Here is a 922,746-nt window from a genome sequence, read left to right as displayed (position 1 = left end):
TTTAGGCATCTTGCGGACGAGCTTTTTGGGATCGATGACGAGAGGGCCGATATCATGGTGGGAAAGAACCGCAAAATGCCGCTCATTGCCGGCATGGCGCTGCTTCATTGCCTGCTTGAGGGTGAGCGAGCTAAATTTATCGTAGTCGATGACGGACTCAGAGAGGGCGTGGGCGAGGCGTTTTTAAGCGGAGAATTTGAAAGTATCATTGGCTAAATTTGCGTGATTTTAGCTATTATTGGGTATCATTTGTGAAATTTTATAAAGGAAAGATATGAGCATAAGAGAGCAAATTTTAGCCGATATCAAAGAGGCGATGAAGAGCAAAAACGAGTTCGTGCGAGATACGCTTCGCACTATAAATGCCGCGCTTAAGCAAGTCGAAGTCGATGAGCGCATAGAGATGACCGATGAGGTCGTGTTGCCGTTACTTCAAAAAGAGATAAAAAAGAGGCAAGACTCGGTCGAGCTTTATCTAAAAGGCGGCCGCGAGGATCTGGCAAACAAAGAGCGAAGCGAGATAGACATCATCGTAAAATACCTGCCAAAGCAGCTTAGTGATAACGAGCTCGAGGAAAAGATAAAGCAGATAATCGTCTCCGTGGGAGCTAGCAGCATAAAAGAGCTGGGCGCCGTTATGAAAGCTGCAAAGGAGCAAATCGGCGCAAGTGCGGACGCCAAACGTATAAGCGAGGTCGTAAAGAGGCTTTTGTCTTAGCTTTTTCTAGTCTGCGACTTTTGGCGTCAAGGGGGAATTTGCGGGCTATTTTATAAGGCGCTTAGGAGAAGCTTTTGCAGATATGCTAAATTTAGCTCTGTTTTAAAAAGCGTCAATCTTTTTTGCAAAACGCTTTACAGGTCTTACTTACTACAAGGAGCGACACGGACGCGAGTAGCGTTTCAAGGAAATCTTTTCGCTTCGCAGCTTCAAACGAAGCGAAGCAGGGCCGAGCGTAGTTGGATTACGTTCGGCCGTTTTAGTCTCTGTCCTCTTGTATCATTTGGTTATAAAGCTTGAATATCTCGGCGCTTAAATTTTCTATACGCTCAAACCTCGTGACAAAAGTGTCTAAATTTTGCGCGTTGTAGCCCTTGTTGGCTTGCGTTAGATTTTCCTTGATGAGAGCGTTGAATTCTTCGATGAGCGGCCTTATCCTGGCGTAAGAGTGAGTCTTGGCAAATTTCTCGTGGCAGTCTTTTTCATACCAAGCAACGAGGTCATCGGCGGCTTTTTGCATCTCTTCGCCGTGATTTTTCTCGTTTATGACGTCTGAATACACGTTCGTTTTATAAACGATCTGAGAAATTTTAGCGATGATGCCAAATGTCTTGTTCTCGATGTATTTTGATGTAGACGCCGTTACCTGCGCGTCTTGGTTGAATTTATCCAGAGTTTGTTTGAAGGCTTGCACGTTTGTGGCCGCCGCCTTTGCGATCTTGTCGATTTCTTCCGAGTTTGCGTTTATATCTTTTGCCTCTTGCTGAAGGGTCTGTATATTTATGCCGATCTCGTTTGTAGCCTTTTGAGTGTTCTCGGCCAGCTTTCTGACCTCGTCTGCCACGACGGCAAATCCGCGTCCGTGTTCGCCGGCTCTTGCCGCCTCGATAGCGGCGTTGAGTGCTAAAAGATTGGTCTGCTCGGCTATGTCTTTTATGAGGCTTACGACCGAGGAGATGTCGTCTGTTCTATTGTTTAGCGTGTGTATTGCGTGGCTTGAGTTGCTGATGAGTCCTTCAAGTGAGTTCATATTTGAGCTAAGCTCATTCATGCTAGCTAGCGTCTCGCTGGCTGTTTTTGCCGTGTCTTTGGCGATGCTTGCCATTTTGCTTAAATTTTCTATGCTCTCGTTTAGATCTTGCTGCACGTCTTGCATGCCTTGGTTTCCGTTGCCCAGCTTGTCAAATTTCTCTGACAAAATTCCTCTCACCTTGCCTTTTTGCCCGGCTTTTATACCTTCTACGCCCTCGCTCATGGACATCGCATTTATGTGAAATGTCCCGCGAAAGCCCTCGGTAAATATGTTTCTATATCCTATGCCGCTTTGAACGGCATTTACGCAAGTCGAAATTTCACGCTGAAGCGCCTCGACTTGATCAAGCAGGTCGTTTATACCAAGGGCGATCTGATACATCGGATCTTTTTCGCTGATATTTACTATACGAGGCTCTAAGACGCCGTTTCTTGCGGACTGGATGACAGATATGATCTCATCGTAGTTTGCATTTGAATTTTTACCAAACATTTTAAAGCCTTTGTAGGTTATTGACTAGCTCGTCGTAAGTCGTATGTTTTTGCTCTAAAAGCTCGAAAAGTGCTTTAGAAGAAGCCTCCATGCCGCCAGTTTTTTCAAGCTCCAAAAGCTTTTTGTAGATAGGCTCGATTATCTCGATAGCTTTTGGATTGGGCTTGCGTCTTACGGAGTAGTAGCCTACGATATTTTTGTTCACATCAAGAGAAGCCGTGATGTTTGCAAACACCCAGTAATATCCGCCGTCAAAGCTTTTGTTTTTTACGTAGGCGAAAATTTCTCTTTTGCTTTTGACGTATTCCCAAAGCAGCTTGAATACTATGCGCGGCATATCCGGATGCCTGATGATGTTGTGAGGTTTGCCCAAGAGCTCGTTTTGTTTGGCTCCGACTATTTTTAAAAACGGCTCATTGCAGTAGGTGATACGCCCCTTAGTATCTGTTTTTGAAACTAAAAAAGCGTCCACGTCTACGATATGTTCTTTAGATGCGGACATTGAATTCCTTTCGTTGTTTAAAATAGTTTTGATTATATCACAAATTTAGCTCTATTTTTAAAAAATATTGATACCTCAAACGAATGCTTCGCAAATCTTATTTGCTCCACAAAACGCCGAACATGTAGCACGATTTTAGCGCTCACTTCGTTTCACTGAAAATCGGCGGCGATAGTGTCGCTTCATAAGATTTGGCTACGCTAGGATATTTAAAATTTCAAAAAATACTTTTTTAAAACAGAGCTTCTAGTTTTTAACCGCCTTGGCCATATCCCACATCGGCATGAAAATTCCAAGTGCGAGCAAAATGACGATACCGGCTATGAAAACGAGCAGTATAGGCTCGATGTAGCTTGAGATATTATCGATGATGTCGTTAAATTTCATCTTGTAATAATCAGTCACCTTCTCGGTCATACCGTCTAAGCTTCCGCTTTGCTCGCCTGCGCTTATCATTTGTATGAGCATGCCTTCGTAAAGCCCCGTCTCCTTAAAGGCCTCTGTCAGGCTTACACCGCGACCGACTAAAATTTTGACACTGCTTAGTTTGTTTTTTATCTCGATGTTTGATATCGTGACGACTGCCGTATCAAGGGCGTCCGCCATCGGCAGTCCTGCTCGCACGAGCTCGGTAAAGACTAGATTAAAGCGGCTCATATTCGAGAAAAATATGATATTTCCTATGAGATAGACCTTTAGTAAAATTCCGTCCAGCTTCTCTCTAAAATCCTCGCTTTTAACGTAATATCTCCTGATCGCAAAGGCTAACACGACAAGAAAGCCAAGGATATAAAAGCCGTAGTTGTTCATGGCGTATTCTATGCCTAGCAAAATTTTAGTCGGCAGCGGTAGCTCTGCGTTTAGCTGCTCGAAAATTTCTCTAAATTTTGGCACGACCATCGTCATCAAAACGATAAAAGCCAAGATGATCGCACAGATGACGGTTATCGGATAGCGTATGGCTTTTTTAAATTTTTGCTGGTTGTCCCAAACCTCTTGCAATATCGAAGCCAGCTTGCTAAGCGAGTCGGCCATATTTCCAGTGCTTTCGCCAAGCCTTATCATCGCGATGCTGACATCTCCCATCTCCTGCTGAAACGCTAACATCGAGTCGGTCAGGCTCGCACCTTGGTTTAGATCCTCGTTTATGGTCTGAAATATCACTTTCAGCCGCTTGTCCTCGGTAGAATTTGCGACCTCTTTGATACTGTCATGTATCGATATGCCGGCGTTCGTCATTACGCTAAGCTGCCTGATAGTGGCGACTAATGACGGAATTTTGATCTTAGGAGCGAAAAATGTCTTGGTTATTTTCTCTTTTATATCGCCAAACTGCTCTAAAAGTGGCATAGCCTGCGTCTCGCCGATCTTTACTATCATGCCATGGTTTTTGTTTTTGCTCGCGAGACTTCTGGCCTCGACTTTGTTATTGGCCTTTAGCGTCATTTTTTGACGTCTGCCGTTTTGTATGTATTCTACTTCAAAAAATTTCATATCTTAGCGACCCTATAAACTTCCTCTATCGTGGTTATGCCCCTTGCTGCGCGGACGATGCCGTCATGAAACATATCTATGAAGCCCTCGTCGTAGGCTACTTTTTTTATGTCGTCTTTGCTGGCGTTGTTTGCGACCATGCTGGCTATCGTATCGCTGATAGGCAAAATTTCGCTTATCATCTCGCGCCCCAAATAGCCTGTCTGAGAGCAGTTCGGACATCCGACATGAGTGTAGAACTGATACTCCTCGGGTAGATATTTTTTGATCTCCTCAAGGGCATTTTGAGGAGGCGTGATCTTTTGTTTGCAGTGCGGACAGAGCTTACGAACGAGCCTTTGAGCCTCTATACAAACGAGCGCACCACTAACCAGATAAGGCTCTATGCCCATGTCTATCATACGTGGTAGGGCGCTTATGGCGTCGTTGGTGTGAAGCGTAGAAAAGACAAGGTGGCCTGTGAGGGCGGCTTGTATCGCGATACGAAGCGTCTCTTGATCGCGGATCTCGCCTATCATTATGATGTCAGGATCTTGCCTTAAAATAGAACGAAGCGCCGAGACGAAGGTAAGCCCCGATTTTTCATTCACATGCACTTGCTGGATCATATTTAGCTGATACTCGACCGGATCTTCTACGGTGATGATCTTTGTTTTTATGCTTTTTATATCATTTAGTGCGCCGTAAAGCGTAGTCGTCTTACCAGAGCCGGTAGGGCCGGTGACTAGGATGATGCCGTATGGCGCTTTCATGGCTTTTTTAAATTTATTGAAATTTTGCGGATGCATGCCTAAATTTTCTAAATTTATGATGACCTTTGATTTATCAAGGATACGCAAAACTATGCTCTCGCCGTTTAGTATCGGTAGCGTGGAGATACGAAAGTCATACTCTTTATCTAAGATCTGTGCCGAGAAACGACCGTCTTGAGGGCGTCTGCGCTCGGCTATGTCCATGTTTGAAAGTAGTTTCATACGGCTGACCATCGGCGGATATATATCTTTGTCAAAGATAAATGTCTCGCTTAACATGCCGTCTATCCTGCTTCTTACGATGCAGTTGGTCTCTGTGGGCTCTATGTGGATATCGCTGGCGCGGCTTTGGATCGAGGTTTTTAAAATGACTTCGATGAGTTTTAAAATTCCTGAGCTTTCTGTGTTCGAGCTGCCGCTGGCAGAGCTTGAGAGCTCCTTTCTGATCTCGGCGACGATGTCTTTTATGCTTTCGTTCAGTGCTAGCTTGTTTGTGTATTTTTCTATTTGTGAGGGCTCGGCGGCGACTACTTTTAGTAGCTTTCGATTGAAGAAATTTTGCACCTTATCTTGCGCCATTACGTCAAATGGATTTTTAAAGGCCACATAAACGCTGATCTCGTCCTCTTTAACAGGCAGCGCGCCATACATTTTTAGCTGATTGGTGCTGATCTTTTCGCAAATTCTATAATCTATATCTACATCGTCAAGGTTGAAAAACTCGATCTTAAATTTAGCGCAGACATATTTTAAAAAGCCCTTCACATCAAGCTCGAGCTCTTTTGAGATCGCGTCTATATCAATGCGTCCACGCCTATAAAGCTCGGCTGAAATTTGCATGAAGTCATCTTCGCTGATGAAATTTTGCTCGGTTAAAATTTTGATCAAAGGCTGATGCGTACTTGATTTTAAATTTATGATTTGCGCTATCTGCTCTTTGTTCAGCTTTTCGCTTTGTTCAAATATCTTTATAAGGGTCGATTCGGCCGTATTCATCACCAGTACTCTATTTGTGATTTTAGCTCGTCGTTTTTGAAAATTTTGAGCACGAGCTTTGGTATTTCCTTTTCCTGCGAGACGCTAAGCTCGTAGTGAGTATCGGAATTTGGCTCTTTGAAGATATATATGTCGATGTCTTGGATATACTCTTTTTTGACGAATTTATCAAAGATGAAAGATAGTATGTAGTCGCTTCTTGGAAGTCTTGCGTAGCTGATGTCCACGTCGTCTACTAATGCGTAGTAAAGCAGCTTTTTCTTAAGCAAGATATCTGCGAAGTAGGCTGCATTTTCGCGTGCGTTTTTGCTTCTTACCAGTTTTGAGATCGGTAGGGCGAGCCTATTTATCTCGTGTATGCGAAGACAAGCCATGCCATAAAGGCTTATTAGCTCCTCGTTGCTGGAGTCTTTTAAAAAATTTTCAGTTTGTGACGAGCAGACCTTTTTAAATTCGCCGCCATTAAACCAGCCTTGTATATCAGCGCCGCTAATGGCGAAAATTTGCACACTAAAAGCTAAAAGTATTATAAATTTTTTCATAACGCATCGTTCTCTATTTGCCTGATAAGCTCACCTATCGAGCTTTTGTTCGCATTTTTATTGTATTCTCTAAGCGCCCTTAGAGCGTCGTCCTTTTGTTTTAGTTTGTATTTTGACTTTGCAAATATCACCCACGACTCTTCTAGGTTATTGTCTATCTCGTTTGCCGCTAGCGACCATTTCAGCGCCTCTTGATATTTTTGCTCTTTGAAATTTATGCGTGCAAGATCGAGTGCGAAAGCAGGGTTGCTAGTCCTTATAAACTGCTCTTTTAGCGCGCTTTGCTCGTCTTTGGCGCTTGAAACTTCGATATTTATCTTGGCCTTTTTAGCAGGCGGCTCTGAAGGATCTAGCATGATCTTTTCCTCTCTTGGCAGAGGGATACTTTTCATCGTATCGTCTCTCTCGTCAAAAAAGTCTTTGCCGTCTTCGCTGTTTATGAAATTTAGCCTTAACCAACCTTGTTGCGAGCCGTCTTTTTGTCTATTTTGTGCTTTTGGCTTAGATGAGGTCTCCTCGCTGCCGTTTTGCTCGCCGGTTTTTAGCGTCTGTTCTATCTTTTGTGCTATTTTATCGACTAATTCGTCTTGCTTTTTATTGTCCTCAAAGCGCATTTTAGCCTGTGCGCTTTTTTCTTTTACTTCGCTGATGGTGGATTTGGTTTGATTTTGCTCTTTTGGTGCGCTTGTGACAGCTATTTTTTGCTGCGGACTGTCTATGCTCAAAAGAACCAGCACGACGACTAGAGCCACGATAGCAAGCAGCTCGGCGATCAAAATTTTAGAATTTTTATTTAGGCTTGGTAGCTTTTTAAATATGCTTCTATGCTTGCGCGCATAGGCTTCATAGCGCTCTTCTAGCTTTTTTATCTCGGCTGTATCAAGCATCGATGATCCCCGTGTCGATAGCCGCCATAGTTAAAATTTTATTGTTAGCGGTCTCGTTTGTGAGCTCTGATGGCTCAAAATGATCGTAATACTCGCAAATTTCAAAAAATTTATACATCATTTTGTTTAGCGTTCGTAAATTTCCGTCGCAAAGCGAATACGCCAGTTCATAGTCTTTTTTATTGAATTTTAGATATTTTTCAAGCCCTTTTAGAGCCAGCTTCCTTTGCAGATAGATGATTATCTCGCCCATATTTACGGTCTTTAGCTCTATGCTCTCCCAGATCCTGGTCTGAAAATAGTCTTTTGCCAAGATGTCTTCATCGTCTGTTTTATGTATCGTAAATAAAAATTTAAAGCACCTTGTATCTGCCATGAGACGTATCTTCTCGATGAGATCTTGCGGATAAAGCTGCGCCTCGTCAAGGATCACGATCACTTGATTTTGTAAAATTTCCTCTCTGTCTTTAAATTTCTTACCGTATTCTTTTATGAAAATTTCAAAATTTTCTATACCGTCTTTTTTCTCGCCAAAGAGCCTCTCGCAAAGCGCCCCGATAAACGTCGCTTCGTTGAAAAAAGGGTGCGGGAAAAATATTATATTTTGCTGTTCGCTTAAATCGGCTGTGATTTTATTTAGCAAAAAGGTCTTGCCGCTTCCTGGCTTGCCGTAAAACAAGATGAGCTTGAGCGGCTTTTTTAAAACGGATACTATTTTATTGTAGCAGTTTATAGATTTGTCTAAATTTACGAAATTTTTGACGTCGTCTTCGTTCATGAAGACCTCTTTTACCTGCGTGTAAATATTCGTTTCGTTGTTATTACTCATAAATCGACTTTGAAAATCCTAAATCTTTAAGCGATTGCTGAACCGGTTTAGCGCCGTCTAGATCGACGACTCTAGGCGTTATCACAAATATCAGCTCTGTCGTTTTGACCGCATCTTTCGTGCTTTTAAAGGCGTTTCCAAGTAGTGGGATATCCGCCAAGATAGGCACGGCCGTATTTTGTTTATTTTTTGTCTGACCGATGAGTCCGCCAAGCACGATCGTATCGCCACTATTTACCTGAACGACTGTCGATAGCTTCTTTTGTATCGTATCAGGAGCTATCTCTCTGATGTTTGTATTTTGGGCTCTGACGTCGTCTTCTTGGTATTTGAAGCTACTTAGCGACGGATTTATGCGAAGCATGATCTTGTTATTGTCAGACACTTCCGGGAGTAAATTTAGCAAAATTCCTATAAAAACGGAATATTGTTTGTAAGTCGTCTTTATCCTGTCGTTTAGTGCGTTGGCGCTGTCTGTTTGCTCCATGACGCGGTAGTTGATGTTATCGCCCACCGATATCAATGCTTGTTGGTTGTTTAGAGTCGTTACTTTCGGGCTTGAGATGACCTTGGCTTTGCCATTAGTCTCCAAGAAATTCATCATCCCGTCAAGGCTGAAATTTAAATTCGCCGCGATGTTTAACGTCTGACCAAAGCCGGCGCTCAGGCCGTTGCCTCTATTGTTCCAGCCAGCATTTGATGGCTTAGTCGGATCGCCGCCTAAGTATGAGTTGAAACCAAGCTCGAATTTGCTCCAGTCCACGCCTTGTTTATATTCGTTGTTTAGATCGACTGCGATGATAGAAACGTCTATGATGACTTGTTTTTTGAGGCGTCTTTGCACCTCGTTTATATAGCTCTCGACGCGCCTTAGCTGAGACGGAGTGCCTGTGACCGTGATGAGACCGGCATTTGAGTTGATGATAGGATCTGGCGCAGATACATGCTCGCTCGTGTTGTTTAGTATCGCCTTAAGCTCGGTGTCTAGCTTCTCCCAAAAGTCGAATTTCTCTACGCTTCTTATCAGGTTGTTTGAGTTTTGGATATCGCCTCCCTCGGCATCGTCTTTTTCATCGCCCACTTCGACAGGAGAGGCATCTACCGAGGCCTTTGTCACTGCTGTGCCCTCGCGGACGGAGGTTATATAGTCGATTTTAAATATCCTTGTTTGCAGCGATGAGATTTTTAATACGTTATTTGAAAATTCATAGCTTAAATTTTTCTCGTTTAGCAACAAGTCAAAGACTTCGTTTAAAGACATATTCCTGATATTCACGCCAAAAACATGATCCTTCAGCTCTTGTTTGCTAAGGTTATCTTTTGCCACGATGCTAAAGTCGCACATATCGGATAGTTGATTTAGCACGTCGCCAAGCGCGATATCGTCTGAAATTTTCATACTAAAATTTTTACCCAGACAGCTGCTAGCTTTTGCCTGCGCACCTACGAAACTTAAAGACAGTAGCAAAATAGCCGCTATGAATTTGATCTTATTTGATTTTAATGCCAACATTTTTACTTCCATTTGCAAGAGAAAGCTCCTGCTTTTCGTTATTTTTTATCATCGTTACTTTTGAGTGGGTGATCCTCGCGATACTGTATTCGTCCACGATATCTCCGACGTCGTACCATTTTCCGTTTATGTTTGCTCTATTTTGCATGATAGCCTTGAGTGCAAGAGCGTTGCCCGTAGGCTCCAAGCGCGCAGTAGAATTTTGATCTGAAGCGACCTTTTTAAATGGCGTTTTAAGGCTTGCTATCTGCTCTTTGCTGATCCCTTGTCGGTTGTCTTGGATCTTAGCGAACATAGCGTCAAATTTAGCTATCTCGTCCTCAAACTCACCCCCGAAAGAGTAGAGGCAAAGGGCTAAGAACAGACCGCATTTTAAAATTTTCATCAATATTTCATCCCCCATACAGATATGGTTATATTTGCTCCCAGCTCGTTTTGAGTGGAATTTATATCCATTTTGTGCAAATCAACCACCAGTTTTGACTCCTCCAAGCTATTTATGTAGCTTATAACGTTTTTGAACCCGCCCAAGAATTTCACATTCACATTTAAAATTTGCTCGATTTTTTGATAGTTCGGCTCTTTTATATCGCTTTTTAGCTCTAAAATTTTGATATTGTTTTGCTTTGCCAAAAAGACTATGCTGTCTAGGAAATTTGCCCAGTTTTGATCGTTAAAGAGCAAAAACGACAGCTCTTTTAGCTTCATATCGAAGTATCCGTTAAATTTCAAAACGTCGTTATATTTTGCCTTTAGATCTTCAAGCGTCTTTGTCTCTCTTGCGATCGCAAAATTTCGGTCCCCATCCGGCGAGCTGACGGAATTTAGATAATTTTGCGTATTTTGAAGCTGGGCGCTAACATTGTTGTGAGCGTCTAGCTTTTCGTTATAAAAAATTTCAGACGGATCAAAGCAAAGCATATAGGCCAGATAGGCGATGACTAGCGCACAGCCGCCAAATATGATGAAAACTTCGCTTGGCTTTTTGAGCTCAAAATATCTATCGATCTTGTTTAACGTATCTTGTTTCATTGTTTTATCTCTATGCTGATGTTGCTCTCGTAGTTGCGTTTTAGCTCGTCCGAGTAAATTTTCTTAGTATTTACCGAGTATTTTGGTGTCTGAGCGATGGCTTTTATGAGCTCGGTTATCTTCTTTTCGTTATCGCTCGTAGCTGCGATAGTGAGGTTTCTATCGTCGTTCGTGACGCTTGTTATTTGTACGTCGTTATCGTTTATGATGTTTGTTAGCTCGAAAAGATTCACACCTTTCATCGCGTAGCTATTTTTCTTGGATTGTATCTCGTCTAGCAGGCTTTTTCTAAAGTCCAGCTTCTCTTGCTCTTTTGCAGTAAGCCCTTTTACCTCGTCTTGCTCTTTTGAAAGCTGCGCCAGCTTTTGTTTGATCTCGTTTGCTTGTGCATTTAGCTCGGTTAGTTTATTATCTAGTCTTTGGGAGTCCTGCTCTAAAATTTCGCCTGCAATGTAGTTATATATAGGATACGCAAGGCTTATACCAAGCGCAATCAAGCAGGTGAGTATGAACTGTCCGCTCTTTCGCTTAGCAAAAGGCTCCGGGCGCATCATCGTGGAGAAGTTAAATTCCTCCTCGTAGCCCTCGTCTTGATAAAGCTTGGCAAACAGCGCCATCATGTTGTGCTGCTGGGAGATATTGAAATGTTTACTGTTTATCGTGATGTTTGCATTTAAGATGCTGGTTTTTATACCCAGCTTGCTATGCGTGAATTTATCTAAATTTGCAATACCCTCACCGCTGCAGTCGATGTAGATGCTATTTACGTTTATGAAATATATGCGGTTTATGATATTTATGGTGTCGTTTATATAAAACAAGCAGTCTTCAAAAACGGTGTTTAAATCGGGATTGAAATTTTCATTTTCTCTATCAAGTTCCAGGCCTTTGGTAGCCAGCATCTTGAAAAACGCTTCGTCGCTGGTGCGCTCACCGCTTTGCTCGACGTATTTATCTTTTATGTAGTTTAATGTATATCTAAGAGGCCGCGAAGCGAGGTATTCACCGCCTGAATATACAGCCAAAAACGCATCATCGTCTTGCAAACAGACGAAACAATCCACATCCACGCTTGGCAGTAGGCTTCTTTTATAGACCGCACCGTAAAGAAGTGGAGCGACCGCGAGATAGTCTATGTAAGGTATCTTTTTTGATATGTCTTTGAAATTTTTATTTATAAGGTCGTTATTTACGACAAAGACGTTAAAAAGCCTGTTTTCGTTTTGACTTTGCATCTCGGCATACGTGATCTTATAATCAACCGCCGCATCAAGCGAGAGCTCCTCGTATGTTTTGATGGAGATGATGTTGGTGAGCTCATCTTCGCTTGTATTTCTTGGCAGGTTTATGGTCGTTGTTATGATGTCTTTAAATTTCAGATACGAGATGAAGAAATTTTGCTTTTGGGCGGTCTTGCTTATATCAAGGATATCAACTTCGTTATTTTGAAATTTAAAACCCGTTTGCTCGTAAGGATCTATGGTAACAATTGAAATTTCGTTATTTTTTTTATTTTTAAACATTTATTTTAAACCTTCCTAGAAACCTAGGCGGATATTTTAATACGTTTAAAATAAAAAATCAATAGCCGATTAACTTTTTTATAATCTTTTCGTCTTTACTCCAGCCTCTTTTAACGACTACATCGAGCTTCAAGTAGATTTTACAATTTGTTAAATTTTTGATTAACTTTCTGGCAAAGATACCTATGCGTTTTATAGTTTCGCCATTTTTTCCGATTATCATAGATTTGTGCGTGTCTTTTTCGGTGATTATCGTCGCAAAAATTTCAGTGATACCGGCTTTTTCTACGACCTTATCTACGCTGACATCGCTAAGATACGGGATCTCGTCGCTTAAATTTTCATATATCGCCTCAAGTATGAAGTCGCGGAAAATTTCCTTTTCGTTCGTATCGGTCAAAAACTGGGGGTCGTAAAAATATGCGTGCTCGGGCAAAAGCTTGCAAATCTCATCTAATAGCGGCTTTTGATAGCTTTGCTTTTTTATACTAAAGGGCACGAGAGCGGTGAAGCGGCTTTGAAAATTTTGATATTGCATCATTTTTTTCAAAAGCTTTTCGTTGCTTACCTCATCGACTTTGCTCAAGACGAGGATGTGTGGCTTTTTAGGGTTTAAATTTAAAAATTTTTCATAGTCGCTCGTATTGTCATGTACGGAGGCTATAAATATCATGGCGTCGCAGTCGCCCATCGATTTTACGGCTTCGTTTATCATCAGCTTGTTTAAAATTTTATCGCTTTCGTGAAGTCCCGGAGTATCTACGAAGATGATCTGGTCGCCTTCATTCATCACGATACCGTTTATCTTGCGCCTAGTGGCGTTTTGCTTATGTGAAACGATGGCAATCTTTTCGTTTAAAAGGGCGTTTAAAAGCGAGCTTTTGCCCGCGTTCGTCCGCCCTATGATACTGACAAATCCGGACCTCAAAGGATATACCTCGCAAGGTCTTGATCTTCTACCACATCGCTTAAACGCTCTTTTACCAGCTCTTTTGTGACATTTACCTTTTCACCGCTTTTTTCACTGGCCTCAAAGCTGATGTCCTCTATCACGCGCTCGATCACGGTATGTAGGCGGCGAGCGCCGATATCTTCCATCTTTTCGTTTGCCGCTTGCGCGATCTTGGCTATCTCGTGTATCGCTTCGTCATCAAATGCAAGCTCTACATTTTCAGTGGAGAGCAGGGCGATGTATTGCTTTAGGAGTGAGTTTTTTGGCTTAGTCAGGATCTGATAAAGCGCTTTTTCATCGAGACTATCAAGCTCTACGCGAAGCGGGAAGCGCCCCTGCAGTTCCGGTATTAGATCGCTTGGCTTGCTGATATGAAAAGCTCCTGCCGCGATGAAAAGGATATGATCGGTCTTTAAATTTCCAAATTTCGTCGAGACGTTCGAGCCTTCTACTATCGGTAGCAAATCGCGCTGCACGCCCTCTTTGCTGGGATCTTGTCTGCTCGAATTTCCGGAGCTTACCGCGACCTTGTCTATCTCGTCTATAAAGATGATACCTTCGTTTTCAGCGCGTCTTATCGCCTGCGTTTTTATGCTCTCTATATCTAAAATTTTATCATTAGCCTCGTTTTCAAGGGCTTTTTTGGCGTCCTTTACCTTCATCTCTTTTTTGACGTTTTTGCTTCCCATGCCGATTATTTTTATGAAGCTCTCTTGCATCTGAGCCATATCCGGTGGGACGTTTGAGCCGGTTTCTAGCGAATTTTGCTGGATCTCGATCTCGACTGTCAGGTCATCAAGATCGCCGTTTCTAAATTTAGCCAGCATCTTTTCGTAGCTTCGCTCGTAGTCCGCCGTCTTCTCCTCGCTAGCACCTTTTGGCAAAGGGGGGAGCAGCTTTGAGACGATCTTTTCTTCTATGTAGGCGTTTATTTTATCTTGATTTTTTTCGCTTTGTTCGGCTTTTACGAGGTTAAAAGCGGCCATGGCGAGATCTCTGACCATGCTCTCTACGTCGCGACCTACAAAGCCTACTTCTGTGTATTTGCTCGCCTCTACCTTGATAAAAGGCATGCCCATCATCTTTGAAAGTCGCCTTGCGATCTCGGTCTTGCCTACGCCGGTCGAGCCTATCATCAAGATATTTTTTGGCATGATGTCATCTTGCATCGCCTTTTCCAGCTTCATCCTGCGGTAGCGGTTGCGAAGCGCGATCGCGATTATTTTTTTGGCATCTTTTTGACCGATGACATAATCATCGAGAAATTCAACGATCTGCTTTGGTGTCATATTCATTATTTTTCATCCTCGATTACATAAGTTTTGATGTTTGTGTTCGTGTAAATGCAAATTTCGCCGGCGATCGTGAGGCTCTCTTTTACCAGCTTTTCCTCGTCGATATCGGCAAATTTATCCAGCGCACGAGCCGCTGACAGGGCGAAATTCCCCCCGCTTCCTATAGCCGCTATCTTGCCGTCCTCAGGCTCCACCACGTCGCCTGTGCCGCTTAAGAGGAAAATTTTCTCGCGGTTTAGCACCAGCATCATGGCTTCCAGCTTTCTTAGATATTTATCCTTGCGCCACGCCTTGCTAAATTCTATCACCGCTTTTAGCAGATCACCCTTTGCATGCTCTAAATTTTCCTCGAACATATCAAAAAGATTAAACGCATCAGCCGTGCTGCCTGCAAAACCTGCCAGTACCTTGCCGTCTTTGATCTTGCGGATCTTGACTGCGTTGCCCTTAAGCACGGTGTTGCCAAAGCTTACTTGCCCGTCGCCGCCGATCACGGATTTGTTTTTGCCTTTGTAGGCTAAAATGGTCGTTGCATGAAACACTTATTCTCCTTGCACGTCTACTTTTAATGTAGCTGATATAGCGTGTCCGAGCTTTACTTGAACGTCGTAAAGACCGACTGCTTTGAGGTGATTTTTATCTATCTCGATAGCCTTTTTATCGACTATGAGATGGTGCGCTTTTTCAAGCTCTTCGGCGATCTCCTCTTTTGAGACGGAACCAAAGAGCGAGCCGTTAGCGCCGAGCGTTTTTTTGATGACGAGCGTAATCTTTGAGAGCTCGTCTTTTAGCTTTTCTAAATTTGAAATTTCATATTTCAGCTCTTCTTCTTTTCGCTTTTGAGCGGCTTCGTATTGGCGTATGACGTCAGGAGTGGCCGCTTTTGCTAGACCTTTGCCGATCAAGAAGTTGTTGCCGTATCCGTCCTTGACCTCTTTGATCTCTCCTGCTTTTCCCAGTGATTTTACATCTTTTATGAGTAATACTTTCATATCTTTCCTTTGTATTTGGCTTAAAATTTTGGTTTAAAAATGTGGAATTTTAAAATTTGGCAGACCGCGAAAGCGGCCCGCCGTCAAATTTAAAATTTTCGTCCGTTTTTGCTAGCGATAATGAAGCGAAGTGCGTTTAGTTTGATGAAGCCGTCAGCGTCTTTTGGGTTATAAACGCTATCTTCTTCAAATGTGCAGTATGCTTCGCTAAATAGATTATCGTCCTTGCTTGAGCGCCCAAGGATCGTGACGTTTCCTTTGTAAAGCTCGACTCTGACCTCGCCGTTTACGTGCTCCTGGCTCTTATCTATTGCAGCTTGAAGCATCAAACGCTCAGGTGAGAACCAAAATCCATTGTAAATAAGCTCTGCATAGCGCGGCATCAGCTCGTCTTTTAGGTGTGCCGAGCCGCGGTCTAGTGTGATGCTCTCTATCGCGCGGTGAGCTTTTAGCATTATCGTGCCGCCCGGTGTCTCGTAGCAACCGCGGCTCTTCATGCCGACGTAGCGGTTTTCGACAAGGTCAAGGCGTCCGATACCGTGTTTTGCGCCGAGGCGATTAAGCTCGGTCAAAATTTCAGCCGGGCTCATTTTTTTACCGTTTATGCTTACAGGATCGCCTTTTTCGTAGCCTATCGTGATTATTTCGCTCTCGTTTGGAGCGTCTTTTGGACTGACGCACCAGCGCCACATGTCGTTTTCAGGAGCGTGGTTTGGATCTTCTAGCACAAGCCCTTCGTATGAGATGTGAAGTAGGTTTGCGTCCATCGAATACGGGCTTTTGCCAGGCTTTCTAGTGATATCGATGCCGTTTTTCTCTGCGTATGCCAGCAGTTTTTCACGAGAATTCAGATCCCACTCGCGCCATGGCACGATGACTTTTAAATTCGGATTTATCGCGTAGTATGCGAGCTCGAAACGCACTTGATCGTTTCCTTTGCCTGTCGCTCCGTGACTCACACCGTCTGCGCCGGTTAGCTTGGCTATCTCGGCTTGTCTTTTTGCGATGAGCGGACGAGCGATAGATGTGCCTAGCAGATATTCGCCCTCGTAAATGGCGTTTGCGCGAAACATCGGAAATACATAATCTCTTACAAATTCTTCTCTTAGATCTTCGATAAAAATATTTTCAGGTTTTACGCCCAGAGCCAAGGCTTTTTTACGTGCGGGCTCGAGCTCTTCGCCTTGTCCGATGTCGGCGGTGAAGGTCACGACTTCACATTTGTATTCATCTTGAAGCCACTTTAAAATAATGCTTGTGTCAAGTCCGCCAGAGTAGGCCAGAACGACTTTTTTAACATCTTTTTTCATTTTTGCCCCTTTGTTTTTAAGATGGCTAATTTTAACCAAATTTTTTTAAATTTTGATTGAAAGGCGGTGAATGACGCATATTATTTATTATATTTTATATTGATAATTAATTTTGATTTAATTTATCAATTGATAAGATTGCATTTAAAATTTAAGGGAGCAAAAATGTCAAAAAATTTAACACTTTCGCTTGCTGCGGGCGCGCTTTGCTGCCAGGCTTTCGCTGCCGAAAACGTAAAGCTTGAACAAGTCGTCGTTACCGCAAGCGGTTTTAGTCAAAATATCAAAACAGCCCCAGCCAGTATCTCTGTGATAAAGCAAGATGAGCTTACAAACGGGGCTTTCACCTCGCTTCACTCTATCGCGTCAAAAGTGCCCGGAGTGAGCGTGATAGCAGGCGATGATGGCGCTGCAAGCGGACTTTCGATACGCGGTATGGAAAGCTCCCAGACGCTGGTGCTCATAGACGGCAAACGCGTGAGTGTAAGCGCAGCCAACCCAAAAGGTGGCGCAGGAGACATGAACTCAAATTTTATCCCGCCAGCAGAGGCGATCGAGCGTATAGAGATCATCAGAGGCCCGATGAGCTCGTTATATGGTAGCGATGCGGTCGGCGGCGTGATAAACATCATCACGAAGAAAAATTTTGCTAAATTTACGGGCTCAATGAGCATTTCAGCGATGCTTCAAAATCACGATGGCATCGGCGATCAAAGGCAGGCGGACTTTTACGTCGGTGCGCCGCTTTGGCAGGACAAGCTCAGCCTTCAACTTTGGGGATACAAAAAGCTACGCGACGAGGACGAATACAAGGGCGGCTACCAAGGGAGCGATAAGAAAAATTTGACCGCGAAGCTTTGGATAACGCCTGATGAAAACAATAAATTTTACCTGCAAGGCTCAAAAGAACATCACGACTACAAAAGGACGGTGGGCAAGACCGCGACCACAAGGACAAACCGCGTGCTAAACGCCTACGACTACACCAAAAATACCTACGGTGCGGGCTATGTGGGCACATTTGACGCTCTAAACGCCGACGTGAGCTACACATACGATAAAACCAAGCGTACGAGCCTTTTTGACTCGCTCACACCTGCTAGCGTGAAAAATCATAATTTTAACTCCAAATTTAGCACCTTCCTAGGCGCGCATACACTCACTTTTGGCTATGACTTTCACAAAGAGACCGTGCAGACGACATTTATCGTCTCAAATAACAACAAGACAAATTTAAGAAAGCCTTCTCCTTACTCGATGAAGGAGCACGCGGCGTTTTTGGAAGATGAGTGGGAAATTTTAGACGATGCGCTTTATCTCACGCTGGGCGGACGCTGGACGCATAATGAATTTTTCGGCAATCACCTCTCGCCGCGCGCGTATCTAGTCTATAACCTAAACGACAACTGGACGCTAAAAGGCGGCGTGGCGACAGGCTATAAAACGCCAAATGTAAATGAAATCTCATCAGAAGTCGGCACTATCCAAGGCGGCTGGCGTATCATAAATTTTGGCAACAGCGAGCTAAAACCTGAAAAGAGTGCGACTTATGAGATTGGCGCGTATTACGACAACAGCGACGATTTGCGCGCGAGCGTGACGCTGTTTAGGAACGAATTTAAAGATAAAATTCTTGACACCGACGGTAGCAACCTAAACCGCATCCCTGCCTACACTGGCTGCACGGGTGCGCCAAGCGTGGCTTGCCCGGGCTGGGGAACGTATTTTAACATCGACGGTGCGGACGTTTGGGGCGTGGAGCTAGCGACTGATTACGACATCCTCAAAAACCTAAATTTAGCCGCGAACTACACCTACAATCACTCAAAAATAAAAACCGGCAATCCAAGCATAAATACGCCAAATGGCAGCGTAAATTTCGACCAGACTACGCTCTCGCGCCTAGATGGCAAGTCCCTGACCGCCACGCCAAAACACAACGCAAATTTAACGCTCACGTATAAGCCGATCGCCAGCGTCTCGACCTTCGTCGGCGCAAACTACCAAAGCGCACTTACGAGCGTGAAATTTGGCCCCGGCAACAAAGTAAGTGAAAACGACAAAAAGTTATTTACGCTCGACATGGGCGCGGGCTGGGAGGTAAATAAAAATTTATCCCTAAATTTCACCGCTTACAACGTATTTGACAATATCCGCTACGACGAGGGGCTAGCAGATGACGGCAACTACTACTGGTATCCAGAGCAGGGCAGGAGATTTTGGTTTAAAGTCAGCGCAAAATGGTAAAATTTCTAATGGCACTCTTGCTTAGCGTGGCGGCCTCTCTTGCCGCTCCAAACCAAACCGTAGAACCCATCTCGCCGCAAGCGTGCAAAAATTTTGACATCAGTAGCGAAATTTTAAAGAGCGAGCAGGGGCAAATTTATAAAATTTTTTATGCCGTTCCAAAGGGCGCGAAAAAGCAGGGCAAAATTTTATTTATGACCGACGGCAACGCGCAGTTTGTGACGCTACTAAATTTATACAAAGGGGGCGCAGCACCGCTCATTGTAGGCATCGGCTATGATACAAATTTAGCCTACGATGTCGCTTTACGCACCCGCGACTACACGCCAAAAGCCGCTGGCGAGGAGTTTAGCAAAGGTGGCGGGGCGACTCCGAGATATTAAAAAACGCGGTGCAAGGGGGCAAATTTAAAGAGCCGCTCAAAGCAAAATTTGTCTGGCTTGGCGTGGGAGAGCTCGAAAAAAGGGCTGGCAAGACCGACCGTGAGGGCATATTAAACGCGCGCGATCTGGCGAAAATTTTAGACGCAAGCGGCGTGAAAAATGAGTTTAAAATTTACGAAGGGCAAACACACGGCGGTGTCATACCGCTGGTGCTGAGGGATGTTTTGAGGCATTTTGAGGAGTAGATTAAGGCTTGTTTTAAATTTGGCTAGATTTGTCCGCACGGCGTGAGTTCAAATTTTTAGGCTCTGTTATAATAAATCATTGACACTTGCTTCGCAAATCTTATTCGCTTCGAGAGCGACTTAGCATAGACGCGAACAGCGTTTATGCAGGAGCGAATAGCCGAACATATAGCACTAAAATCACGGTCAGCTATCGCTTCCCTCATTTTTTTGCTTCGCCATGCTCGCAACTGCAAGCACAGAGGCGGCGATAAGCTCGCTAATAAGATTTGACTTCGCTTTGGCAATCAAAAATCATATTTGAAAAAGTGTTTATTTCTTGATTTGCAAATTTTACTAAATTTATCAAGGGACGGACAGGGCTCTACTTACGAGAAAACGCGACCAGCGTTCGAGTAGCCCTTCCGCCTGACATTTTTCGCTTACGTAATAAACGCTGTTCGCGTTTATTACCGCACTCGCTCACTGCACGCCTAAGGCTGCTGCCCTCTTGTGACAGGTTTTAGTTTTATCAGTGTCTTTTGAAGCGGAGCCAATAAAACTATAAATTTTAAGCCGTTTTTAGCTAAAATCCCCGCCATGAGAGTAGATAAATTTTTAAATACGGTAAATATCACAAAGCGTCGCGCCGTGAGCGAAGATATGTGTAAAAGCGGCGTGGTGAGCATAAACGGCGTCGTCGCAAAGCCCGCAAAAGAGGTCAAAGTGGGCGACGTGATAACGATAAAATTTCTCGTCCGTGAGGTGCGCTACGAGGTGCTGGCGATCCCCGTGACAAAAAGTATCCCCAAATCCGCCCAGAGCGAATACGTAAAAGAGCTATGAAGCGAATTTTCAACCTAAATTTAAACGATCTTGACGAGCTGGTGGGAATTTTGCCAAAAAGCGGCGTCATCATCTTACAAGGAGACCTAGCCAGCGGCAAAACCACGCTCGTAAAGGCTATAGTAAAGGCTCATGGTATCGACGCAGACGTCACTTCGCCGACCTTTTCGGTCATGCAAAGCTACGGGGATAAAATTTTTCATTACGACATTTATCAGAGCGGATTTGAGGGTATTTTAAAAAACGGGCTTTTTGAAAATTTGCTCGAAGATGGGCTTCATCTGGTCGAGTGGGGCGACGAGAGCCTAGAAAAAATGCTCACAAAATTTGGCGAAAAATATGTAAAAATAATAATTAGCCCGAGCGCAAACGGGCGAAAATACGAGGTTTATGGTGCATAAGTTAGAAATAAAAGAGCTACAAAAAACGATAAAAAAGACAAACATCATAAAAGGCATCTCGCTTGATGTAAAAAGCGGCGAAGTCGTGGGGCTGCTTGGACCAAACGGAGCGGGCAAGACGACGACGTTTTATATGATCTGCGGGCTCATCTCGCCAACGAGCGGAGGTGTATTTTTAGACGGCACGGACGTTACTAACGTCGCCCTTCATAAGCGCGCGCAGATGGGTATTGGCTATTTGCCGCAAGAATCAAGCATTTTTAAAGACCTCTCGGTCGAGGAAAATTTGCTACTGGGAGCTGAAATTTTATACAAAGACGAAGAAGAGTGTGCCAAAAAAGTCGATGAGATGCTGACGCTTTTAAATATAGAGCCGATCCGCCTGAGAAAGGGCGTGAGCCTAAGCGGCGGCGAGCGCAGACGCTGCGAGATCGCACGAAGCCTCATGATAACGCCAAAATTTTTGCTGCTTGACGAGCCGTTTGCAGGTGTCGATCCGATCGCGGTGAGCGACATCCAAAGTATCGTGCGCGACCTCAAAAACCTAGGTATCGGTGTGCTCATCACCGACCACAATGTCCGTGAGACGCTGGCGATCTGCGACCGCGCGTATGTCATCAAAGACGGCGCGCTTTTGGCGAGCGGTAGCGCAAAAGAGGTCGCAAACGATAAAAACGTGCGAACGCACTATCTGGGCGCTGAATTTAAGCTTTTAGAGTAGTAGATGCTGCGTCAAAAAGAGGCTCTAGCGCCAAAAAACAAGCTAAATCATACGCTTCGCAGCTGGCTTCCGATACTTCAAAGCGGGCTTGACGAGCTAAAAGAGACGCTTGAGCCCTTTGCCGCGAGCAATCCTTTCGTCAGGATCGAACATAAAAATTTAGCCGACGGCGCCGATACTATGCCGGCGAAAAAGCGGAATTTTTTCGCCGAATTCAGTAAAAATTCCGTCTCCGAAGCCATAGAGGCCACCAGTATCTACAAACAAAGCCTTCATGAAAAGCTAGAAGAGCAGATCAACCCGCCACTTTTTCCGACGCAAAAATCACAGCTCATCGCCTACAAGATAATAGAGTGTTTGAGCGATGAGGGCTATTTTGAGTATGACGATGAAATTTTAAAGGGATTTAGCCTGGATGAGATCGAGCGAGTTAGGGCGCGTTTTGCTTATTTGGAGCCTGCCGGCGTGGGAGCTAGAGACTATAAAGAGAGCTTTTTGTTTCAGCTTGATGAGAGCGGGGCGAGCGGGGAAATTTACGAGTGTGCTAAAAAGATAATCTGCGAATTTGAAAACATACAAAATCTAACCAAGCTGAAATTTTACGAACCGGCGCTAAAGATCATCAAAAAATTTAAAAACCCGCCTGCCATCGAGTATCTGCAGGACGAGCCGCCGCTGACACCGGACATATTTATCGACACGAACGAAAGCGGCATAAGTGTGCGCGTGAACGATGCGTTTTACCCGCAGGTTGTGCTGGATATCGAGGGACAAAGCCAAAATGATGAATTTATCAGCGCAAAGGTGCGTGAAGCGCGTGAGCTGGTCGATGCTCTGGAGATGCGAAAATCCACGCTTTACAAGATCGGGCTGATGATCGTGGAGTATCAGTATGATTATTTTTTTGGCGGCGATATAAAGCCGATGAAGCTAAAAGACATCGCCGGCGATCTGGGGCGCAACCCCTCGACCATCTCGCGCGCGATAGCAAACAAATACCTAGAGTGTTCGCGCGGCACGATAGCGCTTAAGAGCTTTTTTGCCGCGGCGCTTGACGAGGAGACCTCAAATACGGCGATCAAAGACTTTTTGCTGGAGCTTATCAACAAAGAAAACCCGGCCAAACCGCTGAGCGATCTTAAAATTTTAGATCTTATCCAAGCGAAATTTAACATAACTATCGTTCGTAGAACTATCACGAAGTACCGAAAGACCCTAAATATCGCAAGTTCGAGCGAGAGAAAGAAAATCTATCAGATACAAGGCTAAATTTATCCGACCTTGACAAAGGCCTCTTGAGTCTTAAAGAAAGGCTTTAGGCTCTCGTAAGCGTTTTGAATTTTTTCAAATTTCTTACGGTATTCGTTTTTTATGTTTTCTGGCTTGTTGTTGTGGCGGTCTGGGTGGTAGATCTTTACGAGGGCGAGGTAGCTTTCGCGTATTTGCTCGAAGCCGTCGCCTTTCTCGCAGCCTAAAATTTCAAAATTTTCCTCAAGCAACGTGGCTAGCGCGGAGAAGCGGTTTATAAATTTAGATGAGTTTTGAACCTTGAAATTTCGCTTGAAATTTTGAAATTTCGACTCGTCAAAGTTAAAATCCACTATGAATTTCAGATGTTCTCGCCTGGAAAATAGCATCGAAAGCACGTTAAAATCACTCTCGTTTTTGATTTTTATATGAAGGGTATTCGTTTTTTCATCGAGACTACTTGCATTGTCTTTGAAGCTTTGTAAAATGTAACTTGCAAATACCTTTGGAGCACTGTTTAGCGAGAAATTTACCTCGTCTTTTATAAAGCTCACATCGATGCTTAGCAGATTTGCCAGAGCGTTTTTAGGCGCGTATCCGAGTTTTATCGTTTTGTATTCGGCGAATTTTATATCAAGCTCGTCGCTGTTTTGCTTCTCGTAAAGTCTTTTTATAAATTTTAAAAAGCACCTGCGCTGAGGCATCTCGTTCTCTTCGTAAAAGGATATGATCTTGCCTTTGTTGGCGAGAGTTTTGCTGAAATTTTTGCTTATCAGGTCGCGAAGCTCGCAAAATAGTGCGTCATCGTCGGTTTGGATGCTTAAAGACTCGAGCGTATGGGTTATGTTCATAAAATTCTCCGTTTAAATATGCAAATTTTAAGCAATAAACGTTCCAAGATTAAAAATTTTAGGCTAAAATTACGAAAATTTAAAGGATAAAAATGAGACGAAAAGACAGGCGGCTAAGCGACAAAGACGCACTAGAGATAGTCGATGACTGCGAGTACGCGACCATAAGCTTGATAGATGACGAGGGCGAAATTTTTAGCATCCCTATCTCGATAGTGCGCGAAGGCATGAGCATTTTTATACACGGTGCCAGGAGCGGCATGAAAAGCGAGCTGCTAAAAGACGGGCGTGATGTGACGATGGTTTGTGTGAGTTACAACCATGTCCCGCAGCCAAGCCAAGCGGAATTTGAAGCGATAAAAGACGATGGTAGGGCGCTTGGAAGTAAAATTTTCACAACCGAATACAAAGGTGCGATACTAAAAACGAAAGTATATGAAGTCGTAGACGACGAGCGAAAGATACACGCCCTAAAAATACTTTGCGAGAAATACACGCCGCGGTATATGAGCGGCTTTGATACTGCGATAAAAGCGTCGCTTGGCATCACTAAGATATATGAATTTAAGATACAAAGTATGAGTGCGAAGGCTAAAATTTTACATTAAATTTTTCTGATATCGCTATTTTTTATATATGCTAGAAACTCGTCTTTTAGCCTGTCTTGTTTGTGTTTGATGGCTTCTTCTTTCGTGTGAGTTTGGCTTTGTTTTGCTGTCTTTGGGGTTAAATTTTGCTCCTTTGCAAGCTCCTTTTTTATCTCTTTTAAACTATCGAAAAAATCGTTCATCATTGCTCCTTTATTTGTGTAAAGATACTGATTTTTGCCTAAAAGCGCAATAAAATTTTAATATATGCGTAATTTAAGAAAACTTTGGCTAAAATCACAACTTCTTTATGATGCGCTCGTAGCTCAGCTGGATAGAGCATTTGATTGCGGTTCAAAAGGTCAGGGATTCGAATTCCTTCGGGCGCACCATTTATGCAATTATTTCTTACCCTTTTACAAAATTTATAGTAAAATACGCAAAAAATCAAAGAGAAGAGATGGACTACAAAAATATAAAAGATCAAGTCGATGCGCTCAATGAAAAGCTCGATGTCCTCGAAAATAACGGGCTTGGAGAGGTCGAGCCTTGTATCGATGTGTTTGAGTTTAACTCAAATGCTGAGAGGCTGAAAAAAAAGATCCAAGGCGGCGAAAAAGAGAGCGTTTTTTTCAAAAACGTATTTGATACGGACGATTATTACGAAAATATCAGCTCGTATCTGCAACAAACCAAGACTAGCATATATTATAAAATAGAAAAGGCCGGAGTGAGCCTCGATGCGAACAAAAACCTCCAAGAGAGCCTAAAAAATATACAAAACATAATGGAAATTCTAGTCGTCGAGTATCAAATCCTGGTAAAAAATAGTAAAAAAAGCCTATTTTTCAAAGATGCTGCGCAAAAAGCCAAGATAAAATCTTTGTTAGCCGGGCTTTTAAAGCTAAAAAGCAGGATGAAAAAGATACTGCATCTTGACTCGCAAGTCATCTCAAACGTCGTGCTTGAAAATTTCAAGACCATTTTCACGTTTTTCTCAAACTGCATAATCATCGCCAAAAAAAGAGACGACGAGCTTTTGCTAGTCGAGATAGCGGGCATCACGGACAAGATAATGGCGATGATAAATCCGGTATTTAGCGGCAAAAGCCTAAGGACGAACGAGCTGATATATCACTATCTGATCTATGAGTTGCGCGAGCTAAAAGCCACTGCGATAGGCGAAAATTTAGCCTAAATTCGGCTCGTGATCTTATCTATTATCTGCTTTGCGCCGTTTTTACCGATTATGGTGCTTAGCGCTTGCGAGCTTGCGTGTATGTCAAACCCTTCTATAAGCTTTAAAATTTCGTCGCTATCCACACTGTCGCCATTTTGCAGACAAATTTTGGCGATATCTTTTTGCAGTAAAAATTTAGCATTGTGATACTGATGATCGCCTGCCGCATACGGAAATGGCACGAATATCGCCGGCAGAGCGTTTGCGCAAAGCTCCCAAAGTGAGCTCGCTCCTGCGCGGCTTATGGCAAGGTCGGCCTTTTGCATTTTAAGCTCTATCTCTTTGCTAAAGTCAAACAGCTCGACATCGCTAGAATTTAGCCCAAGAGCCTCGTATCTTTCTTTCAGCTCGGCAAATGCGTTTTTGCCGCATTGATGGATGATCTTTACGCCTCTTTGCTTTAGCCGGACGGCTAAATTTAAAGCCAGTTCGTTTATCGCTTTTGCGCCTTGAGAGCCGCCTAAAAATAGTATAGTCTTAAGCTCGCTCCTGATCCTGGCGTTATCGAAAAATTTCTTCGCGACAGGGTAATCGCAAGGGCTAAGTTCGTCGTAAGAGCTATAAAAGCCCTTGGCGTATGGAGCTAAAATTTTATTTAGTTTGCCGGTCACGGCGTTTTGCTCGTGTATGAAAAGCGGCACGCCAGAAAGTATAGCCGCAAATGCAGCCGGAGCAGCCGAATATCCGCCGACACTAATCACGGCTCGCACCTTGTTTTCTTTGAAAATTTTGCGGCATTTAAAGGCTAAATTTATGATATTTAGCAGCGAAGCGAGCTTTGCAAAGCCTCGTTTGTTTACTACGCCGCTGCTTTTTAGGAAAAATTTCATAGCGAAATTTTCATCGTTTTCAAACCAAATTTTATCCTGACCTTGAGTCGAACCGATAAATATAGGCTTTTCGCCGCGCGAATTTAGCTCCTCGCAAAAGCTTTTCGCGATGGCTAGATGTCCGCCCGTGCCGCCTCCGCTGATGACTATCATAGATTAGCCCTTTTGCTGACCATCAGCACCATGCCGATGCCGATGCAAATGGCTAGGATCGAGCTTCCTCCGTAGCTTAAAAAGGGTACTGCGATACCTTTTATCGGGGTTATGGACGTGATACCGTAGCTGTTCATCAAAAATGAAAACGAGATGATGAGGCCGATACCAAGCGAAAAGAGATGATAGACCTTATTCTCGCTGCGGGCTGAAATTCTAAAGATCCTATAAAGCAAGGTGAGTAAGATCGCTACGATACAAAGTATCCCAAATACGCCTATCTCCTCGGCGATGCCGGCTAGCACGAAGTCCGTGTGCACCTCGCTTAAAAAGCCAAGCTTAAATATCCCGGCTCCCAGCCCCTCACCAAAGAATTCCCCGTGTTTTATGGCATTTAGCGAGTGTGAAATTTGATAAGGCTCCGGAGCGTCAGCCACGCGTAAGACATCGGCCACGCTATCTGGTAGCAAGGAAAGGACCATGCCTTGTATCGTGCCCCACCATGACTTGATACGTAAAATTCTATGTTCGGAGCTTACGATCGCGATCGTCATAATAAAGGCCGCGCCCAAAATCCCGATACTGAAAATTTTAGCGCTAGCTCCGGCAAAAAGTGCCATCGTAACAAAAGTAAGCGCCAGGACGATCACTTGACCAAGGTCGTTTTGAAGCACGGCGATCAGATAAACTACGATGAGAAAGACGCAAATGTAAGGTAAAAGCAGCTTGAGCTCGTCTTTTAGGCTCTTTTTGCTATCGTCTATCTTTCGCGTGAAGCTCCACGCTAGAAAATAAACGAAGCCGATCTTAAAAAACTCGACTGGTGCGAGCGAAAAGCCGGGCAGTCTGATCCAACGTCTGGCACCGCCCGCATCAGTCACCATAGAGGCGGGTAGGGCGTGCATGAGCCCCATCGCGATGATGCAAAGCCCAAAAAGTCCAAATCCTATCCAAACTAGAGCCTTGTCCGGATTTAGCCGCGAGAGCCACCACATCAAAAATACTCCGATGCAGCCGACGGCAAACTGACGGATAAAAAAGTGATACTCCTCGTAGTTGAAAAAAAGTACGGTAAATACGGGCAGTGAGAGTGAAAATATGATACTGATCGTGATCAGCGTGACGCAAAGGTAAAAGATTATCTTATCGACTGCCAAAATTTACTCCGACTTTTTATAGTTAGCGAGTATAGTGAAAAATGACTTACAAACATATTATTCACTAAGATCCTGCGCTACCTGCGCGGCCAGCTTGAGCTTGTCGTTGTCAAAGTGAGTGTAAATTCTAGAAGTGTTTAGGCTGGCGTGACCGAGCGCTTCTTGCACCAGCACGAGGTCTTTTTGCTTTTTATAAAGCAGCGTAGCAAAGGTGTGGCGCAGCATATGAGCGCCGTTTTTTTCTTTGCGGATGCCAGCGCGAAATAAAATCTGCTCAACGATGCGGCTGACATACGCTTGTGTCAGACGTGTGCCCTTTTTGTTTATAAAAAGATAGCCCTCTTTGTTGATGTAGTTTATGGCGATCGTGTCCAGTAGATCCTCTATGAGCGCCCTTTTTATCATCACGATGCGATATTTGTTGCCTTTGCCGCGGATCCTGATGACGTAAAGCTCGCCGTCTTCGCTGATGTCTTTTCGTTTCAAATTTAGCGCCTCGCTAACGCGAATGCCGGTAAAGACGATGATTTTTATGATTAGACGGTTGCGATTCGTATTTACTTTAAAGTCCGCCATATCGATGGCGTTTAGAAATTTCTTGACCTCCTCTTCGCTCATAAATTCAGGCAGTTTTTGCCCCTTTGAGCCGCTTATGCCGCCCCAATGCTTTAAATTTACGTCAAAGACATGCGACTTGCCGTCCTCTTCGTTTTGCTTGTCTAAAAACGAGAAGAAATTTATAACTGAAATTCTATAATTTTTTTTGCTCGCGTCGCTCAGTCCGCCGGTCACGCTCGCCAAAACCTCACTCAAAAGCTCCTCATCTATGCGCTTTAGACTGTCAAGCTCATAAAAGCAAAGCGCCTCGTAAATTTTTTTAAGCGGGTTAAAGTATGTGTTTATGCCAGTTAGTCCGGCGTTTCTAGCTGTTTTTACAAGCCCATCAAGCTCGTTTATCGTCTTTATCTTGCGATTTAGTGCGTAGTTTACCGAGGCTAGAGCGGTTGGCTCTCTTAGCTCCTTATTTGAAAGCGAGCTAAGCTTAAATTTCACGTATCTAATAAGCCAAAAAAGCATAGACTTTTCAAAACTACCTTTACAGTCAAGTGCGTATTTCAAGCGATTTTCCTTTGAAAATTTAGAATTTTGAAAATTATAGCGGATTTTATCTATCTTTGGGTTATAATAACGACTTTCAAAGGAAAATTTATGAAAATAGGGATATTCGACTCCGGTCTTGGCGGTCTTAGCGTACTGAACGAAGCGCTAAAAAAGCTGCCAAACGAGGAGTTTTTATATTATGCGGACAGGAAAAACGTCCCTTACGGACTAAAAAGCAAAGACGAGATTTTAAAATTCAGCTCTCATGCGGTGAAATTTTTGATCGATCAAGGCGCAAACGCCATCGTCATCGCCTGCAACACCGCAACAAGCGCCGCGATAAACGAGCTTAGGGCGAAATTTGACCTGCCGATCATCGGCATGGAGCCTGCGGTGAAAAAGGCCGCCGATCTAAACCGCGAAGGCGAAAATTCAGCCTCCTTGCGCACCTTGGTCATCGCTACGCCCCTCACCGCGCGAGGAGCAAAGCTAAAAGAGCTTATCGAGCGCGTGGATAGCGAGCATTTGGTAGATGTGCTAGCACTTCCTCGTCTCGTGGAATTTGCCGAAAACGAAAATTTTGCTTGCGACGAAGTAAAAGAGTATCTGCGCGAGGAATTTGCGAAATTCAAGCTTCAAAACTACTGCGCGCTCGTGCTTGGCTGCACGCATTTTAACTATTTCAAAGATAGCCTGCGCGAAATTTTACCGACCGGCGTGAGCCTGATAGATGGCAACGAAGGCACGATAAATAAGCTGATAAGTGAGCTTTCAAGGCTAAATTTAGCCCATGGCAAGGGGCAAAGCGTGGAGTATTTTTACTCGGACGTTAAAATTTGCGATAAAGGCGAGCTGGCACGGATAGAGCGCTATCTGGCTAGGCTCGATAAAATGCTTGAGATAAAGTGAAATTTGCTATCAAGCTACGTAAAATTTAAAATTTTTTACCTTATCCATGAGCGGCTCTGCCAAAATTTATCATTTTCGTCTCATGCGCTGCTGGCGAGCAAAAAGGTCGGAGGCGTTAAAGGGTTTTAAGAGACTTTATTTAAAAATCGCATCGCTCTTGCTTTTGCGACGTTTATTTCGGCGGTATTTAGCTCATCAAGTGCGCGCTGAGATATGCCAAGCTTTGTTTTGCCTATCTGCCTTACGGCGTCCAGGATGCAGGCTAGTACGAAAGCGTTGCTTTCCGTCTCAAGGGCTTTTTGAAAGCTTTCAAAGGCGGTCTTTTTTAAAATTTCATCCTCTTTTCTAAACCACATCTGCATAAATGATGATGCGCTCAATGCTCTACATTTGGCGTTTTTGTCGTTTAGTAGATGCGCTCCTAGCAAGCTCAAGTCCTCGCGTCCGCCAAGCCAGCCAAGCACGATTAGAGCTGTTTGCCTTAGCGTATCGTCGTTGCTTTTAGTAAATTCACGCGCAAATTTGAGAGTCTCGTCCTTGTAAAATTTAGACTCCGCACCCAGCATAAATAAAATTTTAGCTCTCGTTTCATCATCTGTGGCGTTTTGAAGCTTTTCAAGCAGCATATCTTCACCCGCTTTAGCGTGGAGTTTAAATTTTATCTCTAGACTAAGTCTGAGATCATCGCTCAAATTTTTATCAAAAAGCAAGCCATAGTGATAGGAGATAAATTCGCTTTTTCCCAAAACGTCGGCAAATTTTAGCTCATCATCTCTTTTACCGTTTTTTATCTCCTCTAGCCACGTTTTAAATTCGTCCAAACTTTGACCCACCTTACAAAGTATCTCATTCATCTTAGCTCATAAAATGTTAGTAGCGTTCCATTTGGCGTTTTATTCGCATAGCCCACGAATATCCGTTTTTCCAGCCACTTGTATTTTGGCGAGTAGGTTTCAAATTTAGGTATCGTCACGAAGTAGCGACTACCATCGGCGTTTGTCCTGATGACGCCGGTGTTTTCGACGTAGATACTCTCGCCGTCATCAAGTTTCAAACCGTATTTGGCGAGGATATTTTTCGAGCCGTCCTTGTTTTGCTTTTGGATATCTACGCCGTGACTCATCGCCACACCTTTTAGCTCGCCGCTCACTTCGAGCGTGAAAGGCACAAAAATGCGCTCTTTCTCGCCAAGATATAGCCTATCTTTACTACTTTTTATGAGGATAGAAAAGACGGGCCTTAAATTTGGCTCTTTTATGCTTTGAGTGCTCATTTGCTGGGACGGCTTGGTCGGTGCACCGGCCGCACAACCAAAAACGCCCAGACAAATGAGACCAAAAATGATGAAATTTAGCGCCTTTTTCATCATTTCACTTCGTAAAATTTAAGCAAGACTTTATCCGGCAAGCGCACGGCATAGCAGACAAATATTGCGCGCTCTAGCCATTTATATTTTGGCTCGTAGGTCTCAAATTTCGTGACAGTCGCGAAATAGACGTATTTTGGATCGACGATCTTGCCTTTTGCAGCCTCTTTTGCGACCTCAGGATCGGTGATGTGCCTGATGCCGCTATTATCTATGTAAATTTGCGCACCGTCATCGAGCTTTATCGCGTATCTTGCGGTGAGCTCGGTCAGTCCGTCAGGACGGACGATCTGACTATCCACGCCGTATGGCAGCACTTCGCCGTTTAGTTTGCCGCTTACTTTGCCGCCTTTTATGGCGATGAGCCGCCTTAATCCGTGCTCGCTGTCTTTACCGACGGTTAGGGGCTTTTCGACTTCGATGTCGATCATGAAAGCAAGCTCAAGGTGCGGTTCTTTGACGTCTTTTGCTGAAATTTCAGCTGCATTTAGATTGAAACCAAACATCGCTAGTAAAATAGCGCCAGCGAAAGCCTTTTTAAACATAGTCGCTCCTTTTAAAGATATAGTAAGCTATCTTATAAGAGCTTTTATAAAATAAAGCTTAAAATTTTAATGTAGATTTATGATTTATTTTGGGCTCTATTATAATAAATCATTGACACTTGCTTCGCTTCTGCCTTGCAGTTGCGAACGAAGTGAAGCAAAAACCTCTCTCGCTCCAGGAGCGACCTAGCACAGACGCGAACAGGGTTTCAAGGAAATCTTTTTTTGCTTCGCAAAAAACTACTCAGCCCCTGCGGGCTTGCCTAATTTTTCGTTTCGTTGCACTCACGACTGCTAGCGAAAGTGCAGAGCAAGTAGCCGTTTCCCTGCTTGCGAGAGCAGTGAATGAAGTGAAGCTAAGCCTTAGCACGATTTTTTCTGCTTCGCGTTGCTACTCAGATACTGCTCGTATCTTCCCTTTTCAAGACGCTTCGTTGCACTCGCAACTTACGGCTTCTCTGCTCGTAGCGCAGTTTTGCTTCAACTTCGTTCGCAACTGCAAAGCAGAGCGTCACGAGTGATAGCGAAGTGAAAAATCGGCGGCGATAAGCTCGCTAACAAGGTTTTTATAGGGATGCTGTTCGCATTCTCCTGTTCTTGAAAGCTGAAAATCAATGAAATATTTAACAGAACCTTATTTTATTGTATCGAGTATTGCCGGATAGGGCCTGATGCGCGTAAATTTCGCAGCGTATATAAAGGAATTTCCCGAGATGGGCTCGGGAAATTTACCTCACAGCGCTTTTAGCATCACCTTTGTGAGCAGTTTGCTAAATTCCGCCGGATTTTCGAGGCTCATGCCTTCATTTAGCTTTGCCATGTCAAGAAGTAGTGGTGCGATCTCGTATGCCATAGCTTCGTTGGCTTCGAGCTTGGCAAAAATTTCATGCCCGCCGTTTATCTCGAGGATCGGCTTTATCTTTGACATATCTCCACCTTGTCCCATTTGCTTAAGCATGGCTTGCATAGCGTAGTCAGGGTCATTTTTGTCGTATATCAGCACGGCAGGGGAGTCTGAAAGCCTTGAGCTTAGCCTGACGTCTTTGACCTCGTCTTTTAAAATTTCGCGCATTTTTACGAGGGTTTTTGCGACTTTGCTCTCGTCGACTTTGGCTTCGTCGCCTTTTATCTCCTCGTTTATGTCATCGTGAGAGATCGATTTTAGAGGCGTTTTGTCAAATTCATATACCATCGGCATCACGATAGTGTCGATCTCCTCGTCCATTATGAGGACTTCGATGTCGTTTTTCTTAAAGCTCTCTAAAAGTGGAGAATTTCGGAGCATATTTTCGTTGTTTCCGCTGATGTAGTAGATACTCTTTTGATCCTTTTTCATCGCCTCTTTATACTCTTTCAAGCTGACTAATCCCTCGCGCTTGCTTGACTTAAAGAGCACTAGGTCTAAAATTTGCTCCTTGTCGTTGCCAAAGCCGTAAAGCCCTTCTTTTAAGACTTTGCCAAATAGTTTGTAAAATTTTATGTATTTTTCTCTATCTTTGTCTTTTAGTTTGGCTAATTCGCTCAAAATTTTCTTTACGCTTTGCTCCTTGACGCTCCTCATTATGGCGTTTTCTTGTAAAATTTCACGGCTGACGTTAAGCGGCAAGTCCTCCACGTCGATGACACCGCGTATAAATCTCAAAAATGGCGGCAAAAGCTCCTTTGCATCGTCAGTGATAAACACGCGTTTTACGTAAAGCTTCACGCCGCTTTGATAATCCACGCGAAACAGATCAAACGGCTCGGTGCTTGGCACGTAAAATAGGGTAGAATATTCGATCTTGCCCTCGGCTTTTGTATGGATGTATAAAAGCGGATCGGCGCTGTCGTGGCTGATTTGTTTATAAAAGTCGTTGTATTCTTCCTCTTTGATGTTTGCTTTATTCATTCGCCAAAGTGCGCTGGCCTTGTTGATCTGCACGTTTTTAGTCTCGTAAGTGCCGTCTTTTTCTCCCTCTTTTGGCGCTACATACTCCTCTTTATCCATAAAGATAGGATACGGGATGTGATTGGAGTATTTTTTGATGATATTTTCAAGCTTCCAGCTGTCTGCAAACTCGTCATCGTTTAAAAATAGCGCGATACTAGTGCCGTGGGCCTCTTTTTTAGCCATGGCTATCTCGTAGCTTTTAGCGTCGGATGTCCATTTGTATGCTTCATCGCTTAGGGCTTTACGGCTGATCACTTCGATCTTTTTTGCGACCATGAATGCGGAGTAAAAGCCCACGCCAAACTGCCCGATCAACGAGCTGTCTTTTTTCGCGTCACCACTTAGGTTGTTTAAAAAGCCCTTTGTGCCACTTCTGGCGATCGTGCCTAGGTTTGAGATCAGCTCGTCTTTGCTCATGCCGATGCCGTTATCGCTGATCGTGATCGTTTTTTTCTTTTTGTCTATGGAGATATCTATGCGAGGTGTATAGTTTAGCGCCTTGTATGCGTCATCTGTGAGACATAGGTAGTTTAGTTTATCAAGTGCGTCGCTTGCATTTGAGATGAGCTCTCTTAGGAAAATTTCCTTATTTGAGTAGAGTGAGTGAATCATTAAATTTAAAAGATCGTTCACTTCGGTTTGAAATTCAAATTTTTCTGCCATTTTGAGTTCCTTTATTTAAATTTGGCTATTTTCTTATTAAAATATTGATAAAATTTAAAAGCTTCGCAAATAGGATAAGCTTGCGACAGAGTGCCTAACGTGTAGCACGAAAATCGCGGTCAGCCTTACGGCTTCCCTGATTTTCGGAGGGCAATGTCGCCGCTCATCCTACTTGACTACGCTTAAATTTCAAGAAATCAACGCTTAATAGAAAAGGGCTTTAAAATTTTTAGCAGATTATATCACAAAGTGCTAAAAAAATCTTTAAAGTTGATAGTATTTGTATCAATGTTTTAATGATTTTATATTTAATGTTGTGTGTATATGATGTGGATTTTGGCTTTGCTTTACTGAAATTTACACGAATATACCAGTGCTAGGCCGTTAAAAATTTGTGACATTATGTTAAAACAGAGCTGTTTTTAGTTAAATTTCTGCTTATATTTTGATAATGATTTTAATAAACTATTAATATTTAAGATGATAAAATCCGCCATTATCACGTAAGGTAAATGCATCAAGGATAGTTTTTAAGCAGATGAATTTCAAAAAGCTCGCATATAAAATCCACACTTATATCTCTCTTATATTTTGCATCCCGTTTATTATTGTGTGTCTTAGCGGCTCTTTGCTCGTTTATAAAGATGAGATAAATGACATTTTATCTCCGGACGCGGTAAATATCTCGCTACTTTCCGGTCAGCAAAATTCTAGATTAGGATTTGACGAGCTTAGACGGATCATAAGCGCTAAATTTCCTGACTACGAGATAGTCGGCTGGAATATCGATAAAAATCCGCAAAAGAGCGATAAAATCTGGCTCATAAAGCATAACGGCAAAGAGTGGGAATACATCTATCTTGACGCTTTTAGCGGCGAGATAAAAAGCGAGCCTATGCCACATGATAGCGGCTTTATGGGCGTGCTGGTCGAGCTACACGAAAATCTACTCTTTGAAGAGCGCGGTCAGATTTTTGTCGGCGTAGTCGGAGTCGTCGCCTTTGTCATTGCTATAAGCGGCTTTATCGTTTACAGAAATTTTTGGAAAAATTTATTTAAACTGCGCTTTGCCAGGCTTGCCGTTTTTATGAGCGATATACATAAATTTATCGGCGTTTTCTCTACTCCGATAATGCTCATCATCGCTCTTAGCGGGGCTTGGTGGGAGCTTAGGTTTTTGTTTTCAAAGCCCTTTGATACGAGCGAATTTACGATAAACAGCCAAATTTACAACAAAGACCTATCGCTTGATGAGATCGCGCAAAAAGCCAAAACCGATCTGCCAAATTTCGAGCTTCATTATATATCTTTGCCTTTTCGTAATGCAGCGGATATATCGCTCTTTGGCTACAAAAAAGGGCAAAATTTCCTATACAACGAGTATTCCAGCATGCTCACATACAGCAGGCAAAATGCAAATTTGCTCCAAATAAAGGACATCGACAAGGCGGATATCACGGAGCGATTTTTGGCGACATTTAGAAAAGCTCACTTTGGCTACTACAACCAGGTCACGAAATTTATCTGGTTTCTAGTCGGCCTCACACCGCTTATTTTGAGCGTTTCAGGGATATATCTATGGATAAAAAGATCAAATTTTAAAAGGAGAAAAAATGAAAGGTAAAATTCTGCTTTCAAGCATGGTGGCTCTAAATCTGCTGCCGATCACGCAAATTTTAGCGAGCGAAACTAAGAATTTAGAAACGGTCGAGATCACGAGCGAGGAGAGGCGAGACGATCTGAACTACAACGCAAAAGAGCTTGTAAAAAGCACCACGAGGCTAAATTTGACCTCGCGCCAGACGCCGCAGTCCTTGACCGTCATAACCGAGGCGAAGCTAAAGGATCTAAACATCAACGACTATCAAGTGCTTTTGCGAAACGTGCCGGGTGTTACGCTAAACAAATGGGACGAGCGCGTTTATCCGACGGCTCGCGGCTTTGCGATAGATTATTACCTGCTTGACTCGATGCCTAGCTTTGGCGGCTTTAGCCTAGGAGCGAACGATATGAGCCTGCTACCATACGAGCGCGTCGAGGTCGTAAAGGGCGCGAACGGCCTGCTAGCAGGTGCCGGCAATCCCGCTGCGAGCCTAAATTTCATCAGAAAAAGGGCGAATTCAAAGGGGCTTAAAGGAAGCTTCAAGCTAAGTGCGGGCTCATACGACAGATATGGCGTCAGCGGCGATGTGCAAACACCGGTAAATAGCGACGGTACCGTGCGCGCCAGACTTAGCTTCATGCACGAAGACGCCAGGTCTTATATGGATTATTACGACCGTAAAAACAGCGCGATCTACGGCGTGGTAGATGCTGACATCGGCGATAACTCGTGGCTCAGCCTTGGCAGCTTTTATCAAAATTTAAAGCGCCATGGCGTGCGCTGGGGCGGCATGCCGGCGTTTTACACGAACGGCTCTAGGACAAATTTTAGTAAAAATGAAATTTTCTCTCAGCCTTGGACCAGGTGGGACATAAAGACTCTCGATTTTTACGCTGATTTTAGACATTACTTTGCAAACGAGGCAAGCCTCAATCTATCCTATTCGTATAGAAAGGCAAAGACGGATTCAAATTTACTCTACTATGGCGGCACAGTCAATGCAAACGGGACCGGTAATATCGCCGATCTAAGCGTGTATGCTAACAAACGAGAGGAAAATATCCATAACGTCGATGCGTATGCAAATTTACCGTATGAGGCGTTTAGCTTGCAGCATGAATTCGTCTTTGGCGCGATGTATAACAACTATAAAAAAAGCGCAGATGACGTCAGTAGCTACTGGAACAGTCGAAACACTCCTGCCGGACAGGCGTTTGCTAACAGGACGACTATAAATTTCAACAACCTTCATATAGAAGATCCAAGGCTTCCTTACGTCAATCAAGATAACGCCGATAAAACGATACAAAAGGCCGTTTATTTTGCGAACAAGCTCTCCTTGAGCGAGTCGCTTAAATTTTTGGTCGGGGCGAGGATGAGTTATTATAAATACAGGATCACGGGTGGCGACGGCAACCGAAATTTCACTCAAGAGCTAACGCCTTATTTTGGCATCACATACGACATAAACGACAACCACACGCTCTATGCGAGCTATACTAGTATATTTAAGCCTCAAAGCGTCAAGGATATAAACAACAAATACCTTGATCCTATCGAGGGTAAGGACTATGAAGCGGGCATAAAGGGCGAGTATTTTGACGGTGCTTTGCAGGCGTCTTTTGGAGTCTTTAAGATCATCCAAGACAAGCTAGGGGCTAACACGGGAGTGAAGATCCCCGGCACGACCACCGACGCTTACGAGGCTAAAAAGGGCGTGACTAGCAAGGGTTTTGAGCTCGATCTAAACGGCGAAGTAAATAAAAATTTGATCCTCAGCTTTGGCCTTACTCACTTTAGCGCCAAAGACGCCGACGGCAAGAAATATAATACCGACGCCTCAAGGACTACGGCCGATATCTTTGCCAAATACAGCATATCAAACTTTAGGACCGGAGTCGGCGTGCAGTATAAAAGCAAAATTTACACCGGTAGCGGGGCTAAAGAGATCGAGCAAAAGGCCTATGCTTTGGCGAATGTGATGTTTGGCTACAAGATCAGTAAGAATTTTGACATCCAGCTAAATATCGACAATGTGTTTAATAAAAAATACTACGAAGGCATCGGAAACAACAAAATGGTCTACGGCGATCCGCGGATATTTAACCTAAGCTTTACGTATAGCTTCTAAAATTAGTTATAAAGGAGAAGAGATGAAAGGTGAAATTTTACTTTCGGCGGCGGCTTTAAATTTGCTGTTTGCGGCGGAAATTTTAGCCAAAGAGGCCAAGCTAGAGACGGTGGATATCGTGGAGCAGGTGCGTCATGACGAGAGGGATTACGGTGCAAAGGAGCTGGTAAAAGGCACGACGAGGCTAAATTTAACGGCTCGCCAGACGCCTCAATCAGTAGACGTAATCACCGAAGCCAAGCTAAAAGATATGAATATCAAAGACTATCAAACGCTACTGGCTAATATCCCGGGCGTGACGCTAAATCGTATGGACGAGACCATACGGCCGATGTCAAGGGGCTTTTTCATAGATTATTATCTGATCGACTCGATGCCTAGCCTGGGCGGCTTTGGGCTGGAGGCTACCGATATGAGCATGATAGCCTATGATCGCGTCGAGGTCGTGCGCGGTGCGAACGGCCTGCTGGCGGGTGCCGGCAATCCTGCGGCAAGTCTAAATTTCATCCGCAAAAGAGCGGACTCAAAAGAGCTGACCGGTAGCCTTGGCGTAGAAGCCGGCTCGTATGATAAATACGGCGTATATGGTGATGTGCAAACCCCGATCACGGCCGATGGCGACGTGAGGGCGAGGCTAGCCTTTATAAAAGAAAAGGCCGGCTCGTATATGGACTTTCACAAGCGTGAAAATTTATCCATTTATGGCGTCGTCGATAGCGATATAGGCGATAGCTCGTGGCTCAGCCTGGGAGCTTCGTATCAAGATCTCAAGCGTCGAGGTATCAGATATGGCGGCATGCCCGCTTTTTATACGGATGATAGCTTGGTAAAATTTTCCAGAAAGAGGATATTCTCTCAGCCTTGGACGAAGTGGGATATAAAAACGCTCGATCTTTACGCTGATTTTAGACATTACATAGGCGAGGATGCGAGCGTGAATCTCTCCTACTCGTATAAAAAGGTAAAAAGCGACATAAAGATGCTTTACTACGGCGGCAAGGTAAATCCAGATATGACAGGAGATAGCAACGACGTGCTGATCTGGGGGTCAAAAAACGACTCTGATATACATAACCTCGATGCTTACGCAAATTTACCTTACGAGCTGTTTGGCTTGGGGCATGAGTTTGTGCTAGGGGCGATGTATAATGACTTTAACGAGGGCTCGTATAGGCTTACAAATTTTGATGATTACAAACAAACTCCTGCTGGACTAGCCTATCTAGCGGATATGAGAGTGGATTTTAACAACCTACATATTGACGATGTGGATATGCCCTATGTCGATCAGAAAAATCCGTCCAAAACAAAGCAAAGGGCGGTGTATTTTGCCAACAAGCTCTCTTTGAGCGATGAGCTGAAATTTTTAGTGGGCACCAGGGTGAGCTACTATAAACGCAACCAAACCGTAGGCAACGTCGATCAAAAATTTACTCATCAGATCACCCCGTATGTAGGACTGACCTACGACGTGGGGCAAAATCACACGCTTTATGCGAGCTATACGAGTATATTTAAGCCACAAGACGTCAAAGACATAAACGGCAAATATCTTGATCCTATCGAGGGTAATGACTATGAGCTTGGCGTCAAGGGCGAGTATTTTGACGGTGCATTGCAGGCCTCTTTTGGCGTTTTTAAAATCATCCAAGATAATGTCGGCAAAGCGACCGGAGAGCAGATAGGCTCAACCGGTGAGGACGCATACAAAGCGGTAAAGGGTGTGACCAGTAAGGGCTTTGAGCTCGATCTAAACGGCAGGGTGACTGACAATCTTACTTTAAGCTTTGGCCTGGCGCACTTTCAGGCTAAAGATGCTAGCGGTAAGAAATTTAACACAAACGCCGCAAGGACTAGCGCCGATCTTTTTGCCAAGTATGAATTTAGAGACTTTAGAGTGGGCGCCGGACTGGGATATAAGAGCAAGACCTACATCTATAACGCCGATAACGATGTGACGATCACGCAAAAGCCGTATGCGCTGGCAAATTTGATGTTTGGCTACAAGATCGGTAAGAATTTCGACATCCAGCTAAATATCGATAATGTCTTTGACAAGCGATACTACGAAGGCATCGGTAGCGACGAGATGATCTATGGCGATGCCAGGACGTTTAATCTAAGCTTTACGTATAATTTTTAAATTTGCGGCGTGGCAAATTTAGAATTTAGCTTGCGCGCTCTTTGTCTAAAATTTCTTGCATTTTAGCTCGCGTGTTTTCTAGCCAGTCCTTGTCGCTAGTATCGACTAGATCGAGGCAAAATACTTTTATCTCGCCGTTTTTGAAGCTGAAATTTTTCACGTCCATTATGTCAGAGCCTACAAGGACGACGGGCTGGACCTTTAAATTTAGCTTATTTGCGACTATCTTTGCGCCGCCTTTAAACGGCAAGAGCGTATGCGTCTGCGAGCGAGTGCCCTCGGGAAATATCGCCAAAACGCGTCCGTTATTTACTCTATCCTCGGCGTCTTTGACGAGTTTTACGAGCGAGTGCTTATTTTCGCGCTCGACTGATATCATCTTTGGTAGTTTTATTATGTTGCCTATAATAGGCAGGTCATCGATCTGCTTTTTTGCTATCCAGCAAAGGTTTTTAGGGTGGATCTCCTCTAAAACGACGATATCTAGCATACTTTGATGATTTATCAGTATCATGTTGGCTTCGTCTTTAAATTCTCCCGTCACTTTTATGGAGTAAAATCCAAAAAGCCTTTGGCTCTTAGCCCATATTTGCCTGATACGGCGATTTTTTTTAGGGAAAAGCCACATGAAGATTATCACCAAGATAACGCTGATGATGAATTCTACTGCAAAATATACGGCTTTAATTTTTGACAAGATCATCTTTTTTAACCCAGCCTATCTTGCCGTCGTTGAATAAAATTTTGCGGTAGTCGTCCTTGTCGGCTAAAATTTCGATATTTTCCTGTGCTCTTGAGGTATAAAATACGGTCGAATTTTTAGTAGGCAGTATGCTCACGCTAACGTCAGGTTTTAGCACCGCTTTGCCAAAAGGATTGTAGGTATAGACTCCAAGCGCTATAAATACGGCCGCAACGAAAAAGTAGCTAAATTTCCTTCTCCAAAGTGCGAGGATAAAAAATATCGCCGCAAACGAATAAACCGCGACATCTTTATAGGTGCTAAATTCGCTTTGCTTTGGATTTAGACCTATTTGCGTGCTGACGTCATCGTCCTCGACGCTCACAGGCAAGGAAAACGTCTCAAATTTAGCCTTTTTGAGGTTGTAGTAGTTAAAGTCAAGCGTCTTTTTGTTTGGCTTGAATACCGCAAAATAATAGGCACTTTGCGAACCAAAATCGCCTGTTATCGTATCCACGCCTTGCTTTAGGATCGTTTTATTTTCGAGATTAAACGAGCTTAGATCGACGTTGTTTCCGTATAGCTCGACGACCATGATGTTGTTGATATCGTCAAATTTCGTTGTTTTAAATTTCTTTACTTCGAGATTGTCCGCTACGATGTGGTTGAAATTCTCGTCGCTCCTTAGCTCCTTAAGCTTTGGCAAAAATATATTGATATTCGCATTTTGATAGTCCTCACCGTTTCGCTTTAAATTTAGACTCACACGTAGGCTCTTTGCCTCGACATTTTTAGCCTCCAGATAAAATGTCGCCATATAAACGCCGCTATCGGCTTTTACCCACTGCAAGGTCTTTTTATTGAGCCATTTTACGTTCGTCTCGTCAAGCTCGGTGTTAAAAACAAATTCAAATTCGCTTTGTGTATCGGCTATGACATCGAGGCTGAAAATTTCACCTACGATGGCGTTTTTTGGGATATTCGTCGCTTTGAGGATAATGTCTTTCGCCTTTACTCTGTCGTAAATCTGAGAGTCGGGCAGGGTGATATCAGGCTCGTTAGTCGGGACGATGTTTCGCATTTGCTCCGGAGTGATGCGCTCTGGCTGCGGTGCAGTGAGCTTTGAGCTGATGTCTAGATTTATCGTACCTTGGGGATTTTGCTGAGTTTGATTTGTCGGTGCATTTTGAGTGCTCGGTGCAGACGGCAGCTTTGGCTGCTCGTTTACGAGCTTGTCCTCTCTAGCCTCATTCATCATGTCAAATACGCTGACCTCGTTAGTGTTTGCACCGTATAAATTTAAAACGAGTAAAGCGAGCGTTAAAAATCTTACCAAACTAGGCCTTTTAGCATTTTCATACCATCGTCAGTGCCTAGAATTTTCTCGCAAGCGCGCTCCGGGTGAGGCATGAGGCCAAAGATCTTTTTATCTTTGTCACAAATAGCCGCAATGGCGTCGATAGAGCCGTTTGGATTTAGCTCGTTGCCGTTTTCATCGCAGTATTTGAGTAGGACTTGCTCGTTGTCATAGAGCCTTTTTAGCGTGTCGCTATCGGTGTAGAAATTTCCCTCACCGTGAGCTAGCGGGACGTTCACTACTTCATTTACGCTTAAATTCGATAAAAATTTATTGCTGTTTGATACGACTTTTAGATGGTGATATTTTGAGACGAAGCTTAAATTTTCGTTTCGTCTCATCGCACCTTCTAGCAGTCCAAGCTCCAAAAGCATCTGAAAGCCGTTGCAGATACCAAGTATGTATCCGCCGTTTTTAGCATGTTTGAGGACTGCGCTCATGGCAGGGCTAAATTTAGCGATAGCCGCGGTCCTTAGATAGTCTCCATAGCTAAAGCCCCCCGGCAAAACGATCAAGTCGGCATCGATCTTGTCCTCTTTATGCCATATTACTTGTGTTTGGCAGCCAAGTAGGTCAAATGCGTATTTGGTGTCTTGTTCGCAGTTCGTGCCGGGGAAAAGGACGACAGCTACCTTCATAGCACTATCTCGTAGTCTTCGATGACGGGGTTAGCCAAAAGCTCTTCGCACATGGTTTTTAGCTGCGCCCTTGCTTCCTCTTTGTCTTTTGCCTCGATGTCAAGGACGATCTGCTTTCCTATCCTCACGTTTGAGGCGTTATTAAAGCCAAGCGAATTTAGCGCATGTTCGACCGCTTTGCCCGCCGGATCGAGGACACCGTTTCTTAGTGCTATATTTACGACAGCTTTCATCTTTGTCCTTATGATAAAATTCTTCTCAAGACCTCTTCGTAAGCGACCTTTACGCTTCCTAGGTCTTGCCTGAATCTATCTTTGTCCAGCTTTTCGTTTGTGTCTGCGTCCCAAAAACGGCAGCTATCAGGGCTTATCTCATCTGCTAGCAAGATATTTCCGTCCTTATCCATGCCAAATTCTATTTTGAAATCAACAAGTTTCAGCTTTCTTTCTTCAAAAAATTTAAATAAGATAGAATTTATCTCCCTTGCCAGATGTCTTAGCGTCTGAAGGTCTTTTTCGCTTTTTACCAGGCCCATTACGAGGCAGTGCTCGTCGGTGACCAAAGGATCGTGGAGCTCGTCGTTTTTAAAGTAAAATTCTACCAACGGGAAAGGCAAAACCGTGCCTTCTTTGATCGCAAGGCGTTTCGTGAGCGAGCCGGTCGCGATGTTTCGCACAACTACTTCAAGAGGTATGATCTCGCACTTTTTGACGAGCTGCTCGGTGTCGCTGATAGTTTCGACGAGGTCGGTCTCTATGCCTTTTTCTTTTAAAATTTTAAAGATCTGAGTGCTGATTTTATTGTTTAACGCACCTTTTCCGGCCTCATTGCCTCTTTTTTGCGCGTCAAAGGCGGTCAGATCGTCTTTAAATTCCGCAATAAGCAAATTTGCGTCGTCAGTCGCATACATCTTTTTACCTTTGCCTTCGTAAATAAGCTCTCTTTTTTGCATAGTCTCTCCTTTATTGTTTGATTTTTAAGACTTTTATCGCATCTATCGCTGTTTTCAACTGGATATCTTCGCCTACTTTTTTCTGTGTTATGATCGTTTTTTCGTCCTTGCTTTCGGTTTTATTCGCCTCGGCCGTTACGTTTATCTTACTAAGTTCGTTTTGTAAATGGGCCTTTAGCTCGCTCTCTTTTATGTTAAACGCACTATCCTCGCTTTGCGGCACTTTGCCCGGATGGACTATCACGTCAGGCGTGACGCCTACTGCTTGGATGGTGCGACCGCTTGGCAGATAGTATCTTGCTATCGTCAGTCTAAGCGCCTCGTTATCATCTATCGGTAGTATGACCTGGACGCTTCCCTTGCCAAAAGTGTTTTCTCCTACGATGACGGCGCGCTTATGATCTTGTAACGAGCCACTTACGATCTCGCTCGCACTAGCACTTCCGCCATTTACCAAAACGACTAGAGGAAGCTTCGTGAGCGTCGCTCCTGCACTTGCTTTATACTCCGCATTTTCAGAGGCTTCACGCCCTTTTTGCGAGACTATTATGCCGCTATCGACGAAAAGATCGACCAGATCGACCGCTTGGTTTAAAAGCCCTCCCGGATTGTTCCTTAGATCAAGGATGATGCCGTTTGCTTTAGGATATTGTTTGATGTATTCTTTTACCTTGCTTACGACATTTTTATCAAAATTTGTGACACGGATATATAGGATATTCTCATTTTCTATCGTTTTAGCGTAGACGGAATCAACTTTTATGATGTCTCTTATAATCTTTACGTCAAACGGCTTTTGCTCGCCTTTGCGTAAGATCGTGATGGTTATCGGAGTCTTTGGTTTGCCGCGCATTTTGTTTACGGCTTCGTCTATCGTAGTGCCGATAGTGGCGTTGCCGTCTATTCGCAAGATGATGTCGCCCGGTTTTATGCCGGCTTTATCGGCCGGAGTATCCTCGATCGGTGAGATGACCGTAAGTGCGCCGTCTTTCATACCTACGGTTATGCCAAGGCCACCAAATTCTCCATTTGTCTGCACTTGCATATCTTTAAAGGCTTTCTCATTCAAAAAGCTCGAGTGAGCGTCTAAATTTTGCATCAAGCCACTTATGGCTTTGTCTATTATCTCTTTAAATTTTATATCGTCTACGTAGTATTTTTCTACCGTTGAGATCGTCTTTGTAAGCTTTGAAAGCGCCTCAAGCCTTATACTGGCGTCATCTTCGTTTTTTGCGCTTAGGCTGCTTACAGCGATGCCCGACACTATCAGTGCGCCCATAAATTTCAAAACTAAAAATTTTCCGCTTTTGTTCAAAATTTCTCCTAATTTTTAAATACGCTCAATTCTATTAGCTTTTGCCTAAAAAAAGTATAAATTTTGAGAATTCCGAGCTTATTTTTTGAGGCCGTAAACATAAGCTATTTTGAACGAAATTTTAACTAAAATAGTTCATCGGTTCAAAGATATTTACGTGATAAATTTTAGCACTGCAATGACTAGTCTGCTAAATTTTATTTAAAACTTGACATTACTTGACTAAAGTTATATAATGCGCTCATTATAAAATAATAAGGAGAAAATATGGCAAATATAGGTGAAAGCTTAACCGCTCAAATGCAAGAAAGTCTCGAAAAGGGCGTGAGTCTGGCGATACACAGCAAAAATCCACAAGTCGTGCCGCTTCACGTATTTTGGAGTTTGGTTGCAGACGACGCGTCGATATTAAATCAAGTATTCAACAAAATGTCCGTCTCAAAGGAGGCCGTGGAGCTTGAAGTAAAGAGCAAGGTTTCAAATTTACCCACCAGCTCGAACGTCAGCAAGGAAAACGTGCAAATTTCACGCGAGCTTTTAAATTCGCTTGAAAGCGCAAAAGCCCTGATGACTAGCATGGGAGATAGCTTCATCGCCGTTGATACGTGGATCATGAGCGCGCTTGAACTGCCCGAGATCAAAGAAATTTTGGCTAAATTTACCGACATCTTAGAGATCAGGAAAAATTTAGAAAGCATCAGAGCGGGGCGAAAGATCGACACTCAAACGGCGGACGAGACGCTAGATAGCCTTGAAAAATTTGGTATCGATCTAACCAAAAAGGCGTTAAATAAAGAGCTTGATCCGGTCATCGGGCGCGACGAGGAGATCACGCGAATGATGCAAATTTTAATAAGAAAGAGCAAAAACAACCCGATCTTGCTGGGAGAGCCGGGCGTGGGTAAAACGGCGATCGTGGAGGGGTTGGCGCAAAAGATCGTAGCAAACGACGTGCCAACGAGCCTTGCAAATAAGCGCGTCATCGCGCTTGATATGAGTGCATTGATCGCTGGGGCGAAATACCGCGGCGAGTTTGAAGACCGCCTAAAAGCCGTCATCAACGAGGTCAAAAGTGCGGGCAACATCATCCTTTTTATCGATGAAATTCACACGATCGTGGGTGCTGGTGCGAGCGAGGGCAGCATGGACGCCGCAAATATCTTAAAACCGGCTCTTGCGCGTGGTGAGCTGCACGCCGTGGGAGCTACGACGCTAAAAGAATACCGAAAATATTTTGAAAAAGACGCCGCGTTGCAACGTCGCTTCCAGCCGATCGACGTCAAAGAGCCAAGCGTCAATGAAGCGCTTCAAATTTTGCGCGGTATAAAGGAGCGTCTGGAAGTCCATCACGGCGTGACCATCACCGATAGCGCGCTAGTCGCGGCTGCAAAGCTAAGCGATCGCTACATCTCGGGCAGATATTTACCTGACAAGGCGATCGATCTCATAGACGAGGCGGCTGCTGAGCTAAAAATGCAGATCGAAAGCGAGCCATACGAGCTAGCCCGTATCAAGCGCGAGATCGTGACGCTACAAGTCGAAAAAGAGGCGCTAAAAATGGAAGATGAAGCTAAAAATGCGCCGCGTCTGGCCGAGATCGAAAAAGAGATCGCAAATTTAAACGAGCAAAAGCACGGGCTTGACACTAAATTTGAAAACGAAAAAGCTGTATTTAACGGCATTTCAAATGCGACAAAAGAGATCGACAGCCTAAAAAGCCAGGCCGAGATCGCTCGCAGGAACGGCGATCTGCAAAAGGCTGCCGAGATAGAATACGGCAAAATTTTAGAGGCCGCCAACCGCAAAAAGGAGCTAGAAGCCAAGTGGGAGGAGATGAAAAAGGTCGGCGTGCTGCTAAAAAATCAAGTCGATGAGGAGATCGTGGCTGAAATTTTGAGCAAATGGACGGGCATCTCGGTTTCAAAAATGCTAACTAGCGAAAAGCAAAAATATCTGATGATAGAAGAGCACCTGCGCGGTAGCGTCGTGGGTCAGGACGCCGCGCTGCACGCATTAGCACGTGCTATCAAGCGAAATAAAGCAGGCCTAAACGAGGGCATGCGACCGATCGGATCGTTTTTATTTCTCGGGCCTACCGGCGTGGGCAAAACCCAGTCTGCAAAGGCGCTGGCTAAATTTTTATTTGACGATGAGCGCGCGCTCATACGCTTTGATATGAGCGAATATATGGAAAAGCACAGCGTCTCTCGCCTGCTCGGTGCGCCTCCCGGATACGTGGGCTACGACGAGGGCGGACAGCTGACAGAGGCGGTCAGAAGGAGACCATATAGCGTGATACTTTTTGACGAGATCGAAAAGGCTCACAAGGACGTATTTAACGTGCTTTTAGGCATCCTCGACGACGGACGCGCGACTGATAATAAAGGCGTGACGGTCGATTTTAAAAACACGATCATCATTTTAACGTCAAACATCGCGTCAAATTTCATAATGGATCTTGAAGGCGAAGCGCGAAACGAAGCGGTCAAAAACGAGCTTAAAAACTACTTTAAGCCAGAATTTCTAAACCGCCTTGACGACACGATAATCTTTAATCCATTGACCGAGGACGGGCTCATCGAGATCGTGGGCATAATGTTTAAAGAGCTTGAAAAAACACTGCTAAATCGCGGTATAAAAGCCGTGATGAGTGAAAGCGCGAAAAAATTTATCGCAGGTGCGGGCTTTGACATCGTTTATGGTGCCAGGCCGCTACGCCGCGCACTTTACGAGCTGGTCGAGGACCGCCTAGCCGACATGATACTAAGCGACGAGCTAGCAAGCGGCGATGAGATCGTGATAGACGCAGATAAAGAAAAGATCCTCATCAACGTAAAACGCTAAATTTTAAAAATGGCGAGCCTAAATTTGGCTTGCCATTATCCAGTAGAATCAAAATTTTAACCTCTTTCGCAAAATTTTCCTGACATATCGCTTTGTCCGTGTTGAGACATAGCATTTGTTTTGACCGTTAAGCACGTTACCTCTAAGTCAAAGCAAAGCCACAAAGAGGCTAATTTTTGCTTCGCTACACTTGCATTCGCGACTTGTAAAGAATATCAACACTATGTTTTAACAGGGCTATCGCTTTATAATATCTTATTTTATTTATATAGAATTTACTTTCAGAAAGATAGCGTAGATTTTTCATTTTATCAGAATAATGAAAGCCATTTGCAAAATATAAAATTTTATATAAAATGCCTATATTTTTATATAAATGCGAGAAATACAATGATTCAAATAAGCATATAACCTTAACATAATTATTTATTAAAATAAAAAATTAATATATTTTATTAATACTACTCTTTTATAAAGTGGAGTAATATTTCATCGAATTATATTCCAAATCAAGGAGCTTGTATGGTTCAAAACATACATGAAAAGGCAAATAGGCGCCTAAATAAGCTTAGTCTTTTACCAAAGATCAAAGAAAATGGCACCATTGCAAAAATTTTAGAGCAAAATGGCTTCACAAGGCGTGATTTTATGAAATGGGCGGGAGCGATGACCGCGTTCATGGCGCTTCCGGCTTCGATGACACCGCTTGTAGCACGCGCAGCTGAGCTTAGCGATAGACTACCTGTCATTTGGCTACATATGGCAGAGTGCACCGGCTGTAGCGAGAGCTTGCTCCGCACTGATGCACCTAGTATCGACAGTCTCATCTTCGACTACATCAGTCTTGAGTATCACGAGACGATCATGGCGGCTGCAGGTTGGCAAGCCGAGGAAAATTTAGAGAGTGCGATCGAAAAATATAAAGGTCACTACATCTTGCTAGTAGAGGGTGGTATCCCGACCGGCGAGACGGAGAATTTTCTGACCGTCGGACCGCACGGAACGACAGGCAAAACTCACGCCGTGCACGCTAGTGAAAATGCAGCCGCGATATTTGCCATCGGCACCTGTTCTAGCTTTGGTGGTATCCAAGCGGCCAAGCCAAATCCTTCAAATTCCGTTGGTCTAGGCAAGGTCACGAGCAAACCTGTCATAAACGTCCCCGGCTGTCCTCCAAGCGAGAAAAATATCGTCGGCAACGTGCTTCATTTCATTTTATTTGGTACGCTTCCCGCACTTGATGTATTTAACAGACCAAAATGGGCTTATGGCCTTAGAATTCACGATCTGTGCGAGCGCCGCGGACACTTTGACGCAGGCGAATTCGTCCAGGCATTTGGCGATGAGGGCGCTAAAAACGGCTACTGCCTTTATAAAGTAGGCTGTAAAGGGCCATATACTTTCAATAACTGCTCGCGCGAAAGATTTAACCAACATACCAGCTGGCCGGTGCAGGCCGGTCACGGCTGTATAGGCTGCTCGGAGCCAGATTTTTGGGATACGATGGGACCTTTTGAGGAGCCGATGGGCGATAGGCTTTTTGACACCGTTTTGGGTCTAGGAGCCGATAATGTCAGCGATAAGATAGGCATAGGGATTTTGGCGCTTGCGGGCATCGGTATAGCCGCGCACGCAGCGATAGCGGCCATGAGTAAAGATAAAGAATAAGGCGGTTGATATGAGTGAAAAAAGAATAGTTGTAGATCCGATAACTCGCATCGAAGGACACCTTCGTATCGAGGTCGTAGTAGATGAGAACAATGTCGTGAAGGAGGCGTATTCAGGTTCGACGCTTTGGCGTGGCTTGGAGCAGATAGTAAAAAACAGAGACCCGCGCGACGCAGGCTTTTTTATGCAAAGGATCTGCGGCGTTTGCACATTCTCGCATTACAGAGCGGGCATCGTAGCGGTCGAAAAAGCCCTTGGCATCACGCCTCCGTTAAACGCCGAGCTTACTCGCACGCTGATGAACGCAGCGCTTTATTTGCATGATCATATCGTGCATTTTTATCAGCTTCACGGGCTTGACTGGGTCGATGTCGTCTCGGCTCTTAGCGCTGACGAGAAAAAAGCCAGCGACGAGGCCTTTAAATATACTGAAATTCCATATGCTACGGGTGCGGATAAGCTAAAAGAGGTAAAAGAGCGCGTAGAAGCCTTTGTGAAAAAGGGAAATTTAGGGCCTTTTGCAAACGCTTACTGGGGACATAGCACCTATAAATTTACACCGGAGCAAAATTTAATCGCACTTTCGCACTATCTCGAGTGTCTAAGCGTTCAAAGGACTATTGCGCAGATGATGGCGATATTTGGCGCGAAAAATCCTCATCCGCAGAGCCTGACCGTGGGTGGAGTGACCTGTATCATGGACTTGCTAGATCCGGCAAGGCTGGGCGAGTATCTATCTAAATTTAAAGAGATAGAGCAGTTCGTAAGCCGTGCATATCATGCCGATATCTTGATGGCGGCAAAGGCTTATGGCAATGAAGCTAGCGTATTAAACGACGTTGGCGTGTCAAATCTGCTTTGCTACGACGAATTTTTAGTCGGCAAGAACGACCATCTGTTTAAAGGCGGTATCATCTTAAACGGTGACATCAGCAAGGTTTATGACATAGATGACGCCAAGATAACCGAGGAAGCGACTCGCTCGTGGTATAAAAACGACGCTCCGCTTCATCCTTACGACGGACAGACCGATGCGAACTACACAGGTTTGATAGACGGCGAGAGTGTAGGGCCTGACGGTCAAATAACGCATGGCAAAATTTTTGACACTAAAGGCAAATACAGCTGGATAAAAGCGCCAAGATATGACGGTATGCCGATGCAAGTAGGTCCGATAGCCAGCATCGTGATAAACTATGCAAGAGGCAACGAAAGAGTCGTGCCTGTCGTAGATAAATTTCTAAAAGATAGCGGACTGCCGCTAAGTGCGGTATTCTCTACTCTTGGTAGGACTGCTACCAGGATGCTTGAAGCCACTGTCGTTTCTCAGCACGCGCTAACGGCGTTTAACTCTTTGATCGAAAATTTAAAGACCGATCAAGAGACATGCGCTAAATATGTCATCGATAACAACAAAGAGTATAAAGGCTATTTTGCCGGCAACGCTCCTCGCGGCGCGCTTAGTCACTGGTGCAGGATCAAAAACGGCGTGATAGAAAACTGGCAAGCCGTCGTACCTAGCACATGGAACGCATCGCCAAAAGACGCTAAAAATCAGATGGGAAGCTACGAGGCATGCCTGATAGGACTAAAAATAGCCGATCTTAGCAAGCCGCTTGAGATAATACGTAAAATTCACTCTTACGATCCTTGTATCGCGTGCGCCGTTCATGTGATGGATACTAAGGGCAATAACTTGAGCGAATACAAAATAAATCCGAATCTATAAAGGAGAATTTATGTCAAAACACGGACCTGATCGTATCAGCGAATACGAATTCTCCATCGGGCTTAGAATAACGCACTGGATAAGGTTCTTTGCCATCACATTTTTAGTCGTGAGCGGATTTTACATATCTTACGTTTTTGTAAGCCCAGAGATAACGAGCGAGCCGGTAAATTTCATGAACGCCAAATGGCGCCTAGCGCACCAAGTAGCGGGCTTTATCCTGATAGCGGTCACGATATTTAAGCTCTATCTTTTTATCTTTGACAAGCATAGCAAAAAAGAGTGGATCAGTATCGTTGACTTTTTCAATCCAAAAGTTTGGATAGCACAGATCAAATACTACATTTTTTTAGGTCCTCACCCGCATTTAAAGGGGGTTTATAACCCGCTTCAGTTCGCGTCGTATCTGTTTTTTTACCTGGTGCTTGCCGTGATATGCCTAACCGGGCTCGTGCTATACGTGCATGTTTATCACAATGGGCTTGGCGGGTTGCTTTATGAGCCGATGAGATATCTTGAGAGGCTCATGGGCGGACTGGCAAACGTAAGGACGATCCACCGTATCGCGATGTGGGTCATCATCATCTTTGTGCCGGTGCATGTCTATATGGCAGTTTTTAATGCCGTCAAAGGCAAAAACGGCGCGATGGACGCGATCGTAAGCGGATATAAATTTGTAAAAGAAGAGCACTGATATATGAGAGTGCTCGTTCTTGGTATCGGTAATGTGATGTTTGCCGACGAGGGCGTGGGCGTGCATTTTGTAAAGATGATCGAGGGCAACTATAAATTTAGCGGAGCAAACGAGCTTAAATTTATAGACGGCGGCACGCTGGCTCTTGCACTCACGCCTATCATCGCCGAGTTCGATCACTTGATCGTGGTCGATTGCATCAGTGCCGATGACGCCAAGGTTGGCGACGTTTTCTTTTTTGATTTTGAAAATGTGCCGAATTTCGTGCGCTGGGACGGCTCGGCGCATGAGATAGAGATGCTTCAGACCCTTCATCTTATGGATATGGCGGGAGATCGTCCGAGCTGTAAAATTTTAGGCATCGTGCCAAAGCGCGTCGAGCCAACCGGCTTTGAGCTCTCAAATGAGATCATAAATGGCGCTAAGATAGCCGAAGATACGCTTTTAAATTATCTTGGCTCGATCGGTTTTTGCCATGAAAAGGTGGCGGAATTTAGCCTGCAAGAGATCGCGGATCGTTACGCTACAAAAGGGCTCAAATGACACTCGCTTTTCATTTTGAGTGCCTAAAAAACGGCGAAATTTTATCCTTTTTACTGCAAAATCTCGCCCGAAATTTACCTCATGCCATAGAGCAAAACGGCGAAAATATCACGCTTTTCGTTTCGGGCGAGGAGGGCGAGCTGGGCTCGTTTGCCGATCATCTGGCTAAAAATTTGCCCTTTAGCGTTTTTGTAAAAGAGAGTAAGGTCCTTGCGGCTAAAGATCTGCCCGCAGGTAGCCAAAATACGCAAAATTTAAGCCTAAATAATATAACACCTTCTCAGATAGAAAAATTCCTGCGAGATTTAGAGCCTTGCGAAAATGAATTTAGCGTTTTGAGCGATATTTGCGTGAGTGATCAAAGCGTAAATTCTAAAAATTTCAGCGCTCTTTTAGAGGAGTGCGTATCTAAGATCAAAGGCGGTCAAAGGCTAAATTTAAAGGATAAAAGCTGCGAATACGAGCTTAAAGCGTTTGAAAATTTTAAAGATATCCACTTTGCCATACCCACAAATTTAAAAGCGCTGCGAAAGATTTTCGTAGCTGACGAGAGGTCGCAGATCACGCTGGCTAGCTTTGAAAAGCCTATCATCAGCCTAAAGACGAATTCTATTTACAGGCAAAATCACCCGCAAACACCAAGCTTTTTTGACGTCAAAGCGGCGAAAGACCTCTTTATTTATGCGCTTGGTATGAAGCTTTCGCAGCTAGGGGTGAATTTCCTGGGGGTTAAAATTTTAAAACAAAAAGAGCCGCTTTTAAAGCTAGTGCAGCTTGAAAATTCCTCCGTCGCGCTTAACGATTTTTCGTATTTTAAAATGGCTGATAGCGAAATTTTAGGCGATGGCGGTCTAAATTTAGAGATATCGCTTTGTAAATTTAGTGACGATAAGATAAACTTAGCGCGTAAAAACGATAAGACAAGCGTGCTTTTCGTGCCTAAATTTTCAAATTTCAGCGAGATTTATAGTGAAATTTCAAAAGATGAGGGCGGAGCTAAGCTGCTTGAGAGCTATCGTTTGGCTTACGGCTTGCCGGAGGGCGACATACCTGGGCGCGAGAGCTTTTTCTCGCTTCTATGCGTTGCCGGCAGGATATTTGGCTTTAGCGATGATTTTTTGAAAAGCGGTGAAATTTTGCTCGCAAATGCGATGGACTTTAACGGCGCAAAGGGCGTGCGCATAGACTGCAAGATGAAAAGCAAGCTTGAATTTGACGCGGTGAAATTTATAAAAAGCGGCATGAGCTTTTATCTAGCGGGTGCGGGAGAGCGCAACATAAGCTTTGGCTACATCGAGTCGATGGCTTATTTTTTGAGCGATTTTTCGTTCGAGCTTAGAGATGAGTTTGGCGTGCAAAACGTGCTGCTTGGCGGCTCGCTCTTTGAGTGCAAAACCGCTAGCAACCTCATAAAAAAACATCTAAATCCAAATATAAAAACAAAATTTGACATTGGATTTGGTATTGAAGTCTTCGTATAGATATGAAATTTCAGGACTCGTTCAGGGCGTAGGCTTTCGTCCGTTCGTTTATAACCTAGCGCTTAGATTCGGGCTTTTTGGAGAGGTTTATAACGACGATGAGGGCGTGAAGCTGTGCCTTTTTGGCGAGACCTCGGATATAGCAAAATTTGAAAAAGCCTTGTTTGGCGAGCTGCCCGAGCTAGCGCGCATAGACGAGCTTAAAAGATTTGAGAGCAAGCTGGAATTTAGCGATTTTAAAATAATCTCCTCTAAAAGCGCAAAAAAACAAGCGCCTATCCTGCCCGACTTTGCCCTATGTGCCGACTGTGAGAGGGAGTTTTACGACCCTGCAAACCCGCGATATCACTACGCTTTCATAAACTGCACCAACTGCGGACCGAGGTTTTCCATCATAAAAAGCTTGCCATACGACAGACCAAATACGACGATGAGTAAATTTAAAATGTGCGGATTTTGCGAGGGCGAATACAAAGACCCCTTAAACCGCCGCTATCACGCTCAGCCCGTATCTTGCCCAAACTGCGGGCCCGCACTCATGCTAAAAGATAAAACGGGCAAAATTTTAAGCAAAGATGATGAGGCGGCAAAGCAGGCGGCAAAGCTCATAAACGAGGATAAAATTCTGGCTGTCAAAGGGCTTGGCGGCTTTCATCTAGTCTGTGACGCACACGACGAAAATGCCGTAAATTTACTACGAAAACGCAAAAATCGCCCGAGCAAGCCGTTTGCCATAATGAGTAAAAATTTACAAAGCGCACGAAATTTGGCGCACATTTCAGACGCACAGGCAAAGCTTCTAAGCTCAAATTTAAAGCCGATCGTTTTGCTGCAAAGTGCTAAAAATTCGCCGCTTGCTCCCAGCGTAGCGCCAAATTTGAACAAAGTAGGCGTCATGCTGGCCTTTAGCGGCATACATCTCTTGCTCTTTGAGTATCTAAACCACGACATCGTAGCCACCAGCGCAAACGTCTCCGGCGAAGTGGTGATATATGATGAAAAGCAGCTACTAGATAAGCTTGGGGGCGTATTTGATTATTACCTCGACCATGACCGCGAGATATACTCGCCAAGCGATGATAGCATCGCCTTTGTAGTAGACGACGAGCCTATCTTTATACGCACTAGCCGCGGGCTAAATCCAAAATTTTTCCGCTCGAAATTCAGTCAAAAAGGGACGTTTTTAGCCCTTGGCGCGGAGCTAAAGGATCAGTTTGCGATCTATAAAGACGGCGAAGTGATGTTGAGTCCTTACATAGGCGATCTAAAAAACATCGCCGTTTTTGAGCGATTCGAGGCCATTTTAAAGCTTTTCGTCTCGACATACGAGCTTAAATTTGACGCCATCATAGCCGATATGCACCCACATTTTTTAAACGTCAAATGGGCCAAAGAGCAGGGCTTCACGCCTATTTGCGTGCAGCATCACTACGCGCATCTGCTTTCTGTCATGTTTGAAAACGACCTGCCAAGAGAGCGCAAATTTTTAGGATTTTGCTTTGATGGCACCGGCTACGCGCCAAGCGGCGAGATCTGGGGCGGCGAGGTCATGATAGTGGACGCGCGAGGTTTTGAGCGGATATATCATTTTGATGAGTTTGCATTGATAGGTGGCGAGAGCAGCATAAAGCACATCTGGCAGATCGCATACTCGATCATTTTAAAATACGGCTTAGAAGCGCAGGCGGAAAATTTCCTGAAAAGCCACGATAAAAAGAGCTTGAATAATCTAAAAATCATCGCGCAAAAGGGTATAAACTCGCCTCAAACGAGCTCGCTGGGACGGATATTCGACGCATTTGCGAGCATCGTTTTATCAATGAGCGAGTCTGGCTACGAGGGCGAGAGCGGCATGAGGCTGGAGGCGCTTTATGATGAAAATTTGGACGTTTCTTATAAATTTAGCCTGCAAGACGGCGCGATAAATTTCAAAGAGGCCATTAAAGGCGCGCTAAAAGATGAGCCAAGGCTCGCTGCAACAGCCTTTATAAATGCACTGGCAAACATCGTCTGCGAGATAGCAAAAGGGCAAAATTTACCCGTTTTACTCTCCGGTGGCGTGTTTCAAAACGCTACGCTTCTAAGAAAGATCGTGCGAAATTTCAGGCGCGACGGGGTGGAATTTTATCTAAATAAAAAATTTTGCAGCAACGACTCGGGCGTTAGCTTGGGTCAATTGTATTATTATTTATGCTCCTTTTAAGAGTGTTTGCCTATAATTTGTTTAACTTTTATTTTATCAATCACAAAGGAAGGGTAAAATGGACAACATCATACGTTTCAGCGTTTCTTTACCGTCGCAGTTGCTTGACGAGCTCGACAAAAAGGTGGGTGAACAAGGTTACGCCTCAAGGAGTGAATTTACGCGTGATCTCATCCGAGAAAAGATCGTGAATGACAGCTGGAAAGACGCTAAAGAGGAGCTGATTGGCGTTCTTACGCTCATTTACGTGCATCATCAAAACGATCTCATCAATAAAATGATGGATATCGAGCATGACGCTGATGTCACTATCATCTGCACGAATCACGTCCATGTCGACCACCATAACTGTCTGGAGACCATCACTTTGCGCGGAGAGGCTGCAAAGATAGAGCATTTCTCAGACAGGATAGCAGGGCTAAAGGGCGTGAAATTCGCAAAGCTCACTAAAGCCGCCGTGCCTAAATTCTAACGGGCAAGGCGGTTTATGTGTAGCGAGAATTTTAAAAAATTTCTTGTCAGTGAGGCTAGCGGCGGTATATTTTTGATCGCTGCAGCCGTCATTGCTATGGTGCTTCAAAACGGCTTTTTTAGCGAATTTTACAACTCTTTTTTACATATCGACATGGGCTTTAAATTTGGCGAGTTTTTGCTCCAAAAGCCGCTCATTTTATGGGTCAATGACGGGCTGATGGCGATATTTTTCTTTGTTTTAGGGCTTGAGCTGAAGCGTGAAATTTTAGAGGGTGAGCTTCGTAACCCCGCTCAAGTCGTGCTTCCGGCTGTCGGTGCGATAGGCGGCATCGTCGTGCCCGCGTTCATATTTTATTTATTCAACCACGCAGACAGCTTTGCCACAAGAGGCTGGGCGATACCTACTGCGACCGATACGGCGTTCGCACTTGGCATCATAATGATACTTGGCGCTAGAGTGCCTGCTAGTCTTAAAATTTTCCTCGTTACGCTAGCTATCATCGACGATGTGTGCGCGATCCTCATAATGGCGATATTTTATAGCGGCGATCTTTCGTTTATGTCATTTGGCGTGGCGGCTATCGTCATGCTGGGACTCTTAGCGCTAAATTTACTAAATGTCAATAAAAAATCCTTTTATCTCATACTTGGCATCATTTTATGGATAAGCGTGCTAAAATCCGGCGTCCATGCTACGCTAGCTGGCGTCATATCCGCATTTTTCATACCGCTAAAGTGCAAAAATAGCGATAAATCGCTCTTAAAAGAGATAGAGCACGATCTGCACGGCTATATTACTTATTTCGTTTTGCCAGTCTTTGCTTTTGTAAATGCGGGCATTTCGCTTAAGGGCATAGGACTGGAACAGCTGGCGCATCCTGTCTCGCTGGGCGTGATCTTGGGACTATTTTTAGGCAAGCAAATAGGCGTCTTTGGCTTTTGCTTTGTCGCGATAAAGCTTGGCTTTGCGAAGCTGCCCAAATACTCCTGCTGGATATCGTTTTACGGGCTTTGCATACTAACCGGCATCGGCTTTACGATGAGCCTTTTTATAAATTCTCTCTCTTACAATGATACCGATAAATTCGCCTACGCCGACAAGCTCTCGGTCCTGATAGCCTCTGTGATATCAGGAGTGCTTGGCTATATCGTGCTTTATATAGCAAGCGTGAAAAAAGAAAAGATCAAAGTGAAGGCGTAAAATGAATCCTTTTAATAAAGATTTCCTCTCTGATGAGATCGTGAAATGGCGTGATAAAGGCATCATAGACACCCAGACTGCGCAAAAGATAGCCTCTCTTTACAATATAAATTTAAACAGCACGCATGACGTCACGAACTTTATACTTAAGCTCGTAGCGTATCTGTTTTTTTCGCTTGCGTTTTTTACGCTTATCGGAGCTAACTGGGAGGAGATACCGCGTTTTGGTAGGCTCTTGATCGTTCTTTTCGTGCTCGCTCTTGTAAATTTAGGCGGCTTTTTCACGCTTAAAAAGGGCAAAGAAAATAGCGCCACGGCGTTATTTTTACTTGGGAATTTTTGCTACGGAGCGGCGATAGCCTTGATAGCTCAGATCTATCATTTGGGCGAACATATGGCTGATGGCGTGCTACTTTGGGCGGTGGGCTCTTTTGCGCTATCCTTTGCCGTAGGCAGATCGATCCTGATCGCTCAAAGCCTTGCCATAGCGCTTTTTTGGTTTATCATGGAGGCAGGATTTGGCCTTGTGATGCACGGCTTTTTGATATTTGTCGCCATCAGCTGCTACGTGCTTTGGCGCGATAGCTCGAGGATACTCACAGGGCTTATTTTTATCAGCGTTTTCGTATATTTGGTGTTTGCCATCTTGCGAGCTACACCCGTAGAGCTGCTAGATAGCATATTTATAAGAAGCATCGTATTTTTTGCGCTCTCATATTGTATGCTGTGCGCGTCGGCTGCGCTTGTGGTGGAAAATTTTGGCAAATTTCATATCGCCGAGTATCTAAAAACGACGTCTATCACTTGCGGAGTCGCGGTGTTGCTCGTGTCGATGACGTTTTATGATCTTGACCTCCTTCTTTTTCAGACGGATATGGAGTCGGTCGCATTTTATAAGACGATATTTGGCTACGTAGCAGCCGCATTTATCGTGATTTGTGCATTGATATTTGCTAAATTTAGGAGGTATTACTCGTTACTTCTTTGCGTGGGGCTGTTTTTCCTACCGATCTTGATCGAAAATTTCAGCGATTATTCAAAGGCGATATTTTCGTTCATAAGCGTGTTGGCAGGCATCGTGCTCATCAAGCAAAATTATCTGAATTTTGGCCTTATAGTGATATTTTGTGTCGCTATCGTCAGATATATCGATCTGATAGGAGACTATATCGGAGCTAGTTTATTGTTTATGGCATTTGCCGTGACCGTGCTCGTGATGTCTCGAAAAAGGAGGGCTAAATGAGAGCCAAGCTCATACTTTCGGCCGTGATCTTTCAAATTTTAGCCTTGCTGGCGATGCTGGCAAATGCGTATGCTCCGCTTTATTTTGGCAAAGATATACGTGTGGATGTCAGTTTATACGACCCGCGCGATCTTTTACGCGGAAACTACGTGAGCTTGCAGTATGATTTTACCAGGAATTTGCCTATATTTCACGGAGCTTATGACGAAGAGGTCGATGAAAACCAAAGCATAGGCAAAGACAAAATTTACGTTAGTCTAAAGCCCGATGAAAACGGGACGTATCAAAGCGACGGATATAGCTTTGAACGACCAAAAGATGGTGTTTTTATAGTAGGCTCGATGGATTATGAAGGAGCAAAATTTGGCATCGAGGCGTTTTTCATGCCGCCTCAAAAAGCCATACAAATGGAAAAGGATATAAGAGATAGCGGAGCGTATGCCGTTTTAGCCGTGATGGATAACGGCAAGGCTCGCGTCAAAGATATAGTGCCTAAGGGCAAATTTTATATTAAATTTTAAACCTAAGCTTTATTTAATATTTAAGAGTTAGAATTTAGACAAATTTAGAAAGAAGGAAGAAAAATGTGTAAAGATTGCGGTTGTTCTATGGGTAACCACGCCCACGAACACACACATAAAGACGGAGTGACACACTCTCATGCTCATACGCATGATGCGGCAGTCCCTCACGAAAGAGACGATCATTCTCACGAGCATCACAGCCATGCCCACACTCACGCTGACGGTACGACGCATACGCATGAGCATTCACATGAAAATTTAGCCTCTCACGAGCAAGACAAGCACGATCATCAGCATGAGCATGCTCATCCGGTGCTAAACGAGAGCAAAACGATAGACGTGATAGAAAAAATTTTATCTGCAAACGACGCCGAAGCGGCTCACAACAGAGCTCATTTAGACGAGCTTAAAATTTTATGCGTAAATTTGATGAGTAGTCCGGGTGCCGGCAAGACCACGCTTTTAGAATCGACCATAAAAGGCTCAGACTTTAAGATCGGAGTCGTCGAGGGCGATCTGGAGACCAACCAAGATGCCGACCGTATCGTAAAGGCCGGAGCTAGCGCCTATCAGATAAGCACCGGTCAGACTTGCCATTTAGACGCTTTCATGGTGCATGAAGGGCTTCATCATCTGCCTTTAAACGAGCTTGATGTCGTCTTTATCGAAAATGTCGGAAATTTAGTCTGTCCAGCCAGCTACGATGTGGGTTCGCATTTTAACGCGGTCTTGCTCTCTGTGCCGGAGGGCGATGACAAGGTTAGCAAATATCCTGTCATGTTTCGTGCGGCGGACGTCGTTTTGATAACTAAAATTTCGCTCGCTCCTCATTTTGACTTTGATGTCGAGCGCGTGAAAAATGACGCCAGGAAGCTAAACCCAAAGGTAGATATTTTCACGATCGACAGCAAGACGGGCGAGGGCGTGCAGCAGTGGATAAACTATCTGAAATTTAAAAAAGAGCTAAGATAATGTGCCTGTCGATCCCATCAAAAGTAATAGAAATAGATGCCGATAATGTCGCTCTAGTCGAGACTCTAGGCGTGCAAAGACGCGTCAGCTTGGATCTCATCAGTGAGCCCGTCAGTGTAGGCGAATACGTGCTCATCCACGTCGGATACGCGATGCAAAAGATCGACACGGCGTTTGCGCTTGATAGCTTAGAGGCCTACCGTCAGATAGCCGAGGATATGAAAAACGGCGTCATAGACGAGAATGAGGGCGATATGGGGCTAAAGGATCTGCGTGGATCTAATTAACGATTTTCGCGATAAAGAGCTCATTTTAAGCCTCTCAAAGCTCATAATCCAGCGTAGCAAAAAGCCGCTAAATATAATGGAAATTTGCGGCGGTCATACGCACTCCATTATGAAATTTGGCCTATCGCAGCTTGTGGGAGAGCATATAAATTTCATCCACGGACCGGGTTGTCCTGTCTGCGTGATGCCAAAAACACGCATAGATGAGGCCTGTAAACTAGCCGCGATGCCGGGCGTGATATTTTGCACGCTAGCTGACATGCTACGCGTACCGGGCTCTGCTACCAGCTTGCAAAAGCTTCGCGGCGAAGGACACGACATCAGAGCGCTTTATAGTCCGCTTGATTGCATAAAGATCGCTCAGCAAAACGAAGACAAAAAGGTCATATTTTTTGCGATCGGCTTTGAGACCACGACGCCCATGAGCGCAAATTTAGTGCAAAAAACGCTAGAACTTGGCATCAAAAATTTATATTTTCATATCAACCACGTGACTGTGCCGGCTCCCGTGCGAGCGATAATGAGCGATGAAAACGTAAAGATAGACGCATTTTTGGGCCCTAGTCACGTCAGCGTGATAACAGGAAGCGCTATTTATGAGGATCTGGCGAATGAATTCAAGCGGCCTATCGCTATAAGCGGCTTTGAACCGCTTGACATAATGGCCAGCGTGCTAAATTTAGTCGATCAGCAAAACGCAGGCACCTTTGAAGTCTATAACGAATACGCGCGTGCCGTGCGAAAAGAGGGGAATTTAAAGGCAAAAGAGCTCATAGCGCGCTATTTTGAGCCATGCGATTTTGAGTGGCGCGGACTGGGTATGATAGCAAAAAGCGGCATGAAGCTAAAGCCAGAATTTGCAAATATCGACGCCAGAGAGCAGTTTGACTGCGATGTGAGAAGCGCTAACGAGAGCAAAGCCTGCATCTGCGGCAAAATTTTGCGCGGCCAAGCCAAACCGCCGGAGTGTAAGGTCTTTGGCAGAGCCTGCACACCGCAAAACCCGATAGGCTCGTGCATGGTCTCTAGCGAGGGCGCATGCGCGGCATATTTTAAATACGCAAGAGTGGGCTAAAGGATAAAATTTGAAAAAAATAATGCTCAGCCACGGCGGTGGCGGCGAAGAGATGAATTCTCTCATAAATGAAACGATATTTAATATCTTCGATAATGAAATTTTACGCGACAGCAACGACTCGGCGATACTGAATTTAAACGGCAAAACAGCCTTTAGCTCGGACAGCTTCGTCGTCACGCCGATATTTTTTTCAGGCGGCGACATAGGCAAGATCGCAGCCTGCGGCACGATAAACGACCTGGCGATGGTAGCGGCCAGCGCAAAGTATCTAAGCTGCTCTTTGATCATCGAAGAGGGGCTTGAGATCTCAGAGCTTGAGACCGTTTTAAGCTCGCTGGCAAAGGTTTGTAAAGAGGCTGACGTAAAGGTCGTTTGTGGTGATACGAAGGTCGTGCCAAAGGGTAAATGCGATAAAATTTTCATAAACACGGCCGGTATAGGTGAGATAGTTTGCGAGGGCGTGGAGCTCAAAAATCTAAAACCAGGCGCTAAAATTTTACTCTCGGGCGACATCGGCAGACATGGCGGTGTAGTGCTTGCAAATAGAGAAGAATTCGAGCTTAGCTCAAATTTGACTAGCGACTGCAAGAGCTTAAAAGGCGTCGTCTTAAAGCTCTTAAAAGAGGGTGTGAAGCCTCAATGTATGCGCGATGCTACACGCGGCGGGCTTAGCGCGGTGCTAAACGAGTGGGCGAAATTTACTAGATCTGACATCTTGGTCTTTGAGGAAAAGATAAGGGTGAGCGACGAGGTCACCGGCATCTGCGAGCTTTTTGGCTTTGAGCCTTACGAGCTTGCAAACGAGGGGACTTTCGTGCTGGCGGTAGATGAAGCGCAGGCTGATAAGGCGCTTGAAATTTTAAGAGAATTTGACGAAAACGCCGCTATCATCGGCGAGGTCTTGAGCGAGCAAAATTCTCGCGTCGTCATTGAAAACGCCTATAAGTCGCGCAGGTTTCTCGAGCCACCAAAGGGCGAGCTCTTGCCTAGGATCTGCTGATGCACGAGCTTAGTATAGTTCAAAATTTAGTCACTTTATGCGAGCAAAACGCCGCCAAACAAAATGCCAAAGAGGTGCTAAGGCTCGAGATAAAGGTAGGGCGGCTAAGCGGAGTCGAGCCTCACTATCTGCAAAGCGCCTTTGACGTCTATAAAAATGGCACTATCTGCGAAAACGCCCAGCTCGTGATAAATCTGCAAGGCATCGTGGTAAAGTGCGAAGAGTGCGGATTTGACGGGGAGCTGAAAGAAAACGACTTCACCTGTCCAAAATGCAAAAGCCAAAATTTAAGAGTGCTTGACGGTGAGGATATGTATCTCATGAAGCTTGAGATGAGATAGATCTTTTAGTCTTCGATGACTCTGTATTCGATCTTGTCATTATCAAAAGATAAGATATCGATCAGATAATCTCCTATTTTCATCTGTTTGCGCCTTTTGTCATGCACGATTTTTAGATTTTGAAACGACGGACTATCCTCATAATACGAGTATCTATCGATGAAAAGTAGCGACTTGTCGTTCATTCCGTCGTAGATGATCGAGCGGACCGAGACGATGCGGTCTGACTCGTCTATGAGCTGAGCTTGCATGATCATATCTTTTGGCTCGTACTCGTAGCTCCAAAGCACCTCGACGAATTCGCCGTCGCTTGAATACCTTATGACCTTATTTTGCAGCTTGCCATCAGTATCCACTAAAAATGCGACGTCTTTTAGGCTTGGATGATGGATAGCCATGTAGCCTTTATAAAAGCCCAATACCTTGAAATTCGCGCTTGATTTGAATTTAAGATTGCCATTAAAGGTAAAATCCTTGCTTGGTTTCATATAGCCGGTGTACTCGGCCTCTTGCTTCTCTTTGGCGACTTCTATCATCGCTTCGCCTACCTTTGCCGTTTGGATACGATCTATCTCGTAGTTGCGCCAGATCGTTGTTTTTTGAGGTTTAAAATTTGCCTCCGTGAGCTTCGTGGAGCAGCCGACGAACAAAAGTGCGACTGCTATGATGAGACTTGAAATTTTCATGAGATATCCTTTAAATTTACTCGAATATCAAAAACGGCGCTTGTAAGACGTTTCTTATCAGCTTTAGCGGCGAGAGCAGGGTGTCTTGGAGCACTTGCGTCGAATATTCTGGTTTATCGGTCGTTCCGCGGATGGCGATGACGGTCGAGAGGCTACGATCCTTGCCTAGGATTATTTGATTTACGAGCGGGATCTTATCGATTATGCTGCTTGCGTCTTTTAAGATTTTAAGCTCCAGATCGATATTTATCTTTTTGGTGTCCAGATCGATCGTGCCGCGCCCGCCGATATCAGCGCTACTTCCGACAAGCTCAATGGCTAGGAAATTTATAACGGAGCCGTTTTTTTTAAACAAAATTTTGCCGTTTTCTATCGTAAAGCCCTTATCGTTAAAATCGGGCGTCTTTAGGCTCAGTAGCGACGGGATCGAGTTTAAGAAGCTCAAAAGCCTTTGATAAAATATATAATCCCTAAGGTGCGTACCGTAAAATCTCGCCTCGCCCTTAAATTCCTTGCTGCTAGAGCCCACGATCTTTAGCCTGAATTTCCCGCCTTCAAAGCTTTGTATGCCAAAAAGTTGATTTACGAATTCGCCTGAAATGTCCGTAGCATCGAGGTTTAGGCTCTTTTTGCCTTTAAAGAGCCCGACTCTGCCTTGCTTTGGCAGTCCGTTTAGCGATATGCTAGAGTCTTTTTTCGTCGCACTGAAATTTACGAAAGGCAAGGTCTTGTTGATGTCGGCGATGACGATGTCCGCGTTTTTGGCGTATAAATTTAGAGTGAAATTTTGCTCTTTCGTCTCGTCGGTCGAGTTCGTATCCACTCTTAAATTTAGATCGTTCGTCGTGATATTGACGTCTTTGTTTTGAGCGATAAAGCGAGCACTGCCGCTGGCTGTGAGTCCGCTGACAGCGTTTTTGCCGACTTTTATCGTAAAGTCGTCACTATCATATCTACTGCCGTCTTTTTTGTAAAACGGCAGATCAAATTTCACTCCTTTAGCCTCGATGTCTAAATTTTCAAAATCCTTGGTTTTTACGTTTAAATTCGCGAGATTTTTTACGCCCACACTTTGTAAAAGAGGCGAATATTTCAAAAGCTCGTCGCCGTTTTGAGCGCTTATGGCGTTTTCATCGCCAAAGCTCATATCAATGCCGAAATTTACGAGCTTTAGCTTCGTTTCTTTACCGCTAAAGTCAAGCTGCGCGTCAAGCTCTTTGTCTTTTAGCGCCAAGATATCCTCACCGCCGCCATTTAGAGCAAGCTCCTTGATCACTCCTTTTATGTAGCCCGTGCTGGTGTTTAAATCTAACATCGTGCGCGCGTCAGCCTTGAAAAAGTCCATGCCAAAGTCCTTTGCTACGATGCTTAGACGGTCGCTGTTTATGAGCTTCACGTCTGCGCTTTTACTCTTAAATTTCGCTCCGGCTATGTCGATAGTCGCGTCGGTGGGCTTAAATTCGCCGTTTGCGATGACCTGCGAGGTGTCAAATTTTATATCTAAATTCAGATCCGCGTCCATTTTACCGGCGGTTTGATTTATCGGGATCCTGATGCCATAGGCTTTTAGGATATCGTTTATCACGCCGTCATACAAGGATCTGGTTTTGATATTTAGGCTAAGGCCGGCTGTTTTTTCGTCAAAGATATTGTAGATCACTAGATCAGAGCCGTTTAGCTGGCGCTTTTGATACACGGGATTTATGAGGTCAAAATAAAGCTTGCCGTCTTTTAGCGTGATGTTTGCCTGCTCGACATCGACTGCATCGAGTGTTTTTTCAAATTTTACTTTGAGGTTTTTAGCGACCGCGGTCGCGTTTAGGTCGTTTAGATAAAAATTTTCGTTTTTAAGGTCAAATTTGCCGTTCATCTCGTTTACCGTGTATTCTTGCGCGATTATATAGCCATATATCCAGTTTTTGACATCGTCGCTTAGATCGAATTTCTCATCGAGTGCGGCGATGAAATTTTTGAGTGAATCGGCCTTGATGTTAAGGGCGCGGTATCTTACGATCTGATTTGCTAGAGCTATCTCTATCTTGCCGCTTAGCTCGTGCGAGACGAAGTCGCCGACGAAGGCGTATCTTTTATGCTTGATGTCCGCGCTGCCGCTACCGTTTATCGTGACGTTGAAGTCTTTGAGCGCTAAATTTTGCACACTGAAGGTATCCACGCCGTTTTGACTCTCTTTGCTAAATCTAACGTCGATGCCAAAATACGGGCTATCTACGAAAAAGATATCGTCTTTATATAAAATTTTGATTTTAGTATCGCCGATTTGAACGTTATTTAGTGAAATTTCCTCAAAGAGCCTATCCAGCCAAACGGCGCTGTCGGTAATGCTAAGCAGATAGTCGCTCGAGTCTTTTTGCTCCTCTTTTTTGATACTTGGTATCTTTATGTTTTGCGCCCGCACAATCAATTTTTTATCTAGTTTTATGTATAATTGATCCAAATTTACGCCGCCAAGCTCGAAGTTGCCGACCTTGATGCCGTATTTTAAGAGTATGATGAAAGAAATAAAAAGTATGATAAAAAATTTTATAAAAAAGCCGTATCTAGCCATCTTTTTCGATATCGTTTTCATATTTTTCCTAAGCGTTTTTGCGTATTTGGCTCGCCCGATAAGCACGAGCGAAGTCGTCTTTATCCCTAAAGGAGGCGTCGGCGAGATTATATCTTATTTAGCTAATCGCAACTTTAATCTAAGCAAGATCGACAAATACGCACTTTCTTTCATCGGCTCTCCGCAGTCGGGCTGGATAAACATGCAAAGCACGCATCTTAGCAGGATCGATTTTTTATACAAGCTCACAAAGGCAAAGGCCGCACTGCAAGAGATTACGCTCATACCGGGCGAGACGACGATCATTTTTTTAAACCAGATCGCAAACGAGCTAAAGCTGGACGCTAAAAAACTAAATGCCGAGTATAACGCGTTAGCACCGCTGCCGGATGGATTTTTAGTGCCAAATACCTATAAAATCCCGATCGGCATAAGCGAGCGGCATTTGGCGTATTATCTGGTAAATTCCTCAAAAAAGGCGCAGTCCGAGCTAAGCAATAAAATTTTTGGCGAATACAACGAAAAAAAATGGTATAAAATTTTGACCATCGCCTCGGTCATACAAAAAGAAGCCGCAAACAACGACGAGATGCCCCTTGTCGCCTCGGTCGTCTATAACCGCCTGGATAAAGGCATGAGACTGCAAATGGACGGGACGCTAAACTACGGCGTTTATTCGCACGATGCGGTGACTCCTGAGCGCATAAAGACCGATATGAGCGAGTTTAACACCTACTTAAACGATGGCTTGCCGCCTACGCCGATCTGCACGGTCTCCATAAACGCCATAAAAGCCGCGATAAACCCCGCTAAGACGGAGTTTTTATACTTTGTGCGCGACAAAAAGACGAAAAAGCATAAATTTTCAAAAACGCTGATAGAACACAACGAAAACGTGTCGCAGCAAAGATAAAATTTCACTGAAAATATGCCCTAAAGCCTATCTTACAAGTGTTTTTAATCTAAAAAGTGATAAATTCTACAAATTTTATTTTGACAAGGTGAAAAATGAGCGATATCATCTGGACCAAGACCGACGAAGCCCCACTGTTTGCGAGCTATTCGTTATTTCCTATCGTGCAAAGCTTTTTGAAAAAGGGCGGCATAGAGATAGAGCAGGTGGATATATCGCTTGCGGGCAGGATACTGGCGGCGTTTGACGATATCTTGGACGACTCACACGAGGACGGACTGAAAATTTTAGGCGAGCTTACAGCCAGAAAAGAGGCGAACATTATAAAGCTGCCAAACATTTCAGCCACTATCCCGCAGCTAAACGCCGCTATCAGCGAGCTGCGCTCTCTTGGCTTCAATATACCGACCTATCCAAACGAGATAAAAAACGAAAACGATAAAAACGTAGCAAGCAGATACGCAAAAGTGCTTGGAAGTGCGGTAAATCCGGTGCTACGACAAGGAAATTCCGATAGGCGCTGCGTTGGTGCCGTAAAGGAATTTGCAAGATCAAATCCTCACGACATCGGCAAATGGAGCAAAGAGGTAAAAACACGGGTCGCTTATATGCAAAAGGGCGATTTCTACGCTAACGAACGCTCGATCATCAGTGAGCGAGACGATACGTTTTTTGTGAAATTTAAAGGCGAAGACGGCACGGAAAAAACGCTAAAAGAGCTTGAAATTTTACGAGGCGAGGTAGTGGACGCCACTTTTATGAGCGTAAAAGAGCTTGATAAATTTTACGAAAAAGCCTTTAAAGAGGCCAAGCGGCAAGGCTTGCTCGTGAGTCTTCATTTAAAAGCTACAATGATGAAAGTAAGCGATCCTGTCATATTTGCCCATGCTATTGAGGTGTTTTTTAAAGAGGCGTTCTTAGAATTTGGCGAAATTTTTGCAGATCTTGGTGTAAAAGCGCAAAACGGGCTAAAGGATATCTTCGCCAAAATTTCCAGCCTGAATGAGCCGCTTAGAGCAAAGATACTTGCGAAATTTGGTGAAATTTTAGATGATTCTGCCAGTCTTGCGATGGTAGATACTAGCCAGGGTATCACGAATTTTCACGTTCCAAACGACGTCATCATAGACGCCTCGATGCCCGCGATGATACGAAATTCAGGCAAGATGCGCGGCAAAGACGGCAAAGAGGAGCAAACGCTCGCTATCATCCCCGATCGCACCTACGCGACGCTTTATGAGGCGTGCATAGAAGAGCTAAAGGAAAACGGCGCGCTTGACGTGCGAACGATCGGCAGCGTCTCAAACGTCGGACTGATGGCTAAAAAGGCCGAGGAATACGGCAGTCACGACAAGACTTTCATCGCGCAAAGTGACGGAGAATTCATCGTTTCAAACAAAAATGGCGATGAAATTTTTAAATTTGGCGTGCAAAAGGGCGATATTTTTAGGATGACGCAGGCTAAGGACGATGCGATAGAGGCGTGGATAGATCTGGCTCTAAAGCGCGCCAAAGAGGCCAAAGAGCCGCTTATCTTTTGGCTAGACGGCGTTAGAGCGCATGATGCGAATCTGATAAAAAAACTTAAAAGACGCCTCGGTGAATTCGAAGCGGCAAAGATAAAATTTGAAATTTTAGACTATGCTGCGGCCTGCAAAAAGACGCTTGAAACGATCAGAAGCGACAAAAACGTCATAAGTGTGAGCGGAAATGTCCTACGCGACTATCTGACCGATCTTTTCCCGATCTTAGAGCTTGGCACAAGCTCAAAAATGCTCTCGGTAGTACCTCTTTTAAGCGGTGGAGCGATGTTTGAGACCGGTGCCGGCGGGACTGCGCCGATGCTGGCTAGAGATATGATCGCTAGCAACCACCTAGACTGGGACAGCCTGGGCGAATACCTAGCTCTCATCGCGTCGCTTGAGCATTTGAGCGCTAGCAGGGGCGACAAAAAGGCTGAAATTTTATCAAGGACGCTAAACGCCGCCGTCGCAGCCTATCTAAAAAACAACAGATCCCCAAAAAGCGGCGTCAAAAGCCCGGATACTCGAGCGAGCCATTTTTATTTGGCGCTTTACTGGGCTGATGAGCTGGCGCGAAACGGCGCCAAGCTGGCTATAAAATTTAGCCAAACAGCTAGAGATTTAAGCCAAAATGAGGCTAAAATTTTAAAAGAGCTTTGCGATGTGCAGGGCGTTAGCGTCGATTTTGGCGGGTATTTTATGCCGGATGAAACAAAGGCTGCGCAGATAATGCGCCCGAGTAAAATTTTAAATCAAATCATAGGATAAAACATGAAAATAAGTGTCATCGGAGCTGGAAACGTCGGTGCGAGCATCGCTTATGCGCTTGGTATGCGTGGAGTTTGCGACGAGATCGCGCTAGTGGATATTTTTGGCGATGTCGCGCGTGCAAAGGCGATCGATATCGCGCAAGCCGGCTGCGTATTTTGCGGCTGCTTGAGCGCGGCAGGTGGAGACGATTTTGCGCTGATAGAGGCTAGCGACATCGTCGTGGTGACCGCCGGAAGCCCCAGAAAAGAGGGGCAAACCAGAGAGGATCTGCTGCTTAAAAATGCGCAAGTCGTAAAGCAAACGGCTCAAAATATCGCGAAATTCGCACCAAATGCTATCGTCATCATCGTGACAAACCCGCTTGATGTCATGGTCTGGACAGCGCTAAGATACAGCGGCTTTGATAGATCGCGCGTCATAGGCATGGCAGGCGAGCTTGATAGCGCGAGATGTCGCTACGAGATCGCCTGCCTAAAGGACATCAGCGCCAAAGATGTGAGCGCCAAGGTGCTAGGAGCACACAACGACAAAATGATAGTCTCGGCTAAAAATTTAAATCAAAATTTAAGCCCGCTGGAGCTTGAAAAGATAAAGCAAGAGACCAAAACCGGCGGTGCAAAGATAGTGAGGCTGCTTGGCACGTCGGCGTATTACGCACCGGCTGCTGCGGTAGTCAAGATGTGCGAGGCGATAAAAAATAACAGCGATGAAATTTTAGCTGCGAGTGTGATTTTGTCAGACGAGCTTGCATGCGGAAGGCTGGTAAAGCTCTCAAAAAGCGGCCTAAAGGAAATTTTGCCTCTAAATTTAGAGGACGAGGAGCTAGACGAGCTTGAAGCGAGCGAGGCTGAGATCAGCGCGAATATCAGGTTTTTAAAAGAAAATTTAGCATGAATATCCACGAATTTCAGGCCAAGGAAATTTTAAAACGATACGGCGTAAATGTCGCAAAAGGCGCAGTGGCTGAAAATTTAGAGCAGGCGAGTGAAATTTTAAACGATCTTGAAGGCGAGATTTTTGCCCTCAAAGCGCAGATACATGCCGGTGGGCGCGGTTTGGCCGGCGGCGTGAAGATAGCGAGCTCTCGCGAGCAGGCGATACAGTTTGCATCAAAGCTGCTAGGCATGACGCTCATCACGCCTCAAACGCCTAAAAACGGGATATTGGTGCGTAAAATTTATATCGAGGAGGGGCTAAATTTCAAACAAGAAATTTACCTCAGCCTCGCCTTTGACAGAAATAGCGAAAAAATCAGCCTCATCGTCTCTAAAGACGGCGGTGTCAGCATCGAAGAGACCGCCAAACAAAACCCGCATCTCATAAAAACCATAAGCATCGACCCACAGATCGGACTTTGCGGCTTTCACACCAAAGAGCTCATAAATTTCTTACAGATCGATAAAATTTTATGGAGCAAGCTAGATACGCTGCTGCAAAATCTTTATAAAATTTACATCTTTAAAGACGCGAATTTAATAGAGATAAACCCTCTCGTGCTGACGCAAGATGATGAATTCTACGCACTTGATGCAAAGATGAGCTTTGATGATAGCGCGCTCTTTCGTCATGAGGACATCAGGGCCTTAAACGACGAGACTCAAACCGACGCTAGCGAAAACGAAGCCAAGGAGCAGCGTCTAAACTACATCAAGCTTGAGGGTAGCGTGGGCTGCGTGGTAAATGGAGCGGGGCTTGCCATGGCTACGATGGATATCATCAAAGAGCTTGGCGGTGAGGCGGCAAATTTCCTAGACGTAGGCGGTGCGGCGACAGGCGAGGGCGTAGCGAAGGCTTTTAGGCTGATTTTAAACGATCGGCGCGTGAAGGTGATATTTGTAAATATATTTGGCGGTATCGTTCGCTGCGACCGTATAGCTGCGGGCATCATCGAGGCTTGCCAAAGCACGCCGCTTGGTGTGCCTGTGGTCGTGAGGCTTGATGGCACGAACGCTAAAGAAGCGCTTGATATGCTAAAAAATTCCTCCCTGAAGGGGCTGCATACGAGCGGCGATCTATTTGAGGGAGCAAGGCTGGCTGTCATGCTCGCAAAGGGCGAAAAATGAGTATATTGATAGATAAAAGCACGCGTGTCATCGTGCAGGGCATCACGGGCAAGGAGGGTAGCTTCCATACTCAAAGCTGCATGGACTACGGCACGCAGATAGCTGCCGGCGTGACGCCGTTTAAAGGCGGACAGACGCATCTTGGCGTTAAAATTTATAACACCGTGAAAGAGGCCAAAGACGCTAGCGGGGCGGATGCTAGTATGATATTCGTGCCGGCCGGCTTTTGCAAAGACGCTATCATCGAGGCTGCGGACGCGGATATAAAGCTATGCGTCGTCATAACCGAGCATGTGCCGGTGCTTGACATGCTCGCTGCAAAGGCCTATGCGAACAAGCGCGGCATGAAGATCATAGGGCCAAACTGTCCGGGCGTCATAAGCGCCAACGAGTGCAAGCTAGGCATCATGCCAAGCGCAGTGTTTAAAAGAGCGAGCCTAAATATCGGTATCATCTCAAAGTCAGGCACTCTCACATACGAAGCGGCAAATCAAATTTGCGAGCAAGGATATGGTATCTCGACAGCCATCGGTATCGGCGGAGACGCGGTGATTGGCATGGCTTACGATGAAATTTTGCCCCTTTTTGACGAGGACGAGGACACTAGGGCTGTCGTGATGATAGGCGAGATAGGCGGTGAGCTCGAGAGTAGAGCCAGTCAGATCATTGAAAATTTCAAAAAGCCCATCGTCGCTTTCATAGCCGGTGCCAGTGCGCCCGAGGGACGTAAAATGGGACATGCCGGAGCGATAATAAACTCCAAAAACGCGAGTGCAAAGGCTAAATTTGAAGTCTTGAAAGTAGCCGGCGCTCATATCGTCACGAATCCCGCAAAAATAGGCGAAAAACTAAAAGAGATATTAGGATGAGGAAAATTTATGATCGTTAGAGATGATGTGGCCGTTTGGGTCGACGAGAGCAGGTGTAAGGCCTGTGACGTGTGCGTGAGCTACTGTCCTGCGGGCGTGCTGGCTATGAGGTTAGAGCCTCACGCCGTGCTTGGCAAGATGATAGAGGTAGTCTATCCGGGCGCCTGTATAGGCTGTCGCGACTGTGAGCTTCACTGCCCCGATTTTGCGATCTATGTCGCCGAGAAAGGTTTTAAATTTGCCAAACTCACAAGCGAGAGCAAAGAGCGAGCCGAGGCGGTCAAGGCAAATAAATTTGCAAAGCTGGGGGAGTGAGATGAGAGAGATCATATCGACGGGAAACGCCCTGGTAGCAAGGGCTGCGGTCGAATGTGGCTGTAATTTCTTCGGCGGATATCCTATCACGCCAAGCAGCGAGGTAGCGCACGAGCTAAGCGTGCTTTTGCCAAAATTTGGCGGCACGTTCATACAGATGGAGGACGAAATCGCCGGTATCTCGGTCGCTCTTGGCGCTGCGATGAGCGGAGCAAAGACGATGACGGCCAGCTCAGGTCCTGGTATCTCTTTAAAAGCCGAGCAGATCGGACTTGGCTTCATCGCTGAAGTGCCCTTGGTCATCGTAAACGTCATGCGCGGCGGACCATCGACCGGGCTGCCTACGCGTGTATCTCAAGGCGACGTGCTTCAGGCAAAGACGCCAAGCCACGGCGACATAAATATGATCGTGCTGGCTCCTTCTAGCCTAGAAGAGTGCTATAAATTCACTGTTCAGGCCTTCAACCTAGCCACTCGCTTTATGACGCCAGTGATGCTACTACTAGATGAGACGATCGGCCATATGCAAGGCAAGGTTGTCTTACCTGAAATTTCAGAGCTTGAGATCTGGCATAAGGCTGAATTTACAGGCGACGTAAAAGAGTATAAGCCCTATGCGATCAGCGAGGATAAGCCCGCGGTCTTAAACCCGTTTTTCAAGGGATATCGCTATCACATCACGGGGCTTCATCACGGCGAGACGGGCTTTCCGACCGAGGATGGCGTCATCGTGGATAAAAATATCAAACGCCTTTTCAATAAAATCAATCTACACACGCACGAGATAGAAGCGAGTGAAAATTTCATGCTAGATGACGCGCAAATTTGCATCATCGCCTACGGCAGCGTCGCTTTAAGTGCAAAGCAAGCGGTGCTGAATTTACGCGCACGCGGCGTCAAGGCCGGACTGTTTAAGCCTATATCGCTCTTTCCCGCTCCAAGTGCGAAGCTAAAAGGGCTAGCGGCAAAATTTAGTAAAATTTTGGTTTGCGAGCTAAATTTAGGCCAATATAGCGGCGAAATTTCAAAGATCATCTTGCGAGATGATTTTGCCAGGCTCTTAAAAGCAAACGGCAGACCGCTCAGCCCAAGCGAAATAGAGGCGAAAATAATGGAAATTTTAGGAGATAGCGATGGCTTTTGATTACGATAAATATCTGCGAACGGACAAGATGCCTACGCTTTGGTGCTGGGGATGTGGCGACGGCGTGATACTAAAAAGCATGATCCGCGCGATCGACGCCGTAGGCTGGGATATGAACGATGTCTGCGTGGTCTCTGGCATAGGCTGCTCGGGGCGCTTTAGCTCGTATGTGGATTGTAACACGATCCACACCACACACGGCAGAGCCATCGCCTATGCCACAGGTGTGAAGCTGGCAAACCCCGATAAACACGTGATCGTGATAACAGGAGACGGCGATGGGCTGGCTATCGGGGGCAACCATACGATCCACGGCTGTAGGCGTAATATCGGGCTAAATCATATCCTGATAAACAACTTCATCTATGCGCTCACAAACTCTCAAACCAGCCCGACCACGCCTCGCGGGATGTGGACGGTCACGGCGCAATACGGCAACATCGATCCAAGCTTTGATGCGTGCAAGCTGGCGACTGCCGCCGGAGCGACCTTTGTAGCGCGCGGTAACGTCATAGAGCCAGAAAAGCTCACAAAGCTTTTCGTGCAAGGCTTTAAACACGACGGATACAGCTTTTTTGACGTATTTTCAAACTGCCATATAAATTTAGGCCGCAAAAATAAAATGGGCGAGGCGGTGCAAAATTTGGAGTGGATCAAGAAGTGCACGATGAATAAAGCTAAATTTGACGCTCTGACGGATGATGAGAGGGCACAGCTTGGCGAGATTTACCCGCTTGGCGTGCTTCATGAAGATACCGGCAAAACCGAATACACAAAAGCCTACGCAAAGGTCATAGCAGCTGCACGTGACGGCGTGAAGATCGATTTTAAGGAGCTGGCGTGAAAAAGCAACTTAGGTTCGTCGGTGTGGGCGGTCAGGGCGTCATCCTGGCGGGTGAAATTTTAGCCGCGGCAAAGATAAAAGAGGGCGGGTACGGTGTAAAGGCATCGACTTATACCTCGCAGGTGCGTGGAGGCCCGACGAAGGTCGATATCATCTTAGATGAAAAGGAAATTTTATATCCTTACGCGAACGAGGGCGAGATAGACTTTATGCTAGCGACCGCGCAGACTAGCTATAACCTCTTTAAAGATGGCGTAAAAGATGGCGGTGTGATCGTCGTCGAGCCAAATTTAGTCACTCCTAGCGACGAGGACAAAAGGCGCTGGAAAATCTATGAGATCCCGATCATCTCGATCGCAAAAGACGAGGTCGGCAACGTCATCACCCAAAGCGTAGTCGCTCTTGGCGTAGCCGTCACGATGAGCGAGTGCATGGACGCAGACGCGGTCAAAAACGAGATGCTCTCATCGGTGCCACCAAAGGTGCGCGAGGCGAACGAAAAGGCCTATGAGCTAGGCATAAAATACGCAAAACAGTGTCAAATTTAAGCTAAACGGAGTAAAATACTCTTTTATTTTCAAAGGAGAAACGATGAGTAAAATAGGAATTTTCTACGCCACAGGCAAGGGCGATACGCAAAAAACTTGCGAGTATCTGGCGTCTAAACTGGGAGCTGAAATTTTGCCGGTAAAAGACGTCGGTAGCGAGGATTTTTTAAAATTCGATCTTTTGATACTAGCAAGCCCTAGTTATGGGTTTGGTGAGCTTCAAAAGGACTGGGAAGCAAAGCTAGAGACGCTCAAAAATACCGATCTAAGCGGCAAAAAGGTAGCCATACTAGCCGTGGGCAATCAAGAGCGTCATCCTGATAGCTTTTGCGGCGGTGCGGTCGAGTTTCTGCCATGCATCAAAAAAGCCAAACTGATCGGAGCTACACCAAATGATGGCTATAAATTCGATCATTCGCAGTCTTTCATAAACGGGAAATTCATCGGTCTGGCTATTGATACCAAAGGCGATGCAGCTTACGAAGCAAGGCTGGAAAAATGGGCGAAGCAACTAAAAGCCGAGCTTTGATTTATTTATAGCCGGTTGATTTACCGGCTATAAATTTTATAATGTTTTAATAAGCACTAAGCAAAATCTTACTATTTATTTGCCCACTCGCTCCCGCACAAAATCTCATGAAAAAATCATCTTTCACATAGTCTGTCATTTATGATAGTTTCTGAAATTTTATAAAAAAGATAAAATTTTTATATTTATAGACACATTAAGAGAAGTCTAATAATTTGATTAGAATTTATTATAAAATCATGCTATATACGGTATTTATCGATTATCTTATATTATTTGATACTGAATACCAAAAACGTAAAATTTTAAAATTTAAAAATATATAATTTTATATAAAAGCCTAAATACAAGCAATCCATATTAAAATTTTTGAAATTTACTCTCATATCAATTAACTTATCTTTTTGATAAAACCTTAAGTAAATTTACTGTAATATCCAAACCTTAGTTGTAAAGATTAATTTTTAAAAAAAATATAATTTTTATGATGTGAAATTTCAAAGGAGCTGGTGGGTCGATTTAAAATTCTAAAAAAGGTGAAGATGGCATTTGTCAAGCGGTGCATAAAGCGATTTTATGCTTGTATTTTTATTTTGATTTAATAGGAAATATCAATGAGTTAACAATTTACCAGAAGAGAATTTCTACAAACAGCCTGTATTAGCGTTAGCGCATTAGCCGCTAGCTCTAGTGCGACGAGTGTCCTAGCGGCTGATATGCCAAAAGGTAACGAGGGCGGCCTTCCATCTTGCGACGTGCTAGTCATAGGCTCTGGCGGCGCCGGACTTCGTGCAGCCGTGGCCGTAAGGAAAAATAACCCGAATTTAACCGTTGTCGTGGCGACTAAGATGATGCCTTCAAGAAATGCGACCTGTATGGCGGAGGGCGGCATCAACGGCGTTACTGATTTTAGCAACGGCGACTCATACAAGCTTCATGCCTATGACACCGTAAAGGGCGGTGCATATCTAGTCGATCAAGACGCCGCTTTGAAATTTTGCGAGCTAGCCGGTAAGGCGATATTTGACATGGACTACATCGGTACTTTATTTTCAAGGACCGATAAAGGCGGCGTGGCTCAACGCTTCATGGGTGGCGCATCTAAAAAGCGCTGCAACTACTCAGCCGATAAAACCGGACATATCCTCATGCACGCCTGTCTTGACGAGGCTATCAGTAACGGCGTGAAATTTTTAATGGATCACGAGCTCCTTGAGATCGGTGTAGATGAGGGCAAATGTGAGGGCGTCGTGCTTCGCAATATCCAAACCGGTGAAATTTACCCTGTGCTTTGCAAGGCTCTAGTCGTTGCGACCGGCGGATACACGAGGATCTTTTATAACCGCACATCTACCCCGTATATCGCGACCGGAGACGGCGTAGCAGCCGCTCTTAGAGCAGGACTTGGCTTTGAAGATCCAGAGATGCTTCAGTTTCACCCTACAGGTGTAGCAAACGGCGGAACACTCATAACAGAGGCGGCTCGCGGCGAGGGCGGATACCTTTTAAACAACAAAGGCGAACGCTTTATGAAAAACTACCACGAAAAAATGGAGCTAGCTCCTCGTGACGTAGTGGCTCGTGCGATAGAGACCGAGATCCGCGAGGGTAGGGGATACGGCGAAGGGCTTGGCTCGTATGTTTTGATCGATGTTCGTCACCTTGGTAAAGAAAAGATCATGAAGTCCCTTCCAAAGATCAGGCACATAGCGCTTCTTTTCCAAAATATCGACCTTGTGGAGCAGCCGGTTCCTATCCGTCCGACAGCTCACTACTCGATGGGCGGCATAGAAGTAGTCAAGATAGACGATATGAGCACCAAGATACCAGGGATCTTCGTCGGCGGCGAGGCCTCTTGTATATCTATCCACGGCGCTAACCGTTTAGGAGGAAATTCTCTGACTGATGCGGTGGTCACCGGTAGGCTTGCCGGCATGGGAGCTACGAACTATGCAAAAGACGCTACGTTTGGCAAAGGCGAGAGGACTAAACAGCTAGCTAAAATGTGGCAGGATAAATTTAAAGAGATAGCAAACGGTAGCGGAGAAGTGCATGAGATGTATACCCTTCGCGAGGAGCTTGGTAAACAAAACTGGGACAATATGGGTATCTTTAGGACCCAAGCTCAGCTTGACGCTTTATCAGCCGCTCTTGAAGATATAGAGGCTAGATATAAAAATATCCGCATCCCTGATAATAACTCGGTTATGAATACTGCATTCACAGACTATGTCGAGCTTGGAAATTTGATCCTTTTGTCTCGCTGCGCATGTTTGGCCGCACAAAATCGCCATGAAAGCCGCGGCGCTCACACCAGAGAGGACTATCCAAAGCGCGATGATGTAAATTTCTTGAAACACAGCATCGTAAATTTAAAAGATGGCAAACTAGAGCTTAGCTATAAGCCTGTCGTTGTTACCGAGTTCCCACTTGACGGAAGGAAACCACAATGAAAATAATCATAGACCGCTTCAACGGAAAAGAAAAATATCAAAAAGAATACACTCTAACTAGCGAGGAGATCGCGGGCAAGACCTTGCTTTCAGTCTTGCTTTTGATAAAGCAAACCAAAGACATCACGCTAAATTTCACCGCCTCTTGTCGATCTGCGATATGCGGAGCTTGTGCTGTTAGAGTAAATGGACATTCATATCTAGCCTGTGATACCAAGATGGAGGAGCTCTTAAAAGAGTATGACAACCCTGATACCATCAGGATCTCGCCTCTTGGCAACTTTAGAGTGATATCAGATCTCATAGTAGACTGGGAGCCTTCGATTGAAAATTTACGTAAAATTCGTCCGACGATAGTTCCAAAGAGCGAATTTTCACCGGAAAAAGGCTGTAAGCAAACTCAAGCGGAATTCGATCGTATCAGCAAGCAATGGGACTGCATCCTATGCGGCAGCTGCGCTTCCGAGTGTAATAAGCTAGAAGCTGACAGCAGCGACTATATGCAGCCTTTTGTATTTACTCACGCATGGCGTGCCGCCGACGACTCACGCAGCAAAGATCCTATGATACACGTAAAACCAAGCGTCACTAACGGGCTTTGGATGTGCGTGCATTGCCAAGAGTGCGCCGATCGCTGTCCAAAAGGCATAAGCGCGGCTGACGATATCGCTAGCCTTAGAGTGATGGCACAAAGAAACGGTCTAAAAGACGGCACAGGCCCTGCTCACGCAGAGGCGTTTTATACCGACCTCGTCGACGGATCGGGCCGCTTGAACGAAATTTACCTTGCGCTTCGCTCGGAGGGCGTGATAGGCTCGGTCGGCAAAACCGATATCGCGTTTAACCTCATGCTAGCAGGCAAGATGAATCCGCTTCATATATTTGGCGAGGAGGAGATCGAGGGACACGAAGATCTAGTTAAAATGATAAAAGCAGCACAAGCAGCTGCTAGCAAGGAGTAGTTTATGCAAAATGAATTCGCTTTTTTCCCGGGCTGCGTACTGTCTCAAGCTGCAAAAGAGGCTAAGATGTCTCTTGAGGCGATCGCCCCTATACTTGGTATGAAACTTCACGAGATAAAGGGCTGGAGCTGCTGCGGGGCTTCTCAAGCACAAGACGTCGATCCTATCGCGACACTTGTAGCAAACGCTAGAAACATAGCGCTTGCCGAGCAGATGAAAATGCCGATGCTGACTACTTGTAGTACATGTATGCTGACCCTAACTCGCGCTAAAACTACACTCGATAAGGGTGCAAAAGATCGCATAAACACCTTCCTGGCAGAGGGAAATATGAAATACGAGGGCTCAAACGAGATAACTAGCCTTCTTTGGGTGCTTTATCAAAATGTTGAAAATTTAAAAAGCAAAGTCGTCAAACCGCTTTCAAATTTAAAGGTCGCTTTGTTTTACGGCTGTCATAGCCTAAGACCTGAAAAGGCGTTTGATAACAGGGAAAGCTCTGTAAATCCAAAGAGCTTTGAGACTGTCGTGAGTGCACTTGGCGCTACTATCGTGCCATTTGAAAAGCGCCTTGACTGCTGTGGCTTTCACGCATCTTATCCGGCTGTAAATTCCGTCAAGAAAATGTCTAGCCAAATAGTAAACAACGCCAGCGAAAACAAAGCCGACTGCGTCGTCACGCCTTGTCCGCTTTGCCAAATGCAGCTTGACATCTATCAAGAAAGATACCAAGACTTCACGGGCTCAAGCGCAAGACTACCGATCATCCACCTATCTCAGCTAGTAGGCCTGGCACTTGGCCTTTCTAAAGAAGATCTGGGGCTTGATTACAATATCGTAGACGCTACAAAGATAGCCTAAATTTCGCACCACACGGAGCTTTCCGTGTGGTTTTACGTAAAATAATACATAAAATTTAGCATTTTATCTTTCAATATATGTTTTAGGCTTTATAAGGAGTGAAGCACCGCACTCGCCCTTTGCCTACGCTTAAATTTCGCAGATATGCGTCATACCAAAGTATCCGCCAAGAAGCCATTTATAAATTCTCTCTCGTTTTCGCATCTCATCGCTTCGCTCATGAGGCAGATCCCGTCTGCTCCCACGTCAAGCACGGAGCGAAAATTCAGCTTATTTATCCCGCCTAGTGCGTAGATCTGCCTATCGACGCGAGCTTTTATCTTTCGTATCAGAGCCAGTCCTTTTGGTTTTAGACCAGCCTTACAAGAGGTCGCAAAGATATGAGAGGCGATCAGGATATCTGCAAATTTAGCTGAAATTTCGGCCTGAGCCAGGTCGTGAGCGGGGCCGTAGATTTTAGGAGCAGGGCTTGCGGCTGTAAATTTAGTCGCCATATCTTTAAAATCTTTAAATTTGATAAAATTTAGCCCGAATTTATCGCTCGTATCACTAAAATTTTGCAAAAGATCTATCTGTGCGGATGTCAGCCAAAAGGAGCTTTTTAGCTCGCAAGCGACGTTAAAGAATTGATTGATGATAAATTCTCGCCCGAATTTATCGCAGATTTGCTTCACGCTGATGGCAAGCGTGCGAAATTCCTCCTCATTTAAAAATTTCGCACGGAGCAAAACGGCGTCCGCTCCAGCCTCGCAAAACCCGGCTACACGCCCTAAAAGATCGCCTTTAGCAAGCTTGGGATCAGCGATTATCAAAATTTTAAACATAGATGTATTCGCTCATCAGCGGCTCGAGTCCTTGGGCTTTTATCATTTTATAGACCTCATTAACAGAGCGAGCATCCTCGATCTCAAACTGCTCGTCGCCCTTTTTCTCTTTCGAATGCGCGCCGATGCCGACATTTACGCCGGCGCTGATTTTATTTGCGGCGATCTTTATGGCGTTATCGCGAAAGAGCGCTCGCTCACGCGTGGAGATCGTGATGCTGGCTGTTGGCATGAAGATCCTATAAGCGCAAATGACTTGCAAGAGCTCTCTTTCATGCACATCGCGCGGATTTATGCGGGAGTTGTTGATGATAGGGCGAAGTCTCGGGCAAGAAAAGGCGATCTCTGCGTGCGGATATTTTTTTTGCACGAGTGAGGCGTGAAGCCCGGTCGCAAAGGCATCTAGCCTAAAGTCGTCAAGCCCCAAAAGCGCGGCAAAGCCCACGCCTCTCATGCCGCCCATCAGTGCGCGCTCTTGTGCGTTTAGACGGTAAGGAAATATCCGCTTGTTGCCTGCAAGGTGCAAGCGCTCGTATTTTGCGGGGTTATAGGTCTCTTGAAAAACCGTAACGTAGTCTACGCCGCTTTCATGAAGTAGGGTGTAGTCACTGGAATTTAGCGGATAGACTTCGACGCCGACTACTTTAAAATAGCGCTTTGCCAAGGCGCAAGCCCTCGCGATATAAGCGACGCTCGAATTTTCCTCGCTCTCGCCTGTCAATATCAAAATTTCCTCAAGCCCGCTTTTTGAAATTTCTGCAAGTTCGCTTAAAATTTCATCCTCATCAAGCTTGGCTCGCTTTATCTTATTTTGCGAGTTAAAGCCGCAGTAGACGCATAGGTTGTCGCAGTGGTTGGCTATGTAAAGGGGTGTGAAGAGGTTGATATTGGCTCCGAAATTCGCTCGCGTCTTTTGCATGCTAAGGTGCGCGATCTCTTCTATAAAATCGCCAGCCGCCTGGCTAAGTAGGGCTTTAAAATTTTCTAACGTGCAAATTTTAGCGTTTAAAGCAGCCCTCACGTCCTCGGCGGTGAAAATTTCTGGTTTAAATTTCGCTCTTTCTTGCAAAATTTCGTTCATTATCTCATCGCCGATGTCTTGCATGTGCGGGAGCAAGGCCATATGGTCGGTTTTGCTAAATTTCATCGCCCTAAAAATCCAGTCAGCGGCGAGCTGGCTTCGGCAGCCGTTTTCACTCGGCCCAGACCCGCCAGAAATGCGCTCCTGCCGGCCTTTATCGCCGCGCCGAATGCTCGCGCCATGAGCGGGATATCTTTTGCCGTTGCGATGGCCGTGTTTGCCATTATCGCGGCTGCACCCATTTCCATGGCTTCACACGCTTGCGATGGACGACCGATGCCGGCGTCTACGATGACTGGCGTATCCAGCTCGTTTATCAAAATTTCGATGATGTTTTTAAAGACTAGACCTTGGTTTGAACCAATCGGTGCGCCAAGAGGCATCACGCAAGCGGCTCCAGCGGTGAGCAAAGCCCTAGCGGCGTTTAGCTCGGGGTAAAAATACGGCATCACGACAAAACCCTCGTCAGCTAAAATTTCAGCCGCTTTTATCGTTTCGTTATTGTCCGGAAATAAAAATTTCGAGTCGGTTATGATCTCTATTTTTATGAATTCCCCGCATCCTAGCTCACGCGCGAGCCTAGCGATACGCACCGCTTCGTCCGCATTTCTCGCACCGCTCGTGTTTGGCAAGAGAGTGACGCCTTTTGGTATGAAATCAAGTATGTTCCTGTCTTTGCTCTCGTTCACGCGGCGAAGCGCCAGAGTGATCATCTGCGCACCGGCCTCGTTCACAGCGGCGTTTATGAGCTCGTGGCTGTATTTGCCCGAGCCCAAAATGAAACGGCTATCAAATTCCTTGTGCGCTAGCTTGAAGCTGTCGTTCATTATCTGCCTTTAAAATTTTGTCTTAGGATAGCAAAACGGGGTTTAATGTTTTGTAAAATTTAAGATCAAGCGGGCAGGGCTAGGCTTCTAGCTCACGCCTCAAGCCCCATCAGTAGCCGAATAGCCAAATTCGCCTCATGGTTTGCGCAGATCGCTACGCGCGGTGCCATCAGCCCTTGACCGACCTTAGCCTCGTTCGTTAGGTCGCCGCAGAGATAGACGTTTTTGGCAAATTTCGTCGTTTTTATAAGGTTTGAGCTAAAGTGCCCCGCCATACCTGAAGCACAGATGATCTGCTTGTCTTTTAGGCTGGCACCAGCTTCATTTACCATCATCGTCTTGCCGATGACATTGTCAAAGGCCTCGCAGATGATAGTGCAGGGCGCAAATACGCTAGCAACGTTTTTAGCATCCAAGAAAACATCGTGCGTGACGACCTCGACGAAAGGATTGACATCGGCTATCAGGCTTTTTAGCGCCTCGGTCTTTTTCATGCCGATGTGACGCACGAAGTATTGCTGGCGGTTTAAATTACTAGGCTCGACTACGTCAAAGTCTGCGAGCACGAGCTTTGCCACGCCTACACGAGCTAGGCTGAGCGCGATGTTTGAGCCAAGCCCGCCAAGCCCGGCTACGCCTATGCAGGCCTTTTGCAAGGCGGAATTCAGCTCAGGCGAGTTTCTGGCTGCGATCATGCTTTTTAAAATTTCAGCGCTTGGCATAACGCCGCGCTTTATAAACACGATATTTGCGCCGTCATTTATGGGCGCGTTGTCTTTTATTGCAAAGCCGTCCACTATAAAAATGTCAGGCTCGCTTGCGTTAAATTTACTCAAAAATTTTAAAATTTCGCTACTAGCGTCATCAAAAATTTCATGCTTTAAGGCGTTTAGATCGTCCGCTAAAACGCTGAAATTTCGTCCGTTTATCGTTACATTTTTCATCATCCACCACCTACGAATTCGACCACTTCGTATCGCTCGCCACCACTCATCATCGTATCTTGCCAGCTGGTTTTGGCTAAAATTTCGCCGTCTCTTTCAAGGGCGATAAATTTCATATCAAAGCCAAGCGAGGCTAAAAATTCCTGCACGCTCATATCGTGCTCAAGCTTTAAAATTTTGCCGTTTAGGCTAACTTCAATCATCAATCTTGTAGCTTTTTACGAATTCATTTATACGCTCGATCGCCCTCTTGATGCTCGCAGTATCAGTCGCAAAGGATATCCTAAAATATCCCTCCATGCCAAAGCCCACGCCGGGGACAGTGGCGACCTTGCCTTCTTCAAGCAGTCTTTTACAAAATCTCATCGAGTCGGCGTCCACGTTTTTGCAGTTTACGAACAGATAAAACGCTCCGTCCGGAGTTTTGACGCTAAGGCCATTTATCTCGTTTATCATCTTTACAGCGATGTCGCGGCGTCCTTGATACTCTTTCCTCATCGCTTCGATATCTGCGTCGGTCTCTCCTAAAAGCGACGGGATGGCGCCTGCTTGGACTATCGAGGCGATGTTGCTCGTGCTTTGACTTTGAAGCTTTTTCATCGCGGCGTTTAGCTCGTTCATAGGGCTTGCCACGTAGCCAAAGCGCCAGCCCGGCATCGCTCCGCATTTACTTAGGCCGTTGATAGTGACCGTGCGCTTGAACAGATCCTCGCTCACGGCACCCACAGAGACGAATTCTTTATCATAGACCACTTTTTCATAAATTTCATCGCTGGTGATGATGGTGTCAGTGCCTTTTAGCACTTCGCCAAGAGCGGCTATCTCCTCGCGGGAATAAAGCGCTCCTGTCGGGTTTGTCGGGTGGTTTAAAGATAAAATTTTAGTTCGCGGGCTTATGGCTTTTTTAAGCTGCTGAGGAGTGATCTTAAAGTCCGTGCTCTCGTTCGTCTCTATGAAAACCGGCTTACCGCCGCAAAATTTCACGATCTCGGGGTAGCTCACCCAGTAAGGTGATGGCACGATCACCTCGTCGCCTTCGTCTACAAGAGCTTGAAAGACGTTAAATAGCGAGTGCTTTGCGCCGACGTTCGTTACGATCTGGCTTGGCTCGTAGTTTAGTCCGTTATCTCGTTTTAGCTTTATAGCGATCGCTTTTAAGACCTCCGTGGTGCCAGGGACGGGCGTATATTTGCCACAACCCCTATCAAGTGCCGCTTTGACCGCATTTTTGATAGCTGTTGGCGTATCAAAGTCCGGCTCGCCTGCCGATAAGCTGATCACATCGATGCCTGCGGCTTTCATATCTTTGGCTCTGGAGCTGATCGCGATCGTTATAGACTCGCTTAATGTCTGCATTCTTTTGGCTAAAACCATCTATTTTCCTTGTAAAAATTTCAGTAATTTTATAACAACCAAGCTTCTTGACGGCGCAAAAATTTAAAATTTAGCATCGCCTTTTTACGCTCGTGTTTCGATAAGTAATCAGTTTATTGTTTTTAAATAGCTATTGTCGTTTAAAAACAGATAAAGCTCGCCTAAAACCTGCTTCTTTTGGGTATCGTTTATGAGTTCTGATTTCTCTAGGCGCTCGTTTAGAGTGTCTTGGATCTCGTAAACATCGTAGTCCATGTCCTCCATGATGTCAAGTATCGACTGACTTTCGAGCAGGTCTTTTATCTCGTATCCTTGCGGAGTGAGCTCGATCGTAGCTTCGGTCGGGTGAGTGAAGAGGTTGTGCTTCATACCAAGTACCTCTTGATACGCTCCAACCAGGAAAAATCCCAAGAAATAATCCTCTTTTTCGACATCCACATCGTGAAGCAAGAGAGGGTTCGTCTCGTCGTTGTAGCTTATCTCACCGTCGCTATCGCACGTGATGTCCCAGATGGAGGCCGGTAAAGTAGGGCGCTCATCGAGCCTGTCAAGCGGCATGATAGGGAAATTTTGTTTTAGTCCCCAAAAATCAGGCAAGCTTTGAAATATCGAGAAATTTACGAGATAGCGCTCCTGCACCTCTTTTTGTATCTTTTCAAGGTCACTGGAGTTGCTTTTGTTTCCTAGCATCACGACAGCCTTTTTGCCTATCAGACGCAGTAGGACTTCGGCGTTTGAGCGATCTTGCAGATCGACATATCCAAGGTCAAAGAGCGTCAGTACGCTTTCTGTGTGGTGGATCGCGTCGTGCAGGTATTCTAGGGCGTTTGAGGGCTTTATGGAGTTGTAAAGATCGATCAGCTCGGTTATCAAATTCGGGTTATTTTTCTTTAAATTCAGCTTTTCCTCGGTATATTCTTGTGAAAAGAGCTCTAAAACAGGGGCTACCAAAAGCGCATGAGAGGCCGAGATGAAGCGGCCGGACTCGATGAATATATCGGGCTGGATCTCCTTTTTTTGCTCGGTTATCGTTTTTAGCATATAAACGACGTCGTTTGCGTATTCGTTTAGCGTGTAGTTGCGACTACTGGCCTCTTTAAACTGCGAATACTCTATCGCCAGACCGCCGCCTAAATTTATGGCTTTTAGATTCGTAGCGCCCATTTTCCTTAGCTCGGCATAGATGTTTCCCGCTTCTATGAGTGCCTTTTTGAGCGGGTGGATCTCGCTGATCTGAGAGCCGAGGTGAAAGTGTATCATTGTGAAATGATCGAGTAAATTCGCCTTTTTTAGCATATTCACAGCTTCGATGAGCTCGGTCGATGTTAGGCCAAATTTCGAGTGTATGCCGCCGCTTTTCGCCCAGATGCCGGCACCCGTGGAGTGTAGTCTGATGCGTAGGCCTATTTTTGGCTTTGGCTTGAAGCGCTCCTTTGCTGTGGCGATGATCGCCTCAAGCTCGTTTAGCCCCTCGATCGTGAGCGTTATGTTATGCCCCATCTCGGCTGCGATGAAGCCTATGTTTATGAGCTCTTTGTCTTTAAAGCCGTTTACGGTTATGGGCGCACCGTCGTTGTTGTAGGCCATCGTGAGTAGCAGCTCGGCCTTGCTGCCCGCCTCGAGCCCGTAGTTGTAGGGCTTGCCAAGGCTTGTGAGGTTTTTTACGAAGCCAGGGTATTGATTGACCTTAAGCGGAAAAACAGCGTTAAATTTGCCCTCGTAGGCAAACTCTTTTTTCGCCTTTGCAAAGCTCGCGTGTATCTGCTCGATCTGCTTTTGTATGAGGTGCGGGAAGCGCAGCAGTAGCGGTCCTCGATATCCGTCGTCTCTTATCTCTTTTACGATGTCGATGATCGCCGGTTTACTGGCTGAATTTATGCAGACCTTGCCGTTTTCTATTATGAAATTTGAATTTCCCCAGATACTAAGTCCAAAATCATTCACCGCTAAGCTCCTTTTCAAGATCGTCTAAATTTATCGTTTTCTCGGTCTTTGTGAGTAAATTTTTATACCAAATTTGATCGCTCTTCATCTCGTTTTCACCAAGGCAAAGGAAAATTTTAGCGCCTTTGCTATCGGCATTTTGCAGATGCTTTTGCAGTTTTTTCGCCTCGTAGCTTATTTCTACTTTAAATTTTCGCCTCAAAGCGATGCCAAGCTCATAGACGAAGTCTAAATTTCGCTCGTCCATAGCGCAAAGATATATGCCCTCACGCTCTTTGTCACGCTCGCCGATGATCTCCATTATGCGCTCTATACCCATCGCAAAGCCCACTCCGTAGCTAGCCTTTCCGCCTAGATACTCGACTAGTCTGTCATATCTGCCGCCTCCTGCGACCGCACTTTGCGAGCCGATCTCGTTGCTGATGAATTCAAACGCCGTTTTACAGTAATAATCAAGCCCGCGCACAAGCTTAGGATCTATCTCGTAGCTGACGCCGTTTGCCTTTAAAATTTGCTTTAATCTCTCAAAATCAGCCGCCGCTTCAGGACTGAGGCTATCTATCATCAAAGGGGCGTTTTTGTAAATTTCTTGACATTTCTCGACCTTGCAGTCAAGCACGCGGATAGGGTTCGTAGCCTTTCTGCGCCTGCAATCCTCGCAAATTTCACCCTCATGAGCGTCTAGGAATTTAAGCAGTTTAGCTCTATAAGCGCTCATAGAATTCGCATCTCCGAGGGAATTTATCTTAAGCGTGGTCTTGATGCCAAGATGAGTGAAAATTTCGTTTATCATCAAAATGATGCTCGCATCCTCATAGACGCTGGCCTCGCCAAAGCACTCTACGCCAAACTGATGAAATTCGCGCAAGCGACCCTTTTGCGGACGCTCGTAACGAAACATCGAGCCGTGGTAAAAGCATCTATGCACACCGCCGGCACGATCTAGCTTTGCCTCGATAAATGCGCGCACGACGCCGGCCGTGCCCTCCGGACGCAAGCAAACGTCGTTTTCGCCTTTGTCGATGAACTGATACATCTCCTTGCCCACGATATCGCTGCTTTCCCCGACGCTTCTTTTAAAAAGTATCGTCTCCTCAAGGTGCGGTGTGAAGATCTGCTTGTATCCGTAGTTTTTCGCCACGCTTTCGCATACTTTGACGATGTATTCGTAAAGTTCGCTTCGTGGCGGCAGCATGTCTTTCATACCGCGAAGTGCCGTTATCATTGCGTTTTCCTTTAAATTTAGTTTTTATTTTGAAAGCTTCGTAAGATTCGACTGCGCTAAATAAAATAACACCCTTACTAAAACTTTTTATTTTACTCAAAATTTTATAAAATTTTCTATCTTTGCATTTATCGTCGCTATATCCTCGCTAGCATCGATGTGAAGCACGTTAAATTTATGAGCTTTAAGCACCTCTTTCATACACTCTTGCACCTTTAAAAGATACTTCAGTCCGCGAGCTTCTATCGCGTCTGTCAGACCGCGCGAGCTCAGGCGTTTTTTGATGAGGGCCTCGCTAGCTTCGAAAAATACGATCTTGTCGGCAAATTTGCCCTCAAGCGCAAAGGAATTTAGCCAAAGCAGATCGTCTATTTTAAGCGAAGCGTCGTTTGCCAAGGCGTAGGCGACGCCGGAGACGAAGCCTCTATCACTAAGGATGAGCCTACTAGAATTTGGCTTTATCATCTTTTGATAGTGCTCGGCGCGATCGGCTAAAAATAGCAAAATTTCAGCTCTCGCACTTAGTTTAAAATCCCCTCCGAGCAAAATTTCTCTTAGCTTTTGGCCGATCTTCGTGCCGCCCGGCTCTTTTGTGACGAAAGAATTCTCATGCGCACGCGCTATCATCTCTATCTGCGTACTTTTGCCCACTCCGTCTACGCCTTCAAACAAAACATACATTTTAGTCCTTTAAGAGTGAGAAAATTTGACTGGGGACGAGGGCGCTCACGTCGCCTTCATGGCGTAAAACGGAGCGCACTATCGAGCTTGAGATGAAAGCGTTTTTGAGGCTTGGCATCAGATAAACCGTCTCAAATTCGCTCCAAAGGGCGGCGTTGGCGTAGCCGATCTGAAGCTCGTATTCAAAGTCGCTGACCGCTCGAAGCCCTCTGATGACGGTATTTATCTCGTGCGACTTTGCAAAATCAACGAGCAGATTGTCAAAGCCCTCGACACTTACGTTTTTTAGCCCCTCTACCGAGCGCTCTACCATCGTCACGCGCTCATCAAAGCCAAACATCGGGTTTTTGCTGTCGCTTTTTGCCACGGCCACGATGACGCGGTCAAAGATTTTCACGGCGCGCTTGATGACGTCTAGATGGCCGTTTGTTATAGGATCAAACGTGCCAGGATAGATGCATGATCTTTTCAAATTTTCCACCTTTTATAAATTTCGTTTTCGATGCCAAGCGCGTCAAGCCACTTGCCGATAATAAAATTTTGCATATCGCTAAGAGTATCTGCATGCGCATAATACCCTAAAATAGGGGGTGCTATGATGACACCAAGCTCGCTTAGCTCGCTCATTTGACGAAGCGAAATGGTAGAAAAGGGCATCTCGCGCACGCCAAGCACCAGCCTTTTGCGCTCCTTTAACATCACTGCCGCGGCTCTAGTGATGAGCGTATCGGCCAGCCCGCATGAGATCTTGGCTAGGGTGTTGATGGAGCAGGGGGCGATCATCATCGCATCAGCCCCAAAAGAGCCCGAAGCAAGAGCCGCACCGATGTCCTCGTCATCATAAAATTTAGCATTCGGGCTTCTAAAAACAGTGTCTAAATTCAAAGCATTGTTTAAACTGGCGCTACTTGCCAAGACTATGCCCTTTTTGCTGTGAGTGTCCAGGATTATGCCCATTTCATCGTTTAAAACACGCATCGCATTTTTACTGATGACACAGTGGATCTCGCAAAATTTAACGGCTGTTTTTAGAAAGTCAAAGCCCAAACATACGCCGCTGGCGCCAGTTATCGCCACGATCACTTTTTTCATCTTAAGGTCACCTGATTTTTCCCCGACACGCTAGCCGGTAAAATTTTATTATCTTTCGTGCGAATTTTGATTATATCGCCTAAATTTCCGTCCTCAAGCGCTCTGACCTCGACTATCACGCTAAGCCCGCCATCGTTTAGCACGGCGTTTAGGATGTCGCCTCTTTTTACGAGCGACATGGCTGAAAATTGCCTTTGTGAGAGCACTTCGCCGGCTTTTATGGCAGTCCTCGCGACCAGCCTTGAGGAGGGCATGCTTGAAAACATATCTTTTTGATATTTTTCAAATTCTATGTAGCTTGACTGATAGTCCGTTAGGCTTAGGATATGGTTATGTTCTATCTTATTTATCGCGATGAATACGGGCATTTTGGCTCTAAAAGAGTATTTGAAAAAAAGGCTTTTGGAGGTGAGATCGGGCTGCTCGAACGACGCACGAAATACGCCTTTTGAGCTGTCTTGACCGCTTATGAATACATTTTGCAGCTTCAGCTCGTTAAAATTTTCAGGCAGCCTGACCTGCGGCTCGATGATTAGCTCTTTTATGCTGATACCTTCAAATTCGTCGCTGATAGCTTTTAAAAACTGCATTTGCACCGTATCCATGAGCGAGCAGTCGCTTACAAATACGACATTGCCGCCGCTTTTATCTTTATATGTTTTAAAATTTGCAGTCAAAATTTCATGTAGCTTTTTGGTTTCTATCTTTGCGGCTTTTTTGCCTTCAAGATTTAAAATTTCGTTGTTTTCGCCCTCAAAGCCGAATGTATAAAGTGAAATTTTATCACTATCGACGCAATACATCGGATAAATGCTGATTTCAGAGGAAAAGGCTTTTAGAGAAAATAAAAAAATGAGGGTAAAAAAGATGGAGCGGGAAACGAGATTCGAACTCGCGACCCCAACCTTGGCAAGGTTGTGCTCTACCCCTGAGCTATTCCCGCGACCAAATAAGAGCTCGCATTTTAGCAAATTGTTTTTCATTTGTCAAGGCAGCCTTATCGCAAAAATTTCAGAATTTTCTAAAATTTCGCTCTCGTTTGGATCGGACAAATATATCGCATTGCTTTTTAAGAGAGGTTTTATCATGCCCGAGCCGTATTTGTTGTGATCAGTCACATAAAATTTATCGCCCTCGATCGTGCCAAAGACGACATTTGAGCGGCCTGATTTCAGCTTTAAATTTTCACTTATCCTGACTAGTTGCTTCTCGTGTTGCTTGCCTAAAAGTGCCGGCAAGATGAGCAGATACGCGCACAAATAAGCCGCCATAGGATTGCCCGGCAGGATGAAAACGATCTTGGTATCTTTGACGTAAGCCTTGCAAGGTCCGCCCGGACGTAAATTTATCTTTTCAAAAAGCTCTTCAAAGCCAAGTGCAATGAGTGCGCTTTTCATAAAGTCCGCTTCACCTTTGCTAGCCCCTCCCGAGCAAACGATCACGTCAAATTTTGAAATTTGATCGAAAGCTTCCTTTGTCGCCTCTAGATCGTCTTTTATGATGCCAAGATACGAGCTCTCAAGGCCTGCCGAGCGTAAGATCGCCGCCACGCCAAGTGCGTTTGCGTTGTAAATTTCATCATTGTCGGCATTTTGCCAAGGCTCTTTTAGCTCATCTCCGCTTGAATAGATCCCGATGCGAGGCTTTATGCAAACGCTGACAAAGCTTATGCCCTGGGCTGCTAGCATCATCACGGCGCGTGTGTTTAGCAAAGTTCCTTTTTTTATCAAAATTTCGCCCGCTTTTACCTCTTCTCCTGCAAAGCGGTGAGCGTCGCCTTTCCTTAAATTTTCAGGCGCATAGACTAGATCGCCATCGACTAGACAGTCCTCAAAGCGCATCACAGTGTCTGCACCAAGGGGCATTTTAGCCCCCGTCATTATCTTGATACACTCATTGTCTTTTATGCTAGTCGTGCGTTTGTCGCCCGCAAATACGCAGTCGATCATCTTATAGGGTTTATCCTTTTTATTAAAGCAAACCGCGTATCCGTCGAGTGCGGAGTTGTCAAAGCAGGGCAGGTTTTTAACAGCTACGATATCTTCGCTCAAAATTCTGCCGTATGCCTCGTGTAGAGGGATTTTCTCGCCTAAATTTAAAGCGTTTAAATTTGATAGTATCTTTTCAAGTGCTTCATTTACCAGCATTTCACTCCTCCAGTCTCGTGATATTCGCACCAAGTCGCTTAAATTTCGCCTCTAAATTTTCATATCCGCGGTCAAGGTGGTAGATCCTGTGCACACGGCTGGTTCCCTTTGCGACGAGAGCGGCTAAGATAAGTGCCGAGCTCGCTCTAAGATCGGTCGCCATGACATCTGCAGCGTTCAGCTCTTTACCGCCATAAACGCTTGCTATATGGCCGTTTAGACGGATATCAGCACCCATCCTGGCAAGCTCGCTTACGTGCATGAAGCGGTTTTCAAACAGCCTCTCATCTATCACGCTAACGCCGTTTGCGATGAGCGATAGCGCCATGAACTGAGCCTGCATATCTGTGGGAAAGCCCGGATATTCGGTCGTTATTATCTCGCAAGGCTTTATCTCCTTAGCCGGCAGTATCGTGATCTCGTCATCATATATCTTTATGCCAAAGCCCATCTCTTCAAGCTTTGCTAACATCGCGAGCATGTGATTGGCATTTGCTTTGCTTATGCTTATACGCGAATTCGTTATCGCACCGGCGCAAAGGTACGTGCCGGCCTCTATCCTATCCGGGATCACCTCCACATCGCCGATATCTAAGAGCTTGCCGTCGGTTCCTGTTATGCTAAGCTCGCTCGTGCCGATACCCTCTATCTTTACGCCGCTAGCGGCCAAGACCTCACAAATTTGCACGACTTCTGGCTCTTTTGCGACGTTTAAAAGCTGCGTCGTGCCGTGAGCTAAAGCTGCCGCCATGATGATATTTTCGCTGCCGGTCACCGTTATCTTGTCAAACACTATGCTAGCAGCCTTTAGCCCGTCAGGAGCGCTAGCTACGATATAGCCTTGCTTTATCTCTATGCTCGCTCCCATTTTTTCAAGAGCGCTAAGATGCAGATCGATCGGACGCTGACCGATAGCGCAGCCTCCTGGCAGACTCACTTCGCAATGTCCAAAACGCGCTAAAAGTGGGCCTAGCGTCAGTATGGAGGCTCTCATCTTTCGCACGATGTCATAGTTTGCCATAGTGGAATTTACGCCGCCGGTGTCGATCTTTAGCAAATTTTCATTTTCAAATTCACAGCTAGCGCCTAAATTTCTAAGCAATTGAGCCAGGGTTTTGATATCGGCCACATTTGGGATATTGCTTAGCTTAACCTCGTTTTTAGCTAGCAATGTGAGCGCTATTAGCGGCAGTGCGGCGTTTTTTGCTCCGCTTATCTCGACCTTGCCGCTAAGCTTTGCGTTTCCTTCTATTTGCAAATAATGCATCATGATCTTGCCTTGAAATTTAAAATTTAGGCTGATTATAGTGACTTTTAGCTTAGAAAACAAAGCCACGGCTTAATCTTTTTATTTGCCAAATATCGTTAAAATACGGATTATTTTAAAATTTGAAAGATCAAAATGATAAAACAAATAGCTTTGACGGCCGCATCGATGGCGTTTTTTGCGGGTTGTAGCTTCATAGCACCGACGCAAAACAACAACACAAAAGAGGACGCAAACATATTAAACAAAGAAAATATCTACGCGCAAGATGGAGTTTTGCAAGATTACCTCAATAACAAAAATGCAAACGAAGACAGAAAAGATAAAAATTTCGGCTCGTTTTTCAAAAAATATATGAACACAAGAGCCGGCAGAGACTGCTCGGGCTTTGTCTCGATAGTCAATCAAAAGCACGCAAATATGTATTTTGACGAGAAAACCATCAACAAATACTACGATAAAGGCGGTAGGAAGTCAAAAGCGATATACAACTTTTACCAAAGTCAAAATTTGATAATCCAAGAAAACCCTAAAATAGGCGATCTGATATTTTTCTCAAACACACTAGGTAAGGGCGTCCAAAAAAATATCGATAAGCAAAACGTCACTCACGTCGGCATCGTAAATGAGATCTCGCCAGACGGTACGATCCGCTTCATACATAACTCCGGTGGCAAGATCATACACAGCTACATGAATCTAAACAACAAAAATACGCATCTAAACGGTAAAAAAGAGATCAACAGCTACATAGTAAGATGCTCTAAAATAAGCTGCCTGGCATCAAATAGATTTGCTGGCTACGGCAAGGTCAAGTAAAATGCGCGTTACATACGCGCTCATCGCACTAAATTTAGCCCTTTACGGCTTTGTAAATTTCTCCGCGAACTCCAGCTCACTTGAGTCCATGCTAGGCCTTAACATCGGCTTTTTCACGCTTGAGTGGCCACTTTTACTTCAGCCGCTAACCTCGATGTTCATGCACGGCTCACCATCGCATATAGCCATGAATATGGTTGTGCTATTTCAGTTTGGCTCGGTTTTGGAGCGCCATCTTGGCTCTTTGCGCTTTTTTCTAGTTTATATGATAGGCGGGGTCTTGACCTCTTTGCTTAGTCTTTCTTATATTTATTATGCTTATGTAAGCGACGGCTCGTTTGTAAATTTAGTCGGCGCTAGCGGCGCGATCTGTGTGCTTCTTGGAGTGCTTGCGTTTTTAGATAAGAGCTCGAGGCTAGGGCTGGTGATCGCGATATTACTGATGAGCTTCGTGCCGCTCGCACTTGGTGTGAATATAGCCTGGTACGCGCATATCATCGGCTTTGTCCTGGGCTTTTTATATGCAAAGATAGCCTTTAAAAGAGCGGTCGTATGAGCTTTTTTGATGAGATTTGGGATATCTTAAATGAGGGCGATGCAAAGGCTAAATTTTTAAAATTTGAGAAATTTTATAAGGATTTTAAGGCCTTTGGCGAGCAAAATTTCACGCGTCAAACGCCAGTGCTACCTCTAACTACGCCAAGCTATGCTAAATTTTGCGATGTCGTCTCGATGAAAGAGCTAAACAAAAAGCCAAAATCAAAAGATAAAACTCTAAATTTTATCCACTCTATCGCTCATATAGAATTTAGCGCCATAGATATCGCGCTTGATGCGTGTTATAGATTTGACGGGCTACCTCGCGAATTTTACGCCGACTGGCTGGAGGTGGCCGAGGATGAGATCAGGCACTTTTTAATGATAGAGGGATTTTTGAAAAAGCAGGGCGGCAGATATGGAGATTTTAGCGTGCATGACGGACTTTTCGTCGCCTTACAAAAGAGTGAGAGTTCGCTCGTAAAACGCATGGCCTTGTTACCAAGATATATGGAAGCAAACGGACTTGACGCCAACGCTCACATCATCCAAAAGCTGGCAGTGCAGGGCGGTAGCGACGAACTCATAGGAATTTTAAACGTAATCTTAAACGAGGAAATTTCACATGTAAAAAAGGGTGACAAGTGGTTTAAATTTGCTTGCAAACGTGAAAACATAGACCCAAACGAATACATCCGCATCATACAAGAGCTCTATCAGAATTCTTTCAAAAGCAGCCGCACGTTAAATGAAAAAGATAGGTTGCAAGCGGGATTTAGTAAGGATGAGTTCGAACTCATCAAAAGTTTTCAAAAAGAGGGCGAAAAATGAGCAAAATTTACTTCATAAGGCACGCAAAGGCGGTCGATGAAAACAAAGATACGCCAAAGGATTTCGCACGCGAGCTAAGCGGAAGAGGCAAAGATGATGCTAAATTTATGGCCGCAAGGCTTAAATTTTATGGCGTGATGCCGGATGTTATATTTTCAAGCGACGCAAAAAGATGCGAACAGACCGCAAAACGCTTCGCAGATACGCTTAAATTTAAAGAAGATATCACACTTGTGCATAAGCTTTATGATATAAATTTTGAGGATTTTTTGAAATTTGTGAAAAATATAAAGAGCAAATTTCATGAAATTTTCATCATATCCCATAACCCTGCGACGACGCAAATATGCGAATTCTTAAGCGATTCGTCTATCGATAACATCCCTACAAGCGGTATCTTTTGCATAGAATTTGACTGCGATCTCAAAGACATAAGCGAAGGCTGCGGCAGGGTAGTGTTTTTTGACCATCCCAAAAAACATCAAAATTAAGCCAAATTTTCATACATATAAAAAAGCATAAAATAAAACGGATTTACTTACGCATTTTTTTGCATCAAATTTCACGGATAAATTTTTACGACACAAAAGGTCAATATTTATAAAAGCTCTTAAAATAGGCCTTTTAGAGCTGGCTCTTGCATGAAAATGAAAAAATAAATATTAATTTGAAAATTATAGTTTTCAATACAAAATATAAAAATAGTTGCCATTTTACCTTTTGTATGATTTTTGCTTGGCTCTATTATTGTTTTAACTTTCAAAAGCGAAGCCAAACCTTAAACGCTGTTCGCGTCTGTGCTAGGTCGCTTATAAATTCTTTGCTATAAAAGTAAAAGTATAAATTATTTAGAAAATTTACCTGCCATGGCTTTATAAATTTGTATCTCATCTTGCAAGAGTTTATATTTTCCGCCGAGCAAATTCACATAAGCGTCTATCTCGTTGTTGCTGGCTTCAAGATAGTCTTTTAGCTCAGATTTTCCGTATTGATATTTTAGCTTGTAAATTTCGCTTATATTTTCGTAGTTTTGCACCTGTTTGGAGTAATTATCCAGGAGCACCTCGTCTTTTTGCATCGCTTTATAATACGTATCTATCTCGTTTAGCGCTTCATTTAGCGTAGCCATATAGTTTAGTTTCGCTTGCTCGAAGCTTGCTTCTGATACTTTGAGATTTGATTTTAGCTTCGAATAGTTTAAAAATGGTAAATTTATAGCGATATTTCCGTCTAAAAATTTTAACGACGTAGCGCCGCCTATATTGTCCGCACTACCCTTTAGGCTCGCTCCTATCGTGATGCTAGGGTAAAATTCTTTTTGGCTGGCTTTTACGTTTAAAAGCCCCTCCTCTATCCTGGCTATGGCCGCTTGCAAGTCAGGACGATTTGCCACGACGTAGATAGGTACGTCAAGATCCACGCCCAAATTTTTGACATCGCTTAACGATAGCCCGCTAAATTTTAGATCAAAATCAGGCTTTACGTTTAGTAAAATTCTAAGCGTTTTTTGCGCCTCAATCAGGCTTTTCTCCGCATTTTCTATCTTGTTTTTAAGGCTTAAAACTGAGCTTTGTATCTGTGAAAGCGATAGTTGTTCCTCTTTGCCAAGCTCGAATTTATAGTGCGTTATCGCCTCAAGCTCGTTGTAGTTTTTTAAAGAAATTTCATAAAATTTTATACTTTCGTTTAGATATAAGATATTAAAATAAGCGTCCGTTATGCTGTTTATCACGCTTAGGCGCGTTGCCGCGAGGTCAAATTTCGTAGCGTTTGCCTCCCACACAGCCGCATCTGCGCTATCAGCTAGCTTGTGCCACAGATCGAGCTCGTAGCTTAGCGAGACTCCGGCGCCGTAGGTGCGCGCCCAGCTGTCGTTTCTTTTTATGTTCCTGCTCGTTTGTGCGCTGGCGCTAGCACTGAAGGTAGGCAGTAAATTTGCGTCTAAAATGCCGGCTTGTGCTAAGGCTTTATTTATCGCGACGGCTGATTTTGCTAGGTCGATGTTGTTTTTCAGTCCAAGCTCGATCAGCTCGTTTAGATAGGTTTGGTTGTAATCTTTCCACCACTCTTCTTTTAAATTCAGCTCGCTTTTTACGTTGCTTTGCAGCAAAATTTCATAGTAATCGCTATTCACGTTTTTTACGGCGCAACCGCTTAAAAGTAAAACTAGCGCTAAGCTTAATGATCTCATTTTATTCCCTTGAAAGTGCGTCGATCGGATTTAGTTTCGAGGCGTTTTTAGCCGGCATATAGCCAAAGATGATGCCTATCGCCATCGATGTTACGAGAGCGACGATGATGGAGGCATTTGAGAAGATCATGCTAAAGCCCTCTAAAAAGTTATTGAAAACATAGCCGATCACATAAGAAAACGCTATGCCGATCGCTCCGCCGATCAAACAAAGCAGGACCGCCTCTATCAAAAACTGCTGCAATATATTGCTCTGCGTAGCGCCTATTGCCATTTTGATGCCGATCTCTTTGGTGCGCTCAGTTACTGAAACTAGCATGATATTCATCACGCCTATACCACCCACAATGAGCGAGATGAGCGCGATACTGGATATCAGCAGTCTCATCGTAGAGATCGTCTCCTCTATCGTTTGTTTGATACTGTCTGAATTTCTAGTAAAAAAGTCTTGCTTTCCGTGCTTTATCGTTAAAAGCTCGGTGAGATTTTTTTCGGCTACTTGCGCATTTACGCTCTCTTTTACGCGCACCGTTATCGAGCTTATGTATTTATCGCCGGTGATTTTGTTTATCACGGTCGTGTAAGGGGCGTAAATTTTAAGCGTACTGGCATCACCGAAGGTAAAGTCGTCCTTTTGCAAAACGCCGATCACTCTAAGCGGCTTTTTGTTAAAAAGGATTATCTTGCCGATAGGATCGATATTTGGAAAGACTGAAATTTTAGTCGTATGATCGATGACTGCTACGGATGCCGAGGATGCGACCTCGTCATCGTCATAGAGCCTGCCGCTTGCGAGCTTGAGGCCGTTTACATCAAAGCTACCAGAGCCCCCGCCCCTTAGGCTCGCACTTAGCGATATATTTTCATAAGTCAGTATCCCGCTGGTGCTGGTATTTGGCGTGACGGACTCCAAAAAGGGCTGTTTCTCTAGCATTTGAGCGTCACTGATGACTAGCGTTTTTACGCGTCCTGAGCGCATATCGCCAAAGCCTTTGCCCGGCATTATGTCTATCGTATTCGTACCGATTTTGCGGATGCCGGCTAAAATTTGCTCCTGCGAGCCTTTGCCAAGCGCCACGACACTGATGACGGCTGCGATACCGATGATGATACCTAACATCGTAAGCAGTGAGCGCAACTTATGAGAGAGCATCGCACTGATGGACATTTTAAAGCTTTCTATGAGCTGATCTTTGTAGTAGACAAAAGCGCTTTTTTGCGGTGTGTCGTGTTTTTTTGCGGTAAAAATTTCATCTTTTTTAGTCGTATCGCTGATGATGTTGCCATCTTTTATCTCGATGACGCGATTTGCGTATTCGGCGATCTTCGGATCGTGTGTGACGATGATTATGGTGTGTCCGAGCTTATGTAAATTCACTAAAATTTCCATCACTTTTAGACCGCTCTTGCTATCAAGCGCTCCGGTCGGCTCATCGGCTAGGATTATCTCGCCGCCATTTATCAGTGCCCTTGCGATAGATACGCGCTGTTGCTGACCGCCTGAGAGTTTATTTGGCAGGCTTTGCGCCTTGTCGTCAAGCTCGAGCGAGGCTAAAATTTCATGCGCTCTTTGCTCTCTATTTTTTTTATCCACGCCTGCATAAATGCTTGGAAGCGCGACATTTTGTAGAGCGTTCATCGTGGCGAGTAGGTTATATCTTTGAAAGATGAAGCCAAATTTATTGCGTCTAAGCTTAGCCAGCGCATCGGAGTCGAAATTTGATATATCAGCACCATCTAGCAGGTACTGCCCACTACTTGGACTATCAAGGCAGCCTAAAATATTCATCAGTGTCGATTTACCAGAGCCCGACTGGCCGATGATAGCGATAAATTCTCCCTTTTTGATGCTTAAATTTATGCCGTGCAAAATTTCGATATCGCTATCGCCTACTTTAAATTTTTTGACGATATTTTTTAGCTCGATCACCTTGGGCCTCTATTTTCTTTCTCGACCATTTTAGCGATCTCGCTTGCCGTGCTTTGCGAGGTCACGATCTCATCGCCCTCGTTTATGCCGCTGATGATCTGAGTGTCGAGATTGTCTCTTATGCCTGTTTGTACTTGCGTTTTTACCGCGTTTTGCTTATCTTTTAGCACATAAACGAAGCTCTTGTCGCCCTCTTTTTTGATAGCTATGGTAGGTATGATAATCGCGTCTTCTATCTTTGCGACCAGGAGCGTGTTTTGCGTGGTCATACCGATACGTAAAATCCCGTCTTTGTTATCCACGATGCTTTGAGCGTAATAATACACCGCCGAGCTGGAGCTCGTGGAGCTACTTGAATGAGAACTGGAGCTACTGGAGGTGCTTGAATACGAGCCGTCGCTAAGAGTCGTGAGCCCCGGATCTATCGAGCTCACCTCGGTTTGAAATTTCGTATTTGGCTCGGAGAGTATGGAGTATTCGACCGGAGTGCCGACTTTTATCTTTGTTATGTCGCCCTCGGCGATTTGCATTTTCATTTTTACCTTGCTTAGATCGGCGATATTTACGATAGTAGGCGTCGTTTGGTTTGAATTTACGGTCTGCCCCTCCTCTACTTGCACGGAGACGATCGTGCCGTCTCTAGGCGCTACGATACGAGTGTAGCCAAGGTCGATCTTAGCGGTGCTTAGCTCGATATTTGTCTGGTTGATCTGCGCTTTTATCTCTTTTAGTTTCGCCTCGTTTGAAGCGTATGTATTTTTTGCTGTCTCAAATTCTTGCTTTGAGGTGGCGTTTTTCGCAAAAAGTCCCTTTTCGCGCTCATACTGCGTTTTAGAGATATCCAGTGCGACCTTTGCGCTTTCTAGCTGCGCCTCATATATCCTAAGCTGCGCTTCTTTATTGTCGACGTTGTTTTGCTGCGTGGAGCTGTCTATCTCGGCTATGAGATCGCCTTTTTTGACATTATCGCCTAGCTTTACATATAGTTTTTTTATCTGACCGCCCACCTGAGCGCCCACATCTACGAGCTCGGTAGCAAAAATTTCGCCTGTGGCGTCTACCTTTTTAGAAAACGAGCCCTTGACGGCCTTTTGGGTTATAAACTCCACCCTTTCGCCGCTAGTCTTGAAATACTTATCGTAGACGAAAGCTAGCGCCAGCGCTACGATCAGCAAAAGGATAGAAATTTTAATGATTTTTTTCATTGTGATTCACTTTGGATAAATTTTGTCAATTTTATTTAAAAAAGTTGAAATAAATGTTAAATTCCAAGCTTCTAAATTCCTGCACTAGCCATCCCCGCCTCGATCAAAAAACAGCTTGGCTGATAGGTGATCTTTTTGATCTTGTCAAATTTAGCATAGCTTAGATAAAGCTCGTCACGCGCCCTAGTCACCGCGACGTAAAAGAGCCGCCGCTCCTCCTCCAGACTGCCGCCCATACTCATGAGCTTTAAATTCGGAAAGCGATTTTGCGCCAGATCGACGATGAATACTTGATCGAACTCTAACCCCTTGCTCGCATGTACGCTAAGCAGGCTCACCCCCTCGCCCTCTCTCATCTCGTTACTTCCGAGCGTGATGAAGTTGTAAAATTTCTCGACATCGTTATAGTTTTTGCTAAGCTCGCTAAGGACGATAGATTTTCGCATTATGCGTTCGCGAGCCTCCTTCTTTATAGCAGGATCGACGTTCCCGTTTTTTAGCGTCGCGCGCTTGATGCTTAAATTTTCTACTATCAGCTCGTAAATTTTACTGTCTCTTATCTCGTTTATGAGTGAATTTGGCCTTACTAGGCGTCTAGCACTCTTTAAAAAGTTGTAAATTTCATATAAAAATAGCGCCCCGCCCTCGCTTAATTTTTGCATTTTTAGTATCGGATGCGCTAAAAACCTGTCGCTAAATTTCAGCTCTTTAAACCTCGAAACATCGGCAAATTCATCAAGATCGTCAAACAACCCAAGCTGATAATTATGCCTTTTTATCGAGGCGATACTGACGTTTTCGTCCGGATTTAAAAGCCCTTCGATCAAATTTCCGTGTCCTAGCTTGACCAAAGCGTCGAAAATTTCCTTGCTAAGCGCGCTACCTACGCCCTTTGCGTACTCGCAGATATGGATGAACGCCATGATGTCTTTTGGGTTTATAAAGATACCCATGATATCCACGAGCGCCTTTATCTCGCGACTCTCAAAAAAGCTCACGCCGCCTTTTCGCTTTGAGCTGATACCACGCTCTTTTAGCGCGACCTCGATACCGTCTGCCGAGGAGTTGTTGCGAAAGATGACGGCGATATTTTCGCGCGGAAACGGTGAGAGCGAGATGATGTCGGCAATCGCGGAGTATTGCTCGAAAAGCTCGTTATAAACAAGCAGAGTCGGGGCTTTAAATTTCCCCTCTCTGCTGACGCTTAGGTGCTTCTCGTAAAGGCGCGGGTTGTTTGCTATGACCTTGTTTGCGAGCGCTAAAATACTCGAGCTGCTGCGGTAATTGACATTTAGCGCGTAGATGTTAGCGTCTTTAAAGCGATCTTTAAACGAGCCGATGATCTCGATATTTGCGCCATTAAATGCGTAAATGCTTTGATCAAAATCCCCGACGCAAAATAGACTTTTTGTCTTAAACGCACTGATGAGGCTGCCTTGAAGCGTATTCGTATCTTGATATTCGTCGATCAAAATTTCATCGTAATCAAGCGGCGCGCCGTTTTTTAGCTCGTCTCGCATCTTGATAAGAAGGTCGTTAAAGTCCGCGTAGCCAAATTTCGCCTTCTCACTCTCGAATTCGTTTAAAATGTCCTCGTAAATTTCAGCATAAACGCCCTGCTCTTCGCTCTTTAGCTTTAGCCAATCGGCAAAACTGACGTCGCTCACGCTATTTTGATAGAGCGAGTAAAGATCGTAAAGATATGCCCCGCCGTAAGGCTTGACGTCGCTTAGATGATGAAATTTACGCCTTTCAACGAGGCTTTTAAGTAAAATTTTAAGCTCGCTTGGCTGCTTTAAAACCACGCCCTTGCCTAGCTCTTTAAGTAGGCTATAAGAGACCGAGTGAAATGTGCCGGCAGTGATCTTGGCGGTGATCTTTTTATCAAAATAGCGATTTAGCCGCTCGATCATCTCGGCTGCGGCCTTGTTAGTAAATGTAAGAAGTAAAATTCGCTTGGCATCGACTCCTAAATTTAACAAATGTGCGATGCGAGCGACGATGGTGCTCGTTTTGCCCGTGCCTGCGGAGGCGATGATTAGATTGTGCCCTGCTGGAGCGGTCGCGGCGGTGTATTGTTCTTTATTTAGACGTGAAAGTGGCATGATCTCCTCTATAAAAAGTGGAAATTATACCCAAAAGGGCTTAAAGCAAATAATGTCAAATTTTGTTTGGATTTAGGCAAATTTTAATATAATCGGCTCAACCGCCGCCTATTTAAAACATTTTGCTGTCACTTGCAAAATAGGCATATCGCGGAGCAAGAGGCAGTATGGGGTTTGATTCCCCGCTGTGTAGGCCACTTATTTTTTCAAATCCGGGCCTCGGTTCGGTCGTTTAACGCGTTTGCGGCATGCGAATAAAATTCCCCCGCAAACGCCTCTTAGACGCATTTTTAAGGAGATGAGATGTTTACTAAAATAGAAATTCCGCCACTACAATTTGGCATATTATATAAAGACAACAAATTTTATAAGCGCCTGCAAAGCGGTATTTATCGGTTTTTTGACTTTAGCCGATACCGCGTCACGCTACTGCCAGACGTCCCGTGCGAAGTGCAAGTCTACTCGCAAGAAATTTTAAGCAAAGATAACATCGCGTTTCGCGCGTAATTTGTTTTCACATACGAGATCGTAGCTACGGGCGAGATGGCAGTGCTCAGCAGGGACGATCTTGAAAACAGACTTCGCACGATCGTGCAACTCTACGCCAGAAGCGTGATCTCGGCCTTGCCGGCGCAGGAGATCGCCGCACGCACTTTCACACTCGATCCAAACGTGATAGGCGAAAAAGCAAGTGAGCTGGGGATTAAAATTTTAAACGTAGACTTTTTGGACATCACCTTTCCAAAGGCGATCCAAGCGCTATTTGCACGTGAGCTGGAGGCAAACCTGCGCGCAAAGATCGAGCTGGAAAACGCTCGCACCATAATCGCCACTACGCGCGCACTCAAAAACGCCACCGCAATGATAAAAGACGATAAAGAGATGAAATTTTTACAGGTCATGGAGCTACTGCAAAATGCCGTCAAAACGGGCAAAAATACACTAAATGTGAGCGAGATGTTAGCGGAGTGAGTTGTCGCTTTCTCGCTTATGCTTTGAATTAAAAATTTATCGCGACACTAAATAAACACTGCAACAAAAATCTAAAACGTAGAGCACTTTGGCTATAATCACGCAATGAAAATGAAAAAGCTTAAAATTTTAAAATTCGCCCTCGTTTTTTTAGCGCTTTTATTCGTCATATTTTTGATATTGGACGCCATTTTTCCTCTAAATTTAAGCGCACTAAATAAAAGTCAAGCCAAAATTTTATACGACACAGACGGCAAGATCATCAAGATGCAGCTAGCAAACGACGGTATATGGCGTTTTCACACCGACGATGTGCCCGAAATTTTAAAGCAAAGCGCCCTACTCTTTGAGGATAAATATTTTTACTACCACTTTGGTGTGAATCCTCTCGCGATGATGAGGGCTGCCGCTTACAATCTCACGCACAAAAACCGTATCGGAGCCAGCACTATAAGCATGCAAGTAGCGCGCATGATGGAGCCAAGCGAGCGAAGCTACACGAACAAGATAAAAGAAATTTTCCGTGCGTTGCAGCTAGAGTGGCACTTTAGCAAGGATGAAATTTTAAATTTTTACTTCAACCTGGCCCCATACGGCGGCAACATAGAGGGTGTGCGAGCGGCCGCTAGATTTTACTTCGGGCGGGAGCTAAACGAGCTTAGCTACGCGCAAATGGCGCTTCTTAGCACTATCCCAAAAAATCCGAACAAAAACCGACTCGATAAAAAATCTGACATCAATCGCCTAAAAAACCGCGTCGTAAAGCTGCTTTACAAGGCTGGCATCATCGATCTTAGCGCATTTAAACGCGCTCAAAACGAGCCTTTTAAAAACACTCGTGTAAAAGCACCCTACAACGCTCCTAGCTATGCTGATGTTGCATTTAAAAATGGCCTTACTAAGACTAATTTAGACCTTGAAATCCAAAACGATCTTTTGAATATATTAAACAACGCGATGATAAAGCTGCGCGAAAAGAACGCAAACAACGCCGCTGCAGTCGTGATAGACAACGAAAAAATGAGTGTCGTCGCCTTCGTCGGTTCTCACGATGAGCGCGCCAAAGACGGGCAAAACTCGGCCCTAAACATGAAACGAAACGTCGGCAGCACGCTAAAGCCGTTTATATTTTCACTAGCGCTTGATAGCGGGCTAATAACGCCTAAAACGCAGCTCATAGACACTGAAATTTTCATAAACGAATACGTCCCTAGAAATTTCAGCGGCGGCTTTTTAGGCATAGTGAGTGCCAAAGATGCGCTAAATTTCAGCCTGAATATCCCGGCTGTGAATTTAAACCTAAAGCTCGAGGACAACTCGCTTTATGAGCTTTTAGATAGGGCGAATTTAGTAAATGAGAGCAAGGAATTTTACGGAGCGAGCATAGCGCTTGGAAGTAGTGAGATGAGCCTTTTAAATTTAGCCCATCTTTACAGCATTTACGCAAATGGCGGCGTATTAAGGCCGCTTGAGTTTGCAGGGGAATTTATAAACGCTCAGGACACGAACATCACTCTAATAAGCCCGCAAAGTGCCTATCTGACGGCAAAAATGATGAGCGAGGCATCGCGCTCGTATCTAAAAAACGTATGGCGATATGCCCAAGATACGCCTACCATCGCATTTAAAACTGGCACGAGCTACGGCTCACGCGATATATACGCTATCGGACTTGACAAAGACTACACCATAGCCGTTTGGATAGGGAATTTCAACGCTCAAAAGACCGACAAGCTCACCGGACTAAACGACGCGTCAAAAATCATCTTCGACGCCTTTAAGCTGATGGCTCAAAAGCGAAATTTACACTTTCTAACAAGTGTTGATGGCATCATCAAGATACCTACCTGCGTCGATGCGTTTGAGTTTGAGCAGTGTAAAAATTTACAGATCGACGAGCAAATTTCAGGCGTTTGGCTAAAGGATAAATGCACGAACATAAGGGGCGAGGAGCTTGATTTCATGTATAAAAACGGCTTTTTGAGCAAAGAGGAGCTAAGCTCTAGCCCGTGCCTTGAGACGCTTAAGAGCAAAAAGCCTTTATTTGCCAGCCCTTACGCGAACGAGACTATATTAAGCGATAGTAATATAACCAAAGTTATGCTAAAATGCTACGCATATTTGGGGGATGAGATCTACCTAAAAGTCGATGACGGCGAGTTTAAAAACGCACCTAGCGGTAGTGAGAATATCGTATCTTTAGGGATCGGCGAGCATACTTTAAGCTGTCTTGACGAGAACTCGAATTTAAATGAAATTCAGATAAAAATAAGGAGATAGGATGCGCAGTAGATGGTTGTTTCTAGCCTTTTTGTCGGCCATAAATTTAAACGCTTTGAACTTTAACGGCGAGGTCGATGTCAAAACGCCTTTGACGATAGAATTCGGGCTTAATGAAAATGTGGGCGACAAGCTCGTAGGCACGATCGACAAAAAGAAAATTTTCGAGTGCCAGCCAAAGCTGGAGGGCATAATAGAATACAAAAAAGATAGCCTCGTCTACTACACGAACCAGCTTCACCAGGGCGTGGGCTACACTTGCAAAATGAATGGCGACAGCGTGGAGTTTGAATACGGCGAATTCAAGCTAAAAGAGGTATTTAAGGCTTCAGACAGCAAATACATACTGAAATTTAACGACGAAGTCAATGCTACCGAGCTAAAAAAGATAAAGATAAGCGATGTGAATTTTAGCGTAGATAGCATGTCAAAGGTCGATTTCGCGCTGAATTTAGATAAAAATTTAAGCGCTCCTACTTTTGAAATTCCTGCCGGATTTGAGAGCAAATTCGGAGCGAAATTTGAGGAAAATTACAGCTACACATACTCACAAAAAGCCAAAAACGACGATAATGAGCAAAATTTTAAAAAAGAAAATGAAAAAGCAAAGACGCTTTTTATAGAAAATTTAGAGCCAGTCAGCCTTGATGGCGGGAAGCTAGCCGCCAGGATCTATCTCAAAGACTGGATGGATGACGATCGAAACCTCAAGAAATTCATTCACGTCAAGGGCATTCAAAATTTCAAAATGAGTGACTTGAACTACATCGAATACGAGCAAAGAGAAAAAATGCAGGCTGAAGGCAAGGATCTTTACTACTACATCGACATCATCAGCGATGATTTCAAGCCTCAAACCGAGTACGAGATAACGATCAAAAAAGGCTTTGGTGATAGCGATAATATCGTGAGAAATGATAGCGTTTATACGGTAAAAATGGGCAATTTAGCTCCGTTCGTGGAATTTACAAACGACAAGCCATATATCTCAAGCGTCGGCCAGATCGGCATAAAAAGCGCAAACGTGAGTGAGCTTAAGGTCACGGTCGAAAAGCTGGCTGATCAAAATTATAGATATTTTCTAAATTTCAACTCCAGTAGCGACGATCTAAGCACTTTCAGTAAAGAGGTCGCGAGCAAAAAATACGATCTTGGCGGTGCGCTAAATGAAGTCTCCTTGCATAAAATAAGGCTTGATTTCGCCGGCGGCGGAGACGGAGTGTATAAGATAAACCTCTCTTACGGCAAAGATCAAAGCATCTCAAAGGTCGTTTATCTAAGCGATATCGCCATCAGCGCCAAGGTCAGTAAAAACGAAATTTTCGTATTTGCCAACAGACTTGGCGAAAACATGATGCTGGCAAACGCCAATGTCAAAATTTACAGCAATGGAAACGACGAGCTGGCAGTGGGCGCGACAAACGACGAGGGCGTTTTTAAATTTAAACGCAAAGACATCTATAAAGACGTTTCCTCCGTCGTCGTATCCTTGGGCAAGGAGCAAAATTTCCTCCTCATAAACGCGGATGAGAACCTAAACGAAAACGCCAGATATATGCTAAAAGATGCGAACGAAACGATCGATGCTTGGACGCATTTTGCTACCGATATCATCCGTCCAAACGAGGACATCGAGGGTGCGATATATCTAAGAGACAGAGATTTTAAGCCACTTGCAAATATGCCTGTAAAGCTAAAGATCACCGATCCTCAGAGCAAAGACATCGCGGAATTTGCCGCAAAGACGAACGAATTTGGCGTCATAAGCTTTAGCAAAAATATTTCAAGCGAGCTTAGCGGACGCTTTACGCTAAGCATAATCTACGCAAACAAAATTCTCGCGAAAGAGCCGTTTTTCGTCGAGAGCTTCGTGCCTGCCAGACTGAAAAACGAGATCATCATGTCAAGTGAAATTTTACAGGCTAATGAATTTATCCCGCTGGAATTTTCAAGCAGCTATCTCTTTGGCGGTGCGGCCAGCGGACTTGAGGGATCGTTTGAAGTCTCGTTTTTTGACTCGGAGTATAAAAACGAAAACTACAAAGACTATAAATTTAAAAACAGCACGATAAAAGGCAAAGGATACGCCAGCCTGGAGAGGCGAATAAAGCTCAACGAAAAAGGCAAAGCAAGCGATATCCTCGGGCTTAGCCTAGAGGGTGAGGGTGACGGTGATGTGCCTTCTATACTAAAAGGCGTCATAAATTTCAGCGTAAATGACGATGGTAAAAATGTCAGTACCAGCAAGACTTTCAAGGTCTATCCTTACGAAAATATGGTCGGAATTTTTGCTGATAAGACCTTCGTAGAACCAAACGAAAAGATAAACATCAAAACAGTCGCTCTAAACGCCATCAGCGGCGAGCCTAAAAATTTGAGCCTGAAATTTAGCGTCAAGCGCTCGGTCTGGGAATACACGAGCGACGATAGAGGCGTAGTCAGATGGCATGAAAGGCTAGATGACGTGGATAACTTTTTCAAAGATAGCGGTTCGTTTGACTACAGCTTCGCTCAAAGCGGCTCATACACGATCGTGGTCTCCGACATAGTAAGCGGCTCTAGCACCAGCATCGATATCGACGTCAGCGGCTGGAACTACTCGACTTTGATGCCGACAAAAGAGCTTAGCAAAGCTCAAGTCAAACTAAACGCTCAAAGCTATAAAAAAGGCGACGAGCTAAGCGCGGATATAAGCTCGGCGATCAAGGACGGACTAGCGCTCGTGACGCTCGAAGATGGCGATGTCAAAGCCTATAAGGTCGTACGTATCAAAAATAACTCGGCAAATGCTAAATTTAAGCTTGATTTTGACTTCAACGGACTGTATGTGGGCGCAAACATCTACCGCCTAGCCGATGACGGCGTGACTCCTTTTAGAACTCACGGCAAAATTTACGCAAAAGCCGACAGACCTGAAAGAAAGATGGCTTTGCAGATCGACGCGCCAAAGACGGCAAAAACGAATCAAAACGTAAAAATTTCGCTAAAAACGCTACCAAACGCCGATATCAGCCTCTTTGTAGTCGATCTTGGCGTGTTAAACATCACTTCGCAAGTACCGGCAAATCCTCTGGCGTTTTTTAATAAAATTTTGCCAGACTCGGTCTTTGACTACGATATCTACGACAAGCTCACAAACTACAAAGTAGACGGCAAAGTCCTAAGCTTTGGCGGTGATACAAAAGAGCTGGCTATGGAGGCTAAACTCGCAAAACACGATAGTCCGGTCGATAGTAAAAATATAAAAACGTTTGCTAAAGCCGCACGTCTAAAAGCCGACGCAAACGGCACGGCAAGCTATGAATTTAAAACGCCAAACGGCTTTAACTCGGCTATCCACGTGGACGCTATCGTCTCGAATGAAACGCAGATGGACGCTAAAAATAGCGAAATTCTGGTAAAAGACGATGTAATCATCAAGCCAAGCGTGCTCGCATATATGCTAAAAGGCGATGAGCTAAATGCAAGCTTAAGGCTCATAAACACGACAAATCAAGATAAAAATTTAAGCGTTTCGATCAAATCAAGCCCAAATTTAGAGCTAAACAGCGACACGAAAGTAAATTTAAAACCGCTTGAAAATAAACTCTTACCGCTAAAGATCGCCGCAAAAGAGGCCGGAAAGGCAAATTTTGAAATCACGCTCGATAACAACGGCGACACACTCACAAACTATACGAACCTTGACGTAGTCGATCCTTATCCGATAAGCACCTACGCAAAGAGCCTGGTCATAAGCAAGACAAAAGATATCAAGCTGCCTAAGGGCTTTACAAACGTCAGCATAGACGCTTCAAATTCCGTCACAAGCCTACTAAACGCCGCTTCACAAAATTTGATCGAGTATCCGTATGGATGCGCCGAGCAGCGAAGTAGCCGCCTTTTGGCGCTTTTAAATGCGAAAGTCAAAGAGAAATTCAGAGACGAGGATAGAAAGAGATTTATCACGCTAGGGCTTGAGGATCTAGTCAAGATGCAAAAGAGTAACGGCAGCTTTGGCTACTGGAACGAGCTAAGCTACGTAAATATCTTTGCCTCCGTCTATGCGACCGACGTTCTTTTGGAGCTGGACGAAGCGGGCTACAAAGTGCCAAAAAGCATCAAAGATAAAGCGGTCAAAAGCCTGGCAAATTTAAGCTACGATACGCCGTTTGAGGTGCTTTACGGCCTTTACGTCGCAGCTAGAGGCAACGCACTGGATAGAGCGGCTTTAAATAGAATTTACGACGAGAAGCTCTATGCCTCAAGCGTTTTAAACAAATACCTGATGGCCTCTACTCTAAAGATCGCCGGACTTGATGACGAAGCTTCCAATGTGCTTAAAAATTTAAATGCAAAAGAGTCTAAAGAAAAGAGAATTTACAGCGATTTTCACTCGGATCTAAGAGACCGCGCCTTCGTGCTTTATCTGCATGCAAAGCATTTTGCGCAAAATTCATACTCTGACGAGCTTGCGAATTTCTTGATAACAAATATGGACGAGCTAAGCTCCACTCAAGAGCGAGCCTTCGTTTTGCGCGCGCTGAATGCTTATTTCAAGCCAAAAGCTAACGAGACGAATAATAAATTTAAGCTTAGCTATGACGGAGTGCAGAAAGAATTCGACGGTCTTTTAAGCGTAAATATCACGACCGAAAAGGGCGAATTTAAGATCGATCCGCAAGGAGAAAACAAGCTCTTTACCGGTATCTCGAGTTCGGCTTACGTTCCGCTTGAAGTAAAACACGCGCTAGAGCCAAAAGAGCTTGACATATATAGGATTTTCGTGAACAAAGACGGCAAGGAGCTAAATTTAAGCAATCTCAAGGTAAATGACATCATCTACTCTAAAATCACGCTAAATTCAAAAAGTCCTATAAGAAATGGTGTGATAAACGAGATGATAAGTCCTTGTTTCGAGGTCGTAAATGAAAATTTAAGTGGCTTTACAAGAAGCGAGCAGACTAAAAACGATATAGATTTAGAATATCAAAGCATCAAAGACGACCGCGTCATAAGCTTTTATAACCTTGAAAGTAAGAAAGCGACGCTATTTACGCCATATCGCGTAGTGATGAGCGGCAAATGCACGCTACCTGCGGTCATCACGGAAAATATGTATAACGACACGCAAAACGACTACGACCTAGCTCAAAAATCTTTCAGCGTCAAATAAAATTTAGGGCGAGCGATCGCCCTAATCTACGCATATATATCGTAAATAAAAAGAAAATTTTAAACAATCTTTAGGTAAAATCGCTTCATTTTACGCGATTGTGACGCCACAAGATATCGGCGCGCAAAGCAAATAAAAGGATAGAAAGTGGCTGATTTTTACGACGCAAAGCAAACGGAAGAGAAATTTTATAAAATTTGGGAAGAGCGCGGATATTTCGAGATAGACGCGAATAAAGAGATCCAAAAGCCAAATAAAAAATTTTGTATCATGATGCCGCCTCCAAACGTGACCGGCTCGCTTCACATCGGACATTCGCTTACTTTCACGCTTCAAGACATAATGACTCGCTACAAAAGGATGGACGGCTACAAGACCCTCTGGCAGCCGGGGCTCGATCACGCGGGTATCGCCACTCAAAACGTCGTAGAGAAGCAGCTTCTATCCCAGGGTATCACAAAAGAGAGTATCGGGCGCGAGGAATTTGTAAAAAAAGTCTGGCAATGGAAAGAAAAAAGCGGTGGCATGATAGTGCATCAAATGCGCCGTCTAGGCATCTCTCCTGCATGGAGCAGGCAGAGATTTACCATGGATGAAGGGCTAAAAAAGGCGGTCAAAAAAGCCTTCGTGAGCCTTTATGAAAAGGGTCTCATCGTGCGCGAAAACTATATGATAAACTGGTGCACGCATGACGGCGCGCTCAGCGACATCGAGGTCGAGCACAAGGAAAACAAGGGCAAGCTTTATTATTTGCGATATTATTTAGCTGAAAATTCGAGCTCTTGCCAAAACGATAAGGCGCAGAGTGCGTCGCAGTGCAGTTCGAGTGCGGATATTTCGCAGATGGCGTGCGAGACGAGCCGATATGTGGTAGTCGCCACGACGCGTCCGGAGACCTACTTCGGCGATACGGCGGTAATGGTAAATCCAAACGACGAGCGATATAAAAATTTGATCGGTCGCAAGGTCGTGTTACCTATCATCGGACGCGAGATCCCGATCATCGCCGACGAGCACGTAGATATGGAGTTTGGAACGGGGCTTGTCAAAGTAACGCCTGCACACGATACGAACGACTACGAGGTCGGCAAAAGACATGGACTTGAATTTATCACCGTTTTTGATGAAAAAGGCATTTTAAACGAGCAGTGCGACAAATTTAAAGGGCTTGAAAGGCTGGCGGCACGAGAGCCTATCGTGCGCGAGCTAGAAAAGATCGGCAATGTCGAAAAGATCGGAGACTACGATAATCAAGTAGGCTACTGCTACCGCTGTAAAAATGTCGTCGAGCCATACATCTCAAAGCAGTGGTTCGTAAAAAAACAAATTGCCGATAAAGCCATCGAGGACGTTGCAGCGGGTCTTGCTAAATTTTACCCGCCGCACTGGATAAACAGCTTTAACGCTTGGATGCGCGAACTTCGTGACTGGTGCATCTCACGTCAGCTTTGGTGGGGACATCAGATTCCGGTGTTTTACTGCGACGAGTGCGCTCATGAGTGGGCGGATGAAGGCGAGCCGAATGAATGCCCGAAGTGTAAAAGCAAGAAATTTCATCAAGACCCAGACGTACTTGATACGTGGTTTAGCTCGGGGCTTTGGCCTTTTAGCACGCTTGGCTGGGGCAATGGCGAGGAGCTGAAAAATGAAAAATGGTTCGAGGGCGATCTAGCTGAATTTTACCCAAATACCCTGCTGATAACGGGCTTTGACATCCTCTTTTTCTGGGTCGCTAGGATGATGTTTCAGGGGCAAAATGCGCTAGAAAAGCTGCCGTTTGACGACATCTACTTGCATGCTCTGGTTAAAGACGAGCAAGGCAGAAAGATGAGTAAAAGCCTTGGCAACGTCATCGATCCGCTTGATAGCATTGAGGAATACAGTGCGGACATCTTGCGCTTCACGCTCGCCCTACTCGCCGTGCAAGGCCGCGACATCAAGCTAAGCGACGAGAAAATGAAGCTGGTTAGAAATTTTACGAATAAGCTTTACAACGCCGGCAAATATCTGCTTTTAAATGAGAGCAAATTTGACGATCTAGACAAAATCGAGGTCAAAACGCCGCTTGGAGCGTATATGCAAAGTCGCTTTTACGAGTGCGTGCGCGAGGTGCGCGAGAACATTGACGCGTATCGCTTCAACGACGCGGCGAATGCGCTTTATAAATTTTTATGGGATGAGTTTTGCGACTGGGGTATCGAGCTAAGCAAGGCGAGCAAAGCAAGTGTCGCCGAACTGGGCGCGATATTTAAAGAGACGATGAAACTTTTAAGCCCGTTTATGCCGTTTATTAGCGAATACCTTTATCACGAGCTTAGCGGGACAAATTTGCAGAGCTCGGCGTCCATAATGATCTCGCGCTATCCGCAGGCAAAAGAGCGAAATTTAGAGGTTGAGAAAATTTTCTCGCTCGTCATCGAAGCGATAGTTAGCATACGCCGCGCAAAGGCTACGATCGAGCTTGGTAACTCAAAAATAGCAAAAGCTTATGTCAAGCTTAACGGCGACGTAAATTTAAGCGAGGCCGCAAACTACATCGCCCTACTCGCAAAGTGCGAAAATATCGAATTTACGAGTACTAAGATAGATGGTGCGATCAGCGATGTGAGCGAAAATTTACAAAGTTTCATACCGCTTGAAGGCGTGGATATGTCGGCGATGATAATGCGACTGCGGTCGCAAAAAACTAAACTGGAAAAAGAGATAGCAAAGCTAGAAGGCATGCTAAAAAACGAGAAATTTGTCGCCAACGCTCCGGCGGAGGTGATAGAGGCAAATAAATCAGGGCTTGCAAATGCGCAAGAACAGCTTAAAAAGATAGATTCAGAGCTTATGAAATTTGATAAATAAACCTTTGAAAGGAGCGACGATGAGAAACGGCAGTATCGGAGGATTTACACTTGGGACGGTAGTGGCGGTCGCGTTATCATGGGGAGCGAACCATAGCATATTGTGGGCTATAATTCATGGTTTTTTAAGCTGGATATATGTGATTTATTATATTTTGATCAGAATATGAGGTAGTTGAATTTAATGATAGAGATCTCAAATTTACAGAAATTTTATGGTAGCACGCAGATATTGTACGATATAAATTTAAGCGTTGCTAAGGGCGAAATTTACGCTATCGTGGGGCATAGCGGTGCGGGTAAATCGACTCTGCTTCGCTGCATAAACGGACTAGAAAGCTATCAAGGCGGTAGCTTAAAGGTGTTTGGGCGCGAGATAAGCAAACTCAAACAAAACGAGCTAAGAGAGCTTAGGCGCGATGTGGGGATGATATTTCAGCATTTTGCGCTGATGGCTAGAAAAACGGTGTTTGAAAACGTCGCCACTCCGCTTAAATTTTGGAGCTATCCAAAGGAGAAAATCCAAACCAGAGTGAGCGAGCTTTTAAATTTAGTCGGGCTTGAAAACAAGGCAAAAAGCTATCCTAGCGAGCTAAGCGGCGGACAAAAGCAGCGCGTAGCGATCGCTCGCGCTCTTGCACTTAGTCCAAAAATTTTACTCAGCGACGAGGCAACGAGCGCACTTGATCCAAATACGACGAATTCTATTTTGGAGCTTTTAAAAAAGATAAACGCCGAGCTTGACATCAGCATCGTCATTGTCACGCACGAGATGGAGGTCGTAAAATCAGTCGCCAGCAGAGCCCTTTTGCTCGAAGGTGGTAAGATAATCGGTAGCGGCAGCATCGAGGAGCTATTTTTAAAACCCGATGAAAAAATGAAGGAATTTTTAGGTGAGATCGAAATTTTACCCGCAAGCGGCGTGAATATCCGCCTCTTTTTTCCAAAAGAGGTCGCGCAAAACAGCGTCATCACACACATGGCACGCACGCTAAATATCGACTTTAACATCGTCTGGGGCAAGCTTGAAAAGCTCGATAAAAACGTGCTTGGCTCTCTCGTGATAAATGTCGAACTACAAGATGAAGCGCGCGTGATCGAATACATCAAACAAAGCGGCGTGCTTTGGGAGGTGGCGTAATGTTTGGCATAGATTTTTCTAAATTTCCCGACGTGTTCGCACGTATTTTACTTCCTGCGATCAACGAGACGCTTTATATGAGCCTGGTTTCGACGTTTTTGGCCTTTGCTATCGGGCTTATACCTGCCGTGTTGCTCGTGCTTTCGGACAAAGACGGGCTGAAACCAAACGCGAAGCTTTACTTCACGCTTGACGTGCTCATAAATACACTCAGAAGCTTTCCGTTTATCATCCTAATAATCGTACTTTTTCCGGTCACGAAAATGATCGTAGGCACAAGCATAGGCACGACAGCGGCGATCGTCCCGCTTACTATCGGGGCTGCACCTTTTGTCGCTAGACTCATCGAAAATGCGCTAAAAGAGGTCGATAAAGGCATCATCGAAGCGGCAAAAAGCTTTGGCAGCTCAAATTTACAGATCATCTTTCGCGTGATGTTTGTAGAGGCGCTACCGGGCATCATCTCGGCCTTTACGCTAACTCTCATCGTAAATATCGGCTTTTCAGCGATGGCTGGCGCAGTCGGAGGCGGCGGACTTGGCGCGGTCGCTATCAACTACGGCTATCAGCGTTTTAGACCTGACATTATGCTTTACACGGTCGTGATTTTGATCATAATGGTGCAAATTTTTCAAATTCTTGGAAACTTTTTTTACAAAATTACAAAAAAATAGCACATTTTTATCTGATTTTAAAGTTTTTTCATTTAAAATCGCCAAATTATTTTACTTGAAAGGATAAACATGAAATCAGATATGTGCGAAATGTGTCGCTTGATAGAACATAAGTCGTCGAAAGACTAACCGCTAAGCACAAATTTCTTTTTAAGTGCTTAGCTTGCTAAATACTTAAAAAGAAATTTAGACACTACTTTAAATTTATCCTTTTAAGTCGTTTAGCGCAAATTTAAAAAAGGATAAAAAATGAATAAAATACTTCTCTCTTCCCTAGTCGCCCTTGGTCTGTCACTATCTGCAAATGCCGCCGATAAAGCAAAAACGATCATCGTAGGTGCCACTCCCGTGCCGCATGCCGAGATCCTCGAAGTCGTAAAACCGATCCTCGCAAAAGATGGCTACACGCTTGAAATAAAAGAATTCAACGACTACACCGTGCCAAATTTAGCCACAGAAGATGGCGATCTGGACGCAAACTACTTCCAACACCTGCCGTATCTTGAGGAATTTAATAAAAACAAAGGCACTCATCTTGTTAAAACCGTCGGCGTGCATTTAGAACCTATGGGGGTTTATTCAAAAAAGATAAAAGACATCAAAGAGCTTAAAGAGGGCAGCAGCGTCTCGATACCAAACGACCCGACAAACGAGAGCCGCGCGCTTGATGTTTTAGCCAGCGCAGGTCTCATCAAACTAAACAACAACCCGCTAAAAACCCCGCTTGACATTGTCGAAAATCCTAAAAAGCTAAAATTTGAAGAGATCGAGACAGCCCAAGTGCCGCGCACCCTAGATGATGTGACGATCGCGGTCATCAACACAAACTACGCTATGAACGCAAATCTCAACCCTACAAAAGACGCGCTCGTGTTAGAAAGCAAAGATAGCCCATACACAAACTACGTCGTAGTCAAAGCCGGCAACGAAAACAGCCCGAAGACCAAAGCTCTCGACAAAGCTATCACAAGCCCGGAAGTGAAGAAATTTATCGAGGAAAAATATAAAGGCGCGATACTTCCGACGTTTTGATCTTGCAAGCTACTTAAATTTTCCCTACCGTAGGCAAATTTAAGCGCGCAGTGAGCCTAAAATTTAGTTTAGAGGACACTCTTAAATTTAAGGCGGCGTAAAAGCTTTTACCTTTTTAGCGCCGTCCTTTTCATAAAAAAGGAAAAATAATGAAAATTTTAAACCTGCTAGCAGCCGCATTTTTGGCTTTAAATTTATACGCCAAAAGCGACGATAAAACCATAATAGTCGGCGTTTCGCCAATTCCGCACGCTGAAATTTTAGAATTTGTCAAACCAAAGCTAAAAGAGCTTGGATACGACCTGGTGATCTCGGAGATCACGGACTACTCGATCCCAAATATCGCGACACAAGATGGCGATCTGGACGCGAATTTCTTCCAGCATTTGCCATATCTTGAAGAGCAAAACAAAAACCGCGGGCTAAATTTAGTCAAGGTCGCGAGCGTGCATGTCGAGCCGCTTGGGCTTTATTCAAAAAAGATAAAAAACATAAACGAGCTAAAAGACGGCGCGACGGTCGCGATCGCGTATGACCCGTCAAATGGCAACCGCGCTTTGAGGATTTTGGAAAAAGCAGGACTCATCGAGCTTGACAAAAAGGCTGTGCAAGCGACCCCTCACGACATCACGAAAAACCCGCTACATCTTAAATTCGTCGAACTTGAAGGTGCGCAGATACCACGCACGCTTGATGAAGTCGATCTCGCCGCTATCAGCACAAATTTCGTGCTCGATCTAGGCATGAGCGTGGCAAAGGATGCGTTGCTACTTGAAGACGCAAATAGTCCCTACGCAAACATCATCGTCACAAGAGCAGGCAATGAAAATAGCCCAAAGATCAAGGCTCTTGTTAAAGCGGTGTTGAGCGATGACACGAGGAAATTTATCCTCGAACGCTACAAAGGTGAGGTCATACCGGCGTTTTAAAATGGCCGAGCAGCCCTAAATTTAAAGAAAAAAATGAATCCGCTTATGATTTTGACCCTGGCGGTCACGCACTTTTTCGTGCTGATCGTCCCGGGTCCAGATATACTTCTCATACTTCGCACATCGCTAGCTAGCGGCTACAAAGAGGCGATCGCCGCTAGCCTTGGTGTGGGGTGTGGCATCGTGATATGGATATTTCTCACCATTCTTGGACTAAACGCCCTATTTTTGGCATTTCCAGCAATACAAATTTTACTGATGATCGCTAGCAGCCTTTATCTACTTTATCTGGGTGTGGGCATTTTGAGGTCGCTAAAAAGCGGCGGTAGCCTAAATTTAAACGGCAAAGCGACCAAGGGCGGACTACGGAAATTTTTCATCACCGGATTTTTTACAAATCTCTCAAATCCAAAAGCAGTGCTTTATTTTGCCAGCGTGTTTTCGGTTTTTGTTAGCTCTCTTGACTCGCTTTGGCAGCTACTTGGCGTGGCGTTTTTCATCAGCTTTGAAAGCCTTTGCGTATTTTTACTCGTGGGTAAAATCTTCTCAGCCAAAAAGCCACGTGAGATTTTTTTAAACAATCAAAAAATTTTAGACGCCGTTTGCGGTGCGATATTCATCGTTTTCGCACTTCTCATCGCTTTTGAGTGTTACCAAAAGATACAAGGATAAATTTTGCAACAAATCATTGATTTTATCGTCGGTATCGTGAGTCAGTGGGGCTACACGGGTATTTTTGTTATGATGTTTTTAGAAAGCTCCTTTTTCCCGTTTCCAAGCGAAGTGGCGATGATCCCGGCGGGATACCTCGTGCATAAGGGTGAGATGAATTTGGTATTTGCGTTTTTAGCTGGTGTGGGCGGCAGCCTAGCAGGAGCGGTATTCAACTACTATCTGTGTTACTTTTTCGGACGTGAGCTTATCTTAAAATACGGTAAATTTGTCGGTATCACGGATGAAAAAATGGCAAAATTCGAGGCATTTTTCAACAAACACGGCGAGATCTCGACCTTTAACTGCCGCCTGATCCCCGGCATCCGCCAGTATATCAGCCTGCCGGCAGGGCTAGCAAAGATGAATTTGGCTAAATTTTGCCTATTTACCGCACTCGGAGCTGGCATCTGGGTCGCGATACTGCTTGGCGTTGGATATTTTTTAGGAACGAACTATGATCACGGCACGCTTAGCCATATAGTCATCGCTCTACTCGTTGCAGTTGCGTTTATAACGGCGTTTTACGTTCTTTACATCAGGCGAAAAAATAGGAAAATTTAGCTTAGTTCGCTTTCAAAATTCTCTTACTTACTCCAGGAACAACAGCTTTATGCAGAACACTGCATTAGAATTCGGCTTTTCAAGAAAGTTGCAAAGCAAGAAGAAATAATAATTTTATTTCTTCTTCGGTCTAAACACCTTCATCTTGCTCTCATCAGTCTCGATAAACGCTCCGCCGATAAGGTCGATGCAGTATGGCATAGCCGGAAATATCGGCTCTAGGCACTCTCTTATCGCCTTTGGCTGACCGGGTAAATTTACGATAAGAGCGTGAGCGCGGATACCGGCTGTCTGACGCGAGAGGATCGCTGTGGGGACAAATTTTAGGCTCGCTGCGCGCATTAGCTCGCCAAAGCCCGGCATCATCTTTTTACACACAGCCTCGGTCGCCTCGGGTGTCACATCGCGCTCTGCAGGTCCAGTGCCACCTGTAGTTAGGATAAGATCGCAGCCAAGCTTATCGCTCATATAAATGAGTCGCTCTTTAATAATTTTAAAATCATCAGCTATGACTTCGTAAAAATACTCTCGCTCACTCACGATCCACTCATCTAAAATTTGCCTGATAGCAGCACCAGAAAGATCCTCATAAATACCCTTGCTTGCTCGATCAGATAGAGTTAAAATTCCTATTTTAGCTTTCATTTATCCTCCAGTTCATAAGTCTCGTTTAATATATTTGCCACCATCTCTTTATCCACGCTCTCATAGACTAGCAAAAATTCGCTGATACGCGCTATTTGCATGCTTACGCCCTTTAAAAAGCTTATGGTTTCTTCTCTTGCCTGGCTCAAAATTTCCTCGACGTCTGCAGGATTTGGCACGAAAGACTTTCCCATGCCGTATTCGTAGACCATCTTTGAGGCCAAGTCTTTTGCGTAGTTCAAGTCCGTGCTGGAATTTGAAAATATATCGTTCTCGTCAAGCTCCAGCTTGCACATACCGGCTAAAAAAACCTTTATGCGAGAGATCATTTGCGAGCGCGACTCTATCTCTCTTTCGATACCGACGAACCTATCCTCGATGAGTGAAATTTTGTCGAATTTCACATCAAACCAAAAGGCGGCCAGCGCCTTTGCCGCCTGATAGGTCGCTTGTATCTTTTTCTCGGACTCGGAGTAGCTTAGCACCTTTTTTTTACCGAGCAAAACCTTATTTAAGACCGCTTCAAAGTCACCCATCCTTAAAATTTCGCTGCCGTTTCTTAGCGCGTTTATCGCCGCTTCATTTACGAGCGTGCTTAGTGCCGCCCCTGAAAAGCCTACGCTCATCTTAGCTATATCGCTCACGTCGGCTTCACATTTTTTGCCTTTTAGATAGGTCTTTAATATCGCCATCCTATCCTTAAAATCAGGCATAGATAGGAAAATACGCCTGTCAAATCGCCCCGAGCGAAGCAGCGCCTCGTCGATCATCTCGATGCGATTCGTCGCTGCGATCACGATGACGCCTGAGTTGTCTTCAAAGCCGTCCATCTCGGTCAGCAGCTGATTTAGCGTGGCTTCGCGCTCGTCGTTGCGGCTACCTCCCCTGCTCTTTCCCACTGCGTCTATCTCGTCGATAAAGATAATAGACGGGGCGTAGGATTTTGCCTTGCTAAAAAGCTCACGGACACGTTTTGCGCCCATGCCGACGTAAATTTGCACGAAGCTAGCGCCGTTTTGATAAAAAAACGGCACGTTCGCCTCTCCGGCGACCGCCTTTGCCACGAGCGTTTTGCCTACGCCAGGAGGTCCTATCATCAGCACACCTTTTGGCATTTTGATACCGAAATTTCGGTATTTTATAGGGTTTTTTAGAAAGTCCACGATCTCGCTAAGCTCCATTTTGACATCATCGATACCGGCTACATCGTCAAATCTCACGTTTGAGATCACCGGTGTAGCGAAGGAATTTACTATGCTTTCAAGATCGTAAGCCGGCGTTTTATCACCGGCTGGCTGGCTCTTTTTTCTAAATCTAAGCAGTAAAAGCACTGCTACAAAAAATATCAAAAGTATAAAGCAAATGGTGAAAATTTCGCTCATCACGATATAGTTTTGCGTTCGCTCGACGGGCACTTTTTTGACGAGCTCCTTTATATCCACGCCATCTTTTATGATCTTGTAGCGGTTATTTTGGGCGTAGAGTATGACGTCGTCTTCATCGATTACGGCCTTGTCGATGAAGTTGCCGCTAAGAAGCTGCATATATCCTTCGTAGCTTATGCTCTTTGGTTCTTTGCTCACGGCAAGAGCCAGGACGACGACCAGAAGCACCGCCGCAATGATCAAGATATTTTTTTTGTTGAATTTAAAACTGAATTTTTGCATAATTCGCCTCATTTTGGACCTCATATTCGCCTACCTCCAACCACTCTTTGCTTATATCTCTAGCCGAGTCGATCCTTAGCTTATTATAAAACTGATCGAAGCCCTCGTAGAGATTGGCATTTTTTTTCTCCACCAAGACCTTTAAATTTTCCTTATGCCGTTTTCTGAAATTTAGATTATTTTGCGCGGTGATCTGCTTTAGTAAATTTAGCCTCTCTTTCGCCACGTCGCCGCTGACACCTGCTTTCATCGTCGCAGAGTGCGTATTTGCACGAGGAGAATACGCAAACACATGCAAATGAGTAAGCGGGAATTTTTTAAAATTTTCAAGCGCCTCAGCCCAGATCTCCTCGCTCTCTCCAGGGTGCCCCACGATAAAATCAGTCCCCAGCGCAAAGCCAAGCGAGCTTAGCTCGTTAAAAAGTTCCAGGTCGCTAAAGGCTTGATTCCTACGGCGCATGATACGCAGCATCTTTTCGCTGGTGTGCTGAAGCGCGATATGCAAATGCCGCTCCAGCCAGCTCTCTTTTAAAATTTCGCGAAAGCTCTCGTCTATCTGGCTTGGCTCGATACTGCCAAGTCTAATGCGCCTGATGCCTGGAATTTTGCCTAAATTTGCCAAAAGCCTGCCAAGCGAGCTACCCGTATCTTTGCCGTAGCTACCGATATTGGTGCCTGTTAAAACAAGCTCATTATAGCCGTTGGCGGCTAAAATTTTAGCCTCGTTTATGATAGAGCTTTCATCCATGCTTCGCGCTTTGCCGCGCACGGACGGGATGATGCAGTAGCTGCATGCGAAGTTGCAGCCCTCTTGGATCTTAATGAAAGCCTTGGTGTGGTTCTCGTAGCTCGTCACGATGTTTTTATCGATGGAATTTAGATCGCCAAGCTCGAAAAAGCGCTGTTTGGAGCTTAAAAGAGAGTTGATATTTGCTTTTTGGCTAGCGCCCATGACTCCAAATATAGCGTCCTTTTCAAAGAGCTCTTTGCCTTTACTGACCGCTCCGCAACCTGTTAAAATTACCTTTGCACCGCGCCTTTTCACGCCATTTATGTAGTTTCTCACGCCGCTGTCGGCGGAGTTTGTGACCGTGCATGAGTTTATCACGACTACATCAGCTATCTCTTCGTCATTTGTGATCTCGTAGTCCTTTACGTAGCTTTTCATGAGCTCCGTATCGTAGATGTTCGTGCGACACCCGAAAGTTTTAAAAAATATCTTTTGCATCAAGCCAGACTCTCGCCTTCAAATTCGCTATGAGCACTTGGAGTCTGCTTCTTGCCAAGATAGAGCGTTTGGCTAGGATATGCGATCTTTATGTCGTCTTCTTTATTAAACGCGTCTATGAGCTCCGCACTTATCGTGCTTCTAAGCGCTAGCGTGGCGTATGAGTTGGACATATACCAGCTAGAGATATTTATACCGTATGGCTCGAAAAATGTGAAAATTCTAGGCTCGACGTTTGGATTTTTCACGCTGTATTGACTGCGAAGCTTCGTCATTTGGCGTTTTGCGATATCAGTGTAGCCCTTTGAATACTTTCGTACGATCGTTTTAGCGATATGCACGGCTTTTTTATGGTTGCTATCAAAGCTTATCACGATATCGATGCCGTCCCAAACGGTCTTCATACCGTAGTGCGAATAGTTTGCGATGAGATCGGTAAATATATAGTTGTTCGGTACGAAAACGATACGCCCTGCGCGGCGGTTAAATTTATACGTCGAGTAAGTCACGTCCTCAAACACTGTCATCCTAAGTAACGATATATCGATGATATCGCCTACAAATTCCGATCCGTCGTGAAAGACTCTGACGCGGTCTCCCACGTGTATCGAGCCGCCAAACATTATCACCATCCAGCCAAGCATGCTCATAAACATATCTTTCATCGCGATAGCGATACCGGCCGATGCAAAACCAAGCACCGTCACGACGTAGGTGACGTTTTCGATATAGGCAAAAAGCAGTATCAAAACGATGATCGTAACATTTAGGAAATTTAAAAATTTATTGACCGTGTAAAATCGCTCGTTGTCGCTGATAGTGCGCTTTGCGATAAATTTCGCAAAAAACGTAAGAGCGATAGTGATGATGATCACGATAGCGATGTTTAGCATGCTCAAAAACTGCGATTTTATATCCGTCGTCGTTATGTTTATGGCTTCATCCGCTCTTTTTTCATAGACGTTGAAAGTGGTGTTGGCTATCTGCTTTACTGCGTTAAATTCGCTTATCTCTTGCCTAAGAGCGTAAAGATCGTCTCTGTTTGCATCGCTGTTGTCAAATTCTAGTAGCTGCGTCATCAGCTTTTCTTTATCCTCCAGCTTTGACAAAAGAGCCTCGAGCTCGACGATATGACGCGAATAATCAGCCTTTTCGCCCTTGATCTTTTTGATGTATGAAAAGCCCGATATCAGCGCGATAGGATTTATTATGCGTGGCGGAGTCTCGACCTCGGGAGCGGCCAGCATATTTGAAAAAGGCACTTTCTCATACTCTTTTAGTAAATTTATCTGCTCTTTCAATGTCCCGCTACGTCTGATAAGCTCGTCACTTTTGCGCGAATTTTTATCCAGTTTTTTAAGGGCGGCCTCGTTTTTTTCAAGCTCGCTTAAAAGATTTTGATAGGTGTTGTAGTTTGCGTATCTGGTTATCCACACGTTGCCTCTTAGCGAAGTGTCGATAGCAGATATTTGCTGCCTTATGTCGGCCGCTTTGCTGCTGTTTTCGATATCATCAAGTGGCACGCTCGCATTTTGTTCGCCATAAACAAAGGCCAAAAGTCCCAGTAGAAAAAGTAAGATCCTCATTTGAATTCTCTTAAAATTTTTATCACATCGTCACGTTTTATATCGTTTTTCATAACCGCGCTTCCGATACCGTTTGAGAGTATGAATTTCACGCTGCCTTCTTGCGTCTTTTTATCCAGCATAAAGGCTTCGTAAAACGCACTCTCATCTCTTAGCGCGTAGTGCGTAGGCAGGCTAAATTTAGCCAAAAGCTCTTTGATCTTAAGAGCATCTTTTTGGCTCATCAAGCCAAGCTTCACCGAGAGAGAATTTGCCATATTCATACCGATCGCCACCGCCTCTCCGTGCAGGTATTTTTTATAGCCGGTCTCATTTTCTATCACGTGAGCGAAAGTATGTCCGTAGTTTAGCAAAGCACGTAGCCCTCGCTCTTTCTCATCGGCTTCGACCACACGAGTCTTTATGAGCACCGATCTTTCGACGAGTTTGGCTAAATTTTGCTCCTCGTCAAGCGTTGCACTTTCAAGCCACTCAAACATTTTTTTATCAAACGTGACCGCCATTTTCACAGCCTCGGCCAAGCCCGCGTTAAATTCTCTAAATGCCAAAGTACGTAAAAATTTACTCTCGCAATAAACCGCTTTTGGCTGATAAAACGAACCGATCAGATTTTTGCCGAATTTATTATTCACGCCCGTTTTACCGCCAACGCTCGCATCGACTTGCGCTAGAAGCGTCGTTGGGATATTTATGAAATTTATCCCGCGCTCATAAATGCTCGCCGCAAAGCCCGTCATATCGCTTATCACACCGCCGCCAAAGGCTATGAGCGTGCTTGAGCGATCAAGCTTGCTCGTAAAAAGCTGCTCCAAAATAAGCTCGATCGTCGCTAAATTTTTATACTCCTCGCCGTCAGGAACGCTGATAATAAAGTATTCGTCACATTTTAGAGAATTTAAAAGCGTATTTAGATGAAGCCCAGCGATTTTTGGATTTGTCACGATCGCCGTTTTGCCCTTTATCTCTATGCGCTCAAGCTCGTTTATATAGACATTGTAGCCGTATTTCTTTTGCTCTAAATTTAATCTTATCTGCATCATTTACCTTTTAGTTATTTTATCCAAAAAGCTTCAAAAATGTCTAAAGTCATTCGCTAGTCGGCACAAAAAGCTGCGAGTTGCCACTTAATTTTTTATAAAGACGGTTCATATCAGCCGACAAAAACGCAAACATATCAGTATGCGTGAATTTCTCGTCAAACATGACAAAATGCAGCAGATCGTCGCTGCCCTTTAGCTTTATGAGCGGATTTTTCTCCTCGTCGTTTTCGATGATTATACGTTTTGAAAAGAGGTTGCTGATACTTTCAAAATGCTCGCTAAGCTCGGCAGTGTCGCTGTTTTTGCTATCAAAATAGTAAAATTTCATCTCGATATCAAGCTGAGTGCAACAGTCCATTATGACGGCTGATTGATTTTCTATCTCTTCGCCCTGCTCGCCTAAAATGACGCCCTGCCTTATCTTTTGTAGCGAAATTTTGCCCGTTTTTAGCACCGGGATCTTGGTCTCGTAAAAGAGCCTTTGAAATTTAAAAAAATACTTGTCGTCGCTGACTAAAAGCCCCACATCAGCCCTTGCTATCTCGGCCTTTACGTTAGAATTGTCCCGTGCAAAATAATCCATCAAAACGATGATGTTTTTATCCTTGATCGCCTTTAGTCTATCTAAATTCTCGCCAAGCGTCGGGTTTAAAATTTTAAAGATCAATCGCTTGTTGTTTAGCTTGGAATTTAAAAATAAGCTATCGTCTATGAGCTTAGCGATACACTTATCGCTCATCACGCGCATATCAATGATCGTGTAGATGTTGCTGCCAAAAGGGTTTGGAAACTGCCCTCTTTCGCGCTTTATCGAGCGATAGACGTTTTGAAGTACGTTTGGATCGCCTACGATGAGTAAGGTATCGTTTGGATGTATCATCACGCTTGGCTTTGGTAAGATTATCTCGCTACCACGATAAACGAGGGCTATACGCCACTTTTTTTGTTGTATGGAGTTGATGTGACGATACATATAGGCACTTCCTATCGGCACTTTCACCTCCATTATCTCGCCCTCGCTAAGCCCGATATTATCGGCAAGTACTGGCACGTCAGGCAGATAGTCCATCAGTCTTGAAGCCGCGATGTCTCTTACATCGACGATGCTTAGGTGCTTATCGGCGCTAAAAATTTTATCTTGGGCGTCATCTTGCTCCCAGATATTCATAAAAACTATCTCTGTTTTCGTACTGATCCTGCGTAAATTTTCGTAGCTTGCCAGTGCGTCGGCTTTGTTTTGAGTGATGATACAAAACTGGCTAAAATACCCGTCCGCGACGCTCTTTAGCTTTGAAAAGCTGGTAGGATCGAAGTGATAGAAGCTAAAGTTTTCAAAATTCATCTGAGTATCGATGATCTCTTTGTTTTGCGCGATGATGATGTAATGATGGGAATTTGACTTCGCTTCAAAAAGTCTGCTGAGAAAATTTTTAGCCAAGATCCCGTCGGCTATTATCAAAATTTTTTTCATATGCTCTCCAAATTTAAACGGACATTATAGCAAAACGGGATTAATCAAGGCTAATGAGCTAAGATCAAACGATATCGGCCAAAAGCGTATCGATAGCTAAATTTACGGCTTTGTTTATGGTGTCAAATATCGTTTTCGAGCTAGGATCTGGGCAGAAAAGCTCTTTGTTTATCATGCCTGATTTTATCGATTTGTTCGCGTTAAAAAGCTCGTAGGCAAAGGCGATCTCGGCCTTGTCGCCTCTGATTTGAAGCGATATGACGCTGATCTTTAGGCGCAGATCTTCAAAATTTGGCGAAAATATCGGCTTTGCAGCGCAGTTTGAGTAAAGCCCCTTGACAAGGGCTTTATAGATCATCTCGCTTGGAAGCGCTACGAATTTCGCATCTTGCAAGAAGCGTATCTGATTGTTTTCGGCGACTATGAGGATCTGGCGAGTATCGACCATGTCGAGAGCGCTCACCTTTTCGATATAGACGTTTTTGCGAAACTCTTGACGTTTTTCTGCGGCACACTCTTTGTTCGCGTAGTAAATCTCATACATCGTCGCTTGAGGTACATCGGTCTTTAAAGAGCAGCCAGCAAAGACTGTTACCAAAATAAAATACATAAAATTTCGCGTAATATTTTTCATATTTTTCATTTTCCATCTCCATTTTGCTGTGAATTTGGTACCGGATTTTTAAAGAAAAATTCGTAAGGATTGTCCTCTAAGCGGTAAAGCGCGCCTCTAAACTCTCGCAATGTCTTTTCAAAGCCACTGAAAAATTCAGTCGCTTCAAGAAGCATCGGCGTGAGCGTATTTTTCAGATCGTATTCGCCGTTTTCAAGCTTGATCTTTACTAAATTTTGAACGTTTTGATATCCGCCTATGGCTGTATTCAGGGACTTTGCAACTAAATTTGCATTTGTAAGCAAGGCATTTACGTTTTGCATCGTGCGGTTTATATCGGCTTGGTCCAGATTGTCAGTGAAATTTCTAAGATCAGTCACTATCTGATCGACTTTGCTAAGCCCGTCCTCATCCGTCAAAACGCCCGTAAATTTATCGATATTTGCCAAGATCGTGTTTAGATGTTCGATATTTTCAGGCGAGAAGAAGCCATCTATCTTTGTCAGCGTCTGATTTAGCTTCTCGGTTATATTTTGCGCGTTCGTGCCTAGCTTTGAGAGCAAGCTCTGCTCCAGACGCAAGATCGGTCGCTCACCCTTGGCAAATTCCTCTTTGCCGCGGCTTATATTTATGCTGGCCACGCCGCTTATAGCCTGCGTCTCGATGCTAGCGACGCTATCTTTTCGTATCGGCACGTCATCGCGGATCTTCATCGTTATCTCGATAAGTGCGTTTTTATCGTCTTTTACGAAGTCTATCTTGCTTACAGTACCTGCCGGCACGCCGATAAATTTCACCTGCGAATCGACCTTTAACCCGCTTGGTAGCTCGCTAGTATGGATGTAGTAATTTTTGTATTGTAGTTTGCTGCCGTCGTGGTTCGTCATCCACCAGATGAATACCGCAAAAGCGCTCATACAAAAGATAAAAAACATACCCACTATCGTGTAAGAATTTCTATTTTCCATCTATTTTTTCCTCATTTTAAACAGCTCTTCGAGCGGATTGTGTCCCGCATTTTCAAGCTCCTTTAAAGTTCCTTCAAAGGCGATCTTTTTGTTTTCTATTATCAAGAAGCGATCAAGTATATCAAAAATACTATCCGCATCGTGCGTGACCATCACGACAGTAAGACCCAGGCTGTCCCTTAGATCCCTCACCAGTGCGTCCATCTGGCGCGAGCTGACAGGATCCAGTCCACTATTTGGCTCATCTAAAAATAGCACTTTTGGACTAAGCACCAGTGCGCGGGCCAGTGCAGCGCGCTTTTTCATACCGCCGCTTAGCTCACTTGGATAGAGGCTAGCGCTCTCCTTTTTAAGGCCTACTTTTTGTATCCAAAACATCGCGATCTCGTCGATCTGACGCTTGCTAAATTTCGAGTATTCGCTCAGCAAAACGCCCACATTATCAAGGATATTCATCGAGCTGTAAAGCGCGCCGAACTGAAACATCGTCCCGCTTGAAAGCTTTATCTCTCTTTGCTCTGTCAGATCGCTCTTCCACATATTTTTATCGTCAAAATATACATCCCCTTCATCAGGCTTTTTTAGATATATCATCGTTTTCATCAGCGTCGTCTTGCCGCTACCGCTACCGCCTAAAAAGCCGTAAATTTCAGCCTCGTTCACACTCCAGCTCACATTATCGTGCATTACGCGCTCGCCGTAGCTTGTAGTGATATTTTCGCCTCTGATGATTTTTTTCATATTTTTAGCCACATGAAGATTATCGCAAAAAACGCATCAAGCGCGATGACCCAAAATATCGCATTTACGACGCTTATAGTCGTCATCTCGCCAAGGCTTTGAGCGTTTGAATTCACATCAAAGCCGCGCATGCAGCCGATTATCGCTATGATCGCTCCAAAAAACGGCGCTTTTATCATACCCACTGCAAAATGTCTAAGCTCGACCATATCCTTAAAACGGCTAAGATAGTCGGCAAAGCTGATATCAAGCACACCTTGACATATCAGCATCTGCCCTAAAATGCTTATCGCATCGGCTATAAAAATGATGATAGGAAGCGACAAGACCATGGCGATGATACGTGGCAAGACCAAAAAATTAAACGGCTCAAAGCCCATCGTTTTCATCGCGTCTATCTCCTCGGTGAGCTTCATCGCGCCGATCTGCGCCGTAAAGCTGGACGCCGAACGTCCCGCAACCACGATAGCTGCGATGAGCGGGGCGACCTCGCGTAAGGTAAGCATACCCATGATCTCGACGATAAATATACTAGCTCCAAAATTTGCCAGCATCGCACTGCCAAGGTATGCGAGCACCACGCCTATCAAAAAGGCGGTCAAAGATACGATAAATACGGCATTTACACCGCCATCTTTTATGTAATTGCTAAATTCTCGAAGCCGCAGGCTCATAGGATTAACGAAAATTTTTATGGTTTTTATGAGAAATTCGCCCAAAAACGAGCCAAATTCCAGTAAGTTTTTAAAGCCGTCGCAGATCTTCTCGCCCAAACGAGCGAAAAAATTGAGCTTATTTTGTGGCGGGATATAGCTAAAATCGATACTTTCATCATCAAGTAGGCTGATCATCGCTTTTATTTTCGTATCGGAGGTTACAAATTCAGCCTTTTTACCTTTTATGGCATTTTTAACAAGTATCAAAACCGCGTAATCAACGTGCAAAAGCTGTGAAAAATCAAATCGCAAAGAGCCTCTTGCTTTAGCGATCCTAGAAAATATGTTTTGCAAAATTTTGGCGTCTTTGTAGGTAAATTTACCGATAAATTTAAAGCTCGTCACGCCGTTAGCAGCGGTAGAAATTATCTCATTTTCCTTTTGCAAAGGCTTCCTTGTTTGTCTTTTAGAGTGTGATTATAATATAAAATTTGCTAAAATATCAAAATTTTAAAGGACAAAAATGAAATTTGAAGTCTTAAAAACAGATGGCAATGCACGCGCCGGAGTGCTCGTAACCGCGCATTCGGTCATACAAACGCCAGTTTTCATGCCAGTTGGCACAGTGGGCGCGGTAAAGAGCCTTGACGCCACCGATATGCAGGAGATTTTGGACGCCAAGATCATCCTAGCCAACACCTATCACATGTATCTGCGCCCGGGTAGCCGCGTCGTGGCGGAGTTTGGCGGGCTGCACGGCTTTTCTAAATTTGACCGCTCGTTTCTCACCGATAGCGGCGGCTTTCAGGCGTTTAGCCTGCGCGCGAATACTAAAAATGACGAGGGCGGCATAAAATTTAAAAGCCACATCGACGGCAGCATGCACTATTTCACGCCCCGCTCGGTGCTCGATACGCAATATGAGCTAGGCTCTGACATCATGATGATTTTGGATGACCTCGTCGAGCTTCCCCGCGACCCGCACGCCCTCAATGCAGACGAAAAGGCGCGGCTAAAAAAACGTATCGATCTAAGTGTGGCTCGCACGATAAAATGGGCGCGCGAGGCGATAGATTATCATAAATTTAAGCAAAGCGAGGGCGCGGGGCTAGATCAAAACATCTTTGGCATCATCCAAGGCGGCACCGACTACGACGCACGTAAAATTTGCGCGCAGAGCCTGTGCGATATGCCTTTTGACGGGCTTGCGATCGGCGGGCTAAGTGTGGGCGAAGCAAACGAGCATATGTATGAGACCGTGGAGGCTATGATGCCCTTTATCGACGCTGCGCGCCCGCGCTATCTCATGGGGGTCGGTACGCCAGAGGACATCGTCGAAAACGTGGAGCGCGGCGTGGATATGTTCGACTGCGTAATGCCTACGCGAAACGCCCGCAACGGTACGCTCTTTACGAGCTTTGGCAAGATCGCTATCAAAAACGCCCGCTTCGTAAATGATCATGAGCCGATCGACCCGGAGTGCGAGTGCTACACCTGCCGCCGCTACTCGCGCGGATATCTAAATCACCTATTTCGCGCGCGCGAGCTCACGTTTTTCCGCCTAGCCAGCATTCATAATCTGCATTATTATCTAAATTTAATGAAGCAAATTCGCGCGGCGATAAAGGACGGGAAATTCGCCGAATTTAGAAGAGAATTTTACGCAAAAAGGCAAGCCAAATGAGCGAAAATTCGCAAAATTTAAAGCCCGGCGCCAGAGCAGTTACGGGATATTTTTACGCCGAGAGTTACGAATACTTAAATTTCGCCACTTCCGCGCAGCTGGCGCATTACAAATTTTTCTTTAAAGACGGCGAAATTTTTACCGACGAAGCGCTAAGCGAGCGCACGAGTATAGACGAGCTAACGGCTGCGATCAAAAAAATTTTAAACTCTCATAAGGAGAAAATTTCACGCTATTTAGGGCATTTGGAGAGTTTCGAGACGATTTACAAAAAGCCAAAAGAATATCCTGAATTTATGAAGCGACACGCCGAACTAAAATACGAAATTAGCAAATTCTATAATAAAATTTCGCGCCTGCAAGACGCGCTGATAACCTGCGCCAACGAGCAAACCGCGCTTAAAAAACCGCTAAAACGCTTCATCGCCGAAACCGGCGCCGCAAAAAGCGTAGTTGCCGAGTGCGGGGCGGAGCTGGACGATATTTACGCCTTTATCCAAAGCGTAAAAAACGACAAAATCAACCGCAATATCTATATATTGACGATGATTTCGACGCTTTTGCTGCCGCTAAATTTTATAACGAGCTTTTTTGGAATGAATACGAACGGGCTATTTTTAAGCGAGTATAAAAACGCCACGACGATAGTGAGCGCCTTTATGCTGGTGACTCTGATTATTTTAGCTATTTGCTTTTGGCTATATGACAAAAAGCAGGAGTAACGGGGCTAGAATTTCGCCCCATAAAATCGCGGATCTAACCGCGTCAATTTTTCTTGAAAAATCTTAAAATTTTAGCCTGAATTTTAAAAAACTCATCAAGCGGCATTATAGGATACGCTCCGGCGTATTTTTTACCTGCGTCCAGGTCTTTACTCACGCCGCCTCGAGCGGCTATTTGTGCAAAGTCGCCGACTCTGACATGTCCGGCCGAGCCGCTTTGTCCGCCCATGACGACGTTTCGTCCTAGCGTAGTGGAGCCTGCCAGTCCCGTTTGCGAGACGATGAGGCAGCCGTTTCCAAGCTCGCAGTTGTGGCCTATTTGAACGAGATTGTCTATCTTTGTGTAGCTTGCTATCACCGTGCTTTCAAAGACGCCGCGATCTATCGTAGTGCATGCGCCAACCTCGACGAAATCGCCCAAAACAACGTTGCCGTTATGATAAATTTTAACATGCTCGCCGGTCTTTGTGTGCGCGTAGCCAAAGCCGTCCGAGCCGATGACACAGTTTGCCAGTAAATGACACTCGTCACCGATGACGCAGTCGTTATAGATGACGACGTTTGGGTGGATGATGCAGTTTTGGCCGATCTTCACGTTATCGCCCAAAAACACACCCGCCATCACGATGCTACCCTCGCCTACGCTGACATTTGAGCCGATATGCACGTTTGGCATTATCGTGGCGCTTTGGGCTATGTTTGACGGCTTTGGCTCGCAAAACAGCGGTTTTGCAAAGTCCTTACTAAGTATCGCAAACGCTAGATGCGGGTTCTCGCAAACTAACGCACTCATGCCTTCAGGCACAAAAGGGAGTAAATTTTGAGAGATCAGTATCGCTCCGGCGTTTGAGCCTGCGATGAATTTCGCGTTTTTCTCGCCATCGCAGTAGCTAAGCTCGGCTTTGTTTGCATTTTTTAAAGAATTTAGAGCAAAGATCTCTATATCCTCACCGCTAAAGCTCGCACCCGTTTTTTGCGCTATTTCACTTAGTTTCATCTTAAATATCCATCAAAACCGAGCCGCCACGCACGATGTCGACCGGGTTAAATTTTTTTATCGCTTTTAAAAAGTTATCTATCCTGCTCGCGTCATCGGCGACCATGACGATGATGTAGTTTTCGTTCGTATTTGCCACACTACCGTTGTATGCCTTTAGTATCGCGTCAAGCCCGGCAAAATTTTCATTTAACGGGATCTTTATGAGCGCCATCTCTTTTTCTACGAATTCCCCGCTTTCGATGACCTTATATGTAGGTATGAGCTTGTGAAGCTGCTTTACTATCTGCTCCAGCACGCGCTCATCGCCGCCAGTGACTATGCTAAGGCGCGAAAATTTACTATCTGGTATAGGTGCGACTGTGAGGCTGTCGATGTTGTATCCGCGTCCTGCAAAAAGCCCGGAGATACGAGCCAAAACGCCATGTTCGTTCAAAACTATAACCGAGATCACTCTTCTTATACTACTCATTTTTGACCCTTGCCATCAAGTATCATGTTATATATCGCAGCGCCTGCCGGTACCATAGGAAGCACGTTCTCAAAGCGGTCTATGACGACATCTATGAGCGAAATTTTATCGCTTTTGAGAGCGGTTTTGAGCGCTTTTTGAAATTCCGCCTTTGTGCTTACTTTAAAGCCTATACCGCCAAAGCTTTGCGCTAATTTAACAAAATCCGGCTGGATCTCAAGATCCGTCGCCGAGTAACGCTCTCCGTAAAAAAATGTCTGCCACTGACGCACCATGCCCAAAAAGCTATTGTTCAAAATGATGTTTATGACGGGCTTTTTATTCACGCTTGCAGTCATCAGCTCTTGGATATTCATCAGTATCGAGCCGTCTCCGGTGAAATTTACGACCGGCTTATCTCCTACGGCCCATTTAGCACCTAGCGCAGCAGGCAGGCCGTATCCCATAGTGCCTTGTCCGCCGCTGGTTATCAGCTGACGAGGCCTGTTAAACGGATAAAACTGCGCTACCCACATTTGATGCTGCCCTACGTCGGTGGCTATCACTGCGTCCTTGCCGACTATTTTTGCGGTTTGCTGGACGATCCATTGAGGCTTTAAAATTTTATTGCTGTCCTCAAATTTAAGAGGATAAAGCGATGAATAACGAGCCAAAATTTCCCTCCAAGGTGCGAAAGTCTCGCTGTTTGCATTTATGCGAGGGATGAGCTCCTCAAGCACACTCTTTAGATCGCCTACTATCGGGAAATGAGCGTTTATTATCTTTGAGATAGAGCTTGGATCGATGTCGATGTGGATGATCTTGGCGTGCTTTGCAAATTCGCTCAGCTTTCCGGTTATACGATCATCAAACCTCGCTCCCAGCGCGATCAGCAGATCGCTCTCCGATAGCGCCATATTTGCCGCGTAGCTACCGTGCATGCCGGCCATACCTAAATTCAGCTCGTCATCATGGACTAAAACACCAAGCCCCATCAGCGTGCAAACACTTGGTATGCCGGCTTTTTTGACAAATTCCCTCACTAGCTGGCTAGCCTGCGAGCTGATCGCGCCACCACCCACGTAAACGAGTGGCCTTTTGCTCGCCTCTATGACCTCGGCAGCCTTTTTTATCTGTTTTGCGTTGCCCTTATATGTCGGCTTGTAAGTAGGTATGTTTATCTCTTTTGGGTATTCAAATTTTCCTACCGCAGCTGTTATATCCTTTGGTACGTCGATATGCACGGGTCCCGGTCGTCCGGTGCGAGCGATGTAAAACGCCTCTTTTAAAATTCTAGGCAGCTCTTCGATATTTTTTACAAGGTAGTTGTGCTTCACACAGGAGCGCGAGATCCCTACGGCGTCGATCTCTTGAAATGCGTCCGTTCCTATCAGCGATGTCGCGACCTGTCCGCTTATAAGCACGAGAGGGATGCTGTCTGAATACGCAGTCGCGAGCCCGGTCACGGCATTTGTAAATCCAGGACCGCTCGTAACAAACGCTACTCCTACCTTGCCGCTAGCACGTGCGTATCCATCGGCTGCGTGCACTGCGGCTTGCTCGTGGCGCGTGAGGACATGCTCGAAATAATTTTGTTTATATGTTTCGTCGTAGATATTTAGCGCCGCACCGCCAGGATAGCCAAAAACGACATCCACTCCTTCAAGCTTCAGTGCTTCGCTTATCATTTGCGAACCGTTTAACTCTTTCATCTTTCCGCCTTGCTTGAAATTTAGGCCTTATTATATCCTTAAAATTTTAAAAATAGATGATATACGGGCAAATTTGAATATAGCTGTTACATTTTTTAGCACTTGAATTTACAAGCTTAAAAAGGCCAGATAGCCTCCATGAGTCTCGTGCCCCAAGGCTTTTTGGTAGATTTGTCCACGTCGCCCTCGGTCTTATATAAAATTTTGGCGTCGGCGATGTATTTGGAGTCGATCTGGTTGTTTTGCGAGATGTCGTAAGGGCGGATGACTCCGCTTACTTGAATGATCTGTTTTTCGCCGTTTACTAAAATTTCGCGGCTGCCCTCTATGAAATAGTTTCCGTTGTTTAAAATTTTGATGATCCTAGCCGAGATGGTCGCGGTAAATCGCTCGTTCCTGCTCGTCGTGCCGCTACCTTCGAATTTATTTTCGCCGCCGGCCTTAAAGCCGATATCAGAATATTTATTTAGCTGATTTGCGACCGTGGAAAGCGGCGCCGCACCCGCAGTGAAAACACCTCCGCCAAGCGAAGTGGTGCTGTCTCTGCTTGATTTTTTACTACCCGTAGAGGACTGCGTGGCGGTCTCTGAGATGACGACTGTCACGATGTCATTGACGTTCATAGCTTTTCTATCTGAAAAAAGAGGATTTTCTCCACGCCCAAAGAGGCTTCCTGCGTTGCTTTGGCCGCTTCCGCTCTCTTTGGCCGGTAGCTGCTCAACATAAACCGGCGGTTTCATATTGATGTGCGGATCGGCACTTGGCGTACAACCCGTGTAAAGTATGGTAGCAGCGACGAAGGACAAGCAGTATCTAAATTTCATAAAAAAGCCTTAAAATCTATATGTTTATGCTAAAATTAAGCAAATAAAGTTCCAAAAAGGCACCGCAATGAACAGCTGTTACATATTTAGCGATGAAAATTTAGCATATTTAAAGGGGATTATATCAGCAAAATTTAAAAAAGTCGCTGTTTTACAGATAAAAATCAACAACGAGGAACAAGAAAAATTCATAAACGGCAAAGAGAAAGATTTTTTTATCGCGCTCATCGATAAATTTGAAAAACAAAAAGAGCAAAACGACTTCGTCATAGTCGTAGGCTGTGAAAATTTCAGCGTTTTTGGCGCTTGCGAGCTAAATTTAAAGATAGCCAAAAATTTAAACTGCCCTGTCTTCGAGCCTCAAAATTTCAAAGCCTTAAAAGCGCTAAATCCAAACTCAAAGCTCATAATCAGCGGCGATATAGATGAAATTTTAAGCTGCACCCAAGAGATAATCACACCGTATAAATTTGAAAATATCTTACTAAACCGCGCAAGAAGCGCCCGCTCGTCGGTCGTTTTGCCGGAGAGTGACGACGAACGCGTCTTACATGCGGCTGAAATTTTACTCGCTCAAGGTGCGGTCGATATAGTCCTCTTAGGAAACGAAGCCGCCATCAAGCAAAAGCAAAGCGAACTGGGGCTAAATTTAAGCAAAGCTCGCATCATCGATCCTCAAAACAATGACTACACACAGGCCTTTGCGGCTAAAATTTACGAGCTGCGCAAGGCAAAAGGCGTGAGCGAAAAAGACGCCGAGCGGATGGCGCGAGATAAGGTGTATTTCGCAACGATGTTGGTAAATGAGGGCATGGTAGGCGCGATGGTGAGCGGAGCTAGCATGAGCACGGCCGATACCATACGCCCCGCCCTTCAGATCATCAAAACAAAGCCGCAGACAAAGATCGTCTCGGGGCTATTTTTCATGGCGCTAGAGGAGGAAATTTTACTCTACGCAGACTGCGCTATCACGCCAAATCCAAGTGCCGAGGAGCTAGCGGGCATAGCCGTCATCACGGCTCAAACGGCGGCTTCGTTTGGGCTGCAACCTCGTGTAGCGATGCTTAGCTACTCGACTGCGGACAGTGGCAGTGGGCCTGACGTGGAGTTTGTAAAGCTCGCGGCTAAAAAGGCGCTGGAAATCGAGCCTAATTTAAGCCTGGCCGCCCCTATCCAATACGACGCAGCGGTCGATGTCAAAGTAGGCGCTAAAAAAATGCCAAATTCCAGCGTAGCGGGACGGGCAAATGTATTTATATTTCCAAATTTAAACTGCGCAAATATCTGCTACAAGGCCGTTCAACGCAGTGCAAACGCCCTAGCCGTAGGACCGGTACTACAAGGCCTCAAAAAGCCGGTAAATGATCTAAGCAGAGGCTGCCTCGTCGAAGACATCGTAAATACAGTGCTGATAAGCGCGATACAAGCGGGAGAATGATATGAAAATTTTGGTTTTAAACTCTGGTAGTAGCTCTATAAAATTTCAGCTATTTTTGATGGAAGAAAATCGCAGCATAGCAAGCGGTATCGTGGAGCAGATCGGTAGTGAGAATTCTCGCGCCGTGCTTAAAGCAAACTCAAAAGAATACGAGAAAAAAAGAGCGATAAAAGACCACCATGAAGGGCTTGACGTGATGAACGAGCTCTTTCGCGAGTCAAACACGTTGCATGATCTTAGCGAGCTTGACGGCATCGGACACCGTATTGTGCACGGTGGCGAGAGCTTTTTTAGCTCGATGATAGTAGATGACTCCGTGATAGCCAAGATCGAGCAGATAAGCCCGCTGGCACCGCTTCATAATCCCGGTCACATAGCCGGCATAAAAAACGCCATGCAAAGTAGCGGCGACGTCCCTCACGTGGTGGTTTTTGACACCGTATTTCATCAGACCATGCCAGAATACGCCTACCGATACGCCCTACCCTACGACATCTGTAAAGAGCATCATATCAGGAAATACGGCTTTCACGGCACATCTCACAGATATGTGTGCAAGCGTGCGGCAAGCTTGATGGGGATAGAATTTCAAAATTTCAACGCCATTTCGCTTCACCTTGGCAACGGAGCTAGCGCTTGTGCGGTGCAAAACGGCAAAAGTATCGATACCTCGATGGGACTTAGCCCGCTTGAGGGGCTCATAATGGGAACTAGAAGCGGCGACATGGACCCTGCGGTAGTCGTGTATCTGCTAAATATCGGCGTCTTGAAATGGGACGAGATAGATACGTTTTTAAATAAAAAAAGCGGTCTCTTTGGTATCTGCGGCTCTAGCGACATGCGCGACGTGGTCGCAAAAATGGCAAACGACGAGCGAGCCAAGCTTGCTTTTGAGATGTTTTGCTACCGTGTCAAAAAATATATCGGAGCCTACTACGCGGTGCTTGGCCGTGTCGATGCGCTGATATTTACAGGCGGCATAGGAGAAAACGCACCAAACACCAGGCAAAAAATTTGCGATGATCTAAAGCATCTGGGCATCCACGTAAATCACGATCTAAATTTCAGCCAAGAGCGCGGCGAGCGATGTTTGGACGATAAAAACGCAAAGATAAAAACTTTCGTCATACCAACGAACGAAGAGCTAGAGATCGCTATCGAAACCATGAGAGTGATAAAAGAAAGAGCGAAAATTTAGAGTTAAATTTCGGACTTCGCTTTAAATAAAATTTAGGCTCTGTTACAATATTTCATTGATTTTCAGCTTCAAAACAGGAGGATGCGAACAGCATCCCTGCAAAAACCTTGCTAGCGAGCTTATTACCGCCGATTTTTCACTTCGCTGTCGCTCGTGACGCTCTGCTTTGTAGTTGCAAACGAAGTGAAGCAAAAAATCAGCGAAACGACCCTAAGGGATCTCCTTGAAACGCTGCTCATGCAAGCGGCATTCAAGCAAGTAAATCTAGGCTTATAGCACGTTTTACAGCTAAATTTACTCGTTTTTTGCAGGCATTTGCGTCGCGTTTTGATCGCCGCTATCTTTATACTCTGCGGCGAGCTCGTCGTAGCGCGTCAAAGCGTTCTCGTAAACACCGGGAGCTAGCTTGTCGCCTATATCTTTTTTCAGATCCACGATATCGCTGCATGCGTTTAGATACCCAAGATCGCAGCTTTTCATTACAAATTCCACGCCTATATCGATGTTTGAGCGTTTTTGCAAGCTAGCATCCATCTGTTCGCTCACCTCACCGTTTATATACATGAGCCCCAGCTCCTCGCAAGAAAGCTCGTCTTTAGCCTCGCAGCCGGCCGAAAATATATCGTAAGCCTTTTGCAAATTCCCGTTGTTTAGCTCGTTTATGCCCTTGTCAAAGTCATCTATGTCAAAGCCAAACATGCCAGTCGCGATCAGCGCAAAAAATATAAATTTCCTCATCACATAAAGCTCGGTGCGTCGTTTGAAAACAGTATCACATCGCCTGCGCGAGTGTGTTTGGCAAGCATCTCTTGCATCTTGGTCTTATCCTTTATGATGATTATTTCGGGCTTGACTATGGTTTTTAGCAACGCCTGCGCATTTAGCGGGCTTGATATCATCACCACGTCAAATATCTCGTTGATTATCTTTCCTAAATTTTCGTTTTCGGCTTGCGTGCTCTCGACGATGCCGGGCGTTATGAGCACTTTTCGGCCTTTATAGGTGCCGATGAGCTCGTAGCTAGCACTCATACCGACGAAATTTCCGTTAAAGCTGTCGTCTATTATCAGCTTGCCGCCGGCTTGCATCTTTTGCAAGCGATGCTCGACGTTTTGCAGTTTTTGTAGCGATTTTTTTATATTTTCTTCGCTAAGACCTAAAAATTTCGCTACTCTTATGCACGCAGCGAGGTTTGCGGCGTTAAATTTCCCGAGCAGAGGCGAGGTGTAAATTTCGCCGTCAAGGCTAAATTTTATCCCGTCAAAATCAGCGCTCACATCCTTTAGTCCGGCGTCATAAATTTGCGTCTTATCGTCTGCGCTTTTTAGCGTGGAGCTATGCACGAAAGCTTGCTCTAAGCGTTTGCTATGAAGCGCTTCAAGCTTGGTGGCGCGTATGTTTTCTATACTTTTAAAATACTCTATATGTTGCGCACCTATCTCGCCGACTATGACGATGTGCGGGTTTAAAAAGTCGGTGATCTCTTTGATGTCGCCTTTTAGCCGCGCTCCGGCCTCGGCGATGTAAATTTGCGTCTGCTGGGTTAAATTTTCATTGACATCTTTCATTAACCCGGCTAAGGTATTGACGCTGCGAGGCGTTTTGTGGCAGTTAAATTCGTCTTTTAGCAGCTCATAGAGGAAATTTTTGATGCTAGTTTTGCCGTAGCTTGCAGTGATCAAGATGACTCCCAAATTTGGCAGCTCAGCCAGCTTTTTATCGGCCGCTCTTTTGAAATTTTTAAAATTTAGCCTCTCCAGCATATCGCTAAGCGCCAAAGATATGACGACGACCAGAGTCACATCGCAATCTGCAAAATTTTTAAATAGCGCGTAAGAGAGTGCGTATTGGGTGAGGAGCGCCAGGCTTATGATGATAAAAAATCTCTTTATCCTGCCGGTGAAAACGAGCTTTTTATCAAGCTTTTTATGCCACAAAAAAAGCGCAGGCGCGTAAGCAAAATAAAAATATATCCAAAACCAATACCCTGTCGTGTAGTATAAAACTAGCGGCAAGATGATGAAAAACACGTGCCATGCGGGCTTTGTAAAATGAAACACGACTCGCTCGAGGCGGTAAGAGAACCACTGAAAGCAAGTGATGAGATAAAAGGCGAGCGCATAGGTAAAAACTGCGTTGCTAAGCCCGAAAAACAGCTCTTTCATCTCACCTCCTCTATGCCGCTTATGTCCTCTGGCTCTTCACTTTGATCTGTGTCCAGGTCGTTTTGGATCGTTTCGCAGATAAATTTAGCGTGCAGTAAAAAAAAGAAATGATCTCCTTTTAGCGGGAAAAAGGCACTATTTTTTATCATCTTATGGATACTCTCGCCGCTTTTTAGCGGTGTGGCGCGGTCATTTTCGCCCCAAAATATAAGCGCCCTACCCAAAAACGAGCTAAATTTAGGGCTAAAATCCTCGTTCACGACGTTTTTTAGAGTCTCATACATCGTTACGCTCATTCCGCTGACGTCTTTCGTCGCAAAAAATTTATAAAATTTACCAAACCCAAGAAGCTTGAAAATCTTAAAAACGGCGATCTTAAAACGCACGAAAAACGGCTTTTTCTCGACTATACCGGCCGAGCTTAGAAGCACTAAATTTTGAGGCTTCAGCAGGGTCGCGACCTTGCCACCAAAGCTGTGTCCGACGATGATGAGCGGTGGATTTGAAAAAGTGCCTATGAAATTTTGTAAAATTCTGGCGTAATCGCTCGTTTTTAAAGCGCGCTCTATGCTACTGGTACCAAAACCCGGCATATCGACATAAATATGGCAAAACTGCGGCAAAAACGCGCCGAAAGCCTTTTTCATTATCTCTTTGTTCGCGCCCCAGCCGTGTAAAAAAAGTATGCTTTGCTTGCATTTGGGGTTTAAAATTTCGTAGCTTATGTCGTATGAAATGCCACCAACTTTAAGAGTCTTACTCGCCACCGTTTTCTCGCTTTTTAGCCGTATATATCGCTTCCAGGACGCTCACGGCCTCTTGCAAGCGCTCGTATTCGCCCATATTTAAAAGCACGGCTTCAAATTTATTGTTTTTGACGATGACTGCGCGTTTTAGCTCGGCTTTACTGATCTTTGTCAAAACCGAGCTAAAATTTCGCACGACCTCGGTAGCTGTGTAAATTTCATCTTTACTGAATGCTGTCATTTTTACTCTTTACATAAAATTTTATGTAAAATTAGCATAAATTAGTTTAGATTATCCTAAAATAGGCGCTCAAAACGCTAAATTTTACCGCTTCCCTTTGCAGAAGTGATGGAATTTATAAATTTATAGTCGATATTTATCTTTCGCTCTTTTGGCAGTCTGCTTGCCGCAAGCGCATTTAACATCACCTCAAAGTCCTCGAATAGATAGTTTGCGAGGCTGCCCGGGTTTGGATTTATCTCATTTAGATAGACTTCGCCCTCTATCACGAAAAAGTCACAGCGGATTATTGCGCCCTCAAAGCCAAAGCCGTAAATTTTGGCAAAATTTTCCTTTAGCCTATCCCGTAGCTCCTCGTCGATCCTAGCCTCTTGCGCCTTGCTCTCGTTAGAAAAGCTCATATACTTTTGCTCGTAGTCGAGGAATTCCTTCTTTTTTGGCTCTTCGACGATAGAAAATCTCATCTTGCCGTCTATCACGCAACCGGCTAGATTATACTCCTTGACGCCCTCTATAAAGGGCTCTACCAGCACCTCTTTGTCAAACTCGAAGGCAACGTCTCTGGCGTATTCGAATTCGCTCTCGTCTTTTACGACGCTAACGCCTATGGAGCTACCAAGACGAGCCGGCTTTAGTATGATAGGCAGTGCAAATTTAGGCAGTTCTTCATATGTTATCATCTCGTAATCAAGCGTTTTCACCCCTACTTTTTGCGCTAAAAATTTAGTCAGCTCCTTGTTGTAGCTCATCACGCTAGCCTCAAGGCGCGGCCCGATATAGCTGATCCCGTAAAAATCGAACAACGAAGCGAATTTACCGTCCTCACCGTCCATGCCGTGTATCAAATTTATATAAACATCTACCTCCAGGCGCTTCACGCCAAAAAGCGAATGTGTATAAAATCCGCCCGCCATCAAAAACAGCTTTTTGCATTTTTTATATTTGCCCGAGCTGAAAAAATTCGCCCTCATATCGGTAGGCTCGATCAGGTAAAATTTACGCTCCTTGTCACAAAAAACAAAGCTTAGCTCCTGCTTTAGGACGTTTTTAAGCACGATCGCGCTTACTATACTTATCTCGTGTTCAAAGCTCTTAGCTCCAAAAACTACACCTAACCTCATAAATTTTCCTCTTATGCTAATTTTTTAAGCGCTTCTTTTACAAGCTCGCTCGTGCTTGTGCTCTTTAAATCAGGCAAAATTTTAACGATTTTCTCACGTTTAAAGCCAAGTGCCTCAAGCGCCAAGAGCGCCTCGTTTTGATACCCCGGCACGCTCTCGTCGCTGATTAGCTTGGCGTCGCTTAGCTCAGCTATTATCCTGCGCGCGGTCTTTACTCCGATGCCGGGCACGCTTTTAAAGGTATCTGCATCGCCGTTTATGACGGCATTTGAAAAGGCGTTTGGGCTCAGACTCGAGCATATCGCCATCGCCGTAGATGCGCCTATGCCGTTTAGCTTTATGAGCATCTCAAACATCTTTTGTTCATTCGTGTCTAAAAAGCCGTAGAGTAAATTTGCGTCCTCGCGTATGATCTGCGTGGTATTTAGCTCCGTTTTTTCGCCTTTGTTTAGTTTAGCCGAGCAAAAAAGCGATATGAAAAGCCCGTAGCTTACGCCTCCTGCCGTCTTTAAGACCACAAATGCCGGCTCTTTTTTCGTTATTATGCCCTCGATAGCCCTTATCATCGATATCCTTTGTGAAATTTAAAAGCTTGTATTTTCAAAGTCTTCAAGCTGATTTGACTTTTTGACCTTATACTCGACCTTGCCGTCGAAATTTTCTACCTTTTCCAGGCTGATGACGCGCGCCGTTTCGTTTTGTTTGGTCGAATACGTGATATTTTGCGGCGGATCGACCAGGACGAATCGTATCTCGTTTAGCTCTATCCAGTTGCCGCGATTTATGACCTTTGCAGAAAATATCCCGTTTTGCATCATCTCAAGCTCCGCCCTAAGATCGGCCACCTGCTCTTTTTTACTTCTAAATTCTTTTAAAAGCGCATTGTAGTCGTTTACCAGCTCTTGATATTCTTTTAGCTTTTTCATGAAGGTCACCGGCGGGATCACTTTAGCACGCGAAAGCTCCTCGACCTTGGCTTTTATGGTGTATATCGAGCCTTTGTTTTCGTCTATGACCGTTTTTTTGGCTTCCAGTCTTTTTGGCATCTGGCTTAGCTCTCGTTTGATCTCTTCTATCTTATCAAGCTGTTCGTCCGTCTCGTCGCTTCGCTCTTTCATCTTGCTGGCGTCGATTATGAAGCGATTGCCGGTGCCGCGTAGGTATTTTATATCGATGAGGTGAGCCGCCGTGATGGTGCAGTTTGAACCAAGCGTTTCTATTTGTATGCTTTGAGCCGTTATCGAGCCGCCTACGACGCTTTTAACTTTGACCTTTTTAGCAAGGACGCTACCGCCTTCTAGTCTGTCTATCTCGACGTTTTCGGCTTCTACATAGCCTATATGCGTGACGATGTTCGCGTTTTTGGCGTAAATTTTGGCCTTTTGATGCGTCTGTCCGCCGATAGTGACCTCGTTTGCTTTTATGATAGCGTTTGCGCCGATGTTACCCTTTACCTGCACATCGTCGGCCTCTACTATGACGCCCGTGCCTATCGCGTCTTTTATGAGATCGGTCTCTTTTACGACCAAGGTCACGTTCGTATCGACTCCAGCCTGGATAGAGCCTGTGGTTTTGAAATTTACCTCGTTTATCTCGAGGCGCTCCTCTATGTCAAACGTCCCCTTGTCTTCTACGACATAGCCCGCTTTTTTAGCGATAAATTTAACACCCTCGACGTCCTCTTTACGTTCAATGTTCTCAGTCACACTGATATCCGTAGCGCCGTCTTCTTTAGGCTCCGGAGTCTTTATAAATTTACCTCTTAGATCACGTCCATCACGTCCTGCGTGCGACCTTTTTTGCTCCATTATCACTTCGCCTGCAGCCACGCCAAATAAAAATCCGCGATTTGAGTAGTCTATCTTGTCGTCTTTTTTCAGGCTGTCAAGCTTGTTTTTGTAGTAGTAGATGGTCTTTGCATCGATGGCTTTTATAGGATTTACCCCGCTTGCAAAATTTATCGTGTAGTCTTGATCTATCTGATCCATCACGCGCAAAACGGAGGCGATCTTGGTCAGCTCCTCTTTGCTCCTGCCTACTCTTATGCCGATCAAAATTTGCGCCTTTATGAGTTGCTTGGCGATGTATTCAAAGAGCTTTTGCTCGTAGTTCGTCTCATAAACGCACTCGTCTGACTTGTGGATCGTCGCCACGATCTTTGTTATCAGAGGATTTACGCCTATGCTGATCTTTGGCAGCTTTGGCGCGTTATTTACCCTCGTGTCGAAAAATTCTACTTCGTATTTTTGCTCGATCGCCAGCGTAGGATCAAGGAAGAAATCGTTATCGTCAAATATCCTCAGATCGCCCTGCCCAACCAAGACGGGGTCTGAATTTTGCTCGTTCGTGTAGGTTGTGAGTATATTTTTTATATGAAAGTCGATGAATTCTATAGGGATCTGACTTTGTTTACTAAGCTCCTTTAGCTTGGCATAAGGGGTCGGTGTCTCTACCTGAACGGGCGATAAAAAATTTTCTTGTTCCTGCGTTATCTCACTCAAATTCTAGTCCAAATCATTAAAGTAGTCGGTATTATCTCTAAAATTTTATTAAATTTCGGTTATGCTTGGTATAGAAAGGTATGATGGATTTAAAAATTTCGGGGCAAATGACCCCGAAATTTTACTTTTTAAACGCCTTTTGCAGATCGATTGGTAGCGAGCGGTAGCCGATCGTGTTCTAGTTTATAAATTTCATCTCGAATTCGACCTCTTTCGTGCCGTATTTTATCTCCTCTAAAAACGGCGTGAGCTTCGCCTCGCCACTTCTAAACGCCTTTACATCGCCCATTCCCGCAGTCGCGGAATACACGAACATCGTGTCGCGTGATGGCTGATACTCCACTACCGAAGTTATCGGGCTGTACCACTCAAAGCCGCGCTCCTTGCCGTATTCCCAGACTTGCTGCACGGTCATATTTTTCTCATCTATGAGGTATTCGACGGCGCGGGAGTATTTCATATTCGGCAGTGCGGGCTGCTCCATACCGCGCGTGTCGCCGTTGTCAAAGACGCTCACATGGATTTTATCGCCCTTGCTTTTTTCATTTACTTTAAATGCCGTGTGCTGCGTCCAAGTGTAGTCAAACCCGCCCTTCTCGCTCGTGTATCCCGGGCATTTCGAGCCGCTCTCGCCGCAGTCTATTTTTTTACCGTTTGCATCTATCGGTTTTAATAGCTTGGCGGATAGCTCTTTGTTCCAGCCCTCAGGCGAAGATAATATCCATTTGACCTTTTTGTCGCGTCCGATTTTGACGACTGCGCTTTGGTGGCGGATCGAGATGATGATACTATCGTCGGCTGGATCGTAGTTGGCGGAATTTATATGCGCCCAGTTGCGTCCTGCGCCCACTCCGGTGACATCGCCCCAAGGAGCTTTGTCATCTTCCAGCTCTTCTTTGCTGGCTGTTTGCCCCGCTTTGCTCGCATCGACGTTTAAGCAGACTGCGCCTTGATCGAGCACGAGCAGGTTCGTCGCTCGATAGGGATCTAGAATTTCCATTATCTTCCACTCGTCAAGCACGTTTCCGTCTTTGTCAAGCTCGATGATCACGTCACGCACGGTGCGGACGTTTTTGCCATCTTTGCGTTTATAATCATTAGAGGCTACGCGCATCAAAAACGTGCCCTTGGCGGTCTCTTCCATATGATGAGAGAAGTCGATGTAGCTTTTTGGCAGCTCGCGTTGGAAAATTTTGCGACCCATGAGATCAAAGCGATTATAGGTCTGACTCTGACCCCAGACGATGTCGCCGTCCTTGGTCTGATCAAAGCCCATCATATTGCCCTTTTTCATGATATTGTTGGTATCTCTAAATTCGTCTGTTTTTAGATACCATCTGACGTCGCCCTTGCCATCGACTATCCAAACATAGCTTTCATAGTCCCACTCGAGCGCGCCGCCAACGGGATTGTTCCACGTCACCTAAGCTGCGTTTGGCAGAGTCGAGCTTAGGTGGTTCATCAGGTATAAATTTTTATGAAATTTCGGATTATCCTTAGTCACCACAGCTGTAGGAAGTGCCTGTGTTTGATTTGTCCCTGAGCCATACACCACAACGGCTGGGGCGTAAATTTTATACGTTTCGCTCACAGCTTCGCCGTTACGTTTGTAGCTTACCGCGACCTCGTTCACGTAGTCCGGATACAGCCCCCAGATCGGGATTCCTCCGTGCTGCAAGGCGCTTTTATCCGATACGTCGTAGCTGATATCCACGCCGCCCTTTTTGGCTTTGACGCTCACTTTGATGTCCGTGAGCGCGTAGCCTGCGCTTTTGATGACGGCGGTCAGCGGAGCTATCTTGTAAGGATTCATCACCACCGCGCCGATTTTACCCACACCCGGATAGGTAGCGGGGCCGCTTGAGCCGTCTGCTGCCAAAGCCGGAGTCAAAGCCGCGCACAATGTCGAAGCAACTGCAAAAGAAATCAACTCTTTTTTTCATTTGATCCTCCTTAAAAATTTAATTAATGCAATTTTAACCAAACCAGCTAACATAAAAATCACGGAAATATTAAAAAATATTGGAATTTGAAAAATAATTAGAAATTTTAGAATTTTAGGCTCGCAAAGGATGAAAACGAGCCTAAATTTATAAATTTCAGGGCAAATTCGCCCTGAAATTTTGCGTAAATTTACTTCTCAAACGCCTTTTCTAGGCTAAACGGAAATGCCTGATAGCCCATCGCGTTGGTCATTTTTATCTCGATCGCCGGCTCTTTTGCGCCCCATTCAAACTCGTTGATGTGAGGGCTAGGCACGCCGACCGGACGACCTTTGGCGATGTCAAACTGCATGCCGGCAACCGCTGAGTAAACCATCACGCTATCAAGATCGTCTTGATACTGCGCGAGCGATGTAACCGAGCTGTACCACTCGCTGCCGCGCTGTTTGCCGTATTCCCAGACTTGCTCGACGGTTTTAGCTTTTTCGTCGATTTTATAGACGACCGCGCGGGAGTATTTCATGCCCGCCATCGCAGGCTGCTCCATGCCGCGGGTGTCGCCGTTATCAAAGACCGTTAGATAGACGACGCCTTTTTTAGACTTGCTGTCGATTCTAAATGCCGTATGCTGCGTCCACTGCCAGTCAAATCCGCCCTTTTCGCTCTCATATCCCGGGCACTTTGAGTACTCGTCCTCGCAGACGATCTTTTTGCCGTCTTTATCTACAGGCTGGAGCAGAAAGCCTTTAAATTCGTCCTTCCAGCCCTTGTGCGCGCCCATTATCCATTTGACCTGTTTGTCGCGGCCGATCTTGATGACGGCGTCTTGGTGGCGGCTGGAGATGATGATGCTATCGTCGCTTGGATCATAGTCCACGCTATTTACGTGCGCCCAGTTGCGTCCGGGACCAGAGCCAACGATGTCGCCCCATTTTTCGCTCAAATCCATCGCGGCTAGCTCGTCCGAGCTAGCGGTGTGGCCTGCTTTGCTAGCGTCGATATTTAGGCACACCGCACCCTGATCGAGAGTTTTTAGCACGATGTCGCGGTACGGATCTAAGATTTCATACAGCCTAAAATCATCCACGACGTTGCCGTCGCGATCGACCTCGACGATGACGTCGCGGACCGTGCGGACGTTTTTGCCGTCGGCGCGTTTATAGTTGGCGTTTGCCGCGCGGAGGAAATAGTGTCCGTTTTGCGCTACGTCCATCGAGTGCGAGAAGTCGTTGTAGCCAGCAGGAAGCTCGCGGTTAAAGATTTCGCGGCCCATTATGTCGTATTTGGCGTATCTTTGGCCATATCCCCACGTCATCGCTCCGTCGTCGTTTTGTTTAAAGCCCATCATGACGCCCGCGGAAAAAGGCTGCTTGAGGTCGTAAATTTTACTCGCCTCCATATACCAGCGCACCTCGCCTTTGGTGTCTAGGATGAAGTTGTTCGGGCTATAGTTCCACTCGATCGCGCCGCCTGCTGGGTTGTTCCACACGACCTTGGTGCCTTTGCCCGTTTTATTTACGAAGTTATTTACGTAGTAGAGTCGGTTGGCAAATTTCGCGCTCGGAGCCTTCACGACTTCGATTTTATCAAACAGCGCATGTTTTTGATTTGGCATGCCGGTGCTTTCCAGATATATCGCCGGGGCGTAAATTTTATAGCTCTCTTTTACGTGCTTGGTTTCGCCCTTGTAGGTCTTGTCGTATTCGACCTCGATAGTGTTTTGATAGTCCGGATACATGCCAAATATCGGTATCCCGCCGTGCGTACGAAGGTGCTTGTCGGCGAGCTTGTAGCTGATCGTTTGACCGCCAGGCTTTGGTACGACGGTGACTTTGGCGTTGCTTAGCGTGTAGCCGCCGTTTTTGATGACAGCCGTAAGAGGCGCGATGTCGTAGGGATTTACGACCACTTCGCCGATCTGCCCTTGCACGGCGTAGTCGATACGCGCCCCACTAGGCCCGCCGATCGCAAGTGCGGCAGTAGCAAAACCGCCTAGCAAAGCCACTGATAGGGCAACTGATGAAAGCATATTTTTCATGGTTTCTCCTTTTGGATAAATTTTAGATTGTTTTATTTTTAAATTCGTCTTAAAAAATTTTATTAGTGCTATTTTAAGTAATATTTCTAACGCAAAAATCACAGAAACATTAAAAAATATTGAAATTTGGAAAATAATTTGAAATTTTAGAAAATTTCCTTAAATTTCATGCAAATTTATCTAAATTTCAGTCTAGCGTTATTTTTGCAAAAGCTGCGCAGTGTAAAATTACACCAAATCAAATTTAAAACAAGGAGTTTTCCATGAATTCATTTTTCAACAAAGCGGCCAAGGGGCTACTTGCAGTCGCGATGTTTGCGGGGGTTAGCGCGAGTGCATTTACCGAAGGCGAGGACTACGTAAAGCTAGAAAAGCCGCTTGACGTGCCGCAAAACACGCTCGTTAAAGTATTTAGCTACGCTTGCCCGTTTTGTTACAAATACGACAAAACCGTCACGCCAAAGGTTGTGCAGAAGGTGCAGGGGCTAAAATACGTGCCGTTTCATTTGAAAACAAAGGGCGATTACGGCGAGGCTGCGAGCAAGGTATTTGCCGTGCTCATCACGATGGACGAAGCGAAGGGCGTGAGCTTGTTTGACGAAAATTCTCTCTTTAAAAAAGCAAAATTTGCCTACTACAAAGCCTATCACGATAAAAAAGAGCGCTGGAACGACGGTAAAGACGAGGCTGCGTTTCTTAAAACAGGGCTCGAAGCAGCGGGCGTGAGCGAGGCGGATTATCAAAAAGAGCTAGAAAATCCAAAAGTAAAAGAGCTTCTTAGTAAATGGGACGCAGCCTACGAGGTGGCGAAAATTCAAGGCGTGCCGGCATTTGTGGTAAATGGCAAATATCTCATCTATACAAAATCCATCAGCTCGATAGACGGCATGGCGGCGCTGATTGAAGAACTGCTCAAAAAATAAGGCGCGGCGATGAATTTGGTCCAAAAAATCGCTAAATTCCAAGACAATCGCTACACGTGGGCGCTTTTGATATTTGTGAGCGTGGGGCTCGTGGTGCTGGCGCACTCGCTCTTTCAAAACTACGCCTATATGCCACCTTGTGAGCAGTGCGTCTATATACGTTTTGCCTTTTTGTGTATGGCACTTGGCGGCGTGATCGCTATCATTGATCCCAAAAATTTAGCCCTCGCCGCGGTGGGTTATATTTTTGCGTTTTGGGGCGCGGTGCAGGGCATAATGTATAGCGTAAAGCTCGCTAAGATCCACGCCGCAGTGCATGGAGACGATCCATTTGGTGTGCAGGGCTGCTCGACCGAGCCGCATTATCCCTTTGGTATCCCGCTTGAAAAGTGGGCGCCGGATTGGTTTTTACCCACGGGAGACTGCGGCTACGACAGCCCGATCGTGCCCGATGGCGTCACGCTAAGCGGCGCGCAAAAATACCTCGTCGATCTCTATCAAGACGGCTGGTATCTGATCCCGTCATCAAAATTTATGTCTATGGCGGACTGTACGCTGATTGGCTTTGGTGTGTGTTTTGTAATACTTGCAGCGATACTCGTATGCAAAATTTTAACTCTAAAAGCGCAAAAATCGGTCTAAATTTAGACCGATTTTGATATACTCTTAGTTACGTTAATTAATATTTTGAAGCAATGTCTTATGAAGCGACGCTATCGCCGCCGATTTTTTACTTCGCGCTACGAACAAGGAAGCCGTAAGGCTAACTGCGGTCTGCTCGCAGTTGCGAGTGTAACGAAGCAAAAAATCGTGCTATATGTTCGGCGTCTTGCGAAGCAAATAAGACATTGCGAAATTGAAATTTATGAAAGCCCTAAAAGAGCATAACTTTAAAATTTACCTTATCATCATCATTTCAAGCCTTTTTCTAGTCGCGCTTGGAGCAAACATCTACGTGGGCGCAAAGGTGAGGATCACCGAGCTAGCGAACAAAAATAAGGTCGCAACGAGCGAAAATATCGTGGATAATTTTCAAATTTGGCTAGACGAGCGGATAAACTCTCTCGTGCGCGCGGCAAAATTTATGGAAAATGCGGGCGTCGTCAGCGACGATGAGAAGATCAAAAATTTCATCGTGCTCTTTAAGCAAAATGCCAGAGAATTCGACATCGTCCAGCTGCTAAGAGAAAACAGCGAGATATTTGTAAATGGCAAACACATCTTAAAACCAAGCGATGAAAAAGAGGATCGAACAAGCCTCGTATGGTATGCAGAGACCAAAAATACGGATGCGCCGACGGTAAATTTCATGCAAAGGCACAGGGTGCTAAACGAAGGGACGTTAAATTTCTGCGTGCCCGTGCATAAAGATGGCAAATTTGCCGCGGCATTTTGCGGTGTGGTCAAGACTGCTGGCATCTTTAAAAATATCAGCAACTTCAAGCTACCGCCAAATTCGTATTCGTTTCTGGTCACGCACGGCGGCGAGGTGCTCTCACCGATGAAGGACACGGCACTAAAAGAAAAGATCGAGCGTAAATTTAGGGAGCTGTTTTTGACCGACGAGGACATCACGAGCCTAAATATCGGCTCAAATTTCATCTCAGTCGCCGAGATTCCCACGCTAAACTGGTTCATCGGGGCTGGCACGGACAACGAAAAAGAGCTAGCCGAGCTAAACCGCGCGGTGCTAAAAAACGCGCTCGTGCTGCTGTTTGCCTTTCTCATACTCGCACTGACGGCAAATTTCCTGCATAACTTCATGTATGCGAGGATCAAAAAGCTGCAAGATGAGTATGAGATTTTGCTCACGCACAAGGTGAAAATGAGCGAGGCGGGCGAGCTAATCAGCGGGATAAATCATCAATTCATTCAGCCTGTAAATTCGCTAAATTTGATGATCTCCACGCTACTGATGCTACAAAAAGACGGCAAGCTTGATAATGAAAATTTGCGCTTGATGCTACAAAGCGGGCAAAAGTCGGTGCAGCTACTCTCAAACACGATCGAAATTTTTAGAAATTTTTACAAAACGAGCGAAAATATCGAGGAATTTGACGTCGCCCAAAGCGTGAAAAACCTGCTAACGCTCATGCACACCGAGCTTAGCCGCGCAAACGTGCGGGTAAATTTAGAGGCTAAGGGGTTTGTCAAAGCCCGCCAGATCGAAAACATCATCCAGCAAATTTTGCTGATTTTGATCCATAACGCAAAGGACGCGGTGGTGGAAAAATTTAAAGATGACCTAAGCAGGCGCGAGATCAGGCTTAGCGTGAGCGCGGACGCGCAAAAGTGCCACATCACGGTGAGCGACTTTGGCGGTGGCGTGAGTGAGGCGCTGAAGGATAAAATTTTGACCGAGCCAAAGACAACCAAAAAGCAAGGCAGCGGCATCGGGCTTTACTTTGGCAAGAAGCTCGCAAACGAGAAGATAAACGGCGACATCAAGCTGCTAAGCGCGGCGAACCCGACGACGTTCGAGCTTAGTTTTGATGTGGATTTGAGGGCGGACTAACGGATAATAAAATAAGCAGACAGCAAGCGAAGTCAAATTTAACTGCTTCAAAACGTGTTGATTTTTTAAATTTGCCCGTTCAAGCGAAGTCAAATCTTATTTAGCGTGGCACTATCATAATTTTATATGCGCTACGCAAAAGTAGCTCGCTTGCAAAAGAATGCATCACGATTTTCGCGGTCAGCTTTGCAGCTTCCCTGAAAATCGGATGGCAATTTTGCCGCTTCGCTACTTTGACTTCGCGGATAGAACAGTCAAGCGCCGCACCAAAAATAAAAATTTAAAGGACAAAAATGGACGCTTATGAAACGCTTAAAAAGATTTCGGTTTTAGTCGCCGAGGACGACGAGATGGCGCGCGGGCTCATTGTAGGCGGCTTGAAGCCCTACTGCGGCGAGGTGGTCGGTGTGGCGGACGGACTGGCAGGGGTGGAGCGGTTTAAGAGGACTGGTGCGGACGTGGTGCTAACGGACATCCACATGCCCGTGATGAACGGCTTTGAGATGATGAAAGAGATCGCGCGGCTAAAACCGCAGCAAAAATTTATCGTCTTTACATCCTACGACACGGACACAAATCTAATAAAAAGCCTCGAACAAGGCGCGACGCTGTTTCTAAAAAGCCCATCGACATCAAAGACCTGCGCGCGATGCTAGTCACGCTCACGTATGAAAAGGACGAGCGGCTGGTGCGGCTAAGCGAGGCGGTGAGCGTAAATTTGACGAAAGAAAAAATCTATAAAAACGGCGAGGAGGTCTATCTGTCGTTTTTGCAAAATAAAATTTTCTGGCTATTTGCCTACAACCTAAACAAGCTCGTCACCTACGAGATGATCGAGGAATTCGTCTATGAGGGCGAGCGTGCGAGCAAGGGTGCGATACAAAACGTGATCCTGCGCCTAAAACGCGAGCTTGGCGTGAAATTTAAAAACATCAGCGAGAGCGGGTATATTTTGGTGGGTGATGAATGAGGATTTAAAGCTTTTTTTGTTAAGATGTCGTGTTTTAAATTTAGGTAGGTTTAATGTTTATAAAAGGCTTTTTCTCAAACTCGGTCGGTATCATGACCTCGCGTGTTTTAGGGCTTTTACGCGATCTTTTGACCGCCTCGATACTAGGAGCGGGGATATTTAGCGACATATTTTTCATCGCTTTTAAGATCCCAAATCTCTTTCGCAGGATATTTGGCGAAGGCGCTTTCACGCAGGCCTTTTTGCCAAATTTTGCCAAGACGAATAAAAAAGCCGTATTCAGCGCCGAAATTTTCTTAAAATTCCTGCTTTTCATCGGCGTTTTGACCCTCGCGGTCAATCTTTTCACAAGCGAATTCGTAAAAATCATCGCAAGCGGTCTAAGTGACGAAAATATCGCGCAGGCAGCGCCTTTAGTGAGGATAAATTTTTACTATTTGGCGCTGGTTTATTGCGTCACGTTCATGGGCTCGCTTTTGCAGTATCGCGGGCATTTCGCGACTACGGCGTTTTCGACTGCGCTTTTAAATTTAGCCATGATCGCCGCTTTGCTCCTAGCTCGCGGCAAGGACGAAAGAACGGTCGCCTTTTATCTTAGCTTTGGCGTCGTGGCAGGGGGGCTCTTGCAGGTGCTTGCTCACATCATCGCGATGAAATTTAACGGGATAGATAAAATTTTCTGGGGCGGCATCAAAGGTTTCATAAAAGGCAAACGCACGAGTGCGAAAGGCTTTTTTGGCAACTTCTATCACGGACTTTTGGGCTCGTCGGCGATGCAGATCAGCGCTTTCATGGATACGTGGCTGGCGAGCTTTCTAGCTAGCGGGAGCATCAGCTATTTGTTTTACGCAAACCGCATTTTCCAGCTACCGCTTGCCATTTTTGCTATCGCGCTCTCTCAGGCGCTATTTCCAAAGATCACAAAGCTTTTAAAGCTGGGCGATGAGCAAAATGCGCTTTTTTGGACAAAAAAGAGCTTTTATCTGCTGCTTACGGCACTGATGTTTGCGAGCATTTGCGGCATCGTGCTGTCTCATTTCATCATCTGGCTTTTGTTTGAAAGAGGAAATTTTAGCAGGAGCGACACTATCCAATGCGCAAATGTGCTAAGCGCCTATCTCATCGGCCTCACGCCATTTGGTCTGGCTAAAATTTTTTCACTTTGGCTGTATGCTAGGATGCAGCAAAAGCTGGCAGCCAAAATTTCAGTGATCTGTTTAATCGTAAATTTGATATTAGCGGTCATTTTGATGCGGCCATTTGGTGCGGCAGGTCTTGCTCTAGCTAGCTCGCTGGGCGGCTTTCTGCAGCTTGTTTTATATATCCGAGCGTTTGGCTGGAGGAAATTTTTAGGTATAATTGAGCCTAAAATTTTAGCGATGATATTTTTTGCATTGGCGCTTTTTGGCGCTTTGCTAGTATATTTAAAGGAAATTTTTAATGCAAATCTTTGATAGCGTCAAAAAACAAAAGATGGCTTTCGAGCCTATAAAAAGCGGCAAGGCGAGTATCTATCTGTGCGGCCCGACCGTATATGACGACGCGCATTTAGGACATGCCAAATCAGCCGTGAGCTTTGATCTGCTAAGACGCGTCTTGATAGAGCTTGGCTACGAAGTGAAATTCGTGCGAAACTACACCGACATCGACGATAAAATTTTAAAAAAGATGAGTGAGACGGGCAAAAGCCTAGAGGAGATCACGCAGCGCTACATCGCAAGCTACGAGGCTGACATGAGCGCGCTAAACGTCATGCAACCAGACATCAAGCCAAAGGCTACGCAGTGCCTTGAGGCGATAATAAACTACATCCAAAAGCTCATTGATAAAGGCGTGGCATACGAGCTAAAAGACGGGATCTACTTTGATACCGGCAAGGACGCGCAGTATTTTAGCCTAAGCGGCAAGGATAATAACACCGATCTCATCGCGCGCGTGCAAAGTAATGATGAAAAGCGCGACGAAAAGGACTTCGTACTTTGGAAATTTGACGACAAATGGTACGAAAGCCCGTTTGGCAGAGGCAGACCCGGCTGGCACAGCGAGTGCGTAGCGATGATAAAACAATACCTCTCAAACGACGGCGAATACGAGATAGACATACACGCAGGCGGCATCGACCTACTCTTTCCTCACCACGAAAACGAAGCGGCTCAATGCAGATGTGCCGAGCATAAAAAGCTCGCCAAATACTGGATGCACAACGGCTTCATAAAGGTAAATAACGAAAAAATGAGTAAAAGCCTTGGCAACAGCTTTTTTGTCAAAGACGCGCTTAAAAGCGTCCCGGGCGAGGCTTTGAGATTTTATCTGATCGCATCTCATTATAGAGCGCATTTTAACTACTCGCAAGAAGATCTCTTTGCCGCAAAGAAGCGTCTGGATAAAATTTATCGCCTCAAAAAGCGTGTACTTGGCATTAGTGCCGGCACCTGTGAGCCAAATTTCAAAGCAAGCGTGCTTGAAGCCTTGAGCGATGATCTAAATACATCAAAGGCGCTTGCCAGCGTAGATGAGTTTGTAAAAAGCGCAAACGACGGACTGGATCTGGACCCCAAAAATAAGGCTCTAAAGGCGCAGATAGCGGCAAATTTAGAATTTATCACGCGCGTTTTTGGTGTGGGTGCGATGGATGGCTTCGAGTATTTTCAGTTTGGCGTCAGCGACGATGAAAAGGCTAAGATCAAGGCTCTTTTAGATGAGCGAGCGCAGGCTAAAAAAGAGAGAAATTTCAGCAAGGCCGATGAGATAAGGGAAAAACTCAATGCGATGGATATCGCCATAATGGACACCGCCCAAGGCACGATGTGGGAGAAAATTTAAAATTTGGGATACGAATGAGTAAAAAAGAGCTGAAACTAAGAGATATTTTGAGGCGTTTCGCCCCGTATTTTCGGGACTACATCCCCTATTTCGTGATCGCATTCGTGGGGATGTTGCTAGCTAGCGGAGGCACGGCGGCGACTGCATATATGGTAAAGCCCGTGCTAAATGAAATTTTCATCGAAAAAGAAAAAACATGGCTTTATCTGCTGCCCCTTGGCATCGTGATAGTCTATGTCGCTAAGAATTTAGGCACATTTTTACAAGCCTACTATACCGCCTACATCGGTCAGGATGTAATCCGCCGCTTTCGCGAAAAGATGCTCCAAAATTTACTCGGCCTTGATATGAAATTTTTCAACACCTACCGCACCGGCGAGCTGATAAGCCGCACGACAAACGATATCGATCGTATCCGCGCGATAGTATCCACCATGGTACCGGAATTTATCCGCGAGTCGCTTACCATCGTGGGACTTCTTGGTGTTGTCATCTATCAAAGCCCCAAACTTGCATTTTTCGCTATCATCGTCCTACCTGCCGCGCTTTATCCGATCTCGCGACTAGCCAAAAAGATGAAAAAGATCTCCACCGCATCGCAAGAAAAGACCTCGGACATCACCTCGGCGCTAAGTGAAATTTTCACAAATATCGAGATCATCAAGGCAAATAACGCCCAAAATTACGAGCATGAGCGCTTTACCGACGAAAACAATAAATTTTTCAAGCTGAATTTAAAAAGCACCAAGGTCGAACAGCTGGTCAGTCCGCTTATGGAGACGATAGGCTCTATCGGCGTCGCAGCAGTCATCATCATCGGCGGTAGCGACGTGATCGACGGATACATGGACGTAGGCGAGTTTTTCTCGTTTATCGCGGCACTTTTCATGATCTATACGCCGCTAAAACGCATAGTCAATATCTACAACAAAATGCAAGATGTGGCGGCTGCGAGCGAGAGGACGTTTGAGCTCATAGACGCCGTACCTGAAATAAAAGACGGCCAAAAGGAAATTTCAAACGACATAAGCTTGATAAAATTTGAAGACGTGAGGCTAAGCTACGACGAAAAAGAGGTGCTAAAAGGCGTAAATTTCGAGGCTAAAAAGTCCGAGCTCATCGCTCTTGTAGGCTCAAGCGGCGGAGGCAAGACCTCGCTTATGAATTTATTGATGAGATTTTACGATACAAGCGGCGGCAAAATTTTGATAAACGATACCGATTTAAAAGATATAAAAATTCACTCTCTGCGCCAAAATATCGGGCTGGTGACGCAGCGCGTATACATCTTTAACGACACGGTCGCTAAAAATGTCGCTTACGGCAGAGAATTTAGCGAAGAAGCGGTCATCAAAGCCCTAAAGCTAGCCAATGCTTATGACTTCGTAAGTGCGCTTGAAAACGGGATAAACGCGGTGCTGAATGAATTTGGCACGAACCTCTCCGGCGGTCAGCGTCAGCGCATAGCCATCGCGCGCGCACTTTACTCGAACCCGCAAATTTTGATATTTGACGAAGCTACCAGCGCACTTGATAACGAGAGCGAAAAAGAGATAACAAACGCGATAAACAATCTTCATCACGAAAAGATAATCTTCGTCATAGCTCACCGCCTAAGCACCGTCCAAAATGCCGACAAGATCGCGGTTTTAGACGGCGGCAGGATAGTAGGCTTTGGTAAAGACAGCGAGCTTGAAAACGAATGTGAAATTTATGCAAAGCTTAAAGGCAAAGCCTTGGTTTAAGGCGATTTTTGATAAAATTGGCAAAAATTCAGACATTTAAAAGAAGGCAAAATGAGCGTTGATTACGATACTTTAAAGTCTATTTTCTTCAAATTCGATCCCGAAACAGCACACAAAATAGCCGAACTCGCAATGATCTGGTCTAATAAAATTTTCCCCGGCAGCCTAAGCCTCGTCGCCAGCAAATGCGTGATAAACGATGCGAGGCTTCAGCAAAATTTACTAGGCTCTATCTACAACAACCCCGTTGGCATCGGCGGTGGATTTGATAAAAACGCCACCATGCTGCCCGCTCTTTGCGCGCTTGGATTTGGATATTTGGAATTTGGCACATTCACGCCAAAGCCGCAAGCCGGCAACGACAAACCGCGCCTTTTTAGACTCATCGACGAGCAAAGTATCCAAAATGCAATGGGCTTTAACAACGAAGGCTGCGAGGCTATCAAGCAAAGAGTGAAAAAAAGCTATCCTTTCGTCTTACCACTTTGGGCAAATATCGGCAAAAACAAGATCACACCAAATGAAAACGCGATCGATGATTATGAAATTTTGGTGCGAGAATTTAGCGAGATCTGCGATAGCTTCGTCATAAACGTCTCCTCGCCAAACACCCCAAACCTGCGCGATCTACAAGAAGAAAGCTTCATAAAAGAGCTATTCTCTCGCATAAAACCGCTCACGAAAAAGCCTATCATCTTTAAAATTTCACCCGATCTAGCTCACGAAAAAGCGGTAGATATCTGCAAATGCGCCGTAGAAAGTGGCTCTAGCGGTATCATCATCTCAAACACGAGCGTTGATTATTCGCTTTCAAATTCTACGAATTTAAAGGATTTTGGCGGGTTAAGCGGCAAGGTCATCGCTCAAAGATCAAAAGAGATATTTAAAGCAGTCGCGCATGAGCTTTTTGGCAAGACGATCTTGATAGCTTGTGGCGGCATAGATAGTGGCCAGGAGGCATATGAGCGTATTAAAATGGGCGCGAATCTAGTGCAAATTTTCACCTCGTTCATCTACAAAGGACCAAAAATTTGCCACGATATAAATGCTGAAATTTTAAATCTCATGGAGCGCGACGGCTTTAGCAACATAAGCCAAGCCATCGGTGCTGATATCAAAAAGTAAAGGCGAAAAATTGATAAAATTTAATAAACTAAAGCTAAAAAACGGGCTGGAGATCTACCACATACCGGTCAATCTAGGCTCAAAGGTTATAAGCACCGATATCTTTTACAAGGTCGGCTCACGTAACGAAACGATGGGTAAAAGCGGCATAGCGCACATGCTGGAGCATCTAAATTTCAAATCCACTAAAAATTTAAAAGCGGGTGAATTTGACCGCATCGTAAAGGGCTTTGGCGGTATGGATAACGCGAGTACGGGCTTTGACTACACTCACTACTTCATCAAGTCATCTAGCCAAAATTTAGAAAAATCGCTCAAGCTTTACGCGGAGATAATGCAGAATTTAAGCCTCAAAGATAAAGAATTTCAGCCTGAGCGCGAGGTCGTACACGAGGAGCGCAGATGGAGGACAGACAATAACCCGATGGGATATTTGTATTTTCGCCTCTTCAACCACGCTTTCATCTATCATCCTTACCACTGGACGCCGATAGGTTTCATAAAAGATATCGAAAACTGGAGCATCGAGGATATCAGAGAATTTCACGCGACATACTATCAGCCAAAAAACGCGATCTTGATGATCAGCGGTGATATAGGCAAAAAAGAGGCCTTGCAGCTTGCAAAGGCGAAATTCGAGCATATAAAAAACACTCGCGATCTGCCAAAACTTCACTGCGCAGAGCCCACACAAGACGGCGCCAAACGCGTGATAGTGCATAAAGAGAGCCAAACGCAAATGATCGCGATAGCCTACAAGATCCCGCCGTTTGATCACAGCGATCAAATAGGACTAAACGCTCTTAGCGAGTATTTAAGCAGCGGCAAGAGCTCGGTATTGCAGCGGGTTTTGATAGACGAGATGCAGCTTGTAAATCAAATTTACGCCTACAACATGCCAAGCATCGATGAAAATTTATTCATTTTCCTAGCCGTTTGCAACCCAGGCGTCGAAGCGGAAAAAGTCGAAACTGAAATTTTAAAGATAATCGACGATCTAAAACGAAAAAGCATCCATAAAGACGACGTCTTAAAGGTCAAAAATCTGATCAAAAGCGACTTCATCTACTCTTTTAGTAGCGCTACCAGAGTTGCGAATTTATATGGTAGCTACCTTGCCAGAGGAAGCATCGAGCCGCTTTATGAATTTGAAAAAAATATCGATAACATCAGCGCAAAGCTCATACAAAATACGGCTAAAAAATACTTCGAAGCTAAAAATTCCACCACGGTGATCTTAAGAAAGGAGTAGAGATGAAAAATATACTTCAAGGCGCGATGACAGCGCTCATTACGCCTTTTAAAAACGGCAAGCTGGACGAAGAAACGTTTGAAAAACTGATAAAAAGACAGATAAAAAACGGCATAGATGTGGTCGTGCCCGTAGGCACAACCGGCGAAAGTGCGACATTGACACATAATGAACATAAAATTTGCATAGAAATAGCAGTAAATGCCTGCAAAGACACAAACGTAAAGGTGCTCGCAGGCGCCGGAAGTAACGCTACGCATGAAGCCATAGACTTTGCAAAATTCGCCCAAAGTCACGGAGCGGACGGAATTTTATCGGTTGCACCATACTACAATAAGCCTACCCAAGAAGGACTTTATCAGCACTACAAAGCGATCGCCGAAAGTATCGATATACCTGTGCTTTTATACAACGTCCCGGGTCGCGTGGGCGTGGATATCTTGCCAAGCACCGTTTTTAGGCTATTTAAAGAGTGTAAAAATATCTTTGGTATAAAAGAAGCCACCGGAAGCATCGACAGATGTGTCGATCTGCTCGCACACGAGCCGAATTTAGTAGTCATCAGCGGTGAAGACGCGATAAACTACCCCATCCTCTCAAACGGCGGCAAGGGCGTCATCTCGGTCACCGCAAATTTACTGCCTGATTACATCTGCGAGCTCACTCATCTAGCGCTTGATGAGGAATACACAAAAGCAAAAGCGATAAACGATAAGCTTTATAATATCAATAAAATTTTATTTTGCGAGAGCAATCCGATCCCGATAAAAGCGGCGATGTATATAGCCGGTCTGATCGGAAATTTAGAATATCGCTTACCGCTTTGCGAGCCTAGTAGCGAAAATTTCAAAAAGATAGAGCAAACTATGAAAAACTACGAAATAAAGGGATTTTGATGGATAAAAACGAATTTTTGGGAAAAACGCTAGTCATAAGTGGCGGCACACGTGGCATCGGACGAGCCATCGTGGAGGAATTTGCAAATGCCGGCGCAAACATCGCTTTCACCTACAACTCGAACGAAGAACTGGCAAAAAACGAAGCTAAGGAGCTCGAGGCTAAATTTAAGATAAAAGCCCGCGCCTACGCACTAAATATCCTTGAGCCGGAGACTTACAAGGAGCTTTTTTTAAAGATCGACGAGGACTTTGACCGCGTCGATTTTTTCATCTCAAACGCTATCATTTCAGGACGTGCGGTCGCCGGTGGATACACCAAATTTATGAAGCTAAAACCTAGAGGCATCAACAATATCTTTACCGCGACCGTGAATGCCTTTGTCGTGGGCGCTCAGGAGGCCACCAAACGTATGGAAAAAACGGGCGGCGGAAGCATCATCAGCCTTAGCTCTACGGGGAATTTAGTCTATATAGAAAACTACGCCGGACACGGCACTGCCAAGGCTGCGGTCGAAGCGATGGCAAGATACGCCGCGACCGAGCTTGGCGAGAAAAATATCCGCGTGAATGTCGTTAGTGGCGGGCCGATCGAAACTGATGCGCTACGAGCCTTTACAAACTACGAGGAGGTGCGCGACAAAACAGCCGAGCTAAGCCCGCTAAATCGCATGGGACAGCCTACCGACCTTGCAGGCGCATGTCTTTTCCTTTGCTCGTCAAAAGCGAGCTGGGTGACCGGACATACATTTATAATAGACGGTGGAACGACATTTAAATGAGCCTAAATTTACCTAACGCCCTAGCCTTTTTTAGAATTTTACTAGCGCCTTTGATGTTTTATCTGCTGATAAACGCTCCGAGTCAATTTCCGAGTGTGCATATCAGCTGGATAAACTATTTTGCGGGACTAGTCTTTGTCGTCGCAAGCGTTACGGACTTTTTTGACGGTTATATCGCTAGGACTTGGGATCAAAAAACGAAGCTCGGAGCGATCCTGGATCCGCTCGCTGATAAGATGCTTATCTTGGCGGCATTTTTGGGGCTTATGATGATGGGACGCGCCAACGCTTGGGCGGTTTATCTCATTTTGATCAGGGAGTTTTTCATCACTGGCTTTCGCGTAGTGATCGCCAGCGAAGGGCTAAATGTCGCCGCTTCGATGGTCGGCAAGGTAAAAACGGTCTTTCAAATGATAGCTATCGGCTGGCTAGTAATGCAGTGGTGGGGAGCTGAAATTTTGCTTTGGATAGCGACGTTTTTGACGCTATATTCAGGCCTTGAATACATCCGCGCCTACATCAAAAAGCAGGCAAAAGGCTAAATTTTGAAAGCTCTCATTTTTACGCTGGCTTTACTTGGGCTTGGGCTTTGGGCTTATTCGTTTTATTTTTTGATAACCGTCTTTGCGATCAGCTTTTTGGTATTTTTCCATGAGCTGGGGCATTTTCTGGCCGCTCGTTCGCTAGGCGTGGCTGTAAATACCTTTAGTATCGGCTTTGGAGATAAAATTTACACAAAAAAAGTCGGAGCGACCGAGTATGCCATCAGCGCCATACCACTTGGCGGATACGTGCAGCTAAAAGGTCAGGACGATACCGATCCAAAAGCCAAAAACTACGACGCAGATAGCTACAACACGCTAAAGCCGCTCGGCAGGATATACATACTGCTGGCAGGTCCATTTTTTAACTTTATTTTGGCATTTTTGCTTTACATGGTGCTTGGCTTTATCGGAGTAGAGAAGCTAGCTCCCATAATCGGGCATATAGCTGAAAATTCCGCCGCAAAAGAGGCGGGGCTTGTCATAAACGATAAAATTTTAAAAATAAATGACGTCGTGATACACGAATGGGACGACATCAGCAAGCAAGTAAAACTGCAAAAAACGAACATCAAAGTCGAGCGAAACGGTAAGATCATCGACATAAACCTCACTCCAAAGATCGGCGAAACCAGAAATCTTTTCAAAGAAAGCGTCTCCAAACCGCTGATTGGTATCTCTCCAAACGGCGAAACGGTGCGCGTTTATCACACCGGTCTTAGCTCGCTTAGCTACGCGCTAAACGAAACGATCGACGCCTCAAAGCTTATCTTCATCAGCTTTGAAAAGCTCATAAACGGCTCGGTGCCGTTAAAAGAGGTCGGCGGTATCGTTCAGATCGCCGATGTGACGTCAAAAGCCGCACAGATCAGTCTCTCGGTGCTTCTTGTCATCGTAGCGCTCATATCGGTAAATTTAGGCGTTTTAAATCTCTTTCCGATACCGGCACTTGACGGCGGACATATACTTTTTAACCTCTACGAACTCATCTTTCGCCGTGAGGTAAATGAGAAAATTTACATCGCTTTGACGTATTGCGGCTGGGCTTTGCTATTTACTCTGATGCTACTAGCCACATACAACGACATAATAAGACTAAGCGGAGGCGCACAGTGATAAATTTACAAAATTTAATGGACGAGATAAACTCCTTAAACGAAAACGTGACGCTAGTAGCCGTAAGCAAAAATGTCTCAAGCACCGAGGTCAAAGCGCTTTATGCGCAGGGTCAGAGGGTATTTGGCGAAAACAGAGTCCAAGAGCTGGCTAAAAAATGCAGCGAACTTGGCGAATTTACGGATATAAAATGGCATATGATAGGCAGGCTTCAAAACAACAAAATCAACCAGCTTCTCTCGCTACGCCCTGCCCTGTGGCAAAGCTGCGATAGCTTCGAGCGAGCGAGCGAAGTAAATAAACGCCTAAATTTCACGCTCGATACGCTTTTACAGATAAACTCTGCAAACGAAGATAGCAAACAAGGCGTAAGCTACGAAAATGCAAGCGAAATTTATATGCGTATCAAAGAGCAATGCAAAAATATAAATTTAAAAGGCGTGATGAGTATCGGCGCACATAGCGACGACGAGCGCGAAGTGCAAAAAAGCTTCGAGCTAAGCTATAAAATCTTTGAAAATTTAAGAGCGCACGGAGCGCAGATCTGCTCTATGGGCATGAGCTCGGACTTTAGACTGGCCATAAAATGCGGCTCAAATATGATAAGGCTAGGCAGCTTGCTTTATATTTGAGCTTCTTACGCATCTCATAGCCTTATCATTTATTTTGCGCCTATTTTAAACGCCAAATTTACTCTGGAAGCGACTCGGCACAGATACAAGCAAAATTTTAAGGGAATTTTGCTTCGTTACACTACTCAAACGCTGTTCGCATTTTTCCTGCAATTTGCTTGCGAGAATATGGAGGATGCGATCAGCATTTGAGTAAGGAGCAATCCTTAAAATTTCTTCTTCCTCACATCAGTGACTATGAGCTTAGCCATATCATCTACCTCAGATGTCACTTCGTTTGTCTTGCCTATGATTTGTATGTTCTTGTGAGTTAGGTTATCTATTTGAGAAACAGATTGATTTATCATATTTATGCCTTCTGCTTGCTCTCTTATAGATTCACTCATCTCGTTTATGCTTTGAGCCAAGACATTTGCATTAGCTTCTATCTCTCCTAAGCTCTTTTGAGTCCTCTCTGCTAGTTTTCTTACTTCATCGGCAACTACTGCAAAGCCTCTACCATGCTCTCCCGCCCTGGCTGCTTCTATTGCGGCATTTAGTGCTAGAAGATTTGTTTGATCTGCTATGTCTCTAATTATCACTATGATGTTTTTAATCTCTTCGGATTGTCTTGTGACATCTTGAGCTTTTTGGCTTATGGCGTTCATTGAGCTAGACATCTGCTCTACTGCAGCTGCACTTTCTTGAAGTGAATTTGCTTGTATGTTCGCTCCATCTGTCAGCTCTTTCATAGACTGAGCTAATACATTTGCCTTTTCTTCAAGAGACTGAGCTTCAGCTAAATTTCCTTTTAGCATCTCGCATACTACTTCACCCATAGACTTGACGCCCATTATCATATCTTTGATATCGCTTTCTATACCGTCTTTGAGCTCTACTTTAGCAGTGAAGTCGTTTTTGGTATATGAGCTTAATACGCTTACTATGCTCTTTAGGTTTTCAGATATGGAAGCAAAGAAAGTATTTAGTAGGTTTTTTAGCTCCATCAATGCAGGGTTATTTGGATCAGATGAAATTTTAGCTCCTAAATTTCCTCTTATCATCATGTTTGCTACATTGTTTAGCTCATCTATCATGGTGCTGTCTTTTTTGATGCCAGCTATCACTTTATCTATATTTTGATTGATGCTGCCACTCATTTGAGCAAATTCATCATTAGTGTTTATCTCTAGTTTCTCGGGAGCTTTTGCTTCATGAGTGATGAAGGCGAACACTTCGTTTAGCTTTTCTTGTATGGTCTTTATAGGACTTAGTGATTTTTTGAGTAAGAAATAGACAAATACCGAAAGAGCGATGATGAAGATAACGGCAAGGGCTATTTGGGTTTTTAGGAGGGGGAGAGTATTGCTAGAAAAGGTATCCGTTCCCATTGCCGCTACGACCAACCAGCCCTCATCATTTATCGGTAAAGTTCTAGCCATTACGTTCTTACCTTGAGGATTTACGTAAGAAATCAAGCCATTTTCATCAAAATCACCATCTTTAAACTTTGTTGAAACCGTTTTACTAAAGTCAACAACTTTGCCTATTATTTCAGGGTTACTATGTATCAAAACCACACCATTTTTATGCATGATATAAACATAGCTATATTTAGTTTTACCCATATCAAGAATTTTCTTGCTAAGATCTTCTATCTTTAGATCGATAGCCGATACTCCTGCAAATTTACCGTCTTTATAAACCGGTGCGGCAAAGCTCATGACTAGCTTTTTATTGACCGCCTCTATGTAAGGCTCACTGTATATGGCGCCGCCCTTTTCTTTAGCAGCGATATACCAAGAGCGCTTTCTAGGATCGAAGTTATCGACATCAGGCTTTAAACTTGTGCCGTCTGATTGGAAAAAATAGCCGTCACTATCTCTACCAAAATAAAGATCTCCTACCAAATAACTGGTTTGTCCCTTTTGAAATTTGATCTCGGCCAAAAGGCTTTGCTCGTCGTTAGGAGTATTCTCTATCTTTTTTGCAAACCTCTTTGACGCATCGGTATACTCCTCAAAAAAGGTATCCGTGACCGCCTTAACATCTTTTAAAATTTGATCTTGATTTTGGACAACAAGATCAACGACTTTACTCTCAGCCGTGTAGTAACTAGCAGCCGATATGGCTGCAAACGCGATAAACAACGCAATCAATAGCATGAGTGCTATTTTGTTGGTTATGGATCTCATAAAAGCTCCTTTACTATAAATTTACGTATTATTTGGGCGTTATTGTAACTCGATAATATTAAAGTAATCTTTAATTTATTTAAAAATTATAATGAAATATTACTCTTTAGCTTGCGATTTTTAGGGCATATCGATAAAAGCTGTAATAAAAATAAAGTTGATTTTATCAATTGATATATATAACTTGGCTAAATTTTATGAGTGAAAGATCATATATTTTAGAAGTTAAAGAGCGTGGAGATCTGGCTTGAAGACAAAGCCCTCAAGCCAGATTTACAAAATAAGAGCGAGTCGCTCACCCCTATAAATTTAAAATTTCTTCTTCCTTACATCCTGAGCTATGGATTTAGCCATATCATCTACTTCAGATGTCACTTCGTTAGTCCTGTTTGCAACAGTCACGTTTTGACGAGTTAGGTTATCTATTTGAGCAACTGATTGATTTATCATATTTATGCCTTCTGCTTGCTCTCTTATAGATTCACTCATCTCGTTTATACTTTGAGCTAAGACATTTGTATTAGCCTCTATCTCACCAAGTGATTTTTGTGTTCTTTCAGCTAGTTTTCTCACCTCGTCTGCTACAACGGCAAAGCCTCTACCGTGCTCTCCTGCGCGTGCTGCTTCTATTGCAGCATTTAGTGCTAGAAGGTTTGTTTGATCTGCTATGTCTCTAATGATCACTATGATGTTTTTTATCTCTTCAGATTGTCTTATGACATCTTGTGTTTTTTGGCTTATTGCACTCATCGAGCTTGACATCTGCTCTACTGCTGCTGCACTTTCTTGAAGTGAGCTTGCTTGAGAATTTGCTCCGTTTGTGAGCTCTTTCATAGAGTCGGCTAGGATTTGGGCTTTTTCTTCGAGACTATGAGCTTGATCCAGGCTGGATTTGAGCATATTTGAAATTTGCTCGCCGAGAGAATTTATACCCACAGCTAGAGTGCCATTGTCGTCGATCCTTTTTGTAAAGTCTTGATTTTTAAAGCTTTCAAGCAGTTTTAGCAGTTCGACATTATTTTTGGCGATATTTTCTTTAAGGGCAACTTGAAGCTCTTTAAACGTATCTTTTAATTGATTTAGCGCCGGGTTTGGCGTGTTTGCATCAAGACTTGCCATAAAGTCACCTGATTTTATCTTATCTACAAAGCGATTTGCCTCTTTTATGAAGTTATTTTCAGCGGTCTTTGCAGATTCGATCTTAGCGATATTTTCGTTGATGAGCTCGGCCATAACGCCAAATTCATCTTTTGTCGTGACATCGGCTTTTACAGGCTCTTTTATCTCAAAATTTAGATATTTAAAGAAAAAGTTAAGCGCATTTGAGATAAAGCCAAGCGGCTTAAGGAATCGGCTGACTACAAATATCAAGATTGCAACGATCAAAACGATGAAAATGACTGATAGGACCGACTGGCTCAAAAGGACTTTATTTAGCACGGGCGTGTAGTCATTTAGTGAATTTCCGGAGCATACGAGCCAGTTTGCAGTAGGGTAAATTTCGCATGCACCAAGCTTTTGGTCATCTCCTAGCTCATAAAAATACGCCTTACCGCCGTTTTGCTTATACTCTTTTATAAACGTATCGATCGCAGCTTGCAGTTTTGGCTCTTTTGCCATTATGTAGTCTTGATTTGGATGATACACCAAGAGTTTTGAGTCTATGTCGGTTATGTTTATCGCACTGGTCGCAGACTCTTTTATCTGCGCGATATTTGAACTGATGTCGTCAAGATACATATCGCCAGAGACTACGCCCACTATCTGTCCGTTTATTTTTATCGGCGTAGTTATCGTGAGACTCCATTTGCCGCTTGACTGAGCTACGTATGGCGGAGTGAAGATGAGCCCGCCCTTTTCTACGGCTTGTTTATACCAGCCCTTGGTCCTAGCGTCGAAGTTATCTTTTTGTGGTGTTAAATTTACCACATTTGGCAACTGTCCTTTTTTGATGATGGCATCATAAATTTCGCCTGTATCCGCAAAGCCAACGTAAAATTCAGCCATATCTACAGCTGTTGCAGCGGCTAAAAGATCGCCTTTTAGCTTTTCTTTATCGTGCATAAGCTCTGGCTTGCTCTCGATATATCTAGCGAAATTTTCAACAGCCGAAACCTTGGTATCCAAAAACTCTTTGATGAAAATCGTCGCCGAGCGAGTCGATGACTCTTTGGCTGTTTTTGAAAATTCCAGTATGGTGCTTTGCGTATTTTCATAGCTTATCGTAGCGAATATAGCAAACGAAATCGTCAGCAAAACAAGGATTATAAGGGCTATTTTGTTAGCAACTTTTTTAAGCATCGTGTTCCTTAAGAGTAAAATTTTCGGCATTTTAGTTAAATTCATATTAAAAATAATTTAAATTTTATTTATAGTTTGTCTTACATCTATGTTTCAGTTTCAGAAAGCCAAATTTACGATGGTTTTACACTTGTTATGAAATTTCAAAAAGGACGGACCGAGCGATCCGCCCCATAATTTAAGCAAATTTCGGATCTTTAAAAGCCGTTAGCTCAGGGGCAATGCCTTTAAATTTCTCGATATTTACTAATGCCGTGTGTGCGATATTTCCATTTGCTAGTTTTGAAGATGGGATATCAATAGTCAAGACATTCGGACAACCGTTCTTACAGCAACCTTTTTCATCTGGATCATACCATGCGCCTTCGTTTATCTTTACTATATCTTCCCCAAAGTCATCGGTTAATATAGCTCCAGCTATTATCTCTCCTCGTTTATTAAAGACTCTTACTAAATCACCGTCTTTTATACCTTTGCGCTTTGCGACGTTTTTGTTTATCCAGATAGGCTCTCTATTATTTATAGCATAACGGTCACGCAAGCTCGTATAATTAAGCTGTGAATGTAGTCTATCCTCGGGATGAGAGGAGATCATATGAAATTCTGCCGGCTTATCTTTCATACCTAGCCATTCAACAGGCTCAAACCATGCAGGATGTCCCCAGCAGTCATCATAGCCAAATCCAGCTACGACATCAGAGTAAATTTCGATTAATCCAGACGGTGTTCCAAGTACATTTAGTATAGGATCTTCTCTAAATTTACCGTATCTTACATAAGTGTCACTCTCCGGTGTGGAAGCAAAAATAACAGGCTTATTTTCCGCCCAAAATTCATCAAAAGGCTTCATGTCGGTGGATAGATCCGGTACGGCCTTGACTTGAGCATAAGCGGCATCATAAAATTCTTTTATCCAATCCATCTCGGTTTTACCATTTTGAGTATATACCTCATAAAGTCCGTCAGCATAAGCTTTACAAAGATCACTAAAGACCTGATAGTCATCTTTTGCCTCTGCAAATTTTTCTACGACTTGCTTCATGGGTACTATGTGCATATTTGAGTACTCGCCACTCATGACTATGTCATTTCTCTCAAAAGAAGTCGTGATAGGAAACACAATGTCAGCCATTTTTGCCGTCGGCGTCCAGTAAATTTCATTTACGACTACGGTTCTGGGCTTTTGCATAGCCTTTGTAAGAGTATTTAGGTCTTGGTGGTGAGTCATAGGATTTCCGCCAGCCCAGTAGAAAAACTGGATATCAGGGTATGTTATTTTCTTGCCGTTATGATCTATGACTTTGCCAGGATGCAGCATAACATCGGCTATCCTTGGAGCCGGAAAGTTATACTTTTTAGTTTTTTCTATCCATGCTTGGACAGCTGGAGATTTATGAGTACCCGTAAATTTACCATTTTCATCAAAATTTCCTATATTACCTCTACTTATACCTGTTATCACACCACCTTTACACGTAGGAACTCCTCCGTTTGCATAATGATAACTAAGACCAAAGCCTCCTCCAGGTAGTCCGATCTGACCTATCATAGAAGCAAGAGTTATTAGCATCCAGTGAGGCTGCTCGCCGTGATGCGCTCTTTGCATGCTCCAACCAGAAATAAACATCGTGCGATTATCCATAAATTTATCCGCAAGCTCTCTTATCACTTCGGGTTTGACCTGGCAAATTTTACTCGCCCATTCTGGAGTTTTAGCTACGCCGTCACTTTTACCCAGCAGATACGGTAAAAATTTCTCAAAACCATAAGTATAGGTTTCTATGAAATCCTTATCATATTTTCCTGAGATATATAGATGATGGGCCATACCGAGCATCATCGCTACATCTGTATTCGGACGAGGGGCGATATGCTTACATTTATCATAATATTTGACTGTTTCGCTCCTTATAGGATCTATCACGACCACTTCTATATCTTTGCTTTTAAGCTCCTCAAAATACTTAAACCCAAGTTCATCCGTAGTAGTCCAAGCTATCTTTAATGTTAAGATAGGATTTGCTCCCCAAATGACCACGACTTTTGAATTTTCAAGTACGACAGGCCAAGAGGTCTGTTGTTCATAAACCTCGATGCTACCGACTACATGAGGCATCGTAAAGCTTACCGCTCCGGTAGAATAGTTTCCCATTGTAACGATAGCTCCACCTGTTAAATTCATAAACCTATGCAACAAAATAGTAGAACTATGAAAATTCCCACTTGATTTCCAGCCTTGAGATCCTGCATATATACTCTCGTCTCCATGTTCCTTTCTAGTTTTTTTAAGCTCTCTAGCTACTAGCTTTATCGCATCCTCGTATTCAACACGTACCCACTCATCGCGCCCGCGAAGCTCCGGTTTTGGACTATTTGGATTTTGTAAATAGCTTTTTCGTACCATCGGATACTTGATACGTGTTTTATAAACAGAATCTGCAGTATAATACTGAAGCGAATTATAAATTCCGCTTACCTTTTGGTATGGCTCGGACTTTACTATAATGCCATCTTTGACTGTAACGTTTAACATTCCCCAATGTGTAGCGGTCAAGACGGTCCCATTTCTAACTAAGCCCGAGCCTATATCCGACATCTGAGCACCTATCAAATTTGAAAATGCACTAAATTTACTAGCGATGGGCATAGCTCCCAAGATCGCACCATACTTTAGTATATTTCGTCTTTGCCTATTCATTTGATCTCCTTTAGTTTGACATCTTCTGAATGTTTTTGCAGATACTGAATAACAAGCCATTCGTCATTTTTCTCGATCGCCGTCCTGCTTAGCATGGATTGTAAAAGACCTGGCCATTGGTTAGCTTTAGAGTGCGACGGCTCGGGAAGCACATGGCAAATTCCACAATTTTCATTATAAATTTGCTCCGCTTTTACAAGCATAGGCTTTAGCTCATTAGTAAAATTATCTTTACTTGCATAAGCTACAACTTGCGCTTTATCCCATTTGCCACTCTTTCCTTTTTGCAAAATTTTAAATTCGATATTTGCTGTTTTTGAAAAAGCTGCGGCAATTACGCGCTGTGAATCGCTAAAGTAAATCACATTTGCTACACTTGGATTCACATATCCTGTGATAGTGAGCTTTACTCGGTCATTTTTTACAGATTCGATACTTACTGCATTAGTGGGAAGTAATCTACCTATGACCTTACTCGAGGATTCATCTATGTAAAGTGACTTTACGACATCGGTATAAGCCTCATTTTTGCCAAATAAAAAACAGGCAAAGATCATTAGTGCCAAAGCGCCTTTAAAAGCCATTGATTTCATTTTTCCTCCTTACGATTGTGTAATTGCAGATATTGAAATCTTAAAATATTATAGTGCTTGAAAAGTGCTCGTATAAAAATAAATTTAAATTTTATTAAATATAAAGATTTGCTATGGTTTTAAGATTTAAAAAAGGACGGACCGAGCGATCCGCCCCATAATTTAAGCAAATTTCGGATCTTTAAAAGCTGTCAGCTCAGGAGCTTTACCCTTAAATTTCTCGATATTTACTAATGCCGTGTGAGAGATATTGCCGTTTGCCAGCTTTGAGGTCGGGATGTCGATCGTTAGGACATTTGGGCAGCCGTTTTTGCAAAGCCCGCTCGCGTCAGGATCATACCACGCGCCCTCGTCGAGCTTGACGACACCCTCTTTTATATCATCGCTCACCACAGCGCCCGCCAGCACCTCTCCGCGCGCGTTATATACACGCACGAGATCGCCATTTTTGATACCCTTTTTCTTGGCATCTTTCGTGTTTATCCACACGGGCTCGCGATCTGCCACGGCGTAGCGATCCCTTAAAGCGGTGTTGCTTAGCTGCGAGTGCAGGCGGTCAGTCGGATGAGGGCTTAGCATGTGAAACTCTGCCGGTTTATTTTTCATGCCCAGCCACTCGATCGGCTCAAACCACATCGGATGTGCCTTGCAGTCGTCATATTTCATCGCCGCTATCGTCTCGGAGTAAATTTCAATCAGCCCTGATGGCGTACCGATAGCGTTTAGGATCGGATCTTCTCTAAATTCGCCAAATCTCACCCATGCGTCGCTTTCTGGCGTGCTGGCAAAATTTACCGGCTTGTTTTCCGCCCAAAATTCCTCAAACGGCTTCATGTCAGTCACCAGATCAGGCGTAGAGCTCACCTGCGCATACGCCGCGTCGTAATACTCCTTTATCCAGTCAAACTCCGTTTTGCCGTTCTCGGTGTAGGCGAGCACCAGCTTGTCTGCATACGCCTTGCAAAGGTCGGAGAAAATTTGATAATCATCCCTCGCTTCGGCAAATTTAGCCACGACTTGCTTCATCGGCACGATATTCATATTCGAGTAATCGCCCGTCATCGTGATGTCGTTTCGTTCATACTGCGTCGTTGTCGGGAAAACGATGTCCGCCATCTTTGCTGTCGGCGTCCAATACGGGTCATTTACGACGATGGTTCGCGGTTTGCGCCACGCTTTTACGAGAGTATTGATGTCTTGATGATGCACGAGCGGGTTGCCGCCGACCCAGTAGATAAAGTCGATGTCAGGATAGGTGATCTTTTTGCCATTATGGTCTATCACTTTGCCAGGATTTAGCAGTGCATCCGCGATGCGAGCGACAGGAAAGGCATACTTTGTTGCCTTTTGTAGCCAGCTTTGTCCCGTGCCTGCCGCACCTTTGGCGGCTTTACCGATAAACTGCCCGTGGCTGTCAAATTCGCCAAATGCCGTGCCGATGAAATTTCCTTGCTCGTCGAAATTCCCTACGCTGGAGCTGTTTATGCCGCCGATGACACCGCCTTTGCACGTCGGAGCGCCGCCGTTTGAGTAGTGATAACTAAGCCCAAAGCCCCCGCCAGGAAGCCCGATCTGCCCTAACATGGCTGCTAGCGTCACCATCGTCCAGTGCGCTTGCTCGCCGTGGTGCGCGCGCTGCATGCCCCAGCCACTCATCAGCATCGTGCGATTATCCATAAATTTATCCGCAAGCTCCTTTATGAGCTTTGCTGGCAGGTCGCAAATTTTACTCGCCCACTCCAAATTTTTAGGCGTGCCGTCCGTTTCGCCCAGCAGATATGGCACGAATTTATCAAAGCCGCTCGTGTAGGTCTCGATGAAATTTTTATCGTATTTGCCCGATGTATAAAGATAGTGGCACATGCCTAGCATCATCGCCGTGTCGGTATTTGGGCGCGGGGCGATCCAGCTAGCCTTGTCAAAATACTGCGCCGTTTGCGTCCTGACCGGGTCTATGACGATGACTTCGATGTTTGATTTTTTAAGCTCTTCAAAATACTTAAATCCTTGCTCGTCGGTGCTCGTCCATGCGATACGAAGCGTGGAGATCGGGTTTGCACCCCAGATGACGACGACTTTTGAGTTTTCCAGCACCACAGGCCAGCTGGTCTGCTGCTCATAGACCTCGATACTACCGACTACGTGGGGCATTATGACCTGGCTAGCGCCCGTGGAGTAGTCGCCAAGAGAGCCCACGAAGCCGCCGCTTAGATTCATAAAGCGGTGAAGTAAAATTCGCGAGTTATGCACGTTGCCGCTGGACTTCCAGCCGTAGCTACCGGCAAATACGCTTTGATTGCCCTTTTGTTTGCGTGTCTTTTTTAGCTCTCTTGCGACCAGCTTTATCGCATCCTCGTAGCTCACTCTGACCCACTCGTCACGTCCTCGTAGCTCTGGTTTTGGGCTGTCGGGGTTAGCTAGGTAGCTCTTTCGCACCATCGGGTATTTGATACGGCTTTTATAGACCATATCGGCGGTGAAATTTTGCAGCGGATTTGAAATTTCGCTCGTTTTTTGTAAAGGCTCTGATTTTACGATGACGCCGTCCTTGACCGTGACTTTTAGCATGCCCCAGTGAGCTGCGGTGACGACCTCGCCATTTTTCACGAGCCCCGTGCCAAGCTCACTTGCGCTTAGTCCGACTAGGTCTGAAAACGGGCTAAATTTCATAGCCACAGGCATAGCGCCAAGCAGCGCCGCACCTTTTAATAAATTTCGTCTTTTCTCGTTCATTTTATCTCCCTATTTTGAAAATTTACGTGCTTCGCGGTTAAAAAGCACTCCTGACTTCTCTTTAAGAAGCAACTTTTAGCGGCAAATTTGGTTAGGATTTGCGTTGAATTTACTATTTTTTATCCACATTGATATCGCTTGAATGCTTTTGCAGATACTCTATGACGACCCATTGATCCTCTTTTGGGATCGCCGTGCGATTTACCATCGATTTTAGCAGGCTTGGCCATTGATTTGCGTTGTAATGCGTCGTAGCGTGCAGTCCGTGGCACACACCACAGCTTTCTTTATAAAGCGTTTCGCCTTTGTTAAAAAGCCCTTTTAGATCGCTCGTAAAGCCATCTTTGCTCGCATAAACGATGGTCTCGACCTTGTCCCATTTGCCGTCCTTGCCCTTTTGAAGCACCTTTATCTCGGGGGTTGCCGTCTTTGAAAATGCCACTGCGATGACGCGCGCAAAGTCGCTAAAATACACGACATTTGGCACGGCCGGGTTTTGATAGCCATGCACAGCAAGCTTCACTCTATCGCCACTGGTTTGTAAAATTTTAACGGCATTTGTCGGCAGTAGCCTGCCGATAGACTTCGTGCTAGTCGCGTCAGCATAGACGTCCTTCACGCCCTCGCTATACATCATATCTGCCCCAAAGAGCGAACACGCCAAGAGCGCGGATAAAACTAACTTTTTCATTTTTCTCCCTTAAAGATGATTTGGTTTTTTAAAATTTTATCTAAAAAGGTATGATGAAAGTATAATTTTTTATCTTAGGAAGTAAAATTATTTTTTTAAATTTATATTTTAGGCGAGCGGTCGCCCTTTACGAGAGTGAAATTTTAAAATTATATAATGCTTTTGGCTGGAAATTTAAGCTGACCAGGGTTAAATTTAGCTATTATGGCTACCTTAAATCCACATTAAGGTATTCGTTTAAAGAATTTTATCAAGAGCGGAGCGCTATTTTTTAAATTTGGCTGAATGTAAATTTACCCGTCCGCCCGCGCTCCTTTACCAAAAAGTGTAGGGGCTAAATTTAACCCCAAATTTAAGCTTCAAGCCGTCTTAATCGGCGCTGTAAGCCTCCAACATATCAAACGTCGGAGCAAAAAACAGTGTGCCAGTCTTTGGCGTGCTGTAATCAAGCAACCTATCGTAGTTGCCCTTTGGCTCGCCGATGAACATACTTTCAAGCATCATTTCAAGCGTAGAAAATGTGCGTGCATACGCGATGAAATACGTTCCCACTTCGCCGCCCGCCATAAATGGCATATTGTCTCGCACGACCTTTTTATCATCGCCCACATTTGCCGCAGCCGAGTGCGAATTTGAGGGCTTTTCACTCTCGCTCATCTCGATGTCACTATGCTTGTAGCGTCCGATTATCTTTTCTTGCTCGCTTACTGGTAGCTTGTTCCACTCACTCATCGGGTGGATGTATTTTTGCACGAAAAGATAGCTACCGCCCTTAAATTTCGCGTCCTCATCGCCTACTTTGGCGTAGATGTCTCTGTCCTCGCCTTGCGGATTTTCCGTGCCATCGACAAAGCCGATGATCGCCCTGCCGTCCCAGTATCTAAAGCCCTGCACCTCCTCTACGCACGTCGCGACGCCGCTTAGGACGTCTTTTACGTGCGTCGCCATGTCAAAGCAAGCACTCGTGCAAGTGGCTCTGATGTGGATATGGATGTCGCCTTTTGTCGAGACCGCCGTGTGCTTTTCACCGATGACAGGCTTAAAATTTATAAGCTCCTTTGGTAGCGGAGTCGGCATATCAAGCAGCTTCCACGCGTCGTGTCCTACGCCTAAAACGCAGCTCACGTTCGCATCGCCAAATCTCACTTTGGCAGTCTTGTTTAAATTTATCACGAGAGCACAAAGCCGCTCAAAGCTACTTTTACAGGTGTCTTTATCCGCCGTGAAATTCCACACCATAAAGATCGTATTATCGCCCGGTGCGTCGGTGACGTTTTGAGATCTAAAATCCATTTTTACTCCTTAAATTTAAGATTGATTTTAAAATCATTTAGCCCAAAGACCGCTTCAAAGCTCGCTGTCCGTTTGACTTGCCTGAAATTTTATCACTAAAATTTTAAACATAAGTTATTTTATTCACCGTTCTTAGATTTTCTTGCGATAAATTTAAGCGATACCACATACCTTGGGCGTTTTTGGTGGGTTCAGGATAGATCTTTTTTCGCAGTTTATAAACAAAGCTTCGTATCGTCTCGGGGGTACAGCTTTCCTGCCAGACGTAGCTTTATATCATCTCAAAACTCACGGTTTTGCCGTTGTTTTTTAGCAGTAGATGGAGTAAATTTTGCTCTTTTTTTTGTTAGCGCGATACTTACGCCATCCTTAAAAAGCTCTCTTGAAAAGGCGTTGAAGCTAAAACCGTTTTTTAGATCGACGCTGGCAAAATCGCTTTTGAATTTATGCGCCCAAAAGCTCATCATCATCACGAGTTCGCGCTTTTCAAACGACTTTTTGAACACTCCAAAGCCGCCAAGCTCGATCGCCTCAAACATGTTCTCGTCGCTATCGTAAGCTGTCAGAAAGATGATCGGCACATTTTTATCGTCCTGCCTGATGAGTGATGGCATTGAGGCTCGCTCATACGCGGCATATTGATGTCAGAGAGGATCAAATTTATATCGTTTTGTTTAAAACACGCCAGCGCGTCTTTGGCATTTGAGTACTCAAAAATTTGCTTTACGTATTTTTCTACCGAGTCCTTTAAAGTCGCCCTTAGCTCGTCATCATCCTCGACTATAAGCAGCCTCACATCTTTTAAAATTTCTTTTATTTTGTTATACATCGTCCGCTCCCGACTTCAGGCTTTAAAAAGATCGCAAATTTAGTAGGATCCGCCCTACTTTCAAGCATAAATCTCCCTCCAAGCTTTTCTACCGCTAAAATTTTAGCGATATAAAGCCCCATACCTGTGCCCGTATCCTTATTTGTTAAAATTTATTCCGTTGGAATTCGAAACTCAAAGTAGCGTCAGAGTTCAAGGCTATGTGCGTGCATAGTTTCAAATTCCAACGGAATAAATTTTAACCAACAGCGTAGATGAATTCATAATCTACCTTGAGGAGTTTCAAATTCCAACGGAATAAATTTTAACCTGCCAGTTTTAAGTTTTCGGCAGTTGTCAGGGTAGTTTCAAATTCCAACGGAATAAATTTTAACTTTATGATCCTGCATATTATCCCGCCAAAGAATTGTTTCAAATTCCAACGGAATAAATTTTAACTTTGCTTCTTTTAGTATAGATCTAACTTCATCTTTAGGTTTCAAATTCCAACGGAATAAATTTTAACAGCACCAAAATATCAAATTCCAGGGCCATTAAAATTAAAAGTCTATATTTTTATATCTTAAAAATAGTTAAAATTTAAAATTTTTAGCAAGCAAAAACCTAGAAAATAGGGCATTATCAAAATCTTAGAACAAGCTTTATTATCGTTTTATCAAACTCTTTGTTATAAAACGCCCTAATAATTAAAGCATTAAACTAGCATTCAAGCCTGTGCATAAGATAATCAAGCAGGTTTTTTGTAAAAAATATGCTCTGCTATAATCAAATCTTAATACTCGCTTCAAAGTGCGGCGCGTATGCAAATGGCATTTAAAAGAAATCTTTTTACTTTACTTGCGTGTACGGTTGCGAGCGTAGTGTGAAGCATCTTAAAAAGAGAAAAATGCGAACAGCGTTTGAGTAAGATAAAGTAAAAACAGAAAAATCGACAACGATAGGCTCGTGCAATGCTTTTGCTAGAATGATGTTCGCATTCCTATGCTTTGAAATTTAAAAATCAATACTTTGTTGCAATAAAGCCAAAAATATCAATATCTAAAACCAGCTTCCACACTCCGCCAAAGCTCACATGAGGAAAAACATCAATATCTTATCTTCAAAAAGCTGTCAATCTTTAAATTTAATCCCAAAAGACTAAACCTCATCGCCACACAAACCCCACATAAGGCATATCCTCACAGATACATTTTTTGAGCTGATTCGCCTCGCGTCTGATGACCTGCCGCCACGTGAGGTTTTGCCCGTTTAGCGCGATCGTTTCGCTTAGGCGCGAGATCATCTTCATCTCGATCTTTTGGATGGCGTCATTGCTAAATTTTATCCGTCCGGCGTCCGTTTGAAAGTCCTTTGCCGTGATCTCCTTTTTATTTAGCATCGCAAATATCAGCGTATCGCCCAAAATCGGCTTAAAGATCTCGGCTAGATCGAGGTGCAGGCTAAGCGCGCGGTAGTTTGGCTCGTGCAAAAAGCCGATGCGCGGATCGAGTTCGGTCTTGTAGATTTCGCTCAGGCAGACATTGTAGATGCGCATATTTATGTAGCTGATGAAGCTATTTATCTTATCGGCGGGCGGGCGCTTGGAGCGGACGGTAAATTTAAAGCTTCGCTGATCGGTGATGATTTCGTTCCATTTTTCATAATAAAGCTTTTGAAAAGCCCCTTCCGCCGCCATTATCTGTCCTACGTCTGCGGCAGCGTCAAGTGCTGCGATGTGTGGCGCAGGGTCAAATTTCACGCCGTGCTTTTTGCAGTTTGCCGCGTCGTTTAGCATGTGCGCGCGGGTAATCTCGCGAGCGATATAGACGCGCTTTACGGGGTCGTCAAACGCCCGCAGTTGAGATAGCAGCACGAAGCCGCTTTTATTGACCGAGTTTGAAGTGCTCGGGTAAAAATTCCCCCGAAAGCTCTGAAACGGGCTAAAAACGTGCAAAAGTATGTTGTTATCCGCCAAAAACGCGAGCGTGTAGGTATCAAGCTCGACGTGGGCGAGGATGTAAATTTCATCTATGGCGTTGATCGGTAAAATTTTACTCGCCCTCACGCCGCCCGTCTCGTCAAATTTATCAAAATAGATGTTGTTATCCTGCCGCCTAAGCCGCCCGCCGTTTAATATAAAATGCGTCCTGTCGCTTTTTTGCATGCTCTCTCCTAACTAAACAGCGCGCCGTTTTTGTCCTGTCCGATGACGATGCGCTCGGAATATTTTAGCGAGTTAAACGTGTAAATGACGATGGAGTCAAGCTCCTGGACGCACTCTTTTTGCAGTAAATTTGTAAGCTTTTTAAAGTCGCTCGCCCTGATCTCGCCCTCAAAAACGGAAAACTGCACGCGCGGCAGAAATTTTTCCACGGCTTTTCTGATACGATTTGCGTTGTTTTTCTCTTTTTGCTCTGCGCCGGCGATGTCGTAAAATAAAATCGCATACATTACGCGCAGTATCCGTTGTAAGCGCAGTTTTTGCAGATCTTTTGAGGCGTAAATTTAGGCGGTTTGGCTAAATTTACCAAAGCCGTGATCTCGCGCAAAATCGCTTCAAGCACGTTAAAATTCTCCTCGCTATCATCCACGGCGATCACCTTTTTGCCGCTAATAAGCCTACCTTTGACCTCTTTTAAATTTAACCCGGTTTTTAAAATATAGATGTAAAAAAGTAGCTGCATCCTACCCGCAAACTCGTTTTTTAGACTCTTTTTATATTCAGTTATGCAGTAATGCCCGCGCTGTTTTGATAGCTTGTCAAATTTTAAATTTGAGAATGCGAAGTCTTGCAAGTCTTTTTCTTTTATATCGGCGAGCGCCTTGCCCATGAGCACGTTTTCATCGTCCTGATCGGCGTGGATATGATGAGCGTATAGCCATGCTTCGCGCTTACAGGTCATGAAATAATTTACGAGCGTGCCGGTGATTTGGTCTTCTTTGAACATATCTTATCCTTAATCAAAACAGGTGCCAGCTTCAAGCAGGCCGAGCTCGTTGTCATATTTTAAGCACACCATTTTAACATATCCCTTTTTTAACTTTGATGATATATAACCATACTTCTTATATTGGTGAAATTTTGTTTTAGAAATCGGCACTAAAAGCTTTTCGGCTTCTAAAAATCGTCCTTTGGAAATATATTCGTCAAATTTACTTTCTAGTTCGCAAGGAAGCACTTCTACACCATCGAACTGGCTATCAAACTGCTCTTCATTGTCTTCATAGACATTATATGGATACAGCCCATCAAGCATTTTGAAAAAAATTATCTTCTCATTTTCATCGATTTTTATCGGTTCATAAACATTATCCAACATCGTTTGCACTTTTTCCTCGTCGATTTGTTCTTCGTTGTGTTTTCTTAGCTCGTTTAGCGTATTTTCCAAAACATTTGGTCTTGTATAAATTTTCTTAAAAATAGGGTCAATATCGGTAAAAATGAAACAATTTGGCTCTTGATCAGGCTTTATCCTTCTGCCTCTATACACCCGCCCAAATCTTTGTAGAAGCGAATCAAGCGGTGCAATTTCACTAAATATAACGTCATAATCAATATTCAGACTAACTTCAATAGCTTGTGTTCCTATTAAAATTTTAGGCTGTTTGGTAAGTATTTCATCTTCTATCCTTACTCTATCGGCTGCGTTAAACCTACTGTGAAGCATGATTTTCGAATCGTAACATCCCAATAGATTATAAATTTCTTGCGCTTTTGAAACGGTGTTGCAAACGATCAGAATTTTCAAATTTTTACCATTGATATATTCTAAAATTTTATCTTCCATTTTGCTTTCGATAAGAGAAATTCTATGTCTTTTTAAATTTTGTAAAAGCTCTATTTGGGGCTTTATGATTTTAACTTTTAGCTCGCTTTCAAGCTGTTTTTGTATAAACGTAGGCAAAGTTGCGCTCATAATGAAAATCTTTACACATAATTTTTTAATTAGCCACTCTAAGAAAAATAACATATTTTGATAAAGCTCGTCGTTATAAACGTGAATTTCATCGATTATCAAATAGCTTCCGGCAAGCTCGGTCAGCCCTTTTTCAAAGCCTTTCACACCAAACGCCCATTTTAAAATTTGATATGGAGTGGCTACTTTGAGCGGCTTATAGACTTTTTTATTTAGATCGGCTATATCCGCAAATGTTTGTCCGTCTTTTTTCTCGTAAAATTCGTCTATAAAAAACTTTGCCTTTGCGTGTAAAAGCCCCACTAATCCATCATCTTTAAAATTCTTCGATACTCGCCTTACCATCGCATTTATTGAAGCTGTAAAAGGCAGCAGATAAAACGCTCTGCCTTGCCTATTTTTTAGCTGATTTCTTAGCCAGCCAAGAGCAGACTCGGTTTTACCTTGTCCTGTCGGTGCTATGAGCAAAATATTATCTTGTGAAGACCAAGAGTCTTGCTGGTGTTTAAACGGCTTTAAAATAGTATTTAAAAACTCGAAATTTGACTCTTTTAATATCAAAATTCTATCCAAATTTGCCGAGGCGTTATGATCGCATATGGACAAAGACGCCGACAAAAATATATTTTGCCATTTTTCTTTTTCACCGATACTATCCTTTGACGTCGTAGTCCATTTTTGTAAAATTTTAGGCAGCGGTTTTGCGAATGCTAGCGGATCGGTTTTGGTAAAATTTTTAATATAAATTTTGAAATTTTCCAAATACAATTTTATCCAAGCAAAATCAAGCGTATCTATCTCTTTCTCAAAAATTCTGTTTTCTTTTAAATCGATCTCATCACCGTCTTCGATCATCTCTTTTGTGCTTTGGCACTTTTTGTATCGATCTTTTAACTCTTTAAAATTTTTATGATGAGACAAAATAGCGTTTAGCACTAGCTCTTTTTCATCTTTTGGCATATCAAGATCAAGCAAAATACTTCCGCTTAACCACTCGTGCCTAAAATTATATGATTTTATTAAATTTTTCATCAAATTCTGAAAGTCTTTTGCACTCTTTCCTAAATCATGAAAAATAATAGCAATTTTTAAAAGCTCCCAAAAGTTATTTAATCCGCACAATGTTGGAAGCATAACAAGCGCGTCTTTATAGCTTTCAAAATATCTAAGCAGTGCACCGTTATGTTCTTGTAAGCTTTGACCATCCGTTTTAGCTAGCAAAATTTCCTCATTAAAATAGGCGTTTGTAACTCTTCATCGATAAGGGCAGGTTGTTTTACTACGACATTTGGTTTTTTAAAGTCCCAATTTTGTAAAGAATACATATCAAATTTATTTTTTGGATGTATTTTAAATTTACCAAGTCCGTCAAGTATGGTAAAAATATCCATATCAATAGGCTTTCGTGGAAGCGATAAATAATCAAAACTTTTAGCCATCGCATAAAGCTCGCCCGAAATTTTAAAATCCAAAGGAATTACCGTGCCGCAGTAATTCATCTCGTCTATTTTTACTGCCGTTATCTCATCAACAGATACGACCCGAGCCAAATCGCTGCTTCTACCAAAAACCAGCTGATACACGGGTGATAAAAAGCTTTTTGCCACTTCTTCATCGTCTAGATAAAGCGTCAAATAGCAATTAAAAAGCTGTTCTCTTTTAAAAGCATCACTACTAGGATAGATATCGCCTTGATAATAAAATTCTCTGGTTTTTGATAAATTTGTAGGCTTGTTTGCGGTTATTTTTCCATTTTCATTTTTAAATTTATAGATAGTTTCGATATCTTTAAATATAGCCTCATACCTAAAAATATAAGAAAATGATAAATCCTTAAAATCATAAGAGCCATACGCCGCCGCTATAAGACCTTGCAGGGTGCTATAAGGCATTGATTTTATGCTTAATTGGTTATTTATCATCATATTAGGATATCTAAAACTAGCACTGATAGATGATAACAAAACCCTAAAAAGTCTCATTGTTATTCCATTTGATTTATGATTTTTTCTATATTTTCAGATACAAATTTATCTATTGTTTCTCCTACATTTCCGATATGAAATTTAATTTTTCCGGATAAATTTGAAAGCTCCTTTAAGTCCAAATCTACATTTTTCATAAATGAAGCATCCTTGCCTATGTATATATCACTTAAAATATAATCTTGATAGTCTTTTGCGATGTCTTGTAAAATTTCTCCCAAAGACTCTATTTTACCCTTATCGTCAAATAAAATACCGCCAAAAGGATTGCTACCGCCTTTTAATACACAAAGTATTATAAAATCAGGTCTTACGCTTGCATAGTTTGTCGTTCTACCGGCACCTCCATCTAAAATTTTAAGCGCAGATATGAGCTCGCTTATCCTCTTGGCTCTTGTTTTATTGTCAAGCCTGATTTTTTCAACACCTTCGTATTTTTTATCCTTTATAACTCTAGCATTGTTACTTAATTGCTCTTTAAAACTCTCTTTTGATATATTTTGATAGCCGGAGCGATTCATAGATACAAAAGTTCCCGCCTGATCTAAGTCTAACGAAAACATGCCTTTTAATGTAGTAGAATAAATTTCTCTACTATAAAGTGCAGGTGTATCGTCCTGCCTGGTCATAGAGCAAAATTCATCAAGCGGTTTGGTTGTATTCACGGCAACCAGGATAGAATTTTTAAGCGGACTTGTCCTGGTAAGCGTTATATCTTTCGTCTTTGGTTTTTTACTCTTTTTTGAGGACTCTTCGCCATCTTCTTCTGCGATTTCTTCTTTTTGAGCACTCATATAGCCGAATAAATCATCATCTGCATACATGAAAGGATCGGCTTTTGTTATATACTGCTGTCCTTTTACATTTGTGATAGGACTTAACTGCCAGCCTTGTATAAAGCAAGCCTCTCTCCACCAATATCTCCAAGCCTGACCGGAAACAAAAGGATAAATTTCCCTACCTTTTCTTATAGTCTTTGTCAAAGTTTTATTCTCGTTGGTGGCGCTATTATCTATGCCAAGATTATTTAGTCTAACGCCATCGACATCTATCAAAACCAGCCCATGTATAAAATAGTTTTGAATATCACTCATTATCCTCTCCTTGTATGATTTTCATTTCATCTATCTCATCTTCTGTTAGGCTATTTGCCATCTGTTCAAAAATAGCGACAAATAATATATCTCTTGTCTCGGCAAAGTAGCTATCCGCAGGTAGAATTTTTGATACGAAATCATCTACGCTAAACAGCAACTTATCGTTACTTTCTTTGGCGTAATCCTTAAAAATACGTATCAAAAGCGTTCTGAATTCGCTCAAAGTCCTTTGTCTTCCGAGCTCATTCAGGCGCTTCTTTGCATTTTGCAAAGTTGCTATTTTAGCAGCGACCTTTTTTAAAAAGTCTAGTCTTTCTTTGTTCATATGTTTTACCTTTATTAAGTATTTAAATATCAAAATTCTATAAGCTTGTGCCAAATCTTTTAAATTTTCCTTATTTACTTCATCCTTTATATCACTTATAAATTTTCTTATTAATATCCGTCTTATATCCTTGCCATTTATAAATTTAGATATTAAGACGTTTTTGCAAAGTTTTTTCGCTTCATTAAAGCTTATATTTTTAAATTCTTTTTTATCATTCAAATATAGCTGATCGTTTTCTAGTTTTAAAAATTTAAAACTACTTCTTACGATATCGTTCCATAAATTTAAAACCTTCTTATTACCGCTTATTTGATCTTTTAAATATTTTGGTGAAATTTCTTGTATAAAAGATGTAAGATCAGTATAAATATGGTAAATTTGAATATCAGGAGATGCTCCAAAATTAGTAAAATGATAAAAAGATATATCGTTTTGAACGGCATTTGGTATATTTTCCACCAACTCCTCCAAAAATATATAAATAAAATTCTCGATATATCTTATCTCTGATATTATCAATGATTCGTTTGGTGACAGAAGAAACATCTTATTTATCTCACGTATATTTTTCTGTGTCCAATATTCATTTATCTCGTTAGATGATCTTATAAAAAGTAATTTACCATCCACTTGAACCGTATTTAAAGGTAAAGCTAAAAGCGAAATAAAGCAGTTTTTGCATATCATAGCCTCTTGAAAAGATGAAGAAAAATTTGAATTCGGCGCAGAAAATCCAAGCGGTAAAATAGTTCTGTCTCCTGAGGAAATTTCTGTAGAAATCACCTCTTTTTTACCACAACATACACAGGGTGAACCTATTATGGGCTTATTTTTTAAGACCTCATCAATCTTTTTTAAAGTTTCTTTGGCAGGTCTTTTATTTGCCCCATGAAGCCAAAAGCTAGAAAGCTTACTTTGCGTCCAAATTTGAGTATATAATCTCAAAATTCTTTCCAAATTAGCTTTTAGTTCATCCTCATATTTAAATTTATTTTTCTTGGCGAATTCTGTAAGTCCAAGCCTACCGTTTTCCACAAAAGGATCACCGCATGGCAAGGAAAAATCTAAATTCATTACATATTCCTTAAAAATTTAAAAGTAATTTTAGCACCTAAAGACTTAACCTTAACTTATAGTATTATATTATTAAATATGAAACTTTCCAGATAATATTCTCTTAATATAAAACATACTACTATTCAAAAGAGAATATGTTTGATAGCACAATATTTTTTCCTTTTTAGGATTTGAAATTAGTACTATATCATTAAATGCTATCAAACCATCACTCCACCACCTCCAAAAACCCAACCCCGTAGTTCATACATCCGCTTCCCACGCCTGCGTCCAGGATTAGATTTATTAGCTCGGGCCGAGCCTGCATGTGCCATTTTGCCTGCCAAGCAATTACGGGCGTTTGGTTATTGCCGTAGTAAAAATAAAAAGGCTTTTGTAAATTTTGCCACTTTAAATTTAGCTCGAATTCGCCGCCGTATTCGCGCCCGGTCAGCGTCTCGAAGCGCTGCAAGGCGTTAGACTTCATCATTTCAAGATGCCTGCTATCCTGCGCCTGCAAATAAATTTTATGCCCTAAAAGCCCCTGCACCGCGCACGCCACGCAGCCTTGCAGCACCACATCATCGCTATTCGTCCTATGCTCGCTCACCGCCACCGTAGTATCCAAGAAGCACAGTTCGCCCAAATTTAACCCGTCTTTTAGCGCTCCAAGTGCGACCGCTTTTTCAAATTCAGGCTCGTAAGACGTAAATCTAACGCGCAGATCCGCCCCGCTCAAATAAAAATCAAAATTCATCCGCTTAAAAATTTTGCCCGTTTTTTCGTGTCTGTATCCTGCGTGCTCCTCGGCTGGCAAATAGCGATATATGAAGCCTTGTATGAGCTGGGGTAGCGCCTTTGAGACGCGTAAATTTCGCGTTGGCAGCTTTGCGTTTATCGTTAGCATTTTTGTCCTTTTTAAAAATATATTGTGGTTATTATAGCTATAAATTTAGGAGAATTTAATATCTATTTATAGCAATGCAAAACTAAAATAATTTTACTTTTCTCCGATATTGTAAAAAGCGGAATCATTTTTGCTTAGTCAAAAATAATCAAAATTTAGGAATTTAAAATGAGAATAACAAATCAGCTTCGATTCAGTCAGACTTTACACGACTATCAAAACAGCATGGCAGGCGTAAATAAAAGCTACCGTCAGATGTCAAGCGGACTAAAGATACAAAACCCTTACGAAAATGCAAGTGTTTATAATGATGCGATGAGGCTTGATTACGAGGCGGAGACGCTTTCTCAAGTGGTCGAGGCTACGAGCAAATCCGTAAATTTCTCAAAAAATACCGATAAATCTTTGCAAGAATTTGAAAAGCAGCTCGAAAATTTTAAGACCAAAGTAGTGCAGGCCGCTAGCGATGTGCATAGCAAGACCTCACTCGAAGCCTTGGCAAATGAGCTACAAGGTATAAAAAATCACCTCGTAAATATCGCCAACACCTCTATAAACGGGCAGTTTTTATTTTCCGGTAGTGCGGTAGACACAAAGCCGATAGATGGTAATGGCAAATATCAAGGCAACCGCGACTATATGAAAACATCCGCAGGCGCTCAAATAGAGCTACCTTATAATATCCCGGGACACGATCTATTTTTGGGCAAAGATAATGACTACAACAAAATTTTGACCACAAATGTAAGCCTCACGGACAATACAAAAACTGACGTCAGTGAAAATCCAAAATATCTGACCGCTCAAAGCAAGATCAAAAATATGATAGGGCTAAACTACGCCAACGACTCGAAAAATGTCGATAATCAAGGCAAATACGCCGGTAGTATAAATCCGGACTATGATTTTCTTGATAGCTCAAATATCAACTTTCCTGATACTTACTTTTATATGCAGGGTAAAAAGCCAGATGGCACTAGCTTTACTAGTAAATTTAAGATGACGGCAGGTGCTAGCGTAGAAAGTCTGATGGAAAAGATCGGGCAAGAATTTGGCAATACCGCGACCACAAAGGTCGTCGATGTCAGCATAAATAACGACGGGCAATTTAACATAAAAGATCTCACAAAGGGTAATCAAGTCATCGACTTTCACATGGTCGCAGCCACTTCTACCGCTGCTAATAAAAACGCTATCGCTCCAAATAACGCTTTAGACGGCGTAAATACACTAGCAGACCTCGAGACGATGGCCTCTGCTAATCCAAAAACCGTACATATAACGGAATTTACAAAGAGCAAATTTAAGGATAAGGACGGTAATACCGTAAATTCTTTTGATTTTGACAGAGTAAGGTTTGATAAAAAAGATAATAAAATAACAGGCACTATCTCCCAGGTTGTAAGAAAAAGCGGCGAATACGCGACTAACTCGACTAGACTAAGTGAAGTGGCTGGCACAGATAAGCTGTATCCAAAAGAGCAAGGCAAATACAATATCGACGATCGCAAGCTAACTATGGAGATCGTTTCAAGAAACGGGACGAAGTATAAAGTAGATATCGATCTGGGTCACGAGGAAGCTCCAGCGCAGACGGCTAAATTTACCATTAGTGGCACTACCAGTGCGGGGACTCCGATAGCTGCGCAGACATTTGATATCTGGCATGCGACCGAATACGGTCAGTTTAAAACGCCGACTAAAGACGTAACTTTTAGGCAGATAAACGACATCATCAGTATGGCCGCAAGCGACAACATCCCGACGGCAAACACATATGACAACTATAACTCGGCTATCAGTCTCAGCAAAGGCGCTGTCGAGGTAAATATGAACGAAAAAGGCAAAATAGAGCTCACAGATAAGACAAATGCCGTCTCTACGATACAAGTAGCCGCTTACGACAGCACGACAAATTCCGATAAATTTTACGGAGATAGCACGGGAACTACCCCGGCTACGTCTCAAGGAAAGGGCTCTGTGTTTTCATTTTCGGAAAACAACGCGATAACTATCGACGAGCCAAGCGTGAATATATTTGACGATCTTGACAAGATGATAGAGGCGGTCAGACAGGGATATTACAGGTCAAATTCAGAAAATGGCGATCCTAGAAACACCGGCATGCAAGGAGCACTCGAGAGACTGGATCACTTGATAGATCATGCAAACAAAGAGCTCACCAAAGTCGGCTCTCAAACCAAGCTCATCACCTCCACTAATGAGCGAGCTTCATTGATGAAGGTAAATGTTTTGACTGTCAAAAACGAAGTGATAGACGCCGACTATGCGGAAGCCTATCTAAATTTCACTCAAAAAACGCTATCTTATCAGGCGATGCTTCAAGCAAGCGCGAAAATCAATCAACTAAGCTTATTAAACTATTTATGATCATCTTTAGCGGGCGATTTTGCTCGCTAATTTTTTAAATTTTAAACCGCTGTGTGCTATAATGAGCCTTTTTCGAACAAAGGATTTAAAATTTTACGTCAATCATTATTAACTATCGCTATTTGTTTTTTGGTCTATTTTGGTATCGCTACTGCTGCTCCGACTGCTGATTTCGTAGGCACTTTTGGACGCACTATCGGCCTTGCAAATCTGAAATTTTTTGGTTACGCAGCCTATGTTTATCCTTTTGCGCTCATCATTTTTGCTTATTATGTTTATAGGGATTTTAAGGATTTTGACCTGGAATTTTCTCAGGTTTTGCTGGGAATTTTGCTATTTTTTCTAGCGTTTTTGATGTTTCAAGCCATGACTATGTCGCCCGCAAATAGCGGAATAGTCGGTAAATTCATAAACGACGCCCTAAAGGACGTCATCGGTATGATAGGCACTTGCGTCGTGATACTCATGATATTTACGATCTCTTTGGGACTTATTTTTAGAGAAAATTTGATAGTCGTGCTTAAAAGGGCGTTCGTGATACCCACATCGGCTCAAAATTCCCCAAAAATTCAGCCAATCCAGCCAAGACAAAGGCAAATAGCTAAGATCGAACGTCAAAAAGATAAAAATAGTGCGGCCGATGAGGAGACGATCGACGCTCAGATCCTTACATCTGATGATGAAAATTTAGAGCAAAATGGCGGGCAAGAGGCTAAAATTTCGATGGTAAACGGTGTAGAAATTTTAAACGAAGTAGCCGAAAACAAAAAGCTGCTTGATGAGATCGAAAAGGGCAAGGTCGAAAAGCCAAAGGACTTCGTGCTGCCACCGCTTAAATTTCTAAACGACCCGCCAAAACGCTCGCATAGCGTCAATGAATCTGAGATCGATCAAAAAATTTCCGACCTGCTTGACAAACTGCGTAAATTTAAGATAGACGGCGACGTGGTTCGTACCTACACGGGACCGATCGTAACGACGTTTGAGTTTCGTCCGGCGCCGCACATCAAGGTGAGTAAAATTTTGACCCTGCAAGATGACCTGTCCATGGCACTGCGCGCGCAAACGATACGTATACAAGCCCCGATCCCAGGCAAAGATGTCGTCGGTATCGAAGTGCCAAATCAAAATTTAGAGACGATTTATCTAAAAGAAATTTTAGAGAGCGAAATTTATAAAAACGCTTCAAGTCCGCTTACAATGGCACTTGGCAAGGACATCGTGGGCGCGCCGTTTATCACGGATCTTAAAAAGCTACCGCACCTGCTGATCGCGGGAACGACTGGTAGCGGCAAGAGCGTGGGTATCAACGCGATGCTTTTAAGCCTGCTTTATCGCAACAGCCCGCAGACTCTACGTCTCATGATGATCGATCCAAAGATGCTTGAATTTAGCATTTATAACGACATCCCACACCTGCTCACGCCAGTCATCACGCAGGCAAAGCAGGCGATCACTGCGCTATCAAATATGGTCGCTGAGATGGAGCGACGCTACACGATAATGAGCCACACGCGTACAAAAAATATCGAAAGCTATAACGAAAAGATGAAGGCCGAAGGCGGCGAGCAGCTCCCTTACATCGTCGTTATCATCGACGAGCTAGCTGATCTGATGATGACTAGCGGCAAGGACGTGGAGCTATACATAGGGCGACTGGCACAGATGGCGCGCGCCTCTGGCATACATCTCATCGTCGCTACCCAGCGCCCAAGCGTCGATGTCGTGACGGGACTTATCAAGGCAAACCTGCCAAGCCGTATCAGCTACCGCGTCGGTCAGCGTATCGATAGTAAGGTCATCCTCGATCAAATGGGTGCAGAAAGCCTGCTAGGACGGGGCGATATGCTATTTACGCCTCCGGGAAGCCCCGGTATCATCCGCCTGCATGCGCCGTTTGCGAGCGAAAAAGAGATCGAAAACATCGTAAATTTCCTAAAAGAGCAACAAGAGGTCGTCTATGACGAGAGATTTTTAGCCGAGGATGGTAGTAATGCCGGCACTACAGGCGCTACTATAAATGCCGGTGAGCTTGACGAGCTATATGAAGAGGCTAAAGAGATAGTATTAAGTGAGCAAAAGACATCTATCAGCTATCTGCAAAGGCGACTAAAAATCGGCTACAATAAGGCTGCAAACATCATCGAACAAATGGAAAAAATGGGTGTTTTAAGCCCGGTAAATGCAAAAGGACAAAGGGAAATTTTGTAAAAATAAAATGTAAAATTTCTCAAAAAACCTTGACAAAGCACATGAAAATCTATATAATTACAACTCTTTTGCATTGGGGTATCGCCAAGCGGTAAGGCAACTGGTTTTGGTCCAGTCATTCAGAGGTTCGAATCCTCTTACCCCATCCACGAAAATCCCTAAACTCTTATCGCGGAGTAGAGCAGTGGTAGCTCGTCGGGCTCATAACCCGAAGGTCGGCGGTTCAAATCCGTCCTCCGCAACCAGTTTACCCCCCTGAAATACATACTTTAAGACATACAGTAGAAATACAAGAGAAACTCTTTAAAAGGCTCTAAAAGGAACTTTAGAAAGGAACACCTAGCTAAGGTTCCTGCTAGTAGTCCTTAAGCAGTTCCTTTTAAAACATCATAAACACTACTTCGGGTTTGCATAAAATCACGTAGAAAACTTTTGATTGTTTAAGTGTCTTAATTAATTCTAAAAACTAATATTTCTTTAACTATATTATTAAGGTTATCCTGAACCTTAATAATAGGACATAAAACTACTTTTAACTACTCACTCTAGGAAAAGTAGTCGAACCACCATAATTATCTGTAGATGGGTAATACCCCAAAAACTTTTTAGAAGGAGGCAGTAAATGTATATAGACCCAAAACTTTTTAAAAGACAGTTAGAGTTGGAGCAAGAAGGCATCCAGAGAGGCATTGAGAAGTTTAGGAAAGAAGTAATGGAGGCTAAGGCTAAAGGTAGTTATGATACTACAAATTTAAAATGTAGTATAATTCAAAATTAAGTAAATTTAGAAGTTTTTAAGGCGATCAGGCAAATTACTATATATTAAAGATATTAAAGGCCTAGCAAAACTGCTTGTAGTGATTTAAATATAATTAGAAATTTATAGTATCAATTATAATATAGTAAATTAACCTATGCCTAATACACCAAAACACGCGAGTTTTATAAAATGGCACCAAAAATACTCTTTTCTCCGAGTGAAAGCAAGAGCGCATTTGCAGGCGGTAGCTATATACGAAAAGAAAATTTCACCTTTGCTAAGCTCTTTCATCTAAGGCTTGAAATTTTAAAAAGATACGCTTCATTCGTAAAAACGGCAAGCGATAAGGAGCTTTGCAGGCTTTTTGGTTTTAAAAATTTAGATACCGACGATACTTTAAGAGACGATATCTTCGCAAAAGGCTGTATAAAGGCCATCTTGCGCTATGATGGCGTCGCGTATAAACATTTAAATTACCGGTCGCTAGACACCAAGGCTCAAGGCTATATAGATGAAAACGTTCTTATATTTTCAAATTTATTCGGGCCTATAATGGCCGGTGATCTTATTCCCGAGTACAAACTAAAGCAAGGCGAAAAGATAAATGGCCTTGATATCGAGAAATTTTATAATGAAAATTTTAGCGCAGCTATCGATGAGTTTTTACAAGACGATCATGTTTTGGATCTAAGGGCAGGATTTTACGAGAAATTTTATAGTATCAAAAAAGAATATATAAGCTTTAAATTTCTAAAAAATGGCAAGGTCATCAGTCATCATGCCAAAGCCTACCGAGGTAAAATTTTAAAAGAGATATCAAAAAACAGTGTGAATGATAAAACACAGCTCATGACTTTAAATTTTAAAGGTTTACGCCTGATAGATATGAAAAAAATCGGTCTTAAAACAGAGTTTGCGCTCGAGATAGAAGAGTAAAATGGCCGTTTTTGCCTTTCTTTGTTAAAAATTTTAAAAAATATGGCTAAATTTCGTTAAAAACTATTGTTTTTTTTTGAAAAAGATTGTAGAATTGCCGCATCACACTTCTTAAAAGGATGATTCATGAAAAAAGCTGAATTTATTCAAGCTGTTGCCGACAAGGCTGGTCTTTCAAAAAAAGATTCTCTTAAAGTTGTTGACGCTACTTTAGAGACAATCCAAGCTGTTCTTGAGAAAAGCGATTCTATAAGCTTCATCGGCTTCGGTACTTTCAGTACTGCTGACAGAGCTGCCAGAAAAGCAAGAGTTCCAGGAACTAAAAAAGTTATTGACGTTCCTGCAAGCAAAGCAGTTAAGTTCAAAGTTGGCAAAAAACTTAAAGAAGCAGTAGCTGCCGGCGCTCACAAAAAAGGCAAAAAGAAATAATTTCTTTTATAGAGACCTCTAGCAGGTCTCTATTTTTACTCAAATTTTTACCCATATAAATTTTTATTATTTTTTAGCCCGAGTGGTGAAACTGGTAGACGCGCTAGACTCAAAATCTGGTAAGGGCAACCTTGTGTCGGTTCGAGTCCGACCTCGGGCACCATCGATTATATCATTATTCTAGAGCTTTTATAAAAATCCAAAAGACACAAAATTCTAATCAAGGGTACACATTAGGGTACACATTTTTAAAAAAGATTATTTTAGTAGTATAAAAATAAAGAAATAATGCTACAATTGTTTTAAAAAATATGGAATAAAGATGTTTGCTGAGCTATATTGTATAAAGGACTATAGGCGTATTTTTGTAGGTGAAACAATAATTTGTTCTTCAACACAAATACCTTTTAGATATTTCAATTACGACATACTTTATCCAGACAATTTTCTCGATGTTTATTATCTTAATACTAGATTTTTTTTCTTAATTTAGCCAATAAGGGCCATTTGTTTTGGATTGATCAGAGAGGAAATATTGTTCATTGCTATCAAAATACAAAAAAATATATTCCATTGCAAAATATAGACCTTCTCTTGGGCAGTCTATCTAAACAAAGCGTAAAAACATTTAAAAATCAATTGGAGTTAATGCACTGGGAAATAAAGCAGCAAAAACCGGATAAGAAAAAGCAGTCCGTTACACCACTTCAGGCAAATACCACACTAATCCCCCTAAATGCTCTGCCTATAATTTTGGGTGAAAAATTTTCTGTTAACAAAGAGCAATTTATAAAAGAAAGTAATGGAATATATATAAATAAATTTTATCCCAATAGTTGCCTTGCAGACACTGCAAATCTTATATTCAATATAGGCAAAATATATCCTCTATGTAGCGGTAAATATAATACCGGAAACAAGATGGATCAAGATAAATATTACCATGTAATGCAATATTTATACCATATATCTGGATATAGAACAGACGGGTTTAATTATATAATGTGCTGGCTATCTAATATGATTAGATATATTACAAATAATACAATGAATAGTGATCTATTTCGTAGCGTATTAATTCTAAGGGGTGGAGAAAAGTCTGGCAAAGAAATATTTTTTAATCAGATTATTCAACCTATTTTTGGAAACGAATATTGTTTAAAAATAGACGACAAAACGTTATCCAAAAAAAACATAGAAAAAGAAAAATCTAATAAAATATTCTATAATTTTGATAATATATCAAGCAGCTCGCTGAAAGACATAGAAAATAAAGAGCTTATTCGAGATATTCTTATAAAACGAGATAAAAACATAGTTGGTATCGTTATAACTACGGATAAAAAATATATACCTTATGACTTGTCCGGTGTCGAGTACGTAGTTTTAGATTTACCTGATGACATAAAAACAATGTATATACCAGATGAATTTCATAGCCAGCTTAGCTTAAAATACGATTTGTCTGTCGATTTGGATACTTTTTCTAGTATTTTAAAATGCTATAATTATAGTAAAGAAATATTATATATAAAAGATATGGATATAACAAAAAAAGCTACATTGGAAGACTGCATTATAGAATTTGCTAGCGAGCTTGCCAGTAGTCAAAATATGCTAAACCAAATAGATAAAGTAAAATGGAATAACACGGATGAAACTTTTGAGAATATAAAAAAACTATATGATAAACATAAAAAAGTAGAACGAAAATACATATACGAAGTCTTTAAACAAAAATACGACTATGATATTAGCGCTACTACTTTATATAAAAAACTAAAAGAGCTTGATGGAAATTTATTCAAAACAGTACTAGCTCCAGGCGGAGCAAAATGCTTCTATTTCCCAGACAAAAATTAGATAAATATTTTTAAAGTATTAATATTATACTTAATTAATATTATGTTTCTTTTAGTGTTTCTATTATATTTCTAGATATAGATAAAAATAAATTTAATGTTTCTATTCTAAAGTTAGAAACATTAAAAAGATAATATAGAAATACTTATAAAATACCTAAAAAAGCGTATTTTATAGCACTTTTGTTTCTATACTATTAAAATATTATATTTTAAAATTAATACATAAATTCCTAAAAATACAATACTTTTTACTTATATACATATATAATTATATAGAAACTATTTATACATTATACAATGATAAAAGTAAATATATACTATCTAAAAAAATAGTTGCATAAATTTTAGATTTCGTATGCGCTTTTAGTACTTTCTTTTTTCAGCAGCTCAATCCATTGACAAAATACAACCCAAGGATTTTGAAAATGGAAATTTATGCAAATTATGATTCGCTCCTTCCAAAAGGATTGCTGTTTAGCATAAAGGATATAGAGGAGATGAACTTGATAAAATCTGATATGCTAAAGAAGTTGATTTACAATAGAGAAATAGAGGTGGTGAAGATCGGCACCAAGAATTTTATTAGTAGGCAAGTCTTGATTTTATTCTTAGAAAGCAACACTCTGCCCGCCCTAAACTAACAAAACCGCTACAAATTAAACAATATCACCCTTTTTATTTTACGAACTTACAAAACGCCCCCCCCTACTTCAACAAGGCACAAAGATCTCCACCTATGGCTAATCTGCCATGGGTGGAGATAGGATCAAAATGAAAAAATTTCAATTATATATTATTTATATAAGCATATAGAAATATATCGCTACTTTACTTTTTAAGGAGCTAATATGGTAAATCATTGCTTTTTACCGAACAAGAGGCCGTCTTGGATCAAAAGACTAATCCATAAGCTATTACATCTAAAACGCAAAAGGAATAGATATGAGTTCTAGCGTAGTCAGTATAGGCGATAGTTCACCGACGGCAGAAACAGGTTTTGGATATTTTCCAATCAACTGCGTAATTTTTAAATTATACTTTTAGGAGGCGTAAAATGGGAGTTTTTTTAGAGATAGTGATGGCTGTCGCTAAAATAATTAAGGATAGTATAGACGAATAACCTTGCTATTCATAACCGAAATAATAGTCGAAAGGAGAAACAAAAAATGACTATATCAAACGAACCGCTCACTAATGAGCAATTAGAGCAACTAGCTCTGTCTTTGTTTGCGGACGAACCGTATTTTGAAGCAAGCGACAAGTATCACTTTATATCTACGATCGACGTAATAAACGAGATCAGGGATTATGCTTGGTATCCAGTAGGCGTAAGCGAAGCAAACGTGAGAGACGAAAAGAAAGAGGGATTTCAAAAGCATTACGTAAGGTTTCGTCATCTAGACGATTTTTTAAACCCGGGAGAGAATATAGTAGAGATTTTGCTGTTTAATTCGCACGATAGAAGCAAATGCTTTAGTATAAGCGCAGGCGTATTTAGATTTGTTTGCACTAACGGCCTAGTGGTATCAGACGAAGTATTCGAGTCTTACCAAATAAAACACTTGGGCGACAAAGAAAACGACGTATCGATCGCTATAAACAAAATAGCCAAAGCCAAATACGATATTTTGAACAAAATAAAGCTATTTAGCAAAATACCGCTAACCCAAGACGATAAAGCAAGCTTTGCCAAGGCTGCGATCCCGTTAAGATTTGAAAAGCATTTGGAGGTGGATTATAGAGATTTATTGGTTCCGCACAGAATAGAAGACGAGAAGGACGACCTATATACTACCTTTAACACCATCCAGGAACATTTGATTAGGGGTAACATTAGCGGAGTTAACGCCGAAACGAATAGGCGATTTACTAGTAGGATTATAAAATCGATTTCTACCGATACCGATATAAACAAGAAGCTTTGGAATATGGCAGAAAACATCGCCAAAATCAAAGCTACTCAAAACAAGTTGATAGCATAAGGCAGAAAAATGAAACTTATAAACTACAAGCTACAATCTGAGATAGAACGCTTAAACGAAAATAAGCCTACACAAAATTTTAAAGAGTATCTTAAAGGCATCCTAGAAAACAATAGTACGAGCTACTTTCAAAAATGCGACTACTTAGGGTTATCTCTAGACGAGATTAAAAATAAGATAGACATTTTATCTCAAGACATACAAGAGCTTCAAACTCTGAAACGAAACTTAACACAAGCGCTAGAGATCGCAAAAGAGATAGTGGCGGAAGTTTTCTTGGAAAACGGTATCGACAGAATAGACGGTAACGTAATCTCATCTTTAACTCTAATTAAAGAAAACATAAAGACAAAAGACGAAATCAAGATTAAAGACGAGGCTGCGTTAATGAGCTTAGGCTACGTAAAATTTAGCCTTGATATGGAAGCTATAGAAGAAGGACTAAAAGACGGTAGACGAGATGAAATAAAGGGTTTTGCGGAAATTTCGATCGTTAGCACCGTTTGCCCAGCCAAAATCAAGGTTAATAAAAAGAGAGACGTCAAACCTAACAATATCAATATGCTCCCAGCAAACGACGAGCTTCCAAAAGCCGTTTAAAAGGATATTAGATGTTTAACGAAAAGCAAATTAAAATCCTGCAAGAAGAACTAGATAGCAGTAGGATAAAAACAAGAGAAAAGGCCAATATTAAATTATCCTACTTGGAAGGTTTTGACGTTATAGAAACCGCCAATAATATTTTTGGATTCGGGAGCTGGAGCTATAGCATCGTTTCATTAGGGCAAGTGTCGCAAGAGACGAACAATAATCAAAATGCCGTTATTTGTTATAAAGCCGTAGTCAAGGTCTATGTCTTTAGCTTGGATCACTCCAAATGCATTACTCGTCAAGACGTAGGATTTGGCACAGGGGTAGCCAAAAGTCTAGCAGACGCTCACGAAAACGGCGCAAAAGAGGCCGTAACCGATGCACTAAAAAGGAGTTTGCGGACATTTGGAAATCAATTCGGCAATTCTCTATACGACAAAAGCCGTAACTACGTTCCGCAAAAAGCACAGCAAAACAATTTGTCAAAAGCTACCGTCATCCTGCACAAGCAAGAACACAAACCTAACTTCTATACCGGACAGAACAACCTCAGCCAAACCGACAAGCAAATGACCTTACAAAATTTAGGTTTAGACATTGTCCAACGAAATGGATTTTTGCTAGTTACTGGGAAAGACGTATTTTCAAAGAAGGATACGATTAAATCTCTTGGCTTTAGATGGGACAACGGCAGCAAGCAATGGTATAAAGCCATTAACCCTAACGTTGCATAATAAATATACGCTCAAAGTCCAATATGGGCTTTGAGCGTATATTAATATTTTACTTTTTTTGTTTTGCCATAAGTACGTATATTAACTGATAATTTAAGACGTATAGAATATCAAGCCCTTAGCTAATCGGCTATATTGATTTCTATAGGCTTTGATTTTAGCATAATAAGTATTATTAATTAAATTAAAATTATTAATAGATACAAAAATAGCTAAATATACGATCTGTAGTTATCTAAAATATCAAAGGAGTTAAATATGACAAAGAAACACTGTGGCAGAACAGAACAGAGAAGGCAAGAAAGCCTAAATGAATATGTAGATGGAATTATGCAAACTAATTCCAGGATAGACGTGATAAGAGTTGATTTGTATTATAGACAAGAAAATAGAGACGACGTTACATTGGAAAGCTTTGACAATGATATCAACCGCTTGTACAACAATAAACGAGGCAATACACTATTTAAAAATTCAAAAGGGTATATTATCAAAATGGAGCAAGGAGATAGTGGATATAACCACTTACACGCTCACGTTGTTATCTTTATGGATGGGCAAAATACTAGAGAGCAAACAACACCAAAGACAGCCAAACGTCTTTGCGACTATTGGAATAATAATATTACAAAAGGCAAAGGGTGTTCTTATAATTGCAATTTAGGAAAGTATAAGAATAATGGGCTGGGTAGAATTTGCTACGACAACAAAGAAAAAATACAAATTCTGAAAGAGAAAGTGCTACCCTATCTATGTAAGGGAGAGCAAAATATAGTCAATGCAGACGGAAAAAGCTTTAGAGCTTTAAGGCGAGGCGTGATGCCGAAGAAAAACAATAAAGGCAGGCCTAGAAAGAATTAGCCGTATTGATGTATTTTATGTCAATTTTCACGCTCTAAATGCTATAATCTAGCCAAAATTTCAATAACCTAGGTATAAATATGGCACTCAAAAAGACAGAACTTTATTCATCGCTTTGGGCTAGTTGCGATGAACTGCGCGGCGGCATGGACGCAAGCCTTTACAAAAACTATGTTCTAACGCTCTTATTTTTAAAATACATCTCAGACCGCAAAGACAGCACGGTTTTGGAGCTACCTACGGGTACAGATTACGCAAGCATTGTCGCGCTTAAACACAAACCGAGCATAGGCGATGAACTAAACAAAAAGATAGCCTCTATCGCAGAAGCAAACGACCTTCAAGGCGTTATAAATCAAGCTGATTTTAACGACGAGGATAAATTAGGCAAAGGCAAAGAGCTGGTTGATAGGCTTAGTACGCTAGTATCGATTTTTGAGAACCTTGACTTTTCGTCAAACAGCTCTGAGGGCGATGACTTGCTGGGCGATGCATACGAGTACCTCATGCGCCATTTTGCGACGGAATCCGGTAAATCAAAAGGACAGTTCTATACCCCAGCCGAAGTATCGCGCATTATGGCGCAAATCATAGGCATTCCGCCTACCGCCAACCGCTCTACAACTGTTTACGACCCAACTTGCGGATCCGGCTCACTCTTGCTTAAAGCTGCCAATCAGTCAGAATTAGGACTTAGCATTTACGGTCAAGAGATGGATGTAGCCACATATGCACTTGCTCGTATGAATATGATACTCCATGGCAACGACACCGCCGACATCCGCCAAGGAAACACTATGGCTCAGCCTGCATTTGCCGATAAAAATACACTAAAACGTTTTGATTTTGCCGTGGCAAATCCGCCGTTTTCTAACAAAAACTGGACAAACGGCATAGTTCCAACAGCAGACATCTACAACCGTTTTGAAATAGGCATCCCACCAGAAAAAAACGGCGATTACGCATTTTTACTACATCTTATAGCGAGTCTTAAAACTACTGGCAAGGGCGCTATCATCTTGCCTCACGGCGTGCTATTTCGGGGCGATGCTGAGGCTCGTATTCGTAAGGAGCTACTTCGCCGAGGCGTTATCAAGGGCGTCATCGGGCTACCGACAAACCTATTTTACGGCACAGGTATACCGGCATGCATTATAGTTATAGATAAGCAAAATTCATTTGACGCTACATTTAACGAAAAAGGCGAAGTTTTAAGCGGTCGGGGCGTCTTTATGATAGATGCATCAAAAGGCTTTATAAAAGATGGCAACAAAAATCGCCTTCGAGAGCAAGACATACATAAGATAGTAGATACCTTTACGACACAAAAAGAGCTAATACGCTACAGCCGTTTAGTCTCATTGGATGAAATTTCTCGCAACGACTACAATCTAAACATACCGCGCTATATCGATAGTGCCGACAAAGCAGATACGCAAGACTTACATGCGCATTTATATGGTGGTGGTATCCCAAAAGGTGACATTGATGACTTGGGCGAATTTTGGAGTATTTTTACACAAACAAAAACTAAAATTTTTACGCCTAATGGCTCACTTTATTCGCCAAATTTTGCCCCAAGCGAACTAAAGGCAACGATACAAGCATCAAGCGAATATGCAAAATTTGAGAACGAAATTTTATCGCATTTTGAGAATTGGCACGATGAAAATGATCTAAAATCCATAAAACAAAAAGATCATCCAAAAGAGCTTATTAAAACATACGGCGAAAGTCTTTTAAAACACTTTAAAGAAACTAAGCTAGTGAGCGATTATGACGTTTACCAGGTCTTTATGGACTATGTCGCAGATACATTAAGCGACGACGTTTATGCTATCGCACAAAACGGATGGCTAACGGCGCGCGATCTAATGCCAGTAGAAAAAGGCGATAAACAAACGCCGAATTTAATCCTAGGCTCTGGAAATAAAGCAAAGAAATTTGTAAGCGAGATCATCCCGCCGGAGCTTATATCAAAGCGTTATTTTGCGCAAGATATAGATCAAATTTCGCTCCTTGAAACCAAGGTTAGTAAAAAGCAAGATGAATTTATAAATTTTGTAGATGAGTTCGGAGAGGACGAGCTATCAAACGCCTATGACGATAAAGACAAGATAACCCTAAAAAGCCTAAAAGAAGCTATAAAGCAAACTAGCGATAAAAATGAGCAAGAAATTTATAACAAAGCACTTCAAATTTTAACCAACCAAAAAGAACTCGAAAGCACTCTAAAGGCCGCCACTGGGAAGTTAAATCAAAAAGTATTTGACAAATTTAAAACCCTTGACGAGAATGAGATAAAAACCTTAGTCGTAGATGATAAATGGCTAAATGAACTAAAAGAGCAAATTTTATCCACCGTAGAACGAGCTGTGCAAGAGTGTATAAATCGTATAAGCACGCTTGCATCTCGATACGATAAGACGCTAGATGAGCTCACTGAGCGTGCCAGCACTCTATCTCTTCGTGTCAAAGCCCACCTTGACGCAATGGATAAAGCAAGATGAGTAGTCAAATTTACGAAGGTCAAATCCCGGATGGGTGGTATGTTGCAACTCTTGGAGAAATTTGTGAAATTTCAGCTGGTGGGGATTTGGGCAGATTAACTTTTTCGCATATCAAAACAGACAAATTTTTAAATCCTATTTACTCAAATGCCGTAAGCAATAATGGACTTTATGGATATTCGTCGGATTTTGATTTCGAAGGAAATTTTGTAACAGTTACCGCAAGAGGCTACATTGGCTACGCAGTTGCTAGAAGTGGTAAATTTTGTAGCATAGGTCGGCTTTTAAATTTAAAACCAAAATTTGATATTTCTTGTTATTATGTTGCTGAATATATAAATCAATTTATATATTTTGTCATTGAGAGCACGGGCGTCCCACAACTAACAGTACCGCAAATTTCAAAATATAAAATTTTAATGCCAAAAGATAAGGCAGAGCAAGAAAGGATCGCACAAGTGTTAGGCGATATGGACGATCTTATAAGCGCCAAGTGCAAACTTTTAGACAAAAAGCGTGATATAAAACAAGGCGTCGCCCAGCAACTTCTCACCCCCAAACCCCACTGGCACACTGCAATGCTTGGTGAAATACTACAATACGAACAGCCGACGAATTATATTATTCAAGATATTGAAATTTTAGAAAAAGGCAGTGTACCCGTTTTAACGGCTGGTAAAAGTTTTATTCTTGGCTATACAGAGGAGGAATTTGATTGTTATGAAAATTTTCCTGTAATTATCTTTGACGATTTTACCACCGATAGTAAATTTGTAAATTTTCGATTTAAAGTCAAATCATCTGCAATGAAAATGTTAAAACCAAAAAATGAAAAAATTTCAATCAAATTGGCCTTTATGCTTTTACAGAATATCAATTTTTTTGTTGGAGATCATAAAAGGCATTGGATAAGCGAGTTTTCTAAATTTGAAATTTCCTTTCCGGATATCACCGAACAAACCAAAATCGCCCAAATTTTAAGCGATATGGACGATGAAATTTCGGCTTTGCAAGACGAAATAGAGAAGTTAAAAATGATAAAACAAGGCGTCATGGGAGAGCTATTAAGCGGTAAAATAAGGCTAAAAGGGTAAGTTATGCAGGAAAATATGGTAGAAAAAGAGATAAAAACGCAAGAGCGAGTCATAGATCTTTTTAAAAACGAGCTTGGCTACGAATATATAGGCGATTTGCAAGGTCTTGATAATAAAAACATAAGAGAGGACGAGCTTAGGGGGTGGCTGCAAGATCGTGGCTACAGCGATAAGCTTATAGATAAAGCCTTAAAAAAACTACAATATGAAAATTACACAAGAGGTGATCGAAAACTATATGATGCAAATGAAGCCATATATTCGCTTTTAAGATACGGCGTAAAAGCAATAGAAGAAGTAGGCGAAAATAATCAGAGTGTCTGGCTCATCGACTGGGATAATCCGCTGGCAAATAAATTTAGCATAGCCGAGGAAGTAAGCGTAAAAACTACAAACGGCGAGTTTGACAAACGTCCCGATATAGTGCTTTATATAAACGGTATAGCCGTTTGCGTGCTAGAGCTAAAGCGTTCAAGCGTGTCGGTGAGCGAAGGCATAAGGCAAAATTTATCAAGCCAAGATAAGAGATTTATAGAGAGCTTTTTTACCACCGTGCAGCTTGTAATGGCTGGAAACGAAAGCGAAGGACTAAGATACGGCGTGATAGAGACGCCTGAAAAATACTTCTTAGAATTTAAAGAAAACGGCGAAAAACTAAGTTTGTATGGCGGGCTTAAAGCGATTTGCGGGCGAGAGAGACTGGTTGAAATTTTACACGACTTTATCATATACGACTGTGGGATAAAAAAGACTTGTAGGCATAATCAATATTTCGGCGTAAAACGTGCGCAGGAGTTTTTACGCTATAAAAAAGGCGGTATCATCTGGCATACGCAAGGTAGCGGCAAAAGCCTAAGTATGGTCTGGCTTGCAAAATGGATAAAAGAAAATTTAAACTCTAGGGTACTTATAATCACGGACAGAACCGAGCTTGACGAGCAGATAGAAAATGTCTTTAACGGCGTAAAAGAAAGCATTTACAGAACAAAAAGCGGAGCTGATTTGCTAGAAAAATTAAGCAACGCCGAGCATTCACTCATATGCTCGTTGGTGCATAAATTTGGCAGAAACGGCGCGGAAGACGAAAGCGATGACGGAGCCATGAGCGCGTATCTGGACGATATAAAGCGTAGAGCGGGAAATTTTAAGGTAAATGGCGATGTAGTTGTATTTGTGGATGAGTGTCACAGAACGCAATCCGGAAAGCTACACGAAGCTATGAAAATGTTAATGCCTGATGCGATTTTTATCGGCTTTACAGGAACACCGCTTTTAAAAAACGACAAAAAAAGCTCGGTGCAAGTATTTGGCGAGTTTATACATACATATAAATTTGACGAAGCGGTTCGTGACGGCGTGGTGCTAGACCTTGTATATGAAGCTAGAGACATCGAGCAGTGGCTAGGCTCAAAAGATAAACTAGACAAAGAATTTGAAAACAAAACAAGAGGACTAAGTGACCTGGCTAAGGGTGAAGTAAAGGCTAGATGGGCGACTTTACAAAAGCTGATGAGTTCAAAACAAAGGCTTGAGAAAATCGCAGGCGACATACTTTTTGATATGGAGAATAAAACTAGACTAAGAGAGCGCGGAAATGCGATATTCGTCTGTTCTAGCGTATATGAAGCATGCGAGGCGTATAAGATTTTTAGCGATAACGGATTTGAAAAAAGATGTGCGGTGGTATCTAGCTATAGACCGACCGCATCAGCGATAAGAAACGAAATAACTCCAGATGGTATGAGCGACGGCGAATATAAGTATAAAATTTACAAGCAGATGATAGCTAACTACTACGACATAAACACTAAAGATGTAGATGATGCTAAAGCTGATAAGTTTGAGCTAGACGTAAAAAAAGAGTTTAAAGAAAAACCTGAACAAATGAAGCTTTTAATCGTCGTCGATAAACTCTTAACTGGTTTTGACGCACCAAGCGCGACATATCTATATATCGATAAACCTATGCGCGATCACGGGCTTTTTCAAGCTATATGCCGAGTAAACCGACTAGACGGAGAGAGCAAAGAGTATGGATATATCGTGGATTATCGCGATCTTTTTAAGAGCTTAGAAAAAGCGTATAGCGACTATACAAAAGAGGCATTTGATGGGTACGACGAGAGCGATATAGTTGGGCTTTTAAAAGACAGACTCGAAAAAGGCAAAGAAGACCTAGAAAATACATGGGAAATCTTGGGCGCAATATGCGAGGGTGTAAAGTCGCCAAAAAGCGATAAAGAATTTATAGAGTATTTTTGCGGCGATAGTAGGGAAAATTTAAAAGATGAGATGCAAACCAGAAGGCTTAGCTTCTACCGTGCGATTGCGAGTTTTATCAGAGCGTATGACGGAGTAGCAAATGAACTTTTAAAGCTAGGTTATAGTACAGAGCAAGAGCAGCAATGGGCTAATCGCGTAAAGAACTTCTCTATGCTAAGAGATACCGTCAAACTAGCAAGCGGAGATTATGTAGATATGCGAAAATGGGATAATGATATGCGTATACTCATCAATAGATATGTAAATGCCGGCGACAGTAAGGTCTTAGCAGAATTTGAAGACAAGGGCCTGCTTGAAATTTTAATACAAAATGAGGGCATCAGCGAAGAAGAAAATGGTGCACTAGGTGGCAATGAGGCGGTTGCCGAGGCGATAGAAAATAACATAAGGCGTATAATAGTCGATAATAATCCCCTAAATCCAAAATTTTACGAAAATTTATCCCAAATACTAGACGAACTGATAGAACAACGTAAAAAGGGTGCGTTGGACTATGAAAAGTATCTAAAAGAGGTTATAAGCCTAGCAAAACAGCTACAAATAAAAAATACAAACAACATATATCCACCAGAGATAAATAGCGACGGCAAACGAGCTATATATGATAACTTTAGTCAAGATATAAACTGGATCGCCAGACTAGATGAGACAATCAAAACATATAAATCAGACGGATATATCGGTAACAAAATGAAAGAACGCGAACTAATGCGTACCATAAAACCACTATCGGATGAAAAAGGCGTGGATATAGATAAGCTTTTTGAGCTTATAAAGCTACAAGAAGAATACCAATGAAAATAGGCTCGATTGATGTTGCGGTAGCGCGAAAAGACATAAAAAACCTACACATCTCCGTAATGCCGCCAAATGGCGAAGTAAGAGTAAGTGCGCCGTTTGATGCGAGTGATGATAGAATTCGCATGGCTGTGGCTGGCAGGCTCGCATGGATACGTAAACATCAAAATATTTATAACTCGCAAGAGCGCATAGGTGCAAGAGAGATAGTAAGCGGCGAAAGTCACTATCTGTGGGGTGAGCGATATCTAATGCAGGTAATAAACGGGGTCGGCGGCGTGACGGTAAAGCATAATAAGATGGTATTAAGCGTGCAAGATGGCGGAAATTTTGAAAGTAGAAAACGAATTTTAGAAAAATTCTACCGAAATGAACTAAGGACAAAAATCGCAAAAATACTAGAAATTTGGGAAACAAAAATCGGAGTAAAATCAAGCTCCATAAGAATCCTAAAAATGAAAACCAAATGGGGAAGTTGTAATATAAAAGATGGCAATATTGTTATCAACTACGAACTCGCAAAAAAACCGCTAGAATGCCTAGAATACATAGTCGTTCATGAGCTTGTACATATGCTAGAAAGACACCATAATAAAAATTTCATAGCATACATGGATAGGTTTTTGCCAAACTGGCGAACGATAAAAAATATGCTAAACGCATTGCCACTAGAAAATTTAAAATAATACAACGCCTTTGAAATTTGATGCTAAAAATTATTAAAGCAAGCATTCGCAGCGTAGATTTGATAGCCAAAATACTAAAAATGAAAATTATACAAATAATCTTATATTCACTCGTTCGGCTTGACCGAACGAGTGAATATTTTTAAAAAATAAAACATATTGACTTATACCTGAATTTCGTGTATAATCCTTAACTATGATAAAGAGTTTTGCAGACAAAGAGACCGAGCTTATATACAATGAGACTTTTTCAAAAAAGTTTCCGCCCGATGTGCAGCAAAAGGCTTTGCGCAAACTCTTGATGATAAACAATGCGGATAATTTAAACGATTTGCGCTCTCCGCCGTCCAATCGCCTAGAAAAACTAATAGGCGATAGAAAAGACGAGTATAGTATAAGAATAAACGACAAATGGCGCATTTGTTTTAAGCTAGAAAACAAAAACGATTTTTGCGACGTGCAAATAGTGGATTATCATTAAGGAGTAGTTATGAATAGAATACCTCTTCCTACGATAGGAGAAATTTTAGCTAGCGAATTTATGGAACCTTACGGCCTATCGGCATATAGACTAGCCAAAGATATAGATTTGCCGGTTTCTCGCATACAAGATATTTTACATGGAAGACGCAGAGTATCTATAGATACGGCCTTGAGGCTCTCAAGATACTTCTCGATGTCCGACGGATTTTTTATTAATTTACAAAGCGATATAGAGCTAAGAGAAAGCAAAAATAGGCAAAAAGCCGAGCTGGAAGCCATAAAGCCGATAAGCGTTATTAGCGCGTAAATATTTTATCAGTGGCAATAGATTTTATTTTTTTACTCTTTTAAAAAAATCATCTAGGCTTTCGGCAGCCACTTCTCTTCTGACCTTTGAATATCTTTTTGTAACATTTGTAGAAGTATGGCCTAGTATAGAAGCTATCTGCTCTAACGTTTTACCCTCCGAAACCAAAACTCCGCCTATCAAGTGCCTTAAATCGTGAATTCTAATTTTTATCCCAAGCTTTGCTAATATCTTTTCCCAATGAGGTCTGATCGTATTTTTATCTATTTTTTTACTCTTATCTGTTATGGCGTGAAATATATAGCCACTTTCTTGCCTATCTATATTTTTAAGGGTTTCTAAAAGCTCATTGCTTAATTTATAAGTCATAGGCTTTCTAACTTTATTATTTTCGTATCTAATATTATATATGCCATTTGGTATATTTATGTCTCTCCATTCTAAACTCAAAACCTCATTTAGTCTTCTGCCATGCGAAAGCCACACAAATATACTTCTAAACGGTTCTACCGGATAACCATATAGCGCATCGTATAGTTCCCTTATTTTTTCGTCATCTAGCTCAATATTTACCTGGTTGTCAAATTTAGGTATTTGAATCAAGCTAGCTGGGTTGGTTTTAACCATACCCTCCAAAACATACAGGTTAAACATAGGCCTAAGAGCTTCTTTAACAGATTTTGAGGTTCTAGGGCTCATACCTAAATCTAGCATTTTATTCACTATGCTTTGCAGCATTTCGGTGGTAATGTGGGTTATAGGCGTTTTGGCTAGCTTAGAATCAGACAGTATCCATTTATTTGTAAATAGATTATAGGAAGCAAGCGTATTTGAGGATAGTTGATTTTTCTTCATATCCATATATCTGCCCCACGCCTGACTTAATGTCGGTATTTTTATTTTTATCTCTTTATGCTTACCCTCTTTGAGCTTGCTCAAAAGCCCTTCTCTTTTTGACGCCACCTCCTTAATTGCTTGCAAGAAAGTGATTTTTTTATTAAAGGAATATGTTTTCTTGGTTTGAGTTCTCATGCCGCTAATATTTACAATAGTAATTCTTAATATCAGTTTATAGTCTCTACTAATGTAAGTTGGAGCTTTTACGATCTCTTTTCCAGCGAACAAATCGTCATTATTTACAAAATATATGTTTTTACAATCCGCATTATCAAGATTGACTTTAATCAGCTTATCCGCCACAGCAAAATCCTATATCTATATGATCAAATTTTTGTTAGGGTACACATTAGGGTACACATTTTTATAGCAAATTGTATAAAATTGTCGCTTATAATGAAATTATAAATATACTAAAATAGCGTAAAATATGGTATTTATAGAAAGTTATAATAATCTATAGTTTAGTAAAGACCCAGACTCAAAATCTGGTAAGAGCAACCTTGTGTCGGTTCGAGTCCGACCTCGGGCACCATTAAATTTCTCTTTCAACTACATCAAATTTTTAAGATCAAAAAACACAAACAAATTTAAAAATAGATGCAAATATAAATTTTTAGTGATAACTTACTTCAAATTAAAAGATGAAAAAGATAAATTTGTGTAAAAAGCTCTTTTTAACACAAAGCTGACAATAAATTTTTGAAAAAGTTTATTGTAATTTAATCTTTTGGGGCATATAATCAATTTTTTGTAAATTTCAAACTTAAAAGAGACTGCTATGAATTTCACACCACTTTTTGCAATATTTTTCATAATCGCAACTGGTTTTTTTGCTAAAAAAGTCGGCATTGTTGAGCAAAAGCACTCGATCTCATTTGTGGATTTTGTCCTTTGTTTTGCAATGCCTGCGCTAATCTTTGATAAAATTTACCACGTAAATGTCGATGCCTCACTTATAAACACGATCCTAATCGGCTTTGTATCAACCGCCATTAGTGCTGCTTTGGCATTTGTTATAGGCAAGGTTTTTAAATTTACCAAAATAACAACCATTAGTATGGCCATGCTAAGCCTTTTTGGCAACACCCTATTTGTCGGTATGCCTGTCATTCAGGGCTTCTTTGGCGATGCGATGATAAATGAGGTCATCTTTTACGATCAAATAGCCACTGGTATCCCGCTTTCGATCCTTGGACCACTCATCCTATCTTTTGCCGCATCAGAGAAGGTCTCATTGTTTCAAAATACAATGAAAATTTTAAAATTTCCACCATTTATAGCGCTCATTATGGGTCTTATCTTAAAAGAAGTCCCGCTTCCAGATTTTATCTTTGCGCCACTTAGGATGTTTGAAGGTAGCGTCACCCCAGTCGCACTTTTTGCGATCGGCGTTGGTCTTAACTTTAGCAGTATCACAAGCTCATATAAAGGCGTTAGTGTCGTACTTTTGTGTAAGATGATATTGCCAGCTATCGTATTTTTCATCATATTAAAAGTCTCAGGCATCCAGATGAGCAAAACTTGGGTCGTTGGTCTCTTCCAATGTGCGATGCCAACATCAGCCCTTGCAAGTGCGATGGTCATAAAATCTGGACTTGATAGCTCACTAGCCATCTCCTCGGTCGCACTCGGCGTTGCATTTAGTTTCGTCACGCTTCCGGCACTATTTTATATATTTGGTATCTAAATTTCACACTGATTTTACACTTGGCGGCTATACTTCTTTCATAATTTCTTTCAAAGGAGCAAAGATGAAAAAGTTAGTTTTAGTCGCACTTGGTGCTTTATTTATGGTCGGCGGTGCTCTAGCAGCAGACAATATGAGCTCTAATATGGACAAAAAAGACGACATGAAAAAAGAGCAAATGATGAAAGATGACATGAGCAAAAAAGACGGCATGATGAAGGACGAGATGAAAAAAGATATGAAAGATGACATGAAAGGCGATATGAAAAAAGGTATGTAATGGTAAGAATTTTGCTCGTAGAGGACGATGAAACGCTGCTTGAGATGATAAGCGAGTATCTAAACGAAAACGGATACGAGGTCATCTCATGCACGAACGCCCAAGATGCGGCGGATCTAGCCTACGAGCAAACATTCGATCTGCTCATACTTGATGTCAAGATCCCCAAAGGGGACGGTTTCTCCCTCCTTTCCTCATTAAGAAAGCTCGGTGTCACTACGCCGAGCATCTTTACCACCTCGCTAAATACGCTAAACGACCTCGAGACGGGCTATGCTAGCGGCTGCGATGACTATCTCAAAAAGCCATACGAGCTAAAAGAGCTTTTGATACGTATCCAAAGCCTGCTCAAGCGAAATTTCTCTCATACAAATAGCGAATTTATCGAGCTTGGTAACGGCTATAAATTTTACCCGCAAAGTAAAAATTTGACTAAAGACGACGCAAATGTGAGCATCTCGGGCAAAGAGAGCGAGCTGCTAACGCTATTTTTGCAAAACAAAAATAAGCTTTTAAGCAAGCAAACCATCTTTGAAAGGGTTTGGGGCTTTGATGAAGAGCCTAGCGAGCAAAGCCTTCGCGTTTATATCAAAAATTTACGCCAAATTTTAGGCAAAGACAGCATCATAAACAAAAGAGGTGACGGCTACATCTATGTCTGAAAAAGCCAAAATTTTATTTAAGATCCTATCCTTATACCTAGTCACGAGCGCCCTATTTTTGGGATATTTTTTTATAAACGACTACGAGATGAAAAAAGAAGCGCTCATATCAAATGAGGTCAAAAATTTAAAAGAGATAAAGATGGGTATCTATATGAAAGCGCGCATGAACGGCGTGAGCTCTATCGGCGCTCTCACACGTGAAAAGGGCGTGAGAGCTTGCATATTTACCCAAAACGGAGAGAAAATTTACGCCGATGAAAACTGCAGCGAAACTAGGCCAAAAAATGTATCTATCGAAGGCGGCAAAGTAGCGATATTCGAGGCTATCCAAAACATGGAAAGCAACGCCACGGACGAGCTTTCAAAGGCTAAAATTTTACTCTTTGGCAAAGATATACAAGGTGAAATTTTAGCCCTTCAGGTAAAAACGTCGTTAAATTTGATCCTTGCATTAGCAGCGCTACTTTTTGTGGCGTTTTATCTGGCAAAGCTCGCTCTAAAGCCTCTTTACATCAAGATAAACACACTAAATCGCTTCATCAAAGACTCCACGCACGAGATAAACACTCCGCTTAGCATCATCATGATGAGCATCGAAACGGCTGATAAGAGCTCGCTAAGCCCTAGAAATCTAAAGCGCATGAACAACATTGAGCTGGCCGCAAAGAGTCTTAGCAACATCTATGACGACCTCGTTCATCTCACGTTTAGCTCGGGCAAAAGCACAAAAAAAGAGCTCATCGACCTACACGAGCTGCTTTTAGAGAGGCTTGATTATTTCGCGCCGTTTTTTGCAAAGCGAAATTTAAAAATAACCACGTATCTAAGTGCTTCTAGCATAAACGCAAATCGCTACGAGATGACTAAAATTTTAGACAACCTTCTTAGCAACGCCGCAAAATACACAAACCTCGGCGGCAACGTAGCCATAAATTTAGCCCCGAACGCCTTTAGCATCACAAACAGCGGCGAGGGCATCAGCAAAGAGCAGCAAAGTAAAATTTACGAGCGCTACACTCGCTTTAATAGCGACCAGGGCGGCTTTGGCATAGGCTTAAGCCTAGTCAAACAATCCTGTCAAAACAACGATATATCCATAAAATGTCAAAGCGAGCCCGGCAAAGATACGACGTTTTTGCTTGAGTGGCAAATTTAAAATCCAAAAAAACGAAGCCCGTCCTCTTTAATTTTACTTAAATTTTAATGGTATTATAATTTGAATATCATTTCAAAACAAGGAGACAAAAATGGCAGAACTTTTAAGCAAATACGGTCTTTTCATAAATGGCGAGTGGCGCGACGCTAAAAACGGTGCGACTCTAAAAACATACGATCCCGCAAACGGGAAATTCCTAGCAGAGATAGCCGATGCGACCGAAGAGGACGTAAATGACGCCGTCAAAGCGGCACGTGCGGCATTTAATAAATTTAGGCACTCGACCGTTGCCGAGCGTAGCCGTCTTTTAAACAAGATAGCCGATGTCATCGAGGCTAATAAAGAGCATCTGGCGCGTGTCGAGACGATGGATAACGGCAAACCCATCCGCGAGACGCTAAACGTCGATATCCCGTTTGCAGCCGAGCATTTTAGGTATTTTGCCGGTGTGATCGCAGGCGAGGAAGGTAGCGCGAACGTGCTTGATGAGAAGCAGCTTTCTATCGTGCTTCGCGAGCCTATCGGCGTCGTCGGTCAGATCGTGCCTTGGAATTTTCCGTTTTTGATGGCGGCTTGGAAGCTAGCTCCGGTCATCGCGGCCAGCGATGCGAGCGTATTCAAGCCTTCAAGCGAGACTAGCCTTAGCGTGCTGGAGCTGTTTCGCCTGATAGCAGACATCTTGCCAAAAGGACTCGTAAATATCGTGACCGGCAAGGGTAGCAAGGCCGGCGAATGGCTGAAAAATCACCCCGGCATAGATAAGCTCGCATTCACAGGCTCAACGGAGATCGGCCGCGACATAGCCATAGCCGCCGCACAGCGCATCATCCCTGCCACGCTCGAGCTTGGCGGAAAGAGCGCGAATATCTTCTTTGGCGATGCGGACATAGAAAAGGCGCTTGATGGCATACAGCTTGGAATTTTATTCAACCAAGGGCAAGTTTGCTGCGCGGGCTCCAGGATCTTCGTAGAAGAGGCATTTTACGATAAATTTATGGCGGCTGCGATCAAGAAATTTGAGAATATAAAAGTCGGCGATCCGCTCGATCCTAACACTCAAATGGGCTCTCAGATCAATAAAAAGCAAGCCGAGCAAATTTTAAATTATGTCGAGATCGGTAAAAAAGAAGGCGCTAAAGTCGCGGTCGGCGGCGAGGCATATACCGCAAACGGGTGCGACAAAGGTGCTTTCGTAAAGCCTACCTTGCTAACTGACGTGACTAATGACATGCGCGTGGCGCAAGAGGAGATATTTGGCCCTGTCGGCGTCGTCATCAAATTTAAAAACGAAGAAGAGCTTTTAAAGATGGTAAACGACAGCGAATACGGCCTAGGTGGCGGGATCTTCACTCAAGATATCACGAAAGCCCTACGCGTAGCTCGCTCGATGGAGACCGGGCGCGTTTGGATAAATACATACAACCAAATCCCTGCAGGCAGCCCGTTTGGCGGGTATAAAAACTCAGGTATCGGCCGCGAGACGCATAAGATCATCCTAGAGCACTACACTCAGATGAAAAATATCATGATAGATCTGACCGGCAAACCAAGCGGCTTTTATAAACAATGATTTAGGGGGATACGCCCCCTAAATTTCAGACGATCGAAGTGTTTTTTAAGCTTTTGATAATACGTATTGGCTCTTTTCTAATCGTCAAATATTTTAAACATTAGCTGATTTAAGGAGTAAAAACATAGGCCTTGACTTTTAATAGGCCTATATTTTTATCTTTATACGCTATTAAAGGTCATTTCTTTGGAATTTGAAACGGTATAATTTTGAATAAAAATTTTTGGCTTCAATCTTTCGTTAAAGGTCATTTCTTTGGAATTTGAAACTAGGCAATAAGGCAGAGGATGACAAGGATGCTCATAGTTAAAGGTCATTTCTTTGGAATTTGAAACCGTATGTGAAACATTGTATTCTCCTATGTCAAATGTATGTTAAAGGTCATTTCTTTGGAATTTGAAACCGCATTGCAAAAAAGCTCCAAGAGCTATGGCGGGTTAAAGGTCATTTCTTTGGAATTTGAAACTACTAGGCTAAGCCCCAAAAGTGGCGTATTGCTAGGTTAAAGGTCATTTCTTTGGAATTTGAAACCCTGTAAAAGTATTGAAATTTTCACCGGGTTGGCGTTAAAGGTCATTTCTTTGGAATTTGAAACAAGAAGCGGTCAGAAATGGTAAAAATATAGTTGTAGTTAAAGGTCATTTCTTTGGAATTTGAAACGCAGTCGATGAAGCTTTTAAGAAAGCTTGCAAGCTTGTTAAAGGTCATTTCTTTGGAATTTGAAACAAATGAGAGTCTCTTGCATTTAAAATGAGAGTGGAGTTAAAGGTCATTTCTTTGGAATTTGAAACGCGCTGCAAGATGAAATAATCGATAAAAATCCTTTGGTTAAAGGTCATTTCTTTGGAATTTGAAACGAGGGTGGGGATAATATTTCAGCTACGTTCCATGAGGTTAAAGGTCATTTCTTTGGAATTTGAAACGATGTTTTCATGATGCGCGATATATTTTCGTTTATGTTAAAGGTCATTTCTTTGGAATTTGAAACCAGATACCAACAAAACCCACAATATACGCTCCTTAACACCAAAGACTATACTCACTACTCTGCCTCGGCAAATTTCAACAAAAATCATAAATTCCGGCCTACGCTACCGCCCTATTCTCATAAATTTTCACGATTTTTTTATGCACCATCAGCGAAACATACATTATCGCTCCGCCAATAAGCAACCTCAAAAGATCCGCGTCTTTGTGCCAGATCACTAAATTTACGATAATAGCGGCCGGGATGAGCGCGTTGTTCATGATGGCAAGCACACCGCTATCGACTTCGCAAGCGCCTTTGTTCCATAGATAATACCCAAGTCCGCTAGCCACGATACCAAGCCAAAGCAAGACCAAAATCTGCGTGGCACTCGGGTTCATCCGCTCAAAATTCCCAAACGCCAAAAGCGCTGCTAGGGTCACGAAAAACGCACCGAAATGAAAATATCCAAACACGCTTTTTTGGCTCACGTTATATTTTTCAAGCAAAATTTTATATGCACTTTGCCCCGCTCCAAAGCATAGATTCGCACCTTGAACGAGCAAAAAGCCCTTTAAAACGCCCTCGTTTATCGAGCCGTATTTTATCACGAGCGCGCCAAAGACCGCGATGCCAACGCTGAGCAGATAAAGCGCTCTAAACCTAAGTGCGAACGCGTCATAGACTATCGTCACGTAAAATGGCGTAAATATCGTAAATAGCGCGACCTCAGCGACGCTAAGATACAAAAACGAGTTGTAATAAAAAAGATACATCACGCCGATTTGCACCGCACCGATCGCCATCACGCCAAGTGCTAGGCGTAGCGGCACGCGCCTAAATTTCGTAAATGGCAAAAATACCGCGCAAGCAAGCGCCACACGCGCAAAAACGGCAAAATAGCTATCCAGCCGCCCGGCTAAAAATTCGCCTATCAAACTAAAGCTAAACGCCCAAAGTATCGTCACAAAAACGAGCTTTTTCATCCTTTTATCCTCGTAGTGACATCCTCTGCGCGCTCGTAAAAATATTCAAGCTTCGTGATCTCGAGCTCGTCGCTGTCTAGTATGAAATTTAGCCTGTCGCTGAAATTTTTATCAAGCAAAAATAAAAATTCTCCGTATTTGATCGCTCCACTTTGGTAACGGCGGGTAAAATTTTGCAAATTTTGCTTCAAGGCGTCTTGCTTTAGCTGGGCTATCTGCACCTGCGATGTCAGGCGCTTTATCTTGCTCTCAAGCCCGCCAAGTCTCGCAGCCAGCATACTCTCTTCGTCGCTTAGCTCAAGTGCGGCCTTTTGCTCTTCTATGCGCTTTATCTGGCTCTGACGACTGGCCGCCAGACTGTCCGGCAGGCTCCATTGAAACTCAAGCATCGGTCTGTTCGCATCGGCGTAGCTACCTAGCATCTGCGAGCCGCTTTTATCGCCCTTTTTAAAGCTATCGTTGCTAAAGCCTTGCGAGTCTTTCAGATAGACCTTTGGTGTGAGCTTGCTCTTTTCTTGCTGGCTTTGTTGCTCTTTTATGATCTGATCTTGGCGTGCGGCGGCGAGCTTTGCGCTTAAAATTTCTTTGCTAAAATCAGGCATTTGCACCTTTGAGCCGGCAATGAAGTCAAGATCGCCGTTTGAGAGCAGATTTATACGCGATTTTAGCTCGGTGCGCTTTAAATTTAGCTCTTCAAGCTCGCTTTTATGCTTTGCCAGGACGAAATTCAGCGCATCGAATTCATCCTTGCCGATCTCGTTATACTCGTAAAAAAACTGCGCCTCCTCAAGCAAGGAAGCTAGCGTGCCGATATATCCGTCCTCAAGCGCTATGAGCGAGTCCAGCGCTACGGCGTTAAAGTAAATTTTACCTATCTGAAAAGCAGTCAAATTTGCGAGCTCCTCGTTTTTGTAGATGTCGATAGTGTTCGAGTGGGCTAAAATTTTATTTGCAGCCTCGCTCGCACCGCCGTCAAAGAGCAGATACTCGATCTTTGCCGTAATGCTGCCCGCCTTTGTCATGTAGCCGCCCTCGATGCCGGGCACAAAGGTATATCGCCCGTCAAAAGAGATATTTAGCCGTTTGTTTTGCTGCTCGTCAAACGACGTGTTTTTGTTAAATTTGCTCAAGCTCTCTTGCTTTGCACTTTGAGCCAAGGCTATGATCTCGGCTAAATTCCCGCCATAAACGGCGCAAGCAAGACATAATAGTATCAAAATTTTAATCTTCAAATTTCGCCCTTTCGTAAAATTTTCTAAGTTTTTTATCAAGTTTATAAACGACTTCAAAGAGTGCCGGCACGATAAGCAGCGTCAATACAGTCGAGCTTACAAGCCCGGAGATGATAGAGATCGCCATCGGCGAGTTGCCCTCGTATCCAGCACCCCTTGAAAGTGCCAGCGGCAGCATCGCAAATATCATCGCAAAGGTCGTCATCAAGATCGCTCTTAGGCGCCTTTTGCCCGCCTTTATCACGGCCTCGTCGATACTCATGCCCTCATTTGCAAATTTATTGGCAAAATCGACCACCAAAATCGCGTTCTTGCCGACCATTCCAAAAAGCAGTATGGCTCCTACCATCACAAAAAGACTGAACGAATTCCCGCTCAAAAACAGCCCCAAAACGACGCCGCCAAAGGCAAGAGGCATGGAAATCATGATGATGAAAGGCAGCATAAAGCTCTCGTAAAGCGCGGCCAGGATCATATAAATAAGCACCGCGCTAAGGCTTATCGTAAAGATAAATGCGGCGTTTGTGTCGTTCATCAGCTCGATAAATCCAAGAAACCTATACTTGTATCCTTGCGGCAAAAATTCGCCTATATGCGCCGAAACGTCGTTTGAGACCTTATTTAGCGCTATGTTGTAGATATTTGCTAGAAATTTCAGCTGATTTTCACGGTTGAACCTATCTAGGCTAGGCTGCGACTTCACTTCGTTAAATTTAGCGATATCGCTTAGCGCTATCTGCTCGCCCAGGGCGTTTTTTATCTTGAGGCGCTTAAGAGAGTTTATGTCACCTCTAAATTTATCGTCAAAGCGCATATAGATGTCATACTGCTGGCGCGAGTCGTCAAATGTCGAGACTAAATTCGAGCTAAAAGAGCGGTAGATCGTAGAGGCGATGTCTTGTTCGGTGATTTGTAGGCGTTTTGCTTTGTCCTTATCGATCGAGATCTCGATCTGCTCGCGCTTGTCCTCGTTTGGAGAGCTGACATCCACCACGCCGCCGATGTTTTCCAGCATCGCGCGCACCTTTGGCGTGAGCTCGTCTAAAATTTTATTATCACTGCCGGTGATGATGAGCTGCACGGGCTGCGTATCTCCGCCCTCCACGACAGGAAGGTCCGCCACCGTGAGGCTAAGCCCCTCGCGCTTAAATTCGTTTCTATACTGCTCCATTATCGCGCTTTGACGATCTTTCCTTTCGCCAAGCTCCTTTAGCCTCACGTATCCTCGCGCCAAATATGCCTGCCTGGCGTCGGTGTAGCCTATGAGTAAATAAGCATACTCCACGCGCTCGTCGGCGTTTATTTTTGACATTATGTCCTCAAGCTTTGCTCTCATGGCCTCTGGTGTGATAGATGGATCGGCTTTGAAAAATATGTCGAATTCGCTGTTATCCTCAGTCGGCATGAAGTCGCCTCCGATAAATCTGGCAAGCGACATAGAGGCGAACAAGGCCAGCAAAGAGAGCACGATAAAGGTGATCTTAAATTTTAATATGACACCCAAAAGGCGCTCATAAGAATTTTCTATAAATTCAAAAAACGGCTCCGTTTTGTGCCAAAAGGCGCTCTCATTCGCGCTTATGAAACGTGCGGCGATAGAGGGGATCAGCATTACGCTGACTAAAAACGATACCACGATGCCGGCCGAGACGCTCATCGCAAAGGAGTTGAAGTATTTTCCGATGATACCGCTCATAAATGCGATCGGGATAAACACGCAAAGTAGCACGCTAGAGATGCCAAGCACGCTGAATGCGATCTCTTTTATGCCTTCAAAGCTGGCCTTCAAAGGATCGGCTATATCTTGCATCTTTTTGGTTATATTTTCGATGACTACTATCGCGTCATCGACGAAGATACCGATGCCAAGCGTGAGAGCTATCAAAGTCAGGCGATTTATGTCGTATCCTAGCACATCCATTATAAAAAACGTGCCGATGATGCTGGTTGGTATCGCGATGACGGAGATGAGAGTGGACGAGAAATTCCTCAAAAATACAAAAACGATGACCATCGTAAGCATCACGCCAAGCACCATGTCAAAGCCCACCTGGCGTATGTTTTTCATCATCGTAAGGCTCTTGTCAAAAGCTACCGTGACGCTATACCCGTCGCCTAAAAGCCGCCTGAATTCATCAAGCCTGGCTTTTGCGTTTTGTATCGTTTTTAGAGCGTTTGCGCCGCTTACTTTCTCAAGCTGCAGCATCACGCCTTTTATATCTTTCATCAGCGCGATAGAGTCCTCGTCCTCGTGAGAAAATTCCACCCTTGCCACGTCCTTTAGGAAAATTCCGTTTGCAAGGCGCAAATTTTCAAGCTCGCTTATCTTTCTGGCATCGAAATTCGATTTTATGGAGATCTGCGTCGCGTTATTTTCTATCTTGCCAAGAGGCATACGCAAATTTTGCACGTTTATGATATTTGCAATGTCACGCGCCGTGAGTGAAAATTTATCGAGCAAAAACGGGTCTAGGAAAATTCTTATTTGAGGCTGCAAAAAGCCGACCTCTTTTACCCTGCCAACGCCTGGTATGCGCTGCAAAAAGGGCTTTGCCTCATCGTCTATCTTTTTCATCAGCTTTGTGGCATTGCCGTCTTTTGCACTGATAAAAAGGCTAAATATCGCGCTACCGCCGCCACTTAGCTTTTCTATCTTGTAGCTGCCGTTTATACGCGCCTTTGCCATGCGGTCGCGCACATCGTTCGCAGCGGCTTCGATGTTCTTTTTTAGATCGAATTCTATCGTCACCAGACTTAGGCCGTCAAAGCTGTTTGAGTAAATTTTCTTTATGCCTTCGACGCTGGCGATCTCGTCCTCGATCTTTTGAGTGACTTTGCTTTTTATAAAGCTCATATCGCCGTCTGCATAGGTCGTGACCATGATTATCGGGATATCGACCTCCGGATAGAGATTCACGCTCATCGTTCGCAGTGAAAATACCCCGAAAAACAGGAGCGAGACAAAAAACATCAGTGTCGTTATCGGGCGGTTGATCGCGAATTTATACATTATTTTGCTACCACGTATCCTTCGCCAAAGAGGCCCGGCTTGATACCTTTTACGTAAGCCTCGGCATAAAATTTACGATTTTTAGGCTCGATGATCGGATAAACTAGCGAAATTTCAGCGCTTTGCTCGTTTGCCTCGCCGTCAAGCTTAAAGATAAATCTATCGCCTACTTTTACGGCGTTTGCAAATTTCTCATCGATCGCGATAAGTAGCTTTGAATCGCTGGAATTTATGGTAAAAGCGCTTTGCATCACAGCGCCCACGCCCTCGCCTACCTCAATGTTTTTTTGCACCACTACCGCATCAAACGGCGCTTTAAGCTGCTTTTTATCGAGGATATTTTCTATGTTTTTTATGGCGATCTTTGCGCTTTGCTCGTCTAGTGCCGCCTTGTCGTAGCTAAATTTCGCCTCGTCAAAATTTTGTTTTGAGGTCACATCTTTTACTTTCTCGAATTTTTTCAGGGTATTTAGGGCGAAATTTTTAGCCGTGACGGCCAAAGCTAGGTCATTTTTAGCCTTTTGAAGCGCTATTAGCTCGCTGCTGTTTTCAAGCCTCGCAAGGACATCGCCCTTTTCTAGAGTATCGCTCACATCGACATTTACGCTTGAGACTATGCCTGAGCTCTCAAACGCAAGCTTGGAGCTATTTTTAGCCAAAACCTCAAACGTCGCATAAATTTTCTCCTCGCCAAAGCAAAAGCAAAGCGAGGCTAAAAGCATCAAAATTTTTCTCATTGCACCACCTTTTGCGCGATGTCTACGCCGCTCTCGTAAAAATACTCGGCCTTTTTTATCTCAAGCTCGTCCACGCTCATCTCAAGCGCACTCGCCGCGTCAAATTTCGCAGCCAAAGCCGCCAAAAATTCCGTATAGCCAAGTAGACCCGATTCATATTTTTTGACGCTTGCCTCAAGGCTCGCATCGGCTGCTTTCACGTATTGCTCGAGGGCTGAAATTTTACTCGTCAAAACCTCGATATCGTTTTTTAAATTTTTAAGCTTGAGCTCGTTTTCTCGGCGTTTGTAGTCTAAATTTAGCCTCGCTTGCAAGGAGGCTATACGCGCACTTTGTTTTTCTTTGCTGGTCGCTTTGAAATCGAAAATTTTCCATTTAAAGCCCACGCCAAGCTGATTGCTCTGCGAATTTTTCTCAAAAAATTCATTCACGTAAGGCCTATATCTCTCAAACTCGCCCAGCGCAAAATCATAATCGTTCCTGTAAAAGCCGTAGGTGTCGTAGATGAATATCTGAGGCAGCTGCTTTGAGCCGACCTCCTGGACTCTGCGCTCACTGGCTAGAAGCTGCTCGTTCAGCGCTTTTAGATTTAGATTTTCAGAGGTCTTGCTAAAATTTGGCATTTGCAGAGAGTCTCCGCTTTGCGGGATGATGGCTTGGGCGCTGATTAGTTCGATGGAGCTTAGAATTTCATTTTGCTTTTGCTTAAATTCCAGCGCCTCGCTCAAAGATAGATGATATTTAGCTCTTATGCTCTCCAGCTCGTCAGTGGCCGCCAGCCCCGCACTTTGCATCTTACCAAGGCGCTTTAGAGCTGAATTTAGATACTGGCTTTGAGCGTGCTTAGCGGCGATGATCTTTTCTAGCGCGACGGCGTTGAAGTAAAGATTCGCGCTTTGATACGCCAGATAATTTCTAAATTCCTCGTCCTCCAAGACGGCTTTGTTTTGCAAATGGCTTAGGATCTCATCTCTAGCCTCGCGCGCTCCGCCGTCGTATAGTAAAAATTCGACCTTTGCCAGGATGCTAGAGGAGCTTTTTGGCGTCAGCATCGAGCGATCGCCGTAAGTGCGGTGCATGCCGCCCTCCAAGCTAAGGCTTGGCAGATAGGAGTTCGCTACGCTTTCGCGCTCAAGTTTCGCCCTACTCGCCTCATAGGCTTTTATCCTCGCAGGCTCGGAATTTTGGGAATTCTCGATAATAAATTTTAAATTTGCTGCCGATAAAACGATCGGAAGCAAAAAAAGTAAAATTTTAAACATTAGTGAAAGCTTTTTACTAGATTTCCTACGAGTAAATTCCATCCGTCTACGAGGACGAATATAAGCAGCTTAAACGGCAGCGAGATCATCACGGGCGGCAGCATCATCATACCCATCGCCATAAGGACCGAACTTACTACCATATCTATAACCAAAAAAGGTAAATATAACAAAAATGCTATCTCAAAGGCCGTCTTGAGCTCGCTTATCATAAATGCGGACATCGCTATGCTAAGCGGGATATCGTCCATGTTTGAGGGGTTTTGCAGATCTCTTATCCTAAAAAATAGCGCCAGATCCTTTTCTCGCGTATTTTTGACCATAAAATTTTTAAACGGCTTCACGCTACGCTCGAACATCTCCTCGTATCCTATCTGCTCGGCCAAATAGGGCTTCACGCCCTCGTCGTAGCTTTGTCTGCCGATAGGCTCCATTATGAAAAACGTTAGCACCATCGCAAGTGAGATGAGCACGGTAGATGGCGGCACTTGCTGTGTTCCCATGGCCTGACGCAAAAACGAAAATACGATGATGAGGCGCAAAAAGCTCGTCATCATAAAAACGAGCGACGGAGCGAGGGTAAGGATCGTTAAAAAGATAAGGACATTGAGAGAATTTACGAGCTGTTGCGGGCTGCTTGGGGCACTCAGGCTTAAATTTATGGTAGGCACGACAGGATCTGCCGGCGCTCCAAAGCTTATACAAAACAAAGCGGCTAGGATAAACAGCGCTCTCATCGTCATTTTCCTACGTCAAGGATACTTTTTTTAGTAGCCTCTTTGTTTTTTCTATCAAGCGATACGAAGTGTATCTCCACGCGGTTGTTTTTCGCCCTGCCCTCAGGGGTTTGATTGCTAGCAAAAGGATCGTAAGACGCCCTGCCCGAGGCTATGAGCTTTCTAGCGTCCACGCCGTCTATCATCATCTCCTCGACTACGCTTATCGCTCGCGCGGTCGAAAGCTGCCAGTTATCTTTAAAGATGGAATTCATATCAGGCTTTTGATCGTCTGTATGGCCGATGATATTGATATTTACATCAGGGCTTAACTTAGCGATGACCATCGCGATCCTTTTTAAAAATAGCCTTGCATCGTCATTTTCTATCTGCGCTTTTCCGGGCTCAAAGAACAAGTCCGATGGCAATCGTATGATAAAGCCGTCTTCGCTCTCCTCCATGCTGACTTCAGGAGCTCCGCCAGCACTTAAAAGCTCGTTTATTTTCTTTATCGTGGCGGAGAGCTCGCTAAATTCGCCTTGAGAGCTGGTGGACTGCCCTTTTGTTTTTTTTATCTGTTTTTCGAGCTCACTCTCTTGATCGTCTTGATTGTCCGGTCTAGCGCCACCCTCAAGCACGCTAAGAGCGCCTGCTAGTGAGCCTACCGCAGCTTCGACCTTTTTGGCATCCATCGTAGCCATAGAGAGCAGCAAAACGAAAAAGCAAAGCAAAAGCGACATCAAGTCCCCAAATGTCGCGAGCCACTCGGGCATGCACTTTGGACAATCATTTGGGTTTATAAGCTTTGGCATCTTAAATTTTACTCGAACTGACTTTTTCTATCTTTTGGCGGCAAGAAAGCAAGCAGTTTAGCCTCGAGAGTTCGCGGATTATCGCCTGCTTGTATAGACATTATGCCCTCTAAAACGACTTGTTTTTCAAGCGCCTCGTCCGCATCGCGTATGGATAGGATATTTCCGACCGGAGCACCTATGATGTTGCCTATCATCGCACCATAAAGCGTCGTTAGCAAGGCGACCGCCATCGACGGACCTATTGCGCTTGGATCAGACATGTTTAAAAGCATCGCGACAAGGCCTATCAGTGTGCCTATCATACCCATCGCACCGGCGAAGCCGCCGACTTGCTCGAAAATTTTGATATTGTTCGTATGTCTGGCGCTTGATTGATCCATGTCTATCTCTAAAAGCGCACGTATGGCGTCTGGCTCGTTGCCGTCTACTGCCATAGACAGACCTTTTTTTAAAAATTGATTGACTTCGTTATTCACATCGTTTTCAAGTGCCAATATTCCGTCTTTACGGGCTTTGGTAGAATAATCCACGATCTTTTTTATAGTTGCGGCTAAATTTATCTGAGTAGGCTTGACCGCGATGCCGTAAAATTTGAACACGCTCTTTAGCGTCTCCATCTTAAAGCCGACCATCATGACACCGATCGTACCACCAAAAACGATCATTACCGAAGGAACATCGATATAAGGCCCGATGCCAACGCCGATCGCCATCGATCCAAATAACAAAACCAACGTCAAAACCCAGCCGACAACGGTTCCTAGATCCATCGCACCTCACTTTTTCCTTTATTATAAGTGCCTATTCTATTAAGTTTTTGTTGAAACCATCGTTAAATTTAAAAAATTATTTGCGTTTTTTTGATACAATCTTAGAAATTTTTACCAGAAAAAGGCTTGAAAATGAACGATACAAGCATAATAATCCTAGCCGCAGGTCTAGGTACCAGAATGAAGTCAAAACGCCCGAAAGTGCTCTTTGAGCTTTGTGGCGAGCCTATGATCATACATATCCTAAAACAAGCTTATGCTATCACAAACGACGTAGGCGTCGTGCTCCACTATGAAAAAGAGCTGATCAGCCAAAAGATAAAAGAAATTTTCCCTCAGACTAAAATTTACACTCAAGATCTAGAAAATTTCCCGGGAACGGCGGGCGCACTAAAAAGCGCTACGCTAAGCGGCAAAAAGGTCATCGTCACATGCGGAGACATGCCCCTTGTAAGATCTACTGATCTAATGAGGCTGGCAAACGCGGACGCTGATATAGCGATGAGCTGCTTTGAGGCTACAAACCCCTTTGGATACGGACGCGTCATCATAAAAGGCGGCAAGGTGGAGGCGATCGTCGAGCAAAAAGACGCCAGCGAAGCCGAGCTAGCCATAAAGAGTGTAAATGCGGGCTGCTACTGCTTCAAACGTGAAATTTTAGAAGAGATTTTACCTCTCATAAAAAACGAAAACGCCCAGAAAGAATTTTACCTCACCGATACGATAAAAATCGCCAACGAACGCGGCTTTAAATGCGTAGCCGTAAATGTCAGTGAGCAAAATTTTATGGGTATAAATGATAAATTCCAGCTTAGCGTAGCCGAAAAGATCATGCAAGACGAGATAAAGCAGGACTTGATGAAAGCGGGCGTTTTGATGCGCCTTCCAGAAAGCATTTTCATCGACAGTAGAGCTAAATTTGAAGGCGAATGCGTGCTTGAAGAAAATGTCAGCATCCTGGGCGCTTGCCATATCAAAGAAAGCATAATAAAAAGCTGCAGCGTCGTAGAAGACAGCGTGATAGAAGGCTCTGATATCGGGCCACTCGCACACATCCGCCCAAAAAGCGAGATAAAAAACACGCATATAGGAAATTTCGTCGAAGTCAAAAAAGGAGTGCTTGACGGCGTAAAGGCCGGACATCTAAGCTATCTTGGCGACTGCGAGATAGCTAGCGGCACGAACGTAGGATGTGGTACGATAACATGCAACTACGACGGCAAGGCAAAATATAAAACAACAATCGGCAAAAATGTCTTCATCGGCTCGGACACGCAGCTAGTAGCACCCGTGAATATCGCCGATGACGTCATCATCGCCGCAGGAAGCACGATAACAAACGACGTTCCAAGCGGAGCGCTCGCCATAAGCAGAGGCAAACAAGAAAACAAAGCCGGATTTTTCTATAAATTTTTTGGCAAAAACGATGCTGAAAAATAAAAAAATTTTACTCGCAGTCTGCGGCAGCATCGCATTTTACAAGGCTTATGAAATTTTGTCGCTATTAAAAAAACAAGGCGCTGACGTGTATGTCGCATTAAGCGACGGAGCGCTCAAATTTTGCTCTATCGCAGGCTTTGAAGCCCTTAGTGCGCACCGCGTCTTAAGCAGTGTCAGCGAGGACTGGCAAGCTGGTGTAAATCACATCGCCTATGCAAAAATGGATCTCGTGCTGATAGCACCGGCCTCCGTAAATACCATAAACAAGCTAGCAAGCGGTATTTGCGATAATGTATTCATGCAAACGCTCATAGCCGCTTCGGCCGTGCCTCTCGTCATCGCACCGGCGGCAAACGACAAAATGATAAGCCACTTCGCCACCCAAAACAGCCTCGAAATTTTAAAACGAAACGGAGCTAGCATAGTAGGGCCCGTAAATAAAATTTTAGCCTGCGGCGATGAGGGCAAAGGCGGACTTAGCGAACCTGAAACTATCATCTACGAAGCTATCCGCAAGCTTAGCGAGCAAAATTTCAAAGACAAAAACGTCCTAGTCACGGGCGGTGCGACGACAGAAAAGATAGACGATGTGCGCGCGATAACGAACCTTTCAAGCGGCAAAATGGCAAGAGCGCTTGCAGACGCGTTTTATTTCGCAGGTGCGAATGTGACGCTAGCAGCGAGCTTTGAGACGCGAGATTTGCCGTATAAGGTCGTGAAATTTCGCTCAAGCGGCGAGCTTTTGAAAATTTGCCAAGACGAGTGTAAAAATGCCAACTTGCTCGTGATGTGCGCTGCGGTGAGCGATTACGTAAGCGAGGAGAAATTTAGCGGCAAGCTCAAAAAAGAGGAGCTTGGCAAGCAGTGGAGCCTAAAGCTGGTGCAAAATTTAGATATCCTAAACGAGCTCGCAAAATTTAGCTGCAAAAAGATCGGCTTTAAGATGGAATTTGACCCTGCAAACGCCAAGCAAAGCGCGCAGAAAATGCTTTCAAACAAAGGCCTTGACGCCGTTTGCTTAAACGTGCTCACCGATCAAAATGCCTTTGGCAGCGAAGTAAACGAGGTGACATTTATCACCAAAAACGGCGAAACACAGCTAAAAATGGCGCAAAAAAGCGAGATCGCCAAACAAATCCTAGATCTTGCAAGCAGATTATGATAGAAAAAATTTCACGCGTTCAAAGGATAGCCGCAGCTCAAAACAGCTCGCCCATACCCTTAAATACGTCGCTGCCAATAAGCCTAAAGGTCAACGAAAAGATAGGCTTTAATAGATATATTTTGAAATTTGCAGACAAAAGCCTGAATACAAAAAGCCTAAAGCCGCTAAATGTCGGCAGCCAATACTGGGGCGAGATAGAGAGCGCCAGCGAAAATATCCTCATAAGAAATATGTTTGAAAAGCCTAAAATTTTGGAATTTCACGCGTTTGAAAACGGGCTTTGGCTCATTGAAAATCTGATCTCGCAGCCAAATTTAAGCTGGCTTTACGAGCATATTTTTGAGGTCTTAAGCACCACGCAAAACAAAGAGGAATTTAAAATTTACACCAAAATGATAACGGCCCTGCAAGAAAGCATCATCCACATCCCCTTTGTCTATAACGGCGTCCTTGGCCTCCTTCAGCTAAAAAAAGATAGGAGCAAAAGCTGGATTTATCTCGTATTTTCAAATTTCGCGCCGATCGTTTTTGGGCTCGAAAAAGGTGAAATTTCACACGTTATGACGCCATTTAAAAACGTTGCGGCGCTTTTAAAAAAGGAATTTGCATGTGATATCGGCGTGCAAAATGTCTTGCCATTTTGGAGCAAAGACGATAAGATAGTCGATTTTAAGGGATAATTTGAACGAGTTAAAACATCTTGGTATCATCATGGACGGCAACGGGCGCTGGGCGAAAAGGCGCGGCTTTTTACGCACGAAAGGGCACGAGGTCGGGGCTAGCGTCGTTGAAGCGATGTGTGAATTTTGTATCGATGAGGGCGTTACAATTCTCAGCCTTTACGCATTTAGCACCGAAAACTGGAAACGACCGCAAAAAGAGGTCGAATTTTTAATGGATCTGCTTAAAAAATTCCTCGTTTCAAAGCGAGAAAATTTTTTAAACAACGGCATAAAATTTACGACCATTGGCGATATAGAGCCGTTTGGTCGGGAGCTAAAGGCTGAAATTTCGCTGCTTAAAGAGCTGACAAAGGACAATAAAAAGCTAAAGCTGAATTTAGCCATAAATTATGGCGCGCGCGACGAGCTGGTGCGAGCGTTTAGGGCACTGGCAAAAAACGGCGAGCTAATAAACGAGGCCAGCATAAGCGCCAAACTGGACGAGAGCGAGGATATCGATCTACTCATCAGGACTGGCGGCGAGCAGAGGCTGTCAAATTTCATGCTTTGGCAGGCTAGCTATGCCGAGCTTGCATTTACAAAGACGCTCTGGCCGGAATTTAGCAAAAAAGAGCTTGGAGCGATAGTCAAAGACTACAGGCAAAAAAATAGAAGGTTTGGTGGGGTTTGATGGATATTTACGATGGTTTATACGTGATTTGGGGGCTGTTTTTCCTGATTTTTGGCGTTTGCATAGGCTCGTTTTCAAACGTTTTGATATATCGCCTGCCACGCGCGCAGAGCGTGAATTTCCCACCATCTCACTGCACTAAATGCGGCAAGACATTGAAATTTTATCACAACATCCCGCTTCTGTCGTGGCTATTTTTACGCGGTAGATGCGCCTTTTGTAAAGCCAAGATCAGTCCGAGCTACCCGCTAGTCGAGGCGGCTTCCGGCGCTTTGATGCTGCTTTGCTTTTACAAAGAGTGCGGCGATATGCTAAATGTCCAAACGCTTGCAAGTGCCGTTTTGCTGGGACTTTGCTTTATCATGCTGCTAGCTCTTAGCCTCATAGATATAAAATTTAAAGCCGTGCCGGACGTTTTGCTCTTTGCCGCACTTGGCTTCGCGCTTATTTACGCAGCGCGTGAAATTTTATGGTTTGGCGATTTTTCGGCGTTTATAAACGCCTTTGGCTTTGCGTTTGGATTTTGGCTGCTTAGGCTTATCGTAAGTGCGGCTATGAAAAAGGAGGCGATGGGTAGCGCAGACATCTTTATAGCCGCTATCATAGGTGCGGTGCTGCCGCTAAAGCTCGCCCTTTTTGCGGTCTATCTTGCTGCGATCTTGACACTGCCGGTGTATGCGCTGGTGCGAAAGAGCGGCTACGAGCTGGCGTTCGTGCCGTTTTTGAGCGCAGGACTAGTCGTAACCTATGTCTTTGATACAGAAATTTTAAATTTTATAGAGATGCTTTATGAGTAGGGTCAACAAATATCTTTTATACAACTTTCTAGGCACGTTCGCGTCGCTCTTTAGCACGCTTTTTTTGATAATGTCGATAGTCTTTTTCATCCAGATCGCCCGCGTGACGTCATATATCGAGATAACGTTTGGCGAGCTTTTGAAGCTTTATATGTTCATGCTGCCGCGTGTCTTGCTCTTTGTCGTTCCTATCGCATTTTTCGTAGCGCTTGCGATGACGCTCTTTCGCCTATCCAAAGAAAACGAAAGCATCGTCATTTTCACCTTAGGAAGCTCGCCAAATTCCATCGCTAAATTTTTCCTGGCGTTTTCTGCCGCCTTAAGCGCACTTTTGCTGATAGTTGCGATCGTCATGATACCGATAGCCTCGGAGCTCAACTCAAATTTCATCGACTACAAAAAGACCGTCGCGAAGCTAAATTTAAAGCCGACACAATTTGGGCAAAAATTTTCAGACTGGATGGTCTATGTAGGCAGTGAAGGAAGCGACGAGAACGGCACGATCTATAAAAATATCGTGATGTTCAACCCCTTTATCAAAGACTCGCAACGCCTCATAGTCGCACAAAACGCCAAGATGATAAATACGAAATCAAACATAGAGCTATCCCTAAACAACGGCAAAATTTACGATATGAGAGACAAGGTCTATCATCAAAGCAACTTTAAATCCATGACTATCCGCACCGCACAAAACGAGAAAATAAACGATGTAGACAGCATAAAAGAGTACTGGCTCGAGGCAAAGACCAGCACCAAGCGCAAAAAAGATCTTAGCACTTACGTTTTGGTCGCACTTTTCCCGCTAGCGACGACGCTCTTTGCCATAAGCTTTGGTATCGTGACATACCGATACGAAAAGGGTGCGGTATATCTTGGCACGTTTGGGATATTGTTTGGATATTTTACGCTCATAATGCTGCTAAGCCCGCGTCCGATCATAGCTATACCGGGAGTATTCGCGGCGTTTTTTGCCGCCGGAGTTTGGTTTTATAAATTTAAGATCATGCGAAGGTATTGATGAAAATTCAGCTCATCTTTAGCTACGACGGCTCAAAATTTCAGGGCTCTCAGACCCAGCCGCATGAAAACGGCGTCCAAGACGCCCTAGCCCGTACGCTGGCTCATGTGGGCATCTTTGGCAAACTGGTTTTAAGCTCGCGCACCGATAAGGGCGTGCATGCGACGGCTCAGAGTGCTGCGGTGGAGTGCGGGGAGCATTTTAAAGACCTTGATCGTCTTAAAAACCTCATAAACCGCCACGCGCATCCTTTCATACATATAAAAAGCATAAAGCGCGTAAATGAAAATTTTCAGGCCAGATACGATGCAAAGGCGAGACTATATCGCTACATCATAGATCACGGTAGATACGATGTTTTTCGCGCGGATTACTGCCTTTTAGCGCCTAAATTTGATACCGCTCGTGCAAATCATATACTTAAAATTTTTATCGGGAAGCATGATTTTAGCGCGTTTATGAAAACAGGAAGCGGCACGAAAAGCCCTATTCGCGAAATTTACAAAGCATACTGCTACGAATACAAAAACAAAACCGTCATCGTCTTTAAGGCAAACGGCTTTTTAAGAGCGCAGGTAAGACTAATGGTCGCAAGCCTGCTAAAAGCTCTAAAATTAAAAGACGGCGACGAGCTGCTAAATTTAGCCCTAAATCACAAAAAGCCACTCACCAGGATACCCGCCGCAGCGCAAGGCCTATATCTAAGCCGAGTGTTTTATAGATAGTTTTTCATTTGGTTCGTAGCTAAGGCTTTTAAAGGCTGTCTAAGCGATGTTTTCAAGCTTTAGCTGCGAGCCTATCTGCTCTTCGTTGTCATTAAATTCAAAAATGACGCAATTCGCCCCGAAGCTTTTGGCGATGGCCTCTAGCGTATCGCGAGCGGACTTGTGGATCTTGCTTTGTAGCTGCGAGATGAGCCTGATACTCATCTTTTCGACCTCGCTTCGCGCCTCCTCTATCAGGCGGTTCTTATCCTCTTCTCTAAAGCTACTTCCAAAAAAGCCGTTTAGCGAGTCGGGCAACAAAAACGGGATAAATTTACCATTTTTCTCGTCATAAAATTTCATATTAGCGATCGAAAATTTATACTTGCAAGGCGGCATTTTGACCTTGTATTTGGAGTTTGCGATCTGCGTTATCTCAAGCTTCGGACTCGTTAGATCGTAGATGAAATTTATCTCGAACTCAAATATCATCGAGAGCTTTTTCTCGCTCACGAGCCATCTAAGATACTCTTTGCCAAAATTTCCAAACGCGTGATCGGTCTTTGTGACGATCTCTTTGCTATATACTTGAAATACGGAGAGCTCGCCGATGGATTTTATCTGTTCTATATCGGTCGTTATGCTCGTAGTGACGGGCTTTTGCGCCTCTTTTAGGGCTTTATTAAATTTAAATATCGCCACCACGCATACGAGCAGCAAAATAGCTAAAATAAGGCTAGTGTATTCGGTCATTTTCGCTCCTTTATGCGGCAGATTGTAGCAAATCTTGATAAAAGATTTGTTAAATCACAGGTCAAATTCAGTCTTTTTTGTATGCCTTTAAATTTATCCAAACAAGCCTATATCCGCCGATATACCCTCGCACGAGCCGATTCATATCTCTGGCTCTTTTTCAAAAAGCCTCAAATTTTCCTCATACCCGGCGTCCGCATCCAAGCCAAAAAATTTGAATATCTCTCTTTTTATCTCGATATTTTCAGGGTTTCGCAGATCGTTTTTATCATAAATTTCGATGCCTTGTTTTACTGGACCTTCTTTTAAGTCCCCTATAAACAAAGACCAGCCGATAGCTTCGTTTCGGTAAGGATCGGGCCAAATTCGCCTTTGCGGACAAATTTTTTAAATTTAGCCGCTGAAGCTTCTTTATAAATTAGCCCATATTGCAAATAAACATAGTCTGGATCAGCATGGCTGATACTCCTGCTAAACGAGATCGGTGCGCCGTCTAGATCGCGTAGTTCAAGGGGTCTGTGTCCGATGATCTTATATTCGCCGTAGTAAAAGCAGTTATCCATTATAGCCTGTGCTGGCAGGGCTGGCATAGCAGTGAGTGCGTCCAGATCGGTATTTGGAGTATCACTTACAGTGAGATAGACCTTTACGATGAGCGCCTTACCCATTAGGTTATTTAGTCCAGCGTGTCTTAGACGAGCAAATTCGGGCGTTTTACGGCGTTTTGCCACATCGATTAAAATACGCCCAAAGCCCCACTTACGCCTATCAAATTTAAATGTGAAAAAGTCGCCTTCTTTAAATTTGCAGTGTTGGCGTGAGGTGTTTTTAAAGGCTTCAAGCTCCGCTAGATCAGCTTTTGATGTATCTACTATCCATTTTTCCAGCCAGTTTTTAAATTTGATGGCGATGTCTTTGTCTTCTTTACCTTCTCCAATATCCTCGTAGTAAAACGTCGTTTGCGTAGTGAAATTTGCGATGATGACGGAGCTAGCGGTAAAACTAAAATACACGCCAAGCCCCTTAAATGACTGCGTAGTGGTGAAATTTAGCTTCTTTGGTTTGCCCCGCGCGGTCTTTGGTAGCACGATGGTGCGGTTTTCAGCCGTGCGCTCACAAAGCTGCGTCTCGTAGTATCGCTCACTCGTAGATGTTATAATCTTTCGTATGACGTCACCGTCAAAAAATAGTCCGTCTCCCCTATCCTCACAGCCTCCCAGTACGCTGGCAAGGGCTCTAAGCCTAGGAACTTACGCTCTTCGTTGGTTAATATAAAAGATGAAATTTCTCGTTTCATTTTTTGATCCTTATAAATTTAGCCCGCTAAAGCCTAAATTTACACTATCTATCTGTCAGATCAAAACACCTGCGTAAATTCAAATCCATGCTCTTTAAGCACCTTTTTTATGCGTTCTTGATGTTCTGCGCCCTTGGTCTCAAGTGTGATAGTGATGCTCGCATCGCCGTATTCAAGCTCGGTCGAAAAGCGATCGTAGTCGATCTTTACGATATTTGCGTTCGCATCTTTTAGCGCGTCGGTAAGCGCCAGCAACGCGCCCGGCTTGTCTATCAAGGTAACTTGTATCGTCATCTTGCGTGCAGACTTTATGAGACCCTTTTCGATGATGATAGAAAGCATCTGTACGTCGATATTGCCGCCACTTAACACGATGCCGATCTTTGCGCCCTTTTTGTGCTTTATCTTGCCGTGCATAAGCGCAGCTACTCCTGCGGCGCCGGCACCCTCTACGACGATCTTTTGACTCTCTAGCAAAAACAGTATCGCAGTCGCGATCTCTTCGTCATCTACCTGCACGAATTCATCGACACATTCAATGATATTTGCCAGAGTTATCTCACTGGCATCACGGACAGCGATACCATCGGCGATCGTACGGACTGATTTTGAATTTATGCTCTTTTTAGCGTTAAAGCTCTGCCACATCGCAGGTGCGCCCTTAGCTCCCACGCAGACTACTTTGATGTGAGGATTTACCTGTTTTACGCAGCTGGCCACGCCACTAGCCAGACCGCCGCCGCCAACAGGCACTACGACTATATCAAGATCGCTCATATCATCAAGCATCTCAAGGCCTATCGTGCCCTGCCCTGCCATGACGAATTCATCATTAAAAGGATGTATGAAATTCATCCCCTGCTCTTTGGCGTAAGTGACTGCAAATTCATACGCTTCGTCGAAGTTGTCACCCTTTAGTATGACTTCCGCGCCAAGATCTTTCGTACCAGAAACCTTTAGCAGCGGAGTGGACTCAGGCATGACGATGACCGCGCGCACGCCAAATTCACGCGCTGAGATGGCGACACCTTGAGCGTGATTTCCTGCGCTTGCGGCGACTACGCCCATCTTTCGCTGATCGCTCGTCAAATTTGCGATCTTGTTATAAGCGCCGCGGATCTTATACGCACCCGTTCGCTGTAAATTTTCCTCTTTTAGATAGATATCAGCGCCCGTTACGCTACTAAGCCTAGCCGAAAACGCAAAAGGGGTTTTATTTACGAAATGCCCTATCGTGATCTTGGCTTGGATGATTTTATTTAGTGATACCATTTTTCAACCTTTCAAATTCTATTTTTATACATTTATCTTGCACGAAATTTACGCCGTTTTGGCTGGCTTTGAGCTTTGCGGCTTCATTTACTATGCCAAGCTGCAGCCAAAGCGTCAAGACACTTTTTCGTATGACCTCGTCGATCAAAATCTGTGCGAATTCTCCCTTTCTAAACATCACTACGATATCGATGGGTTCGCTTATTTGGCTTAAATTCCTATATACTTTAAGCCCTAAAATTTCATCCTCTTTAGGATAAACGGGGTAGATTTTAAACCCGTTTTGCAAAAGATAGCGCGCCACCATGTTGCTAGCCTTGCTCTCATCAGGACTTAGCCCTACGATAGCCACACTCTTTGCGTTTTTTAAAATTTCATCTATACTCATCTTTTTTCAAAACCACTCCGCACTCGATGTGATTTGTATTTGCGAACTGATCGAACATCGCAAATTTCACCGCTTTGTGCGTGAGGCCAAGCTCTTTTAAATTTTCATAAAGCGTCTGCGGGTTACAGGATATATAGATGATGTTTTCGTAGTTTTTGATGAAATTTATCACGCTCGTTTCAAGTCCCGCACGCGGCGGATCGACAAGCACATGCGAGAAGGCAAAATCAGCCAAATTTACGCCCTCCAAACGCCTAAATTCTCGCTCACCGCTAAACGCGCTCATCAGCTCCTCGGCACTCATACGTAAAAATTTGATATTGCCGATGCCGTTTCGCTCGCAGTTTTTCAGGGCGTTTGCGATCGAGCTTTTTGAAATTTCAGTCGCTAGCACGCGCCTAAATTTGCCCGCCAGCGGGATAGTGAAATTGCCGTGCCCGCAATACATCTCAAGCATATCTTTAGCATTTTGCACGGCGTTCATAGCCCAGGATATCATCTTTTCATTTACGCCCTTGTTTGGCTGGATAAATGCACTGTCGCTAAAATTTAGAGCGTATCTTAGCCCGTTTATCTCAAAGCTATCGCACAGCTCGCGCTCGTCGCTACTTATCTTTTGACCGCGCGAACGGGCGACGATCTTTACGCCAAGCCTTTTTGCAAGCTCGCTAAAAGCGGCTTCAAGACCGTCAAGCCTCTTGTGATAGAGCAAGATGACAGCGCAAAGCTCGCTTGTAGATATGAACTCCACGCCAAAAATTTTACTTTTCAGCTCGTTTGAGGCGCCAAGCTCTTCAAGTAGCCTTGGCATGAGGGCGGCTATACTTTCATCTACCTTCAAGCACTCTGAAATTTTGATAAATTTTGACCTTGAGCCGTGCATCGTGTAGTAGATCTCGTCATTTTCGTGCCAAATGCCAAATTCCGCCCTGCTGCGGTATCTTTGCGGCTTAGAGCTAAAAATTTCAAGCTCGCCGTCAAAAAATTCTCTAAATTTATCCGCTATAAAATTTGCCTTGAAATTTAGCTGATCCTCATAAGGCAAGGCGAGCGTGCAGCTGCCGCACTCGCCAAAATGCACGCATCGCAACTACGCTTCCACCTTCTGCCCGACAAATCTAACAAACAGCGCAGTCACCAAAAGCCCAAGCGGCAGTGCGATCCAGATACTTAGCCCAAGCGCAACAGGCAGGTAGCCCACGACGATACTGATCGCGCACACGCTAAGCGCGTAAGGCATTTGCGTCTGGACGTGGTCGATGTGGTTGCAGCCTGCACCCATTGATGAGAGTATCGTAGTATCCGAGATTGGCGAGCAGTGATCGCCAAATATCGCGCCTGTTAGCACCGCCGAGATATTTACGATCATATAAGCATGTAGCGCGTCACCTGCGAGTCCGCTGTTTGCGCCAACGGCGCTTGCTAGTGGTATGGCAAGAGGCATCAAGATACCCATCGTGCCATAGCTCGTACCGGTTGAAAAGCTGATAAACGAGCCCAAAATGAAAATCGACGCCGGGAGTATGATTTTTGGGGTCGATTGTGAGAGCAGATCGACTAGATAGCGTGACGTGCCAAGCTCTTTGATAACGGAGCTTAGCGACCACGCAAGAAGCAGGATGATGATCGTGGTTATCATCGTTTTCCAGCCTTTGCCCCATGTCTCGATCGCCTCGCGCACGGTCAAAATTTTCCTATAAACGGCCATGATAATGGCGACGACAGTGGCTAAAAGCGCAGACTGAAACAGCGCGACAGACGCATCGGCCTTACCAAACGTAGCCTGGAAAGTTTCAAAAGAGAGAGGATGAGCCTGTGCAGCAGCCAGTGCCTCGCCCTCAAGCGAACTAAGCCCGCTGAAGTAAAAGCTCACAAATGCTCCGATAATCAGCACCAAAAGCGGGATCACGGCATTTGAGGCTTGCAGCTTTATACCCTCTTTTGGCTCAAGCGTCTTGTCCTCTACATCGCTCATCATCGATCTGCCGGAGTGTAGCTCGCCGGCCTTTGCCCTGCGCTCGGCTTTTAGCATACTACCAAAATCACGCCCCATAAAGGCGATACAAACGATAAAAAACAGCATGAAAAGGTTGTAAAAACGATAAGGGATCGTCTCGACGAAGATGCCAAATGCGTTTATATCGGTCACGCCGATGAGCTCGTAGCCTTGCTTGATGAGCGAGATTTCAAGCCCGACCCACGTCGAGATCACGGCAAGCCCTGCGACAGGTGCGGCGGTAGCGTCGATGATGAAAGCTAGCTTCTCGCGACTAACCTTAAATTTATCCGTTATCGGGCGCATGATAGGACCTACGATGAGGGCGTTTGCGTAGTCGTCAAAAAATACAAAAAGCCCCATGAGCCAGGTTGAAATTTGAGCCGAGACGCCCGTTTTTGCACGCTTGCTTAGCCACAGCGCGACCGCCTTCGTACCACCCATTTTGGTGATGAGCGCGACCACACCGCCGATACAAAGCACCTGCAACACGATGCCCGCGTTCCAGCTGTCAGCCAGCGAGCCGACCACCCTTTGCACGATACTCGTAAAACCCTTAACAAATGTCATAAAAATGTTCGAGCTCACGACATTTATTAAAAAAGTTCCGCTAAAAACGCCCAAAAACAGCGACAAAACGACGTCTTTGGTGATAAACGCCAAAACGATCGCGACTACCGGCGGCACGAGCGTCCAAATACCAAAAATTTCGGCATTTTTCTTCGCGACCTCCGCATCGACAGCAAATGCCAACATCGGCAAAAACAGCATCGAAATGAAAAATAAAGATTTTCTCATCCGCATCTTCCCCTTTATAAATTTAAATCAATCTCTTTCAAAATAAAATCCCGCCCAAGTCTGCGTCGTCGCCATGACTTCGAGCAAATTTACGTTCACGCTCTTTGGCAGATTTAAGCAGTTTAGTACCATAGTCGCGATATCATCGGCCGTGATGAACTGCGTATTTGCGTAGATGGAGTCGGCCTTGGCCTTGTCTCCCTTAAAGCGAACCTCGCTAAATTCGGTCTTGCAAAGGCCCGGAGCTATCTCGGTCACGCGTATGCCTGTGCCTAGCAGATCGTTTCGTAGGTTGTAGCTAAACTGCTTTACGAAGGCTTTCGTGCCGCCATAGACGTTGCCGCCAGGATACGGCCAGTGGCCTGCAACCGAGCCTAGGTTAAAGATATACCCGCTTTTTCGTTGCGTCATTATCGGCAAGATGGCCTTTGTCGAGTATAAAAGTCCTTTGATGTTCGTATCTACCATCGTCTCAAAGTCCTCGATGCTCGCATCTATCGTTCTTTCCTGACCGAGGGCGAGTCCCGCGTTATTTACCAAGACCTCGATATCCTTGAAATTTTCAGGCAAATTTTTGACTGCGTCGAAAACGGCCTTTTTATCTCTGATGTCAGCAGCTATTATATGCGTATTTCCAAGCTCACCGGCTAGTTTTTCCAGTCTTTCTTTGCGCCTACCAAGCGCGATGATCTTGTAGCCATCCAGTGAAAGTCTCCTAGCGATCGCATCTCCAAATCCCGATGTCGCACCGGTGATAAAAGCCGTTCCTTTCATCTTTGCTCCTTTATTCGATATTTGGCTTTAAATTTAGCGTTTTTAGATATCCTACCGCAGCGTCATTGCCGTTTTTTACAGCGTAGTCCATCGCGTTAAAGCCGGCCTCATCGACTGCTTGTATGTCAGCACCGCTTTGTCTTAAAAGCTCTAAAATTTCAGCGCTAGAATGCGCCGCTGCGTGCATGAAAACCGACCTTGACGTGTGCTCGAGCGCGCAAGTGTTGCCCAAAAACGACTCCTCGCCTAAATTTAGCATAGCGATCTTGGTATTCTCATCGATGTATCTTTCATTGACGTTCGCGCCGTTTGCGATCAAAAGCTGCGTCAGCCTCGCATCGTCAAACTGCACGGCATAAAACAAAGCGCTCTTTCCGAAAAAATTTTTATGATTTACGTCTGCACCCTTTTTTATCAGAAATTCGACGTTTTTTAAATTTTTAAGAGCGAAAAATATTGGCGTCTCATCGCCTGCATTTATCTGCGCGCCGCGTTTTAAAATTTCGTTTATGACATCGGTGTCTTGCTCGTATAAAAGCGCGGTATCTAGCATATTCGTGAGCTCAAACGGGGTAAAATTTTTAGAGTAAAGCAGCGAAGCGATGTAGTCAAATCCGGCCGTCTTATCGCTCAAAATTTTCTGCTCATCAGAGAGCGCGGGCTTATTCGTGGCGTTTATATCTTGCTTGCCGACGGCGAAAGTGAGGAATTCTCCGACCAAGCTCGTAGCGTAATACGCCGCACTGCCAGCATCTATTCCCTTATCTTCATAAAATTTCACGAGTGGAGTTTGTGCGTCGTTATAAAATTTTAAAAATTCTTTGTATTTGATGAAATTATATAGCGATTTGTTTGCCCAGTACCTAAAATAGTCCATCTGAGCGTCTTTTTGAGCCTCGGAGATCTCGGGCTTTTCAAGCGTTTTTGCATAGATCGACGGAGCGAAGCTGGCCTCTAAAACGAGCCATCTAAATTTATTTAAATTTTCAGTATAAACGATGTTTCCCACGCAGCTTTGATTTTCGCCGCGCACGACCTTTGCGGCGTCAAAGAGATCTTTCACGACAGCTAAATTTAGCGCCGATCCGTCGCAGGAGAAAATTTTCTCATCCATATACACAAAATCTTTAGGAGCGCTGGCAAATGCCTCTTTAGAGCCCAAATTCTCGCAGCTAAGCCCCTGCGCATGCGCAATCAAGTTCGATAAAAAAAGCAAAAAAATACTCAACCTTTTCATGCCGCCTCCTAAAATTTACGCTATTTTAACAAAATTAAACGCTAAACTCGCTTATTTGGCTGGATTTATGTCCAAAAATCATAAAATTTTTATCGTTTTTCCAGAATTTGCCCCGAGCCGCGTTAAAATTTCTCTTGACATATTGTTTTATAAAGCATCTGGGGCGATACGAGTAGCCCTCTATCTCGCACGTTCGCTTCAAATTTCACTTTGCCGCCTTAAACATCCGCTCTATTGCCTCGTTTCGCAGCTTAAAATAAAGCTTCGTCTGCGGCGAGTTTTCATTTACGCTATCAAAGCTGTGAAAGACGTTTGGGATCACCAAAAGCTCGGTACTGACGCCGTTTGCGAGCAGTCTATTTGCATAGTCGATATCCTCGTGTACGAAAAGATCAAGCTCGCCCGTGACCATAAAAACCTGCGGCAAGCCGCGTAAATTTTTAGCGAGCGCAGGCGAGAAATACGGCATTTGTTCTTCACTGATCGCTTGTCCGCCGCGCAGAGCCGTCCAGCCCGCGACATTTGCCGCCGCCGTCCAGACGAACTCGCCCGTATTTTTATCGTCATATATCGAGTCCGCTCCGCCCGTGCGGTGATCTAGCATCGGATAGACGAGCACCTGCCCGGCTAGGCTAAGCTCGCCCTTGTCGCGCGCATAGAGCGCTAGCCTCGCCGCCAGTCCGCCGCCTGCGCTCTCGCCCATCACGACGACCTTGCGCCTATCTAGTCCTAGGCTTTTTGCGTTTTCAAAAAGATATTTCAGCCCGTTATAAGCGTCGTTTAGATCGGCAGGAAAGGGTGCGACGCTCGACAAACGATACTCCACGCTCGCGACCGTGGCGTTTAGCTCGTTTGCAAGCTGCATGAGGCGCGCACCCTTAGACTTTGCGTTGCCCATCAGATAGCCGCCGCCGTGGATGAAATAAATGAGAGGCGAGAGCTGCGGCGCGTTTTTGCCACGGTAAAGATACAGCGGCACGGCGGGCTGCTCGCCATTTGCGGGAGCGATGAGGCTGGCTGTGGGCTGCATCGTGCTCGCGGCTAGCTCGTCTTGCCTCTTTTTCGCGGTGGCTCTTAAATTTGCGTCTGAAAAATCGACCGCCCAGCTTTGCATGTAGGGCTTGTATTCCTCGGCGACCTTGTCCTCTGCGCGAAACTGTGCCGCATTTAGCGCACCGCCAAGCAAAACGGCAAGCAAAGCGAGCGTAAATTTTGCTCTCATTTTTTCTCCTTTCGGGTTAGAATTTGAGCTTATTTTACTGTGAATTTCATAAATTTTACGCTTGATTTATGCACGAAATGCTTGTATTTTGGAGTGCCTAAATTTAGCTGATTTGATGGCGGTAGCGACGATCAGCGAGTCGTGGAATTACGTAGCGAGCACAGATGATTTTTAGACGCGAGGGAGCTGACTGCCGCAAATTTTCAATCGGCTATATCGCGATGCCAATAGGTCTAAAATTTAATGCCAACTATGAGATAAATTTAGCCGGTAAATTTTACACAGACCACAAATTTAACGGCCATCAGCCTAAATTTTACTATCCCAGCCCGACTAAATTTCCCCCGTAGCTCTCACCCGATCTCAAAATTTTCTATCTCGTTAAAATTTAAATACCGATAAATTTGCTCTTGCTTGCCAGCGAGCTTTTGCGGGACGATTCGCATGTATTCATCCACGCTTGGCAGCCTGCCAAGTATCGCGCAGACCGCCGCCAGCTCGGCACTGCCAAGATACACCTGCGCGCCCATGCCCATGCGATTGTCGAAATTTCGCGTCGAGGTCGAGAACACCACCGCGCCGTCTCGCACGCGGGCTTGATTACCCATGCAAAGCGAGCAGCCAGGCACCTCTATACGCGCGCCAGCCCCGCCAAACACGCTGTAATACCCCTCCTGCGTGAGAGTGTCTTTATCCATTTTCGTCGGCGGCACGACCCAAAGGCGCGTAGGGATCTGCCCCTCGCCCTTTAAGATCTCGCCCAAAGCGCGGTAGTGCCCGATGTTCGTCATGCAGCTTCCCACAAAAACCTCGTCGATATTTTTCGCCCGCCTTTCATCGCGCAAAATCTCGCCCAGCGTCGCGACATCGTCGGGATCGTTCGGGCACGCCAGTATCGGCTCGGTGATCTCATTTAAATTTATCTCGATCACTTCGGCGTATCTCGCGTCCTTATCAGCCCTTAGAAGGCTCGGATTTTCCAGCCACGCGAGCATCTTTTCGCGGCGACGCTGTAATGTAGCGCGGCTCTCGTAGCCCGCGTTTATCATCGCTTCGATGAGCGCGACATTTGAGCGGATATACTCCACCACGGGCTTGATGTCTAAATTTACCACGCACGCAGCGGCGGAGCGCTCGGCGGAGGCGTCGCTAAGTTCGAAAGCCTGCTCGACCTTTAAATTTTCCAGTCCCTCGATCTCTAAAATTTTACCCGCAAAGACGTTTTTCTTGCCCTTCTTTTCGACGCTTAGCAGCCCGCGCTTTATCGCGTAGTAGGGGATCGCATTGACGAGGTCTCGCAGCGTGATGCCCTCTTGCAGTTGCCCCGTGAAGCGCACCAGCACGGACTCTGGCATATTTAGCGGCATAGCGCCCAGCACCGCGGCAAACGCCACCAGCCCGCTACCCGCCGGGAAGCTGATACCGATAGGAAAGCGCGTATGGCTATCCCCGCCCGTACCGACCGTGTCGGGCAGTACCATGCGATTTAGCCACGAGTGGATGACGCCATCGCCTGGTTTCAAGCTCACGCCGCCGCGAGAGTTGATAAATTTTGGCAAATTTTTATGCAGTATCGCGTCGCTCGCCTTGGGATACGCCGCCGTATGGCAAAAGCTTTGCAGCACGAAGTCGCACGAAAAGCCAAGGCTTGCCAGCTCCTTTATCTCGTCGCGCGTCATCGGCCCGGTCGTATCCTGCGAGCCGACCGTGAGCGTGAGCGGCTCTACGTAGCTGCCGGCTCGCACGCCCTGCACACCGCACGCCCTGCCGACTATCTTTTGCGCGAGCGTATAGCCGCCGACGTCCTCTTTTGGCTGCTCCGGCTTAGCGAAAATCTGCTCCGCGCCTAAATTTAGAGCCGCCCTAGCCTTCGTGCAAAGTCCGCGCCCAATGATGAGCGGTATGCGCCCGCCGGCTCTAATCTCATCTAGCAGGGTGTTTGGCGAGAGGGTAAATTTAGCGACCAGCTCGGGAGCTTGTGCATGCGAACCATTTGCGGTATCGTCATAAATTTGACCTTGCGCGCCGTTTTGACACGCGCTAGCTCCTGCACCCAGACACGCCTTATCGCTGTAAATTTGCCCCTCATTTTCGTCACTCTCATCACTTAAATTTACGCCCTCTTCGCCACTTCGCCCTACTCTCACGATCTCGCCGCGATACGGGTAGATGTCGATGAGATCGCCCGTTTCGAGTGCGCTCACGTCGGCGACGATCGGCAGTGCGCCGCTATCCTCGGCGGTGTTGAAAAATATCGGAGCGATCACGCCACCGATGACGATGCCGCCCGTTTTTTTATTCGGCACGCCCTCTATCTCGCGCCCTAGATGCCACTGGATCGAGTTTATGCCACTCTTTCGGCTACTGCCCGTGCCGACCACGTCGCCCACATAGACGACCTCGCGACCGCTTTTTTTAAGCTCTTTTATCGTCTCTAAGCTGCCCGGCTGGCGTTTAGAGAGCATCGCGTTTGCGTGTAGCGGGATGTCAGAGCGCGTGAAGGCCTCGCTAGCCGGGCTTAGATCGTCGGTGTTGGTCTCGCCTGCGACCTTGAAAACGACCGCACGGATGAGCTGGGGCAGCTTCTCGCGCGACAAAAACCACTCCGCCCTAGCCCACGAGTGCAGGACTTCGAGGGCAAATTTATTGTGCTTGCTTAAATTTAGCACGTCGTTAAAATAATCATGCACGAAAATGATGTTTTTTAGCTCATTACAGGCTGCGCGAGCGACCGCCTCGTCGGGGCTATCAAGCGCGGCGATTAGCACGATGACATTGTATCCGCCAAGCATCGTTCCCAGCATTTTAAGTGCGGCAAATTTATCAAGCCCTTTTATATCAAGGTCATGATTTATAATCTCGTTTAAAAATTCCGCCTTCACTTTCGCTGCGTCATCGACGCCGGGCTGGACGCGGTTTGCGAGCAGATCTACGAGCCAAATTTGCCCTTTTTCATTTTCCTCAAACTCCTCCCAGACCTTGCCTAAATTTTCATCGTTTAGCTCAAAGCTCGGCGCGCGCCCACTTGCCAGGCCAAGACACTCGCTTTCTCTTAGTCCGCCAAGCCTCAAAAGCTCGCAAACTTGACGCGTCTGCTCCGCATTTAACGGCAACGGTGGCACTCCAAGCGCCTCTCGCTCACGCACGTGTTTTTCGTATTCTGATGAAAAGCCCATCGTTCTCCCCTTATTTTTTGCGCCTATTTTATCAAAAACACATAAAAATATAAAGCAAATTTTGCTAAATTTAGCGTATCAAATTTTAAAGGAGCGATTTTGCAAAAGGCTTATTTTGACTCGCCGATCGGGGTTTTAGAGATATGCGGCGATGAGAGCGGAGTTTGCGAGCTAAATTTTGTGCGAGAATTTATCAAAACGGACGTGACGGATGCAAATTTAAAGCTTTGTTTAAGCGAACTCGCGCAGTATTTTAAAGGCGAGCTTAAAATTTTCACCACAAAGCTAAACATCAGCGGCACAGCATTTCAAAAAAGCGTCTATGAAAATTTGCTCAAAATCCCATACGGCGAGACGATCACTTACGCGCAGCTCGCGCAGATGACGGGCAAAGAGCGGGCATACCGCGCGGCAGGCTCGGCAAACGCCAAAAATAAAATCCCCATCATCATCCCCTGCCACCGAGTGGTCGCCGCAAACGGGCTTGGCGGATACTCTGGCGGCGATGGGCTCGCGACCAAAATTTGGCTTTTGGAGCATGAGAGGGCGAATTTAGCAAAATGAACCCTACGGATGAAGATGGCTTGTTCGCAAAATTTTTTGATAAACTTAGCGCAAATTTACCCCAACTGCTCCGCCATAAATTTCATCAGGTCGCGGCGCATGGTCGCAGCATAAAACGACTCATCGCCCGCGTGTCCCCAAACTAGGCGGTTTAGCCGCTCTATGCGCTCCATAGAGTCAAGCGCCAAGAGGGCTAAATTTTTATCGCTCATCTTGCCAGAAATTTTGATCTCGCCAAATGCAATGGCGATGATGACTTGATCGTTGCTATACATGATCTGATCGCCCAAAAGCCCATTAAAATCACGCTTTGCGAGGCCTTTTAGCTCCTCGTCGCTTTGATTTTTATCCGGTGGCAGATAGGTGAAGTCCCACTCGCGCTCTAACAAATCTCGCACGAATTTAAGCGCCTGCACATCGCCCTTGCGAAACGCCTCTTGCAGCGATTTAAACGCGTCATTGCCGTCATCGCTGCCAAAAGGAGCTTCCTCGTCGCACTCGTCATAGTAGATCGCATCTGAAAAATACCGCCTAAAATTTGGATGGCTCGTGAGCGGATGAAGCCCGAATTCATCGGTGTCAAAGTAAAGATGTCCGCTGGGAAGCTCGCTGCGCGCGTAGCCCTTTTTTAGCTTGGAGGCAAGCAGCTTTTGCGCCTGCTTTTCGCACTCTGGCTCGCTGTCAAACTCCTTTATCTCATATCTGCCGCTCGTGCCAAATTTGCCCCAGTTTAAAGCAAATTCGCACCCGAGCGCCTCGATTTTCCAAAACTTATCCGACTTTTCGTCAGTGAAACGTAAAATTTCTAGCATATTTTTCCTCTGAAATTTGATTTTATTCGGCGTTATTTTAATAAAACAAAATTTTATTACACTCTATTGCCACCAAAATTTAGACGCAAAAATTTACTTAAAAACCAGCACGAAAACGCCACTCGTAATGAGTGCGATACCCAGCCACTCTTTGATATTAGGACGCTCCCCCAGAAATATCACGGCAAAAACGACGACCAAAACGAGGCTAAATTTATCTATCGGCGCGACCTGGGACGCCTTGCCTATTTGAAGTGCTTTAAAATACGCCAGCCACGATGCCCCGGTAGCAAGACCCGAAAGTATCAAAAATAGCCAGTTTTTTGCGCTCAAGGTTTCAAGGGATTGCCATTTTTTAGCGTATGTGAGAAAAAGGATCAAGGCTACTACTATGACTAGCGTCCTTATAAAAGTGGCAAAATTCGAGTCTATGCCCTCGATGCCGATCTTTGCAAATATAGCAGTCAGTGCGGCAAATACCGCAGAAGCTAATGCCCATAAAGCCCACTCTTGCATGATCAGCTCCTATCCTAAAACCTGACAGCCTTGTCGCACCGCAAAGCTGTCAGATCATTTAGTTTTTTATTACTACTCTAAAATTTCTTCTTCCTTACATCAGTGACTATGAGCTTAGCCATATCATCTACCTCGGATGTCACTTCATTCGTCTTGCCTATGATTTGTATGTTCTTGTGAGTTAGGTTATCTATTTGAGAAACAGATTGATTTATCATATTTATGCCTTCTGCTTGCTCTCTTATAGATTCACTCATCTCGTTTATGCTTTGAGCCAAGACATTTGCATTAGCTTCTATCTCTCCTAAGCTCTTTTGAGTCCTCTCTGCTAGTTTTCTTACTTCATCGGCAACTACTGCAAAGCCTCTACCATGCTCTCCCGCCCTGGCTGCTTCTATTGCGGCATTTAGTGCTAGAAGATTTGTTTGATCTGCTATGTCTCTAATTATCACTATGATGTTTTTAATCTCTTCGGATTGTCTTGTGACATCTTGAGCTTTTTGGCTTATGGCGTTCATTGAGCTAGACATCTGCTCTACTGCAGCTGCACTTTCTTGAAGTGAATTTGCTTGTATGTTCGCTCCATCTGTCAGCTCTTTCATAGACTGAGCTAATACATTTGCCTTTTCTTCAAGAGACTGAGCTTCAGCTAAATTTCCTTTTAGCATCTCGCATACTACTTCACCCATAGACTTGACGCCCATTATCATATCTTTGATATCGCTTTCTATACCGTCTTTGAGCTCTACTTTAGCAGTGAAGTCGTTTTTGGTATATGAGCTTAATACGCTTACTATGCTCTTTAGGTTTTCAGATATGGAAGCAAAGAAAGTATTTAGTAGGTTTTTTAGCTCCATCAATGCAGGGTTATTTGGATCAGATGAAATTTTAGCTCCTAAATTTCCTCTTATCATCATGTTTGCTACATTGTTTAGCTCATCTATCATGGTGCTGTCTTTTTTGATGCCAGCTATCACTTTATCTATATTTTGATTGATGCTGCCACTCATTTGAGCAAATTCATCATTAGTGTTTATCTCTAGTTTCTCGGGAGCTTTTGCTTCATGAGTGATGAAGGCGAACACTTCGTTTAGCTTTTCTTGTATGGTCTTTATAGGACTTAGTGATTTTTTGAGTAAGAAATAGACAAATACCGAAAGAGCGATGATGAAGATAACGGCAAGGGCTATTTGGGTTTTTAGGAGGGGGAGAGTATTGCTAGAAAAGGTATCCGTTCCCATTGCCGCTACGACCAACCAGCCCTCATCATTTATCGGTAAAGTTCTAGCCATTACGTTCTTACCTTGAGGATTTACGTAAGAAATCAAGCCATTTTCATCAAAATCACCATCTTTAAACTTTGTTGAAACCGTTTTACTAAAGTCAACAACTTTGCCTATTATTTCAGGGTTACTATGTATCAAAACCACACCATTTTTATGCATGATATAAACATAGCTATATTTAGTTTTACCCATATCAAGAATTTTCTTGCTAAGATCTTCTATCTTTAGATCGATAGCCGATACTCCTGCAAATTTACCGTCTTTATAAACCGGTGCGGCAAAGCTCATGACTAGCTTTTTATTGACCGCCTCTATGTAAGGCTCACTGTATATGGCGCCGCCCTTTTCTTTAGCAGCGATATACCAAGAGCGCTTTCTAGGATCGAAGTTATCGACATCAGGCTTTAAACTTGTGCCGTCTGATTGGAAAAAATAGCCGTCACTATCTCTACCAAAATAAAGATCTCCTACCAAATAACTGGTTTGTCCCTTTTGAAATTTGATCTCGGCCAAAAGGCTTTGCTCGTCGTTAGGAGTATTCTCTATCTTTTTTGCAAACCTCTTTGACGCATCGGTATACTCCTCAAAAAAGGTATCCGTGACCGCCTTAACATCTTTTAAAATTTGATCTTGATTTTGGACAACAAGATCAACGACTTTACTCTCGGCCGTGTAGTAACTAGCAGCTGATATAGCTGCAAACGCGATAAATAACGCAATCAATAGCATGAGTGCTATTTTGTTGGTTATGGATCTCATCGACATATCCTTTTTTATGAAATTATTTTGATATCTTACAACTTTGTAGCTAAAAATAAACGTAAAATAAACATAAATTTAAATATTTTTCAAAATTTTTTAAATATCCTTGTAACCTTTTATATCAAGCCCAAATCCACTGATACCTATAAATTCTTTATTTTTATTTGAAGTTATCAGCTCGATCTCTTTTACGCCAAAATGTTTTAAAATCTGCGCGCCAATGCCATAGTCTTTCGTAGAATTTGAAGTCATCTTTTCGCTATCTAAAAATATGAGTACGCCGTTATTTTTGTTTAAAAATTCTATATTTTTGAGTAGATCGGAAAATTTAGGAGAGCTTAAAAGCTCGTAGTCTTTTACTGATTTTTGAAATTTTACATTAGCCGTTTGTGAAATTTCACCAAATACAAAAGCTGCATGCTCTTTGCCTTTATGATCGGTGATACCGTATCTGAATGCGTCGTATCCGGCGATCTTTACAGGCGTCTTCTCGCCGACTTTTATCAGGCTTTCATGACTCAAACGATACTCGACGAGGTCTGAAACGGCTATCATATTGAGGTCATATCTTTTACAAAATTCCTCCAAATAATCGCGTCTAGCCATCGTCCCGTCATCTTTTACGATCTCACAAATCGCCGCCATAGGAGTGATGCCTGCAAGCCTACAAAGATCGACCGAGCCTTCGGTGTGTCCGGTCCTAACTAGCACGCCGCCTTTTTTGGCGATAAGGGGGAATATGTGCCCGGGCCTTACGAAATCATTGGGACGAGAATCAACATCTGCCGCAAGCCTCATCGTCATATCCCGCTCGTATGCGCTGACTCCCGTAACAGCCTCTTTGGCATCGATAGTAACGGTAAATGCGGTCTCATGGCTGGATGTATTTTTTGCCACCATGAGCGGAAGATCAAGCCTCTTCGCGTTGGCTTCATCCATCGCTAGGCACAGCACCCCTTTTGCGTGCGTGATAGCGAAATTTACCTTTTGAGTGTCGCTCATGCTCGCTGCAAATATCAAATCGCCCTCGTTCTCGCGGTCTTCATCATCAACCATGACGATCATTTTGCCGTTTTTTATATCTTCGATCGCTTGTATAACTTTACCAAAAGACATAGATTTCCTTTAAATTTTTATGTATTCGGGTAATTATATTGATATTTTAATAATTTATAAATTAAATTTTGTAATTTTAACTATAATTTTAATAGTGTTTTGTGGGATTTAAACTAGTCAAATTTATAGATTTTTATTTTAACAAAGTGTAATATTTTAAGATAGCTCTGTTTTAAAAAATGTTGATTTCTAAAATTTTAAATGCTATAGTGTAGTCAAATCTTATTAGCGAGCTTATCACCGCCGATTTTTACATTGCTTCGCTTCGTCTTGCAACTGCAAGTAGAGCGTGCTAAGCACTCGTAATGCTCTGCTTGAGTTATGAGACGAAGTCGAAACTTCTCGAAGAGTTGCAAAGCAAAAAACTTCGTTGCGAGGCAGGGAAGTTGTAAGGCTGACCGCCGTCTGCTCGCAACTGCGAGCGAAGTATTGCGTCTTGAAAAGCCACAAGACGAAGTCGAAGTAGAAAAAATCATGCTATATGTTGAGCTACTCACTCCCGCACTCTGCTAGCAAGGAATTCGCGAATAGCATTTGAGTAGTGAAACGAAACGAGAGATTGGGGAAGCCCGAAGGACCGAGTAGTTTTTACTCAGCCGCTTAGCTTCTCCTAGAAATACCTTTTAGTACGCGTTGCTCATTTTTTCGCTTCTACTTTACAGTTGAGCGAAAAGATTCCTTTAAAACGCCGTCAGGATCTGTGCTAAGCCACTCCTAAAGGAAATAAGATTCGCGAAATGTTCATTTATTTTGTTACTTCGCAAATTTTACTTACTCCAGGAACAACTGGTCTGCTACACTTTGTTTGTTTATGGCTTTTTAAGAAGTAGCTAAAAGCTAGGTGTATCAAATAGCGATCAGCTTATGTCTTTTAGCTTTTGCTTTGTGCTTGTGCGCTCGCAAACCACAAATACAACGGTGGTAATAGCTAATAAAATTTAACTATGCTAGAGTATCTATAATTTTAAAAATCAACACTTTTTAAAATTACCCACTTCTTTATAATCCCACAACACTTACACTAATTTTTTCACTAACAAATACCTAAAATATACTTAACCCCCCCCACCTATTTCACTACTGCTTTATATCTATTCTATATCACCCTACCATCTTCTCTTTCATCTTTTTAGTCTTGCTCTTCGTATCTTCTTTTATGTCTTTACTTTTATCTTCTGCCTTACTCTTTATCTTTTCTTTGGTCTCTTTTACTTTATCTTTTTGCTTTTTAGCTTTTTCTTTTATGCTAGTATCTCCTGAGGTAGAAATATCTGATTTTAAATTTTCATATGTCTTGTCACCTATGCCATTTACTTTCTTTAGATCCTCTATGGAGTTGAATTTGTTTGCCTTCCTATACTCTATTATGGCATCTGCCTTAGAGCTTCCTATACCATCCAAGCTCATGAGCTCCTCTTTAGTAGCAGTGTTTAAATTTACAGCTGCCAACGCTAATGAAGCAGTAGCTATCAATGACAATAATACCTTGTTCATGTTTGTTCCTTTGATTTGAATTGAGGAGTGATTTTAGCATAGCAATCATAAATTTACATATAGAAGATAGGTGGATTTTATATTTTATGGATATTTTTATATTGTATGGATCAAATTTTTATAGTTTTATCATTTGAGTCAAGTTATTAAAGATCATGATTTATGAAAGAAAGTTTAGTATAAATAACAAAGCCCGCAGCGACCTACTTTTCCAACATCCCAGTAAGGGAGAGTATCATCAGCCATGACGAGCTTAGCTTCTTGGTTCGAGATGGAGCAAGGCGTTTCCTCGTCTGTATAGCCACGGGCAGTGTTAAATAAAAAATTGCTGCAGAATTTTAGTTTATACTTCGTTGTGCTTTACTACGAACTTCAGTCACATACTATATGTATGCTCCTTCGTTCTTGCTTCGTTCGCCTCGTCTAAACTAAAATTTCTTTGTAATTTAATCAATCTAGTTTTATTATACCAGGTTAGTTAAATTTAGAAATTTCTTGTTTAACACTGCTTTTATTGTTAAAAGTCAAAGCGATGTTTCAATGATAAAAACAAGGTCTTGTTCGGATATGAATTTAGATTAGAAATCTTATCAATTTTAATGCTAAACAATTTTAAGAACTATTTTTTCGCTAGGCGAGGCAGACGAGTAAAGACGAGGGAGCGTATGTTTTATACGTGACCGAAGTCTGAAACGAAGTCTAACGAAGCATAGTAGAAAAAATAGGAATTAAAATTTATCCTTAACAAGGAAGTGATGCTTATAAAGATAAGCAGACGAGCTATTAGTACTGGTCAGCTAAAGGACTTTCATCCATTACACACCCAGCCTATCGAACAATTAGTCTAATTGAGCTCTTAAAAGAAGATTCATCTTGGAGTTGGCTTCGAGCTTAGATGCTTTCAGCTCTTATCACATCCCAACTTAGCTACCGAGCGGTGCCCTTGGCAGGACAACTCGTACACCAGTGGTTGGTTCGACCCGGTCCTCTCGTACTAGGGTCAACTCTCCTCAATCTTCTTGCGCCCACGGCAGATAGGGACCGAACTGTCTCACGACGTTCTGAACCCAGCTCGCGTACCGCTTTAAATGGCGAACAGCCATACCCTTGGGACCTGCTCCAGCCCCAGGATGCGATGAGCCGACATCGAGGTGCCAAACCTCCCCGTCGATGTGAGCTCTTGGGGGAGATCAGCCTGTTATCCCCGGGGTACCTTTTATCCTTTGAGCGATGGCCCTTCCACACAGAACCACCGGATCACTAAGACCGACTTTCGTCTCTGCTTGACGTGTATGTCTTGCAGTTAAGCTGGCTTTTGCCTTTATACTCTACGAACGATTTCCAACCGTTCTGAGCCAACCTTTGTAAGCCTCCGTTACATTTTGGGAGGCGACCGCCCCAGTCAAACTACCCACCAGACATTGTCCTACATGAGGATAACTCATGCTAGTTAGCTATCAGAATAAAAAAGAGTGGTATCTCAACAATGGCTCATAATAAACTGGCGTCTATTACTCGAAGCCTCCCACCTATCCTGCACATCTTTATCCCAATAGCAGTGTCAAGCTGTAGTAAAGGTCCACGGGGTCTTTCCGTCTTGCCGCGGGTAGGAGGAATTTTCACCTCCACTACAATTTCACTGGATCCCTCTTCGAGACAGCTCCCATCTCGTTACGCCATTCATGCAGGTCGGTATTTAACCGACAAGGAATTTCGCTACCTTAGGACCGTTATAGTTACGGCCGCCGTTTACTCGGGCTTCGATCAAACGCTTCGCAGAGCTAACGTCATCAATTAACCTTCGAGCACCGGGCAGGCGTCACACCCTATACATCCACTTACGTGTTAGCAGAGTGCTGTGTTTTTGGTAAACAGTCGGGAGGGACTCTTTGTTGTAACCTTCAATGCTTACGGAGTAAATCCTTCACAAAGTTAGGCACACCTTATACCGAAGATACGGTGCTATTTTGCAGAGTTCCTTGAAGAGAGTTCTTCCACGCGCCTTAGAATACTCATCCCACCCACCTGTGTCGGTTTACGGTACGGGCAACTATAACTAAACTTAGAAACTTTTCTTGGCTCGATGGTATCAAGGATTCACTATCCATTCCGAAGAACTTCAAATGCCTGTGGGGTCTTGGATAAAGAAATTCGGATTTGCCTGAATTTCAACCTACACCTTTCGACCAGCACTTCCATCCGCTGGCTCCTCTAACCTTAAGCGTCCTTCCATCGCACATCATAGTTGGCATTGGAATATTAACCAATTTTCCATCGCATACCCCTTTCGGACTTTGCTTAGGACCCGGCTAACCCTACGATGACGAGCATCGCGTAGGAAACCTTGGGTTTACGGCGTTAATGATTCTCACATTAATTATCGCTACTCATGCCTGCATGCTCACTTGCATCCGCTCCAGCGCTCCTTACCGGTACACCTTCAATGCTGAATGCAACGCTCTCCTACCACTTGCACTTAATTCTAACTACTTTTAGTAAACTATTTTCTCATAATTTAACTCACAAAGTTCATTAAATTATGAGAAACATAACTTAAAACCTTGTGTAAAATTTTTATAGTTAAAATTAAGTGCAAGTCTAAAGCTTCGGTACTCATTTTAGCCCCGTTATATTTTCCGCGCAAAATCACTAGACCAGTGAGCTATTACGCTTTCTTTAAAGGATGGCTGCTTCTAAGCCAACCTCCTGGTTGTTTCAGTAACTTCACATCGTTTTCCACTTAAATGAGATTTAGGGACCTTAGCTGTTAGTCTGGGTTGTTCCCCTCTCGACGACGGATTTTATCACTCGCCGCCTGACTGCCATGATTACACTATAAGTATTCGGAGTTTGATAGGGTTTGGTACATTGGTGTATGCCCTAGCCCATTCAGTGCTCTACCCCTTATAGCTACTACATGACGCTATACCTAAATATATTTCGGAGAGAACCAGCTATCACGATGTTTGATTGGCCTTTCACCCCTATCCACAAGTCATCCCATAGCTTTTCAACGCTAGCGGGTTCGGTCCTCCACTGGTTCTTACACCAGTTTCAACCTGCTCATGGATAGATCACATCGTTTCGGGTCTGCAGCATCTGACTAAACGCCCTATTAAGACTCGCTTTCGCTACGGCTCCGGGTTTCCTTAACCTCGCCAGACACCACAACTCGCAGGCTCATTATGCAAAAGGCAGTCCATCACCCTGATAAATCATAGGGCTCTGAATGATTGTAAGCAAATGGTTTCAGGTTCTATTTCACTCTGATCACCTCAGTTCTTTTCACCTTTCCCTCACGGTACTTGTGCACTATCGGTCTAGTAGTAGTATTTAGGGTTGGATAGTGGTCTACCCAGCTTCAGACAGAATATCACGTGTTCCGCCCTACTCAGGATACTGCTAAGTAAAATAAAGCTTTCATATACGGGAGTATCACCCTCTATGCTTGACCTTTCCAGATCATTCTATTAGCTAAATTTAGTCTATGTTACAGTCCTACAACCCCACTAGTAAACTAGTGGTTTGCCCTCTTACGCGTTCGCTCGCCGCTACTAGCGTAATCTCGTTTGATTTCTTTTCCTGAGGGTACTAAGATGTTTCAATTCCCCTCGTTCGCTCCATTACGGTAACTAATATCTCTATTAGTTGGGTCGCCCCATTCAGAAATTCCCGGATCAAAGCCCCTTGACGGCTCCCCGAGACTTATCGCAGCCTGGCACGTCTTTCATCGCCTCTACTAGCCAAGGCATCCACCACTTGCTCTTAGTAGCTTACCTTTTTTAACTTCTCGCAAGAGCAAAGCTCTTGCTCCGACAAGGAGTGCAAGCACTCCCTTGACCCACCTAAAGCACACCGCTTCTTTCGGAAGCGCCGTATATTTTAAAATTAGATCACTCTAAAATTTAAGTTTAGATGGTATCGGTTAAAAGAAGTCATTAGTATATTTATATATTCTAATTCGCATCACTTCCTTGTTAAAGATAACTTTTAGTTACTGCATTTAAACTCTATCCTCCAAGACGGAAAGCATTAACTATATATGGATAAGTTTTAATTTAGCTCCATATAATTGTGATGTTAAACTTTTGCATTATTAAATGCAAAGAGATTAGAGATTTAAATCTTTAACAAGTCCTGTAAAATTGTTTTTATTAAAACTTGCTTGTGACTCTTAACAATGATAAATAAAAGAACTTAGACCATGACAAAGTCTAAACAAAGAATTTAGGATCAACCAAACTCTTTGTTTGGGCTTTTATCTTTTATACTCAGTTAAACTATAAGCGAGCTAATGCTTAAAAGCTAAATTTCAATAATGGTGGGCCTAACAAGACTTGAACTTGTGACCTCACCCTTATCAGGGGTGCACTCTAACCAGCTGAGCTATAGGCCCTCTTGCTTTCTCTTTTAGCTTTATAGTGCGTCAAATCTCCGCTTTAGCTTCGTCACATACTTTTATGTATGCTCCTTGCCTCATTGAGATTTTCCTTCTCTAAAGCTAAAATAGTTCGCATATCTTATGTTTCTTTTTAACTTATACTTCGTCAGCTTTTTGCGAAACCTTCGTCACGTATATCCGATACGCTCCTTAATTTCTTAAAAGCTTTCTCGTCTAAGCTAAAAATAAATCATAAATACTATTTATTTACAACCACAATGATAAATCATCGTCCATTTATAAATGGTGGAGAATAGCGGGATCGAACCGCTGACCTCCTGCGTGCAAAGCAGGCGCTCTCCCAGCTGAGCTAATTCCCCATGCTATCCTTTACTTCGCAGACAAATAAAAATTTATCTTTGCGACAAGGAGTGCAAACACTCCCTTGACCCACCTAAAATTACAAAGATTTATTTCAAAATTTATTTGTCATAAATCATAAATTTAGGTTTTTGCCTAGGTAGTTAAGGAACTAGATAATTATTATTTATTAGCCGTCAATCTTTCAAAACTAAACAAGGTCGATTGAGTAGATTATCTATAACAATAATCTAAATTTTCCTTTGACGAATATCTTGTGAGAGAATATTCATTGTACTCTAGAAAGGAGGTGATCCAACCGCAGGTTCTCCTACGGTTACCTTGTTACGACTTCACCCCAGTCGCTGATTCCACTGTGGACCATAACCGGTTTGGTATTTGGGCTTCGAGTGAAATCAACTCCCATGGTGTGACGGGCGGTGAGTACAAGACCCGGGAACGTATTCACCGTAGCATGGCTGATCTACGATTACTAGCGATTCCGGCTTCATGGAGTCGAGTTGCAGACTCCAATCCGAACTGGGACGTATTTTATAGATTTGCTCCATCTCGCGATATTGCGTCTCATTGTATACGCCATTGTAGCACGTGTGTCGCCCCGGACATAAGGGCCATGATGACTTGACGTCGTCCACACCTTCCTCCTCCTTGCGAAGGCAGTCTCATTAGAGTGCTCGGCCGAACCGTTAGCAACTAATGACGTGGGTTGCGCTCGTTGCGGGACTTAACCCAACATCTCACGACACGAGCTGACGACAGCCGTGCAGCACCTGTCTTAACATTTCTGCAAGCAGACACTCTTCTATCTCTAGATGATTTGTTAGATATCAAGTCCGGGTAAGGTTCTTCGCGTATCTTCGAATTAAACCACATGCTCCACCGCTTGTGCGGGTCCCCGTCTATTCCTTTGAGTTTTAATCTTGCGACCGTACTCCCCAGGCGGTATACTTAATCCGTTAGGTGCATTACTGCCAAGACTAGCTCAGCAACAACTAGTATACATCGTTTAGGGCGTGGACTACCAGGGTATCTAATCCTGTTTGCTCCCCACGCTTTCACGCATTAGCGTCAGTTGAGTTCCAGCAGATCGCCTTCGCAATGGGTATTCCTGGTGATCTCTACGGATTTTACCCCTACACCACCAATTCCATCTACCTCTCCCTCACTCTAGATTATCAGTTTCTCAAGCAGTTCAATGGTTAAGCCATTGGATTTCACAAGAGACTTGATAATCCGCCTACGCGTCCTTTACGCCCAGTGATTCCGAGTAACGCTTGCACCCTCCGTATTACCGCGGCTGCTGGCACGGAGTTAGCCGGTGCTTATTCCTTGGGTACCGTCAAATTTCTTCCCCAAGAAAAGGAGTTTACGCTCCGAAAAGTGTCATCCTCCACGCGGCGTTGCTGCTTCAGGGTTTCCCCCATTGAGCAATATTCCCTACTGCTGCCTCCCGTAGGAGTCTGGACCGTGTCTCAGTTCCAGTGTGACTGATCATCCTCTCAGACCAGTTACGCGTCATAGCCTTGGTAAGCCATTACCTTACCAACTAGCTGATACGATATAGCCTCATCCCATAGCGAGAAACCCTATATATTATTTACTTCGCAGACGAACAAAGTCCGTCTTTGCGACAAGGAGCTACGCTCCCTTGACCCACCTAAAGCACACCGCAACTTTCGGTTGCGCCGTAGGTATTTGATAAATAAACAATATATAGGGTTCGACTTTCCCATTTATACTTATATATAAATGGAGTATGGAGTATTAGCAGTCGTTTCCAACTGTTGTCCTCCACTATGGGGCAGATTAGCTATACATTACTCACCCGTGCGCCACTAACTCATAAGAGCAAGCTCTTACTTGTCCGTTCGACTTGCATGTATTAGGCACGCCGCCAGCGTTCACTCTGAGCCAGGATCAAACTCTCCATATTTACTTCGCAGAAAGGCAAAGCCTTTCCTTGCGACAAGGAGCTACGCTCCCTTGACCCACCTAAAGACTGCAACACTCCTTGCTTCGCAAGTCGTTATTGCATAAGTAAGGTTTGACACTTACTTAGATAATGTCTAAGTGGTTTTTGATATATGAAGTTTTTAATCTAAAAACTTTTGTTTTTTATTTTTTAATACATCTTTATCTATTACAAAGAAAAGATGATTTAGTTTTTGATCCGCTGATTACTTTCCAAAGAAAGCCTAAAAGCAGATCGGCTCAATCGATCACTTGTTTAGATTTCAAAGATTGACTAATAGTTTAACAATGGTAGGTTAAAGAACATTTCGTTTCAACCATTTTGGTGAAACGGAAATTGAATTGTATATAAAACTCGCTTAAATTTAAATAAAACAAACCATAAATTTAAAAGCCCCTGATCAAATCAAACAAACCGACTTTTTCGTTAAAAATAATATCCATTTTATCTTTGTCAAATTTAAATTCTGTTTTTACGCCTTTGCCATCACTCTTTAAAATTTCACCCTCTTTAAGCATAGGCTCAAACATGCCAACTTCCGGGATCTGACCAAAAAATTCAGCCAAAGTAGTATCGATATTTATCTTTCCGTTCACAATGAGAGATTTGATATTTTGTGCATCGGTGAGTTTTTTATCATACCCTTTGAATCCTAGCGTAAGATTTAAATTTAAGGCGTTATTGTCTATATTTTTTAGCGTCAATGAATTTACCTTTACGATAGGATCGCTTGATAAAAATTCATCTCTATCTTTTTTAAATTTATCCGATAAAAATTCCTCATATCCGCCAAAATCACTACTAGCCAGCTCTTTATCTAAATTTTTTATATAATCCTCCAACACACTGACATTAAAATTTAAAAGCTCCGCATCAAGGGCCAGCTCTTTATATTTGCTATCATTTACAGATATGCCCGCCGCTTTTACATTTTCTTTAAAATTTGCTAAACCGTTGTTTATCTTCAACACCGAATCATAAATCACGTCTGCGATATTGATCTTAATGCTTTCTTGATAATTATCAGCACTTATCTCAAAAATTTTAAAGCCGCTCTTAGAAGCGTAAGGAACGATACTCCAGTCAAAAGCAGAGTCGATCACCAAAGGCTGCTCGTAGTCTATGTCCGCAAAAGCGTTTTCCATATTTAGGCTAAAATTTTCATCTTTATTTTCTATATATGCCTTTGAAACATTAAATTTTACGCTCTTGGCTTTGTTGCTAGGGTCAAGGTCGACCGCGATAGACACACCCTTTGTCGTTAGCGTGACGCTTTTATTGTCCTTAAAATCAATATCGCTTAAATTTAGCAAGACATATTTGCCCCCGCCAAAACCTACGTTCGCATCGGCTGTCATTATTAAATTCGAGCCTAAAAATACCGAAACCATATTTTTAATAAAATCATTTTGAATAAAAATTTTAGACTTTACATGCGCTCCGGAAAATAAAGCCGTAAGACCGTGTTTTAGCTCCGTATCGACTTTAAAAACAAGATCTTGAGCACCTGCACTCTCGTCTATTTTATCAAGCAGGTCTTTGCTGACGATCAAATCAAACGTGGCATTTGAGTCAAACAAGCCTTTTTCATACATGCTGTTTGAAATTTTTATCCCGTCGATCTTATCGAGCTCGCCGATCGTCTTTTCATAGTTTTTGGCGACATTGTCCGATACATAATACACAGCCGCGACTGCAACGACGACCACAACAAGCAATGTAGATAAAATTTTTTTCATTTTACTTCCTTTCTCTTTGTAACTTTTTTCAAAAAATACCAAATTCCACCGAATAAACAAAGCATAGCGACGGGCATTATATATCCGTGGTCACTTATATAGTCGCTTGCTTTTATGAAAAAATCTCCCGCCCAGTAGCTCAAAATACCAAGTATGCACGCCCAAGCGATCGAAGAGATAACGTTTATAACGCTAAATTTATAAAATGGGTACTTCGTAAGCCCTATGGCAACGGGTACGAGAGTCTTTAGTCCGTAAATAAATTTCTTGAAAAATATGATTTTATCACCGTGCTTTTTCGTGAGCACTCCGGCGTAAGCCAGTTTGCGTTTATGTCCTTTAAGATACGGCATTATCGCGCCTTTGTTGTATCTACTAAGATAAAAAAGCAATGTATCTCCGATAGCGTTTGAAATCGCTGCGACCGTTATACTGATGCTAAGATCCATTTTACCGGCGTAGCTTAGCACTCCGGCAGCGATTATGGCGACCATACCGCCGCCAAGCGTATATAAAAAAAGTATGATATAGCCGTAAGTAGAAAGCGAATTTATGATATCTTGCATACAGCGCCTTAAAATTTTGAGGCTGCGCCTATAAGCTGCTCGTAAGCATAGCCGCTTTGCTTTAAATTTTCATCCTTTGAGCTGATGACCGCACCGCCAAAGCTAGCTCCTGCAAAAAATCCGTCATTTGCCGCGTAGGCATAGATGTCTTTTGAAAATTTAAAATCGCTTATTTTATTGAATTTACGCCCTATATCGCCAAATGAAAACGACACGTCGGCGTCTATCGTGACTTTCGCGTCCTTGATGTCATAAACTATACTGTCTTTCATCACAAAAAGCACCAGCGAGCTATCCTCATAACCAAACTGAAGCCCTATGCTCCCGCCGCTTATGCCCACTGAGACGATCTCGCTTGGAGAGCTCATGGGACCCACTATCATCACACCGTCTCCGCCCATCCCGCCGACGACGAAGCCTACTTTTTTCACGCTCGGAAATATTATCGTAGCCTTTGCCTGTGCTATAAGCTCTTTTATCGGAGCGTCTTTGCTGGATCTCATCGTTGTTACGAACGAATTTGCCGCACTTAGCACGATCTCTTCGCTAGCAAACGAGAATACCGCGCAAAACAGCAAAATAACTAAATTCCTCATAAATTTATCCGTAATTATTTTGCATAATCTACCGCGCGGGTCTCGCGGATGACACTGACCTTTATCTCGCCCGGATACTGCACTTTTTCTTCGATCTCTTTTGCGATCTCTTTTGCTACAAGCACCGCCTCATCGTCGTTTATGAGCTTTGCATTTGCTATAACGCGAATTTCACGCCCTGCATTTATGGCGTAGGCTTGCTTGATACCGTCTTTGCTCTTTGCGATATTTTCAACTTCTTCTACACGCTTCAAAAAGCTTTCTAGCACCTCTCTACGCGCTCCTGGACGAGCCGCACTCAGACAGTCGGCGGCACAAACGGCAGCACTTTCTATACTGGTAGCCTCCTCGTGTCCGTGGTGAGCGTAGATGGCATTTATGACTACCGGATGCTCTTTGTAGCGTTTACAAATTTCAGCCCCTAGATCGACATGGCTACCTTCAAACTCATGTGTCAACGCCTTGCCGATGTCATGGAGCAACCCGGCTCTTTTAGCCAGCTTTTCATCACCGCCAGTCTCTGCTGCGATGATGCCGGCAAGATGCGCCACCTCAAGGCTGTGAGCCAGTGCATTTTGGCCGTAGCTGGCTCTAAATTTAAGCTTTCCTATCAGCTTGGTTATCTCAGGATGTATCTTGCTCAATCCTAGATCGATGACGATATTTTCGCCCTCTTCTTGGATACTTTGCTCAAATTCTTCCGTAACTTTTTTATGCAGGTCTTCGATGCGAGCAGGCTGGATCCTGCCGTCCTCTACCAAAAGCTCGATGACACGCGTCGCGATAGCACGGCGATAGAGATTGAAGCTGCTTAAAATGATAGCATGCGGCGTATCATCGATGATGATATCTACGCCTAGCACCATCTCAAGAGTTTTTATATTTCGTCCCTCTTTGCCGATGATGCGCCCTTTTAGCTCATCGTTTTTGATATTCACGACGTTTATCAGGCGCTCGGCGGCAAATTCTCCCGCAAAGCGCGATGTGGCTTGCGCCAAGATATAATTGACTCTCTTTTTAGCTTCGCGTTTAGCCTCTTCTTCGTGTTTTCTAACGATGTGAGCGATATCGGCGCGAGATTTCTCCTCTACTTTTTTCAGTACCACTTCGCGAGCCTCATCCTCCGTAAGACCGGCGGCATGCTCAAGCACTTTAAGGGCTTCTTGCACTTTGCTTTGGTAAGTAGTTTTTAAATTTAGCCCTTCTTCGTAGGTGAGCTTGGCTTCGTTGCGATCTTTTTCAAAAAGCTCTTTATTTTCGTTTAAAAGCTCTTGCTCGTTTAGTAAAATTTGCTCTTTTTTGTTTAGTTCGTCGAATTTTTGACTATACTCTTTTTGAAGCTTGGTAGTTTTATCGTCATATCTTTTTTTGGCTTCAAATTCAGCCTCTTGCACTGAAATTTTAGAATTCTTAAGCGTCAGTTCCGCTTCGTATTCGATGGCTTTTGCTTTTGCTTTTGCTTGTTCTAAAAAGATGTTATAGTTTGCATCGTTTATTTTTTTAGCATACAGATATCCTGCGCCAACTCCCGCCACACCGGCTCCTAAGCCTATTAAAACTTCTATCATAAGTCCCTCGTTTAATATAATTTTTTCTCGGGGTTATGTAAAAGTCGCCTCGAACATCATGTTTCTCGGTCAGTATCTGACTCGTAAAAAAATCTTTTATCTGCACAAAAACTATCATTTTCGGACGATAGGGCAAAGTGTTAAAAAATCTATCATAAAAGCCTTTCCCATGCCCTATTCTAGCCATAGCCCCATCAACCCCGATCACGGGGACTACCGCCATATCGAGCCGTATTTTGTCCGTTTTCCTGCCAAGCGGTTGCCTGACATTAAATTTATGAACAATAAACGGCATTCGCAATTTTACCATTTTTAAACTAAGCCCTACCATAAAAGGAGCAAAAATTTCACACTCCCTTGATAATTTTCGCCTTAATCTACACACATCGACCTCATAATCAAGCGGCAAATAGAGCAAAACTTTTCTTGCGCCGCTAAATTTTATCAGCTTTCCTAGTCTATCGACAGCCCTATAATGCGCCGCTTTTGCTTTTATTAAAGCCAAATTTCGTATATCGTTTTTAGCTTTTTGCCTATACTCTTTCTTTTCGGGCTTAACGCTCATTTTATTGTCTTTTTTGTATAATTCCCGAGCTTTATTAAAAAAACAAAGGAAATTTATGAATTTTAAAAATACCATTATAGCATTATCGTGTGCGTTTTTGCTCTTTGGATGCGGCGGGGACGATAAAAAAAACGGACAAACATCAAGCAACGCGCAAATAGAAGCAAACAAAACGGACGTAAATTCAAGCCAAAATAGCGCCAAATCCGAGCCCGTGGTTGATTTGCATCTAAATTTACTAAATGGCAAAACAATAAATTTGCAAAAACGTAAGGACGGCTTTGATATAAAGGACAACGACAAAGCCACTCTTTTCGTGTTTTTCGCTACATGGTGTCCACCGTGCAGAGCGGAGATCCCACATCTAAACAACCTCAGCGAGAAATTTAAAGAGGAGCTAAATATAATCGGCGTGTTGCTAGAGGAGAAAAACGAACAAGAGGTGAAGGATTTTGCGAAAAAATATAATATAAAATACGATGTCGCTGTCGGAGAGGGCAACTTCTTACTAGAAAAGGCGGTAGGCGGCATCATAGGGTTGCCTTCGTCGGCTCTTTATAAGCCAAACGGTGATTATGCGATACATTACACCGGTTTAGTGCCGGAAGAGATGCTGGAAAACGATATTTTAAAAGCGATAAAATAATGATGAATTTTTTAAAAAAAGGCTTTGAAAAGACCTTTGGCGCGATACTATCAGCCAAAACCTCAAAAAAGATAACAAAAGAAAATTTAGAGGAAATTTTACTCGAAGCCGACGTCACTTACGAGATAGTAGAGGAGATAATCTACTATCTGCCGCCTCAAAACGATGTCAGACGCGAGGATCTGCGCCGTGTGATGAGTAGCTATTTTATTTACGAAAAAGAGCGCAAAATAGAGCCCGATAAGCCCTTTGTCGATCTCATACTTGGCGTGAACGGAGCGGGCAAGACCACGACTATCGCAAAGCTGGCAAATTTATATAAAAATGCCGGCAAAAGCGTGATCCTAGGCGCTTGCGATACTTTTCGCGCGGGGGCTATCGAGCAGCTTCGTCAATGGTCGCTACGTCTAAACGTGCCTATCGTCGCCACCCAGCAAGGACATGATCCTTCGGCGGTCGCTTTTGATACGATAAGCTCGGCAGTCGCAAAAAACATCGACCGTGTCATACTAGATACTGCCGGACGCCTGCAAAATCAAACTAATTTAGCAAACGAACTGAGCAAGATCGTCCGTATCAGTCAAAAGGCCTACGAGCGTGCGCCTCACCGTAAAATTTTGATCCTTGACGGCACTCAGGGCAACGCCGGCGTCGCTCAGGCAAAAGCGTTTAACGAGATCGTCGAGCTTGACGGAGTCATCATCACCAAGCTAGACGGCACGGCAAAGGGCGGAGCGCTATTTGGCGTGGCTCGCGAGCTGGAGCTGCCGATACTCTATATCGGTGTCGGCGAAAAGATGGAGGATCTGGTCAAATTTGATCCTGATGAATTCCTAGATAGCCTTATGGATACGATATTTGATTGATATAAAGCTAGCCTCAAAATTTTAAAAAGAGTAAGTAGTGGCAAAATCTAAAATAATTTTCGAATGTCAAGCATGCGGCAACCAACAAAGCAAATGGCTAGGTAAATGTCCTCAATGCGGGGCTTGGGATAGCTTTGTAGAGCTAAACGGCGAGCAAATAAAAGCTGTAAAAGAGATGGCTAAAATTTCAACATCGCCAAGCAAAGCCGTGAGTATAAACGAGGTGCAGATAGAAAATATCAATCGCTTCAGCACCAAGGACAGCGAGCTTGACCTGGTACTTGGCGGCGGAGTGGTCGAGGGCTCGCTCGTACTCATCGGCGGCAGCCCGGGTATCGGCAAATCGACCCTGCTTTTAAAAATCGCCTCAAATTTAGCCAAAGACGGTAAAAAAACTCTCTACGTCAGTGGCGAAGAGAGTGCCAGCCAGATAAAAATGCGCGCACAAAGACTAGAAGCGATAGATGAAAGACTCTATCTTTTGACCGAAATTTGCCTCGAAAACATCACCGCTGAAATTCAAAAAAACGACTACAAAATTTTAGTCATCGACTCGATCCAGACCCTTTACAGCGAGGAAGTGAGCTCGGCTCCGGGCTCTATTTCGCAGGTTCGCGAGATAACTTTCGAGCTCATGCGCCTTGCAAAAGACAAAAATATCTGCATATTCATCATCGGGCACATCACTAAAGAGGGCTCGATAGCCGGCCCTAGAGTGCTCGAGCATATGGTCGATGTGGTGCTTTATTTCGAGGGTGACGCCAGTCGTGAGCTTAGGATGCTAAGAGGGTTTAAAAATCGCTTCGGCTCTACGAGCGAGGTCGGTATCTTTGAAATGAGTGCCAAAGGACTGGTCAGCGCAAGCGAAATTTCAAGCAAATTTTTTACCAGAGGTAGCGCGATGAGCGGTAGCGCGATAACGGTCATAATGGAAGGCTCGCGCGCGCTTAGCGTCGAGGTGCAAGCCCTAGTCTGCGAGAGTGCATATCCTAAACGAAGCTGCACGGGCTACGAGCGAAATCGCCTCGATATGCTTCTAGCCCTGCTCGAGCGTAAAGTAGAGCTACCACTTGGACATTACGATGTATTTGTAAATATCTCGGGCGGCGTGAAAGTAGGCGAAACGGCGGCCGATCTAGCCGTAGTCGCCGCGATAATCAGCAGCTTCAAAAACCGCCCTATAAGCAAAGATAGTGTATTTATCGGCGAGCTTAGTCTAAACGGTGAGATAAGAGAGGTCTTTAATCTCGATCAGCGCCTAAAAGAGGCAAAAACACAAAAATTTAAAAACGCCATAATCCCAAACAAACCGCTCGATACGCAAGGGTTAAAATGCTTTTATGCAAAAGACATAGTCCAAGTACTCGAGTGGATGTAAATATTAAGATACAATCGCCACGGCGATAGCAAAGCCTGCATCGTGACTTATGCTAAGTGCGGCCTCTTTTATATTGAAATTTTCGTAAATTTTAGGAGAGAATTTTAAAATCGGAGCGTTTTTTGGTGATTTTTCGATGATGATGTCAAAAAAGCTGCACTCAGCGCCGATACCAACACCAAGCGCTTTACTGGCGGCCTCTTTCGCCGCCCAGAGCCCGGCGATACTGGCGTCGCTTTTAGCAAGCGCCAACTCGTCTTCGCTTAAAAAGCGTCTCAAAAAAAGCTCTCCGTGACGCTCTTTAAGCCTTGAAATTCTACCTATGCTGACGATGTCGATACCGATCATTGCACCACGAAGTCGGTAAAATAGATATTTTTGATGTATCCGTCACTCAAAACCTCGTTTAATTTACCTACTATCTCGTCTTTTAGGCGGTCTTTACCTTTTGCCGTGCTGACTTCTTCATAGGTTTTAGACGATAACGTGCGGATTATGATGTCGCGTAGTAGCGCCTTTTTCTTATCAAGCTCCGGTGTCAAAAGCTCATCACTTTGCTCCAGGTCGATTTTGGTTTTCAAAAAGCGTGAGCCATTTTCACTAAGAAGATTTACTATAAACTGATCTAGCGGATATATAGGACCCATGTTTGCGTAGTCGTTATTGCGTTTGGAGGCCGGTTTGGCGCTCTTGGTTGATGTGCTTTGCTGCGTTTGAGCTTGAGGTTGCGCCATGCTTGCATCATGCGATTCGTCATTGCCAAGTAGCAAGAACGCTACGAGGCCGCCCACAACGAGCAATAAAACGAGCATCGCTACTATGATGATTATCAATACGCTACTGCCGCCTTTTTTAGTCTGCTTCTCTTCTATTTCGTCTGCCATTGATTCTCCTTTGAGTTTGGCTATAATTATACAAAAATTTTAAGGAATTTAGAAAGCATGATACATAAAACAAACGCGGCGAGGCTGCTAGACAAGCTAAATACGCCATACGAGCTGGTAGAATACGAAGCCGACGAGAACGATCTATCCGCCATCCATGTGGCTATGAGCACGCACCAAGACATCAAAAACATCTACAAAACCATCGTTTGTGTATGCGAGCCTAAAAATTTTATCGTCGCATGCTTGCAAGGAGACTTAGAGCTTGATCTAAAGGCCCTGGCTCACGCTGCCGGCGTCAAACGCTGCGAACTCATAAATCTACGCGATCTTGAAAAGATCACCGGCTACATTCGCGGCGGCTGCTCTCCGCTCGCGATGAAAAAGGCGTATCCTACTTTCATAGACGAGCGAGCGCGTGAGCTTGGTTTTGTCTATGTGAGCGCAGGAGTCCGTGGCAAGCAGTTAAGACTGGCACCTCTTGATCTGGCAACTGCATGCGAAGCGAAATTTGCAAGCATCGCGAGGGGTTAAAATTTAGTAAATTCTATAAATTTAAAGCGCTCGCCTAAAAACTCAGCCGCACTAAGAAATTTCATCTGTTTTGCGGCATTTTGATAGGCTTTTTCACCGCCTATTTCAAGTGTCAAGGCTAAAATTTCATCAATCCTAAAATCCTGCACGAGAGCTAAATTTTGCCTCTTAAATTTAGCAGTTTTAAACCCCGCGCTCTCAAAAGCGCTCGATAGATGCGAGAAATCCACATCATAAGTCATATCGCTAACGCCAAAATATTCGCTTAAATCCGAAATTTCAAAAAAGTTAAAGACCTGATGATTTTTGTAAAGCCTGAGGCTAAAATCGTCTTTTACGCCCCACTCTCCGTAGTCGAAGCTTAAAAATTTCACTCGCTTAAAGGCTCTTGAAATTTGCCTGGCAAAGTCTGTAAATTTCAGGCAAATCTCACCTTTTTCAAGCCCTAATCCAGTGCAAATTTTTAAAATTTCATCATCCGCCCCGCTCCAAAACGGCTTATGATTTTCATTGATGAAAAGCATATTTTCACCCTCTATCACCTCGCAAGCAAAGCTATCAAACAGCTCGTTTGAGATGATAAAAGCCTCATCAAGCGCGCATTCGTCCAAATTTTTAAAATGTGTAAGCTTCACTTCATCGCCAAAGCGAGCTTTAAAGGTTTGAAGCTGAATTTCACGTAAAATTTCATGCGGTTCGACGATCGCGAAATTTAGCTCGCCCAATATCTCGGGCCGCAGAGTGAAGACGCCTTGGACGAAATCAGCGAGCATATCGCCACTGTTTGCGCCGATCTCGACGATGCTGCATTTGGCGCTAAGTTCGTTTGCATCGAGGCATTTTAAAAAATAGTTTGCATGAGCTGCGCCAAAGAGCCAGCCCACGCTGACGCTCGTGTAGAAGTCGCCCTTTTTACCGATATTTGCGCCGTTTTTATAGTATCTCTCGTGAAGCCAAATTTCAAAAAATTCGCTAAATTTCATACTCGCCAAGCGCCTTGGCTAGCCTGCTAAAGCCCTCTTTCATCTCTTTTTTACTGATGTTTAGAGGTGGCAAAAACCTAAGCGTTTTAGTACCGGAGCGAAGCACGAGCACGCGATTTTTCAGGGCTAGACGGATAATCTTTGCCAGATCGACGCCGTCTTGTAAAACAAGCCCCAGCATCATGCCTATGCCTTGCTTTTTGACGAAAATTTTAGGGAATTTTTTGACGAGCTCGTCTAAATGCTCATTAAATTTTGCCGAAATTTCATCTAGTTTGCCCTCTTTTTTGAGCCTTTTTAGCTCTTTTAAAGTGGCAAGTCCGCTTGCGGTAGCTAGGAAGTTGCCTCCAAAGGTCGAGCCGTGATCACCGGGCTCAAACACATTTTTCCTGCTCGCGCAAGCGCCGATGCCCACGCCTCCGCCAAGAGCCTTTGCAAAGGTGATGACATCAGGCTTTATACCGTAAATTTTACTCGTGACGAACTCGCCCGTGCGATAAACTCCGCACTGCACCTCGTCCGTGATGAGAAGCAACTTGCGTTCTTTGAGCGTTTTAGCCAGCTTTTTCACCGCCTCTTTTTCAAACGCCTTTATACCGCCTTCGCCTTGCACGAGCTCTATCATCACGCCGACTGTTTTATCGCTTATGTTTTTGGTAGCCTCCTCGATCGTGTCAAAAAATTTAAACCCATCCATATAAGGAGCGAAGATCTCAGGGTGAAATTTATCCTGCCCGGTCGCTTGCAATGTCGCTAGAGTGCGGCCGTGAAAGGAGCTGCCAAGGGATATGATCTCGTATTTTTTCTCTTTGAAATTTCGCGCGCCGTATTTCCTGGCGAGCTTTATCGCGCATTCGTTAGCTTCGGCTCCCGAGTTACAAAAAAAGGCATAAGTTTTGTAGCCAAGCTGCTTTGAAATTTCTTTGGCCAGCTTCTCTTGCGGCTTTATATGGTAGATGTTTGAGGTATGCAGCAGATTTTGCGCCTGCTTTGTGACGGCGGAGATTATCTTTTTATTTGCGTATCCAAGGGCATTTACGCCGATACCCGCTGCAAAATCGATATAATCTCGCCCTCTCTCGTCAAATAGCGTCGCACCGCGGCCAAATTTAAAGCCCACATCGGCTCTAGCATAGGTATTCATCAGATACATTTTCACTCCTTACAGATCAGGCAGCTTCCAGCCCTTATAAAATGCCAGCATCCTTGTCAATATCCCAAGCGCCAGCAAAACCAAGATAAAAAATAGATTATCTATCCCAAAATAATGCAAAATAAAATACACCAAACCCACGCCCATACTTATCGTGCCGTAAAGTCCGGTGCGTAAAAACCAAGGAATTTCATTTAGCAGCATATCTCTTAAAATGCCGCCTCCCACGCCGTTACAAAAAGCGACCATGACGACGCCAAAGACGTTGTATTTATACTCGGTCGCCACCATAGCTCCGACTATCGAGAAGCATATCACATCTATCGCATCGGCGAATATAAAAACGAATTTTTTCTCAAGACCTTCTTTATTTATGTGTAAATTCGTAAGCTTCGTGGCAAAAAGCATGAAAATAACGACGCTGACCGGCATATAATGCGTAAAAGAGTAAACGTCCCTGCCGACGAGCACGTCTCTTGTTATACCTCCGCCAAGTGCGGTCAAAAAGGACGATACGAAGATCCCTAGCCAGTCGCAGTCTTTTTTAACGGCAAATAAAAACCCGCTCAAGGCCGCCGAGGCGATGCCGATGTATTCGATGATCAGAATGATATTGTGCATGTTGAGCCTTATTGAAATTTCGCTATTTTATAATCTAATAGCATAAAAAATCATAAATAAAATCTTAATATATATTAAAAAAAATCAAAATTTAAGGTATAATAGCGAGAAATTTTCCAAAGGACATTTTATGAAAAAAATTTTTGCATTTTTATGCACGATCTCTTTGTTTTGCGGTATATCAAACGCCGACATCATACAAAACCAAAAGGTCAAAAATACGATAAACATACTAAATTCTTTCGGTTTGCGAAATTTACACGGCAACGAAAAATTTAAAGATATCAAAGCTATCGCGATAATCCCTGACGTAGCGAAGAGCGCATTTGTCGTCTCCGGTGCTAAAGGAGAAGGGATATTCGTAGCTAAAAACGACGATGGCGAGTGGTCGAGCCCCGTTTTCATAAACTATACGGCAGCAGGCATCGGAGCACAAGCGGGCATAAGCTCTGCGGATACGATCATTTTGTTTAAAAACTCACAGGCCTACGCAAGGCTCTTTAACGGCAAAGACACTATCAGCATAAACGCAGAAGCTACCGCCGGCATAGGAGAAGGCTCTGGTGTAACGACCGATCTGCCTGAAATTTCAGCATTTATAGTAGATAGGACTAAAACAAGCGGCGCTTTTATCGGGGTAGGTATAGATCTTGGCAGGATCACCACCAACAGGCAACAAACAAACGACTACTACGAAAGGATGTATGACTACGAGGATCTTTACAACAACAGCCCGAAAATGAACAAATACACGCTAAAACTTCACGAGATAATAAACAAGTATTTTCTATAAATTTTATATGGTTTAGCCAAGCGCTAAACCATAAACAATGACACGAATCGCTTCTTTGGGATCGGCGAAAACTGTGTCATATACTCAAAAGCCTCTTCGTAATCCCCGTCGGTATATTGAGCGATTTGTTCGATGAGTTCGTAGAGCTCCTCATCATCCATCGAGTCAAAACTCCCGCGATTTTCCAAGACCTCAAGCAAAACGGCGTCTAATTCAAGCTCGTCGTATGTCATGATCTTCCCTTTTGATATTAAAAATTGCGAAACTATACCAAAACAACCTTATAATATGCTTTACCTTTATTTTACCGAGCATTAAGCCGCAAAGATGTAAAATCTTTACATTCATTATCAATTTATCAACGGGCGGCAATGGAAAATTTCGAGCGTTTTTATCAGCATTTATCAAGCTTCATGAGCGAATTCAACCACAAAAATTCTCACATAAAAGAAAATATCTTGTCCATTTTATATCGCTCGCAGACGCACCTTAGCGCCCAAGACATCCAGACGGAATTTAGCAAAATTTACGCTCAAAGCATATCGCTTCCTACTATATATGCGCTCTTAAATTTCCTAGACGAATGCCGTTTATGCAACAGCTACGATGATGGCGGCATAAAAAAATACGAACTGAATTTAAAAGCCCATCACGATCACCTCATCTGCGAGAAATGCGGCAAGGTCGTGGAATTTCACGACGAGGACATAGAGCAAAGACAAGAGTTGATCTGTAAAGAGAAAAATTTCGAGGCGGTAGCGCACACGATGGTGCTTTACGGCGTCTGCGCAGACTGTCAAAAAACAAACGGGTAAAATTTATCATAATTTTTAGCATTTTGATAATGAGAGACAGAAAATTTTAAGTTACATCTAAGTTACATAATCGGATAATACCGCATAAAAAATAAGGAACTCAAATGAATATACAAATCGATACTCTGGCTCAAGTGGCCTCATATTTTACCGTGATAGCTCACACGAACGGCAGACTAAGAGTGCGCGTGAGCCCGCAGATAAAAGAGATCTCGCAAAATGTGAATTTAGGCACGCTTGATGATACGATAGCCAAAATAAACGGCATAAAAAACGTGAAATTCAACAAAATAATAGGCTCGGTCACGATCGAATACGATCATCAAATTTTCCCTAAAAATTTATGGGAGGACTTGCTGAACGGACAAAATTTAGAGCAAATTTCACAAAAGATCAACGCCGTAGCAAGGGAGGTCAGTTGTGCATGACGAGCTTTTGAGTGCAGCTTACATAAGCGAAAAAAACGCACAAATTTTATATGAGAGCGTAAGCGCATTTGGCGAAATTTTTAGCGAGATATCATCTATAAGAAGCGGTGCGATCGAGCTTATCAAAAAATACGCCCAAGCAAAAGGCCTAAAGCTCGATGACGCTGATGCACCAAATGCGTTTTTGACGCCAAATAGCTTTGAAGATGCGCTTATTTGCGCGCTAAACTATGAGATACAGCTAAATAAAATGTATGAAAATTTCACCTCGGATCTAGACGACGAGGAGCTAAAAGATCTGTTTTTCAGGCTCTGGGCTACATCAAATAACGAATACATCCCAGCTTTAAAGCAAAATTTAGCCCGTTGTCTAAACAAAAAAACGCAGGCGAAAGAGGAGGCGAATCTAGAAAATTTAGGTCAAAATTTACTTCAAGGCGGATATGAAAATATCTTGAACGAATATCAAAAAAGCTTTAACGAGATGAGCGAGGGTTTGCAAAGTATCGCGAGCGGCAACGCTGACAAAGCGCAGCTTGCTAAAATTTTGAATAATCCGAATTTCTCGTTTTTCAGCGGTCTGGCGCTTGGAGCGCTTGGCATTTCTATGATGGATAAAATTTCACAAAAGGATAAATCTGATGAATAACTCACAAACCAAGAAAGGATTTAAGATGGCATTACCATTTTTAGCGGGAATAGCCGCAGGAGCACTAGCAGTCGTCGCTTGGAACAGACGCGACAAGATCAAAGATTACGCAAGTTGCGGGCTTGAAAAAGGCAAAGAAACAGCTGAGAAAATTTACAAAAAAGGCAAAGAAGCTACGAAAGAGGTCAAGGAATTCGTAGCCAGCAAACCAGCCGCAAAAAAAGGACGCGCCACTAAAAAGACGCAACAAGAGGCTCAAAAGCCGGCAAAAAAGACCAGAAAACCGCGCGCTAAAAAAGCGGCTGCACCTAGTACGCCGGCTCCTGAGCTAGCGTAAGGATAAAATATGCAGCAAACTAAGGCATTTGCGCTTTCTGATACGAGGCTTCCTTTCGATCATTTTTTAAGCGGAGCCTTGATCGCAGGCATGAGCGCAGCGGCGATAAGCTTTAACGAGCACGCGAACGATCCTAGCAAAGACAAGCTACAAACCGCTAAGAAAATTTTAAAATTTAGCGTTTGCGGCGGCTTTGTGACTGCGATCGCGATAAGCGCGTCAAATTCTATCGCAAGAGGCAGGTATCTTGGTGCCGCCACTAAAATTTCACTAGGAGTCGGCGGCCTGCTGATAGCCGAAAAAATCATAAATTTGGAGAATAAATAATGCAAAACCCATACATAAACGAAACCGCTAGTCAAAGCGCACCAAGTGCGATCGACAATGCGATAAACAATGCGGCTGAAAATCTGCCGTTCGTGCCTGAAAATTTCAACGCGGCAGGCTTTGTAAAAGGCCTGCTAATCGGCGGCATCGCCGCCTACGTGCTCACAAACCCTAAGGCGCAAGAGTGCGTATTCAAGGCTATCGTAAAAGGCGGCGCGCTTATAAACGCAGGCATAGAAGAGCTAAAAGAGCGATTTGAAGATGTCAAAGCAGAGCTTGAAGCACAAAAATAACGTGCGTATCGCTCATCAAAGCAAAAATCGCGTTCGCATCATTTGCGAAAACATAACCGATACTAGCGATGTGAGCGCCATAGAGGCCACGATAACCGAGCGCACGAGTGCTAAAAGTGTGCGCGTAAACAAATACGCAAAAAGCGTGATCGTAGAATTTGACTCCGGGCTCGATAAAATTTTGGAATTTATCTCAAATTTTGACATGCCCAAAAAGACAAAGGATACATCACAGCCAAGCAAAGTAAATATCTATAAAGCTGGTGCAGCGCTTGCTGTAACGCCATTTATCACAAACACCAAGGCCAAAACGGCGATCGGGCTTTACAGCGCAGCTCCAAATCTGATAGAGGGAGCAAAAGAGCTTAAAAACGAAGGCGTCACTTCCAAAGTTTTGGAGGCTATGGCGATAGGAACGAGCCTGGCGCTAGGCGATCATCTCGCGGCAAATAGCACGAATTTGATGATAAATATCGGCGAATACATGGAGGAGAGCGCCTCTCACAGAAGCGACGATCTCATCAAAGAGCTGGCTAAGCCAAATATCGAAGAGGTCTGGATCGAAAAGCGCGAGAAAGACGGCTCTAAAACGCTACATAAAGTAAAAACGCAAAACGTCAAAAAAGGCGATATAGTCGTAGTCGGAGCCGGTGAAACTATCGGTATAGACGGCTACATCGTCGAGGGAAACGCAAGCGTCAATCAAGTCTCGATGACAGGCGAAGCCGAGCCCGTGCCAAAAGCAAGAGGCGACCGCGTCATAAGCGGCACGGTCGTCGATGAAGGTCGTATCAAAATTTGGGCTGAAAACGTAGGCAGCGAGACTGCGACCGCGCGCATAAAAGAGTATATCCAAAGCTCTTTAAATGAAAAATCAAACGTCGGGCTAAAAGCGACCAAACTAGCCGACAAGCTAGTGCCGGTGACGCTCTCGCTAGCGGGCGCTTCGTATCTTATAAACAAAGATATGAACAGCGTCGCGAGCGTGCTTCAGGCCGATTACTCCTGCGCGCTGAAGCTCGCCACGCCGGTAGCGTTTAAGTCAAGCATCTCAAAAGCCGGCAGGAACGGCATCCTGATAAAAGGCGCAAAGGCGATCGAGGCGCTAAGCATGGCGGACACCTTTGTCTTTGACAAAACCGGCACGCTGACACACGGACGCCTGAGCGTAGTGCAAATTTACTCTTTTAAAAAGGGATTTAGCGAGGCTGACATACTAAATTTGACAGCAAGCGCCGAGGAGCATTATTTCCACCCGGTCGCAGAGGCTATCGTGGAGGCGGCAAACAAGCGCGGTTTTAGCCATATCCATCACGACGAGGTCGAATTCATCGTCGCTCACGGCGTAAAGACCCTTATGCACGGCAAAGAGGTCGTCATCGGCAGCAGACACTTTTTAGAGGATGACGAGATGATCGACTTCAGCGCGCATGATGAGATGATCGCCAGCTCGCTAAAAAGCGGGCTTACGCTGCTTTACGTGGGCTACAACAAAGAGCTAGTAGGCGTGATCGCTATGAAAGACGATATGCGCGAAAACGCAAAAGATATGGTAGCACGCCTAAGAGGCCTCGGAGTAAAAGAGATCGTGATGCTAAGCGGCGATATAAAAAGCAAGGCCGAAGAGGTCGCAAAAGAGCTGGGCCTTGACAAGGTCTTTGCCGAGTGCTTGCCCACAGACAAGGCTCACATCATCGAAACGCTAAAAAATGAGGGCAAAAATGTCGCTTTCATAGGCGATGGCATAAACGATGCGCCAAGCCTTACAAAGGCAAATGTCGGCATCAGCATGCACAAGGGCGCTGACATCGCAAAGGCGACAGCTGATATCAGTCTTTTAAAGGACGACATAATGAGCGTCGCGCTGGCAAAGGAGCTCGCCAACAACACGATGAAGCTCATCGGGGCAAATTTCCGCTCGACAGTAGGCATAAACACGGCGATCCTCGGGGCAGCGACATTTGGTATGCTAAATCCTATCGCGACAGCCGTGCTTCATAACGGTACGACGATATGGCTGCTGCTAAATTCAATGAAAGGTGTAAAATTTGGCAAATAAACTAAAAGGCTCGCTTTTAAATTTACAAACACAAAGAAATATCGCAAAGATCGGCATGGGCGTATCGCTAGGAGTCGTTACGCTCACGGCCTTTAGCATGAAAAGTCGCCTCGGCAAAAATCTTCACATCGCTGCGGGTGCGGCGCTGGTGGGCTTTAGCCTCTATCATTACGGACTTTACAACGACGGGATATTTCAAAATCTCATATCCAAAAGCGGTAAAAAACGCAGAATGAATTTAAAAAACGAGCAAAAATGATAAGTGACGCGCAAATTTGGGAATACATAAAATCGGACCTGCCCTTTGATGACCTCACGACATCGCTTCAGAGCGAATTTCTAAATCACCAAGCGATGCTTAGCATATCAACTCGCGATGACATAGTGCTAAGCAACGTCGATATAGCCGCGAGGATAGCCGCCATGCTAGGGTGCGAAACGATCAGCAAAAGTGAAAATTCTCAAAATTTTAGCGCGAAAGAGACGATATTTCAGGCCAGAGGCAGTTATGGCGACTTGCACAAGGCCTGGAAGCTCATTCAAATTTTACTCGAATACTCATGCAAAATTTCAACATACACAAATGCCATGGTGCGCGCCGCAAAGGCCGTAAATCCCACCTGCCAGATACAAACGACGAGAAAGACCTTTCCTTTTGCGAAAGAATTTTGCATAGCAGCCGTATTAGCCGGCGGCGGAGCGATACATAGGCTAAATTTAAGCGATAGCGTATTGTTTTTCAAAAATCATATCGATGTTTATGAAAATTTCGAGGCGTTTTGTAAGCGGATAGATGAATTTAAGGCTAAGCTCCCAGAAAAAAAGATAATCGTAGAGTGCGAAACGCTTGCGGACTTTAAAACGCTTCTAAATTTCGCTCCTGACGTGATACAATGCGATAAAATGGCCGTGAACGAGCTGCGAGAAGTCGTGGATTTAAAAAATGCCGCTAAATTTCAGCCAGTCATCACCGCTGCAGGCGGTATAAATCTCGCTAACTGCTCTAAATTTGCCACCACGGGTGTCGACGCGCTAATAACCTCCGCACCATATACGCAAGGCATGGCGGATCTGACAGCATCTTTAAGGCTTATATAAGCTTGGCAAACGAGCCTTGTTTCAAAGAAACCAACCACGGTTTTTATCTAGGCTATAACTACAAATTCTAGCCAAAAGGTCAGGCGAGCCCTGACCTCTCTCACAAACTTATCTCTTTGATATCGGCTATCTCTAAGAAGCTTTTGTAAATTTGACCGATCACTGCGATACGATTTTTACGGATCTTTTCATCGTCTACGTTTATCATGACATTATCGAAAAACGCGTCTATTTCGCCCTTTAGACCAAAGAGCTCGTTAAGGCGCGCCTGAAGATCGGGACTGTTTTTTAGCGCTTTAAAGCCCTCGTTTAGTGCGCGCTCCTCGCTTGTCTGAAGCAAATTTTCATCGACTGTGCCCACATCGACATCTTTTATGATATTTGCCAGGCGCTTAAATGTGGAAAATAGCTCTTTGAAATTTGGCTTACTTGAAATTTCACTCATCGCCTCTACCGCCTTTGTAAGCTGCAAGATATCGCGTTTGCCGCTATTTATGCAAGCCTTTACTATCGAAGGATTGGTATCAAAAAATGTATAAAGCCTATCAAGGATGAAATTTTCCAGCAAGCTGATATCAAAGCTCTTATACTGCGTTGAAAGCGCCTTTAGCACGCTTGATATGTCAAATTTTAGGCCATGAGCCAAAACGATCTTGATGACGCCGTTTGCCGCACGACGAAGTGCGAACGGATCTTTCGTGCCGCTTGGGATTTTACCCACGCTAAAAAGCCCTATCAGCGTGTCTAGTTTATTTGCGAGCGCCACGACCGAGCTAAAAACGCTCGACGGGCACGGTGCATCCTCGCCGTCAGGCAGATATTGCTCGCGTATAGCCGTGACTATCACGTCCTCCTCACCCTTAGCACGGGCATAATACGCACCCATGACGCCCTGAAGCTCGGTAAATTCATATACCATCTGTGTCGTGAGATCAGCCTTTGCGAGCATCACCGTGCGGTTTAGCTTGGCTCTAAATTCCCCTCCCACCTCGTTTTTAAGCTCATTTTCGTATAAATTTGCAAGCTCGTCAGCTATCTTTGCCTCTCTAAGCTCTTTGTCATAAAGGCTGCCAAGCTCCTTTAGATAGGTTATATTTTTTAGCTTATCAGGGCTAAATTCCGCCTTTAGATCGCTCCTCCAAAAGAACATCGCATCGCTAAGGCGCGCGCGAAGCACCTTTTCGTTGCCTTTTACGATGAGTACGCCGTCTTTTGCGAGGGCGTTACTGACGACTACGAAATGGTTGCTCAGCTTGCCGTTTTTAAACACCGGGAAATAGCGCTGATTTTCTTTCATCGAGGTGATTATGACCTCGCTTGGCACCTCTAAAAATTCAGTCTCGAACTCGCCTAAAAGCGCCGTCGGATACTCTGTGATCGCCACGACCTCATCTAGCAAGTCCTCGTCGATCTGGATATCGATGCCGCCTTTTTCGAGCTCTTTAAACTGCGCTAAAATGATGCTCCTGCGCTCGCTCGCGTCAAGTACGATGCCGCGCGCCCTCATACCGCTAAAATATTCATCGGCGCTATTTACCAAGCTCTTATCGTAGCTGATGCTTCTGTGCGGATAGGTGCCGTTGCCGCTCTCAATGCCAAATTTGTTAAATTGCACGACCTCGCCGCCAAACAGACACAAAAACGATCGTATCGGGCGGATAAACTCGAACTCACCGCTGCCCCAGCGCATGGATTTGCCAAAATTCAGGCTAAGCAGAAATTTCTCTATCATGTCGCCAAGCAGCTTAACACTGGCCTCGCCTTTTAGCTGCCTCTCGTAGTAAAGCACCTCTTTACCGCCGATCTCTTTAAATTTCAGCTCGCTCTCATCGATACCGCATTTTTTAGCAAAGCTAAGCGCGGCTTGAGTGAAAGCACTGTCTTTTAGCGCGACTTGCTTTGGCGCACCGACAAATTCAGCCACGCTGTCTGGTTGATTGAGGGCAAAATTTTCATGAAAAAACACCAAACGACGCGGCGTGTAGTAAAATTTAAACTCGCTTTCTAGCTTATACTCGGTCAGGATGGCTCGCCACTTTGCCTCGATGTTTGGCAGCTCCCTTAAAAACGGGATCGCGGGAAGCTCCTCGACTCCTATCTCGATCAATAGATCCTTTTTCATAGCTCACTCTTTTTATTGAAATTTTCTTTTTTCATAGCTCTTTTCCTATCCCTTTCTTGTGTTTGTAAAACCACGCCGCGCACTATAAATACGACAAAAGCCACAAATAAAACAAGCATGATGATATCGATTGTTTTCAACTCTCACTCCACATAAAGCTGATTTTGCCCTTCGTAGCTCTTGACCCGCACGCGCTCAAAGTCGATGTTTTTACTATCAAAGATGCGTCCTTTAGGGCTATACACGCGGATGCGCCCGTATGGCGTCTGCAAGTATCCGCCCTTTAGCTCGCCTGAAATTTTATCTATCACGTCGCCGTCTCTAGCCTCTTTTAGCATGCTAGCACTCATCATAAAGGCGTCTGGCTGCACCACGTCATACATCTTTTTGATCTCGTATGCGCCGACTTCAAGGGCGTCTTTGTAAATTTTAGTTTTTGTCACGAGCACGTCCATCATCTGGCCCAGCTCAAGGTCGTTTTGCGGGTCAAAAACGTAAATACCTCGGTGATCTTCGCCAAGTATGAAGCCGTTTTTATCTTTATAAATGACGACCGCGCGGCTTAGGAAAAACGGCGAGTTTTCAGGCTTTGAAAATATATCGTCAATGTTTGAAATTTTATATTCGCTACCAAGTGCAGGGCTATTTTTGCCATCCTGACTGGCTGCGTTCACTTCGTCTTTAAAGCCAAAAATTTTAGTGAAAAATCCACTTCTTTGACCGCTTGGCTGCGTCGAAATTTTAAATCGTAGCGGGAAATGATCGGAGTATAAATTTACGCCGTCTTGCGACCTGACGTAGCCGTTTTCGTCCTTCATGAACGCCGGCTTAAACACTTCAAAGCTTTCAAAAACGTAGCTTAGCTCGCCGTTTTCAAAAAACGACGGCGAGAGCAAAACGTGATCTATCGCGCTTTTCCTGCCATGAACGGCGTGCGAGTAGCGCTCTTTGGTCTCTAAAAATCCCCATAGATCCACATAGCTTCTTGTCCTGATGATGTCGTTTAAGAGTGAGCGCGAGCCGTATGGGGTGTTAAAATCGCCCAAAAGCACGGCGTTTTTTTCATTTTCCAAAGCCGCACGCAACGTCCGCTCGGCCTTTTGCTGCTCGGCTTCCCCGTTTTTATAGGCCGGGAAGTGATTTACGAAAATGCTGAAATTTTTGCCCTCCAGCTCAAAATTTACCTTCAAGATATTGCGCGTTTTGGCATTTGGCACTTTGAAGATTTCACTCTTTACCGGGCGTATCTTTGAGATGAGCCCAAGTCCGATCGGAGCGCCTTTTTGAGCGGTAAACAGGACATATTTATACTGCGTGCCCTTAGCCAGCTCTTTTAAAATTTCCTCATTTTCTATCTCTTCAAGTGCGATGATATCGGAGTCTAGGCTCAAAATGATCTCTTTTATGCGCGATATCTTTTCATTTGCCGCGGCGCAGTCCCAGCTCGAGCTGCCTACTCTAAAGTCTGCGTATTCGCTACCGTCGTTTTTACAGTCGAATAAATTTTCCACATTATACGTAGCGATGCTTATCTCGCCGGCAAAGCTGAAAACGAGCGATAAAACGATGAGCCAAAATACTCTCAAACCGCGCTCCTAAAGTCGAATTTATCGATATTTTGCCTTATGGCTTCGTATGCGACGATACCCGCACTCATGGCTAAATTTAGACTCCTGCCCTGCGTGCCCATTGGTATCGTGACGGCGTGGGCGAAATTTATATCCATGAACTCTTTTGGCAACCCGGTACTCTCGCCGCCAAAAAATATAAAATCGCCGACCTCGAATTTAACGTCATAATAAAGCTGATTAGTCTTAGTCGTAGCAAAGAAAAAGCGCTCTTTAAATTTTAAATTTTGCTCTAAAAACGTGTCCAAATTTTCCCAGATCATAGGATCTAACGCCCTCCAATAATCAAGTCCGGCGCGCCTTACAGCTTTCTCACTGAGGTCAAACATCGTGGGCTTTACGATATGCAGCTTTAAATTTGCATTTACACACATCCGCCCGATCGCGCCGGTGTTTTGCGGGATCTGAGGATGGACTAAAACGATATTAAACATCAAAAAACGATCACTTTGTTGCCGTTTATGAAAAGCCTATCCTCGAGGGCTAGATCAAGCGCTTGAGATAGAACATTTTTCTCACACGCCCTGCCCGCTCGCTGCATGTCTTGCCAGCTCATCTCGTGATTGACGCGGATCACGTCTTGCGCGATGATCGGACCTTCGTCGAGGTCGTCATTTACGAAGTGTGCGGTCGCACCGATGATCTTTACGCCGCGCTCGTAGGCTTGTTTGTATGGATTTGCCCCGATGAATGCGGGCAAAAACGAGTGATGGATGTTGATTATCTTTTGCGGATAGGCATTTACGAATTTAGGCGATAGGATACGCATGTATTTTGCCAAGATCGCATAGTCGAATTTATACTGCGCCATCACGGTAAGCACGGCGTCCTCGTGCTCCTCGCGGCTTAGCCCCTCGGCAGACACGACGTGAAAAGGCAACCCGAAGCGCTCGACGAGGCTTCTTAAAATTTCATGATTTGCTATGACGGCTAGGATATTCGCGTTTAGCTCGCCGCTGTCAAATTTTATGAGCATATCGCCCAGACAATGCGTCTCCTTGGTCGCTAAAACGATGATGTCCTTTTTTGCTTTTTTACGGCACGTTATCTGCGCGTCCTTTGGTAAGACAGCCTCTAGTATACCGCAGAATTCACCCTCTTTTATATCTCCGCTAAGCTCGGCGCGCATGAAAAATCGGTTATTGTCCTTATCGACGAATTCGTTGTTCGTTTCGATGTTTAAGCGGTGCTTAAAAATGATATCGGAGACCCTGTAAATCAGCCCTTTTTCGTCTGTGCATTTTATTTTTAAGATGTATTTTTCCACGTTTCGCCCCTCGCTCGTAAGTAAGGTCTTATTGTAGCCAAATTGCGCTTTTATGAGGATTAAATAAAGCATTTTAAATTTGCCCTATTTTATTGGCGCTTCGCAAAGCGTAGTTGTCCTGCTTGCGAAACCAAGGAAATAAAATAAGCGAAGCCAAGCATATGGTGCGAACGTTTTTAAGCCGTTTTTTATGGGGGGGGGGGGGGTAAAATTGTCTAACATTTTTATAAAAGGAGTTGAAATGAAAATTTCAAATATTTGTTTCAAGGTAGCCTTGTTGGGCTCATTAGTTTGCTCATCTGCATTAGCAAAAGGCGCTTTTGTGGGAGTTATCGGCGGCTACAACTACAAGAGCGGCAACGAGCTAAAAGTCGACGACGGCAAGATAAAAGACGCAGTCCCGACCTTTGGCGTAAAAGGCGGCTACGACTTTGATGTGGCTAGAGTTTATGGCGAGTATATCTACGGCAGCGAAGGCAAAGCTAGTCAAAGAGACGGAGCAGACGCGATCGAAGCCAAGTGAAAAACTCACAAATTCCTAGTCGGAGCTGACTACACGCCAGAGATCACGCGAAATTTCAAATTCTTAGCTGGAATTTATACCGGCCTCACCGTCCTGGACCTTGACGTAAAAGCCACGACTACAAATGCCAGCCTCACTATCTCGGACACCGGCAGAGACTGGACTATCGGTGGCAAACTGGGCGGGATTTACAGCTTTGACGAGAGAAACGAGCTCGAGTTTGGCGTGCGATACGACAAAACTAAATTCGACCTTGAAATAGGCGATGAAAAAGACAAGATAAAGCACACGAATTCAGGCGTTTATCTAGGCTACAACTACAAATTTTAATCTAGATCGGGCTAGTCCCGATCCGTCTTTGCCAAATATTCCCTTATCGCCGCTTCCTGCCGTCTTTTTATCTCCGCGCCGATCTGCTCGCCCTTTAGTCCAAGTGTCAAAATTTCATTCATTTTAATGTCGGGGTTAAATTTCTCATCATAAATTTTAAGCCCCTTTGCCCTATCTATGCGGCTTTCATCGTAGCAACCAAGCCAAAATTTGAGGGGCTTTTTAAGTGCGATTTTCATCAGCTCAAAGTCACTTGGCTCGTCCTTAAAAAACGGCTCTTTTTCAACGATAAAAAAGCTTTTTGGCAACTTTAAGCGCTCCAAATTTGCTCTCACATCAAGCCCGAAATATCCGCAAAGCAGATAAATAAACAATCTCTCATCACTCACAAATTTACGAGCATTTTTCAGCATGGTATTAAATTTATCAAACTCTTGTTGTAAGATGCAAAGCCCCTTAAATTCGCCACTCAAAAACTTGCCAAATAGCCGGCCAAGCAAATCTAGCTCAAATAAATAACGCGCGCCGATGTGTAAATTTGGCGCTTTAAAAAATTTGATGAGTTCGGCGTTTATGCGCTCACGACTTAGATTTTTAAGTGAGAGTTTTTTCATCAGATTTAGCGTCTCAGGCGCGATAGCAAAGCTAAGCCTCGCGCTAAAGCGCACGCCGCGAAGCACCCGTAGCGCGTCCTCGCAAAATTTAGCCTCATCGATGTGGCGTAAAATTTGCCCGCGCAAGTCGCCCTGCCCACCGTAAAAGTCTAAAAGCTCGCCGTCAAAGATATTTATCATCATCGCATTAATGGTAAAATCGCGTCGCAAACACGCTGTGCGCGGGTCGTTTATGTAGCTAACGGCAAAGTCTTTGTGCCGCTCGCCCGTTTTGCTCTCACTGCGAGGAAGTCCAAGGTCGAAGTTTTTAAATTTGTAGATGAAGTAGCTTTTGCCAACACCATTTGCACCGATACTTTGCATAAGCGCGTCAAATTTATGCGGGTCGATGTCATAGATCTCGATGTCGTAGTCGTAGATCTCGCGCCCTAGCAAAGCGTCGCGCACACAGCCACCAACTAGGTAGGCGCGGGAGGTGTGAGGTGCTAGTAGGCGGCACACCTCGTCAAGGTCGCTATTTTGGCAGATTTTCGAGCCTATTTTCGACATTTGCGAGCGTAAATTCTAAAAATTTAAGTGTGAGCTCCAAGCGGCTTTGTAAATTTTCCTTTGGCATTTCATTCAGCCCCTCAAAAAGCACCTCGATGCGCTCGCGCAAATTTTTCAAAAATATCTCTTCATTGCTTATGATATCGCGGCTCTCATCTTGCATCAGTATCGCGCCTTGACTAGGCTCATGCGCTTTTTGCGCGCTTACATCTATGCTGACATCTTTAGCTGGCGGCTCTTTTTCGCGCTGAGCTTCATCCTTGCGTTTAGCGATAGTCTCTATCTTTTCTAGCTCCGCGCTGACCTCATCTATCGCCATTTTGGCTATATCATCAAGCTTCATAATCTTATCAACCACCTTTTAAATTCGGTTATCTCCTCTGGAGTCTTCATATCGATGAAAAAGTCTTTCATCTGCTCGTTTTGTATCTTTCGCGCCTTACGAAGCCCGCTTAGACGGCGGATGGCTGCGAGCGCGTCCTTATTTGAGGGATTTTGCTTCAGGATATTTTTATAAGCCTCGAGCGCATCGTCCATTAGGCCTTGAGACTCGTATATAAGGGCTTCTGTTATCGTATTTTTCATGATTTTTCTACGTATTTTGCTATTATGCCGCCCATTTCCGAGGTCGTGCATATCTCTTTAGCGCCGAATAAGGCGATGTCTTTTGTCCTATACCCTTCTGCGAGCACTCTTTTCACGGCATTTTCTATCGTCATGGCGGCCTCTTCTTGATTTAACGCGTATCTTAGTATCATCGCCGCACTTAGTATCGTCGCGATGGGATTTGCGATGCCCTGCCCTGCGATGTCCGGTGCACTGCCGTGTATCGGCTCGTAGATGCCTACTTTGCCGCCTATGCTAGCACTTGGCAAAAGCCCGATCGACCCGCAAACCATGCTAGCCTCATCGCTTAGGATATCGCCAAATAAATTTTCTGTTAGGATCACGTCAAACTGCCTAGGAGCGCGCACCAGCTGCATTGCGGCATTATCGACATACATAAATTCCAAATTTACGTCAGGATAGCCCTTCGCCACTTCGCTTACGACCTCGCGCCAAAGCTGGCTGGTCTCTAGCACATTTGCCTTATCTACCATGCAAACGCGCCTTTTACGCTTCATCGCGGCCTCAAATGCGACCTTTGCGATGCGCTCGACCTCGGCTTTCGTATAGATCATCGTGTTAAAGGCGCTATCATCTTTTTTTTCGCGCGGCTGACCAAAATAAAGCCCGCCAGTCAGCTCGCGAACCACCAAAATATCGACATCTCTAAGCACTTCGGGTTTTAAAGTACTAGCGTCTATGAGCTCGTCATATATCACGGCAGGGCGTAAATTTGCAAACGCCTCAAGGCTCTTTCGTAGCTTCAAAAGCCCACTTTCCGGGCGTTTGTCGCGCGGTAGGTCGTCCCATTTAGCACCGCCTATCGCGCCAAAAAGCACAGCGTCCGAGCTCAGCGCGCTTTGACAAGTCTCATCAGGTAGCGGCTCGCCAAACACATCTATCGCCGCCCCGCCCATCAGCTTGTAGTCAAGCTCGAGCGTAAAGCCAAATCTCGCACTCGCTGCGTCAAGCACCTTTACCGCCTCATCGACGATCTCGGGACCGATGCCATCGCCCTTTATCACACAAATTTTATATCTTTTCATGACCGTCCTCATTTTACTTTCGCTTTTGCATATTCGATCAGTCCGCCACTTTTTAAAAGCTCTTGCATAAACGGCGGAATCGGGTTAAATTTATACTCTTTTTGAGTGCTTAAATTTACGATCGTGCCGTTATCCACGTCGATCTTTAGCTCATCGCCCTCGTTTAGCTCGTCAGTTTGTGGGACTTCGAGGATTAAAAGCCCGGTATTAAAGCTATTTCGGTAAAAGATCCTCGCATAGCTCTTTGCCACGACAGCCCCGATACCGGCGGCTTTGAGGGCCAGCGGTGCGTGCTCGCGCGAGCTGCCGCAGCCAAAATTTTCGCCCGCTACGATGATGTCGCCTTTTGCGATCTTGGAGCTAAATTTGGGATCGGCGTCCTCCATGATGTGCTTTGCGAGCTCGTTTTCGTCGGATGTGTTTAGATAGCGCGCGGCGATGATGATGTCGGTGTCGATGTTATCGCCGAATTTCCAGACTTTGCCTGTCATTTTTGACCTTAAATTTAAATTTGAGCGATTGTAACAAAACAAAGCTAAATTTTTAATTCACGATCATCCAAACGCCGATAAAACACATCAAAAATGCGGATACGACTTCCAAAATCCGCAAGTGGTTTGCGAGCAGTTTTTTAAACGCCATACCGCCCAGTGCATAGACGTTTAGCGCGAAAATCTCCACGACAAAAAGCAAAAATAAAAGCAGATACATATCGCTACCAAATGGGTCGGCTTTATTTAAAAACGCCGGCAAGATCGCGGCTAGAAATATCCACGCGTTTGGATTTGACAGCGATATGAGCGCGCCTTTTACAAAAAGCCCTACGCCGCTTTTATCGCCTTTGACGCTTTTGACACTGACGCCGCCGCGCCTTAAAAAGCCCTTTACGCCAAGGCAGATGAGATAAATTCCGCTGCAAATTTTAAAAGCGCTAAAAGCAAGAGTGTATTTGATGAGTAGCGCGCCGATGCCAAATATACATAAAACCGCGATAAATAGGAGCGAAAACACCTGCCCAGCTAGCATCGGCAGAGTGCGGCGGTAGCCAAGAGCCATGCCAAAGCTAAGTGCGAGCGTCATGTTGATGCCCGGCATCAGGCTGATAGGCAAAAACGTGATGACAAAAAGCAATGAATTCATAACAGCCCCAAAAATTCAACTGCGAAATTTTAAGTCTAAAATCATAAATTTAGGCTCTATTTTAACAAAATTTTGGTTTTTAAGATCTTTGCTGAAACAAAGTTGTATAAATCAAATAAAGGCGGCAAATTTACCGCCTTTAAATTTTAATGAGTTAGGAAAAGTTCTTGGATCTTAGCCTTGTCGTTCGTGGTCGCGAGAGCTAACATCAGCAGGACTCTGGCTTTTTGCACGTTTAGGTTGTCGCTGGTTAAAAAGCCGTATTTCGTGTCATCGACTTCGCCATTCATCGTGGTCTCGCCGCTGCCTACGCGAGAGTCACGCACGACTACGACGCCCTTTTTGACCGCTTCGCCTAGGGCTTCAAGCGCGCTTGGGAAAGGATTGCCGTTACCCATGCCGGCATTTACGATGCCCTTAGCTCCGTTTGCGACGGCTAAATTTATGAAGTCCGGGTTGTCGTTTGAGTGGCTAAAAATAATATCCACGCGCGGAAGCTCCTTGATCTTTTCGATGTCAAACGCGCTTTTTGTCGTATGTTTGCGCGTCGGCGTCATGTAGTATTTGACGTTGCCGTAAAAGACGGTGCCGATCTTACCGGCGTTTGGAGATTTAAATGTATCCACGCCCGTCGTGTTAGTCTTTGTCACCTCGCGTGCGGCGTGGATTTCGTCGTTCATCGTTACCACGACGCCCTTGCCTACGCTATCCTTGCTCATCGCGACATTTACGGCATTAAATAAATTTAACGGGCCGTCCGCACTTAGCGAGCCGCTGTTTCTCATCGCTCCGACCATGACGACTGGTTTGTCGCTTTTGACGACGAGATCAAGAAAATACGCCGTCTCCTCCATCGTGTCGGTGCCGTGTGTGATGACGATACCGTCGGCCTTGCCGCTATTTAGCAGCTCATTTACGCGCTTAGCTAGTTTTAGCCAAACTTCGTTATTCATCTCCTGTGAGCCGATGTTTGAAATTTGCTCGCCTTTGATCGTGGCGATCTTGTTTATTTCAGGTACTGCGGCGATAAGCTTATCGACCGTGACAGTGCCTGAGGTATAGCTGCTATCAAGCGCACCAGATCCGCTGCCAGCGATCGTGCCGCCTGTTGCTAAAATGTAGATCGTAGGCTTTGCAAAAGCCACCATAGAACCTAAAAGCATGAAAAATACCACCTTACAAATGAAACGCATGTCTTCTCCTTTAGCAGAAATTTTCTAAAAGATTATAGCGTTTGACACTTAAATTCCATATTAATTTTTAAATTTTATATTTTTTTAAAAAATTCTTATCATAATCATATAAATCGCTGTCGAAATCACAATGCTAAGCAAGGTATTTTTAAATTTTAGATGAATCAGCACCGCACTCAGCACGCCGACGGCTTCGTTCAGTCCGTATGGAAAGACGCTAAATTTAGTATCTTTTAGCGCGTAAAAGACCAAAATCACCATTATCATCAGCCCCATGTGCCGCTCAACAGCGCTTAGCCACGGGCTTGGCTTGTAGTTTTTGACCGCGTAAAAGGGCATCGCCCGCGTGAGAAAGGTCGCGAGCGCACTCACTAAAACCGCGACAAAAACGAGCCACTCGCTAGAATTTACGCTTATCATAGTCGCTCCTTAAACACCAAAATAAACACGAAGCAAAGCGCCATCGAGCCCACGAGCAGAGCCTTTGCGGGCATGAGCGCCACGCCCACTACGCCAAAAAAGCACGCGGCAAAAAGGACTTTAAAATTTTTATCGTTTTTAAACATCTCTATAACGATCACGATAAAAAGCGCCGTGAGGGAGAATTCAAGCCCGCTCATATCGACTTTGATGAGGCCGCCAGCCACGCAGCCAACGAGCGTGCCAAGTGCCCAGTAAAGCCACGAGAGGAAATTTAGCCAAGTAAAAATGAAACTGCGCTCGGCGGCGCCTGAAATTTTAAGCGTTTTAAAGATAGCAAAGGTCTCGTCCGTGAGCGTGGCGATATTAAAGAGGCGAAATTTCAGCCTGTTATATTCTTTTAATAGCGCAAGTGCGTAAAACGTGTGGCGTAAATTTACGAGATAAGAGACGATGAAAACCTCAACAAGCCCCGTGCCCGCGCTAAAAAGCGAGAGCATCATAAACTGCGCCGCGCCGCCGTATGCGAGCATGCTAAGAGCCATCGCGATAAGCGTGCTCACCCCCATGCTGTTTGCCAGTATCCCAAACGCCACACCCAGCGGAAAATAGCCCATAAATATCGGTATGCTAAGCTTAAAAACGTAGTTAAACGACATATTTTTCCTTAAATTTAAGCGCAAATAGTATCTAAAATTTGAGAAATTTTGGCTAAAACGTAGCGGATCAAAGGGCGAAATTTTAAGGCTCCGTTATGATAATCATTGACGTTTGCTTCGCAAACCCTGTTCGCTCCGCAAGGCGCCGAACATATAGCACGATTTACGCGGTCAGCTATCGCTTCCCTGTAAATCGGCGGCGATAGCGTCGCTTCACAAGGTTTGACTTCACTTTGAAATCCAAAAATCAATGAAATATTGTAACAGAATCAATTTTAAATTTCATCCTTTGATCAAAATAGAAGTGAAATTTTAGTTTAAGGCCTTTTTGCGGTCTTTACTCTCACTGGCCGAGGAGTCGTCTTGTGAAAAATAAAGCACATCAACGACCCAAATAAGCAAGATGAAGCCGACTATACTAAGCATCACGATCATTTTCTACCTTTTAAGTCCGTTTACGATCTCAAGCATCGAGTCGCTCGTCGTGATCGCCTTAGAGTTGGCCTCGTAGGCACGCTGACCCGTGATGAGGTCGGTCATCTCCTCGACTAGTTGCACGTTACTCATCTCGACAAAGCCTTGCCTGATCGTGCCAAGCCCGTCAAGCCCTGCTACGCCCACTACCGCGTCCCCGCTCGCTGCGGTTTCTAGATAGTTGTTATCACCCATCGAATGAAGGCCGGCCGGGTTGATGAAATTTGCTATTTGTATCTGGCCTATTTGCGCCATATTAGTCTCTCCTGCCTGCAAAACCGAGACCGTTCCATCCGTACCGATCGAAATTTGCGTAGCATTTGCAGGCACGACGATCTGAGGAATGAGCTGATAACCGTCGGAATTTACGATCGTTCCGTTGGAGTCAAGCTTGAACGCACCGTTTCTAGTGTATGCCGTAGTGCCGTCAGGTAGCTGAAGCTGGAAAAAGCCGTTTCCGGCGATGACCATGTCAAGGTTGTTGCTAGTTTCCTTAAAGTAGCCCTGAGAGAAAATTTTATTTATCGCCGTAGGCCTGACGCCCAGTCCCACCTCGATACCAGTCGGGCTAGTAGTCGTTTGGCTAGTCGCCGTGCCAGCGTATTCCATGACTTGATACATCAAATCGGCAAATTCAGCGCGATTTTTCTTATATCCGTAGGTATTTACGTTTGCTATGTTGTTTGAAGTAACGTCTATTTGTGTCTGCTGAGCGATCATGCCCGTAGCAGCCGTATAAAGTGATCTCATCATGTCTTTATCCTTTAAGCTTTAAGCGCTAATTTTTGAACTGCGTCTTGGTTAAGGTCGGTCATATGGCTTGTCATGACCTTTTGATACATATCCACAAGGCGCTGCGTCTCGATTAGTCCGACCATCTCGGTAACGGGATTTACGTTTGACATTTGCACGTAGCCTTGCATCAGAGTGTCGGCATCGTCGATATCTATCACATCGTCTAAATTTTTAGGCTCAAAAAGGTTGTCTCCTATCTTTTTGAGCTCTCTTATCTCACGTGGTTGAGCGATGAAAAATTTTGAAATTTGCTCACTTTCACCCTCGTCCATCGTATAGATATTTCCGTTTTTATCGACGCTTAGACTGCGATCTAGTGGCACTTGGATGCCTCTTTGCTCTGGAGCTAAGGTCTGATAGTTGTTTGGCAACACGCGGTATCCCTCTTTTGTCACGATAAAGCCGTCCTCATCGAGGTTAAACGAGCCGTTTTTTGTCAGTCTCACGCCATTTGGGGTATCTACTAGAAAAAACATATCCTCGCGCTTGATAGCAAAATCTAGCGTATTGGAGCTGTATTTAAAGCCTCCGGCACTAAAATCGGTGTATTCTTCGCTCACTTGCGGGACACGATCAAGAGTCCTGTTTAGAAATTTTGCCGCGTCTTTGGTGTGATTTTTTAGTGGCAGCTCGTCTTGAGTATCTTTGAAAATTCTCTCAAAATCCCCGATAACAACGTCATTTCGCTTAAATCCTATCGTATTTACGTTGGCTAAGTTGTTTGATATGACGTTTAATCTGTTAAACTGCGTCACCATTCCGGCAGTGGCCTGATAGTAGCCGTTTTGCATGGAAATTTCCTATAAATTTTGATTTTTACGAGTATGAAGCAAAATGCGTTCCAACTTTTCTTTTATAAACATTTAATAAAATTTGGGTATAATCCATTTTCTTCTTTAACAAAAGATTTACGATACACAAAATGCAAAATCAGAAAGGAAATTTTATGAGTGCCGCAAAAGAAGCTTTGAGCCAAATAGAGGAGCTTTTCACTGAAAATGCAAAAGGTTTTCTCACCTATGAAAAACTCGTAAAATTATTAGACAAAGCGCCTACGGCGACGATGATAAAAAAGATAGAGCAGCTTGCTAAAACACATAAAGTCCAGCTGATGACAGCTGCCGAGATCGCAAAGATGAGAAATATCGCCGATGCGAAAAAGCGCCTTGAAAATACACAAAAAACGGATGTGAACATCGAAGAAGACCTCGATCTGACAAGTGACAACGACTTTTTAGAGTGGTCGCGCTCGGATAGTCCGGTGAGGATGTATCTAAGAGAAATGGGGCAAATTTCACTGCTTACAAAAGACGAAGAGGTCGAGATCAGTAAAAAGATCGAGCTTGGCGAGGATATCATCATAGACGCCTTTTGCTCGGTTCCTTTTTTGATAGATTTCATACTTGACTACAAAGAGCCGCTCATCAACAGGGAGCGCCGCGTCAAAGAGCTTTTTAAAAGCTTTGAAGACGAGAGCGAGAGCGAAGACGAGGACATAGAAAGCGATGAGGACGAAGAGAGCGAAGACGAGGAAACGCCGAAAAAATCGCTTAAAAACGATAAACGTGCAGAAAAGGTCATCGAAAGCTTTAAGGCTCTTGAAAAAGCAAAAAAAGAGTGGCTAAAAACCGTAAATAAGCAAGAAAAGGTCGAAGTAGAGGACACTATGTCAAAGCTCACTCTCGCTTTTAAAAAGAAAATTTTAAAAGACAAGCTGATGGATCTAGGGCCGACCAGTAAGCTCATAAGCGAGATCGTAAAGTCCATGGAGACCGCTCTAAAAAGCGATGATGAGTTTGACCGCGAGCTAAAGCGCCTGGAGTATCGCTTGCCGATGTTTAGCGATGAGCTCAAGAAAAATCACAAAAGCATACTAAAAGACATCATCAAACTAAACAAGGAGGAGATCGCAGCTCGCGTGCCTGAGGCGACGATGGTTTCTACTTATGTCGAGATCAAAAAGCTCTTTACAACAAAAGAAGCCAGCAAACAAGGCTTTGACCTGGAGCCCGCACGCTTAAAGGAAATTTTAGAGCAGATCAAGCGCGGTAAGAAAATTTCAGACGAAGCCAAGGCCCGTATGGCAAAGTCGAATTTACGCCTTGTGGTATCTATCGCCAAGCGCTATACGAACCGCGGCTTGCCGTTTTTGGACCTCATACAAGAGGGCAATATCGGCCTCATGAAAGCCGTCGATAAATTCGAATACCGCAAAGGATATAAATTTTCCACCTATGCCACATGGTGGATACGCCAAGCTATCAGCCGTGCCATAGCCGATCAAGCTCGCACTATCCGCATACCGATACACATGATAGAGACGATAAACCGTATCAATAAAATCAACCGCAAATATCTGCAAGAAGAGGGTAAAGAACCTGATGTGAGCGTCATCGCAAAAGAGGTCGGGCTAAGCGTCGACAAAGTAAAGCAGGTCATAAAAATAACAAAAGAGCCTATCAGCCTCGAAGCCCCTATTGCAAACGAAGAGGACGGTAAATTTGGCGATTTTGTAGAGGATAAAAGCTCACTTTCGCCGATAGAGCAGATTTTAAAAGGCGATCTAAGAGAGCAAATAGATGATGTCTTGTCGCAGCTAAACGACCGCGAGAAGGCTGTTATTTGTATGAGATTTGGGCTGCTTGAAGACGAGAGCGACCGCACTCTTGAAGAGATAGGCAAAGCTCTAAACGTGACTCGCGAGCGCGTCCGTCAGATCGAAAGCTCAGCTATCAAAAAGCTAAAACATCCCAAAGTAGGCAGAAAGCTCAAAAACTATATCGAGGGGTAAATTTAGCCCCTCCTCTCCTAAAATTTCACTTGAATTTAATATGATACTTTGCACTCGTAATTTAACAGACCACGCTTGGTCTAGCGGCTTGTCGTGAAAATCGGCGGTTATTTTCTGTGCTTCGACTCCGTCTCGCAACTGCTAGTAGAGTGCGCTAAAATTAGGCATCCTGCTCTTTGCTCTCATCTTATTTTACTGCACGGCTATTTCTTAAAAAGCTACAAACGAAATAAAATAGAACAAAAATGAAGCTTTTAAAAATTTATCAATGCTTTTTAAAAAAGAAGGCTCTGTTACAATATTTCATTGATTTTCAGCTCTTAAAGCAGGAGAATGCGAACAGCATCCCTGTAAAAACCTTGTGAAGCGACGCTATAGCTGCCGATTTTTACTTCGTACTACGCACTCGTAACGAGACTTCGCTACGAGGACAGGGAAGCGGTAGCTGACCGCAGTCTGCTTGCAGGGAAAACGCGAACAGCGTTTGAGTAGTGCAACGAAGCGTCTTGAAAAGATGCGAGCAACGCGAAACAGAAAAAATCGTGCTAAGGCTTCGCTCGCTACTCTCGTAAGCTCTAGAACGCCTACTCGCTCCGCACAGATGCTGTTCGTGTCCGCGCTAGATCGCTCCTGGAGCGAACAGGGTTTTGCTTCACTTTGTTCGCAACTGCAAAATAGAAGCGAAACAAGCGTCAATGATTTATTATAACAGAGCAAAAAAGAAATTTAAAAAATACCCAAGCCAAAGGCGGCTTGGATAAAATTTAGGCCAAAAGTCTGTCCATTTGGCTTTGTAGATTTGAGATATTGTGCACTTGAGCGAGGATACTAGCATCTATGTTTAAATTTGCTTGCTGTAAGTCATTTACGTTTTTAGCGATATCGTTGTTTTGTAGTCCGCTTTCACTTTGACGAAGCGCTATGCTTTGAGCGATCGAGGCGTTGATGCCTGCGGCTATGCCGTTTTGAGCAGAGCCGATATTCGTGCGTAAAGAATTTATATTTTGCCTTATATCATTTGCATTTGAGCCGTCCACCGCTACATTTGTGATAGACTCGGTGCTTAAATTTATGCTTTGCACGCCCTCGCCCGTCACGAAATTTAGCTCAGAGCCAAATACGCTTTTGCCGTTAAACGTAGCATTTTGTACGCTTTGTGACATAGAGTGCGAAAGCGAGCTTATCTCTTTTTGTATCATCGACCTTTGATCGCTGTTTAGCGCCGCACTGCCTAAAGATACAGAGAGCTCGTTTATACGGTTTGCACTTTGGCTTAAATTTGAAAGCGTAGAGTCAGCGATATTTAGCATCCCTATCGCGTCATTTGCATTTGCGATGCCTTGCTCTAGAGTGTTGCTTTGACTTAGCAAAGAGTCCGCGATCGCTAAATTCGCCCCGTCGATCCCGCTTAATGCACGCACGGCGGAGATATTTTGCAAAGCCTTTTCCTGCTGTGTCTTTTGCTCTTCTGCTCTTTGTGAGGCATTGTATCCAGAGCCCACCGACGTTCCGTTTATTTGCATTTCTTGTCCTTTAAATTTTGCTTGATGATAGCTTAAAATTTATAAATTTCAGCTTTATCAGTCGTCTAGACGCACTCTGATCGATCTCTCGTGAGCGCCCAGCCCCTCGGCCTGAGCTAGCTGCATGCAGGCCTTGCCGAGCTCTTTTATGCCTTTTCTATTGACGGAGATTATCGAGCTTCTTTTCATGAAATTTTCAACCCCCAAAGGCGAGTAGAAACGCGCGCTACCACCGGTTGGCAAAGTGTGATTTGGTCCGGCCAGATAGTCTCCCATCGCCTCAGGCGTAAAATGTCCGAAAAATATCGCTCCGGCATGTTTTATCTCGTCAAGATAGCTAAGCGCGTCGTTCGTAGCGATTTCGAGGTGCTCTACTGCCAGTTCGTTCATCAGCCCCACGCACTCTTTCATGTCCTTTGCGATGATGATAGCGGCCTTGTTTCGCATACTCACAGATGCGATAGGCTCGCGTTTTAGCGTCTTTAGCTCGTCCTCGACATATCTTTGCACCTGTCTGCCAAAGGCCTCCACCGGCGTTATCAAAAAGCTGCTGGCAAGCTCGTCATGCTCGGCTTGAGAGAGTAGATCGATAGCTACATGGCGGGCGTCCGCGCTCTCATCGGCGATGATGCCTATCTCGCTAGGACCTGCTATCATATCGATATTTACTTCACCATAAACTAGCTTTTTAGCCGTAGCGACGTAGATGTTTCCGGGGCCTGTTATCACGTCCACTTTAGGCACGCTTTGTGTGCCGTATGCCATCGCGGCGATAGCGCTGGCTCCGCCTATCTTAAAGGCAGTTTTTATACCGCAAAGATGCATCGCAGCAAGCAAGAGAGGATTTACCTTGCCACCGATGGCCGGTGTGCAGACTACGATCTCTTTTACGCCGGCTACTATCGCGGGCACGGCGTTCATCAAAAGCGAGCTGGGATAGGCCGCCTTGCCGCCCGGAATATAAAGCCCCGCGCGATCTACCGGTGTGTATTTTGCGCCCAGCAAGATACCATGATCATCTTTAAACGTCCAAGTAGCGGGCTTTGAGCGCTCGTGATATGATTTTATGCGCTCATAGGCTAAATTTAGCGCTAGCCTCAGCGAATTATCGAGGCCGTCGTAGGCGCGAGACATCTCGTCTACGCCGATCATCAGGTCGTTTTTGCTAGTCGGGCTAAATTTGTCAAATTTAGCGATCTGCGCAAAAAGCGCCTCATCTCCGCCGTTTTTCACCTCATCGATTATCTGCGTGACAACAGGCAAAACACCGCTCATATCCATATCCGATCGCTTCACAAGCTGCATAAATTTCGCCCTAAAATCACTGTCCGTAGAATGTAAAAATTTCATCCTTGATCCTTTTTGAAATGGTTTTTAAATTTTCTTTCATATCTCATTTTTTGGCTTATGTTGCCGAGCAACCCACCTTGATGGATATATAAAATTTCGTTTTTGAATTCTTTTAAATTTGCAAACATCGTGATAAATCCGACCGGGTCATAAATAAGCTCGAATTCCACGCCACTAGCCTTGAGCTCTTGCCAAATTTCATAAAGCTCGAGCTTTAGATCGCCAAAATGATATTTTTTGGGCGGAGTTAAAATTTTGACCCGCGAGTGCTCATCAAGCGCCGCGATCTCCTCTCGCAGATACTTCGCGTCTCCTACGCACGGGCAGGTAAAGACGTTTAGATCTATATGTTTGGCTAGATATGTAGCGCTCGTGCCGGTGCCTGAAGGCAGAAAAATATCCGGCCTCACGCCACTTTTTTCACTCCAAGCCAAAATTTCATCAGCCTGCGTTTTAAAGCCGTACTCCGCTTCGCTTTGGGCTACGCCCTCGTTTATAAAAAGCGCATCCGCCGTATCGGCAAGCTCTTTTGCAAATTTCACCCTATCCTCGGCTACGAAAATTTTCATGCCGTTTTCAAGGGCGAATTTGAAATTCCCGACCGGATTTTGCTTTAAATTCGAATTTAGATGCGAAACGACATAGCAAAATTCTAAATTTTTCATCTTTGAAAAAAGGCTTAGCGAGTACATCGCATTCGACTGACTGGATCCATGCGAAACGATACGTTTAAAGCCGCTAAGATCGGCGTTTAGAAAGTATTCGAGCTTTCTGGCTTTGTTGCCGTTGAAATCTCCCAGCAAATCATCTCTTAAAAGATAAAATTCATGCCCGTGAAAGCTAAAAGGCTCTATCACTCTTTAGCTCCAAAAATTTCTCTATCTCGTTTATGGCGTCTTTGTTGGAGATCGAAAATTTTATCTCGATACGGCGCGATGCGTCCTTGTCCTCGGCTCCGTCCCTCATAATAAGCTCGTTGTAGCTACGTCCGCTAGCGACTAAGAGCTTTTGCAGTCTGGCGTCTTTGTTGTATGAGTTTATAAAGTCCATCACCGCATAGGCTCTGCGCTGCGAGAGCTCGAGGTTATAAAGATAGCTGCCGTCGCTATCGGTAAAGCCCTCTATCATGATTTGATCGATGTTTTTACTGATCTGGGGGTCGTTTAAAAGCACGTCAAAATACTTTTCAAGCGTGGCCTTTAGCTCATCTTTGACCTCCTCTTTGAGCTCCGCCCTGCCCTTGTCAAAGAGCACCGAGGAGCTAAGCTTCAGCGCACCCGAGTTTGGATCGATCGCTATACTGCCGCCTAGCTTGTCCTTAAGCTCGGAGATGACTTTCACGCGGATACCGGTCAGATTTTTTATGCGATTTTTAGTAACGTTTAGATCACGCAAAAGCTCGTCATATCTAGCCTCTTTGGCGCTTACTTGCTCCAGTAAAAAGGCTATCTTGGCTAAATTTTTCTCATTGCTGGCGTTCGCCTCCTCAAGTGCACTATCTCTGGCGGCCAGATCGTCGTTTAAAACGATCATTTTTTGATTAAGACTAAAAATGCTGGCGTTGAGATCTGCTATACTGGCGTTAGCATCGGCATTTTCCTCGATGAGCTGCTTTAGCTTTTGTTTTAGTGCGTCTATCTGGATCACAAAGATATCGTTTGATTTTTTAAGGTTCAAATTTTCGTCGCTTATCTTTGCGAGCTCGTTTTTTAGGGCTGAATTTAGCTGATCGAGAGTAAAATTTTTACCCTGCTCGTCCTTTAAATTTGCAAGGGCTAGGATGATAGCCTGCTCTTTATCGGCAAGTGTGTTTTGTGAGAGGACGTATTTTACGACTATGGCGCCTATCAGTAGCATAAAGACAAAAAGCAATCCCGCCATCAAGTCAGCATACGAGACCCAAAACGTGGAGGAATTTTGATCGCTTTTATCTATCTTCATCTATCAAATTTGCATTTTCTATTTTTTTGATCACGAGGCTAGCCTCTTTGTCTATCTCGTCTATGCTTTTTTTGAGCTCGGCGATAAGGGCTTCGCGCTCTTTATCGCGCTCACCGTTTTTGATCTCTTGCTCATAAGCGTTTTTAAAAGCGCCCACACCTTGAAGCATGCTCTCTTTAAAGGCTCGCATAGCGCTTTCTTGCTCGTTTATGAGCTTTAGAGAGAATTCTTTAAGGCTTGTTTCAAGCATCTTTAGACCCTGCTCGAATTTAGCCGCGTTTTTATCTAGCGTATGCGAACGCTCCTGCGAGATGTCGCTTAGCTTATTGTATCCGGTCAGTAAATTTAGCTCCATTTCCTTTATGCCAGCACTAAATCCCGAGATCACCTTTAAGATATCGGAGTGAATTTTGATAAATTCATCTTGCTTGCTGGCGGTTTTATTCAGTAAATTCACGCCTTGTTCCAGCCCAACTCTAGCTTCGCTGATGATTTGCTTTTCTAGATCTTGAAGCTGCATATACGAGCTGAATTTAGACTCGATCATGTCATCTAATCTACCAAAAAATTCCTCGTTGCTGACTCGTTTGAACATATTTTTTATATCGTCAAAGTGACTCGTAGCCGCGCTCATATATCGCTGCTCCAGCTCATCTTTTTGCCAGAAAAACTGACGGCTGAGCTCCCTTTGCTCATTTGCAAATTTTTCAAATTTGCTCATCCCGATCTTTTCAAAAAACATCCACCAAAGCGCCAGGAAAATACCGTAAATCGAAACGTAAAATGCCGTTCCTACGCCGTTTAAAAGTACTCCGATCTCTTTTTCCAGCTCTCCTGATGTGCTTGAGCTAAAGCTTGGCATCGAGATGGCGATGCTTATGAAAGTGCCTAAAATTCCAAGCATCGGAAAAACGGCAGCACCGATGCTGGCTAGATTGTCATTTCTAAAATCTCTGGTGTAAAGCTCTAAAAAATCGTCAAATTTCGCGTTTGATTTTTTTATGCCTGAAATTTCAAGCAGACGCGAGATGATAAACTCTTTGAGACTGGCTCTAAAATCGTCTATCTTAGACGCAAAAAGGCTATATGCCAGCTCTGCGCTATGACGCGTAAAAAGAAGCGCTACAAATAAAATAACGCCCATCATCACGATCGTATGAAGCTTCATTTGAAAATTTATAAAACCAAAATAGGCCAGTAAAGCTAAAACATAGATCGCGAGCGGGAAAAAGATGATTTTAAAAAAGACAAAGGTAGAGCGACCAGCCTGCGCTTTAGGCATAGTAAGGTCGCTAAAATCGTTTTGATTTTGCATAAATTAGTTCCTATCGATGCAGTTTAGGTCACTAAATGCGGTCTGCAAGCGCCTAACCATACTCTCCTCACCACATCTTAGCCACTTGCGCGGGTCGTAATATTTTTTGTTAGGCTTATCTTCGCCTTCCGGATTGCCGATTTGCCCTTGCAAATAGCCGTGATTTTTGGCCTCATACTCACGCACTCCGTCCCAAAACGCCCACTGCGTGTCGGTGTCGATATTCATCTTTATGACGCCGTAGCTCACCGCATCTTTGATATCCTTCAGCTCGCTACCGCTACCGCCGTGAAATACGAAATTTACGGGCTTGTCGTTTTTGGTATTAAATTTCTTAGCCACGTAAGCTTGAGAATTTTTTAAAATTTCAGGCCTTAGCACGACATTTCCTGGCTTATAGACGCCATGAACGTTACCAAAGCTGGCTGCGATACTGAATTTATCGCTGATCTTACCAAGTCTCTCGTAAGCAAGCGCGACGTCCTCAGGTTGCGTATAAAGAAGCGCGTTATCAACGCTAGTGTTATCCACGCCGTCCTCTTCGCCACCCGTCACACCAAGCTCGATCTCCAGGCTGATGCCAAGCTCGCTGAGCTCTTTTAGGTATTTTTCGCAAGTGCTTAAATTTTCATCAAGGCTCTCCTCGCTAAGATCAAGCATATGCGAGCTAAAAAGAGGCACGCCAAATGCGCGCTTATGCTCACGGCTAGCCTTGATGAGAGCGTCTATCCAAGGCAGTAGCTTTCTTGCGGCATGGTCGGTATGAAGCACCACAGGCACGCCGTATTCACGGGCCAGCAAATGCACGTGCTTTGCGCCGGCTATCGCACCTAAAACATCGGCCTTAGGGCATGATTTGCCAGCGTAAAAGCTGGCTCCACCGTTGCTAAACTGGATGATAACGGGCGAATTTGCCGTCTTGGCAGCCTCCAGGACGGCATTTACAGAGTTGTTTCCCACAACATTTACAGCCGGTATCGCAAAGCCTTGTTCCTTTGCAAAAGCGTATAGTTTATTTACGTCCTCACCACTCAAAACGCCTGCTTTTACAACATCTAAAACGCCCATTTTATCCTCCGAAATTTTATTTATACTCTATTTTGGCTTTCGCGCGAAGTGCATCGCCTTTTTGTCTTATAGTGTTTTGAAATTTCTCCATTTTGACGGCTTGCTCGATTTGAGGTTTAGCCTGCTCGAAGCTTACGACGCCGGCCGGTTTTGAGTCCTCTTTCAAGATGATGTGGTATCCGAATTGAGATTTGACAGGTTTAGTAGATACACTGCCTTTGCTCATCGAAAATACCGCGTCCGCGAAAGGTTTTACCATTTGGCTTTGTCCAAACCATCCAAGCTCGCCGCCGTGAGCCGCAGAGCCCTTGTCGATAGAATCCGCTTGTGCAAGCTCGGCAAATTTCTTAGCCAAAGCATCGCCCTTTAAATTTTTAAGCTGAGCTATGATCGCATTTGCAGTCTTCTCATCCTCGACTAGGATATGGCTGGCACGCGCTTGAGCCGGTTGATTTAGGCTATCTTTGTTTTTATTGTAGAAATTTCTAAGCTCATCGTCACTCGTTTTGATACCGTCAAAAATTTTTCTCATATAAAGCTCTACCGCGATGCCTTCTTGCGCGGCTTGAACAGCTTTTATATACTCCGGATCTTTTTCGATACCTGATGCCTTAGCGTCTTTTAAAAGAAGCTTTCTGTTTATGAGATCGTCTATGATGCGTTTTTTCTCGTTAGGTTGAAGCTTGCTGGCGTCAAATCCGGGCATAGCGGCAGCCAAAAGTGCAGAAATATCCGTATCATTTATGTTTTCTCCGTCAACAGTTGCCACGACAGCGGCATTTAGGCTGATAGCAGCAGCCAAACTCAAAATAGCTGGAAATAAAAATTTTTTCATACAAATCCTTTAGAAAAATTGATTTTAGGCGGTCATTATACCAAATAAAGCCATAACTTTTCATTTAACTTATAAAATTTGATAAAATACCAAAATGAGAAGTAAAAAAGATATTTCACAGATAAAAAGCAGGCTGCTTTTAGCCTACAAGGACGCAAAAAGCGAGCTAAGGTTCAAAAGCCCTTACGAGCTGATAGTTTGCGTCATACTCTCGGCTCAATGCACCGACAAGCGCGTAAATCTCATCACTCCGGCACTTTTTGAGGCCTATCCGAACGTCAAAGCGATGGCGAACGCGAATTTAGCCAGCGTGAAGCTGCTTATAAATTCATGCAGCTTTTTTAACAACAAAGCTCAAAACCTCATAAAAATGGCAAAAAGCGTCATGGCCGAGCATGACGGCAAGATCCCGCTTGATGGAAGCAAGCTGATAAAGCTAGCCGGCGTCGGACAAAAGACCGCTCACGTCGTCCTCTTAGAGGCGACAGGCGCAAACGTGATGGCTGTGGATACGCATGTATTTCGCGTATCGCACAGACTAGGTCTAAGCAGAGCAAAGACCCCCGAAGCCACGGAGGCGGATCTGAGCGAAATTTTTAAAACCGAGCTTGGCAAGCTACACCAGGCGATGGTGCTCTTTGGACGCTACACCTGTAAGGCGCAAAAGCCGCTGTGTGCGCAGTGCATCCTAAACGACCTTTGCAAAAGCAAGGATAAAATCTCAGAGTGAAATTCCCTCACTGATTTTTTGTCATTATATTTCGCACGACCTGTGTTATCACACCTACGGATGCGATCTCGCAGCGCTCATTTACGGAGTGAGGCGAGTAGATGTTCGGCCCGATCGATGCAGCCTCTAAATTTTTGTGTTTTTCTAAAAGCACCCCGCATTCAAGCCCGGCGTGTATAGCTGTTATGACGGCATTTGGGCAGAATTTTTGAAGCTCTTTTAAAACATCGTCTGCAAATTCTCCTCCGACCGGCTTCCACGGCGCAGAGCGATCCTGCACCCGCACGTCAAAGCCAAGCGCCTTGGCAAGCTCGCTAAGCTCGAATTCCATCCTTTTTAGCCCTTCAAAGCTGACCGAGCGAGCGAAAAATTCCGCCTCGACCTTGTCCTCGTCAAATTTCACGATAGATAAATTTACGCTATCGTTTGGCATATTAAGCTCCTTGCTAAAGCTTCGCACGCCTTGAGAAAACGAATTCACAAGGGCTAAAATTTTATCCCCGTCGGCTAAAATTTCAGCTTTGCCGCCTAGTTTTTTTATGGCTATCTTTTCATTTTCGCTTTGCAGATCCTTTTGGCTCATCAAAAGCGCACTGGCTGATGTCGGTATGGAGTTGCTCCTCTCGCCACCCTCGAATTTCACGATCTTGCAGCCGTTTTCGCGTAAAAATCTAGCTAAAATTTTGATCGCGTTTGGTATGTCCTTATGTATCTCGTTTCCAGAATGTCCGCCAGGATAGCCACTCACTCGCACTTCGTAAAGCTCGCCCTGCGCCTCGTGCTTATCTCGCACATCCATCGCGGCAAAGACGTTTATACCGCCGGCACAGCCTATGATGACCTCGTTATCATCCTCACTGTCTAAATTTAGGAGTTTTTTAGAGATCAGTTGGCCCTTAAAGCCGTTCGCACCGATCAAACCGACCTCTTCGTCGTTGGTAAAGAGACACTCGATATTTTTAAATTCGCCAAGCATTTGCATCATTATGGCTACGCCTATACCGTTGTCAGCGCCAAGAGAGGAGTTATGAGCCCGCATAAAGCCGTCATCGTCGTATCTGATCTTGATATTTGGCGCGTCGCCCATGCAGACCATATCGTAGTGGCTTTGTAGGCAAATTTTAGGCTCGCCCTTTACGGCGTGGATGTTGCCTACCTCGTCGATATCGACCTTACACCCGTGTGAACGTGCAAAATCCGCTAAAAATTCTCGCATCTGCTTGGTCTCAAAACTACAATGCGGAATTTTGCTAAGAGTTTCAAATTTAGCCAGAATTTCATCTTTTGACATATTTTCTCCTTATTTTATGATGCCAGGATATCCGGTCGCTTTTATCGCCTCAAGCATCGCGTCTTTATCGACATTTTCATCCGCCTCAACCACCGCCGTGCGCGTTTTTAGCGAGACGTTAGCCCTTTGCACGCCGGCAACACCCAGTAGCGCTTTCCTCACGATAGCGGTGCAAAGCGGACAGTGCATCGACTCGATGTAGATACTTATCGTTTGGGCGAACGCCCCCACGCAAAGTAGTGTGATGAGTAAAATTTTACGCATAAAATTTCCCTAAAATTTCAGGATAGAATAGCAAGCACAGCACGATCGCTCCTGATATGATGTAGATAAACAGCCATTTTTTGCGGCCGACTCCTAGCGCGCAGCTTTTTGGCTTATAAAATATAAAAATACCGCAAAGCACGAAAGAGACGAGTGCAAGCACCGAAAACAGCGTTCTATACTCATAAAGTCCTTGCGTCCAAGACAAAAAAGAAAACGATGTGCCAAATAGCAAAAACAAAAGCGCGGGTAAACAGCACAAGGTAGCGGCAAATGCGCTACCTAGCGATGTCAATATGAGCCAAATAGGCTTCAACCCTTGATCTCCAAAGATGTGTAGTCGTAGCTGAATTCTTTTGGAGAGTAGTAGTTTTGAGTGTTGCCGTCCACTTCGGCATACGGATAGCCAAAGTTGTTTAGCGGAGACTGCGCAGGCTCCGGCGTCAAGACAAAGTCGCGTCCGTAGTTGAAGGCTATCCAGCACATCTCCCAGTTGCCAAAGAGATATTCGCGTATGTGCGCTAGCTTGCTGTCGTCGTTAGAGAGCTTCTCTCCTAGGCGCACCTTCGTAACGTCGGCAGGATCGACTGGTATCCAGCCGTAGCCTTTTAGATAAAATTCAGCCCTGCAGTGTTGTCCGCCTGAAATTTTAGCCAGTCCGTCCTTTGCGCTGCCCATCTGATCGGAAAATCTCGACTGCCCTACCCTGATGCCAAAAACTTCGCGCGCAGGTATGCCGACCGATCTGCAAAGCCCGACGAAAACGGAGTTTATATCGGTGCATTTGCCGGTCAGCTTGCCGCTTTCAAGTATGGCTTTGACATCGCCAAGCCCGCATCCTAATACGCTGTTGTCGCGCTGCATATTGTTTGCGACCCACGTATATATCGCTCTTGCACGCTCTAGATCGCCTTTTACGTCGCCTATTATCTCAAGCGCCTTATCTTTTACCACGCCCGTAGTCGGGATGTGCGAGGTCGGCTTTAAAAATTCCAGTATCGACGGCTCTAGTTTTTCGTTAGGATCGTAGTTTACTTTGCTAAAATCGGTATTTCGCTCGATCGTCTCTATCCTAAAATCAACATTTAGCACTGGTCTTTGCTCATTTGGCGCAAATTCTCCAAAAAGAGTCGGTATCTGCGTATCCGAGATGAAAGCGTTATTTGCGGTCGTGTTGATCGCGTAGTCTTTTACTAGATGCTGATACTCGCTGTGAAGCGTGAGGGGTACCCAAATTTTTGAAATTTCGCCCTTTTCTACGAGCTGATGCTTGAAGCTAACGTCAAACATCCTCTTTCTTGGCTCTAAAGCGCCGTTTTCGCTCGCCAGGATAGCGTTTGGAAGCAGACTGGCCGCACCTAAAATACCACTAAATTTAAAAAAATCTCTTCTTTGCATGGATTGCCTTTATTTTTTCTAGCTGACCTCAGCCCTTGGTGGCTTATTGTAGCATAAATTTTGGCATTTTGGCTGTTTTATGATAAAATCCGCGCTATGAAAAAGATTATTTTTTTAGCCATTATCGCGGCTAGTTTCAACGGTTGTATCTACCTAAACGACCGCGGGGTTTCGACGCAATACTACAACGACTGCAAAGAGTATTATGACGCGACAGGGACGTATCAAAAAGAGTGTCCGCACAATATGATCGACTGGAAATAAATGGATATAAATAAGGCCAGAAAAGCTAAATTCGACGAGCTAAACAGCGGTAAAAATTTAGAAATTTCACGCGCGATAGAGGCGCTTGGAGATCTTTGCTGCGAGTGTGAATTTAACGATACGATAAATATAAAATTTCAAAATTTGAGCGCCAAGAAAAAAGATGAAATTTACGCCGTTGCAAAGTCGCTAAAACCTTGGCGTAAAGGGCCTTTTAAGATAGATGATATATTTATCGACACCGAGTGGCAAAGCTTTATTAAATTTAATCTCTTGGCGCCGCATCTGAATTTAGACGGCAAAAGCGTCGCTGACGTGGGCTGCAACAACGGCTATTATATGTTTAGGATGCTAAATTTCGCTCCTAAAAAGATGATCGGCTTTGATCCGAGCGTCCACACGGCGCTTCAGTTTAAATTTATAAACCATTTTGCCAAAACAAATATCGCTTACGAAATGCTTGGCGTAGAGCATTTGCCGTTTTTTGAGAGTAAATTCGACACTATTTTTTGCCTTGGCGTGATCTATCATAGAAGCGATCCGATAAAAATGCTAAAAGAGCTAAAAAGCGCGCTAAATCCGGGCGGAGAGGTATTTTTAGACACGATGTATATCGATATGCGGGGAGAATTTGCCCTAAGCCCCAAAAATACCTATTCCAAGATACCAAATATCTATTTCGTGCCTACGATAGAGGCCCTGCAAGGCTGGTGCGAGAGGGCGAAATTTAAAGATTTTGAAATTTTAGCCACGAAGCAAACGGATATGAGCGAACAGCGAAAGACGCCATGGATAGACGGGCAAAGCTTGCAAAATTTCCTCGATCCAAACGACAGCGCCAAAACGATAGAGGGCTATCCCGCACCAAAACGAGTATATGTAAAAATCAAAATTTAAGGATAAAAATGGCTGATGATAATATTTACGAAGCTAGCGAAGAGAGTCAAATAGTCTTGCCCGAGGATGAAAATCCGTTTAGAAACGACATCAAGACATCTCCTGCTATAAAGCTGAATTTAAGCGGAACGACCACCTTTTTGGAAAAAAATCACGCAAAGACAAAATTTTACACCAATGCCGACATGGTCGCGGACGACAGAGGGCTCATACACAGCGGGTTTATCTTTTCGGCGGCAAACTACGCCGCACTTGTGGCTATAAATGAGGAATTTTGCGTAACTATCGGCGCTCGTATAAATTTTTTCGGCCCATTGAAGCTTGGTGATATCGTAGAATTTGAAGCTAAAGCGCACTTTGACGAAAACAGAAAACGCGAAGTGCGAGTGACCGGCCATACAAAAGAGATCAAAATTTTTGAGGGGACGTTTCAGCTGGTTACCTTGGACGAGCATATCTTTGACGCCCAGCAAAAAAATATACAAAAAGAAGCCGCGATAAGACGCGCTAAAGAAAAACAAGAAAAAGATGGGGCTAAATAGGAGGCTTTTTATCCGCTTAGCACCTTTTAGTAAATAAACGGTAATTTTTTAAAATATTTAATTTTATATTAAGCTACAAAACTAATTTTATATGGTAATATTCTCATTAAACTTTTATTAAAGGAGTCTTAATGAAACTGACCAAAATTAGTCTAGCGGCTTTGGTTGCTTTAGGTGCATTTTCAAGCGTTGCAAGTGCGACACCACTTGAAGAGGCTATAAAAAACGTTGATCTTTCTGGCTTTGCAAGGTATCGTTATACTAGCGATAAAGGCGAGAATTATAAATCAAAACCAGCAAAAGAAAATACATCAGCAAATCATCAATTTAAAATGATTACAAACTTTAAAGCGGCTATTGATGATAACTTCTTTGGAGTTTTAGGCTTAAGATATCAAGCCAATGACACCTCAGGCCATAAAGACGCCAAAACAGACACAACAAATACAACTGGAAGCTTTGGTGTTAGAGAATTCTATCTAGGCTACAAATACGAAAATACTACCATAACAGCAGGTAAACAACTAATCAGCACATATTTTGACGAAGATGTCTTTGGTACAGGTGTCAAAATAATGAATAAAGATATTCCCGGCGTTACTTTGATGGCTGCTGCATTTGATGCCTTGGCTATTGACGATCCTGATGTAGATGGTGTATTGCTAAAAAGCGGTAGCGGCGGCTTAGATAGTTTAAACAAATCATCAAATTTATATGCGATAGGCGCTATGGGTTCTTTCGATCCGGTTGCATTTAAAATTTGGTATGCAAACCTTCATGAAGTAGCAAACTTATTTGCCGGCGATGCCGCTTTAAATTTTAATATAAATGATGTGAAGCTCAATTTACAAGCTCAATATGCTCATAACGAGGCAGATTCGGACCAAGACAAATATACAGACGCTAACTTCTATGGAGTAAAAGCCGGCGTAGGCGCATTTGGTGCTAGCCTTGATGCAGGATATGTAAACTATAAAGCCGATGATGCAGAAGGTGGAGCGGTAGGAACATCATTTGTTGCTCTAGAAAATAGCGGAAAACTCATAAAGCCAAGTAAAATTTTGAACGGTGTCATATCAGATTTCTATACCAATATCAAAGACAAAAACGACTATTGGTTCGTAAATGCTAAATACGTATATGATAAATTTGGTATCGGTGCCGGATACACTGCAGGTAAAGGGTATGGCTATATGCTAAGCACTAGTGGTAATGATGTAACAAGAGCCAAAAGAAACGAGTGGTACGGCCAACTTGACTACAAATATAGCAAAAAGCTAAATTTCATGACTTGGTATGCAGCTGCTAAAGAGAAAAAAGATGGCGAGACAGCCAAAATGGACAGGATCAGGTTCGAAGCAAAATATAGCTTCTAATCCACTTGATATCCGAGTATAAAACCTGCTCGGATATCAACTCTTTCTTACATATCTTATCCACATATCTAAATTTTCTTGTTCTCTCTTAAGTGTGCTAGGCTCGCCGTGTCCGGGGTGTAAGATAAAATCGCCTCTTAAATTCTTACATTTTTCAAGACTTTTTATCATGTCTTCCTTGTTAGAATACGGGAAATCCCACCTACCGATGCTATCTTTAAATAAAAAATCACCGCTAAACATAGCCTCGCCGATTTGTATCATCGAGCATCCCGGCGTATGTCCGCTAAACAGATAAAATCTCACACTCATATCACCGATCATGATCTCCTTATCACCGCTGATCAAGACATCGGCGGTAAAACACTCGTATCCGTAGCCAAAGACATCGCTTTGCACCATAAATGCGTCATTTTCATTGATATAAACAGGCAAACCAAGCTCGTCTTTTAGGGCTTTTACGTCAAATATATGATCAAAGTGCCCATGCGTACAAAGTATGGCTTTTGCATCTTTTGCATTTTGCTTGACCCACTCTTTCGCACCCTCTCCGGGGTCTATGATGATATCGCCGCCAGGAGTTTTTACGATGTAGCAATTTGTCATATACGGCCCGAAATTTTTAGATAAAACTTGCATTTTTATACTTTAATTTAAATTTTTAAGAATTTTACAATAAATTCCTTAAACTTAAAGGAAAATTTTAAAATAAAACTAGTATAATTGAACTCATAAAAATAAATCGGTACAAAGATGAGAAATTACGAAAGCATAAAGAAAATTTTAGTTGAATTCTTAAAAGATTACATTACAAAAAAAAGCAAATCTAAAAATCTGCTTATAGGTGTGAGTGGAGGTATAGACTCTGCGGTAGTAGCCACTTTGTGCGCGACTGCTATGCCAAAAAACACCCACGCTCTCATAATGCCAACAAGTGCTTCAAGTGCCAAAAATATAGACGATGCGTTAAATTTATGTAAAAAACTTGGCTTAAATTTTAAAATTTTAAATATCCAAGCCATCCTTGACGCATTTGGCGACTCTATAGGCGAAAACATAGACAAACTTCGTAAAGGAAATTTAAGCGCAAGGGTGCGCATGAGTCTGCTGTATGACTACTCGGCCAGCATAAACGCTCTAGTCGTAGGCACCAGCAACAAAAGCGAGCTGATGCTAGGATACGGCACTATCTTTGGTGACCTGGCATGTGCGATAAATCCTATCGGCGAGCTTTATAAAACTGAAATTTTTGAATTCGCAAAGTATCTTGGAGTCGATGAAAACATCATAAACAAAGCGCCAAGCGCCGATCTTTGGGATGGTCAAAGCGACGAGGACGACATCGGATACACTTATGAAACGATAGATGAGATATTAAAAGGTATAGCAGGAGGGAATTTAGGCGCAAGCGTCGATAAATTTGGACAAGATACGGTCGACGAGATCGTAAAAAGGGTAGAATCGAATAAATTTAAGCGACAAATGCCGTTGATAGCAAAAATTTAAAAGGATTTATGATGAAAGAAATTTCATTTTACAAACCAACAGTCACAGAGCGCGAAAGTGAGCTTATCAAAGAGGTCCTATACGGACAAGATCCAAACAGCATAATAGACAAATTTGAAGAGGCTCTGAAGAAGTATTTTGACGCAAAACATGTTATCACGACAAACAACAGCGCGGCGGCGCACCATCTGGCGCTTAGCGCCATGCACATCAAGCGTGGCGATAAGATAATCTGCTCGGTAAATGCCTTTCCTAGCGTGGCTCAGGCGATCCGCCATTTTGATGCGGAGCCGATATTCGTGGATATAAATGAGGATGATTTTAATATCAACCCCGATGCACTCGAGAAAATTTTAAAAGAGCAAAACCACAAAAAGCTAAAATGCGCCTTCGTCACTCATATAGCCGGTCAAAGTGCGCAAATGGACGAGATAAAGGAGATAGGCGAACGCTATGATGTTCAAATTTTAGACGATGCAAACAGGGCTATAGGATTTACTTACAATGGCAAGAAAGTAGGCAGTAAAGACTCGTTTTTATCGTGCTTTCAGACAAATTCTCAAGTGCAAAATCCAATCTCCACAGCCGGATTTTTCACGACAAATGACGACGAGATCGCCAAAAATGCTAGGCTGCTTCGCAACTACGCGCTGGTAAATGGCATCGATAAATACGGCAACCTAAGCTACATCTACGACGTCGTGGATATCGGACTAAAATACGATATAAACGCGCTGAATGCAGCATTTTCACTAGCCCAGCTAGAAAAAAACGACGGCTTCATAAAACGCCAGCGAGAGATAGCTGCGATCTACGATAAGGAGCTAGCAGGCTATCCGCAGATCGCCACGCCTGTAAAAAAACGCGATCACATCTACTCTCAATACATCATAAAAGTAAATAAAAATCGTGACGGCTTTGCAAGAGAGCTACTAGAACGCGGCATACACACGTCTTTACATTATATCCCGATACACCTGCTAAGCTATTATAAAAATAAATATGCGCTTAAAGTAAATGACTTCCCAACTGCGCTAAAGGTCTATCAGCAGGTGCTTTCGCTGCCTATCTACGACGGGCTGAAAGACGAGGACGTTTACTATATCTGCGACACGATAAAAGAGATACTGAAAAATCGTGCCTAAAAGCAGCTTCGAGCAAATTTTACACGCTTGGGCGAACGGATATTTTTATCGCCCAAGCCTCCCTCAAAAGCTGCTGGCCTACGCACTTTTACCGCTTAGTCTCGTTTATACCGCCATCATTTGGATCAAAAAAATTTTAAGCCGCAAAAAAGACTTTGGCATCAAAATTTTAAGCGTGGGGAATTTAAGCCTTGGTGGAAGCGGCAAAACTCCGCTTTGCATCGCCATTGCAAATGAATTTAAAGGTGCATTCATCGTGCTAAGAGGCTACAAAAGAGCCTCTAAGGGCATGCTGGTAGTCTGCAAAAACGGTGAAATTTTAGCAGACACACGCACGAGCGGCGATGAGGCCATGGAATACGCCATAAGCGTCAAAGATGCAAACGTCATCGTCAGCGAAAACCGCGATGAGGCGATAGAATTTGCCAAAAACGCCGGCGCCAGATATGTCCTGATGGACGATGGCTTTGGTAAATTTCATATCAAAAAATTTGACATCTTGTTGCGCCCTACTCCAAAGCCCACGCTAAATTTCACTATCCCTAGCGGCGCTTACCGCTATCCGGTAAGCTTTTATAAATTTGCAGACTTTATCGCCGAACCGGACCAGACGCACTTTAGAAAGAGCAGGATCGAAAATCCCACACCAAAAATGGTGCTAGTGACCGGCATAGCCAACCCGGCGCGCTTAGAGCCGTTTTTTAAAGATACGCTAGCGCAGGTATTTTACCCCGATCATTACAGCTTTTGCAAGGACGAGCTCACTCAAATTTTAAAAGAGCATGAGGCAAGCTCGCTTTTGATGACGCGAAAGGACTACGTAAAGGTGCGAGACTTTGGCCTGCCGATCTCGCTCATTACGTTAGAAACGACGCTTAGTCAAGAGTTTAAAACGCTGATACAATCTAAAATTTAAGCGCATTTTGTTATAATCTGACATTTTTAGCGAAGGATCGAAGTGCAAAATTCACTACAAGTCGCGCAGGTCATCATCTCGGCCCTGCCTTATATTCAAAAATTTCGCAATAAAATTTTCATCGTCAAATACGGCGGCTCCGCACAGATAGATGATACGCTCAAAAACGACTTCGTTCGCGATATAGCGCTGCTTCAGCTTGTAGGTTGCAAAGTCGTGGTCGTGCATGGCGGCGGTAAAAAGATAAATTCCTACCTTGATCGTTTGCATATAAAAAGTGAGTTCGTAGACGGGCTTCGCGTGACCGACAAAGAGGCTATGGAGATCGTCGAAATGGTACTTAGCGGCAATATCAACAAAGAGATCACCGCGCTTTTGAACAAAAACGGCGCAAGAGCGATCGGCGTGAGCGGCAAAGATGCGAATTTACTCAAGGCAAGAATTTTAAATAACGGCAAATACGGCTTTGTGGGCGAGATAGAGCGCGTAAATACCTACGTCTTAAACGGCCTGCTCGAAAACGGCCTGATCCCGGTCGTCGCTCCTGTCGCCACTGACGACGAGGCCAACAGCTACAACATAAACGCCGATTTGTGCGCGAGCAAGATAGCAAGCGCGCTAAAGGCCGAACGCGTGATATTTCTCACCGACACACGCGGGATACTGGATAAAGACGGAAATTTGATCAGCAAACTAAACGAGGCACATATAACCGCACTAAAAGAGGACGGCACGATAAACGGCGGCATGATACCAAAGGTCGATGCGGCACTTGAATGCGTCAAAAACGGCGTCGCAAATGCACACATACTTGACGGCAGGCTGCCTCATTCGCTGCTACTAGAGCTCTTTACCGATGACGGCATAGGGACGATGATAAAAGGATGAAAATTTTAATGACCTCGGTCGCTGATAAAAAGGCGGCCAAAATGCTAGGCAAAAAGCTCATCAAAAATGGCTTGGCCGCTTGCGTCAGTAGCACAAAAGCAGATAGTCTTTACGTCTGGGACGATAAAATTTGCGACGAGAAAGAGAGAATTCTACTCATCAAGACGGACGCTAAATTTAAAAAAATAGCTAAATTCATAAAAGCAAATCACGACTACGAGCTACCTGAAATTCTATCTTTCAAGCCAAAAGATATCTATAAAAAATACAAAATTTGGGTAAAAAATCAAACAAAAGGCAAAAAATGAGACTCACACCCACAAGAGCGGACAAAAACGAAAAGGTAAAAAATGTAAATTTAAGTACCGCACTGCTAAATCCAAGCAGCGTCCACGGCGGACTTTACGCACCGACGAAGCTTCCAAAGATAAGCGCTAAAGCATGGCGAGATCTAAGCGCGTTAAGCTACGAAAAGCTGGCACTGGCTATCATCTCGCTCTTTAAATTCGACATCGACGAGGCAAGCTTTAAAAAGGCCTTGAGACGCTATAAAAATTTCGACCGACCAAATACGCCGGCCGAGTTTAAAAGACTTGATAAAAATCTATACATAAACGAGCTTTATCATGGGCCCACACGCGCTTTTAAGGATATGGCGCTTCAGCCTTTCGGTGAAATTTTAAGCAAGCTCGCGCAAAAACGAGGCGAAAACTACCTCATAATGTGCGCCACGAGCGGCGACACCGGTCCGGCGACTCTACAAACCTTCGCAGACGCTAAAAATATAAAAGCCATCTGCTTGTATCCTACGGGCGGCACGAGCGAGGTCCAGCGACTCCAAATGGTCTGCATGCCCGGCGAAAATTTAAAGGTCTTTGGCATAAAAGGTAACTTCGACGACGCTCAGCGCGCATTAAAAACGCTTCTGGCAAGTGAAAATTTTAAAAGCGAACTGGCTAAAAATCGTCTTTTGCTAAGCGCGGCAAACTCCGTAAATTTTGGCAGGATTTTGTTTCAGATCATCTACCACGCATACGCCTACGCACGCCTTTTAAAGCTTGGCAAACTAGGCAAAAACGAGAGCTTTGACATCATCGTGCCAAGCGGGAATTTCGGCAACGCCTTGGGGGCTTATTACGCTAAAAAAATGGGCGCGAAAATAGGCAAGATAAAGATCTCTTCAAACGCCAACAATATCTTGACCGAGCTTTTTACGACGGGCATTTACGATCTAAGGAACAAAACCTTAGTCAAGACCATAAGCCCGGCCATGGATATCTTGTTAAGCTCTAACATCGAGCGCCTACTCTTTGATAAATTTGGCTCCGTGCGCACGAAAGAGCTCATGGACGAGCTTAATAAAAATAAATTTTACAAGCTCAAGGCACACGAACTAGCAGCGCTAAAAGAGGACTTTGAGGCGGACTTTTGCACCGACAAGGAGTGTGAAAGCTACATAAGCTCCTGGGCTAAAAAAGGCGTAGCGATCGACCCGCATACCGCAACATGCCTAAAAATGGTAGACAGCTCCCGTATAAACGTCATAACCTCGACCGCGCACTGGGTGAAATTTACGCCAAGTATGCTAAAAGCCTGCGACGTGAAGGTAAAAGGCGGCGAAAAAGAGGGGCTAAAAAAGATGGCTGAAATTTTAAACGACACAGTGCCTGAGGCGATAGATGCGCTATTTGACGCGCCGATCCTACACCCTGAAGTGATAGCCCAAAACCAGATCGAAAATAAAATTTTAGAATGGATCAAAAAATGATAATCATACCGGCCCGACTGGCCTCGACTAGGTTTAAGGATAAAATTTTATGCGATATCGGTGGGGTGCCGATGTTTGTGGCTACGGCTAGACGCGTTAGTAGCTGCGATGATGTGGTAGTAGCGGTCGATGATGAAAGTGTCTTTGACATCGCACAAAAACACGAACTAAAGGCCGTGATGACGAGCAAAGATCATCAAAGCGGGACAGACCGCATAAACGAAGCGGCGCAAATTTTAGGGCTAGACGAGCGCGAGATCATCATCAACGTCCAAGCCGACGAGCCCTTCATAGAGCCTGAAAATATCGCTAAATTCAAAGCCTTTTGTGAGGCTAAACGCGAAAAAGCCTTTATGTTTTCATGCTACAAACTAGTTAGCGGCGAATTTGCCGATGACAAAAACCTAGTCAAAGTCGTTACTGATTTTGACGGCTTTGCGCTATATTTTTCACGCTCGCGTATACCTTTTGACCGTGCTAAATGCGACGAATACAAAGCTCACCTTGGCATCTACGGATACAGCGCGCTAAATTTACGCGAATTTTGCTCACTTCGCACCTCACATCTTGAAAGTACCGAAAAGCTAGAACAGCTGCGCGCTCTTGAAAACGGCAAGCGCATAGCGATGCTGGAGGTCTCAAGCCAGAGTATTGGCATAGACAGCGAGGATGACTATAAAAGAGCATTGGCGAAATTTCGGAACGATCTGTGACATTTGGGACTAAAAATATCTTGATTTATCTCAAATCAAATTTCACGCTTTTTGGCTACTATTTCCAAAAAGGAGAATAGTATGACAAGAGAGAAATTTTGCTACGAGGTCGCGACAGTCACGAAATTCATACAAATTTACTGCACCGACAAACACAAAGACGAGCCAAAGCACAAATGCACGCAAAGCCTGAGCTACAACGGCGAAGCAAATATAACGAGCGTGGAATTTGAGCTTTGCAAAGAGTGTGAGCATATGGTCAGATACGCTTACGCCAGACTTCAAGCCTGCCCTCATATAGAAAAACCGCGCTGTCACCGCTGTCCGCATCCTTGCTACGAGCTTGACATGTGGAAAAAGATGGCTAAAATGATGAAATATAGCGGCATGAAGCTAGGGCTTAACAAGATCAAAAAACTATTTTTAAGAGGCGGCGACTAACCCCGCGGCTTAACCTTTCTTTCACAAATTCTTTCTACAATTCTCCTACATTTTAAATAAAGGAGAAAAAATGAGCGATCAAACTGCAGCGATATGCCAGAACAAAATAAGTCTACCGACGCTTCTGATAGCTTCAAAGGCTTATCTTTTGGCGATATTTGCAAAAGCAAAAGAAGTTGGCTTTGGAAAAATGATCACGAGATCTGACGCTAAAACACTTGCCGATATGGCGTTTGAGATAGATAAAAGATTTGGCAAGCTAAAAGCGCAAGCAAATACTGCAAAAGCGGCATTTGAAGCCAAAATGCAAAACAAGCTCGAGACTCTTGCTAAAGAACAAAGAGATGACTTCGTGAGAGATTTTAGCGCAAGATACAACGAAAGAGTCTGTGCTCTAAGCATAAAAGAGGCTGAAATTTGGGATATCACTAAAAAAGACGAACCCGAAGAAAAAGCCAAAAACGACTAAACATCACCACACTCCACTCCTAAAATTCAGGCCGAATTCTATTCGGCCGATTTTAATCCATCGCTACAAAATATAAGGCTATATTATAATAAATCATTGACACTTGCTTCGCAAACCCTGTTCGCTCCGCAAAGCGCCGAACATATAGCACGATTTACGCGGTCAGCTACCGCTTCCCTGTAAATCGGCGGCGATAGCGTCGCTTCACAAGGTTTGACTTCGCTCTTGAAAGTTAAAAATCAATGAAGTATCTTAACAAAGCCAAATATAAAATAGTCAAATCTTATAAAACGACGTTACAATATTCTAGAATTTTAAAATCAGCACTGTATTAAGATGCAACCTTTAAAAATTTACCCCATATGATTTAACCTTTTCTTCACAAGTTTTATTTAAAATACACTCATATTTTTTAAAGGAGAAAAGATGAAAAAAATAGTTTTAGTAGCCGTCTTGATGGCTGGAAGTATGTTTGCCGCTTCACTTGAGAAGAGCACGAACGAGGAGCTTTACGCGATGATGGCAAACGCCGATGCAAAAACGCTAAGCGACATAGCCTTTGAGATAGACAAGCGCGTGGGTGAGCTAAAAGCCCAGATAAAGGACACCAAAAGAGGCTTCAAGTCTGAAATGAGAAAGAAGCTTGAGGCCATGAGCGCGGCTGACAGGTATAAATTTATGCAGGATTTTAGAACCGGCTACAACGAAAAAGTCTCGGCTCTAAGTGTAAAAGATGCCGACAGGCTAGACATAGAGCTCAAGAAAATGGATGATGACTTTGACAAACATCGTCATGAGGGTGGCTTTATGGACGGTAAAAAATTTGACAAAAAGCACGACTGATGCGAATTTAGGCTTTGCGATGAGCAAGGCCTACCCTAACGCTACAAAACAGGCAAAATTTTAAGTATAATTTGATGTTTTGGAGAAGCCATGAATAAAATTTTGATCGTAGAAGACGAAAATATGCTGCTTGATATGATGAGCACGTATCTAAAAAGCGAAAATTTTGACGTCACAAGCGTAAAAAACTACGAAGACGCACTAAATTTAGCCTATGAAAAATGCTTTGATCTGTGGATATTTGACGTCAAGATCATCGGTGGCAACGGCTTTAGGCTGCTTAAAGAACTAAGAGAGACCGGCCGCAACACGCCTTGTATATTCACGACCTCGCTAAATACCCTAAAAGACGTGCAAGATGGCTTCGTAAGCGGTTGCGACGACTACATCAAAAAGCCATTTGAGCTTAAAGAGCTGCTTTTGCGCGTCAATAACATCCTGCGGCGCACCTTCGTGCATAATCCAAAAACCAGAGAACGCATAGATGAAAATTTCAGCTTTGACATGGCCCAGGGAGTTTTATTTAAAGGCGATGATATCGTGTCGATGCCTAAAAAACAAGCCAAACTGCTAAGCTTGCTGCTTAAAAACAAAGACAAATTCCTAAGCCGAGATGAAATTTATAGTGAAATTTGGAGCTACGATGAGAGCCCTAGCGAGCTAAGCCTTCGAGTCTACATCACGGGACTTAGGAAAATTTTAGGCAAGGAGCGCATCATCAGCCAGTCTAAGCTCGGATACAAATATGCTTAACAAACGCCATGTCCTGCCTATTTTCTTATTATATTTTTTAACGAGCATCACATTTACCGTCCTTTTTGCGGGCATATTTTATCAAAACGAAAAGATGTTCATCATCGATAAAGACACATTCGAGCTAAGAGACCTAAGACGCGAACTTCAGATCAAGCTCGACAAACACGGCGAGCTTGACGATGATGATTTCGATGACTTTGAGGCGTATGTCGTGGATCTAAAAACAGGCGATGTCATCGAAGACGACTTTGATGTAAGGCCAAATATGCCAAGTAGCTACGAGGATGGCAACAGCCTGGTCGTGCAGTTTAACATCGCCGATAAAAACGCTCAAAATGAATACTACATAGCCATCAAAACGACCGGCGTGAAAACGAAGCTTTTCAGGCTCAAGCTTAAAATTTTATTCGCCTCGCTGGGCGTTTTGGCGGCGGTCTTACTGATAGCTTATTTTATCATCAGGCTCTCTTTGCGCCCGCTTTATGAAAGGATAGAATTCCTAGATGGTTTCATACGCGACACCACGCACGAGATAAACACGCCTTTAAGCGTCATTTTGATGAGTATAGAGCTTTTTAAGAGCGATCCCGCCAAATACCTAAGCAACATCAAAACCGCGGCCACTACGATAGCAAATCTTTACGAGGACCTAGTCGCTTTGAGACTGAAAAACGGTGCAAATGATGAAAAAGAGCGGCTGGATTTAACTCGGATGCTAAGCGAGAGGATAGAGTATTTTAGCACCAGCATCGAGCAAAAAAATATAAATTTAAAGCTTGATCTAGCAAACGACGTATCGCTTTTCACCTCGAAATTCAAGCTAAGAAAGATCATCGACAACCTACTCTCAAACGCCGTAAAATACTGCAACGAAGGCGGAAATATCAGCGTAAATTTAACCCCCGGCGAGCTAAATATAAAAAATAGCGGCAAAGGTATCGCAAAGCAAAATTTACCGCATATTTTCGAGCTTTATACGAGATTTGACGAGCAAAACGGCGGCTTTGGCATAGGGCTGAATATCGTAAAGAAATTTTGCGACGAGCTGAATTTTAAAATAACCTGCCAAAGCGATGAAAAGCTCACATCCTTTGAAGTGAAATTTAGCAAGGCTTAGCCCGCTACGATAATGGCATTTTAATGTTTTTAGACTCTGTCATAATAAACCATTGGTACTCGCTTTGCAAACCCTGCTCACTCCGCAAGGCGCCGAACGTATAGCACGATTTACGCAGTCAGCTACCGCTTCCCTGTAAATCGGCGGCGATAGCGTCGCTTCACAGGATTTGACTTCGCTTTTGAAAGTTAAAAATCAATTAAATATTGCAACAGAGCCTATTTTTAGTAGTCGCTTGCGCGAGAGCAAGCAGCCAAACATATAAAATAAAGGGCCGATTTGCCAAAAGCGCGGCAAATCGATCCTTTGTGCTTTTTTACATCGTCTCTCCGACGATCATACCAAACACCATACAATCAAGTATCGCGTATGTTCCCAGACGGCTGGCTCCATGCACACCGCCTGTTATCTCGCCTGCAGCATATAGACCATCTATTGGCTTATGCGTTTTATAAGAGATCACTTGAGCCTTTGTGTTTATCTCGAGGCCTCCGCAAGTGTGGTGGACTTTTGGCATAGTGCGACTCGCATAAAATGGTGGTTTTGAGATGTTTATGCCACCTAGTTTATCCACCGGCTTGCCAAATTCGTCTTTTCCTGCGGCTACTCCTTCGTTATATTTTTTGACGCTTTCTTTGAGCGCATCAGCAGGGATCTTAAAATGCGCGGCGAGCGCGTCAAGGGTATCAAATTTCCAGATGACGCCGGCCTCTAACGGGCGAGATGTGTAGATAGGATTTCTCGCGTCTACTGCTTGTTGGTCGCAAAGGTTGACCGGGTAGTTCTCGTCTTTGCCGATGACTGCAAAGCACGCGTCTGACTTGATCTTACGACCGGCATGCTCGTTCATGAAGCGCTTGCCTGTTTTTGGATTTACCGTTATGCCGTAAGTGTTGCAGCAGTGGTTGGTGAAATTCACAGCTGCGCCAAAGCCCTTTTCATCAGGCGAGCAGTATGGCAAGAACTGTATCCACGAAGTCTGAAGCGTGATAGCGCCTAGATCGGTCGCTTTTAGCATCGCTCCCGCGCTTGAGCCTTGTTGGTTGGTGCTGTCTATCGTAGGCACTATGCGAGGATCTTGGATCTGGCGATACCAGAGGTCGCGTCCAAAGCCGCCTGCAGCCAGCAATACGCCGTCTTTAGCCTTATAGGCCTTTTTATCGCCGCTTGTATTTTCCATGTCGTCGCTAAAGAGCTTGGCGTCAAATTTATAGTTCTCGCGAGCTAAAATTCCTACCACTTTCCCGGCGTCGTTTAGCACGAAGTCGTCAAATTTCGTCCTCGTTTTGATAGTGACGTTTTTATCCTCGCCAAGCACTTTTAACATAGGCTGGATATAGCCAGAGCCTGAAGCGTTTGTGGCTTGCAAGCTTCTAGCCACGCTGTGACCGCTCTCAAATATCAGCTTATCTGAAAACTGAGCGCCGCATTTTTCAAGGAGTGCGACGGCATCGTTGCTTTTATCAAACATCGTGCTCAAAAGCTCGGTGTGATTTAGTCCAAGCCCGTCTTTTACGGCATCAGCGATAAATAGCTCTTTGCTATCTTTTATGCCTTGAGCGACTTGGTATTTGTTCATAGGAGCAGCCATATTTCCGCCGTTTATGACGGAATTTCCGCCCGCACGGCCCATTTTCTCGACTATCAAAACCTTCTTGCCGCGCTCGCTGGCTTTTAAGGCGGCTGAGAGCCCTGCAAAGCCCGTTCCTACGATGACTATGTCATACTCCTCGTCAAATTTGACGTCTTTTTCGCTTGATGCCGCTACTGCATTTACGCCGCTTAGTGCGAGCGCACCGGCACCGACCATGCTCATTTTGAGCATATCGCGTCTTGAGATCTTGTTTGCCATGTTGTCTCCTTTAGAAGTTTGTAAGTTTATTATAATGAAATTTTAATTTTATATTTTAAAACGGATAGAAATTTTGCGCGCTTTATCATCTTTTGATAGAATCAATATTAAAAACCGCGACAAAAGTCGATATCTTGAATTTAACCTTACAAAAAATAGTAAATCAAAACCTTGTCCGAGCGAATTTTAGTCATCAAATTCCGCCTTTAAAATGTGATAGCCTCGTGAGAAATTTTATGATGCTACTTTTTGAAACATCGCAGATAAGGATAAATTTTTAATGACTTTGTTATAATAAATCATTGACACTTGCTTCGCAAACCCTGCTCGCTCCGCAAAGCACCGAACATATAGCACGATTTTCGCGTTCAACCTTTGGCTTCTCTGAAAATCGGCGGTGATAGCGTCGCTTCACAAGGTTTGACTTCGCTTTTGAAAGTTAAAATCAATGAAATATTGTAACAGAGCCATTTTAATAAAGCCGTGGAGATGGATCTCACCTCCGCGACATCAAGCTAAGCCTCGTAAGCAGGCTTCCATCTAAAATTTAAAACAGCTGTTTTGGCGTCTTTTACCTTGTCTTTATTTAAGCCCTGAGCGATTGCGGTAGTAGCCACCGCCTCGGCTACGACCTGAGAAAACTGCGTCAATCTCGATACAGGCGGCAAGAGTGCAGCCCCCAGCTTATCGGTATCTATCATGCCTTTTAGGGAGTGTGCCGCCGCACTTATCATTTTATCAGTGAGCAACGAAGCGTCGACAGACATCACTCCAAGCCCGAGGCCAGGATACATCAGCGCGTTATTCGCCTGTCCTATCTCGTATGTAACGCCCTTATAAACGACCGGCTCTACCGGGATGCCGGTGGCTACTAGCGCCTTGCCGTCGCTCCACGCTATAAGGTCGTTCGCCGTAGCTTCGGCTAGCTCGGTCGGGTTGCTTAGAGGAAATATCATAGGGCGCGCCGTGTGCTTTGACATCTCTTGGACTATCTCTTTGGTAAATGTATGAGGCGTGGTCGATGTGCCTACAAGGATCGTCGGATGCACTCTTTTGACGACTGCAGCGAGGCTTATGAGAGTATCCGGATCCATAAATTCCTCTCGTTTCCTTGCAAAAGACTTTTGCTCCGGCGTAAGATCGTCCATATCGTCAAAGAGCAGCCCTTGCTTATCTACTAGATAAAATTTAGACTTCGCCTCGGTCTCGCTCACGCCTTGTTGTAGCATCTCGAGATAGACGCGATTTACTATGCCCGCTCCTGCAGTCCCCGCGCCAAAGCAGACGTAAATTTGATCTTTTAGCTTTTCTTTTGAAATTTCAAGCCCGCACAAGATAGCGGCTAAGGTGATGATGCCTGTGCCTTGCATGTCGTCATTGAAAGTCGGTATGCTTTTAGTGTATTTTTAAGTATATTGGCGGCATTTGAGCGACCAAAATCCTCCCAGTGAAGATACAATCTAGGAAAGACCTTTCTGTCCGCATGCACGAATTTATCGATAAATTCGTAGTATTTATCGCCTCTTACACGCTTAAAGCGATTGCCTAGATAAAGCGGATCGTCCAGAAGGCTTTGTCTGTTCGTTCCCACATCAAGCACGACAGGTAGTACCATCTTGGGATCTATCCCAGCGGCCGCGCTATAAACCATTAGCTTGCCCACCGATATATCAACGCCGTTCGTGCCCCAGTCTCCTATGCCTAAAATGCCCTCCGCATCGGTCGCTACGATGAGGCGGATCTCCCTGCCGCTAGCCGCATTTTTCAAAATTTCCTCTATATCGTCACTGTTTTCTATCGAGATGAAAGCCGCATTTTGAGGATTGACGAAAAATTCGCTGTAATTTTCTATACTCTTGGCGATCACCGGATCATAAACTATCGGCATAAATTCGACCACATGCTCGTTGAAAAGGTAGTAAAATAGCGTGCGGTTGGTGTCAAAAATTTGCATCAAAAATTTACGCTTTTCTATTCTCTTCGCCCTTTGTTTTAAAGTGCAAATACGCCTGACTGGCCTGCTCCTAGATGCTTTGGATGTGCGGCGGTAAAAGCCCATCTAGCCCGAGCTGCTCACGCTCGACCTTGCTAAATGCCGTCCCTTTGTTCAAGAACGGATCGTTTAAAATTTCATACCCTCTTTTCATGTTTTGCTCCTTATGAAAGATTGTCAAATTTTTGAAATTTTCTCCAAAAATTTCTCAGGCGAGATAAAGCCGATCGTTCGTAAAGGCTTAAGCTCCTCGCCGCCTTTAAAAAATAAAAGCGCAGGCGGGTCGATAAGGCCAAATTCTCTTAGCATCGCATCGTTTTGCTCGCCGCTTTGTGTGACATCCACGCGCACGAGAGTAAAATCGCCAAGTTTGCCGGCTACGGCGCTATCTTTAAAAGTGATCTTTTCTATCTCTTTGCAGCTTGCGCACCAATCAGCATAAAAATCGACCATCACGGGCTTGTCGGCATTTTTGATGAGATCTTTTAGCTCGTTTAAATTTTTGACCGAGCGAAAATTTAGCTGCGCTTGATCAAAGCTTGTAAAATTTAGCCCGCTAATAGGCGAGAGAGCGTCTCTCGAGCCCAAAAATCCGCCTACGATAAGCATGATAGAATAGACAAAGACCAAAATAGCAAGTGCCTTTTTAAATTTCATAGCCCCGCTCGCGGCCGCCTCGAAAGCTCCAAAATATACCGCCATGAACACGCCTATGACGCCGTATCCTACCAGCTCGAAAAATGAGCCAAAAATTCTAGCCATGAGCCAAACGGCCATTATCAGCATCAAAAAGCCAAAAAGGCTCTTTATACCGTCCATCCAAGCGCCCGGCTTTGGTAAAATTTTACCCGAGCTAGCCCCTATGACAAGCAGCGGGACTCCCATGCCAAGCCCCATGCCAAAAAGCATGGTGCCGCCATAAAACGTATCTCCGCTTTGAGCTATGTAAAGTAGCGCCCCTGCAAGCGGTGCGGCGACGCACGGAGATACTATGAGCGCCGAGGCGAAGCCCATGATGAAAACGCCGATCAGACCGCTACTATTTTGGGATTTCTTGCTTATGAGATTTTCAAATTTCGATGGTAGCTTTATGTCGTAAAAGCCAAACATACTAAACGCAAGCAGGACAAAAAACAGCGCAAATACGCTAAGCACCCAGACATTTTGTAATGCGCCCAGGACACCAAAGCCAAGCAAGCTCGCCGCAACGCCCGCAAGCGCGTAAGCAAGGCTCGACGCCACGACATAAACCAGCGACAGTACAAAGCCGGTTTTGGCGTTTAAATTTCGTCCACTTTTTGAGACGATGATGCTTGAGAGGATCGGTATCATCGGGAAAACGCAAGGCGTGAAAGCCAGCAAAAGCCCGTAACCAAAAAACGTAGCCAAAGAGAGCAAAAAGCCGCTACTATCAAGCTCGCTGGCGATGTTCTCCTCGTCTGAAAGCTGATTTGTGTCCTGCTTGTCGGCAGCCACAACGCTAAATTTATCATCTACTTTGGTGATAGTGTAAATTTTACTTTGCGGACGGTAGCAAATGCCGTTTTTAGCGCAGCCTTGATATAAAATTTCAAGCCGGGCTTTATCGTCTTTTAAATTTTCACCAACTAGCTTAAACGGCACAAGGATCGAGAAATCCTGCAATATGATCTCGTGATCGCCTACTGATTCTGGCTTTGGCATATTTAAAAGAGAGTTGATCGTCTCGCCATTTAGCTTTATCTCAAAGGTCTCTTGATAGATGTAGATATTTTCGCCGAATTTAAATTTTATCTCTAAATTTTGGCTATCTTGGGCGGTGCTGATGTCAAATGCCTTACTGACATCAAGAACCTCACCGAAGCAAGCCAGACAAAATGCGAAAAATGAGACGAGAATTTTAAAAACCATAGCGTTCCTTTTTGATTTACGTGATTTTAATAAATTTTATTAAATTTATTGTAAAACCGTTAAGTGGGCGTGAAATCAGCTTTATTGTTGTAAAATTACGAAACGAACGTGAATTTATGAAATTTAAAGGATAAACCATGCCAAAAGAGAAAAAACACGTAAAAGGTGCTAAACTGGGCTACGAGCAAGAGCTAAGGCTGCTTCAGATCGAGCTTTTAAAATTTCAAAACTACGTCAAAGAAAAGGGCTTAAGAGTGCTGATGCTGATGGAGGGGCGCGACGCGGCGGGCAAAGGCGGCACGATAAAACGCCTAACCGAGCATCTAAACCCACGCGGATGTCGGATAGTCGCGCTGACAAAACCTAGCGACGTCGAAAAGACGCAGTGGTATTTCCAGCGATACGTCACGCACCTACCAAGCGCTGGCGAGATCGTGATCTTTGATAGAAGCTGGTATAACCGCGCCGGAGTCGAGCCTGTGATGGGTTTTTGCACTCAAGAGGAGCATAAGGAATTTTTGCGAGAAGTGCCGAAATTTGAAGAAATGGTCATAAACTCGGGCATAATTTTCTTTAAATTTTACCTCTCTATCAGCAAAGAAGAGCAAAAAAGGCGCTTTAAAGAGCGCATGACCGACCCGCTCAAGCAGTTTAAGATCTCTCCGGTAGATCAAAAGGCTCAAGAGCTGTGGGATCAATACTCCATCGCCAAATACTCGATGCTGCTAGCCTCTCATAACGCCATCTCACCGTGGGTCATCGTGGCTTCTGACAACAAAAAAGAGGCGAGGCTCAATGTGTTTAAATTTATACTAAGCAACGTGGAGTATCCAAAAAAGATAGTCGAACGTCTGCACTATGACAAGAACGTCGTCAGAGGCGGCAACGAAGAGATAAAACGTATCGAAGAGGGGCTGAATAAAGACAGGATAAAAAGTATCGAATAGATTTGCTTAGAGCCACGCTCGTGGCTCTAAATTTAGATATTACTCGACTTCAGCGTCGATGACGTCGTCGTCTTTTTTCTTGCCACCTGATTGCTCGCCGCTGGCGTTGTCATCTTTTTTATACATCGCCTCGGCTAGTTTGTGGCTGGCAGCACTTAGAGCTTGGACTTTTGCGTCGATTTGCTCCTTGCTTGCGTTCTCGTCTTTTAGCGTCTCTTTTAGATCGTTTAGCGCAGCCTCGATGTTGCTTCTATCCTCGGCAGGCACCTTCTCTCCTAGCTCGTTCATGCTTTTTTCGGTTTGATGTACCAAAGCGTCGGCTGAATTTCTGGCCTCGACCGCCTCTTTGCGCTTTTTGTCGTCCTCTTTGTGAAGTTCGGCGTCTTTTACCATGTTGTTTATCTCGTCCTCGCTTAGTCCGCTTGAACCGGATATCGTGATGTTTTGAGCTTTGCCGGTCGCCTTATCTTTTGCCGAGACGGTCAAAATTCCGTTTGCGTCGATGTCAAATTCTACTTCTATTTGAGGCACGCCGCGTGGGGCTGACGGGATGCCCTCTAGGTTGAATTGTCCTAAAGACTTGTTATCCCTTGCAAATTCACGCTCACCTTGAAGCACGTGGATAGTCACAGCACTTTGGTTGTCCTCTGCAGTCGAGAATGTTTGATTTTTCTTGACAGGGATCGTAGTGCCTTTTTCGATGATCTTTGTCATCACGCCACCAAGTGTCTCGATACCAAGACTAAGCGGAGTAACGTCTAGGAGTAGCACGTCTTTTACGTCGCCTTTTATGACCGCGCCTTGGATGGCAGCACCGATAGCCACGACCTCATCAGGGTTCACGCTCTTGTTCAGCTCTTTGCCAAAGGCCTTTTTGACCTCTTCTTGAACTAGTGGCACACGAGTAGAGCCACCGACCATCACGACCTCTTTTACATCGCTCTTGCTAAGGCCAGCCTCTTTTACGACCTCGTTGATCTTTGTGATAGTCTCGGCTACGAGTGACTCTATCATGCCCTCAAATTTTGCACGAGTGAGCTTTTTGACGAGGTGTTTTGGACCAGTAGCGTCAGCCGTGATGAACGGTAAATTTATCTCGGTTTCTTGAGCCGAGCTAAGCTCTTTTTTAGCGTTTTCTGCAGCTTCTTTTAGGCGTTGGCTAGCCATGACATCCTTTTTAAGGTCGATACCGGTCTCATTTTTAAACTCATTTACGAGCCAATCAATGATAAGGTTATCAAAGTCATCACCGCCGAGGAAAGCGTTACCGCCCGTGGCTAAAACTTCGACTACGCTGTCGCCGGTCTCAAGCACGGTAACGTCGAACGTTCCGCCGCCTAGGTCATAAACTAAAATTTTCTCGGCCTCTTTTTTATCAAGACCATAAGCAAGCGCCGCAGCTGTCGGCTCATTTATGATACGAAGCACGTTTAGTCCGGCTATAGTTCCCGCCTCTTTTGTCGCCTTTCTTTGGCTGTCGTTGAAATAAGCAGGCACCGTGATGACCGCATCTACGACCTTTTCGCCAAGATATGCTTCGGCGTCTTCTTTTAATTTCATCAAAATTTTGGCCGAAATTTCTTGTGGGGTATAGACCTTACCGGCGATCTCGACGGCGCACGCACCGTTTCTATCGACGACGTGATAAGGCAAGCGAGCTTTCGCCTCTTGGGCGTTTTTCTCATTGCTCATAAGTCCCATGATACGCTTGATCGAATATATCGTCTTTTCAGGGTTGGTGACCGCTTGACGTTTTGCCACGTCACCTACTAAAACCTCTCCCTTGTCAGTAAACGCTACGACCGATGGAGTCGTGTTTTTGCCCTCTTTGTTCGGTATGACCTTGCTCTCACCGCGCTCATAGACGCTCACGCAAGAGTTTGTCGTTCCTAGGTCGATTCCTATTACTTTTGCCATTTGTTTTCCTTTATTTTGGTTTTTAAATTTCGTTTATATCGATTGCGACCGGCCTTAAATTTAGCCGACTCATCAAAATCACCTGTCCGCCGAATCTCACTAAATACCTGCGGACGACTAAATTTCGTATCAATTTGCAACGCTCACCATCGCAGGGCGCAAGACTCTACCGTTTATGATGTATCCTTTTTGCATGACTTGCACGATCTGACCGCTAGTATGATCCTCGCTATCGACGCGAAGTACCGCATTATGGACATTCGGGTCAAACTCACCGCTAGTGTCGATCTCGCTCATGCCATGTTTTTCAAAGCATTTTTTGAACTGATTTATCGTGATGAGCACGCCCTCTTTGACATTTTTGGCAAACTCATCGTCGTCAGGGTCGAAATTTGCTGCGATCTCCAAAGCGTCGATCACCGGGAGCAAATCGCGTGCAAATTTCTCGTTTGCATAGCTTGCGATATCGGCCTTTTCTTTCTCGAAACGCTTTTTGATGTTTTCAAATTCCGCATTTGCTCTATAATATTTATCCGTCAGCTCGCTAAGCTTGTTTTCAAGCTCCGCAACTTTCGCTGCATCGCTCAAGCCGTCAAAATTTACGCTATCAGGCGCTAAATTTTCATTTTGAGCATCCTGCACGTTTTGCTCTTTTATCTCTTCGCTCACGCTGCCTCCTTTATTTTATTTAAAAATTTCACATAATCACTATAAATACTGCCCGCGCATATCATCTCGCACGGATAGCCAAGATAAGTCATTTTAAGCTTTAGCCCCATAAATCCCTCGTCAAATAACGGAGAAAACGTAAGTCCCTCGTTCATCTGCGCGGCAAATCCGGGCTCAAGCATCATCTTAAAACGCTCATCGCCAAACATTTTAAAGGCCAAAATTTCGTTCTCTTGGAAGTAAATTTTGGTTCTTTTAAGCTCCCTTATCTTGCTTCTAAGTTCGCTTAAACCAACCTGAGCGCAAATCGTCTCAAGCTTGTTTAAACCAACGCCAAGCAAATTTTGTAGAAACTTCTCGATGCGCGCATCATATCTGATGACGATCTCGTCGCTATCCAAATTTAAGATCAAAAATCTATCGTTTAAATTTAAAATTTCAAGCAGGCGCGTATCCAAACTGCCAAAAACCATACAATAAAGCTCGAACCTATCGCAAAGCATCTTTAGATTATAACCATCACTTACGCTGATATTAACGTCATCTAGGTCTAAAGTCTCGCTCCAATACCTCCTCATCGCAGTTATGGTCGGTATGCGACCGCCGCTTATATGAAGCTTCGTTATCTCGCCCTCGTCGGAGAGCTTTTTGAAATAAACACGTATTGTAGATGCCGGCATCGAGATATTCATACGCGATCCAAGCTCGCTCGAGCCTATCGGGATATTGTCGCTCAGATACGCTTCGATGATGGAATTTAAGATCATATCGCGTTTGTTCGTCTTATTCACTTAGCACTCTTTCTTTTTAATTGCTAACAGAATTATACAATATTGAGTATGGTATTGTCAAGTAGTAAAGTTAAAAAAATAAATTTATTTATTCTTAGCATTATAAACTCAAGTTTGACTATAAAATTTTTGGATATTATACATTTTTTCGTATAATTTATATATTTTATTTGATTTTTTATAATATAATCAACATTATATATACTAAATTAATATGTTTATATTAAATTTTATGTATATTTAATGAAATAATTTGTATAATTTCCCGATGATAGAAACGAACGACATTTTCAATCTGCTTCATAATGCGATTGAATCCAAAAATATCGGTAAGAAAATTTCACAAGCGCAAATGGCAAAACATCTTGGCATTTCGATGAGGACGTATCAGGACTGGCGTCTTGGCAACTCAAAGCCTCAAGCTGCATTGGCCGTTTGTCAGCTCTTGTGCGAGCTTGACGATGATGAGATATTGTTTGTTGTAAAAAAAATGAAAAAATTACTAGGAGAGTAGATGGATAATCTGACACAAAAAGAGCGTATAGAGCTAGAGAACGTTTTTGCAGCGATTTATACAAAAAAAGAGTCTAAATTTTTTCAGTTTTATAAGGAATTTTACTCCGTCGCACTCTCAAAATTTCATACTTTTAAATTTAGACTAAAAAAGAGCAAAATTTTAAAATAAAAGATATAAACAAGGCCTACTTCACTCGGTCGGTAGCCTTTCAAAAGTAGCTGCTAGTATGCCATGCGAAGCGTCTAGAAGGACTACGGGATAGGGCCAAAGCAAAAATCGCATCACACACTTGCACTCGCTTACTTACCCAGCATAAACGCTTATTCACATTCTCTCCACTTTTGCAAGCACAGCAACGGCTACTCGCTCCCACTCTGCTAACAAGGAATTTACAAGCAGCGTTTGATGAACCAAACAAATATCCACCGGCTAAAAAGGCCGATGGATACGAGATCATTCACCAAATTTATGCACGATCCTGCCGCTTTTTATCGTAACTACGGCAGCTCCCTTCAGCTTTTTGCCAAATAGCGGAGAATTCGTAGATTTCGAGCGATTGATCTTTTCATCGTAGATGTATTCTATCTCCGGATCGATGATAGCGATATCAGCCAGCATCCCCTCGGCCACTTCGCCTTTATCCTTTAAATTTAGCATTTTTGCGGCGTTTGTCGAGGTGAGCTCGACCATTCGCTCAAGGCTTATGACGCCCTCATTCACGAGCTTTAATGTAAGCGGTACGAGCGTTTGAAGTCCGATGATACCAAAAGGTGCTTTGTCAAATTCCACCTCTTTTTCATCGCTGTGATGCGGAGCGTGATCGGTCGCGATGACGTCGATCAGACCGCTTTTTAGCGCCTCTCTGACGGCCATGACGTCGCTTATTTCACGAAGCGGAGGCGACATTTTGAAATTTGCGTCATAGTTGTTTTTCAAAATTTCATCATCGCTAAAGCTAAAGTGATGCGGCGTAGCCTCGCAGGTGATGTGTATGCCCTCTTTTCGGCCCATTTCGATGATCTTTAGCGAATACTGCGAGCTTACGTGCGCGATATGGATATGCGCTTTAGTCAGCTTTGCTAAAAGCATGTCGCGGCTCACGGCGATCTCCTCTTTTTCGCGTGCCATGCCTTTAAGGCCCAGTATCGCCGAGACTTTGCCCTCGTGCATGACGCCTTGTCTGCAAAGCGAGCAGTCCTCCGAGTGACTGATACAAAAGCTACCAAACATGCTCGAATACTCCAGTGCCGCCCTCATCACGCTAGAGCTAGTCACGGGCAGGCCGTCATCGCTAAAAGCGACGGCACCGGCCTCTATGAGATCGCCCATCTCGACTATCTCGTTGCCACCAAGCCCCTTGCTGATCGCAGCTATAGGCAGCAAGTCTATGAGCCCGCAGGCTTTGGCTTTTGCTATCATCGCGCGCGTTATGGAGGCGTTATCGTTTACCGGGTTTGTGTTTGCCATGCAAAGGCAGGTCGTCACGCCGCCAGCGACTGCAGCCTCGGAGCCTGAGATGATATCGTCTTTATATTCGTACCCGGGATCTCTAAAATGTACGTGCATGTCTATGAGTCCTGGCACCACTAGCTTGCCAGTAGCGTCTATGACGGTATCGGCATCGATATCCTCGCTCGTTATGCGCGCTATCTTTTCGCCGTCTATCAGCACGTTTGCTTTAAATTTCTTATCATGATTTACGACGGTTGCGTTTTTTATAGCTATTTTCATGATCAGCCTCGATTGTTTATTAGTGTGTTTAGGATCGCCATTCGCACGGCAACGCCGTTTTCTACTTGATTTAAAATGACCGAGTGAGTGCCGTCGGCCACGTCGGAATTTAGCTCCACGCCGCGGTTTATCGGTCCCGGGTGCAAGACTATGGCGTCAGGTTTGGCTAATTTTATCCTATTTTTATTCAGCCCGAAAAATTTCGAATACTCCCTAGAGCTTGGAAATGCCACGTCTCCGTCCGCGCGCTCGAGCTGGATCCTTAGCATTATGATGACGTCGCTTCCCTCGCATGCCTCTTCCATATTTTTGCAAATTTCAGACTCGAACACCTCGGCATCTTTTGGTATCATCATCTTTGGAGCAAAGAGCTTCACGTTTATGCCAAATTTCTTCATCGCCCAGATATCAGAGCGCGCCACGCGGCTCCTTGCTATATCGCCGATGATAGAGACGGTCGTGTTTTTATCGAGGCTTTTGCCGTATTCAAGCAGAGTAAAAAGATCGAGCAGAGCCTGAGAGGGATGCTCGTTCGTGCCGTCTCCTGCATTTACGACGCTAGCATCGGTCCTGGCAGCTGCAAATTTAGCTGCACCAGAGCTTGGATGACGAAGCACGATGATATCTGTTTTCATCGCAGCCATGTTGTTCATCGTATCGTTTAGCGTCTCGCCCTTTTTGACGCTCGAGTTTGAAGCGGTGAAATTTATCGTATCCGCGCCAAGCCTCTTTGCAGCTATCTCAAAGCTAGTGCGTGTGCGAGTGGAATTTTCATAAAATGCGTTTATCGTGGTCTTGCCGCGCAGATACTCGCATTTTTTTACATCCTTTAAATTTAGCTCTTTAAATTCCTTCGCAGCGTCTAAAAAATACAAAATTTCCTCTTTGCTAAGCCCTCTAGTGCCCAGCAGATCCTTATGTTTATAGCCCATTTTAGCTCCTTTAGCTATTTACCTACCAAAACACAAGCCGGCTCATAACCGCCGTCACACGCCTTTTTGAAAAGCGCCCTAGTCTTCTCCTCGTCTTTTACTTTGTTTTGCGAAATTCCAAACGCCTGCATCTCGCCAAGCTTTGCGCACGCCATCGGCTCGTTCTCATCGCAGGCTTTTGTGAAAATTTGCTCGGCTTGAATCCTATCTTTTTTCACGCCGTCGCCATTAAAGAGCATTATCGCGTTCATCGTGCAGCCCTTTTTCACGCCTTCGCCGCAAGCTTTATTAAAAAGCGTGTAAGCCTCCTCAAATTTCTTACTTCCGTAAAGCTCCTGCGCTTTGTCGAAATTTTCATTCGCTCCGAGCGCAAGCGCACCTACCGCCAAAAACAGTGTAGTGATCTTTTTCATATCTATCCTTTAAATTTTATTTCTCAAATAGCTTAGGATGTCGCTTTTTCATAAATTCGACTATCTCGATGACCTCGTCCACGCCCTCGGCCTGCGAATTTTCCAGCGCGTCGTCTATGCATTCGACATACGTTTGCGCCGCCTCCTCGAGCTTTGATCTCTTTACGCCGGCATAATGCATCAACGCCTCCAAAACCACGCTCAGCTCGTAGCTAAGCTCCTCTACGCTAACGTCTTCTTCTCTCATATCTCCTCCTGCGTTTTTTTGTTTATCAGCTCTACCACCTGTGCTTTTATCGCTTCATAGCTAAATCCGTCCTTAAAATTTGTAAACAGCCCTCCGCTTGCACTGACGTGTCCGCCGCCGCCCACTAGATGCTTTGCCATCGCGCTCACATCTACGTTACCGTTAGCTCGAAAGCTCATCGTTTTTTTATTCGTGATGTCGATGAAAAAGTCAAATTCTGGATTTGCGACCAAAAAATCGTTTCCGATGACCGAGGTATTTCCTATATTATAGGTAAGCACGCCCTTTTTATCTTTATAATCGATCCTAAATTTTTCTTTATTTGCGCCAAGTAGCCCCACGACATAGCTTGAGATGAGATTGCTCAGCGTATCGTCTTTATCCGTCATAAAAAAGGCTTTTTTTATCGCGTGGATCTGCATATCAAGCCCGATGTAGTCGTTTTTATCATTAAAAAATTTCGCCGCCTCGCGCAAAAGATGAAACATATAAAGGCTGTTTTGCTCCTCGAACATCACCTTGTTTATCTCTTTTGCATTTGCGATGAGCCCGAGGCAGACCTTGCCCATCTCAAAATTTTTATCGTCTTTTAGCCAGATATCGACTGCATTTACGACATCGCTAAAAATTTTAAGCTCCCGCTCCTCACCAAACATCGACGCGAAAAAGTCGTGCGTTATCTTTGTCGCGCACCTTGAGCTATCCAGCAGATACCACTCGAACGCACTCGCGCATTCAGCGCCGCTTTGATGATGATCCAAAAGGAAAATTTTGGCGTTTTTGCCCTTTAGCATGGACTCAAACTCCTCGCACTGAGCCATCGTTAAATTTAGATCCGTTATCAAGATAAGCGCCTCTTCGCCGTCAAGCTCACTCACGATGGCGGCAAATTTCTCATCGATCTCGCGCCCGTAATTAGAATTTAAAAATTTCACGCCCTTAAAATAAAAATTCGTGATTACCTGCGCGCCGTATCCATCGAGATCAGTGTGTGAGAGGTGATAAAATTTCATATATTTCCTTAATCTATAAATTTTCGACTTCGATGACGCCGACGGTTTCAAACGGCGTATTTGGCGAAATTTCAGCAAAGCTCAGCACCACGATATCGATGCCGAAATTCGTGCAGATATTTGCTATAAATTTACGTAGGCTAGGCTCGACGCAAAGTATCATCGCTCCATGCTGACTGAGCGGGCGCTTCTCTTTTTCATGGCGCAAGGCCTGCACTATGGCCGAAGTCTGCGCGACATTTATCATCAAATGATACGCACCGTCTTTATACTGCACCGCGTCCATCAGCTTTTGCTGCACGGAAGTCTCCAAGATGTAAAAATTCAGCGCTCCGTGCTCGTCCGTGTAAAGCGAGGTGATGACACGTGAGAGTGCCGCGCGCACGTGTTCGATTATCATGTCTAAATTTTTACTGACCTCAGCGATGTCGCTCAGCGCTTCGAGTATGCTTAAAAGATCTTTTATCGGGATATTGTCTTTAAGCAGGGCTTTTAGTACCTTTTGAATAAGGCTGATAGGCGCGATCCTGAGCGTATCCTCGACTACGACCGGGTAGTCTTGCTTTAGTTTGTCGAGTAAATTTTGCGTCTCTTGACGCGTTAGAAGCTCGGCTGCGTTTTGTTTTATGAGCTCACTCATATGCGTAGAGATGACGCTGGCGGGATCTACGATAGTATAGCCGCTAAGTATGGCGTCCTCTTTGACGCTGGCATCGACCCAAAGCGCATCAAGGCCAAACGCCGGCTCTTTTGTCGGGATACCCTCGATATCTTCGCTCACTAGCCCGCTATCCATCGCGAGGAATTTATCGGCGTAAATTTCGCCCTGGCCTATCACGATGCCTTTTAGCTTGAAGCGATACTCGTTAGGCGGCAGCTGGAGGTTGTCGCGGATACGAATTTTTGGCATCAAGAAGCCTAGCTGCGAGGCGATGTTTCGCCGCATAGCACGTATGCGCTCTATAAGATCGACGTCGGCCAGTTTCAACAGTCCGTAGCCCAAATCAAGCTCTAAAATTTCAAGCTTTAAAATATCGTTTATCTTAGTCTCTTCTTCTCTGGCGATCTCTTCGTCACTTTTTTTAGGCGGTTTTGCGGCGGTCGGTGTCGCGCTCTCGCCGCCAGTTTGGGGTTTTGCTCCGATTTTAGCTTTACCTTGAGGCGTGATGGATAAATTTCCCTCTTGCGTCTGCTTTACGATATAACCAAGCCCCAAAAATAAAACGGCAATGAAGCCAAGCGAGAGCGTCGGCAGACCAGGAACTAGCGCAAACATAAACAGTATGAAGCCAACGATCAAAAGCGTTTTATAATCGCCCAAAAGCTGGTGTAACGTGCCCTCTGCGAAGTTATCGTCGTCTTTGCTCGCACGAGTGATGATGATCGCTGTCGCCGTGGATGTGATGAGTCCTGGTATCTGGCTGACAAGGCCGTCACCGATCGTAAGGATCGTGTAATACTGCGCCGAAGTCGCCATGTCAAGACCGTGCTGGAACGAGCCTATGGCAAAGCCGCCGATGATGTTTATTATGGTGATTATGATACCCGCGACCGCATCGCCTTTGATAAATTTTGACGAACCGTCCATAGCTCCGTAAAAATTCGCCTCGCCGATTATGGCTTGACGGCGCTCTCTGGCAGTCTTTTCATCGATGAGACCTGCGTTTAGATCCGCATCTATCGCCATTTGCTTACCGGGCATCGCATCTAACGTGAAGCGCGCTTGCACCTCGCTCACACGAGTCGAGCCTTTGGTAACGACCATGAAATTTATGAGCACCAAGATACAAAAGACGATGATGCCTATGACGTAGTTTCCGCCTACGACGAACTGTCCGAAGCTCGAGATGATCTCGCTGACCGCCTCGGGGCCGTTGTGCCCTTCGCTTAGTATCATACGCGTCGTGGCGATATTTAGTGACAAACGAAAGAGCGTAACGATGAGGATCAGTGTCGGGAAGGTGCTAAGATCGGTAGGCTTTGGCACATAAATGGAGATCAAGATGATGAGCACCGAGACCGAAATCGAAAGCGCCAGAAAAAAGTCTAGCACCGTGCTTGGCAGCGGCACGATGATGATCGCTAAAATGGCGATTATGACGCCAACGATGCTAAGACTTCTAAATTTCAAAATAGGCGCCAAAAAGGGTGCGACAAGAGTTAGGATGCTATTTTTTTGCTTTGCCAATTCTACTTCTTGATAATATCGCTTAATTTTATCGCGTCAAGCATCTCGTCGACTTTGTTTTGCAGTCCCGTAAACATCAGCCAGATTTGACAGCTCGAGGCCTTGGCGGACGGACAGCCATCAGCCGAAGTCGAGCACTCAAATACGCTGACTTCGCGCTTTTCGGCGCATTCTATTATGGTTTTTATGCTTATGTTTTGAGGATCGGCTTGCAGTGCGAAGCCGCCGTTTGCACCTTTGTAGGATTTTAAAATTTGCTCTTTGGCTAAATTTTGAAGGATCTTGGCCAAAAAACTCTTTGAAATTTTAAGCTCGTTTGAAATGGTATCGACATCTACCGGAGATGATTTTTGGGATATTAAAATAAGCGAAAGTAAAGCATACTCGCTTGCCTTTGTAAAAAGCACGCACTCTCCTTGTTTATCTTTTGATTAGCTGGCTATTTTATAAAATTTTTACTGCATTTTTGATTAATTTTTTAAAAAAGCCGAATTTTATCTTATTTTATATATTTTTATGTTTTCTATGCTATAATCGCCGTCTTAAATTTCAATTCACCAATCAGGAGGTCATCATGGCTTTGGATTCGGCTAAAAAAGCAGAAATCGTTGCGAAATTCGCTAGAAAAGAGGGAGATACAGGCTCTCCGGAGGTTCAGATCGCGCTTCTAACAGCACGTATAGCAGAACTCACCGAACACCTTAAGGTTTTCAAAAAAGACTTCTCTTCACGCCTTGGTCTTTTAAAATTAGTAGGTCAAAGAAAAAGACTTCTAAAATATCTCAAAAACAAAGACTACACTACATATTCTAAGCTCATCGTCGAGCTCGGCATAAGAGATAAATGATTTCAGGGGACTTGCTCCCCTATTTTATTTTAAAAATTTTATCTTCACTATTATAAAAATTTTAAATCAATATTTTTATCTTGCATAAGAAAACTCAACTACTTTAAATTTACAATGCCTAAATTCACAAAATTCGCAACATCACGAACCATACGCAAAATACCTGATATCGTGACGATAGATATATAATCTTAAATAATATTTAAATTAAATTATTATTTAAATAATTAAGAATTTTTAATAAAGATTTAAGACTACGTGAGCTAAGATTACACCATAAATCAATGTGCAAATTTTGCACATAGAAGGAGAAAAGAATGAAAGAGGGCAAAGTAATCTGTCCTTATTGCGGGACGGGTTGTCAAGTAACGTTGCACGTCGAAAACAACGTTATCAAGTATGCCACCGGTGTCGAAGATAACCCTATCAACCAGGGAAATCTTTGTCTAAAAGGCTTTTACGGCTGGGACTATGTAGGAGCTCCTGATAGACTTACCAAACCGATGATACGCAAGAAAAACGGCGTATTCAGTAAGGACGGAGATCTCGAAGAGGCTAGCTGGGACGAGGCGCTTGATCTAGTCGTTTCAAAAATGAAAGAGGTCAAAGAAAAATACGGCCCCGACGCATTAGTCGGAAACTACTCCGCACGCTGTACACTTGAGGACAACTACGTCGCTCAAAAGATCATGCGTGCAGTCATAGGAACAAACAACGTCGATCACTGTGCACGCATCTGACACGCTCCGACAGTAGCGGGACTCGCTAAAACAATCGGAAACGGAGCTGCTACAAATAGCTTTACAGAGATCGGACCATACAGCAACTGTATCCTAATGATCGGCTCAAACCCGGAAAACGGACACCCGATCGCAGCTATGCATATCCAAAGAGCACTAAACCGCGGTGCGAAACTCATCGTCATCGACCCGATAAAAACAGAATTTGCCAGTCGTGCAGACGTGCATTTGCAGCTTGCGCCTGAGCACAATATCGCTGTTATAAATTCGCTTCTTTACGTCATTTTTGATGAGGATTTAGTCAATTGGGACTTTGTAAACGAATGCACCACAGGTGTCGAATACGTTCGCGAAGCCGTCAAAGACTATTCGCCAGAAGCCGTCGCAAAATATACGAATTTAAATCCTGATGACATCAGGAAAGCCGCCAGGATGTATGCGACTATCCGCCCGGCAGTCATCACTCACGGTATGGGTGTAACACACTTCAATCACGGTGTTGGCGCGGTTTGCGATATTTCAAATTTATTCTTGCTTACAGGTAATATCTGCGAGCTAGGAAGCGGCGACCTACCGATACGCGGTCAAGAAAATGTCCAAGGCTGCTGCGATATGGGCGTGTTACCAAATATATTCTCAAATTTAGGCTCCGTGACAGACCCTAAACAAAGAGAGTGGTTTGAAAACGTATGGCACCTAGAGCCAGGCTCATTAAGCGGAAAAATCGGTATCCATAAAACAGAAGTACCCGACGCGATACTTGATGGCAGAGTGCATTTCTTCTGGACGATGGGCGAAAACCCGGTCATGACCGATCCAAATACCAACCACTTCCTAAAAGCGATCTCAAAGGTCGATATGTATGTCGTTCAAGACATCTTCTTGACTGAGACTTCGCTAAAAGCCGACGTCATCCTTCCGGGTGTGGCAAGTAGTGAAAAAGAAGGCACTTACGCTAACGCAGAGCGCCGCGTCCAACATAACGAAGCGGTCATCACACCTCCTGGCGATGCACGCCAAGACTGGTGGATCATCTGCGAGATAGCACGACGTTTGGGAGCTACCGAGGGCTTTAACTTCAACTCACCTGAGGAAATTTGGGAAGAACAACGCAAGTGCGACCCACGCAGATATGGCGGCATGAGCTATTATCGCCTCAAAAAATATCACGGACTTCACTGGCCATGCCCGGATGAAAACGATATGGGCGGTCAAAGCCTTTATCTTGATAAAAAATTCTTTACGCCTGACGGAAAGGGTAAATTTATCCCTTGCCTTCACGTTGGTAGCGTAGCCGAGATCGAGCCGGCACAAAAAGAATTTGCAAAACGTGTAAATTTACCTGAAGGTTGGGAAGTCATGGCAGGAAGCGTGGACGAGCCGACAGACGATGTCTATCCGATACAGCTTCTCACCACTCGTAAGGTCTATCAATACGCAGGCGGCGTAATGACAAGACGTTCAAAAGCTATCGAAGAGGGTGGCGACAGCATAGGACCTATCGCTGAGATGAACCCAAGCCTAGCCGAGAGATACGGCATCAAGCAAGGCGACTTCATCAAAGCATGGAGCAGATACGGCTACATAGTCGTAAAAGCCGATGTTACCGACATCGTGCCAGACGGCGTGATACAAATGTCATATCACTACTGGGAGAGCTGCTGCAACGAGCTAACCAGCAACGGCTGGGACTTCATCAGTAAGACACCGACATTTAAAGCCGCGATCCAGATAGAAAAAATAGACGAGGCGGAATTTTTACGTGTGCGTGAGCTAAAACGTATCAAATTCCAAACTTCAAAGGTCATTTACGACGACTTCCATCATCACGATGCGGCCGCAGCCGTAAACGAATAAAATTTGCCAGCCCACCTCGGGCTGGCTTTTTAAATTTAGGCAAATCAAATCCAAATAACCTGTCATAATGAGACCGCGTCTATTCGCAGTTACTAGTGCATAGCACGAAGCAAAAAATCGTGCCGTAGATTTGCGAAGCCTTTTAAAAATTTTCGACACTTTTTAAAATATAGCCGAATTTAATAAACAAACATACAAATTTTAAGAATTTTTCACTAAAGACCCGGCTATCTGCATACAACCCTTAAATCCCCAATATATCCTGTGATAAACGATCAAGCGTCCCTTTAGCTCCATAAGCTCTAAAATATCGATCTGCTCGCCGTCAGGAGTCTGTCTAGGATACTCCCAAACGAGGAGGCTCCCGTCAGTTAGGAATTTGCCGTTTCGATACCATTTGACGAGCTCGTTTGGCCGCTTTTTCGTCCCAGCCTCTAAAAATCGTCTTATCTCGGCTTTGCCGCGTAAAATTCCATCTTTTTTATCATCTAGTATGGCCATGACTAGCGGGCTTTCAAATACCGCGTCCTGGCTATAAAGCTCCAAAAGTGCATCCACGTCCCTACTTTTTGCTCTTTCGTGCCACTGCTCGTAGATAAATTTAGCATTTTCATACTCTTGCATTTTGATCCTTTCTTGTTAGTCCACTCGCTCCCGCAAAGACACCACCCACGTCCGCACCGGGTCACTCTTGAGGTAAATAAAATTTACGAAACGTTTGTTTAAGATACCGACGCTTCGTTAAAACAGAGCCAAATTTTATAAATCAGCACTCTATAAAAAGCTCAAATTTTCACTTAAATGCCAAAAACGTCATAAAATTCCCCCATTTAAACACGCTCTCCACGCGCTTAAATCCCGCGCCCAAGGCAAGCGTGCGGTTTTCCTCCTCGGTATAAGGGATGAGCACGTTTTCCAGCGCCTCTCTTTTTTGCGCGATCTCGTAGCGCGAGTAGCCTTGTTTTTCCTTGTAGCTTTCATAGATTTCGATCATATTTTTGGCAAATTTCTTGTCCTCATAGATGATCTTTTCGCTAAAGACGAAAACTCCGCCCTCGTTTAGTCCGTCGTATATGCTCTTTACCAGCTGCGCACGCTTTGGCGGGCGGATAAACTGAAGCGTATAGTTCATCATCACGGCATCCATTTGGCATATTTGGCTCTCAAGTGCGTCGCCGACGCTAAATTTTATCCTGGCCCCATACGCCTTTGCCTTTTTACGGGCGTTTTCTATCATCGCGCTCGAGCTATCCACGCCCTCTAGTACGAGGTCGCTTCTTAGCTGATTTAGCAAAAGCAGACTCGTAGCAGTCGAGCAGCCCAGATCGATCACGCGAGCTTTAGCAGGTAAAATTTTAGCCAAAATTTCACTCACAAGCTTGCCGCTGACGTCATAAAACGGCACGCTACGCCCTATCATATCGTCAAACACGCTGACCACGAAGTCGTCAAATTCAAACTGCTTTTTTATCGGCTCTTTAAAAATTTCATCTTTCATTTGCAAGGTCCTTCGTTGCCGTATAGCTCGCAAACCCCCACCATCGTGCGAGCCTCTTTGATATCAAGCTCGATCCTGGCTTTAAGCTCGTTTAAATTTTCAAATTTCATATTATCGCGAAGCCGCTTTATGAAGCAAACGGCGACATGCGACGCACTAACGTCTATCTCGTCTAAAACGTGCGTCTCGACGCTGAATTTACCGTCCGTGCTGACGCGGTTGCCTATGAAGGTGACCGAGCCGTAGGTCGCGTAGCCTATGCGCGTGCGTGTGGCATAGACGCCGCTTTTTGGCAAAAGGTAGCTTTTTACATCTAAATTTAGCGTCGGCACGAGCTCTTTTGAGCCAAGCCCCTGCCCGCTTATCACGTCGCCTTCTATCGAGTATTCGCGCCCGATGAGACGGTTAGCGCCGCTGACGTCGCCTTGTTTGATGAGCTCTCTGATAGCCGAGCTATGCACGCCCATGCAGTTGAAGCAGACCTCATCGACTACGACCACTTCGCCGTCAAAGAGGCGCTTTAGATCGTGCTTGTCCCACGCTCTGTTTCGTCCGAAACGAAAATCATACCCAACGACGATCTTTTTTAAATTTTTAAAATCCCGCTTCAAAAGCGCGATGAATTCCTCACCGCTAAGCCCCTTTATGCTCTCGAAATCATAAAAAAAGCAAGGATAGTTCGAGTACTCGGCGCGTTTTAGTCCCGGGGTGATGTTGGCCTTATTTTTGTCGATGACGACCAGTCCGCCGTATTCGCCCAGCTGCTTTAAAAGCTGCCTGTGTCCACGATGAACGCCGTCAAAATGCCCGATCGCAACGGCGGTTATGTTATCTTTTGTTAAAAGCGTAGAAAAATTCGGCATTGCCTTCCTTTCCTTTGATCTCGCACTCTTTGCAGGCTATCTGCACCAGCTCTTTTTGCGCGGCGGCCAGCTCAAATTTACGTCTGGCTAGAGCCACTGCCGCTTTATCGGTCACGACGCCTTTTTTGTTGCGTTTAGCCTCTTTGCCGACCTCAAACTGCGGCTTAAACAGCACGATGATAAGCGCGCCGCTCTTTGCGTTTTTGCAGATCGAATCTAAAATTTCGATGACCGAGATGAACGCCACGTCGCAGGTGATGAGCTCAAAGCCCGCCGTGGCGATAAACTCCCTGATGTCCGTGTTTTCATAAATTTTGACTCGCGCATCGTTTCGCAGTTTCGCATCTAGCTGATCACTGCCCACGTCGACGCCAACGACGCTGTTTGCGCCATTTTGCAACAAAATCTGCATGAAGCCACCGGTGCTTGAGCCGATGTCAAGCGCATCTTTGCCTGAAATTTTAAAATTTTGCCCGTCTAAAAAGCTCTTTAGCTTCATAGCTCCTCGCCCGACGTAAATCTCATCAAGCAGCGCGACATCGTGGCTGTGGCTCTCGTCACATTCAAGGCTTGGCTTATCGCAAATTTTAGAATTTAGCATAATCTTGCCGGCTTTTATGAGCTCGGCGGCCTTATTTCTACTGATGTTTAGCGCATTTGCAGCGTAAATGTCAAATCTCAAGCTTTAGCCTCTCAAACTCGCCCTCGTCAATCACGCGAACGCCAAGCTCCACGGCTTTTTGCAGCTTACTCCCGGCGTCGCTTCCTGCCAGCACAAAGTCCGTTTTTTTAGAGACCGAGCCTGCTACCTTTGCGCCGTAGCCCTCAAGCTCGGCTTTGATCTCGTCTCTTGGTCGGCTTAGCGTGCCCGTTATCACGACGCTTTTGCCACTAAAGGCGTTTTGCGTGATCTGTTTACGCTCAAAGCTCGGACGAACGATGCTTTGCAGGGCCAAAATTTCATCTTTATTGACCTCTATAAAATCCATCAAACTATTTGCCATCTCCTCGCCAAAACCCTCTAAATTTTTCACCTCGTCAAAGTCGGCCTCCAGCCAGCCCTCGCCGAAATTTTGCGCGATCTTTTTAGCCGCCACCTCGCCGATATGCTCGCAGCCAAGCCCGGTGATGAAGCGCGCTAGACTCGCGCCCTTGCTCGCCTCTATCGCGTCAAGCAGGTTTTGCGCCTTTTTGTCTTTAAAGCCTTCAAGCGCCATCAGATCCTCAAATTTTAGTGAATATATATCGATGACGCGAGATATCAGCCCCTTTTCATAGAGTAAATTTATGATCGCCTCGCCCAGCCCGTCGATGTTTAGGCATTTTTTGGAGGCGTAATGTATGATCGAGTTTATCACGCGAGCGCGGCAGTTTAAATTTTGACACTTGATGAAAACGCCCTCGTCAAGCAGATGCGAGCCGCACTCAGGACAAAATTTTGGCCTTATTATGGGCGTTTGCGTGCCGTCTCTGCGCTCTTTAAAGACGCTTGTTATCTTTGGTATCACGTCTCCTGAACGGATGATGCTTATAAGATCGTTTTTCATCACGCCAAGGCGCTCGATCTCGTCAAAGTTATGCAAAGTGGCTGATTTCACGCGCGCTCCGTCGATGACGACCTCATCAAGTACGCCAACAGGCGTCACGACGCCGCTTCTGCCTACCTGAAGTGCCACGTCAAGCAGCCTAGTGGTTTTTTCGATCGCGGGGAATTTAAACGCGACCATGAATTTTGGGAATTTTACCGTGTAGCCCAGCTCCTCGCAGTGCGCCAGATCGTCCACGCGGATCACCATGCCGTCCATCATCACGTCCTTTTCGTCGCGCTGTTTAAGAAGCTCGTTATAAGCGTCCGCCAGGCCGTCGGCATCCAAAATTTTAAAAAAATCATCTCTATAAAAGCCAAGATCACGCACGAATTTCATCACTTCGCTATGTTTAGCAAGCCCTAAATTTTGCTCACCCACGCCCCAAGGGATGAAAAGTAGCTTTCTTTTGGCTGTCACGGCGCTATCTAGCTGTCGTAAGCTGCCTGCAGCCGCGTTTCTAGGGTTTGAGAGCAGGGTCTCGCCGTTTCGTGCGCGCTCCTCATTTATCGCGTCGAAATCCGCCTTTTTTATGACGACCTCGCCGCGGATCTCGATACGGCCATCGTAGGCGATGTTTAGCGGGATAGACTTTATCACGCGAGCGTTTTGCGTGACCTCCTCGCCCGTGACGCCGTCTCCGCGCGTGATGGCTCTTACTAGCACGCCGTTTTCATAGAGTAAATTTAGGCTCGCTCCGTCAAATTTCGGCTCGGCTACAAAGCTTAAATTTTGCTTCTCACCGCGTTTTAGCCACGCGCCAAGCTCGTGTTCGCTAAAAATATCCTCCATGCTCCACATCTGCTTGATGTGCCTAGCCTTGCTAAAGCCCTCGCTGACGCCTCCGCCTATCCTAGTAGTCGGCGAAAATAGCGATTTTTGGGCGGGATTTGCCTGCTCGTAGGCCAAGACTTCGTGATAAAGCGCGTCGTACTCCTCGTCGCTGGCGATCGGCGCGTCAAGGTCGTAATAGGCCTTCGCCCACGCATTTAGCGTAGCCACCGCATTTTCATAGCTCTCTTTTGAATCGATTCGCATAAAATTTTCCATTTTCTATCCTGTTTGATTACGACATAAAATAGCGATGCGTTGCTAAATGTCGGTTTAAAATCGTTTTCTTTTACTCTTAGGTGCTGTTTGCATCAGTCGTTTGCGTTCGCTTGCTTAATCTGTCGCAGATCGCTACGCTCTTCATTTTTCAGGCTTGCGTTTGGCACTGCTCATGTCAAGCACGGCAAGCTCTTAAGTACATTGCATAAAAAATGCACTCGTCTTGCTCTCGTCACACCAAAACACACAGCAGATTCCGCCGCTTCCAAAGAGCATCTCGCCACCATCCGTGCAGCCAAGCTCTGAGTCAAGCTGCATCAAAAACCGCATTTTCTTACCGCTGACCGGACATGTCGGCACATCGGCACTTTGTATCCAGCAAGGCTCACCGCCTATGCGAAAGAGATTTTCTCTGCCGTTTGCCATGCCCCAGTCTTGCTTTTGCCACCTTTTTGGCGTAACTGCGAGCGAGACTTCGCACGGGGCTATTGGTTTGTCTACGGCGCAACTTATCCGTGCTCTCTCGCCGATGAGGTGCGGGTAGCCTTGCTCGTCGTGGCGGTAAAAGCACAAGCCACCTTTGTTTATTTGATTTAGATGCGCGCCCAGCGTCAGGCTCCTTAGTCCCGTGACGCCAAGCCCCGCCGGTAGTCCCTCAAAGGTGATGATGTGGCAAAGCGGGTCATTCTCGTCATCTTCTAGCACGCCGCCAAATTTATATCGCTTGTTGCCAGCGGGTAAATTCCACGTGGGATGCAGGTCTTTTCGCAGCCAGATAGGGCGCTGGGCGGTAAAATAGCCTTTTGGAAAGATGATGTGAGACACGCTGTTTGAGTAGTAGCTTTTGATCTTGCCGCACTCAAGCATAAAGCCAAAGTCTTGCAGATACCACGCTAGATACTCTGCTGCGCCGTCCTTTTTCTCAAAAATATCGTTCGCAAGCGCGTATTCGTAGGCAAATTTAACATTTCGCTCATCGCCCGTGGCGACTAGACACTCAAAGAGCTTGCCTGTGTCCGCACCCCCAAAGACCAGCATATCGCGGTAAATTTGCGCGTTCTCAAAGCTTAAATTTCGCCACGGATAGTTCTCGTAGTATGTGCCCTCGTTTGGTTTTAGCTTGTAAATTTGCTCCAAATACGGGTGCAGCAGCCACTCGCACTCAAGGCTGGCTTTTGCGATGACCTCCTCGGCGTTTTCGTTAAATTTATACTGCCTTTTTTGAGCGTTTGCCGAGTCGAATTCCACCTGCAAAATTTCCACTGCCGTTTTTATGAGTGAGGCAAAATCCTCTAAATTTAGATAACTCAAAGCGTCGTTGAATATAGTCGCGCTACTTGGAATTCGTCGCAAAAATTCGTCGCAAAATGCGTAAATTTTGGCTTCGTCCTTCACAAGCTCGTAAAATTTGTCATAAAGATTTGGCGATCTAAAGCCGTCTTTTTGAAATTCGTCGATAAAACCGCGAACCTCTTGGCAGATTTTATCGCTCACTTCCATAAATTTACCTCGTTCATCGCATTTTGTAGCGCAAACATCTGCGCATGCTCCGCCACGTCGTGCGTCCTGATGATCGCCGCGCCGTTTTCGTGAGCCTTTAGATGTAGATAAAGGCTACCCGGCAGTCGCTGGCTCACCTCGCTTGGGCTGTAAAAATTTATCACGGACTTCCTGCTCGCGCCTACCAAAAGCGGATAGCCAAAGTGCAAGAAATGCCCCAAATGCTTGATAAGTAGCAAATTTTGCTCTGCCGTCTTTCCAAAGCCGATACCAACATCAAGCACGAGCTTTTTAGCCCCAAGCTCGCTCGCCCTTACGATCTTGCTCGCAAAAAAATCGTCCATCTCGCCCAGCAGATCCTCATAATGCGGTGCTAACTGCATCGTTTTAGGATCGTTTTGCATATGCATCATGCAAAATTCCGCGTCATAGCGTGCCGCTAAGGAGGCTAAATTTACATTTGCCGTGATGTCATTTATCATCGCAAAGCCGTGATCTAGCGCATATTCTAGGCAGTACTCATCAAAGCTATCGAGGCTAAATTTCGTCTTTTCGTGTAAATTAAGGCGGTAAATTTCAGCCACGACGCGCTCTATGCGCCTAAACTCCTCCTCGCGGCCGCAATACTCGCTGCCTGGTCTGGAGCTCACTCCGCCGATGTCGATGTAGCAAGCCCCCTCCTCTATCATCGCCTCGATCCTTGATACGGCGTTTTTAGCATCTACGCGACTTGCGGCATTGAAGCTATCTTCGTTGATGTTTAGGACGCCCATTATCTGCGCCTCGCGCGGTTTTTTGAAATTTCGGTTTAAAAAATCAGCCAAATTTTTCAAGCCAAAATCCTGCATCTTTTCTTTTTTGCTTAAAATTTCAAACTGCGCGTCTGTGCCCATCAAAAGCGCGCTGCTTCGCTCCTCGCGCCCAAATATCGTATCTTTGTTCGTAACCAGCTCGGCCCCCGCACTTAGCGCGTCTTGCTTTAGGATATTTGCCGCAGGCGAGCCGATGTCATCTATAAAGATAAAATTTATGTGAGATTTTTTAGACATCAGCTTCAGCCCGCCAACGCTTGGGGCTATGCGCTTACAAATGGCGTTAAAGTCCGAATTTTCGTTTATCCTATAAAATTTCAAGAGCGTCCTTTTTCAAAAATAGTGAGTAAAAGCGGGGTCAAAAGAGAGTGAGACTTTGAGTTTAGGTCGGCCAGGCGCACGAGATCGTAAAAGTATCCAAGCTCGTCCGCGCTAAATTTATAGCCCGCCTCGCAGGCTTTTAAGACTATCGCGGCGATGAGCTCTTTTAGCTCGTTTTTACCGAGTTTATCGGCGCGCTCGCTCTCTATGCACTCGTCTATGAAATTTGAAATTTCTTTGAGGCTTAGGCTTTTTAGGTTTAAATTCACGCTCATACGAGCGGTTTTGGTGAGTCTGTTTTCCAGCACCAGACGCGATCTGATGGTCGCAAGCAGTAGGTTTTTGCTATTTGCCGCGATCAAAAACTGCACGTTTCTTGGCGGCTCTTCGATGATTTTAAGAAGCGCGTTTTGGGCCTCGATGCGGTAGCTTTTAGCCATTATAACGAGCAGCTTTTCGTTGACCTCCGCGATATAGGCCTCCGCTACCACCTCGCGAGCATTTTCTATCATAAACTCGTCATATATAAAAAATCTCAAATTTTTGACGCCAAATTCGGCTTCAAGCTCTTTTTTTAATGTCTCAAAATCGTTTGTGATGACGATTTTACTATACATCTATAAGATGACCTTAGCAAACAAGACCGCGTCTATGCTCTTGTCAAAGAGCTTAAATAGCGTCAGCAACTTGACGTCTAAATTTTCATCGCCGGAATTTAGCGTGAAGCTGTTTTGAGCCTGCTCGTCAAAGAGCCACATATAGCTGCTCTCGGCTGATTTTGCTATCGCGGCGCGCTTGTCTATGCTCTTGCCGATATAAAAATAGACATATCCGTTTGGAAATGCGAGACTCAGCATATCTTGAAGCAGTAAAATTTGCTCTTTGGAGTTTATCTCATCAAGCGCGGGATATAGCGCTCTTAGACTGACGAAAGGCAACAGCGGGCGAGCGTTTGAGGCGCGGTTTATCTTTTTTAGCAAATAGCTCTCAAACCACGAGCGCTCGTCATCGGTTATGACTATAAAGGTGCGACCCTCAAGCAAAAATTTAAGCCTAGAAGCAAGCAGGGGCGTCCACTCTACGCGGCACTCCTCCATCCAGCTCATCAGCGATTTTTCCTCTCTGATCGCCTCAAGCGTCCATTTTATGAAGTCCTGCATTATTTGTCTAGCTTATAGGCTTCATGAAGTACGCGAACGGCCAGCTCGCCATATTTTTGATCGACTACCATCGAAATTTTTATCTCGCTAGTCGAGATCATTTGGATATTTATCCCCTCTTTAGCCAGCGTCTCAAACGCAAGACACGCTACGCCGCTGTGGCTTTTCATGCCTACGCCAACGACTGATACCTTCACTATCGCATCGTCATACTCCACGTTTCTGGCCGCAGAGAGCTTTTGCATAGTCTCTTTTGCGAGCTCCAGCTCGTTTTGAGGCACTGTAAAGCCTAAATTTGTCGTGCCGTCGTGCCCTACGTTTTGTATTATCATATCTACGTTTATGTTTTTCTTTGCAAGAGCGGTGAAAATTTCAGCCGCGATGCCCGGCTTATCGACTACGCCTCTTAGCGTTACTCTTGCTTGATTTTTATCCAGCGCTATGCCGCTTACCAAAACTGCTTCCATATCCTCTTCCTTTACTATGAGTGTGCCTTCGTTGTGATTGAAACTACTTCTAGTTACAAGCTTTACGTTTAGTTTTTTTGCCAGCTCTACCGAGCGATTTTGCAAGACTTTAGCCCCTGCGCTTGCCAGCTCGAGCATCTCGTCGTAGCTTACTTTTTCAAGCTTTTTGGCTCTTTTTTCTATCCGCGGATCTGTCGTATAAACGCCGTCTACATCGGTGAAAATTTCACATAGATCAGCGTTTAGAGCCCCGGCTATCGCGACTGCGCTAAGATCACTACCGCCTCGTCCAAGCGTCGTTATATCGCCGTGAGCGTCTATGCCCTGAAAGCCGGCTACCACGACGATCCTGTCCGCTTTTAGCTCCTTTTTCATACGCGTCGTGTCTATGGCTTCGATGCGAGCTTTAGTATGCACGTCATCAGTCGCTATGCCGGCCATCGCACCCGTAAGAGCCACACAAGGATAGCCTTTTGCATTTAGAGCTATCGTAAGAAGCGCCGTAGTCACCTGCTCACCCGAGCTTAGCAGCATATCTGTAGCCACCGGGTCCGGGTGCTTGCCAAAATACTCAGAATACTCCACGAGCTGGTTCGTCACGCCGCTCATCGCAGAGACGACCACGACGATATCGGCGCCGCTATTTTTAGTCTCGATGACACGCTGCGCTACCGCATCTATGCGCTCGAGTGTTCCCACGCTAGTTCCGCCAAATTTTTGAACGATCAGCATTAGAAAAATCCTTTCTCTTTAAAATAACTTAAAACCTTAACGTAAATCGGCTTTTTGAAGTGATTTATCCCGTCAAGCACGTTTTTGACATCCACGAATTTATAGTCGTCAAATTCAGGGTGCTTCGTCTTTAAATTTATCCTCGCATCGGCATCTAGGCGCACTAAAAAATACTTTTGCGTCTGCCCGTCGAAAGGATACATCTTTTTAGCCGCACCGCTTGGAAAATCATAGCTGAGCCACTGCGGATACTCGTCCAGCACTTTCACTTTGCCCGTGCCTATCTCTTCTTCAAGCTCCCTTAATAGCGCCTCTTTAGGGCTCTCGCCCTCGTCTATGCCGCCTTGAGGAAACTGCCAAACATCGCTGAGATCCACTCTGCGCGCGACGAAAATTTCGCATTTGAAGGGATACGAGCTTGCAAGGATAACAGCTGCAACATTTGGCCTATATTTTTTTTGCACCTTCGCCCGCCTATCTAAATAAAAATTTTGCTGATTTTAGCCTAAAAGACTTTATATTCGGCTTTAAATTTATTTTGGCTACAATGTCAAAAACATAAAAAAGAGAAAATTTGCTGCTTTATATCCACATCCCTTTTTGCGAGAGCAAATGCCCTTACTGCGCTTTTGGCTCGGTCACAAACGCTCAAGCGCTCACGGGCGGATATTTTGACGCGCTTTTGGCGGATCTGAAATTTCAAATAGATAAATTTAAAATTTTAAAATTTAGCAGCGTTTTTATAGGCGGAGGCACGCCAAGTGCGGTGAATGCGAAATTCTACAAGAAAATTTTCGCTGAAATTTCGCCCTTTTGTAACGATAAAACAGAGATAACCAGCGAGGCAAATCCAAATTCCGCGAATTTAAGATGGCTCAAAGAGATGCGAAATTTAGGCGTAAATCGCATCAGCTTCGGAGCACAAAGCTTCTTTGACGATAAGCTTGAGCTACTTGGCAGAGCGCACAACTGCACGCAAATCTACAAAGCTGTGCAAAATGCCAAAAACGCGGGCTTTAAAAATATAAACATAGACCTCATCTACGCTACGAAGCTTGATAACAAAAAGCGTCTGGCGCAAGAGGCACTCGCTTTAAAAAATTTAGGCGTCACGCATGCCAGCGCTTATTCGCTCACGCTTGAGGAAAATACGCCCTTTGAGCGTAAATTCGAGCTTAGAAACGATAGCGCCGCGCTGGCTAAATTTATGATGAAGCAAATAGAAAATATAGGATTAAAGCAGTATGAGGTTTCAAATTTCGGAAAGCCTTGTAAGCACAATCTAGGCTACTGGCAAGGCAAAGAGTATATCGGCGCGGGGGCATACTCCGTGGGTTTTATGAGAGGTGCAAGATACTACGCGCAAAAAGATTTGGCCCGCTACATCGCCTCACCGACGTATCGCGAGATAGAGATCTTAAACGATGACGAGCTAAGGATGGAGCATGTATTTTTGGGCGCTAGAAGCTGCGTAGGCATAGATGAGCGCAGGCTGATGCCGCAACAAAGGCAAAGGGCTGAAATTTTAAAGAGATCGCGCAAACTGAAATTTGAGCGCGGTAGGTATTTCGTCAAAAATTTCCTCCTTGCCGACGAGATCGCTTTGTTTATAAACGGTTAAATTTATTAAATTTTGAGCAAAGTAAAGTTAAAATAGCGAGCTTAATATAAATTTAGGGACAAAAAATGTTTGGTATGAGTTTCTCGGAGATACTGATAATCGCCGTCGTCGCGATATTGGTCCTAGGTCCTGACAAGCTACCTGAAGCGATGGTGCAGATAGCAAAATTTTTTAAAATGTTTAAAAAGGGCATAAACGACGCCAAATCGACCTTCGATCAAGAGATGAAGATCGCCGAGCTAAAAGAGGATGCCAGAAAATACAAAGAAAGCATCACGCAAACGACTCAAAGCGTGCGTAAAAAGCTTACCTTTGAGGAGCTAGACGAGCTCAAAAAGGGAGTGAATGAAGTCACCGGCGGGCTAAATGACGCCGTTAGCGACATAAAAAAAAGCGTCGATACGATCAAAAATCCTACAAATGCCATAAAAGACGCGGTGCTGGGCGAAAATGCCGATGAAAATTCAGATACCAAACCACAAAAAGAGGCGTGATGTTTGAAGAGTTGAAACCACATCTGGTAGAGCTTAGAAAGAGGCTTGCGATCAGCATTTTTGCCGTCATTGTCTGCTTTGGTCTGTGCTTTTTGTTTTGGAACCCTTTGCTCGCATGGATGACCGCTCCGCTGAAACAAGCCTTACCGGCGGGCTCAAATATCGTATTTACACAGGTGCAAGAGCCGTTTTTTACCGCGATGAAGGTCGCGTTTTTCGCAGGCTTGATACTGGCTTTGCCCGTGATATTTTGGCAGTTTTGGCTATTTGTCGCGCCGGGACTTTACGAGAACGAAAAAAAATACGTCATCCCCTTTGTCATCTCGGCTACGTTTATGTTTATCTGCGGGGCTGCATTTTGCTACTATGTGGTCGTGCCGCTTGGTTTTCAATTTCTCATAAATTTTGGCGGACAGCTCTTTACGGCGATGCCGAGCATAGGTGAATACGTCGGCTTTTTCACTAAAATTTTGATCGCGTTTGGCATATCTTTCGAGCTTCCGGTCATCACCTTTTTTCTAGCAAAGATCGGGCTCGTCGATGATTTGATACTTAAAAAATACTTCAGATACGCCGTGGTCGTCATATTTACGTTTTCAGCCATCGTGACGCCTCCTGACGTGCTCAGCCAGTTTTTGATGGCTGTGCCGCTACTGGGACTTTACGGACTTTCTATCCTCATCGCCAAATCCGCCAGCCAAAAAGACGAGGACGAGAGCGAGCCTGACGCACAAGATGCAGACAAATAAAGACATAAACGACATCTCAAGCTACGACTACGACCTGCCTAAAGAGCTGATAGCCAACGAGCCCGTGCTGCCTAAAGAGCAGGCGCGACTGCTCGTGTATTTTCGCCAAACTGGCAAGATAGAGCATCTAAAATTTAAAGACTTATGCGAGCTCATCCCCAAGGATACTGCGGTCGTTTTTAACGATACGAAGGTCATAAAAGCGCGTGTTTTAGGCCATAAGCAAAGTGGCGGTGCCTGTGAAGTGATGCTAAACCAGCCTCTTGGCGATGCGAAATTCAGCTGCTACGTCAAAGGACGTGTGAGCGCGGGCAAAATTTTAGAATTTGCAGATGGCGTGAGTGCTGAAATTTTAGAGCTAAACAGCGACGGTACCAGGATAGTGAAATTTAGCAAAAATGGCGTGCCATTAGACACTGCGATGCTTTTTAAAGAGCTTGAAAAGATCGGACACGTCCCGCTTCCGCCATACATAAAAAGAGCCGACAAAAAAGAGGACGAGAGCTGGTATCAAAGTATTTTCGCCGCTAATAGCGGTGCAGTCGCGGCTCCTACTGCGAGCCTACACTTTAGCGAGGATATGCTTAAACGTATAAAGGCAAAGCACGAGAGTGCGTATCTGACGCTTCACGTGGGTGCTGGGACATTTAAGGGTGTCGAGTGCGAGGATATCAGGAGCCACGTCATGCACTCGGAATTTTACGAGATCCCGCAAGATACGCAAGAGCTGATAAACAGCGATAAGAAAATTTTAGGCGTCGGAACGACGGTGACTAGGTGCGTGGAGGAGTTTGCAAGGAGTAAAAACGCGAGCGGCTTTTGCAAGCTGTTTTTAAATTTAAACAACCCTCCGATCCGCCAAAACTACCTACTGACGAATTTTCATCTGCCAAAATCGACGCTCATCATGCTAGTTACTAGCTTCATAGGCCTTGATGAGACGATGCGGATCTACAAAACGGCGATAGAGGAGAGATATCGCTTTTACTCCTACGGCGACGGGATGCTGGTGCTATGAGACGCCAAAATATCGACTTTTTAGAACTCATGAATTTCTTTTTGGACGCGATCTATAAAGACGCCAAAGAAAGCTCGAATGCCGTCATCTTCGACTACGATCCGTCCTATCCTCGCAGATACGATATAGACGCGACAAACACTATAAAAGCTATCGAAAATTTGACCAAAATTTTCTTATATTCGCAAACCAAAGCCAAAATTTTGATCGGATTTAAGCTTGTTAATTACAGCAGCTCGCAGATACATTTCAACGTGACTATCAGGTGCGACAAAACTCCGAGCCAAACAGACGAGCGACTCTTAAATAAGGCCAAAGAGTGCGCACTGGCGGCCGAGGCCAGCATCGAGATTCCAAAAGGCAATGAATTTTTACTACAAATCAAAGCTACACTGGCGGGAAATTTCAGAGGCAAAAACAGCCTCGAGCTTCAAAACGAGGTAATCAAAAAATATAGCGCCGTCATCGCATACGAGAACGAGGCGGGCTTTCACATCCTCTCAAATCAGCTAAAATTCGTAGGCATAAACGTGAGATCCACAAGCGACTACCAAAGCCTAAAAAGACACGTCACAGACGCTATTTTTAAGCCGGATATCGTCTTTATCAGCAAGGCTTTTTTAAACGACGAGGCGGAATTCGAGGAGCTTTTGAAATTTAAAAAGCTTAAAAATTTTTGCATCGTCGCGATATGCGAGGATGATGAAAATTTCGATAAAAACGCAGGCGAAGTCATCATTTTAAGACAGCCATACACCTACGACGTGCTAAGGGCGGTACTTGATATGTGCTACGCCGTGAAGCTGGGCGCGAAACGCAGATAGCGGCTCTTCTTGACGATCAAACCGATCTTTGATAAATTTAGCCTAAGCAATGCCCAAATATCGCTTCAAAATCAGCATCGCAGCTACGCTATCAAGCCTACCGTCGCGCTTGGTATCGGTGTAAATTTCACTCGCTTCAAAGCTACTAAACGCCTCATCTTGATAGACTATCTTGACCGAGGTCTCAAGCAGCGATACGAAATGCTCGATCCTACGCCGCATCTCCTCTTCGCTACTACCACCTTTTGGCACTCCGACGACGAGCGTATCTGCGCCGTATTCTTGCACTCTGGTGCTCACTTCGCGGGCTGCTTGGTTGCGATTTTTCCTTAAAATCGGCTCTTGAGGTACGACGATGCCGCCCGTGCCAAAGGCCACGCCTACTCGTTTTAGCCCGACATCTATCGCCATAAATTTTTCGCTCATAGGGCTTTTACTCTTAAATTTGATATCTCAAGCTTGCCAAGAAGCTCGTATTCGTAAATTTTATCGCCAAATTTCGATAAGGCATCGTCCAAGCTCGCTCCGTTTTTGCAAAATTCTAAAATTTCATCGCTTGAAGATGCGAATTTTACATCGCCAAATTTCGCCGCAAACTCGTCGTAGTCGCTTATCAGCGTGGCTTTGCCTTCGCTTAAAAGCTTATTCGTACCACCGCTTTCGTTGATGCGCTGAGGCAGGACAAACACCGGTACGCCAAGCTCTCCGGCCAGTCTCGCACTTTGCATCGAGCCGCTTTTAACGTCGGCCTGAGCTACGACTAGCGCCTCGCAAAGCGCCACTACTATGCGGTTGCGCTCTAAAAATCTATAAGCAAGCGGCGGCTCGCCGTTTTCGTATTCGCTAAGGGCCAAGGAATTTTCGTAGATTTCTTTTATAAATTTTGCATTTGAGGGCGGGTAGATGATATCAAGTCCGCTTGCAAAGATACCGATAGTAAGGGGCATCGCGGCCTTATGTGCAGCGATATCCACTCCGATAGCTCCGCCGCTCACGACGCAAACACCGGCATTTTTCAGTCTAGTGCAAAGATCTCTCACGCACTCTTTAGTATAAACGCTCGCCTTTCTAGAACCCACGACTGCGACCTTTGGTAAATTTAAAAGCGAGACATCGCCGATCGCGTAGAGTCCTTTTGGTGTATTTTCAAGATGCATCAAACAAGCGGGCAGCTCGTCTCTAGCTAAAAATTTCATAAAATTTCTTTGAGATAAACGACGTCGACATCGCGCAAGATCGTATCTTTGCTCTCTTTGATGACGTCTATGGTATTTTTCTTTGGATGCCCGATAGCTATCGCGTAAGAGCGTTTTTTAGCCAGCTCTACGGCATTTACGAGCTGCCTGCGCACTCCCGAGCGAGACGGATCGTCATCCAAAAAAATATCGCGCGAGATGTATGGCTGCGAGTATTTTCTGGCGACCTCGGCAACTACAGTATGGCTGATGGTCTTGCTGTCCATAAAGATGAATTTCTCGCTTATGAACGCCCTGTAAGCCTTATCCATCGCGTCATAATCGCTCGTAAATTTCGATCCGGTGTGATTATTCATATAGACTGCGCGAGGGAAGTCGGCGCGTATCTTTCGTATCCTTTTTAGTATGCTCTCAAAGCTATCGTTAGTGTTTAGAGTGCCGATCTCGGGGTGATCAAAGTGCTTTGCCTGCATAGGCAAGTGTATCATGTGAAATTCAAACCCTCTTGCGATATTTGGGGTATTTGGATGATCTTTGGTCATAGGAAATATCGACGGAGTGAGCTTTAGCCCGGTCGAGCGGATCATGCTCGCATGCTCATACGTTGCCACGTCGTCGATTATTATGACTAGCTTTGGCCTGCCGCTAAATTTTTTAGTCGGCACGTAAGGAGCGGGGCTGAATTCTTGTCTTTTGCTCTGTTTGCCTTGTTTTTTAGGCTCCGGTTTTTGTGACTTTAGCTCTGGTTTTTCGGATTTGCCGGCTAATAAACCTTGATCGTGTTGCGTTTTTAAAGGAGTGGATGAAGCCTTGGGCAAAGTTTTGTTTTCATCTTTTTGCAAAATCGGCGCGACGCTTGCGTTTAGCTCGGTTTTGGCAGATACGTTTGCCTCAAAAACGGCAGTCTCGTTTTTATCCTTTTTGACGCTACTTTGAGCGATAGCGCTTGGTAAATTCGCTAGTAAATTCTTAGTGTCGTTTTGCTCCGATCTTTGCTCGGTCACAGCTTTTACAGACTCTTTTTCGGCGTTTTTATGTTCTTGCTTTTTCTCTTTTGGGACGGAGAATTCGTCCTTTTTCTTGGAATTTGCAAAAATTTGACTTAAATTTTCATCCTCGTCAAATTTCAGCGGATATTTTCGCCTCTCATACTCTTTTTTGACCACGGGGGCGCTTTTTGTTACGGGAGCTGCTCTGTTTTCGTGCGTATTTTGCACTATTTGCGGCGTCGTATGGACTTGCGGAGTGTTTTTATTTACGCTATTTAAGGCTACTGTAAGCGTCATCACCAAAAGAACGGCAAGTAACGTTACACCTGCATAAATTTTATTTAAAGAGCGCCCTTTTTTAGGCTTTGAAGGGTGCTTTTTCGTAGCTTTTTTTTCGCTCAAAATTTTAGTTTTTGTTTTGATCTACGAGTTTGCCGGCACTTATCCAAGGCATCATCGCGCGTAGTTTTTTACCGGTTTGATTTAGTAGCGAACGCTCCGCGATGCCGCGCTCTGCGTTCATCCTCACATATCCGGCTTTTCTTTCAAGTATGAAGTCTTTTGCAAATTTGCCGTTTTGTATCTCTTTTAAAATCTCTTTCATCGCTCTTTTGCTCTCTTCGCCTACGACACGTCCACCGCTCACGTAGTCACCGTATTCTGCGGTGTTTGAGATAGAGTAGCGCATGTCAGCCATGCCACCTTGATACATCAGATCGACGATGAGTTTTAGCTCATGGAGGCACTCAAAATACGCCATCTCAGGCTCATATCCGGCCTCAACTAGCGTCTCAAATCCTGCATTTACAAGAGCGCAAAGCCCACCGCAAAGCACAGCCTGCTCGCCAAAAAGATCGGTCTCGGTCTCGTCTTTAAAAGTAGTCTCGATGATGCCTGTTCTACCTCCACCTATCGCGCTTGCATAGCTTAGAGCGATTTGCTTGGCCTGCCCGCTGGCATCTTGCTCGACGGCGATGAGATCAGGGATGCCGCCACCGCGGACGAATTCGCTCCTGACGGTGTGTCCGGGCGCTTTTGGAGCGATCATGATGACGTCTATATTTTTAGGAGCTTTGATCTGACCAAAATGCACGTTAAAGCCGTGGCCAAATGCGATAGCTGCGCCGTCTTTTAAATTTGGCTCGATCTCTTTTTTATAAATTTCAGACTGAAACTCGTCTGGTGTGAGGATCATAACGACATCAGCGTCTTTCGTAGCTTCGCTGACGATCTTTACATCAAAGCCCTTAGCCTCGGCCTTTGCCCAGCTTTTACCGCCTTTTGCGAGACCGATCACGACCTTTACGCCGCTGTCGCGTAAATTTTCCGCGTGCGCGTGTCCTTGCGAGCCAAAGCCGACGATAGCGACTTTTTTACTTTGTATGAGGCTAAGATCACAATCTTTGTCATAGTAGATATTTACTGCCATTTTTTACCCCTAATAATAAAATTTCGGGAAATTATACACCTCATGAACTCAAATGTCGCTGAAATGGCAAAAAGGCGGTTTAAGTTTTATAAAAAGCCAATTTTGGTAAAATGGCCCAAATTTTAATACAGAAAGTTAGCATAATGAACGACTCTATATATAAAAAGATCAAAGCCCTACCGCCACTTGACGACACGGTCATCCAGATCCAGAGGCTACATGCGGACGAAAACAGCTCCATAAGCGACCTAACCAAAGTCGTCGAAAAAGACCCGATGCTTACGGCAAATATCTTGCGTTCGGCAAATTCGCCTTTATATGGATTTTCTCAGGAGATCACGACCGTTGCGCGCGCTATTTCGCTTTTTGGTATGGCGACGATACGAGGTTTCGCACTTTCAAGCACTATCAAGAAAAGCTTTTCGATAAATTTAGAACCATACGGTATCACAGCGCAAGATTTTTTAAATATTTCCACTATCCAAAACGCACTGATGTATAACTGGTACTCAAAAATCAAGCCAAAAAGCCTTGAAATCTTATCTCCGGCTTCCTTTATGCTAGAGATCGGCAAGATCGTCTTGGCGCACGAGCTGACAGAATATAACGAGGACGAGGAATTTAAATCAAGACTGAAAAATATCGTCTATCCAAGCGATCTGGCACTACTTGAGACGGAATTTTTAGAGATCACCAACGAAGAGGTCACGGCTAAAATTTTCGAACAGTGGAATCTAGAGACCGAGCTCATAAACTCCATCCTCTACTCAAACGACCCGGAGGAAGCTCCGGAACACATAAAAGAATACGCAAAGGCGCTGAAGGTCATAAAAACGGCTGTGAATATATTTAATCAGCTTGATGACGTGAGCATACAAAACACACTTCCACTTCTTGATGAATACGGCTTTGGACACGATACATTTTTAATGGCGACGGCGAAAGTCAAAGACAATCTGTGAAGGAATTTCTCACTGCCCTGCTAAGCGGCGTAAAAGAGAAAGAGATAAACAGCGAGAGCAAAGAGGTTTTACGAAACCTCTTAAATTTAGGCGCCGCGAGCTTACATAAAGATAAATTTTACCTAAACAACGGCTTTGTCTGCGGCAAACTAGACATCAGTGCGAATGGCACTGGCTTTTTGATGCCGTTTGACAAGCGCTTCAAACAAGACATCATCATAGAAAATAAAAATTTAAACAACGCGCACTTTGGCGACATCGTGCTGGCAAAGCTGCTACCGCTTAAAAAAAAGCGTCAAAGCGCTAAGGTCGTCATGAGCCTAAAGCTAGCCAACGAAACCAGCGTCGTTTATACGAAGCACTTTGGTGCGGCTGTGCTTGGCGTAAATTTAAAGACGGGACTCAGCCTGGCGCTAAAAGCCAGTCAAAAAAGCCTAAAAGCGCTTCCTATCGGGACACTTTTAAAGATAAATAACCTAAACAACGAAATAGTCGAAGTTTTAGGCAACATAAACGATCCTTTCAGCGATGAGAAAATTTCACTCGCCCTATACAACAAAAATGATAAATTTAGCGATGCTTGCGAGCTTGAGGCGAGCGCTTGGGGAGATGAAATAGATCCTAGCATGTATCCAAACCGCGTGGATCTGCGAAATTTAGAATTTTGCACGATAGATCCGATCGATGCCAAAGACTTTGACGATGCGATATATTTTGACGAGCGAAACCTCAAAATTTACGTCGCGATCGCCGATGTGAGCGAATACGTGAGCGCCTACTGCGCCATAGACAGCGAGGCTAAAAAACGCGGCTTTTCTATATATTTTCCGCACAAGGCCATACCGATGCTGCCGCGAGCGCTGAGCGAAAATATATGCTCGCTTAAGCCAAACGCCCCGCGCCTTGCGTTTTGCTTTAAAATTTCACTTGATAGCGAGCTAAACGTGACGAAAGAGGAGCTTTTCGAGGCGATCATCGTTTCAAAAAAGCGCTTTAACTACGATGAGGTCGATGAGATTTTAGAGGGTAGACGAAAGAGCGAAATTTCGTGGATAAAGCCACTCTTTGCGGTCACGACTAAACTTCGCAAAAAGCGCCTCGTGCACGCATTTGACTTTCACACGCAAGAGCTCAGGATGAGCCTGGATGAAAACGGCAAAATTTCAGCTACGCGCTACGAGAGCGACTCAGACTCGCACAGGCTAGTCGAGGACTGTATGCTACTGGCCAACAAAGCCGCCGCAAAACGCATAAAAAAGGGCGTCTTTAGAAATCACGCCGCACCAGATCTAAAAAAAATAGACAATCTTTTAAACGATCTGGCTGCGCTCGGGCTTGACTTCGTTTATGAAAACGATCTTGCGAATTTGATACGAAAGATACAAGCCAAAGCCCAAGCTATCGGCAACCGCGAGGAGATAGACAAGCTCATCATAAAAGCGCAGAAAAAGGCCGAATATGCAAGTGAAAATTTAGGCCACTTCGGACTTGGATTTGACAGATATACGCACTTCACTAGCCCGATCAGACGCTACTCAGACCTCATCTTGCACCGCCTTTTAAAGGCAAATTTAGCCAAAGACGAGAAGCTTTATAACTTTTTGCTCCTAAATATCGAAAGCACCTGCTCAAATTTGAGTGAGCTTGAAAGAGAGGCCGATAAGGTCGCGTTTGATTTCATGGATAGGAAATTTGCACGCTGGGCGAGTGAGAATATCGGCAAACAGGTCATTTGCTATATCAGTGAAAATCAAAATATCCTAGTAGCAAAGCTAGACGATGAGTTCGTGGGTGCTAGAATTTTCATCGCGGGCTACACCTGCGAGCTCCTACAAAGGGTCTTGGTCGAGATCAAAGAGGCCGATATAGCCTCGGCAAAGATAATCGGCAAGGTCGTTTGCAAGCTCGAAAAGAGAATTTGATGTATAGAAAAGAGCTAGAAAATATCCTTGCAAACGGCAATGTGAGAAATTATTTTTTACTCTTTGGTGCGGATGAATACCAGATCGAGCTTTACGGCAAGGAAATTTTAAATTTATATTGTGCTAGCGACGCAAACGTGCTAAGCGTCTATTTTGACGAGTATGACTTTGCCAGGACCAAAGCTCACATCAGTGAGCCGTCGCTCTTTGGCGGCAAAAACGTGCTTCACATAAAAAGCGATAAAAGGATACCCGGCAAAGAGCTAAAAGAGCTCGTAGCGGCATGTCAAAAAGACGCAAATAACTGCTTTTTGTTTGAATTTTACGAAGCGGACATGAAGCTCGCACTCGAGGTGCAAAAAATTTTCGAGCCAAATTTCGCGAGATTTTTTAAGCCCTCAAACCCTGACGAAGCTGTGATGCTACTAAGCAGACAAGCCGGCAAGATCGCTCTAAACATCACGAAAAACGCACTTTACGAGCTATATTTCATACATAATGAAAATTTATATCTTGCCGCAAGCGAGCTAAACAAGCTTGTAAGCTTAGACATGCATATCGAACAAGACGATGTCAGGAGGCTGGTTTTCGGGCTTGGAGCCGTGAATTTCGACGATTTTTTCAACAAATTTATAAGCCTTAAGGATATAAGGGGGGATTTTTTCGCATATGAGCAAGATCCCAGCTTTAATGAAATTTTACTTCTGAATTCGCTTTATAAAGCGTTTTTTAGGCTATTCAAGCTTCATTTATATATCAAGATCAACGGGAAATTCGACGTAAAAGACGCTATCGGCTATGCGCCTCCGCCAAATATCGCAAATATGCTAAAAACGCAAAGTTTGTCTTTAAATTTAAAGGCTTACAGGCAAATTTTTACCGCTTTAAATTTAGCCGAGCTAGAGCTAAAAACAAACCCTAAAATAGACAAAAATTCGTTTATCTTGGCCGCTATTTTAAACTTGCAGAATTTAATATCAACAGCAAACATTAAGTAAAATGAAGCTATAATCAGCACTCGCTTAAAGCATCCTTGCTCGCACAGCGAGCTTAATACCCATAAGGAGAATCAATGAAACATTACGAGCTTTTATTCATTCTTAAGCCTACATTGACTGAAGAAGAAGTTAAAGCGAAAGTCGACTTCGTGAAAGAAGTTATCACCAAAAATGGCGGCGAGATCGCGACTGTCGTAGAGATGGGCACAAGAAAACTTGCATATACCATCAAAAAATACGAGCGCGGAACGTATTTCGTCATTTACTACAAAGCGCCACCTGCACTTTTGGCAGAGCTTACTAGAAACATAAGGATCACTGAAGATATCATTAGATTCTTAAGTGTCAAGTACGAGAATAAAAGAGAGATCGCAGCGTGGGAGAGACTTTGCAAGGGCATCAAGCAAACTATCAAAAAAGAACCTCGCGAGCCTAGAGAGCCGAGAGCTCCACGTGAGCCCAAGGCGGAAAAGATAGAAGAGCAAACCTTCTCGGAAGAATAATCAAGGATAAAAAATGTTCAATAGAGTAGTTTTAGTCGGAAATTTAACCAGAGATATCGAGCTTAGATACACTACTAGCGGCTCGGCTATCGGCAACTCAGGTATCGCCGTCACACGTAAATTTAGCGTTAATGGCGAGAAACGCGAAGAGACTTGCTTTATTGACATCACTTTTTTTGGAAAGCAAGCTGAGATAGCAAACCAGTACCTAAACAAAGGCTCGAAGCTGCTCGTCGAAGGTAGATTGAAATTTGATCAATGGACCGACAACAACGGACAAAATCGTAGCAAACACTCCATAAGCGTAGAAAATATGGAGATGCTAGGTGGCGGCAACTCTCAGCAAGGTGGATATAATCAAAATAATCAAGGTGGCGGATATTCGCAAGGCGGATACAATCAATCAAGCTACAATAATAGCGGCTATAACGCGCAAAGCGGCGGCTATAATCAAAATTCCCAACAGCGACCGCAAAACCAGCAATCCGCTAAAAAAACCGAAGAATATTATGATGACAAAGTCCCTGATATCAATGTCGACGCCGACAAATACGAGAGCGACGACACAATACCGTTTTAATTAAGGATCAAAAATGGCAGAAAAAAGAAAATATTCACGCAAATACTGCAAATACACAGAGGCAAAGATAGATTTTATCGATTACAAAGATACTTCGCTTTTGAAGTACTGCTTGTCAGAGAGATTTAAGATCATGCCAAGACGCCTAACCGGCACATCTAAAAAATACCAAGAAATGGTAGAAAAAGCGATCAAAAGAGCACGCCACGCAGCGATAATACCTTACATAGTCGATCGCAAAGACGTAGTTACAAACCCTTTTGAAGGGATATGATCCAAAAAAGCTTAGTCCATTCGGGCTAGGCTCTCACTTTTTACTGCATCTATAAAGCCCCGCTTGCGCTACCAGTGTAAAATGTCTAAAATTTGATCTTTTCAAAAGCTTTTCATATTTTTTACCAGCCTCTTTTAGTTTGCCATCTTGCTCTAGCTTTTGCGCCGCTTGTGAAATTTTGCTTAGTTCCTCGTATTTTTTCAGATTAGCATCAAATTCTTTTTTAAAATTTTGCTTTAAATCGGGTTTTCTCTCATATAAAATTTCTCGAGCCCTCCATAACTCGATTATACTTTTTGAAACTACAAACAAAAGCTCCTCTATCTCAAGCTTTTTCATCATTTTGAGATTCATTTTTGTATTTGACAAGCTCTGCACCTGCGCTATCTAGACACTCCAAGGCCTCACCAAGATAAATACCTATATATTCCAATGTCATTTTTTCTCCTTAACACATTTATTTTTTATATCAATAACTAATATCAAAATATTATATAGCAATAACTTAAGTATCTATAAAGTTTTATAATCATCAAACAATAAGGTCTTGATTTCATGCAGTCAAAGTCGGTGCTATGCCGACTTTGAGATTATTTTACAAGTGCGTTTTTGAGTACTTCGTCTATCGTATCGACTGCGATTATTTTCATATCTTTTTTTACCTCTTGAGGTATGTCGTCAAGATCGCGGTCGTAGTTTTTGCGCGGTATGAGAGCGGTTTTTATGCCTGCTTTATGCGCTGCTATGAGCTTTTCTTTTAGTCCGCCTATCGGTAGCACCTTTCCGCTTAAAGTGATCTCGCCGGTCATTGCCACGTCATGCCTGACCTTGATGTCTGTTAATATCGACGCGATCGCCGTCACCATCGTTATACCAGCACTTGGTCCATCCTTTGGCGTAGCGCCCTCCGGCACGTGAAGATGCAGATCAAACCTACGATAAACGTCGCTAGGTTCGAGCTTTCTTTTATCATCGTCAAATTTTGGCACGATGTTCATCGGCACTTTGAGCTTTTTATTATCTATCAGCACCTTGACCACGCTAAATGCGATCTGAGCACTCTCCTTCATCACATCGCCCAGCTGCCCCGTGATCTGCATGCCGCCTTTGCCTTGTATGCGTATGGCTTCGATCCTCAGCACATCACCGCCTACGCTAGTCCATGCCAGGCCATTTACCTGCCCTATCTGATCTTTCTTATCGGCCGGCTCTATCTCATAGACTTTCTTTTCTAAAAATTCTTTTAAATTTTTAGCCGTGATCACGACCTTGCTTTCACTTTTTTTAGTCAGGATATTTTTGGCGACTTTTCGCAAGATGTCAGCTATCCTACGGCGTAAATTTCGCACTCCGCTTTCGCGTGTGTAGTCGCTTATGATGAGCTCGAGCGCATCTTTATTTATACTAACGTCGCTTAGCCTTAGCCCGTGCTTTTTGAGTTCTTGGGGCACGAGATATTTTTTAGCTATCTCGAATTTCTCCTGCGGCGTATATGAGCTTAGCTGGATAAATTCCATCCTATCGCGAAGTGCAGCCGGTATGGTACTCACGTCGTTTGCGGTGGCTATGAATATCACCTTGCTAAGATCGATATTGAAATTTAGATAATAATCTCTGAATTTATTATTTTGCTCAGGGTCTAATATCTCGAGCAAAACGGCAGTCGGATCGCCTCGGTAGCTCCTACCGACCTTGTCTATCTCATCTAGCACGACGACAGGATTCATCTGCTTGGCTTCGATGAGTCCCTGCACTATGCGTCCTGGCATCGCTCCGATGTAGGTGCGCCTATGACCGCGAAGCTCGTTCACATCTTCAAGTCCGCCCAAGGCTATACGCACCAGCTCGCGCTTTAACGCTTTAGCGATAGAATTTGCAAGGCTCGTTTTACCGACTCCCGGAGGCCCCGCAAAGCATAAGATCGCTCCGTTGTTTATCTTTTCACTGATGCCCCTAAGCTCAAGTAGCTCACGAAGCGCAAAATACTCCTCTATACGCTCCTTTGGCTTTTCTAGGCTATAATGATCGGCGTTTAGATGCTTTGAGACTTCGGCGATAGATGACTTTTTCTTGGCTACGTTTTCAAACGGCACCTCGACAACCCAGTCGAGATAGCCTTGGATGGTATTCGCATCAGCCGAGTCAGGGTGCATCCTGCTTAGCTTATCGATTTGTTTTTTTATCTCCTTATAGGCATCCTCACCCATAAATTTTTTCTTAGCCTCGAGCTTTTTGCGATACTCCTCTATCTCCTCCTCGCGGCTACTATCACCGCCAAGTTCGGCTTGAATTTGCTTTAGCTGCTCTTTTAAAAAATACTCTTTATTGGTCTTATCTATCTTTGAATGAACCTTGTTTTTTATCTCTTTTTGCAGCTTATTGGCTTCGATCTCCTCGATCACGTAGTCGATGAGCTTTAAGAGGCGTTGCTCTAAATTCTCCTCTATAAAAAAGCTATAAGCTATCTGTTTTTTTAAGCGCAAGGCGCTTGATACGAGATCGCACACACGAGTCGCTTCGGCACTTTCCTCGATAGTCTTTAAAAGATCGGGCGGGAAAAAATGGCTAAACTGCGCCAGCTCCCTGACCTTCTCGCGTAAAACCACGATGAGCGCGTCCGTCTTTACCTGCGAAGGTCGCTTCACATGTAGCATGTCGACGACTCCGCGCAGAGGATTTACGCCGGTTTGCTTTACAATGCGACCCTTGTCGATGCCCTGAAATAAAATTTTTACTCGTCCGTCTGGTAGCGGCACTCGGCGCATTATCGTGCCGATGACACCGGCGTCATATATGCTGTTAAAGTCGCGTGCACCGTCTTGTTGCGGTTTTGAGGGCACGACCAAGACCGAGGTCTCTCGCTGCACGGCAAGGTCAAGCGCGTGTAAATTTTCCTCATCGCTCAAAAAAAGCGGCGTTATCATAAAAGGATACAAAAATAGCTCGTCTTCGACGATTATCGGGATCTCGGTAGGTAAAATTTTGTTTTCATTTATTTGCAAGATCGCTCCTATTCGAATATTTTTCTATACCAAGCCACGTCAGGTTTGATGAGGTCGGCATCTTTTAGAGGCGACGACTCGACTCTTTCCTTGTAAATTTCAGCCGATACGTCACGTCCGGTGCGCTTATATAGATCCTCGATCTGTATATTTAGATAGTAAAGCGAGAGCTTGAATTTTATCAGCATAGTTTCGATGAGTGGTCTAAATTCCGTATTTGGATACATGTAAAGAAATTTTTCTATCTCTTTGACGCTGTCTTCCATGAGTTTTTGGTTGCGATTTGGCTGAGAGAAAGAGTCGAAATTCGCCTTTATTTTAAGGTATTGGGCAAATTCCGTCTTAGGACCGCCGTCGCCGTATCTTTTTATGTATTCGTCAAGATAGTGGTTGGCTAAAAGATACTCTTCTTCATTTACGTGAGCCTGAGCCAAAATGAGCAAAATTTGCTCCAAAAGCGGACTGGCTACGTGCTCGCTAGCCATCGAAGTATAGTGTTTATCTGCCGCTTCAAGATCGCTGTCTTTGATATCGGTTATTATTTGCGCGTACCACTCATCAGGCGTGAGGTTGTATAGTTCGGTGTATTTTTCAGCACATCCGCCGATCAAAACGATAAAGCCCAAAGTCGCAATAAATTTTGAAATTTTACGCATATTTTTCCTTAAGAATTTTGATTTTGGTATTTTACATTTTTTGCCATTATTTTTGCCTAAATTTACATAAATTTATCATTTTTTGTATTTTTATTTAAAAAATGGTAAAATGCCCCAAATTTAGAAAAGGAGAAGGTATGACATTTAGCGTAAAAAGCCCTATATTAGGCTTTGAGCACATAAAAACGATGGAACTCATAGAGCTTGATAAATTTTTTGTAAAATTACAAAGCAAAGATGACGAAACTTCATTTACGATGATAAACCCTTTCGCACTTAGAAGCTATGAATTCGACATCCCTAGCTACTATGAGGAGCTGATGGATATAAAAGACACGAGCCAGCTTAGAATTTACAACATCATAGTCGTATCTTTGCCTCTTGAGAAATCAACGGTAAATTTTGTCGCGCCGATAGTTTGCAATATGGACAATATGACGCTGTCACAGGTGGTTTTGGATGTTGGGGCGTATCCGCAATACGGACAAGCCGAACCGATAGAAAATTTTATACAAAAATAAAATTTCATAAGCGCTAAAGAAGTCGGACGCTTTAGCGCAGTAAAGAAGCTACAAAAATGAGAATTTTAAAGACACTTACGCTTACGCTTATTTTAAGCCAGACGCTTTTTGCAGTCAATGACTTAAATGGTCTATCTCACAATATAGTAAGAAAAGACTACCAAGGAGAGCTTGGTTTTACAGACCTTAAGGACTACGAAAGCCTTACACCAAGAGATGCCAGCAAAACAAGAAGAATAAATGGCGATATAGAAGTCATAGGAGCTACGATATCTGTGCCTAAAAATGGTGGATTTAATTACGAACCAAGCAGGAGGGATATATATGTGAGCTCACTCACAGACGTTAGATTCTTAAAAGAAAACCCAAAATATCAAACGAATTCATCGTATGCAAAATTTAACTTTAGTAAGCCTAAAAATCAAAACGGACAAGAGGTTGCAGTAGATATAAAAGCAAAAGACGTAGTATTTGCTAGACTATACTGGGCCGGAGGTATGTCGTCTAGCAGCTGGCAAGGAAATCCAAGTCAAGCAAGCCTAACAACTACATTTTTTAACCTCATAAAAGACTTCAATAAAATAAAATTTGGAACACCGGATGGCAAATATTATGATTTTACGGCATCGCAGACCGATACTAGATGGTATGGCTCATTTACTAGAAAAGGTATGCAATTCATGTATCATACGAGCTATGATGTAACAAGCATCATACAAAGTATGGGGGATCTGGTTCTTAATAATGCCACATTTAGTGCCGGTAATATTAAATCATCAGAGGGTCAGCCTGGTGGCATAAGGATGTTTCGTGACGGAGATTGGCTTGGTGGATACAATGGCTACGCCTTTTCTGGACACTATGGTGGCTGGAGTTTGGTCGTAGTATATGACTTGAAAGACGATACAAAGGCAAAAGCAAAAAATGTAACCGTATTTGACGGACTATATATATTAGCGCCTATTCATAATATAGGCGTCAAAGAAACAAAAGTAAAATTCGACGGCTTTTATACACCTAGTAACGGGGACATAAAATCAAGCTTGACTGTTTTAGCATTTGGTGCAAAAAAAGAAGTCAACAGCGAAAACATAATGATCAAAAAAGGTGGCAGATACGAAGTGGTAACATCCGCTAATAACCCTGCAGGCGGTCAATTTAACTCAACCATAACAAAATTTGGCAATTATGTAGATGGCAATAAAAAATATAATAACCAAATGGATCTTGATACATACGATATATCAAATCACATAACAAATAGACAATATGAAGCTGAGGTAGCACTGCAAGCAAACGTTATCCAAAACGGGGTAACCATACTGGGTGATAGGGCAAATATCAGCTTCGTTGCCTTTTCGACTGATGTATATATACCTCACGTTTGTTATGACGAGAAAATCTTGTTACAATCAAAAGACGGTGGTGGCTTTAAAGAGCTGGCAAAAAAAGGCTCGGGAGCTCCTACGCCGGCAAAAGAGGGAGATACCCTAAGATCACAAGTAACTATACTAAATCAAGGAAACGAAACTGCCGAAAATATCTCGATAAGCACGAATATAAGCGATAAAACAGGTACATACTCACCAAATTCAACATACGTAAAACCGTATGCGAGCGGGGGATTTAGTATAAGTGCTAGTGACAAAGTAAATGATAACAGCGGACTTCAAAAGCGTATAGGCAAAGATCTGCAGTTTTTTGTAGGACAAAATGCCAGTAGCGGCTCAGGCGGAAATTTAGCAAAAAACAACAAGGCGTTCATACAATACGATCTTACGCTTAAAAATAAATTTGAAGAAACCGGATATCTGGCAAAATTTTCAAACAAGAGCATAAAACTAGAATATAACGGCGCTATCAAGAAATGCGAGCAAATAGAATACGCCCTAAAAATAATAAAAGATCAAAATCCTCATGATTTCATACCTACCACCGTTGCCGACCCAAAAGATACCGATAAGCTAAACATATACACCCAGCTTGCAAATAAACCTTTTGATCTAAACATAGTCCATACCAAAGGCGGCAAGATAACCCAGGCCGAAGACGATGTCGAGCTTGACGTAAAGATAGTGGATCAATGCACCTCTGACGAGTCTTTGATCGCAGGAGCTGCCCCGATAAGAAAAGCCACATTCACAAGCACGCAAAGCGTAGCCAAGATAAAAGATATAACGATAGAAAAGCCATATACATCTTTACACGTAAAGCTTTACTACACAGATCCGATCAACCACAATGTAAAAACATCTTGCGAAAGCTACGATCCTTTTGCCGTCAGACCAAAGGAATTTAAGCTTTATGATACGCAAAAAAAGACCGCTTCACTACCACTTAGCCTCACCGGCGGTCTTGGATATAAAAATGTCGGACTCATAGCTACCGACGCTAAAAATCAAGCCGCAAAAGGATACACTAGCCTGCTTGAAACCTCCGGTAACAATATAGTTTCGTTCCTCCCTGAGCTGCCAAGCACATGCGTCATCAGCGAAAGTCTAAAAAAAGAGCTTGTTTCAAATCTTTTGAAAGCGGAATTTACAAACAGCAATACCGCGGTAGGCTCACTAAAACGCAATATAAAAGGCGCTGCCAAAGCGAGTGACGACAGCTTTTTCTACCCTGACATAGGCGATGCGAAACTCATAGTCATAGACGGCTCATATACGGCTGTCGATCAGGCAAACGGCGACTGCATAGTAGGTAGCGATACTGCCACCAAAGACGCCAGCGGTAAGATAGGTTGCAACATCGCTCTAAAAACGCCTACGTTTAAATTTTTACCAAAAGATTTGCTTATAAGCGACTTTAAAATTTCAGACTTTGGCAATAATATGACCTATCTCTCAAATAGCGCTGATATGGCGGCTGCCGCGAGCTTTGACCTCACAGCAAGGCTAGGCAACGATAAAACGGCAAGGCTTTATTCAAAAGGCTGCTACTCGAAAAATGCCAAATTTACGATCAGCACGGATAAGATAATCAAAGACTACACCGACAACAAATCAGCCGCTCTTACAGACGACGACAACGGAAAGAAAAGGCTAAACGACGAGATACTATTTTTTAGCGATAGTATCTCTGCAGCCAAAAAATCAGCAGGCGTTGCGGCAAACGACGGATCTTACGAAGTCGCTGCCGATGGGTTTAAGGATGGTATCGCGCAAAACAGAATTTTATTCAACTTCGCAAGGCTCACGAATTTAGCCAAAAATCCTTTCAAGGCTACAAGCGATATATTCAACTTTCAAAACATATATGACACCGATGGCGTCAAAGGTGCGACCTACACCAAGCCTGCCACGGCTAATCTCACGTCCGCAAAATTCTACTACGGACGCGTTTATGCACCGTATTACGAAGGGCCAAAGAGCGGCTTTGATGCCGATGTCTACTATGGGGTTTATTGTGACAACTGCAGCGCAGACTATGTCTCGACGGGCTATGGCAGCTCATGGGAGAAAATGCCAAGCACTACTTCATGGCATGTAAATCCGCTTCACGATACGAACAAGGGCTACGTGAGCAAATACGAATCGGCCGCAAATAGTAGCATTGAGCGCAAAGATCTTGCGTCTACGGCCGTGCCTAAAATAGCTAGCGGCAAAGAGAGTATAATTTTACGAAACACTCGTGCGACGATGGATCTGATAAAAATGACCGCGCCGCAGTGGCTGATACACGATGCTTTCGACGAAAAAGCCACTACGAGCGACTTTAACGTGAAATTTATAGATAAAGGCAAATGGGCCGGCAAGGCTTTGAGGCCCGATGGCAAACGAGACGAAGTGGGCGAGATAATAGGTGGCAGTGATCTTAAAAATTTAGACGATAAAACGAACAGAAGAATAGAATGGTAAAAAGACGCGGATTTTCATTGATAGAGCTCATACTCTCTATCGTCATCGTAGCTATCGTCAGCCTCAGCCTACCGCTTGTGATGAAGCTCACATCGCAAACGAACGCAAAGGCGATGACGCAAGAAAGCATCATGAACGCCAAAACCTATATGTCCTTGATCCTAAAAGCTCCTTTTAGCAAAGAGACGGTAAAGACTAGTAACGGCGCTCTGTCTCCTAGAGTTTATGAGGGTGGCGATATAGACGAGCCTACCTTTTATGAGAAATTTGGACTAAATGGCGATGGACGCAGGATATTTTATAACTTAACCAGAAGAGGCAACATCGACAAGTCGTCTACGACCGGTAACAATGAAGAATATATCTCCAAAAAAAGTATAGATGACTTTGCGACCAAAGAGCTGACGATAAACTATGACAAAGACAAGGGCATAAAGCTAAAGCGCGACTATGTCGTAAAGTCGCTATACTCGGTCGTAATAGAAAAAAACAAACCAAATGAAGTATTCAAAGACGCCTCGTCAAAGGACATAAAAGAGGTCGTCATAAACGCACTATCTTACGGCGATAATAGAGAGACTCAAACGAACGTTACCCTTCAAGGCTTTGTGGCAAACATCGGCGATAGCGGGTTTTTGATAACCAAAGTGTGGCGTTGATGCGAAAAGCTTTTACGCTTGTGGAGCTCATATTAGTTATCGTGATCCTTGGCATCATCGCATTGATGACGCTAGACATGCTCTTTAACGTCTATAAAAACTACTCGCAAAGTAAGATCATAAATTCCTTAGAGACTCAAACCGAGCTGGTGCTGGAGCAAATTTCAAAACGACTGGGATACCGTATAAAAGAGAGCGTCATCGCCAGGAAGCCGGACAATACATATCTAGCGCTCAATGATGAGAATGTAAATTTTGACTATACGGTTTTAGAATTTATCACCTACTCTTACGAGGCTTTTGCCGCCGGCATTTATAGCGGACTAGCCGATCTGTCCATCAGCTCGGCGGCAAACGGACTGGTCTCTCCGAGAAGTAAATTTGATGTGTATAGCAAGGTTGATGGCAGCGATCAAACGGCTAGGCAGATGTTTAGCGACCTTACGGACGGCAAGGTGGATTTCACGAAAGATAACGGCGGAGTGGCGGTCGTCTTTAAAGGGATCGCCTACGATGTAGAAAAATCATTTGGCTATCAGCCTACTATAAGAAACGGCGAACTTGATGTCGCAAGAGCCAGCGTCAAGGACGGCACTACTCTTAATATCTCAAACTATGACGGCAAGAGGGTCTCGGAGCAGTATCACTTGGCATATACGGCTTACGCTATCAGCACGGGAGAAAATTCCGCGCAAGGTGACTTCGACCTCATACTTCACTACAACTATCGCCCGTGGATGGGTGAAAAATATGATAGCCAAAATACCCCAAAAGCTACGCTCGCCAGCCACGTAACTCGCTTTAACTTTATAGAGCAAAACGGAGTCATAGCCCTAAAGCTTTGTATAAAAGCTGAAAATTCCGAAGCGACTATCTGTAAAACAAAGGCAATATACTGATGAGACGTGGATTTAGCCTGCTTGCCGCGATATTTTTCGTAGTCGTGACCTCCTCTCTTTGCATGCTCGCACTATCGCTGTCAAATACCACATCAAGGCAAACGAGCGAAATTTACCTAAGAGAGCAAGCCGAGCTTCTAGCACAAGGTGCGACCGAGTATGCGGTGCTTGAAATTTTAAATCACGACTTCAAAAGCAAAGGCTGCCTACCTAGCGTAAAAGGAAATTTCAAAAACGACGCGAATCCTATCCTCACCTACGAGGTGGATATAACGTATTTTGGAGATATCGGTACTTGTGCTGGCATACCCGTACAAAGCAAAGAGAGTGCAGGCACCGTCATGCTCGACGTTTTCGTCAAAAGCTACGGCTACGATGAGAGCGACCGAGATAAAATGAAAACCCCAAACCCGATAGCTTTTCACAAGCGAACGCTTCAGAAACTTTAAAATTTTATAAAATTTTTAACTTATATGTGATTTCAGCTTGGTTGTGTTATAATCGATTCACTTTCTAAAAAGGAGTTTGCAATGAACATAAGCATTGTAGGAAAGCAGTTCGAGCTTACCGAACCGATCAAAAGCTACATCCAAAATGCCTTCGAGTCGCTTGCTAGATACAACCTCGACATCATTTCAGGCAGATGCGTCGTCTCAGCCGACGAAAAACAGGGCAAAAAGGGCTTTAGCGCTGAATTTGCTCTAAATATGGCGCGCAAAGACACGATAGTCATCCGCCAAAAAGACAAGGACCTTTACGCTGCTATCGACCTTGCGATAGACCGCGCGGCTAAGGTTTTGCGTAGAGAGCATGACAAGATGACGACCGTCAAAGGCAAAGACGACGGTAAAGAGGTCCGCGCTCGCATAGGCGAGGAGTCCATCGAGGGTGTCGACGAGATCGTGCCTATGGAGCTTGAGCTTTACAAACCGCTCGAAGTGGAAGAGGCGCTTGAAAAGCTAAAAGCCAGCGATATGCAGTTTTATGTATTTAACGATATCGACGCCAAAATGCGCGTCATCTACAAAAGAGCCGACGGGAAATTCGGCCTTTATTGATTACTCCTTGGGGCGGCTTCGCCCCTCCCTACTTTAAATCCCACGATGAAGCGATACCAAAATTTCACATTTTCCACATGGAATCCCACTATCGGATGCCATAAAGTAAGCGCCGGCTGCACGAACTGCTACGCCGAGGTCATGGCAAAAAGGCTGCAGTCGCTGGGAAATGAGATTTACAAAGACGGCTTTAAATTTAAAATGCTACCAAGCCGCCTAAGAGAACCTTTAAAGGCCAAAATGCCGACGATATTTTTCGTAAATTCCATGAGCGATCTATTTCACGAAAACATGAGCTTTGAGTTTTTGGACGAAATTTTGACGATCATCTCGCAAACCCCGCACCATCAGTATCAAATTTTAACCAAACGACCACACAGGATGCGCGCATACTTTCTAGCACGTCATATCCCCAAAAATGTCTGGCTGGGCACGACGGTCGAGTCGTCTTTCGTCAAAGACCGCATCGATCTCATAAGAGATCTAAGCGCCAGCGTCAAATGGCTCTCATGCGAACCGCTGATAAACGACCTTGGCGAGCTAAACCTTAGCGGCATCGACTGGGTAGTGGCCGGCGGAGAAAGCGGCGCAAAGGCCAGAGCAATGAAAAAGCAATGGGCGCTAAATTTAAAAAGCGAATGCGATAGGCAGGGCGTGGCGTTTTATTTCAAGCAATGGGGCGCGTGGGGCGAGGACGGCATAAAGCGCGATAAAAAGGCAAACGGCGCTGTGCTAGGGGGCAAAATTTACAAAAACTATCCGAAATTTAGCTCTCAGCCAGCAAAAGAGAGATCGCTTTTTGACTGACGTGAGGCTAAATTTAGCTGTTTTACCTTTGTGGTTGCTTGGCAAAGTGTTGATTTTTAAATTCCAGACACTATTTTAGTATATTGACGCGAATTTTATTTGGCTTTGCAAAGTCGGCTAACTTGCGAAAGAGAGCCGAACTTACGGCGCGATTTATGCGGTTATTTCGCCGTTTCACCACCTTGCTTCGTCTCTTGTCTGAAAAATCTAAAAACCGCCCTTATCCAAATGATCATCGACACGAGCAAGATCACGTAAAAGACGTAGCTCATCACAGGTCGCGCGATCTGCTCGTTCTCGCCGAGCTCTTTTATCGAGACGGCATTTCTAAACTCGTCAAACATCGCGATGCGCCAGCCGTAAAATTTTATCTGCACGGCCTTTTGACTGCCCGCGAAGCTCTGCGCCCTAGCCTGCAAGTCAGCGGAGTTAAATTTAAAATAAAAAGGAAATCCCCAGCGCGTATCCTCGTTACGATATGGCATCACCTTGTCGCCGACCTCTTGCTTGGTGTAGATAAAATACACATCGCGCGTCGGCCCATCGGCTGGATTTGAGGCATCTATAAACCCGTCCTTGTCCATTCGCTTGACCTCGCCGCCTGTTATCAGAGCTTTATCGTAATGCGGAAACGCAAAATCTACCATAACCGCCAAAAATAGGTGCAAAAGCACCACAAAAACTACGCAGATCATCTTTGAAAATTTACGCAAAGTATCAAGAAAGCTCATCAAATTTCCTTAAATTTTTTGATGGATTTTACAAGGATTTTATAAATAAATGGATTTTTACGTATAAAAACCAAAGCGACAAACACCTAAAATTTCGCTCGCATAGACGTAAATCTTGGCTTGGTCTCAAACATTCTAGAGAAGTAAAATTTAAAGTATAGCAGCCAGGTTGACCCCGGCTGCTAGTTAGATTTACGCCTTGGCGGTTGCTTTGCCAAAGACGAATTTAAGGATCTGGATAAAGAAGCATAGACCGCCGATGATAAATATCATATCGCCGATCATCCTTAGCCATCTTAGATCTTGTAGATGTGATGATTGTAAGAATTCAGCGCTTCTAGCATACCACATACCTACATTGAGGCTGGCGATAGCTTGATATATACCTATTGGAAGCAGTGATAAAAGTATCATCAGCATGAGCCCCCAATTTAGCGACCAAAAGCCGATCTTCATAAGCTTGTCGTCAAATTCTTTGCCTTTAAAGACATAAAGCGCCACAAGCCAAACAAAGCCAAGAGCCAAGAACCCATACACGCCAAATAACGCTGCATGCCCGTGAACAGGCGTTGTATTTAGGCCTTGTATGTAAAATAGCGAGATCGGAGGGTTGATGAGAAAGCCAAACACTCCAGCGCCCAGCATATTCCAAAATGCGACTGCGATGAAGCAATAAAGCGGCCATTTAAGCGTTTTCGCCCAGCTAGTTGCAAACTGAAGTCTATAATGCTCGTAAGCCTCAGCTCCAAGAAGCACCAAAGGCACGACCTCAAGCGCTGAGAAGCTAGCTCCTACCGCCATTATCGGTGTAGTCGTTCCTGCAAAGTATAAATGGTGGAAAGTACCGGGAATTCCGCCTATCATAAACAAAGACGCACTGGCAAGCGTCGAAAACGTCGCCATCCTCTTTGAGACAAGGCCTAAAGATACGAACACGAACGCAAGCGAAGCGGTCGCAAATACTTCAAAAAATCCCTCGACCCAAAGGTGAACGACCCACCAGCGCCAGTATTCCATCACAGGCAGCGGGCTTCTTTGTCCGTAGAATAGCCCCGCTCCGTAAAACAGACCAACAGCGATAGCCGACATAGCAAAGATCGCTAGCAAATTCTTGTCGCCGCCTTGTTTGAAGCCACCGACGAATCCGCGGCAAACTAGCACCATCCAGATGACAAGACCTACAAAAAGTATAAGCTGCCAAACACGGCCTAGCTCTAGATACTCGTATCCTTGGTGTCCAAACCAGAAGCTTAAATTTATAGGCATGATGTGCGCTATGGCTAGGTATTCGCCTACGAAGCTTCCTACGACTAAGATAAGAAGCGCGTAAAAGAGCAGATCCACGCCAAGCTTTTGAAATTTCGGATCCTTACCGCCGTTTATGATAGGAGCTAAAAATAGGCCTGCCGCCAAAAATCCGGTCGCTATCCAAAATATACTAGCTTGTATGTGCCAGGTGCGCGCTAGCGAATACGGGATGTATTGCGAAACGTCGATACCGTAAAATTCTTGCCCCTCGACCGTATAGTGCGCCGCGAAGCCTCCTATCATGAACTGAAAGACAAAAAGCGCGATCGCTACGAAAAGATACTTGCCAAGCGCCTTTTGAGACGGAGTGAGTGCTAGACGGCTGAGCGGATCCTCACTGATAGGAGTAGGCTTCTCCTCATCATGCTTGCCGTAAAACGAACTACACCATACCAAAAAACCGATACCAGCGATCAAGATCACGACGCTTGCGACAGACCAAAAGATATTTTCGCTGGTCGGGACGTTGTCTATGAGCGGCTCGTGCGGCCAGTTGTTAGTATATGTAGCTTCGCTGTTAGGACGATCGGTCGCCGTAGCCCAGGCAGCCCAGAAGAAGAAGTTGTTTAGATCCTTTCTATCAGCCTCGCCAGGCAAGGTGTTTTCCTTCATAGCGTAAGCCTCTCTTAAAGACTTGAATTTAGGATCGTTGCCAAAGAGTGCGGAGTATTCGCTAGCGACTGAATTCATCGCTGCGATCCTATCTTTGCTTAGCGTGATCGTACCGTTTTTGACGGTATTGGTGCGGTATTCTTTTTTGAGGATGACCTTTAGATGCGCTTTTTGCTCGTCGTTTAGATCCTCATACTTGGCGTTGTAAATTTCGCCCGCTTTGATCTGTAAAAACGCCATCAGCTCTTTGTGTAGCCAGTCTGCGCTCCAGTCAGGCGCCTGATACGCTCCATGTCCCCAGACCGAGCCCACCTGCATGCCGCCGATGCTCTGCCAGGCCTCTTGACCCTTGTAAATGCTCTCCTCCTCGATGACGACATTGCCGCTCTCATCGACGAAGCTCACCATTGGCGGAGACTGTCTATACACCTCCGCGCCGTAATAGCCCAAAAACCCAAAGCCGATGATCAGCACCGCGACCAGTGCTAACCAATACCTCTTGTATTCACGCATCTGCGCTCCTTTTCCTAAAATTTCGGAGTAAGTTTATCTTTTTTTGAGGCCTAAAATAATGATGTATGTCAAGAAGGAGAGCAAATTTCTCCTTTTGGTGAAATTTTACCTTTTCCGCTGCCAGTCGTTAAATTTTGCTTTGTTTTATATTTATGAAAATTTAAGTGGCGTTTAATTATAATCCGCGAAAATATATAGATATATATTTTAAAAATTTAAAAATATAATTAAGGAAAAACATGCAAAATATCAAAATTTCAGCCGTTTTGGCTGCGTTTTTGGCCGTTGGCAGCAGCTGTGTGGCAGCTGAAAATGTCCGTCTCGAGACGATCGAGATAAAAAACAGTACCGGCGAGAGCATTTCTGACAGCGGCATCTCGGAGCATTTTTTACAAAAAGATGCGCTTTTTGGACCGCTCATGGACAAAAAGGTCAAAGACATCCCGCTTCAAATCAACACCGTCTCAAACGAGCTCGTGCAAAATTTACAAGCTACAGGGCTTGAAAATGTCTGGCGCGTGATACCAAGTGCTACTGTGGGATATATGGGCTCCGGCTCGGTCACCCGCCCTGCCACAAGAGGTATGCTTGGCGGTGTTATCGGCAACAACTACTGGGACGGCTTCATGGTTACTGCAACGACTGCCGTGCCGATGATGATATTTGACAAGCTTGAGGTGCAAAATGGACTTTCAGGTTCACTCTACGGCTCACAGCACCCAAGCGGTATCTTCAACTACACGCGCAAACGCCCGGTCGATAGCCAGACAATAGTTCGCGTGGATTGGAGCGAGAAGGCAAATTTTGGCACGATGCTTGATACATCAGATCGCTTTGAGAAGGTCGGCTACCGCGGCATATTTTACTTCAATGACGGCGAGGGCTTCGTAAAAGACAGCGTCAAACGAAGCAAACTCGCAAATTTAGCACTTGATTTTTATTTGACCGACGATCTCACGTTGGAGACAAATTTTACCTACTACAACTATATCAGATATGGCTACGGCGCGCGTTTGATGTCGCCTCAGACAAACGGACTGGCAAAATTTAACGTCCCGGGAGCCATTGCGAACGATAAAAAAGGCATAGCACAAACTTGGGCTGGCATGGATCTAGAGAGCTACAACGCCAGCGCAAAGTTAAAGTACAACATAAATAGTGACTGGTATGTGGAAGGCGGCTACCAGCACCATATATCTGACCGTTTGACGATAGAGCAAGATAATACAATTGCTGGTAAAAATGGTGAATTAGTTTCAAGTGTTGGCAAGCGCAACAATAAATCAAATAGATTTATATTGCAAAGCTGGTTTGTAAAGGCCATGGGTCATGAAACGACAGGAAGTATAGAACATGACCTAGGAATTTCTACTTATGGTTATATTTATGACTCAAAGACGCCTTTGAGTAGTGCAACTGCAGATACGTGGAACCAAAATATAAACAATATGCAGTCTAGACCAAAGCCTGCAAATTTTACTAACAATACCAGTTTGGCTCGTGCTTTGAAATTTAAAACATATAACTTCACATTAGCAGATGATGTAAAGATAAATGATAAATTTAGCTTTCTTGGTGCACTTACTTACACTTGGGTTACACAAGATAGCTTCACTAGTACAAATCCAAGAACAATGGTTGGTAGATATAAAGATAATGCTTTGACATATCTTGCAGGACTTACTTATAGACCTGTTGAAAATACAAGCATATACTTTTCATACTCAAATAGCATTCAAGTTGATAGCTTAGTTACTGCCGATAACAATACAAAAACTCTCGTCTATGCCCCACCTGCAAAAACAAAACAATATGAGTTAGGCATAAAGTCAAGTCTAAATGCTATCGATGTTTCGGCCGCACTTTTCCAAATAGAAAGACCGCTTTACTACAAAATCGGTAGCGGTACAAATCAACGCTACAATAAGCAAGGAAAACAAGTCAATAGAGGACTTGAAGCTACGGCAGGTGGAAAATTAGGCAAGTATGTAAGCGTATATGGTGGTTTTATGTTACTTGATCCAAAACTAAAAAATACAAAAAATGGCTATGCAGATAATAAAGTTGTCGTTGGCGCTCCTAAATTTCAAACAAACCTGCTATTTGACTTTGCCGTGCCAAATACGAACAAACTAAGCTTCATGACAAACCTCCACTACACAGGCAAACGCTATGTCGACGATAGAAACACTCAAAGCGTCGATGGCTATTTCACTACTGATGTAGGCGTAAGATATGCAACAAAAGCTTGGTTTGGTAAAGAAGCGACCTTGCGCTTTAATGTCAATAATCTCTTTGACAAAAAATACTATGTCAGCGTTATGGGCGGCAATGATGGAGACGGAGCTAGAGGTGCCGATTTATATATGGGCGATAGCAGGAATTTCATGGCATCGTTTGAGGTCAAATTTTAAAAGATCAAATTTATCTTAAGGAGATGGATATGAAGAAAATTTTACTAGTCTTGGCTCTTATCTTTGGGGCTTTAAACCTAAATGCGGCTGATTTTAAAACTCTGACCGACATGACCGGCAGCGAGGTCAAGATCCCTGTAAAGGTCGAGAAGATCGCCGCTCTTTGGCATGCAAACAACCAAATCATTTTGGTTTTAGGTGGCATGGATAAGGTCGTCACGACCACCGATCAGATAAGCAAAAACAAGTGGTTCGCGCGCATTTATCCGCGCCTTACAAAGCTTCCTGCCTCACTTAACGGCAACGATATCCAGATCGAAGAGCTAGTCAAGCTCGCTCCTGATGTCGTCATAGTCTCAAATAAAAATTTCCAAGCAAGCCTCGCAAAAGAGGGATTTAGCGTGGTGAATGCGCTGTTTAAAGACTACGAAGATATGAGAAAAAGCGTGCTTTTAACGGCTGATGTCATCGGCGGCAACGCCCCTGCACGCGCAAAGGAGCTAAACGACTATCTCGACAAAAACATCGCTCTTGTCAGCGCAAAAACGGACAAAATTCCAACCGATAAACGCCCAAAAGTCCTTCACATCGTAAATGGCTCGAATCTACTCAAAGTCGATGGCACAAAGAGCATGATCGACACGTGGATAAAATACGCCGGCGGAACGAACGCGATCCAAAAAGAGGGCAATATGTTTGAGATCACGGCTGAGGAGATACTAAACGCAAACCCTGACATCATCATCGTAGGCGGCGCGGACAATCAAAAATCTGTGGCTAAAATTTATGCCGATCCAGCATTTTCAGGGTTAAAAGCAGTCCAAAACAAAAAGGTCTTTGGCAATCCAAAAGGTGTATTCAGCTGGGATCGCTACGGCGCGGAGGCGGCTTTGCAGATCCTTTGGGCGGCAAAGACTATCCAGCCGGAGCTTTTTGCCGATGTCGATCTAAAGGCCGAAACGAAGGCGTTTTACAAAAAATTTATGAACTACGATCTTAGCGACACGGAGTTTGGATACATCCTAAACGGACTAAATCCTGACGGAAGCAAATGAAATTTAAAATTTTTTGCCTAAGGACTCTGGCGCTGTTTGCGGCGCTGGGGCTTTTCCTAAATGCGGGCGAATTTAAGAGCGTTAGCGACCTTGCGGGCAATGAAGTCAAAGTGCCCGCAAAGGTCGATAAGATCGCCGCTCTTTGGCCTGCGAACACTCAAATTTTACTCATCTTAAACGCAGCTGACAAGATAGTCGCGACCTCCGAGCACATCACGAAAAATGCGTGGTTTGCGCATGTTTTTCCACCGATCGCGGACGTGAAAACCAAATTTAGCGGCAACAACATAAATATCGAGGAGCTTTTCGCCGCAAACCCGGACGTCGTCATCGTCTCAAATCAAAATTTAAGAAACTCACTCGCCAAAGACGGCTTTAACGCCCTTTTCGCGGGATTTAGCGACTATGAGGGCATGCAAAAAAGCGTTCTGATGAGCGCGCAGATCATCGGCGGCGAGGCGGAGCAAAGAGCGCGCGAATTTAACGCATATCTGGTGCAAAATATCGATAAAGTCGCTACGAGAACGAAAGATCTAGCGCGCGAAAAACGCCCCAAAGTGCTTCACATCGTAAGCGGAGCGGATCTACTCAAAATCGACGGCACGAACAATATGATAAACACGTGGATCGAGCTTGCCGGCGGCACGAACGCGATCAAAAAAGAGGGTATAATGCTAGAAATCACCGCCGAGGAGGTGATCGCGGCAAACCCTGACATCATCATCGCGGGCAACTCAAAGGCGGACGAAGTGTTGGCTAAAATTTACGCCGAGCCGCGATTTTCAGGACTGAACGCGGTCAAAAACAAGCGAGTGTATGCAAACCCGAGCGGCTTTTTTAGCTGGGATAGATACGGCGCGGAGGCGGCATTGCAGATCCTCTGGGCGGCAAAGACTATCCAGCCTGAAATTTTTGCCGACATCGACGTGAGGGCCGAAACAAAGGCGTTTTACAAGAAATTTATGAACTACGAGCTTAGCGACGCGGAGTTTGAGTATATCTTAAAAGGGCTTAGTCCAAATGGAGAGTAAATGAAAAAAATAGTGCTGGCAGCGAGCGTGGCGGTATGTCTGCTGGGTGCAGGGCTAGAATTTGACGAGGGTAAATTTGAGACCAAAACGCTAGATATTGGCGGCAAGGCGGTCAAATTTAGAGCGTATGAAAACATCGTCTATGTCGCAAACCCCGTGGATACGCAGTATCAAACGATGAATTTTTACGTGCCGATAGAGTATTTTGATGGCGGCAAAATCGGTAAATTTGACGCGGCGAGCGCGCCGATATTTTTCCCAAATTCAGTCGGCGGATATATGCCAGGCAAGGCCTCTGCACCGGAGCTTAAAAACGGCAAGCCAAACGCCATTTTAGAAGCTCTCGCGCGCGGCTATGTCGTAGCAGCCCCGGGCGCTCGGGGCAGGACGCTCACAGACATGCAGGGAAATTTCACAGGCAAAGCCCCCGCGGCGATCGTCGATCTAAAAGCCGCCGTGCGCTATCTAAAATTTAACGACGCAAAGATGCCCGGCGATGCGAACAAGATCGTCTCAAACGGCACTAGCGCGGGCGGCGCACTCTCTGCACTGCTTGGTGTCTCGGCGGACGCAGCGGAGTTTGAGCCATATCTAAAAGCCCTTGGTGCAGCCCCTGCAAGCGATGAAATTTACGCCGTCTCCGCCTACTGCCCGATCACAAACCTTGACAACGCCGACGCTGCCTACGAGTGGATGTTTAACGGTGTCGATGAATACGAAAAAATGGACTTTTCAGGGCTTGATGCGGGCGGCTTTAACGAGCGAAGCGGCAAACGAAAAACGATAAACGGCACGCTCACGCAAGGGCAAAAAAGCCTCTCAAACGAGAGGAAAACGGCGTTTGTAAGCTACGTGAATTCGCTAAATTTAAAGGACGCCAAAGGGCGAGCCTTGAGCCTTGAACCTAGCGACGAGGGAAGCTTTAAAGAATACCTAAAAAAGGCGCTTTCAGCCTCATTCGTGGAGGCAAAAAGGATCAAGCAAATCAGCGTAGCTCCTAAATTTATCTTTCTTAAAGAGGACGGCTGCGAGCTGGAATACACTCTGGAATTTGACGACTACTTGCGCGAGATAAAGCGCGCTAAAACGCCGCTTGCCTTTGATGATCTAAATTTGGCAAATCCTGAAAACGATCTCTTTGGTGACGTAAAAACTGCTTCAAAGCACTTTACAGCCTTTGCCAAAGAGCGTGGCAAGGGCGAGATGGCGGACGCGCAGATCATAAAAATGATGAACGCGATGAACTATCTGGCAAACAAAAATGCGGCGAAATTTTATCGTATCAGGCACGGCTCGGCTGACCGAGACACCGCGCTAGCCGTGCCGCTCATACTTGCCTTGGGACTGCAAAATGCGGGCAAGAGCGTTGATTTTGCCGTGCCGTGGGGTCAAGGACATGGTGGTGACTATGACCTGGATGAGCTTTTTACGTGGATAGACGGGGTCGTTAAGTGATATTAAAAAGCGCGAAAATATGGCGGCTAAATTTTAAAATTTGCGCCTTATTTTGGGCGTTTTAAATTTTAAGATTTCGTTTTGATAAAATGTTGATTTAGCTTTACCTTGCTAGCGAGATTATCGTCGCCGCAACGAGACTTCGCTACTAGAGTATGGAGCAGCGGCTGACTACGGCGCGTCTGCTAGCGGTTGCGAAGCGTCTTAGAGAGCTACGAGCAACGCGAAGTATAAAATCGTGCTACTCGCTCCCGTATAAACGCTGTTTGCGTCCGTGCTAGGTCGCTCTTGGAGTGAGTAGGATTTGCAAGGCGCTTTTAGGACATCAGCACTTTATTAAAACGCAACCAATATAAAAGGAAAATTTCATATGACACAAAATTTGCAAAAAGCAAGCATGCCGTTTAAATTTACCCTCGTCTTACTCGTAGTATTGACGATACTGACAGCTCTTGGCGCACTTTGCATCGGGCGCTTTGGCGTCTCGCCCGAAGACGTGCTTCGCGTGATACTAAATTTACTGGGTCTTAACGAGCAAATGGCTCTAAATATCCACAACGTCGTCGCCAACATACGCTTACCGCGGATCTTAGCCGCCCTCCTAGTCGGTGCCGCACTTGGCATAAGCGGCACGGCATATCAAGGCGTGTTTAAAAACCAGCTCGTAAGCCCCGATCTGCTGGGCGTCTCGGCCGGAGCCTGCGTGGGTGCGGCAAGCGCGATAATATTTGACTTCTCGATCTTTGGCATACAGATAATGGCCTTCATCTGCGGCCTCATCGCCGTGGGCTTGACACTTAGCATACCGCGCTTGATGGGGCGAAACAGCACGCTGATGCTGGTGCTCTCAGGTGTCATCGTAAGTGGCCTCATGACCTCGATAATCGGCTTTTTAAAATATGTCGCAGACCCCGAGACGAAGCTGCCTGACATCGTGTATTGGCAGCTTGGCAGCCTAGCTAAGATTGATGTTTTAAATCTAAAATTCCTAACGCCCGTGATGATCGTTTGCATGATCGTGCTAGTGGCGATGAGCTGGCGCATAAATCTACTCTCCCTTGGCGATGCGAGCGCGGCGAGGCTGGGCGTGAACGTCCCGCTAGAGCGCGGCGTCATCATCGTCTGCGCTACGCTTCTAACGGCAAGTAGCGTCTGTATAAGCGGTATAGTCGCGTGGATAGGACTTTTGATGCCACATCTCGCCCGTATGCCAGTTGGTGCGAACAATACAAAAAGCCTGCCAGCGAGCATCTTTATGAGTGCGATATTTTTAGTCGTCGTAGACACCCTGGCAAGGACGATAAGTGTCAGCGAAGTGCCTCTTGGCGTGCTGACGGGCTTTATCGGCACATCGTTTTTCATCTGGGTGCTATTTAAAAACAAAAAGGTCGTTTGATGTTAGAGATAAAAAATATGAATTTTGCCTACGCAAACGGCGCCGGGCAGCTACATAACGTGAATTTGAGCCTAAAAAAGGGCGAAATTCTGACTATCTTGGGTAAAAACGGAGCCGGCAAATCAACGATGTTGGGGCTGATAAGCGGGGCTCTGAGGCCAAATTCCGGTGAAATTTTACTAAAAGGACAAAACGCCCTTAGCCTAAGCAACAAGCAAAGGGCGAAATTTATGGCTTACGTGGCGCAAAGTGAAATTTACGAATACGAATACACTGCGCTTGAATACATCACCTTCGCACGAGCGGCGCACCTAGGCATATTTGCAAGACCTAGCGAGGCTGATTACGATATCGCCAGAAAATACATCGCGATGCTTGGTATCGAGGCATTGACGGATAAATTTATCACCCAGATGAGCGGCGGGCAAAGGCAGATGTGCTCGATCGCCAGAGCCCTCACCGCAGAGCCCGAGATCATCATTTTTGACGAGCCGACCTCGGCACTTGACTTTGGTAACCAGTATAAATTTTTAAAAGTCGTAAAGCGCCTACTAGTAGAGGGATACACCGTCGTTTTGACCACGCATAATCCGGACTTTGCCATACTTCTTGGAGGCACGGTCGCGCTGGTAAAAGATGGCGGCGAGGTAGCTAGCGGAGCGGTGGATGAGATCGTAAAAAGCGAAAATTTAAGCAAGCTTTACGGACTAAATTTAAGCGTAGGATACGTTAATGACGTCGGTAGGAAGTGCTGCCTCACCTATCCGCTATAAACGTCATTTCAGCGCGCCGCATAAAGCTCGCCTTTTGAGTTAGTCGTCGTCTTTTTAGTATCGTATATTTTTGTACTCGTGCGAGAGGATTGGCTATTTGATGGTAACCAAACTACCGCGACACGACTGCCGTGGGGAAAGGGCGGAATTTTTACGTGGATTTTGAAAAGAAATTTTGATTTAGCCGGGCAAAGCGGGCGAGAGTCTTCAGCCTCGCCCTTATTTTAAAATTTCATTACGCTTTGCCGATATCATCACTCTTTTTTTCGCCAGAGATTTTATTTAGTACCTTTTTGCCGATCTCACTTTGATTTAGAGCTTCAAGCATCGCGGCGAGATTCGTACCGCCTTTGGAGCTTAAAATTTCGCCAAATTTTCCCATACCTTCGCCTACGCTGCCTTCGTTTGCGATGATCTTTAGATCGGCTGCGCTTAGGGCTTTTGCTTGTTCTAGTCCGATGTCGCGGTTTGCTTCGATCTGTTTTATCGAGATGAGATAGGTTTGATAGCCTTGATTTTCGCCGATCTCCTTTGCAAGCTCGATTTGCGCATTTACGGGAGCTAGCTCTTTTAGCCTTAGCGCTTCAGCCTCTGCAGTACCGATCTTTAGCGTGCCTTGAGCCTCTTTATCTTTCATTTCAAGCAACGCAGCAGCGGCTAAAAACTGCTTTTCTTTATCGCCTTGAGCGATGAGGATCTGGTTTTCCCTTGTCGCCTCGGCCTCTCTTATGACCGCATTTTTGCGAGCTTCAGCGTCGATCTCGATCTTGCGCTGCTCTTGCTCGGCCTTTACGATCTCGACTTGTTTTTTGATCTCGGCTTGTTTGACGTCATTTACGCGCACGACCTCCATCGCCTTTTCTTGCGTGATCTTTTGCTGATCTTTGATGAGCTGCTCGGCTTGCTCTTTTGAGATAGAGACCTCTCGCTCGTTTTCGACGGTTTTTAGACCGACCATTTTATTCGCCTCTTGTTGCTTGACTTCAGTGGCTTGTTTAGCCTCTATTTCAGCGATCTGAGCGAGCTTTTTATTATTTGCCACCTCGATGCGGCTCTCTTTTTCGATGAGGGATTTTTTCTTTTCCATTATGTTAAAGATGACCTTGCTGTCGCGGTTGTCGCGGATATCCATGAGCTCGATGTTTTTAACGGGCTCTATGCCCCAGTTTTCAAGCTGCGTTTTGACCGCCTTCGTAAAGTCATCGCCAAGCTCCGAGCGGATCTGCAAGATGTCTTCCAGCACGCGGCTTGAGAGGATCGAGCGGATCGAGCCTTGGATGATGTTTGTGAGCTGGTTGTTAAGATCGTCAAAGTTATTGACGCGCTGAGCGGCTAAATTTGAGTCGCTGATCCTAAAAAACGCCGTGATATCTACGACAAAGGGCAACCTACCCAGATCATACGCCTCGTAGTCTTCGATCTTTATACTAAAAACCGAGACCGGTAAAACGATCTTTGTAACGCCAAAAATCGGCATCCAGCTTGGAAATTCGTAATAGCTGTTGCCATTGCCCGTGTCTTTGCCATAGCTCATCGTCTTTCTGGCACTTTGCACGATATGCACCTCATTTGTCTCCACTACGCGCCTAAAAAACAAAGGCACCAAGATAAACAGTAAAACTAAAACAGCCACGACCGCCAATATAACGGCATCATTTACATAACCCATCGCTATTCCTTGAGTAAAATTTTAGTTATTATATTGATTTTATGTTTAAATTTGGCTCTTTTTAGCAAAATGCCGAGATTTCAGCACTAACGTAAATTTCACTTCCTACTTGCAAAGTCCAAAATTGCGTCCAGCCTGTCTTTTGCCGCCTGGGTGACATCCTCTTCGTATACGTAGTATTCAAAGGTCGCCCCGTGCTGTAGCGTGCCGTTTAGTATGTCGCCGCTTTGGCGGTTTTTTAGATCCAGCTGCGCTATCTCAAAGCCGTCCGTCGTCGAGCAAAATTCCACCAGTCTTTCGGGCGGATCTTTAAGCTTCGTAAATAAAAAACAAAAGCCGCTCCCACCGTTTCGCCCGACGCGACCGCGCAGCTGATGAAGTGTGGCAAGACCCAGTCGCTCGGCTCCTACGATCACGATCGTGCTAAGTCGCGGTAGCGAGATACCGACCTCGACGACAGTCGTTGAGAGCAAGATATCGCCTCGTTGCTTAAACCGGCGCAAAATTTCCTCTTTTTCTCTATCTTTTCCATGCGTGATGAAGACGTTTTTGAAATTTTGCAGCCAAAATCCCTGCGCCTCGCTCAGGCTTTGGTAGTTTAAATTTTCAGAGCCCTCGACCAGCGGATAGACAATGATCGTTTGACGGCCGCTTGATATCTGGGCTTTTATGTGCGTTAGAAGCGAGGCGAAGTCTGCGGGCTTTAAAATTTGCGTTTTTATGTGCTTTTCAAAGGGCATTTGCTTTAAAAAGCTAAATTCTACCAGCGAGGACTGGATGAGGCTTAGCGTGCGGGGTATCGGTGTGGCTGAAAACTGCACGAAATTTGCGTGCAAGTCGTCGTTTCGCGTCATCTGCTCGATCTTTCCGCGCTGACTCGAGCCAAAGCGGTGCTGCTCATCGACCATCACTAGCGGCACGGGCGGTAGCTCTTGATAAAGTAAAACGTGAGTGCCGATGATGAAATTTACGCCCGAAAAGTCTAAATTTTTATCTCCGCTTTTAACGAGCATCACGTTCATAAACCCAGGCAGCAGCCGCTTCGCCTCGTTATAAATCTGCTCGCACAAGATACTAGTAGGCGCCATCAACACCGCGCAGCCTGGATACACGCTAAGTGCGGCGGCTAGGATAACGAGTGTCTTGCCGCTACCCACATCGCCCATAACGACGCGCCTTTTAGCCTCGCCATGCGCTAGATCGGCGCGGATGTCGTTTATGGCGTTTAGCTGGTCGTTTGTCGGAGTAAAGGGTAAATTTTTAAGCCACTCGCCGATGTCAAAAGGCACGATCTTTTGGCTTTTAAAATGTATTTTTTTGCCGCTTAGCTTTTTGATGTAGTTGAAAATTTCTATGAATTTTAGGGTCTGTAACCCCTCGTTTTTGCTCTTTAGTTCGTTTAAAATTTCGACGCTTCGCTCGTTTGCGTTTTGAAGGCTCAAGATAAAATTCGCCTCTCTTTCATCAAGCCCTTCGTTCGTTAAAATTTCAAAATTTATATATTTTGCCACGAGGGTTTTTAGCCGCTCGTCTTTTATCGCGGTGCGGTATTTTGGCACTATTTCGCCGGGCTTAGTGATGATTCTTGGATTTATCACCTGCCACGCGCCAAAAGCGTGCGAGGCTACGCCTGTTATCATCATCTTTTTACCGACTTTAAACGCTCCAAAATGCCAGGGCTTTGCATTAAAAATGACGATCTTTATGCTGCTTTGCCACGCCTCGCAAAAGCTTATGGCTACTAGCATGCCACCGCGTGCGCGCGAGGTCGATCTTATCGTGACATCGATGCAGACTTGCCCCTCTTTAGGCTCGTTTGCCAGAGTCGTATCCTCAAAGCTTTTTGGCAGCGTTAAAGCCAGATCAAGCAGGCTGGTAACGCCGATCTTTGCTAGCTCGTCCCTGTCTTTTGGCTCAAATTTCATTTCTTAAAACGCAAAAGCTAAGCTTGTTTGTCTCCGCGTGAGAGGTGATGAAGTGATTTAGCTCATCAAGCTTTAGGGCTGAAATTTTATCAAGTTCGCTTAGAAACGAGCCAAGGGGCTTGCCGTCGTAAAATTCGTTTTGTGCGATGTCAAGGCGCTTAAATAGCGTCTCAAGGCGCAGTGGCAGCGATCCGCTCAAAAATTTCTTCGCTTGAGCAAGCTCGGTTTTACTCACGCCCTTTTGGCTGAATTTTAAAATTTCATCCTTGATGACTGCGATGGCTTCGTCTTTTTTGTCGTTTTTAGTCTGCATATAGCCAAAAATTTGCGTGTATGAAAGGTTGAAGATATTTCTCGCGTAGGCGCTATATGCGAGCCCTCTCTTGACGCGGATCTCCTCCATCAGCCTGGAGCCAAAGCCGCCCTCGCCCAGGATAAACGTAGCCACTATGGCCTTGTAGCGCTCCTGCTTTGGCACTTCATAAGGCGAGCCAAAATAGATATAAGCTTGCTCGCTTGGTCTTACGATCTCTTTTGCCTCGCACTTGCCGCTGGTAGCAAAATGGCTTAAATTTCGCTGTTTGCCAGTAGGCAAAACGCTCAAAATTTCGCCCACCGTAGCCGTCTGCGCCTCGCTCACATCGCCTCCAAAAACGACAAATAAATTTGCCAGATCAAGATGAGAAGCGACGAAATTTTTTGCGTCTTTAAGCGTTATGCTTTTTATGCTTTTTTCATTGCCCAGCCCTGCCTTACCAAGAGGCGTTTTAGGATATAAAATTTCCATCAGCCCGCGCCTTGCGACATAGTCGAAGTCATTTTCGTTGCTTGCTATCTCGCCAAGCGTGAGGGCTTTGTTTCTGGCTAGAATTTCATCCGTGAAATTTGGCTCGCTTAAAAGCTCTTTTAGCTTTGAAAGGGCGTAGCTAAAGTGCTCTTTCAGGCAGTTTATATCGATGCTTAGCGTCTCAAAGCCGGCACTCGCGCTTAAATTTATAGCTCTTGTCTCAAGCAGCCTTGCAAACTCGCTGGAGCCAAGACTGAGCGTGCCCTCGTTTAGCATATTTGCCGCCAGCTTGGCAAGGCCCGACTTCTCGCCGTCCTCGCAACTGCCGGCCACCTTGAAAACAAGCCTTAAAAGCACTACCGGCATCGCCTTTGAGCTTTCAAAAACGATCGGTATTTTTGCGCCCTTGACCTCTAAATTTAAAATTTTCATCTAAAACCTCTCTAAGATATCATAGTTTGTGTTTCGTTTTGCGGGAAATTCGCCCACATCCTTTATGAGCTCGATCATTTGAGCTTGATTCATCCTAAAGCTAGCCCCTGCGGCTTTGACAACGTTTTCTTCCATCATCGTCGAGCCCAGATCGTTTGCACCAAACAAAAGTGCCAGCTGTCCGACGTAGCTGCCCTGCGTGACCCAGCTGCTTTGGATATTTTTAAAATTATCCAAAAATAGCCTGGAGACCGCGAGCAGGCGTAGATATTGGTTCGAACTTTGTTTGATGATCTCAGGATGTTCGCTCGCTAGGCGGGTATTTAGCCCCTGAAAGCTCCAAAGTATGAATGCCCGAAAGCCGTTTGTAGCGTCTTGCAGGTCTCTGATGTGCTCCCAGTGCTCGACTATCTCGCGTGTGGTCTCGACCGTGCCAAACATCATTGTCGCAGTCGTCTTCATGCCTATCTCGTGCGCCTCGCGGTGGATGCGTAGCCAGTCTGCGGTGTCGCATTTCCTAGGGGCGATGATGTCGCGCACGCGGTCGCTTAAAATTTCAGCTCCGGCTCCGGGCATCGAGAAAAGGCCTTTTTTATTGAGTCGCTTTAGCACTTCTTTGGTCGAAATTTTTGAAATTTTAGCTATGTAGTCGATCTCGACAGCTGAAAATCCATGTATCGTGATCGTAGGATAGTGCGTAGAGATAAATTCCACCAGCTGCTCGTACCACTCGATCTTTAGCTTTGGATGAACGCCGCCTTGAAATAAAATCTGCGTCCCGCCGATAGCGATCAGCTCCTCGATCTTTTTGCCGATCTCTTCGTAGCTGAGCACATAGGCGTCCTCCTCTTTGGCGTGGCGATAAAAAGCGCAAAATTTACAATCCACCCAGCAAACGTTCGTGTAGTTTATGTTTCTATCGACGATAAATGTCGTTATCTTATCGGGATGAAGCTCGCGTTTTCTTGACAGCGCCATAGCTCCAAGCTCGTTTAGCTCGGCATTTTCTATCAGATCGACCGCCTCATCGACACTAAGTCTCTTCAAATTCAAAACCTTTATAATTTTTGGCGTAGTGTAGCAAATTTTAGCTTTTATTAGGCTCTATTTCTAACTAAGACGTCATAAATTTAAGCTTCGCAAATTTTGAACGACCCGGTGCGCTATCGCTTCCCTAAAAATCGGCGGCGATAAGCTCGCTAATACCCAAAGGTAACAATTTAAAACTTACCAAACAAAGCCCCTTATCACTTAAAACGCGCGAATTTAGGTATTGCAAAAATATTAAAAAATCGACAGTAGAATAAAAATCTTATTTTAATCAAAAGGAGAAAGCATGAAAAAGATCGCTATATTGGCGGTGATAGCTGCGTTTATGATAGGTTGCGCGCCTCGCCATCCTCATCACGAAGCAGGACACGGAGGCTGCGGCGGGGGCTGCATGCAAAAAGGCCCTGGCGGAGCTGGCGGACCGCAAGGACCTGCACCAAGACCTATGCACTGATCTTAGCCCGAGATACGGGCTAAATTTTAAGCATATCGACATGCGCTATGCCATCCTCCAAATACTCCTCGCTCATCTTTTCAAACCCGAACGAACTATAAAATTTTACCAAATAGCTCTGAGCGCTCAGAGCTATCTCATTTTCTTTTAGCTCATCAGTAATAAAAATTTATAGCCGCTTCAAGCATTTGGCGAGCTATCCTTTGGCCGCGATATCTCGCATCCACAGCGACACGACCTATCGATATTTGCGGGAAAGATACACCACGCTTTAGGATACGCAAAGTGCCGACTAGCCGCCCATCATCGCTTAAGACCATCAAAAAATAAGCGTCTTTGTCTTTCTCGTCGCACTCTTCGTAAGCGCATTTTTGCTCCACTACAAAAATTTTGATGCGAAGCCCTGATGATCTCATAAAATTCGCTTACGCTAAGGCTTGAAAAATGCTTAAATATAAATTTCATCTCTCTAAAATCGCCGTATCTTTTATCGTGCCTCTGACCTTGACTTTTACGCCCTCCTCCAGCTCGTCGCCGTCATAACGCCAAAGCGCGCCTTTATAATATATCATGCCGCCCCTAACGATACCAATATCGCTCTCATCCGAGCTATCTTCGCTAAATTTCTCTTTTTTTCCTACCAAATCTCTTTTTCAAAGGCTTTTTTAGAAAAAATAAAAGCACGAGCGAGACGAAAAGCACAAACAAAATTTGATGATACCAGTGCCCCAGAAGCCAGAAATTCGCCACTCCGATAATAAGAAAACCAAGCCCGAAAAAGAAAAGGAAAAACGAGAGCGACAAAAGCTCGGCCACGATAAGAAGCGCGCCGATAGCGAGCATCACATAAGGATCTATTATATTTTCTCCTTGAAATTTTAAAAATTTATCATCTATTGATTTATGTCGTATTATAATACATTTCATTTTAATCAAAGGAATTTACGATATGAAAAATTTTATCCTCGCTTTGAGCGCGTCCCTATTTTTGCTCGGTTGCGCTAGCTCCAGCCAAGACGCAAACGTCCCAAAAGGTAAATGCACGATAGACAACCTAAAAGGCTGCGAAGTCAGTAAAATGCCTGTCGCAGGGATATATAAAACCACGCTACCTTGCGCTAGCTGCTCCGGCATAGACGCCACTCTCACGTTAAACGCCGACGGAACTTTCACAAACAAAATGATCTATCAGTCAAAAGATAAATTTACAGATACTTCCAAGGGAAGATACATCGTCGTAGGCGACACCGTGACGACGACAGACGAATACAAAGAAAAAACGAGCTATAAATTTGACGGCAAAAACCTATATATGCTAAATGCGGACGGCACGATGGCGACAGGCGAATTTAAGGATAATTACACCTTCAAGCCGATCAACTGATCGTAAGCCTTGTTTGGCTCTATTAAAATTTGAAGATCCTGTTATACTTCCAAAGCGAAGCCAAACCTTGTGAAGCGACGCTATCGCCGCCGATTTTTACTTCGTGCTACGCACTCGTAACGAGACTTCGCTACGAGGACAGGGAAGCGGTAGCTGACCGCGTAAATCGTGCTATATGTTCGGCTACTCGCTCCCGCACAAACGCTGTTCGCGTCTGTGCTAGGTCGCTCCTGGAGTGAGCGAGGTTTTTGCTTCACTTCGTTTGCAACTGTAAAGCAGAAGCGAAGCGGGCATCAACACTCTGGTATAACAGAGCCAATTTTAAATTACTAAATGTTATAATCTCGCCACCCAAAGGAGATACGATGAAGCAAATTTTAGCGTCTATTCTTGCTTTGATCTTAGCGGGCTGTTCGCTGAACAAAGCTCCCGTTCAAGAAGCGGCGGTGCAAGATAAAAATATGACCCAAAAGCCAGCCGTGATCCAGCCCGAGAAAAAAGAGACGAAGATCGCCGTCTCAAACGCTATTTTCAGCACCTTTCACACCATACTGCCCTGCCCTGACTGCAAAGGTATAAAAACCATACTCACGCTAAACAAAGACAAAACCTACGTAAAATCGATGCTTTACATAGCAAAAGATCCGAAATTTAGCCAAGAGGTCGGCACATTTGAGATCAACGCAAATATAATCACCCTAAAAAGCGCCGATGGCAAAACACAGTTTTTCACACCACATAAAAGTTCCCTCATCCAGCTTGATGAGAACAAAAACAAACGCACAGGTGTTTTAGCCGACATATATAGCTTCGAGCCGGTAGATAAGGGCTATAAGGAGAGCTTTTTTAGGCAATTTTTTAAATTTAAAAACGAAAAGAGCTTCCAAAGTGTGATAATAACGCCGTTTAAAGACGGTGCCAGACTTGATGCGTATTCGTCTTTAAAAGATGGCGAGCCGCCTTGCTCGCTGGACGGGACATTAAGCTACAAAGACGGCATCTTTTACCTCAAAAACGAAAACGGACTGGCACTAAGCGTGCATAAAATTCACGATAATATTTTCATAAAAAACGAGGGTAAAAATATCTGCAAAAGAGGCTATATAGCCGGTAAATACAGCCAAAAAACGAGCCTAAAATGGCTATTTGGCAAGCACTTTTTAGGAGTTCTTACTGACGATATGAAAAGCTCTGATATCATTAAAATTTTTGGTTCGAAAAACATCAAGCGAGATGCAAATTTAAAAGACGAAAACAGCTATATCGTATTTGACAGCGCAAAAAACGGGCTTTTTAAATACACTCTGCTAAATGGCATCATAACGCAGATCGAGCTGCTGACGCCTAAATTTAAAACTCCGGAGGGCATAAGCATAGGCTCAAATTTTGGCGAGATAAAAAACGCACTCAAAATAGAAAATTTCACGAACCAAAACGGCAAAATTTCACTAAAGATACCTACTCACGACATCGTCATCAAGCTAAAAACGACTGAAAACATAGCGATAAAAGGCCTAAGCGACATCCCGGACGACACGAAAATAGATAAAATTTTACTCATCTGGAACCAATAGGTGAAAAGCTATCTCAAGCTTTTAAAAGACGAAAAGAATTTTCGTCTTTTAAGCCTCGTTCAGCTGATGTGCTATTTTGGCGTATGGTTCTCGCATACTGGTATCTTCACGTTGCTCATCGAGCTTGACGCGCCCGTTTGGGCGATCACAGCCAGCGCTGCCATGGCGTATCTTCCGGGCGTTGTGCTAGCGCCTTTTAGTGGCGTTTTAGTCGATAAATTTAACCCAAAACCCATGCTGGTAGCAATGGCGCTGATAGAAACTATCACCGTTTTCATGCTCGTTTTTATAGATTCACTCGATTTTCTTTGGCTGCTTTTGGTGCTGATTTTTATACGAAACGGCACGGGCGGCATGTATTTTCAGGTCGAAATGAGCCTGCTGCCCAAAATTTTGAGCAAGCAAAATTTAAAGCTCGCAAACGAGATACACTCCATCATTTGGGCTGTCTCATACACCGCAGGCATGGGGCTTGCAGGCATTTATATACATTTTTTCGGCATCAAAAGCGCCTTTATCCTTGACGGTCTGATCTACATTTGCAGCTTTTACTTTCTAGCGGCCCTAAAGATCGAACGCACAGCGCAAATTTTCGTCGAATCAAGCCTAAAAATGCTAAAAAACGGTCTCATTTATCTAAAACAAAACAAGCTGGTCGTTCATCTCATATTTTTACACGCATTTGTTGGCGTGACGGCATACGAGGCGCTAGTAGCGCTTTTGGCGGATTATAAATACGCGGGAATTTTATCCGTTTCGCTAGTGATAGGCTTCATAAACGCTATGAGAGCGGTCTCCTTGATGCTCGCACCGATGCTTTTAAGCAAATTCGTAAATAAAAATAACCTCGTATTCATCTACGTCGGACACGGTATCGGCATCATCATCTGGGCGCTCTCGCAGCAAAATTTCTACGTAGGGCTACTTGGCGTCACTGCGGCGGGCTTTTTCACATCAACGCTTTGGAGCTACACCTACACGCTATTGCAGCAAAACTGCGATAAAAATTTTTACGGGCGCGTCATCGCCTATAACGATATGATCTATCTTGGCGTGAGCGCCATAACGTCACTAGCTATCGGTTCGCTATTTAAATTTGGCGTAAATTTGGAGATGATAACCGCGCTTATGGGCGTGATGTTTTTCATCGGCGCGTTTTACTACTTTAAAATTTTAAACTCTTACGATATCAAGTAGTCCTAGCGCGGTTAAATCTTACGAAGCTCATAAGACGATCAAAAGCTATACATTTACGTTTTTTGATTATACTGGCGCAAAATTCTAAGGAGCAAATATGAAAAAAATCGTGAAATTTTCACTCGTTGCCGCTATTTTAGCGAGCTTTGCAAATGCCGCAGTCTATGAGGTAGACGCCGCTCATACGAATGTCGGCTTTAAGGTCAAACACCTAAGCATCTCAAAAGTAAATGGAAATTTCGGCAAATTTAGTGCTACCATCGACTACGACAAGAGCTCGAACACGCTAAAAACATTTGAGGCTAGCATCGACGCGACCTCGATAAATACGCAAAATGAGACACGTGACAACCACCTAAGAAGCGCAGACTTTTTTGACACAGCAAAATTTGAAAAGATTACTTACAAAATGATGAAATTTGAAAAAGAAAGTCCGACCGAGGGCAAGGTCGTGGGTACGCTCACGATGCACGGCATCACAAAGCCGGTGGTGCTGAAATTCGAGCTTGGCGGATTTAGCAAAGATCAAGATGGCAAGAAAAAGATCGGCTTTAGCCTGGAGGGACATACGAAAAGAAGCCTCTTTGAGATCGGGCTTGACACCTCCGATCTTACGATCTCCGACAAGGTCGAGCTAGAGATCGAAGTCGAGGCTAAAGAGAAATGATCTCTTTACGCGCGCTCGTAATAAGATGCTCCGTAAGAAAACTGCTTGACATAAAGCGGAGTATAAGGCACGAGATCAGCATGGCCGGTGTATAGCCTGCCTTGCTCTTTTAGTAGCTTATGCAAGCGCTCGACGCATTTTAGCCTAAAGCTATCGTCAAAATATATCATCATGTTGCGCGAGAGGATGATGTCGAATTTGCCAAGAGAAAATATCGCATCGTCAAAGACATTTAAAATTTTAAACTCACACCTTGGCAGCATCGACTTTTTGATCGCAAATTTATCCCCTTCTTTGGTGAAAAATCGCTCCTTTTGATACGCATCGAGTCGGTGCAGGCTGCGCTCGTTATATATGCCGTTTAGACAGCCTGTTATGGCCTCCGAGTTTATGTCGATGCCTACGATATTTAGAGAGCTTTGAGGCATGCCGATCTCGTGTGCGAGCATCGCCAGCGAGTAAGCCTCGTCGCCACTGGAACATGGCGCACATAAAATTCTAGCGCTTCCAAGGTCTTTAGCATAGCCGATCACGTCCTTTAGCTGCGGTAGCTCTCTATAAAAATAAGTCTCGTTCACCGTGACTAAATTTAAAATATCCTGCCTAAGCTCGCTGTTGTAGCGTATCATACTGACAATATCTTTAAAGGTTTTTATCTGTCTATCTTTGGCAAATATCCCCAGCCTTTGAAACGTGATATCTCGTTTTGGCTCGAGATCGACTCCGCAAAGCGTCTTTATGGTGTTCATAAAGTCGTTAAAGCCGTCCATATCGGTAGGCGCTTGTGCGCTCAGGATATCTTGCGCGTCTTTTTTGTCTGAATTTTCGTGTTTTTTAAAAAGCATTTAAAAAGTCCTCGAGCTCTTTTCTAGCGGCAAATAAATTTAGCGATTTTAAATTTGGATTTAACTCCTTGGCGCGTTTTGGCATACCATAAACTATCGCGCTGTCCTCGCTCTCGGCGATACATCTAGCGCCCGCTTTATAAAGGTTGTTTAGTCCGCTCGCACCGTCATCGCCTATACCAGTCAGCAGTATCGCCATCACGCTTGCGCTCTTGCATACGCTCACGCCGGAGTTAAAAAGCATATCGACATTTGGTGTGTATATGGTTTTAGTTTCGGTATTTGGTTTTGCGTTTAGCGGCACGCTATCGCCTATCATGAAATTTTGCTCGCAGATATATACCCTGTCTTTTAGGACCACCCTATCGCTTAAAATTTCAACATTTATCTCGCATTCTCTGCCTATTTGCGTCGCAAAAGACGGGATAAACATCTTATTCATATGCTGCGCAATGACTATGCTTGCGCCTTTTAGATCGATGTTTTTGAGGAGTTTTTTTATATGACCTGGTCCGCCTGTAGATGCGCCTATCAACACTAGCTTTTGAGCCACTATCCGCCTTTTTGCCCTTAAAAATTTAGATGGCATTATATCATAAAAAATCAAGTCGTTTGGAATAAATTTACCTAGTCTCTGTCATATCCAAAGCCGAAATTTCAAAATTTCGGCTTAGATTTTATCGATTTATCTGGTCATGTTCTAAATTCGCCCAGTTTGGCGTTTAGAGTATCGGTCATCTTATTTAGATGCTCGGCTGCACTTGCTATCTCTTCAACGCTTCTTGCATTTTCTGTCGAGATAGAGTTGATACCGTCGATATTACTTACTATTTCGTCTATGCTCTTGCCTGTGTTTATGTAGTCTTGTATCGTTTTATCAGATAGCCCTATCGCGCTACTCATCACTTCGCTCATGACTTTGATGGTCTTTTCAACATCGCTAGCGACATTTGTAAGCTCTTGTATCTGTTTGGAATTTGCACTCATCTGTTCGCTAGAGTCTGATATCGCTTGGACTATGACGTTTATGGTCGCGTTTATCTCTATCAGGCTCTTTTGAGTCCTTTCTGCAAGCTGCCTGACCTCATCGGCGACGACTGCAAATCCACGTCCATGCTCGCCCGCTCTAGCAGCCTCGATAGCAGCGTTAAGAGCTAGTAGATTTGTCTGATCGGCTATATCGTTTATCACGACGAGGACTGATTTGACCTGCTCTGCATCACGGCTTAGCTGATCTATCTTGCCAGCCATTTCGTTTTCGGTTTGAGCGGTCTGGACTATCTCGGATGTCAAATTTGAGATCGATTTAGTAGCTTCATCTACATATCCTAGCGCCTTTTGCAGATCGTCTTTGCCGTTTTGAGCTATCTGGATAGACTCTTTCATGCCTGATTGTATCTCGTTGCAGTCCTTACTGGTTTTGCTCACTATCGTCGTAGAGTCCTCTACACGTTTGCCGGTTTGAAGCGATGTCGAGCTAAGCTCGTTTGCGATAGAGGAATTTTCAGAAGATAGGTGCTTAGCGTCAGATATCAATATCCTTACTTTTTCTATGAAATTATTTATCGCTTCGCTTGCTTGGGCTATCTCGTCTTTGCCGTTTACTTCAAGCTTTCTAGTCAGATCGCCGTCTCCGCTTGAGAGGTTGTTCGCTCTGTCTATGAGCTCATTGAGCGGTCTAGTGATAGAAAATTTAGAATAAAGTATAGTCGCGATCAAAGATATTACCATTATGATGATGGCGACCATCACAAACATCTGCATACCTTTTGCCGCATCCGCTTCCATATCTTCTACTATCTTATCGGCTCTTTTATAGGCGTCTTCAAGATCGGCTATCGATACAAGAACAACATCTTCGCCAAATAAATTTATACCAAAACTATCGCCAAGTCTTCTTGTATGTTTTCCATCTTTTGCAACAAAGGTAAATTCCACAAATTCATCTTTATCTGAAGTTTGAATAAGCTTTTCTATATATTTAAGTCCGTTCGCATCCGTTGCATTTATCCTGCTTTGCCCGTTAAACTGAGGGTTGCCTGGATTTATGATCGTATTGCCTTGTTTATCATACACGCTGATATAGTTTTTATTGCCCGCACCAAACCTAATCGATTCGATGTATGCCAAGATATCCTTTTTTATATCTTGTTGGCTTTTGCCGCTATCTATAAATTCTTTTTGAACCTTTGATATTAGCGTAGAAACTATCGTTAGCTCCTCGCTCAGAGCTACCTTTTTGCCGGTTATTACGGCTTTTACGAGCTCGTCTTCGGAAAATTTAATCGTTTTATCTTGTTCATAGTTGTTTAGGGCAACTAGTGCAACAAGCAAAACAACAAGTGATGAGACTATCATCACCATAACTTTTGTTGAAATTTTCATTCAAACTCCTTTATGTTACAAATTTTATAAACTCGGCAGATTATACATCAAAAAACAAAAAATAAATTAAAAGTAAAAAATATATTTTTGTTTTATTATATTTATATTTTAAAAATTCCTAAAAAGTTATAAGATAAAATTTTGTATAATCTGCATAAAAAGGAATGAACAAATGCCAAAACTTGACAAATTAAAAGAGCAATTAGGCGTATTAAAATTTTGGTTAGGCACTATAGTGGCGATCATAGTCGGTATAATCGGCTATACATTCGCAAATTTTCAAGGTCTAAATTCTATGCAGATAGTAGTCGAGTTGCTATCACTCATACCACTTTGTATAATCGTGGTCGTCATAAATATAGCCATAAATAACAAACTAGACGAGATAGAAAAGGAGTAAAACATGGAAATCAAAGAAATAATCGTATCTATAATGACATTAGGCGTCTTTTGGGGCATTGCGTATTTAGCGCTAAACTCCGTTAGACGTATGGATAAAAACAAAAATGTAAAGGCGTGATGTTATTTTTTATTCGTCACCTTATACAAGAAGCTGAAAATTTCGGCGACAGCCTTATATAAATTTGGCGGTATCTCTTGATCTATCTCGACTTTACTTAAAATTTCTATTAAATCGGGGTCTTCTTTGATCGGTATCTCGTGTTCGCGAGCGAGGGAGATTATCTTGTTTGCTATCTCGCCAGAGCCTGTGGCTAGGACTTTTGGAGCGCTATTTTTCTCGCGATTATAGCCAAGCGCGACCGCCTTTTTCTTAGACACTTGCATCAGATCTTCTTATCAAACCCCACGTCAAATCCGCCGAAATTCTTAAATTTCTGCCGAATTTGCGTTTTAGGCATCGCTTTTAGATTGAAATTCGAGACTATGAGCCCAAGCTGCGAGATCGCCTGCTTTAACTCGCTAGCCCCATTTGAGATTAGATTTTTAAATTCGCTCGTTTGCGTGGCTACCGAGATATCGATGTAGCGCTTATCGATCAGTCCTACCATGACGTTTACTTGGCCGTATTTTTTAAAATTTAGATCGATTTGCGCGTAGTATTTGTCTTTTTTGCCGCGCTTAAAAGCTACATTGCCGCCCTCCACGCCGTCCCAAACGTAGGGCATATAGGTTTGTATGCCTCCTTGCAAGCTGGAGACTACTTGATGTATCTCGATTTGAGAGAGCATTTTATTAGCCATTTGGCTTATTTGCGGATTTTGACTCTTTTCACTGATCGATAAAAGAGTGCTTTTTACATCGCCGCTTAGCGCCTTTGCGACCTCGGCGGAATTTTTTTGAGTGATATTTGTTATATCGTTGGATGCTAGTTTTAGCTGCTTTAAAAGCGCTTTACTCTCGTCTAAATTCGCCTTTGCAGCGCTTGCGCTAGCGTCTGCAAAATTTAGCGTCTGCGCCAAACGACGGGCCGCACTTTGGAGTTTATCTTGTAAGCTAGCCTCGTTAGAGCTACCACTTAACGCCTTAAATTCTTTGACGAGCCCCGCCTCATCACCTATATCGTTTAAAAATTTCAGATCCTTTTGCAAGGCTTCAAGCGTCGTTCTTAGCTCCTTGTGGTTAGAGCTAAAGCCAAAATTTTGATTTAGCTTTTCGTTTGCCAGACCGCCTATTTTATCTTTTAAATTTGAGACGAAATCAAGCATTTTTCCTACTTGCATTTTTATATTATCGGCGTTTGGATCTTTCGCGCTCATTTTATCTAAAAATTTCGAGACATTATCAAGCTTATTGACATCGCTTAAAAGCGCCTTGATATTTGAGTTATTGAGTGTATTTTGAGCTTGATTTTTGGTGTTTTCCAAGACCGTGCTAAGCTTTGAAAAAGAATTTTGATTGTCCAAATTTTCATCGTTTGCAAGCGTCAAAATTTCATTTAGCAGATTTTGATTGCCTAAATTTTTGATGTCGCTTAGCAGTTTTTGGATCGATGATGGCAGCTTTTCGCCGCTTAACGCATCCTTTAAATTCGCCTCCAGCAGCACGCCCGAGTTTTTTATCTGCTCGTTTAGCGGCGCATTTTTTAGCTCGGCGATAGGTTTTAAAAACTCCTTCAGCTTTAGTGCGAGCTCTTTTAAACTCGCATTTTGCTCGGTATCGCCTTCGCTCTCAAGAGCCTTAGCCAAAGACTGCAGGTCGTTTGAGAAATTTGGCGCTATGCGCGTATCCTTGGCTTGTTCTAATATCTGCTCGGTCTTTGTGATGCTGGCGCTGCTTTTTAGCTCGTCAAGCACGCGTGCAACGAGCTTGCCGACATTATCAAGCGCATTTTGAACGCTCTGTTCGCTTACGCTTTGAGGCGTGGGCTGGTTTTTAAAAAGCCCTCCTTGAGGCGTCTTTACCGCACCTTGTGCGCCTGAAGCGCCGCTTTGGACGGCTGTTTGAGTGTTTATATTGTTTAAAATTTCCATCGTTCGCTTTTTATTTTTCTACATCGGCTAAATTTTGCTTTACGTTTAGGCTGCTTATCGCACTGGTGCGAGCGACATGCTGTTCGTTGTAGTTCTTGCGAAGATAGGACGGAACGGTCTTTTGCGTCAGAGCAAAGATTATAAGAAAGCTAAAAACGACCAAATAGACATAAATAAAGCCAAAAGCTCCAAAATACCTCATGCTAGCGCCCATCAACATAGGCGAGGCGAGTGAAGCGAGCGAGTAGCTAAAAAGTAGCGCTCTTGCCACCTGCACGCTTTGCGTCTTGTCCGTGATCTCGTCGTTTGCGCGCGCTATGGAAAGCCCGTATATGCAAAATATCCCGCTACCAAAGAAAAATGCGAGGATGTATTGCACCGTGAGGTTGTGCTCGTTTAGCAAAAACAGTAGCGCAGAGACGAGCGCTACGCAGCTTGAGGCGATGATGGCCGGTCTGCGGCCAAATTTATCAGAAAAGCCGCCTATCACGAGCTGCACGCTAAAGCCGCCAGCCATCGCGATCGTCATAAAAAACGAAACCTCTTTGGTGCCGTATCCTTGAAGCAGCACGAACAAGCTCGCCATAGAAAAAAAGCCATTCACCGCTATGCCGGCGACCAGCGCGCCTACGAGCGCAAGCGGCACGATGCCTAAAATTTTAGGTATGTTGATGCTTTGCTTTTGCGGTATCTGCGGCTGTTTGATGCGGATGAGATTTAGCGGGATACTTGAGATCATTATGAATGCGGCGCTTATTATGAAAATTTCAAAGCTACTAAGATCGAGTGCCAGTATCAATATGCCAGCGCCAAAACTCGTGTAAAAAACGCCCTCGTAAAACGCCAGCACACGCGATCTGATGAAATTTGCAGTCTTTGCGTTCAACCAGCTTTCGATGACCATCAGTAGCCCGTAGTAGCAATATCCAAGGCAAGCACGCAAAAACGCCCAAAAATATAAATTTTGACTGAGGCTATGAAACATCGCCGAGACGCCAAAAACCGCCGTAAATATCGCAAATGCACGGATATGGCCGGTCTTTGAGATGATACGATGCGAGCTGATGGTGCTTATTAGCGCGCCGACAAAAAAGCAGGTATTGACAAGGCCGATTTGCATCTCGTCCACGCCCATCTTCTTAAGCTCCACGCCGCAAGAGGCGATGACTAGTCCGTTGCCGATAAAAAGCAAGCTCATACCCAAAAACAAAGGCAACATCGAGCGGATCGTGCGCATGCTACTTGACATCTGCGTGTCCTTGTATCGCGGGATTTGAGGCTAAAATTTGAAATTTCGATCGAGTGCTTTTTGTCTGCTCGTTTTGGCTAAAATTTAACTGCTTGCCGCCGGGTCCTGACACCGACTGCGCGTTATCGGCGCTTTCTTTACTAACAAAGCCAAAAACAAGCGCTCCAAGCGGCATAGGCGCTAGTCCTATCAAAAAGCCGGCGATGTCAAGCGCTCCTTTGCGATCTAACATCAAAAATCCCAAAAAAAGCACCGCATAAGCTAGCAGTCTATATGGCATGACCGCCGCCGTGAGGTTCATATCTTTTAAGCCAAGCTTTTGCTTTTTGAGCCTAGCTTTCTCGTCCTTGAGGCTAAAATTTTGCACTCCGGCCTCTTTTATGCCCTGCTCCTCTTCGTCCCACTCATCATCTATGTTTTGCATGGCTAAAATTTCATCTCGTCCGTTTTCTACGCGAGTCTCAACACGCTTTTTATATGCGCGAAAGCTAGCGGCCAGGATCAGCAAAGAGGCAAAAAATGCTACTTGCGAGCTAAGCAGGAATTTAAGCGAGATAAAACTGCCCGCCACGAGCAAAATCAGCCAAAAACAAAGATAAACGAGCGCGACTCTTTTTATCACTCATCGTCCTCATCGTCGTCTTTTAGGGGCTTATAGCGATTTTCATCTTTTAGCTCGTCAAGGCTTTTCATTTGAGACCTATAAGCCTTATAGACATTTAAGATCGCCGCCGCGACGCCAAGAGCAAGCCCACACCAAAGCGCAAAACCCCAGCCCGTGAGGCTTTTTATCCAGTAGCCAAGCCCCGTGCCAAGCGCGACCGCCACGACCATAGAAATACCGAGACTGAGCTGCTCGGCGCCAGAAACGATGTCTTTTAATTTAGCCATTATGCTTTTATCTCCCCAAAGGCTTCACGCGCTGCATTTACGGCAAAATCGATATCCGCTTCGCTCATAGGCTCGCAGATGAAGCCCGTCTCAAACTGGCTAGGGGCGAGATAGACGCCTCGCTTTAGCATGGCTGCGTGAAATTTAGCGAACAGCTTGGTGTCGCTTTTTAGCGCATCGTCATAGTTTTTGACCGCATGAGGCGTGAAAAAGTAGCCAAACATCGAGCCTCTGACGTTGGTTTGAAGCGCTGCTCCGGCCTCATTGGCCGCGGCTTTAAAGCCTTGCATCAAACGACGGGCTAAATTTTCAAGCTTGGCGTATAGATTCTTGCTTGCATTTATCTTTGAAAGTGCGGCTATACCCGCACTCATCGCGATAGGATTGCCGCTTAGCGTGCCTGCTTGATACACCGCTCCATCAGGGCTTAGGCAGTCCATTATCTCGCGTTTGCCGCCAAATGCAGCCGCGTTCATGCCTCCGCCGATAACCTTACCGAAAGTCACCAGATCAGCCAAAACGCCGTGATAAGGCAATGAGCCAAATTCCGACGCTCTAAAGCCGCTCATGACCTCATCTAGTATGAGTACCGCGCCAAATTTATCACAAAGTGCGCGAAGGCTTTGTAAAAATTCTTTATCGGCCGGCACAAGCCCCATATTTCCGGCGATAGGCTCGATGATGACGGCGCCTATTTTGCCGGGATTGCTTTTAAATATCGCCTCCACGCTCGCCGCGTCGTTATAGACTGCTAAGTAAGTGTTTCTCACGACGTCCTGCGGCACTCCACCGCTTGATGCGTTGCCATACGTGGTCGCACCGCTGCCCGCTTTTATGAGTAAAGCGTCCGAGTGTCCGTGATAGCAGCCTTCAAATTTTATAAGCCCGTCTTTTTTGCTGTATCCGCGAGCTACGCGTATCGCGCTCATGGTGGCCTCGGTGCCCGAGCTTACGAAGCGGATCTTGTCTAAATTTTCAAATTTCTCGCAGACCATCTTTGCAAGCGTCGTCTCGACCAGGGTCGGCGCACCAAAGCTAAGCCCCCTTTTTACCGCCTCGATGACCGCCTTTTCTATGTCAGCGTCGCAGTGCCCAAATATCAGCGGTCCCCAGCTCTGGATAAAGTCAAGATATTTCTTGCCCTCTATATCGTAGATGTATGCACCCCTGCCGTGATCGATGATGATAGGCTCGCCACCCACACTACCAAACGCACGCACAGGCGAATTCACGCCGCCTGCTATAAATCTCTTAGCCTCAATAAATGCCTCTTTATTCGTCATTTTTTTCCTTTTGGTTTATTTTGTTTGTTTAAACTTATCACGTATTCGTATAAAATTTTGCTCTCCTCGGCCGTTAAAAAATAGCTTGGCATAACGCCTTTTGGGCTATTTAGCGCCGCCTCGAAGCGCTCAAAATCAAGATCGTTTATCCGCGGTGCTCGCAGCTCGTCGTCTACTAGCTTGTTCGTTTTTTTATCAAAATGTTTAAATTTAGAGATGACGCTGCCTGTGCCGTTTGCGCCGTGACACTTGTCACAGCCTATGCCGCGCGGGTTTAGATAAAGCATCCTTGCGTATTCCATTTTGGTTATAAAATCGGCACTTTGCGCCAGCGAATACAAAGCGAAAATGCAAAAAAGCAGCCTCATCGGTTTCCTATTTTAAAATTTAATTAAATTTTGGATATCATACAATTTTTGTGATTAAAAGAGTATTTAAGCAAGGATAAATTATGAAAATTTTAGACGGTAAAGCTACCAGCGCAAAGGTCAAGGACGAGGTCAAAGAGCGAGCGAGCGCCCTTAAAAATGCAGGCATAGAACCGGCCCTCGCCGTTATCCTGATAGGTAGCGACAAGGCCAGTCAGACATATGTCGCCGCAAAGCAAAAGGCCTGCGAAGCCAGCGGTATCCGCTCGGTGATGCACAAACTACCACAAACCACCAGCCAAAACGAGCTTCTAGCGCTCATAAACGTTTTAAATTTAGACGACAGCATAGACGGGATTTTAGTGCAGCTGCCACTACCGGCGCACATCGATACGACGAGCGTTTTAGAGGCCATTTGGCCACAAAAAGACGTAGACGGCTTTCACGCCGAAAACGTAGGCAAACTAGTCAGCGGGCTTGATGGCTTCGTGCCTTGCACGCCGCTTGGCATAATGAGAATTTTAAAAGAGTATGGTATCGATGTAGCGGGGCTAAATGCCGTGGTCATAGGCAGGAGCAACATCGTAGGCAAGCCGATGGCAAGCCTACTGCTAAACGCCTCGGCCACAGTGACCATCACGCATAGTAAAACGCGAAATTTAAAGCAAATTTGTAGCACAGCCGATCTCATCGTAGCCGCCATCGGAAAGCCGAATTTCGTAACGGCCGATATGGTAAAAGAGGGCGCGATAGTCATAGACGTAGGCATAAACCGCCTGGACGGCGGACGCCTCGTAGGAGATGTGGACTTTGACGCGGTAGCGCCTAAGAGCTCCTTCATCACACCGGTTCCCGGGGGCGTAGGGCCGATGACGATAGCGATGCTACTTAGCAACACCATAAGATCGGCTCAAAACAGGGCTAAAAATCTAGGCATAGTAAAAGAGTGAAAATGAGAAAAATTTTTAATAAACTACATGAATTTTCGAGCAGCTGGACCGGCACGGTCATCATCGTTTTACTCGTCATTTTCTTTATCGCTCAGGCCTTTGTCATCCCGTCGGGATCGATGAAAAACACGCTCTTAATCGGCGATCATCTGTTTGTCAAAAAATTTAGCTACGGCGTGCCTACACCTAGGATACCGTGGCTGGAGATCAAGGTCTTGCCGGAATTTAACGGCAACGGACACCTCATAAACGGTGAAGGTCCAAAACGCGGCGATATCGTGGTATTTCGCTATCCAAACGACGAGAAAGTGCACTATGTCAAGCGCTGTTTTGCCGTGGGTGGCGACGAGGTCGTATTTGTCGAGAAGCAGACCTTTTTACGCCCGTTTGAAGGCGACGAATATATCCGCGCAAACTACGATGAAAAGGACATCGTCTCGCTTGACGGCAAGCTTTTTGTAAAAGAGCCTTATAAATTTAGCGGCATCCACTACGACCCTAAAGTAAATATGTTTGAGCAGATGCTTTACTATTTAAACGCCGGCAAACTCGCGATGAAGCCCGTTTTTATAAATTCTTTCAAGCCAAGCGAGCAGTATAATTTCAACGCGTTTTATTTTAAAGTGCCCCAAGATCAATACTTTATGATGGGCGATAACCGCGACCACTCTAACGACAGCCGCTTTTGGGGCAGCGTAGAGTATAAAGACATCGTTGGAAAGCCGTGGTTCGTGTATTTTAGCTGGGACGATAAATACCGCATCCGTTGGGAGCGCATCGGAAGATTCGTAGATACGATCCAAAACGATGAGAAATTTACGCAGTATGCACTAAAAGAGGCCGAAGTCGATGGACTTCACTGATTTTGACGCGGCTAAAATTTTAATCATAGTCGCATCACTCGTAATAGCTATCGTCGGACACGAGATAGCGCACGGTTTTGTAGCTTATAAATTTGGCGACACGACGGCTAAAAATTTAGGCCGCCTAAGCATAAATCCTATCCGTCACATCGACCCGCTAGGCACTATCGTCATACCAAGCGTGATGTATATGGCCACGGGACTTATGTTTGGCTGGGCAAAGCCCGTGCCGGTAAATATGAACACGGTCATCAAAAACGGCAGATACAAAGGCGCTATCGCCGTGGCGCTGGCCGGGATTTTATATAATCTCATTCTGACCGCGCTTGCGTTTTTGGCGTTTAAATTTGTAAAAACTACCATACCAAGTGAAATTTCGATGCAGTTTTTATACACTTTGCTGGCTATAAATTTGATCTTAGCCGTTTTCAATCTCTACCCTATCCCGCCGCTTGATGGCTCAAAGGCGCTTGAATACATTCTGCGGATATTAGGACTTGGTGCATTAGCCGATCGCTTTGCGGGACTACAAAGATACGGCTTTATCGCACTCGTCATCATCTTGGTATCGCCCTTTAAAGAGCAGTTTTTCTATCCTGTAGGATATGCTTTGGATCTAATGAATTCTTTGCTTTGACGGACTGATCGTTTATAGTCAGGACTTAAATTTAGCCTGTCAAAAAAATGAAATTTTAAAGAGCCGATCTAACCAAAGGGCCAAACGGCCCTGAATTTATTTTTTTACCTTCGTCAGTTCGTATGAAAACTCGATGTCTTTACTCTCGTTTGCCTTTAGCTCAAAGTCCCAGCTGACCCTGCCCTCACGGTCTATGCCGTTTTCTTTCGGCGTATTCTTGGTGCTTACTTTGATGTCTTCGTGCGTAGATATCGGCAGTCTCTCTTGCAAGGTCACGTTCCAAGCTAAATTCGAGCCGTTTTTCACGGTGTATTTGTAGGCTTCGGTGGTAGAGCTATTGTTGCCAAAAAACGACTCTTTGGTAAAGTCGTTTATCTTTTCTTTTTTTACGCTTATGAGATCGTTTTTACCAAAAAATATAGAATTTTCCTCACTTGGCACGACCTTTATGCCCTGTGTCTTAGCGATATTTACGCCGTCTATTTTGATCGTGGTATCGGCGTATTCTACGCTTTTAAGAGGGGTGAATTTCGCCCTTACATAAGCATTTGACGCTCCGTATCCATCGATAAAAATATCAAATTTAGCGTCTAAATTTTGCTTATCATATACAAAAGAGCCCTCTTCGTTTGATTTTAAATTTACATTTTTTATCCGCCATGAATTCGAAAGCGTGCTTTGAAAATTCTGACCCTGCACCTCTTTTGTCGAGCGGCTAAACTTTGCGCTAGCCATGTCATAAGCTTCGTTGGCCATAGGCGCAGCCGCCATTTCCAGCATCGGCTCGTCCTTGCCCTCGTACCACGGATAAAAATGTGACGGAGATAAATTTGAAGAATAGGCAAACGGATAAAGCGCGATCGTGAGGTTGTTTAGATCCTGACTGAGCGGATTTTTGATGACTAGACCTTGGATGATGTTTATCTTTTTGTTTGCCGTGTCGGCTAAAATTTTATTTTGTAAGCGCAGATCCACATTTACAGGATATGAGACTTTTACGAATTTTGGCCCGCACTCGAAGCTTAGATCAAGTCTTACGAAATATTTAGGGCTATATTTTTGTATCTTTGAATTTAGATCATTCATAGCCTCTTCTATCGCCGAGATTTCACTGAAATTTTCAAGCATCAGATTGTAAAATTTCCCGCTATTGTCCTTTAAAACGGCGATGTCTTGAACCTCTTTGCCAAGCGAGAAATCGCTCAAAAATTTGCTCTTGCTACTTAGCGCACTTAGCTTGTTTTTTAGGCGCACCAGCTCCTTTTTAGCCTTCTCGACCTCGACATAATCATCATCTTTAACGATCTCTCGCTCATTTAGCTTCAAGCTTCGCACTTCGCAAGATGCGCTCACGTCGATATCGTTTAGGGTCACGGGCTCAGGCAAATTTAGACTAAAAGAGCTTTTTTGATCCATAAAGCTTTGGTGTAAGAATACGCGATTTGCATACACTTCTATCAAATTTTCATCTGCCAACGCGCAAATAGCGAGCGTCGAGCTTAAAACTGCAGCCTTCACAAGAATCTCCTTGAAAAATTTTAACTAACATTATATCGGCAAAAATATAAAATTCCTCATATTCTATTAAAAAATTGTTGAATTTTTATATATTTTTGCATATTGATTTAAAATGAAATTCCTGATACACTTTCATTCATCACATACCAAAACAAAGGAGCGGTAATGAATACTCAGTTTGAAAAAAAACGTGAAGAGTTGCTAGGCGAAATTCGCGATATCCTCACAAGCGCAGAGGAGCTTTTCGACGAAAAGTCAAAAGCAGGATCAGAAGAGCTAAAGAGACTGAAAGAAAGCCTAAATTCTCGTATAGATAAGGCTAAACAGCGATTTGCCGTATTACAGGAAGACGCGATGAGCAACGCAAAAAATATAGCCAAACAAACCGAGTCTTTAGTGCAAGAAAATCCATATAAAGCTATCGGTGTGGCAGGTCTTATCGGCTTGTTACTCGGTGTGCTCATCAGCAAGAAATAGGCTGTCAAAATTTCAAGCGACCATTTTAAAGGATAAAAGATAAAAGCGATTCAAAATATTAAAAACACCTTAGTCACGATACTTGAACTAGCTCACATCCGCCTTGAAATGGCCTGCCTGGAAATCAGCGAACAAAAAGAAAGGTTGCTGGTAGCGATGATTTACATCTTGCTAGCGACCTTTTTCATTTTTACAGCGTTTATAAGCTTGCTTTTCGGGCTAAACGCGTTTTTAGAAAACACAGAGTCTAAAATTTCAGTATTTTTTATCATCGCTGTTATTTTTTTACTGCTGGCTCTTACGATGACCTTTTTTGTAGTCAAATTCTTTAAAAAACAAGCCTTTTTGAGCGATACGGTGTCCGAGATAAAACAAGACATTAAAGCGCTAAAAGAGATCATAAATCAACCTCGAGACACGCTAAGATGAAAGAGACGTTCAAGCTGGAAAAAGAGCTGCTAAAGATAAAAGGCGATGCCTTGCGTATAAAGCTATTTGCGCAAACTAATGCCACAAAAAAAGAAATTTTAGAGCCGTTTGACAAGCTAAGATCCCTTGGCTCATATCTGAAACCCCATATCTCAATCATTGTTAATCGACCTGATCGGCAAAAAGATCCTAACCAAGCGAAATTTCGCCTACTCGGTCATCGCATTAGCGGTATTTTATCTGATAAAAAGAAAGTAAATAAAATTTCTCTTTAATCCTATTTGCGCTATAATCCCTTGATTTTTAAATTTACGGAACATCCATGGACATAGAAAAAATCTTCATCGCGAGCGATCATGCAGGTTTTGAGCTAAAAAACGAGCTAAAAACGATCCTCTCAAATTTAGGACACGAAGTCATCGATCTGGGAACTAATGATGGCAAAACGAGCGTCGATTATCCTGATTTTGCACATTCGATGGCTAAAAATTTAGCGCCTAAATGCTACGGAGTGCTGATATGCGGCACCGGCATCGGTATCAGCATCGCTGCAAACAGACACCAAAATATCCGCTGCGCCCTTTGTCACGACGAATTTACCGCTCGTCTAGCAAGAGAACACAACGACGCAAATGTAATAGCCTTTGGCGCCAGAGTCATCGGCGCTGGCGTGGCTGGCGAAATGCTAAAGGTATTTTTTAGCACGGAATTTCAGGGTGGCAGACATGAGCGCAGAGTCGGCAAGATCGAGCCAAATAAGGAAATTTCATGATAAGTGACTGGCTATTTCTCACATTTTTGATCTGCGTTTGTATCTACCTAACGGTGATGGTTTTTTACTTTAAAACGCTTTTGAAAAAGGAGCGCACGACTAAAGACTTCATGAAAAACAACCTTCAAGATACAGAGATCGTCATACGAAAGCTTCAGATCCAGCTGCAAAGAAGTCTCGGAAATATCGACATCTTGACCGACGAACTAAACAAAACCAAAAACGACGTGACGTCGCTTCGCACTAGAAATTCTCAATACCGCCTCGAAAATGACAAACTTCGTCAGCGTATCCGCGAGCTAGAGGGCAAGATCGAAGCGCTACTATAAAATTCACAAGGACAAAAATGAAAGAGCTGAACAAAAAGGAAAAAGAGTATTTGCTAAATTCCATCAGGGCGGTAAAGGACTTTCCAAAGCCCGGTATCGTGTTTCGCGATATCACGACGCTTTTAAACGATAAAGAGGCGTTTAACTTTTTGATGGATCATTTGACTGCCAGATATGAAAATTTTGAGATCGATTTCATCGCCGGTATCGAGTCGCGAGGCTTCATATTTGGAGCTGCGCTGGCTGCGCGTTTGAGGCTACCATTTGTGCCGATACGAAAGCCTAAAAAGCTGCCCTATATCACAATCTCGCAAAAATATAGCCTCGAATACGGCGTCGATGAAGTGCAAATTCATATTGACGCATTTGGTGAAAAAGAGGGTGCGCGGGTGCTTCTCATCGATGATCTCATCGCCACTGGCGGCACGGCAAAGGCATCTGTCGAGCTCATCGATCAAACCAAAGCAAAATGCGTCGAGGCGTGCTTTCTCATCGATCTAAAAGAGCTCGGCGGCAGCGGCACTCTAAAAAAACTCACTAAAATTTACAGCGTATTAGAGATTTAAGATGGAAGAATTTTTCATAAAACTACTCACGGAGTACGGTTACATCATACTTTTTGTATGGTGTATAATGGAGGGCGAGATGGCTCTCATAATGGCTGGTATCCTAGCCCATACCACGCATATGCACATCATCGTCGCAATATTCGTTGCAGGTCTTGGCGGCTTTTGCGGCGATCAAATTTATTTCTATCTTGGGCGCTATAACAAAAAATACATCGCCAAAAAGCTCCACGCACAGCGGCGTAAATTTGCCATCGCGCATATAATGCTCAAAAAATACGGCTGGCCGATCATCTTTATGCAGCGCTATATGTATGGCTTTCGCGTGATAATCCCGCTTTGTATCGGCCTTACCGGCTATAGCGCGAAAAAATATGCTTTCATAAATTTAATAAGCGCTTGGTGCTGGGCGGCGATAACGGTCATACCTGCATGGATTTTAGGCGAGCATATACTTGAAATTTTAAAAGAGGCCAAAGAGCACTGGTATTTTGCCATACCTATCGTGCTGGTATTTTTGTCCGCTTTACTTTATATATTCAGGCGTATCGAAAATAAAATTTTATACGAGAGGAGACACAGAAATGCAATTTCAAATAATAAATAAAAAACTTAACGAAATAAAAGCCGATTTAGAGCTCGTTTTCGTCGTGGATAAAAATTTAAAGCATAAATTCATAAAAGATCAAAAGATCTTTAAATTTACAAACTATAAAGGCGACGGCGTGCTGCTTTTACCGGAGAGTGCGAGGCTTTACGTAGATGTAGCAAAGCTCGAATACAACGAGCTAAGGATCGCTGCGGCAAAGGCTTATAACGCTGTAAAAAATCTAAATATAAAAAGCATAAAGCTCGGATCATATCTGGTAGGATGCGGCAAAATGAGCTTTCAATGCCTTGTCGAGGGCTTTTTGCTGGGAGCGTATGAATTTGACAAATACAAAGAAAAAAAGCAAACTTGCGCATTAAAAGAGATAATCTTTAGCGCGGAAGAATTTGGCGGCGGCAAAGTAGATGTAGCAAAGGCCGAGCTTGGCTTTAAAAACGGCTCCGTCATCGCAGCTGCGACAAATTTCACCAAAGACATCGTAAATGAAATTCCTGAAATTTACACTCCCGTAAAGATGGCGGACGACGCGCAAAATTTAGCTAAAAGCCTAAAAAACGTCACTTGCAAGGTGCATGACGAGAAATTTTTAGAGAAAGAAAAGATGGGCGCATTTTTAGCGGTAAATCGCGCGAGCGTGCATCCGCCGCGTCTCATACATCTAACCTACAAGCCAAAAAACGCAAAGAAAAAGATCATCTTTGTCGGCAAAGGACTCACGTATGATAGCGGCGGGCTGAGCTTAAAGCCGGCTGATTATATGCTAACGATGAAAGCCGACAAAAGCGGGGCTGCGGCGGCGCTTGGGATCATAAAGGGCGCAAGCGAGCTGGAGCTGCCGTTTGAAATCCACGCCATTTTGGGTGCGACTGAAAATATGATCGGCGGCAACGCATATAAGCCTGATGACGTGCTGATCTCACGAAGCGGTGTAACGATCGAGGTTCGAAATACCGACGCCGAGGGCAGGCTCGTGCTGGCTGATTGCCTTAGCTACGCGCAGGATTTTAAGCCAGACCTTCTCATCGACATGGCGACGCTCACGGGTGCTTGTGTCGTGGGACTTGGCGAATACACAAGCGGCATAATGGGAAATAACGAGGAGCTAAAAAGCGAGTTTAAAGCAAAGGCGGCAAAAAGCGGCGAATACGCTACCATTTTAGAATTTAACCCGCACCTGCGTGAGCTTGTAAAAAGCCAGATCGCAGACATCTCAAACACCGCATCAAGTAGATACGGCGGAGCGATAACGGCGGGGATTTTTCTCGATAAATTTATAAAAGAAGAGTTTAAAGACAAGTGGATACACCTTGACATCGCGGGACCTGCGTATCTGGAAAAAGCATGGGGATACAACCAAGCGGGTGCGAGCGGCGCTGGCGTGCGGATGAATCTATACTACCTAAACGCGCTTGCAAAGGAGCTGTGATGGGGCTGGCAGTAGGTATCGTAGGGCTTCCAAACGTAGGCAAATCAACGACATTTAACGCTCTAACCAAGGCTCAAAACGCCGAGAGCGCAAACTATCCTTTTTGCACGATCGAGCCAAATAAAGCCGTCGTGCCGGTGCCTGACAAGCGCCTAAACGAGCTAGCAAAAATAGTAAATCCAAACCGTATCCAGTATTCGACTATCGAATTTGTCGATATTGCGGGGCTTGTAAAAGGTGCGAGCGGTGGCGAGGGGCTGGGGAATAAATTTCTCTCCAACATCCGCGAAACGGAGGTCATCTTGCACATCGTGCGCTGCTTTGAGGACGAAAACATCACGCATGTAGAAGGCGGCGTCGATCCCATCCGCGACGTGGAGATCATCGAGACGGAGCTCATTTTAGCCGACATCGAGCAGCTAAATAAAAAAATCGAGCGTCTAACGCGCGAAGCAAAGGCGAACGCAAAGGGCGCGAAAGAGACGCTAGCGGTGGCAAACGCGCTGCTGGCGCACCTAAATGAGGGCAAGGGCGCGAGTAGCTTTGCGGATAGAGAAAATGAAATTTATATAAATTTAAACAAAGAGCTTCGCTTGCTGAGCGCAAAAGAGGTGATTTATGGCGCAAACGTTGATGAAGACGGCATCGCACAGGATAATAAATTTGTCGAAGCTCTGCGAGAATTTGCCGCTCACTCGGGACACGAGGTCATCAAGCTTTGCGCGAAAATAGAAGAAGAGTTAATCGGGCTTGACGATGCCGAAGCGCACGAGTTTTTAAGCTCGCTTGGCACGAACGAAAGCGGACTGGAAAAGATCATCCGCACGGCGTTTGGCAAGCTAAATTTGATAAGCTATTTCACCGCCGGAGTGGTCGAGGTGCGCGCATGGACGATCACGAAGGGCTGGAAAGCCCCAAAAGCTGCAAGCGTCATCCACAACGACTTTGAGCGTGGCTTCATCCGTGCGGAGGTCATCAGCTACGAGGACTATATAGCGTGCGGAGGCGAAACGGCGGCAAAGGAAGCCGGTAAAATGCGACTGGAAGGCAAGGACTACATCGTAGCAGACGGCGATGTGATGCATTTTAGGTTTAATGTCTAAATTCAAAGCTCTTTTCTGACAGCGTAGGCAAATAGTATAAACGGATACATTTGCCTTACTGGTGTTTGCGACTAGTTCCTTGTGAAGTTGCAAATCAACCCAAAATAAACAAAATCTCGTCTTTAAAAGCAAAATGCAAAGCACGGTCTGCTCGTTTTAAGAGAAGGCCAAAATACCTCGAAAACTATGAGTAAAGTAAGGTAAAATCGTACTTTGTGGTTATTATCCAAATGCCGTTTTCGTTTTCCATCACTCGTAAGCAAATAAATGAAAAATTTTACAGTAAAAATGCGCATAAGCTCACCAATTAATAGCCCCTTAATATTATAATTATATAATAACAATTATTTTCAATACTAAGGAGAAAAATGTGTTTTACTGATCCTGCAAAACGTAGATACGGTCTCATGTTCTTGATAGGGATTTTAGCCGGGGTATTTGGAGCCATCGTAAAATGGGGATGGGAAGTGCCGTTTCCACCGCGCAATCCAAATGTATTTTTCCCAGTAGATGCGATGGAGCGCGTCACTCCGCCTAAAATTTTCCTAGAGCAGATCGGAGCCGCGACAGACTGGACTTACGTATTTTCGGGCGTGACACAGCCACTTTCGATCTTTATCGTGCACGTGCTTTTCTCGGTGGTTTTTGGTGTGATGTACTGCGTCATCGCTGAGGCTTGGCCGCGCATCAAGATGTGGCAAGGTGCCGTTTTTGGCATCGCGGTATATGTTTTAGCACATGTTATTGCCATGCCGCTTATGAAAGAGGTGCCACCTCTTAGCGAGATACCTTTTGACGAGAATTGTTCAGAATTTTTCGGTCATATCGTTTGGCTTTGGGGAATGGAGATCGTCAGACGGGATATAAGAAATCGCGTGACCAAAGAGCCCGACCCAGAGGCTGTTTGCTGCACGAAACACTAACTAAAGAGGCCGTTGAAGCTAGCCTTATAGCTACTTCAATGGCCTTATAAAAATCGACTCTGCTAAATTCTAAAATTTTAAATAGTCTAGGGTAACTAGATTTTACGAGCTAGTTTACCAACGCCGATTTTTCACTTCGCTACGAGCGATGCGAAGCAGAAAAATCGTGCTATATGTTCGGCTACTCGCTCCTGGAACATATAAGATTTGTGAAGCTTTCGTTTAAGGGCTTAAAACTTTTCTAAAATAGAGCTAAAATTTTATAAGCCCTATACTCTCGGCAAATTTAAGCTCTTTGCCTTCAAAAAGGTTATATTCTATGCTGCCATGCTCACTGATGATGACGATAGTCGAGCCAAGCTCGAAATTTCCAAGCCTATCACCCTTTTTAAATTTCAAATTCTCATACTCGTAAATTTGCGCGAAATCGGCCATAGCATTCGTTTGTATACGCTTGTCAAACACGAATTTCATCTTGCCAACATTTAGCGCACCCACAAAAACGAGCCAAAGTCGCCTACCGCCACTCATCTCGCACTCAAGCGCCACGCGTTCGTTTTTAGTGTATAGGCTTTCTACTTTTTTCAGCCACTTGACGGCGACGCTATAAAGCCTGCCCGGGATATAGACAGCCCGCTTTATCTGCAGGTCGCAAGGCGCATGGTAGTGGTGATAGTCTTTGGGGCTTAGATAGATGTTTGCAAAATCATACTGTGGATCGGTCGCCTCGCTCATGGCTGAGCCTAAAAGCTCCTTTATATCGTAGCTCATACCCTTTATACTAAAGGCCTTGTTTCGCTCGCTACTACCCACGCTAAGGCAAGTGCCGTCGCAAGGGCTGATGAAAATTTCATCAGCCGTGTCAAACTCACGTGGCTTTAAAAGCGAGCGTGTGAAAAGCTCGTTTAGACTCTTGTATTCGCTAACGTTTTTAAATTCGCTCATGTCGATTTTAAAAAATTTCACATATTGTGAATTTATGCGTTCTTGCACCGGCCTTATAAACTCAAACCTACTTATAATCCCGAAAATTCGTGAAAAGGTGTTGTCACTCATCGCATCATCCTCCCTTTAAGTTTAGTATCGCAACCTCGCTTGGCGCAAAGATCCTCACTGGCGGTCCCCAAAATCCGGCGCCACTGCTAACATAAATTTGCATTTTATCATTATGTTTATAAAGTCCGTGTAAATATCCTTGATCCAGCATAACAAGTAGCTGAAACGGGAAAATTTGCCCCGCATGCGTATGCCCGCAAAGAAGCAGATCGACATCTCGCGTCATAAATTTAGTAAATTTCGGCTGATGCGCGAGTAAGATCGTAGGCGAATTTTCGTCTATGCCCTCAAGTGCCTTGTCCAGGTCAGGCTCTAAGTGCTTAAACCTAACGCCAGCTAGATCATAAACCCCGACTAAATTTACGCCACCTACTTTGACATTTTCGTTGCCTAAAATTTTGACGCCAGTTTGATCTATCTTGGCTAATATTCCTTCTATCCCGTGATAGTATTCGTGATTGCCGGGCACGTAAAATGTACCGTATTTTGAACGTAGATCCTTAAGCGGATCTAAAAAATCCCCTATCTTGTCTGCGCTAAAATCTATCATATCTCCTACGATGACGACCATGTCGGGCTTTGTTTCATTTATCTGATAGACAAGAGTAGCTAAAAATTCCTTCTGCAAAAAATCGCCCAAGTGGATATCGCTTATCATGGCGATCTTTAAAGGAGCGCTCAAATTTTTTATTTTTATATCTACCTGGCGTAGTTTGGGCGGAGTAAGGGCGTTGAACATGCCCTTGAAAAAATATGCAAAAAGCAATATAAAAAAGGTGGCATCGAAACAAAATTTTATAAATTTACGGCGACTGGAGCTAAATTTAGTACGCCTGAAAATACTTCTTAAAACATCATAGCCCACACTTACTGCAAATAAAAATAGCGAAAAACCGATCAATGTGCCTGTGATGAGATAAAGCTCTACACTCAAGAAGCTAAATCTGATCTGCATGACGAAAATAAACTCGGCTACGGAGATGAAATATAAAAAATAACGTATATAACGCAAATAAGGCTGTAAAAACATGACCTTTTTTATGAAACGTTTATAAGAATAGAAATTTGTCAAAACGGAGAATATAAAAGCACCGATTATTATTCTTAAAAGGCCCAAATTTTTCCTTTAAATTTTGGCTGATTATATTAAATTTTATTAAATGGATGTTAGGAGATAAAAAGAGACGGGAAGCCCCGCCTCTTGGTTGAAAGATTAATGAGCTTTGCCGCTCTCGATTCTTTCTTTATATATCTTGCGAAGTTTTCTGATGTCATTTTTGACCTCAAATACTCCGTGCCAGTGTGAGTAGTCAGGTCCGCCCATCAATGCGCCTTGTCTCATACGGCGACCCTCGTGGTGCCATAAGTGATAGAACACATCTTGGAATTCGTCCTCCCAAGCATCTTCAAGCAATAAATTCTTAGCTTTTAGATCATCAAGCATTTTCTTGGCTTCATCGTAATATACATTATAAAGCTGAACTTGCTTATCACCCATAGCAAAGAAATTATCCGTATGCGTTGTCGTATGGCAAGTTTTGCATACTAGTTTCATCTCGGCACGTGCAGCCTCAGGGCCTTGAGGATTACCGGCTAGAGGTGTTCCTGTGTTTAGCTTGCCTGTTTTCCAATAATCATACGCCGCTTGCTCGTAGCCTTTTGTCCTTAGCTCGCTTCTTAGACCCCACAAATTCCATTTTAGACGTTGTGAAACGTTGTGAGTCGTTGTAGTCTCTCCGACACCGCTCATATGGCATGTAGCGCAAGTAGGAGCTCTAAAGTCAGGCACATCCCAAGTATCAGGAGCGCTGTCATATTTCCATGTGTTACCCTCTGAGTTGAAGATATGTCCGTGCATTGAGTTGTTATAGATCTCGATATCCGGGTGATCTGGTCCAAGGTGGCAAGATGCGCAAGCTGCAGGTTTTCTAGCCTCAGCTATACTAAATGTATGCCCGCTATGGCAAGATTTACAACTGCCTATACCACCGTCAGGATAAACATTGGCTATACCGTAGTTTGGCCAAGTCTCTTTTGTAGGTTTGTGATCAGCGTCTAGTTTGATGACGGTTCCGTGGCACTGAGTACAACCTGTCGCGTCAGGAGCCATTTTAAAGTCAGGATGATCTGCGCCCTCATAGTGATACATTAGTTTCACTATTGCAGGGTTAGCATACATTTGCATACCACCTCTTGCGTGACCACTCTTTGTGAATTGATCGACTTCGTTTTCATGGCATTTAGCACAGGTTTTAGGGCTAACAAGCATAGAAACGTGGTTGTTTGAGTCTTTTGGGTGCACCTTTACTGAAGCCATCGGGCTATCGGCAGCTACAGAGTGGCAGTCCATACAGCTTACACCTACGTGCGCGTGACGGCTATTTTTCCAATCGGCAACGATACCGGGCGTTTTTTCCGAGTGGCACTCGACACAGCTTTTTGACAAATCAGACATTTTGTGAGCGACTTTAATGTTTTTGATAACATTAAGGTTGATCGCTTCTGTCTTATTGCCATCAGTACCCGTAGCAAAGCCAAAAGATACTAAACAGGCTAATAAAATAGCAACTTTTTTAAACATCTCTCCTCCTTATTTGGTTTTATTGTTTTCTTGATTTTTCATTGCTTCAAATTTATCGATATAAAGACCTAGATCTTTATGACCGACATGATTGTGGCAATCAACGCATGACTTTTTATCAGGATTTCCGAAAACGAAATAATCGCGGTGAGGCAAAAATGATTTGCCCGCTTGAATGACATTTTTTAAATTCGAGTGACAGGTCAAGCAGCCGCTATCGTATACGAAGTGCGAAGCATGTTCGCGCTTTTTACGCCAATCGATCTTGTCAGTATTTGTAAAAAATGTTTTATATCCGTCGTTTATAGATACTTTAAGTTTTGTGAGGACATAGGTATAGGCACTTCTGTGGTCAAGGTGACAGGCTGAGCATTCGGCTTTTATGCCAAGCTTGTTTTTGCCGCCGTGTATATCTTCGTGATAGGCTGCATTCATAGGGTCCATCGTATGGCATACGGTACATATAAAGCCGCTTCCTGTCGCGTGTAAAGCATCGGCCACGCCCATAGAGGCTATAAGTCCGATAACGATACCTATAAGGACGGACGACCAAACAAAAAATTTCTTTTTAACGTTTGCCAAAATTTCCTCCTATAATTTAAAACTTTAATATAAAACTTGAAAAATAAATCGCATAATATCCAAAACTATATTAATAAATCTTGATTTAAATCAATTAATATTTATTTGATATTAACTTTCAATACGAAAAAATTTGAGTCAGCTCATCGACGTTTTTATCGATTATTTGGTTTTTCTCATCAAGCTTGATGAGATTTGCTGTTTTAAATTTATTTAAAATTCTCGAGAATGTTTCCGGGGTTATATTTAGGATAGATGCGATCTTGGTATGCTTTAAGCTATTAAACAAATCTTCATGCATAAGGATAAATTTAGCAACCTTGGCTTCGGAATTCAAAACAAGCTCTTGATGCAGGAGATTGCTCGTGATACGTAGCTTTTCCGACATCGATTTTATGAGATTCATACAAATTTTAGGATTACTCAAAAATTCGGTAGCAAATTTCTCATAATTTATCTTTAGCACCTCACCGGATATCGTAAAAACGGCGCTCGCCGGATAAACGATGTTTTCAAAATTTACGACCTCGGCGACAAAATTCATGGGGGCTAGCTGATGGAGGAAAATTTCCTTACCGTTTGCCGCGGTCTTATAGAGCTTGACCGAGCCCGAGAGCAAAAAAATGAGCCATTTTGGCTCCTCGCCCTCCATAAACAAAAACTCGCCTTTTTTATACTTTTTTGCGATAGTTATGTCTTCGAGTTGCTTCATCTCGTCTTCGTCCAGGCATTTAAAAAAGGGTATTTGTCTTAATACTTTCATCTTAACCTCAAAATTTAATCTATAAATTTCAAAAGGCCAAAGCCCTTTGAAATTTTAAATCATTTCTTAAGCAAGTCTCTGATCTGTGTTAAAAGCACGATATCTTCCGCAGGTGCGGCAGGTTGCGCGACTTCAGGCTCTGCAGGCTTTCTTTTTAGAGAATTTATAGCTTTGATGACGCAGAATATACAAAATGCAATGATCAAAAAATCGACCGCGGTTTGTATGAAATTTCCGTAGTTTATCGTGACTGCGGGCACACCCTGGGCGGCGTCTTTTAGCGTGATCTTAAGATCGGTGAAATTTACGCCTCCGGTTATCACGCCCACGATCGGCATTATGATGTCGCCCACGAGTGACGAGACGATCTTTCCAAATGCCGTTCCTATGACGACGCCCACGGCCATATCAAGCACGTTGCCTTTCATTGCAAATTCTTTAAATTCGCTGATAAAACTCATTAGCTCTCCTTGTGTTAAGTTACAAAAACTAGACGATTTTATTAAAAAAATGCTTTACCGCTCATAAAAATTTAAAATTACGTAACTTTAAATTTATGAACGCAGTGCTATAATCAAGCCCTTAAATCAATGTAAGGAAAACAAAAATGTATCGTTTTGCTCCATCTCCGACGGGAGATATGCATATCGGGAATTTACGCGCCGCGATATTTAACTACATCTGTTCGCTCCAAGATAAAAGCGGCTTTATCTTACGCATAGAGGACACCGACAAAGAGCGAAATATCCAGGGAAAAGAGAAAGATATACTTGAAATTTTGAGCAAATTCGGCATCAAGCCACAGCAAATTTACATCCAAAGCGAAAATTTAAAATTTCACCGCCAGCTCGCCTCCAAGCTTTTGATCGATAAAAAGGCCTTTGCGTGCTTTTGCACCGAGGAGGAGCTCGAGGCTAAAAAGCAAAAAGCCAAAGAAGAAGGCGTAGCATATCGATATGACGGCACTTGCGAGAGGCTAAGCGATGCAGAAGTTTTAGCCTGCGAGAAGCCTTTTGTCATACGTATGAAAAAGCCAGAACGCACTATGAGCTTTACCGACGCGATAAAAGGCGAGCTGAGCTTCGAGCCTGACGCAGTCGATAGCTTCGTCATCATGCGAACGGACAAGACGCCTACATACAATTTCGCCTGCGCGGTCGATGACATGCTAGAGGGCGTCACATTCGTAATACGAGGCGAGGATCACGTCAGCAACACGCCAAAGCAAGACCTCATCCGCGAAGGCCTTGGCTACACGGGCAAGATGAACTACGCACACCTGCCGATTTTGCTAAATATCGAGGGCAAAAAAATGAGCAAGCGCGAGAACGAATCGAGCGTGAAATGGCTCTTTGAACAAGGCTTTTTGCCCGAAGCCATCGCAAACTATCTAATACTGCTTGGCAACAAAACTCCAAGCGAAATTTTTACGATAGACGATGCGGTAAAATGGTTTGACATCACTAAAATTTCGCGCTCTCCAGCCAAATTTGACGTCAAAAAGCTAGAGCAGATCAACCGCGAGCACATAAATCTGGCAAGCGACGATCGCATCGCTGAAGTTTTTGACGTGGATAAGAATTTGGCGAATTTAGTTAGATTTTACACCCAAGAAAGCTCACTAGTGCCCGAGATCAAAGAAAAGGTGAATAAAATTTTCGCTCCCAAAGTCGCTCCCGAGGAATACAAAAGCGAATTTGAAACGATCAAAAATGCAGCTAAAAATTTAGGTGAATTTGAAAATTTTGATGATTTTAAAAAGGCCTTGATGACGGCTACCGGCCTAAAGGGCAAAAATTTCTTCATGCCGCTTCGAGCCCTACTCACAGGCGATCTACACGGGCCCGAGCTTAGCGAGCTTTATCCGCTCATCAAGAGCGATCTAGCGCGCATAATCGCTTAAATTTAGGAGAAGAAATGATACTTTCTACGTTCATATCGGCCATTGCGGACATCTTGCATATAGTCATAAATATCTACATCTGGATCATCATCATCTCAGCTCTTTTAAGCTGGGTGAGACCGGATCCTTACAACCAAGTAGTGCAGCTCCTTTGGCGTCTGACGGAGCCTGTTTATGCCTTTATCAGACGCTTCATACCGACCGTTTTTGGCGGCATCGACCTGGCTCCGCTCATCGTGCTTTTAGCGCTTGAGTTTTTAGACAGATTTTTGATAAAGCTTTTATTTGCGCTTGCTTCGTCTATTTAGCGTTTTATCGCTGTTTATCGTGCTCGGCTTGGCTAAAATTTTAAGCTACGAGGAGCTAAAAGACGAGCCAAAGAGCCTCGCAAAGGATTATTATATAAACCGCCTCATCAACGAGGGCTCATACACGAAAGAGCAGATAAAAGAGCTCGCAAAGGACGTTTATAGGCGAGCTGGCCCGGTGCAAAAATCGATCGATAAAATTTTGCCGCCCGCACCAAAGCCCAGCCTCTACCCGGGGGTGAATCCTAAAAACATCCTAGATGCCAACATCACCTGCCAAAACGCGCTTACGACGATCAGCTTCGCTCTAAAGCTGGATATCAAAACACGCACGCAGTTAGCCGCTAAGCTAGCTGATTTTTACCCGCAAAAGGCGCAAACGCTGCTTATTTTAAACGATGAAAATCCGGCGGTTAAATTTGCACAAAACGGTGATACGAAAAATTTCATGGCGCTTTTTAACGCCAGTAGCATCTCTCAAACGATGAAATTTTTCGGGACGGAATTTGACGCTAGCTTTATGGATAAATTTTATCAGGAAAAGGGCTTTAGCACGCTTTTAAACGATGTCGTGATAAATAAAAAATACGATGCGTTCAGACAAAATTTACTAAAAATAGATGAAAACATCACTGAAAAAAACGACGCTTTCATGCTCGGCATAAATGCCATCACCCTTAAAAACGATACCGCTGCGCTTAAATTTTTTGCAAAAGCAAAAGCGAGCTTCGAGCGCGAGTGGCAAAGAGACAACGCCACATTTTGGCTGTATCTCATCAGCAAAGATGAAATTTATCTAAACGAACTCGCACAAAGTAGCGACGTGAATATCTACTCGCTTTATGCCAGAGATTTTACAAACGCCGAGCCTTTTGAGGTCATAGTGCCTCACCCGAGCAAAGAAAAACCGGAAAATTTTGACGTGACGGATCCATTTTTATGGGTAAAGACCGCCGCACTCGCAAAGCAGATGAACGCCCAACAGGCAAGCGAATATGCAAAACGTTTTTACACTAAAGAGAGTGTGGGGGCGTATGCTTATTTCATGCAAAGGGCTGCCGGCTGGGACAAGCATTACTTTTTGATGCCGGAGTCTTCCGAGCTAGAGGATACGAACGTCACGCGAAAATCGATGATCTACGCGCTTGGCAGGCAAGAGAGCCTTTTTATCCCAAGCCTCATTTCCACCTCTTACGCGCTTGGGATGATGCAGTTCATGCCGTTTTTAGCAAATACGATCGGCAAAAAAGAGCTAAAGATCGAAAATTTCGACCAAGACGATATGTTTAAACAAGATGTAGCTTTTAAATTTGCAAATTATCATCTTGATTATCTGGAGAAATTCCTCTTTCATCCACTATTTATCGCATACGCATATAACGGTGGTATCGGCTTTACCAAAAAGCTCATCACGCGCGATGATATGTTTAAAGAGGGAATTTACGAGCCGTTTTTATCTATGGAGCTAGTACCCGTCACCGAGACGCGAAACTACGGCAAAAAGGTGCTTGCAAACTACGTAGTTTATAGTGCGCTCATGGGTTCCAATATAAAGATTTCGCAACTTTTTGAAATTCTAAGCTCACCTTCTGCGACGGATAAATTTCGAAAGTGAGATTTAGCTTGTCGCTGCTTTTGCTCGGGGCTGATATCTCATAATAAGCCGCCCAAGGCATGTTAAAGCCGGCAAGGCTCAAAAGCTCGTCGTTTTTATCAAGCAACCTTAGCGAAGTAGCGTTGCTTTCGTTATTTACCTTTACGCTTGAGGCGTCTATCTCGTTTTCTTTGGGGCTGATGGCTACTAGGAATTTCTCCTCGCCTTTGATAGAAATTTTACTTTGATAGATCGGATTTAGATATGTGGCGATGATCAACGTGCGGTTGGTATCATTGATGATCTCGGCCTTGCTAGTGTATGCTAGAAGCTCGTTTTTTAACGGTTCATGAACGATGATCTTTTTATCAGAGCATCCTAATACCCCAAAAATGAATACTAAAACAAGCAAAATTTTTCTCACCGCAGCCACCTTGAATTTTAAAATTTCGCCCTATTTTAGCATTTTATTTTTAAAACTAAATCATTTTCACTCATAAATTTTAAAGCCAACTTTGGCTATAATCCCCAAAAATTTTATCAAAAAAGGTTCTCATGAAAAGACTCGCCATAGCGTTTTCAGGCCCGTCAAACAGCGGAAAAACCACGCTCATTTTAAAAGTAGCCAAACATTTCATAGACCAAGGACTAAAAACCGCTGTCGTAAAGCACGACCCGGGCGACAAGGCGAGATTTGACGTAGAGGGCAAGGATAGCTTTAAATTTTCTCAGACCGGGGCGGAGGTCGTCGTGATGAGCCCGACTAGGACGACGTATTTTTCACAGCAACCCTCACAAATAGACGAGGTCATAAGGATGCTAGGAGAGTTTGACATACTTTTGGTCGAGGGGCTAAAGACACTGCCGTTGCCGCGTCTTAGCGTATTTAAAGACGAGATAGACGAAAAATATCTAAGCTTTTCAGACGCGATAGCCACCTATAAGCCCAGTGTGCCCTACGAGATAAAAAATATAAATTTAGACGACATAGACGCGATTTGCGCGTGGATACTAGAAAATGCAAAGGCTGTATGATGCAAGATTTAAATGAAATTTTCGAGATGATAAAAAGCGTAGCAAAAGAGATAAGCGAGGTCATAAAATACGCCGATCTTGGCTATACGACGCACGAAAATGCCACGGGCGACACCCAGCTGAAGCTCGATGTGCAAAGCGACGAGATAATCACAGCCAAATTTAAGGCTCTTAGCTGCGTAAAAGCGCTAGTCAGCGAGGAAAAGGACGAAATTTTGCCTATAAATGCAAACGGGAAATTCATAATCGCATACGATCCGCTGGACGGCTCGAGCCTTGTAGATGTAAATTTCGCCGTGGGCTCGATATTTGGCATCTACGAGAACGAGCTAAAGCCCCAAAATTTAATAGCTGCAGCTTACAGCATATACGGTCCTCGCTTGGAGCTAGTCATAAACGATAAAAAGGGCGCGAAGCCAAAATTTTACCGCCTTGGCAAAGACGGGAATTTTAAATTCGTAAAAGAGCTCGAGCTAGCCCAAAAAGGCAAACTAAACGCCACAGGTGCGACGCAAAAAGGCTGGGATCAAACGCATAGAGCCTTCATAAACGAGCTGTTTGACGAAGGATACCGCCTACGCTACTCAGGAGCGATGGTCAGCGACTTGCACCAAATTTTACTAAAAGGTGGCGGGCTTTTTAGCTATCCTGCCACGAGCGATCACCCAAACGGCAAGCTGCGCCTGCTCTTTGAGGTGCTGCCGTTTGCATTCATCTACGAAAACGCGGGCGGTGCAACGAGTGACGGCAAGAGCGATACACTATTTGACGTAAATATCACAAAGACTCATCAGACCTCGCCTTGTTTCTTTGGCTCCGCTGGCGAGATCGCCCTGCTTCATAAATTTTACGGAAAAGACTGATGCAAGAGAGCGGGCAAAAGGATAAATTCGAGCTGGCCTTCGAGGAAAAGGCTAAAATTTTACAGGATTGCCAAAAACAAAAAGAGCTCAAAAGCTGCTTTAGCTGTGAGAAATTTTTTGACTGTCAGATACGAAAAGACTACGTAGATACCTGCTACAACTCGATGTCCAAGGGCAGCTCGGGCGGCTTTGATTTTTAAATTTAAAAAGGAAAAATATGAAAGAAAAAGTTTATATCACCACGCCGATTTATTATGTAAACGATGTTCCGCACATCGGACACGCCTACACCACGATAATCGCCGATACCTTTGCACGTTTTAAGCGCCTACAGGGGCATCCGACATACTTTATGACCGGTACGGACGAGCACGGGCAAAAGATCGAGCAAGCCGCAAAAGCGCGTGGTAAGACGCCAAAAGAATACGCCGACGAGATAAGCGCTAAATTTCGCACGCTTTGGGACGAGTTTGAGATAAGCTACGATCATTTTATCCGCACGACCGACGAGGAGCACAAGCTCACCGCACAAAATGTTTTTAGCAAGATGCAGGCAAACGGTGACATCTACAAGGGCGAATACGAGGGCTTTTACTGCGTTAGCTGCGAGACGTTTTTCACGGCTACTCAGCTACTTGACGACAACTGCTGTCCTGACTGCGGGCGAAAGACCAGTATCGTAAAAGAGGAGAGCTACTTTTTTAGACTCTCGAAATACCAAGACGCCCTGCTAAAATGGTATGAAAACGACGAGCTTTGCGTCATCCCAAAAGGCAAGAAAAATGAGGTCGTAAGCTTCGTAAAAGGCGGGCTAAAAGACCTCTCCATCACCCGCACGAGCTTTGACTGGGGCGTGAAGCTACCGGCTAGCGCCAACGATCCAAAGCACGTGATGTATGTCTGGCTAGACGCGCTCGTAAACTATCTCACGACGCTTGGCTACTCAAGAGACGACGCATTGATGGACTTTTGGCAAAACACCACGCACATCGTGGGCAAGGATATCTTGCGATTTCACGCGGTGTATTGGCCGGCGTTTTTGATGAGTTTAAATTTAGCCTTGCCAAAACACGTCGCAGCCCACGGCTGGTGGACACGTAACGGCGAAAAGATGAGTAAGAGCAAGGGAAATGTCATCGATCCAAGGGAGGTCGCTAAAGCTTACGGCCTTGAAAATTTCAGATATTTCATGCTCCGAGAAGTGCCGTTTGGACAAGACGGCGACTTTAGCCAAAAGGCACTCATAGAGCGCATAAATTCCGAGCTTGGCAACGGACTTGGCAATCTACTAAACCGCATAATCGGCATGAGCGGCAAATATAGCGAGTTTAAAATAGACGCTTCAAACGTGGCTAAATTTTACAACGCCGAGCTAGAAGAAGCCCACGCTCATCTAAAATCAGCAATAGAAAATTTAGAAGTTCTAGCCACGAATCGCTACTTGGAGGAGCTTTGGAAGGTAGTGACGCTGGCAAACGGTGTCATCGCAAAATACGAGCCTTGGGCGATGATAAAAGAGGGCAAAACGACTGAGGCTAACGCCCTTGTCGCGCTAAGCGCAAATTTACTTGCAAAAGTAGCCGTTTTACTAAGCCCTGCGATGCCAAAAACAGCGGACAAGATCGCAGAGGCGCTTAGCTTCGAGATAAACGAGCGAAACTTTAAGGATCTGGTGCTTGATAACGGCGTGCAAAATTTCGTCTCAAAGCCGACCGAGCCGCTGTTTCCAAGGATCGAGAGCGAGCTGATGCCAAGTACCACTCCAAGCGTCAATGAGCCGCAAAACGAGAAAAAGGACGAAAACGTCATAACGATAGATGATTTTGCCAAAATCGTCATAAAAGTGGGCGAAGTGCTGGAGTGCGAGAGGGTCGAAGGCAGCGAGAAGCTACTGAAATTCACGATCGATCTGGGCGAGCAAAAGCCTCGCACCATACTTTCTGGTATCGCAAAATACTACGACCCAAGCGACCTCATCGGCAAACAAGTTTGCGTCCTGGCAAATCTCAAAGAGCGAACGATGATGAAAAAATACGTCTCTCAAGGCATGATCCTAAGCGCGGAAGACGGCTCGCTGACGCTACTTAGCACTCAAAAAAAGGTCAAAAACGGAGCGATAGTCGGATAATATGACGATCGAAAATTTAGCGCGCCTGATCAACGGGCAAACCCTAAACAAACCAAGCGTTTCTAGCATAACAGACTTTGCTTTCGAGGCTAAAAACGTGAGGCAAGGATACGCGTTTTTTGCGCTTGACGCTGGTGAAAACGATGTCGATCTGGCCGTCAAACACGGCGCTTACGCTGTCATCGGCGAGGAGGAATTTCCCCAAAAAGACAGCGAGATCGCCTATATCAAAGTAAGCAGCGTCCAAACCGCGATCATGCGGCTCATGCGCTTTGAGGCGACGCATAAAAATCTGAAATTTTGCGCCGTGAATGCCGCCCAAATGGCGATCCTGGAGCGCATAAGCCTTGGTAAAAACGCCGCACTCATGCCTAAAAGCGTGCCCGAGCTCTTTTACAAGATCATGCGTGCAAAGGACGGGGACATATTTTTTAGCGGCGATACCCGCGTGCTTCAGCGCATATCTCCACTTTACGACGCCGTTTGGACCGATACTAAGGCTCAAGCGATAAATCCAAGCTCGATATTTTTCACAACGATGATCTGCGACGGGATCTACTATCAAAATTTAAACATCCCGCGCGTTTTCATGGGTATGCTTTGCGGTTTGCTCCACTACTTCAAACAAAATAACATCTCCTTTAAACTAAACGATACAAGGGCGCTAGCGCACTTTGAGCCGATATTTATCGATAAAAATTTCAAGCCCGCAAATTTCGGAGCCAGCTTTCGCGCGCTGATAGTCGAAAACGACGAGGAGCTCTTTTTGATAGAGACTGCATTTTTACAAAAGAATTTCAGCATCGACGAAGCGCTGATCTGTCTACCGAGATCAAGCGATATAAACGTGCAAAATGCCTTATATTTCGATGAATTAGAAGAGATAAAAAATTTAAAAGGCTTTAGATATGCGCTAGTTTTTTGCGATAAAAGCGAGCTTTTAAACGTGCTAAATCAAAGCAAAGAGCAAGCGGGGCTTTTTTAGCGCCCCAACAGGCGGGACTAGCCGCCTAAATTTCACTCGCCCAAGAAATACTTCAAATCAGCCTGTGCGTCGCCGCTTATAGGGCGAACACCGAAATTTTGAACCAAGAAATTCACTATCTCGTCGTTGAAAAATCTAGGCAGGCTAGGACCTACGTTGATATTTTTGATGCCGAGGCTAAAGAGTGCTAGCAAGATGATGACCGCCTTTTGCTCCATCCACATCAGCACGATCGAGACCGGCAGATCGTTTACCGCGATACCGGTCGCTTCGCTGAGCGCTAGGGCGATTTTGACCGCGCCGTTGCTGTCGTTGCACTGGCCAAGGTCGATGTATCGCGGAAGCTGCGTACCCGGCACGTTGCCAAAGTCGATGTCGTTAAATCTAAATTTTCCGCAGCTTGATGTCAAAATGACGCAGTCTTTAGGTAGGCTCTGGGCTAGCTCGCGGTAGTATTCGCGTCCTTTGCCCGGTGCGTCGCAGCCTGCGATGACAAAAAAGCGGCGAATTTTACCCGACGTGATCGCCTCTAAAATTTGCGGCGCAAGGCTTAAAATCGTTTTGTAATGCCCGCCCGTCACCAGCGTCTCGTCGCTATCAAATCCGCTCACGTCGCCGCAAGCCAGAGCGCACTCGATGAGCGGCGTAAAATCGTCGTTTTCGATGTGCTTTACGCCGTTCGTGCCTGCGATCGAGTAGCCAAACAAGCGGTCTGCATAGGTACAGGACGAGCGAAGCGGCACGATGCAGTTAGTAGTCATCAAAATAGCGCCTTTAAATTCGTTGAAAAGCTTGGTTTGATCGAACCACGCCTTGCCGACGTTGCCCTTTAGATGCGGATATTTGCGAAGCTGCGGATAGCCGTGGGCGGGCAACATCTCGGAGTGAGTGTAGATGTTTATGCCCTTGCCCTCGGTCGCTTTTAGCAACAACTCCAAGGCGTGCAGGTTGTGACCGCTTACTAAGATCGCCTTGCCCTCTACTTTGTTTTGGCTCACTTTTACGGGTGCAGGGATGCCAAATTTTGCCGTATGCGCCTCGCTTAGTATGTTCATGACCTCTACACCCGCACTTCCGACCGCAAGGAGCTGTTTGACGTGCTCGTCGAAGTTGAAATTCGAGTTTGTGAGCGTGAAATATAGTGTGTCCGCCATCACGCGATCTACCGCGCTGGTGTCTGCGCCCAGCTCGTCTGCGTGGTGACGATAAGCGCTAAGACCCTTAAGACCGAAAATCATCGTATCTTGAAGGCGCGCGAGCGTATCGTCTTTGCCGCAGGTACCGTGGCTCTGACCCTTGGCGCCACAGCCTTCGGGCGCGCTCATTTCGCATTGGTAGCAAAACATCTCCATATCTTTACTCATTTTTTCTCCTTGAAATTTTAGAAAATTTAAGCGCATTATACACGATTTATTTGTATTTTAAGTTGATTTTAGTCAATGAAGTTTAAAAATTAAGATTAATCTATATATTTAAGCTTTTATGATTTTGCTTATCAGAATAATGTCAAAATGAAAGACTTTGTTTAATAAAGTCTCGACGTCTTAAAATAATACTTCGCAAAAAATACGATTGATTTTCACTTCTTTGCTGGCGGCTATCAGCATGGTGTAGGAGAGAATAAAAAGAGCATCGATATTTGATTATAACAGAGCCAAAATCAATAGCAGATTTTTATTTTTACATCACGTTAAATATATGGAATTTCAGAGATTTGCTTATCAGCTTAAATTTGCGTATTTTATCTTATCTTTTGCACCGGCTCTTTCAAAGCCTCTTAGCCTCAAGCGGCAGCTGTCGCAAAGCCCGCAAGCCTCGTCCTCACGCTCGTAACAGCTCCAAGTAAGCTCGAGCGGAGAGCCAAATTCCAGCGACTTTGCCACGATGTCAGCCTTGCTTAAATTTACTAACGGCGTGACGATCTTTATCTTTGTTTCAGGCGCCGTGCCGACGTTTATGGCGGCATTCATGCACTCGATAAATTCGCCCTTGCAGTCCGGATAACCGCTACTATCCTCCTCTACGACGCCGATATAAATCGCTTGTGCGCCCTCTTTTTCGGCGAGCGCGGCGGCGATGGAGATAAATATCCCGTTACGAAACGGCACATAGGTGTTTGGTATCTCATCGCCCAGACCGTCTTTAGAGACGGCTAAATTCTTGTCAGTCAGCGCATTGCCGCCGATATCCGCGATAAAGCTGACGTCTAAATTTAGCCGCTTTTTTATACCAAGACGGTCGCAGATTTGCTCAAAAGCCATTTTCTCTCGCCTCATCGTGCGCTGTTCGTAGTCAAAGTGAAGCGCCATGATCTCGTATCCCTCGCGCTTTGCCATCACCGCGCAAAGTGTGCTATCCATGCCTCCGCTCATTATACAGACTGCTTTTTTCATAGTTTTCCTTGAGATTTTTGCTAAAATTATACAAAATTTTAAATTTAAAGAGTCAAAATGATACTTTGCGAGGAAAAATACCCTGAAATTTTAGATGAAATTTGCGCATTTTTAACACCAGGAGATATCGAGCTGAGCTTCGTAAATAGCGAGGAGATGAGAGAGATAAATTTAAAAGAGCGAGGGTTTGATAAAACGACTGATGTGCTTAGCTTCCCGCTTGAGCTAGTGCTTCACGCTCCTATCGGCTGTATCGTGATAAACACCGATCTAGTCGCGCAAAAATCAGCCCAGCTAGGGCACACAAACGACGATGAGACCGCCCTGCTTTTCATACACGGGCTGCTTCACGTGCTTGGCTTTGATCATGAGAAAGATGGCGGGCAGATGCGCGAAAAAGAGGTGCAGATCATCACGAAATTCAAACTTCCAAAAAGCCTGATCGTGCGAACGATGGAGGAGTGATCACTTTTTACCCTGCTTTTTAGCGTCGGCTGCGATCGATTTTTCAAGGTTGATGTAGCCCATATCGACAAGCTTATTGTAAATTTGCGATATCTTAGGCCCTGCCGCACTACCGCCGTGTCCGCCATGCTCGATGACCATCGTAACGACGTATTGAGGATCTTCATAAGGCCCGTAAGTCGTCATCCATGCGTGTGAGCGCTGCAAATACGCCATATCTTCTTCTTGCATACGCTTTTTCTCGGTCTGCGAGATGCCTACGACTTGCGCGGTACCAGTCTTTGCCGCGACCTTCACGACACTACCGATAAAGTGCCTATTTGCCGTGCCTTTAGGGTGGTTCGCCACCTCATACATCGCGTGTCTGATGGCCGGTAGCTGCGATTTCTCAAACTCGGTAAAAGCATCGTCAGTCGGCGTGAAATCTACATCCACACCGTCTATGCTCTTTAAAAAATGAGGCGTTATATTTAGTCCGGTCGCGAGCCCGGCCGTGTATTTGGCTACTTGCATAGGCGTAACGAGGAAATTTCCCTGTCCTATCGAGGTGATGAGCGTCTCGCCCTGAAACCACGCCTTACCGTATTTTCGCATCTTCCACTCGCGACTAGGCAGTGTGCCTACGAATTCGTTTGGCAGGTCAACGTTCGTTTTCGTGCCAAAGCCCATACGCTCAAGTATCGGCACGATAGCGTCTATGCCGACCTTTTGGCTACCTTTATAAAAATAATCGTCACAGCTTTCGCGGATAGCCGTATTCATATTGACATTTCCGTGTCCGTAGGTCTTCCAGCAGCGAAATTTACGCCCGCCAAGCTCATACGAGCCCGAGCAGTAAAAGCTGTCGTATTTACTCATGCCATTATCCAAAAATGCAAGTGCCATACCCATTTTTACGATAGAGCCCGGCGGGTAAAGTCCGTTTACCAGCTTGTTTGTAAAGGGATGATCGACGTCTTTTACAAGATCGTTCCACTCCTTTTGACTGATGCCAAGCACGAAAGGATTTAGATCATACTCGGGAAAGCTGCCGGCAGCGATGATAGCGCCGTCTTTTAGGCTCATCACTATCACGCTTCCCGCATCCTCTCCAAAAACATCGGCTACAAATTTTTGGACCTCAAGATCGATGCTGAGCTTTATATTTTTGCTGTGCGGCGCGGTGAAATTCATCTGCTCGATCTCTTCGTTCAAGGCATTTACTTTTATACGTTTAGAGCCCTCCACGCCTTGCAATACCGAGTTATAATAACGCTCCACACCGCTTCTGCCCGTGTAGTTGGTGAGCTTCGTAAGAGGGTCGCTCTCTATATCTTTTTGATTTGCCCTACCGACGTAGCCGATGATGTGCGAGGCTAGATCATTGTATGGATAGTGGCGCTTTGAGGCCGGCTCTATGCGTAAATTTTCACGTAACGACAGGCTCGCAAAATACGGCAGAAATTTATCATAGTCGATGAATTCCACTACATTTATAAATTCTTGATTGTAAGGCGAGTCGTTTTTTATGTATTCGCGCTTTAGTTTTGTGACATTTAAATCGTCAAACAGCCCGCCGATATAGTTTAGCTCGGAGTCTAAAATTTCGCTTTTCATACCGCTAAGATGGGGCTTTACGAGGATAGAAAAGCCAAGCCTGTTTATCGCCATGGGTCTGTCTTTGACATCAAAGATGATACCGCGAACGGGCGGGATATACTGCATCTTGACGGCGTTTTGCTCGGCGATCTCGTTGTAGTATTCGTTGGAATTTACGCTTAAATTATATATCCTGCTAAGAAGGATGATCCAAAATAGCGCTATCACGCTAAAAACTATACGCATCCTCATACGACGCGATCCTTAAATAAAATTATCGCCAGGATCGTTTCTGTCACGATGTAAAAAAAATACTCTATCCCAAAGCTCAAAAACGAGCCGTTTTCCATGTATGCGATGAGGTTGTTTACTAAAAATGTCATGGCGTATCCGCTGGCAACGAATATCGCAAGCAAGCAGTTGCGCCACTTCATCGTGACAAAAAGCCAGTCAACTACGAAGTTATAAAATATCAAAAACGCTATCACGCTGGAAAAGAGATAAAAGCCGTGGATCTGCTCGCAAAAGAGCAAAAACGTGACGGCAAAATACCAATAAAAGTCAAATTCCGTATATCTTTTTTGCTTTTTTGTGTATTCGAGGATCAAATACGTAAAAAACAGCCCCATCAGCGGCGGTAAAAAGCCAAGCTGCGTCGTAGCTATCTCATAAGCGATCAAAAATACGATGCCAAAGAGCTCTTTTAGAAATTGTAGATCAGTGCTATTTCGTTGCATACGGGAAAGTGTTTGCATTTTATACAATCAGCCCAAATTTTTTGGGTCGGAAGCTCGCTTTTTGGTATCTCCCGAAAGCCAAGCCTTTCAAAAAAGCTGCGCTGATAGGTGAGCGTGAAAATCTTTGAAATTTCATAAAATTTTGCCTCCTCCAGCAGCTTTTTTACCATCATAGTGCCCACACCCTGGCCGCGCATATCCTCGCTCACGATGAGGCTTCTTATCTCGGCAAGACAGACCGCGTGTATGTGAAGCGCGCAAAATCCGACTATTCGCTCGCCCTCACAGGCAAGGATATATGAGCGGATATTCGTGCTTATCTCGTCGTCGCTTCTAGGCAGTATGACGCCCTTTGCGACCTCAGGAGCGACCAAAGCCTGCATAAGAGCGACGTCTTTTGGCTTTGGCTTTCTTAGCTCTATCATCGTCCAAGCGCCCGAGTGACGATCAGCTCGCGTGCTTTGTCTATGCCGACTTTATTTAGCGTCGAGACTAGGATCCCGTTTGGATCAAATTTCAAAACGGCGCTTTTTGAGCTTTGATTTAGCTTATCGGCCTTCGTGTAAAAATTTAAAATTTTCTGATCCGGCCTTAAAAACTCGTTTATGTAATTATTTACGTTCACGTCGATATCCAGATCAAAATGCCTGGCATCTATGAGATGGACGAAAAGCTTGATGCTTGATCTAAATTTCAAAAATTCATCGAGGTTGCGCCTCCACTCCTCGTGCTTTGACTTTGCCACCTTAGCGTAGCCAAAGCCCGGCAGATCGACGAACATTATCTTGAATTTATCCGTTTTTTCGCCACTTTGATCATCTCGTTCGTCAAATTCCACTTCAAAAAAATTTATAAGCTGCGTCTTGCCCGGAGTCGATGAGCTCTTAGCCAGGGCTTTTTGATTTACGAGTGCGTTTATCAGGCTACTTTTACCGACATTTGAGCGCCCCAAAAATACTACCTCGCTGAGGGCAAACTCGGCAGCGTCCTTGATGCTTGGGCTTGAGCTTATAAATTTAGCGTTTAAAACGCGTATCACTTGGCTTTATCCTCGATCTGAAAGATAAATTTCACAGGCTTTTTTTCGTCGCTATTTACGTTATATGTGCCGCTATTTTGATTTACGACGATCTTTTCGCCGTAGACGTTTTTGTCGGTCTCTACCTCGTGTAGGTGGCCGTTACCGGTGACTGTGTATGTTTGCGTAGCCGGCTCGTAGGTGAGCGTATCGCCTTTGCCGTCATAATGCTTGTCTTTCATGGCTATCTTGGCTCTGGCGTTGCCTGTGGCGACATATTTTATCGGCTGACGTTTGGTGTCGAAATAAACTATCACTTTGTTTGCGAAAAGCTCGTCGTAAGCACCCTTTTTTATATGGACGTTACCGGTGAATTCGCTGATTTGTTTATTCTCGTCGGCAAAAAAACTATTTGATGTTATCTCGACTTGCTCCGCGTGAAGCGCCGTAAAATTTAAGACCACAAATAGCCCTAAAGCTACCGCCTTTGCTGCTCTATCCATGCTTTTAACCCTTTTATGTGCGTCTGTTTTTTAGCTAGATCGTATGACCCGCTCTCGCCGGTAGCCTTGTCTGAATTTTGCGTCACGACAAAGCTACCGTCAGAGCGTGCTATTTTCGTTTTGGTATTGTATATCACCTCGTTTGAAGTGAAGCTAAGACTATCGTTGTTATCGTATTTTACGTTGCCTAAAAATCTCACGTCATCGCCCTGCGAGATAGCCTTATCAGAGCTTAGGATATGCTTTAATCCGCTTCTTAAAATTTCAGCTTTGAATTTTAAAAACTCATCCTCGCTACTATATCTGTTTACCTCGTCAGCTTCATATACGGCGTTTATGCCGCTTGCGTTCATCTCGTAATCAAGCACGTCGTTTGCCTGCATATTAGAAACGTTGATATCTTGCTTGAACTGTTCGGCAAAATATGGATCCTGAAGCGCTAAAAATATCATCACGACGCTAAATATCGCGACGACGAAATAGAAAATTTTTATAACCAACGCTTAGACCATTCTTCAAATAAATTTTGCTTTTCGATGATGATCTCGATCATCTCGCGCACGGCACCAGCGCCGCCTTTGTGTTTGAGCTTCGTTTTAACCTCAAGCTGTTTTATGGCGTCTTTTGGCTTGAAGCTCCATGCCACGGCGTTTAAAATTTTAAAGTCGTTATAATCATCGCCGATCGCTGCGGCGTTTTCAAATCTAAGCCCTTCAAATTTCAAAATTTCCTTGGCTACTTCAAATTTATCGCTAACGCCCTGATAGACGTGATTTATCTTTAGATCCTCAGCGCGTCGCTCGACGATAGGGGACTTTCTGCCCGTGATGATGGCGACTTTTTTACCAAGCTTCAGCCAACTCTCGATGGCGTAGCCGTCCTTCACATCAAAAAATTTAAGCTCTTCGCCGTTTGCGCTATAAACGATCTTGCCGTCAGTCAAGCAGCCGTCGACATCTAAAAATATGATCTCTATCATAGCACGCCTTTTGTGCTTGGCGTATTGACGCGGGGATTTTTAGCGAGCGCACGTCTAAGTGCGACGGCAAAGGATTTGAACGCGGCTTCTATTATGTGATGATTGTTTTTGCCGCGGAGTTTAGCGATATGAAGCGTGATGTTTGCATTCATCGCGACGGCTCTAAAAAACTCCTCCGCAAGCTCGATGTCAAATTCTCCGACCTTGCCCTTTTCATTGAAATTTTCATATACCAAAAAGGCGCGGTTGCTCAGATCAAGCGCGCAGCTCACTGCCGCCTCGTCCATCACGACCACACTATCGCCAAAACGCTCTATGCCGCTTACCGGATAGATCGCCTCTTTTAAAAGCGAGCCGATGACAATGCCGACATCCTCGACGCTATGGTGAAAATCCACGTGCGTATCGCCTTTGCATGAAATTTTCATATCAAACAAAGCGTGCTTACCAAAGGCCTCGAGCATATGGTCGAAAAATCCTACTCCCGTGGCTATCTCGCATCTGCCTTCGCCGTAAATTTTAAGCTCGGCGCTGATATCGGTCTCTTTTGTCGTCCTGACAATCTTTAAAATTTCGTCCTTCATGCTAACCTCTTACTATGAATGCACCTTGGAATTTACCGCTTCTAGCGTAATCCCTCGCCTCGTCTTCGCTCCTAAAGCCATTTAAAAACACGCGGTAGATCGTCTCGCCGTCTATTGTGAACGTCCTGACTACGGACTTGTAGCCGTCTATGCTCTCATGCTCTTTTTGATAGCGATTGGCGCCGTCTTTGTTTTTAAATGCGCCGATTTGCACCATGAAATCACCTCCGACTACGCTTTGCTCGGATGAGATGATGATACCGCCAGCTGGTGCACTAGGCGAGCTAGGAGGAATTTTCCCTTTGTAGATAGAGCCTTGATTTGAAGCGATAGCTACATTTTCGGCGTTAAAGCCTATGACTTCCATATTTACAGGAGCTGTGCCTGTGCCTATGATGTCAAGCTTCGTAGCAGCGGCCTTTGAAAGATCGAGCACTCTATCGGCCACAAACGGGCCGCGATCGTTTATGCGCACGATGACGCTTTTTTGATTTTTTAAATTCGTGACCTTGAGCACGGTATTCATCGGCAAGGTCTTATGTGCGGCGGTCATGTTATGCATATTGTAAATTTCGCCGTTCGACGTGGTCTTGCCGTGAAAATTCGGACCATACCAGCTGGCTATTCCACTGGCTCTATCGCCTACGCTGACGACGGTAGGATAGTAGGTCTTGCCGTTTATAGTATAAGGGCGCATGGTGGCTTTTTGCATCGCAGGAGTGTTGATGACTTTGGCATTTGTAGGACCGCTTGGAGCAAATGGGGCTCCGCTCCAAGAGCAACCGGCTAGAAACAGTGCAAAGGTAGCGCCCAAATAAAATTTGGGACTATTAAGGTATGACAATCTTTGCTCCGACGCTTAAATTTGAACTGGCCAGAGAATTCGCCTCTTTTATATCTTTTTCATCGACTTTGAATTTCTTGGAAAGCGTAGCTAAAGTATCGCCGTTTTGGATGGTGTAGTTTTGAATTTTGTTGTGATTAGACGACGGGATTATCAGCTTTTGATTATACGCGACTGCGTTTGTTTTAAGCTCATTGTAGCTTTTGATGGCTCTATGGCTTATGCCTGTTTTTTTGGATATCGCAAGCAAAGTATCGCCCTTTTTGACGGTATATGTGTAGAAGTTGTTTTTGCCGTTAAAAGGCTTGAAATTTTCAGTAAAGAGCTGCTTTTTGTTCTCAGGTATATAGACGTAATAATTTTTAAGCGTAGGAGGGGTGAATACGAATTTCAAATGTGGGTTATTGTCTTTCATTTTTTTCGTGCCAAGCCCGATACTATCACCTATCTGGGCTAAATTTGTCCCACCTGGCACTTCGACTTTAGTGAGCTTCAGCCCTCCGCTCACATTTAGTAAAGACGAGTCTTTAGAGACGATAAAGTCAGCATCCTTAGCGATATAAGCGGCCCTTAAAATTTTGATTATAAATTTTCTGGTTTCAGGAGGTAGATATTTTTTCTCAGGATCGATAAGTGTCGCCAGATCGTCCGTTCCGGCCTTTTGTATGGCTTTTGACAAACAGCCGTCGCCGCAGTTATAGGCAAGAGCGGCCAAATACCATTTTCCAAACTGATTTTTCAAAGAGCGAAGATACATGGTCGCAGCCTTCGTAGACTCGACCGGATCTTTCCTCTCATCTACGTATTCTCCGACTTTTAGGCCGTGAAGCCTAGCCGTTTTTTCCATAAACTGCCACATGCCGGTAGCTTTTGCATTTGAGACCGTATGGTTTGAAAAGCCCGACTCTATCATAGCAAGATAAAAAAACGAATCGGGAACGCCCGAAGCTTTTATCTGCGTCTTTATCATCGGGATATACATATATCCGCTTTTTAAAGCATCGGTAAAAGTCCTTACCTGTGAGGACTGGATACCCTTTCTCATATTTGCATAATAAGATGTTTTCATGAAGCTAGTATCTATGTCAAGCTCTTTTAAAATTTTAGCCTGCGCTTCATAAGGATCCCTCTCGGGGGCGCTTGCAAATAGCGATAAACTACATGCAAAGATCAAAAAAATCTTAAGTATGGCTTTCATTTCTATCCTTTTTTCGTGTCAAAGTCAAAACATCGCTGGACGCGGTGTTTTGAAACAAGTGCAGCGTAAATTTACGCGAAGCACCCAAATAACCTTTTGGCATTATTTGACGTAATCTCACAGACCTCGTCAAATTCAAGGTTTAAAATTTCAGCTATCTTTTTAGCAACAAACACTGTGAATGCCGGCTCGTTCCTCTTGCCTCTGTTTGGTTCTGGCGTGAGATACGGCGCATCCGTCTCTATCAATATCCTATCGACCGGAATCTTAGGCAAAATTTCGACTAGGCTTTTAGCATTTTTAAATGTCAAAACGCCGCCTATGCCAAAATAAAAATTCCCAAATTCAGCAAGCTGCAAAAGCAGGGGCGAAGCGTTGTAGCAGTGCAAAACGGCTCCCGCTCTCAGCTTTGGCGCATACTCTTTTAGGATATTGAAACTATCCTCGTTAGCATCACGGATGTGAAGGATAACGGGTTTTTTTAACTCAACGGCCAAGTCAAGTTGAGCTAAAAAAACGCGTTTTTGCTCTAGCTTTTCACGGCTCTTTTCATCTTCGTCTTTTGGCAGACGGAAATAATCAAGTCCGCATTCGCCGATAGCCACGCACTTTTTATCGTTTGCGAATTTACGCAAAAGAGCCTCATCGAAGCCGTTTTTGTCATACGGATGAACGCCAACGGCAAAATAAATATTCTCATGCGCGTTTGCAATTGTAGCGGCTTTTGGTAAATCATTGATATCAGCTCCCGGTATAACAAAGCCCAAGACCCCTAAATCAGCCGCATCGCTTAAAATTTTAGGTAAATCGACATCATAGCATTTGGAGTCCAAATGGCAATGCGTATCGATGATCACTTAGCGACCTCGACTCTGTTCCTGCCGCTTTCTTTGGCGATGTAAAGCGCCTCATCGGCAAGCTCTAAAAGCTCGTCCAGTCGGTAGTCGCTTCTGTTAAATACGACGCCTATGGAAACGGTAAAATTTATAACATTTTTCTTCAATGAAATTTTGCTATTTGCTATCTTGGCTCTTAAATTTACAAAAAATTTTACCGCCTCTTCTTGCGAGATGTTTTTAAGCACGACGCAAAATTCCTCTCCGCCAAATCTAGCTACGATATCGTTTCCTTTCGTATCGTCTACCAGCTTTTTAGCCAAAAACTGCAAGACCTTATCTCCGCCGTCGTGTCCGTAAGTGTCGTTGATATTTTTAAAATGATCTATATCTATCATCGCGATCGCGTAAGGTTCTGCGGTCTCTTCGGCTTTTGCGAGATACTGCGTCATATCGTCATAAAAATATCGCCTATTATAGACGCTGGTTAGAAAGTCGCGATTAGCGAAATTTGCGATCTGATTTATGTTTTCCATCGCCTCTATCGTGTTGTTTACGCGACATATCAGCTCCTCTTTTTCAAAAGGCTTGGCGATGAAGTCGCTAGCTCCGCTTTTGAGAAACACTGGTGCGCCTATATTTTCGCTAGGAGAGGTCATCACGATGATGCCAAGAGCGTTTTTGTCTTTCTCTTTTCTCATCTCTTTTAAAATTTCAAGCCCATCTTTTACCGGCATCCTATAGTCGGTGATGACTAGCTTCATATCGGGATTGTCAGCAAAATAGCTCATCGCCTCTTCGCCGTGAGCGGCCGTAAATACCTGAAACTGAAGGCTGGTCAAGATCTTTTTCAAGCTGTTTCTAAAAGGCATCGAGTCTTCGACGATGAGCGCCTTATATTGCCTATTTTTGCTTAGGCGATTGATCATTTGAAAGATATAATTTATATCGTCCATATTGCCCTTATAAACGTAATCAACGATATCTTTATGTATGAAATTATTTTTAGTCTGCTCGTCGATACTGCCTGTTAGGACGATCACGGGTAGTCCTTGAGCGATGACGTAGTCTACGATCTCGCCGTTTGGAGCGTCAGGTAAATTTAGATCGAGGATCGTCATAAAATACTCTTTTTTATGTTCGCTTATGAGCATTTTAGCTTCGGCAAAATTATAAGCCACATCGATGATCATATCGTCGATGCTTTTATCCATCTGCTTGACTATGAGTTTTGCCAGGGCTTTGTTGTCATCGACTACTAAAATTCTCTCCATATCCTTATCCAAAAATTAAATTTAAATCCTTAAAAATTTACAAAGGTATTCTAGCGAATTTTTTTATTATCAAGCTTAAATGCAAAATTTAATCACCCCTTATCTTAACAGCTCTTTGGCGAAATTTATAGCCTCGTCCGTTATCTTTTCCCCGCTTATCATGCGCGCTAGCTCCGTCACTCGCTCCTCTTTTTCAAGCTCTCTCACGCTTGAAATCTCACCGTGCTTTTCGACCAAAAAATGAGAGTGAGCTTTGGAGCTGAGCTGTGGCTGATGACTGATCGCAAAAATTTGATAAAATTTGGCTAAATTTAGCAGTACGTTTGCGATACTCATCGCCTCTTTTCCGCTTAAATTTGCGTCTATTTCGTCCAAAATGATGACGCCTTCGCCACTTTGAGTGATCTTGCTCTCGCTTGCGATGAAAGCCAAACGCAGGCGGTTTAGCTCGCCCGAGCTTAAATTTTTCAGATTCGTTTCATTTAAATTTAAAACGACCTCGTCGCGTCCCGTGACGTCTAAATTTTTCTCGTTTAAATTTAGCGTTACGCCACTCATATAAAGCTCTTTTAAGTATGAATTTATCAGGCTTTCAAGCTCTTTTAGATTTGCCGCGCGAGTTTGGCTTAGCATCTTGGCAAGTGCGTTTATCTCGCTATTTGCAGCTTTAAATTTACGCTCCAGCTCATCCTTTTCAAAGCTTATGTTTTCATATCTTGCCAGCTCAGCCTTACGCCTAGCCAGCGTCTCAAGCGCGTCTTCCTCGCTGCCGTATCTGCGAACGAGCGAATTTACCGCCTCTATACGATCAAGTACCGCCTCGACGTCGATGTCGTCAAGCTCTTCCATATTTAGGCTCTCGCGTGCGAGGCGCAGCTCGTTCATCGCCTCCTCAAAAAAGCTCGTATCAAGATCGCTGATATTTAGCGCCTCCATGACGCTATGCTCGACCTCGAACACACGCTCGGCTCTCGCCCACGCTTCGTTTATTTTGTCTTTTTTGCTAAGGCGTTTTTTAGTCTCCATCAGCTCGTCAAATTCGCCTTTTTTAGGGCTCACGGACTCTATCTTGTCGATCTCGAATTTTGCAAATTCCTTTAGCTCTTCAATCTTTTTTTCCTCGTCCATGATAGTCTTTAGCGCTCTTGAAATTTCATCAAATTCTTTAAATTTCGCCCTAAAACCCTCTAAAAATTCGCCGAATTTCGCGTCCTTTTTTGTCTGTAAAGCATCGAGTAAATTTAAAAATCTCTCGTTTTCAAACTCGTTTATCTCCTTTGCCGAGAGGTATTTGATGTGCTCTTTTGCGATCTGGGCGAGATTTTTTTTAGAGATCGCTTGCGAATTTACAAAATACCTCGCCGACTTGTCGCGGATAAATTTAAAAGTATTTACGCTCTCGTTTTCGATACCAAACTCATCCATGTTAAACTCATGCTCCACATCGGCTTCGATCAGCCTAGCTTCGCTCTCTTTTAGCCCGAATATCGCCATTATCGCGCTCATAAGGACCGATTTGCCTGCACCGCTCACACCCGTAAATACGCTAAGACCCTCTTTAAAATTTAGCTCGGCCGACCGAAAACTTAAAAAATCTTTTATCAAAATTCGCTCAATCATTATAACCCCAGTGAAGTTTTTCTTTTAAAATTTGAAAATAATCCCTGCCTACATGCCTTATCAGACGTGCCGACTTGTCGCTCAGGCGCGCGCTGACGGCGGTCAAGTTTGACATCTTGTAACGATCCTGCCCGTCGATAACGAGCATCGCATCGCTTGAAGTTTTAAATTTGACCTCAAATCCATGCGGAAGCACGACAGGACGTTGCGTTAGCGAGTGCGAACAGATCGGCGTCACGGTAAAAACCTCGCTTAGCGGATAGATGATCGGCCCGTTTGCGCTCATATTATACGCCGTCGTGCCCACGGGTGTGGCGATAATGACGCCGTCGCCAAAGTAGTAGTTAAAGTATTTTCCGTTTAGACACGCCTCGATCTGAGTCATCGCCGCAGACTTCGCACTCACGATCACCGCGTCGTTAAATGCTATCTTTTGCAGCGTCTTGCCGCTCTTTTCGTGAAGGAAAACGTCAAGCATATGCGGCTTTTCCACCTCGAATTTACCCGCGAAAAAGTCCGCGAAAAATTTCTCGCATTCATTCATCGTGATGTCCGTTAAAAACCCGAGTCGCCCGGCATGGATACCAAGCACGAAAGGTGAAATTTCAGCCGTTTTACGACAAAGTGAGATGATCGTGCCGTCTCCGCCCAAAGAGATCAAAAAATCGCAATTTCGAGCTAGCTCGCCCGTCTCGTATCCGCTTAAATTTAGCTCCTTTGCGACTGCGCTCTCTAGCAAAATCTCCACCCCGTAGCCGGATAGAATTCTTTCTATCGTTTTTAAATTTTGCACCAGTTCCGGGCTGGATTTTGCCACGATACCGACTTTTTTAATGGTTTTTATATTTAGATCTTTTTTCATTATTTATCTTTTAATTGTGTCATTTTATTTTCCCACTATAGAAAATCCTATCAGAAAACAGGATAAAACACTATCGCAACCCACCTTTAGTTTTTAAATCCGATTTTACCAAAATTTTATTTATACCCGCTTTTGATAAAAATTTTATTTTGATTTTGTTAAAAGCTCTGCAAAAGCAAATCTCGTGTATAATTGCGCCTAAAAATAAGCAAGAAGGAGTGAAAATGCGAAGTCACTACTGCACAGACTTAGGTGTAGCTGACATAGGCAAAGAGGTCACGCTGTGCGGTTGGGTAAATACCTACCGCGACCACGGCGGCATCATATTTTTAGACCTGCGCGACAGGACGGGGCTCATCCAGCTAGTCTGCGACCCGGCTGACAGCAAGGACGCACACGAAACCGCGACAAAGGTGCGAAACGAATACGTCCTAAGAGCGCGCGGCAAGGTGCGTGCCAGAGGCGAAGGACTGGCAAATCCAAAGCTAAAAACGGGCGAGATCGAAGTCGTCGTAGATGAGCTAATAATCGAAAATCCAAGCGAGGTGTTGCCATTTACGATAGGCGATGAGAGCGTAAATGAAGACATCAGGCTAAAATACCGCTTCCTCGACCTACGCAACGAGCGACTGCAAAATATCTTTAAAATGCGCTCGCGAGCGGCGATAGCGGCTAGAAATTCGCTCGATAAAATGGGCTTTATCGAGTTTGAGACGCCGATCCTTACTCGCGCCACACCAGAGGGCGCACGCGACTATCTCGTGCCTAGCCGCGTCTATCCGGGGCAGTTTTACGCCCTACCGCAAAGCCCGCAGCTATTTAAACAGCTTTTGATGTGCTCGGGATTTGATAAATATTTCCAGATCGCAAAGTGCTTTCGCGACGAGGATCTGCGCGCCGATAGGCAGCCCGAATTTACCCAAATCGACATCGAGATGAGCTTTATCGAACAAGAAGACATCCTAAATATGGCTGAAACGATGCTAAAAGACGTATTCGCCGCTTGTGGATACGACATCAAAATCCCGTTTCGCCGTATGAGCTACCGCGAGGCGACCGAGACCTACGGCTCTGATAAACCTGACCTTCGCTACGATCTAAAAATGATCGATGTGATCGATATCTTCGCGCGATCAACGAATGAAATTTTTAGCAAGATCGCCGCTGAGCCAAAGAAAAACCGCATAAAAGCGCTCAAAGTGCCAAACGGCGATAATATTTTTAGCAAACGCGAGATGAACCGCTTTGAAGAATTCGTCCGAAAATTCGGCGCGCAGGGGCTTGGCTACTTCCAGATGAAAGAGGACGGCTTAAAAGGTCCGCTTTGTAAATTTTTCTCTGACGCAGATTTGGCCCAAATCGTCAGCCGCTGCGAGCTAGCCGTAGGCGATGTCGTATTTTTCGGCGCAGGAAAGAAAAAGGTCGTGCTTGATTACATGGGGCGATTTAGAATTTTCCTTGCCGAGCAAATGGGTATCATTGATCAAGACAAGATGGAGTTTTTGTGGGTTCTAGATTTCCCGATGTTCGAGCAAAACGACGATGGTAGCTACTCTGCGATGCACCATCCCTTCACGATGCCAAAAAATATCGACGAACCAGACCTTGAAGACATCCTTTCCGTCGCGCATGACGTGGTGCTAAACGGCTTTGAGCTAGGCGGGGGCAGCGTGAGGATACATAAAAACGACATCCAGCAAAAGGTATTTAGGCTGCTTGGTATCGATGAAGCCGAACAGCGCGAGAAATTTGGCTTCTTGCTCGACGCGCTCAGTTTTGGTGCGCCACCGCACGGCGGCATCGCGATCGGCTTTGACAGGCTAAATATGCTAGTTAGCAAATCAAGCTCTATACGCGACGTCATCGCATTTCCAAAGACCCAGCGCGCCCAGTGCCCGCTCACGAAAGCGCCAAGCGCACCGAGTGCCGAGCAACTACGCGAACTCGGGCTTAGGCTAAGAGAGAAAGAGAAGTGAAATTTATGCATTTGCCGCGAGTGCGTGGCAAATTTGCAAATTTAAAAGGAAATTTATGAAAAAACTATTTTTGATAATCGGTGCTCCTGGCAGCGGAAAGACGACGGATGCGAGTCTCATCGCAAAAGAGGACGACAAATACGCACACTTTTCCACAGGCGACCTACTCCGCGCCGAAGTCGCCAGCGGTAGCGAGCTAGGCAAAAAGATAGACAGCTTCATCTCAAAAGGAAATTTAGTCCCGCTCGAAGTCGTCGTAAATGCGATAATCTCGGCGATCAAAGGCTCTAAAAAGTCAAGCATCATCATCGACGGCTACCCTAGAAGCGTCGAGCAAATGACCGAACTTGACAAGGTGCTAAGTGCGCAAAACGAGATAAATTTACGCGGCGTCATCGAAGTTGATGTCAGCGAAGCCATCGCACGCGAGAGAGTGCTCGGACGCGCACGCGGAGCGGATGACAACAACGAAGTTTTCAACAACCGTATGAAAGTCTATCTCGACCCGATCGAGGCGATACGTAAATTTTACAAAGACAAAAATCTGCTTCACGTCGTAAATGGTGAACGCACGATCGAACCGATCGTCGCCGACATAAAAAAACTCATCGAGAATTTATAAATTTTGGAGCTCAAGCGCTCCAAAATTTTAAAACTGCAAACAATAAATCGCAAATTCACTTTATAAAATCCGTCACCACAGGCACGAGCTGTGGAAATACGTGTATGACAAGCCACGTGATCGCGCTTGCTAGCACGATGAAAATGAGCGAGTATTTGAGTGTAAATTTTAGCACCTCGCTCTCACGCCCCGCCATACCCACAGCCGCGCACGCGACGGCGATACTTTGCGGGCTGATGATCTTGCCCACGACGCCGCCCACAGTGTTTGCCGCGAGAAATATCACTTCATGCACGCCAAGCTGGTTTGCCGTGACTTGTTGGAGCGTCCCAAAAAGTAGGTTCGCGCTCGTGACCGAGCCCGTGAGAAACACGCCTAGCCAACCGATGATCGGCGAAAAGAAGCCAAAGGCGTTACCCGTGCTGGAAAGTGCAAGCCCCATGGTCGCGGCTTGACCGCTGTATTTGGCAATGTAGGCGTAGGCGACGATGAGCCCGATCGTCGCTATCGGCAGGCTCATCTCTTTGCCAGCCTGCTTTGCCGAAGCAAGAACGATGCTAAATTTGACGCGCAGAGCAAGGATCGTAAGCACCACTGCAAGCAGTATCGCCGTGCCGGTCGCCTTTATCACGCCCCAGCTATACACGGCGGCGATCGCCTGCTCGCCCTCCGAGATCGGCGCGCTTTGCACGACCACGTTGTGTAAATTTGGCACTTCAAATTTGATGTCCGCAAAGCTCATCGCGCTTTTAAAGGCGTCTAAATTCCACACCACAATCGCGGCGATGACGAAGCCAAACGGCAGCCAAACTTTTAAAATTTGCCCCGCACTTAGGCGTGGCGGCTCTAAATTTTGCTCGCCCTGCGCGGCGTCCAGTCTGAAAATATTTTTTATCTTCCAAATCCTCACCGACGCGCTTAATAGCACAATGGAGACGATCGCGGAAGTGATATTTACGAGCTCAGGGCCTAAAAATTTCGCCGTCGCATACTGCGTGATGGTGTAGCTAGCCGCGGCGACCGTGACGTGAGGCAGGACGTCTTTAAATTTACCGCCCACCAAAAATGCTAAGAAAAACGGCACTAAAAACGTGATCGGCGGTAGCATCCTAGCCGTCATCGTGGAGATGATCGTCGGGTCTAAATTTACCGTGCCAGCCAGAGCCGTGATCGGGATACCGACTGCACCAAATGCCGCTCCTGCCGTGTTTGCGACCATGCTAAGTCCAGCTGCGCTTAGTGGCTTTAGCCCTAGCCCCATGAGAAGTGCCGCCGAGATCGCTACGGGCGCGCCAAAGCCGATCGCTCCCTCCAAAAACGAGCCGAAGCAAAACGCGATCAAGATGACTTGGATGCGGTGGTCGGGCGAGATGATGGTGATGCTCGTTTTTAGCGTCTCGAAATAGCCTGAATTTACGCTAAGCTTGTAAAGAAAAATGGCGCACAAGATGATCCAAGCGATCGGCCAAAGTCCGTATAAAAAGCCATACGCAAAGCTCGCAAACGCCGCAGATACGGGCATCTTGTAAAAAAGTACCGCTACGCCGGCACTCGCCGCGACCGTGAGAAACGCCGCGACGTAGCCTTTTAGCTTGAGCGCGACAAGCGAGAGCAAAAAGACAAATATCGGCAAAGCCGCCACGAGGGCGCTTAGCCAGATATTGCCCGCAGGATCGTAGTTTTGTAAAAAATATCCTTGCATGTTAAGTCCTAATTTTACCCCATTATCGGCGTCGGATACGTCCCTGGCACTAGGATATCGCTCGTGACGTTTTGTATGTCGCGATGACCCGCAAACGCCATCGTCGTGTCCATCTCGTCATACATGATTTGCAGTGCGCGCGTGACGCCATCCTCGCCGTATGCTCCCAGCCCATAGACAGGCGCGCGGCCGAGCATGATGCCTCTTGCGCCCATCGCCCATGCTTTTAGCATGTCCTGACCGCTGTAAAATCCGCTGTCGATCCACACCTCGGTCTTATCGCCGACGGCTGAGACGATGTCTGGTAGGGCTTTGATCGCTGAAAGCGTGCCGTCCATCTGGCGTCCGCCGTGGTTTGAGACGATGATCGCGTCAGCTCCGTGTTTGACGGCGAGCTCGGCATCTTCTGGTAGCATGATGCCCTTTAAAATGATCTTGCCGCCCCATAAATTTTTGATCTCCTCGATGTCGCTCCATTGTAGGCTCGGGTCAAACTGCTCCTTCGTCCAGGAGCTTAGCGAGCTAAGGTCGCTCACGTTTTTAGCGTGTCCGGCGATGTTTCTAAACGTCCAGCGTTTATTTTTTAGATAACGCAAGCCCCACGGGATTTTTGTGCTTAAATTTATGAGATTTGGGATCGTAAATTTTGGCGGTGTGGAGAGCCCGTTCTTGATGTCGCGGTGGCGATTTCCCAGCACTTGCAGATCGACTGTGACGACGAGGGCCGAGCAGTTTGCAGCCTTTGCGCGGTGGATCAAATCTTTCATAAATTCGCGGTCGCGCATAACGTAAAGCTGAAACCAAAACGGCTCGACGCCAGCCTCTACGAGGTCTTCGATCGAGCAGATCGACATCGTCGAGAGCGTGAAAGGGATGCCAAATTTTTGCGCGGCGCGCGCCATATGTATCTCGCCATCCGCCCACATCATACCCATAAAGCCCACAGGCGCAGTCATCGCGGGGAATTTTGCCGTTTTGCCAAGCAGCTTGGTTTCTAAGCTTCGGTTTGCCATATCGACTAGGATCTTTTGTTTAAATTTGATCGGCTCAAAGTCGGTGTGGTTTTCGCGGTAGGTGCTCTGCGTCCAAGAGCCCGTATCTACGTATTCGTAGAACATTTTTGGGACGTTGCGATAGCAAACGCGGCGTAAGTCCTCGATGTTTGTCATTAAAGAAAGGTCTTTCATTTTTGTCCTTTTTTGGAAATTTAATTCGGAGTAATTATCTCCTATTTACTCTTTTGATACAATAAAAATACTGCTATAATTTTTTTCTTTCAATAATTTTTATTAAATGATTTTGGGAATACCGCTAAAATTTCAATATGCAGATCTGTGCCTATTTAAGAACCTATATGACGCCAGTCTGTATTAACAAAAATTTCACAACGATCGATTAAAATGTGACTATGATTTTTCAAAAATCAAATAAAATCAAAGGACAAAACATGTTAAAGAAAATTTTAGTTTCAGCAGCGCTTGCGAGTGCGGTATTTGCAGCGGGTGGATTTACAGGCGCAGGCAGTGCGAGCGTAACTAGCGTAGCAAACGCCAAGACCCTAAAAGACGACGCACCAGTCGTCCTAGAGGGCAAGATCAAGTCTCAGATCCGCTCCGAGCACTATACCTTTGCCGACAATAAGGGCGACACGATAGAGATCGAAATAGATGACAAGGACTGGGGCGGTGTGAAAGTCGATGAGAACACGCCTATACGCATCTATGGCGAGGTCGATAAAGGCTTTATGAAAGATGCGACGATAGATGTAAAACGCATTGAGATCGTGAAATGACTTCGGGCGGTTTTGCCGCCTGAATTCTTAAATTTTAGTTTTACTCCAAATTTAGCCGATTTTTTATATAATCGCACCATAAATTTCACAAGCGAAGCGTTAAATTTAACGCAAGCTAAAAAGGACAAAAATGGACATTTCAAAAATCAAAGTCGGCTCAAATCCCGATAAAATCAACACCGTGATCGAGATCCCTTACGGCTCAAACATCAAATACGAGATCGATAAAGAAAGCGGCGCAGTGTGCGTCGATCGCGTGCTCTACTCGGCGATGTTCTACCCTGCAAACTACGGCTTTGTGCCAAATACTTTAGCAGCTGACGGCGATCCTGCCGACATCCTCGTGCTAAATGAATACCCGCTACAAGCTGGTAGCGTGATCCCATGCCGACTAATCGGCGTGCTCGTAATGGAGGATGAAGCTGGCATGGACGAAAAGCTTTTAGCCGTACCTGTTAGCAAGATCGACCCGCGATATGACGGCATCAAGAGCTATAAAGACCTGCCGGAAGCTACGCTAAATAAGATCAAAAATTTCTTTGAAACCTACAAAATCCTCGAACCTAACAAATGGGTGAAGGTCAAAGAATTTAAGTGCCAAGAGTGCGCGAAAGAAATTTTAGACACAGCCATCAAAAACTATAAATAACAAAGCCTCGCACTCGAGGCTTATTTTTATATTTAAATAAGCTTTCCTCTTGTATAATCACATTTCATTTTAACTGCGGGTTCATAGCTCAGTTGGTTAGAGCATCCGGCTCATAACCGGATGGTCCCAGGTTCGAGTCCTGGTGAACCCACCATTTATCCATTTTTCTTTATCCAAGTTTGTTTATTTTCGTTTATTAAAACTCCCTAAAATAGCCTTTTTGCTAGCTTTCCTTTGTTTAATGTCGTTTATATTTTTTTATTTTTGTTTATGTTTTTTTAAGTGATTTTAACGGACAATATGACGGACTTTTAAATTTAGTCCGTAAAAAATTATGAAAGAGCCTAAAATGCCAAACATATGATTAGAGATCATCTAAACAGAACAAGGGTATTGATTAAAATAATTTATGCCATATGGGCAAATTTGGTATTTAGCATCTACATAAAAAGTAAATACAAAAAGGATACTTATGTATAACAACTGGGCATCAAAAAGATATTCTAGATCAGTAAAGGAATTATGTTTATGGGGAGATAATCCTAGGCTAGATCCAGAACAAGAGTATAAATATCTAAGGGACTATTTTGATAATATTGTAACTGATTCTTCAGATAAACAAAATTTTATGAATTTGGTCAAATCTATAGCAGAAAAGGGCTTTATTTCAATTGATCCAATAGTTACTTATAAAGACAACAATAGATTAATTGTAGCTGAAGGAAATAGAAGGGTTTTGGCACTTAAGATACTGCTTGAACCGCAAAAATCACCAATAAAATATAGAAAACAAATAAAAATTCAATCAGATAAGATAAAAGATAAATCAATAATATCGAAAATACCAGTAATCATAGCTCCAAGCTTTGATGATACGGTTTGGTATATAAACGAGAGAAATAGCATTTCCACATTAAAGCAATCTTGGAGTAGGGTTCAACAACATCAGTGGTATTACGATGAGTACATGAGAAGAAATAAAAATATAGAAGAAGTAGCAAATGATTTTAATATGACAAAAAGCGAGCTAGAGAATATTATAAGGTTTGTAAAAATAAGAAATTTAATTAAACGAGAAGAAGTAAAAGAAATCTTAACTAACAAAGAATATAAAATGGCCATAGCTATAAATTTTCCAATTACGATATTAGAAAGATTCTTTTCTTCTGCTATAGTCCAAGAGAAATGGGGTATTAACTTTGATGGTGAAAATCTAAAAATTAAAAATAATAAAGATTTTATGGATGCCTTTAAATATTTAATTAAAAATATAGTTAGTAAAGATACAACCATAAAAATAGATACAAGAACAGTAACCTCAAGCTTAGACAAGATTTTAGATCATCTTCCAAAGGTAGATACTAATATCGAGGACTATAACGATAGTAATATAAATCATTATAAAAATTTAGTATCCAAAACAAGCTACGATACTCAATCAGTCAGCAATAACTCTAGTCCATCAAGGGCAATTACAACAATAGACGATATTAAAAGAGCAAGGGTCATAAAAGGATATAGCGTTATTACAAAAAACTATAGGCTATTATCAGTGTTTAATGAATTAAAGCATATTCCTACCGTAAAATACCCAAACGCGGTAGCGGCATTGCTAAGAGTATTGCTGGACTTAAGTGTTGCTGAATATATTCAAGATAATTCTATTGAAAATACTAACAATAGATCGTTAAAAGAAAAATTAAAAGAAATCAATAAAAACCTTAACAACAAGCATATAGATCAATTCTTAAACCCAAAAAATGAAACCAGTCTAGACTCCTTAAATATGTATATTCATGATATAAAAAATATTAATATATCTATAAATTTTTTAAATAACTTTTTTAATAAGCTTGTTCCAATAATAAAAGATTTAATAAGCATAGAAGAAGAATAAAAATTTATTTTTTGATATAATTATTATATCATAATTATGCTATCAAAGAATTTATATGAACATTAAATCTCCATTACGCTATCCTGGCGGTAAAAGTCAACTAACTAAGTTTGTATCACATACGATAGAAATAAATAGTATAAAAAACCCTATCTACTGTGAACCTTTTTGTGGTGGTGGAGGGGTAGCTATAAATTTATTGCTTGATAAAAAAGTAGATAAAATTATTCTAAACGACTTTGATGCGGCCATTTATTCATTTTGGTATGCTGTATTGAATGATACTGAAAAGCTTATAAGAAAAATTAATGAAATAAAAATAACAATAGACGAGAGACTGAAACAAAAAGAAATTTATATGTCTAATCAGTCCAAGAATAAGTATAATTTCAACTTGGGTTTTGCTACACTTTTTTTAAACAGAACAAATGTTTCAGGAATAATAAAAGGTGGGGCTATAGGTGGAAATAAGCAACAAGGTACTTATAAACTTGACTGCAGATTTAATAAAGAGTACATAATAAGTAAGATATATGAGATTGCCAAGCATAAAAACGATATTGTGCTTTACAACCTAGAAGCAAACGATTTTATTAAAAATGTTTTACCAAAATTTAACCAAAATAATCTTTTTATATTTTTTGATCCGCCATATTATAGGCAAGGTAAAAACTTATATACAAATTTCTTTAATCATAAAAATCATGAAGATTTAAGCTTAGCTATAAAAAAATTAGATAAATATTTTTGGATATTAACTTATGATAATGAACCAGAAATAATAAATATTTATAATAAATATAACCCTAAAAAATATAAGCTTCAATACTCGGCTAAAAATAAATTAAAAGAAGTTGAATTATTTTTTAATAGTAAAATAACAATAGTTGAATCATTTGATAAAGTAATATTTAAATAATACGAATCATAAAATTATAGTAGAGTTATAGATTATAACGATGACTACGCTCTTAGATATATATTTATACATATTTATTAAAATCATTCTACAATTCAATACTTTTATCTTAAGATATCTGATAAAATATCGATTTTATCTTTTGATATATTGATACCAACAAAATAACCTTTTTTCATAGGATATCCCCGATAAGATAATTTTTGTCGTGTTCTCGCCCTTTCTTATAAGCAGTGTCTAGCACTAGGCTTTAAACACAATAAAGCCCAAAATCTTATAAGATGCTCCCGATGTTTTAAAGTTTTCATCAGTTCAAAAAACTTACAATCAATAAAGCCCCCGCATTAATACTTTACTGTAACAGAGCCTAAATTTATTACAGATCCTAAAATACTACTACCTATAACTTATCATCTCATATTTAAAATAAACATAATAAAATTATAAGAATAAAATATATACAATACATACATAAACTAAAGAGTCAATGATGGGTCAAAAAGATAAACTATTAAAAAATATCGAAAACAATCCGACAAATGTTAAATTTGAAGTTTTAGAAAAATTTTAAAAGATAATGATTTTGAACTAAAAAGTGTAAAGGGCTCACATCATAGCTTTTCAAATGGCAAGATGCTTATAACTTTGCCATATCATAAGCCGATGAAAGTATTTTACGTGAAAGCTGTTTTAAAAGCCATAAAAGGAGAGTAAGATGAAAAAAGATGTCAATTATTATCTAAATTTGCCCTATAAGATAGAGCTTAAAAAAATACCCGAAAATGAGGGGGGCGGTTGGGGGGCTTTTATGCCTGAATTTAATGGAATAGCCTTTTTTTATGGTGATGGCGAAACAAAAAGCGAGGCATTAGAGGATCTTGATGCCGCTTTTAAATTTACTCTAGAGGGGCTAATCGAAGATAATATCCCTATCCCAATGCCCGCGCAAAGCGATAAAAGCAAAAATCTAGCCGTAACAATAAAGCAAAGTCTAGTCAACGAGATCGACTTTTATGCTAAGAAAATGGGGTTGTCTCGCTCTGCATTTTTGGCGGTTTCGGCAAAGCAATATATAAAAACACTTTAATTTTGATATAATAACTGCACTTATACAGATCGTTCGGCGAGTGAGATAAATTTTGAGCCGCCACATTACTTATTATTTTTCTTTTTTGTTGTGTCTGCCGTGTAGGTTTCAGGCATTTTTAGCTCTCTTAGAATTTCCTCTATCTCATAATTTAGCTTGCCCTCAACCTCATCGCTTAAATTTATACTTACTTTTAGTCGTTCGGGTAGATTATAAAGTCTATTTAATAGCGTCGCAGCGATGTCTAATAGAATACAGTATTTAAACACTCCACCTAGCCAAAAGTCTAGATTTGTCATCAAGCCTTAAATTTACAAATTTTATACCAAAAAGCTCAGTCAAATTTTCATCTGTTAAAATTTGCCTCGTTATCCCAAAATTAAACCCAGAAGTTCCATTTAAAAGTAGCGTTTTATCTGCGACAGCAAGCGTATGATCGGGGTGATGTGAGGTAAATATCACGCAGGTTTTAAACTCAAAATTTAGCCTCTTTATGAGGCTTAAAATAGCGTCTTGATGGAAAACGTCAAGATAAGATGTTGGCTCGTCCATGATGAGAATCTTGGGGCTTAAAACGAGCGATCTAGCTATCAAAACAAGCTGTGTCATACCACCGCTTAGCTCATCGACATTTAAATCTAAAAATTCTCTAACGCCCACTATATCGGTGACTTTTTCGACGATCTTTTCATCTTCTTTGCTTGGTCTAGCAAAGATACCGATATTTGCGTTTATGCCCATTAGTATGAGGTCGCGCACCTTGAAGCTAAAAGCGATGTTTTCACTTTGTGGGACGTAGCCTACGAGCTTTGCGCGGGTTTTGTTGCTAAGTGTTTGTAAATTTTGATTATCTATAAAAATTTGCCCACTTTGGATTTTTAAAAGCCCTAAAATGATCTTTAAAAGAGTTGATTTTCCTATGCCATTTCGCCCTAGTATCCCGAGCGTTTCGCCACTTTCAAGGCTTAGGCTTAAATTTTTAAAAATTTCTTTTTTACCATAAGAAAAGCTCAAATTTTCCACTTTTAAGACCATTTTTTGCCTCTTTTTATTATTATCACACCTATCATAGGAGCTCCGATCAGCGCAGTGAGTATGCTAAGTGGGATCTCAGCCGAGCTTGTACTCCTAGCTATGACATCAACAAGCATCAAAAATATACCACCAAAAAGTGCAGAAACTGGCACTAGGCTGGCGTTATTTGAGCCAAAAACAAGCCTTGTGATATGTGGCACTAAAAGCCCAACCCAGCCGATGATACCAGCAATCGCGACGCTAGCACTGGTGATAAGTGTAGCTAAAACGATGAAAATAAAGCCTAAAAATTTACTCTCGCCAAATATGCTTGCATGCTCGCTTCCAAGCGATAGGATGTTTAGCTTCCAGCCCATAAGGCTTAAAAGCACGAGTCCTGCAATACAAATCGGTGATAAGATAACAACGTCTTGCCACGAGATGGCACTTAGGCTACCCATTAGCCAATAAACTATGCTAGGCAGCTTTTCTTGTGTGTCGGCAACATATTTTACCACCGAGATGAGCGCCTCAAATATCGCAGCTGTGATAATGCCAGCTAACACGAGCATAAGTTTTGAGTTTTTATTTGCCAAAAAGCCAAGCGCATAGGCTATCATAACAGCCAAAAAGCCAAAAACAAAAGCTTCCACTTGCGTCAAAAACGGGCTATCAAACATAAGTATGCAAACCACCGCCCCAAAGCCAGCCCCACTACCTACACCAAGTATATTTGGACTAACAAGCGGGTTTTGAAACATCGCTTGAAATATCACGCCCGCTACGCTTAGGCTAGCCCCGATCAAAAAAGCGACAATGAGCCTTGGCAGGCGCAGATCAAAAATAATGGCGTATAAAGTTTCTTTGTCATTATGATAGTAATCCATTAGTCCTTCAAGAGAAATTCTACCTGCAAATAGCGAAAAAATGACTGCGACCACAAGCAAAAATAGTAAAAAAATATATTTTTTCATTTAAAAAATTCGTAAAATTTACTTTCGCCATTTAGATCAAAGCGTAAAATTTTAGCTATTTCTTCATCATTTAGGTCGTATTCGTAAAGTAGCTTGTAACTATTTTTCATCTCATCTTTTAAATTTATATGATCTTGCCCAGAAAATAGCACGCTAAACCACGCCCACGCTAGATGCGACTCACCCGTAGGAGGCTCCCACATATCCCCGCCAAGTGGCATTTTATAGATCGCTTTTTGTTTTACAGCCTTTACACCTTTTAAAATTTTATCATTGAAAAAGTCGCTCGGCGTCAGTTCGTCAAAATTGCTAAGCAAAATAATATCTGGATTTTGCACGATAATCTCTTCTTTATTTAATATCCTAAATCCATCAAATTTAGCCGCATTTTGCCCGCCACTTAGCAAAATTTCATAATCAAAATATGTATTTTTGCCAGCCGCTTCGTAGCTTTTATCTCGTCCAAATATAAAAAGCACTTTTGGTTTATTTGTAAGGCTTTGGACAAATTTTTCTACCTTAGCCCTAACGGTAGCCCTATTAGCTAAAATTTGCTCGGCTTTTGGCTCTTTTTCATAAATTTTACCCAGCATATCAAACCAAAATAGCGGGTCTTCTTCTGTGCCTTTTAAATTTATCAAAGCCACTTTTAGCCCTACTTTTCTTAGTGGTTCTATGATCTTTTCTCCTCTCATGCCCCACTGCACGACAAGCTCGGGAGATAGTTTGATTAGCTCTTCGATATTTGGCGTAAAATCATCACCTATACCGCCTGCTGGTATATCAGACGCCCCTTTTATCATTTTTGCAAGCATTCCGCGATTTATATTTTTTTTAGCTATCGGATGCACAGAAGCGATACGAGAGGCGTTATTTTCGACACTTAGAGAAAACGACGCAAGCGGCACAGGAAAGAGTGCCACACTTTTAATGGATTTATCAAAATGAAGTTTATTGCCGTTTTGATCAATAAAATCCACAGCATATAAAAACATAGATAAAAATAAAAACAATATAAATTTTTTCAAATTTCATCCTTTAAATTTATTAACCCAAGGCAGATGTGCCACCTTGGGTATCAGGTTAAATTTTAAAAGCTAGCTTTAAAGCCTAGTTTAAAATTTCTACCAGGATTTAAGAGTGGATTTGTAGCACTTCTTGGCTGACTGATGAGCTCATAGCTCAGACTTGGGGCGTATTCTTTATCAAAGATATTCTCGATTCCAAAATTTAAACTAAAATCTTTCAATATCCCAAGCTTACCAAAACTCTTGCCAAAGTAAAGATTATGCACGACGTATCCAGCTCTTTCTTTTTCGACACTATCATCTATGCGGGTTTTGTGTTTTGCCCAGTCTGCGCTATACTCGATATATGAGTGATCCAAAAACTCTGGCGAATACGAAAGCGCCACATGTCCGCTAAGAGGCGCGATCTCTGGTAAAGGCTTGCCAGTTTGTTTATTTTTGCCGCGAGTGTAGGCTAAATTTGTCTTAAACTCAAAATTTGATAAAAATTTATAAGCTATATCAAACTCGACTCCGCTTATTCTTGCTCTATTTACATTTTGAGCTTGATAATATGTCGTTCCACCGTTAGTCCAGCTTCTTTCCACGATCAGATCTTTATAGTCTCCCGTATAAAATATCAAATTTGATCTTAAAATTTTATCTGTATAGCGAAGTCCAGCTTCGTAAGTAACGCCCTTTTCTATGTTTAGATCAGGATTTGGCAAATAAGCCTCAGCTCCTGAAAATGTCAAGATCGGAGCCACCTCGCCACTCATCGGAGCTCTAAAAGATGTCGCAAAATTTCCTACAAATTCAAGCTCGCCAACGATCGGATAAATAAGCCCAAGCCCGTAGCTAGCCCTGCTGTCTTTTCTATTATTTGCGTTTTCATAGAGCTTTTTCACACTTGGACTCATAGAGCTATCCATATCAAACGATGTTTTGACATGATCGTAGCGTAAATTTGCACTCAATATCGCATCATTGCTAAAAGCGTATTCAAGCAAGCCAAATCCAGCGACATCAAGCTGCTTCGTCCTTAGCCTGTTTCTTTGTCTAGGTCCGTTATTTACGCTTTGATTTACACTATCCCAGTCCTCGTAATAAAAATCAACGCCATAAGTTTGTGTGAGATTATCGCCTACAAATTTACCTATAAATTTACCGCCATACACCTTTGGTCCATTTACATAGTTATCAACCTGCCTTGGCGAAAAAGAGCCCATATATGGCTTGATATTTAGATGCGTATAAAGCTCTCTAAAATATAAGCTAGAATCCAAAATAATCTTATCATTTATATTTGCGTCATAATTTAAAGCTATATATTTTTCTCTAAGTGGTGCTTCTCTTATGTATTTTTGAAAACCTTTTTTATTCGCCGTGCCAGGAGCTCCGACAGATGTTCCCACTACTCCGCGCTGCGACTCAGTGTATCTGCCTACGAGTTCAAGCCTATGAAAATCAGCAAAGCTATATCCACCTTTAAAGTCTAGGCTTCTGTAATTATAGCTCGTATTTAAAATTTCACCAGCTGGGGTATCGTAGTTTTTGCCATGCTTGTAGTTTAATCCAAGCAATGCGTCAAAGCCATGTCCTACTACGCCAAGCTGTAAGCGACTTTGAGTGCCTTTATTTACACTTTGATATTGCGAGCTTAGATATGTGTCAGATAGCGCCCAGTCACCAAAGACATCACCGCTGGCTCTTTTGGTGACTAAATTTACGATACCGCCAAATGCATCTGTGCCATAAAGCGTGCTGGCTGGACCTCTAATTATCTCTATCCTCTCGATTTGATCAGGGGTAAATATAGAATACTCAAACGCTGGCCTGCCCCTAAATCTAAGCCCATCGATAAACATCGGCACCCTATAATCAGACGAGCTAAAACCACGTATGTTTATTGTGCCAGAATCAACGCCCTCATTTACCATTGACACACCAGGAACCTCGCTTATGAGCTCTGGCATGCTTTTACCAAGCTTTCTTTCGATAGTTTCTTTGCTCACCACAGAAACACTTTTACTTATCTCATCCACACTTTGAGATGATCTTTGCGCTGTTACTGTGATACCTTCAAGCGTTTTTAGCTCAACTTCGTTTTCAGCTGCCATTAAAAAACCAGCAAGTGCGATACTTAGCATAATTTGTCTTTGCATTTAGAAATCCTTTTATTTATAAATTTAATTTGTATTATATAGAAAATTATAATTATTTTCAATACATTATCATTAGATTTATTTTAGTATAAAAATATTTATTAGATATTTATGATTATGGGTTGGATGCGTTTTATTAACCATAGTTTCTTATAAAAATCAACAATCTTAGATTTATATTGTATTACAAAATGAGCAATTAAATTGCTCTGATATTTCTAGATTATATGTGAGTAGCGATAAAAAGATAAAGAATTAAACCAACTTTAATTTTAAAATTTTATCTTTACCGAGCGATAGGTCGGGTCAAACCTAAAAGTCAGCAAATTCTGCAAAATTCCAAAAAGTACCATAAACGTGACAAAGCTACTGCCTCCGTAGCTGAAAAACGGCAGCGGCACTCCGACGACGGGGGCGAACCCGATAGTCATCGAGACATTCACGCCCACATATATAAAGATGAGCGCCGCGATACCAGTGGCGATGACCTGCGTGAAAAAGTCGTTTTTAAGCCCATAGTTTAGGCTCAGCAGATGCGCTATCAACGCGCCGTAAAAGCTAAGTAGCCCCAGCGCTCCGTAAAATCCGAAACGCTCGATATTGTAAGCAAATATAAAATCGCTCGTTGCGATCGGCAAAAACTTAAAATGCGTCTGAGTCGCCTCGTCTTTTGGCTTGCCCTTCAGTCCGCCGCTTCCGATAGCGATGATGCTTTGTTTGACGTGATAGCTTGGCTCTTTGGAGACAAAGTCATATATTCGCTTTTTTTGATAATCATGTAAATTTTCATACAAAACCGGCGTACAAAAACCGATGGCTAAAAATATACAGATCCAAATTTTTTTATTCACGCCGATGACAAAAAGTATCGTGTAGCCCACGAGTAAAAGTATGAGCGCAGTGCCAAGATCGGGCTCTTTAAGGATCAAAGCAAACGGCAAAAGTATGTAAAAGCTAAGCCGTAAAAAGTCCTTTAGTCCGTATCCGTCCTCGCCCGGAGGACTGCGCTTTATCAGATATGCCAGCATCAGCAAAAAGGCCGGCTTCATGACCTCGGAGGGCTGAAGCGTAAAATGCACGAACGGGATTTCAAGCCATCTTCTAGCTCCCAGACGGCTCACTCCAAACAGATCCACACTCAGCAAAAGCACTATACAAACCCAATAAAACATCGGTATTATCCACTCGATCCTACGAATAGGCAGCAAAAACGACAGACAAAACGCTAAAAAACCCACACCAAAATATATGATCTGCTTGTTGGCTAAAATTTCGTTGGCCTCGGAGACTAAGATATACGACAATACGATGATCGGGATTATCAAAAAAAGCTGTAAAAAGTCAAAATGTGTTAAAATACGACGATCAAGTTTTATCAAGCGCAGGCCTTGTTTTTGGCTTGATTATATCACAAAGAAGGAATATTTTGGTTAATTTCGTCCAAACGCAAAGTTCGAGGCTTGACGTCGCGCTGGCAAGCGAGCTCAAAATTTCGCGCAATCAGGCTACAAATTTGATCAAAAACGCCCTTGTGAGCGTAAATTCAAAGCCTGCTTTAAAGCCCTCCATGCAGCTAAATCAAAATGATGAAATTTGCGTGAAATTTGCCCCGCCAAAGGAAAAAACGAACGATTATGAGGTAAATTTTGAAATTCCTATCATTTACGAGGACGAGGATATCTTGGTGCTCAATAAACCCCCTCAAATAGTCGTCCACCAAGCCCCAAGCGTCAAAGAGGCCACGCTCGTAGAATGGCTCAATCAAAAAGGCTTCATGCTCTCGAATCTAAACGGCGATCTGCGTGCGGGTATCGTTCATAGACTGGACAAGGGCACGAGCGGAGCGATAGTCGTCGCTAAAAACAACGCCGCACACGCAGCCTTGAGCGCTCAGCTAAACGATAAAAGCATGGGCAGGATCTACCTGGCGCTGACCGATCTGCCACTAAAGCAAGAGTGCATAATCGACAAGCCTATCGGCAGGAGCCCGTCAAATCGCCTAAAAATGGGTATAGTCACAAATGGACGCCACGCCAAAAGCGCCTTTTTAAATTTAGCGCAAACGGACGAGGTGAATTTGATAGCCGCAAAGCTTTTTACAGGGCGCACCCATCAGATAAGGGCACACCTAGCCAGCATAAATCGCCATATTTTGGGGGATAATTTATACGGATTTAAGAGCGAAAACGATAAAATCAAGCGAGTTATGCTCCATGCTTATATGCTTTATTTCCTCCATCCGCGAAGCGGCGAGAAGGTCGAATTTATCGCACAAACATGGGATGACTTTAACCAGATCGTATATAAAAAAATTTCCAAGGAGTTATTTGATGAGAAAATTTGTCCGAAGTCTCTTGACGCCGCTTTTAGCGGCATTGATAGCTGGATGCGCATCTAGCGTTCCGACTCAGCAAAACCCGTCCCTACCGACTATCAATAGCCTAAAAACCATATCCGACATGACCGAAGTAGCCTTTGAATGGAGTCCGACAAACGACGAGAGCGTCATCGGATACTATCTTTACCGCTCAAATCCAAACGAGGCGAATTCCAAAATGCAGATCGTAGCAAACATCAAAGATCGCTTTGCGACACACTATGTAGATTACAACCTAGCCCCGGAGACTACATATGCATATCAGATGAGAAGCTATTCGCAAAATGCCATCTCGGGCCCGGGCGTGACCGTCACCGCGACCACAAAGGCCCTACTAGACTCAGTCCCCTTCGCGCAGGCCATCACGGGACTTCCTTCAAGAGTCAAGCTAGTCTGGCGTCCGCATCCTGACACACGCGTCGCCAGCTACATCATAGAAAGAAGCGACGCAGGCAGGAACAACTGGAGCAAGATCGCAGAGGTCAAGGGCAGACTAAACGCCGAATACATTGATAGCGACGTAAAAGACGGCAAAGGGTATGAATATAGAATTTTCGTCAAAACCACATCCGGCACTGTCTCAAAACCTAGCCAAAACATAAGCGCGACCACAAAGGAGTTACCCTAGGGGCGTGACGAATTTACAGGCCACTACGACAGCGCCAAAAAAGATCGTCATCACTTGGGACAGCGCGGTAGGCGAGGATTTCTCGCACTACAACGTATATAGGACGATGAGTAAAATTTTGCCCTACACCTATCTGGCCAAGACCACGAGCAACTCATACGAGGATCTGCTGAATTCAAACGGTACGCAAAGATACTATAAGGTCACGGTCGTCGATAAAGACGGCCTTGAAAGCCTAAAGCAAGACGAACCGGTCCTTGGTCAGACGCTAGCCGCCCCTGCGGCTCCGACATTTACTTCGGCTTCGTTTGATGGTAGCGGTGCAAATTTAAGCTGGAACGGCGTAGAGCGCGCGACCTCATACACGCTTTATAGAGAGGGCGGCAGCGAGCGCACGATAAACGGTATCATCGGCACAAGCTACACCGATACCAGCGTGCAGCCGGGCGCTACCTACACCTATCAAATAATCGCAGTCGATGAATTTGGCATCGGCTCGGACAAATCGGCCAAAGTGGAAATAAGCATCAAATAATGCCAAATTTCATAGCCAAAAGCCTAAAAGACAGGGCCTATCCTTTCGGCAAAGATGATGTGCGGTTTTTGTGGGAGGCGCAAGGCAGGAGCGAAAAGCTGGTCTTTACTCAAAGCGCCGATGAAAATTTCTTTATTATCGTAAAAAAATGCACGGATAAAGAGGGCTTTGTAATAAAGGGCGAAAAGCTAACAAAGCCTGCCAAGATAGGCCTTTTGCAAAAGGCGCTTTGCGTCTATCGCGACGAAAACACAAACGGCGTCTTAAGCGAAGCGATGGCGGTTAAAAGCACTCACCTCACGCGTAAAACTAGCGCTATCTCGGATATGAAAGAATTCCTGGCAGAATTTAACGAGCTACGGGCGAAATTTAGCCAAATTTTCATCGAGATCGGCTTTGGCTCTGGGCGTCATCTGCTATTTCAAGCGCAAAACAATGCTAAGGCCCTAGTCATCGGCATCGAGGTCTATAAACCAAGTATCGAGCAGGTCGCAAAGCTGGCAAATGCGCAAAATTTAAGCAATATCCGCCTAATAAACACCGACGCAAGGCTGTTTTTATCGCTTATAGGCTCAAATTTAGCGGATAAAATTTTCTTGCATTTTCCGGTGCCTTGGGATAAGGCCGAGCACAGACGTGTCGTGTCGCAGGCCTTTGCAAAAGAGTGCGAGAGGGTTTTGAAAACAGGCGGAAATTTTGAGCTTAGGACCGACTCGCGCGAATACTGCGACTTTAGCATGCGTCATTTCCTAGACCTAAACGGCGCTCAAATTTTAGTTTATAAAAACCGAAATTTACAAATCAGCAGTAAATACGAGGATCGCTGGAAGCGCCAAGATAAGGACATTTACGATATGCTTTATACTTGTAACGTCCTAAGCGACGAGCATGAGTTAAATGGTGAGCTAAATTTCGGCGAAATTTACGATGTTCAAAAGATCGTTAGAAATTTTAAAAACGAGACGATAAAAATGGACGATTTTTTCGTGCATTTTGAGGAAATTTATATCATAGACGAGCAAAGTATACTGCTAAAAGTCGCTTTTGGCGCATTCAATAAACCGGAGCAATGCTTTGTAAAGCTAGACGCAAATGGGTGTGAGTATTTCATAAAAAAGCCCCTGCTCACAAGAGAAAATTTAAGCGCGCATGCAGTTTTGAAGGAGTATTTGGCAAATGCAAGAAATTATTAGCGCTCGCAATCTAAGCCTCGCATACGAACGCAACGAGATCGTGATAAATAGTGCAAATTTAGACATCATGGCAAATGATTTTGTATTTATAACAGGCAAAAGCGGAAGTGGCAAATCTACGCTGTTAAAGTCGTTTTATGGCGAGATAGCGCCGCTAGCGGGCGATCTAAACGTCTGTATGGCCTCGATGAGAGGCATAAACGATAAGGAGCTCAGCGAGCTTAGACAAAGGGTTGGGATAATATTTCAAAACTATCGCCTCATAAACGAGTGGAGCGTCGAGAAAAACGTGATGCTGCCTCTCATCATCAAGGGCATAACTCAAAGCGTATGTAAAAAACAGGTCACAAAGCTGCTAAAGCACGTCAATATGCTTCATAAAGCCGACAAATACCCTGTCGAGTTAAGCGGCGGCGAGCAGCAACGAGTCGCGATGGCAAGGGCCTTGGCGCATAATCCAAATTTGCTTTTATGCGACGAGCCGACCGGAAATTTGGACGAATATTCAAGCGACGTCATCTGGTCGCTACTAAAATCCGCACGAGAATTCCTAGGCACGAGCGTGGTCGTGGTGACACACCACATACCATCGACCCTGCGCATACCGTATCGACATTTCGTCATAGAAAACGGAGGCGTGCATGAAATCGCTTAGAGATCATTTGGGATTTATATTCCCGCTAATCGCCCTGCTTTTTGCGGCAGAATTTAGCATGACGGCAGACAAGGTGGTAAAAAACTATGAAAATTTGATGAGCAACGACTACAACATCGTGATCGTCTCGAACAAAGAGCTAAACGACGCGGATATAAGGCCTCTGGTAAATACTTTCGCCTCGCTCGAGCCTCTTAGCACCAAAAAGATAATCGACAGGCTCTCAAACGACATCTCGTCTAAAAATTTATCCGTCTTGCAAAACGCTTTGCCTAAATTTTATTCGCTAAAGCTAAATTCCTTCCCGACGCCAAAATTTATGAACGACGTAAAGGCCAAGCTGCAAAAAATAGACGGAGTTAGCCGCGTCGAGACCTTTTCAAAGACACACGACAAGGTCTTTAAAATTTTAAATTTAGCCAAGATGCTTTCATATATGTTCATGTGTATCTTAGGCGTCATCGGCATAATGCTTATGTTCAAGCAAGTTAGGATTTGGCTTTACGAGCATAAGGAGCGCATAGAGATAATGACGCTATTTGGTGCGCCTTTTTGGCTAAAAAGCGCCATGCTTTATAAAAGCGCGATAACAGACAGCATCGTAGCCACGCTGATCGTCGCAGGATTTTTCTTTGCTCTGCCTAACATCGAATTTTTCAGCGATCTCGTGAGACAGATCGACGTCGTCCTGCCGGCCCTTGATATAACAAAAGAGGTGCCGATACTCTTTGGCATCGCGCTTTTACTCAGCATATTCGTAGTCAGCCTTGTGATGAGAAAAGCGAGAAAAAGCGATATATGAGAAAATTTATATTTATCCTAGCTTTTTTGAGTGGGCTGCTCGCAGCACCAAGTACGCAAGAAAAGATAAAAGACTCCACGAGCTCGCTACGCTCCAGTGAGGCAATGTCGCAGCAGCTAAACAAAAAGCTTGACGATCTGGCAAGCGACATCGTAAGCGGCGAGAAAAAGCTAAAAGGTATAGGCTCTGATATCTCAAATTTAAAGTCTCAAATTTCAGCCCTAGAAGGTAACGCGACAAACGCACTTGGCGAGCTTGACAAGCTTACCAAGCAAAATCAGGAGCTAGCCAAAACGCAAAAAGAGCTCGAGCAAAACATGATAAGGATAATCGCCGAGGATCTGTCGTTTGACCTACTTTTATCGGGTGATGAGAGCAAAGAGAGCGAGGATAGCATCATGGTCTCGCAAATTTTAATGAAGCTAAACAGCATAACAAAAGAGGACTTCAAGAAGCTAAGCAAAAACTACGAAGATACGATAAATCAGATAAAATCGCAATCAAACAAGATAAACGAGATAAATTCCAGCATAAAAAACTACAGACGCAAGCAAAGTGACCTAGTAGCGCTTGAGAGCAATCAAAAAAGCACTATAAACAACCTGAAACGAGACAAGGAAATTTACACCAAAAAGCTTGCAAAGCTGCAAGCTCAACAAGATGAGCTAAGAAAGACACTCGAGCAGCTAGCGATCATGCAAAAACGCGAGGACGCGGCGGCTCAAGAGGCTAGACGCAAAGCCGAGCAAAAAACAGCTGGCGGTAAGCCAAAAAATGAAGGCTCCGGCGTCAAACAAATGGGCTCGAGCTATCAAACAAGCTCGGTAAAAAGATATACCGGCGCAAAGACGATAGCGCCTTTAGAAGGCTTTAGCGTGAAGCAAAAATTCGGCAACTATGTTGATCCCATATATAACATCAAAATTTTCAACGAGTCAGTAGTGCTGCGCTCGAACACTCCTGACGCAAAGGTGAAAAGCGTGCTAAACGGCAAGGTCGTCTTTGCCAAACAAACCCCTATGCTAGATAATGTCGTCATCGTAGAAAACGACAACGGCATCCACACCATATATGCTCATCTAAGCCAGATAGCCCCTACCATAAAGGTCGGCTCGATGGTGCAAAAAGGATACGTGATCGGACGAGTCAGAAACGATCTGACATTTGAAGTGACACAAAAAAACTACCACATCGACCCGCTCGAGCTCATCAGCCTAAAATAGCCACTCTTGCACTGCATTAACTAAATTTAAAGCCTTTTTGGCTAAAATGCGTGAATTTCAAGGAGCAAAACATGAGTGACAAAAAGCGTGTATTGGTGAAATTTTCCGGTGAAGCGCTCGCCGGAGATAGCGGCTTTGGCATAGATACGGCGATACTGAAATTTATCGCCGATGAGATAAAAGAGCTCGTAACAAACGGCACCGAGGTATGTATCGTGATCGGCGGGGGCAATATCATCAGGGGCGTGAGTGCGGCAAAAGACGGCATCATAAGGCGCACGAGCGGTGATCATATGGGCATGCTGGCGACTGTGATAAATTCTATCGCGATGCGCGAGGCTTTAGAGCGTGGCGGACTTGACGTGAGGGTGCAAAGCGCGATAAAAATGGAAGCTATCTGTGAGACCTTCATCGTGGGTCGTGCGAACAGACACCTTGAAAAAGGCCGCGTCGTTATATTTGCCGCGGGGACTGGCAACCCTTTCTTCACGACCGATACGGCAGCTACGCTAAGAGCTATCGAGATAGGCTCTGATATGATCATCAAAGCCACCAAGGTAGACGGCGTTTACGACAAAGATCCAAATAAATTCAAAGACGCGAAACTACTAAAATCGCTAAGCTACGAAAAGGCGATGAGCGACGATATAAAGGTCATGGACGACACGGCTATCGCACTTGCCAAAGACAACTCACTGCCTATTTTGGTCTGCAATATGTTCAAACAAGGCAACCTGCTAAAAATCATCAGCGAAGATGCAAAAGCGCTGTATTCGATAGTAAAATAAAATTTTAAAAGGATAAAAATGAGAACCGAACAAATCACGGCAAAAGCACTAAAACAAATCGGAGACGACAGATACAAGCTGTCTTTGATCGTGGCAAAGCGTGCTGAAGCGCTTGCAAACGGCGCGCAAGCGCTCATAGACGGTGATACTTCCAAGATGAAATTTGCCGACATCGCACTCATGGAAGTCGCAGAGGGAAAGATAGGGCTAGAGGCTATTGTTGAAGGAAAATAGTATATTCATAGAGCAGCTCATAGACGAGATATCGGCATGTAGAAACGTGCCCGATGTAATGGCGTTGCTCTTTTCGCTCTGCGAGCAAACACCGCTACTGCAAAAAGCCATAGACACCTGCGTGACTTCGCACTCCGGTCAATACCGAAAAAGCGGCGAACCGTATGCGATACATCCTATCTTGGTAGCTTGCATCGTCTCGTATATGGGTGGCGATGAAAATATGGTCATCGCCGCACTGCTACACGATGTGGTCGAGGATACCGACACTACGTTAGCGCAGGTACAAACGGAATTTGGCGAAGAGGTCGCAAAGCTGGTCGAAGGGCTTACCAAGATCGTAGCCATAAGAGAGGACAAGCTCGCAAGCTCGGATAGCAACGAGCGCTTAGCCTCGTCCGCCCTTACGTTTAGGCGTATGCTTTTAATATCCATCGAAGACGTGCGCGTGCTTGTCGTAAAACTTTGCGACAGGTTGCACAACATGCTCACTCTCGATGCGCTAGCTCCAGAAAAGCAAAAACGCATAGCCGAAGAGACACTGATGGTTTACGCTCCGATAGCGCATAGGCTTGGAATTTCATCTATCAAAAATTTGCTCGAAGATCTAAGCTTTAAATACGCCATGCCCGATGAATACGCCAAAATTTACAACTACCTGGATAAACACAAGCAGCAGCTCGCGCTAAAGCTCAACGCCTTTTATGAAAAAGTCGGTCAAATTTTACTTCAAAACGGCTTTAGTGAGGGAAGCTTTGAAATTCAAAAACGTATAAAGCACTACTACTCGATATACCTAAAAATGCAGCGAAAGGGCATCTCTATCGAGGAGGTGCTTGACTTGTTAGCTATACGCATCATCGTGCAAAAACCGCTTGATTGTTACCTTGCGCTTGGAAATTTACATATAAATTTCAACCCTTTGATCTCGCGCTTTAAGGACTACATCGCACTTCCAAAGCAAAACGGCTATCAGACTATCCATACGACGATATTTGATAACAAAAGCATATTTGAAGCGCAGGTTCGCACCTACGATATGCACAAAACCGCCGAATACGGTGTCGCCGCGCACTGGAAATATAAAAACGGCGAAGGCAGCCTGCTAAACCCTAAGCTAGACTGGCTAAACGATATCGGTATGCAAAACGGCGAAAGCGAGAATAATCCTGAAGAGCTTTACGAATACGCAAAAGACAGCCTTTATATCGAGGATATCGCGGTATATTCGCCAAAAGGCGAGGTCTTTACCTTGCCGCGCGGAGCGACTGCGCTTGATTACGCGTATGAAATTCACACCGAGATAGGCCTTTACGCCAAAGAAGCTTATATAAACCGCGTCAAGATGCCGCTTCTAACAGAGCTTAAAAACGGCGATATCGTGCGCATCGTGACAGGAGACGAGGCAAAGTATCGCTGCTCATGGATGAATAGCGTGCGAACCGGTAAAGCACGCGCGACTATCCGATCGTTTTGCAAGCAAAAGATAAAAGAGATAAATCACAAAATTGCCGTCGACATCCTAAAATCGGTCTTTAGCGTATCCTCTCAAAGGATCTTGGACTGGATAGAGCGCGAAAATTTAAGCAAGAAAATTTTTAAAGCCGCGACCGACTCCGTGTATCTGCAAGAGGTAGCCAACGCCCTTAAAAAATACATCCGCAAAGAGCGTCCGTTTTTGATAGCACTTGGCGACAAATACCAGATCAAAAAGCAGAAATTTGAAAATATCGTGATATACTCGAACCATAAAATAAATAACGTCGAGTTTGATTATTGCTGCAACCCTAAACGAGGTGACAGCATCGTAGGGTTTAAAAACGGGCACACCGTGACCGTGCACCATAAGCTCTGCGAAAGAGCGGGCAAACTGATGGATAAAAACGAGGAGATCATCTTCGTCAAATGGACCAGAAATGCACCGTATAGATATAAAATTTTGCTAAATTTAGAAAACCGCAAAGGCTCACTGGCAGAATTCCTGACCTATCTGGCGCGGCTTGATGTGAATTTAGCTACAATCATGCTAAACGAAGCCAATGACGTTACGGGAGATTTGTTTGAGCTTAGCGTCGAGATAGCCGAAAATATCGATGCCAACGATATAAGAGACAAGCTAAAAGAGCGCTACAAGATAATCGATTTCGTATCGCAAAGCGACCCGTATCATAACTAAATTTAAGGAGAAAAAATGGTTGATTTGATGCAAATAATGCAAGAGGTCAAACGAGGCGTCGCCGAGATGATCGACGAGGATCGTATATTTAATTTGATCAAAAATTTCTATGAAAAAGGCGAAAATTTTTATGTGAAAGCGGGTTTTGACCCGACAGCACCCGACCTTCATCTAGGCCACACCGTAGTACTTGGCAAGATGGCGCTTTTGCAAAAGCACGGTGCGATCGTGCAGTTTTTGATAGGCGATTTCACTGGGCAGATCGGCGATCCTAGCGGCAAATCCGCCACCAGAAAGAAGCTCGATAAGCAGACCGTGCTAAAAAACGCCAAAACCTACGAGGAGCAGGTTTTTAAAATTTTAGACCCCGCAAAGACAAAGATAATGTTTAACTCGACCTGGTCAAACGAGCTAGGCGCGGCTGGAATGATCGAGCTGGCTAGCACATTTCCGGTAGCTCGTATGCTCGAGCGAGACGACTTTGAAAAGCGCATAAAGGCCGGCACGCCGATCTCGATAAGTGAGTTTTTATATCCGCTCATGCAAGGCTATGATAGCGTCGCGATGAAATGCGACATCGAAATGGGCGGTACGGATCAAAAATTTAACCTTCTCATGGGACGCACGTTGCAGCGAATTTACAATGTCGGTAAAGAGCAAGCCGTCATCATGATGCCGCTACTTGAGGGGCTTGACGGCGTAAATAAAATGAGCAAAAGCCTAGGTAACTACATCGGCGTGACGGACGCACCAAACGAGATGTTCGCCAAAACGCTAAGTATCAGCGACGAGCTCATGTGGCGCTGGTATGATCTTTTGAGCGAAAAGAGCACAGGCGAGATAGCCGCGCTAAGAGCTAGCGTAGATGTAGGCAAATACCACCCTAAAAAAGCCAAAGAGGATCTAGCCTACGAGATCACGGCTCGCTATCACGGCGAGGCTGCGGCGAAAGCGGCATGCGAGGAATTTAATAGCGTTCACGTGCAAAATCAGATACCAAGCGATCTTGAAACCTTTGAGATGAGCTCTCCTGCTTGGATAGTTGAGGCCTTGACTCACTGCAAGCTATGCCCTACGAATTCTCAAGCACGTCGCGATATCGCCGCAAACGCCGTGAGCGTGGATCAAAAAAAGATAAACGACGAGCAGCTAAAGCTTGAGAGCGGAATTTACGTTTTACAAGTAGGCAAGAAAAAATTTGCGAGGCTAAAGGTCGTCTGATGGAATTCAAACCGCTAAAAATAGGACAATACGAGATAAAATACCCGATATTTCAAGGCGGCATGGGGCTTGGTATCAGCTGGGACAAGCTAGCGGGCAACGTGAGCCTAGAAGGCGGCCTTGGGATAATCAGCTCCGTAGGCACGGGATACTATGAAAACCGCGCATATATCAGTAAGGAGCTAAACGCAAAACCTTTTGGCAGCGAAAATTTTTACTCAACGGCGGGCCTGAAAGCTATCGTCGCAAACGCTCGTAAAATTTGCGGTGATCTGCCCCTTGGCGTAAATATCATGTATGCGGCAAACGATTACGCAAGAGTCGTCAAAGACGCATGTGAGGCCGGGATCAACATCATCGTCTCAGGCGCCGGACTACCTACGAATCTACCCGAATTTACCGAAAATTTCAAAAACATTGCGCTAGTGCCTATCGTCTCAAGCGCCAAAGCCCTTAAAATCATCTGTAAGCGCTGGATGCAGCGCTACAAACGCCTGCCCGACGCAGTAGTGCTGGAAGGTCCTCTAAGCGGAGGCCATCAGGGATTTACCTACGAGCAGTGCATAGATCCAGAGTATCAGCTAGAAAAGCTCATCGCACCAGTCAAAGAGGAGATAAAGGAGTGGGGAGATTTCCCGCTCATCGCTGCCGGCGGTATCTGGGATAAAAAGGATATCGAAAAGGTTATGCAGCTTGGCGCAGACGGCGTGCAAATGGGCACTCGCTTCATCGGCACCTACGAATGTGACGCAAATATCCGCTTCAAAGAGGTCATCTTAAACGCCAAAAAAGAGGACATCGAGCTTATAAAAAGCCCGGTAGGCTATCCTGCACGCGGTATCCGCACAAATCTACTAAATTTAGTCGATAAGCGACAAGGCCCGAAGATCCAGTGTATCAGCAACTGCGTGAGCCCTTGTCAGCGCGGCAAAGAGGCCAAGCAAGTAGGATATTGCATTGCAGATAGGCTGTTTGACTCGTATTCTGGTAACGTAGATACCGGGCTATTTTTCACCGGGGCAAACGGCTACAAACTAAAAGAGATAATAAGCGTCAAAGAGCTTATGGCAAAGTTGGTACACGGCGAAGATGACTAGGATAATTTTTGTCGTTTTGATGCTAGCGATTAGCCTTTTTGGCGCGAACGAGGCTCAAATTTTTTCAAATTTCGACAGGAATTTCACCACGTCTACAAAGGCGCAAAAGAGTAAATTTCACAACGACATCAAGCAAATTTACGTCCAAGCCATCATCAACAACGATAAAAATTTAAAAAGGCAGACCCTCTCAAGGCTCATCATAAGTTCAAAAGCCCTAGGCCTTGACAGTAGCTCTTATCTAAATGACTTAAACGAGCTAAACGGCGCAAAACCCGCCAAAACAAACAGTCCGAGGGCTCAAACCCAGCAAACGCAAACGCCTATCAAGCAAACGCTAAGCACCAGGCCGCTTTATCTGCTAAGCGCCACAAAAAACGGCGACACCTTGGTGTTAAAATTCAACCAGCCGCTTGACACGTCAAAGCTAAAGACCTCGGCGCTAAATCAAAAAAATATCTATCGAAACATCATGGATATAGAGGGCGTCCTAAATGGCGGCAGCCTCACGTATAAAAATTTCATCACGCAAGAGGTGCGTATAGCGCAGTTTTACAAAAATACCATACGCATAGTCTTTAGCGACAGGGCGCAAAAAACGATAAAAGCAAACGTTATAGGTGACGCTTTGGTCATAAGCAGTGAAAATTTCATCTCGAACGAAAAGATAAACGCACCGCTTACCAAGCAGCCAGTTAAAGTGCAACAAAGCACGCCCGCACTGCCCGCTCAAGCCCAGCCCGCTAAAACTCCCGCCGCACCGACAAACCAGCCAAGGCCGCACCATGTCACGGGCGGTAAAACGATAGTCATCGACCCGGGACATGGCGGCAGCGATCCCGGCGCCATAAGCGGTAAAATGCAAGAGAAAGTCGCCGTTTTGGCCGTGGGTAAAAAGCTTGGTGAAATTTTGAAAAAACGCGGCTATAAGGTCTATTTCACGCGCTCGAACGACACTTTCATAAATTTACGCACGCGCACGAAATACGCAAACGATAAAATGGCCGATCTCTTCGTCTCCATCCACGCAAATGCCGCTCCAAACGCGGTAAAAGCGGCCAGCATGCACGGCATAGAGACGTTTTTCCTCTCGCCTGCGCGCTCCGAGCGCAGTAAAAACGCCGCCGCACTGGAAAATAAATCAGACATCGAAGAGATGAACTATTTCTCTCAGCAGACATTTTTAAATGTCCTAAACCGCGAGAAGATCATCGCCTCAAACAAGCTTGGTATCGATATGCAGCGCGAGCTACTGGTTCAAGCCAGAAAGGTTTATAGCGCGAGCGACGGCGGCGTCAGAGAAGCGCCGTTTTGGGTGCTCGTGGGTGCTCTAATGCCCGCAGTGCTCGTCGAGATAGGCTACATCACGCACCCCGTGGAGGGTAAAATGCTCTACGACGACGCGTATCAAAACGCCTTGGCGCTTGGCATCGCAAACGGCGTGGATTCTTATTTTGCTAAAAACTGATGAAAAATGCAGTCATAAGCTTCAAGGGCAAAACCGCGTTCAATGCGCAGTTTGACGACATTTATTTTAACACCGACAAGCCCTGGTGCGAGAGCGAATACGTCTTTGCGAAGGGACTTGATGAAATTTGGCACGAGCAAGATCGCTTCATCGTGGCTGAAACGGGCTTTGGTGCGGGACTGAATTTCCTCACGCTTTGTAAGAAATTTCAAAACAGCGGTAAGAGGCTTCATTTTGTGAGTATCGAGGCAAACCCTATAGCAAAGCACGATCTAGCCAAAATTTATGAAAATTTAGGCAGATTCAAAGCTCTCGCCAAAAAGCTTGCCAAGCTTTATCCGCCACTCGTTCGAGGTATCCACAGGATAGAATTTAGCGAGTTCATCACGCTTGATCTTTGCTTTGGCGATGTGCTTGAAATTTTACCCGAGCTTGATTTCAAGGCCGATGTTTGGTTTATGGACGGCTTTGCTCCGAGCAAAAACGAGGCTATGTGGAGCGAGCCGGTGTTTAAGCACATCGCGCGCCTGACGCGTTTGGGCGGCATGGTGCGGACGTATTCATGCGCCAAGATCGTGCGCGAGCGCCTTGTTCGGGCGGGCTTTTGGCTAGAGCTTCGCAAAGGATACGGCAAAAAGCGGCAAATGAGCCACGCCGTCTTAAAGCAAAACTGTGAAATTTCAAAAGATCCGTGGTTTGCAAGATGTAAAACAGCGCTAAATTTAGCCCGCACACCGAGAGCTCTCATCATAGGAGCGGGCATCTCGGGGCTAGCTACGGCCGTAGAGCTTAGCAAAAACGGCTTTGACGTGACGCTAGCCGAGGCAAAAGGCGCGGTCGCCACGAACGGCTCCGGCAACCACTGCGGCGTTTTGATGCCGCTCATCACAAAGCCCGAGGTAAATTTAGGACGTATGCATCTAAATGCCTTTTTGCAGGCGGTCAGGTTTTATAGATCCGCTATGAGCGAGCGATATATAAAATTTAGCGGCTGCATCGACTACGCATACGACGAGCTGCTAGCTAAGCGCTTTGAGAGCTGGCGCGATGAAAACGCCGATGAAATTTTCACATTTGACAAGGACGTAAAGCCCTATCCTGCGATGTTTATAAAAGGCGGCGCATACGCCAGACCGCGAAAAATGTGTGAAAAGATCGCTAAAGATTTAAACGTCCTTTTCACTCACGAATACCTTAGCCACAAGCACCTAAAAAACGGCCAAATCAGTGTGAAATTCAAAAACGCCAAGAGCCTAAAGACCGATATCCTAGTCTTTGCGACTGGTAGTAAAAGCGCTGAAATTTTCAAAGGAAAAAATATGCTGCTAAGCTCTGTCCGCGGGCAAGTCACTCACATCGAGCCGCTCGTAGATACCCACATGCCTTTTAGCGCATTTGGCTACGTCTGCCCTAGCATCGGGGGCGTGCAGGTGATCGGCGCGACATACGCCAGAAACGAAATTTGCGATGAAGCCAGATACGAGGACGACGCCGAGAATTTAAGCAAGGTGAGCGAATTTTTAGACATCAAAAAAGCGCGTATCATCGGCTCAAAGGTCGGCTACAGGAGCTACAGCAGTGACCGTTTTCCTGTCATTGGTGCGCTTTATGATGAGGAATTTTACAAGCAAAGCTATAAAGATCTCTTTTGGAGCAAGCACAAAGACACGAACCCTACGGCCGTTTATGAGCCAAATGTCTTTGTAAATATCGCTCACGGCTCGCGCGGGCTTTGCACTGCGATACTTGGAGCCAAGCTTATCGGCGATCTCGTGCTTATGCGTCCGCTTTGCATAGAAAAGTCGCTATTTAACGACCTCCACGCAGCGAGATTTTTAGTGCGAAGGCTAAAGCGCGGGCAAAGATAGAAATTTACGCTTTGACATCGATCGTTTTATTGCTAAATTTATAGCTGTCAGTTAAATTTATAAACGCCGTTTTTACTTCGTTTATGTCTAAATTTACGCCACGCTGCTTTGACATTTTGCTTAGAAATTCAAGCATTTCATTTAGTGTGTCTTTTGAAGTTTGAGTTGTGCTTTTGATGGTTTGCGTATCTAAATTTTGCTGCATAGCTTTTCGCTGTTCTAGCCTTGCTTTTTGGGCTCTTTCTTGCAGCTTTTTGAGCATCTCTTTAAAATCCTTATCCATTTGCTCAAATAAAATTTGCAAAGGGTCTTTTGGAGTGTCCGCTTCCTCTTTTTTAGATGTACTTTTAGCTCTTTGATTGATATTATCAAATGTGCGATGAAATTTTATAAATTCTTTCATTGGCTCGCTTAGCGCATTAAACTCTTCATCTGAAACTCTATCAGGGTCATGATTTAAAAGCCAAAGCTCTATTTGCTTTCTATATTCATCACCGCTCATATTTTTATCGCACGAATTCATATATCCTATATATGTTGGCTTTCCTTCGGTTGCATTATAATTTGAATTCAAGATACCAATTAAAAGCCCACCTTTCGTAACAGAGCCATCGTCATTCGTGTATCTTTCACGTGAGGTGTTAAATGCAAGTCCGTATGGACCAAATTTCTCCTTACCGCCATTTTCGCTATCAAATATATCAGTCGATGGTTTTAGCTTATTGCCATTTGTATAATAATTGATTGTTGAGCGGTTGTAAAAAGTGGTAGTCATAGTCTTGTCTTTGTTTTGCGCCATCCTAGGGTCAAAGTCCGAGCGAGCAGACATATAGGCATTTATGGTGTCATATTTTTTGGTGATTTTTAACGTCTTTTTATCGTATTCGTAGCCTTGTGTAAATTTTGAGATCTCGTCTGTCGTAAAGCCCTCTTTTGAATTTAGAGTATTTTCATCTACAAGTTGGGTTAATAGCTTATATGCGTTGCCAACTATCTTTGCAATATCTATTTCTTTAAAAGCAGTATAAAGAGTATTTTTATTTGTCCTTACGGTAACGAAAGATTTAATTGTATCAGAGTGAATTTTGTAATCATCTGGTATGCCCGCGGCTTTATTGAATTCGCTCGTAAAGTAGCCGTCCTTATCGATCTTGTAGCCTAGAACACTATCATTGACATCACGAGCGATATTATTTTTGACTTTATTATAGGTCACCGATATGTCTGCAAAAGCAGTTTGCGTACTGTTTAAAATTTCCATAGATAGCCTTTGTTGATATTTATTGTCAAATATCGGCTATTTTTAAAATTTTTGTATGTTTAGATCAAAATTTTAAGCCCGTGTGGCTTCAAAGCCTTGTTTTCATCTTCTCAAATTCGTCTTTTATGACCTGCTCATGCGGCTCGCTAGTCATTTTGTTTATCGCATCGCCCCAGATGCTCACGATCACGATAGCTACGCTGGAGACGATGATACCGGGCAAAATTTCATACACATAGGCGTTTAGTCCCGAGCTTATCCAAAAAAGCACCGTCGCACCACCGGCTATCATGCCTACAAGCGCGCCAAGCGCACTCATGCGCTTCCAATAAAGACTAAAAAGCAAAACCGGTCCAAAGCTCGCGCCAAAGCCCGCCCATGCGTTGCCGACTACGTTCAAAACGCTATCGGTTGAGAGAAAAGCAAGCAAGGTAGCCACGAGTGCCACTGCGACTACGGCATACCGGCTAAGCGCTACTTGCATCTTTTCGCTCACGTCCTTTTTATAAAAGGCAAATATGAAATCCTTAGTCACCGAGCTTGAAGTCACTAGAAGCTGGCTTGATATCGTGCTCATGATCGCAGAAAGCACCGCCGATACGATGATACCTATAAAAAATGGCGGAAATAGTAGCTCGCCAAGCTTTAAAAACACGGTCTCAGGATCGCTTAGCCCGCCTCTGGTGCTAAAATACACAAATCCGATAAGCCCGCTCATCATCGCTCCGATGAGACCTATCGCCATCCAGCCGATACCGATCCTACGGGCTTGAGCGAGCTCTTTGGAGTCTCGTATCGCCATAAATCTCACAATGATATGAGGCTGTCCAAAATACCCAAACCCCCATGCCAAAAGCCCCAAAATGCCCCAGAAGCTCTGTCCTGCGAACATATCAAGATGACTAGGGCTTAGCCTGTATAGCTCTCTCCAAAAATTCGTATCGCTTGGGATGTCTAAATTTAAAAATCCCACGACCGGGATCGCCACTAGCACGAAAAACATGAGAGCTCCTTGAAACGCATCGGTGATACAAACCGCGCGAAACCCGCCAAAAAACGTATAAAAAACGACTATCATCAAGGTAAATATCGCTCCATAGTCAAACGGCAAGCCAAAAAAACTCTCAAAGCTCTTGCCGCCGGCGATGATACCGCTTGAAACGTAAAGCGTGAAAAACACCAAGATGACCAGCCCCGAGACTATGCGCAAAATTTTAGTCCTATCCTTGAAGCGATTTTCCAAGAAATCAGGTATCGTTATGCTGTCGCTTGCGACTTCGGTATAAACGCGCAATCGCTTGGCAAGAAATAAATAATTACAATACGCTCCTATGGTAAGGCCTATCGCCATCCACGCAGTAGCGATCCCCGTGGCGTAAAGTGCACCTGGCACACCAAGGAGCATCCAGCCGCTCATGTCGCTAGCTCCGGCACTTAGCGCGGTCACGATCGGACCTAGGCGGCGGTTATCCAGCAGATATTCGCCCATGTTTGCATTTTTATTATAAGAATAACGTCCGACAAACAGCAAAAATCCAAAATATATAGCGATCGCGATATAAGAGCTCAAACTCATAAATTTCCTTTTATATGAATACGCCCGAAATATTATTATAAATTTATTTAAATCACAATCAATCGCGCGAGAAACGGCTAAAATTTTACGGGATTTAAGCAAAACGATATTAAATTTTTCATATCATTATAGGCTATCTTGATTCAAAAGGGCGGAGTTGCTTAACGAAAAATTTTTCAGGATTTTATTTTTTGTCGTTATCGTGACGCTTGGCGTTTATTATTTTTATCCAACCGAGCTGAACGAGATCCAGCGTGCAGCATATCTTAAAAGCTACGGCGTCACGCTAGGCCTTACGCTTGGAGGCATCTGCATCGGTATAGCGCTTGGCTTTTTGCTCGCGTTTTTGAAATTTCTAAATATTAAAATTTTAAGCTTCATAATTGACGAATACATCGACATTCTACGAGGAACGCCGATCATTTTGCAGCTTCTCATTTTTTCGGTGGTGATATTTGCCACATGGAGCGATAACTTTTACGTCGCAGTGATCGCACTGGGGCTAAACAGCTCGGCCTATGTCGCCGAGATCGTTCGCAGCGGTATAAATAGCGTCGATAAAGGGCAAATGGAGGCCGCGCGCGCGATGGGGCTCAGCTACTCGGCATCTATGCGCGAGATCATCTTCCCGCAAGCGATAAAAAATATCTTGCCTGCACTTGGAAACGAGTTCATATCGCTGTTTAAAGAAACCTCCGTCGTGGGCTACATCAGCGTCATGGATATAACCTTTCAAAGCAAGAGCTTTCAAGCCATTTTGTATAATCCAAAGCCGGTCATCTTTGCCGGAGTGGTCTATTATATCAGCGTCAAAATTTTATCGTTTTTGACGAAGACACTGGAAAAAAGGTTGAACCGCCATGATTGAGATCAAAAATTTAAGCAAAAATTATGGGAATTTACAGGTTTTAAACGATATCAGCGTCAGTATCAAAAAAGGCGAAGTCATCGCTATCATCGGCCCAAGCGGTGGTGGTAAAAGCACCTTTTTACGCTGCATTAACCGCCTAGAAGAGCCAAGTAGCGGGCAAATAAGCATAAATGGCGAAGATATACTGAGCAAAAAAGCCGATATAAACAAAATTCGCCAAAAAATCAGCATGGTTTTTCAGCATTTTAATCTCTTTGCCAACAAAAACGTGCTGGAGAATTTGACACTTGCACCTATAAAGGCCGGAATTTTGAGTAAAAATGAGGCCGAGACTAGAGCAGATGAGCTGTTAAAAAGCGTGGGGCTGCTTGATAAAAAATACGCCTATCCTCACAAGCTCTCGGGTGGTCAAAAGCAGCGCATAGCGATCGCACGCGCACTTGCTATGAACCCGGAGGTCATTTTATTTGACGAGCCGACAAGCGCTCTTGATCCCGAGATGATAGGCGAGGTGCTTGACATCATGAAAGACGTCGCGTCGCGTGGTATCACGATGCTGGTTGTCACGCATGAAATGGGCTTTGCAAGAAACGTGGCAAATCGTATATTTTTTATGGAATCAGGCAAGATCGCAGTAGACGATACGCCTGAAAATGTCTTTAAGAGCCCTAAAAATCAACGTTTGCAAGAGTTTTTAAGTAAAATTTTAAATCACTAAAACAAAGGAGAAAACATGAAGAAGTTATTTGCATTTTTAGTTGCCGCCCTATTTTTCGTAGGCTGCGGCGATAGCGCCGATAAGTCGAGCAGCGCCAAAGCAAGCGCTCCAAGCAGTAGTGAGCAGGTCTTTAAGGTAGGTGCCAGTGCGGACTATCCTCCGTTTGAATTTATCGATGACAAAAACAAGATCACGGGCTTTGACATCGATCTTTTAGAGGCGATAGGTAATAAAATAGGCGTTAAATTCGAGGTTCAAAACATCAGCTTCGATGGCCTCATACCGGCTTTGAAAACCGGCAAGATAGACGCTATCATGAGTGCGATGAGTGCGACCGAGGATAGAAGAAAATCGGTGGATTTCACAAAGCCTTATTATTCGACTGAGAATTTATTTATCCGCAAAAAAGGCTCTGACGTCAACGACTCTAATGTCGGCTCTAAACAAATCGGCGTGCAGCTTGGCACTGTCCAAGAGATAGCCGCTAGAGCTATAACAGGCGCTAAAGTCGTCCCTGCCGAAGCGATAGGAAGCTCGATACTAGCGCTAAAAGCAGGCAAGATCGATATCGTCTTGGTCGATAGCTCGATAGGATATGGCTACCTCAAACAAAATCCCGATCTGGAAGAATTTTTAAAGCTTCCTGACGGCAGCGAGGGCTTTTCTATCGCATTCGACAAAGATAAACATGTCGATCTCATAGGCAAGATAAACATGGCCATCGATGAGCTCAAAAAAGACGGCACTTTTGACAAGCTACTTCAAAAATATGATCTAAAATAGTAAATTTAGTCGGTAAATTTCAAGGGGAAAAATGAAAAACATACTCATCATAGCAGGCTCTGATAGCGCAGGAGGCGCAGGAGCGCAAGCTGATATCAAGACCTGCGAGGCGTTTGGTTGTTACAGCGCGACCGCGATGACGGTCTTTGTTTGCGAAAATACGCAAGTGACTTACGATATTTCAAGTGTGCCGGCAAATTGCGTGAACTCCCAAATAAGGGGCATTACCGAGGAGCTTGAGATCGACGCCGTAAAGATAGGTATGCTCTTTGATGTGCAAACGATAAAGGTCGTTGAAAAATGGCTACCGAAATTCAACGTCCCTATCGTCATAGACCCAGTTTGTATCAGCAAATCAAACGTCAAGCTCATCAAAGATGACGCCATAGACGCCCTAAGAGAGATCTTGAAATTTGCGACCATCGCCACGCCAAACAGATATGAGGCGCAGGCGCTTTTTCACAACGATTTTAGCTCGCTCGTCTGCGATGTCATCGTCAAAAAGCATGTCGTAAACGGCGAGAGCATAGATACGCTACACAAAAAGGACGGCTCGCAGCTAAATTTCGCCACCGCGCTTGCCGATCCTTTCATAATGCACGGCGCAGGCTGCACGTTTTCGACCGCGATAGCCTGCTGCCTGGCTCAGGGACTTTCGCTAGAAGAGTCCATCACGAAAGCCAAAAACTACGTCTATCAGGCGATCAAAACGGGGCTTGAGACGAAATTTGGCAAGACACTGCTAAATCATAAAGTCAAAATTTGAGCCAAATTTACGCCATAAGCGACGACACTCTGACCCCAGACGCGACGATAATCTCTCAGGCGACTGAAATTTTACGAAGCGGGGTCAAGTTTTTTCAATACCGAAGTAAAAAACCCGTCAAAAACGAGAAGATCGCGCGCGAGCTACTGGCGCTTTGCGATGATTTTGAAGCGAAATTTATCGTGAACGATGATGTGAAATTTGCCGCTTCTATCGGTGCAAAGTGCGTTCATATCGGCATCGATGATATGGATATAAGCTCGGCTCGTGAAATTTTAGGAAACGATGCATTTATCGGGGCGAGCTGCTACAACGATCTGAATTTAGCGCTAAAAGCGCAGCAAAATGGCGCTAGCTACGTGGCTTTTGGCTCGGTTTTCAAAAGCCGGACAAAGCCTGACGCAGTCATTTGCCCACTTGAGACCATAAAGCAAGCAAAAGAAATTTTAAATATCCCGATATGCGCCATAGGAGGCATAAACGCCTCGAATATCGCACAAATTTCAGTCCTCAAGATAGATCTCATAGCCGTCATAAACGCTGTTTATCGCCCAAAATCTATAGGCGAGAATTTAGCACGGCTCAAACGAGCGATGAAGTAAAGCTAAGACACGGCACCTGCGAATTGTAAAATGATAGACTTAATTTGTTTTGGCTTTGCCTTAATGAAGTATTGATTTTTAAAATTTTAAACATTCTAGCGAAGTCAAACCTTATGAAGCGACGCTATCGCCGCCGAAATTAAGGGAAGCGGCAGCTGACCGCTAATTTTTGCTTCACTTCGTTTGCAACTGCAAGCAGAGCGTGCTATATGTTCGGCTATTCGCTCCGTGCAAACCCTGTTCGCGTCCGTACTAGGTCGCTCTTGGAGCGAACAGGGTTTTTGCTTCACTTCGTTTGCAACTGCAAAGCAGAAGCGAAGCAAGTGTAAATGATTTATTATAATAGAGCCTTGTATTATTACCTATTTTGATATCTCAGGCCATGGCCTTTAAAATTTTAAATTCGCCCGCTATATGCAGCCGCCGGGCTCTTGCTCGCTTGGTAGGCGCGCTCTGTCGTTTGCAGTCAGTATGCTGTATCTTTCGATACTTTTTTTGATGGCGCTTATCAGATAGTCGATATCATCAAACGTATGCGTATAATGTAGGCTCACGCGCACCCAGCCCGGCTTAGCGGCTAGCGGCGCATCGTCTTTAAGTCCCAAAAGCTCGTGTCCGTAGGGCCCGGCGCAAGCGCACCCTGCTCTCGTTTGGATACCAAAGTCATTGCTCAAGATCGAGGCGAAATCATAAGGAGAGACGCCCTTTACGTTAAACGCAAATATCGGCAGGCGCTTGAGCTCTCTTGGGCAGTAGTTGATTACCTGCGGGATCTCGTTCAGGCGCTTTTCAAAATATCTGCCAAGCTCGTCCTCGTTCTCACAAATCGCGCTAAAGCCTATCTCGTTTCGTAGGCCGTAAGCCAAAGACGCGCGTATGAGCTGCGTTATAGGCGGTGTGCCGCCCTGCTCCAGCTGCTCGGTATCTTTGACGAAAACATGCGAATTTCGGCTCACGTAGCTTACCGTCCCGCCAGCTGCAAACGTAGGCTCCTCGCCATCAGCCAAAATTTTCTTAAGCGCCAACAAACCGCAACTACCCACTCCGCCAAGCAGCTTGTGAGGGGATAAAAAAAGTGCATCGAAATAATCGCAATCTACGTTACCATAGGCACTAAAGCTCGCCGCATCGAGTGCGACGATGCCACCCCTAGCCTTTACCATCGTGTAAATTTTCTTATAATCCGTAATGACGCCAGTGACGTTTGAGGCGACGCTAAAGCTTGCTATGATCTCGCGGCCGGCGTTTATCTTTAAAATTTGCTCCAAATGCTCAAGATCCACGCCTGCGTTTTTATCTAGGCGTATCCTAGCGACATCGCAAAGCGCCTCGCGAAAGCTCACTTCGTTTGAGTGATGCTCGTAAGGGCCTAAGATCACAAGCGGAGAATTTGTATTCGTCCTCACATCATAGCGTTTACGAGTCTTTGGTGGAATGTAAAGCCCCATGATCTCTTGAAATTTCTTTATCGCCGCACTAGAGCCAAAGCCGCACGGAAACAGATAAAACCTATCATCAAGCCCCAAAAGAGCCTTTATCTGCGCTCTTGCACCCTCGTATAAATTTTGCGTTTTCATGGCGTTTGAGGAGCTATCAGAATGCGTGTTGGCGTAGGTTTTGAGCACTTGCATCATCTGCTCCTCGATATCTTTATACGCAAGCCCCGAGGCCGTGTAGTCAAAATAGTGCACGCCGTTTTTTAGGATTATGTTTTTTCTGATGTGTTCTAAATTTACCAACAAAAAGCCTTTAAAATTTGAGCTTTATTATAGCCCTTTTTGCTAAATTTTATGTTACAATGACCGAGCAAAGGAGTCAAAAATCAAATCGCTAAGATCGACATACGAACGCATGAAGCACCTTGATATCGAGGAGCTCATCAAATTTCACTTTGTATTTGACGAATTTATGCTAAATGGTGCTTATTACGACGTTTTTGAAGCCATAGAACATGAAATTTTAGATGATTATAAGGCTTTGATGCCTAGATTTTACTTTGAAAGCGATGTCGACAACGCTATAAAAATAGCGCTCATCAAGCTAGCTAGAAGCGATAGGAAAAGGTTTCGCGTCCATAAAATTTTACCCCAAACGATAGCCAATAAAGTATACGCTACGCTTTTGCAAAAGGAATTTTTACTCATAGAAAAGAGCCGCGAACAGCCTGCCAAAAGGCAGAAAAATCAAAACCTAAAAAAGAGCGAGCGCAGATATAGGGTAGAAGACAAGATCCACTTTAGTAGCCATTTTTCAAGGTTTTGGTTTAGATTCATAGAGCCGAATTTAGAGGCACTGAAATCAGGCAAAAAAGATGAAATTTTAGTGCTCATAAGAGCGGGATTTGACGAATACGCAAGCCTTGGATATGAGATGCTTTGCGGAGAGCTGATGGCGAAGAAATTCGGCATACAAGGTATCTTGCTAAGTAGCTTTTGGAAAAAAGATGTCGAGATAGACATGCTTTTTAGGATAGATGACAAAATAATCGTGGGTGAAGCCAAATACAAAGAGCGTAAGGTCTGTAAAAACGTGCTGAATTTATTGCTTTATAAATGCGCCAAGCTTGGCATCGCGCCTGACATCATCGCGCTGTTTTCAAAAAGCGGCTTTAGCAAGGAGCTTTTGAGCCTAAAAGACGAGCGCGTGAGACTATACGAGATAAAGGACTTCGAGGAGCTGATAAATGAGTGAGCAAAAAGACATACAAGACGGGCTAAAAAGCCTGATAGAGCAAACCTACCTCATTGAGCAAGAGTATAAGAACCTGCATGCCTCGTATGAAAATCTACAAAAGATAGTGAAGGACGTGGTCGATGTCATGCCGACCGCACTTTGGGTGTTAAATGATGACGGCAGCCTCTTTTTGCAAAATTCGCAAGCCGCAAAAAAGAGCGAGCTTTTTAAGCATATAAATTTCAGCAGTGATCAGGAGATAGAATTTCGCGGGGCCGTCTATCTCGTAAAGATCGCCGATAAAGACGGCAAAAAAATCGTCTCGGCAGTCGATATCACCGAGCAAAAACGCAACGAGCGCCTAGTCTCCATGGGTCAAGTGGCCGCGCACCTGGCTCACGAGATCAGAAACCCCATAGGTTCGGTCTCCCTGCTCGCTTCCACTCTTTTAAAACGAGCCGACGCTAAAACGCAGCCCATCGCCAGCGAGATACAAAGGGCGATCTGGCGGGTCGAACGTATCATAAAAGCGACGCTACTTTTCACCAAAGGTGTGCAGATAAACGCCGGAGTTTTCAACTTCCTGGAGCTTAAGAGTGAATGCGAGGAAGCGCTTAGATACTACGCTTATTCAAAGGATATCGATATAAATTTAGGCTTTGAGAGCGGCTTTTACAATGGCGATAAGGACCTGCTCGCCATGGTCTTTCAAAACCTGCTCTTTAACGCCGTAGATGCGATCGAGGAAAGCGACGACGAGAGCGGCGAGATCAGCCTAAGATACGAGAAAACGGACAAAGAGCATAAATTTTACCTCTACGACAGCGGAGTTAGTATAAAGGACAAAGGTGCGGTCTTTGAACCGTTTAAAACGAGTAAGCAAAAGGGCAACGGGCTAGGTCTAGCACTTTGCGTGCAGATCATCGCCGCGCACAAGGGCAGCATCGAGGTGACGCTAGAACCAAAGGCGTTTTATGTAAATTTACCAATATTTAAGGATAAACAATGAATTTAACGCAAAAAGAGGCTGACTTCATAGTCAGTATCAAAAGATGGCACGAGGGGCTAAAACCACTTAAATTTGATGAAATTTTTAAAAACGGTGCGCACAATGTCGCCTTTATCAGTGTGGATATGATAAATGGCTTTTGTCATGAGGGTACGCTTTCTAGCCCAAGGTGCGCTGCTATCGCTTCAAAGCTCGCTCAAACTTTTAAAATAGCACACGATGACTTCCATCTTAAAAATTTCGTCCTCATAGAGGATAGTCACGATGAAAATTGCGCGGAATTTAGCGACTTCCCGCCACACGCTATAAAAGGTGGCAAGGAGGCCGAGACGATAGACGAGCTAAAAAATTTGGATTTTTATAAAGAGATGAAAATTTTTAAGAAAAATTCGCTAAGCTCGGCATTTTGCAAAGGATTTAACGACTTCATCGCGCAAAATCCGCAGATCGATACCTTCGTCATCTTTGGCGACTGCACCGATCTATGCGTCTATCAGCTGGTATCTCACCTAAAACTTCAAGCCAACGAGCACGACATCAAGCGCCGTGTCATAGTCCCAGACGCTCTCGTGCAGACCTACGACTCGCCGCAGCATGACGGAGATTTGTATCATTTAATATTTTTACATCATATGAGCATAGGGCTTGGCGCAAAGGTCGTAAAAGACATCGTTTGAGCGATCATTTTACGAGTTTTAGCCCCTTTGTGCCTCTTACTAAACGGATCTTGCCGTCTTTTGAGGCGTAGCCGCTAGGGTTTTGCTGCAAGACCCTATTTTCAGGCAAGCTTGCGCCAAAGACCTCGACTAGCTTTTTGTCACTGGAAAATAGCAGATATATCGCCAAAGTATCGTTATCAGGATCATCCAGCCTCGCCTGAGTGACCTCAAAGGGCTGGACGCATTCGCCTCGTAAAAACGAGTAGCTATAACCGGCCGAGCCGATACATCCGTGAGCGTCTCTATCGTTGCCAGTCATTTTTCCCTGCGAAGTGGCGCAGCCTGCCAGCAAACCACCCAGAACTGCTAACGCTAAAATTTTGCCTTTCATTTTCGCTCCTTAGTTTAGATTTATCATTTTCCTGCAAAGGCGCTTAGATCGGCAGCCATCGCGGCTTTAAATTCTCTTATCTCATACTCCGCCATATCAGGAAGATAAACGTCTTCGGCCAAAATTTTATCAAGCTCGGCTCTATCCTTTAGGTTTGCGATGATGATGCCCGCATGCGGCTCGTCCTGATACAGTCCAAGCAGCACGAATTTGCCCTCCTTGAAAAATTTTTACCAAACCATTCGCGGTGGCGCTCAAACATCGCTTCAGCCTTGTCCGCAGGCACTTTTTCCATCTTTAAAGTGATATTTATCAGATACATCTTTTCTTCTATAAATTTTTTATGAATTCATTTAGTCTTGCCGCGTGTTCTTTGGCTTTGGCGCGCATTTGAGCGAGTTTGGCTTCGTCATTACGGCTAGCATACGATAGTCCGCCACTATAAACATATCCGCCCCATTTCATGCCGGTCAGGCTCGCAAGCTGCTCAAGCGGGATCAGGAACTCGCCTACTTCATGATTTTGCAAAGCGCCTTTTTTATACATCTCTTCAGGCGCTCCGCTCGTAAATGAAGCAATCAAAATTTTACCCTTTAGCTTATCGCCAGTGCTGCCGTGTGAGAAGCCATGCACTAGCACATCCTCGAACCATTTTTGCATCAAAGACGGCACACTATACCAGAAAAACGGAAACTGAAGCACGATGACATCGGCCTTCATAAGGCGCTCTTGCTTGGCTTTCACGTCTATCTTAAAATCAGGATAGAGCTTGCCAAGCTCCTCGATCCTCACATCGGTGAAATTTTTGTAAATTCCTCCAAAATGATCTTGTTTGCAAATGAGTTTTTGACATCGGGATGACCCGAGACGACTAAGACGTTTTTCATTTTTTCTCCTTTAAATCGCCGCTCACGCCCCTAAGGCTAGCTTTTCTATCTCGCTACCAAGCTCGTCATTTACCAAAAAGCTCGTGTTATAGACCAAAATTTCGCCCGCATTTTCATTCTTTATCTTTAGAACCAGTCGCTTTTCGTTGCCTAGAGCATGCCTTGTAAAGGCTAGATGATAAATTTCAGCGATCTTGTGCTTATTTAGCTCATTTAGATTCAAGAGTATCTCTAAAACGCCGTAGTTTCTGACCTTAACAGGCTCGGCGCTGTTTGCGGCGGCTCTTGAAAATTTATTGCCCTGCCTTATCTGCCTTGTTTTAAAGTCTAAATTTACAGCATCTTCGAGGGAGTAAAATTCGTTTAAATTCGTCCTCACGAACTGATCGTCGCGAGAGATATTGATCTTAAAAGCATAAGGTAGATCGCGCTTCACGCCGTCGCTCCAAACGTCCTCGACATTTGCAAGCTCGCGTTCAAATATCGCGATCTCGATGTTGCCGTGAAAGTCAAGCACGTTTATCGTGCCCATTTTTTTGCCGCTCTTTGTTATACGTGTGCTAAAGTCCTCGATCTTGCCGACGACCAAGATCTCGGCGCTTTGCGGTAAATTTTCAAATTCCGAGCTGAGGGTGTATTTGATCTGGCTTATCTTCTCGCGGTAGTCATCAAGCGGATGTCCCGAGAGGTAGATACCCACGCTTTCTTGCTCGAATTTTAATATCTGCTTGATGTCGTATTCGCCGTCCACAGGATCAAAATTTATCTTCACGTCGTTCATGCTCTCGTCCTCGCCAAATAGGCTCTGGGCCGCATTTTTGCGTATCTGAGCGGCGTTTTTGCAAGCTTCGATTATATTTTCTATGTTTGCTAAAAGCATCTTGCGAGTATGGCCGAATTCATCGAAGCAGCCCGCCTTTATGAGGCTTTCAAAGACCTTTTTATTGACCTTGAATGCATCTATCCTTGAGACCAGGTCGTTAAAATCTTTAAATTCCCCGCCGTTTTCGCGCTCATAGATGATGTTTTCGATAGCTGCACCGCCCACGCCCTTTATCGCGCCAAGGCCAAAGATGATACCATCGTGTCCGCCGTTGTCCACGACGCTGAATTCCTTCATCGACTTGTTGATCGACGGTGCCAGGACATCGATTTTTAGGCGTTTGCTCTCATCGATGTAGCGAACGATCTTATCGACGTTGCTCTCCTCGCTGGTTAGTAGCGCAGCCATAAATTCAGCCGGGTAATAAGCCTTTAAAAAGGCCGTTTGAAAGGTCACGTAAGCGTAGGCTGCGGAGTGTGATTTATTAAAGCCATAACCCGCAAATTTCAAGATCAGATCAAACAAATCGCCAGATTTTTGCACGTTAAAGCCCTCTTTTTTAGCGCCTTCGACAAAGAGCTCTTTTTGCTGGCGAAGTAGCTCTGGGTCTTTTTTACCCATCGCACGGCGGACGAGGTCGGCGCCTCCTAGGCTAAAGCCGCCGATCTTTTGGACTATCTGCATGACTTGCTCTTGATAGACGATGACTCCGTATGTCGGCGCTAGGATCGGCTCAAGCTCCTTAAACGCGTATGTGATCGCCGCTTCGCCGTGTTTTCTTTTGACGAAGTCATCCAGCATGCCGCTTTCCATCGGTCCCGGGCGGTAGAGCGCCAGCATCGCGACGATATCCTCGAAGCAGTCCGGACGCAGGCTGGTGCCTAGCTTTCTCATGCCCTCGCCCTCTATCTGGAAGATGCCGATCGCCTGGCCGCTTTGTATCATGTCATAAACAGGCTTGTCGTTTTTATCTATCTGCTCCCAAATGACGTCCTTACCGGTGCGGCGTTTGACCAGCTTTATGGCGTTGTCGATCACCGTAAGCGTCTTTAGCCCGAGAAAGTCGAATTTTATCAGGTCGACATCCTCGAGGTATTTGAGGCTATACTGCGTCACGTAGCGATCCTCGGGGCTGTTTGGCTGGCGAAAGAGCGGCGTTTTGTTCCATAGCTCTTCGTTTGAGATGACTACGCCCGCTGCGTGCTGGCCGGCATTTCGGTTTAGGCCCTCAAGATCGAGCGCAAATTTCCAAATTTTAGCCGCCTTTGGATTTTTGTCGATCAGCTCTTTGATCTTTGGCTCTTTTTCAAATGCATCTTTTAGCGTGATGCCAAGCTCGTCAGGTATGAGCTTTGCCATCGCGTCAGCCTCGGCGTATGGCATGTCGCAAACACGTGCGACATCGCGTATGACGCCCTTTGCAAGCAGTTTACCAAAGGTGATGACGCCCGCGACGTTATACTTGCCGTATTTTTGCGTGACGTAGTCGATGATCTCGCCGCGTCTGCTTTGGCAAAAGTCCACGTCGATATCAGGCATGCTCACGCGCTCAGGGTTTAAGAACCTCTCAAAAAGCAGGTTGTATGGTATAGGATCAAGGTCGGTGATCTTTAGCGAATAAGCGACCAAGCTGCCAGCGGCGGATCCTCGTCCGGGGCCTACCGGTACGCCGCGGCTCTTGGCCTCGTTTATAAAATCCCAAACTATCATCATATAGCCCGGGAAATTCATCTTATTTATGATCTCGATCTCTCGCTCGAGGCGCTTTTTATACTCCTCGTGTAAATTTTCAGGGACGAATTTCAGCCTCTCTTCAAGCCCTTTTTTGCACTCATACTCGAAAAATACGGCATCGTTTTTAAAGCTATATCTGTTTTTGGGCTCCGGTAAATTTAGCCCGCGCTCGGCCGCACATTCAAGAGTAAATTTAAAATTTGGAGGCGTAGGGTTACCCAGCTTTATCTCGAGGTTGCACTTTTGCACGATCTCTTTTGTATTTTCGATGACTTCCGGGATGTCTAAAAACAGGCGCTTCATCTCGTCTTCGCTCTTTACGAAAAACTCATGCACGCTGTGGCGCAGGCGGTTTGGATCGTCAAGTAGTTTGTTCATAGCGATACACATAAACACCTCGTGTGCGTCGGCACGCTCTTTGAAGGTGTAGTGCGTATCGTTCGTGGCGATGACCTTTATGCCAGTTTCCTTTGCGATCCTTAGGATATCGTCATCTATCCTGCGCTGATCGCCGATGCCGTGGCGCATGATCTCAAGGTAAAAATCATCGCCGAAAATTTCTTTGTATTCCAGCGCGACCTCTTTTGCCTTTTCGTAGCCTTTGGCGCCGTATTTCAGGTTTCGCTCGCTTAAATTTAGATGCCAGCTCACCTCGCCTTGAAGGCAGGCTGACGAGCAAATGATGCCCTCGCTGTGCTCTTTTAAAATTTTTTTATTGATCCTAGGATAGTAGTAAAAGCCCTCGATGTAGCTCATCGAGCTAAGATACATCAGATTTTTATAGCCGGTCTCGTTTTTAGCGATCAAGATCAAGTGGAAGCGCTGTTTGCTGCTCTTATCGCCCAGATCATCGGCGTTGTGGATATAAGCCTCGATGCCAATAAGCGGCTTTATGCCCTCTTTTTTCATCGTTTTGTAAAAATCTATCGCCCCGAACATATTGCCGTGATCGGTTATGGCTGCGCTCGTGTCACCGCGCTCATGCAGGACGTGAGCCAGCTCTTTTATCTTATTCGCCCCGTCAAGCAGTGAATACTCGGTGTGTAGATGAAGATGTGTGAAATCGCTCATTTTGCTTCCTTTTTAATAGCCAAATGGTAGCGAAATTTAACTTTTAGAGGGCTTGTATTTTGCTTTGAGAAATTTTAAATTCGTAGGCTAAATTTGATAGTTTGTCGCAACAAAGCGGGTTTAGTGCGAGCCGATCGGCTACTATCTTGTAGTAAAATTTCGCCCCGTTTTTAAAGTCGATCGCAGGAGCATTCGATGATTTGGATAGCTTTTTGTCCCCGTCCATGAAAAGGGCGTGGTGGATAAAATTTGCATTTTGAAATTTATAACCTAAGCGCCTTGATAGATAAATTTGAGCCTGCGTGCAGCCCAGTAGATCCTCTCCTCTAACTACGAAATTTACACCAAGAAGCTCGTCGTCCACGACGCTAGCTAGGTTGTAAGCGGGAGTGTCATCCTTTTTATAAAGCATGAAATCGCCTAAATTTTCACCGACCTCACGGCCAAGCTCGTCGCTGCTATCGACTAAAATTTTAAGCGAAGTGAGCCCTTTTGTGAATTTTAAATTTTTATACCTGCAAAGACCTTGATAAATGCCGTTTTTATAGGCATTTGGCGTATGCTTTGAGCACTCACAAGCGTAAATTTCACCCTTTAAGCCGTCAAGCGCTTTTTTATATTCGTTCAGTCTGAATTTAAAGCTGAATTTGGCTTCAAACTGAGCTAAATTCCTAGCTCCGCCGTCATAATCAAGCTGTAAAAATTCGAGCACGTCAAAGATATTTTGCACGAATTCGCGCCTATATCTGCCAATATCGTAGTCATCGATGCGTAAATTTAAAAAGCCACCCTTTGCACGAGTAAAGAGATAGGTCAGCAAGAAGTTGTAAACATTGCCAAGATGAAGGTAGCCGCTTGGTGTGGGGGCTATACGTGAGATGATGCCGCCAAAGCTTGACGGCAGGGTGATTTTACTCTTTCGGGCGAGCTTCATTTACTCTTAGAGTGCGTCCGCCCAGTTCCTTATCATTAAGCGCGTCGATAGCTCTTTGACCCTCGTTCGCGTCGTCCATTTCAACAAATCCAAAACCTTTTGAGCGATTTGTATCGCGATCTTTAACGATTTTTGCACGCTTTACCTCGCCAAACTGCGCAAAAGCTTCCTTCAACTCTGCCTCTGTCATACGATATGACAAATTTCCTACATAAATATTCACAGGAACATTCCCTTAAAAAAATTTCCGAATTATTCGGTTATTGAAATGATACCTAAATTTTGAGCAAAAAAGCTATGAAATTTTATTTTTACGATAAAATTTTTAAAAAATAAACCTTAAAAGTTATATATCACCGTAAAAATCGAAGTCGCACTCCAGTTTAAAAACTAAATTCAAAGCCCTTTTTTAAATCAAAATTTTAAAATGTGTAATTACATATTTTTTATAAACTATGATAAAGCAATCCGTCTCTAACGCTCTCATACGAGCTTGTGCCGTTTAGCTCTTTGACGATCTCAAGGGCAAATTCCATAGCAGTTGCAGGTCCTCTAGATGTCATTATGTTATGATCGCAGATCACGTTTTTATCACTGATGTAGCCATTTTTATCGGCTCTCACGTTTGTCTCGAAGCCGGGATAACAAGTAAAAGCGTCTTTTAAAACACCCGCTTTTGCCAATGCCATCGGTGCGGCACAGATCGCGCAGATTAGCTTGCCGTTATCATCAAAGCGTCTTAGAATTTCACCAAGCTCCTTGCTGTCTGCTAAATTTTGTGCACCGGGTAGTCCTCCGGGAAGCACGATAGCATCGAGCTCTATCTCTCTTAGCTCGCTAAGTAGCAGATCGACTTTCACGCTAACGCCGTGAGATCCGACCACCAAAGCCCTATCAAGCCCTACACACAAAGCGTCTATGTCGGCTCTCCTTAAAATATCCACAACGCTCAAAGCCTCTATTTCCTCAAAACCGTTAGCAAAAATCACCGCAACTCTTTTCATTTTTCACTCCTTAAATTTTTCTAATTATACTGCTCGTTAATAAATTTATGCTAATATCAAGGCCTATCTCAAAAGAAAGGAAAGAGCGATGCACGTAAAAATCATTTACTGCAACTCTTGAAACTATCGTCCGGTAGCTTCTCGTGTAGAAGATGAGATAAAAAAGAATTTCGGCGATGCAAGAGTTGATTTAGTCATTGGAGACGGTGGAAATTTTATCGTCGAAGTTGATGGCGACGTGATATTTTCAAAAAAAGATCGAATCGGTAACGATGAGGCGAGATTTCCTCACGGCGAAGAGATCACAAGGCTTATCAATAAGCATCTAGGGCGCAAGACAGCTTGATTTCAAGGTCGGCTAGTCCGACCTTTTTACCATTTCATTAAAATTTACCTTTTCTAGCCCATATTTTTCGAGCATTTTATTTATCTTATTTTCAAAAATTTGCCATCTTGCTTCATTTCCGTATTTTGCATGAAGCTTCCAGCTTTGTTCTATGAAATTTTTCTCATTTTTGGTTGCTAAAAGGTATTCAAAAATCGTATCTATCAAATTTAGCCCACCCTTAGCTAATAAAATTTTCACAAGATCATCGGCGTTTTTTATCTCGTCAAAGAATTTGATCGCTAAATTCAGATCCTGCGTCAGCTTTTTGCCAAGCTCGCTTACGTCGGTATTTTGATCGATAAAGTATCCATCTTTTTCTTTGAGGATAGCCGAGATCCTCTCTCTAAAATGACACTCATACTCTTTGGGGTAAAGACGCGCATTTTTACCAAGCGTGGTGTCAAAAATCGACGCATAAACTCCGCAGTTGATGTAAAATTTAGTCTCAAAAGGCGAATTTGTGCTACTTTTTTGAAAATTTATGGTGAAGATGAGTTCGTTTTGCTTTTTGAAAAAGTTAAGACCTTTTTTAGTAAAGCCATTTTCTTTAAGCAGGGGTTTAGCGGTCTGCTTTATGAGAGTTTCAAAAATTTCTTTCATTAAAGCTTGGCGATCCGACGACCGCCAAATCGCTTATTTGTTCGCGCGCTCAATGTATTCGCCACGGACGGTATCTACGCGGATGACCTCGCCTTCTAGCACGTGAAACGGTATCTGCACGACCGCACCGCTTTCAAGCGTGGCAGGCTTTTTACCGCCTTGCGTATCGCCCTTGAAATTTGGCGGAGTCTCGACGATCTTTAGCTCCACGACCTGCGGCACCTCAACACCGATCGCCTTACCATTGTGAAATAAAATCTCGACCATCATGCCATCAATCATCCATTTTTTCACATCACCCACGTCCTCATCGCTGATCGCCACTTGCTCGTAAGTAGTCGTATCCATGAACTGGCAAAATTCGCCGTCGTCGTAAAGATACTGCATTTCTTTTTCTTCAAGATGCGGCTGCTCGCATTTGTCGCCGGCGTGGAAGGTCTTTTCAAGCACCTTGCCGTCTACGAAAGATTTGATCTTCGCACGCACGAAAGCCGCGCCCTTGCCCGGTTTTACGTGCTGATATTCGACGATCTTATACGGAACGCCCTCTATCTCTATCTTTAAGCCCTTTTTTAAATCGCCCATTGAATAAGCCATTGTTTTTCCTTTCGAAATTTAAATTTTAAATAACTGCGTATTGCGCCCAAACGCACGTATCAAGCGCATTTAGTTTCGCAAGCGTCTCTTTGCTGATGTTTTCATCGACCAAGATGACAGCAAGCGCCATACCATTATCGCCTCTGCCAAGGCGGAAATCTGCGATATTTATCTTCTCGTCCGCCAAAATTTTACTGATCTGCGCGATGACACCCGGCACGTCGTGGTTTTTAAAGATTATCATCTTTCCTTTTGGCTTGAAGTCTGTTTTAAAGCCGTTTATACCGACTATTCGTTGCTCGGTCTCTCCAAAGACCGTGCCGCTTATCGTCGTCACGTCACTTTCGGTCGTTATTTTGACTGAAATTTTGTTGTTATATCCGCTTTGAGGAACGATGATAGCTTCGTTTGCTATGCCTTTTTCATCGCATATAAATTTAGCATTTACATAGTTTATCGCGTCACCAAGGCTCTCTTTGAGCACTCCAACGAGTGCGAAAGTGAGCATGGAATTTGCAAATTCGCCTATTTGTCCCTCAGCCTCGATACGAATGGCCTTGATCTCCTTTTTGTTTATCTGCGCACCCAAAAAGGCCATCTTGCTTACTAGATCTACATAAGGCTCGATAAAAGGCGGTAGGTCTTCCGTTTTTATCGGTAAATTTAGAGCGTTTGGATAGCTGATGGCTCGCGCTGCGCTGATGGCTTGCTCGACCGCTTCGACCGCGATATTGCGCTGAGACTCCAGTGTATTTGCTCCAAGATGCGGCGTAACACTCACATTATCAAGCTCAAGTAGCGGGTGACTGGTCGCAGGCTCTTTTGTAAAAACGTCGATACCGGCAAAAGCCACTTTGCCGCTTTTTAGCGCCTCTTCAAGAGCCTCTTCGTTATAAAGGCCGCCGCGAGCGCAGTTTATCAACCTCACACCGTCTTTCATCTTGGCTATCTCGTCGCGCCCTATCATATTTGTCGTCTCTTTAGTCTTTGGCGTATGAATAGTGATAAAATCGCATTTTAAGATATCGTCGAAATTTTTAGTGTAAGTGCCGCCCATATCGATGACCTTTGAGGGATCGATATATGGGTCATAAGCAACGATATTCATACCAAAGGCCTTTGCGCGTGCGGCGACGCGAGAGCCGATGTTTCCAAAGCCTATGATGCCTAGCGTTTTGTTAAAAAGCTCGACCCCATACCATTTTTCGCGTTTCCAAATTCTGTTCAGCTTCAGGTCGTTGTGTGCGTATTCAAGCGATCTGGCAGCCGCCAGCATGTGAGCCATCGTAAGCTCAACCGCAGCGATAGTGTTTGCCGTAGGCACGTTCATAGCGATTATGCCGCGTCTTGAACAGCCGTCTATATCGACATTATCTACGCCTACTCCCGCTCTAACGATAGCCTTTAGCTTTTTACCGGCATTTAAAAAAGCTTCGTTCACCTCGGTCGAGCTTCTGGTTATAGCAACATCGGCTTCGCCTAGGATTTTCAAAAGCTCATCTTTAGGAACGTTTACGGCGTCGATTATCTTAATATCTTCCTCTTTTTTAAGTAGCTCGAAGCCAACGGGGTGTATGGCATCGCAAACGATGATGGTTTTCATAGTTTTACCTCTCTTACACTTGAGTGAATATCATAAACTCGAAGCTGCAATATTATATTTTGAAGCAGTTTCGAGTCCTCCGTATTTAGGAAAATTTGGCTCTTTGTGCCGTCTTTTACGACCGTAAAATCGACATCGGTGCTTTTTAGCGTCTGCATGAGACAAAACATCGAATAAATATCGTTTTTGTCTATCAAGAGCTCATAGGCGGTGATCTTTGGTTTTTCGATTTTAGGCTGATTATACTCGATAAAAATTTCATTTACCGGCAAGACGTAGTCTTTCTTGCCGACAGCAGCCAGCTCGCTCATCCAGCTACTTTTTTCTTTTTTATTATCGGTAAAATTTTGTTCGTTTTTAAAAACGACTCTAGAAGCCGGGTCGGAATTTAAATTTGCATATCTAAACAAAAAAATCCCTACCGCTCCAAGAGTTACAAGCAAAAGGATAACGACGGCCAAAAGAGCATGTCTACCCATTTATTACTGCAATTGTTCCTTGATGATATCGCCAAGCGTAACCTTGTCGTTATCGTTTATCTCGTTTAGTACTTCGCGCTCTTTTTGTTTAGCCAAGCGGCGGATACTTAGACGAATTCTGTTTTTCTTCTCATCGATAAAGGCTATCGCCGCCTCTATCTCGTCGCCTATTTTTAGGCTCTGGGCATCAACGCTGCCAAGGTCTTCTTTGCGGATGAGCGCATCGACATTATCGCCAAGCTCGACGAATACGCCAAAGTCTTTGATATCGCGGATAGTGCCTTTTACGATGTCGCCTACGTTGAATTTATTGGCAAATTCTTGAACCGGACTTTGTTTTAGATCCTTGAGGCTAAGCGAAATTTTCTGCTCGGCGTTGTCTATCTTGATGATCTTGACCTCGACCTCGTCGCCTGGTTTGAACATATCTTTACATTTGTCGTTTCTATCCCAAGAGGCGTCTTCGTTATGGAGCAAGCCTTCTACGCAGTCGATACGGATGAATGCACCAAAATTCGTGACTGTGGTGACTACGCCTTTTACTACATCGCCCTCTTTAAATTTAGCCTTAAATTCGTCAAACGGCTTTGGAAGTAAATTTTTAAGGCTCACTCTTAGGCGATGTCCCTTTGCGTCGATCTCGATGACCTCGACATCGATCTCTTGACCTTCGCTGATGTGATCTTTTGGGTTTTTAATATTTTTATCCCATGAAATTTCAGATATGTGTAAAAATCCCTCTATATCGTTGCCTAGATCGACGAAAGCTCCGTAAGGCTCGATGTTACTTACGATAACTTTTATAGTGTCTCCTACTTCCAGGCCGTCGCTTAATATCTCTTCCCAAGGATCAGGCATCGCTGCCTTGATAGATAAAGACAGATGGCGTTTTTCATTATCGTAGCTGATAACTTTTACCAAGACTTTATCGCCTTCGTTGTAAAGAGAGCTTGGATTTACCGGTCCTTTGTAGCTTATCTCGCTGTAATGAACGAGTCCGTCAACACCGCCCACATCGACAAACATACCATAAGTCGTGATCTTTTTGATAGTTCCCTCTATCACATCAGCGTTATCGACGATATTTGCTAATGCCTCTTTGCGCTTCTTACGGTCATCGTCTAAAATTTTCTTACGTGATACGACGATGCTGTTTTCGTCTTTATCGACTTTTATCACTCTTACTTTGTAAGATTTGCCGACTACGTCGTTTGCATTTTTAAACCCACTTTGAGTTTTAGGCAGGAAGAATTCTACTCCGTTTGCATCTTGGGCGACGAATCCGCCTTTATTTTTATTGACGATCTTAACGTCTATCTCACCAGAATTTTCAGGATCGTAAGCCTCGATAAAGGCCTTGACTTTCTCTTTCTTAAGCGCTTTTTTATGTGAAACGATAGGCCTTCCGCCCCTTGATCCGGTTATCGCTACCTTGATAGTATCGCCAACCTTATACATCAAGTCGCCATTTGCGTCGGTTATCTCGGAAATATTTAAAATCCCCTCTGATTTTTTACCGACGTTTACCAAAACCTCGTCACCTTTGATATCGACGATCACACCGTCGCTATCCTCTTCAGTCTTTTTGAAAGACTCCTCTAACATTGCAGCAAAATCGATATCTTCGATATCCTCGTCTTTTGCTTTGCTTAGTTGAACGCTCTTGTTCACAGCCATCTTGATCCTTTTGTGTTTTTTCTTGCCTAGGGCAAAGTATTTTATTATATTTAAAACTCGCTTATTTGAGGTTGAATTTTAAAATTTCTCTATCACGTCGACGACTTTTTGTATGATCCAGTCAGGCGTGCTCGCTCCCGCACTTATACCACATAAATTCTTGCCCTCAAACCAGCTTTTCTCGACTTCGTGTTCGCTCTCTATCAGGTAGCTGTCCTCGCAGAAATTTTTAGATATCAGATAAAGCTGCTTTGTATTAGAGCTATTTTTACCACCGATGACTATCATCACATCGGCTCTTTTGGCTAAATTTTTGACCGCCTCCTGGTTCTCAAAGGTCGCGTTGCAGATAGTATTGAAAACTCGCACCTCTTTTACGCGTAACATCAAGTAGTTCGCTATTTGTATAAATTTTTCGACTTTACGAGTCGTTTGACTGACGAGTGCTACTTTTTGTCTGAATTTCACTCCCTCAAGTTCGCTCTCATCAAGCACGACATAAACCTTTCCGCTGGCATAGGACTTCACGCCTTTGACCTCGGGATGATTTTCATCGCCAAATATCACGACATCGTATCCCGCATTGCTCATATCCTCACAAATTTGCTGCGGCTTGGTCACGAACGGGCAAGTGGCGTCTATGACTTTGATATCGGTCTTTTTAAGCTCGGCCAGATCGCTTTTCGTGATGCCGTGAGTGCGTATGATGGCCTTTTTCTCGTCCTTTAGCTCATTTATGCCGTTGAGAGTCTTGACATTGAAATTCGTAGCTAGGCGGTTTATCTCTTCGTTATTATGTATGAGAGGTCCGATAGTAGCGGCATCGCCTGCATTTTCGGCTATCTTTATGGCGCGCTTTACCCCAAAGCAAAAGCCGTAGCTACTAGCAAGCTCAATCTTCAACGCTAGCACCTATTTTTCGAAGTATCGAGATAAAATTTGGAAACGATGTCGCGATAAATTCACTTTTTTCGATTATCATCCCGCATTTTAGTCCCAGCACCGCAAAGCTCATCGCTATACGATGATCGCCGTGACTGTCGATGATAGCGCAGCTAGCATCGCAGCCGCTCACTTCAAAGCCGTCTTCAAGTTCTCGCGCCGTTACGCCGCATTTTTTAAGTCCGGCTACCGTTACGGCGATGCGATCGCACTCTTTGACACGAAGCTCCTTTGCGTTTTTTAGCACGCTGGTGCCCTTTGCGTTTGCAAAAGCAATGGCGAGTGCGGGCGCCTCATCGATGAGCCAAGATATATTTTCGCTCACCTCTACGGCATTCAGCGCGGCGTATCTTATTTCGATATCGCCGATACTTTCGTATTTGCCGGATATCTCTTTGAATTTTATGCCCGCGCCCATTTTTTGTAAAATTTTATATGCCTCGATGCGCGTTTCGTTTAAAAGCACATTTCTTAGCACGATATGAGAATTTGGTATGATGCATGCGGCGACGGCAAAGAAAAATGCAGAGCTGGGATCGTTTGGTACGTCTATATCAAGTGGCGCTAGCGGCGCATCCATAGGCTCAAGAGCTATACTGGCGCCTTGCGTCTTTATCTTTGCGCCCATGCCTCTTAGCATACGCTCCGTGTGATCGCGACTAAGCTCTGGCTCTGAAAATTCGCAGCCATTTGAATAAAGTGCAGCGAGCAAAAGTGCGCTTTTTACCTGCGCGGAGGCCACCGGGCTATCATATTTAAAACGCTCTAGCTTTTTGCCGCGTATGCAAAGAGGTGCGGTATTTGCCTCGTTTGCGCCGTCTATCTTGGCTCCGACCGCCACTAGCGGCTTAGCCACGCGCGCCATCGGGCGACGATTTAGATATTTGTCTCCGCTTAAAACGAAAAAGCCCTCTTGAGCCGCTAAAAGCCCCATAAAAAGGCGCATCGCAGTGCCGGAATTCCCGCATTCCAAAACTACGTCAGGCTCAAGGATTTTCTCCGGCGGGGTGATGATGAGCTCCTCGCCCCTCTCCTGGATCTGCGCGCCTAAAGCCTTCACGATGTCTAGCGTATTTAGCGTATCGCCGGCTTTTAGATAGTTTCTAACGTGCGATGGTTTATTGCTAAGTAGTGAAAATATCGCACATCTATGAGAGATCGATTTATCGGCGGCTATGCGCGAGAGCTCGGCGTTTATAGGCTCGTTTAGTATACGAACTTTCATCTGATACCGATATTTAGCTTCGTCTTGAGCTCGCTTAAAATTTTATCCATCAAGACGCCGACCTCTTCGTCTTCAAGGGTCTTGTCCATATCCTGAAATGTGAATTTAAGGCTCACGCTGGCAGAATTTTCCAGTCCGGCCCCACGATAGATATCTACCGGCAAAAATTCTTTGAGCTCTTTTAAATTTAGCCCTCTTATGCACTCATAAATTTTTGCAAATTCAAACCCGTCAGGCACGATCAGGCTAAGATCACGACTGATACTTGGGAATTTCGAGTAAGGTTTAGCCTCTATCTTATTAAATTTCATAGCTTCAAAATCTATTTCGCAGATATATGTCTTTGGCAGATCGTGCGAATTTTGCACCTTGATATCCACACGTCCCATGTAGCCGATCTTTTCGCCGTTTTGGCAGATGATCGCCTGCTCATAAGGGCTAAGATACAAGATCTTATCATCAGGAAGCAGCATAAATTTACCTATCACGTTTTGCACCATCGAGGCAAATACGTAAAAGCCCGCCTCCTCGCCCTTTGCACCATTTATCAGCGAAGGCTCTTTGGCCTGTCCGCAAAGCGCAAAGCCCACGCGCAAGCTCTCTTTGCCATTTTCATCGAAAACCTCACCAAGTTCGAACAGCTTGACCGATTTTTTAGAATTTTTGATATTTCGCTCGCATGAGTTTAAGAGGTGATTGACAAGCGTCGGTCTAAGCGTATTTAGCTCGTTGTTTATCGGATTTAATATCGCTACTTTGCAAGGGGCAAATCCAAGCTTGCCAAGCTCCTCAAGACTGTCAAAAACATAATGCACACTCTCGAAAAACCCGCAGTCCGCAGCTTTACGCCTTAAATTTAGAGAATTTTTATATTTTATATAAGTAGGTGTGAGTCTGTTTTGCTCGGCGAAGACTAACGGCGTGGGGGCGATGTTGTCGATGCCCACTATCCGCACTATCTCTTCGCAGATATCGTGTAGGTTTAAGATATCGTGGCGAAACGACGGCGCTTTTACGTTTATACTCTCTTGCTCGACATTCACGCCCACTTCAAAACCAAGCTTCTTTAAAATTTTAACGACATCGTTGCGAGCGACCTCTTGGCCTATCATATTTTTAAGCTCGTTTAAAGAGACATTGATAGTAACGGGCTCTTTGCGCAAGATAGAATGCTGCGACCCTGCGTAAAGGCCCACAGCGTCCTTGTAGTTAGAAAGCCTTTTGAAAAAATAATCCGCTCCGTAGGCTAAATTTGGCTCGCTACCACGGCTGGAGCGATAAATTTGATCTCCGTGAGGTAGGTCTTTGTCCTCGCCTATGATCCTTGCAATGACCGACGGCTCGGTGTAGTTAGCCTCCAAAACGATCAGCTTCGAGCTCTCGTCCACCCTGCCCTCGTCGCTTTGATAGATCCCTGCCACTCCTAAATTTTTATCCCCGCAAAATACGACGCACTCGCCGTTTTTGCCATTTTTGATATCAAACATTATGCGTTCGTCGTCGCTACCAAGCTTCGCAAAGTCATACGCTCTAAAAAGCACTCCCGTGCAGTAGCTCATATAATCAAGCAACCTCTCGATGATGCCCTCTTTTTTGCAATCTATGAGAGCAAGCCTCATGCGCGTGAGTAAATTCTCGCTTATGGTGCTTTTTATCTCGAACGCTCGGTATAAAAACGAGCCTCTTACGCCGTCCTCCGCGCGCACGGAGACGATCCTGCCGATGCCAAGCAGATTGTCGGCGTCTTCGTAAAGCAGGTTGTCGCGAAGGTTTAGGTCAAGCGCCGCGCAAATTTCGCGCGCGACGCCGTGCATGCTTTGGCAGTCGCCTCTGTTTGCCGTAACGTCGATCTCGATTATGATGTCCTTAAAAACGTCGAATTCGTTGAGGCTGACGCCTAGTTTTAAATTTCCCACGCTTTCATCAAGCGGTAAAATTCCGTCATTTACTTTGACCATGCCAAGCTCGGCAGAAGAGCATATCATGCCGCAACTCTCGACTCCACGAAGCTTGGCTTTTTTGATTTCAAGGCCGTTTGGCATCACAGTGCCTATGAGTGCAACCGGTACGAACTGCCCTGCCTCTACGTTTTTAGCTCCGCATACGATTTGCAGCGTCTCTTTGCCCACATCGACTTGGCAGACGTTTAGCTTATCGGCGTCCGGGTGCTTTTCTTTGTTTTTGACATATCCTACGACGATGCTATCTGGCAGCTTTATCTCTTTATAGCTATCAACCTCAAGCCCGATAGAATTTAACGTTTTTAAAAGCTTCTCGCCACTTATCTCGCTAATGTCTACCCATTCGTTCAACCAGTGTTTTGATATTATCATTTAAATTGCTCCAATAGTCTTAAATCCCCCTCAAACAGCGATCTTAGATCAGGCACTCTGTGAAGCAACATCGCAAAGCGCTCCACGCCAAGTCCAAACGCATATCCGCTCACGTTTTTATAGCCGACCGCGTTAAAGACGTTTGGATCGACTACGCCGCATCCTAGTACCTCCAGCCAGCCTGTTTGTTTGCAGACCCTGCACCCATCGCCGTGGCAGAAAATGCAGCTGATATCGACCTCTGCGCTTGGCTCCGTGAAAGGGAAAAAGCTAGGACGAAAACGCACTTCGACATCACCGAACATGTATTTTAAAAATTGCTCAAGCATGCTTTTTAAATTTGCAAAGCTGACCTTATCGCCATCCTCGACTACGAGTCCCTCGACTTGATGAAACATCGGCGTATGCGTAAGGTCCATGTCGCGTCTAAACACCGTCCCGGGCGCTATCATGCGAATAGGCGGCTTGTTTGCGAGCATCGTTCGCACCTGCACGGGGCTGGTGTGTGTGCGCAAAAGCCTGAAATCATTTAGATAAAACGTATCTTGCATATCGCGCGCAGGGTGATATTTGGGCAAATTCAGCGCCTCGAAGTTGTGAAAATCATCCTCTATCAAAGGTCCGGTCTCGAGCGAGAAATTTTGCATCATGAAGTATTCGATTATCCTATCCATCGTCGCCATCACGGGGTGCAAAGCGCCGCTTGCTACGGGCTCGTTAAAAAGCGTTATATCAACGGCCTCGCTTTTCATCTTTGAAGCGATCTCAAGTGCAGAGAGCTCTGTCTTTTTGGCCTCTATTAGCGCCGCCAGATCGTCTCTTTGTCTGTTTAGATTCGCCGCAAATTCCTTTTTCTCGTCTTCAGGCATGGATTTTAGCTTTGCAAAACCTTCCGCCAAGACGCCCTTTTTGCCGAAAATTTCAACACGAATCTTCTCAAGCTCGCTAAGTGCGGGGCATTTGTTTATCTTTTCTATGAATTCTTGCAATTTCAAACCTTTAGAAATTTTTGATACCGATTGTAGTCAAAAAGAGTTAAAATTCAGATAAAAGGCGCTAAATTTAAGTGCACTTTGATATAATTTGAGAAAATTTTAAAGGAGTGAAAATGACGATCTTTGAAAAAATAGTAGCGGGTGAAATTCCATGCAACAAAGTCCTTGAAAACGATAAATTCTTGGCATTTCACGATATCAATCCAAAAGCGCCGATTCACATTTTGATAATCCCCAAAAAACACTTTGAAAACATCCAAGGGATGGATCCGAATTTAATGGGCGAGATGCTTTTGTTTATCCAGCAAGTAGCACGTCTGATGGGCGTGGATAAAAGCGGCTATCGTTTAGTCACAAACTGCGGTGAAAACGGCGGTCAAGAGGTCATGCACCTGCATTTTCACCTGCTTGGCGGAGCAAAGCTTGGCTGGAGCGATGCTGTAACAAATCCGCAATCCACGTTTTAACGCATCTCCACCCTAAATTTAGGGTGGATCTAAATAAATTTGGCTCTATTTTAATAGTATTAAGTGAGTGCTTCGTAAATATCATTAAAAGCGAGCATATAAAATTTAGCTCTGTAATAATAAATCATTGACGCTTGCTTCGCAAATCCTGCTCGCTCCAGGAGCGACCTAGCACGGACGCGAACAGCGTTTGTGCGGGAGCGAGTAGCCGAACATATAGCACGATTTTTTGCTTCGTTACACTCGCAACTGCGAGCAGACCGCGTTCAGCCTTATGGCTTCTCTGAAAATCGGCGGTGATAGCGTCGCTTCATAAGGTTTTACTCGAATGCTGTTCGCATTCTCCTGCTTTGAAAGCTGAAAATCAATGAAATATTACAACAGAGCCTAAAATTTTACTTTCTTGCTTTCTTGATAGCCGCCAAAAGCATCTCAAAGCCGATCTTGCTTGACCTCTCGACATCTTTTAAAGCCGATATAGCCTCTTTTTTATGACCTTTGTCGGCCGATCTTTCTATCACTTTAGCTAGTCCGCTATGGACGTTTTCATGATGGTGAGCTATCTCGTTTATAGCCTTTTGATCGCTACTTATCGCGCCTTTTACATACTCCTCGAACCACTTGCCAAACCTGCAATGATGGACATCGGGGATGCTGTCTCGCTCATCTTTTAAAATGGCTCTATACCCGCTTAATTTTAAATTTATATGATCAATCTTGCCGTTGCTGACGTTGATCTCGTTAGTCACGTTTAGCGCTTGGCTTAGTAAATTTTGAGTATTTTCATTGACGCTTGATATATTTGCGTAAAATTCATCTAAAATTTTCATCGTATTTGCCGAAAGATCGGAAAAATCTTGGCTCATCTCGGACATCGTGTTCGCATTTTGTTTAAGCCCATTGATATTCACCTCAACTTCCAGCGTCGCTTTTTGCGTGCGCTCGGCGAGCTTTCGCACTTCGTCCGCCACGACGGCAAAACCACGCCCATGCTCACCCGCGCGAGCCGCCTCGATCGCAGCATTTAGGGCTAGTAGATTCGTTTGATCAGAGATATCTTTTATCAAATTTATGATCTCAGAGATAGAGGAGACGCTGTTTGTCAAAGACGAGGCGTTAGCTTGCAGATCGGTACTTTTTTGCTGCACGCTTTGCATGGAATTTACTATCGATGTGGTCTGCTGCGTAAGCTTCTCGGTCTTGGCGAAGGTTTGGTTGTTTAGATCGTTCATACCGCCAAGCGCCTTGATATTTTCCTCCATCGTGTTTTGTAAAAAGTTCATACCATCGGCGTAGCTATCTATCAAAAGCGTCACGACTTCGTTATTGTCGGCGTTAGATTCGTTTTTGCCAGCACCTACGTTTTGCGCCTTTGCTACTTCGTTTCTAGCTAGCTCAAGCTCTTTTTTGAGTCTTTGAATTTCTAGTGTGAGCTCGTCGTTTTGCGCTTGAAGCTCTTTTTGTCTTGAATTTCCAAACATCTTTTATCCTTTGGCGCTTATTATAATGAAAATTTCCTCGTTTTGGGCATAAATTTTTAAAATTTATCGCGGCTTTAACATCGGCTCGCCGTTTTTATCAATGAAAAATAATATATACTCCCTCTCTAACCTCACAAGCGCAAGCCCTTCGCTAAAATCACTATAAGGGCGGTAGAAAAACGGCGGTATCACGAGATTTGCACTCTTGTCGATCGCGCCCCATTTATCGTCCCACTCTTCGCCCTGACTGACAAACGCCAGCCCCTCGCAAAAATGATGAGCCGCGTCAAAAGCCTGTGGCAAAGCGACATTGCCGCTACTATCAATGAAGCTAGACATATACTCTTGATCCTGCACGGCTGTGAATTCGTCATAAAAGCCGCTTAGCGTCTGATACTTGCCAAAAGGCACGATGAGCTTGCCGTTTGTGTCGATGAACGCGTATTGGGGGTAAATTTCTGTTTGCTCGCGCCTGATGACCTGAGCGATGCCGCGTCTAAAAATATCAACTGCAAGATAGCTAGGCGGCACGATGATGTCGTTATTTTCGTCAATGAAGCCCCATTTTTCGCCGACCTTGACCGCCATCAGCCCCTGCGACCTAAGCCCCGCACCATCATATAAGGGCGGTATCGCCGTTCCGCTTTTTGTGTTTATGTAACCCCATTTATGCGCTCTAACTGCGGCAAAGCCCTGCGAAAAGTCGCCTACCTCGCTAAATTTAGGCTCTATAAGGACATCGCCGTTTTTACCCATAAAGCCCCATTTTTTGCTGCTTTTATCCATAAATTTAGCCAAACCGTCATGAAAATCGCCCACTTTATTAAATTTTGGCGGGATGACGACCTCGCCCGATTTATCGATAAAAAAGCGCCGCCCTTTGCAAGCCACCCTAGCTAGCCCTTCGCAAAAGCTGGCGGCAAAGTCAAATTTTGGCCTTACCTTAAATTTACTTATCTTGTCGATAAAGCCCCATTTTCCGCCACTTTTCACGGTCGCCAGCCCCTCGTGGAAATCACCCGCAGCCTTAAAGCTCAAAACCTCTCTTTGCGCCCCGCTCGCATCTACCGTAAATATCCGCTCACCCAAGCGCGCATACGCTCTACCTCGCATAAATTTCGTCGCGTAGTCAAATTTAGGCTCTATGACGACCCGTCTGCTCTCATCTGCAAAGCCGAATTTTCCGTTATTTTCTATTAGTTGCATGTTTTTCTTGTTTAAATTTGACACTGTTTTGATGAGGTGTTCGTCTTTATTGTTAATAAAAGCAATAAAGCGAAGTCAAACCTTACAAAACGACGCTATTGCCGCCGATTTTCAGGGCAGGCGAAGCCGAAGCAAAAGAGATTTTCTTCGAATGCCGTTTGCACCCATCTCTATATCTTTTCAAGGGGCGGACAGGGCTCTACTTACGAAGCGTCTCCCCTTCCGCCCCTTAGACCCCACCTTCCCCACTGCACGTTCAAGGTTGCTGTCGCTTCGCGACAGGTTTAAAATAAATAGCAAAAGTAAATGGTGCTTGAAATACTTTTTAAATAAAGTCATTGCCCCCTACCACTCACATTTATCTATATTATCGCTCCCCTAAACCAAATTTAATCCCCACTCTTTGCCAGCCACGATTCTAGCTGCTTTATCTGCTTTCTCACACTCGCATTTGCCGTGCCACCGGCTGATGTCCTAGCCTCTTTTGACGCGTGTAGGTTTAAAAATTTAACGGCATTTTCATCTAAATTTTCATCCACGCTTTTTAGCTGCGCGGCGTTAAGCTCACTTAGATCCACGCCCAAGCTCTCTGCGTGCGCCACAGCCTTGCCCGTGATAAAGTGCGCCGTGCGAAACGGCACGTTTTTCTTGCGCACGAGATAGTCCGCCAGATCAGTCGCGCTCAAGTGTCCTTTTTTGGTCGCGGCAAGCATATTTTGCTCGTTAAATTTAGCCTCTTTCATCATCGCGTTTAGGATCGCAAGTGAGCTCGTCGCGGTGCGGACGCTGTCAAATACGCCCTCCTTGTCCTCTTGCATGTCTTTGTTGTAGGCCAGCGGCAAGCCTTTCATCGTCGTTAGAAGCGCGATGAGATTGCCGTTTACACGCCCGGTTTTACCGCGTATGAGCTCGGCTACGTCGGGATTTTTCTTCTGCGGCATTATCGAGCTTCCGGTCGAATACGCATCGCTGATCGTTACAAAGCCAAACTCCTGCGAGCTCCAAAGTATCAGCTCCTCGCAAAGGCGCGAAGCATGCGTCATCAGCACGCTGATGTTAAATAAAATTTCTAGCGCAAAGTCGCGATCCGAGACGCTGTCCATCGCATTTTGCGTTATGCCGGCGAAATTTAGCTCCTGCGCCACCAGCTCGCGCCTGATCGGATGTGGCGTGCCGGCGAGCGCGGCAGAGCCTAGCGGGCAAAGATTGTTTCGCTCGTGCGAGCTGATAAACCGCTCAAAATCGCGTTTAAACATAAACGCATACGCCAAAAGATGATACGCAAGGCTCACGGGTTGGGCGTGCTGCAAGTGCGTGTAGCCAGGCATCAGCGTATCAAGGTGCGCGCCGGCAAGGCTCGTGAGAGTAGCGATAAATTCGCGAATTTGACGCGCGATCTGCTCGTCCTGACGCAAAACGTAAAGGCGAAAGTCCAGTGCGACCTGATCGTTTCTGCTGCGCGCGGTGTGCAGCCTGCCACCAAGCTCGCTGCCGATTAGCTCGCTAAGACGCTTTTCCACTGCCATGTGAATGTCCTCGTCGGCGGTCTTGAACTCAAATTTACCCTCCTCGATCTGAGCGAGCACTGCGTCCAGTCCCGCCACGATCGTAGCGGCTTCCTCTGGCTTTAAAATCCCACACGCACCAAGCATTTTCGCGTGCGCCTTGCTACCTGCGATGTCCTCGCGGTAGAGGTTTTTATCAAAATCGATCGAGGCGTTAAACTCCTCCAAAAGCTCGCTACTCTCGCCACTAAATCTGCCCGACCACATTTTTTTAAGACTTTCTTGCATCGTTTTTCCTTTTGGCTAAATTTTGGCTTTGATTTTAATAGTTAGTGCTTCGCAAATCTTACTCACTCCAAAGGGCGAGAGTAGCGAGTGGAGCGAAGCTAAGCCTTAGCGCGACTTTTTCTGCTTCGCGTTGCTCGCAGCTTTTTAAGACGCTTCGTTACACTCGCAACTGTAAGCAGACCCGCACTCACTTTGTTTCGCTGAAAATCGGCGGCGATAAGCTCGCTAATAAGATTTGACTACGCTAGAACGTTTAAAATTTTAAAAAGCACTATTTTTAAAAACAAAGTCTTAAATTTTAGCCCTGATTTTAGCTCAAATCCACTTAAATTTCACGCCGCCTTTACTCGGCTCGGCTAAAATGAACGAAAAAGGAGCAAAAATGAAAAAGCGAATTTGCCACGTAGGTGAAATCGAAAAAGGCAACGTAGTCATCTCCGCCAAGGGCGAGTGTCACGATATGAAAAACACGGGCAAGGAAGATTTCATCCGCCGACTACGTGGCGCTAGAGTAAATTTAGGCGCAAAAGCCTTATCAGTTTGCTTTTAACATCGCCGAATGGACCTTTGGAGCGACGCCAAACATCCTTGAATACTCCCTACTAAACTGCGATGCGCTCTCGTATCCGACCTCAAAAGCCGCCTGTGCTACGGGCAGATCGGTGTTTGAGAGTAGGTTTTTGGCCTCTTCAAGGCGTATCTTTTTTTGAAAGGCTATCGGCGAGAGCGAGGTTATCGTTTTAAAATTCTGATAAAGCGAACTCTCGCTCATATCGCACGCACGGGCTAGATCTTTGATATTTATCTTTTCGTTGAAGTTGTCCTTTATCTTGATGATGGCACGCGAAATTTTGTTCGAGGCGCTACCTTGCATGGCAAATTTACTCAAAAAATATCCGCTTTTTTTATCATTTGCCAGGGCGAAAAGTATCTCTTTTTTGATGAGACCGGCTATGTAGTCGATGTTGCTTTTAGGCTTGTCATTTAGCCAAACCAGCCTTAAAAGCGGCTCTAGTAGCTCATCGCTAAGCTCTCCGAAAAATACGCCTTTTTCGCTTTTTTGTAAATTTTGCTTCTGGGTCTCTATGTTTTTTAGCACCTCATATATCTCATCAAGGCTGAATTTTAACGCCAAGGATACGTATGGCTCGTCTTTGCTAGCCTTTGTGACGCGCACATTTAGCGGCATATAGGTCGAGGCGAGAAGATATGTGTTTTCATCGTATCCATACATATTTTTACCAAACCCTACTGCCTTTGCACCTTGTAGTATCACGCAAAAAGACGGCTCGTATAATGCAGCCCTAAGAGACTCGCCGGGATGATCTGTAATGTAAAATTTCAGCGCCTCCATTTGGCTATTTACACGCCCTGCGACGCCGTATTTTTGCAGTAAAAGCTCCTTTATCTGCTCTCTTAAATTTTGCACGCTCATCATATCAAACTCCTTTATTTTTACTGCATGAATTTTAGCAGAAAATTTATAAATTTGTAGGATCAGGCAAGGATTTGACCTTAAATTTTACTCCATCCGCTTAAATCGGAGTTATAATATCCAAAATTTTTCAGCGATAAATATTAGCAAACTGGTGGCGGGAGTGTGCCTGATGCTTTACGGTGTAGCTTGCTTCTTTGCGGGCAATGCAAATAGGTTTTTAAAAAATTTCATTTCGCCGGATAAAAATTTGATTTTTGGATTTCTCGCCTCGTTTTTAGCCTTATGCTTTTTGGGGAGCTACTTCGTTTTTGCGGCGTTTGCGGGGACGTTTTTGCTGGGTCTTGGATACGTTTTTGTTCAGTCCGTGTTAGCCAGCGAGGCGCTACGTCCGAAATTTGGCAAAGGGCTATCCTCCGGTATCATCGGAGTGGCGATATTTTTTGGCGGAGGTATCGGCACTGCCGTGGGAGGCGAAATTTTACGGCATTTTGACTACCGCGTTTTGTTTTTATCGTTTGCCATTTTCCTAGCCGTTTTGCTCGCTTTTTACTGCGCGGATTTGGCAAAAGCACGCAAGATAAAGCTCTAAAATTTCAAAATTTTGCCGATATAGACAAAAAGGAGCTACCATGCAAATCGACACGAATTCAAACTCATATACAAATTTATACGACACGCAAAAAGTACAGCAAACAAAGCAAACTACAGGCGCTGCGACGCCCGATAAAACGGCTGTCAGCGTAAATGACGGCACGCAAACTGCCACAGCTGCAAGCGGAAGCACTAGCACTCAAAGCACTAAAAACTCCACCCAGGAGCTTGAGCAAACGATCAAAGAGCTACAAGAGCAGCTAACAAAGATCAGGCAGCAAATAGCCCAAACGCAAAAAAGCGATGATGCGTTTTCAAGGCAGATGTTGCAGTATCTCACCTCACAGCAAGCAGACATCCAGGCGCAGACACTCTCGCTTCAAGCGCAAATTTTAAGCTCATCGTCGGCACAAACGCTTTAAAATTTCACAAAATCCCTTTAGCTTTTTGCGAAATTGCCGATATGTGTTAGTAGATAACCCAGGAAAGGACAACGCATGCAGATCGACACTTTGCTAAATTTACGCGCCAATGCATACGACGGCTATACTTCGGTATCAAACGCCAGCTCGCAGACGAATATCCTGGTCGCCTCAGACACCGATCAAAAGGATATCGTGCACAAGATAGAAAGCAGCGAGACCAAGCCGGAGCACACCACTATCAAAAAGTCAAACGAGCCCGAACTAAGAGAAAATTTACAAAAACTGCAAGATACGATGACGCAGATCGGTCATCAAATATCAAAGGTCGAGCACCTAAACGACGAGACTTCAAAGCAGATGTTGCATCACTTCAACATCGCTCAGGCCGACATCCAGACAAATATCCTAAGCGTGAAAACTAAAATTTCAGAAGTTTCGCAAGATTGATCAGCTCTTTTGCTTTTTGCCGATCATCGCGCCAAGCGCAGTGCAAAAATCCTCTAAAAAATATCCCATTGCCTTATAAAAATTGCTGGTAGCCTGCGCTTGAAGCTCTTTGGCAAGCTCGTTTGCATAAGGTAAAAAATATGCCGATGAAAAAGCTGCTAAAAGACGCTGAGAATTTTCATTAGCCTCGTTTTTCAGTATCGCAGCGATTAGCAGTAGCTGGTTTGAGACGCTGTCTATCCCGTCCGCTTTTGGCTCAAATTTTATGCTTTTATAAAATTTCGCAAGATCGTCTTTTGCACTTGGAAAATAGTGGCTCGCTAGAAATTTCGGCTTTAGCAGCACGAAATCATCGCAAAGTGCCGCACTGCTTTCATCTTTTAAAAATTTAGCGTAAAATTCGCCGCCAACCTTGCTCGCGTGCGTTTTGTTCTGCACTATCCAGCCTTTTGATTTTTTGATGCGCATAAACTGTGCGACGTCTAAAATTTCATTAAAATTCGCAGCAAGAGCCATTGCTACGACGCTATAAACTTCTCCGACTCTCAACTATCATCCTTAAAATTTCAAATATCTAAGCCTAAGCGAATTGAGCACGACCGTGACCGAGCTAAAACACATCGCAAGTGCGCCATAAACCGGGCTAAGCAATATCCCAAAAATAGGATACAGTACGCCAGCGGCGACCGGGATACAAACGACGTTATACACAAAGGCCCAAAACAGGTTCTCTTTTATCGTCCTCATCGTGCTTTTGCCAAGCTTTAGCGAGCTGGCTACGCCCTTGACGTCGTTTTTCATGAGTACGATATCGCCGGCCATTTTTGCGATATCAGAGCCAGAGTTCATCGCGATGCCTACATCGGCCTCTTTTAACGAAGGCGAGTCGTTTATGCCATCTCCCACGAACACCACCTTGCCCTGGCGACTAAGCTCTTTTATCTTTTCAAATTTATCGCTTGGAAGCATATTTGCGTAAAATTTATCTACGCCAAGCTGCGCGGCGATGTGCGAGACGACTTTCTCGTTGTCACCCGATAGGATGACGCTTTGTGCGCCTAAATTTTCAAGCTCGCCAAGCGCCTCTTTCACCCCGCTCTTAAGCTCGTCGCTTAAGGAGATGAAGCCTCTGAATTCGCCGTTTATCGCGCAAAGTATGATGCCGCTTCCCTCGTCTAAAACGCTTGAAATTTCGCCTTTTTGCTCGTCACTTATCAAAACGCCGTTTTTTGCCAGCAAGCTCTCGTTGCCTATGACTATGCGATTTTCATCGTCTTCGTAAACGACGCCGTATCCCACGATATTTTCAAATTTACCCTCAAGCTTCATAGACTTTATGGAATTTTGCTTGGCAAATTTCACGACCGCTTTTGAGATAGGATGCTCGCTCAAGGCTTCAACAGAGGCTGCTAGGAGCAGATCATCATGGCTTAGCTTGCAGCTTTTGACGCTGATTTGACCTTTGCTAAGAGTGCCCGTTTTATCAAACGCTACAAATCTCACATCCTTCATGAGTTCGATGACTTCGGGATTTTTGATCAAAATTCCATCCTTTGCACCGCGTGCTAGCGCCGTGATGATGGCTATCGGCGTGGCAAGGCCTAACGCGCACGGACACGAGATGATTAGCACGCAGATCGCGCTTGAAACGGCATAGGTGAAATTCCCGCTAAAAACGATCCATACAAAAAGCGCCAAGAGCGAGATGCAAATGACACTTGGAACGAAGATATTTGCGATCTTGTCGGCTAGGCGGCTGATAGGCATTTTTTTAGTGCTGGCGTCGTTTAGAAGGTTTAAAATTTGAGACAGTAGCGTCTGGTGCGAGCCCTTGCTCACTTTCACACTTATATATCCGTTTGTGTTTAAAGTGCCTGCAAACACCTCGTCTCCGGCCTCTTTATAAACCGGCAGGCTCTCACCGGTCAGCGTCGATGCGTCTATTTCGGCTCCACCTTGGACTATCACTCCGTCACAAGGCACGTTGTAGCCGTTTTTTACGACTACGATATCGCCGATATTTAGCTCCTCGACACTCACTTCTACGTTTTGTCCGTCAGGCTTTATGAGGATCGCGGTCTTAGGCGAAATTTTAAGCAGGGTCTTTAGATAATCGCCCGCCCTAGCCTTCGAGCGCTCCTCAAGGTATTTGCCAAGCAGCACGAAGGCTATTATCATCGCCGAGCTTGAGACGTACATATTTCTAAGGTCGCTTGGCAGGGCGCTAGGGAACAAAAACACAAAAAGCGAATACAAAAACGCGCTGCTCGTTCCAAGTGCGACCAGCACGTTCATATCGTAGTTTTTGTTTTTGATAGCGGCGTAAGCGTGGGTGAAAAAGTCTCGTCCGCTAAAAACCAGCGTCAAAAAGGCCACAGCAAGCATCAAAACATCGTTTAAAACGCCTCGCTTGCCTAAAATTTCAAGCCCCATTATGACGAGGCTGGCTGCAAACGCAAAAAGGAATTTATTTCTCATATTTGCTATATGCTCGCTGCGTTTTTGCTCGAATTCATCAAGATCGGTCGCGATGTCGTATCCTAGCTTTTTTATCTTTGCTTCTAAAATTTCGCGCACGCTGTCATCGCGCAGGACAAATTCGCCCGTCGCATTTGCGAAATTTACATGCGCTTCAATGACGCCGTCAAGCTTTTTAGCCACCCTTTCGATGGCGTTAGAGCAGTTTACACAGCTCATGCCGGCGATGTTTAGTTTGACGCTTTTAGGCATTATTTGACCTCTTGCAAGACCTCAAAGCCAAGATCTTCTATCTCGGTCTTGAATTTATCCACATCACTATCGGCGATATCTACGCTAACTAGCCTTGGCTCGCTGTTTAGATCGACGTAAATTTCGCCAAATTCGTCCTCGAGTGCATTTTTTATCGTTTTTGCGCAGTTTTCGCAGTGGATATTTGCAACTTGAAATTTTTTCATAATATCTCCTTTATCATATGATGATATTTGTGTGAATTCACGATCTTCGTCGTATCTTGCCTAAAGCCCAAACTACCATAAAACGCTTCTGTTTTTTGCTTATCTTCATCTACTAGCAAAGCCACTTTGCTATGGCCTCTTTGTTTGGCTATCTCGCATATATGGCTTATGAGCTTGGTCGCTATGCCTTGTTTTCTAAAATTTCCATCTACGGCGATGCTGTCTATGTAAAATTCGTCCTCAAAACATTCAGCATCTATCTGCCTGCTTATACCAAGCCTCTTGAAATTCCTCATAAGAGGTTCGTTGTATTTTATACTATCTGCACCCCAATACGCACAAACAGCACCGACTATATTTTCACCGACTTTATAAACAAATACGTTTTTGTAACTCAAGTGGCTATCTTCACTCTCAAAAAACGAAGCTAGTATCTCATCGCTTTGTATCTTGTCTCGCACCCCGCTAAGATAAAACGAGATATCCTCTAAAGCTAAATTCAGCAGCTCTATGCAGCGTTTGGCATCGTGCCTTCGCGCATTTGAAATCACACCTTTCATTATAAGTCCCAAAATATAAATTTTTATCAAATCATACCAAAATGCACCAAATTTCAAAATAATAAAATTTTGTTTTAGATATAATCTTGAAAATTTTTGATTTTTGTAAGGAAAAGTATGGGACGAGCATTCGAGTATAGACGAGCGGCCAAAGAAGCGCGCTGGGACAAGATGAGCAAGGTTTTTCCAAAGCTTGCCAAAGCCATAACGGTAGCCGCCAAAGAGGGTGGCGTCGATCCTGATATGAACCCGAAGCTTCGTGCCGCCATAGCCGCCGCAAAGGCCGAAAATATGCCAAAAGACAACATCGACGCGGCTATAAAGCGCGCTAACGGCAAAGATAGCGCGGATATAAAAACGATATTTTATGACGGAAAGGCCGCACACGGCGTGCAAATAATAGTCGAGTGTGCTACCGACAATCCGACACGAACGGTCGCAAACGTAAAGGCTATATTTAGTAAAAACGGCGGCGAAGTGCTACCAACCGGGAGCCTTAGCTTCATGTTTTCAAGAAAGAGCGTCTTTGAGCTGAACAAACCTACCACAGATATCGAAGAGATCGAGCTAGAGCTGATAGACTTCGGACTAAGCGATATCGAGTTTGAGGACGACACGCTTTATGTCTATGGCGACTACACCAGCTTTGGTACGCTTCATGAAGGCATCGAAAAGCTAGGACTTGAGGTCAAAAAAGGCACGCTTCAATACATCCCAAATTCCACCATCACCTTGAGCGAGGAGCAGATGCAAGAGGTCGAAAGACTGCTTGACAAGCTAGAAGACGACGATGATGTGCAAGCTGTTTATACGAATATCGAATAAAATTTCAAAGGAAAAATATGCGTGAAGAGTTAAAAATTTACGATGTGGATCTAGACGAACTAAGAAAGTCGAGATTTGCCGTCCTTAGTACCGAAAAAGGCGACATAACGCTTGAGCTTTTTGCAGACGAAGCTCCGCAAGCGGCCGCAAATTTCGTAGAGCTCATAAAAAGCGGCTTTTACAACGGGCTGAATTTTCACCGTGTGATACCAAATTTCGTCATACAAGGCGGTTGCCCCAACGGAAACGGCATGGGAGGTCCTGGCTGGCGCATAAAATGCGAATGCGACGGGCAAAAGGTAAAACATGAGCGTGGTAGCCTATCTATGGCGCATGCGGGTCGCGATACTGGCGGTTCGCAGTTTTTCATCTGTCATAGTCCGCAGCCTCATCTAAACGGCGTTCATACGGTATTTGGAAAATGTGCGAACGAAGAGAGCCTAAAGGTGCTAGACAGCATCAGACAGGGCGATAAGATCATCTTAGCACAGATAAAAGAAAGCCTGTAAAGGATAAATTTTGATACCACAATACATAAAAAACGCAAATTTTGCGACAAAGTTGCTCTTCAACCTCGCGTTTTGGGTCGTTTTAGGCATCGTAGCCGGCGTGCTGGTGGGGCATTTCTACCCAGAGCTTGGTATCGCCAGCAAGCCCGGGATCGATTATTTCATCAAGGCCTTGAAATGGCTCATCGGACCGATCATTTTTCTAACCATCATCTCCGGTATCGTGGGGCTTGAGAGTCTAAAAGATCTCGGCACGATCGGCTTTAAAGCGTTTATCTACTTTGAAGTCGTGAGCACGCTTGCCCTTGCCGTGGGAATTTTATTCGGTGAGGTTTTACGCCCGGGTCATGGCATGAATATCGACCCTGCTACGCTAGATACCTCCAGCGTGGATAAATTTATAAAAGCTAGCGACGGCTCGGCTAATCTTGGCTTTGTCGAGCACGTGCTACACATCCTAAAAGGTGCTATCCCACCTGATCCTATCTCACCATTTATCCATGCAAATACGCTTCAAGTGCTATTTATGGCGCTAGTAGTCGCGATCGTGCTTTCGTTTTTAAACAACGATCACAAAAAGCTCGTGCTAAAGCCGCTAGAAAAGATCCAGCACTATGTGCTAAAATTACTTGCCATTTTGATGCTGTTTAGTCCGGTCGCAGCGTTTTCGGCAATGGCGTTTTTGATCGGTAAATTTGGCATCAGCTCGCTACTAGGCATGGTCGAGCTACTACTCGTGATGGCGGCTGCATCGTGCTTTTTCATCTTTATCGTGCTGGGTATCATCTGCTATTTCGCAAAGGTCAATATCTTTAAATTTATGCGCTTCATATCGCGCGAAGTACTAGTCGTCTTTGCCACCAGCTCCAGCGAGACAGCACTAGCTCCCCTCATGCAAAAGCTAGAGTCCGCCGGCATCAACAAAGGCGCCGTAGGCCTCATCATACCGACTGGCTACTCATTCAACCTAGACTGCACGAACATCTACCTAAGCCTTAGTATCATTTTCCTATCATACGCGACAAATGTCGATCTCACGATCGGGCATCTAATCAGCATCCTAATCGTACTGATGATCACCAGCAAAGGGGCTGTGGGCGTGACGGGATCAGGATTTATAGTATTAGCAGGCACACTCGCCGCACTCCCTAGCACGGGCATCGCGGTAGCTAGCGTGGCGATATTGCTAGGCGTGGATAAATTTATGTCCGAGATGCGCGCGGTAGGCAACCTCTGCGGAAACGCCGTGGGCTGCATGATAGTCTCTATCTGGGACAAAAAAGTGGATATGGATAAATTTAGATACGCTTTGGATCATCCAGAAGAGTATCATTTTCACTCATGATTTAAATTTAGAGCGTTTTGCGCTCTAAATTTTCCTCTCTAGTCCAAACTCTACACCGACCTTGGCGAGCTCCAGCGTCGCGTCTATAAATTTATAATCCCTATCCAAAAACGGCAAAAACATAGGTATCTCGGTGCAAGCGGCGATATAAACATCAGCCTTTATCCCGTTTATGATTTTGTTGAAGATCGGTACGAATTCTTGCGTCTTACCGGCCTTCACACCCTTATAGATGCAGTCCATAATCCCGTCTTGTTGCTCTTTTGTAAAGCTCACGCTATTTAGCCCGTATTCGTCTAAAATTTTATCGTATACGCGCGCTTTTTTCGTGCCGCTAGTTGCTATGACAGCGATATCTTTCGCGTCCGGGTATCGCCCTTTTATGGCATCTACCGCGGCCCTTGCGATATGTAAAATTTTGACTCCGGCCTGCTTTTGGATATCCTCGGCGAAAAAATGCGCTGTATTGCAAGACATCAGTAGCGCCTCGCAGCCGGCATTTTTCAGCCGTTTGGCGCCTTCTACCAGCTTTGGCAGAGGACTTGGCCCCTCGCCCATTATAAATTTCGTCCTATCCTCTATCTGCGAATAAGAATCTATCACTATATGCAGATGCTCTTGATCGCACGTAGCAGGCGTTAGTTCCGTCATTTTCTTGTAAAGATCGGCACTTGCCAGCGGCCCCATGCCGCCGATTATCCCTAGGCATTTCATCTGTTCCATACCTCCATATCCAGTTCGTTTTCACTCTTGGCGACTATGACCGCACCGACCATATCACCGACTACATTCATCGATGTCCTACCCATATCGAGGATAGCATCTATACCAAGTATCATGCCATAAGCTATGGCTACGACGCTTCCGGCCTCCACTTTTAGACCGACCGACTCAAGCACCATCAAAAGCATGATAGCACCGGCGCCAGGCACTCCGGCTGTCCCGATCGAGGCCAAAACAGCGGTCAAAACGACCGTGAGCTGCTGCGAAAAATTTAGCGGCACACCCACGATGTTTGCGATAAAGATCGCGCAAACGCCAAGATATATGGTAGTTCCGTCCATATTTATCGTAGCTCCCACCGGGATAGTAAAGCCAAAGATGCTTCTTGGCACGCCCATATCTTTTTCCGCCGTCTCCATAGACACAGGTATCGTAGCACCGGATGAACGCGTCACAAAGGCCGTCACCATCGGCGGACGAACCTTTTTTAAGAATTTTATAGGGCTTAGTTTATAGATCAAGCAGATCACGCAATAAACCAAAACGATCTGAAGCAAAAGGCCTATATAAACGCTGATCGTGACGCTCAAGAGCGGTCCGAAAGCATCCGCACCGCTCTTTGAAAAAACGATGAAAATAAGCGCGAAAACGCCGATAGGGGCGTATTGCATGACCCAGCCGACGACTTTGAACATGACCTCGCTCATGCCCTCAAAAAACGAAAACACGACATCGGCTGAATTTTTGACCTTTTCGTCTTTGCTATCACGGCAAAATGCAAGTGCGATACCAAAAAATACGCAAAAACAAATGGTAGGTAGCACTTCGCCCTTAGCCACCGAGCCAAAAGGATTCGTCGGCACGATGTCAAGCAAAATTTGCACCAAGGTCGGAGCCTTGGCCTCCTTAGCCGTGCCAGCGATGTTTTCTAGCATCATCCCCTCGCCAGGAGCTATGACCGCACCCACAAAAAGTCCGATGATAATGGCAAAAAGTGACGTTATCAGATAAAATATAATGATCTTTACGCCGACCTTGCCAAGCTGAGCCGGCGAGATGGAGCTCGTTCCTACGATGAGGGTGCAGACGATCACGGGCACCATTATCATCTTTAAAAGCCTAATGAAAAGGTCTCCAAATGGCTGCAAAAACTCGATCGCCTGGCCTGCATTTTGAAAAACGATACCAAAAATAGCACCCACGATAAGGCCTATCAAAATCCTCACAAGCAGGTTGCTCTTAAAATAAAAAGAGAAAATTCCGCCTTTTTGCTCGCTCATAAAACGTCCTTTGTAACATAGATTTTATTAAACTATATTACTTTTAGCCTAAAATTCAAATTTAATTTTTAGAATTTAGAAACGATGATAGCAAAAACGACCGGCGATGTTTAAATTTTACTCAAAATTTAAACGCCTCTTACTTTGATCTCTTAAAATTTAGCCATATCAGCGCAAACGCAAAGATAGCCGTCAATGCGACCAGTACGCCTTTTATGAGATATCCTCGCCTTTTTTCGAGAGCCTTTTGCGAACTGCTTGTGAGCACGACCTTTACAGGAGTTGCGTTATTTAGCAAGATCTCTAGGCTATCGCCCTTTAGTCCGCTTAAATTTACGCTAAGCGTGTTCGTTCCGCTTTGTTTGATGTCAGGACTTAAAGATTTTGGATATTTGTAGTCATATCTTTTGATGACATCGTTACAGTTTTTGGGGCGGAAAAATATCTCGTATGTCTTGTCCGCATCCACGCCCAAAACATCGCCGCCCGCCGCCTCGAAATATGGATGAGAAAAGCCCTTTGTCTTAAAGCTCCATTTTATGTCATCTTGTCTGACGCCGTCTCTCTCGTAGCTAAAGACCGCTTGATACTGCGCGTCAAAGTCAAACACTTCGCGCGAAAACGCCGCAAACTGCTGCGGGCTAAATTTTTTGTTGACATCGTTTTTGACGTCTAAAATTTTTAGATCTTTAAGCCGCTCGCTATCTTTATATATCTCGAAATTTAGCATTTTTATATTTTTAAAATTTTGGCTAAGCTCGATGCTGACGGGATTTGCAGTGATCTTGCACTCGGGGAAGGGATCCGGGCTCTCGCCGCTAAAATAAGGTAGCACTGGCATGCCCTCAGGAAATTTTACATAAGGTCTGCTTGAGTAAGTGAGGCTCTCAAGCCTATCTGCGCGCATCTTGAGATCTTCGTTCGCGCAGACACGGGTGTAAAATTTCCCGCTTCCGCCGTCGCTCAAGCCCTTTTTGCAAAAATTTTCGATCTTGGAATTTCCTATCAAAAAGACGAAAGAGGAAAATTTCTCATCCTTTGCCATGAAATACCCGACCTCATCGACGCTAGGACTCAAAAATGCAAATCTATGATATATCGCCGTAAAAAGCCCGTCGATCGCGGAGGTAAAATCCTCTTTGTAAGCTATGTTTTCAAACACGCTTGCGGCTTGATACCCGGCGAATTTCGCTCGCTCCGCCGGGTTTGCGCCGGTGAAATTTTTACTACCTCTCGTCTCGTCGTGTCCCATGTATTCGTTTGTGGTGCAGTATCTGGCATGGTTTTTAGCGCCCAGTGCGAGGTCGTCGTTAAATTTCAGGCTTTTAAGCTGTGAGCCGTTTCGATATGCGTTTAGATACTCTAGCGCACTATCGTAGGATATCAGCGAGACAGTCGGCTGTTTAGCGGATTTTAGCGGTGCGTTTTGCTCGCGGGAGTCCTCGCAGCCCGCAAGCAAAATCGCTCCTACAAGCAGTCCAAATTTAAGCTTTTGGACCGGCTTTGGCAAATTCCACGCCCTCTTTCACGTCTTCGTAGCGTTTGAAATTTTCTACGAACATCTTGGCTAGCTTACCGCGTGTAGCGATATATTCGCTCGCGTTTGCCCACGTGTTTATCGGGTTTAGCAGCTTGGTTTCGACGCCTGCTAGCTCCTTTGGTATTGCGAGGTCAAATTTTTCAAAATTTTCAAATTCACACTTCGTGATGCTGCCGTCAAGTATCGCGTTTATGCACGCGCGAGTCGCCTTGATACTCATGCGCTTGCCCGTGCCATACGCTCCGCCGCTCCAGCCGGTATTTACCAGATAGACATTGACGCCGTGTTTATCGATCTTCTCGCCAAGAAGCTTTGCATAAACGGTCGGGTGTAGCGGCATGAAAGGCTCGCCAAAGCACGCGCTAAACGTCGCCACAGGCTCGGTGATACCCCGCTCGGTGCCGGCAACCTTGGCGGTGTAGCCGCTTAGGAAATAATACATCGCCTGCTCTTTGCTAAGCTTTGCCACCGGTGGCAAAACGCCGAATGCGTCGGCCGTTAGAAAGATGATGTTTTTAGGATGTCCGCCGCTTGAGCTTGGCTCGTAGTTGTCGATGTGATAGATCGGGTAGCTCACGCGGGTGTTTTCGGTCTTGCTACCGTCTTTGTAATCAACCGCTCCGTTTTCGTCCGCGACGACGTTCTCAAGCAGTGCATCGCGCCTAATGGCAGCGTAAATTTCAGGCTCGCTGCTTGGATCGAGATTGATACACTTCGCGTAGCAACCGCCCTCGAAGTTAAACACGCCATCATCGTCCCAGCCGTGCTCGTCATCGCCTATTAGCTTGCGATTGGGGTCGGTCGAAAGCGTCGTCTTGCCCGTGCCGCTAAGTCCGAAAAATAGCGCGGTATCGCCCGCCTTGCCGATGTTTGCCGAGCAGTGCATGCTTAGCTTGCCTTCAAGCGGCAGCCAGTAGTTCATCATCGAGAAAATTCCTTTTTTCATCTCGCCGCCATACCACGTACCGCCGATGACAGCGACGTTTTCCTCGACGTTGAAAATGACGAATACATCCGAGTGCAGCCCGTCATTTTTGTAGTCCTCGTTTTTGCATTTGCAAGCGTTATAAACGACGAAATCTGGGCTAAATTTAGCTAGTTCCGCCTCACTCGGGCGGATAAACATATTTTTTACAAAATGCGCCTGCCACGCAACTTCGGTCACAAAACGCACGGACTTTTTACTCTTTTCGCTCGCCCCGCAAAATGCGTCTTGGATGAAAATTTCCTTGCCGCTAAGCTGCTTTTTGGCTTTTGCTAGAAGCTTGTCGAAAAGCTCTTTTGAGATAGGTTGATTTATCTTGCCCCAGGCGATGTATTTTTGGCTAGGATCTTGTTTTACGAAGTATTTATCTTTCGGGCTGCGACCCGTGAAGATGCCAGTATCCACCATAAATGTGCCGTTGCTTGACACGCGCCCTTCGCCGCGAGCCTTTTCAAGCTCGAAAAGCTCATCGTAGCTAAGGTTGTGATTGATCTTTTTGATGTCACTCAAGCCTAAATTTTCTAGTTCATTTACCATAGTTTTCCTTTAAATTTTGATCAAAATAGTCTAACTTTCACCAGCAACAAAGTAAATTTAAATTTACCATGCCGCTTGTATTTCAAAATATTAGTGCAATATTCCTTAACACCCTCTTTATTGAGCTTGCGCCGGAATTTACGTAGCTTTATGGAGGCTAAATTTTCATTTGGGATTTAATTTATTTTTTTAAGGATAAAATAGAGGCTGGCACGGATATGAGTATAGTCGCTTCACTAAGAAGCAAAAACAAAATAGACCGCACCATCATGGTAACGGCCTATTTTAGGCCTACATCCTGGCTATAACCTGAGAGCTTTCTACATTTTGCCCCTGCTTTACTTCGATCGAGCTTATCGTGCCGTCTTTTGGAGCGGAGACTTCTATCTCCATTTTCATAGCTTCTAGCACGACGATAGCTTGCCCTTTCTTGACCTTATCGCCTGCTTTGATCAAAATTTTATGCACTACTCCCGGCACCGAGCTAAGTATGGCGTCGCCATTATGACTGGCGGGTGAGCTTTTAGACGAATTTTTAGCGGGCTCTGCGGCAACTTCGGTTATGCTTTTTACCTGCACGCTATCGTTAAAGCCCTCGCTTACTTCGACATTATAGCGGCTACCGTTTACGACTACGCTATACCTGCCGCTTTGAGTGGATTTTTGCGTGCATGGCTGCTCTTTTGGCATTTGACTTATCTTTCTTACATTGACCTTTGCCTGGCCCTTTAAAAATGCTATGCCCTTTTCCTTGCAAGCAGCAGCGATAAATACGTTTTCGTCGGTAACGGCTATACCCTCGCTCTTTAAAATTTTACGCGTAGCTTTAAGCGACTTACTCTCATCGCGATCTGCGATATCGATGGCGTTTTCTTTGGTTGGCTTTAGCTTTAGCTGTTCGCTGGCTAGCTTTACGACCTTGCTATCAGGCTCACAAGGAGTATGACCGAAGTAGCCAAGCACCATTTTGCCGTATCCGTCGGCTATCTTTTTCCATTTGCCAAACATCACGTTATTAAAAGCTTGCTGGAAATAAAACTGACTGACAGGCGTTACGCTCGTGCCGTAACCGCCCTTTTCGACGACCTCGCGCATAGCTTCTATCACGGCGGGGAATTTATCAAGGATATTGTTGTCACGCATCATTTGAGTATTTGCAGTGAGCGCACCGCCCGGCATCGGCGAAAACGGGATGAGAGGGCTTACCTGTATGGCTTCAGGCGGGGTGAAATAATCGCTCAAACAATCTCTCAATACGCTTTCATATTTTAAAATTTTCTCCACATCAAGCCCGCCAAGGTCGAAATTTTTACCCTTTACGGCGTGCAGCATCGTGAGTATATCAGGCTGGCTGGTGCCTCCGCTGACTGGACTTGCGGCCAGATCGATGCCATCAGCTCCGGCCTCAAGCGCGGCGAGATAACATGCTACGCTGACACCGGCGGTCTCATGAGTATGAAGGCGGATATGAGTATCTTGTGGGAGAAGTTTGCGAGCCATTTTGATAGTTTCATAGACCTTTTGCGGGCTGCTTGTGCCGCTAGCGTCCTTAAAACAGACACTGTGATAAGGTATGTCCGCGTCTAAAATTTGCCTTAAAATCCTCTCGTAAAACGCTACATCATGCGCTCCTACGCAGTTTGGCGGCAGATCCATCATAGTGACTACGACCTCATGCTTAAGGCCGTGATGAACGATGCGTTCGCCCGAATATTTTAAATTTTCCACGTCGTTTAGCGCGTCAAAATTTCTGATCGTAGTCGTGCCATGCTTTTTAAACATTTTTGCATGCAGGTCTATGAGCTCACGACTACCGGTGTCGAGCGTCACGGTATTTACTCCGCGCGCCAATGTCTGTAAATTTACCCCTTCGCCCACGATGACGCGAAATTTATCCATCATCGTGAATGCGTCCTCATTAAGGTAAAAATAAAGACTCTGAAAGCGTGCACCGCCGCCAAATTCAAAGTGCTTTATGCCCGCCTCTTTGGCCGCTTCGACCGCGGGGAAAAAGTCGTCCATAAGCACCCTGGCACCATAAACCGACTGAAAGCCGTCACGAAACGTAGTATCCATAATATCGATAAATTTCTTCGCCATTTCGTTGCCTTTTTTTGGATTAAAATCATCGTAATTTTACCTTGTTTTAGATTAAAGTAGATATAATTTTATCACTGAATTTAGGCTAAAAGGCGGAAAATGACGATCGAGCAAATTTACAAAGAGCTAGATAAGATTAACGAGCTGACTAAAAAAGAGGATTTTTTATCCAAGCAGATCAAAGAGGCTCTTAGTGCAAAAGATGACGAACTGCTCGCGCAGATCAGCGAATTTGTGCTAAATGATGACTGCGAGAAATTTAATAGCGAATTTCGCGCATGGGCTTTACAGTGGCTGACGGAGCACATTATCGATAAATTTAATAACAATAAAGCAAGCGACGCTGATGCTGAAATTTTAGATGATTGTCTGTGGAAATTTAAGTGGATCGTCGCTGGTCTTGGTCAAAGTGCAAGCACGTCAAAAGAGAAGATTGAAGAGACAAATGAGATGATGAGGCGGCTGTATGAATACTTTGAGCTAAGCTTGGCTGCCTATCACAAGGCGCTCATGCTGCAAAACATCACGATGGGCGATGTGCGCGAGGCGAGGGTAAATTTTGAGCTGTGGCAAGGGCTAGCGCACGATGATATGAATGATTGTGAGGCTTGTGAGGCGAGCGATCTGACGCTTTATAATTACTTTGTCGGCAATTACGAAGAGGCGTTAAACGCAGCCCGGCCGATACTGCGCGGTGAGCTAACATGCGGCGAAGTGCCACATCTGACATACGCACCGGTGCTTTTTAGCATGATAAATTTAGGCAAGATCGAGGAGGCAAAAGCTCTGCTACCACAAGCCGCCAAAGTCATCAGCTCAGAGCCTCGCATGATAGAGCAAATGCCGCTACTGATCGAAGCTGCCGTTAGGCTTAATGAGAGACAAATAGCATGCGATCTAGCCAATAAATATAAAGATGTGATTTTGGACGATAACGACGACATGGGTGCACTTAGGCTATTTATCGCGATGTCGGTGTTTGACGAGCAAACATATGAGACGGCAAGTAGGGGCACGGCTAGCTTTGATAAGCGCGATCAAAACAGCTACTACTCGGACTACTTGCAAGAGTATTACACAAAATTTAGCAATAAGGGCTAAATTTAGCCCTTATCAGTCTCGTCCTCTTTTGGCATTTTTTAACGTCTTCGTGCGTCGGCGCTGGCTTGCTCCTCTAAAATGACGCCCAGCTCAGTATTTGAGCTATCACGAAATTTTGTTCTTCGAGCCGACATAGACACTCTTTATCTCATCAAGAAGTAACAAAAAAATGCCAAAACTATCAGCTGAATGATTATGAAAGGCACTACGCCCTTATATATCGAGCTGGTCTTTATCTGCGGCGGAGCGACCGAGCGCAAGAAAAATAGGCTAAATCCAAACGGCGGCGTCAGGAATGAGGTCTGTAGATTCATGGCTATTAGTATGGCAAAATATATCGGATTTATACCTAGACTGATCGCGATAGGCGCTAAAATAGGCAAGACGATATATGAAATTTCTACAAAATCTATAAAAAATCCCAGTACGAAGATCACGACCATGCTAAATATGACAAATCCCCATTTATCGCCCGGTAAATTCGTCATAAATTCTTCTACTATCTCATCGCCTCCGGTGTAAGTAAAAACGAGCGAAAATGCCGTAGCGCCGACTAAAATGGTAAATACGAGCGCCGTAGTTTTAACGCTCTCCTCAAGCGCTTCTCTTAGCATCGAAAACGAAAACGTCCTATAAAAAAGCGAAAGTAACACGGCTCCCACGCAGCCAAAGGCCGAGCTCTCAGTCGGCGTAGCGATGCCGGCAAATATCGAGCCAAGCACGCAGACAACGAGCAAAAGCGGCGGCAAGATAGCAGCAAGCGCTCTTAAAATTTGCCTCATCTTGCTCTCATCTACGCTAGACTCTACGATAGGGGCAAATTCGGGCTTTACGTAAGACACTATCAAAATATAAGCTACGTAAGCACCAACCAGCACGAGTCCGGGCACAAAAGCCTCGTGGAAAAGCTCGCCTACCGGGACTGAAAATATATCGCCTAGGATTATGAGGACGATAGATGGCGGGATGATCTGCCCCAAAGTGCCCGCTGCGCATATCGTGCCGCAGCCAAGAGACTGGTTGTATTTGTATTTTAGCATCACGGGCAGGCTTATAACGCCCATAGCGACTACGCTAGCTCCTACGACACCGGTGGATGCCGCGAGCAACGCACCGACTAAGACGGTGCTGATAGCTATGCCGCCACGAATTTCACCAAACAATAGCCCCATGCTCTCAAGCAGCCTCTCGGCTAGTTTTGATTTTTGCAAAACCACGCCCATGAAGACAAAAAGCGGCACGGCGATCAAAATTTTATTTTGCATGATGGAGTCAAATATCCTATAAGGCATGAAAGCGAACATATCTTTAAAAACTATAAACCCGCCAATCAGCCCATTTCCGTCACCAAAGCTCTCTATCATACCGCCAATCAGTCCAAATATCATCGCTACTGCAGCAAAGGTAAATGCGACGGGAAATCCTATACCAAGCATCAAAAGCGCGGCTAAAAACATCACTATACCAGCCATTTTAGCCCCTTTTCGCACTTTGGTAGAGATTGAAATTTTTAATAAAAAAGCCTATCGAAAAAAATATCAAAAGGTAAAAAGATATAGGGATGAAACTTTTTATTATCCAGCGGTAAGGAAGTCCGCCGGGATCGGCGCTGCCCTCGTTTGAAGTGTATGCTTCCATCACAAAATCGATCGACAAGGTCGAGACCAAAATGGCAAACGGTATTATGAAAATAACCGTTCCTATCATATTTACAAGCGCCTTCGTACGCGGGCTGAATTTCGCATAAAAAATATCGACGCGAACATGTGCGTCCTCTTTTAACGCGTAGTTCATGCCTAGCAAGAAAACGATCGCGAAAAAATGCCACTCAAGCTCTTGAAGCCCGACGTTGCCGTATTGAAAAAAATACCTTGAAACGACGTTAAAAGAGACGTCTATTATCATCAGTGCCATGATAAACATACACAAATAGCCGATTATATCGGCAGCCTTATCGAAAAATCTCTCGAGTCTTTGCATGATCAACCTTTAAGTAAAAAACAACGAATTCATCATAACGCAAAATACGCAAATAGGCGCGACGAAACGAAGCAAGAAGTACCAGACGTTAAACACCCAGTCGCTCATATAAGGGCTAAAAAGCGTATAAAGCGCTTTGCGTTTCATAAAATAACCAACGAATATCGCCTCTAAAATTCCGCTTATCGGAAGCAAGACATTAGAGGCTGTGAAGTCTAGGAAATCGAAGAAATTCTTGCCAAAAAATAAAATTTTATCGCCTATATTTTCTATATTTGCAAAGACGCACATGAGCCCCACGACAAAAACGCCCGCACCGACTATAGTGAGCGCCTTTTTGCGGCTGATAGAATACTCTCTGATAAGAAAAAATACGAACGGCTCGACTATCGAAATAGCCGATGTTATACCGGCAAATATGAGCGCTACGAAAAATGCGACGGCTAGGATGTTGCCCGCAAAGCCAAGCTTTGCAAACAATGTCGGTAGCGAGATGAATACAAGCCCCGGTCCTTGAGCCGGCGTGGCGTCGAATTCAAATATAAACGTGAAGATTACTAGCCCCATCATTATGGCTAGCGTGATGTTTATGAGCACGACGCTTATCGTGGAGGTGCTTAGATTCGTATCGTCACTTAGGCTAGCTGAATACGTTATGATGGCCGCCATGCCAAGGGAGAGCGTCCAAAATGCAAGCCCAAGCGCCAAAAGTAAGGAATTTATCGAAATTTTACTAAAATCGGGCACGAGTAAAAATTTAGCCGACGCGACGAACCCGTCCATCGTAGCCGAGTAGCCAAGCATTATCAAAAGCATTATGAATAGGCTTGGCATCATCCAGACATTAAGCTTTTCTATACCGCTTTTCACGCCCTTTGACAAAACGTAAAAGCATAATGCAAACGCCGCGATGAAGCAGATCGTCTGCTCCCCGGCATCCTTTGTGATAAGCTCGTTAAATATCGCCTTAGAGCTTTCGATATCGCTTGGCAAAGAGCTAAAAGATAGAAAAAAATACTTTATCACCCAGCCGATGATGACTATGTAGTAGCAAGATATGATCGCAGCCGTGACCATGGCTAGAATTCCCACGTATTGCCATAAATTTTTATGTTTATCGGCAAGCTTTCTAAAGGCATTGACACTGTCGCTCTCGCTTAGCTTGCCTATACTAAGCTCGGCCATAAAGATAGGCACGCCCACCAAAAAGCAGATGACAAGATATAGTAGCACGAACGCCGAGCCGCCGTTCTCGCCAACCATATACGGGAATTTCCACGCATTGCCAAGGCCAACGGCAGAGCCCGCGACCGCCAAAACATAACCGATCTTAGAAAACTGTTCTTTTGCCATTACATTATCCCTTTAACTAAAACTAAAAGCACGCAAACAGGCGCTATATAACGAAGTAAAAAATACCAAATTTTAAATATCGTCTCGCCCATATAAGGCACGAAAAGCGCCCTTAACGACTGAAATTTCATAAAATACCCCACAAAGACCGCTATCACGATACCTCCAAGCGGTAGCATGATGTTTGAGCTGATATAATCGAGCCAGTCAAAAAACCCTTTACCAAAAAACGTCAGCTCGTCTTTAAAATCCGTAACACCGGATAACGCACAAAGGACGCCAAGCATATATACCACCGCACCTACTATGACGATCGATCTTAATCTGCTAAGACCGAAATTTCGGTTTAGATAAAAGATAGCAGGCTCTACCATCGATATGGCCGATGTAAGACCCGCAAATATAAGCGCCACAAAAAACGTAAAACAAAGCACGTTGCCAAGCATACCGAGCTTTGCAAACAATGTCGGCAGCGAGATGAAAGCAAGCCCCACACCTTGAGACGGCTTAGCACCGAATTCAAACACGAAAGTAAATACGATAAGGCCGATAATGACGCTGATGATGATGTTTAAAAACACGACGTAAAGCGATGAGGTGAATAAATTCGTATCGTCATTTAGACTCGATGAATACGTAAGCACGCAGCCTATGCCTATACACATCGTAAAAAATGCAAGTCCAAGAGCCATAAATACACTCTCCGAATTTATCTTGGAAAAATCAGGCACCAGCAAAAACCCGACCGCCTCGTCAAAGCCGTCCATACTCATCGAATACCCAAGCATCAGCAGTAAAAGCACGAAAAGTGTGGGTATGAGCCATAGATTTATGCGCTCTATGCCGCTTTTCACACCCTTTGTCAGCACGAAAAAATAGGCCAAAAACGCCAAAGTGAAATATAAAATTTGCTCACTTGCATTTTGCGAAGTGAAATTTTCAAAGAGCGCTGCGGAGGAATTTATATCTTTTGGAAGTGCACCCAGGCTCAAGACGGCGTATTTTATGACCCAGCCTATGATGAGCGTATAAAACGAAGCGACGAAAATCCCGGTTATCATAATGATACCGGCATATCCCCATGCCTTCTGGTTGGGTGGGGCGAGCGAGCGAAATGCATTTACGGTATCACTGGCTGAAATTTTACCCATAGCCATCTCGGCAAAAAATATGCTAAGCCCGACGATGAGCGCAAAAAATAGATACACGAGTACGAACGCCGAGCCGCCGTTTGCGCCGACCATATAGGGGAATTTCCACGCATTGCCAAGGCCGATAGCCGCTCCTACGATAGAGAGAATGAAGCCTATTTTGCTAAATTTTTCGCTCATTTATTTGCCTAAAATTTGATAAAACATTATTATGAAAATAGCGATAGGCACTAAAAATCGTAGCGCGAAATACCAAATTTCAAACCAAAATTTACCCATAAAATCGCCAAAGAGAAAGAACAGGCCATCTTTTTTCAACACCCAGCCTACAAAGGCGCTAAATATTATCGCACCGATTGGCATCATTATATTTGACGTGAGATAGTCCAACGCATCGAACATCGGCTTGCCAAATACACTGAAATTTTGAGCTGTAGGCTTGTAATACGAAAGCACGCAGGCTATGCCTAGCACGTAGACCAAGATTCCTATATAAACGAGCGCTTTTTTGCGCGTGAAGTCAAATTTTCTAACAAGATAATAAGCAAACGGCTCTATCATGGAGACCGCACTCGTCACTCCGGCAAAAAGCAGCGATACGAAAAACGCCACAGCCATGACATTTCCTATTACGCCAAGCTTTGCAAAGAGCGTCGCTAGCGAAACGAATATCAGTCCCGGACCGCCTTGCGTCGTGTCGCCTCCGTAGGCAAATATAAAGGTAAAAACGACTAGCCCCATCATTATACCTATCAATATATTTATAAAAATGATAGAAAGGGTCGATTTTATGAGATTCGTGCGCTCGGGTAAATTTGCAGCGTAGGTCGGGATCACGCCAACACCCATGGAAAGCGAGAAAAAAGCGAGACCGAGCGCTTGTAGGAGCGTATCTGCGCTTATAGCGTCAAAATTTGGCACGAATAAAAATTTCGCAGCCTTCACAAAGCCATCGCTCATCGTAAGCGAGTAACAAAGCATGCCAAACAGTAGCACGAACAAGCTTGGCATCATCCAGACGTTAAGCCTTTCTATACCGCTTTTTATGCCTTTTGAAACCGCGAAAAATACGATCAAAAATACGATACTAAAACATAAAATAGCGCTGAATGCGTCGTTTGTAAGCAGACTGTCAAATTCGGCTCCGGCTTGTTCGTTCGTCACAGGAAGCTTACCAAAGCTTAGGTAGATGTATTTTAGTATCCAGCCGATCACGACCATATAAAAAGAGGCTATGAGCACCGCACCTATCATGAAAAATCCTGACAGCGACCATGCTCTTTTGTGCTTTGGAGCGAGCTTATAAATCGAGCTTACGACATCGCTCTCGCCGAGCTTTCCTATGCTAAGTTCAGCCAAAAATGCGACGAACGCGACGCAAAACGTCAAAACCAAATATAAAACTATAAACGCCGAGCCGCCGTTGTTGCCGACCATAGTCGGGAATTTCCACGCATTGCCAAGGCCGACGGCAGAGCCGGCCATAGCAAGGACGAAGCCTATTTTGGAGAATTTTTCATTTATCATTTAAGCCCTAATTTAAATCCGAATTAAATAGTTTCGACGATACCATAAAAAAACTTTTATTTTTCTAAGCTCGCGAATTTTCAATGGCTTTTAAAATTTTGATGTTTTTATTTGAAACAAATTTATAATCGTTATTTCATCACTTAGTCAAAAACAGCCTAAATTTTAAGAAAAACAAAGCTTTATTTTTGTATGATACGGGCTTAAAAGTTTTAGTAGGGGACAGATCCGAACGAGCTTAAATCACAAAGGAGCAATGATGAAAAAAATCGTTTTATTGATCGTATCTCTTGCTGCGTTCGCTTTTGGAGCTGACGGCGAGATGATCAGATCGTATTCTGTTATCGCAGCCGGTATAGGCCTAGGTCTTGCAGCTCTTGGCGGCGCTATCGGTATGGGTAACACCGCAGCGGCTACTATCAGCGGAACAGCCAGAAACCCTGGCGTAGGCAGCAAACTTATGACTACGATGTTTATCGCGCTTGCGATGATCGAAGCACAAGTCATCTACGCACTTGTTATCACACTGATCGTTCTTTACGCAAACCCGATGCTTGGTTAAATTTAGCCCGAATTCGGGCTAAATTTCATATCCGCGACCATGGTGGAATTGGTAGACACGCTATCTTGAGGGGGTAGTGCCGTTAGGTGTGCGAGTTCAAATCTCGCTGGTCGCACCACTTTCTTTACTACTTCGATATAAAGGGCTTTAAAGCCACTTTTACAGATATCAAATATCCTAAGTTTTGTTTATGTTTTGTTTGATGTATCCGTTTTTGATACACAAAACGATACACAAATATAATCATTATTTCGATTTGGGATTAAGAATTTATGCACTCACTTTTAAAGACTAGTGGCGGATACTATAAGATAAGGCTAAGGGTGGCTAAAGAGCTACTGCCGTTTATCGATAGGCTAGAGGTACTTTACGGTTCATTAATGATTTGAATAAATGTCTTACTAACCAACAAATATGCTAAAATACGCAAGAACACTATAAGGAGCTAAGGCTATGCAGAATATCATCAGCAAAATAATAGCATTTAGTAAGCAGCTGGCTACAGACACTAAAGAGCGGACACAAATAGACGCTTTAGAGGATATAAGACAAGAGATAAAAACAGACTTTGAGGCTTTTAAGAGAGGCGAGCTAGAGGCTGAACCTCTTGGCAAAGATTGGGAGTATCTTTAGGCGTGGTTGTAAAGCAGTCAAGGCACTTCAAGGCAGAGCAAAGAGGGTGGCTAACCATTAAATTTTGTTGGTGATGGCGTTATTTTATAAAAACAGTCTATGAAGCATTTAAAAGTGTTCATTTTTTGATTTACTTATATGCTTACTTTTAAAAGCTAATAGCCAATCAAAATAAGAACAAAGAAGCTTAAAGTAGATATTTGGCAGGATCACCCTGCCATAAATTTTACATAAATACCGGGATCGTAGTATGCTCTAAGAAAAATCTCGACGTTCCGCCAAGCACCATCTCCATGAGTCCGTTTTCTCCGTGCCTACCTGCTACTATGAGATCCGAATTTGTATCTTTTGCGACCCTTAAAAGCGCCTCTCCCGGGATAGCCGTCGTATCTATGACCTCAAAAGTCGCGCTTATGCCATGAAGCTTGAAATACTCCTCAAGCTTTTTAAGGTTTATCTCGGCATTATCACCCAAGCTAGCCTTAGATGTTATGCAGTGCACCTTCTTGGCACGCTTTAGTAGATCAAGCGAGCTCGTAAGCGCTCTTGAGCTCTGCGGTGTCGCAGTCCAGCTGACCAAGATATTATTTGCGCTAAATTCGTGTAAATTCCTAGGTATGGCGATGACGTTTTTACCGCTTTTGATGACCGCAGACTCGAATGTCCCGGTTATCTTGCCGTCTATCGGCACGGCAGCTACGACCATATCGCAAAATTTAGACTCTTGCTCGACGATGGCGCTACGTTTCCCTTGATACACGACGAATTTTGCGGTGCACTCTCCCTCTATCACTTCATCGCTTATTTTTATGTTAAGCTCACTACAAATTTTATTAAATTTTTTCTCATTGAGCTCGTGTTCGACGGCGAGCTCTGCCTTGGCAGACTTTAAAAATTCCTCAAAAAGCACACCTCCGCGAAGCGTCATTTTCATGTTATAAACGACACTTGGATCAAGCTGGCAAGTCAAGACTTCGATATGGGTATTAAACCATTTCGCGACCTTCAATGCACCGTATATGCGCGGCTCTATGTCATCTCCGGCACCGATTGGAAACAATATCTTCTTATATTTCATGCCCGTCCTTTTAAAATTTATTCGACCAAAGAGAGTGAAATTTTGTTACCTTTTTGTTCACTCACACATACTTTCAGCCTATCGCCTACATTTAGCGGCGTTTTGATCTTTGAGATATGAAGTAGTCCGTCTACGCCGTCTTTTAGCTCTATGAACGCTCCAAAATCCACAACGCTTTTTACTACTCCGTCAAACTCATCTCCTATATTAAATGTCGGCTTTTGCCTATCTTTATCGCGCCTGTCGTGTCCGTGCGGCTTTTTACCAAAGCCTCTGGAATTTTCTTTTGACGTGATAGAGATTATATAGTCTTTCGCCGCATCGACATTTTTCTTTGCACCGCCTGCGATCTTGACCTCGCCCTTTTCTCTGTCAAGGTCTATCGAGACCTCGAATCTCTCAATGATCTCTTTTATTGTTTTGCCGGCTTGCCCGATGATATCGACTATCTTACTAGGATCGACGCTAAAGAGCTCTAGTTTTGGTAACACATCCTCATTTACTTCTATTTTGCTATCGGCTTGATGCATTAAATTTAATATATGCTCGCGGCCGCGCTTTGCTTGATAAAGCGCTTCTTTAAGCACCTCAAGGCTGATACCGCCAAGCTTTATATCCATCTGAAGTGCAGTTATGCCCTCACTTGAGCCCGCTACCTTAAAGTCCATATCTCCGTCATGATCCTCAAGTCCCATTATATCGGTCAAAACAGCGTGCTTATCACCTTCAAAAACAAGTCCCATAGCAACACCGGCGACTAGCTTTTGAGTATCCACACCGGCTGCGCGAAGTGCGAGAGCACCGCCACAAACACTAGCCATCGAGCTAGAGCCGTTACTTTCTAAAATTTCAGAAACAAGGCGTATGGTATATGGAGAATTCACGTCTATACTAGGAGCAAGCGCGCGTTTTGCGAGATTTCCATGTCCTAGCTCGCGCCTACCGGGTGCTTTTAGCGGGCTTGCTTCACCGACGCTAAATCCCGGGAAATTATAATTAAACATAAATTTCTCTATGAGGGCCGTTTTTTCGGTCAATATATCATACATCTGCGCATCGCCGTCAGTGCCAAGAGTAGCTACTACCAGAGCTTGCGTCTGACCGCGTGTGAACAAGCATGAGCCGTGCGCATTTGGAAGCACATTTGTCTCTATGCTGATAGGTCTGACCTCATCAAGCGCGCGTCCGTCGGCTCTGACGCCTTCATTTATGATCTGCTCTCTTACGATCTTCTTTTTATATTTACCAAGGACGTTGCTTATCACGCCCTCTTCCCAGCCCTCTTTTTGTGCGACTTCATCGCTTGCTATTTGCTTTGCGATCTTGCCAAGCTCGCTTGCGCGCTCGCTCTTTGCCATTTGGTTGATAGCGTTTTTCACGTCGTTTTTATAAAATTTATCGATATAAATAGCGATATTTTCGTTTTCTATCTCGGGCTTTAGCTCCAAAACCGCGTCTTCTTTTTTATGCTCTTTAAAGGCCTCCTCGTAGGCATTGCTGGCGCGTAGTATCGCTTTGCCGGCAAAGTCTATCGCCTCTACTATCTTATCCTCGCTAAATTCGTTCATATCTTGCTTTTGAGTTATGCTATCGTTTAGGCTAGGATCCATCATCGGATCGATCGCGATTATAGGTATGATCTGTGAGCTTTGCTGAGCTATGCTCCTCATCTCTATCATCAAAAGCTCGTCTTTCGTGCCTGCTACATAAAGATCGAGTGCGCTTGATTTTAGCTCGCTGTTGCTAGGATTTATCACGAATTTATCGTCTATGTAGCCTACTCGCACACCGCAGACCGGGCGATTTACCGGGATATCGCTAAGATAAAGCGCTACGCTTGCGGCATTCAAGCCTACCACTTGCAAATCAACTTCAGGATCGGCCGATAACACCATGACTACGATCTGAGTCGGATATGCGTAGCCTTTTGGAAAAAGCGGACGAAGAGAGCGATCGATGATGCGCGCCGTCAAGGTCTCAAAGTCGCCAGGCTTAGTCTCGCGTTTGACATAGCCGCCCGGAATTCTGCCTGCGGCATACGCTTTTTCGATGTATTGCACCGTAAGAGGTAAAAAGTCCTCCTCGACCTGCACGTCATCGCGTGCGACAGTCGCTAAAACCACGGTGTTTTTCACACGAAGCATCACCGCTCCAGCCGCTTGTTTGGCGACTTTGTTTAGATCGAAAATTTCGACCTGATTGTTGACTTCTATACTATATTGCATTATTCTTTTCTCCTTGTTGTTTTTGCAGTGGTAAGTAATAAGGGCTATCTTCCAAAATAGACATTATCCGCTCGCCCGTAGCCTCTATCTTTTTATCATAATACGAATCCACATCGATGAAATTCACGATTTTGTTGACCGTGTAAATTTCATCTACCATATCGCTAAGGCTGGCTGCGACATCAGTCGCTATCACAGGCGTGGCGTAAGCGATAGATTTTACCTTTACGTCCATCAGCGTCTTTATGCAAACCAGAGCGGTCAGTCCCGTCTCGCAGCCCTCGTCGATGAGCAAGATATTTTTATCTTTTAGCTCGCCTATCAAATTTCCTTTTCTATATTTATAAACGTTTTTTAAAATTTTCTCCTCATATTTTCTATGCGCCTCGCCGTAGACGAAGTCGTAGCTGATATTAAACGCGCGTATGAGCTCGTCGTTTAGCACGATATCCTCGGTCTCGCTCACGATCGCTATGTCACATTCAGGGTTATTTGGCGCGGCTATCGGCTCGCTAAAAAGCATCTCGTAGCTTAGTGCGAGACTCCTGCAAACCGCATCTGTCAAGATGACCGAGTCAAGCGACATACAAACTACGATAGTTTTAGCGTCTACCAGCTCCTTTTTAGGCAAAATTTCAACCAGCTTCGCCGCGGCTTCTAGCTGATCTTTGAAATTTACGACATTATTTTCAGCCATCAGTTGCTTCCGCTGCTTTGATCTTTTTGGACCGAAAAGTCATAATGCACCCCGCCCATCGGATAGAAATTCACCGTGAAATAAACGCCGTTTTTCCTAGTCATCGCAGAGCCGCTGGTAGTAGTAGTTGGCTCTATATCTTTTTGAAAGATCAGTCCGTAGTTCCAGCATTTTCTTTGATGCAGCACTCCTACGCGCCAGCTCTTGGTATAGTCTCGCTCTAGATCGTATTGAAGACCGGTAACGAGCCTATACTGCGCAGGTAGCTTGAGGCTGGCCGATGTCGTGAGATAGCTGTCTTTATCTGCGTTTGAATTCTTCTTCATAGTATGCAAGATGTTCGCCGTAAAGCGCTCATGTGTATAAGTGAGGCCGCTTTGAAGCTTTTTAAATTCCTTATCCGTGTGTGAGTATTCGAGCCTATTGTAAATGCTTAGATTGCTAAACGGATAAAAATAGATCGCATTTTTTAAATTCGAGTATTTATCATCATCGGTGTAATATCCCTGCGAAATGCTGTGACGCAAAAATTTCCTGCCCTCGGAGGTGTAAAAATATTGCGTCGCGTATGCCGAGACCTCCTCTTTGTTTTTCTCTTGAGCGAGGAAATTTTCATACTTTCCTGGCATATAATCTTTACCGTTATCTTTACTATAATCATAATCATCACTATATATAAATTTATCGTCCAAGCGGCCTTTGTTGTATCCTGGTATAAGATACTCGGTACCAAAATTTATAGTATGGAAAAAGCTCTCATAGGCCTTTGCAAGGTCGGTGTGAAGCGTGAATTTATGATAATTATTCACGTAATCTGCCGTCTTGTCTTCGCCATGATCGGTAGGGCCTGTTATCTTATCCGCATAATTTATATGAGATGCGTATAAATTTTCATAAAACGAAAACGTCGCAAGATCGTCAAATAGCGGGATATGCAAAGATATCGGCAGCGTGAATTCATACTGAGTTGCCGTCACGCCTATCCTGCGGTCATATCTGTGAGACTGCAGATCAAGCGAATACAAAATATTTGGCAAAACGATATTATCGGTAAATTTATGATACTGAAGCGTCGGAAGTTCTTGTAGCGTGTCTTTGTTTTCGTTTTTGCTACCTATCTTTTCGGTATCGATGTAGTATTTTGCGTATGCGCCCAAATAATGCTTATCGTTTGCGATGAAGTAGTTAAATTTAGAGGTCACCAGCGAGTCATAATCGTCGCCTTGACCCTTTAAATTTAGATACTCTATGTCATTTAGCTTTGTCGCATCTATCCAAAGCCCCTCTTGCAGGTCAACCTCCGTAAGATACTTCACGAGCTTATCGCGCTCGTAGTTAAACCCGATGCCTTTGTGGGTCTTGTTTTTTAAATTTGCGTTATTTGAGTTTTGACTTTGCTGTTTGTTGCGGTAGCTTTGCTTGTCCGTAAAGGCTCCAAAGCTTATCGCACCTCTAGAATCAGGCGAATCGGCAAACCTGAACGCTCCGTAAATTCCAGTGCCCCTAGAGGTGCGGATCTGCGGGTCAAGCTCCAAGTCCCATTGATTATAAGGAGCGAAATATATCGGCTGTTTGTAGTAAAATCCCTCTTTTTTGCTATATCCAAGCTCCGGTGGCAAAAGCCCGGTCCTGCGCGTAGTATCGGTCGAAAATCCAAAATACGGCAGATAAAATACTGGCACGGAGCCTAGATGAAAGACGGGATTAAACATGTGCAAGAATTTGCTTTGTTTGTTTAGCATCGCCGAGCTTGAGGTTATGCTCCAGTCGGGGTCTTGGACATTGCAGCTTGAGACGATCGCGCCTTTCGTACGGTAATACTCGCTGTCAGAGCTGCTCTCGTCGCTCCTCATCCAGACTTCCATATCTTTGTTCATCATAAAAAGCGCTTCAAAGGCGCTGTCGTTATTTTTTAAATTTAGCTTGGCGTAGTTGGAGCGTGAAATTTCGCTTTTGCCTTTCATCATATTTACGTTACCGAAAAGCTCGATTATGGAGCTGTTTTGATCGTATACTGCGCAGTCTGCCGTGACTAGATAGTTTTGCGAATAAACGACGACGTTTTTGTTCGCGGTCACGATGCCGTTTTCTTGTTTGACGTCATCGGCTAAAAGCTGCACATCCTCGGTAGCGGCAAATGCCTGTAAAAGGCAAAGTGAGATAAAAATGAAAATTCTAAAGAACATCTACGACGACCGTTCTTGCTATCTTGTCGTGCCATGTTTGGCGCGCCTCATTGCCAAAAGCCCACGCAAAACCCAGATAAAAGCACGCTTCGCCGACGACTCTCATCATGGCCCTAGATAGGCTTGCCATAAAGCTTGGCTTGTCCAAAATTTGAGCATCGATGCAGACTATCTTAAAAGCCATCTTACCAAGGCTCGCCCCATAATACCACGTAAAAAATGTCTGATATAAAATTTTTAGCACCATAAGCTGCCAAATGAGGCTAGAAACCAGCGCTATGACCTGCTCGTAGGTGTTTGCCGTGTTAAATGCGTCCCAGTAGATCGCCATAAACAAAATGCTTATCAAAACCTCATCTACGCAATAAGCGTAAATCCTCTTTGAAAAGCTCGCCAGCGAGATGTTTTCGCGCTCTAGTTTCTCTACCAGACCCATGTTCATTTAAGCACCTGCCAAGCGATATCTTTGCGGTATTGCATGCCGTCAAATTTCACGTTTTCACAAAGCTCATACGCCTTGTCGCGAGCTTGTTTTATGCTCTTTGCACATCCGACGCAAACGAGCACTCTCCCGCCATCAGCATAGATCTCGCCCGCCTCCTCGCTCACTCCGGCGTAGGCTACGTGAGAATTTTGCGGGATATTTTTTATATTTATCCTTGCTTTAGGGGTGCTTTTATATGGATAATTTTTACTTGCCATCACGACCCCTACGGCAAATTCATCTTTTAGTCTAAAGTCTATCTTGTCTAAATTCCCGCTGGCGGCGTTTAGTAAAATTTCACTTAAATTTGCGTCTATTAAAGGCATCAAGACCTCACACTCCGGATCTCCGAAACGAACGTTAAATTCAAGCACCACAGGCTCGCCATTTACGATCATGAGCCCTACAAAAAGCACTCCGCAAAAGGGATTGCCCTCAGCTTTCATGCCTCTTAGCGTCGGTGCTACGATCTCGTTTTCTACGCGTTTTATGAGATGAGGAGTCGCTAGCGGACTTGGTGCGTAAGCCCCCATGCCGCCGGTATTTGGCCCTTCGTCGTTATCTAAAAGTCGCTTGTGATCTTGCGCCACAGGAAGGCTGAAGAAATTTTCCCCGTCGCAGATGGCAAAAAAGCTGAGCTCAAATCCATCCAAAAATTCCTCGACCACTACGCGTTTGCCGGCCTCGCCAAAGCTATCTCCGCTTAGCATATCGCTAACGGCGGCCTTTGCTTCGTCATGAGTTTTTGCGATTATCACGCCTTTGCCTGCGCATAGACCGTCAGCCTTTACGACCACCGGCACGCTTAAAGAGTCTATAAATTTAAACGCTTCGTTTTTATCGTCTGTGTTTAGATATTTTGCCGTTTTTATGCCGTTTCTTGCTAAAAAATCCTTCATGAAAGCCTTACTCGCTTCAAGTCTCGCGGCGGCCTTGCTCGGTCCAAATATCAAAAGCCCGTGCGCCTTAAAGACATCTACGATCCCCTCGCTTAGCGGGGCTTCCGGACCTACGATGGTCAAATTTATATCGTTTCGTTTGGCAAAATCCGCCAGCTCGTTGTGATTTTTTATCTTTAAATTTTCACCAAGTTCAGAGGTGGCGCCGTTGCCTGGCGCAAAGTAGAGTTTGGGAGGATTTTTTTCGCTTTTTAGCTTCAGGGCGATGGCATACTCACGGCCGCCATTTCCTACGATGAGGATATTCATATTGTCTCCGTAAATTTAAAAACCCAAGTGAGCGTCGCATAAAAGAGTGGCCCGTAAACAAAGCCAATCTTGCAAATAGACAAGCGCCTCAAGGTTGCAATCTCTCGCGCTTTCGCACTCAAACGAAATCACATCGCATAGCACCTGTACGTCTTCGCTAACATAAAAGTGTTGGACCCCGTAAAATGCTGACTCGCTTCACTCAGGCTTTAAAATTATATAGATTTTTTGCTTAAAGTAACGTTTTGGCAAGCTCTACACAGGCATTTATTTCTTGCCTCGCACTCACGATGGGATTCGTAAATTTCGACAGCTCTTTTGCCGTCGTTTCACCGATGGCTACGGCTTTGTAGCTATCAAGCCAGCCAAAATTGAGGATAAAATTTTTAACGTTTGACGGAGAGGAAAAGATCAAAACGCTATTTTCAGGCGGCATTTTTTCTTTGTCAAGCCTAGCGCAAACGCTCTCATAGGCTACAATCTGGCTTACTAAAATGCCCTTTCGCTTTAAAATTTCACCTAAATTTGAAACGATGCTTTTAGCTCTTAGATAAAGCGTCTTTTTGCCTTTTAAAAGAGGTGAAATTTCAGCGGCGAATTCGCCTCCGTGAGAATTTTTAGCAGTATAAATTTTACTAAAGCCACATCTCTTGGCGGCTTTGGCGCACGGCTCGCCGATAGCGTAAATTTGCATATCCGACTTTATTTTTATATGATTAAATTCTAAGGCCTTGAAAGAGTTTTTAGAGGTCGCCACGAGCGCGTCAAATTCATCTAAATTTAGACCAAATTTTAAAAATTTTATCTCGCTTACAGGCAGGTTTATCACGCTCTCATCGTTTGAGGGAGTGTTTGAGACGAGATAAATTTCAGCCATTTTGCAGGTGTCCGCCCCTCATCACCTTAAAAAACGCCGTCAATGCAAGCAACGTGCAAACAAGCATCGTAAGCGAGCTGGAGTAGAAAATATCGCCAAGCCCCACTAGCGGAGAGACGATACCGCCTAGGAAAAACGGACAAAATCCAAGCACCGCAGAGGCCGAGCCGGCGTATCTTCTGGCGCTATTCATGGCTAGCGACGATGCGGTAGGCAGGATGAAGCCGATAAACAAAAGCATGATGAAAAACGCCACTATAACGGCATAAACGTGAAATTTAGCCGTCAAAATAAGCCCCACCACGATACTTGAGGTAAATATGCCATAAACGCCGATCCTTAGAGCCGTTTTGTCCTTTAAAAAGCTAGCCGTGCGCGAGCCGATGACAAGGGCTAGGCCGTTTGAGGCGAAGCACACGCTATAGCTCATCGAGCTAAGTCCGTAAAAATCTTGAAAAATGAACGACGAGCACGCTATATAGGCAAACATCGTACCAAGCGCGCAAGTTTGTATAGCTACAAAAAGCATGAACGTTTTGTTTATCAAAATTTGCTTATAAACGCCGTAGGTCTCGAGCAAAGGCGCTTTTATACGGCGAGGCTCGTCCAGGCTCTCTTTGAAGTTGAAATTTGCGACAAACAGCAAAACGCCGATGATGCTTAAGACCACGAATATTCCGCGCCAGTCGGTAAATTTCAGCAAAAAGCTGCCTCCGATAGGCGAAATGATCGGCGCGATGCCGTTTATCACCATCATCAGTCCAAAAAATTTAGTCATCTCATGACCGCTGTATAGATCGCTCACCACTGCACGAGAGATGACGAGGCTTCCGGCGCTCGCAAGCCCCTGAATGACGCGCATAAAGATGAAAATTTCGATGCTTTGTGCAAAAAATATGCAAATGGTACTGATCGTGTAAATGATGAGCGAGATGGTAAGTGGCCTTTTGCGGCCGAATTTATCGCTGATAGGACCTATTATGAGCTGTCCTATGGCAAGCCCGGCCATCGATGTGCTAAGCGTGAGCTGGGTAGCCGACACGCTCGTATCAAACCACGTCGTGATCGACGGTAGGGCCGGTAGATAAAGGTCGGTCACAAAGGGACCAAAAGCCGAGAGAGCACCTAAAAATAGAAGTAAAAATAATCGTGAATTGTGTTTTTTCCGCATGCTTTTTCTTGTTTTTTGGCGTGATTATACCACAAAGTTTTTTACGACCTGCCACCGACTCACTAGCTCACGCAGGCTAAATTTAGCATTTGCAGGACTTGTGGAGGGCAGCTGGATGATCTTGTTTTTAGTGGCTTTTTCTATGTCCGCTTCTAAAAATTTTTTTGAAATTTCATAGGCCTTAGCACCGTTTGCAAAGACCTGCGAGATGTCTGCGACCGAAAAGATCACACTTAAATTTACAGGTGTCACCTCTCTCATATTCGCATCGCTAGAGCCCTTTATCTCGCACGAAAGTGCGGCATCATAGATGGCTATCTGGTGGCTTAAAAGAAAATTTATCTTTTCATCTTTGCTGCTCGGCAAAGGCGAGTCGAAAATTTGCGCTAGCACCTGCCAGAAGCGATTTTGCGGATTTGCATAATAAAATCCCAGCCTACGCGAAACGACCGAAGGAAATGAGCCCAGGATTAAAATTTTAGAATTTTCATCAAATACGGGGCTAAATGCAAGCGTTTCATTTTGCACTTCCAGCATCATTTGTCTCTAAAAATCTTTTCCAGCCAAAAGCCAAACGTCGTTTCCGGCACGAAATACGCTCCGTCTTCTTTGTCTATGATCTCTCTTGCAAAAAGCTGTTTGAGTGCCGCTTGCACGGATGTTTTGCTGATGTTGTGGCTGGATAAAACACTGGCTTTAAAATACTCTTTTTGCTGCGAAACGATCATCTCCAACACCTTTTTTTGATTGCTCGTAAATGTGTCAAAAAGCAGCCTATATGCACCGTCTTTGCTTTGCAAAAGTGTGTTAAAGGCCAATTTGACGCTGTTTGCATCAAGCGTTTTTTCATTTTCATAGACGAAATACAAGATATTTTGAACGAGCTTCGTGTCGGACCTACAAAGATCGAATAAATTTTTCATCTGCACTCGCGAAACGCTTAGAAATTCCTTTGCGTATTCGTAGGCTGCGTTTGGCTCTATGCCGCCTAGCTCGAGGTGGGTCGCCATCTCAAAAAGAGGCATCTTATGGCTAAAAAGCGAGGTTAGAACATGCCTTTTTGAGCCGAGGAATACAAACGAGATATTTTTGCTTTGCTGCATAAATTTACGCAGCCTGGCATCGATCTTAAGCTCCTTAAACTCGGCGATCTGCTGAAATTCATCGATTATAAAAACGACCTTTTTATCCTTTGAAATTTCAGTCAGCATAGCAAACAAATCGTCCATTGCCTCATCGAAATTCGCATTTTTTATCATAGGATTTGCGGACAGCTCGTAGGTGTTTGGATCGAGCGTGATCTCAAAGCTTATGCGTTTTAGCTTTGAAAGCAGCGTATTAAACGTAGTTTTAAAGGTATGTTCTTGCGATTTGGCGGTATTTTTTAGAAGCTCTCTCACGAAATCCTCGCCGCATGTGATATCAAAAATGTCACTGTAAATGCAGGCAAATTCGCTCTTTTGCCGTCTCATAAACTCTTTTATGAGCGTGGTTTTACCCATACGCCTTTTTGAGTAGATGAGTAGATTTGCGGAATTTTTAGCAAATTTATATATCTGCGCGAGCTCTTTTTCGCGTCCGTAAAATGTCGAACCATCAGCCAAAGTCTCGAAAGGAAAGGGATTTTTCATAAATTTACCTTTGTCAAAATTTGGTATAAAAAAATTATACCATAAATTTTATACCGATATTACAGGGTACCGATCTCCTCTAAGAGCTACGAGTAGCGTGTGCAGTGGGAGCTAGCAGCAAAGTCTTGTTAAGAGTATGTAATGTAAAGCATCTAAAAGAGCCATAAAAACAGAAAGCACAAAGATCGGCGATAACGTTACTTTATAAGATCAAATTTCGCTCGAAACGCCGATCGATAGGTCAAAGCGACCGCCAGTGGGTAGTCGCTTAGCAAATTTACATCTTATCCTTTGTTACGATAAGTAGCATTTTAAATTTATCAGCGATCTTTAATGCATGCGGGATCTTGCCCGGAAGCACGATAGTATCGCCCTTTTTGATGTCAAAGTGCTCATCTGCAATCGTTAGCTTCATCTCGCCATCAAGTGCGATCAGCAGTGCATCGCCGGGAGCTGCGTGAGTGCTGAGCTGCTGGTCTTTTGAAAACGAGATGAGCGACATTGAGCCATTTTCATTTTTGACAAGCGTCTTGCTCACGATCTTGCCCTCCTCGTATGCCACCGCATCCACCAAGCTAAAAACACTCGCCTTGTCTAAATGCTCTATCATCAAATCCTCCTTAAAATCGATTGAGACGTATTTCGTCGGTTTGTTAAACACTAGCTTTCGCCAGACCTTTTTCTCTATCAGACACGCCGTCTCGTCCGTGAGCGTGAAATTTCGCTCGCCGTAAAGCAAGCTCGCCTCGCCCTCTACGACCCACGCGAGACTGTCGCAAAATAGCATCTCATGATCTAGCTCCTCGCCGGCGTCAAAAGCAAACACGTCGACGTGAGCATTCTCGCAATCAAAAATTCTCTTGCTAACGACGCTTTTAGCGATCACTTTCGTATCGGCATTTAGATTGTAAATTTTACTCATTTTTCTTCCTTTCGTAAATTTACGCGTCATTGTAGCTAAATTTTTTGGACGATTTGTTGATAAGGATTATCTCTTTTTGGCAAATTTAAGCCATTTTTTTACAAAATTACGCAAGCCCAGGAAAGCGTCTATCTAGCACCCCTTTGACCTGCTCTAACCAGACCTTTCGCTCGACCTCGTCGCTATCCGCAACCACTCTAAACATCAGCCGCTCAAAGGTTTTCACGCCACAAAAATCAAAAATGCAGCTTTTCCAAATTCTTTCCAGCGGATCGCCGAATATCTCGTTTTCTCTGGCCTCGGGGGTATTGGAGGCGTTAAAGACTACGGCGGCTTCAGCTTTTAAAAGCCCTATCGGAAGCCCGCCGCCGTTATCACCCGGCGCAAAATCGTAGGCCACTCCTTGCCTTAGCACGCGATCAATCCAGCCCTTTAGGATGGCTGGCGGCTCGCCCCACCAATTTGGATGAACGATCACGATACCGTGGTCGTTTGCGATGTCTTTTTGATGCACTTTTAACAGCTCATCGTAGCTTTCGTCGCTCACGAGCTCAGTGCCGCTAAGGATCGGGTTAAATTTCTCTTTATATAGATCGTGAAATTTAACCTCGTAGCCGCTATTTTGCAGTTTTTCTGCCGCTACGTTCGCAATAGCCACATTTAGACTTCTCTCGTAAGGATGTGCTAAAATGATGCAGATTTGCTTCATAATAATTTCAGTTCTTGTTTTCTTAAATTCCCTAATCAATTATAGCAAATAATAAAATCATAATACTCTCTAGCCATTTTTTTAGAACGAACTTTAGCTGCTTCAATATCAAAATCTGAATATTCTGAAATAAAAGTTTTAACTTGCTCATATTTTGATTTATTATAAACTTCCCTTTTTTCAATATATTTTAAATCACTAGCATCATTATTTAGTTGAGTCTCTAAACAAATTAGGTTGCCAATCAAGCAAGTATCATTATCTTCTGATTTTTCATTTATAATGTGTTCTACGGAAGTATCATCAGAGAAAAAATCCTTTTTCTCAAAATATTGATTAAGCTTCTTTAAAACATATTTAGCCAATACGTTTGTTGGTAAATTTTTTCTTCCGCTATATGCCAACTTAACAAAACCCTCTTCAAATTCCTCATACTTCGGCAATTTAGAGTTAAAAGTATCGTAGAGTAATTCATTAAGAATCGTATTTGTATCGCTTTTACTTTGTGTTTTTCTTAACTTGATTGCCAATTTAGAAAAATTGGTCTCATATATATTAGCCTGTTTCTTTGATATATTTGTATATGCGAAAATAAAATTTTCAAGGTATTGAATTACCTTTTTAAAACTTGAAGTTGAAATTAGCTCCCTTTTTTTTATATCTAATAGCGCTAGTAATATAATTCTGCTTTGTACCACATTAAATATACTTCCAAAAGATTGTAGACTTTGAACTAACCATTTATATTCTTGCCTATTACTGTAATCTTCTATTTTTGGATTAACAATACTAATATAAATCTTTGACTCTTTTTCTAAATCTTTTAAAAAATCAAGGTATTCATCTTTTTTTATATAAGACTTAAACGAATCATAAAGCTTATTGTTTGTTTCTTTTTTAAATTTAGATATCCAATAATGTCTATAAAAGGTTGCTAAACCTATTGAGCCATCTCTGTCTCTTAAAGTTTTTTTAACCCCTTCCCAAACACTTTCTGCATAGCCAATTCCTCCATTTTTATCATTGTGCAACTTTTCAAAAACTATGTTTTTAATAAGATCTATACTTGCAAGATTTTTACCTTTAGCATTTAAAATTTCAAAAATCATATATGCACTATCTTTATCACTGGTTACTATAGCGATAAGTTTTGACTCAAGAATTTGATCTCTAACTGCTAGTAAAATCTTCACATAGTCAAAATCTTTAAAGACCAAATTTTGTTCTTTTAATTTCTCACATGATAAATATATATTAAAAAAATCGTAAGTTTGCTTTATGTTTTCTTCTTCCTCTGTTTCTACTTCCGGGATATTGGTTTTTTCTTTAGATTGCACATAACAATCAAAATACGGATATGACGTATCACTGATCAAATGCCTTATAGGTTCGTCATTATCATTAATATCTTTAACATATCTAAAAGTTGCATCAGATAAACCTTTCTCTCCGCATTCCATTAATTTATTTGAAATTACTGACAATAATATTGTAATCACAGTTAATCTTTGCTGACCATCGACCACATCTATACTATTCTCGTTAGAATTTCCAGAAAAAACCATAGTTCCAATAAAATACACATTATTAGATAAACTGTCTCCTGCCGACTTTATACCACTAATAATATCATCTATGAATCTTTTATAAAACTGCTTATCCCAAGAATAATCCCTTTGAAAAACGGGTATCCTAAAAGTTGGGTACGTTTTAAACAGTGTTTTTACATCCATATCTTGTGGAGAAAAATTCATGATTATACCTTTCTAATAATGCTCAAATGCTGTTGCATGCCGATATTTTTACCACTACTCCCACTCTATCGTCGCAGGCGGTTTGCTAGAAATGTCATACACCACGCGGTTGATACCCGCTACTTCGTTGATGATGCGGCGAGAGATATTTTCCAGTAGCTCGTATGGCAGGCGCGAGAAGCTTGCCGTCATGCCGTCGCTAGCATCCACGACGCGCACGCAAACGGCGTTTTCATACGTGCGGTTATCGCCCATGACGCCTACGGAATTTACATTTAATAGCACGCAAAACGCCTGCCACGTTTTGTTATACCAGCCGCTACTTTTTAGCTCGTCGCGCAAGATCACATCGGCTTTGCGTAGTAGTTCGAGACTTGGGGTATTCACTTCGCCCATTATGCGTATGGCAAGCCCCGGTCCCGGGAAAGGATGACGGAAAACTAGCTCCTTTGAAAGCCCAAGCTCAAGCCCTAGCTGGCGCACTTCATCTTTAAAAATTTCACGTAGCGGTTCGATCAGCTCAAAGCTCATCCACTCCGGCAGTCCGCCCACATTGTGGTGGCTTTTTATCGTCTTTCCTGCGCCCACGACCGAGCTTTCGATGATGTCGGTGTAGAGCGTGCCTTGCGCGAGAAATTTCACGTTATCGTGCTTTTTGGCTTCTTTTTCAAAAATTTCTATAAACGTCTCGCCAATGATCTTACGCTTTTTTTCGGGTTCTACCACACCCGCAAGGCGCTCTAAGAAAATTTTACTCGCATCAATACTAACTAGCTCCACGCCAAGCTTCGTCCTAAATGTCGCCTCGACCTGCTCGCGCTCGCCAGTCCGCAAAAGTCCGTTATCGACAAAAACAAGTATCAAATTTTGCGGTATCGCAGCCGCAAGAAGTGCCGCCACGACGGAGCTATCCACGCCACCGCTCACTGCACAAAGCACCTTTTTGTTGCCGACAGTTTCTTTTATTTTAGCGATTTGCGTTTTGGCAAAGCTTCCCATATTCCACGTGCTTTCACATCCGCAGATAAATTTGGCGAAATTTTTCAAAATTTGCGTGCCAAACTCGCTATGCTGCACCTCGGGGTGAAACTGCAACGCATAAAATTTACGCTTGTCATCGCCAAAAACGCAGTAAGGCGAATTTTCGCTTATCGCCAGTGCTTCAAAGCCGTTTGGCAGGTTTTTGACGTAATCAGCGTGGCTCATCCAGACGATTTGCTTGCTCGGCGTATCGGTAAAAAGCGGATGAGATTTGAGTAAATTTAGCTCGCCCTTGCCGTATTCTTTCTGGCTGGCGGGAGCGACCTGCGCGCCAAAGACGTGAGCCATGAGCTGCATACCGTAGCAGATACCAAGCACTGGCAAACCAAGCTTAAAAATGCCTTCATTGCAAAAATAAGCGTCGCTGGCATAAACGCTCGCCGGTCCACCGCTAAGGATGATACCTTTTGGCTTTTTTGCCTTGATCTCGTCAAGCTTTACGCTAAATGGCAAAATTTCGGTATAAACGCCTTGTTCGCGCAGTCTGCGAGCGATGAGCTGAGTGTACTGCGAGCCAAAGTCCAAAACGATAATAGTGTTGTTCATCAAAAACCCTTAAAAATAAATATGTAAAATTTCAAACTGCACATACCAGACCACAAGCGATACAATATAGCCCGCAACGACCATCCAAGCGTATTTCATATGCGCGCCAAAGGTGTAAATTCCTTTTAGTTTGCCCATGACGCCCACGCCAGCTGCCGAGCCAAAGCTAATCATCGAGCCTCCGATGCCCGCGGTCAAGGTCACTAGCAGCCATTGGCTCATACTCTCGGCTACATCCGCGCCCATTACAGGATTTGATTTTAGCACCGCCGACATCACAGGGACGTTATCGACAATAGCTGAGAGGAAGCCAACACCGATATTTACGGCTGTCGCGCCAAATTTATCATAAAGTGAAACGGCATAGTTTAAAAACCCGACAAAATGCAGCGCACCGACGGCGGCTAAAATTCCGAAAAAGAAAAACAGCGTGTCGTTCTCGATCTTTGACATATAGGCAAAAACGTGCATCGGCTCTTCGTTTTTGTTCGTTTTTTTGTAGATATAAGTATAAAGGCTAAGTAGCGAAAAGCCAAACATCATGCCCCACATCGCAGGCAGATGAAAGAGCTGATGCATCATGACGGCTGAAAAAATAGTAAATGCACCCAGTGCTATGACGACCTTGCCGCCTTTTTTGATGACTACCTTCGGCTCTTTGGTCGCATCAAAATGAGGCGCACCGTCCGGTACAATACGAGAGAGCAAATAGGCTGTAACGAACCAACCGATTATGGATGCCGGGAAAAGTGCGAAAAAGTCCAAAAATGGAGCTTTGCCAGCCGCCCAGACCATCAATGTCGTAATATCGCCAAAAGGACTCCACGCACCGCCTGCGTTTGCGGCTACGACGATGTTTATCGCACCCGCAACTAGGAAATTCGTGCTATGTCTATCGATCGTAATGAGCACGGTAGAAAGTATGAGCGCGGTAGTTAAGTTATCGGCGACCGGGCTTATGAAAAAGGCTAAAATTCCAGTCAGCCAAAAGAGCCTTTTGTAGGTGTAGCCTTTTGAGACGAGATTATATTTTAGTGCGTTAAATACGTCTCTTTCGATCAAAGCCTCGATGTAAGTCATCGCGACCATCAAGAAAAATATGATCTGAGCGATCTCAAGGATCAAATGATCGACCTCATGCTGAAGTGGATGCACGTCCATGCCGTTTAAAAGCATATAAAGGCCGATCAGCAAGAACATGAAAGTGCCGATAAATATCGCTGGCTTTGCCTTGTTTATGTGGAAATTCTCTTCCGTCGCGATGAAAAAATACCCCACGACAAATATGATAAGCGATAAGATCCCGACCCAGGTCGTGGCTAAATTTACGCTCTCGCCTACCTCGTCCGCACCGAACGCAAGCGCAAAAAATAAGCCCAAAAGCCCCAATATCCTCATTTACTCTCCTTTAAATTTTAAAAATTCATGTATTTTACTTAAACAAGACTGAATACACTATTAAGCCAAGCTTAAATTTAGACCCCTAAAGATTGTTGATCTTCTCGACCTTTTTCTCTTTTTGCGGCTTCGTGCCTTCGTCATAAAACGGATCGTCCTTATACCCGCAGCCCGTAAAAACGATCATCGAGAAAATTAATACAAAAAATGCTAAAATCGCCCTATGAAAGACGCCAAATTTTTGATCGAACATATCTATGAAAATCCTTTGTTTAAAAAGTTGAAAAATGCAAACGAATGCCGCGAGCTCGTGTCTTTGATGAGTAAAGCGCATCAAAATTTGATAGCCTTTTGCTACGTCCGCACGAACGTGCTGTTTTTCGCGCTAAAGCACCCGCTAGCACTTCAAGAGCTTAAGCGCGATAGTAATATATTTATGATAAAAGGCTTATTAAGAGCTTTCGTGAGAGTCGATACCGCGAGCATATTCGCCCCTGTGAGCGAGGTAAAATTTTTCGTGAGCAATAGCCTGAAATTTAAGCCCCAAACGACGCAACCCGGCAAAATTTTACGTCCGAAGGCCAGAGGAGAGTTTGAAAATTTTGCACGAGATGAAATTTTGCACGAAAAATTTGAAGAGATAAGAGCGATAATAGTCGCTAGAAACGCGAAATTCAGTGCTGATTGACGAGATCAGGTCGCTACCTAGTTTAAGCGGCGTTTATCAGTATTTTGACAACCAAAACCGCCTGCTTTACGTCGGCAAGGCTAAAATTTTAAAAAATCGCGTCAAGAGCTATTTTAAATTTACGCCCGAACTGGCCGCGTCCGACAAGGTCAGCCCCCGCATAGCCAAGATGATAAGCGAGGCCGTGCATCTTGAATACATCGTGACCCCAAGCGAGGCCGACGCGCTGATACTTGAAAACTCCTTTATCAAGCAGCTAAAGCCAAAATACAACATCCTCCTGCGAGACGACAAGACTTATCCATATATTTTCATAAATTTAAACGACGAATTCCCGCGATTCGAGATCACCAGAAAAGTCGTCAAAGGCTCGAATATCCGCTATTTTGGGCCGTATTTTAGCGGAGCTGGCGAGCTACTGGAGGCACTTTATCTAAATTTCAACCTCGTTCAAAAAAGCTCTTGCGTCAAGGGCAAAAAGGCCTGTTTGTTCCACCAGCTGGGGCGCTGCTACGCTCCTTGCGAGGGAAAAATTTCAAAAGAAGACTACAACAAGATCGTGCAAGACGCCCTCGCCGCCCTTCAAAACCCAAACCTACTAATAGCCCGCCTCGAAGAGCTGATGCATAGCTACGCCAAGGCTGAAAATTTCGAGCAAGCCGCCGCTACGCGCGACAAGATAGAGACGCTAAAAAACATGCAGACAAAGGTCGAAGTGGATCTAGCAAAGCTCGAAGACTTCGAGGCTTACGCCGTAGTCAGTGACAAAAATATGCTTTGCGCGGTGCGTTTTAGCGTGCAAAATGGTAAGATAAACGGCGTAAAAACGACTATCGCAGGAGCAAAGGGCAGCACCGACGAGGATGTGAGCGAAGCGTATAGGCACATCATATTAGAGAGCTTCCCTGCGGGTCAGCCAGTCACCACGGGTAAAATTTATACCCTAAAAAGTTTTGAAGACGCGGGACTAGTAGAGCAGATACTAAATGAAAGACACAAGAGGAAATTTAGTATCGTCTCTCCAAAAATAGGCGATAAACGCAAAATTTGCGAGATAGCCGCCAAAAACGCGGAAGTGAGCATAAACAAATATTTAAAAACACACGACAACAAGCTACTTGAAGAGATCAAAGAGTATTTTTCCTTAACGCATACGCCCTATGTCATCGAAGCTTTTGACAACTCGCATCTTTTTGGCGAGGCAAACGTCGCTGCGATGATACGTTACTCGCAAGGAGAGTGGGACAAAAGCGGCTACAGGCACATGCACGTAAAGGCGAAAAACGACTACGAACAGATGAAAGAGAGCCTGATAGCTCGCGCTTTGCGCTTTGACAAGCTTAGCCCGCCCGATCTTTGGCTCATCGACGGAGGCGAGGCACTTTTGAATTTAGCCCGTGAAATTTTAGCCAGCTACGGAGCAAATGTCGATGTGATCGCCATCGCAAAAGAAAAGGTAGACGCCAAAGCTCACCGCGCAAAGGGCGAGGCGAAAGATAAAATTTACACGCCAAACGGCACATTTAGCCTAAGTCCGAACGACAAAAAGCTGCAATTTTTCCAAAAACTGCGCGACGAGAGCCACCGCTTCGTCATCAGCTTTCATAGGAAAACGCGCCAAAAAGAGGAGTTGCAAAGCTCGAAGCTATCGCGTCTTGGCATATCGCCCGGCAGCATAGCTAAATTAATCGGCTTTTATGGAAGTTTTGATAAAATCCACGAGGCCGACCTAGACGAGATCGCAAAGGTCACGAACAAAAGCGTAGCGCAAAAGCTCGCTATCATGAGAGGAGACGCAAATGATCGTTTATGATAAATTTTATAAAATTTCAGGCATGAGTAAAAGAGCGCTTGAAATTTTAAAATATAACGACGTAAACGACTTTCTATCGGCTCATAACGATCTTGACGAGATAGCGATGAACTACCAAAAAGATGAAAATTCAAGCTTTATGCAAAGCCTGCTAAATGACGCACGAGAGGGCATAAATTTAAGCCTAAAATCCAAAGACGGTCAAATACTGAGCGTAAAAGCCGTCCCAAATGAAATTTTGATGACGAACAAAGATAAAATTTACGAGCTGGAGCTGACGCTAAACGAGGAGATCCCAAAAGCCCTCGCAAACGACACCGCTAAAGAGCAGCCGATCTTGCGTATGCCTCTACTTTGGGGCAACGGCATGCAAAGATCCGGCGCAAAAGAGCAAGCCGTGCTCGACGATAAATGGTTCGAGCAAACGAGGGAATTTTTAAATTTAAACAGCGTGGACTTCGCATCGTATCTAGCGCTGCTCGCAAAAGGCGTGCAAAGCTACTTGATCGCACTTCAAAACGCCATCGTCGCAAGAGATAAACTAAGCATAAAAAAGATCGTCACGACGCTAAAAGAGCCCGCGACGAATCTACGAGTGAGCGCCCTCGTCAAGATCTACGACTCCTTAGAAAATAGCGACTCGATAGACTTCGCCGCATTCATCGCCGGCATAAACGAGCGCGTATACGAGCTAAACAAGCTCGCGAACAAATATCAAGGAAAGGCATAAATGAAGCTGCGAAACTATACGCTTTTACTCCCGATCCTCACCGTAGCCGCCATCAGCGCGTATATGAGCTATGAATTTTTAGGAGACATCGCCCTATCAAAGCACCTAAACAGCGATATAAACAAACATTTTTTACTCAAAAATACGACAAGAGCGGTCATTTTAGAGCATAAAGCAGAGCTTGATTACTCAAGCGATGCGTCTGCAGAAAATATGAGAATTTTAGAAAAAGATCGCGCATTTGCCGATAAGGTCGTGCTGGAGCTAAAAAATTCAGCCCAAAAATCAAACCAAACGGACGAACTCGTAAAAAAGATACAAAGCCTAAGGCAAAACTCCAAGCAAGAGCACCAACTATATATGAACTCGTTTTTTTACTTTTTCGAGCGTATAAACGCCGTGGTAGCCGGCGATCTTGCATTGATGGATAAAATTTCAGACCCTCAAAGCAAAATTTACATCACTACGCTAGATCTCATCCACTCTGATCTAAACGCCCTTAATGCGTCCTTGTATCACATCTCGCAGGCACTGCAAAACGGCGAAACGATAAGCGGTAAAAACGTCAAAAAAGATCTCGCTCCTATCAGCGCCGATACCTTTGGTGCGGGGCTACTGCCACAAGAGAGCAAGGCGCACATAAGCGAGCTACTTAGCGCCAAGCAAAGCGCCGACACACACGAGCTAAACGAGCTGCGCTCTAAGGTCTTTAGCGATGATGGATATGAAATTTCACAGCAAGATATGCTAGCACTTGATGCCCTTGAGCAAGAAAAATTCATGCTTTTGCTAGATATCTCTGACGTAGTCGCTAAGGATCTGCAAGCTAGAAACAATGTCTTTAGCACCCAGGCGTATTATAAATTTTCGCTTGCCGTGTTGATAACCTTTGGGCTGCTTTGTTGCGCTATTTTACTCGCTAAAAGGCTAAAAGAGCTTGAGAGTATAGGCTCTAAGATCAGATACGTCCAAGAGGAAATTTTAAAGCAAGAACGCTGCGACTACGCACAAACGCTGCAAAATTTCATAAATTTCAATAAAGAAATTTTAGGCAAATATGAGCGCATAGGCACGTTCAATAAAATAAAAAATAGCTATTTGATGCGCCTAAACAAGGCTTTAAAGTCAAAATACAAGCAAAATTTACAAAGCTTAGCCTTTTTACGAAAGACCTACGCCTCGAGCGATCAGATAAAGGCGATAGATATCTTGGAGGAAAACAGCGCGTCGGTATCGCTAAATTTTGAAAATATAAAAAATGTCATAGATATAGAAAATTCCGACCTTGAGCTAAACGTGGTGAATTTCGATCCGCAAATCACCTTTAAAAGCGTGCTGGAGTCCAAGATCTCAGATATGACTGACAAAAAAATAAACTTCGTAACCTACATAGACCCAAGCCTAAACAGCATGCTCGAAGGCGACGAGAGCAAGATAAAGACCGCCGTCTCAAACCTCATCATAGGCGCCCTATATCAATGCAATCCATACGCAAACATCATCGTAGAGATAAAAGATCAGACCAATAATGTGCAATCAGGCGTAACGAGCCTTTGTGTGAGCGTGAAAAACAACGCCGATGCGATGAGCAAGGAGCAAATAGACGCGCTTTTAGATGCGGATGAAGATCACGAAAAAAATGCAAACGAGCTTGAGCTTTACATAAATATCGCAAATATGTATCTAGGGCTCATGGATAGCCGCCTAGCCATCGACAGCACGCAAGGCGTGGGCAACGAATTTAGATTTGTCTTAAAGCTGGCTAGAAAAGAAAAGATCGAAATTTTGAGGTATGATAAAAAGCTAAAAATAGGCTTTGTCCTAGATGCAAATGCCGAATACAACGCATTTATCACCAAAATGTTAAACGATCTTGGTATAAAATTTGAAAGCATATCAAACCTCAAAAACCTAAGCGAACCACAAAAATACGACACGATCTTGATGCGCGAAAGCAAAAACGCGCCAAGCGGGCTTAAAAACCTAACCGTCATAAAAGACCCGCTCACGCCTATCCGCCTCCTACAAAAGCTCTCAAATAACGCATCACCCGGATATTCGCAAAAATTTATCATCACAAAGCCGCAGATCTTGATATGTAGCGCAAACGCCCTAAGCCTCGAGATGCTAGCATACGCCTTCGAGCTTTACAGCGTCGAGCTCACGCTAAAAAGCGGCTACGACGAGCTAGCTGACACACTAAAAAATAAGCATTTTGACCTGATCTTTACAGATATGTCGCTTTGCAAAGACGATATAACGCACTTTGCGAATAAATTTAAAAAACTAAAACACACGACGCAAAATGCGCAAACCAAGACGATCGGCATCGTATCAAACACTAGTGACGTCTCGATGCAGCAAGTGATGGAAAATTTCGATGAGTGCGTCAAAAAGCCGATCGATACGCGGGCTTTGACACCGATTTTAGACAAATTCATACCAAATTTTAAAAATTTCATCATCAGAGAGTGTGTCCTCATAAAAAACGAGGATATCATACTTTGCAAAAAGAGCGACATCGAAAATAAAATTTTCGGTGCGGCACTCGGAGAATTTAGTAAAAATTTAAGCGTAGCAAAGGGGTTTAGCGATCTGGTCTCAAAGATGAACAAAAAGCCCTTTGGGCTGATATTAGTCGATGAGAGTGTAGCGGACTTTGACATGGACGCGCTTTTAGGCATAGTGGAGACGTTTAGGGAGCGCTTTAGCGTCGATGCCAGGATGCTTGTTTTTAGCGATAAGTCGTATCAAAGCCACGCAAAAAGCTATATAAAGGCGCTTTCACCGCATATCAGCAAGATCGAGCTGGCAAACGTCATCAAAAACGAGCTGAACGATATGGGAAAAGCGCAGTCGTGATAAGCGAAGTTAAGCTTATAGCGCGTTTTGCTACGAAACTGCTTATTAAAAGCCGCGAGTGTAGTGTTGCAAAAAATCGCGATCAGTCTTACGGCTTTCCTGATTTTTAGAGGATGTCTTACTCACAAATTACGAGCAGAGCGTTGCAAAGAAAGTGTCGCCGCTCATTTATGAATGAACCGAAATTTCATCACAAGCGAATAACGAATAACCACAAAGCAGTAGCCAAGACCAATGCTACTAAAACACAAATTTAGCCCTTAAACCAGTTTTTTATCTTGTCAAAAACACTCTCGTTGCCGCCCACGCTCGAGCCGCTTTTTACCTCGAAGCTATCTTGAAGTTTTTTTAGCAGCTCCTCTTGCTCTGCGGTCAGTTTTTTAGGGTTTTGTATGGAAATTTGCACGATGAGCCTACCGATATGCTTTGAATTCACACCCTTCACGCCCTCGTTTTCAAAAATGAACTGCTGTTTGTCTTTTGCACCGATTGGCAGCTTTAGCTCGGTTTTGCCGCGAAGCGTAGGTATCGTTATGCTCTCTCCAAGCACCGCTTGCGTGAAAAATACCGGGATCTCGATATATACATCGTCGTTATGACGGACGAAATACTCGTCCTCTTTGACGCTTATACTCACGTAAAGATCGCCCACATCGCCGCGAGGACTCACATTGCCCTTGCCGGCTATTCGCATACGCATACCGCTATCCACACCTTCGGGGATGTTTATTTTTAGGCTTTGCTCCTCTTCTTGATAGCCACTAGTGCCGCAAGTCGGGCATTTCTCCGCTGCGACCTCACCGGTGCCGTTACAATACGGACACTCCTGCACGATGCTCATAAAGCCGTTTCCGCGTGAAATTTGCCCTCTACCGCCGCAGTGTTTGCAGGTTTGTTTTTTGCCGTCTTTGCTGCCGGTACCGTGACAGTCGGGGCATGGCGTCTTGTGCGAGTATTTTATCTCTTTCTCGCAGCCAAAGACCGCCTCGTGAAATTCTATCGTTATCGGGATCTCAAGATCTACCGAGTATTTGTCTGCGCTTTTACGCCTACCGCCGCTCCTGCCTGCAAAATCCCCAAAGAACGAGCTAAATATATCCGAGATGTCAAAATCAGCGCCAAATCCGCCAAATCCAGATGCGCCGCTTAATCCCTCTTTGCCGTATCTGTCGTAAATTTCACGCTTTTTGTCGTCGCTTAAAACTTGATACGCTTCATTTACCAGCTTAAATTTATCTTCCGCCTCTTTATTTCCGGCGTTTCTATCGGGGTGGTATTTTAGCGCCAGCTTTCTATACGCCTTTTTTATCTCATCGCCGCTGGCATTTTTGGATATCTCTAAAATTTCGTAATAATCGACTTCCACAACATTTCCTATCTAAGCTTATTTTAAATTTGACGATTTTATCCAAATTTTTATAAATTTAGAAAAAAATTTAACATTTTAGCGTATAATCACAGCCTAATCAAACAATAAAGGATACATTATGATTAACGTTTTAATGATAGAAGACGACCCGGAATTCGCTCAAATTCTGGCTGAATATCTTGATAGCTTTAATATAAAAGTAACAAATTTTGAAGACCCTTATTTAGGACTAAGCGCAGGCATCAAAAATTTCGACCTACTGATACTAGACCTCACTCTTCCTGGCATCGATGGACTTGAGGTTTGCAAGGAAATACGCCAAAAATACGATATCCCTATCATCATAAGCTCCGCACGCTCCGATATCAGCGACAAGGTCGTAGGGCTTCATCTAGGAGCGGATGATTATCTACCAAAACCATACGATCCAAAAGAGATGTATGCGCGTATCAAGAGTCTGATACGCCGCTACAAAAAGACCAACGAAGTACAAGAAGAGGTCGTAGACAGCGCCTTTAGGATAGACGAGAAGCGCCATGAAATTTACTTTAACAACGAGTCTTTGACGCTGACTCCGGCAGAGTATGAAATTTTGACATATCTCATCAAGCAGCACAGCTTTTCGGTATCTCGCGAGCAGCTGGTCTATAACTGCAAGAGCCTGAAAGACAAGGACTCAAAAAGCCTTGATGTCATCATCGGACGTCTGCGCACAAAAATCGGCGACAGCTCAAAAGCGCCAAAACATATATTTTCCGTAAGAGGTATAGGATATAAACTCATCGGATGAAATACTCCATCACGACCAAGATCACTATCATATTTGCGATGGCGTTCTCGCTGATGTGTTTGCTTTTCGTAACGTTTGCAAATATACAGCGAGAAAGCGCGCTGGAAAAGCTACGCGACAAACAACTAAGCGCGATGAACTATCTTTTGGCACTTTACGAAAGAGCCAATCCCCCAAGAGATTTGGAGCACTACTTTAAAAATTTCGGTCTTGAATACGTCGGAAATAAAAATTTAGCCACCTCGGTCGCAAACAGCGGCAGCCCGATCTTTACTAAGCACACGCCCCTTGGGATAGTGCAGTCGATGAACTACAAGGACGATCTTTACTTGCTCATAAAAAATTCCTCGTTTCAGTTGCTGCTTGAAAGCAACGAAGCCAGACATGTGAACGACCCGCTGTGGGTCGCGTTTTTGATCGTATCGGCACTACTCATCTCGCTTTACGTTTCGGTGCTAAAAAGTCTCTTGCCGCTTAGGAAACTCAGCAAAGACATCAGGAAATTTGCCGGTGGTAACTTGGACGTCGTCATCACTACCAAATCAAGCGAAAACGTACAAGACGAGATCGGGCAAGTCGCGATGGAATTTGACAACGCAGTTTGCAAGATCCGCGATCTCATACGCTCCAGACAGCTCTTTTTAAGAGCTATCATGCACGAGCTGAAAACCCCTATCGGCAAGGGTCGCATAGTCTCCGAGATGGTCGCGAACGATACGCAAAAGATGCGCCTCATAAACGTTTTCGAGCGGCTTGAGATGCTGATAAACGAATTTAGCAAGGTCGAGCAGCTACTATCTAAAAGCTACGCGATAAACTACCAAGAGTGCCACTTTTCGCTCATTTTAGAGCAAGTCCAAGACATGCTTATGCTAGATCGCTTCGAGGAGCGCGTGACCTGTGATATAAAGGACGATGTGCTTTTACGAGTGGATTTTCAGCTTTTTAGCCTCGCGATCAAAAATTTGATAGACAACGCCCTAAAATACGCCGACGATAAAAAAGCGATCTTGGTTTGCGACAGCGACTTCATCGTCATTAAAAATTTAGGCAAAAGGCTCGAGCATCCGATAGATCACTATAAGCAAGCCTTCGTTAGAGGCGAGAAGACCACCGTCGGCAGCGGCATGGGACTTGGACTATACATCATCGAGCAGATTTGCCAAATGCAAAAATTTGATCTTTTATACGAGTATGACGGCGGCTATCACTGCTTTAAGATCAGCCTGCACGCTCAAAAAAAGCTGGCTAAATCATGAGAAAAGGGCTAGAAAAATTCAACGAGCTAGTCGATGCTTTTGGCAAGCTTCCCGGCGTAGGTAAAAAATCAGCCGCCAGGTTTGCCTACTTTGTAAGCATGCAAGATAGCTTCGCAGGGCTCAGGCTGGCTCAGTGCATCGAGGATGCGGCTAGGTTTATAAAGCGATGCGAGCGATGCGGCGGGCTTAGCGAAAATGAAATTTGCGACATTTGCGCCGACGAAGCGCGAGATAAAAGCATGATAGCCATCGTCGAAAGCCCTAGAGATATCTTGGTTTTCGAGCAAAACGGGATCTACGAAGGGCTTTATTTCGTGCTTGACGAGATAGATGATGGCGCTATAAATAGGCTAAAAAGCATGATCGAGCTAAACAAAGCCACAGAGATCATCTTTGCCTTTACGCCGAGCCTTAACACCGATGCCTTGATGCTTTACGTCGAAGATAAGCTTGGCATGAGCGAGCTGAAATTTAGCAAGATCGCCCAAGGCGTGCCTACCGGAGTCAGCCTCGAAAATGTCGATATGCTCTCGCTTTTAAAAGCGCTTGAGAGCCGCACTAAGGCTTAAAATGCTAGGCGATGAAAATTTAAAAGAGTGCTTTTCAAATTTAAATACTCGCTTGGTCTCTCAAAAAGAGATAGAAAATTTTATGCTGAATTTACTTCAAAACTACGTTTTTGTGGTGTCCGGTAAGGAATTTGTCTTTGCCGAGATAGAGGCTTATTTTACCAGGAGCGACAAAAATACATTCAAAAGAGTCTCGCAAGCAGGCGAGATATTTTTTCATAATTTTGGCTTTGATATATCGTTTGAAAGCTCGCTTGAGAGTAGCGGCGGCATCTTGGTGCGAAGTCTAGGGGAGCTAAAAAACGCGAAATTTATCACAGGGCCAAGAAAATGTATGAGCGAAATTTTAAATTTAAAGACGCAAAGCCTAAATTTTTCGCTAAGACATGCGGCAAACATCCAAAAAGCTGCAGGCTTTACGGAGAGGATCCGCAAGCACTCGCAAACCGAGCCGCCAAACGAACCGCGAAGGCTCATCAGCGCGGCGTTTGAAAAATATCTTTTGCAAGATAGCAAAGAAGCGCACGAATACAAAAAATCTCTAAGCAGGTATCTGGCTTAAATTTCGCCACGATAATCAGCCAAATTTCCCACCAAAGCCATTTTAAGCAAGTGCGGCGTTTAGGTAATAATCAAGCTGATCGCGCCTTAAAATTCTAATTAGATTCGTGCTGCCTTCAAGTCCGGTCGGGTATCCAGCCGTGATGAGATAGGTCTTATCGTGCTTGACAAATCCCGCGTCAAAGGCCTCTTTCACGACATTTGCAAGCAGGATGTTGAGCCTGGTTTTTTCGATTACGAGTGCCGGAGTGACGCCCCATGCCAGTGTCAGCGAGTGCGCCGTCTGCTCATCGTGTGCGATAGCGATTATATCGATGTTTGTGCGGTTTCTAGCCAGCTTGATGGCTGATTTTCCAGACCCTGTTATGGACAAAAACGCATCCGCCTTTATGCGCACGGCCAGGCTGGCTGCGCTCGATGCGACCATGTCGGTTTCGTCAAAAAATTCAAATTCGTCAAATTTGTTGTAAGGATAGATGCCTTGCGTCTGCACGATCGTCTTACTCATCGCCTCCACGACTGCGACAGGGTTTTTGCCGATGGCGCTCTCCTCGCTTAGCATCACAGCGTCAGTACCGTCTAACACGGCATTTGCCACGTCGCTTATCTCGGCTCTAGTCGCAGTCTCGTGCTCAGCCATACTAAGCATCATCTGTGTCGCCGTGATCACGGGCTTGCTTGCGGCGTTGGCCTTTTTGATGATCAGCTTTTGGATAGTCGGCACTCTGTAAAACGGCACCTCTATGCCAAGATCGCCTCGAGCGACCATCACGCCGTCGCTTTGCTTGATTATCTCGTCGATGTTCTCGACCGCGTCAAATTTCTCTATCTTTGAAAGCACACTTGCGCGAGAACCAAGCTCTTTTAGGATATTTTTTGCCTTTATAACGTCGTTTGCGTTTTGCACAAAGCTAATAGCGACGAAATTTACCCCCTCTTTGGCGCCAAATTTCATATCCTCTTTATCTTTTTGCGTGATGATCTCGATACCCAGGGCCGTATTTGGGAAATTTACGCCTTTGTTCGAGTTTAAAACGCCATCGTTTTGTATCTGCGCCTTTACCATCTCCTCTCCCGCCTCTACGATCTTAGCGCGTATCGAACCGTCATAAAGGTAGATGTGCTCGCCCTCTTTTAAAAGTGGCAAAATTTGAGGCTGGTTGATGCAGGCGGTGTAATGCCCCGGTGCGACTTTGGAGCCGGTGATATTTTTGGCATAGACATCGAGCCTGTCGCCGGTTTTTAGCTCGAAAGGAGCTTCGAGAGCGCCTATCCTGATCTTTGGGCCGCAGATGTCTTGGAGTATGCCGATACGCACGTTTAGTCTCTTTTCGATGTTGCGGATCTTATCAATGTTTGATTTATGATATTCGTGAGTACCGTGGCTGAAATTTAGGCGAAATACGTTCACTCCGGCCTTTACCATGCGCTCCATCGTCTCTTCGTCGTCGCTGGCAGGCCCTAGAGTGGCTACTATTTTTGTCTTTTTTATCATCTTTGCTCCTTTTTTGAGCTTAAAATTTCGTGGATTATAGCACATTTTGAAGCGTTGTCATTTTGAGGGGATTTTGATACAAATATGTTGAAATTTTGATATTTTGGGCGCAAGGGTGTTAAATTTTGGCTATAATAGCCCAAATTTTAAGGCTCTGTTACAATATTTCATTGATTTTCAGTTTTTAAAGCGAAGTCAAACCTTGTGAAGCGACGCTATCGCCGCCGATTTACAGGGAAGCGGTAGCTGACCGCGTAAATCGTGCTATATGTTCGGCGCTTTGCGGAGCGAACAGGGTTTGCGAAGCAAATGTCAATGATTTATTATAACAGAGCTAATTTTAAAGGAGAGAAAATGAACAAATTTCTGGTGGCATCGCTTGGGTTGCTCGCGTGTGCGTCGCTTGCTATGAGCGCGGACAGTAAAGTTTATAAGCTAAAACTAGCTAGCTCATGGGAGAGCACGATGCCGGTGCTTGGCGAAGTGCCAAAGGAGCTAAAGGATCGCGTCGAAAAGATGAGTGACGGACGTATCGAGATCAGGATAGACTACCCGTCAAAACACAAATCGCCTTTCGCGCTGCTTGACTTTACAAAGAGCGGTCAATACGACATCGGATACACGACTAGCTATTATTACAAGGGCAAAGACGCAAAGATGATGTTTTTTACAGCGACGCCTTTTATGATGAATACTGCCGAGCAGACTGCATGGTATGAATTTGGCGGCGGCAAAGAGCTTGAGGCGAAGGTATTTGATCCGTATAATATCAAAATTTTTAGAGCCGGCAACACCGGTACTCAAATGGGTGGCTGGTTCAAAAAAGAGATAAAAACCGTCGATGACCTTAAGGGCTTGAAAATAAGAATCCCAGGCTTTGGCGGTGAAATTTACGCAAAGCTTGGCGCAAATATCAACACTATATCGACCGGCGAGCTATATATGGCCCTTGAAATGGGCACGATAGACGCGGTAGAATGGGTCAGTCCGGCATATGATATGGCGCTTGGCTTTCACAGGGTCGCGAAATACTACTATACCGGCTGGCAAGAACCTACAGGCGAGACACATTTTTTTGTGAACAAAAAAGCTTACGAGAAATTACCGACTGATTTGCAAGCGATATTTGAGTCCGCAGCAGCCGATGTAGCACAAATGGTAAATACAAAAGTCTTTTTCGCAAATACGCAGTATTGGGCCAAGATGAAGAGCGAATACCCCGATATCGAGGTGAAGTCCTTCCCGCCTGAGGTAATGGCTGCGCTTAAAAAGGCGACAAACGAGCTGCTAGACGAGGAGAGTGCGAAAGATCCGCTATTTAAAGAGATCATAGACTCTCAAAGGGCCTTCATGAAAATGGCTCGCGAATGGACGAAAATGTCCGACTACGCTTACATCAAAACGAGCGAAGAGTAAAATTTATTCCGACTCGGCTTCGGGTCGGAATTTTCTCATCCTCATCATAACTTAAAAATTTCACGCATAGATTTTTCTATTTTGGCCTCGTCAAGGCTGGAGTCATAAAATAAATTTAGCGCCAATACCGCCTGAAAAAGCAGCATATCCGCGCCATTTTTGCATGTGAGGTTGTTTGCTTGGGCTAGATTTAAAAAGGCGGTGGATTGATTATAGATCACGTCAAAGGCGAAATTTGACTGCTTTATCACCGGCTCTAAAATTTCGATTGGAGCAGGAAGCGAGTCGTCTCTTAGCCCTGCCGAAGTAGAATTTACGATGAGATCGTAGCCTTTTACCTTAAAATCATCCCAGCAATAGCACTCGAATTCTTTATCGAAAGCGGCTAGTCGCTCTTTGCTGCGGTTGATGAGAGTAACCTCGGTATCGTTATCTTTTAATGCGTGAGATAGTGCTTTTGCCGTACCTCCTGCGCCTATGACGAGCGCCGTTTTTATCTTGCCAAATGGTACTATGGCGCGCATAAAGCCCGGTGCGTCGGTATTATAGGCTAAAATTTTATCGTTTTTTAAAACTAGAGTATTTGCAGAGCCCGATCTCATAGCGATTTGCGATGCCTCATCGGCAAGCTTTAGGGCGTATTCTTTGTGAGGGATGGTCACGTTCGCGCCGTCTAGCTTGAGAGCTCTAAATTTTGATATGAGTTTGCTTCCGTCCTCCAGCAAAACCCTGGTATAAAGCGCGTCAAGACCGAGATCTTGCAGCGCTTTATTGTGTAGTCTAGGTGAGATAGAGTGCTCGACCGGGTTTCCAAAGACCGCAAAAGTTTGCATCATTTTACCCTAAAGATAAATGCATCCTTATTTACGTCTTTGCGGATATCGTTCAAAGTCGTTTGTAAATTTTTATCGTCGAAAGGTCCGACTAAAATTTTAGTGACTTCGCCCACTTTTAGCGTATGGTAGCTATATCCTTTGGCCTGGATCTTCTTTATATAGTCCGCATTTGGATTAAATTTACCAGTCGCAAAGACTTGAACGTAAGCGCCTTTTGAAGCGGCACCTTTAGGTGCGGCGGCTGTCGTGGCAGGCTTGCTGGCTTGCTTTGTAGCGGCTGGCTTCTCGGCTTTTTGCTCTGCCAGCTTTTTATCACTAGCCGCTTGCGCCTTAGGCTTAGCTTCCGCTCCGGCTTGTGGCTTGGTGTCAGGCTTCGCTACTGCGGCAGGCTTTTCTTCTTTAGGCTTGGCTTCTGTCGTAGCAGGCAGTGGCTCTTTCGTATCCGTTTTAACGGTAGTTTTACCACCCTCTTTGTCTTTTAGCTTTTTGATCATATCCTCAAAGTCGTCTTGTTGCTTATTTTCAGGTACTATCGGTACTTGCTCAAATAGCTGACCGTCACCCTTTTTATCATCCGCTTGTGTGAGTGGAGGCTGCGCGACGGAGTTGTTGTCCTGAGAGGCCAATTGATTATTTGAGGCTGGCTGCTCGATAGGCACAGGCGGCAAGGCAAGCCTTGAGTCGTTATCCGCTTGAGATTGAGCCGAGTCACTTGAGTTTAAAATTTTCATCGCGACTATGATCACTAAAAACAATATGACAAGCGCGGCGATAAACATCAAAAGCTTCTTTATCTTCGCGTTTTTAGCCTCGTCATCTCTATCTAAAAGTATATCTTTTAACTCTTCGTTTTCCATTTTCGCTCCTTACATATATTTTGACCAACTAGCGCCACGCTCCTTTTGGTAAAGCTTATATGGCAGGGTTAGGATATTAAATTCCTTAGGCATATCCATCGTAGGAAACATCCTCCACTCTTTGGCTAGACGCTGAGAGAGCTTCATACTTAGCATGTTTGCCAGCTGATAGGCCTCGTTTAGCGTCGTATGCCCTTTGTGGATATAAAGATGCAAATGCCCGGACGTCTTGCTCTCATACGCCGTAAAATTTATATACCCCTCTTCTCTAAGCAAAAGCTGTGCCCTATGCCAAAACCTCTCCGGCGTCCTGCCATTATAGTCAAAAACGATATTTTCGACCTTGTCGCCGGGCAAGATGAGTGAGTGCGCGACCGTGATCTTGCCCTCCTCATGCTCCTTGATGACGCTATAATTTAGCGGTTCGTCGATCCTTTCAAATTTATTGAAAAATGTCTTGCCCTTATACTCGATCTTGCTGACGATATTGTCACGCTTGATCCAGTAGTGGCTGGTGTTTATCTTTATGAGCGCAGTATCTATGCTTTGCATCAAAAAGTCGCTCTATCATAAATGATAAATTTATGCGCAAGCTCCTTTAGCTCGGCTTTTATCTTCTTTTGAAGCTCGGCGTTGTTGATGTCGCTTAGCACGTCGGCTATCTTGTTTGCGATGATCTCAAATTCCGCTTCTTTCATACCACGAGCCGTTAGTGCGGGACTGCCTACGCGGATACCGCTTGTCACGAACGGACTTCGCTTCTCGCCCGGGACGGTGTTTTTATTTACCGTGATGCCGGCGTTGCCAAGTGCGATGTCAGCGTCTTTTCCGCTAAATTCTCTATTTAAAAAGCTCATCAAAATGAGGTGATTATCAGTGCCGCCGCTAACTAGATCAAACCCACGAGAGATCAAAATTTCGCCCAACTTTTTGGCGTTTGCCTTGACCTGCTTTGCGTAAATTTTCCACTCCGGGCTTAGATTGTGCTTAAAGCCCACCGCCTTTGCAGCGATGACATGCACGAGCGGTCCGCCTTGGATACCCGGAAATATCGAAGCGTTTATCTTTTTAGCGTATTCTTCGTTATTTGTCATGATTATGCCTCCGCGCGGTCCGCGAAGCGTTTTATGCGTAGTCGAGCTCACCACGTCGCAGTGAGGGAAAGGATTTTGATGCTCACCCGCCACTACAAGCCCCGCGATGTGCGCCACGTCCGCAAAGAGCAAAGCTCCGACCTCATCGGCGATGGCTCTAAATTTATCAAATTCTATCTCGCGTGTGTATGCGCTCGCACCGCAGACGATCATCTTTGGCTTCACGATCTTTGCGATGTCTAGGACGCGCTCGTAGTTTATGCGTCCGTCAAGCTCCACGCCATAAAAAAAGCTCTCGTAAATTTTACCCGAGCTGCTGACCTTCGCACCATGCGTGAGGTGTCCGCCGTGGCTTAGATCCATGCCTAAAATTTTATCGCCAGGATTTAGTAGCGCACCATAAACGCCTTGATTCGCCTGTGAGCCCGAATTTGGCTGCACGTTTGCAAATTCGCAGCCAAAAAGCTGCTTGCACCTATCAATCGCTAGCTGCTCGATGCCATCGACGTATTCGCAACCGCCATAGTAGCGTTTGCCCGGATAGCCTTCGGCGTATTTGTTTGTGAGGATCGAGCCCATGACCTCCATGACCTCGGGGTAGGTAAAATTTTCACTCGCTATCATTTCTAGGTGATCGCACTGGCGTTTTAGCTCTAAATTTACCAGATCAAAAATTTCTTTATCGTAGCTTTGCAAACTCATTTTTCATTCTCCTTTATTTCACTTTTTAGCGGGCGCATCGCAGGGAAAAGCACCACGTCGCGGATAGATTTTTTATTTGTTAGTAGCATCACGAGGCGGTCTATGCCGATACCCTCGCCCGCAGTCGGTGGCATCGCGTATCCAAGGGCTCTGACGTAGTCCTCGTCCATCTCGTGCGCTTCATCATCACCTGCATTTTTAGCCTCGATCTGCGCGGCAAAGCGGTTATACTGATCAACTGGGTCGTTTAACTCGTTAAAGCCGTTTGCCAGCTCGCGTCCGGCGATAAACAGCTCAAATCTCTCGGCTATTTCAGGGTTTTTGTCGCTCCTTCTTGAAAGCGGGCTGATCGAGATCGGATAGTCGATGATGAAGGTCGGATCTATGAGCTTTTCTTCGACATAGTTATCAAAAAGCTCGGCTTGCAAATGCCCAAGATCGAGCTTTGCATTCGCTTCAAAGCCGTCCGCTTTAAGCTTGGCTAAAATTTTATCTTTATCCTCGATGATCTGCGGATCTAGTCCGCCCACCTCGACGAGTGCTTTTTTGTAGTTTAGCCTCGCAAACGGCTTACTAAAATCAACCTGCATACCGTCAAATTCAATGATCTTTGGCAGATCAAGCTTATCGATGAGCACATTAAATAGCTCCTCTGTTAGCCCCATTAGATCGTGATATGTGTGATACGCCCAGTAAAATTCTATGCTTGTAAATTCGGGATTGTGCGTTAGATCCATACCCTCGTTTCTAAAATTTCTATTCATGTCATAAACGGCTTCAAAACCGCCCACGATGAGGCGTTTTAGATAAAGTTCGGGCGCGATACGAAGGTATCTATTGACACCAAGTGCGTTGTGAAAGGTGACAAACGGCTTAGCGTTCGCACCGCCGGCGATCGGGTGCATCATCGGCGTCTCGACCTCTAAAAAGCCCTTCTCTTCGATAAATCGGCGTATGGTGCTGATGATGATGGAGCGCTTTTTAAAGTCGCTTCTAACCTCGGGGTTCATGATAAGGTCTAGGTATCTTTGTCGGTAGCGAGTCTCGATATCCACGAGCCCGTGAAATTTCTCAGGCAAAGGCGAGATCGCTTTGGAGGCTAAATTTAGCTCGCTAACGTGCATCGAAAACTCGCCCGTCCTCGTGACGAAAGCATAGCCGCGCACATAGATGATGTCGCCGACCTCGATGTTTTTCTTTACGACCTTAAACCATTCCGGATCAAGCGTCTTGTTGCTAAAATAAATTTGTAAATTTCCGTTTTCGTCCTCGATATTTGCAAATATCGCTTTGCCGGCGTCTCTGATGAGCTTTATACGACCGGCGAGACTCACATACTGCCCCTCGGCTTTTTTGTCTTCGGTATTTATGATGTGAGCGAATTTGAGCCTAAATTTTGCTATATCCATATCGCGTCTTAGAAAGTGCGGGTATGGATTTACGCCCATTTTTCTTAAATTTTCAGCTGTTTCAAGCCTTTGGATTTCTAGTTGGTTGTCAAATATCACTTCACTTGCCCTTTATGTTGTTTTTACTGCACTCTTCGCATATACCATAAAGCTGCATCATGTGTCCAGTAAGCTTAAATCCATGCTCTTTTGCGATGCTTATTTGACGTTTTTCTATCATAGGATCTTCAAATTCTATGATGAGACCGCATTTCCTACAAATCATATGATCGTGGTGCGGCTTTGTTGCAAGCTCGAATTTTTTGCCCTGCGAGCCAAAACTGATAGAGGTCACCATCTCGGATTCTTCGAGTAAATTTAGAGTGCGATAAACGGTTGCGATACCGATATTTAGCTCAGGATATGTCTCTTTTATGAAAAGATATAGCTTTTCAGGCGTAAAATGCTCGCCGTTATTGTAGAGCGTTTTGAGCAAAATTTCGCGCTGTTTAGTGTATTTTAGGCCATTGTCGCGAAGCACCTTTTTGAATTTCTCGAGCAACGCGTCGTATTCTAAATTTTCTATCATCTCATCTCTCCTTTTGTGACGTTTGTATCAGTATTTGTTGTAGTATTCGCATCCATAGTTATAAAAGCGTCGGTCTTGTTCGACTCGCTTGGCCGCACCATCATATCGTCGATATCATTTTTAAGGCTTTTCACATCGATATTTGTTATCCATTTCCCGGTGGCCAGTAGCACAGGATAGACCTTGCTACCCTGAAAATAAGGCTCTATGTTTTTGTTTAGGTATGTCCCGGCGACGACCGCGATCACGGCTGAAAATGTGAGGAAAATTTTACCGCTTCCGGCTAAAAATCCGCCGAATCTATCTAAAAATCCAAGCCCGCTAAGAGCGATGATCTTGGATAGAAATTTGCCTATCAAAAGACAAACTATCCAAAAGACTATCCAAAGCCCGATGAATCCGACAAACTGAAGCATCGAGGCGTTTTCAAATTTATAGATATTCGAGCTTATGAAATTTTCAGCCACATCAGAAAACCTGCTCGCCACTATGAGGCCGCCGATAAGACCGATGAGCCCAAAGACCTCTTTTATCAGTCCGTTTAAGATCCCTTTTATGCCTAGTATCAAAACCAAAGCGATGACGATTATATCAAACCAAGTTACAAAATCCATATCAAGCACCTGCACCCATAGTATTTAAAAGCTCTTGCTGACTGGTCGAATAACGCAACGCATTTTCTTTGGTTATAAGGCCGCCTCTTATGGCCTTTATCAAAGACTGCGTCTGCGTGCACATGCCAGTTTGCTGCTGATTTAGCTGCATCTGAGAGTATATCTGATGCACCTTGTTTTCACGGATCAAATTTGCAACGGCCATGTTGTTGATCAAAATTTCATGTATCGCACACCTGCCGCCGTTGGTCTTTGGAAGCAGGCTTTGCGAGATGACCGCCGTTAGCGAGACGCTGAGCATGTTTCGCACCTGAAGCTGCTCGCTGCCGTCAAAGCTGTCGACTATCCTGTTTATCGTCTGGATAGCGGAATTCGTATGTAGAGTTCCAAAAACTAGGTGTCCGGTTTCAGCCGCTGTTATCGCGATAGATATCGTCTCTTTATCTCTCATCTCGCCCACCAGGATGATGTCGGGGTCTTCGCGCAGTGAAAATTTAAGCGCTCTAGCGTATGAGTGCGTATCAGTGCCGATATTTCTGTGTGAAAATAGCGCTTTTTTGTTGCTATGGACGAATTCTACCGGGTCTTCTATCGTTATGATATGCTTTCGATAGTTTAAATTTATCTCGTTTAGCATAGCTGCAAGGGTAGTCGATTTACCGCTACCGGTAGGTCCGGTGACTAAAATAAGCCCCTTTTCGCGCTTTATGATGTCTTTAAAAATCTGAGGAGATTTCAGCTCGTCAAGAGATGGAATTTCGATAGGTATGATACGAAATGCGGCCGCCAGATCGCCATTCATAGTGTAGTAGTAGTTACCGCGAAAGCGTCCGATACTTGGTAGCTCTATCGCAAAGTCAAGCTCTTTATTGTTTTCAAGCTCGCTTTTTTGAGCGTCCGTTATCAGTGCATAACACAGAGTCTCTATGTCTTTGCCGCTTAAAATTCCAAGCTCGAGAGGACGCAATGTACCGTCGATCCTTATTTGAGGCTCGGATCTTGCGACAAGATGCAGGTCACTGGCTTTATTGAAAACAACGGTTTTTAGTAATGTTTGTATGTCTGTATTTGTCGGTCTTGGCGGTGCTTGGACTATGTTATTGTTCGTTTGTATCAGATCCATTTGTTACTCTATGATTTTAGGAACCGAGAAAAAGTGCCCTTCTTGGGAAGGAGCGTTTTTTAAGATAACATCTATCACGTCGCTCGCGATAGGACTATCCTCTCTTAATAAAGTCCCGCCCTTTATAGAGCTCACTACGGCCTCGCTACCCTTTAAATCAAGCTCGTTCAAAACATCTACAAAAGATACGATCTCGCTTAACTGCCTTTTGATCTCTTCGCGTTTGTCGTCATTTATCTTTAAAGAGGAGAGTTTTTCGAGCTTACTAAGAAGCGCATCGTCAATCTGCATAAAAAACCTTTTATGATCAATTTTGAGCCATTATATCATATTCAAGCTTTAATTTTGGGCTGCTTTAAATTTATTTATGCTACAATTTGCGAACTAAAATTTTAAGAAGGACTAGGCATTGGCTATCAAAGAGGACTTAAACGAGATCAAAAAAGAAATAGGCGCGCAAGAGCAGTTTTTAGAGAGCGTCATAAAGGGCGAGAGATTTTTCAATAAAAACAAAAAGCTTCTCATAGCTTTGCTTGTTATCGTCATCGTCGCGCTCATAGCGCTATATGCGAACAAGATCATCGATAACCGCAAGGTTGTCGCGGCAAATGAGGCCTACTCAAAGCTGATAATGGACGCCAACGATACCAAAGCGGCTGAAATTTTAAAACAAAACGAGCCGTCCATTTACGCGCTTTACGAGCTTAAGACCGCACTTGAAAAAGGCGACGTCAAAGCCGCAAAAGAGCTTGCGAATTTACCTGTCGATCTGCTCGTAAAGCAAATAATCCTCTCTCAAACTACCGATCAAAGCACGCAAATCTTAGCTTCATACGATGCGCTTTTGCAAGGGTTTGAATACCTGAAACAAAATAAAATAAGCGAAGCAAATGCCGAATTTGCAAAGATTCCGCTAGATTCGCAGCTCATGACTTTGGTTAAAAATCTACAACACTATCAGGGAAATAAATAATGAAAAAATTTACGCTTTTACTGACTTTGGGCTTAGCTCTTATTTTAGGCGGATGCGGCACGAAAAGGCAATATTTCGAACCAGAAACCATAAGCGGCAAGATAAAATTGTCCCAAGATCTGCCATCTTATATCAAATCGGCAAATGCAAACGCCGCGACGCTGAATAACGGCAACATCATAACAAAAGACGGGCTTGATACGAGCGTCAAACTGCCTCAAGACTTCAGCCTTTTAAACAAAAACGGCGAATTTTTGATCTCTGCTGACATATACGGCGATCTAAACGTTACCGACGGTAGCAATGCGACCGTCTATCAGGGCAAATTCCCGACTGCGATCGTCTCGGCGTCGATGGAGGGGAATTTACTGGCCGCCATCAGCGCTGCAAACCACATATATCTAATAGATATTGTGCAGGCAAAAACACTGATGGAGTATAAATCCTCTGAAATTTACGCGGTAGATTCGCGCGTAGTAGCACCTTATTTCATGAGCTCTCTCATCATTTATCCGTCGCTTGACGGTAAAATTTACATCGTGCAAAAGGATACGGGCAGAATTTTACGCGACGTCGTCGTAAGCTCGGAGAATTTTTTCAATAACATCATATTTTTAGACGTCGTAGGCGATAACATGATAGCTGCGACCGCCAAAAAACTCATCGTCATCAACCCGCAGCAAACGGTCTATTACGACGGCGAGATCAAAAATGTCCTCGTAAATAACGATGAAATTTACATCTTCAAAAAAGACGGCAATATCGTTAAGACCGACCTTGGACTAAAACAAAAAAACGAGGTCAATTTTAAATTCGCCATTTTCTCGGATGCGGCGGCACTTGGCGATCAGCTTTATATCGTGGAAAAAACGGGCTACATCATAAAAACCGATCTTGATCTTGGTAACGCTAAAATTTACGAACTAAACGACGAGATAGAGGACAAAAGCTTTATGGGTAAAGGGGCGTTTTACTACGACGACGAATTCGTAAAATTCGAATAATGAACCCAAAAATCTGGCCTCTTTTTGAAGCGAGGAAAATTTTACTAAAAGATCTAAAAAGCGTCGATCTTGGCGAATTTTGTAAAAGACGAACGCTGAGTGCCTGCTTGGGCGTCGATACAAAGGGCTTTTACGAGATAGTCTTTTTAAGAGAGGCAAAAAGCAGGCTACTTCTAAAAGAGGCCCGCGAGATCGATGAAATTTGCGCCAAAATAGAGCAAAAATTTCAAACCGCCATCAAAAAAAGAGTGCTGTTTTATAACTCTGAAATTTGCTCTAAATCGCTTGAAATGCTTAAACAAAACGGCTGGAGATGCTATGATTTTGTGTGACATCGGCAACACGAACGCGACGTTTTTAGATGAGGGCAAAATTTCGCGTATGAGCGTGGAGCAGTTTAGCGCATACGAGCCAAAAGAGCGGGTTTATTTCATCTGCGTGAACGATGAAATTTTAAAAAAGCTAAAAAAAAATAAACTTTTCATCGATCTGGAACCGCATTTTGAGCTAGATACGATATATCAGGGGCTTGGAGTCGATAGAGTCGCCGGCTGCTACGCCGTAAGCGACGGAGTCATCGTAGATGCCGGTAGCGCGATAACGGTCGATATAATGTCAAACTCCATACATCTTGGCGGATACATCCTGCCCGGGATCGCGAGCATGTTAAAAGCCTACGAGAGTATATCGCCAAGGCTGAAACTACCCATAAATTCGCAAATCGATATCGACGCCCTGCCCCAAAAAACGGTTGATGCGATAAGCTACGGCATACTAAAGCCTATCGTCACGCTATTAGAAAAGCTTGCTGGCAGTAAAAAGGTCTATTTTACCGGTGGGGACGGGGAATTTTTGTCGAAATTTTTCAAAAATGCGATATACGACAAGATGCTCGTATTTCGCGCTATGCAAAAACTCATCAATCAAAAAAAGGAAATTTTAAAATGATAACCATAGCTCTGCCAAAGGGTAGGATCGCCGAAGATACGCTTGCTATTTTTAGGAAAATTTTTGGCTCCGAGTTTTTATTCGAGGATCGCAAGCTGATCTTAGAGGAGGGAAATTTCCGCTTTTTGATGGTGCGAAACCAAGACATCCCTACTTACGTTACCGAGGGTGCGGCTGATGTCGGTGTGGTCGGACTTGACGTGCTTGAGGAGCATCATCCTGATGTGGTCCGCTTACTTGATCTGCACATAGGCAAATGTCGCGTTTGCGTGGGTATAAAAAACGACGAGGAGCTTGATTATACGCAGCCAGAGCTCAAAATAGCCACCAAAATGCCAAATATCGCCAGAAACTACTTCGCGCAAAAGGCGACTGCTTTAAAGATCATCAAGCTTTACGGCTCGATAGAGCTAGCTCCATTAGTAGGACTCAGCGACGCTATCGTCGATGTCGTGGAGACTGGCTCTACGATGAAGCAAAACGGCCTTAAGATAGCCGAGACCATAATGCAAAGCTCGGCGCATCTCATCGCCAACAAAAGTAGCTTCATCATCAAAAAAGATGAAATTTTAGAGCTTTATCACAAGATAAAAGAGCAAATTCCAAAGACTCAATGACTCATCTTAGAGTGATCGTGTCCGCCCATGCCCTGCATGTCGTGACCCGAATGATCCATGACGTGCGTTTTGTTTTCATCATGGTCTGGCATATCCATGCCACTACGATCCATGTTAGGCATTTGCATTTGCATGTTCATTTCGTGATCCATATGCATCATCTCGCCTTGGCTTGGCTTCCAGCCAGTTATCGTAGGATCTACCATACCAAATATCATCGCGACGTGACCGACCACCAAAAACGTTATAAGCAGGCAAAAATGCAGCTTCAGCTTCGCTCTGTCAGCTAAATTTTTACCTATCACGCCGATCTCTAAAAGCGCGATGCTAAGAAGCGGGAAAACACCGAGCAGATATGAAGTCACGGCGATGATATCGGCACTTCCACGCCATTTTATGCCAGGATAGATATTTATCATAAAATAAATTACCAAAGCCGTGAAATAAAAGCCCAAAACTATACCGATCAGCCTATTTACCTTTCTTACCGCGCTATTTTTGTCGTTTATGTTATACATCGTGAAAAACTCGGTAGCCACCAGTAGCTCGGCCAGCCCCACGGGGATAGCCATATAAAATATCAAATTCCACGGTTGATCGAGCGATAGAAGCTCCATGTAGTGAGTCATCATCATGTTTAAAGCCTTTAGTTTGAAATCAAGGCGTAATTATAATTCTTTTAGATTAAATGAAACCGATATTTATACTAAATATTTTTGAAATTTAGAGGTTTGCAAGCTACGAGTCACGCTATACAAAATTTTCGATCAGCTCTTTAAATACAAGATAAAGCCGCTCGACCTCTTTTACGCTGACTCTTTCGTCGACTGCGTGTATTCGGTCGTTTATAACGCCAAATTCTACGACTTTTACGCCAAATTCAGCCAGATATCTCGCATCGCTGGTGCCACCTTTGGTGTTTAGCTGTGGTGCTACGCCGCTTATTTTTTGCACCGCTTCGCTCATCGCGCGCACAATCTTGCTATTTTTATCGGTCAAAAAGGACCTTGAGCTTTGCTTTAGACTAAGCTCAAAATTTAACCCCGCAAGCACGCTTTGCAGATAGTTTTTCACATCATCCGCACTCGTGATATCTGAATTTCGCACGTTAAACATTATACTTAGCTCGCTTGGCGTGACATTACAGACCTCCATGCCGCCGCGAATATCCGTGATAACGATCTTGCTGGGGGAGAAAAACTCACTTCCCGCGTCCATGTCATGACCAGCGATCCTAGATAAAAGAGGAGCTATTTGATGCACGGGATTTATGCATTTTTCAGGATATGCAGCGTGTCCTTGCACGCCTCGTATCAAAATTTTGCCGTTTATAGAGCCACGCCTGCCGACCTTTATCGTATCGCCGAAAACTCCCGTGCATGTAGGCTCGGCGACGACTGCAAACTGTGGCAGCTCGCCGCGCTCTTTTAAAATTTTGAGCGCCTCTAACGTCCCAAAGAACGCATCACCCTCTTCGTCGCTAGTCAAAATGAGAGTGAGCCTGCCGTTAAAATTTTTAGCATCGCGGCAAGCGCAGACAAAGGCCGCTACGCCGCTTTTCATATCCTGTGCGCCACGCGCATAGATGAAGCCATCTTTCATCAAGGGTGTAAACGGCTCACTCTGCCAGCCCTCTCCCGGTGGCACGACATCGATATGTCCTGCAAAGGCAAGGTGCACTCCATCGCCAAATTTTTTACTCAATATCAAATTTTTAACGCCGTTTTTCTCTATAAAACGGGCTTCGAAATCGCCGAGAAATTCAGCTATAAATTTTAAACATCCATCATCATCGGGAGTGAGCGAGCGAAATTTCAAAATTTTAGTAAAAAACGCTACGACATCCATCAAAGCACCTTCTCACCGGGCGCACCAAGGTAAAATCCCTGAAATTCATCTACGCCTATCTCTTTACAGATATTTAAAATTTCCTTTGAGTGGACGTATTCGGCGATGGTTTTTATGCCAAGGTCTCTGGCAAATGCCACTATCGCGCGCGCGATGGCGTAGGAGTCTTTGTTTATATCGATGTCTTTGATTATGGAACCGTCGATCTTGACGTAGTCCGGTTTTAGCTTGAGGATATATGAGAAATTCGAATACCCCGAGCCAAAATCATCGATCGCGATCTTTGCGCCCATATTTTTGACCTTGTCTATAAACATACTCACGCGCTCGACGTTTTCGACGTCCTCGTCCTCGACGATCTCAAAAACGGCCCTGTCAGCGACCTTGTGCTTATTTAATAAATTTATGACAAGCGCGCTCACATCGCCGTCAGTCATATCCCGGCCACTCAAATTTATCGATAAAACGAGGTTCTCGTTTTGACTTAACTGCTCGAAGCTCTTTTTGATAAGCAGTTTTTCAAGCTCGGCGTAGCGCTTGATGCGTTTTGAGATACCCAAAAACACATGCGGAGAGACGACCTCGCCCCTGTCTAGGATGCGTATCAGGCACTCGTATTTTGCGATGTTACCGTCTCTATCGAATATCGGCTGATAATAAGGCACGATGTTGCCGTTTATGGTCGCATTTTGTATGAGTTTGGAGCGTTCGATCTGATCTTCGTACTCCTCTTTTTGATTTAGCCCCTTAAAATAGCAAACATAGTCTTTATTCAGCGTCTTGGCTGATTTTAGCGCTATGGCGGCCTTTCTTAGCGTCTGCTCCTTATCAAGCGCGAAGCCTATGGTGCTATGTATCTCGATATCATCGACCACGGCGCCATTTTCATCGGTGACGCTTATCATGCGGCCTTTAAATTTACTAAGCAGCTCGTCAGCCAGGTCCTCATATCTATCGATGAAAAACTCCCCGTCCTCGACAAGCGCGAACTGATCGGCCTCGACGCAGTAAGCTATCATGTTTTCGCTCTTTGCAAATTCGCTTAGTAGCTGCGCCATCTGCACTAAAATTTTATCGCATATTAATTTACCGTAAAAATCGTTCATCTTGCCAAAATCATCGATATCTATCAAGACGACTTTAGGAGATTTGAAATTTTGTATGTCTCTTAGCAAGGCGGCTTTGTTTAAAAGCCCTGTCATCGGATCGATATAAAGCTTATCGCCGAGCTCTTGTATCTTTTTGCGACTGGCCTCTTTGACGTGCAGATAATCATGCTTTAAATTTAGATACCTAAGCACGAACAAAATACATGTGAATAGGCCCGCGAGCGCTCCGGCAAAGCTCAAGATAAACGTAAGGAGCAAATTTTTGACCGCCCATTGCGAAAAATATTCATCGTCCGTGCCGCTTATTTTTTGATTTATCGTAGCTTTAAAGCCTACGATATACTCTCCGCTAGCCGTGAACATACAAACAAGAGCGCTGTTTTCAGGCAAAATTTTAGCCGTGAAATAATCCTTTTGAAAATCGTGATTATAGATATTGCCGCACTCTTTGTCCTCAAAGTCCGTGCCTATGCGGTTTTTTTGATCCGAGGAGGCGACGATGTCAAAGCCGTTCTTACCGTTATCTTTTAACAGCACGACGTCTCCTACGGCGTTATTGTTTATGTAGTTTTGAAAGCTATCGATGTCGTAATGGCTCACGTCTTCTAAGTAGTTTACGTATTGATGCACTATATAGTCGGTCTTTTTGCGGATAGTGTAGCTGTCTTTCGAGACGGCGTTAGAGTATTTGTAATAAAACGCAAAAGAAATTTCAGCCAAGAAAAACGTCACCAAAAGTACCACTACAAACGCCACTGCGCGTATGATACTCAAGCGTTTTTGCTGCTTATCGTCGTTTGACATGATCTAGCCCCCTCCATTGTATGCTGATGATTTTAGCATTTCTTAAGTAAAATTTATCTTTTATTCTTAAATTTAGCCTAAAACTGCACTATTTTCGCACCAAAGCCGCCTTGATTTGGCGGAGCGTCAAAGAAATTTTTAACGCTTGGATGCTCTTTTAAGAAATTTTTGACCGCGTAAGCTAGCTTGCCCGTGCCTATGCCGTGATAGACAGTGACCTCATCAAAGCCCATGACTAGGCTGTCGCTTATAAATTTATCGAGCTTTGCTATCGCTTCATCGGCTCTAAGCCCGTGCAGATCCAGCACCACGCTGGCGGTTTTTGGCTTTTGCACGCTTAAATTCACGCCGCCTTTTTTAGGAGCGATGAAATTCCCACTCTTCTTTAAAAGCGCGATAGGCACGCGAAGCTTTATACCCTCGGCCTCTATCGTCGCATCGTTTTTAGAGATATTTAGCACCACGCCTTTTATCTTTTCATATTTCACGTGATTGCCTATTTTCAGCTCCTCAGGCTTTGCGGGCTCTGGCTTAGCGATGGCCTGCTTTTTATCGTTGGCTAAATTTAGCGCACGCTGCTTATCCTTCGTGTCTTTTAAATTTATGACCGATTTTGCCTGTTTTATCGCCTCGAAATACTCCCTCTCAAGCCGCGAGATGATAGCGGCGATCTTTGTCTCGTTTTGCTCTTTTATGTCCTTTTGCTCTTCGAGCATGCGCTCAAGTCTCAGCTCCTTAGCCTGCGTATCTTTTAGCTTTTCATCAAGTGCGGTCTGTAGATTCAGCGTCTTTGTGATGACCTCGTTTAAATTTTCTTTATCTTCGCCATATATGCGCTTGGCCTGGGCGACTAAATTTAGCGGTATGCCGTAGCGAGCCGCCGTCTCAAAGGCATAAGACTTGCCGATCGTGCCCTTTAAAAACTCAAATTTCGGACACTCCGCCACCTCGTCATAAAGTGCCGCTACGAGCTCGACCTCCGGGTTTTTGGCAAGCAACATCGCAAGGCGCTTGTGGTGAGTCGTGATGATCATTTTTATATCTTGGGCGATGAGCTTTTCGATGATGACGCCATAAAGGCTCGCCGCCTCTTCAAAATCAGTCCCGAGCTCGATCTCGTCGATACCGATGATGAGCGAACGCTTGTTAAAAAGCTTTGAAAAATGCAGCATTCTACCCGCAAACGTCGAGATATCGTCTTTGACATTTTGCGGATCTTCGATGATAGCGTCAAACTCTTTAAACGAGCCGATGCTGGAATTTGCCGCGTTTATACGCATAGGCAAGAGGTATTTTGCAAGCAGTGCGGCCGAGATGATAGACTTTAGCAGCATCGACTTTCCGCCTGCATTCACGCCCGTGATCAAAAGCACCTTCTTGCTAAAATCCACGCTCACGCTTTTTGGATTTTTAAGTGCGGGGTGAGCGAAATTTGAGAGGATTATTTTATTCGAGCCGTTTGGTAATACAAACTCAAAGTCATGCGCACGGGCTAAATTCACGCGTGCTTGATAGGCGTCAAAGGTATCAAATGCTCCATTTATAAATTTCAAAAACGCCAGCGCCTTGCTCATCTGCGAGCTTAGTCTCTTGCAATGTTCAAAAATTATCTCCTCGCGCCTATCAAGCAGCTCGCTTTGCTCCCTTTTCAGCCGCTCGATGTTTGCGGGCGCGACGTAAAAATATCCGCCCGAGCTTCGTGCGATGACAGTTCCTTTTAGTGCGTGGTTAAAGCCACCTCTAACGAGCAGGGCCTCCTGCGCGCTGATATAATGCACCTGCGTATCTACGAGATAAGGCGCGATGTGTTTTGAGTAAACGAGCCTTTTTAGCTCGGCGTCTATTTGGGATTTTTTAGCTTCAAAGGCCTGCCTTATCGAGCCAAGGCGCTCATCGACGCTGTCTTTGAAATTCCCGTCTTTATCAAAGCTGTTTGCCATCTGCTCCATCGCGGGCGGAGTTTCGATCCTAGCTATCCACTCGCCAAGACGCCCCTCAAATTTCAGCCCTCTAAGATAGAAAAAATAGCGTATGATCTTTGAAAATTCGTAAATTTCGCTGATGTGAAGCACGGCTTGCTTGCTAAGGCGCATAAGAGCGTCGTCTAAATTTTGCGCGCTTTGAGGTGCGTCGAACTGATACTTTGCAAGCTCGGTTATATTTTCAAAATGTATCTTACTGTCGCCTTGCATGAACAAGGGCTTCTCGCGCGCTAAAAGGGCGCTAAAACGCTGCAGATACTCGCCCAGATCAAGACGCGAAAATATCTCTTCTATCTCTTGCATGGCCTACTCGCAAGAGCTTATCGGCACTATGACGCCTGAAAATTCCTGTGCGTCACGCTTTGCGACAAAGCAAGCGGTGCCGAATTCGTAGTTGAATTTATCGCTAGTTACGTTGTATTCGCCACATTTCAAGCTCTTGCCTTGCTTGAATTCAAGCAAGAGCTGCGAAATTTTGCTCTCGTTCTTGTCGATGTGCGTCTCGTAAAGATATGCAAGCGCTAGCCCGCAGAGCAAAACGATAGTCACCGCAGCCTTTATCTTTTTACTGATCTTTTCGTCCTTTATCGCCCAAATGGCGCTCAAAAATATAAAAACCCCGAGCAAAAATACGATGTTTCTTACCATTTTCCGCCTTTATAATCAGCTATCATCTCTTTATAAAGCTCGCCTCTAGCGCTTATTTTGGCTAAAATTTTATCCCTCACGGCAGCTATGTCTTGATGCTCTATGAGCATCTTTACCGCCATGTATGGCGCATTTGGCAAGAGCGCTTCGATCTCGGCAGCGTTTAGCTTTTGTGATCTTGCCAGCGCTATCGTGATATCTTTTTTACCTAAATTTACGAGCGATGAAATTTCGCTCTCGCTCAAGCTCTCGTTTTTGATGACGGCTAAAATTTTATTTTCATTTTCAGGGCTAAAATCCGCTAAGATCTTGGCTCGATCTTGCATAGCTGAGTCTTGCTCTAATGCGCTGTTTTTAGGGTTTAGTTCCTCGTTTTCGCCGCTTTGCTCTGAAATTTTATCCGCCTCAAAGCTTTCGCTCATCTCGCTGCCCTCTTGGAAATTTTCCTCCACGGCTTCCACGAGATCGCCGCTCATCTCGTCAAATTTATTTCCAAAAACATCCTCGCTCACTAATAACCTCCACGTAGCTGCACGCTGATATCGCCAGCGCCAAAGCCGACCACGATGCCGTCACTCAAGCGATTTTTCACGCCAAATTCGTCGGTAAATTCTATCGCTTCGCCCACACGCTCGACCTTATCGGTAAAGATCGGGCTGTACTCACTAAATGCGCCCTTCATATCGACCTCTATCGGCTTCTCGCCGGCCGCATAAACTGGCAGGATCACTAGCTCGTCCACTCCTTTAAAGCACTCTTTAAAGCCCTCTAAATTCGTGCTCAAGCGAGTGTAGCGGTGAGGTTGAAAGATAGCCGTCACGTTTGAGATACCAAGTAGCTTTGCGTATTCAAAGACTGAATTTAGCGTCGCTCTTATCTCGGTAGGATGGTGCGCGTAGTCATCTATCAAAATGAAATTTTTATCCGCACCTAGGATATCAAAGCGCTTTTTTATCCCTTTGAAATTTAGTAAATTCTCTCTGATATCCTTTAACGGCGTCTCGTGAAGTGCCGCCAGGATCGCGAGCGAGGCATCGATAGCGATGTGCTGACCCATGCCAAAGACCTCGAATTTGCCTAAATTTTTGAGGTTGAAGCTAGTGTATGGCTGATAATCGCGCACGACCATCGCAAGCTCAGTGATATCGCTGCTTGGGAAAAGGCGTATCGCATCAAGCTTTAAAGTGCTCAAAAACTCGTCCTCGGCGTTTATCACGCGCACTTTAGCTCGCTCTAAAAAGCCCTTGTAAGCTGCGTAAAATTTAGCCAGATCATAGTCATAATGCTCCATGTGCTCGGGCTCGGCGTTTGTCACGACGGCTAGATAAGGGTTTGAGTTTAAAAAGCTAGAGTCGCTCTCGTCGGCCTCAAAGACGACATTGTCGCTTTGTGCGTAGCGCATATTCGAGCCAAACTGCTTTGAGATGGCGCCGATTATCACCGAGCCTTCGATGAGACTGCTTAGCATCGCGCTCGTGGTGCTCTTGCCATGCGCTCCGGCTACGGCAAATACGCGCTTGTCTTCAAGCACGTATGGCAAAATTTCCTTTCTTGAAAAGCATTTTATGCCCTTTTTCCTAGCCTCTACGAGCTCGACGTTATCGTCCTTGATCGCAGCCGAATAAACGACGAAATCTTGATCTTTTATGGCTTCTTTGCAGTGAGGCGTGATGACGTCCATGCCCTGCTCTTTTAGCTCCTGTGTGATTTTGCTCTCTTTGATGTCGCTGCCGCTTATCTTGTGGCCTTTTTCAAACAAAAACCTCGCGATCGCAGAGATGCCGATACCGCCGATACCGATAAAATGCACTTTTTTCATATCCACTCCCAAATTTACTTGGATTTTTGACTCTTTTTTGCCCGTTTGTCGCTAGTTAGCTCAAAGCTCGTATCGATCAGATCAAAGACCTGCTTCTTGTCGATGCCGCTACTTAAATTTACGCTTATCCAGTGCTTTTTGTTCATATGATAAGCTTGCAAGATCCGCTCGTCATCTCTTAAAAGCATCGCTAGATCGGGACTACATTTCACATTTAAAATTTCAAGCTCACCGCTTGCATCAAAGCCCAGCTTTTTAGCCTCCACGTTCATAAGTAGCGCGAACCACTTTAAATTTTTAGTGTGGCGAAATACGGCAAATTCAGGATATTTGTCAAACACTCTTTGAGCCTTAACGCCAAATTTATCGCTGATGTAGCTAGAAATTTCCTCTTTTTTCATCTTTTCCCTTTTTAAAACAATAATCCAGATGATCGTCCACTACGCCAATAGCCTGTAAAAACGCATAAACACTGGTGCTACCAAGAAATTTAAACCCGCGTTTTTTCATATCCTTCGCCACCTTGTCAGATAACGGTGTCGTGGCCGGGACTTGCTTTATATCGCTCCAAGAATTCACGATCCTTTTGCCGTCTGTAAAGCTCCAGATGTAGGCGTAAAAGCTGCCAAACTCTTTTTGCACTGCTAAAAACGCCCTTGCATTATGGCTAAGCGAGCTAAGCTTCAAGCGATTTCTTATGAGTCGTTCGTCGGCTAAGAAGCGCTTTATTTCCGCATCGCCGTAATCCTTGATGATATTTGCGTCAAATCCGTCAAACGCCGCTCTCATCGCCTCGCGCTTTTTTAGCACCACATGCCAGCTGATGCCAGCTTGCATGCTCTCAAGCACGATATGCTCGAACAAGACCCTGTCGTCTTTTACTACTTCGCCCCACTCGTTGTCGTGATAGGCTCTGTAAAGATCGTCTTTCTCGCACCACTCGCAACGCATTTTCATAAATTTTCACCGATCTTGGCGGCTATTTTTCTAAATTCCCAAAGTGAGTTCGCCGCGCTTATGCGCTTTTTATCGACGTCTGCGATCATCATCTCCTCATTTTTGCCAAGCCTTGTCTTGACCTCGCCAAAGGGATCGATCAGCATCGAATCGCCGTAAAAGTCCCACTGCTCGTCGTTTGAGTGATGCTTGCCGACGCGGTTCACGCGCAGGACATAGACATTGTTCGTAAAGGCTCTAGTCTTTAAAAGCTCCTCCCAGCGCGCCTGGCTAAAAAACGTGCATGCAGACGGCACCAGCACGACGTCCACCTTTTTAGACATCATATACGCCCAGCACGCGTCAAAATGCGCCTCAAAGCCAAACATCACGCCGACTCTGATCTTTTCGTGCATGAAAACGGGTAAATTTAGCGAGCCACCGGCGTCGTTGGCGAAAAATTTCATCTCGTTCCAGTGCGCGTAAGGCATCAATACCTGCTGATCGTAAATTTTAGTCTGATTGGGGCTAAATTTCGCCAAGCTTTTAAAAAGCTCGCCGCCACGCAAATTTACGATGGGAGCTACGATAGTGAGATCGTATTTTTTGGCTAAATTTGACAAAGAGGCCTTTTTGCGCTCGCTTTGCTCTTTTATGAGGCTCTTTGGCATCGTAAGAAGCTCTTTAAAGAAGCTGTTTAGCACGTATTCGCCAAGTACCATGAGCTTTGCGCCCTCATCGGCGCAAATTTTAAGATAATAATCGATCCTCGCATCGCTAAGCGGCAAGGTCGGTAGCTGAAGCGCGCAAATTTTACTCATCGCCCGCCTCCTCGATGCTAAGCTCGGCCTTTTCCAGGATCGCTCTAGCCTCCTTTAAAAGCTCTCTGCCTTCCTTGAAAAGCTTTAGACTTTGCTCTAAATTTAGCTCCTCTTTGCCAAGATCTTCTAAAATTTTATCCGCCATTTTCAGCTTATCTTCAAAATTTTGTACGTTGTCTTCTTGCATTTTCACTCCTTTATCTCGCGCTCGATCGCCCTTTTGACATACATTTCAAATTTTTCTATCTCGACTAAAAACGCGTCGTGCCCGTAATCGCTGTCGATCTCGATGTATTCGGCCTGCTCTTTGCGTCCCATATCGCAAAACGTATCGTAAATTTCACGCATACAGCTTGGCGGAAAGAGCAGATCGCCTTTGAAGCTTATTAGGCTTAGTCTGGCTTTGATCGGTGCGAGCGCGTCTTTTAGGCTGTCATAATGCCTCGTGCAGTCAAAGATATTCATCATTTTTACGATATATAGGTAGCTTAGCGGATCGAAGCGCTTTGGGAAGTTGTATCCGTTATACTCCATATATCTATCCACCTCAAAACGCCCTAAAAGCTCGTAAAGTCCGTCTGTCTGGACGAAATTTCGCCCGAATTTCACGTCCATGCTCTTTGGGCTCAAAAAGCTGATATGCCCCGCCATGCGCCCATAGGCTAGCCCGTTCAAGCCGTTTTGTTTTATATCGTTTTCGTCGTATTGCCCGTTTTTAAACTGCGGATCTTTTAAGATCGCCTCGATGCCTATTTTATTAAACGCTATCGCCCAGGCCTGCGTTTGATAGGTGCTAGCAAGCATTATCACGCGCTCGGCAAACTCGGCGAATTCTATCGCGAAGCAAAGTGCTTGCATGCCGCCCAGACTGCCTCCGATGAGCGCTCTGGCCTTGTTTATGCCAAGCTGCTTAAACAGCCTCATTTGCGCCTTTACGACGTCACTTATCGTAAGCACGGGAAATTTCAAGCGATACTGCTTACCGCTGCTTTTATCGATGCTAAGTGGCGAAGTAGAGCCGTAGCATGAGCCTAAAATGCTTACGCAGATGACGAAGTATTTGTCGGTATCTATGCCTTTGCCGCTACCGATGAGGCCGTCCCACCAGCCGGCTTTGCTATCGTTTTGATATATCCCGGCTGCATGATGCGAGCCGGTAAGTGCGTGACAGACCACGATGACGTTGTCTTTTTTGGCATTTAGCGTGCCGTAGGTCTCGTAAACGAGCTCGTATTCTAGGAGTATACGACCGCTCTCGAGATAGAGCGGTTCGTCAAATTTACATTTTTGGGTCTTTAAATTCAGCACTAATTGACTTTATAGTTTGGTGCCTCGTGCGTGATGACTACATCATGGACATGGCTCTCTTTTAGTCCGGCGCTTGTTATCTCTACGAATTCAGCTCTTTCTTGAAGCGCTTTTATGTCTTTTGCTCCGACATATCCCATCGCGCTTCTAAGACCGCCCGTTAGCTGATGTATGACATCTTTTATGCTGCCTACATAAGGCACTCGTCCTTCGATACCTTCAGGAACGAGCTTGTCTTGTGCCGTACCCTCCTGAAAATAGCGATCCGAGCTACCGCGTGTCATCGCACCGATAGAGCCCATGCCGCGATACACCTTGTACTGGCGTCCTTGAAAGGTGATGACCTCGCCAGGGCTTTCTTCGCAGCCGGCCAGCAAGCTTCCCGCCATCACGCAGCTAGCGCCAGCAGCTAGGGCTTTAGCGATATCGCCCGAGTATTTTAGTCCGCCGTCAGCAGTCACCGGTATGCCAAATTTAGCCGCTTCGCTCGAGCAGTCATCGATCGCCGAGATCTGAGGCACGCCCACGCCCGCTACGATACGAGTAGTGCAGATAGAGCCCGGCCCTATGCCTACCTTTATGCCGTCGGCTCCGGCGTCAGCCAGGTCTTTTACGGCAGCCGGATTTGCGATGTTCCCCACCACGACATCGATGTTAAATTTTGATTTTATCTCTTTTAGGGTGTCGATTATGCCCTTTGAATGTCCGTGTGCAGAGTCCATGACTATGACGTCCGCACCCGCTTCTACGAGCGCTTTGACGCGGTCAAGCTGACCTACGCCCACGGCCGCAGCCACGCGTAGCCTGCCGTAGCTGTCTTTATTCGCGTTTGGATACTCTTTACGTTTTTTTAGATCTTTTATAGTGATGAGTCCGTCAAGCTTGCCGTTCTCATCGACGATCGGCAGCTTTTCGACGCGATTTTGACTGAAAATTTTCTCCGCATCGTCAAGCGTGCAGCCTTTTGGTGCGGTGATCAGCGGAGCTTTCGTCATACGATCTTTTACAAGCACGCTCTTATCGGTCTCAAAGCGTAGGTCGCGGTTTGTCAAAATCCCTATGAGCTTGTGCTCCTCATCGACTACAGGAACGCCTGAAATATGCAGGTCTGACATCAGGCTCAAGGCCTCGCCGACGCTGGCTTCTGGCTTGATAAAGATAGGGTCTATTATGACGCCGCTTTCGCTCTTTTTCACGCGTCTGACCTCTTTTGCCTGCGACTCGATGTCCATATTTTTATGGATGACGCCGATACCGCCAAGACGAGCCATCATGATAGCGGCCCTATGCTCGGTAACGGTGTCCATCGCGGCCGAGACGATCGGGATATTCAGCTCTACGTTCTTGCTAAATTTCGTCTTTATATCGACTTGCTTTGGCAAAATTTCGGAGTATTGAGGCATAAGCAACACGTCTTCAAAAGTAAGAGCTCTTTTAACTATCTTCATCTTCATCCTTTTATCAAATTTTCCAAGCTTTTAGCACCATCGATCAATGTCTGCTCGTCCCACGCCTTAGCGATTAGCTGTGCGCTGATGTTTAAATTTTGCCCGTCTTTTGCGATCGGCACCGAGATAGCAGGAAGTCCCGCTAAATTTACGCTGATCGTGTAAATATCGCTAAGATATGCTTGAAGCGGATCGCTCATCGAGCTAAATTTCGGCGCGGTAGTCGGGCTGACCGGCATAAAGATGAGATCGGCTTCGTCTAAAATTTTCTCATACTGCGCCTTTATGTGCGCTCTGGCCTTTTGAGCCTTGATGTAGTAAGCATCGTAATACCCGCTACTAAGCACGAAAGTGCCGAGTAAGATCCGTCTTTTGACCTCTTCGCCAAAGCCCTCGGAGCGCGAATTCACATATAGCTCTTTTAAATTTTTAGCCTCCGCTCTGCGTCCGTATCTGACACCGTCGTAGCGGCTTAGATTCGCGCTGGCTTCGGCCGTTGCGATGATGTAATACGCTGCAACGTCGTATTTTGAGTCCTCTAAATTTTTATAAACGATCTTGTGTCCGAAATTTTTAAGCTTCTCAATGGCTGAATTTAGGGCCTTTTTCGTATCCTCGCTCGCGTTATTCACGTAGTTTTCGATGACGCAGATGTTTAGTTTGCGTTCGCCATTTATCTTGTCGGCAACGCTACTAAGGGCTACGTCCGCGCTAGTGCTGTCCTTTTCGTCGTGGCCGGCGATGATGTCGTAAAGGATCGCGGCGTCTTCGACGTTTTGAGCGATAGGTCCGATCTGATCGAGACTGCTTGAATACGCCGCCAGCCCATATCTGCTGACACGTCCGTATGTCGGCTTAAACCCTACGCAGCCGCAAAATGCCGCCGGCTGACGTATCGAGCCGCCCGTATCGCTCCCAAGTGCGGCTATGGCGATGCCACCGGCCACCGCAGCCGCCGAGCCGCCCGAGCTACCACCGGGCACGTGCGCGTGGTTTAGAGGATTTAGCGTATGTCCGTAAAACGAGCTCTCGGTCGTGCTCCCCATCGCGAATTCGTCCATATTCGTGCGGCCAAAGGCGGCTAAATTTCGTGCTAAAAGCTTTTCTATCGCGGTCGCGTTATAAGGGGCTATGTAGCCTTGTAAAATTTTAGATCCGCTAGTCACGCTCCAGCCTTTGACCTGGATGTTGTCCTTTATCGCGATAGGCACGCCCTCGCCTAGCTTTGAGAGCGGCAGACCCGTCAGTTGCTCGACATAAGCGCCGAGCTCGCGCTCTTTGATGATCCTAGCTTCCAGCTGGGCTCTTAAGTCTTTTATCTCTTCGTTTGAAAGCTTCAACGCCTCTTTTAGAGTTATCACTATCCTTATCCTTTGAATTTATTTACGAGAACCACGCCCACGAAAGTAAGTGCGAGTATAAATGCTATGGTCAAAACGATCGCGCTAAATGGCGCAGGCTCAGCAAACACTATTTAGCACCTCGCTGCATCTCTCGCAGGTAGAGCCGTCGATTATGGCGTTAAATTTCCAGCATCTTGGGCATTTGCTGGCGTCACTCAAAACGATCTTAAATTTCTCACCATCTATCTCGAACTCGCCTAGCCCCTCGTTCCCACTGTATCTATGAACGTCGCTGACCATGTATATATCGGCTCTCTCTACACTATCGTAGTCTAAAATTTTACCGGATGTTGTCTCGAGGACCAGCTCGAGCGTTGATTTTATCTTTTTGTCCTTTTTAAGGGCGTCGATGAGCTCGAAAAACTTCTCGCGGCTGGCAAAAAGCAGCTCGTCTTCGACGTCAAAGTCGAAATTTATCGGCTCATAGACAAGATCGAACGCGTCCTTCGCGTCGCCTTTTATGATCATAGGGGCGTAGTCCATCACCTCATCGACCGTGTATGTGAGCGTCGGAGCGATCAATGGCAAGAGGCTTTTTGTGATGATCGCCATCGCACTTTGTGCAGACCTGCGTCTAGGAGCATCTTTCGCGTCGCAGTAGAGCCTATCTTTGCAGATATCAAGGTAAATCCCGCTTAGATCGGCCGAGAGGAAATTTAAAAGTAGGTTAAAGCCTTTTGAAAAGTCATAAGCTCTAAAACACTTGCTAGCCTCGTCAAACACACGCTTTGCACGGCCTAGTATCCACTGATCTAAAAAGCCAAAATCGGTGCCGATCATCTCAAGATCGTTTACATTTGCGAGTAAAAATCTTATAGTATTCCTGATCTTTCGGTATTGCTCGCTTACTTGTTTGAGGATGTTTTCGCTGATCTTTAGATCGCTTGAATAATCGCTCAGTCCGACCCAAAGGCGCAAAATTTCGACACCGTAGCTCTTAGCCACATCTTGTGGGGCTACGACGTTTCCTTTGCTCTTACTCATCTTTTGTCCGTTCTCATCGACCGTAAAGCCGTGAGTGAGGATATTTTTATATGGTGCGTGAGATTTTATCGCGGTGCTCACCAAAAGCGAGCTTTGAAACCAGCCCCTGTGCTGATCCGAGCCCTCCAAATACATATCTGCCGGGTAGCTTCCCGCGTCATAGTTTTTGCTATTTAGCACGGCATGCCAGGTCGAGCCCGAGTCAAACCAAACGTCCAGGATATCCATGACTTTTTCTAAATTTTTAGCTTCAAAGCCAGAATTTGGTGCGAGCAGCTCCTCTACGCTCATATCCCACCAAGCATCAGCCCCTTTTTGCTCGAAAATTTTAGCTATATGTTCCAAAATTTTAGGCTCAAATATCGGCTCTTTGGTGTCCTTGCGCCTAAAAAAGGCTATCGGTACGCCCCAGTCGCGCTGGCGAGATATACACCAGTCCGGGCGGTTTTCTATCATCGAACCTATGCGTTTTATACCCACAGACGGGTAAAATTTCACGTTTTCAAGCTCGCCGCGGGCTACTTCGCGAAGCGTTTTGCCGCCAAGCTTAGGCTCGTCCATAGCTATGAACCACTGCTTTGTCGCGCGGTAGATGACTGGCTTATGCGTCCTCCAGCAAAACGGATACGAGTGCGTAAATTTCGAGACATGGAGCAAATTTTCGCCCAAAAGCTCGATTATCTTCTCGTTAGCCTTGAAAATATGCATACCCACAAAGCTATCTACGACATCGGCCCTTAAAAGCGAGTGCGCCTTCAGCGTCTCGTCATAAAGCCCGCCGTCATCAACCGGCATCAATATCTCTTTAAAGCCGTATCTTAGGCAAATATAATAGTCGTCCTCGCCGTGACCAGGAGCCGTATGTACCAGCCCCGTTCCGCCGTCCATCAGCACGTGATCGCCTAGTAAAAATCGCGATTTTCTATCGTTTAGAGGGTTGATCGCGTGAGTATTTTCAAGCTCGTTTGAAACGAACTCTTTTAAAATTTCGCCCTTTGTGAGGCCTAAATTCACGAGGCTTTCTAGTAACGGCTTTGCAAAGATCAAATTTTCGCTTGTCAAAACGTAAATTTCATCCGGCTTTAGGCTGATGGCTTGATTTGCCGGCAAGGTCCAAGGCGTTGTGGTCCAGATGACGGCTTTGGCCCGTTTGACGCCAAGCTTTGCCAGTGCGTCGCTATCAAGCTCAAACGCCACATAGATCGAATAATCCTCCTTATCCTCGTATTCGACCTCGGCCTCGGCAAGAGCCGATTTGGCAGCCCAGCTCCAATACACCGGCTTACTGCGCTCGATCAAAAGACCCTTTTTGGCGATCTCGCAAAGCGAGCGGTAGATGTCGGCCTCAAACTCGAATTTCATAGTCATATAAGGATTTTCAAAGTCGCCGATGATGCCAAGAGCCTTAAACTCCTCGCGCTGGATGTCGATGAATTCGCGTGCATGAGCTCTGCAAAGCTCCCTTATTTGCGTCTTTGAAAGCTCTTTTTTCTTATCGCCCAGTTTGACCTCGACTTGCTGCTCGATAGGCAGGCCGTGACAGTCCCAGCCCGGCACGTAGCGGACATTCTCGCCGAAAAAATAGTGCGTTTTTGTGATGATATCTTTTAAAATTTTATTTAGCGCATGGCCTATATGCAGGTGTCCGTTCGCATACGGCGGTCCGTCGTGGATAGCGAAATTTTTAGCCGCTCCAGCTCGTTTGCTTTTCATTTTTTCATAAATTTTACGTTCTTCGTACCATGATTTTAGTCTTATCGGCTCGTTTTTGGGTAGGTCGCCCCTCATAGGAAAATCTGTCGCGGGGAGTAAAAGTGTATCTTTGTAGTCCATCTTTAACCTTATGATTAAAATTTGTCAATTTTAGCCTAGCAAGGGTTAAATCACACTGAAAAATAGTATAATTAAGCCAAAAAAGGAGCATGTGATGAAAGAGGCGATACTGATAATCGGCGATGATCTACGCATAAATAAAGAGCTTTTAAATTATATTTTTGACAGCTACGAGGAGCATTTTGGTGAGCTGGGGGTTGTGAATTTCGCATCAAAAAGCAGCAAAGATCTGCCCTTTATCATAGAAAATTTATCGAAAGAATTTGAAATTTTAAGCATATTTGGCTCTGATGAATCTTTCGCCACCGCGGCTAAAATTTTAGCCACTTTGAGCGAAGATACGCTTGAGCTCAAGGTAGCCGACACGCTCGTGCCAAAAAGTGCACTAAGCTACAAAAACGACAGCTTTTTAATAAAGCTAAACAATGCTCGTGTAAATTTGATAAAGGCCGATCCTTGCGAGAGATTGGGCGAATTTTTGATAGAAAGCGAGCAAAATTTCAGCTACTTCAACCTCTTTGATATAGACGCGCAAAGTGCGAAAATTTTACTTGAGCCGCTCGCTAAGACATACGAGATAAAGATCAATCTAAGCGAGCTGATCTCAAGCATCGTGCTGATCCGCGCGCAAGCCAATAAATTCGGCCAGCTCGAGGGCTTTTTACAAGGTGTGAAAACACTGTTTTCTCAAAAGATGATAGCCCAAAAAGACGTGATAGGCTTCATAGCCGGCAAGCTTATGAGCAAAGGGCTCAAAATTTCATTTGCCGAATCTTGCACGGCGGGGCTCGCGGCTGCAAAATTCGCTAGATCTAGCGGGATATCGGCGGCGTTTGACGGCTCGCTGGTGACTTACGCTAATGAGATAAAGCACGAGTGGCTGGGCGTCAGCGATGAAATTTTACAAAGCTACGGCGCAGTCAGCGAACAATGTGTGCGCTCGATGCTTAGCGGCGCTCTAAGCTCGTCAAATGCGGACTTCTCACTAGCCATAAGCGGCATCGCAGGGCCTGAGGGTGGTAGCGCGCAAAAGCCTGTAGGAACGGTCTTTGTAGGCGCTATGAGTAAAGATAAGAGCGTGGTGATAGAGCGGCTGCTTTTAAAAGGAGATCGCAACTACATACGAGCCCAAAGCGTTTTAAGCGCATTTGCATGCTTGCTTAGACTAAAGAGCGAGCTGTTTTTCGCATAGTCCGTGCACGCTCAAGACGCTGGCGATGAGCGCGTAGATAGCGACGTTTAGGCTCACTGAAAGTCCAAAAACGCTGATAGCGTTTGTTGTGCTAAAAAATAGCATGAAAAATGACACAAAGCTCGTGATAGCGGCCATAAAGATGCCAAAGATACGCTCTTTCGCATTTAGCTCGTCGTTTAGCGCAAATATCATATAATCAATCCCCACCGCGCTAGCTAGTATGAGCCCAAAAACTGCGAAAATATTGATATGAATACCAAAAACAACGAACAAAGATAGCGTCATCATCACCCCAAGGCCAACAAGACTCATGATAAGCGCTGAAACTTTAAAGCTGAAAAACAGCCACAAAAAGATGAAAGCTATACCAAAAGCCACGATCTTTAGGGCTGCGGCTATCTTTTTGGAGTCGGATAGGTTTTTATTCAAAGCGCTAGCAAAATCAGCTCCGAAAGCATCGTTTGCAGCCAAAATTTCATCGCTTTTGGCGTTTTTTACGAAGCCATCGACATACACCAAGCTGGTATTTTCATCAAGCAAAAATCGTCCGAATTCGCTCATCGCTTTTAAATTTAAAATTTCACTAGCTTTAAGCGTCTTTGCCTGTGAAATTTTCTCAAATTCCGCATTTAGATCGTCCTTGTCAAAGCCAAGATCGGTGTAAATTTTAATTATCTTTGGGTTCGTTTGGGCTCTTTTAAACGCCTCTTTTAGATTTTCTTGCTCGCGTTTGCTTAAAAATATCTTTGAAAGTGACGAATAGCCCGTGATCAAATTTGCCCTCTCAAGCTCGCTAATGAGCCTCTTTTCGCCCTCTATGATGTCGCTACTATTTTTGACGACTATCATCGTTTTAGAGATGCTAGCGCCCGTTGATTTTGAGATTTCATAGGTATCTTGCAGTAAAAATTTAGGCGAACTAGAGTAGTCTTTTATGTTCTCATCCGTAGTCAAGTCTGATAAATTTAGCAGCAAAAAGCCAAGTAGCAAGGCAAATGAGACTGCGATAAATTTCACTCCGACCCTAGCCGAAATTTTTAGGCAAAGTCCATAAAACAGGTGCAAAAAGCTTTGAAATTTAGCGCTTTGAGTAAAAATCTTACCCTCAAAGATAAGCGGCATGCAAAAATACGTGAATAAAAACGCTCCAAATAGCGTAAATAGCGAGAAAATCGCGATTTGCTCAAGCATCTCAAGCGGAGCGAACGCAAAGACCGCGTATCCGCTCGTCGTGATGAAAAGCCCTAGTAAAAATATCTTTCGCATCGACCTTATGCTGGCAGCCTCGATGCTCACGTTTTGATTTTTACCCAGCCAGTGTAGCACGTAATCAAACATGAGTCCGACCAGGCTCGTACTTATGACGACGACTGTCATATGCACCTTTTCAAAGACGGCCAGAGACGCTGCAAATCCGCACACAAAGCCAAAAGCCGCGATCAAAACGATGTAAAAAATGTTTAAATTCCTAAAAGCCATCAGCAAAAGCAAGATCGTCAGCGCAAGTGAGATCGAGCTCATATAAACGCTCTCTTTATCGCCTTGCGCCTGCCCAAACGCCGCATATAAAGCCCCAGAGCTGACTAAAATTTTGACGTCGCCGCTTTTTAAAGCGTTAAGATCGTCATAAAATTTTATGAGCTGCTTTGGCTTGTAGCCACTTTTTAGCCGTCCTTTGGCGACGTAAAACGTCTCGTTCGCGTCCTTTACTTCAAACATTAGATCTGATAAATTTAGCGCGATCTTGCCTTGCTTTAAATTTAGATTGCTCGAAAATGCGAAAAAATCATCGCCGGGCTTTAGCGGCTTAAATGCGAACTGATCAAAAAAACTGCGCGCGTTTTTTTGAAAAAACTCATCTTTGCCTTCGAGTATGCCCTCGTAAATTTTCCTATCTAAAAGCGCGATCTTTAGGCGTTTTAACTCGTCTTGATACTCCTTCACATCAGCCTCGAAGCTAACGAAAAATTTTTCAAAAAGCCCGCTTTTATCAGCGATATCCTTGATCTTATAGGCCGTCTTTTTAGAATTCACGAGCACTACGAATTCTTTAGCAAGCTCGTCTTGGGCCGATTTTAAGATGTATCGCTCATTTTGGTTTTTTTCAAAGTTAAAAAGCGAAAATATATCGGTCTCAAGGTTTTTTGCATGAGCGACGATGTAAAAAACACCAAACGCAAATGCAAGTGTAAATACCGTAAAGACCGCTAGTTTTTTCATTTGATCTCAAACTCGTTTATGGTCTTGTCTCCGCTCACCTCGTAAAGCTCGATCTTTCTTACGAATTTATCGCCAAATATCGAAATCTGCGTGAAAATTTGCTTGAGTAAAAGATTTTTAGGCTCCAGGGCGATCCTCCAGCCCTTTTTTATATCGCCTTCAAATTTGATGTCAAATTCTTTTTCTAGCTCGTTCGTATCAAGCTTTACCATCGATAAAAAAAGCCCCTCGTCGAAATTTTGACTGGTTTTGACTAAGTCTTTGCCGTTTTTTTGAAAGATGCCCTCTTTGTTTATCACGACGTGAGAGACGATGGGCCTACTCGTATCCCAAAGCAGCTCGTCGTCCTTTAGGGCAAAGCTTCCGTAGCTTTTAAAGGGCTTATCAAATCCGCTTAAAATTTTAGTCTGGGTGAAATTTCCTTTTACGTTTTGTGTCTTGATGCTTGATCTAAGCTCCTCAAGATCGCCGGCTAACAGGCCGATAGCAAGGCTAGCAAGCAGGATCATTCGTCTCATTTTCATACCTTTTTATAGCGTTTTTTATCTCCTCGGGTAAGAAAAAGCAAGTTTGCATCGTCCTCATATCGACGGCCACTTGCGAGGTATTGGCCTCGCTGAGCTTTACTTTCGTGCTGCGGTTTTTGATTATATAATGAAATTTTAAAAAGCTTTCAAATTCTACCAAAACGGTTTGTATTTCTATCTCGTCGCCAAAAAATATCGGCTTTATATATTTCACATCAAGCTTCACGATAGGATAGGCAAAGCCGTCCGTTTTCATCTTTTTGTAGTCGTAGCCGATCTTACTTAGCAGCTCGCAGCGCGCTATTTCGAGATATTTTACGTAGTTGCCGTGCCACACGACATCCATACTGTCTACATCAAAAAACTGCGCCTTTATCGTCGTTATATGTGAAATTTTCATCTCATCTCCAAAAATCAAAAAAGTTAAACCATTGAGATGGCGCCTTTAAGCAGTGCTCCTCCAGCTGTTTGACATACTTTTGCACATAGGGCCTAACGCTTGTGGCTCTATCTCGCGAGAGCGCGATATTTTCAGCGATAGGCATCAGCTCGATCCTAAATTTACCGTCTATCTTCTCGCACCAAAGCGAGCTTACTTTCACACCCAAGATAGCCGCCAGCAAATAAGGCCCGTAGTTAAATTTCGCCTCCTTGCCAAGGAATCGAACGCTCATAAATTTATCACCGTTTATCGGCACTCTATCACCCATCACCCCTATATGCACGCCGCTATCTACGATGTTTTTAAGCTCCAGCATCGCCGATACATCAAGCTCGTTCACGTTTAAAAGGCGGATCTTACCAAGGCTTATTTTATTCATTATCTCGTAGAAATTTTCGCTACCTTTCGTATAGACCAGCACGACCATTTTAAACCCATCGACATTAGTGGAAATGGCTTTGCAAATTTCAGCGTTTCCAAGATGGCTGGTTATTATGACCTGTCCCTTTTTAGCTCCTACTAGCTCGTCGTCTATGAGCTTTGCGTTCACCTTATCAAGCTCATCTTTTGGAATTTTATCCTGCCAGACTCTAAATTTATCGCATATCGCTACGCCAAATTCATAAAAATTCTCAAACGCTTGAGTGCCAAATTCCCGCTGCGAGAACTGCTCTAAATTTAGTCTGAAATTTTTGATGTTCTCACGCTCGTTTTTTGAAAAGATATAGTAGAAAAATACGACGATCTTTATGATGAAATTTAAGATGAAAGTCGGCGTATAGCGCACCAAAAACAGCGTGAGCTCCAAGAAAAAGGCGTTTGCCCTCTCGCCCTTTTGCCACCAGAGTTTGTCCTTGTCTTTGAAAAATTTCAAAAATATGAATTTTGGCAGGCTGAAAAAATATTTCGCGTGCATGAGGCTTATTAGCGCGTTGTCTCTTAGCATTTTAAAGTGCGAAACACCGTCCTTTTCGTAGCGCACTTTGATATCTATCCACCTCATATCCACGCCCTGTCTGGAAGCGTTGAGCAAAATTTCCATGTCAAATTCCATCCTGTTCGTTTTGCTCTTTTGCACGGCCTCTTTTATCGTCTCAAGCGGATAGATCCTAAAGCCGCACATCGTATCTTTCATCTTGGTCGTGAGCGCATTCACCCGCACCCAAAAATTCGTGATCTTTCTGCCATACACCCTTGATCTTGGCGCATTTTCATCATAGATAGGGTTTGAGCAGATGATACTTTGCGGGAAATTTCGACTAGCCTCCAAAAACCGCTCGATCATACCGACATCATGCTGAAAATCGGCATCTATCTGAAAGGCATGCGTAAAACCCTTTTCAAGTGCAAATTCAAAGCCATCTTTCATCGCCGCGCCCTTGCCGTCGTTGTTTGGGCGCGTCAAAAGCAAGATGCCATCAAGCTCTCTTAACACGGTTTTGCTGGGCTCATCAGAGCCGTCATCGACGATAATTATCGGGATATCGTGGAGTTTTAGCGCGGCTACGAGCTCTTTTATGTTTTGCGGGTGGTTGTAGTAAGGCACTAAAAATGCAAATTTATTCATCTACTCGCAGCTTATCCTGCCAAGCGAGCATCTCTCGCCGTTGCAAAAGATCTCAAAATACAGCTTCTCGTTTTTCTTCTCGAACCAAACGCTCAGCCTATCGTTTGGACGCACGAATTTTGTAAATTTTAGATTTTCTATCCTTGATGCGCCGTTTAAATTTAGCCCCGCGACGCTTGCTAGATGAAATACAAAATCAAGCTGCATAAACCCCGGCAGCAGCGGTAAATTCGGAAAATGATCGGTAAAAATTTTAAGCCCCACGTCCATCACCGCGCTAAATTTATATTTTTGCCCGTCGCTGCCCTCGTCGCTCCATTTTAGGCTCGCATCGTCAAAGAGCAAGCCCTCGAAACGGCTTTTTTCAAATTTACCTTGCTTGTTCCTGCCCAGATCGCTTACTATCCTAAAATATCTGATATTGTTTTTAAACTCGCTTCTAAGCAGGGTCGTAAGCTCGCTCACGACGCCCTTTTTGCCGTTTCTTCTAAATTTAGCCAGCCCTTTTTCATTTAACACCAAAAGTGCGGCGACTCTCTTGAAATTTGGATGCATACCGCAGTAGCAGTCCTTTACAATACCGCTTTCAAGTAGCCTGCTTTCGACGCTTTCTAGGCTCACACGCTTATCGTTTAGCTTTATGATGCGATCCATGCGCCCTTTTAAAATGAGCCTGTCGCCATCTATGCGTGCCCAGTCGTTCGTCTGAAAAAATTTGCACCAAGGCGAGCGCACGTTTAGCGCCTCTCTCTCGTCAAGCCCGGCGTCCACTTTGCTGAAAATTTTAAGCCCGTCACCCAAATTTTTAGCTATGACGCCGGTTTCCGTGCTACCGTAAATCTCGATCGTCCTGGCATCGCAAAGCTTGGCCAGCTCATCTCTAAGCTCATTTTTTAGCGCCGATCCAGCGCAAACTATGCCTTTTAGCAGTTTTAAATTTGCCGCTCTTGGGCTTTGCACGAGGGTTTGAAGCAGCACGGGACTTGTTATAAAGATATGATCTTTAAGATCTACATCGAGTATGATCTCGGGATAGTTTAGCTCCTTTGCGATGACCTTCGCGCCCAAAACAAGGGGCAAAAAGACCTTGAACGTGAGTCCGAACATGTGCTGATGCGAAACGCTGGAGAAAAACACCTCGCCAGGGCTAAATTTAAGCTCTTCCGCCAGATAAAGGCTCTCTTTTATCATCTCATCGAGCGATTTTTCGATGATCTTGCTTTTAGCGCTGGAGCCTGAGGTTTGTAGGAAAAATTTCGCATTTTCATCAAGCTCTGGCGCGATATCCTCGTCAAAATTTAAAAAATCGGTGAAATTTTCATCCCTTACATGTATCTTTTGGGGATCAAAGATAGGCTTTTGAAGCACGGTCGGTACGGCACCGGCCATCAAAGAGCCAAAAAATGCCGCATAAAAGCAAAAGGCATCGTTTAGATAGATCTCAAGCTCTTTTATGCCGCGGCTCTTGATATGACCGGCAAACGCCTCACAATGCCTAAAAAGCTCCCGCTTATCGTCCTCAAAACAAAATGCTTTTAAATTTTCGATAAATTTCACTTCTCATCTCTTAAAATAAAAAATTTACGGTATAAAATTTCTCCGCCAAAAAGCGCTCCCATCAGCAAGTAAGAAACAAGACCGCTATAAACGCTCCAATAAATTTTATCCTCAAAGAGCGCCAAAAAAAAGGAGGTCGCAGCGTTAAATATAAAAAACACGCACCAAATTTTGGTCAAATTCCTCGTATAGATCACGCCTTTTTCGTCCAGATCGGGCTCTTTTAGCCTCGCAAGCCTTGTTATCACGGCTTCGCCTTTGAGGCTATTTGCAAAAAACACCAAAAATGCAAGGCTAACCAAAGACGGATACAAAAATGCCAAAAAACCGCCTCTAAAAATAGCGCAAAGCACGAAAAAAGCCGCGGCAAGCCAGCAAACCCTCTTCATATCGCCGCTTTCAAAATACCCCCTGAGGGCCCACAAAACGGCGAGCAAAAGTAAAATTCCTCCGCTATGCTCGCTCGCAAAAAGTAGCACGAACGGGTAGATCACGCTTACTAGCGTGAGGGTAAATTTAGCTATCTTGAGCTTCAAATTTCTTTGCCACGGCCTTGACTATATCATCAAGCGTTTTCACGTTTTTAAAATCTTCGGGCATCAGCCTGTATCCGGTCTGTCGCTTGATATAATCTATCAGATCGATCGCGTCGATGCTGTCTATTTGCAGGTCTTCATATATCAGAGTCTGCGGCTTTATTTTACTCTCGTCCATCTCAAAAAGCTCGACCAAAGCTTTTTTCAAAATTCCAAAAATCTCCTCTTGAGTCATCGCTATTTCCTGTTTTCAGATATATATTTCGCGAGGCTTGAGACACTGCGAAATATCTCTTTTAAATTTGCCGTTTTGGAGTCGAGCACCAGGCCGTATCTTTTTTGCACCGCAAGGCCAAGCTCCAGCGCATCGACACTATCAAGACCAAGCCCTTCGTTGAAAAGCGGTGCGTTCTCATCGATGTCGCTTGGTTTCATATCCTCTAAATTCAGGCTTTCAATGATAAGCTCCTTTACCTCGTTAATCAGCTCTTTCATCAAATTCCTCCTTATAAATTTTTATAATATCCTCATGCAGCCGTCTGGCTCTGACGAGGTCTGGTTTATGCGTCATAAATTTAGACATATCAAGGCTAAATATCTCTTTAAAGTCGTATTTTATCCTTACGCTTGGCGTTTTGTACCAAGGTTGATCCTTTTTCAGGCTCCTTGGTGACATCCTTATGGCCAGTAAAGATACGCTCTCAGCGCCTTTTACGGCGATATAGGCCGCGGCTTTGTGAAATATTATCTCATCTTTGGTCCTGGTGCCCTCGGGAAAGATCAGTAAATTTTCTCCGCTTTTGAGCACCTCGATGCTTTTTTGCAAAAGCTCGTCGTTTTGGGTATTTGGTATGTAGTTGCAAGCTCTGATCGCTGCAAACAAAAATATATTTTTACTCAGGCTTCCTTTTACGATGCAGTTTATGCGCCTAAATTTTGGCACTAAAAATACGACATCGAGCAAGGACGGGTGATTTGCTATTATCATTTGCGACTTAGCGTTAAATTCGCCTTTAAGGTCAAATTTATACTCCAAATACCCAAACACCTCTGTCATCTTAATAAAAAATTTCCACGCCGACGCTACCTTATCGCGTGCAAAATTTTCGACCGCTTTGAATCTGTTTAGCCTAAAAACGATGATGGGTATGAAAAGTATGTTGCCGATCATGCAAATGACCGCAAACAGCACGAATAACGCGCCTGCGATGAACTGCTTAAAAATTTGTCTAAGGTTCATAGTCCCACTGCCAGGTAGAATTTTCGTCGCTACTTTTAAACGAGCATTTTTTTTCAAAGCTGAAATTTTGCAAAAATCGTAAAAGCAAATTTTCATCGCTTCCACCCTCTTTTGGCATTTGTCGCAGGCTAAGACACTTATCTTTTGATGTCTGCTTAGAAACTATCATCGCCGCCATGAAAGATGAGGAATGCTCGTTGAAATACTCCTGCGATATCGCTTCGTGATAGGCGAGCACTAGCACCCTATCAAAGCCCTCGTCAAGCCTTAAATTTGCCGCTAAAAGGGCGTATTCAAGCGGCGCGTAAGCTGATATCGCTGAAATTTCATATCTGTTTTGCATACTTATGCTAAGTAGCGACGAGATCGCGTTATGCACCGACAGCGAGAACGATGTCGGCGAGAGCGGCTCGTTTTTTGCCAGCGTGCTTTGCAGCTCGAAACAGCGGTTCATCTCGCCCTCATACGAGCTAAAGACGATAGGCATCTCAAGCTTTTTAAAGCCCTTGATGAGGTCAAACGCACATTTCGCCGCACGACTGAGCCTTCGCCTCTCAAGGGGCGGGATATGCGAAAGATCAAAATCCCTTTGATACCCCGCAAGCTTGGCACTCACGTCGCCAAAAGCGATGGCATCGAAAAATTCTACTTTAAAATCAAGTATCACTTGGCTATATCGCCTTTTAAAGTCACACCCGCCATCAGCGCTCCTGCGCCGCATTGAAACTGCGTCTTGGAGTCAAAAGGCTGCTTTTTATAATATCCGGTGAGGTTTATGACCTTACTGCCGCCCTCTTGTATCGCGCGGTCTTGAAAGGTCCTTAAGGCCGATAACATCGCCCATTCGCAAGCCTCCTGATCGCTTTTGTTGAATGCGTTCGTTTTTTTATTTGCCGTTAGACCTTGCTTTAAAATTTTACCCTTGCCGCCCGAGCCGAAGCTTAGTTTCACATTAGGGTTTAGCACCTCTTTAGCCTTTGGAGAATTTAAAAAATCCAGTGAAAAATAAAGCACGTCGTCGCGCGCGCTTAGGGTGCTGCAAAATATCGCCGATACGGCGAATATCAAAATTTTCCTCATCTTGCGATATCTCCTTTTAGCCTGACGGTAAATTTGTTCGTATATAGGCATTGATAGTGCGTCTTGGAGCTAAATTCTTTACCGTAAAGAAAGCTCACTAAATTTACAACCTTCGAGCCGTGCTCCTTTTTGACGCGCCTTTGAAAGGCATTGACCGCATCAAGAAAGGCTCTTTCACATTTTTGCTTTTTGTCACCGACATCGCCGCGCTCTTTTCTGCTGGCTACCGCGTTTGTTATGATGTCTCCTTTGTAGCCGTTACCAAATTCCACCTTCACATCAGGGAGTATATACTCGCTCGCAAGCGGCGACTTTAGGGCTTCGTCGATACTTAGCTCAAAGAATTCCTCGGCGTTTGAAACAGCAGCCAGTAAGGCTAATAAAACTAAAAATTTTTTCATATCTTCTCCTAAAATTTAGCTATTTTATTTAAATTTTCTTAAAAATAAGCGATGTATTCACCCCGCCGAACGCGAAGTTGTTACTCATCACAAAGTCCGTATTTATCGCGGTTTGCTCGGTCAGATAAAAAAGCGGCGCGCACTCCTCGTCGACGCGGGTCAAATTTATCGTCGGGAAAAATCGCCCCTCACGCATCATCATTATGCTAAATATCGCTTCCAGCCCGCCGCACGCCCCAAGCGTGTGCCCCAGATAGCTTTTTAGCGAGCTGATGGCGATCTTGCTTCCAAAAAGCTCGTTCGTCGCCCAGCTCTCGGCGATGTCGCCAAATTTTGTAGCCGTGGCGTGAGCGTTGATGTAGCCGATATTTTCGGGGGCTAAATTTGCGTCTTTTAGCGCGAGCTGCATCGCCGCTTTCATAGTCGCACTTTGCGGGCGGGTGACATGCGTGCCGTCGCAGTTTGAGCCAAAGCCCATGACCTCGGCATAAATTTTAGCCCCGCGTCTCATCGCGCTTTCTTCGCTTTCAAGCAGCACCACCCCGGCCCCCTCGCCAAGCACCAGCCCGTCGCGTCCTGCGTCAAATGGAGATGGCGAAATTTCAGGCGTTTTGTTTTTCACGCTCGTTGCGTAAAGCGTGTCAAATACATACGCTTCGCTCGGGCAAAGCTCCTCCGCTCCGCCTGCTAGCATCATATCGATCTTGCCGCTTTTTATGCTCTCGTAGGCGTATCCTATCGCGTGCGAGCCGCTGGTGCAGGCTGATGAGGTCGGGATGATGCGCCCTTTTAACGAGTAAAAAAGCGCGATGTTTGCCGCCGTCGTGTGAGGCATCATCTTGATGTAGGTGTTTGCGTTGCACTCGTTTTCGCCGCTATCAAGCAGTCTCGCCATCGCCAGGATCGACTCCGTGCTGCCCGTGCTAGAGCCGCACGCCACGCCCAGCCTGCCGTCTTGCACGCTTCCATCTATCTTTTCGCCCTCCATCAGCCCGGCGTCTTTTAGCGCTAGCCCCGCCGCTTCGACGCTAAACATCGACACGCGCCCGAGGCTTCGCAGCTGCTTTCTATCCCACTCTTTTGGGTGCTCGTAGCCTATGATCGGCGCGGCTAGACGGGTGTTTAGATCGGCGTACCTGTCCCACTCGCTCATAAATTTTACAGCGTTTTTGCCAAGCTCAAATTTCGCTTTTATCTGCGCCCAGTCCTTGCCAAAGGCACTCACCATCCCCATCCCTGTCACAAAAACACGCATCAGCAAAGCCCCCCATTCACACCAATCACTTGTCTTGTTATATAGCTAGCCCCCTCGCTTAGTAAAAACTCAACGGCAGGAGCGACCTCGTCGGCTTTGCCAGCCCTTTTTGCAGGGATAAATTTTAGCGCTTCCTCCGCCATGTCGCTGTTTAAAATTTCGCTCGTCATGTCGCTTTCTATGAGGCCGGGAGCGATGCAATTAACAGTGATATTTCGCGAGGCAAGCTCGGTAGCCAGGGCTTTTGTAGCGCCTATTAGCCCTGCCTTACTAGCAGAGTAATTCACCTGTCCGCGGTTGCCTATAATGCCTGAAACCGAGCTTATCACGACTATGCGAGCGGGCTTTCTCGTGCGTATCATAGGCATTAAAGCCGGCTTTAACACGTTGTAAAAGCTGTTTAAATTCGTATCTATCACGCCAAACCACTCCTCATCGCCAAGTGCGACGAAAGCGTTGTCCCTCGTGATACCGGCGTTTAAAACCACTCCGTAGTAAGCTCCGTTTGCCTCGATGTCGCGCTCTATGGCTCCTTTTGCCGCTGCTGTGTCGCTCACGTCGAAATTTAAAATTTTAGCTCCGAGCTCATCTGCTAAATTTAAAAGCCGCTCGCTTCTACTCTTGCCGTGTAGCACGACCTCGTAAGCCCCCGCAAGCCGCCTTGCGATCGCCGCACCTATCCCCCTGCTAGAGCCCGTCACCAAGACCCTCCTATTCATCCAACATCCTTTCTACAAATCCTTCATCAGGACTCATCACATTTAAAGCCGCCCTCGCGCCAAGCTCGCCATTTACGAAAAGCTCACAGTCATACACGCCAAATCCACTCTCATCTTGGATCGAGCAGACAGAGTCTATGACGATCTCGTCGCCCACCTCGAAAAATGGCCTAAACATCTCAAATTTACGGCTGGCAAGCAAAAAGCCAAAGCCCGCTTTCTCGCCTCTTAGCTCGCGCATCTTCGAGTCATACACGCCTAGGCTTTGAGCCATCATCTCTATGGCTTTATGCATCGCGAATTTCCCGTTTTCAAGGAACGCATTGTCTTGTTTTATGAGGCTTCTCGTCCTTATGTGTCCCTCTTTAAATTCTAAAATTTCATCTATCAAAACGATCGTGCTACCGTGAGGCAAATAATCCGCCAGACTCATTTCAGCCTCCTAAAAACTATCGCCGCGTTGTCTCCGCCAAAAGCAAAAGATATTGACATCGCCGAATTTACGACCGCTTTTTGACCCTGTTTTATCAGATCTATCCTCTCTAGCTCATCGTCATAAACGCCGTCATAGATGTGTGGCGGCAGCACGCTCTCGCCCTTAGTACAAAGTAGCGCACATATCGCGCTCTCTATCGCTCCGGCTGCACCTAAAGTATGCCCTATGGCCGGCTTTATGGAGCTTGCAGGCGTATCTTTTAGCAGCGAATTTACGATCCTGGCCTCCATTTTATCGTTTGCAAACGTGCCCGTGCCGTGTAAATTCAGATAGTCCACGTCGCTTAGGCTTGCCATATCAAGGGCTTTTTTCATGCAAAGACCTTGCATTTGCCCATTTAAATCAGGCTGCGTCACATGGAAAGCATCACAGTTTGAGTGTTCGCCGGCCACGACGACGTCTGAAATTTCATCGCGGCTAAGCACGAAAAGGCCCGCGCCCTCGCCGATATTGATGCCGTCTCTATTTTTAGAAAACGGGACGCTGGGATTTTGGCTTAGTATGCCAAGCGAATCAAAGCCGTTTATCGTGAGCGTGTTTAGGCTGTCCACGCCGCCACATATCACGGCATCGCAAAGACGCGAGTTTATGAGCCTTTTTGCCTCGATAAGGGCTTTCACGCCCGACGTACAGGCGGTCGAGACGGAAAAGACAGGGGAATTTAGCCCGTAATGATACGATATGAACTCGGCCGGATTGGCCAGAGAGCTTCTGCTTATGCCAAATTTGCTCTTATCAAAGACTCCGTTTTTTGCGTATTGCTTGAACGTTTCATAGTTTTCCTCTACACCGCTTGTCGTGGTACCGATGACCACCGCTACGCGGCTTTTGCCGTATTTTTTGACAGCCTTTAGTGCAGCGTCATCTATCTGTTCGAGGGCGTTTAGCACGAGGGCGTTCGTGCGCGTGCGAAAGTGCTCCGGGGTATTTGGGGCGAATTTTGGTAGCTCGCCCTTTACCATGCCGACGATGAAATTTTTGCTTTGATTAAAACCATCGCAAACGCTCAAAAATCTCTCACCACTTTGTAAATTCGCCAAATTCTCATCCGCGCTCATGCCTGCTGAGCTGATTATCGAGGGTTTGCTAACGTATATCAATGGCTTTTACCTTAAATTTTTCATTTTTTACTAAAATTTCCGCCTCTTTTTTGTGCGTAGCTATCATATCGAGTACCTTTATGAAAAGCTCGTTATATGCGCTATTTGGCGGTAAAAATCCGATCGTTTCGAATTTGCCATCAGGCTTTAAGACCCGCCTGGCAAGCGGTGCTCCGAGCGAATTTATCATCGTGAATCTATAATCCTCGCCGCTATGGACGACGTAAAGTGTACTCGGGCTGTCTTTAGAGACGACCTCGAAGCTTTTCTCGCTGAATTTAGCGAGGTTTGGGCTTTGATATTTTGCTGCACAGCCTGTAAATACAAGGATCAAAAAGATAAATTTTATATATTTTTTAAGACTTAGAGGCAAAGATATTCCTTAAATTTAGCTTGATTTACTCGTAAAATATTTTGATTATATCTTTTTTGCCCTTAAAAATAATGCAGACCATAAACAAATCATTAACGACAAAGTGCTTCATAGTGTATGCGCTTTTTGTGATATCGACCGAACCAAGCTCGCTAAAGCCTAAATTTTCAGCCTTTAGTATAGCCTCCTTTGCGGTGTAAATTTGATAAAAGGCGAGGGTTTTATTTTTTGAGCTTTGATATATTTTTAACTCGCCCTCGCTAAAACAAAACTGCATCACAGCCTCAAAATCTCGCGGCTTTAAGAGCTCTATATCAAGGCCGAATTTACCCCTGCCAAAAAGTATGCCCGCGCAGCCGTTTTTGTGGCTCATACAAAATTTAGAGCGCCGTTTAACACCTGCTTTTAGGCTGCGAGAAATTTTAAAGGTGCTGGAATTTAGAAGATTTTGATACTTTTTGACACGCCTTTTATCGCTTTTAGACAGCGCCTTTTTGCTGAAATTTCGTGTATTTTCAGATAGGCAAAGGTGCAGTGCGAGCTCATTTTTCATATTTTTTAAATCTTGCAAATCCAAATGGCTCTTTTCTCATAGTGCCTATCATGATGATAAAAAAGGCTGCAAAGAAAATGACATAGACAGGTATTTCGCCCACGTCATAAACGCTTTGAGCCTGCAAGATCTGCTCGCCATTTACGGGCATGAGGCGTCCTTGACTTATTAGATCGCGTAGCGTTTGCATGTTCGTTTGATGTAGTAAAATTTGAACGTCAGGCGGGCTCGTGACCTCATAGATCGTGTTTTTGATAAGCTGCCCCGTACCCAGATCGTCAAAATAATAGATCCTATCCCCGCTTTTCCATACGCTACCCTCTAAGTCCGCATCGCCAAGCTTTGTGATGCCATCTATGGGTAGGCGCTTTATGAACGTGAGGCGCTTTTTCAAGGTCGAACCGCCACTTCGACTGTTCGCTCGGATTTCAAGCGACTCGAGATAGAATAAATTTTTGCCGTCTATAAAGACGTTTTTGGCTATTTGCTTTTGCGAGCCGCTGAAAGGATCGTCACCTGCGCGGTAGAGCCGACCGCTTTGATCGTCATAATAATAAATCCCGCCCTTGCCTCTAAAAAGCGAGTGATAAGCGTGCTCACGGCCTTGATTTATGAGTGAAAAGGGTCTAAATTTCGGATCAAATTCAAAATCGTTAGCATAAACACTGCCGCTTTTTGGATCAAAAAGATAATAAACATCGTTAAAATCGGCGATCTGGTAAAGGCTAGGATCATCTTTGATAGCTAAAAGCTTGTCTTTAAAATACACATGCTCACCGTCAGCCATGTAAAAAGCGCTGTTTCGCCAACTGCTTTCATCTTTTATGCGTCTAAATTTAGACGGGCTGGCATCTTTTAAAATTTCGCCTTCGTAATATACGTTTTTGCCGCTTGTAGCGAGGTTTAAGTCCAAAAGCGGCTTTATAGACGTATCTGAAATTTCGCGCACGATATTTTTATAAAGGATCGGCTCGTCACCCATGCCAAAGGAGTATAGGATGTAGCCCAAAACCAGGTTAAACGAGGAGAGTTCGTCGTCTCTTCTGGCAAACATCGAGCAAAATACGCTCTTTTTTCCGTCGCCGTAGTAGTTGTTTCCTATGTAGTAAAGCGCTTTTGGATCTAGCATGGTGCGCTCGTTCGCGCAGTAGACGGCATTTTTATCGACACCGACATGAGATTTATACTGATCGTCTTTAAATTCATGAAAGCTATCCGCGTCCGCGCCTTTTATCTCGAGATCGCCGGCACCTACGACCTCGGCATAAATTTTGCCTTTGTATTTATGAAATATACTGCCCTTAAATTCCGCGCCCTCCTGCTCTATCTGCCAGCTATCATCGTCGATCATCCTAACAATGATAAAAACGAAGACGCAAGCAAGCAAGAGCAAAAATATGGCGGTCATCTTTAAAATTCTAATCTGTGTCAATACGCATACCTCATATCCAAAACAAGCCCCAGCAAAAGATAAAAAACGCTCGCGAAAACGAGCTTTTTATATAGCCCTATCGCTCCTTTGCATCTACTTTTCATATCTGCCGGGCGCATGTTTTTAGCTAGCCCAAGCGTCCTTAAACTACTATCAAATTTCTGCACCTCGAGCTGCTCGTGACTAAAATCTTGCATTATGAAAGCATCGAAGCTCAGCCTTATATGCAGATACAAAATGTAGATGAAAAATACCGCCATAATGACCTTTTGCCACATGTCGTAACGTAAGATCGCTATAAAAAACATAGCGAAATTCATCAAAAATATAAATTTATGAGTCGCGATGAGGCGTGATAGAGTGAGTGCTAAGGACTTTTCGTCTAAATTTAGCATTTTAGCTCCTTTTTAAAATTTTGCAGTAAATCTTCGTATCCTTCTATGACCGCCATTTTGCGCGAGCTTTTTATGAGATCTATAGCCTCTTGCACGCTAAAATTTTTATACCGGGTAAGCCACGCGGCGAGCACCACCGCACTGCGCCCGTATCCAAGCGCGCAGCAAACAAGCGTCCTCTTGCCAAGACTGGCAAGCTCGTTAAATTTAGCCGCTGCCGAGCAAAGCTCGATCAAGCTTGGTTGCGTCATATCAAGAAGGGCGAAATTTTCATAAATTTGAGCGTTTCGCGGGCGGTATTCGCACTCGGCGGTCAGGTCGAAAATAGCACAGAATTTGGGCGCAACGACGATAGAACCCAGATAAATACCGGGTAAAATTTCATCATAAAGGCTATCATGTCTAAGCCAATAAAATATATTTATGCGAGCAACCAGCAGATACGGAAAAAGCAAAATTTTAGCCGCCGTTTGCAGCCTGCCGTTTTGACCTTTCCTAAAAATTTCACACCCAAAAAACAAATACGCAAGCGCGACAAGAAAAAAGCTGACGCTAATATAGACCAGCCAAAGCGCCCAGCCGCGGGCAGCCAGCGCGACAAATAGGCTAAGCACGGCAAAAAAGCCGTAAATGAGGGCTTGCTTTAGATGTCTTGGCGTTACGAAATTTCTCTTTGGCTTTAAAATTTCACCATCAAGCGGTACGAACAAAAGCACTAAAAATCCCACCAAAAGCCCGGTCGGGATATCGATGAAATGATGTTGGAAGGTCGTTAGCACCGAGACTACTATGAGCGCGAACCACGCAAACAGCAGGCATTTTAGCCATGTCTGACGCACTTTACTCATATAAAGCGAGCCGACGATGACGCTTAGGATGATATGAAGCGACGGGGCTTGATTAAAGGGCTTATCAAAGGCTAAAAGACTGTCAAACAAAAAGCCAAAAAATCCCGAGCTCTCAGGCTTTTGCCATGAAATTTGAAGCGGCGTCAGGATAAAAAACGCGCTGGCTACGATCTGGGCTAAAAACAGCTGCAAGGTGTAGCGCCTCAGCTCGGCTTTGCTCTTGCAAAGTAAAAAGCCAAAGCCGTAAAGCAAATTTAGCGACCAATAAGGCACTATGCTCCATGCCCAAAACGGGATCTGCCGCTCCCATGAAAAGAAAATTTCAGGCACGTTTTGACGCATGGCGGCAAAGTAGTTGGCAAAGCCGTAGCTAGCGTAAAAAAACGTAGCTATGACCGCCAGATAGCAAAGTCTCGTTAAAAACCATTTCATAAATTTTACATTTCTCGTTCAGATCATATTTGGCTTTGTTTTAATCTTTAAAATTCTATGACGCTCTAGCGTAGTCAGATCTTATTAGCGAGCTTATAGCCGTGATCGTAATCACTTTCGTAGCAAGGAAAATTTGCAAAGCTTTCTAAATTTAGCAACGCTTGGCAAAAGCCAAATTTACCTCTTTACCGCCACACTGACGCTAAAAATCCCATCGTCATCTATCCACTCGTGCACCTTTTCAAAGCCCGCGTTTGCCACCAGCTGATCCATCTCGGTCTGGCTTCTGCGGCGCATTATCCACGCCTGCCCCTCTCTGTGGCTGGAGAGCACGCGCGCAATCATCTCAAGCTGCGGGTGGAAAGGCTGATTCGTATAGATTAGGTATCCGCCGCTTCGTATGCAGTTTGCAAAGCCGTCAAGCGCCGTTTTTACGAGCGCATTATCGCTAAAAAGCTCAAAAAGCCCCGAAACTACGCCAAGATCTATGCCACCTTTTAGGCTCTCGTAGCTTTTTGCTTCAAAGGCATTCACCTCTTCAAAACTCGCGATATGCTCTAAATTTCGCTCTTTTATCATCTCGCGCCCGGCCTGGACGTTTATCTTGCTGTAATCTCTAAGGTAAATTTTATCAGGCAGAGCGTTTATGCCAAGCGCGTCTAATATGTATCTGCCGTGTCCTGAGGCGATGTCTAGTAAATTTACGCTAGAGTCACTTTGCTTAAGACTGTAAATAACGTGATCAAGGGCGAGTTTGATATGTTGCTTGCGCGTCCTGATGCCTCGCCAGCCGATCGCATTTAGGTAAATTTTATCTATGAATTTAAAAAATTCATTCGCCCCTTGCGGCTCGTTTTGATAGACGTAATCAAGCGTGCTGCCGCTATCATAGCCCGTTTGCTCGCCGATTTGTAGCCCCTTCACCCAAGGTGAGAGCGCCCTCATGCCAAATCTTTGAAATTTAAACCACAAATTTTTAGGGCAAAATTTCGGTAGCGGTGTAGCGAGCCAGTCGGCCTCCCGCCTGCTAAAGCCAAACTCGTCCGCATGAGTTTGATCGATTTGTTTAAAGGGCTCTTCAAAGCGCGCGGCGATGAAATTTCTCATCTTTTCAAAGGCGATGTGTCTGTCTTTCTCGCCCAAAGTATCGTGATAAAAGCCCGCTAGCACGTGACGCTCTTTAATGTTCGAGCCAAGATCGCAGTAAAATTTATGCTGCGGGGCGTGGTTTACGACCCAGTCATCGCCAGATATTAGAAGCTGTATCGGCGTGATGATGGCGGCTGCGTCGTTTACGACCCTATCCGCCGCCTCGTAAAGGCCCAGCAAGATCCGCACCGATATAGCGCGCGTGATGAGGCTATCGGCGTTATACGAGCTGATACGCTCCTCGTTGTGCGTGAGATAATGCGCCTTGACATAGCTATTTACGTAAAAATTCCCGCGAAATTTTTGCATGAGCGCAAGACCCGCTCTAGCAAACGGCACGTAAAGCTTCACGCTAAAAGCAGGGCTTGCCAGCACCGCGCAGCGTATCTTAGGCGCGTAGTCGTGTATCCAGGCAGAGGCGATGACTGCGCCTACGCTTTGAGCTATGACGGCGATGTCTTGCTCTAAGATAGCATACTCGCTTTTGATATGCTCTATAAATTCGCTCACATCGGCTATCAAGCGCCCGATACTAGGCGCATCACCGCGCTCACCGGGACTTCGTCCGTGTCCCCTTTGGTCCCAGGCGAAATAACTAAAATCATCAAGCCCGAGCTCATCGGCGACAAACATCATCCTGCCTGAGTGCTCGTGCCCTCTGTGAAAGAGTACGATAGCCTTTTTGCTACCGTTTAATGATGGTTTGTAGCGATAAAATAGCTTCACGCCGTCGGTCGTCTCAAACTCTTTTTCTAAAATTTCCATGTTTTTCCTTTGACTTTATGCTAAATTTTGATCTCATAGCGCTAAATTTGCCTTCAATAAGCGCTTCTTAAATCTTATTTGCTACAGTAGCAACCTAGTGCAGACGCGAACAGCGTTTATGCGGGAGCGAGTAGCCGAACATATAGCACGATTTTTTGCTTCGCCATGCTCGCAACTGCAAGCAGACCGCGGTCAGCTCCGCTTCCCTGTCCTCGTAGCGAAGTCTCGTTATGAGTGCGTAGCACGAAGTAAAAATCGGCGGTAATAAGCTCGCTAACAAGGTTTTTACTCGAATGCTGATCGCATTCTCCTGCTTTGAGAGCTAAAAATCAATGAAATATTGTAACAAAGCCAAATTTTAAAATTCAGCACCAAAAATACCGAACGATATGAAAAAATATCGGCGCCGAAAAACAAAGCGAATCCATGCGATCTAGCATCCCTCCGTGTCCGCTGATGATGTCGCCCCAGTCCTTCACACGCAGATCTCTTTTGATAGCCGACATCACAAGCCCGCCCAAAAATCCCATCAAGCAGATGATTAGCCCGATGAAAAACGCCTGCACTGCGCTAAATGGCGTGATAAAATGCAAGAACGATGCCAGCACGCTAGCGCTCAAGACGCCGCCTACAAAGCCGGTTACCGTTTTTGAGGGACTGATGCTCGGAGCGATCTTACGCTTGCCAAGTAGTTTGCCCCAGATATACTGAAGCACATCGCTACTTTGAACGATCAGTATCAAAAAGAGCATGAGCAGGACGTTTCTGCCCTCAAAGCCCTTGATATCAAGTATCAAAAGCGCCGGGACGTGAGAGATACAAAAGACACATATCATGAGCGCCCACTGAATTTTAGTCGAGCGCTCCAAAAAATACGCCGCATCGCCGCAAAGTGCCGACAGGATCGGTAAAAACAAAAAGCCATAAACCGGTATGAAGATCATCGCCATCGAGTACCAGTCCATGAAAATAAAGATGTATTGTAGCGGCAAAATGACGTAAAAGCAGGCGACAAGAGCTATATGATCGCCTCTGCGGATATAAACGAGAGATAAAAATTCCCTCAAAGCCGCAAATGAAACGATGAAAAAGAGCAATATAAGCGCATTTTTGCCCAAAAAGACAAAGGCAAGTACCACAAGTATCATCACCCACCACGCATTTATGCGCGATACGAGATTATCGATCGTGGCGCTTGGAGCGGCTCTTTTTTTAAGCACGAAAGCCACGCTTGAAGCGATGATGAGCAAAACTATAAGCCACAAAAAAAGCGTGAAAATACTCTCGTTTGTCGTCATCTAGCATCCTTTTTGAGCGCCAAAAGCCTCGAAGCGGCATCTTTTAGAAACTGTGCCCTGTCCTGCGCCTCGTAGCTAAATTCCTCTCCTACGCACAGCTCGCAAAGAAGCGGGATAGGCACGAAAAAGCCCTTTGGTAGGACATTGTGCATATTGTTTATCCAGATAGGCACGAGCTTTACGTTAGGATTTTGTTTTGCTAAATGATAGATGCCGCTTTTAAAGGGCTGAAGCAGCAGATCGTCGTTCATTTTGCGCGTGCCCTCGGGAAAAATAATGAGAGAGTGCGTCTTTAAAGCCTCGCTCATCTGCTCTATAAACGTAAGCGGATCGTGTGAATTTCGCCCGATAAGCAGCATGTTAAAGACATTTTTAGCCAAAAACGGGCGGATCTTGCCCCTACTCCAATAATCAGCCCCCGCAACCGGGCGGATCTTTTTTCTAAGTGCATAAGGCATCGATACGAATAAAAGCAAAAAATCGCCGTGGCTAGTGTGGTTTGCGTAGTAAATTTTAGGCGTGAAATCATTCAAATTTTTTAAATTTTGAGGGCGGATACCGGTGATGAAAATAGTGATATTGCACAAGATGAAGTCTAAAATTTTACTCATCACCTCTTTAAACACCGCCGCCTCCTAGCACCACCTTATTTTAGCCCCGATCTTACGCGGTTTATGCAAGTCATCACCAGCAAGATCGCGACCGCCAACAAACACCAGTTCATCCACTGTGGCAAATAGCCCAAAAATGCGTATATCGTGCCAAGAAGCCCAAATACAAAAGCCCTATCGCTTTTACCCATCGGTCCGTCGTAGCGTCTGGAATTTCCATGGATCTGCCCGAGCACTCCTGCAAATTCGCTTAGCCCAGCGAGCCAAATGATGATCAAAACGACGTATGTATCTAGCCCGGGCACAAATGCAAACGGCAGATAAAGCGCAGCGTCCGAGATGACGTCGGTCAGTTCGTTTAGATAGCCGCCAAGCCTTGATTTTTGGTTAAATTCTCGCGCAAGCATGCCATCTATGGCGTTTAGTGCCATCCTTAAAAACATCCAGATCGGAAGCAAGATAAAAAGTGCTGAAATTTCACTGAAAGCATACAAAAATGAGCCGAGCAGAAGAGATAGCATGCAGGCAAAAATAGTGACTTGATTTGCCGTTATGTGTGCGTCAAAAAGGCGCTTTGTCAATGGGCGAAGCAGGTTTTGAAATCTTGGTTTTAGCTCATAGATACTCATACGACTCCAAAAAACGATGATAGTGGTATTATTCTATAAATTTTCTTGAAGATAGTTTAATTTTTATTTTAGCGCCGTTTGACATCGCACCGATTTGAATAGGCGCCTAAATAATAAAGGTTAAATTTATTTATTTCTCGTAGATGAAATCAAATCTAGTGGCGGACAGAGAGGGATTTGAACCCTCGAGCCCCGATTAAGAGCTGCACCCTTAGCAGGGGTGTGGTTTCGGCCACTCACCCATCTGTCCGCAAAATAAGAAATCGCATTATAAACAAAAGCTGCTGATATATGGCTTAAAATTCCAGCTGCTATTTTTGACCGACTAGACCAACAAACGCCGATAATTGCCGCTAGTCCTTCCAAAGCCACCATTTCAGCTTGCTAACGTCCGGGTCCGGCGTGTTCGCGTAGTAGCAAATCATGCGATACATATATAAAATGCACCTGTCACTGCCTCGCCCGAGTGCCTTTGTGCACTCATATAGCTCGTCCGCATCTGCTCCTTTTAAAGAGGCGATGTCGGTGTAGCCAAGTGCAAGCAGATCGTCCTCAGTCGCCTTGCCAACATAAGGAATTTGCCTAAGATCGCTCATAAAATTTCCTAAATTTTCTCCAGTATCCGCTCGCAAATTTCACGTGGCTCAATGCTTTCATATATCGGGCGTCCGACCACGATAAAGTCGCTGCCCTGCTTCTTCGCCGCGTTCAAATCAGCCACTCGCTTTTGATCGTTCGCGCTCTCGCCAAAAGGACGCACACCGGGCGTCAAGGTGAGAAAGTCCGCACTCGTCGCGTTCTTTATCAAGCGGCTTTCAAGCACCGAGCAGACCATCCCGTCAAGCCCCGCCTCATAGCTCATCACGCTAAATTTACGCACGGCAGCAGCTAAATTTTCATTATAAACCGCGCTAAATTCGCTCTCGTCAAAGCTTGTCAGCGCCGAGACCGCCAGCACCAAAGGGCGCGACGGCAGCGCATTTAGCCGTGACATCACAGTCCGCATCGCGCGCGCACCGCTACTTGCGTGCAGATTTATCATATCAGCGCCGACCTTGGCGATGACCTCGGCTGCGTCCGCCATCGTGTTTGGTATGTCGTAGAGTTTAAGGTCAAGAAAAACCCTAAAATCCGCCACGCCTTTTAACTCTTCGATAAATTTCGCCCCGTCTCTTAGATACGCGCGGAGTCCGACTTTTAGCCACACGTCAAGCCCGACTAGCTCGCGCGCGAGAGCTAAATTCGCCTCCTTGCTTGCCATATCAAGCGCCACGCAGAGCTTCACATCTCGCCTTTTAGCGCATCGAGCACACCGTTTATAAATTTTGGCGCAGAGTCGCCGCCAAGCTCCTTTGCAAGCTCGATAGCTTCGTTGATGATGACGGCTTTGTCGGTGTCCGTAAATTTCATCTCATACACACCAAGACGTAAGATCGCAAGCTCGACTATACCGATCCTCTCGATATCCTTTTCCTTTAGATACGGCTTTAAAATTTCATCAAGCTCGCCTTTTTTCAAGCAAATAGCGTCAAAGGTCTCGAGCGCCTGCATTTTACGCTCGTTTCTTATCTTTTTCTCCTCTAAAAACTCATCCTTGAATTCGTTCATCTCGCTACCCATCTCATGTGCATAAAGTAGCGAAACTACGGCTTGCCTGACCTGATGACGCGTCGCCATTTCACGCTCCTAAATTTTTATATAAATTTAGCATCTCGATGACGCCTGTCATTGCCTCAAAGCCCTTGTTTCCTGCCTTGCTACCCGCTCGCTCGATGGCTTGCTCGATGTTATCGACCGTTAGCACCCCAAAGCTTACGGGTTTGCCGTATTTTAGCGTTACGTTTGCGATGCCCTTCGTAGTCTCGGCCGAGACGTAGTCAAAGTGCGGCGTCGAACCTCTGATGACCGCACCCACGCAGCAAACGGCGTCAAATTTACCACTGGCGAGCGCCTTTTCCAAAGCCATCGGTATCTCGAATGCACCAGGCACTAAAATGAGGCTTAAATTCGCCTCATCTCCGCCGTGGCGCAAAAACGCATCTCGCGCACCCTCGACGAGACGATCGGTAACGATGTGGTTGAAGCGCGCATTGATGATCGCGACCTTTTCCTTGCCGCTAAGGGCTAATTTTCCTTCGATTATTTTCATGAATTCTCCTTAAATTTTATTTATTTTAAGACACGATATTGACACAAAAGCCGTAGCAAGCGGCATTTTGAAGCAAAAATTTATAACGCTTATTCGTAACCAAAAGCAGACGCTGCCGATTTTTCACTTCGCTATCGTTTGTGGCGCAGTCTCGTTACGAGCGGGGCGCGATAGCCGACCGTGTCTTCGCGCAGTTGCGAGACGAAGTCAAAGCTCCTCACTAAGCTGCGAGCAATGCGAAAAAATCACGCCCAACTCGCTCTCGCTAAAACGCGCTCAGGCAGTAAATTTAACCTGTGCCCCCAGCCCTAAATTTAATAAATTTAAAAGCCAGACTTTGCACCACGCAATAAATTTCAAACCTAAACAATTTTAAGCATTATAACACTAAATATTATCAAAAACAGGCAAACGCCCTTTTGCAGGCTAAATTTTTCGCCGTTTATGACGATACCTACGACGACCGCTCCGATCGCCCCTAGACCCGTCCAGATCGCGTATGCTACGGACATCGGGAGTACTTGCATCGCGTACCTAAGCAGCACGAGCGAGAGCACCAGTACGCAGATGTCAAACGCCATGAGAGCGGCTTTACGACTAAATTTGCTCGTTTTTTCGATCATTGAAGCACATAAACACCCAGCACTTCGCACGCACTCGCCCCGAGCAAAGCCAAAAAGTGCATCATGACTTCGCCCCTTTTATGCCTAAAACCCCGACGATAAGGGTCGCGATGAAAAATAGCCGCCATAAATTTACGCTCCCGCCGTGATATAGCTCGCTCGCAGCCTCGACCACGACCAAAAAGAACGTCCCAAGCCCGACAAATAGCGTGTATGCCACGCTCGTATCAAGCCGCTTGAAGCCCAAAATAAACATATAAAAGCTCACGCAAACCATCACGCCGGTCAAAAAATACTCCAAATTTGACCCCGCATGCTTTAAGCCGTAAGCCCAGCCACACTCCGCCAGCGCGCCCAAAAATACGAACAAAAAGCCCCTATTTTGCAAAATTTAGCGCCTCTTGTATCCTAAAAATTTCATTTATATTTGCATCTAGCTCGTCTAAATTTAGCATATTCGGTCCGTCGCAAAGCGCCTCGCAAGGATTGACATGCGTCTCGTAAAAAAAGCCATCCACGCCCACAGCCGCTGCTGCTCGTGCAAGATATGGCACGAATTTTGCGTCTCCGCCGCTTTTCTCGCCAAGGGCTGAGGGCATCTGTACGCTGTGCGTCGCGTCGAATATCACCGGCGCAAATTCGCGCATAAGCACCAAATTTCGCATATCGACGACGAGATTGCCATAACCAAAGGTGCTGCCGCGCTCGGTCAGCCACACGCCGTTTTGCCGCGCGAGCTCGTAGCCATCGCTGCTAACGCCCCTGGTTTCAAGCACTTTTTTAACCGAGTGCTTCATAGCGCTGGCGGCTAAAAACTGCCCTTTTTTGATATTTACTATCGCCTTTGTCCTCGCAGCCGCCACGAGCAGATCGGTCTGACGGCATAAAAAGGCGGGGATTTGCAGTACGTCAGCGACCTCGCCCACGGGCGCAGCCTGGTAGCTCTCATGGATGTCGGTCAAAATTTTAAAGCCAAATTCCTTTTTTACCTTGGCTAAAATTTCGCAGCCTTTTTCAAGCCCCGGACCCCGAAATGAGCTGATACTCGTGCGATTTGCCTTATCAAAGCTTGATTTGAAATAAAAATCTATCCGCGCGTCCTCGTTAAATTTAACGAGCCTTTTTGCCACGTCAAATACGAGCTTCTCGCTCTCGATGACGCATGGACCTGCTATTAAGATCATACAAATACCCTTTAAAACTACTTTTTAAGTTTCAAATTATACCATAAAAACATAGGTCGCTTTAAAATAGTATAAAAAATAAAAAGTTAATATATTTCAATTAAATAAAGATTTAGTTCGATATAATTTTTACAAATTTTCACACAAGTGACGGATAATTATGCAGAATAAAATTTTAGGTAAATATACCATCTTAAATTCTTATGAAAAGGGTAAAATTCTTACAAGATATAACAATGAATTATACATAATAGAGTCAGTGCAAAAAGATGAGCAAAATGCATTTTGCTCATATACAGCACAAAATTTATCTTCTGTTTTACATAAAAATATCAGCAATATACTAGTAGAAGAAGATGAAAGATGTTTTTATCTAATAAAAAGAAAATATGAAGATATTGAAAAACTTGATGCTGACTTTTCTAAAGATCGCCTTAGTCTTATAAAATGCTACCAACAAATCATTTTGGCGATAAGTTACATACACCAAAAAGATTTTTATCATGGCAACATAAATCCTGAAAATATTTTAGTTGATTGCACGAACAATGTGTATTTGCTTGATTTTGGCAAAAGCTATTTGTATTCATTGCTTAAAAAAGATTGTGATAAAAGATTTTACGCACCAGAGCAACTCGAACAAAATGAGACATCCAAAGAAAGTGATATATATTCTTTTGGGCTTTGTATGTTAAAGCTTATAGTTGATAGCTATGAGGATTTTGATTTTTTTGAAATTTATACAAGCCCGAAAGATTTAGAAAAATTATTTCAAAAAATATATGATGACTATGAACTTGATGAATTAGAAAATGAACTTTTTATAATAGCAAAAGGCATGGTCGCCATAAAGCCTGAAAATAGAACTTCACTGCAAGAAGTTTCAAAAAAATTAAAAGATTTATTAAAAAAGTATCAAGCAATAAGAACATTTGAGATAAAGCTTAATGATAATGTTGTAGATAGATATAAAGAGGAATATGATGTTGATTTATATGATGTGGCAAACCACATAGAAGAAAAACTAGCTAATCAAAAGACTTTTTGGAGTTTTGGCAAGGATAAGAATGGGCGAGAAGAGATAAAGATAGCTATTAACAATATGCTATTTTGTTGCTCGGCACGAAACGACGATAAGCCATATCTATTTTGCTTTAAAATTTTAGATAATCAAAGGCTAACAGAAGAGCTTTATCGACACGGTGTTGAGACAAATGATGACTTCACAATATCACATCAGTATGGTAGAGCTAGTAAAGAGTGCGATGATGTAAGAGAATTTATAGATGAGCTTAAAGAAAAATTTAAACATAAACAACTATTAGATAAGCAATTAGAAATAGATAAAAAATCAATAGCCACCGAGGAAGAACTTTTGGAAGCTGAATATAAAGCCATACAAGAAAAGAAAAATACAAAATTTGCAATATTAAAAGAGATAAACAAAGGCAAAGATGAGATAAATTTTGAGCTTATAGATGATGAAAATGACGATGAGACAAAAGATGATGATAACTTTTTAAATTTAAACGACAATGACAGCAATAATGCAAATGATGAAAAATATAAAAATTTCAAACAAGGTCAAAAAGTTATTATGGAGGCTCAAAGACACGACATATCGCTAAGTGGCGAGGTTGTCTGCTACAAACCCGATATAAAAATACTAACCATTAAAATGGATAAATATGAAACAAATAACTTCAAAAAAGACAATAAATATAAAATAAGCTATGACTATCAAGTAGAAGAGATCATTTGGAACAAAAGAAATAAGGCACTTGAAGCTTTAAAAAGCTCTATGGTCGTAATACCAAATTTAATAAGAAAAATAAATTCTCCGAACGAATTTATAAAAAATGATCTTATTGATATTTTAAAATGGAGCAATGAAAAGTTAGATGAAAATCAAAAGCAAGCTGTTGTAAAAAGCCTAAGTTTAGGCGATGGTTGCGAAATTTTATTGATACAAGGACCTCCTGGAACCGGCAAAACAACAACTATTACAGAGATAGTAAGTCAAATTTTACAAACCAAAAAACATAGCAAAATTTTAGTCTCATCTCAAAGCAATCAAGCTGTCGATAATGTCTTGGAAAAAATTTGCAAAGATGAAGATAAAATCCTAAGAATAGGAAATGATGCTAGCAAAATGAGCAAAGAAGCTCAAAAATTTATGCCTGAAAAAGTTTTAAATAAATTAATCAGCCAAAATTTAAAAAGGATAAAAGAAAATAGCATAATACACGAAGATAAAAACATACAAAAAGAGTTAATAAAACTGCAAGAAGATTTTACAAAAAGATTGCAAAGTATTACTTCAAAATTAGCTACCAAAAAAGATACAAAAGAAAGCGAACTCGCAACTCTTTTTTTAAAAAATATTAGACTGATTTTTGGAACATTGATAGGAATTTCATCTTGGCAAAATTTTAAAGAGATGGCTTTTGATATAGCAATAGTCGATGAAGCAGGTAGAGCCACTCTAAGCGAACTTTTGGTGCCTTGCATAAAAGCAAAAACCATTGTGTTAGTTGGAGACCATAAGCAACTTGCTCCTGTTATAGATGATGACGTGATAGAAAAAGTAGATAATAAAGATGAGGCTAAGATTTCATTTTTCCAAAGATTTTTTGAGCGTTTAGAAAAAGTAGATAGAGAAAATTTAAAACATATTTTAACTTATAATTATCGCTCCGAAAGAAAAATTTGCGAACTTTATAGTAACGCATTTTATGAAGGAGAGCTTATAGTAAGTGATGATATAAATAAATATAAACAACATGAAATATCATTTTTTAAATCAAGCGTAGTTTGGCTAGATACTGTAAATTTAAACGATAAAGAAGATGAACAAAAAGGAACTGGAAAGATAAATCGGTGCAATGCAAAATATATAAAAAATACCATAGGATTAATCTATGATAATATTCTAAAAAATAATTTAAATTATGATATAGGCATAATAACTCCATATAAAGCACAAAAAGAGCTACTTGATAACACAATACGAAAGAGTGATTTTGATAAGATAAAGATAGACATAGGCACGGTTGATAGCTTTCAAGGAAGCGATAGAGATATAATCATTTACGACTGCGTAAGATCGTCAAAAAGTAAAGCAAAAAGGGGTCAAAAGATAGATTTTATAGCAGATGAAAAAAGGCTAAATGTATCTTTATCAAGAGCTAAAAAGCTTTTGATAATTATCGGAGATATGGAGTTTTTATATACCGCAAGTGTAAGTGGTGAAGAAAATCCTTTTATAAGTATAATAAACCATATAAAAGGTAATGAAGGATATGAAATAATAAATTTAGGAAAAAACAGTGGCAAAACAAAAAAATAAAACGAGTAGTAGTGAAAATTTTACACCAGATATACAGATGCTTACTCACAAATATAGCGATTACTATGAAAATTTTGTGATGTATGATGCAAAAGAAATAGTTTATCCTATATATAAGGTAAAAGTCGAGTACCAAATCACAAAAGAATTAGAAATTCATCCAATTATCATTGGGATTTTAAAAATTATCAATTATCTACAAACCATAAAAAAAGATAGATATAAGCTTTTAAAAGAGATCACACAAATGGATAGCGATATATTAGATAGTATTTTGGGCGATTTTAATACGAGGGGATACCTGAAATTTGACTTGCTAAACAATGAAATAATGCTAACAAATAATGGTCTTGAAGCATTAAAAAAGGAGAGGGAAAAAGTAAAAGAAACAGCTATATCATATATTGCTATGGATGGGGTTTTGGGTCAAATTTTAGGTATTTATAAAAGCTCAAAAGATATATTGCTAGAACATAAATCTAGTAAAGATGTATTTGAATTTAAGCCAAATTTTAAAGCAATGCCTAGGATAAAAGAGCTTGATAGCGAATTTAGTGATGAAAAGACTTTAAGACAGGTTTTGGTCGAGTGTTTAAAAGGGGTTGATGAAGATGAAAACAAAAACTATGAAATAGATGAAATTTTATCCATAGAAGCAAGTAAATTTTTCAAAAAATATTTTTGTCTTTTTTATAAAAATAGCCAAAGTGATGAAAGACTTTTAGTCATAGATAATAAATACGAAGAAGACAATGAGGCTACCAGGCTTTTTGACAAACTTATACAAGAACAAGCATTTAGTGATAATATCGATACAAAAGCCAAGCAGTATCAAGAAAATAAACAAAAATTTGAAGATATAACGCCTGAGGTGATACAAAAGCAACTAGATGAAATATGCCTTGAAAACGGCACAACGATACAAGCTACCGAGCACAAAAGATACTTTAAGTATATTTTAAATAATGCAAAAAAAGAAATTTACATCCAATCTCCTTGGATAAGAAATGAAATTTTACAAATTTATAAACAAGATATACAAAATGCCTTAAAAAGAGGTGTCAAAATCACTATAAAATACGGACTAAAACCTAGAAATCGTTTCGATAAAGTCGGCATAGATGAAAAATCACAAGAGTATTTTAATAGTCTTGATAAAAAAATGTTTAAACTAATAAAAGGTCATGACCATAGTAAAATTATCATTTGCGATGATGATTTTATGATAATAGGTAGCTTTAACTGGCTTAGTTACGCAGGTGAAAAAGATGCAAAAGAAGCAAGGGGTGAGACATCAAGTATAAATTTAAACAAAAATTCCATTGAAAAAGAGAAATCAAAATTTATAAACTAAAATTTGACTTATCTTTTCTCCCTTACCACTAAAATTCCGCTTAAAATAACGAGCATTATACCAAAAAACGCCGCAGCATTCGGTAGCGCATCACCCATCGCCGTGCCGATGATGATCGTGAAAATGACGTCCGCGTAGCTGACTGCGGCGACTGTCCCGGCCTTTCTTGAAGCAGCGTAAGCTTTGGTCATATTGATCTGAAAATATAGCCCGGTGATACCCATTAACACGATGAGTAAGACATTTGAGAGGTTTGGAAGGACGAATTTCGATAGCAAAAAATCAAGCGGTTCGTAGCTAAATTTTTCTGCCAACCCCATGAAAATAAGCGGTAAAATCGTGCCCCAGCCCATAAAGCTAAGCACGATGATGTTAGTGTCGTAGCTCTTTTTCAGCTCACGCACGCTCGTATAGGCAAGTGCCGCTCCCAGGCCGCTCCAGATGCCGATGATGTCGGTTTTTGAGATGCCTAAATTTGGCTGTATGATAAACAAAATGCCGCCAAAGCCTAGAAAGATCGCAAACCAGCCAAGCGAGCTAAGCCTCTCCTTAAAAACGATCGCGGCCAAGATCGCCGTAAAGATCGGACTCGTTTTTGAAAAAGTAAATGCCGCACCAAGGCTGATGTGAGCGACATTATAAAAAAACGCAAAAAGCGCCATCGTCCCGACAAAGCCGCGAAACATCAAAAGCCACGGATGGCCGCCTGTTTGCTTTGCCGGCTTTTTATAAAGCGCATAGACTATCATCACAAGGCCGATCAAATTTCTAAAAAATACGACCTCAATAGACGGCATATCTTTGCTCAAATACTTTGCAAACGCCCCGGTGACGGCAAACATAAAACACGCAATGAGCATATAATAAACGCCAAGATGACGCATCAAAAACCTATGCAGCAAGATAAAAACCTTTTTTTATTTTAAAGCCATATTTTAGTGCAAACTGGCTAATTTATAAATAAAATAAGCCATTTTTTGTATAATACGCCAACTAAAGGGAATAACGTGCAAAAAATAATATTGGTCGGAAAGCCAAACGTTGGAAAAAGCTCGCTTTTTAACCGCTTGGCTAGACAAAGGATAGCCATCACCAGCGAAATAAGCGGCACTACAAGAGATACGAACAAAGCCAAGATCGAAGTGGAAGGCAAAAGCTGTCTACTCATCGACAGCGGTGGGCTCGATGAAAGTAGCGAGCTTTTTAAAAATGTGAAATTCAAAACCCTAGCCGAGGCTAAAAACTCAGACATAATCATTTACATGGTCGATGGCAAAATGGCGCCAAGCGACGAGGATCGCGCGATATTTTACGAGCTTTGCAAGTTAAATTTACCTATCGCTCTAGTCATAAACAAGGTCGATAGCAAAAAAGACGAGCAGCGAGCGTGGGAATTTATAAATTTTGGCGTCAAAGAGATATTTGAGATCTCTGTCAGCCACAATACCGGCATAGACGAGCTTGGGCAGTGGATAGCCAGGCAGCTTGAAGACGACGTTATAAAAGCCGATGAGAGCGAGGATTTTGACGATTTTTTAGAAAATTTCAATGACGAGGGCGAGCTTGAAAGCGGTGAGAATTTTGAAGATAGACATATCCGCGTAGGCATCGTCGGCCGTGTAAATGTCGGCAAAAGCAGCCTTTTAAACGCCCTCGTAAAAGACGCTCGCGCAGTCGTCAGCGACGTGGCGGGCACTACTATAGATCCTGTAAATGAAATTTACGAGCACGAGGGGCGGATATTCGAGTTTATCGATACTGCAGGCATCAGAAAACGTGGCAAGATCGAGGGCATCGAGCGATATGCGCTAAACCGCACGGAAAAAATTTTAGAAAATTCAGACATAGCGCTTTTGGTGCTTGACAGCTCGGAGCCTCTGACCGAGCTTGACGAGCGCATAGCAGGAGTCGCGAGTAAATTTAACCTTGGCATGATCATAGTGCTGAACAAATGGGACAAGAGCGAGACGGAATTTGACGAGCTCGTAAAAGAGATAAAAGATCGCTTTAAATTTCTCTCCTACGCGCCCATCATCAGCGTGAGCGCACTCGGCAAAAAGCGCATCCACAAGCTCTACCCGCTCATACTTGAAGTCTATAAAAATTTCACCCAAAAGATACAAACCTCAAAGCTAAATGAAGTGATCGAAGAGGCGGTAAAAACTCATCCGATACCACGCGAGAAAGGTAAAAGCGTTAAAATTTACTACGCTGCGCAGTTTGGCTTCGCACCGCCAAAGATCGCACTTATCATGAACCGTCCAAAATGCCTGCATTTTAGCTACAAACGATACCTTATCAACAAACTCAGGCAAAATTTCGAGCTAAGCGGCGTTCCTATCGTGCTAGCACCTAAAAAACGCGGAGAGAGCGATGAAAACGAAGAACAATAACATCGTCTTGATCGGCTTCATGGGTGTTGGCAAAGGCACGACAGCAAGGGCGCTAAGCAAGAGCCTAAAGACTGTCAATCTCGACTGTGACGATCTGATAGAAAGCTCGCAAAATATGAAAATAAAGGAAATTTTCGAACAGCACGGAGAGGAATATTTTAGGAATTTAGAAAAAAATCTGGCGAAATTTCTAACTACTAACGTCAAAAATACCATCATCTCGACGGGCGGGGGCTTTGTGAATGTCAAAGGACTAAACAAAATCGGCACGGTCATCTATCTAAAAGCTAGCTTTGAAGCTATCATCGAGCGCTTAAAAAACAGCGCCAACAGCGAAAAGAAAATGGCAAAAAGACCGCTTTTAAGTAACCTAACAAAAGCCAAAGAGCTTCACAAAACGCGTGAGAAAATTTATGAGAAAAAGGCCGATATCATCATCGAAGTCGAGCAAAAAACGCCAAAGCAGATCGTAAAAGAGATAATCAAAAATTTACAAAAAAGATGACTCAAACGCGAGGATAAAATCGGTTTAAATTTGACGCAAATAAAGTAAATTTAGCCAAAAGCGGGTAAAATAAAGCCAAAATTCATAAATTTAGAGCGGGAAAAAGGATAAAAATGAGAGTTTTAACAGGCTTGCAGCCTAGCGGGAAGCTGCATTTGGGCAACTATTTCGCATCGATAAAGCAGATGGTAGAAGCCCAAAAAACAAGCGAGATGTTTATGTTTATCGCAAACTACCACGCGATGACATCGCTAAGCGACGCAAAGGCGCTCAGACAAAACACGCTAGAAGCGGCGGCTGCATTTTTGGCACTTGGGATCGATCCTAAAAAAAGCGTATTTTGGGTGCAAAGCGATGTCAAAGAGGTGCTTGAGCTTTACTGGATACTGAGCCAATACACCCCAATGGGCCTACTAGAGCGCGCACATAGCTATAAAGATAAGGTCGCAAAGGGCATAGGCGCCAGCCACGGGCTATTTAGCTACCCCGTGCTGATGGCGGCTGACATACTGCTATATAGCGCTCAGGTCGTGCCCGTGGGTAAGGATCAGATCCAGCACGTCGAGATAGCACGCGACATCGCGCTTAAATTTAATAACGAACACGGCGAAATTTTGACCCTGCCGACCCACCGAGTCGATGAGAACGTAGCCACCGTGCCTGGCACTGACGGCGCAAAAATGAGCAAGAGCTACGGCAACACGATAGATATTTTCGCAGATGCCAAAACACTCAAAAAACAAATCGGCTCCATCGTAACGGCCAGCGAACCGCTAGAAGCCCCAAAGCAGTGGCAAACCTGCAACGTCTATAACATCGCGAAGCTGTTTTTAGACGAGGACGGACAAAGGGCGCTTCAAGCGCGCTACGAAAAAGGCGGCGAAGGACACGGGCACTTCAAAGCCTACCTAAATGAGCTTGTTTGGGCATATTTTAAAGATGCAAGAGAGAAATTCGAGTATTACACGAGCCACCTTGGCGAGGTCGAGGAGATATTAAGCGAAGGTGCGGCAAAAGCGCGAATTTACGCACTGCCTTTGATAGAAAAGGTACGAGAAAAAACCGGAATTTACAGATAGGACAAGCGATGATAAATTTAAAACTACTTGAGAGCAATTACGAAAATTTTGTCAGCAAACTTCGAGGCAAAAATATAAATGAAGACGTTCTAAAAAGCCTACTTGACACGTTTAACGAGCTAAAAAAACAGCGTCAAATTTTAGAAGACCTCCAAGCCGTGCAAAACTCAAAAAGTAAGGAGCTTGGCGCGCTAGCTAGAAGTGGCGGCGATGTGGCGGGCTTAAAAGAGGAGCTTAGCAAAAATAAAGAAGCGCTTGGTGCGCAAAACGAAATCGTGCGAGTACTCGAGGAAAAGCTAGACAATATCGCCTCAAACGTACCAAATATCACCGACGATGACGTGCCTTTGGGCCGAGACGAAGAGGATAATGTCTGCATAAAAAAGGTGCTAGAGCCGCGCGAATTTTCTTTCACGCCAAAGGCGCATTACGAGCTTGGAGAGCAGCTTGGCTGGCTTGACTTCGAGCGCGGAGCTAAAATTTCAGGCTCGCGTTTTACGATCTTAAGAGGCGAGGCGGCAAGGCTCTCAAGGGCTTTGGTAAATTACATGATCGATTTTAACAGTGCGCGAGGATTTGAGCTAGTAAACGTGCCGTTTTTGGTAAATTCAAACACGCTTTATGGCACCGGGCAGCTACCAAAATTTGAGGACGATCTTTATAAGGTGCGTGACGAGGATCTTTACTTGATCCCGACTAGCGAAGTGCCGGTGACTAATATCTACAACGACGAGATCATAGATGCTGAAAATTTACCGATAAAGATGACTTGCTACTCGGCGTGCTTTCGTCAAGAGGCGGGTTCGGCCGGTCGCGATACGCGCGGCATGATACGCCAACATCAGTTTGAAAAGGTTGAGCTTGTAAGCATAACAAAGCCCGAGCAAAGCGAGCAAATTTTAGACGAAATGGTCGCTTGCGCGAGTGATCTGCTCGCTTCGCTAGGCTTGCCGCACCGACATATGCTGCTTTGTAGCGGCGATCTTGGCTTTAGCGCGGCAAAGACGATCGATCTTGAGGTCTGGCTACCGTCTCAAAACAAATACCGCGAGATAAGCTCTATCTCAAATACGCGTGATTTTCAGGCTAGAAGAGCAAAAATTCGCTTCAAAGACGGCAAGAAAAACGCTCTTGTAAACACACTAAACGGCTCGAGCCTGGCCGTAGGCAGGACGCTGATAGCCATAATGGAAAACTATCAACGTCAAGACGGGACGATCGAGGTCCCAAGCGTTCTTAAAAGGTATATGTAGTGGCAGATGAAGAAGTCGTAGTCTTAAAGCCGCCCAGCGAGGAAAATGAGCAGCCAAACGCCGATGCGAACGAGGAGATCGTATCTCTTGAGAGTATCCAGCCGGGCGATGTACTAAATGATGAAAATATCCCCGAGCCTATCAAGGTAAAAAAGAGCAATAAAAAATTTATCTTCATAGGGCTTGGCGCTTTGGCGTTGGTCGTTTTGATAGCGGTTTTGCTCATATTTTTACTGAAAAAAGATAAAAAGCCGCCGATCGATACGACAACGCTCGCCCAAAATATAGAAGAAAACTACAAAACGCAAAATTTCGGCGCTTCTAAGATCGATGACATGATCAGCAAGGCAAATCAGCTCTACGAAAGGGGCAATAAATTCGAAGCGCTTAAAATTTACGAAAACATAGCCGTTTATAACGAGTCGCTCTCAAACTACAACCTAGGTGTTTCGCAAATGAAGCAAGGCAAATGCGCCGAAGCGATAACATCCTTCACCAAAGCCATCGCCGATCATGAAAACACCGCCGTTAGCGCGATAAACGCCGCCGTTTGCTCGCTCGAGTCAAACAACACTAAAAATTTCAACTACTACATCGGGCTTGCCAACTCGTTCTTGCAATACGAGGAGAGTTCGCCGCTTTATAGCTATTATTACGCGTTAGTGAGCTATTATAAAGGCAATTATTTTGAGGCTTTGCAGGCCCTCTCGCACCCTAGCGGAGACGACTATAAGGACAAATACGCCTACCTAAGCGCTAAAATTTTATCGCTTCTAGGCAACGACGAGGCGGCGATAGCAAAGCTCGAAAGCCAAAAGGAATTTAACGCCAACATCACCCTCGCGCAGCTTTACGCAAGGCAGGCAAACTACGACAAGGCGCGCGATTATCTAAGTAAAGCCGCCAAAAGCACGACCGACCCTGACCTCATCAAAATGATAGCGGCGCTGATAGATCTAAAAACCGGCTACTACAAGGATGCAGCGGCTTTCATCAGAGATATTTACTCGATCGATCCGCTAAAGCCAAGCAAAATTTACAAGATAAAAACGATACTAAACCCCGAACTGTTTGATGTAAATTTAGCCCAGCTGCACTTTAACGACGATATGTTTTTCAATAAAATCAGAAGATACGAGACGCTGTTTTACTTCGCACCTTACAAAGTCTTTGACGCTAAACAAAGCGTGGAATACATCAGAAAAGGCGGAGTCAGCGTATTTTTAGACGATACCTCGGCGGCAAACGACTATCTAAGCAAGAGCGCGACCATGTCAAAGGTCAATATCGAGCTAAGTAACGCTATCGCAAAGGCGCTAAACTACCAGCTAAAAGAGGCCAATCGCGACTTCGAGGCTCTTGTCAAGCTCTATCCAAACCACTCGATACTCCAATACAACCTAGCGCTAAGCTATGCGCAACTTGGAAATTTCAGCCTGGCTGCAAAGCATTTCATAACGAGCTATCATCTTGACGTGAATAACCATTTAGCGGGCGTTTTTTGCGCGATCAGCATGGATATGACCCACAGCGTCGATCCAAAGCTCATCGAGGAGATAGGTGAAAATTTAGAAAACGATAAAAATTTAAAGCCGGTAAATATTTACGCCGCGCTACTTAGCCTGGTAAGCGGTAACCAAAGTGCGATGCTAAGGTGGCTTGAAGAGCCCAAGGATCAAAATACGCTAAATTTAGCCTTTGATACGATCATCGCAAAGATGACCTCGCAAGATGAGATGATGCGTGAAAAAACGAAGCAGCTCATGCAAATTTTACCAAACGATATCATCACCAATATCCTAAATTTCATCGCGAACAACCAGCAAAAAAGCGTCAAAGAATACGCCAGAGCCGTTCAAATTTATTTCAAAGACAGGCAGCTTGACTCAAGCGCCTTTTACCACGGAGCCAGCATCATCCGCAAGCAATACATCAAGCTCCTGCAAATCGCCGGGCTTTTAAACTACGAGCGCGACAAATTAAAAGAGCAGCTACGCATCGCACCGGCGAATGCCAATATCGTTCAAACGCTCGCCTATGTCGAAATTTTCACTAATGACTTCGACGATGCATTTAGGCTTTACAACAAAGCGATCGATGAGTTTAAAGTGCAAGACGCGGGCACATTGTTTTTGGCCGCGGTAGCAGCCACCGGTGCAAACAAGCCGCAAAACGCAATCGCGCTTTTAGAGCTATCCAAGCTGACCGATCCAAATTCCTACGAAAGTCGCGTGGCACTGGGGTATCTTTATCAAGAAGTCGGGAACATAGAAGCGGCGCTCATACAGTATGAGCTCATAAAAAATACCGAATTTAAAAGCGAATTTTTTGATTTTATGATAAATCACGCAAAGGATAGATAAAGGGCTATTTTATTGCAGCCCTTTTAAAGCGTCAAGGACGGATTTTTGCGTCTTAGTATCGTTTTTATCGACTTTAAAAAATATCTGGACTCTGTTGCTGTCACTGCCCGAGACACTCTTTGGAGCGGGTTCGTTGCCGTATGAGACGACGCGCATCCTAGAGGCGTCCAAGCCATCATCAGCTAAAATTTGAGCGACGCTCATGGCTCGTTTATATCCTAGCTCAAAGCTTTCCATCCCGTTTGCCGAGCCGCCGGCGTAGCCTCTGATCTCGACGGAGATATTTTGAGGCAATTTATTTGCTATCTTGGCCGTCGTTTTTATAAATTCGATGGAATTTTGATCCGTCACTTGCGTCTCGCCGGCTTTAAAAGTGACACCATCTGGCATATCAAGTGAAATTTGCCCCTCGCTTTGATCCAGCATCGCTTTTAGCTCTTTTATGGTCTGCTCTTGTTCGGCATTGGTGGCTTTTAGCTGCTCGAGCTGTGATTTGGCATCGTTTTTGGCATTTGATTCTTTGTTGCCTTGAGAGACGATGTTGTCGGTAGTTTTACTCGCCGGATAATCAAAAATTTTAATAAATTCAGTCTTTAAAGCCTTGACCTTCTCGGTATTTGCAGCCGATATGGCGTAGAGCGCGATAAAAAGCGCGAGTAAAAGAGAGAGGAAGTCCGCATAAGGAACGGCCCATTTCTCACCGGCAGGACACTCTTGTTTTTTACATTTTTTACCCATTTTTACCTACTTGTTAAATTGCGACTGAGCCGGCTCGTCATGTGAAAGGAAGTTAAATAGCCTCTCCTCTAAATTTCTTGGGTTTGCACCTTCTGCTATACCGGTGACCGCCTCTACGATCACGGTTTTAGTTCTTATTATGTCTTTTGCGTTTGCCATTATCTTCGCGCCCCAAGGACCAAAGATCGCATACGCACCCATAATGCCAGTCACCGTCGCGGTAAATGCACCGGCGATACCAGCCGCCATAGCGGCAGGATCATCAAGTAAGGCAAGAGCTAGCATCAGACCCATGACCGCTCCGACTAGCCCAAACGTCGGGCAGCTCTCGCCGGTCTTGATCCAAAAGTGCCCACACTCGTGGTAATACTCTTCAAGCTGCTCTATCTTGATCTCCATATTTTCTCTGATGTCGCCTATTGGCTGACCGTCGACGAGCATCATCATCGCACTCTTTAAAAATTCATCTTCGATAGTAGCTACCTTTGGCTCAAGCGCCAAAAGCCCATCTCTACGTGCGGTGACAGAGAGATCGATGAGCTCTTTTATAAGCTTTGGCACATCGGTACCGGTGCCTTTAAAGATGATTTTCAGCTCCTTGAAAGCGGGCTTTATAAATTTTTTATTAGTCGATGTCATAGCCGAAAATATAGCGGTAGGGATAACGATAAGCAGTGACGAGACATGAATGACATGAAGGGGGCTTCCGCCCTCCAAGATATCGCCTATAGAGATACTAGTGACCGACAAAAGCATCCCAAGTATCGTAGATAGATCCATACAATATCCTTGAAGTATTAAATTTTTATTGTGTAATTATATCGTAAAATTTGAATAATATTTACTTACTGATCGCTCTTGTCGCCACCGATAGCGCCCGCCTCATAAGGCAGGCTAAATTTCAAATCAATTCCTTTTCATTTTCAAAAAGCTATTTAGCGCCCCTACATACGCCTTTGCGCTAGCCATCATCGTATCTATGTCAAGTCCGTGCCCCATGACCGCGTTAAAGCCCTCAAATTCGACCTTCACATCGACCTTGGCCAAAGCGTCTTTACCCTGTGAAACGGCGGTGACTTTATAATCTTTTAGTATGCCGCTAACGCCGCTTATCCTATCTACGACCTTAAAGATCGCATCGACAGTGCCGTTTCCAAGCGCAGAGTCGCTTACGACCTCATCATTATGCTTGATACTCACGGATGCGCTTGCCAGAGCGTTGTTGCAGCTACTTTGAAGTAGTCTTACTATCTCGTAAGCTTGCGGTATCTTGGTTATCTCTTCAGCCACGAGCGCACGCAAATCATCATCGAAAATTTCCTTTTTCTTGTCCGCAAGATCTTTAAATTTCTCAAAAGCGGTATTTAAAGCCTCGCTCTCAAGGTCAAATCCAAGTGCGGCGAGCTTATCTTTAAATGCGTGACGGCCGCTATGCTTGCCAAGCACGAGCGAATTTTTCTCAAGCCCTATGCTCTCGGCCGAGATGATCTCGTAGGTCTCTTTATGTTTTAGCACGCCGTCTTGATGTATGCCGCTTTCGTGAGCAAAGGCGTTTTTACCCACGATCGCTTTGTTTGGCTGAGGTTCGATGCCGGTGATGCTGGCAATGAGACGCGAAGTCGGGTAAATTTCCTTGCAGATGATGTCCGTATAAAGCGGAGCGAACACATCCTGGCGTGTCTTTATCGCCATCACGATCTCTTCTAGTGCGGCATTTCCTGCGCGTTCACCGATGCCGTTTATCGTGCACTCCACTTGACGCGCACCGGCACTTATGCAGGCTAGAGAATTTGCCGTCGCAAGGCCTAAGTCATTGTGATTATGCACCGAAACTACGGCACGTCCTGCGATAAACTGCACCATTTGACCTATCCTCTGACTAAGCTCGCTAGGCAAGCGATACCCGACGGTGTCCGGTAAATTTATGGTTTTTGCACCAGCATTTATCGTCGCATCGCAAATTTCTTTTAAAAATTCCAAATCGCTCCTACCCGCATCCTCGCAACTAAACTCGACATCATCGCAAAAGCTCTTGGCGTATTTCACGGCGTCTACCGCGCGTTTGATGACCTCGTCCGGTTTCATTTTCAGCTTAAATTCCATATGGATAGGGCTTGTAGCGATGAATGTGTGGATGCGCTTATGTTTAGCGGGAGCCAAGGCCTCGCCGGCAGCCTTTATGTCGCGCTCTACGGCTCTAGCTAGCGAGCATACGGTTATATTGGACGCTTGTTTGGCTATTTGATTTACTGCATCAAAATCTCCGAGGCTGGCCGCCGCGAAACCAGCCTCCATGACATCTACGCCAAGCCTTTCTAGCTGAAGCGCTATTTGAAGCTTTTCAGCCGTATTCATCGAAGCTCCCGGACTTTGCTCACCATCTCTTAATGTCGTATCAAAAATTATTATTTTATTATCCATTTTTTATCCTTGTGTAAATTTTAAAATTTTGGGGTTAGTTTTAGAGTGAATATTCGCTACCAAAGTAGCAGTAGAGAGTTTTTGATTTCGATTTTAGGCAAGAATTTACGTGATTTTATAATACCTGCATCGCTCATTCGCTCTCCTTTTTCTTAGAATTTTTACTAAACATTATGGCCGCTCTAATTATGCCATATAAAGTGTAAACGCTCATAACTATCGTCGCACTTTCAAACGGATAAAGATAAAGCATGGAAAACGCCACTACCAAAACGACTAATATGCGCATGACATGAGTTTGTTTTAAATTCATCTTTTTAAAGCTTGGGTAGCGGATGTTGCTGACCATCAAGACCGCCAAGACACTTTGCAAAAGGACGTAAAACCACTCAAATCCTTGCAAAATTTCATAGTCTAGATACACGCCGATCCAAAGGACGCTGACTATCGCGGCCGTCGGTATAGGAAGCCCGATGAAAACGTTTGGTTCGTAGGTGCCCGTAGTTACGTTAAACCTAGCAAGTCTGATAGCTCCAAAAACTACAAACATCGCAGCTATCAGCGCTCCAAATTTACCAAACTGCACTCCGATGACGATGTAAAACAAAATGGCCGGTGCGACGCCAAATGCGACCAGATCGGCCAAGCTGTCAAATTCTACGCCAAATTTACTGGTAGTTTTCGTTAGTCTGGCTACGCGTCCGTCAAGCCCGTCAAGCACGAGAGATAAAACGACATAAATGATCGCTTTGGTGTAGTTGCCCTGGATAGACGAGATAACGCTTATGACGCCCAAAAATGCGCTCGCAGCGGTAAATAAATTTGGCAAGATATACATAAGCTGCATCTTTTGTAAGCTATTCATCATCTATCCTTTTTATCAAAATAACCCAAAAGCTCGCCGGCTTTTAGCTTTTCGCCTACGCTTACGCAAATTTTAGCATCTTTTGGCAAAAACATCACCACTACCCCGCAGCCCAGGAAGCCAAATTTACGAGCGGCCTTTAAATTTTGAACTCTATCTAAAAAAAGCCTTTTGCTAAAGACTCCCGCGATTATGCGCATCGCAAATTTTAGCGAGCCGCTTTGACAAACGAGTAAAGCTCGCTCGTTGAGAGCCTCTGAAATTTTCATATGGTTACACAAAAATAGCCCGTGTCTGCGGCGAATATTCAAAATTTGCATATCGCACGGCGCACGAAGCGAACCAACGCCAAAAAACGATTTTTCTATCACGATCTTGGTAACGTCGTCCCCTTCGAAATTTGAAAGAGAAACATCTGCGATCTTGCCGTCAATAGGCGATAGCAAGGCGAGCTCGTCATCGGTATAAGGCACTCGCTCTGGATCTCTAAAAAAATACAACGTCAGGATGAAAATCACCGTAAAAAATAGCGGCAAAAAGCCAAACAGCAATGACAAAAGCAATAAGATACCCGAAAAGGCGATGCATTTATAGCCGTATCTCGCGATATATCCTGTCATTTTCAGTCCTCTTTTTGACCTTGTTTGGCGTGTCCGTCATATTCGCTATGTTCGTCGTTTGAGACTAGGCGAGTCTCAAGTCCGTTTTGCTCCTCATAAGCTTTAATGATCTCGCGGACTCTCTTACCTTCGATAGTCTCTTCTTCGTAAAGCGCACTTACCATACTTTCTATCGCACCGCTATAAATTTCAAGTGCTTCCAAAACGGTGGAATACCTCTCATGAAGCATGCTTTTTACGAAGTCATCGACCTTTTCAGCCATCTTATCGCTGTAATCTTTTATGCTCTGTCCGCCGTTTAAAAATGTCGCTCGCTGCTTTTCAAGCACCATAAGTCCGGCAACATCGCTCATTCCATACATGCTTACCATGGCTTTTATGATATCAGTCGCTCGCTCAAGGTCGTTGCTGGCACCGGTCGAAATTTCTTTTATGAAAACTTCCTCGGCAGCGCGTCCACCAAGAAGCACATCGACCTCGGCTATGAGCTCATGCTTTTGCATCATAAATTTATTTTCTTCAGGCGTATTTAGCGTATAGCCAAGCGCTGCAAGCCCGCGTGGGACGACGGAAACCTTGGTGACCTTTTTTGCGCCTTTGGTTATCTCGGCGATGAGGGCGTGGCCGCACTCGTGATAGGTGACTATCTTTTTTTCTTTCGGATTTACACGGCGCGACTTTTTCTCTAAGCCAGCGATAGAGCGCTCGACTGCCTCTACTAGGTCGGCTTGCTCGACGAAAGGCTTTGACTTGCGTCCGGCAAGGAGCGCAGCCTCGTTTATGATATTTTCAAGATCGGCTCCTGCAAGCCCAGTCGTAAGACGCCCGATCTCCTCGAGGCTGACGTCTTTGCCTATCTTGACATCTTTCATATGCACTTTTAATATATCACAGCGCCCCTTAAAATCAGGCTTATCGACAAGCACCTGTCTATCAAACCTGCCGGGCCTTAAAAGCGCAGCGTCTAAAATTTCGGGTCTGTTCGTAGCTGCGATGACGATGACAGGCGATTTGTCAGCGTCAAACCCGTCCATCTCGGAAAGTAGCTGATTAAGCGTCTGCTCGCGCTCGTCGTTTCCTCCCATTGGGCCTGAATTCCTACTCTTTCCTATCGCGTCTATTTCATCGATGAATACGATCGCCGGCGCCTCTTTTTTTGCATTTTCAAACAAATCGCGCACACGGCTGGCACCTACACCCACAAACATCTCGATGAAGCTTGATGCCGACATCGAAAAAAACGGCACATCAGCCTCGCCGGCAACGGCTCTGGCTAAAAGCGTTTTGCCTGTTCCCGGAGGTCCTACGAGCAAAATTCCTTTTGGTATTTTCGCTCCTAAATTTAGATATTTGTCCGGACTTTTTAGATAATCTACTATCTCTTGAACCTCTTCTTTAGCCTCTTCCACGCCTGCCACATCGTCAAATTTAACCTTTGGCTTTTCGGAATTTATAAGCTTTTTCGCACTTCCTATGCCGAGTATGCCCCCGCCCATATTTCTTTGCATCCTACTAGCCAAAAACATCCAGATACCAAAGAATATAAACACAGGAAGCACCCATGAAAACAGTAGCTCGGTGAACCAATTAGTATCGCTATAAGCGCTGTATGCGACGTTGTTTTGCTCAAGTAGGCTAATTAGCGTAGGATCGCTGACGCGCTTTACAATATAGACCATTTTATCGTGCCCGGCGGCTCTTATCGTACTATCGGAGATCGCCACCTCGTTTATTTGCTTTGCTTTTAGCATGTCCTTAAATTCAGAATACGGTATGACCTTGCTCTGAGCCTGCGAGCCCATAGCGATAGAGCCCATGCTATCGCCGGTAAAGCTCCTAAAAGCAAGCACGATGATTATGGCGAAAATCGCAAAAATCAGTATCGGATTTTTATTAAAAAAGCCGTTATTGTCGCCATTGTTTTGATTTTTATTATTTTGATTATTCATTCATTTCCTCTTATTTTTAAAAACGAAGCTGACCCAGTCGCCAAGCTCTTTTTTCTCGATCAGATCAAGCTGTTTAAAAGTCTCTTTTACCCGCTCTTCATACTTGGTCAAGATCCCCGAAAGTATGAGATATGCGCCATCTTTCAATGCACGCTTTAGATCGTTTGCAAGCATGAATATCACGTCTGCGATGATGTTTGCCACGACTATGTCGTATTTTTTATCTAAATTTGCAATTGAACCGACCCAAATTTTACTAAAATTTACGCCATTTAGCATAGCGTTGCTTTTAGAGCTCTCGATGGCTTGCTCGTCGGTATCGCAGGCCTCGACATCGCAGCCAAGCTTGGCAAGTGCGATGCTTAAAATCCCGCTTCCGCAGCCTACATCAAGTGCCTTATCGCCGCTTTTCGCATATTTTTGTAAAAACAGCAAACAAGAGCCGGTGCTCTCATGATGTCCCGACCCAAAGGCTAGAGCGGGGTCTATTATGATGTTTGTCACGCCCTTTAGCTCGTTTTCCCAGCTTGGACGGATGTAAATTTTATCTAAAAGGATAGGTTTGACCGCCTTTTTGTATTCGTTTATCCAGTCTTTGTTTTCTTTTATGCTGAGTTTTGTTCGGATATCGTTTGGCTTTTTTAGCGCTGTGCAGAGCCTCTTGGCGTATTCGTTCACGCCCCATTCGATTTGGCTTAGATCGTCCTCGTCTCGCAATATTATTTCATTATCTAGCTCTTCTAAGCAAGTAGTTCCGAAAGAGAAGACAAGCTCCAAAATTTCATCGTAAAATTCCGATGTTTTGATGCTTAATTCGTAGAATTTATCTTTCATCAACCAAGAACGTCTTCAAGCTTCTCTTTTAAAACTTGCGGCGTAAAAGGCTTGACGATGTAGTTGTTCACACCCGCCTTTAAAGCGGTGATGACTTCGGCTTTACCGCCTTCTGTCGTTACCATTATGATAGGCATATCGACGTATTTTTGCTCGGCGCGGACCTTTTTAACCAGCTCTAGCCCGTTCATCTCAGGCATGTTCCAGTCGGTGATAAGCACGTCTATATCGCTATGCTGCGCCATCAAATTCCACGCTTCAAGCCCGTGTTCGGCCTCTAAAATTTCTTGATGTCCAAGTCTTTGTAAAGTATTTTTTATGATTCTTCTCATCGTCGAGCTGTCATCTACAACCAAAATCTTCACACAATATCCTTTTAGTAAAAATTGCTCTATTCTATCAAATTTTAAATTTATCAAAGCTTTAATTATAAAACTTTTCTAAAAGCCTCTTTTAGGTCGATTTTGCCCTCGTAATACGCCTTTCCCACGATCACGCCGGCTACTTCGCCACTGTCTTTTAGCCGCACGATATCGCTCATATCCTTTACACCGCCGCTTGCGATCGTATCCACGCCGCTTACACGCGCTATTTCGAGCGTGAAGTCTAAATTCACGCCGCCTAGCATGCCGTCTTTTGCGATGTCGGTGCAGATTATCGCTTTCACGCCAGCATCCGCAAATTTAGCCGCTAGCTCGCTAGCTCTCATCTGCGAGACCTCCGCCCAGCCCTGCGTCGCGACAAAGCTATCTTTTGCGTCGATGCCGACAACGATGGGGTAAATTTTAGCCATCTCGCGGACGAAATTTGGTTCGTTTAGCGCGACTGAGCCCAAGATCACGCGGCTAGCTCCGATGTCAAGATAGCGTTTTATGCGCGCTTCGTCACGTATACCTCCGCCGATTTGCACCTTTAAATTTGTGGATTTTACTATCTTTTTGACCGCGTCAAAATTTACCATCTCGCCGGCAAACGCACCGTCTAGATCGACGACATGTAGCCATTTTGCGCCGTAACCCTCAAAAATTTTTGCCAGCTCCTGCGGGGCATGAGAGTAAATTTTAGCACTCATCATCTCACCCTTACTAAGCCTCACCGCCTTGCCCTCTTTTAGATCGATCGCCGGGAAAATCTCCATCAAAGCCTCCCAAAATTTTGTAAAATTTTTAGTCCCGTGTCATGGCTTTTCTCGGGGTGTGGCTGAAAGCCAAAGACGTTACCTTTCGCCACCGCGCTAGTAAATTTATAGCCGTATTCGCTACTACCAAGCACGGCGTTTTCATCGCAGACAACGTGGTAGCTATGCACGAAATAAAGATATTCGCTCTTTTTGAGCCCGCGATTTATAGGCGTTTCGCGCACGAAATTTATCACGTTCCAGCCGGTGTGCGGCACTTTTAACGGCTCGTCAAATTTAGCGTCGTCAAATTTAACCACCTCGCCGCGAAGCAAGCCAAGCCCTGCATGCTCGCCAAATTCGCTGCTCTTTTCAAAAAGTAGCTGCATGCCAAGGCAAATGCCTAAAAACGGTCTTCCGCTCGCGACGAAATCCTTTATCGCTTCGTCTAAATTTGCAGATTTTAGCTTTTTCATCGCCTCGCCAAACGCCCCAACGCCCGGCAAGATAATGCGCTCAAATTTAGCCAGCTCTTGGGCGTTTCTTACAAGTCGCGCGCTTAAATTTAGCTTCTCAAACGCATTTATGACGCTTTGTAAATTTCCCGCGCCATAATCGATGATACCGATCATTTCTCCTGCCTTTTGACACTAAAAAGATAGACGCTAAGCGCGATCATCAGTATCGCCACGCCGCCGATGAGATAGATCGCGTTTATGATGTTTTCGGGCGCGGTAATGGCGAATTTAAACACGAGCATGAGCGCTTCGATCGCAAGGGCGATGATAATCGAGCCGATAAATCGCACCATCGTCTTATAAACGACGCTGTTTTCATCGTGGTTTTTGCCGATGACCTCCTCTTCAAATATCGTTTTAACCAGATCAAATATTGCTAAGGCTAGCGTCAAGATGATAGTCGATGAAAATATCTCTTCGATGTCGATAAGCTCGATGCTTGTGAGGATAAAGTCCTTTACCCCGTGCCAAAACAAAAACGCACAGATCATAAAAAGTGCGGCGCAAAAAAGACTGTAAGCCGCCTTTAAAAATTTGCCAAAATAATTTTCCAGCTCGCCAGAGTCCGTCATCGTGAGGATATTTTCCAGCGAAATATCGATGCAGGCGATAAATTTAAGCCTGCCCGCGTCGTCATATATCGGCACGCTTGCAGTGACGCATAAATTTGCGTTCAGGCTCGAAGGATAGGGGTCGCTCAGCACGCAGCGTTTTTCCCGCACCGCCAGATAATAATAAGCCTTATTTGAGCGATCCTCGCCCTCGCCGACCTCGTATTTTTTGTTTAGACTGATCGCGTTTTCCAGCTGGATGCCGTTCTCGTCCAGCACGTAAAATGCGTCGAAATTTTCTATCTCGCGGCTGATCTTTTCAAAGCCGCTTTTTATCGAGGTGAGTGAGACGCCGGGCAGGTGGTTTGGAAGGTTGCGACTAAAAAGATAGCAGATATACGCGCGCGCCTTGTAGCGGGTATCGCTGAAACGCTGGATGTCTTTTATTACCAAATTTATCCTTTTAAATTTAGTGCGTGGTTAAATTCAGGCACTATTTTTTTTAGCTCGCCCGCGATGTCCTCGTCTTCAAGCTCGAGCAAATGAGCGATCTGCTCGTTTAAAACGGCGATATCGTAAGGCGAGGAGTGAGTGACGAAGATGGACTCGAATTTCGTCTTTACGTCGTCTTTGTTTATGAGTAGCTCTTCGTAGAGCTTCTCACCGGTCCTAAGCCCTACAAATTCGATACCCAAATGCTCTTTATTAGAAAGCAGCAGCATCTTTTTAGCAAGATCGACGATCTTTACCGGCTCGCCCATATCAAGTACGAAAAGCTCTCCGCCGTTTGCGATGGACGCGGCTTGTAGCACGAGCTGGCAGGCTTCTGATGTGAGCATGAAGTAGCGTGTGATGTCAGGATGTGTGACGGTGAGAGGCTTATTTGCGGCGATCTGCGCTTTAAATTTAGGTATGACACTACCGCTGCTGCCAAGGACGTTGCCAAAGCGCACGCAAACGATCTCGCAAGCGCCTTTTTCGTTGGAATTTAGCGCGTAAAGCTCACAAACTCGCTTTGTCGTCCCCATTATGTTTGTCGGACGAACGGCTTTGTCAGATGAGATCATGACGATCTTTTTGACGCCGTATTTTTTAGATAGATCGATCGTATTTTTGGTGCCTAGTATGTTGTTTTCGACCGCCGAGCGAGGATTTAGCTCGCAAAGGGGCACGTGCTTATACGCGGCTGCATGAATGACGATCTGAGGTCTAAACTCGGCGAAAATTTCCTCAAAGTCCTTAAAATTCACGATATTTACGAGCTTGCTTATCGTTCGCCTATCTTTGGTGTCTTCGCCGATCTTATAGAGGTTAAATTCGCTATGATCGACCATGATGAGCTCTTTCACGCCAAAATTCAAACACTGCTTGCATATCTCGCTACCTATGCTGCCGCCGGCTCCCGTGACTAAAACGACTTTGTCTTTTAAGAAATTCGAGATCACTTCAGGGTTTAGATCTTTTGGCTTTCTAGCGAGCAGGTCTTCGATAGAGATGTCTTTTATCGGCTCTTTTTCGATGAGCGAAAAGAGCTTGATGTCTCTTATGCCGTAACCCGTAAGCTCGTCAAACAAAGCCTGAAGGTCGTCTTGCTCCAAGGCTAGAGCGATGATAGCGGTTTTGACGTTGTATTCTTTGATGAGGGTCGGAATTTCACTCTTATCCTGCACCAAAAAGCCGTCGCAGTAAGTACCGACCAGATCGCTCCTACCATCGACTACACCGACTGCGTAAAAGTCGAGATAGCCCTGTTTTAGCCCGCTTAAGACATGAAGCGCCTTTGTCGTAGCACCCAGGACGATGCACGGCTCACCCTTATGAGGGCGGTTTGAAAAGTCTATAAACATACGTTTTGATATCCTAAGAGCGCCCACAAGCAGGCACGAGATCAGCATGTCTATCAAAATGACGCTTCTTGGATACGGGTTTAAAAAATCTTGCAAGATGAAAAAAACGAGCATGAATGCCGCGGCTGCGCTTAGATGCACGAGGAAAATTTTACGCGCTTCGTTAAGTCCGAAAAATCTCCAAGGCACCTTGTAAATTTTAAAAAGCCACATGAAAACGAGCTTAAAGACCACGAGAAAAGCGGCGGTTATAAATAGTCCTTGCAGGTAAATTTCAGGTATCCCTCCGTTAAATCTCAAAAGATACGCCGCGTATATCGAGGCGATAAATATGACCGCGTCGCCTACGAGAAAGAAAATGAGCCGTTTTAGCTTCGTCGCCTGAAACATCTACGCGTTTTCCTTTACGATATCTATCACTCTAGCCTGCGTAGCCTCGCTCATATCTGAGCCGCTTGGTAGGCAGATACCGCGCTCAAACAGCCCCTCACTCGTGCCGTCAATAAAGCCAAGCGCGCCATTAAATACAGGCTGCATGTGCATCGGCTTCCAAAGCGGACGGCTCTCGATATTTGCCTTGGCTAGAGCCTCGATGACTCGCAGGTGCGCGCCTTTTTGCTTAAACGCACCCGTTGTCAGCCAACGGTTGCCGCGCGAATTTGAAATTTCAGGCATAAATTCTAATATCCCCTCCAGCTCGCGCTCGTAAATTTCAAAGACCTTTCTTTTTTGCATTACGCGCTGCTCCAAGACCTCCATCTGCGCCGTTCCTATCGCGCCTAGAACGTTGCTTAGGCGGTAGTTGTAGCCGTAGTCTTTGTGCTCGTAGTGAAGTAGCGGCTCGCGTGCTTGCGTGCTGTAATATCTCGCCTTCTCAACGCCTGCCGTGTCGCCAACCAGCATACCGCCGCCGCTTGTGGTGATGATTTTGTTGCCGTTAAAGCTATAAACGCCAAATTTACCAAACGTGCCAAGCGCCTTGCCGCCGTAAAATCCGCCTAACGCCTCGGCTGCGTCCTCCACCAGATCTATGCCCTCGTTTTGGCAAATTTCGCAAATTTCTTTCATCTTTGCCGCCTGTCCGTAAAGGTGCGTGAGCACGAGCGCTTTTGGCTTTTTAGGTAAATTTGCGATCGCTTTTTTAAGTAGCTCGGGGCTTAGATTCCAGCTCTCGTCACAGTCGATGAAAACGGGAGTCGCCTTTTCATAAAGTATCGGACTAACCGACGCCATAAAGGTAAAACTGCTCGCAAGCACGAGATCGCCAGCTGTTACGCCAAGCACGCGAAGTGCGAGGTGCAGCCCGGCAGTGCCCGCGCTAAGCGCCAAGGCATCGTGCGCGCCCGTGTAGCTTTTTATGCTGTTTTCAAATTTATTGACATATTCGCCAAGCGGGGCGATGTAGTTGCTTTTAAAAACTTCTGCAATGTAGTCTTGTTCTTTGCCGCTCATATTTGGCGGAGATAAAAAAACTCTATCCATCTTTTCCTCTTTTCTTAAAATAATCCGAATTTTAGCACTATTTTGTAAATTTAAAGGTTACGCTTAAACAATCCTCGCCGGCACGCCGTAAGCTTTCACGTCGCTTGGTATATCGCGCACGACGACGCTTCCTGCGCCTATGATCGCGTCAGAGCCGATATTTACGCCTTGTATCACGCATGAGCCTATGCCGATGTGCGTCCGTGCGCCAACATGCACGTTACCGGCTAGTGCAGCATTTGGGCTGATGTGAGCGAATTCGCCGATCACGCACTCATGCTCTATGACAGCGGCGGTGTTTATGATAACTCCTTGATTTATCACGGCGTGCGCGTTGATGACGGCGTTTGGCATGACGACCGCGCCTTCATAAATTTGCGCGCTTTGGCTGACGACCGCGCTTGGGTGGATTAAATTTACGATGTTAAATCCAACCTCGCTTACCTTTTTGCTTAAAATTTCACGTGTCTTGTTTGCTCCTACGGCGATGACTATGTCGGCGCGAAGCAGATCGGGGCTAAATTTCAGCCCCGCCGCATCATCTAAAAACACGATCTCATCGTATCCGACCGCACGCGCGATATCAGCGACCACCAGTCCGTGTCCGCTCGCTCCGTAAATGTAGATCCTTTTAGTTTTTTCCATTAAATTTCTCCGTCGTCGCCATCCCTTCTTTGCTGACTCCGCTTCGTTTGAGCACCTTTTGTATCGTAAGAAGCGCAATCTTTACGTCAAGCGCGAAGCTTAGCTCACGCACATACTGCGCGTCGTATTCAAATTTTTTCGCCCAGCTGATCGCGTTTCTGCCATTTACCTGCGCCAGTCCCGTGATACCCGGGCGTACATCGTGGCGCGTGGCTTGCTCGGGGGTGTAAAGGAGCAGGTATTCGATGAGCAGCGGGCGCGGTCCGATGAAGCTCATATCGCCTTTTAGCACGTTAAAAAGCTGAGGCAGCTCATCAAGGCTGAGCGAGCGGATGAGCTTGCCAAATCTATTTAGCCGCATTTCATCGGGTAGTAGCTCGCCGTCTGCGCCGCGCTCGTCGCTCATTGTCTTAAATTTATAAATTTTAAAAATTTGCGCGTGTAGCCCCGGGCGAGCCTGCGTAAAAACGACATCGCGGCTGATCTTAAAGTAGATAAATATCGCCGTCACCACCATAAAAGGTAGCGTCAAAACGATGAGAAAAATCGCGCCCAAAATATCCAAAAATCGCTTGAAAAAAGCCCTATACATCGATAAATTTCCTGTAAATTTCAATATATTTTTTCGCGATCTCTCGCTCGTCAAACTCTCGCACCGCCATCTCGCGCCCGTTGCGCCCCATTTGAGCCGCCAAATTTTCATCATTTAGCAAAATTTCGATCTTCGCCGCCAGATCGCCCGCATTTCGCACCTGACAAAGCAGCCCGTTTGCACCCTCTATCACCGCTTCATTGCAGCCCTCTACATCGCTAGCCACGACCGCGCGCGACATACTCATGGCTTCTAGCACCGTTCGCGGGAAGCCCTCTTTGTAGCTTGGTAGCACGAGCATGTAAGCGGCTTTTAAAAGCTGCGGGATGTCGTCACGTGCGCCCAGATAACGCACATTGCCGCCGTTTAAAAATTTAAGATCGGCTGTGCTTTTGTTACCGTCAAAGCCTTCGCCTACAAAGACAAATTCGCAGTCGGTGCGATCTTTTAAAATTTGCGCCGCTTCGTAAAATTCTCTCACGCCCTTGTGCCACATCGCCCGAGCGATCATCAAAACGACCTTTTTATCACCTAAATTTGCCGCCTTGACGCAGCTCTCGTCAAATTTAGCCGTATCCACGCCCACACTTTTTACCTTGAAAATTTTCTCCTTTGCTATGAGCCCGCGAGAGAGAAAATACGCAGGATCGGCGTCATTTACGAAAATGCACGCGTCAGCCTTTGCGAGTGAAATTTTATAAAGCTGCTCCAAAACGAGCCTGATGACGCGCGTCTTGAAATCATCGTCGATGTAAAAGCTACCAAGCCCCTCGACCAAATTTATCACGCGCTTTATGCCCGCGCGCTTTGCTGCAAACGTGCCAAAGACGTTTGACTTATGCGCGCCCGTTTGCAATAGGTCTAAATTTAGTCCGCGCAAAATTTCGCTTAGTTTTTTTGAGTTTTCAAGCACGACAAGCGGGTTTAGGCTAGCTCTGTCAAGCTCGTATGTAACGGCGTTAAATTCGCTCGCAAGAGCCTGCGTATAAGCGCCTTTTGGAGCGATGGCAAACACTTCGTGTCCAAGTACTTGCAAAGCGCGCATTATCGGACTTCTAAAGAAGTAGATGCTCATATCTGCATGTGATAAAAAACCTATACGTGCCATATCACCTCTTTAGTCTATAAACCTTTGCTGCGCCGCTTAAAATCACAGGCTCAAAAAGCCTCTCGTCATATCGCTCGAGCACGAAAAGCTGGATATAGGCGCTATTTACCATGCTCTCATCAAGGATCAAGAAGCGTCCGTAATCGCGCATGAAAATGACGTAAATTTTAGAATTTTCATCGTTTTTATACTCTTTTACGTTAAGCCTACCCTTCTCGTCGTAGCTAGTCTCGATGAACGCAGCCAGACTCATCTTCATGCCGTTGTAGCTAAGCGTGCTGACATCGCTTGAAAGCACGAAGCCGTTACCTAAATTTATCCCTCTTTCATCCTGTGCGATCGCACTTGCGATAAAAAATATCCCCTCGGCATGGCTCTTGCCATTTTTTAGATCGAGCCTACTAAACTGCAGTATCGTAGGGAAAATATAAAGCATACGGTCCGGCAGATAATAATAAATTTCGCGTGTTTTAGGCGGTAAGCTCAAATTTTGATCTTTAAGACCGCTTAAAAATACATTCACATCGCTGATATTTCTATCCTCTAAAATTTGCGTCATATTCGAGGTGAAACGCTCGTTAAATTTACGCTCGGTGTATTCTACCTCGATGCGAGCCATATTTGCAGAGCTCGTCTCGTCGCTTCCAAGCGCGTAGCTAACGGCGTAGTTATCGCGTCCAAGGTGCTTGCCACCGTCTATTAAGGTCTTGACATCGGCGTAATATCGTATCGGATAGCCGTAGTCCCACCACGCAAGCACGTAGTCCTCGCGTCCGGCGATACCTTTTAGCTTGTTTAAAATCTCAACCTCGCTCCTGCTAAAAACGGGCGAGGCTTTGTAGTTATAGATATGACTTAGTGCCGGCAGTAGCGCAAACACGGCGATGAGACAATATGCGGCATTGAAGCTAGCGGGCTTTAGCTTTAAAATTTCAAGAAAATAAACGATGAAATACCCAAAGCCTATCGCCATCACAGGCACGGCGTAAATCGTAAATCTAAGCCCGCCTTTAAGCGCTAAAAAGCCCAAAAATAGCATACCAAGCGTGACTAAAAACGAGCGATGCTTCACGCAAAGCATGATGACGCCCGCCAGTGAGACGAGAAAGGTCAGCACGCTCGAGCTGATACGCTCGCAAAACAGCTGCAGATCGACGATGCCCGACTCTTGGATAGTTTGATTTACATTAAAATATTTAAAACTGACGCCAGCACTCTCGGGCACGGCTCTAAAAACGTAAAATTTAAGCTGGAAGATTATCGGATTTAGCCCGCCTCCTATAACAAAAAGCGCAAACGAGGCCGCTAAAGCCGCCAGGATAAATTTGAAATTTAAAAGCTCTTTTTTAAACAAAACACCAAGATAAAAGCCAAAAACGAGCAAAATTTTGACGTAAATATCTATGTTCGTGATAGATAAAACGAGCAAAACGAGCTGTGCGTAACAGGCCCGATTTCTACGCTCAAAAATAAGCGTATAGACTAAAAATATCCCCGCACTCACGCTTATCAAAGAAAATGCGCTCGCATACCACCACATATAAATCAGTATGCTGACCGGCGCTATGATGATGCTTGCGGTATCCCTTTTTTCAAGCACGCGCACCAAGCCCCAAAGCATGAAGACACTAAGAGGGATGATGAGCATGTCGGTGTCATAATATCCCGCCATCGTGCGGTTGTAGTAGCTGTCTGCGATAGAGCCTAAAAGTGCGGCGATGAGGCCTGCTTTTGGATTTTTGTATTCAAGCGATATGAGAAGTATAGGTATTACGACTAGCGAGCTGAAAAACACACTCATATAAAGCATCGCGGCCTCTAGCTTGACGCCAAAAATTTTCACTATCCAATAAGTCAGCGTCGAGAGCGGATAGCCAAAATAGCTTAGATCGTTTGGCTGGTGAAAGCCTGCGAGCATATCGCGCGCACCTTCGGCAAATGCGTAGCCGTCATTAGTGCTTATCATCAGCTCGCCGTTCCAAAAAAACGACGAAAATTCGCTCGCCCAGACGACCCAGTAAAGGCGGCAAACTACACTAAAAACGAAAGCGATCGCTATTAGTAAAACGCTTTGCTTTGAGAGGTGAAAATTTTTAAAATATGAGCTAAAACCCTCTTTATCCATCATCATTTTCCAAAAATTTTATAAGTTTTTGCGCGATTTGGGCGCTATCAAACGATTTTGCGCGATTATACGCAATCTTTTCAAAATTTTGCCTTATTCGCTCGTCCTCAAGCGCTATTTTCATCGCATTTTTCATCGCTTGCTCGTCGTCTACGGGCGTCAAGAGGCCAAACTCATCGTCTCCAAGCAGCTCTCTTGCGCCGCTTTGATGATCGGTCGAGATTATGAATTTCTCACACGCCAAGGCCTCCAGTAAGACGTTTGAAAAGCCCTCGAATCTCGAAGCGCAGACGAAACACGAGGCGTTTTTTATAAATTTAAAAGGATTTTTATCCGTGCCAAGCAGCTTCACGCGATCACTCACGCCAAGCTCATCGATCAAATTTTGTAGCCGCTCTTTTAACGGCCCTTTGCCAAGTATACCAAGAGTGGCGCGAGGATCACTCAAAGAGGCTATTATACGGATCAGCATCGCTTGATTTTTACCGCTGTCAAGCCGCCCGATATTTATGAAAAACGGCCTAAATTCCCCCTCGAGAGGCTCGTTTTCGAGCTGCTTTATCGCGCTTAAATTCAGCGCATTGTAAAGCACCTTCGTCTTGCGCTCGTCGCAGCCAAAATTTCGCATCAGATCGTCTGCATTGCCCTGCGCGTTGGCAAGTATCAAGTCGGCCTTGTTGTAAAGGCTTTTAAGCAAAATTCTATTTACAGCCCCGCTGACGCCGTTTTTATAGATCACCGACGGGCAGCTTCGCTCACTTATGACTATGCGCCCCTTAAGCCCAAAAATACGGGCGATGAGAGCGATATAGCAAGGGCGGTTCATCAGCACAAAATGCGTGTCTATGCCTAAATTTTCGCATAGCTTTTTGTATCTAAGAGCTAAATTTGGCAGCGCAAAAAACAGCCTAATAAGCTTACGCACGCCGCTTTCATAAGGATCGCTCTTTTCGATGAAATGTATCTTTACCTCGCTTGGCAGCTCGTATGCGATCACTTCACTCATCAAGACCAGATGCACCTCGTATCTTTGCACCAAAAAAGGTAGTAAATTCGAGACGTTTCGCTCCGCGCCTCCTGGCCCCATCGAATATAAAAATACCACTAATTTTTTCAACTCTTCACGACCTCGTCTATTAAATTTCGCCATTTTTCCATTATATTTTTTATGCTAAATTCGCTCGAATTTCGCGCTGCATTATCAGCGATGCGCTCTATCAAAACCTCATCGCTTAAAAGCGAATCTAACGCGCCGGCAAGCTCGTCCTCGTTTTCGTTTTCAAAAAGTATGCCGTCTACGCCGTTGGTTATGAGCTCTCGCCCTCCTACCGTGTCACTAGAAATTCGCGCACAGCGGGACGCTCCGGCCTCTATGAGCACATTTGAAAGCCCCTCGCTCCTTGAGCTTAAAACGAAAATTTTGGCCTTGGCATAAAGCGGTGCGACGTCCTTTATATGCCCTAAAAATTCGATATCTAGTCCAAGCTCTTGCGCTAATTTTTTTAAATTTTGCTCCTCTTTGCCTTCGCCCGCTATCTGCACGCGCCAGCCTTCAAGCAGACTTTTATCAAGCTTTGCAAGGGCCTTGAAATACACGTCGTAGCCCTTGACCGTCTCGAGTCTGCCGACGCTTAAAACGATATTTTGCTTTTGCGCGGGCGCGGCGTCTATGAAAAGGGGATTGTGCAATATGACGCGCCTTTTTACGAAGTCATAATACTCAAAATCGCTCCTGCTAAGCACGCTAAGCGCATCTACTCTTTTGTAAGCAAGATCGCGTATGAGCCTAAATTTAGCGCTTTTTAAGTATTCATTCGCGTGATGCTCGGTCGCGATGAGTTTATAATTTAGCCCCAAATTTGCAACCACGCACGCTACGTTCGTCCAGTCTATGAAGCTAATTATCACGTCAGGATCTACGCTCTTAAAACACGCGCGAAGGGCTAAAATTTTCTTAAATTTAGCCAAAATTTTATTTCCGCTGTAAATTTTGAGATGATGAAAAACGATATTTGGCGCAAAGTCATAAAATCCCATATCATCTTCAAGCACCGCTATATGCACCTCGTTTTGCTCAGCCAGCTGGGTAGATAGCGCGCTTAGAACGCGCTCTGCACCGCCGTTTCTAAGTGCTGCTATCACGAATAAAATCTTCACTCGCGCTCCTCATCGTCCGCACCGCCTAGTTTAAGCAGCTCTAGCCACTGCTCGTAGATGTTTTGCAGGCTAAATTCATCCAGTCTGGCTCTAGCGTTTTTGCATATTTGCGCGCACCGCTCTTTGTCATCTACGAGCGATCTGACGGCCGCACTCATCGAGTGCACGTCGTTTATCTCGCAAAGTAGCCCGTCAAAGCCGTCCGTGATGAGCTCTGCTGCACCGCTAGTCTTAGTCGCCACCCTGGCGCAGTCAAAATTTATCGCCTCTATCAAGGTATTGCCAAGGCCCTCGTAGATCGAGCAGGACAGCAAAATTTTAGCCCTTTGATAAAGCGCACCGATATCAGCGACATTGCCTAAAAATTTAACGTTCGCGCCAAGCTGGGCCGACAGCTTTTCAAGATCGCCTCTTTGCTCGCCCTCTCCGGCGACTGCAAACTCATATCCGCTATCCTTTAGGCTGGCTGCGACCCTCACGAACATCTCGCAGTTTTTAAGCTTCATCAAACGCCCGACGAAAATGACTAAATTTTGCTTTTTTGACTCTAAATTTTGCGCTTTGTCTGCAAAAAAGGGATTATGGATCACACGGACGTTTTTGCAAAATTTAGCGTAATGCGCGGCGTCATAGCGCGTGAGCACACTGATAGCGTCTGCAAAAGGATAAAGAATGCGGCGTAAAATTTTAAATATCGCCCTCTTTGGCGCGTCAAAGCTCGTGTGCTCGCTCACGATGGCAGGCGTCTTTAGTCCAAGCGAGCTAACGATCACTAGTGCGTTCGTGCTATCAAGGAACGAAATGACCGCGTCAAAGCTGCCGTTTTTTATCAGACTCCTAAGCGCAAGCAGCTTGTTCAGGCGCTTTTTAAAATTTCTTAAAATTCCAAGATCATCCGCGCCTTGGTTTAAGTTTATGAGTTTTATCCGCTCGCTAAGCTCGTAAAATGGCACGCCACTGTCAAATTTAGCCAAGCTTACGTCGTGAAATTTCGCAAACTGCGAGGCTATGAGTGAGCAGACGCGCTCTGCACCGCCGCTTCTAAGAGTCGAGATGACAAATAAAATTTTCATATCTTAAACCTTTGCTTTATCCGGACTCGAAGCCTTGAGAGTATCGGTAAAACCGAGCTTGGCAGCGGACTAAGCAGCAAAAAAACGACGGCTTCTTTGCTTACCTTGACGCTCAGGCTTTTAAAGATCGCGCGATACATCATTTTGTATTCGCCCGCCATCTTGGCGTAGTAAGCGGCGTTTTTATACTGAAGCGCCAAAAATCCCGGCGCATGAACGCTTGCTATCTCGCGGCATAAATCTGCCGTTTTCAAGTAGGCATACGCTACGCTCTTGGCGTGCTTCGAGGCATTTACAGTCGCACTGTCGGCGCGGGCTATGCGGTAGATATAAAGCGGCTTTTTAAGGTAAAACACGCGCTTTTCAAAAAAGCGTATGTAAAGCTCGTTTTCGCCGCCAAAACTCCGCTCGTCAAAGCGAAAATCCTCTATGAATTCGCGCGAGAAAAGCTTGAAAAACTCGCCGCTTATGCGTCCGCAGTGATAGTCTATCTTGCTCATTTCGCCGCTTTGCGCGTAGGGGCTGCGACCTGCGATCTTGCCCGTAATGACGCCATCTTTTTCGCATATCGCGTCTGCAAAAACGCAAGCATAGCCGCCGCTAACGCACTCGAAGCACTCTTTGATCGCGTCCTCATAAAGCTCGTCGTCGTCGTCAAGTAAGCAGACAAACTCGCCCGTAACGTTGTCAAAGCCGTTATTTTTGTTGCCGTTGGGGCTTTTTGTATGAGCGCTGTTTTTAAAATATTTCACGCGTACGTCGTTTGCCGCCTTGCAAATTTCATGCGCGCTTTCGTCCGCGCCGTCATCGGTCACGATGATCTCTAAATTTTCATAGCTTTGAGCGAGAGCTGAATTTAGCGCCTTTTTAAGAAGCTCGGAGCGGTTGAACGTGGGGATCACGACGCTTATTAAGGGCTCGTTTCCGCCAGCGCACGTCATATCTTGTATCTTGCTCAAATTTTACCCCTTTGGCTCAAACCTCATCCCTTTTAAAAATTCTCTCATAGCCCATGAAATACTTCTCAAAACGCGAGCAAAACAGGAATTTCAGGCTCTTTAGCCTAGCCTTTAAATTTGGCTTATAGCCCCTATCGATGCGCTCGGCTTCGATATTTGAGCCGCTTAGATCTATCGGATGAGAAAAAATATCGCTAAAATACATCGCCATATCATCTTGCCTCAGCAAATACTCCCAAACATCGGTCGTGCAAAGCGCTCGCTTGTGTATCCGCAGTAGATTTTGCGCACTTTGCCTAGTTAGGACATAGGCCCCCGCTCTATAAATGCTCGAGTGCGAATACCTTGAAACCAGCCAAAGCCGCCTATTTTTAAAATTTATCCGCTTGCCAAACGCGCTAAACCTACCCGCCAGTCCGTCTTGGCAACCGCAAATAAGTAGCGAATTTTGGGGTATTTGCTCGGCCAGCTCAAACGCCGCCGCCACACCCGCGTCATCTCCGATCACGTCATCTTCGAGGATAAGCGCAAATTTAGCCTCGCTAGCCAAAAACGCCTCATACGCTTTCACGTGAGAGAGCGAGCAGCCCACTTCTGCCGGGCTTAAAATTTTACCGTAAGCACGATATGAGGGCAAAACATAGCCAAAATACTCCCGCGCGTTCATCTGCCGCCCGTCGACAGCGTCGATGAGGGTGAATTTATCATAGCTTTTGAAGCGCTGTTTCAGGGCCTCGCGCCTTCCAGTGTCCTTTGCGAGTGAGATCAAAAAAACAGGATACATCTAACGCCTTTTAAATTTCATTAAAATTTTTTGAGCGACTACGGCGCGCTCGAATTTGTTGAAAAACAGCGCGAACGTGAGCACGTATCCGCCGCCTAGAAACGTTAGCGCGACCGCGATGAATTCGCCCCAATTTGCGATACTGACAAATTTACCCGCCCAAAAAAATAGCAGCACAAGCGCGGCAAAAATACATAAATTTTTAAAATAAACGCCGTAAAAGGTCGTGAGCTTCACGCCTAAATTTAGCGCCGCGTTTATGAGGTCAAAGCCCAATATCCGCACGCTATAAAGCACTGCACCGACGATGACGACGCCGTAAATGCCGTAATGCGTGAATTTCAAAATGCAAATTTGAGCCGCGATCGTACTAACGCCAAGGAGCGTGTTTGCAATCGCCGGGCGACGCAGTTTATTCGTCGCGCTGTCAAGGTTAAAAAGCGAAAAAACGAAGCTGATAAACACGATAGGCACGAGCGTGATCATCGAAAGCTCGTAAATGAGCGCGATCTCCGCAGCGCTTTTAAACGGCAACCAAAGCGTGTAAAACTCGCGTCCGAACACGACAAAAATAGCAGCCGGTGCGCTCATCACAAAGGCGACTACGCGCATGGAAAATTTCGCCTCGGCGATGAGTGCGGGCAAATTTGTCTTTGAGTGAAGCTCTACGAATTTTGGTACAAATATCGCGCTAAGCTGGGCTACGAAGCTCTCTAAGATGATCGGAGCGGCCTTTGCGACCGATAAAATCCCGGTGATGTCGGCGTTTATGAAGATGTTGCAGATGAATAGATCCATGCCGGTCATCAGTATGCGATTTAGCGCATTGAAGCTGTTCCAAACGCCTGATCTTAGCAGTTCTTTTATCTTGGCAAGGTCAAATTTAGCAAGGCTGAATTTAAGCTGCGGAGTGATGCGCGCGGACATCAAAATAGTGCTAAAAAAGACAAACATCGAGGCTGCAAGCGCTGAGATAGCGATATAAGCGATCATCGGCCTAAAAAAATAAAAAAGCGCCACGATGAGAGCGGCTAGGATCACGCTTGAGAGGGCGTTTCTGATGGATAGCAGATAAAGCTTGTTTCGCACGAACGCGCACACGGTCAGCACGCCGTTAAAAAGCCCGACGCAAAAATTTATAAAATAAAAAACGAGCGTGAGCCTGACATCGGTCAGTAAATTTTGCGGAACATTTAAAACGTGCTGTAAATTTAGGATAAAAACGCCAGAAAGCAGCGCAACAAGGAGAGAGAAAAATATATTCACGGCTAAAACCGAGGAGTAGTAGCCGTTTGCCCTCTCTATGTCGCCTCTGTGCCACTCGTAGGCGACGAAGCGGCCGCTGACCGAGTTTATCGCGACCGTGATGACGGCTGCGTAGCTGACGATGGCGTTAGAGAGCCCCACAAAGCCGTAAGCCTCGTTACCAAGGCTTTTTAAGATAAATGGCGTAAGGAAAAAATTTATCCCCATCGAGACGATGAAAACGATGATGGAGCTGATGAGATTTATGAGCATTTACTTTAGCAACCTGTAAATTTTAGCCGCTTGATCCAAAACAACGGGCTCAAAAAGCTCTTTGTCGTAGTTTTCAAATATAAAAAGCTGGACAAAAGTCGAATCAAAGGCCTTTTTCTCAAGCAGTAAAATTCTATTGTAATTAGCCAAAAATATCACGTAAATTTTAGCATTTTCATCGATTTTATTTGCCTTCACATCAAGCTTCCCATCGATATAAGATACCTGATAATACGAATTTATCGGTATTTGCTCGCCATTACGCGTTATAAATTTAAAATCTCCAAGCGGCAAAACAAAGCCCTCTCCTATATTTAAACCCTTTTCATCGGACGAAAACGGAAAACCGATATAAATGAGCGGCTTTTCAAACTCTTTTCCGGTCGTTATATCAAGCATCGAAAAGCTAAGGATCTCAGGAAGGATATTTACCATCTCCGGCAAAAGATAGTAGTAAATTTCTCTAGTCTTTGGAGGAAGTTTGAAATTTTTATCTTCTAGTGAATTTAAAAATTTATTGACATCCGTTTGGTTGTAGTCCTTTAGTATCTGAGACAGACCAAGCCTAAATTTCTCATCAAACTGCCTTTCACTATACTCCACGTCAAGACGTGCCATATTTGCGGAGCTGGCTTGATCTTGGCTAAGCGCAAAGCTCGTTAGAAAGCTGTATGTGCCTGATTGCCTCCCCGGATCGCTCAGCGTTTTGACATCGGCATAATACTTGATCAAATAGCCATAATCCCACCACGACAGGACATAGTCCTCTCTGCTAGCTTTCGTTTTAAGCAGATCAAGCGCACTTATGGCGCTATTTCCAAGTAGTGTAGGTATATGGTAGCGGTAAATATACTCTAAATTTGGTACAAGCGCCAAGCAAGCGCATACCCAAAACAACGCGCCCTTCAACCAAGCTCGTATCTGAAATAAATTCAGCGCAAAATATAAAAAATAACCAAAGCCAAGCGCCGTTATAGGCGTAAGATACATACTAAACCTGCCTCCGCCCACAAAGGCCAGACAGCCAAGCGCAAGCATAGGCATGACAAGCCAAAACGAGCGAAATTTCACCAGCATCAAGACTATACCGATACAAGATAGCGCAAATACCACGATATGCCCGCCGACATTTACGGCAAAGAGGCTAATACTGGTGTTTTTAACCTCCGCTATCGTTTTACTGACATTGAGAAAATAAAACGTATCGTTTAGTTCGCTAGCTTGTTTTACGAGATAAAAATGCAATTTACTGGATACAGAGCTAAATCCGCCAAAAGCCGCAAACAAAGCAACCATAAAAGCTCCGAGGCAAAAAAGCATCTTTTTGCCAAACATTTGAGGCTTCAAACACATCAAAACATAAAGCGAACCTATCATCGCCGCCTTTAAAATAAAAATGAAATTTATGATAGCATCCGCACTATAAGCGTCAAAATCTATAATAGCCATCAGCATAAAGATCATAGCTTTATAGTTTGTCTCGTTTTTCCTATCAAATACGAGCGTATAAAGCAAAAACATAACGATCAAAGCTAAATTTAGCGAATAAGAGCTTTGATACCACCAGTCGTAAACGAGCATAAATACTGCAGGCAGGATGAAATTTTGACTTTTTTTATCGACTAGCCTTATGAGCGCCCACACCACAAGTAGTGACAAAGTCACATTCAGCATATCGCTATCGTAATACCCCGCAAGCGTCCTTATATAATATCCCGGAAGTATAGAGGCGATCAAAGCCGCTACAATGCCGGCATTTGTAATTTTGTATTCGCGAGCGATCAAGATGATAGGCAGGACGATGAGTGGGCTTAAAAATACACTCATATAAAAGATGATACTTTCAAATTTAAACGGCAAAATTTTAGCCAAGATAAAAGTGAATGTCGGTATCGAGCCGCCATACGGGCTAAGGTCGTTTGGCTGATGAAAGCCAGCGAGCATATCGCGCGCACCTTCGGCGTTATAAAAGCCATCGTTCGTGTTAGTTATGAATTCGCCGTTAAAATGAAATTGCTCTATCCCGCTAGCCCAATACACCCAGTAAAAACGGCATATAACGCCGAATAAATAAGCTAGCAAGATAAAAACTAAAATTTGCTTTGATGAGCGAAAATCTAAATTTAAGGCTTGATTATCCACATATTTCCTTAAAAATTTACAGCCTGCCATCGGCTTTTTTATAGACATTTTTAATGTCATAAACCAAGCAACCGTCTAAATTTATATTTTTAAATTCATTGTGTGCCACGGCGATCACCACGCAGTCGTAGTCTTTGAGCTCATAGCTTTTTAGCGGCGTTATGCCGTATTCGCGCACGACTTCGGCCTCATCCACCCACGGATCATAGACATCGACCTTACAACCAAAATCTTTTAGCTCATCGATCACGTCTATCACGCGAGAGTTACGGATGTCCGGGCAGTTTTCCTTAAAGGTAAGCCCAAGCACCAAAACGCGCGCTTTGTTGATGAGTACGCCGCGCTTTATCATCAGCTTTATGACCTGATCGGCGGCGTATTTGCCCATGTTGTCGTTTATGCGGCGACCTGCCAGGATCATTTCAGGATGATAGCCGACCTCCTGCGCTTTGTGCGTGAGATAGTATGGATCTACGCCGATGCAGTGACCGCCGACTAGTCCAGGGCGGAAATTTAAGAAATTCCACTTCGTGCCCGCAGCCTGTAAAACGGCGTTCGTGTCGATACCAAGTCGCTCAAATATCATTGCAAGCTCGTTTATAAAGGCGATATTGATGTCGCGCTGCGTGTTTTCGATGACTTTTGCGGCTTCGGCGACCTTGATAGACGGGGCTTTGTGCGTGCCTGCGGTGATGATCGAGGCGTAGATCTCATCGACCTTGTCCGCGACCTCTGGCGTGCTGCCGCTCGTGATTTTCTTGATCTTTGTGACCGTGTGCTCTTTATCGCCCGGATTTATGCGCTCTGGCGAATACCCGCAGAAAAAGTCCTCGTTAAATTTTAGCCCGCTCTCTTCAAGTAGCGGCACGCAAATCTCCTCCGTCACACCTGGATACACCGTGCTCTCATACACGACGATATCGCCCTTTTTTAGCACTTTGGCGACACTTTGCGTTGCCTTTATCACGGGCGTTAGATCGGGACGTTTGTTTTTATCGATCGGCGTAGGGACGGTGACTATAAAGAAGTTGCAGTCCTTTATATCGTCCAAATTTAGGCTAAATTTCATCCCGTTTGCAATCGCTTTTTGCATCTGCTCGCGGCTAAGCTCCAACGTGCGGTCGTGAGCGTCTTTTAGCTCCTCGATGCGGGCGCGATTTACATCGAAGCCCACGACTTCGTATTTCTCACTAAATGCCGCCGCCAGCGGAAGCCCAACGTAACCAAGTCCTACAACTGCTATTTTCATTTTTCGACCTTTGCATTTTTTTCTTCAAATTTTTCATAAAGCCTGTATTTTACGATGACATCTTTTTGCGCTAGGATCTTTATGTCGCTCGCACCGCCCGTGTATGGTAAGATAGGCTTAAATTCATACTCTACCTCTCTTAGCTGTTTCTTGCCGTCAGGGCAAAGCATCGTCGTGGTAGCGACCTCATCGCCGCCTTTAAATTCATAGTAATCACCATATTTTTTGGAGTTTTTCTCCTCCATCTGCCCGCCCAATAAAAACTGATAATTGCAATCAGCCTGCATCTTTTTGGCAAAGACGACTTCGACTTTGAAGTCCCATAGTGGCGCTTTCATGGGTTTTAGCTTTATGACATTCATCTGCATCGTCTCCGCCCCAAACATCAACGTCGCAGCTGCCAAAAAAGACAAAATTTTCCTCATCCTTTCACTCCTATCTGAAAATATTTAAATCCAAGTTCGTTTAAAATTTTAGCGTTATATTGATTGCGCCCGTCAAAGATCACGGCGCTTTTCAGCCGCTTTTTCATCTCGTCAAAATCAGGCGATCTAAACTCGCTCCACTCGGTCACCAGCACCATCGCGTCCGCGTCATTTAGCGCGTCATACTTGCTCGTAACGTATTTTAAATTTGAGTTTGGCAGATATTTTTTAGCCTCCTCGCTCGCCTTTGGGTCATACGCCCTGACTCTCGCGCCGGCGTTTTCGAGTAAATTTATGAGAACGAGCGAGCTAGCCTCCCTCATATCATCGGTATTTGGCTTAAAGCTAAGCCCCCAAAGCGCGATACTCTTGCCCTTTAAATCCGCACCAAAATATGCAGAAATTTTATCAAACAACACGCGCTTTTGCGCCTTGTTTCGGCTCTCGACTGCGTTTAAGAGCTCTGGCTCAAAGCCATTTTGTCTCGCCGTGTAGATGAGCGCCTCGACATCTTTTGGAAAGCAGCTGCCACCGTATCCGCAGCCTGGATAAATAAAGCTATATCCGATGCGCGCGTCAGAGCCGATGCCTTTTCGCACCAAATTTATGTCAGCTCCTACTCGCTCGCAGATGTTTGCGATCTCATTTATGAAGCTGATCTTGGTCGCCAGCATCGAATTTGCTGCGTATTTGGTCATCTCGGCAGACTTTACGTCCATCGCGATGAAGCGGTCGTGATTTTTCATAAACGGCGCATAAAGCTCGCGCATAACGCTCTCGCCCCACTCACTGCTAGCTCCCACGACGACGCGATCTGGCTTTAAAAAGTCCTCCACCGCCGCACCTTCTTTCAAAAACTCAGGGTTGCTCACGACTTCAAATTTTACATCTAAATTTCGCTTTTTTAGCTCCGCTGCGATCACCTCGCTCACGCGCTCGCCCGTTCCCACGGGGACGGTCGATTTATCCACGACGATGAGCGGGCGAGTCAAATTTTGCCCGATGCTGCGCGCCACTTCAAGCACGTATTTTAGATCTGCTTGTCCGTCTGCGCCCATCGGCGTGCCGACTGCGATAAACAGCACCTGAGCGTGCGATAGCCCGTCCGTTATGCGCGTGCTAAATTTTAGCGTGCCGTTTGCGTAACACTCCGCCACGATCTCGGAAAGTCCGGGCTCATATATCGGCACGACGCCGCGCTTTAAATTTTCGATTTTCGCGCTATCCACGTCGATACAGATGACGTCGTTGCCCATTTTGGCAAAGCACGCACCGCTAACTAGCCCCACGTATCCGGTGCCGATGACTGCTATTTTCATATCTTTTTCTCCCATTCCAGCGCGGTTTTGACGATGAATTCAAGGTCATCTCGCTTTGGCTTCCATGTCGTTTTTTCGCGTAGCTTACTCGAATTTGCGATGAGCACGGCAGGATCGCCGTCCCTGCGCGGCGCGTGCTCTACCTTAAAATTTATTCCGCTCACCTTTTTTGCGACCTCGACGACCTCTTTGACGCTAAATCCTCGCCCGTAGCCCACGTTAAATACTTCGCTTTCGCCGCGCTCGTTTAAAAATTCTAGTGCGCTTAAATGCGCATCCGCAAGGTCGCTCACGTGGATGTAGTCTCTCACGCAAGTGCCGTCCTTCGTCGCGTAGTCATCGCCAAAGATACTCATGCTCGCGCGCTTGCCAAGTGCGGTTTGCGTGGCGATCTTGATAAGGTGCGTCGCGTTTGGGTAGTTTTGCCCGATGAGCCCCTCCTCATCGGCTCCGGCGACATTAAAATAGCGCAAAATGGCGAATTTAAAATTTGGGTTTGCTAGCGCGTAGTCTTTGATGATTTGCTCGCTCATCAGCTTGCTTCGTCCGTATGGATTTATCGGATTTGCCGCGCTTTGCTCTGTCACCTCCGGCACGTCAGGCTCGCCATAAACAGCAGCCGTGGAGCTAAAAACGAATTTATTCACGCCAAATTTTTGGCAATACGTTAAAATTTTTGCTACGTTTGCGGTGTTGTTTAGGTAGTATTTTAGCGGCTCTTGCGTGCTCTCAAAAACCTCGATAAATGCGGCAAAATGGATGATCGCATCAAATTTGCCCCGCGCAAAAATTTCACTTAGATCATCTTCTAAATTTGCCATCACAAACTCAAATTCGCCTATGTCTTCGAGCGTTTTTATCGCCTGGCTTGAGCCTTTTGAGAGGTTGTCTATCACGGTGATTTCGTGACCGCCCTGCTTTAAAAGTGCCTTTAATACGTGGCTACCGATGTAGCCCGCCCCGCCTGTTATTAAAATTTTCATCCTAATCCTTCCTAACGCGCAAAAATACGGGAAATCTCGGAAGCCCTTTTGCCGTTAAATTTTGATATTTATATGTTATGATTGACCCGATCTTTGGCGGGTTTGCGCGCTGTTCGTCACTAAAACCAGAGCCTATTTTAAAACGCTTTTTATCGCTTAAATTTTCGCAAACGACCGAACCAAGCAGCCCGCTAAATTTACCCTGCCCCACCTTATGCGCGACCACCACACACTCGGCGTCGTTAAATTTTTTATATTTTAGCGCGTTTTGACTGCGACCGTGCTCATACGGGGCGTTTGGCTCGCGCAGGACGACGCCCTCGCCACCAGCCGCGATGATCTCGCCCAAATTTTTTTCTAACTGCGCGTTATCTTTCAGCGCCGTTTGCTTGATAATGACGATTTTTTCATTGCTTTTTGGGTTTTTATCTAAAAATTTTTGCAAAATTTCAAGCCGCCTAAGCAGTCCGCCCTGCGCGTCAGGCACGTCAAAAATGTGAAATTTTATCTCACCCCACGCCAGGGCGTCAGGCGTTTTATCCATCACGACGGACTGGATATTTTCAAACTCACCCCGCTTAGTGTAAAGCTCGCCGTCAATGGCAAATGGTGGCATGAGCGTGATAAATTCTGTCGGCGCGCTTAAAATTTTGCCCTTGCGAGAGCGTAAATTTTGCCCGTCCCAGTAGGCGCGCACGCCATCAAGCTTCTCGCTGGCTAGCCAGCCGCTCACGTTTTGCCCTTTAAATTCGCCCAGTTTTAAAAGCTCAAATTTAAAGGGCTCCTTTATCTGACCGCTAGCTTCGTCGTAGCATGTGCTTACCCACTCTTTACCCGGCTCGCAAGAGCGCAACTGCGAGAGTGCAAAAGCAAAATTTAAAGCCAGAAAAAAGGCGAGTAAAATTCTCAAATTTTAGCTCCATAAAATTCGCTATACCACTCTATAAAGCGCGCTACACCCTCATTTACGCTCGTGTTTGGCTTGTAGTCAAAATCAGCGACCAGATCGCTCACGTCCGCATACGTCGCAGGCACGTCACCAGCTTGCAGCGGAAGGAAATTTTTATTTATCTCGCGCCCGATTTTTAGCTCGATCGCCTTGATGTAGTCCATGAGCTCGACTGGGCTGTTGTTACCGATATTGTAAATTTTAAATGGCGCAGACGAGCTTGCCGGATCAGGTGCTTTCGCGTCCCACGCGGTGTTTGCGCGGGCTGGGTTATCAACGCACTTCATCACACCCTTTACGATGTCGTCGATATAGGTGAAGTCGCGCTTCATCTTGCCATAGTTGAAAACATCGATCGTTCCGCCACTAAGCGCGGCTTTAACAAACAAAAACAGCGCCATATCCGGGCGACCCCACGGACCATAGACCGTGAAAAATCGCAGCCCCGTCGTCGGCACGCCAAAAAGATGGCTGTAAGTGTGCGCCATCATCTCGTTGCTCTTTTTGGTCGCGGCGTAGAGGCTGATGGGGTGATTTACGCCCTCATGCGTGGAAAATGGCATATTTTCGTTGAGCCCATACACCGAGCTCGAGCTCGCATAGACGAGATTTGGCGTCTCGTTGTGGCGGCAGCACTCCAAAATATTTAAAAGGCCCGTAACGTTAGCGTCGATATAAGCTTGCGGATTGATTAGCGAGTAGCGCACGCCAGCTTGCGCGGCGAGATTTACCACGGCGTCAAATTTATGCTCGCTAAATAGCCTTTTTAGTAGCCCCGCATCTTGTAGATCGCCCTTTACGAAGCTTAAATTCGGCTTCGTTTTGGAGCGTATCTCCTTGCCCTGCGCGATCTCGCCCGTATCAAAGCCGGCCGTTTTTAGCCGCGCAAACTTTAAATTTACATCGTAATAATCATTGATATTGTCAAACCCCACGACCTCATCGCCACGCGCAGCCAGCGCATTTGCCAGATGAAAGCCGATAAAACCGGCCGTTCCCGTCACTAAAATTTTCATCGTTTTTCCTTCATAAATTTCTCGCAATTTTATCTAAATTTTATAAATCACTCGTTATCAAGATCGATCTCTGGCAAACTAGGCTCGTTTAGCGGCTTGGCCTTGCTCTTTGGGCTCAGATCGCTAGCCTTTTTCAGCAAGCTACCTAATCCTTGTTTTGCCAGGTGATTTTGCAGCTCCTCGGGCGTGATACGCTCGCTTATTTCGTAGGTCTCGTCCGTTTCATCATCGTTTTGATCTTTGAAATCTCCTGAAATTTCATAATCCACCTTGCCCTCAAGTCTACCAAGCTCAAGCTCGACCGCCTCGCAAAATACGCTCGTATAGCCCCTGTACTCGCAGTTTTTAGCTAAAAATTCGCTCATAGAATTTATGCAGCTTGCGTAGTCTTGCTGAGTGATGTTGCCTTGTAAAAGCTCGTATTTTAGGAAAAGCCAGTAGGTATTCAGCACGTCGCTTTCGCAGTATTCGTTTATCTTTTCAAGCTCGTCGTTGTAGTAAAGCTCCAGTACCTGATCACCGTGGATGTCGTATTTGCCGGGCAAATTTAGGCTCGCGCACAGAGTATCGAGCTTTAGCCCTCTAACAGAGCCAAAGTCGCTGATATGATCGAGCAAATCAAGGTGAAAACGCCCGCTGTAACGGCTGCGGTAGTTTTCCCATTTGTTTTTATTCAGCTCCCTGTTTTCGGTCTCAAAATAGGCTTCCACACTTAGATTGTAGCGCATGGCGCGCACCATTATCATCGGCAGATCAAAGCCGCGTCCGTTAAAGCTCACTAGGCGGGGGTTGTATTCGTTTATAAATTTGATGAATTTAGCAAGGATCTCTTGCTCGTTCGCGCCCTCAAGCGTGCTGACGCGTAGGAATTTACCGTATTCATCGGCCATCACCGCAGAGATCGCCACGACTTTATGAAACATCACGGGTAAAAACTCGCTGCCGCTAGCGTCCTTTTGCACAGCCATGGCTTCGAGCGAAACGGACATATCGTCGCCCTCAAGGCCGTAAATTTTACGTATCAAATTTGCATCAGGTATCGTCTCACAGTCAAACACGCAGATATAGCTCTTTGCCATTTTAGCCCTTTTTTAAGCAAAATTTTATAAAATCATACCAAATTTAAAATTTAAAGTTGATAATGCAAAGTAAAAAACCGCTTAAAATCGCTATCGTAAAGCTCTCGGCACTTGGCGATATCGTCCATGCCGTCATCGTTTTACAATTTATCAAAAAGCACGCCCCGGATGTGCATATAACGTGGATCGTGGACGTGAGATTCGCTGAAATTTTAAAAGATCACCCGCTGATCGACGAGCTCGTCGTCGTGCCTTTGAAAAAAAGCTTTAAAGAGAGCTTTAAAATTTTAAAACGCCTTGATAAATTTGACGTGGTGATCGACTTGCAAGGCCTCTTAAAATCAGCAATAGTCACGCGCTTATTGGGCAAAAACACCTACGGCTTCAGCAAAGAAAGCGCCAAGGAAAAGATCGCCAGTAAATTTTATAAATATAAATTCAGTATCGATTACAACGAAAATATCATCGTTAGAAACCTCGGTCTAGCCGCGTTTGCGATGGATTTTAAATTTAGCAAAGATGAAATTTTAAACAAAGAGCCGTGCTTTGAAGTGCATGGCAAAAAGCCGCAAAATGCGGACAAAAAACGCATCCTGATCGCACCGTTTGCCAGCGAGGAGAGCAAGTGCTACGATAAATTTAAAGCCGTGATAAATCTACTAAAAGAGTATGATATCTACGTCTGTCACGGCAATGCCGCAGAGCTTGAAAAGGCTAAAATTCTAGTTCAAGGTACGCATGCCATGCTACTTGAAAAGATGAGTATAAAGCAGATGATAGACTTTATAGCAAGCTGCGATCTGACCATAGGCAACGACAGCGGGCTCACGCACATCGCATGGGCGATAAATGCACCCTCTCTCACGCTTTTTGGCAACCGTCCAAGCCACAGGAACGCCTACGAGACGCCGGTAAATTTACTGATCGATATGGGCAGGCAAATAGACGCCAGGAGTATCGATAAAAACGACTTTTGCATACGCGAGATCTTTCCCGAGACGGTCGCAAATTTCGCCAGAAAGATACTAAATGGATAAAATTTATCTTTTTGGCTTTTACACTCTGAAATTTTTGATAGCTGCGACTCCAAAATACGTCTATACCGCTATCGTAAACGCTTTAGCCACCATTTACATGAGGCTTGGCAAAAGGCGCTTTAACATCGTGATGACAAATTTAAATCTGGCCTTTGGCGAGAGCAAAACGCACGAGAAAAAGCTAGAGATAGCCAAAAAAACGTATCAAAATTTTGCTAAATTTTTGGGTGTGAATTTCATCCTAAACCAGCACACGACAAAGCAAAAGGTGCTCGAGCGAGTGAAATTTAAAGATGAGAAATACCTACTAGAAGCCCTAAAAGAGGATCGCCCGATCATCGTAACGACCGCGCATTACGGGCAGTGGGAGCTTTTTAGCTTGGCGATGGCGGCACGATTTGGAGCCGTGAGTATCCTGGGACGAAAGCTTGATAGTAAGAGCATAGATAAAATTTTAAGCGCGAACAGAACGCAATTTGACATCGAGCTCATCGATAAAAGCGGGGCTGCAAAGCAGATGATAAAAGCCCTGAAATCACGCCGCTTAGTCGGCATCCTAGTCGATCAAAACACATCAAAAAGCGACGGCATAGAGGTGAAATTTTTTGGCAAACGCGTGCTTCACACGCCGGCTGCTAGTATATTTGCACAAAAGACGAATGCGCTCATCGTCTCGGCCTTTATCCGCCAAATAGACGACGAAATGAGCGAAATTTGCTTTTTCCCGCCGCTTGATATAAACAAACTGGACAAACAAAATGCTATCCTAGAAGCCACTCAGGCGCAAGCAAGCGCGTGCGAGGCTATGATACGCGCCAAAGCAGACGAGTATTTTTGGTTTCATAGACGCTTTAAGCACTTTTACGAGGATGCGTATAAATGCTAAGCGTCGTGATACTCACGTTCAACAGCCAAAGATACTTGCGCGAGGTGCTAAAAAGCGTAGAGTTCGCAAACGAGGTCGTCGTCATAGACAGCGGCTCTAACGACGATACGGTTAAGATTTGCAGCGAATTTAAAAATGTGAAATTTCACTACCAAGCATGGCTTGGCTTTGGCAAGCAAAAGCAATTTGGCGTAAATTTAGCCGGTAATGACTGGGTCTTTGTACTAGATAGCGACGAGATCATACTGCCGCCGCTTCGCGATGAGATAAATGAAATTTTAAAAGAGCCGAAATTCATGGCTTATCGCGTGCCTAGGCTAAATTTATTTTTTGGCAAAGAGGTGCGAAACATGGGGCTTTATCCTGACTTTAGCGTGCGACTTTTTGATAGATCACACGCTAAATTTGATGGGCGCGAGATCCACGAAAAGGTCATAGTAAACGGCGAAACTGGCGAGCTGAAAAATCCATTTTTGCACCACGCATACGATAGTATCGAGCAGTTTATCACCAAGCAAAATCGCTACTCGAGCCTTGGTGCGAGGCAAAATAAATTTAAAGCCGTTTTACATCCTATCTGGACGTTTTTCAAGCTGTTTTTTTTAAAAGGCGGATGGCGTGAAGGGTGGCGCGGCTACGTGATAGCAAGGCTTTACGCACAATATACGTTCTGGAAATACATAAAATGAAAATTTTAGTCATAAAATTTAGAAATATCGGCGATGTGCTGCTAACAACGCCGCTTTTAGAAAATTTAAAGCACTATTTTCCTGACGCAGTTATCGACTTTGCACTAAATAAAGGCACCGAGGCGATGGTAGAGGGCAACCCGAATGTGCGCAAAATTCACATCTATGACCGCGCTTTGGCTCGTAGCGGTGGGCTTTGGCGACGGATAATGACGGAATTTAAATTTATCCGAACGATCAAAAATGAAAAATACGATATCGCGATACAAACGACTACCGGTGATCGCGGCATCATCATCGCAAAATACGCTAAAATAAAAACGATCGTAGGCTTTGACAGCAAAAACAAGACTGTCAGTAAATTTATAACGCACAAAGTGCCTAAAATAGAGGGCACTAGGCATACGGTCGAGCTAAATTTAGACACGCTAAGAGCTTTAAACCTGGAGCCTATAAGTAAAAAAGTCAGTATTTATTTTGATGAAAACTGCTTGGACGGCGTAAATTTACCCGAAAAATTCGTCCATTTTCATATGACTAGCCGCTGGGTGTTTAAATGTGCTAGCGACGAAGTCATGGCGGAGCTTATAGACTTTTGCGAAAACGAGCTTGGAGTAAAAGCAGTCATAACTGCGGACAAAAACGAAGAGGAAATGAGAAAAGTCGGCTGCGTTTTAGCGCTTTGTAAAAGCAAGCCACTAAATCTTGCCGGCAAACTCAGCCTAAAGCAAACCGCAGCGTTATCAAAACGATCGCTAATGTTTGTCGGAGTGGATACGGCGATCATGCACATAGCCGCGGCAAACGATGTACCTGTAGTAGCGCTGTTTGGACCTAGTAACGCGCAAGAGTGGGGAGCATGGGATAATGCACTAAATAAAAGCGGCTATACTAGAAAAAGTGGGGATCAAAGCATGGGTAGGCATACGGTTTTTCAAAAAAACTGGGAGTGCATTTCATGCGAAAAGGCGGGCTGTAACGATACTCGCATAAGTAGGTGCTTGATAGAATTTAGTAAAGACGAGATAGATAAAATAAAACAAAAAATAAGAGAAAGAATACAATGAACATACTTCATACAGAAACGCTTTATAACTGGGGTGGAGAGCAAAACAAGGTAATGAACGAGATGAGATTTATGCGCGAGCTTGGGCATGAGGTCTATCTTTTTTGCAATCCGAATTCCGAAATTTTAAAGGTCGCAAAAAGTGAAAATTTTAACACGATAGAATGTGAGATGAATAAGAAAAATTTTCATAAATCGATCCCCGCGCTTTGTAAAGCAATAAAAGAAAATAGCATAAATGTCGTAATAACTCACGCGTCAACGGATAGTTGGGTCGGTGCGATAGCCGGGCTTTTGTGGCGCAAAAGAGGAGTTAAATTTCTAAGGGAAAGACACAATATGTTTCCTATAAAAGGTATTGTGTCGAAATTTATGCATAAAAAGATGTTTGATAAAATTTTATACATATCGCAAAGCGTTTTTGATACACTAAAAAGTATCGGAATAAAAGAGCAAAGGCTTTTTTATCTACCAAGCACCATTGATACAAAACTTTTAAAATCCATAAAAAGTACTTTTAGAGAAGAACAAAATATATCACCAAATGATCTAGTGATCGGCACTTTTACTTCACTTTACCGCAAAAAAGGAGTTTATGATTTTGCTACCGCTGCCAAAGAAATTCTAAAAACTTTCAAAGACGCGACTATAGTTTTTGGCGGGAATATAAATGAAAGCGTCAAAGCTGACATCTCATCAATGTTTAGCAAAGATGAAAAAATAATCTTTACCGGCTTTAGAAAAGATGGCATAAATGTCATAAAATCTTACGATATCTATGTTTTTGCCAGTCACAGTGAGGGGCTTGGCACAGTTTTGCTTGAAGCAATGAGTAGTCAAACTCCTATCGTGGTTTATGATAAAGAGCCTATGAGCGTACTAATAAAAGATAAATCAAGAGGGCTTTGTGCTAAATTTCAAGACACATCTTCCCTGACACAAAACATAATAAATCTAATAAACGATAAAAATATAGCTCAAAGCTACGCGCAAAATGCTTTAAAATATGTAGAACAAAACTATGATCATAAGGTACTAAAACAACAGATCAAAATTCTTTTGGAGAGCCTATGAATATACCGATTTTGATATTAACACTTCATCACGTTTCGCCGCAAAAAGATAGCATAACGATACGTCCAGAGCTAGTAAAAAAAGCTCTTCAAAGCGTAAAAGATCAAGGCTATAAATTTATCTCATACGCTAAATTTAAAGATATGGCTCTTGGACGTATAAAAAGAGAGCCAAAAAGCGTTTTATTGACATTTGATGATGGATATTTCGACTTTTACAGATACGCGTACCCTATATTAACTGAGCTTCAAATCCCTGCAGTTGTGTTTTTGATAACAGATAAAATAAATGATGTTAAAAGAAAAAATTTTAATCTTGAGCCAAAACCTCACAGCGAGCTTGATTATAAAGAAAATATAGAATATTTTCTAAATTTAGATGAGATAAGAGAGCTTTATAAAAGCGGTTTAGTTGAATTTGATAGCCATACGGCAACACATTTCTCTTGTAAAAGCGACGATGAAATAAGGCTAAAAGATGAATTCGATCGTTCCTATGAAAAGATAAAGGAAATTTTCCCTGACAAACAAGAATTTGGATTTTGTTGGCCAAAGGGACATTTTAACGATACGGCGATGAAAGTTATCAAAAATACAAACTATGCCTTTGCTTTTAGCGTGATAGACGGCGGTTTTTGTGATTGCGACAATATGTTTAAAATACACCGAATAGACATATCAAACAACGCAAAAAATGATAAGGACTACCTCTTTAGGATCAAGAAAAAGCTTTTCATATATTCACTACCGATCATTGGGAGTCTCTACTCAAAATTTAGAAACAGGAAATTTCAATGAAATATCAACTGTTTCAGCTTGAAAATATAGTCACGAATTTATCAAAAACGCAAAAAAGAGTAGTTATAGTGATTACTGGATTAGCTGGTAGTGGCAAAAGTACGCTTGGTAAATTTATTCGTAAAAATGGACTAGGAAAAAGCCATAAACCGTATAAGATAGCTGTTATAGATGATGACGTGATGAGCTTAAATCTATTTCTTATAAGGCCAAAGATAAAAATAAAAACTGAAATAAAAGATGAGTTAAAGCCATTTTTTAAATTTTTACCATCTTTTGTAAAAATCATACTTTATATCAATACTTATCCGCAAGAAAGACTCTCAAAAGCTGATATTTTGATCCATCTTCAAACAAATGAAACCGAGCGCATACAAAGATTAAAAAGCAGAGAAAACGATCAAGAAAATTTAGAACGATTGATAAACCAAAAAGAAACCCTAACTGATGATCTAGAATATAAATTTAAAATCAAGCTCTGAAATCTTTAATTTTCCTCCCAGAAAAAATATTATTTATTTTATTAAAAGCATTGAAAATTTTACAAATTTTTTGATCATTTTTTATCTTGCTAACCAGATAAAGCAAAAATTTATATTTCATTCTTAGCTTTTTAAACCCACTACTTTTTAAAATTTTATCCATATCGTCTTTTAAAATTTTAAGCCCTATTATATAATTTTTATTGTTTAAATCTGCCTTGCAAAAAATAAGCGGTAGATAAACACCCTTTATCTTTCTAAGCTCCAACATAGATATGATTTTATCGTCATTTACACCGTTGTCATTACAAAATTTTATCAAATCGTCATAGACAAATTTATGATCTTTTATGCCTTTTAGACTTTCAAAGCCGCTTGTATTATTTTCTCCCATGCGGTAATGATAATATGCCTTGTTTAGCTTGGCTATTTTTCGGGCTTTATAGATAAATTTTAGCGTCGTATCAAGATCATCGCCTAAAAATATACCATTTGGGAAAGGCGTTGCTTTCAAAAGAGATGATCGAACTAGCTTATTTACAGCGTTATGACAAACTCCTTTTGAGACGATAAGCCTCTTAAAATACTCATTTTTATCGATTATTCCATTATCTATTTTAAAGTCCGCTATATATTTTTTATGAGTTTTATAATCTCTAATCATATCTGTCACTACAACGTCAGCGTCAAATTTAATAGCCATTTCATAAGCATCTTTTGCATAGTCGCACTCTACAAAATCATCGCTATCTATATTTATGATAAATTCACCACCAGCTAAATTTATGCCAACATTTCTAGCCGAGCTTGCTCCTTCGTTTTGTTTTGAGACGATTTTTAATCTAACATCATTAAAATTATTTAAAATTTTAAGCGTATCATCGGTACTACCATCATCCACCACGATGACTTCTATATCTTCTAGGCTTTGATTTAGCAAGCTATCTACACAAATTTTTATATATTTTGAAGCATTATACGCAGGAACGACAAAGCTTACTTTTGTATCCATCCTAAGTCCTATCTCTTAATCCAAGAATAAACGCTACCAAGAATGTCGCTTTGATATATAAAGAGAGTCTTTTTTAGCCATCTATCATCTTTTTTAACGGCTATTCGCTTTATCTCATCAAGCTTATTATCTGCCTTATTTATACCTCTTTTTGTAGTAAATAGCATCTCATAACCATTTTGTTTTGCCACTTTTATATATTCGTCATTATAAACACCCTTTGGCCAGCAAAGCATATTGTCATCTATACCAAATTTATCTTTCATAAATTTTTTACAAAGCGATATGTTTTCATTTAGCGAAATTTCACCAAAATAATCATTAAAATGCGTATGTGTATGCGAATGAAAGTCAAAATTCTCCCTCATCTTTTCTATTTCATTATAGTTCAAAAAGACATTTTCGGGCATTTTTGGAGCTAATTTCTTATACTCATCGTGGTTACACTCTATAAAATTTCCTAGCTTTTGGCTTGCTTTTTCTACCCACTGGGTAGTTAAAAATATAGTAGCCCTGAGGCCAAATTCTTTTATGATAGGATAGGCATATATGAAATTATCTTTCCAGCCATCATCAAAGGTTATAAACACACTTTTTTTAGGTAGTTTAAGCTCACCCTTTTTAAATTTAAAAAATTCAGCACTGCTTAAAGTTTTGTAGCCATTGCTGGCTAGAAAGTTCATCTGGGCTCTAAACTCTTCAATGCTACTTGTTATAAACCCACTTTTTTGTAAAACATGGTGATACATCAAAACACTAACGCTCAACATATGCCCTTTATATTTTTTTGTGGCTACTTTAGCTAAAATCAAATAAAATTTTCATAACGAGTTCATAATGATGCAAGAAATCAAAGTAATCCATACTGAATGGTCGGGTGGCTGGGGCGGACAAGAGATCCGTATAATCAACGAATCACTCGCCATAAAACAAAAATATGCAGTTAAGATTTTTATAGCCTGCAAGGAAGACTCTCAAATTTCGATCAAAGCAAGACAGGCAGGGCTAGAAGTCGTGCATTTTGATTTCAAATCTTCCTTTGATTTAAAAACCATATTTGCCCTTGTAAAATTCATAAAGCAAAATGGCATATCCATTCTAAACTCACACAGTGGAAAGGATACATGGGTTGGCGGTATAGCCGCAAAGATCGCTGGGATAAAATTTATCCGCACCAGACATCTATCAAACCCAATAAATCCTTCAAGACTAAATTTTATAAATTCCCTTGCAGATTTTATTATCACCACCGGTAGCGGTGTAAGAGAAGCGATGATACGAGATAATCGCATCAAAAAAGATAAAATATCATCGATACCAACAGGTATTGATGATAAAGAATTTGATCCAAACATATACAATAAAAATGAATGTAAAGAGCTTTTTGGCTTTGAAAAAGATAAAATTTATATAGGTATGTTAGGCGTTTTGCGCTCTGTTAAAAGATGCGATCTATTTTTAGATATTGCCTTGAAACTTCATGACGACTTTAAAGATATCAGATTTGTCATAGCAGGAGATGGACCGCAAAGAGAAAAATTACAAAATTTTATAGATAAAAACGGTATGAACGGTTATGCAAGGCTGCTTGGGCACACAAAAGATAGTGCGAAATTTTTAAAAGCGATTGATATCTTTATGCTAACTTCACAAAATGAAGGTGTGCCGCAAGCTTTAATACAAGCACTTTTAATGCAAAAAGCTTGTATAGCAACAAATGTTGGAAGTGTGAAAGATTTATACGATGGATCGAATTTTTGTCTTAGTGATTTTGATAAGGACATTTTAGCTTTAAATCTCACATCCATATTAAAAGATAATACCAAAAAGGAAAAATTTCAAACAAATGCTAGAGATTTTGTAAAATTTCATTTTACAAAAGATATAATGGCACAAAAAATTTATAAAATTTATATGGATTTACTTTCAGGGGGAAGCAATAATTGAATCGATCAAGGCTTTATCAAATTTACAACATTTTGTTGGCTATTTTTCTCTTTAGTCTACCTATCAGTGAGGGCATAAAACAAATTTCACTAGTCCTTTTGATCCTACTTGGCATTTATATATGTGTAAAAGAAAAGATGAACTTCAAACTAGACATAATAAATATATCACTAATATTATTTGTCGTATTTACGATTGTAGGGTGTATCATAAATCAAATTTCAATAAAGACTTCCCTTGATCCACTCAGATGCGTATTGTTTTTCTTTATTATAAGAATGATTGGTATAGATAAACTAAATTTAAAACTATCACTTTACGCTCTTTTTTCTGGGTTTATTCTAGCATTCATAATTGGTGCTTTTATTAAATTTGGCTCCGCTGATCCAATGGAGCTTTTTGAGTTAAAATCGATCGGGCATGTCAATCATAGCGCTATTTTTATGCTGATCATACTTTCCGTGTCATTATCTTTCATAAATCAAAAGGCTATCAGCAAATATTTTTGTTTAATAACAACCATATTTTGTGTTATCGGCATTATCATAGCCGGATCACGCGCTACAATGTATCTAATGCCAATCATCGCATTTTGTATACTTTTTTATCTAAATACTAAAAATAAAATAAGCTTAAAATTTTCATTTACTCTTATTACTATTTGTGTAGTAATTTTTATTTCTTATCTATTTATGTCACAGGATTTAAGGTTTCAACAACAAGTTATAAAGGGTATAACATCTACAGAGACACGCTATCCTATATTTTATAGTGCGATATATACTTGGCTTGATAATCCTTTTTTTGGTATAGGATCAGGAGAATTTAGAAGTATAGACATAACCCAATATTTTCCAGGCAATCCCGAAGTAAGAGTTGGACATGCACACAATACATTTTTAACATTTTTAACAGAAAAAGGTATAGTTGCACTTTGTGCATACTTAGTCTTTCAAGTTACACTCTTTGTAAAGCTTATCAAAAATTTTAAAAGTTCCATTATTATTTTTGTAGCCCTGATCACTCTGATTTGGCAAAATATGATATCTATCGTCAATACAACATTCCATCACGAGAACGCCCTTTTACTGCTATTTTTATGGGGCTTGGCACTCAGCACAATAGACAAATATGAAAAAAATCGTATTTTTACGGCTTGACCCAAGCGCCGTGGGTGGGGCGCAACGCTATCTGTCGCGTCTCATAAAAGCCCTGAAAAACGCCGGCATAGAGTGCGAAGTGCGCGCATTTACGGGCAACAAAGGGCTAAGCTCGTGGCTCAAAGCTCTAAAATTTAACGCGCAAGCAAAGCGACAAAAGGCGGCGGACGAGCTTTATTTTAGCTTGGAGCGCATCACGAGTGCAGACATCTACCGCGCGGGTGACGGGGTGCATAAAATTTATATGAAAACCAAGCCCTTTTGGTGGGCAAATCCGCTAAATTTCGTCTATCCGTTTTTAGAGAAGCGATGCTTCACAAATGCCCGTAAAATCATCGCAAACTCAAATTTTATCAAAGCGCAGATCGTCGCTGCTTACGGCGTCTTGCCAGAAAAAATCGTCACGATATATAACGGCATAAATTTACCGCAAAAAGTCGAAAAAGGCAGCGCAAAAATGGCACTTTGCGAGGAGTTTGGACTGGACTATCATTTACCGATTGTTTTATTTGTCGGAAGCGGCTTTAAACGAAAAGGTGTCAGCGAGCTTTTGACGCTTGTTTCTAAACTCAAAACGAGTGTAAATTTGATAATCGTCGGCAAGGATAAAAAGCTAAATTCGTATAAGAATTTAGCCAAAAAATTGGGCGTAAGCGCGCTATTTACGGGCGAGCAGCGAAGCACGGCTAAATTTTACGAGGCAAGCGATATATTTATCTTTCCGACGCGCTACGAGCCGTTTTCAAACGTCGTTTTAGAGGCGCTTAGTTACAAAAACGTCGTTTTTACGACCGCTCAAAACGGAGCGAGCGAAATTTTGGACGAAAAATTCGTGATGAAAGACGCGAACGACGAGAATATTTTAACGCTGATCGAACAAATCTTAAACGACCATGAGCTTTTGCTAAAATTTCAAGACGATGCCGCCCGTCTCGCGCAAAATTTCACTATCGAAAAAAACGCCAGACTCACGCTTGAAGTCATAAGTGACGCGCTAAAATGAGGGTTTTCATCGAGCTTCCGACTTGGCTGGGAGACGCCGTGATGGCGAGTGCGGCGGTCGAAAATATCGCGGCAAATTTCACGCAAGCAAAGCTCACATTTTTTGGCTCGTTTGCCGCCTGTGAGCTTTTTAAGGCGCATCCAAAGTGCGAAACGGCGATCATCGATGAGAGCAAAAGGGCTAAATTTAGGGTTTGGTGGCTGTTTAAAAACGCGCGCAGACTTGGTAAATTTGACGCGGCGTTTAGTTTTAGAAGTGGGCTTGCGAGCAAATTTTTGCTTTTTTGCCTGCGTGCGGGGCGTAAATTTCAGTTTCAAAAGACCGCCGTTAGCCTTCATCAGGTGCAAAAATACCTAAATTTCGTGCAAAGCTCGCTAAATTTAAGCCGTGTTACGCAAAATTTGAGCCTAAATTTCACTCCGTGCAAATTTGACGCGCCCGTGCTCGGGCTAAATCCGGGAGCGAGCTACGGTAGCGCAAAACGCTGGTATCCCGAGTATTTCGCGCAGGTTGCATTAAAATTTAAGGATAGATTTAGGATTGTCATCTTTGGCGGTAGCGGTGAGCTTGAAATTTGCGGCAAAATCGAGCAAATTTTAGCCGCAAATGGCGTAAAATGCGACAACCTAGCGGGCAAAACCAGCATAAAAGAGCTGTGCGAAAAGATCGGCGGCGTAGGGCGAAGCGGCGGGGTTTTTATCACAAACGACAGCGGCCCGATGCACATCGCGGCAGCCTATAAAGTGCCTACCATCGCGCTTTTTGGGCCGACGAAATTTAGCGAAACCAGCCCGTGGCAAAACGAAAACGCGCGGATCTTGCACCTAAATTTAGAGTGTATGCCGTGCATGAAGCGCGTCTGTCCACTCGGCACGCATGCGTGTATGAAAGGCTTGACGCCAAATTTGGTCATAAAAACGATAGAAGAAATTTTGGCTTAAATTTAGCCTCTATTTCGTAGGTACTGATAGAAATTTGTAAATTTTACCCGCCTTAAAAGCACTCTATTAAATGCAGTATCCAATAAAATCTTTTACTTCACAATAGGATGAGTTACGATAGAGTGCCTAATATATATAATACATTCTGCTCTACTGCGCTTTGTTTTTAGCTTTTTAAGAAGCAAGTTTGAGCTCTAGCGAAGTGAAGTATCACTACTCATCCTATTAAAATATAACAATCAACCCCAAGAGCTCATACCCTCAGGCCCTTGGGGTTTAGTTTTAGAATTTATAAGATACGCTGACCTTGAAATTTCTACCCGGCTCCCACTCTGCATTGCCTGTTGCAAAGTCTTCTGATTGTTGAGTTTGAGAAGCGTAAGCTTTATTAAACACATTGTAAAGACCTGCGTTTATCTCCAATCCCTTAAATCTACCGCTATCTGGCATATAAGTCACATACACATCGCTCACTGCGTAGCTTGGTAGCTTGACGATACTATTGCTGCTAGCTGACATTGCATTTTTCTTAGCAAAATAGATCAGATTATATCCGAGTAACAAATCAGCCTGCGGGATAGTGTATTCGGCATTGAATGTATATTTATCACCCAGATCACGGTAGCCTAAGTAAGTAGAGCTATAAAATGACGTTCCTGCTGCATTGCTAGCTACTCTATCTTTATATTTTACTTTTTGGTGAGTGTAGCCAGCTGCTAGGCTTAATGTATCTAAATTTAGCCTAGAAAATATCTCTACGCCGTCTATATCGACATTTCCTGCGTTTCTTCTAGTTACGGTCGAATTTATCATTCCACGTGCAGCGTTAGTGTCCATTATTAGATTTTTATACTCGGTTCTAAAATATTTAGCAATAAGGCTAATTGACGATCTTTCTGCAAATTCACCCTTGTATCGTCCGCCGATCTCATAGGCGTTGCCAGTCGTCTTTTTAAGATTGTCATTGCCGACCCAGTCTGTATATTGAGTTCCTCTACCTGTGATATAGGTTCCGCTAGCTAGCATACCTTCCATTAGGTCAGGTCCTTTAAATACCCTCGCATAGCTAGCAAATGCCCCAAACCCTTTGCCTATCTCATAATCAAGCGCGATAGCTGGACTTACTGCATCAAATTTATATTTGTAAGTTTTTAAATTTCCAGCTGTGCCATTGTATGTTTTTAGCTCGTGTCTTTCATATCTTATGCCAGGTGTTACCGTTAGATCGCCAAATTTGATAGCATCTTCTAAATAAAGCGCATAGTTATTTAATTTTTCAGGAGTTAAATTGGTTGGTTTTGCATAGCTTTCTGAGCGATAAAAGTCAAAGCCATATCTTAAAGTATGAGCAAAGTCTCCAGTATTAAATTTAGTTTTTGCTCCTATTTTTGACCCGACAGTTTCTACACCGATTTTGTCGGCACTACCAATTTTTGAATGCAAGGTATGATCTGTATAGTATCCTGTCACGTCAAGTTCAAGTAGATCACTTGGATTGTAAGTATATTTGATAGTGTGCGTATCGCGCTCATATTTTCTATCGGCGATCACGTTACCACTTGAGTAGTCGATACCAAAATTTGCACGGAAAGGATAAAGCCCTTTATACTGCATGTGCTCGGTCGAAAGGCTGATCTTGTGTGCATCAAGGAAGCTGTAGCTGGCTTTAAATAAATAGTTTATATCATTGCCATCGCCACCTACTCTATGATTATTTCCACTTTTACCAAAGTTATATCCGTAGTGTTTAAATGCAGCAAGTAAGTCTAGGCTATCCAAGGCTCTACCATAGACCATCGCGCTTTGAGAGTAGCCTTTGTTATTTGAAGTGTAGCCCATTTTTATCTTTGCACCGATGTCTTGTCCATCTTCAAGAAGATCGCTCGCATCGACAGTCTTAAACGCGACTGAGCCACCAAGTGCGCCTGAGCCATTTACGACAGACCTAGCACCGACTTCTATATCAACAGCCTTTATCAGGTCTGGATCGATCAACAAGTCTGAGTTGTGGTGGAAGTTATATCCAGTCTGTTTAGCACCGTCTATCGAGATATTTAAACCTCTATCGCTCACGCCGCGCATATAAATTTTCTGGTGAAATCCACTCGTACCACTCACATAAACGCCTGGTATATCTCTAAAAACATCTTTGATCAAGGTCGCATTTCTAGTCGTGACCTTTGCCTCATCGACATTTGCATATCCGCCACTACTACTGGTCACCTCGATAGTATCTAGCGAAACGTTTTGTGCAGCCGATAAATTCGCACTACCCCCCCCCCGCCATTAGCACTGCGGCAACTAAAGAAATTTTAATAGCATGACTATCTAATTTCATTTTTACTCCCTATGTTATTTTATTGAATATGATTATCATATCTAAATCGAGATAATATCAAAACAATCTTTAAACAAATTTTAAATTATAAAATTACATTTTAAGAATTTAAGCCCCTAAATTTCAAATTCTAGTCTATTTTGATAATAATTTGACATTAGTTATCAAAATGGCTATAATTGCACAATTTTTTTATTCAAGAGGGATCATGGAACTTTTAAAAGGTCATATAGATTACATCATCATCGGTATTCTAGGCATAATGAGTTTTTTCGTCGTTTGGTATAGCATAGAGCGTATCATATACTATTCACGTGTGGATATAAGGAAATTTTCAAGTATCGAAGTGCTTGAAGAGGCGCTGACTAAAAATTTGACGACACTTTACATAATATACTCCAACGCCCCGTATATAGGGCTTTTAGGCACTGTCGCAGGCGTTATGATAACGTTTTACGATATGGGTATGTCCGGCGGCTTAGATCCAAAAAGCATCATGATAGGCCTTTCCCTCGCACTCAAAGCAACGGCATTTGGTCTTTTAGTCGCTATCCCTACGCTTATGCTTTATAACGCTTTCATGCGTAAAGTCGATGTTTTGATAAACCGCTACAAGGTATATGATGCGACTAAATAGAAAAGACGGGCTAAATATCGTTCCTTTTATCGATGTCATGCTCGTTTTGCTAGCCATCGTGCTTAGCATTTCGACATTTATCGCACAAGGAAACATTCCCATTGACTTGCCAAGCTCAGAAAGCGCCCAGCAAGATAAAGAAGAAAAGAAGGTCAGCGTAGTCATCGATAAAGACAATAGATTTTTCATAGATGACGTAGAGATGAACGAAGACGAGCTCAAGCAAAAACTAAACGATATAGATCAAAAAACTCTTGTCGAGCTTAGAAGCGATAAAAATTCTAAATTTGACAGCTTTGTCAAAGTCGTTGATATTTTAAAAGAAAAAGGCCACGAAAACTTTGCTATCTCAACACTCACTGAATAAAGTTTCAAATTACAGCGGGCTGTTTGCGTCTATTTTACTGCACGCAGCCGCTTTGATATTTATTTTGCACCATCCGTTTGAGGAGATAAAGCCTGCGGAGAACAAATCCATAAAAATGGCGCTTGAGTCATTTGATATGCCTCAGGCTAAAGCCGAGGTCTCGACGGCACCAGAAATCGCCGAAACGCTCATGATACCAGAGCCTACTCCACCGGCCCCACCTCCTCCGCCACCACCGGAAGTAAAACCGCCCGAGCCTAAGCCTATCCCTCCGGAGCCAAAGCCTGAGCCTAAACCAAAACCCAAAAAAGAGCCAAAACCCGAGCCAAAACCTAAACCAAAGCCAAAGCCCGAGCCTAAGAAACAAGAAGAAGTAGCTCAGCCACAGCCGACCCCGCCGGTTCAAGCGCCTCAGCCGACTCAACCGGCAACTACGACGCAGACGTCAAGTGCTTCTTCATCTATGCACAACCTACCGCCAAACGGCGCAAATAGAGCGGCAGCTCCCGTTTCCAAGATAGGTGAGCTAAATTTGGCAAATTCCGCAGGAGATGAGAATTTTGCCAAGATAGTAAATGCCATCAAAAAGCATCAAAAATACCCTAAAAACGCTCAAAAGATGCGTCATCAAGGTGTTGTGGAGGTTAGATTTTTACTAAAACAAAATGGCTCTGTCGAGGACATCAAAGTCATAAAAAGCTCAGGCTACTCGAGCCTTGATGACGGAGCGATCGAAAACGTAGAGCGTGCGAGCCAAGACTTCCCGACTCTAAACAACAGCTACTACGTAAGTATCCCTATATCGTTTAAGCTTAGATGATTTTAAGGTGCCTTTGACACCTTAAAATCTAATCAAAAAATTCGTCGTTAAATTTATCTTTATTAAAATTCTTGCCTAAGAATTCGCAAATTTTCTCAAGATCCGCCCGCGCCGTCTCAAAACAGCTAGTCGCCCCTGGGCTTGGCGTCATGTTAAATACTACGCCCTCATTCGTATCTATGCGCCCCTCGCCAAGCTCTAGCTTTTTGTTTGCCCTATCTATCACCTGAGGTCTCACGCCGCCAAAATTTTTAGCATATACTAGGTCATCATCTCTCAAGCTAGGCACGATCTTACGGGCATCTTTTGCAAATTCTATTTTATTTATAAACGGCACTTCAAATAAGAAATTTCTCAGGATATACGAGCGGATATCATCGTCTTTGAGTAAATTTTTAAACACCTCAAAGATATTTTTGTCAAATTTCAAACAGGCTAAAAAGTCAAGGACACTGGAATTTCCGTGATATCTCTCCAGCTTTGGTATCACCAGCGCCGTAGGGCCAAAGCGAGTGTTGCCGTCTGCTAGTATGTCAGGATCGCCGTGCAGCGCGGCAAACGGGAGTTTATCGTTTTGCATCATATAAACTTTGCCGTTTAAAAAGCGCTTTTTTGCAAAGTAAAAGCTGCCAGCTACGGGAAGAGTGCTGAAATTTAGCCCGTAGCCCATTTTATGCGCGAAATATAACGAATGCGCTCCGGCATCTACCACTACGTAATCAGCGCTGATATCGCGCGCATCGCTCGTTTTTAGATAAAAGACATCGCCCGCCTTTTTTATGTCAAGCACTTCGTAGTTTAGGGCTAGCTCATACCCCGGGGCTAAATTTAGGGCATTTTTCGCAAGAGAGTCAGCTATCGCGCCAAAGTCCATCGTCGTGTATTGTCCGTTTCTAGCGCCCATAGCTATGATATTTTCCGGCCTCTCGCCGCCATTTTCATCAAAAACTACGTTTGGCTCGATACTTTTTAAATCCTCCCTCGTATAAAGCTCAAGATACGGGTAAATTTCCTTAAACGTCTCGTATCTTGCAACAAGCCTCGCAACCTCCTCGTCTCCGACGCCTAGCACCATTTTTTGATGCGAGAACATGAATTTTTCATCATAACCGTATTTTAGGGCGTATCTGACCGGCATCTTTGCGATCTTGGCGACCTTCTTGGCTTTTTGCGGCGTATAATTGGTCTCGATGTCACCGCAATGAATCGTCTGCGAGTTGCACCTGCCATTAGAATTTAGCCCGGCTACGCTGTCATATTTTTCCAACAACGCCACACGCGAAACATCTGAAAACGCTGCAAGCTCGTAAAATAGCGCCGTTCCGCTTATACCAGCGCCAACTATCACCACATCAAAATGATTTTGACTCATCGCTTCCCCCAAAGTAAATTTACGTTAAATCATACTATATTAAACTAAAAAGCGCGCAAATACGCATCCTCTATCAGCTCTTTTTCCTTAAAAATCGACATCGCACTAAAGGCGAAATTCGGATTTCTCAGTAGCTCCCTGCCGTATGCGACCAGATCGCACGCGCCACCTAGTAGCAGTGCCTCGCCCTCGCTCGCTCTCGTTATGAGCCCCACGGTGATGACAGGGATCTTTACCGCCTCTTTGACCGCCTTTGCGTAGCCAGCCTGATAAAGCGGCGCAAATTTAGGCGCATCATCCACACTCTCAAAAAGCCCGCCCGCCGAAACGTGGATAAATGCAGCCCCAAGCTCTTCTAGATGTTTAGCCAGCTGCACGCTGTCCGCCACGTCCCAGTCTCCCGCGACCCAGCTGTCCGCACTGATGCGAATGCCCACCGGCACGCTGGTTGCCTGCTTCACGGCGAGCAAAATTTCCTTTAAAAGCCTCGTTCGGTTCTCAAAGCTACCGCCGTATCCGTCCTCCCGCTTGTTTATGCCGGGAGAGAGGAATTCGTTTAGCAAATACCCGTGCGCAGCGTGCAGCTCGATGATCTCGTATCCAGCCTCCTGCGCGCGCACCGCCGCACTCACGAACGCCCCTTTCACATCCTCGATGTCCTGCGCGCTCATTTGCTTTGGCGTCTTGTAGGCACTGCTAAATTTGACCGCGCTTGGCGCAATAGGCTCGCTATCGCACTCGCTTTTTCGCCCTGCGTGAGCTAGCTGGATAGCCATCACGGCGCCATATTTGGCGCACTCTTTTACGAGCTCCTTATGTGCCGCCGTCTGTTCGTCACTCCAAAGTCCAAGGTCTTTGTGCGTGATGCGCCCGCGAGGCTCAACCGCCGTGGCCTCGACTATGATGAGCCCCACGCCACCCAGCGCGCGAGCTCCGTAATGCAGCTTATGAAAGCAGCGCGGCAGACCGCTGTCATTTTTGACCTTATACATGCACATCGGCGGCATCACGATACGGTTTTTGACGCGGATATCGCCGATATTTAGCGGTGTGAAAAGTAAAGCGGAATTTTGCATTTAATCTCCTTTAAATTTATCTTGACCCTATCACAAATCAAACGCTATCTGGCCCTAAACCAGGTCGCTTTTGAGGCGAATAAAATTTACCAAGTGCTAATTTAAGCTACGCTAAAACAGAGCCATTTTTTAGAATTTATCAAAATTTATCAAAAATTTTATTGAAATCAGGAAGCAAGCATTCGGATAGAATTTATCCGGTAGATATGGTAGCGCAAAAATGCAACTACCATAATTATTTTTATTTTCCGGCGTCCCACGCTAGGATCGTGTTGCCCTCGGCATCGGTAGCCACGTCGCCCATGCCCATTATGCTGTAACCACAATCAACGTAGTGGATCTCGCCGGTCACGCCGCTAGCAAGGTCACTAAGCAGATACATCGCGCTTTTGCCCACGTCCTCGGTCGTAACGTTGCGTTTTAGCGGGGCATTCACCTCGTTGTAGCGCAGGATCATCCTAAAATCGCCTATCCCGCTAGCTGCGAGCGTCTTTATCGGGCCTGCCGAAATGGCATTTACGCGGATATTTTTCGCGCCAAGATCGTGAGCCAGATAGCGCACCGAGCTTTCAAGCGCAGCCTTTGCCACGCCCATTACGTTGTAGTGTGGCACGAATTTTGGCCCGCCAAGGTATGTGAGCGTGAGCACGGAGCCGCCCTCTTTTAGCACCGGAGCGACCGCGCGCGTAAGGCTAAGCAGCGAGTACACGGACGTACCCATCGCGATGTCGAATGCCTCCTTGCTCGTGTCGATGAACGCGCCCTCTAACGCCTCTTTTGGCGCGTAGGCGACGGCATGCACAAGGAAGTCTATCTCGCCAAGATCGGCTTTTAGATGGTCTGCCAGCCCGTCCAAGTGAGCGGGGTTATTCACGTCAAGCTCATATACAAATTTGCTCCCGAACTCCGCAGCTATCGGCTCTACGCGTTTTTTGAGCGCGTCGTTTAAGTATGTAAAAGCCATCTGCGCACCGGCTTTGTGACAAGCTTCGGCGATACCGTAAGCGATCGATTTGGCATTTGCGACGCCGACTATTAGACCTTTTTTGCCTTTCATTATCATTTTGTTCTCCTTTAAAGTTGTTTGGCTTTTTCTGCTTACTTGTCGTTAAATTTAAATTCGCCTTGCCTAAACGCAAAAATCCTTCGCGATTTGTTTCAATTTTCAAATTTAACACTCAAATTTAGTAGATTGCCAAATTTAAGCAGTTAATGACGAATACAAGTATCGCGAGCTGGGTTTAAATGTCTTGAAGTAAATTTCGTCCCAAGATAGAACATGCAGTTCATCACAGGGCAAAATTTACGAAATCATTTAAATACGCTCACGAGACGACGCGATGAGATTTAAGAAATTTGTTGCATCCCAGCTCGCAGTCCCCACTAGCACTCCGCCACACTCCTTTATACGCGCGATCTCAGCGATATTTGCGGCATTTACGCTGCCGCCGTAAAGTAGCGGTGCGGCCGTCAAAGTGCGAAGAAATCCCAAAATTTCAGCGATTTGCTCCGCGCTCGCGCTTTTGCCCGTGCCGATAGCCCAAATAGGCTCATACGCGACGATCAAATTTGCGTAACCGGTATCGATGTTTCCAAGCTGCGTGCGTAAAAATTCTTTCGTGCCACCGGCTTCATTTACGCTTAAATTTTCGCCCACGCAGTAGATGATCTGCCAGCCGTTTTTAGCCGCGAAGTCAAATTTAGCACGCAAAAGCCGCTCGCTCTCGCCTAAAATTTCGCGCCTTTCGGAGTGCCCGATAAGCACGCTTGAAACGCCAAATTCATCCAGCTGCGCCTTACCGATCTCGCCAGTAAATGCCCCGCTAACGCAAGGATAAAAATTCTGCGCTCCAAGCTTAAATTTATGCTCTTTTGCATCAAAAGCGGTAAATGGCGCAAATACGTTCACATCGTCATTTGCGCTTAAATTTGCGTCCAAAATTTTGGCATACTCGGCAAAGCTCGCGCGGGTGTGGTTGCACTTTAAATTCGCTAGAAATTTCACTCGCCAGCCTTTCTAAGCGGCTTTATGCCGGGCAGCTCCTTGCCCTCGATGAGCTCCAAGCTCGCCCCGCCGCCAGTCGAGATAAAGGTCATCTCGTCCGCGTCTCCCGCGCGCTCGACCACATCCGCCGTATCGCCGCCACCAACGACCGTGGTAGCGTGCGTCTCGACGATAGCGTGGCTCATCTTGATGCTACCTTTGCTAAATTTATCCATCTCAAAAACGCCCATCGGCCCGTTCCACCACACGGTCTGCGCGTCGGCAAGCACCTCTTTAAACAGCCGCACCGACGCAGGCCCGATGTCAAGCCCCATCCAGCCGCTTGGGATCTCTTGCACCGTGACGTATTTGACCGCGCTCTCGGCAGAGAAGCTCTGCGCCGCGACGACATCGACGGGCAGGTAAATTTTGACCCCTAGCTCCTTGCCTTTTTTCAAAATTTCTCTCGCGTCGTCGATTAGCTCCTCTTCAAGCAGCGAATTTCCGATATTTTCGCCAAGAGATTTTAGAAAAGTAAATGCCATACCGCCGCCGATTATTAGCTTATCCACGCGCGGAAGGAGGTTGTGCAGGGCTTGCAGCTTCCCACTGACCTTGCTGCCACCCACGACCGCGACGAAAGGCCTAGTCGGCTTTTTGATGAGATTTTGAGCGAAATTTATCTCCTTTTGCAGTAAAAATCCCGCCGCCTTGTGCTCGTCGTCGTAAAATTTCGTGATAGCCTCGACAGATGCGTGCGCGCGGTGGCAGACGCCAAATGCGTCGTTGATGTAAATTTCGCCAAATTTAGCCAGCTCGCCGGCTAAAATTTCATCGTTTTTGGTCTCGCCCTTTTCAAAGCGTAAATTTTCAAGCATCAAAACTTCGCCGCTTTTTAGCGCGCTTGCCTTGTTTTGCGCGTCGGAGCCGATGACGTCGTTTGCAAAGATGACGTCCCTGTCAAGTAGCCGCGAGAGGCGTTTTGCCACGCCTTTTAGCGAAAATTTCTCTTCAAAGCCGTTTTTGGGGCGTCCGAGGTGACTTGCCAAAACGACGCTGCACCCATTATCGAGGCAATAGCGAATCGTAGGGATCGCCGAGCGGATACGGCGGTCGTCGGTGATGTTTAAAAACTCGTCCATCGGCACGTTAAAATCGCACCTGATAAACACGCGCTTTTTGGCTAAATTTAGCTCGCTGATAGATAAAATATCGCTCATTTTAGCCCCTTGCGGCTAAAACCGCGAGATCTACGAGGCGCTCTGAGTAGCCCCACTCGTTGTCGTACCAGGCAAAAATTTTGACCATATCATCGCAAATGACCTGCGTCGTGTCGCTGGCGACGATGGAGCTGTAAGAGCTCGTGCAAAAGTCGCTGCTAACGCGCGCGTCGTCATCGACGAGCAAGATACCTTTCATCGCGCCCTTTGCCACCGCGCGAAAGGCGTCATTTACCTCATCTACGCTCGTTTTTTTCGCCAAAACGGCGGTCAGATCGACCATAGAGACGTTAGCGACTGGTACGCGTACGCTTTGTCCGTGCATTTTGCCGCTAAGCTGCGGAAGCACCTTTGCGATCGCTTTTGCCGCTCCTGTCGTAGTCGGCGCGATATTTAGTGCGGCTGCGCGGCTGCGGCGGAAGTCCTTTGCCTTGACATCGACGAGGCTTTGTCCGTGCGTGTAGGCGTGGATCGTGGTCATAAGCCCCTTTACGATACCAAAATTTTCATCAAGCACCTTGGCAACCGGTGCGAGCCCATTTGTAGTGCAGCTTGCGTTTGAGACGATGGCTTCGCCCTTATAGAGGTCGGAATTCACACCGATGACGTAAGTAGGCGTGTCATCCTTTGCGGGTGCGCTCATGACGACCTTTTTCACGCCCTTTGCCAGATACGGCTGGCAGCCCTCGGTCGTGAGGAATTTACCCGTGCATTCAAGCACCACGTCCGCGCCGTAAGCCGCGTAGTCAAGCTCGTTTAGATCGCGCGTAGAAAAAACGCGGATCTTTTTGCCACCCACCTCGATAAATTCGTCATTTAGCACATCGACATCTTGCTTAAACTCGCCATGCACCGTGTCATACTTCAAAAGATACCTTGTCATATCGCGCTTTGCGGTATCGTTTATAGCGACAAGCTCCACGTCATCGCGCCCCAAAATGATGCGCGCCGCACACCTGCCGATACGCCCAAAGCCGTTGATAGCTACTTTAACTGACATCTTAGCTCCTTTTGATATAATACGACTAATTTTACAGAAAACATATTTAAAACAACTATAAATAAGGTGAATTTAAGCGAATGAACCTAGCACTCTTTGGCGGCAGCTTCGACCCGCCGCATTTGGGGCACGACAGTATCGTAAAGATGGCTCTTGATAGCCTGGATATCGACAAGCTCATCATCATGCCAACATACATCAGCCCGTTTAAAAGCGAGTTTTCAGCCCCGCCCGAGCTTCGGCTAAAATGGATAAGACAGATTTGGGGACATTTGCAAAAGGTCGAAATTTCAGACTACGAGATAGCCCTGACTCGGCCGGTTCCTACTATCGAGACGGTCGAGCATCTATATGAAATTTACGACATAGACAGCTTTTATCTGATCATCGGCGCCGATCATTTAGCGACTTTGAACAAATGGCACGACTTCAAGCGCTTGTGCTCGCTGGTGAAATTCGTGATCGCCGAGCGAAATCATATCTTGATACCTGAAAATTTGCAAAAAATGGACGTAAATGTTAATATTAGCTCCTCGCAGATCAGGCACTCAAAGGGGCTTGACGAGCTGCCAAGCTCTATCAAAGACGAGGTCATAAAATTTTACCAAGGGAAAAATATGCAAGAAATTTCGATGAACGAGAGGATAGAAAATATAGTCAAAATTTTGGACGAGAAAAAGGCCGAGGAGATACAAGTTTTTGATATGTCAGACCGCGACTATTTCGTGAAATTCGTCATCATCGCAACAACGATGGGCGAGCGCCACGCCTACTCTTTGAGCGACGATCTGAAAGAAGGCCTAAAGCCGCTTGGCGAGCGATTTTTAGCCATCGAGAGCTCGCCTGATTGGATCGTGCTTGATCTTGGCGATATGCTGATACATCTGCTAAGCCCGCAATACCGCGCAAAATACAACATCGAAGAGTTTTTAAGCAAGCTTAAAGCCCAAGCGTAAATTTAGCTAAATTTCAAACGCGCACGAGCTAAGCTTGCCACCCTCAAAGCCCTTTTTAAACCAGCTCATACGCTGCTTTGATGAGCCATGCGTGAATGAATCTGGCGTGACGTGCCCTTGATACTGCTTTTGCAGCGTATCGTCGCCTATCGCGCTGGCGGCGTTTAGCGCCTCCTCGATGTCGCCATCTTCTAGCACCTTATACTGCCCCATGTAGTGCGCCCACACACCCGCGTAGCAGTCGGCTTGTAGCTCGACTTTGACTTGTAGCGCGTTTTGCTCGATTGGGCTTTTCGTGCGCGATTTTAGGGTTTGGATATTTTCTAGCGTGCCGAGGAGATTTTGCACGTGATGGCCGACTTCATGGGCAATGACGTAGGCTTGCGCGAAGTCGCCGGCGGCTTTATATTTGTTCGCTAGCTCGTCAAAAAAGCCAAGATCAAGATAGACCTTTTGATCTACCGGGCAGTAAAACGGCCCGGTCTGTGAGCTGGCAAAGCCGCATTTGCTCGAGACTGCGTTTCTAAAAAGGACTAAATTTGGCTCTTTGTATCCCGCGCCCTGCTCGCTAAAAATTTTGCCCCAGACATCTTCAGTCTTGGCCAGTACGGCCGAGACGAAGGCTACTTTTTGCTTTTCTTCGGGGCTATCGACTGACTTTTGCACGCTCGCCGTCGAGCCACCCTCGATCAAGGCAAGCGGGTTATAACCCATAAAATAAGCTATCACACCAATCGCCAAGATTACGCGCCCGATGTTTGAGCCTAGTAAAAATCTGATAATAGGTATGAGCGCGCCTAAGTTGCCCATATTCCCCATGCTAGTAGTGTTGTCTTGACGCCTATCTTCGACGTTGTTGCTTTGCCTGCTGTCTTGCCATTTCATTTTTGTCCTTTTTTATTTTGGCTAATTTTATCATTTAAAATTTAATGCCGCGTCGTCAAAATATGTGAGGCAAGTAGGGGTTTGATCTAAATTTCCTTACCGAAGATCGCTTCGAGCTTTGATATATCTAAAATAAAAGAGTGGGAAAACGCATCTATCACGACACCGGCGTATTTACCATGTGAGCTAGCAATCATGACTGCGTAGTCTTTCAAACGTAAATTTAAGACCTCCTGCTCGCTGTCGTTTCGCCACTTCATCATCTCCTCGCGGCTAGTAAATGCAGGAAAATAACTCTTTTTATCGCTATCGTCCTCGAGCAAGACAAATTTTATATTCGAGCCCTCTTCCTCATAAACTGCGCCGCCATCAGGCTTTGCAAGAGGGGCGGCCATTATCACCGGAGTTAGGAATTCAGCCTTTTTAAGCTCTTTTAAAAGAGCTTTTTCGTTCACCTCACATGGTTTTGATATAAATTTTTCCATCATATCTTTTAAGCTCATATAGCCCCCTCAAACGAAAATTTTAACAAACGCTAAAGACGCTGCAAAAAGCCAAACAAACATGACGATCGCCAGCAAAAACGGCTTTTTGCCGCTATCTTTCAAGACGTTTTTGTTTATCCCCATGCCAAGCGCACACATAGCAAGCGAAAGCAGGAACGTATCTATGAAATTTATGCCCCCAAGCGCCTCACGCGGGAAAAATGGCAACGAACCTACGGCGATAGCGACTAAAAACCATATCGCAAAATAGGGCACATTGGCTTTTACATTAGCCATGCTAAGATCGCCTGAAAATTTTAAATTTAAGATGCAAAGCATTATGAGAAAGGGCACTAGCATCATGACTCGCAGCATCTTGATCACCACGGCGACGCTTTGAGTATCATCGTTTATCGCGGCACCGGCAGCTACGACATGAGCCACCTCGTGCAGCGATCCGCCCGTCAAAAACCCAGCCTGAACGGGAGTTAGCGAAAGAAACTGGATCACTAACGGATACAAAAACATACCGATCGTCCCAAACACCACGACCGTGCAAACAGCCACGGCGACGGCGTGAGGGCTTGCCTTTAGCACGCTCTGACTAGCCATCACGGCAGCCGCGCCACACACACAAGAGCCAGAGGATATCAGCATGAAGCTTTTGGCGTCAAGTCCCAAGAGCCTGCCGACGAGACAGCCTACACCAAAGGTGCTAAAAACGATAAAAAATGCAAATAAAATGCCGCTCGCACCCACGCTAGAGATATCGTCAAACGTGAGACGAAAGCCAAAAAGAATGATGCCAAGCCTTAAAATTTGCTTGGTCGAGATGGCTAAAACGCCGCTATCTTGTAGATTTTTCACGCCATTTGAAAGAGTGTTGCCAAAAAACGCACCGAGTAAAATAGCAATGATGAGAGGGCTTAGGTGAAAATTTTTAAGCAAAGTTTGAGATAAAAAGATAGATAGCAAGGAGAGTGCGGCGAGCGCTCCCCAAGAGTAAAATTTAGACAGATTCACATACGATCTTTTGCCGTTATGCCAATAAGCGATAGCGCGGTTCGCAAGCTAAGCGCAACTACCGCGAAAAGCTTTAGCAAGCTGTCTTCGTTCGCACTGCCTATGACGCGGTTTTCGTTGTAAAATTTATGAAAGCTAGCGGCTAGAGATTTTAGATAGTCGCTCACCTTTTGAAGCTGCCTCGAAGCGAAGGCGTCCTCTAAAATTTCAGGCAAAGTAAGGGCCTCAAACAATAAATTTTTAGCATTATCGTCTAAATTTTCAAGGCTCGCATCAAGCACATCAGACACGCTTTTGCCGGCTTTAGCGAAAATTTGATTCACGCGCGCATGAGCGTAGTTGATGTAAAATATCGGATTTGAGCTGTCCTCTTTTTTAAGCTCGTCGATGTCAAACTCAAGACTGCTCGTGTTGGCCTTGCTTATAAAGATGAACCTAAGCGCATCAGAGCCGATCTCCTCTACTATATCGCTCATCAGCACGGCATTGCCCGCGCGTTTGCTCATCTTATACGGCTTGCCGTCTTTTAGCAGGCTCACCATCTGCATCAAGATGATCTCCAAGCGGCTCTCGTCATACCCCAAAAAATGTATCGCAGCTTTTAGGCGCGCGATGTATCCGTGATGATCCGCACCCCAGATATTTATGTAATGATCGTAATTTCGCCCGAATTTGTCGTTATGATAGATGATGTCGCCGGCCAAGTATGTCGGTCTGCCGTCGTTTCGCACGACGACGCGGTCGTTGTCATCGCCAAGTGTAGTTGAGGCGATATACGTAGCGCCCTCTTTTTCATACATTTGATTTGAGCGCTTTAGCTTTTCGATAGTGGGCTCTAGCTCGCTATAAAGCGCCTTCTCACTCGCCCAGCCTTGGATGCTTATCCCCACACCCGCCAGATCTTTTTTGATGATATCAAGCACTATATCTTTGCCAAATTCAGCCAGCTCGAGGTTCCTAGCCTCGTCGTAAAAGATCTCTTTCCCAAATTTTTTAAGCGCTTCGTTGGCGATATCTACGATGTATTCGCCGCGGTAATATTTCTGCGGATACTCTACGTTTTCATGAAAAAGCACGTCGCGAGCGGCGAGAGAAATGGACGTGCCAAGCAGGTCGATTTGATTGCCCGCGTCGTTTATGTAGTATTCTGTAAAAATTTTATAGCCCAAATGCATGCCGATACGGGCCAAAGTATCACCATAAACCGCGCCCCTTACGTGTCCGATATGAAGCGGGCCGGTCGGGTTTGCGCTGATATACTCTATGAAAGTACTACCATCTTGCCTTGCTTTGCCGCTTGCAAATTTATCGCCGTTTTTCAGAGCGTCTTTTGAAATTTTGTCTAAAAATTCACCCTTTAACTTGAAATTTAGGTAGCCGTTCACGGCGCTTACTTCAAAAATTGTGCTATTTTCAAACTTACAGGCAAGCTCGTTTGCTATCGCTACGGGTGACTTTTTTAGCTCCTTAGCAAGGCTAAATGCAAGTGGAGTGGCGTAGTGAGCCAGGCTTTTGTCTTTTGGCTTTTCCAAGACGAAGTCACGCCCTAAAATTTTAAAAATTTCAGACTTTACGATCTCTTTCAACTCAAAAGCCTAGGCGTTTTTAGTGGTTTCTTCTACTTTTGCATCGACAACGTCATCGCCCTTTTTCTCGACCTTCTCTATAGGCTTGTCATCTTCCATCTCGGCTTTGAAGCTCTTGATGCCTTTGCCAAGTCCTTTTGCGAGCTCAGGTATCTTTTTAGCCCCGAAAAGCAATACGATTATCACAAGAATAATAAGTAATTGATTGACTCCGATAGCCATTTTTTCTCCTCATTTAAAATTTTTACGAAATCTTAGCATAAAATTCTGAATTTTCTAGCAGTCTATCCAGCTATCAACGGTTTGACGTAAATTTATGTTTGCGCTCTTTAGCCTCATCGCGTGCACCACAGATTTTAGCCCGCGATAGCTCTTTTCTATGTCGTCATTTATCAAAAAATAATCATACTCTAAGATATGCTCCATCTCACCGACTGCGTTCATCAGGCGGTTTTCTATCGTTTCAGCATTGTCTGTGCCACGATTTTGCAGACGTCTTTTAAGCTCTTTTTTATTTGTAGTCGTGATAAAGATCGACGTGATGTAGCTTTTAAACTTTTCAAGTGCTATATGAAAGCCCTGCACATCGATGTCAAAGATCACGATCTTGCCGTCATTTAGCGCAGCCAGAACGGGCTTTAGACTAGTGCCATAAAAATTTTTATGCACCTGCGCCCATTCTAGAAATTCTCCGTTTTCTATGCCTTTTTTAAACTCATCCTCGCTTATAAAATAATAATCCACGCCCTCTTTTTCGCCGTCTCTGATCGCTCTTGTCGTGCTTGAGATAGAAAAGCACAGATCCCTCTCCTCTTTTAAAAGCCTGTTTAAAAGAGTGCTCTTGCCGCTACCGCTAGGCCCTGAAACAACTAAAATTTGCCCCTGCAATTACTTTTCCTCAAAGCTTATGTTTATCTTGATATTCATATCTTTCAGCGCTTCTTTGATCGAGCTTTCATCAAGCGAGCTGGTTATATGCTCGGTTATCTTTTTAGTAAGCTCCGCTTTGATATCCTGCGGATATTTACCGCTTTTCTCCTTTTTTGTGGCAGACGCTTCGCCCTTTAGCCCAAAAGCCTTTAGCATATCCGCCTCATCTATCTCGTCTATGCTGTTTGGCGGCGTATTTTCGCTTAGCTCGTCTGAATTTAGATCGGCCGCTTCTTCAAGCTTTGCGTCCAGATCGCTTTCATCTATCACTTCATCTTGTAAAGCTACCTCTTGCTGCGGCTCATCAGTGTCCTCGTTCGTTTCATCGACGATTTGTATCTTAGGCTCGTCTTGGTCTAAATTTTCATCACTCAAGGCGGAATTTATCAGCTCGTCATTAAGCTGCGCATCATCGATCTGCTCGTCTAAATTTAGATCTGACGCTTCCTCGAGCTTGGCGTCCAAAGTATTTTCATCTATCGTTTGAGCGACCTCGGTGCTAAATTCCTCATCGCTACCGTCAAAGTCATCGGCAAGCGTATCGACCAGATCGTCTTTCACCTCGCTCTCTTCGGGCTCGTCAAAGTCACTCTCCTCGGCCGCGGCGCTCTCGTCTAAATTCTGTAAATTTTCCTCTTCTTTTAAATCATCTAGCGCTTCGATCTCATTTAGAGCGTTTTTCGTAGCGTCTATATCGCTTACAAACTCGTCTTTAGGCTCATTTGATACGTCATTCATAGCATCAAATTTCGTCTCATCATCAGACTTTGGCTGGGCTGAAATTTCATCTTGATCGCTATGTTTTGGCGTATCGTCCATATTCTCTATCTCATCTACTAGCGAGCTTAGCTCGTTCATGTCGCTGTTATCATCATTTTGAGGCAGTAGGTCTTTTACAAGATCATCATCGTCAAAGCTATCTTGCGAGGCTAAATTTTGCTCCGCCTCACCCGCGTCCAAGACCTTCTCTTCAAAGTCAGTCTCGTCAAGCTCGATCTCATCGGCCAGCTTGTCCGCATCCTCGGTGCCATCCGTAGCGGACTCATCCTCCTCGCCAAGATCAAGCTCATCAAGCTTTATATCCTCAAGATCGATGTCATCTATGTTTAGATCGGCCTCTTCTTGTAGCTCTTCATCGATCTTTGGAAGCTCGAAATTCTCATCTTCAAGCTGTGCTGCATGCGTATCGTCAAAGTCGCTAAAATCGCTCACCGCATCGTCTTTTACAAAATTTGCAGCACTAGGCTTGCTTTGTTCAAAAATATTTATAAATTCCGTCGGTAAAAACGGCTTTTCAAGCAAAGTCGTTGCAAATTCCGGCTTTTGTCCGCCACGAGGCACGAGATACATGACACTATCAAAACCGCTAAAGTCAAAATCGCCTGTATCGATGTCACTATCGACGATAACGTAATCAAAGCTATGATCAAGACCGCTGATATCGTCAAATTCAGTATATTGTGCGCCGATCTTGTTTAGGCTCAAAGTTATCAAACGCGAAACGGCAGGGTTTTTATTTACGAGTGCAACTTTCATTATCTCTCCTTTGCCTGAAAGACTTATTTTATGATAAATTTCATTGTGCTTTTCTTAATTTAAAAAAACAAATTCGGCAAATCGTTAATAATTTGTAACAGCATATCGCCGACTATTTTCATCATACCCGCTAAAATCGCGATCAAAACGGCAAATCCGATCGTGATCTTTATCGGATAGCCCACGACTAGCAGGTTAAACTGCGGCATCGTTTTCATAAGCATCCCAAATATCGAGTCCGAGAGCAAAGAGAGCGCAATGATCGGAAAAGATAAAATAAAACCGAACATGAACAAATTCGCAAAAATTTTTAAAGCGTAGCTCATCACCCCAGCCCTTGGATAAAAGTCGCCTAAAGGTACATGTGCAAGGGAAGCAGCGTAAAACTGCAGCAGCAAATGATGACCGTCAAACATCAAAAACGTAAGAAGGGCGAGGAAATTTATCATATTTGCAATGACCGGCGAGCTTACTCCAGTTTGTGGATCTAGCACCGTCGCCATCGAAAATCCCATAACCATAGAGATTTGCTCTCCAGCCATCTGAAGCGTAGCAAACACGATCGTGAGCATCAGTCCCGCGCAAAGACCCAGCATCGCCTCGCTCAAAATTTCGACGAATAAAAAATTTATGGCATGTTCGTGCGCGTGTGACATCGGAAAAAAGACGATACAAAGCATAAAAACCAGCAAAGTCCGCGCCGTGAGCGGGATCTGGTTATGCGAGTAAAACGGAAAAAAGACGATGAGTCCGCTAAGACGAGCGAACAAAAGCATGAAGGTGATCGCTCTATCAGCGCCAAAAAACGAAACTAGCTCCATATCTCTCTTTTGTTTTTTGACGGAATTTTAGCCCGTTTTGAATTTCATATAGATAAATTTATTTTTTGATCTTGCAACGAGACTTCGTCACGAGCAAATAAAGCGATATCTTATAGAAATTTGGCGTCAAAATTTAGGATGAAATTTTGGATAATTCTTTGTTTTCCAGTTTGTAGACGTTGTCGCATTTAAGCGCGAGCTCATTATCGTGCGTGACTAATACGAGCGCAGCGTCGTTTGCTTTGATATAGTTAAACAGCGTCTGCATCACTTCAAGGGCGGTCTGCTTGTCTAAATTTCCGGTCGGCTCGTCGGCAAAGATAACACGGGGCTTTTTAGTCAGCACCCTAGCGATCGAAATACGCTGCTGCTGCCCGCCGCTAAGCTCGCCTACCTTTTGATTTAGCACATCTGAAATTTTTAGTGCTTCAAGCTGGCTTTTATCGATAGGCTCTTTTGCCAAGATGCTTGCAAGCTCGATATTTTCATGTGCGTTAAAGCCTTTAAAAAGATAGTGGGCCTGAAATATGATACCAAATTCGAGTCGACGAATCTTTATAAGCTCGTTTTGAGAAAGTGAATAAAGAGATTTGGCGTCATAAACGACTTCGCCGGTTTTTGGCTTTAAAAGAGTCGAAAGTATGTGTAACAGTGTCGATTTACCGCAGCCGCTAACACCTAATATAGCGGCACTCTCGCTACTATTAAGCGTAAAATTTACATTTTCAAAGAGCGTATAATCATACGCAAAGCCTAGATTAGACGCTCTTAAAATTTCCATTTAGCCGATTTGCGCCGCTACTTCAGCCGCAAAGTCATCGACTTTTTTCTCTAGTCCCTCGCCAAGCTCGAAGCGGACGTATTTTACGATCTCGATCTTACCGCCAAGCTCTTTGCTCTTTTCAGCGACCACTTGCTCGATCGTTTTTTTATCGTCCATGACGTAAAACTGGCCTAGAAGCGTTAAGCGCTGATCCAAGATCGTATTGTCAGCGTAAAATCTCTCGATCTTGCCCGGGATTATCTTATCCCAAATTTTCTCAGGCTTGCCCTCGGCTTTTAGCTCCTCTTTAATCTCGTTTTCAACACCGGCTAGAATTTCAGGAGTGATCTGAGACCTACTGGCAAAACGAGGTATATGATGAAGCGGCTTGCCAAGGCGCTTTAGCTCCTCGTTTTCCTTTTCCAGCTCTGCTTTTAACGCGATGAATTCTTTTTCGACAAAGTCCTTCTCAAGGTCTTTGTAGCTTATCACGGTTGGCTTCATCGCAGCTGCATGCATGCATAGATTTCTGATAAATTCAGCCGCTTTTTGCGCGACCTCTTCACTCTGGCACGCTGCGCCTATGAGCACGCCCACGCGTCCGTTTGAATGCACGTAGCCGTTTACTACGCCTTTTTCATCGGCGCTTATGGTTTCAAACCTGCGAACGACCAAATTTTCACCGATAGTTGCGATCTGAGTTTTGAAATATTCTTCAAATTTCACGCCGTTTAGCGTGCTTTCGTTTAGCTCTTCAACGCTTGTGATACCTTTTGCTTGGATATGAGCCGTAGTATCTTTTGTGAGCGCTTGAAACTGCGGATTTCTAGCGACGAAGTCGGTTTCGGAATTTATCTCGCTTATAGTCGCTTTTTTGCAGTGCTCGCAAACCTCGACGCTTACTAGCCCTTCGCTAGCTAAACGGTCCGCCTTTTTCGCAGCCTGACCAAGACCCTTTTCGCGAAGTATATCGACGGCCTTTTGCATATCGCCATCAGCCTCGCTCAAAGCCTTTTTGCAGTCCATCATACCAGCTCCCGTGCTTTCACGGAGCTCTTTTACCATTTGTGCAGTGATTTCCATTATTCATCATCCTCGCTGGCGAAATCTTCCTCGCTCATCGCCTCTGCAACGACCGCGTCTTTTTCCTCTTGGCTCACTTCGGCGTCATCTGCATTTGCTTCGCTATCTTGCTCAAGAAGCGATTTGCCTTCGTTTATCGCCTCAGCCATCTCTTGGCAGAAAAGCTGGACTGAGCGTATCGCATCGTCATTGCCGGGGATAGGGTAGTCTACCACGTCAGGATCGCAGTTTGTATCTATCGGTGCGACGACTGGCATTTTTAGGCGGTTTGCCTCTTGAACGGCGATCTTTTCTTTAACGGTATCGACGATAAACACCATATCAGGTAAATTTTTCATATTGCGGATACCGCCAAGCGTAGCGATCAGCTTCTCTTTTTTGCGGCGAAGCATTAGCGCTTCTTTTTTAGTCAGTAAATTTATAGAGCCGTCTTCTTCCATCGTCTCGATGACCTCAAGCTTGCGGATAGACTGACGGATAGTGCCGAAATTTGTCATCATACCGCCTAGCCAGCGATGATTGACATATGGCATGCCGCATTTTTCTGCATACTCTTTGATCGCTTCGACCGCTTGCTTTTTAGTACCCACAAAAAGGATAGTCTTGCCCTCGGCGGCCGCGTCGCGAACGATGTTGTAGGTATAGCGGAAATAACGGATCGTCTTTTGTAGATCTATGATATAGATACCTTTTCTCTCTCCAAAGATAAATTTTTTCATCTTTGGGTTCCATCTGCGTGTTTGGTGTCCGAAGTGAACGCCACACTCTAGTAAATCTCTCATTGTGACCATGAGTTTGCTCCTTATGGGCTTTGCCCGAAATTTAGGTTTATCCTCCACACCCATTAACAAAATTTTGAAATTTTGCAACCAAATTTTAGGACTGGTGTGTGTGAAATAAGGCTTGGATTATACTGAAATTTTTCTAAAATTAAACTAAATTTAAGGGCGTAAATTTAGGCTAGCGTTCGCACGCTTTTTCATATTTCAGCTCGCAGGCGCGTTTTAGAAATTTTACGGATTTTGCTTCGTTCCTTTTTACCATATCTCCGCTCTTGTAGTAAGTCCCCAGCACGAAACACGCCGTGCCGTCGCTCTTTTTACACCCTTCCTCGTAAAGACCGATCGCTTTTTTACGCGAATTAAAGCCGCCTTCTAGTCGGTAAAGATCGCCCAAACTCGTGCAAGCAGGCCCGTATCCGCCTAGACAAGAGCGCTTGAAATAAATCACCGCCGTCCTAACGTTTCGCTTGACTCCGCTTCCGCTGTAATATATCTCTGCTGCCCTGAAGCACCCGAGCATATTGCCTCTTTCGCATAGATAAATAGGCGTTTTGCTCACGCCCTTGTAAATTATCCTTACCGGCGGCTTTTGTTGTTTATGCTCGGTTTGAGGCTGCTTCGTATCGGGCGAGGTTTGCTCGTGTTTTGTTTGCGATGATAGCTCTACGCCCTGCGAGCCCTGAGCCAAAGCCTGCAAAAAGGCCGATAATATCAGCAAACTAAACACGATTTTTCTCATTTTTTTCCTTTAAATTTCAGGCGAAATTTAGCGTAAATTTACTTCAAAGAAAATTTAAAAGTGCTCTCATAGACGTTCTCGTCGCACTCGGAGCTATCTTTATACGCAGTTTTATAAAGCACGCTCACCGCATATTCGCCGGCCTTGAAAAGCTTGATGTTTATGCGCCCGTTTTTATCGGTCTTGCCCCAAAATGCGCGCTGCTCGTTATCATGCGTATTTTCAAGATATGGCGATATGACGCCCACATCCACGCCTGCAAGCGGCTTGCCCTCAAACAGCACCTGCATGCCAAAAAACTCGTCTACGGCGAAATTCGCAGGGTTGCTAAGCGGGACGATCTCTAGCGTCTGACCTATCGGCTTTACGACGCTTTCATCGGCCACTCCGACGTTTAATACCGCTTTGGCACTCATTTTGGCCAGCTCGCAGTACTTCACGCCTTGACCGTTTTTCCTGTTCGTTTGCATCTGCCACTTGCCGTCAGACATTTGGCTCCAAAACGTCGGTTTATATTCGCCAACGACGATATACGATCCCTTGGCTACCTTTTTGCCCTCGAAGTTGAAATTCTCGCCCTTTTGTTCGACCTCGAATTTCTGGCCGTTTTTTAAAAGATATGGCGTCTGGAAAAGTTGGACGCGCTTTTGCGAGATAGGCTCTACGCCCGGGAATTCATGCCCGTAGCCTATTTGGATGTTTAAAACCTCGTCATTTGAGGCATTTAGCCAAAAATCATGCGCACCGGCCGATGTCAAAATACCGCCAACGATCAACGCAAAAGCACTCTTGCTAATTTTCATAACACTCTCCTATTTTGAATTTGGAAGTCAAAATAGTAGCGTAAATTTTATTAAATGCAACTAAGTTGCACATTATTTACTAAGCTGGGTATCTTCTTCTATTTTCATTAAAATTTTAAAAATTTCCTCGATCTTTAGGCGCTCACTCTCGTTTAGCTCCATTTTATCAGAGTTTAGAAAGCTCTTTACGATAGCTTCGTTTTGTAAAATTTCAACGTCAAATTTTCTAGCATTTTGAACTATTTTCAAAGCTCTAAGGTCTTGATTTTTAAAATTTTCATAAGCCAAATTTACTGCCTTTAACCGATCTTTTTATCATTTTAGCATCGCAAATCCGCAAAATCGCCCCGTTACGCCATCTCTCCGGTATGAAAAATACCGCTCGTCGCAGTGCGTGCAAATTTTGCTAAATTTAACCCTCACACCAAGTGCGGCGAATTCATCTTTGAGTGCGGCGTTCATGTCAAATTTGCCGCCGTTTTTGTAGCGCTCAAATTTACCTAAATTTAGCTCACCCACCTCGTAGCAGTCCCCTTTTATATTTGCTCCGACAAATGCGCGCAGATCGCAGCTTTGGCAGCCAAATTCGCTTTTCATTAGCTTGACCGCGTTCGTGCAGATTTGCCCCACGACGCCTGCTCTGCCTACATGCACGGCAGCCACGACGCCACGCACGCTATCAGCGATCAGCACGGGCGAGCAGTCCGCGACCAAAACGCAAAGCATGGCGCCTTTTAGATCCGTGACGAGCCCGTCGCAAGGCGGTAGCTCATCATTTAAATCGCGCAAAATTCGCACCTCGTTTGAGTGGATCTGCTTCATAAATTTTAAATTTTGCAGTGGCAGGCCTAAATTTGAAGCTAAAATTTCACGATTTTTCGCGACGTTTTGTGACAAGTCACCCACGTGATCCCCTAAATTTAGCTCCGCATACGCCCCGACGCTCACTCCGCCAAAACGCGTGGTAAAGCCAGCCAGCACGCGCTCATCTTCAAACGCAACGTCTAAATTTAACATCAATAAAGGCTCGCGATGTGATCGATCTGCTCCCACGTCACGGGCTTAAAGCCCAGCTGACGCGCGACGTAGCGGGCGAGCATATCGCTCTCGACATTGACGCGGCGTCCCACTTTGAACTCGCAAAATAGGCTCTCGCGAAAGGTAATTGGGATGATCGTTAGGCGAACGCCGTTTGCCAGCACCTCGTTTATCGTCAGGCTCACGCCCTCGACCGCGATACTGCCCTTGTTTGCCATGAGGTGCATCACGCTGGCGGGTAAATTTATGAAAAAATCAACGCCATTTTCGTTTTTCACGATGCGCGCGACCTCGCCGATAGCGTCGATGTGCCCTTGCACGAGATGACCGTCCAGTCTGTCATTTAGCCTCATGGCTGGCTCGATATGCACGCGTCCTTTTAGATTTTCCGTCGCGACGATGGCTCTGGTCTCGGCACTTAGTTCCACGCTAAATCCGTCATCATAAAGCCCGACTACGCTAAGGCACGCACCATTTACCGCGATGCTGTCACCTAAATTTGGCTTGTAGCCAGCTTTCAAACGTAGCAAATTTTGCGAATAGCTCGCGACCTGCGCGATCTCTCGTATGAGTCCGTTAAACATTGTTTCTCTTTGTTATTTTTTGTAGAAATTATAGCGACTAAAGGTAAAAAGGCTATAAATTTAAGGCTCTGTTACAATAAATCATTGATACTTGCTTCGCAAACCCTGTTCGCTCCGCAAAGCACCGAACATATAGCACGATTTTCGCGTTCAGCCTTTGGCTTCTCTGAAAATCGGCGGTGATAGCGTCGCTTCACAAGGTTTGACTTCGCTTTGAGAGTTGAAAATCAATGAAACATTTTAACAGAGCCAAATTTAAAAGAGCAGACGCCGCTAGCGCGGTCATCTTAATTTATTCTTCGTATGCGCCGACGGATAAAATTTTATCGATCCTCTTTGCGACGAGCTCATCGATGCTAAGCTTTTCAAGCTTCTCGAGCTTTGATACGAAATAGATCGCCAGCTCTTTTGCCGCATCGTCTTTGTCTCTGTGAGCTCCGTTTATCGGCTCTTTTATGACATCGTCGATGAGCTTTAGATTTTTAAGATCGTCAGCCGTGATCTTCATGGCTTTCGTAGCTTGCTCTTGTTTGGAGGGATCGTTCCAAAGTATCGCGGCACAGCCTTCAGGAGAGATCACTGAAAATACGGAATTTTTCATCATCGCTAGCTTATCCGCTACTCCGATGGCTAGCGCTCCGCCACTTCCACCCTCGCCGATGACTACTGCTATTGTAGGGACTTTTAAATTTGCAAACTCGAAAAGGTTACGTGCGATAGCCTCGCTCTGACCGCGCTCCTCTGCGCCAACGCCAGGATATGCGCCCGGGGTGTCTATAAGAAATAAAATAGGAAGGTTAAATTTTTCAGCTAATTTAGCAGCTCTCAAAGCCTTGCGGTAGCCCTCAGGATGAGGCATACCAAAATTTCGCCTAAGTTTATTTTTCGTTCCTCGACCCTTTTGCTCGCCTATCACCATCGCCTTTTTACCGCCGATGTAACCGACGTAGCAGACTATGGCCGGGTCGTCGCGAAACGCTCTATCTCCGTGAATTTCATACGCATCCATCAAAAACGACCTGATATAATCTATCGCGTAAGGGCGATCAGGATGGCGCGCCAGCTGTAACCGCTGATACTCGTTTAGGTTTTTATAAACCTTTGCGACCTCTTTTTCTAAATTTTTATTTAAAATTTCGACGGCATGCTCGTCGCCTTTTATCCTGGCGTTTGCTATATCGTCGTCTATTTGTTTGATACTCTTTTCAAAGTCTAAGTAGCTTGACATCTTAGTCCAACTTCTTAAATATCACACAGCCGTTCGTGCCACCAAAGCCAAACGAGTTGCTCATAACGACTTTGAGCTCAGACCTTCTGGCTGTATTTGGGACGTAGTCTAGATCGCAGTCAGGATCAGGAGTAGTGTAGTTTATAGTTGGCGGGATAATCCCGTTTCTCATAGCCATGACAGATATCACAGCCTCGATCGCGCCCGCTCCGCCTAAGCAATGTCCGATCTGACCTTTCGTCGAGCTGACAGGCGGACAATCTTTACCAAAAAGCGTTTTTAAAGCAGCCGTTTCGTTCTTGTCGTTTACTGGCGTCGATGTGCCGTGTGCGTTTATGTAGTCGATCTTGACATTACCGGCCATATCCCACGCTTGCTTCATCGCGCTAAGCGGCCCCTCAAGCGTCGGAGATGTGATATGATAAGCATCGCCACTCTCGCCAAAGCCTATGACTTCAGCATAAATTTTAGCTCCTCTTGCCTTTGCCGACTCGTACTCTTCGAGTACAAGCGCTCCAGCCCCCTCTCCCATGACAAAACCGTCACGATCTGCGTCAAATGGTCGCGAAGCTTTTTGCGGGTCGTCATTTCTGGTAGAAAGCGCCTTCATCGCAGCAAAACCGCCTATGCCTATACCGCAAATGGTCGACTCTGCGCCGACTACCAGCATCTTTTGGGCCTGGCCTATCATTATACACTTTGCCGCTTGCGAGATAGCGTGCGTACTGGCCGCACATGCGGTCACGCTAGAGAGGTTAGGTCCTTTTAAGCCGTGGTTTATCGACACGATACCGCCAAGCATATTTACGAGAGCAGAAGGTATGAAAAACGGGGAAATTCTCTTGACACCTTTTTCAAAAAATGTGATCGAATTTTTCTCGATATTTGGCAAGCCACCGATACCTGCGGCCGAGCTGACGCCAAATTTAGAGCCGTCAAATTCTTTAAAATTTGCATCGGCCATCGCCTCGTTAGATGCTTTTATGCCAAGTTGTATGAAACGATCGACCTTTTTGACCTCTTTCCCGTCAAGAACGCTACTTGGATCAAAGTCCGTTATCTCAGCGGCGATCTGAACAGGAAACTCGCTGACATCAAACGATGTGATATGCTTTACACCGCTTTTGCCATCACAAATAGCCTTAAAAGAGCTCTCTTTATCAAGCCCGAGCGCATTGATCATGCCAATGCCTGTTATAACGACTCGTTTCAATACATCTCCTTAAATCAAACTATAAAGCAAATTTTAAATTATTTGCCAAGCTTTTCTATATAATTTACAACGTCAGCGATGCTTATGAGCTTCTCGGCCTCAGTGTCTGGAATTTCAACTTCAAATTTCTCCTCAAGTGCCATCACAAGCTCGACAACATCAAGCGAATCCGCACCAAGATCCTCGATGATCTTCGACTCCATTTTCACTGCCTCAGGATCTACACTTAGTTGCTCAACAACAACATCTCTAACATCATCAAAAACTGCCATTTCAGGTCTCCTTATAAAAAATGTCTGTCATTTTATAATATTTACGCTTTTATTTATTTTAAACTCATAAATTAACGCAAAATTAAATTTATCTACATATAAAGTCCGCCATTGACTTTTAGCACGTCGCCAGTGACGTAGCTAGCGTGATCGCTGAGCAAAAACGCCACTGCATTTGCGACCTCTTCGCCCTTGCCAAGGCGTTTTAGCGGGATGTTCGCTTCATACGCAGCTTTTACTTCGTCGCTTAGCGCGTCCGTCATATCCGTCGCGATAAAGCCTGGAGTCACGGCGTTAAAGCGCACGTTCCTGCTCGCAGCCTCTTTGGCGAAGCTCTTCGTCATCGCTATCATGCCGCCCTTGCTCGCAGCGTAATTGACCTGCCCGGCATTGCCCATCTCGCCCACGATCGAGGCGATATTCACGACCGCACCGAAGCGTTTTTTACTCATTATCTTTAAAGCCTCGCGCGAACCAATGAAGGCGCTCGTCAAATTTGCATTTATCACGCCCGTAAATTCATCGGTCTTCATGCGAAGCGCCAGTTTGTCGTTCGTTATGCCGGCGTTATTTACGAGGTAGCTTAGCTCGCCGTCGCTATCCACGATCAAATTTATGCCTTTGATAAACTCGTCCTCGTCCGTCGCGTCAAATTTAACGACCGCAGCCACTCCACCAGCCGACTCGATCTCGCTTTTGAGCGCGTCTGCGACCTCGGGCTTTGAGCGGTAGTTTATCCACACCTTTAAGCCCATTTTTGCCAAAACCCTTGCCGTATCGGCTCCGATACCGCGACTCGCACCCGTGATGAGCACATTTTCCCCGCTAAATTTCATGTTTTTCCTTTTAAAGTAAATTTAAATTTTAAATTAAAAAATCAATAATCACAAGGCGAAGTATTTTCTTAAAATCATAAAAATGCAAAGTATTTTTAGATGGATTTAAATGTTACGAAGAAATTTTCGACGGAGATAAGGCGTGTAGCCCATCGACCGAGAAAATTTCAAGCTCATTTAAAGACACTAAAAAGACAAAGCATTTTAAAACAAAGCTTCGTCCATTTCGGCGGGTTTTTCTAATCCCACTAACCTAAGCACCGACGCGGCGATATTATTCAGCCCGCCGCTTCTCACCGCTCGCACGCCCTCGCCCATGATAAAGCACGGCACGTCGTAGGTCGTGTGATTCGTGAGGATTTTACCCTCCGCGTCGCGCATCTCCTCGCAGTTGCCGTGATCGCTCGTGATGATGAGCGCGTAGTTTCGCTCCTTTGCCTTTACCACGATCCGCCCCAGCGCCGTATCCACCGCCTCGACCGCCTTTACCGCCGCGTCAAAATCGCCCGTATGTCCGACCATATCGCCATTTGCAAAATTTACCACGATAAAGTCCTGTCCGTCATCCATACCTTTTATCACCGCGTCGCACACGGCAAGCGCGCTCATCTCGGGCTTTTCGTCGTAGGTTTTGACCTTCGGGCTTGGGATCAAAATCCGCGTTTCGTTTGACACTAGCTCCTCAACGCCGCCGTTAAAGAAAAACGTCACATGCGCGTATTTCTCGGTCTCGGCGGTATGCAGCTGCGTTAGTCCCGCATTTGCGATGACTTGCGCCAAAGTGTTTTGCAGTCGCTCGTTTTCAAAAAGCACAGGAAAAGCGAAATTCGCGTCGTATTCGGTCATCGTTAGCAAATTTTTCACCGCAAAAGGTCGGACAAATTCGCTAAAATTTTCCGCTCCCAAAGCCGCGCAAATTTCACGCGCACGGTCGTTTCTAAAATTTATAAATATCACACCGTCATTTTCGCCGATACCGCGAAAGCCGTTAAAGCTCGCAGGCACGATAAACTCGTCCGTCACGTCATTTTCATAGCTTTGCATGACGTATTCAAAGGGCTCGATGGCTTGCGGATTTTCGCCCATCATCGCCTCGTAAGCGAGCTCCACTCGCTCCCAGCGTTTGTCGCGATCCATCGCGTAAAATCGCCCGCTGATGCTCGCGATCTTAAATTTAGCCTGCAAAGCTTTGATGAAATTTAGTCCGCTTTTTGGGCTCACGTCGCGCCCGTCGGTGATCGCGTGAGCGTAAATTTCGCATCCGTTCGCGCTCGCCAGCTCGCACATACCGTCAAAATGGCTAAGGTGCGAATGCACGCCGCCGTCGCTGTAAAGCCCGATGACATGGATGGTTTTGCATTTTTTAAACAAATTTAAAAGCTTCTCGCTCTTTGCCAGCGAGCCGTTTTCAAACCCGAGCGAAATTTTGACCAAATTTTGATACAAAACCCGCCCGCTACCGATACACATGTGCCCTACTTCGCTGTTTCCCATCTGCCCCTCAGGCAAACCGACCGCAAGCCCTGATGTTTTGATGAGTGCATTTGGCACATTTTTAAAAAGCCACTCGTATGTAGGCTTTTTTGCCGCAGCAAAGGCATTAAATTCGGCATTTTCACTGTGTCCGATGCCGTCAGTTATCACTAATATCGTCTTTTGTTTCATCGCAAATCTCGTAAATTTAGATATTTTTTAACCGCATTATACTAAAATTAGGTTTTTTTAAAATAAAGGCTAGCGTTGTTTTATTATATTTATGAACTATTAAATTTCAATATCTTTCAATACATCACCGTCCGTGCGGGCTTTTCGTTTTTCATCGCATTTGCTCTGACTGTTTATCTCATGCCAAAATTTATCGCATGGGCGAAAGCCAAAAACGCCGCGCAGCCTATCTACGAGCTAGCTCCGCAGACGCACCAAAAAAAGGCGAAAACCCCGACGATGGGCGGGCTTGTTTTCATCGGGGCGGCGGTCTTTGCGACCCTACTTTGCGCGCGGCTCGACAATGTTTTCGTCGTAGCATCCTTGCTTTGCCTTGTCGGATTTAGCGCGCTTGGCTTTAAAGACGATCTAAATAAAATTTTAGGCGGCAAAAATCACGATGGGCTAAGTCCCAGAGCAAAGCTCGCGGTGCAGGCGCTAATCGGGCTTGCCGTCTCGACGCTGCTATATTTTCACGGCGAGCTTGGGAGTAAATTTTACCTGCCGTTTTATAAATTTGCCCTGCTCGATCTTGGTGTGTTCGCGATCGTTTTTTGGACGATTGTCATCGTCGCCGCGTCAAATGCGGTAAATTTAACGGACGGACTTGACGGGCTAGCCAGTGTCCCCGCGATATTTTCGCTGCTTACTTTGGGCGTGTTTGCCTACATCTGCGGACACGCAGTGTTTAGCACGTATTTACTTTTGCCAAAGATCGTGGGCGTAGGCGAAACCGTCATCATCGCAGCCGCGCTGATTGGCTCGCTGATGGGCTTTTTGTGGTTTAACTGCCATCCGGCAGAGGTTTTCATGGGAGACAGCGGCAGTCTCAGCGTGGGCGCATATATCGGACTTATGGGCGTGATGACGAAAAATGAAATTTTACTCATCATCATCGGTTTTGTTTTCGTTATGGAGACGTTAAGCGTGATTTTGCAGGTAGGAAGCTTTAAAATTTTTAAAAAGCGTATCTTTTTGATGGCGCCTATTCATCATCATTTTGAGATAAAGGGCTGGGTGGAAAATAAGATAATCGTGAGGTTTTGGCTGATCGCGATACTAGCAAATTTAATCGCTTTGACGGCGTTAAAGATTAGATAAAAACGGTAAATTTTAGTCTAAAATCTTAAAAATATTCAAGACAGGATAGGCGTAGTTTAGATAAATTTTACAAGCCACAAGAGGGCGGAGTCCGTGACCGCAGTGGTTTGTAAAAATTTATCTAAAATCTGTCAAGCATGGGGAATTATAAATGAAAAAGAGTTTATTTGGTCACGGCGGCACGACCCGCTCGATCGCCAAGTCCGGCGGCTGGCAAATTTACGACGATAAATTTAGTGAAATTTCACGCGATGAGTTTGGTAACGAGCTTTTACCGGTCGGTAAATTTGACGCGGACGAAAGCGAGCTTGAGATCCCAAGCCCTGGTATCCCGCCGCATCACGAGCTTATCAAAAAAGCGCGAAATCTGATAAGCGAATACGACTATTTCGCGGATAAGATGCCGTTTAGCGTGTGGATCAGCGGCACGAACGGCAAGACGACGACGACAAAGATGACGCAGCATTTGCTGGCCAAATTTGGCTCTGTGATGGGCGGAAACGTCGGCATCGCGCTTGGCGAGCTGGACGCGCGCGCGAAGATCTGGGTGCTTGAAACGAGCTCTTTCACGCTACACTACACAAGGCGCGCAAAGCCCGATATCTATGTGCTTTTGCCTATCACGCCCGATCATCTCACGTGGCATGGCGACATGAAAGCCTACGAGCAAGCCAAGCTTAAACCACTTGGCATGATGAGCGAAAACGGTGTCGCTATCCTGCCTGAAATTTACGCCAAAACGCCGACGCTAGCGAAGGTCATCAGCTATAAGGACGAGAGCGATTTGGCTAAATTTTGCGGCGTCAGCACGAGCGAGGTAAAATTTAAAACCCCGTTTTTGATAGACGCGCTTTTGGCTCTGGCGGTGCAGAAAATTTTGCTCGATAGATGCGACGTGAGCGCGCTTAACGAGTTTGTCATCGAGGCGAATAAGCTTGAAGAATTCACCGACCGCTACGGACGTGTCTGGGTCAATGACACGAAAGCGACGAACATCGACGCGGCGGTGCAGGCGATACATCGATACGAGGGTAAATTTTTGCATCTGATTTTGGGCGGCGACGATAAGGGTGTGCAGATGAGCGAGCTTTTCGAGGCTTTACGCGGCGCAAAGGTGCAAATTTACGCGATCGGCTCAAATACGGCAAAGCTCATGGCGCTAGCCGATAAATTTGGCGTGCGAGCGATGGCTTGTGAGTTTTTGGAAGTCGCGGTCAAAAAAATAGATGAAAATTTTAAAAAATCTGAGTTAAATTTGGATATTTTGGGTGTGGCAAATACGGCAATAAATTTAAACGACGCAGACGAAATCGCGCTTCTAAGCCCTGCGGCTGCGAGCCTGGATCAGTTTAAAAGCTACGCTCAGCGCGGGGATAAATTTAAGGAATTTGTGGGGAATTTATAAATTTACTTTGTATTTTGGTTGGCGTTTTAGCTTTTTGTGGCAAATTTGGCGGAAATTTCGCGTCTTTTAAACAATTTTTAAAATTTAAAATTGTATAATCACATTTCTTTTTTAAATGGTTGGATAGCTCAGTCGGTAGAGCAGCAGACTGAAAATCTGCGTGTCGGCAGTTCGATTCTGCCTCTAACCACCATTTACTAGCAAATACTTTCCTAAAATTTATCGATATTAGACTATAAAATATTAAAAATTCGCCCTATATTTCTTATCAAATTACCGATTTTTAAATTTAAATTTCTTATAATAACAAAACTTAAGATTCAAGAGAGATAGATCATTATGGAAAATATTTTTTTAGAATCATACGATGTTTTCAAGGCTTGCACAAACTATAGCGGGTTAAAAACCTACAACGACTTCATGCAAAATAATAAAAAATACTCAGTGACGCGCTGCTACTATGTGATAGTCGTGGATAATGTATTTCTCACTTACGCACATCTGATGATTTACGAAGAGTGCCTTTATCTCTTATCGTCTCAGAACAAGCTAAAAAACGGAGATTTCTCACTTACTATCAAAAAATCAGAACTATCCAAAAAATTTAAAACCGACATATCAAAAAGTGCTACAGAGGCGATAAAACGCCTAAACGAGTTAAAGGATGTCGAAATTTCCATTATCGTAAAAGATAAAATAGAAAAACGAATGAATATAATCCAGTCCATAAGCGTGAGCGACGCTGAAAAATACAGCGATATCCCGGAGGATATAAATATAGTGCTGAATAAGGAATTCTTAAGCCTCTATAGATGCAGCTATATTGATAAAATCGAGTATTTAAACGGATTTAACGTAGAGCAAGGAAGCTTCATAAGATACTTTATACAGCACGAGCTGGACGGGGGTGTAAAAAGCTCGGCGATAATCGACAAGATGAATATCGAATATTTACCGTTTGCCAGAAAAAAGAAATTTGAGCAAGAGATAGCAAATGTTGAATTTTATGACAAAAACGAAAAATATCACGTAAAAGATGGCTTTGTAGTACTTGAAAAGGATCAAATGCAAGTCATCGACAATCAAAATGCGAGCATAGAATTTTTTAAAACTATCTACAAAAGTGTCATGCAAAATTGTAGTAAAAATTTAATCCTTACCAATGAAATTTTGAGCCAATTTTATGGGCGATTCGGTAGCTTTACAAATGCAAATGCGGTTTTTAAGCTCGTTAGCAATATGGAGCTCATGCTAAATCAAAGCTTGCAAAGCGAAAATAGCGAAATTTTTTGTTTTTCACATTTTATCGAAAGTATCGTCTGCAAAAAACAAAATGGCGGATTTAGCATCTATCTTGAACTTAGTCAAAAAGGGTTTGAATACATCATCTCAAGAAGAGCGAATATGGATCTATGGGACATAGAGTCATCAGAATACGGACTGACCGAATATCCCTCAAATTCCTGCCTTATAAGCAAAGGCTAGTCCATACTCTTTAGCTTTTTTATGATATCGACAAAAGCTCCGCTGACTTCATATTCTAAGAGTTTGTTATTTACTTTTATCATTTGAGCGGTGAAATTTTCACTTAAAATTTTCTCAAGAAAGTCCGTAGTATCACTATCTTCGCATATGGGATACATATTTTTCCAGATATCGGTTATCCACCATCCGCATTTTGAGATAAATTCAAACTCATTTAGAAATTTAGTCTTTAACTCCATCGCGATCGCATCGACTTTGCTAATATCACTACTTACAAAATCAAGATGCGTTCCATCTTTTAAATTTATGAAAAGACGGTAACCAAATGATCCTAGATTGTCTTCGTTGCAAATTCTAAATTGAAAAGTCGCATCTTTAAATTTTAAATGCGAGATACAGGTCTGGTGTTTAAAAAGAAAATTTGGAAACGAATTAAACCGTTTATCGTCACTTGCAAATTCCCATGGCAAATCCGTAAATTTCGATTTATATTCACGTATACAAAGAGAAATAAACTCTTTATAGCACTCATCTTCAAATGCAAAAAAATCAAATAATCCTGAATTTTTATCTTGTATGTCCTTAAATTTCATTAGACTCTCCCGTCTTTGCGATCATAAAATATTTTAGCTCATTTCGCATAATAAATATTTAAAATTTTAAAGATGGTAGGTAGCGTAAGGCGAAATTCCACCTTACGCCTTTTAATAAGAAGGAGGTCAGAAAATATAAACGGCGCCGAATATTATAAACGCTCTTAAGCAAAAGCCGCCTATCAATACGCCGATTTCGGTAAATATGCAGCTTTTTGTCTCGCCGCCCGCGACGCAACAAACGCTGCCGTCCTCTAAAGCCTTGCAGGAAGGGCTAAACATCGTTTTAGCTCCGCTAAGCACGGGCGCTACGAGCCCTAATAAAACAAATCCTATCCAAAAGCAAGGTGCGAGCGAACCGGCTACGATCTTATCTATGCTTAGCATCCCCGCCGCCTCGTGCCTGACGCTTGCAAATAGCATAAGGACGGCAAAAATTTCAAACAGCGCTAAAAATGCGTGGAATTTATGCGCCTCGCGGCTTAAATTCGCACCGCCACTTATCAAAGACACCGCATTCGCGCTAAAGCCCGTCGAGATCGCCGAAACGGTAAATAAAATCGGTAGCCAAACGCTAGCCCAAAGCGGTATAGCCTTGATCGCGTATAATAAAAGCCCCGTATAGCCCATCACGCCGATAGCTAAAAACGATCCGAGCGTTAGCAGGGTATCGCAAATTTTACCGCCCTTTTTGATCTGTAAAAACACAAGCAGGCTAACGACGATGAAAAACGTGAGCAGATACGTTCCTATGCTCATCATCGAGACCGGACGCGTATAAAGCTGCAAAATTTTAAGCGGGTTTATCGCCGCGCTCGGAGCCAAGTCGAACAGCAAAAGCACCGTTCCTGCTATTACCAAGGCGGGTGCTAGCAAAAAGCCCGATCTGTAAAATTTCACCTCAAGCTTTCCTAAAAATCCCTTATACGCCAATGTCGAGCATAAAAACGCTCCCGCACCAAGGCCACCCAAAAACAAATAGATAGCGATCAGCCATCCCCAAGTTGATTGTAGCATCGTATATCCTTTCTAAATTTGCAAATTTTTGATCTCTTTTTGCAGATAAAGAGTCAAAAAATCTCCGAAATTTTTCCAAATTTCAAGCTTAGCCGAGCCGTTACAAGCGGCGCAAAACTCGCCAAACCACTGCCTAGGATGAGAGTTTATGAACTCGCCTTTAGCTTTTAGCGTCTCGTAAGCTCTAGCTTCGTTTTCATTTTTAAATTCCTCAAGAGCCCTAAAGCTCAAAAAATAAAGCGCTTCAAGCTCGTATCCGATGAAATCGTCCGGGAATTTATCGAATTTCTCGCCCTCTACTTTAAGCCCGATACTCTCGTAAAATTCCCTGACTTGCATAGTCCTTTTGCTAAACATCGTCTTATACTCGAAATACGCACTCTCGTAAGGCACGGCTTTAGGACGACGAGGACCCACAAAAAGCGTGTTGAATTCATATCGGATCTCGTCAAGCAAATTTTTATCCTCTTTGCACTTTGCAAATTCCTTTATGAATTTATGCTTTTTGAATTCCTCCTGCAAATTTTCACTCGCCGCCAAGAAGCCGTCTAAATTTTCGCTTTTTAGCTCTACTAAAAATAGCCGCCTTAAAAAATCCTCCAAGCAAAGGCTACGATTTAGTTCAAGCTCTAAATTTTCTCGCAAAAAATTTTGCATCTTGTAGCCTTTAGTGAATGAATTCGTTTCGCTTCATCCTAGGATAAAAACGGATATTCGGCTTAGTGAAGAAATGCTTGAATCCTGGCATCTCTTTTTTCATACCGGCGCTATCGCTCACGTCGCTATCTACTAGCTTTAGCACTCCGCACGGACAGCCTGCCACGCACGCGGGCTCCTCGCCTATCTCTATCCTCTCGGCGCAGAGGTTACACTTTTGCACCTTTTCGTCTTTGCCTTTGGTTATCGCGCCGTAAGGGCAAGCCAGTATGCAATATCCGCATCCTATGCACTTATCGTGAAGCGGCTGAACTATGCCGTTTTCTATCTTTATGTAAGCTCCGACCGAACAAACTTCCATACAAGCAGGCTCGTCGCAATGATGGCAAGAGTGCGTTATGAACATCTCCTTTTCGATGCCATCCTCGTGAAAGAGCATCATATCTACGTGTCGCCAGTTGATGTCCGGGTCTTGGTTATGATAAACCTGACACGAAATTTCACACGCTTTGCAACCTATACAAAAATTTTCATCGAATAAAAATCCAAGTTTTCTTTTCATTTTTTACTCCTTATTTTCACAGACAAACAAGCCCGCCTTTACGAGCGAAAGCTCCGCTATATGCACACGCCTAAAGCTACGAATATCACAGGCGCGATCAAAATTTGAAATTTTATTTTCTCGCATCTTACGCCTCCTGTTTAGCGGCTTTTTTCACTTCGCAAAAGCTAGCCGTATATGTCGAGCCGTTGCCCAGATCGCTTACGCCGTCGCTACAAAGGATATTGGCTCCCGTGCGAGAGTTGGTGACCTTTACCCAGATGTTATTCCACGCATATACGATGCCAGGTTGCATCTGCGAAGTCTGAACGGCTGTAAATATCGCCGTGCCTTTTTCGTTCGTAGCCTCTACCGTATCGCCCTCTTTTATACCGCGAGCGCGCATATCCTCTGCGGTCATAAAGAGCTCGGCGTTGCCTTTGACGATGACGCGTTTTAATATATAAGGCATATTTCCCCAGTTCGAGTTATCTTGTAGCTGAGTGCCCGGCGTCATAAAATAAAGCGGATATTTTTTGAGATAATCTTTGCCGAATTTCTCGTTTTTCTCGTAATAATGCCAATCCGTTTCAAGATCGATCACCGGATGATAGCCTGCGTCTTTGAAAGTTTGCGAATAAAGCTCGCATTTTCCGCTCTTGGTTCCAAACACCAATTTATCTTTTGGGGCATACGGATAGTAAGGGAACTGATCTTTCATACTCTCCGGCGTCCTAAAAGGCTTTATCCAGCCGATGGTTTTTAGTTTTTCATAGGTGATATTTTGCTTTTTGGCAAATTCCGTATCTAAAAATTTCCTACAAACCGTCTCGCTATCCCAGTCGAAACACTCTTCGGTGTATCCCATAGCCTTTGCCAACGCGTTAAAGAATTCCAAATTCGTCTTAGCTTCGCCGAGCGGTTTGACGCTTTGAGCGTTGTAGCAGACATATCCTGAAATTTGATCGTTTTGGATATCTTCGCTCTCCATGAAGGTTACACCAGGAAGCACATAGTCCGCGTAATCGCAAGTATCGGTGTCATACGGATCGATGACTACCAAGAAGAAATCGTCGTCCATCACTCGCTTTTTGATCAAATTCGTATTAGGTGCCGTCACCATCAAATTCGAGTTGTAGTTGATACAGGCTCTGATGACCGTATTTAGCGGTTTATCAAGATAGGTCGCGCCCTCTTTTTGGATGCCTTTGCCAAATTCCACATAGCTTACTTGTTGGCGTTCGATCTTTTTGCCGTTTTTGTCTTTTGGCGAGAGATCGGGCATGCAGTTATCAAAGTTAAAGCAGCCTTTTACATGCACATAAGCCCAGAAAAGTCCGCCGCCAAGTTTGGTTAAAGCTCCCACCAGCACGGGCAAAAACGTGACCGCACGAACGAGTCTCGCGCCGTTAAAATGCCTTTGACCGCCGTCTCCGTGCATTATCGCAGGCGCTTTTGCGTGAGCGTATTCGCGTGCAAATACCTTTATCTGATCTACGCTTGCTCCGCACATATCGGCTAGCTCGCCGTAAGTATGAAGCGAACACTCATGCACCAGCTCGTCAAAGCCCATACAGTATTTTTCTACGAATTCGTGATCGTAAAGATCCTCTTCGATAAGCACCTTGCAAACAGCCAGACAAAACGCGGGATCGCTTGAAGGCTTTAGTTGTATAAACATATCGGCTTGATTGGCGAGCGGAATTCTTATCGTATTGATGACTATTATTTTGCCGCCTCTTTTTTTGACGCGGTGAGCGAATCTTATCCAGTGAACGGCAGTGTATGATTCGTTCGAGCCCCAGCTGATATACATATCGCTCTCATCGACTTCGAGCGCGTCTTTTGAAAAGTCCGTCCCTATGACGCTTGGCGTTCCCGCGTATCTAGGCCAGTCGCAAGGATTTCGCACGAGCCTCGTTGCACCGTATTTTTCGAAAAAATTCCCCGGCGCTATGGTCTTTGAGATGTGCCCTTCGTTACCCGAATATACAAATTCCGTGAGCGCTTCGCCGCCATATTGTTCTTTTATCGCCGTAAGCTTCGCGGCTATCTCTTTGAGCGCTTGATCCCAGCTGATACGCTCCCACTTGCCCTCGGTCTTTTTACCGACCCTTTTCATCGGATGCATTATGCGATCGGCGTTATATAGGTGCATGGCGTAGGTGTGTCCTTTGACGCATGCGGTGCCTTGAGTGAGAGGATGGGCGGGATCTCCCTTGATGCCCACCATCTTGCCGTCTACGACTTCGGCTATGAGCGCACAGGCGTCGCGGCAGTTTCTAGGACAGGTGAGATGATGATACGAGACGTTTTCGCCCTTATAGGATTTTGGTTTAAAATCCACCTCGAATTGCTCCATACCAAAAAGCGACGGTGCCGAGCCGGCAACCGCCAGCCCCGCACCCATACCTTTTAAAAACGAGCGTCTTTGCATGGTTTTCTCCTTTTACAGACTTACTTATCTTGAAAATACGAACACTTTATTCTCGTTGCCCTCGCGCGAAAAGATGTAAAATTTATCATCTTTCACGCTGATAGCCCTAGGATCGCTCACGCCGCCGAATCCATACGCGTTTTCTATCTGTTTGGTGGCTAAATTCAGCTCTAAAACGGTAAGGTAGTTTTTGCTGAGTAAATAAGCCTTGTCTCCCTGAATGTCGATACCAGTGATATAATAATCCGCTAAATTCCTATCCTTTTTAAGGCTTAAATTTGAGCCCACGCCCGGCACATACTCCTCAAGCGGCATCTTATCGTCACCGTCAAATACCCCTACGCTCCAGCCGGGACGCACGTCGTTTGGAACGCTTGCGATGACGAATCTATTGGAATTTTCGTCGTAATCCCAATCTAGGATGTATTGCTGTTTAGAGCGGATAGTAAAAAAGCGGTTTTTGTTTGCGAAGTCGTTTAGCCTAAATTTATCCCAGCCCGCTAGCAAATGCCTCCACTGGCTGTCTTGCTCCTTCTTATCCGTCACATCTACGGGCTCATAAAATACGAAGGTTTTGTTAAAACTTATCAAACCGATTTCGTTTTTATACCACGTGGCACCCACGCTCGCTTCCATCTCCATTATAAAATGGCGGTCGTGTTTGCCGTATCTTAAAGGTTTGAAATTCTCATCGGTTACGTAAAATTCGTTATCTTTCGTAGCCAAAGCGAACCGCTTCGTAGCCGCATTGTAATCGGCTCCAGTTATGGCGTTTTGATTTTGTAAATTTAGGCTCATTGTCGCTTCGTTTTTTAACGAAGGAAGATTCTCGAACGCTCCAGCGCCGCTATCAAGAGTAAAACCAAACCCGAAAGCCAAATTTATCGCCGTCATAAGGCATATCAAATTTCTTTTCATTTTTTATCCTTTATTTAGGCAGATCCGGAAGCTCCGGGTTCCAGTCGAATCTAAAATCAAGCGCGCTGTTCCAGTGGTCCTTTTCCCAAAACCATTTGCCGGCATCAAAACTCATCCTAGGCGGCGTACTGGAGCCCAGATACGGCGGCGGACCGGACGTTACGAAAGCCTGGACGCAGTTTGCGCCTACGATAGCGATAAAAACGAGTGTAGCGACCCTGCCAAGCGGTAGATAGGCTAGGAATTTTCCGTATGCGCCCTCTTGCGTCTTTTTCATTATCTCGCCTAAATTTCGGCTAAGCAAAATGATGATCGCTAAAAAGACAAAGACGCAAAAATTTACTACCATGACCCAAAACTGCGTATGAGCGCCTAAAATTTCAAGTCCAAAGCCTTGTTTTATGTCCAAATATCCGCCGAACGTCCCGTCCAAACTATAATGCAAAAAGCCGTTGAAAAGCCCCCAGCACGCCATCAATATAAGCGCCGCGATGTAGCCCGGTCTTGGTCCGTAGCGGACGATGAAAAGCGCGATGAGGCTTATGGCTATCATCGTTATCCTCTCCGCCCAACACATGACGCAAGGGCTATCTCCAAAACCAAATCCAAGTACCACACAGGCGATGCCTACGGGCAGAGCGATGAGTGCGAGCGCCGCAAAAGACATCAGGTTAAAAAATAATTTTTCGTTCTCTTGCATCTTTAGCCTCCTAATAGTTACCTATAGGCACTACGACCCACAAATTCACGTAAAATTCAAGCACTACGAGCAAGGCGCATCCGATCACTGCAAGACTCGTTGCTAGCGCCTTTTTCTCGGGTTTGAAATAAAGCACGATAGCTGCCGCTAAAAAGAGCAGCAATTCAAGAAATTCCATTTTAACTCCCTTCAAAGTATTCTTAAGCTAGCTAATTAATTTTATAAAGAAATAATATTACTATATTTATTAATTTTATCTTAAATATTAAATATTCTTTTAGTAAATATATATTTTTCATATAAGAAATAGGACAAAAATTATATTTTTTAGATTAAATTTATATTTTAAAGGTTTATATAAAATTTTATATCTTACTTTATATAATTAATTATTTATTTTAATAAATAGAGTAATTTCATACGTTAATATACGAATTTATCGATAAAACAAATATCACATTTACCCGAAATTTCAAAATTTTATGTTAGACTTTGAGATTTTAAAAAAGGAGAAAACATGCCACTTCTTGATAGTTTTTGCGTAGATCACACGATCATGAGCGCTCCCGGGGTTCGTCTGGCAAAGACGATGGATACGCCAAAGGGAGATAAAATTTGCGTATTTGACTTGAGATTTTGCAAACCGAACGAAACCATGATGCCAGAGCGTGGCACACATACGCTAGAGCACCTTTTTGCCGGATTTATGAGAGATCATTTGAACCGAGAAGGCGTCGAGATCATCGATATATCGCCGATGGGCTGCAGGACGGGCTTTTACATGAGCGTGATAGGCGAGCCAAGCAGCCAAGAGGTCGCAAACGCATGGGAAGCGTCGATGAAAGACATCATAAATGTTCTAAGCCAAAGCGACATCCCCGAGCTCAACGAATATCAATGCGGAAGCTATAAAATGCACTCCCTAAAAGAGGCTCACGAGATAGCAAATAACGTATTGAAGGCTGGCATCGGGATAATCGACAACGAATCCATAAAGCTTGATCTGCATGCAAAAGGTCTTAAAAAACACTAAAATTTCGGTTGAAATTCTGAAATTTCAACCGACTCACCCCCTCGTAAAATAAATCTAAATTCTTAAATTTTAGCGCACAGGCATGACTTTAAATTTTTAGGCCCTGTTTTTATGTGTTAAAAAGTGCTTCGTAAATTTTACTTGCTCTAGAAGTGGCTTGAGCATGAAAATGTGAAATATAAAAGATCATCGGGTCATTTCGTTTTACTTCGCCTTAGCGCACCCAAACAAGCCCGGTTAAAACAAATCTAAAATCACCTCGTCCAGACTATTTTCTTGCCAAAGCCAAGCGTATTGCTCGTAAATTTTATCCAGCTAAGCTCGAGTATCCAAATTTCAGGCTTCATCGCAAGCGCATAAAAAAATCGCTTGAAATACAAATCCCGCTCGCGATCATTTGCTGCGCTCATCTTCGCCCGAAACTGCACGCCCTCTATCTTGCCGACTATTTTGGTATCAAGCGCGATAGTGCCGGCTACATCGCAGCAGCGATCTAGCGCGCGGATATGCGACGTATCACTACTACCGGCCACAATGAGGGCTAAATCTCGCTCGTCAAAGGCATAAAAACAGCTCGCAGGATAAGGCAGCCCATCCTCACCGATGACGGACAGAGAGAGCAGATGCATCTTTTTTATAAATTTCACTATGCGTAAATCAAGCTCGTTCATATCAAGATCTCCCTAAATTTCATGCTTATCATGTCAAAATTTAGTAGGACCGTCGCTACTAGAAATAGCCAAAACAAAAATATGCAAAGCTCTACGGCGTTAAATTTATCCCATCCAAGACGCCTAAAAAAGAGCATCGACAAAAATGCACCCAAGACCCCGCCGATCAGTGAAAAATAATGCACCGCACCGGGTTTTACGAAGCTTGGCAAGAGTCCGCTAAAAAATAGTCCAAACATGACAAACGCAAGTAAATTTGCAAGCGCTAGATAATACCCGATCACTGGAAAAACGGGGTAAAATCTATGCAAGATAAAGCTCAAAGCCGTGATAAACATCAGCAAAAACACGCGCACGCCAAAGCAGCACATCATCGTCCTTTTTGCTTGATTTTACAAAAATTTCGCTTTATAAAATCAAATTTTTGCCGATTTAGTTCGCAAAGGAGTGCAAAATGCAAACAAATTTTTATTCGCAAGGAAGCTACAACAACATGAGCTTTTCTATGAAGACAAGCTCGGGAGATGAGATAAATTTCTCGATGTACGACAACAAAAGCCTTGAGTATTCAAGCGCCAAGTCGCCAAACGCAAGCGCGCAAAGCCTGACATTGAGGCACGAATACGGCTACAACTTCTCCTACAAAGGCAACGGGCTGGATGAAAAAGATATGGCTGAGCTGGACGAAGCGCTAAAGCAGATACGCCCGCAAATAGATGAGTTTATGAAAAATGTGAAAAACGGCGACAAGATAGCAGGCACGAACGAGAGCATAACAAACCTCGCAAATTCTATCCGTTCGCAGCTGCCGCAGCCAAATGACATAGATCACAAAAATTTCATAAATGACAATATGCTTAAGCTATTTGACGAGCTCCTCGCTCAAAACGAAGCAAATAAAAATCTACTCATAGCGACTAAAAAGCTATTTGACACTATCCTGGACGATACGAATAAAATCTCTTACTATGCTTAAATTTAGGAAGGCACTGATCCTCTCTAAATCAGCTCTATCATCAAAGGAGGCCAAGCCTCCTTTAAATCATTGAAAATCTACCGTAACCTCATGCTTGATATCGATATAGGTAGTATTGCCGTGAGCATCGACTCCTTGATATCTGTCGTATCCGTCATGGCTTGAGATGATATTGTTCTTAAACCCTTTGAGGCTTAAATGATCCGAACTGTCGCCCTCTATTTTTAAGATCGTATTTTTATTATCGGTGATATTTAGAACGTCTTTGATGTCTAAATTTAGGTTCACGCTTTCGTTGTTTTCTCCAAGTTTTAGCTTCTCGAAGTTAGTTATCTTGCCTATCTTAGAGAAGTCGATGTTCTCGCTTACTTGGATAGTATCATTGCCCGACCCACCATCAAGTGTAGTACTCCTAAGATCGACTCCCTTACCTATCTTGACAGTATCGTTGCCATCTTCGCCGCTTATGGTAACATTTTGAAGTTTCGCTCCGCTTTCCACTACTATTGTATCATTGCCCGCATCGTTGCTTCCGCCAAAAATTTGAGTATTTTTTAGGCTTGCACCTTTTTGTATTTTGATGAGATCATCGCCACCGTCACCGCCGATAGTTACATTTTCAAGAGTAGCTTTACCGATGATTATCGTGTCACTCGCTCTGTCGCTGCTTCCGCCCCAAATTTCAGAATTGGTTAGCTTCGCACCGCCGTCTATCGTGATAGTGTCCTTACCGCCGTCGCCGCCTATTATGGTATGATCGAGCACGGCACCTTTACCGATAGTTATCGTATCATCACCGTCATCAGCCCAAATGCCGGAGCCACTTACCTTAGAATTCGTAACGCTTATAGTATCGTTTCCAGCGCCTGCTTTTATTAGCGAGTTAGTCATAACAGTGCCACCATCAAGCGTGATAGTATCGTTGCCTGCGCCTGCGTTTATACCGCCGTTACTGCCGTCTTTGGCGTCAGTGATAGTAGAGCCTGATATATTAATGATATCGTTGCCTGCGCCTGCTTGTATGAAAGAGCCGCTTCCCTCTAGCGTAGCGTTTCTTAAATTTATGATGTCATCGCCTGCGCCTGCATAAATTTTGACATTACGCAAAGTGGCGTTTTCTACCGTCATCTTATCGTCGCCGCCTTCCATATCTATCCTATTGACATTCTCGATGAGAGTACCGCTCCTATCAGCTTTGTCACCTTTTATGTTGACGACGTCATCGCCCAGTCCGGTGTAGATCAAGTGTGCGTCTTTGATGGTAGAATTTATGATGTTTAAAGTATCGTTACCGGTATCGGTAAAATTATTATAACTATCCGTCTCTATCCTAGTCTTTCCTGTTAGAGTAGAATTTATGATATTTACCGTATCATTTCCACCTTCGGCTCTTATCGCAGAGAATGTTTGATTATAAGTAGTCGTTTTCATTGTGGTATCTTTTATGGTAATAGTATCGTTATCGTTACCAGTCCAGAATTTCGTATCCGTCAAGTCGGAATTCTCCACATCGACCTTAGTTTTACCGTCTGCAACATTATCAGTATCCATTCCAACGTTTTTAAGCGTCGCGTTTTTGATATTTACGGTCTCTCCACCAGTGCCTAGTTCGACATTGACATTTTCGACTTTAGTTTTGCTCTTATCGTTGCTATCGCCTATGATGTTTAGTGTATCATTGCCTGCACCGGTGTAAATTTCAGTATTACGAACAGTGGAATTTTCGATCGTCATCTTATCGTCACCGCCGCCTAAGTCTATCTTTTTCTCATTATCGTTGATATTTTCGATCACACTTCCCTTTATATTTACAGTATCATTGCCTAGACCAGTATAGATGCGTTTTATGCCATTAATAGTAGAATTTGTGATATTTAGCTCGTCATTACCCTGTCTACCGACTTCGCCGTCATAATCAGTGTCTATGATAACTTTATTCCCCTTTATAGTAGATCCTTCGATATTTATCCTATCATCTCCACCTTCACCTCTAATAGTACTACCGAATTCAGCATTCGTATCGTCAATTATCGTAGTATTTTTGATGTTGATAACATCATTATCATCGCCCGCATAAATTTTAGTTTGATCCAGACTGGAATTATCTATGTTAACTACAGTCTTGCCATCTACAGAATCATCATTTGTGTCTATCGCAACGTTTTTAAGTGTTGCATTTTTGACATTCACGGTATCCGTACCTGTTTCAAGATTGACATTGACGTTTTCTAGTTTAGTTTTGCTTATATCGTTACTATCCCCGATGACATTTACATTATCGTCGCCCGTACCGGTCACTATATTGACAAAGTTTAAATTTGCACCAGTTTTGATATTAACGGTATCATTGCCTTCACCGGTGTATATACCAACTTGTTCGAAGCGGCTCTTGTTTCCTATAAGCTCACCATCGATATTTACGGTATCGTTACCTAAGCCGGTAGCTATTTGAGTTTGCTTAGCGTCGACGATCACTTTACCGCTCATATTGACAGTGTCATTACCTGCACCCGTATCAACCATCAAATCCTTTGAGACAGAGCCTGCATTTAAATTTATCTCATCATCGCCAAGTGCCTGAGTGCCTTTTATATTCGTGTTCGTAAGCGTGCTGCCGGAATTTACATTTACGACATCTCTTTGATCGGCTGTGTTGTTACCAAGGTTTATCTCGCTATTTGTTATGGTAGCGCCGTTTATGTTGGTAACATCCGAGCCAACGGATGTGTTGATAGTAGAATTTTCGACTTTAACGCCTGCGTTTATGTCTATCTGATCGTCGCCTTCAGCCGCCTCGATATTGGTTTGCTTGATGGTTGTCCCGCTTGCCCCGTTATTGATGATTATCTTATCATCGCCAGAGCCTGCGTCTATAGTAGAATTTTGAGCACCCTTATTTATTGTTATAGTGTCCTCTCCGTCTTTAGTATTGATATGTTTACCATCAAGGAACGCATTTGCCGTAAGTATATCGTCGTTATCTATGATACGTCCGGTAGCTTCACTGCTTTTACCGTTTTTAGACGATACTTTAAGGGTTATGTTCTCTTTGTAAATTCCATAATCCGGCGAGCCAAATTCCGCACCGATGTTGCCGGTCTTGGTGCCTTCGTTTTGATTGCCCGGGATGCGTCCGTCGTCATCTACGACCTCTACCCTCACTTTTATGTTCTTGATCGGCGTAGCTAGGCCGTTAGCTTCGATCTTGCCATTGACCGCATCCTTCCAAGTGCGCCCTCCGTCCAACGAATACTGAGGCACTCTATTATAGTCGCTTCCCGGAGTGCCACCCGTTACGCCTACATCCAAGCCAAATGTGCTTTTAGCACTATCAAGCTCGACATTATAGACTAGGTATTTATTGTTTGCATCCCCTTCCATGGCCTCCGCGACCTCGGTCGTTACTACAGGAGCTGTGGTATCGGTGTAGGTAGTATCTGGAACCACTCCTTGACCATGGCCTTCGTTACCTGCTTTATCGGTAGCTTTAATCGTTACGGTGTCATCCTTGCTTAATGGGGTAGTAAAGGTAGCTGTATAATCTCCATTAGCATCAGGTCCAGTGACTGTGGCTGTCTCGCCATGTGGGCCAGTGACAGTTACAGTAGCTGTAGGATCGTCTACTTTAAATTTAACCTTGGTCTCATCAGGTGTGCCATCAGCTGGGGTATTAGTATCAGTGTTAGTTACTACTACATTGCTTACTACAGGAGCTGTGGTATCGGTGTAGGTAGTATCTGGAACCACTCCTTGACCATGGCCTTCGTTACCTGCTTTATCGGTAGCTTTAATCGTTACGGTGTCATCCTTGCTTAATGGGGTAGTAAAGGTAGCTGTATAATCTCCATTAGCATCAGGTCCAGTGACTGTGGCTGTCTCGCCATGTGGGCCAGTGACAGTTACAGTAGCTGTAGGATCGTCTACTTTAAATTTAACCTTGGTCTCATCAGGTGTGCCATCAGCTGGGGTATTAGTATCAGTGTTAGTTACTACTACATTGCTTACTACAGGAGCTGTGGTATCGGTGTAGGTAGTATCTGGAACCACTCCTTGACCATGGCCTTCGTTACCTGCTTTATCGGTAGCTTTAATCGTTACGGTGTCATCCTTGCTTAATGGGGTAGTAAAGGTAGCTGTATAATCTCCATTAGCATCAGGTCCAGTGACTGTGGCTGTCTCGCCATGTGGGCCAGTGACAGTTACAGTAGCTGTAGGATCGTCTACTTTAAATTTAACCTTGGTCTCATCAGGTGTGCCATCAGCTGGGGTATTAGTATCAGTGTTAGTTACTACTACATTGCTTACTACAGGAGCTGTGGTATCGGTGTAGGTAGTATCTGGAACCACTCCTTGACCATGGCCTTCGTTACCTGCTTTATCGGTAGCTTTAATCGTTACGGTGTCATCCTTGCTTAATGGGGTAGTAAAGGTAGCTGTATAATCTCCATTAGCATCAGGTCCAGTGACTGTGGCTGTCTCGCCATGTGGGCCAGTGACAGTTACAGTAGCTGTAGGATCGTCTACTTTAAATTTAACCTTGGTCTCATCAGGTGTGCCATCAGCTGGGGTATTAGTATCAGTGTTAGTTACTACTACATTGCTTACTACAGGAGCTGTGGTATCGGTGTAGGTAGTATCTGGAACCACTCCTTGACCATGGCCTTCGTTACCTGCTTTATCGGTAGCTTTAATCGTTACGGTGTCATCCTTGCTTAATGGGGTAGTAAAGGTAGCTGTATAATCTCCATTAGCATCAGGTCCAGTGACTGTGGCTGTCTCGCCATGTGGGCCAGTGACAGTTACAGTAGCTGTAGGATCGTCTACTTTAAATTTAACCTTGGTCTCATCAGGTGTGCCATCAGCTGGGGTATTAGTATCAGTGTTAGTTACTACTACATTGCTTACTACAGGAGCTGTGGTATCGGTGTAGGTAGTATCTGGAACCACTCCTTGACCATGGCCTTCGTTACCTGCTTTATCGGTAGCTTTAATCGTTACGGTGTCATCCTTGCTTAATGGGGTAGTAAAGGTAGCTGTATAATCTCCATTAGCATCAGGTCCAGTGACTGTGGCTGTCTCGCCATGTGGGCCAGTGACAGTTACAGTAGCTGTAGGATCGTCTACTTTAAATTTAACCTTGGTCTCATCAGGTGTGCCATCAGCTGGGGTATTAGTATCAGTGTTAGTTACTACTACATTGCTTACTACAGGAGCTGTGGTATCGGTGTAGGTAGTATCTGGAACCACTCCTTGACCATGGCCTTCGTTACCTGCTTTATCGGTAGCTTTAATCGTTACGGTGTCATCCTTGCTTAATGGGGTAGTAAAGGTAGCTGTATAATCTCCATTAGCATCAGGTCCAGTGACTGTGGCTGTCTCGCCATGTGGGCCAGTGACAGTTACAGTAGCTGTAGGATCGTCTACTTTAAATTTAACCTTGGTCTCATCAGGTGTGCCATCAGCTGGGGTATTAGTATCAGTGTTAGTTACTACTACATTGCTTACTACAGGAGCTGTGGTATCGGTGTAGGTAGTATCTGGAACCACTCCTTGACCATGGCCTTCGTTACCTGCTTTATCGGTAGCTTTAATCGTTACGGTGTCATCCTTGCTTAATGGGGTAGTAAAGGTAGCTGTATAATCTCCATTAGCATCAGGTCCAGTGACTGTGGCTGTCTCGCCATGTGGGCCAGTGACAGTTACAGTAGCTGTAGGATCGTCTACTTTAAATTTAACCTTGGTCTCATCAGGTGTGCCATCAGCTGGGGTATTAGTATCAGTGTTAGTTACTACTACATTGCTTACTACAGGAGCTGTGGTATCGGTGTAGGTAGTATCTGGAACCACTCCTTGACCATGGCCTTCGTTACCTGCTTTATCGGTAGCTTTAATCGTTACGGTGTCATCCTTGCTTAATGGGGTAGTAAAGGTAGCTGTATAATCTCCATTAGCATCAGGTCCAGTGACTGTGGCTGTCTCGCCATGTGGGCCAGTGACAGTTACAGTAGCTGTAGGATCGTCTACTTTAAATTTAACCTTGGTCTCATCAGGTGTGCCATCAGCTGGGGTATTAGTATCAGTGTTAGTTACTACTACATTGCTTACTACAGGAGCTGTGGTATCGGTGTAGGTAGTATCTGGAACCACTCCTTGACCATGGCCTTCGTTACCTGCTTTATCGGTAGCTTTAATCGTTACGGTGTCATCCTTGCTTAATGGGGTAGTAAAGGTAGCTGTATAATCTCCATTAGCATCAGGTCCAGTGACTGTGGCTGTCTCGCCATGTGGGCCAGTGACAGTTACAGTAGCTGTAGGATCGTCTACTTTAAATTTAACCTTGGTCTCATCAGGTGTGCCATCAGCTGGGGTATTAGTATCAGTGTTAGTTACTACTACATTGCTTACTACAGGAGCTGTGGTATCGGTGTAGGTAGTATCTGGAACCACTCCTTGACCATGGCCTTCGTTACCTGCTTTATCGGTAGCTTTAATCGTTACGGTGTCATCCTTGCTTAATGGGGTAGTAAAGGTAGCTGTATAATCTCCATTAGCATCAGGTCCAGTGACTGTGGCTGTCTCGCCATGTGGGCCAGTGACAGTTACAGTAGCTGTAGGATCGTCTACTTTAAATTTAACCTTGGTCTCATCAGGTGTGCCATCAGCTGGGGTATTAGTATCAGTGTTAGTTACTACTACATTGCTTACTACAGGAGCTGTGGTATCGGTGTAGGTAGTATCTGGAACCACTCCTTGACCATGGCCTTCGTTACCTGCTTTATCGGTAGCTTTAATCGTTACGGTGTCATCCTTGCTTAATGGGGTAGTAAAGGTAGCTGTATAATCTCCATTAGCATCAGGTCCAGTGACTGTGGCTGTCTCGCCATGTGGGCCAGTGACAGTTACAGTAGCTGTAGGATCGTCTACTTTAAATTTAACCTTGGTCTCATCAGGTGTGCCATCAGCTGGGGTATTAGTATCAGTGTTAGTTACTACTACATTGCTTACTACAGGAGCTGTGGTATCGGTGTAGGTAGTATCTGGAACCACTCCTTGACCATGGCCTTCGTTACCTGCTTTATCGGTAGCTTTAATCGTTACGGTGTCATCCTTGCTTAATGGGGTAGTAAAGGTAGCTGTATAATCTCCATTAGCATCAGGTCCAGTGACTGTGGCTGTCTCGCCATGTGGGCCAGTGACAGTTACAGTAGCTGTAGGATCGTCTACTTTAAATTTAACCTTGGTCTCATCAGGTGTGCCATCAGCTGGGGTATTAGTATCAGTGTTAGTTACTACTACATTGCTTACTACAGGAGCTGTGGTATCGGTGTAGGTAGTATCTGGAACCACTCCTTGACCATGGCCTTCGTTACCTGCTTTATCGGTAGCTTTAATCGTTACGGTGTCATCCTTGCTTAATGGGGTAGTAAAGGTAGCTGTATAATCTCCATTAGCATCAGGTCCAGTGACTGTGGCTGTCTCGCCATGTGGGCCAGTGACAGTTACAGTAGCTGTAGGATCGTCTACTTTAAATTTAACCTTGGTCTCATCAGGTGTGCCATCAGCTGGGGTATTAGTATCAGTGTTAGTTACTACTACATTGCTTACTACAGGAGCTGTGGTATCGGTGTAGGTAGTATCTGGAACCACTCCTTGACCATGGCCTTCGTTACCTGCTTTATCGGTAGCTTTAATCGTTACGGTGTCATCCTTGCTTAATGGGGTAGTAAAGGTAGCTGTATAATCTCCATTAGCATCAGGTCCAGTGACTGTGGCTGTCTCGCCATGTGGGCCAGTGACAGTTACAGTAGCTGTAGGATCGTCTACTTTAAATTTAACCTTGGTCTCATCAGGTGTGCCATCAGCTGGGGTATTAGTATCAGTGTTAGTTACTACTACATTGCTTACTACAGGAGCTGTGGTATCGGTGTAGGTAGTATCTGGAACCACTCCTTGACCATGGCCTTCGTTACCTGCTTTATCGGTAGCTTTAATCGTTACGGTGTCATCCTTGCTTAATGGGGTAGTAAAGGTAGCTGTATAATCTCCATTAGCATCAGGTCCAGTGACTGTGGCTGTCTCGCCATGTGGGCCAGTGACAGTTACAGTAGCTGTAGGATCGTCTACTTTAAATTTAACCTTGGTCTCATCAGGTGTGCCATCAGCTGGGGTATTAGTATCAGTGTTAGTTACTACTACATTGCTTACTACAGGAGCTGTGGTATCGGTGTAGGTAGTATCTGGAACCACTCCTTGACCATGGCCTTCGTTACCTGCTTTATCGGTAGCTTTAATCGTTACGGTGTCATCCTTGCTTAATGGGGTAGTAAAGGTAGCTGTATAATCTCCATTAGCATCAGGTCCAGTGACTGTGGCTGTCTCGCCATGTGGGCCAGTGACAGTTACAGTAGCTGTAGGATCGTCTACTTTAAATTTAACCTTGGTCTCATCAGGTGTGCCATCAGCTGGGGTATTAGTATCAGTGTTAGTTACTACTACATTGCTTACTACAGGAGCTGTGGTATCGGTGTAGGTAGTATCTGGAACCACTCCTTGACCATGGCCTTCGTTACCTGCTTTATCGGTAGCTTTAATCGTTACGGTGTCATCCTTGCTTAATGGGGTAGTAAAGGTAGCTGTATAATCTCCATTAGCATCAGGTCCAGTGACTGTGGCTGTCTCGCCATGTGGGCCAGTGACAGTTACAGTAGCTGTAGGATCGTCTACTTTAAATTTAACCTTGGTCTCATCAGGTGTGCCATCAGCTGGGGTATTAGTATCAGTGTTAGTTACTACTACATTGCTTACTACAGGAGCTGTGGTATCGGTGTAGGTAGTATCTGGAACCACTCCTTGACCATGGCCTTCGTTACCTGCTTTATCGGTAGCTTTAATCGTTACGGTGTCATCCTTGCTTAATGGGGTAGTAAAGGTAGCTGTATAATCTCCATTAGCATCAGGTCCAGTGACTGTGGCTGTCTCGCCATGTGGGCCAGTGACAGTTACAGTAGCTGTAGGATCGTCTACTTTAAATTTAACCTTGGTCTCATCAGGTGTGCCATCAGCTGGGGTATTAGTATCAGTGTTAGTTACTACTACATTGCTTACTACAGGAGCTGTGGTATCGGTGTAGGTAGTATCTGGAACCACTCCTTGACCATGGCCTTCGTTACCTGCTTTATCGGTAGCTTTAATCGTTACGGTGTCATCCTTGCTTAATGGGGTAGTAAAGGTAGCTGTATAATCTCCATTAGCATCAGGTCCAGTGACTGTGGCTGTCTCGCCATGTGGGCCAGTGACAGTTACAGTAGCTGTAGGATCGTCTACTTTAAATTTAACCTTGGTCTCATCAGGTGTGCCATCAGCTGGGGTATTAGTATCAGTGTTAGTTACTACTACATTGCTTACTACAGGAGCTGTGGTATCGGTGTAGGTAGTATCTGGAACCACTCCTTGACCATGGCCTTCGTTACCTGCTTTATCGGTAGCTTTAATCGTTACGGTGTCATCCTTGCTTAATGGGGTAGTAAAGGTAGCTGTATAATCTCCATTAGCATCAGGTCCAGTGACTGTGGCTGTCTCGCCATGTGGGCCAGTGACAGTTACAGTAGCTGTAGGATCGTCTACTTTAAATTTAACCTTGGTCTCATCAGGTGTGCCATCAGCTGGGGTATTAGTATCAGTGTTAGTTACTACTACATTGCTTACTACAGGAGCTGTGGTATCGGTGTAGGTAGTATCTGGAACCACTCCTTGACCATGGCCTTCGTTACCTGCTTTATCGGTAGCTTTAATCGTTACGGTGTCATCCTTGCTTAATGGGGTAGTAAAGGTAGCTGTATAATCTCCATTAGCATCAGGTCCAGTGACTGTGGCTGTCTCGCCATGTGGGCCAGTGACAGTTACAGTAGCTGTAGGATCGTCTACTTTAAATTTAACCTTGGTCTCATCAGGTGTGCCATCAGCTGGGGTATTAGTATCAGTGTTAGTTACTACTACATTGCTTACTACAGGAGCTGTGGTATCGGTGTAGGTAGTATCTGGAACCACTCCTTGACCATGGCCTTCGTTACCTGCTTTATCGGTAGCTTTAATCGTTACGGTGTCATCCTTGCTTAATGGGGTAGTAAAGGTAGCTGTATAATCTCCATTAGCATCAGGTCCAGTGACTGTGGCTGTCTCGCCATGTGGGCCAGTGACAGTTACAGTAGCTGTAGGATCGTCTACTTTAAATTTAACCTTGGTCTCATCAGGTGTGCCATCAGCTGGGGTATTAGTATCAGTGTTAGTTACTACTACATTGCTTACTACAGGAGCTGTGGTATCGGTGTAGGTAGTATCTGGAACCACTCCTTGACCATGGCCTTCGTTACCTGCTTTATCGGTAGCTTTAATCGTTACGGTGTCATCCTTGCTTAATGGGGTAGTAAAGGTAGCTGTATAATCTCCATTAGCATCAGGTCCAGTGACTGTGGCTGTCTCGCCATGTGGGCCAGTGACAGTTACAGTAGCTGTAGGATCGTCTACTTTAAATTTAACCTTGGTCTCATCAGGTGTGCCATCAGCTGGGGTATTAGTATCAGTGTTAGTTACTACTACATTGCTTACTACAGGAGCTGTGGTATCTACACTGAATCCATCGCTCACAGGTACAGAGCTGTTGCCTGCAGCATCCGTAGCTACTATGGTAGCCGTGTAATCTCCATCGGTGGCCAAAGGATGAGACGGAGTCACCGAATATGTGCCGTTTGCCGTTTGAGCCGGAGTCAAATTTATGGTATCTACTACCGCTCCGTTAGCGTCTTTTATCTGAATGACCGCGCTTGCATTAGGCTCGATCGCTCCAGTGATAGTAGGAGTAGCGCTGTTGCCGTCTTTTACGTTTATAGTGACGAAAGGAGGCGTAGTGTCAGGCGCTTGAGCGCTGGCCGGGTTTCTATTTGTGCCGCCTATACCGCCACCAACGCCAGCATCGTTGTAAATTCCACCGTTTCCTTGAGACGACCCGCTTAAATTTTCAAAATTCGCAGAGATATTGCTCTCGTGACCGCCTGTCTCAAACACTCCGGCAGCCAAAGACACTCCGCCGCCTGTCGATCCACCGCCACCGCCTGCGCCACCTGCTGCAGTCTCTTCTAGCTTACTTAGATCATCACCTGCCAAGATAGCCTGCTGAAGCGCACTAGCATCGGCAAACGCCTCCGCTCCAAAGCTCTCTACTTGAGCCACGCTTTGATCGATCTTTATCGTATCGTCACCAAGCAGCGTAAATTCCTTGCCATTGTTCATGCTGACTACTACGCTTGAGTCGCTACCCTGCGTATGCACGACCTCGCCCAGCATTATCTCGTCGCCGACTCTTAGCGCCCTTTGGTTGCCCTGTATGTCTATCGCGACGACTGTGCCGCTTACTTGTTTTACGATACCTACTGCATTTGCCATGATTATCCTTTTTGAAATTTTCCCTTATTTTATAAAAAACGAGACGGGCTGTCTATTGGACCCGGGTACAATAGACGTCTAAAATTTCAAAACGGCTTGTCTTTGATAGAGCAGATGAGATAAAAATATGACGAAAAATAGCTGCAAAAACAGCCCCGCAAGCGGCACTAAAGAGACCAAATAAAACGCCACGCAAGCAAGCGTGAAGCTAAGCCCGCCGCCCTCTAGCCAAAACAGCTCGAATTTTGGCGCATCGAGTGTGTTTGAGCCCACGTCGATAAGCAGCAGTTTATAATACAAATAAAAAAACGGCAAATTTATGATGAAAAGATTTAAAAACGGCACCAAAAGCAGCGGCAGGCAAATGAGCAAGATCCCGAGAAAATTCAGCACGACTTTAAGGCTTAAATTCAGCACCCTTGCAGTTGAAATTTCGCTTTGTCTGACAATGTCGTAGTGTCTTTTGTTTATCTCTTTTGTCACGACCGGAGTCATGAAGCCCGCTACGATAAGGGCGATGACGACGCTAAAAATCACCACTAAAAATGAGCTTAGGATATAAAAAAACGCGCTTATCACCCATTTCGTCGCGCCAAAGCTCAAAATTTTAAGCCAAAAAGAAAGATATGGCGTATCCTCGCTCAAAAACGAGTAATCGCCCGTACTGGCACCCTCTTGTAGCGCGCTAAAAAGCTCGCCGCCTCCAAAAAACATCAGCCAAGTAAGCAACCCTGCGCTCAAAAACAGCGGCAACAGCGACAAGCTTATAAATTTCGCCGTCCAAAAGTCCCTAAAGCTAAGGCGAAAAAGCTCTATCATTTTACCTTGTCGTATTCGCTTTGAAGCGCCTTGTAAATTTCATCGATGCTGGTGACGCCGGAGCTTAAAATTTCGCTCATTACAGTGTTGTCTTCGCGGCCGTTCCAGACTTTTTGATACGTGCCCTCTTTATAACCGTTGTTTTGACGGAAGCGATTTAGCACGTTTTTAGCGATGTAGCACTCATAAAGCGAATACAAATTCACCCCGCATTTTAGCGACATCGCGAAGTAAATTTTGAGCATATCGTAGATGTTGTATTCAAAGCCGCTGCACTCATGTATCAGCATCTCTACATCGTTCATTATCTCATAGATACTTTCGCTAGCGACATCTAGGGGCTCTTTGCAAAACTCGGCAAATCCGCTAGCCGCGCAGATATTTTGCGCCAGATCCTCGATGCTGCCCAGCTTTTTTAGATAATAAGTCTGCAACATCAAGCTCATTATAAAGTGCCATATATCAACAACCTCGACACGTAAATTTTGCTCGTCGGTCTTGGCCTCTATGCTTTTCCAGTGTTTCCACGCAAAGCTGTCGATGAGCTCGGCACACTCCATATAGATGCAGCGCCTCCAGCTGATGAGCTTGTTTTTGTTCGTGTATCCGTTCTCCCAGCCCTCGCCGTTAGTCTCGTCGTTTAGGCTTTGCTGAAGTTTTAACATTTGCAGTATTATTTCAAATTCGCTCATTTCAAACCTTTAAAATTTTAGTCGATTATAACAAAATTTGTTAAATGAAGCCGAGCTTGCCAAGCTTGACGCAAATCATCATAATCGTAAAATTTTAAAGATAAAATACGCCAAATTTTCAAAAGGAGAAAAAATGAGAGAAAAAGAGATGGTAGTTTGCAACGTTTGCGGACTAAAAAGCACGGAAGATACCAACGCAGTCTTCATCCGCGCTCACAAAAACGGCGAAGAGGTCGATATCTGCACGAGCTGCGTCCCTAGCGTGATCCACGGCTCCGGGATGGTGGTAAAATCAAACGAAGAAATAAAGGCTGAAATTTAAACCGCATTTATGATTTGAGGATTTTGTCTTAAAAATTCCTCAAATTCCTCCGCGCTCATCGGACGAGCCAGATAGTATCCTTGTCCTTCCTTGCACTTTAGCTGTCTTAGCTCATCTAAAATTTCAACATCCTGCACACCTTTAGCCGCGCTCGTTAGCTTCATGGAATTTGCCAGATTTATTATGCCCGCGACGATCTGCGCGTCTATCTTGCTAAATGCCATCTGAGTGACGAAGTCGGCTGCTATTTTCAGGCGGTTTATGCTGTATTTTCTGATATACATCAACGAGGTGTAGCCCGAGCCGAAATCATCGATACAAACGTCTATCTCGTTGCTTTTTAAAAGCTCGAAAATTTTATCTAAAATTTCAGGCGGGTTCATCCACAGCGCTTCGCAAAATTCAAGTTCGAAAGATCTCGGGCTCACGCCAAAATTTTTTGTCATCTGCAAAAAGCTACGTATGAAATTTTCAGACGTACTCTGCGTCGTAGCTACGTTTATGCTGATTTTGGGGATATTTAGCACGTCTTTTTTCCAGCGGCTGACATGCTCGATCGTCTTTAAGGTCGCGTTCATGCAAATGGAGTTTAGTATATCGCCGCTGCCTCTAGCTATGCCCATAAAATCGCTCGCCTCCATTAGCCCGTAGTCCTTTGAATACCACCTAAGTAGCGCCTCCGCGCAAACGATCCTTGATGTATCCAGGTCAAAAACGGGTTGAAAATACATCTGAAAATCTTTTTGTAAATTCGCCTTTCTAAGCGCGATCTCAAGCATCGAGTCAAGATGTATCTTGTTGTCTATCTCGTCGTTATAGACCATCGGGTTTGAGGCGGGATTTTCCTTAGCATAATACATCGCCCTATCGGCATTTTTGATGATGGCTCTAGGCTCGGCCTTGCTCTTTTGCATGACGATATGTATGCCTATGACGCATTTTATGGCGAAGTGATAACGATCTATTTGCATAGGCTCTTCTATCGCGTCCTTTAGCGAGATGCCAAATTTCATGCGCTTAGTCTCGCTGCCAAGCTCCATTTTAGATATCACGATAAACTCGTCCGCACCTATCCTGGCCGTAGTCTCTTGTCTGTTGCAGATGCCAGTTATCCTCCTGGCTGCGGTCTTTAAAATTTTATCTCCGACCTCGTGGCCGTATGAGGCGTTTATGGCTTTAAAGCGGCTTATGTTGATGTAATAAACCGCCAGCTCCTCATTTGATTGCAGCTCGTCACTCGCTCTTTTTAGCTCATTCATCAAAAAGCTCCTGCTGCCAAGCCCAGTGAGATAGTCCTTGTCCGATATGTCTTGAAGCCTTAAATTTGCAAGCATGAGCTCGTTCGTGCGCTCATGAACGAGCTTTTCCATCTCTTGATGTAAAATTTTCTCGTGTTCTAGCATCTTTTTACTAGCCATCGCGCTTTTGATGTAGTAGCTAATAAGCGCGTTTGAAACAAGGAAAAATAACGCCAGTAGCGACAGCATCGAGCCAAAGTCGCTTTGCAGCAAAAGAGGTAAGACGGCGATGATAGGCAGCCATTTAGAGCCGGTCATCAGACCTATGTCTGCGGTAGTGACGCGCTTGTTTTCGGTCTTTAGATAAAACGAGCCAATCATGAGGATGATAAAAGGGATCATATACAAAGAGGAGTAGCCAAAGTCATAATCTTCTATCGTGATTTTGTTGTAAGCTACGTATAAATTTATCATCGTAAATAAGATCCCAAATACGATGAGATAAAAGCCGCTGACCCTGATATAAAGCAGGTTGCTAGTAAAAAGCTCGCTTAGTACGATGAACAAAATAGCGAAATTTAAAGCCATAGCGCACAAAGCGGCGATACTAGTCACGCTGTTTAGGGCTTTTAGGATATCTATGTCGCCTACGATGCTGTATGAGAGCGTGCTAACCAGCAGCAAAACGCTCACGATGTCAAGAAGCACGACCGATTTTTCCTCGGTGTTTGAAAATTTTATGAAAAGAAAGACACCGACCGCGCAAAATACGCCAAACATCGGCAAAAGATACGAGACGTTCAGATAGGCATACTCGCTTTGCGGCCTTATGAGCACGCTTGACTCAAGCGTCCACAAGGCCTCGCAGACCGTCCAAAGAAGCACGCTAAAGCAGGCGATTATCCAATGGATCCTAGGATTTACGGGCTCTATCATCGCGCGGTAGATGTTTGCCGTGATCATGCCAAGACCGATCAGTATGAGTAGATTTTGAACAAGCCCGTAGCCCAAAAACGCTGAAATTTGCGCGGCTATGAATAAAACTCCCGATAGATAAACGGCTTGCTTTTGGCTCTTTGTAAGCGGCGTTTGCGATGCTAGAAAAATGGCTTTTCTCCTGCGTGAATTAAGCTCAAATTATACTAAGTCAATCCTTGCTTTTAGATATAATTATGCAAAATTTTAAATTTCAAGGAAAGCACATGCAAAAAGATATCGTTTTAAAAAGTGAAAATTTACTGGACTATCAGGCTTTCATACTATTTTTCTCAAGGCAGGCCAGGAAGCAATACCTGCTAAACACGTTCGGGATCTCAGGCGAGGCGATGCTGGCCGGATTTATCATAGATATGCTCGCAAAGACGCAGATATTTACTGTCATCGGCATAGTTTTCGGGCTATTTTGGCTCGTTTTTTACCCGATATTTTTAAAAAACAGGCGAAAAGCGGCGCTTAAAAATTTATCCCTTACGCACAATGAAAAGCATATGAAATTCGAAGTCAATGAAAATTTCATCGCCTTTTATGAAAATGAGCCCTCAGAAAATGAGAAATTCAGCTTTGCAAGCGTGAGTGAAATTTACGAGCTTAAAAATATCTTCATCATATTTTTATACGAAAAGATCCACCTCATCATCCCAAAAGACACGGACAGTGCGCAGATGATCAGCCTCGTGGCTAAAAACGCGAACAAGCATATATTAAGGCTTGAAAATTTTGAGTTCAAAAGCCTTAAATAGAGCTTTTGATAAGCTCTTCAAACTCCGCCGCGCTCATAGGCTTGCCCCAAAAATATCCCTGCACCTCGTCGCAGCCGCAGCTTTTTAAAATTTCAAGCTGCGTCGCGTCCTCGACGCCCTCGGCGATAGTTTTTACGTTTATGTTCTTTGCCAGCGAGATGATACTAGTCGCCACATCCTTGTCTATCTCGTTGCTGGCGATGTTATCGACTAGCTCTTTAGCGATCTTTAGCTTATTTATAGCGTATTTTTTGATGTAGCTCATCGACGAAAAGCCCGTGCCAAAGTCATCGATCGAGATACTTATGCCGTTTTGAGAAAATACGCCCAGCACGCTTTGCATTATCTCCTCGGCATTTACGAGGCTAGCCTCGGTTATCTCGATATCAACGCATCTTGGATCGATGTTAAATTCCTTTATGAAGCCCAGGATATCCGAGGCGAAATTTACGTTATCTACCTGCTTTGGCGAGACGTTTATGCCAATTTTTAGGGCGATGGCGTATTTTTGATTCCATGCGCTCATTTGCTTGATCGCCTCTTTAGCGACCCATTTGCCGATGGAATTTATAATGGAGCTTTGCTCGGCGATCGGGATGAAAAGAGCGGGCGAAACAAAGCCTTTTATCGGCGAATTCCACCGTATAAGCGCCTCGGCGCCGATCAGCTTTTTGCCCTCTATCAGATACTGCGGCTGGAAATTTAGCCTGAATTCCCTGTCAAAATTTATGGAATTTAGCAAAATTTCTATGTAGTTTTGCTCTTGTATCATATCCTTGATATCATCGTAAAATACATGCTCGCAAAGCGTGTTTTTCTTGGCGGAATTTAGCGCTGCGCCAGCTTGAGCGATGAGATCCTCGGCTAAAATTTCACTAGTTGCGGTCGTGCTTATGCCTATTTTGGCACTAAGTGAAATTTTATAGCTTTCGATGAGGATAGGCTGACTTATGGCTGCGTGTAAGCGAGTCAAAAACTCCCTGAAATACCCGTCGCCCTTTTGCTTAGCCACCACCATGAAGTCATCTCCGCCAAATCTAGCCAGCAGCGAATTTTTAGGCAAAACAGACTTGATGTTTTTTACCACGCGTGCCAACACCTCGTCGCCCACATAGTGACCGTAAGAGTCGTTCACGCTTTTAAAATGGTTTATATCGATGCTGTAAATATCGATATTTTCGCCAAGAGCTTTGGTCTTTATCATCTCCTCGAGCTTAAGCAGGAAAAACGGGCGGTTTAGCGCGCCTGTTAGAAAGTCGTATTCGCTGAGCTGTTTTAGGCGTTTGTTCGTCTGGCTAAGCTCCTGCACGCGCTCTTCTATCATTTTATCCAGCTTTTGTTTGACGTTTTGCTCTTTGGCGATTAGGAGTTGGTTATTTCTCACGCTTGAGATACTATGCGTCAAAACGGCGTAAGCTAGCATCAAGATCATTATAAATATCCCCCAAGACAGGTCTATCTTGCCCGATATCACGATCGCAAAAGCCAGGACGACAAACAGCAGCAAAAGCTTGTTTATCAAAATTCTATGAAAATCCTCCCTGTTTTTGCGAAATTTCAGCCTCGCCTCGCCTCTTTTTAGATAAAGCGCGGCTAGGAAAAACAAAACGAAAACGAGCTCTAAAACCAGCTCGTAGTTCGTATTTGTAAGATCTTTGCCGTTTGCAGTCATCACGGAGTAATACATATCATAAACGCAAAACAGCCCGAGTGCAGCAAGACACAAAAAGAACGAAAGCCGCCTTTTCATGGTATGCACCGAGAAATACACGATAAAAACAATACAAAACATAACGATATCTACGAAAATATAAACCAAGTGAAAGGCAAAATCAGTGCTAAGCACAAAGCTTAAATCGCGGTCAAATACCACAAACCAAAAAAAGCTCGCGTATATCATCAAGATCACGCCTGCGTCGATGAGTACCTGCGTCCAAAGGCCGCTTTTGTTGCTGCGGATAAAGATCGCCACCGAAGCTGCTAAAAACAAGATGAAAGGGATAAAGTAGATGACCTGGATAAAAAATAGCGCCTCAAGCGAGCTGTTTTCGTGGCTCATGTTGTAACCCGCCCACAGCACATCGGCTACGACCCAGCCTATCACGCCTAAAACTATCCACGCCCAATACGAATTTAAATTTTTAGTCATTTTTAGGCGATATAGCATGATCAGCGCTATCGAGACGTTTAGCAAGATAGAGGTCACGTCGCAGTAAAGCTGCTTGCCGAAATTTAAAACCACTGCGTATGCGCAAAATAAGACCCCGATATATAAAAACGCCGCCTGGTGGCCGTTGCTTATCTTTTTTAGCATTTAGTTTGCTTCCTTAGGCTTTGATATTTTGCCATCTTTCCCGCTCGCCGCTCTCGTCAAGCTCGTTGCCGATAGCCTCGTATCGCTCGTAAAAATGTAAAACGAATTCGCGCGTCGCCTCGTCTTTTGGTAAGAAGCTAACACCGTCTTTTTGGCAAAATTTAGCTAAAAATTCGCTCGCATCGGCCTTTTTGGCATAATGCCCCGCTAGGCGCAGATAGTTTTGCAAGCATGCGGCTTTGAAATTTTGATACGTCGCCTCGCTCATATCTACTTGCAAGCTTTTACCGTCAAATTTAAGCACTTTGCATGAAAAAAGCAAGCTTAGATGTATGAGCCCCTCGCAGTAATACGCCCTCACCTCATCGACCTTCCTCCAGCCAATAAGCCCCACGGCACGTGCTATGAGCTCGTGAAACACGGCCTTTATAAAGCGCTCGTCCTCATGTATGAAAAAATTCACCAACCCGCCCGTCGTGGCCTTGTACTCCTCGATAAATTTAAACACACCGCTTTGATTCATCGCAGCTTCGGTATCCTCAGCGATGAAAAGTATGTGGCCAAACTCATGACCGATAGTCGAGATCTCATAGACTTTTTTCCAAATTTCAGGCTTTAAAAATAAAATTTCGCGCCCAAAATCCAAAAATTCACGGCTGAAAATTTCGCTGCTAAGCTTCATAAAAGGCTTTGCCTTTGCGCTCTCATAGACGTGATCTACAAAAGCGAAAATTTTCTTACCGCATTTTGCGCTCACGCTCTCGTCGTTTGGCACGACCTGCGCGCTAAAAAGCCCGTTTAGCTCTGCAGCGTAATAAATCATCGGCACGCTGATATAAAGCTGCGTGCGCTCGATATTTTCGTTCACCTGCTCGTTCATCTGCGTATCGGCCAAGCCGATCTGCTCGCAGACATTCGCGTAGATTTGCTTCATGTTTTGCTTAAATTCCGCCTCATTCACGCCGCTTTGACCCGCCAGTCTGATGTCCCACTCAAGGGCGACCGCGTGCGTGTATGCGTCCTCGTAGTATTCTAGCGGGTGCCCCGGCTGCAAAGCGCCCCTTACGCTCATCCACGCTATCTCTGCCTCCTGCCATGCGGCGATGACACGGTCGTTTTCACGCTCGCAAAAGGCGTCTTTTAGCCTTTCAAGATACCTTATATAGGCGTTTTGATCGTCATTTTTGGCTAAAATTTTTAAATTTTTTATAGCCTCTTCAAAAGCCGCCCTCACGCGTGCGACCTCTTTTTCAAACGCCACGGCATAAGGTACGAAACTAAAATTTTCGCCGTTTTTGACGACTGCGCCGTAGCTCCTGTCGGCACGCTTGCCCTCAGAGTCCGGCTGAAAAAGCGAATTTCGTAAGATAAATTCGTTCGCCTCGTCAAGACTAGGGAATTTCGCCTCGAATTCTTTGTTCGTGCCGTCTATGATGCGCTCTTGCCAGCTTACTTGCCAGATATTTAGCGCCAGACCGATCTCGTGCATGCCCTGGATGAAAGCAACGCTAAAATCGTCTAAAATTTTCTCCTCTTTTATGCGTTTGATGAGCTCTGCGTGGCGCTTTTCGTATAGATCTTTCACGAAGTCGAACATACGCCCCAATATGCGCTTTTGCTCATCGTCGCTGAAATTTAGCTTTTTTAGCTCGTTTTGCAAGGGGTCGACCTTGAGATCGACTATGCGCCTAAGTAGCGCCACTCGCTCGCTCTTTTGACCTTTTAGCCCGCAAAGTGCGATGGCTGCATTTACTATTTCGTTGTCTAAATCTTTATAAAGTGCGTTCATTTGGGCTTTTTGCTCACGCACGAGCTCGTTTAGTCTTTTAAAATCGTTCATTTTCCAACCTTTAAAAAAGAGAAATTTTATCATAAAGCGTCAAAATTTGCTACAATTTGCGAAAAATATAAAATTTAGGCTTTTTGACGATAAAGTGTTGATATATTTAAAGCTTCGCAAATAGAATGAGCTTGCGACAGAGTGCCTAACATGTAGCACGTTCTGCTCGCAGTTGCGAACGAAGTGAAGCAAAAAATCGCGGTCAGCCTTACGGCTTCCCTGATTTTCGGAGGGCAATGTCGCCGCTCATCCTATTTGGCTACGCTTAATAATACTTTAAGAGCCTAATCAAAGGTCAAAAATGCAAAATTTAAAAGATTTTGGCGAGCCGCGTATAAAGCTGGTCGCGCTCCCAAAAGATACCAACTCCGCAGGAAATATCTTTGGCGGCTGGATAATGAGTCAGATCGACCTTGCCGGCGCACAAGCCGCTCGCGAGGTAGCGCCCGAGCGCGTGGTGACGATCTCGATGAAGGAGGTGATCTTTAAACAGCCGGTATTTGTGGGCGATGTCGTCAGCTGCTACGCCAAGATCATCGGCGTAGGCAAGACCTCTATCACGACGCAGATCGAGGTGACGGCGCTTAGACTAAACAAAGGCGGCTTTAGAGAGAGCGTGCATGTAACAAGCGCCACTGCAACATACGTGAGCGTGACGAAAGACGGCGAGAAAAAGCCGATAGATGAGAACCTAAAAAGGCTTCACGGGTTTTAAAATTTCATCGTTTGCGCTGTTTGGGTAAATTCCGATATTTACGACATAAATTTAAAATTTCAACTGCTTTGAATGATAAATAATGTAAAATCCGAGTTTATATCCAGAGAAAGAACATGAAAAAATCACGCTTAGGCCTACTGCAAACGCAAATTTTGGAAATTTTGAATAAAAGCGAACTTGATAAATTCGAGCTCGAGAATTTGCCAAAGGCAAGCACGATCTATACCGACGATATCAAAGTAGTCATACTAAAAAGCGGGCTGGCAAAGCTATCATTTTTTGAAGAGGGAGAGGAATTTATCCTTTATCATCTGCAAAACGACAATATCGCGGTACTTGACGAAAACTGCGTGATAGAGATACTAGAAGACAGCAAAATTTACCTCATAGACGCCGAGAAATCGGCTGAAATTTTAGGCAACGCCGACTTTGCCAGAGCCTTTTACAAGGCGCTTTTAAACGTCATAACCCTGCAAAATCAAATCATAAAGTCCATACTATTTGAGGACGCGAAGGGCAGGATCGCAAATTTCCTCATCGAGCTTGCAAACGAGCAAGACCTAAAGCAAAACGGCTATCACTACGTGTTTTTGCCATTTTCTCTAAAGGTGCTCTCAAGCTTTGTCGGGCTAAAGCGTCAAAGCGCATCGACTGCGTTTAACGAGCTCATAAAAGACGACATCATCAGGAAAATCACTCCGCACGAGTTTCTCATAATCGACTATCAAAAGTTACAAAGCTATACCAGCTCGAATATCTGAGCGCTTGTAACAAATAAATTTGAGTGTAAATTTAGTAGTTTGCTCTGCTTTATTGTATTTGCAACTTTGGAAGCAAAATAGCAAGTCTATACCCGCCAGCTAGCGTGCTAGCAAAGGCGAGTATAGATGAAATTTAATCAAGCTTTCTTTTTCATATCGAATTTATTTGCCATAAATCCGACGAGACCGACGAAAAATAGTCCGCCGACGATGTTGCCCAGTGTTACAGGTACTAGGTTCTTACCGATGAAGTTGCCCCAGTTTATCACGTCTAGCTTTTCAGCCGTCATACCATGTCCCAAAGCCGTAGCGGTCGCTACTAGATCGCCGCCGTTAGCCGCTAGATAGTGTCCTTTTGCGATGATGGCTTCTGTGATGATGAACATATTTGCCACGCAGTGCTCCATCGAGCAAGCGACAAACGCGCCGATCATCCACATGATGGCAAAAAATTTGCCCGCAAGGTCGTTTTCAGATGTCGCAGTCCAGATAGACATACAAACAAAGACGTTACAAAAGATACCGCGTAAAAAGAGCTCGTGAAACGGTGCGGTGATCTTGCCCACAGCCGCCGGGATGAAATGCTGCAAGATGTAGCCGTCGTATTTTAGCGGCAAGCCGGAGTAATAATACATATACGCAATCAGCGCGCCGCCAACGAAGTTGAATACCCAAACAATGGCCCAGTATCCGATCGTCTTGCCAAAAGGTAGCTTGCCATCGTAAGCGCTCACGCCTGATAGCACGGAGCTCGTGAAAAGATGCCCGCCGTAAAAAACGACCATCATCAAACCACAGCTAAATGTGATGCCGCCGATGAAATTTGATAAGCCTATGGACTGATTTTCAGCCATACCGACGGTCGAGTGAGCCCAGAAAATATCACCCATAGCAATCGCTGCACCTGCCATGATCGCTAGGAAGATCACGGTCGGCAAAGGCGAATGCGCCTTATGCTCCATCGAGCTAGATACGGCTTGCGCGGTGTCTGCAGGATTTAACATGTTATCTCCTTTTATTGTTCTTTAAATAGCTTAAAGACTAAATTTACGGCACTAAACCGCAAATCTACCAACAGGTCTGCTTTGAGATTTGACTAAATTTACAAACAAGATAAATTTAGCCAAACCCTCAAGGCAAACCGACTACCTTAAACGAATCAAAGCCGAATTTAGCCCTGCTCGTTTAAATTCCTCTCGATCTCCAAAATTCTCTCGTAAGCTTTTTGGGCACTATTTTTTGCGCTCTTGCTCAGGCCCTCTTTAAAGTCGAGCACGTTTTCAAGCAGCACGCTAATACCTAAAAAAAGCGTCTTGGGACAAATTTTACGCAAATAACTAAGTAGCACCGGAGTAGGTAGATTGTGCGTCGAGTAGATATAGTCGCGTTCATCACTAAGGTCGAAAAACTCGATCTTACCGTCATCAAATCCACTCATCGCATCGACTACGATAAGAACGTCCGGAGCAAATTCGCGGATATTTGCAAATTCGTTCTCAGGCACGTCCTCGCCGTAAAATACTCTCCAGTCGCTTAAATTTTGCGTGACTATCCGTCCGACCTCATTTCCCACGTCATCATCGCCACGCAGAGGATTTCCTATGCAAAGAAGGGCTTTTCTCATCAAAAATCCTTTCTAAGCACAAGATATCCTTCGCGTAAATTCATCAAAATCTCTTTAAGCTTACACTCGCAAAGCTCGGGCAATAGCTTGACTATATGCTCGGCAAAAATTTCGACTTCAAAATATTTGCTTAAATTTCCGATCTTAAATTTCACGTATTCGCCGGAATTTTGCAAGATCCTCTCAAACTCGGCGTCGTCGATCTCCAAAACCTTTTCGCTAAAGTCGATCGTGCCTACGCCGTGCCCCACGCAAGTGGAGAAAATTTTGATCTCCTTTAGCTCGCGCGGGAGCTTGTCATTATCGTCCATGTGGCGTTTAGTAAGCTTAAAAACTTGTATCATCTCTTGCTCCAAACCTCGCTATCTACGTCGATAGCAAACTGAGCGCCGGCTTTGGCGTATTTTAGATAGACGTCGTTATGTAAAAGCGCCATGCACTCGGCATATCTTGGATCTTCCTCTTTCTTGATCGCCTCGAGCATAGCCGTGCGAGCGGAATTTGGATCATGCACGTCGCTGGCGGTTTTGATGGCGCTCATGTATTTATCAAAGAGCGTCCTGCCAAATATATAACTCATCAGCCTCTTGCTCTCGGCTTGCAAATCGCGCTCAAAGAGGATGTCTCCGATCACTGACTTTTCTACCGGAGGCGGCAAGGTGCTGTCGTCTTCGTAGCTTTTTTTATGAAGCTTTTGATCGATGATGCCAAGAGCCATGCCAAGTCCGTAGATCACACTTGCCGGATGAGGAGGACAGCCCGGGATATAGACATCTACCGGGATGATCTTGTCTATGCCGCCCCAAACGCTGTATGCGTCGTGGAAAATTCCGCCACTGCTACCGCAAGCTCCAAACGCTACCACGATCTTTGGATCAGGCGCCGCCTCATAGGCGCGAAGCAACGGATAATACATCTGCCTAGTCACAGGGCCCGAGCAGATTAAGATATCTGCGTGGCGAGGGTTGGCTACTAGCTTGAAACCAAAACGCTCAGGGTCCCACATCGGCGTGATGGCGGCGAAAATTTCTATCTCGCAGCCGTTGCAGCTGCCGCAGTCTATCCTGTAAACACTGAAGCTTCGTTTGATATTTTTTAAATGCTCTAACTTCGCAGTTAGGTCGTTTGCCGTTTTAATGTCCTGCGGGACTTGATACATACTCATTTTATCGCCTCCTCTATGCCCCTTGTGAGTCTATGAGCGGACTGCGCTTTCTTGCACTCAGGGCAGGTAAAAAGATATTCGTTCGCGTCATCTAGTCTGCCGGGGAGTAAATTTGCCGTTTGTAATTTCTCAAGCGTGAAATTTATGAGCCTTTTTGGCGTGAAAGGCTTGCCGCAGCATTTGCAAGTTTGCATCTCCAGCTCGCCTCGTTGTATGAGCGCGCTTTTGTCAAATTTCACCGCTAGCTCGAAGCTATCGCTTAGCCTCACCGCTCCGGTCGGACAAACCTCGTCGCAGCGTCCGCAAAATATGCAGCGTCCGCAGTCAAATTCCCAAACGAGCCTGTCTTGAGTCTCGTTCATCTTCAGCTCGATGGCATTTGACGGACATGCTATACCGCATGCCGCGCAGCCTATACAAAGCTCGTAAGTGTAGTTTGGCTGACCGCGGAAATTTTCAGGCACGATATATGGCTCAAACGGATACGCATAGGTCGCTTTGCCGTATTTTTCGGTTATGTCAAATAACTTCATCATCTTAAATCCTTTTTACTAACCCCACCGATCTGGCAGAATTTCTTAAGGTCTTTTTCGGTCAAAATTTTGCTCTTTTTGCTCCTTACGTCCACTACTGTCACACGCTCGGTGCATGAGTAGCAAGGATCGAGCGAACATACGATGAGCGCAGCATCAGAGATGTTGTTTCCACGGAATTGATAGCGAAGGCTTGGCCAGTTGTTATACGTAGCCGCGCGACATCTCCAGCGATAGACTTTTTGCGCGCTGCCTTGCATGATCCAGTGGACGTTCTCGCCGCGTGGCGCTTCGTCATGACCAAGGGCGAAATTTTCAGGCTTGATCATCGTTTTTGGATCGATCATAATAGGAGTTTGAGGCATCATCTCAAGGCACTGACGTATGATATGGATGGACTGCTTGAGCTCTTTATACCTTACGATCTCGCGGCTAAGCACGTCGCAGCCATGCTCGACGGCGACTTCAAATTCTATTTGCTTAAAGAAATCATACGGATGATCGTAGCGGTTGTCGCGCTTAAAGCCGGAGCCGCGCATATTTGGACCTACCGGGCTAAAGTCGCGGGCTATGTTGCGATCTAATATACCAACGCCTCTCCAGCGTCCGATCTGGCGCTTATCCTCCATCACGGCATCCCAAATTTCAGAAATTTGAACGTCAAGTTTGTTGATGATCTCGATACCCTTTTTGATCTCGTGGTTCGTCATATCGCGTCTTAGTCCGCCCATTACGACGTTGCCGTATGTCTTACGACCGCCGGTTACCAGCTGAGCCAGCTCCATAGAGTACTCGCGCACCCTAAAGATATGCATGAAAGCGTTATAGTTGCCCGTTACTTCGCAGGCTAGGCCGATATTTAAAAGGTGACTGTGAAGGCGCTCGATCTCAAGGCAGATGACGCGGATAGCTTGTGCGCGAAGTGGGATTTCAAGCTTGATAGCCTTTTCTGCGGCCTCTATACAAGCGATCGCGTGAGCGTAACCGCAAATTCCGCAGACGCGCTCGGCTAGATAGCCCATTTGATCGTAGTTCATACGATTTTCTGCGAGCTTTTCCATACCGCGATGTTGGTAAAATAGGCGGTAGTCGGCGTCTATGATCTCATCACCGTCGCAAAATAGCCTGAAGTGTCCCGGCTCGTCGCTCGTGACGTGCAAAGGTCCAAGCGGCACGTCTACTACGGAATCTCCCGTCGGAAATAAAAATTCCGCATCAGGCTCGTCTCTGTGATCGACCGGATCAGGGCGGTAGCGGTAGTCCATCGCATCTTTTCTAAGCGGGTGAAGGCCGTCCGGCCAGTCATCGCTTAAAACCAAGCGGCGGCGATCAGGCAAGCCCTCGGCTACTAAACCAAACATATCAAAGGCCTCTCTCTCATACCAAACGCAAGCTGGCACTAGCGGAGTGACCGAAGGAAATGTCGGATCTACGCCCGGTATCAATGTCTTTACGGTTATGAAGCATTTATCCTCGGGCGCAAAGTCATCGTCCGCAGTCATCTTCGAGCCTTCCATAGATAAGGCGTAATAAAGCGCGAAACAGCCGTTTATCTCGCGCTCGTCGTTTGGTATCATCGTGCTTATAAAGCCGCCGATATCGTAATACAGCGTCTTTACAGCCAAAGGCAGATCGTTGCGCTCTACGAGGACGGTCACTTGATCGTCGGCTTGGCGAGTCACTTCGAGGATCTTTACCTTCGTTCTTAAAATTTCTATAAATTTATCACCACGCATTTTTAAGCTCCCATCATTATTTTAACGCCGTTTTCGACCAAGGTGTAAAAGCTGTCTACATGCCATACACCAAAGATGATAATAAGCGCACAAAGCGCGATAAGCGGTAAATTTTCCATGAAGCTCATCTCTTTGTTATGGACTATCACGCCTTTTGGTTCGCCAAAGCTCGCCATATTAAAGTGCGCAAAGTCAGCGACGAAGATAACGACAAGCGCGATGGCAAACAGCGCTACGGCGACGTATTGGCCGCTCATTATCGCGCCTTTAAAGACCGTAAATTCGCTGACGAATATCGCGAATGCAGGCACACCGACTAGCGAACAGACAGCAGCGCCAAACATCACAGTAGTTATCGGAGCGATCTTTATCATGCCGCCCATCTTGCTCATATCCTTGTGTCCGTAAATTCTAGCGATGTTGCCGGTAGAGCAAAACGCTAGCGCTTTAGTGAAGCTGTGAGCTAAGCAGTGGAATATCGCTGCAAAAAGCCCGAGCGCTCCGCCGATACCAAGAGCAAATGCTATAACGCCCATGTGAACGATAGAGTGATACGCGAACATCCTCTTTACGTTGTGCTGTCTGATAAGGAAAAAGCCCGCTATGAAAAGCGTGATAGTTCCTGAAACCAGCATGACGCCTTGAACGAACTCAGGACCTACGGCTTGAGCTGTGATAGCGTAATATCTTAAAAGCGCAAGCATCGCGCATTTTAAAAGTACACCTGAAAGCAAGGCTGAAATAGGAGCCGGACCTTCGGCATGCACGTCAGGTAGCCAAGTGTGCGTAGGCGCAAGGCCCGCTTTCGTTCCAAAGCCGATGAGCGCGAAAACAAAGATGAGCTTTGCCGCATCGGGATTTAAATTTTTAGCGTTGCTCATTATGCTGGTAAAGAGCATAGACTCTTTGCCGTCTGCAAGCGTGCTGAACGTAGCGGAGTAAAGAAGCACGGTCGCATAAAGCGCAAAAGCCAGACCTATAGAGCAAAGAACGATGTATTTATAGCCGCTCTCTGTCGATTTTTGATCTTTATGGATGGCGACGAGAAATACTGAAGCCAAAGTCGTAGCCTCGATCGCAGCCCACATAAAGGCGACGTTGTTGCAAATGACGCTTAGTGTCATCGTAAATATGAAAACATGGCAAAGAGCGTAGTATTTTCTAAGCTCGCTTGTATGGATGTGTCCGTCCTCGAGCTCCCATTTCATATAGTAGATCGAATACAAATTCACCAAAAAGCCGGTAACTGCGATGAGGATCAAGAACACACAGCCAAGGCTGTCTAAAAATAAAAATTTATCGTAGCTATATAGTGTGCCTTCGCTTAAGACCTTAGCCACATTGCTAAGCAAAGCCACAGACGTAACAGCCGAAACCACCACGTGAAGAGTGCTTAAAATTCCGTAGCTTTTAGGGCTTAGGAACAAAAGCAACGCACCAAGGAGCGGTAAGATAAGTATCAAAGTCAAACTATCCATCTCTAACCCCTTAAATTTGACGCCTTAGACGTATCAAGGCTGTCATAAGCTTTATAAAATCTAATAGCAAGAACGCTCATTATGATGACGGCGAATATCGCATCTGTCAAAATTCCAAGCTCGACTAGCTCGTGTGAGTTGTAAGCCATCAAAGCAAGGCTTAGATGTATGCCGTTTTCAAACAAGCAGTAAGCCAAAATTTGCTTGATGAAAGAATTTCTTAGCATGAAGCCAAAAATCCCCATCATGAAAATCGTTCCGGCTGCGATGAGCATGATCTCCTCTTTGATAAGAGAAAATTTCAAAAATATCGGATGGATACTCATAGAAAGCGCCAAAGAAAATCCCATCGCTATGATAGGACTTACGAAAAATCCCGCTACCGGCTCGTCCTCGCTGACTACATTTAGCTTTTTGATGAGCCAAAGCAAGATGCCAGGCACCAAGATGACTTTCGTAAAGAAAGCTACGATCGCCCACATGCTTAGCTGCTCGGCGTCAAATTTCTTTGAAAGTAGGAAAAATATACTCACAAGAAGCAAGGTCTGAATAGCATAAACGATGACGGAGAGCTTTAAATTTCTAAGCCCAAATACCGCTAGGGATGTTACTATCATACAAATCGCTAATGTATCTAATATTTCCATCTCACACCCCCACAACATAAAGCGTTAAAGCTACAAACGAGATCGCTAGAGCGCCAAGAGCGTTCCTGCGTAAGCTCGATGTCATTTTAAAGCGCGGTCCGAAGTTGTCGATAAAGACCGCAGCGACGTAAAAGACTCCGGTTTTGATCACGAATACTATGATGGCTAGGAATGGATTGCTAAAATTCCAAGGCTCGAAAATAGTAAGGAAAAGGCCGATCATCGCAAATTGTTTTAAGATAAGCGCTGCTTGAACTAGACCAAGATCGCTACCTGCATACTCGCCAAGCAGACCCTCTTGAAGCTCTTGCTCGGCTTCTGCCAGGTCAAAAGGCTTTCTGCCGGTCTCAACATACATACACCATAAAAATGCGATAGAAGCGACCGCGAAACTTGGGATTTGATATCCGATCACGCCGTTTCTTACCATGTCTTGAATCTCAACTAAATTTGAAGTCTTAGCCGCTAGCATCACGACGATGAGGCACATTATCATCACAGGCTCGACATAAACGGCTAGCATTTGCTCCCTGCCGCCGCCTGTGGCTGCAAAAGGGTTACCGCTATCAAGCGAAGCCGCACCGAAAACGAAACGTAGCAACGCACCTAGATAGAGGATGACAAAGATATCCGAATACGCTCCAAATACCATCTCTTTGCTGTATGTTATAGGTATAGCCGCCAGTATCGCCGCAGATGTGGCGAATAAGAAAAATGGCGCCCATCTAAATACCCAGTGAGAGCACTCAGGAACAGTCCTTGAGCGTCTAAAAAGCTTTATGATGTCGCGATATGTTTGGAAAAAGTCGCTACCTTGTTTTGACTGGAGTTTAGCACGAAGCTTTCTTGCCATGCCGTCAAACAAAGGCGCTACTAAAACGATAACTACGACTTGAAATATCATTAAAAGTATAGTTTGCATGTTCGCCTCCTAAACCAAAAAGTAGCCGATGGCAAGTATAGCGCAGAGATAAACAAGGATATAAAGCGTATATACGTTCGTATAGCCGCTTTGGACTATGCCTATCTTGTCGGCAAATTTCATGCACCATTTGATGACCGGCTCGTAGATCATTCCCCACCAGATATCTTTTGGATGGTTGTGATACTCTATCGCGTCGAAATAATTTCTTGTAACGACCTTTTTGTTGCCTTTAAAGAGCCACTCCATTATCTTTCTAAGATCGCCGGTGAAAGGACCGCCTGTCATTTGCATACGAGGGCTGTATTTAAAGCCGCAAGCCCAAGGATCAGTCTCTCTTGGTTTGCTTCTGTTTGCTTTCATGACGGCAAGGATGATAAATGGCAGTATCATAGTAGAACACAAGATGATAGCGATGAGCGGAGTGGAGACCACGCTTCCTAAAGGTGAAGTGATGGCTGTCGAGTCAAGGCTCGCGTCATATCCACTTACCGTGATGGAATTTACAGCTTTCATGATGTAATCAACTATCACGTTCGCTCCTACGCCAAAGCCGACGCAGCCTATCATCAAAACGACCATTCCAAGCACCATGCCTATCGGGCTTTCTTTAGCATTTTCCCAAATTTTCTTATCGCGCGGTGTGCCTGCGAAGATGACTGCATAAAGCTTCAAGTGCATACCGACCAATACGCCGGTCAATGCAAGCGCTACGACTGAAAGCGTAAATGCGTATCTGACTAAAATGCTATCTCCCATCGCACCTTGAAGCATGCCTTGATATGTTAGCCACTCTGAGACAAAGCCATTTACCGGTGGGAGTGCGGCGATACCCATGATACCTATAAACATACCAACAGCCGTCCAAGGCATCTTTTTAGCAAGACCGCCGAGGATGTCCATGTTTTGCGTATGAGTCGCGTGAATGACCGAACCCGCACAAAGGAACAATAACCCTTTGAATATCGCGTGGTTTACTACGTGATAGCAACCTGCTAAAAAGCCGATGGCAGCTAATGTCATATTTCCTGCTGCAAGACCGTAAATTCCGGTACCTAGACCAAGCAAAATGATACCGATATTTTCGACTGAGTGATAGGCGAGCAGAGCTTTGAAGTCGTGTTGGCAAAGTGCGTATAAAACGCCAAATAGCGAACTGGCCGCACCAAGTATAAGTATAGCCAGGCCAAAATAGATGCTAAGTGGCAAATAAAGCGTAAATTTAACTAAAGTGAATAACGCGACCTTTATCATAACGCCGCTCATGAGAGCCGAGACGTTTGACGGAGCGGCCGGGTGAGCTTGCGGTAGCCAAACATGAAAAGGCCACATACCGGCTTTACTACCAAATCCTACTAAAAATAGTATGAATGTAGCCGCAGATGCGCCCATCGGCATTTTGACATTCATAAATGCGCTAAATTCTGAGCTACCGGCGTAATAAGCGATGATGAGCAAACCACAGGTTATACAAAACGCACCGATTTGCGCGATACCAAGATAAACCATAACCGCTTTTAGCGTATTTTTACCATCGTTTACCAGGATAAGGAACGACGAAACCAGCGTCATAAGCTCCCATAAAACGACGAAGCAAAATACATTGTCCGCGCTGATGACTAAGAGCATAGACAAGATAAACGTGCTGAATAAACACGCAAAGACGCCTACATTTGCTTTTTTGACGTATTCATCAGCGTAGCTCATGCCGTATACGCTGCTGGCAAAGCCGATGAAAACGACGACGAAACTAAAGAAATTTCCAAGCGGGGTCAATGCAAATTTCGGTGCGTAGAGGAAATTCCCAATCAGAGTGAAGCTGTCGTTCATACCCATATTCGCCACGAAATGGCACATCGCATAAAAGCAGCTTAACGCGCTAAGGCCAAAGCCCACTTTCACAGCCGCTTTTGGCGCACCGTAAAGCAAGATACTGATGACGGCGCTGACAACAAATAGCATATAAACAGTTACCATCTTATGCTCCTTGTCCGTTTAGAATTTTTTGCGCGAAGGCGTTTGCGACTTCGTATTCTATTCTATTGCCGAGTTTATGTTTGCCGCTTTCAGGATCGATCATGATGATCGCACTGGTCGGACAAACATCGACGCATGCAGGGCCATTCTCGCGTCCGTAGCACATATCGCATTTTATAGCGATATTTTTTGCGCCTGATTGGCTCTCGATCTCAAGATAGTATTTTGGCTCGACTGCGTAATTAACAGAAGGCATGAGCTCGGCACTGGAGCTTATCGCACCGTAAGGACAAGCGATGGTGCACATCTTACAGCCTATACAGATCTCCTCGTGAAGCTCGATGCAGTTATCGTCAAAGCGTAACGCGCCGGTCGGGCAGACGTTCGCACAAGGCCCGTCGTCGCACTGTCTGCACTGAACAGGCATGACGCCGCCTGCTTGCCTTAGCACGCTCAGCCTCGCTTTTGAAAGCTTGCCGCGTTCGTAAGCGCTTTTAAAGCAAGCAGCCATGCACGTGGCACAGCCTATGCAGCGCTTCGCATCGGCTATCACAAATTTATGTTGTTTCATAAATTCCTCCTAATACAACAAGGCTGTTACGCCTTGATTACTTGTAACTTGATTTTTAATCACCTGATTTGAAGAGATATGTAAATTTTTTCTTGCAGACTGGAATTTCACCCTTTTGCTAGCGGTTTGGGTGCAACAGGTCTTGCAAGAGAGGTTAGAATTTAACATATCTCAAGCACTCCTTCCTAAAATATTTACGGTAATTTTATACTTTTTCGCGATCAAATTCTGTCAGCTATCTGACGAATTTTATATTTTTTAAACTAAATTTTTATTTTATATTATTTTAAGAATATAGCTTAAAATAGCTAAATTTAGGGATTACACTATAAATATGCTATTTTTATAGTATCTATATTTTACTTTATAGTTACAAGTAAATGACATTTTCTTTAAGATAAAATATTAAGTCTATAAGCAAGGCTTAAATTTCATAATAGTAAATACCAACAAGATCAAATTTATTCGCTCGTCAGCCATTTTTTGTTAAAATCGCTTCATTTTTTCAAAGGTAAATTTATGGATAAATTTGACGTGATAGTCGTTGGTGGCGGGCATGCAGGTATCGAAGCCAGCTTGGCGGCTGCAAAGATGGGCAAAAAAACACTTTTAATAACGATCCTAGCCGAGCAGATCGGTGCAGCCAGCTGTAATCCCGCTATCGGAGGCCTCGCCAAAGGGCATCTGGTAAAAGAGATCGACGCGCTGGGCGGGCAAATGGGGCTCACGACCGACGCTGTTGGCATACAATTTCGCGTGCTAAATGAGAGTAAAGGCCCGGCAGTGCGTGGCTCACGCGCTCAGATCGATATGGATCGCTACCGCGTGTATATGCGAAATTTGCTGCTAAATACGCCAAATTTAGAAATTTCCCAAGAGATCGCGACTGAAATTTTAAGCGCAAACGAGCAAATCACGGGCGTGAAAACCCACCTTGGCAACGTCTATGAGACCACAAAGCTCATCATCACCACAGGCACGTTTTTAAACGGGCTCATCCACGTGGGTTTTAATAAGCTTAAGGCCGGTCGCGTCGGCGAGCTAAGCTCTACAAATTTAAGTGAGAGTCTGCGAAATTTAGGGCTTGAAATGGGACGGCTAAAAACTGGCACGTGTCCGAGGATCGACGCAAAAACTATTGATTTTAGCGTGCTTGAAAGACAAGACGGCGACGCGAAGCCAGCGGTATTTTCGTTTAGGACGCAGCACTTCGCTCCCCAACAACTGCCCTGCTACATCGCCTACACGAACGAGACCACACACGAGATCATCCGTTCAAATTTCGACAAAGCACCGCTATTTACGGGACAGATCGAGGGTGTCGGACCTCGCTACTGCCCGAGCATCGAAGATAAGATCAATCGCTTTGGTGACCGCGACAGACATCATCTTTTTGTTGAGCCTCAGACCCGCGAGGCGAGCGAATACTACATAAACGGCTTTTCGACGAGCCTGCCTTACGACGTTCAAGTCGCGATGCTGCGCTCCGTGAGAGGCTTTGAAAACGCCCGCATAGTGCGCCACGGATACGCGATCGAATACGACTACGTCGTGCCTACCGAGCTAAAACACAGCTTAGAGACCAAAAAAGTGCGTGGGCTGTATCTAGCCGGACAGATAAACGGCACGACAGGCTACGAGGAGGCGGCGGCTCAGGGGCTGATGGCGGGCATAAACGCCGCGCTAAATTTAGACGCCAAAGACCCGCTCGTGCTGCGCCGCGACGAGGCGTATATCGGCGTTTTGATCGATGATCTGGTAACCAAAGGCACGAAAGAGCCCTACCGCATGTTTACTAGCCGCGCTGAGTATCGCCTGCTGCTGCGCGAGGATAACGCGATCTTGCGCCTTGGCGGATACGGAAGGGAGCTCGGGCTCATCGATGATGAAACGCACGCTAGGATCGAGCAGATCCGCGCAAATTTAGCCAAAGGGCTTGAAATTTTAAACACGAGAGAATTTACGCCATCAAAGCAAAATTTAGAATTCCTTGCGAGGCTGGACGAGGACGTCATCAGCGAGAAAGTGACGCTACAAAAGATCGTCGCCAGAAAGAGTTTCACGAGCGAAAAGCTACGAAAGCTGGACGCATTTTTTGAAAATTTAGACGAGGCGAGCTTGGAGCAAATTTTAACAGAATGCAAATACAGCCACTACATCGCCGAGCAAAAAAATCAAATCGATAAAATGAAAGATATGATGAGCGTGAAGATCCCTAAAAATTTCAGCTTCCGCGGTATCAGCGGGCTAAGCAACGAGGTCGTAGAAAAGCTCGAGAAATTCGCCCCTCCGACACTCTTTGCCGCGAGTGAAATTTCAGGCATCACGCCGGCTGCGATCGATATTTTGCATATCTATATCAAGATGAGTCAAAGATAGCCGCCAAGCGGCACAGGAGCGAAGCATGGCGAAAAATCACATATACTTGCTCACGCTTGGACACGCCGCAAACGACATGTGTCAGGGCGCTTTGCCCGCACTCTTGCCATTTTTTATCAAGGCCTACTCGCTAAGCTACGAATCAGCCGCCACGCTGATCTTTGCCTCTACGGTATTTTCATCGATCCTGCAGCCCGTTTTTGGCTATTTCTCGGACAAAATTTCAAGATCTGCGCTCATATCATTAGGCCTCGTGCTCTCCGGACTTGGCGTCTGCACGATGGGCTTTGTAAGCTCATACGCCGCACTCCTCAGCGCTGCGATCGTCTCTGGCATAGGAAGTGCGCTGTTTCACCCGGAGGCCGCAAAAACGGCAAATGCGATCTCAAGCGCCGACAAAAAGGCAAAAGGTATCAGCATATTTGCCGTAGGCGGCAACATCGGCTTTGCCGTAGGTCCGCTGATCGCCGGCTTTTGCGCATATCACGCCGGACTGCACGGACTTTTGGTATTTGGCGTCATCACGACTCTAGTCGCGCTCGCATTTTTGCTCGCGATGCCCGCTATAAAAAATCTAGCCAAGGATGTCGCAAACAGCGAGCCAAAAGGCCAAAATTTAGCCAAAAACGACTGGCGCTCGTTCTCAAAGCTGACAGCGGTCATATTCTCGCGCTCGGTCATATTTTTCACACTAAACACCTTCATACCCATATACTGGGTGCATGTATTGCATCAAAGCGAGAGTAGCGCGAGCATGGCGCTAACGATACTCTTTTCGTTTGGCGTCGTTGTGACTTTAGCAGGTGGCGCGCTGTCTGATAAATTTGGCCATATAAAGACGTTAAGATACGCCTACATAGCGATGGTGCCGATATTGTTTGCATTTACTCAAAGCACGGACGCCACGCTTTGCACGATACTGTTATTTTTCGTCGGAGTTGCGATATTCGTGCCGTATTCGCCTACAGTGCTGCTAGGGCAAAGATACCTCGCCAAAAATATAGGCTTTGCCTCAGGCGTCACGCTGGGGCTTGGCGTGAGCGTGGGCGGCATCATCACGCCCGCAGTAGGCATGATAGCCGATAAATTCGGTCTTTACGCAGCTATGCAAATTTTATGGATGACCGCTATTATCGGGCTTATTTTTTCATTTATGCTTACGCCAAGCTCGCAGCGTCCGCAGGCTCACGCATAAGGGCAGGCACACATTTTCTAATAACAAACATCAAAATTATCAGCATGATTTTATAAAATTCTTAATATACTTTTTTAAAATTTTCTAAAGGAGAAGCAATGGATTTTCGCATGGAAAAAGACACGATGGGCGAGGTCAAAGTCCCAAACGACAAGTATTGGGGCGCACAAACGCAGCGTAGTTTTGAAAATTTCAAGATCGGCACGGAAAAGATGCCAAGCGAAGTGATCGAAGGCTTTGCATACCTAAAAAAGGCGTGCGCGCTCGTAAATAACAAGCTTGGACGCCTTGACGAGCCTAAAAGCAAAGCCATAGCGCAGGCGTGCGATGAGATAATAAGCGGCAAGCTGTGCGGAAATTTCCCGCTTGCAGTCTGGCAGACGGGCTCTGGCACGCAGTCAAATATGAACCTAAACGAGGTCATCGCAAACCGCGCAACGGAAATTTTGGGTGAGGACTTTCGCGCGAAAAAGCTCGTGCATCCAAATGACGACGTAAATAAGGGTCAAAGTAGCAACGACACCTATCCGACCGCGATGAGAGTGGCTTTTGTGTTGGAGCTTGCCAAGAGATTTTTCCCGGCGATAGAAAAGCTGAAAAATAGCTTAGAAGCAAAGAGCGAGGAGTTTAAAGACATCGTAAAGATCGGGCGCACGCACCTACAAGACGCCACGCCGCTCACACTCGGGCAGGAATTTAGCGGCTATGCGCACATGCTGGCTAAAAGCTCGCTTTTAGTAAAGGACGCGGTAAAATATCTCTGCGAGCTGGCTATCGGCGGCACGGCGGTGGGCACGGGGCTAAACACGCACCCGCAATTTAGCGAGATGGTAAGCGAGGAGCTAAACGAGCTCACGAAAAGCCCGTTTAAATTTATCTCGCACCCGAATAAATTTCACGGGCTCACCAGCCACGACGGCGAGGTGTTTTTAAGCGGTGCACTAAATGCGCTGGCAGCCGATCTCATGAAGATCGCAAACGACATCCGCTGGCTGGCAAGCGGGCCAAGATGCGGTATCGGCGAGCTAAATTTACCTGAAAACGAGCCCGGCAGCTCGATAATGCCAGGTAAAGTAAATCCGACGCAGTGCGAGGCGGTGACGATGGTCGCCGTGCAGGTCATGGCAAACCATGTGGCAGTCTCTATGGGCGCGTCGCAGGGAAATTTCGAGCTAAATGTCTTTAAACCGGTCATCGCCTATAATCTTTTGCAATCAATCCGCCTGCTAAGCGACGTAATGGTGAGCTTCAACGACAACTGCGCGGTTGGTATCACGCCAAATCGCAAGGTGATCGATGGCTACTTACATGGCTCGCTTATGCTAGTAACCGCGCTAAATCCATACATCGGCTATGAAAACGCCGCAAAGATCGCCAAGACCGCGCACAAAAACGGCACGACACTTCGCGAAGAGGCGATAAATTTGGGGATTTTAACTGGTGAGCAGTTTGACAGCTACGTAAAGCCAGAGGAGATGACGCATCCGAAAAAGTAAATTCAAATAAGGGGGCGAGAGCCTCCTTTTAAGTATAAATAACAGCCGCTATATCAGTTGATACCATTAAACGAATGCTTTATTAAACACAGCAAAAATCTAAAATTTCATCTTTTATAGATGCGGGATAAATTTAAATTAAAAATCAGCTTCATGATGTAATAATTATTATTTATTGACCGCGCGATCAATGAGCCAAAATTTACCAGGAGAGTTTATGGGTTCAAAATTTAAAGTAGGCATCGACATAGGCTCGACGACGATAAAGTTAGTCGTGCTGGATCACGAAAATAAAATTTTATACAAAAACTACGCACGCCATTTTTCGGAGATCACGTCCTCGCTACAAGAAAATTTAAAACAGCTAAAAAATATCATAAAAGACGATAAATTTTCCTTTGCTATGACCGGCTCTGCCGGTATGGGTATCGCCGAGGGGCTGGGGCTTGCCTTCGTGCAAGAGGTCATCGCCTGCGCGGCTGCAGTGCGCACCTTTATCCCGCAGACCGACACGGTCGTCGAGCTTGGCGGAGAGGACGCGAAGGTGACTTACTTCGGCGACGCTCCGGAGCAGAGGATGAACGGCGTTTGTGCGGGCGGGACGGGCTCATTTATCGATCACATGGCGACTCTGCTCTCTACCGACGCGCTTGGACTAAACGAGCTAGCCGGCAAAGGCGAGCGAATTTACACTATCGCCTCAAGGTGCGGGGTCTTTGCAAAGACCGACGTGCAGGCGCTGATGAACGACGGGGCGCAAAAGTCCGACATCGCGCTTTCCGTGCTGCAAGCGGTGGTGAATCAAACCATCTCAAACCTCGCTCAAGGTCGCCCGATCGGCGGCAAGGTCGCATTTTTAGGCGGCCCTTTGCACTTTTTGCCCGTGCTTAGACAGCGTTTCATAGAGACGCTAAAGCTCACCCCCGAAAATACCGTAGATGTCGAGGACGGCAACTACTTCGTCGCTATCGGCGCGGCACTTTGCAAAGAGGCTAAAGAGCTTGATGTAAAGCAGCTCGAGCTTAGTCTGGCAAAAGCCAAGCAGGCAGCGGCAAAAGAGAACAGACAGGCGGATTTCACGCTCTTTGAAACGCAGCAAGAGTATGAAAATTTCAAAGCTCGCCACGACAAGGACAAGGTAAAACGCGGAAATTTAGCGAGCTATCAAGGAACGATCTTTGTCGGCATAGACGCCGGCTCGACGACGACGAAGCTGGCTGCTATCGGCAAGGACAAGGAGCTGCTTTACACCGCCTACGGCAGCAACCACGGCTCGCCGTTAAATTCCGTCATCAAAGAGCTAAATGAGCTTTACGCCGCGATGAATAAAAACACGCATATCGGCGCGGTGATGACGACCGGATACGGCGAGGCGATCGTAAAAGCCGCCATCCACGCAGACGGCGGAGAGGTCGAGACCTTCGCGCACCTACGAGCGGCGCAGGAATTTTGCCCCGATGTCACATTCGTGATGGATATCGGCGGACAGGATATGAAGTGCTTTTACGTAAAAGACGGCAATATCGGCAATATAACGCTAAATGAAGCCTGCTCGGCGGGATGTGGCTCGTTTATCGAGACCTTTGCGCACGGGCTTAAAATGAGTGCGGGCGAATTCGCGCAAAAGGCGATCGTCTCAAAAGCTCCCGTCGATCTTGGCACGCGCTGCACGGTGTTTATGAACTCCAAGGTCAAGCAAGCGCAAAAAGAGGGCGCGTCCGTGAGCGATATCTCGGCAGGCATAGCATTTTCCGTCATCAAGAATGCCCTTTTCAAGGTCATGCAGCTAAAAGATGTGAGCGATTTAGGAGATCACATCGTGGTGCAAGGCGGCACGTTTTATAACGACGCGGTGCTACGCTCCATGGAAAAGCTCTTAGCCCGCGACGTGATAAGACCCGACATCTCGGGCATAATGGGAGCTTACGGGGCGGCTATCTTAGCGCTTGAAACGGGCACGGAAAGCTCAAGCGTGCTCCTAGCGGACGAGCTGGCAAATTTTGAGGTCACGACGAGCTCGTATCGCTGCAAAAAATGCGGCAATCAATGCCTGATCACAAAGCAAGCCTTTAAAGACGGGGGTTGCTATTTTACGGGCAATCGATGCGAAAAGGGCATTGGCGTGACTTTAAAACAAGAAGAAAAAGCTCCAAATATCTACGGCTTCAAATACAAACGCCTATTTTCATATTACAAGCCGCTAAGAGACGTCGCACGCGGACGTATCGGGCTGCCTAGAAGCCTAAATATGTATGAGGATTATCCGTTTTGGTTCACCTTTTTCACAAAGCTTGGCTACGAGGTCGTCCTCTCCGGCAAATCCTCCGCGCAGCTTTATTACAAAGGCATGGCGACTGTGCCCTCAGACTCGCTTTGTTACCCGGCAAAGCTCGTTCACGGGCATATCATGGATCTTATAGAAAAAGGCGTGCAGACGATATTTTATCCTTGTGCGCCGCACGATATCTGCGACCACTCGGCGGAGGCTAAATTCAACTGCCCGATCGTCGCCTCATACGCTGAAAATATCCGCACGAATATGGATATACTAAAAGAGAAAAATATCCGCTTCCTTCAGCCGTTTTTGCCGCTAAATGACAAGGCGCGGCTCATAGAGCGTCTGGCGGAAGAATTTAGCGAATTCAAAATTTCTAGCAAGGAGATAAAAGCGGCGGTCGAGGCCGGGTTTGAAGAGCTTGAGCACTATAAAAACGATGTGCGTGAATTTGCCCTAAGCGTGCTAGAGGAGCTTGAAAAAAGCGGCAAATCGGCCGTCTTGCTCGCAGGGCGTCCTTATCACATCGACCCTGAGATCAACCACGGTATCCCTGAGATGATCCAGTCTTATGGCCTTCCTGTGCTCTCGGAAGATGCCATTTATCACATCCCGATAAATTCGGAAAATTTAAAGATCGTAAATCAATGGAGCTACCATGCAAGGGTCTATCACGCCGCTCATTACGTAGCCCAGCATGATAACATCACTCTCATCCAGCTTAGCTCCTTTGGGTGCGGGCTTGACGCTATCACCACGGGACAGGTCAAAGCGATCCTCGAAGAAAATCATAAAATTTACACGATGATAAAGCTGGATGAAGTGAGCAACCTAGGCGCTGCGCGCATCCGCCTGCGCTCACTGATCGCCGCACTCGCGCGCAAGCAAAAGGTAGCATTCACGCCGGCTGCTAAAACAGATAGGCCGCGCTTCACACCGGAGTGTATACAAACGCACACGATACTGGCCCCGCAAATGGCGCCTATACATTTTGAGCTTCTAACCTGCGCACTAAACAAGCACGGCTATAACGTCGTGATCCCGCAAATGCCCGAAAAAGCAGCTATCGACCTTGGGCTTCGCTACGTGAACAACGATATGTGCTACCCCGCTATCGTCATCATCGGACAGCTCATCGCCGCGCTCAAATCAGGCGAGTGCGACCCCGATCACACGTCCATAATGCTCTTTCAAACGTGCGGGGCTTGCCGTGCGACGAACTACCTTGGCGTCTTACGTCAGGCGCTAAAATACGCAGGCTTCGCGCAGGTGCCAGTATTTGCGTGCTGGGGGCTAGAGACGGACGCATTTGAGCTAAACAGAAGCTGCATGCTAGACGCCGTCAAAGCCGGAGTTTATGGCGATCTTTTACAAAACGTCCGCAACCGCACCCTGCCCTACGAGATCGTGCCGGGCTCGGCACAGCGGTTATACGATAAATGGATGAAGCGCTGCGCGGACGAGATAAAAAACGGCAATTATTTTAAATTCAGCAAAAATATCAAAGCTATCGTCAAAGATTTTGAAGCGCTGCCGATATATGAGCATCTTTGGAAGCCAAAAGTAGGCGTCGTGGGTGAAATTCTAGTCAAATATCACCCGGTCGCGAACAATCACATCGAAAAAATTTTGATAGACGAAGGCGCCGAGGTCATCATGCCTGAATTCGTCGATTTTTTCCTCTATCTGGCATACGATTCGGTCGTCGAGCACAAGCTTTTGGCGGGCAAATTCAAGGATAAATTTTTCTCGCAGGTATTTATCAGCGTGCTTGAGTTTTTCCGCCGTCCGATGAAAAACGCCCTGCAAAAAAGCTCTCGTTTCCGCGCTCCGCTAAGCATAGACGAGATAGCGCGCCTAGCTAGCAGACACGTCTCGCTTGGCAATATGGCTGGCGAAGGGTGGTTTCTCACCGGCGAAATGGTAAAGCTCATCCACGAGGGCGTGCCAAACATCGTCTGCTTACAGCCTTTTGGCTGCCTGCCAAACCACATCACAGGCAAAGGCGTCATACACGAGCTTAGAAACTCCTACGAGGGGGCAAACATCGTCGCTATCGACTGCGACGCCGGCTCAAGCGAGGTAAATCAGCTAAACCGCATAAAACTGATGCTGGCCCTCGCCAAAGAAAAAGAGCCCGGCAAGCAAGAAAAAGAGGTCATTTAGGCCAAAATGAAAATTTTCATCAAAATTTTACTGCTATTAGCCATGATATTTGCCGTCTGCGATGCCAAAGCTAGAGCCCGTGATAAAAAAGGTCAAATTTATAGGCGAGCTGCAAAACGTGACGAGGGACGACCTGAGATTTGAGCAAATTTTTAAAATTTTAAAAAAGCTGCCCGAGTCCGAGAAGTGCGATATTTTTGATGGCGACTCGCCGTGGTTTAAAGACGACTCTTTTATGCAGATACAAGAAATAGACGAAAACCGCACGCTAGTGCAAGCCAGATGTCAGATGACCGGATATATCCCAACCGCATTGGTCGTGGTCATGGACGATGATCTTAACCAAGTGAGCTTTGTTACGACTGATTTTAACGGCACAGATGAAAACGGCGATCTAAGGCACGAAAGCAAAGTCTGTGGTGGTAGCGAGTGGTATCATAAGACGGCGGTCTGGGATGGTGAGAAATTCGTCGTTGTAGAAGATCGTTTTAGCGGACCTTGCAGTAGCGGTAAAGCAGGCGGAGCGTGGAACTTTCCTATCATCACGGGCAAGGTGGCGGAATAAATTTAAGCCAGAAGGAAACAAAATGACGCAAGAGGAGTACAAAGCAAAATTCAAAGAAGACGATGCGGTCGGCTGGGACGCGATAGATACGGCGCTAGCTAAAATTTACGACAAAGGCAAAGAGCGCCACTACGCCTCGACGCTACCGGCCAGGATCGGCGGGGAAGACCACTTAGACGGCGTGAGCATATTTGACTGTGACGAGCAGACGTTTCACCGCCATATCATCAGCTTTGGCATGAGCGAGCTGTATTACGAGCCGGAGAGTGCGGGCAAAGATTTTAGCCGCTGGGGGTTTGAATTTACCATGCGAGTCGCACCGTTTGCGCTCGATAGGGACGGCAAAAATCCCGACGGTTCAGTAGCGAAAAACGAGCCGTACTGGGTCAATAACGTCATGCTAAACCTCGCAAGATACGTCGATAAAAGCGGGAAATGGTTCGAGGCGTATCACTTTATCCCTGCAAATTCGCCTATTAGACTCGACACCGACACCAAGCTAGTGGGCTTTGCCTTTGCGCCAGACCCGGTGCTAGGCAGCATAGACACGCCAAACTGCGGGGTGGATTTCCTCCAAATGGTCGGCATCACGCAAAGTGAGCTAGACTGGCTACTACAAGATCCAAATACCACTCGCGTAAAGCAGCTCATCGACAAAATGCGCGCGGACAACCCGCTACTCATCACCAATCTAACGCGAGTGAGAGAATATGTGTGAATTTAGCTTTAAAGCGTAGGCAAGTACGCCTAAGATTTTGCCATGAAATTTGCCGAGCATTGGCTTGTGGCATAGCTTAAATTTATCGGAGCACGTCTTTCTTGCGTATCCGCTTCAAACTCATCCAAAATCCGCTCACTATAAAAACCACGACCAAAAGTGACGCGACGCAAAAGATAAATTTACCCGCCTCGCCGAAGGTATATCCAGCATGTAAATTTAGCACATTTTTGTGTAGCAAAAAAGTCCTAGGCATAGCATTTTGCGCGTCGTCATGTCTTGTATGGCGTAAAATTTTACCCTGCCGCACATCAATACTCATCATGCTAAATTTCGTGTCGTCCGCCGCGTCCTTATCGGTGTAGCGAAGGCTGTAAATTTCGCCCTTTGGCGGGATCATCACGTTAAACATCTCGTAGTTTTCGCCGCGCTCTTTTGTAAATATTTCAAAAATGGCGTCAAGCTCTTTTAGCTTTTGGGCGTTCGTTAGCGCAAAGCCCTTAGCCTGCGTAAATTTGGGCGCTTTATAAATTTGCTCCTCGCCAAACGCCCTATTTGTGAGCCTCGCCAGCCACTCGTAGGAAAAATATAGTCCCGTCACGCTTATGACAAAAAGCACCGCCGCCGCGCTCATACCAAGGCTGCCGTGTAGCTGATAAAGCAGCGTGTAGCCTCTGGCGCGTAAATTTATCCTAAACGCGCGGGTAAATTTATGCCTAAAATTTGGATAGTAGATGACGACGCCAGAGACTAAAAGCAAGATGAGCGCGACAGTCGAGACCGCCACGATGTGCTTGCCAATTAGTCTTAAATTTTCATTCCCGCTTAGCCCAAGCCCTAAATTTACGTGTAAATTTAAGATAAGCCCGATAAATTTATTGCCAAAATTTTCGCCCAGCGTCTCGCCCGTGAATGGATCTAAAAAATATGAGTCAAATTTGCCCTCTTTATCGACGCCAGAGATGACGATAGCCGCGTCTTTATCGCTCTTTCGTCCGATAAAGCTAAGATAAAATTCCCCATTTTGCGCGCTAAATTTAGCCAGCACTTCGCTTACTTTCATCCGGCTAGGCAAAGCTGCTTTTACGTGCGAGTTTTTGGCATTTAGCGCGTCAATGATCTCGTCGTGATAGGAGATGATCGCTCCCGTCACGGCGACGATGGCTAGCGGCACACAGCAAATCAGCGTCAAAACAAGATGCAGATTAAACCAAAATTTATTTTTCTTTAAAAGCGTCAAATTTGCCATCAGAAATTTACGTTAAAGCCAAGTTGGAATTTCGTGCCATCAACGATGAGCAGGTCATATCTGCCAGAGCGCGTCGTGACAAATTCGTTGAAAAGATTATAAACGCTAAAATTTATGCTCGCATTTTTGCTTAGTTTGTAGCTCGCACCCGCGTCAAACAGCGCATACGAGCGTATATCCTCGTCGTAGCTTAGGCTATCGCGCGACTTGCTCATGTAGTTTAGCTGTGTCCAGAGATTTAGCTCCTTGCTCGCATCGTAGTCAAGCCCGATTTTTAGGACATGCACGGGCAGGTTGTTTAGCGTTTTGCCCTTTTCACTGCCTGTTTTTTGCTCCGAGTGGGTGTAAGTATAGCTCGAATTTAGCGCTAAATTTGAGAGAATTTGCCATCCCGATGATAGCTCGACGCCCTTTATATCAGCCTTGCCGATGTTTATCGTATCCCAGATACCCCTTGCGTAAATTTTGCCATTATGCACGCACGGCGTGCCAGGACGCGGGACACAGATACGTTGCGTGCTGATGCCGTCTTTTAGCCTCGTGTAAAAGCCCATGAGCGCGAAGCTAAATTTTTCATTATCGTCATACGCCACGCCAGCTTCGTAGCTCACGCTGCTTTCTGGTTTTAGATCGCTCCTACCTAGCTGCGCGCCCATGCCACCAGCAAATGGCAGTGCAAGCCCGTCGGTGCGCTGCTTGATGTCGGGGGTCGCATAGCCAGTGGAGACGCCGCCTTTAAATGAAAAATTTTCGTTTAGATGATAGACCACATAAGCGCGCGGCGAGACATGCCCGCCATAGTCTTTGTCGTGATTATACCTCACGCCAGCGGTTAAATTTAGCCTATCCGTGAGGTAAAACTCATCTTCACCAAATACCGAAAAATCATGCCTCTTTACATTCGCCGCGTCCGCTGTGGTCGCCTTTTCGTTTAGCTTTTCGTGTCTAAACTGACCGCCAAGGCTTAGGGTGTTTGAGTCAAAAAAATATGTCTCCTTTGAGTTTAGCGTCGTGGTTTTTAGCGTCAAATTTTGCTGTCCGTTTTCTTTCATTTTATCATGCGTCAGGTAGCTTTCTAGCAGGAGCTTGTCGTATTTGCCAGTGTGCGCGAGCGAGGCGGTAAAGCCCTTCATCTCCTCGCGCGCGACATCGTTGTTTGAGCCAGTAGCCCCCAGCGTCCTGCCCACCGTTCTTTTGTATTTATTGGTGATCTTTGCTAGATCAAGCGTGATCTCGTCATTTGGCGTGGCGTTATACATAAATTTAACGCCAAAATTTTCATCGCTGTTTTGCCTGTTGCCATAGCTTAGCGTATCTTCAAATTTCTTAAAATATCTGCCGTAAAGTGCCACGCCAAGCACGTCTGGCACGAGTGCGCCGTTTAGATAAAAGCCCGTTTGAAAGTCGTTTTTTATCTCGCTTCGTTTAGCAAATGTATAGTATCCATTTACGTTGCCAGTAAGCTCGTTTGAAAAGCCCTTGGTGATGATATTTATGACGCCACCTATCGCGTCCGTGCCATATAGCGAGCTCATCGGGCCTCGTACGACCTCGACGCGCTCGATGGTGTTTGCAGGCGGTAAGAAATTTTGCGAGCTACCAATAGCCCTAAGCCCCTTATATGCGCTATCACTGGTCGCTGGACGTCCGTCGATCAAAATCTTAGTGTATCGCGACCCAAAGCCTCGCACCGTGATACCGCGCCTGCTCGCCGCGCCCAAAGTCATACCAAACACGCCAGGCACGTCCTTTACGATACTTTCGACATCTTGGTGATTTTTCTTAGCGATTTGCTTTTGCGTGATTACAGAGATCGAGGCTGGCGCGTCTTTTATGTTTTGCTCAAATCCAGTCGCGCTCACGACTGTGACCTCATCTAGTCTCACCTCGGTCGGCTCGTCGCCATAAACAAATCCGCTCGTCACGCTTAAAAGCGCAAGTGAAATTTTAAGCCCTTTACGCATGAAAACCCCTTATAAAAATTTAAATTTCATTTTACTATAATGAGATAATTATTATCAATACTATCTGAACACCGCAGGGATAAAATTCAAACGCTGGAGGGATAAAATGGATTTTAAAGATATTTTAAACGCAGGACCCAATCAAAAATATATCGAACGAGTGTTTGAAGATAGCGACAAAAGGTGCAAGGTCGAGCTTTTTGCAAACAGAGACGACATAGGCTACTGTAAGAGCGACATCCTATGCAACGACCACATAAGGCGTTATCACGAAAAGGGGCTTGAGTACGCATTTTTATTTTTCAACGATACGCTAGATCCCTTGTGCTTCAAAGTCGGTCAAAGCTCTTTCGTATTAAACGGCGGTGAGTTTTGGATAGGCAGAGTAAATAGCGAATTCTCAGGTGTTTTCGAGTATCAAAACAAGCGATACGGCGGGCAATGCATATTTATGGATAAAGCTCTTGCCGATCAGATAGAGGCGTTTAAAAATTTAGACTGTAAAAACGGCATGGCGATAAAAAACCTCAAAGCAGCTCCTATGCAAATTTTGATACTAAAAGAGCTTGCAAGCTCTAAAATTTATGGTGGGAAGATGAGAGAGATCTTCATGGAGGCTAAAATTCTAGAGATGATTTATAGATGCTTTGGTGAGGCTAGGAGTGATGAAAGAGGCGAATTTAGTGCAGATGAGGTCAAAATTTTAAACAAAGCACGGCAAATTTTACTAAGCGACCTGCAAAATCCTCCGTCAATAAAAGAGCTCGCACGCCTTTGCGCAACGAACGAATTCAAGCTAAAAACGAGCTTTAAAAAGTACTTTGGAACGACCATTTACGCACTTTTGGCAAACGAGCGACTGGGCGTTGCAAAAGAGCTTTTAAACCAAAACGACATCAGTGTAAAAGAGGCGGCAAATATGGTCGGATACGCGAGTGCACCGCACTTTGCTAAGATCTTTAAAGCAAAATTCGGCGTGCTACCAAACGAGCTTTTAAAGCAAAGGAATTACTACGAGACGACCTCGTCATCTACGTCGTTTTGAACGAAAGAGCCCTTTAAAACTATCCTAAATACCGCTCCGTCGTTTGTATTTTGCACGCTCAAAGAGCCGCCAAGCCTCTCTTTTACGATCGTATTTGCGATGTATAGGCCTATGCCCGTGCCTTTGTCTTTTTTGGTGGTGAAATAAGGATCGAAAATTTTCTGCATTATCGCGGCGTCAATGCCGCCGGCGTTATCTTCGATCTGTATTAAAATTTCATCCTCTTTTTTCGTGGCGGTTATCTTTATGAGCCCGTTTTTAAGGGCTCTTTCGTCGATAGCGTCTTTTGCATTTATGAGGATATTCATCAAAACTTGTGAGAATTCGTTCTTGTTTGCAAGGATGAAAATATCCTCCGCGCAGGATACTTCTAGCCTTATGTGGCTGTGCTCGATGATCGCACCGATGATGCCCAGGATGTCCTCTACCGCGCTTTTTACGCTAAATTCTCTCTTTGCATCGTCCTTTTTATAAAAATTCCTGAAATTTTCTACCGTGCTCGTCATAAATTCTATCTGGCGGAGCGAATTTTCGACCGCCTCGTAAAAGCTCTCGTCGCTCATCTTGTTTTTTCTCTTAAAGGCTCTTAAATTTTGCAGTATCAAGGAAAGTCTCGTAAGCGGCTGCCTCCACTGATGAGCGATGTTGCCGATGAGCTCGCCAAGCTCGGCAAATTTGTTTTGATTTTGCAAGAGCCTATCTTTTTGAGCGATCTCAAGCGTCTTTAGAGTGATCGTGTTGTCTAAATTTGTAGCCAGCTCGTCAAGCTCGTCGGCACGCTTAGCGACTGCGGCAAAGATCCCTCTGATAGGCCTCGTCAAAACGAAGGTGAAAATGACCGACATAATGGTCGCAAAAATGAGGATGGAGGCTATCATTTTGTTGTTTTCCATGTCGTTTAGGCTAGGTTTCGAGCCCTCCATAACAAGGTAAAATTTTTGCTTGCCGATGAAAAACGGCTGAACAAATACGTTTTCATATATGAAACCGTCCGCACCGGAGCGATAAATTTCGCCCGCAAGCTCCTTTTTAAAGTCATCTTCTATCTTTCTTTTGTCGGCGTAAAGCGACCAGTCGAATTTAGGATCTTTATGCTTTATGTAATACCCCTCGCTATCGATCAAAAACACATCGTAGATCATCGACATCGTGAGACTATCGATAAAGCCATCCATAAAGGCGTCTATAACGAGCTCGCCTTTAAATTCATCGTCCGCGTATATCGGTACCTCAAGCCTGAGAGATGGTCTTTTAAATTTCTCGTCAAGCCTGAAATTTAAGGCTATCTCTCCCTCTTTCGCCTTATTTGAGTGAAATTCCTCTTTGAATTTTGAAATTTTATAAGCTTCGCATCCTTCGCTCGTTCGCTCATACCCTAAAATTTTATATCCGGTTTTGCTGACATAGACGATACGCGTATAGTCTTTATTGGCCTGCATGATCGCTGAAAACAGCAGATTTAGATAATCTTGATCGCCGCTTACGCACTCTAAAAATTTTTTATCCGCCGCTACGGCTTTTATCGCGCCCTCTTTGGATTTTAGATAGGCCTGAGCTTTCATTATCTTGTCGCTGCTTTGCATCGAGATTTCGCGCTCGAATTTTTTGTAGTTTAGATCGTATGAAAAGTAGATATGGATGCCGATTATCGAGGCCATCAAGATCACCGTAAATACGATATACGAGACGAAGAGCTTGATACTGAAATTTCTTTTTTGGTTGGAGAGTTTTTTAAATTCGATCATATTTTTCTATCTTGTATCCTATGTTTCTTACGTTGATGATGAAATTTTCGCCCAGTTTTTCTCTGATCTTTTTTATCTGCGTCCTTAGAGTATTGTCGCAGACGTCCTTATCCTCCCAAACGTAATCCTTTATCACCTCGGGGCTCATCGTAAGCCCGATATTTTTTACCAAAATATATAAGAGCTTCTTTTCTTGTTTATTCAGCTCGACCGGCGCGCCATCGCAAAAGAGCGTCATATTGGCGACGTTAAAACTGTAAGATCGCGTTATCTTCACCATGTCGTGATCGGCGTTTTTATAAAGTATGTTGTTTATCCTGATCTCAAGCTCTTCTAGCATGAAGGGCTTTTTGATATAGTCGTTGCAACCTAGATCAAAGCCTTGCTTGACGTGCTCAAGATCACTTTGCGCGGTGACGTAAATGACCGGAGTATCGATGCCCTCTTTTCTGATCGCTTTTAGGGTCTCAAAGCCGTTTAAGATGGGCGTATTTATATCAAATAAAAATATGTCGAAATTTGACAAAACGGCATTGTCTAAAAGCTCCTGTCCGTTAGCGTAAAATTCTAGCTCGTGCCCCTCAAGCTCGAAGTAGTTTTTCAGCTGATCGCAGATGATTTGATCATCTTCAAGAAGAAGTATTTTCATGCCCCGCTCCTAGCCTCTTTTTAGTAAAAATTTTAGCACATTTTTTACTAGCCATATTATAGATAGTAAAAGTGCTTTAAAAGTGCTCGGCGAAATTTGAGCGAGGCACTTTTAAAGCACTTTGATATTTTAATATTTCGATAATAAATTTTCACAAGGAGGAACAGATGAAAAATATGGCTTTAAGATGCTTTCTTGGCGCTTTATTTTTGATCGCATCTCCTCTTTTTGGGGCGCAGAGCATGGACGCTCCGAAAGAAAAGATGCAGGTTCAAAGCGTCGAAGGCGGCGATAGCTGCGTCAAATGCCATGAGGGTATCGAGTCCATCAGAGATGCGAAATCGGACATGATGGCGCAAATTCTCGCCATGGGGCAGGCATTTAACGACAGCGGAGGCTGTGCGGTGTGCCACGGCGGCGATCCGGATAAAGGCACTTTCGAGGAAGCTCACAAGGGCGCTCCTGCGGCTCATCCGGGCGGGTTAAAGGACTTTGTAAGAGACCCGGGCTCCATCTGGATAGCCGATAAAACCTGCGGGATGTGTCACGCAGATACGTTAGCAAACGTCCAAAAGTCTTTGATGATGACCGAGGCCGGTAAAATTCAAGGAAATTTACACTCCTGGGGAAGTCAAAAATCACAAAAAGTGATATATGGCAACCACGCCGTCAAGGACGAGGACGGCAAAGAGCCTGCGTGGGGCACGAAAGAATACAAAGAGTATATGGTGCGCCTAATCGACAAATATCCAAATCAGTTCCCGACCGAGCTTAAACAAATCCCACTTGCGCCTCAGGGGGCGGATGATTTTAAAGGCAAGAGCGAAGATGAAATTTCATATATGGCCTCGCTCACCTATCAGCGCTCGGGCTGCCAGGCCTGTCACGTGGGCGTAAGGGGCAGGAAGATAAGGGGCGATTGGCGAGGTATGGGATGCTCGGCCTGTCATATACCTTACGGCATAGAGGCGTTTTACGAGGGCAAAGACCCGACCATCGACAAGAGCGAAAAAGGGCACTTGCTGACTCACCAAATGCAATCAAGCAGAGAGGTCAAGGTAAAAACCGCAAAGGGCGTAGAATTTAGCGGTATCCATCCGGTTACCTGCGGCAGTTGCCACAGCGGCGGCAAGAGGATCGGCGTATCTTATCTTGGACTCATGGAGCAGCCTTACGGCACGCCGTTTAAAGACGGAGTCAAAGACCAAGACGCATATCACGGCTCAAAGTATAAACACATCAAAGAAGACCTGCACTTTGAAGCGGGCATGACCTGCCAAGACTGCCACACTTCGATCGACGTGCATGGCGACGGAACGATATTTGGAACGACCTTGGCACAAGTGGAGATCGAGTGCTCCGACTGCCACGGCACGAATGATAAATTCCCGTGGGAGTTAAGGCTAGGATATGGCGAGAATTTCAAGATCAAAACATCTGACAAGCCAAGAGGTCTGGCTCAAAATTTACAAGATTGGATGAAACAAGGAACGGTCTATGACAAAGAGGGCGGATATCTACTCTCTGCAAGGGGCAATCCTCTAGGCAACGTCGTAAAAGTAAAGGGCGAAACTAAGGTCATCGCTCACCTTGCAAGCGGAAAAGACCTTGAAGTGCCGCTCGTAAAAAATCAGGTCCAAAAGAAAATTTGCAAGTCAAAAGCCGCCTATGTCGCGATGAATGATGTAAAAGCTCATATGAATCAAATGGAGTGCTACACCTGCCACGCTACTTGGGCGCCGCAATGCTACGGCTGCCACGTAAAGATGGACTATGGCTCCGGCAAAACCAAAACCGACTGGATAGCCTCGGCTTCAACCCACTTTGCAAACGGCGAAACGAGCGAATCTACTATCGGGGCTAAGGGCAATCAACTCTTTGGAACATTTAGTCAGTCAAGGACATACACCAGGTGGGAAAACCCTGCTCTTGGCGTAAATGGCGAAGGTCTCATAACCCCGATAATCCCGGGCTGCCAAGTCATTTACAGCATCATAGGACCTGACGGCAAAACGGTCACGCTAAACAAACGCGCAAAAGTCGCCGACGACGGAGCTATGCTACCGCCTGACATGTCGCCTACTCAGCCACACACTATAAGTAAGGTCGCAAGGACTTGCGAGTCGTGCCACTCCGACCCTAAAGCCATAGGATATGGTATAAATGACGGGCAGTATATGACGGATGCGGATAAAGACTTGCACCTGGATATCCAAGATCTGCGCACGAAAGAATTTGCGACCGAGCACACGGCGCTTCAGCTAAAAGGTATCGAGGGGCTAAACTACGACTTATCGCAAGTCGTTACCAGAGACGGCAAGCTGCTTCAATCAGTCGGCACTCACTGGCCAGACGCCAGAGCGCTTGACAAGGCACAAAGAGACAAGATCGAAAAAGTGGGCGTTTGCATAGGATGTCACCAAAATATGTCTAAAAAGGAAATTTGGGACAACCTCAGCACGAACAAGACCTTAAACGCCGACGAGCACGTCCAAAAGATGAACGAGCTGGCCACCAAAGCCGCCAAGGTCAAAAAATAATGTAAAGGGAGCCGTGCGCTCCCTTTTTCAAGGAAAGAGATATGAAGCTAAATTTAGGCGTATTACCGGTTTTGCTAGCCATTTTGATAGCGGGCTGCAACGACGTTAAAGCAACACAGCAAACCACGAAGCAGGCGGATCAGCTCGTAAAACAAAAGCCCGTCATCTACGATAAAAATGACGCCGTCATAAACGAGGTCTTTAAAGACGTAGCCAAAATAGCGCCGTCTGATAAGCCAATGATAATCATCTTTGGCACGAATACCGATCCCTACACCGACAAGCTAAAGTCCGACATAAACGCATCGACGCAGCTTAAAGAAAAGCTGAAAAATGAATTTTCGTCGTATTATCTAAAGGCGCATAAAAATTTAAATCATAAATTTTACCACGACGGCGAGTTTATGGACGTAGATACGAAGACGCTACTATCTATCTACGCTATCGACGCGACTCCTAGTATCATCTTTTGCGACAAAAGAGGCAAAACCATCCTGATCGTGCCGGGATACATGCCGCCAAAGCAGTTTTTACAGACTATGAATTTCATCAAAAGTGGCATATGGGAAGGCAAGAATAGGAAAAACGGCGAAATTTATGAGGCGCTAAGGCAATACTACATAAAAAACGGCATCGACGTGACTAAAAAGGCGGACAGATGAGAGCTCTTGCGCTTTTTCTCGCGTCGCTTTGTCTTGCCTTTTGCGCCGATATGCAAAATTTAACGAGGCTTGCTGCGGACGGTAAAGGCATGGTCTTGATATTTGAGAGCAAAGACTGCGGCTACTGCGAAATTTTAAAAAATGACTTTGAAAAGGACGAACGCTTACTAAATTTGGTGGGTGATTTTAATATCTATCGTATTGACATAAACGAGGACAAAAGCTACATCTTTGCAAACGATAAAAGAGCCAAGAGCACGAAGGAGTTAAAATACTATCTTTACGTAAATTCCGCGCCTTGCGTCATGATCTTTGATAAAGATTACAACAAAATTTTCGCGTTTCAAGGCTATGCCGATCCGCAGCAGATGAGTGTTTTTATGAAATTCGTAAAAGGGCTCAATGAGGGTAAATACAAAGCTAGCCAATGGCAAAAATTTCTAAACGAAAACGGAGTGCTGTAAAACAATAAATACCCACTAGAGTGCTAAAATTTGGCTTTACCAACTTTTACGATCACCTGACATGCGCTGATTTTAGTAGCTTTGTACAAGCGGGTGCATAAATTTAGCCGATTCTCACTCTGCCTTTTAGGCGCTTCAAACTCATCAAAAATCCGCTTACGATAAAAACTACGACCAAAAGAGATGCGATGCAAAAGATAAATTTGCCCGCCTCGCCAAAGCTGCGCCCCGTGTGTAAATTTAACATCGTTTTTCGTAGCCAAAGGGCGTCTTTACCGCCGCTACTAGCTCGCACGCGCTTTAAAAGTGCGCCGTTTCTTGCGTCTATCAAAATCTCACCTACGTTTTCTTTGTCGGTTTCATTTAACGGCACGTAAAAGATCCTAAATTTGCCCTCTCCTTGCGCAAATAGGCTAAATTCCTCGAAATTTTCGCCGACCTCGCTTCTAAAAATTCGCTCCGCCGTGTCAAATTCGCTTAAATTTAGCTGTGCGACCTTTTTCGCCTCGGGCGGGACGAAGTCGCTTTTTGGCGCGGACAGATCAAAAGCGCCGTTTATGAAATTTGACGCCGTGCGCGAGCTGAGATAAACGCCACTTAACGTCACTAAAACGAGCACCGCCGAAGCGTAAATGCCAAGCGAGCCGTGAAGTTTGTATAAATTTTTGCCGATAAAAAGCCTTGCGCTCCGCCTAAAAAACGGAAAATATAGCCAGATGCCAGAAAGTGCTAGCAAAAATAAAGCCAGAGTGGCAAGTAGCACGATGTCTTCACCAAGCGTGGCTAGCTCGCCGTTTATCAGCCCAAAGCCTAAATTTACGTGTAAATTTACGAGAATTTTCTCAAATTTATCGCCCGCGTCCGCACCGATCATCTCGCCCGTGTAAGGATCTATCAAAAAAGCGTCGAAATTTGCGTCATAAACGTCGGCGGCTAAATTTAAGCCATTTCTAACGAGCAAAATTTTAAAAGAAAAATCCCTGTTTTTCTCGCCGAAGCGGTTTAAAATTTCTGAAATTTTTGGCGGATCGCTGACGCCTCGGGCTAAATTTAGCGTCAAATTTTCGCGGTTTAAGACTTCTGAAATCTCATCCGCGTATGAAAGTAGCGCGCCCGAGATCGCCACCACCAAAAGCGGCAGCGAAAAGACGAGAGCTAGGATAAGATGAGCGTTAAAGCAAAATTTACCGCGTTTAAAGATCCGCCTCACGCCCACCCTTTAAATTTAGAAATTTACGTTAAAGCCAAGCTGGAATTTGCGTCCGTCCATCACGATCGCTTTGACCGGCTTTTGATCTATGAGCTTTTTATCGAAAAGATTATAGACGCTAAAATTTATACTCGCGTTTTTGGTGATTTTATAATTCACCCCGATATCGGTCAATGTGTAAGAATTCGTGCTTAAATTTACGCCGTTTTTGATCTTGCCTATGTAATCGACCTGCGCCCAGAAATTTAGCTCTTTATTAAAGTCGTAATCAAGCCCTGTTTTTAGCATATGACGTGGCAGATCGTTTAGAGATTTACCCTCGTTGGAGCCACTTTTTTGCTTTGACTGTGTATAGGTGTAGTTTGTGTGAAGGGCTAAATCCCGGAGGATATCCCAGTCAGCGGTGAGCTCTACGGCGTTTATCTCGGACTTGCCGACATTTACCTTTTCATAGATAGAAAAATAGGTCTTACCTTTGTAGGTGCAAGTCCAAGTGGCGGGATTGTAAAAATTAGCCCCGCTTCCCCAGCCACCGCATAATACGGCGTCGTCGATCTTATCTTTAAAGTCGGTGTGAAACGCCATCGCCTAAAATTTTAAATTTTGATTGTTGTCAAATGAAAATCCCGCTTCGTAATTCACGCTGGACTCCGACTTTAAGCTGCTTCTGCCTAGCCTTATGCCACGCCCTTGGTTGATCGGTATAGTTATACCATCGGCTCTATCGTCGATATTTGGCGTAGAGTATCCGGCCGAAACGCCGCCTTTTAGCGAGAAGTTATCGTTTATATGATAGACGATATATCCGCGCGGCGCGATGTGCCCGCCGTAGTCTTTGTCGTGATTGTATCTTAGCCCTGCTAATAGCGTGAGTGCGTCAGTGACGTAAAACTCATCCTCACCGAATATAGAAAAATCCCAGCGTGATAGGCTGTTGTCATCAACGAGGCTTTTTGACTTTTGTTTATAGTCGATCTTTTCATGACGATACTGCACGCCAAGTGTTAAGGTGTTCGAGTCGAAAAAATACGAGCCCTGAGAGTTAAAAACGCTGGAACGCAGCTTTATATCGTTTTGCGCGTGGTCGGAGTCTGATTTTGTGAGGTCTTGCATGATGTAGGTATCAAGGGCTAGCTTGTCGTTGTATCTGCCACTATGAGAGAGTGAAATTTGCGTATTTTCGTCGTTTTCGTGCGACTTGTAGCCAAGGTACGATGTCCTGCCGACCGTCCTTGTATTGATGCCTTTGGCACGCTTTAGATCAAGTACCAGCGCATCGTCATCAGTAACGTTATAAATGAGCTTTGCACCGTAGTTTTGTTCGGAATTTTTTGGATTTTCGTAGTCGTATTTATCCTCGAATTTATGAAAATATCTGTCGTAAAGCGAAAAGCCCAAGACATCGGGAATTAACGCGCCACTTAGATAGATACCCGTGGAGTAGTCATTGCCTATATCTTTATGCTTTGCTAGCGTGTAGTAGCTGTTTATATTGCCTGTAAATTCGTTTGAAAAGCCCTTGGTGATGATGTTGATGACGCCACCCATCGCGTCAGTACCGTAAAGCGAGCTCATCGGACCCCTGATAACTTCCACTCTTTGGATGGTGTTTGCAGGTGGTAAAAAGCCCTGAATCCCGCCCTGCGAGCCAAAGCCAGGAAAGCCGCTTTCATTTGAGATCGGACGACCGTCGATCAAAATTTTAGTATATTTTGAGTCCATGCCGCGCATCCTGATGTCGCTTTTGCCCTTCATAGAGCTGTTTCTAGGTGCGGCAAATACGCCCGGAGAGTCCTTTACGATGTCTGCTAAGTCTTTGTGATTTTTCTTTTCGATCTCTTTTTGGTTGATGACCGAGATAGACGCGGGCGCGTCTTTGATATTTTGTGCGAAACCGGTCGCACTGACGACCACCTCATCAAGCTTGACGTCCTTTACTTCGTCACCTAAAAGGTAGCCGCTACCCCCCCCCATTAGCAGTAAAGCCGCTAAAGACATTTGAAATTTACACATTTTTTGCCTTTGGTTTAAATTTGACGAGAAATTATAATTCACAAAATATTAATCTTTTATAAAGTAATGAGACATATTATTAATATCGTTAAATATTTTCTAAGTCTTGCCGCTTCCTCGATTTTGGTCGCAATAGCGTATAAGCATTGATACCTTTTGAAACAAAGTCTAAATTTTTATTTGTTTCAAAATTCTAATAACACAAAATTATACTTTTTTAATTTTAGCACAGTATAATTGTTTAAATTTCATTATAGAAAGGAAATTAATGTCAGTAAAGCAAGAAAGACGAGATTTTATCGGTCTTGCGTTCGGTGCGGTCGCGGCTGTGGGCGGCGCACTCTCGCTGATAGCCGTTAAAAAGACTTGGGATCCGCTCCCTAGCGTGAAAGCGGCGGGTTTTACGACGGTCGATCTAAGCCCGATGAAAGAGGGAGAGATGAGACAGGTCGAATGGCGCAAAAAGCCTATTTTCATCCTGAAAAAGAGCGCAAACATGGCTGCAAACGACAAGCGCGATGTCGTCGTCGGCGACGCTAGATATATCGTCCTCATCGGACTTTGCACACACCTGGGCTGTATCCCCGAATACAAAGCCAGCAAGCAAGAATTCATCTGCGCCTGTCACGGCGGCATATTCAATGTCGATGGAATTCAGACCTACGGACCGCCGCCAAGACCGCTTGACATACCTCCATTTAAGATAGACGGCACAAAGCTCGTTTTGGGCGAAACCAGCCCCGAATACGAAAAACTCGTAGCAAAAGCATAGGAGGCAAAGATGGCACAAATTCATAAATCAAGCGGCGTCATCGACTGGCTGGATCAAAGACTGGCATTTACCAAGCTTATGAAAGTGCTCGTTAGCGAGTACTGGATACCAAAAAACATAAATTTCCTTTGGGCGATGGGCGTTATCCTAACGACGCTCTTTTTGTTACTTATCGTTACAGGCTTCTTGCTTTTGATGTATTATAAACCGGATGTAAATTTAGCGTTCGACAGTGTGAACTATACCATAATGCAAGAGGTCGAATACGGCTGGTTGTGGCGACATATACACGCCATCTCGGCATCGGTCGTCTTTCTCATAATGTATATCCACCTTCTTACCGGACTTTACTACGGCTCATACAAGAGAGGCCGCGAGGTCATCTGGATAAGCGGCATGGTGCTTTTCATCTGTTTTTCAGCAGAGGCTTTTAGCGGATATATGCTGCCATGGGGGCAGATGAGCTACTGGGCGGCGACTGTAATCACCCAACTATTTGGCGGAGTGCCTGTCATCGGCGATGCGCTAGTCGAGTGGATACGCGGAGACTATGCGGTAGGCGACTCCACACTGACACGATTTTTCATGCTTCACGTGTGCTTGCTACCGTTAGTCACGATCGTAATTTTAGTCATTCACTTTTACTCGCTTCGCGTCCCGCACGTAAATAACCTAGACAGCGAGGAGATCGACTTTGAGCTAGAAGCTAACGAATACCTAAACGGAGATAGAAGCAAAGCCAAGGTCATACCGTTTTGGCCGGGCTTTTTGGCTAAAGACTTTATGTATGTATCGTTTTTCATGATATTTTTCATATACCTTGTGTGCTATCACTTCAACTTTGCGATGGATCCAATAAATTTCGAGCCTGCAAATGCGCTCAAAACTCCGCCACACATCTACCCTGAGTGGTATTTCCTCTGGCAATACGAAATTTTACGTGGATTTTTCTTTGACATACTTGGGATTTCGGCCTACAACATCGGCCTGATGGCATTTGCTTTTGCAGGAGTGGCGTTCATGCTGATCCCATTGCTTGACAGAAGCGACGTCGTAGCGCCGGCTCATCGCCGCCCGCTATTTTTCGTATGGTTTTGGGTGCTAGTCATCGATCTCATCGTGCTTTCTATCTACGGCAAGCTACCTACCGGCGGTATCAGCGACTGGATAGGGTTTTTCTCATCGCTACTATTTTTGTTTTTATTCATCGTCGCCTTGCCTGCGATCACTATACTTGAAAGAAAAAGGGGATAATTATGAAAGAGCTTAAAATTTTTGCCATAGTTGTCATCCTTTCGGGAGTTTTATACTGGGGTATCGAGCCTTACGCTCATAGTAAGCTTCATCCGCATACTGCGGCCGCCGAGTACAACTTCTCGGCAGAAGACACCGACTACGCTAAGCATTTTTTAGAGGAAAAGATAAAGGCGCTTGACGAGGCTAAAAAAAGCGGCAATGAAAATTCCGTGCAAGCCGCGCAAAAAGATGTCGATACCGCACAGAAAATTTTAGATGATTACACCGCATTTTGGGCTGATATAAACGCGATCGATCTAAGTAAGGGTGACGCGATCAAAGGCGCCGAGACATTTACGGCCGGAGGCTGTGTCGGCTGTCACGGGGTAGAGGTCGCTGGTATGCCTGCACCTATGGATAACGAAACGGCTAGCCAGACATTTGGCGTAGTGCCGCCTGATCTTAGCACTGCGGGTAAAATTTACGACGATAAATTCCTAGCCGCACTCATAAAAAATCCTACGATGGCGCTTAAACTGGCTCATAAATTTAACGACGAAAAGCCTTTCCCTATGACTGCATTTTTCGGAGCCGGTGGAGAGGATATAAACAAAGAGATAGCCGATATCGTGGCCTATCTAAAGTCTGTTTCGGCAGAGCATGAGAAACAACACGGTGCCATAAGCGACGAAAAACTCTTTGAGGATGCATGCCAAAGATGTCACGATATGAAATACGACAAAAAATACACCCTTAGCAATAAGGTAAATTTAGCCGCCTACATGGGCTCTAATCCTCCCGATCTTTCGATGATGATCCGCTCTAAGAACTCGGATAACTACCTGGCTAAATTCATCAACGACACGCAAAAGATGCTACCGGGCACCTCTATGCCGCGCGTGGGTCTGGATAAAGCCGCCGAGGATCAGATCGTATCCTACATACAAAAAGTGGGTGATAGCAAGAAAGATGAGCGCGAGAGCCTCGGAATTTACGTGATGATCTACTTTTTCATACTTGGAATTTTCGCTTGGCTTTGGAAGCGCAAAGTCTGGAGCGAGCTTCACTGAAATTTCACGGCTTGTCTTTGCGGGCAAGCCGTGAAATACATAAAATAAAAAGCTTTGCTATAATAAATCATTGGCACTTGCTTCGCTTCTGCCTTGCAGTTGCGAACGAAGTGAAGCAAAAACCCTGTTCGCTCCAGGAGCGACCTAGGACAGACGCGAACAGGGTTTCAAGGAAATCTTTTTTTGCTTCGCAAAAAACTACTCAGCCCCTGCGGGCTTGCCTAATTTTTCGTTTCGTTGCACTCACGACTGCTAGCAGAAGTGCAGAGCGAGTAGCCGTTCCCCTGCTTGCGAGAGTAGCGAATAAAGTGAAGCTAAGCCTTAGCACGATTTTTTCTGCTTCGCGTTGCTACTCAGATACTGCTCGTATCTTCCCTTTTCAAGACGCTTCGTTGCACTACTCAAACGCTGTTCGCGTTTTCCCTGCAAGCAGAACGTTACGAGTGCGTAGCACGCTCTACTTGTAGTTGCAAGCATAGCAAAGCTTTGTAAAAATCGGCGGCAATAAGCTCGCTAGCAAGGTTTGACTACGCTAGAGTGCTTAAAATTTTAAAAAATCAACAATCCATTAAAACAAAGCCGCATTTTCCAGCTCTTTTCCAAGCTTGGTGCTAAATTTCTCATCAGCGCTTATCTTTTCTGCGATCCTGCCCTCATCAAGCAAAATGATCTCGTCACAAAATATCCTCGCAAGCGCGACGTCATGCGTGATAAAAAGAAACGACAGCTCGTTTTTGAGCGCCAAAAGTAGCTGTAAAATTTGTATCCTAAGCGTCAGATCGAGGTTTGAAAGCGTCTCGTCGAGTATCAAAATTTTAGGCTTCACGGCTAGGGCGCGAGCCAGACAAACGCGCTGGATCTGTCCTCCGCTGAGGCTCGTGGCTTTACGCTGCAAAAATCTCGGCTCAAGCTGCACGAAGCTAAGCATCTCAAGTACGCGCGTCTTGATCTCTTGCGCGCTAAATTCGCCAAGATACATAAGCGGCTCTTTTATCACGTCAAATACGCTTGAGGCGGGATTTACCGAGCTTAGCGGGTCTTGAAAGACGATTTGCACGTTTTTATAAAGCTCTCTCCTACTTGCTAGCGTATCGACGCGCAGTTTCTCGCCGAAAATTTTCACTTCGCCAAAGCTGGGGCGTATCAGCCCCATGATGATATTTGCTAACGTGCTTTTACCGCATCCAGATCTGCCAAGTAGCCCTAGCGCACGGTTTTTGCGTAGGCTAAAGCTCACGTTTTTTAAAATTTCACTCTCTTTTTTACCGCCAAAGAGCGTATAGCTGGCGTAGGAGTGACTTAGACCCGATATTTCGATAGCAGTCGGTGCGTCTAAATTTACGTTTGCTTTGACGCCGTCTGAGGCAGGAGCAAATTTCATAAGGTACTCAAAGGCTCCCACCAGCTCGCGACTGGCAGGGTGAGTCGGACGCTCAAAAATTTCCCTCGTATCGCCGCTTTCTACGATGCGCCCTTCGCTCATCACGGCAAGTCGGTCGGCCACTTTCGCCACCACGCCAAAATCATGCGTGACAAGCAACATGCCGATGTTTCGCTCTTTGACTAGCCGCTTTAAAAGCTCTAAAATTTTATCTTGCGTCAGCAGATCAAGATCGGTCGTAGGCTCGTCGGCTATTATAAATTTAGGAGAGGCCAGCAGTGCGAGCGCTATCATGGCGCGCTGGAGCATGCCCCCGCTCATCTCAAATGGATACATATCATATACTCGCGCGCCCAACCCGACCTCAGCAAGCGTGCTTATTATGAGCTCTTTAAAATTTCGATCCGCCCTACCGACCGCTTTTAGCGAGTGGAGCGCATGAGTGCCGATAGTGAGGATAGGATTGAAGGCTGTTTTTGGGTTTTGCATTATGATGGAGATAGGCCGTAGGCGCATATCGCGGCTATTTAGCTTAGTGCCGTTATATAAAATTTCGCCGCTCGTTTTCTTGAGTGTAGCAGGTAAAAAGCCGAGCACGGACATCGCGCTTAGCGTCTTTCCGCTGCCACTCTTGCCTACAAGGGCTAGGATTTCGCCCTGATCTAGCTTAAAGCTCACGCCCTTTACCAGCTCGTGCTCGCCGTTAGTTATGTTTAAATTTTTAAGCTCGAGCGTATTCATCGCAAACCTCTAAATTTCGTCCCGCATCAAGCTTGTCGCGAAGATGATCGCCTATGATGTTAAAGCTCGCCACGCATAAAAATAGCGCTATGCCGGGATAGAACATGAGCTCTGAATGTGTGAATATAAAGTCTTTCGCATCGCTTATCATTATGCCCCATTCGGCTTTTGGTGCGCGCACGCCAAGCCCAAGAAAGCTAAGAGCCGAGATATGAAGCATGATGTGTCCGATGTCTAGCGTGCCGAGTATTACGCACTGCGAAAGTATCGGGCGTAGCATATTTTTTTTAAAATTTACAGCCTCGCTCGCACCGCTGATACGCGTTATGAGGATATATTCTTTATTTTTTAAAGAAAGCACCACGGATCGCACCATCCTAGCATACCACGCCCAGTGCGATACGGCGATCGCGATGATGACGTTTATTAGCCCGGTGCCTAAAACGCCTACCAAAAACAGCGCCAAAATGATAGTCGGAACGCTAAAAAACACATCGCAGATCCTCATCAACACCTGATCTACCCTGCCACCCGCAAAGCCGCTGACAGCACCTACTAGCACGCCTATTAAAAGGATCAGCCCGAGCGTAGCGAACGTCGAGCCAAGAGAGACGCTAGAGCCGTAAAGAAGCCTAGAAAACACATCCCTGCCAAGATGATCGGTGCCTAAAATATGCTCGCTGCAAGCAGGCATAAATTTAGCCGACAGATCGATCGTCTCCGGATCATAAGGCGCGATGACGGGCGCGAATACGCAAAATATCACCATCAAAGCCGCCACTACGAAAGCAAGCTTTAAAACAAGCCCTCTCATACCGCAAGCCTCACGCGAGGGTCGATGTATGCGTAGATTATGTCGGTTATGAGATTGCTTACTATAAACACCAGCGCCATGAAAAGGATGAAGCTTTGGATGACCGGATAGTCGTTGTTTATGATAGCAGCGACCGTGTATCTGCCTATGCCCGCGTATGCAAAGACGTTTTCGATCACCATCGCAGAGCCCACGAGCTCGCCAAGGTGCATGCCAAGAGCCGTGACGATAGGTATGAGCGCGTTTTTCAGAACGTAATGGACGATGACTTGAAATTTAGCGATGCCACGCATATTTGCGTATAAAACATGCCTTGAATGCATAAGATCTAGCATATTTGTGCGTATGAGCCGTGCATTTATGGCTATACTCATGAACGAGATCGCAAAGGCGGGCATGATGATATGGCTAAGTCCTCCCGTGCCAAACGGAGGCAAAATTTTAAATTTCACTGAAAAAACGCTGATTAATATGAGCGCCAGCCAAAAATTCGGCGTGCTCACGCCCAAAAACGATATGAACCTCACGATATGATCGACCCATTTGTCCTTATAAAGCGCGGACAAAATTCCAAGCGGCAAAGAGACCGCGACCGTAAGAAGCAAAGCAAAGCCGATCAGCTTTAGCGTATTTGGCAGATAATACGCCATATCCGCACTCACCTGCGAGCCCGTGATATACGAGCGCCCAAAGTCAAGCGTGAGCGCCTTTTTAAGCCATAAGAGGTATTGCTGTAAGAGCGGTTTATCTAGCCCTAGCACCTCTTTGGCGTGGGCTAGAGCTTGATCACTTGGCGAGATACCAGAAGCGTTTAGATAGCTCATCGCTGCGTCAGTGCCGTTTAGACGGAGTATCAAAAATATAAAAACCGACACCACCAAGAGCATCGGCACGATATAGGCGGTCCGTCTAAAGATATAGCTTTTCATTTAGGATAAATTTCGTTGAACGGATAGTGATTTTGAAAGATACTAGTCCTTGCTCCGCCTACTTTATCGTTTGATATCCAGATCATGCTCTCATGTGAGATAGGCAGATATACGGCCTCGTCATGAAGCCTTGTAAGGACGTTTTTTATAAGCGAGCCTTTTTTGCTCTCATCGAAGGTCTTTAAAATTTCGCTTATGTTTTCATCTATCCAAGCTTTGTCTTTTAGCCCAAGCTGAGCCTGATAGTCCGCGTGAGAAGGCAGTCTCATCGAGGCTAGAAACATCACAGGATCGTAGGGCACGCCCCAAGTGGAGTTAAATATCATGCCAAAATCGCCGCTGCGTTGCTTTTTATAAAATATCGTGGATTCGTCGGCATTTAGCTGTAAATTTACGCCGATTTGCTTCAGCTCGGCTTGTAAAATTTCGCCGATGCTCTTAAACGTGGCGTTAGTACCGATATAAACCAGCTCGATCTTAAGCTCCTTGCCGTCTTTGTATCTTATGCCGTCTTTGCCCATCTCCCAGCCGCCTTTTTGCAAAATTTCATTTGCGGCCTTTTTGTCGAATTTATACGGCTTAAGCTCTATGTCGCAATACGGCAACTTGCTGTAAAATAAGGCGTCAGCGCTCTTTTGAACGCCAAAAAATATGGAATTTGCGATCGCGTTTTTATCTACGGCTAAATTTAGCGCCTCTCTCACGGCAAGATCGTTTGTCGGAGATTTATTAGAATTTAGCGCCAAAACTAGTGTGTTCATAGGCTCCGAGACCTTGACCTCGTAGCTTTTTTTGAGCTCGTTTATCATATCAAAAGAGATCTGCCCGTTGCCGTAGATGAGATCGACCTCGCCAGTTTGAAGCGCAACGACTTTGGTATTTGGGTCCGGTATCACCTTTGCGACTATCTCGTCAAATTTTGGCTTTTGGCCCCAGTAGTTTTCATTTTTTACGAAAATATCGTTTATGCCAAGCTTGGTAGAAGCCAGCTTCCACGCACCAGTGCCCACGGGAGCGATAATGCCGTCTTTTGTACTATTAGCATCCTTCATCGCTAAAGGCGAGATAAATCTAAACGGACGCACCAAAGAGAGCTCTTTTAACGTCGGCTCATAAGCGTTTTGCAGGTGCAAAGCGATGGTTTTATCGTCTATTATCTCGCAGTCTTTTAAGATATTTGCAAACTCCAGCCATTTGTGTCGGTCGCGATTTGCCAGTATCGCGTCAAAATTTAGCTTTACGGCCTTTGCGTCAAAGCTCACTCCGTCGCTAAATTTAACCCCTTCTCGTAGCGTGAAAACGTATGTTTTGCCCTCATCGGCGATCCTCCAGCTAGCGGCTAGCTTAGGCACTATCTTGCCATCCTCGCTATACTCGACCAAGCTCTCGTAAAGCATATCTTGCGCCCACATCTCGTTTGGCGAGTAGAGGTGCGGATTTAGCGGGCCTACGTTTTTTGATGTAGCGAAATTCAGCGTATTTTTAGCCTCTGCAAAAGACAAAAGCAACACCAACGCCAAAAAAATATTTTTAATCATTCCTACCCCCTTAAATAATACTGAAAATATATTTGTAGTATTTTAATGGAATTTAGCTGCGATTGTCAAGTAAATTTTAGCTAGTTATTTCAAAAGTACAAAAGTCAAAGTGGCGAAGCGACTAGAATTTAAAAAATTTAAAAGCAAGCGGACGCCCCGTATAAGCAGGGCGCCAAATTTAAAGAATTTTAGTTTAGGGTCTTAAGCAAAAAATGGCTTTATCTGCTCTATCCAAGCGAGGATCCTGCCTTCGGTTTTGTCGCTTTCATTATCCGCATCGAGTGCAAGACCTATAAAGTTACCGTTTCTTACGGCATCAGAGCCGTCAAATGTGTATCCGTCGGTGCTCACTTCGCCCACCGGTTTTGCACCTTGCGCCACTACTGCGTCATAAAGCTTAGCCATACCGTTGCAGTATTCGTCCGAGTAGCTCTCGCTATCGCCCATACCGAAAAATGCGGCCGTTTTACCGCTAAGCTTTAATGCGCTAAAATCAAATGCGTCCCAGTCGTCTTGCAAGTCGCCGCTACCCCAAGTAGAAGTGCCAAATATCAGCTTATCAAAGCTGTTTATCTTTTGTGCATCGACGTCACAGATGTTTAAGACTTCGTTCTCAAGGCCTAAATTTTCACCTAGAAATTGAGCCGCCTCTTCAGTATTTCCCATACTGCTTCCGTAGATTATACCTATCATCTCTTTCCTTTTTAAAAAATTTTATTGCTAATCGTATAAGGCACGAGCTTTAAAGAGCCTTGCATGCAGCCGCAATGCCTAACCTCAACATGATGTTTAAATTCTTTATTTCGCGGGAAAACGATATAAATTCTCTCGTGATTTTTCGAATTTAAAACGCCCACAGCACGATTTATCTCATCGCTAAGATTTCGCATATCATCAAGATTTACGTATTTAAAGCTTGGCATGACGCTAAGAAGCTCTCTGCCGCCTTGTCTGATCGAGATGATACCGTTTTCAAAAGCGACCTCTTTGTCGTGATGTTTGGCGGCTATTTTATCATAAACAAACTGAGAAAACATATCGTTTGCATCAAGACAAATTTCAAACTCTCCCTTTGCATAAAGCATTTTTATCATCTTTGCAGCCGCGTGTTTTGGCTGCTTTGCTATAAATTTCAGCGAGCTGAATTCATTTTTTAAATATGCCTCTATCACAGCATTTGAGGCCAAACAAAGGCTATTTGCACATTTAGGGTTTAAAAATTTAGGCTTTAAAAGCGTGTTTATACGAGCGTTAAAAATATCTTTGATGTTTAAAAATTTCGCGTAGCTAAGCGGGATCATAAGCTCCCGCTCGACGCTAGCGTTGTAAAGCGTGATGAAAATTCTGGCTTGCGAGAGCTTGTCAAGCCCTGCAAAAATACTTGGAGTTATTTCGCCAATATCTGATGAATGCCCGAATTTCATCGATTATTCTGCTTTGCATCCAAATTCCTTATCCAGTCCAAAGACCTTGCAGTATTCGCAAAATACGCAGCTGACGCTTCGTTTTGCACAGACTATCGGGATGTTGCGTTTTTTGGCTTGAGTTTTTATCGTTTTCATCGTGTTGTGATTTAAAAAACTAGTCAGCATCACGACACACTCGGTATCTTGAGGGATAGGCTTGCGATTTACGCGGTTTTCGTTTCTGGCGTCCCAGTGCTCGATCTTTTCTGCGCCCAAATCATGCAAAACGGCTTTTATTGGTGTTATCTCATCTGCTCCGATTACTAAAACTGACATATCAAACTCCTAAACTAAATTTATTTTTATTGATAGTGATTATAAATTATCTTAGCTAAATTATTTCTTAGTTATGAAATTTATTATCAATTTATGAGAAGAATCGTAACATGAAATTTAAAGGCTTTGTTTTACCTTTAGGCTAGCTTATCGACTTTAGGATAAAACCTATCCTTCCTGTCCACTTTAAAATTTTCATCGCCGTTTAGAAATTTATCTATGTAGGTTATGTTGTAAAATTCCTTTGCCACCATGATATCGCCGTTACTTAGATAGATCGCGTATTTGTTGTCCGTGAGCCTTGAGACTAGCTTCGCACCAAGCTCTCTTAGGCTTTTAACCTCATTTTTGGCTTCATCAGTTTTGACCGCTATCTTGTCAAAATCGAGCGAATTTATCTGCTCCTCGCTCATCGTTTGTATCTCTTGGTTCGGGCTGATGCGTTTGTCTTTGCTGAGGGAATTTAGACTGCCCGTGTCAGAGTAAAGCTCGTTCACCACGATCTCGCGTCCGCTGTCAAATCTAAGCGTGATAAACCCGCTCTTGCTAAGCTTCATCGCTACGACCGCGTCGGTATCTTTTAGCGCGTATGCGGTGGCCTTCTCGTCATTTTCAAAGCCAAATTTCACCCTTTGCAAATTCTTTTGGCTAAAGTTCATTCCCGTTGCAGCTTTAAACTCGTTTTCGATGCTTACCATACGCGAGGATTTGGTCGTTCGCAGCTTTGCTATCAGCACATCGGCATCTGGCGCGCCGCCATCTTTTAAATTTTTGATCAGCTCATCGACTCTCTCGTAATGCTCGCTTGAGGCAGCCATGTAATCCTCATAAAGCTTTTTAAAATTTTGCTTTTGATACTTCGTGTAGGAGAAGTCCTCGCTAAGGCCCTCATGCGTCTTTACGATCGGGTTGAATTCCGCCAGGCGCGCGTTGCCGTCCAGGCTCTTTTTAAGATAGGCGAAATTTATTAGCTTACTGGTTTTGTTAAAGACTTTGTTATCTCTTAGATCGACCCAGCCGTCCGCGCCGGTATATTTTTGAAAGAAATTTTGCACCTCGTCGCTTTGTAGCTTTTCGTATCGATATTCGGCCTTTATGAGCGTGTAGGGGTTTGACGCATTGCGTGTTTGGCGGTAGTCGAGATAATCTATATTTTTCTTTTTGAGTAGATATTTTTTCGCATTATTTTTTGGCAGCGCATCGATCTTGGCGTTATATTCGTCCGTCTCTTTTTGCGCGTAGTTTATTATCTCGTCTTTTATAAATTTCGTGAGGTCTATGCCGCTAAGCAGATCGCTAAGCCTTGAAATTTTCTCGTTCCCGTCTTTGTCGTAGCCCTTGACCTTTATCTTGTAAAACAGCTCGTCCTCTGACGAGAGCGTCCCGTCCTTGTTACTATCAAGCCCAAATAACGCACTAGCACCGTTTAGCTCCAAGGTATTCGTCCCGTCATCATAAAAGTCTAAAAACAGCTTCACATCACCGTAAGCGTTCTTTAAGGCTTTTAAAACGCCATCATCGTTTAAATTTTTATATTTTTTGTCAGACACGGCCCAAAGATCGCTTTTTACATCTCCCGAAAAGGACTTGTCTTTATCCATGAAAGCTTGTGCGTTTATGGAGTTAAAATACAAATTTTCGTTTATGCCGTTCGTGCCGAGCTTATATCCGGCTGCCTCGGCGCTTATGTATTCAGAAATCAGCCTTTGCGCCTCTTTTTGCAAGCCCTCTCTTTTAGTCAAAAGCAAGTGATCTATCTTTTGCGCACCGGACGCATTTAGCTGTAAATTTTTGATATCCGTATCGATAGCGTAAGTATCGCGAGCTAAATTTAAAGTGCCGATGATGTTCATTTAATATCCTTTTAAATGAATTTCTTTTTATATCGACAAAAAGATATAAAAATTTACTGAGTGCTCAACTCTGTTTCCAGTCTTTTAAACTCCTGTGCGTAGCTAAGTGCATTATCTATGCAAAGTAGCCAAAATTCGCACTTTGTAACGTCTTTATCAAAGTATTTTTTAAGCAGCGCTTCGACGCTCATCCGCCCGCAATCGCGCAAAAATTCTTTATACACGCCGATAAATTTAGCCCCCATTGCCTTAAACTCGCCCAGCAAAAACTGCGATAGTAGGTAGCCCACGGTGTAAGGATAGTTGTAGATGTATTGATCGGTTTTGTAAAAATGTAGCTTAAAATACGGCAAGAAAAGCTCGGTGTCTTGCACGCTATCTCCGTACCATTTGCGCCACGCTTCAAGCATCAGCTCATTTACCTTTGCAGCGGTTAAAATTTGCTCCTGCCTCGCCGCCAAAAAAGCCGTCTCAAACTCGTATCTCACGCTGATATGTAGCATAAAATTTGCGGCTGATTTTAGCTCTTGCCACAAGATGTCAAAGAGTAAATTTTTATCCGTGCTATTCTTTCGCAGATAGTTTCTCAAAACCGCTTCGTTAAACGTACTCGCCGTCTCTGCTAGCGACATAGGAAAGTGAGTTTGCACGCTTGGCATATCACGCATTATCCAGTAGTGCCACGCGTGCCCCAGCTCGTGGGCTTGCTGGATCATATGCGCTTGTGTGCCCATATATGTGGAAAATACGCGCGGCTGCTTAAATTTATCAAATCTCGTATAAAACGCGCCGCCGGCTTTATTTTCTCGCGTATCAGCTTCGATCCAGCCCTTTTGCAACATCATGCGTATAAACCCCGGGATCTCCTCGCCCACCTCGCCCAAAGCCTCGCAAATCGTATCTATCGCGCTTTCGTAAGGGATCTGTGCATTTGAGGAGTGAGGCGAAGGAGCGAGCAGGTCGCAGGCGTAAATTTTGCCGCTTTCAAAATACTTTGCACGTAAATTTACGCACTCTCTTATGCTCTCTAGCCTAAGTTTTAGCGCCTCAAACATCGCGCCCACAGCCTGCGCACTTATTTTATTTTGTTCAAAGCTTGGCGTAAGACGATCGACGCCTGCACGTTTAAATTTATCAAGCCTAAAGCCTTGAAGCAAATTTATCACATCGACATATAGGCTCGCGTGCTTGTCGTAGTGTCTTTGCAAGCCCTCAAACACGCTCTTTCGCAGCGTCCCGTCAGGCGAACCCTTTAAAATGCCGCCACATTTTGCGAGACTATAAGTGCTACGCGCGCCGTTTTGATCGGTAGCTTCGATGTTTATCAGGTTATTTAAGTGCCTAAAAACGCCGTAAAGCGGAGTGAAGCTAGCCTGTGCCAGCTCATCGTAAATTTTACGCTCGCTTTTTGAAAGCTTCATCTGCCAGCTGTTTTTACGCTCATCGTAAAGAAATTTCAGCGCGGCGATCGCAGGCTCGCTCCAAAGTTTGTCATCCGCCAAAAGCCCGTCAAATTTTTCAAACAAATTTTCTTTTATCTCTTCAAGTTTTGATAAGCTCGCCTCTATCTTAGCCTCTATCGCGCCCACTCGCTCGTCTTTTGTATTTTCGCTTGACTTGCAGCGACAAAACGCGAGCAGCGAATTTGCCTCTTCGAGTGCGAGTTGATATTTTTGCGCCGTTAAATTTAGCGGTAAATTTGCACCGTAAATTTCACCGACTAGCGCGTCTAAATTTTGAAGCGAGCTTGTAAATTTTTCATCGTTAAGATCTCCATAAACATCGTCAAATGTCCATCTAGGCAGCATCTCTCACCTCACAAAGCGAGCAAAAATACAAAAATGTGATGGCTGATAAGACCAAGGATCGCCGGCACGCTGCAACGTTTTACGAGGCTTAGCGGGCTGCATTTTAGCATACCGGCTATCGCGACCACGACACCGGCTACGGGCGAGAGTGGACGGGCGATGGTGGAGGCTTGATGCATCGGGAGTACTAGCATAACGGAGCTTACGTTTAGCTTTGATGCGATGTGTGGTACCATCTCGACGAGCGGGTAAAAGCTCGCACCGTTTGAACCCGAGATGATAGTAATAAGCGTGGTGATGACGACAAAAAGTACCGACATACCAAAGCCACCAAAGCCCAAAGAATTTGCCAAGCTCACGATACTATCGAGCATTCCAAGAGCCTTAAAGCCCTCCGCAAATACGCCCGCTGCGATGATGAGCGCGACCACTCCGCTCACGCTCCTACCCATGGCTTGGAAAAATATTTTTAGCCCCTCGGCGATCGTTTCAAAGCTAAATTTATGCCTGATCGCCTCGCAAAGCATCGCGATGACGACGGAAAGGATTATGATAGCCGAGATGTCAAGCTTGATGGACTTGATGCAGTATTGAGAAAAAACGACGACCAATATCATCGGCAAAAATGGCAAGATAGCGTAAATTTTAGGCGCGCTGGCTTGCGGGGCTTGCGTCTTTTCGTCAAATTCTATCGTCTCACCCACATGTTCGCTGCAAACCCAGCCCTCCTTTTTATCAAGGTATCTGTTCCAAAACACCAAAGCCACGCCCATTACGATCGTAGTCGGCAGTGCGGCGGGAATTTTATACGTAAAAACATAGTCCAAAAGCGAAAGCTCGCACGCCTTTGCCGCGGCGGCGGTCGATGCGCCGATAAGCACCATTGACGCGGCTCCGGACATGCAGCATATCGAGCCAACGGTAAGTTTATTTAGCCCCAAGGAAATAAGCACCGGTCCAAGCAGCGCAAGGCAGAGCACGCCAAGCCCAACTGCGCTCGTGATGACCATACTTACGAGCTTTGCTATAGCAAAGGCGATAAATATCATAAAGTAAGGATTTTTGATATTCGTTAGACGCTTCGTAGCGATAGAGACAAAGGCGCTGTTTGCACCGATATGCGTCATATACGTGGCAAAACCGACCATAAACATGATGATGAGGCCTAAATTTGCCAGCCTGTTTGAAAACATGTAGCGGATGTATTCGATGATATTTAGATATTCGTTTCCTGTCGCGACGGCTTGCTTTGGCATAAAGTGCCCCGTCCCCAAAGCGACCGAACAAGCTAGCATAAAAATCCCCGAAAGAAAAAGCACGAGCGGCGCGTATTTGCCCTTTACGATCGCCCAACCGACAATAAATAATGTTATCGTTCCTATTATGACACCAAACATTTTAGCTCCTTTGTTTTGAATTTGTTTAAAGTTTGGCGAAATTTTACTACAAACCAAAATAAATTGAGCTAAAATAAAAATTATTTTTTAATTAGAAAGATAAAGCTAGCTCAATAGCCTCACCAATATGTATCAAAGTGGTGTCAAAGAGTCTCGCGTCCGTATCCTTTTGCGCTACCAAAAGCCCTATTTCGGTGCAACCAAGTATTACACCCTTTGCGCCGCGAGCCTTTAAATTTACAATGATAGAGAGAAATTTTTGCTTTGAAGCGGGTGAAATTTCACCATGGCAAAGCTCGTCAAAGATGACGTCATTTACGAGTTTCATCTCGTCCGCGTTAGGAGTAATGACCTCTACACCGCCACGCATTAGCTCATCTTTATAAAAAGGCTCGCTCATCGTGTAGATCGTGCCAAGCAGTCCCACTTTATCTATATCGCATCTTTTTAGCTCCTTTAGTGTCGCAGTGGCGATATGCACTACGGGCACGCTCACAGCGCTTTGCACCGCGTCATAGACCTTGTGCATGGTGTTCGTGCAAATAAATATCGCGTCCGCACCGCCTCTTTGTAAAATTCTAGCGTGAGCGGCTAAAATTTCGCCCGCCTCGTCCCATTTGTCAAGCCTTTGGCACTCTTCGATATGCTCGAAATTCACGCTACTTAGCAAAATTTCGCCGCTATTTAGCCCGCCAAGCCTTTCGTTTATCTTTTTGTTGATGAGCTGGTAATAAGCGATCGTCGATTCGTAGCTCATACCACCGATAAGACCTATCTTTTTCATTTTAGCTCCTTTAAATTTAGAACGAATTTTAGCCAAATTTAATAATAAAGTCAGAAAACGATGAGGTAAAATTTCACATGGCAACGAGGGTCAAGCTGATTTTTAAACCTGCCGTTAGGCAAGTAGCAGGTCATGAGCGAAATTCTAACCAGCCAAAATCAGACAGGCGAAAGCATAGCCGCGATTTTCGTTCGTGATGAGCGAGCGATTTACAAACACCATAAATAAAATTTTAAACCAAAAGCCGCACAAACCAGCATCCATGCGGCTTAAATTTTAAATTTACGCCTCTACCGCCATGTCGGTAGCGGTCTCGCTCGTCTGCGCGTCAGCAGAAATTTCTTGCTCCACCTCATCGCTAAAGTCAGCCAAGCTTAGGCGTTTTAGCTGGCGGTAGCGACGTTTGGCGTCCTCTTTGTTTTTGCGTAGTAGCTCGTCTGCATGCTCGGGATTGGTTTTTTTGAGCGAGTTATATCGCACCTCGTTTAGCAAAAACTCCTCGTAAAGCGTCCAGTCAGGCTCTTTTGACGTCATTTTCAGAGGATTTTTGCCCTCTTTCATGAGGCGCGGGTCGTAGGTGTAGGTCGGCCAGTAGCCGCACTTCGTCGCTAGCTCGCCCTGTCCGCCAGAGTGCGCCATGCCGCCTTTGATACCGTGCGCGATACACGGCGAGTAGGCTATGACTAGGCTTGGTCCTTCGTAGGCTTCGGCTGCCATGATCGCTTTTATCGTGTTTGCTTGGCTGGCGTTGGAGTTTATCTGCGTGACGAAGATGTTGCCGTAGGTCATCGCGATGTAGCCAAGATCTTTTTTTTGCATCGGTTTGCCAGAGGCAGTAAATTGCGCGATCGAGCCAGCGCGGCTTGACTTGGAGCTTTGACCGCCCGTGTTTGAATACACCTCGGTGTCAAGCACCAGTACATTGACGTTTTCACCGCTTGCTAGCACGTGATCTAGCCCGCCAAAGCCGATGTCATACGCCCAGCCGTCGCCGCCGATGATCCATTGCGATTTTTTAGCGAGATATTTTTTTAGACTCAAAATTTCGCGCACGCCAGGAGCGCCCAAATTTTGCTCTAAAATTTTAACCAGCATATCGCGGATCTGCGCGCTCTTTTCGCCGTCGTTTTTGAAATTTATCCAGTCGGTGTAAAGCGCGGCGAGTGCGTTTGGCACGGCGTCCTTGGTGCGAAGCATGATGTCTTCGATACGGTGGCGGATGGTCTCCGTAGCCACATTCATACCCATGCCAAATTCGGCGTTGTCCTCAAATAGCGAATTTCCCCACGCAACGCCGTGTCCGTCTTTGTTCGTCGTGTATGGCGTGCTCGGTGCGCTACCGCCGTAGATGGAGCTACATCCTGTGGCGTTTGCCACGATCATGCGCTCGCCAAAAAGGCGCGTGATGAGCCCGATATATGGCGTCTCACCACATCCAGGGCACGCTCCGTGAAACTCAAACAACGGCTGCGCGAAGCTCGATCCTTTCACGCTTTCTTTGCTCATGAGATCGTCTTTGTAACTCACGTTTTTAAATAGATAATCAGCGCTGATTTGCTCGTTTTTGTCAAGCTCCTCGCCAAGAGGCACCATCACGAGCGACTTTTCCTTGCTCGGGCAGTTTTGCGCGCAAAGCTCGCAGCCGGTGCAATCAAGCGGACTGACCTGAATTTTATATTTTAGCCCTTTGAGCTCTTTGCCTTTTGCGTCCAGGACGTGATCTTTGACGCTTTGCGGGGCGGAATTTAGCTCCTCGTCACTAATAAGAAACGGGCGGATGACAGCGTGCGGGCAGACGAAGGCGCACTGGTTGCACTGGATGCAGTTGCCCTCGATCCACTTTGGCACCATGACGCCGATACCGCGCTTCTCGTAAGCTGTCGAGCCGTTTTCAAAGTGTCCGTCCTCAAAACCCAAAAACGCCGATACCGGCAGACTGTCGCCCTGCGCGGCGTTGATAGGTTTAACGATATTTTCGATAAATTTATTGCCCCTATACGCACTCACGCCGCTGTGGTTATCCTCGCTTAAATTTACCCACGCAGGGTCAATCGCGACCTTCACCAGCCCGTCTGCGCCCACATCGATCGCCTTGTAGTTCATCTCCACGATCGCTTCGCCCTTTTTGGCGTAGGCTTTGTGGGCGTATTCTTTCATGTATTTTTGCGCGTCTTCAAAAGGGATGATGTCTGCAAGCTTGAAAAAAGCTGACTGCATGATCGTGTTCGTGCGGTTTTTTAGCCCTATTTCGCGGGCGAGCTTAGTTGCGTTGATGATGTAGAAATTTACGCTTCGCTGGGCTAAAATTTTCTTTACTTTATTTGGCAGCTTCGCCACAGTTTCAGCCGCGTCCCAGATAGAATTTAAAAGAAACGTCCCGCCCTGCCTGATACCGCCGATCACATCGTAGATGTCAAGATACGCCGCGACCGAGCACGCGACAAAATGCGGGTTTGAGACGAGGTAGGTCGAGCGGATAGGATTTTTACCAAAGCGTAGGTGCGAGCGCGTGTAGCCGCCTGATTTTTTGCTGTCGTAGGCAAAATACGCCTGCACGTAAAGCGGGGTCTTGTCGCCGATGATTTTGATGGAGTTTTTATTCGCTCCGACCGTGCCGTCCGCGCCAAGTCCGTAAAATAGGCACTCTTTAACGCTCTCGTCGCTCAGTGAAATTTTCTCCCCGACCGGAAGCGAAGTAAATGTCACGTCATCGACGATACCGACGGTAAAGCCGTCCTTTGGTCGCTCTAAATTTAAATTTTCAAACACGGCTAGCATCTGCGCGGGATCAACGTCCTTTGAGCTTAGACCGTATCTGCCGCCCACGATCACGGGCTGGTTTTCGCGTCCGTAAAACGCCGCTTTGATGTCAAGATATAGCGGCTCGCCAAGGCTACCGGGCTCTTTTGTGCGGTCTAGCACGGCGATGCTTCGCACGCTTTTTGGCATCACGTCAAAGAGATATTTCACGCTAAATGGTCGGTACAAATGCACTTTGATGACGCCCACCTTTTCGCCCTTTGCGCATAGATGATCGACCACTTCTTCAAGCGTCTGTGTCACCGAGCCCATCGCCACCACAACGCGTGTCGCGTCAGGATCGCCGTAGTAGTTAAACGGCTTATACTCGCGTCCGGTTATGGCTGAAATTTCGCGCAGATACTCCGCCACTATCTCAGGCACGGCGTCGTAGAAGCGATTGCTAAGCTCTCTTGTTTGAAAGTAGATGTCATCGTTTTGCGCTGTACCGCGAGTTTTCGGGCTCTCTGGATTTAGCGACTCGTCTCTAAATTTTTGCACCGCGTCTTTATCAAGAAGCCTATCAAAGTGAGAATAATCCATCACCTCGACTTTTTGTATCTCGTGGCTCGTGCGAAAGCCGTCAAAGAAGTGCAAAAACGGCACGCGCCCCTTTATCGCGGCAAGGTGAGCGACGCCCGCGATGTCCATCACCTCTTGCACCGAGCCGCTAGCTAGCATCGCCCAGCCCGTTTGCCGACAGGCGTAGATGTCTTGATGATCGCCAAAGATCGATAACGCCTGGGCCGCCAGAGAACGCGCGCTCACGTGGATGACGCCAGGCAGCAGCTGCCCCGCGATCTTATACATATTTGGGATCTTTAAAAGCAAGCCCTGCGAAGCTGTGTAGGTCGTGGTCAGTGCGCCTACTTGCAGCGAGCCATGCACCGTGCCCGCAGCTCCGCCCTCGCTTTGCATTTCGACGACTTTAACGGGCATACCAAATAGATTTTTCTTGCCCTGAGCCGCCCACATATCGGTGTAGTCCGCCATCGGCGAGCTAGGAGTGATCGGGTAGATGCCTGCGACCTCCGTAAATGCGTAAGCTGCGTGCGCCGCAGCCTCGTTTCCGTCCATAGTTTTCATTATTTTACTCATTATTTGCCCTATTTTGAAAATCTTTAATTATAAGATTAAATCCTAAAAATTTACCTTAACGCGCCGATGTGATTTTAAAATTTAGCGTTTTGTAAATTTAGCAAAGTCCAAAATTTAGGGATTTTGACGTGAATTTAAAATTTTGCTTTCAGGCGATTTTGATAAAGGCAAGTGAAAATTTAGATTTAAATTTGGACTTTGTTTTGACAAAGATTTAATATGCTAAACGCTTCGCAAGACGCCAAACATATAGCACGATTTTCGGTCGCGTCTGCCAGCTCTCTAAAAATCGGCGCTGATAAGCTCGCTAATAAGATTTGACTTCGATTGAAACTAAATTTTGAATACCCAAATTTAACGTTGCAGTGCCGTCAGGCACGAATGCAACCCCTTAGGCGTGCAGTGGGGGAAGGTGGGGTCTAAGGGGCGGAAGGGGGAGACGCTTCGCAAGTAGAACACCCGTCCGCCCCTTGATAAATTTGCAAAATTTTACAATTCACGAAAACAATACTCTATCAAAATAGAACCTTAAATTTTGACACTTCACTTAAATTTACAACACCACGCCAAATCCAAAAATTTACAACCCAAATTCCCGCCGCCGCCCATCATAAATTTTGCTAAAATTAGACATTTCAAAAGGAAAAATTTTAATGATAAACGTTCATCGTATTGCCTATTTTAGGGTCATTGCGCTTGCATTTGCCGCATTTATCTTTAACACCACCGAATTTGTCCCCGTCGCCCTTCTTAGCGACATCGCGAGCGATTTTAGCATGAGGGTTTCAGACACCGGGCTCATCATCACGATCTACGCGTGGATGGTCACGATCTTGTCGCTGCCTTTCATGCTGATGACCGCGAAATTAGAGCGCAAAAGGCTACTTTTGAACGTATTTTTGCTCTTCGTCGCCTGCCACGTTTTAGCTGCCGTGGCGTGGGATTTTTGGGTGCTGGTGCTCGCTCGTATCGGTATCGCCGCCTCGCACGCGATATTTTGGTCGATCACCGCATCGCTCGCCGTCAGGGTCGCGCCGATAAACAAAGGCTCGCAGGCGATCGGACTGCTCGCACTTGGCACGTCGCTTGCGATGGTGCTGGGGCTGCCGCTTGGGCGCATCGTGGGCGACACCTTTGGCTGGCGCGTCACCTTTGGCTTGCTTGCGGCATTTGCGGCGGCGGAGACGGTGCTGCTTTATAAAATTTTGCCCCTTTTGCCAAGCAGGCGCGCGGGCTCGCTCAAAAGCATGCCGCTGCTAGCCAAAAAGCCGCTTTTGATGACGCTTTACGCCCTTACCGTGCTCATCGTGAGCGCGCATTTTACGGCGTATAGCTACATCGAGCCCTTTATCAAGCAGCTTGGCGCAAACGGAGGTGGCTTCATCACGATATTTTTGCTGATTTTTGGCTTTTCGGGTATCGTGGCGAGCCTGCTTTTTGGCAAATTTTACAAACTCATACCAAACGGCTTTTTGATAATCTCGATCCTCTTTATCACGGCTTCGCTGCTGGCGCTAAATTTGCTCGTCAAAAACGAGACGCAAATGCTACTGCTAGCCTTTGTCTGGGGGCTTGGGATCTCCGGTATCGGGCTAAGTATGCAGATAAAGGTGCTAAATTTAGCCCCCGAGGCGACGGACGTGGCGATGTCGATATATTCGGCGATTTATAACATCGGCATCGGCGGTGGCGCGCTCATAGGACATCAGGTGATGACGCACCTTGGGCTAGCGCGTGTGGGTGACGCGGGAGCGATATTTGGAGCGTGCGGACTGGTTTTATTTTGCGCCGCGCTGTGGAAATTTAAATCCACCGGCAAAGGGTAAATTTGGCTTTGAATTTATTGCCGCAAAGGGATAAATTTGCTTGGGAGGAGCTTTGGTATTACATCACGCGGGTAAATTTAATACAAAATTCGATGTTTGCTCTTGCTTTTTAGGATAAATTTACTGTTATGCCATAACAAGCCTTGGCATGTTGCAAGGCAAAACGGCTAAAAATTACAAGCAAATCGATATAAAATGGCTATGTTTTAAAAAGTGCTGATGGCCTTAAATCTTAAACAAATGCTTCGCAAATCTTATCCTACTCCAGGAGATACCTAGCACAGGAGAATGCGAACAACATTTGAGTAGAACAAGCGTTTCAAGAAAATCTTTTTGTTTTGCAGTTGCAAACGAAGTGAAGCAAAAAATGAACAACGCGACCCGAAAGGGACATTTCTAAGGGAAGCTAAGCGCGACCGAGAAAAAACTACTCAGCCCCTGCGGGCTTCCCTAATTTTTCGTTTCTTTACACTACTCAAACGCTATTCGCGAATTCCTTGATAGTAGAGTGTGGGAGCTAGTAGCCCAACACATAGCACGATTTTTGCTTCGTGCTTGCAATTGCTTCTTGAAAAGCTGCAATAAGCTCGCTAATAAGATTTGGCTACGCTTGAGTACTTAAAATTTTAAAAATTAACACTTTTTAAAACAAAGCCTATAAATTTGTTAATTTGACCTTACAAATTAGCAGCGTATTCGGTCGCCTCGAGAGAATTTTCAAATATCAAATCCGTGTATTTTTGTAAGTCTGCGAGCGTCCCGTAGCCGCAAAGCAGCCCAAGCCCCGTGACACCAGCCGCCTTTGCCGCGAGCATATCCATCAGCGTGTCACCTATCATAAAGGCGTTTTGGCGGTGCTCCGCGCTGTCCTTACCAAGTCGTGCGAGGGCTAAATTTACGGGCTCGGGATCTGGTTTTGGACGCTTGACATCGTCTCTACCGATTACTATATCGATATACTGCATAACGCCTAAATGTTTTAATAAAATAGCTGAAAATTTTGATGTTTTTGTGGTTACTATGCCTACATCAGCAAACGAATTTGCAAGCTTTAACGCATCTTTTGCGGATCCCAAAAGAGTCGTTTGATCAAGATAAATTTGCTCGTAACGCTTTTTATAGGCCCTGATATAGTCAGTGACAAGATCTTTAGGTGCTCCAAGCTCTTCAAACATCACATCAAGAGGATAGCCAACTAGAGATTTTATCTTTTCATGATCCGGCAGAGGTTGTCCGTGGGTTTTAAAGGCAGTATCAAAGCCATCTAATATAGCAGGAGTCGAGTCGATGAGTGTACCGTCCAAGTCAAAAAGTATCGTTTTTTTCAAAATTTACCTTACAAATAAAAAAGGGCTTGACCTAAGCCAAGCCCCGTGATTAGTTGAGTGAGTAGTGAATTACTTATTGAAAGTAGCTTCGACACGTCTATTTTGAGCGCGACCCTCTTTTGTGCTGTTTGTAGCGATAGGTCTAAGCTCGCCATATCCGATAGTAGATATCTTTTTCTTCTCTACGCCGTATCCTTCAAGGACTTCAGCAACAGCCTTAGCTCTTTTCTCAGATAGTTTTTGGTTGTAAGCCTCTTTGCCTACGCTATCTGTATGTCCTGCAAGAACAACTCTATATTCTGGGTGTTCTCCCATAAAGTCGGCAACTTTTTTGATCTCGGCAGCATAACTCGGTCCAACCTTATAGCTGTCAAACGCAAAATTTACGTCTAAGTCTCTAAGAACGATAACTTTCTCGCAACCTGTCTCGTCTACTACGACACCAGCCGGGGTATTAGGGCATTTGTCGATATCATTTGGCACACCGTCATTGTCATCGTCAAGAATAACGACTTCTGTAACAGTCGCAGCAGGAGCTGCAGCTACTGCAGGAGCAGCTTTTGAATCTAGACCGATGCCAAATCCTAGTGAATAGAATAGGTTGTGGTCTGCATGCTCAAATTTGATAGCGTCTCTAGCCTCGGCTTTAAGAGCAAATCTATCAGTGACTTGATATCTTAGTCCAAGACCGTATTGACCAAAGCCACCATCTTCGTTATCTACGAATTGTTTTGGAAGATCCTCGTATCCAACGCCAAGAAGGCCATAAACGCCAAAGGCATCAGTAAAGTTGAATATATCTTTTACAAGGTTTACGTGATATCTAAGTGCACGTCCCTCTCTTGATACGCCATTTACTGTTTCTTTTGCCTTATGAGTATAATCAACGCCAAGCTCTAATTGATCGAAGAATATATTCTCAAGGTTTCTAGCAGCTCTGATACCGACAGTCACATGATCGTTGATACCAAGGTTACCTTCTGGGTGGACTCCGCCAACAGTTGGAGTAACTTCGTAGTTGTATGCTGCATTAGATGCAAAAAGTGCAGTTGCAGCTACCATAGCTAAAGCAATCTTTTTCATAATAGAATTCCTTTCTTTAATAAATTTTCTTTTATGAAAGACAATCGTTATTGTAACAAAAATTTTATAAACTATCTGTAAATTATAGTTTAATACCTAAAATACGAACTTCCAAAATTTCAACTCGCAAAACCCAAGCAAAAAGCACTTGGAATTTTGCGAAAAACACATTAGCGTTTAGAGAATTGCGGGCTACGTCTTGCTTTTCTCTTACCGAATTTCTTACGTTCGACGACGCGTGCATCGCGAGTTAGCAAGCCTTTTGGTTTCAAAGCCGCTCTAAAATCAGCATCCATGGCTGCTAAAGCGCGTGATATCCCATGCCTTAAAGCTTCCGCTTGTGCCGAGTACCCGCCACCCAATGTCGTAGCAGTGACATCTACCAAGCTCTCTTGCTTCGTAACTAATAGCGGCTGAACGACTTTTAGCTTTATCGCTTCGTGCCCGCCGAGCCAAGTGTTAAGATCCATTCCGTTTACTACGATTTTCCCGCTTCCTGATTTTACCCAAACCTTCGCTACGGCAGTTTTTCTTTTACCTGTTGCATAAACTTTTGCCATTATTATTTTCCTTCTTTTTTAGCGATTTGTGCTGTGTGAGGATGCTCACTGCCAGCATAAACTTTTAGTTTTTTTATCATCTCTCTGCCTAGCTTTGTTTTTGGAAGCATTCCGCGAACGGCAAGCTTGAAGAGCTTCTCAGGCTTGTTTGCGATCAAATCGCCAAACTTCTCACTCTTTACGCTACCAAAATATCCTGAATGTCTGTGATAAAGCTTGTCTTCAGCTTTGTTATTGCCTGTAAATTCTACCTTTGAAGCGTTTATGATGATGACGTAGTCGCCGCAATCAACGTTTGGAGTAAAGCATGGTTTGTTTTTGCCGCGAAGTATAGTCGCAACTTCGGTCAGCAATCTACCAAAACGCTTACCAGACGCATCAAGCACGATCCACTCTCGCTTAACTTCGTTTGGCTTTGTTATTTTTGTCATTTTCTTACCTTTGCCAAGTTAATTTTTGAAGTGTGATTTTATTTAAAGATTACTTATATATAGCTTAAATTAAGTATTATTTAAACTTCAATATATGAAATTTTATCCCTAAGCGCATAAAAAATCACCGCACGGACGCTCGAATTCGGATAAAATTCAGCGATTGCTTTTTTATATTCACTTACTTGAAACACATTTTCATCGATATTCTTATCCGAGCTTTTGTAGTCTATCACGCAAATTTCACCTTCTCCTACACAAAGCAGGTCGATTTGTTTTAGAGCTCCATCAAATTTAATTGGCTGTTCTTTGTATATCCTTTTTGCATCCGTAAATTCTCTGAATTTAGCGTCATTTATGAGCTTCAGTCCTCTTTTAAAAACATCATCCAAATCATCGGCACATAAAAATTTATGAAATTTATTCTGCATGGAATCTCTAGCTGCGATCAGACTGACTTCGTCAAATTTCGCCGCCATCTCAAGCAGGTAGTGAAAGGCCAGACCGATATAGATCGCCCTTAAATTCGTGCCTTCCTCCTTGTCTGTGCTTTGAGTCTCCTGTCTTGAGATCTGTGCGATTTGAGGCAAAATTTCGCTATTTTCTTTTGGCGCTTGCGTTGACGTATCGGCTAAAATTTTACCAAAGGTGAAATCCTTTAGATCAAGATACTCGACCCTCTCGCCCGTTTTCTTCTCGTAAGCGCTAAAAAAGCTCGGGTTCCTGCCGCCGGGATCGGCATTTTTCACGACGACTAGCGAGCGAGTAGCCCTTGTAAAGGCGACATAAATTTTATTCATATCCTCCTCTTTTTCAAGCTCTTTGGCCCTATTTTTAAGTGTCCTAAAATCCTCGTCGAAATTTTCCTTGCCCTTGACCTTATGCATGATCTGCCAGCCGTTTTTCACGTCGTATTCAGCCAAAAAGCTTGAAGTATCGGCCCTGTCCGCACCCATTTTATCGCAAACTATCACGTGGGGAAATTCCAGTCCCTTTGACTTGTGCACGGTCATTATCTTCACACCCCGGCTACTTTTTGGCATAGCAAGCCCCTCAAAGCTATCAAGCTTAAAGATGAAATCGGCTAAATTTTCATACTCGCTCGTTAGCTCAAAAAGCCTCAAAACATCGCTGTTTGAGGTATCCACGCCAAGCCTCATAGCTAGATAATGCAAGCTCTCAAAGGCCGTGTTTTCAGCCCTTACCTCGAGCCTAGGTGCATTTGCTTTGACTATAGCTTGGGTATTGAATTTATAAATTTTATCGCCAAAAAGGCAAAATTTCGCGTATTCTACCAGCGCTCTGGCGTAAGGACTAGCGAGCAGACCCAGACTGCCCTCGCTCACGCTATTTATGCCCTGCTCGCTAAGGGCGTTTGCGAGCTTGTTTATATCCTCGTTTTTCCAGCAAAGCAGGGTTATATCGCTTGGCTCTACACCGTTTCGGATGAAATTTTTTACCTCACCGACCGCGCCACTTACGATATCTTCGCTACTAACGACCTTCAAAAAGCCGTGATCATCAGCCTCGCTCTCAAAATACTCGCACTCTTGGCTAACGGCGAAATTTAGCCTCTCGTCATCTTTTTTAGACGCCTTTTGCTCGGTGAAATTTAAAATTTTATCTTTAAAAACAGCGTTCGTGAATTTGACAAGTCCCTTTAGGCTGCGGTAGTTCGTATCGAGTCCGTCGCTCGCGATCTGCGTGAATTGGGCTTTTAGCTTATCAAAAAGCTCCTTTTTGCCGCCGCGAAACCTATAAATACTTTGCTTCGTATCGCCCACGTAAAAAAAGCTTCCAAGCCCGTTTTGGCCGTATCCGGAGACGATTTCGGCCACGAGAGGCAAGATGATCTCGTATTGCGTAACGTTCGTATCTTGAAATTCGTCGATCAAAAGGTGATTTATGCGCCCGTCAAGCCTGAAATAAAGCATCTGCTTGTCGATATTTTTAGTCAAAAGCTCGTAAGCAAGCTTGTTTATATCGCTAAAGCTAAGGCTGTTTTGCTCTTTGTCAAGCTCGAGCTTGGCCTCTTTATAAAGAGTCAAAAAGTGATTCAGCTCGTTTAGCTTATACTCCTCAAACTGCCTAAAATAGCTCCTTAAAGCCTCTTTTAGCTCGCCAAAGAGCTCATCTAGCTTTGGCGTGTAAATTTTAGAAAATGTCCTATATTCTAGGCTTTCATGCTCTAAAAACCCGCGCTGAGCGATCTGAGCCGGCGAGCCCGGCAAAAAGGCGTTCTGAGCCGTTTGAGAGCCGCCGTTTGAAACGGCGTAATCGAGCAAATTCCCTAGTGCCGTCCGCACCGCCTCATCGTTTGGAAATTTCGCGTCTTTATCGGCTTTCACGCTGTCAAAATTTTCATAAAACCTCTCGAGCGTTTCAAAAAAGCTGTTTTGACTCTTTTCCGCCGCCACGATGAATTCAGCTAAGGAGCGCAAAAGCGATGGATTGCGGCTTATTTTTTCTACAAATTTTTGACGCTGCAGGCTCGCAAGATCACTGCTTACGCTAAAGTCCGCGCTAAGGCCTAAATTTAGGCTAAATTGGCGTAAAATCCCGGTAAAAAACGAATCAAAAGTGCCGATTTTAAGATCGCTTTGTAAAAAATCAGCCATCCTCTCGTCTCTAAGGGCTAAAATTTCATCCTCGCCAAGCCCCAAAATTTCGCATATCGCAGCCAGTTCGCTCGGCTTTTTTTCAAGGTTTAAAAAAGTCCCGACCACCCGCTCTTTCATCTCGTTGGCGGCTTTTTTCGTAAAGGTCAGAGCCACGATCTCGGCGATGTTCGCACCACTTAAGATAAGCGCGATGAAACGCACGCTAAGTGCGAAGGTTTTGCCACTTCCTGCGCTGGCTTTTAGGGCTAGATACCGCTTCATAGCTCGCCTTTACAAAGGATCTTATACACGCAGTATCTGCACTGCTGACCGGGGCTCGGGGCGAAATTTATCCTCGTTTTGTTTATGTTTTTTAGCCCTTCTATCGCGGCTCTTAGCTCCTCAAGCGACGATCTTGAGGGCACTAGCGTCATCTCACCGCCTAGATCGTAGTAAAACGCCTCACAGCGCTCGCCCAAAAGCGCTTGATAAAACGGCAACTGAAGCGATTTATCCTCAAATTTGCCGCTTTTATAATCGATTATCATCTTTTGTCCCGAAAGCTCGTCCACGCGGTCTATCACGCCCCTTATCTTGATGCCCTCAAACTCCACGCCGCTTACGTTTTTCTCGCATTCTAGCACCCTGACGCCCTCTTTTAGGCGTTCGTTTTCATACTGTGCGTAAATGTCGAATTTTACAGTCAAGATTTCAAACTCAAGCGATGAGAGGGCGAATTTGCCAAGACATTTTTTAAACTCAGTCACGTCAAAGCGCTGCGCCCGCCTAAAAAACTCACCTTGATAATACTCGCAAAGCGCCTTATGAACGGCCTCGCCTAGCCTAGAAGCTGGCGCAGTGCCGATAGTTTTGGGCTCGGGGATAGCTAGGATTTTAGCGTAGTAGTATTTTCTGGGGCAGCTAAGGTATAAATTCAGAGTCGAAAACGATAGCTCCTGCGCGAAAAAATCATGCTCCAAAATAATCTCTTCAGGCTCTAAATTTAGCGCTACGCCAGGTTTGCCAAGCAAGCTCGCATACGCCTCGTCGCTAAACCTCGCATCTTTAACGAAGCTAAATTCCTTTAAAAATCTCGAGGCGATGCTCTCATCGTTTGAAACGTAGCTTATTGCGACCTTTTTTGCGCCGTTTATGAGGCTCTCGTAGTAAAATCTCTGCAAATTTTCGCGTTGTGCGTAGCTGATGAGCCCAGCTTTTTCTCTCACGCGCGAGTTTAAAAACATCTCGTTTATGCTACGTTTTGGTATCAGCTCGTCGTTAAAATCAACGATAATGGCGCCGTCAAATCGCATGCCACGACTCTCCAAAACGCCCATCACACTGACCTTTCCGCCGCCCACATCATCAAGGCTAAGGCGAGATAGCCCCATCAAAAATATCTCGCAAATTTGCCTAAGACTAAATTTAAAATATCTTGCTAGATTGCCGAGTATGAAAAGCTCGTTTTGCACCTTTTTGCCGACTCTTTTGTCATCTTGTAAGGCTAAAATTTCATTTACGAGCCCTTCAAACATCTCAAATTCGCAAGGCAGCTCGTAAATGGCTTTAAATCTCTCAAAAAGCTCCTTTTTCACTCCCAACAAGCCGAGGATAAAGCCCTCTTCATCGTAGCTTTGCGCATTTTCATAGTCAAAATCAGGCGAAATTTCCTCATTTATAGTGTGCGCGATGCGGCTTAAAATTTGAAAAAATTTCGTTCGCTTTAAATTTTCGCCCATCGCGTAGTTGAACATCCGACCGCTATCGTGCAGCCTAAGTATCTCGCTAAAGCTTTCATCAGGCAAGATAACCACGATATTTTCGGGCTTCAAACCATCTTTGATAAACTCACTCACCTTTGCCATCACGTAAGCGCACTGCAAGCTTCTAAGCCCAAATTCACGCACTTGCACTACATTTTGGCGATTTACCGAGCCGGTTTGCGTTAGCGACATGTCGTTGAAATTTAGCTCGAATTTTTGATACAAGCTAAAATTTTGTGGCGCTAACCCCGAGATCTGCGAGATCTTTTCTATCAGCTTTTGATTGAATTTACTCGTTTGAAACCTGATCTTAAGCGTAACAAGCTTTGAAATCTTTAAAAGAAGCTCCCACTCGAATTCGCTCAAAAAGCCGTCTATATCGATGACGATCTCGTCAAATCCTCTCACATAGCTTTCATTTAGGCTGTAAATTTCAGGCAAAAGGATGTCATCATATAAATTTTCAGCCTCAAGCAGCCTCTTATACTCGCTTAGCACGGCCTGCAGGATAGATAGGTGCTCCTCAAAATCAGCGTAAATATCGCTAAATTTTATATCTGCGACGCTCTTTTTGCTGATGGCTAGCTCTTTGAAAAACGAAAAAAGATAGTCGTTGTTTTTCAAAAAAGCGAAAAATTCGTTCGGGATCTTTAGCACCGAATTCGCCTCTTTGACGGCAGTGCAAGCGCGTTGCATCAGCACAAGTAAATAAGCCGCATCCGCCTCAAACCTGTCCGCTACGAAAACGGCTTTTTTCTCGAATTCCGCGATAGTTATGCTCTTAGCGATGAGCCCGTTTTCAAATGCAGCGTTGAAACTGCGTATCTTGCGCGAGTTGGTAAAGACAAAAAGCGTATTTTCTTTCATTGATATTCTTTGACTTTGTTCTAGCAAGGCGTCGATGCCTAAAATTTACGAAATGATAGCAAAATTTTAGGCTCTGTTTAATAAAGCATTGGCACTTGCTTCGCTTCTACTTTGTAGTTTCGAACGCATAGCATGAAGCAAAAATCGGCGGCGATAAGTTCGCTAGCAAGGTTTGACTTCACTTTGAGGGCTAAAAATCAATGAAATAATGAAATATTGTAACAGAGCCAATTTATTAAAACCAACCAAACCGATATAAATTTAGCGTGTGGCGTTAAAGTCGAATCTATAAAATCCCGTATCGTTACCGTCGTTTAGCTTCAGCAAGATCTGCCACCTGCCCTCTTTTGGCAGTGAAATTTCATCGGTTTTTAAAATTTGCCCTTGAAAGCTTGAGCCAAGCTCCTTGTTAAATTCGTTCGTTTCAGGACGCGTGAGTAAAATTTTGGCGTTTAGGTTTGAGAGCTCGCCTGATTTTGAAGCGATCATAAACTCAAAACGACCTTGTAAATTTTTAAATTCAGCACCGCCAAATCCTACGCTAAATTTCTCCTCAAACCGCCCTTGAGCGGCCTTGATCTCGTTTATGTTTTCATCGACGTTTTGGTATCTGTCCATGTAAAAGCTATCAAACTGCACGGGGTGATTTAGCGAGATGATGATGGTCGCCACACACGCAGCCACGCAAAGGACGATGGCTAAGAGGATGCCGTAGGGCCAAAAGCTCTTTTGCTTCTCAACCATTTTTCGCTCTTAGCTTTTTGTAGATGATAAAAATGGCAACGACTGCTAAAAAGCCATATATCAGCGCTCTTAGGAAATTTAGCGTATTTTTGTTCGCGTTTCCAAGCCCATTTACGAGAGTAATGCCTAAATTTTCCGCGATCTGCTCGGCGATATCGGCATAGCCGTTTAAAATGGCTGCGTTATAGACGTCTTTGCCGTTTTTGGAGACCAATATCGGTAGTATCGTGCCACTTTCTGGATGAGGGCTTAAGACCTGCTCCTTGTCAAAGAGCTTTAGCGTATCTTCATCGGCGAAAATTTCTATCTTTTTGGGCTTTACGGCGAGTATCAAAAGAGCATAAGGCGCTTTGAAATTTAGCCTTTTAGCTCGCTCGCTAAGCCCTTCTTCGCCGATATCTTCGTAGGCTGCGACGCTTAAAACGATGCCGCTTTTTTCATAAAGCTCCTCGCCTATGCTTTGCAGCTTCGCGCTCACTCTATCGCTTAAAATTTTATCGTCATTTATCACGAAATTTTGCGCGCAAAGTAAATTTACACAAAACATAAACGCTAAAACCGGAGCAAATTTCATCCAACGAAAAGATGATTTGGTGTCAAGACCGACCACGCGCAGATAGCGGCGGCAGCGATTATCAACAAAACGATGGCTTTTTTTAAAATGCCAAGCATCACTACTCCTTTATCTTCACGTGTTTGGCGTTATCTAGGCTTTTCATCTGGATGCCGCTTGGATCTTGTATCGTGTAAGGTTTGCTCGCGACATCTTTTTGAACCGATATGCCAAGGCATGTCAAAACCGCCAAGATAACGAGCAAAAGCACAGTCGCTACGAGCATGCCGGTCAGGCCGTTTAACGCAAAAACGTTTCTATTGGTATTTTCCATCATTCTCCCCTTGAAAGCGACAAAACATACTCGCCCACGGCCTTTTGCTGCACGGAATTTAGCCTGCCGTCGCTAAATTTAGGCATCGTGCCGATAGCGCCCTTTTTACCTCGCTGCAAGACATCCACGACAAAGTCTGCGGTGCCGTATCTGCTAAGATCGGGGCTCATACCGTCCATGCCTTTGCCATCCTCGCCGTGGCAGGCTGCACAGGCTGCAAACATCGCCTTGCCCGTCTCTACCAAATCCTCGTTAGGCGTTTGTTTGATGCCGCTTATATCCTTAGCCACGTAGGCTGCGATGGCCTTGGCGCTCTCCTCATCAACCAGCCCTCCTGGCATCTCGCCCATAGGGTAGTCAAGTCCCTTTGAGCCGTTCATGATGACATCATAGATCGCCTTTTGGCTACCCCAGATTTTTAGATCTGCGGCCTTGCCGTTTATACCATCACCCGTGATGCCATGACATGCGGCGCATTGGACTAGATACACGCCCTCGCCCATCGCATGAAGCGTCTTTGCGTCAGGGTTTGCATACTCTTTTTCAAATTTCGCATTCATCGCCTTGACTTCATCGTTGTATTCACCGATCTGGGAGTAAGAATTCAAAGGATATCCAAGCAGATAATACCAGATCGCCCAAACCAGCGTCAGCACGAACACTATCGCCCAGCCAAGCGGGACGTCGTTTTTGTATTCGCCTATGCCGTCCCAGCTGTGCTCGCTAAGCGGTGCGGTGCTGTCTTTTGCCACCTTCATCTGACTGACATATCTGCCGGCGACTGCTATCGTCAAAACGATGATGACGAGCGCTCCGATCAAGGAGAGTAAATTTACATTATCTTGTAGGTTGAACCACTGCATCATCGTCCTTTCTCGTCGCTGTTTCGCTCTAAAATTTCACTTTCAAACTCATCGTTTAGCGCTAAATTCGAGTATCTCTCATAGTCTCGCCTGCCCGTGCGCTCGGACTTGTAAAGATGATAAAAATATCCGTATAAAACGAGCACTAAAAAAACGGTGAAGAAAAAATATCCGTAAGCTTGAAATTCTCTGATATCCATTTCTGGCTCCTATTTTAGGCTATTTAGATAGGCGATGAGGGCTACTATCTGGCGTATCTCGCCGTTTTCGTAAGCCTTTTTCACCTCTTCGTCTTTCATCTGCTCTACTATCGCACCGGCTTCCTCTTTCACGGACGTGCTTACTTGCTCGAAAGTGCCAAGAGCCGGCATATCCTGCGTATCGTAAGGCGCACCAAAGACCTTTTTAACGGTAAGCGCCTCGGCGTAGGCCGTATCGATATCGGCATTTTTCTTAAACATATGCTCATACGTCGGCATTATCGAGCCCGGCACGACAGATGCCGGCTCTTTCATGTGATTCTCATGCCAGTCGGTCGTGCGGTAGTTTCCAACTCGCTTTAGATCAGGGCCTGTGCGCTTCGAGCCCCAAAGATGCGGACGATCGTATGCGTATTCACCGCTTAGCGAATACATGCCGTATCTATCGGTCTCTGACTTAAACGGGCGTATCATTTGCGAATGGCAGGTGTTGCAGCCATCTTGCATATATATGTTTTTGCCGGCAAGCTGCAAAACGCTATACGGCTTCACTCCCTCAAGCGGCCTGGCGCGATTTGCAAAATCAGGTAAAATTTCGATCACGCCTGCGTATGCGATGACGATAAAAACGCCTACGGCAAAGAAGAAAGGATTTTTTTCCAACCAAGCAAACATCACATCACCTCCGCACTGGCGCGTGTGCCCATAGGCGAAGCGCTCTTAGGCTCCGCGCTTATTTTAGGCGCGGACATGGATTTATAGATATTATAAACGAACATCAAAAAGCCGATGAGATAGAGCAGTCCTCCGATAGCCCTTATCCAATAATACGGTATCAAAACGACGACCGTATCGATGAAAGAGTAAAGTAAGCTGCCGTAACTATCAGTCGCGCGCCACATCATTCCCTGTGTGATACCGGCTATCCACATAGAGGCAAAATACAGCACGATACCAGTCGTTTGCACCCAAAACTGCGCCTCCATGATAGATTTTGAGTAAATTTCACGTTTGAAAAATCTTGGCGTCATGTGATACATCGCAGCCATTATCATAAAGCCGACCCAGCCAAGTGCGCCGTCATGCACGTGACCTGGCACCCAGTCCGTAAAGTGTGCGAGAGCGTTGACTGATTTTATCGAGAGTATCGGCCCTTCAAGCGTCGAGAACATATAAAACGTCGAAGCTAAAACCATAAATTTTATTAGCGGGCTCTCTCTAAGCTGCGTCCATTCGCCCTTCATCGTTAGAAGGATATTTATCGCCGATCCCCAAGACGGCAGTATTAAGACGACTGAAAATACCGAGCCCATAGTCTGCATCCAATCAGGCGTCGCAGAGTAGATGAGATGATGTCCGCCCGCCCAAAGATAGATAAACATCAGCCCCCAAAACGAAAAGAGCGATAATTTATACGAAAATATCGGCTGACCGCTCTCCTTTGGCAAAAAGTAGTAAATTTGAGCGATTATGGCGACGGTAAAGACGAACGCAACGGCGTTATGCCCGTACCACCACTGAACGAGCGCGTCATTTGAGCCTGCATACATCGAGACCGAGTGTAGCCACGAGCCATATCCGCTGACTAGGCGAGTCGGAATTTCCATATTATTAAAAAGATAAAGCATCGCAACGCCAAGGAACGTCGCTATATAGTACCAAACCGAGATATAAAGCGTCTTCTCGCGGCGAATCCCGATGAGTCCGAATATACTGACCCCCCAAAGCACCCAAACTAGCACGACACCTATATCGATAGGCCACTCTAGCTCGGCATACTCCTTTGCAGTGCTAAATCCGGCAAAAAGGCTCACCACGGCAGCTACCATGACGAGCATGTAAAGCCAAAAGTGAAATTTACCTATAAACATCAAAAACGGTGATTCGCTCATCGAGACCTTCAAGACGCGCTGTCCGATGTAGTACCAAGTAGAAAAAATACCAGAAAGCATAAAGCCAAAGATGATGCCGTTTGTGTGAAGCGGGCGCAATCTGCCAAAAGCCGAGTATTCGCCGATGATATGATTTATCTGCGGACAGGCCATCTCAAAGGCGATGATAACGCCGATAGCCATGCCGACGATGCCAAATATTATCGTCGAAAACATAAAGAGCTTCGCCACGCTGTAGTCATAATGCAGCATATCAGACGGTCGCATAAAATTCCTCCTTGTTTATTTCGCATTAATCAAAAATATAATCGATGTTATTTTAAAATATTAACTATATAAAGAAACTTAAATGATATAAATTTATATTATTCTAAGCTACGTCATAAATTTATATCGATCTTATAGCCAAGTCCCGGGATATTTTTTATGAAATCACTACCGACCTTATCTCGCACGCGCTTTACAAAGGTTCTTATCGCGGCTTCCGTGACGTTTTCGCCGACCCAAACTACATTTTTTATCTCATCATGCAGCACAAGCGTGCCAAGCCTCTTTATCAAAAGCGAGATGAATGCGAGCTCTTTTTTAGTCAGCGCGATCTCGACGCCGTTTCTGATGAGCACGCGTTTGATCTTATTAAAGCTATATCCGTTTGCGATCTCAATTATATTCGTAGTCTCTATCTTGCTTTTAGCTACGATCTCAAGCGTCGTCAAAAACTCGTCCATATCGATAGGCTTTATGACGTATTTGTCTATGCCTACATCGATAGCTTTTAAAAGCTTCTCTTTTTCGCTGTGAGCGCTCAGCACGACTACCGGCGTATCTTTTGATATCTCTTTTATCTGCATAGCCATATCAAGGCCGTCTGATATAGGCATCGCTATATCGGTGACTACGATATCGGGGTTATATTTTTTAAATTTTTTCAGCCCTTCATCGCCATTTTGTGCGCTCACGACCTTGGCGAATTCGCCCTGCATGACATCTTGCATGAGCTTTCTGGTCTCATTTTCATCCTCTACGATCAAGATCGTCAAATTTTCTAAAATTTTACTCATCGTCCTCTCCTTTGCACGGAAGCTTTAGTATAAATGAAGCTCCCCCGTTTTCGTTCATCACCTCTATGACTCCTTTAAATTTATCAATTATCAGCTTTGACATATATAGCCCGATGCCAGTCCCTCTTGAGGCATGCTTCGTCGTGAAATAAGGTTCGAAAATTTTATCCTTCACGTCGCCCTCTATCCCGCCGCCGTTATCATGCACCTTCAAAACGCCGTATCCTGCCTCTTTATAAACGCTTATATCGATGCGCTTATCTTTCACGTTTCGCTCGTTTAGCGCGTCTCTTGCGTTATTTAGCAGGTTTATGACGACTTGCTCGAGCTGACGTTTGTGGCCGTAAATTTCAGCATCGTCTTTAAAGTCCAAATTTAGCCGCACGCCATCTTTTTCAAGCATGCCTTGTATCATAAAGATCGAGTCCTTTACCACGCTTTCAAGACCAAAATTTTCATTTGGCTGATTTACCGAGAAAAATCCCCTGAAATCCTCGATCGTGTTTGACATATTTTTTATGATGTTTTTACAGCGGTTGTAGGAATTTTCAAATTCCGACCCGCCCTCTTGGACGAGCTTTTTCATTTTAAAAAGCACGATGCCAAGCTCGTTTAGAGGCTGTCTCCACTGATGAGCGATATTTGCTATCATCTCGCCCATACTGGCAAACCTGGACTGAACGAGCAAAATTTTAGTCTTTTCCTCGTTTTTAGCGATCTCAGTCTTTACGATATCTTGTAAATTTTCATTAAGCTGCCTAAGCTCCTTAGTCTGCTCTCTCACTCGCTCTTCAAGTCCTAAATTTAGCGCTCTAAGCTCATCTTGCGCCTTTAAAAGCTGCTCGTTTAGCTCGATGACCTTAGTCACGTCGTGGCGGATCGCTAAAAATTCCTCTATCTCGCCCTTTAAATTTAGGATCGGGATGATCGTCGTGTTTAGATAGATCACTCGCCCGTCTTTAGTCAGGTTTTTGGCGATGGTTTTATAGACTTTTTTATCAAGTATCGTATCCCAAAGCTCTTTAAACCTCTGCGCAGGCTCGTCGGGGTGGCGAACGATGTTGTGGTTCGCGCCTATGAGCTCATTTTTGCTGTATCCACTGATCTTGCAAAATTCGTCGTTTACAAAGGTGATGATGCCGTTAACATCGGTCTTTGATACGATATTGCTTTCTTCTATCGCATTTTGATACTGTCTAAATCTCGCCTTTACATTATCCATTGGCCATATATCCCAAAAATGTAAGATAAATTCCGTTTGATATTATGATTACTAATGATATTTTAAACATTATTTGCTTAAATCTTTCACTAATCAGCCCAAAAAACAGAGCGACCGACATCATCGCCGGTATCGTGCAAAGCCCAAAGACGAGCATTATCGTCGCACCGTTTAGCGCCGACATACTAGCCACCGCCACAGCCGCGAAATAATACACCACTCCGCACGGCAATAAGCCGTTTAAAAAGCCAAGAGTGATGAAATTTAAAAGACCGGGGGTTTTACCGACATTAAGCGCGCACGAGGCTATGAATTTTGAAATTTTATCGTTTTCTACGAGTTTTAAAAGCCCGCCCCTGACCCAAAGCGCAACGCCAAGTGCCACGAGCAAAATTCCAACGATGAAAAATATCGCCGCACGCCAAGTGCCTGAGAGTGCCAAAACTCCTCCAAAAGCCCCAAATAGCGCGCCCAGCAAGGCATAAGCTAAAATTCTGGCTAGATGATAAAGCGCTAGTAAAAGGATCGTTTGAGGTTTATTTTTGTTTCTTAAAAAGAGCGATTGCAAGCTCAAAAAGCCGCCGCACATCCCGATGCAATGGCCAAAACTGCTAAAAAAAGCGACGCTCACGACGCTCAAGTAATTCACAAGATCCATAGATTTAAAGAATTTGTAAAAACTGTTTGAATATATATTTGCTTTCGTTAGGGCCACTACTAGCCTCTGGGTGATGTTGCACCGAAAATACCGGATACTCCTTGTATCTCACGCCCTCGATCGTGTCGTCAAAGAGGTTTCTGTGCGTTATATGAGCGATCTGAGCGATACTTTCTGGTACGTTGTAGTTGTGATTTTGCGCGGTTATTTCTATGGTTTTGGTCTCTAAATTCAGCACAGGATGGTTTGCGCCGTGCTGGCCGAATTTCAGTTTATAAGTCTCATAGCCCATCGCATTTGATAACAGCTGATGACCAAGGCAGATACCAAAAATAGGAATTCTAGCCTCCACCATCTTTTTTATCTCGGCGATCTCGGACTTCAGGCTCTTTGGCTCACCAGGCCCGTTTGATAAAAACACGCCGTTTATCTCGCCGCTTTTAAATTTAGCGATGAGCGTATCGGCCTTAGTATCATGCGGCACGACGATCACCTCAAGCCCTATCTCGCAAAGCTCGTTCAATATATTTCGCTTTACGCCAAAGTCGAGCACTGCGATCTTTTTACCGATGCTTTTTAGCGGTTTATACGTCTGCGCACCTTTGTCCCATGCGGCGTTTTTGTGTTCGTATCCCTTTGTGACGCTGATAGTTTTTACGTAGTTTATCTCTTCTATGCGCTTGCTTGCCTCTAGGCGGCGCTTGAGCTCGGCTTTATCGCTGATTTGCGTCGAGATATAGGCCATCAAAGCTCCCTCGTCGCGAAGCATTTTTGTCAAAAACCTGGTGTCTATATCATAAACGCCGAATTTACCCTGCTCTTCAAAAAATTTACCCAAGGATCTTTGCGAGCGGTAGTTTGAGGGATCGTCGTTGTAGCTTCTCATTATCACACCGCTTGCATGAATTTTAGAGCTCTCCATATCATCGTCGTTTATGCCCACGATACCGATCTCAGGCATAGTAAAGACGATAAACTGCCCGGCGTAACTTGGATCGCTCATTATCTCCTCATAGCCCGTCATAGAGGTGTTGAAAACAAGCTCGCCTGCGCATTCACCGGGTGCGCCAAAGGCCTTAGCCTGCAAGAACACGCCGTTTTCGATGTAGATATAAGCGTTCATTAAAGCATGCCCCTTTTTCTAAGCTCGTCTTGATAGAGTCGCTCGAATACCAGATCGTATTCCTCGGTGCCCGGTATTAGCTTACGCTTGTAGTTATCGATCTTTTCAAGCACCTCGTCCTCTATCTTTTCATAAATTTTCAAATACTCGTCGATAGAGCCATAGATCACGTTTTTGACGCGATTTTCAGATACGTTGTAATCGATAAGGCTGCTTTTCCAAGTGGCCTCTAAAATTTTGTGCGCCACGTCGCTAAATCTATCTTCATGCGTCAAAATCACGCCAAAATCGTTTGCAAGCTTCTTTTTTATGAGCCAGAACATATTTTTACGATCGATCTGCATCTTTTGCATCTCGTCCTCGTTCTTTTCTAGCAGCTCGTTCACCCTCTCTTCAAGGGCGCGCTCTTTTTGCACGTCGGCAGTCAAAATTTCACTCGCTTTAGCCACTATCGGCTCAACGCCTTTATTTAATTTCACAAAGCCACAATTTAAAAGATCGATTGCTATTTTATGTGCGATATACGGGATATGTGGTAGTTTTATACGCATTTTAAACCTTTAAAATTTTACGCGTATTGTAACCAAACAAAAGTAAAATTCCGTTAAAATTTTTATTTGGGGATTTTTATGACCTTGTCGCTCTCATCAAGCAAAAAATAAATTTTATCTCGCCCGACATAAACGTCGCGTCCGTTTAGTATATGCGTGCCGTCCTTAGCTACGGAGATATCTTTTTCATAAGGTTCGCTCATAAAGATTTTCTCGCCCAGCAAGAGCCCGAATTTCGGATACCAGCTAAGGGCGCAAGCTAGTAAAAGCAGTGCATAAAAGCCTCTGAAAATTTTCCTAAACGGCCCGTAAAACATCGCGTAGCCAAATATGAAATAAAGCGGAACGAGCCATAAAAACGGCACATTATCGACAAAGATCGCATTGAAGTATTCATTTACGCCGTAATGGGCGAAATAGTTGTTCTTAAGCCCGACAAATAACGTAAAAATGGGAGCCAAGACAAATAATATCCCGATAAAAAAAGTGTTTAAAAATTTCATACGCGTCCTTTTGAGAGATTATATTAAATTTAAACTTATACTACTAAATTTGCCTTTTCAAGCGCTCTTTAAGTATTTTTAGATAATATGTGAAAATTCTATTACAAAGGAAATTTCACTTTTATTATTTTATAGCCGAAGCGTTATAAATTAAATTAATATTACGATATGTACTGCTTACGACGAGCGCATAGCTTCTACTAATAAACTCCCTGTAATCACTACACACCATAAAATTGATTTGGATTTAAACAACAAGAAATCATACATATAAAATAGTGATGTGTAATGGGAAATAAAATATAAGGACGAAACGATGGCAGAGAAAAATATCGTAAAAAGAGTCTGCGCCGTGCTTGGCATCACGCAAAAAGAACTGGCTCAAAGGCTGGGGATACATATAACGGCTGTGCAAAAATGGGTCGCAAACGCCGATAATCTGCCTGAACACACTATAAAAACGCTTGATTTGCTACTAGAAAATCATAAATTAAAAAATAAAGTCGAAAAGATAAATACCCTTTTGCAAATTATTTCCGAGCTTCAAAAAGAGCGCTGAAAAACACCTCTTAAACCTACCGTTTATGCAGAAAAACTCTGTATAAATTTTACACCAATGTATAAATAATCTTGATATTGCTTGACATTACAAGAAATAATCTCTATAATACCAGCCACGATACAGAAAAATCTGTAAAGTTCTTTTAAAAGCGACGTTGTTCAATTTAGATTAGTTTGCCAAAATACACTAAAATTGAGCTCAAACGAGTGCTACGATAAATTTAAGTAGCATGACGCAAACCCGAGTTTTGAAACCTAACAAGGCTTCATGAATCATCGCTTTTGCAAGCGAACGCATTTTTAGTTTAGCTTTGCTAACGACAAATTAAAGGAGATCAAATGGACATACTAGCGATAATTTCGATCATTTCAGCCACACTGGGCATGTAGCCCACTTGGTCTTAAAGACACTTTAGGCAAACGATCAAAAACAATTCCGCTTTTAAAGATAAAATTTTAAAGGCGGAATCATGCAAATCACGAACCCTATAACTTTTACCAGCAAAGAAGCGGCAATAAAATTTAGCACTACGGATCAAACCCTGGCCTACCTTAGGCACAAACATTCAGACGAACTCGTTCCTGGCATCCACTACTTCAAAAGCTACGATCACGCTAGCGGCAAACGTCAAGAGATCATAAAATGGACGCTAAGAGGCGTCGAGTTTTTAGGCTTTTTCATTCGTGGCAAGGAGGCGAAATTTTTTCGTGTTTGGGCGAGCAGAGAGCTGGATGAAGAATTTCTTAGACAAACGCAGGAGCTAAAGGCCTTGAGGAAGCAAAATTTAGCTCTCACGAACCAAATAATCGACCTCAAAGATCAAATCGATAAAAACAGCGAATTTAACGGAAAGAGCGCAAAGTGGTGGTGGACGCAGTGTGTCGAGCTAAAAGCGAGCAACAGCGCTCTTAAAAAGGCGAATAAGCTTTTAAAAAAGGACGAGAAAGTACTGCCGATCTTGGTCAAAATTTTACAAAATTTAGAGCGAGCACGCGATCACACGGGCACTTTGTATCGTTTTTTATTAAACAGCGACATATCTACGTGTTCTTATTTTAAAGACGAATAAACCCACAGCAACGCAAACGACGCCTAGCTCTTTTGCGTTGTAAAAATTTGCGTTATGCTGGGGATCTGCGCGCCGTTTAGGCTAAAATTTATAGTCCTTACATCTACGTCGTAAAGCGAACTTAAATTTTCATCCGTTAGCACGTCGTGACTCTTGCCAAATTCATAGCTTAGGTCGTTTTTTAGTATGAGCGTGTTGTTTGCGACGGCTAATGCGTGATTTGGCTGGTGAGTCGTAAAAACTATGCTCGCTTGGCTTTGCTCTTTTAAATTCTTGATGAGGCTTAGGACCCGGTCTTGGTTTTTAAGATCCAAAGCCGATGTGGGCTCGTCTAAAAATAGCACATCGCTGTTGCTAGCCATCGCTCTGGCAAAGAGCACGAGCTGTCTTTGACCGCCAGAAAGCGAGTTGAAGCTCTTTTTGATGAGGTGTGAGATTTCAAGCATATCAAGGCAGTTTTTGCAAATTTCGATATCTTTTGCGCCGGGTTTTGAAAATATCGAAATTTCACGTATGCGCCCCATCAAAACGATATCCAAGACACTATAATCAAACGCTACGTTAAAGCTTTGAGGTAAAAATGCAAATTTAGCTTCCCCGCTTATCTTACCCTCTTTTAATGCAAAAACTCCCATCATGCAAAACATCAGAGTGCTTTTGCCCTGTCCGTTTAGCCCTAAAATACTTAAAATTTCGCCCCTTTTGACGCTAAAATTTAGCCCGCGAAAGAGGAATTTGCCGCTTTCATAATAAAACGCGGCGTTTTTTATCTTAAGCAGATCTCCCACCCGCGCTCCTTTTTAGTAAAATCGCAAATATCGGACTTCCGATAAGCGCGCAAAGTATGCTAAGCGGCACTTCGGAGCTACTGATGCTCCTTGCTAGATCGTCCACGAAAAGCATGAATATCGCTCCGATGATGAAGCAGTTTGGCATCGATCTGACGTGGTCGCTGCCGCAGATGAGCCTCGTGATGTGAGGCACGACCAGCCCGACCCAGCCGATATTGCCGCTGACACTGACCTGAACGGCTATCAAAAGCGTACAAACGATCAGGATGAATGAGCGCAGCAGAGTGATATTGACGCCAAGCACCTTTAGATCTTCGTCGTTTAGACTAAGCAGGTTAAACCTATACCTGATAAGCAAAAGCAGCAAGACGCAAGGAGCCGAGACGATAGCGATCAAAATCAGTTTGTCGTAATTAGCGCTCACAAAGCTTCCAAGCAGCCAGTAGATGATGTTTGGCAGCACATCTTCGTTGTCGGCTAGATACTGCACGAGGCTAGTTAGTGCGGCAAATACGCCGTTTATCACGATACCTGCTAAAATGAGCGAAAAAACGTCGGCACGGGCGATGAATTTAGCTATGAAATAAAGCATCGCAAGCGCTACGAGCCCAAAAAAGAAGGCGAACGCGACGATGTAAAATTTCCAAAGCCCTATCAAAATGCAAAGCGCACCGCCAAAGGCTGCTGCTGTGCTGACGCCGATGATATGAGGGCCTACGAGTGGGTTTTTAAACACTGCTTGCAGGCTAAGACCGGAAAGTGCCAGTATCCCGCCACAAAGACTAGATAGCAATATCCGCGGGATCCTGATGTCAAAAACGACGCTGTTTGCCGTCTGGTCGCTGGAATTTAGCATCAAAATTTCAGCCAGCTCGTGAAAATTTAGCGAGTATTGCCCGCTCATCAGCGAAGCCAGACAGAGCAAGACCCAAATACCGATCAAGATTAGAGGCATTATTTATACGACGTTCTGTAAAATTTGTGGTAAAAATCCTCTACTTTTTTGTCAAAATTCACTCCGTTAAAAAGCTGTGGATAAAGCTTTATGGCTAGCCACTCTTCACCAAGCGCCATCGCCTCGGCTGTCGGATAGCCCCAAGCTTTTGCGTATTCAGGCATCATGAAAATTTTGCCGTCTTTTATTGCTTTTAAATTTTTAAGCGCGGCGTTGTCCTTTAGCTCGGCTGGCACTTGAGGGAAGCGCTCTTGGACGAATATCATATCAGGACCCCAAGCCAAAAGCTGCTCGGCTGAAATTTGCTTAGCTCCTACGATGTCCTTTTTGGCTACGTTCTCTCCGCCTGCTCGCTCAAAGAAAATTCCCGTGTATTTGCCGCTTCCATAGGTGTGCAAGTCGGGATTTGCCATGTAAATTTTGACCCTTTTGGCACTCTTTAGGCCGGTCATTTTGGCTTTTAGCTCTGATTGTGATTTTTTGACATATTTGATGAGCTCGTCAGCCTCTTTCTCGCGGTTTGCGACCTTGCCAAGTAGCTCTATGCCCTCGTAAAAGCCCTCAGTATAGGCTACCTCGTCATCTTTGAAGGTCGGATTTAGCTTGTCTTTGACGCTGCTATCAGTCTTTTGAAAGCTCACGCCAACGACAGGGATTTTCAGCTCGTCCATTTTTGCCAGCTGATCTTTTGCGATGTAGTTTGTGACGATGACAACATCAGGCTTTAGCTTTAACACCGCCTCGTAATTTATCGTTTTTAGATCGCCCGGAGTCGGCATGTCTTTTAGACTTGGAGCTAGCCTGAGATAGGCTTTGCCAAGCTGTTTTTCCCAGCTTTGCAAAACACCCACGACCTTATCCATCGCGTTTATCTCGTTTAGCGCATTTAGGCTTTGATGCTGTAAGACAACTATGCGTTTGACCTCATCTGGTAGCTTCACCTCTCTGCCAAGCTGATCGGTTATCGTGCGCTCGGCAAACAAAGACGATGCAAAAAGCGCAAGCACCAACGTAAATTTAAGAATTTTATTCATTCTTTTTCTCCTAAAATTTAGTGTTTTATATTTTTAAAATTATATATTTGCTTATATAAAAGTATGATAAAAAGGTAAATTTAGGAATTTATCGTTTGCTAACGTTTAAAATTTGGACTATGTTTTGATATGGCGTTCATATTTTTGATTACCTCACAAAGTGTAAAGTGTCGCTTAACACTCTTTTAAGCTAACCCGGTGTAATATTTCACGAAATTTCAAAAAAGGAGATCCGCAAATGCTAAAGATGAACGAGCTCATACAAAAAAGCGACACTCCCAAGTCCACGATCCTTTACTACGTTAAAGAAGGACTGCTGCCGGAGCCTGATAAACCAAAGCCAAACCTCTATCTATACGAGGAAAAATGCGTGCAGATCATCGAATTTATCAAATATCTTCAGATAAATTTCAACTCCTCTATCGCTCAGATAAAGGCGCTTTTTAGTCACCCAAGCTTTGATATGAACAACCCCTACGAGACGCTTTTTAAGACGCTCGAGCTCATAATGGGCGCAAATTTCACGAGAATTTACAGCATCGATGAGCTTGCCGGCGAGTTTAAGATCTCAAAAGATGAAATTTCAAAGCTGGTCGAAGATGGATTTTTGATGCCAAGAGACGGTGTATTCACGGGCAAAGAAAGAGAAATTTTATCTATCATCGTAAATTCTAGCAAGAGCGAGCTTGGCATCATCAAAGCCTACGTAAATTTAGCGCAGCAGCTTTCAAAAGACGAAGTCGCGCTGACGATCGACTCGCTCAAAAACTCGGCAAAAGACACGAACGACACGCTAAAGCATCTATTTGACATCTTACTCATCGTAAAGCCTTACATCCTAAACATGCATACATTAAATACTTATAAAAAGGAAACGAAATGAAAAATTTGCTGGCCATAAAGGGCTTTTTGCCGTATCTTGCCATCGCGTTCATAAACGCAAGCATCGATCTTGCGCACAAGATCACGATCCAAAACGTGCTTTTAAAAACCTACGAAGGCGACACACTAGTCGTCCTGACTGCAGCGGTGAATGCAATGATCTTGCTGCCTTTCATACTGCTTTTCTCTCCCTCCGGCTTCATAAACGACAAATACTCGAAAACAAGGGTCATCAGAGTTGCCGCGTTAGCGGGCGTGGCGATAAGCGTGGCGATACTTTTTAGCTATTTGGCCGGGCTTTTTGAGGTCGCATTCTTGATGACGTTCATACTAGCAGTTCAAAGCGCGATATATTCGCCTGCAAAATACGGCATCGTAAAATCCCTCGTCGGTACTGAAAATTTAGGTATGGCAAACGGCATAATACAAGCGCTCACCATCGTTGCGATACTCTTTAGCTCGTTCGTGTTTTCATACGTTTTTGAAATTTCATACACCCACTCGGACGATCCTTCGCAGATACTTTCAAGCATCTACATGATAGGAATTTTGCTAGTCGTCTTTAGTACGCTAGAGGCGTTTTTTGCCTACAAGCTGCCGTTTATAGAGGCTAACGAGGCTGAATTCAAAGAGAAATTCGACGCTAAAAAATACTTCAAGCTCTCCTATCTGAAAGAAAATTTAAGCGCCATCAGGCAAAATCAAAACATCTGGCTTAGCATCATCGGGCTTAGCGTGTTTTGGGGCGTTTCACAGGTAGTGATCGCAGCCTTCCCGGCTCATTATAAGATGATATTTAACGACGACAACGCCCTTGCGATACAAGCCATCTTGGCAGTGAGCGCCATAGGCATCATCGCGGGCTCATATACGGCCGGTGCGATGAGTAAATTTCACATCGAGCTTGGCATCGTGCCGGTGGGTGCTTTTGGCATATTTTTATCGCTGTTTTTCTTTGGCTCGAGCTCGAGCATACTGGCAGTCACGCTTTGCTCGTTTGCGTTTGGCCTTTTCGGCGGAATTTTCATCGTGCCGCTTAACGCGACGATCCAATACTTCGCGCCGGATAAAACGATGGGCAAGATCATGGCGGGGAATAACTTCTTGCAAAACGTCTCGATGATCCTTTTCTTGCTGATTAGTATCGCGCTGGTTTATCTTCAAATTTCAACTACCGGGCTTTTCATCTTTGCTGCGTTTGTTTGCTTTATAGGTAGCCTCTATGCGATCTTGCAGCTTCCGCACCTTTTTACCAGGCTTTTATTAATGCCTATTTTAAAGACAAACTACCGCTTCCACGTAGAAGGGCTTAAAAATTTACCTCAAAGCGGCGGCGTACTGCTACTTGGCAACCACATCAGCTGGATAGACTGGCTCGTGCTTCAAATAGCAAGCCCAAGAGGGATAAAATTCGTGATGTATCGAGGCATTTACAACAAATGGTATCTAAGCTGGATATTTAAATTTTTTAAAGTGATCCCGATAGGTGCGGGTGCCAGCAAAGAGTCCATCGAGCTGATAAGAGAGCATCTAAAAAACGGCGAAGTAGTCGCGCTCTTCCCCGAAGGTCACATCAGCTACAACGGCCAGATCAATGAATTTCAAAAGGGCTTTGAGCTAGTCATAAGAGAGCTTGAGGAAATTTGCATCGTGCCGTTTTATCTAAGAGGACTTTGGGGCTCGAGCTTTTCAAGAGCGAGCGAATTTTACAAAGAGCTTACCAGAAAAAGGGGCAAAAGAGAGATCATCGTAGCCTTTGGAAAACCGATAAGGCACTTCATCGACAATGTGCAGATGAAGCAAAAAGTAGTTGAGCTCAGCTTCTCGTCGTGGGAAAATTTCATACAAAATCAAAAGCCGCTCACTCATCACTGGCTTGAAATGGCGAAATCAGACCTCTTTAAAGAGTGCGTAGTAGACAGTATCGGCGTAAATTTGAGCAATCTAAAATTCATAACCGCCGTTTTGGTTTTCGCTAAAATTTTAAAATGCGAGCTAGCAGGCGAGAAGCATGTGGGCGTCTTGCTGCCTAGCTCATCTGTGGGTGCGATCGTCAATATGGCGCTCTTTGTCATCGGCAAAGTCCCTGTAAATCTCAACTACACGCTAAGCGAACAAGCCATAAGTGCAGCTCTAAGAAAGGCTGACATCAGCCAGGTCATCACGTCGGAGAAATTCGTAGAAAAGCTCGCGGCAAAGGGGTTTGACTTTAAAAGCTCACTTGATGGCAAGGTGCGCTACGTGGAAAATTTAAGCAAGCAAATTTCAAAATCGGCGAAATTCAGCTCGCTTCTAACGGCGTTTTTAGCCCCTGCTTGGCTCATCAAGGCGCTAAATTTCAAAAAGGTCAGCCTGCAAGATACGGCGACTATATTGTTTAGCAGCGGCAGCGAGGGAGAGCCAAAGGGCATCGAGCTGAGCCACAAGAATTTACTGGCAAACATCAAGCAAATCAGCGAGCTTTTAAATTTCAGAAAAGATGACGTGATATTAAATTCTCTGCCGATATTTCACTCCTTTGGCCTAACCGTGACCACGCTCATGCCACTTTGCGAGGGCGTAAAGATGGTAAGCGTGCCAGACCCCACAGACGGCGCGATGATAGGTAAGATGGCCGCACGCCACAACGTCAGCATACTCTTTGGCACTTCGACGTTCTTTAGGCTTTATGCTAAAAACAAAAAGCTGCTTCCTTTGATGTTTCAAAGCGTTAGAATGGTCGTAGCGGGAGCCGAGAAGCTCAAAAAAGAGATAAAAGATGAATTCAAACTAAAATTCGGGATCGAAATTTTCGAGGGATACGGCACCACGGAGACCGCACCAGTCGTTGCTGTGAATATGCCAAACATCCTTGAAAAAGAGAGCCTTAAGGAGCTAAGCTTCAATAAGCCCGGCTCCGTAGGTCTGCCGCTTCCGGGCACTATCATAAAGATCGTCGATCCAAATACGCTTGAAGAGCTTAACGTCGGCGAGGACGGCCTCATCATCATAGGCGGCTCGCAGGTAATGAAAGGCTATCTAAACGACGAAGAAAAAACAAACGAGGTCATCGCCGTGATAGACGGCATCAGATACTACAAAACAGGCGACAAGGGTCATGTCGACGAGAACGGTTTTGTAAGCATCGTCGATCGATATTCGCGCTTTGCCAAGATCGGCGGAGAGATGATAAGCCTAGGAAGCGTCGAGGAGGAGATCGCCAAGGTGCTTGGCGGCGAGGCGGTATTTACGGCGGTAAACGTCCCTGACGATAAAAAGGGCGAAGCCGTCGCGCTTTTAGTAAAGCAAAGTAGTGCACCAGAGGATATCGAGCAGGTATTAAAAAGCTCGAACCTGCCTGCGATAATGTTTCCAAGCTACATGTTTTTAGTCGATGACGTGCCGATGCTTGGAAGCGGCAAGGTCGATTTCAAAGGCGCAAAAAGCCTAGCGGTCTCACTTTTAGGTGAGCGATGAAAACCGTCGATAGCCACACGCATCTGCTTAGTAGCGAAGTGAAATTCGATAGAATTTTCGACAAATTCGCCATAACGCTTTTTGCTAAGAAATTCGGTCTAAGCGCAAAAGAGCTTTACGAAAATCCTTACGAGTCCTATAAAGCAGGGCTCGTAAGAAACGTCAGGAGCTCGAAATTTATGGACAAGATCGTACTTTTTGGCGTAGATGCGAAGGTCAATGAAAAAGGCGAAATTTTACACAAAGACAAAACAGTCTGCGCCTCAAACGACGATGTTTTGGAAATTTACGAGCAAAACAAAGACATCATCGTGCCGTTTTTCTCCATCAACCCTCTGCGCCCAAACGCGCTTGATCTCATCGATCATTACTACGAAAAGGGCTTTAAGGGGGCGAAATTTTTGCAAAACTACTGGGGCGTGGATACTAGAGAGGATAGATTCACGCCATATTTTGAAAAGCTAAAGAAGCTTGATCTGCCACTTGTAGTGCACATCGGTAGCGAAAGCTCGGTAAATTCCGATAAAAGCTGCGAGCAGATAAGCATGCTCTATCATCCCATAAAAATAGGCGTTAAAACGATCTGCGCGCACATGGCGCTTGGCTATGAGGGCAGGCATATCTTTAGATCGCTCTCCAAAAATCCTCGAAATTTCAACAAAGAATACTTCGCGCTTTTGGAGCTTTTAAAAACGCACGATAACCTCTACGCCGACGTTTCGGCGCTGCTAACGCCCGTTCGCGCCAAGATGCTAAGGCATCTAAGCCAAGAGACGAGCGTGCACGAAAAGTTGCTTTATGGCTCGGATTTCCCGGTGCCATACTCTGCGATCTACAACAGCTACGATCTAAAATTTCGCCAAAGACTAAAGCTTCATAAAGAGCAAAACCCCTTCGATAGATACGCGAAAGGGATCTTGTCATATTTTAGCGAAGATAACGCGATATGGAGCAACTATAAAAAGATCATCGCAGAGTGAAATTTCATATAAAATTTTAGGCTCTGTTAAAATATTTCATTGATTTTTAACTTTCAAAAGCAGGAGAATGCGAACAGCATCCCTGTAAAAACCTTGTGAAGCGACGCTATCGCCGCCAATTTTTACTTTGTGCTACGCACTCGTAACGTTCTGCTTTGCAGTTGCAAACGTAGTGAAGCGTCCTCTTGGGCTACGCTTCACTACGAGGACAGGAAGCTGTGGCTGACCGCGGTCTGCTTGCAGTTGCGAGTGCAACGAAGCGTCTTGAAAAGCTGTGAGCAACGCGAAGCAGAAAAATCGTGTTAAGGACTAACTTCACTTCGTTTGCTACCATCGCTAAGCTCGGGAACGGCTACTCACTCCCGCACAAAATTAGGGAAGCCCGCAGGGGCTGAGTAGTTTTTTGCGAAGCAAAAAAATTTCCTTGAAACGCTGTTTGCGCCTGTGTTAGGTTGTTCCTGGAGCGAGCAAGGTTTTTGCTTCACTTCGTTTGCAACTGCAAAGCAGAAGCGAAGCAAGTGTCAATGATTTATTTTAGCAGGGTCAAAATTTTAAAAGGCGCGCCAAGTATGAAGCGCGCCATCGTTTCCTAGACATATCCTTGATCTATCATCGCATCGGCGACCTTTCTAAAGCCCGCGATATTCGCGCCTAGCACCAGGTTACCCTCGTCGCCAAATTCCTTACTCGTCTCATAAGAAAGCTCGAAAATGTGCTTCATTATACCCTGCAAGCGCCTATCGACCTCATCAAAGCTCCATGAGTCCATGCCGGCATTTTGCATCATCTCTAGCCCGCTAGTCGCGACACCACCGGCGTTTGCAGCCTTTGCGGGAGCGAAATAAAAATCCTTTTTACCAAGCATGAATTCCATCGCTTCAAGCGTGCTTGGCATGTTCGCACCCTCGCTCACGAAGCGGCAGCCGTTTGCGTAAAGGGTCTTGATATCGGCCAAATTCAGCTCGTTTTGCGTCGCACAAGGAAAAGCCCCCTCACAAGGCACGCTCCACACGCCGTTTCGTCCGGCAGGGTACCGCTCGATCGGCGTATATTTAGCATGCGGTCTAAATTTGACGTATTCGCTTAGGCGCGCACGCTTGAGCTCTTTTAGTTCCTTTATGAGCGCTACGTCGATACCCTCTTCGTCATAGATAAAGCCGCCGGAGTCCGATGCCGTGATAGGCAGCGCGCCTACTTGATAGAGTTTTTGCAGCGTGTATATCGCGACGTTACCCGAGCCGCTGACGCAGCATTTCTTACCCTCCAGCCCAAGGCCGGCTCTTTTTAGCATCTGCTCGGTAAAATACGTCAGCCCATACCCCGTAGCCTCCGTCCTGGCAAGGCTGCCGCCCCAGCCTAGCCCTTTGCCGGTCAAAATTCCGTCAAACCTGCCTGTTAGCTTTTTATACTGGCCGAAAAGATAGCCTATCTCGCGTCCGCCCACGCCTATGTCGCCGGCCGGAACGTCGGTGGTGTTGCCGATATGACGGTATAGCTCGTCCATGAACGAATGGCAAAATTTCATTATCTCGCGGTCACTCTTGCCTTTGGGGTCAAAGTCCGCACCGCCTTTTGCGCCGCCTATGGCTACTCCGGTCAGCGAATTTTTAAAAATTTGCTCAAAGCCTAGAAATTTCAGCACGCCGGCATTGACGCTAGGATGAAACCGCAGGCCGCCCTTATACGGGCCGATAGCGGAGTTAAACTGTATCCGCCAGCCGTTATGCACGCAAACGTTTTTATTATCGTCTATGTATGTCACTCTAAAATGCACCGCGCGCTCGGGGATGGTGATACGCTCCAGGATCGCGTGTTTTTGGTATTTTTCTTCCCTGCTTAAAAGCGGAGCAAGGCTATGAAGCACCTCGGTCGCCGCCTGGATAAAGATATCCTGACCCGGGTTAGACTTTTTCAAGCCTTCCAAAATTTTATTTACGTATTCGCTCATAAATGCTCCTTAGGGTGAATTTATAGTCAAATACTAGCACGGCTATAATATTTTTTTGCTTAAGGATAATTTAATATAATTATCTTAGCCTTTTGATGTTTCGTATCGAAACTTTTAAAATTTTAGAGGCTGCACTCTCGTGAAATTTCTCATCGACGACCTCGTCTGCGACGCTTCTGGCCCAGCTCTCGTCAAATTTAGCTCCGTTTAAATTCGCACTGCTTGAGTAAAGCCAGTCGAATTTTTGTAAAAACCTCTCGTGAGCGCAATCTTTCACCACACGCACGGCTTTGCCGTTTGGATAAAGAAAAGTCGTTTTCCTCGACCTTCTGACGCGGTTTTTAAATTTCGACGGCACTCGCACGAGGGTTTGCAAGACGCTAAATTTAGAGGTAGTGATGAGACAAGGCTTTTTAAGCGGGCGCTCTTTGACGCGGTTGATCTCACCAAAATCCCTACTCAAAAACCCTGCCGTCGTGTCAGTCTGTGCTAGATAGATCATAAATTTCCTTTGATTTAGGCATCAAGAATTTTGCTTTTTAGCCAGTAAAAATATGCAGCAAATGATAAGCGCAAATCCTACGAAATCCAAAAATACAAACTGCGTATCCAGCCAAAAATACGCGAAAAACGCCGCACTCACGGGCTCTATACAAGCAATTAGACTTGCTTTGCTAGCTCCGATAGTTTTAACGCCGATCATGTAAAAACTAAACGCAAATATCGTGCCTAGCGTGATGACCGCCCAAAATGCCAGCCATTGTTGCGCTGTAGCCGCTCCTTCAAGCCGCCAAACTCGCATGAAAACGCACAAAACCACGCCCGCGATCACCATGCCCCAGCCAAGCACGAGCACGACCGGGTATTTTGCGTTTAGCTTTGCGGGAGCGAGGTTATAGACGCAAACGCAAACCGCACTCACCAAGCACCAAAACAAGGCCCTAGCCGAGATCACCAAAGAGCCCAGATCGCCGTGAGTGGCTAAGATGACGACCCCTAGCATGGCTAAGATGAGTGCGACTAGCTCGTTTATCTTCGGCGCTCTTTTTTGTCTTATACAAACGACTGCTAGGATGAGAGCGGGGGCGGTGTATTGTATGACCGTAGCTACCGCGGCGTTTGAGAGCTCGATCGAGTAAAAGTAGCTATACTGCGTCATCATGAGCCCAAGCAAGGCATAGATGAAAAGCTGAGGCAAAAGGCGCAGATCTTTTAGCGGTGCGAGCGCATTTTCCCAGCTTTTAAGCAGATAAAACGCGACTAAAATCGTGCCTGATATCAGCAGTCTATAAGGCACGAGCCAGTCGGCGCTGATGCCTTGAGAGAAAAGATACTGCCCGCAAACTCCGCTAAAACCCCATAAAATGCCGCCTAAAAGCGTTATTAAGATACCGAAAATATCGGTTTTATACGAAATTTTCATCGAAGCAAAACATACTTTTGTTCGCAAAAAAGCAAGCAAGAAAGGCGATAAAAAACAGCGGCCAAAGAAAAACTGAAATTTCAAATACTATCCCGACCTCGCTATTTATCGAGATATTCATACTAGAAACGATAAAAATGCAGACAAGAAACACAAAAAACGCAAAAACGATGAAATTTTCAAGAGCAAAAATAGCCAAAGAAAGGCGCGGCTTTTGCACGAAAAGCCTACTGTATCGCTTTACTTTATGCCTTTTCACAGACTTTGACGCAAATACTGCGCCGCTTATAAAAAAAGTCGCTATCCCAAGGACGCAAGAGATCAAAGAAGGGGCATTTAAGCCCTCTAAAAAGGCGAAGACAAACGAGCCGAATATGAACGACGATAGCAAAAATGCGACGCCCGCACGCCTTATCAAGCGATGAAGATCGTAGCGTCTCTTTAAATTCGCGTCTATGGTGTCAAATCTCGCCTTCAATGCGTCGAATTCGCTCAAATTTCGCCCTTAAATTTTAAATTTGAAGCGGACTGGCCGCTTCGTTATTTCGCAAGCTGAGGGTCTTGCCCGTATTTAGGCGAATACGGTCCGTAAAGTATGCACTCGTTGCAGCCCGTAGCGAACAAATAAGCGTCCGCAGCGACGGACAGGTCGTAGGACTTGTCAGCGACCGTGTTTGCGATCTGATTTAGGGCGGCAGTTATCAGCATGCCGAGCAGTCCGCCGCCGTTGCCGCTGTTTTGATCGTCGCTAGCGCTGGCTGAGCCCTCCCAGAGCTTCGTGCCGGTCCTAGTATCGATCAAAGAGGCGCTTACCGATACGACGGTGCTGCTTGAAACGACCGCGTAGTTCGTGCCGTATCTTGTCACATGCATGTAAAGCACGGCATCAGCGTCAAAGATCTGCCTGATCTTGGCCAGTGAAATTTTAGCGATCTCGTCGGCCTCGTATATACCGTTTTGCTTGAAAGTGTCATTTACAAGAGCCGGTGAAAACACATAATACCCGGCCTCTGCCAGCGGCCTGACCGCATTTGCCAGCACCGCAGGCGAGGCGTTTATCTCTGTCGTCTCATTAGTTGGCATCAGCACCAAGATAGACTTTGGCTTGCTTTGCAAAAGCGCTGAATAATCGTAAATTTTAGGCTCGGCGCAAGCTGAAAAAAACATCGCGACAAAGGCCGCTAAAAATATATTTCTAACGTTATTTTTCATTTTTATCGCCTTTTTTAGCTGCTTTTTTGGCACCGTGCATGCGTAAAAACGTTATATACTCTTTTGACTCCGGGAAATTTTCTATCTCTTTGTCGAAATTTATATTCGCCTTCACGTTATCGCCGTTATTTGCGTATAAAAGCCCAAGGTGCGCGTAAAGTCCGGGAGGCACTTTTTGAGCGTTTTCGTAGGCTTTTTGGATGGAATTTTCAAGCGCGCCTATTTGCTCGTTCACATCGCCCGTCTCGCTCATGTATTCGTAAAGTGAGCTTGAATAAGAGCCATCCCAATAATAAAGCGGCCTTGGCCTTTCAGAGCCGCAGCCTGCTAAAAAAACGCCAAGGGCGAGCGCGAAAAGCGTTTTAAAATTTAAAATTTCAGCTATTTTACCTGCCATGCGCCGCTTTCAAGTCCGTTTACGAGGTTATTCACGGCTTCCCTGATCGCCAGGCCAAGCACCTTGCCATTTAGCGTCGAGTCGTAGCCCGCAGTGCCGCCAAAGCCGATGATCTCTCTGTTTGAGAGCTCGTATTCGCCTGCTCCTTGCACCGAAAATACGACCTCGGAGTCATCGACCGCGACTACGTTTAAATTTACCTTCGCGTAGGCAGTTTGGGTCTTGCCCTTGCCAAGGATGCCAAAGAGCTGATGATCGCCCGTCGTTTTCCTGCCAAATTCTGTCACATCGCCCGTGATGACGTATTTTGCGCCCTTTAGATTTTGCGCTTTTTTGTTGATGGTGCTCTCCTCTTTGATGGCTTTCATATTCGTGCGATCAAGCACCGAAAAGCGCCCGCTTTGCTGCAAGTCAGTCATCAAGATGCTTTGAGCTTGGTTGCCTAGACGATCCTCGCCGTCTGAAAATATGCCGTTTTGATAGGAGGACTGGTTGTTGAAGCGTCCGATCGAGACCGCGACTTTCGTGCCGTTATACGGCGTGCCAAAAGAGGCTACTTTCGGGGCTTCGATAGTCCTAGAGGACTCCGTCGCGCAGCCAGCCAGCAATGCTATAAAGCAGCCTGCAAGAGCCAGTTTTAATCCGTTTCTTAAAATCATGTTCCGTCCTTTTAGTTGAAATTTATCAATGATATTAACAATTTAAGCTAAAAATTTTATAAATTCCCCGTTATCGCCCTCGTCGTCATAAATTTAGGCTCTTTTATGGCAAAACATTAGTTTTTTTAAAATTTAAGCGAAGTCAAATCTTATGAAACGACGCTATCGCCGCCGATTTTTAGGGAAGTCGCAAGACTGACCGCAAAAATCGTGCTATATGTTCGGCGCCTTGTGGAGTAAATAAGATTTGCGAAGCGTTCGTTTAAGGATATCAACACCTTATAAAAAAGAGCCTAAATTTATTATACGGCAGTAAATTTTCAATTGACATCGTAGCCAAATTTCAAGCAAATCGTAGTATAATCCAAAATTCATAAAACAAGGGGGCAAAGATGAATTTCATAAATTTAAAAGCGCAGTATGAAGCGTATAAAGGCGAGATCGACGCACAGATCCACGAGGTGCTCGATAGTGGCGTTTATATCGGTGGCAAGGTCGGCGAGCTGGAAGAAAATCTGGCTAAATTTACGGGTGCGAAGCACGCGATCGCTTGCAGTAGTGGCACGGACGCGCTATTGCTCGCATTTATGGCACTTGATATAAAGCCGGGCGATGAGGTCATCACGACGCCATTTACTTTTATCGCGACAGCCGAGATGATCGCCTTTATCGGCGCAAAGCCCGTGTTTGTCGATATCGACGAGCGCACTTATAACATCGATGCAAATTTGATCGAGGCGGCGATCACGCCACGCACGAAGGCGGTCGTGCCGGTGTCGCTTTTTGGTCAGGCGGCGGATATGGCAGCGATAAATAAGATCGCAGCAAAGCACGGTATTACCGTCATCGAGGACGCGGCGCAAAGCTTTGGCGCGCAACAAAACGGTCGCATGTCCTGCAACCTCTCGCATATCGCCACGACCTCGTTTTTCCCGGCAAAGCCGCTTGGCTGCTACGGCGACGGGGGCGCGATATTTACGGGCGACGACGCACTGGCCCAAAAGATACGAGTGCTGCTAAATCACGGTCAGACGCGCCGCTACATCCACACGCATATCGGCATAAACGGCAGGCTCGATGCGATCCAAGCCGCAGTGCTAAATGTGAAGCTAAAATATCTGGCGGGCGAGATAGAAAAACGCCAAGAGATCGCCAAAATTTACAACGAAAATTTACGCGGCGTCGTTACACCTTTCGTCGCACAGGGCAACGTCTCGGCGTGGGCGCAATACTGCATCCGCGTCAAAGACAGGCAAAAGATGCTTGAAACATGCGCGCGTGAGGGCGTGCCGACGGGGGTTTATTACCCTGTGCCGCTACATTTGCAAGAGGTGTTCGCGCCGCTTGGCTATGAGCGCGGCGACTTTGCCGTGAGCGAGCGCGTGAGCGAAGACATAATGGCTCTGCCGATGTCGGCGTTTTTGAGCGAGCAGGAGCAAAAAAAGGTCATTGAGGTCGTGAATAATGCTTAAATTTGCCATCGTCGGGCTTGGCGTGATGGGTAAAAATCACTTCCGCGCACTACAAAACATCTCAGGCATAAAGCTAGCCGCTGTGTGCGACCCGTGCATATCGGATACCGATGTGACGGCGCTTTGCAGGCCGTTTAAAGAGCGAAATTTAGCTCCTAAATTTTACCGCGACCTGGACGAAATGCTCGCAGGCGAGCCACTTGATGCCGCAATCATCGCCACGCCAACGTCGCTGCATAAGGACGCCGCGCTAAAATGCATGCAAAAGGGCGTAAATTTGCTGATAGAAAAGCCGGTCGCCTCAAACGCGGCTGACGCTCAAATTTTACTTGACGAGGCGCAAAGGATAAATTTAAAGGTAGCCATCGGGCATATCGAGCGGTTTAATCCCTCCGTGGTCGCGCTAAAAAACGAGCTTGAAAATGAGGAAATTTTTAGTATCCGTATCACGAGAAATGCGCCGTTTCCGCAGCGTATCGCAGACGTGGGGATACTCACCGATCTAGCCGTGCATGACATCGATCTGATAAGATACCTGAGCCGAAAAGAGATAAAAGATATGAGCGTGATGAGCTCAAAGAAGTTGCATGCTAAATTTGAAGATAATGCAAATTTATCATTTTTGCTGGAGGGCGAAATTTTAGCTTCCATAAGCACGAGCTGGCTTGCGCCAAAAAGAGAGCGAAAAATCGAAGTAGCGTGCAAGGGAGCGTATTTTGAGGAGGATATGTTAGCTCAAACGCTCGTTAAATTCACTGAATTTGACGCGAACTCTTACCGCGTGCAAAACTGCTTTGTAAAGCGCGCCGACGCGCTAACGAGCGAGCTTGAAAGCTTTGTTCATCTACTAAATGGCGGCGAGCAAGAGGGTGCGACGATAAAAGATAGCTTGCAGACGCTAAAAATCATCGAGCGAACTGGTAAATTTACCTCAAGGTCACTGCAGATATAACCCTCATAAATTTAAACGTTTGAGCGTAATGAAATTTTGTGATGTCGCACTATCGCCGCCGATTTTCTGCTTCGACTTCGTCTAAATTCTGCTCCTAAATCGCTCGAAATTCCATCCATTTGCCGTTAAGATACCTATAAACGAATATCGCCGCTTTCACGATCCAATCAACAAACATAGCAAACCACGTCCCCATCATACCAAGCCCAAGCATGAGGCTAAGGACATAAGCTAGTGCCACGCGGCAAACGAACATCGAGACGATGCTGACTATCATCGGATATTTCGCGTCTCCTGCAGCGCGAAATACGACTGGTAACGTGTAGGCCAATGGCCAAAACACTATCGTCATCGCACCGTGCCACCAGATTATCTGCGCGGTGAGTGTGCGAGCCTCGTTAGAAAGCGCGTATAAATTCAATATAGGCTCAAGTAGCAATATAACGACGACACAGCTTATAAACTGCGCTACATAGACTATCGCGGTTATGCGCTTGGTGTAAAATTTCGCCTGTTCGTAGTCGCTCGCACCCACGCAGCGCGAGATGACGACTGTCAGACCCATACCTATCGCCATACCAGGCAGCACCTGAAACATCGCGATCGTCCCGCCAACGGCGTTTGCCGCGATAGCTGCCGTGCCAAACATAGTAACTAGGCTCAAAACGATGATGCGACCCACGTAAAACATCCCGTTTTCAAAGCCATAAGGCATGCCGATACTCAAGATCCTTTTTATCATCGCAAGGTCAAATTTGTGCCTTAGCGTCTTTCTTATATGAAGCTTCAGCTTAATGTCTAAAAGCAAGTAAATAACGATGAAGCAAGCCAGCCCCCTAGTTATCAAAGCGGCCGCGCCGATGCCAAAGACGCCAAATTTAAAAGCATAGATAAAAATGGCGGTCAAAATGACGTTGGTTATATTCATCACGAGCATGATATACATCGGCAGCTTGGAGTTTCCCATCGTCCTAAATATCGCCGCACCGCAAGCATAAAGCGCCAAAAAAGGCAGCGAAGGAAGCACTAATAAAAAATAATGGCTGGAATTTTGCCTGACCGTCTCCGTGATGTCGCCAAAAACGTAATCAAGCATCAAATCTTTCACGAGATAAAGCAAGATCATCACCGCTACGGAAAATACGAGGCTAAACCAGACAAGCTGATCCGTGACGTTTCTGGCGTTTCCTATCTGCTTATCGCCAAGATACTGCCCGGCGATGACCGCACCACCGGTAGCAAGAGCCGAGAACACGCTGATAAACAGCGCCATCACGAATTCCACGAGCGACACCGCCGAGACTGCACTTTCGCTCACGTGAGCGGCCATTATGGAGCCGCCAGCCCCACGGTGTACTCTAAAAACTGCTCGATCACGATAGGCAAAAACAGCTTTGCAAGGTCGATATTGGAAAATAGTCTTTGAGACGGCAAGCTCACTCCTAAATTTAAAATCTAGGCTAAATTATATCCATTTTTAAAATTTCAAGATAGAACGATCCTACAAAATCCTTGCCCGATCCTACAAATTTAAGAGCGAAATTTTATTGACAAAGCGACCTAAAAAATGTAAAATTCCCACAGTTCTAAGTTTAGAAACACCTTTACAACGGATCAAAAATGCACTCAGTCGGCATCGACATAGGCTCTACCTCCGCAAAAGTCGCGGTATTTGACACGAACGAGAGCCGATTTTTAGAATTTTTCATCATGCCAACGGGCTGGAGTACGGCACAAACGGCTAAAGATATATTTGAAAAGATCAAGAGCCTAAATTTAAAAGAGACGTTTTTCGTAGCCACCGGATACGGTCGCGTGAGCGTGCCATACGCCAATAAAACGATCACCGAGATCACCTGTCACGCCCTGGGCGCGCACCATCTTTTTGGCAAAGACTGCACCGTTATCGACATCGGCGGACAAGACACGAAGGCCATAAAGCTCGAATACGGCGCTGTCAGCGACTTTACGATGAACGATAAATGCTCGGCCGGAACGGGCAAATTCCTCGAAGTGATGTCAAACCGCCTGGGAGTTAGCTTTGAAGAGCTGACGGCTCTGGCGCGAAATTCCGACCAAGAGGTCGCGATAAGCTCGATGTGCACGGTCTTTGCAGAGTCCGAAATAATAAGCCTCATCGCGCAAAACATCTCACGCGAAAATATCGCAAACGCAATCATAAACTCGGCTGTAAATAAAATCTCGAATTTAGTCAAAAAACAAAGCAATACGCTTTATTTTCTAAGCGGTGGCTTTAGTAAGAACTCTTACGTCAAAGAATGCTTGCAAAAAGCCCTACAAAGCAAGGTCGCGACGCATGAAAATGCGATATATTGCGGAAGCATAGGCGCTGCACTCATCGGCGCAAAAGATCAAAGGAGAGAAAATGGCACTAAATGAAAATATGAGTATGAGCGAAATTTTCGCTACTTACGATACGGCAAAGCAAAATTTAGCCAAATCGGTCGAAGAGGTCAAAAACAGCGGCAAGCATATAGCCGCGATATTTTGCACCTACACGCCGCGCGAGGTCATACACGCAGCCGGCGCATACAGTGTAAGCGTCTGCGCTACGGGAGATGCGGCGGTCACGGAGGGTGAAAAATATCTGCCTAAAAATCTCTGCCCGCTGATAAAGGCAAGCTACGGGCTAGCAAGAGCCGGCAAATGCCCGTTTGTGAGGAATTCCGACCTAGTAATCGGCGAGACCACCTGTGATGGCAAGAAAAAAATGTATGAGCTGATGGGCGAATTTAAGGACATTCACGTTATGCACCTGCCTCACGTAAAAAATGAAAAGAGCCTAGAGCTTTGGCGTGAAGAGGTCGCGAAGCTAAAAAGCAGGCTGGAGGAGAAATTTGGCACTACGGTAAATGACGACGAGCTGCGAGAGGCGATCAAAATTTTCAACAAAGAACGCGAGCTGATGGATAAATTTCAAAGCTTTTCAAAGCTTGTCCCACCGCCTCTTAACGGCAAAGAGCTACATCAAATTTTATATGGCAATGGCTTTATCTTTGACAAAGAAGAGCAGCTAAAAGACCTTGAGATCATCATAAAAAGGCTCGAAGAGATGGTCAAAAACGGCGAAAGCGCGGTGCATAAAAGCGCCAAACGCATCATCATCACGGGCTGTCCGAGCGGTGGCATGTTTGACAAGATCGTGCCGCCTATCGAGGAGGCCGGCGGCGTGGTCGTGGCCTTTGAAAACTGCACGGGAAGTAAAAATTTCTCCAACCTGATAAACGAAGAAGACGAGCCTTTGATGGCGATCGCAAAGCGCTATATGAGCATACCTTGCTCCATAATGTCACCAAACAAGGACCGCGAGCGCGTGATACAAGAGATGATAAAGGAGTATAAGGCGGACGGCGTCATAGACGTGGTTTTGCAAGCCTGTCACACCTACAATATCGAAACGATAAATATGAAGCGCGCTTGCAACGAGATCGGTACGCCATACATGGCGCTAGAGACCGACTACTCGCCAAGCGACGCCGGACAGATCAGAACGCGCTTGGAAGCGTTTATAGAGATGCTGTAAAAACCTAGAATTTATATATCTCAAGTATCTTTAATTAATACTTGAGATTTAACCTAAACTACAAATTCTACTATTTATTAAATTTGATAATTTTCATAAATATTTATTTAGAATTTTACTATAAGCGTTTTGTGCTTGTTCTAGCTTGGTTTCTCGTACTTTGATCTGTGCTTCTAAAATTTCAAATTCAGCTATGATTTGAGATTGAATTTCAAGTGGTGGAGTACAAATCTCTAAATTTTTATAAAAATCAATAGGAACGCGCCTATGTCCACTAGCTCCTGTCATACGCTTGGCAGCTTGTTCTCTAATATCTCGCCTATTTAAAAATCCAAATAGAAATTTTGGTAAAATTTTATTTTTATTGCATCTTAGCACATGAAATTCGCTACTTCCAAGTCCTATATCGGTTGATAAATTTTCTGCAAAAGCACATTTGCCATTCTCCATACAAGGTGTTATCTTTGCTAATACAATGTCATTTTTCTCAAAATAAGTATAACTACCACTTCGCAGCTGACCTAATGGCTTAATTTGCTGTTTTTGTATATATCCATCTTCGCTAAGACTTTGCATATCCACAAATGACACCAAAGTTTCATCACCAAATTCCCTAATAAAAGCTTTTGAAGGATTAAAGATAATATCAAGATTTTTGAGTAAATCATAGGGTCGTCCCCCCCCCCCCCCCGAATTTTGACTAAATTTTATGTCAAATTTTGAAAAAATTTCGCTCATTTTAGCTTTAAGCTCTGAAATTTCCATTCTTATTGTTTTAAATTCGTCATATACTTTTTCGCATTCAGCTACTATTTTTTCTTGTATTTCACGTGGCGGATTTGGGATTTTAATGGATTTTAATATTTCAAGATTGATATTTTTTTGAGAAGTTGTAATGGTCTTGTCAAACATTTGAAATTTAAAATAGTCAATCGAATACATAACATATTTATTTATAAAATTTTGATTAACTTTTAAAGCTACGATAGCTTGATTTGTTGCCATGTCAGAACCCAAAATACCAACTCTACCAATAGTTGCATAAATAGAAACTACAATACATCCCGATTTAACTACTTTTGCGGATGAATTTTGGATACCAAGATCCGTAATTTTTTCCTTTGTATCTAAAATTAAATCAAAATTTGCATAATCACCAATAGTTAGCCATTTTATATCACCATTCCAATATTGAGATATATTTCTTGACGGAGTTCCACCCATAAAAAAATCGCCACACTCTCCAAGCCTTACAAGTGGAAATTTACTAACTATTTCAACACTACTTTTCACACTCAAATTTATCGCCTTATCAAATTTTGGCTTTTTAAAATCCATCATATCAACTAGCTTAGAGACACTAGCAAATTTAGTTAAATTTCCAGGGATTTGCTTTAAATCTGCATTAAAATTTTGCCTTATCAAAAAGCTTAATTTTAAATTGTCATCTTTATCCTTTGGGTTGTAAAGTGGCGTATTTATAATATCCATTCCCTTGATGCTTGATATGATCTGTTTTTGAGCTTCGTCAAGTTCGTCGTTTTTTATGCTTACATTATTTAAAAGCTTTATGCCTTCTTTACCTTTTGATTCGCTCCACTCGTAGCCTAAAAACTCTTTTTGCTCCTTATTTTCAGTTGGACTTTTGATAATTAAAACATTTTGTTGCGATTTTGCAAGAATAAAATAATAAATCTTTTCAAGCTCAATCTCTTTTGCAAATTTTACAAAAGCTTCATTTTTAAGCTCATCCTTTCGCCACTGCGGTATTTTAAAATTTTTTAACGCCTCATTTAGTGCCTTCTTATCATTATTGATATCTTTAAATTCTGGTGTTTTTTCAAATTCAATGCGTTTAAATTTTGGCTTATCAAAATTTCCTATAAGCTCTTTATAGGCATTTGATTTTTCAAATTCTCTTTCATAGTCTTTAAAAATTTCACTTTCAAAAATAGTATTTTTAATATTTTTATTTAAAAACTCGCCAAGCTCATTTTCGTCAAAATCTTGAAATTTAGCATAATCAGCAAGTAAATTTTCATCTTTATATCCATCATCGTTTATGAAATTATTTATCGCTCTATCACTCAATATATCGGCGTATCTTGGTGGTTCAAAACGCTTTTTTAAAAACAATGTTATAGTGTTTGTGCCCGTTTTGCCAAAAGTTTTATTTGACAGCTCACAAATGGCTATGATCTTAAAATTTTTAAGCACTATCTCACGAGCTTTTTCATAAATTTTAGGAGTGGATTTATTTAAAAAACTACTTGGTAAAATAATAGCAGCGATACCGTGAGGCTTTAAAAGCTGATATGCCCTTTCGATAAAAAAGCATTCGATATTATTACTTTCATCATTTGCAAATTCGTTTAGGCTAAATTTTTGCCTATCTTCATCATCCAAAGTTTGTAAAAAGCCCTTTACGCTATAAGGTGGGTTTGCGACAAGAAGCGAAAAAGTGCCATCTTTTATATTTTTATGAGATTTAAGTCCATCTGCATAGACTATATTTATATCTTCTTGTCCATACATAAAGGCTGAAACTTTACTAACTTTGCTTAGGCGATACTCTTTTTCTATGCCATAAATTTGTGAGTAAAACGCACTTAGTTCACTTGGTGCAATGTAGTGTTTAAGCTCGTTTGCATACTCTATCAAAAAGTGTCCAGCCCCACAAGCATAGTCGATGATACTTAAATTTTTATCATTTTCTATAAGCTCATTTAACGGGAGCGAACGGATGATAAATTTAACTATCGGAAATGGTGTAAAAAACTGCCCTTCGCTTTGCTGAAAACCGCCATCTAAAAACATCTCAAAAAGGTTGCCTAAAAACTGATTTGGCTTATTGCTTTTTAAACGTAAATTTTCAAATTCTTGAATAATCTCTTTTAAAACGATAGCATTTTTATTAAATAGCTCTTTGTTATAAACTTCCAAAAAAGCAAAGTTGTTTGACGAGAAAAATTTAAGCTCTAAAAAATATTTTTTTATAGTTTGTTTTAAGGCGTTATCTTTAAATTCTAAAAAAGAGCGATCTATCGCGTCGTCATTTATATAGGTAACATCCTCATTTAAAAACTCTTTCATACCTATTTGATAAAGCTCTTCTAGGCGGTCTTGCATATCAAAAAAGCTATCAGCCAGATCACCTTTATAGGTAAATTTTAGATTATCTTTATTTTTGATCTCATCGACGATTTTACATAAGAATAGATTAACAAGCTTGTCAAAGGCATTTTCCTTACTTGAAATGTTGTGTTTTCTTAAAATAGTTGCGAATTTATTATATTTTTCATCTATTTGCTCACCAATATCTTGCAAATTTTGTGTCGTTTTTCGAGCTTCGCCGATAAAATAAGGCTCACTATTTTCAAAGATCCCACTTTCGTTAAAAATACTCCCATTATTTATCCAAGATGCAACCAACTCATCGTTATTTTGCGGACTAAATGCTTTAAAGATATTTTGTATATTTATGATTTTACTTTGATGAGTTAGTTTTTTGTCAAAATCACTCGCATAAAGGCAGATAAATTTTGTCTTTTGTTCCTGCCAAGCGTAGCTAAAAAGTTGTCCGCCATTAGAACACATATTGTTCCACTCTTTTTCAAACTCGTCCCCATAGGTCTTACATTCTATAATAAGATAAGCGTTTTTTGAGTGATCGCAAACTAAAATATCAGCCTTACCACTTTTTGTGCTTCTACCAAGCTTCCATCTTGGCTCGATCTCTAAATTTTCAGGCTTGTATCCTAAATCTAAAAGTGCATTCACACACTCAAAAACAACAAAATTTTCATTATGTGAGAAATTTGATGTAGTCTCATCACTCTTTTTAAGTTCTTTAGGATATATTAGTTTTTCATTTTCAAAGTCTATCGCCAGTCCATTTTCACTAACGTAATATTCACATTTCTTGTCTTTTGTGAAACCTAGAAAAATCGCAAGTTCTTGTAAATTTTCTTTTGTTATCATTTTTTGATAATCCTAAAATTTCATTTAATAAAAGAAGATTTTGCCAAAAAAGGCAAATTATTTCTGTAAATACTCCTGTAAACTTCTTACTTCCAGCGCGCTGCCTTCTTGCACGCTTTTTATCGATCTTGCCGCTGCAAGAGCCGCACGCATAGTGGTAAAATACGGAATTTTAAATCGCAACACGTTTTGACGGATTTTCTTGCCGTCATCTACGCTTGATTTGCTGTCGCTGGTGTTTATCACGAGCGCGATATCGCCGTTTTTTAGCCTATCTTCGATATTCGGGCGTCCTTCGCTGATCTTATAGACAAACTCCGCCTCCACGCCGTTTTGGCTTAAAATTTTATGCGTTCCGCCGGTCGCGACGATGTTAAAGCCTAAATTTATGAGTTCCTTTGCTAGCTGCGCAGCATAGGGCTTATCCGCGTCAGTTAGCGTCAAAAAGACATTCCCACCGGTTGGCAGGCAGTTGCTCGCGGCGATCTGAGACTTGGCAAACGAGCTTGCAAAATCGGCACTTATGCCCATCACTTCGCCCGTGGATTTCATCTCAGGACCAAGGATGAGATCGGCTCCGCTAAGCTTGTTAAACGGAAAGACCGCCTCTTTCACGCATACGTGATCCTTCACGCGAGGCTTTAAAATTTCACCCGCTTGCTCCACGATGCCGTATTGATCGTAAAATTTAAGCGCCTCGCGCAGGTCGCCCTGCCACATCACGCGCGTAGCGACCTTTGCCATCGGCACGCCCGTTGCCTTGCTGACAAAGGGCACGGTGCGGCTCGCGCGCGGATTTACCTCGATCATGTATAGTTCATTCTCATAGATAGCAAACTGGATATTCATGAGTCCCACGACGCCTAAATTTAGTGCAATGTCGCGTGTTTGCGCCTCGACTTTTGCGATCATCTCGGGTGAGAGACTAAGGGGCGGCAGGATGCACGCGCTATCGCCGCTGTGGATGCCCGCTTCCTCGATATGCTCCATTATCGCACCGATATAAACGTCTTTGCCGTCGCTTATCGCATCGACGTCAAGCTCGGTGGCGTCTTGTAAAAATTTATCAAGCAGCACGGGGGAGTTGTTGCTGACCTTGACCGCTTCGCTCATGTATTGTTTGAGCTCGCTTTCGCTATGCACGCGGCGCATCGCGCGACCGCCAAGCACATAGCTAGGGCGCACCAGCACTGGATAGCCGATCGCGGCAGCCTTTTTTAGGGCTTCATCCTCGCTCGTCGCGGTGTCGTTTGTGGGTTGCCTAATTCCTAAATTTGAGATAAATTCGCTAAATTTTTTACGGTCTTCGGCGATGTCGATCGTGCGCGCGCTCGTACCGATGATCTTCGCACCCGCGACCACGAGCCGTTTGGCAAATTTTAGCGGCGTCTGCCCGCCAAAATGCACGATCACCCCGTCAGGCTTTTCGTGCTCGATGACCGAGCGCACATGCTCGAAGTCAATGGGCTCGAAATATAGCACATCGGACGTATCGTAGTCGGTGCTGACGGTCTCGGGGTTGCAGTTATACATTATCGTTTTCACGCCCATGTCGCGCAGAGCGTAGCTAGCATGCACGCAGCAGTAGTCAAACTCGATGCCTTGACCTATGCGGTTTGGTCCGCCGCCGATGATCATCACCTTTTTCTTGTTCGCGTCTAAATTTTGCTCTTTGCGAGGCAGCTTCGTGACGTTTGTCGTGGAGTAAAGATACGGCGTGAGGGCTTTAAATTCGCCCGCGCACGTATCGACCTCGTTGTATTCAAAATTTATACCAAGCTTTTCACGCGCGAAATAGATGTCGTTTTGGCTGAGTTCGAGGTTGTCTTTTTCGTTGATGAGCACTGCGATCATCTTGTCCGAAAAGCCCATAGTTTTGGCGGTGCGGAGTAAATTTGCGTCGTTTAGGATATCCATGTCGATTTTACTTTCAAACCCCACGATCTGATAAATTTGATCCAAAAACCAAGGATCGATCTTGCTAAACTCATGGACTTCATCGACGCTAAGCCCGTCACGAAAGGCTTGCGCGATATAAAGAATTCGGGCTTCATTCGCGTTTCGCAGCCCGTAAATAAGCGCGTTTTTATCTAAATTTAGCGCGTTAAATCCGCACAAGTCGCGTTCCATCGAGCAAAGCGCCTTTTGCACGCTCTCTTTAAACGTCCGTCCTATCGCCATCACCTCGCCCACGGACTTCATCGCCGTACCAAGGTATGGATTTGAGCCCGGGAATTTTTCAAATGTAAAGCGCGGTATTTTAGTGACGATATAGTCGATGACAGGCTCGAAGCTAGCCGGCGTGCCCGTGATGTCGTTTTTTATCTCATCGAGGCTAAATCCCACGGCAAGCAGCGTGGCGACCTTTGCTATCGGATAGCCCGTAGCCTTGCTCGCAAGCGCCGAGCTACGGCTCACGCGCGGGTTCATCTCGATCACGATCATGCGCCCAGTTTTTGGATTTATCGCAAACTGCACATTTGAGCCACCAGTATCGACGCCGATCTCGCGTAAAATTTTAAAACTCGCATCGCGCATCGCTTGATACTCTTTATCAGTTAGCGTTAGCGCGGGTGCGACTGTGATGGAGTCGCCCGTATGCACGCCCATGGGGTCAAAATTTTCGATGGAGCAGACGATTATGCAGTTGTCGTTGCGGTCGCGAATGACCTCCATTTCGTATTCTTTCCAGCCTAGCAGGCTCTCCTCGATCAAAATTTCATGTATGGGACTGGCGTCAAGCCCTGCCGCGGCTAGCTCGCGAAATTCGTCCATATTATAAGCGACCCCGCTACCAGCACCCCCTAGCGTGTAGCTAGCGCGGATGATGAGCGGAAAGCCGATCTCGTTTGCCGCATTGATCGCCTCGTCGAAGTTGTAGGCATAGCGGCTCTCGGGCAGATCCATACCGATACGCTGCATCGTGGCTTTAAAAATTTGCCTGTCCTCGCCCTTTTTTATCGCCTCCGGATTCGCACCTAAAAATTTAACGTCGCCGAGTAAATTTTGCTCGTATAGCTGCATCGCGACATTTAGTGCGACCTGTCCGCCCATGGTAGGCAAGATCGCATCGACGCGCTCTTTTTTGATGATACGCCCAATGCTTTGCGTCGTGATCGGCTCGATGTATGTGGCGTCGGCAAAGTCCGGGTCCGTCATGATGGTAGCCGGGTTTGAGTTTATGAGCACGACGCGGTATCCTAGCTCTTTTAGCGTCTTTGCCGCCTGCGTGCCCGAGTAGTCAAATTCGCACGCCTGACCGATGATGATCGGACCGCTGCCTATCAATAAAATCGTTTTTATATCATCTCTTTTTGGCATTATTTTTCCTTTGTTACGACGTATAGATAGCTCGGGATGTTTATCTGGACATAAGGCTCTACCAGGACGCTTTGATACGAGCTTTCTTTGAAAATTTTAGTGACCTTGCCTACCGGGATACCGCTGAAAAATATCCTGTCAAGCCCACTGGTAAAGACCTCGTCTCCGACCTTGGGGCTTAGCCACTGGGGGATAAATTTCACCATGATTCCGTTTTGATTGCCATGAGCGATGCCGGGGATCTTATCGTTGCCGATATATACGGCAAATACGCTTCTTGGGTCGTTTTGCAAATAAGCAAGTGGCTTGCCATCCTTATCTATGACGATACCCGCACTCCTACCTTGATACATCACTCCGTAAATTTTGTCCGGGTCGTAGCCGTCAAATTCGCTTATCCAAATTTTGTTGTAATCGCCTATATGAGCGTAGCTAAGCCCCTTTACGAGCTTGACTGCCGGAGCATAGGCGCTTGAGTTTTTGTCTTTTAAAATTTGGTTTAGCTCGTTAGCGAAGGTCGAAAGTAGCATCGCCGATTTTTCGAGTTCGGCGTTTTGTTCTTTTAGACTTTGTATCTCGCTGGCTTGTCTGAAGTGTTCGTTTATTTTGTCCTTAAGCGCCTTTGCGACGTCATCGTAAGAATTTACGACGTAGTTGCTAAATTTGAGCGAAACATTGCTTAAAATTTCACCCTTATAAATGGAAACGGCCGCAAGTAACGCGATAACGACAAAAAGAACGACCTTATTCTTCATTTGTTAGCTGTTGAAGCAGTCCTATCTCCTCTAGGGTCTTGCCCGTTCCTCTAGCCACGGCCAAAAGCGGCTCGTCTGCTACGAAAACAGGGAGCTTGACGATATCAGAAAGGAATTTATCAAGCCCTCTTATGAGCGCGCCACCGCCGGTTAGGACGATGCCGGTCTCTACTATATCGCCCGCAAGATCAGGTGGCATCATCTCAAGGACTGTTTTTAGCGCATCTGCGATCTCTTTAAGAGGCTCTCTCATCGCCTCGCGCACGTCTTCGCTCGTTAGTTCCACACGGCTAAGCAGACCGCTGACCTGGTCGCGTCCTTTGACGACTACGGACAGCTCTTTTTCAAGCTGGACAGCCGATCCTACGCTGATCTTTATCTCCTCACCGGTTCGCTCGCCTATTAGGAGGTTGTATTTTTCTTTGATGTAATTAACTATGCTGGTATCGATCTTATCACCTGCCGTGCGGATAGACTTGCTTATGACCAGACCGCCGAGCGAGACGACACCGATCTCTGTCGTACCGCCTCCGATATCTACTACCAGGCTACCTTGCGGCTCGCGCACGGGTAAATTTGCCCCGATCGCCGCGGCCATCGGCTCTTCGATGAGAAACACCTCTCTTGCTCCTGCACTCAGGGCACTCTCCCTGACGGCCTTTCGCTCGACCTGAGTAAGCCCGTAAGGCACGGAGATGATGATGCGCGGGCGTAGGAAGCTCTTTCTGCGGTGAGTCTTTTCTATAAAATATCGTATCATCTTCTCAGTCATATCAAAGTCCGCGATGACGCCGTCTCTCATCGGGCGGATCGCCTCTATGTCGCCAGGAGTTTTACCGACCATCTCTTTTGCCGCGTGTCCTACGGCTAGAATTTTTTGCTTGCCGTATTTTTCACGTCTGACGGCAACGACGGAGGGCTCGTTTATTATGATGCCTTTGTCTTTTACGAGCACAAGCGTATTTGCCGTGCCCAGGTCTATGCCCATATCATTTGAAAAAAATCCTATAATCTGATCTAAAAACATTATTTTCCTTTACGCGCTTTTCTTGTTGTGTTTTATAAAAATCGGCTTTGCGCCGTCTTTTACGACCTCTTTTGATATGACGACCTCATAGTCCTTAAGCTCGGGCAGATCATACATTATATCAGTCATTATCTCTTCCATTATGCTTCTAAGCCCCCTAGCTCCGGTCTTTCGCTCTATAGCGAGGGCTGCGACCTCTTTTAGCGCATCATCGTCAAATTTCAGCGTCGCACCGTCGATAGCAAAGAGCTTTTGATATTGCTTTAGTATCGCATTTTTAGGCTCGGTCAAAATTTTGACCATATCTTCTTGCGTTATCTCATTTAGCGTTGCTACGACGTGAAGGCGTCCGATGAGCTCCGGGATGAGACCAAAATGTACCAAATCATCAGGCTCGAGCAAGCTTAGCAGATCCTCGCGCTCGGCCTTTCCGCGCTTTTCTTGGTTGAAGCCAAGGATATTTTTACCAACCCTTCGCTCGATGATATCTACAAGCCCGTCAAATGCACCGCCGCAGACGAATAAAATGTTTGTCGTGTCTATCTGGATAAAGTCTTGGTTTGGATGCTTCCTGCCGCCTTTTGGAGGGATATTCACCACGCTTCCTTCGATGATTTTAAGAAGCGCTTGCTGCACGCCCTCACCGCTGACATCGCGCGTTATACTGCGGTTTTCACTCATCCTGGCGATCTTATCGATCTCATCGACGAAAACTATGCCCTGCTCGGCGCGCTTTACGTCGCCATTTGCAGCTTGAAGTAGTCTTGTGAGGATATTTTCCACGTCCTCGCCGACGTAGCCGGCCTCAGTCAGGCTCGTAGCGTCGCAAATAGCGATCGGAACGTCGAGGAATTTAGCCAGAGTCTGCGCCATCAGCGTCTTGCCGCTTCCGGTAGGGCCGACGAGCAAGATATTCGATTTTGAAATTTCAGTATCGTCTTTGATGTTGCTTTGCTTGAAAATTCTTTTGTAGTGGTTATAAACACCGACGCTAAAGACCTTTTTAGCGCGGTCTTGACCGATGACGTAGCTATCGAGCACGCTTTTTAGCTGCTTTGGAGTTAAATTTTGATATTCGAAATTTTCGTTTTCATCTTTTACGTTTTCCGAAGCGTTGTCGCCATATATCATATTATAAGCGGCGCTGATGCAGTATTCGCATATATAGGCGTTACCGTCGATATCGGCTAGTAAGCGCCTCTCGCTAGACTCTGCTTCGCCGCAGAAGTTACATTTTCTTGGCATTAGTCTCTTCCTTTTGCAAGCGGGATTCCCCTTGTCGTTTCTAAAATAAATTTACACATCTTTTTTACATTCGTATCGTTCGTTTTCTCAAGTAGTTCGCCGGCTTGATCCTTTAGGCTCACACCTTGGTTGAACAAAAATTTATAAGCCTTCACGAGTTCCTCGACCTGCTCTTTTTCAAATCGCCTACGGATGCCGACTAAATTTAGGCTTCTTATATAGGCTCTGTTGCCCTCGGCCAAACAAAACGGCACGACATCTTGCGAAAGCGCGCTGGCTCCTGCGATCATGCAGCTCTCTCCGACCTTGACGAACTGATGTATAGGCGTCAGCCCGCCGACGACAGCGTAGTCTCCAAGCTCGACGTGCCCGGCCAGAGTCGCGTTGTTGGCTAGAATTATATTATTTCCGATTAAACAATCATGCGCGATATGACAATACGCCATTATAAAGGCGTTCTCGCCGATGCGCGTGAGCCCGTCGCCCTTGTGAGTGCCTGAATTTATGGTGCAAAATTCACGGATCGTAGCGTTTTTGCCGATTATCACACCCGTGTTTTCCTCGTCATGATAGCTTATGTCTTGCGGGATATCGCCCACGATAGCGTAGCTAAATATCTTAGAGTTATCGCCTATTTGCGTGTTTCCGATGACTCTTGCGCCTTGTTTGATAGTGACGTTATCACCAAGGACCGCGTCTTTGCTCACAAAGGCGTATGCCTCGATCTTGACGTCCTCGCCGATCCTCGCTCCGTCCTCTACGACTGCTGTTTGGTGGATATTTTTCATAAAATTTCTCTCATCACTTATCTACTATCATCGCCTTTAGCTCGGCCTCGGCGCATAAATTCCCGTCTATATAGGCCTTACCGTCAAGAACCCAAATGTTGCCTTTGTGTTTTAGTACCTCGAGGCGATACTCGAGGCGATCACCCGGGCGCACAGGATGGCGGAATTTAGCCTTGTCGATACTCATGAAATAAACTACTTTATTTTCGATGTCCGCTTGATGCTCGTCGCTCATGCTTTTAAACGCGAGCACGCCGCCGGCTTGCGCCATGCCTTCTACTATCATCACGCCAGGATATATCGGATGTCCAGGAAAATGCCCCTGAAAAATAGGCTCGCCGATCGTTACGTTTTTATACGCGACGATGTGTTTGGCGGGCTCTAGCTCGGTAACGCGGTCAATGAGTAAAAACGGGAACCTATGCGGAAGGATTTTTTGAATTTCAACAACGTCTATCACTATCAAACCTTAGAAACTGAATTTTGACGCTGATTTTAGCAAATTTATACTAAGAACAAGTTTATTTATAAATTTCACAAACATTGCGTATTGCGTATTAATAAACCATTAAGTATATTTTAAATAGTATTTTCATTCAAAAAATGCCAAGGACTAGCTTTTGCTTTTCAACTCTTATGAATTTATATTTTTATTCTTACCAATAACATTTTTTATCTATTTTTATCTAAATTCAAAGCGATTAGCCACGGCGGCGAAGGCGTTTTTGGTATTTGCGAGCCTATTTTTCTACGCGTGGTGGAACGTGGCTTACTTGCCGATTTTGCTTTGCAGCATCGCGTTTAACTACATCGTTAGTATTTCGTTTGAAAAGGTCGAATTTAAAAAATTCCTCCTTATTTTTGGCATCGTTTTTAATGTCTGCTTGCTCGGATATTTCAAATACTATGACTTTTTCATCTCAAATTTAAACGCCGCATTTGGGGCGAATTTGACCCTGCTTCATTTGACACTACCACTTGCACTTTCGTTCGTCACATTTCAGCAGATCGCCTATTTGGTCGATAGCTATAAAGGTCATACAAAAGAAAAGAATTTTTTAAATTACGCCCTTTTTATCAGCTTTTTCCCGCAGCTTATCGCTGGTCCCATTGTCCATCACAAAGAGATGATGCCTCAGTTTGCGAGCAAATTTAACTTCGTCAAAAACTACAAGAATATCGCAACCGGTATTTTTATATTTTCTATAGGGCTTTTTAAAAAGGTCATCATCGCAGATAGCTTTGCTGTTTGGGCAAATAACGGCTTTGACGTGGCGGAGGCGTTAAATTTCTTCGAGGCATGGGCGGCAAGCCTTAGCTATACTTTTCAGCTTTATTTTGATTTTAGCGGATACTGCGATATGGCGATAGGTGCGGCTTTGCTTTTTAATATCCGCCTGCCGATAAATTTTAACTCCCCGTATAAAGCGACCAACATCCAAGACTTCTGGCATCGCTGGCATATGACGCTCTCTCGCTTTTTGCGCGATTATATCTACATCCCACTTGGCGGCAATAGGGGGGGGGTAGCACGCACCTATGCTAATTTGCTCATCGTTTTTCTCATCGGTGGGCTGTGGCACGGGGCTGCTTGGACATTTGTGTTTTGGGGATTTTTGCATGGATGCGTCATCGTCATTCACCGCATCTGGCAAAATTTAGGCTTAAAAATGAATAAAATTTTAGCCTGGTTCATCACTTTTAACTTTGTAAATATCACGTGGGTCTTTTTCCGCGCCAAAGAGTGGAGCGACGCGGTAAAGGTTTTAAAGGGGATGAGTGGAGAAAATGGTATCATATTGCCACAAGCGTTGCACGACAAATTGTCATTTTTAAATACTTTAGGTTTTAAATTTGGAGACTGGATTATTCATTTGGACTATAGTGGAAAGACAATATGTTTATACTTATTTTGCAGTCTTATCCTAATTTTATCTACCAAAAATTCATCATCTTTTATAGCCAATATGCGACTAAGCTATAAAACACTTTTAATAGCCTGCATACTATTTGCAGGTTCAATAGGTTCGCTAAATAAGATTTCTGAATTTTTATATTTTAATTTTTAGAAGGTAACTTTATGGAAAGCGCAAAATGGGTAAAACTATTTTTTTTAATTTCTTTTATTTTATCATTATTAATATGCATAATTAATTATATAGTAGATCCTTACAAGTTATACGATACAAATTTTATAAAAAACAAAACGCAATTAGAAAAACAAGAAACGCTCGTAAAAACCATAGATGTTCAACGAATAAAACCAAAATCTATTATACTTGGCACATCAAGAGCTAATAAAGGATACAATCCAGAGCATAATTATTTTATACAACCAGCATATAACTATGGAAGATCTGGCGCAAGTATTTATGAAATTTTAAATTTTTTAAAATTTACACTTAAAAATAGCAAACTAGAGCAGGCCTTACTAGTTGCAGACTGGTTCTCTTTCAATGATATAAAAATGAAAGAAATTAACGATATTGAAACATATAATAATATAAATGTATTTTCATATCTTAATAATACTACTATGTTAAAAGACAGTATCCTAAATATAAAAGAACAATCTTACAGTATTTATTCAAACCATGGGCAAAGATTAACCAAAGATATCCAAGATTTTATAAGTAAAACAGGTGGGCATCTAGCGGTAACAAAAAATGACGAAAAAATATATTACAAAGATTTCAATACAAATTATACATATAAAGATACGGGCAAAAGCTCTTTTGAAGATTTCAAAGAAATTTTAAAAATTTGCCACGAAAATGAAGTAAATTTAGACATCATATTTGGACCTTCTCACATCAGGCTGTGGGAGGCATTTGCCTACTATCACGACTACGAACTTTGGCTAAAATGGAAAAAAGACGTAGTGCTAGCCAACGAAGAAGTGGCAAAAGAGCTTGGCAAAAAGCCTTTTAGGATTATGGATTTTTCAGTATATCACGCATTAACTAGTGAGCCCTTTCCGCTAGATCCGGCTGCAAAAATGAAATATTACTGGGAGGCTAGCCACTATAAAAGCGAACTTGGCGATATAGTGCTAGATAGACTAGCTGGCAAAAAGGGCGAATTTGAGGGCTTTGGCGTGGAGCTAAATAGTACAAATATAGACGCACATTTACAAAATTTACGAGACGCAAGAGCTAAATTCATAGATACGAGAGCGTATCGTAAAGAAGTTTTTGGCGAGTAAATTTAAGCGTTTTAACCCGCATAAATTTACCCCTTAAATTTACTCCACCACGAGCACCTCGCGGCTATCGTTATAAAACACGTTTTTGGCGTAAATTTCATATCGTCCGACCGGGATTTCATCCAGCACGATTATCGGATTGTGGCTAAATTCCCCGCACAGCTCGCGGCGCAAATTTAGCTCCGCTTCCACGCCGATAGGCTCACGGCAAAGCTCGCGCACGCTGGCAAATTTCGCCCCTGCTAGCTCGTTAAATTTAGCCAAATTTAAAAGCGTCACGCCGTCTCGCAGCTCGTCGCAAATTTGCGCGACCTCGCTCACGCTAAATTTCACGTTTTCGCGTTTAAAATTCGAGTATTGCAAAAAGTAGCTCGCGACCACGCGCCCGTCAAATTTCACGAGCGCGCGCAGCAGGCGGTAGTTTAAAAAATATTTGCGCGATAGGTGAAATCTCTCACCCCGCTCCTCGCACCCACGTACCCGCTCGTAGAGTGCGAGCCGCTCCTCGATACTGCCCGGCAGCGCGCGACCGCGCACGTCGCTCATCAGCTCGGCGATCGGCAGCCCCTGCGCGTCACGCTGTTTAGAGAGCCCAAAGACGCAGCCGCAGTAGTTTTGATGATAGAGCTTGTCCTTTTTGGCGAGCTCAAACTGCTCGTTCGTGCCGCCGTTTTTGCGGTAGTCGATGGCAACTGGCGTTAAATTTGTCCCCGCCACCGCGCGGTTTAACGCCGCTTCAAGCTGCGCGAAGTCCTTTTTTGGGCTCATGAGCAAGGTCGTCGTGACCGATGTTTCGCCTATTTCAAGGGCTTTTCGCGCCGAGTTTCCCACGCGAAATTCAAAACAATACACACACCGCTTTCCCTTTTCGGGTTCGTTTTCAAGCCCCTTCGTGCCCTCTAGCCAGCTTTCGTAGTCGTATTCGCCGCAGATGAGGTCGATGCCAAGCGCACCGCACGAGCGTTTGACGTCGTGAAATCTCATCAAAAACTCGCTATACGGGTGGATATTGGGATCGTAAAAATAGCCCACCAGCCGCTCGTTTGGGAAGTCCGCGCGCAAACGGCGCAAAAAGTAGTGACTATCGACGGAGCAACAGATATGAACGAGCAAATTTAGCCTTTTTTGCTTGGATTATACTTAAAAATTTTAAAATTTATCGCGGGACTTAAGTTTGTATTTTGCAACAGTAAAATAATTTAAGATATTTAGCGCCCATGAACGAGCGCTAAATTTTTTACTCCGTCGGAGCTTTACTTTGTAAAAATCTCACTACCTCTTCAAACTCCTTTGGCTCAAGTGCCGAATTTGCTATCATCGTTTCAACCACGCTAGGCCAGACATTTACGTTAAATTCATCATATCCATGCAAGGCATGACAGCCGCCACAGCGCTCTTTGAAAAGATTTTCTCCGTTAGCGTAAATTTGAGCGATATCGGGAACGAGCGCATCTTTTTTGACATATCCTTTTACGCTGACCTCCCCCCACTCGTTATCGTAGTCATCTTTGACTTTTTTTACGATCTTCAAAATTTTGGTGCTATTTGCCTGAAGGTCTTGCTCTAAAATGCCGAGTCTAGCATAAGCGATAGTGCTATCTTCGGGCACGAAACCTATATACTCCACCTGTGCGTATCCTCCTTTTTGCCCAAGCTCTTTAACTTTCGCTCCAACATGCAAGGTGGCGATCTCCTTGCCACCAGCCTTGTCAAACATCGGTATGATGTCCGCGACATACGCATCTGCACCAAAGGTCAAACAAGTAGCCGCCACAAATGTTAAAATTTTCTTCATTTTTATCCTTTTTTACTAAATTTTGGCTGTGAAAATACCCTTATCTCAGGCAGATCTTTTTCGTATTTTTCTATTTGCACGAGTGCAGTAGCTTGGTTGCCGCAAGCTAAATTTGATGTAGGCTCGTTTGGTATCAAAGTATTAACGTTTCCATGCGCACAAAGCCCATCGTTACCTTCTACCGGATCCCACCAGCCACCTTCTTGCATCCTTACGACTCCTTTTTTGACGGCATCAGTCACGATGACACCGCCTAAAATTTCACCTCTATCGTTAAATATCCTGACGATATCGCCACTCATGAGTCCTCTAGCCTTTGCATCCTCAGGATGTATCCACACAGGCTCTCTGCCTTTGACCTCTTCGAGATTTCGTAGCCATGTATTATCAAGCTGAGAGTGGAGGCGATATTTTGGGTGCGGACTGATCAAATTTAGCGGATATTTTTTAACTAGCTCTTTGCTACCTAGCCACTCCATAGGCTCCATCCATGTCGGATGTGACTTGCAATCACTCAAATTCGCCTTTGCTATCTTTTTAGATACGATCTCTATTTTACCAGATGGTGTTCCCAGGCGGTTTACGATAGGATTTTTCCTAAAATCAGCCATTTTTACAAACTCTTTCGCGCTTTGAGGCACTTCAAATTTAGCATATCCTACTCGCCAAAATTCATCAAAATTTGGCATTTTTAGTTTACTTGCATCGGCCTTTTTCTTTGATGTTTCGTAGAAAAATTTGATCCACTCCATCTCACTTTTACCCTCGGTAAAGGCGTTTGCTTCCTTTTCGCCAAAGCGTTTTAGGATACCGGTATAAATTTCATAGTCGTTTTTGGCTTCGCCGTAAGGCTCGGCGATTTTATGCATCGCGATTATAGCCTTATTGGTATGAATTTTGGTGATATCATTTCGCTCTTGCTCGGTCGTAGCAGGTAAAACTATATCAGCCATCCTCGCACTCGCTGTCCAGAAGCAGTCCTGAACTATAAAAGTATCTAGCTTTTCAAACGCTTTTTTCATTTCATTTGTACCAGGGTGATGGTGGAAAGGATTACCGCCTGCCCAATAAACCAGCTTGATATCTGGATATGTCAGCTTCTTACAATTAAAGTCTATCTCTTTACCTGGGTTGTTTATACAATCAACTATACGAGAAACAGGAATAGCTAAATTTTCACGACTTTTCCATTCGCCATCGACACTTGGTATGATAGACATACTGCCAAGCCCTGGAAATGCCGAGGTCGCCTGAGCTTTACCGCTGTTTAGACTTAAAGCGTTTCCAATCGGTAGAGCCGGAGACGGACATCCGCCGTCAGAGTAGTGATAGCCAAAGCCGTATCCACCGCCAGGAAGTCCGATCTGACCGATAAATGCCGCAAGCGTGGTCGCCATCCAGTGAAACTGCTCACCATGGTGAGCTCTTTGCGGACCCCAGCCGCACATCAGCATAGTGCGTTTCGAGCCAAAAAGTTTGGCAAGTTCTTTTATCTCCTTTTCACTCACGCCTGAAATTTCGCTCGCCCATTTCGCATCTTTTTTAATGCCGTCCTCGGCTTCGCCGCGTAAATATTTCTTAAATTCCTCGGCTCCGCTAGTGTATTTTTTTAAGAAATTTTCATCAGCCACCCCAGCTTGCATCATCTCGTAGCATATACCCATCATCATCGCCACGTCAGTCGTTGGATTTACATGGATATGCTCTGCGTTTAGATAGGCTGATGTGTTGTTATACACAGGATCTATGACTATGACGCGGATACCACGCTTTTTCATTTGCTCTTTTAGCTTCCTAAAATAAATATAGCTTTCATGATCTGGTACACCCCATGCTATTTGATTCGTATTTATAGGGTCAGCACCCCAGATCACGACGACTTCGCTCTCTTTTAGTATCACGGGCCATGCCGTCAAAAGCGCTCCCGTATCATCAGTACCTACAACATAAGGCGTAATAGCGCGAATAGCGTGAGTCGAATAAGTAAGTGTCCTGGTCGTATATCCACCGATGATATTTAGCATCCTACCAAGCAAAGTCTGAGGATTGTTTACGCTACCCACACTATACCAGCCATAACTACCGCCAAATACCGAAGGCGCACCATGATCTTTGTAAACCCGCTTTAGTTCGTTTGCTACCAGGTCATACGCCTCGTCCCAGCTGATCTCGACCCATTCGTCTTTACCTCGCATGCTCTTATCGCTTTTATAGCCGTCTTTTAGATAACCCTTTCTCACGCTTGGTTTTGCGATACGAGTTTGATCGTATGTCCTCGCTACTACGCCTTCAGTCAATGTGACCGGATAAAAATCAAGCTCGTTTGCATCGGTCGCACCTTCAAAACGTCCGTTTTTGCTATGCGCTTTTAATGGTCCAAAGTGCGATGCCGTCATTTTAGCTTCTTCATCGTTCATTAGGCTGTTGCTGATCATATCGATAGCACTTGCACTACTCGCACCTATGGCGCTGCTCGCCGCTACGCCCTTTAAGAATTCCCGTCTTTTCATGTTTTCTCCCTTTGAAAATGTGGTTATTTTGGTTAAAAAGATTGTATTACTTGTTGTTTAAGGATTTTCTTAAAAATCTAGTTACACAATGAAGTTAAATTTTTATATTTATAAAATTTTAATATTCTCCGAATTTATATCTCGTTTTCGCCCGCACTAACTAAAATTTAGCTTTTTTGAAGTAAAATCACTCCAAAATTTTCAAGGCTTCATCCATGAACAAAAATAAAAAAATCGCTATCATAACAAGCTGCGTAGTCGCTGCATTGCTGCTTATTTACACGCTTTTTGGCTTTTACGGTGTGCCATATATCCTAAAAAACGTCGTGCCAAACAAGCTAAAAGAGATGAACGTCAGCCTTAGCCTAAACGAGGTGAAATTTAACCCTTACACATTCGAGCTAAACGTCACGAAGCCCGAGCTGAACACGACCTCACCGCTTTTTAGCGGCGAGCAGATAGACGTAAAGCTAAAGCCGTTTTTAATATTTAAAAAGCTGATCGCGGTGGATATTTTAAGGCTTGAAAAGCCCGATATCAGGATATCAAGAGATAAAAACGCGAGTCTAAATTTAGCCCCTTTTCTAAGCGACTCAAACAACACGAGCGAGGAGAAAAGCTCACTAAATTTCGCCCTAAATACCGCCAAGATCGTCAAAGGCTCGTTTGGATACAGCGACGAAAATTTGACGCATCCTTTCAATGTCAAATTTAACGATATAAACTACGAAATTTCAGGCATAAACACCGAGCTAAACAGCATAGGTAAGCATAGCTTCGACTCAAACTCCAGCCTAGCTCAAAAGATCGGCTGGCAAGGCGGCGTAGATATCTCTCCGCTTAGGATCTATGGCGTTTTAAAGATAAACGAATTTAGCATAAAGCCCGTCGCCATCAGCTTTATCGACGATCAAAGCTTCCAAATAAAAAATATGATAATAGACACAAAGCTTGACTACGAGCTAGCAGCCGATAAAAACGCCACTTCGATAAAGCTAAAAGATAGCTTCCTGACGCTAAAAGCGCTCGAGGCGGTACTCGAAAATCAAAATATGAAATTTAGCGAGCTAAATATACCAAACATCGTATTTGACGCAACTATCAGTGATAAAAGAGATCTCAAGCTAAATTTAGACACCATTGCGCTTAAAGAGCCGTCATTTGAGGGCGGTATATCTTTAAATACAAAGGAGCTAAATTTAAGCAGTCTCGCGCTACATGCAAATATCGATGAAAACAGCAGCCTTAGCCTAAATACGGCGCTAAATTCAGCATATATAAGCGCCGTATCGCTAGGACAAGGCGGCCTAAAAATAGCGAATTTAAAGGATATGAACGCGAGCGAGCTTAACGCCAGTATCCATGGTGGCGCTATTTTGGCGGGTGTAAAAAATATAATCGCAAGCTCACTTGATGCAAATATCGGTAAAAACGGCACTGCAAGCGTGGCAAGCATCACTATAAATGCACCGAAATTTACGCAAGATACGAATGCCAGCTTCCTTGACATAGTCGGTGTAACGGCGCAAAATATCGGCGCAAAGGCTAAAAATAAAGAATTTGCAAGCATCCAAGATATCGATGTGAAAAATATAAATTTCAACCTCGCAAAAACAGCCCTAAACATAGAAAACATCGACATAAACAGGCCAAAATTTACCTCAGATATAACAAACAAAGGCCTTAGCGTCACAAACGATCTCGCACTCGCTTCTCAAAATAGTAAAAGCAGCAAGCAAAACGGCGAAAGCGGATTTAAATTTAGCGTGAAAAATAGTGCCATAAACGCAGCCGATATCGGCATAAACCATATCTTTGAGGGTCAAAAGATAGCTCATAAATTTGACAACCTAAACATCAAAGCTCAAAACATATCACTCGAGCCAAAGTCGCAAATGACCGCGCAAATCGATATGAAAAGCTCGCAAAAGCTAAATTTAAGCTGCGACGCGAAAGTCATCCTCGAGCCTTTGAGCGTGGATGCGAACGTGAAGCTTGCGGATACGAACCTGCCGCATTTTTTTGCCTATGCCAAAAGCTATCTTGACGCGAATTTAAAAAGCGGGGCGCTAAATTTCGAGGCGAATTTAAAATATCAAAAAGATCTGAGCCTAAAAGGTAAGGCTAGCGTCCAAAACATCGCCCTAGATGACGGCAACAAGCAAAAGGTGCTGGCATTTAAGAGCCTTGACGTGGCTAAAATTTCACTGCTGAAAAACAATCTAAATTTAGAGCAAGTGACGTTAAATTCGCCTTTTATCAAAACTCATCTAAACAAACAAAGAGAATTTAACCTAAGCAAGCTCGTCATTAAAAAAGACGAAAAAGAGGTCAAACCGCAGGCAAAAACGGCCAAAAGCAGCGATGGATTCGACTTTGCCGTCAAGGACTTCAGCATCAAAAACGCAGAGGTGGATTTCTCCGATGCATCCTTGTTCATGCCGTTTGCAACGACGATCACAAAGGTCAACGGCAAGCTATCGGATATCGATAAAAGGCATCCTTGCGCGGGAGAGTTTGAAGGTATAGTCGGTAAAAACGGCTTTAGCAAGATCACGACGAAGCTTTTTGTCTACGAGCCAAAACAAAACACGCAAATAAAGCTTGACTTCAAGGACATAGATCTGACCGATATCACGCCTTACAGCGGGCAGTTTGCAGGATATAAGATCGCAAAAGGGAAGCTGAATTTAAACCTCAACTACGACGTCAAAGACTCCAAGCTAAACGGCTCGAATTTTGTAAATTTCGACTCGCTGACGCTTGGGGAGAAGGTCGAGTCCAAAGATGCCGTAAATTTACCGCTATCGCTTGCTATCTCAATACTAAGTGATCAAAACAATCAAATAAACATCGATCTGCCGGTCGAGGGCGACCTAAACGATCCTGACTTCAAATATGGCGGCGTCATCTGGGCGGCGGTAAAGAAGCTCTTTGCCGACATCACGCTGGCTCCGTTTAGATTTTTAGGCGCGGCTCTTGGCATAAATAGCGAAAAGCTAAGCACCATAGACTTTTTACCAAACGACAGCGAGCTAATAAGCTCCGAAAACGCTAAGATACCGGACTTCATAAAGCTAACGACGGCAAAGCCTAAGATGAAGCTAAGCATCACGCCAAGCTACTCTGACATCGACGAGCTCGCGATAAAAAACAAAAGGCTGGATAACAAGATAAACCTCATAATCACTCAAGATAAAAAGGACTATATGGGCGCGCTGGCTTCGCTCGTGCCAAATGAAAAGAGCCAGGACGAAAAGGTCTTAAGAGAGGCTGCGCTCAAAAATATAGAATTTAACGAGCAAAATTTGATAGAGCTGGCGAATCAAAGGGCTCAAACGATCAAAAACGCTCTAAAGGCCGCGGGGCTAGCGGAGGATAGGATAGTCGTAAAAGAGCCCGAGAAAACCGATGCGAAGCAAAACACCTATGTCAGCGTGCCTATGGGTGTAACAAACTAGCTAAATTTCGTTTATCTCGCTACTTCTGGCGTTATAAACGAACCAGCTAAGCAGCATCACCATCAAATAAAGCCCGCAAAGCAAAATGATGTAAAAATAGGCGCTAAAAACGGCTGAATTTTGCTCTGCGTGGCTTAGTAGATTTATGTTGTGAAGCCCGATCATGACGCCTACCAAAGAGAGCAGATAGCCGCAAAGCTTGATGATGAAAATTTTAGGATTTACAGCGGCTATCAGCGCACCGACTGCCATGACGCAAAGTGCCGTCAAAGCGTAGTTAAATTCGGGGCTTTCTTGTTTGAAATTTAAATATAACCCCGCCGCCAGCACACCGATGATCGCTGCAAATACGATATAAACGGCTCTCTTACGGCCAAGATCATACACAAAACAGACAAAGCCTTTATTTGGTTTGTTATAGTCCATTTCATCTCCTTAAATTTCAAAATTTATGTTATTTTAATGTGTCAATGTTAAACAAAAGCTTTAATCTAAAATTTTAATGTTTTTGGTTAAAATTTTGCTTTCAAAGGAGAAAATATGCCTTTCATAAACGTAAAAATGGCGGGTCCCGAGCCATCAAAAGAGCAAAAAGCAAAGCTCGTCGAGGAGATGACCGAGGTCATGGTGCGCGTGCTTGGCAAACAAAAAGAGCGCGTGATGATATTTGTAGAGACCTACGAGCCTGACAGCATCGGGCTTGGCGGCAAAACGATAGAACAGATAAAAAAGGATAGCAAATGAGCGAATTTAGCAAAGAGGATATGGAGCGCAAAGTAACGCTTGAGGCAGGTGACAAAGCGCCAAATTTCGAGGCTCTCAACCAAGATGGCGTGAAAGTCGCTTTAAAAGACTTCATCGGTAAAAACGTCGTGCTTTATTTTTACCCGAAGGACAACACTCCGGGCTGTACGACCGAAGCTTGCGAATTTAGCGCGAGCTATGATGATTTCATCGCAAACGACACGGTCATAATCGGCGTCAGTCCCGACAGCGTGAAATCTCACGTAAATTTCATCGCTAAACAAAATTTAAAGCATATATTGCTAAGCGACGAGGATAAACAAATATCCAAGCTTTACGGCGTCTGGCAAGTCAAGAAAAACTACGGCAAAGAGTATCTTGGCATCGTGCGAACGACCTTTGTCATAGGCAAGGACGGCAAAATTTTAAAAGTATATAAAAGCGTAAAAGCCAAAGATCATGCGGCTAAGGTTTTAGAGGATCTGGCAAAATAGGCTTTAAAAATATCTTGCTAATAAGCCAATATCAAAGATAAGGAAAAACAAATGAAAACATCCATCTTGAGTAAAATCGTAAAAATTTTAGCGCTAGTTTCGTTTTTGAGCATCACGGCGTCAGCAGCCCAGGAGGGAGTTGATTATCAAGTGTTACAAAAACCTCTAAATGTCCCTAAAAACTCCGTAGTCAAGGTCTTTAGCTACGACTGCCAGCACTGCTACAAATTTGACAAAAGCGTTACCAAAAAGCTCATGTCAAAGCTTGAAGGGGTGAGATTTATCCCGTATCACCTAAGCTCCAAAGGCAAGCTCGGAGAGACGGCGAGTAAAATTTTTGCATCCTTGATCGCTATCGACGAAGCTAACGGCACGGATCTGCTAAGCGACGAGTCGAAATTCAAAAAGGCAAAATTTGCGATCTACAAAGCAAGACACGATAAAAACGATGATTTTGACAATGGCAAAGATAAGGCGCGTTTTATCAAGCTAGCCCTTGACACAGCGGGCGTGAGCCAGGACGAATACGAAAAAAGCCTCGCCTCCGCCAGAGCACAAGAGCTCTTAAATGCGTGGTTTGACTCGTATGATGTGGCCGTTATCAGCGGTGTGCCGGCCTTTGTAGTAAGCGGCAAATACCTCATCAACCTAGACTCCGCCACCTCGATAGACAAGATGGCTGAGATCGCAAAAGAGCTTTTGGCGAAATGATAAAAGCTAAAATTTCGGTGGCTCTGGGTCGCCGAAATTAAAATTTAAACCATTTTTTGATACACTCTGCGAAATTTTAAAAATTTTTAAACAAGAAAGGTCTGGGATGAACGCTTCGGAATTTATCTGGATGGATGGGAAACTCGTAAAATGGGACGATGCTAAGGTGCATGTCCTAACTCACTCGCTTCACTATGCAAATGCCGTATTCGAGGGCACAAGAGCATATAAAACGAACAATGGCCTCGCTATTTTCAGGCTGCAAGATCATACAAAAAGGCTCTTTAAATCGGCAAAAATGACCGCTATAAACGTGCCTTACACGCAAAAAGAGCTTGAAGACGCGCAAATAGAGCTACTTCGCGCAAACAAATATAACGGCAACGTCTATATCCGCCCGCTTATATTTTTAGGATACGGTGTGATGGGCGTATCTCACACGAAAGCTCCCGTCCAAACTGCGATCGCTTCATGGGAATGGGGTGCATATCTAGGCGATGAGGGGCTAGAAAAGGGCATTAAGGTCAAAATTTCAAGCTTCACCAGAAATTCAGCCGCCAGCCAAATGGGTAAGGCAAAAGCCAGCTCGAACTATCTAAATTCGCAAATGGCAAACTACGAAGCAAAAGACGCCGGCTACGATGAGGCGCTCTTGCTTGACGGTGAGGGCTTTGTAGCGGAGGGTCCTGGCGAGTGCTTTTTCATCGTTGAAAACGGCGCTCTCATAACCCCGCCAAACGATAACAGCCTGGTCAGTATCACCCAAGACACCGTCATCAAGCTAGCTCACGACCTAGACATCGAGGTTCGTAGAGAGCGCATCACGAGAGATCAGGCATATACCGCAGACGAGGCGTTTTTTACCGGTACGGCAGCCGAGGTCACGCCTATTAGCAACATCGACGGACGCGTCATAGGCAGTGGTGCTTGCGGAGCGGTGACTAAACGCTTGCAAAAAGCCTATTTCGACGTGGTCTACGGACACAATAAAAAATATCAATCATTTTTGACATACATTTAAAATTTAAAGGAAAATAATGCCAGCAGATTTGAACGACTATTTCAATAAGCGCAAACCAAGCGGTAATGACGGCGACAAAGAGCCTAAGATAAATTTCAAAGCTCCGAAACTGCCAAGCGGCTTTGGTAAATTCGGCACATTAGCTTATATCATAATAGCCATTATCGCCATCTTGGTCATAACTCAGCCCTTCGTCGTGATAAATTCAGGCGAGGTAGGCATCAAGGCCACCGCAGGAAAATACGAACCAAACCCGCTTCAGCCGGGATTTCACTTTTTCGTGCCGTTCATCCAAAAGGTCATCGTGGTCGATACCAGAGTGCGACTCATCAACTACACATCGGGCGAGGATATGGGCGAGTCGGTGCAAAAGTCATTTCAGGGCTCTGGTGCGGGCATAATCCGCAAAAATTCCATCTCAGTGTTAGATGCTAGGAATTTGCCGGTCAGCATCGACATCACCGTGCAATACCGCCTAAATCCGGAAAACGCACCACAGACTATCGCGTCTTGGGGCCTTAGCTGGGAGAGCAAGATCGTAGATCCCGTAGTGCGCGATGTCGTGCGAAGCATCGCGGGCAAATACACGGCTGAGGAACTCCCGACCAAGCGTAACGAGATAGCCACTCAGATAGATGACAGCATAAGAAAAGATATCGACGCTCAGCCAAACCGCCCGGTAGAGCTCTTGGCCGTTCAGCTACGCGAGATCATCTTGCCTGAAAAGGTAAAAGAGCAGATCGAGCGCGTACAGATCGCAAAACAAGAGGCCGAGAGGACCAAGTACGAGGTCGAGCGCGCAAATCAAGAGGCTCTTAAAAAGGCTGCCCTTGCAGAGGGAACGGCAAAGGCCGCCATAATCGAAGCCAAAGGTAAAGCCGACGCCGTCAAGATCGAAGCAGACGCACAGGCCTATGCAAACAAAGAGGTCGCTAAGAGCCTGGATGAAAATCTACTCACCCTAAAACAGATCGAAACGCAGGGTAAATTCAACGAAGCGCTTCGCGACAATACGGACGCTAAAATTTTCCTAACGCCGGGTGGTGCGGTGCCAAATATTTGGGTCGATACCAAAGACAAAGCAAAGCAAAGCTCCGCTACGCAAAGATAAGAAAGGATAAAGCATGCTCGATCTACACATCGACTGGCAAAAGGTCTCGGGCATGCTGCCTGTCATCGTCTGCGAGCACGGAAGCAACGAAATTTTGATGCTCGCATACATGAACGAAGAGGCGCTGAGTCTAAGCCTAAAAAGCGGATTTGCGCACTATTTTTCTCGCACCAAAAACCGCATCTGGAAAAAGGGCGAGGAAAGCGGTAACACACAAAAAATAGTAAGCGCCAAGCTAGACTGCGACAATGACACGCTCTTGATAAGCGTCGTGCAAAATGGCGGCGTCGCGTGCCATACCGGGCGAAAATCATGCTTTTTTAACGATATAAATTTACAAAATTTTGAAATTTCACATGCGGACGATGAAATTTCAAAGCCAAAATACGATGTCATCAACGAGCTTTATCACATCATAATGGACAGGAAACTAAACGCAGACCCAAAGACGTCCTATGTAGCTAGCCTATTTAAAAAAGGTGAGAATTCTATACTCAAAAAGGTCGGCGAAGAAGCAACGGAATTTGTAATGGCATGCAAAGACGCAAGTGCCCATAAAAGCGAGGATATGGCCAAAAATACAAAAGCTGCGCTGATATACGAGGCAGCCGATCTGTGCTTTCACTCTATGGTCGCACTGGCCCTCCACGATATACACCCGGACGCCGTGAAAGAGGAGCTAAAAAGGCGCTTTGGCATGAGCGGCATAGAGGAAAAAAGATCGCGCGATGATAAGTAGCATAAAGCAAAACATATTTTTTGTTCTTGCAAATGCCCATTTCATCGATTATTTAGTGTATGGCTGGATATTTATAGCTTTTATTTTCATCTTATTTCTTGGAATATTTTTTGCTTTAAAATCATGGTGGCAGATAGGTTTTTTGTTTATAATGGCCGATTTGTTCGCGCTTTTAGCGGGGTTTTACTACGCAAACGATGCACTTAGCCAAAATTTAAGACCGGTCGAGATAAGCGCTATAAATGCAAAACAGCTGACATATTCAAATGCCTTGATGATCGACTTTAACGTGACGAATCGTTCAAAAAAGATGCTAAATGTATGTAAGATCGATCTTGGCTTTTACACGGTATCAAAGCAAAAGAGCAGAGACTTTTTAAATTCTCTCAACCCCTTTGCCAAAAAGACGATAGTGCTTCGTGAGCCGTTCATACCGGGCGAAGTCAAGCAAATAAAGGACTTTGTCAACGAATTTTCCTTTATTGATTACAATATAACCAAAAAAGCGGAGTGTTTTTGATGAGCCTGAGCTATTTTACCATCGTGCATATCATCGTGATATTGGTGATATTTTTGCTCTCGATGTTGCTTTTGGTGCTGTCGATGAGGGCTGAGCGCAAGCTTTTTTGGTCGCTTTTGTTTATAAATATCCTAGTCTCTACGACGCTTTGCGTGTTTTTGATGCTCGTTTTGGACAAATACACAAAAAAAGGCAGCCTTGAAAATGTCACGAGCGAGAGGATCTTGATAAACGAAAGCATCGCGTTTAAGGGCAAAGTCCGCAATGTAGGGAATTTTACGCTGACTCACTGTACTCTTAGCGTAAGGCTGGTGAATCGTCCGCAAAACAGAGACGGACATTTCAAGGAAATTTTTAAACCTAGCGGGCTTACGTTTTTTTCATCGCTTTTTAAAAGCGAAGATAAAGACGAGAGACCAAATGCCGTCGAATATAAATTTGACGTGGCTCAAAATTTACAAAAGCAAAGAAGCGTGGATTTTATGGTGAGTATGCCATACCCGCCGTATTTTGAAAACGTTATGCACATCACGAAGCTTAGTTGTTATTAATCTATATCGATCTTATACCCGATGCCCGAGATATTTTTTATGAGTTCAGGATAAATTTTGCTCCTGATCCTATTTATAAAATTTCTAATAGTATCCAGCGAAGCGAATTTTTCATTCCAGACATATGACTCTATCGCGTCAAACGATACGACTCTGCCGATATTTTTGATAAGTAGATATAAAAATCGCTGCTCGGTCCTGGTCAAAACGACCGCATCACCGTCTTTATACAAGATCCTTGCGTTCATATCATAGATAAAGCCATTTTTTAGATCGATAGTATTTTGGGCTAAATTTTGGCTATTTGTGATCGCCATTAGCATAGATATCATCAGCTGGCGCCTATCAAAGGGCTTTTTTAAAAATCCACTACTTTTTAATGATATGGAATTATACAAATTTTCATCGGTATCATAAGCGGTTATAAATATAATTGGCACGGCAGGGTCTATCTTCCTGATCTCTTGAGCCATAGAAATTCCGCTCATATGAGCCATATTGATGTCGCTTATTATGAGATCTATTTTATTTGCATTAAAGAGTTCCAGCCCCTCTTCGCCGTTGCCAGCCGTATAAATTTCATTGATATAAGGCGCAATTAGACTCTTGACAATATTTTTTAAATTTTCATCATCCTCGACAAAAAGCACATTAGTGTCTTTTAAATTTTCAAAAATTTTATTGTCCATTTTTATAAAGCACCACTGAAAATATCGTTGGATTCGAGGCATGGCTCAAAATGATATCTCCGTTTATTTTCTTATCAAAAATCAACTTGCACAGATAAAGCCCCATACCTGTCCCCTCCTTGCCCTTAGTCGTGAAAAACGGCTCGAAAATGTGCTCTTTTATATCATCACCCACGCCAGCACCATTGTCCTCGACGTTTATAATATATCTCGTTTCCTCTTCAACGATACTTATTTTTATATAAGCTTTAAAATTCTCATCAAGTAGCTTCCTTTTTACGAGCTCATCTTTTGCATTTGATATCAAATTTAGCAAAACCTGTTTGATATAGGACGAATAGCTCGTTATCTCGTAGTCTTTTATCTCGTAATCAGCTTGTATATGTATGCCTTTTATCGTGATTTGAGGCTTGCATATATACAAGATATCATCCATTATGTCAAGCAGGTTAAATTTCGTCTCCTGCAAGCTTTCCTTGTAAAAATTTTTAAAGATATTTATCGTCTCGTCCATTAGTTCTATATTTGTCCTAGACTCACCAAGTCGCGAAAGTACTTCGCTTTTTGCATTATCTTGTATACGAATCTGCTCTATTTTAGCCTCTATGTCGCTTACTAGCAGCAAAAGCGCATTTAATGGCTGCCTCCACTGATGAGATATAGCCGAGCTCATCTCGCCAAGCGCCGCCATTTTAGAATTTTCTATCAAGATCCTCTCTTGCTGCTGCCTATTCATCTCAAGTTGCGTCTCATGCGTCATATCATAGGCGACTATCATAACGCCTTCAAATTTATCGCCCTTTTCCAAAAGCGGTATGACGCGGATGCCATAAAAGCAGTCTCGTATATTTTTCTTGACTAGGATATTTTTATTCGTATCGCTTTTTACTTGCTCAAATATATCCGCATCGTTAAATAAATAAAATAGCTCGCTTATGTTTTTACCGATAAATTCTTTAAATTTCAGCGAGAAAATTTTCTCGAAAGTTTTGTTTATGAACGTTATCTCGCCATTTTTATCGGTAATCACCAGTCCGTTTATCGAGCTTTTGGAAAATAAGCTAAGAAAGTGCTTGTTATCGTTGATCCTCTTTTGCGAAATATACATCCAAACCGATATACAAACGCCAAAAATCATCAAAAATAAAAATACTAAAAGATTGTTGAGTGTCTTTGCGTTTAAATTTTCATAAATTTTATCCTCTTCTAATATAGAAACGAATATCCACTCGCCGTATGCGATCATATCGTATACAAAGATATATTTTTTGCCATTTATCAAAAACCTGCCGCTTCCTTGTTTTTTATTGTATATGGCAAATAAAATTTTCTCGACATAAGCGTCCGTATAGTCTATGATCTGCTTTGTGGAGTCTAAAATTTTAGCCCCGTCCGTCATCAAAAAAGCCGAGCCGTATTTGGAAGGAAAAAACGAAGCCATCTCTTTTTGAAAGGCATCTAGCTCAAAATCGCCAACCAATACATTATCGAGTTTATTGTTTTTATATATCGGTACGGCTATTGATATGACGTATTTTTTTAGCTTCGTATCTATGTATGGCTCGGTAAAGGAGGTTTGCTGCTTTGATTTTACGATCTGATGCCAAGGTCTTCGCTTGACATCGTAGTTTGAGTAGTATTTTATCATGTCATATTTATCACTTGAAATGACCTTGTTTGTGTCGCTATATCCCACATAAACCTCTGAAAATCCAGCCGTTCTGGCCAAAATTCTAAGCACGTCCCTTATGAGGTCGTAGTCCTTGTCTGCATCTTTTGACTTGACAAATTTCGCCGTCTCTTCCAGCAACTTTTTTTGATTGCTTATACGCTCGTCTATCCTGGTCTTATAGCTTTGAGCCATGCTTATTTGATTTGAGACGGTCAAATTTAAAACATACTCTTTATTGTCTTTATAGTTTGCATAAATAAGATAAAAATAAAAAATGAAAAATATAGGGAAAAAGAAGATTATTATATATTTCGTATTCATTTTTCGGGCTCTTACTCGTTTTTGCCATGTATTATATAACACTTAAATAAAATTTTCTAATTGTTATATGTTTGTTATACTTTAACAATATAATTACAATAAATATAAAATTTTACTTTAAGACTAACCACAATTCTTTAAAGGGAGAACATATGAAAAGACGAGATTTTCTAAAGAGTGTTGGCGCCGTCAGTGCCATTGGTGCAAGTAGCGCCAGCGCTATCGATCTGGGCGGAGAGTCTATCCTAAGCGATGATGACTTTGTTATGAACGCTAGCCACTATGGCGCACTTTGGGGTAAAGAGAAAAACGGCCGCTTTGAAATTCTTAAAGAATTTGAAGGCGACAAATATCCATCATCTATGCTTCAAGGTATCGTTGCAAGGACTTATGATCCAAGTAGGATAACCGCTCCTTGCGTCAGAGAGAGCTATCTAAAGAAAGGCTATAAAGCCGATCCGTCACTTAGAGGTAAAGAGAAATTTGTAGAGATCACTTGGGAAGAGGCCTATGATCTTATAGCAAAAGAGCTAAAAAGGGTTTATAAAGACTTTGGCTATCCAAGCGTTTATGGCGGTAGCGTAGGCTGGTATGGCGTAGGAAACGTAAATAACCCGCAAGCTCTAGTAGGTAGGATGTTGCAGGTTGCAGGCGGATACTGCAAAAGAAGCTACACTTACTCGGCTGGTGCTATATCTGTCATTACTCCACATGTCACAGGAACGAACGAAGCCTTCGTCGCCTCTGCATCTTGGGATAATATATGTAAAAATACGGAAGTATTCGTACTTTGGGGCTCCGATATGATAAATACAAATCAAATCGGTGAGCATATCCCGACCCATCATCAATACGAAGACTTTAAAAATTTAAAAGATCAGATCAAAAAACGCGGACTAAAAGTCATCAATATAGACCCTATACAAACGACTTCGGCTGATTATTACGATGCAGAGCACATAGCGCCATATCCGAATACCGATGTTGCCTTGATGCTTGGTATCGCTTATCATTTAGCCGACAAAGGGCTTGCAGATCAAGAATTCTTAAAAAAATATACCAGCGGTTATGCACAATTTGAAGAGTATCTGTTTGGCAAAACCGACAATACGCCAAAAACCCCTGCATGGGCAAGTAAAATTTGCGGTATAGACGAAGCAAAGATAAAAGAGCTAGCCGAGCTTTTCGCTAGCAAAAGAACGATGCTTCATAGCGGTTGGGCGCTACAAAGAAACGACCACGGCGAACAGCCTTGCTGGATGATGATAACTTTAGCCGCTATGCTAGGACAGATCGGACTTCCTGGCGGCGGATACGACTTTGCTCTACACTACGAAGCACAAGGAAGTAAGGTAGCTAAATTCCCGGGTCTTGAGGCTGTAGCGGGCTCAGTATCTGCAAAAGGCGAATGGAGCACAAGAGAAATTCCGACTATACCTTGCGCCAGAATAGTAGACTGCATCAAAAATCCGGGCAAAGAGATAGAATTTAACGGCAAAAAGATAAAGTATCCGGACTTTAGAATGATCTACTGGGCCGGAGGAAATCCAGTCCACCACCATCAAGATGTAAATCAGCTGATAAAAGCGCTTCGCTCCAGGATAGAGACTTTCGTCATGCAAGATTGCTTCTGGACAGCCACTGCAAAGATGGCCGATATAGTCTTGCCTGCGACACTTGAGTGCGAGAGAAACGACATAGCAAAAGCATCTAACGGAAGCTATATCTTTGCTATAAAACCGATAGTAAAGCCTTGGTGCAACGCAAAAGACGACTATGAAATTTACTCAAATATCCTAAAAAGGTTTGACAAGGCTGCGTATGACGCCTTTACAGAAGGCAACGAAGATAGCCTAAGCTGGGTCAAAACACTTTACGAAAGATCAGTCGCTCGCGGAAAAGAGATGGGCATAGATATGCCAAATTTCGATGAATTTTGGAAAAAAGGATATGTTGAATTCGAGCTTCCAAAAGAAGATGACTCCGTAAGGCTAGCAGGCTTCATACAAAATCCAATGACAAACAGACTAGGAACTCCGTCCGGAAAAATAGAAATTTTCTCAAGAAAGATAGCTAAATTTAACTACAAAGAGTGCAGAGCCTATCCTAGCTGGTTCGAGCCGGTAGAGTGGCATGGCGACAAGAACGCTAAAGACTATCCTTTGTCACTTGTTTCACCACATCCAAAATACCGCTTGCACGCTCAGCTAAACAATACTTGGCTAAGAGATCTTGAAGAGGCGCAAGAAAGAGAGCCTGCTTGGATCAATCCGCAAGATGCTAAAAAATACGGCATAAAAAACGGCGATATCATAAAAGTAAGCTCCAAAAGAGGATCGATACTAGCAGGAGCGATCGTAACCGATAAGATAAGGCAAGGCGCTATCCGTATCCAGGAGGGCAGCTGGTACGATCCGCTCGACTGGTCTAAAAACGACTCTTTGGAAGTGCATGGGGCCGTAAACGTCCTAACGGTAGATAAATCTACAAGTGAGCTAGCGCAGGCTTGCTGCATCACGGCAAACGTGAAAATAGAGAAATTTAAAGGCGTAGCGCCGCTAGTAAAAGCGTTTGAGCCGCCAATCATCATCAAAAAAGGATAAAAATGAAAAAAAGCAATGCTTTAGTAGTCGGTTTTATTCTACTTAGCTCTCACCTGTTCGCAGGTGAGGCTTATGTTACACAAAATTACGATAGCTCGGTAGGGAAAATTTTTGCCGGAGCCAAAGTAGATGAGATCAAAAAAGATAGCGATCACTCGCTAGTAAAATATACCGGCTTTATCCCGGCCGGTAGCACTATAGCTTATGCTAGACACGGGTTGCTCGAAAAGGAGATAGAGCTAAACGCTGATACAAAATATGAAAAAATCAGCGAAAAGCCCGACGAATACGACACGGTATGGACACAGGTAAGCTTCGAGCTAACACTACCTACAAAGATACTCTCCTATGATAAAAAACAAGTGGCAAATCAAGGCAAAGAGCTATTCGAAGCCAGGTGTAGTACCTGCCATCCTCTCCATCCGTATGATGAATTTGGCGTAAATGTTTGGCCCGGCATAATCGAAACGATGAAAGAAAGGGCGAATTTAAACGATACGGAGTATTCACTGGCCGTAAGATTTTTACAAAGCAAAGCTCCGACCGAATAAAAAGAAGGGGCACTTAGCCCCTAAATTTAGCGCTGACCGCTATAAGCTAAATTTCACATCCCGCAAAGCACGACTAATAGCCTGCCTTGTTTTTTAACATCGTTTAAAAACAGCTCACTTTCGCTTGCAGTAAATTCCCTCGTCTCTTTTAGGGCGTTTTCGTCCTCTATCTCATAATAAAAGCTTTTATTTTCGATCTTTGCGCCCTTTTTATAGATAAATTTCGCGTCGATGATACTTGCGAAAAATCCACCCTTTTTTAGATAATAATTCGTCACACTCCTCACGCGTATTGGCTCGTTTGCTAAAAATTCCTCGCAGACATGGTCTTTTGCGCTATAAACTATGCTCTCCACCATGCCCGTGCCGATCTCGTAAAATTTAAACGACTTCGCCCTTTGAAGTGCGCTCATCTGCTCTTTTGAGCCGGGATCGATGGGTGAGTTTGTGTCTAAATTTATGATGATATTGTTTTTGCCGTGCGCCAGGCTATACATGTCGCCTATTTTATGGACGATGTAGCGCTCACCGGTAGGCGCTCTAAATTCGGCGCTTCCCACAAGAGGCATCGTCGCATTAGTCTCCTTCATCGCGCCAAAATTTTCGCCTCTTTTAAAGCTTATTTGCATTTTCGTGCCGTTGTTTTCGATATATGGCGTCCAAACGGGCTCGATCTGCGGTGGTGGTGTCGGCTCAGCATCTCTTGCACAACCTGCAAAGAGCAAAATAGCGAGCACGGGCAGGATTTTTAAAATTTTCATTTTATAAAATAATCCCCGTCAAAGCTAACGAGCGAGTATTTGCGCTCGGAGCCGATACTTGCGACCAGCTCGTCGATGTCTAAAAATTCAAGGCTGTCCGCGCCGATATACTCGCGCACCTCCTCGCAGCTTTTGTTCGCGCTGATGAGCTCGGCAAAGCTTGGCGTGTCGATGCCGTATCTCTCGGGAAATTTAAGCTCGGGGCAAGCGACTTTAAAATGTATCTCCCTCGCACCCGCATGCCGCAGCAGCGCCACGATCTTTTTGCTGGTCGTGCCGCGCACGATGCTATCATCGACCACGACAACGCTTTTGCCTTTTAGCACCTCGCTCATCGGGTTTAGTTTGAGCTTGACTTTGAGGTTGCGCATCTCTTGGGTTGGCTCGATGAATGTACGCCCGACGTAGTGGTTTCGCACGATCGCCGCCTCAAAGGGCAGTCCGCTAGCCTGCGCGTATCCAAGCGCAGCCGGCACGCCGCTATCGGGCACTGGCACGACGAAGTCCGCTTTCACGCGGCTTTTTTTGGCTAACGCTGCGCCCATTTTTTTGCGCACTTCATAGACGTTTTTGCCGTCTATGACGCTGTCTGGGCGCGCGAAATAAATATATTCAAACGCGCAAATTCTGCTATCTGGCTCAAAAAGCTGGATACTTTCAAATTTATCATTGCCGTGCTCAAATACGATCATCTCGCCTGGGCGCACCTCGCGGATGAACTGAGCACCCACTAGATCAAACGCGCAAGTCTCGCTAGCGACGATGTAGCCGCCGTCTTTTAGCCGTCCCAGCGAGAGCGGACGCACGCCCCAGCGGTCGCGGATAGCGAAAATTTTGTGGCGCGACTGGATCAGCAGACAATACGCCCCGACGATCTTGCTAAGCGCGTAGATGATGCGCTCTTGCAGGTGCGGGCTATGGTTTTGGGCGATGAGATGGATGATGTTTTCGGTGTCCATGTTCGAGCTAAATATCGCGCCGTTTTCGATAAGCTCCTTGCGGATCTCGTCTTTATTCACGAGGTTGCCGTTGTGTGCGAGTGCGATAGATCCAAGCGCGTAGTTTTCGGTGACGGGCTGGGCGTCCAGGATCGAGTCCGAGCCCGCGGTGGAATAGCGGTTGTGCCCGATCGCCATGTCGCCTTTTAAAATTTCAAAACTGTCCTTGCCAAAGACCTCGGTCACGAGTCCGCGATTTTTGATCGTTCGTATCTTGCCCGCATCGTTCGCGCTGATACCGCTAGACTCTTGACCGCGATGCTGCATCGCAAATAGCGCGTAATACGCTGTTCTCGCCGCATCTTTTGAATTTATCACCCCGACTATCGCACACATTTTTAAGCCTTTATTAAAATTTATTGGCGATTTTAGCCAAAAGAAGCTAAAAATTTAAGATACCAAGGGCGAGTGATTAAATTTTAAATTTTAGACCTTTTTAAGTTTAATACAATCTTTGAAATGCTAAATTTTAGTGAAATGTTGATGATTTATCGTGAGCGCTTTGCAAATCTTACTCGCTGCGTAAGCGGCCTGACATGGACGCAAACAGCGACAGAAGCGAAGCAAGTGTAAATGATTTATTATAACAAAGCCATTTAAAATCAACACTTTGTCAAAGAGCCTAAATTTTTATAAGGAGAGGACATGAAAAAGACTTCCTTCATCTGCGTTGCACTCGCTTGCGCGCTTGGTTTTGGCGGTGCGTTTTTAGTTCCCGTGCCCGCAAACGCCGCAGTTCTCGCCCATCAGGTCAAGACCCAAGGCGAGCTGGGAACGGTGTTTATCAACCCTTATGACGTCGCACCGCTTACCGCTGTCATCGACCGCGCGGGCAAGGACATCACGGACATCCACGTGCGGGTGCTCGGCAAACCAAACGGCGGCATCGACATCAGCTACAACGTCTCACCCCACGCACTTCTCACGCACGATGGCGTGCCCGTTTGGGGGCTGTATCCGGACTACCTAAACGAAGTCGAAGTGAGCTATAAATTTGAAGGCGTTGCAAAAAAGGAAATTTATAAAATTTACGCTCAGCCTATCGTCACGGTTAGCCGCGATTTTCGCTTTTCGCACATGCAGCGAGCCGTGCCAAAGAAGGTCGATCCGTCGTTTAAAAACCGCCTTTATCTCATCAACAACACCATTACTGGTATCCACAAGCCCCTTGACTGGCGACGCGGCGGGGCTGCCAGCTGGAACGACTACACCGAAAATTTCGTCGTCGACACGCAAGGCGAGGTCAGATGGTATCTGGATTATCAGAAATTTTACGACCGCCACGAGATCGACGTGCGAAACGGCGGCATGATGATGGGCTTTCATCAGCTTGGTAACGGCGATCTTAGCTTTGGCATGGCGCAGCGATATATGCGCTACGATATGATGGGCAAGGAGGTCTATAATAGAGTGCTTCCGCGCGGCTACATCGATCTAAGCCACGAGGTGATGCCGATGCCAAACGGCGATCTGCTCCTGCGCGTGGGCAAATACGACTACCACCATGCCGACGGCAGAGTCTCGCACACGATCCGCGACCATATCTTGCAAGTAGATAGCACGGGCAAGGTCGTCGAGGAGTGGGATTTAAATGAAATTTTTGGCAAGAACGTTTATCGCGCGAACCTCATCAAAGCCCTCGACGCGCGTGCCGTGTGCCTAAACATCGATATGGACGCAAAAGAGATCAAAATCAGCGACGATCTGCCATTTGGCGACATCACTTCAACGGGCACCGGACGCAACTGGGCGCATGTAAATTCCATCTCCTACGACGTGAGCGACGATAGTATCATCTTGTCCTTGCGACATCAAGGCATCGTCAAGATCGGGCGCGACAAAAAGGTAAAATGGATATTGGCAAGCCCTGAGGGCTGGAGCGAGGAATTTAAAGCAAAAGTGCTCGTGCCCGTAGATAAAAACGGCAAAAAAATCAAATGCGAAAACTCAAAATGCGAGGGCGATTTTGACTGGTCTTGGACGCAGCACACCGCGTGGCTCACTGCGCGCTACGACAACAAGGGCAGTGTCAAACACCTAAGCGTCTTTGACAACGGCGACGGACGCGGCATGGAGCAGCCCGCACTCAAAGAGGACAAATACTCCCGCGCGGTCGAATACAAAATCGACGAGAAAAAGGGCACTGTAGAGCAGACGTGGGAGTTTGGCAAGGAGCGCGGATTTGAGTTTTATAGCGCGGTTACTAGCAACGTCGAGTGGCAAAAGGACAAGGGCACATACTTCATATCAAGCTCAAATGTAAATTTACTCCGCCCGGACAAGACGATAAAAATGGTGCTCGTGGAGATCGATCCAAAGAGTAATGATATAAAATTTGAAATGGACGTGGAGTCGGCGTCCCGCGATGATGTCGCGTATCGTGCGCTGGTAATCGATCCGAATATTTTTGGGTATTAAAATTTTGGCGCGGCGGCAAGTCTGCTGCGCCAAAGCCATGGTTCGTTTTATAACAATGAAACGCTACTCATCTTTTATTTAAATTTACCCGTGCTATCGATTAGGTCGTATTGGATGAAGAGGATGTAAATAAGGTCGGTAGCATACTGATAATAGGGTATATAGTAGTCATATTTTCCATATTCTATCTCGTATTCTTTTTTATATTTATCCATAAATTTATTAAGTCTTTTTCCGTATGCAAGCTTATCTTGATAATTTTTTGCTTCATAGTCTTCATTTCCTATACCCAATGTATCTTCAAATGCTTCTTTAAATTTTTCATAATCATCACCAAATATCTTTTTAAAAAGTTCTTTGTCGTTGTCATAAAGCATTAAAGCTAGCTTGGATGAATATTGCTGGTAAAAACCCGCTATACAACCAACCGTTGATGACACAAAATCTCCGCCCAGCTTGATATTCTTTTCATATTCCTTAGATGCAAATATCATGCAATCCTTATTGGTCTCTCTTATTCTTTCCCTGGCTATCTCTAAAGCTTTATATTTTAAATTTGGATTTTCTTTAATGATGATACTATATAGGCTTGCAAAGTAATTATCCCTGAAAGCATTGAAATTTGAATTGCAGATAAAATCTTCAAGAGAATACTTTTTAAATTTCTTGGAGCATTTGAAGCTTGGAGAAACTATGGTATCAATTATATAGTAGTCATATATGGGGTCAACCGGATGATCATCCAATTGATTATTGTACTTATAAAATTTACTTATTGCATCTTGCGGAGTTAAAATTTCACTGGCGATTAAATTTAGTCCTAATAGCAAGGTTGAAATTATTACTTTAAAATTCATTCTTTATCCTTATTCAAAAATTTTAAACGTATTTGCTTCTCTTATTCTCTTATAGGCTGCTTTTCTAGCATCCAGTCCTTTAAGTAAGGGGTTTATTTTTTTAGTTACACTCGTTACTATATCTTCATTATCTGATGCTTGTTTGCTTTTATCTGCTATTAAATATATTTTATTATCTATCCAGTACCACAATGCAGAGTATAAAGCAAATTTAGCATTATCTGCTACTTCTTTAGGACTATCTACAAAATAAGTATTTGTAGATACCAAGCCTTGCTCATAAGCATACCTGCTAAAATTTGTGTAATGAGTTCTGCCGGTTAATTGCTTAATTCCTCTGCCTCTATATTTATAACCGTCTCCTTCTTGTATATTTCCAAGCTTGTATCTCTCGCCCCTATTCTCATCGGCATAGACCAAATTCGCTATCATTTCTTGATCGGCAGTTTTATCTGGGCGTGTATTTTTACTGCTATCTTTGCCATACATATCAGCTTCATCATGATGACTAAAAAATAAGAAAAAGGTGCTCTTTTTCGTTTTTCTCCATTTATAATTTCATCTTTTTCTCTTTTTAGCCTTTCGGCATCATAATTCAAACTCTCCGTCAAAAAGTTTAATCCAGCTCCCACTTCCCCTACACACTGCGCCCAAAAATGCTCCAACCTATCCCTGGTATCCAGCTTATATGTCTTATACATCTGTATGTCGTTATCGTCAAATCTATTAAGCTCATCGACCATCTCTTGCAGTATGCTCTCTTGTTCGGTTGTAGCGTTATTAAATACCGCCTTTAACATATCAAGAGTAAAAGGAAAATCCTTTTGATTTTTGATAAGCTTTAGGGCTTCATTATCTTTTGTATGAGTGTTTCGTTTGGCGGTATCAAAAGCTTTCATAAATTTATCGCCTTCGTCAAAAGTTCTAATTTTACATTAAATTCAGAGTCAATACTTCTCGGTAAAAGTTCCGAGAATTCGTGTAATAATGAGTAATCAGCATAAGCTTCAGCAATAGTAAAATTTTCATATGTATATTTTCCTTCAAGCCATATGATTTTCTCCATCTTTTTGCATTTACCTGTTACAAATTTGCTTTGTATGATTTGGGCACTTAGATCATTTACTACCAACAAAAAACAACGAATGTCAAGAATTTCTTTAGCATGACTGCTCCTTTCTAATTGTTATCAATCAGGCAAATTCCTCGAAGTGTAGTGCTGCATTAAAACATCATTTCCTTCTTTTTTGAATCGATAGATATCGCAAGATTTATAGTGAATTTTGCTTATCGGTTTAAAACTTTGAATAATAAGCTCGTCTTTCGATAGCCAAGTGTAAGTTATTATCCTAGTTCTGCCTTTTTCATAATTATCATAAAGTTCCACTTTTGCATTGAAACCTGAGTGGATATTTTCTATCAAAAAATCTAAATATTCATTTGATAATAAGTAATCTTTATAGACATCGATTACACCAGAATTTTCAAATTTAGGATCATCCATAAGCCACATATCTTTTATAAGTTTTCTGCATTCACCCGTTACAAATTTGCTTTGTATTTTTGGGGCTTGTTCCTCAGCTTGTAGGCTATTCATAGCCAACAAACAATAAAAAACAACGAATGGTAAAATTTTCTTTAGCATGACTGCTCCTTTCTAGTTAAAGCTATTATTGTATCCATCCATTAAAATCTCCAAAGGGTCAGCAAGATCGTCTCTACGCATAAATGGAGGATTACTTCTATTGGTAAGACGAAATTTATCAACAGATAAATTGGCATTTGTAAAGTATTCAAAATGTAGCATGGTGACAAGCTTATCTTTGCCTACTATATCAGGATGTCTGCTGCCATCCATCATCAATCCCGCATATCCTATCGTATCACCCTGCCTTACGAAATCACCTTTGGCAACTTTTTTCCTATCCTTATCTACTTCTCCATATCTGATGATGAAATCACCATATTTACTAGTTCTATGCAGTATGGTGATTTGATGAGTGTCATAATAAAAATCATCAGTATCTAATACTTCACCATCAGCTATAGCAACGATCTCTACATCGGATTTGAATGTATTTAGATCGACACTCTCTTTATCTCTGATATCAGTATATAGATCTCTTGCAGCGTGTTTTCTGCCGCCACCTCTAAACTTACCGAATACAGACTGGGTTGCTGATATATTATTTGTTGCAAGGCTCCAATCATATGGCTGTCCTATATCATTCAATGGTCTTATCTTAAGAGGAAAGATAATCTCCCCGTTATCCGCTACTACTACTTTCACAACCTCATTATCTTTAACCCCGCTCCTTTGTTTGATTATATTGAAAGCCCTTATAAATTTATCGCTATCATTATCGGATATATAAACACCTTTCGGGATATTGTCTTGCTTGTAAGCAAGTGCTACTTTACTCATATCTCTTGAATAAAGCTTGTATGAGAGTTTATCGTTACCAATGCCGTTTTGAGATAGTTGATAAGACGTAGGCTTTGATGCGTAAAGGATAGTATTTAAATCTTCTAGTATCGTCATTGCCTTTGTTTAGACCGGAGTTTATATAGCACTCCTTATCGGAAAGTCTTGCATTCACCCCAGCCCCAAAGATATTATCTTCATCCATATCTTCGAATTCGTATATGATAAGCTTGCTACCCGTAAATTCCAAATACATAGGAATTTTAAAATCAAACCTTATGTGGGTCTTGCCGTAATTTGTTTTAAAGGCTGGTGTATATTCCGGGTCGTTACTTTTAGTAGAGCTTGCTTGTTTATCTTGCAAGTATGCGAATATAACTAAGGAGTGATTTCCCTCTTTTAGCTTTTGAAGCTCTTTTTCGTCTTTTATATCTTTACTAGGATTAAATATAATATCCTTGCTTTCTTGTTCGCTATTTATCGTTGCTACCTTGTCTTTTAGATTTACTACTCCTGTGGGTTCTTTTTTAACCAGTTCGTTAAATTTGTCGGTTTTAGCTATGGCGTAGGCGAATTTCACCTCTTTATAGCCGTTGTCATTTGGGGTAGCTTTATAGTGAGCCTTTATGTCTATATCCTCGTCTATTTTAAAAGGATTTGTGTTATTTGAGCTTAGATGAGTGATGTGATGAAGCACGTTTACGGTAGAGACCTTGTTTGTGAATGTAAATTCGCCTTTTTCTTTGTCGCTTTCATTTAGTGATACGATGGCTATGCTTGATAGTTTATGTATATCCTGGGTAGAGTGGGTCTTGCTTAGATCGCTCGTGTATATGATAAGCTTTGTAGTTCTTTTAAAGGCATTGCTTGATCCGTCTAAATTTAGGTTGAAGTTAAATTTTACGGTGTAAGAGGGCTCTTTATCGGTTCGGGAGCCTTGTCTATCTTTACTCTTTTTCGCTTTGATTGCTATCTTCATTTATCTTGATGTCGGTGGTTTCATATACGCTTTTATCTTCGCAGTTGTGAAGGTAGAGTTTTTTGATGTCCGTTTTATCTCTCCAGTCGTCCGTGATGATGAGATTTGTGAGGATAAGGGTGAAATTTCCTTCGCTTTTGCAAGATTGCGAGCCGATGCTACCGTCCGTTAGCCTTAGCTTTATATCAAACATCCTTGAAGCCTTGCTTGAAAGGATGGAGTAGTTATGCTCCTTAGCGAAGTTGTAAAGGTAAAATTTCATATCCTCAAAGAAGGTTAAATTTAAGATATTGCGATTATCGAATGAAAATTTATCATCAAGCGTAGTAAATAGCCCCTCTTTATCAAGATACATCCTCTCTTCTTCATTGGTCTTTGCGTTTATGACATTTATCGTTTTACTTTGAGCGGACGATTTAGAGGCGTCGTAGTCCATAAGCACCAGCTCGCTCTCGCCTTTTGTCTTGTCCGTGATAAGATCCGGGCAATCAAGCCTAGCCCCCGGTGCTAAAAGAAAAACGATACGGGTGAAACCAGGCTGCTTTATCCGTATGGGTGTGGGAGTGGGGCTAGGGATGACGATTAATATATTAGTCTTTTCACCTTTTTTAAATTCCCCCTCTATGCTTCTTTGCTTTAAGAGCTTATTTATCCTTGCGGCGTTGTGAGACCACGGATTTAACGTATCTACGCAGTAGATGTTTTTAAGAGCGAAGGTATGAGGCGAAGCCTCTTTTAAAATACTATTTATCTTATCGCAAAAGGGCTTTAGAATTTCACCGAATTTCACATACTCGCCGTCAATATTATTTGAAGACGCGGCATACTCTTTAATCGTTCGGGTTTGATCGAGGGAGTTGCGCCTTGTTCCGCCATATCCACATCCCGAGTAAATTTCATATCCTCTTCGTAGCATTTCATATACGAAAGATACGTTTTATCCTTTGCAAATGGGGATTTGGCGATATTTAAAAAGCTAAAAACATCGATACACTCTTTAAACGATACGTCTATATCATTTACATCAGGCGCACTCGAAGCGGCGGGAGTAAAACCGCTATCGCTTTCAAACAAACCGAAGCGGTTTGAAATGACAAACATATCACGGGCTCTTTTCATACTTAAAGAAGCGTTATCGTATCTTAAGGTGTACCAGGTTTTAAGTCTGCTTTTATCACGAAGGGCGTATTTGACATCATCACTAAGGGCGGGTGCGGTTTGATTTGAAATATACATCGACGCCATAAGGGCTAAGATTCTTTGCTACTTTGCGAAGTTTCGTTAAATTCGCTCCGTAACGGTTCAATAGGCGAATATGAGACACTGCCATCGAGATTTTGCCTAAAAAGCTCCAATATCTTTATAAAGACCCTCTGCTTTTGTCTCTCAAAGTTAAATTTAAAGGCGGGAAATTTTCTTTGGGCGCTCGAAGAGGAAGTGTCCTTTTTCTTGGGTTTATCGCCCTTTTTATCAGCAAGACGGATAGTATCCAGATATCTATCTATGGCATTAGCTAAGTTTTCATTTGTTTTTGGATTTACACCTTTTATAGTCTCATAAAGCCCGCTTAGCTCGTTTTTATCTGGAGGAGAACTTTCGTAAATTTCATCGCAGATTATTTTTAAGATATTTTTATCGTTTAGATCAAAGCCGTATCCGATACTTGGCGTTTTAGCATGATAATACGCCTCATTGCCATCGCCTCTTAATATATTACGAGCTTTTTTAAATTTTCAAAAGAGTCGGTATCGATACGCTGCGCAAATGACATAAATTACCTTTAAGTGATTTATCAGTAAATTTTACATTAAAACCACTTAGGGTGGGATTAGATAAAGACGGCAATCAAAAAATGAGAGTCGATTCGCATTTTGAAAAATCCACTCCGCTTACAAAAGAGCAGATCGAGAGCCTCAAAAAGGACGACTTCATCAAAGAAGCGCAGGAAAATCTTAAAAAAATCGATAGCCAAAAGTAGCTAAACGGGCGGTTTGCAAAAGCAAGCCGCCTAAATTTATTCTAAATTTTACAATCCCAAACAATTATATATACTATAAAGCCCGTTTTTTTGCGAGCTAAGCCACACGGCGGCTTTTATCGCTCCTTTGGCGAAGGTCGCGCGGCTTGTCGCGGTGTGATTTATCTCGATGAACTCGCCATCGTTATAAAAACCGATCGTATGCCGTCCGACCACGTCACCACCGCGCACGGCGAGCACTGCGATCTCGTCTTTGCTCCTAGCCCCCACTAGCCCGTCGCGACCCGTGACGATGACGTCTTTTAAATTTAGCCCGCGAGCGTTTGCAGCGTACTCGGCAAGTGTGAGAGCCGTGCCGCTTGGGGCGTCCTTTTTGTGTCTGTGGTGCTGCTCGACGATCTCGATATCAAATTCCGCGAGAGTTTTAGCCGCGAGGCTGGCGAGCCGATTTAGTACGGCTACGCCTAGGCTCATATTTGTGGCGTAAAGGATAGGCATCGCGTTCGCGGCTAAATTTAGCACTCCAGCACCCTCCTCGCCAAGCCCCGTAGTGCCGATAACTAGGGGCTTTGGGTTCGTCCTTGCGTAGTTTATGAGATTTAGCGCGCCCTCTTTTATCGTAAAGTCGATGACCACGTCGCAGTTTGCAAAGAGCTCATTAAGATCATTTGTCACTATGACACCCTCCGGTGCGCTTTCGAGCGGCTCGATCGTGTAAAGTGCAGTTAGCTTCGCATCTTTGCTACCCTTTAAGCAGTTTATTATCATCTGCCCCATTTTACCGCTAGCGCCGTGTATACCGATATTTACCATCGTTTATCCTTTAAAATTTTGGCTAAATTTAGCATATTTTTGGTAAAAATCGATAATCAGACGAGACTAAAGCAGAAATTTATTTTGATGCGGCTCATAAGGCAGAATTTAGCCCTAGGGCTAAATTCTTAAAATTTTAATGCAAGCTCTCGATATAGCTCATCGCGCTAAGTGCGGCTACTGCACCGTCTCCGGCTGCGACGATGACTTGCTTTGGAGCGTCTTTTCTGATGTCGCCTGCCGCAAATAGCCCGGGCACGCTACTTTGCATTTTTAGATCCACATCGACTTGACCACCCTCGCTCATCTTGCAGATAAAAGAGCCGTCTTCAAGCTTTAAAATTTCGTTATTCACATTAAGTCCCACGAAGGTAAAGACGCCCGGCACTTTCAGGTCGCGCTCACCCTCTTTCGTGTTTAAAATAAGCCCGTTTAGCCCTGATTTATCACCGTATGCCTCTTTTATCGTGGCGCTCGTGATGAACTCGATTTTCTCGTTTTGGCGGGCCTTTTGCACCGTTGTCGGAGCCGCACGAAATTCCTCTCGCCTATGGATCACATAGACTTTAGACGCGATATTAGCTAGATAGATCGCCTCCTCTATCGCCGTATCACCGCCGCCAAGGACTGCGACCTCTTTATTTTTATAAAAAAAGCCATCGCATGTGGCGCACGTGCTGACTCCGCGTCCGAAAAACTCGTCCTCGCCTTTAAACCCGGCGCGGCGCGGCACAGAGCCGGTAGCCACGATGACAGCCTTTGCTTGCTCGCTTTTGCCGCCTTCTAGCAAAATTTCAAAGCTCTTATCGGCGTTTTGTCTCACGCCTACGACGTTTGCCCATTTATGAACGAGCCCAAAATGACTGCACTGCGCCCACCACGTACTCATGAAATCAAACCCGCTTTCACCTGGGCTCTTTTGTCCTGGGTAGTTTTCTATCTCCGAGCTTGAGGTGATCTGACCGCCAGGCTCGCCCTTTTCAAACATCACGACATTTTTAAGCCCACCGCGAGTAGCATAAAGCCCGGCACTAAGCCCGGCCGGTCCGCCTCCTATGATCGCTAAATCTAACATATTTTATCCTTTATTTTATCGTTTTTATTTTCGAGTCTTGTTTGTAAATTTCGCCGTTTTGATGCACTATCTGCACGCTGCTTGGCACGCTCGTGATATTTAAGGTATTCATCAGTTTTAGTATCGTATTGATATCCGAGCTTATGTATTTTAGCGTTTCGTTCGAGTCGCCACGCTTTTGAAACATATCCACAGCGATAACGGGCTGGGCTATTTTTTCTCCCGCTAAAATTTCATCTATCTTTGACTGGTTCGAGCTAAATACCAAAATAGTGTATCTAGGCTCTTTTGGCTTGAAAATTTCGCTCTTTTCGTAAAAAACGAGCTGTGAAAAATCTATAAATTTATACTTTGAAAATCGATAATTATTATACGCAAAAACTATCGCTATCATGGCTGCACCGAAAAATGAGCCGAAGATGTACGTTAGAGGAAGCAAGCTTCCCCTATTTTTTAAAGCCATTAAAGAAGTGAATTCAGCTTGTCGGTAATAGCCTGTTTTGACTGTGCGCCGACCATTTGATCGACTACTTCGCCATTTTTGAAAAATAGCAATGTCGGGATCGATCTGATGCCGAATTCAACCGCCAAGTCCTGCACTTCATCGGTATTTACCTTGCAAATTTTAGCTTTGCCGTCAAAATCCTCCGCAAGCTCCTCGATGACTGGGGCTAGCATACGGCAAGGTCCGCACCATGGCGCCCAAAAATCGACGAGCGCGACGCCCTCTTTGGCGACATTGAAATTTGCAGTTGTAAGCTCTATGTATTTTCCCATTGTTTCTCCTTTGTTTTTTAAATGGTGTGATTATACACCAATTTTTCTGAATTTTTTCTAAATAATAATTTTTATAAACTAATATTTTCTATCAGCTCGAATTCGTCTTTTTTTATGACGAGCAAATCGATCTGAAAATCAAAATTCCCGCCATTTTTAAGCAAATAATAATCGACCGCTTTTAAAATTTTAGCGTATTTTGACGCGGTCAATCTATACTGCGCTTCGTAATCGCCATCAGTCGCCTTGACCTCGATAAAGTGCAAAATTTCATCTTTTAAGGCGATGATATCTATCTCGCCGAATTTTGAGTGAAAATTTCGCTCGATTATTTTAAATTTCAGCCTCTCTAGGTACCTACTGGCCTTATCTTCCGAGCTTTTGCCAAAGAGATACTCTCTAAGTCCCACTACTCTTCGATCCTTATCATAAACGGATCTTCTTTTATGAAATTTTGCTTTTTCAAAAGCCCTATTACGCTTTTGACGTCAGCCTCCAAGCTCGTATGCGTCGTGAAAAATAGCGTTACCTCGCCCTCGCTTTTGGTGACTGGCTTTTGTAAAAAGCTATCGATAGAAAGGTGATTTTCGCTCATCAAATTTGTGATCTTCGCCAGCACGCCGACCTTGTCCTCGACGCGCAGTCTAAAATAATATTTCGTGCGAATTTCATCTTGAGCAAGCAGCTTGAGCTCTTTTTCAAGGGGCGATTTGTAGCCTAGCATAGGGGTTTTAAGCCCTCTTGCGATGTCGATTAGATCGCTTATCACGGCACTTGCCGTAGCCGCTCCGCCCGCTCCAGCGCCGTAATACATCGTCTCGCCGACCGCGTCACCTACGACGCTGACTGCGTTCATCACTCCATCGACCTTGGCTATCATCTTGTCTTTTGGCACAAGGGCCGGATGCACGCGCAGCTCGACCTTTTCGCCTACCTTTTTGGCGATAGCCAGCAGCTTTATCACGTATTCAAAATCATTTGCGAAAAATATATCCTCTTTCGTTATCCGCTCGATGCCCTCGATCAAAATATCCTCGGGATCGCCGTGCACGCCGTATGCGATGCTGGCAAGGATAAGCAGCTTATGCGCCGCATCAAAGCCGCCGATATCAAAGGTAGGATCGGCCTCGGCATATCCTAAATTTTGAGCGGTCCTCAGCGCTTCGTCGAAATTCGCTCCGCCGTTCATCATCGATGTAAGGATAAAGTTGCTCGTGCCGTTCATTATGCCTTTGATCGAGAGGATATGGTTTGCACTTAGCCCTTCGCGTAGCGTCTTTATGATAGGTATGCCTCCGGCCACGCTCGCCTCAAAGCCAAAGGGCGTATCGGCGGCTAAATTTTGCAGTTTAAAGCGGTGATATGCCAAGAGCGCCTTATTCGCGGTGACGACCGCTTTTTTGCGTTTTAAAATTTCGCTCACCACGCGGTAAGGCTCGTCCACTCCGCCCATAAGCTCGACATAAACATCGATATCATCGCGCTTTATAACACTATCGATATCGGCGCTAAGCGGTATCTTCACGTTTCGCTTTTTGTCTAAATTTCGCACCACACCAACGACCGGGATTATCTGCTGGCCGCTTCTTGCGGTAATGATCTTTTTATTTTTTAAAAGGATATTAGCGACCTCGCTACCGACGACGCCAACGCCCAAGATTGCTACATTCATTAAAATTCTTTCAAATATTTTTTGACATTTCTGGCCGCTTGACGGATACGGTTTTCATTTTCTATGAGAGCGATCCTGACGTAGTCGTTGCCACCTTCGCCAAAGCCCACACCGGGGCTCACAGCTACGCAAGCTTTTGTCAGTAGCTGCTTTGAAAACTCAAGGCTTCCTATGTTGCCTACTTGCGGCGGCAGCTTCGCCCAGACAAACATACTGGCCCTTGGCTTTTGCATGCTCCAGCCCACATTTTCAAAGACTTCGATAAGCACATCGCGGCGCTTCTCGTAAATTTTGCAAATTTCGCTCACACACTCTTGCGGCCCGTCAAGTGCCACGGTCGCACCGACTTGTATCGGCGTGAACATGCCGTAGTCAAACCATGATTTGATCTTTTTAAGCGCAGCGCAAAGGCGTTTGTTGCCGCACACGAAGCCTACGCGCCAGCCTGCCATATTGTAGCTTTTTGAAAGCGTGTAGCACTCCACCGCGACGTCTTTTGCCCCATCGACCTCAAAGATACTAGGCGTTTTGTAGCCATCAAACGTGAGGTCCGCATAGGCGATATCGGAGATGATGTAAAATCTCTCTTTTTTAGACATCGCTACCAGTCGCTCGTAAAAGCTCTTTTGCACGGTGACTGTCGTTGGATTGTGCGGGAAATTTACAACTACATATTTTGGCTTTGGCGAGCTGGCGTGGATAGTTTGTTGTAAATTTTCAAAAAATTTATTCTCGTCAAGCTCAAATTTTTCATTATAAACTAGCGGCATCTTTGCGACGTTCCCGCCGGCGATTATAAAAGCTTGCGTGTGTATCGGATATGCAGGATCCGGCACTACGGCGACGTCGCCCGGGTTTATGATAGCTTGAGTAAGATGCACGAAGCCCTCTTTGCTGCCCATGACCGCCACAGCCTCGGTATCCGGGTCTAAATTTACATCGTATTTTCGCTTGTACCAGTTGCAAATAGCAAGACGAAGCTTGTAAATTCCGGCACTCGCCGAATATCCGTGCGTTTTATCCTTTTGCGCGCTCTCACAGAGCTTATCTACGATGTGCTGAGGCGTGCGGCCTTCAGGGTTTCCCATCGAAAAATCGATGATGTCCTCGCCATTTCTACGTGCGGCCATTTTTATCGCATTCACCTCGGCAAATACGTAATTTGGTAGCCTCTCGATCGTGTTGAACCTAATCTCGTCAAACATCGCTTCCTCCTATTTGCTAAGCTTTACGCTTATGTCGTTTTTTATGTTATTTATGTCGATATTATCACTTATCAGCACGTATTTGGCGTCGCTTGGCAGCTGTAAGTCGTATTTGTGCATCGCCTTGTGCTCTTCAAAGCTCACTATCTGCTCTAAATTTTTATCATAGATCCTCACCAAAGGCACCCAGCGGCTAGGCTCGTTAGAGACGATCTCAAGCTCGCTAGCACCGCTCGTGTTTAAAAAATACGCCCCGGCAGAACGCGGTAAAACAAACTCCTCGCCAAAAATAGGCTCACCGCTTTTTATCTGTGCGTCTTTTGCCTCAAGGCTGATGACCAGATTGCCACCTTGTCTGCTAAATTCTAAAATCCCAAAGCCGCTTGCATCAAGAGCCTGAGCGAGCAAAACGGGGTCGATACCACCACTTTTAAGCGCGATGAGAGAGTAAGAAATAGGCGATAAATTTGAAAATTCATTGACTCTGGCGATATTTACGCCCATCATATCAAGGCTGAAATTTAGGGCTTTTACAAAAATCGCAGGCGAAATTTCATCGTTCGTGGTAAATTTTAAATTTAAGCTCGAAGAGGAAAATGACGCCGCATCAAAAAGCCCGTTTTCTTGCAAGAGACCGACTATCTCCTTTGTCTTTACGAAGCCTTTTTCATCGACAAATTTACTCTCATCGCTAAAAAGAGAGCGAGCGGCCGAGGCATCGGCGCTAAGAGCCTGCGCACTAAGAGTAGCGCTCGCAGCAAAGAGCAGGGAGCAAAAAAGAGCCTGCAAGGCTAGGAATTTTACCAAGATTTGCCCTTGTTCAAAGCGATGAATTCATCGTAGCTTATGGACTTTATCTCGCCGTTTTCGACTAAAAATCTAGCCGGCCTGCTGGGTGTGAATCTGCTGACCTTATCTCCGACCTTTAGCTCTATCGAGCCGTTGCCACAGACGACGAGCTGTCTTTGTTTTAAATTTATAGAAATATTTTTATTCGAATCGCTTGAAATTTTCTGTCCGTTTTCTAAATTTATGATGCCTATCCAGACCTTTTGTTTTGGGATTATCAAGGCTTCGTCCGCAGAGCCGATGACCTCGCTTGCGTTAGTGTCCTTTGAGGAGATGCTCGTAGTGAGCTTTTCTAGCGCCGAGCTTTGCGTGCCGGCGTTTTGATCTAGTTTCACATCTTGTGCCGCGAGCTGCGGAGCGCTTAAATTCTGCTCTGCGGGCGCCGTGACCTCTCGCTCACTTTGGCTGGCATTTTTATCCGCGCTTAAGCGCTCGCCGCCAGCTTGAGTTATCGTTATGTTCGTATCTATGATATTTTTTTTTACTTCGCTTACGATGCTAGACTCCGAATACACCGCGCTTCTGTTCTCATCGTTGAAAAACGACGGTATGCTTTGGGCGTATTTGTAGATATCAAAATAATAAGCACCAAACGCTATGAGCGCCAGTATGACGACCCAAAACAGCCAGCCTAGCGAACCGCCGGATCTTTGCGTGACTATCTCGTCGCTCGTGTATGATGAAATTTTAGGATTTATCTTCGTTTTTTTGCTCTCGTCTGGCTTGTTTTCGCTCAAAAAGGCTTCGTATTCTTCCAGCCACCATCCAAGGTCGATGTTGTATTCACGTTGCAAAATTTTGATGTAACCCTTGGCGTTTAGGCGCACGAGCTTGGCAAAATCCTTATCTACGATACTTTGTAAAAAAACGGGCTCGATGTGTGTCTTTCGCGAAATTTCCTTGATGCCGATCTCTTTTAAAATTTCAAGTTCATTCATTTATCATCCTATCACAGATTATCGCAAAGGCCGCGCTCACGTTTAGCGAGTCCCAGCCCTCTTTTAGTTTTATCCCTACGCACTCGTCGCATTTTGCGAGCGCCTTTTGTGGGATGCCTTCGCCTTCCGAGCCCATTATCAGTGCTCGCTTGGGATCAAATTTCATCTCATGCACGTTTTTGCCGTTACTAGCGGTAGCATAAAGACAAAAGCCGCTTTGTTTGAGCTCGTTTAGCAGACTCAGTCCGTCCTCGAAAAGCACTATTGGGATCTCATAAGCAGCACCGCTACTAGCGCGCAAAACGCCTTCCATATTTATGCTCTTTGCAACCACGACAAGTCCCTCGCAGCCAAGCGCATAAGCGCTCCTCGCGATAGCTCCGATATTTCCTACGTCGCTGATGCCGTAAAGCACGGCAATGAAACTCATCTTTTTTAGCTCGTTTATCGCGGCGAATTCATATTCGCCGACCTTGGCCAAAAAGCCTTGATGGTTGCCGCCTCGAGCCAAGGACTGAGCCTTTTGATTATCCACACGAGATATATGCTTACCGACACCGCAAATGCGCGAAAATAATTTTTTATCGCACTCTTTTGAGAGATATATCTCTTCTATCGTTTGCGGATGCTTATCCAAAATATGCAAAAATAGCTGCTTCCCGTATATTATCATGGGCTTGATGATACCCAAAATCAAGTAAAATTTAACTTATTTTTGAAGAAACGCTCAAATATATCAGGCAAAATACACAACCGCTAAAATGCGGTTACAAAGAGGCTATAAGCTCGGAGTATATCTTTTTTACGTCTCGTCCCGTGATCTTGCTTAGTAGCTTAGCTTTTGCTTTTGGCGCGATATCAAGGGCGTTTACATCGTCTATGCTTATGGTTTGCGACGCTACATTGCGATTTTGCGAGACGACTACGCACCACTCGCCATTTAAGTTGGCGTCTTTTAGCTCGTTTGCGACACCTTTGGCGCTGCCTTTAAATTTCGTCTCAAATTTTTTAGTCGCCTCTTTTATGACAAAAATTTCACGCTCGCTATCAAATTTCGCTAAATTTTCAATAAGGCTCAAAATACGCTTCGGACTTTCATAGATCACGCATGGGTAGGCCAAATTTAGGGCGTTTTGTATGGCTAAATTCCTATCTTTGCCGGTATTTGGCAAAAAGCCTAAAAATACGAATTCCTTATCACAAAATCCGCTTGCTACAACGCTCAAGAGTGCAGCGTTGGCTCCGCTTAAAATTTCATAAGCGATGCCGTTTTTTTGAGCGTATCTAACGAGCGCCACTCCTGGATCGCTGATACCTGGCATACCCGCGTCGCTCATATAAGCCACGTTTTTATCAAAAAAATTTTCATCTAAATTTGCAAAAAAATTAGCCTCGTTGTGAGTATGTAGGGGGATGAAATTTCGTATGTTTATGTTCGCGTCAAAGCGGTCGTTTAGTAGATTTACGAGACTTTTACTGACTCTCGTATCTTCGCAGATGATCACCTCGCATCCGCGCAAAACGCTGATCGCGCGAAGCGAGATGTCTTCTAAATTTCCTATCGGAGTAGGAACAAAATAAAGCAAGGCTTAGTTTAATGCGTATTTTTTCTTGAATTTCTCGACGCGGCCGGCGCTATCTACGATCTTTTCGCTACCTGTAAAAAACGGATGGCATTTGTCGCAAATGTCGATCTTGATCTCGCTTTTGTTCGATTTTGTTTTAAAAGTGTTGCCACATGCGCAAGTAACGGTGCAATCGATATACTCCGGATGTATCTCTTTTTTCATAATTTTTCCTTTATTAGTTTGACTGTTTTTTATTTAAGCAAGCTGGGATTATACTAAAAAAAGCTTAAAAAATCAAATGAGCTACACTAAAAATTTGCTAGCCACACTCACAGCCGCGGTTTGTGACCTTAAAATGCTATTTGTATCAAGCGAGTAGCTAGAAATTATCTTGCGCGTCTCATCTGGAGCAAAACCTCCCTCAGGGCCGATAAAAAGCAACTCTCCTTTATACTCGGCTAAATTTTTACCGCCGAAATTTACGAGCGCGACATCTTTATAGACAGCCAGAAATTCATCTAAATTTTTATAAATTTCAAAGCTCATCAGCGAGCCTCGTCCGCACTGTTCGCAAGAAAGCGCACTTATATATTCAAGGCGCTTCACGTCTATCTTAAAATTCGCCTGCGAAAATTTCGTATAAACGAAAATGAGTTTGCCAACGCCAAGCTCGTTTAAAAAAGGGGTCGTCTTCTCGACAGTTTTTGGATCCACGACCGCCCAAGCCAGGCTAAATTTATAGCTTATAGCCGCAAGCGTCGATGTGAAAACAAGCCTTAGCTTGGCATCTTTACGTCCAAATTCTTCTATCTCATAAAGATAGTCCTTGCCGTCTTTTAAATTTCTTAAATTTACGCGTTCGCCGACTTTTGCTCTACGTGCCTTAAGGTGCAAAAATGCTTCGTTTATGATCTTTAAATTTTCACAGCCGGCCATAGCGTCGTATAAAAACTGCAAATCAATACCCCGCGATGATTATGAGTAAAATTTCAGCCAAGCTCTGAAACAGGGCGAATCGCCTAAATTTAGCCAGCTGCTTGGCGCGCGCGTAAAATTTCAGCTTTTTAAACCCAACCCCACTAATAGCTATCAGCGCCACTATTACGACTATCATTTTTACGGCTTTAAAGCTTAGCTCGTAGTTATAAGCGGCCGCTAAAATAAGCCCCGTAAGGATCATGAAGCTTAAAAGCATGTGATAAATCGGTAAAAAATATCTGATACGAAGCACGTAGTTTTTGGTATCTATGCCAAACTGCGTCAAAAAAAGATATATGACGCAAAGCAGCAGTAAAACATGCATGAAGCCTTGATGTATCGGGAAAGTGTAGGCGTAAAGCCCACTTAGATATTGGTTCAAATTTCGCCCTATTTTTGTGCGTTTTGCGTATCTTCTATGGCCGGTTCCGGCGGTAAATTCTCATCTATGCTGACGTTTGCGTCCGGCTGAGCGATGGAAACGTCGCTTGGTACCGGCTCACTTTTAGGCGCGGTATCGCTCTTTTCATCGCCGCATCCTATAAAAACGCTCGCACATATCGCCAAAATCAAAATTTTATAAAATTTCATTAAACATCCTTAGCATTTACGATAGGCTTTTTAAATTTTATCTTTTCAAACAGCTCTTTATCGTCCCACTCGTCGATCACGGCCTGCGAAAATACGATCCGGTCTAAATTTATCTCACCCATTTTCGCGTTATAAGCATCATCTCTAAAGCACTGCGCATAGCCCGTATCCGTCTCATGCACGATTATACTCTCTAGCTTCACCTCGCGCTCGCCGTTTTGCATGATAGTAGTGCTCAAAAGCCTATCGATGATGACGAAAAATATCCTGCAAAACTGCTCCGCCGAGGGATTTAGCGAGATCTCTACCCAGCGCGCGGAGTGCTTTTTGAGATCGTTTTTATACTCCGCCTCGTCGCCTGAAAATATCGTCGTAGCGTGATCGAAGCTGTCGATTATGCACTTGATGTTTTGCTTCATCAAGCCAAAATCATAAACCATGCCGGCATTATCCAAAAAATTTGAGCTTAGCAGCACCTCAGCCTTGTAGCTATGGCCGTGGATGCTCGTCCTGCAGCGCTTTGAGCTACAAAACCTCACGATATGCGCGTTTTCAAACGTAAAAAGTTTTCGTATTATCATCAAACACCCTCTTTTTTATCCCAAAGCCTGATGTGGATGCGCTCAGAGTAGTTAAATCCATGCTTTATAGCAAAATCTGCGACCCTTGGCGCATTTTGCTCCAGCTCGCTCCTACTAGCGCCCATCGCCATGCACCAAACAGGCGCATCCGATATCTTCAGCACTTGCAAAATTTGTTCCAAGTCATTATCGCCAGGCGAGCTTAAAACAAACTTATAAAAGCTCTCTTTAGCATTTTTGCAAATCGCCTCTATCGCCTTCATATTTATACGTTTATCTACGCTCACGCCACTGTTTGCGAGCTTTATGCCAAGTGCGAATTTACATTTTTTATATACCGGGAATTTTACAAAATTCACCTCGATCGTGCCGTTTGTCTCAAAATGCACATCAAAGCCAAGATCCAGCAAATTTTGTACTAAATTTATGAAATTTTCATTTTTGTGATGTATGAGAGGTTCGCCACCGGTCAGAACGACGATAGGTCGGGTCTTTAGCCCTTTGCATATATCTTTTACAAGCAATAAAATTTCGTCGCCAGAGTATCTCTTGGGCTTAAAATGTCCTTTAAAAACGGCCCTTGCGCTATCGCAGCCGATCAAAATTTCGCCCGTTTTGTTTGATCTTGTTTTTACGTCAAAGCCGATGCAGTTTAGATTGCAGCCAAAAAATCGCAAAAATACGGCGAGCCTGCCCTGGTAAGCACCTTCGCCCTGAACGCTCAAAAAGCTCTCGACAAGCTCCAGTCCTCTGCTGCCGCCTCGCATCACCCGCCCGTTTGATAAAAGGCGCGCGAGGAGGTCTCGTTAGCGGCCCCGACAGCCCATTTGTTCTCTTTGGGCTTATTAGCCAAAACTTGTCTTAAAATTTCGCTCGCTCCTACGATGTCGCCGCGACTGACGGCGTCTTTTATGCTAAGCGCGTCCTCGAAATACAAACACGGTATGAGCAGTCCCTCGGCACTTAGGCGGATGCGGTTGCAACTCTCGCAAAAGTCATGCTTGTGCGGATCGATGATACCGAATTTATATCCGTCGTCCAGACGGTAGATCGAGGCCGGTGCGTTTGGCAACTTTTCATCCTTCGTGACATTGTATTTTTGTGAAATGATGTCTAAAATTTCATCACTTTTTAGACCTTTTAGATCGTCTTTCGCGTGAGAATTTTCCATATATTCGATAAATCTTATCTGTGAATTCCTAAACCTTGCGAATTCAAGCAAATTTATCAGCTCGTCGTCGTTCACGCCCTTTAACGCGACCGTGTTTATCTTTACCTTCAGCCCCGCGTCAAGAGCAGCCTCAAACCCGGTCAAAACCTCGTGTAAAACGCTCTTTTGAGCTATGAATTTAGCCTTTTGTTCGTTAAGCGTGTCAAGCGACATATTTATGCGCTTTAGCCCTGCGTCTCTTAGCTTCTTTGCGTAGTGGCGCAGCATAAAGCCGTTAGTCGTAAGCGCCAGATCGATGTCCGGCTTATAGTCGCTTATCATCTTTACGAACACATCAAGATCTTTACGCACCAGCGGCTCGCCACCGGTCAAACGTATCTTTGTCACGCCCTCGTCTATAGCGACCTTGACAAACAAAAACAACTCCTCGAAGCTGAGCAAATTTTCTCTTGGCGTCCAGCTAAAAGGCGTCGTCGGCATGCAATACCTGCACCTGAAATTACAGCGCTGCGTAACGGAAATACGCAAATAATCAACCACCCGACCATATTTATCTACAAGCATGATGCACCTTTGAAAGCTTGGTTAAGGCTTTATTTTTACCTTGTTGGTTCGTTAATTATATGTTAAAAATTTTAAATACACATAAAATTTTTTATATGAAATTTTATATTTTGGAATTTATATATCCTGTAAAATTTGAATCAAAAATATATAAAATTTATCAAAAATTTAAATGTAATATTAAGTATATTTCTGTATGATACGAGCTATCAATATTAATATTTTTAAAAGGAATCTTAAATGAGAAAAAGGAGTTTGGCGCTCTGCGCCGTTTTGTTCTGCTCTTTTGCAAACGGCGCGGAACAGGGAAACACCAAAGAGGTAAAACTTGAAAATATTGTGGTATCTGCCACTGGTTTTGAACAAAATGCTGATGAAAATTTAAGAAATGTTATCATTGTAGATTCTCAAACGATACATGAACGCGGATATACATCGATAAGGCAAGCTTTAGAACGCGTAAGTGCGATCAGCTTCGTAGATACGGGGCTTGGTAGAAACATCGATATGCGCGGACAAGGCTCCAAAGCAAATGTCGCTGTAAAGGTGATGGTAGATAATCGCCCTATAAATGTGCTCGATAACTCGCACGGAGTAACTCCGATAGATAGCGTCAGTATCGAAAATGTCGAGCGTATCGAAATAATCCCTGGTGGCGGTTCGGTGCTTTATGGAAACGGCACTAGAGGTGGAGTCATCAATATAATCACTAAAAAATCAAAAGAAGATGCAGCGTCTTTTGGTGTGAAATTTAATACCTATGACTACTCAAATACTCTTTTATCAAATTTCAACCTCGGACTATCTAAAAAATTTACCGATAATTTTGCCTTTAGCACAAATTTAGACGCGTTTAACGGACACGGTTATAGACAAGGAGATAAGAAAAAGGGATTTTATTCTGCTTCAAAAATATATGCCGATATAGCCGATAACACAAATTTGACATTAAATTACAACTTCTATCAAGCAAACGAGGATACGAGTGGCTATCTTACTAAAGCTCAAATAGACGCCGATCCGCGCCAAAAAGCCGATGGAAGCATAAAAACAAAAACCACTCGCCCAGAGATCAGCCTGGACGTAACGCACAAGATTAGTGATAGTTGGGAGCTAAACGCACTAGCCTTTTGGCAAAAGCAAAAAATATATTATAAAGAGCGATTGTCTCCTTATAATTACAACTCGCTGGTAGTCATGGCCGATGGAACAGGTAGTAGATTTAACGATGAGATAAGCGGCGTGAATTTAAAGGCAAAGTATAATTACATGAGAAATTCATATCTGATTTTTGGCTATGACTTTAAATATCGCGAAGCTTTACGCCATCACATCGTCTCTTATGGTGGGGTATCGTCAGGGCCTGCAACCGTAAATTCTCACGTTATGACAACGAAACTAAATATGAAAAAAGAGACGCACTCAGTTTTTGTCATGGACTCTCACGAATTTAACGATAGCTTTATCCTAACAGCCGGCGCTAGATACGAGCATGCAGGCTATAAAAGCGACAGGAACTATCATAACTATATGAATATGAAAATAGGAGCGATGACCAGGATAACCGATACGACGACGATTTATAACACTAAAGATCATTCTAACAACTACGCGCTTGAATTTACACCTACATACAAATACTCAGACACTGGGCGCATCTATGCCAAATATGAGCGCGGCTTCCTCTCTCCCTCTCCGTCTCAGCTGACAAACAGACGAACTGGTGCAAATCCGTATTACGCATCAGATCTTGATCCAGAAACATTCGACACTTTTGAAGTGGGAGTAAAGGATTATTTATTTGATTTCAGCGAAATCGCTCTTGCTTTATACTACACCAAGACAAAGGATGAGATCACATATACCGGTGATCCGCACGCTACGATGGGCGCTTATTGGCAGTATTATAATCTTGACGAAACGCGTAGGATCGGAGCGGAGCTAAATTTAGCTCAAAATTTTGACAAGCTCACACTTTCTCAAAGCATGAGCTATATAGACGCAAAGGTCACAAAAGGCGTGAATGACGGCAAACGAGTCCCTTACGTATCTAAAGTGAAAGCTACTGCGGGGGCTAGCTATGAATTTACGCAAAATGTGTCAAGCTTTGTAAATTTAACATATCTTTCAAAGGCACTTGACGGCGGTAAAAACGATAGTGACGGCAAGATGCAAAATAACGAATATACAAAAAGCTATCTCTTGACCGACATCGGGCTAAACTACACATATAAAAATTTAAATGTCTTTGCGGGCGTGAAAAATTTATTTGATAAAAAGTATTACACTTACCAAAGTGCCGTAGATGATAAATACCTACCTGGAGAGGGAAGATCGTATTATATGGAGTTTAAATATAATTTTTAGACTTTACAAATGGCTTGAGTTCGTCTCAGGCCTACTTTAAAATTTTAAATTTAAGCCAGCTGATGAAGCTTTAGCACGAATTCCACTCGGCCTACGCCCAGGTGCAGGTCCTTTGCGATGCTCTCTATGCTCTTGCCGGAGTTGAACATCCTCACGATCTGCTCCTCTTCGTCCTGCGCGCTTGGCGTTATCTTGCCGATATCGCGGGTGCGCTCCTCAAGAGTGAAAATCCTATCCTTTTGCTCGCTGGCAAACTCGTCTATGACGCGCTCGATGCTCTTTATGGCTTTGATGATAGGCACGATCTTTTCGTTCAGCTCGGTTTGTAAATTCTTTTCGAGCTCCTTTTTCATTTCGTCAAGCTCGTCAGGATCGTCATGCTTGAAATTCGCCAAAGATGCGATCTGTTTTTTTAGGTTGAAATTCTCCTGCATAGCGCTTTCTATGGCGCGCTCGTATCTAGTAAAGCGCTTGTTCGTCTCGGCGTCTTTTATAAATATCAACGCGATGATGATGATCAAAACTATGCTAAAGCCGCCAAATAGATAAATTTCCATCTTTTTCCTTTATGAGCCAGATCTCAGCTCTCTTATCATCACGCGCTCCCTAGCGGTCACATAGGCGTTCCAGTCGCTCTCGTCCTCTTCGTGCATCGTATCTATCTTTGCCGTGCGCTCATCAAGGGCTAGCAGATAAAGGGCCATGGTGCGTTTAGGGAAGACCGGCATCAAAATTCTCGCGTAATATCGCTTGTTGGCTTCAAATTTATGCTCGCTTATGCGCACATACTCAAAGCCTATGGCGTCTATTTTCACGCTCTTGCTTAAAGGCAGATAGCGCTTGTGCTCGTTTCTGACATATTCGCTGAGCGCATCGACCTTTCTGTGAAGCTCGATCATAAGCGTCAGTAAAACCTGATCGCTGTCTTTGGTCTCTCCGCGCGATTTAGCGCGCTTTAGCCACGCTCCAAGCGGGTCTTCATCGCCAGGAAGCACGGAGTTGAATTCTCTCAAAAATTTTTTATCGCCCGCCTCGTCAAGCTCAAATTCCATATCAAGAGGAGCAGGGATCAAACGAATATCACTCATAATACACTCATCCAAACAAATATAAAAAATAAAATTCCAAGATAGCCGTTTAACGTGAAAAACACGCGGTCTATCTTGCTAAAATCGCGCCTAACGATCCTATGCTCCTGCCACAAAATCACGCCGCTTAGCAATATCCCAAAAAACGCAAAGCCGCCTAAATTTACCGCCCAAGCAAAAAGCAGCCAAAATATCACAGACAAAGCGTGAAAAATAGCCGATATGAATAGCGTCGCCTTGTCGCCATAAACGGAAGGTATGCTAAAAAGTCCGTGCTCACGGTCAAATTCTATATCTTGCAGCGAATAAAGCAGGTCAAATCCTCCCACCCAAAACATTACGCCAAGGCAGAGCAAAACGCTCCAAAGCGGGATCTGCGCGCTCACTGCGACCGCCCCCGCGATAGGCGCCAGCCCCAGACTAAGGCCCAAAACAAGGTGCGCTAGCTCGCTAAAGCGCTTAAATATCGAATACCCTGCCAAAACCGCCAAGATAGGAAAGCTCAGCCAAAATGCGAGCGAATTTATAAAATAAGCACAAACGATGAATATCACGCCATTTGCAGCGATGAAAATTCGCATATTGTCTTTGCCGATGCGACCGTCCACGCTCGGACGATTCGCCGTTCGCGGGTTTAGTTTGTCGATGTCCTCGTCTTTGTAGCGGTTAAACGCCATCGCGAAATTTCTAGCCGAGACCGCGCACAAGGCCCCTAAAATCAGTAATCTAAAGCCAAACCAAGCCGAGTCGTTTACTTGTTTGCTAGCCACTATCATCGCCGTAAAGATAAAAGGAAGCGCGAATACCGAGTGCTTGAAAACGATGAGTTCGCCGATATCTTTTAGCTTTTTTATAAAATTTTCCATATATTTCCGTTTCAAATTTTAAGGATTTTACACTCTTTTGCTTTAAATTTAAATTTATATTGTTATAATCGGACAAATTCAAGAAAAAGGGGCGGATATGAGCAAGGTCGTTGTTATCGGTGCTGGCGTCAGCGGACTGATGAGCGCTTACGAGCTGGCAAAAAACGGCGAAGACGTCTTAGTGATCGAGCGAGGAGACGGCGATTACGATATTAGCGGGATATTAAGCGCGTTCAAGACGCCTCCTTTAGCACACGATGGCGTCATATCAGGCTCATTAAAGCGCCTCTTTGCGGGCACTAGCGAGCTTAGTATCAGCCCCATCCTAAATGAAAATTTTCGCAGCTGGATGACGAAATTTAGCCTTAGTATAAACGACGAACGCATCAAGAGATCGCAAATTTTATTTGAAAAATTTGGCGGCGAGAGCTATGAAATTTACGCTCAGCTAAACGAAAAATACCCTCAGATAGATTTCAAACGAAACGGTCAATTTTTAGTCTTTACCGATGAAAATAGCTTTAAAAAACGCTTAGATAGCATCAAACTAGGCGATCAAACGCAAGAAATTTTAGACGTTGAGGGCATGAAAAACGAGCTTGGATTTTTAAATCAAAATATAAAAGGCATCATAGATCTAAAGCAAAACGCCCAAATAGACGTGCAAAATTTGGCTGACGCCCTAAAAAGAGAGCTCGAAAATTTAGGCGCAAACATCGTTAAGGACGAGATCGCTTCGTGGGAATTTAGCGGCAATCTCATCGCTAAAGCCATCGGCAAAGAAAATGCCTACGAGGCCGATACTTTCGTGCTGGCCTCCGGTATAGACACCCTACTCGCAAGCCGTCTGGGCTCGAAGCTAAATTTGATCCCGTCTAAATTTTACAGCGTCGATCTGAAATTTAGTGCAGAAAAGATCCCCTCAAAGCCGGTCGTTTTAAACGATCTATTCGCCAAAATAACGCCTAAAGCGGACGGCGTCAAGATCACATCGGGCCTACAAATAGGCAACATCGACACCCTAGTTCGCATGGATAAAATAAATGAATTTCTAAACGCGCTAAAGCCCTTTGGCACGACATGCGAGCTAAAAGAGCCAAGATACAGGGCAAATTTCATCGCGCTGACGCCAAACGACATGCCTTTGATCGGGCGCGACGAGGTCTATAAAAACTTAGTCTTTAGCATGGGGCACGGCTGGCTCGGGCTTAGCTTCGCACCGGCTAGCGCTCGCCTCGTGGCGCACCTCATAAGCGAGGATAAAGAAAACATCGACATCAACGAGCTGCTGCTTTTTAGCGGATTTTATCAGGGCTGAGATTGTTTTGCGAATTTGCCATCATCGGCACCACCGCAAGCGGTAAAAGCGCGCTCGCACTGCAAATCGCACAAGAATTTAGCGGCGTTATCTTAAGCCTTGATAGCCTGGCGCTCTACAAGCAAATCGATATCGCAAGTGCGAAGCCAAGCCGCGAAGAGCTAGCTAGCGTAAAGCATTTTGGCATAGACGAGATCTATCCAAACGAAAATTTTAGCGTCGGCATGTTTTTTAAAATTTACGAGCACGCCAAAGACTACGCTCTAAACGCGGACTGTCCGCTCATCATCACCGGCGGCAGCGGCTTTTATCTAAGATCGATGCTAAACGGATTGGCTCCTGACGTACCAAAATGTGAGAAGGCTTTAAGTAACGATGATATTTACGCCCTAGCGGCCAGGATCGATCCTAAATTTTGCGCTAAATTCAGTCCCAATGACAGCTACCGCCTTGAAAAATGGTATCAAATCTATAAATTTAGCGGCGCTGCGCCCAGTATCTGGCTAAGAGAAAATACTAGCGAGCCCGTGATAAAAGAGCTCGCGATATTTGAAATTTTATGGCCGACACAAGCGATAAGAGAGCGCATACAAAGGCGCACACAGGCGATGTTTGAGGCAGGACTGCTGGAGGAGGCGAAATTTTTATTTGACACCTACGGACGCGAGGCAAAGCCGCTAAGATCGATCGGGCTAAAGGAGTGCGCAGACTTTTTTGACGCCAAGATATCGCACGAGGAGCTAGCCTCGCTCATCTGCACGCACACGGCCCAGCTCGCCAAGCGCCAACGCACCTTCAACCGCTCGCAATTTAGCAAAATTTTCATCGGCGAGCCGGACGCCACGAGAGAGAAGATCAAGGGATTTTTAAAAAACCAAGCAAAGCGCCTATAATGCGAATCTAGCTAGAAATTTGACTTTGGGTTTAATATATTTTTGACCTCATCGTCACTTAGCTCGTAGTCGTAAAATTTCTTATAAAATTCCTTCGTTTTTTGCTCCAAATTTAGCTCGGCAAATAGCTCAGGATATATCATCTTGCCCAGCCAAAGCGGCTGCAACGCACCCTCGGCACTTCGCACGCTCCATAGATACACCCCGCTTGGTACGACGAAGACCTTGGCATTTTTGACCGCCTTTATGCCCTGAAACGACGCATTTTTCATGATCTGCGCCTTGCTCTCGGGCGAGTTTGTGATGATGACGTCAGGGTCGTAGAGCACGACTTGCTCCTCGTTTATCGTTTTTGAGATCTTAAACGACGCAGGGTCCATGTCCGAGCTTAAATTTATACCGCCAGCAACCTTGATATACTCGGCTCCGATGTCGTTCGCACCGATGGTCGATAAGTCGCCAGAGTTGAAATTTAGAGCCAAAACGCTTCTTTTTTGCTTTAAATTCGCCGTTTTTTCTTGCACATATTTAACATTTTCGTCAAAATAGGCATTAAATTCAGCCGCTCTTTGCACGCTTTTGCCGCCTAAGATCTCAGCTATCTTGTTCACGCACGCCTTTATCTCGCCGATCGTGCCAAATTTATCGAGCCTCACGACCGCGACTCCGGCGGCATTTAGCTGCTCGATCTGATTTTCGTCAAACATCATCGACACAGGCCCAAAGACGACCTGTGTTTTTGACGCGATGAGCGTCTCAACGCTGCTTCCTAACATGCCGCTTTGATTGCCGCTAGTGCGGATTTTAGGGAAAATTTTAGCCATGAGTGGCGGCAGACGAGACGCGCCCGAGATGATCTTCTCCTGTTGCCCCAGCATCGCACTCATCTGCACGAAAGCCCCTATCATCGGTGTCGCGCGCTCCACCACATCAGGGATGCGCACCTCCTTGCCCTCGCTGTCCGTGACCATCCTGGCCTGTAAAATGACCGCAGTCAATGCTAAAAACAAAATTTTTTTGAACATGGTTTTTCCTTTTTAAATTATATAACGCTCTAGCGTAGTCAAATCTTGTGAAGCGACGCTATCGCCGCCGATTTACAGGGAAGCGGTAGCTGACCGCGTAAATCGTGCTATACGTTCGGCGCCTTGCGGAGCAAGTAAGATTTGCGAAGCGATCGTTTAAGGATATCAACACCCTTTAAAAACAAAGCCCTTAAATTTAAAAGCCCAGCAAATCCTCACACCATCGGCACGCATACAAATTTTTCCCTTCCATCTACGATCACTTTTTCCACTCTGACATCCACACCGTAAGCCGCTTTTAAATTTTCACTCGTGACGATCTCGCCAGCCTCGCCGTAAAGGCACTTTCCTCGCATCAGCAGGGCGACTTTACTGCCAGTATAAAAGGCATGCTCTGGCGAGTGCGACGTCATCACGATGATAAAGCCCGCCGCTTTTAGCTTATTTATCTCGCTTAGCACGCGGATTTGATTGCCAAAGTCAAGGTTCGCCGTGGGCTCGTCTAGCATCATGATCTTAGCCTCTTGCGCGAGGGCTCTGGCGATGAGCACCATTTGACGCTCGCCGCCGCTTAGATCGGTGTAAATTTTATCCCTAAACGCACTCATACCAAGCTTATGAAGTGTCGCCTCAGCGATAGCAAAGTCCCTTTTTGACGGGCTTTCAAACAGCCCAAGGTGCGGCGATCTGCCCATTATCACGACGTCCATGACTTTAAAAGGAAACGGCGGCGTGTGAGCTTGCGGCACGTAGCTAACGAGCTTTGCGCGCTCTTTATCGCTAAGGCTAAGAAGCTGCTCATGCTCCGCAAAAACGCTGCCGCCAAGGGGCTTTAAAAAGCCCAAAACGGACTTAAAAAGCGTCGTCTTGCCTATGCCGTTCGCACCCAGCACGCATAAAATTTCGCCGTCATCAAGCGCAGCGTCAAACCCCTCTACAACGCACTTTTCACCATATCCGCAGCTTAAATTTTGGATCTTAAATTTCACAGCCAGCCCTTTTTGCTACGATAAAGCAGATAGATGAAGACCGGTGCGCCAACGAGCGATGTGAGCACGCCAAGAGGCACTTCGCTGGCTAGTATGCTACGTGCGGCGGTATCGACGACGAGCAAAAACAGCCCGCCGCCTAGCATCGAGACTGGTAGTAGCGTCTTAAAGTCCGCTCCCACCGCAAATCGCGCGATGTGCGGGATCACGAGTCCTATCCAGCCCACGATGCCACAAAACGCCACGCAGCTAGCCGTCAAAAGCGTGGATGCGCAGATGATGACGAAGTTGTAAAATTTCACATTCACACCCATGCTCTTGGCCTCGTCCTCGCCAAATGCCAGGATGTTTAGCCGCCAGCGCAGTAAAAAAAGCGGCACGAAGCAAAGCGCGACCACGCACGCCAGGTAGGCGACGTTTGCGTATCCGCCCGTGCGAGCGAGGCTGCCCATGAGCCAAAACGTGATCTCAGGCAGCTTATCGTCGCTATCAGCTAGAAATTTAAGCAGCGAGCTAGCCGCTCCAAAAAGCGAGGAGATCACGACGCCGCAAAGCACCATCACGAGCACGTTTATCTTACCTTTTGCGATGAGCGAGCTTAGAAATACGACCAGCACGACCGCGCCCAGCCCAAAAGCAAACGCCATGACCTGCACGCCAAAATTTGGCAGCGACAAGATGATCGCGATGCTAGCTCCCACCGCCGCACCACTGCTGACGCCAAGTATATCGGGCGAGACGAGAGGGTTGCGAAAGAGCCCTTGATACACCGCGCCGCTAGCGGCAAGCGCAGCCCCCACGAGCAGGGCAAAAAGTATGCGCGGCAAGCGTATCTGCGTGATGATAGTATAGGCCTGCGCGTCTGCGGGCTCGCCGCCAAAGAAAAATGTCTGTAAATTTTGCGCTATCTGGGTGAAATTTAGCCCGTATCTGCCCGCGCCGATCGACGCAAACGCGAAAATAACGACGAGCACGCAGAGTAAAATGATGATCTTTGTGTTGTTCAAAATTTTCCTTTTTGATTTGGGCGATTTATCAGCCCGCCCTGTCAGCGAGCTCGCGCGCGTCCCACCACATCACGTAGCTTTTGGTCGGTCGGAAAAATCGGTATCCGCCCTCAAATTTTTGCAGATATTTATCTACATTTGCGCGGTAAATTTTCTCCCTTTTAGCGGGCACGTCGCCTGCAAATTTAAAGTGCGCGTATGCCTCCTCCTTGCTCGCAAATACCGCCTCGTAGCCGTCGTCCAGTACGCGGACATTTACGTTTGCGCCCATGTCGTAAAGCATGTTGAAAGTGACGTTGTAGCCAAACATCCTATTATTTTTGCTCGTATCTTGGCGAGCATTTTTGACGGCGTCTTTGCCGCTAGTTTTTGGTGCATCCTGCGCGACGCCATCGAGCAGATCAAGCTGAATTTGCCGCAAGCTTGGCTCGTCATCTAAAAAGCAGATCAGGCAGACGAATTTTCGCGCGATCTTGTTTAGCTTTTTGATGTCGCCAAGCCCTAGCGAACGCGAGGCGATGACGACGTCGTGGCGTCCGATAACTTCCGTCGCGTCACTATCGAGCCAACTTTTTTTAAGGAATTTTATATTTTTCACGCCCGCCTCCTTGGCGTTTGCCTCGCAGTGGTGCAGCATTTTAGCAAACGCATCGACGGCGGTCACGCTTTTTGCGATGCGCGCTATCGGTACGCTCAGCCTACCCGTGCCACAGCCGATGTCCGCGACGCTATCTGCGCTCGTGACGGGCAAAATTTCGACCTGTTTTAGCGTGAAGTCGCGCTCAAGCTTTACCATCTCGTTATACATATCCGCCACATCGTCCCAGTTAATGCGGTTCACCCTGCCGTTTGCGTCCGATAGATCGGCAAATCTAAGCTCTCTTATCGCCTCCCAGTTTAGTAGTCCTTGCATGTTTTTCTCCCATGATAGATCAAACCAAGATCTAAATTTTTAAAAGCATCAAATACCTTTAAAAATTTAGATCGGCAGCAGCTAAGCCACTGCCGAATGGGCTAAATTTAGACTAAATTTGCTTAGAATTTGACCTGTGCTGAAAGCATAAATGTCCTGCTTTGACCCAGGAAAAACCAAGTCGAGTTGCTAGTCCCGTCTACGCTGTTTGGATACAAGCTAGCCCAGTATTTCTCGTTAAAAACGTTATTTACGTTAAATCTCAAAATCGTCTCCTTGCCTAGCCACTGCTTGGTGACGTATCTTACGCCAAGGTCGGTCAAGAAGTAGCCATCCACCCTGTGATTATTGATCTCATCGGCGTATTTTTTGCCTGTATAGTGGAAATTTGCGCTAAATGCGAGCTTGTTCGTACTTGGCACGGTGTAATCAAACAAGACGTTTGCGCGAAATTTTGGCTGGCCGATGACTATTTTATTCTCCGCGTATGCATTTTTGGTCTCTTTTAGTTTTGCATTAAGTAGCATAAATCCGCCAAAAATACCCAAATCTTGCGTTAGTTTACCGCCGGCAGTCATTTCAAATCCTTGATTTACCTGCTTACCCTGCTCGGCAAATTCCGAATACCCACTACTGCCGACACTCTCATAAGCTATCGGCCGCTCTATCTTAAAGAGCGCAGTTGAAATATCGGTCTCACCTACCCTTGCCTTTGCGCCGATCTCGTATTGTTTGCTACGATTTGGCTTTAGATAAACGGTTTGATTAGGATAAAGCGGATGCGTGCTTTGATATGTAAACGAGCTTCCAGCCCTGATACTGTCGGCATATGTAACGTAAAGGCTTAAATTTTCAACGGGTTTATAGATAAAGCTCGCCGCGTAGCTGTTACCATTTTGCGAATAATTTTTGACCTTATCGCCGTTTGTTTTGATACTTTCACTGCTAAACCATGACTTTGACAGTGACAAAACAAGGTTGAATTTATCGTTGAATGCGATATCATCGACGACAGAGACATTGTTCATATCAGTGTATCCGCTCTTTCGCTTAGCTCCACCGCCTCTTGCTAAATTTGGCTCCGGCAAAACGATAGGATCATATAGATTTGACATGCCGATGTTGTTGTTTGAGCCTGCTCTGTTTGGCCTGGTATATGAAATTTGGCGATAGCCGTTAAACGCGGCGGCAAAGTTATGCTTTATCCATGCTGTCTCAAAATCCGTCGTAGTCTTTACGAAATAACTTCTGACCTCCGGGTTTGGCACTCCGCCGTCTCGCTCGCTGTAGCTTACCGTATAGTCGCTTTTAGCATTTATAAATGTATTTCGTGCGGTATTCATATTTCTAACCGGCGAATGCCACTGATAGCCACCCTCGAAATACCATTTTTCATTAGGTGCGTATTTAAATTTGGCGCTTGCGGTTTGAGTAGTAAGCACGCTTCCCGCGAACGGCTGACCAAGTCCCGCAGCGGTATTTTCGACTGGGTCTGGAATAGCAAAATTTAAATTTCCGTTAGTCGATTTTATAGCAAAGCTAGTGGGCATGCCAAACATCTTGTGACGAAAATAACTATAATTCGTCTCCAAGGTAAGCTCATCGGTCAGATAAAAATCAAGTCCCAAACTAGCAAGCCTTCTTGAATACTTACTTTGTTTCGTTTGCTTCTCACCGTTTGAGTAGTAAAATACACTGCGATAACCGATCTTTTCAAATTTATCAGACGTATCAAGGCCGATGCCTAGGTGCTCGCGAGAGCTGTAATCGCTCCAAATGATATTTTGCAGCTCCACAGGGCGCTTTCTGGTGTAGCTAAATATACCGCTTGGCGCCTGACCGCCGTAAAGCGAGCCTGCTAGGCCGTTTTGAACCTGCACGCTCTCAAACATAGCCATCGGTATCGAGGTCATCGGAAGCACATAAAAGCCGTCCCAAAGCATATTTCCTATAACGTCAGCTTGAAAGCCACGAGTCTCTGGGCGACCTATCTCGGGACCGAAGCGATACTGGATCTGCGCCGAAGGGAAAAATTTTATCAAATCTTGCGGCTGCTGCGCCATTTGATTATCCATCAGCTGCCTTGAGACGGTATTTATCTGATAGGGCGTGTCTTGTATCTTTTTGCCTGCGAGCGGGCCGCTGGCGACAGATTTATTTAAAATTCCCTCTGCTATACCGCTTTCACTTATCCTATCGGCTGCGCTATTTACCTCGACGGCTTGTAGCTTTTTCTCCTCTATCGCGCCGGCATTCACGGCAAAAAATATCGCGCAACACGCCACGATAGAAAGTAGGTTGCTACCCCTCCCCATATACTTTTTCATGATAACTCCTTGATAATGTAAAGTAAATTTCATGTGATTTTAGGATTTGTTTGCTTAGCAAATATTTAAAATTTATTTTTTATATTGTTAAGATACCATATATATCGTTAAGATTTTATATACATATAAAGATATATATTTAAGATAGTAATTTTTACTAAAATTTTAAAAATCAAAATTTTAAGGCTTTTAGACAAAATTTCTTAAGAAAAAATTTTAATATTCAGATATTTTTAGCCCTTTTTTATAATAAAACACCTGGATAGCGATAAATTCAAATATTGATAAAGAATTTCAATATATTTTTACTATCAAAATTTAGTAGAAATTGAAAAAATTAGCCCAAAAATTTAAACTATCTTTTATCAAATTTGTTATAATATCCCATCAAAAATAAAAAGGATAAAATCTATCCTAATTAAGGGCAAATTTTGAGAGTATATTTAGATAATAACGCCACGACGATGGTCGATCCGGAAGCATTCGAGCTGATGAAGCCGTTTTTTTGTGAAAAATACGGCAATCCAAATTCCCTACACAAATTTGGCTCTGAGACACATCCGGCGCTAAGGACTGCGCTCGATCAGCTATATGCGGGCATAAATGCCAAAGATAGCGACGATATCGTGGTCACCTCGTGTGCGACAGAGAGCAACAACTGGGTCGTGAAGGGGGTTTATTTCGACAAGATCGCCACAGGCGAAAAAAAACGCATCATAACAAGCGCCGTGGAGCATCCGGCTATCGCTGCGACATGTCAATTTTTGAAAAAATTTGGCGTAGAGCTTACGATACTTGATGTAAACAGCGAAGGCGTCGTGACCGCGCAGCAGCTAAGAGATGCGATGAGCGATGATGTCGCACTAGTCTCCGTGATGGTCGCAAACAACGAAACGGGTATGATATTTCCGACAAAGGAGCTAGCGGCGATAGCGCATGAATACGGAGCACTTTTTCACAGCGACGGTGTGCAAGCGGTAGGTAAAATCCCTATAAACGTGCAAGATCTTGGCGTTGATTTTCTAAGCTTTTCGGCGCATAAATTTCATGGACCAAAAGGTGTGGGCGGACTTTACATAAAAGACAGTCAGCCCCTAAGCAGTCTGCTTCACGGCGGCGAGCACATGGGCGGACGTAGGAGCGGCACGCTCGATGTCGCAGGTATCGTCGGCATGGGCAAAGCACTTGAGCTAGCCAACAAATACATGAGCTTTGAGGGCTCACACGTGCGACGCCTACGAGATAAGCTGGAGGATGCGCTTTTATCGATACCTGATGTCAGCGTAGTAGGCAAACGCGAACACCGCGTACCAAATACGATCCTGGCGTCCATAAAAGGTGTCGAGGGCGAGGCTATGCTGTGGGATCTAAATCGTGCCGGCATAGCAGCATCTACCGGCTCTGCATGTGCCAGCGAAACGCTCGAGAGCAACCCGATAATGGAAGCCATAGGAGCGGACAAAGAGCTCGCTCACACCGCGCTTAGACTATCTCTTTCGCGCTTTAATACAGAAGCCGAGATAGACTACGCGATAGAGCATATCAAAAAGGCGATAACCAGACTAAGGGCGATCTCAAGCACGTTTGCATACGCGCCGATAGGTCACGTAAGCGGCCTATAAATTTTAGAAAAAGAAAAGGTGGCGGTATCGCGAGGTAGATTTAAAAGATACTCACGAGACAATACCGTAACCGCAAAGGAAGAAAATGGCAAAAAATAGTTTGATAGGCGGCTCTATCTGGGACGAATACTCTCAGGTAGTGCAAGATAGGATGAATAATCCTAGATTTATGGGCGAGCTGACCGAAGAGGACGCTAAAAAGGCAAATGCAAAGCTCATCGTAGCGGACTTTGGTGCAGAAAGCTGCGGCGATGCGGTGAGGCTTTATTGGCTGGTCGATGAGAAGACTGACACGATAATCGATGCGAAATTTAAGAGCTTTGGCTGCGGGACTGCGATCGCCAGCTCCGATACGATGGCCGAGCTTTGTATCGGCAAAACTGTCGACGAGGCAGTCAAGATCACTAACATCGACGTCGAAAAAGCTATGCGCGACAATCCCGACACTCCGGCTGTCCCACCGCAAAAGATGCACTGCTCGGTCATGGCCTATGACGTCATCAAGGCTGCCGCAGCGAGCTACAAGGGTGTAGATCCTGAACATTTTGAGGACGAGATCATCGTGTGCGAGTGTGCGCGCGTGAGCCTAGGCACGATAAAAGAGGTCATCCGCCTAAACGACCTTCACACGGTCGAAGAGATCACGCAATACACCAAAGCCGGCGCATTTTGTAAGTCCTGTGTACGCCCTGGCGGACACGAGAAACGCGAGTATTATCTAGTCGATATCTTGCGCGATACTCGTGCTGAAATGGAGCAAGAGAGGCTAAAAGCCCAAGCCAACGCACAAGCTAGTAACAACCTAAGCGACCTAAGCTTTGACGAGATGACATTGGTCGGGCAGCTAAAAGCGGTCGAAAGCGTAATAGATCAAGAGATCCGCCCGATGCTGATGATGGACGGTGGTAACCTCGAAATTTTAGACATCAGAAAAGACAACGATCAAAATGTCGACGTTTATATCCGCTACCTGGGAGCCTGCTCAGGCTGTGCGAGTGGAGCCGGCGGAACGCTATACGCTATAGAAAACGTACTTCAAGAGAATTTAAGCCCGCATATCAGGGTGATGCCTGTATGACGTGAAATTTAGCCTGTAAAGTGAATTTGCAGGCTAAATTCTAAATCTACATTAAAATTTACAGGTGTGAAATTTCAAAGGCTAAATTTTTAGCCGGAAACTCCGCCTTTAAAGCATTTTCTTTCCCTGCTAGAAAGTCATCGATAAACCTCTTATGCAAATCATAAAATTTCTTGCTGTATTCGTCTAAAATTTTAAGCAGCTCGTCAAACGCTCTACCGGCAGTATCGATGTCAGTTCCCGTGTAGGCGGCTATTTTCCTGGTCCTAAAATCAGGATCGCTTTGGCTCATGTATTGCTCTAGGCTTTTACCGCTTTTTAGGAAGTCGTAGTAGTTTTTTACTTGCTGGGTTACGCTAAGAGATCCTGATTGTTTGTGAGCCTCAGAGGTAGTGGCTTCGTAATATAATTAAATTATGAAATAACTCTCCGACGGTAGTCGTATCAAGATCGTTATTTTGGGTTAGTCCGACGACTTCTATATATCCTCTTTTTTCATTATGGATGATATCTAGGCTTCCCTTTTCTATATCAGCGGGCGAGGATACTCCAAAAGCGTATGAAAATCCAGTTTTCATGCTTCCATCGGATAAATTTTCTATTTGTAATAGATCGTTTTGTTCTCTCGTATCATTTCTAGTCTGATAAATTTTAACTAAATTTCCAAATATACTGTCATCATGACTATAGCCAGCCGGCATAGAAAGCATTTGCTCCTGAGTTATATTGGTATCTCCACTTAGATCTATCGCATTGTTCGTATAGGCTTTAAAAAATTTCCAAGCTCTAGAGATAGCTTCTATCGACTCAAGTCCTGTTTTTTCGTTACTGGCATAATCTACTGCCATATCCATAGTCTTTATATGAATTTTAACATTTTGAGGGATGCCGGCTGCTTTATTAAAGTCAGCTCCGAAAAAGCCTTTACTATCAACATTAAAGCCATATTTTGTGGGAGTGTCATAGACTGATTTTACATTACTGACAGAATTTAGATTTGACTCGAAATTTGATTCTTTTATGTCTTTGATTATTTTGTTTGTGTTGTACGAAGCGTAAGAATTTGAGTAGGACGGAACATAATCGCTATTTAGACTTTGCATTTGCTTTACCTCCTAAATTTTAAGAGGTAAAGCAATGCTCGTTCCAAATTTAGCCTAGGCCTTTCGTCTGGCCGCTCTGATCGGAATCACGAAGATCGCGGCGATAGCGTAAAAAACTATGCCAAAAACCGCCGCCATCATAAATATCATCCCGATATCCACAAACGATGACTCCAGCCTGAACTGCTCTAAATAATCTATCAAAAACCAAAACGCCACGCCAAGGACTATGGCGAAGGCGAAAAAGCCCCAAGAGAATAAAAAATTTAAAATTTTAGTCATATCCGCTCCTTTTGTAAATTCTATTTCTGATCCGTTTGTTCGGCCTTAAATCCGCCGCCAAATACCTTGTAAATTTCAATGGCCGCGTTATCTAAATTTAGCTGTGCGCTTATCGCGCTTAGTCTAGTGCTCAGCAAATTTCGCTGCGCATCGAGGAAAGTGAGATGATCGCTGTATCCGGCGTCGTATTGAGCCTTTGCCAAGCGATAAATTTCATCTTGAGAGCTTAGCAGCCTTTTTGTATCTTGCCAGACTTGCATAGCGTTTTTACGGTCCTCTAGGGCGACTTTAACCTCGCCAAGAGCCGTTTTTATCGTCTTTTCATAGCTTAGAGCGTTTGCACTTTGAGTAAGCTCGGCGATCTCTACGTTATTTGCCCGTCTGCCGTAGTCAAATACAGTTTGTGCCAAAGAGCCGGCTAACGACCAGACATTGGCATTTTGCACGAATAATCTATCAAGCTCACTAGAGCTAAAGCCGAAAATTCCGGTCAAAGAAAGCGTAGGAAAATAAGCCGCTTTAGCCACGCCGATCAGTGCGTTCGAGCTTTTTAGACTCTCGTAAGCGCTCGCCACATCGCTTCTACGAAGCAAGATATCAGAGCTGATGCCGGCGTTTACCTGCGGTGCATCAGGTAGTGTGGCGCTAGTAGCTACGATCTGGTTTAAAATTTCGTCATTGCTCTTCGCACAAAGTATAGCTAGAGAATTTGAAGCGCTTACGATGGAATTTTTCACGTCAGTGAGGCTGATCTGCGCACTTTGGACCGACGCTACGCTTTGTAGATATACCATTTGCGTTATGCTGCCCGCATCCAGCTGCTTTTTGCGGTAGTTCATCGTGTCAATATAGCTGGCAAGGGTATCTTCCAGCACACGCTCTTGCATCCTCAAAGAAACCAGCGTGAAGTAAGCTTGAGCTACGTTTGAGGCGATAGTTAACCTTGAGTTTGCGTAGTCATACTTACTAGCTTGCAAAAGCGCATCCGATGAGGCGATAGAGTTTCGCACCCTGCCCCAAAGATCGACCTCGTAGTTTAGCACGGCATTAAGCGAGAAGCTATCGTATTTTATATTATCTTGCCCGGTGTAAGTCTCGCCGCTCGTCCTGGCCTTGCTCGCTTCGGCGTTTATGCCCACAGTCGGGAAAAGGTCGGCCTTGGAATTTTTAAGCGTCAAAGCCGCTTTTTGTAAATTTATATAGGCGAGCTTTAGATCGATATTGTTTTTAAGGGCGTCCTCGACCAGTGCGTTTAGCCTCTCGTCGTTAAATTCCTTCCACCAATAATCATTGATGTCGCTGCTTTCGTATTTATACTCAAACGTGGTATTAGTCTCTGGCATAGCCGGTCTAAACGAGCAGCCGGCCATAAACAAAGCGATGATAAAAATAGCTATATTACGCATTTACTTCACCTCCGTCGCGTTTAACAACCTTGCCTTTGTTCCAGAATCTCTCATTTAAATTTTCAAGTAAATAATAAAATAAAGGCACGAAAAATATCGAAATCGTAGTTGCCGCTATCATGCCGCCTACAACGCCTGTGCCTAATGAGTGCCTGCTGGCTGCGCCCGCGCCGGTCGAGATGACCATCGGAAAAACGCCAAGCGTAAATGCGATAGAGGTCATGACGATAGGACGAAACCTAAGCTTTGCTGCACTGATAGCTGCATCGAATACGCTCTTGCCGCTCTCGCGCTCTTGCATCGCAAATTCCACGATCAAGATCGCATTTTTAGCCGATAGACCGATGAGCAAAAGCAGACCGACCTGAAAATAAACATCGTTCGTAAGTCCTCTAGCCCATGTCGCAAGAAGCGAGCCAAAGACCGCAAAAGGCACGGCTGTGATGACTGCAAGCGGTATGAGCCAGCGCTCGTATTGAGCCGCTAGGATCAAGAAGACAAAAACCATACCAAAGATGAACGCTGTAGTTCCCGTTCCGGAGGCATTAACCTCCTGATACGCGGTCCCTGACCATGCGACTGAGTATTCGGCGTCACTTAGCGTCTCTTTGACGACCTCTTGGATAGCATTTAGCGCATCGCCGGAGGTGTAGCCAGAGGCCGGATCGCCCAAGACCTTAGCCGCAGGGAAAAGGTTGAACCTATCGACTATATCAGGTCCCATGCTTCTTGTAAGAGTCGCTACGGAATTTAAAGAGACCATATCTCCGTTTGAGCTTTTTACGAAAATACTCCTCAGATCTTCGGGCGAATTCCTAAAGGTATCCTTAGCCCTCACATAGACGCGGTAGGTCTTGCCGAGCATGCTAAAGTCATTTACGTAGCATGAGCCTATCGTCGCTGCAAGCGTATTAAATATATCCGATTTGCTCACTCCTAGCAAATTTGCCTTTTCATAGTCTACGCTTATGTCATATCGCGGGAAATTCGTCTCAAGTGTCGTTCTAACGCTTGTCAGCTCAGGACGAGTCCTAGCCTTGGCGACTACTTTCAAGACGTCTTCTTCGATTTGCTGGTAGCTTTTGCCGCTTCTGTTTTGCAGATACATCTCAAAGCCGCCTGTCATAGATAGACCCATTATCGGTGGTAAATTCACCGCAAAGCTCAAGCTCTCTTTTGACGGATAAAACACTCCGTTATATTTATTGACTAGCGCGTCTATGCTGCTATCTGCAGTCTTTCTCTTGCTCCAGTCGGTAGTGCGTACGAAAAATACCATAGAATTTTCGCGAAGCGCTCCGGCTAGCAAATCATACCCTGCAAATCCAGTAATCCTCTCGATATTTGGATCAGCCATCAGCGTCTCGGTCATCTTTTGATTCTCTTTTACCGTCCTAGCGATCGCTGAAGCGGGTGGTAGAGATGATATGACCATAAAGTAACCTTTATCTTCACTTGGCACGAGGCTTGAAGGAAGCGTTTTAAAAAGTCCGCTCATGGCAAAGATAACGACTGCAACGATGATAAGGCTTGGTATGACGTGTCTGAGCACTTTGGCCACGCCTGCTGAAAACATCCTCGTGCTCCAGTCGAAGAAGTCGTTAAATTTCTGAACTATCCAAAACGGTTTGTTTTCGCCGCGCTTTAGCATGATAGCCGCGAGCGCCGGCGTGAGCGTAAGCGCCACAAAGCCGGATAGACATACCGAAACGACGAGCGTAAGCGCAAACTGCCTTTGTATAACGCCGACAAAGCCCTCCATAAAAGCAACCGGCACAAAAACCGCCGAGAGAACGAGCACGATCGAGATGACCGGCGTAGCGACCTCTTCCATAGCCTTGATAGCTGCGTCTTTTACGCTTATATCGGGCTCTTCGTGCATTATACGCTCTACGTTTTCTATAACGATTATCGCATCGTCAACGACGATACCGATGGCAAGGATGAGCGCAAAAAGAGTTATCAAATTTATCGAAAATCCCATCGCGTAAAATCCGGCAAACGTTCCTATGATAGATACCGGTACCGCTAGCATCGGTATGATGGTCGCTCTTATACTCTTTAAGAAAAAATACATAACTATCATAACAAGCAGCATCGCTTCGATAAAGGTCTTTACGACCTCTTCGATAGAGACCTGAACGAATGTCGTAGTATCGTAAGAGACCGTATGCTTAAACCCTTCCGGATAGCTGGCAGATAGCTCGTTTAGCCTTTGAGCGACTGATTGTGCGGTCTGAAGTGCGTTTGCGTCGTTTTGTAAAAATACGAGCATCGGCACCATGGTTTGGTTATTCAAAAAGCCGTTAAATGAGTAGCTTTGCATACCTATATCGACATCGGCCACTTGCTTGAGCTTTAACATCGTGCCGTCGCTATTTGCCCTTAAGACGATATTTTCAAATTCTTCAGGCTTAGAGTAACGTCCGTCGGACTTTATCGAATAAACATAAGGATTTTTAGCATCTTGCAAAGGCGGCTCGCCGATAGTTCCTGCCGCGTATTGAGAATTTTGAGTTTCTATGGCGCTTAAGACTTCGGATACGCTTATGTTAAATTTAGATAGCTCGTCAGGCTTTAGCCAAATTCTCATCGCATAGCTTTGATTTCCTATGACAGCTACGTCACCCACGCCTTTTACACGTTTTATCTCATCTGAAATGTTTAGCAAGACGTAGTTTGCCAAGTCGCGCTTATTCATACTGGGATCATCCGTCGTAAATGCTACGACCTCTAGGATAGAGCTACTTCTTTCTCTGACGGTGACGCCTACTTGCTGCACTTCTTGAGGCAAACGAGCAAGGGCCGCTTGGACGCGGTTATTGACGTCGATAGTCGCTTGCTTGGAATTTGAGCCGATATTGAAATACACGCTTATACTCATAGTACCGCTCGAGCTTGAGGTGCTTTGCATGTAGATCATATTTTCAACACCGTTTATCTCGTCTTCAAGGATCGAAGCCACCGTGCTTGCTATGATCTCTGCGTTTGCTCCCGTATAGGAGGCGCTGACGCTTACCTCAGGAGGAGTGAGCTTTGGATACTCTTCTATCGGCAATCCCCTGATCGACACGAATCCTGCGATAACGATGATTATCGATATGACCGCGGCAAATATCGGGCGATTGATAAAAAATTTAGAAAACATTACTTGTTCTCCTTGCCTTGCGTATCAGGCTGGACGCTAGAGCCCGGGCCTATCTTTTTGAAGTTATTTAGTATGATCACGTCGCCCTCTTCTAGCCCTTCTTTCACGTAGGCTTCAGTAACGGTTTGATATATGATCTTTATACTTTTTTTGACTACTTTGCCGTCTTTTACTAGATAGACATAAGGGCTAACGGTATCTTGAAGTATAGCCACTTGAGGGATAGCAAAGCTATCTTTTTGCACAAAGCCGTTCATCGAAATTCTGGCGAACACTCCGGGCAAAAGCTTGCCGTCTTTGTTTTCAAATTCAGCCTTGGCTAAAACGCCGCCGCTATTTACATCGACGGTGCTATCTATAAATTTTACTTTACCTTCGAAATTTTGCCCGTCTACGGTCAGTATGGCTTCTTTATTTATCTGCTCCCAGCTGTTTTGATCTATATTCTTAGCTCTGTTTAGCTCGTCTATATCGGATATATAAAACCTAACATCGATAGGATCGATCTTGGTTAGCCTCACCAGCTCGCTACTGCCCGCTGCTACGTACGCTCCCACATCGACTAAATTTTCGCCCACCACGCCGCTAAATGGAGCCGTGACGTTCGTATAGCCAAGGTCCAGCTTAGCACTTTTAGTAGATGCGACCGCGCTTTTTAGCGTAGCGTCGGCACTTTCATACGTGGCAAGTGCGGAGTCATAATCTTTTTGAGAAAGAGCTTTTTGAGCGAAGAGCTTTTTGACACGCTCCATCTCGTTTTTGGCATTTTTTAAATTCGCCTCGGCTTGCGCTATGCTCGCTTTTGAGGACTCATAAGTGGCTTGATACTTCTCAGGATCGATGACAAAAAGCACTTGACCCTCTTTTACGGTATCGCCGGCTTTGAAATTTTGTTTCAAGAGCGTTCCTGAAACCTTTGGCTTGATGATCACATCTTGTTCGCTTTGTATGCGAGCAGGATAGTTAAAGCTCATCGGATAATCGCCTTTTTTAGCGACTACGACATCAACATGTGCTGCTGGCATAGCAGATGCTGCCGCTTGAGCTTTGTCTTTTTTAAAGATGTTTAGATCATCCAAGCAGCCCGTAAAAAACACAGCCACAGCTAAAGCGAGCGATAAATTTGTAAGCTTGCCCATTTAAAATTCTCCTTGTAAATTTTATTGCCTGAGACTAAAGTAATATACATTACATCACCTGTTTAGAATGGACGATTATACTTTTAAATATTAAACAAGTCAATAATATTATTAAAAAATTTTAGTTATATTATTCGCTCGCCCAAACGCAATCAAAACGGCCGTTTAAATTTAAAACGATTTTAAACTCTGCTAAAAAGTGACCACGACCGCATATGCAATTAAAATTTTGCCTTTAAGGCTAACTTAGGCCGAGGTTTTATTTATAAATTCCGTGTAAAAACAGATCGACTACGCTTTGGATCATCTTCTCTTTTTGGGTCTCGCTCAATTTTATGCCTTCGCCTAGTATCACGCCGCTTAGGTGATAGGGCTCTCGTATAAGAGCGCAAAATTTCAGTGCAAGCTCCTCGTAGTCATACTCTTTTATATGCGGTGCGACATCGTCTCTTGAGAATTATTTAGTCAAAATTCCACATGTTCTTTTGATTATATTTACGTTAAATCGCTCACCAAGCTCCTTATTTTTATAGCATTCGCTTATTATGAGCCTAGAAAGCGCTATGGAGTAAGGCTTGCAAAATATATCGAAATAAAGCAATCCAAACCTATATAAAATTTCCTCCAAGCTCTTTGAAGACTTTAAATTTACCTTCTCATCGAGCTCCTTACAAAAATCATCGAAATTTTTCTCCATTATCGCGGCAAAAAGTCCCTCTTTGTTAGTAAAATACTTATAAACGCTAGCAAGCGAACCTCCACCTTTGGCGACTATATCGCTAAGGCTCGTATGCTCGTAGCCTTTCTCCAAAAACAGCTCGAGACCCGTTTGCATTATGATCTCGTATCTCTTTTTGCCCTTTTCTGAAATATTCATAAATTTCTCCTATTAATTTTTAAACTCATTATTGTAGCGTATTTTTTTAGGATACACAAATATAGTTTCACGATTTACGTTTATTTTACGTTGCTCGTCTATTGCAAATGCGTTTATCATAATAGAAACCGGCATATCATTTTTGAAATTTTGGTTTAAATTTAGCGATCTTAGCGTGACTATCGTCTTTTGCTTCGCACCGGCTTTTATGCGCACTGGGCTGTTTGGGCGGACTATTTTTAAATTTGTGTCATTAGTGTCAAAATAATATTCATGCTCCTTATTATCGGTATTTTGAAACAAAAATACATAAGAATTTTCAACGCTTCCGTCCCTACCCACGCTGTAAAGTTCGCTGGTGCGGTTGATATTTAAAAGCATATGCTCTTTTTTGCCGCTCATTAGGATAAGTCCGACAAAAGCTACGATTAAGATAACGAGATAAGCTACCGTTCTAAAGCGTATAAATTTTACCTTTCGGTGAGTTTTTTGTGAGTTATCGCTCGTCCAGTCTATCAGCGAAGGAAGGCTAAATTTCGCCATTACTTTTGCACATGCGTCAGAGCATTCAAGACAGTTTATGCACTCAAGCTGCATACCTTTTCTTATATCGATATGAGTCGGGCAAATTCTCACGCAAGCCTCACAGCCGGTGCATTGACTTTCGGGATCCGGTGGCTTTTTGTAAAGCTTTACACCTTTATCGTAAATTTTACCGCCACGCTGTTCGTTGTAGATGACTTGGATCGTATCGCTGTCAAACATCACCGACTGCACCCTCGCATACGGGCAAACATAGATGCAAAAATTCTCAGCCAAGATCGCGACGTCATAAACGAGCCAAAGTACGATACAGGCGAGAAATCCTATCAAAATTTTATGCTCGGAACCATCCTTTAAATAAGCGAAAAAATCCTCCGGTGGCACGAAATACCATAAAAAATTCGAGGCTATGAGCACGCAGATGATAGCCCATATGAAAATGGCTGAAATTTGCTTTAAAATTTGCCCCTTTGCCGCTTGCTGCTTATTTTGGACGCTTCTGTTTATCTTTAAAATTTTAGTCTGCAAAAGATCTCGAAAGATCACGCGAAATATTGTCTGCGGACAGCTCCAGCCGCACCAAATGCGCCCTGCCAGCGTCGTTACAAAAAATACGAATAAAAATAAGATGATGAACAAAAACGGCATCAAATAAAGCTCTTGCATATCAAATTTCACAAAAAATAGATGAAGCTGGCTTTTG

At 44.4% G+C, this 922,746-nt stretch carries 868 protein-coding genes, 12 tRNA genes, 3 rRNA genes, 11 pseudogenes and 2 CRISPR repeat arrays (2 of these 896 running past the window's edge); of the genes and pseudogenes, 337 read left to right on the top strand and 557 right to left on the bottom strand.

Features of this window, described 5'->3' with window-relative positions; translation table 11 throughout:
- On the top strand, window positions 1-216 hold the end of the coding sequence (locus CCVT_RS05275) for a Ppx/GppA phosphatase family protein (protein ID WP_018136371.1). It extends 684 nt beyond the left edge of the window; only the last 216 of its 900 coding nucleotides appear in the window; its start codon lies off the left edge, out of view; it ends in the stop codon at window positions 214-216.
- 58 nt (window positions 217-274) lie between these two features.
- On the top strand, window positions 275-718 hold the full coding sequence (locus CCVT_RS05270; RefSeq protein WP_018136370.1) for a GatB/YqeY domain-containing protein: 444 nt from the start codon (window positions 275-277) through the stop codon (window positions 716-718).
- A 259-nt stretch (window positions 719-977) separates the two neighbouring features.
- Here CCVT_RS05270 and CCVT_RS10120 read toward each other — a convergent pair whose 3' ends face one another.
- From CCVT_RS10120 to CCVT_RS05190, 16 genes are all read right to left on the bottom strand, one after another.
- Entirely contained in the window at window positions 978-1,748 is a 771-nt protein-coding gene (locus CCVT_RS10120; RefSeq protein ID WP_407644586.1) for a methyl-accepting chemotaxis protein, read from the bottom strand.
- A 496-nt stretch (window positions 1,749-2,244) separates the two neighbouring features.
- On the bottom strand, window positions 2,245-2,745 hold the full coding sequence (locus CCVT_RS05260; protein WP_018136368.1) for a PAS domain-containing protein: 501 nt from the start codon (window positions 2,743-2,745) through the stop codon (window positions 2,245-2,247).
- A 246-nt stretch (window positions 2,746-2,991) separates the two neighbouring features.
- Complete coding sequence (locus tag CCVT_RS05255; protein ID WP_018136367.1) at window positions 2,992-4,239, bottom strand: type II secretion system F family protein; 1,248 nt, start codon at window positions 4,237-4,239, stop codon at window positions 2,992-2,994.
- Window positions 4,236-5,987, bottom strand: coding sequence for a GspE/PulE family protein (locus CCVT_RS05250; protein WP_011992335.1), 1,752 nt, complete (start codon window positions 5,985-5,987; stop codon window positions 4,236-4,238). Before CCVT_RS05250 ends, CCVT_RS05255 begins: the two co-directional genes overlap by 4 nt.
- Complete coding sequence (locus CCVT_RS05245; RefSeq protein WP_018136366.1) at window positions 5,987-6,529, bottom strand: hypothetical protein; 543 nt, start codon at window positions 6,527-6,529, stop codon at window positions 5,987-5,989. The genes CCVT_RS05250 and CCVT_RS05245 overlap by 1 nt, the downstream gene beginning before the upstream one ends.
- Complete coding sequence (locus tag CCVT_RS05240) at window positions 6,526-7,416, bottom strand: CDC27 family protein (RefSeq protein ID WP_018136365.1); 891 nt, start codon at window positions 7,414-7,416, stop codon at window positions 6,526-6,528. Before CCVT_RS05240 ends, CCVT_RS05245 begins: the two co-directional genes overlap by 4 nt.
- Window positions 7,409-8,245 carry an ATP-binding protein gene (locus CCVT_RS05235; protein ID WP_018136364.1) on the bottom strand — a complete coding sequence of 279 codons (837 nt, stop codon included), beginning with the start codon at window positions 8,243-8,245 and terminating at the stop codon, window positions 7,409-7,411. The genes CCVT_RS05240 and CCVT_RS05235 overlap by 8 nt, the downstream gene beginning before the upstream one ends.
- Window positions 8,238-9,758 (bottom strand): pilus (MSHA type) biogenesis protein MshL, encoded by a 1,521-nt coding sequence (gene mshL / locus CCVT_RS05230; protein WP_018136363.1) that lies wholly within the window; start codon window positions 9,756-9,758, stop codon window positions 8,238-8,240. The genes CCVT_RS05235 and mshL overlap by 8 nt, the downstream gene beginning before the upstream one ends.
- The gene (locus tag CCVT_RS05225; RefSeq protein ID WP_018136362.1) at window positions 9,736-10,143 is read right to left on the bottom strand and encodes a hypothetical protein; all 408 of its coding nucleotides are present in this window, start codon (window positions 10,141-10,143) and stop codon (window positions 9,736-9,738) included. The genes mshL and CCVT_RS05225 overlap by 23 nt, the downstream gene beginning before the upstream one ends.
- The gene (locus tag CCVT_RS05220; RefSeq protein ID WP_018136361.1) at window positions 10,143-10,790 is read right to left on the bottom strand and encodes a hypothetical protein; all 648 of its coding nucleotides are present in this window, start codon (window positions 10,788-10,790) and stop codon (window positions 10,143-10,145) included. Before CCVT_RS05220 ends, CCVT_RS05225 begins: the two co-directional genes overlap by 1 nt.
- A complete protein-coding gene (locus CCVT_RS05215) occupies window positions 10,787-12,313 on the bottom strand; it encodes a C4-dicarboxylate ABC transporter (protein ID WP_018136360.1) in 1,527 nt (508 codons plus the stop codon). Before CCVT_RS05215 ends, CCVT_RS05220 begins: the two co-directional genes overlap by 4 nt.
- A gap of 58 nt (window positions 12,314-12,371) precedes the next feature.
- Entirely contained in the window at window positions 12,372-13,241 is an 870-nt protein-coding gene (gene era / locus CCVT_RS05210; protein WP_018136359.1) for a GTPase Era, read from the bottom strand.
- Entirely contained in the window at window positions 13,238-14,560 is a 1,323-nt protein-coding gene (gene hslU / locus CCVT_RS05205; protein ID WP_018136358.1) for an HslU--HslV peptidase ATPase subunit, read from the bottom strand. The genes era and hslU overlap by 4 nt, the downstream gene beginning before the upstream one ends.
- The gene (gene hslV, locus CCVT_RS05200) at window positions 14,560-15,102 is read right to left on the bottom strand and encodes an ATP-dependent protease subunit HslV (RefSeq protein WP_009651446.1); all 543 of its coding nucleotides are present in this window, start codon (window positions 15,100-15,102) and stop codon (window positions 14,560-14,562) included. The genes hslU and hslV overlap by 1 nt, the downstream gene beginning before the upstream one ends.
- Window positions 15,103-15,552 (bottom strand): 50S ribosomal protein L9, encoded by a 450-nt coding sequence (gene rplI, locus CCVT_RS05195; RefSeq protein WP_009651461.1) that lies wholly within the window; start codon window positions 15,550-15,552, stop codon window positions 15,103-15,105.
- A gap of 89 nt (window positions 15,553-15,641) precedes the next feature.
- Window positions 15,642-16,862 carry an argininosuccinate synthase gene (locus tag CCVT_RS05190; protein ID WP_026175452.1) on the bottom strand — a complete coding sequence of 407 codons (1,221 nt, stop codon included), beginning with the start codon at window positions 16,860-16,862 and terminating at the stop codon, window positions 15,642-15,644.
- A gap of 165 nt (window positions 16,863-17,027) precedes the next feature.
- Here CCVT_RS05190 and CCVT_RS05185 point away from each other — a divergent pair, with 165 nt between their 5' ends.
- From CCVT_RS05185 to CCVT_RS05160, 7 genes are all read left to right on the top strand, one after another.
- Complete coding sequence (locus CCVT_RS05185) at window positions 17,028-19,109, top strand: TonB-dependent receptor domain-containing protein (protein WP_081605510.1); 2,082 nt, start codon at window positions 17,028-17,030, stop codon at window positions 19,107-19,109.
- Complete coding sequence (locus CCVT_RS09940; RefSeq protein WP_227898153.1) at window positions 19,103-19,492, top strand: hypothetical protein; 390 nt, start codon at window positions 19,103-19,105, stop codon at window positions 19,490-19,492. Before CCVT_RS05185 ends, CCVT_RS09940 begins: the two co-directional genes overlap by 7 nt.
- Before the next feature lie 8 nt (window positions 19,493-19,500).
- Entirely contained in the window at window positions 19,501-19,737 is a 237-nt protein-coding gene (locus CCVT_RS09935; protein ID WP_035160824.1) for a hypothetical protein, read from the top strand.
- 579 nt (window positions 19,738-20,316) lie between these two features.
- Window positions 20,317-20,562, top strand: coding sequence for an RNA-binding S4 domain-containing protein (locus CCVT_RS05175; protein WP_018136355.1), 246 nt, complete (start codon window positions 20,317-20,319; stop codon window positions 20,560-20,562).
- Window positions 20,559-20,963, top strand: a complete 405-nt coding sequence (tsaE, locus tag CCVT_RS05170) for a tRNA (adenosine(37)-N6)-threonylcarbamoyltransferase complex ATPase subunit type 1 TsaE (RefSeq protein ID WP_018136354.1) — start codon at window positions 20,559-20,561, stop codon at window positions 20,961-20,963. The genes CCVT_RS05175 and tsaE overlap by 4 nt, the downstream gene beginning before the upstream one ends.
- Window positions 20,956-21,684 (top strand): LPS export ABC transporter ATP-binding protein, encoded by a 729-nt coding sequence (gene lptB / locus CCVT_RS05165; protein WP_026175451.1) that lies wholly within the window; start codon window positions 20,956-20,958, stop codon window positions 21,682-21,684. The genes tsaE and lptB overlap by 8 nt, the downstream gene beginning before the upstream one ends.
- Before the next feature lie 3 nt (window positions 21,685-21,687).
- Complete coding sequence (locus CCVT_RS05160; RefSeq protein ID WP_018136352.1) at window positions 21,688-22,953, top strand: RNA polymerase factor sigma-54; 1,266 nt, start codon at window positions 21,688-21,690, stop codon at window positions 22,951-22,953.
- A 2-nt stretch (window positions 22,954-22,955) separates the two neighbouring features.
- On the opposite strand, the gene CCVT_RS05155 is transcribed toward CCVT_RS05160, so the two are convergent.
- A complete protein-coding gene (locus CCVT_RS05155; protein ID WP_018136351.1) occupies window positions 22,956-23,783 on the bottom strand; it encodes an adenylosuccinate lyase in 828 nt (275 codons plus the stop codon).
- 92 nt (window positions 23,784-23,875) lie between these two features.
- Here CCVT_RS05155 and CCVT_RS05150 point away from each other — a divergent pair, with 92 nt between their 5' ends.
- Complete coding sequence (locus CCVT_RS05150; protein WP_018136350.1) at window positions 23,876-24,391, top strand: pyridoxamine 5'-phosphate oxidase family protein; 516 nt, start codon at window positions 23,876-23,878, stop codon at window positions 24,389-24,391.
- On the opposite strand, the gene CCVT_RS05145 is transcribed toward CCVT_RS05150, so the two are convergent.
- Window positions 24,388-24,573, bottom strand: a complete 186-nt coding sequence (locus CCVT_RS05145; RefSeq protein WP_018136349.1) for a hypothetical protein — start codon at window positions 24,571-24,573, stop codon at window positions 24,388-24,390. The genes CCVT_RS05150 and CCVT_RS05145 overlap by 4 nt on opposite strands.
- Window positions 24,574-24,685: 112 nt before the next feature.
- Between CCVT_RS05145 and CCVT_RS05140 the strand changes: the two genes are divergently transcribed.
- Window positions 24,686-24,762: transfer RNA gene (locus tag CCVT_RS05140), tRNA-Arg, on the top strand.
- A gap of 68 nt (window positions 24,763-24,830) precedes the next feature.
- On the top strand, window positions 24,831-25,568 hold the full coding sequence (locus CCVT_RS05135) for a hypothetical protein (RefSeq protein WP_018136348.1): 738 nt from the start codon (window positions 24,831-24,833) through the stop codon (window positions 25,566-25,568).
- Here the strand turns inward: CCVT_RS05135 and murG are convergent.
- The 3 genes from murG to CCVT_RS05120 are packed head-to-tail and all read right to left on the bottom strand — an operon-like array spanning window position 25,565 to window position 28,869.
- Window positions 25,565-26,593 carry an undecaprenyldiphospho-muramoylpentapeptide beta-N-acetylglucosaminyltransferase gene (gene murG, locus CCVT_RS05130; protein ID WP_018136347.1) on the bottom strand — a complete coding sequence of 343 codons (1,029 nt, stop codon included), beginning with the start codon at window positions 26,591-26,593 and terminating at the stop codon, window positions 25,565-25,567. The genes CCVT_RS05135 and murG overlap by 4 nt on opposite strands.
- The gene (locus tag CCVT_RS05125; RefSeq protein WP_011992321.1) at window positions 26,590-27,750 is read right to left on the bottom strand and encodes an FtsW/RodA/SpoVE family cell cycle protein; all 1,161 of its coding nucleotides are present in this window, start codon (window positions 27,748-27,750) and stop codon (window positions 26,590-26,592) included. The genes murG and CCVT_RS05125 overlap by 4 nt, the downstream gene beginning before the upstream one ends.
- Window positions 27,751-27,807: 57 nt before the next feature.
- Window positions 27,808-28,869, bottom strand: a complete 1,062-nt coding sequence (locus CCVT_RS05120; RefSeq protein WP_018136346.1) for a tyrosine-type recombinase/integrase — start codon at window positions 28,867-28,869, stop codon at window positions 27,808-27,810.
- 90 nt (window positions 28,870-28,959) lie between these two features.
- On the opposite strand from CCVT_RS05120, the gene murI reads away from it, so the two are divergent.
- A complete protein-coding gene (gene murI, locus CCVT_RS05115) occupies window positions 28,960-29,760 on the top strand; it encodes a glutamate racemase (protein WP_018136345.1) in 801 nt (266 codons plus the stop codon).
- 125 nt (window positions 29,761-29,885) lie between these two features.
- Here murI and CCVT_RS05110 read toward each other — a convergent pair whose 3' ends face one another.
- The 4 genes from CCVT_RS05110 to htpG form a co-directional block, all read right to left on the bottom strand.
- On the bottom strand, window positions 29,886-30,614 hold the full coding sequence (locus CCVT_RS05110; protein WP_018136343.1) for a HEAT repeat domain-containing protein: 729 nt from the start codon (window positions 30,612-30,614) through the stop codon (window positions 29,886-29,888).
- On the bottom strand, window positions 30,611-31,129 hold the full coding sequence (locus tag CCVT_RS05105; RefSeq protein ID WP_018136342.1) for a DUF3237 family protein: 519 nt from the start codon (window positions 31,127-31,129) through the stop codon (window positions 30,611-30,613). The genes CCVT_RS05110 and CCVT_RS05105 overlap by 4 nt, the downstream gene beginning before the upstream one ends.
- The gene (locus CCVT_RS05100; protein ID WP_018136341.1) at window positions 31,126-31,671 is read right to left on the bottom strand and encodes a DUF3237 domain-containing protein; all 546 of its coding nucleotides are present in this window, start codon (window positions 31,669-31,671) and stop codon (window positions 31,126-31,128) included. Before CCVT_RS05100 ends, CCVT_RS05105 begins: the two co-directional genes overlap by 4 nt.
- 733 nt (window positions 31,672-32,404) lie before the next feature.
- Window positions 32,405-34,264, bottom strand: a complete 1,860-nt coding sequence (htpG, locus tag CCVT_RS05095; RefSeq protein WP_018136340.1) for a molecular chaperone HtpG — start codon at window positions 34,262-34,264, stop codon at window positions 32,405-32,407.
- A gap of 538 nt (window positions 34,265-34,802) precedes the next feature.
- Between htpG and CCVT_RS05090 the strand changes: the two genes are divergently transcribed.
- The 3 genes from CCVT_RS05090 to CCVT_RS05080 are packed head-to-tail and all read left to right on the top strand — an operon-like array spanning window position 34,803 to window position 40,141.
- Entirely contained in the window at window positions 34,803-35,888 is a 1,086-nt protein-coding gene (locus tag CCVT_RS05090; protein WP_018136339.1) for a PepSY-associated TM helix domain-containing protein, read from the top strand.
- Window positions 35,878-37,998, top strand: coding sequence for a TonB-dependent siderophore receptor (locus tag CCVT_RS05085; protein WP_018136338.1), 2,121 nt, complete (start codon window positions 35,878-35,880; stop codon window positions 37,996-37,998). The genes CCVT_RS05090 and CCVT_RS05085 overlap by 11 nt, the downstream gene beginning before the upstream one ends.
- 22 nt (window positions 37,999-38,020) lie before the next feature.
- Window positions 38,021-40,141, top strand: a complete 2,121-nt coding sequence (locus CCVT_RS05080) for a TonB-dependent siderophore receptor (protein WP_018136337.1) — start codon at window positions 38,021-38,023, stop codon at window positions 40,139-40,141.
- A gap of 25 nt (window positions 40,142-40,166) precedes the next feature.
- On the opposite strand, the gene CCVT_RS05075 is transcribed toward CCVT_RS05080, so the two are convergent.
- From CCVT_RS05075 to CCVT_RS05050, 6 genes are read right to left on the bottom strand one after another with little or no spacing between them, the layout of a single operon-like run.
- A complete protein-coding gene (locus tag CCVT_RS05075) occupies window positions 40,167-40,844 on the bottom strand; it encodes a lysophospholipid acyltransferase family protein (protein ID WP_018136336.1) in 678 nt (225 codons plus the stop codon).
- Window positions 40,825-42,159, bottom strand: a complete 1,335-nt coding sequence (locus CCVT_RS05070) for a hypothetical protein (protein ID WP_018136335.1) — start codon at window positions 42,157-42,159, stop codon at window positions 40,825-40,827. The genes CCVT_RS05075 and CCVT_RS05070 overlap by 20 nt, the downstream gene beginning before the upstream one ends.
- On the bottom strand, window positions 42,153-42,818 hold the full coding sequence (gene purQ, locus CCVT_RS05065) for a phosphoribosylformylglycinamidine synthase I (RefSeq protein WP_018136334.1): 666 nt from the start codon (window positions 42,816-42,818) through the stop codon (window positions 42,153-42,155). The genes CCVT_RS05070 and purQ overlap by 7 nt, the downstream gene beginning before the upstream one ends.
- Window positions 42,815-43,051, bottom strand: a complete 237-nt coding sequence (gene purS, locus CCVT_RS05060) for a phosphoribosylformylglycinamidine synthase subunit PurS (protein WP_011992314.1) — start codon at window positions 43,049-43,051, stop codon at window positions 42,815-42,817. The genes purQ and purS overlap by 4 nt, the downstream gene beginning before the upstream one ends.
- Before the next feature lie 8 nt (window positions 43,052-43,059).
- The gene (gene purC / locus CCVT_RS05055) at window positions 43,060-43,770 is read right to left on the bottom strand and encodes a phosphoribosylaminoimidazolesuccinocarboxamide synthase (RefSeq protein WP_009651333.1); all 711 of its coding nucleotides are present in this window, start codon (window positions 43,768-43,770) and stop codon (window positions 43,060-43,062) included.
- A 10-nt stretch (window positions 43,771-43,780) separates the two neighbouring features.
- On the bottom strand, window positions 43,781-45,049 hold the full coding sequence (locus CCVT_RS05050) for a S41 family peptidase (protein WP_227898191.1): 1,269 nt from the start codon (window positions 45,047-45,049) through the stop codon (window positions 43,781-43,783).
- A 303-nt stretch (window positions 45,050-45,352) separates the two neighbouring features.
- Between CCVT_RS05050 and CCVT_RS05045 the strand changes: the two genes are divergently transcribed.
- From CCVT_RS05045 to hypA, 16 genes are all read left to right on the top strand, one after another.
- Window positions 45,353-47,929: an ATP-dependent Clp protease ATP-binding subunit gene (locus CCVT_RS05045; protein WP_018136332.1), complete on the top strand. Its 2,577-nt coding sequence runs from the start codon at window positions 45,353-45,355 to the stop codon at window positions 47,927-47,929.
- 522 nt (window positions 47,930-48,451) lie between these two features.
- Complete coding sequence (locus CCVT_RS05040) at window positions 48,452-49,597, top strand: hydrogenase small subunit (RefSeq protein ID WP_018136330.1); 1,146 nt, start codon at window positions 48,452-48,454, stop codon at window positions 49,595-49,597.
- A 10-nt stretch (window positions 49,598-49,607) separates the two neighbouring features.
- Entirely contained in the window at window positions 49,608-51,326 is a 1,719-nt protein-coding gene (locus tag CCVT_RS05035) for a nickel-dependent hydrogenase large subunit (RefSeq protein WP_018136329.1), read from the top strand.
- A gap of 10 nt (window positions 51,327-51,336) precedes the next feature.
- On the top strand, window positions 51,337-52,020 hold the full coding sequence (gene cybH / locus CCVT_RS05030) for a Ni/Fe-hydrogenase, b-type cytochrome subunit (RefSeq protein WP_018136328.1): 684 nt from the start codon (window positions 51,337-51,339) through the stop codon (window positions 52,018-52,020).
- Between the two features lie 3 nt (window positions 52,021-52,023).
- Complete coding sequence (locus CCVT_RS05025) at window positions 52,024-52,563, top strand: HyaD/HybD family hydrogenase maturation endopeptidase (protein WP_018136327.1); 540 nt, start codon at window positions 52,024-52,026, stop codon at window positions 52,561-52,563.
- The gene (locus tag CCVT_RS05020; RefSeq protein ID WP_018136326.1) at window positions 52,560-54,044 is read left to right on the top strand and encodes a hypothetical protein; all 1,485 of its coding nucleotides are present in this window, start codon (window positions 52,560-52,562) and stop codon (window positions 54,042-54,044) included. The genes CCVT_RS05025 and CCVT_RS05020 overlap by 4 nt, the downstream gene beginning before the upstream one ends.
- Window positions 54,028-56,247 carry a carbamoyltransferase HypF gene (gene hypF, locus CCVT_RS05015; RefSeq protein WP_018136325.1) on the top strand — a complete coding sequence of 740 codons (2,220 nt, stop codon included), beginning with the start codon at window positions 54,028-54,030 and terminating at the stop codon, window positions 56,245-56,247. Before CCVT_RS05020 ends, hypF begins: the two co-directional genes overlap by 17 nt.
- A gap of 58 nt (window positions 56,248-56,305) precedes the next feature.
- A complete protein-coding gene (gene nikR / locus CCVT_RS05010) occupies window positions 56,306-56,719 on the top strand; it encodes a nickel-responsive transcriptional regulator NikR (protein WP_009651460.1) in 414 nt (137 codons plus the stop codon).
- Between the two features lie 15 nt (window positions 56,720-56,734).
- Window positions 56,735-57,922: a Na+/H+ antiporter NhaA gene (gene nhaA, locus CCVT_RS05005; RefSeq protein WP_026175449.1), complete on the top strand. Its 1,188-nt coding sequence runs from the start codon at window positions 56,735-56,737 to the stop codon at window positions 57,920-57,922.
- Between the two features lies 1 nt (window position 57,923).
- On the top strand, window positions 57,924-59,165 hold the full coding sequence (locus CCVT_RS05000) for a DUF2157 domain-containing protein (protein ID WP_018136324.1): 1,242 nt from the start codon (window positions 57,924-57,926) through the stop codon (window positions 59,163-59,165).
- Window positions 59,162-59,686 carry a GDYXXLXY domain-containing protein gene (locus CCVT_RS04995; RefSeq protein ID WP_018136323.1) on the top strand — a complete coding sequence of 175 codons (525 nt, stop codon included), beginning with the start codon at window positions 59,162-59,164 and terminating at the stop codon, window positions 59,684-59,686. Before CCVT_RS05000 ends, CCVT_RS04995 begins: the two co-directional genes overlap by 4 nt.
- Before the next feature lie 63 nt (window positions 59,687-59,749).
- Window positions 59,750-60,661 carry a hydrogenase nickel incorporation protein HypB gene (gene hypB / locus CCVT_RS04990; RefSeq protein WP_026175447.1) on the top strand — a complete coding sequence of 304 codons (912 nt, stop codon included), beginning with the start codon at window positions 59,750-59,752 and terminating at the stop codon, window positions 60,659-60,661.
- Entirely contained in the window at window positions 60,661-60,948 is a 288-nt protein-coding gene (locus CCVT_RS04985) for a HypC/HybG/HupF family hydrogenase formation chaperone (protein WP_018136321.1), read from the top strand. Before hypB ends, CCVT_RS04985 begins: the two co-directional genes overlap by 1 nt.
- Complete coding sequence (gene hypD, locus CCVT_RS04980) at window positions 60,935-62,023, top strand: hydrogenase formation protein HypD (protein ID WP_018136320.1); 1,089 nt, start codon at window positions 60,935-60,937, stop codon at window positions 62,021-62,023. The genes CCVT_RS04985 and hypD overlap by 14 nt, the downstream gene beginning before the upstream one ends.
- 10 nt (window positions 62,024-62,033) lie before the next feature.
- The gene (hypE, locus tag CCVT_RS04975) at window positions 62,034-63,026 is read left to right on the top strand and encodes a hydrogenase expression/formation protein HypE (protein WP_018136319.1); all 993 of its coding nucleotides are present in this window, start codon (window positions 62,034-62,036) and stop codon (window positions 63,024-63,026) included.
- Complete coding sequence (gene hypA / locus CCVT_RS04970) at window positions 63,026-63,367, top strand: hydrogenase maturation nickel metallochaperone HypA (RefSeq protein WP_018136318.1); 342 nt, start codon at window positions 63,026-63,028, stop codon at window positions 63,365-63,367. The genes hypE and hypA overlap by 1 nt, the downstream gene beginning before the upstream one ends.
- A gap of 5 nt (window positions 63,368-63,372) precedes the next feature.
- Here the strand turns inward: hypA and CCVT_RS04965 are convergent, their stop codons facing one another.
- Window positions 63,373-64,053: a hypothetical protein gene (locus CCVT_RS04965; RefSeq protein ID WP_018136317.1), complete on the bottom strand. Its 681-nt coding sequence runs from the start codon at window positions 64,051-64,053 to the stop codon at window positions 63,373-63,375.
- Window positions 64,054-64,069: 16 nt separating this feature from the next.
- Window positions 64,070-66,640 carry a YhdP family protein gene (locus CCVT_RS04960; protein WP_018136316.1) on the bottom strand — a complete coding sequence of 857 codons (2,571 nt, stop codon included), beginning with the start codon at window positions 66,638-66,640 and terminating at the stop codon, window positions 64,070-64,072.
- On the opposite strand from CCVT_RS04960, the gene mltG reads away from it, so the two are divergent.
- The 13 genes and pseudogenes from mltG (at window position 66,582) to sdhE (ending at window position 80,414) form a co-directional block, all read left to right on the top strand.
- Entirely contained in the window at window positions 66,582-67,532 is a 951-nt protein-coding gene (gene mltG, locus CCVT_RS04955) for an endolytic transglycosylase MltG (RefSeq protein WP_018136315.1), read from the top strand. The two genes, CCVT_RS04960 and mltG, sit on opposite strands and share 59 nt — an antisense overlap.
- A 95-nt stretch (window positions 67,533-67,627) precedes the next feature.
- The gene (locus CCVT_RS04950; protein ID WP_018136314.1) at window positions 67,628-69,823 is read left to right on the top strand and encodes an NADP-dependent isocitrate dehydrogenase; all 2,196 of its coding nucleotides are present in this window, start codon (window positions 67,628-67,630) and stop codon (window positions 69,821-69,823) included.
- A 3-nt stretch (window positions 69,824-69,826) separates the two neighbouring features.
- Window positions 69,827-70,720, top strand: coding sequence for a malate dehydrogenase (locus CCVT_RS04945; protein WP_018136313.1), 894 nt, complete (start codon window positions 69,827-69,829; stop codon window positions 70,718-70,720).
- Entirely contained in the window at window positions 70,717-71,889 is a 1,173-nt protein-coding gene (gene sucC / locus CCVT_RS04940) for an ADP-forming succinate--CoA ligase subunit beta (protein ID WP_018136312.1), read from the top strand. The genes CCVT_RS04945 and sucC overlap by 4 nt, the downstream gene beginning before the upstream one ends.
- Window positions 71,886-72,758, top strand: coding sequence for a succinate--CoA ligase subunit alpha (sucD, locus tag CCVT_RS04935; protein WP_018136311.1), 873 nt, complete (start codon window positions 71,886-71,888; stop codon window positions 72,756-72,758). The genes sucC and sucD overlap by 4 nt, the downstream gene beginning before the upstream one ends.
- A 9-nt stretch (window positions 72,759-72,767) precedes the next feature.
- Window positions 72,768-73,073 carry a 4Fe-4S dicluster domain-containing protein gene (locus CCVT_RS04930; protein ID WP_011992299.1) on the top strand — a complete coding sequence of 102 codons (306 nt, stop codon included), beginning with the start codon at window positions 72,768-72,770 and terminating at the stop codon, window positions 73,071-73,073.
- Window position 73,074: 1 nt separating this feature from the next.
- A complete protein-coding gene (locus CCVT_RS04925; RefSeq protein ID WP_026175446.1) occupies window positions 73,075-74,217 on the top strand; it encodes a 2-oxoglutarate synthase subunit alpha in 1,143 nt (380 codons plus the stop codon).
- A complete protein-coding gene (locus CCVT_RS04920) occupies window positions 74,207-75,061 on the top strand; it encodes a 2-oxoglutarate ferredoxin oxidoreductase subunit beta (RefSeq protein ID WP_018136309.1) in 855 nt (284 codons plus the stop codon). Before CCVT_RS04925 ends, CCVT_RS04920 begins: the two co-directional genes overlap by 11 nt.
- Window positions 75,058-75,609 carry a 2-oxoacid:acceptor oxidoreductase family protein gene (locus tag CCVT_RS04915; RefSeq protein WP_018136308.1) on the top strand — a complete coding sequence of 184 codons (552 nt, stop codon included), beginning with the start codon at window positions 75,058-75,060 and terminating at the stop codon, window positions 75,607-75,609. The genes CCVT_RS04920 and CCVT_RS04915 overlap by 4 nt, the downstream gene beginning before the upstream one ends.
- A 43-nt stretch (window positions 75,610-75,652) precedes the next feature.
- The gene (locus tag CCVT_RS04910; protein WP_018136307.1) at window positions 75,653-76,138 is read left to right on the top strand and encodes a flavodoxin domain-containing protein; all 486 of its coding nucleotides are present in this window, start codon (window positions 75,653-75,655) and stop codon (window positions 76,136-76,138) included.
- Window positions 76,139-76,761: 623 nt separating this feature from the next.
- Window positions 76,762-78,591 (top strand): annotated as a pseudogene (gene sdhA, locus CCVT_RS04905) (8-methylmenaquinol:fumarate reductase flavoprotein subunit); the annotation flags it as partial.
- A complete protein-coding gene (gene sdhB / locus CCVT_RS04900; protein ID WP_018136306.1) occupies window positions 78,588-79,553 on the top strand; it encodes an 8-methylmenaquinol:fumarate reductase iron-sulfur subunit in 966 nt (321 codons plus the stop codon). The pseudogene sdhA and the gene sdhB, both read left to right, overlap by 4 nt.
- A 3-nt stretch (window positions 79,554-79,556) precedes the next feature.
- Window positions 79,557-80,414 carry an 8-methylmenaquinol:fumarate reductase membrane anchor subunit gene (sdhE, locus tag CCVT_RS04895; protein WP_018136305.1) on the top strand — a complete coding sequence of 286 codons (858 nt, stop codon included), beginning with the start codon at window positions 79,557-79,559 and terminating at the stop codon, window positions 80,412-80,414.
- A gap of 149 nt (window positions 80,415-80,563) precedes the next feature.
- Here the strand turns inward: sdhE and CCVT_RS04890 are convergent, their stop codons facing one another.
- The 15 genes from CCVT_RS04890 to murA form a co-directional block, all read right to left on the bottom strand.
- Window positions 80,564-81,238 carry a thiamine phosphate synthase gene (locus tag CCVT_RS04890; RefSeq protein ID WP_018136304.1) on the bottom strand — a complete coding sequence of 225 codons (675 nt, stop codon included), beginning with the start codon at window positions 81,236-81,238 and terminating at the stop codon, window positions 80,564-80,566.
- Window positions 81,231-82,385: a 2-iminoacetate synthase ThiH gene (gene thiH, locus CCVT_RS04885; protein ID WP_018136303.1), complete on the bottom strand. Its 1,155-nt coding sequence runs from the start codon at window positions 82,383-82,385 to the stop codon at window positions 81,231-81,233. Before thiH ends, CCVT_RS04890 begins: the two co-directional genes overlap by 8 nt.
- A complete protein-coding gene (locus CCVT_RS04880) occupies window positions 82,382-83,146 on the bottom strand; it encodes a thiazole synthase (RefSeq protein WP_018136302.1) in 765 nt (254 codons plus the stop codon). Before CCVT_RS04880 ends, thiH begins: the two co-directional genes overlap by 4 nt.
- Window positions 83,147-83,238: 92 nt before the next feature.
- The gene (gene thiF / locus CCVT_RS04875) at window positions 83,239-84,090 is read right to left on the bottom strand and encodes a sulfur carrier protein ThiS adenylyltransferase ThiF (RefSeq protein ID WP_026175445.1); all 852 of its coding nucleotides are present in this window, start codon (window positions 84,088-84,090) and stop codon (window positions 83,239-83,241) included.
- The gene (thiS, locus tag CCVT_RS04870; RefSeq protein WP_026175444.1) at window positions 84,090-84,293 is read right to left on the bottom strand and encodes a sulfur carrier protein ThiS; all 204 of its coding nucleotides are present in this window, start codon (window positions 84,291-84,293) and stop codon (window positions 84,090-84,092) included. The genes thiF and thiS overlap by 1 nt, the downstream gene beginning before the upstream one ends.
- A complete protein-coding gene (locus CCVT_RS04865; RefSeq protein ID WP_018136299.1) occupies window positions 84,286-85,464 on the bottom strand; it encodes a pyridoxal phosphate-dependent aminotransferase in 1,179 nt (392 codons plus the stop codon). Before CCVT_RS04865 ends, thiS begins: the two co-directional genes overlap by 8 nt.
- Before the next feature lie 108 nt (window positions 85,465-85,572).
- Window positions 85,573-87,408 (bottom strand): biosynthetic arginine decarboxylase, encoded by a 1,836-nt coding sequence (speA, locus tag CCVT_RS04860; protein WP_009650414.1) that lies wholly within the window; start codon window positions 87,406-87,408, stop codon window positions 85,573-85,575.
- The gene (gene hisS / locus CCVT_RS04855) at window positions 87,401-88,633 is read right to left on the bottom strand and encodes a histidine--tRNA ligase (protein ID WP_018136298.1); all 1,233 of its coding nucleotides are present in this window, start codon (window positions 88,631-88,633) and stop codon (window positions 87,401-87,403) included. The genes speA and hisS overlap by 8 nt, the downstream gene beginning before the upstream one ends.
- A 96-nt stretch (window positions 88,634-88,729) precedes the next feature.
- Entirely contained in the window at window positions 88,730-89,314 is a 585-nt protein-coding gene (gene tmk, locus CCVT_RS04850; RefSeq protein WP_018136297.1) for a dTMP kinase, read from the bottom strand.
- A gap of 1 nt (window position 89,315) precedes the next feature.
- A complete protein-coding gene (gene coaD, locus CCVT_RS04845; protein ID WP_018136296.1) occupies window positions 89,316-89,786 on the bottom strand; it encodes a pantetheine-phosphate adenylyltransferase in 471 nt (156 codons plus the stop codon).
- Entirely contained in the window at window positions 89,783-90,406 is a 624-nt protein-coding gene (locus CCVT_RS04840; protein ID WP_018136295.1) for a UbiX family flavin prenyltransferase, read from the bottom strand. The genes coaD and CCVT_RS04840 overlap by 4 nt, the downstream gene beginning before the upstream one ends.
- Window positions 90,403-91,209 carry a flagellar basal body P-ring formation chaperone FlgA gene (flgA, locus tag CCVT_RS04835; RefSeq protein ID WP_026175443.1) on the bottom strand — a complete coding sequence of 269 codons (807 nt, stop codon included), beginning with the start codon at window positions 91,207-91,209 and terminating at the stop codon, window positions 90,403-90,405. Before flgA ends, CCVT_RS04840 begins: the two co-directional genes overlap by 4 nt.
- Before the next feature lie 65 nt (window positions 91,210-91,274).
- Window positions 91,275-91,349, bottom strand: a tRNA-Gly gene (locus tag CCVT_RS04830).
- A gap of 43 nt (window positions 91,350-91,392) precedes the next feature.
- Window positions 91,393-92,553: a molybdopterin molybdotransferase MoeA gene (locus CCVT_RS04825; protein WP_018136294.1), complete on the bottom strand. Its 1,161-nt coding sequence runs from the start codon at window positions 92,551-92,553 to the stop codon at window positions 91,393-91,395.
- 1 nt (window position 92,554) lies between these two features.
- Window positions 92,555-93,820: a UDP-N-acetylglucosamine 1-carboxyvinyltransferase gene (gene murA / locus CCVT_RS04820; protein WP_026175441.1), complete on the bottom strand. Its 1,266-nt coding sequence runs from the start codon at window positions 93,818-93,820 to the stop codon at window positions 92,555-92,557.
- Between the two features lie 135 nt (window positions 93,821-93,955).
- Here murA and CCVT_RS04815 point away from each other — a divergent pair, with 135 nt between their 5' ends.
- From CCVT_RS04815 to CCVT_RS04800, 4 genes are read left to right on the top strand one after another with little or no spacing between them, the layout of a single operon-like run.
- A complete protein-coding gene (locus CCVT_RS04815; RefSeq protein WP_018136292.1) occupies window positions 93,956-94,639 on the top strand; it encodes an NlpC/P60 family protein in 684 nt (227 codons plus the stop codon).
- A 1-nt stretch (window position 94,640) separates the two neighbouring features.
- Window positions 94,641-95,195, top strand: a complete 555-nt coding sequence (locus tag CCVT_RS04810; RefSeq protein ID WP_018136291.1) for a rhomboid family intramembrane serine protease — start codon at window positions 94,641-94,643, stop codon at window positions 95,193-95,195.
- Complete coding sequence (locus CCVT_RS04805; protein WP_018136290.1) at window positions 95,192-96,007, top strand: ferritin-like domain-containing protein; 816 nt, start codon at window positions 95,192-95,194, stop codon at window positions 96,005-96,007. Before CCVT_RS04810 ends, CCVT_RS04805 begins: the two co-directional genes overlap by 4 nt.
- Window positions 96,004-96,498, top strand: a complete 495-nt coding sequence (locus tag CCVT_RS04800; RefSeq protein WP_018136289.1) for a SixA phosphatase family protein — start codon at window positions 96,004-96,006, stop codon at window positions 96,496-96,498. Before CCVT_RS04805 ends, CCVT_RS04800 begins: the two co-directional genes overlap by 4 nt.
- A gap of 353 nt (window positions 96,499-96,851) precedes the next feature.
- On the opposite strand, the gene CCVT_RS04795 is transcribed toward CCVT_RS04800, so the two are convergent.
- From CCVT_RS04795 to CCVT_RS04780, 4 genes are all read right to left on the bottom strand, one after another.
- On the bottom strand, window positions 96,852-98,198 hold the full coding sequence (locus tag CCVT_RS04795; RefSeq protein WP_018136287.1) for a TolC family protein: 1,347 nt from the start codon (window positions 98,196-98,198) through the stop codon (window positions 96,852-96,854).
- Between the two features lies 1 nt (window position 98,199).
- A complete protein-coding gene (locus CCVT_RS04790; RefSeq protein ID WP_018136286.1) occupies window positions 98,200-100,128 on the bottom strand; it encodes a MacB family efflux pump subunit in 1,929 nt (642 codons plus the stop codon).
- Complete coding sequence (locus tag CCVT_RS04785) at window positions 100,125-101,333, bottom strand: efflux RND transporter periplasmic adaptor subunit (protein ID WP_018136285.1); 1,209 nt, start codon at window positions 101,331-101,333, stop codon at window positions 100,125-100,127. Before CCVT_RS04785 ends, CCVT_RS04790 begins: the two co-directional genes overlap by 4 nt.
- A 71-nt stretch (window positions 101,334-101,404) precedes the next feature.
- On the bottom strand, window positions 101,405-103,438 hold the full coding sequence (locus CCVT_RS04780) for an ATP-dependent helicase (protein WP_018136284.1): 2,034 nt from the start codon (window positions 103,436-103,438) through the stop codon (window positions 101,405-101,407).
- Window positions 103,439-103,741: 303 nt separating this feature from the next.
- Here CCVT_RS04780 and CCVT_RS04775 point away from each other — a divergent pair, with 303 nt between their 5' ends.
- From CCVT_RS04775 to CCVT_RS04725, 11 genes are all read left to right on the top strand, one after another.
- Complete coding sequence (locus CCVT_RS04775) at window positions 103,742-103,945, top strand: SPFH domain-containing protein (RefSeq protein ID WP_018136283.1); 204 nt, start codon at window positions 103,742-103,744, stop codon at window positions 103,943-103,945.
- Window positions 103,946-103,981: 36 nt separating this feature from the next.
- The gene (locus tag CCVT_RS04770) at window positions 103,982-104,410 is read left to right on the top strand and encodes an SPFH domain-containing protein (RefSeq protein WP_018136282.1); all 429 of its coding nucleotides are present in this window, start codon (window positions 103,982-103,984) and stop codon (window positions 104,408-104,410) included.
- A gap of 105 nt (window positions 104,411-104,515) precedes the next feature.
- On the top strand, window positions 104,516-106,690 hold the full coding sequence (gene pbpC / locus CCVT_RS04765; protein ID WP_018136281.1) for a penicillin-binding protein 1C: 2,175 nt from the start codon (window positions 104,516-104,518) through the stop codon (window positions 106,688-106,690).
- Between the two features lies 1 nt (window position 106,691).
- A complete protein-coding gene (locus CCVT_RS04760; RefSeq protein ID WP_018136280.1) occupies window positions 106,692-111,845 on the top strand; it encodes an alpha-2-macroglobulin family protein in 5,154 nt (1,717 codons plus the stop codon).
- Window positions 111,846-111,992: 147 nt separating this feature from the next.
- Entirely contained in the window at window positions 111,993-114,695 is a 2,703-nt protein-coding gene (locus CCVT_RS04755; RefSeq protein WP_018136279.1) for a valine--tRNA ligase, read from the top strand.
- Between the two features lie 183 nt (window positions 114,696-114,878).
- Window positions 114,879-115,835, top strand: coding sequence for a methionine ABC transporter ATP-binding protein (locus tag CCVT_RS04750; RefSeq protein WP_026175439.1), 957 nt, complete (start codon window positions 114,879-114,881; stop codon window positions 115,833-115,835).
- Window positions 115,835-116,509 (top strand): methionine ABC transporter permease, encoded by a 675-nt coding sequence (locus CCVT_RS04745; RefSeq protein ID WP_018136276.1) that lies wholly within the window; start codon window positions 115,835-115,837, stop codon window positions 116,507-116,509. The genes CCVT_RS04750 and CCVT_RS04745 overlap by 1 nt, the downstream gene beginning before the upstream one ends.
- Window positions 116,510-116,758: 249 nt before the next feature.
- Window positions 116,759-117,541 (top strand): MetQ/NlpA family ABC transporter substrate-binding protein, encoded by a 783-nt coding sequence (locus CCVT_RS04740; protein ID WP_018136275.1) that lies wholly within the window; start codon window positions 116,759-116,761, stop codon window positions 117,539-117,541.
- Window positions 117,542-117,690: 149 nt separating this feature from the next.
- Window positions 117,691-118,470, top strand: a complete 780-nt coding sequence (locus tag CCVT_RS04735; protein ID WP_169765161.1) for a MetQ/NlpA family ABC transporter substrate-binding protein — start codon at window positions 117,691-117,693, stop codon at window positions 118,468-118,470.
- Window positions 118,471-118,503: 33 nt separating this feature from the next.
- Window positions 118,504-119,142, top strand: coding sequence for a LysE family translocator (locus CCVT_RS04730; RefSeq protein ID WP_018136273.1), 639 nt, complete (start codon window positions 118,504-118,506; stop codon window positions 119,140-119,142).
- 3 nt (window positions 119,143-119,145) lie between these two features.
- The gene (locus CCVT_RS04725; protein WP_018136272.1) at window positions 119,146-119,745 is read left to right on the top strand and encodes a DedA family protein; all 600 of its coding nucleotides are present in this window, start codon (window positions 119,146-119,148) and stop codon (window positions 119,743-119,745) included.
- A gap of 114 nt (window positions 119,746-119,859) precedes the next feature.
- Here CCVT_RS04725 and mog read toward each other — a convergent pair whose 3' ends face one another.
- The 10 genes from mog to CCVT_RS04675 all read right to left on the bottom strand — a co-directional run bounded on the left by mog (window position 119,860) and on the right by CCVT_RS04675 (window position 130,807).
- Entirely contained in the window at window positions 119,860-120,390 is a 531-nt protein-coding gene (mog, locus tag CCVT_RS04720; protein WP_009650445.1) for a molybdopterin adenylyltransferase, read from the bottom strand.
- On the bottom strand, window positions 120,387-122,057 hold the full coding sequence (locus CCVT_RS04715) for an AAA family ATPase (RefSeq protein ID WP_018136271.1): 1,671 nt from the start codon (window positions 122,055-122,057) through the stop codon (window positions 120,387-120,389). The genes mog and CCVT_RS04715 overlap by 4 nt, the downstream gene beginning before the upstream one ends.
- The gene (gene mtaB, locus CCVT_RS04710; protein ID WP_018136270.1) at window positions 122,038-123,288 is read right to left on the bottom strand and encodes a tRNA (N(6)-L-threonylcarbamoyladenosine(37)-C(2))-methylthiotransferase MtaB; all 1,251 of its coding nucleotides are present in this window, start codon (window positions 123,286-123,288) and stop codon (window positions 122,038-122,040) included. The genes CCVT_RS04715 and mtaB overlap by 20 nt, the downstream gene beginning before the upstream one ends.
- The gene (locus tag CCVT_RS04705) at window positions 123,285-124,871 is read right to left on the bottom strand and encodes a mechanosensitive ion channel family protein (protein ID WP_018136269.1); all 1,587 of its coding nucleotides are present in this window, start codon (window positions 124,869-124,871) and stop codon (window positions 123,285-123,287) included. The genes mtaB and CCVT_RS04705 overlap by 4 nt, the downstream gene beginning before the upstream one ends.
- Window positions 124,868-125,908, bottom strand: coding sequence for a 3-dehydroquinate synthase (gene aroB, locus CCVT_RS04700; RefSeq protein ID WP_018136268.1), 1,041 nt, complete (start codon window positions 125,906-125,908; stop codon window positions 124,868-124,870). Before aroB ends, CCVT_RS04705 begins: the two co-directional genes overlap by 4 nt.
- Before the next feature lie 49 nt (window positions 125,909-125,957).
- Window positions 125,958-127,382 carry a COG3400 family protein gene (locus CCVT_RS04695; protein ID WP_018136267.1) on the bottom strand — a complete coding sequence of 475 codons (1,425 nt, stop codon included), beginning with the start codon at window positions 127,380-127,382 and terminating at the stop codon, window positions 125,958-125,960.
- A 64-nt stretch (window positions 127,383-127,446) separates the two neighbouring features.
- On the bottom strand, window positions 127,447-128,016 hold the full coding sequence (locus CCVT_RS04690; protein ID WP_155827509.1) for an ABC-type transport auxiliary lipoprotein family protein: 570 nt from the start codon (window positions 128,014-128,016) through the stop codon (window positions 127,447-127,449).
- Window positions 128,017-128,021: 5 nt separating this feature from the next.
- Window positions 128,022-128,963 (bottom strand): MlaD family protein, encoded by a 942-nt coding sequence (locus CCVT_RS04685; RefSeq protein WP_018136265.1) that lies wholly within the window; start codon window positions 128,961-128,963, stop codon window positions 128,022-128,024.
- The gene (locus CCVT_RS04680; protein ID WP_018136264.1) at window positions 128,964-129,704 is read right to left on the bottom strand and encodes an ABC transporter ATP-binding protein; all 741 of its coding nucleotides are present in this window, start codon (window positions 129,702-129,704) and stop codon (window positions 128,964-128,966) included.
- Entirely contained in the window at window positions 129,701-130,807 is a 1,107-nt protein-coding gene (locus tag CCVT_RS04675; RefSeq protein WP_018136263.1) for an MlaE family ABC transporter permease, read from the bottom strand. The genes CCVT_RS04680 and CCVT_RS04675 overlap by 4 nt, the downstream gene beginning before the upstream one ends.
- Before the next feature lie 76 nt (window positions 130,808-130,883).
- On the opposite strand from CCVT_RS04675, the gene tgt reads away from it, so the two are divergent.
- A complete protein-coding gene (gene tgt, locus CCVT_RS04670) occupies window positions 130,884-132,044 on the top strand; it encodes a tRNA guanosine(34) transglycosylase Tgt (RefSeq protein ID WP_018136262.1) in 1,161 nt (386 codons plus the stop codon).
- On the top strand, window positions 132,041-132,766 hold the full coding sequence (locus tag CCVT_RS04665; protein ID WP_018136261.1) for a CorA family divalent cation transporter: 726 nt from the start codon (window positions 132,041-132,043) through the stop codon (window positions 132,764-132,766). The genes tgt and CCVT_RS04665 overlap by 4 nt, the downstream gene beginning before the upstream one ends.
- 43 nt (window positions 132,767-132,809) lie before the next feature.
- Here CCVT_RS04665 and lpxD read toward each other — a convergent pair whose 3' ends face one another.
- From lpxD to flgH, 4 genes are all read right to left on the bottom strand, one after another.
- Window positions 132,810-133,763, bottom strand: a complete 954-nt coding sequence (gene lpxD / locus CCVT_RS04660; protein WP_018136260.1) for a UDP-3-O-(3-hydroxymyristoyl)glucosamine N-acyltransferase — start codon at window positions 133,761-133,763, stop codon at window positions 132,810-132,812.
- Window position 133,764: 1 nt separating this feature from the next.
- Window positions 133,765-134,226 (bottom strand): acetolactate synthase small subunit, encoded by a 462-nt coding sequence (gene ilvN, locus CCVT_RS04655; RefSeq protein WP_026175437.1) that lies wholly within the window; start codon window positions 134,224-134,226, stop codon window positions 133,765-133,767.
- A 5-nt stretch (window positions 134,227-134,231) separates the two neighbouring features.
- The gene (locus tag CCVT_RS04650) at window positions 134,232-135,926 is read right to left on the bottom strand and encodes an acetolactate synthase large subunit (protein WP_018136259.1); all 1,695 of its coding nucleotides are present in this window, start codon (window positions 135,924-135,926) and stop codon (window positions 134,232-134,234) included.
- A gap of 116 nt (window positions 135,927-136,042) precedes the next feature.
- Window positions 136,043-136,750, bottom strand: coding sequence for a flagellar basal body L-ring protein FlgH (gene flgH / locus CCVT_RS04645; protein WP_018136258.1), 708 nt, complete (start codon window positions 136,748-136,750; stop codon window positions 136,043-136,045).
- A gap of 67 nt (window positions 136,751-136,817) precedes the next feature.
- Here flgH and pta point away from each other — a divergent pair, with 67 nt between their 5' ends.
- Together pta and CCVT_RS04635 are read left to right on the top strand one after the other, a co-directional pair.
- Entirely contained in the window at window positions 136,818-138,188 is a 1,371-nt protein-coding gene (gene pta / locus CCVT_RS04640; RefSeq protein WP_018136257.1) for a phosphate acetyltransferase, read from the top strand.
- A 1-nt stretch (window position 138,189) separates the two neighbouring features.
- The gene (locus tag CCVT_RS04635) at window positions 138,190-139,386 is read left to right on the top strand and encodes an acetate kinase (RefSeq protein ID WP_018136256.1); all 1,197 of its coding nucleotides are present in this window, start codon (window positions 138,190-138,192) and stop codon (window positions 139,384-139,386) included.
- Window positions 139,387-139,680: 294 nt separating this feature from the next.
- Here the strand turns inward: CCVT_RS04635 and CCVT_RS04630 are convergent, their stop codons facing one another.
- The 9 genes and pseudogenes from CCVT_RS04630 to CCVT_RS04590 all read right to left on the bottom strand — a co-directional run bounded on the left by CCVT_RS04630 (window position 139,681) and on the right by CCVT_RS04590 (window position 150,141).
- Entirely contained in the window at window positions 139,681-140,124 is a 444-nt protein-coding gene (locus CCVT_RS04630) for an SEL1-like repeat protein (RefSeq protein WP_018136255.1), read from the bottom strand.
- Window positions 140,124-141,551, bottom strand: coding sequence for a Mur ligase family protein (locus CCVT_RS04625; protein WP_018136254.1), 1,428 nt, complete (start codon window positions 141,549-141,551; stop codon window positions 140,124-140,126). The genes CCVT_RS04630 and CCVT_RS04625 overlap by 1 nt, the downstream gene beginning before the upstream one ends.
- Window positions 141,548-142,318 carry an alpha/beta fold hydrolase gene (locus CCVT_RS04620; protein WP_018136253.1) on the bottom strand — a complete coding sequence of 257 codons (771 nt, stop codon included), beginning with the start codon at window positions 142,316-142,318 and terminating at the stop codon, window positions 141,548-141,550. Before CCVT_RS04620 ends, CCVT_RS04625 begins: the two co-directional genes overlap by 4 nt.
- Window positions 142,308-142,538 carry a type II toxin-antitoxin system Phd/YefM family antitoxin gene (locus CCVT_RS04615; RefSeq protein WP_009650391.1) on the bottom strand — a complete coding sequence of 77 codons (231 nt, stop codon included), beginning with the start codon at window positions 142,536-142,538 and terminating at the stop codon, window positions 142,308-142,310. The genes CCVT_RS04620 and CCVT_RS04615 overlap by 11 nt, the downstream gene beginning before the upstream one ends.
- 77 nt (window positions 142,539-142,615) lie before the next feature.
- A complete protein-coding gene (locus tag CCVT_RS04610; protein ID WP_018136252.1) occupies window positions 142,616-143,659 on the bottom strand; it encodes a D-alanine--D-alanine ligase in 1,044 nt (347 codons plus the stop codon).
- An 11-nt stretch (window positions 143,660-143,670) separates the two neighbouring features.
- On the bottom strand, window positions 143,671-144,225 hold the full coding sequence (gene ruvA / locus CCVT_RS04605) for a Holliday junction branch migration protein RuvA (protein ID WP_018136251.1): 555 nt from the start codon (window positions 144,223-144,225) through the stop codon (window positions 143,671-143,673).
- 18 nt (window positions 144,226-144,243) lie between these two features.
- Entirely contained in the window at window positions 144,244-146,160 is a 1,917-nt protein-coding gene (locus tag CCVT_RS04600; protein ID WP_018136250.1) for a flagellar assembly protein A, read from the bottom strand.
- A 178-nt stretch (window positions 146,161-146,338) separates the two neighbouring features.
- Window positions 146,339-148,090: pseudogene (locus CCVT_RS04595) on the bottom strand (aryl-sulfate sulfotransferase).
- A 203-nt stretch (window positions 148,091-148,293) separates the two neighbouring features.
- Complete coding sequence (locus CCVT_RS04590) at window positions 148,294-150,141, bottom strand: aryl-sulfate sulfotransferase (protein ID WP_018136249.1); 1,848 nt, start codon at window positions 150,139-150,141, stop codon at window positions 148,294-148,296.
- A 263-nt stretch (window positions 150,142-150,404) separates the two neighbouring features.
- Here CCVT_RS04590 and CCVT_RS04585 point away from each other — a divergent pair, with 263 nt between their 5' ends.
- The 14 genes and pseudogenes from CCVT_RS04585 (at window position 150,405) to CCVT_RS04520 (ending at window position 165,462) form a co-directional block, all read left to right on the top strand.
- Complete coding sequence (locus tag CCVT_RS04585; protein WP_018136248.1) at window positions 150,405-151,064, top strand: thiol:disulfide interchange protein DsbA/DsbL; 660 nt, start codon at window positions 150,405-150,407, stop codon at window positions 151,062-151,064.
- A 9-nt stretch (window positions 151,065-151,073) separates the two neighbouring features.
- Complete coding sequence (gene dsbI / locus CCVT_RS04580; protein WP_018136247.1) at window positions 151,074-151,706, top strand: protein-disulfide oxidoreductase DsbI; 633 nt, start codon at window positions 151,074-151,076, stop codon at window positions 151,704-151,706.
- 223 nt (window positions 151,707-151,929) lie between these two features.
- Entirely contained in the window at window positions 151,930-153,579 is a 1,650-nt protein-coding gene (locus CCVT_RS04575) for a sensor histidine kinase (RefSeq protein WP_026175435.1), read from the top strand.
- A 293-nt stretch (window positions 153,580-153,872) separates the two neighbouring features.
- A pseudogene (locus CCVT_RS04570) lies at window positions 153,873-154,549 on the top strand (response regulator transcription factor).
- A 53-nt stretch (window positions 154,550-154,602) separates the two neighbouring features.
- Window positions 154,603-156,003: a murein biosynthesis integral membrane protein MurJ gene (murJ, locus tag CCVT_RS04565; RefSeq protein ID WP_018136245.1), complete on the top strand. Its 1,401-nt coding sequence runs from the start codon at window positions 154,603-154,605 to the stop codon at window positions 156,001-156,003.
- Window positions 155,990-157,372: a cysteine--tRNA ligase gene (cysS, locus tag CCVT_RS04560; protein ID WP_018136244.1), complete on the top strand. Its 1,383-nt coding sequence runs from the start codon at window positions 155,990-155,992 to the stop codon at window positions 157,370-157,372. The genes murJ and cysS overlap by 14 nt, the downstream gene beginning before the upstream one ends.
- 14 nt (window positions 157,373-157,386) lie before the next feature.
- Window positions 157,387-159,117, top strand: coding sequence for an ABC transporter ATP-binding protein (locus tag CCVT_RS04555; RefSeq protein WP_026175434.1), 1,731 nt, complete (start codon window positions 157,387-157,389; stop codon window positions 159,115-159,117).
- Between the two features lie 51 nt (window positions 159,118-159,168).
- On the top strand, window positions 159,169-160,242 hold the full coding sequence (locus tag CCVT_RS04550; protein ID WP_018136242.1) for a quinone-dependent dihydroorotate dehydrogenase: 1,074 nt from the start codon (window positions 159,169-159,171) through the stop codon (window positions 160,240-160,242).
- Between the two features lie 10 nt (window positions 160,243-160,252).
- Window positions 160,253-161,494, top strand: a complete 1,242-nt coding sequence (locus CCVT_RS04545) for a M16 family metallopeptidase (RefSeq protein ID WP_018136241.1) — start codon at window positions 160,253-160,255, stop codon at window positions 161,492-161,494.
- 2 nt (window positions 161,495-161,496) lie between these two features.
- Window positions 161,497-162,390 carry a 4-hydroxy-tetrahydrodipicolinate synthase gene (gene dapA / locus CCVT_RS04540; protein ID WP_011992250.1) on the top strand — a complete coding sequence of 298 codons (894 nt, stop codon included), beginning with the start codon at window positions 161,497-161,499 and terminating at the stop codon, window positions 162,388-162,390.
- The gene (locus CCVT_RS04535; RefSeq protein WP_018136240.1) at window positions 162,390-163,172 is read left to right on the top strand and encodes an enoyl-ACP reductase; all 783 of its coding nucleotides are present in this window, start codon (window positions 162,390-162,392) and stop codon (window positions 163,170-163,172) included. Before dapA ends, CCVT_RS04535 begins: the two co-directional genes overlap by 1 nt.
- Window positions 163,169-163,714 (top strand): CDP-diacylglycerol--glycerol-3-phosphate 3-phosphatidyltransferase, encoded by a 546-nt coding sequence (pgsA, locus tag CCVT_RS04530; RefSeq protein WP_009650764.1) that lies wholly within the window; start codon window positions 163,169-163,171, stop codon window positions 163,712-163,714. Before CCVT_RS04535 ends, pgsA begins: the two co-directional genes overlap by 4 nt.
- 3 nt (window positions 163,715-163,717) lie before the next feature.
- Window positions 163,718-164,830 carry an RIP metalloprotease RseP gene (gene rseP, locus CCVT_RS04525; RefSeq protein ID WP_011992249.1) on the top strand — a complete coding sequence of 371 codons (1,113 nt, stop codon included), beginning with the start codon at window positions 163,718-163,720 and terminating at the stop codon, window positions 164,828-164,830.
- Window positions 164,827-165,462: a YggS family pyridoxal phosphate-dependent enzyme gene (locus CCVT_RS04520; protein ID WP_011992248.1), complete on the top strand. Its 636-nt coding sequence runs from the start codon at window positions 164,827-164,829 to the stop codon at window positions 165,460-165,462. The genes rseP and CCVT_RS04520 overlap by 4 nt, the downstream gene beginning before the upstream one ends.
- A 206-nt stretch (window positions 165,463-165,668) precedes the next feature.
- Here the strand turns inward: CCVT_RS04520 and CCVT_RS04515 are convergent, their stop codons facing one another.
- The 18 genes and pseudogenes from CCVT_RS04515 to CCVT_RS04440 form a co-directional block, all read right to left on the bottom strand.
- Window positions 165,669-167,636: a methyl-accepting chemotaxis protein gene (locus CCVT_RS04515; protein ID WP_176308866.1), complete on the bottom strand. Its 1,968-nt coding sequence runs from the start codon at window positions 167,634-167,636 to the stop codon at window positions 165,669-165,671.
- 309 nt (window positions 167,637-167,945) lie between these two features.
- Window positions 167,946-168,347 (bottom strand): annotated as a pseudogene (locus CCVT_RS10115) (methyl-accepting chemotaxis protein); the annotation flags it as partial.
- Between the two features lie 771 nt (window positions 168,348-169,118).
- Window positions 169,119-169,643, bottom strand: a pseudogene (locus CCVT_RS10110) (PDC sensor domain-containing protein); the annotation flags it as partial.
- 472 nt (window positions 169,644-170,115) lie between these two features.
- Window positions 170,116-172,635: a molybdopterin guanine dinucleotide-containing S/N-oxide reductase gene (locus tag CCVT_RS04505; protein ID WP_009649906.1), complete on the bottom strand. Its 2,520-nt coding sequence runs from the start codon at window positions 172,633-172,635 to the stop codon at window positions 170,116-170,118.
- A complete protein-coding gene (locus tag CCVT_RS04500) occupies window positions 172,632-173,228 on the bottom strand; it encodes a cytochrome c (RefSeq protein WP_009649916.1) in 597 nt (198 codons plus the stop codon). The genes CCVT_RS04505 and CCVT_RS04500 overlap by 4 nt, the downstream gene beginning before the upstream one ends.
- Window positions 173,229-173,390: 162 nt before the next feature.
- A complete protein-coding gene (locus tag CCVT_RS04495) occupies window positions 173,391-175,961 on the bottom strand; it encodes a molybdopterin-dependent oxidoreductase (RefSeq protein WP_018135906.1) in 2,571 nt (856 codons plus the stop codon).
- A gap of 112 nt (window positions 175,962-176,073) precedes the next feature.
- Complete coding sequence (locus tag CCVT_RS04490) at window positions 176,074-176,652, bottom strand: cytochrome c (RefSeq protein ID WP_018135905.1); 579 nt, start codon at window positions 176,650-176,652, stop codon at window positions 176,074-176,076.
- 369 nt (window positions 176,653-177,021) lie between these two features.
- Window positions 177,022-177,945, bottom strand: a complete 924-nt coding sequence (locus CCVT_RS04485) for a Dyp-type peroxidase (protein WP_018135904.1) — start codon at window positions 177,943-177,945, stop codon at window positions 177,022-177,024.
- Window positions 177,946-178,226: 281 nt separating this feature from the next.
- On the bottom strand, window positions 178,227-178,559 hold the full coding sequence (locus CCVT_RS09930; RefSeq protein ID WP_227898150.1) for a response regulator: 333 nt from the start codon (window positions 178,557-178,559) through the stop codon (window positions 178,227-178,229).
- Window positions 178,508-178,774: a response regulator gene (locus CCVT_RS09925; RefSeq protein WP_227898149.1), complete on the bottom strand. Its 267-nt coding sequence runs from the start codon at window positions 178,772-178,774 to the stop codon at window positions 178,508-178,510. The genes CCVT_RS09930 and CCVT_RS09925 overlap by 52 nt, the downstream gene beginning before the upstream one ends.
- 213 nt (window positions 178,775-178,987) lie before the next feature.
- Window positions 178,988-179,279: direct repeats of the CRISPR family, unit length 30 nt; unit sequence GTTTCAAATTCCAACGGAATAAATTTTAAC.
- Window positions 179,280-179,918: 639 nt separating this feature from the next.
- Window positions 179,919-180,917: a CRISPR-associated endonuclease Cas1 gene (gene cas1 / locus CCVT_RS04475; protein ID WP_018135902.1), complete on the bottom strand. Its 999-nt coding sequence runs from the start codon at window positions 180,915-180,917 to the stop codon at window positions 179,919-179,921.
- Window positions 180,918-180,925: 8 nt separating this feature from the next.
- Entirely contained in the window at window positions 180,926-181,204 is a 279-nt protein-coding gene (gene cas2, locus CCVT_RS04470) for a CRISPR-associated endonuclease Cas2 (protein WP_011992222.1), read from the bottom strand.
- Window positions 181,204-181,701 (bottom strand): Dna2/Cas4 domain-containing protein, encoded by a 498-nt coding sequence (locus tag CCVT_RS04465; RefSeq protein ID WP_018135901.1) that lies wholly within the window; start codon window positions 181,699-181,701, stop codon window positions 181,204-181,206. The genes cas2 and CCVT_RS04465 overlap by 1 nt, the downstream gene beginning before the upstream one ends.
- 9 nt (window positions 181,702-181,710) lie before the next feature.
- Window positions 181,711-183,891, bottom strand: coding sequence for a CRISPR-associated helicase/endonuclease Cas3 (locus CCVT_RS04460; protein ID WP_018135900.1), 2,181 nt, complete (start codon window positions 183,889-183,891; stop codon window positions 181,711-181,713).
- Complete coding sequence (gene cas5 / locus CCVT_RS04455; protein WP_018135899.1) at window positions 183,885-184,652, bottom strand: CRISPR-associated protein Cas5; 768 nt, start codon at window positions 184,650-184,652, stop codon at window positions 183,885-183,887. Before cas5 ends, CCVT_RS04460 begins: the two co-directional genes overlap by 7 nt.
- Window positions 184,653-184,654: 2 nt before the next feature.
- On the bottom strand, window positions 184,655-185,749 hold the full coding sequence (gene cas7i, locus CCVT_RS04450) for a type I-B CRISPR-associated protein Cas7/Cst2/DevR (RefSeq protein WP_018135898.1): 1,095 nt from the start codon (window positions 185,747-185,749) through the stop codon (window positions 184,655-184,657).
- Window positions 185,742-187,154 carry a hypothetical protein gene (locus CCVT_RS04445; protein WP_018135897.1) on the bottom strand — a complete coding sequence of 471 codons (1,413 nt, stop codon included), beginning with the start codon at window positions 187,152-187,154 and terminating at the stop codon, window positions 185,742-185,744. Before CCVT_RS04445 ends, cas7i begins: the two co-directional genes overlap by 8 nt.
- Before the next feature lie 211 nt (window positions 187,155-187,365).
- Complete coding sequence (locus tag CCVT_RS04440; protein WP_018135896.1) at window positions 187,366-188,043, bottom strand: CRISPR-associated endoribonuclease Cas6; 678 nt, start codon at window positions 188,041-188,043, stop codon at window positions 187,366-187,368.
- 168 nt (window positions 188,044-188,211) lie between these two features.
- Between CCVT_RS04440 and CCVT_RS04435 the strand changes: the two genes are divergently transcribed.
- From CCVT_RS04435 to CCVT_RS04345, 20 genes and pseudogenes are all read left to right on the top strand, one after another.
- Window positions 188,212-190,434 carry a flagellin N-terminal helical domain-containing protein gene (locus CCVT_RS04435; protein ID WP_018135895.1) on the top strand — a complete coding sequence of 741 codons (2,223 nt, stop codon included), beginning with the start codon at window positions 188,212-188,214 and terminating at the stop codon, window positions 190,432-190,434.
- 51 nt (window positions 190,435-190,485) lie between these two features.
- Window positions 190,486-190,947, top strand: a pseudogene (locus CCVT_RS10105) (DNA translocase FtsK 4TM domain-containing protein); the annotation flags it as partial.
- A gap of 237 nt (window positions 190,948-191,184) precedes the next feature.
- A pseudogene (locus CCVT_RS04430) lies at window positions 191,185-192,645 on the top strand (DNA translocase FtsK); the annotation flags it as partial.
- Between the two features lie 74 nt (window positions 192,646-192,719).
- Window positions 192,720-192,794: transfer RNA gene (locus tag CCVT_RS04425), tRNA-Gln, on the top strand.
- Between the two features lie 21 nt (window positions 192,795-192,815).
- A tRNA-Met gene (locus tag CCVT_RS04420) sits at window positions 192,816-192,890 on the top strand.
- Window positions 192,891-193,267: 377 nt separating this feature from the next.
- Entirely contained in the window at window positions 193,268-193,423 is a 156-nt protein-coding gene (locus tag CCVT_RS04415) for a hypothetical protein (RefSeq protein ID WP_018135893.1), read from the top strand.
- A 171-nt stretch (window positions 193,424-193,594) separates the two neighbouring features.
- Window positions 193,595-194,341 (top strand): YaaA family protein, encoded by a 747-nt coding sequence (locus tag CCVT_RS04410; protein WP_018135892.1) that lies wholly within the window; start codon window positions 193,595-193,597, stop codon window positions 194,339-194,341.
- Window positions 194,342-194,467: 126 nt separating this feature from the next.
- Window positions 194,468-194,770, top strand: coding sequence for an HU family DNA-binding protein (locus CCVT_RS04405; RefSeq protein WP_018135891.1), 303 nt, complete (start codon window positions 194,468-194,470; stop codon window positions 194,768-194,770).
- Between the two features lie 76 nt (window positions 194,771-194,846).
- A tRNA-Leu gene (locus tag CCVT_RS04400) sits at window positions 194,847-194,933 on the top strand.
- A 344-nt stretch (window positions 194,934-195,277) separates the two neighbouring features.
- Window positions 195,278-196,633, top strand: a complete 1,356-nt coding sequence (locus tag CCVT_RS04395) for a hypothetical protein (RefSeq protein ID WP_018135890.1) — start codon at window positions 195,278-195,280, stop codon at window positions 196,631-196,633.
- 1,168 nt (window positions 196,634-197,801) lie between these two features.
- The gene (locus CCVT_RS04390) at window positions 197,802-198,617 is read left to right on the top strand and encodes a DUF932 domain-containing protein (protein ID WP_018135889.1); all 816 of its coding nucleotides are present in this window, start codon (window positions 197,802-197,804) and stop codon (window positions 198,615-198,617) included.
- A gap of 9 nt (window positions 198,618-198,626) precedes the next feature.
- Window positions 198,627-199,217: a hypothetical protein gene (locus tag CCVT_RS04385; protein WP_018135888.1), complete on the top strand. Its 591-nt coding sequence runs from the start codon at window positions 198,627-198,629 to the stop codon at window positions 199,215-199,217.
- 11 nt (window positions 199,218-199,228) lie between these two features.
- Complete coding sequence (locus CCVT_RS04380) at window positions 199,229-199,942, top strand: Rad52/Rad22 family DNA repair protein (RefSeq protein WP_018135887.1); 714 nt, start codon at window positions 199,229-199,231, stop codon at window positions 199,940-199,942.
- A 258-nt stretch (window positions 199,943-200,200) separates the two neighbouring features.
- On the top strand, window positions 200,201-200,803 hold the full coding sequence (locus CCVT_RS04375; protein WP_018135886.1) for a YagK/YfjJ domain-containing protein: 603 nt from the start codon (window positions 200,201-200,203) through the stop codon (window positions 200,801-200,803).
- Window positions 200,804-200,883: 80 nt separating this feature from the next.
- Complete coding sequence (locus CCVT_RS04370; RefSeq protein WP_018135885.1) at window positions 200,884-203,313, top strand: type I restriction-modification system subunit M; 2,430 nt, start codon at window positions 200,884-200,886, stop codon at window positions 203,311-203,313.
- Window positions 203,310-204,407 (top strand): restriction endonuclease subunit S, encoded by a 1,098-nt coding sequence (locus CCVT_RS04365; RefSeq protein WP_018135884.1) that lies wholly within the window; start codon window positions 203,310-203,312, stop codon window positions 204,405-204,407. The genes CCVT_RS04370 and CCVT_RS04365 overlap by 4 nt, the downstream gene beginning before the upstream one ends.
- A 3-nt stretch (window positions 204,408-204,410) precedes the next feature.
- Window positions 204,411-207,488, top strand: coding sequence for a type I restriction endonuclease subunit R (locus CCVT_RS04360; protein ID WP_018135883.1), 3,078 nt, complete (start codon window positions 204,411-204,413; stop codon window positions 207,486-207,488).
- A complete protein-coding gene (locus CCVT_RS04355; protein WP_018135882.1) occupies window positions 207,485-208,174 on the top strand; it encodes a M48 family metallopeptidase in 690 nt (229 codons plus the stop codon). The genes CCVT_RS04360 and CCVT_RS04355 overlap by 4 nt, the downstream gene beginning before the upstream one ends.
- 196 nt (window positions 208,175-208,370) lie before the next feature.
- Complete coding sequence (locus CCVT_RS04350) at window positions 208,371-208,655, top strand: type II toxin-antitoxin system RelE/ParE family toxin (RefSeq protein WP_002948088.1); 285 nt, start codon at window positions 208,371-208,373, stop codon at window positions 208,653-208,655.
- A 9-nt stretch (window positions 208,656-208,664) separates the two neighbouring features.
- Complete coding sequence (locus tag CCVT_RS04345) at window positions 208,665-208,964, top strand: HigA family addiction module antitoxin (protein WP_018135881.1); 300 nt, start codon at window positions 208,665-208,667, stop codon at window positions 208,962-208,964.
- A 24-nt stretch (window positions 208,965-208,988) separates the two neighbouring features.
- Here the strand turns inward: CCVT_RS04345 and CCVT_RS04340 are convergent, their stop codons facing one another.
- Window positions 208,989-210,164, bottom strand: coding sequence for a site-specific integrase (locus CCVT_RS04340; protein WP_018135880.1), 1,176 nt, complete (start codon window positions 210,162-210,164; stop codon window positions 208,989-208,991).
- Between the two features lie 152 nt (window positions 210,165-210,316).
- On the opposite strand from CCVT_RS04340, the gene CCVT_RS04335 reads away from it, so the two are divergent.
- From CCVT_RS04335 to CCVT_RS04310, 6 genes are all read left to right on the top strand, one after another.
- Window positions 210,317-210,396: transfer RNA gene (locus CCVT_RS04335), tRNA-Leu, on the top strand.
- 246 nt (window positions 210,397-210,642) lie between these two features.
- Window positions 210,643-211,551, top strand: a complete 909-nt coding sequence (locus tag CCVT_RS04330) for an AEC family transporter (protein WP_018135879.1) — start codon at window positions 210,643-210,645, stop codon at window positions 211,549-211,551.
- Window positions 211,552-211,615: 64 nt separating this feature from the next.
- A complete protein-coding gene (locus CCVT_RS04325) occupies window positions 211,616-211,831 on the top strand; it encodes a hypothetical protein (protein ID WP_018135878.1) in 216 nt (71 codons plus the stop codon).
- Window positions 211,831-212,493 carry a response regulator transcription factor gene (locus CCVT_RS04320; protein ID WP_018135877.1) on the top strand — a complete coding sequence of 221 codons (663 nt, stop codon included), beginning with the start codon at window positions 211,831-211,833 and terminating at the stop codon, window positions 212,491-212,493. The genes CCVT_RS04325 and CCVT_RS04320 overlap by 1 nt, the downstream gene beginning before the upstream one ends.
- Window positions 212,486-213,652 (top strand): sensor histidine kinase, encoded by a 1,167-nt coding sequence (locus CCVT_RS04315; protein ID WP_018135876.1) that lies wholly within the window; start codon window positions 212,486-212,488, stop codon window positions 213,650-213,652. The genes CCVT_RS04320 and CCVT_RS04315 overlap by 8 nt, the downstream gene beginning before the upstream one ends.
- Window positions 213,653-213,743: 91 nt before the next feature.
- Window positions 213,744-215,222, top strand: a complete 1,479-nt coding sequence (locus tag CCVT_RS04310; RefSeq protein ID WP_018135875.1) for an aldehyde dehydrogenase family protein — start codon at window positions 213,744-213,746, stop codon at window positions 215,220-215,222.
- Window positions 215,223-215,392: 170 nt separating this feature from the next.
- Window positions 215,393-216,210: a CRISPR direct-repeat array (repeat unit 30 nt; unit sequence GTTAAAGGTCATTTCTTTGGAATTTGAAAC).
- A gap of 98 nt (window positions 216,211-216,308) precedes the next feature.
- On the opposite strand, the gene CCVT_RS04305 is transcribed toward CCVT_RS04310, so the two are convergent.
- Genes CCVT_RS04305 through CCVT_RS04270 form a run of 8 tightly spaced genes read right to left on the bottom strand, consistent with a single transcriptional unit; the run spans window position 216,309 to window position 225,717 of the window.
- On the bottom strand, window positions 216,309-217,175 hold the full coding sequence (locus tag CCVT_RS04305; RefSeq protein WP_018135874.1) for an EamA family transporter: 867 nt from the start codon (window positions 217,173-217,175) through the stop codon (window positions 216,309-216,311).
- On the bottom strand, window positions 217,172-218,407 hold the full coding sequence (locus CCVT_RS04300; protein WP_018135873.1) for a TolC family protein: 1,236 nt from the start codon (window positions 218,405-218,407) through the stop codon (window positions 217,172-217,174). The genes CCVT_RS04305 and CCVT_RS04300 overlap by 4 nt, the downstream gene beginning before the upstream one ends.
- Window positions 218,397-221,417 (bottom strand): efflux RND transporter permease subunit, encoded by a 3,021-nt coding sequence (locus tag CCVT_RS04295; protein ID WP_018135872.1) that lies wholly within the window; start codon window positions 221,415-221,417, stop codon window positions 218,397-218,399. Before CCVT_RS04295 ends, CCVT_RS04300 begins: the two co-directional genes overlap by 11 nt.
- On the bottom strand, window positions 221,417-222,154 hold the full coding sequence (locus tag CCVT_RS04290) for an efflux RND transporter periplasmic adaptor subunit (protein ID WP_018135871.1): 738 nt from the start codon (window positions 222,152-222,154) through the stop codon (window positions 221,417-221,419). Before CCVT_RS04290 ends, CCVT_RS04295 begins: the two co-directional genes overlap by 1 nt.
- Window positions 222,151-223,416 carry a TolC family protein gene (locus CCVT_RS04285; RefSeq protein ID WP_018135870.1) on the bottom strand — a complete coding sequence of 422 codons (1,266 nt, stop codon included), beginning with the start codon at window positions 223,414-223,416 and terminating at the stop codon, window positions 222,151-222,153. The genes CCVT_RS04290 and CCVT_RS04285 overlap by 4 nt, the downstream gene beginning before the upstream one ends.
- Window positions 223,416-224,153, bottom strand: a complete 738-nt coding sequence (fliP, locus tag CCVT_RS04280) for a flagellar type III secretion system pore protein FliP (RefSeq protein ID WP_026175379.1) — start codon at window positions 224,151-224,153, stop codon at window positions 223,416-223,418. Before fliP ends, CCVT_RS04285 begins: the two co-directional genes overlap by 1 nt.
- Before the next feature lie 2 nt (window positions 224,154-224,155).
- Window positions 224,156-224,944, bottom strand: coding sequence for an OmpA/MotB family protein (locus CCVT_RS04275; protein ID WP_018135868.1), 789 nt, complete (start codon window positions 224,942-224,944; stop codon window positions 224,156-224,158).
- A gap of 8 nt (window positions 224,945-224,952) precedes the next feature.
- Entirely contained in the window at window positions 224,953-225,717 is a 765-nt protein-coding gene (locus CCVT_RS04270) for a motility protein A (RefSeq protein WP_009649392.1), read from the bottom strand.
- 132 nt (window positions 225,718-225,849) lie between these two features.
- Between CCVT_RS04270 and glmU the strand changes: the two genes are divergently transcribed.
- From glmU to truA, 7 genes are read left to right on the top strand one after another with little or no spacing between them, the layout of a single operon-like run.
- Window positions 225,850-227,157: a bifunctional UDP-N-acetylglucosamine diphosphorylase/glucosamine-1-phosphate N-acetyltransferase GlmU gene (glmU, locus tag CCVT_RS04265; protein ID WP_018135867.1), complete on the top strand. Its 1,308-nt coding sequence runs from the start codon at window positions 225,850-225,852 to the stop codon at window positions 227,155-227,157.
- Window positions 227,144-228,319: a bifunctional phosphopantothenoylcysteine decarboxylase/phosphopantothenate--cysteine ligase CoaBC gene (coaBC, locus tag CCVT_RS04260; RefSeq protein WP_018135866.1), complete on the top strand. Its 1,176-nt coding sequence runs from the start codon at window positions 227,144-227,146 to the stop codon at window positions 228,317-228,319. Before glmU ends, coaBC begins: the two co-directional genes overlap by 14 nt.
- Window positions 228,316-229,002, top strand: a complete 687-nt coding sequence (locus CCVT_RS04255) for a hypothetical protein (protein ID WP_018135865.1) — start codon at window positions 228,316-228,318, stop codon at window positions 229,000-229,002. Before coaBC ends, CCVT_RS04255 begins: the two co-directional genes overlap by 4 nt.
- Window position 229,003: 1 nt before the next feature.
- A complete protein-coding gene (gene uppS / locus CCVT_RS04250) occupies window positions 229,004-229,675 on the top strand; it encodes a polyprenyl diphosphate synthase (protein WP_018135864.1) in 672 nt (223 codons plus the stop codon).
- Window positions 229,675-230,472, top strand: a complete 798-nt coding sequence (locus tag CCVT_RS04245; RefSeq protein WP_018135863.1) for a prepilin peptidase — start codon at window positions 229,675-229,677, stop codon at window positions 230,470-230,472. The genes uppS and CCVT_RS04245 overlap by 1 nt, the downstream gene beginning before the upstream one ends.
- Complete coding sequence (locus CCVT_RS04240) at window positions 230,465-231,493, top strand: LptF/LptG family permease (protein ID WP_018135862.1); 1,029 nt, start codon at window positions 230,465-230,467, stop codon at window positions 231,491-231,493. Before CCVT_RS04245 ends, CCVT_RS04240 begins: the two co-directional genes overlap by 8 nt.
- On the top strand, window positions 231,493-232,218 hold the full coding sequence (gene truA / locus CCVT_RS04235) for a tRNA pseudouridine(38-40) synthase TruA (RefSeq protein ID WP_018135861.1): 726 nt from the start codon (window positions 231,493-231,495) through the stop codon (window positions 232,216-232,218). The genes CCVT_RS04240 and truA overlap by 1 nt, the downstream gene beginning before the upstream one ends.
- A gap of 39 nt (window positions 232,219-232,257) precedes the next feature.
- On the opposite strand, the gene CCVT_RS04230 is transcribed toward truA, so the two are convergent.
- The 10 genes from CCVT_RS04230 to CCVT_RS04190 all read right to left on the bottom strand — a co-directional run bounded on the left by CCVT_RS04230 (window position 232,258) and on the right by CCVT_RS04190 (window position 241,934).
- Window positions 232,258-232,950: a DUF4230 domain-containing protein gene (locus CCVT_RS04230; protein WP_018135860.1), complete on the bottom strand. Its 693-nt coding sequence runs from the start codon at window positions 232,948-232,950 to the stop codon at window positions 232,258-232,260.
- Window positions 232,951-233,091: 141 nt separating this feature from the next.
- Window positions 233,092-233,274 (bottom strand): hypothetical protein, encoded by a 183-nt coding sequence (locus tag CCVT_RS09810; RefSeq protein WP_211205624.1) that lies wholly within the window; start codon window positions 233,272-233,274, stop codon window positions 233,092-233,094.
- Window positions 233,265-234,038, bottom strand: coding sequence for an immunity 26/phosphotriesterase HocA family protein (locus CCVT_RS04225; RefSeq protein WP_211205623.1), 774 nt, complete (start codon window positions 234,036-234,038; stop codon window positions 233,265-233,267). Before CCVT_RS04225 ends, CCVT_RS09810 begins: the two co-directional genes overlap by 10 nt.
- A 269-nt stretch (window positions 234,039-234,307) precedes the next feature.
- A complete protein-coding gene (gene ilvA / locus CCVT_RS04220; RefSeq protein ID WP_018135858.1) occupies window positions 234,308-235,519 on the bottom strand; it encodes a threonine ammonia-lyase in 1,212 nt (403 codons plus the stop codon).
- Window positions 235,503-235,907: a CoA-binding protein gene (locus CCVT_RS04215; protein ID WP_018135857.1), complete on the bottom strand. Its 405-nt coding sequence runs from the start codon at window positions 235,905-235,907 to the stop codon at window positions 235,503-235,505. The genes ilvA and CCVT_RS04215 overlap by 17 nt, the downstream gene beginning before the upstream one ends.
- Window positions 235,894-236,997, bottom strand: a complete 1,104-nt coding sequence (gene trmA / locus CCVT_RS04210) for a tRNA (uridine(54)-C5)-methyltransferase TrmA (protein WP_018135856.1) — start codon at window positions 236,995-236,997, stop codon at window positions 235,894-235,896. The genes CCVT_RS04215 and trmA overlap by 14 nt, the downstream gene beginning before the upstream one ends.
- On the bottom strand, window positions 236,998-238,701 hold the full coding sequence (locus CCVT_RS04205; protein ID WP_018135855.1) for a Na+/H+ antiporter NhaC family protein: 1,704 nt from the start codon (window positions 238,699-238,701) through the stop codon (window positions 236,998-237,000).
- A 27-nt stretch (window positions 238,702-238,728) separates the two neighbouring features.
- Entirely contained in the window at window positions 238,729-239,475 is a 747-nt protein-coding gene (locus CCVT_RS04200) for an SDR family NAD(P)-dependent oxidoreductase (protein WP_018135854.1), read from the bottom strand.
- Window positions 239,476-239,485: 10 nt separating this feature from the next.
- Window positions 239,486-240,712, bottom strand: a complete 1,227-nt coding sequence (locus CCVT_RS04195; RefSeq protein ID WP_018135853.1) for an ankyrin repeat domain-containing protein — start codon at window positions 240,710-240,712, stop codon at window positions 239,486-239,488.
- 205 nt (window positions 240,713-240,917) lie between these two features.
- A complete protein-coding gene (locus tag CCVT_RS04190) occupies window positions 240,918-241,934 on the bottom strand; it encodes an alpha/beta hydrolase (RefSeq protein WP_018135851.1) in 1,017 nt (338 codons plus the stop codon).
- Window positions 241,935-242,098: 164 nt separating this feature from the next.
- Here CCVT_RS04190 and CCVT_RS04185 point away from each other — a divergent pair, with 164 nt between their 5' ends.
- The gene (locus CCVT_RS04185; protein ID WP_018135850.1) at window positions 242,099-242,284 is read left to right on the top strand and encodes a hypothetical protein; all 186 of its coding nucleotides are present in this window, start codon (window positions 242,099-242,101) and stop codon (window positions 242,282-242,284) included.
- Between the two features lie 3 nt (window positions 242,285-242,287).
- On the opposite strand, the gene CCVT_RS04180 is transcribed toward CCVT_RS04185, so the two are convergent.
- A complete protein-coding gene (locus CCVT_RS04180) occupies window positions 242,288-245,110 on the bottom strand; it encodes a bifunctional aconitate hydratase 2/2-methylisocitrate dehydratase (RefSeq protein WP_018135849.1) in 2,823 nt (940 codons plus the stop codon).
- A 99-nt stretch (window positions 245,111-245,209) separates the two neighbouring features.
- Here CCVT_RS04180 and CCVT_RS04175 point away from each other — a divergent pair, with 99 nt between their 5' ends.
- Window positions 245,210-245,674 (top strand): methylated-DNA--[protein]-cysteine S-methyltransferase, encoded by a 465-nt coding sequence (locus tag CCVT_RS04175; RefSeq protein WP_018135848.1) that lies wholly within the window; start codon window positions 245,210-245,212, stop codon window positions 245,672-245,674.
- A 56-nt stretch (window positions 245,675-245,730) separates the two neighbouring features.
- On the opposite strand, the gene CCVT_RS04170 is transcribed toward CCVT_RS04175, so the two are convergent.
- The 15 genes from CCVT_RS04170 to CCVT_RS04100 form a co-directional block, all read right to left on the bottom strand.
- On the bottom strand, window positions 245,731-246,486 hold the full coding sequence (locus CCVT_RS04170) for a WGR domain-containing protein (RefSeq protein WP_018135847.1): 756 nt from the start codon (window positions 246,484-246,486) through the stop codon (window positions 245,731-245,733).
- A 93-nt stretch (window positions 246,487-246,579) separates the two neighbouring features.
- On the bottom strand, window positions 246,580-247,002 hold the full coding sequence (locus tag CCVT_RS04165; RefSeq protein ID WP_018135846.1) for an EamA family transporter: 423 nt from the start codon (window positions 247,000-247,002) through the stop codon (window positions 246,580-246,582).
- A 77-nt stretch (window positions 247,003-247,079) separates the two neighbouring features.
- Window positions 247,080-249,047: a methyl-accepting chemotaxis protein gene (locus CCVT_RS04160; protein ID WP_176308866.1), complete on the bottom strand. Its 1,968-nt coding sequence runs from the start codon at window positions 249,045-249,047 to the stop codon at window positions 247,080-247,082.
- A 99-nt stretch (window positions 249,048-249,146) separates the two neighbouring features.
- Window positions 249,147-250,166 carry a bifunctional 3,4-dihydroxy-2-butanone 4-phosphate synthase/GTP cyclohydrolase II gene (locus tag CCVT_RS04155; protein ID WP_018135843.1) on the bottom strand — a complete coding sequence of 340 codons (1,020 nt, stop codon included), beginning with the start codon at window positions 250,164-250,166 and terminating at the stop codon, window positions 249,147-249,149.
- A gap of 1,101 nt (window positions 250,167-251,267) precedes the next feature.
- Window positions 251,268-251,660 (bottom strand): ComEA family DNA-binding protein, encoded by a 393-nt coding sequence (locus CCVT_RS10100; protein WP_169765189.1) that lies wholly within the window; start codon window positions 251,658-251,660, stop codon window positions 251,268-251,270.
- A gap of 190 nt (window positions 251,661-251,850) precedes the next feature.
- Window positions 251,851-251,969, bottom strand: a 5S ribosomal RNA gene (gene rrf, locus CCVT_RS04145).
- 454 nt (window positions 251,970-252,423) lie between these two features.
- A 23S ribosomal RNA gene (locus tag CCVT_RS04140) occupies window positions 252,424-255,439 on the bottom strand.
- Window positions 255,440-255,979: 540 nt separating this feature from the next.
- Window positions 255,980-256,056 (bottom strand) — tRNA-Ile (locus CCVT_RS04135).
- Between the two features lie 289 nt (window positions 256,057-256,345).
- A tRNA-Ala gene (locus tag CCVT_RS04130) sits at window positions 256,346-256,421 on the bottom strand.
- A 283-nt stretch (window positions 256,422-256,704) separates the two neighbouring features.
- Window positions 256,705-258,355, bottom strand: a 16S ribosomal RNA gene (locus CCVT_RS04125).
- The 16S, 23S and 5S rRNA genes sit together here with 2 tRNA genes alongside, the layout of an rRNA operon.
- Before the next feature lie 425 nt (window positions 258,356-258,780).
- Window positions 258,781-260,133 (bottom strand): DUF945 family protein, encoded by a 1,353-nt coding sequence (locus CCVT_RS04120; RefSeq protein ID WP_018136599.1) that lies wholly within the window; start codon window positions 260,131-260,133, stop codon window positions 258,781-258,783.
- Window positions 260,130-260,699, bottom strand: coding sequence for a DedA family protein (locus tag CCVT_RS04115; RefSeq protein WP_018136600.1), 570 nt, complete (start codon window positions 260,697-260,699; stop codon window positions 260,130-260,132). The genes CCVT_RS04120 and CCVT_RS04115 overlap by 4 nt, the downstream gene beginning before the upstream one ends.
- Window positions 260,700-260,707: 8 nt before the next feature.
- Window positions 260,708-261,295 carry a lipid-binding SYLF domain-containing protein gene (locus CCVT_RS04110; RefSeq protein WP_009651535.1) on the bottom strand — a complete coding sequence of 196 codons (588 nt, stop codon included), beginning with the start codon at window positions 261,293-261,295 and terminating at the stop codon, window positions 260,708-260,710.
- A 14-nt stretch (window positions 261,296-261,309) separates the two neighbouring features.
- Window positions 261,310-262,863, bottom strand: coding sequence for a ribonuclease Y (gene rny / locus CCVT_RS04105; RefSeq protein WP_026175475.1), 1,554 nt, complete (start codon window positions 262,861-262,863; stop codon window positions 261,310-261,312).
- Window positions 262,796-263,428 carry a 5-formyltetrahydrofolate cyclo-ligase gene (locus tag CCVT_RS04100; RefSeq protein ID WP_026175476.1) on the bottom strand — a complete coding sequence of 211 codons (633 nt, stop codon included), beginning with the start codon at window positions 263,426-263,428 and terminating at the stop codon, window positions 262,796-262,798. The genes rny and CCVT_RS04100 overlap by 68 nt, the downstream gene beginning before the upstream one ends.
- Window positions 263,429-263,483: 55 nt before the next feature.
- On the opposite strand from CCVT_RS04100, the gene CCVT_RS04095 reads away from it, so the two are divergent.
- From CCVT_RS04095 to radA, 3 genes are read left to right on the top strand one after another with little or no spacing between them, the layout of a single operon-like run.
- Window positions 263,484-264,074 (top strand): TlpA family protein disulfide reductase, encoded by a 591-nt coding sequence (locus CCVT_RS04095; protein ID WP_018136603.1) that lies wholly within the window; start codon window positions 263,484-263,486, stop codon window positions 264,072-264,074.
- Window positions 264,074-264,940 carry a signal recognition particle-docking protein FtsY gene (gene ftsY / locus CCVT_RS04090; protein WP_018136604.1) on the top strand — a complete coding sequence of 289 codons (867 nt, stop codon included), beginning with the start codon at window positions 264,074-264,076 and terminating at the stop codon, window positions 264,938-264,940. The genes CCVT_RS04095 and ftsY overlap by 1 nt, the downstream gene beginning before the upstream one ends.
- 37 nt (window positions 264,941-264,977) lie before the next feature.
- A complete protein-coding gene (gene radA / locus CCVT_RS04085; RefSeq protein WP_018136605.1) occupies window positions 264,978-266,318 on the top strand; it encodes a DNA repair protein RadA in 1,341 nt (446 codons plus the stop codon).
- A gap of 3 nt (window positions 266,319-266,321) precedes the next feature.
- Here radA and acpS read toward each other — a convergent pair whose 3' ends face one another.
- Together acpS and fliL are read right to left on the bottom strand one after the other, a co-directional pair.
- Window positions 266,322-266,666, bottom strand: coding sequence for a holo-ACP synthase (gene acpS, locus CCVT_RS04080; protein WP_018136606.1), 345 nt, complete (start codon window positions 266,664-266,666; stop codon window positions 266,322-266,324).
- Window positions 266,663-267,202 (bottom strand): flagellar basal body-associated protein FliL, encoded by a 540-nt coding sequence (gene fliL / locus CCVT_RS04075; protein ID WP_018136607.1) that lies wholly within the window; start codon window positions 267,200-267,202, stop codon window positions 266,663-266,665. Before fliL ends, acpS begins: the two co-directional genes overlap by 4 nt.
- Window positions 267,203-267,259: 57 nt before the next feature.
- Here fliL and ybaK point away from each other — a divergent pair, with 57 nt between their 5' ends.
- Window positions 267,260-267,736 carry a Cys-tRNA(Pro) deacylase gene (ybaK, locus tag CCVT_RS04070; protein WP_018136608.1) on the top strand — a complete coding sequence of 159 codons (477 nt, stop codon included), beginning with the start codon at window positions 267,260-267,262 and terminating at the stop codon, window positions 267,734-267,736.
- Here ybaK and CCVT_RS04065 read toward each other — a convergent pair.
- From CCVT_RS04065 to CCVT_RS04055, 3 genes are read right to left on the bottom strand one after another with little or no spacing between them, the layout of a single operon-like run.
- Complete coding sequence (locus CCVT_RS04065) at window positions 267,733-268,719, bottom strand: SAM-dependent methyltransferase (protein WP_018136609.1); 987 nt, start codon at window positions 268,717-268,719, stop codon at window positions 267,733-267,735. The genes ybaK and CCVT_RS04065 overlap by 4 nt on opposite strands.
- Complete coding sequence (locus CCVT_RS04060; RefSeq protein ID WP_018136610.1) at window positions 268,709-269,872, bottom strand: aspartate aminotransferase family protein; 1,164 nt, start codon at window positions 269,870-269,872, stop codon at window positions 268,709-268,711. Before CCVT_RS04060 ends, CCVT_RS04065 begins: the two co-directional genes overlap by 11 nt.
- Before the next feature lie 9 nt (window positions 269,873-269,881).
- Window positions 269,882-270,493 carry a trimeric intracellular cation channel family protein gene (locus tag CCVT_RS04055; protein WP_018136611.1) on the bottom strand — a complete coding sequence of 204 codons (612 nt, stop codon included), beginning with the start codon at window positions 270,491-270,493 and terminating at the stop codon, window positions 269,882-269,884.
- Between the two features lie 130 nt (window positions 270,494-270,623).
- Here CCVT_RS04055 and CCVT_RS04050 point away from each other — a divergent pair, with 130 nt between their 5' ends.
- Complete coding sequence (locus tag CCVT_RS04050) at window positions 270,624-271,286, top strand: lipid-binding SYLF domain-containing protein (RefSeq protein WP_018136612.1); 663 nt, start codon at window positions 270,624-270,626, stop codon at window positions 271,284-271,286.
- A 23-nt stretch (window positions 271,287-271,309) separates the two neighbouring features.
- On the opposite strand, the gene CCVT_RS04045 is transcribed toward CCVT_RS04050, so the two are convergent.
- Window positions 271,310-271,519: a hypothetical protein gene (locus CCVT_RS04045; protein ID WP_009651509.1), complete on the bottom strand. Its 210-nt coding sequence runs from the start codon at window positions 271,517-271,519 to the stop codon at window positions 271,310-271,312.
- A 138-nt stretch (window positions 271,520-271,657) separates the two neighbouring features.
- Between CCVT_RS04045 and CCVT_RS04040 the strand changes: the two genes are divergently transcribed.
- The 9 genes from CCVT_RS04040 (at window position 271,658) to modD (ending at window position 277,292) form a co-directional block, all read left to right on the top strand.
- Window positions 271,658-272,101 (top strand): Fur family transcriptional regulator, encoded by a 444-nt coding sequence (locus CCVT_RS04040; protein WP_018136613.1) that lies wholly within the window; start codon window positions 271,658-271,660, stop codon window positions 272,099-272,101.
- A gap of 104 nt (window positions 272,102-272,205) precedes the next feature.
- Window positions 272,206-272,529, top strand: a complete 324-nt coding sequence (locus CCVT_RS04035) for an HMA2 domain-containing protein (protein WP_009651530.1) — start codon at window positions 272,206-272,208, stop codon at window positions 272,527-272,529.
- Window positions 272,522-273,178 (top strand): ferritin-like domain-containing protein, encoded by a 657-nt coding sequence (locus tag CCVT_RS04030; protein WP_018136614.1) that lies wholly within the window; start codon window positions 272,522-272,524, stop codon window positions 273,176-273,178. The genes CCVT_RS04035 and CCVT_RS04030 overlap by 8 nt, the downstream gene beginning before the upstream one ends.
- Window positions 273,171-273,515 carry a hypothetical protein gene (locus tag CCVT_RS04025; protein WP_018136615.1) on the top strand — a complete coding sequence of 115 codons (345 nt, stop codon included), beginning with the start codon at window positions 273,171-273,173 and terminating at the stop codon, window positions 273,513-273,515. The genes CCVT_RS04030 and CCVT_RS04025 overlap by 8 nt, the downstream gene beginning before the upstream one ends.
- A gap of 9 nt (window positions 273,516-273,524) precedes the next feature.
- The gene (locus tag CCVT_RS04020; protein WP_009651529.1) at window positions 273,525-273,842 is read left to right on the top strand and encodes a hypothetical protein; all 318 of its coding nucleotides are present in this window, start codon (window positions 273,525-273,527) and stop codon (window positions 273,840-273,842) included.
- Entirely contained in the window at window positions 273,842-274,135 is a 294-nt protein-coding gene (locus CCVT_RS04015; protein ID WP_018136616.1) for a hypothetical protein, read from the top strand. Before CCVT_RS04020 ends, CCVT_RS04015 begins: the two co-directional genes overlap by 1 nt.
- Entirely contained in the window at window positions 274,119-276,194 is a 2,076-nt protein-coding gene (locus tag CCVT_RS04010; RefSeq protein WP_018136617.1) for a heavy metal translocating P-type ATPase, read from the top strand. Before CCVT_RS04015 ends, CCVT_RS04010 begins: the two co-directional genes overlap by 17 nt.
- Window positions 276,184-276,453 carry a hypothetical protein gene (locus tag CCVT_RS04005; RefSeq protein WP_018136618.1) on the top strand — a complete coding sequence of 90 codons (270 nt, stop codon included), beginning with the start codon at window positions 276,184-276,186 and terminating at the stop codon, window positions 276,451-276,453. The genes CCVT_RS04010 and CCVT_RS04005 overlap by 11 nt, the downstream gene beginning before the upstream one ends.
- Entirely contained in the window at window positions 276,450-277,292 is an 843-nt protein-coding gene (gene modD / locus CCVT_RS04000) for a ModD protein (protein WP_018136619.1), read from the top strand. Before CCVT_RS04005 ends, modD begins: the two co-directional genes overlap by 4 nt.
- A gap of 100 nt (window positions 277,293-277,392) precedes the next feature.
- On the opposite strand, the gene glyS is transcribed toward modD, so the two are convergent.
- Genes glyS through purU form a run of 5 tightly spaced genes read right to left on the bottom strand, consistent with a single transcriptional unit; the run spans window position 277,393 to window position 282,309 of the window.
- Entirely contained in the window at window positions 277,393-279,414 is a 2,022-nt protein-coding gene (gene glyS, locus CCVT_RS03995) for a glycine--tRNA ligase subunit beta (RefSeq protein ID WP_018136620.1), read from the bottom strand.
- Window positions 279,411-279,554, bottom strand: a complete 144-nt coding sequence (locus CCVT_RS03990) for a hypothetical protein (RefSeq protein ID WP_018136621.1) — start codon at window positions 279,552-279,554, stop codon at window positions 279,411-279,413. The genes glyS and CCVT_RS03990 overlap by 4 nt, the downstream gene beginning before the upstream one ends.
- A gap of 3 nt (window positions 279,555-279,557) precedes the next feature.
- Window positions 279,558-281,000, bottom strand: coding sequence for an endonuclease/exonuclease/phosphatase family protein (locus tag CCVT_RS03985; RefSeq protein ID WP_018136622.1), 1,443 nt, complete (start codon window positions 280,998-281,000; stop codon window positions 279,558-279,560).
- Window positions 280,997-281,476 carry a tRNA (cytidine(34)-2'-O)-methyltransferase gene (locus tag CCVT_RS03980; RefSeq protein ID WP_018136623.1) on the bottom strand — a complete coding sequence of 160 codons (480 nt, stop codon included), beginning with the start codon at window positions 281,474-281,476 and terminating at the stop codon, window positions 280,997-280,999. The genes CCVT_RS03985 and CCVT_RS03980 overlap by 4 nt, the downstream gene beginning before the upstream one ends.
- Entirely contained in the window at window positions 281,476-282,309 is an 834-nt protein-coding gene (gene purU / locus CCVT_RS03975) for a formyltetrahydrofolate deformylase (RefSeq protein WP_026175477.1), read from the bottom strand. Before purU ends, CCVT_RS03980 begins: the two co-directional genes overlap by 1 nt.
- Window positions 282,310-282,550: 241 nt before the next feature.
- Here purU and CCVT_RS09915 point away from each other — a divergent pair, with 241 nt between their 5' ends.
- The gene (locus CCVT_RS09915; protein WP_018136625.1) at window positions 282,551-282,832 is read left to right on the top strand and encodes a hypothetical protein; all 282 of its coding nucleotides are present in this window, start codon (window positions 282,551-282,553) and stop codon (window positions 282,830-282,832) included.
- A 63-nt stretch (window positions 282,833-282,895) separates the two neighbouring features.
- Here the strand turns inward: CCVT_RS09915 and CCVT_RS09910 are convergent, their stop codons facing one another.
- The 13 genes from CCVT_RS09910 to CCVT_RS03915 form a co-directional block, all read right to left on the bottom strand.
- On the bottom strand, window positions 282,896-283,120 hold the full coding sequence (locus CCVT_RS09910) for a hypothetical protein (RefSeq protein ID WP_018136626.1): 225 nt from the start codon (window positions 283,118-283,120) through the stop codon (window positions 282,896-282,898).
- A 53-nt stretch (window positions 283,121-283,173) separates the two neighbouring features.
- Window positions 283,174-284,325: a tRNA nucleotidyltransferase/poly(A) polymerase family protein gene (locus CCVT_RS03965; RefSeq protein ID WP_018136627.1), complete on the bottom strand. Its 1,152-nt coding sequence runs from the start codon at window positions 284,323-284,325 to the stop codon at window positions 283,174-283,176.
- Entirely contained in the window at window positions 284,291-284,668 is a 378-nt protein-coding gene (locus CCVT_RS03960; protein ID WP_018136628.1) for a CiaD-like domain-containing protein, read from the bottom strand. Before CCVT_RS03960 ends, CCVT_RS03965 begins: the two co-directional genes overlap by 35 nt.
- The gene (locus tag CCVT_RS03955) at window positions 284,665-284,910 is read right to left on the bottom strand and encodes a tetratricopeptide repeat protein (RefSeq protein ID WP_009650329.1); all 246 of its coding nucleotides are present in this window, start codon (window positions 284,908-284,910) and stop codon (window positions 284,665-284,667) included. The genes CCVT_RS03960 and CCVT_RS03955 overlap by 4 nt, the downstream gene beginning before the upstream one ends.
- A complete protein-coding gene (gene leuB / locus CCVT_RS03950; protein WP_018136629.1) occupies window positions 284,907-285,977 on the bottom strand; it encodes a 3-isopropylmalate dehydrogenase in 1,071 nt (356 codons plus the stop codon). The genes CCVT_RS03955 and leuB overlap by 4 nt, the downstream gene beginning before the upstream one ends.
- An 8-nt stretch (window positions 285,978-285,985) precedes the next feature.
- Window positions 285,986-286,510 (bottom strand): 3-isopropylmalate dehydratase small subunit, encoded by a 525-nt coding sequence (locus CCVT_RS03945; RefSeq protein ID WP_265094877.1) that lies wholly within the window; start codon window positions 286,508-286,510, stop codon window positions 285,986-285,988.
- A gap of 10 nt (window positions 286,511-286,520) precedes the next feature.
- Window positions 286,521-287,117, bottom strand: a complete 597-nt coding sequence (locus tag CCVT_RS03940; protein ID WP_018136631.1) for a LysE family translocator — start codon at window positions 287,115-287,117, stop codon at window positions 286,521-286,523.
- A 146-nt stretch (window positions 287,118-287,263) separates the two neighbouring features.
- Window positions 287,264-288,310, bottom strand: coding sequence for a type II asparaginase (locus CCVT_RS03935; RefSeq protein ID WP_018136632.1), 1,047 nt, complete (start codon window positions 288,308-288,310; stop codon window positions 287,264-287,266).
- A gap of 84 nt (window positions 288,311-288,394) precedes the next feature.
- Window positions 288,395-288,730 (bottom strand): branched-chain amino acid transporter permease, encoded by a 336-nt coding sequence (locus CCVT_RS03930; RefSeq protein WP_018136633.1) that lies wholly within the window; start codon window positions 288,728-288,730, stop codon window positions 288,395-288,397.
- Window positions 288,727-289,389 (bottom strand): AzlC family ABC transporter permease, encoded by a 663-nt coding sequence (locus CCVT_RS03925; protein WP_026175478.1) that lies wholly within the window; start codon window positions 289,387-289,389, stop codon window positions 288,727-288,729. Before CCVT_RS03925 ends, CCVT_RS03930 begins: the two co-directional genes overlap by 4 nt.
- Before the next feature lie 312 nt (window positions 289,390-289,701).
- The gene (locus tag CCVT_RS10045; protein WP_009650181.1) at window positions 289,702-289,824 is read right to left on the bottom strand and encodes a hypothetical protein; all 123 of its coding nucleotides are present in this window, start codon (window positions 289,822-289,824) and stop codon (window positions 289,702-289,704) included.
- Window positions 289,825-289,827: 3 nt separating this feature from the next.
- A complete protein-coding gene (gene flgG, locus CCVT_RS03920) occupies window positions 289,828-290,616 on the bottom strand; it encodes a flagellar basal-body rod protein FlgG (RefSeq protein WP_011992171.1) in 789 nt (262 codons plus the stop codon).
- 11 nt (window positions 290,617-290,627) lie between these two features.
- Window positions 290,628-291,449, bottom strand: a complete 822-nt coding sequence (locus tag CCVT_RS03915) for a flagellar hook-basal body protein (RefSeq protein ID WP_018136636.1) — start codon at window positions 291,447-291,449, stop codon at window positions 290,628-290,630.
- 131 nt (window positions 291,450-291,580) lie between these two features.
- Between CCVT_RS03915 and rpoD the strand changes: the two genes are divergently transcribed.
- Window positions 291,581-293,449 carry an RNA polymerase sigma factor RpoD gene (rpoD, locus tag CCVT_RS03910; protein ID WP_081605512.1) on the top strand — a complete coding sequence of 623 codons (1,869 nt, stop codon included), beginning with the start codon at window positions 291,581-291,583 and terminating at the stop codon, window positions 293,447-293,449.
- Window positions 293,450-294,213: 764 nt separating this feature from the next.
- On the opposite strand, the gene CCVT_RS03905 is transcribed toward rpoD, so the two are convergent.
- From CCVT_RS03905 to CCVT_RS03875, 7 genes are read right to left on the bottom strand one after another with little or no spacing between them, the layout of a single operon-like run.
- Window positions 294,214-294,972, bottom strand: coding sequence for a flagellin (locus CCVT_RS03905; protein ID WP_018136639.1), 759 nt, complete (start codon window positions 294,970-294,972; stop codon window positions 294,214-294,216).
- A gap of 57 nt (window positions 294,973-295,029) precedes the next feature.
- Window positions 295,030-296,322 (bottom strand): histidinol dehydrogenase, encoded by a 1,293-nt coding sequence (hisD, locus tag CCVT_RS03900; RefSeq protein WP_018136640.1) that lies wholly within the window; start codon window positions 296,320-296,322, stop codon window positions 295,030-295,032.
- On the bottom strand, window positions 296,319-297,179 hold the full coding sequence (locus CCVT_RS03895; RefSeq protein WP_018136641.1) for a pyridoxal-phosphate dependent enzyme: 861 nt from the start codon (window positions 297,177-297,179) through the stop codon (window positions 296,319-296,321). Before CCVT_RS03895 ends, hisD begins: the two co-directional genes overlap by 4 nt.
- On the bottom strand, window positions 297,163-298,263 hold the full coding sequence (locus CCVT_RS03890; RefSeq protein WP_018136642.1) for an OmpA family protein: 1,101 nt from the start codon (window positions 298,261-298,263) through the stop codon (window positions 297,163-297,165). Before CCVT_RS03890 ends, CCVT_RS03895 begins: the two co-directional genes overlap by 17 nt.
- Window positions 298,250-299,578, bottom strand: coding sequence for a MotA/TolQ/ExbB proton channel family protein (locus CCVT_RS03885; protein ID WP_018136643.1), 1,329 nt, complete (start codon window positions 299,576-299,578; stop codon window positions 298,250-298,252). Before CCVT_RS03885 ends, CCVT_RS03890 begins: the two co-directional genes overlap by 14 nt.
- A 3-nt stretch (window positions 299,579-299,581) precedes the next feature.
- Entirely contained in the window at window positions 299,582-300,646 is a 1,065-nt protein-coding gene (gene fbaA, locus CCVT_RS03880) for a class II fructose-bisphosphate aldolase (RefSeq protein WP_018136644.1), read from the bottom strand.
- 16 nt (window positions 300,647-300,662) lie between these two features.
- Window positions 300,663-301,481 (bottom strand): peptidylprolyl isomerase, encoded by an 819-nt coding sequence (locus CCVT_RS03875; RefSeq protein WP_009650011.1) that lies wholly within the window; start codon window positions 301,479-301,481, stop codon window positions 300,663-300,665.
- 94 nt (window positions 301,482-301,575) lie between these two features.
- Between CCVT_RS03875 and nth the strand changes: the two genes are divergently transcribed.
- On the top strand, window positions 301,576-302,211 hold the full coding sequence (nth, locus tag CCVT_RS03870; RefSeq protein WP_018136645.1) for an endonuclease III: 636 nt from the start codon (window positions 301,576-301,578) through the stop codon (window positions 302,209-302,211).
- Window positions 302,212-302,218: 7 nt separating this feature from the next.
- On the opposite strand, the gene CCVT_RS03865 is transcribed toward nth, so the two are convergent.
- From CCVT_RS03865 to CCVT_RS03850, 4 genes are read right to left on the bottom strand one after another with little or no spacing between them, the layout of a single operon-like run.
- Window positions 302,219-303,502: a M20/M25/M40 family metallo-hydrolase gene (locus CCVT_RS03865; RefSeq protein ID WP_018136646.1), complete on the bottom strand. Its 1,284-nt coding sequence runs from the start codon at window positions 303,500-303,502 to the stop codon at window positions 302,219-302,221.
- A gap of 9 nt (window positions 303,503-303,511) precedes the next feature.
- Window positions 303,512-303,766, bottom strand: a complete 255-nt coding sequence (locus tag CCVT_RS03860) for a heavy-metal-associated domain-containing protein (RefSeq protein ID WP_018136647.1) — start codon at window positions 303,764-303,766, stop codon at window positions 303,512-303,514.
- On the bottom strand, window positions 303,759-304,082 hold the full coding sequence (locus CCVT_RS03855) for an aryl sulfotransferase (protein ID WP_018136648.1): 324 nt from the start codon (window positions 304,080-304,082) through the stop codon (window positions 303,759-303,761). The genes CCVT_RS03860 and CCVT_RS03855 overlap by 8 nt, the downstream gene beginning before the upstream one ends.
- Window positions 304,079-305,164 carry a transglutaminase-like domain-containing protein gene (locus CCVT_RS03850; RefSeq protein WP_018136649.1) on the bottom strand — a complete coding sequence of 362 codons (1,086 nt, stop codon included), beginning with the start codon at window positions 305,162-305,164 and terminating at the stop codon, window positions 304,079-304,081. The genes CCVT_RS03855 and CCVT_RS03850 overlap by 4 nt, the downstream gene beginning before the upstream one ends.
- Window positions 305,165-305,260: 96 nt before the next feature.
- Between CCVT_RS03850 and CCVT_RS03845 the strand changes: the two genes are divergently transcribed.
- The 4 genes from CCVT_RS03845 to CCVT_RS03830 all read left to right on the top strand — a co-directional run bounded on the left by CCVT_RS03845 (window position 305,261) and on the right by CCVT_RS03830 (window position 308,243).
- Complete coding sequence (locus CCVT_RS03845) at window positions 305,261-305,428, top strand: hypothetical protein (protein ID WP_169753837.1); 168 nt, start codon at window positions 305,261-305,263, stop codon at window positions 305,426-305,428.
- Window positions 305,429-306,325: a tRNA 5-methoxyuridine(34)/uridine 5-oxyacetic acid(34) synthase CmoB gene (cmoB, locus tag CCVT_RS03840; protein WP_018136650.1), complete on the top strand. Its 897-nt coding sequence runs from the start codon at window positions 305,429-305,431 to the stop codon at window positions 306,323-306,325.
- 8 nt (window positions 306,326-306,333) lie between these two features.
- The gene (locus CCVT_RS03835) at window positions 306,334-306,867 is read left to right on the top strand and encodes a PaaI family thioesterase (RefSeq protein ID WP_018136651.1); all 534 of its coding nucleotides are present in this window, start codon (window positions 306,334-306,336) and stop codon (window positions 306,865-306,867) included.
- Window positions 306,868-306,998: 131 nt separating this feature from the next.
- Entirely contained in the window at window positions 306,999-308,243 is a 1,245-nt protein-coding gene (locus tag CCVT_RS03830) for a major outer membrane protein (protein WP_018136652.1), read from the top strand.
- Window positions 308,244-308,279: 36 nt separating this feature from the next.
- On the opposite strand, the gene CCVT_RS03825 is transcribed toward CCVT_RS03830, so the two are convergent.
- Entirely contained in the window at window positions 308,280-308,882 is a 603-nt protein-coding gene (locus CCVT_RS03825; RefSeq protein WP_018136653.1) for an MBL fold metallo-hydrolase, read from the bottom strand.
- A gap of 114 nt (window positions 308,883-308,996) precedes the next feature.
- On the opposite strand from CCVT_RS03825, the gene CCVT_RS03820 reads away from it, so the two are divergent.
- The 12 genes from CCVT_RS03820 (at window position 308,997) to CCVT_RS03765 (ending at window position 318,805) form a co-directional block, all read left to right on the top strand.
- Window positions 308,997-309,749 carry an NAD+ synthase gene (locus CCVT_RS03820; protein WP_018136654.1) on the top strand — a complete coding sequence of 251 codons (753 nt, stop codon included), beginning with the start codon at window positions 308,997-308,999 and terminating at the stop codon, window positions 309,747-309,749.
- 11 nt (window positions 309,750-309,760) lie between these two features.
- A complete protein-coding gene (locus tag CCVT_RS03815; protein WP_018136655.1) occupies window positions 309,761-310,894 on the top strand; it encodes a DegT/DnrJ/EryC1/StrS family aminotransferase in 1,134 nt (377 codons plus the stop codon).
- Entirely contained in the window at window positions 310,887-311,810 is a 924-nt protein-coding gene (locus CCVT_RS03810; protein WP_018136656.1) for a tetraacyldisaccharide 4'-kinase, read from the top strand. Before CCVT_RS03815 ends, CCVT_RS03810 begins: the two co-directional genes overlap by 8 nt.
- A 42-nt stretch (window positions 311,811-311,852) precedes the next feature.
- Window positions 311,853-312,698 (top strand): acetylglutamate kinase, encoded by an 846-nt coding sequence (gene argB / locus CCVT_RS03805; RefSeq protein WP_018136657.1) that lies wholly within the window; start codon window positions 311,853-311,855, stop codon window positions 312,696-312,698.
- Window positions 312,695-313,006, top strand: coding sequence for a divalent-cation tolerance protein CutA (cutA, locus tag CCVT_RS03800; RefSeq protein ID WP_026175480.1), 312 nt, complete (start codon window positions 312,695-312,697; stop codon window positions 313,004-313,006). Before argB ends, cutA begins: the two co-directional genes overlap by 4 nt.
- Window positions 313,003-314,466: a threonine synthase gene (gene thrC, locus CCVT_RS03795; RefSeq protein ID WP_018136659.1), complete on the top strand. Its 1,464-nt coding sequence runs from the start codon at window positions 313,003-313,005 to the stop codon at window positions 314,464-314,466. Before cutA ends, thrC begins: the two co-directional genes overlap by 4 nt.
- Window positions 314,463-315,179 carry a 3-deoxy-manno-octulosonate cytidylyltransferase gene (gene kdsB / locus CCVT_RS03790; protein ID WP_018136660.1) on the top strand — a complete coding sequence of 239 codons (717 nt, stop codon included), beginning with the start codon at window positions 314,463-314,465 and terminating at the stop codon, window positions 315,177-315,179. The genes thrC and kdsB overlap by 4 nt, the downstream gene beginning before the upstream one ends.
- Before the next feature lie 81 nt (window positions 315,180-315,260).
- Window positions 315,261-315,620, top strand: a complete 360-nt coding sequence (locus CCVT_RS03785) for a nitrous oxide-stimulated promoter family protein (protein ID WP_018136661.1) — start codon at window positions 315,261-315,263, stop codon at window positions 315,618-315,620.
- A 70-nt stretch (window positions 315,621-315,690) separates the two neighbouring features.
- Window positions 315,691-316,089 (top strand): hypothetical protein, encoded by a 399-nt coding sequence (locus CCVT_RS03780; RefSeq protein ID WP_018136662.1) that lies wholly within the window; start codon window positions 315,691-315,693, stop codon window positions 316,087-316,089.
- Between the two features lie 426 nt (window positions 316,090-316,515).
- A complete protein-coding gene (locus CCVT_RS03775) occupies window positions 316,516-316,932 on the top strand; it encodes a DUF1104 domain-containing protein (protein ID WP_018136663.1) in 417 nt (138 codons plus the stop codon).
- 90 nt (window positions 316,933-317,022) lie between these two features.
- A complete protein-coding gene (locus tag CCVT_RS03770) occupies window positions 317,023-317,685 on the top strand; it encodes a response regulator transcription factor (RefSeq protein WP_018136664.1) in 663 nt (220 codons plus the stop codon).
- Window positions 317,678-318,805 carry a sensor histidine kinase gene (locus CCVT_RS03765; protein WP_018136665.1) on the top strand — a complete coding sequence of 376 codons (1,128 nt, stop codon included), beginning with the start codon at window positions 317,678-317,680 and terminating at the stop codon, window positions 318,803-318,805. The genes CCVT_RS03770 and CCVT_RS03765 overlap by 8 nt, the downstream gene beginning before the upstream one ends.
- Window positions 318,806-319,121: 316 nt before the next feature.
- On the opposite strand, the gene CCVT_RS03760 is transcribed toward CCVT_RS03765, so the two are convergent.
- The 5 genes from CCVT_RS03760 to dsbD all read right to left on the bottom strand — a co-directional run bounded on the left by CCVT_RS03760 (window position 319,122) and on the right by dsbD (window position 324,540).
- Complete coding sequence (locus CCVT_RS03760) at window positions 319,122-320,657, bottom strand: flavocytochrome c (RefSeq protein WP_018136667.1); 1,536 nt, start codon at window positions 320,655-320,657, stop codon at window positions 319,122-319,124.
- 515 nt (window positions 320,658-321,172) lie between these two features.
- Window positions 321,173-322,027, bottom strand: coding sequence for an oxaloacetate-decarboxylating malate dehydrogenase (maeA, locus tag CCVT_RS09805; RefSeq protein WP_018136669.1), 855 nt, complete (start codon window positions 322,025-322,027; stop codon window positions 321,173-321,175).
- Window positions 322,000-322,611, bottom strand: coding sequence for an NAD-dependent malic enzyme (locus tag CCVT_RS09800; RefSeq protein ID WP_035160864.1), 612 nt, complete (start codon window positions 322,609-322,611; stop codon window positions 322,000-322,002). The genes maeA and CCVT_RS09800 overlap by 28 nt, the downstream gene beginning before the upstream one ends.
- Window positions 322,612-322,681: 70 nt before the next feature.
- Window positions 322,682-322,804 carry a hypothetical protein gene (locus tag CCVT_RS10040; RefSeq protein ID WP_018136670.1) on the bottom strand — a complete coding sequence of 41 codons (123 nt, stop codon included), beginning with the start codon at window positions 322,802-322,804 and terminating at the stop codon, window positions 322,682-322,684.
- Between the two features lie 23 nt (window positions 322,805-322,827).
- Entirely contained in the window at window positions 322,828-324,540 is a 1,713-nt protein-coding gene (dsbD, locus tag CCVT_RS03750; RefSeq protein ID WP_018136671.1) for a protein-disulfide reductase DsbD, read from the bottom strand.
- Window positions 324,541-324,677: 137 nt separating this feature from the next.
- On the opposite strand from dsbD, the gene ppk2 reads away from it, so the two are divergent.
- Window positions 324,678-325,487, top strand: coding sequence for a polyphosphate kinase 2 (ppk2, locus tag CCVT_RS03745; protein ID WP_018136672.1), 810 nt, complete (start codon window positions 324,678-324,680; stop codon window positions 325,485-325,487).
- A gap of 39 nt (window positions 325,488-325,526) precedes the next feature.
- Here the strand turns inward: ppk2 and dnaK are convergent, their stop codons facing one another.
- The 3 genes from dnaK to CCVT_RS03730 form a co-directional block, all read right to left on the bottom strand.
- Complete coding sequence (dnaK, locus tag CCVT_RS03740) at window positions 325,527-327,404, bottom strand: molecular chaperone DnaK (RefSeq protein ID WP_009650189.1); 1,878 nt, start codon at window positions 327,402-327,404, stop codon at window positions 325,527-325,529.
- Window positions 327,405-327,533: 129 nt separating this feature from the next.
- A complete protein-coding gene (gene grpE, locus CCVT_RS03735; RefSeq protein ID WP_018136674.1) occupies window positions 327,534-328,073 on the bottom strand; it encodes a nucleotide exchange factor GrpE in 540 nt (179 codons plus the stop codon).
- Window positions 328,070-328,864 (bottom strand): HrcA family transcriptional regulator, encoded by a 795-nt coding sequence (locus CCVT_RS03730; RefSeq protein ID WP_018136675.1) that lies wholly within the window; start codon window positions 328,862-328,864, stop codon window positions 328,070-328,072. Before CCVT_RS03730 ends, grpE begins: the two co-directional genes overlap by 4 nt.
- Window positions 328,865-329,132: 268 nt before the next feature.
- Between CCVT_RS03730 and CCVT_RS03725 the strand changes: the two genes are divergently transcribed.
- Complete coding sequence (locus tag CCVT_RS03725; RefSeq protein ID WP_026175482.1) at window positions 329,133-329,378, top strand: helix-turn-helix domain-containing protein; 246 nt, start codon at window positions 329,133-329,135, stop codon at window positions 329,376-329,378.
- Complete coding sequence (locus CCVT_RS03720) at window positions 329,379-329,549, top strand: hypothetical protein (protein WP_018136676.1); 171 nt, start codon at window positions 329,379-329,381, stop codon at window positions 329,547-329,549.
- A gap of 285 nt (window positions 329,550-329,834) precedes the next feature.
- Here the strand turns inward: CCVT_RS03720 and CCVT_RS03715 are convergent, their stop codons facing one another.
- From CCVT_RS03715 to CCVT_RS03685, 7 genes are read right to left on the bottom strand one after another with little or no spacing between them, the layout of a single operon-like run.
- Window positions 329,835-331,112 carry a dihydroorotase gene (locus CCVT_RS03715; protein ID WP_018136677.1) on the bottom strand — a complete coding sequence of 426 codons (1,278 nt, stop codon included), beginning with the start codon at window positions 331,110-331,112 and terminating at the stop codon, window positions 329,835-329,837.
- Between the two features lie 2 nt (window positions 331,113-331,114).
- Window positions 331,115-332,044, bottom strand: a complete 930-nt coding sequence (locus tag CCVT_RS03710) for an aspartate carbamoyltransferase catalytic subunit (protein ID WP_018136678.1) — start codon at window positions 332,042-332,044, stop codon at window positions 331,115-331,117.
- 14 nt (window positions 332,045-332,058) lie between these two features.
- Entirely contained in the window at window positions 332,059-332,457 is a 399-nt protein-coding gene (locus CCVT_RS03705) for a tetratricopeptide repeat protein (RefSeq protein WP_018136679.1), read from the bottom strand.
- A 16-nt stretch (window positions 332,458-332,473) separates the two neighbouring features.
- Window positions 332,474-332,704, bottom strand: a complete 231-nt coding sequence (locus CCVT_RS03700; protein ID WP_018136680.1) for a hypothetical protein — start codon at window positions 332,702-332,704, stop codon at window positions 332,474-332,476.
- Complete coding sequence (locus tag CCVT_RS03695; RefSeq protein WP_018136681.1) at window positions 332,701-333,717, bottom strand: DHH family phosphoesterase; 1,017 nt, start codon at window positions 333,715-333,717, stop codon at window positions 332,701-332,703. The genes CCVT_RS03700 and CCVT_RS03695 overlap by 4 nt, the downstream gene beginning before the upstream one ends.
- A gap of 13 nt (window positions 333,718-333,730) precedes the next feature.
- Window positions 333,731-335,905 carry a flagellar biosynthesis protein FlhA gene (gene flhA / locus CCVT_RS03690; protein WP_018136682.1) on the bottom strand — a complete coding sequence of 725 codons (2,175 nt, stop codon included), beginning with the start codon at window positions 335,903-335,905 and terminating at the stop codon, window positions 333,731-333,733.
- 2 nt (window positions 335,906-335,907) lie between these two features.
- Complete coding sequence (locus tag CCVT_RS03685) at window positions 335,908-336,312, bottom strand: RrF2 family transcriptional regulator (protein WP_009650149.1); 405 nt, start codon at window positions 336,310-336,312, stop codon at window positions 335,908-335,910.
- 167 nt (window positions 336,313-336,479) lie between these two features.
- On the opposite strand from CCVT_RS03685, the gene rpsO reads away from it, so the two are divergent.
- On the top strand, window positions 336,480-336,752 hold the full coding sequence (rpsO, locus tag CCVT_RS03680) for a 30S ribosomal protein S15 (protein WP_011992145.1): 273 nt from the start codon (window positions 336,480-336,482) through the stop codon (window positions 336,750-336,752).
- A gap of 317 nt (window positions 336,753-337,069) precedes the next feature.
- A complete protein-coding gene (locus CCVT_RS03675; protein ID WP_169765172.1) occupies window positions 337,070-339,349 on the top strand; it encodes a molybdopterin oxidoreductase family protein in 2,280 nt (759 codons plus the stop codon).
- Window positions 339,350-339,550: 201 nt separating this feature from the next.
- Here CCVT_RS03675 and CCVT_RS03670 read toward each other — a convergent pair whose 3' ends face one another.
- From CCVT_RS03670 to CCVT_RS03620, 11 genes are all read right to left on the bottom strand, one after another.
- Complete coding sequence (locus tag CCVT_RS03670; protein WP_018136685.1) at window positions 339,551-339,973, bottom strand: nuclear transport factor 2 family protein; 423 nt, start codon at window positions 339,971-339,973, stop codon at window positions 339,551-339,553.
- 169 nt (window positions 339,974-340,142) lie between these two features.
- A complete protein-coding gene (gene cmoA, locus CCVT_RS03665; protein ID WP_018136686.1) occupies window positions 340,143-340,847 on the bottom strand; it encodes a carboxy-S-adenosyl-L-methionine synthase CmoA in 705 nt (234 codons plus the stop codon).
- On the bottom strand, window positions 340,844-341,710 hold the full coding sequence (locus CCVT_RS03660; protein ID WP_018136687.1) for a bifunctional riboflavin kinase/FAD synthetase: 867 nt from the start codon (window positions 341,708-341,710) through the stop codon (window positions 340,844-340,846). The genes cmoA and CCVT_RS03660 overlap by 4 nt, the downstream gene beginning before the upstream one ends.
- Entirely contained in the window at window positions 341,676-342,392 is a 717-nt protein-coding gene (gene tlyA, locus CCVT_RS03655; protein WP_018136688.1) for a 23S rRNA (cytidine-2'-O)-methyltransferase TlyA, read from the bottom strand. The genes CCVT_RS03660 and tlyA overlap by 35 nt, the downstream gene beginning before the upstream one ends.
- Window positions 342,382-344,346 carry an NAD-dependent DNA ligase LigA gene (ligA, locus tag CCVT_RS03650; protein WP_018136689.1) on the bottom strand — a complete coding sequence of 655 codons (1,965 nt, stop codon included), beginning with the start codon at window positions 344,344-344,346 and terminating at the stop codon, window positions 342,382-342,384. Before ligA ends, tlyA begins: the two co-directional genes overlap by 11 nt.
- Window positions 344,347-344,538: 192 nt before the next feature.
- The gene (locus tag CCVT_RS03645) at window positions 344,539-345,846 is read right to left on the bottom strand and encodes a hypothetical protein (RefSeq protein WP_018136690.1); all 1,308 of its coding nucleotides are present in this window, start codon (window positions 345,844-345,846) and stop codon (window positions 344,539-344,541) included.
- Window positions 345,837-346,979, bottom strand: coding sequence for a dihydropteroate synthase (gene folP, locus CCVT_RS03640; protein ID WP_018136691.1), 1,143 nt, complete (start codon window positions 346,977-346,979; stop codon window positions 345,837-345,839). Before folP ends, CCVT_RS03645 begins: the two co-directional genes overlap by 10 nt.
- Window positions 346,976-347,596 (bottom strand): DNA polymerase III subunit delta', encoded by a 621-nt coding sequence (locus tag CCVT_RS03635; protein WP_018136692.1) that lies wholly within the window; start codon window positions 347,594-347,596, stop codon window positions 346,976-346,978. Before CCVT_RS03635 ends, folP begins: the two co-directional genes overlap by 4 nt.
- Window positions 347,597-348,139: a HobA family DNA replication regulator gene (locus tag CCVT_RS03630; RefSeq protein WP_018136693.1), complete on the bottom strand. Its 543-nt coding sequence runs from the start codon at window positions 348,137-348,139 to the stop codon at window positions 347,597-347,599. It abuts the gene before it with no gap.
- Entirely contained in the window at window positions 348,139-349,338 is a 1,200-nt protein-coding gene (locus CCVT_RS03625; protein ID WP_018136694.1) for an aspartate kinase, read from the bottom strand. Before CCVT_RS03625 ends, CCVT_RS03630 begins: the two co-directional genes overlap by 1 nt.
- Complete coding sequence (locus CCVT_RS03620; RefSeq protein ID WP_009650266.1) at window positions 349,338-349,802, bottom strand: RNA pyrophosphohydrolase; 465 nt, start codon at window positions 349,800-349,802, stop codon at window positions 349,338-349,340. The genes CCVT_RS03625 and CCVT_RS03620 overlap by 1 nt, the downstream gene beginning before the upstream one ends.
- Before the next feature lie 110 nt (window positions 349,803-349,912).
- Here CCVT_RS03620 and hemW point away from each other — a divergent pair, with 110 nt between their 5' ends.
- The 5 genes from hemW (at window position 349,913) to CCVT_RS03595 (ending at window position 354,044) form a co-directional block, all read left to right on the top strand.
- Window positions 349,913-350,959: a radical SAM family heme chaperone HemW gene (hemW, locus tag CCVT_RS03615; protein ID WP_018136695.1), complete on the top strand. Its 1,047-nt coding sequence runs from the start codon at window positions 349,913-349,915 to the stop codon at window positions 350,957-350,959.
- A gap of 65 nt (window positions 350,960-351,024) precedes the next feature.
- Window positions 351,025-351,453 (top strand): Sec-independent protein translocase protein TatB, encoded by a 429-nt coding sequence (gene tatB, locus CCVT_RS03610; RefSeq protein WP_009649969.1) that lies wholly within the window; start codon window positions 351,025-351,027, stop codon window positions 351,451-351,453.
- Window positions 351,453-352,202 (top strand): twin-arginine translocase subunit TatC, encoded by a 750-nt coding sequence (gene tatC / locus CCVT_RS03605; RefSeq protein WP_018136696.1) that lies wholly within the window; start codon window positions 351,453-351,455, stop codon window positions 352,200-352,202. Before tatB ends, tatC begins: the two co-directional genes overlap by 1 nt.
- On the top strand, window positions 352,189-353,220 hold the full coding sequence (gene queA, locus CCVT_RS03600) for a tRNA preQ1(34) S-adenosylmethionine ribosyltransferase-isomerase QueA (protein ID WP_018136697.1): 1,032 nt from the start codon (window positions 352,189-352,191) through the stop codon (window positions 353,218-353,220). Before tatC ends, queA begins: the two co-directional genes overlap by 14 nt.
- Window positions 353,217-354,044, top strand: coding sequence for a hypothetical protein (locus CCVT_RS03595; protein ID WP_018136698.1), 828 nt, complete (start codon window positions 353,217-353,219; stop codon window positions 354,042-354,044). The genes queA and CCVT_RS03595 overlap by 4 nt, the downstream gene beginning before the upstream one ends.
- Window positions 354,045-354,086: 42 nt before the next feature.
- Here CCVT_RS03595 and ruvX read toward each other — a convergent pair whose 3' ends face one another.
- From ruvX to ilvC, 4 genes are read right to left on the bottom strand one after another with little or no spacing between them, the layout of a single operon-like run.
- A complete protein-coding gene (gene ruvX, locus CCVT_RS03590; protein WP_018136699.1) occupies window positions 354,087-354,470 on the bottom strand; it encodes a Holliday junction resolvase RuvX in 384 nt (127 codons plus the stop codon).
- A complete protein-coding gene (gene dprA / locus CCVT_RS03585) occupies window positions 354,467-355,240 on the bottom strand; it encodes a DNA-processing protein DprA (RefSeq protein WP_018136700.1) in 774 nt (257 codons plus the stop codon). The genes ruvX and dprA overlap by 4 nt, the downstream gene beginning before the upstream one ends.
- Entirely contained in the window at window positions 355,237-356,631 is a 1,395-nt protein-coding gene (locus CCVT_RS03580; RefSeq protein WP_018136701.1) for a divergent polysaccharide deacetylase family protein, read from the bottom strand. Before CCVT_RS03580 ends, dprA begins: the two co-directional genes overlap by 4 nt.
- 4 nt (window positions 356,632-356,635) lie before the next feature.
- A complete protein-coding gene (gene ilvC, locus CCVT_RS03575; RefSeq protein ID WP_018136702.1) occupies window positions 356,636-357,658 on the bottom strand; it encodes a ketol-acid reductoisomerase in 1,023 nt (340 codons plus the stop codon).
- A gap of 143 nt (window positions 357,659-357,801) precedes the next feature.
- Here ilvC and CCVT_RS03570 point away from each other — a divergent pair, with 143 nt between their 5' ends.
- The 6 genes from CCVT_RS03570 to rpsR all read left to right on the top strand — a co-directional run bounded on the left by CCVT_RS03570 (window position 357,802) and on the right by rpsR (window position 362,897).
- Complete coding sequence (locus CCVT_RS03570; RefSeq protein ID WP_018136703.1) at window positions 357,802-358,620, top strand: HDOD domain-containing protein; 819 nt, start codon at window positions 357,802-357,804, stop codon at window positions 358,618-358,620.
- Complete coding sequence (locus CCVT_RS03565; protein ID WP_018136704.1) at window positions 358,617-360,542, top strand: RNB domain-containing ribonuclease; 1,926 nt, start codon at window positions 358,617-358,619, stop codon at window positions 360,540-360,542. The genes CCVT_RS03570 and CCVT_RS03565 overlap by 4 nt, the downstream gene beginning before the upstream one ends.
- Complete coding sequence (gene holA / locus CCVT_RS03560; protein WP_018136705.1) at window positions 360,542-361,540, top strand: DNA polymerase III subunit delta; 999 nt, start codon at window positions 360,542-360,544, stop codon at window positions 361,538-361,540. The genes CCVT_RS03565 and holA overlap by 1 nt, the downstream gene beginning before the upstream one ends.
- Window positions 361,541-361,614: 74 nt before the next feature.
- The gene (gene rpsF / locus CCVT_RS03555; protein ID WP_009650208.1) at window positions 361,615-362,043 is read left to right on the top strand and encodes a 30S ribosomal protein S6; all 429 of its coding nucleotides are present in this window, start codon (window positions 361,615-361,617) and stop codon (window positions 362,041-362,043) included.
- A gap of 13 nt (window positions 362,044-362,056) precedes the next feature.
- Window positions 362,057-362,623, top strand: a complete 567-nt coding sequence (locus CCVT_RS03550; RefSeq protein WP_018136706.1) for a single-stranded DNA-binding protein — start codon at window positions 362,057-362,059, stop codon at window positions 362,621-362,623.
- Window positions 362,624-362,636: 13 nt separating this feature from the next.
- Window positions 362,637-362,897 carry a 30S ribosomal protein S18 gene (gene rpsR / locus CCVT_RS03545; RefSeq protein ID WP_009650290.1) on the top strand — a complete coding sequence of 87 codons (261 nt, stop codon included), beginning with the start codon at window positions 362,637-362,639 and terminating at the stop codon, window positions 362,895-362,897.
- A 33-nt stretch (window positions 362,898-362,930) separates the two neighbouring features.
- On the opposite strand, the gene CCVT_RS03540 is transcribed toward rpsR, so the two are convergent.
- The 3 genes from CCVT_RS03540 to CCVT_RS03530 all read right to left on the bottom strand — a co-directional run bounded on the left by CCVT_RS03540 (window position 362,931) and on the right by CCVT_RS03530 (window position 366,555).
- On the bottom strand, window positions 362,931-363,239 hold the full coding sequence (locus CCVT_RS03540; protein WP_018136707.1) for a hypothetical protein: 309 nt from the start codon (window positions 363,237-363,239) through the stop codon (window positions 362,931-362,933).
- Between the two features lie 248 nt (window positions 363,240-363,487).
- Window positions 363,488-365,899 carry an endopeptidase La gene (gene lon / locus CCVT_RS03535; protein ID WP_018136709.1) on the bottom strand — a complete coding sequence of 804 codons (2,412 nt, stop codon included), beginning with the start codon at window positions 365,897-365,899 and terminating at the stop codon, window positions 363,488-363,490.
- 8 nt (window positions 365,900-365,907) lie between these two features.
- Entirely contained in the window at window positions 365,908-366,555 is a 648-nt protein-coding gene (locus CCVT_RS03530; RefSeq protein ID WP_018136710.1) for an outer membrane protein assembly factor BamD, read from the bottom strand.
- A gap of 137 nt (window positions 366,556-366,692) precedes the next feature.
- On the opposite strand from CCVT_RS03530, the gene fliW reads away from it, so the two are divergent.
- The 7 genes from fliW to CCVT_RS03495 all read left to right on the top strand — a co-directional run bounded on the left by fliW (window position 366,693) and on the right by CCVT_RS03495 (window position 374,359).
- Window positions 366,693-367,076 (top strand): flagellar assembly protein FliW, encoded by a 384-nt coding sequence (fliW, locus tag CCVT_RS03525; RefSeq protein WP_018136711.1) that lies wholly within the window; start codon window positions 366,693-366,695, stop codon window positions 367,074-367,076.
- A 56-nt stretch (window positions 367,077-367,132) separates the two neighbouring features.
- Entirely contained in the window at window positions 367,133-370,936 is a 3,804-nt protein-coding gene (locus CCVT_RS03520; RefSeq protein ID WP_018136712.1) for a hypothetical protein, read from the top strand.
- Window positions 370,930-371,595 carry a type II secretion system protein gene (locus tag CCVT_RS03515; RefSeq protein ID WP_169765117.1) on the top strand — a complete coding sequence of 222 codons (666 nt, stop codon included), beginning with the start codon at window positions 370,930-370,932 and terminating at the stop codon, window positions 371,593-371,595. The genes CCVT_RS03520 and CCVT_RS03515 overlap by 7 nt, the downstream gene beginning before the upstream one ends.
- The gene (locus tag CCVT_RS03510; protein ID WP_026175488.1) at window positions 371,595-372,494 is read left to right on the top strand and encodes a prepilin-type N-terminal cleavage/methylation domain-containing protein; all 900 of its coding nucleotides are present in this window, start codon (window positions 371,595-371,597) and stop codon (window positions 372,492-372,494) included. The genes CCVT_RS03515 and CCVT_RS03510 overlap by 1 nt, the downstream gene beginning before the upstream one ends.
- Window positions 372,494-372,943, top strand: coding sequence for a type IV pilus modification PilV family protein (locus CCVT_RS03505; RefSeq protein ID WP_018136715.1), 450 nt, complete (start codon window positions 372,494-372,496; stop codon window positions 372,941-372,943). Before CCVT_RS03510 ends, CCVT_RS03505 begins: the two co-directional genes overlap by 1 nt.
- Window positions 372,944-373,024: 81 nt before the next feature.
- Entirely contained in the window at window positions 373,025-373,552 is a 528-nt protein-coding gene (gene hpf / locus CCVT_RS03500) for a ribosome hibernation-promoting factor, HPF/YfiA family (protein WP_018136716.1), read from the top strand.
- 45 nt (window positions 373,553-373,597) lie between these two features.
- Complete coding sequence (locus CCVT_RS03495; protein WP_026175489.1) at window positions 373,598-374,359, top strand: phage Gp37/Gp68 family protein; 762 nt, start codon at window positions 373,598-373,600, stop codon at window positions 374,357-374,359.
- 161 nt (window positions 374,360-374,520) lie between these two features.
- Here the strand turns inward: CCVT_RS03495 and CCVT_RS03490 are convergent, their stop codons facing one another.
- Together CCVT_RS03490 and CCVT_RS03485 are read right to left on the bottom strand one after the other, a co-directional pair.
- Window positions 374,521-375,090, bottom strand: a complete 570-nt coding sequence (locus CCVT_RS03490; RefSeq protein ID WP_018136718.1) for a DUF1523 family protein — start codon at window positions 375,088-375,090, stop codon at window positions 374,521-374,523.
- A 192-nt stretch (window positions 375,091-375,282) separates the two neighbouring features.
- Entirely contained in the window at window positions 375,283-377,523 is a 2,241-nt protein-coding gene (locus CCVT_RS03485) for a nitric-oxide reductase large subunit (protein ID WP_018136720.1), read from the bottom strand.
- A 239-nt stretch (window positions 377,524-377,762) separates the two neighbouring features.
- Between CCVT_RS03485 and CCVT_RS03480 the strand changes: the two genes are divergently transcribed.
- The 6 genes from CCVT_RS03480 to CCVT_RS03455 all read left to right on the top strand — a co-directional run bounded on the left by CCVT_RS03480 (window position 377,763) and on the right by CCVT_RS03455 (window position 385,647).
- On the top strand, window positions 377,763-379,937 hold the full coding sequence (locus tag CCVT_RS03480) for a TonB-dependent receptor (RefSeq protein WP_018136721.1): 2,175 nt from the start codon (window positions 377,763-377,765) through the stop codon (window positions 379,935-379,937).
- 29 nt (window positions 379,938-379,966) lie between these two features.
- A complete protein-coding gene (locus CCVT_RS03475; protein ID WP_018136722.1) occupies window positions 379,967-380,992 on the top strand; it encodes an ABC transporter substrate-binding protein in 1,026 nt (341 codons plus the stop codon).
- Window positions 380,989-382,023 (top strand): ABC transporter substrate-binding protein, encoded by a 1,035-nt coding sequence (locus CCVT_RS03470; RefSeq protein ID WP_018136723.1) that lies wholly within the window; start codon window positions 380,989-380,991, stop codon window positions 382,021-382,023. Before CCVT_RS03475 ends, CCVT_RS03470 begins: the two co-directional genes overlap by 4 nt.
- The gene (locus CCVT_RS03465; RefSeq protein ID WP_018136724.1) at window positions 382,024-383,478 is read left to right on the top strand and encodes a subtype B tannase; all 1,455 of its coding nucleotides are present in this window, start codon (window positions 382,024-382,026) and stop codon (window positions 383,476-383,478) included. It abuts the gene before it with no gap.
- A 370-nt stretch (window positions 383,479-383,848) separates the two neighbouring features.
- Entirely contained in the window at window positions 383,849-384,874 is a 1,026-nt protein-coding gene (locus CCVT_RS03460) for a FecCD family ABC transporter permease (protein ID WP_018136725.1), read from the top strand.
- Window positions 384,874-385,647 (top strand): ABC transporter ATP-binding protein, encoded by a 774-nt coding sequence (locus CCVT_RS03455; protein WP_018136726.1) that lies wholly within the window; start codon window positions 384,874-384,876, stop codon window positions 385,645-385,647. Before CCVT_RS03460 ends, CCVT_RS03455 begins: the two co-directional genes overlap by 1 nt.
- Before the next feature lie 235 nt (window positions 385,648-385,882).
- On the opposite strand, the gene CCVT_RS03450 is transcribed toward CCVT_RS03455, so the two are convergent.
- From CCVT_RS03450 to CCVT_RS03435, 4 genes are all read right to left on the bottom strand, one after another.
- A complete protein-coding gene (locus CCVT_RS03450) occupies window positions 385,883-387,316 on the bottom strand; it encodes an SPFH domain-containing protein (RefSeq protein WP_018136727.1) in 1,434 nt (477 codons plus the stop codon).
- Between the two features lie 98 nt (window positions 387,317-387,414).
- Window positions 387,415-389,241, bottom strand: coding sequence for an ATP-dependent DNA helicase RecG (gene recG, locus CCVT_RS03445; RefSeq protein ID WP_018136728.1), 1,827 nt, complete (start codon window positions 389,239-389,241; stop codon window positions 387,415-387,417).
- Complete coding sequence (locus tag CCVT_RS03440; RefSeq protein WP_018136729.1) at window positions 389,231-390,460, bottom strand: M16 family metallopeptidase; 1,230 nt, start codon at window positions 390,458-390,460, stop codon at window positions 389,231-389,233. Before CCVT_RS03440 ends, recG begins: the two co-directional genes overlap by 11 nt.
- Window positions 390,461-391,507, bottom strand: a complete 1,047-nt coding sequence (locus CCVT_RS03435) for a dehypoxanthine futalosine cyclase (protein ID WP_018136730.1) — start codon at window positions 391,505-391,507, stop codon at window positions 390,461-390,463.
- A 289-nt stretch (window positions 391,508-391,796) separates the two neighbouring features.
- Between CCVT_RS03435 and CCVT_RS03430 the strand changes: the two genes are divergently transcribed.
- On the top strand, window positions 391,797-391,964 hold the full coding sequence (locus tag CCVT_RS03430; protein ID WP_009650203.1) for a hypothetical protein: 168 nt from the start codon (window positions 391,797-391,799) through the stop codon (window positions 391,962-391,964).
- Between the two features lie 19 nt (window positions 391,965-391,983).
- Here the strand turns inward: CCVT_RS03430 and CCVT_RS10095 are convergent, their stop codons facing one another.
- The 4 genes from CCVT_RS10095 to CCVT_RS09895 are packed head-to-tail and all read right to left on the bottom strand — an operon-like array spanning window position 391,984 to window position 392,891.
- The gene (locus tag CCVT_RS10095; protein WP_265583010.1) at window positions 391,984-392,076 is read right to left on the bottom strand and encodes a GNAT family N-acetyltransferase; all 93 of its coding nucleotides are present in this window, start codon (window positions 392,074-392,076) and stop codon (window positions 391,984-391,986) included.
- A 43-nt stretch (window positions 392,077-392,119) separates the two neighbouring features.
- The gene (locus CCVT_RS10030; protein ID WP_018136731.1) at window positions 392,120-392,380 is read right to left on the bottom strand and encodes a GNAT family N-acetyltransferase; all 261 of its coding nucleotides are present in this window, start codon (window positions 392,378-392,380) and stop codon (window positions 392,120-392,122) included.
- Between the two features lie 45 nt (window positions 392,381-392,425).
- Window positions 392,426-392,608, bottom strand: coding sequence for a hypothetical protein (locus tag CCVT_RS09900; protein WP_227898147.1), 183 nt, complete (start codon window positions 392,606-392,608; stop codon window positions 392,426-392,428).
- Complete coding sequence (locus CCVT_RS09895) at window positions 392,583-392,891, bottom strand: hypothetical protein (RefSeq protein WP_227898146.1); 309 nt, start codon at window positions 392,889-392,891, stop codon at window positions 392,583-392,585. The genes CCVT_RS09900 and CCVT_RS09895 overlap by 26 nt, the downstream gene beginning before the upstream one ends.
- A 22-nt stretch (window positions 392,892-392,913) precedes the next feature.
- Here CCVT_RS09895 and CCVT_RS03415 point away from each other — a divergent pair, with 22 nt between their 5' ends.
- The 4 genes from CCVT_RS03415 (at window position 392,914) to CCVT_RS03400 (ending at window position 396,786) form a co-directional block, all read left to right on the top strand.
- Complete coding sequence (locus CCVT_RS03415) at window positions 392,914-393,348, top strand: copper resistance protein NlpE (protein WP_018136732.1); 435 nt, start codon at window positions 392,914-392,916, stop codon at window positions 393,346-393,348.
- Between the two features lie 365 nt (window positions 393,349-393,713).
- Window positions 393,714-394,922: a copper resistance protein NlpE gene (locus CCVT_RS03410; protein WP_018136733.1), complete on the top strand. Its 1,209-nt coding sequence runs from the start codon at window positions 393,714-393,716 to the stop codon at window positions 394,920-394,922.
- A complete protein-coding gene (locus tag CCVT_RS03405) occupies window positions 394,923-396,119 on the top strand; it encodes an MFS transporter (RefSeq protein ID WP_018136734.1) in 1,197 nt (398 codons plus the stop codon).
- 97 nt (window positions 396,120-396,216) lie between these two features.
- Window positions 396,217-396,786, top strand: coding sequence for a YceI family protein (locus CCVT_RS03400; RefSeq protein WP_018136735.1), 570 nt, complete (start codon window positions 396,217-396,219; stop codon window positions 396,784-396,786).
- Between the two features lie 5 nt (window positions 396,787-396,791).
- On the opposite strand, the gene CCVT_RS03395 is transcribed toward CCVT_RS03400, so the two are convergent.
- The 3 genes from CCVT_RS03395 to CCVT_RS03385 all read right to left on the bottom strand — a co-directional run bounded on the left by CCVT_RS03395 (window position 396,792) and on the right by CCVT_RS03385 (window position 400,016).
- On the bottom strand, window positions 396,792-397,631 hold the full coding sequence (locus tag CCVT_RS03395; RefSeq protein WP_011992087.1) for a CheR family methyltransferase: 840 nt from the start codon (window positions 397,629-397,631) through the stop codon (window positions 396,792-396,794).
- Window positions 397,621-398,184 carry a CheB methylesterase domain-containing protein gene (locus CCVT_RS03390; protein ID WP_018136736.1) on the bottom strand — a complete coding sequence of 188 codons (564 nt, stop codon included), beginning with the start codon at window positions 398,182-398,184 and terminating at the stop codon, window positions 397,621-397,623. Before CCVT_RS03390 ends, CCVT_RS03395 begins: the two co-directional genes overlap by 11 nt.
- A gap of 140 nt (window positions 398,185-398,324) precedes the next feature.
- The gene (locus CCVT_RS03385; RefSeq protein ID WP_018136737.1) at window positions 398,325-400,016 is read right to left on the bottom strand and encodes a methyl-accepting chemotaxis protein; all 1,692 of its coding nucleotides are present in this window, start codon (window positions 400,014-400,016) and stop codon (window positions 398,325-398,327) included.
- Window positions 400,017-400,188: 172 nt separating this feature from the next.
- On the opposite strand from CCVT_RS03385, the gene CCVT_RS03380 reads away from it, so the two are divergent.
- The gene (locus CCVT_RS03380; RefSeq protein ID WP_169765119.1) at window positions 400,189-400,416 is read left to right on the top strand and encodes a hypothetical protein; all 228 of its coding nucleotides are present in this window, start codon (window positions 400,189-400,191) and stop codon (window positions 400,414-400,416) included.
- A 122-nt stretch (window positions 400,417-400,538) separates the two neighbouring features.
- Here CCVT_RS03380 and CCVT_RS03375 read toward each other — a convergent pair whose 3' ends face one another.
- From CCVT_RS03375 to CCVT_RS03345, 7 genes are read right to left on the bottom strand one after another with little or no spacing between them, the layout of a single operon-like run.
- Window positions 400,539-400,802, bottom strand: coding sequence for a FlhB-like flagellar biosynthesis protein (locus CCVT_RS03375; protein ID WP_009650354.1), 264 nt, complete (start codon window positions 400,800-400,802; stop codon window positions 400,539-400,541).
- Complete coding sequence (locus tag CCVT_RS03370; protein ID WP_018136740.1) at window positions 400,802-402,448, bottom strand: flagellar hook-length control protein FliK; 1,647 nt, start codon at window positions 402,446-402,448, stop codon at window positions 400,802-400,804. Before CCVT_RS03370 ends, CCVT_RS03375 begins: the two co-directional genes overlap by 1 nt.
- A gap of 10 nt (window positions 402,449-402,458) precedes the next feature.
- Window positions 402,459-403,697 (bottom strand): MFS transporter, encoded by a 1,239-nt coding sequence (locus CCVT_RS03365; protein WP_018136741.1) that lies wholly within the window; start codon window positions 403,695-403,697, stop codon window positions 402,459-402,461.
- Window positions 403,687-404,319 (bottom strand): hypothetical protein, encoded by a 633-nt coding sequence (locus CCVT_RS03360; RefSeq protein ID WP_018136742.1) that lies wholly within the window; start codon window positions 404,317-404,319, stop codon window positions 403,687-403,689. The genes CCVT_RS03365 and CCVT_RS03360 overlap by 11 nt, the downstream gene beginning before the upstream one ends.
- A complete protein-coding gene (locus CCVT_RS03355) occupies window positions 404,316-404,588 on the bottom strand; it encodes an AtpZ/AtpI family protein (RefSeq protein WP_018136743.1) in 273 nt (90 codons plus the stop codon). The genes CCVT_RS03360 and CCVT_RS03355 overlap by 4 nt, the downstream gene beginning before the upstream one ends.
- On the bottom strand, window positions 404,588-405,871 hold the full coding sequence (hemL, locus tag CCVT_RS03350; RefSeq protein WP_018136744.1) for a glutamate-1-semialdehyde 2,1-aminomutase: 1,284 nt from the start codon (window positions 405,869-405,871) through the stop codon (window positions 404,588-404,590). The genes CCVT_RS03355 and hemL overlap by 1 nt, the downstream gene beginning before the upstream one ends.
- Complete coding sequence (locus tag CCVT_RS03345) at window positions 405,868-406,239, bottom strand: c-type cytochrome (protein WP_018136745.1); 372 nt, start codon at window positions 406,237-406,239, stop codon at window positions 405,868-405,870. Before CCVT_RS03345 ends, hemL begins: the two co-directional genes overlap by 4 nt.
- 83 nt (window positions 406,240-406,322) lie before the next feature.
- On the opposite strand from CCVT_RS03345, the gene folD reads away from it, so the two are divergent.
- The 3 genes from folD to CCVT_RS03330 are packed head-to-tail and all read left to right on the top strand — an operon-like array spanning window position 406,323 to window position 408,689.
- On the top strand, window positions 406,323-407,189 hold the full coding sequence (folD, locus tag CCVT_RS03340) for a bifunctional methylenetetrahydrofolate dehydrogenase/methenyltetrahydrofolate cyclohydrolase FolD (RefSeq protein ID WP_018136746.1): 867 nt from the start codon (window positions 406,323-406,325) through the stop codon (window positions 407,187-407,189).
- A gap of 2 nt (window positions 407,190-407,191) precedes the next feature.
- A complete protein-coding gene (lepB, locus tag CCVT_RS03335; RefSeq protein WP_009650015.1) occupies window positions 407,192-408,052 on the top strand; it encodes a signal peptidase I in 861 nt (286 codons plus the stop codon).
- Entirely contained in the window at window positions 408,039-408,689 is a 651-nt protein-coding gene (locus CCVT_RS03330; protein ID WP_018136747.1) for a site-2 protease family protein, read from the top strand. Before lepB ends, CCVT_RS03330 begins: the two co-directional genes overlap by 14 nt.
- 96 nt (window positions 408,690-408,785) lie before the next feature.
- On the opposite strand, the gene CCVT_RS03325 is transcribed toward CCVT_RS03330, so the two are convergent.
- Complete coding sequence (locus tag CCVT_RS03325; protein ID WP_018136748.1) at window positions 408,786-410,207, bottom strand: DUF4139 domain-containing protein; 1,422 nt, start codon at window positions 410,205-410,207, stop codon at window positions 408,786-408,788.
- A gap of 165 nt (window positions 410,208-410,372) precedes the next feature.
- Between CCVT_RS03325 and CCVT_RS03320 the strand changes: the two genes are divergently transcribed.
- The 10 genes from CCVT_RS03320 to CCVT_RS03275 all read left to right on the top strand — a co-directional run bounded on the left by CCVT_RS03320 (window position 410,373) and on the right by CCVT_RS03275 (window position 416,842).
- Window positions 410,373-410,684 carry a DUF883 family protein gene (locus CCVT_RS03320; protein WP_018136749.1) on the top strand — a complete coding sequence of 104 codons (312 nt, stop codon included), beginning with the start codon at window positions 410,373-410,375 and terminating at the stop codon, window positions 410,682-410,684.
- 39 nt (window positions 410,685-410,723) lie between these two features.
- A complete protein-coding gene (locus CCVT_RS03315) occupies window positions 410,724-411,113 on the top strand; it encodes a phage holin family protein (RefSeq protein WP_026175493.1) in 390 nt (129 codons plus the stop codon).
- 50 nt (window positions 411,114-411,163) lie between these two features.
- The gene (locus CCVT_RS03310; protein WP_169331154.1) at window positions 411,164-411,388 is read left to right on the top strand and encodes a hypothetical protein; all 225 of its coding nucleotides are present in this window, start codon (window positions 411,164-411,166) and stop codon (window positions 411,386-411,388) included.
- A gap of 47 nt (window positions 411,389-411,435) precedes the next feature.
- A complete protein-coding gene (gene rpiB / locus CCVT_RS03305) occupies window positions 411,436-411,885 on the top strand; it encodes a ribose 5-phosphate isomerase B (RefSeq protein ID WP_018136752.1) in 450 nt (149 codons plus the stop codon).
- Window positions 411,882-412,214, top strand: a complete 333-nt coding sequence (locus CCVT_RS03300; protein WP_009650005.1) for a membrane protein — start codon at window positions 411,882-411,884, stop codon at window positions 412,212-412,214. Before rpiB ends, CCVT_RS03300 begins: the two co-directional genes overlap by 4 nt.
- A 17-nt stretch (window positions 412,215-412,231) precedes the next feature.
- Window positions 412,232-412,780 carry an adenine phosphoribosyltransferase gene (locus CCVT_RS03295; RefSeq protein ID WP_018136753.1) on the top strand — a complete coding sequence of 183 codons (549 nt, stop codon included), beginning with the start codon at window positions 412,232-412,234 and terminating at the stop codon, window positions 412,778-412,780.
- A gap of 1 nt (window position 412,781) precedes the next feature.
- Window positions 412,782-413,387, top strand: a complete 606-nt coding sequence (locus CCVT_RS03290) for a DedA family protein (protein WP_018136754.1) — start codon at window positions 412,782-412,784, stop codon at window positions 413,385-413,387.
- A complete protein-coding gene (locus CCVT_RS03285; RefSeq protein WP_018136755.1) occupies window positions 413,365-414,816 on the top strand; it encodes a leucyl aminopeptidase in 1,452 nt (483 codons plus the stop codon). The genes CCVT_RS03290 and CCVT_RS03285 overlap by 23 nt, the downstream gene beginning before the upstream one ends.
- Entirely contained in the window at window positions 414,816-415,919 is a 1,104-nt protein-coding gene (gene ychF / locus CCVT_RS03280; RefSeq protein ID WP_018136756.1) for a redox-regulated ATPase YchF, read from the top strand. Before CCVT_RS03285 ends, ychF begins: the two co-directional genes overlap by 1 nt.
- A gap of 368 nt (window positions 415,920-416,287) precedes the next feature.
- Entirely contained in the window at window positions 416,288-416,842 is a 555-nt protein-coding gene (locus CCVT_RS03275; protein WP_009650074.1) for a YagU family protein, read from the top strand.
- A 252-nt stretch (window positions 416,843-417,094) separates the two neighbouring features.
- Here the strand turns inward: CCVT_RS03275 and CCVT_RS03270 are convergent, their stop codons facing one another.
- The 6 genes from CCVT_RS03270 to mscL form a co-directional block, all read right to left on the bottom strand.
- Window positions 417,095-417,898, bottom strand: a complete 804-nt coding sequence (locus CCVT_RS03270) for a phosphatidylserine decarboxylase (RefSeq protein WP_018136757.1) — start codon at window positions 417,896-417,898, stop codon at window positions 417,095-417,097.
- Between the two features lie 4 nt (window positions 417,899-417,902).
- Window positions 417,903-419,015 carry a metallophosphoesterase gene (locus tag CCVT_RS03265; RefSeq protein WP_018136758.1) on the bottom strand — a complete coding sequence of 371 codons (1,113 nt, stop codon included), beginning with the start codon at window positions 419,013-419,015 and terminating at the stop codon, window positions 417,903-417,905.
- 96 nt (window positions 419,016-419,111) lie between these two features.
- Window positions 419,112-420,479 carry a multiheme c-type cytochrome gene (locus CCVT_RS03260; RefSeq protein WP_018136759.1) on the bottom strand — a complete coding sequence of 456 codons (1,368 nt, stop codon included), beginning with the start codon at window positions 420,477-420,479 and terminating at the stop codon, window positions 419,112-419,114.
- Window positions 420,480-420,488: 9 nt separating this feature from the next.
- On the bottom strand, window positions 420,489-421,061 hold the full coding sequence (locus CCVT_RS03255) for a cytochrome c3 family protein (RefSeq protein WP_018136760.1): 573 nt from the start codon (window positions 421,059-421,061) through the stop codon (window positions 420,489-420,491).
- Window positions 421,062-421,179: 118 nt separating this feature from the next.
- Window positions 421,180-421,824 (bottom strand): Crp/Fnr family transcriptional regulator, encoded by a 645-nt coding sequence (locus tag CCVT_RS03250; protein ID WP_018136761.1) that lies wholly within the window; start codon window positions 421,822-421,824, stop codon window positions 421,180-421,182.
- A gap of 59 nt (window positions 421,825-421,883) precedes the next feature.
- A complete protein-coding gene (gene mscL / locus CCVT_RS03245) occupies window positions 421,884-422,285 on the bottom strand; it encodes a large-conductance mechanosensitive channel protein MscL (protein WP_018136762.1) in 402 nt (133 codons plus the stop codon).
- A 146-nt stretch (window positions 422,286-422,431) separates the two neighbouring features.
- Between mscL and gltX the strand changes: the two genes are divergently transcribed.
- From gltX to CCVT_RS03230, 3 genes are read left to right on the top strand one after another with little or no spacing between them, the layout of a single operon-like run.
- Window positions 422,432-423,727: a glutamate--tRNA ligase gene (gene gltX / locus CCVT_RS03240; protein WP_018136763.1), complete on the top strand. Its 1,296-nt coding sequence runs from the start codon at window positions 422,432-422,434 to the stop codon at window positions 423,725-423,727.
- Window positions 423,728-423,741: 14 nt separating this feature from the next.
- The gene (locus tag CCVT_RS03235; protein ID WP_018136764.1) at window positions 423,742-424,035 is read left to right on the top strand and encodes a YggT family protein; all 294 of its coding nucleotides are present in this window, start codon (window positions 423,742-423,744) and stop codon (window positions 424,033-424,035) included.
- Window positions 424,013-425,650 (top strand): transglycosylase SLT domain-containing protein, encoded by a 1,638-nt coding sequence (locus tag CCVT_RS03230; RefSeq protein ID WP_018136765.1) that lies wholly within the window; start codon window positions 424,013-424,015, stop codon window positions 425,648-425,650. Before CCVT_RS03235 ends, CCVT_RS03230 begins: the two co-directional genes overlap by 23 nt.
- On the opposite strand, the gene CCVT_RS03225 is transcribed toward CCVT_RS03230, so the two are convergent.
- Window positions 425,571-426,053, bottom strand: coding sequence for a hypothetical protein (locus tag CCVT_RS03225; RefSeq protein ID WP_018136766.1), 483 nt, complete (start codon window positions 426,051-426,053; stop codon window positions 425,571-425,573). The two genes, CCVT_RS03230 and CCVT_RS03225, sit on opposite strands and share 80 nt — an antisense overlap.
- A 131-nt stretch (window positions 426,054-426,184) precedes the next feature.
- On the opposite strand from CCVT_RS03225, the gene mobB reads away from it, so the two are divergent.
- Genes mobB through CCVT_RS03200 form a run of 5 tightly spaced genes read left to right on the top strand, consistent with a single transcriptional unit; the run spans window position 426,185 to window position 430,640 of the window.
- Complete coding sequence (gene mobB, locus CCVT_RS03220) at window positions 426,185-426,664, top strand: molybdopterin-guanine dinucleotide biosynthesis protein B (RefSeq protein ID WP_009650091.1); 480 nt, start codon at window positions 426,185-426,187, stop codon at window positions 426,662-426,664.
- Window positions 426,664-427,527 (top strand): class 1 fructose-bisphosphatase, encoded by an 864-nt coding sequence (locus tag CCVT_RS03215; RefSeq protein WP_026175496.1) that lies wholly within the window; start codon window positions 426,664-426,666, stop codon window positions 427,525-427,527. The genes mobB and CCVT_RS03215 overlap by 1 nt, the downstream gene beginning before the upstream one ends.
- Window positions 427,527-427,727 (top strand): hypothetical protein, encoded by a 201-nt coding sequence (locus CCVT_RS03210; RefSeq protein ID WP_018136768.1) that lies wholly within the window; start codon window positions 427,527-427,529, stop codon window positions 427,725-427,727. Before CCVT_RS03215 ends, CCVT_RS03210 begins: the two co-directional genes overlap by 1 nt.
- Before the next feature lie 17 nt (window positions 427,728-427,744).
- A complete protein-coding gene (metG, locus tag CCVT_RS03205) occupies window positions 427,745-429,655 on the top strand; it encodes a methionine--tRNA ligase (RefSeq protein WP_018136769.1) in 1,911 nt (636 codons plus the stop codon).
- Window position 429,656: 1 nt separating this feature from the next.
- Window positions 429,657-430,640 (top strand): hypothetical protein, encoded by a 984-nt coding sequence (locus CCVT_RS03200; RefSeq protein ID WP_018136770.1) that lies wholly within the window; start codon window positions 429,657-429,659, stop codon window positions 430,638-430,640.
- 32 nt (window positions 430,641-430,672) lie between these two features.
- On the opposite strand, the gene hcp is transcribed toward CCVT_RS03200, so the two are convergent.
- Entirely contained in the window at window positions 430,673-432,004 is a 1,332-nt protein-coding gene (gene hcp / locus CCVT_RS03195) for a hydroxylamine reductase (protein WP_026175497.1), read from the bottom strand.
- A 357-nt stretch (window positions 432,005-432,361) separates the two neighbouring features.
- Window positions 432,362-433,033 carry a 7-cyano-7-deazaguanine synthase QueC gene (gene queC, locus CCVT_RS03190; RefSeq protein WP_018136772.1) on the bottom strand — a complete coding sequence of 224 codons (672 nt, stop codon included), beginning with the start codon at window positions 433,031-433,033 and terminating at the stop codon, window positions 432,362-432,364.
- Between the two features lie 57 nt (window positions 433,034-433,090).
- On the opposite strand from queC, the gene ybeY reads away from it, so the two are divergent.
- Complete coding sequence (gene ybeY / locus CCVT_RS03185; RefSeq protein WP_018136773.1) at window positions 433,091-433,498, top strand: rRNA maturation RNase YbeY; 408 nt, start codon at window positions 433,091-433,093, stop codon at window positions 433,496-433,498.
- On the opposite strand, the gene mrdA is transcribed toward ybeY, so the two are convergent.
- From mrdA to CCVT_RS03115, 14 genes are all read right to left on the bottom strand, one after another.
- On the bottom strand, window positions 433,499-435,328 hold the full coding sequence (mrdA, locus tag CCVT_RS03180; RefSeq protein ID WP_018136774.1) for a penicillin-binding protein 2: 1,830 nt from the start codon (window positions 435,326-435,328) through the stop codon (window positions 433,499-433,501).
- Window positions 435,325-435,813: a hypothetical protein gene (locus CCVT_RS03175; protein WP_009650271.1), complete on the bottom strand. Its 489-nt coding sequence runs from the start codon at window positions 435,811-435,813 to the stop codon at window positions 435,325-435,327. Before CCVT_RS03175 ends, mrdA begins: the two co-directional genes overlap by 4 nt.
- Window positions 435,780-436,238, bottom strand: a complete 459-nt coding sequence (locus CCVT_RS03170) for an N-acetyltransferase (protein ID WP_018136775.1) — start codon at window positions 436,236-436,238, stop codon at window positions 435,780-435,782. The genes CCVT_RS03175 and CCVT_RS03170 overlap by 34 nt, the downstream gene beginning before the upstream one ends.
- Window positions 436,235-436,852 carry a ribosome biogenesis GTP-binding protein YihA/YsxC gene (gene yihA, locus CCVT_RS03165; RefSeq protein ID WP_018136776.1) on the bottom strand — a complete coding sequence of 206 codons (618 nt, stop codon included), beginning with the start codon at window positions 436,850-436,852 and terminating at the stop codon, window positions 436,235-436,237. Before yihA ends, CCVT_RS03170 begins: the two co-directional genes overlap by 4 nt.
- Window positions 436,849-437,334 (bottom strand): lipopolysaccharide transport periplasmic protein LptA, encoded by a 486-nt coding sequence (lptA, locus tag CCVT_RS03160; RefSeq protein WP_018136777.1) that lies wholly within the window; start codon window positions 437,332-437,334, stop codon window positions 436,849-436,851. Before lptA ends, yihA begins: the two co-directional genes overlap by 4 nt.
- Window positions 437,310-437,834, bottom strand: a complete 525-nt coding sequence (lptC, locus tag CCVT_RS03155; protein WP_011992061.1) for an LPS export ABC transporter periplasmic protein LptC — start codon at window positions 437,832-437,834, stop codon at window positions 437,310-437,312. Before lptC ends, lptA begins: the two co-directional genes overlap by 25 nt.
- Window positions 437,825-438,313, bottom strand: coding sequence for a KdsC family phosphatase (locus CCVT_RS03150; protein ID WP_018136778.1), 489 nt, complete (start codon window positions 438,311-438,313; stop codon window positions 437,825-437,827). Before CCVT_RS03150 ends, lptC begins: the two co-directional genes overlap by 10 nt.
- Window positions 438,310-438,897, bottom strand: coding sequence for an imidazoleglycerol-phosphate dehydratase HisB (gene hisB / locus CCVT_RS03145; RefSeq protein ID WP_018136779.1), 588 nt, complete (start codon window positions 438,895-438,897; stop codon window positions 438,310-438,312). The genes CCVT_RS03150 and hisB overlap by 4 nt, the downstream gene beginning before the upstream one ends.
- Before the next feature lies 1 nt (window position 438,898).
- Entirely contained in the window at window positions 438,899-439,741 is an 843-nt protein-coding gene (locus CCVT_RS03140) for a septal ring lytic transglycosylase RlpA family protein (RefSeq protein ID WP_018136780.1), read from the bottom strand.
- Window positions 439,728-440,939 (bottom strand): lytic transglycosylase domain-containing protein, encoded by a 1,212-nt coding sequence (locus CCVT_RS03135; protein ID WP_018136781.1) that lies wholly within the window; start codon window positions 440,937-440,939, stop codon window positions 439,728-439,730. The genes CCVT_RS03140 and CCVT_RS03135 overlap by 14 nt, the downstream gene beginning before the upstream one ends.
- A gap of 71 nt (window positions 440,940-441,010) precedes the next feature.
- On the bottom strand, window positions 441,011-441,796 hold the full coding sequence (locus CCVT_RS03130) for a TatD family hydrolase (RefSeq protein ID WP_018136782.1): 786 nt from the start codon (window positions 441,794-441,796) through the stop codon (window positions 441,011-441,013).
- Window positions 441,793-443,049 (bottom strand): GGDEF domain-containing response regulator, encoded by a 1,257-nt coding sequence (locus CCVT_RS03125; RefSeq protein ID WP_026175499.1) that lies wholly within the window; start codon window positions 443,047-443,049, stop codon window positions 441,793-441,795. The genes CCVT_RS03130 and CCVT_RS03125 overlap by 4 nt, the downstream gene beginning before the upstream one ends.
- Before the next feature lie 99 nt (window positions 443,050-443,148).
- Entirely contained in the window at window positions 443,149-444,669 is a 1,521-nt protein-coding gene (locus CCVT_RS03120; protein ID WP_018136784.1) for an AAA family ATPase, read from the bottom strand.
- Complete coding sequence (locus CCVT_RS03115; RefSeq protein ID WP_018136785.1) at window positions 444,662-445,531, bottom strand: NAD(+) kinase; 870 nt, start codon at window positions 445,529-445,531, stop codon at window positions 444,662-444,664. Before CCVT_RS03115 ends, CCVT_RS03120 begins: the two co-directional genes overlap by 8 nt.
- A 224-nt stretch (window positions 445,532-445,755) precedes the next feature.
- Between CCVT_RS03115 and aspS the strand changes: the two genes are divergently transcribed.
- Both aspS and CCVT_RS03105 read left to right on the top strand, forming a co-directional pair.
- Window positions 445,756-447,507 (top strand): aspartate--tRNA ligase, encoded by a 1,752-nt coding sequence (gene aspS / locus CCVT_RS03110; protein ID WP_018136786.1) that lies wholly within the window; start codon window positions 445,756-445,758, stop codon window positions 447,505-447,507.
- A gap of 55 nt (window positions 447,508-447,562) precedes the next feature.
- On the top strand, window positions 447,563-448,129 hold the full coding sequence (locus tag CCVT_RS03105) for an adenylate kinase (protein WP_018136787.1): 567 nt from the start codon (window positions 447,563-447,565) through the stop codon (window positions 448,127-448,129).
- Between the two features lie 55 nt (window positions 448,130-448,184).
- Here the strand turns inward: CCVT_RS03105 and CCVT_RS03100 are convergent, their stop codons facing one another.
- Together CCVT_RS03100 and CCVT_RS03095 are read right to left on the bottom strand one after the other, a co-directional pair.
- Window positions 448,185-449,831 (bottom strand): L-lactate permease, encoded by a 1,647-nt coding sequence (locus CCVT_RS03100; protein ID WP_018136788.1) that lies wholly within the window; start codon window positions 449,829-449,831, stop codon window positions 448,185-448,187.
- 14 nt (window positions 449,832-449,845) lie between these two features.
- Entirely contained in the window at window positions 449,846-451,018 is a 1,173-nt protein-coding gene (locus tag CCVT_RS03095) for an alpha-hydroxy acid oxidase (RefSeq protein ID WP_018136789.1), read from the bottom strand.
- Window positions 451,019-451,278: 260 nt separating this feature from the next.
- Here CCVT_RS03095 and CCVT_RS03090 point away from each other — a divergent pair, with 260 nt between their 5' ends.
- The 7 genes from CCVT_RS03090 (at window position 451,279) to CCVT_RS03060 (ending at window position 456,175) form a co-directional block, all read left to right on the top strand.
- On the top strand, window positions 451,279-451,623 hold the full coding sequence (locus CCVT_RS03090) for a YgiW/YdeI family stress tolerance OB fold protein (protein ID WP_018136790.1): 345 nt from the start codon (window positions 451,279-451,281) through the stop codon (window positions 451,621-451,623).
- 130 nt (window positions 451,624-451,753) lie between these two features.
- On the top strand, window positions 451,754-452,272 hold the full coding sequence (gene ppa, locus CCVT_RS03085; protein WP_026175500.1) for an inorganic diphosphatase: 519 nt from the start codon (window positions 451,754-451,756) through the stop codon (window positions 452,270-452,272).
- A gap of 77 nt (window positions 452,273-452,349) precedes the next feature.
- Window positions 452,350-452,426 (top strand) — tRNA-Ile (locus CCVT_RS03080).
- A 318-nt stretch (window positions 452,427-452,744) separates the two neighbouring features.
- Entirely contained in the window at window positions 452,745-454,169 is a 1,425-nt protein-coding gene (locus CCVT_RS03075) for a ParB/RepB/Spo0J family partition protein (protein ID WP_018136791.1), read from the top strand.
- 55 nt (window positions 454,170-454,224) lie between these two features.
- On the top strand, window positions 454,225-455,088 hold the full coding sequence (locus CCVT_RS03070) for a DNA adenine methylase (protein WP_018136792.1): 864 nt from the start codon (window positions 454,225-454,227) through the stop codon (window positions 455,086-455,088).
- A 564-nt stretch (window positions 455,089-455,652) separates the two neighbouring features.
- Complete coding sequence (locus tag CCVT_RS03065) at window positions 455,653-455,802, top strand: type II toxin-antitoxin system HicA family toxin (RefSeq protein ID WP_227898188.1); 150 nt, start codon at window positions 455,653-455,655, stop codon at window positions 455,800-455,802.
- A 1-nt stretch (window position 455,803) separates the two neighbouring features.
- Window positions 455,804-456,175, top strand: coding sequence for a type II toxin-antitoxin system HicB family antitoxin (locus CCVT_RS03060; protein ID WP_018136793.1), 372 nt, complete (start codon window positions 455,804-455,806; stop codon window positions 456,173-456,175).
- A gap of 65 nt (window positions 456,176-456,240) precedes the next feature.
- On the opposite strand, the gene CCVT_RS03055 is transcribed toward CCVT_RS03060, so the two are convergent.
- From CCVT_RS03055 to CCVT_RS03030, 6 genes are all read right to left on the bottom strand, one after another.
- Entirely contained in the window at window positions 456,241-456,474 is a 234-nt protein-coding gene (locus CCVT_RS03055) for a hypothetical protein (protein WP_155827519.1), read from the bottom strand.
- Window positions 456,437-457,210 carry an ABC transporter ATP-binding protein gene (locus CCVT_RS03050; RefSeq protein ID WP_018136795.1) on the bottom strand — a complete coding sequence of 258 codons (774 nt, stop codon included), beginning with the start codon at window positions 457,208-457,210 and terminating at the stop codon, window positions 456,437-456,439. Before CCVT_RS03050 ends, CCVT_RS03055 begins: the two co-directional genes overlap by 38 nt.
- Window positions 457,201-458,163 carry a FecCD family ABC transporter permease gene (locus CCVT_RS03045; protein WP_018136796.1) on the bottom strand — a complete coding sequence of 321 codons (963 nt, stop codon included), beginning with the start codon at window positions 458,161-458,163 and terminating at the stop codon, window positions 457,201-457,203. Before CCVT_RS03045 ends, CCVT_RS03050 begins: the two co-directional genes overlap by 10 nt.
- On the bottom strand, window positions 458,160-459,191 hold the full coding sequence (locus CCVT_RS03040) for an ABC transporter substrate-binding protein (protein WP_018136797.1): 1,032 nt from the start codon (window positions 459,189-459,191) through the stop codon (window positions 458,160-458,162). The genes CCVT_RS03045 and CCVT_RS03040 overlap by 4 nt, the downstream gene beginning before the upstream one ends.
- Window positions 459,192-459,253: 62 nt before the next feature.
- A complete protein-coding gene (locus CCVT_RS03035) occupies window positions 459,254-461,335 on the bottom strand; it encodes a TonB-dependent receptor (RefSeq protein ID WP_018136798.1) in 2,082 nt (693 codons plus the stop codon).
- 272 nt (window positions 461,336-461,607) lie between these two features.
- Window positions 461,608-462,714 (bottom strand): FtsW/RodA/SpoVE family cell cycle protein, encoded by a 1,107-nt coding sequence (locus CCVT_RS03030; RefSeq protein ID WP_018136799.1) that lies wholly within the window; start codon window positions 462,712-462,714, stop codon window positions 461,608-461,610.
- Between the two features lie 47 nt (window positions 462,715-462,761).
- Here CCVT_RS03030 and CCVT_RS03025 point away from each other — a divergent pair, with 47 nt between their 5' ends.
- The 14 genes from CCVT_RS03025 (at window position 462,762) to mnmC (ending at window position 477,600) form a co-directional block, all read left to right on the top strand.
- Window positions 462,762-463,733, top strand: a complete 972-nt coding sequence (locus tag CCVT_RS03025) for an RluA family pseudouridine synthase (RefSeq protein WP_018136800.1) — start codon at window positions 462,762-462,764, stop codon at window positions 463,731-463,733.
- On the top strand, window positions 463,666-464,340 hold the full coding sequence (locus tag CCVT_RS10065) for a fibronectin type III domain-containing protein (protein ID WP_169331155.1): 675 nt from the start codon (window positions 463,666-463,668) through the stop codon (window positions 464,338-464,340). Before CCVT_RS03025 ends, CCVT_RS10065 begins: the two co-directional genes overlap by 68 nt.
- 4 nt (window positions 464,341-464,344) lie before the next feature.
- The gene (locus tag CCVT_RS10060) at window positions 464,345-464,875 is read left to right on the top strand and encodes a fibronectin type III domain-containing protein (RefSeq protein WP_169765121.1); all 531 of its coding nucleotides are present in this window, start codon (window positions 464,345-464,347) and stop codon (window positions 464,873-464,875) included.
- Window positions 464,875-466,068 (top strand): tRNA (guanosine(46)-N7)-methyltransferase TrmB, encoded by a 1,194-nt coding sequence (trmB, locus tag CCVT_RS03010; protein ID WP_018136801.1) that lies wholly within the window; start codon window positions 464,875-464,877, stop codon window positions 466,066-466,068. Before CCVT_RS10060 ends, trmB begins: the two co-directional genes overlap by 1 nt.
- Window positions 466,052-466,723: a cell division ATP-binding protein FtsE gene (locus CCVT_RS03005; RefSeq protein WP_009650025.1), complete on the top strand. Its 672-nt coding sequence runs from the start codon at window positions 466,052-466,054 to the stop codon at window positions 466,721-466,723. Before trmB ends, CCVT_RS03005 begins: the two co-directional genes overlap by 17 nt.
- Window positions 466,710-467,525 carry a cell division protein FtsX gene (locus CCVT_RS03000; protein ID WP_018136802.1) on the top strand — a complete coding sequence of 272 codons (816 nt, stop codon included), beginning with the start codon at window positions 466,710-466,712 and terminating at the stop codon, window positions 467,523-467,525. Before CCVT_RS03005 ends, CCVT_RS03000 begins: the two co-directional genes overlap by 14 nt.
- The gene (locus tag CCVT_RS02995) at window positions 467,522-468,748 is read left to right on the top strand and encodes a murein hydrolase activator EnvC family protein (protein ID WP_018136803.1); all 1,227 of its coding nucleotides are present in this window, start codon (window positions 467,522-467,524) and stop codon (window positions 468,746-468,748) included. Before CCVT_RS03000 ends, CCVT_RS02995 begins: the two co-directional genes overlap by 4 nt.
- 71 nt (window positions 468,749-468,819) lie before the next feature.
- The gene (gene pyrH / locus CCVT_RS02990; protein ID WP_009650300.1) at window positions 468,820-469,536 is read left to right on the top strand and encodes a UMP kinase; all 717 of its coding nucleotides are present in this window, start codon (window positions 468,820-468,822) and stop codon (window positions 469,534-469,536) included.
- Between the two features lie 18 nt (window positions 469,537-469,554).
- Complete coding sequence (locus tag CCVT_RS02985) at window positions 469,555-469,770, top strand: DNA-directed RNA polymerase subunit omega (protein WP_009650284.1); 216 nt, start codon at window positions 469,555-469,557, stop codon at window positions 469,768-469,770.
- The gene (locus tag CCVT_RS02980; RefSeq protein WP_011992046.1) at window positions 469,757-471,946 is read left to right on the top strand and encodes a RelA/SpoT family protein; all 2,190 of its coding nucleotides are present in this window, start codon (window positions 469,757-469,759) and stop codon (window positions 471,944-471,946) included. The genes CCVT_RS02985 and CCVT_RS02980 overlap by 14 nt, the downstream gene beginning before the upstream one ends.
- 15 nt (window positions 471,947-471,961) lie before the next feature.
- On the top strand, window positions 471,962-473,167 hold the full coding sequence (gene tyrS / locus CCVT_RS02975) for a tyrosine--tRNA ligase (RefSeq protein WP_018136804.1): 1,206 nt from the start codon (window positions 471,962-471,964) through the stop codon (window positions 473,165-473,167).
- Window positions 473,167-474,264, top strand: a complete 1,098-nt coding sequence (locus CCVT_RS02970; protein WP_009650131.1) for a nitronate monooxygenase — start codon at window positions 473,167-473,169, stop codon at window positions 474,262-474,264. The genes tyrS and CCVT_RS02970 overlap by 1 nt, the downstream gene beginning before the upstream one ends.
- Window positions 474,257-475,732, top strand: a complete 1,476-nt coding sequence (locus tag CCVT_RS02965) for an N-acetylmuramoyl-L-alanine amidase (RefSeq protein ID WP_018136805.1) — start codon at window positions 474,257-474,259, stop codon at window positions 475,730-475,732. Before CCVT_RS02970 ends, CCVT_RS02965 begins: the two co-directional genes overlap by 8 nt.
- Complete coding sequence (gene mnmC / locus CCVT_RS02960) at window positions 475,732-477,600, top strand: bifunctional tRNA (5-methylaminomethyl-2-thiouridine)(34)-methyltransferase MnmD/FAD-dependent 5-carboxymethylaminomethyl-2-thiouridine(34) oxidoreductase MnmC (RefSeq protein WP_018136806.1); 1,869 nt, start codon at window positions 475,732-475,734, stop codon at window positions 477,598-477,600. The genes CCVT_RS02965 and mnmC overlap by 1 nt, the downstream gene beginning before the upstream one ends.
- Window positions 477,601-477,604: 4 nt before the next feature.
- On the opposite strand, the gene CCVT_RS02955 is transcribed toward mnmC, so the two are convergent.
- Complete coding sequence (locus tag CCVT_RS02955; protein ID WP_018136807.1) at window positions 477,605-478,861, bottom strand: Cj0814 family flagellar-dependent secreted protein; 1,257 nt, start codon at window positions 478,859-478,861, stop codon at window positions 477,605-477,607.
- An 88-nt stretch (window positions 478,862-478,949) separates the two neighbouring features.
- A complete protein-coding gene (gene putP, locus CCVT_RS02950) occupies window positions 478,950-480,437 on the bottom strand; it encodes a sodium/proline symporter PutP (RefSeq protein ID WP_018136808.1) in 1,488 nt (495 codons plus the stop codon).
- A 157-nt stretch (window positions 480,438-480,594) separates the two neighbouring features.
- Here putP and CCVT_RS02945 point away from each other — a divergent pair, with 157 nt between their 5' ends.
- The 5 genes from CCVT_RS02945 to thiE are packed head-to-tail and all read left to right on the top strand — an operon-like array spanning window position 480,595 to window position 484,177.
- A complete protein-coding gene (locus CCVT_RS02945; RefSeq protein WP_009650248.1) occupies window positions 480,595-481,305 on the top strand; it encodes an amino acid ABC transporter permease in 711 nt (236 codons plus the stop codon).
- A complete protein-coding gene (locus CCVT_RS02940; protein WP_018136809.1) occupies window positions 481,298-482,026 on the top strand; it encodes an amino acid ABC transporter ATP-binding protein in 729 nt (242 codons plus the stop codon). The genes CCVT_RS02945 and CCVT_RS02940 overlap by 8 nt, the downstream gene beginning before the upstream one ends.
- A 15-nt stretch (window positions 482,027-482,041) precedes the next feature.
- Complete coding sequence (locus CCVT_RS02935) at window positions 482,042-482,809, top strand: basic amino acid ABC transporter substrate-binding protein (RefSeq protein ID WP_018136810.1); 768 nt, start codon at window positions 482,042-482,044, stop codon at window positions 482,807-482,809.
- Between the two features lie 31 nt (window positions 482,810-482,840).
- Complete coding sequence (gene thiD / locus CCVT_RS02930) at window positions 482,841-483,575, top strand: bifunctional hydroxymethylpyrimidine kinase/phosphomethylpyrimidine kinase (RefSeq protein ID WP_018136811.1); 735 nt, start codon at window positions 482,841-482,843, stop codon at window positions 483,573-483,575.
- Window positions 483,572-484,177 (top strand): thiamine phosphate synthase, encoded by a 606-nt coding sequence (thiE, locus tag CCVT_RS02925; RefSeq protein ID WP_018136812.1) that lies wholly within the window; start codon window positions 483,572-483,574, stop codon window positions 484,175-484,177. The genes thiD and thiE overlap by 4 nt, the downstream gene beginning before the upstream one ends.
- Window positions 484,178-484,587: 410 nt before the next feature.
- Here thiE and CCVT_RS02920 read toward each other — a convergent pair whose 3' ends face one another.
- Window positions 484,588-485,916, bottom strand: a complete 1,329-nt coding sequence (locus CCVT_RS02920; protein ID WP_018136813.1) for an aminotransferase class V-fold PLP-dependent enzyme — start codon at window positions 485,914-485,916, stop codon at window positions 484,588-484,590.
- A 112-nt stretch (window positions 485,917-486,028) separates the two neighbouring features.
- On the opposite strand from CCVT_RS02920, the gene CCVT_RS02915 reads away from it, so the two are divergent.
- The 3 genes from CCVT_RS02915 to CCVT_RS02905 are packed head-to-tail and all read left to right on the top strand — an operon-like array spanning window position 486,029 to window position 488,536.
- The gene (locus CCVT_RS02915) at window positions 486,029-486,868 is read left to right on the top strand and encodes a DUF234 domain-containing protein (RefSeq protein ID WP_018136814.1); all 840 of its coding nucleotides are present in this window, start codon (window positions 486,029-486,031) and stop codon (window positions 486,866-486,868) included.
- Complete coding sequence (locus tag CCVT_RS02910) at window positions 486,861-487,859, top strand: sensor histidine kinase (protein WP_018136815.1); 999 nt, start codon at window positions 486,861-486,863, stop codon at window positions 487,857-487,859. Before CCVT_RS02915 ends, CCVT_RS02910 begins: the two co-directional genes overlap by 8 nt.
- Window positions 487,856-488,536: a cysteine hydrolase family protein gene (locus CCVT_RS02905; protein ID WP_018136816.1), complete on the top strand. Its 681-nt coding sequence runs from the start codon at window positions 487,856-487,858 to the stop codon at window positions 488,534-488,536. The genes CCVT_RS02910 and CCVT_RS02905 overlap by 4 nt, the downstream gene beginning before the upstream one ends.
- Before the next feature lie 4 nt (window positions 488,537-488,540).
- Here the strand turns inward: CCVT_RS02905 and CCVT_RS02900 are convergent, their stop codons facing one another.
- The 7 genes from CCVT_RS02900 to CCVT_RS02870 form a co-directional block, all read right to left on the bottom strand.
- Window positions 488,541-488,909: a hypothetical protein gene (locus CCVT_RS02900; protein ID WP_018136817.1), complete on the bottom strand. Its 369-nt coding sequence runs from the start codon at window positions 488,907-488,909 to the stop codon at window positions 488,541-488,543.
- A 23-nt stretch (window positions 488,910-488,932) separates the two neighbouring features.
- The gene (locus tag CCVT_RS02895; protein ID WP_018136818.1) at window positions 488,933-489,115 is read right to left on the bottom strand and encodes a YciI family protein; all 183 of its coding nucleotides are present in this window, start codon (window positions 489,113-489,115) and stop codon (window positions 488,933-488,935) included.
- A 124-nt stretch (window positions 489,116-489,239) separates the two neighbouring features.
- The gene (locus CCVT_RS02890) at window positions 489,240-489,701 is read right to left on the bottom strand and encodes an NAD(P)H-dependent oxidoreductase (RefSeq protein WP_227898145.1); all 462 of its coding nucleotides are present in this window, start codon (window positions 489,699-489,701) and stop codon (window positions 489,240-489,242) included.
- Window positions 489,702-489,818: 117 nt separating this feature from the next.
- Window positions 489,819-493,424, bottom strand: a complete 3,606-nt coding sequence (gene dnaE / locus CCVT_RS02885; RefSeq protein ID WP_018136819.1) for a DNA polymerase III subunit alpha — start codon at window positions 493,422-493,424, stop codon at window positions 489,819-489,821.
- A 43-nt stretch (window positions 493,425-493,467) separates the two neighbouring features.
- The gene (locus CCVT_RS02880; protein ID WP_018136820.1) at window positions 493,468-494,358 is read right to left on the bottom strand and encodes a glutamate--tRNA ligase family protein; all 891 of its coding nucleotides are present in this window, start codon (window positions 494,356-494,358) and stop codon (window positions 493,468-493,470) included.
- Window positions 494,336-494,581 carry an RNA recognition motif domain-containing protein gene (locus CCVT_RS02875; protein WP_026175503.1) on the bottom strand — a complete coding sequence of 82 codons (246 nt, stop codon included), beginning with the start codon at window positions 494,579-494,581 and terminating at the stop codon, window positions 494,336-494,338. Before CCVT_RS02875 ends, CCVT_RS02880 begins: the two co-directional genes overlap by 23 nt.
- Before the next feature lie 223 nt (window positions 494,582-494,804).
- Window positions 494,805-495,362, bottom strand: a complete 558-nt coding sequence (locus tag CCVT_RS02870) for a DJ-1 family glyoxalase III (protein ID WP_018136822.1) — start codon at window positions 495,360-495,362, stop codon at window positions 494,805-494,807.
- Window positions 495,363-495,450: 88 nt separating this feature from the next.
- Between CCVT_RS02870 and CCVT_RS10025 the strand changes: the two genes are divergently transcribed.
- A complete protein-coding gene (locus CCVT_RS10025) occupies window positions 495,451-495,708 on the top strand; it encodes a SelT/SelW/SelH family (seleno)protein (protein WP_257784762.1) in 258 nt (85 codons plus the stop codon).
- A gap of 12 nt (window positions 495,709-495,720) precedes the next feature.
- Here CCVT_RS10025 and CCVT_RS02860 read toward each other — a convergent pair whose 3' ends face one another.
- From CCVT_RS02860 to pheS, 9 genes are all read right to left on the bottom strand, one after another.
- Window positions 495,721-496,350, bottom strand: a complete 630-nt coding sequence (locus CCVT_RS02860; protein ID WP_018136824.1) for a DUF4304 domain-containing protein — start codon at window positions 496,348-496,350, stop codon at window positions 495,721-495,723.
- A 33-nt stretch (window positions 496,351-496,383) separates the two neighbouring features.
- Window positions 496,384-496,947, bottom strand: a complete 564-nt coding sequence (gene efp / locus CCVT_RS02855) for an elongation factor P (protein WP_009650064.1) — start codon at window positions 496,945-496,947, stop codon at window positions 496,384-496,386.
- Between the two features lie 25 nt (window positions 496,948-496,972).
- Entirely contained in the window at window positions 496,973-498,550 is a 1,578-nt protein-coding gene (gene serA, locus CCVT_RS02850; protein WP_018136825.1) for a phosphoglycerate dehydrogenase, read from the bottom strand.
- On the bottom strand, window positions 498,547-499,029 hold the full coding sequence (locus CCVT_RS02845; RefSeq protein WP_018136826.1) for a hypothetical protein: 483 nt from the start codon (window positions 499,027-499,029) through the stop codon (window positions 498,547-498,549). Before CCVT_RS02845 ends, serA begins: the two co-directional genes overlap by 4 nt.
- Before the next feature lie 3 nt (window positions 499,030-499,032).
- The gene (locus tag CCVT_RS02840; protein ID WP_018136827.1) at window positions 499,033-500,706 is read right to left on the bottom strand and encodes a 30S ribosomal protein S1; all 1,674 of its coding nucleotides are present in this window, start codon (window positions 500,704-500,706) and stop codon (window positions 499,033-499,035) included.
- Between the two features lie 78 nt (window positions 500,707-500,784).
- The gene (locus CCVT_RS02835) at window positions 500,785-501,609 is read right to left on the bottom strand and encodes a 4-hydroxy-3-methylbut-2-enyl diphosphate reductase (protein WP_018136828.1); all 825 of its coding nucleotides are present in this window, start codon (window positions 501,607-501,609) and stop codon (window positions 500,785-500,787) included.
- The gene (aroA, locus tag CCVT_RS02830) at window positions 501,599-502,873 is read right to left on the bottom strand and encodes a 3-phosphoshikimate 1-carboxyvinyltransferase (protein ID WP_018136829.1); all 1,275 of its coding nucleotides are present in this window, start codon (window positions 502,871-502,873) and stop codon (window positions 501,599-501,601) included. The genes CCVT_RS02835 and aroA overlap by 11 nt, the downstream gene beginning before the upstream one ends.
- The gene (pheT, locus tag CCVT_RS02825) at window positions 502,870-505,206 is read right to left on the bottom strand and encodes a phenylalanine--tRNA ligase subunit beta (protein ID WP_018136830.1); all 2,337 of its coding nucleotides are present in this window, start codon (window positions 505,204-505,206) and stop codon (window positions 502,870-502,872) included. Before pheT ends, aroA begins: the two co-directional genes overlap by 4 nt.
- Entirely contained in the window at window positions 505,203-506,195 is a 993-nt protein-coding gene (gene pheS, locus CCVT_RS02820; RefSeq protein WP_018136831.1) for a phenylalanine--tRNA ligase subunit alpha, read from the bottom strand. The genes pheT and pheS overlap by 4 nt, the downstream gene beginning before the upstream one ends.
- 119 nt (window positions 506,196-506,314) lie before the next feature.
- Between pheS and CCVT_RS02815 the strand changes: the two genes are divergently transcribed.
- A complete protein-coding gene (locus tag CCVT_RS02815) occupies window positions 506,315-506,668 on the top strand; it encodes a histidine triad nucleotide-binding protein (protein ID WP_018136832.1) in 354 nt (117 codons plus the stop codon).
- A 395-nt stretch (window positions 506,669-507,063) separates the two neighbouring features.
- Here CCVT_RS02815 and CCVT_RS10090 read toward each other — a convergent pair whose 3' ends face one another.
- From CCVT_RS10090 to argH, 4 genes and pseudogenes are all read right to left on the bottom strand, one after another.
- On the bottom strand, window positions 507,064-507,498 hold the full coding sequence (locus CCVT_RS10090) for a CZB domain-containing protein (protein ID WP_407644585.1): 435 nt from the start codon (window positions 507,496-507,498) through the stop codon (window positions 507,064-507,066).
- A pseudogene (locus tag CCVT_RS10085) lies at window positions 507,484-507,732 on the bottom strand (methyl-accepting chemotaxis protein); the annotation flags it as partial. The pseudogene CCVT_RS10085 and the gene CCVT_RS10090, both read right to left, overlap by 15 nt.
- A 480-nt stretch (window positions 507,733-508,212) precedes the next feature.
- Complete coding sequence (locus CCVT_RS02805; protein ID WP_035160899.1) at window positions 508,213-509,355, bottom strand: WG repeat-containing protein; 1,143 nt, start codon at window positions 509,353-509,355, stop codon at window positions 508,213-508,215.
- 389 nt (window positions 509,356-509,744) lie between these two features.
- Window positions 509,745-511,148 carry an argininosuccinate lyase gene (argH, locus tag CCVT_RS02800; protein ID WP_018136835.1) on the bottom strand — a complete coding sequence of 468 codons (1,404 nt, stop codon included), beginning with the start codon at window positions 511,146-511,148 and terminating at the stop codon, window positions 509,745-509,747.
- Window positions 511,149-511,530: 382 nt separating this feature from the next.
- Here argH and CCVT_RS02795 point away from each other — a divergent pair, with 382 nt between their 5' ends.
- Window positions 511,531-511,698, top strand: coding sequence for a cupin domain-containing protein (locus CCVT_RS02795; RefSeq protein ID WP_018136836.1), 168 nt, complete (start codon window positions 511,531-511,533; stop codon window positions 511,696-511,698).
- Here the strand turns inward: CCVT_RS02795 and CCVT_RS02790 are convergent.
- On the bottom strand, window positions 511,684-512,586 hold the full coding sequence (locus CCVT_RS02790) for an AraC family transcriptional regulator (RefSeq protein WP_018136837.1): 903 nt from the start codon (window positions 512,584-512,586) through the stop codon (window positions 511,684-511,686). The genes CCVT_RS02795 and CCVT_RS02790 overlap by 15 nt on opposite strands.
- 151 nt (window positions 512,587-512,737) lie before the next feature.
- Between CCVT_RS02790 and CCVT_RS02785 the strand changes: the two genes are divergently transcribed.
- From CCVT_RS02785 to CCVT_RS02775, 3 genes are all read left to right on the top strand, one after another.
- Entirely contained in the window at window positions 512,738-513,175 is a 438-nt protein-coding gene (locus CCVT_RS02785) for a hypothetical protein (RefSeq protein WP_018136838.1), read from the top strand.
- Window positions 513,176-513,215: 40 nt separating this feature from the next.
- A complete protein-coding gene (locus CCVT_RS02780; protein WP_018136839.1) occupies window positions 513,216-513,599 on the top strand; it encodes a hypothetical protein in 384 nt (127 codons plus the stop codon).
- 75 nt (window positions 513,600-513,674) lie between these two features.
- Complete coding sequence (locus CCVT_RS02775; protein WP_018136840.1) at window positions 513,675-514,049, top strand: hypothetical protein; 375 nt, start codon at window positions 513,675-513,677, stop codon at window positions 514,047-514,049.
- Here CCVT_RS02775 and CCVT_RS02770 read toward each other — a convergent pair whose 3' ends face one another.
- Genes CCVT_RS02770 through CCVT_RS02755 form a run of 4 tightly spaced genes read right to left on the bottom strand, consistent with a single transcriptional unit; the run spans window position 514,050 to window position 517,545 of the window.
- Window positions 514,050-514,598: an oxidoreductase gene (locus tag CCVT_RS02770; protein WP_018136841.1), complete on the bottom strand. Its 549-nt coding sequence runs from the start codon at window positions 514,596-514,598 to the stop codon at window positions 514,050-514,052.
- A 9-nt stretch (window positions 514,599-514,607) separates the two neighbouring features.
- Window positions 514,608-516,779, bottom strand: coding sequence for a heavy metal translocating P-type ATPase (locus CCVT_RS02765; protein WP_018136842.1), 2,172 nt, complete (start codon window positions 516,777-516,779; stop codon window positions 514,608-514,610).
- A complete protein-coding gene (locus CCVT_RS02760; protein WP_018136843.1) occupies window positions 516,779-516,985 on the bottom strand; it encodes a heavy-metal-associated domain-containing protein in 207 nt (68 codons plus the stop codon). The genes CCVT_RS02765 and CCVT_RS02760 overlap by 1 nt, the downstream gene beginning before the upstream one ends.
- Complete coding sequence (locus CCVT_RS02755) at window positions 516,982-517,545, bottom strand: GNAT family N-acetyltransferase (protein WP_211437469.1); 564 nt, start codon at window positions 517,543-517,545, stop codon at window positions 516,982-516,984. Before CCVT_RS02755 ends, CCVT_RS02760 begins: the two co-directional genes overlap by 4 nt.
- A 117-nt stretch (window positions 517,546-517,662) precedes the next feature.
- Between CCVT_RS02755 and CCVT_RS02750 the strand changes: the two genes are divergently transcribed.
- From CCVT_RS02750 to CCVT_RS02740, 3 genes are read left to right on the top strand one after another with little or no spacing between them, the layout of a single operon-like run.
- Entirely contained in the window at window positions 517,663-518,370 is a 708-nt protein-coding gene (locus CCVT_RS02750) for a YebC/PmpR family DNA-binding transcriptional regulator (RefSeq protein ID WP_018136845.1), read from the top strand.
- 17 nt (window positions 518,371-518,387) lie between these two features.
- Window positions 518,388-518,879, top strand: coding sequence for a peptidylprolyl isomerase (locus tag CCVT_RS02745; protein ID WP_018136846.1), 492 nt, complete (start codon window positions 518,388-518,390; stop codon window positions 518,877-518,879).
- A 10-nt stretch (window positions 518,880-518,889) separates the two neighbouring features.
- Complete coding sequence (locus CCVT_RS02740) at window positions 518,890-520,224, top strand: cation:dicarboxylate symporter family transporter (protein ID WP_018136847.1); 1,335 nt, start codon at window positions 518,890-518,892, stop codon at window positions 520,222-520,224.
- Between the two features lie 24 nt (window positions 520,225-520,248).
- Here the strand turns inward: CCVT_RS02740 and cuyB are convergent, their stop codons facing one another.
- The 5 genes from cuyB to CCVT_RS02715 form a co-directional block, all read right to left on the bottom strand.
- The gene (gene cuyB / locus CCVT_RS02735; RefSeq protein ID WP_026175507.1) at window positions 520,249-520,938 is read right to left on the bottom strand and encodes a cysteate racemase; all 690 of its coding nucleotides are present in this window, start codon (window positions 520,936-520,938) and stop codon (window positions 520,249-520,251) included.
- The gene (locus CCVT_RS02730) at window positions 520,935-522,227 is read right to left on the bottom strand and encodes a dicarboxylate/amino acid:cation symporter (protein ID WP_018136849.1); all 1,293 of its coding nucleotides are present in this window, start codon (window positions 522,225-522,227) and stop codon (window positions 520,935-520,937) included. The genes cuyB and CCVT_RS02730 overlap by 4 nt, the downstream gene beginning before the upstream one ends.
- 139 nt (window positions 522,228-522,366) lie before the next feature.
- Complete coding sequence (locus tag CCVT_RS02725) at window positions 522,367-523,737, bottom strand: CAP domain-containing protein (protein WP_018136850.1); 1,371 nt, start codon at window positions 523,735-523,737, stop codon at window positions 522,367-522,369.
- Entirely contained in the window at window positions 523,712-525,289 is a 1,578-nt protein-coding gene (pckA, locus tag CCVT_RS02720) for a phosphoenolpyruvate carboxykinase (ATP) (protein WP_018136851.1), read from the bottom strand. Before pckA ends, CCVT_RS02725 begins: the two co-directional genes overlap by 26 nt.
- Before the next feature lie 291 nt (window positions 525,290-525,580).
- A complete protein-coding gene (locus tag CCVT_RS02715) occupies window positions 525,581-527,389 on the bottom strand; it encodes a biotin/lipoyl-containing protein (RefSeq protein ID WP_018136852.1) in 1,809 nt (602 codons plus the stop codon).
- 99 nt (window positions 527,390-527,488) lie between these two features.
- On the opposite strand from CCVT_RS02715, the gene CCVT_RS02710 reads away from it, so the two are divergent.
- Window positions 527,489-528,490: a hypothetical protein gene (locus tag CCVT_RS02710; protein ID WP_018136853.1), complete on the top strand. Its 1,002-nt coding sequence runs from the start codon at window positions 527,489-527,491 to the stop codon at window positions 528,488-528,490.
- A 143-nt stretch (window positions 528,491-528,633) separates the two neighbouring features.
- Here the strand turns inward: CCVT_RS02710 and CCVT_RS02705 are convergent, their stop codons facing one another.
- From CCVT_RS02705 to CCVT_RS02685, 5 genes are read right to left on the bottom strand one after another with little or no spacing between them, the layout of a single operon-like run.
- Window positions 528,634-529,962, bottom strand: a complete 1,329-nt coding sequence (locus CCVT_RS02705; RefSeq protein ID WP_018136855.1) for a TRAP transporter large permease — start codon at window positions 529,960-529,962, stop codon at window positions 528,634-528,636.
- 1 nt (window position 529,963) lies between these two features.
- The gene (locus CCVT_RS02700) at window positions 529,964-530,470 is read right to left on the bottom strand and encodes a TRAP transporter small permease subunit (protein ID WP_011992008.1); all 507 of its coding nucleotides are present in this window, start codon (window positions 530,468-530,470) and stop codon (window positions 529,964-529,966) included.
- A gap of 9 nt (window positions 530,471-530,479) precedes the next feature.
- Window positions 530,480-531,823, bottom strand: coding sequence for a sodium-dependent transporter (locus CCVT_RS02695; RefSeq protein ID WP_018136856.1), 1,344 nt, complete (start codon window positions 531,821-531,823; stop codon window positions 530,480-530,482).
- Window positions 531,823-533,154, bottom strand: a complete 1,332-nt coding sequence (locus CCVT_RS02690) for a sodium-dependent transporter (protein WP_018136857.1) — start codon at window positions 533,152-533,154, stop codon at window positions 531,823-531,825. The genes CCVT_RS02695 and CCVT_RS02690 overlap by 1 nt, the downstream gene beginning before the upstream one ends.
- Window positions 533,155-534,501, bottom strand: a complete 1,347-nt coding sequence (locus CCVT_RS02685; RefSeq protein WP_018136858.1) for a sodium-dependent transporter — start codon at window positions 534,499-534,501, stop codon at window positions 533,155-533,157.
- Between the two features lie 259 nt (window positions 534,502-534,760).
- Here CCVT_RS02685 and CCVT_RS02680 point away from each other — a divergent pair, with 259 nt between their 5' ends.
- From CCVT_RS02680 to CCVT_RS02670, 3 genes are all read left to right on the top strand, one after another.
- Window positions 534,761-535,063, top strand: a complete 303-nt coding sequence (locus tag CCVT_RS02680; protein ID WP_009650368.1) for a F0F1 ATP synthase subunit C — start codon at window positions 534,761-534,763, stop codon at window positions 535,061-535,063.
- Between the two features lie 33 nt (window positions 535,064-535,096).
- A tRNA-Leu gene (locus CCVT_RS02675) sits at window positions 535,097-535,181 on the top strand.
- A gap of 335 nt (window positions 535,182-535,516) precedes the next feature.
- Window positions 535,517-535,696, top strand: coding sequence for a hypothetical protein (locus CCVT_RS02670; protein ID WP_018136860.1), 180 nt, complete (start codon window positions 535,517-535,519; stop codon window positions 535,694-535,696).
- Window positions 535,697-535,922: 226 nt separating this feature from the next.
- On the opposite strand, the gene CCVT_RS02665 is transcribed toward CCVT_RS02670, so the two are convergent.
- The 16 genes from CCVT_RS02665 to CCVT_RS02590 all read right to left on the bottom strand — a co-directional run bounded on the left by CCVT_RS02665 (window position 535,923) and on the right by CCVT_RS02590 (window position 553,876).
- Window positions 535,923-536,774 (bottom strand): universal stress protein, encoded by an 852-nt coding sequence (locus CCVT_RS02665; RefSeq protein WP_011992003.1) that lies wholly within the window; start codon window positions 536,772-536,774, stop codon window positions 535,923-535,925.
- Between the two features lie 17 nt (window positions 536,775-536,791).
- Window positions 536,792-538,999: a polyribonucleotide nucleotidyltransferase gene (locus tag CCVT_RS02660; protein WP_018136861.1), complete on the bottom strand. Its 2,208-nt coding sequence runs from the start codon at window positions 538,997-538,999 to the stop codon at window positions 536,792-536,794.
- Window positions 538,989-539,696, bottom strand: coding sequence for a phosphoribosyltransferase family protein (locus CCVT_RS02655; protein ID WP_018136862.1), 708 nt, complete (start codon window positions 539,694-539,696; stop codon window positions 538,989-538,991). The genes CCVT_RS02660 and CCVT_RS02655 overlap by 11 nt, the downstream gene beginning before the upstream one ends.
- Complete coding sequence (locus CCVT_RS02650; RefSeq protein WP_018136863.1) at window positions 539,696-541,882, bottom strand: LPS-assembly protein LptD; 2,187 nt, start codon at window positions 541,880-541,882, stop codon at window positions 539,696-539,698. Before CCVT_RS02650 ends, CCVT_RS02655 begins: the two co-directional genes overlap by 1 nt.
- A complete protein-coding gene (locus CCVT_RS02645) occupies window positions 541,872-542,324 on the bottom strand; it encodes an RDD family protein (RefSeq protein WP_018136864.1) in 453 nt (150 codons plus the stop codon). Before CCVT_RS02645 ends, CCVT_RS02650 begins: the two co-directional genes overlap by 11 nt.
- Window positions 542,321-543,574 carry a phosphoribosylamine--glycine ligase gene (gene purD / locus CCVT_RS02640; protein WP_018136865.1) on the bottom strand — a complete coding sequence of 418 codons (1,254 nt, stop codon included), beginning with the start codon at window positions 543,572-543,574 and terminating at the stop codon, window positions 542,321-542,323. Before purD ends, CCVT_RS02645 begins: the two co-directional genes overlap by 4 nt.
- 232 nt (window positions 543,575-543,806) lie before the next feature.
- Window positions 543,807-544,451 carry a uroporphyrinogen-III synthase gene (locus tag CCVT_RS02635; protein ID WP_018136866.1) on the bottom strand — a complete coding sequence of 215 codons (645 nt, stop codon included), beginning with the start codon at window positions 544,449-544,451 and terminating at the stop codon, window positions 543,807-543,809.
- A complete protein-coding gene (locus tag CCVT_RS02630) occupies window positions 544,444-545,622 on the bottom strand; it encodes a multidrug effflux MFS transporter (RefSeq protein ID WP_018136867.1) in 1,179 nt (392 codons plus the stop codon). The genes CCVT_RS02635 and CCVT_RS02630 overlap by 8 nt, the downstream gene beginning before the upstream one ends.
- Before the next feature lie 24 nt (window positions 545,623-545,646).
- Window positions 545,647-546,162 carry a DNA-deoxyinosine glycosylase gene (locus CCVT_RS02625; protein ID WP_018136868.1) on the bottom strand — a complete coding sequence of 172 codons (516 nt, stop codon included), beginning with the start codon at window positions 546,160-546,162 and terminating at the stop codon, window positions 545,647-545,649.
- Complete coding sequence (locus CCVT_RS02620) at window positions 546,159-547,253, bottom strand: AAA family ATPase (protein ID WP_018136869.1); 1,095 nt, start codon at window positions 547,251-547,253, stop codon at window positions 546,159-546,161. The genes CCVT_RS02625 and CCVT_RS02620 overlap by 4 nt, the downstream gene beginning before the upstream one ends.
- Window positions 547,254-547,530: 277 nt before the next feature.
- Entirely contained in the window at window positions 547,531-548,175 is a 645-nt protein-coding gene (locus tag CCVT_RS02615) for a cupin domain-containing protein (RefSeq protein ID WP_026175509.1), read from the bottom strand.
- Between the two features lie 106 nt (window positions 548,176-548,281).
- On the bottom strand, window positions 548,282-548,884 hold the full coding sequence (locus CCVT_RS02610) for an NAD(P)H-dependent oxidoreductase (RefSeq protein ID WP_018136871.1): 603 nt from the start codon (window positions 548,882-548,884) through the stop codon (window positions 548,282-548,284).
- Window positions 548,885-548,919: 35 nt separating this feature from the next.
- Window positions 548,920-550,638 (bottom strand): DUF262 domain-containing protein, encoded by a 1,719-nt coding sequence (locus CCVT_RS02605; protein WP_018136872.1) that lies wholly within the window; start codon window positions 550,636-550,638, stop codon window positions 548,920-548,922.
- Window positions 550,639-550,692: 54 nt separating this feature from the next.
- Window positions 550,693-552,225 carry a glutamine-hydrolyzing GMP synthase gene (gene guaA, locus CCVT_RS02600; protein ID WP_018136873.1) on the bottom strand — a complete coding sequence of 511 codons (1,533 nt, stop codon included), beginning with the start codon at window positions 552,223-552,225 and terminating at the stop codon, window positions 550,693-550,695.
- 9 nt (window positions 552,226-552,234) lie between these two features.
- A complete protein-coding gene (nhaD, locus tag CCVT_RS02595) occupies window positions 552,235-553,623 on the bottom strand; it encodes a sodium:proton antiporter NhaD (RefSeq protein ID WP_018136874.1) in 1,389 nt (462 codons plus the stop codon).
- An 85-nt stretch (window positions 553,624-553,708) separates the two neighbouring features.
- Window positions 553,709-553,876, bottom strand: coding sequence for a hypothetical protein (locus CCVT_RS02590; RefSeq protein WP_018136875.1), 168 nt, complete (start codon window positions 553,874-553,876; stop codon window positions 553,709-553,711).
- Between CCVT_RS02590 and CCVT_RS02585 the strand changes: the two genes are divergently transcribed.
- From CCVT_RS02585 to CCVT_RS02570, 4 genes are read left to right on the top strand one after another with little or no spacing between them, the layout of a single operon-like run.
- Window positions 553,865-554,311, top strand: coding sequence for a hypothetical protein (locus CCVT_RS02585; protein WP_227898144.1), 447 nt, complete (start codon window positions 553,865-553,867; stop codon window positions 554,309-554,311). The two genes, CCVT_RS02590 and CCVT_RS02585, sit on opposite strands and share 12 nt — an antisense overlap.
- On the top strand, window positions 554,301-556,124 hold the full coding sequence (gene uvrC / locus CCVT_RS02580) for an excinuclease ABC subunit UvrC (RefSeq protein ID WP_018136877.1): 1,824 nt from the start codon (window positions 554,301-554,303) through the stop codon (window positions 556,122-556,124). The genes CCVT_RS02585 and uvrC overlap by 11 nt, the downstream gene beginning before the upstream one ends.
- Window positions 556,111-556,854: a hypothetical protein gene (locus CCVT_RS02575; RefSeq protein ID WP_018136878.1), complete on the top strand. Its 744-nt coding sequence runs from the start codon at window positions 556,111-556,113 to the stop codon at window positions 556,852-556,854. Before uvrC ends, CCVT_RS02575 begins: the two co-directional genes overlap by 14 nt.
- Window positions 556,855-559,716 (top strand): ATP-binding response regulator, encoded by a 2,862-nt coding sequence (locus tag CCVT_RS02570; protein ID WP_018136879.1) that lies wholly within the window; start codon window positions 556,855-556,857, stop codon window positions 559,714-559,716.
- Between the two features lie 253 nt (window positions 559,717-559,969).
- On the opposite strand, the gene dnaJ is transcribed toward CCVT_RS02570, so the two are convergent.
- A complete protein-coding gene (gene dnaJ / locus CCVT_RS02565; protein WP_018136881.1) occupies window positions 559,970-561,082 on the bottom strand; it encodes a molecular chaperone DnaJ in 1,113 nt (370 codons plus the stop codon).
- A 121-nt stretch (window positions 561,083-561,203) separates the two neighbouring features.
- Between dnaJ and CCVT_RS02560 the strand changes: the two genes are divergently transcribed.
- From CCVT_RS02560 to CCVT_RS02545, 4 genes are read left to right on the top strand one after another with little or no spacing between them, the layout of a single operon-like run.
- Window positions 561,204-561,875: a response regulator transcription factor gene (locus CCVT_RS02560; protein WP_176308865.1), complete on the top strand. Its 672-nt coding sequence runs from the start codon at window positions 561,204-561,206 to the stop codon at window positions 561,873-561,875.
- Window positions 561,872-563,134 carry an ArsS family sensor histidine kinase gene (locus CCVT_RS02555; protein WP_018136882.1) on the top strand — a complete coding sequence of 421 codons (1,263 nt, stop codon included), beginning with the start codon at window positions 561,872-561,874 and terminating at the stop codon, window positions 563,132-563,134. The genes CCVT_RS02560 and CCVT_RS02555 overlap by 4 nt, the downstream gene beginning before the upstream one ends.
- The gene (recR, locus tag CCVT_RS02550; RefSeq protein WP_018136883.1) at window positions 563,131-563,703 is read left to right on the top strand and encodes a recombination mediator RecR; all 573 of its coding nucleotides are present in this window, start codon (window positions 563,131-563,133) and stop codon (window positions 563,701-563,703) included. Before CCVT_RS02555 ends, recR begins: the two co-directional genes overlap by 4 nt.
- A 1-nt stretch (window position 563,704) precedes the next feature.
- Window positions 563,705-564,265, top strand: a complete 561-nt coding sequence (locus CCVT_RS02545) for a hypothetical protein (protein ID WP_018136884.1) — start codon at window positions 563,705-563,707, stop codon at window positions 564,263-564,265.
- 42 nt (window positions 564,266-564,307) lie between these two features.
- Here the strand turns inward: CCVT_RS02545 and pyk are convergent, their stop codons facing one another.
- On the bottom strand, window positions 564,308-565,759 hold the full coding sequence (gene pyk, locus CCVT_RS02540; protein WP_018136885.1) for a pyruvate kinase: 1,452 nt from the start codon (window positions 565,757-565,759) through the stop codon (window positions 564,308-564,310).
- A gap of 354 nt (window positions 565,760-566,113) precedes the next feature.
- On the opposite strand from pyk, the gene CCVT_RS02535 reads away from it, so the two are divergent.
- A complete protein-coding gene (locus tag CCVT_RS02535; RefSeq protein ID WP_026175511.1) occupies window positions 566,114-567,175 on the top strand; it encodes a TRAP transporter substrate-binding protein in 1,062 nt (353 codons plus the stop codon).
- A 44-nt stretch (window positions 567,176-567,219) separates the two neighbouring features.
- Here the strand turns inward: CCVT_RS02535 and CCVT_RS02530 are convergent, their stop codons facing one another.
- The 9 genes from CCVT_RS02530 to gatC are packed head-to-tail and all read right to left on the bottom strand — an operon-like array spanning window position 567,220 to window position 574,669.
- Entirely contained in the window at window positions 567,220-568,011 is a 792-nt protein-coding gene (locus tag CCVT_RS02530) for a shikimate dehydrogenase (protein ID WP_018136887.1), read from the bottom strand.
- The gene (locus tag CCVT_RS02525) at window positions 568,008-568,868 is read right to left on the bottom strand and encodes an SPOR domain-containing protein (protein WP_018136888.1); all 861 of its coding nucleotides are present in this window, start codon (window positions 568,866-568,868) and stop codon (window positions 568,008-568,010) included. The genes CCVT_RS02530 and CCVT_RS02525 overlap by 4 nt, the downstream gene beginning before the upstream one ends.
- Window positions 568,869-568,877: 9 nt before the next feature.
- Window positions 568,878-569,420 carry a DUF1882 domain-containing protein gene (locus tag CCVT_RS02520; protein WP_009650298.1) on the bottom strand — a complete coding sequence of 181 codons (543 nt, stop codon included), beginning with the start codon at window positions 569,418-569,420 and terminating at the stop codon, window positions 568,878-568,880.
- Entirely contained in the window at window positions 569,420-570,664 is a 1,245-nt protein-coding gene (locus CCVT_RS02515) for a serine hydroxymethyltransferase (protein WP_018136890.1), read from the bottom strand. The genes CCVT_RS02520 and CCVT_RS02515 overlap by 1 nt, the downstream gene beginning before the upstream one ends.
- On the bottom strand, window positions 570,661-572,169 hold the full coding sequence (gene lysS, locus CCVT_RS02510; RefSeq protein ID WP_026175513.1) for a lysine--tRNA ligase: 1,509 nt from the start codon (window positions 572,167-572,169) through the stop codon (window positions 570,661-570,663). The genes CCVT_RS02515 and lysS overlap by 4 nt, the downstream gene beginning before the upstream one ends.
- Window positions 572,170-572,173: 4 nt before the next feature.
- Complete coding sequence (locus tag CCVT_RS02505) at window positions 572,174-572,641, bottom strand: Fur family transcriptional regulator (protein WP_009650275.1); 468 nt, start codon at window positions 572,639-572,641, stop codon at window positions 572,174-572,176.
- Window positions 572,638-573,255, bottom strand: a complete 618-nt coding sequence (locus CCVT_RS02500) for a CvpA family protein (RefSeq protein ID WP_018136892.1) — start codon at window positions 573,253-573,255, stop codon at window positions 572,638-572,640. Before CCVT_RS02500 ends, CCVT_RS02505 begins: the two co-directional genes overlap by 4 nt.
- A gap of 1 nt (window position 573,256) precedes the next feature.
- Complete coding sequence (locus CCVT_RS02495; protein WP_011991975.1) at window positions 573,257-574,378, bottom strand: type IV pilus twitching motility protein PilT; 1,122 nt, start codon at window positions 574,376-574,378, stop codon at window positions 573,257-573,259.
- A gap of 3 nt (window positions 574,379-574,381) precedes the next feature.
- A complete protein-coding gene (gatC, locus tag CCVT_RS02490) occupies window positions 574,382-574,669 on the bottom strand; it encodes an Asp-tRNA(Asn)/Glu-tRNA(Gln) amidotransferase subunit GatC (RefSeq protein WP_018136893.1) in 288 nt (95 codons plus the stop codon).
- Between the two features lie 118 nt (window positions 574,670-574,787).
- On the opposite strand from gatC, the gene CCVT_RS02485 reads away from it, so the two are divergent.
- The 5 genes from CCVT_RS02485 to hisG are packed head-to-tail and all read left to right on the top strand — an operon-like array spanning window position 574,788 to window position 577,920.
- Window positions 574,788-575,351 carry a hypothetical protein gene (locus CCVT_RS02485; RefSeq protein WP_018136894.1) on the top strand — a complete coding sequence of 188 codons (564 nt, stop codon included), beginning with the start codon at window positions 574,788-574,790 and terminating at the stop codon, window positions 575,349-575,351.
- The gene (locus CCVT_RS02480) at window positions 575,351-576,355 is read left to right on the top strand and encodes an L-seryl-tRNA selenium transferase (protein WP_018136895.1); all 1,005 of its coding nucleotides are present in this window, start codon (window positions 575,351-575,353) and stop codon (window positions 576,353-576,355) included. Before CCVT_RS02485 ends, CCVT_RS02480 begins: the two co-directional genes overlap by 1 nt.
- Window positions 576,355-576,687, top strand: coding sequence for a hypothetical protein (locus CCVT_RS02475; protein WP_009650179.1), 333 nt, complete (start codon window positions 576,355-576,357; stop codon window positions 576,685-576,687). Before CCVT_RS02480 ends, CCVT_RS02475 begins: the two co-directional genes overlap by 1 nt.
- A complete protein-coding gene (locus tag CCVT_RS02470) occupies window positions 576,674-577,303 on the top strand; it encodes a type III pantothenate kinase (protein WP_018136896.1) in 630 nt (209 codons plus the stop codon). Before CCVT_RS02475 ends, CCVT_RS02470 begins: the two co-directional genes overlap by 14 nt.
- The gene (gene hisG / locus CCVT_RS02465) at window positions 577,300-577,920 is read left to right on the top strand and encodes an ATP phosphoribosyltransferase (protein ID WP_011991971.1); all 621 of its coding nucleotides are present in this window, start codon (window positions 577,300-577,302) and stop codon (window positions 577,918-577,920) included. Before CCVT_RS02470 ends, hisG begins: the two co-directional genes overlap by 4 nt.
- On the opposite strand, the gene CCVT_RS02460 is transcribed toward hisG, so the two are convergent.
- The 15 genes from CCVT_RS02460 to ileS all read right to left on the bottom strand — a co-directional run bounded on the left by CCVT_RS02460 (window position 577,914) and on the right by ileS (window position 594,863).
- Window positions 577,914-578,555, bottom strand: coding sequence for a DUF6803 family protein (locus CCVT_RS02460; RefSeq protein ID WP_018136897.1), 642 nt, complete (start codon window positions 578,553-578,555; stop codon window positions 577,914-577,916). The genes hisG and CCVT_RS02460 overlap by 7 nt on opposite strands.
- Window positions 578,556-578,670: 115 nt before the next feature.
- A complete protein-coding gene (gene dapE / locus CCVT_RS02455; protein ID WP_018136898.1) occupies window positions 578,671-579,768 on the bottom strand; it encodes a succinyl-diaminopimelate desuccinylase in 1,098 nt (365 codons plus the stop codon).
- Entirely contained in the window at window positions 579,768-581,681 is a 1,914-nt protein-coding gene (locus CCVT_RS02450; RefSeq protein WP_018136899.1) for an EAL domain-containing protein, read from the bottom strand. Before CCVT_RS02450 ends, dapE begins: the two co-directional genes overlap by 1 nt.
- Window positions 581,682-581,758: 77 nt before the next feature.
- Window positions 581,759-583,966: an endonuclease MutS2 gene (locus CCVT_RS02445; RefSeq protein ID WP_018136900.1), complete on the bottom strand. Its 2,208-nt coding sequence runs from the start codon at window positions 583,964-583,966 to the stop codon at window positions 581,759-581,761.
- Window positions 583,967-583,969: 3 nt separating this feature from the next.
- Window positions 583,970-584,311, bottom strand: a complete 342-nt coding sequence (locus CCVT_RS02440) for a hypothetical protein (RefSeq protein WP_018136901.1) — start codon at window positions 584,309-584,311, stop codon at window positions 583,970-583,972.
- Entirely contained in the window at window positions 584,305-584,823 is a 519-nt protein-coding gene (locus tag CCVT_RS02435; protein ID WP_018136902.1) for a hypothetical protein, read from the bottom strand. Before CCVT_RS02435 ends, CCVT_RS02440 begins: the two co-directional genes overlap by 7 nt.
- The gene (murC, locus tag CCVT_RS02430; RefSeq protein ID WP_018136903.1) at window positions 584,823-586,130 is read right to left on the bottom strand and encodes a UDP-N-acetylmuramate--L-alanine ligase; all 1,308 of its coding nucleotides are present in this window, start codon (window positions 586,128-586,130) and stop codon (window positions 584,823-584,825) included. Before murC ends, CCVT_RS02435 begins: the two co-directional genes overlap by 1 nt.
- Before the next feature lie 14 nt (window positions 586,131-586,144).
- Window positions 586,145-586,531, bottom strand: a complete 387-nt coding sequence (locus tag CCVT_RS02425; protein ID WP_018136904.1) for an MmcQ/YjbR family DNA-binding protein — start codon at window positions 586,529-586,531, stop codon at window positions 586,145-586,147.
- Window positions 586,509-587,087 (bottom strand): DNA-3-methyladenine glycosylase I, encoded by a 579-nt coding sequence (locus CCVT_RS02420; RefSeq protein ID WP_018136905.1) that lies wholly within the window; start codon window positions 587,085-587,087, stop codon window positions 586,509-586,511. Before CCVT_RS02420 ends, CCVT_RS02425 begins: the two co-directional genes overlap by 23 nt.
- Window positions 587,084-587,887 carry a carbon-nitrogen hydrolase family protein gene (locus CCVT_RS02415; protein ID WP_018136906.1) on the bottom strand — a complete coding sequence of 268 codons (804 nt, stop codon included), beginning with the start codon at window positions 587,885-587,887 and terminating at the stop codon, window positions 587,084-587,086. The genes CCVT_RS02420 and CCVT_RS02415 overlap by 4 nt, the downstream gene beginning before the upstream one ends.
- Entirely contained in the window at window positions 587,880-588,074 is a 195-nt protein-coding gene (gene xseB / locus CCVT_RS02410; RefSeq protein WP_018136907.1) for an exodeoxyribonuclease VII small subunit, read from the bottom strand. Before xseB ends, CCVT_RS02415 begins: the two co-directional genes overlap by 8 nt.
- 2 nt (window positions 588,075-588,076) lie before the next feature.
- On the bottom strand, window positions 588,077-589,195 hold the full coding sequence (gene metX / locus CCVT_RS02405; RefSeq protein ID WP_018136908.1) for a homoserine O-acetyltransferase MetX: 1,119 nt from the start codon (window positions 589,193-589,195) through the stop codon (window positions 588,077-588,079).
- A complete protein-coding gene (gene guaB / locus CCVT_RS02400) occupies window positions 589,195-590,643 on the bottom strand; it encodes an IMP dehydrogenase (RefSeq protein ID WP_018136909.1) in 1,449 nt (482 codons plus the stop codon). The genes metX and guaB overlap by 1 nt, the downstream gene beginning before the upstream one ends.
- Before the next feature lie 2 nt (window positions 590,644-590,645).
- Window positions 590,646-592,004 carry an Asp-tRNA(Asn)/Glu-tRNA(Gln) amidotransferase subunit GatA gene (gatA, locus tag CCVT_RS02395; protein WP_018136910.1) on the bottom strand — a complete coding sequence of 453 codons (1,359 nt, stop codon included), beginning with the start codon at window positions 592,002-592,004 and terminating at the stop codon, window positions 590,646-590,648.
- 99 nt (window positions 592,005-592,103) lie between these two features.
- A complete protein-coding gene (gene ileS / locus CCVT_RS02390; protein WP_018136912.1) occupies window positions 592,104-594,863 on the bottom strand; it encodes an isoleucine--tRNA ligase in 2,760 nt (919 codons plus the stop codon).
- 94 nt (window positions 594,864-594,957) lie between these two features.
- Here ileS and CCVT_RS02385 point away from each other — a divergent pair, with 94 nt between their 5' ends.
- Window positions 594,958-596,055, top strand: coding sequence for a CinA family protein (locus CCVT_RS02385; protein ID WP_018136913.1), 1,098 nt, complete (start codon window positions 594,958-594,960; stop codon window positions 596,053-596,055).
- Here CCVT_RS02385 and CCVT_RS02380 read toward each other — a convergent pair.
- The 33 genes and pseudogenes from CCVT_RS02380 to kdsA form a co-directional block, all read right to left on the bottom strand.
- Window positions 596,029-598,278, bottom strand: a complete 2,250-nt coding sequence (locus CCVT_RS02380; protein ID WP_018136914.1) for an MMPL family transporter — start codon at window positions 598,276-598,278, stop codon at window positions 596,029-596,031. The two genes, CCVT_RS02385 and CCVT_RS02380, sit on opposite strands and share 27 nt — an antisense overlap.
- A complete protein-coding gene (locus tag CCVT_RS02375; protein WP_018136915.1) occupies window positions 598,275-598,796 on the bottom strand; it encodes a LolA family protein in 522 nt (173 codons plus the stop codon). The genes CCVT_RS02380 and CCVT_RS02375 overlap by 4 nt, the downstream gene beginning before the upstream one ends.
- On the bottom strand, window positions 598,771-599,205 hold the full coding sequence (locus CCVT_RS02370) for an acyl-CoA thioesterase (protein ID WP_026175514.1): 435 nt from the start codon (window positions 599,203-599,205) through the stop codon (window positions 598,771-598,773). Before CCVT_RS02370 ends, CCVT_RS02375 begins: the two co-directional genes overlap by 26 nt.
- Window position 599,206: 1 nt before the next feature.
- Entirely contained in the window at window positions 599,207-600,814 is a 1,608-nt protein-coding gene (locus CCVT_RS02365) for a glycosyltransferase family 2 protein (RefSeq protein WP_018136917.1), read from the bottom strand.
- Entirely contained in the window at window positions 600,815-602,371 is a 1,557-nt protein-coding gene (locus CCVT_RS02360; RefSeq protein ID WP_018136918.1) for an AMP-binding protein, read from the bottom strand. It abuts the gene before it with no gap.
- A complete protein-coding gene (locus tag CCVT_RS02355) occupies window positions 602,368-602,907 on the bottom strand; it encodes a COG4648 family protein (RefSeq protein WP_018136919.1) in 540 nt (179 codons plus the stop codon). Before CCVT_RS02355 ends, CCVT_RS02360 begins: the two co-directional genes overlap by 4 nt.
- Window positions 602,888-603,142: an acyl carrier protein gene (locus CCVT_RS02350; RefSeq protein ID WP_011991953.1), complete on the bottom strand. Its 255-nt coding sequence runs from the start codon at window positions 603,140-603,142 to the stop codon at window positions 602,888-602,890. Before CCVT_RS02350 ends, CCVT_RS02355 begins: the two co-directional genes overlap by 20 nt.
- Before the next feature lie 2 nt (window positions 603,143-603,144).
- Complete coding sequence (locus CCVT_RS02345; RefSeq protein ID WP_009650289.1) at window positions 603,145-603,402, bottom strand: phosphopantetheine-binding protein; 258 nt, start codon at window positions 603,400-603,402, stop codon at window positions 603,145-603,147.
- A complete protein-coding gene (locus CCVT_RS02340; RefSeq protein ID WP_018136920.1) occupies window positions 603,386-604,147 on the bottom strand; it encodes a 1-acyl-sn-glycerol-3-phosphate acyltransferase in 762 nt (253 codons plus the stop codon). The genes CCVT_RS02345 and CCVT_RS02340 overlap by 17 nt, the downstream gene beginning before the upstream one ends.
- Window positions 604,137-604,814 (bottom strand): beta-ketoacyl synthase chain length factor, encoded by a 678-nt coding sequence (locus CCVT_RS02335; protein WP_018136921.1) that lies wholly within the window; start codon window positions 604,812-604,814, stop codon window positions 604,137-604,139. Before CCVT_RS02335 ends, CCVT_RS02340 begins: the two co-directional genes overlap by 11 nt.
- Window positions 604,811-605,227, bottom strand: coding sequence for a hypothetical protein (locus CCVT_RS02330; protein ID WP_018136922.1), 417 nt, complete (start codon window positions 605,225-605,227; stop codon window positions 604,811-604,813). The genes CCVT_RS02335 and CCVT_RS02330 overlap by 4 nt, the downstream gene beginning before the upstream one ends.
- Window positions 605,224-605,628: a hypothetical protein gene (locus tag CCVT_RS02325; protein WP_018136923.1), complete on the bottom strand. Its 405-nt coding sequence runs from the start codon at window positions 605,626-605,628 to the stop codon at window positions 605,224-605,226. The genes CCVT_RS02330 and CCVT_RS02325 overlap by 4 nt, the downstream gene beginning before the upstream one ends.
- 28 nt (window positions 605,629-605,656) lie before the next feature.
- A complete protein-coding gene (locus CCVT_RS02320; RefSeq protein WP_035160904.1) occupies window positions 605,657-606,883 on the bottom strand; it encodes a beta-ketoacyl-ACP synthase in 1,227 nt (408 codons plus the stop codon).
- Complete coding sequence (fabG, locus tag CCVT_RS02315; protein WP_018136925.1) at window positions 606,883-607,602, bottom strand: 3-oxoacyl-ACP reductase FabG; 720 nt, start codon at window positions 607,600-607,602, stop codon at window positions 606,883-606,885. The genes CCVT_RS02320 and fabG (CCVT_RS02315) overlap by 1 nt, the downstream gene beginning before the upstream one ends.
- Window positions 607,595-608,035 carry an ApeP family dehydratase gene (locus CCVT_RS02310; RefSeq protein WP_018136926.1) on the bottom strand — a complete coding sequence of 147 codons (441 nt, stop codon included), beginning with the start codon at window positions 608,033-608,035 and terminating at the stop codon, window positions 607,595-607,597. Before CCVT_RS02310 ends, fabG (CCVT_RS02315) begins: the two co-directional genes overlap by 8 nt.
- Complete coding sequence (locus CCVT_RS02305) at window positions 608,032-609,198, bottom strand: beta-ketoacyl synthase N-terminal-like domain-containing protein (RefSeq protein ID WP_018136927.1); 1,167 nt, start codon at window positions 609,196-609,198, stop codon at window positions 608,032-608,034. Before CCVT_RS02305 ends, CCVT_RS02310 begins: the two co-directional genes overlap by 4 nt.
- Window positions 609,185-609,571: a hypothetical protein gene (locus CCVT_RS02300; RefSeq protein ID WP_018136928.1), complete on the bottom strand. Its 387-nt coding sequence runs from the start codon at window positions 609,569-609,571 to the stop codon at window positions 609,185-609,187. Before CCVT_RS02300 ends, CCVT_RS02305 begins: the two co-directional genes overlap by 14 nt.
- Window positions 609,572-609,596: 25 nt before the next feature.
- Window positions 609,597-610,142, bottom strand: a complete 546-nt coding sequence (locus CCVT_RS02295; RefSeq protein ID WP_217904364.1) for a 4'-phosphopantetheinyl transferase family protein — start codon at window positions 610,140-610,142, stop codon at window positions 609,597-609,599.
- Window positions 610,114-611,556 (bottom strand): DKNYY domain-containing protein, encoded by a 1,443-nt coding sequence (locus CCVT_RS02290; RefSeq protein ID WP_018136930.1) that lies wholly within the window; start codon window positions 611,554-611,556, stop codon window positions 610,114-610,116. The genes CCVT_RS02295 and CCVT_RS02290 overlap by 29 nt, the downstream gene beginning before the upstream one ends.
- Window positions 611,553-611,951 (bottom strand): hypothetical protein, encoded by a 399-nt coding sequence (locus CCVT_RS02285; RefSeq protein WP_018136931.1) that lies wholly within the window; start codon window positions 611,949-611,951, stop codon window positions 611,553-611,555. The genes CCVT_RS02290 and CCVT_RS02285 overlap by 4 nt, the downstream gene beginning before the upstream one ends.
- Complete coding sequence (locus tag CCVT_RS02280) at window positions 611,945-613,231, bottom strand: phosphatase PAP2/dual specificity phosphatase family protein (RefSeq protein WP_018136932.1); 1,287 nt, start codon at window positions 613,229-613,231, stop codon at window positions 611,945-611,947. The genes CCVT_RS02285 and CCVT_RS02280 overlap by 7 nt, the downstream gene beginning before the upstream one ends.
- Window positions 613,232-613,408: 177 nt before the next feature.
- Entirely contained in the window at window positions 613,409-615,145 is a 1,737-nt protein-coding gene (locus CCVT_RS02275) for a bifunctional alpha/beta hydrolase/class I SAM-dependent methyltransferase (protein WP_018136933.1), read from the bottom strand.
- A gap of 365 nt (window positions 615,146-615,510) precedes the next feature.
- Window positions 615,511-616,443, bottom strand: coding sequence for a phosphatidate cytidylyltransferase (locus CCVT_RS02270; protein WP_018136934.1), 933 nt, complete (start codon window positions 616,441-616,443; stop codon window positions 615,511-615,513).
- Window positions 616,440-617,069 (bottom strand): lysophospholipid acyltransferase family protein, encoded by a 630-nt coding sequence (locus CCVT_RS02265; protein WP_018136935.1) that lies wholly within the window; start codon window positions 617,067-617,069, stop codon window positions 616,440-616,442. Before CCVT_RS02265 ends, CCVT_RS02270 begins: the two co-directional genes overlap by 4 nt.
- Window positions 617,070-617,089: 20 nt before the next feature.
- Window positions 617,090-617,683, bottom strand: coding sequence for a CDP-alcohol phosphatidyltransferase family protein (locus CCVT_RS02260; RefSeq protein WP_018136936.1), 594 nt, complete (start codon window positions 617,681-617,683; stop codon window positions 617,090-617,092).
- Between the two features lie 159 nt (window positions 617,684-617,842).
- Window positions 617,843-617,933, bottom strand: a tRNA-Ser gene (locus CCVT_RS02255).
- Between the two features lie 103 nt (window positions 617,934-618,036).
- Entirely contained in the window at window positions 618,037-618,279 is a 243-nt protein-coding gene (locus tag CCVT_RS02250; RefSeq protein ID WP_018136937.1) for a helix-hairpin-helix domain-containing protein, read from the bottom strand.
- A gap of 8 nt (window positions 618,280-618,287) precedes the next feature.
- Window positions 618,288-618,968 carry an orotidine-5'-phosphate decarboxylase gene (gene pyrF / locus CCVT_RS02245; protein WP_018136938.1) on the bottom strand — a complete coding sequence of 227 codons (681 nt, stop codon included), beginning with the start codon at window positions 618,966-618,968 and terminating at the stop codon, window positions 618,288-618,290.
- Entirely contained in the window at window positions 618,965-619,360 is a 396-nt protein-coding gene (nusB, locus tag CCVT_RS02240) for a transcription antitermination factor NusB (protein ID WP_009650981.1), read from the bottom strand. Before nusB ends, pyrF begins: the two co-directional genes overlap by 4 nt.
- A 1-nt stretch (window position 619,361) precedes the next feature.
- On the bottom strand, window positions 619,362-619,832 hold the full coding sequence (gene ribH / locus CCVT_RS02235; protein WP_018136939.1) for a 6,7-dimethyl-8-ribityllumazine synthase: 471 nt from the start codon (window positions 619,830-619,832) through the stop codon (window positions 619,362-619,364).
- Between the two features lie 362 nt (window positions 619,833-620,194).
- Window positions 620,195-620,520, bottom strand: a pseudogene (locus tag CCVT_RS02230) (DMT family transporter).
- Window positions 620,517-620,843 (bottom strand): DMT family transporter, encoded by a 327-nt coding sequence (locus CCVT_RS02225; RefSeq protein WP_018136941.1) that lies wholly within the window; start codon window positions 620,841-620,843, stop codon window positions 620,517-620,519. Before CCVT_RS02225 ends, CCVT_RS02230 begins: the two are co-directional and overlap by 4 nt.
- A complete protein-coding gene (kdsA, locus tag CCVT_RS02220; protein WP_018136942.1) occupies window positions 620,833-621,639 on the bottom strand; it encodes a 3-deoxy-8-phosphooctulonate synthase in 807 nt (268 codons plus the stop codon). Before kdsA ends, CCVT_RS02225 begins: the two co-directional genes overlap by 11 nt.
- 160 nt (window positions 621,640-621,799) lie before the next feature.
- On the opposite strand from kdsA, the gene CCVT_RS02215 reads away from it, so the two are divergent.
- Entirely contained in the window at window positions 621,800-624,988 is a 3,189-nt protein-coding gene (locus CCVT_RS02215) for an AAA domain-containing protein (protein WP_018136943.1), read from the top strand.
- Window positions 624,969-626,342, top strand: coding sequence for a phospholipase D-like domain-containing protein (locus tag CCVT_RS09885; RefSeq protein ID WP_018136944.1), 1,374 nt, complete (start codon window positions 624,969-624,971; stop codon window positions 626,340-626,342). Before CCVT_RS02215 ends, CCVT_RS09885 begins: the two co-directional genes overlap by 20 nt.
- An 8-nt stretch (window positions 626,343-626,350) precedes the next feature.
- Here CCVT_RS09885 and CCVT_RS02205 read toward each other — a convergent pair whose 3' ends face one another.
- Window positions 626,351-627,244, bottom strand: a complete 894-nt coding sequence (locus CCVT_RS02205; protein ID WP_018136945.1) for a DMT family transporter — start codon at window positions 627,242-627,244, stop codon at window positions 626,351-626,353.
- A 105-nt stretch (window positions 627,245-627,349) separates the two neighbouring features.
- Here CCVT_RS02205 and der point away from each other — a divergent pair, with 105 nt between their 5' ends.
- The 5 genes from der (at window position 627,350) to CCVT_RS02180 (ending at window position 633,935) form a co-directional block, all read left to right on the top strand.
- Window positions 627,350-628,735, top strand: coding sequence for a ribosome biogenesis GTPase Der (gene der / locus CCVT_RS02200; protein WP_018136946.1), 1,386 nt, complete (start codon window positions 627,350-627,352; stop codon window positions 628,733-628,735).
- Window positions 628,716-629,240 carry a shikimate kinase gene (locus tag CCVT_RS02195; protein ID WP_018136947.1) on the top strand — a complete coding sequence of 175 codons (525 nt, stop codon included), beginning with the start codon at window positions 628,716-628,718 and terminating at the stop codon, window positions 629,238-629,240. Before der ends, CCVT_RS02195 begins: the two co-directional genes overlap by 20 nt.
- A 113-nt stretch (window positions 629,241-629,353) precedes the next feature.
- On the top strand, window positions 629,354-630,319 hold the full coding sequence (gene trpS, locus CCVT_RS02190; RefSeq protein WP_018136948.1) for a tryptophan--tRNA ligase: 966 nt from the start codon (window positions 629,354-629,356) through the stop codon (window positions 630,317-630,319).
- 8 nt (window positions 630,320-630,327) lie between these two features.
- On the top strand, window positions 630,328-631,572 hold the full coding sequence (serS, locus tag CCVT_RS02185) for a serine--tRNA ligase (protein WP_018136949.1): 1,245 nt from the start codon (window positions 630,328-630,330) through the stop codon (window positions 631,570-631,572).
- Window positions 631,572-633,935, top strand: a complete 2,364-nt coding sequence (locus CCVT_RS02180; protein ID WP_018136950.1) for a tetratricopeptide repeat protein — start codon at window positions 631,572-631,574, stop codon at window positions 633,933-633,935. The genes serS and CCVT_RS02180 overlap by 1 nt, the downstream gene beginning before the upstream one ends.
- 9 nt (window positions 633,936-633,944) lie before the next feature.
- Here the strand turns inward: CCVT_RS02180 and motB are convergent, their stop codons facing one another.
- The 31 genes and pseudogenes from motB to CCVT_RS02025 form a co-directional block, all read right to left on the bottom strand.
- A complete protein-coding gene (gene motB / locus CCVT_RS02175; protein ID WP_018136951.1) occupies window positions 633,945-634,673 on the bottom strand; it encodes a flagellar motor protein MotB in 729 nt (242 codons plus the stop codon).
- 6 nt (window positions 634,674-634,679) lie between these two features.
- Window positions 634,680-635,453 carry a flagellar motor stator protein MotA gene (gene motA / locus CCVT_RS02170; protein WP_018136952.1) on the bottom strand — a complete coding sequence of 258 codons (774 nt, stop codon included), beginning with the start codon at window positions 635,451-635,453 and terminating at the stop codon, window positions 634,680-634,682.
- 126 nt (window positions 635,454-635,579) lie between these two features.
- Window positions 635,580-637,094 (bottom strand): 2-isopropylmalate synthase, encoded by a 1,515-nt coding sequence (locus tag CCVT_RS02165; RefSeq protein ID WP_018136953.1) that lies wholly within the window; start codon window positions 637,092-637,094, stop codon window positions 635,580-635,582.
- Window positions 637,095-637,227: 133 nt separating this feature from the next.
- Window positions 637,228-637,959 (bottom strand): CDP-diacylglycerol--serine O-phosphatidyltransferase, encoded by a 732-nt coding sequence (gene pssA, locus CCVT_RS02160; RefSeq protein ID WP_009651056.1) that lies wholly within the window; start codon window positions 637,957-637,959, stop codon window positions 637,228-637,230.
- Window positions 637,959-638,579: a phosphatidylserine decarboxylase gene (locus tag CCVT_RS02155; protein ID WP_018136954.1), complete on the bottom strand. Its 621-nt coding sequence runs from the start codon at window positions 638,577-638,579 to the stop codon at window positions 637,959-637,961. Before CCVT_RS02155 ends, pssA begins: the two co-directional genes overlap by 1 nt.
- A 2-nt stretch (window positions 638,580-638,581) precedes the next feature.
- Window positions 638,582-640,528 (bottom strand): ATP-dependent zinc metalloprotease FtsH, encoded by a 1,947-nt coding sequence (gene ftsH / locus CCVT_RS02150; RefSeq protein WP_018136955.1) that lies wholly within the window; start codon window positions 640,526-640,528, stop codon window positions 638,582-638,584.
- A complete protein-coding gene (locus CCVT_RS02145) occupies window positions 640,529-641,362 on the bottom strand; it encodes a 50S ribosomal protein L11 methyltransferase (protein ID WP_018136956.1) in 834 nt (277 codons plus the stop codon). It abuts the gene before it with no gap.
- Window positions 641,362-641,727, bottom strand: a complete 366-nt coding sequence (locus tag CCVT_RS02140; RefSeq protein WP_026175517.1) for a chemotaxis response regulator CheY — start codon at window positions 641,725-641,727, stop codon at window positions 641,362-641,364. The genes CCVT_RS02145 and CCVT_RS02140 overlap by 1 nt, the downstream gene beginning before the upstream one ends.
- Window positions 641,728-641,789: 62 nt before the next feature.
- Window positions 641,790-642,500 carry a 1-(5-phosphoribosyl)-5-[(5-phosphoribosylamino)methylideneamino]imidazole-4-carboxamide isomerase gene (hisA, locus tag CCVT_RS02135; RefSeq protein WP_018136957.1) on the bottom strand — a complete coding sequence of 237 codons (711 nt, stop codon included), beginning with the start codon at window positions 642,498-642,500 and terminating at the stop codon, window positions 641,790-641,792.
- The gene (gene hisH / locus CCVT_RS02130; RefSeq protein WP_018136958.1) at window positions 642,500-643,111 is read right to left on the bottom strand and encodes an imidazole glycerol phosphate synthase subunit HisH; all 612 of its coding nucleotides are present in this window, start codon (window positions 643,109-643,111) and stop codon (window positions 642,500-642,502) included. Before hisH ends, hisA begins: the two co-directional genes overlap by 1 nt.
- On the bottom strand, window positions 643,108-644,001 hold the full coding sequence (locus tag CCVT_RS02125) for a PDC sensor domain-containing protein (RefSeq protein WP_018136959.1): 894 nt from the start codon (window positions 643,999-644,001) through the stop codon (window positions 643,108-643,110). The genes hisH and CCVT_RS02125 overlap by 4 nt, the downstream gene beginning before the upstream one ends.
- 2 nt (window positions 644,002-644,003) lie before the next feature.
- Window positions 644,004-645,785 carry a UDP-N-acetylglucosamine 4,6-dehydratase (configuration-retaining) gene (gene pglF, locus CCVT_RS02120; protein ID WP_018136960.1) on the bottom strand — a complete coding sequence of 594 codons (1,782 nt, stop codon included), beginning with the start codon at window positions 645,783-645,785 and terminating at the stop codon, window positions 644,004-644,006.
- Window positions 645,786-646,877 (bottom strand): UDP-N-acetylbacillosamine transaminase, encoded by a 1,092-nt coding sequence (gene pglE, locus CCVT_RS02115; protein WP_018136961.1) that lies wholly within the window; start codon window positions 646,875-646,877, stop codon window positions 645,786-645,788.
- A gap of 63 nt (window positions 646,878-646,940) precedes the next feature.
- Entirely contained in the window at window positions 646,941-647,522 is a 582-nt protein-coding gene (gene pglD, locus CCVT_RS02110; RefSeq protein ID WP_018136962.1) for a UDP-N-acetylbacillosamine N-acetyltransferase, read from the bottom strand.
- Entirely contained in the window at window positions 647,509-648,114 is a 606-nt protein-coding gene (gene pglC / locus CCVT_RS02105) for an undecaprenyl phosphate N,N'-diacetylbacillosamine 1-phosphate transferase (RefSeq protein ID WP_018136963.1), read from the bottom strand. Before pglC ends, pglD begins: the two co-directional genes overlap by 14 nt.
- Window positions 648,107-649,222 (bottom strand): glycosyltransferase family 4 protein, encoded by a 1,116-nt coding sequence (locus tag CCVT_RS02100; RefSeq protein ID WP_018136964.1) that lies wholly within the window; start codon window positions 649,220-649,222, stop codon window positions 648,107-648,109. Before CCVT_RS02100 ends, pglC begins: the two co-directional genes overlap by 8 nt.
- Window position 649,223: 1 nt before the next feature.
- Window positions 649,224-651,350, bottom strand: a complete 2,127-nt coding sequence (locus CCVT_RS02095) for an STT3 domain-containing protein (protein ID WP_018136965.1) — start codon at window positions 651,348-651,350, stop codon at window positions 649,224-649,226.
- Window positions 651,340-652,464: an N-acetylgalactosamine-N,N'-diacetylbacillosaminyl-diphospho-undecaprenol 4-alpha-N-acetylgalactosaminyltransferase gene (pglJ, locus tag CCVT_RS02090; RefSeq protein ID WP_018136966.1), complete on the bottom strand. Its 1,125-nt coding sequence runs from the start codon at window positions 652,462-652,464 to the stop codon at window positions 651,340-651,342. Before pglJ ends, CCVT_RS02095 begins: the two co-directional genes overlap by 11 nt.
- Window positions 652,461-653,504, bottom strand: a complete 1,044-nt coding sequence (locus CCVT_RS02085; protein ID WP_018136967.1) for a glycosyltransferase — start codon at window positions 653,502-653,504, stop codon at window positions 652,461-652,463. Before CCVT_RS02085 ends, pglJ begins: the two co-directional genes overlap by 4 nt.
- Window positions 653,501-654,577 carry a glycosyltransferase gene (locus CCVT_RS02080; protein ID WP_018136968.1) on the bottom strand — a complete coding sequence of 359 codons (1,077 nt, stop codon included), beginning with the start codon at window positions 654,575-654,577 and terminating at the stop codon, window positions 653,501-653,503. The genes CCVT_RS02085 and CCVT_RS02080 overlap by 4 nt, the downstream gene beginning before the upstream one ends.
- On the bottom strand, window positions 654,574-655,536 hold the full coding sequence (locus tag CCVT_RS02075; protein ID WP_018136969.1) for a glycosyltransferase family 2 protein: 963 nt from the start codon (window positions 655,534-655,536) through the stop codon (window positions 654,574-654,576). The genes CCVT_RS02080 and CCVT_RS02075 overlap by 4 nt, the downstream gene beginning before the upstream one ends.
- A gap of 16 nt (window positions 655,537-655,552) precedes the next feature.
- Complete coding sequence (locus CCVT_RS02070; protein ID WP_018136970.1) at window positions 655,553-656,320, bottom strand: glycosyltransferase family 25 protein; 768 nt, start codon at window positions 656,318-656,320, stop codon at window positions 655,553-655,555.
- Window positions 656,321-657,838: an MATE family efflux transporter gene (locus tag CCVT_RS02065; protein WP_018136971.1), complete on the bottom strand. Its 1,518-nt coding sequence runs from the start codon at window positions 657,836-657,838 to the stop codon at window positions 656,321-656,323.
- Complete coding sequence (locus CCVT_RS02060) at window positions 657,839-659,980, bottom strand: STT3 domain-containing protein (protein WP_018136972.1); 2,142 nt, start codon at window positions 659,978-659,980, stop codon at window positions 657,839-657,841.
- Between the two features lie 16 nt (window positions 659,981-659,996).
- A complete protein-coding gene (tviB, locus tag CCVT_RS02055) occupies window positions 659,997-661,229 on the bottom strand; it encodes a Vi polysaccharide biosynthesis UDP-N-acetylglucosamine C-6 dehydrogenase TviB (protein ID WP_018136973.1) in 1,233 nt (410 codons plus the stop codon).
- A complete protein-coding gene (locus CCVT_RS02050) occupies window positions 661,226-661,654 on the bottom strand; it encodes an ecotin family protein (RefSeq protein ID WP_018136974.1) in 429 nt (142 codons plus the stop codon). Before CCVT_RS02050 ends, tviB begins: the two co-directional genes overlap by 4 nt.
- Window positions 661,651-662,973, bottom strand: a complete 1,323-nt coding sequence (locus tag CCVT_RS02045) for a UDP-glucose dehydrogenase family protein (protein WP_026175519.1) — start codon at window positions 662,971-662,973, stop codon at window positions 661,651-661,653. The genes CCVT_RS02050 and CCVT_RS02045 overlap by 4 nt, the downstream gene beginning before the upstream one ends.
- Entirely contained in the window at window positions 662,970-663,956 is a 987-nt protein-coding gene (galE, locus tag CCVT_RS02040) for a UDP-glucose 4-epimerase GalE (RefSeq protein ID WP_018136976.1), read from the bottom strand. Before galE ends, CCVT_RS02045 begins: the two co-directional genes overlap by 4 nt.
- A gap of 1 nt (window position 663,957) precedes the next feature.
- On the bottom strand, window positions 663,958-664,866 hold the full coding sequence (locus CCVT_RS02035) for a DNA ligase (RefSeq protein ID WP_018136977.1): 909 nt from the start codon (window positions 664,864-664,866) through the stop codon (window positions 663,958-663,960).
- Entirely contained in the window at window positions 664,863-665,921 is a 1,059-nt protein-coding gene (locus CCVT_RS02030; protein ID WP_018136978.1) for an NAD-dependent epimerase, read from the bottom strand. Before CCVT_RS02030 ends, CCVT_RS02035 begins: the two co-directional genes overlap by 4 nt.
- 275 nt (window positions 665,922-666,196) lie before the next feature.
- Window positions 666,197-667,000 (bottom strand): annotated as a pseudogene (locus CCVT_RS02025) (3'-5' exonuclease); the annotation flags it as partial.
- 62 nt (window positions 667,001-667,062) lie between these two features.
- On the opposite strand from CCVT_RS02025, the gene waaC reads away from it, so the two are divergent.
- The 7 genes from waaC to CCVT_RS01990 are packed head-to-tail and all read left to right on the top strand — an operon-like array spanning window position 667,063 to window position 673,031.
- Window positions 667,063-668,037 (top strand): lipopolysaccharide heptosyltransferase I, encoded by a 975-nt coding sequence (waaC, locus tag CCVT_RS02020; protein WP_018136980.1) that lies wholly within the window; start codon window positions 667,063-667,065, stop codon window positions 668,035-668,037.
- Complete coding sequence (locus CCVT_RS02015) at window positions 668,030-668,923, top strand: lipid A biosynthesis lauroyl acyltransferase (protein WP_018136981.1); 894 nt, start codon at window positions 668,030-668,032, stop codon at window positions 668,921-668,923. The genes waaC and CCVT_RS02015 overlap by 8 nt, the downstream gene beginning before the upstream one ends.
- Entirely contained in the window at window positions 668,917-669,612 is a 696-nt protein-coding gene (locus CCVT_RS02010; protein WP_018136982.1) for a glycosyltransferase family 2 protein, read from the top strand. The genes CCVT_RS02015 and CCVT_RS02010 overlap by 7 nt, the downstream gene beginning before the upstream one ends.
- On the top strand, window positions 669,609-670,679 hold the full coding sequence (rfaQ, locus tag CCVT_RS02005; RefSeq protein ID WP_018136983.1) for a putative lipopolysaccharide heptosyltransferase III: 1,071 nt from the start codon (window positions 669,609-669,611) through the stop codon (window positions 670,677-670,679). Before CCVT_RS02010 ends, rfaQ begins: the two co-directional genes overlap by 4 nt.
- Window positions 670,676-671,752: a glycosyltransferase family 4 protein gene (locus CCVT_RS02000; RefSeq protein ID WP_018136984.1), complete on the top strand. Its 1,077-nt coding sequence runs from the start codon at window positions 670,676-670,678 to the stop codon at window positions 671,750-671,752. Before rfaQ ends, CCVT_RS02000 begins: the two co-directional genes overlap by 4 nt.
- On the top strand, window positions 671,749-672,549 hold the full coding sequence (locus CCVT_RS01995) for a polysaccharide deacetylase family protein (protein WP_018136985.1): 801 nt from the start codon (window positions 671,749-671,751) through the stop codon (window positions 672,547-672,549). The genes CCVT_RS02000 and CCVT_RS01995 overlap by 4 nt, the downstream gene beginning before the upstream one ends.
- A complete protein-coding gene (locus CCVT_RS01990) occupies window positions 672,546-673,031 on the top strand; it encodes a DEAD/DEAH box helicase family protein (RefSeq protein WP_018136986.1) in 486 nt (161 codons plus the stop codon). The genes CCVT_RS01995 and CCVT_RS01990 overlap by 4 nt, the downstream gene beginning before the upstream one ends.
- Here the strand turns inward: CCVT_RS01990 and CCVT_RS01985 are convergent.
- Both CCVT_RS01985 and CCVT_RS01980 read right to left on the bottom strand, forming a co-directional pair.
- The gene (locus CCVT_RS01985) at window positions 673,021-674,043 is read right to left on the bottom strand and encodes a glycosyltransferase family 2 protein (RefSeq protein ID WP_018136987.1); all 1,023 of its coding nucleotides are present in this window, start codon (window positions 674,041-674,043) and stop codon (window positions 673,021-673,023) included. The genes CCVT_RS01990 and CCVT_RS01985 overlap by 11 nt on opposite strands.
- A gap of 8 nt (window positions 674,044-674,051) precedes the next feature.
- Window positions 674,052-674,810: a polysaccharide deacetylase family protein gene (locus CCVT_RS01980; protein WP_026175520.1), complete on the bottom strand. Its 759-nt coding sequence runs from the start codon at window positions 674,808-674,810 to the stop codon at window positions 674,052-674,054.
- A 70-nt stretch (window positions 674,811-674,880) separates the two neighbouring features.
- On the opposite strand from CCVT_RS01980, the gene CCVT_RS01975 reads away from it, so the two are divergent.
- From CCVT_RS01975 to waaF, 4 genes are all read left to right on the top strand, one after another.
- Window positions 674,881-675,990, top strand: a complete 1,110-nt coding sequence (locus CCVT_RS01975) for a glycosyltransferase (protein WP_018136989.1) — start codon at window positions 674,881-674,883, stop codon at window positions 675,988-675,990.
- 137 nt (window positions 675,991-676,127) lie between these two features.
- Entirely contained in the window at window positions 676,128-677,150 is a 1,023-nt protein-coding gene (locus tag CCVT_RS01970; protein WP_227898142.1) for an O-antigen ligase family protein, read from the top strand.
- Window positions 677,122-678,153: a glycosyltransferase family 4 protein gene (locus CCVT_RS01965; protein WP_018136991.1), complete on the top strand. Its 1,032-nt coding sequence runs from the start codon at window positions 677,122-677,124 to the stop codon at window positions 678,151-678,153. Before CCVT_RS01970 ends, CCVT_RS01965 begins: the two co-directional genes overlap by 29 nt.
- Window positions 678,150-679,094 (top strand): lipopolysaccharide heptosyltransferase II, encoded by a 945-nt coding sequence (gene waaF, locus CCVT_RS01960; RefSeq protein WP_018136992.1) that lies wholly within the window; start codon window positions 678,150-678,152, stop codon window positions 679,092-679,094. The genes CCVT_RS01965 and waaF overlap by 4 nt, the downstream gene beginning before the upstream one ends.
- Before the next feature lie 282 nt (window positions 679,095-679,376).
- Here waaF and CCVT_RS01955 read toward each other — a convergent pair whose 3' ends face one another.
- Complete coding sequence (locus tag CCVT_RS01955; protein WP_018136993.1) at window positions 679,377-681,317, bottom strand: TonB-dependent receptor domain-containing protein; 1,941 nt, start codon at window positions 681,315-681,317, stop codon at window positions 679,377-679,379.
- A gap of 323 nt (window positions 681,318-681,640) precedes the next feature.
- Here CCVT_RS01955 and exbB point away from each other — a divergent pair, with 323 nt between their 5' ends.
- From exbB to CCVT_RS01940, 3 genes are read left to right on the top strand one after another with little or no spacing between them, the layout of a single operon-like run.
- Window positions 681,641-682,069, top strand: coding sequence for a TonB-system energizer ExbB (gene exbB, locus CCVT_RS01950; RefSeq protein WP_009651000.1), 429 nt, complete (start codon window positions 681,641-681,643; stop codon window positions 682,067-682,069).
- Window positions 682,056-682,436, top strand: coding sequence for a TonB system transport protein ExbD (gene exbD / locus CCVT_RS01945; protein WP_018136994.1), 381 nt, complete (start codon window positions 682,056-682,058; stop codon window positions 682,434-682,436). The genes exbB and exbD overlap by 14 nt, the downstream gene beginning before the upstream one ends.
- The gene (locus CCVT_RS01940; RefSeq protein ID WP_026175522.1) at window positions 682,411-683,256 is read left to right on the top strand and encodes an energy transducer TonB; all 846 of its coding nucleotides are present in this window, start codon (window positions 682,411-682,413) and stop codon (window positions 683,254-683,256) included. Before exbD ends, CCVT_RS01940 begins: the two co-directional genes overlap by 26 nt.
- 28 nt (window positions 683,257-683,284) lie before the next feature.
- Here CCVT_RS01940 and CCVT_RS01935 read toward each other — a convergent pair whose 3' ends face one another.
- The 6 genes from CCVT_RS01935 to gap form a co-directional block, all read right to left on the bottom strand.
- Complete coding sequence (locus CCVT_RS01935; RefSeq protein ID WP_026175523.1) at window positions 683,285-684,628, bottom strand: FAD-dependent oxidoreductase; 1,344 nt, start codon at window positions 684,626-684,628, stop codon at window positions 683,285-683,287.
- Between the two features lie 44 nt (window positions 684,629-684,672).
- Window positions 684,673-685,704 carry an NADH:flavin oxidoreductase/NADH oxidase gene (locus CCVT_RS01930; protein WP_018136997.1) on the bottom strand — a complete coding sequence of 344 codons (1,032 nt, stop codon included), beginning with the start codon at window positions 685,702-685,704 and terminating at the stop codon, window positions 684,673-684,675.
- Between the two features lie 241 nt (window positions 685,705-685,945).
- Window positions 685,946-686,767 carry an enoyl-ACP reductase FabI gene (fabI, locus tag CCVT_RS01925; protein ID WP_018136998.1) on the bottom strand — a complete coding sequence of 274 codons (822 nt, stop codon included), beginning with the start codon at window positions 686,765-686,767 and terminating at the stop codon, window positions 685,946-685,948.
- Between the two features lie 252 nt (window positions 686,768-687,019).
- Window positions 687,020-687,709: a triose-phosphate isomerase gene (locus CCVT_RS01920; protein WP_018136999.1), complete on the bottom strand. Its 690-nt coding sequence runs from the start codon at window positions 687,707-687,709 to the stop codon at window positions 687,020-687,022.
- The gene (locus tag CCVT_RS01915) at window positions 687,706-688,908 is read right to left on the bottom strand and encodes a phosphoglycerate kinase (protein WP_018137000.1); all 1,203 of its coding nucleotides are present in this window, start codon (window positions 688,906-688,908) and stop codon (window positions 687,706-687,708) included. The genes CCVT_RS01920 and CCVT_RS01915 overlap by 4 nt, the downstream gene beginning before the upstream one ends.
- 1 nt (window position 688,909) lies before the next feature.
- Complete coding sequence (gap, locus tag CCVT_RS01910; protein ID WP_018137001.1) at window positions 688,910-689,908, bottom strand: type I glyceraldehyde-3-phosphate dehydrogenase; 999 nt, start codon at window positions 689,906-689,908, stop codon at window positions 688,910-688,912.
- An 80-nt stretch (window positions 689,909-689,988) separates the two neighbouring features.
- Here gap and nadD point away from each other — a divergent pair, with 80 nt between their 5' ends.
- The gene (nadD, locus tag CCVT_RS01905) at window positions 689,989-690,864 is read left to right on the top strand and encodes a nicotinate (nicotinamide) nucleotide adenylyltransferase (protein WP_018137002.1); all 876 of its coding nucleotides are present in this window, start codon (window positions 689,989-689,991) and stop codon (window positions 690,862-690,864) included.
- Window positions 690,865-690,870: 6 nt separating this feature from the next.
- Here the strand turns inward: nadD and ypfJ are convergent, their stop codons facing one another.
- From ypfJ to gpmI, 21 genes are all read right to left on the bottom strand, one after another.
- Window positions 690,871-691,749, bottom strand: coding sequence for a KPN_02809 family neutral zinc metallopeptidase (ypfJ, locus tag CCVT_RS01900; RefSeq protein WP_018137003.1), 879 nt, complete (start codon window positions 691,747-691,749; stop codon window positions 690,871-690,873).
- 86 nt (window positions 691,750-691,835) lie between these two features.
- The gene (locus CCVT_RS01895; RefSeq protein WP_018137004.1) at window positions 691,836-692,252 is read right to left on the bottom strand and encodes an SseB family protein; all 417 of its coding nucleotides are present in this window, start codon (window positions 692,250-692,252) and stop codon (window positions 691,836-691,838) included.
- Between the two features lie 9 nt (window positions 692,253-692,261).
- Window positions 692,262-693,257: a YeiH family protein gene (locus CCVT_RS01890; RefSeq protein WP_018137005.1), complete on the bottom strand. Its 996-nt coding sequence runs from the start codon at window positions 693,255-693,257 to the stop codon at window positions 692,262-692,264.
- Window positions 693,254-694,843, bottom strand: a complete 1,590-nt coding sequence (argS, locus tag CCVT_RS01885; protein WP_018137006.1) for an arginine--tRNA ligase — start codon at window positions 694,841-694,843, stop codon at window positions 693,254-693,256. Before argS ends, CCVT_RS01890 begins: the two co-directional genes overlap by 4 nt.
- Window positions 694,844-694,852: 9 nt before the next feature.
- The gene (gene tatA, locus CCVT_RS01880) at window positions 694,853-695,065 is read right to left on the bottom strand and encodes a twin-arginine translocase TatA/TatE family subunit (RefSeq protein ID WP_009651014.1); all 213 of its coding nucleotides are present in this window, start codon (window positions 695,063-695,065) and stop codon (window positions 694,853-694,855) included.
- Between the two features lie 54 nt (window positions 695,066-695,119).
- The gene (gene gmk / locus CCVT_RS01875; protein ID WP_018137007.1) at window positions 695,120-695,731 is read right to left on the bottom strand and encodes a guanylate kinase; all 612 of its coding nucleotides are present in this window, start codon (window positions 695,729-695,731) and stop codon (window positions 695,120-695,122) included.
- A complete protein-coding gene (locus tag CCVT_RS01870) occupies window positions 695,732-697,309 on the bottom strand; it encodes a hypothetical protein (protein ID WP_018137008.1) in 1,578 nt (525 codons plus the stop codon).
- Between the two features lie 59 nt (window positions 697,310-697,368).
- Window positions 697,369-698,130: a flagellar biosynthetic protein FliR gene (gene fliR / locus CCVT_RS01865; protein WP_018137009.1), complete on the bottom strand. Its 762-nt coding sequence runs from the start codon at window positions 698,128-698,130 to the stop codon at window positions 697,369-697,371.
- Between the two features lie 133 nt (window positions 698,131-698,263).
- Window positions 698,264-698,911, bottom strand: coding sequence for an ABC transporter ATP-binding protein (locus CCVT_RS01860; RefSeq protein WP_018137010.1), 648 nt, complete (start codon window positions 698,909-698,911; stop codon window positions 698,264-698,266).
- Window positions 698,912-699,976, bottom strand: a complete 1,065-nt coding sequence (gene tsf, locus CCVT_RS01855; protein WP_018137011.1) for a translation elongation factor Ts — start codon at window positions 699,974-699,976, stop codon at window positions 698,912-698,914. It abuts the gene before it with no gap.
- Complete coding sequence (rpsB, locus tag CCVT_RS01850) at window positions 699,976-700,767, bottom strand: 30S ribosomal protein S2 (protein WP_026175525.1); 792 nt, start codon at window positions 700,765-700,767, stop codon at window positions 699,976-699,978. Before rpsB ends, tsf begins: the two co-directional genes overlap by 1 nt.
- 169 nt (window positions 700,768-700,936) lie before the next feature.
- Window positions 700,937-701,497 carry a tetratricopeptide repeat protein gene (locus CCVT_RS01845; RefSeq protein ID WP_018137013.1) on the bottom strand — a complete coding sequence of 187 codons (561 nt, stop codon included), beginning with the start codon at window positions 701,495-701,497 and terminating at the stop codon, window positions 700,937-700,939.
- 38 nt (window positions 701,498-701,535) lie between these two features.
- The gene (locus tag CCVT_RS01840; protein WP_018137014.1) at window positions 701,536-702,300 is read right to left on the bottom strand and encodes a DUF4198 domain-containing protein; all 765 of its coding nucleotides are present in this window, start codon (window positions 702,298-702,300) and stop codon (window positions 701,536-701,538) included.
- A 72-nt stretch (window positions 702,301-702,372) separates the two neighbouring features.
- Window positions 702,373-702,588, bottom strand: coding sequence for a hypothetical protein (locus CCVT_RS01835; protein ID WP_018137015.1), 216 nt, complete (start codon window positions 702,586-702,588; stop codon window positions 702,373-702,375).
- Between the two features lie 27 nt (window positions 702,589-702,615).
- Window positions 702,616-703,317, bottom strand: coding sequence for a polyphenol oxidase family protein (locus CCVT_RS01830; RefSeq protein ID WP_018137016.1), 702 nt, complete (start codon window positions 703,315-703,317; stop codon window positions 702,616-702,618).
- Entirely contained in the window at window positions 703,317-703,922 is a 606-nt protein-coding gene (locus tag CCVT_RS01825) for a riboflavin synthase (RefSeq protein WP_018137017.1), read from the bottom strand. Before CCVT_RS01825 ends, CCVT_RS01830 begins: the two co-directional genes overlap by 1 nt.
- 292 nt (window positions 703,923-704,214) lie before the next feature.
- Window positions 704,215-705,150 (bottom strand): acetyl-CoA carboxylase carboxyl transferase subunit alpha, encoded by a 936-nt coding sequence (gene accA, locus CCVT_RS01820; RefSeq protein ID WP_018137018.1) that lies wholly within the window; start codon window positions 705,148-705,150, stop codon window positions 704,215-704,217.
- Between the two features lies 1 nt (window position 705,151).
- On the bottom strand, window positions 705,152-706,363 hold the full coding sequence (locus tag CCVT_RS01815; RefSeq protein ID WP_018137019.1) for a beta-ketoacyl-ACP synthase II: 1,212 nt from the start codon (window positions 706,361-706,363) through the stop codon (window positions 705,152-705,154).
- 38 nt (window positions 706,364-706,401) lie between these two features.
- Window positions 706,402-706,635: an acyl carrier protein gene (gene acpP / locus CCVT_RS01810; RefSeq protein WP_011991865.1), complete on the bottom strand. Its 234-nt coding sequence runs from the start codon at window positions 706,633-706,635 to the stop codon at window positions 706,402-706,404.
- Window positions 706,636-706,727: 92 nt separating this feature from the next.
- Window positions 706,728-707,471, bottom strand: coding sequence for a 3-oxoacyl-ACP reductase FabG (fabG, locus tag CCVT_RS01805; protein WP_018137020.1), 744 nt, complete (start codon window positions 707,469-707,471; stop codon window positions 706,728-706,730).
- A gap of 204 nt (window positions 707,472-707,675) precedes the next feature.
- Window positions 707,676-709,136 carry a 2,3-bisphosphoglycerate-independent phosphoglycerate mutase gene (gene gpmI, locus CCVT_RS01800; protein ID WP_018137021.1) on the bottom strand — a complete coding sequence of 487 codons (1,461 nt, stop codon included), beginning with the start codon at window positions 709,134-709,136 and terminating at the stop codon, window positions 707,676-707,678.
- A gap of 75 nt (window positions 709,137-709,211) precedes the next feature.
- Here gpmI and mraY point away from each other — a divergent pair, with 75 nt between their 5' ends.
- From mraY to CCVT_RS01780, 4 genes are all read left to right on the top strand, one after another.
- Complete coding sequence (mraY, locus tag CCVT_RS01795; protein WP_018137022.1) at window positions 709,212-710,276, top strand: phospho-N-acetylmuramoyl-pentapeptide-transferase; 1,065 nt, start codon at window positions 709,212-709,214, stop codon at window positions 710,274-710,276.
- 151 nt (window positions 710,277-710,427) lie between these two features.
- On the top strand, window positions 710,428-711,681 hold the full coding sequence (gene murD, locus CCVT_RS01790) for a UDP-N-acetylmuramoyl-L-alanine--D-glutamate ligase (protein WP_026175526.1): 1,254 nt from the start codon (window positions 710,428-710,430) through the stop codon (window positions 711,679-711,681).
- A 117-nt stretch (window positions 711,682-711,798) separates the two neighbouring features.
- Window positions 711,799-711,874 (top strand) — tRNA-Phe (locus CCVT_RS01785).
- Window positions 711,875-712,020: 146 nt separating this feature from the next.
- On the top strand, window positions 712,021-713,166 hold the full coding sequence (locus CCVT_RS01780) for a hypothetical protein (protein ID WP_018137023.1): 1,146 nt from the start codon (window positions 712,021-712,023) through the stop codon (window positions 713,164-713,166).
- Here the strand turns inward: CCVT_RS01780 and CCVT_RS01775 are convergent.
- The 8 genes from CCVT_RS01775 to CCVT_RS01740 form a co-directional block, all read right to left on the bottom strand.
- Window positions 713,163-713,759 carry a hypothetical protein gene (locus CCVT_RS01775; protein ID WP_018137024.1) on the bottom strand — a complete coding sequence of 199 codons (597 nt, stop codon included), beginning with the start codon at window positions 713,757-713,759 and terminating at the stop codon, window positions 713,163-713,165. The two genes, CCVT_RS01780 and CCVT_RS01775, sit on opposite strands and share 4 nt — an antisense overlap.
- Window positions 713,760-713,885: 126 nt before the next feature.
- The gene (gene nrfD / locus CCVT_RS01770) at window positions 713,886-714,776 is read right to left on the bottom strand and encodes an NrfD/PsrC family molybdoenzyme membrane anchor subunit (RefSeq protein WP_018137025.1); all 891 of its coding nucleotides are present in this window, start codon (window positions 714,774-714,776) and stop codon (window positions 713,886-713,888) included.
- Between the two features lie 12 nt (window positions 714,777-714,788).
- A complete protein-coding gene (locus CCVT_RS01765; protein ID WP_018137026.1) occupies window positions 714,789-715,433 on the bottom strand; it encodes a TorD/DmsD family molecular chaperone in 645 nt (214 codons plus the stop codon).
- Window positions 715,434-715,443: 10 nt separating this feature from the next.
- The gene (locus CCVT_RS01760; RefSeq protein WP_018137027.1) at window positions 715,444-715,995 is read right to left on the bottom strand and encodes a 4Fe-4S dicluster domain-containing protein; all 552 of its coding nucleotides are present in this window, start codon (window positions 715,993-715,995) and stop codon (window positions 715,444-715,446) included.
- Between the two features lie 127 nt (window positions 715,996-716,122).
- The gene (locus tag CCVT_RS01755; protein ID WP_018137029.1) at window positions 716,123-718,411 is read right to left on the bottom strand and encodes a molybdopterin-containing oxidoreductase family protein; all 2,289 of its coding nucleotides are present in this window, start codon (window positions 718,409-718,411) and stop codon (window positions 716,123-716,125) included.
- A gap of 24 nt (window positions 718,412-718,435) precedes the next feature.
- Entirely contained in the window at window positions 718,436-719,329 is an 894-nt protein-coding gene (locus CCVT_RS01750) for a hypothetical protein (protein WP_020404931.1), read from the bottom strand.
- Window positions 719,330-719,339: 10 nt separating this feature from the next.
- On the bottom strand, window positions 719,340-720,029 hold the full coding sequence (locus tag CCVT_RS01745) for a disulfide bond formation protein B (protein WP_020404932.1): 690 nt from the start codon (window positions 720,027-720,029) through the stop codon (window positions 719,340-719,342).
- Window positions 720,030-720,039: 10 nt separating this feature from the next.
- Complete coding sequence (locus CCVT_RS01740; protein WP_018137030.1) at window positions 720,040-720,207, bottom strand: hypothetical protein; 168 nt, start codon at window positions 720,205-720,207, stop codon at window positions 720,040-720,042.
- Between the two features lie 339 nt (window positions 720,208-720,546).
- Here CCVT_RS01740 and luxS point away from each other — a divergent pair, with 339 nt between their 5' ends.
- Window positions 720,547-721,062 carry an S-ribosylhomocysteine lyase gene (luxS, locus tag CCVT_RS01735; RefSeq protein WP_018137031.1) on the top strand — a complete coding sequence of 172 codons (516 nt, stop codon included), beginning with the start codon at window positions 720,547-720,549 and terminating at the stop codon, window positions 721,060-721,062.
- Between the two features lie 254 nt (window positions 721,063-721,316).
- On the opposite strand, the gene CCVT_RS01730 is transcribed toward luxS, so the two are convergent.
- A complete protein-coding gene (locus CCVT_RS01730) occupies window positions 721,317-721,733 on the bottom strand; it encodes a hypothetical protein (RefSeq protein ID WP_018137032.1) in 417 nt (138 codons plus the stop codon).
- Window positions 721,730-722,104 (bottom strand): hypothetical protein, encoded by a 375-nt coding sequence (locus tag CCVT_RS01725; protein ID WP_018137033.1) that lies wholly within the window; start codon window positions 722,102-722,104, stop codon window positions 721,730-721,732. Before CCVT_RS01725 ends, CCVT_RS01730 begins: the two co-directional genes overlap by 4 nt.
- Window positions 722,105-722,187: 83 nt before the next feature.
- On the opposite strand from CCVT_RS01725, the gene CCVT_RS01720 reads away from it, so the two are divergent.
- Entirely contained in the window at window positions 722,188-722,709 is a 522-nt protein-coding gene (locus CCVT_RS01720; protein ID WP_018137034.1) for a hypothetical protein, read from the top strand.
- 66 nt (window positions 722,710-722,775) lie between these two features.
- On the opposite strand, the gene CCVT_RS01715 is transcribed toward CCVT_RS01720, so the two are convergent.
- The 3 genes from CCVT_RS01715 to dut form a co-directional block, all read right to left on the bottom strand.
- Window positions 722,776-734,148: an Ig-like domain-containing protein gene (locus CCVT_RS01715; protein ID WP_176308862.1), complete on the bottom strand. Its 11,373-nt coding sequence runs from the start codon at window positions 734,146-734,148 to the stop codon at window positions 722,776-722,778.
- 78 nt (window positions 734,149-734,226) lie between these two features.
- Window positions 734,227-734,967 carry an EI24 domain-containing protein gene (locus tag CCVT_RS01710; RefSeq protein ID WP_018137546.1) on the bottom strand — a complete coding sequence of 247 codons (741 nt, stop codon included), beginning with the start codon at window positions 734,965-734,967 and terminating at the stop codon, window positions 734,227-734,229.
- Window positions 734,964-735,659, bottom strand: coding sequence for a dUTPase (gene dut, locus CCVT_RS01705; protein WP_009650678.1), 696 nt, complete (start codon window positions 735,657-735,659; stop codon window positions 734,964-734,966). The genes CCVT_RS01710 and dut overlap by 4 nt, the downstream gene beginning before the upstream one ends.
- 133 nt (window positions 735,660-735,792) lie before the next feature.
- On the opposite strand from dut, the gene CCVT_RS01700 reads away from it, so the two are divergent.
- Window positions 735,793-735,981 (top strand): hypothetical protein, encoded by a 189-nt coding sequence (locus tag CCVT_RS01700; RefSeq protein WP_011991851.1) that lies wholly within the window; start codon window positions 735,793-735,795, stop codon window positions 735,979-735,981.
- Here the strand turns inward: CCVT_RS01700 and CCVT_RS01695 are convergent.
- Window positions 735,978-738,230, bottom strand: a complete 2,253-nt coding sequence (locus tag CCVT_RS01695; RefSeq protein ID WP_018137544.1) for a putative bifunctional diguanylate cyclase/phosphodiesterase — start codon at window positions 738,228-738,230, stop codon at window positions 735,978-735,980. The genes CCVT_RS01700 and CCVT_RS01695 overlap by 4 nt on opposite strands.
- Before the next feature lie 191 nt (window positions 738,231-738,421).
- Between CCVT_RS01695 and CCVT_RS01690 the strand changes: the two genes are divergently transcribed.
- Entirely contained in the window at window positions 738,422-738,958 is a 537-nt protein-coding gene (locus tag CCVT_RS01690) for a hypothetical protein (protein ID WP_227898174.1), read from the top strand.
- On the opposite strand, the gene CCVT_RS01685 is transcribed toward CCVT_RS01690, so the two are convergent.
- Together CCVT_RS01685 and ciaB are read right to left on the bottom strand one after the other, a co-directional pair.
- On the bottom strand, window positions 738,951-741,272 hold the full coding sequence (locus CCVT_RS01685) for an EAL domain-containing protein (protein WP_018137542.1): 2,322 nt from the start codon (window positions 741,270-741,272) through the stop codon (window positions 738,951-738,953). The genes CCVT_RS01690 and CCVT_RS01685 overlap by 8 nt on opposite strands.
- Before the next feature lie 13 nt (window positions 741,273-741,285).
- On the bottom strand, window positions 741,286-743,112 hold the full coding sequence (gene ciaB, locus CCVT_RS01680) for an invasion protein CiaB (protein ID WP_018137541.1): 1,827 nt from the start codon (window positions 743,110-743,112) through the stop codon (window positions 741,286-741,288).
- 301 nt (window positions 743,113-743,413) lie between these two features.
- Between ciaB and CCVT_RS01675 the strand changes: the two genes are divergently transcribed.
- A complete protein-coding gene (locus CCVT_RS01675; RefSeq protein ID WP_018137539.1) occupies window positions 743,414-743,827 on the top strand; it encodes an acyl-CoA thioesterase in 414 nt (137 codons plus the stop codon).
- Window positions 743,828-743,943: 116 nt separating this feature from the next.
- Window positions 743,944-744,591: a Crp/Fnr family transcriptional regulator gene (locus CCVT_RS01670; protein ID WP_009650696.1), complete on the top strand. Its 648-nt coding sequence runs from the start codon at window positions 743,944-743,946 to the stop codon at window positions 744,589-744,591.
- Window positions 744,592-744,728: 137 nt separating this feature from the next.
- Here the strand turns inward: CCVT_RS01670 and CCVT_RS01665 are convergent, their stop codons facing one another.
- The 11 genes from CCVT_RS01665 to CCVT_RS01615 form a co-directional block, all read right to left on the bottom strand.
- The gene (locus CCVT_RS01665) at window positions 744,729-745,595 is read right to left on the bottom strand and encodes a formate/nitrite transporter family protein (RefSeq protein ID WP_018137538.1); all 867 of its coding nucleotides are present in this window, start codon (window positions 745,593-745,595) and stop codon (window positions 744,729-744,731) included.
- Between the two features lie 167 nt (window positions 745,596-745,762).
- Window positions 745,763-746,215, bottom strand: a complete 453-nt coding sequence (locus CCVT_RS01660; RefSeq protein WP_018137537.1) for a hydrogenase 3 maturation endopeptidase HyCI — start codon at window positions 746,213-746,215, stop codon at window positions 745,763-745,765.
- On the bottom strand, window positions 746,215-746,559 hold the full coding sequence (locus tag CCVT_RS01655) for a formate hydrogenlyase maturation HycH family protein (protein WP_018137536.1): 345 nt from the start codon (window positions 746,557-746,559) through the stop codon (window positions 746,215-746,217). The genes CCVT_RS01660 and CCVT_RS01655 overlap by 1 nt, the downstream gene beginning before the upstream one ends.
- Window positions 746,556-747,380, bottom strand: coding sequence for an NADH-quinone oxidoreductase subunit B family protein (locus CCVT_RS01650; RefSeq protein ID WP_018137535.1), 825 nt, complete (start codon window positions 747,378-747,380; stop codon window positions 746,556-746,558). Before CCVT_RS01650 ends, CCVT_RS01655 begins: the two co-directional genes overlap by 4 nt.
- The gene (locus CCVT_RS01645; protein ID WP_009650701.1) at window positions 747,377-747,916 is read right to left on the bottom strand and encodes a formate hydrogenlyase complex iron-sulfur subunit; all 540 of its coding nucleotides are present in this window, start codon (window positions 747,914-747,916) and stop codon (window positions 747,377-747,379) included. Before CCVT_RS01645 ends, CCVT_RS01650 begins: the two co-directional genes overlap by 4 nt.
- A complete protein-coding gene (locus tag CCVT_RS01640; protein ID WP_018137534.1) occupies window positions 747,913-749,649 on the bottom strand; it encodes a hydrogenase large subunit in 1,737 nt (578 codons plus the stop codon). The genes CCVT_RS01645 and CCVT_RS01640 overlap by 4 nt, the downstream gene beginning before the upstream one ends.
- Window positions 749,650-749,651: 2 nt before the next feature.
- Window positions 749,652-751,127 (bottom strand): hydrogenase 4 subunit F, encoded by a 1,476-nt coding sequence (locus CCVT_RS01635; RefSeq protein WP_018137533.1) that lies wholly within the window; start codon window positions 751,125-751,127, stop codon window positions 749,652-749,654.
- A gap of 2 nt (window positions 751,128-751,129) precedes the next feature.
- On the bottom strand, window positions 751,130-751,774 hold the full coding sequence (hyfE, locus tag CCVT_RS01630; RefSeq protein ID WP_026175561.1) for a hydrogenase 4 membrane subunit: 645 nt from the start codon (window positions 751,772-751,774) through the stop codon (window positions 751,130-751,132).
- Between the two features lies 1 nt (window position 751,775).
- A complete protein-coding gene (locus CCVT_RS01625; protein WP_018137531.1) occupies window positions 751,776-752,696 on the bottom strand; it encodes a respiratory chain complex I subunit 1 family protein in 921 nt (306 codons plus the stop codon).
- A 9-nt stretch (window positions 752,697-752,705) separates the two neighbouring features.
- A complete protein-coding gene (locus CCVT_RS01620) occupies window positions 752,706-754,673 on the bottom strand; it encodes a proton-conducting transporter transmembrane domain-containing protein (RefSeq protein ID WP_018137530.1) in 1,968 nt (655 codons plus the stop codon).
- A 1-nt stretch (window position 754,674) separates the two neighbouring features.
- Window positions 754,675-755,244, bottom strand: coding sequence for a 4Fe-4S dicluster domain-containing protein (locus CCVT_RS01615; RefSeq protein ID WP_009650659.1), 570 nt, complete (start codon window positions 755,242-755,244; stop codon window positions 754,675-754,677).
- Window positions 755,245-755,763: 519 nt separating this feature from the next.
- On the opposite strand from CCVT_RS01615, the gene mnmG reads away from it, so the two are divergent.
- The 6 genes from mnmG to CCVT_RS01585 all read left to right on the top strand — a co-directional run bounded on the left by mnmG (window position 755,764) and on the right by CCVT_RS01585 (window position 766,038).
- Window positions 755,764-757,623, top strand: coding sequence for a tRNA uridine-5-carboxymethylaminomethyl(34) synthesis enzyme MnmG (gene mnmG, locus CCVT_RS01610; protein WP_026175560.1), 1,860 nt, complete (start codon window positions 755,764-755,766; stop codon window positions 757,621-757,623).
- 25 nt (window positions 757,624-757,648) lie between these two features.
- Window positions 757,649-758,818 carry an MFS transporter gene (locus tag CCVT_RS01605; RefSeq protein WP_018137528.1) on the top strand — a complete coding sequence of 390 codons (1,170 nt, stop codon included), beginning with the start codon at window positions 757,649-757,651 and terminating at the stop codon, window positions 758,816-758,818.
- A 98-nt stretch (window positions 758,819-758,916) separates the two neighbouring features.
- On the top strand, window positions 758,917-760,314 hold the full coding sequence (fumC, locus tag CCVT_RS01600) for a class II fumarate hydratase (protein ID WP_018137527.1): 1,398 nt from the start codon (window positions 758,917-758,919) through the stop codon (window positions 760,312-760,314).
- Window positions 760,315-760,531: 217 nt separating this feature from the next.
- Complete coding sequence (locus CCVT_RS01595) at window positions 760,532-764,755, top strand: 2-hydroxyacyl-CoA dehydratase (protein WP_018137526.1); 4,224 nt, start codon at window positions 760,532-760,534, stop codon at window positions 764,753-764,755.
- Window positions 764,756-764,816: 61 nt separating this feature from the next.
- Complete coding sequence (locus CCVT_RS01590; RefSeq protein WP_155827537.1) at window positions 764,817-765,320, top strand: DUF1176 domain-containing protein; 504 nt, start codon at window positions 764,817-764,819, stop codon at window positions 765,318-765,320.
- A 22-nt stretch (window positions 765,321-765,342) separates the two neighbouring features.
- On the top strand, window positions 765,343-766,038 hold the full coding sequence (locus tag CCVT_RS01585; RefSeq protein WP_018137524.1) for a suppressor of fused domain protein: 696 nt from the start codon (window positions 765,343-765,345) through the stop codon (window positions 766,036-766,038).
- 82 nt (window positions 766,039-766,120) lie between these two features.
- On the opposite strand, the gene CCVT_RS01580 is transcribed toward CCVT_RS01585, so the two are convergent.
- Together CCVT_RS01580 and CCVT_RS01575 are read right to left on the bottom strand one after the other, a co-directional pair.
- Window positions 766,121-767,287: a PepSY-associated TM helix domain-containing protein gene (locus CCVT_RS01580; RefSeq protein ID WP_018137523.1), complete on the bottom strand. Its 1,167-nt coding sequence runs from the start codon at window positions 767,285-767,287 to the stop codon at window positions 766,121-766,123.
- A complete protein-coding gene (locus CCVT_RS01575; protein WP_018137522.1) occupies window positions 767,287-769,251 on the bottom strand; it encodes a TonB-dependent receptor domain-containing protein in 1,965 nt (654 codons plus the stop codon). Before CCVT_RS01575 ends, CCVT_RS01580 begins: the two co-directional genes overlap by 1 nt.
- Before the next feature lie 106 nt (window positions 769,252-769,357).
- Here CCVT_RS01575 and CCVT_RS01570 point away from each other — a divergent pair, with 106 nt between their 5' ends.
- Entirely contained in the window at window positions 769,358-770,296 is a 939-nt protein-coding gene (locus CCVT_RS01570; protein ID WP_009650677.1) for a helix-turn-helix domain-containing protein, read from the top strand.
- Here CCVT_RS01570 and CCVT_RS01565 read toward each other — a convergent pair.
- Both CCVT_RS01565 and CCVT_RS01560 read right to left on the bottom strand, forming a co-directional pair.
- Window positions 770,263-772,041, bottom strand: a complete 1,779-nt coding sequence (locus CCVT_RS01565; protein ID WP_018137521.1) for a sensor histidine kinase — start codon at window positions 772,039-772,041, stop codon at window positions 770,263-770,265. The two genes, CCVT_RS01570 and CCVT_RS01565, sit on opposite strands and share 34 nt — an antisense overlap.
- Complete coding sequence (locus tag CCVT_RS01560) at window positions 772,028-772,690, bottom strand: response regulator transcription factor (protein ID WP_011991827.1); 663 nt, start codon at window positions 772,688-772,690, stop codon at window positions 772,028-772,030. The genes CCVT_RS01565 and CCVT_RS01560 overlap by 14 nt, the downstream gene beginning before the upstream one ends.
- A gap of 167 nt (window positions 772,691-772,857) precedes the next feature.
- Between CCVT_RS01560 and CCVT_RS01555 the strand changes: the two genes are divergently transcribed.
- The 3 genes from CCVT_RS01555 to CCVT_RS01545 are packed head-to-tail and all read left to right on the top strand — an operon-like array spanning window position 772,858 to window position 776,356.
- The gene (locus CCVT_RS01555) at window positions 772,858-775,230 is read left to right on the top strand and encodes a hypothetical protein (RefSeq protein ID WP_009650743.1); all 2,373 of its coding nucleotides are present in this window, start codon (window positions 772,858-772,860) and stop codon (window positions 775,228-775,230) included.
- 41 nt (window positions 775,231-775,271) lie between these two features.
- The gene (locus CCVT_RS01550) at window positions 775,272-775,892 is read left to right on the top strand and encodes a thioredoxin fold domain-containing protein (protein WP_009650732.1); all 621 of its coding nucleotides are present in this window, start codon (window positions 775,272-775,274) and stop codon (window positions 775,890-775,892) included.
- The gene (locus CCVT_RS01545; RefSeq protein WP_009650670.1) at window positions 775,889-776,356 is read left to right on the top strand and encodes a thioredoxin family protein; all 468 of its coding nucleotides are present in this window, start codon (window positions 775,889-775,891) and stop codon (window positions 776,354-776,356) included. The genes CCVT_RS01550 and CCVT_RS01545 overlap by 4 nt, the downstream gene beginning before the upstream one ends.
- Window positions 776,357-776,459: 103 nt before the next feature.
- On the opposite strand, the gene CCVT_RS01540 is transcribed toward CCVT_RS01545, so the two are convergent.
- Together CCVT_RS01540 and CCVT_RS01535 are read right to left on the bottom strand one after the other, a co-directional pair.
- Complete coding sequence (locus CCVT_RS01540; protein ID WP_018137520.1) at window positions 776,460-777,566, bottom strand: PepSY-associated TM helix domain-containing protein; 1,107 nt, start codon at window positions 777,564-777,566, stop codon at window positions 776,460-776,462.
- Between the two features lie 15 nt (window positions 777,567-777,581).
- Window positions 777,582-779,540 (bottom strand): annotated as a pseudogene (locus tag CCVT_RS01535) (TonB-dependent receptor domain-containing protein).
- Window positions 779,541-779,847: 307 nt separating this feature from the next.
- Here CCVT_RS01535 and petA point away from each other — a divergent pair.
- The 3 genes from petA to CCVT_RS01520 are packed head-to-tail and all read left to right on the top strand — an operon-like array spanning window position 779,848 to window position 782,657.
- A complete protein-coding gene (petA, locus tag CCVT_RS01530; RefSeq protein WP_018137519.1) occupies window positions 779,848-780,351 on the top strand; it encodes a ubiquinol-cytochrome c reductase iron-sulfur subunit in 504 nt (167 codons plus the stop codon).
- A gap of 9 nt (window positions 780,352-780,360) precedes the next feature.
- Complete coding sequence (locus CCVT_RS01525) at window positions 780,361-781,605, top strand: cytochrome b (protein ID WP_018137518.1); 1,245 nt, start codon at window positions 780,361-780,363, stop codon at window positions 781,603-781,605.
- A gap of 2 nt (window positions 781,606-781,607) precedes the next feature.
- Window positions 781,608-782,657 carry a c-type cytochrome gene (locus CCVT_RS01520; RefSeq protein ID WP_018137517.1) on the top strand — a complete coding sequence of 350 codons (1,050 nt, stop codon included), beginning with the start codon at window positions 781,608-781,610 and terminating at the stop codon, window positions 782,655-782,657.
- A gap of 568 nt (window positions 782,658-783,225) precedes the next feature.
- On the opposite strand, the gene CCVT_RS01515 is transcribed toward CCVT_RS01520, so the two are convergent.
- The 12 genes from CCVT_RS01515 to nifJ form a co-directional block, all read right to left on the bottom strand.
- A complete protein-coding gene (locus CCVT_RS01515; RefSeq protein WP_018137516.1) occupies window positions 783,226-784,779 on the bottom strand; it encodes an ABC transporter ATP-binding protein in 1,554 nt (517 codons plus the stop codon).
- On the bottom strand, window positions 784,760-785,593 hold the full coding sequence (gene nikC, locus CCVT_RS01510; RefSeq protein WP_018137515.1) for a nickel ABC transporter permease subunit NikC: 834 nt from the start codon (window positions 785,591-785,593) through the stop codon (window positions 784,760-784,762). Before nikC ends, CCVT_RS01515 begins: the two co-directional genes overlap by 20 nt.
- Window positions 785,590-786,522, bottom strand: a complete 933-nt coding sequence (locus CCVT_RS01505; RefSeq protein WP_018137514.1) for an ABC transporter permease subunit — start codon at window positions 786,520-786,522, stop codon at window positions 785,590-785,592. The genes nikC and CCVT_RS01505 overlap by 4 nt, the downstream gene beginning before the upstream one ends.
- A complete protein-coding gene (nikA, locus tag CCVT_RS01500) occupies window positions 786,519-788,060 on the bottom strand; it encodes a nickel ABC transporter substrate-binding protein (protein ID WP_018137513.1) in 1,542 nt (513 codons plus the stop codon). Before nikA ends, CCVT_RS01505 begins: the two co-directional genes overlap by 4 nt.
- 201 nt (window positions 788,061-788,261) lie before the next feature.
- On the bottom strand, window positions 788,262-788,753 hold the full coding sequence (gene fldA / locus CCVT_RS01495) for a flavodoxin FldA (RefSeq protein ID WP_018137512.1): 492 nt from the start codon (window positions 788,751-788,753) through the stop codon (window positions 788,262-788,264).
- Window positions 788,754-788,764: 11 nt separating this feature from the next.
- Window positions 788,765-789,484: a hypothetical protein gene (locus CCVT_RS01490; protein ID WP_018137511.1), complete on the bottom strand. Its 720-nt coding sequence runs from the start codon at window positions 789,482-789,484 to the stop codon at window positions 788,765-788,767.
- A gap of 3 nt (window positions 789,485-789,487) precedes the next feature.
- Window positions 789,488-789,802 (bottom strand): DUF2325 domain-containing protein, encoded by a 315-nt coding sequence (locus tag CCVT_RS01485; RefSeq protein WP_009650746.1) that lies wholly within the window; start codon window positions 789,800-789,802, stop codon window positions 789,488-789,490.
- Between the two features lie 137 nt (window positions 789,803-789,939).
- Complete coding sequence (locus CCVT_RS01480; RefSeq protein ID WP_018137510.1) at window positions 789,940-791,655, bottom strand: cytochrome c; 1,716 nt, start codon at window positions 791,653-791,655, stop codon at window positions 789,940-789,942.
- A gap of 53 nt (window positions 791,656-791,708) precedes the next feature.
- On the bottom strand, window positions 791,709-793,463 hold the full coding sequence (locus CCVT_RS01475; protein WP_018137509.1) for a M3 family metallopeptidase: 1,755 nt from the start codon (window positions 793,461-793,463) through the stop codon (window positions 791,709-791,711).
- Window positions 793,464-793,471: 8 nt separating this feature from the next.
- A complete protein-coding gene (dcuC, locus tag CCVT_RS01470; protein ID WP_018137508.1) occupies window positions 793,472-794,860 on the bottom strand; it encodes a C4-dicarboxylate transporter DcuC in 1,389 nt (462 codons plus the stop codon).
- Between the two features lie 91 nt (window positions 794,861-794,951).
- Window positions 794,952-795,644 (bottom strand): aspartate/glutamate racemase family protein, encoded by a 693-nt coding sequence (locus tag CCVT_RS01465; RefSeq protein ID WP_018137507.1) that lies wholly within the window; start codon window positions 795,642-795,644, stop codon window positions 794,952-794,954.
- A gap of 282 nt (window positions 795,645-795,926) precedes the next feature.
- The gene (gene nifJ, locus CCVT_RS01460; protein ID WP_018137505.1) at window positions 795,927-799,541 is read right to left on the bottom strand and encodes a pyruvate:ferredoxin (flavodoxin) oxidoreductase; all 3,615 of its coding nucleotides are present in this window, start codon (window positions 799,539-799,541) and stop codon (window positions 795,927-795,929) included.
- 653 nt (window positions 799,542-800,194) lie between these two features.
- Between nifJ and CCVT_RS01455 the strand changes: the two genes are divergently transcribed.
- Window positions 800,195-801,367, top strand: a complete 1,173-nt coding sequence (locus tag CCVT_RS01455; protein WP_018137502.1) for a sugar transporter — start codon at window positions 800,195-800,197, stop codon at window positions 801,365-801,367.
- Between the two features lie 677 nt (window positions 801,368-802,044).
- Here the strand turns inward: CCVT_RS01455 and CCVT_RS01450 are convergent.
- The 20 genes from CCVT_RS01450 to CCVT_RS01360 form a co-directional block, all read right to left on the bottom strand.
- Window positions 802,045-802,695, bottom strand: a complete 651-nt coding sequence (locus CCVT_RS01450; protein WP_018137500.1) for an HAD family hydrolase — start codon at window positions 802,693-802,695, stop codon at window positions 802,045-802,047.
- Window positions 802,696-802,764: 69 nt separating this feature from the next.
- Window positions 802,765-803,778: an OmpA family protein gene (locus CCVT_RS01445; protein WP_018137499.1), complete on the bottom strand. Its 1,014-nt coding sequence runs from the start codon at window positions 803,776-803,778 to the stop codon at window positions 802,765-802,767.
- Window positions 803,779-803,948: 170 nt separating this feature from the next.
- A complete protein-coding gene (gene rpsI / locus CCVT_RS01440; protein WP_009650750.1) occupies window positions 803,949-804,338 on the bottom strand; it encodes a 30S ribosomal protein S9 in 390 nt (129 codons plus the stop codon).
- Between the two features lie 2 nt (window positions 804,339-804,340).
- On the bottom strand, window positions 804,341-804,769 hold the full coding sequence (gene rplM, locus CCVT_RS01435) for a 50S ribosomal protein L13 (protein WP_009650679.1): 429 nt from the start codon (window positions 804,767-804,769) through the stop codon (window positions 804,341-804,343).
- Between the two features lie 80 nt (window positions 804,770-804,849).
- A complete protein-coding gene (locus CCVT_RS01430; protein WP_018137498.1) occupies window positions 804,850-807,651 on the bottom strand; it encodes a RecB-like helicase in 2,802 nt (933 codons plus the stop codon).
- Window positions 807,648-809,999 carry a PD-(D/E)XK nuclease family protein gene (locus CCVT_RS01425; RefSeq protein WP_018137497.1) on the bottom strand — a complete coding sequence of 784 codons (2,352 nt, stop codon included), beginning with the start codon at window positions 809,997-809,999 and terminating at the stop codon, window positions 807,648-807,650. The genes CCVT_RS01430 and CCVT_RS01425 overlap by 4 nt, the downstream gene beginning before the upstream one ends.
- 261 nt (window positions 810,000-810,260) lie before the next feature.
- Window positions 810,261-810,743, bottom strand: a complete 483-nt coding sequence (locus CCVT_RS01420; protein ID WP_018137496.1) for a 4-hydroxy-3-methylbut-2-en-1-yl diphosphate synthase — start codon at window positions 810,741-810,743, stop codon at window positions 810,261-810,263.
- Complete coding sequence (locus CCVT_RS01415) at window positions 810,736-811,317, bottom strand: hypothetical protein (protein ID WP_018137495.1); 582 nt, start codon at window positions 811,315-811,317, stop codon at window positions 810,736-810,738. The genes CCVT_RS01420 and CCVT_RS01415 overlap by 8 nt, the downstream gene beginning before the upstream one ends.
- Window positions 811,314-811,415: a hypothetical protein gene (locus tag CCVT_RS09880; RefSeq protein ID WP_018137494.1), complete on the bottom strand. Its 102-nt coding sequence runs from the start codon at window positions 811,413-811,415 to the stop codon at window positions 811,314-811,316. Before CCVT_RS09880 ends, CCVT_RS01415 begins: the two co-directional genes overlap by 4 nt.
- Window positions 811,416-811,417: 2 nt before the next feature.
- Window positions 811,418-811,630: a DUF4006 family protein gene (locus tag CCVT_RS01410; RefSeq protein WP_018137493.1), complete on the bottom strand. Its 213-nt coding sequence runs from the start codon at window positions 811,628-811,630 to the stop codon at window positions 811,418-811,420.
- Window positions 811,630-812,493, bottom strand: coding sequence for a c-type cytochrome (locus CCVT_RS01405; RefSeq protein ID WP_018137492.1), 864 nt, complete (start codon window positions 812,491-812,493; stop codon window positions 811,630-811,632). The genes CCVT_RS01410 and CCVT_RS01405 overlap by 1 nt, the downstream gene beginning before the upstream one ends.
- Window positions 812,493-812,693, bottom strand: coding sequence for a cytochrome c oxidase, cbb3-type, CcoQ subunit (locus tag CCVT_RS01400; protein WP_009650665.1), 201 nt, complete (start codon window positions 812,691-812,693; stop codon window positions 812,493-812,495). Before CCVT_RS01400 ends, CCVT_RS01405 begins: the two co-directional genes overlap by 1 nt.
- A gap of 9 nt (window positions 812,694-812,702) precedes the next feature.
- Window positions 812,703-813,368, bottom strand: coding sequence for a cytochrome-c oxidase, cbb3-type subunit II (gene ccoO, locus CCVT_RS01395; RefSeq protein ID WP_018137491.1), 666 nt, complete (start codon window positions 813,366-813,368; stop codon window positions 812,703-812,705).
- Window positions 813,368-814,852 (bottom strand): cytochrome-c oxidase, cbb3-type subunit I, encoded by a 1,485-nt coding sequence (gene ccoN / locus CCVT_RS01390; RefSeq protein WP_018137490.1) that lies wholly within the window; start codon window positions 814,850-814,852, stop codon window positions 813,368-813,370. The genes ccoO and ccoN overlap by 1 nt, the downstream gene beginning before the upstream one ends.
- A gap of 113 nt (window positions 814,853-814,965) precedes the next feature.
- Window positions 814,966-815,646, bottom strand: a complete 681-nt coding sequence (locus tag CCVT_RS01385) for a response regulator transcription factor (protein WP_018137489.1) — start codon at window positions 815,644-815,646, stop codon at window positions 814,966-814,968.
- The gene (locus CCVT_RS01380; protein WP_018137488.1) at window positions 815,639-816,868 is read right to left on the bottom strand and encodes a PAS domain-containing sensor histidine kinase; all 1,230 of its coding nucleotides are present in this window, start codon (window positions 816,866-816,868) and stop codon (window positions 815,639-815,641) included. Before CCVT_RS01380 ends, CCVT_RS01385 begins: the two co-directional genes overlap by 8 nt.
- On the bottom strand, window positions 816,861-817,526 hold the full coding sequence (locus CCVT_RS01375) for a sulfite exporter TauE/SafE family protein (RefSeq protein WP_026175559.1): 666 nt from the start codon (window positions 817,524-817,526) through the stop codon (window positions 816,861-816,863). Before CCVT_RS01375 ends, CCVT_RS01380 begins: the two co-directional genes overlap by 8 nt.
- A 4-nt stretch (window positions 817,527-817,530) precedes the next feature.
- Window positions 817,531-818,649, bottom strand: a complete 1,119-nt coding sequence (carA, locus tag CCVT_RS01370) for a glutamine-hydrolyzing carbamoyl-phosphate synthase small subunit (protein WP_018137486.1) — start codon at window positions 818,647-818,649, stop codon at window positions 817,531-817,533.
- Window positions 818,649-819,200: a DUF507 family protein gene (locus CCVT_RS01365; protein WP_018137485.1), complete on the bottom strand. Its 552-nt coding sequence runs from the start codon at window positions 819,198-819,200 to the stop codon at window positions 818,649-818,651. Before CCVT_RS01365 ends, carA begins: the two co-directional genes overlap by 1 nt.
- Before the next feature lie 62 nt (window positions 819,201-819,262).
- Window positions 819,263-819,703: a hypothetical protein gene (locus tag CCVT_RS01360; protein ID WP_018137484.1), complete on the bottom strand. Its 441-nt coding sequence runs from the start codon at window positions 819,701-819,703 to the stop codon at window positions 819,263-819,265.
- 316 nt (window positions 819,704-820,019) lie between these two features.
- Between CCVT_RS01360 and CCVT_RS01355 the strand changes: the two genes are divergently transcribed.
- On the top strand, window positions 820,020-820,262 hold the full coding sequence (locus CCVT_RS01355) for a helix-turn-helix domain-containing protein (protein WP_018137483.1): 243 nt from the start codon (window positions 820,020-820,022) through the stop codon (window positions 820,260-820,262).
- 472 nt (window positions 820,263-820,734) lie between these two features.
- The gene (locus CCVT_RS01350) at window positions 820,735-821,334 is read left to right on the top strand and encodes a hypothetical protein (protein ID WP_018137482.1); all 600 of its coding nucleotides are present in this window, start codon (window positions 820,735-820,737) and stop codon (window positions 821,332-821,334) included.
- Between the two features lie 23 nt (window positions 821,335-821,357).
- Here CCVT_RS01350 and CCVT_RS01345 read toward each other — a convergent pair whose 3' ends face one another.
- The 3 genes from CCVT_RS01345 to CCVT_RS01335 are packed head-to-tail and all read right to left on the bottom strand — an operon-like array spanning window position 821,358 to window position 824,114.
- Window positions 821,358-822,122, bottom strand: a complete 765-nt coding sequence (locus CCVT_RS01345) for an ABC transporter ATP-binding protein (protein WP_018137481.1) — start codon at window positions 822,120-822,122, stop codon at window positions 821,358-821,360.
- Window positions 822,106-823,080, bottom strand: coding sequence for a FecCD family ABC transporter permease (locus CCVT_RS01340; protein ID WP_018137480.1), 975 nt, complete (start codon window positions 823,078-823,080; stop codon window positions 822,106-822,108). Before CCVT_RS01340 ends, CCVT_RS01345 begins: the two co-directional genes overlap by 17 nt.
- Window positions 823,080-824,114, bottom strand: coding sequence for an ABC transporter substrate-binding protein (locus tag CCVT_RS01335; RefSeq protein ID WP_018137479.1), 1,035 nt, complete (start codon window positions 824,112-824,114; stop codon window positions 823,080-823,082). Before CCVT_RS01335 ends, CCVT_RS01340 begins: the two co-directional genes overlap by 1 nt.
- 238 nt (window positions 824,115-824,352) lie before the next feature.
- On the opposite strand from CCVT_RS01335, the gene CCVT_RS01330 reads away from it, so the two are divergent.
- The 3 genes from CCVT_RS01330 to CCVT_RS01320 are packed head-to-tail and all read left to right on the top strand — an operon-like array spanning window position 824,353 to window position 829,432.
- A complete protein-coding gene (locus CCVT_RS01330) occupies window positions 824,353-824,997 on the top strand; it encodes a MerR family transcriptional regulator (RefSeq protein ID WP_018137478.1) in 645 nt (214 codons plus the stop codon).
- Window positions 824,994-828,452 (top strand): acyl-[ACP]--phospholipid O-acyltransferase, encoded by a 3,459-nt coding sequence (locus CCVT_RS01325; protein WP_018137477.1) that lies wholly within the window; start codon window positions 824,994-824,996, stop codon window positions 828,450-828,452. Before CCVT_RS01330 ends, CCVT_RS01325 begins: the two co-directional genes overlap by 4 nt.
- Window positions 828,449-829,432 carry an amidohydrolase family protein gene (locus tag CCVT_RS01320; RefSeq protein WP_018137476.1) on the top strand — a complete coding sequence of 328 codons (984 nt, stop codon included), beginning with the start codon at window positions 828,449-828,451 and terminating at the stop codon, window positions 829,430-829,432. Before CCVT_RS01325 ends, CCVT_RS01320 begins: the two co-directional genes overlap by 4 nt.
- A gap of 589 nt (window positions 829,433-830,021) precedes the next feature.
- On the opposite strand, the gene gdhA is transcribed toward CCVT_RS01320, so the two are convergent.
- From gdhA to CCVT_RS01285, 7 genes are all read right to left on the bottom strand, one after another.
- Complete coding sequence (gene gdhA, locus CCVT_RS01315; protein ID WP_018137475.1) at window positions 830,022-831,380, bottom strand: NADP-specific glutamate dehydrogenase; 1,359 nt, start codon at window positions 831,378-831,380, stop codon at window positions 830,022-830,024.
- Window positions 831,381-831,459: 79 nt separating this feature from the next.
- Complete coding sequence (locus CCVT_RS01310; protein WP_018137474.1) at window positions 831,460-831,882, bottom strand: hypothetical protein; 423 nt, start codon at window positions 831,880-831,882, stop codon at window positions 831,460-831,462.
- 21 nt (window positions 831,883-831,903) lie between these two features.
- On the bottom strand, window positions 831,904-832,803 hold the full coding sequence (locus CCVT_RS01305) for a DMT family transporter (protein WP_018137473.1): 900 nt from the start codon (window positions 832,801-832,803) through the stop codon (window positions 831,904-831,906).
- Window positions 832,787-833,299, bottom strand: coding sequence for a hypothetical protein (locus CCVT_RS01300; RefSeq protein WP_018137472.1), 513 nt, complete (start codon window positions 833,297-833,299; stop codon window positions 832,787-832,789). Before CCVT_RS01300 ends, CCVT_RS01305 begins: the two co-directional genes overlap by 17 nt.
- 44 nt (window positions 833,300-833,343) lie before the next feature.
- Window positions 833,344-834,015, bottom strand: coding sequence for a DUF799 domain-containing protein (locus CCVT_RS01295; RefSeq protein WP_018137471.1), 672 nt, complete (start codon window positions 834,013-834,015; stop codon window positions 833,344-833,346).
- Entirely contained in the window at window positions 834,005-834,412 is a 408-nt protein-coding gene (locus tag CCVT_RS01290) for a DUF4810 domain-containing protein (RefSeq protein ID WP_018137470.1), read from the bottom strand. The genes CCVT_RS01295 and CCVT_RS01290 overlap by 11 nt, the downstream gene beginning before the upstream one ends.
- Window positions 834,397-835,071, bottom strand: coding sequence for a CsgG/HfaB family protein (locus CCVT_RS01285; protein WP_018137469.1), 675 nt, complete (start codon window positions 835,069-835,071; stop codon window positions 834,397-834,399). Before CCVT_RS01285 ends, CCVT_RS01290 begins: the two co-directional genes overlap by 16 nt.
- A 392-nt stretch (window positions 835,072-835,463) precedes the next feature.
- On the opposite strand from CCVT_RS01285, the gene CCVT_RS01280 reads away from it, so the two are divergent.
- Both CCVT_RS01280 and CCVT_RS01275 read left to right on the top strand, forming a co-directional pair.
- Entirely contained in the window at window positions 835,464-836,543 is a 1,080-nt protein-coding gene (locus CCVT_RS01280) for a DegT/DnrJ/EryC1/StrS family aminotransferase (RefSeq protein ID WP_018137468.1), read from the top strand.
- Window positions 836,536-837,495, top strand: a complete 960-nt coding sequence (locus CCVT_RS01275) for a Gfo/Idh/MocA family protein (RefSeq protein ID WP_018137467.1) — start codon at window positions 836,536-836,538, stop codon at window positions 837,493-837,495. Before CCVT_RS01280 ends, CCVT_RS01275 begins: the two co-directional genes overlap by 8 nt.
- 94 nt (window positions 837,496-837,589) lie before the next feature.
- Here CCVT_RS01275 and CCVT_RS01270 read toward each other — a convergent pair whose 3' ends face one another.
- Window positions 837,590-838,825, bottom strand: a complete 1,236-nt coding sequence (locus CCVT_RS01270) for an MATE family efflux transporter (RefSeq protein ID WP_227898173.1) — start codon at window positions 838,823-838,825, stop codon at window positions 837,590-837,592.
- 290 nt (window positions 838,826-839,115) lie between these two features.
- On the opposite strand from CCVT_RS01270, the gene CCVT_RS01265 reads away from it, so the two are divergent.
- Window positions 839,116-839,895, top strand: a complete 780-nt coding sequence (locus tag CCVT_RS01265) for an acyl-CoA dehydratase activase (RefSeq protein ID WP_018137466.1) — start codon at window positions 839,116-839,118, stop codon at window positions 839,893-839,895.
- A complete protein-coding gene (locus CCVT_RS01260; RefSeq protein ID WP_018137465.1) occupies window positions 839,882-841,039 on the top strand; it encodes a double-cubane-cluster-containing anaerobic reductase in 1,158 nt (385 codons plus the stop codon). Before CCVT_RS01265 ends, CCVT_RS01260 begins: the two co-directional genes overlap by 14 nt.
- 93 nt (window positions 841,040-841,132) lie before the next feature.
- On the opposite strand, the gene CCVT_RS01255 is transcribed toward CCVT_RS01260, so the two are convergent.
- From CCVT_RS01255 to fabZ, 7 genes are read right to left on the bottom strand one after another with little or no spacing between them, the layout of a single operon-like run.
- Window positions 841,133-845,020, bottom strand: coding sequence for an N-6 DNA methylase (locus CCVT_RS01255; RefSeq protein ID WP_176308864.1), 3,888 nt, complete (start codon window positions 845,018-845,020; stop codon window positions 841,133-841,135).
- Between the two features lie 57 nt (window positions 845,021-845,077).
- On the bottom strand, window positions 845,078-848,341 hold the full coding sequence (carB, locus tag CCVT_RS01250; protein WP_018137462.1) for a carbamoyl-phosphate synthase large subunit: 3,264 nt from the start codon (window positions 848,339-848,341) through the stop codon (window positions 845,078-845,080).
- Window positions 848,341-849,096, bottom strand: a complete 756-nt coding sequence (mreC, locus tag CCVT_RS01245) for a rod shape-determining protein MreC (RefSeq protein WP_018137461.1) — start codon at window positions 849,094-849,096, stop codon at window positions 848,341-848,343. The genes carB and mreC overlap by 1 nt, the downstream gene beginning before the upstream one ends.
- Window positions 849,086-850,123 carry a rod shape-determining protein gene (locus CCVT_RS01240; protein WP_009649727.1) on the bottom strand — a complete coding sequence of 346 codons (1,038 nt, stop codon included), beginning with the start codon at window positions 850,121-850,123 and terminating at the stop codon, window positions 849,086-849,088. The genes mreC and CCVT_RS01240 overlap by 11 nt, the downstream gene beginning before the upstream one ends.
- 9 nt (window positions 850,124-850,132) lie before the next feature.
- Window positions 850,133-851,368, bottom strand: a complete 1,236-nt coding sequence (gene clpX, locus CCVT_RS01235) for an ATP-dependent Clp protease ATP-binding subunit ClpX (RefSeq protein WP_018137460.1) — start codon at window positions 851,366-851,368, stop codon at window positions 850,133-850,135.
- Complete coding sequence (gene lpxA / locus CCVT_RS01230; RefSeq protein ID WP_018137459.1) at window positions 851,368-852,156, bottom strand: acyl-ACP--UDP-N-acetylglucosamine O-acyltransferase; 789 nt, start codon at window positions 852,154-852,156, stop codon at window positions 851,368-851,370. The genes clpX and lpxA overlap by 1 nt, the downstream gene beginning before the upstream one ends.
- A 13-nt stretch (window positions 852,157-852,169) precedes the next feature.
- Window positions 852,170-852,616: a 3-hydroxyacyl-ACP dehydratase FabZ gene (gene fabZ, locus CCVT_RS01225; RefSeq protein WP_009649448.1), complete on the bottom strand. Its 447-nt coding sequence runs from the start codon at window positions 852,614-852,616 to the stop codon at window positions 852,170-852,172.
- Between the two features lie 160 nt (window positions 852,617-852,776).
- On the opposite strand from fabZ, the gene CCVT_RS01220 reads away from it, so the two are divergent.
- Window positions 852,777-854,225: an MBOAT family O-acyltransferase gene (locus CCVT_RS01220; RefSeq protein WP_176308863.1), complete on the top strand. Its 1,449-nt coding sequence runs from the start codon at window positions 852,777-852,779 to the stop codon at window positions 854,223-854,225.
- Window positions 854,226-854,236: 11 nt separating this feature from the next.
- Window positions 854,237-855,361 carry a hypothetical protein gene (locus CCVT_RS01215; protein WP_018137458.1) on the top strand — a complete coding sequence of 375 codons (1,125 nt, stop codon included), beginning with the start codon at window positions 854,237-854,239 and terminating at the stop codon, window positions 855,359-855,361.
- A gap of 39 nt (window positions 855,362-855,400) precedes the next feature.
- On the opposite strand, the gene CCVT_RS01210 is transcribed toward CCVT_RS01215, so the two are convergent.
- The 3 genes from CCVT_RS01210 to CCVT_RS01200 form a co-directional block, all read right to left on the bottom strand.
- The gene (locus CCVT_RS01210; RefSeq protein WP_018137457.1) at window positions 855,401-856,474 is read right to left on the bottom strand and encodes an epoxyqueuosine reductase QueH; all 1,074 of its coding nucleotides are present in this window, start codon (window positions 856,472-856,474) and stop codon (window positions 855,401-855,403) included.
- A 124-nt stretch (window positions 856,475-856,598) separates the two neighbouring features.
- Window positions 856,599-857,156 (bottom strand): hypothetical protein, encoded by a 558-nt coding sequence (locus CCVT_RS01205; protein ID WP_018137456.1) that lies wholly within the window; start codon window positions 857,154-857,156, stop codon window positions 856,599-856,601.
- 2 nt (window positions 857,157-857,158) lie between these two features.
- On the bottom strand, window positions 857,159-859,666 hold the full coding sequence (locus tag CCVT_RS01200) for a molybdopterin-dependent oxidoreductase (RefSeq protein ID WP_018137455.1): 2,508 nt from the start codon (window positions 859,664-859,666) through the stop codon (window positions 857,159-857,161).
- A gap of 215 nt (window positions 859,667-859,881) precedes the next feature.
- Here CCVT_RS01200 and CCVT_RS01195 point away from each other — a divergent pair, with 215 nt between their 5' ends.
- Complete coding sequence (locus CCVT_RS01195; RefSeq protein WP_018137454.1) at window positions 859,882-863,127, top strand: DUF748 domain-containing protein; 3,246 nt, start codon at window positions 859,882-859,884, stop codon at window positions 863,125-863,127.
- On the opposite strand, the gene CCVT_RS01190 is transcribed toward CCVT_RS01195, so the two are convergent.
- Window positions 863,128-863,553: a hypothetical protein gene (locus CCVT_RS01190; protein WP_018137453.1), complete on the bottom strand. Its 426-nt coding sequence runs from the start codon at window positions 863,551-863,553 to the stop codon at window positions 863,128-863,130.
- A 114-nt stretch (window positions 863,554-863,667) separates the two neighbouring features.
- Here CCVT_RS01190 and CCVT_RS01185 point away from each other — a divergent pair, with 114 nt between their 5' ends.
- The 8 genes from CCVT_RS01185 (at window position 863,668) to CCVT_RS01150 (ending at window position 869,018) form a co-directional block, all read left to right on the top strand.
- Window positions 863,668-863,871, top strand: coding sequence for a tautomerase family protein (locus CCVT_RS01185; protein ID WP_018137452.1), 204 nt, complete (start codon window positions 863,668-863,670; stop codon window positions 863,869-863,871).
- The gene (bcp, locus tag CCVT_RS01180; RefSeq protein ID WP_018137451.1) at window positions 863,868-864,365 is read left to right on the top strand and encodes a thioredoxin-dependent thiol peroxidase; all 498 of its coding nucleotides are present in this window, start codon (window positions 863,868-863,870) and stop codon (window positions 864,363-864,365) included. The genes CCVT_RS01185 and bcp overlap by 4 nt, the downstream gene beginning before the upstream one ends.
- A gap of 51 nt (window positions 864,366-864,416) precedes the next feature.
- On the top strand, window positions 864,417-865,076 hold the full coding sequence (locus CCVT_RS01175) for a thiol:disulfide interchange protein DsbA/DsbL (protein ID WP_018137450.1): 660 nt from the start codon (window positions 864,417-864,419) through the stop codon (window positions 865,074-865,076).
- 106 nt (window positions 865,077-865,182) lie between these two features.
- The gene (locus CCVT_RS01170; RefSeq protein ID WP_018137449.1) at window positions 865,183-866,097 is read left to right on the top strand and encodes a branched-chain amino acid transaminase; all 915 of its coding nucleotides are present in this window, start codon (window positions 865,183-865,185) and stop codon (window positions 866,095-866,097) included.
- A 16-nt stretch (window positions 866,098-866,113) separates the two neighbouring features.
- The gene (locus tag CCVT_RS01165) at window positions 866,114-867,208 is read left to right on the top strand and encodes a prohibitin family protein (RefSeq protein ID WP_018137448.1); all 1,095 of its coding nucleotides are present in this window, start codon (window positions 866,114-866,116) and stop codon (window positions 867,206-867,208) included.
- Between the two features lie 13 nt (window positions 867,209-867,221).
- Window positions 867,222-867,947 carry a bifunctional phosphoribosyl-AMP cyclohydrolase/phosphoribosyl-ATP diphosphatase HisIE gene (hisIE, locus tag CCVT_RS01160; protein WP_018137447.1) on the top strand — a complete coding sequence of 242 codons (726 nt, stop codon included), beginning with the start codon at window positions 867,222-867,224 and terminating at the stop codon, window positions 867,945-867,947.
- On the top strand, window positions 867,937-868,467 hold the full coding sequence (locus CCVT_RS01155; RefSeq protein WP_018137446.1) for a DUF2393 family protein: 531 nt from the start codon (window positions 867,937-867,939) through the stop codon (window positions 868,465-868,467). Before hisIE ends, CCVT_RS01155 begins: the two co-directional genes overlap by 11 nt.
- Window positions 868,467-869,018 (top strand): DUF2393 family protein, encoded by a 552-nt coding sequence (locus tag CCVT_RS01150; protein WP_026175557.1) that lies wholly within the window; start codon window positions 868,467-868,469, stop codon window positions 869,016-869,018. Before CCVT_RS01155 ends, CCVT_RS01150 begins: the two co-directional genes overlap by 1 nt.
- On the opposite strand, the gene CCVT_RS01145 is transcribed toward CCVT_RS01150, so the two are convergent.
- A complete protein-coding gene (locus CCVT_RS01145; RefSeq protein ID WP_009649559.1) occupies window positions 869,015-869,707 on the bottom strand; it encodes a response regulator transcription factor in 693 nt (230 codons plus the stop codon). The genes CCVT_RS01150 and CCVT_RS01145 overlap by 4 nt on opposite strands.
- The gene (locus CCVT_RS01140; protein ID WP_018137444.1) at window positions 869,697-871,700 is read right to left on the bottom strand and encodes an ATP-binding protein; all 2,004 of its coding nucleotides are present in this window, start codon (window positions 871,698-871,700) and stop codon (window positions 869,697-869,699) included. The genes CCVT_RS01145 and CCVT_RS01140 overlap by 11 nt, the downstream gene beginning before the upstream one ends.
- Window positions 871,701-871,852: 152 nt before the next feature.
- Here CCVT_RS01140 and CCVT_RS01135 point away from each other — a divergent pair, with 152 nt between their 5' ends.
- The gene (locus CCVT_RS01135; protein ID WP_018137443.1) at window positions 871,853-874,303 is read left to right on the top strand and encodes a molybdopterin-dependent oxidoreductase; all 2,451 of its coding nucleotides are present in this window, start codon (window positions 871,853-871,855) and stop codon (window positions 874,301-874,303) included.
- Between the two features lie 2 nt (window positions 874,304-874,305).
- Window positions 874,306-874,854: a cytochrome c gene (locus CCVT_RS01130; protein ID WP_009649829.1), complete on the top strand. Its 549-nt coding sequence runs from the start codon at window positions 874,306-874,308 to the stop codon at window positions 874,852-874,854.
- 53 nt (window positions 874,855-874,907) lie between these two features.
- Here the strand turns inward: CCVT_RS01130 and CCVT_RS01125 are convergent, their stop codons facing one another.
- Window positions 874,908-875,615 (bottom strand): hypothetical protein, encoded by a 708-nt coding sequence (locus CCVT_RS01125; protein ID WP_018137442.1) that lies wholly within the window; start codon window positions 875,613-875,615, stop codon window positions 874,908-874,910.
- Window positions 875,612-876,949: an amidophosphoribosyltransferase gene (gene purF / locus CCVT_RS01120; protein WP_018137441.1), complete on the bottom strand. Its 1,338-nt coding sequence runs from the start codon at window positions 876,947-876,949 to the stop codon at window positions 875,612-875,614. Before purF ends, CCVT_RS01125 begins: the two co-directional genes overlap by 4 nt.
- A 309-nt stretch (window positions 876,950-877,258) precedes the next feature.
- Between purF and CCVT_RS01115 the strand changes: the two genes are divergently transcribed.
- Complete coding sequence (locus CCVT_RS01115) at window positions 877,259-879,031, top strand: aryl-sulfate sulfotransferase (RefSeq protein WP_018137440.1); 1,773 nt, start codon at window positions 877,259-877,261, stop codon at window positions 879,029-879,031.
- Between the two features lie 74 nt (window positions 879,032-879,105).
- Here CCVT_RS01115 and CCVT_RS01110 read toward each other — a convergent pair whose 3' ends face one another.
- The 8 genes from CCVT_RS01110 to CCVT_RS01075 all read right to left on the bottom strand — a co-directional run bounded on the left by CCVT_RS01110 (window position 879,106) and on the right by CCVT_RS01075 (window position 884,528).
- Window positions 879,106-879,888: a hypothetical protein gene (locus CCVT_RS01110; protein WP_018137439.1), complete on the bottom strand. Its 783-nt coding sequence runs from the start codon at window positions 879,886-879,888 to the stop codon at window positions 879,106-879,108.
- A 9-nt stretch (window positions 879,889-879,897) separates the two neighbouring features.
- Window positions 879,898-880,377 (bottom strand): glycoside hydrolase, encoded by a 480-nt coding sequence (locus CCVT_RS01105; protein WP_155827535.1) that lies wholly within the window; start codon window positions 880,375-880,377, stop codon window positions 879,898-879,900.
- A complete protein-coding gene (locus tag CCVT_RS01100; RefSeq protein WP_018137437.1) occupies window positions 880,317-880,787 on the bottom strand; it encodes a hypothetical protein in 471 nt (156 codons plus the stop codon). Before CCVT_RS01100 ends, CCVT_RS01105 begins: the two co-directional genes overlap by 61 nt.
- Before the next feature lie 290 nt (window positions 880,788-881,077).
- The gene (locus tag CCVT_RS01095; RefSeq protein ID WP_018137435.1) at window positions 881,078-881,533 is read right to left on the bottom strand and encodes a hypothetical protein; all 456 of its coding nucleotides are present in this window, start codon (window positions 881,531-881,533) and stop codon (window positions 881,078-881,080) included.
- Window positions 881,534-881,545: 12 nt separating this feature from the next.
- Window positions 881,546-882,430 carry a M23 family metallopeptidase gene (locus CCVT_RS01090; RefSeq protein ID WP_227898171.1) on the bottom strand — a complete coding sequence of 295 codons (885 nt, stop codon included), beginning with the start codon at window positions 882,428-882,430 and terminating at the stop codon, window positions 881,546-881,548.
- Window positions 882,348-883,292: a hypothetical protein gene (locus CCVT_RS01085; protein ID WP_026175555.1), complete on the bottom strand. Its 945-nt coding sequence runs from the start codon at window positions 883,290-883,292 to the stop codon at window positions 882,348-882,350. The genes CCVT_RS01090 and CCVT_RS01085 overlap by 83 nt, the downstream gene beginning before the upstream one ends.
- Window positions 883,261-884,082 carry a hypothetical protein gene (locus tag CCVT_RS01080; RefSeq protein ID WP_026175554.1) on the bottom strand — a complete coding sequence of 274 codons (822 nt, stop codon included), beginning with the start codon at window positions 884,080-884,082 and terminating at the stop codon, window positions 883,261-883,263. The genes CCVT_RS01085 and CCVT_RS01080 overlap by 32 nt, the downstream gene beginning before the upstream one ends.
- Window positions 884,079-884,528, bottom strand: coding sequence for a hypothetical protein (locus CCVT_RS01075; protein WP_018137433.1), 450 nt, complete (start codon window positions 884,526-884,528; stop codon window positions 884,079-884,081). The genes CCVT_RS01080 and CCVT_RS01075 overlap by 4 nt, the downstream gene beginning before the upstream one ends.
- Before the next feature lie 616 nt (window positions 884,529-885,144).
- On the opposite strand from CCVT_RS01075, the gene CCVT_RS10020 reads away from it, so the two are divergent.
- The gene (locus CCVT_RS10020) at window positions 885,145-885,270 is read left to right on the top strand and encodes a hypothetical protein (protein ID WP_265094872.1); all 126 of its coding nucleotides are present in this window, start codon (window positions 885,145-885,147) and stop codon (window positions 885,268-885,270) included.
- Between the two features lie 48 nt (window positions 885,271-885,318).
- Here CCVT_RS10020 and dapB read toward each other — a convergent pair whose 3' ends face one another.
- The 18 genes from dapB to moaA form a co-directional block, all read right to left on the bottom strand.
- The gene (gene dapB / locus CCVT_RS01070) at window positions 885,319-886,083 is read right to left on the bottom strand and encodes a 4-hydroxy-tetrahydrodipicolinate reductase (protein ID WP_018137430.1); all 765 of its coding nucleotides are present in this window, start codon (window positions 886,081-886,083) and stop codon (window positions 885,319-885,321) included.
- A gap of 136 nt (window positions 886,084-886,219) precedes the next feature.
- Window positions 886,220-887,158 carry an NAD(P)/FAD-dependent oxidoreductase gene (locus CCVT_RS01065; RefSeq protein WP_018137429.1) on the bottom strand — a complete coding sequence of 313 codons (939 nt, stop codon included), beginning with the start codon at window positions 887,156-887,158 and terminating at the stop codon, window positions 886,220-886,222.
- A gap of 10 nt (window positions 887,159-887,168) precedes the next feature.
- Window positions 887,169-887,621 (bottom strand): hypothetical protein, encoded by a 453-nt coding sequence (locus CCVT_RS01060; protein ID WP_018137428.1) that lies wholly within the window; start codon window positions 887,619-887,621, stop codon window positions 887,169-887,171.
- Window positions 887,621-887,935, bottom strand: coding sequence for a thioredoxin (gene trxA / locus CCVT_RS01055; RefSeq protein ID WP_009649715.1), 315 nt, complete (start codon window positions 887,933-887,935; stop codon window positions 887,621-887,623). The genes CCVT_RS01060 and trxA overlap by 1 nt, the downstream gene beginning before the upstream one ends.
- A gap of 71 nt (window positions 887,936-888,006) precedes the next feature.
- Window positions 888,007-888,345, bottom strand: a complete 339-nt coding sequence (locus CCVT_RS01050; RefSeq protein ID WP_018137427.1) for a YraN family protein — start codon at window positions 888,343-888,345, stop codon at window positions 888,007-888,009.
- The gene (locus tag CCVT_RS01045; protein WP_018137426.1) at window positions 888,345-889,607 is read right to left on the bottom strand and encodes a homoserine dehydrogenase; all 1,263 of its coding nucleotides are present in this window, start codon (window positions 889,605-889,607) and stop codon (window positions 888,345-888,347) included. Before CCVT_RS01045 ends, CCVT_RS01050 begins: the two co-directional genes overlap by 1 nt.
- Window positions 889,607-890,812, bottom strand: coding sequence for an LL-diaminopimelate aminotransferase (locus tag CCVT_RS01040; RefSeq protein WP_018137425.1), 1,206 nt, complete (start codon window positions 890,810-890,812; stop codon window positions 889,607-889,609). Before CCVT_RS01040 ends, CCVT_RS01045 begins: the two co-directional genes overlap by 1 nt.
- 9 nt (window positions 890,813-890,821) lie before the next feature.
- Window positions 890,822-891,619 carry an HldE family sugar kinase gene (locus CCVT_RS01035; protein ID WP_018137424.1) on the bottom strand — a complete coding sequence of 266 codons (798 nt, stop codon included), beginning with the start codon at window positions 891,617-891,619 and terminating at the stop codon, window positions 890,822-890,824.
- On the bottom strand, window positions 891,613-892,599 hold the full coding sequence (locus CCVT_RS01030) for a hypothetical protein (RefSeq protein ID WP_009649505.1): 987 nt from the start codon (window positions 892,597-892,599) through the stop codon (window positions 891,613-891,615). Before CCVT_RS01030 ends, CCVT_RS01035 begins: the two co-directional genes overlap by 7 nt.
- A complete protein-coding gene (rlmB, locus tag CCVT_RS01025) occupies window positions 892,592-893,272 on the bottom strand; it encodes a 23S rRNA (guanosine(2251)-2'-O)-methyltransferase RlmB (RefSeq protein ID WP_026175553.1) in 681 nt (226 codons plus the stop codon). The genes CCVT_RS01030 and rlmB overlap by 8 nt, the downstream gene beginning before the upstream one ends.
- A gap of 94 nt (window positions 893,273-893,366) precedes the next feature.
- On the bottom strand, window positions 893,367-894,185 hold the full coding sequence (gene rsmI, locus CCVT_RS01020; RefSeq protein WP_018137422.1) for a 16S rRNA (cytidine(1402)-2'-O)-methyltransferase: 819 nt from the start codon (window positions 894,183-894,185) through the stop codon (window positions 893,367-893,369).
- A 3-nt stretch (window positions 894,186-894,188) separates the two neighbouring features.
- Window positions 894,189-894,389 (bottom strand): 50S ribosomal protein L31, encoded by a 201-nt coding sequence (rpmE, locus tag CCVT_RS01015; protein WP_009649619.1) that lies wholly within the window; start codon window positions 894,387-894,389, stop codon window positions 894,189-894,191.
- 81 nt (window positions 894,390-894,470) lie between these two features.
- Window positions 894,471-895,124, bottom strand: a complete 654-nt coding sequence (locus CCVT_RS01010; protein WP_018137421.1) for a 16S rRNA (uracil(1498)-N(3))-methyltransferase — start codon at window positions 895,122-895,124, stop codon at window positions 894,471-894,473.
- A 1-nt stretch (window position 895,125) separates the two neighbouring features.
- Window positions 895,126-895,527: a hypothetical protein gene (locus CCVT_RS01005; RefSeq protein ID WP_018137420.1), complete on the bottom strand. Its 402-nt coding sequence runs from the start codon at window positions 895,525-895,527 to the stop codon at window positions 895,126-895,128.
- A gap of 8 nt (window positions 895,528-895,535) precedes the next feature.
- On the bottom strand, window positions 895,536-895,736 hold the full coding sequence (locus CCVT_RS01000) for a hypothetical protein (RefSeq protein WP_018137419.1): 201 nt from the start codon (window positions 895,734-895,736) through the stop codon (window positions 895,536-895,538).
- Window positions 895,736-896,317: a 6-pyruvoyl trahydropterin synthase family protein gene (locus tag CCVT_RS00995; RefSeq protein ID WP_026175552.1), complete on the bottom strand. Its 582-nt coding sequence runs from the start codon at window positions 896,315-896,317 to the stop codon at window positions 895,736-895,738. The genes CCVT_RS01000 and CCVT_RS00995 overlap by 1 nt, the downstream gene beginning before the upstream one ends.
- Complete coding sequence (locus tag CCVT_RS00990) at window positions 896,317-897,063, bottom strand: 7-carboxy-7-deazaguanine synthase QueE (protein WP_026175551.1); 747 nt, start codon at window positions 897,061-897,063, stop codon at window positions 896,317-896,319. The genes CCVT_RS00995 and CCVT_RS00990 overlap by 1 nt, the downstream gene beginning before the upstream one ends.
- Before the next feature lie 20 nt (window positions 897,064-897,083).
- The gene (gene moaA, locus CCVT_RS00985; protein WP_018137416.1) at window positions 897,084-898,052 is read right to left on the bottom strand and encodes a GTP 3',8-cyclase MoaA; all 969 of its coding nucleotides are present in this window, start codon (window positions 898,050-898,052) and stop codon (window positions 897,084-897,086) included.
- Window positions 898,053-898,292: 240 nt separating this feature from the next.
- Between moaA and CCVT_RS00980 the strand changes: the two genes are divergently transcribed.
- Window positions 898,293-900,419, top strand: coding sequence for a TonB-dependent receptor family protein (locus CCVT_RS00980; RefSeq protein ID WP_018137415.1), 2,127 nt, complete (start codon window positions 898,293-898,295; stop codon window positions 900,417-900,419).
- Between the two features lie 50 nt (window positions 900,420-900,469).
- On the opposite strand, the gene CCVT_RS00975 is transcribed toward CCVT_RS00980, so the two are convergent.
- Genes CCVT_RS00975 through mqnP form a run of 3 tightly spaced genes read right to left on the bottom strand, consistent with a single transcriptional unit; the run spans window position 900,470 to window position 902,373 of the window.
- Entirely contained in the window at window positions 900,470-900,976 is a 507-nt protein-coding gene (locus CCVT_RS00975) for a DUF6115 domain-containing protein (RefSeq protein WP_018137414.1), read from the bottom strand.
- Between the two features lie 9 nt (window positions 900,977-900,985).
- Entirely contained in the window at window positions 900,986-901,507 is a 522-nt protein-coding gene (locus CCVT_RS00970) for a hypothetical protein (protein ID WP_169765130.1), read from the bottom strand.
- Entirely contained in the window at window positions 901,504-902,373 is an 870-nt protein-coding gene (gene mqnP / locus CCVT_RS00965; protein ID WP_018137412.1) for a menaquinone biosynthesis prenyltransferase MqnP, read from the bottom strand. The genes CCVT_RS00970 and mqnP overlap by 4 nt, the downstream gene beginning before the upstream one ends.
- 97 nt (window positions 902,374-902,470) lie before the next feature.
- Between mqnP and CCVT_RS00960 the strand changes: the two genes are divergently transcribed.
- Complete coding sequence (locus CCVT_RS00960) at window positions 902,471-903,691, top strand: NAD(P)/FAD-dependent oxidoreductase (protein ID WP_018137411.1); 1,221 nt, start codon at window positions 902,471-902,473, stop codon at window positions 903,689-903,691.
- Between the two features lie 2 nt (window positions 903,692-903,693).
- Window positions 903,694-904,584 (top strand): tRNA (adenosine(37)-N6)-dimethylallyltransferase MiaA, encoded by an 891-nt coding sequence (gene miaA / locus CCVT_RS00955; RefSeq protein ID WP_018137410.1) that lies wholly within the window; start codon window positions 903,694-903,696, stop codon window positions 904,582-904,584.
- A gap of 11 nt (window positions 904,585-904,595) precedes the next feature.
- Here miaA and CCVT_RS00950 read toward each other — a convergent pair whose 3' ends face one another.
- From CCVT_RS00950 to CCVT_RS00930, 5 genes are all read right to left on the bottom strand, one after another.
- Window positions 904,596-905,609 (bottom strand): ABC transporter substrate-binding protein, encoded by a 1,014-nt coding sequence (locus CCVT_RS00950; RefSeq protein ID WP_018137409.1) that lies wholly within the window; start codon window positions 905,607-905,609, stop codon window positions 904,596-904,598.
- Between the two features lie 215 nt (window positions 905,610-905,824).
- A complete protein-coding gene (locus tag CCVT_RS00945) occupies window positions 905,825-906,598 on the bottom strand; it encodes an ABC transporter ATP-binding protein (RefSeq protein WP_018137408.1) in 774 nt (257 codons plus the stop codon).
- The gene (locus tag CCVT_RS00940; protein WP_018137407.1) at window positions 906,595-907,605 is read right to left on the bottom strand and encodes a FecCD family ABC transporter permease; all 1,011 of its coding nucleotides are present in this window, start codon (window positions 907,603-907,605) and stop codon (window positions 906,595-906,597) included. Before CCVT_RS00940 ends, CCVT_RS00945 begins: the two co-directional genes overlap by 4 nt.
- A gap of 28 nt (window positions 907,606-907,633) precedes the next feature.
- Window positions 907,634-908,518: a class I SAM-dependent methyltransferase gene (locus CCVT_RS00935; protein ID WP_018137406.1), complete on the bottom strand. Its 885-nt coding sequence runs from the start codon at window positions 908,516-908,518 to the stop codon at window positions 907,634-907,636.
- 122 nt (window positions 908,519-908,640) lie between these two features.
- On the bottom strand, window positions 908,641-910,845 hold the full coding sequence (locus CCVT_RS00930) for a TonB-dependent receptor (RefSeq protein WP_018137405.1): 2,205 nt from the start codon (window positions 910,843-910,845) through the stop codon (window positions 908,641-908,643).
- Between the two features lie 431 nt (window positions 910,846-911,276).
- On the opposite strand from CCVT_RS00930, the gene CCVT_RS00925 reads away from it, so the two are divergent.
- Window positions 911,277-912,467, top strand: coding sequence for a NifS family cysteine desulfurase (locus CCVT_RS00925; protein ID WP_009649557.1), 1,191 nt, complete (start codon window positions 911,277-911,279; stop codon window positions 912,465-912,467).
- 85 nt (window positions 912,468-912,552) lie between these two features.
- Complete coding sequence (locus CCVT_RS00920) at window positions 912,553-913,545, top strand: iron-sulfur cluster assembly scaffold protein NifU (protein ID WP_018137404.1); 993 nt, start codon at window positions 912,553-912,555, stop codon at window positions 913,543-913,545.
- Between the two features lie 58 nt (window positions 913,546-913,603).
- On the opposite strand, the gene CCVT_RS00915 is transcribed toward CCVT_RS00920, so the two are convergent.
- The 8 genes from CCVT_RS00915 to ccoG form a co-directional block, all read right to left on the bottom strand.
- Window positions 913,604-913,837 (bottom strand): hypothetical protein, encoded by a 234-nt coding sequence (locus CCVT_RS00915; RefSeq protein WP_018137403.1) that lies wholly within the window; start codon window positions 913,835-913,837, stop codon window positions 913,604-913,606.
- A gap of 91 nt (window positions 913,838-913,928) precedes the next feature.
- Window positions 913,929-914,648, bottom strand: a complete 720-nt coding sequence (locus tag CCVT_RS00910; protein WP_018137402.1) for a hypothetical protein — start codon at window positions 914,646-914,648, stop codon at window positions 913,929-913,931.
- 54 nt (window positions 914,649-914,702) lie between these two features.
- A complete protein-coding gene (locus CCVT_RS00905; RefSeq protein WP_009649463.1) occupies window positions 914,703-914,930 on the bottom strand; it encodes a hypothetical protein in 228 nt (75 codons plus the stop codon).
- 20 nt (window positions 914,931-914,950) lie between these two features.
- A complete protein-coding gene (locus CCVT_RS00900; RefSeq protein ID WP_018137401.1) occupies window positions 914,951-916,336 on the bottom strand; it encodes an efflux transporter outer membrane subunit in 1,386 nt (461 codons plus the stop codon).
- Entirely contained in the window at window positions 916,329-919,484 is a 3,156-nt protein-coding gene (locus CCVT_RS00895) for an efflux RND transporter permease subunit (protein ID WP_018137400.1), read from the bottom strand. The genes CCVT_RS00900 and CCVT_RS00895 overlap by 8 nt, the downstream gene beginning before the upstream one ends.
- Window positions 919,484-920,623 (bottom strand): efflux RND transporter periplasmic adaptor subunit, encoded by a 1,140-nt coding sequence (locus CCVT_RS00890; protein ID WP_018137399.1) that lies wholly within the window; start codon window positions 920,621-920,623, stop codon window positions 919,484-919,486. Before CCVT_RS00890 ends, CCVT_RS00895 begins: the two co-directional genes overlap by 1 nt.
- Window positions 920,624-921,080: 457 nt before the next feature.
- A complete protein-coding gene (locus tag CCVT_RS00885; RefSeq protein WP_018137398.1) occupies window positions 921,081-921,500 on the bottom strand; it encodes a TetR/AcrR family transcriptional regulator in 420 nt (139 codons plus the stop codon).
- Between the two features lie 12 nt (window positions 921,501-921,512).
- Window positions 921,513-922,746, bottom strand: partial view of a cytochrome c oxidase accessory protein CcoG gene (ccoG, locus tag CCVT_RS00880; protein WP_018137397.1) — the 3' portion only. 140 nt of this gene lie beyond the right edge of the window; only the last 1,234 of its 1,374 coding nucleotides appear in the window; its start codon lies off the right edge, out of view — the gene reads right to left on this strand; the stop codon is at window positions 921,513-921,515.

The sequence above is a fragment of the Campylobacter curvus genome, from assembly GCF_013372125.1.
Classification (GTDB): Bacteria; Campylobacterota; Campylobacteria; order Campylobacterales; family Campylobacteraceae; genus Campylobacter_A; species Campylobacter_A curvus.
This window is presented reverse-complemented; position numbering and strand designations above follow the sequence as displayed.

Bases quoted from the DNA above. Each gene is read 5' to 3' on its own strand.
- CCVT_RS05270 (WP_018136370.1), top strand. From the start codon at position 275: ATGAGCATAAGAGAGCAAATTTTAGCCGATATCAAAGAGGCGATGAAG.
- CCVT_RS10120 (WP_407644586.1), bottom strand. From the start codon at position 1,748: ATGAACTCACTTGAAGGACTCATCAGCAACTCAAGCCACGCAATACAC.
- CCVT_RS05260 (WP_018136368.1), bottom strand. From the start codon at position 2,745: ATGTCCGCATCTAAAGAACATATCGTAGACGTGGACGCTTTTTTAGTT.
- CCVT_RS05255 (WP_018136367.1), bottom strand. From the start codon at position 4,239: ATGAAATTTTTTGAAGTAGAATACATACAAAACGGCAGACGTCAAAAA.
- CCVT_RS05250 (WP_011992335.1), bottom strand. From the start codon at position 5,987: ATGAATACGGCCGAATCGACCCTTATAAAGATATTTGAACAAAGCGAA.
- CCVT_RS05245 (WP_018136366.1), bottom strand. From the start codon at position 6,529: ATGAAAAAATTTATAATACTTTTAGCTTTTAGTGTGCAAATTTTCGCC.
- CCVT_RS05240 (WP_018136365.1), bottom strand. From the start codon at position 7,416: ATGCTTGATACAGCCGAGATAAAAAAGCTAGAAGAGCGCTATGAAGCC.
- CCVT_RS05235 (WP_018136364.1), bottom strand. From the start codon at position 8,245: ATGAGTAATAACAACGAAACGAATATTTACACGCAGGTAAAAGAGGTC.
- mshL (WP_018136363.1), bottom strand. From the start codon at position 9,758: ATGTTGGCATTAAAATCAAATAAGATCAAATTCATAGCGGCTATTTTG.
- CCVT_RS05225 (WP_018136362.1), bottom strand. From the start codon at position 10,143: ATGAAAATTTTAAAATGCGGTCTGTTCTTAGCCCTTTGCCTCTACTCT.
- CCVT_RS05220 (WP_018136361.1), bottom strand. From the start codon at position 10,790: ATGAAACAAGATACGTTAAACAAGATCGATAGATATTTTGAGCTCAAA.
- CCVT_RS05215 (WP_018136360.1), bottom strand. From the start codon at position 12,313: ATGTTTAAAAATAAAAAAAATAACGAAATTTCAATTGTTACCATAGAT.
- hslU (WP_018136358.1), bottom strand. From the start codon at position 14,560: ATGAATATGACACCAAAGCAGATCGTTGAATTTCTCGATGATTATGTC.
- rplI (WP_009651461.1), bottom strand. From the start codon at position 15,552: ATGAAAGTATTACTCATAAAAGATGTAAAATCACTGGGAAAAGCAGGA.
- CCVT_RS05190 (WP_026175452.1), bottom strand. From the start codon at position 16,862: ATGAAAAAAGATGTTAAAAAAGTCGTTCTGGCCTACTCTGGCGGACTT.
- CCVT_RS05185 (WP_081605510.1), top strand. From the start codon at position 17,028: ATGTCAAAAAATTTAACACTTTCGCTTGCTGCGGGCGCGCTTTGCTGC.
- CCVT_RS09940 (WP_227898153.1), top strand. From the start codon at position 19,103: ATGGTAAAATTTCTAATGGCACTCTTGCTTAGCGTGGCGGCCTCTCTT.
- CCVT_RS05175 (WP_018136355.1), top strand. From the start codon at position 20,317: ATGAGAGTAGATAAATTTTTAAATACGGTAAATATCACAAAGCGTCGC.
- tsaE (WP_018136354.1), top strand. From the start codon at position 20,559: ATGAAGCGAATTTTCAACCTAAATTTAAACGATCTTGACGAGCTGGTG.
- CCVT_RS05160 (WP_018136352.1), top strand. From the start codon at position 21,688: ATGCTGCGTCAAAAAGAGGCTCTAGCGCCAAAAAACAAGCTAAATCAT.
- CCVT_RS05155 (WP_018136351.1), bottom strand. From the start codon at position 23,783: ATGAACATAACCCATACGCTCGAGTCTTTAAGCATCCAAACCGACGAT.
- CCVT_RS05150 (WP_018136350.1), top strand. From the start codon at position 23,876: ATGAGACGAAAAGACAGGCGGCTAAGCGACAAAGACGCACTAGAGATA.
- CCVT_RS05145 (WP_018136349.1), bottom strand. From the start codon at position 24,573: ATGAACGATTTTTTCGATAGTTTAAAAGAGATAAAAAAGGAGCTTGCA.
- CCVT_RS05135 (WP_018136348.1), top strand. From the start codon at position 24,831: ATGGACTACAAAAATATAAAAGATCAAGTCGATGCGCTCAATGAAAAG.
- murG (WP_018136347.1), bottom strand. From the start codon at position 26,593: ATGATAGTCATCAGCGGAGGCGGCACGGGCGGACATCTAGCCATCGCG.
- murI (WP_018136345.1), top strand. From the start codon at position 28,960: ATGAAAATAGGGATATTCGACTCCGGTCTTGGCGGTCTTAGCGTACTG.
- CCVT_RS05110 (WP_018136343.1), bottom strand. From the start codon at position 30,614: ATGAATGAGATACTTTGTAAGGTGGGTCAAAGTTTGGACGAATTTAAA.
- CCVT_RS05105 (WP_018136342.1), bottom strand. From the start codon at position 31,129: ATGATGAAAAAGGCGCTAAATTTCATCATTTTTGGTCTCATTTGTCTG.
- CCVT_RS05100 (WP_018136341.1), bottom strand. From the start codon at position 31,671: ATGTTTAAAAAGGCTTTCGCTGGCGCTATTTTACTAGCGATGTTTGGT.
- htpG (WP_018136340.1), bottom strand. From the start codon at position 34,264: ATGGCAGAAAAATTTGAATTTCAAACCGAAGTGAACGATCTTTTAAAT.
- CCVT_RS05090 (WP_018136339.1), top strand. From the start codon at position 34,803: ATGAATTTCAAAAAGCTCGCATATAAAATCCACACTTATATCTCTCTT.
- CCVT_RS05085 (WP_018136338.1), top strand. From the start codon at position 35,878: ATGAAAGGTAAAATTCTGCTTTCAAGCATGGTGGCTCTAAATCTGCTG.
- CCVT_RS05080 (WP_018136337.1), top strand. From the start codon at position 38,021: ATGAAAGGTGAAATTTTACTTTCGGCGGCGGCTTTAAATTTGCTGTTT.
- CCVT_RS05075 (WP_018136336.1), bottom strand. From the start codon at position 40,844: ATGATCTTGTCAAAAATTAAAGCCGTATATTTTGCAGTAGAATTCATC.
- purQ (WP_018136334.1), bottom strand. From the start codon at position 42,818: ATGAAGGTAGCTGTCGTCCTTTTCCCCGGCACGAACTGCGAACAAGAC.
- purS (WP_011992314.1), bottom strand. From the start codon at position 43,051: ATGAAAGCTGTCGTAAATATAGCACTAAGAAACGGTGTCCTCGATCCG.
- purC (WP_009651333.1), bottom strand. From the start codon at position 43,770: ATGCAAAAAAGAGAGCTTATTTACGAAGGCAAAGGTAAAAAGATGTAT.
- CCVT_RS05050 (WP_227898191.1), bottom strand. From the start codon at position 45,049: ATGGGCGCACTGATAGTGTCGGGCATCGCTGTAAGCAGCCTAAGCGCA.
- CCVT_RS05045 (WP_018136332.1), top strand. From the start codon at position 45,353: ATGGCAAATATAGGTGAAAGCTTAACCGCTCAAATGCAAGAAAGTCTC.
- CCVT_RS05040 (WP_018136330.1), top strand. From the start codon at position 48,452: ATGGTTCAAAACATACATGAAAAGGCAAATAGGCGCCTAAATAAGCTT.
- CCVT_RS05035 (WP_018136329.1), top strand. From the start codon at position 49,608: ATGAGTGAAAAAAGAATAGTTGTAGATCCGATAACTCGCATCGAAGGA.
- cybH (WP_018136328.1), top strand. From the start codon at position 51,337: ATGTCAAAACACGGACCTGATCGTATCAGCGAATACGAATTCTCCATC.
- CCVT_RS05025 (WP_018136327.1), top strand. From the start codon at position 52,024: ATGAGAGTGCTCGTTCTTGGTATCGGTAATGTGATGTTTGCCGACGAG.
- CCVT_RS05020 (WP_018136326.1), top strand. From the start codon at position 52,560: ATGACACTCGCTTTTCATTTTGAGTGCCTAAAAAACGGCGAAATTTTA.
- nikR (WP_009651460.1), top strand. From the start codon at position 56,306: ATGGACAACATCATACGTTTCAGCGTTTCTTTACCGTCGCAGTTGCTT.
- nhaA (WP_026175449.1), top strand. From the start codon at position 56,735: ATGTGTAGCGAGAATTTTAAAAAATTTCTTGTCAGTGAGGCTAGCGGC.
- CCVT_RS05000 (WP_018136324.1), top strand. From the start codon at position 57,924: ATGAATCCTTTTAATAAAGATTTCCTCTCTGATGAGATCGTGAAATGG.
- CCVT_RS04995 (WP_018136323.1), top strand. From the start codon at position 59,162: ATGAGAGCCAAGCTCATACTTTCGGCCGTGATCTTTCAAATTTTAGCC.
- hypB (WP_026175447.1), top strand. From the start codon at position 59,750: ATGTGTAAAGATTGCGGTTGTTCTATGGGTAACCACGCCCACGAACAC.
- CCVT_RS04985 (WP_018136321.1), top strand. From the start codon at position 60,661: ATGTGCCTGTCGATCCCATCAAAAGTAATAGAAATAGATGCCGATAAT.
- hypA (WP_018136318.1), top strand. From the start codon at position 63,026: ATGCACGAGCTTAGTATAGTTCAAAATTTAGTCACTTTATGCGAGCAA.
- CCVT_RS04965 (WP_018136317.1), bottom strand. From the start codon at position 64,053: ATGAAAATTTCAAGTCTCATCATAGCAGTCGCACTTTTGTTCGTCGGC.
- mltG (WP_018136315.1), top strand. From the start codon at position 66,582: ATGATAAAAAATTTTATAAAAAAGCCGTATCTAGCCATCTTTTTCGAT.
- CCVT_RS04960 (WP_018136316.1), bottom strand. From the start codon at position 66,640: ATGAAAACGATATCGAAAAAGATGGCTAGATACGGCTTTTTTATAAAA.
- CCVT_RS04950 (WP_018136314.1), top strand. From the start codon at position 67,628: ATGAGCGATATCATCTGGACCAAGACCGACGAAGCCCCACTGTTTGCG.
- CCVT_RS04945 (WP_018136313.1), top strand. From the start codon at position 69,827: ATGAAAATAAGTGTCATCGGAGCTGGAAACGTCGGTGCGAGCATCGCT.
- sucC (WP_018136312.1), top strand. From the start codon at position 70,717: ATGAATATCCACGAATTTCAGGCCAAGGAAATTTTAAAACGATACGGC.
- sucD (WP_018136311.1), top strand. From the start codon at position 71,886: ATGAGTATATTGATAGATAAAAGCACGCGTGTCATCGTGCAGGGCATC.
- CCVT_RS04930 (WP_011992299.1), top strand. From the start codon at position 72,768: ATGATCGTTAGAGATGATGTGGCCGTTTGGGTCGACGAGAGCAGGTGT.
- CCVT_RS04925 (WP_026175446.1), top strand. From the start codon at position 73,075: ATGAGAGAGATCATATCGACGGGAAACGCCCTGGTAGCAAGGGCTGCG.
- CCVT_RS04920 (WP_018136309.1), top strand. From the start codon at position 74,207: ATGGCTTTTGATTACGATAAATATCTGCGAACGGACAAGATGCCTACG.
- CCVT_RS04910 (WP_018136307.1), top strand. From the start codon at position 75,653: ATGAGTAAAATAGGAATTTTCTACGCCACAGGCAAGGGCGATACGCAA.
- sdhB (WP_018136306.1), top strand. From the start codon at position 78,588: ATGAAAATAATCATAGACCGCTTCAACGGAAAAGAAAAATATCAAAAA.
- sdhE (WP_018136305.1), top strand. From the start codon at position 79,557: ATGCAAAATGAATTCGCTTTTTTCCCGGGCTGCGTACTGTCTCAAGCT.
- CCVT_RS04890 (WP_018136304.1), bottom strand. From the start codon at position 81,238: ATGTTTAAAATTTTGATAATCGCTGATCCCAAGCTTGCTAAAGGCGAT.
- thiH (WP_018136303.1), bottom strand. From the start codon at position 82,385: ATGAAATTTAGCAAAACCGACCATATGGCCTTGCTCCCGCACATGCAA.
- CCVT_RS04880 (WP_018136302.1), bottom strand. From the start codon at position 83,146: ATGAACGACAGCTTCAAGCTAGCGCACAAGGAATTTGATAGCCGTTTC.
- thiF (WP_026175445.1), bottom strand. From the start codon at position 84,090: ATGAAAAATGTAACGATAAACGGACGAAATTTCAGCGTTTTAGCGGAC.
- thiS (WP_026175444.1), bottom strand. From the start codon at position 84,293: ATGATTGAAGTTAGCCTAAACGGCAAAATTTTAAAGCTTGAGCACGAT.
- CCVT_RS04865 (WP_018136299.1), bottom strand. From the start codon at position 85,464: ATGGTTTTAGCCAAAAGAATGCAGACATTAAGCGAGTCTATAACGATC.
- hisS (WP_018136298.1), bottom strand. From the start codon at position 88,633: ATGATAACGGCACTTCGCGGTATGAAAGACATGCTGCCGCCACGAAGC.
- tmk (WP_018136297.1), bottom strand. From the start codon at position 89,314: ATGTATGTTTTGTTTGAAGGCGTAGACGGAGTGGGCAAAAGTACGCAG.
- CCVT_RS04840 (WP_018136295.1), bottom strand. From the start codon at position 90,406: ATGAAAAAAGTGATCGTGGCGATAACTGGCGCCAGCGGCGTATGTTTG.
- flgA (WP_026175443.1), bottom strand. From the start codon at position 91,209: ATGTATTGCGTCGATAGTGATAAAATTTCACTTTATACATTCGGCTTT.
- CCVT_RS04825 (WP_018136294.1), bottom strand. From the start codon at position 92,553: ATGCTGGTAAATGAAGCACTTGAAAAGATACTATCAAATTTAAACGCT.
- murA (WP_026175441.1), bottom strand. From the start codon at position 93,820: ATGCATTATTTGCAAATAGAAGGAAACGCAAAGCTTAGCGGCAAGGTC.
- CCVT_RS04815 (WP_018136292.1), top strand. From the start codon at position 93,956: ATGATAAAACAAATAGCTTTGACGGCCGCATCGATGGCGTTTTTTGCG.
- CCVT_RS04810 (WP_018136291.1), top strand. From the start codon at position 94,641: ATGCGCGTTACATACGCGCTCATCGCACTAAATTTAGCCCTTTACGGC.
- CCVT_RS04805 (WP_018136290.1), top strand. From the start codon at position 95,192: ATGAGCTTTTTTGATGAGATTTGGGATATCTTAAATGAGGGCGATGCA.
- CCVT_RS04800 (WP_018136289.1), top strand. From the start codon at position 96,004: ATGAGCAAAATTTACTTCATAAGGCACGCAAAGGCGGTCGATGAAAAC.
- CCVT_RS04795 (WP_018136287.1), bottom strand. From the start codon at position 98,198: ATGAGATCATTAAGCTTAGCGCTAGTTTTACTTTTAAGCGGTTGCGCC.
- CCVT_RS04785 (WP_018136285.1), bottom strand. From the start codon at position 101,333: ATGAAAAAAATCATTAAAATTTCTATCCTTTTGCTGATCGTAGCGCTG.
- CCVT_RS04780 (WP_018136284.1), bottom strand. From the start codon at position 103,438: ATGCCACTTTCACGTCTAAATAAAGAACAATACACCGCCGCGACCGCT.
- CCVT_RS04775 (WP_018136283.1), top strand. From the start codon at position 103,742: ATGTTTACTAAAATAGAAATTCCGCCACTACAATTTGGCATATTATAT.
- CCVT_RS04770 (WP_018136282.1), top strand. From the start codon at position 103,982: ATGGCAGTGCTCAGCAGGGACGATCTTGAAAACAGACTTCGCACGATC.
- pbpC (WP_018136281.1), top strand. From the start codon at position 104,516: ATGAAAATGAAAAAGCTTAAAATTTTAAAATTCGCCCTCGTTTTTTTA.
- CCVT_RS04760 (WP_018136280.1), top strand. From the start codon at position 106,692: ATGCGCAGTAGATGGTTGTTTCTAGCCTTTTTGTCGGCCATAAATTTA.
- CCVT_RS04750 (WP_026175439.1), top strand. From the start codon at position 114,879: ATGATAGAGATCTCAAATTTACAGAAATTTTATGGTAGCACGCAGATA.
- CCVT_RS04745 (WP_018136276.1), top strand. From the start codon at position 115,835: ATGTTTGGCATAGATTTTTCTAAATTTCCCGACGTGTTCGCACGTATT.
- CCVT_RS04740 (WP_018136275.1), top strand. From the start codon at position 116,759: ATGAATAAAATACTTCTCTCTTCCCTAGTCGCCCTTGGTCTGTCACTA.
- CCVT_RS04735 (WP_169765161.1), top strand. From the start codon at position 117,691: ATGAAAATTTTAAACCTGCTAGCAGCCGCATTTTTGGCTTTAAATTTA.
- CCVT_RS04730 (WP_018136273.1), top strand. From the start codon at position 118,504: ATGAATCCGCTTATGATTTTGACCCTGGCGGTCACGCACTTTTTCGTG.
- mog (WP_009650445.1), bottom strand. From the start codon at position 120,390: ATGAAAGCTAAAATAGGAATTTTAACTCTATCTGATCGAGCAAGCAAG.
- CCVT_RS04715 (WP_018136271.1), bottom strand. From the start codon at position 122,057: ATGCAAAAATTCAGTTTTAAATTCAACAAAAAAAATATCTTGATCATT.
- CCVT_RS04705 (WP_018136269.1), bottom strand. From the start codon at position 124,871: ATGAGGATCTTACTTTTTCTACTGGGACTTTTGGCCTTTGTTTATGGC.
- aroB (WP_018136268.1), bottom strand. From the start codon at position 125,908: ATGCAGATAAGATTAAATTTAGAGCAAAAGAAATACGGCTACAATGTC.
- CCVT_RS04695 (WP_018136267.1), bottom strand. From the start codon at position 127,382: ATGAAAAAAATTTTGATAATAGCCGACGGGATCTTGGCTAAAAATTTT.
- CCVT_RS04690 (WP_155827509.1), bottom strand. From the start codon at position 128,016: ATGAAAAATATTACGCGAAATTTTATGTATTTTATTTTGGTAACAGTC.
- CCVT_RS04685 (WP_018136265.1), bottom strand. From the start codon at position 128,963: ATGGAAAATAGAAATTCTTACACGATAGTGGGTATGTTTTTTATCTTT.
- CCVT_RS04680 (WP_018136264.1), bottom strand. From the start codon at position 129,704: ATGAAAAAAATCATCAGAGGCGAAAATATCACTACAAGCTACGGCGAG.
- tgt (WP_018136262.1), top strand. From the start codon at position 130,884: ATGAAATTTGAAGTCTTAAAAACAGATGGCAATGCACGCGCCGGAGTG.
- CCVT_RS04665 (WP_018136261.1), top strand. From the start codon at position 132,041: ATGAGCGAAAATTCGCAAAATTTAAAGCCCGGCGCCAGAGCAGTTACG.
- lpxD (WP_018136260.1), bottom strand. From the start codon at position 133,763: ATGAAACTAAGTGAAATAGCGCAAAAAACGGGTGCGAGCTTTAGCGGT.
- CCVT_RS04650 (WP_018136259.1), bottom strand. From the start codon at position 135,926: ATGAAAGAGTTAAACGGTTCGCAAATGATAAGCGAAGCACTGAAGCTT.
- flgH (WP_018136258.1), bottom strand. From the start codon at position 136,750: ATGAAATTTAGATACTGCTTGTCCTTCGTCGCTGCTACCATACTTTAC.
- pta (WP_018136257.1), top strand. From the start codon at position 136,818: ATGAACAGCTGTTACATATTTAGCGATGAAAATTTAGCATATTTAAAG.
- CCVT_RS04635 (WP_018136256.1), top strand. From the start codon at position 138,190: ATGAAAATTTTGGTTTTAAACTCTGGTAGTAGCTCTATAAAATTTCAG.
- CCVT_RS04630 (WP_018136255.1), bottom strand. From the start codon at position 140,124: ATGAGGAAATTTATATTTTTTGCGCTGATCGCGACTGGCATGTTTGGC.
- CCVT_RS04625 (WP_018136254.1), bottom strand. From the start codon at position 141,551: ATGAAAGAGCTGTTTTTCGGGCTTAGCAACGCAGTTTTTACCTATGCG.
- CCVT_RS04615 (WP_009650391.1), bottom strand. From the start codon at position 142,538: ATGACAGCATTCAGTAAAGATGAAATTTACACAGCTACCGAGGTCGTG.
- CCVT_RS04610 (WP_018136252.1), bottom strand. From the start codon at position 143,659: ATGAGGTTAGGTGTAGTTTTTGGAGCTAAGAGCTTTGAACACGAGATA.
- ruvA (WP_018136251.1), bottom strand. From the start codon at position 144,225: ATGATAAGGGCTATCGAGGGCATAATAACGAAAAAAGAGCCGGCATTT.
- CCVT_RS04590 (WP_018136249.1), bottom strand. From the start codon at position 150,141: ATGAAAAATATGCTTTCATCAGTTGCCCTATCAGTGGCTTTGCTAGGC.
- CCVT_RS04585 (WP_018136248.1), top strand. From the start codon at position 150,405: ATGAATTCATTTTTCAACAAAGCGGCCAAGGGGCTACTTGCAGTCGCG.
- dsbI (WP_018136247.1), top strand. From the start codon at position 151,074: ATGAATTTGGTCCAAAAAATCGCTAAATTCCAAGACAATCGCTACACG.
- CCVT_RS04575 (WP_026175435.1), top strand. From the start codon at position 151,930: ATGAAAGCCCTAAAAGAGCATAACTTTAAAATTTACCTTATCATCATC.
- murJ (WP_018136245.1), top strand. From the start codon at position 154,603: ATGTTTATAAAAGGCTTTTTCTCAAACTCGGTCGGTATCATGACCTCG.
- cysS (WP_018136244.1), top strand. From the start codon at position 155,990: ATGCAAATCTTTGATAGCGTCAAAAAACAAAAGATGGCTTTCGAGCCT.
- CCVT_RS04555 (WP_026175434.1), top strand. From the start codon at position 157,387: ATGAGTAAAAAAGAGCTGAAACTAAGAGATATTTTGAGGCGTTTCGCC.
- CCVT_RS04550 (WP_018136242.1), top strand. From the start codon at position 159,169: ATGAGCGTTGATTACGATACTTTAAAGTCTATTTTCTTCAAATTCGAT.
- dapA (WP_011992250.1), top strand. From the start codon at position 161,497: ATGAAAAATATACTTCAAGGCGCGATGACAGCGCTCATTACGCCTTTT.
- CCVT_RS04535 (WP_018136240.1), top strand. From the start codon at position 162,390: ATGGATAAAAACGAATTTTTGGGAAAAACGCTAGTCATAAGTGGCGGC.
- pgsA (WP_009650764.1), top strand. From the start codon at position 163,169: ATGAGCCTAAATTTACCTAACGCCCTAGCCTTTTTTAGAATTTTACTA.
- CCVT_RS04515 (WP_176308866.1), bottom strand. From the start codon at position 167,636: ATGAGATCCATAACCAACAAAATAGCACTCATGCTATTGATTGCGTTG.
- CCVT_RS04505 (WP_009649906.1), bottom strand. From the start codon at position 172,635: ATGAATAGGCAAAGACGAAATATACTAAAGTATGGTGCGATCTTGGGA.
- CCVT_RS04500 (WP_009649916.1), bottom strand. From the start codon at position 173,228: ATGAAATCAATGGCTTTTAAAGGCGCTTTGGCACTAATGATCTTTGCC.
- CCVT_RS04495 (WP_018135906.1), bottom strand. From the start codon at position 175,961: ATGAACGAGAAAAGACGAAATTTATTAAAAGGTGCGGCGCTGCTTGGC.
- CCVT_RS04490 (WP_018135905.1), bottom strand. From the start codon at position 176,652: ATGAAAAAGTTAGTTTTATCCGCGCTCTTGGCGTGTTCGCTCTTTGGG.
- CCVT_RS04485 (WP_018135904.1), bottom strand. From the start codon at position 177,945: ATGGATTTTAGATCTCAAAACGTCACCGACGCACCGGGCGATAATACG.
- CCVT_RS09930 (WP_227898150.1), bottom strand. From the start codon at position 178,559: ATGCCATCACTCATCAGGCAGGACGATAAAAATGTGCCGATCATCTTT.
- CCVT_RS09925 (WP_227898149.1), bottom strand. From the start codon at position 178,774: ATGTATAACAAAATAAAAGAAATTTTAAAAGATGTGAGGCTGCTTATA.
- cas1 (WP_018135902.1), bottom strand. From the start codon at position 180,917: ATGCAAAAAAGCGACAGGACGCATTTTATATTAAACGGCGGGCGGCTT.
- cas2 (WP_011992222.1), bottom strand. From the start codon at position 181,204: ATGTATGCGATTTTATTTTACGACATCGCCGGCGCAGAGCAAAAAGAG.
- CCVT_RS04465 (WP_018135901.1), bottom strand. From the start codon at position 181,701: ATGTTCAAAGAAGACCAAATCACCGGCACGCTCGTAAATTATTTCATG.
- cas5 (WP_018135899.1), bottom strand. From the start codon at position 184,652: ATGAGACTTTTTAGGGTTTTGTTATCATCTATCAGTGCTAGTTTTAGA.
- cas7i (WP_018135898.1), bottom strand. From the start codon at position 185,749: ATGAGTGATATTCAAAACTATTTTATACATGGGCTGGTTTTGATAGAT.
- CCVT_RS04445 (WP_018135897.1), bottom strand. From the start codon at position 187,154: ATGAATTTAGATTTTTCCTTGCCATGCGGTGATCCTTTTGTGGAAAAC.
- CCVT_RS04440 (WP_018135896.1), bottom strand. From the start codon at position 188,043: ATGCTAACGATAAACGCAAAGCTGCCAACGCGAAATTTACGCGTCTCA.
- CCVT_RS04435 (WP_018135895.1), top strand. From the start codon at position 188,212: ATGAGAATAACAAATCAGCTTCGATTCAGTCAGACTTTACACGACTAT.
- CCVT_RS04415 (WP_018135893.1), top strand. From the start codon at position 193,268: ATGTATATAGACCCAAAACTTTTTAAAAGACAGTTAGAGTTGGAGCAA.
- CCVT_RS04410 (WP_018135892.1), top strand. From the start codon at position 193,595: ATGGCACCAAAAATACTCTTTTCTCCGAGTGAAAGCAAGAGCGCATTT.
- CCVT_RS04405 (WP_018135891.1), top strand. From the start codon at position 194,468: ATGAAAAAAGCTGAATTTATTCAAGCTGTTGCCGACAAGGCTGGTCTT.
- CCVT_RS04390 (WP_018135889.1), top strand. From the start codon at position 197,802: ATGACTATATCAAACGAACCGCTCACTAATGAGCAATTAGAGCAACTA.
- CCVT_RS04385 (WP_018135888.1), top strand. From the start codon at position 198,627: ATGAAACTTATAAACTACAAGCTACAATCTGAGATAGAACGCTTAAAC.
- CCVT_RS04380 (WP_018135887.1), top strand. From the start codon at position 199,229: ATGTTTAACGAAAAGCAAATTAAAATCCTGCAAGAAGAACTAGATAGC.
- CCVT_RS04375 (WP_018135886.1), top strand. From the start codon at position 200,201: ATGACAAAGAAACACTGTGGCAGAACAGAACAGAGAAGGCAAGAAAGC.
- CCVT_RS04370 (WP_018135885.1), top strand. From the start codon at position 200,884: ATGGCACTCAAAAAGACAGAACTTTATTCATCGCTTTGGGCTAGTTGC.
- CCVT_RS04365 (WP_018135884.1), top strand. From the start codon at position 203,310: ATGAGTAGTCAAATTTACGAAGGTCAAATCCCGGATGGGTGGTATGTT.
- CCVT_RS04360 (WP_018135883.1), top strand. From the start codon at position 204,411: ATGCAGGAAAATATGGTAGAAAAAGAGATAAAAACGCAAGAGCGAGTC.
- CCVT_RS04355 (WP_018135882.1), top strand. From the start codon at position 207,485: ATGAAAATAGGCTCGATTGATGTTGCGGTAGCGCGAAAAGACATAAAA.
- CCVT_RS04350 (WP_002948088.1), top strand. From the start codon at position 208,371: ATGATAAAGAGTTTTGCAGACAAAGAGACCGAGCTTATATACAATGAG.
- CCVT_RS04345 (WP_018135881.1), top strand. From the start codon at position 208,665: ATGAATAGAATACCTCTTCCTACGATAGGAGAAATTTTAGCTAGCGAA.
- CCVT_RS04330 (WP_018135879.1), top strand. From the start codon at position 210,643: ATGAATTTCACACCACTTTTTGCAATATTTTTCATAATCGCAACTGGT.
- CCVT_RS04325 (WP_018135878.1), top strand. From the start codon at position 211,616: ATGAAAAAGTTAGTTTTAGTCGCACTTGGTGCTTTATTTATGGTCGGC.
- CCVT_RS04320 (WP_018135877.1), top strand. From the start codon at position 211,831: ATGGTAAGAATTTTGCTCGTAGAGGACGATGAAACGCTGCTTGAGATG.
- CCVT_RS04315 (WP_018135876.1), top strand. From the start codon at position 212,486: ATGTCTGAAAAAGCCAAAATTTTATTTAAGATCCTATCCTTATACCTA.
- CCVT_RS04310 (WP_018135875.1), top strand. From the start codon at position 213,744: ATGGCAGAACTTTTAAGCAAATACGGTCTTTTCATAAATGGCGAGTGG.
- CCVT_RS04305 (WP_018135874.1), bottom strand. From the start codon at position 217,175: ATGAAAAAGCTCGTTTTTGTGACGATACTTTGGGCGTTTAGCTTTAGT.
- CCVT_RS04295 (WP_018135872.1), bottom strand. From the start codon at position 221,417: ATGTATAAATTCGCGATCAACCGCCCGATAACGACACTGATGTTTTTT.
- CCVT_RS04290 (WP_018135871.1), bottom strand. From the start codon at position 222,154: ATGAGAAAAATTTTGATGCTTTTAGCCTCGCTTTGCTTTTGCTTTGGC.
- CCVT_RS04285 (WP_018135870.1), bottom strand. From the start codon at position 223,416: ATGTTTAAAATTTTACTTTTTTTGCTTCCGATCGTTTTATCGGCAGCA.
- fliP (WP_026175379.1), bottom strand. From the start codon at position 224,153: ATGAGAGCGCTGTTTATCCTAGCCGCTTTGTTTTGTATAAGCTTTGGA.
- CCVT_RS04275 (WP_018135868.1), bottom strand. From the start codon at position 224,944: ATGCCAAAGCTTATAAACCCAAATGATTGTCCAAAGTGCATGCCCGAG.
- CCVT_RS04270 (WP_009649392.1), bottom strand. From the start codon at position 225,717: ATGGATCTAGGAACCGTTGTCGGCTGGGTTTTGACGTTGGTTTTGTTA.
- glmU (WP_018135867.1), top strand. From the start codon at position 225,850: ATGAACGATACAAGCATAATAATCCTAGCCGCAGGTCTAGGTACCAGA.
- coaBC (WP_018135866.1), top strand. From the start codon at position 227,144: ATGCTGAAAAATAAAAAAATTTTACTCGCAGTCTGCGGCAGCATCGCA.
- CCVT_RS04255 (WP_018135865.1), top strand. From the start codon at position 228,316: ATGATAGAAAAAATTTCACGCGTTCAAAGGATAGCCGCAGCTCAAAAC.
- CCVT_RS04245 (WP_018135863.1), top strand. From the start codon at position 229,675: ATGGATATTTACGATGGTTTATACGTGATTTGGGGGCTGTTTTTCCTG.
- CCVT_RS04240 (WP_018135862.1), top strand. From the start codon at position 230,465: ATGAGTAGGGTCAACAAATATCTTTTATACAACTTTCTAGGCACGTTC.
- truA (WP_018135861.1), top strand. From the start codon at position 231,493: ATGAAAATTCAGCTCATCTTTAGCTACGACGGCTCAAAATTTCAGGGC.
- CCVT_RS04230 (WP_018135860.1), bottom strand. From the start codon at position 232,950: ATGACCGAATACACTAGCCTTATTTTAGCTATTTTGCTGCTCGTATGC.
- ilvA (WP_018135858.1), bottom strand. From the start codon at position 235,519: ATGGTATCACTAAATAAAATCATCCAAGCCAAGATCACGATAGGGCAT.
- CCVT_RS04215 (WP_018135857.1), bottom strand. From the start codon at position 235,907: ATGAGTATAGATGAAATTTTAAAAAACGCAAAGAGTGTGGCTATCGTA.
- CCVT_RS04205 (WP_018135855.1), bottom strand. From the start codon at position 238,701: ATGAGAAAATCTTTATTTTTCATTTCGATGCTGTTTTTGCCGATGTTG.
- CCVT_RS04200 (WP_018135854.1), bottom strand. From the start codon at position 239,475: ATGAAAGGAACGGCTTTTATCACCGGTGCGACATCGGGATTTGGAGAT.
- CCVT_RS04195 (WP_018135853.1), bottom strand. From the start codon at position 240,712: ATGAAAAGGTTGAGTATTTTTTTGCTTTTTTTATCGAACTTGATTGCG.
- CCVT_RS04190 (WP_018135851.1), bottom strand. From the start codon at position 241,934: ATGAGAGCAAAATTTACGCTCGCTTTGCTTGCCGTTTTGCTTGGCGGT.
- CCVT_RS04185 (WP_018135850.1), top strand. From the start codon at position 242,099: ATGATTTTTAGACGCGAGGGAGCTGACTGCCGCAAATTTTCAATCGGC.
- CCVT_RS04180 (WP_018135849.1), bottom strand. From the start codon at position 245,110: ATGGGCTTTTCATCAGAATACGAAAAACACGTGCGTGAGCGAGAGGCG.
- CCVT_RS04170 (WP_018135847.1), bottom strand. From the start codon at position 246,486: ATGCTAGAAATTTTACGTTTCACTGACGAAAAGTCGGATAAGTTTTGG.
- CCVT_RS04165 (WP_018135846.1), bottom strand. From the start codon at position 247,002: ATGCAAGAGTGGGCTTTATGGGCATTAGCTTCTGCGGTATTTGCCGCA.
- CCVT_RS04160 (WP_176308866.1), bottom strand. From the start codon at position 249,047: ATGAGATCCATAACCAACAAAATAGCACTCATGCTATTGATTGCGTTA.
- CCVT_RS04155 (WP_018135843.1), bottom strand. From the start codon at position 250,166: ATGTCTTTTGGTAAAGTTATACAAGCGATCGAAGATATAAAAAACGGC.
- CCVT_RS10100 (WP_169765189.1), bottom strand. From the start codon at position 251,660: ATGAACAAGGTATTATTGTCATTGATAGCTACTGCTTCATTAGCGTTG.
- CCVT_RS04120 (WP_018136599.1), bottom strand. From the start codon at position 260,133: ATGAAAAAAATTTTATCTACATTGCTTGTTGTGGTCGTCGTTGCAGTC.
- CCVT_RS04115 (WP_018136600.1), bottom strand. From the start codon at position 260,699: ATGCAAGATATCATAAATTCGCTTTCTACTTACGGCTATATCATACTT.
- CCVT_RS04110 (WP_009651535.1), bottom strand. From the start codon at position 261,295: ATGAGGAATTTAGTTATTTTGCTGTTTTGCGCGGTATTCTCGTTTGCT.
- rny (WP_026175475.1), bottom strand. From the start codon at position 262,863: ATGATAGAAGTTTTAATAGGCTTAGGAGCCGGTGTGGCGGGAGTTGGC.
- CCVT_RS04100 (WP_026175476.1), bottom strand. From the start codon at position 263,428: ATGAGCGTTAAGCCCGAAAAGAAAGAGTATAGGCAAAAAGCTAAAAAC.
- CCVT_RS04095 (WP_018136603.1), top strand. From the start codon at position 263,484: ATGAATTTTAAAAATACCATTATAGCATTATCGTGTGCGTTTTTGCTC.
- ftsY (WP_018136604.1), top strand. From the start codon at position 264,074: ATGATGAATTTTTTAAAAAAAGGCTTTGAAAAGACCTTTGGCGCGATA.
- acpS (WP_018136606.1), bottom strand. From the start codon at position 266,666: ATGATCGGTATCGACATCGTCAGCATAGGTAGAATTTCAAGGCTTAAA.
- fliL (WP_018136607.1), bottom strand. From the start codon at position 267,202: ATGGCAGACGAAATAGAAGAGAAGCAGACTAAAAAAGGCGGCAGTAGC.
- ybaK (WP_018136608.1), top strand. From the start codon at position 267,260: ATGATACATAAAACAAACGCGGCGAGGCTGCTAGACAAGCTAAATACG.
- CCVT_RS04065 (WP_018136609.1), bottom strand. From the start codon at position 268,719: ATGAAATTTAGCGAATTTTTTGAAATTTGGCTTCACGAGAGATACTAT.
- CCVT_RS04060 (WP_018136610.1), bottom strand. From the start codon at position 269,872: ATGTATCTGATGAATACCTATGCTAGAGCCGATGTGGGCTTTAAATTT.
- CCVT_RS04055 (WP_018136611.1), bottom strand. From the start codon at position 270,493: ATGCACAATATCATTCTGATCATCGAATACATCGGCATCGCCTCGGCG.
- CCVT_RS04050 (WP_018136612.1), top strand. From the start codon at position 270,624: ATGAAAAAAATTTTTGCATTTTTATGCACGATCTCTTTGTTTTGCGGT.
- CCVT_RS04045 (WP_009651509.1), bottom strand. From the start codon at position 271,519: ATGACATACGACGAGCTTGAATTAGACGCCGTTTTGCTTGAGGTCTTG.
- CCVT_RS04040 (WP_018136613.1), top strand. From the start codon at position 271,658: ATGGAAAATTTCGAGCGTTTTTATCAGCATTTATCAAGCTTCATGAGC.
- CCVT_RS04035 (WP_009651530.1), top strand. From the start codon at position 272,206: ATGAATATACAAATCGATACTCTGGCTCAAGTGGCCTCATATTTTACC.
- CCVT_RS04025 (WP_018136615.1), top strand. From the start codon at position 273,171: ATGAATAACTCACAAACCAAGAAAGGATTTAAGATGGCATTACCATTT.
- CCVT_RS04020 (WP_009651529.1), top strand. From the start codon at position 273,525: ATGCAGCAAACTAAGGCATTTGCGCTTTCTGATACGAGGCTTCCTTTC.
- CCVT_RS04015 (WP_018136616.1), top strand. From the start codon at position 273,842: ATGCAAAACCCATACATAAACGAAACCGCTAGTCAAAGCGCACCAAGT.
- modD (WP_018136619.1), top strand. From the start codon at position 276,450: ATGATAAGTGACGCGCAAATTTGGGAATACATAAAATCGGACCTGCCC.
- glyS (WP_018136620.1), bottom strand. From the start codon at position 279,414: ATGAAAAAGGATCTATTGATCGAGATAGGAGTCGAGGAGCTTCCCGCG.
- CCVT_RS03980 (WP_018136623.1), bottom strand. From the start codon at position 281,476: ATGTTTAATATCGTTTTAGTCCATCCTCAGATCCCGCAAAACACCGGC.
- CCVT_RS09915 (WP_018136625.1), top strand. From the start codon at position 282,551: ATGAAAATTTCAAATATTTGTTTCAAGGTAGCCTTGTTGGGCTCATTA.
- CCVT_RS03965 (WP_018136627.1), bottom strand. From the start codon at position 284,325: ATGTCGAAAATAGGCTCGAAAATCTGCCAAAATAGCGACCTTGACGAG.
- CCVT_RS03960 (WP_018136628.1), bottom strand. From the start codon at position 284,668: ATGAAGCTTGATGATATAGCCAAAATGGCGATAGATGAGGTCAGCGCG.
- CCVT_RS03955 (WP_009650329.1), bottom strand. From the start codon at position 284,910: ATGAAAAATACGATAACAGAAGCCCTTATATACGAGTCTCAAGGCCTA.
- leuB (WP_018136629.1), bottom strand. From the start codon at position 285,977: ATGAAAAGATATAAAATTTGTGTGATAAAGGGCGATGGCATCGGTCCC.
- CCVT_RS03940 (WP_018136631.1), bottom strand. From the start codon at position 287,117: ATGAATTCATTGCTTTTTGTCATCACGTTTTTGCCTATCAGCCTGATG.
- CCVT_RS03935 (WP_018136632.1), bottom strand. From the start codon at position 288,310: ATGCGTTTCATTTGTAAGGTGGTATTTTTCATGCTTTTAGGTTCTATG.
- CCVT_RS03930 (WP_018136633.1), bottom strand. From the start codon at position 288,730: ATGATAAGCGTAAATTCTAGCGAGTGGCTCGTTTTTGTCGCGGTTTTA.
- CCVT_RS03925 (WP_026175478.1), bottom strand. From the start codon at position 289,389: ATGTCGTTTAACTACGTTTTTAAGCTTAGCATACCGATATTTATGGGC.
- CCVT_RS10045 (WP_009650181.1), bottom strand. From the start codon at position 289,824: ATGATCGTGATGCTTAGTATAGTCGGCTTCATCTTGCTTATTTGGGTC.
- flgG (WP_011992171.1), bottom strand. From the start codon at position 290,616: ATGATGAGATCACTTTATACGGCTGCTACGGGCATGATCGCTCAGCAG.
- CCVT_RS03915 (WP_018136636.1), bottom strand. From the start codon at position 291,449: ATGCAAAACGGCTACTATCAGGCCACTGCCGGAATGGTGACGCAGTTT.
- rpoD (WP_081605512.1), top strand. From the start codon at position 291,581: ATGCAAAATCAGAAAGGAAATTTTATGAGTGCCGCAAAAGAAGCTTTG.
- CCVT_RS03905 (WP_018136639.1), bottom strand. From the start codon at position 294,972: ATGCAAATAAACGGAACGTCGGTGGGCTCTGGATACAATGCCTCACAA.
- hisD (WP_018136640.1), bottom strand. From the start codon at position 296,322: ATGAAATTTTTACATTCTACGGACAGTGATTTTAGGGCGAAATTTATG.
- CCVT_RS03890 (WP_018136642.1), bottom strand. From the start codon at position 298,263: ATGAAGATAGATAAAAGCGATCAAAATTCCTCCACGTTTTGGGTCTCG.
- CCVT_RS03885 (WP_018136643.1), bottom strand. From the start codon at position 299,578: ATGCAAAATCAAAACGATTTTAGCGACCTTACTATGCCTAAAGCGCAG.
- fbaA (WP_018136644.1), bottom strand. From the start codon at position 300,646: ATGGGCGTTTTAGATGTTGTAAAAGCAGGCGTTTTGAGTGGTGAGGAC.
- CCVT_RS03875 (WP_009650011.1), bottom strand. From the start codon at position 301,481: ATGAAAAAATTTTTATTTCCAGCTATTTTGAGTTTGGCTGCTGCTATC.
- nth (WP_018136645.1), top strand. From the start codon at position 301,576: ATGAGAAGTAAAAAAGATATTTCACAGATAAAAAGCAGGCTGCTTTTA.
- CCVT_RS03865 (WP_018136646.1), bottom strand. From the start codon at position 303,502: ATGTCAAAAGATGAAATTCTGGCTAAATTTGAAACTCTTAGCAAAATT.
- CCVT_RS03860 (WP_018136647.1), bottom strand. From the start codon at position 303,766: ATGCGTAAAATTTTACTCATCACACTACTTTGCGTGGGGGCGTTCGCC.
- CCVT_RS03850 (WP_018136649.1), bottom strand. From the start codon at position 305,164: ATGCAAAGAAGAGATTTTTTTAAATTTAGTGGTATTTTAGGTGCGGCC.
- CCVT_RS03845 (WP_169753837.1), top strand. From the start codon at position 305,261: ATGAAAAAGATTATTTTTTTAGCCATTATCGCGGCTAGTTTCAACGGT.
- cmoB (WP_018136650.1), top strand. From the start codon at position 305,429: ATGGATATAAATAAGGCCAGAAAAGCTAAATTCGACGAGCTAAACAGC.
- CCVT_RS03835 (WP_018136651.1), top strand. From the start codon at position 306,334: ATGGCTGATGATAATATTTACGAAGCTAGCGAAGAGAGTCAAATAGTC.
- CCVT_RS03830 (WP_018136652.1), top strand. From the start codon at position 306,999: ATGAAACTGACCAAAATTAGTCTAGCGGCTTTGGTTGCTTTAGGTGCA.
- CCVT_RS03825 (WP_018136653.1), bottom strand. From the start codon at position 308,882: ATGCAAGTTTTATCTAAAAATTTCGGGCCGTATATGACAAATTGCTAC.
- CCVT_RS03820 (WP_018136654.1), top strand. From the start codon at position 308,997: ATGAGAAATTACGAAAGCATAAAGAAAATTTTAGTTGAATTCTTAAAA.
- CCVT_RS03815 (WP_018136655.1), top strand. From the start codon at position 309,761: ATGAAAGAAATTTCATTTTACAAACCAACAGTCACAGAGCGCGAAAGT.
- cutA (WP_026175480.1), top strand. From the start codon at position 312,695: ATGAAAATTTTAATGACCTCGGTCGCTGATAAAAAGGCGGCCAAAATG.
- thrC (WP_018136659.1), top strand. From the start codon at position 313,003: ATGAGACTCACACCCACAAGAGCGGACAAAAACGAAAAGGTAAAAAAT.
- kdsB (WP_018136660.1), top strand. From the start codon at position 314,463: ATGATAATCATACCGGCCCGACTGGCCTCGACTAGGTTTAAGGATAAA.
- CCVT_RS03785 (WP_018136661.1), top strand. From the start codon at position 315,261: ATGACAAGAGAGAAATTTTGCTACGAGGTCGCGACAGTCACGAAATTC.
- CCVT_RS03780 (WP_018136662.1), top strand. From the start codon at position 315,691: ATGAGCGATCAAACTGCAGCGATATGCCAGAACAAAATAAGTCTACCG.
- CCVT_RS03775 (WP_018136663.1), top strand. From the start codon at position 316,516: ATGAAAAAAATAGTTTTAGTAGCCGTCTTGATGGCTGGAAGTATGTTT.
- CCVT_RS03770 (WP_018136664.1), top strand. From the start codon at position 317,023: ATGAATAAAATTTTGATCGTAGAAGACGAAAATATGCTGCTTGATATG.
- CCVT_RS03765 (WP_018136665.1), top strand. From the start codon at position 317,678: ATGCTTAACAAACGCCATGTCCTGCCTATTTTCTTATTATATTTTTTA.
- CCVT_RS03760 (WP_018136667.1), bottom strand. From the start codon at position 320,657: ATGGCAAACAAGATCTCAAGACGCGATATGCTCAAAATGAGCATGGTC.
- maeA (WP_018136669.1), bottom strand. From the start codon at position 322,027: ATGCAAGGCACAGGCATCATCACCTTAGCCGCTATCTTGTGCGGGCTT.
- CCVT_RS09800 (WP_035160864.1), bottom strand. From the start codon at position 322,611: ATGCAAATTTTTGACACCAACCGCACGCTATTTTACTACCTTTTCAAC.
- CCVT_RS10040 (WP_018136670.1), bottom strand. From the start codon at position 322,804: ATGAAAAGAGGGTATGAAATTTTAAACGATCCGTTCTTGAACAAAGGG.
- dsbD (WP_018136671.1), bottom strand. From the start codon at position 324,540: ATGGTTTTTAAAATTCTCGTCTCATTTTTCGCATTTTGTCTGGCTTGC.
- ppk2 (WP_018136672.1), top strand. From the start codon at position 324,678: ATGCCAAAAGAGAAAAAACACGTAAAAGGTGCTAAACTGGGCTACGAG.
- dnaK (WP_009650189.1), bottom strand. From the start codon at position 327,404: ATGGCAAAAGTAATAGGAATCGACCTAGGAACGACAAACTCTTGCGTG.
- CCVT_RS03725 (WP_026175482.1), top strand. From the start codon at position 329,133: ATGATAGAAACGAACGACATTTTCAATCTGCTTCATAATGCGATTGAA.
- CCVT_RS03720 (WP_018136676.1), top strand. From the start codon at position 329,379: ATGGATAATCTGACACAAAAAGAGCGTATAGAGCTAGAGAACGTTTTT.
- CCVT_RS03715 (WP_018136677.1), bottom strand. From the start codon at position 331,112: ATGAAAATAGCTATAAAAAACGCAACCGTCGTAAATCATGATAAGAAA.
- CCVT_RS03710 (WP_018136678.1), bottom strand. From the start codon at position 332,044: ATGGGCTATAAACATAAGGATCTGCTGGGCACTAGAGGGCTTAGCAAA.
- CCVT_RS03705 (WP_018136679.1), bottom strand. From the start codon at position 332,457: ATGAAAAAGATCACTACACTGTTTTTGGCGGTAGGTGCGCTTGCGCTC.
- CCVT_RS03700 (WP_018136680.1), bottom strand. From the start codon at position 332,704: ATGAGAGAAGAAGACGTTAGCGTAGAGGAGCTTAGCTACGAGCTGAGC.
- CCVT_RS03695 (WP_018136681.1), bottom strand. From the start codon at position 333,717: ATGAAATTTTATCACCTCTCACACACTGATCTCGATGGATACGGCGCG.
- rpsO (WP_011992145.1), top strand. From the start codon at position 336,480: ATGGCTTTGGATTCGGCTAAAAAAGCAGAAATCGTTGCGAAATTCGCT.
- CCVT_RS03670 (WP_018136685.1), bottom strand. From the start codon at position 339,973: ATGCAAGAGTATGAAAATGCTAAATTTATCTACGAGCAGTGGCACGAA.
- cmoA (WP_018136686.1), bottom strand. From the start codon at position 340,847: ATGAAAGATGAAATTTTTAAAGAGCCGATAAAAAAGCAGTTTGAATTT.
- CCVT_RS03660 (WP_018136687.1), bottom strand. From the start codon at position 341,710: ATGCCGAATTTTTCTACGCTTTTAACAAAAGATAACATAACCGCCGTT.
- ligA (WP_018136689.1), bottom strand. From the start codon at position 344,346: ATGGAAAATTTTATGCGAATCGATTCAAAAGAGAGCTATGAAAATGCG.
- CCVT_RS03645 (WP_018136690.1), bottom strand. From the start codon at position 345,846: ATGGAAGTGAGCGATAAAATCTGCCAAGAGGTTCGCGGTTTTATCGAC.
- CCVT_RS03635 (WP_018136692.1), bottom strand. From the start codon at position 347,596: ATGTATAGTAAAATCGTCATCACAAACGATTTTGAGACATTAAAAAAA.
- CCVT_RS03630 (WP_018136693.1), bottom strand. From the start codon at position 348,139: ATGCAGGACTTCATAAAATGGACGCTTGAGGCGATCAGAGAGGAAAAA.
- CCVT_RS03625 (WP_018136694.1), bottom strand. From the start codon at position 349,338: ATGCTGATCGTTCAAAAATTTGGCGGAACTAGCGTGGGAACACTCGAG.
- tatB (WP_009649969.1), top strand. From the start codon at position 351,025: ATGTTTGGTATGAGTTTCTCGGAGATACTGATAATCGCCGTCGTCGCG.
- tatC (WP_018136696.1), top strand. From the start codon at position 351,453: ATGTTTGAAGAGTTGAAACCACATCTGGTAGAGCTTAGAAAGAGGCTT.
- queA (WP_018136697.1), top strand. From the start codon at position 352,189: ATGCAGACAAATAAAGACATAAACGACATCTCAAGCTACGACTACGAC.
- CCVT_RS03595 (WP_018136698.1), top strand. From the start codon at position 353,217: ATGAGACGCCAAAATATCGACTTTTTAGAACTCATGAATTTCTTTTTG.
- ruvX (WP_018136699.1), bottom strand. From the start codon at position 354,470: ATGAGCGAAAAATTTATGGCGATAGATGTCGGGCTAAAACGAGTAGGC.
- dprA (WP_018136700.1), bottom strand. From the start codon at position 355,240: ATGAAATTTTTAGCTAGAGACGAGCTGCCCGCTTGTTTGATGCATCTT.
- ilvC (WP_018136702.1), bottom strand. From the start codon at position 357,658: ATGGCAGTAAATATCTACTATGACAAAGATTGTGATCTTAGCCTCATA.
- CCVT_RS03570 (WP_018136703.1), top strand. From the start codon at position 357,802: ATGAACGACTCTATATATAAAAAGATCAAAGCCCTACCGCCACTTGAC.
- holA (WP_018136705.1), top strand. From the start codon at position 360,542: ATGTATAGAAAAGAGCTAGAAAATATCCTTGCAAACGGCAATGTGAGA.
- rpsF (WP_009650208.1), top strand. From the start codon at position 361,615: ATGAAACATTACGAGCTTTTATTCATTCTTAAGCCTACATTGACTGAA.
- CCVT_RS03550 (WP_018136706.1), top strand. From the start codon at position 362,057: ATGTTCAATAGAGTAGTTTTAGTCGGAAATTTAACCAGAGATATCGAG.
- rpsR (WP_009650290.1), top strand. From the start codon at position 362,637: ATGGCAGAAAAAAGAAAATATTCACGCAAATACTGCAAATACACAGAG.
- CCVT_RS03540 (WP_018136707.1), bottom strand. From the start codon at position 363,239: ATGATGAAAAAGCTTGAGATAGAGGAGCTTTTGTTTGTAGTTTCAAAA.
- CCVT_RS03530 (WP_018136710.1), bottom strand. From the start codon at position 366,555: ATGCGTAAAATTTCAAAATTTATTGCGACTTTGGGCTTTATCGTTTTG.
- fliW (WP_018136711.1), top strand. From the start codon at position 366,693: ATGACATTTAGCGTAAAAAGCCCTATATTAGGCTTTGAGCACATAAAA.
- CCVT_RS03520 (WP_018136712.1), top strand. From the start codon at position 367,133: ATGAGAATTTTAAAGACACTTACGCTTACGCTTATTTTAAGCCAGACG.
- CCVT_RS03515 (WP_169765117.1), top strand. From the start codon at position 370,930: ATGGTAAAAAGACGCGGATTTTCATTGATAGAGCTCATACTCTCTATC.
- CCVT_RS03510 (WP_026175488.1), top strand. From the start codon at position 371,595: ATGCGAAAAGCTTTTACGCTTGTGGAGCTCATATTAGTTATCGTGATC.
- CCVT_RS03505 (WP_018136715.1), top strand. From the start codon at position 372,494: ATGAGACGTGGATTTAGCCTGCTTGCCGCGATATTTTTCGTAGTCGTG.
- hpf (WP_018136716.1), top strand. From the start codon at position 373,025: ATGAACATAAGCATTGTAGGAAAGCAGTTCGAGCTTACCGAACCGATC.
- CCVT_RS03495 (WP_026175489.1), top strand. From the start codon at position 373,598: ATGAAGCGATACCAAAATTTCACATTTTCCACATGGAATCCCACTATC.
- CCVT_RS03490 (WP_018136718.1), bottom strand. From the start codon at position 375,090: ATGAGCTTTCTTGATACTTTGCGTAAATTTTCAAAGATGATCTGCGTA.
- CCVT_RS03485 (WP_018136720.1), bottom strand. From the start codon at position 377,523: ATGCGTGAATACAAGAGGTATTGGTTAGCACTGGTCGCGGTGCTGATC.
- CCVT_RS03480 (WP_018136721.1), top strand. From the start codon at position 377,763: ATGCAAAATATCAAAATTTCAGCCGTTTTGGCTGCGTTTTTGGCCGTT.
- CCVT_RS03475 (WP_018136722.1), top strand. From the start codon at position 379,967: ATGAAGAAAATTTTACTAGTCTTGGCTCTTATCTTTGGGGCTTTAAAC.
- CCVT_RS03470 (WP_018136723.1), top strand. From the start codon at position 380,989: ATGAAATTTAAAATTTTTTGCCTAAGGACTCTGGCGCTGTTTGCGGCG.
- CCVT_RS03465 (WP_018136724.1), top strand. From the start codon at position 382,024: ATGAAAAAAATAGTGCTGGCAGCGAGCGTGGCGGTATGTCTGCTGGGT.
- CCVT_RS03460 (WP_018136725.1), top strand. From the start codon at position 383,849: ATGACACAAAATTTGCAAAAAGCAAGCATGCCGTTTAAATTTACCCTC.
- CCVT_RS03455 (WP_018136726.1), top strand. From the start codon at position 384,874: ATGTTAGAGATAAAAAATATGAATTTTGCCTACGCAAACGGCGCCGGG.
- CCVT_RS03450 (WP_018136727.1), bottom strand. From the start codon at position 387,316: ATGGGTTATGTAAATGATGCCGTTATATTGGCGGTCGTGGCTGTTTTA.
- recG (WP_018136728.1), bottom strand. From the start codon at position 389,241: ATGAAATTTGAGCCAAAAGACAGGGACGAGCTAGCAAAGATCGGCGTT.
- CCVT_RS03440 (WP_018136729.1), bottom strand. From the start codon at position 390,460: ATGAAAATTTTAAATTTAGAGGTCAAGGGCGCAAAAATACCGATCGTT.
- CCVT_RS03430 (WP_009650203.1), top strand. From the start codon at position 391,797: ATGAAAAAGATCGCTATATTGGCGGTGATAGCTGCGTTTATGATAGGT.
- CCVT_RS10030 (WP_018136731.1), bottom strand. From the start codon at position 392,380: ATGAGATCATCAGGGCTTCGCATCAAAATTTTTGTAGTGGAGCAAAAA.
- CCVT_RS09895 (WP_227898146.1), bottom strand. From the start codon at position 392,891: ATGAAATGTATTATAATACGACATAAATCAATAGATGATAAATTTTTA.
- CCVT_RS03415 (WP_018136732.1), top strand. From the start codon at position 392,914: ATGAAAAATTTTATCCTCGCTTTGAGCGCGTCCCTATTTTTGCTCGGT.
- CCVT_RS03410 (WP_018136733.1), top strand. From the start codon at position 393,714: ATGAAGCAAATTTTAGCGTCTATTCTTGCTTTGATCTTAGCGGGCTGT.
- CCVT_RS03400 (WP_018136735.1), top strand. From the start codon at position 396,217: ATGAAAAAAATCGTGAAATTTTCACTCGTTGCCGCTATTTTAGCGAGC.
- CCVT_RS03395 (WP_011992087.1), bottom strand. From the start codon at position 397,631: ATGCTTTTTAAAAAACACGAAAATTCAGACAAAAAAGACGCGCAAGAT.
- CCVT_RS03385 (WP_018136737.1), bottom strand. From the start codon at position 400,016: ATGAAAATTTCAACAAAAGTTATGGTGATGATAGTCTCATCACTTGTT.
- CCVT_RS03380 (WP_169765119.1), top strand. From the start codon at position 400,189: ATGCCAAAACTTGACAAATTAAAAGAGCAATTAGGCGTATTAAAATTT.
- CCVT_RS03375 (WP_009650354.1), bottom strand. From the start codon at position 400,802: ATGCAAGTGTCTAAGAAAAAGGCGGTCGCGCTTGGCTATAATCGCGAG.
- CCVT_RS03370 (WP_018136740.1), bottom strand. From the start codon at position 402,448: ATGGAAATTTTAAACAATATAAACACTCAAACAGCCGTCCAAAGCGGC.
- CCVT_RS03365 (WP_018136741.1), bottom strand. From the start codon at position 403,697: ATGTCAAGTAGCATGCGCACGATCCGCTCGATGTTGCCTTTGTTTTTG.
- CCVT_RS03355 (WP_018136743.1), bottom strand. From the start codon at position 404,588: ATGGCTAAATTAAAAGACATCGTTTCTGGCGCCGAGCAGCTCAGTCTC.
- hemL (WP_018136744.1), bottom strand. From the start codon at position 405,871: ATGACGAATAAAGAGGCATTTATTGAGGCTAAGAGATTTATAGCAGGC.
- CCVT_RS03345 (WP_018136745.1), bottom strand. From the start codon at position 406,239: ATGAGGCTGCTTTTTTGCATTTTCGCTTTGTATTCGCTGGCGCAAAGT.
- folD (WP_018136746.1), top strand. From the start codon at position 406,323: ATGAAAATTTTAGACGGTAAAGCTACCAGCGCAAAGGTCAAGGACGAG.
- lepB (WP_009650015.1), top strand. From the start codon at position 407,192: ATGAGAAAAATTTTTAATAAACTACATGAATTTTCGAGCAGCTGGACC.
- CCVT_RS03330 (WP_018136747.1), top strand. From the start codon at position 408,039: ATGGACTTCACTGATTTTGACGCGGCTAAAATTTTAATCATAGTCGCA.
- CCVT_RS03320 (WP_018136749.1), top strand. From the start codon at position 410,373: ATGAATACTCAGTTTGAAAAAAAACGTGAAGAGTTGCTAGGCGAAATT.
- rpiB (WP_018136752.1), top strand. From the start codon at position 411,436: ATGGACATAGAAAAAATCTTCATCGCGAGCGATCATGCAGGTTTTGAG.
- CCVT_RS03300 (WP_009650005.1), top strand. From the start codon at position 411,882: ATGATAAGTGACTGGCTATTTCTCACATTTTTGATCTGCGTTTGTATC.
- CCVT_RS03295 (WP_018136753.1), top strand. From the start codon at position 412,232: ATGAAAGAGCTGAACAAAAAGGAAAAAGAGTATTTGCTAAATTCCATC.
- CCVT_RS03290 (WP_018136754.1), top strand. From the start codon at position 412,782: ATGGAAGAATTTTTCATAAAACTACTCACGGAGTACGGTTACATCATA.
- CCVT_RS03285 (WP_018136755.1), top strand. From the start codon at position 413,365: ATGCAATTTCAAATAATAAATAAAAAACTTAACGAAATAAAAGCCGAT.
- ychF (WP_018136756.1), top strand. From the start codon at position 414,816: ATGGGGCTGGCAGTAGGTATCGTAGGGCTTCCAAACGTAGGCAAATCA.
- CCVT_RS03275 (WP_009650074.1), top strand. From the start codon at position 416,288: ATGTGTTTTACTGATCCTGCAAAACGTAGATACGGTCTCATGTTCTTG.
- CCVT_RS03270 (WP_018136757.1), bottom strand. From the start codon at position 417,898: ATGAGTGACAACACCTTTTCACGAATTTTCGGGATTATAAGTAGGTTT.
- CCVT_RS03260 (WP_018136759.1), bottom strand. From the start codon at position 420,479: ATGTTTAAAAAAGTTGCTATTTTATTAGCCTGTTTAGTATCTTTTGGC.
- CCVT_RS03250 (WP_018136761.1), bottom strand. From the start codon at position 421,824: ATGAAAGTATTAAGACAAATACCCTTTTTTAAATGCCTGGACGAAGAC.
- mscL (WP_018136762.1), bottom strand. From the start codon at position 422,285: ATGAGTTTTATCAGCGAATTTAAAGAATTTGCAATGAAAGGCAACGTG.
- gltX (WP_018136763.1), top strand. From the start codon at position 422,432: ATGTATCGTTTTGCTCCATCTCCGACGGGAGATATGCATATCGGGAAT.
- CCVT_RS03235 (WP_018136764.1), top strand. From the start codon at position 423,742: ATGATACTTTCTACGTTCATATCGGCCATTGCGGACATCTTGCATATA.
- mobB (WP_009650091.1), top strand. From the start codon at position 426,185: ATGAAAAGACTCGCCATAGCGTTTTCAGGCCCGTCAAACAGCGGAAAA.
- CCVT_RS03215 (WP_026175496.1), top strand. From the start codon at position 426,664: ATGCAAGATTTAAATGAAATTTTCGAGATGATAAAAAGCGTAGCAAAA.
- CCVT_RS03210 (WP_018136768.1), top strand. From the start codon at position 427,527: ATGCAAGAGAGCGGGCAAAAGGATAAATTCGAGCTGGCCTTCGAGGAA.
- metG (WP_018136769.1), top strand. From the start codon at position 427,745: ATGAAAGAAAAAGTTTATATCACCACGCCGATTTATTATGTAAACGAT.
- CCVT_RS03200 (WP_018136770.1), top strand. From the start codon at position 429,657: ATGACGATCGAAAATTTAGCGCGCCTGATCAACGGGCAAACCCTAAAC.
- hcp (WP_026175497.1), bottom strand. From the start codon at position 432,004: ATGAGTAAAGATATGGAGATGTTTTGCTACCAATGCGAAATGAGCGCG.
- queC (WP_018136772.1), bottom strand. From the start codon at position 433,033: ATGAAAAAAGCAGTCTGTATAATGAGCGGAGGCATGGATAGCACACTT.
- ybeY (WP_018136773.1), top strand. From the start codon at position 433,091: ATGATACTTTGCGAGGAAAAATACCCTGAAATTTTAGATGAAATTTGC.
- mrdA (WP_018136774.1), bottom strand. From the start codon at position 435,328: ATGAGGATGCGTATAGTTTTTAGCGTGATAGCGCTATTTTGGATCATC.
- CCVT_RS03175 (WP_009650271.1), bottom strand. From the start codon at position 435,813: ATGCAACGAAATAGCACTGATCTACAATTTCTAAAAGAGCTCTTTGGC.
- CCVT_RS03170 (WP_018136775.1), bottom strand. From the start codon at position 436,238: ATGATAGAGCTAAGAAAGCCAAAGCCAAAAGACGTCGCTCTTATGCAG.
- lptA (WP_018136777.1), bottom strand. From the start codon at position 437,334: ATGGATAGAGCAGCAAAGGCGGTAGCTTTAGGGCTATTTGTGGTCTTA.
- CCVT_RS03150 (WP_018136778.1), bottom strand. From the start codon at position 438,313: ATGATAGAGATCATATTTTTAGATGTCGACGGCTGCTTGACTGACGGC.
- hisB (WP_018136779.1), bottom strand. From the start codon at position 438,897: ATGAAGGACGAAATTTTAAAGATTGTCAGGACGACAAAAGAGACCGAT.
- CCVT_RS03135 (WP_018136781.1), bottom strand. From the start codon at position 440,939: ATGAAAGCCATACTTAAGATTTTTTTGATCTTTGCATGTAGTTTATCG.
- CCVT_RS03125 (WP_026175499.1), bottom strand. From the start codon at position 443,049: ATGGAGAGAATTTTAGTAGTCGATGACAACAAAGCCCTGGCAAAACTC.
- CCVT_RS03120 (WP_018136784.1), bottom strand. From the start codon at position 444,669: ATGATTGAGCGAATTTTGATAAAAGATTTTTTAAGTTTTCGGTCGGCC.
- CCVT_RS03115 (WP_018136785.1), bottom strand. From the start codon at position 445,531: ATGAAAAAAGATCTAAATATAAAAACCATTAAAAAAGTCGGTATCGTG.
- aspS (WP_018136786.1), top strand. From the start codon at position 445,756: ATGCGAAGTCACTACTGCACAGACTTAGGTGTAGCTGACATAGGCAAA.
- CCVT_RS03105 (WP_018136787.1), top strand. From the start codon at position 447,563: ATGAAAAAACTATTTTTGATAATCGGTGCTCCTGGCAGCGGAAAGACG.
- CCVT_RS03100 (WP_018136788.1), bottom strand. From the start codon at position 449,831: ATGCAAGGATATTTTTTACAAAACTACGATCCTGCGGGCAATATCTGG.
- CCVT_RS03095 (WP_018136789.1), bottom strand. From the start codon at position 451,018: ATGAAAGACCTTTCTTTAATGACAAACATCGAGGACTTACGCCGCGTT.
- CCVT_RS03090 (WP_018136790.1), top strand. From the start codon at position 451,279: ATGTTAAAGAAAATTTTAGTTTCAGCAGCGCTTGCGAGTGCGGTATTT.
- ppa (WP_026175500.1), top strand. From the start codon at position 451,754: ATGGACATTTCAAAAATCAAAGTCGGCTCAAATCCCGATAAAATCAAC.
- CCVT_RS03075 (WP_018136791.1), top strand. From the start codon at position 452,745: ATGTATAACAACTGGGCATCAAAAAGATATTCTAGATCAGTAAAGGAA.
- CCVT_RS03070 (WP_018136792.1), top strand. From the start codon at position 454,225: ATGAACATTAAATCTCCATTACGCTATCCTGGCGGTAAAAGTCAACTA.
- CCVT_RS03060 (WP_018136793.1), top strand. From the start codon at position 455,804: ATGAAAAAAGATGTCAATTATTATCTAAATTTGCCCTATAAGATAGAG.
- CCVT_RS03055 (WP_155827519.1), bottom strand. From the start codon at position 456,474: ATGACAAATCTAGACTTTTGGCTAGGTGGAGTGTTTAAATACTGTATT.
- CCVT_RS03050 (WP_018136795.1), bottom strand. From the start codon at position 457,210: ATGGTCTTAAAAGTGGAAAATTTGAGCTTTTCTTATGGTAAAAAAGAA.
- CCVT_RS03045 (WP_018136796.1), bottom strand. From the start codon at position 458,163: ATGAAAAAATATATTTTTTTACTATTTTTGCTTGTGGTCGCAGTCATT.
- CCVT_RS03035 (WP_018136798.1), bottom strand. From the start codon at position 461,335: ATGCAAAGACAAATTATGCTAAGTATCGCACTTGCTGGTTTTTTAATG.
- CCVT_RS10065 (WP_169331155.1), top strand. From the start codon at position 463,666: ATGAGAAAATTTGTCCGAAGTCTCTTGACGCCGCTTTTAGCGGCATTG.
- trmB (WP_018136801.1), top strand. From the start codon at position 464,875: ATGCCAAATTTCATAGCCAAAAGCCTAAAAGACAGGGCCTATCCTTTC.
- CCVT_RS03005 (WP_009650025.1), top strand. From the start codon at position 466,052: ATGCAAGAAATTATTAGCGCTCGCAATCTAAGCCTCGCATACGAACGC.
- CCVT_RS03000 (WP_018136802.1), top strand. From the start codon at position 466,710: ATGAAATCGCTTAGAGATCATTTGGGATTTATATTCCCGCTAATCGCC.
- CCVT_RS02995 (WP_018136803.1), top strand. From the start codon at position 467,522: ATGAGAAAATTTATATTTATCCTAGCTTTTTTGAGTGGGCTGCTCGCA.
- pyrH (WP_009650300.1), top strand. From the start codon at position 468,820: ATGAGTGACAAAAAGCGTGTATTGGTGAAATTTTCCGGTGAAGCGCTC.
- CCVT_RS02985 (WP_009650284.1), top strand. From the start codon at position 469,555: ATGAGAACCGAACAAATCACGGCAAAAGCACTAAAACAAATCGGAGAC.
- tyrS (WP_018136804.1), top strand. From the start codon at position 471,962: ATGGTTGATTTGATGCAAATAATGCAAGAGGTCAAACGAGGCGTCGCC.
- CCVT_RS02970 (WP_009650131.1), top strand. From the start codon at position 473,167: ATGGAATTCAAACCGCTAAAAATAGGACAATACGAGATAAAATACCCG.
- CCVT_RS02965 (WP_018136805.1), top strand. From the start codon at position 474,257: ATGACTAGGATAATTTTTGTCGTTTTGATGCTAGCGATTAGCCTTTTT.
- mnmC (WP_018136806.1), top strand. From the start codon at position 475,732: ATGAAAAATGCAGTCATAAGCTTCAAGGGCAAAACCGCGTTCAATGCG.
- CCVT_RS02955 (WP_018136807.1), bottom strand. From the start codon at position 478,861: ATGGAAATTTTAAACAGTACGCAAACTGCTTTTGCAGACATATCGGTG.
- putP (WP_018136808.1), bottom strand. From the start codon at position 480,437: ATGAGTTTGAGCTCTTATATCGCGATCGCTATATATTTTGGATTTTTG.
- CCVT_RS02940 (WP_018136809.1), top strand. From the start codon at position 481,298: ATGATTGAGATCAAAAATTTAAGCAAAAATTATGGGAATTTACAGGTT.
- CCVT_RS02935 (WP_018136810.1), top strand. From the start codon at position 482,042: ATGAAGAAGTTATTTGCATTTTTAGTTGCCGCCCTATTTTTCGTAGGC.
- thiD (WP_018136811.1), top strand. From the start codon at position 482,841: ATGAAAAACATACTCATCATAGCAGGCTCTGATAGCGCAGGAGGCGCA.
- CCVT_RS02915 (WP_018136814.1), top strand. From the start codon at position 486,029: ATGAAGCACCTTGATATCGAGGAGCTCATCAAATTTCACTTTGTATTT.
- CCVT_RS02910 (WP_018136815.1), top strand. From the start codon at position 486,861: ATGAGTGAGCAAAAAGACATACAAGACGGGCTAAAAAGCCTGATAGAG.
- CCVT_RS02905 (WP_018136816.1), top strand. From the start codon at position 487,856: ATGAATTTAACGCAAAAAGAGGCTGACTTCATAGTCAGTATCAAAAGA.
- CCVT_RS02900 (WP_018136817.1), bottom strand. From the start codon at position 488,909: ATGAAAGGCAAAATTTTAGCGTTAGCAGTTCTGGGTGGTTTGCTGGCA.
- dnaE (WP_018136819.1), bottom strand. From the start codon at position 493,424: ATGAGCGATTTCACACATCTTCATCTACACACCGAGTATTCACTGCTT.
- CCVT_RS02880 (WP_018136820.1), bottom strand. From the start codon at position 494,358: ATGAAGCTCGCCCGAAAGAGTAAAATCACCCTGCCGTCAAGCTTTGGC.
- CCVT_RS02870 (WP_018136822.1), bottom strand. From the start codon at position 495,362: ATGAAAAGAGTTGCGGTGATTTTTGCTAACGGTTTTGAGGAAATAGAG.
- CCVT_RS02860 (WP_018136824.1), bottom strand. From the start codon at position 496,350: ATGAAAGAAATTTTTGAAACTCTCATAAAGCAGACCGCTAAACCCCTG.
- efp (WP_009650064.1), bottom strand. From the start codon at position 496,947: ATGGCTTATTCAATGGGCGATTTAAAAAAGGGCTTAAAGATAGAGATA.
- serA (WP_018136825.1), bottom strand. From the start codon at position 498,550: ATGAAAACCATCATCGTTTGCGATGCCATACACCCCGTTGGCTTCGAG.
- CCVT_RS02845 (WP_018136826.1), bottom strand. From the start codon at position 499,029: ATGGGTAGACATGCTCTTTTGGCCGTCGTTATCCTTTTGCTTGTAACT.
- CCVT_RS02840 (WP_018136827.1), bottom strand. From the start codon at position 500,706: ATGGCTGTGAACAAGAGCGTTCAACTAAGCAAAGCAAAAGACGAGGAT.
- aroA (WP_018136829.1), bottom strand. From the start codon at position 502,873: ATGAAAGTTCGTATACTAAACGAGCCTATAAACGCCGAGCTCTCGCGC.
- pheT (WP_018136830.1), bottom strand. From the start codon at position 505,206: ATGATAATATCAAAACACTGGTTGAACGAATGGGTAGACATTAGCGAG.
- CCVT_RS02815 (WP_018136832.1), top strand. From the start codon at position 506,315: ATGACGATCTTTGAAAAAATAGTAGCGGGTGAAATTCCATGCAACAAA.
- CCVT_RS10090 (WP_407644585.1), bottom strand. From the start codon at position 507,498: ATGAAAATTTTAGATGAATTTTACGCAAATATATCAAGCGTCAATGAA.
- CCVT_RS02805 (WP_035160899.1), bottom strand. From the start codon at position 509,355: ATGCAACTAATAGAAAATAACGGAAAATTCGGCTTTGCAGATGAGAGC.
- argH (WP_018136835.1), bottom strand. From the start codon at position 511,148: ATGCAAGAAAGTCTTAAAAAAATGTGGTCGGGCAGATTTAGTGGCGAG.
- CCVT_RS02795 (WP_018136836.1), top strand. From the start codon at position 511,531: ATGAAAAAGCGAATTTGCCACGTAGGTGAAATCGAAAAAGGCAACGTA.
- CCVT_RS02790 (WP_018136837.1), bottom strand. From the start codon at position 512,586: ATGATGAGCGTGCAAAATTTAAGAGAGCAGATAAAGGAGCTTTTACTG.
- CCVT_RS02780 (WP_018136839.1), top strand. From the start codon at position 513,216: ATGCAAATCGACACGAATTCAAACTCATATACAAATTTATACGACACG.
- CCVT_RS02775 (WP_018136840.1), top strand. From the start codon at position 513,675: ATGCAGATCGACACTTTGCTAAATTTACGCGCCAATGCATACGACGGC.
- CCVT_RS02765 (WP_018136842.1), bottom strand. From the start codon at position 516,779: ATGCCTAAAAGCGTCAAACTAAACATCGCCGGCATGAGCTGTGTAAAC.
- CCVT_RS02760 (WP_018136843.1), bottom strand. From the start codon at position 516,985: ATGAAAAAATTTCAAGTTGCAAATATCCACTGCGAAAACTGCGCAAAA.
- CCVT_RS02755 (WP_211437469.1), bottom strand. From the start codon at position 517,545: ATGAAAGGTGTGATTTCAAATGCGCGAAGGCACGATGCCAAACGCTGC.
- CCVT_RS02750 (WP_018136845.1), top strand. From the start codon at position 517,663: ATGGGACGAGCATTCGAGTATAGACGAGCGGCCAAAGAAGCGCGCTGG.
- CCVT_RS02745 (WP_018136846.1), top strand. From the start codon at position 518,388: ATGCGTGAAGAGTTAAAAATTTACGATGTGGATCTAGACGAACTAAGA.
- cuyB (WP_026175507.1), bottom strand. From the start codon at position 520,938: ATGAAATGCCTAGGGATAATCGGCGGCATGGGGCCGCTGGCAAGTGCC.
- CCVT_RS02730 (WP_018136849.1), bottom strand. From the start codon at position 522,227: ATGAGCGAGCAAAAAGGCGGAATTTTCTCTTTTTATTTTAAGAGCAAC.
- pckA (WP_018136851.1), bottom strand. From the start codon at position 525,289: ATGGTAAATGAACTAGAAAATTTAGGCTTGAGTGACATCAAAAAGATC.
- CCVT_RS02715 (WP_018136852.1), bottom strand. From the start codon at position 527,389: ATGGCGAAGAAATTTATCGATATTATGGATACTACGTTTCGTGACGGC.
- CCVT_RS02710 (WP_018136853.1), top strand. From the start codon at position 527,489: ATGACGATCGAGCAAATTTACAAAGAGCTAGATAAGATTAACGAGCTG.
- CCVT_RS02705 (WP_018136855.1), bottom strand. From the start codon at position 529,962: ATGGCTGGTATAGTGATGTTTTTAGCCGCGCTTTTGATGCTTGGTATA.
- CCVT_RS02700 (WP_011992008.1), bottom strand. From the start codon at position 530,470: ATGCAAAGACTCGAGAGATTTTTCGATAAGGCTGCCGATATAATCGGC.
- CCVT_RS02695 (WP_018136856.1), bottom strand. From the start codon at position 531,823: ATGGCAAAAGAACAGTTTTCTAAGATCGGTTATGTTTTGGCGGTCGCG.
- CCVT_RS02690 (WP_018136857.1), bottom strand. From the start codon at position 533,154: ATGAGCGAAAAATTTAGCAAAATAGGCTTCATTCTCTCTATCGTAGGA.
- CCVT_RS02685 (WP_018136858.1), bottom strand. From the start codon at position 534,501: ATGATAAATGAAAAATTCTCCAAAATAGGCTTCGTCCTTGCTATGGCC.
- CCVT_RS02680 (WP_009650368.1), top strand. From the start codon at position 534,761: ATGAAAAAAATCGTTTTATTGATCGTATCTCTTGCTGCGTTCGCTTTT.
- CCVT_RS02670 (WP_018136860.1), top strand. From the start codon at position 535,517: ATGCAGAATATCATCAGCAAAATAATAGCATTTAGTAAGCAGCTGGCT.
- CCVT_RS02665 (WP_011992003.1), bottom strand. From the start codon at position 536,774: ATGAAATATAAGAAGATATTGTTTCCAATCGGTGCCGGAGATGACATA.
- CCVT_RS02660 (WP_018136861.1), bottom strand. From the start codon at position 538,999: ATGCAATATAGTATAGAAGTCAACAATCAGGTCGAAATTTTCGATCTA.
- CCVT_RS02655 (WP_018136862.1), bottom strand. From the start codon at position 539,696: ATGGCTGAAAATAATGTCGTAAATTTCAAAGATCAGCTAGAAGCCGCG.
- CCVT_RS02650 (WP_018136863.1), bottom strand. From the start codon at position 541,882: ATGTTCTTTAGAATTTTCATTTTTATCTCACTTTGCCTTTTACAGGCA.
- CCVT_RS02645 (WP_018136864.1), bottom strand. From the start codon at position 542,324: ATGAACATGGGTCTGGTAGAGAAACTAGAGCGCGAAAACATCTCGCTG.
- purD (WP_018136865.1), bottom strand. From the start codon at position 543,574: ATGAATATCCTCATCGTAGGAAATGGCGGCCGTGAGTATGCCATCGCC.
- CCVT_RS02635 (WP_018136866.1), bottom strand. From the start codon at position 544,451: ATGGCTGAAATTTATCTCGTCTCAAACACTCCCTCAAACGATGAGAGC.
- CCVT_RS02630 (WP_018136867.1), bottom strand. From the start codon at position 545,622: ATGCGGAAAAAACACAATTCACGATTATTTTTACTTCTATTTTTAGGT.
- CCVT_RS02625 (WP_018136868.1), bottom strand. From the start codon at position 546,162: ATGATGCTGGAAGTGCAAAATGAAACGCTTGCATTTAGCCCCGTATTT.
- CCVT_RS02620 (WP_018136869.1), bottom strand. From the start codon at position 547,253: ATGAAAAATCCCTTTCCTTTCGAGACTTTGGCTGATGGTTCGACATTT.
- CCVT_RS02615 (WP_026175509.1), bottom strand. From the start codon at position 548,175: ATGAGTAAAATTTACAATCTAAATGCCGATACGAAAGTGATCGCTAAA.
- CCVT_RS02610 (WP_018136871.1), bottom strand. From the start codon at position 548,884: ATGAAGCAAATCTGCATCATTTTAGCACATCCTTACGAGAGAAGTCTA.
- CCVT_RS02605 (WP_018136872.1), bottom strand. From the start codon at position 550,638: ATGAATTTTTCTCCACAAGATATGGATGTAAAAACACTGTTTAAAACG.
- guaA (WP_018136873.1), bottom strand. From the start codon at position 552,225: ATGAACAACACTATTATCGTTTTGGACTTTGGCTCGCAGTACACTCAG.
- nhaD (WP_018136874.1), bottom strand. From the start codon at position 553,623: ATGAGGATATTGGGGCTTTTGGGCTTATTTTTTGCGCTTGCGTTCGGT.
- CCVT_RS02590 (WP_018136875.1), bottom strand. From the start codon at position 553,876: ATGTTCGATCAAAAATTTGGCGTCTTTCATAGGGCGATTTTAGCATTT.
- CCVT_RS02575 (WP_018136878.1), top strand. From the start codon at position 556,111: ATGATCGTTTATGATAAATTTTATAAAATTTCAGGCATGAGTAAAAGA.
- CCVT_RS02570 (WP_018136879.1), top strand. From the start codon at position 556,855: ATGAAGCTGCGAAACTATACGCTTTTACTCCCGATCCTCACCGTAGCC.
- CCVT_RS02560 (WP_176308865.1), top strand. From the start codon at position 561,204: ATGATTAACGTTTTAATGATAGAAGACGACCCGGAATTCGCTCAAATT.
- CCVT_RS02555 (WP_018136882.1), top strand. From the start codon at position 561,872: ATGAAATACTCCATCACGACCAAGATCACTATCATATTTGCGATGGCG.
- recR (WP_018136883.1), top strand. From the start codon at position 563,131: ATGAGAAAAGGGCTAGAAAAATTCAACGAGCTAGTCGATGCTTTTGGC.
- CCVT_RS02545 (WP_018136884.1), top strand. From the start codon at position 563,705: ATGCTAGGCGATGAAAATTTAAAAGAGTGCTTTTCAAATTTAAATACT.
- pyk (WP_018136885.1), bottom strand. From the start codon at position 565,759: ATGATAAAAAAGACAAAAATAGTAGCCACTCTAGGGCCTGCCAGCGAC.
- CCVT_RS02535 (WP_026175511.1), top strand. From the start codon at position 566,114: ATGAACAAATTTCTGGTGGCATCGCTTGGGTTGCTCGCGTGTGCGTCG.
- CCVT_RS02530 (WP_018136887.1), bottom strand. From the start codon at position 568,011: ATGATGCAAACTTTTGCGGTCTTTGGAAACCCGGTCGAGCACTCTATC.
- CCVT_RS02525 (WP_018136888.1), bottom strand. From the start codon at position 568,868: ATGGAAAACGAAGAGTTAAAAGATATACTTTTAGATAGAGATGACGAG.
- CCVT_RS02520 (WP_009650298.1), bottom strand. From the start codon at position 569,420: ATGCAAAGCATAGATACTGCGCTCATAAAGATAAACACCAGCCACTAC.
- CCVT_RS02515 (WP_018136890.1), bottom strand. From the start codon at position 570,664: ATGAGTTTGCAAAGCTACGATAAAGAAATTTTTGATCTGGTAAATTTA.
- CCVT_RS02505 (WP_009650275.1), bottom strand. From the start codon at position 572,641: ATGATAGAAAATTTAGAATACGACGCGTTGCTCGAGAAATTCAAAAAG.
- CCVT_RS02500 (WP_018136892.1), bottom strand. From the start codon at position 573,255: ATGGATTTTGTAACTTGGTTTGATATAATCGTCATCGCTTTGGTTTTG.
- CCVT_RS02495 (WP_011991975.1), bottom strand. From the start codon at position 574,378: ATGGATCTGATACAAACGAACAATAACATAGTCCAAGCACCGCCAAGA.
- gatC (WP_018136893.1), bottom strand. From the start codon at position 574,669: ATGCAGATTGACGATGCGCTTCTTAGTAAGCTCGAAAAACTCTCCTCT.
- CCVT_RS02480 (WP_018136895.1), top strand. From the start codon at position 575,351: ATGAAAAAATTTACGCTTTTACTGACTTTGGGCTTAGCTCTTATTTTA.
- CCVT_RS02475 (WP_009650179.1), top strand. From the start codon at position 576,355: ATGAACCCAAAAATCTGGCCTCTTTTTGAAGCGAGGAAAATTTTACTA.
- CCVT_RS02470 (WP_018136896.1), top strand. From the start codon at position 576,674: ATGATTTTGTGTGACATCGGCAACACGAACGCGACGTTTTTAGATGAG.
- hisG (WP_011991971.1), top strand. From the start codon at position 577,300: ATGATAACCATAGCTCTGCCAAAGGGTAGGATCGCCGAAGATACGCTT.
- CCVT_RS02460 (WP_018136897.1), bottom strand. From the start codon at position 578,555: ATGATGATGACTCACTACATGGAGCTTCTATCGCTCGATCAACCGTGG.
- dapE (WP_018136898.1), bottom strand. From the start codon at position 579,768: ATGGATGTCGTAGCGTTTTTTACTAAAATTTTGAAATTTCGCTCGCTC.
- CCVT_RS02450 (WP_018136899.1), bottom strand. From the start codon at position 581,681: ATGTCAAACGACGATAAGCAGCAAAAACGCTTGAGTATCATACGCGCA.
- CCVT_RS02445 (WP_018136900.1), bottom strand. From the start codon at position 583,966: ATGCAAGAGATAGAAGAGATATTTTCGCGTCTTGATCTGGGCGAGTAT.
- CCVT_RS02440 (WP_018136901.1), bottom strand. From the start codon at position 584,311: ATGGTAAGAAACATCGTATTTTTGCTCGGGGTTTTTATATTTTTGAGC.
- murC (WP_018136903.1), bottom strand. From the start codon at position 586,130: ATGAAAAAAGTGCATTTTATCGGTATCGGCGGTATCGGCATCTCTGCG.
- CCVT_RS02425 (WP_018136904.1), bottom strand. From the start codon at position 586,531: ATGAAAAAAGAGGAAATTTCTAGCTACATCAGCGATAAATTTGGCGTT.
- CCVT_RS02420 (WP_018136905.1), bottom strand. From the start codon at position 587,087: ATGAAAATGCGTTGCGAGTGGTGCGAGAAAGACGATCTTTACAGAGCC.
- CCVT_RS02415 (WP_018136906.1), bottom strand. From the start codon at position 587,887: ATGAGTAAAATTTGCGCGCTTCAGCTACCGACCTTGCCGCTTAGCGAT.
- xseB (WP_018136907.1), bottom strand. From the start codon at position 588,074: ATGCAAGAAGACAACGTACAAAATTTTGAAGATAAGCTGAAAATGGCG.
- guaB (WP_018136909.1), bottom strand. From the start codon at position 590,643: ATGAAGATAGTTAAAAGAGCTCTTACTTTTGAAGACGTGTTGCTTATG.
- ileS (WP_018136912.1), bottom strand. From the start codon at position 594,863: ATGGACTACAAAGATACACTTTTACTCCCCGCGACAGATTTTCCTATG.
- CCVT_RS02385 (WP_018136913.1), top strand. From the start codon at position 594,958: ATGAAAGAGGCGATACTGATAATCGGCGATGATCTACGCATAAATAAA.
- CCVT_RS02380 (WP_018136914.1), bottom strand. From the start codon at position 598,278: ATGAAAAAACTAGCGGTCTTTACGGTATTTACACTTGCATTTGCGTTT.
- CCVT_RS02375 (WP_018136915.1), bottom strand. From the start codon at position 598,796: ATGAGACGAATGATCCTGCTTGCTAGCCTTGCTATCGGCCTGTTAGCC.
- CCVT_RS02370 (WP_026175514.1), bottom strand. From the start codon at position 599,205: ATGAAAATTTCACATATAACGACGATAAAGGCGCAGTTTTTTGATGTA.
- CCVT_RS02365 (WP_018136917.1), bottom strand. From the start codon at position 600,814: ATGAATAAATTTGCATTTTTAGTGCCTTACTACAACCACCCGCAAAAC.
- CCVT_RS02350 (WP_011991953.1), bottom strand. From the start codon at position 603,142: ATGACTCAAGAGGAGATTTTTGGAATTTTGAAAAAAGCTTTGGTCGAG.
- CCVT_RS02345 (WP_009650289.1), bottom strand. From the start codon at position 603,402: ATGAAAGAGCTGATTAACGAGGTAAAGGAGCTTATCATTGAAAGCCTG.
- CCVT_RS02340 (WP_018136920.1), bottom strand. From the start codon at position 604,147: ATGAACCTTAGACAAATTTTTAAGCAGTTCATCGCAGGCGCGTTATTC.
- CCVT_RS02330 (WP_018136922.1), bottom strand. From the start codon at position 605,227: ATGAGGAAAATTTTGATATTCGCCGTATCGGCGATATTTTGCAGCACC.
- CCVT_RS02325 (WP_018136923.1), bottom strand. From the start codon at position 605,628: ATGAAAAAATTTTTAGTTTTATTAGCCTTACTGGCTGCTGTTTCAAAC.
- CCVT_RS02320 (WP_035160904.1), bottom strand. From the start codon at position 606,883: ATGCGTGTTTTTGTGACAGGGATGGGGATGGTGAGTGCCTTTGGCAAG.
- fabG (WP_018136925.1), bottom strand. From the start codon at position 607,602: ATGAATAGGAGGGTCTTGGTGACGGGCTCTAGCAGGGGGATAGGTGCG.
- CCVT_RS02310 (WP_018136926.1), bottom strand. From the start codon at position 608,035: ATGAGTCTGGCGGATTATTTGCCTCACGGTAGCACGATCGTTTTGATA.
- CCVT_RS02285 (WP_018136931.1), bottom strand. From the start codon at position 611,951: ATGCTAAATTTAGACGAAAAGTCCTTAGCACTCACTCTATCACGCCTC.
- CCVT_RS02280 (WP_018136932.1), bottom strand. From the start codon at position 613,231: ATGAAATGGTTTTTAACGAGACTTTGCTATCTGGCGGTCATAGCTACG.
- CCVT_RS02275 (WP_018136933.1), bottom strand. From the start codon at position 615,145: ATGGAAATTTTAGAAAAAGAGTTTGAGACGACCGACGGCGTGAAGCTA.
- CCVT_RS02270 (WP_018136934.1), bottom strand. From the start codon at position 616,443: ATGACGACAAACGAGAGTATTTTCACGCTTTTTTTGTGGCTTATAGTT.
- CCVT_RS02260 (WP_018136936.1), bottom strand. From the start codon at position 617,683: ATGAGTATCTATGAGCTAAAACCAAGATTTCAAAACCTGCTTCGCCCA.
- CCVT_RS02250 (WP_018136937.1), bottom strand. From the start codon at position 618,279: ATGAGCGATCTTAGGCAAATTCCTTATGTTGGCAAGGCGACTGAGGAC.
- nusB (WP_009650981.1), bottom strand. From the start codon at position 619,360: ATGGCGACGCGTCATCAGGTCAGGCAAGCCGTAGTTTCGCTACTTTAT.
- ribH (WP_018136939.1), bottom strand. From the start codon at position 619,832: ATGAAAATAATCGAAGGAAAATTAGCCCTTAGCGGCAAGGAAAAGGTC.
- kdsA (WP_018136942.1), bottom strand. From the start codon at position 621,639: ATGATCTTAATAGCAGGTCCATGCGTCATCGAGAGCGAGAAGCTCGTA.
- CCVT_RS02215 (WP_018136943.1), top strand. From the start codon at position 621,800: ATGCAGAATAAAATTTTAGGTAAATATACCATCTTAAATTCTTATGAA.
- CCVT_RS02195 (WP_018136947.1), top strand. From the start codon at position 628,716: ATGAAAACGAAGAACAATAACATCGTCTTGATCGGCTTCATGGGTGTT.
- trpS (WP_018136948.1), top strand. From the start codon at position 629,354: ATGAGAGTTTTAACAGGCTTGCAGCCTAGCGGGAAGCTGCATTTGGGC.
- serS (WP_018136949.1), top strand. From the start codon at position 630,328: ATGATAAATTTAAAACTACTTGAGAGCAATTACGAAAATTTTGTCAGC.
- motB (WP_018136951.1), bottom strand. From the start codon at position 634,673: ATGGGTAAAAAATGTAAAAAACAAGAGTGTCCTGCCGGTGAGAAATGG.
- motA (WP_018136952.1), bottom strand. From the start codon at position 635,453: ATGGATCTATCTACGATACTTGGGATGCTTTTGTCGGTCACTAGTATC.
- CCVT_RS02165 (WP_018136953.1), bottom strand. From the start codon at position 637,094: ATGGATAATAAAATAATAATTTTTGATACGACATTAAGAGATGGTGAG.
- pssA (WP_009651056.1), bottom strand. From the start codon at position 637,959: ATGAATAGCTTACAAAAGATGCAGCTTATGTATATCTTGCCAAATTTA.
- CCVT_RS02155 (WP_018136954.1), bottom strand. From the start codon at position 638,579: ATGACAGGATATATCGCGAGATACGGCTATAAATGCATCGCCTTTTCG.
- ftsH (WP_018136955.1), bottom strand. From the start codon at position 640,528: ATGAATAATCAAAATAATAAAAATCAAAACAATGGCGACAATAACGGC.
- CCVT_RS02145 (WP_018136956.1), bottom strand. From the start codon at position 641,362: ATGAAAGATAAATTCTACGAATTAAGCATCAAAACATCGGAATTTTAC.
- hisA (WP_018136957.1), bottom strand. From the start codon at position 642,500: ATGGAGATTTTCCCGGCGATCGATCTAAAAGAGGGCAAGGCGGTGAGG.
- hisH (WP_018136958.1), bottom strand. From the start codon at position 643,111: ATGATCGGTATCATCGATTATGGCGCGGGAAATTTACAAAGCGTCATA.
- pglF (WP_018136960.1), bottom strand. From the start codon at position 645,785: ATGTTTCAGGCGACGAAGCTAAAACGGCTCATTTTCTTTCTCGTAGGC.
- pglE (WP_018136961.1), bottom strand. From the start codon at position 646,877: ATGGATAGAGTTTTTTTATCTCCGCCAAATATGAGCGGCAAAGAACAA.
- pglD (WP_018136962.1), bottom strand. From the start codon at position 647,522: ATGGAAAAAACTAAAAGGATCTACATTTACGGAGCGAGCGGACACGGA.
- pglC (WP_018136963.1), bottom strand. From the start codon at position 648,114: ATGTATAGGGCTTTTTTCAAGCGATTTTTGGATATTTTGGGCGCGATT.
- CCVT_RS02100 (WP_018136964.1), bottom strand. From the start codon at position 649,222: ATGGCACGTATAGGTTTTTTATCACATGCAGATATGAGCATCTACTTC.
- CCVT_RS02095 (WP_018136965.1), bottom strand. From the start codon at position 651,350: ATGATGGATAAAGAGGGTTTTAGCTCATATTTTAAAAATTTTCACCTC.
- CCVT_RS02080 (WP_018136968.1), bottom strand. From the start codon at position 654,577: ATGAAAATTTTATTTGTCATCTCGACTCTTAGAAGCGGCGGTGCAGAG.
- CCVT_RS02070 (WP_018136970.1), bottom strand. From the start codon at position 656,320: ATGTATCCTGTTTTTTTGATCTCACTCGCAAAGGACACTGGAAGGCGC.
- CCVT_RS02065 (WP_018136971.1), bottom strand. From the start codon at position 657,838: ATGCTCATAAATCTCATCAGCTCCATCATCGTTTTCATCGTCTCGATG.
- tviB (WP_018136973.1), bottom strand. From the start codon at position 661,229: ATGAAAATAGCAGTTGTAGGACTTGGTTACGTTGGGCTTCCGCTGGCG.
- CCVT_RS02050 (WP_018136974.1), bottom strand. From the start codon at position 661,654: ATGAGGAAAATTTTGTCTTTTTTGGCAGCTGCGACGTTGATGTTTGGG.
- CCVT_RS02045 (WP_026175519.1), bottom strand. From the start codon at position 662,973: ATGAAAATAGCAGTCATCGGCACCGGATACGTGGGGCTAGTTAGCGGT.
- galE (WP_018136976.1), bottom strand. From the start codon at position 663,956: ATGAAAATTTTAATAACAGGCGGGGCGGGCTACATCGGTAGCCACGTA.
- CCVT_RS02030 (WP_018136978.1), bottom strand. From the start codon at position 665,921: ATGAAAATTTTAGTGACGGGAACGGCCGGTTTTATCGGCTTTCATCTG.
- waaC (WP_018136980.1), top strand. From the start codon at position 667,063: ATGCAAAGTAAAAAACCGCTTAAAATCGCTATCGTAAAGCTCTCGGCA.
- CCVT_RS02015 (WP_018136981.1), top strand. From the start codon at position 668,030: ATGGATAAAATTTATCTTTTTGGCTTTTACACTCTGAAATTTTTGATA.
- CCVT_RS02010 (WP_018136982.1), top strand. From the start codon at position 668,917: ATGCTAAGCGTCGTGATACTCACGTTCAACAGCCAAAGATACTTGCGC.
- rfaQ (WP_018136983.1), top strand. From the start codon at position 669,609: ATGAAAATTTTAGTCATAAAATTTAGAAATATCGGCGATGTGCTGCTA.
- CCVT_RS02000 (WP_018136984.1), top strand. From the start codon at position 670,676: ATGAACATACTTCATACAGAAACGCTTTATAACTGGGGTGGAGAGCAA.
- CCVT_RS01995 (WP_018136985.1), top strand. From the start codon at position 671,749: ATGAATATACCGATTTTGATATTAACACTTCATCACGTTTCGCCGCAA.
- CCVT_RS01990 (WP_018136986.1), top strand. From the start codon at position 672,546: ATGAAATATCAACTGTTTCAGCTTGAAAATATAGTCACGAATTTATCA.
- CCVT_RS01985 (WP_018136987.1), bottom strand. From the start codon at position 674,043: ATGGATACAAAAGTAAGCTTTGTCGTTCCTGCGTATAATGCTTCAAAA.
- CCVT_RS01975 (WP_018136989.1), top strand. From the start codon at position 674,881: ATGATGCAAGAAATCAAAGTAATCCATACTGAATGGTCGGGTGGCTGG.
- CCVT_RS01970 (WP_227898142.1), top strand. From the start codon at position 676,128: ATGAACTTCAAACTAGACATAATAAATATATCACTAATATTATTTGTC.
- CCVT_RS01965 (WP_018136991.1), top strand. From the start codon at position 677,122: ATGAAAAAAATCGTATTTTTACGGCTTGACCCAAGCGCCGTGGGTGGG.
- waaF (WP_018136992.1), top strand. From the start codon at position 678,150: ATGAGGGTTTTCATCGAGCTTCCGACTTGGCTGGGAGACGCCGTGATG.
- exbB (WP_009651000.1), top strand. From the start codon at position 681,641: ATGGAACTTTTAAAAGGTCATATAGATTACATCATCATCGGTATTCTA.
- exbD (WP_018136994.1), top strand. From the start codon at position 682,056: ATGCGACTAAATAGAAAAGACGGGCTAAATATCGTTCCTTTTATCGAT.
- CCVT_RS01935 (WP_026175523.1), bottom strand. From the start codon at position 684,628: ATGAGTCAAAATCATTTTGATGTGGTGATAGTTGGCGCTGGTATAAGC.
- CCVT_RS01930 (WP_018136997.1), bottom strand. From the start codon at position 685,704: ATGCAAAATTCCGCTTTACTTTTCACACCGCTAAATATCGGCGATATC.
- fabI (WP_018136998.1), bottom strand. From the start codon at position 686,767: ATGATAATGAAAGGCAAAAAAGGTCTAATAGTCGGCGTCGCAAATGCC.
- CCVT_RS01915 (WP_018137000.1), bottom strand. From the start codon at position 688,908: ATGAGCGATATTTTATCTATCAGCGAGCTAAATTTAGCCAAAAAGCGC.
- gap (WP_018137001.1), bottom strand. From the start codon at position 689,908: ATGTCAGTTAAAGTAGCTATCAACGGCTTTGGGCGTATCGGCAGGTGT.
- nadD (WP_018137002.1), top strand. From the start codon at position 689,989: ATGAACCTAGCACTCTTTGGCGGCAGCTTCGACCCGCCGCATTTGGGG.
- ypfJ (WP_018137003.1), bottom strand. From the start codon at position 691,749: ATGAAATGGCAAGACAGCAGGCAAAGCAACAACGTCGAAGATAGGCGT.
- CCVT_RS01895 (WP_018137004.1), bottom strand. From the start codon at position 692,252: ATGAGCTTAAAAGATATGATGGAAAAATTTATATCAAAACCATGTGAG.
- tatA (WP_009651014.1), bottom strand. From the start codon at position 695,065: ATGGCTATCGGAGTCAATCAATTACTTATTATTCTTGTGATAATCGTA.
- CCVT_RS01870 (WP_018137008.1), bottom strand. From the start codon at position 697,309: ATGAAAGTTGCACTCGTAAATAAAAACCCTGCCGTTTCGCGTTTGATA.
- fliR (WP_018137009.1), bottom strand. From the start codon at position 698,130: ATGGAGCTAGTTTCGTTTTTTGGCGCTGATAGAGCGATCACCTTCATG.
- CCVT_RS01860 (WP_018137010.1), bottom strand. From the start codon at position 698,911: ATGGAAATTTTAAGAGCGTCTAATCTAGGCTTTGCGTATGATTATACG.
- tsf (WP_018137011.1), bottom strand. From the start codon at position 699,976: ATGGAAATCACTGCACAAATGGTAAAAGAGCTCCGTGAAAGCACGGGA.
- rpsB (WP_026175525.1), bottom strand. From the start codon at position 700,767: ATGGTCACAATGAGAGATTTACTAGAGTGTGGCGTTCACTTCGGACAC.
- CCVT_RS01845 (WP_018137013.1), bottom strand. From the start codon at position 701,497: ATGAGAAAAATCGTGTTTAGTTTGCTGATATTATCGGCCTTTTTGCAG.
- CCVT_RS01840 (WP_018137014.1), bottom strand. From the start codon at position 702,300: ATGAAAATTAGCAAGAGTGCTTTTGCGTTGATCGTTGGCGGTATTTTG.
- CCVT_RS01830 (WP_018137016.1), bottom strand. From the start codon at position 703,317: ATGTTAAATTTAGACGTTGCGTTTGAAGATGAGCGCGTGCTGGCTGGC.
- CCVT_RS01825 (WP_018137017.1), bottom strand. From the start codon at position 703,922: ATGTTTAACGGACTCATACGAGAGATCGCGCAGGTCGCGAGCTATTCG.
- accA (WP_018137018.1), bottom strand. From the start codon at position 705,150: ATGTCAAGCTACTTAGACTTTGAAAAGAGTATCAAACAAATAGACGAC.
- acpP (WP_011991865.1), bottom strand. From the start codon at position 706,635: ATGGCAGTTTTTGATGATGTTAGAGATGTTGTTGTTGAGCAACTAAGT.
- fabG (WP_018137020.1), bottom strand. From the start codon at position 707,471: ATGAAATTTAGCGGGGAAAATGTGCTCATCACGGGTGCGAGTCGCGGT.
- gpmI (WP_018137021.1), bottom strand. From the start codon at position 709,136: ATGAAACAAAAGACGATATTAGTGATAACTGACGGCATCGGACACAGT.
- murD (WP_026175526.1), top strand. From the start codon at position 710,428: ATGAAAAAGAGTTTATTTGGTCACGGCGGCACGACCCGCTCGATCGCC.
- CCVT_RS01780 (WP_018137023.1), top strand. From the start codon at position 712,021: ATGGAAAATATTTTTTTAGAATCATACGATGTTTTCAAGGCTTGCACA.
- CCVT_RS01775 (WP_018137024.1), bottom strand. From the start codon at position 713,759: ATGAAATTTAAGGACATACAAGATAAAAATTCAGGATTATTTGATTTT.
- nrfD (WP_018137025.1), bottom strand. From the start codon at position 714,776: ATGCTACAATCAACTTGGGGATGGCTGATCGCTATCTATTTGTTTTTG.
- CCVT_RS01765 (WP_018137026.1), bottom strand. From the start codon at position 715,433: ATGCAAAATTTTTTGCGAGAAAATTTAGAGCTTGAACTAAATCGTAGC.
- CCVT_RS01760 (WP_018137027.1), bottom strand. From the start codon at position 715,995: ATGAAAAGAAAACTTGGATTTTTATTCGATGAAAATTTTTGTATAGGT.
- CCVT_RS01755 (WP_018137029.1), bottom strand. From the start codon at position 718,411: ATGCAAAGACGCTCGTTTTTAAAAGGTATGGGTGCGGGGCTGGCGGTT.
- CCVT_RS01750 (WP_020404931.1), bottom strand. From the start codon at position 719,329: ATGAAAAGAAATTTGATATGCCTTATGACGGCGATAAATTTGGCTTTC.
- CCVT_RS01745 (WP_020404932.1), bottom strand. From the start codon at position 720,029: ATGCAAGAGAACGAAAAATTATTTTTTAACCTGATGTCTTTTGCGGCG.
- CCVT_RS01740 (WP_018137030.1), bottom strand. From the start codon at position 720,207: ATGGAATTTCTTGAATTGCTGCTCTTTTTAGCGGCAGCTATCGTGCTT.
- luxS (WP_018137031.1), top strand. From the start codon at position 720,547: ATGCCACTTCTTGATAGTTTTTGCGTAGATCACACGATCATGAGCGCT.
- CCVT_RS01730 (WP_018137032.1), bottom strand. From the start codon at position 721,733: ATGAACGAGCTTGATTTACGCATAGTGAAATTTATAAAAAAGATGCAT.
- CCVT_RS01725 (WP_018137033.1), bottom strand. From the start codon at position 722,104: ATGTGCTGCTTTGGCGTGCGCGTGTTTTTGCTGATGTTTATCACGGCT.
- CCVT_RS01720 (WP_018137034.1), top strand. From the start codon at position 722,188: ATGCAAACAAATTTTTATTCGCAAGGAAGCTACAACAACATGAGCTTT.
- CCVT_RS01715 (WP_176308862.1), bottom strand. From the start codon at position 734,148: ATGGCAAATGCAGTAGGTATCGTAAAACAAGTAAGCGGCACAGTCGTC.
- CCVT_RS01710 (WP_018137546.1), bottom strand. From the start codon at position 734,967: ATGATAGAGCTTTTTCGCCTTAGCTTTAGGGACTTTTGGACGGCGAAA.
- dut (WP_009650678.1), bottom strand. From the start codon at position 735,659: ATGAGCGAATTTGAAATAATACTGCAAATGTTAAAACTTCAGCAAAGC.
- CCVT_RS01700 (WP_011991851.1), top strand. From the start codon at position 735,793: ATGAGAGAAAAAGAGATGGTAGTTTGCAACGTTTGCGGACTAAAAAGC.
- CCVT_RS01690 (WP_227898174.1), top strand. From the start codon at position 738,422: ATGCAAAAAGATATCGTTTTAAAAAGTGAAAATTTACTGGACTATCAG.
- CCVT_RS01685 (WP_018137542.1), bottom strand. From the start codon at position 741,272: ATGCTAAAAAAGATAAGCAACGGCCACCAGGCGGCGTTTTTATATATC.
- ciaB (WP_018137541.1), bottom strand. From the start codon at position 743,112: ATGAACGATTTTAAAAGACTAAACGAGCTCGTGCGTGAGCAAAAAGCC.
- CCVT_RS01675 (WP_018137539.1), top strand. From the start codon at position 743,414: ATGCAAAATTTAAAAGATTTTGGCGAGCCGCGTATAAAGCTGGTCGCG.
- CCVT_RS01670 (WP_009650696.1), top strand. From the start codon at position 743,944: ATGAAAAAATCACGCTTAGGCCTACTGCAAACGCAAATTTTGGAAATT.
- CCVT_RS01665 (WP_018137538.1), bottom strand. From the start codon at position 745,595: ATGTTAAATCCTGCAGACACCGCGCAAGCCGTATCTAGCTCGATGGAG.
- CCVT_RS01660 (WP_018137537.1), bottom strand. From the start codon at position 746,215: ATGAGAAAAGCCCTTCTTTGCATAGGAAATCCTCTGCGTGGCGATGAT.
- CCVT_RS01655 (WP_018137536.1), bottom strand. From the start codon at position 746,559: ATGATACAAGTTTTTAAGCTTACTAAACGCCACATGGACGATAATGAC.
- CCVT_RS01650 (WP_018137535.1), bottom strand. From the start codon at position 747,380: ATGAGTATGTATCAAGTCCCGCAGGACATTAAAACGGCAAACGACCTA.
- CCVT_RS01645 (WP_009650701.1), bottom strand. From the start codon at position 747,916: ATGATGAAGTTATTTGACATAACCGAAAAATACGGCAAAGCGACCTAT.
- CCVT_RS01640 (WP_018137534.1), bottom strand. From the start codon at position 749,649: ATGCGTGGTGATAAATTTATAGAAATTTTAAGAACGAAGGTAAAGATC.
- CCVT_RS01635 (WP_018137533.1), bottom strand. From the start codon at position 751,127: ATGGATAGTTTGACTTTGATACTTATCTTACCGCTCCTTGGTGCGTTG.
- hyfE (WP_026175561.1), bottom strand. From the start codon at position 751,774: ATGGAAATATTAGATACATTAGCGATTTGTATGATAGTAACATCCCTA.
- CCVT_RS01625 (WP_018137531.1), bottom strand. From the start codon at position 752,696: ATGCAAACTATACTTTTAATGATATTTCAAGTCGTAGTTATCGTTTTA.
- CCVT_RS01620 (WP_018137530.1), bottom strand. From the start codon at position 754,673: ATGGTAACTGTTTATATGCTATTTGTTGTCAGCGCCGTCATCAGTATC.
- CCVT_RS01615 (WP_009650659.1), bottom strand. From the start codon at position 755,244: ATGAAACAACATAAATTTGTGATAGCCGATGCGAAGCGCTGCATAGGC.
- mnmG (WP_026175560.1), top strand. From the start codon at position 755,764: ATGGATAAATTTGACGTGATAGTCGTTGGTGGCGGGCATGCAGGTATC.
- CCVT_RS01605 (WP_018137528.1), top strand. From the start codon at position 757,649: ATGGCGAAAAATCACATATACTTGCTCACGCTTGGACACGCCGCAAAC.
- fumC (WP_018137527.1), top strand. From the start codon at position 758,917: ATGGATTTTCGCATGGAAAAAGACACGATGGGCGAGGTCAAAGTCCCA.
- CCVT_RS01595 (WP_018137526.1), top strand. From the start codon at position 760,532: ATGGGTTCAAAATTTAAAGTAGGCATCGACATAGGCTCGACGACGATA.
- CCVT_RS01590 (WP_155827537.1), top strand. From the start codon at position 764,817: ATGCCAAAGCTAGAGCCCGTGATAAAAAAGGTCAAATTTATAGGCGAG.
- CCVT_RS01585 (WP_018137524.1), top strand. From the start codon at position 765,343: ATGACGCAAGAGGAGTACAAAGCAAAATTCAAAGAAGACGATGCGGTC.
- CCVT_RS01580 (WP_018137523.1), bottom strand. From the start codon at position 767,287: ATGGCAAATTTGACGCTTTTAAAGAAAAATAAATTTTGGTTTAATCTG.
- CCVT_RS01575 (WP_018137522.1), bottom strand. From the start codon at position 769,251: ATGCGTAAAGGGCTTAAAATTTCACTTGCGCTTTTAAGCGTGACGAGC.
- CCVT_RS01570 (WP_009650677.1), top strand. From the start codon at position 769,358: ATGGATTTTAAAGATATTTTAAACGCAGGACCCAATCAAAAATATATC.
- CCVT_RS01565 (WP_018137521.1), bottom strand. From the start codon at position 772,041: ATGATCGAATTTAAAAAACTCTCCAACCAAAAAAGAAATTTCAGTATC.
- CCVT_RS01560 (WP_011991827.1), bottom strand. From the start codon at position 772,690: ATGAAAATACTTCTTCTTGAAGATGATCAAATCATCTGCGATCAGCTG.
- CCVT_RS01555 (WP_009650743.1), top strand. From the start codon at position 772,858: ATGAAAAATATGGCTTTAAGATGCTTTCTTGGCGCTTTATTTTTGATC.
- CCVT_RS01550 (WP_009650732.1), top strand. From the start codon at position 775,272: ATGAAGCTAAATTTAGGCGTATTACCGGTTTTGCTAGCCATTTTGATA.
- CCVT_RS01545 (WP_009650670.1), top strand. From the start codon at position 775,889: ATGAGAGCTCTTGCGCTTTTTCTCGCGTCGCTTTGTCTTGCCTTTTGC.
- petA (WP_018137519.1), top strand. From the start codon at position 779,848: ATGTCAGTAAAGCAAGAAAGACGAGATTTTATCGGTCTTGCGTTCGGT.
- CCVT_RS01525 (WP_018137518.1), top strand. From the start codon at position 780,361: ATGGCACAAATTCATAAATCAAGCGGCGTCATCGACTGGCTGGATCAA.
- CCVT_RS01520 (WP_018137517.1), top strand. From the start codon at position 781,608: ATGAAAGAGCTTAAAATTTTTGCCATAGTTGTCATCCTTTCGGGAGTT.
- CCVT_RS01515 (WP_018137516.1), bottom strand. From the start codon at position 784,779: ATGAATACGCTCGAGCTTAAAAATTTAAACATAACTAACGGCGAGCAC.
- nikC (WP_018137515.1), bottom strand. From the start codon at position 785,593: ATGAGAGGGCTTGTTTTAAAGCTTGCTTTCGTAGTGGCGGCTTTGATG.
- CCVT_RS01505 (WP_018137514.1), bottom strand. From the start codon at position 786,522: ATGAAAAGCTATATCTTTAGACGGACCGCCTATATCGTGCCGATGCTC.
- nikA (WP_018137513.1), bottom strand. From the start codon at position 788,060: ATGATTAAAAATATTTTTTTGGCGTTGGTGTTGCTTTTGTCTTTTGCA.
- fldA (WP_018137512.1), bottom strand. From the start codon at position 788,753: ATGATAGGTATAATCTACGGAAGCAGTATGGGAAATACTGAAGAGGCG.
- CCVT_RS01490 (WP_018137511.1), bottom strand. From the start codon at position 789,484: ATGAAATTCGGGCATTCATCAGATATTGGCGAAATAACTCCAAGTATT.
- CCVT_RS01485 (WP_009650746.1), bottom strand. From the start codon at position 789,802: ATGTCAGTTTTAGTAATCGGAGCAGATGAGATAACACCAATAAAAGCC.
- CCVT_RS01480 (WP_018137510.1), bottom strand. From the start codon at position 791,655: ATGAACATCATCGGCACTTTAAATTTAGCTCGCGATACTTACGCTATC.
- CCVT_RS01475 (WP_018137509.1), bottom strand. From the start codon at position 793,463: ATGCTGCCTAGATGGACATTTGACGATGTTTATGGAGATCTTAACGAT.
- dcuC (WP_018137508.1), bottom strand. From the start codon at position 794,860: ATGTTTGGTGTCATAATAGGAACGATAACATTATTTATTGTCGGTTGG.
- CCVT_RS01465 (WP_018137507.1), bottom strand. From the start codon at position 795,644: ATGAAAAAGATAGGTCTTATCGGTGGTATGAGCTACGAATCGACGATC.
- nifJ (WP_018137505.1), bottom strand. From the start codon at position 799,541: ATGAGTAAAATAATGAAAACTATGGACGGAAACGAGGCTGCGGCGCAC.
- CCVT_RS01455 (WP_018137502.1), top strand. From the start codon at position 800,195: ATGATAAACGTTCATCGTATTGCCTATTTTAGGGTCATTGCGCTTGCA.
- CCVT_RS01445 (WP_018137499.1), bottom strand. From the start codon at position 803,778: ATGAAAAAGATTGCTTTAGCTATGGTAGCTGCAACTGCACTTTTTGCA.
- rpsI (WP_009650750.1), bottom strand. From the start codon at position 804,338: ATGGCAAAAGTTTATGCAACAGGTAAAAGAAAAACTGCCGTAGCGAAG.
- rplM (WP_009650679.1), bottom strand. From the start codon at position 804,769: ATGACAAAAATAACAAAGCCAAACGAAGTTAAGCGAGAGTGGATCGTG.
- CCVT_RS01430 (WP_018137498.1), bottom strand. From the start codon at position 807,651: ATGAAGCGGTATCTAGCCCTAAAAGCCAGCGCAGGAAGTGGCAAAACC.
- CCVT_RS01425 (WP_018137497.1), bottom strand. From the start codon at position 809,999: ATGAAAGAAAATACGCTTTTTGTCTTTACCAACTCGCGCAAGATACGC.
- CCVT_RS01420 (WP_018137496.1), bottom strand. From the start codon at position 810,743: ATGGTTGAGAAGCAAAAGAGCTTTTGGCCCTACGGCATCCTCTTAGCC.
- CCVT_RS01415 (WP_018137495.1), bottom strand. From the start codon at position 811,317: ATGAAATTTGCTCCGGTTTTAGCGTTTATGTTTTGTGTAAATTTACTT.
- CCVT_RS09880 (WP_018137494.1), bottom strand. From the start codon at position 811,415: ATGCTTGGCATTTTAAAAAAAGCCATCGTTTTGTTGATAATCGCTGCC.
- CCVT_RS01410 (WP_018137493.1), bottom strand. From the start codon at position 811,630: ATGGAAAATACCAATAGAAACGTTTTTGCGTTAAACGGCCTGACCGGC.
- CCVT_RS01405 (WP_018137492.1), bottom strand. From the start codon at position 812,493: ATGCAGTGGTTCAACCTACAAGATAATGTAAATTTACTCTCCTTGATC.
- CCVT_RS01400 (WP_009650665.1), bottom strand. From the start codon at position 812,693: ATGGATATCAGAGAATTTCAAGCTTACGGATATTTTTTCTTCACCGTT.
- ccoO (WP_018137491.1), bottom strand. From the start codon at position 813,368: ATGTTTGCTTGGTTGGAAAAAAATCCTTTCTTCTTTGCCGTAGGCGTT.
- ccoN (WP_018137490.1), bottom strand. From the start codon at position 814,852: ATGCGACCGTCTGATATGCTGCATTATGACTACAGCGTGGCGAAGCTC.
- CCVT_RS01385 (WP_018137489.1), bottom strand. From the start codon at position 815,646: ATGAGTAAAATTTTAGAAAATTTGACGATCTTGATCGTAGAGGATGAA.
- CCVT_RS01380 (WP_018137488.1), bottom strand. From the start codon at position 816,868: ATGGATAATGTAAAGGCGAGATTTAGACAGTATCAAAATGCGATAGAA.
- CCVT_RS01375 (WP_026175559.1), bottom strand. From the start codon at position 817,526: ATGGATCTTGTGAATTACTTGAGCGTCGTGAGCGTCGCTTTTTTTAGC.
- carA (WP_018137486.1), bottom strand. From the start codon at position 818,649: ATGAACGCTTATATCTACATCGAAAACGGCGTGTTCTTGCAGGCTAAG.
- CCVT_RS01365 (WP_018137485.1), bottom strand. From the start codon at position 819,200: ATGCGTATAAAACTACCACATATCCCGTATATCGCACATAAAATAGCA.
- CCVT_RS01360 (WP_018137484.1), bottom strand. From the start codon at position 819,703: ATGAAATTTTTAAACACTTTTTTTATCGGGATATTATTTGTCTTGGCT.
- CCVT_RS01355 (WP_018137483.1), top strand. From the start codon at position 820,020: ATGGCAGAGAAAAATATCGTAAAAAGAGTCTGCGCCGTGCTTGGCATC.
- CCVT_RS01350 (WP_018137482.1), top strand. From the start codon at position 820,735: ATGCAAATCACGAACCCTATAACTTTTACCAGCAAAGAAGCGGCAATA.
- CCVT_RS01340 (WP_018137480.1), bottom strand. From the start codon at position 823,080: ATGCCTCTAATCTTGATCGGTATTTGGGTCTTGCTCTGTCTGGCTTCG.
- CCVT_RS01335 (WP_018137479.1), bottom strand. From the start codon at position 824,114: ATGAATAAAATTCTTAAATTTACGTTGGTGCTTGCGCTTTTTGCATCG.
- CCVT_RS01330 (WP_018137478.1), top strand. From the start codon at position 824,353: ATGCTAAAGATGAACGAGCTCATACAAAAAAGCGACACTCCCAAGTCC.
- CCVT_RS01325 (WP_018137477.1), top strand. From the start codon at position 824,994: ATGAAAAATTTGCTGGCCATAAAGGGCTTTTTGCCGTATCTTGCCATC.
- CCVT_RS01320 (WP_018137476.1), top strand. From the start codon at position 828,449: ATGAAAACCGTCGATAGCCACACGCATCTGCTTAGTAGCGAAGTGAAA.
- gdhA (WP_018137475.1), bottom strand. From the start codon at position 831,380: ATGAGCGAATACGTAAATAAAATTTTGGAAGGCTTGAAAAAGTCTAAC.
- CCVT_RS01310 (WP_018137474.1), bottom strand. From the start codon at position 831,882: ATGATCTATCTAGCACAGACTGACACGACGGCAGGGTTTTTGAGTAGG.
- CCVT_RS01305 (WP_018137473.1), bottom strand. From the start codon at position 832,803: ATGAAAATTTCGTATAAAACCGATATTTTCGGTATCTTAATAACGCTT.
- CCVT_RS01295 (WP_018137471.1), bottom strand. From the start codon at position 834,015: ATGAAAAATAACGTTAGAAATATATTTTTAGCGGCCTTTGTCGCGATG.
- CCVT_RS01290 (WP_018137470.1), bottom strand. From the start codon at position 834,412: ATGGCAGGTAAAATAGCTGAAATTTTAAATTTTAAAACGCTTTTCGCG.
- CCVT_RS01285 (WP_018137469.1), bottom strand. From the start codon at position 835,071: ATGATTTTAAGAAACGGATTAAAACTGGCTCTTGCAGGCTGCTTTATA.
- CCVT_RS01280 (WP_018137468.1), top strand. From the start codon at position 835,464: ATGAATTTCATAAATTTAAAAGCGCAGTATGAAGCGTATAAAGGCGAG.
- CCVT_RS01275 (WP_018137467.1), top strand. From the start codon at position 836,536: ATGCTTAAATTTGCCATCGTCGGGCTTGGCGTGATGGGTAAAAATCAC.
- CCVT_RS01270 (WP_227898173.1), bottom strand. From the start codon at position 838,825: ATGGCCGCTCACGTGAGCGAAAGTGCAGTCTCGGCGGTGTCGCTCGTG.
- CCVT_RS01265 (WP_018137466.1), top strand. From the start codon at position 839,116: ATGCACTCAGTCGGCATCGACATAGGCTCTACCTCCGCAAAAGTCGCG.
- CCVT_RS01260 (WP_018137465.1), top strand. From the start codon at position 839,882: ATGGCACTAAATGAAAATATGAGTATGAGCGAAATTTTCGCTACTTAC.
- CCVT_RS01255 (WP_176308864.1), bottom strand. From the start codon at position 845,020: ATGATAACAAAAGAAAATTTACAAGAACTTGCGATTTTTCTAGGTTTC.
- carB (WP_018137462.1), bottom strand. From the start codon at position 848,341: ATGCCAAAAAGAGATGATATAAAAACGATTTTATTGATAGGCAGCGGT.
- mreC (WP_018137461.1), bottom strand. From the start codon at position 849,096: ATGAAGAATAAGGTCGTTCTTTTTGTCGTTATCGCGTTACTTGCGGCC.
- CCVT_RS01240 (WP_009649727.1), bottom strand. From the start codon at position 850,123: ATGTTTTTAGATCAGATTATAGGATTTTTTTCAAATGATATGGGCATA.
- clpX (WP_018137460.1), bottom strand. From the start codon at position 851,368: ATGCCAAGAAAATGTAACTTCTGCGGCGAAGCAGAGTCTAGCGAGAGG.
- lpxA (WP_018137459.1), bottom strand. From the start codon at position 852,156: ATGAAAAATATCCACCAAACAGCAGTCGTAGAGGACGGAGCGAGGATC.
- CCVT_RS01215 (WP_018137458.1), top strand. From the start codon at position 854,237: ATGGAAAGCGCAAAATGGGTAAAACTATTTTTTTTAATTTCTTTTATT.
- CCVT_RS01205 (WP_018137456.1), bottom strand. From the start codon at position 857,156: ATGAAGAAAATTTTAACATTTGTGGCGGCTACTTGTTTGACCTTTGGT.
- CCVT_RS01200 (WP_018137455.1), bottom strand. From the start codon at position 859,666: ATGAAAAGACGGGAATTCTTAAAGGGCGTAGCGGCGAGCAGCGCCATA.
- CCVT_RS01195 (WP_018137454.1), top strand. From the start codon at position 859,882: ATGAACAAAAATAAAAAAATCGCTATCATAACAAGCTGCGTAGTCGCT.
- CCVT_RS01190 (WP_018137453.1), bottom strand. From the start codon at position 863,553: ATGGACTATAACAAACCAAATAAAGGCTTTGTCTGTTTTGTGTATGAT.
- CCVT_RS01185 (WP_018137452.1), top strand. From the start codon at position 863,668: ATGCCTTTCATAAACGTAAAAATGGCGGGTCCCGAGCCATCAAAAGAG.
- bcp (WP_018137451.1), top strand. From the start codon at position 863,868: ATGAGCGAATTTAGCAAAGAGGATATGGAGCGCAAAGTAACGCTTGAG.
- CCVT_RS01175 (WP_018137450.1), top strand. From the start codon at position 864,417: ATGAAAACATCCATCTTGAGTAAAATCGTAAAAATTTTAGCGCTAGTT.
- CCVT_RS01170 (WP_018137449.1), top strand. From the start codon at position 865,183: ATGAACGCTTCGGAATTTATCTGGATGGATGGGAAACTCGTAAAATGG.
- CCVT_RS01165 (WP_018137448.1), top strand. From the start codon at position 866,114: ATGCCAGCAGATTTGAACGACTATTTCAATAAGCGCAAACCAAGCGGT.
- hisIE (WP_018137447.1), top strand. From the start codon at position 867,222: ATGCTCGATCTACACATCGACTGGCAAAAGGTCTCGGGCATGCTGCCT.
- CCVT_RS01155 (WP_018137446.1), top strand. From the start codon at position 867,937: ATGATAAGTAGCATAAAGCAAAACATATTTTTTGTTCTTGCAAATGCC.
- CCVT_RS01150 (WP_026175557.1), top strand. From the start codon at position 868,467: ATGAGCCTGAGCTATTTTACCATCGTGCATATCATCGTGATATTGGTG.
- CCVT_RS01145 (WP_009649559.1), bottom strand. From the start codon at position 869,707: ATGGACAATAAAATTTTTGAAAATTTAAAAGACACTAATGTGCTTTTT.
- CCVT_RS01140 (WP_018137444.1), bottom strand. From the start codon at position 871,700: ATGAATACGAAATATATAATAATCTTCTTTTTCCCTATATTTTTCATT.
- CCVT_RS01135 (WP_018137443.1), top strand. From the start codon at position 871,853: ATGAAAAGACGAGATTTTCTAAAGAGTGTTGGCGCCGTCAGTGCCATT.
- CCVT_RS01130 (WP_009649829.1), top strand. From the start codon at position 874,306: ATGAAAAAAAGCAATGCTTTAGTAGTCGGTTTTATTCTACTTAGCTCT.
- CCVT_RS01125 (WP_018137442.1), bottom strand. From the start codon at position 875,615: ATGAAAATTTTAAAAATCCTGCCCGTGCTCGCTATTTTGCTCTTTGCA.
- purF (WP_018137441.1), bottom strand. From the start codon at position 876,949: ATGTGTGCGATAGTCGGGGTGATAAATTCAAAAGATGCGGCGAGAACA.
- CCVT_RS01115 (WP_018137440.1), top strand. From the start codon at position 877,259: ATGAAAAAGACTTCCTTCATCTGCGTTGCACTCGCTTGCGCGCTTGGT.
- CCVT_RS01110 (WP_018137439.1), bottom strand. From the start codon at position 879,888: ATGAATTTTAAAGTAATAATTTCAACCTTGCTATTAGGACTAAATTTA.
- CCVT_RS01105 (WP_155827535.1), bottom strand. From the start codon at position 880,377: ATGTATGGCAAAGATAGCAGTAAAAATACACGCCCAGATAAAACTGCC.
- CCVT_RS01100 (WP_018137437.1), bottom strand. From the start codon at position 880,787: ATGAAAGCTTTTGATACCGCCAAACGAAACACTCATACAAAAGATAAT.
- CCVT_RS01095 (WP_018137435.1), bottom strand. From the start codon at position 881,533: ATGCTAAAGAAAATTTTACCATTCGTTGTTTTTTATTGTTTGTTGGCT.
- CCVT_RS01090 (WP_227898171.1), bottom strand. From the start codon at position 882,430: ATGACGATACTAGAAGATTTAAATACTATCCTTTACGCATCAAAGCCT.
- CCVT_RS01085 (WP_026175555.1), bottom strand. From the start codon at position 883,292: ATGAAGATAGCAATCAAAGCGAAAAAGAGTAAAGATAGACAAGGCTCC.
- CCVT_RS01075 (WP_018137433.1), bottom strand. From the start codon at position 884,528: ATGTATATTTCAAATCAAACCGCACCCGCCCTTAGTGATGATGTCAAA.
- CCVT_RS10020 (WP_265094872.1), top strand. From the start codon at position 885,145: ATGAGAGTCGATTCGCATTTTGAAAAATCCACTCCGCTTACAAAAGAG.
- dapB (WP_018137430.1), bottom strand. From the start codon at position 886,083: ATGGTAAATATCGGTATACACGGCGCTAGCGGTAAAATGGGGCAGATG.
- CCVT_RS01065 (WP_018137429.1), bottom strand. From the start codon at position 887,158: ATGTTAGATTTAGCGATCATAGGAGGCGGACCGGCCGGGCTTAGTGCC.
- CCVT_RS01060 (WP_018137428.1), bottom strand. From the start codon at position 887,621: ATGGCTTTAAAAAATAGGGGAAGCTTGCTTCCTCTAACGTACATCTTC.
- trxA (WP_009649715.1), bottom strand. From the start codon at position 887,935: ATGGGAAAATACATAGAGCTTACAACTGCAAATTTCAATGTCGCCAAA.
- CCVT_RS01045 (WP_018137426.1), bottom strand. From the start codon at position 889,607: ATGAATGTAGCAATCTTGGGCGTTGGCGTCGTCGGTAGCGAGGTCGCT.
- CCVT_RS01040 (WP_018137425.1), bottom strand. From the start codon at position 890,812: ATGTTTGACGAGATTAGGTTCAACACGATCGAGAGGCTACCAAATTAC.
- CCVT_RS01030 (WP_009649505.1), bottom strand. From the start codon at position 892,599: ATGAATGAACTTGAAATTTTAAAAGAGATCGGCATCAAGGAAATTTCG.
- rlmB (WP_026175553.1), bottom strand. From the start codon at position 893,272: ATGATAATATACGGGAAGCAGCTATTTTTGCATATTTTGGATAAGCAT.
- rpmE (WP_009649619.1), bottom strand. From the start codon at position 894,389: ATGAAAAAAGAGATACATCCGGAGTATATCGATTGCACCGTTACTTGC.
- CCVT_RS01000 (WP_018137419.1), bottom strand. From the start codon at position 895,736: ATGAAATTTTATAAAATTTTGATTTTGGCGATATGTGCGAGCGTTTTT.
- CCVT_RS00995 (WP_026175552.1), bottom strand. From the start codon at position 896,317: ATGATAATACGAAAACTTTTTACGTTTGAAAACGCGCATATCGTGAGG.
- moaA (WP_018137416.1), bottom strand. From the start codon at position 898,052: ATGCTTGTAGATAAATATGGTCGGGTGGTTGATTATTTGCGTATTTCC.
- CCVT_RS00980 (WP_018137415.1), top strand. From the start codon at position 898,293: ATGAGAAAAAGGAGTTTGGCGCTCTGCGCCGTTTTGTTCTGCTCTTTT.
- CCVT_RS00975 (WP_018137414.1), bottom strand. From the start codon at position 900,976: ATGGAAATTTATCTATTTGGCGGCTTTAGCATAGTTTTGATCATCATC.
- CCVT_RS00970 (WP_169765130.1), bottom strand. From the start codon at position 901,507: ATGAGTGATATTCGTTTGATCCCTGCTCCTCTTGATATGGAATTTGAG.
- mqnP (WP_018137412.1), bottom strand. From the start codon at position 902,373: ATGGAAAATTTTATAAAAAAGCTAAAAGATATCGGCGAACTCATCGTT.
- CCVT_RS00960 (WP_018137411.1), top strand. From the start codon at position 902,471: ATGAGCAAGGTCGTTGTTATCGGTGCTGGCGTCAGCGGACTGATGAGC.
- CCVT_RS00950 (WP_018137409.1), bottom strand. From the start codon at position 905,609: ATGTTCAAAAAAATTTTGTTTTTAGCATTGACTGCGGTCATTTTACAG.
- CCVT_RS00935 (WP_018137406.1), bottom strand. From the start codon at position 908,518: ATGCAAGGACTACTAAACTGGGAGGCGATAAGAGAGCTTAGATTTGCC.
- CCVT_RS00930 (WP_018137405.1), bottom strand. From the start codon at position 910,845: ATGAAAAAGTATATGGGGAGGGGTAGCAACCTACTTTCTATCGTGGCG.
- CCVT_RS00920 (WP_018137404.1), top strand. From the start codon at position 912,553: ATGGCAAAAAATAGTTTGATAGGCGGCTCTATCTGGGACGAATACTCT.
- CCVT_RS00915 (WP_018137403.1), bottom strand. From the start codon at position 913,837: ATGAGCCAAAGCGATCCTGATTTTAGGACCAGGAAAATAGCCGCCTAC.
- CCVT_RS00910 (WP_018137402.1), bottom strand. From the start codon at position 914,648: ATGCAAAGTCTAAATAGCGATTATGTTCCGTCCTACTCAAATTCTTAC.
- CCVT_RS00905 (WP_009649463.1), bottom strand. From the start codon at position 914,930: ATGACTAAAATTTTAAATTTTTTATTCTCTTGGGGCTTTTTCGCCTTC.
- CCVT_RS00900 (WP_018137401.1), bottom strand. From the start codon at position 916,336: ATGCGTAATATAGCTATTTTTATCATCGCTTTGTTTATGGCCGGCTGC.
- CCVT_RS00895 (WP_018137400.1), bottom strand. From the start codon at position 919,484: ATGTTTTCTAAATTTTTTATCAATCGCCCGATATTTGCCGCGGTCATA.
- CCVT_RS00890 (WP_018137399.1), bottom strand. From the start codon at position 920,623: ATGGGCAAGCTTACAAATTTATCGCTCGCTTTAGCTGTGGCTGTGTTT.
- CCVT_RS00885 (WP_018137398.1), bottom strand. From the start codon at position 921,500: ATGAATATTTCAGAAAAGGGCAAAAAGAGATACGAGATCATAATGCAA.